This is a genomic window from Leptospira biflexa serovar Patoc strain 'Patoc 1 (Paris)' (assembly GCF_000017685.1).
In the GTDB taxonomy this organism is placed as follows: Bacteria; Spirochaetota; Leptospiria; order Leptospirales; family Leptospiraceae; genus Leptospira_A; species Leptospira_A biflexa.
On the sequence record NC_010602.1, the window covers coordinates 2,925,001 to 3,599,677 of the forward strand.

Sequence of the window (674,677 nt, forward strand, 5' to 3'; positions counted from 1 at the left end):
ATTTCCTAAAGTTTTTTTGTTCGTCTTTTTTGATGAACCATACATGACTCGGCGTCTGTATGGTCCTCGGCGCATTGTTTGTTTTCTTTACAATGTCGTATATATGTTGTCAAAGAACGAATGTTTCCCTACAGACTAATCACCCAGGAGTATTCTCGTGGAAAATTAAAATGTCGGTTATTCGTTTTGCTTTCGCAAAGGAAGTTCTTCCCCTTCCTCCGCACACAGTCGCCTGCATACTACCGGTTCCATGATTCGCTAAAGAATCATGCGGTAAAAACCAAAGTAATTTCAAAACCTAAGCAGTCAACTCAGTTTTATAAAAAAGTTCGCAGTTCACAGAGCAGGATGGAATTTTTTTTGCGAGTTTTGGGTTTGGATTTCTGGTGTCATGGAATGGATTTATAACGCAATGAGACATAATTCGGTGATGGGCGTTATGTATGTAATGATTGCAAAAAGATGGACTAATCGGCGTTAATTGGCAGGCGGCACACCACCAAACAAATGATAAATGGTATTCGTGTCCTTTTTGCGAAGAAAAATAACGCGACACAACACTATGATTGAACCTGAGTCCATTGTAACATAATGGCATCTAACTTTGATTTGTTTTTTTGTTTATTTTGTAACAAGACGACTCTCTTTCGGTCGAAGATCCATTTTTACATACGTAAGAAAGTCTCAGAGCGGGAGGTTGAAATGCCTTGGGTTTGGAATTGATGTGTTTCTAATGTAGTCGGAAATCCTGATTTGTATCCCCCTCTACCACCTGACGTCAAAAAGGTGAACTTGTTCGGATTATTTTTTTGTGAAGGTTCGTTTGTGGTGGGAAGTTTTCTGGTTCTGTGGTATATGGAAGTCATTGGGTGGCGGGTGGATTACCCCACCCAGTTCGATACGGGCGGGGATCTATACCTTTCCATTACTCCAAAATCCCCTTCTTCATCACAGTCACAATTCGATTCCCATAAGCCACCTCTTCCAATTCGATCCATCCGAGTCGTTTATATAAAGCAACTGCCGTATCAGAAAATAAAAACAATTCTGGAATTCCTCGATTCCTCGCCAACAATTCCAAATGCTCACAAAGCAATGCACCAAATCCCATCCTACGCAATCTAGGATCCGTATATACCAAACCTAACCAGTGTTTATGTATCTTAAATCGAGGCTGTAGATCCAATAGTCCGACATGATTGTATATCCCACCGGTTGCAACAGGAACGGAATCGAGATACATGATCACCTGAAATTGCGACTGGTCATTTGCGACCGTATTCAGTTTTGTTACAGATTTTTCAATGGGGATTTTCCATTCTTCAAAATACCAATTTGAGATTTGGGAAATGTTTTCATGGTCATCTGGTAATAAAATTCGAAACGTTACCTTTTCCACAATGGTCATCGGTCTCCTATGAAAAACTAAAATGAATGGTGCAGAGATTCAAAAGTATCAAATCAAAATCAAAAAGGACCTACATCGACTAATAACGTAAATGAAACTGCATATAACCATAACCTTCTATTGCCGATTGCCCTTGACTCACAAACGCCGGATTGACGGGCAGATAACCAATTTCTAATGTCTCTTGGTCTAAACCTAAAAAATAAAAAGTAGCGGCTGATACTAACATGAGACCCATTAAAATCACCATGGGACCTGCGACAAGTTGCCGATCCTTTCGGTTTTCCATTGGCAACGTACCTGCCATTCGTTTTAGTGATTTTGCCTTTGACTCTGCATCATCAATGATCTGATTTTGTGTATAATACCAAAACAAGAACTCATCGGGATGATTCTGATAAAAAGAGTTAATCGCAAACGCATCTGTCAAAGTGACCTGGGATCTTGCCCCAGAATATGCCTGACGAGATGCATAATTCAAATAGGCATAACTGGCATAAAACAACAAAGCACCGTAAATCGAATACGTAGTGAAGTCTTTGTATGTATGATCAAGAAATACATTTTGTTTATTTTTGTAATAAACGTCTGTTTGTCCTTCTCGCATTTGAATATCTATAATTGTTTCTTCACCATCTTTTGCATCAATCCCACGAAAAGAATCTATGTAACCTTCCTTCGATAATCGCAATCGATTCATTCCAGAAGGAATTGAAACTCGGCTAATCGGTGTTTTGCCCAAATATTGAATCCCCAAATAGACATCTGATTCAACATTCGAAGTGACAGATATAAAAGAGTTACTTAATTTTATAGATAGTTTTGTATCAAATTGAAACTTTTTCCCTTTTTCCAACAAAACATCTGTTTTATAAGGAAAAAAGCCTTCTTTGAAAACAAATAACGATCGTTTTCCGATTGGAAATTTTTTATTAGCAAGAGGAGTTTTACCTAAATAGATCCCATCCAAATAGACAAGAGCACCTTCTTCCCCATTTGCGGATACTTCAACGAATGTAGTTTCTTTTCCTTGTAACTTGTCTCTGATCGATTCACCAAGTGGTCCCATCTCTTGGTATGCTCTTACGACTGATGTTTGGTGCTCAAATGGGAACGTTTTCCCTTCGTAGTCATCAAATAAAAATGCTTTGATTTTTAGAGAATTGTCATTAATTTCAAATGTTCCCGATAATATATAATCACAACCTAACTTGGTTGCGACGCCAAATGCTTCATCAGGAGACAAAGGTTTTTTTTCCCACATTTGTTTGATTGTGATTTTAACATAACGTGGATCTTTTTCAGGTGAAACTTGTTTTTTGCCTACTCTTAGATCATCCAAATCCCGTTCATCGTTTATCTCTTTACGTTTCCTTTTTACATTCGGCGATTCTGAATCAATTTTCTCTTGTAATGTGGAAACAGGATTATCACCAAATGAATGATAAACTATATTTTTACGAGGATACTCTACATAGGTATATTCTAAATTACGAAGTTCAGAGAGTAATACGGAAGGTATCCCCTTCATTAAATATTCTTTTGTGGGATCTTCTTTGATTCCAACAAAAGGGAAGATACACAATGTTCTGTTTGTTTCAAAAGAGACACTTCCTTTATAAGATTGATTCGGAAAATTATAATAATCATCAATCGAAAAAAGTGGAAACGTGTTCCCGAGAAGGCCCAATATTAGCAAAAAAGCTGAAATTTTATGTTTCATATTTTTGATTGCGAGACCCCAAGGAATACACCAATGTTAAAATAGCAATGATCGGAAGCAAAACCGAAAAAGGTGACTGATCGAAATAATCTTTCGAAAATGAAATTTGTTCCCCCAAACCTGGCCCAGTTTCTCCCACTGATGTTTGGATCCCTAAATAGGAAAAAAGCGCAGTTGTCATGACGACAGTTGGTAACCCTGAAAAAAATAAAAACTGGAACATACTTTTTAGCGCCAGTAGATAATGTAACCATATGAGTTGGTAAGGTTTTGCTCCAAAACATAGAGAAGCAGCTATATAGGGACTTGTTTGGATCTCTCGAATTTTTGCTGTTAATGTTTCATACACAATTGCCCAATCCGATACAAGGATTGCCACTAGTAATGAGAACGGACTTTCTGGCAGAATACTGATGACAATCAAGGCAGACAATAACGAAGGGATGGAGAGTGAAACAGACACAAATCCAGATAAGAAAAAATCAGATCGTTTCGGGAAAATCAACGATACAGTCGAAATCAAAAACGAAAAAATGATGGTGAATATTCTTGCGGGTATGACGATCAAAATGGTAGACAAAGAGCCGTAACAAAAAAGTGCCAAATTATTTCTTCCCAAACGATCTGTTCCAAATAAATATCCTTCAGAAAAAAAAGGTAAGTTATTATGAATGAGATCTACATTGGAAGGCACTGGTAAAAATAGAACTCCCCAAACGATCGTTCCGAAAAATAAAATCCGAATGGTATTAAGGAGCACGATGATACTCCCCTGAAAAATAGTTTTGTAAATGGAAACCAAGACGATTTAAAATATAAAAAAGAACACCGGAATACATAAGTAATGTAGATAATAAATCGGTATCCATAGATTTGATAGAGTAGTATAACGACTTCCCTACTCCAGGGAAAAAGAAAATTTCTTCGACTACCATTGCTCCAGACAACAATGATCCAAAATCCAATATCAAAAGTATCAAAGCGACCGGTAATACTTTTAGAAAAATTTCGACTCCTACGATATGACTCCATGGATAAGATCTTGTCAGAAGCAATAAAGTATATTTGGATTTGGACTCTTTTTGTGTTTCCGGTAATAGGTAGAGCGACAATCTCGCAAAGATTCGGGATCCCAATGCAATACCAGGAAGTACAATGAAGTAAGTATTTCCTGGTTCGTATCCACCAGGAGGAAACCACTCTAACTTATAGAAAAAGACAATTAACAAAAGTATGGCGACAATGAAAACGGGAGTGGATAAGATAAAATTGGATAAAAAATAGACAAAATTATATAATTTACTAGAACGAAGGTAAATCGAAAGTAATGACAAACCAAAAGCAAAAATGGCGCCGAAACAGATACTAAAGATGGCTAGATGGAATGTTGCAAAAAAACGGCTTCCAATATGTCCATACACTGATTCGCCATTTTGAGTCAAACCACCTGATCGTAACACCAATCTTTCCCAAAAATTGATATAAGAAGTTAAAAAACCAGTTTGTTCTGAATTTAAATTTGAAATTCCTGAATCTGCGTATAGATATATTTTATCCTTGGTATGAAACTCGGATACATAACTACTCACAAGTGATAAAAGCAAAAGATAATAAAGGAAACGGAATACTTCCGACTTCACAGCGTTAACTTTTTGAGAGGAATGCCTTTTGGATTTCTTCGAAATTTTTGGCTTTGATGAGTTTCTCTCTTTCTTCGGGTATGTTTAAGGTTTTTGCGATTAAGGCCAAGGTTTTAATGTGATCTTGAAATTTGTTTTTGGGAACAATTAACATGATAAATATTTGAACGAGTCCGTGATCAAGGGCATCAAAATCAATTCCATTCGGGGAAATCGCCATTGCACACTTGAGTTCGTTCACATAATGTACAGAACAATGTGGGATCGCAACTCCACTTCCAATACCTGTTGACATTGATTTTTCACGGTTCATCAAAGAAGAAACAGTTTCTTCTTCATGCACAGCATCTAATGTTTGTGTGGCGACCATATGAGAAATCATTTTCCGAATTGCATCTTCTTTAGTTGACGCTTTGAAGTCGAAAATGATATTTTTAGGGTCCAGAATCTCCAGAAGTTGATTCATTTGGTATTACTTACTCCCACATTTCCAAACTCGACTTATTTTCCAAGAAAAACCCTCACAAATAGTGATTCTAAAAGAAAAAAAACTATCACTACCCATATAGCACTTATCCCCATTTTTCCTACAAAAAAAGCAATCGGAAGTAAAATAACAAAACTGATAATTGTCACATAAAATGAACCGTAGAAATTTCTACCTGGTGCAAGTTGAAGGAAAAAAGCCAATGCTGCATACGATAAGTTCCAAGAGAACCCATTCAATCCAGCACCGATTCCCCAAATCTTATACAATACAACCCAACTGATAAAAAAGCTGATCAAAATCGTTCTACGAAAAGAAACCCAAGCCACACTGACTAATAAGAATACACCCAAACTTTCTGCGATCGAAATGAAGCCTGTTGTATTTGTGGAATCCAATGTCATCCACGGTAAGGTCATAGGAAGGACAGTAGATTCCAAAGGAACACCAGTCATGGAAACTAGTGAATAATCTGATCGAAACTGATAACCCATCAATGAAAATGTTGAATCAAACAAAAATAAAAACAATATGACTAAACAAAAAATGGGGAATCGTAATGAATAATTTTGGATTAAAAAATAATGTGACAAGTACGCAAAAATAAATGCAAAAGAGAGCAAAAGAGGACTCAGCCATATTGTTGGTAATATCAATAAAACTAACAAAAGTTGCGAGATAAGACCTAACCAATAAGGAGATTGTTTCATTCGAATACAAAAACCCAAATAGAGTAAAGTAAAAGTGGCCGAGATGATGATCGATAGTATGGGTAAAGGTGAAACAAATGCGATTGAATATCCAAAGAATCCAATGAGAGTGATAAAATAAAAGAAATCAGCAAATATTTCAGAGGATTTAATACCCCAACTATTCTCCGAAAGTATATAAAGGTTTTTTAACATAATCGCTTTTACTTAAACAACCTCTTCAATTCGTTTCCGAATGTCGATTCCTGCAGGACAATAGACAGTACAAATCCCACAACTCACACATTTATCTTTATCGAATTCTTCTGATTTTCCTTTAATCAATTGGAACGGATTTGCGTGCGTAGGACAGTAATGATTACATTCCATACAATCAATACAACTGAATTCTTTTCGCGCTACTGGTAATTTTTCATATAATGTAATCGAATAATGTTCATATATATTAAAGTATCCGAGCGCATTGACATCCATAGGTTGGATGGCGTCAAAAACAGTATCAAAAGATGCAATTTTATATCTTTTGTCCATATTATTTGGAATAAAAGCCAACGACTGACCATTGGTCAAAAAAAACTGTCGAGGTTCCAAATCAATCCGACCTTTTCTGTCTACCAAAAATACAGCTAAGTGTCGTTTGGTGAAAGGTTCACCAAAATATAACTTACGCAATATATGATAAATCGTTTCTGCACCCAAATACAAAATTTCGTTTGATAAAAGAGATTTTTTTGCCTTAACCACATTCCAATCAAATTGTTTGTGCAAAAAATATTCTGGAATTCCATTGGGATGTTCAAACTTTAACGTTGGATTTTCAAAAAAATTTGTGACTTCAACTTTTGGAAAAATGGATTTTACTAATTCAACAAAACTTATATAAGCTTCTTTCATTGAACCTAAGATCATGTTTTCAAAATCTAGATGTTGGTAACGAGAGAATGGGGATAATACAATTCGAAAAGATGGATTTGATTTAAATTTTAAAAAATAATCTTTCAATGGCATATCTTGAATGTCAAGGGAAGCCAAAGCGCCTTCATCAAACGCATTCGTTAAAGATGAAAAATCATAATTTTGAAAATGATAAACGGAACTTGTTGACCATGATCCATCTTGTTTGATCTGAAAAAATTTTTGATCTGGAGTTAGGGTTGCCACACCATTAACAGGAGCAAGCACCTTAGTTCCGTTATGGGAAAGCATAACTTGCCCATGGGTGACTCTCGTAGGATAAGATTCAGAAATTACGCTGCCCGCAGGAACGGGGATCAGGAATTGACCCTGAATCGTCCGTTCTCTTTTATTTTCCGTTTTATGAAATTTACGAGCGAAGGCGCGAGGTAACCTGGGAAACAACACGCCAGTAATGATTTAGACGGCTTTCACCATGTAGATTTCGTCTTTGATTGGGAGTTCTTTTTTCAAGTTTTTGATGTAAGGTAGAATTTCTCCCATTTCTTCGTAGTATTCACAATTGGTTTGCATACGACGAGCGACGGTAAAGTATTTATAAAGTTTTTCTTCACCGGAACGTTTTGACCATTTCTTCTTGTTACACTTCACTCGAAGAATGTATTTATCTTGTTCCGATTCGTATTGGCGAACCACAACACAATGCAAACAGTTCGCGCAGTAGACTTTTTCACTCATGGATGACCCCTGAACCTAGGTTGAATTTACAGCTTTTTGGAAGGAAAGGTTTCGTCAAGTAAGTACCATCGCCTTTCCTTAAGCGACGGCACGAAGTTCCTTTTCTGCCTTGGTCGATGGTTTGAATTTCCAAAACGATTCAGCGACAGAAAGATAAGAGACATAGAAAAATCCGATGGAATAGAGAACCATAAATCCAATCATGTATGGTTTTCCCACCATGAAGGATAAATAGATACAAAACAAACAATAGGCTCCCATGAAGAATTCTAGGAAAGCGCGGTAATCTACGGGAACCACATATTTGATTTTGTCCTGTAAACTATCCCCTTCTTTCTCAATGCGAAGTTTGGGAGTGCGTTTGAAACCTGACTGGATGCCAAAAACAGCTTCCATCCAAGCATATGTATTCATGACGGCGATTCCTGTTCCTATCATCACAAGAACAGGTAAGTAAATGAGTTTTGATTTCCAGTTTTTGTGGATTTCTCGTTGGGAATAGGCATAGAAAATAACCGGTCCCATAGAACCAATCGAAAGGAAGGCAGCGGATCCGAATAAAATTTCCATCGGGAGGTCTTCCATCTTAAATCCAGCCCAGTATTCCATAAGAAGGAGAGGAGCTGTGAGTAAGATGTTGATGATCATGAGTGGGTGAACCGAATAATTGATGAGGTGAGTGATGGCTTCACCTTTGATTTTCCAAGATTCATTGGATTTCCAAATCCGAGGAATGAGTTTCACTGCTGTTTGGATGGAACCTTTGCACCAACGGAATTGTTGGGCTTTGTAGGCATTCATTGTAGCCGGAATTTCAGCCTTACAAACCACATCTTTGATGTATCGGAATTTCCAACCTTTTAGCTCGGCACGGTAGGATAGATCAAAATCTTCTGTGAGAGTGTCGTGTTCCCAACCACCTGCATCTTCGATACAAGACCTTCTCCAGATCCCAGCAGTCCCATTGAAGTTCATCCAAAGACTAGAACCATTACGAGCCACTTGTTCGATCATAAAGTGTCCATCGATACCAAAACTTTGCGCTTTTGTGAGAACATTATATGTTTCGTTGATGTGGCCCCAACGAGTTTGGACCATTCCAATCGACTCATCATCAAAATAGCCCATCGTTCGAAGTAAAAAATCAGAATCCGGCGTAAAATCAGCATCAAAGATGGCGATGTAATCCCCTTTCGCTTTTGCCATACCTTCATCCAAGGCACCGGCTTTATGGCCTTTGCGATTGGTTCTGTGTACGTGTTCGATCCAAATTCCCTTTTTTTTGTATTGGGAAACAAGTCCTGCTACTTTTTCAACGGTTTCATCAGTGGAATCGTCTAGGACTTGGATTTGGAGTTTTTTTGCGGGGTATTGTAAATTGCATGCAGATTCAATCAAACGATCTACGACATAAAATTCGTTAAAAATCGGAAGTTGCACAGTCACAACTGGTAAATTTTTATCTTTGATCGAGAGGATTTTGGATTCATCCTCTGCGCAATTTTCTTTGTATCGGCTATACAAAAACACCATGAGGTAAGTGTGTAAACCGAAGTAAAATAACATTACAATGTCGAAACCATAGAGGACCAAAAAGGATATAGATAAGAACGTTAGCATAGTTATAGTCAAAATCGGCAAAAGGGCTGTTTTGGTCAAACATTTTGTGCACCGCCAAATAAAATTAGAATTTCTTTCGTTTGCGAACAGGACCCATTCCCCAACATTGGTAGCTATTCTATGGACTCTCAATGGAAACGATTCTGGGAAACCGGCCTCTTCCCTTCTCTCGAATTTAGCCTTAGCCTTTCGATTGGTTATGTGCTATCGTTGTTTTTTTACGTAGCTGGATCAGAATTATCTTTAATCGATAGGACGGACACTGCCTACCCCATTTTACAGGCGCTAATCGGTATTTTTTTTGCGGCAGGGTTTATTTATAGGAAGTATAAACAGAACTTTCCGATTAGCTTTAGTTTGGCGCTATTAACACTTGCTATCGGACAAGTTGTTTGGTTATTATTAGGGAATACTTCGGAATTTTTAATCGATTATATTTTTTCTTTTGAATTAGTATTAATGAGTGGAGTATTGTCTGCCTTTGCAATCGGAATTTATGGAGGGTCGCTAAAAGACTTTAGGTTTTTAAGTTTTACTTTGGGGATTACGGTATTTACCTTTTATTCCCTATTTGAACCAAATCAAAACTATTCGATCAAAGTGCTTCTTGCAATTCTTTACATCCTTTTATCTTTTTATTTTTTTAGCACATTATTCCAACAAAATCCAATCTCAAGCAAATTTTACAAAATCAGATCCAAGATCGGCAAACACCCGCTATTTTCCCCATTCTATCGATCTAGTTTATCATTACTCATTGCTTACTGTATTTTACATTTATATTTTCAACCTGGCCCCAAAATTCCACTTATACTTTCTATCTCGTTTTCAGTTACATTCGGTAGAGTGATGTCTTTACTCGGAGGCTTAAAAAAAGAAACAAAAGCCGTCTTTTTAATTGGTAGAGTTGCATTACTTTTTGCATTCTTCTTTTTTATTTACCAAACATATTGGAGTTCGTTTTTTATTGCATTGTGCATCATCAATGGTACGATCGTTGGATTTTTTAAGCCAAACAAAACTCCTTACAAAGAATATCTTCTGATCGGTTTGGAAACAACCTTATACCTAGGACTTTCTTTCTTATTATACTTTTGGAATTTGCCAATGGGACTTAGAACATTGACAGCTTTGTTGTTTGTTCCAATCTTAATATATCCATATTTATTGCAGAAACACATCATTCGATTGCCTCGTTTTATCATGTTAGCTGCCGCGTGTTTAATTGTTCTATTTTTCTTCTCTCCTCCGACAATTAGAACAAATTCACCTTTTTCCAAAAAAGAAAATTTTGATCCAATTCCATTTGCCATTACTAACTTAAATTTTAATGAAGAGGAATATATTTTTTATAAATCGGTTTTGCCGTTTCCTTCGAACCCATTTCTTCCCAAAAGATCAGAAATTAAAAACAAAATAGTTGTTCTTGGTTTGAGTTCAAATCAATCTCAAATCATTTCTTATATAGAACGATTGAGTGAGGAAGAACACCCGTTTTTGATCATCACTACACGAAACAAAACCAATCAATTTCATCATATCAATGCACTTTCTCTATTGAGTAGGAAATCATATTGGAATTTTGATATATATTATCCTAATTACTTGGCTCAAAAAATAAACTTCACACCAAGCCTTCCCAATGATTGGAAACTCAAATATTTCACTGAAAAATTAGACAACCTATCGTTCTTAGAAGTAGTGAGTGTTTTGGATTCTGTTTTGAAGTATTCTTCTGGTGATTTAAGAAAGGATGCAATTGAAATCAAACATCTTTATTATGAATCATTTGCCGCCTATGCAAAGTTTTATCACAATATAGGTCAAAATAAATTGAGTTTGGATGCAATCGCGTATGCCAGAAAATTTGAATCCCCAAAACCAGATTTACTAAGAATTGCCTTTAATAGTTTGAAATTTACAACCCCGGAAGCGGAGTATATACCAATACTAGAAGATTTGAGCCTAGATATTGAGTTCCAAGAATTTGCTTGGAACTCGCTGATTCCAATGTTCGAGTCTATGGGTGATTGGAATAATGCTTTAAAAACTATGGGTCTTTTAGAACGTTTTTACCGTTCAAATAACCAAACAGAACTTGCAAACGAATTGGAACTAGCGAGAGTTCGTTTATATATGAACCAAGAAAATTGGAAAGAAGTGGAACCTATCATTGCAACAAGATTAAAAGAATACCCAAATTCAGTGATTTGGGAACGTTTAAAAAATGAAATATTAGAAAAAAAAGACTCACTACGACGAATCAGTGTTCGTCCTGATGCAAAAGAGGCAAGAATCCAATGATCCATTCAACACTACTCGGAATACTTGTAGCTATTTTATCTGTTTTCGTTGCTATTTTAATTGAAGGTGCTTCTCTTAGGTCCTTCTTCCACATACCAGCGATGTTTCTTATCGTTGGTGGTACGTTAGGTGCTACATTTGCTTCATTTTCAATTTCTCAGATTTCAAAGGCAGTGAGAGACACACGATATGCTTTACGCAAACAGAAAGAAACTGATCTCAAACTTGTGTTCTTTCGGTTTTGGGAAAAAGCAAGAAAAGATGGATTACTTTCTTTAGAAGATGAATCGAAAAAATTAGATAATTCATTTTTACAAAAAGGAATCCAATTGATAGTGGATGGTTCCGATCCAAGGACCATTGAAGAAATACTTTGGGAAGCACATGAGGAAAAAGAGAAGGTAGATTTAAAATCAGCAAAAATTTTTGAAACGGCAGCAGGATTTTCTCCTACGATCGGAATTATAGGAACAGTGCTTGGTCTTGTTACGGTTTTGGAAAATTTAGACGGAGGCACAAAGGCACTTGGACAAGGAATCGCAACCGCCTTCATTGCTACTTTTTATGGAATTTCATTTGCTAACCTCATTTTGTTACCAATTTCCAATCAATTGAAAGTCGTAGCAAAACGTGAAAGTAATGAACGCCAAGCCATTATGAGAGGAATCTTATCATTACAATCTGGCGAAAATCGAAGAATTTTAGCGGAGCGAATTGATCCTTTCGTCAACTAATTCCTATTAAGCAACCTTAAACCAAAGGCATGATACAGAATAATTGATGGATTTTCTCATCTCTAAAATCTGGAGGGATTGATTCTTTGGTCCTATTCAAACACTGGTAACCTCTCTCTTTCCATTCCTCCTCCTCTACTTCCATTTTGAATTTCCGAAAATTCGTTGAAAACCAAATCTCACCCTTATCCGATAAAAATTTCGTTAGCAATAACAACAGTAAGTTTCGATGTTTGGTTTGGACTTCCCATTCTTCGTACATTTTTTTACTGTTAGAAAATGTAGGTGGATCCAAAAAAATAAAATCATATCGTTCTCGATTTGGATTTTTTGACTCTTCTTCGATCCACTTCAAAATGTCTGCGTTGATGATTTTATGATTCGAACCTTCAAAACCATTTCGTCTCAAATTTTGAACTGCCCAATCACAATAAGTTTTGGAAAGATCAATACTTTTTGTTTTGGAAGCTCCACCTGACGCAGCATATACGGAAAAAGCGCCTGTGTAGGAAAATAAATTTAAAACAGATTTATTTTTGGATTTTTCTTTTAACCAAGACCTGGTGATGCGATGGTCTAAAAATAAACCTGTATCCAAATAGTCAGACAAATTGATTCTAAATTCTAAGTTCGCTTCCGTAGTCCAAAAAAAATTACCTTCAATTGAAAATTTTTCATATTGGTCTAAACCTTTTTGTTTTTTACGCTGCTTTAAAAAGAGTTTGTTTTCAGGAATTTGAAATACTTCCATAACTATCCGAACAATTTCTTTCAATCGTGCATCATGATCCGTTTCAGCTTGGAAACGTAAGGAACTTTTGTCGTATAATACTAAACCATTCGGATACCGATCCAAAATAAATGGAATCTGAGGGATGTCTTCTGAATAAATTCGGTAACAATTGATGTTTTCTCGCTTCGCCCATTTTTCGCGTTCTTTTTTTAATTTACGCAGGCGATTTTCAAACATCGTGAGGGCACCTAATCCTCGTTCGGTCATGAGATTTTCCTTTATTGGTCGGGTATTTTAGGTAGACTTCCCCGCCCTAATCGAGACTGGGTGGGGTTATCCACCCGCCACCCAATACGCTCCGTTTACCACGCCTCTCAAAAAAAGTCCTCCCTAATTCCAGTTCTTCGATTTTTTTTTCTAATTGGTTCGTGTTTTTGATTGGTGAGGAGGGTCTCCAGAAAAACAATGTCGGCTATATGTCCACAAAAGATACGACTTTCGTTTATTGTGATGGAAGCTCCAGAGGGAATCCTGGACCCGCTGCAATCGGTGTTTCCTTTCAAAACAATGAAGGAATGGAATTTCATTTCCTTTCAGAAAAAATAGGGAACGCAACCAATAATGTCGCTGAATGGAACGCACTATCTCGTGGAATGGAAGAAGCGATTAGGCAAAGCATAAAAAAGATTAAGTTTCGATTGGACTCAGAACTTGTCGTCAAACAAATGAAAGGTGAATATAAAGTAAAAAATAAAGATCTAATGGTATTTAAAACGAAGTGTGACCAACTTAAAAATTCATTTGAGAGCTTTGATATTCAATACATTCCGCGCGAACAAAATGCACGAGCCGATCAACTTGCTAATTTTGCTCAAGATTCCAAACCATGATAAGATTCACACATCATCAGATTCTTGGCTTGGCATTCATTCTGATTCAATTAGGTTGTAAATTATCACCCGCTAAACAATTGGATCGATTATTGGAAGAAGGTACGATGTTTCAATCTGCCATTTTTTGCGAAAAAAATAAATCCCAACTTTTGGAACGACAATCGGAATGTGATGAAGTCACAAAAAAAGTAAAAGAGGAAATCGATTCCATCGTCAACCGAAGGTTAGAATTGGGCATAACACCAGTCATAATTGAAAAAAAGAAAGGTGAGGAAATTGAAGAATTTCTAAAAGTACACACACAAATGGGGATTCGTTATTGGGAAATCTGGAAATCCAATGTGATTTTAGAATAGACAATCTCTCCTTATCTAAGATAACCATTTTATATGGCTGGTGATCCTTCTCAAATTCTCAAAAAAATCGGGCTCAAAGTAACTAAAAACAGAGAACAAGTTTTATCCATTTTACAAGGATCCACAAGACCACTCAACCACCAAGAAATCATGGAAAAACTTCCCAAAGAAGAGTCTTGGGACAGAGTTACAATCTACCGTGCTTTATCAGACCTAGAAGAAAAAAATCTTTTGAACTCACTTCATTCTGCAGATCGAGTCACCTACTTTGAGCTAAAATCAGATGGGAACCATATTGTGTCTGCTGCACATGGACATTTGATTTGTAATGTCTGCGGAAAAATCGAATGCATTGACGATCCTTGGAATGGGATGCCTTCTTCAAAACAACTCAAAGGTTTCACAACTGAATCTGTTGAAATCGTTTTTAGAGGCAAGTGTAGAAATTGCCAATAGACCAGAGCCTCACTACTTTAATCCCCACTTTACATAAAAAACATTTAGATACGATCAATTTTGCATTAAAAAATGCAGGATTTGAATGTTATCTCGTAGGTGGATCGGTTCGAGATTTAGTGATGAAAAAAATTCCCAAAGAATATGATCTCACGACAAATGCAGAACCTAAAGATGTTAAAAAATTATTTCGCACTGTCATTGATACTGGAATCGAACATGGCACAGTCACAGTCGTATTAGACAAAGTAAATTATGAAGTGACCACTTATCGAATCGACAAAGATTACGTGGATGGTCGAAGGCCTGGTCATGTTGAGTTTGGAACAACTTTACATGAAGATTTAAAGAGAAGGGATTTTACAATGAATGCCTTGGCTTATGATCTAACTTCAGGTGTGTTGATTGATGATCATAATGGACTCGCCGATATCAAAAGCAAAACCATTCGAACTATAGGGAATCCAATACAAAGGTTTACAGAGGATGGACTTAGGCCAATTAGAGCCTTAAGATTTGCTAGTACTCTAAATTTTAAGATCGATGAAGAAACAAAAAAAGCAATTCATCAAACAAAACATATCACAAAAAAAATTTCCTTAGAAAGATTTCAGGATGAAATATTGAAATCATTCCTTGGCGAAAAACCATCAGTTATGATTGCACTTTTAGTCGAAGAAAACCTATTTCAAGTTTTTCTTCCTTCTATGCAGCTTGATTTGATTCCAAATGAAATCTTTTTGGAAGAATTGAATAAGGTTTCAAAAGATTTAGTAGGGTTGCAACTTTCCTTTGCATTTTATTCAATTTTACCGAATGTAAGTTTAAAGGAATTGGAAACATATTTAAGATCCCTCAAATTTTCTGGACAGAATATAAAGGATACCCTTCTCTTCTCTGAACTCATTCAAAAATGGAATCAATACCCTGATTTAAATTCTCTCACAACTTACGATATTAAAAAATATTTCTTAGCGCCCGTTAAACGGCATTTCCAATCGCGATATGAATTGAACGAAATCTTTTTTCAAAAACTCACGCCGATTTTCGGAAATGAAATTATGAAATTACTTTCAATTTGGAATGAAAATCCTCCACTTCTGTTGTCCGATTTATCCATCAATGGGAATCATTTGAGTGAAAATTTCCCAGATTTGCCCAAACTCAAATTTGGAGAGGTCTTAAGTTTCCTTTTAGAACTGGTTCTGCAGTCGCCTAAAGAAAATGAATTTCACAAATTAATCACCCATTCTGCTGAATTTATAAACAATTTGACCAAATAAAAAAATTTCAGTAACGATTGCTACGGACATTTTGTTCTCTTTTTAATCAATTTTCATCTTTTTTTTCTTTTTTTTCCCTGTGAAACTCCCAAAGTACTAAATTTTCTTCTCATTCCCATCGCAAGTCATGCAAACCTGGTACACAACTTGCACATCTAGTTCACATAGGAGAAATGGCAAATGAGAAATAAATATACTCTATTGGCGACGATCGTTGCTACCTTATTTTCCCAGGCTTCCCTTTTTGCGCAGGATAAAAAGGAAAAGGATAAGTCTTGGTATGAGTTGGTAAATTTTTCTGGATATGTGGACGTATACTATAACTATACTTCAAATAACCGGCAAGGGGCAACCCAGGATACAGCGGGAACTTTTCACACTTACAACAAACAATTTGCTGTAAATGCTGTGAAACTCGCAATGGAAAAGTTGGCAGATAAGGACAGTCCTTGGGGCTTCCGTATTGATATGCAAAATGGACAGAACAACATGTACCAAGAGCGTCCGTACCAAACTACTAACTCTCTCCACAACATGCAATTGTTACAACAAGCTTATGTATCAGCTTACTTTCCTGTTTTAAAAGGATTAACAGTTGATGCAGGAAAGATGGCAACTCATATCGGTTTGGAGTTACTTGACTCAAAAGATAACATAGCTTATACAATTGGTTATGTGTTCTTTAACACAATCCCCTTCATTCACACTGGTGCACGGGCAAACTTACAGATCAATGATCGATTGTCGACAGGCCTTTACCTTTACAATAGTGCCCAAGGGACTGGTTACACTGGAAATGGACAACAATTCGGTTATGTAGGTGTTACACCTTATGGTGATGCAGCAGGTGGATCAAGTTTGACAAGCACACAACAACATGCGTATGCGGATGGACCGAACCCAACAAGAGCAATCGGAACACAAGTGAAGTATGATGTTGTCCCTGATAAGTTTCAAGTTGTTTGGAACACATTGCAAGCAAATGACAACATCAAGGGAAGACAAAATAACGGATTGTATTACCTAGAACAAGCTTCAGGCACAGCTTTCCCAAAACAATCTGCTTTTAAAACAGACAATTGGATGATCCAAAACTTGATCTTAATCTTCAAACCAACTGATAAATTGACAACCATCTTTGACTATACTTACGGTGAAAGAAATGGACAAACTAATACTGCCGCGTTTGGATATGAAGCAGGTGGAATCACAAAAACAAAGTTAGATGCTGCATTACCTGGTCTTGTTCCAGCTTTACCTACAGAATTGACTGCCGCTGGACTTACAAACGATACAAATCTTAGTAGGGAAAACAAAATCAAAAGAATATACCAAACTTACCAAGTGCAAGCAAAGTATCAATTCACTGACTTCTTCGCACTAGGTTTCCGTTTTGAGTATTTGGATGACAAACGTTATGGTGGAGCACTTGTTGTGAACCCTCCACTATTTGCTGTCACTCCAGCCGACCGTTACGATCTCAAATTCCAAGATTCCATTGGAGCAAGAGCAGTTAGTAACTATGGCCAAATCAAAACACTCACCTTTACTCCAACATTTGATCTCACTGAAAACCTACAAGTGAAAGTGGATTTGAGAAGAGATTGGGGTCCAGGACAACAATTCGTAGATACATCTGGAAGACCGGCGTCTCAGCAAAACGGTATCATCGTTGGTATGGTAGCTAAATTCTAAGGAGATGAAAATGAATCAGAATAAAATAACTTTGAAATCAAGTTTAATTGGAATCTCTTTTGCACTTCTTCTCGCAACTGGATTTGTTGGTTGCACAGAATCTGGTGCAAAGAAAGAAGATGACCCAAGTGCCATTCTTTACTTGGTGAACAACCCTAATAGCATCAACGAAGTGCAACAAATTTGTTTAGGCACTTATGTAGCGGCCAATTCCTGTGTGGGAGGAAAAGAATTCTTCAACCCAGGTTTAGGATGTTCACTGACTAAGTTAGATGGTAAAACAACAGCTGATTTGAGTGCATTAAAAGAATGTGTCCTTGCGAAAATCAATGATCCAGTTCAACCGTGCAATTTACCTCAGTTCACATATGGCCTAGCGCAACAAGCACTTGCTGGAGCATTTGCAGCGTGTAATACTTCGTATACGACAACTGCCGGAGCAACGGTAGATTTGACAGGATACTTAGTTTACCAATAATTCCAATCAGTCAGGAGAAAACCTCTCCTGACTATTTCCTCTTTTAATTCCAAAATCTTTCCGATCGCATTTTCCACTGTTGAGCTTAGAAATTCAAATTAAGGCTTTTTATGTTCTACTTTTTCAACGAACGATCTTTTAAAAATGACAGTAATTTCCTTATCAGGCATCGACTCTGTATCAAACTTACTGATCGGACGTTTGTAAATCCAATACTCTCGATCACCACCTCTTTTAATTTCATCAGGGGTACCTAGATATTCTTTTACGAAGTTTCCATTTTTACCTGGCAACTTGTCTTTGATCTCTTTTCGTAATTTCAGTCCTGCCAATTGCTCAGTTGTCAATTTAGCAAGCTCTTCCTCCCTTTTCTCATCATCGGATTGTATGTCTTTTACAGAATTCGACATAAACTCTTTGCACTTCGCTTCATCTTGAAAAGTTTTCATACAATTTTCGAAAAGGTTCTCTTGGTTTTTAACCTGTACAGTTTTTGTACATTGTAATGATAAAAGAATGATTGGAATGAGAAGGGGCTGATTCATAGATTCTCCGTAGTTCCTCTAGGAAATAAAATGAGCGAAATTTTGAAAATCAATTATCGCCTCGATAATATTTTGAAAATTAATTCGTCATCTTTCGTAAGATGCGTGTGTTTGATCTAAGTATTCTTTCAAAAATATCCATTCAAAGTAGATTGTTATTATTCCCTTTACCACTTCTTATTTCGCTATTTTTTATCCTATTTTTACTCGTAACCTCGCAAAACGAATCAATCCAATTCTCCAACAAGGAACAATTGGGTCTCGAATTGACGAAACCTATTTCTGCATCCTATCGAAAGGGATTAGAGCGCTTGAAAATCGGCCAAGAATCAACAGTGGAATTATTGCCGGTAATGGAGGAAATTAAAAAAGAAATTCTCAAGTCAAGTATCATCGACCCTAAATCAAAAGAGTTTACCAATATAGAGAGATATAACAAGTTCAAAGAATTTGATCAAACAACTACCCTTCTATTCCTAAATGATCTACAGGAATTGTTATTAAAAGTAGGAGATAATTCAAATTTAATTCTTGATCCAGAAGTAGATTCTTACTACCAAATGGAAATTGTTTTATTCAGAATTCCAACGATCTACCAAAATATCGCAGTTCTAAAAGAAGTGATTCGAGACGAATATTTGGGAACAATTGCAAACAATAAAACAATTACGAATGCAAGCATAACAAAAGTAATCATAACAATCAATGGAATTGAAAATGCTTGTAAAGAAATTCGTAAATCATACAAAAAATCAAGTGATTCCAATCAGAAATACCAAAAAGAAATCGACGTAGCAGTACACTATGCAAATGCCAACTGTGATGAATATATAAAAGAGCTCAAAGATACTTTTATTAAAAGTCAAATTAAACCAAACAATTCCGATTCACTTTTTCTCACGATACACAAAGGGACAAAAATTGCAGGCAATATACAAGAAAATTCACAAACATTATTAGCGAATATGATCACAGATCGAGTAGAATTACTATCAATCAAAAGAAATTTCAACATTTTATTGGTTCTAATTTCACTTCTTATATCAACAATTTTTGTATATCTCATCTTTAGAAGCATCAATAAACCACTAGTGACTGTACTCACAAAGATCAATGAGCTATCAAGCGGTGAGGCAGACCTTTCAAAAACATTACCAGATTTTGGAACGAATGAAATTGGCAAAATCACAAAATCAATCAATCAATTTTTAGACAACCTAAATCATATCATGAACCAACTAAAGGCCTCTGTTAGCGAGTCTGAAAAATTATCGAGTCAATTAAAACAAGATGCAATCTCTGTTTCGGACAATGCTTCATCACTTGCTTCCGTATCCGAAGAATCTGCAGCTTCATTAGAAGAACTCACAACCTCTTTTGAAATTATGTTCGAATTCATAACAAATGAAACAAAAAACATAGTCAATATCACAGAAGAGATGGCAAACATCAAATCCTCAATTCAAAATATTGAATTCGCTTTACATCAGTTAACTGACTTATCAAATTATTCTACAAAACTTGCCAATTCTGGAAATTTATCCATCAAGAATACTGACACTACGATGTCAGAAATAAGATCTGTGACCAAGGAAATTACGGGAATTATTGATTTAATCACTGAAATTTCAGAAAGAACCAATTTGCTTGCATTAAACGCAAGTATAGAAGCAGCAAGAGCAGGTGATGCAGGAATGGGGTTTGCAGTGGTTGCAGAAGAAATATCTAAACTCGCGGACAAAACTCAATCATCTGTTAAAAGCATAAAAAAATTGATCGATAAAAGCCATGTTGTTGTTAATGAAGGTTCAAGTCATGTGATGGAAGCAGTGAACGCACTTAGCGAAATTGTAACACAATCCAAAAGAATGAATGATGCGGTGAACCATTTAAAAGAAGAAATGACTACTCAATCAAACAGTTTACTCAGCGTAACCAATGAACTCAATGGACTCGAAGACATGGCTAAAACCATTGAATTCTCAAGCAGAGAACAAAAAAAAGCATCAGAAGATATGGTCAATACTGTAAATATATTATCGGGAAGCGCCCAAGAACTTGCAAATAATTCCTAAGACTTAATCCAAGTGAGCCAAAAAATCGGAGATATCGCAACTAACATTGCGGTAATCACAAACACATTTCATACACATTAATCAATAAAATAATCAAATAACCACCTAACACAACTAAATTTAAATAAGTTACCATAAAAAATATTTGCGCAAACAAGGAATGATTCTTTGTTTGGTCGTCATGCGCATTCGTTCTTTAAATATACACAAAATAAAATCATCATTCATAACATTTACTGTTCTGTACTTTTTAACATTTAATGTTTATAACTGTAAAAACTTCCAAACGCAAAATAACGAGTCCGATTTTTTAACAAACATACTTTTTGTAAGTTTTTTGAACGACATCGCATATGCGAACAATTTACAATCAATCGCAAAAACACAAATTGGTTCCCTTCCAGTTTCATCTCCTGGATCGGAAAATGATACCATTGCAATTGTCGAATTAGGAAATAAAATTTTTAGAGATATCAATTTGTCGGAAAATAGAATTCAGGCATGCATCACTTGCCATCCGTTAAATGGACGTTCGGCAGGAATGGATCGGCAATCGACTTCAAGGGGAACATTTGGTCAGTTGGGAAAACGAAACACTCCAACAATTTTGAATATAGGATTTTCAAATGTAATTTTTTGGGATGGAAGACGGAATCAACTTTACGATCAGGCCATTGATCCATTTATCAATCCCTTGGAAATGTCACTTCCTTCAGAAACGGAACTCATCCAAAGGATTCAGAATGATCCAACTTACCAAGAGTATTTTATAAACGCGTTTCCTGAGGATCCGAATCCCACATTACATCATGTAAGAACATCAATTTCTGCTTTCGAAAGGAGTTTGATTTCAAATTCACGATACGATGATTTCATAAATGGCAACCTTATTGCTATGACTCGGCAAGAATTGGATGGCTTAAAGTTGTTTATGGAAATTGGTTGTACGAACTGTCACTCTGGATTTACATTGGGAGGGAATGGATTCGGACGATTAGAAAATCCATCATTATACAATCCAAATGATTTAGGTAAATTTGAAGTAACAGGAGATCCGAACGATCGTTATGTTTTCAAAGTTCCAAGTTTAAGGAATGTATCCTTAACCCAACCTTATTTTCACGATGGTAGTGTTTCTACATTGAATGAAGCAATTGAACGAATGAATGCTTACGGATTAAACAGAAACATTCAAAAACAAGAGATTGATACTTTGATTCTATTTTTAAAAACTCTTTCCGATAAGACAAAAACAAATTAAATTGTTTGACGGAAAATCTAGTGATGACAAATCTGTCCTTACCTTCAGGGAGGAAACAGGTGAAATTCCTGTGCTGACCCGCAACTGTGATGCATTTAATATAGCATAAACTATGTTAAATGATAAGCCAGATCTTCCCCGCAATGTTTTCTCGTGGATTGGGAACTTTGCACACTTACATTTTATATTCTCAATATAGAATGTAAAGGGGCCCCGAAGGAAAATTCGGGGCACCCGTATGGAAAAAACACTACTTACATATCTTTCTATAGATTTTAAGCTTTTTTGTCGCCAGACAAGAATAAACCTATTTCCAAACCGAGTTCCCCTAAATTCAAAAAAAAAGATTTAGGAGAATCTAATTGAAACTTTCATTTAAACTAACGCTCGTAATGTTAATTGCACTATCTGTAATCACATGTGCAGATACAGGCAAAGTAGACAAATCGGTCGCTGACAACAATCTTGTACTTGGACTATTGAAAACAACAGAGGCATCTGCAAAAGAAGCAGGTCAAATTGAAATTAGAGGAACTTATTTTCAAGCGAGTTGTTCTGCGGGAACATGTAATACACCAGGTTCAAATACAGTTTCTATCCAATCGAATTTCGGAACTACAACAGGTTATCTATATGTTGATTATGTAAATGGGGCTGGCACATCAACGTATCGAGTCAACGCCGAAATCGTAGAATTTAGTAACACAGATCGAGTGCTTTATTATAGACCCAAAAACAGTGCAAATATTGCGGCATTGATTTGGACAATTACAGATCAAAACGAAATTTTAATTTGTGATGTATTTAACGGTAAACCATCGTTAGCCGAAACAAAAACTGATCTGGCGTCAAGAAAAGCATCTGGTACAGTTCACACAACAAATCCGAAGGCCGCTGGTTGCAATGGATCATTCGCCTTCAATTTCCTTACGAGAACTTTTTAATTAACAAAATTTCCTCCTATCCAATTGGATTGGGGGAATTGGAGACAATTGATGTTTCATACATATACATATATTCAACGATTACCTATCGTATTCTTGATTGCTTTTACTTTTCTGCAATGTTCGGAGAAAGAAAAAAATAATGACCTATTATTAACATTACTTTCACTTCCGATCACAAACTCACCTTCTATAGGTCCTTGCCCACCAACATCTCTTCCATCAAACATCCACGTTGCTAATACAGTTGTTTCTGCCAATTCAACGGTGAGCGGATTTAGTAACTCTTCAAAATCTATCAATGGAATTTGTGGTGGTGGTGAGTTTACAGGTTCATTGGATGTTTATGCATTAAATCTAACAGGAGCAGGTGCAACTCTCATTTTATCATGGGCAGGAAGGACCGTAAAAAATGTTTCCGGAATCGATTTTATCATTTATGAGAATCCCTTTCGAGTTTCAGAAACAAGCGATCGATATGCCTTTGATCCGATGGTTGTTCATGTTTCCTTTAATGGAACAGAATATTGTGGATTTGATCTGAGTGGGTTTAATCCAAGTTTGGCCGATAGCAATCAAATTTCTTCTTGGCCTGGATTTGCCGGACTTCGACCAGTTATTTATAATATGGCAACAAAACCATTCAGTGTAGATGAATTGTTTACATTCACAGGTAGTGGATTTCTATTAGGTGGTGGTGATGGTTTTAATCTTGATGATTTAATTGTAGGTGGACCTGGCACCAATTGTGATGCGACAGCTCGTACCAATATCCAAACCAACGGATTTAAATTCATTAGAATGATCTCTGCATCAGCTGTCACGAATCCAAATACAGGATCGGGATATGTCTATCCACATTCGTATAACAATGGACCTGATATTGATGGTGTGGTAGCTAAATCGATTGAATGATACAATTTCTTTGATCGAATCGAATCAACTGATTGAATGGATCTGTGGTGGACTTATTAGATTCTTGTGAATGAGGATTCAATTGAACTGAATCAGACCCAACTCTCAACCAATGAAAAATTTTCTAATGGATAAGAGTTGGAGAGATTCGTTTGCAAACAAAAGTAAAAAGAGAATTACTTCTTCCTTCGACTGGATCTTCTTTCTGATCCACCACCCGAACTAGTAGTCGAAGAAACTTGAGGTTTTGTTTTGTTTGATTTGAGCTCGTTCCCAAACATATCTACTTCCGCACGTTGTTCTTGCCCAATTTTTTTATATTCTTTGGGTGACGTGTCATCTTGCTTTTTATCTGATTCTGTTACTTCAATCTTAAGAAGGAACGATACCACTTCATTTTTTAAATTATCAACCAATTGATCGAACATTTTAAAACCTTGTAGTTTGTATTCAATCAATGGATTTTTTTCACCATAACCAACAGTCCAAATCCCTTCTTTCAAATGGTCCATTGCATACAAATGTTCTTTCCATCTATGGTCTAAAATGTCTAAAAATACATTCCTTTCAATCGATCTCCAGATTTCATCGCCTATCGAAGAAACTTTATAATCATAAAGTTCTTTCACTAGTTTTGAAACAACTTCGAATACCTTTAACTGCGGATTCGATTCTTTTTTGAAATCTTTGGATTCAATTTTATGATCGATTCCTAAACTTTGTAACCATTCATTTAGAGAATCAATTTCCCAAGCGTCAGCATTGTTACCTTCACAATACAAGATCACTTGATTTTCTACAACTTCATCAAAGAAGTCAAAAACGGTTTTCGACATATTCCCTTTATCTAAAAGTTCGTTTCGAATTCCGTAGATATATATCCTTTGACGGTTCATTACATCATCATACTCTAACAAGTGTTTCCTGATATCGAAGTTATGACCTTCGACTCGTTTTTGTGCCCGAGCAATCGCATTGGATACCATACTATGTTCCAATTCTTGACCTTCAGGCATTTTTAAAGTGTCCATGATGCGAGCAATTCGATCTGATCCAAATATCCTCATTAAATCATCTTGCAAAGATAAATAAAATCTTGAAGAACCTGGATCACCTTGCCGTCCAGACCTTCCTCTAAGTTGGTTATCAATCCTTCGAGATTCATGGCGCTCCGATCCTATGATATGAAGTCCACCGGCCCCTATCACAAAGTCATGATCCACTTTCCATTTTTTTGCATCGCCTAGGATTTTGATACATTCCTTTTTGATTGTCTCATTCCTTACGTCTGAAATTTTTCCTTCTGCTTCATCAAACTTTTGTTTAATTAGGCATTCACGGAAGCTATAGATAATTTCTAACTCTTCTTTGTTTTTAATTCCTAATGAATCGCATTTATCATCTAATTTTTCTAGATCATCTTTGTATTTGGGCGCACCACCAAGGACAATGTCAGTCCCTCGTCCCGCCATATTTGTAGCAATGGTGATTGCACCTGGTTTACCAGCATTGGCAACAATTTCAGATTCTCTTTCATGTTGTTTGGCATTCAAAACATTGTGTTGAATCCCGTGCGAAAAAAGAAGTTTAGACAACACCTCTGATTTTTCAATAGAAATCGTACCAACTAACACAGGTTGCTTGCGAGAAACTTTTTCTTGGATATCTTTTACTACGGCATCGAACTTCTCACGTTCTGTTTTGTAAACTCGGTCAGGCATATCTTGCCTTTGGATTTTAAGGTTCGAAGGAATGACGATGACATCTAAATTATAGATCTTTTTAAATTCTTCGGCCTCGGTATCAGCCGTTCCCGTCATACCTGCCAATTTTTTATAAATTCGAAAATAGTTTTGAAATGTAATCGAAGCCAAAGTTTGTGATTCACGTGCGATCGGCACACCTTCTTTTGCTTCCAATGATTGGTGAAGTCCATCCGAATAACGCCGACCTTTCATCAAACGACCGGTAAACTCATCGACGATGATCACTTCCCCATCTTGCACTACATAATCTTTGTCTTTAAAAAATATTTTATGTGCTTTGAGTGCTTGTTGTACGTGGTGTACTAACTCAATATTTTCAGCATGATACAAATTATCTACTTCCAATAGTTTTTCAACATGATGAACTCCCGCTTCCGACAGGATTACATTCTTTGCTTTCTCATCAATTTCGAAGTCTTCCCCTTCTACTAACTTTGGAATGATTTTGTTTACTTTTAAGTATTTGTCCGTTGATTCTTCTGCAGGACCTGAAATGATGAGTGGGGTTCTTGCTTCATCGATAAGGATTGAATCCACCTCATCCACGATGGCAAAGTTATGTTGCCTTTGCACACGATGTTCTTTATAACTCACCATATTATCACGTAAATAATCGAAGCCAAACTCATTGTTTGTTCCATATGTGATGTCTGAATTATAAGCAACTTTGCGCTCTTCATGGTCCATATCATGTTGGATGACACCAACAGAAACCTTCAAAAACTCGAAGACAGGACGCATCCAATTCGCATCCCTTTTCGCTAAATAGTCGTTAACGGTTACAACGTGAACTCCTTCACCAGAGAGGGAATTGAGATAAATAGGCAGAGTAGAAGTTAATGTTTTTCCTTCACCTGTTTTCATTTCCGAAATATTGCCCCAATGTAAGGAAATACCACCCATCATCTGCACATCAAAATGACGCATCCCAAGAGTACGATACGCAACTTCTCTCACTGTTGCAAATGCTTCAGGTAAAATATCATCGAGAGTTTCGCCACTCGCCAATCGTTCTTTAAACTTTTTTGTTTGGGATGACAAGGTTTCATCATCCATTGCCTTAATCGTAACTTCAAATGAATTGATTGTTTCAACAATTGGGTTAAGTCTTTTTAGGTCTCTTTCGTATTTACTGCCGAATAATATGGTTAAGATTTTTTGAAACATGTTTTGTCCGTTATAAATTTATAATATTGCGAAATAATATTTTGGCACTTTCTTCCATCGTCTTTTGTTTAGATTTCAGGTTCGAAAAATCGCCCGTGCCTTTAGCGATAAATTCTTTATGAACATTCTGCCAAACATGTAACATTTCAAGTGTTGGTTCTAAATGAGTTTGGAATGCAAAAATCTTATTTTTATAAGAAAACATTTGATTCGCATAAAACTCACTTGCAAGGAGATGTTCCGCTCCCACAGGGATATCAAATATATCTTCATGTAAATGGAATGCTAAAAGGGAATCTCCATTCAACCCAGAAAAAATCGGATGCTCTGGTTTCAGGATTTGTAAATCGGAAAATCCTGTTTCTGGGCCTTTTGTTCCAGGCCGAACATTGGCACCTAATGCACGTGCAATGATCTGTGAACCCAAACAAATACCGATTAACTTTTTGTTTGGCAACACCGCAACATTTTCCACGATTTCATAGTATGGTTTAAAAAATTCCTGTTCATCTGGATCAGCAACAGACTGAGGACCACCTAACATGATGATCAAATCAAAGTTTAAATGTATTTCTGGCATCAGTTGCACACGAGAATCAAATGCGTTTTGGTAACTGATACGATATCCCTTTTCTCTTAAGATTGGTTCAAGAATGCCAGGGCCTTCACAATCAATGAATCGAATGATAACTGCTCTCATATTGATTCCATACCAAATTGATAACGGAAAAATTGAAACTTCGAATCTTTTTGAATCTCCTCTTTGTTCGTGAGTTCTGAAATGGATCCTAAAAAATTATAATACAATCGAAGGGGGTTTGTTTCGAACAAAAGTGTTTCGGGGGTTCCTGTCACAAGTCCACCTTCTTTCACTCGAAATGGTTTTTTCATAAAAACAATTGGTACTTGGATATTTCTATTTTTGATTTCAAGATTCATCCTATCTTTCGCCAACTGATATACTTGTCCAAACGGAAGTTCGTCGGTGACATCAGGGACAATTTGATAGGGATCCACGACCATAAACAGTGCTTTGTTTGGAAACTTGTTTTGGATTTCTGCATGTAAAAGATTGAGTGCTGGGATTTCTTTCCAACATGGCACACAATCAGGTGAGTATACATTCAAAGCAATTTGGTCTTTTCCCAAGTTGGCGAAGCGAATCTCTTCTCCGCTTGGTGTAACACCGACAAACGTCCCTTCTCCGAAATACGAAGATTTCGCTGGGGCGCAACTAATGAGACATAAACTAGTAATTAAAATGAGGGAGGCTTTCATAAATCCCATAAATTGGACGGCAATCCCCATGGTTTGGACTAGGAGAACGTCTGTAAAGCCCGTTTTCGAACTTTCCCTTGACATCTGACCCCCATGCCCCAATCTGGTCTAACGTTCCACTCACTTCCCCAGGAATTTATAAAAAATGACCCAATCACATAAAGAAGACTTTGATATCGTATCCTTAATAGAACTTTGCCGGGAAAAAAAATACGAAACATGTGTGGCCGGTTTCAGTGCGATCGATAAAATCGATAAAATCACTCTTCCTAAAAAATTAAAAAACCGTAAACTCACGGTGCAAGCACTTTATGCACTAACGAATCATATGGTACAATGGAAATACCTTTCGTCTGAAGAGAAGGCCCAACTCCAAGCAGAGAAAGACAAACTGGCAGGAGTCACTTCCACTGCTGGAACATCGTTTGCTCCGCATGCGGAAGAAGACATTGAAGAAGATTTCATCCCTGAAGAAGAAGCTAAAAAACCAGATTTTGAAGATGGTTTTGAAGATGAATTTGGTGATGATACAGAAGAGGAAGAAGAGGAAGATGACTTCGACGACGACTCTGATGATGAAGAAGAAGCCGAAGAGGAAGAAGAGGATTAGAGGTTATTCCCATCCCTCTACTTCCCCTTTTCCAAAATCACCTTCTCTACAACTTTCAAACCCCTGAAACATTTTATTTACACTCAAAAGTCTCCCCTGAAAAGGAGGCTTTTCGTTTTTTAAGCCAAATCAAAACAGATTCCATTCCCATCGTATTGGGTGTGGGCGCTTTACATTCGGTTCGTGCGCTGATAGAATCTCCCAAAACTCATCCTTTCTTTTTCTTTTGGGAACCTAACTCTGAAATTTTTTTATTATCTGAATTCCAAATCGAAACAAAGGAACTGATCCAAAAAGCAAAGAACAAAGGGATCTTTCTCCAGATCATCACAGGGAAAACTCCCGACTGGGCCGAAATTAACAAAGAACTAGTCGCCTCTTCTTTATCAGATCAGGAATTAAACTTAAAATGGACCCTCTACGAGACACCAAATTACGAACGGCTGTTCCCGGATTTGGTAAAAGAATGTCGCCATCATTTTCTATCGCAGTTTCGTTCCCAATCAACGAATGAAAATACCATCCAACACTTCCGTAAACTTTGGACACATAATCATCTCAAAAACCAATTGAGTCTCAAAAAGGACCAAAACAAGTTTCATTGGTTCCAATCCTTTGCTGCCAATCATCCAAATGTTTTATTTGTTGGCGCTAGCCCGAGTCTGGAATCAGACTTGGAAACGATCAAACGTCATCGAAACAATTGGTCAGTCTTTGTGAGTGATACAGCTCTTGGTTTTTTATTAGAAAATGACATCACTCCAGATTACATCGTATCCTTCGATTCGGGAAGAGGCACAACGTATCATTTTTTATTGGAAATACCAATACATATTCCCATCATTACCTGGTTAGGTGGTTCTCCTTATTTATTTGAGTTGCCCAATCCAAAAATTCTTGTGAATACGGGACATCCTTTGGATCAAATCCTTGCTTTTCTCTTACAAAAAGAACAAAGTATTCTTTGGCCACATTACCAAAATCCAAGTTTGAATTTGTTTGGAATGGTTTTATCAATCACCAATGGAATTCAAAATCGAAATTTTACGATCAGCGGTGTGAGTTTTGTATCAGAACAAGGTAAATCCCATTGTAAGGGGACAGGGTATGAAAGATTTTATAGTCCTCTAGTGAATAGAAAACAAAGTTTAGAAATTTCCACCAAACGTCTGTATTCTGGTGTTAGAAAAGGAAAAAATCAAGTAGTGTGGGAAGAATTAGTAACTGCGAAAGATTCGAAAAAAATCCAATTGTTATCAGAGTTAACAACATTCCAAACAAACATGATAGAACCTCCTAAAAAAAAGCTCCATTCTTTTCAGGGTTTTCCCCCAAAGATTTCGGATTTGGCAAAGTGGGCAAACCAAGACCAATCCGGTATCATTCATGCAAAAACCCTCAACACTTGGTTGCGGTTTTCACCAGGTTAAGCTCCGAATAGAACAGGTATCTCTTGTAAGTTCCATTCGGCTCGTTCACGATTGGCAGGAATTCGATCATACCCTTTTGTTTTTTTGGTTTTTCCCTTAGGGCGTTTCTCTAAATCCTCTAATATCTTTTCCAATCGATCTTCCATCATCATATGCAAATTAATTTGGTCTAACATATCCATCGTGTTTTCCTCCACAGATGAATACACGATACCACGGCCCTTGGACAAAATAGAAACAGATTGGAAAAAAATATCTATTGCCTCCAAAAGAATTTAATTTATAAGAGTGTTACGGGAAAAATCGTTTGTGAATTTTAAAGATATCATTTCTCAATTAGAAACTTCCAAAGAATCCAGAATTAATTTTTATTTTGTGACTGAAGAACAAAATCAGGAGATATACGCATTACTTGTCCACGTAATGGGGTATATGGACAAATTATATTTAGTGGAAGTCATTTTCACTGTCCTCAAAGAACTCCTGATGAATGCAAACAAAGCCAATGCAAAACGTGACTACTTCAGCCGTGAAAAATTGGACATCCAAAACTCCACTGATTATGCAAAGGGGATGTCAAGGTTCCAAGAAAATATCATCATGAAGTGGAATGAACAACTGGACCGGTTAGATGGTGGGAATTATTACATCAGTCTACTCATGAAAGTAGATGGGAAATCCATTCACTTTGCTGTCGAAAACAATGCACCCATCACCAAAGAAGAATTAGCGCGTGTCAATCGCCGGATTGAAGTCGCAAAGAATTACAATGACCTTTCGGATGCGTTTACAGATGTATCTGATAGTACAGAATCAGCTGGCTTAGGACTTGTACTCATACAACTCCTATTAAAAAATTCAGGGATTGGTTCCGATAAATTTAAAATTTTCACAAATGACAAGATAACACGCGCTACACTCACAGTTCCTGATGTCACGACTCCTGTGGAAATCCAAACTGGGCTTAAAACCAAATTGCTCAATGAGATAGATGGCCTTCCACCGCTCCCTCATTCATTAACTAAAATCATCCAACTTTGTAACAATCCAGATTCCGACTTACATATGATTTCCAATGAAATTGAAAGAAATCCTGCATTGTCTGCTGACTTACTCAAACTCTCTAACTCAGCTTTTTTTGCTAACCGAAGCCAAGTGAGTTCCATTTTACAAGCGGTCAAAGTGGTAGGATTAAAAAACTTACGAAACCTTCTCTATGTTTCCGGAGTTCGTAAAATCATGGACGGTCAATACGGCAAAATGATGGATGTTTGGGAACATTCCAGCCGTTGCAGTTATTACGCGCGTTATCTCGCAACAGAAAATAACCATACGAATAAAATCGCAGACATCATAGCCGTCTGTGCTTTGTTACATGATATTGGGAAATTTTTACTACTTTCTGTGGATCGTGGATTTTTCAAAAAAATTGAGACTTACCAAAGAGGAGCTGATTCTGGAAACTCCACTCTTTTAGAAGAGATGGCCATCGGTTTAAGCCACCCACAACTTGGTGCTCTACTCGCTGAAAAATGGGAATTCCCTCCAGACTTACGTGTTGCGATCGAATACCATCACAAACCTTTTTTGGCTCCACCTGAACTAAGAGATTTGGTCGAGGTGATTTATATGGCCAATATGATGGCAGACTACCATGAACAGAAAAAAGGTTTTTATGCCATTGACAAAAACCTATTAGCAAAATTTAATTTAGACAATATCGATGTGTTCTCCGCAGCGGTGAATAAGGTAGAGGTATTATACAAAAAAACCAATGAGTGAAGTGATCCGCTTTGATTCCGTTTCCTTCATTCGTAATGACAAACTCATTTTAAAAGATGTACAGTTTTCACTAAACCAAGGGGAATCTTTGGCGATAATTGGAAGGAATGGTGCGGGTAAAACGACTCTCATCAATCTCCTGTTTGGTTATCTTTGGCCAACATCTGGGAGTGTATCTGCTTTTGGTGAAACCTATGGCGATACTCCGATGGCTCCACTACAAAACAAAATGGGGATTGTCCAACCAGGACACCAAGAAACTCTTTTACAACGACTCACTTGTTTGGAAATGGTACTCACAGGTGTGATTGGAACCTTAGGTTTGTACAAAGAACCAACACTAGAACAAATTAAAACCGCAAATGATTTATTACAATCCATTGGTTTAAACGAAAAAGCAAACCAACTCTACACCACCCTTTCCTCTGGGGAAAAAATGAAGGTTTTATTACTTCGTGCCTTTGGAGAAGGAAAAGAACTCCTCATCCTAGATGAACCAACGGCTGCACTGGATTTAACTGCTCGAGTTGATTTTGGAAGGTCACTGGCTTTATTAACTCCAAACCTCACACGAATTCTCATCACACATCGAATTGAAGAGATACCAGAAGATTTTCACAAAGTACTATTATTAAAAGAAGGAACGGTCTTGGCTTTTGGAGATAAATCAAAAGTTTTCACAGATACTCATCTTTCTGAATTGTATGATCTCCCTCTTTCAGTGAGCAAAAAAAAAGGACAGTATCATATCACTGTCCTTTCCTAATCAATTTGTATTCAATAGAATTATCGATTATCGATACATCGACCTTTCGATAAACTGAGTCGCGTTACAAGAACCAACGCCCACATCAGTGATCGACTTGTCTTGTGCGATACAGAAGAGTTTCCACCAACGATTCGAATGGTTTGGTGCGATCGAATAGTTTCTTACTTCTCCTACACTTCCTTTAAAGACTCGAACATTCGCACCAGAGATTCCCATACTTGATTCACCTGACCAGTTATACACACTGTAATAACGGTTAGGTTGGTTCCAAATGGAACCTTGGACAGTGATGGTTTCTGGCCCGTATCCTGTTGTGATATCATAATCCAAACTTCCATTTCCTGAACCAAGTGGAGTTTTATTGTTCCAAACGATGCGGTCATTGGCCCCAGTCCCATATTGCATATGAGAATCCAAATCTCTTGGTTTCGCACCCCAAGTCAGTACGACTCGCATCTCATTTTCTCCAAGGATCGGAGTGACTAAGATATTTTGGTTCGCTGGGGTTTCGGAACCAGCAGAAACAACGGTTCTGTAAGTTGTAGAATAGTTTTCTTGGATAGAAGTACAATTCCCACGTTTTCCAGCACCCGATACTTCCAAAGTATAATTACCAGGCGGAACGGAAGGAATCGCATAGGATCCGTCCGTTGATGTTTTGACAGACGGAATGGTGACACCATTTGCATCAATCGCATACGGTCCAGACTTCACATTGACACCTGGTCGAATGCGAGCCGTTAGGTTACAAACTCCCGTATTGTAAAGAGCTGAGAGAGCACGACCTGAAATGGTACCACTCGTTTGACTTCCCGGAACAAAGGTGATGATGTCGAAATTAGTTGTCACGTCCGCTTGGATGTCCACGATCCCTTCCACTGTTTGGTAACCCGCAGAAACAAATCGAATTTTCCAACGACCCGCATTGATGTTAAAGATCGTATATTGACCAGCATTCGAAAATATTGTGGATCCAGTTGCAATGGATGCCGGTTGTACTCCTACAGAAGGCCGCAGAGTTCCACCGTTTGGATCGACTATCTCCAAAGAATAGGTTCCAAGGAAGGCAAATCCACCAGGTGTTCGTACTGATCCTGATAGGTGACCACGTCCATCATTCGTGATGACAGGAGTATTCACAACAACGGTTCCACCACCAGACCCTACTTCTACAGGGAAATAAGTGGTGATCCCATTTTTTTCAACACGTAAATGATAAGATCCAGGAGACAAAAATGGGAAACTATAACTTCCGTTTGCTTGCGAAAAAACAGATCCAACCACTTGGTCATTGCCAGATGTCCTTGTGGAGGAAACAGAACAATTTGGTGCATCAAATCCACCTGTACAGTCCCTTTTCACATCGGGAGTGAAATTCCCACCGACTAACCGACCGAGAGTGATTGTGGCACCACTCACAACCGAAGTGGAAACCGCATCAGTCACCACACCTGTGATCGTTGCCCTCGGGCTATGCACCGCAACTCCATTCAATTGGAAGATACTTGGACTCGTTGCATATAAGTTTGTCGCAACTGTTGATGTATCCACACGAAGGCTATTCGTTGATAAGTAACTCATTTGGTAGGAAGGTGCCACGCGGTCTACCACGATGATTTGGTATGAACTTTGGCGGAAATTGTATTCAGAACCATTTATGACATCGACAGAAGCTGTATTGTCATTGGCTCTCGCAACACTAGGACTATTGGAAAGAGTGGTCGCAGTGCCCGTCCCTAATTGGTAGAGAGCATAAGCCACTTTCCCTGCATCATCATTTGTAAAAGGAGGTGGGATCACACTTGGAAGAGTGACAACAAAGGAATTTCCACCAAAACTAAACGATCCTGCTGAAGTGGTTGTGATATGAACGAGGGATGCTCCTGATTCATTTGTATTTCCTAACATCACAACAAACAACCCTGATTGAGCCGTATGTACAGAGTTAGCCGAAGGAGCGGCATCACGGACGGAAATGGTTCCTGATATTTGAGAACGAGTGGCAATGGAGGTCATCGAAATGATTCCCGCATTGTAACTTGACCCGTTTAAACTCACTTGTAATGGATTGGAAGAACATGGAGCGGAATTGTTTCCACAATAATTTTCAAATCCAGGTGCAGAAATATAATAAGCCCAAAGACCACTTGCTCCAAGGAAAGAGACTTCCTTTGTTGTAGGATTCACTTCATACAATTTGTTTGCATAGGTTTGGTAAGCCCATGGACCAGACCCTTGGACAGTCGCCAAACAAACGGCCGTTGGATTTACGGCACAAGAACATACAGCTCCTGTTGGGTTCAGAGCACAGTTTGTTCCGACCACCGCACTCAAGGATTCTAGGATCCAAAGTTTGATGGCATTTCCTAGGATTGGGTCATCTTTCAAATAAACGATGTTAGAAGGTGCTTGGTTAAAAGAAGGGCGAACGTTAATCACAGCACCAGCAATGTGATCATTGTTCGCATCTTTCACATATCCCACAACAAGAGATGGTTTGGCTACAATGAGGATTGGATCAACGAGTGTGATTGATTTGGTTCCTCCATTCGGTGCCGCAGTGAACAAAAAGGATTGTGTGACGGTATAAAAGGAAGGATTCGATACTTCTAGGTAGTATACTCCGTTTGTGAGTTCAAATCCTTCGATTGAAAAATTGCCATTCCCTGTGATTTGAACCGTTTGTAACACTGCTCCATGTTCATTTTTCAATTTGATGGTAAACACAGAAGACGGGTCACTGGATAATGCACCATTGCGAATGATTCCAGAAAGCAAAAGGTCACTTTCAGTAGCCGCCATCCAAGGAAGAGATGTTTCTCCCAAGTCTACAACAGCGACTGTATTTGGGTTGGTTCCAGGAAAGGTAAAATGAATTGATTCTTGGTTGGTAGCAAATGGTTGGCCTGATACATTCACCGAGTCTCCAACATACACAACCGTATAATTTCCGTTAGGAAGAGGATTGATGGAAATTACATACTGTCCATTGGCATCTGTGACAGCTGTCCCAACTGTATTTCCACTCGCATCCACAATGTTAACAACAATCCCGGCGACAGGTCCAGCCTGTACGATCACACCGTCTCCAGAAAAACCAGGACTTGTGACAACTCCTACGAACTGCGCAGGTCCCTGTGAATAGTACATCCTTTCTGCAAGTAAATTGCCTACATTGACAAGAGTGAAGGGAGTTTGTGTTGGGTCATACACATAAGAAAAGTCTTGGTAGGTATAATTGAGACCATAACCAGTGTTAATGAGAACGCGGTAATTATTATTGGGAAGGTCGGATAAATCAAAAGAAAAACTTCCATTGGATTCCGCATACTTGGCTGCAACAAGGGTATTTGCATCACCGTTTGCCACTTCAATTCGAACGGAAATCAAAGTGAGGTCAACACAAGACGGAGCTGCTGGAGCACCTGGGTTTCCACATACCACATTGGCAGGTACACCTGAGACAACAGGCACGATGGATCCAATGACACGTGCGGGGCCATGGTTTGGTACTTCTTGTTCGGATTGATTGCCGGGAACTTCCTCTGGGTCTGTGACTCCGATGGAACCACCAGGAGGAGGGAGAGGGACACCGTTGGAATCGGGTGGGAGATCCGTTTGTCCATTGTTATCGGAAACGGCACCGCCTGTGCCTAACAACAACCAGAATGGCATGGATTTCTTTTTGCGAGAACAACCCACAAATACCATAGAAATGAGTACGAGAATGGTGAACAACCCTCGAACGCGCATAGACTTACCCTCTCATCAAATTCGCTTTGTGGCTTGTGGCCACGACCTTTCAAATGACTTCGGGAAATTCCTAAGAGCTTCCGAAGTGTACCATTTGTAGTTTGTTTTCGTACACATTGCAAATCTTTTTTAGGGGTATCGGATAAAAATTTCGATTTGTGAACCTTTTGAGGGAAAAATAGACAAGAAATCGAATTTCGATTGCCCATTCCCTTCCCCAACAAAGCCTACTCCTAGCGAAATATGTGGGATTATTGGCTTTCGGTTGGCGGATGGAAATTGCTCATGATCCCTTTTACATACGGGTTTGTCGGTTGGGTGACCAATTGGTTGGCCCTCAAAATGACCTTTTATCCCATCCACTTTGTTGGAATTCCACCCTACCTCGGTTGGCAAGGCATCATCCCGAGAAAAGCACATAAAATGGCGAGTAAATCTGTGGATGTGATCACAGAACGTTTACTCAATATCAAAGAAGTTTTCCTCAAAGTAGATCCCAAAAAAGCAGAAATCGTTTTTTTACCTGCCCTCGATTCTAGCATTCGTTATACGATAAGAGAATTTTCAGATACTTTAGATCCCAAACTTTGGGAAATGATTCCAGACTTAGTCAAAGAAGAAATTTATCATAAAGTCAAAAGAGAAAGTGGGATTACGATTCGAAAAGTAATCAAAAAACTCCAGGCAGATATTGATTCTTTATTTGATGTAAAGGCACTTGTCTTAAAAAAATTATCCGGAAGTAACGTGAGTTTGGTGGTAGAACTTTTCCAAGAAGTGGGGGCTCCGGAATTTCGATTCATCGAACGTTCAGGGTTTTATTTTGGATTTTTACTTGGACTTGTCCAAATGGTATTTATGATTTTTTTTCCAATGGCATGGACTCTTCCCATCCAAGGAGTGATCGTCGGTTATCTTACCAATTATTTGGCACTTGAGATGATCTTTCGTCCCTTATTGCCCAAAAAAGTTTTAGGACTTTGGACCTACCAAGGTTTATTTTTAAAACGACAAAATGAAGTATCTCGGTTGTATGCTAAACTGGTAAGCGAAAAAATCCTCACTCCCAAAAACATCCTTTCCGAACTCATCTTTGGAAAAGCATCCAAAGAAATCATGGAAATCATCCGAAAAGAAGTGAGTAGCCATGTGGACACAGTCACCTTTCTTGCCAAACCTGCCTTGTATGCAACGGGAAAAATCAATGAATTTGATGCCGCAAAGGAAAGGATTGCAGTGGCAATGGCAGACAATGCGATTGAAAATGCATTCCATCTCGAAACGTATTTAGGAGAGGCGTTACAAATCGAAACAATGATGGGAGACAGGATGTCAGCCCTTCCGCCCAAAGAATTTGAATCCATTTTACGATCGGCTTTCCAAGAAGATGAAATGTTACTCATCCTTGTGGGGGCGGCTCTCGGTGCCCTTGTTGGATGGTTCCAAATGGTATTTCTCATATGACAAAAACAATCTTAATCACAGGTGGAAGTGGAGTTCTCGGAAAGGCATTGATTGAAAAATTAATTCCAGATACTAAAATCATCGCCATTGGAACAAACCATTCTCATTTTCCAGAAATCATTCGCCACCATAAACATTTTAAGTTTTATGAAAGGGACTTAAATTTGATCAATAACGCTAGTGATTTAAATCTTTCCGAACCGATTGATTTGATCTTACACCTAGCAGCTGTTGTGTCTGGTGCCAAAGTAGAGGAAGCCACCTATTACCAAATCAATGTTTATGCCACAAAACATCTTGTCTCATTTGCCATCCAAAATCATATCCCCCACTTTGGATTTGTGAGTAGCATTTCCGTTTATGGTTCAAAAGATACAGAATTAACTCTAAAGAGCGAACGAAATGGAAAAACCATTTATGCAAAAACAAAATCTTTGGCTGAGGATTTTGTTTTCCAAAGTGGTCAAAACTATTCTGTACTTCGATTGGCCAGTATCTACGGAAAAGGCACAAAAAGTTTTGTGTCCAAACTCAAAGCTCTGATGCAAAAAGGGGTCTATCCCAAAATCCCTCCCTCACGTACAAAATCCATCCTACACATTGATGATGCCACAGAGGCATTGTATCTTTGGACCAAACAATGTTTCGCCGGGAAAAAACCAGAACCACTGTATGTATTCTCGCATCCCGAGGCGGTCACCATCGAAGGAGTGATCCAAACCTTCCAATTGCTTGGGATCACCAAAAAAAAACAATTGCCGATCCCAGTGACGGGGATTTTGTCCAAACTTTTGGAATTATTCTTTCGCACTCTCAGTTGGATCCGAAAAAAACCATTCCACGGATCCCCGCTCCAACCCCTTCTCGAATCTGTATCCATTTATGATGCTGGTTCCTGGGAAAAGATTGGGTATTTTCCAAAATCAGATTTACGAAAAGGATTACTAGACTATCAATAATAGTAGGATCGGTGGCCGATATTCTAAGTATGAAAAAGCGACTTTGCCTCTTAGTTTTATTATGTCTTACATTTGCGGGATTAGAAGCTGCCACATGGGTTGAAGACTCACTCGGTTTTGCTTTTGAATACCCAAGAGGTTGGGCAAAGTCTGTCTTACGACATGCGGATACAGTTCGGATCCAAATTGCGAAAACCAATCGCGAAGCGATCTTACAAATTGATGTAGCCCGCCGAACAAAAGAATACGACATTGATCGTTTTATAGAAGAAACAGTCGATACCTTTCTTGTCAAATACCCTGATTTAAAACTTGTGCGAGAAAAAGTATTAGAAAACGAAATCGCGGGTTTTGACGAATCTGTTTTTATTGTTTTGCATTACACGGAAAACAAACAAACCATTTCCAATCGATTTTTATTCCACAAAAAAGGTGGAATGTACTACGTCATCCAAGCCAAAACCACAAGAGCCTTCTATGCAAAATATGCAAAAGATCTCGACATGGTGATGAAAAGTTTCAGAAGAGAACCTCGTGCGAAAAATCGTTGGCGTAACGACAGTTTGGCGTATTTAGACCCGATCAAAGACGAACGACTGATCCAATACGTATCCATTACCATTCGCCCGATCGACACCTTCCCTCACGAGCAAGGTGTTTCCCAAAAACAAGAAGACGGATGGTTGTTTTCTGTTGAAGGAAACCACAAACCAACGGCTTCTGACTTTGAGTCTAGACCAAAACCAAAGGACCATGGTTATACGCCAGCGGATGTCAAACCAGACACTCCAACCTCCGATGAACCTGTCGTGATCCCTGACGGATCGGGAATTTAAGAATCAGTTTCCTATAAGGGAAGATCTATCTCTCTCAATTTCCCTATCTGATCTAACCGAAACCTTCGGGCCAATCTCGAAGGTTCACATCCTGTTGTGTACCAACCTCGGAGGTTCCCACCCTGGTACCACCTCTCCTTCGACTCATCGTTTCCTAGTTCGGGACTATCTGACGGCAGTTTTTTCTGGACTCAAACGATCCGAAACGATTGGATTCCCCTTGACAGGATTCAGAGCTTTCATTATTCGTATATTTACGATATACTATGGCATTGAATAAAAAATCAGAATTCCCGGAGTCCATCCAAAGTTTTGCCTCTTATGCCAAACTTTTATCCCACCCAGCAAGAATTGCTATTATGGAAGTTTTGGCAACACGCCAAACGTGTGTTTGTGGAGAGATTGTGGAAATTTTACCCTTAGCCCAATCCACTGTGTCCCAACACTTAAAAGAACTAAAAGAGGGAGGACTTGTAAAAGGGACAGTAGAAGGAACAAGTTCCTGTTACTGCATTGACTGGGAAAATTTCAACCAAATGTCAGATGAGTTTAGCAAATGTATCAATGGAATCAAAGAATACCAAAAGGAAAATGGGAGCTGTTGTTAAGATGAAAAAAAATATTTTAATCCTTTGTACGGGGAATAGTTGTCGGAGCCAAATCGCAGAAGGTTGGATGCGTTTTTATGCAAAGGACAAAGCCAATGTGTATAGTGCGGGAATCGAAACACATGGTGTGAATCCAAAGGCAATCGCCACAATGAAAGAAGTGGGAATTGATATCTCAAGTCACACATCCAACCACATCAATGAATATAAGGACATCCAATTTGATTTTTTAATCACAGTTTGTGATCATGCGAAGGAAAATTGTCCTTACTTTCCGAGTGATGCCAAACGGTTTCACCACAACTTCAGTGACCCTTCCAAAAAACAAGGAACGGAAACGGAAATTTGGCAAGCATTTGCAGAGACAAGAGAAGAGATTCGCACCTATTGTGAAAATTTTGTGAACCAGGAAGTAAACTAACATGGAAAAACCAATGAAATCAATCCCTTGGATCGAATTTAAAAAACATTTAGAACTCTATCCTGAATTACAATTGAAATTTGTATATAATAATGATCAGACAATTTTTCCAAATTACCATATCACAGAATTTAAATTGGCAACCATTGAAGCGGTTGATTGTGGCGGGAATTTAGATACTTGGAAAGAGATCATCTTACAGGTATTAGAACCGAAGGTAAACACAGAAACAGAGGCCATGAGTTTGGGAAAAATTGCCTCTATCTATGCAAAAGTTTCCAATGCCATTTCCATTCCAGACCAATCCATTTTAAGGATCGAATTTGGAAATACATCCACCGCGATGAGACAGTATTTTGTTTCAGAGATGAAAATAGATGGATCGGAACTTGTTCTTTCCCTAATGGATGGAGCAACCGAATGCAAAGCCAAATCCAGCTGTGGAATCCCAAAATCTGATGAAAATGAAAACGGAATGACAAAAGAAAATCCAAAAATAGAGATCACTTCTTCTTCCTGTTGCAATCCAAGTGGATCCAAAAAAACAAAAGAATCAGCAGGTTGTTGTTAGATGAAACAATTATCTTTTTTAGATCGTTATTTGACCGTTTGGATCTTTGGAGCCATGGCCATTGGAGTTTTGATTGGAAAATTTCTGCCATCGTTTGTAGGATCGTTTTCAAGCCTGAATGTGGGAACAACCAATATCCCATTAGCGATTGGTCTCATCCTCATGATGGTTCCGCCTCTAGCCAAAGTAAAATACAAAGAAATGGGAAAGGTGTTTCGCGATGGAAAACTATTAAGTTTATCCCTACTCCTCAATTGGATTGTGGGACCCATCCTTATGTTTTTCCTTGCGATACTATTTTTGCATGATGAACCAGAATACAGAACAGGCTTAATTCTCATTGGGCTTGCCCGTTGCATTGCAATGGTGATTGTTTGGAACGATTTGGCAAACGGGGACAGGGAATATGGTGCGGCTCTCGTTGCACTGAATAGCATTTTCCAAGTATTCTTTTATAGTTTTTATGCTTATCTTTTCATCACCGTACTTCCACCGTACTTTGGTTTGGCGGCAACGACTGTTCCGATTGAAATATCCGAAATTGCAAAGACAGTGGGAATTTACTTAGGGATCCCGTTTCTCATTGGATTTTTATTACGTTACGGCTTTGAAAGATTTGGTGGCAAAACTTATTATGAATCAAAATTTTTGCCGATCATATCACCAATCACACTCATTGCCTTACTTTTTACCATCATTGTGATGTTTAGTTTCAAAGGAGAAATGATCATCGATTTGACAGATGATGTTTTCCGAGTTGCCATCCCTTTGCTTCTGTATTTTATAATTATGTTTTTTTTGAGTTTGTGGATGGGTTACAAACTCGGAGTGGACTATTCAAAAAATGCAGCGGTGAGTTTTACGGCGACAGGAAATAATTTTGAATTAGCAATCGCAGTATCCATTGGAGTTTTTGGAATCGGAAGTGGTGCCGCCTTTGTTGGTGTCATTGGACCACTGATTGAGGTACCAGCACTCATCCTACTTGTCAAAGTTGCCTTGGCTTTCCGGGATCGTTTTTATCAAAAAAAATGAAGGTGAGACTTGGTTCGAATTGGTAAATGAGACTTTAGAAAATAGGTAAGCCAATTGGCATTGGCTCTACCTTTTTATTTTCCAATCCATTTCAATTTTCGAACCAATTCGATTCAAACTCCAGATTTTTCCATCCATCGCCTATACCGTTTCGTTAGGCGTGCCAATCGCAATTGATCCGCAAGCAATCGAAACCATGGATATATTGTAACCTTTGGTGCTTTTTTTCGGCGAGTCGTTGCAATTGGTAACGAACCATTGCCATGGTTGCAAGGCCAACAAGAGTTTTGGACTTCCAATTTGGAAGTGGCAATTTCGAAATCGGATTTCGATTTTCCTTCCAATCGTTTGGTAAATTGGGATGGAGGGCAAGTGCTGTGGCTACACCAACAAGTGATACACCAGATTCCAAAACTGTCTCAGCAATTTGTTTTCTTGCAATTCCACCTGTTACCATAATGGGAACCGTTGCCATTTTTGTTACTTCCCGAGCGAAGTCTAAAAAGTATGCTTCTCTTGCCAAAGTAGACCCATCCCTCGATACTCCTTGCATGGCTGGTGCTTCATAGTTTCCACCAGAGAGTTCAATAAAATCAACACCTAACGTTTGTATTCTCTTTATTACTTGGATTGCATCTTCAAACTGAAAGCCACCTTTTTGAAAATCACTTGAATTCATTTTTACAGAAACAATGAAATGAGCTTTCACAGATTTGCGAACAGACTGAACGACCTCCATTAAAAACCGGGAGCGGTTTGCCAAACTCCCTCCCCATTTGTCCGTCCTTTGGTTTACAAGTGGAGATAAAAATTGGCTGATCAAATACCCATGGGCGGCATGGATTTCAACCCCATCAAATCCAGAGTTTTCCGCGAGTTTTGCCGTGGTAACAAACCTTTGGATGGTTTCAAGAATTTCGGATTCTTCCATAGCCTTTGGTTTTCCCATCAGTTTGGAAAGGTTTCCAATATCGACTGAAATGGCGGAAGGTGCCCAAACATTGCCACCTAACTTCGCCAAAATTTGCCTTCCAGGGTGGTTGATCTGCATGATGATCTTGGTACCGTTTGATTTTACTGTTTCAGCCCATCTTTTAAATCCTATGAGGGAAGATCCTTCTTCTAAAACAACTCCTCCAGGACCTGTCATCGCTCTATGGTCCACCATCACATTGCCAGTGATGAGAGTTCCCACTCCCCCTTTTGCCCAGGCATCATATAAATTCCAAAGGGAAACATCTGGCTCTAAATTTTCATTGGAGAGGTTTTCTTCCATCGCGGCTTTCACCAAACGATTGGGTAATGAGATTCCATTGGGAAGGACAATTGGAGAAAATAAGTTTGAGTTCAAATGCATCGGTAATGGTTAGACAAAACCCAATGATTGGATTGTAAAGAGAATGGGAATTCTTATCACTGTGACGAAGAAGAATTCGATCAAAAGGAGATGAACTTTACATGGACTAGTTCTTTTTTCGTTCGCGTTTGTTTTCGTACATCCTTTCGTCAGCTCTCGCAACAAGAGATTCTAAATCTTTACCGTCTTCAGGATAAAAAGCAATCCCGTAACTAACTTTGATTAGTAAAGATTTAGATTCAAATAGAACTTCACCTTCAACAAGTTTTGCGATGTTAATTAAAAAAGATACCACCGAATCTTTCGGCTCGGGACTCATTAATATCAATCCGAATTCATCACCACCTAATCTTGCAAAGGTATCATGGTCTTGGATTAGATTTGATAGTCTATTTGCAAATTGAGTGATCAAAAAATCACCAGCTGCATGACCGTAAGAGTCATTCACTTGTTTTAATCCATCTAAATCAAAAAAAACAACCGAAAGGGAAATGAAATTTGATGATAACCTTGTGATACCCCTTCGCAAAAAATCATAAAAAGCAGATCGATTGTAAATCCCAGTGAGTGTGTCATGACTTGCTAAGTACGACATAGATTGTAATCTTTTTTCTCGTTCAGCCCATCGATAGGCGTTGTGTAATACTGCAGCCATCGTTCCAGACAACATATTGAGAGAATACAGATCATTTTCTGTAAAGAATCCTGGTTTTGCACTTAAAACTTTTAAGACACCTAAAACTTCCATATCAAAGTATAAAGGTACAACGATCATAGAACGTAGGCCAACCACACGACACGCTTCACGATTGACTCGGTTGTCTTCTTCCGAATCAATACAATTCAACGTTTCTTTTAATTGTAAACTTAAACCAGAAAAACTCCCCGTTACTTTTAAACGGAGTCCAATTTGATTGGAAGCCGTTCCGCTGGCAGCACGATAAACCAAATCTTCACCCTCGACTAATTCAAAGACCGCTCCATCCCCAGATACAAGTTCTTTAGAATGGAGTGTGATTAGGTCTAATAAAAGTGGAACATCAGGTTTAGCGGCTGTTAACTCAGTTTGGATTTTGAGAATTTTTTCTAATGTAGACTCTGAAGGAGATGTTGCCATATCGGTTCAGAGTTAACATGTAGGATGGATCGATATTGTTCTAGCTTAATTTTGAAATTCCTTGTCCGATACAATAATTGGCAATGGCAAGTAAGACATGAAAGATATCAACGTTCAGGATTGGACCGGTGGAACCTTTTGTACCGATGACTAAACCTGCAAGAATGAAGAGAACTGCGCCAACAATGCCTAGGATCGCCGCATTCGCATGTTTCGGAAATCGAATGATGGAGCTAAGGAGGACAATCGCCATTGCAATCCCACCGACGACTGTCGAGTAAATTGGTAAAGGAGCAACGTAAGAAAAAACCAAATACAAACCAAACAAGACCCCGATGAAGAGGAAAAAAGTTTTTTCCGAAATGGATCGAAATGAAAAATGAAAAAAAGCAAGTCCAAGGAGTGGCACTCCTAAACAACCCGCAAGTCCAACAAAAAAACGATAGATATCATCCAAGGCATGAAAGCCTAAAAAATGAACGGCGCCAAGACCTGCGGAGATACCAATGATGGCAAATCCATACAAAGCGGAACGTGATGGGATTGCTGATTTGCCGACAAAACGATACGCCACCGAGAGCGAAACTAAGGACAAAAATAAATCGGTTAAAAATGTGGAAAGAACCATGGTGACAGAATTAGAACCAAATTCATCAATGTGGCAAGTGAAAATCCTTATGGTTTTGAATTAAATTCAGGTGGGATCACTTCCTGGGATTTTCTAACGATGTCCCCAATCACATCATCCAATTCATTAGCGGATTCTAATAGATACCGAAGGCTTTTCTCTTCTTCTTCTTTTGTCAAACTTCCCGTGCGAATGAGTTCTATGATTCCCATAATCCTTGCGAGTGGACTCCGCACAACATGTGATTGGGTCCAGGCAATGGTCTTTAGTTTTTGGTTTTGGGTTTGGATGGCTTCCATTTGTGTCTCTTTTTCGGTTACATCGTGGAAATTGTCCACAATGCCACCAATGGATTCATCCGAGAGCATATTGGTAAGAGTGGATTCCACATACCTCCAAGATCCATCTTTGTGTTTGGCTCGAAATGTTTGGCTTTGTAAGGATGCGCCTAGTGGGAGAGCCAATACTTCAAAAAGTCTTTTTTTTAGTCTGGGTGCATCGTCAGGGTGGATAACGTCGAATAAACTAAGATTCATTGCTTCTGTTTCCGTATAACCCATTACTTTTTTAATGGAAGGGGACACATATTTTCCTTGGCCTCTGGGATTTAAAATCATAATTACATCGGCCCCATTTTCCACTAACGCGCGAAATCTTTTTTCGTTTAACAACAGTTCCTTACTTTTTCGCATCAGACTCGTGATGTCCTTTGAAAAACAAGCAAGGCCAGTGATTTTTTCGTCTATATTACGAATTGGATTAAAAGAAACTTCTCTATGTTCTTCCTCATGAGTAATGGGACTGATAAAATTTTCGTAGGTCCTAAAGGATTCTCCAGAAAGTCCTCGTTCATAATACTCTTTCCACTTATAATAAAATTCTTCTCCAGCTGTTTTTACAAGAACGGAATCACCTTCTTTTGCTGGCACTTTTTGCAAAAAACTAAGGACATCCAAAAATGTTTTGTTGGCAGCCACCAAACAATACTGTGTATCGATTGACCAGATTAAGTCAGAAGTACTGTTAATGAGAGCTTCTTGGTTTCGTTTGATCCGAATTAATTTTTCTTCGTTCGTGACTTTTTCAGAGATATCACGTGTCAAACTCAATACAGAAGTGATCTCCCCTTTTTGATTCGTAAGGGGAACGGAAGTACTTTCCATCCATCGATGAGTCCCTTTCATACCTATGATACGAAAGCGAGCACTCGACTTAATTCCTTTGAGTGCATTGTCATGAATGTTTTGGTAAAATTTTAAATCTGCTGGATCAATGAGTGATTCTACTTTCTGACCAATCGCTTCTTCAGGACAATCAGCTTCGATCATACTTAAGCCAGCTGGATTCATTTCGATGAGGATTCCATCTGGGGAAACAACTTTCACACATTCTGGTTCCGATTGTAAGATAGAACTAAGCCTTACTTCTTGTTGTTTGAGTTGGATATAGGCTTCTGTTCTTTCGGTGATGTCTTGGAAAATACCTACGATTTGGATCGGCAGACCCGATTCATCACGTATCACATCGGCTTGGCTATGGATGTATTTGATGGTTCCCTTGGTCGTTAACAAACGACATTCTAAATTATAAGGAATCCCTTTTGTAATGACATCTTCCATATGTTGTTTTGCTTTTTCTCTATCATCAGGATGAACAGAGTTATAACCTAACTCTAGTGAGACTGGCATCGAAGAAGGATCCATTTCTAAAATGATATAAACTCCTTCTGACCAAAATAAGGTTTGATTGATAAAATCAAATTCCCAATGACCGAGTTTCCCCAAGGTTTCCATTTGGCGAAGGATGAGTAGGTAGTTTTGATTCTTTAGTGAATTGTTTAGATTTGGATCTTTTGAAGAAAAATTCACTTTTTTATTACCGAACCAAAAGGGGACTTAGAGTTTCTCAAAAAAGGAGATTTCAGTCAGCTATTTTTTTCATGATTGGGGATTCCGAAATCGGATTTAGGAAAAAAAGTTCATAAGTTGTGGATAAACCTGCCAGGGATCTGCAGGGTTTAGTCCATTGTGAGTGATAACGAACAATGGACGGGAGCGAGAGCGCACCCCGGAAGAGCCCGCCCGGGCAGCCAGACGAATGGAATTACTTTATTTTTTTTTCGAAACAAATGGCTGTGGGATCAGAAACCCATTTCCCAAATTTTGGAATTTCGTTGAATCCAAAGTTTTTGTAAAAATGAAGTGCTTCCTCTTGTGGTTTCCCTGCTCGAAGGATCATGGTCGTGAACCCGTCGATTTTGCTTTGTTGTTCCAGTTCACTTAACAAGAATGTGGCGACTTTTTTGTTTCGAAATTTTGGAAAAACATACACAACGTCCAATTCGCATTCTTTGTCACTAAACTTTGTATAGGCGGCAGATCCCATGGCAACATTGGTTCCTATCTCTTCTGCGATGAAAAACTTACCCTGAGGCGGTAAAAAATCGGAAAACAACATTGGGTTTGGAGCTTGGAATTCGTATCGTGTTTGGATTTCATCCCAGAGAGAATCCATACAAAGTTGTGATTGGGAATCGTGGGTTGTGACCTGTCGGATTTTGAAATTTGGTTCCATGGATGAGAAACTATGAACTTCTCTAAAATTTATTTTGCCAATTCAATTTTTGGATGGAGGGATTTTGTGGAATGTGGTAAGAGGAAACCATTGGGTGGCGGGTGGACTCACCCCACCCAATCAGGGCGGGGATACCAAACTCCAATCCTGTACCACCCCCAAAAAAAAAGCCCCCATCTCTGGAGGCTCCCTTTCTAAAACAGGTTGTGACTCAAGTTTTAGTCTTTTTTCGAAGCTGCTTCTTTAATCACGTAAGCTGCAATTTCGTTCTTTTGGATTTGTGTCGTTCCTTCAAAGATCGTGAGAATTTTGGAATCTCTCATTAACTTCTCAACAGGATACTCTTTTGTGTATCCGTATCCACCAAAAATTTGAACGGCGTCAGTAGCACACTGAACAGCACATTCAGAAGCGTATGCTTTTGCAATCGCAGAGTATTTTGGAAGGTTAGGATCGTTTGCATCAGAAAGACGAGCTGCTTTGTAAGTGATTTCTCTTGCAGTTTCTACTTTGATCGACATATCAGCTAACATGTGTTGCACTGCTTGGAAGGTTCCGATTTTTACACCGAACTGTTCTCTCTCACGTGCGTAACGAGCTGCGTGGTCAAGAGCGGCCTGCGCCACACCCACACCCATAACGGCTACGAAAGGACGAGAAGCATTCAAAGTTTGGAGTGCGTAAACGAAACCAAGGTTTTCTTTTCCAACGAGTGCGTCTTCACCCACTTCACAATCTTCGAAAATCACTTGGTGAGTGGAAGATGCTCGGATTCCGAGTTTGTCTTCTTTTTTCCCAACAGTGAGACCTTTTGCACTACGTGGAACGTAGAAACAAGAAACTCCGCGTGTTCCGCGGTTTTTATCAGTATAAGCAAATACAGTAAAGGCTTGGGCATCGGAGGCACCAGTGATCCATTGTTTTGCACCGTTGATGATCCATTTGTCGCCTTTTTTCTCAGCGCGAGTGGTCATACCAGGAACGTCAGAACCAGCACCTGGCTCAGACAAACAGAAAGAAACTCCGAACTTTCCGTCTGCAATTTCAGGAAGCCATTTTAATTTTTGTTCGTGAGTGGCACCTTTTAGGATGGGAAGTACCCCAAGGCCAGTGTAAGCAAATCCTAGTGCGATTCCAAGGCATCCACGAGACAATTCCTCAATGGCTAAACACTGCTCGATCGCACCTAGACCCCATCCACCGTATTCTTCTGGGATCACAAGACCGTTGATTCCCAATTCGGAACGCATTTTGTTGATGAGTTCTGTCGGGTGTTGGTTTTTTTCATCCCAGTGCAAGGCTACTTCATGCGGGATTTCTTTTTTGACGAAGTTACGAACTAAATCTCTGATTTCAAGTTGTTGCTCTGTGAATTGGCTATACATTCCGGGATGTTCCTTCTGAGAATGGGGTATTTACTACCTTTTTTCGTACGACCCTTCCTGTGCCAAGGGTTTTTCTCTCTTTACAAGAAAGCAAAAACACTGTAAAATTTTCCATTTGTATGGCTAAATCGTGTTCTTTATTCCACAACCTCCGACAGATCACTTCTGTCTTTCTTTTCACCGTAACCTTTGTCCTTGTCTCTTGCGCCGGTAGACCCAATTACCAACCGAAAGCAAATTTAAGTTATGCGAACTTTGATGTCTACTTCCAAGAGAAGTTACAAGAGAGCAAACGTAAGAACCACAGACCAGGTAACGAAGAACGTTATATCAGTTTTGGTAAAAAAACTCCTCTCGCATTTTTATACATCCATGGATATGGTGCGTCTCGTGCAGAAGGAGAAGAAGTGATGGAGAAATTGGCAAAAAAATTCAAAGCCAATACTTACTTACTTCGTCTTCCAGGTCATGGAACAAACAAAGAAGACCAAAGGGATCAAAATTTTAACAACTACTTAGATGCATCAAGGGAAGCATTGTACATGATGCAGTCACAAGGAGATCGTGTCATCGTCTTTGGTAGTTCGATGGGAGGACTGCTTGCCACTTGGCTTGCTTCTGAATACCCGGAAGAGGTGGATGGACTTGTGTTAGCCAATCCCTTTTATGCACCAGTGGATGGAAGTTTGAATATTCTAAACTATCCAGGTGGCCTTACCTTCATCCATATGCTGAAAGGGAAAGTAAGAGCTTCCGTACATAACAATCCCAAGGTATTACCCGAAAGAAATAACTATTGGTACCCAGAACAATACTTTGCGGCTCTAGTGGGTGTGAATGACTTAAAAAACTATGCAGCAGTACCTGATGTATTTCGAAAAGTGACTTCCCCTACACTTCTATTGTATTATTACAAAAATGAAAAAGAACAAGATCCTACGGCAAGTGTTCCTAAAATGTTAGAGGGATATGCTAATTTTGGATTGGAAAAATCTCCAAACCCTCTCAACAAAAAAGTGGCAGTGGAAAATGGAATGCACGTATTACTTTCCAAATGGGTGATTACAGATAAGGTTTTCATCGAAGCACAAATTGATGTTTGGTTGAAAGAATTATCAAAATCGAAATGAAACATTGTAAATTTTGTTTTTTACGCTAAAACGCTGAGTGATCAATGCATAAGAGGAGTTTCCCATGAACCAGTCGAAGGAAAAAATAGCACTTGTGACAGGTGCAAACAGAGGGATTGGGAAACAAGTTTCCATTGATCTCGCCAAACAAGGAATTTATGTATTGATCGGTTCTCGGAATGCCTCCGATGCAGAGGATACATTCAAACAGGTTACTGCTGTTGGAAAAGGTGAGATTGTTTCGCTCGATGTTTCCAAAGAACAAAGTATCAATGAAGTCTCAGATGTGATCACAGGAAGTTTTGGTCGGTTGGATATTCTGGTGAACAATGCAGGAATCTTTACCGACCCAGGCTCCTTTTTTGATACAACTACAGAAGACTTACATCGGACCTTACTTGTGAATGTTTTTGGTCCATTCCGACTCATTCAGGTTTTTTTACCCATGATGGTCCAAAACAATTTTGGACGGATTGTCAATGTAAGCTCAGGGATGGGTCAACTTTCCGATATGGGAGGTGGGTATCCCGCCTACCGCATTTCCAAAACTGCAATCAATGCTCTTACCAATTTGGTGAGCACGGAAGGGGTTGGTAAAAACATCAAAATCAATTCCGTTTGTCCTGGATGGGTCAAAACCGATATGGGTGGAGCAAGTGCCACAAGGCCTGTGGAAAAGGGAGCAGAGACCATCGTATGGGCCGCAACTCTTCCCGACAATGGTCCTACAGGGAAATTCTTTCGGGATAAAAAGGAGATCCCTTGGTAAGGGAAAGGATTGGCATTAAAAGAATTTCTTGAATGAAACTTAGAATACTTTTCCTAATGCCTTTATTTCTTTTTAGTTCCTTCCATTCACGGAAAGTCCATTGATCAAAACCGATTGGCAGAAGGTGATATCATCTTTCATGAATCCAAATCAGAACAAGAGACTGCCATCAAGTTGGCAACCAAATCCTAAAACCAAAAATCATTCAATAAATGAAAGAATATGGTAATTCGTTACTTGGAAAACATTACGATTTGTATTTTGAGTGGTTGGAAAATCGTATCTATTGTACGGAACTTGTTTGGAAACTATCTGAAAAATTCACTGGCATCAGAATTGGAGAATTAAAAACCCTAAAGGAATTTGATCTCAGCTCATAGCCATTACAAAGTTTGATGTTCAAACGATATGGAAATAAAATTCCATATTCTGAACCAGTAATATCTCCAGTGGATATGTTCCATTCCAAGGAACTAGTGACTGTGATGGAAAATCCATAAGCAAATTACCAAGTATCATTAAAACGATAAAGAATAGAGACGAACCAATCCAATTGGATCCATACTCTCTTAATTTTCATTGTTTAGCTTTGCAATCCAATTCAATATTGCACTATCGATTTAGATAGATACCTACCTCACTTTATCAAGTAAGCGATCCAATTCTAGATAACATTCCGCCATCCCATCAGCCGCTCCTGATTCCACCATCATCTTACACACTTCAGGCGACGCATATCGGCAAACATGAGTCATCAGAGTTTTGTCACCTTCGGAGGTAAAGGTTCTGGATTCAAATGTGGCATTGGGATCTTCGGGAGCATTTGGATCAAAAGCTGACAGATCGAAAATATAATTTTCGGTATTGGCCAAGGTTTCCGGAACAACGACTTCGCGAAAGGTTCCGTAAACTCCTGATTTGTTTCCATTTTTGTCTGCATAAAGATACAAATATTTCCCGCCAACACGAAGATCTTGTTCACAAGTTTCGAGGACCATACCTTCGGGACCAATGAGCCATCGTTTCATTAACTCAGGTTTCGTGTGACATTCAAATACCAATTCTCTTGGTGCCGCGAAATAACGCGTAAATACAACTTCCGTTTCCCCTCTTCGTTCCACCTTTACTTCATTTTTGTTAGGTTTCATTTTTTTCTTTTTCCTTTTCCTTTGGTTTGCATTGTTTGTAATTCTTCCAGTAGTCCATCTAACGCTAGGTAACGTTTTTCCCAGATCTGGCGGTATGTTTCGATCCAATCAATCGCGGTTTTCAGGGGCGCTGTTTCCAAACGGCGGGGTCGTTCCTGAGCTCGTATGGTTGTGGACACAAGTCCAGCTTGTTCCAACACTTTGAGGTGTTTGGAAATAGCGGGTTGGCTCATATTAAATGGTTTCGCAAGTTCCATCACGGTTAAGTCTTTTTTCGCTAATAACATTAAAATGGCCCTTCTAGTGGGGTCAGCGAGGGCAGAAAATGTGGAATCCAGTGTTTGCATAACTTACTAGTTATATATCTATATGGATATATAAATTTTTGTCAATCCACTTTTGGTAAATATTTTGACCATCTTGATTGCAAATGATACCTAAAGTCACTTCATTCCTGAATGTGACTTTAGATTCAGATTTTTAAAAATCACTTGGATTTACATTTTTCTTTTATCCCTGGTTCTAATTCATACCATTCATTAGCCTAACAGAAGCAAATGGAAAAAGATTGGCAGAATTCAACCAACCAAATAGTTTTGGATTAGAGTTCCTATTTTAATATGTTTGTATTTGAAAAAGCCAATCACAAATATCGATTTCCAATCATTACGATTTGTTTGATATTTTTGACACTATGTACTTTATTTTTTGATTCTATCGACTCTTATGCCTTTACTCCGAAAAAAGAATTTGGAATCAGCCTATTCACATCCTATTTCTTCAATGCAACATTTGTTGAATGGACAACAAATGCTATTTATTTGTATATGTTTGCGGATAATATAGAAGATGTCGTTGGCCATTTCAATTTTTTCTTCTTATTTCTCTTTTTTGGATTTCTAGCAAATCTCACATACTTTGTTTTTCATATGGATTCAATTGTTCCAGTCGTTGGAACTTCAGGTGTTGTTTCCGGAATATTAGGAATGTACTATGTATTTTTTCCCAATGTCAAAAGCACAATGGTCTTTGAAAAAGTAACCTTTCGTGATGTTCCAATTTTCTTTAGTTTGAGCATTTGGATTTTAGTCCAAGGTTATCTCTACATCGTGGAACGCCATTCGAATGTCCAAAGTACCTATATAGGACAAGTTGTCACCTTTCTCATTGGAATGGTCGTTGCCCACCTTCTTTTAAAACAAAATGTTTTAGACAAACTGGAACACAACCTTCGCTTGACTACTTTCCAAAATAAAACCATACTTTGCCCTTCTTGTAACCACCCGATTCCTGCAAAGAAGTATGGAAGGTTCCATTGTAATTCCTGCCAAACTAATTTTTTCTTCGACCGAACGGGCAAAAAGTTTTTACCATAGAATCCCAGAAAAAGAATATTCTCTTTTGGATTTCTTTTTAGTTCATTTTTTGCATCGACAATTCAATTCTCCTTCGATAGAATTCTCCCTTACGTTGCCACGGAGACACAATTATGAAACAAATCTTACGATACCTATTCTTTTCTCTCTTCATAATTCAGCCAATTTTGTCGGAAGTAAAACCTGTCCCTCCTGGACCACCGAAAGAAGGTTATTACATCATTACTTATAAAAGCACTGGGATCAATTTAGAGATTCTAGCGAACGGGTATGTAGTACGAAGTGGAGAGTCCATAGAAGATTCTTCAGGCCAGGCGGATATCAATTATTGGGTGATCCCTGGCACGAACATAATCAAAATCCGCTTAACGGAACGTAAACGAACCAAAAAAGATCAAACCAATTTTCCTCCAGAAGCGGAAGTCAAACTGATGTTAGGTCAGAAAGGTCAATTTCCAGATGAGGGAATTTTACTCCAACAGTAACAATGGAACCAAACGATGGAAACCAAGATCGGAGAATGGATTGAAATTTCATTTGAACCACCATTCATCCCACCGAGTACATTATGGAAACAAGCAGAAACCTTAACCCTAACTTCTGAACTAGAATCCTCTGCCATCAGCTTTCTGAAAGATTTTACCAAAATTCTCAATACGAAGGATGCAAAAAAAATCCTGTTGGCAACTTATTACCGTGCCAAAGACACTTCCGAAGTTCGATATTATCCATACAATGAAACAGATGAACTAAAATCGATCCAAGGGATGACAAAAACAATTGGATCAACCTGGAAATTCAATGCGCAAAAAAATAAATTTCGATTGGTTTGTAACCAACAGATTCTTGAGATCACGGATCATAAAGGGGAGCCAGTGATCACTTCGAAAAAAGGAGCTTCCATTCCGATTTATTTGAGTCGGATCGATGGGAAATGGGTCATTGTGCGTTAGAACAATTTGTATTCTCATTATTAGATAAATGACTTGATGGTAGAACCAATTAGAAAACAAGTATATTGGGAGAAATAAATTTCTCCCAATCCATATGAAAAAAAATCATCTCAGCATCATTATACCTTGTTATAACGAATGCAACCGCCTTCCCCAATATTTAGATACTTTAATGATTACGTTTCAAAAGAAATCCAATGTGGATTTCATCATTGTGGACGATGGAAGTCCGAAAAAAGAGTTTTTAAAATTAAAACAGAATATCGAACATCACTTATCCAATCCAAAAATTCAACTTTTACGCTATGAATTGAATCTCGGAAAAGGTGGTGCCATCCAATTTGGCCTTCAAGTTGCGAAAGGAAATTATGTAGGATTTGTTGATGCCGACGGAGCAACGCCAGCCTATGAACTCCAACGGATTTGGGATCACATTGACACACATAAAGATATTGATTTAATTGTTGGCTCTCGAATTCCAATGCTTGGTAGAAGTGTAAAAAAATCGTTTTATCGACACATCGCCAATCGAGTATTTTCTTATTATTTTCATAAAATATTTAAAATACAAATGTATGATCCACAGTGTGGATGTAAAATATTCAAAAAATCATTGTATGAAACTATGAAAGAAAAAATAACCGACTTACGTTGGTTATGGGACACACAATTGATTGTATTATCCTACCGAAATCAAAAGAAGATTTTTGAATTTCCGATTGATTGGAATGAAATTCCTGATTCAAAATTCAACTTCCTAAAAGATTCTTGGGTAGTTCTTTATTCTGCTTGGAAATACAGAAACATCATTTGATGTACAAATCAGCCCCTGCTTGGAATTTTTTCTTTTCCGAGATTCCATAGATTTTTTTTGGAGAACTTATTCCTTTTAATTTATGTTCTCCTAACTCTTCCCATCGAACAGGAATTTGGTGCGCCAAACTTTCTGAAGCAAGAACTGCTTTTCCCAATTCGCCACACATGCCGGCAATTCTACTCGTAAGATTGACTGCTTCCCCGATGACTGTAAAATCCAATCGATCAAAAGATCCAATATTTCCATAAAGAATTTCGCCAGAATGTAAGCCCACTCCATGATGGATTGAAATTTTACCTTCGGATTCCCTACGATTGTTCAACTTTGAAAGTTCATCACCTAATTTACGTACGGCTAGTAATACTTTTTTCCCGACGACTAGTTTGTTCCTTTCATGATAAGGGAAAACAGCTAGGATTCCATCACCTAATAATTTCAAAACCTCTCCTCCAAATTTTTCGATTTGAGGAATGGCAATTCCAAAATAATCATTTAATAATTGAATGACTTCGGTCGGAGAAAGTGTTTCACTGATTCCAGAATAATTCCGAATATCCGAAAACCAAATCACAGATTGGATATTGTCCAACTCACCTAAATATATTTTTCCTGAGTAAACAGTAGAACCTGTCCTTTTGCCTAAGTAGATACTTAACAGGGATTCGGTGAGCTCTGATTGGATGAAAGTCCACCATTTCAGTGCAATTAAATGTAGAGATTTTGTTAAAAAATCCAGTTCCGATTGATCAAATCCAAAAGGTTTTTTCGTAAGTAAACTTAAGAAAGCATAACTATTCCCTTTTTGGATCACAGGCACTGCAAAGTATCCAGTGGCACCAGAAGGAGCAAGTTCCTCCAAAATTGGATAAGGAAATGGCCCCGTATATCCTTCTTCAAATTGATAATAATACGTTTTTTTCGAAGTCAAAACATATTGGATCGGACTTGCTGTGAATTGCGAAGATTGAATTGAACCTAATCTAAATTTGGTGACGCGAACAAATGAGTTTGGAAATTCAAAAAATCGACTGGAATGGAATAAGGTATCCACCTGTAGATCAAACATTTTTTTTTGGTCATTCGAGGCCCAAAGGTATGCAAGCGTTTCTACCTGCGGATGTAAGGTTCTTGTTCCCATATTGCCTCGGATAATTTCCAATCCCAAAGTTTGCAAATATTGAATATAGGAATGAAATAATAAAGAGGGAGAATCGATTTTAGGCATCTCAACCAAATACCAATCCATAAATGAATCGAGTAAAGATTTGGAATCGTTCGTCATGGAATGTTTATTGGATTAGGAAAAGAAAAGAAGGCAAGAAAATAAAGAAAGAAAAATCACCCTGCCAAGAGACAGGGTGATGTGCAAAAATTATTTGAGTTTTGCATCCAAACGTTTTTGTACTGCTTCCATAAATTGGAATGTATCCAATTCTGTTTTTTTGGCAGCAGTAGAAAGAGAAAGTAGATCTTTTGTCATTTCTCCTCCTTCGATGGTTTCGATAATGGCTTCTTCCAATTTGTGAGCAAAATTCACTACATCAGGAGTTCCATCAAGTTCACCACGTTTTGCCAATGCACCCGTCCAAGCAAAAATGGATGCGACAGAATTTGTCGAAGTGGTTTCCCCTTTTTGGTACTTTCGGTAGTGGCGAGTCACAGTTCCGTGAGCCGCTTCGTATTCATACTTTCCATCTGGAGACACTAGCACAGAAGTCATGAGTCCAAGTGAACCAAACCCTGATGCAACCATATCACTCATCACATCACCATCATAGTTCATGAGAGCCCAAAGTTGACCACCTTCGTTTTTCATGATTTGTGCAACAGCATCATCAATGAGGTAGTAACTATAAGTGATACCTGCCGCTTTCATCGCTGCGTCTTGTTCTTTTGCCATGGTATCAAAGATATCACGGAAACGTGCGTGGTATTTTTTAGAAATTGTATCTTTTGTTGCAAACCAAATGCTGATCTTTTCAGACAAAGCATAGTTAAAACATGCTTTTGCAAAAGACTTAATTGATTCATCTAAGTTGTGCATAGCAAGAGCAACACCTGAACCTTTGAATTCATTCACAAGAAGTCTTTGTTTTTCGTTTCCAGAAGCATCCGTATAAACAAGTTCAACTTTACCTGGACCATCTACAGAAATTTCAACATCACGATAAATATCACCATAAGCATGACGACCAATCGCAATTGGTTTTTTCCAAGAATTCACCGCAGCTGGAATGTTTTTTATGATGATCGGTTTACGAAATACAGTTCCATCTAAGATCGCTCGGATTGTTCCGTTAGGAGATTTCCATTCTTGTTTTAAATTGTATTCTTTTACACGGTCAGCATTTGGAGTGATGGTTGCACATTTAACACCTACGCCATGTTTTTTAATCGCGTTAGCAGAATCAACAGTCACTTGGTCATCAGTTTTATCTCGATACTCAACACCTAAGTCATAATACTCTAAAGTAATATCTAAGTAAGGGTGAATGAATCGATCTTTGATTTCTTTCCAGATGATTCTTGTCATTTCATCGCCGTCTAACTCAACTAACGGTGTTTTTACTTTAATTTTTCCCATTGATTTCTCCTAAACTCTTTCCATTTTGATTCTAATTTATAATACTTAATTTGGATTTGCCATGTATGTATTCCAAAGATGATGACAAAACTCTGTCGAATTATTAATCGCTCCTGAAATCGTATGAATTCCAGTAAGAGATGTATATCTTTTTCTATAGGCATCCGTCTGCGAAATGAGAGAAAGTTTCGATTCTAATTGTAATAAAACTTCTTTCCAAACATCACATTGAGCTTTTACCAATGGATCGGTTGCTTTGATTTTCAGTTGGTGGGCTTCGGAAATTTGTATTTCCCAAAAATGAGATGGGAATGCCGGTGGAGTGTATCGGTCACGAATGGATTCCAAATCTTTTTCGATCTCTTGGTCTTTGAAACTATTAAAAAAGAAAAAACTACTAATCTTTAATGAGATGGGTAGGTAAAAACGGAAGGTTTTATCATAGGAAACCATCTGATGCAAAACCCACTCAGGTGATTTTCCGCTGTCAGTTTTGCCTACAAAGGATTTGCCATCCAAATGCGACAATTCATCAAAACAATATTGGGCGAAACGAAGTTTCTCTTTCCAGAATATTTCTAAGATCTCCGTGACCATGTCCGTTTCGTTCATCCTGGATAGGGGAAAGTATTTTTCAAGTGCGAATCCTTTTTTGAGAACCAAGTGTTGAGGATGTTTACCACTCCATGGTATGAACGATGATGAGCTTTCCTGGCGTGAACTTCTGACAAAAAAGGAAGAATTTCTACATATCCTCCGAATTCTGAACCACTATTACGAAATGCGAGGGGAAACCAAATCCAAACAATTTGGCTTTCGTCGCCTCCTAGCCGATTCTGACCCAAATTCCGTGCAGATCTTTTTTGCAAGGCTTGGCCCATTTGAATACCAAGTCGCCTGCCGTATCCTTCCCAACGAGGAAACGGAAACCTGGATCCATATAGATGGGATCGCAGAAGAACGAGAACGATTGCAAACCATTGGCAATCAGGATCATCCCGTGTTTTCACTGGTCTGCCTCGGTGATCTGTATGGGATTTCCGTACCGACTCTTCTCTCCATTTAAAGGAAATCCCCAAGAAAAACCTTGCTTCTTTTTCTGGGTCGTTTTAGGATTTGGCGGTGCAATGGCGATCCCTTTCCATCAAAATCATTTTGTTTGGTTGTTTCACGATTGCGCAGGCAAACCCTCTTTTTGCGGAAGATTTTAAAACCCAACACTTCGCAGAGGAAGGGTATCTCCAAGGTTGGAATTTTACCTTTCGAAACGAAAAGTACAATGTATTTGCTACCTTTTTAGTGAGTAATTTTGGACCAGGATCACTTAACAACGGCATATCGTTACTTTTAAAAGCAAAAGACCAACCTGTATTTTATTCCACCCGCGAGTTTGATGCAGATGAATATGAATTCAAAAAAGGAAAGTTTTACCAACGCAGTGGGGAAAACTGGATGGAATATAAAAACGGTATTTATTCCTTTTATATGAACTATGGGGATTGGGAAATCAAACTAGACTACAAACCTCGCCGAGGCAATGTCCCGATTTCCCAAGGTAGATTTCCTTTGATGGAAAAAGGAAAATTCGTACAAGCAGACATTCCATTTTCTTACTCTTCTGTGACAGGCACCATTCGGTACAAAGATGTGATCGAAGAAGTGAAAGGAGTCGGAGGATTGGAACACATCTTAACAAACGAAGCTGTGTACCAGTTTTCCAAAAAATGGGAGCTTGTCAGGTCGCGGACAAGTGATGGTTATCGAATTTTTACAGGTGGATTTCTTGGAAATTCCAACTTCCCTGGAGAGTTTTATCGAAGAGTGGCCGTACTCAACCCATCTGGAAATTTAATTTTAGAAGGGACAGTGGAACGAGTAGAAGTTTTGGAATGGGAAAAGGAACCTACTTCCGGTTATACGATTCCAAAATCAGAAATTTTATACTTCCAAAATGAAACATGTAAATTGAATGTCAAACGAACTCGTCCCATTGCCACCATGAGTGCTTTGGAAAATATTTCGTCTTTTTTACGCTTTTTTATCCAATTGTTTTTTGCAAAACCTTACCAAATCCATTGGATCGCAGAACTTAAGTTAGAGTGCCCAGAATATTCAGGAGAAGCAAAAGGTTACCATTCCAATTATTTAATCAATGAGTGAGTCAAAGATTGATTGATTCTTTCATTGAAAGACATTCCCAATCACTCGAAAATTGAGTCAAAGGGCCAAACCATTCTTTCTACAATATAAACTTTTGGCCTTCATGGGCAATGTGAACCTGCATACCACCTGGTTTCAGGAGCCTTGCTTCATCCAAAATGATCCTTGCCACTTCATGGTCGGTATGGTCTGGTTCATGGTGAGTCAACACAACAGAACGAATCTCCATCATCTCAGCAAATTCAACTGCCTTACTGACAGCTGTATGCCCCCATCCAATTTTTTTCTCAGCCTCTGAAGTGCTATATTGTGCATCGATGATGATGAGATCGGCCCCAGCAATTTGAGGTTTCATCTTTAATAGATGTTCTCTATCTTCTTCGCGGTATTCTACATCTGTACAAAATAAAAAGATTTTATTCCCTTCTCTGATACGATACCCCGTGCAGGACCCAGGATGGCGAAGACCAAAGGGAATGATTTTTAATCCACCTAACATATAGGATTCAAATTCTTTCCATAAGTGGAAATGTTTTTTAGACGCCATTTGTTGGAAGGTGATGGGAAAGTTTTCTGGGTGTTGTTGTCTCTCCAACCGTTCTTGTAAATTTGGAATACAGGAATAAAAATGAATGTTCACTGACGGTGAATAACCAGGTTTGAAAAATGGCCAACCTTGGATATGATCCCAATGTGTATGTGAAACAAGGATATGGAGATCCATGTCCTTACCGCTGAAAGCTTCGGGAGCCAATTGGTTTCCAAGGACTCGTAAGCCCGTTCCCATGTCCAAAATGACCCTTTCGCCTCCGTCCCCTTCAATGAGGACACAAGTTGTATTCCCACCTAAGTCTTGTGAAAGTGGAATGGGTAGGTGGTTTAGAAACTCTTCTTCCGAAAATCCACTTGGATCTTTTTTCCACTCTTCTTTGGCCAAATGCAGAATCTTTAAGGTTTTTTCTCGTTGTTCCTGTTTTGATATCGGTGTAGGAAGGGAACCTCGTACACCAAAAAGAGTTATTTTCATCTAGTTCCTTTTTAAAATCCTGACATTAAATCATCGGAAGAAATGCAATTGTTAGTTAATCCAGAAATCCAAGAAAAACTTTGGAAGTTTACTACCAAAACTTCCTATCAATCAGACTATCTCCTGCAACCTAACGAACGTGGGAAAAAAATCGATCTAAAAAAATCTTTCCCATCAACAACCACTCAGTTTGTTTTAGAGCTTGGCTCGGGTTGGGGTGAAGTTGCCATTGAATTGGCAAAAAATGACCACCAAACAGGTTACCTACTGATGGAAAAAAAGGTAAACCGAATCATCCACACAGAAAAACAAAGGAAAACACTCGGATTAGAGAATATTCGTTATATGACAGTTAACTTCCAATGGTTTTTCGATGAGTTACTCGAGAAAGAAATTTTTGACAAAATCATCATCAACTTTCCCGATCCATGGCCCAAAAAAAAACACCGCAAGAATCGACTCATGCAGCCCTATATGTTACAACAGATATACACATTGCTAAAACCAGGTGGTGAACTTTTTTTTGCGACTGACTACGGCCCGTATGCGAGAAAAACCATCTCCTTGTTTCGAAAATTCCCAAACTTTCAATGGAAGGAGAAGGAATATGAATTCGAAAGGCCTAATTTCCCGATTTCTTTCTTCGAGGCCGAAAAAAGAAACGAAGGGAAAACAATTTATTATCTAAAACGAATCAAAGCAATTTGAACTGACAGTTGTGTTAGAGTCCACTGCTCCCGTAACCTCATGTGAACGGGAGATCCAATCGATCGATTGTTAGTCCACTGTAATCGTACTGATCCTAAGTCCATCACGGTCTCCTTTCCAAGGAACCGAAGTTTTTTCTCTACCTTTGATGAGGAGTAATTCTTTGGATTTGCCCTCTACAACGAGCCCATCCATCGGGAAATAAAAGTCCCCTTCAATTTTGTAAGAATCCTTCCATTTCGATCCACCTTTCCAAAGATAGGTGGTATCGTCTGTATTCACTAGGAGTGATTCAGGGTTTTTGACTACGGAACGTACGGATTCCGTTTTGCCAATGGCATATAATTTTGCTTTTTCTGTCCCTTCGTAGATTTGTCCACCAAGTTGTACTAGGCAGGATTCTTCTAAACAACCAAGGAAATGAGCCGACTCTTTCGAATCTTTTTTATTGATAGGCAATGATACTTTTGTTTCTTTTTCATTGGTCACACCAGGTGTGATCACTTGGACCAAAAATTCTTTTTTGGAATCTCTGATGACAAAAAGTTTACCTTCACCATTCAGAGAAAATCCCACATAATCATTTCCATTCCACTCTTCTTGGATTTCCAAGTTTGGATTGGTTCGAACCAATTTTCTGTTTGGAGATTTTTCCTTTTCTAAAAGTAGATAAAAACCATTGGAATCTGCCGATCCCTGTTTGACTTTCCAACCAGCTAATACCTGTTTCTTGAAGGTCATTTTTCCAGATTCAGGGTAAATTTTTGTCGCGGTATCATTGGATATTCCAACAAGTTCCTTCCCAGCCACAAGTAATTGAAACGGGGTGGATGTGTATTGTTTCCAAACGAGTTCCTTTGTGATACGGTCATAGCCCACAAGAGCAGTTCCATAATTCACAATGATACGATTAGGGTAAACGATTGGTGTGGAAACAGGTGTTCCTGATAAATTTAAGTCTGTTACGTGGAGTGGTTCGTCATCTAATGCATCCGAAGGAAGTAACCTTGCGTATTTGGTTTCTCCATATTCACGTAAGATTTTTTCTTTGACCGTATTACGTTTGGATTTGGTTTTTTCAGAAGGAGATTGTTTTAATTTGGCATCCAAAATTTTGAACTGCGCAAATAATGCTTCTGCCGAAGGTTCTTCTTTTAACACACGATCAATTGTTTTTTCAGCTTCTTCCAATTTGTTTTCTTTAAAGTAAATATAAGCCAATTGGATTTCACCATCCATAAAATCAGGATCTGATTTTCGAATGGACTCGAGGATGGATTTGGCTTCGTTTGTTAGGTCTTCGTTAAAATAGGCAATTGCTAAATTATAAGAAGAAAGTCCAAATTCGGAATCTTTTACCCTTGCCTTCTCAAACTCACGTTTGGCGGCATCCATTTGGTTTAATTTATAATATGCAAGACCTTTTGCCACGTTACTTGGAGCAAAGTTAGGATTGACCAAAATCGCTTTGTCAAATTCACCAATGGCCGCTTCATAATTCTTGCGTTTCATGGTAACAAGGCCTAACATATAATAAGCGTAATACGAATCAGGTTTTTCTTTTAAAATATCATAAAAACCATCTTCTGCGCGTTTGAGTTCCCCTTTTTTATAATAGAAGGAATATATCCCTTCTTTAAAGGAGATTGCATTTTCCTTATTGGACTTAACTGCGTTTTCTAAAATAGAAAGACCTTTTTCCTCTTCACCTTTTTCAATATAACATTCTGCAATTTTTACAAGGAGAGATGCCTTCGGAACGCGGTCATACGCCTTTTGGTAAGGAGTGACTGCTTCGATATATTTTTTACGATTAAAGAGAGCGTTTCCTTCTTTGACAAAAGGTAAAATCTCCGCAAAACGAGAGTTCTCCGAAACTGTTTTTTCTGTTTCTACTAACTCAGGAATGTCTTTTGTGTATTTTTTCGATTTTTGAATGAACTCATTCGCTTTTGTATAATTTTCCTTTGAATTTTCTTCAACGGCGCGTTTGTAGTATAAACTTCCCAATCGGTAATCCACAGCTTCATTGTTTGGAAACTTTTTCTTAAGCCCCATGTAGATGGATTCCGCTTCATCCCATTTACTGGCATCTTCAGCAATCCGACCAAGTGTGATGGCACTAAATGGATCTGTTGCGGATAAGGTTTCTAGTTTTTTTATGAATTCTTTTTCTTTTTTGGATTCTCCAGTTTTTGCATAAACACGAGCGAGTCCTTGCAAGGCACCTGGGTTTGTATTGTCCAATCGATACGCTTCTAAATAAGATCCTTCCGCTTTTTTATATTCGCTGAAAGCAAAGTAAGCACGACCATAGGCATTTTGAACCGCAGGATTTTCTGGGTTCACTCCCATTGCTTTTCCATATTCATCAAACGCCTGTTTGCGTTTCCCTTGTCGTAAAAAAGAATCTCCACTCGCGATGAACTTTTGAGATTCCGCTAGAATTTTAGCCTTTCGGATATCTTCTTTTTTTGCCTTGGGATGGGTCTCTGCCTTTTTTAATACATCCAAGGCTTCATCATAACGACCTGAATCGATGAGAACGTAAGCCAGGTTCATCTTTGGTTCCATGAAATTTGGATCCCAAGAAGAGGAATCTTGGAAGCTGAGAGTTGCTTTTTTGACTTCTCCCCATTTCCATTCGCATATCCCTTGTTTGTTGCGGATTTCTGCGTTTTTAGGAATTTTTTGAAGCGCTTGTTTCGATGTTTTTAAACAATCTGAGTAGTTATGTGTTTGGATGAGAACATTACACAATCCAACATAGGCATTTGCATTGGTATCAGAAAGAGAAATGGATTTTTTAAAACTCTCTTCACTTTCTTTTAATTTTCCATTTAAGAGTTGTGCATTTCCAAGAAATGACCACACAGAACCATTTTGCGGTTGTAATTCGGATGCTTTTTTAAATTCGGCAGTTGCTTCCGTATAATTTTTTTTGTTGAGGAAATCATTTCCTCTTTGGATGAGTGAAGCAATTTTAGTAGAAAGTTTTGCATCTTTTGCAGATTTTAATTCTGGGTTTAATTTTTCCGCTTTGGCAAAATAACTTTCCGCTTCTTCGTATTTTTTAAGCTCCAAACACACATCACCTAGTTGGTTGAGTAATTCCACAGGATAAGGGAAATCTTGTTTGTCTTCCAAGGATTTGAGAGTGACCAAACTCTCTTGGTATCGACCCAAATTTTTTAATAGGATCCCTGTTTTGTATGTATAAATAGATTCTTCTGGTTTTAATTTGTTTAAGGTTTGATAGGTGGAAAGTGCGGCTTCATTTTCACCGAGCGTTGACTGAACAGTCCCAAGCCCAATCAAAATCTTTTCATTTTGAGGGTCTAAGTTATTTCCTTTTTCATAAGCAATTTTTGCATTTTCATAATCTCCCAATTGGTAATGGGATGCCCCAAGCAAAGCATAACCTTCGACAAGTTCAAAGGTTTGGATAGATGATTTTGCCTTTTCCAAAGAAACATCCATGTTTCCTTTTTGGAACTCGTTACTTCCATCAGCGATGAGAGCACGCGCCTCTTCAATTTTTTGGCGATCGGACGCGGCAGATTTTTCAACAACAGAATCTTTTACAGTGACAGCTTGGAAATCACGAGAACGACAACCAATGAAAGATAAAAGTAATACACATAGAATGATATTTTTTTTCATTTTTGGAACCTTTGTTCGAACTTAACCATATCGGGGTATTGAATTTTTAATCCACGAAGAGGAACTCCCACCAAAGGAGCATTATGTGGAGTAAGAACACCTAAATTCCAAAACGTATCAAAACTCCAAGGGAATTCTTCTACCATTTTGTTACCCAAATACAAACGGATCATTTTTTTCTCGAAATCAGTGGAAAACTTTATACTTCGACCTTTTAGTTCATCTTCTTTGTTCCATCGGTAAGAGGAGCGAACAGGTGCTTCCAAATCGTTTTGGGAAAATTTAATAATATGAAAGTCAGTTTGATCTACATAAACCAAAATCGAATTTTGATTGTGGTCATGGATGGAAAGTCCAACCGCCCCATTGTATTCCTTTTTTAAGTCTAACACAAGTTCGGCTTCCAAATAATCAGGAATCAAATCTTCCGAATACACTCCATACCAACCCTTGGAAAGTTCCTTGTTTTTGGCAAAAGTCAATTTTCCAGGGAATGTCGCAGAAAAGTTAGGCGAAGGTGATGTGAGGTTCCAAAATTCTTCTGATTCCCAACCTACCCCATCCTCTAAAGAAATTGGTAAAGCGATGGATGTAATTTGTTTTGGGCGGATTTTGATTCCTGCTTTCGCATATTCATAATGGGAATCAAGAGTAGTTCGAATGAATTGGATCGGATAACTACCGTAAGGTACACCAGACTCTGCGTATTGTGTTTTGCCTTTTTTTTGACCTGCTATCACAACATCGAGTCCAGGAGGAAAACTAGAAACAACAACGGTTCCTTGTGAGATGTCATCATTCCATTCTTGGAACGCTCTTGTGGTTTTCCCTGCACGGACTAAAATATTCCGTTTCACTTGGTCTTTCCCAGGTTTGGCAAAGGATAATGTATGTTTTCCATTTAAGAGAGTATAATTAAGAAGAGGAGCTTTCCCCACTTCTACTCCATCTAAGTAAATGATGGTACCGGGAGAGGTGGAAAATACAGAAACTTTTCCTTGTAAGGAAGAAGTAAAAAAAGATCGTAAATCATCGCTGGAAGGAGAAGAAACTTCTAAAAAATAGGAAGGTACAAATTCGGTTAAAGGAAGTAGGTGTTTTTTCCCGTGAAAAACATCAAAGGATTTCACTGATTTGTTTTTAGGCTCTTTTTCTTCTTGGTAAACAAATACCGCCTTGCCAAAGTTTTGCGAAAGAACTGGATCCTTGTATTGGACATCCACTGTCAATCGTTCTGCAGATTTAGACAAACTGAGTTCCAAAACTAAATCAATATCATTTGACTCAAAAAATTTGGGATCTGGTTTGGAAGGTGATTTTTGATAAGCACCTAATTTGGAATGGGGAAAAAGGATTTTTTCTTCAATGAGGGATAAGTCAGAACTAGAAAACCCCTCTGGAATTTGTTTCCAGAGGAGAGTGAAACTTGGGGTTGGTTTATTTACCAGTCGTTCTCTGTAATCTCTACCCGAAGGAAGGGGTTCAGACTCTCCAAGATCTGGAGTGACAAACTTAGGTTTTGTAAAACTTCGATTGAGTGTTTCGATCTTTGTGACCGAGGAACAATAACCGACTAAAAAACAAAGGACCGGTAAATAAACATATCTCATTTCGTCTTATCAAAACTCTCTTTTGGAGCTAATTTTAGTGAATCTTTTTGCACATCTTTTTTAATGTATTTGGAATCTTCAATTGATTTTGCAGTTGTGATCACTTCATCTGACTTTGATTTGGTGATTTCACGAGTTTTGGCTGCTTTTTCCAATTCCTCAACAGAAGAACCTAGGTTCATTTTTTGAAGTTCTTCGTTGTTTGATTTGAGTTCATTTGCAAGGGACTCAAATTGTAACATTTTTGTATTTTCGAACACTAACATTTCTTTCATCTCACCTAAAGATTGTTTGTCCATTGGTTTGATCATTTTCTCAGATAGTTTTGTGTCTGTCGATACTTCAGCTGACTTTTGTTTGTCGACTACGATTTCGTTATCAGAGTTTGATTTACGGATCGCAACGGCACCATCAAGAACCGTGTATTTCACAACACAGTTAGAAGAACCACAAGCTACGTTTCCACCTTTTGCAGAAGGATTTTCAACATTCGTCATAAAGATAGTTCCACGAACACCCGCAATCGAAGTTGGAGTCACAACATTAAACGATTCTGTTTTTCTTTCTTTGCGAAGAACAGTCACGAGTTTTCCGTATTGCATGTTGACTTCTGTTTCACGTGATCCGTCGTTTGCAGCAAAGGCTTGGCTTACGCTAAGCGACGTATTTTTGTTGAGTTTGAGAACACCGTCTTCACCAACCAAAAGTTCAACAGATCCATTTTGACCTGTCACAATTGTGTCTTGAGAAGTTAAGGTATCACCTAAACTTGGTTTGATTTGGCCATTTTCTCTCAAAACAACTACGTCCCCTTTTACGAAAGCGATGACGACATTACTCGCTGGTTGGTTTTTATCTGTAACGGTTGTTACAGTCTCTTTTGAGTCTTTTTGGCAAGCTGCGGCAAACATGGCAAAAATCGCCACAAATCCCAAAACCGACAATTTTTGTATGATTGTACGTTTCATATTCCTTCCTCCGGAAATAACTTTCTTAAATTAGATAACAACTGAAGCCTTGGCAACTCTTTTCCCTAATATCTTTTTGTGACAGCTTTTGTCCAATGGTCCCTGCGGGTCACACGGTGGGGATTCTCCAGACTTTCGATCATGGATTCGAGGCTCTTTTTTCGGGTTTCGTCCATGGATTCGTTCATGTATTTACGCATTGGACATTCAGAACCGAGTTCACAGCAATAAATTTCCTGACAAGTTTCCTTCTGTTTTCGTAATTCGGGAAAACTTTCCCAAAGTTGGGTAGGTGTCAGGTGGAGGATGCCCCATTCTTTGACTCCCGGCGAGTCGATGAGGACGGTATTTCCTTCCAAAAAAAGGGCAAACGAATTGGTTGTGGTATGTTTTCCCTTTTTTGTCGTCCCACTCACCAAATTGGTCCTTTGTACGGTTTTTTTATGGAGGTGGTTCATGAGAGTGGATTTACCCACTCCAGAATTTCCACAAAGGAATGTACGTTTGCCTTTGATTTTTTCCCAAAGTGGTTGGATGGATTCTTCCGAAAGAAGTGAAACACTCATGACATCATAACCTAACTCGCTATAGTAAGTTTCTCTGTCTTTTATTTCTTCTTCATCCACCAAATCTTTTTTGGTAAAAATAATGAGGGGTGGGATATCGGTATCGTAAGAGGCGGCAAGTAAACGGTCAATGAAGCCAGGTTTGGTTTCTGGATCTTTACAAGAAGCAAGGATGGCAACTTGGTCAAGGTTTGCACATAACACATGACTGTCGCCCTTATCACTTTTGCGAGTGAGATAATTTTTACGCTCAATACGCTCTGAAATGACCCACTCTTCCCCAGAAGATTTTTCGGCAAGGATCATATCCCCTACCACAAATGGATGGCGTTCATTCGAATTTTTTAGGCGGAGTTTTCCTTTGAGTACGGCAAGGGCATACGTTGTCTCTTCTGAATAAATCTCGTAATACGCACCGAAGATACGAGCGATTGTAAATTGTTCTTTACCCAAGTGGAATCTGCACCATAATTATCTAGTTCTTACATTGTATACAATCCACATGCAAATACAAGTTTTCTTTCGTTCCAGCATCATTCTCCTCTCTTCTTTTGGTTGGTTTGCAATTGCTTACGGACTGATCCTATTTCAAGTTTCCTATCTTTTTACATTTTCTGTCCTATTTTTGGGTTTTCTCACTCTCTCACTTTTCCTTTTCCATCTGCCCACAAACCAAACCCTTTTGGAAGAAAAACCCAAAAAAAGAGATGAACTCGTACAAAATCTCTTTGCTCTGGAAAAATTCAAAGAAGAGCTCATTTCCTTCAATGACCCTGACCAAATTAGCGAAACGATCAGCCAATTTTTGGCTTCTAAAATACACGCAGAGTTTGTGCAAGTGTATACTTGGGATGAAAGGGAAGGACAATTTCGACCAAGACCATTTCTCGATTCCAAAAACCAAAAACATCCAAACCTTCCGTCCATCCCTGTATTCAATCCATTTTTATTATGGTTATCCGAAAGAGAAGGAATCCATATCAAAGAAAATTTCATCCAATATGTTTCTCCCAGTCATGAAAAAATTGCAAAAGAGGCCTTAGGTTTTTTTTCAGACACCAAGTCGGAGTTAGTTGCAACACTTTCGATTAAATCTAGTTTGGTGGGCTTTATTCTACTTGGGAAACACAAAGAAGGAAAAATTTACGATTTAGAAGAAATTGAAATCATTTTAGAAATCCTTTCCGTTTCTCTCATGTCACTATCCAATTCGATGATTTACCAACAGTTGTTAAATTTAACGGAAACTTTGGAAGCGAAGGTTAGGGAAAGGACCAAAGAATTGGAAGAAACGCAGGCCCACCTTGTCCAATCCGAAAAAATGGCATCTCTTGGGGTGATGGTGGCAGGGATTGCACATGAAATCAATACCCCTGCTGCTGTGATCAATGGTGCTGCCGATAATTTAGATGCCAATTTGGTCTTCGTTTTATCACACTTAGGTGACATCACTCACCTCATTCAAAATCCTGATTTTCGTTCCCTTTATTTGGATATTTTATTTAGTTTTGTGAAAGAAGATCCAACGACCAAAATCGATCCAAAGGATAAATTCAAATTAAAACGAGAAACAAAATTAAAATTCATCCATGATGGAATGCCAGAAAATGATGCCACCGATTTATCCACGTTTCTCATCGACCAACATTTAATGCACATGCAAGAAGAACTTCTTCGGATTTGGAAATCTGGTGGAAAAGAAACCTTTGAAATGTTAAAAAACACCTTAAGTTTACAAAGGAATATCAAAAACATCAAATATGCGATTCGTAATATTGTACGAATTGTAAAAGCCTTAAAATACTATTCCCACTTAGGGCAAAATTCGTATGAAGTGTCTGACCTGCATGAAGGTTTGGAAAACACACTCGTGATCATGCAAAACCAAATCAAACATGGTGTCGAAATTGAACGAAATTACGGCACAATTCCGCCTGTTCGGTGTAATTTGGATGAACTGAACCAAGTGTGGACAAACCTAATTACAAACGCCATCCATGCAATGAAACGAAGCGATCATCCCAAACTCATCATATCATCAAGTCGGGTAGGAGAGGAGTATGTGATGATCAGTTTTGAAGACAATGGATCGGGTATCCCAATGGAAATCAAAGATAAAATTTGGGATCCATTTTTTACAACAAAAGACCAAGGAGAAGGAACAGGGCTTGGTTTAGGAATTGTGAAAGGGATCATTGAAAAACACAAAGGAAGGATTGAAGTAGAATCTTCTCCTGGACGAACCTTGTTTATGGTCTATTTGCCGTTAGTTGGTCCAGGCGATGTTCCGAATCTCCCCAAAGAAATTTTTAGGGAGAGGAGAGGTTAATCGATCAAAAAAACAGTGGTTGGCTCAGAAGTTTTTCCCAGTTTTCTTTGGTAGTTTCAAATTTTTCTTTCGAAACCACTGCTTCTTTTTCATTGGCCGTTTGTTTCGCTTTGGACCATTTTTGGAATTCAGCGATTGCCGTTTCTCTAAGATGTGCCAATTGTTCTGACCAGGTTTTTAGTTTTTCTTCACCAAGATTTGCAAACTGATGTAATGTTTCTTTTTCTTTGATGAACATCGTCTTTTGTAAAATTTTTTCTTCAGACACTTTTTTTAAATTATATGTAAGGCCAAAAAAAGAAAGAAATTTGATCATCCATTTGGATGGATCGTAATCATACCATCGAATTCCATTCCGGTAATCCATTTGGAATTCATGGTGAAAGTTATGAAATCCTTCACCAAACGTAAAAAAGGCGATGACCCAATTATCTCGTGCTGTTTGTTCTTTTGAAAACGTTCTCTCTCCCCAAACATGGCAGGCACTGTTGATAAAAAAGGTAAACTGGTGAACCACAAATAATCGTAAAAAACCAGCGACAAAAAATCCTTCTAAGAAGGATCCCCATAACATCGTGATGAGTCCAGGTAAAATAAAACACATGAAGATGGAGATGGAATAAAAATGTTTATGTTGCCAAAGCACCAAAGGATCACTTGCCAAATCTTGGACACCTTGTTGCACATAATTTCGTTTCCGAAACAACCAACCTATATGGGCATACCAAAATCCTTTTTTGATGGAATATGGATCTTTGTCTGTATCCACAAATTTGTGATGGATACGATGGTCTTCACTCCATTCGAGCGCCGTCGATTGAAACGCCGCGGCTCCAAATAATAATAACAATAGTTTGATGGGAGATTTTGCCTCATAAGCTTTATGAGAAAAAAGTCTGTGGTAACCGACTGTAATCCCCATTCCTGTCGCAAAAAAATAAAACAAAAAGAGAGCCCAGGTGCCAAGATGAATTGTCTCGTAAAGTGCCACATACAAGGTCCCAAAAATACCAACGAGGGGGGAAGTGAGTAAAAAAATGGTCGTAACCCAATCGATGGGGTTTTTGACTTTGAATTCAGCTTGTGTCGTCATAGAAAATTCCTGTTCCATGGAGTGTGAGTCCCTGTGGAGGACTCTGGTTGCAAAAAAATGAGTACAGACCGTTACAAACCAGGAATTTTAGAACAATGGGGGCGCCGAGTCCTCATTTCCTTCCGTTCGAACGCGAAAACCGACGAAACATTGCAGGTCAGTTTTTCCAAAGCTTCTAGAAGGTACCTTTTTTGGGGTGGATTTTGGTCGTTTTGGATTGGTTTTTTTCCTTCCATCGCCTTTGTTTATCTTTCCATTTACCTCCCTCCCTTTTCGTTGTATTCCTTTCCTTCTCTCTCTTACGAGGGATTATTTGGTTTCCTTAGTCTTCTAACGATTGTTACTGTAATAGAATTTTACCTTCTCTTTCGATTAGGGTTTTATTTGTCCTACCAAATGGCGAAGGCTGCAGACATGGAACTTGCAGACGAACCAGAACTCATCACTCCTATCCCCGGAATGATGGCAAGACTCGTTTTAGAAATCCCTGACCCAAGAATCCGTTTGTATGGAATTGACCCTTACAAACATTTGAATGAAAGGGCATTATTCTTTCGAACCTTACTTTACAAAAGTAAGGTTTTTTTATCAAATATCATCGCAAAACTTTTGTTAAAAGTGATATTAGGAAGAACAGGTTTACGTTTTATCATTGAATACATCTCAGGCCCCATCACTGGGATTTGGGACGGAGTGACCACTTACATCATTTTATTAGAACTTAGGAAACGAATCATCACAAGAAAACTTGCCGATTCTATTTTACTCCAAATCAAATCTAAAAAAAGAAATCCTAATTTGATCGAATCGGTACTTCGCTCTGTTGCCCTTTCGATTGTGTACACCAAAACCTTCCATCCTAATTTTGAATATTTGCTCTTTGGTCTTCTTGGGCTTTTGTCTAAAAAAGAACATTTGCAAAACCTAGATGATTGGGATGCCTTTGTGGAATCCTTTCAATTGTTAAACGATGAGGAAAAAAAATGGCCCATTTCCGTTTTTGCCATTTGTTCCTCCTTCGATGGGAAATTAAATGTGGAAGAACTCCATGCATTTAGCGCACTCACTCACCTCTCCCCATCCTGGATTTTGGAACGAGTGCGGCATTTGAGTGAAACCATCCAAAATGGGGAACTTTCAGAATCTTTTCTTTGGATGGAAAAAATCCTTCCACAAGAAAGAAACTCTGAATAGGATGAATCCTAGTCTAAAAGAAACATAGGAGAAAATATGGCACAAGTAACACTCAAAGGAAATCCCGTTCCTCTAGAAGGATCCATCCCAAAACCTGGAGACAAAGCTCCTGATTTTAAAGTCGCCAAACAAGATTTAAGTGATATTACGTTAAAAGATTTAGCAGGAAAGGTTAAAATCCTTGTTGCGGTTCCGAGTCTTGACACTCCAGTCTGTGCCATTGAAACTAAAAAATTCAACGAAAAAGTCGCAAAGGAAAATGGAATCACAACACTCATCATTTCAGGTGATTTACCATTTGCGATGAAACGATTTTGTACGACGGAAGGGATCAATTCCGATAACCTGATCACAGGTTCACAGTTTAAGGACTTTTCCTTTTCCAAAAACTATGGAACTCATATTTCTAGTGGGCCACTCGCAGGTCTATCGGCAAGAGCAGTGTTTGTAGTGGACAAAGACGATGTTGTACGATACACGGAGCTTGTTCCTGAAATTGGAAGTGAGCCAAACTACGATACCGTACTTGCCGAAGCTAAGAAACTTGTTTAGTTAATGTATGGATTTGGCAAGGAAGGTTTAATCTTTCTGCCAAATCTTTGATTTTCGCAACCAAATCTAAATCAAAACTAAAAAACACGACTCGCCAATCATTTTCCGCGTTCAAAATACACTGCAATGTGTATTCCAAAGCGGCATCTCTTCTAACCAAATCCATATGACGGAAAGGCTCATCTAACAATAAATAGGGGATATTGAATTGATTTCCTATTCGAAACGCATACTCCAAACGTAATACAAAGGAAACTTGTTCTTTTGTACCTGTGGACAATTGAGCAAAGGAAAATTGCCCCTCCTTTGGATCACTAGTGACTTGGATTTCATCGGAAAAACCATTCCATTGGATTTGTTTGGAGGGAAGTGTCCCTTTGATGGCATCCATCCTTGTTTGTAAGGCACGAACGAGGGAAGACATTTTGTCTGTACTTTCAGCTTGCATCTCGGAAAAAATACCAATGAGCACTTCAAAGGCTTGGAAATTTTTTTCCAATTCGGCTTTCTTTTTTTCTTTTGCTTCTAATTTCTTTTTTGAGTTTTCCCATTCTTTTTGGGCAGGGACCATTTGGGATTCTAAAACAGCCTTACCCGTATCCAATTTTTTTTCTAATTCGACAATCTTTGTTTCCAAACTTCGAATGAGTTCCGTTAGTTCTTTCATTCGATTCTCTATCTTTTGTTTGGTGGTGCGATCTTCTGGTTGGAATTGTTTACCGATTCCTTTTTTTTCCCAATCGCTCAATTTATCTTTGATTTTGAGTTTGAGTGATTCGATCCCATCCGTTTCCCATTTTTTCACTTCTATGAATAATGTATCTTCGAGTGTTTTGATTTTATCTCTTCGCAATCGAATCTGCACTAAAGTTTCGCTGAGTTCGGCAATGGAGCTCACACCCAGTTTTTGAAACAAAGAATTGAGTTCTTTTTCTTTTTCCTCTAAGGATTCTTTTTCCTTTTTGATTTGGTTTTCTTGGATTTGTAACTCCGATTCCAGTTTGGAAACCATATCTGCCAAATTTTGTAATTCTAGTTTTTGTTTTGTGTATTCTCTTTCATACCTTTGGAAAATTAGGTGCAGAGAATCCAAATGAAGGGAATCGGGTTTCCACTCTCCCAATGTTTTGGTTTCCATTTCACTGGCAATACGACGAACCATTTCATTCCATTTGGATTCGTCCTTTTCCAATTTTGTTTCTTTCATCTTCATTCCAAAAAACAAACTAAGGGTAAAAAATAAACCAAGTGGAATATAAAACCAATTTCCAAACTCAGAAAAAAGTAATGTGACGAGCGTAACAAGGAAGAAAAAGAACGAACCGATCGCCAAACTTCTGTATAATGGATTCCAAATGGTTTTGGGAATGACAGGAAAATCTTCTTGGAATTTGCGTAAAACATCTTTCCAAGTTTCAAAAAACTGAAAATATGAATCTAATTTTTGGAATTTGGATTCCAAATTGGACTTGGTAGCGATAGTGGATTCTTTTCCCGATTCTAATTCCTTTTTTCGTTCTTTGATCGAGATTAATTTTTGATTGGTTGATCGTATGGATTCTTCGATTTGTTTTGTTTGTTTTTCGGAATCATTTTGCAAAAATTGTGCATCTTTTTTTTTCTCAATCGATAACATTTCCCATTGTAAGATCTGATTGTAGACTCGGTCTGATTCTGTGTGATATTCCCTTTCTTTTAAATCTTCAAATTGTTTTTGTAGGTCAGTGTTTTCCAATTGTAAGGATTCCAATTCTTGTTTTTTGAATTGTTTCTCATTTTCCCAAGTGGGAAGTTCAGCAAATTGGTTTGCAATTTGGTTTAAAGTTCTTTCTGATTCATCAAACTTTCGTTTGGCGGTATCCAATTCAGACAACGCCAGATTCCAATCCTTCACTACTTTACGATTCCCTGTTTTGGCAACTTGTAGTTCTGCTTGTTCTTTGAGATGATTTGGATTGTAACCGCTGTCAAAGATGGATTGTTCGATGACCGAAGTCAATTCACTATCCGAACTGACCTCCATATTCCCTTCTCTAATGACTAATGAATTTAAAAATAAATTTGGTGCAAGGTTCTGTTTTTCAATCCCTAAATCAGAATTTCGATTCTCTTGGTATCTCTCATTTAAAATTTTTCCATATTTCTTCGATCCTGTAACCTTTACAAGTGCGGAAACAAAGGCATCTAAAATCGTTGTTTTTCCTGATTCATTTGGCCCAGTAAACACAGTGACTTTTTGGATCGGAAATTCTTTTGCAGAAAAAATTCCAAAGTTTTCTAATGATAACTTCATTTCACTTTTCCTCCATCCAATATAAATCGGATTCCAGTGACTCGAGTGTGTCGCCACAAACTAGCATCCATTTGGTGTTTTCGTTCGTTCATTTTGTCCAGGAATTGTTTGATAAACTCATTTTCGGATATATTTTGGATGACAACGATTTGTGATTCATCGGGATCAAATTCACAAATTCGAAATTTATGTTTCCAATCTTTTTGTATTGTTTCTTGGAATTTCTGTTTTCCATCCATGGAATCAACATAACCAACAAATCGAAAACAGATCCAATCGTTTGAAAGAGCGTTTGCCAAATACTCTTCTACACTCAGATCTGGATTCCCATCCGTATCCAAACTAACAGTAATTTCGCGGTATTCACCTGCCGATTTCCAAGATAAAAATTCTGTCCGAACCATTCCATTTTGAACATCGAGTAAAATCCCACCTCTTGGTCCAAACTCACCCTTTCGCCAGACGCGAGAAGATCCCGCATATCCCACGTTACACTTTCCTACGGTTCCAAATCGATGTCGATGTAAGTGACCGATGGCTAAATAATCCAAACCCAAGGATTGGATTAAATTAAAATCTAAGTAAGAACCTCCCTCTTCCTCTTCTTCTTGTAAGCCAGTGAAGCTCATTCCTGAAACGGTCCCATGCGCAAGTCCCATTCGGATGGGAGTTTTTTTAGGTGGAGGTGGATTTAATAGAATTTCGGAATAATTTTCTTGGTGAGGGATGGCCACAAATTCAATTCCATCCTCTTCCCATAAAGTAAAAGGTGTTTGGTCCAATACCTTTACTTTTTTGGACCAATCGTAGGCAGCGTAAGAGTTATGATTGCCTTTTCTTTCTAAAATTTCATGGTTCCCTGGCAAAAAATAAACCTGTCCCGAATACGCTGATACTTGTTTTAAAAAGGGAGCCCGTAAGGTTTCTAAATCAGGGAAGGTATTAAACAAATCCCCACAGAAAAAAACTTTCGTACAAGATTTGGATTCTGCAGTTTCTAAAATTTCTTTTAGAACATTCAGGGAATAGTTCTCTTCTTCTTTGGTGGCAGAGGAAAGGTGGAGGTCAGATACTTGTAAGTACTTCATATGTCGTTGTTTCAGGGAGAGTTTACCTCTCCCCTAGGACAAAGTACAGAAGTTCTCAAAAAAAAGCAAGGCTCGGTTAAACGACTCGGTCTTTTTTGAATCCTGAAATCTGATCTTTCGAAAACCCCAATTGGGTTAAAATATCCTCGGTATGTTCTCCATGTTCCGGTGGGTCATTTCGATAGACAAATGGAGTTTCTGAAAAATGAAATGGAGATCCAAATTGTAAAATTGGTCCATACTTAGGGTGATTCCTTTCGAGAATCATCCCACGTTCTTTCATATTGGCATCTTCAGACACTTCCTTCATATTCAAAATGGGAGAAAGGCAAGCATCCGTATTATCAAATATGGGTTGCAAATCGGCAAAGGTTTTTGATTTAAAAAAATCAGTTAACTTTTGTTTGATGATAGCAAAATTTTCTTCTGTCATTGGATGGTCTTTGGTTAAGGTATCCATCCCAGCTGCTCTTAAGAAAGTTTGGAAAAACATATCTTCCAAAGCACCTAGGGCAACATAACGACCTTCTTTTGTTTCATACACATTATAATTTGGTAATTTACCAGATAGGATATCATTGCCTGCTTCGGGAGAAACACCAGATGCGGATAAAATCCCTCCGTACAAAGCAATGAATTGAAGGGAGGCATCGGTCATCGAGATATCAATTTTTTGTCCTTTGCCTGTTTTTTCTCGGTAGTACAAAGCGGCAAGGATGGCAGAAAGAGCAGTGAGTGTTCCCCCACCGACATCGGCCATTTGGAACCCAGCCGGTCTCGGTGGATTTCCTGTTTGGTCAAGCACACCAGAGATGGCCAAATAATTCAAATCATGACCCGCAAAGTCTACATACTTACCACTCGTCCCGTATCCGGAGATCCCACAGTAAATCAAACGAGGGAATTTTTCTTTTAAGACATCATAACCGATTCCCATTTTATCCATTCCATCGGGACGAAATCCTTCCAAAAGGATATCTGCATCTTCTAAGAGTTTGAACAAAATCTCTTTGGCTTGCTCTCTCTTTAAGTTGAGTGTGATCGCTTTTTTATTTCGATTGAGCATCATAAAAAGAGCAGGATAACCTGTTTTCCCTTTGAACATTGCTCGCGACCCATCATAAGCGCGTGGGTTTTCGACTTTAATCACCTCGGCTCCCATATCAGCAAGGTGTTGGGAACAAAGGGGGCCTGGAAGGAGTAAGGACAAATCAACGACTTTCACTCCTGAGAGTGGTCCTTTTTTGTTTGGATTTAGATTGTCTTGCTTCATATTTTATTGCATATCCTGGAAATTTTTTTCTAATTTGGGGCTTTTTTCTCGTAGAATAAAGAGGGAGAACCCTAAATGGGATTCATAAGAGGACAATTCGGATTCGTGTTCAAACTGAAATTCACCCATGTTCTCTTCTTATTCACCACTCTATTTGTCTCCTGCCAATCGGTAACTCCTGTTAATTTGCAGATGTTGTTCGGTTCCTTTTTTGTATCAGCAACCGGACAAGGTTCTGTCATTTACGAAGCTCCCAATTTTTTATTCACGAGTGAAAATGGAAAACAAGCAGAATTCAACCTTCGTTTGAACATGGAACCAAACAGTTCAGTGAGAATTGGTCCGATTACCATCTCCGATCCAACGGAAGCTGTACTTGTCTCGGATACTTTCATCAACTTTACCGAAGAGGATTGGAACGAGCCACATATCGTTCGTTTGGTGGGAATTGACGATCCTTTCTCAGATGGAAATCAAAATTACCGTGTACAATTGGGTAGTATTTTAACTTCCGACATACGATTTTCCACTCAAAGCTTACCTGTACTACTTGTTGTCAATACAGACAATGAATCCTCGGGTGTAGCAGCAAGTCCCGTATTTGGCCTTCTCACTTCCGAGACAGGAGAAACTGGTCAAATCTCTTATGTATTACAAACACGTCCAATGCAGGATGTTTACCTTCGCAATTTTGTATCCAGTGACACTACGGAAGCAACCGTCGAATCTGTAGAGTTAGTATTTACGCCTAACAACTGGGATGTGCCACAATCAGTGACAGTCACGGGAGTCGATGACTTCAGTGTGGATAATAGTAACTTTCAAATTTCTGCTGATGCCACGGTCTCCATGGACCCAGCTTATTTGGGTAAGGTTGTACCAATCATTACTGGCACAAATGTTGATAATGACATCGCAGGGTTCACCGTTGTGAATCTCTCGGGACTCACGACAACGGAGGCAGGAGGTGCCATTAGTTTCGGCGTGGTACTCAACACGCTCCCGACCCATTCGGTTACCATTCCCTCTATTGTTGCTACACCTACCACAGAAAGCTCCATAAGTCCTACAACGCTTACCTTTGCCCCAGGGGAATGGTTCACTCCAAAGATCGTCACAGTCACAGGAGTGGATGAATTCATAGTGGATGGCTCACAAACTGTCACGATCGTATCCAGTGCCGCCACTTCTACTGACTCAGATTACAATGGTTTGGCGGGACCTGTTTTTCCATCTGTGACCAACACTGACAATGATGTTCCTGGTTTTGTCCTCACTCCTCCAGGAAGCCTGAGTATTTCGGAAAATGGAGGTGTTCTGAATTTTAACATCCATCTTTCCTCACAACCTCCACCTGGGTTCACTGTGACTTTAACAGGAATTAATGAAAACAATTCCATTACCAATGTAAATACAAGTTCTTTGGTGTTTACAAATGCCAATTGGAATCTCGACCAAACAATCCAAATCACAACAAACAATAATGATGTGGATGAAGATACAAGAACCGTTACTTTACAATTTGGATCAGTGGATACAGGTGGTAGCGCCGATCCAGTTTACAATGCGATCCCTCCACCAACTCAAGTGAGTTTTTCTGTCACAGATGATGATACAGCAGGGATTACTGTTACCCCTGTTGGAGGACTTGTGGTCCACGAAAATGGAACTCCTTTTACCGAAACATTCACTGTCGTTTTGAATTCGCAACCAACACAAACCGTAAATATTCCTACCATCTCATCAAGTAATACCGCAGAAATCACGGTCTCACCTTCGAGTTTGTCATTCACCACGGCAAATTGGAATACACCACAAACTGTGACCTTAACATCTGTGTTAGATGGAAGTGATGATGGAGATCAGAATGTAAACATCAATTTATCCAATACATCCTCCACCGATCCCAAATACAATTCAATCGTCATTGCCTCGGTCACTGCAATCAATACCGATAGCAATGAACCCTTGGTGCGAATCCAAAACCTATCTGCATCTTCTATCGTGGAAGATGGAACTTCTACCATCACCTTTGAGATTCGTTTGTCTTTAAAACCGAATGCAAATGTGACCATTGGACCCATCACATCCTCCGATGGAACCGAAGCAGTCTTACTGAATAGCACGTCCGGTGTGGCCGCATCTCGCACTCTTACTTTCACTCCTACCAATGCACAAGTCGCCAATTATTCGGGAAACACAAGTGAAAGTGGATGGGACGTCCCGCAAACCATCACCATCCGTTCTGTTGCCGATTCATTTGATGACGGGAACCTTCCAGTGACCATTCACATCCCACAGGCAAGTGGTTCCTATTTTACAGGTTTGTATCCAACAGGAGCAGTGCCAGGTTATACGGATACAAACGGAAATTTGGTGGTCACAGTCACCGATAATGACACGAAAGGATTCACCTTTTCCACAACTACTTTGAACCTAACAGAAGGTGATGTCGATGGTACGTTTACAGTCCGATTGAATGCCGCACCATGTGACACTCCAGGGAACTTAGCGGTATGTGCCAGCGGTTCTGTCACCATTCCCATTTCGGCTGAAACGTTTTCTTTGCCCGACTCCGCACAGTACACAGTCTCCCCCGCAAACCTTACATTCACACACACAAACTTTGTTACACCACAAACAGTCACTGTCACTGTTGTCAATGATTCGATCAATGAATCCAACACAAGGACCCATACACTTACGTTAGGTGCCATCTCTGGATCGGGAACAGATTATGAAGGGATGAACCCAAGTGATGTTACGATCAACATCACCGATAACGACAATCCATCTCCTAAAATTCTTTTCACTTTGGATTCAGGACAACCTTACTTCACAACGGAATCTGGATTTTCTACGTTTTATAGTTTGCGACTGGGTAGCCGTCCCATACCAGGAAATTCCGTGACAGTGACCTTATCCACATCTGACACGACAGAAGGGATGATCAATGACAGCGGAACTCCCGCTAGCTCTAAACAGTATATTTTTGATGAAACCAATTGGAGCACTTCAATCCCTGTCGAAATAGTGGGAGTGTTAGACATATTGAGTGATGGCAATATAAATTTTAACATTACGGTCTCAGGGGCCGAAACTGGCTCTTTTCCCAGTTGGTATGATAGTTTTGTGGGAAGTAATGGCACAACAGCCAATCTAGTGAATTACAGTGTATCCGAAAACCCCGTCACTGTCGTCACCCCTCAGTCTATGGTTCGGGCCGAAAATGCAGTTGCCTTTTCCATTTATATCTTACTCAGCCAAGCGCCGACAGATGACGTGACAATACCCATTTCCATATCTTCTAGTTTTCCGTGTACTCTCTTTACGGGACCCACAGTATCGCAGTTCACACTCTCCACAAACACGATCACCCTTACAAGTGCCAATTGGAATACTGTCGGTGCACACAATACCATCACTGTCACACCGTTTGACGATTCAGTGGATGATGGGAATGTCACTTGTCCAATTGTTGTTGGTAACGTATCTTCAAGCGATGGATTTTTTAATGGTGTGAATCCATTCCCTTCTGCCAATTACCCCGAACTCACGTTAAACGACAATGATGCAGCGGGTATCACGACATCTGGTTTTTCACCATCCACAGTGATCACTTCCCAATCAGGAGCCAGTTCTGAATTTTACATCCATCTCAATTCCCAACCAACATCTGATGTCACCATCAATTTGAGTGCGGCACCTGGTGGACTTGTTTCCTTTCCCACGGCACCTTTGACATTCACTCCATCCAATTTTGGAACAGGACAACTTGTCACCATTCTTGGCCAAAACACAGCCGATCTTTCAGATGTAAATTATAACATCACACCTCAAATCACTTCCAGTGAATCAGGGACTGGATTTTCCCCTTCTACCATTTACAGTGCACTCACTCCTAGCACCATTCCAGGTGTCCATATTTACAATCTTTATGATATCATCCCTTGCACAGATCCAAATCCGATGGTGGCTTGCGGGACTTCACCCAACGGTTCTGGAGGGCTTGTCACTTCACCTAACTTGGTCACATCGGAACTTGGTGCCCAGTCCCGTTTCCAATTACGATTTCGGGCCCGACCGACTTCCAATGTAACAATCGGTGTCGCAAGCTCCAATGCCTCGGAGGGAACAACAGCAGTACCAAACGTGACATTCACTCCCACAAATTGGAACACCTTTCAAAATATTGTGATCACAGGCGTGGATGATGGTTTGGTGGATGGGAATGTTTTGTATTCCATTTTGTTTGGATCTCTTACCGGAGGTGGGACAGGATTCAATGGAGAGAGTTTGCCAAACGTGACTGTCACCAACCAAGACAATGACTAATTAGAAAAGATCCTTATCCGATCCATTCGTCTATATGGCAATCGATCCAAAGGCATCCTAGCCGAATCGTGATCAGAAATCGTTTCGAAATTACCTGGAATTGGAAGTGAGCCTAATTTCGATACCGTACCTGCCGAAGCCAAAAAACTCGTGCAGATTGTCACACTGATTGTGTCATTGCACATAACCTTGTTTTTTTAATATATCCAAGGCATCCGTTCCTAACTCTTGTTTGTTTTCATAGGTTTTTTTAAGCCCCCCCTCTTTCCAGAAATGAACCTTTGTTTGTGGGTGGATGATGGGCCGAAAGGATTGTGATTCGTATAACAGATCACAGTCTTTCGAACAAGCAGAAAGGTTCACTCCAAAATACCCTACGTGAATTTCCGATTTGGGAACTTGGTTTTTCCCAAACCAAACTTTAAATTCAGGAAAACTCACATCTGGATACACTTCAAAACTGATTTGGAATGGAGTTTGGTCTTGTGTACGGAGTTTGATCAACCGACCTTTCTCCTCTATTAAAACATTGGATGGAAGATTTGCCATTCGTAATGTCCCACTCGGTACTGTGATTTGGATTTCCGTATCTTTTTCTAACGGACTTGGATGCACCCAAAGATGGTATAAGGGAAGTTTTGGTTCCATGGAACGAATCTGTTTCCAAAACCTCTGGATCTTTTTTTCCAAATTACCATTTAACTTTAACTCTGCGATCGATTGGATTTGGTTGATTCGGATTGGGGAAATTTGATTTGGATCAGAATTTGTATCAAAATACAAATAAAACTCATTTCCCACAGATCCTTGCCAAAATTTTCCCAATTCATGAAATCGGTAAGACCTTTGTAGTAAAAACTCGTTTCCTTCGCCATACCCTTGTGTAAACCGAGTCTCTCCGTAGTAGGTTCGTTTGGTGGTCTCTTTCCCTTCTATGATGGGACGCAATGATAACCCATGGATGTTTTTTGGAATCGGAATGCCAATATAATCAAGAACCGTTGGATACAAATCAATGGAACGAGTCATAGACGGAACGGCTTTTTTAAAACTGGAATTTGGTAATTTGATGAGGAGTGGCACATGGATGTTTTCCAAAAACAAATCTTGTCCATGCCCATAAAAGGTATTGGTTCCTGTAAAAGGAGAAATTGCATGGGAGGCATGCATCACTTCCCCATGATCGGCTGTGATGAGGATGAGTGAATTCTCCCAAAGTCCTTTTGTTTTGATGGCTTCAAAGACCTTTCCCAATTCTTCGTCAACAAATGCCACCTCTCCTAAATAATTCAATTTACGCTCATCTAACACTTCTTTGGTTAAAATGCGGCTCGTAAATCCAGGAGGTGGTGTATAAGGTTTGTGCGGGTCGTTATAATTGAGAAATAAAAAAAAAGGATTATTTTTCGATACAACTTCTTCGATCACTTCCATTGTTTTGTTTGTGATCTTCTTTGTATCTTCGCCGTAATTCGAAAAATCATATAAAAAATCAAATCCGACATCCACCCCAAGTCCGAACCTATCGGTCAAAAACGGATTGTTTCCTACCATATAAGTAGTGTAATGGGAAGATTTTAAAAGTTTTGGAAGTGGTTTTTTCTCAGAACGATAGAATGCCTCTGTCTCTGATTTTGTTGTGGGATAGTCCCAAAAATTAACAGGATTGGCGGAAGCATACTTTCCTGTAAAAAACACAAGTGTAGAAGGCCTGGTCCATGCAGCATTTACCAAATGGTAATCAAACTGAACCCCCTCTTTTGCAAACAAATCTAAGTTAGGTGTGACATTATAGCGTCCAATGATATCCCCTCGAAGGGAATCGATCACGATCCAAATCACATTCGGTTTGGAGGATGTTTCTTTAGCATTTTTGATTCCATTCCCTTCTCCACTGAACTCTAAACCATTTTCAGAAACAGAACTTTCTTTTTGGCAAAAAGGAAGGAAAACAAAAACGATGATAATAAATATCGTATGAAAAGAAAGTGAACTTCGAAATAAAAAGTTTTTAATTGAAAAAGAAGGGAATTCTTTCAAGAGTTAACGTCAAACATCTGCAAGGCGGTAAGCCATACACCTACCAGGATAAACGAGATCCCAAGCCATTGTGTAAAATTCAAACGTTCTTTAAAAAACACGGACGACGCAATGAGTACGATGATAAATCCGCTGGAAGTAAACACAGGGTATGCTAATGAAAGTTTTAATCCTTTACCTAACACATATCGATATCCGAGTAATGCCAAACCAAAACTGGCAAGCCCCGCAATGAAATACGGATTGAATACCGTAAACACAAGGTTCCAAAAACCATCTCCAGGTGTGACTTGTTTGTCCTGCATAGAAGATGTTTTGATTAAAATATTCGCCAATGCATTGAAGAATACAGCTATACAGAAGAAGAGGATGACTTGGAATTGCATGGGATAGAGACAAAATCCGATGCAAATGAAGAAGGGTCAAATAGAAAAATGAAATCAAAATCCTTTCGGTACAAAAATTGGGATACTGCTTACTTAGATTCAGAAACACATGGGCCCACTCTCCTCTTTTGTCATGCCAATGGTTACAGTGCCGGTTGTTATCAATATTACTTTGAACGATTAAAAAAACATTACCGCGTCATCGCACCAGACTTTGTGGGGCATGGTCGTTCCGAATTCACTTTGCAATTCAAAAATTGGAATGTGTTCCGCGATCAAATCTTAAGCCTACTCGACCATGAACGAATTACAAATACAACGATCATTGGTCATTCGCTTGGTGGTGCCTCTTCCCTTCTTGCCGCCAAAAAAGAACCACAAAGGTTTACAAAAGTCCTCGCCATGGATCCCGTCATTCTTGGATGGAAGCTCATCCTTTTATCCAAATTTTTGGAGAACCCTTTGGCAAAAGGTGCCAAAAAAAGAAGGACACATTTTAAATCCATAGAGCTTGTTAGGCGGTCATTCCGGAAGTTCCCAGCGTTTGCCAATTTTGAACCTTCCATTTTTGACGATTACCTAAACTCATGTTTTGTGCGAACTGGCCACGAAGACGAAGTGAAACTTTGTTGTGACCCAAGAGTAGAAGCACAAATTTTTGGACACGCGCACTTCCATGTCTTCAAAAACTTTTATGGAATCAAAACAGAAAACCATATCGCCATACCCGAAAAGTTTGAAGTCTGTAGCCCGAAGTATGCGAAACTACTCACGAAGGTCCATCCCAAGTCCAGTGTGACCATCTTTCCAGGTTTCACCCATTTTTTTCCCTTCGAACGACCAGTAGACACTTGGAACTGGATGAAACAAAGTTTAGAAATTGATGGAATGATCGATTGAAGTAACAATTTTTTGAAACAGTATGGGCACCTCGCAATTGTTTGGTGGTCTGGTATCAGATTCCAAAAGCGACCGCGCTTTCCGCTCCAATCTTTCGCCCTGCGAAAGGATTTCCGCTGTAATCGCTGGCGCAATAGAAAATGGATCTGTTTGGCAAACGATATTTTTTATACATGATACAGATTTCGTAAAAACTTTCCTTTTACAGTTTTGTAAATAGAAAAATCAGAATCTATGCTAATGATATTTTCATATTCAAATTTTTCTGCAATACACATTAAGGATGCATCAGCCAAATCCATTGGTAAGTCAGAATATTTTTTCATCCGACTTTTAATATACTTCAGATCTTCAATACTTAGATTAAAGATTTGGATACCACCTCGTTCAATCCATTCCAAAAAATCAGATTGCGCTTCAACTGAGAATGAAAGTAGGTATATAACTTCTGTTACCACAGGCCAGGAAGAGATCAATTCTCCCTTAAATGATTTCAAATATTTAAGAATTGATTTGTGAAACTTGTCTTTTTCGTTAAATAAAGCGATGATGGGACCAGAATCAATGAGTGCTACGTTTTTCATTTTTCTTCCGTAGGTTATCTTGCAGGTATTTTTTTCGATTTTTGGCTAAATCAACCATTCCGGAATTATGTTTTCCAAATAAATCTGAGCCCAATTCAAACGGAGTTTTACGATGCAATCGGTTCTGTAAATATTCCAAAATTGATTGTTTTACGATTTCTGTTCGACTTTTCCCTTCCGATTTTGCAAGCGAATCTAATTCTCTTTCCAAATCTGGTGGGAGGCGTAAACTAATCATAATACCAAACTGTATTACATATCTGTCTTACAGTCAAATCGTATTTTACACTTTTCCTGATTTTTTAAATTTTCTTTATGCTTATGCTTTGTTTCGATTTCATCCAAAACAAAACCCTTCCTCGGACAGGCATTAGGCGAACTTTCAATCAATCCCACTTGCATCCAAGCTTGTACTGCCTCCTTCCCCTCACCAAATCATCTCTCCAACTAACTAGTTTATCATCATTCCCAAAAGTTTACCTACTCCTCAAATTTTTCCGTTTGCCACCCACTCTTACACCAATTCTTTCTTGCCTCCTTGAAACGCTTCTCTCAAATTTGATCCTATGAAAAACGGCAAACAAATGAGACCTAACGGTATTTCTTGGTATTTCTTGTTTTTTTTAGTGCTCTCTTAGGCGCTTGCAAAACTTCGAAAGAGAGTAACGACGACACCACCTTACTCGCCATCCTCCTCGCACAAACGGCTTCCGCTCCTTGTTCCACAAGGTGTCATATGTTTTTAACTAGCTCATCACGAAGTGGAAGAATCGGAATCGGCGGTGTAGCGGGAGCTGATGCTGTTTGTAATGCTGATTCAAATCGAGTACAAGGCAAAACTTATAAAGCTATGGTCACTGTATCTGGCGTAAGAGAAGCATTGGGCAATCCAACAGGAACAATGACATATACCGATTGGGTATTCAAAGCCAATACTTTCTATTCCAATAGCATTGACACGTCCAATACAACGGGTGCAACAACCACTTCCAACCGAATCTTTAGAGATTCCAATACCACCATGCAAATGAATTTTGCCCTCGGTACGAATGGCACTCGCTTTTGGACAGGGATGACGATCACAGGGGGCAATCTAGTGAATAGTAGTGATAACTGCACAAACTGGACGATCACTAATGCTGGTATAAATGGTGTTACAGGACTTGTTGGTGCCAGTACAACTACGTTAGTCGATACAACAACTGACACCTGTAATGTAACAAAAAGTATTGTTTGTGTAGAACAGTAGTTCATTAATACAAAAACAGGAGTCAGATTGTAGTCACCTAACTCCTGTTAGATATTTGTCCTACTTTTGTATGAGTAAAAAAACTTTTCCTCTTTTGGGGATACAATCTCTCCAAGGTAAGTTTGAACGGATTGGATAGTCGCCATTCAGTTTCGATTGAACTCTACAGAGGTTGGGTTGCCTATGATTGGTTTAAGTACTGTTATAAGTCAAATACTTGTTCACAGTGATGAGCTAGGTAACTTGATTGCAAAAATTTTGATTCCTCCAATTTTTTCAAACATTTTGGAAGTCCTCTTATCTTCTAATACTAATGAAAAAACAATAATTTACAAATGAGTCAAATGTTTTTAATATCATAGAAAATTATAGTAATCGAATCAACATTTCTAGCTTTTCTCTATGGAAAATAGTAATTAAAATCAGGTTAAAGAAATTAGAAATTTCCAGATTCAAAGAGGTAAATAAACCTGAATTATTAAAAAAAATGAATATAGAAATTATGGTCTCTATACTGACTCCCGAAATATAACAGTTCGTTCCTGCTTTTCGACATTGATTCCGAATCGATCATTCATCCTCCATCCCCCCACCTTCTCTCCTCAACTTCAATCAAATCAACACTTCTCGATACCGGCCCACAATACAATAAACTGATTGTAAATAAGATTAGATTCGGTTCCAAAAGATGCCGAAACGATATCGATTTCTCCCTAGTCTCTCCTTCTGACAGTTTGATTTCCTGAATTCCTTTTTTTGTAATCTGAATGGAAGGGCAAACGACTTGGTCTTCGCTTAAAAATTCACATTTGTTTGAACCATAAGGAACAGTCGGATTCTTTGGATCATACGGTTCTCTAAATTGAAAGCCATGATAAATTGTAAGATCACTTGTTTGGCAATAAAAGAACGAGGCATCACCATACCTTAGTTTAGTGATCGCATAATACTCTCCCAGTTTTAGAGGGATTACCATGGAAGGATCCGACGGCCGAAGATTTGCTTTTTTTATAAGATGGTCTTGCGGGGAACAATTGTAATCCCCATGGCATTCCTTTGGATCTTGGAAGATTTTTGTTTCTACTACTACATAACCATCTCGGATGGAATTATGCCATCGAAAGTATCCGTAACTTGCATCAGTCATCACATCTGCTTCCAACGTTTTGGGATTGGAAGTAGAACAACGAAGAAGAAGGGTCAGGAGAGATAAGGAAATGTATAGGTATTTTTTCACTTAGTTTTATTTACATTTTATAGTTAGGTTTCGAAACTAAATCTGATTTTTGATCAACTTGAAATATTCTAAAATTATATTCACAGGGATAGGACAAGTTCCTAGGTAAGAATTGATTTATGATAAAGATTTACAAACTCATCAAAAACTTCTTTTCCAATACTAGATTCATTCAAACACCATTCTTTCACTTTTTGTAAATCAAACCTTTGGCTCTTTGCAACGAGTTAAGCTTGGTCTAAACATTCACGTGCGTTAAAACGCAAGTAAGAAGCAAGTCTATCTTTAATACAATCAGTATTCGAATCTTTCCAATTGCATTCGGATAGGTGTAAAAACTAGTCCATAGAGTGAGGTATCATATCGGGATTAGTGAAATAGCACAACTTTAAACTACGAAGAAAATTTTGAGAATGGGTGTAGCTTACGAAAACTCTTCCCATTTCTCTCATAACCAAGCTAACACCTGCACACCTGGCGAACAATGAGTCAGATCTGGTTTTAAAAAATCGGTGAGACCATCAAATGCCTTATAACTAATATTTCGTTTTAAAAACTCCACTTGGAACAATTCCCAAGGTTTATGGTGCACATCCAATGCAGTTTCATACGGATCCTTCCCCCGATACAAAGAGTACCGTTCTGTGAGCCAAAGTTCCCTTGGGTTTGGATGTTTGATCGGATCTGTGACTTGGAATTCCAGCTCTATCCGAGACCGTTTCCCATTCAGATGATACGTATTGTTTGTTCGTTGGATTTTAGAATGCTGGTATGGTAAGCCCGATGAGATTCTTGCAATTTGTGTTGGGATCCATTTTTCCGCTTCGATACTCAAAAAATACACACCAGGTTTTCCGTCTTTGTTCACATAAGTACGTAAATTTACTTCGTGGAAGGTAGAAAGGATTGGGATGGGAAACGTAAACCTTGGATGAACCTTGTCCATAGTAAAGGCAACAACGGAAATCCAATGTTCCCCTTCGAATGGATCTAATTCCAAGTGCCTCGGAACCAAAGAACGTAGTTTCTTTCCATCCACTTGGTAATGGAAAAAAATCGCCTCATTCCATTCTTGGTACCAAAACCATGGATGACTTGGCAAGGGCCATGGACGATGGTTTATTGAATCTAGGATAGTCTTGATAGGTTCTTTCATAAGAAAAAAATCGAGATCGTATCAATCAGAATTACTTAATTGATACGACGTGTTTGCTATATTTCGTAAATATGTTGCGCTTGAAGAACTTTTAGTATTTTCTTATCTAAAGTCCAAAGTTTTAAATTCCTTTGTTTGGTTTCCGAGATTAAAATAGAATCGATAATGCCGATTCCGATCTCTAAATGTTTATTTTCAAAAGATAATTTTCCGGCTTTGACGAACATTCCATTTGAAAAAATGTTATTTAAACTTTCCCAATAATCTAAAACGAAAGCAATTTCACTTTTATTCTTACATCCTTGTAAAAGTTCACCAAAAACAACTTCGTGGGCAATCACATCAGAAGATTCAACCAACCCAACTAACTTTGAAAAATAAGGTTCTTTTCCTCGAAAGAATTCAATCCAAACTGAAGTATCAACTAAAATCATTATGTTCTATTCATTCTTCTAATTTTTTCAGCATTAAATTCATTAGAAAAGTGCAATGGTTGTTTTCTTAATTTTTCATTTAGTTTTTTTACTTTTGCAAGTTTAACCCACTCGGAGAGTGCCTTTTGTAAAGAATCAGTAATATTTTTACCTTCAGTATATTTTTGAACCTCGCTTATTAAATCATCAGGGAGTATCGCCGTTACTTTCATACGATAACAAATACGATACCATTTCGTATTTGTCAATCTTAATATTTTTGTCTAATATGGATTTTGCAAACATGTCTCATAACACTTGATAAACGAGAAAAAAACTCTTTCGAAGTCCATATGAATCTCTGAATGAATTGCTATTCTATCCCTTAGCTTTAACCCTTATATATTGATCGCTTCCCCAAGAACGGCGGCAGCACTTTCCATAATTCCTTCGGCAAGTGTGGGGTGAGCATGGATCGTATTTGCAAGTTCCCGGACTGTGATCTCCATATTGGCACCTAATGTGAGTTCTGCGATGAGTTCCGTCGCTCCAGGACCAATGATATGGGCTCCTAAAATTTCTCCATGTTTGGCATCGGAAACAATTTTGACCATACCCGTTGTATCCCCTTGTGCCTGTGCACGACCACTGGCAGAAAAAGGAAATTTTCCAATTTTGAGTTCGTGTCCCATTGCTTTCGCTTTGTCTTCACTGAGGCCCACACTTGCCACTTCTGGATGGCAATACGTACAACCTGGAATGTAAGAATAGTTCAATCGATTGATCTGCAGTAAATGGGGATTTCCCAATCGAACCGAAATGTCTTCGGCAGCACGAATCCCTTCGGCACTTGCCACATGGGCAAGGGATGGAGTTGGAATACAATCACCGATGGCATAAATATGATCTACTGTTGAACGGTAGTTACCCGTGAATTCTACAAATCCATTTTTTAATTTGACTCCGATCTCATCAAGACCAATGGCATTGGTATTTGGCGAGATCCCCACACCCACAATCACCTTATCAAAGTTTAATTTTTCTTTTTTGGCCGAATTTCTGTCTTGGATGGTGAGCAGAACTCCAGAATCGGAAACAGATGCTGTTTCCACTCCATAACTTAAGTACTGTTCGATCCCTCGTTTTTTAAAACTACGTTCCAAAATACTGGAGATTTCTTTGTCTTCGTTCGGAAGGAGATGGTCTTGGAATTCAATGATGCTCACTTTGGATCCCATACTCGCATAAAAATCAGCAAATTCCACTCCAATCGCTCCTGCCCCAATGATGGCAAGATTAGCAATGACCTTTGGTTCTACCATGGCTTCCCTAGCAGATAATACGCGTTTGCCGTCAAATGGCAAAAAGGGAAGGGCTTTGTTTTTGGCACCCACTGCTAATATAAAATAATCAGCTGTCAGGGAAGTCACTTCGCCACTAATTGATTTCACTTCGATCGATTTGGAATTTAAAAACTTTGCCTCACCACTCACTACGGTGACTTTGTTTTTTTTCATTAAAAATTCCACACCCTTTGCCATTTGGTCTGCGACAGAACGGGAACGTTTGATGACAGCATCAAAATCGACTTTGATATTGTCCGCAGAGATTCCAAACTTGGCGGCTTCTTTGAGATGTTCTAAAACATGAGCACTTTCTAACAAGGCTTTGGTGGGAATACAACCCCAATTCAAACAAACTCCACCGAGTTTATCTCGTTCGACGACACATGTTTGTAAGCCGAGTTGGGCGGCACGAATGGCGGCGACATAACCACCAGGCCCTCCTCCAATTACGATCACTTGGAAATGGTTTGAATTGGACATACGTTCTCCCGATAGAATGAGATACCGTACAAAAAAGGAAAGTCAAGACCTCTTTTTTGCGACGATGAGCATTCGGGCTCCCGTTTTGATGTATTTTTCACCGTCGTAATTGCTATAAACATTTAGGATGTCAAATTTGTTTTCGTCTAAGAAATTTCGCACTTGAGGGAAATGAAACACTCGCATCGTGTGTTTGTCTTTTAAATCCTTTTGATTTAAGTTATATACATAATTGACTTCTACGATCGCAACATCATCTGCTCTTGTTAAGCGAAATCCCCTGTTCCTTCGAATGGAAGTTGTGCCTTGCCTTACATTACTAACAGTCGTGATGGGCTTTCGTTTGATTCGATGAATCGGATCTGCATTCCAGATTTCTAAAACGAGTAACCCTGCTTGTTTTAAGTTTTTTTGACAATTCCGTAAAAAATTTTGAACTAAGTCGTCATTCACCAAATAATTAAACGTTCCATAAAGGCAAATCACAGCATCAACAGGTTGTTTGGTGACATAGGCTTCCATTTTACCTAATTCGAAGGAACAATGTGGGAATCTGACTTTTGCAATTTCTAACATTCGTGGAGATCCATCCACACCCAGCGGTTTGAACCCCATCCCTTGTAGTTCTTTGATGTGTTCCCCTGTCCCACAGCCGATGTCGAGGACGGTATGAATTTTATGTCGCTTGAATGTTTCTCTTAGGAAGAGGATTTCTTCAGAAAACTTGCGGCCGGGTTCTTCAATGGTAAAATAATATTCTGCTAATTCGGAATAGAGTTTCATTTGCCCCTAGCGGAATCGGAAAATCATTTTAGAGAATCCCCTTTTTACCCGTTATATTGAGTAACGGCCAAGGTACCATGAAACGATATACAATTCCTACAATTTTTTTTGCCATTGGAGCGACCTTACAATTCCTATTCTATTTTTCTTGGGTGAGTTTTACCCTACTCACCGTTTCGTGCCTTCTCCTCACACTTTTTTTGTATAGTTTGGATCTACAGTCCCTACCAAACGCACAAGAGAACGAAGCTCCAAATGACAAGACAAGTGTCACTTTAGACCTGGAGCAAACGAAATCACACAACCAAAGTTCTGAAACAGATATTGTCTTTGATACAAACTCTCCCTTAAATTCGGATGCATCCAATGCGATAGAAATGGAAAAAGAAACGAAAGAAATCCTCTGGACCATTGATCCCATTCTCTTTGCTCGTGAATCGGTACAAATGGAAGAAAGAAAACTATTTTGTGATACTGTCAAAGAATACCCGTTTGCTTTTCAAAGTCCAAAACTATCTTCCATCCAATATGTATATTTTGATGGAAAAGAATTCAAAGAGTGTTTTTGGCAAAAATCAGAAATGCTCGTAGAAACGGATGATAACCCAATTGAGTGGAACGAATGGGAAGAAAGTAGAATCCGAGACTCTTTGCCTGTTATCTCTAAAAACAAACGTAAGTTATATGTCCCTCTGACCATCAATGCAAACCTATTCGGTTTTTTATGTTTTTCTACAAAGGAACATTGGTTAGACGAAGATACTCAAACCTTTTGGGAAGAGGTTACCAATCTCTCTGAAAAGATTTTGGCAAAACGAGAATATGCAAAGGTGACAAAACACCCGTTTACAAAACTATACACCGTTTCTCATTTTTACCAAATTGCAAAATCATCCTTTGAAGCTTCGGAAAAGAAAACTTTGGTTCTGTTTAAGTTCATCGATACCAATTTTCAATCAGAACTCGCGATTGGACTGAACCATCTTGGATTAAAACATTCTGTGATTGGATTGGGACTTTTTCAGTTAGAAGAAGATCTTTATTCTGCTCTCATTCCCAATGAAAGACTAGAATCCTTTTCTTCTTTTTTCCAACAATTCATTGAGGAATTGGATCAGTTAGGTTACCCATCGGAAGTGGCAATTGGATATTCTAATCCTACCACCCCCGATTTAAAATTTGATGTTTGGATCAAAAAAGCATATAGTTCCTTGGAAGAAAGTATCCTTTACCACGCCGCCTAAATGGATCCACTGATTGATGAAAAATTCATTTTGACGGTTTCACAAGTATTACCGGAACATTTTTACAAAACCTTACTTGTGTTTGCCGATAGAGAGGCCTACGGGCCTTCCAAAAATGAAGGGCTTTGTTTTGAAAATTGTACACTCGTTGAATTTGTAGGAGATATCAACGGAAAACTTTATTTAGCTTTAGATGGGTATACCAAACTCAAACTTTTACCAAAAATTGCAAAAGCCTTTCAGATCGATCCCACATCGAGATCCCACTCTGCATCCATCATGATGGAATTTGCCAACCAAATCGCAGGAAAATTGATTACTGAAATGCGACTTGGCCGTTATGAAATCGATATTTTACCTCCTGAAAATTTAAACCATAAACTTGTTCCCATCTCGCTGGAACACTTCCGCCAATACATTCTGATCTTTAACTTAAAAGACAGGCGTGGGGATGAATACATGGGAAGATTGTACTTGATTTTATTGTTGGAAAAATTCCCTACTCCCCAAAACTAAAGTCGAATGAAACCTTATGTTTTGGCACTCCCACTCATTTTGAGTTATGCAGGACTAAAACAAAAAAAATCTTTAGAACGTAAGGAATTCACTCTACCTGAAACAGGTAGAAAAACCTATCTTTTTTACCCCAAGGACAAAGATCCAAACTCATTCCCAGGTGTGTACATCCAACATGGTATGAGTGCCATGGGAATTGATGATCCAAGGATCATTGATCTCGCAGAAAATATCGCAAGTACAGGTCACTCTGTCATTTTACCAGAACTACCTGAAGTCAAAGGACTGAGAATCGAAGCAGAAACCATTACTCACATTCAAAACTTGATGATGGAGATTCACGCAAGCAAACGGTTGTTTGATGGTGAAAATTTAGGATATTTATCCGCTAGTTTTTCTGCTGGAATGGGACTCATTGCCGCATCCAGGTCCAATACTCGAAACAAAATCAAAACCAGTATGCTCATTGGTGGTTATTGTAATTTTTTTGAAGCGGTTCCTTTTGTATTCTCTCATTATGAAATGGATCCCTATGCCGTGTATGTCATACTCTTCAACATGCTCCATCGATTTGAACCCGATCTTGCTGAAGAATTAGAAATGGTTTACTATGAAGCAGCCCTTGACAACGGACTCAAACGAATCGGAAACGATGCCAAAACAAGTTCCCGATTAGAAAAAACTTCGAAACGTGCCAAAGAATTTTTCTATCAGGTTCATGCCGACCGGAGCTTTCGCTTGGATCTCGCCAAACAGGTTCTGGACACTGTTCCGGAAAAACTCCCGGAAACCCTCTCTCCCTTCTACCAATTGGAAACCTTAGCAGGACCTGTGGCCCTCCTACATGGAAAAACTGACCCGGTGATCTCCGCTACCGAATCGGAAAAACTTGCCTTACTTTTACAGGGAAAAGGGATCCCTTTCGTCCATCGGACTTCGACGGCCCTGACCCACGGGGATAGCCTCCCTCTCCACTCCCAAATCTTTGGGGTACCAGCTCTACTCCAAACTTTTGGTAGTTTTCTGCACTGGCTCGATCGATAACACTACAGAAATTGTCGTTTCTCCTAAAAAAACTGCCGATACTATTGTCAGAATGGACGTAAAAAATGCACCGGACTTCAATCCGGAACGGGGACTCAAGATCCAAATCTCCGAGGATCGTTTGACTGCAACTTTGGTGGTAAAACCGATTTGGCTGTTAGGTGGTTCTATGAGCAATATTCTCATTTATGAGGCACTTGATAATGCAACCATTCATAGAGACCGCATTTTGATGAAAGATGTGGACCTGGCCGCTCTTGAAATCGAAAAAATTTTAAAAGATCCCACAAAGGTAAAAGAAGAATTTACATTCGTTGTTGGCAAGGGAATTCCCGCAAAACAAGGAGAAAGTGGTTGGGTCAAATTTTATTTCCCAAGAGCCCAACGTGTTGTGTTAAAAGATGATGGATCTGCCGATTTTCGTAATATCAATAAATATGTTCACGTCAAAGAAGGGGAAAAACTTGCCACTTTATTTGAAGGCATCGCCGGAGAACAAGGGATAGATGTGATTGGCAATCCCATTTACCCCAATCCCATCGACAGACCAAGACTCACTCTTGGAAAAAATGTTTTACCGAAAACCATCGATGATCCTGAGAAACCAGGAAGACAATTAAAAGAATACTTTGCATCTCTTAGTGGAGTAGTTTTCTCCACAGACACTTCGCTTACGGTTTCTCCTGAGCTCAATATTGAAAGTAACATTGGACTCGGAACAGGGAATATCAATTTTGAAGGGACCATCCGAGTGAAAGGAACCATTGAAGAAGGCGCCGTTGTCAACTGCCAAGGTTCTCTTTATTTAGATGGGAACGTTGAATCATCGGATGTGATTGTTGGTGAAGACTTAGAAGTCAAAGGTGGCGTCAAAGCCAAAGGTAGAGGTGTCATCCGAATCAAAGGAGACCTTCGCGCGAAATTCATCGAAAATGCCAATTTGGAAATTGATGGCGATTGTATCATTGAAAACTTTATTTTAGGAAGTCGAATCCTTTGTCTTGGAAATATCATACTCACAGGGGAAACATCTTCTATCATTGGAAGTGATCTCATTTCTTACCAAGGGATCACGGTATCATCACTCGGTTCGTCTGCACAAATGGATACTGTGGTGGAAGTTGGTTTTCATTATAAAAATGACCGACTGCTCACAGAAGGGAGTTCTCGTCTTTCTGATATGGAAAAAGAATTAGAAGCCCTAGTCCCTGAAATCCAAAAGATCAAAGAAGTGGTCCAACGTTCTCGTGGTAAGATTGATGAAGCGAGAAAAGAAAAGTTCAAAGAAATCTTTGATGCCTATCAGAAAAAAAACAAAACCGTTGAATTATTAAAATCCAAAATTGAAGAACTCAAAGGGGCTCGTTACAACCAAGACAATGTGAAAGTTGTGGTTCGAAACACAGCCCATCCTGGCGCCGTGATCAAATATAGAAGGCAAGTGGAAAAAATCACGAAGGCACAATCTTCGTTTGTGATGAATTTTTTCCCGAACCAAGATAAGGCGATGCTCACAGCCTTCAAAGGTAAGTAAATAAAGGCAAACATACGTTAGCCTTCATTGATACAATCGAATCTGCTATTGGGAATTTTCTAGTCTAGTCTGGTACAATCTAATCTAATTTAGCCTAATTCAAGTCGATACTAATTTTGTCTCAACTGATTGGTTCGATCTAATTCAACTTCAATCCCAGTTTTTTCAGTTTGGGAAAGATCACATAATGGCAGTACGGATTTTGTGGGTTTAAGGTAAAATAATTTTGGTGGTAGTCTTCTGCAGGGTAAAAGGTGGGAGCAGGAGAAATTTCTGTGACAATAGGATCTGGAAACAGAAACGCGTGTTTACGTTTGGATTCAACTGCTAATTCTTTTTGCTTTTCGTTCAAATAAAAAATCACAGAACGGTATTGTGTTCCCACATCATTTCCTTGTTTGTTGAGAGTCGTTGGATCATGGGAAACCCAAAAGATCTCAAGGATTTTTGCATACGAAATGATTTCAGGATTGTATTCAATTTGGATCACTTCCGCATGCCCTGTGGTGCCTGTACAAATCTCTTTATAACTTGGGTTTGGTGATGATCCTCCAGCATACCCAGAAACAACGGATAAAACTCCTGGAATACGTAAGTACACTGCTTCCGTACACCAAAAACACCCTCCACCTAAAATTGCTTTTTCCGTCATACATTCTTTAGACGAAAAGAAATCTCCTCAGGTACAAAACATCCTAATTCTGTGATAAAGTTTTTGATAAATTTTGCCTTTGTGATGTCAAAGGATGGATTGAGAGCCCGTGCACCGATTGGAGAGGTTTTTCCCTCTGGAAATAAAAAGTTTCCTTCTTCGTTTTTCAAAAAATCAAATTGGGTGACTTCTGATTCTTTGCGCATTTCAATGGGAATCTCATCTCCCGTTTTTAGTTTTAAGTCAAAACTGTCTTTTGTGGCACAGACATAAAATGGCACTTTGTGTTCATAAGCAACAATGGCAAGATTGTAAGTACCAATTTTATTGGCTGTATCTCCATTAGTGGCAACGCGGTCACAACCCACAAGCACGGCATCAATCTTACGATGGTTCATAAGCCAACCAGACATTCCATCCGTAATGATATAACATTCAATCCCCTCTTCCATCATCTCAAAGGCAGTGAGCCTTGAACCTTGGAGGAAGGGCCGAGTTTCATCAGCATAAACCACCACTTTTTTACCTTGGTCTCGCAAACTCCGAATCACACCGAGTGCTGTGCCATGCCCAGCTGTGGCAAGTGCTCCTGTATTACAATGGGTGATGATATGAAACTCATTTTGGTTTTTTGGAAAAAGATCGGCACCGTTTTTTCCTAAGGTTTGATTTGCCTTTAAGTCTTGAACCATCATCTCTAGGGCATATGATTCCCAAACCTTAGCGATGGAATCCCAATGGGAGACCCCTTCTACTCGTTTTTTTGCTTCCTTCAATGCAAAACTTAAGTTCACTGCAGTAGGTCTTGACTCAAACACTTGTTTGATGAGGGAATCAACATCCACTGGATTTGAATTTCCAGATTTTTTTTTGGCACCCAGTGTGATACCAAAGATGCCTGTGATGGCAATTGCGGGAGCTCCCCTAACGGCCATTTCACGGATAGCCACAATTGTTTCTTCCATTGTTTGGATTTGCAAAAATTCCTTTTTCCCGGGTAGTACCCTTTGGTCAAGAAGGGAGAGAAAAGTGGATTTCCACTGGATGGGTAAAAATTCCGGTTGGGACATCTCTCCATTTTTTTTGGTAGGTGTGGAAAAAAAATGAAAAAACGGGTTGACGGATCCGTGTGCATCGCACAAAAAAGAATAGTGCATTGCACAACTGACAACCGAAAAAAGGGGAAATGAAAATGGAACAACAAGTAAAAGACGGATTAAACTTTATCTTAGGCGCAGTGAATACTGCAAAAGTAGAAGCGGAAAAAGCATTCTCTACAATCAATACAGAATTTCAAAACTTAGCAGCGAAAGGTGCTCAAGACCAAAGCGAAGTTTCTGTAAACCTTAGAAAATACGTTCAAGAAGGTCTTTCTCAAGTAGAAACCATCATTGGAAAAGCAAACACTGTTGTAGCTGATGCAAAAGCAAAAGTAGCAACTGTTACATCTAAAGCATAATCCAAATCACTTATCAAAAGACCCGGATACTTCACCTCTATTCGGGTTTTTCTTTTCCCACTCACCTTTCCAAATAACCCAATCCGATCCCAAGGCCAAATGCAGATAAGATTCCACGGAATCCAATGTCAAAAAAGCATCATAATTGATTTCAAACGAAGTTAAATTTTCTCGACTCGAGTTTCCTAGTCGCATTCGAAATAATTCTACAAGCTCCAATCGATCTTTAACAAACATATCTTCTGTATTCTTTTGAGAGTGGGAGAAAAATTTTTCCACGGCATAGGTAAAGATATGATCCGCTGATAAAAAAGAGTATTCAATCGAATCTTTTGCGATTTCAAGAAACAATATTTCCCACAACTCAGCCAGCGCACCTTCTTTTGTTTTACAATCATATGCTTGACAGATTGAGGTTCCATAAAACGAAAAATTTTGGCTTTTGGGATCACCTGTAAAGATAGGATGAATCATACAACCTATCCTTTGTTTGGTGTCATCTACATATCCCAAAAAGGGACAATTATAAGTCATCTCATCTTTTTTTGGAATATGGGCTTCTTTTGTTTCTCTATCTTTGCGATAGATGGGAAAACTATGTCGAATGGAAAAATCCACTGTTGTTTTAAATTCAGTGGTTCTTTCTAAAAGGAGGTTTTTATATTCGTTTGGTTGGAGTTTTAAATTGAAGAGTCCACAACAAGCACCACAGGAAACATTCCCTTTTTCTGGATGGCATAAACTCAATTCTGTTTGGCCCCTAATACAAATGGAATGAGGCCATTGAATACAAGTTCCAAATCACCTGTTTCTTTTTTTTCTTTGAAATAAGTTTGGAAAGGAATCACCATTTTACGACTTTCGTGAACCAAAACCAAGTTTCCCTTTTGATGCGCCAATTGTTCTAATAGTTTTTCGCGCGAACCATGTGACGCAGGATACAGGTATGAAGGTTTGATTCCTTTGAAATAAAAATGTGGATTGTTGTTTTCCGAAACAAGTAAGATACTGATTCGTTCTAGTTCAGCAAATTCGAGTAACATGTTTTCCAAAAAAAATTGAAGTATGATTTGGTAGGATTCTAATTCTTCCGAATTGATATCACCTTGTTCCCAACCTTCCATCCAACCTAAAATTTTAAAAACGGTTTCCTTTTGTTCATGTAAAACAGGGAGAGCCGTCTCAAAGATACTTGTGATTTTTAATTTTTGAAAATCCCAAACACAACTATAAACAAGTTCCCACCATTTTCGAAGTGTAACAGCATCATCCAAATTATTCGGTATGGATTTGTTCATTGCATGTGATGCATGGTCACTAAAAACGATCATTCCAACCACTTGGCTAATTGCTTCAAAGAGTCGGATTAAATTAAGGAGGTTTGATTTATCTACCGTTTTGGTTTTGTTCAAATTAGTACATTTGGAATAGGCTGATGCAATTGGTGTCGGATAAAACTCTATGACTGCGGTTGGGTTCAGGATCTTTGCCGAATGGAAATTCCTTCGCTCTTTTGCAAACATAGAAAAATCAGGATTCCCGTACAAAGAATAATTGGCCCAAGTCAAATCATTGGCATGGTAATTCCTACGTGCAAATTCTTTCGAAAGATAAAGGGACTCACCCACCGATTTATCCGAAAACAAATAGGTATAAAATCGAACCGTAAAATCAATAGTCCTCTCGTTATCCAAAATTTCCCAATTGGTTCCAACAAATGTTTTGATCCCAGCTGTTAAAAAAGCACCCGCATATTGATTGAGGATGTTTGTATTTAGTTTTTTACCTGCCGATTTTGCCGACATACAAGAGTTAGAGAAAACTAAATCGGTATCAATTCCTGTGGATTTGATCTCTCTTGCTTTTAAGACTTTCCCGTCTGATAACAACCAACCATTCTCCAGAGAATCATCTGAAAAATGGAGATGACCCGAATAATGGATGATGTGTTTGTCTTTGATAAGAGAAAGTAACTTGAGTTTGGTGACTTGTTTGCCACCAATGAATTCTAATTCCAATAGATGGTTTGGTACTTTTTGGCTGAGAACAGAAAACAAAACTTCGCCTTCCTTTTGGGCATGAGGAAGGTCTTCCGTGGGATCAGCAATGATGAGCATTTTGATCTTTCTATTTTCTTGGTGAGTGGACCTATGTAATCCACCTCGGATGGTTTTCCCAATCCGAAATTTATCAGAAAGGAAACTATTACCGTCGTGTAAAAGTTCCCAAGGGACAAGAGCCAGAGTTGGATCAATATTAAAATGGATACTTTGTTTGTTTGTGTTTTTTAATTTTTCAATGATCGATGTTGGAAAAAACTGCTGGAAAAAAGTTTCCCCGAGTACCTTTAGGTCTTGTAGAATATCGACATTTAAAATTTGGTTTGGTTTTGATAAAACCGACTGGGAAACGTGGACAAGTCTTTCCACTTCACCCAAATATTCTAATATAAGATCATCGTCTAACGTAGATTGGATATGAGATTCTTCAACGGGAAGATTGTCTTCCAAAACATTGAAGATATTTACATTGCCAACACGATCGATGATGAGAGAGAGCATCCTCTCATGAAGCTATCCAAGGAGAATGGACAAGTCAAACGATTTTGAAACATTAGGACCGACAAACTCGATGGTATAACTACCTGGGGTTAACCCCGAAAAACTAACACTGCCATCCAAATTGATTTTGTTGGAAAGGATGAACCTTCCATCCCGGCGGAGGTTCACTTGTTGGAACCCATGCCCACCTTCTGCTTTGACAGAAAGATACACTTCCCCTTCGTTTTCTTTGACAATTTGATAATAGAACTTTTGGTTTTCCTTTGTTGTCTCCTCAAAGATGACAGAACTTGCCTCATCCGAACGTACTTCAGCAGAGGCAGATCGCATCGCTGGCGCGAGCTCCAAACTTTCTCGGATTTGAAGTGATTCGATGAGACTGTCAATCACACGAATCCCCGATTGCGTGAGACGGACGATGAGATTGTCTTTCTTCTCGGGAGTGGAGAGGTTTTGCTTTGCGTATTCTCGTAAGAACTGTGGAAAAGGCAATTGGGCTCTGTGGAGATTAGATTCCGCTTTTTGGAGGGCAAAGGCTTCTGCCAAAGGATGGTCTTTGGCCGTTTCTTCCCGCAATTGGGCAAAGAAGGTCTCCTCACAATACCAATATGCTTCCCAAAGGTCTGGGTGATCTTGCAACTCAGCCTCACTAGGGAATGCGCCTTTGAGGAATAAATCCCGAGCGATTTCCAATGATTCTGCGTTAAAGTCCTGATGTTCCATGTGGCCCCTCCACGATGTATTGTATGACGAAGGAAATTACGGCTCCACCGCAATTGAATGCATTTTTTTTTGTATTTTTTCGAGTACCCGGAGCAGGGTGACACTCACACCACTTTCGGAAATCCCTAAGATTCGTGCAATTTCCCGGTAAGGGGTGCGGACAAGAAAGTGTCCTTTTTGTTTTTTCTCGATGAGTTTTTTGCGTTGTTCGTACTTCTTCGCAAGGGCATGGTCCAATCGTTCTTTATAATATTGTGCTTCTACTGAGTCCCCTTGGGCTTTTTGTTTTTTTTTGTTCCTTCAAATCGAGAATATTCAAATACAAAGATGTGATCTTATCTTCCATTTTGAGGTTATCCTCTTCCCGATGGGACAAATCCTCTCGGAGATTCAGGATTTCGGTGCGAATTTCTTCCTCACTACGTTTTGTTTTTTCCGCCACGAATTGTAATTCTTCCGGATCGAGGTGCAAATAATACACAAACGACAATTTGAAAACAATCCGGTTTTCCATTTTGATTGTGGAAAGTACGGATTGGAATTGGTCTGTGACGTCATGGGCAAGGGCTAAAGCATCGGCGCGTGTGTCTGGTTCGTCCTCGATCGTGCTGTATTCTTTCCCTTCTTGGTTGACCTTAGAGATGGTTTGGGTTTTCACTTCCCGTTTGGTACGTTGCCAATCGATGAGTAGGTTTCGTAGTACGGAGAAAAACCAAGTTTTAAAACTGGATTTCCCTACAAAACTTTTGAATCGTTTGCCCGATTTTAAACGTTCAAAGGCATAAATATAATAATCAGAGGCATCGTCTTCCGTTAGATGGAACACACGAATGGGGAAATTATAAATATCTTGGGAATAATGCTCAAAAAACTTTTCTAAGGCCTTTTCATTGCCTGTCCCACATTCTTTGACAAGTTCTAATATTTCTTCCGTTGAATAAGAAGTCTGATTCATAAACTACTTTCCTAAAAAAGAACCCACAAAGAGACTTCTAATAACATGAAACGTATTGTTGTGATTTTGACTCTTCTGGCAAGTTTTATTTTCGCGGAAGGACAGAAGTCCGAAGGGAAACTGGAATTTGTTTGGCCCATCCAAGGTTTGGAACTTTCCTCCCTCATCACGAGTACTTTTGGTGAATCCAGAAAAGACCACTTTCACAATGGTTTGGACATTTCTTCTGTTTTACAACCAGTGCGATCCATGGGAGATGGTTTCATTTTATACTCGCGTTATGCGGAAGACAATCCTTTTGAAGAAGAAAGGGGTTCTGGGAATATTGTTTGGGTTGCACATAAAAATGGTTATGTGAGCGGTTATTACCACTTAGGTGGCACTCGAAACGAACTCGTTAAAAATCATAAACCAGTCAAAGCAGGTGATCCCATTGGGATCTCTGGAAATACAGGTCACTCGACGGGTGGACACCTACATTTTGTTCTTGGAAAAGATTTTGGGAAAACCCTACTTGATCCCCTCTCCCATTTACCTCCCGTGGAAGACACCATGCCCCCTCAGATAGCGAATTTATTCATCCATGTGGGGGAAAATTATACTAACTTAAATGATGGTGATAACATCAATGTATCAAAAGCCTTTCCATTGACAGTCAGTATCATTGATGGTGGGATCAAAAATAGCCAACGCAGAGGAATCAAAGAAGTAAAATACCTTTTTAATGGGGAAGCTTATAAAAAAGCAAATTTTGAATCCTTACAATTTGATGGATCCAAATGGAAAACCAAGGACGGACATAGTTTTGAAGATTTATTTTTCAAAGACCGATATCTGGTTGGAGTTCTCAACCTCAAAGCCGGTGAGAATACGATCAAAGTACAAACCAAAGATTTTTCAGGTAAGGAATCGGAAAGAAATTTTAGCATTAACATCACAAGGATCAGTGGAGGAAATTAATCCCTCCACCAACACCAAGTTACATTCTCTAATGATGTTTTGATTTTAATCGTATAAAGATTGGATTTCCTTTTTATACTTTTCTGTGATCACATGGCGTTTGAGTGATAACTTTGCAGTCAATTCATCTCCCACTTCAAATGCTTTCGGAATCACAACCACACCCACAACTCGTTCAAAAGATTTGAACCCAGTTTGGGAGTTGATTTTGGATTTGATTTCCGATTCCATTTTTTGGATTACTTCTTTTTCATTCCAAAAATTTTTCCCAACAGGAGTATCAAAACGATTGAGGTTTGGATACACAAGGGCACTCAAAAACTTTTGGTCTTGGCCCACAACCATACACTGGTCAATCCATTCTGATTCCAAAATTTTCGATTCGATTGGTACCGGTTCCACATTTTCACCACCAAGTAACACAATGGTTTCTTTGGAACGGCCAACGATCCTTAAATGATGATTGGAAGTAAATATCCCTAAATCTCCAGTGTTTAACCATCCATCCACCAATACTTTGTTTGTTGCATCTGGATTTTTATAATAACCAGCCATCACTTGATTACCTTTTACATGGATTTCACCTTTCCTACCATACACAAATTTTCCAATTTCTGTATCAAGGAACACCTCTCCAGTCTGTAAATCAACAAGACGCAGTTGAGTTTTAGGGAATATTTTTCCAACAGATCCTGGAATGATTTCCTCAAATGTCCGCATCGCAAGGACAGGTGCCGTTTCTGTCATCCCGTATCCTTCTAAAACAGGAATCCCAATCATGTTAAAAAATTCATCCACATGAAAAGGAAGTGCTCCTCCTCCGGAAACAGACCCACGTAATTCCCCACCAGTTGCCTTTCTGATCTTTGACAAAACTAAAAAATCAAAAACAAGATAAGGAATCCATACGAGAAAAAAACGAATCAGATGGAAAACATATCGAATCGAAAATTTCCAAAATACAATGGGATGGATATCCAAAACGTTCCCTGTGATGATTTGCCTGGAATGGAAAAATATTTTTGCAAAAAACATCGAAACTTGGAACATCTTTTGTTTTAATCGCGAAGATTTGTTTAAGGTACCCAATATTCCTGAGTAGATGCTTTCCCATAACCTGGGAGCTGAGGCCATAAAATTAGGTTTAACAAACCTTAGGTCCTCTTTGAGTGTCCGCACACTGCTATAATATGTACATGCTCCGTAAGACAAACTAAATATCTCAAAAATCCGTTCAAAGATATGCCAAATGGGTAAGATCGAAAGGGTTTTATCCCCTTTATTCAAACGGATTGGCAAATTATGTAATTGGAACAATATATTCCCATGTGTGAGCATCACACCTTTGGGAGTCCCCGTTGTCCCAGAAGTATAAATCATGGTAAATAAATCGGATTCTATGATTGTATTGTTTTGGAATAAGTGATCTGAAGGATCTTCTTTTCTTTTTTCGGAACCTTTTGCAACTAACTCTTGCAAGGTAAATATTCTTATTTTTTTAGATTTGAGTTCCTTGTTTGCTTTGGGTGGATAGAAGAGTATGATTTCTTTGAGGAATTCTAAGTCCTTTTCCAACCGTATGACCTTTTCAAAAACAGAATCATTTTCAACAAACAATACTTTCGATTCTGAATGATTGAGAATATACAAAATATCTTGGTCTGTGACATCGGATGCCCGTGGTACATCGATGGCACCAAGTAAAGTCGTAGCGATACTGGTTTGGATCCATTCATACGAATTGTCTGCAAAGATGGCTACTTTGTCTCTTTCTGATAAGAACTCTGTGAGTCCTGATGCTAAATTTTTGGCATCAGTCAACAATTCATTATACGTTTTGAATTGGTAAACACCCGATCCCATTCTTGTTGCAAATGCATTTTTATGCCCAAATCGCTTTGGCAGATCCAAATAAAAATCTATCATGGTTCGCATTCATATTCCTCTTTTGAACAAAGAGTAACCGATGGAAAAACTTTTGTCGTCCTCTAGAATTCTTTGAGACTTAGGATGTTTATGATTTTGTTTGTTTGGATTGTTTTCGAAAATCGGTTGGAGTGATACCTACCTTTTCTAAAAAAACTCGGTTAAAAGTAGACTTTGAATTAAAGCCAACCGAGTCGGCAATGGAAAGAATCGTCCGTTCTGTTGGTTCCAATAAATAACGTTTTGCTTCTTCGATTCTGTATTGGTTGATATAATGATAAAAACCGAATCCATATCGTTTGTGAAAGTATTCTGATAATTGACCTGACTTTACACCTACCATCTCTGCCAGTTTGGAAAGATTTAAGTCTTCATCGCAAAACACTTTTTCTTGCATAAGTTCGTATAATTTTTGATCGATTATTTCTAATGGAACCGAAACCAATTTAGATTTTTCATATTTGTTTTTTTGGATATTGTCTCTAACATCCGATACAAATGGTTCCCATAATTCACGAGTGAAATAATAAAAATACATCAAGATCGGCAAAAGGTATGCGCTCAGTTTTCGAAAGAATGGTAATTGAAAACTAAACCCTATACTTCCAATCAATAAATCCAACCAAACCAAAAGGATAAAAATAAGAGAATAAATGGCACGTTTGGTAAAAAAAACAGACAACATCACATTGGGAATCCATTCTCGGATGAGAAAAACACCAACAGACAATAGGATTGATAGTTTGATTCCAAAATTGAGTCCACTCAAAACAGATCCATACTCCGAGCTTTGTAATGACTGAAGAATGTGAATCCTTTCTTCATTGGATTCTAAATAATAAGGAATTAATAAAACGATGGCGATGACTGTGGGTAAAAAACCAATCCAATGGAACTTGATTTGTTTTTCTAAAAATAAAAATTCTAAATAATAATACAAAAACGAAGCAGATAAAAATACAAATGGGATATGGATAAAAACAATCAAAGGGAAATACAAATAAAACCCCGTAAACATAAATGCACCTGTTAACAGCCATAAGCCTGTCGAAAACAGGATGAATGACCAAACAAAATCTGATTTTTTACGATTGTTGACTAAATTGGACAAGGACCAGATGATACAAAAGATTGCACCAGAGCCCATCCACAAAAACTCTAATAATACATTAAGTGTGATCGATTCTGTTTCCACAGAATTTACCCGTATACTCTCACTTCTTCCCCTACTGTGTAACGAACTGCTCCCTTTCCCAAAATATCCGTTAACATTTTCATAAGATCAGTTGTGATTTCGATGGAAAAATGATCATGAGCACGGATTACTTTTTTTTCGTCACCATTACCCACTAAGTGAAAAAATACTGATGAGGCACCCCTATGAACGGAAAGGATGTCCTGGAGTTTTAAAATCACGTCTCTGTTTTTTTCTTCCTTCATATTGATTGTCAAATGGAGTGTTTTTTCCATTTTCTTTTCAATGGTGACAGAGTTTAATTCTTCGAGTTTATTTACGATAATTTGGCCCTTTAACTCTGATTCGTCGGCATCAATTCGTTCCAAAATCCCTTTGATAAAAACAGTGTTGTCTTCCGTGAACAAATGTTTGAATTCAGCATAAGTTTTCGGAAACGCGACGCATTCAATCTCACCTGTTTGGTCTTCCAACATAAAGTTTACAAATTCTTCTTTTTTCTTCGTGAGTTTGACAACCTTTTTGGATAGAACACCAGCAATTTCCACTTTTGATTTAGGGCGGACTTCTTCTAAGTTTTCAATGGAAGTTGGATTTAGAGATTTTAGTTGTTCAGTGAATTTATCCAGAGGGTGGCCGGATAAATACAAACCGGTTGTTTCTTTCTCTCGTCGAAGAAGTTCATCATCATTCCACTCAATTCCATCTTTTGGTAAATTTAAGTTTTCTTCCGATCCACCATTTACACCACCAAACAGAGAAAATTGGCCCTCTTTTTCTTCAGCTTGTTTTTTGTTTGCATAGTTGAGAATGATATCAGTGGATTCGGATATGGTTTTCCTGGAATAACCAAAGGAATCAAACGCACCACCTTGTGCGAGTGACTCTAATACCTTTTTATTGGCCAATCGAGTATCGAGTTTTTTTGTAAAATCACTCAGTTGCTTGTAACCACCAAGTTCATTTCGATTATGAATGATATTTTGTGCGGCAAGTTCTCCAACACCTTTGATAGACGATAGGCCAAAACGTACAGTTGTATCGTCAGTGATTTCAAAAGAAATTCCTGATTCTTTTACATCAGGCCCAAGAATACGAATTCCCATCTCTTTTGCATTATTGATGTATTTCACAACATCCGTGATTTTGGAATGATCTCCTGAAAGTAATGCAGTTAGGTATTCGATCGAATAATTTGCTTTTAAGAAGGCAGTTTGGTATGTCACAAAGGCATAAGCAACCGAGTGGGATTTATTAAATCCATACTCACCGAATTTTTCCAACTGTTCAAAGAGTTCGGTTGCCAACTTTTCATTGATTTTCTTTTCAATGGCACCTTTTACAAATTTTTCTTTTAGTGCAGGGAGTTTGGATTTATCTTTTTTGGCCATCGCCTTACGGAGAACATCCGAGTCTCCTACAGAGAATCCACCCATAATCCTTGAGATACCCATTACCTGTTCTTGGTAAACAATTACACCATATGTTTCACCCAAAACCTCAGCTAAACTTTCATGTGGGAATACTACTTTTTTCTTTCCGTTTTTACGATCTAAATAATCGTCCAACATCCCAGATCCCATCGGACCAGGACGATATAATGCAAGTAAGGCGGCAATTTCTTCAAACTTTTGAACTTGCGCTTTGGCAAAAAGATCTCGAATTCCTGAAGAAGAATCCAACTGAAATATACCCAGAACATTTGCTTTCCGTAACAAACTAAAGGTGGCCGGATCATCCAAAGGGATTTTGTCTAAATCAATTAGTATTCCATGCCGTTTTTCAATGAGTTTTGTTGCGTGATGGATGGTTGTTAAGTTTTTTAAACCTAAAATATCCATTTTGATCAGCCCCACTTGTTCCGACATATTTTTGTCGTACTGAGTGACAATGGATCGACCATCACGGCCTGGTTCACTAACGGTTGATAGTGGGACAATTTCTTCCAGGGCAGTTGGCGCAATCACCACACCTGCCGCATGTCTTCCCACCTGACGATAGTTACCTTCTAGTTTCTGTGCAATTGAAAATACTTTTTTATTTAATTCAGATTTTTCAGCGATATCACGTAAATCTTTTGATGTTTCAACAGCCTCTTGGATGGTGATTCCCAATTTTTTTGGGAACAACTTACTCATTTCGTTTACTTCAGAGAACGGAACATTGAAGACACGGGCAACGTCTTTGATTGCTGCTTTTGCAGCTAAGGAACCAAAAGTGATAATTTGACCAACTCGATTTTCACCATACCGGTGTTTGATGTAATTGATCACTTCTTCTCGTCGTTCCACACAAAAATCCGTATCAATATCAGGCATATCCTTTCGATCGGGATTCAAAAATCGTTCGAAGAGTAAATTGTAACGAATTGGATCAACGTTTGTGATCCCAAGTGCATAGGCAATGATGGAACCTGCAGCCGAACCACGACCAGGTCCCACTGGAATCCCCGTGCGCCTTGCAAAATTGATATAATCTTGAACTATGAGAAAGTATCCGGCAAAATGCATATTCCGAATGGTTTGCATTTCGAATTCGGTCCTTTCCTTGACGATGGGCGTGATCTCCTTGTATTTTTCCTGAATCCCTTCCCAAACCAATTTTTCTAAATAACTGTCTGTGTCAAAACCTGGTGGTACTTCAAATGGTGGGAGTAATGGATTTCCAAATTGGAAATTGAGAGAACATTTATCGCGAATGGCGAGTGTATTATAATAAGCATCTAAATGATTGGGAAAAAGAGTTTTCATCTCTTCAGGAGATTTAACATAAAAATTTTGATTAAATCCAAATCGCATTTCATCATCGATGTTTTTGCGCATTCCAATTCGCAATAGAATGTCTTGCGCTTCTCTATCATCTTTTGTTAAGAAGTGTGAATCGTTGGTTAGCACCAAAGGGATACCAGTTCGTTTTGAAAAACCAATGACTGCTTCCGCCACTGTTTTTTGTTCTGGGATTCCATGATCTTGGATTTCCAAATAAAAATCTTCTTTCCGAAAGATTTCATGGAGTCGACCAGCTAACGCATACGCTTTGTCTTCTTTCCCTTCCAGAATTTTTCTGTTCACTTCTCCAGCAAGGCATGCTGTTAAACAGACTAGGCCTTCACTGTGGCGTTCCAACAGATCGTAATCAATACGTGGCTTTCGATAAAATCCTTCTGTAAAGGAACGACTTGCCAGTTTGATGATATTTTGGTATCCAACTTCGTTTTTACATAATAAGATGATATGGTAAGCACCACCATCTGCAATTTCATCAAGTTCGGTTTCTGCACTTCTCGAAGGTGTTACATAAAATTCACAACCGATGATGGGTTTGACTTCATGTTTGACTGCTTCTTTGTAAAACTCGATCGCACCATACATGTTCCCGTGATCAGTGATGGCGACGGAACTCATCCCCAGTTCTTTCACACGTTTCATCAAATCACTGATTCGTATGGCACCATCCAACATGGAATAGGTAGTGTGCAGATGCAGGTGGGCAAAATCTTCCATGGCTTGGTGACATAGTAAAGTCAATGCCTTCGTACGTAAAGCGCCCCAAGGGAAGGATTTTCGATTTTTTTAGGCCCAAATTGCCAAATCCCAAACCTGCCAAATCCATCCAAGCCCAAAAACGATGGATGAAGAGAGAGCCTCAGGCAAACTGGTTTTGTCCATGTCCCCATTTTCCCTACCCAAAATTTCCCCCGTAACCCATGTTTTGCGAGACAAAATTCGAGAAAAAATTGACACCAAAACAAAACCTTTAGGTTCCCTTGGTGCACTCGAATCAGTAGCACAACAAATCGCCGAAATCCAAAATACAACTTCGCCTTCTTTACGGAATCCGAAACTAATTTTGTTTGCCGCAGACCATGGGATCACCGAAGAACCAGTCTCTCTTTACCCAAAAGATGTAACATGGCAGATGGTGTTTAATTTTTTACATGGTGGTGCCTGTGCCAATGTATTTGCCAAACACAGTGGAATCGAAGTTGAAGTAGTGGATGCAGGTGTGGATCATGATTGGGATAAATCCACAATACAACTACTCCAAAAAAAAATCAGAAAAGGTACATCTAACTTTCTTAAAACTCCTGCAATGACAAAAGAGGAAGCATATCTTTCTCTGCAAAATGGAATCCATTTAATAATGGATGATCGGTACAAAGACACCAATGTATTTTTATTCGGAGAAATGGGAATTGGCAATACCTCATCCGCATCCATGGTATTATCTCATCTAACAGGAATTCCACTCTCTAAATTGGTAGGAAAAGGAACTGGATTAAATCCCAAAGGAAAAGAAACAAAATTAGAAATATTGGAAAGGGCCTACCTAAGAACAGGAAAACTGAATGATCCTCTAGAAATCCTTTCTGAATTTGGCGGATTTGAAATAGGGATGATGGCTGGAGCGATGCTCGGGGCCGCATCCAATCAAAAAGTTTTCCTTGTGGATGGATTCATCACTACCGCAGCATTTTTTGTCGCCTATCATCTGAATCCACTCGTAAAAGATTATGCTATTTTTTCACATGTTTCTGATGAAGAAGGCCACATCATTGTTTTGGATCATTTTCAAATCAGACCACTTTTAAAACTAAACTTACGATTAGGAGAAGGAAGTGGTGCGCTTGCCGCCTACCCTCTCATCGAACTCAGTGTAAAATTTTTGAATGAAATGGCTTCCTTTGCCGACGCAGGTGTCAGCGACTCAGAGACAAAATCTTAATTCACTATGAAATATATCCTATTAGAAATCCGTTTGTTTTTTGTTTGTATGTCCTTTCTCACAAGGATTCCTTCTCCGCGTTGGATCGGTTTTCAAGAAGAGTGGTTACACCATTCCATTAAATATTCTCCCTCTGTTGGTTTTTTACTCGGCAGCTTACAATGGTTTGTTTTCCTTCTGTTCCAATTTTTATTTGGACCTACGATTGCGTTTACAATTTCTCTTGGTTTTTTACTCATTCTCACTGGTGCCTTTCACGAAGATGGATTTTCCGATTTTTGTGATGGGATTGGTGGCGGATGGAAACGAGAAGATATTTTACGCATTATGAAAGACAGTCGTGTCGGAAGTTTCGGTGCCGCCGGTATTTCGTTACTTTTACTTTTAAAAGTCTTAGGTGTCTCAGAAACCTTTCACCAATATGAAATCAAAGGACTTCCATTTACCTTTGGTTCGTCTGCCCAAATTCACCTCCTCAGTGTTTGGTTGTACTTTGTGACTGCCCAGAGCTTTAGTCGATTTTTATCAATACTCATGATGAAACTTTTACCTTATGCGAAAGAAGAAGGATATGCAAAACCGATGGCAAAAGAAATCAATTGGCCTCAAATTTATTTTGCCTGTATCTTTGGAGTTACTCCTTTTTTAGCACTGGTGTATTTACATCCTTACTTTTTGCTAAGCCTACTATGTATCATCCCAAGTTTTGTTTATATGTTTTCGCTCATGAAACGATGGATCCAAGGATTCACTGGTGATTGTTTGGGGGCTGTCCAACAAGTTGTGGAAACTTGCATTTGGATCTCTGGAGTATTTGTATGGATCTCTATTTAATTCGCCATCCAGAAACCATAGCACCCAAAGGCACTTGTTACGGGCGAACTGATTTTCCACTCAAATACCCTGTAGAAGACACTGCAGAAACTACATTCGCCCATCTACCACCTAACTTTGATCATTTAGTAGTTAGCCCTGCTCCACGTGCTGTTAAATTGGCAAACGCATTACTTTCTAAATACAATCCAAATGAAAATGCTTATCATACCCAATTGAATAGAGACGAACGATTGTTAGAAATGGATTTTGGGGATTGGGATGGAAAACTTTGGGAAGAAATTCCGAGAAAAGATACAATCCCTTGGATGAAAGATTTTGTGAATGCCAGAACTCCCAATGGGGAAGCTTTTACTGACTTAATCAAAAGAGTGGATCAGTTTTTAGATGATTGGAAAACCCATGGAGCTTTACGCGAAAACTGGGAAAAGACAAACAAACAAAAATTAAATGTAATGATTGTTGTCTGCCATTCTGGTCCTATTCGAGCCATACTTTGTCGGCTCCAAGGAATTCCACATGAGGAAGCATTTAAGTCCCCTGTGGATTTTGGTTCTGTTCACAAACTAGAAATCACTTAACAGACAACTGTTTCCTAAACGAATCTAAAGGCTTATACCTTCTTTTTTTCACCTAACGGGCCTAATTTGGCGAGTATCAGTTCATTTACAAGTTTTGGATCAGCTTTCCCCTTTGTTTCTTTCATGACTCCACCGACAATGGCACCAAGCACTCGGTCTTTTCCATTTTTCCAACCTTCCACAGATTCTGGTTGGGATTCAATCACACGGATCACAATTTCTTCAAGGGCTTTGTCATCACGAACCACTTTCAGACCATTTTTCTCCACAATGGTTTCGGGTTGGTCTTTTGTAGTTAACATATCTTCAAAAATCGTCTTCGCAATTTTTCCTGTGATTTCACCAGAGTTGATGAGTTTCACAAGTTTACCAATCCGCACTGGATCAATGGCAAACTCTTGGATGGAAATATTCTCTTTATTCACAATTCCTAAGATTTCATCTTTGACCCAATTTGAAGTTTTTTTTGCATCACCTGCAATGACAAGTGCCTCTTCAAAGTATTCTGCGATTTCACGTTCACTAGTGAGAACTTCCGCATCATATTCGGGAAGTCCAAGTTCTGTTTTGTAACGTTCTTTTTTTTGTCGTGGCAACTCAGGAAGAGTTTTACGAATGTCTTCAATGAAAGAATCCGAAATTTGAATCGTAGGTAAATCTGGTTCTGGAAAATAACGATAGTCATGGCTCATCTCTTTGGAACGCATCGGGATGGTTTTGAGTAGTGTTGCATCCCAAAGTTTTGTCATTTGTTTGAAGGACTCACCTCTAGAATATACATCTTTTTGCCATTCGACTTCATAGTCTATCGCTTGTTTTACGGCCTTAAATGAGTTTAGGTTTTTGATTTCCACTCGAGTACGAAATCCTTTTTCTCCTTTCGGACGAATGGAGACGTTTGCATCACATCGTAGTGATCCCTCTTCCATATTACAATCAGATACTTGGATGTAACGAAGGATGGTTTTTAATTCATTTAAATATACATAAGCCTCATCAGAAGATCTTAGGTCTGGTTCGGAGACAATTTCGATGAGAGGTGTCCCTGCACGGTTATAATCCACATACGAACGATTGATAGAAGGATCGTGAGAGTGGATGAGTTTACCCGCATCTTCTTCCATGTGGATACGAGTCAGAGGAATGAACTTTTCTTCTTTTTCCCCTTTTAATAGAACATGAATTCCACCTTTCGTAGCATATGGTTTATCAAATTGTGAAATTTGATACCCTTTCGGTAAGTCTGGATAAAAATAATTTTTACGATCAAATTTTGTAAATTTTGTGATCTCACAACCAAGAGCCACACCAGCTCGGACTGCTTTTTCAAGGACCACCTCGTTTAACACTGGCAAGGTGCCAGGCAAGGCAACACATAAAGGAGAAATATGAGTATTGGGACTACCACCAAATTCGTTTGTGGCAGTGGAAAATATTTTTGAATTGGTATTGAGCTGGACGTGGACTTCCAGACCGATGATGACTTCGTATTCCATGGTTTGGTAACAGGATTTTCACGGAAAATGAACCTGGCAATTCAAATTCCTCCAGTTTTTAATCCAAGAGGTCTGGGACCGATTGTAGGACCAATTTATATAGATTTTTTTGCTCCCTCGAGATCCCAATTTCCCCGGTTTGATGCAATTTTTTTGTAAACTCAGAAAGTTCTCTCACCCTTGACTCAAATGCCAAACCAATTTTTTTATCTTCCAAAGCGATATGTGAAAGTAACCAATTCCGTAGGTCTTGCACCAAATGTAAACCAACCCTAGGATTACCCAATTTATACTCATCATTTCTCATTTTAATAAATTCGATAAACCGTTTGTGTTGGTTCATATGTTGTACTACATCAGTGTATCGAAAATAACGCATAATTTTATCTTCCACACCAAAATGGTCTTTGGTGTATTCAATTGCCTCAGCAATTACTTTATGAAAGGTTTCACTTGATCCATCACCTAACTTAAGTGAATGATCTAACTCTACAATCATTTTTAAGAGCCATATATGTTGTAAATCGATAATGGGAATTCCAGTAGATAAATTATAAGTTTTCCATATGTTTCGAATTTCTTGGATCGTATCAATTGATTGTTCGTGCAGTGAGATGGTTGATGTATCAATTTGCACAATATTTTGATAGATCAAAAGTTGTTCTTTTGAAATGGGATACTTACCTGATTTTAGAATTTGGTTACAATACGATTTGAGATCTACGTTAGATGCTTTAAAAAACTCTGCATAGTCTGTATCATCGTGTAAGATGTGTTGGAATAACCATTTTTTTAAGATTTGTAAAATTCCAAGTGCAGCCATTTGGTTATTTTTGGCTTCGTAATATTTTTCAGTGAGTCGTTCGACAAATTTTCGATGACCCAATACGTGTTCTTTAAAATTGGGATAGTTAAAATGTTCTAAAATATCTTCTTCTAACGCAAAATGTTCTGCCACATAATCAAGAGCCTTTCGAAAGGAAGAATGTACGTCTACATCAGAATCCGATTTTTCCGCTTCCACAATTTCTTCTTCCAATTCCAATATGATGTGTACAAGCCACACATGTTGCAGGTCAATGATGGGAATACCAAGATGGAAGGGCTCACTTAACCATGTGATTCGTAGGGAATCTAAATGTGCGGAGGAATCCTTTTGCATGTTTCCACAAAATTTAGGTGACCCGAGTTGTCACACAAATTGAGGAAAAACCCAAATTGATATTTATCATTGAATTAGAATCATTGAAACTAATTTGATTAAGATTTTGTTTATGTTGAGGAATGTAGTAAATATCAGGAAATCACCCCCGAGTTTCCCCCGGGAGTGATTTGTTTTAGACAATGTTTGATCGTTATTAGACGAAAAACTTGGTTGTCAATTTTACCATAAGTCTCACAAAACCAGAGTAAGGTGGATACATCAGTTTTGCAATAGAAGCTTTTGGTGTTTGTAAAACGGACCTTTCGTGAGAGAATGTTTTAAATCCAAAAATTCCGTGGTAACTTCCATGTCCTGAATGGTTGACTCCACCAAACGGTAAGTTTGGATTCACAAGGTGTAAAATCACATCGTTGATCACGGCTCCACCAGAACTTGTCCTACGTAACACATATTTGGATGTACTTCTCTTTTTTGTAAAGATGTACAATGCTAATGGTTTTGGTCTTTCATTGATGATATGAATTGCATCATCTAATGACTTGTATGTGACGATTGGAAGGAGAGGTCCAAAAATTTCGTCTTCCATGATTTTAGAATCAAGGGAAACATTGTTTAAGATGGTGGGTGCAATGAAGTTATCAGAACTTCTCACTTCACCACCATACGCAATTTTGGCGCCTTTTTTTACGGCATCATCAATGTAGGAAGAAACTCTGGAAAAGTTTTTTGCATTCACAATACGGCAGAAATCAGTACTTGCTGTAAAATTCTCTGGCTTCGATTTGAAAAAACTTTCAGTCGTTTCTTTCGCGTATTTTACGAATTCTTCCACTTTCGCTTCAGGGATGAGTAAGTAGTCAGGTGCTACACAAGTCTGCCCAGCGTTCAAAAACTTACCCCACATAATTCTTTCAGCTGCCACTTTCATATCAGCGTCTTCTGCGATAATAGATGGAGATTTTCCACCTAATTCGAGTGTAACGCTAGTTAAGTTTTTTGCAGCAGCTGCCATCACAATCTTTCCAACCGGAGTAGACCCTGTGAAAAAAATATGATCGAATGGAATTTCGAGTAGGGCTGTCGCAACACTCACATCCCCTTCAAACACTGCCACTTCATCCTCAGAGAATATTTCATTTAACATTACGTTAATGATGTTTGCAGTATTTGGAGTAAATTCTGATGGTTTCAACATCACTGTGTTACCCGCAGCAATCGCAGCGGCAAGTGGAGCAATTGCCAAATGGAATGGATAATTCCATGGTGCGATGATCAGACACACTCCTTTTGGTTCATACACAATTCGACTTGTGGCACCAAGCAAGGTGGGAGGAGTCATTACATTTTTAGGGCGCATCCAATGTTTGATATGGCGAATGGCATCATTGATTTCTGCGATGGTTGGTAAAATTTCAGTGATGTCCACTTCTCCTGCGGATTTTCTAAAATCGGCGTGAAGTGCATTTTGGATTTGTGGTTGGTATTTTAAGACTACATCTTTTAGTTTCTTCAGTTTTTGAATTCGTGTTTTGTAATTCGTCAAACGAAGTTCGAGAGCTTTTTTCTTTTGTGCATTAAAAATTCTATCGATGTCTTTGGGAGTAAAACTTTTGGTTTGGATGACGGCTGTGTTAGAAACATTTGCCGTAGAAAGAGTGGCTTGGGTCATGGGAATCTCCGTATTACTGACTCTCGTTCAGTTAGAGAGGAAATTCAAGAACTTTTTCAAAAACCTAGGCGATTCTATGTCTTTTTTATGCCAAAAATCCCTTTCCAAACCCAGGAGGAGGTCCATTTTGGAGGTATTGTTGGGATCGTTCCAAATACAGAAGGGCTGCCTTGTCGGAAGGGTCTCGATTCAAAACTGATGAAAATCCAAGCTCCGCTGCCCGAAAGTCCCCATCCCAAAACAAATTCACACTTTCTTCAAATTCTTCTTTGGTTTGGATCTTGAGCTGAAAGGATTCTTCGACCCCCTCCACTAAAACTTGTGCAATTCCGATTAACTTTTGTTTTGCGGGAATTTTAATAAAATCCAAAAGTCGATGCGGATAAGAATCCGGTTCTTTTAATTCTAAAAGTGCATCTAAACTAAGAATGATTTTTGCCCCATATTTTTTCGTCATTGATTCTAAGGAATTGGCAACTCCCATGGAATCGGAAAGTACTGCGGATTCAATTCTTTGTTCTTCCCCAACAATTCCTAACATCAATTCACCAAAATGGATTCCAACACCGATTTGGATTTCCCCAACACGATGGTTGTGACTTTCTTTGTTCCAATTCGCAATCGTTTTGTGCATTTGAATCGCTGCCGAAAGTGCATCTTCTGGTTCTTTTTCAAACAATGCAAAGATGGCATCACCAACATACTTTTCGATAAATCCATTTTGAGAACGAATGATAGGCCCAACTTGTCTGAGATAATCATTCAAAAAAAGAAATGTTTCCTCTGGACTAAGCGTTTCCGAGATTGCTGTAAAATCACGAATATCAGACGACAATACTGACATGTGTTTTAGGATAAAATCTCCACGTTTGACTTTTGATTCATCTTTTTTGGAAAACAATTGGATGAGTCGTAAGGGTACAAATTTTGCATAAACTTTGTTAGATGATTCAAGTCGATTGTTTACTTCAATTAATTCTGTTGTTAAAGTATCCATCGAGGAATAAAAACGAGCATTCCTTCTCGCAAGTAGAATACTTTGGAACAAAAAGAATACAAATAATGAAAATGGCATAAGGGGTTGGGCTTGGAACCAATAATTCCCTGCCATCAAATCATGTGTCGAACCCAACATCAAAATGAGTGAACCATAAAAAACTAAACTACTATCTCGTTTCCTTTGGCGATAGATACGAAAGATCACATAAAAGGAGCAGATACTAAAAAATAAGATAAAAACCTGCGAAACAATATTGGTCGTTGTAAAGAGTTTCGGATCTGTGAGTAAGACAAATAATACATATGTAAAACTCAAACTCCAACAAGATTGTAACATCCAATTGGGTACTTCTGATTTTCCAGGAAACAAACTGCGTAAATAACTTAAGAAAAAACAAACAAGCAGTGGTGCCGAAGAATAATCCAATACTTGCATCCATTTCCATGAAAAATCGGGAAACGCATATACTATGTAATAATTATCTAATATAACTAAGCGAAGGCCTGTGAACAAACAAAAGAGAGCAAAAAACAGTGAACTTTTCTCCTGCCTACGGAAGAAAAAAACAGTGAGTTGGTACAATGCCATCGTGAGCATAGCACCGAACACAAATACTTCACCAGCCGAATATATGAGTGACTCGTTTTGGATGACTTCTTTTGTACCCATTTCAATGGGTTTGCGATAACCACCGCGAGCATGATGGAAATTACTGACAACATAAATGATTTCTTGTTCATAAGATTCAGGTTGGAACGAAACATATTGAATTTGGTATTTTGGTTTTGCGGACAATTGATCCACACCAATGACCCCTGAATAAGCAATTTTTTGCCGATTGATGTACAATTCATAAGCACTGGTTGCAGGTTGCACTCTCAAATAATAACGAATGTTAGGATCTGGAACTTTAACAACTAAACGAAAGCTGGCATACCCATCCCCACCGATTCCTTCTGGCCGAACAGAGTTCCAAGATGAAGGAACGTTAACGTAAGTTTGTTTCTTTTCCGCTATTTTTTGGAATAAGGCATCGCCATAAATCTCGTTCCAATAAAATTCCCATTCTCCATTCAATGAAATTTTTTTGTGGTTTTCCACAAATACTTCTGGAATTTCCAAATATCCTTTTTTTGCAACTTTCGTATTATCAAAGTTACACGAAACTAACGCCAAACAAAAGAAAAGAAAGTTTACTAATATCAAATGATTTAGGATTGGTTTTATTTTTCCCATGCAGAAACCCCATCCCAATCTTCGCCAACGCCGGCAGTTTGGTAGTATTCACACCTTTCAATATAGATTTGTGCAGCAATGTCTTCGGGATTGTTTGTATGTACTTCTCGAAATCCATTCAATGCAGAAACAAAATCGGCTCGTTCGTAATCAAAGATGGCGGCTTCAAATTGTTCACGGTATGCAATTTTTTGATCGGAAATGGAATCAATGCCAGGAATTAATACTTCCGCGATCATCACTGTTTCCTGTTTGCCTTTGACTCGCACAAAATCTAAAATCCGATAAGGAATGGTATCCAAATCTTCGTGTAACATCAAAGAGGTTAAACTAACAAGGATTCTAGCATTGTACTTTTTGGTCAATCCTTGGATGCGACTTGCTAAATTCACAGTATCCGATATGACAGTGGACTCGAGCCTTTCTTCTTCACCTAAAATTCCGAGCATCGTATCCCCGGAATGGATTCCAATACCTGCATGTAAGGGTAAATATCCGAATCCTCTTCGCCTTTCGTTGTATGTTTCCAATTCCCACTGGATGTCTTCTGCTGCTTTGATCGAATTTTGAATTCCACCATCAAAAAGAGCCATCACAGCACTTCCAATGTATTTATCGATAAATCCATTGTTCTTTCGGACACAAGGCCCAATTCGACCTAAATATGAGTTCGTAAATAGAATACGATTTTCAAGTGGAATGGAATAGATGATATCCCAATATTCCCAAATGTCCGCAAATAAAACGGTCATCTCTCTTTCGCTACTGTCACCTAACTTTACTTCCTCGATACTTTCTTTACCCAAATGAGTTAAAAAATCTCGAGGAATGAATTTTGCGTAAAAACGATTTGTCAGGATAAATTGTTCATTGATGGTTTCAAACTCTTCTTTTAAAAGGACCTTTTTATGAAAGGTTCTAGCCGTACGAAGTGTCACAATCGTGGATTGAACTCCAAAAAACAGAAAGACAGCGATTTGTGATAAGGATGATTCCCCTTCTCCAGTGTAAGCAAGAAATACATCATATACAAACCCAAAAAACAAAATCAAATACCCTAAAAAGAATATATGTGAATCTGGTAATCCTTTCACTACCATTTGGTAAAGTCGAATCCCCAAAAAGACAGCATAAACAACACCTAACACTTGAAATACGACTTCAAATTCGGTATAAAATTCTGGTTTGATAATGAGTCCGTAAACCAAAACGAATTGAACAAAGGCACTAAAGTATCGAATGATTCTTGTTTCAATGAATCGAGGGAATAAACCATCCACAAACCATAAAAACAAAATACCTAAAACAAAAACAGATGCATATTCAACATATATCACAAGTTCCCAAGGGATATTAGGAAACATGGCATAAATCGTTTTACTTCCCACAAATGGTAGTCGGATTGCAAATACCAAACAAAAGAATCCAAAATAGAATGCCTCCCTTTGTTTGTTACGATAAAAAAATAAAATAAAATGATACAATCCAAACATAAACAGAGCACCAGTGAGTGCAATGTCCATCGTACTCTCTGCCAAAATATAATTTTGAACCGTTTCTGCTGTTCCAAATATAGGAGCATTGGGTAATCCACCTTCTTTATGATGGAAATTACTCACTTCAATTTTGATTTGAATATTGTCTTTGGCATGAAATGTAAAACTTTGACCTTGTGCGCTCGGGATTGTTGATTTTTTATCCTTCCCAGGCAATCCAGAAAGTAACGTACGATTAGCGGCGGTTACTCGGAAGTTAGTCCGAACTTCGGGTAAATACAATGAATAAATCTGCGACTCACTCGGAAGCAAAATATCCAAAACATAAGTCCCATATCCCTTCCCATCCACGATCCCTGACCTGAGGGGAACTTCATTCCAAAGAGATGGAACTGGAAGTAGCGAATGACTCGCGTCAGGTGGTATTTCTCCCAAAGTATGAGGATAAAATTTCCACTCACCGTGGAGTGTGATTGCCTTTCCCGTTTTCCATGGGAATGCCCTCAAGTCCAAAGTACCCGATGTGACTTCCCCAGTGGGAGTCACAAGCTGGCAGGACAAAGTGAGAAAAACGAAACAAAGAATAATGCGGTTCTGAAGGGTCATCCCTAACCTTCAGAGACATTTCCGACGGTTATTTGGAAAGGAAGTTTTCAAAATGAAAAAAATAATATTTTTTGGTTTGTACGAAGCACTCGATAAGCTATTATGTCTCCTAAATGGCACCAACTTCTGGACCCAACAAAGCCGCGCTGGCATACCAAATTTTAGGCCAGTACCTTCCAGATGAAGTGTTCGCCCATTTAACAGATGCAGAGATTGAATCCCTACTGTTGAAAGTAGAAACAAATCCTTCCCCAACCAAAGGCCAAGAAAAAGACCTCCTCCTCTCTTTTACCAATTTTCTCAAAAAAAAAGGGATCCAAGACAAAAAAACGGACGGATCTCCTTCTCGAAGTGGTATTGACCCCGTTCCCCATCTCCATTTCACGAACAATCTCTCCCCTACCCATCCGCCAACCAATCGTTCCCACCCAGAAACGAACGAATTGTATTCTTTGCTCGATGAGATCCTAAAAGAAGAGGATTCCAAACGAACCAGCCCCCTCTGGCCGGAACTTCCCAAATTTTCCACGGAATTATTACGAAACTTAAGCATGGATGAGTCTCCTGAGGTTGTGGCTAGGTTACTCAGCTTTTCGGATCCAGAAACGGCATCGGAAGTCCTTTCAGATTACCCAGAATCCCTCCGAGAAGAGGTCATTTTGGCTCTGGCAGAAATCGACTTCCATTCCGACAGGGAAAGGGACCAATTGGAGCGGTTCCTACGCTTCAAAATGGAGCTCATCGAAAAAAAAATGCCGGTTTCCAAGATCCGCAGTCGGAAAGCCAAAACTGCCGGCGAAATTCTCACCAGGCTTCCTTTTTTACCATCTCAAAATTTAATTGAACGAATTCAGAAAAAAAGCCCAGAATATGCCGAAACTATAGTAGAACACTACTTTCGTTTGGAAGACCTCCTTCATTTGGGAAGGACAAGTCTCACTCGGTTTTTTTCTGAGATCCACCCTCTTGTCATTGCCTGCGCGCTAAAAGGAGTGGAGACTGAATTTCGTGATCAAGTTTATTCCAATTTGGAATCTTGGCTTGTGAAAGAGATAAAGATCGAATGGGATTCGTTAGGTCCTGTTTCGCTTGCGGAGATTGAAGAAGCCCAAAAGGGAATCTTAGATCGTTTGCGCGAAGCAATGGATGAAGGCAAAGTGAAACTTTGGAGATTGAAGTAAGGATATGGCAAAACTAGTTTTTAAACCCATTCAAATTGCCGACTTACAAGAAGAAGTTGAAATCCAACTTCCTGATAAGTACAAAAAATTTCATAAAACAGACGAACAAGAAGATTTCGAGATAGACCAAGAAGGGAATATCATAGAACAATACCAAGGTCCATCGATTGAAGAAATCGAAGCGGAACTCCAAAGGTATCGTCAAGAAACAGAAGAACAAGTTCGCCAATTATTAGAAGACGCAAAAAAACAAGCAAAGGCCATAGAAGATGAAGGAAGGACGAAAGCCTTCCAAATGGTCCAAGACTCCAAAGAAAAAATCAAATTAGAAGAAGACTCTGGTCGAGCCAAAGCAGAACAGATCTTAGATCGTGCCAAGATGGAAGTCGAACGTATGATCAAAGAAGCCGAAATGAAACAGGCTGAGATCGAACACGAGGCATACCAAAAAGGATATGATGCGGGTCGTGAGGTTGGTTTTAAAAAAGGCCAAGGGGAAGTGAGACGACTCATTGACCGACTCGGAACCATCATCGGTAAGGCAATTGACATCCGTGAAGAAATGATAGCAGCTTCCGAAAAGCAGATGGTTGAAATGATTCTTGTGATTGCACGAAAAGTAATCAAAGATGAAATTATAGAACGTAAGGAAATTGTTCTCAATAACATTCGCGAGGCAATGAAACGTATCAAAGATCGAGATCGTATCGATATCCGCGTTAACTTCGCAGACCTTGAACTCACAACTGCTCACAAAGACGAACTCATCAAACTCATGGAATCACTCAGAAAAGTTAATATCTATGAAGACTCACGTGTCGATCGTGGTGGGGTCATCATTGAGACAGATGTGGGTGCAATCGACGCAAGGATTTCCACTCAGTTAAAAGAAATCGAAGAGGCAATTCGAAACGTAGAACCAATATGATTTCGAAGAGCCGATTTTTCCAATTTTTATTTGGTATCTCATTGTTTTTGTCACCAACTGTTGTCAGTTTGGTGGCAGAACCTTGCGGAACCATGATCTCCTCATTTGAAAAACCTGTAGTTTTAAAAACAGATTGGTTATTCCGAAAAGGAGACAATTTAGATTGGCGAGATGAGTCAGTCGAAGATACGTTTTGGGTCAAACGATCTGTTCCTGATTATGGAATTTCCAAAACGGAAAACCTAACAGGGTATCATTGGTATCGTTGTTCTTTTTATTTACCTGACAATTATACAACTCCCGTTGAACCAATTGCCATCCAATTGGGGAGGATTCGTGACATCGATGAGTTCTATCTGAATGGAACATTGATTGATAAAACAGGAGCAGTCCTACCTCGAATGGAGGTAGATTTTCAAAAAATTAGAATTTATTCTCTTCCCACACATTTATTAAAACCTGGTTTAAATGTTATGGCAATCAGAATATATGCCGCAACCAATTTAAACGGATTAAAAGAAGCTCCTAAAATTGCCAAAGAACGTTTGTTACGTGAAGAAGTTTTTTCGAAAGAACTTTTTGCAATGGTTTGCGGTTATGTCTTCATATTTATGGGGATTTATTTTTTAGTGGGATCGATTGTTCGCGGAAGAGCAGGTGAAAACTTTTTCTTTGCTTTATTTTCCATTTTTATGGGTATTTATGTACTCATTCGTACCCAACACCGAGATATTTTATTTGAAAGTTTCACCTGGTCCTATGTAACCGAACTTCTAGTTTTGATCTGTTTGCCAGTTTTTTTCATCAACTTTATGCACCAATATTTAAAGATGAAACGAAATATGGTGTTACTCGTTTATGAGGTATTCCTTTCCGTTTTATTTATCATTACCTTGTTCTTTAGAAATCCTAAGACATGGATCCTTGTCATTGCGCTCTTCAATTATGCATTGCCTATTGCTATGGGACTTGTGGTTTATTTATTTGTAAAGAATGGAACGACCAATATCAAAAAAGTAAAGTTCATCTTAATCGGAATCGCTTGTTTATTACCAACCATCCTAATTGATAGTTTGTCCGCATTAGAAATCATCATTTCAATGCCTGGTACTTTGTATTTAGGTTTTTTAATTTTCCTCGTCATGATTTCGATTCAACTATCCAATGATATTGTCCTCGGATTAGAAAACTATATTGGACAAGAGAAAGAACTCATCCAAATGGAAAGAGTTAAAACTGGATTTTTGATCAATCTATCTTCCGAATTTAAATCAGGAATGGAAAAAATCAAAACTGCGATTGATAACATTACAACCAATCAAGGGAAAATTTCGATAAAGCAAGCCGGCAAAACGACAGCAAAAAAAGCCGCTAAGAAAAAAATCAAAACATCTCCTTCTCCAAAACAAACGGGAGACCCGATCAAACAAGCAGAAGACCACATATCCTATATGAGTTATATGGTCGAAGAAGCAATTTTACTTAGAAAACTAGAAGAAAGAACCTATATTCCTTTTTATGAAACATTTTCTGTTTCTGAATTGATTAAAAATTGTGTTGCGAGTGTTGAAAATCATTTAGGCCAACATAGAAAAAATGCCTTCATCGATGTAAAACCAAAAGATCTGGAAATTTATTTCCCAAAAGAATTGTTTTTTTGTATTTTACGTAACCTTGTAGAAAACGCCTATCAATATACAGATCCCAAAACAGACATTCATATCGAATTTTATAATCGAGATGGATTTCACCAATTGATCGTAATGGACGAAGGAATGGGTCTAAGCCAACTCGAGATGGAAACCATATTTCAAAAATTTGTCAGAGGATACCATGACAAAAAAAATGAAATCCCTGGTGCCGGAATTGGTTTAACTTTAGTTGAGGCATCAACAAACTTCTTATCAGGAACTGTAAGTTTAAAATCAAGCGAAGGAATGGGAGCAAAGTTCACGATCCGAATCCCAGAGAAACCAAAAAAATGAAATCCTTACCCTTCAATCGTATCCTTATATTTTGTTTATTTTTCCTTTCTCTAAATTGTTCTCGTACAACAGATGAAAATACCGTAGTACTTAGATTAGATGGAGAAGACTGGGGAATTTACTTCAATGATAATGCCGATTTATTAAATCCTGAATTTAATCCAAATAATCTAGATATAATCGTTGTTCCCAATAATTTTAGAAACCTTAACAAATCATATCGAGGATCCATTTGGATTCGAAAAAGTTTTGAAATCACAACAGAACAACACCAAAAATCCTTAGCGCTGCAACTAGGAAAAGTTTACCAATCCGATGAAGTTTTTGTAAATGGCGTGCTCATTGGAAAAAACAATTCCGCTTTTGGAAAAGACCCAGAAGAGTATGCATTTGGTAGACCTCGCATTTACCCGATTCCTCACGATTTGTTGCTCGAAGGTGAAAATGTTCTTATCATCAAAATTGATTCTGCATTATCAACATCAGCTGGGATCATCACAGGTCCGATACGAATTGTTACATATGAAGAAGCAATCAATGGGAATCTATATGATTCACTTGTTGAATTGATATTCGTTGGATTTTATCTATTCATCGCATTGTTTTTCTTTATCAATTTCTTTAATTTGAGAGATAAAAAAGAATATTTGAGCTTTAGTATTTTGGCTTTAATATTTTCTGGTTACGAACTTTGCAAAAACGAAGTTCGATTTTTAATTTTGAATCATTTTGCAATTTTAAAATTTTTGGAATATTCTTTTTTATTCATCCTTCCCTATGGTTTTATAAAATTCATACAAGATTTTTTCGAGTTAAAACCTTTCAGATACCAAAGAATTTATCTTTTATTACAATTTTTCTTTATCGCTGTTTTTCTCATCATTCAAAACCCCGTTTTTTGGTACAACTTTATCGGTTATTGGGATATCCATTTACTCGCAGTAATTGGTTATGCTATCTACGTAACGATCATTAAATTTCGTGAACAAAAAAGAGGTTCAACAATCCATTTATTGGCACTTGTATACCTTCTGTATTCAATTCTCAAAGAAATATTAATTGAACGAGGTTATTTAAATTCACCTTCTTCTCTTGAAACTAGTTTTTTAGTATATTTGATTTTAATGACTCTTGCTCTTCGATTTCAGTTTTTAATGATGAAACGAAAACTACAAAATCGATATGAGAGACTAAAAGAAGCAGATTCTCTCAGAGAAAAAATATTCTTTTATATGGATGCGATGATATCGGGTCCGTTAAAATTGATGAAAGAAAAACTTTCTGCATACAGAGAGTCTACACAAAAAACGAAAGATAAAAACCTAGTGAAAGAAGTAACCGATGTTCAATCTTCCATTGACAATGTGATGGATGATATCATTGAACTTTCAAGATTAGAAGTTTTAAAAGAAGTTCCATTCAAAGAGCAAGTTAATTTTATTTCTTTTATCAACGATGTGATTCCAGAAGATGATATCACTTATTCTATCAAAGTAAATCCTGAAACAGAAATTTATAATAGTTTGGACCTAATCAACTCTGTTGTAGTAAGACTTGTCGATTTCCCGCCATTCAAAGAGTTCAATCATAATGATTTGATCATTACGCAAGATTTAAAAGGAAATGTGCATTTCCGATTTTTATTATTTCATAACAATTCAAAAGTTGCACAAAAACTATTCAATGAACTGACCGAAAATTATAACCAACTCACTCCAATTAAAGTAAAATGGGCGATTATATTAGAAATCGTAAGATTGTTAGGTGCTAAAATTGATTTCAAAATCATCAAGAAAAAATATTTAAAAATAGATTTAGGAATTGCTGCCATTGTACCAATCTCAGAATTACAACCAATCAAAGATTCTAATGGTATACCAAACGCAAATCTAAACACCAAAAAATCAGAAAAAGAAGATTGGAGAGTCACCTTAAAACGAATTTTTAAGTTTCTGAAAGAAACAGAAATTAAAATCCCAAACTTTAAAAAGAAAAAGTAAAGAATACAACTGAATCAATGATCATTAAATACCTTACCAAACAAAGTCCAGAATCACTTCTAAAAGCATTTGAGGCTTGTAAAGAATTAACGTTTGATAAGGATGAATTTTTATTCCATTCAGGTGATGAAGTAACCCATATGGATCTTTTGGTCAATGGTGATCTGCAAGTATTCAAATACGATGGTAACATGAATGAAGTGACATTAACTTTTTTTAGACCAGTGAGTATCATCGCTGAGTGGGCTGTGATCCAAGGAATCCCTTATCCCGCTTCAGCTCGATTCACCAAAAAAAGTACCATTCTTAGAATGCCACTCACAGAAGTTCAAAGTCGATTGAATTCCAGCATCGCACTCAATCATATACTAATGCATTCATTGATGAATAAAATTGATACATTAAATCTTGCCATCAACCGAGGCCTCACGATGGATGCGATGCAACGTGTGGCTCATTTTTTATTTTATGGAACTCCGGATTCTCTCGCATTAAAACAAACACAAATGGCATCTTTGTTGTATCTTCGGCCTGAAACTTTTTCAAGAATTTTAAAACAACTGAAAGACCAAGGTTTGGTGGATACACAAAGAGGTGAAATCACAATCCTAGACAAAGAAGGACTCTTGAAAATTTTGGCTTAGTACTTGATTTGTATCAAGGAAATGATACTGATTTAGGTTAGTATCAAAATATGAAGAATTTGTTTTTTCAACTCAGTTTTTGGAATACAGCATTTCGACCTTTTTTTTGGTTCGGATCATTGTTCGGAATCATTATTTTAAGTATTTGGTTATTCGTACTTTCGAATATAATCACAAATCCAATCCAAGTCAATGCGATTCACTGGCATTCATATGAAATGGTATTTGGTTTTACCAAAGCCATCGTGTTAGGTTTTTTGTTCACTGCCGTTCAGAACTGGACCAACTCCACAATTTTAAAGGGCGAAAATCTATTTTATCTTTTACTCTTTTGGTTATTAGGAAGATTTTCATTTTATTCGTTTGGTTTTTTGGGATATTTATCCTTTGGATTTGATATTTGTTCTGACATCTTTGTCATCTATTTACTCTACCCAAAATTAATTGTTCCGACTCAAAAACACAACCGACCCATATTATACCATTATGTATTTTTTACAATCTTTCATATCCTAAGTGCATTATCAGCATATTCGTTTCTCAATCCAGAACAAACATTGCTCTACATACACCTTAGTATTTTTGTTGTTTTGTTTCTGATTCTCATCATTGGTGGTCGAGTGGTTCCATTCTTTACTGGTGTTGTTATCCAAGGTTATTCATTCAAACGGATGCCAAATCTAGAAATAGGACTCTTGTATCTGCCTTATGTTTTCTATGTATCAAAATGGTTCCAAGGGTTTTTCGAATCTAGCAGTTTTGGATCTATGAGTCTTCGTATCTTCAATGGAATTTCGATTCTGGCTTTGGTTTCATTTTTAATTGGATTTCTTTTATTTGTGGCCAACTCCATTCGTTATTTTTCTTGGAAACCTTGGAAGTCCTACCAAAGGCCGATTCTATGGATCTTACATCTCGGATACTTTTGGGTTTGTTTGGGATTTTTATTCTATAGTTTATCCGATTTAAATCTATTTCCCATCTCTTCAGCCATTCATAGTTTAACTGTAGGTGGTCTCGGAGTCTTTATTTATGGAATGATCACTCGTGTGAGTTTGGGTCATACCGGTAGAACCATTGTGGCATCACCACTCACTGTGTTTGCTTATGTTGTACTCAATTTATCTGTAATTTTTCGAGTATTTTTACCCTTATTCAATGAATACAAGTATGCTTATTATTTATCGGGTATTGGATGGATTTTGTGTTTCTTGATTTTTTCGATCCAATACTCACTCATTCTATTTTCCAAACGTCCAGATGGAAAACCATCTTAGCACAAGATGTGAATTCGATGGTTACGATGGTAAAAATCTAAATCAAACGCGAATGGCTCTTCGAAAAAATTCCTGTAAGGAATCGAGTAGCCTTTCCGGATGGAATAACATTTGGTAACTTGCGTTTCGCATCATGGCAGGAATTGTTGGTTTTTCTTCTTTACCAATTGCCAGCGTGTATACTTGAACTCCATTTAACAGACATTCACCGACGGCTTTATTGACATCTTCAATGCCATACTTTCCTTCATACTGGTCATAATCGTTTGGCCTAGCATCTGTGATTAAGATAATCCATTTTTGTTTATAACCACAATTTTTGAGCAGTTCATTGGTGTGCCTAAGCGATGGTCCAACCCTAGTATATCCAATGGGTGACAATGGGCCCAAACGATCCCGGACTCCCATCCAGGATTCATTCATTTGTTTTAGGTGAATGAACTGATTGTGATTTCTAGTGCGAGAATAGAATCCAGCAATCCCGAAAGGAATTTTTAGTTCATCCAAACATTCCGAAAAGAGTAACAAACTTTCCCTTTCGACATCCAACACACGTTTATCATGAATCCAGGAGTCCGTAGACAAACTAAGGTCCATTAGAAAATACAATGCAATGTCTGAAACATCACGAATGGGATTCATATAAATGGCTTCTGACGGACTTTTTTTCGCTTTTAAGTCCGCATAACGATCCACAAGTGCATCCAAGTCGATATCAGCACCAGATACCAATCTTTTTTTGATCCGTGTTTGGTTGAGAAGTGCCGTCATTTTTTTCTTTAAAAGTAAAAGTGTACGATGTTGTTTTTCTAATACATTCGCTGTATACGAATGATCCATTGACTTGGGAAACTCTTCTACCACAGAACAGTAACTAGGTTTGTATTTCTTTTGTTTGTAATCCCATTCTGGATACAAAAATGGTTTTTCATTACTTGTATCTTCTAAAATTTCAAGTAAGGTACCAGATCCTGATTCACTAGTTCTTGTTGTATGAACCGGGTCTTCGGTTCGGATGATGTGTTTGAGATTGAGTTCCTCTAGGGCCTCCTCTTCTTCCATATCCTCTTCGCCATCGATGTCTCGCCATTGCCCATCAAACTCTTCTACCGTTTCAATCTTTTCAAAATTATGCCCTAAGGTATATTCTTCGATTTTTTTCTCATCCACTTCCAAAATTTCAGCATCACTTGGATCCAATTTTTGTTTGGATTCTTTGGATTCTATTTTTTGATTTTGTTTTGCGGAAACAAAGTCTTTCCCTATGGGAAAGTTCATTCTTGAATGGGTGAGAGAGAATTTGGCTTTGTAAAAATGAGAGATAATGTTTGTATACTGTTTTGGATCTTTTTTTCGAAGTAACAAACGTTCTTTTCGAATCTCTTTCCAATCACTCCGAACACCAGGGAATACTTTCAAAAAGGAACGAAAGTTTTGGTAAAAAGTTTGTTCTTCGATCGCTTTCCGTTCTTGTGTTTCTGTTTTTTTTAGATTCGTTAGCGGTACTTCCTGTTTGGAGAAAGTAGTTGTTAAGTTCGTGTTAGGTGAATTTAAATCAAAGAGGTAAGATAAATAGGCAAGTAGGATCCGAACCTGTTTTTTTGTATCCAATTCCTTCTCATACCAGTGGATCACTTCTGGAAATTTTAAAAAGTTTTCGCCAAGCGAAACCACTACCCCTCCATAAACAATGGAGGTCGTTTCCAAACGTAAGGTTTGTAGGTATTTGATGATTTTGATTTCCTCTGTTTCCATTTGGTATGGAAAGTAAGGACTCGGTGGAGTTAACTTAGTTTTTAACTTTTTCCAAAGTTTGTGGCCTTGGTAAAATACAAATTGATCCCATTCCAAAATTTGATCCTAAAAGATTAAATCAAAACTATCTTGTAAGGCCGTAACAGTGTCATCATCATCTGTTAAAGGTAAGATAATGGCAGTTCGACCTGCTAACCGAGAAGGAAGGCCTTTTGCGATTAATTTGGCACAGGAAACAAGTAAACGAGTAGAAACGGTTTCCGCTAAACCTAACTCCGGTTTATGTCGAACCAAATTGGCGTATTGGACCAATTTTTTGGAAATTGATTCTGAGATTCCTGTTTCTCCTACAATGATTTTTTCTTCTACAGATGGTTTAGGATACGGAAAGTCCATTCCCAAAAACCTTTGTTTGGTGGATGGTTTTAGTTCTTTGAACCCTTTTTGGTATCCAGGATTATAAGAGGCAACGAGTAAAAAGTTTGGATGGGCGATCACTTCTTCGTTCTTGCGTTCAATAAACAATGTCCGCCTGTGATCGGTAAGGGAATGAATCGTGACAAGAGTATCTGGCCTTGCCTCCGCAATTTCGTCTAAATACACAATCGCACCTTCTTTGACACCAGTAGTGAGAGGACCATCCATCCAAACGGTATCAGAACCCTTCACAAGGAAGCGTCCCACCAAATCCACAGCCGAGGTTTCATCATTACATAATATGGTGATGAGTTTACGGCCCATTTGGTGTGCCATAAATTCTAAAAATCGAGATTTACCGGAGCCAGTAGGACCTTTTAACAAAAGCGGCAGAGAATTCTCCGCCGCCATTTGAAAAATTTCCACTTCCTTACCGATTGGTTCGTAATAGGGAATTTTTGTTGTTAACATAAGTTAATCTAGATCACCTACATTTTTTCCAAGTGCTTCGTTAGATGGAAGTCCATGTCGAATGAAATCCACAATAAAGTATGTGATGCCAATCGTAAAGAGGGTCGCCGCAAGTAACATTCCGTAAAAATGGAAAATGATTTCTTTTTGTACGACAAGAAAGTCCATTCCCAATTTACGTTCGAGATATACCTGTGTGATCCCTGCCACAGCGAGTGCACCTGTCATCCCTAACATTCCAATGTTCGAAGCCCAAAATGCTAAATATCCAGACATTCCAGTAAACAATTTTCTTCCTGTCATGTTTGGCATGGCATATGAAATCACAGCTAACACTAACATAGCGTAGGCTCCCCAGAAGGCAAGGTGTCCGTGCATCGCGGTGACAAGAGTTCCATGTGTCCATTGGTTGACCGCAGGCCAAGTATGAGCAAAACCAAGAAAACCCGCTCCAATAAAAGACATCATGGCACTGCCAAGTGTCCAATAGAGTGCAATTTTGTTTGGATGGTCTTTTCCTTTTTTTCGGTACATATTGAGTGCCCAAATCGCCATTCCAAGGAAGGCAAGCGGTTCTAACGCGGAGAAAATCCCACCCACCATGAGCCAATACTTCGGTGTTCCGATCCAATAGTAATGGTGTCCCGTTCCCAAAATTCCAGAAAGGAAAGTGAGACCAACAACAACATACAACCATTTTTCAATGACTTCTCTATCCACTCCCGTGAGTTTGATGAGTAAAAATGCTAAGATACCACCCATGATGAGTTCCCAAACTCCTTCTACCCAAAGGTGAACGACCCACCAACGAAAGTAGGAATCGAGAGTTTGGTTGTCGAAGTAAATCATACCTGGGAGGTACAATAGAGCAGCACATAACAGACCAAAGAAGAGGACAAGTTGTGTTGTACTTCTTTTTTTGGCTTCCCAAATTGTCATAGCAATGTTAAAAAGAAAGGTTAGAACGTTGACTACTACAAGGTAATCAAGAGGTCTTGGAATTTCCAAAAACTTTCTTCCTTCCCACCAATTAAAATGGAAACCAACAATGGCAACAACACCTACAACAACCCAAGAAATGAGTTGGATATAAGCAAGTTTTACACTGTATAATTCCCTATCAGATTCTTCCGGGATGATGTAATACGCAGCACCCATAAATCCTGTTAATAACCAAACGACGAGTAAATTGGTATGTGTCGCACGTGCCGTGTTAAATGGAATGTAATCGTGTAATCCATCCATTCCGATACGAGCAAAACCCATGATAAAACCATAAACGATTTGTAACGATAAGAGTAACATACAAGTTGCAAAGAACCAATATGCGACCTTTTGTGATTGGAATCTCATTGTTTCTCCTTATTTTAATGCAGAAAGATAAGTGACGATGTCCTTTCTTTCTGTATCACTTAACGGCAACTTCGGCATATTTGTTCCCGGTTTGATTGCTTGTGGGTCGATTAACCATCGATTGAGGTAATCGGCATCAAACTTTGATCCCACATGGTCAAGTGCCGGTCCCACATTTCCACCTTTACCACCTACTGCATGACAGGCGACACAAAGTTGTGAAAACTTTTCTGGTTGTGCCACTTTGACAACGTTTGCAGTTGTTTGCGAAGGAACAGCTGTTGCGATCGAATCAACTGGGATATTCGGTTTTGGAGGCCAACCGTTTGCATCAATTTTTCCAACCCAATCCAAAAATGCGATGACTTGTCCTTTTTCTTCTTTGGTAAAATTGTATTTCACCATCTTTCGTTCTCCAGGGAACATGGCTTGCGGATCATCTAAGAACACATCGATCCAACTCACACCACGTCTTTCGACAACCTTTGTCAAATCAGGAGCGTAATATGCTCCTTCCCCAAGTAACGTATGGCATCCCATACAATTGTTTTTTTCCCAAATTTCTTTCCCTTTTAGCACATCTTCCGTTAAGTTTTGCGCATTGGTACGGGTATCGTTTTGTCGCACAGAATCTATTGTGAGGAACACAAAGATAGCACTGAACAAAAACGTTCCACCCAGAAAGAATGCCCTTGCTTGCGATTTTGAAAGCATCCTTACCTCCTTTTTTCCATTTTACAAATGTAAGTGGAGATTATACAATTTGCATTGATTCTAATCAACTCCTTATTCATTTTATTGTGTTATCTTAAAATTTAAGCGGAAACAATGATATAATTGAGACTTGGAATCATTATAATCAATTAGTGTATCGAAACACGAAGGTACGCTGGGCATTTTGAACGATTTCCCGAAAGGGAACTTCCAAGATGTGTGGAAGAAATTTGATTTCGTAAATTCGATGTGTGAAATGATATGATTTGAATTAACAAATTAAGTGATTCCATTGTTTTGAATTTTCGATTGTTTAAAATTTACTAAAAAGGAGTTCCAATGAACACAACCAACCAAAAAGAGGAAGATGCGATATGGTACCCACCAGGAGGAATTCTCATCTGGCTCATTGTATTTGTAGAAGTGATCACATTTTGTATGGGGATTGGTTCCTTGGTTTATGATAAAACCCAAAATCCATCGGGATTTTTATCCATGCAAAATCAATTGAACAGAAGTTTTGCGTTTTGGAATACCATCTTCCTTCTCACAAGTGGTTTTTTCCTAGCAATGAGTGTTTATGCCAAAGAAATTCAAAAAGAATCTATGTATCTCTATGGATTATTGTTTTCCATGTTTTTTGGCATGGGGTTCTTGCTACTTAAGCTTTTGGAATTTTACGATAAATGGACGTTAGGTTTTACTTTAGACGAAAGTGTTTTTTTTAGTTACTATTGGTTGTTAACAGGATTTCACTACTTACATGTGGCAGTTGGCCTTATCATCCTTTTCATTGTATTTTTGAATCGGAAGACCATCGAACTCGTGAATTTGGAAGCTGGTGCGATTTTTTGGCATATGTGTGATTTGATCTGGCTGATTTTGTATCCAGCTTTGTATTTGATCCAATAAGGAGGATTTATGTTACGAATTGTTTTGACTTATCTCATTTTACTTCTCATCGTTTATCTTTCGTTTTACGGACTTGGTTCCTTTGTACCAGGAAATTGGAACTTGATACTTATGAGTGCTCTCAAATTCCTATTCATTTCGTATGTGTTTATGAATTTAATGCGCGCCCATTTTTTTTGGAAATTGATTTTCTCAAGTTTAATCTTTGTGTATTCGTTTGGGATTTGGTATTTTACTTAAAAATGTTCCCAAACCGGGAATGGATGTGGTTTTTGGGCCAGGTTTCCTGGTCGATTTAAAATCACCACATCCATACCTGTGGCATTTGCAGCTTCCGCTTCCTCGACAATGTCCGTAAAAAAACGAATTTCACTTGGAGATACAGCAAGTGTACTTGCGATCCTTTCATAACTTGTTTTTTCCCTTTTTCCACCCACTGCTGTATCAAAGTACATAGTAAAATACTGCCGCAAATCACCTAACACAGAATATTGGTAAATCAAATGTTGTGCCTCAACGGAGCCTGAAGAGTAAACATGATTTTGGATTCCAGATTGAATTGCGTCATTTAAAAACTTGGGGACATCATCAAATACTGTACTTTTGATTTCACCCGATTCATATCCTTCTTTCCAAATTTTCCCTTGGATCTCTTTCAGCGGACCAAATTTACGATCTTTTTCAATCAGATATTCAAAATACACTGAAACCATGTCTTTTGAAAGAGTATTGGGAACTTCATTCACAATCAGGCCCGATGGTACATTTTTAATTCTGAATTTTTCTATGAATAAGGGATCGCCGGAAGAAGTATCCTTTTGGAATTCTGTTTGGACTTCTTTCCACTGAAGTTCCGTTAGTTGGTATTCTTTTAAAAAACGATGGATGTTTTTTGTAGCATAAGGGAAAAGGATTTGATGGACAAAGGCGATTGGTGCCGTTGTCCCTTCAATATCAAGTAAATTGTGTTTGATCTGCATTGAATCTATTGTGTTACCGTTGAATTATTTAGGACAAAAAGATAACCTAGGAAACATTCTGTTTCATCATCAAATGCATGTTTGCTTCATCTTTTTCATAATTGAACAATACCAAAAACCATGCTAGGGCACAGGGAATCCAAAAAAGAATGGAGATCGAAAGAGCAAGTCCACGATCAGGCGTGAGTCCAAGTATGACAGCTGACATGACAGGCCCAAGTCCTTTTCCTAAATCATCTGTTAGGTTGTAAATCGAAAAGATAGCACTTCTAGATTTTGGTTCATTCACATTGAGAAGTACTGCCCTTACATTCGGTCCAGTGACAGAAATCATAATCCCAGTGAAGATGTTGAGTGCAATAAAAAGCCCCATATAGGGAACAATGTCAAACGAATACAATAAGAGAACTGCAGGGAACACTCCAAAAAATGTTGTACCCATACACAGTAGTGGTTGGTACGTTTTTTTCATATTGTATAAAATTTGACCAATTACCCCACCAAAAAAAGTTCCTATAAAAATTCCAATAGCTGCAAAGGTAATCATTCCTGCTGAAACTTCTTTGGATAAGTGATAAGTATGTTCGTAATAATCGGCTAAATAAACAAAAAATACTCCCCAAGGAATACAACCAGGAAGGCCTTGTAAAAAAGCTCCGAGATTGGTTTTGTTATGAAATAACAATCGGAAGTCTTTGAGTGTGATTTTATGTGAAAGTTCATCCACTCCCACTTCTTCGGCACCACCACGTTTTGGTTCTTTACAAAATAATAAATACACAGCGGCAAAGAAAAAAGAAGGGGCAGACATATAAATAAATGATGCTCTCCAACCGTTGATCGGATCAGCGCCACCCAAAATCCCACCGAGTAACTGACCTACCCCAACACCAAGTCCCATTGCAAGTGACACATAACCAGTGGCAATCGCTCTAGATTGGCTTGAAAAATAATCTCCAATCAAACTAAAAAGAAGTGGAAAAATCCCACCAAGTCCAAAACCACATAGGGTTCTTAGGATCAAAAACTGATCATAAGTTTCCGCATACGCTGTCAAAAAACAAGGAATCTCGCCTAATAGTACTGTAGCGACAAGTAAATTTTTGCGAGAAAATGCTTGGGAAAGGTAACCCATTGAAAGGGATACAAATCCACCTAAAATAAAAAACAAAACAGGAATGATCCCACCAAACTTCCAATCCACTTCGTTTGGATCGGTGATACCTAAGGAAGCTCCAATATTTTTCATATTGGGTGCTATCAAGTTTTGATCGCCAAACAAAAAGAATGCCATCCCCATAATCATCCAAAAGGCTAATATCCCCCTCGGGCCATGGTTCACAAGTTCTGCAAGACCAAAAAACCGAAGGTAGGTGGTTTCTTGTTTTGATTTGTTTTGGTTCATAAATTGTTTTTCCTTTCTGTTTGTTTGCGATAGACAAAAATAAAAGAAAGTGTGAATAAAAGTCCTAAAAATCCAATCACAGCAAATAAAGATAAATCCCAACTCGTTAAAATCGATCCATTCCAAATCTCAGGATTCGGAGAATTTGCCATAGAAGGAAGGGCCTTTCCACCTCTAAAGCGAAACTCCACCACTGTTCCAAATTCAAGTGCATTCAAAACATAAGCACTGAGACCTTTGGGAACATCTTTGTCCAATTTCACCACGGGAGTTTTTTCATTTGTGATCACTTCCATATCTTGTGGTTTGACAAAAATAGGATATTTACCATTCTCAGACTCAATTAACATTCGTTCGCTGAACGAATGTTGTGAATTCGGAATCAAATACGAAACTTGTAATTCAGAACTTCCTGGTAAAATGGCACGGTCAAGGATCTTGCCGCCATTTGGCCCTTCAGGCACACCCAGAGGGATTGCCATTTTACTCCCTGGTTGTTGGAGTTGTGCCATGATTTCTGTGGCTTCCTTTGCTACCGAATATTCTAAAGCTCCACCAGATTTGGAATCATAGGATTTGGGAGGATTACTTGCATTATCAATGAGGAATAATTTAAAAACACGAAGTCCCTTTTTCTCCCGCATAACTTGCATTAAGCTCTTGATAGAAACTTGTTTGCGATTGGCCCCAGTGTCATAGACAGTTATTTCTTGCGGAGAAGTACGAAACATTGTTGTTGGCGGGATCATTTTATTATAATTTACGCCTTGGTATTGGACTTGTAAAAGAATGGGAGCACCCTCTGGTAAATCCATTTCGGGAAACCGAAATTTCCCCGATTGAGGGCCAATTTCCGATAAGGGCACCATCGCACCTTGTAAGGCCATCATCCGAATCGAGTCCGCTTTTCCTATACCTCTAGTTGTACCGTTTTGAATGGTTCCAAAGATGGATATTTTTTCCGCATAACTTGCGCTTGAGAGGAGAAGGACAAAAAAAATGAGAAAACAATTGTGACGAAACATTTTGATACTTTTTCTCGTTCTCTCGGTTCCAATCCAAGTGAAAAAACGAAAGTTTTTAAAAATTTAGAGGCGACAAGAGAGGTACTGGACATAATGCTTAAGTTAGGAAAGGAAAACCTGGCTACATGAAGCAATTGAGCGAAATCGTTCACAATTCCTCAAAAGACGAGAGAGATATACTACTCGAATACCAGAATATCGATGTTTCTAAGTTGGAAACCTTAAACGTTCTGGGAATTCCAATAGACAATGTCACAACTGATGAAGCCATTGCCAAACTCTTCCGCGTGCTTGAGAAAAAAGAAGGCATGCACCACGTACTGTTTTTAGATCCGATCAAACTCATGAGGATGCGCCCGAAAAAAGCCCTCCACCGCATTGCGGAAAAAGCAGGTACCATTTTAGTGGAAGGTGCCGGGATCGGGTGGATGACAAAGGGACGATTGAAGGAACGAGTGACCCCAATCGCTGTGATGATGGACCTCATCCGCCTTGCAGAACTCAAAGAATTTACGGCATTTATTTTTGGTGCCAAAGACGAAATCGTAGAACGAATTTATTTTAACCTCACAAGGCATTTTCCAAAGGTTCGCATTGTGGGAAGGCATGCTGGCCATCTTGATAGACAACGTGAAATGCGAGTCAAAGAAGCCATCCGTAAAACAGGACCCGATATCATCTTCCTTGCCATGGACTTCCCTGAACAAGAAATTTGGATCGAAAATAACACTGGTTACTTTGGCAAAGCAGTTGTCATCGGTGTCGGCGGCGCCTTAGATATGTTATCTGGTGCTGACAAAAAAGCGCCTGAATGGTTCAAAGAAAGAGGTCTTATCTGGTTATGGCGAATCATCGCAAGACCTTATCGTATCCGAAGGATGGGGGAAACTTTTTACTTCATCCTACTCGGAATCCGCGAACGATTCCGCAAACATTAAACTCTATTTTTTAATCTGATCCAAACGATCGAGGGTTGGTGCGAGCCAATCTTCGAGTAGTGGTTCTCTATCAAGTTTTGCACGTGCAAACACCAAATCTTTGTTAGAGTTTGCAATTTCACTCACAGAACCTATTTTACGAGCAGTTTCCATCGCCTTCCAATAGTATTTGAGTGCATTGATGGTATCTTGTTTTTTCTCATACACAGCACCAATATTATTATAAAGAGCCGTAAGAGTTTCGTACACTTCTCTGTGATCAGAATTTTCCGTATCAATTCGTCCAAGGCTTTGTTCTTTCAGTTCAAAATCATCTTTTAACTTGAGATAGTTGCCAAGTGCCGCATTGTATTGTCTTGTATAATAAAATGCATTTCCTTTCCCAAATAATAAGGTAGGATTGTTATAAATATCTTCTTCTGGTAATTCTGCCCAAAAATCCAAACTTTGCGCAAAATCTCCGTGGTTATAATCAATCCAACCTAAATAATAATAACATTCTCTTACGATCTTTGGATCTTTTGTGATGTCCCGATCAAGAGCCGAAAGGAAGGATTCACGTGCCATAAAAAGACCATTCCGTCTCTCTTTTTCTTCGTAAGAAAGGGTTCCAATACTTCTTTCTGGATATACTTTTTTACCAGGAAACTCTCGTATATTGTCTGTTTTGTTGATGCCAGCTGCTTCCAAAAATTGGATTTTACCTAAGTTAAATGAAATCCTTCCAGGACTACCTTCGAGTAAGGTTTCATCCTCATCTCTTTCTCCTAAACGATCACGATAATTTTGGTAACGATCATCCGATTCTCTGAGAAGTTTTACTGCTTCATCATAGTTTTCTGTTTGGATGTAATACTCAGCCATCAGTAAAACTGCTAAGTAATGACGGATGTCGTAAGTTGAGGCAAGTTCCAGTTGTTTTAAAGCACGAGCGGCTTCTTCTTTTTTAAAATAAAATCGTGCCCTTTGGTAATACCCTTCCGCAAATTTGGATCCACCATCTTTGCCATAAGCAATATTGAGTAAATATTCTACGTTATCATCAATTTCCATACCCGTCACTTGGTCTTCAGGATTGATGTTGTATTTGATACGAACTTCTTCCGAATCCAAATCAATGTAGAAGGAAGCAAGTTTAGCCAAAACAAAAAGAGAAAGTTCATCCTCAATGTTTAACGCGTTACGAACCTGTCTATGATGATTGAGCACATATTGTGGATTTTTATCACGTTTCCACATTTCGATATAAGTTGATAATATCCCACCATGCCCAATTGGGTTTTTAGGGTATTTTTCAATGATATCGTTATAGTATTTAACTGCTGTTCCAAACTCTTGTTTATTGTAAAAGATTTTCGCAATGCCTGCGATGGCATCTACGTTGTCAGGATCACCACCATCAGTAAACACTCGTTTGAAGTATTCGATGGCCAAATGATCGTTTTTGTATTTTTTACGATTACTACCTGGTGGGACTTCGATAAAATCTTTTCGATGAAAGGAATGAAAGTTTCCAAGTGCAATATAAGTATCGATGTCGTGAACATTGTATTTGAGTCGAGATGCGATATAAGCACCTGCCTTCAATACCTTTCGCGGAACTTTATCTTGTGAAGTTAAATAAAATGCTAGTTCTGGAAGTGGCCTGCGGCCTGCAGTTTCAATCCCTGCATCATTCCATTCCGTTTTTTTCGCAAAACTGATGTTTGGTACTTCTTTGCGGTTTTCCCACGCTCTTTTGTGTTCTTTGTCTTCTGGTTCAGAACCAAAATCAGGTTCTACTTTTCCAAAACATTTTTCAAAAGCACGCTCATAGAGTCCTGCTTTGGTATATGCATTACAATATTTGTTCAAAAACTCTAAGTTATGTGGAAAAATTTCTTCCCCTTTGATGAAGTAATTCTCTGCATCAGCGAGTAATTTTTTCTTTTCTAATGCATCGGTTTCATAACTAAATTCTTCAATTTTTTCAAGACCCAGTGCGTATTGGGCTTTGGCACGATAAGGAACAATTACATACTTCCATAAAGTAACCAAACCAAAGACTAAAAAGATAGCGGCAGCAGATGACAGAATGGTTCGTCTAACAAGTTCACGTTTTCGAGCAGCACCTTCTTTGGTGTAGGCATCTTTACTGGCAATGATGGGTACACCATCAGCCGCAAATTTTCCGCTCGTATCACTTAATTCAACACGTTCGCCGAGTAACCCACTTAAGTAACTGGCAATGTCTTCCGGTTTTTGTTGGGCCTTAATCAGTTCGATGATTTCTTTTTGGTTTCGAACTGGAATCCTTTGGTTCACAATCGTATCGATGATTGTCCGTCGAAGTTTTGGCGGGTATCGAAGTAATTCGGATTGGATGACTGCAAGTTCTTCATCCGTTAAATTGGCTTCCAGTGATTCTTCTGGTTCTTCCTCTTTGCCAAGAGACATGAGGTCTTCTTCAAATCCACCAGGCCCCTCATCATTTCCACCGAAGTCATCCATGGAGGAAACAGGCATATCATCAATGGAAGGTGCTAAATCATCGAAGGAAGGTGCTGCAAGATCATCATCAAGGCTTGGTGGTTCCATTCCGACACCGAGGTCACCGAATGGATCATCAAACCCTCCACCGATATCGGCAGGTTCGCTTTCTTTTGCCGCGGGAGTGGAATCGATATTGGCAAAGGGATCGTCACCAAATCCAGAATCTGTTCCTGAATCAGTTGGAGTGGAACCCATATCAGCAAATGGATCATCACCAAACGAAGCCCCTACATCGGAATCGGTAGGAGTGGAACCCATATCGGCAAATGGATCGTCCCCTTGTGGTGAATCAGTTCCAGATCCAAAATCAAAATCATCAGTCGCTACTTGGGGTTCGTCTGAACCTGAATCAAAACCAGCAAATAAATCTTCATCGGTGGTTTTGGGAGTGGTGTCGTCATCGCCCCCTAAATTGGCAAAAGGATCGTCTCCAATTTCAGGTGCTTTCGTTTCTTCCACCGGTGCTTCATCAATGGCATCTAAATTGGCAAAAGGGTCATCTGTGGTGTTTGTCTCTTCGTTCGGCGAATCAAAGTTCGCAAAGGGATCTGCTTCGTCGGTAGCCGGAGCCGAAGAGAACGGATCTTCCTCTCCTGCCATGTCTGTGTCCGGCGCATCCATCCCCAAATCGTCAAAATCGGATGCTTGTGGAGTGGGCGTTTCCTGGGATTTTGGGCTATCTTCACCCAAAAGTTCATCTAAATCGATGCCATCGTCTTCTTCTGGTTGGTTACTGGAAAGTTTGGGAGGACCAAAATCGTCCTCGTCCTCGAGACCACCAAAGGGATCCGCATCGCCTCCCTCGTCTGTGTCGGGAGTACCAAAATCATCTGGTAAGTCTGCCGTTTCGTCGTCCGTGGCCTCTGGTTCTTCAGTTCCCGAAAACGGGTTTGTGTAACCTAATTTCTCACGTAAAACCTTCGCCATCGGATTGAGCTCTTCCGAGGACATAGGATTTTTATTGAGAGCCGAAAACATCGTCTCGATTTGTGTGATTTCTTCCGGACTCAATTTGTCTATCGGCTCAGCCATGCGAGGGTCTATTCCTAATGAATTATCGGCCCCTTCTTAAAATGACAGAATATTTTTTTTATTATGTCAGATCGTTCCTTCAGAAAAAAACCTTTCACTCTCTTTTTTCAATCCTGCCGAAAATAAAGACAAAGGACTTTAGAGACGACTGCACTATGTTGAAATCCAAATTCATCCGAATCGCCCTCATTTTACTCTTTTTCACTGGAATTGGAATTTTCGCCGACGAAGGGATGGATTGGATTGGTAGTTTTTCCTCCGGGGAACTTGAAATGTCGGACGAAACCGAAGACCAGGACACGGTCTATTACCTCTGGCAATTGGAAAGTTTGAAAAAAAACATTGCCCCACGTTACATTCGTTATCTTGATGTCGAGTCCTATGTGTCCAGTGGGAACCTTTTGCACCGAGGGATTCTATTTACCTACAATGGCCTACGAGATGAATCGGTTGAAATTTGTGGGAGTTTCAATCAGTGGGAATGTTCTGAAATGAAACGGAACCAATACGGGATCTATTATACGGTCATTGAACCTACCCAAATCAAAGAAAACTACGAAGACGATCCAGTGTATGAATACAAATTCCGTGTGAATGGGCTTCTTACCTATGATCCAGAAAACTTTGATAAGGTGGAAGATGGATCCGGGTCTTATTATTCTCGTTTTGTCTTGGATTCCAAAGACACAGAGCGACAAACGAAAACTATGGTCTTAGAAGATTCTCCAAATGAAGAAAGAGACCTTCGTACAGTCAAATTCCAAATTTATTTACCGAATGCGGAAGTCGTACGAGTGGTTGGCAATTTTAATGATTGGAACCCGGAACATGATTTTTTGAAAAAAGACAGGAAGGGAGTATTCACTCTAGAGAAAAAACTACTCCCTGGGGAATACCATTACCAATTCATCGTAGATGGGGAAACCGTGTTAGATACTTATAATCCAACCACAAACATCAAAGTAGATACCAATGAATCGGTTTCTTCGCTTCTTGTTCCAGAACGTAACTACGCCTTAGAACGAAAGATGTAACACTGAATTGAAAGAAGATGTCACAGAACACCTAACCATCTAAAGTTATTGTTCTAAAGTTGCAGTCATGGAACCTTTCGAAGAACTCATCCGAGGGTCTGGTCCATAATTCAAAATTCGTTCGTGGATGAATTCGGCGTGTTCTAATTCCCCGGAAAAGACGATGGTTTTTTTACGAGTGTCCACCTCAACGGCATGTTGGAAGGCTTTTTCCCAGGTCATCTGGCAAACATCCATCAGCATCTCGATCACGTATTCGTACGTGTGATGGTCATCATCCCACAACACAACCTTCCAAGGGCCGTCATGTTTCGTGGGTTTGATTTCTGTTTCTTCTAGAATCGAAGGTTGGGTAGCTCCGGAACCGGTCATCACCGAAGCCCTAAACCTATTTTTTCTTTTTGGAAATCGCAAGTTCCGCGTGAGTCACAACATCCTTTGCGCGGAGACCAAAATAATCAAGGAGCCCACTCCATGTTCCTGATTTTCCAAAAGTATCCTTCATCCCTACTTTGATGACTGGTACGGGATATTCTTCCGATAAAAGTTCAGAGACTGCAGAACCAAGGCCACCGATGACATTGTGTTCTTCGCAAGTCACAATCGCACCACACTCTTTCGCTTTGGCAACGATGGCTTCTTTGTCCAAAGGTTTGATGGTTGCCATATTGAGTAAGCTTGCATGAATTCCTTTTTCTTTGAGAAGTCCAACGGCAATCATTGCTTCGTTGACCATCACTCCATTGGCGATGATACAAACATCCTTTCCTTCCGAGATCACTTCTGCCTTTCCGATTTGGAATTTGTAGTTTTCTCGTTCGATGACAGGAATGGCAGGTCGACCCACTCTCACATACACAGGGCCTTTGTAATCGGCAATGGCATGGATCACTTGTTTGGTTTCATTAAAATCAGAAGGACAGATGACGGTCATCTCAGGGATCACACGCATGATAGCAAAGTCTTCGATACATTGGTGGGAGGCACCGTCTTCTCCCACAGTGATCCCACCATGAGAAGCCACTAATTTCACGTTTAACTTTGGGTAAACGACACTATTACGGACAACTTCCCAAGCGCGACCAGATAAAAACATAGCAAAACTAGATGCAAAAGGAACAAATCCAGAGAGCGCAAGGCCCGCCGCATGACCAACTAAGTTTTGTTCAGCGACCCCTACATTAAAAAACCTTTCTGGATACTTTTTTTTGAAGTCAGCAGTTTTAGTGGAACCAGAAAGGTCCGCATCTAAAACCACCACATCTTGTCTAGATGCACCTAACTCAACTAAGGCTTCGCCATATGCATCTCTTGTTGCTTTTTTGTCCGCTGTGGATTGGCTAGGTGCTCCCATAATTATCCTTTTTTCAAAGCGTCTGCTTTGTCAGTTTTTTCCCAAGTGAATGTACTTCCTGTTCTTCCGAAGTGACCATATGCTGCTGTTTCTTGGTAAGTTCTTCCCTTTCCAAGAAGATCTAAACCTTCTACGATCCCTTTTGGAGTGAGTTTGAAGTTGGCAAGAACTCGTTTTGCAATTTCTTCATCAGAAATGGTTCCTGTTCCAAAAGTATCCACAAGAACGGATACAGGCTGTGCCACACCAATAGCGTATGCCAACTGGACTTCACATTTATGTGCAAGACCTGCTGCGACTACGTTTTTTGCAATGTAACGGCCCATGTAAGCAGCGGAACGGTCTACTTTTGATGGATCCTTTCCAGAGAAAGCCCCACCACCATGACGACCCATTCCACCGTATGTATCCACAATGATCTTACGACCTGTGAGACCAGTATCACCATGTGGACCACCAATTTCAAACTTACCAGTTGGGTTGATGAAATAACGAGTGTTCACAAGAAGTTCTTTTGGTATCATTTTTTTGATACATTCTTCAATGACTGCTTCTTCGATTTGTTTATGAGTGACACCAGGTTTGTGTTGGGTAGAAATCACCACTGTATCCACACGTTTTGGTTTTCCATCTTCGTACTGGATGGTGACTTGTGATTTTGCATCAGGTCGAAGCCAATCAATTTTGTTTGTGTGACGAAGTTCTGCTAAATGCTCTAAAAGTTTATGTGAGTAATAGAGTGGAGCCGGCATGAGTTCAGGGGTTTCTGCAATCGCAAAACCAAACATCAAACCTTGGTCGCCAGCACCTTGTTCTGTGTGGAGGCCTTCCCCTTCATTCACCCCTTGGGCGATATCAGGTGACTGCGCATGCACGTGAGAGGCAACCACAGCAAAGTCTGCATCAAAGTACATATTGATGTCGTTGTATCCAATTTTACGAATCACATCACGGGCGATTTCTTGTGTGTCAACTTTTCCTTTGCTTGTAATCTCACCAGCAATGACGACTAAGTTTGTGGTCACGAGGGTTTCACAAGCAACACGGGATTTTGGATCTTGCGCTAAATACGCATCGAGAATGGCATCAGAAATTTGGTCACAGACTTTGTCTGGGTGTCCTTCAGATACGGACTCAGAAGTGAAGATATAGTTTTTTAGAGAGGACATATTTTTTACCTTACTTGGTTAAAGTTTCGTTTTTAGGTGGTACGTCAATAGAATTGTCAGGAAAGAGTCCACGCACATAGCTCTCGAGGGAGTCCGCATTCGCCTGCATTTCCGTTTCTAATTTTTTTGCATATTCGTCAATTTGGCTCTCCGTGAGACCTTTGGGAACATGGAAGGGTTTCCCATATTGAATGAAAAGCCTTGCCCCAAATTTTGGGAAAAAATGGCGGTCCCAACTTTTGAAAACATAGGCCCTGTCATAAGAGGAATGGAGGTACAAAATCGGAAAACCGGTGAGAGAAGCGGTCACGATGACGCCAGGTTTCACTTCCTTTCTTGGTCCTTTTGGACCATCCACGGTAAAGATGGGAACGGCACCTTGTTTCATCTCTTTTAAGATATTTCGAAAGGCACCAGTTCCACCTCTTGTGGAAGAACCTCGCACGGAACGAAGCCCTGAGCGAGCAAAGGTTTGGTGGATGATCTCTCCATCTTTGGATTGTGAAACGAGTGCCACCATGTCCGCTTTTTTCTTTGATTTTAAGTACTGTGTGGCATGGCGGTATAAGGACAAAGTTGTCTCATGGAAAACTGCGATGATGTAATTCCTTCCCTGTTCAATTACCTTTGCTGATTCCTCTGGAATCATAAACTTTTGGTTGCGGACAAATAAATACCAAACTCTCACAATGAAGTGAACCACAAAACTTAAGATGATGTATTTGGTTTTAGAATAGGGTTTTTGTTTATTATCGGGAATCAAAAAGAATGGTCCTTGCCGATCTCCCAAAGGACATCGTTTTCATAAATTTTTACAACGGGTAACGATCCATCTGCAGGTTGGTCCTTTAACAAAGAATGGATCATTGCTTTGGCAACATAAGCGGCTTGGATGGGTTTGTATTTTTGTAATCCCAAAATTCCAAAAGGAATGAAGTTCCCCATCACTTCCCCTATTTTTTCGCCAATACGAAATTCTTCTCTGTCTCCGATGAGTAAGGACGGCCGAAAAATTCCTAAAAATGGGAATTTCAGAGTTTTTAATTCCCATTCCAACTCGCCCTTCACTCGGTTATAAAAAATGGAAGAGTTGGGATCAGATCCCATAGCAGTGATGATATAAAAGCCTGGGATCTTTTTTTCTTTCGCTTGTCTTGCGGCAAGTAAAGGGTAATCAAAATCAATTTCACGAAATTTTTCCTGGCTACCTGCTTTGCCAATTGTTGTTCCCAAACAACAAAAGACAGCGTCAATCCCCTCTGGGACACTCACTTTGCCTGACTGGAAATCTTCCCAAGTGGCTCTGATCACTTCGATGGGAAGGTTTGGTTTGGCGGAGTTTTCAAAATGACGAGCCCAAACGATTACTTTTTTGATTTGTGGGTAGAACAGGAGAGAAAGTAACACTTGTTTGCCGACAAGCCCCGTTCCACCTAATAATAATATTTTCATTTGATCTCCAAACTTCTGGCGAGCATCGAATCTGTTAAATTGATTTTTTCTAAAAATTGAATCCCCGCAATATGGTAGATTACATTTTTGATTTTAGAATTTTGTGTCCACATGACGGTCCCTTCAAAGAACAAACGTTTTGTGCCTTTTGCCCAAACAATACTTCCCAAAACCTGGGATTCAATTTCATCGCTGAGTAAGTCGTCCTCACCCAAAAAACAAAGACCTTCTTCAGAAATATTTCCTAATTTGCCAAATAATGTGATCCCTTCGAGGTCCAAATGGACTTCGAACTCGGAAAAATCACCTGGGGAAATTCTAGGAAGCCTTCGCTCACTTTCCATAGCAACAAGTTACATGGAATCCTAGAATTGGAAACGAAAAAAGCAAATCAGAATTGAAAGTAGATGAAAGGAACAGAATTTTCTGGTGTAGCTAAATTTAAGACAAGAAATACAATCGGATACATGGCAAACTCCAAACTGGCAGGAATCTTTTTTCCTTTTCCCTTCTCAAAGAGGAAATAACCAACAATATGTCCGAGGATGAGAAAACCAATCACCCAAAGAAAATCCTTCCACATATAGGGCCTCAAATTCCCGTCCTGAAAAAGGAAAATCCCTTTTAAATGGATCCAAGCATTTTCCCAAGTGAGGGACCTGAAAAAAATGGCTCCTAAAAAGAAAATGGAATTGTTGAGTAGATTTTGAAACAACCAAATGGGAACTCGAAATAGATTCCAGAAGGGAGAGGATGGTTCATCTTTTTTATCTGGGAACCATTCTTTCCAGATTTCTTCTAAGACATAAAAAAATCCATTGAGTGAACCCCAAAACACAAAGGTCCATTGGGCTCCATGCCATACCCCACTCACAAACATGGTAAACCATAAATTGAATTTACGCCGTACAGAAGTTACACGACTTCCACCCATGGGAATGTAAATATAATCTCGTAACCAGGAATTGAGAGTCATGTGCCACCGACGCCAAAATCCCGAAACAGATGTCGCAAGGAAAGGAAGGTTAAAATTTGTGGGTAGTTTGTATCCAAGTAACATGGCACTTCCAATTGCCATATCCGAATACCCACTAAAATCCAAATACACTTGGATGCCACCGAGGGCGGCCGCTATCAGTAATGCGTAAGCATGGTGCCCGGCAGGATTGGCATAAATCGCATCGATTGTGGGAGCCACCATATCTGACAAAACTGCTTTTTTAAAGTAACCTAACATAAAAAAACGAATTGCAACTCGGAACTCAATGTCTTCCAATTTTTTGGGACTGTACAACTGAGGCATAAAGGTCCGTGCTGTAACAATAGGTCCTGCCACAAGCTGAGGGAAAAAACTCACAAACAATGCAAAACGGATAAAATCTTTTTCGGCAGGAATTTCCTTTCGATAGACATCAATAGTATACGACAAGGATTGGAAGGTAAAAAATGAAATCCCGGCAGGTAATATGATTTTTAAAACAGGTAAAAACTCACCATCAAACGCATATCCTGTGACTGTATTTACTTGAGTCACAATAAAATTATAATACTTAAAGAATCCTAAAATAAAAACTAAGTTTGTGATCAAACTAAAGAGTAATAGATAATAACGAATCCTTTCTCTCGTTTCCGTTGCTAGTTTGAGTCCAACATAAAAGTCAATTGCTGTTGAAAGCAAAATGAGAGCACCAAATCGATAATCCCAAGACATGTAGAAAAAATAACTACTGATGAGTAGGAAAACATGTAAAATACGAGTTTCTTTAGATTGGTTCGAAAAGATGGCTGGAAATAAATACCAAACGGTAAAAAATACAAAAAGAAAGAAGACAAAGTATTCAAAATCAGAAAAGATCAATGGTTTCGCCTTCTATTCAGACCAGAATCATCGAAAAAATGCCGCTGTCAATCATTTCGACTTGCAGAACCCAATCATTTCACTTATGATTGGTCACTAGTTTTCAACTAAAAAATGTAGAGGTAGAAAATGAAAAAAATATTTAAAACAGCTCTTGTCGGGTTATTGTCATTTGGTCTTCTTTCCAATTGTTTTGGAAAATTCGGTGCCATCAAAGCAGTGTATTCCTTTAATGCAGGAATTCAAATTGGATCAGGAAAACTTGCGAGTTTCTTTCGTTCCTTATTGATGATTTTCCCATTGTACATTGCCTATGGAATCGGAAGTTTTTTAGACATTCTGATTTTCAACTTAATTGAATTCTGGACTGACCGAAACCCAATCGCGATGGCAGAGTATGACTTTGATGGAAAACTTGTGAAAGAATACTCTGAAAATGGCCAGACCATCACTCTCACTTACACTGAATGGGGTAAGGTATTAAGAATGGATGCTCCCACTGCGAAAGGAATGGAGTCTGTTTATTTCTTAAAAGACAAACCAGAAAAAGCATACCGACTCATCAACGGAAAGTATGTTGAAATCCAACAAGTCAGTGGACCAATCCTCCCTCCAATGACTGCAAAACACATCTAAGACCTATATTGCCCCTAATTTTAGGGGCAATCCTTTGCCGATACTCTAATTATGAAACGTGCTCATTTAATCATATTCCTTTTGTTTTTTGTTTGGAAGTGCCAAACACCACAACAGGTCATGATTCCGACCTTTCCCACACAATCCGAACAAATCAATTTGAATCGTATCAAGATGATCACCAAACAAGAGGCAAATCCTGGGTTAGAATCCAATTCTAGAAAACCCCTCACCCAAGAACCAGGTGTGAATGTGGAGTATTCAGAAAACAAAATCCCTTTCATCCAACTCGATTTGTTTTTTGAGGACGCAGGCATTAGTATCATCGAAGAGATCATTGCCGGAACCATCATTGACCATCATATCGTTGTACTAAACCAAAAAGGAGAAATCATCGCAAAACAACCCGTCAACTTCCAAGCCTATGAAATTCTTGAAACAAAAACAGAAGTGATGCGGAACAAAGTGATCGTTGGCGAATCCAAAAAACCAGTAAAGGTAAACAGCACCACTCCCGAAACAAAAGTCACAAGAGAAGCCATTGAAAGACAATATTCTGATCGTGACACTGTCCCACAAGTATTAGAAATTTTTGATGGCAAAGTGCCATCGCCAGGTGAATACATTAGTATTTACTTAGAGTTAACATACGTTCACCCTTACTTAGAACCAAACTGTGAGTCCTATAACGGAAACTGCTTTGGCGCAAAACAAAAGTTCTTCGAAGATGTCACTTCGAGAAACCGAAGAGAATTGGATATCTTAAGAAATCGTTATGTAAATGGCGAAATTGCACAATTTCCTAATCTCACAAAAGAAGAACAATCCGAATTCAAAACCAATATCAAAGTCAAAATTGAAACAACCAATGGAATGTATGGTCCGAAACATTCCTTTACAAAATTCTTTTTTAGAGAATGGAATTTGGTTTCCTCGCCGCGTTTTTTTCGAATCCTTTCTGTTGGTAAAAGCACTAAACAAACAAATGTAGAAGAGGAAAAACGACCTGAGGAAGGAAAAGAAAATGCTCAAACGGAAAAAGATGACAACCATTCCATCTTTGATTCTCCCACTCATACCAAACATAAAAAAAGAACGATCACAACTCCCTAAATTCCAATACACGGGTGAAGGTGGAATGCCAACACCCGCAAAGCTTAAGCGACTTTTTCTTCTCGTTTCCTCATACTATCAAAACGAACGGTTGATGCAGTGACCTTTACCTTCGATTTATTTTCCCCATCAGGAGTTTTCCATCGATTTTGTTTTAGGTTGCCCATGACAGTCACTTTGCTTCCTTTTTTTAAGTACTCTACACAGTTTTCTCCTAATTTTTCCCATGCTTCCACTTCGAAGAAAGACACATCATCTTTCTCTTTGGAATCAGGGTTGTTTTGAGAGTGATTGACGGCAACTGTGAAGTGTGCGAGTGACTTCCCCCCAGCGATTGTTTTTTCTTCTGGATCAGATGTTAAGTTCCCATCCAAGATGATATACGATAGATTTTTCATTTGAGTATCCCTATACAGTTTTTGTGGCCACAGATAATGAGGTGGAAAACTTGAGGGATGGTAAAAAAAATTTGGTTACCACCCGTTTTTATAATTAGAAAAAAACTCTGATTTGGGATGGACAAGTGAGTCCGATTCTTATTGAATAAGGGTGTGCCACTTCCAGATTCGGAGATATTGCAGTTATTAACCTCGATTAGCCGAGAATTAGTATGCTTACATGAAACGGATGGAACTTACATTTATGTCAGTCCCAATTCCGATACCGTGATTGGATACCAACCGGAGGAATTGTTGGGAAAAAATCCTTATGATTTTTTTCATCCAGATGATCGACGATTGATTTTTGAAAGATCTCACCAACCCCTATTACATGGGGCAGAAAATATCAATCCCACATTTCGTTTTCTACATAAGAATGGATCTTATATTTGGTTACAGAGTGACAACCGGTTGACCACCCATCCCACAACAGGAAAACAATATTTACATACATCTTCTCGTGACATCTCGGAAAAAATAGAATCCGATGCAAACTTAGCTCTTTCGGAACGAAAGTTCAAAACATTATTCCGCGACTCACCAATTGGTCTTGTACTTTCCAGCAAACAGGGTTATATCGATGATGTGAACGAAGCCTTCGCAAAATTTTTAGGATATGAAACTTTTGAACTGCTAGGAAAACATTTTTCTGAGATCAGTTCACTTGGAGAACTCGAAGAAAATCTCCGTTACAGAGATTCTGTCCAAAAAGGAATGATCGATCATTATTCCATTGAAAAACAATATTTCCACAAAGCAGGGCATTTGGTATGGGCATACATCACAGTGACAGTGTTACGTGATGAGATGGGCCAACCCATATACTATTTGGCGCAAATCATCGATATTGACGAAAGGAAAAAAACGGAAAACCTACTTTTAGAAAATAATGAACACCTAAAGGCGACAAAAAATTCCCTTCTCATCCAAAACAAACAATTACAATCATACAACCAAATCATCTCTCATCATTTACGTGCTCCTGTCAGTAACCTAAGGAGTTTGGTAGACCTTTTAAAGGTCACAGATGCAGCCGAAGAAAAAATCGAACTCCAAAATCATTTGGACGAAGTGACTGAAGATTTAGAAACCATACTTTCTGAACTCATCACCACTTTAAAAATCCAAAGTTTGGAACATTACCATCCGGAATGGATTTCCATTAAAGATACATTTTCAAAAGTACAAAAATTGATGGAAGGGGAATTATTGGAAAAAAAGGTACAGATCGACCTCAATGTGACAGAAAAGGAAAAGGTCTTTGTTTCAAAGGATTATTTAGAAACCGTACTCTTACAACTCCTGAGCAATTCCCTACAATTTGCTGACCCTTCCCGAGTTTTGAGGATCGTGATTGAATCCTTTGCCATTGGCACAGAAACCATCATTTCTTTCTCCGACAACGGTTCTGGGATCGATTTATCTCGCTATGGTGACCAAATTTTTCAGTTAAAAAAGACTTTTCATCGTCATATGAGTGGCAAAGGCCTCGGCTTGTTTTTAATGAAATACACGATGGAATCATTGGGTGGAAGGATCGAAGTGAAATCGAAACCAGGTGAAGGAGCTACTTTTTTACTCTACTTCCCATTCGGGAGTACAAATCTATGAACCCCAGAATTTGTATCATTGATGATGATAAAATCTATCAATTCACTACGAAAAAGATCATCGCAAATGCAGGGATCACAGTAGAAGTACTGATTTTTTCTGACGCCGAGAATGCTCTTAGTTTTTTCCAAGAAGAATCGGATAACGTTTCCCAACTCCCTGATATTGTTTTTTTGGATATCAATATGCCGTTTATGGATGGATGGCAATTCCTGGAAGCGGTGGAACCACTCCTCTCTAAATTTCCCAAACCGATCCGAATTTATCTGGTCAGTTCTTCAGTGGATGATGCAGATACGGAACGAGCCGCAAAAATACCTTATGTCTCAGGTTATATTTTTAAACCATTCACCAAAGAAAAACTTTTGGATTCTTTGGCCCATCTACAATCTTAGCTTGTCAATACTTGAGTTCGAAGATAGAAATGGATGCACAAATGATGAATCAAATTTTGACTTGGATCGAAACAAATCCTATCTCCTCAACATGGATTGGGATCTTACTTTTTTTTGTGTTTGTTTTCCTTCGTGACATCACACAAAAAAAACATACCATTCAAAGAAACTTTCCCATCGTTGGAAGGCTACGTTATTTTTTAGAAATGATTGGCCCAGAACTCAGGCAGTACTGGGTTGCCAATGACAAAGAAGAAAGGCCATTTGACCGGACAGAAAGAAGTTGGATCTACGCAACAGCCAAAGGACAAAATAATAATTTTGGTTTTGGAACAACAGAAATCCAATACGAACCTGGATACCCCATCATCAAACACAAAGCCTTTCCTTATCCGGAATCAAAAGCATATATCCATAACAATGACCCAAGTTGTATCCCATGCCTCAAAGTAATTGGTCCAAATCGGAAATTTCCTTACCGTCCCTATTCCATTGTGAATATCTCTGCTATGTCTTTTGGATCACTTGGAAAAAATGCCGTACTCGCATTGAATCGAGGCGCAAGAGATTCCGGTTCTTACCATAACACTGGTGAGGGGGGGCTTAGTCATTATCATATGGAAGGTGCTGACATCGTTTGGCAAATTGGGACTGGCTATTTTGGTGCCAGAGACCATTCTGGAAAGTTTAACTTAGATCTGTTAAAAGAAAAAGTAGGAACAAATGCTTGTGTGAAAATGATCGAAATCAAATTATCACAAGGCGCCAAACCTGGTAAAGGTGGTATTTTACCTGCCAAAAAAGTAAACGCAGAAATTGCATCCATTCGCCATGTAGAAGAAGGCAAGGATTGTATCTCACCTAACTCCCATAGTGAATTTACCAATGTGAAAGAACTGGTTCAATTCATTGAAACCATTGCCAACGGAACAGGTTTGCCTGTTGGTATCAAAAGTGCGGTGGGAGAAATTGAATTTTGGCAAGAACTAGCAGATGAGATGAAACGCACCTCAAAAGGACCTGATTTTATCACCATCGATGGTGGGGAAGGTGGAACGGGGGCGGCACCTCTTACTTACGCAGACCATGTTTCCTTACCGTTTAAAATTGGATTCCAACGAGTGTACACTCTGTTCCAAAAAGAAGGATTATCGGAACAGATCGTTTGGATTGGATCAGGAAAATTGGGATTTCCCGACCGAGCCGTTGTTGCAATTGCCATGGGTTGTGACCTCATCAATATTGCCAGAGAAGCGATGTTATCCATCGGTTGTATCCAAGCACAAAAATGCCATACCGACCATTGCCCTGCAGGTGTTGCCACACAAAACTGGTGGTTACAGCGCGGAGTGGACCCAACCATCAAAGGGAAACGTGCCGCAAAGTACATCCAAGGATTCAGAAAAGAATTACTCAGCTTGGCACATTCTTGTGGGTATGAACACCCAGGCCAGTTCACAGGGCAAGACATCGAAATTAGTATGGGGATGAATCGTTACCAAACCCTTGAGGGACTACTCGGTTACAAACGTGATGAGGTAAAATTTACCAAACTCCAAGACTATACCGTGTTTCCAAAACGACAAGCTTAGATGAAAAAACTCATTTTATTCTCTTTACTATTCCTTGTTAGCTGCTTGTCTGAAGAAAGGAATACCATTAAAGAAGCAAAAAATGGGTTTATCAATTTAAATCAACACTCCTTCCAAACAGATCCATTTGTTGCCTTAATGGGTGATTGGAAATTTTATTGGAACACGGCTCCAACAAACATTCAGGAAACAAATTCGGATCGGATCCTAAACCTACCCAATCATTGGAATGGCTACCAAATGGAATATGGAAAGATCTCTGGATTTGGGCACGCTAGCTTTCGATTGCATATCCAATTGCCAGATGACTTACAGGAAACCATGGCTCTCACTGTCCATGAACAAGACACATCATATGCCATTTATATTGATGGAAAGTATTATGGAGGATCTGGAGTTCCTGCAAGCAACACCAATCAATTTGTTCCCATGGTTCGGTCGACCATCATTGTTTTACCGCAACAAAAAAACATAACCATTGATTTGTACGTAGCAAACTATGTGCATAGGAAAGGTGGTATTTGGAATGACATCGTACTTTCCACTTACACCAAAGCGGAAAGTCGCCTCACCAAACACAAAATGAATGAAACGATTCTTTGTTCCATTTTTGCATTCGTAGGAATTTTCTTTTTGGTGATGTATTTTTACAATCGTGATGGAAGACAAACTTTAGGGATCTTTTTATTTTCACTTGCTGTATTACTTAGAACCATTTCCACAGGGGAACGGATTGTCCTTGAATTTATAGACTTACCGTATTGGATTTTACTCCGGTTGGAATATTTATCGTGGTACTGGTCGGCTCCACTCCTCTACCATTATTTTTACACAATCTTTCCAAATGAATTTTCTAAAAAACTGGGAAATGTTTTTTATACGCTTTCGGCCATCCTTACGTTGGGACTGATTTTACCACCAGTGTATTTCACAGAAACAGCTTCCATTTATCCCATTGCCTTTGTGCTCAATGGATTATTTGTATTGTTTTATTTATTCCGTGCTTACCAAAAGAACCGAATGGAAGCAAAACCTCTGTTATTTGGCATAGGTCACATTTTGGTAGGTGCTACGAATGATGTATTGCATGCAGAAGCAATCATCCATACAACCTACATTGCGCCGTCTACGGTTGTGATTTTTGTTTTTTTACAAGTATTTACCTTCGGAAGGATTGTCCGTCAAAACATCATCAAAACTTTAGAATTTGCAGAAGAACAAAAACAATTTAGTTCATCCTTTAGCCGGTTTGTTCCCACTGAATTTTTATACCATTTAGGAAAGGATGACATTCGGCAAGTGGACCTAGGGGACCAAGTGCAAAAACGAATGACCGTTTTATTTGCAGACATTCGTTCCTTTACAGAATTTTCTGAAACCCTCACTCCTAAAGAAAATTTTGACTTTTTGAATAGTTACTTACAACGAGTAGGACCAATCATTCGACATAACAATGGTTTCATTGATAAATTCATTGGTGATGCGGTGATGGCACTCTTTCCGTATAATATCAATGATGCGGTAAAAGCAGCTGTAGAAATGCAAGAAGCCATTCGCCTATACAATCACCATCGTGCCAATTGTGGATACATTCCAATTGAAGTGGGCATTGGCATTCACACAGGGAATTTGACACTGGGAATTCTAGGTGAACACAAACGTATGGAAGGGACAGTGATTTCGGATGCGGTCAATTTAGCATCGAGAATTGAAGGAATCACCAAATTATTTTCTTCCAGGATTGTGATCAGTGCAGAAACCTTTATCGAATCTTCCGATACTTTGGGTTTTCATTACAGATTATTAGACCGAGTGAACATCAAAGGAAAAACAGAATCAGTATTTGTAGTCGAAGTGTTAGATGGTTATGAACCTGAAAAAGCGAATCGATTGATTTCCTGTCTTGATGATTACACTCTCTCTTTAGATGCTTACCGAAGAGAAGACTTTGAAGAAGCAAAACAAGGTTTTGCCTCACTTCTAGATAAAAATCCAGATGATTCCGTCTCACGACTGTTTTTCGAACGCTGCAAGGATGCACTCGAACGTTCAAAACTCGAGATTGGGACGAGCTAAATCAAATACGATTCCTTCTGGTTTGGCTCATATTATATCCACCACCTAGTAATATTCCTACGACAAACACCACGATTGTTAAAATTGGCTCCGCATAAAAGACAGATCCAAACGCAAATAGACCAAATAAGATTGCAACAACTGGCAAAATTGGATACAGGGGAGCCTTGTAAGGACGATCCAAATGAGGTTCTTTCTTTCGTAAAATGATATAAGAAACCAAACTCAATAGATACATGCCACATGCACCTAATGCAGAGATGGTGATGAGTTCTGCTGTATCTAAAAACAGCATACATAGAATCCCCAAGATTCCGCCAGATAAAACTGCATTTTGAGGGACAAGAGGACCTTTGGTTAACTTTGACAAATAATTGGGAAGGTATCCTTCTTTACTCATCGCATACAACAAACGTGAGTTTCCTAAGATGATACCAAAAAGGGAAGCAACAAGCCCAAACAATCCGATGAAAGTGAAAAGAATGGGCCAAATGGATTCAACTCCATACAATGAATTTAATACAAAAGACAAAGGATACTCAATTGTTGCAATTTCATTTGTTTGCACCACAGAAGCAGTAAATACATAGATCATTCCAGCTAAACAAAGTAAGGTGAAAATACCTGCGATGTAACCTTTGGGAATATCTTTTGCTGGATTTTTAACTTCTTCAGCCGCCAAAGCGACTCCTTCCACAGCTAAAAAGAACCAGATCGCAAATGGTATCGAAATGAAAATTGAAGAAAAAGAGATGGATGGAAATGTTGGAAAACTCGGAATTCTTTCCATAGAAAGATGAGGGAAAACTAATCCCAAATAAAACAAAAGGCCCATCACAGCAACGAAGGTAACAAACAATTCAAAGCGAGCGGTTTGTTTGATCCCTGTTAAATTGATGAGTAATAATAAAACAAACATTCCAATTCCTGCATAAAACGAAGGAATGATGGGAAATAAAAAATGAATGTATCCACCAAGTGCTGAAGCGATGGCAGGTGGAGCAAGGAGAAACTCGACTAACACAAGATAACCTGTATAAAAACCAAACGTATCACCCAAAGCACGTTTTGCATAGGCAGAAGGTCCACCTGCTTGCGGAATGCTGGCAGCAAGTTCAGTAAAACACAAAGCAAACATCACATAAAATAATGCGATCCATATGATGGCAAAACCAAATTCCCAAAAGTTTGCTTTTGCCCAACCGAAATTCCATCCGAAATAATCACCAGAGATCACAAGCCCAACAGCCATCCCCCAAAGGTGAACAGAATGGAGGGCTTTGTGCAATTTTGGGCTATCGTTCATTATTGTGCCTTTTTTTTTGAATCATAGGATTCCAACATTCAAATCCCATTCCTATACTTTATGTCTTCCAATTTTTTTTAGAAATGATCTTGCTAAATGAAACAATGGTTCGATGGAGAGATTTGTTGCGAATTTGACACTGTATTTCACAAATTCTTTTAATTTCTTAATTGCATTTGAGAAACATTCTAATAATTATAGGACAAATCCTAGATTTATTGGTGTCCATTCCATGCGAAACAACAAACTAACATTCCTTATCCTGATTTATTTCTTTTTATTTCCTCTTCAAGCTGTGCAAACCATTCTCTTAAAAGAAGGTAAGTCCATCAAAGGGATCGTCACCAATCAAAATGTTGATAGTGTCGAAATTGATGCACAGAACGGCAAACACATGGTGATTTCTAAAAAATCTGTCTTAAAAATCATCTACAAAGATTTAGCCGAAGCTGACGAAGAAAAAATTCGAAAAGAAGAAGAAGAAAAAAGAAAACAAGAAAAAGAAAAAGCAATCGCAGCCAAACAAGAAGAGATCCGCAAACGTAGAGAAACCCTCGCGCAACAAGAATTGGAAAATCGCAACAAACTGGGAGAAGGAACCAAGGTCGCACATAGCCTTCGTGACTCCTTTATCCTCACATCAGTTGCCGATGGAAATATGATCACCCTTGCCCCTGAATCAGCAAAATGCCAAACCTTTCAAGAATATCCAGAATACTTTTGGTTGTTTGGTGGACTTAGATTCAAAGAACCAGATTGGAATGTTTTACTTCCAAATGACAGTCGGCCCGTACGAATCCGTCAAACTTCTACTTGGAAAGACTTAGCAATCACACTTCTCGGTGGGTTTGCAATCACCATCACAAGAAAAACCATTATCGTGGATGTCTGCGAAGGGAATGGATTTCGTATGGTCTCTGATTCTGAAATCAATCGTATCAAAGAAGAAGCAGTTGAACAAATCAAAACAGAACAAGAGTTAAAAGAAGCACAAGAAAAGTACGAATTAGAACTACTTGAAAAAGATTTAGAATCATTGAAGAAGAAAAAATGAAATTGATGAACCAAATAAATCAATTGAAACAGTTGATACAAATTTTTGATCAGTTTCATCTTCTGAAACGGAAAAACATCTCAAAAGGAATCTGTCTCTTACTGTTTCCGATTATGATGTTTCAGAATTGTTATTTGAATCCATTTGTGTATGACTTACTGAATCCAATGTTAGAAGAAGAGAAAAAAGCTGGCCTCTTGGATGGAGGTCTTTTGTTGGCACTGAATGGCTTATCATCTTCATTCTATCTTTCTGGTATCATCCGAAACGGATCAGGTGTAGCTCAGTTTAATAAAGAATATTCCGTCACAGCATCCGAAAGTATCGCTGATAGTATCGGCCTCACGGGAAATACTGAGAGTTCAGGTCGTTTTTTCCTTCCAATAGGGCAAGGAAATACTACAATTCGAGTGACGGATGCAGGAGAAGCACTCGTAACATTTACATTGAATGTCAGTGGGCCTGGTATGGTCAGTGTTACGAGCATTGACCCACCAGAATATGAAATTGGTAGTTTGTTCCCTTATGATCCAACGAACAAACCCGTGTTCTTTGATATTATCTCTTCAACTCCTGAAAATAATGGAACTGCATATTACTCTACAACTACCATCACTCTTACGTTTTCAGATACCTTACCGAATTGGGAATTCATCGAGTTGGAAAGCATCATTAACAACAATATCATTGTTTCTCCCTCCTCCATAACCTTTGGTTCCCCTGCGGTATCAGGGAATCAAATATCGATCATGGCTATGGTGAGTGTGTTTGATATACTATATACCATGCAAATTGGTCCTGGAATTTCTTCTGTAAAAGGAACACCAGTTACACCCACAACGATCCGTTTTTTCACCCAGGAAAATCTTCCGTAACGAAAGATTTTCTTCTTTCCAAGTGAATCGAAATGAAATAAATTATAGATAGAATTTCTGGACCGCAGGGTGGAAAGGAGATCGTAGTTTTTAGAGGAAGGTAAGTATGAAATCAAATGTAGCAAAGTTCATTTTTTCTTTTTCCTTCCTCATCTTTGCAAATTGTTATTTCAATCCACTCGTCAATTCCATTGTAAGCCCGGAAAAACCAGAGGAAAACAATTCCTTCCTTGGCCTTTTAGGACTTTCTGGTCCCACACTTTTGATCACAGGTCAAATCATCGATGCCAATGGGCTGGGGGAAGCAGGCCTTGTTTTGCAACCAGGAAAATCCTTTGCTCCTCAATCAAAATCAACAAGTTCAGGTTATACAACAGTTGCTGGTGGTAGATTTTATATCCCTTACCAATCAGGGCAGATCTCTTTTACGGTGTATAAAGAGAATTTGTATTATTTTGAATTTACCTTAGACGTAGTAAGCACTAGTCAAATCACCTATAGTTTGTACGGTGCTGCTCCAGGGATTCAAATCAATGGACTTGGAGCAATCAACATCGCAGATCAAACAAATGTATTTGATTTGGTAAAAGCGTATACAATTGACGGACAATCAAACCAAGTCCCTCTTAATGCAAATGTAAATGTATATATCAGTGCAATGATTTTTGATTTCTCAGAGGCTCCAATTTCTGCATTGGAAACTGGTACTTTAGTAGACGCTTGGATTTCTCAGAACATCAGTCCCTCACCTGCTATTTCCTTTGACAATCTCATGAATGTATCAGACAATACACTTACAATTTATCCAATGGGATTAGGAGGAATGACGGCTTATGAAATTACTCTTGGATCAGGAATCCTATCTGCAACTGGCAAACCATTAACACCGAGAACGATACAATTTTTCTATCAATTTAATCCTTGATTCTAAACTTAGGATAAACTGTAATTTCTTCAATAGATTCTCCCGTTTTTCCCCTTGACATGATATTTTATTATATTCAATATTTCCTATATTGAGTTTTACTCACGTTCTCTACTCACAATAGGAATGTACGACAATGAACCGAATTCTTAAGACCTTTATTATCCTCCTCTCAATCCTTTGCGTTTCGAATTGTTACTTCAATCCCATCCTTCAAAAATTTGTGTTCACGGAACCCGAAAAAGAAAACTCACTTTTGCAAGGCCTATCCTTACTATCTGTACCCTCAGGTCCCTTTGCAATCTCAATCACAGGTCAAATCCGCAATGAAAATGGGTCAACTGTCACAGATGCTCTCCTAACAGTGACCAGTCGCACATACGAATTGGATGGATTGGATGCAAGTGCTACCACGGATGAAGGGGGAAGGTTTTTCATTCGTCTTGCCTCTGGGACAACGACGTTTGCCGTTTCGCAAGAAGGATCCCCGTATTTTACATTCAAACTACAAGTCAATTCCCCAACGGACATTCAAGTTGTGGAGATAAGTGACAATTCGTTCCCTGTTGAGGTTGGTAGTTTTGTACCCTATGAACCAGGGAACCAACCTAGTTTTTTTGAATTGTTGAGTTCCAATCCATATCAAAATGAAGTTCGTGCCAATACACCAGAAGGATTTGAATTTTATTTTACAGAAGATGTAGCTGGACCAATACAAGGACAAGACGCTCAGTGGCTTTCTGAAAACCTAACGGTCGTTCCGAGTCTTACATTTGGCCCAGTGACAATGAGCACGAGCTCCTTTTATGTTGAAACTAACAATTTTTCCAATGGAACAACCTATCAAATCACTTTGACATCAAATTTGCGTTCTTCAGTATCAGGAATCCCTCTCACTCCAAGGACGATCACTTTTAGTTGTATCTCCCAATGTGGACTGTAACTCATACTTGACAAACCAACAGATTCCTCGTATGTTCTTTAGATCGTGAATCTAGTGAATCGCATGCAATCCCATTCCAATTTCCAGACCACAAGGCAAAACCCAAACCAAAGTCACAAAAGACGCGCTGGAGTTTTCCTCATTGGTCTTGTTTTGATTTTCACTGGATTACTCAATTTACACTGTTCCGAATCCAATGAAGAATCCCTCGATGCCCTCGTTGCGAAAGTTCCCAATCCAAAAACACTACGCAATAGTTGGGTGGAAGACAGTGCGGGAGTCCTTACTGACACTTCCGTAATCGACCAAATGATCAATGCAGAAGAAGCCTCATCGGGATTAGAAATCGCAGTGGTCACACTTCCAAGCATTGGAAGTTATGTGCCGAAGGATTTTGCTGTCGCACTTTTTAATTATTGGAAGATCGGAAAAAAGGGAAAGGACAATGGAATCCTTGTCCTCCACATCATTGACCAAAGGCGTGTGGAAATCGAAATTGGGTATGGCCTGGAAGGTGATCTTCCTGATGCCACAGTCAAACGCATCATCGATACTTACACAATTCCTTCCTTCAAAGCCGACAATTTCCAAAAAGGCCATGCCGATACTGTGGCCGCTCTCATTGCCAAACTTAAGTCTCCAGAAATCCCTTTGGAAAATTTGGTGACAAATGGAACAGCTAACTTTGATCTAGCGGATACGAGCTCTGACCCAACGAATTCGGATAGTGTCACTGAATTCAAACGTACTGATGTATATGATTACCAAGGCAAAGCTTATACAAATCTCAGTGCGGAAGAAAAACAAATCTTTGACCAAACAATTGATTTGTATAATACCACGCCCAATTTTTTCTTAAATGACGAAGAATCCAGACTCTTAAATGAAAAATTCGCAGAAGAAGAACGTATTGAAAAAGAAGTATCGTTTCAATTCAAATCCACATTTGTTTTGGGTTATCTTGGAATTTTTATCTTATTGAACATTCTCCAGCGAATCATTGTTTGGCTCACACCATCTCCTACTGCCAAATACCATATCGTCCACAAAACAGATTTTTTTCTTTATTATGGGCTCGTGGTCAGTCCCCTTGTCCTCATCATCACAGCCCTATCATTATACTTAGGGGAAGCGTTATTCCCTGTTTCGATTTTTCTCATCATTGCAAGTATCGTGGTTTACTTTTTCTTTTTTGGCGACCGCCGTATGCAACAGTTGAGGGCAAGATTGCAAAGTATTCGTAATATCCCAAGAACATGCAAACATTGTGGGAACACAATGACCAAACTTTCCGAAGAAGCAGATAACAAACATCTATCGGCAGGTCAGGTTTCGGAAGAAATTGTCAACTCAGTCGATTATGATGTATGGGTATGCCAAAGTTGTAAAAACCATTCGATCTTTAAATTTCGTAATATCAGCCCAGAATACATCTATAAAGGAACGTCCTTTCCGAAAATCAAAGTTTGTCCCGAGTGCAAATTTGAAACCTTCGTATGCAAATCCAGTCGTGTTCTCTCTCCGGCAACTTACAGCAGTTCGGGGGAAGTAGAAGTACGAAGGAACTGTGCCCATTGCAAACACCATGCAACCGAATATGAAACCATTCCTAAAAAACAAAAAAGTAGTTCTGGCTCCGGTAGTAGTGGTGGCGGAGGGGGCGGAAGTTTTGGCGGTGGATCTTCCGGAGGAGGGGGAAGTGGTGGCAGTTACTAAGGACAAAATTTCCATTATGAACTACTCAATTCCATACCGTTTGATTCAAATCAAAGATCGTAAAACTCAAATTAGATTGTCATCGAAATGATTCTCATATGAATTTGGAAACGAAATGAAGGAGATGGTAATTTCCCAATGACAAAAGTGAATCCAGATTTTTTAGGTTTTCTCGGTGCACCTGCCCAAAGGGCCCTCTTCCATGAACTGGGGATCACCAAGCTGGAAGACCTCTCTCGTTACTCGAAACAAGATCTCCTCCGTTTGCATGGATTTGGTCCGAGTTCCCTTCCGAAACTGGAGAGTGAGTTACGTAAACTCGGAATCCAACTCAAAACATAAAGCATCCCCAAGTTTCACAAAACCGTTAAAAACGGTGCAAACGCGTTTTCAGAACGTTTTGAACGGAAAAATCTGACTTTTTTTCCTTCCCAGGAAAATTCCATTGAGATTACAGAGTCATTTGCTTGGATAGAATTTCCAAGTATGGATTTGGAAATATGAATTTGAAAACGGCCTCTGTTATGCGAAACAAACTTTACCTTTTATCCTTCCTCTCTCTTTTTACATTCCAATGCATTGCCTTCCTTCCCGATGGATCTTCGCAACAGGGGTTCAATCCGTTTGTTTTTTTGCTTGGTCTCATTGGTGGGAGCCCAACTTCCACTCAGGATCTATCCCCTGGCACCACCCTCGATCTTTCGGGGGATGGGAAAACAGATGCGACTTTGGTTGATTCGGATGGTGATGGTGTTTCCGATGGGATCAACCTAACAGGAGGGACCACTCCCAATCTCATCCTTCTCGATACAAACGGGGATGGAATTCCCGATGCCGTTGACAGCAATGGGGACGGCAATGCCGACTACTACATCAGTCCAAACCCTCCTGGCTTTTTAACAACTGCTCCTGGTGGAACAGGAAACCCAGTTGCCATCATCATTGATTCGAATGGGAACCCACTTGGGTTTGATACAGACGGGGACGGCGTCGCCAATGACACTGCCATCGTGACAATCTTAAGTGATACCACACCACCCACTCTCACAAGTTCTTTGTTAGCTGGCACGTTTTCTACGGCACAAACGACAACTCTCACTTGTTCGGATAATACAGCACCGGGATCCATTGTGTATACCTTGGACGCGAGTTCCCCTAGTTTTTCTCCAAAAACGGGAACGGTATTGAATCGATCATCTCAATCCATCTCCTTATCGACAGAAGGTAGTCATACGTTACAAGCCATCTGTCGTGACCTGGCGGGGAATCTATCAGCACCACTAAACATCAATTATACGATTGATAGCCAAATCCCAGCGATCACTGTTGTGAGCCAAACGGCAGCGGCCATCAGTTCCCAAGTGGGTGCCATTTCGAGTTCGACAACCACTTGGAGGACCAATCGATCCGGCACCTTTGTGATCCGAGAGGGCAGTGATTGCCAATCGGGAACCCAAGTGGGTTCCGGTAGTGCCACTGCCAATGCGGACCAAACTTTCTCACGTTCTCATACTGACTTTTCTGGGGAAGGAACAAAGACCTATCGGATTTGTGTCACAGGTTCAAATGGACTCATCGGTTTTGCATCTACATCACTTTTACGTGACGATACAGCTCCTAGTGTTACTACTTCACCAGGAGCTGGGAATTTTAGTTTGGCTACTTCTGTGTCAGCCTCTTGTTCCGATACTGGTGGATCAGGATGTGACAAGATCGCCTATGCCGTGCAAGTTGGTTCTTCGCCTACGAATCCATCGATTCAGGGAAACTCAGGTAATATTACCAGTGGGAGTCTATACAATGCTGCACTTGCCATGACGGATGGTTCTACCACCTATACAAAGTTTGTGGCAAGGGACCTTGCTGGAAATGTATCCTCCGTCCTTTCTCAAAATTATACTTTGGATACGGAAGTCGCAAACATCACAGTCAACTCATACACCCAAGCCATCAATGGCACTTCCCATGTTTCCCTCCATTGGCAAAGTTCAAAAGCTGGCGCATACCATATCCGAGTCGGTGGCAACAATTGCACAGACGGAACAGCGGTTAGCAATGGAGGGAACAATGCCAATGTCACAGGAAATGCATCTGCAGCAACAGAAGTCACATCCACCATTGCCAACACTGCTTTGTCGGAAGGCGACAATACCGTTCGGATTTGTGTCGCAAACTTAGTCGGAAGCTTCGGCTCCAATTCAAGAACCATTCAAAAAGACACGACTGCTCCTGTGGTGACAATGGCATCACCTTCTGGTGTTGGTCCTTTTGCAACGGGTACCCAACTCCAAATCAGTTGTTCCGATACGAATGGAACTGGCTGTGATAAAATCATTTATACGTTGAATGGCACAGATCCCACGTTTGATGGAAGTGGTGCCGTGACCAATGGATCTGTGTATACAGCACCAGTGGCTCTTTCTGATGGAAGTAACCAGGTGAAATTTCGAGGGATTGATAGCGCAAAAAATATAAGTTCTATCAGTAACGAAACGTTTTATTTGGGACCACCGGTGATATCGTCTACTGTGGTAGGTTCTAGCCAATTAACTGTAAACTTTTCACTTATTACTGGTGCGACAGGGTATAAGGTTTACTATGGTACGAGTCCTGGAGTCACGAATTCAAATTTGAGTGTGTCAGGAACTAGTTCGCCTATTGTTTTAACAGGATTAAACAATGATACAACTTACTATTTACGAATCAGTTTGATTGCATCATATGGAGAAAGTAGTTTAGGTACTGAGACTTATGATATACCGTCTGGTCTTCCTCTTGTCGATCATTGTATCCTCCAATATCCTTCCAGTCTAACATTAACTCGAAATGAGACTGCAACTGATCCCAATTATATTTTTGTCCAAGTGTATCAGAACCAAGTTACAAATCTTACACCTGCTGATGCGAGAGTACAAGTTCAAATCGGATATGGACCAAATGATTCGAATCCAATGACGGAACCTCAGCGATGGACATATTTTCCAACTACGTTTAATTCTTCGTGCGCGTTCTGCGGAAACCAAGATGAATACTATTCTCTCATTACGGCTCCTGCAAATCCGGGGACGTATAAGTATGTTGGAAAAGTAAATATCACGGGTTTGGCAAGGACAACATTTTGTGATTTAGATGGATATGGAGAACCCCAAGCCATACCAATGACTTTTTCAACAAGTCAATTGGGTGTACTCACTGTCCAATAAAGAAAACTGGAAGGACATTGTATTCTCTTGTTAATCCCCCGCGCCAGGGATCCGAAGGGCTTAGGTCACCTGCCATCTTAGATGGCGGGGGACGGGAGCGTTAGCGCACCCCGGAGTGAGCCCGGTCGGTCTGCCATAAAGTAAAAATCACCTAACCAATTCGAGGCGCCAAAATAAAAAAAGCCACTCATCGTTTCCGAAGAAGTGGCTTCTCGATTGTTATTTTGTTGAATTGAATTACCAGCTAACTTTCGAAAGCTGGCAAACGGATCTACGAAACGACAACCCTTAGCTTTTTAATTCCGAATGCGATTTACGCAATCGGGCCGTATTGGCTGTAATCAAATTCCTTTGAACCAGTGAGATACTTTTTGTAGTTTTCTACAAATTGTTTCGCAAGGTCAGCGGCAGTTTTGTCGTAGTCTTCTTTGTTTTCCCAAGCGTTTCGTGGGTTTAGGATATGTGCATCCACACCGTTTACGGATTTCGGGAAAGACACTTGGAAAACTGGGTGTTTTTCAAACTCGGATTTTTCGATGTTTCCGTTCAGGATTTCATTGATGATTTGGCGAGTTGCAGGAAGGTTCATCCGTTTTCCCACTCCATACTTTCCACCCACAAGACCAGTGTTGATGAGGTAAGCATTCACTTGGTGTTTTTTCATTTTTTCACCGAGTAACTTTGCATAGTAGGTTGGGTGGAGAGTCATAAACGCCTGACCAAAACAAGCAGAGAAAGTGGCTTGTGGTTCTTTCACACCGCGCTCAGTCCCTGCTACCTTTGCTGTGTAACCAGAAAGGAAGTGATACATCGCTTGTTCGATCGAAAGTTTAGATACCGCAGGGAGCACACCGTATGCATCGTAAGTAAGGAAAATCACAGTGTTTGGGTGACCTGCTTTCGATCCTGGTTGGATGTTGTCGATATGGAAGATTGGGTAAGAAACTCGTGTGTTTTCTGTTTTTGCCGCAGAAGAGTAATCTACTTTCTTTGTTGTCGCATCGTAAACTACGTTTTCAAGTAACGCATCACGACGGATGGCTGCATAGATTTCTGGTTCTGTTTTTGGATCCAGGTTGATGGTTTTTGCGTAACATCCACCTTCAATGTTGAAGATTCCATTGTCGTCCCAACCATGTTCGTCGTCCCCGATGAGTTTACGATTTGGGTCAGTGGAAAGAGTTGTTTTTCCAGTTCCAGAAAGACCAAAGAAAAGAGCGCTGTCTCCATCCTTACCAACGTTAGCGGAACAATGCATGGTGAGGACATTCTTCAGTGGGAGGTAGTAGTTCATGACAGAGAAAATCCCTTTTTTCATTTCCCCACCGTATTCTGTTCCACCGATGATACAGATTTTTTTTGCTAAGTGGAAGATCACAAATACTTCGGAGTTGAGGCCGTGTTCTTTGTATTTTGGATTTTTATAACCAGATGCGTTGATGATGGTAAACTCTGGATCGAGTTTTGCGAGTTCTTCTTTGGTTGGGCGAAGGAACATGTTTGTGCAGAAGTGGTGTTGCCAAGCGCGTTCTGTGACCACACGGAGAGAGATACGTGTGTCGTCGTTGGTTCCTGCGTGGCCATCAAATACGTATAATTTTTTGTTATCGAGAAATTTCGTTACTTCTGCGTAGAGTTCGTTAAAAATCGCTTCGGAAACCTTTGTGTTGACTGGTCCCCACCAAATGTTGTTTTGAGAAGAAGGTTCATCGACAAAGTATTTGTCCTTCGGAGAACGACCCGTAAAAATCCCGGTATCCACCATCATCGTTCCATTATCAGAAGTAACACCTTCTTTGTTATTCAATTCGTGCTGGTAAATTTCTTCGTATGATAAGTTATGGAAGACTTCGGACGGTTTTAGGCCGAGTTCAGCAAGGCCTTTTAGATTAGTAGATACTGACATGGATCTCTCCTCGATTTCACTTTGTGTTTTTCTAGCTTCTTACTTTGCGAGTCGGTGTCAATAACAGAAAATGAAGATTCTCCACGCTTCTGCAGAATATTTTCCGTATACCAAGATGGGTGGGCTTGCCGACATGTTGGCATCTCTTACCAAAGAACAGTCCCGAACAGAAGAAGTTTATGTCGCATTGCCTCTGATCGGGAAGTTGGGCAAAGAGCCGAATTGGACCGGGAAAGAAGTGGGAGCCCTCCTTCCACAAGACGCGAAAGAGGAAACCATAGCTGTCTCTTTACTTGCGAAAGCTCGGTTTCGTGAAGCGATCGAATCTGGCGTAAAATTGTACTTTTTTGATTCGGAATTGTTTAGTGGCCTCAATTCCATTTATGGGCAAGCGGATGAACACTACCGATTTGCTATTTTTTCCTACGCCTGTTATGCGCTAAGCCAAATCTTACAAGTGGACGTTTTCCATGCCCATGACTGGCATACCGCTCTCTCCCTAACCTTACAAAAAAACTCTACAAAACCCATCCCTTCTTTATTTACGATCCACAACCTTGCCTACCAAGGAGACCATCCGTTTTGGATGACTGGATTTTTAAAAGAAGATCCGTTTTATCTCATCACAAGTCCCTTTGACCAGGATGGAAAATGCAATTATATGAAAGCGGGGATCCTCTCGGCTGGGCAAATCACAACGGTGAGTCCCGGATACAGAGAAGAAACCTTGCGCGAACCAAATGGATTTGGACTCAGTTATGTTTTAAAGAAACGAAAGGCAGATTACACTGGCATCTTAAATGGGATCGATCCAGATGAATGGAACCCAAAGGTAGACAAACGAATTTTCCAAACCTACCACCTACAAAATTGGAAAGAGGGCAAACGAAAGAACAAAGAACATCTCTACCGAGAAATTGGTAGGCCAAACGTATCTCTCGACCTTCCCTTGATTGGCCTTATCGGTAGACTCACCTACCAAAAAGGATTTCCCACATTCCTACAGGCATTTTTAGAAAGACGCCACTTGCCACACCGTTACGTGGTTCTTGGATCGGGTGACCCTGAAACAGAAAATGCTTTTTTCCATTTATCGGATATGATGCCCGATGTGTTTTATTTTTATAAGGGATACAACGAATCACTTGCCCATCAAATTGAAGCCGCCAGTGATTTTTTTCTTATGCCATCTTTATTTGAACCATGTGGCCTGAACCAAATGTACAGCCATGTCTATGGAACCATACCCATTGTCTCTCGGGTGGGTGGACTTCGCGATACAGTGGATGAATCGATCGACATACAATTCAAAACAGGAATTGTCTTTGAACCGAATGACAAAAGTTCGCTGGGATATGCACTTGAACGAGCAAACGATTTGTTCGTTTCTCCAGAACGAGATCATGTAGTGAAAAATATGATGAATCTTGATTGGACGTGGACAAAACGTAAGTTAGAATACGATAGAGTATACAAAATAGCGATCGAACTTTTAGAATGAAGTCATCCTTTGATTCCATGAGAAATTTCAGGAATTCAAATGTTATTTGAAGTAGACAATGAATTCTATTTTATCGCTTTTTGTTTTTAGTGTTTTATTTTTCTTCTCTTGCAAACTCAATCTCAACAATCCAAGTGATCCAACCTCACAAGACTATTTTCTAACAAATATTATGCGGTATTTTTTATTATCAGATCCGTGTTTGAATTTTAAGACATGGAAAAAAACCTACGGGACAGGAACAAGTAAAACAACCGCTTCTGATCTTATCCTTCTTCCAAACGGTGATTATATTGTCTCGGGCATCACGAGACAATACATCATCGCTGGCTCACCAGAGGGAGTGACAAATAATTTTGCGGGAACGAATGGAACAACTCTCAATACATTTTTAATGCGTATTTCCAAAGAAAATGGTGATATCCTTTGGGTGGATTATTTGGGAGAAGCAGTTAGCGAGGTCACTTATAAACCTAAATTAAGAAAATACTCCAATGGAGACATATCTGTTGCATTGATTGTGAAAGGTGCTGAACAACCTGGAACACTCAATGCTAAATCAGGAGTTGGATCAGCTTCAGCTCTATTTGTAGGAAGGATTAGAGAAAGTGGAACACGCGTTTGGTTCACCTATTTAGATTCAGTCAGTATTGGTGAATACATCGTTTCCGCAATGGACACATCCAACCGTTTGCATGTGTTTATTGAAAATTCTGGAGGATCCCCCGCAAATTCGCCGTTTGTTGACGGACCCGCCATAAGTAATACATCTCTCGATCCAGGAACAGATACCGATATGATCCACCTAGCAGTGAATGAAAATGGTGCTATGATTTTCCAACGTTATTTTACAAGTTCTGGAGGCGATTATATCTTTGGTGCTGAAGCCAACGCATCTGGACTTTTTGTGACAGGAACTTCGAGCCAAGGTAGCAACGGATCCATCCATCCTAACCCATCGTATCAAGTTCCATTTGTCATGAAATTGAATGAAACCGATGGAACACTCATTTGGTATTCGTATCTTGGAACAAATGCCGAATTGGACTATGGTGCCTCTCGTTTTTTTCTGCAAGATGATTTTATCTATATGATTGGCTCAGGCCGTTACACCTATGGAATGCCTGCGGAACCCATCGTTGCCACTGATGGAACGAACAAACATTTTATTCTTACTAAATTAAATACAAGTGGTGCAACAATCTGGAATTCCTTTTTAGGCAATTCATCCGAGAATGTCATGGATACAACAGAATCAGAACCAATCCTTCTCTCTAACTCACAACTTTTAGTCAGAATGCAAACCACTGCAAGCAACGGCCAATTTAGTTCCGTGCCAGATGTGACCACAGGCAGTGGATCTGGTTCCTATACGTTAGCAGACGTTTTTATCAATCCACGATCGGGAACATTCGACAGGTTTCATTATACTTCCAACTTACCTTTGCCAGCAATGGAACAAACAGAGCGAATACGAGAAGTTTGTTCAGGAAAGATCGTTCGTCTCAATTATACTCGATTTACCACAACTCCACCGATTGAAGCCACGCAGATTTCCATTGAAAACACAAACCTTCCTTAAATTCTTTTGAGTGGCGCCTCGCAATCGTTAGGTTGACAAACCTCTTCTCTACAAGCGACCGCGCTTTCCGCTCCAATCTTTCGCATTGCGAAAGGATTTCCGCTGCAATCCCTGGCGCATTGTTCCTTCCCCTAATCCTTGTAGGGATTTTACACTAGGACGATTCCGCATACAGAACCCGTTTTTCATCACTAAAATGACAAATGGCTTGAGAGAAATACTCACTTCTGATTTGGATATTGGTAAAACAAATTAGCGTATTCCAACGTGCGATCGTTGGTCTAAGAAAAACTGATGATTACAAAAATTTCCAATTCCATTCAAAAATCGATCTTCCTCTTCCTGCTTTGTGTTCTCTTTTATTCTTCAATCAACTGTAAACTCAGTCTCAACAATCCCAGTGACCCAAATTCAAAAAGTTATTTAGAGACTGTATTATCCAATTTGTATTTAAACGCAATTTGCGATCCAAGGACCAGAGGGAGTGTGAGATTGGGGAGTGGTACATATAAGGTCAATCCATACTCTCTGATACTATTGAAAAATGGAAATTTAGTCGTGACGGCAGGTGTATTTGAAGAGTTAGCCTGGAACTCGCGGACTGGTGGGATTCATTATTCTTACATAGGTACACCTGGTACCAATATGAACATTATTATGTTTTTGATCAATGGTAGGACATTTCAAATCGAATGGTTGGATTACCTCGGACCCACTTCCGCGACTTCGGATGATGCCAACATTGCACCCATCGCAGAAATGTCAAATGGAGACATCATTGTTTATACCTATGTGAATGGGACAGAACAAGGAACTCCAATCTCTGGAAAAGCAAATGCAGATGCATACGTCGTTGCCAGATTCGATCAAAAAGGAAATCGTATTTGGAATACTTATCTCGATTTACCAATGAACTCTTTTGTCGCTGAAAAAATTGCACTCGTTGCGGATACAAATGATCTCATTCATTTATTTTTTACCCATAGTGCAATAGGTGCCAATACTCCTGATAGTTTAGGATTTCAGGAATTCCCTACTGCTAAAGTAGCAACTAACGGAACAACTGCGGGACAACAAGAAATTGGATGGGCGATCCTAAATTCCAATGGGACCGCTTCTTCACAAACTTATCTACCCTCCATTAGCAGTAGTGAAATTTCGACGTCAACACTAGGTCCGAACAATAATATCTTGATTGGTGGATCAGCACTCGATAATTTCAATGGGTTCCCTGGACATCCATTGCCAAATTATAGTAGGATGATGTTTGCCAATTTATCAATTCAGAATCATGTGATCCAAAATGTCACTTACCTAGGTAATACGGACACAACATTCAATATTGGTGAAATCAGTTCCATCGTAAAAGGCAATGATGGATACTTTGCATCTGGAAATGCTGCCGGATCTTTTGGTAATCCATTCCATCAATATCAATATTTTTCCACGGGGAACTTACGAAACCATGTATTTTTAAAATTTGATTGGAACGGTAATTTGATTTGGAACCAATTCGTTGGATCAACTACTTCTAATGTTTTAGAATTTTTTCCTAAAATTACTTATATATCCTTCTTTGATGAATTCAGAGGGAACATCCTTTCTCCTATTGATGGAACACGATTCACTGGATTGGATGCATTGAGTTATGGAAACGGAATCAACGAATTACAAGATGTAACATTTCGCATTCGTAGCGGGGATGGTCGGTACCAATCGGTATATTATGAGACCAATGTTCCAGTCACACCACCTAACCCAAGCGTTTTAGTGGATTTTAATGTCCAATATCTGAATGTTTGTAATGGGCGAATTGCCAAATTAAAAAAGTATCTAAACTACCCTGCAGAAGAGGGGTTTATGGAAGTGAGTACAATTCCAGGAATCGAGGAACCATAAAGGTTCCCATTCCAGGATTTTGTAAAAAATGCATTGATTCCCAACCAGAACGAACGGTTTTTTGAATTTTTTTTTCCAATCTTTGTCACAATGGAAAAAACCCGTTGTCCTAAGGAGAAAAGGAATCGTTAGGAGGATTCAATGAAACTCACTTCACTCATACTCACTGGTTTTGTGGCAGTAGAACATGTTTTCATTTTGGTATTGGAAATGTTTTTATGGAAAACAGAATTTGGAATGAAGGTATTCCAACTCACACCGGAAACTGCAGAAATCACAGCAAAGCTGGCAAAAAACCAAGGATTGTACAATGGATTTTTAGCAGCAGGACTTTTTTGGGCCCTCTTTTTCATCAAAGACCAAAGTCAAAAATTCCAAACCATTTTGTTTTTTCTCATTTGTGTTGTGGTCGCAGGAATTTACGGTTCAGCCACTGCAAAATTTTCAATTTTGTTTTCGCAAGGTTTGCCTGCATTTTTAGCCTTAGTTGTACATTGGTTGGCTTATCGTAAACAATGATCGAAGATCCACATTCATCTCTTTTAGAGGATTGTTTAAAAGGAAAAACAAAAGCGTTGGAAGGATTGATTCAATTCTTCCAACCCAAAATATTTTCTTTGGCATTAAAGTTTTTATGGAATCCGGAAGATGCAGAAGATGCCACTCAAGAAATTTTAGTCAAAGTGATTACAAATCTCGGTGGGTTTCGTAGAGATAGTAAACTCTCTACTTGGATCTATAAAATTGCAAGTAACCACCTCATCAATGTCAAAAAATCAAAAATTGAGATGAAACAAATCCACTTTCGATCCATTCGTGAAGAATTGCATAAAACGCAATCGCCATATCCAATCCAAGCGAGTATAGATACACAAACTTTAACCGAAGAAGAATCTACTTCCAAAGTTTCGCATATGGTATTACATGTGCAAGTGGCATGCACCTATGCTATGTTACAAGGACTCACTCGCAAATACAGAATGGCATATATATTGGGAGATGTATTTTCCATTTCTAGTGAGGAAGGTGGGATGGTGATGGGAGTGCGCCCCGATTCGTTCCGACAATTATTATCGAGAGCAAGAAATCAAATGGAAGTATTCTTAGGAAGGGAATGTAATTTAACAAACAGAAACAATCCATGCCAATGTAAAAACAGGATACGTTATGCAACCAAAGTGGGAAGGATCAAGTCTTACCTCAATTTGTCCGAACAAATGAAAAAAGATGGAAGGTGGAATGAGATCAAACCTTTGTTGCCTGAAACCATTAAAATCCGAAAGGCGGCCGAAATCTTTCGAAACCAACCAACATTTTTACCAAAAAAAAACCAACTGGAAAGTATTCGAACTTTGTTAGATAACTCGTTTCCATTCTCGGCTCGGTGAATTTCCATAAATTCGTTTGTATGCCTTTGAAAAAGAAAATGCGGACGCATAACCCACATTTTGCGCAATTTCTTCGAGACCCATATTTCCTTTCTGGAATAATTGTTTTGCTTTTTCCATTCTAAGTTTTGCCAAATATTCCATCGGGGGAATACCAAGAACATCACGAAATTTGTTGGCTAAGTTAGCTCGTGAAACTCCCGTTTCTTTTGCTAATGATTCAATCGTCCATTCTTTAGAAAATGCATTATGTAGTTTTTCCAAAGCGTATAGGACTGTTTTATCATGGAATGCTTTGATCCAACCGACAGGTGAATTTTCTTCTTGTTGTAACCAAATCCGGATCATATAATACAACATAATATCCGTTAATCTTTGCACAATCAAATCAGTTCCTAAATTGAGCTCCAATTCCTTGGACAAAATTTGGATAAAGTCTTCGAGCGAATGGTGTTTCTGGATACTTGCATAAGGAATCAAAATATAATCAGGTAACTCCAGAAGGAGTGGATGTACTGGACCATCCGGCACTTCATAACGAACAGAAACAAATGTTGTCACTGGGTTTTGGTCTATTTTTTGATTATTTTTTTCATGTAAAAATCGTTCGATCGTCACAACTTTAGCTTTGGGATCGGAGAGTAATTCGTGATGGACCCCTCTTGTGATAAAGAGTAAATCTCCTTTTTGCAATGGGATGATTTGTTTTCCTATCCTCGCATAACAGCTGCCTTGTGTGACAACATGGAAACCACCACTCCTTTCACATGGAAAATGAAATCCAAAACTTTGAAAGATTTGACCTTTTGATAATAAGTCATTTTTCCAACCTGCAGAAAACAAAATGTCCGAAAGTAAGTCCATACCTACTTTTTCCGGAATTTTTCACCAGATGTCTACTCTTTTATACTTTTGGATATTTTTTTAATATTTTTCGACATAGGAAGTCTAGGTTTCTGTGATACAATTGGATATAGATTAGTGAAGGAAATGGATTTCAAATTCCATTTCAAAATAAAGGAAATTCAATTATGAAAGTATTTGTTTATGGTGGATCAGGGCTTGTTGGCGGGCACCTCATCAAAGAATTACAAAAAAATGGTCACGAAGTGTGGGCTGGATCAAGAAAACCAGAATCACAGAAAAAAGAATCCAATCTCACTTGGGTGTATGCTGATTCGAAAGAAACCAAAAAGGGTTTAGAAATTTTAGAAGCAGTCGATGCAGCTTATTTCTTAAGCCCTCCAGGGGAAACCAATCAGTATGAAATCCTTTCCCCTTGGATCGAAAAAGCAAAACAAGTTGGACTTAAAAAATTAGTCCTAATGACGGCAATGGGAGTGGATCATGCACCACCTGAAGCACCATTTCGAAAAACAGAAATTTTATTAGAAGGTGCTGGCATTCCTTGGAACATCATTCGTCCCAATTGGTTCATGCAAAATTTTAACAGTTTTTGGATCGCAGGAATCAAACAAGACGGGAAAATTTATTTCCCAGGTGGGAATGCAACGGTAAGTTTCATTGACGCTAGAGACATTGCTTCTGTTGCTTCTGTTCTGCTGACTACAGATGATTTCGTAAACCAATCAATCACTCTGACAGGAAAAGAATCACTCGATCACGTCCAAGTTTCAAAATACATATCTTTCGTGAGCGGAAAAAATATAGAATATGTAGATGTAGATCCAAAAGTATTTGAATCCTCTCTTGTATCGGCAGGTCTTTCCAAGGACTATGCTGCCTTTCTTGTGATGATTGCAGGTGCTCTGAAAGAAGGATTTGCATCCCCAATCATTGACTCTGTCCAAAAGATTACAGGGAAGGAACCAGTTACATTCCAGAAGTATGCAGAAGACCATGTGAGTTTTTGGAAATAATTTGAAGTTATAGATTCCATCAACTCTTATCCACATTCCTAGATTAGAAAACCCAAGAGGGATCGTGGATAAGAGTTCAATTTTTTTTGTTTATTCTGCAACTAGTACTCGGTTCGAAGCTCCACCTTTTGGATCTTCTAAAATATTTCTCAGCAATAATTTTTGAAATGGCACAAAGGCAGATCCACTCACGTTCACATGGTTCTTATAAAACTTTTTAGTTGGAATCACTTTCTTTTGTTTTAATGTCTTGGGATCATAGATATGAAGACCTGAATTTCGTACCCAAACAAGTTCACCATCTTTCCAAAATCCTAATTTATGACCATGTGTCCCCCACTTAGATTTTTTCACATCGGATAAGTTAGTTGTATTGTACACCCTTACCTCTCCTGTATCAGCAGCTGCCATATACAAAGATTTTCCATCCTTTGAAAAACAAATTCCATATGGAACCGAAGGAATCGAAAATGATTGGAATGTATTCGAATCCAATTGAAACAAATAACCTTGTGGGTTTCTGTTTTGAAATGCTTCCGCATAAGCTGCGATTACGATTTGGTTCGATTCTGCATGGAAGTCTGGGGTATAAGGATAAAACTTGGATCGATATTCTTTTAATTTTGTAAGGTTTTGATTTTGAATTTTATATATATATGCTGATACATCTTCTGACTCATCATCTTTTAAATCGGCATCCACTGCAAAGGTAAAATATGCGGATTGATCTTTCGCCGAATACCCAATGTAAGAACTTTGTACAAAAGACTTTTTGTCTTCAGCTGGAATTTCATAAATAGGTTCCACCACATCAATGGAATTAGAATTTAGATCCCAACCAACATAAAAATATTTTTTTGCCTTCGATGATTTTGCTTTGTTTTCCAAAACAAAGCCAGCTCGTCCATTTGACTCTTCATAAAACAAAAACTCATACACGGTCAAAGGAAGTCGTTTGCCTTTTGTTTCGATTTGACCTAAGAAGTCTGTTGTATGCGCTTGGTAATAAGATTCCAATGGAATTGCTTTGTAAATTTTTTGTTTCGATACTGTATCATAAAAATAAATTCCAGGCTCATCAAAGTCAGCTGTTTTCCCAACATAGATCCATTTGCCAGCGTTTACAAAATAAGGATTACTACCTTCGACAAAGGTTGGTCGTACTTCGAAGTTGGTAGCAAAAGAAAACTCAGACTCAATCGTTTGCGAAAATATTGAACCAACAAAAAAAGTACAAAAGATAGAAAACAAACAATATCCAATTTTTGAAAACATGACTCACTCCCTGGGCTACAGCATGGTGGATTACACTACATTAGTTTTATTTTTTTACAACTATTGTTTACATAATTTTTTTCAAATTTAAGAAAAGTACCCTACAAAAAAATGAAATCGTCTGTTGGCATAGTCAATTCAAACTTGGTAATATAAATCACTTGGATCGATAGAATATGTTTCGTTTTCTTTTGGCAATTTTTGTATTCCTTTTATTATCGTGTAAGCTCAACCTGAATAACCCTAATGATCCAAAGAACGAAGACTTTTGGGTGCGGACCGTTTTACAATCCTTCCTTTTAAATGATGGATGTAGGAATTTTTCTGCATGGGAAAGACGGTATGGAACTGGTTCTTATCTTACTTACGGAACCGATTTTCTATTTTTATCCAATGGTGACATCATCGTTGTTGGTTTTACCGAAGATCCAATCATTCCAGGGGATACAAAAGGGATCACGAGTGATTTTCAAGGAACACCTGGGTCAACATTGAACTTATTCCTCCTTCGACTTTCTCGGAGCAATGGAGATATCATGTGGGTGGATTATTTAGGGCAAGGTTTTAGTAATTTAAATTTTAATCCCCGATTACATCAGTTTACCAATGGGGATCTAGCGATCAGTTTTCTTGCCATTGGAAATGGAATTTCATTACCGAATATGATCTCTGGAAAGGCGGATGCAAATAAATCCGTTTATTTGGGGAGGCATTCTACCAATGGAAATCGAATTTGGTATACTTATTTAGATTCATTAGATATCGACAATTACCTTGTCACCACTGTTGATTCATTTGATCAGTTTCATTTTTTTGTCACCTTAGTTGGAACGAATGGACATGCCAGTTTCCCTGAATTAACTGCTGTTACCAATTCGTCTCTTGGTTCCACTTCCGACACAGACATTTTGTCCGGAATTGTCAATGGAGAAGGATTAGGCCGATACCAAACTTATATCTCAAGTGCAAATAATGATTTTGCATTCAATGTTACCTACGCCAATGGTTTTGTTTATCTGGCAGGGACAACCGCTGGAAGTATTTCTGGATCCACTCATCCGAATCCAGGAACAGATAGACCTTTCATTACTAAGCTAAACGTAAACACAGGGAATCGTGAATTTCTAATATATAATGGCCATTCCAGTGCATCGTATGGAGATAGCAGACAATTAATTGTCAGCCAAAATGCGATCTTACAATTGGTAACGACCAATTTATCATGGAGCTCATTGGTGAGAGAACCAATGCAAAGTGATACAGAACATTATGCCTTCGCACAATATGATCTGAGTGGAAATTTACAGTGGTTATCTTTTCTTGGATCTGATCTTGGAGATATCGCAATCTTTGAAGAACCTCCTACGATCTTAGATTTGACTACGGGTTTATGGAGAAATCGATCTAGAGTACCGAATACGATCAGTCGGTATTCTTCCGGATCGGCAGTTTCAACAGGAGAAGGCTCCAGTACTTACCAAATAGCGGACGTTTACATCCAACCAAACAATGGTACCTTTGAAAAAATTCGGTATTCATCGAATTTGACAAGTCCAACAATCAAACGTACTGACCAGATGAAAGAGTTATGTACAGGTAAATTAGGATATATGGATCGAATCTATACAACAGGAAGTACCACTCCTACACAACTAGGGATCCAAACCTCTTTGGAATGAAGGTTCCTTCTGTTTAAAATTTCAGTGAGATGATTGGTTTTTTAGGATCAGAATTCGAGTCTAATCCGATTGACAAGAATCTATTTTTTTCAACTCATCGTAGAGCCAAACGGATGAAGGAAATTCTTTCCCATTTGGAAAACGGATTTTATAAGGAGTTCCAGATAAAAATGATTTTGTCGCAATTTTATCGATGAAGAGTTTTGCAGTCCAATCTTTTGGATCTGGTGCAAAAAAAGAATTTTTAGCTTCTTTTAATTTGTAACGCAAATGATTTTCAGCATCTTTAGCTAGATGAGTTTCTCCATTACGGATGAAACTACCATTAAAATTTCCAATGGTTTTTAATAGGATTTCTATTTTTGTTTCTTCCGAATTTGGTTTGCATGATTTTGGATTAGAAGATAATGAAAAAAAACTCAAAAAACTAAAAGAAACAAAACAAAAGATCAAACTGGATCTTGATACAAACTTTCTCATAACACTGAACTATTGACAGAATTACTTATGAATGAATATGATCAATTAAAATAACATGGGCTCAGAAAGTTCGGGCACTGCATCTATAAATTCACTCGAATATGTTTGAATCAAACTTCGGATTTGTTGTTCTTCGGAAATTTTTGGATCCAACCACTCCTCCCAGCAGTCTTCCGTTAGGTGGACGGGCTGTCGACCTTGGTTCCCACCAGAATTATGGATTTCTTTCATCAACTGATTTCCCTCTTGAGTTAAAATGCTAAACCAAAGCTGATTCGTTGATTGGTTGGGAACATTGCCATAAATACCTGCAAAACAAAAACTTTCACCAGACTTGGGAAATATTTTATACTTTACCTTTGTACCTTTTTCCGACTTCCATTCGTTAAAGTAGGACGCCGGGATGATGCAACGTTTGCATTTTGCTGCACTTGACCAAAATGAAGTGGCAAATAACCTCTCTTCTCTAGTGTTAAAGATAGGTTTGGGAGACCATTCTGGTTGGATACCCCATTGCATTGAATCTAATATGATTTCGTTTGTATTTGGTTCCGAATGGATGACTGGCGCAAAGGCACTGGGATAAAATTCTAAATTGGGAGAACGTCGAAACGAATCTTCTACCTTTTGGATATCGAATACTTGTGTCCCTTGAATCAAACGGATCCATTTTTCCGTGCCATCTTTCAATTTGATGATCGTATATCCAAATCTTCCGCACACAATGAATCAATTGAACTTAATTCAAAATAATTGCAAACCAAGATTTTTAGTTTTTGATCCTCTTTTCGAAATCGTGACCAAAAGTCATCTAGAATTGACCTTAAGTCAATTTCAGTTTTTTTATAGCAAATTTTTAATTAGATTCTTACATTGGAAGTATGAGTCGAGCACAAGTAATAGAACGTTCCCCTAAAAAGAGAGCTGTTTTAGAGAAAGATAAACTTTCGAAACGTACTTCGATCATTCAAGCAGCAGCAACCTTACTCCAAAAAAAAGATTGGGCAGAACTTTCAATGGATGAAGTTGCAAAACGAGCAAAAATCGCAAAAGGTACTTTGTATTTATACTTTCCTACAAAAGAAGATCTTTGCCTTCGAATTCATAGTGCCGATTATGAATCTTGGTTTATGGATTTAAATGAATTTTTAATCAATACTCCAAAAATGAATGCGGATATATTTTCCAATTGGTTTGTGAATTCCATGGATCGTCACTCACGATTTTTAAAACTTTTACCCATCGTACCAACGATACTGGAAAAAAATGCAAGCATCCAAACGATTCGTGAATTCAAAACTAATCTAAAAAATCAAATCACATCCGTTTTACCACTGATCATTCAATATTTTCCTTTTCTCACAGAACAATCAGGTTTTTTATTTTTGATGCAATGCCATGCATTGGCTGTAGGTTCTTGGTCACATGGTTTTCCTTCCAACCAAGTAAAAGAAGCAGTGAAAGATACAGAACTCGAAATGTTTGTATTGGATTATAAAAAATTTCTGGAAATTTCGATTTTAAATTTGTTAAAAGGACATTCTAGTCCCCAAACCCAAACTATTTAGAAGTCTCCGCATAAATCTCCTTTAGAATTTTTTCCTTTAAAATTGGATCATTGATGATTTTTCTATCAAAATCATTCCAATCCATTTCAAATAAAATGTTTTTGTCATTGTGATAGATATATTTTTTTTCCCGTTTCACAATTCCTCTTTGGATTTCCGAATTCCAAGTTTTGAATGGTATGGTTGGTTGGTAACTGGATTTTAAAAAATGATGGCTCATTTCTTTATTTTCCATTTTATTTTCCATTAATTGAAGTAATGTTTCCTTAAAATGAATCGAAGATCCCACAAGTGGGATATATAATTTGTTAGATTGAATCAAATAAAGTAAAAACGGTACATCTACTTCTTGGTTGTAAAGAGAATAGTTATGAGCGTTGGCGCCTTCTTCACCAAAACTTTCCCCATGATCAGCAGTAACAATCAATAAAGTCTCCTGATCCGAACTCGATTTAATAAATGATATCAAGTCATCAATTAACGTTACATTTTCTTCTAAAGCTTTTTTGTGACGTTGGAGTTTGTTTAAAGAAGATCCTGATATCGAATTGGTAAAGTAAGGACTATGGGTTTGGCTCATGCCAATGAAAACAAAAAAAGGTTTGGATCGATCCATTTGTTGTTTGAATTCAGAAAGGATCACCCGATCGTCCATTCCCCAACTAAAGGACTCCCATTTGTCATTGTATTTGGTTTCCAGAATCGTTTTATCAGTCACCTTATCGAAAATTTTTGGAAAAAATGCATTCATACCTTCAAAATAAATTGATTGAGTATAAATCATTTGAGTCTGGTAAAAAAATCTTTTTTTTAGTATAATTGGCAAACTTTCTTCTTCATTGATTGAGTCTGGTTCAATTCGTGTACTAAACAACTGTGAATGACCAGTCATCCATGTGTATAAACTTTTGGAAGTATGTGGCATAGGAATCCAAAAATGTGATCCGTTTAACAAAGAATAGTTTATATATTCAGACTTCATCTCCAAGATATGTTTTCTTGCAACACCTTCCAAAACTACCAAAACAATGTTCGTTCCTTGCGGAATTTGATCCAAATAACGATTTATTTTTTGATTCGATTGTTTTGGAGTGAAGTGAATTTGTTTTTTTTGATCACCTACCTTTGCATTCATGATCAAAAGTAAATAAATCACTAACATCAAAAATATGGGTTCCACACGGTGCCGAGAAAATGTTAAAAAAGGATCTAACAAAAGAAAATAAATTAAAATAGGGAAAAATTGAATTAAATTCCACTCTTTTATAAAAGGGATCCACTCATGTACAATTTGGCCAAAATTAACGATAAGATAACCCAATAAGGAAAACTGAATTTGTGTTTGGTAAACCCATTGGTAATTTAAAGCAACGAATAAGAGTAAAAACAAAAATGTTCGAATGTGATTTCCTAAAAGCGAATTTAATTTTTGAATTCGAACATAGATCGATTCAAAAAAAATACAGGCCCCGAATAATAGATGGATCAAGATTCCATGATAATAACTCCATCCCAACCAATTCCAATCACCAGGAAAATGGAATAGATATAAAATCCCATAAAAAACAAACCACTTGCTACGAGAAGTTAGAAAAAAATCGTTTAATTTACTTAACTTCAAACTGAACACTAGCTTTTTTGATAACACCATCAAACAATTCCAAATTTTGTTTCCCTCTTTCGATAGACAAACTTCCTTCACCATGAATGGACAATTGAATCTCTTTTGTTTGGTTCCAGATCAATTTTGGATTTTTTAATGTTTTGATTTCTCTAATACGAATGGGTATCTTTTGTTTTTCTTTTTCATGCGAAGGATGGTATAAATACACTTGTCCATTGGATGGATATACAAATCTGGCTCCGATGACAGAACTTTCTCCACCTATGCTATGTTGATCGCATATTTCCGATTGGATCATCTCTTTTCGAACACGTAATGATATAGAAGGACATTGGATCGTTGCCGACTTACCCGTTAACTTACAAAAATTTCGTACTTCAGTAAACTTAGGTGTATAAACTGATTTAGGTTTATCATCCATTAAAATTCGAAAAATATTTTGAACCATTCTACCAGCACCAAACGATCCGGATACATCCATCGTCTTTTCACCAGAAAAATTTCCAACCCATGCGGCGACTACATAACGATCATTAAATGCAACTGTCCACGAGTTTCGATAGTCTTTGGATGTTCCCGTTTTAATTGATACGGGGAAAGGAAAGTTTAAATAACTCCTTCTTCCGAAAGCCCTTTGCCTAAGTTTTGCATCACTGAGAATAAATTTAATTTCTTCTGCTGTTTCTTCCGATAACAATCGTTTACTTTCACCATAATAAAAAGGAACTTCTTTTAAATATCCTAAACGGATTTTTGGCAAAATGCCACCTAACATAAATGTCCCATAACTTCTTGAAAGTTGTAATAAACTAGCACCGCCTGTTCCTAACGCAAGCCCCGGTCCATAAAAACTAGGTGACTCCTTTAGGTGCAAAAACCCAGCACCAATTAAAAATTGGTAAAAGACAGGGACACCTATCCGTTGTATGGTTGTGACTGCAGGGATGTTTCTGGAATTTCCCAATGCTTCCGCAAGAGTGATATCCCCCCAATAACGAAGGTCAGCATTTCTAGGAAGGTAATTCCCAACAAACCCAATCGGATAAGAAAACTTTTCATCGGAAAGTATCGAATTGACTGTATAAATTTTTTTATCAATTGCATATCCATATAATAATGGTTTTAAGGTACTTCCTGCATCACGAAATGCCAATGACCCATTAACCATACCATTCCCTTCTTCAAAAAAGTTTTTTGAGCCAATCATGGCTACTAACGATAATTCATCGGAATGATTTGGATTTTTTTCTAAAACTAAAGCAGAAGCATTACTCACATTCCATCGTTTTAAGCCTTCTAACTCAGAATTGACTATCGAATGAACTTCCGTATTCAATTGGGAAGAAATCGTTGCCACAAATTCACCATCAGGCAATGGATTTAGGACGCGAATCCAATTGAGAAAGTGTTGGTTTTCCCCTTTGAATTGGGTATTCAATTCATTTTTATTTTCTTTTTGTGTATCTATCGTTAAGTCTTTTGGATTTTCTAAGTAAGGAATCAGGAAAGGTATTTTTTCACGTAGTTGGTTGTATCGAAATCTGATTTCTTCATTTGTAGAATGATTTTTTCGAATCAATACAGTCAAATAAACTGCTTCTTCAACTGATAAAAATCGGATGTGTTTATCAAATAACTGTAAGGAAGCAGATGGAAAACCAACAATATTAGAATGTAATGAAACTGAATTTAAGTAAGCTTCTAAAATTTCTTGTTTTGTCATCCATAGTTCAAAACGTAAAGCCGTGATCACTTCAAAAAATTTTCGAACAACAATTGGATAGTTGCGGATTTCTGGATACACGATCCTTGTGAGTTGCATCGTAATTGTAGATCCACCTCCGCGATTCTCTTTGGAAAATAGGTAAGAATAAATCGAATTGGAAAGGGCTAATAGATCAATCCCATGATGGGATTCAAATCGTTTGTCTTCGGCAATTAACACAATTTTTGATACAAAATCCGGGTATTCATCGAATGATTCCCAATCTTGTTTTGTTTGTATCTCATTGATGGAGCGACCAATGATGTGTTTTTCTTTCGTTAAAATCCTTGTTGTGATTTGTTTTTTAAAAACATGAGAATCGATCGGCCTCAGTAAAAAACCCAATCCCAATACAATGAATATACTTGGGATTAGGATTTTGATTGTTCGGAAGAAATTTCCCTTCACTCCACTTTCACTTTTAAAGAACTTGTATTGCCGTAAAACTCAGGATGATACATCAAAAATGTTTTAGAGGCTGGCATTGTCGCATTCCCTTTCGCAACTGGTCGAATGATATAATTGAATTCTGTTTCGCCGGAACGTAAATAATCATCAGAAAAGATAACACGATCGTCACGATACTCTGTATACTGACCATAATATGATTCGGTAACGTCAGTATCTTCTGAATCAGATTGTTTTTCCGTCAAAAATGAAGTATTCACAATCTCAGTATTACTTGGCAAAGGATCAACAACCAATACAAATGCATGTTCCTTTTTACTTAACACTTTTACTTTGATTAAGTAAGTTGAGCCTCTTTGTAAATTATTGACTTCTTTTAGTATTGGATCACCATCACTGTTTCTTCCATCAATGCGGTAAATTGTTTTTTTGATTTCAAGTCCGTTGAACTTTTGTTGAGTGTTATCTTTTACAGGAACATACATCAACCTAGATTGGAAATATAATCTTCCATCAGCACTTGTTTTTTTAAAGTTAATCGGACGATTGGAAATGTCATTACCATCAAATAAACGATCAAAGGTAATCTCTTCTTTGTATATGGAATCCGATGTTGGAGAAAATGATTCATCAATGATTGTTTTTTCTCCAAAAATCACTTGCCCTTCTGTATCACTAGTAGTGGCCTCAAATCGATTTCTGTATTCAGACAATGCAAGTGCGATTGTTCCAACGCTATGGCTATCTGCCCAATAGGATTTGTTTTGATCCATCATGATAGCTTTGACCAATTGCACCATTCTTGGATTTTTTATATCAACTCGAAGCATAAGTCGTAGATAATTTCCTAATACAGAAGAAGTATTATAATATGAATAATAATAATTCTCATTAGGATTCTTTTTCATCGGTTTAACGGTGAACAGAGCTTTCTCATACTCAATATAACTTACAAAATCTTCGTATAATTTTTTAAATTTAGGATCTGTTTGGAAAGAATCCAATTTATGATTTTCGGCATAAGCCGTTAAAAATATTCCTCTTGATTTAGGATTGAGTTCATCGTAATGATCGATCAGAGTTTTTTCCAAAGAAGAAACATCTTTTTTCTCTTTAGAAAATACGGAATAAATCAAACTCAAAGTTTGGTAGGAATTAACAGATGTTTCAGTTGGATTTTTAACATATCCTTCAAGAAATTTGAGTGCTTGTCCAAAGGCCGAGGAATTGGATCGTTTTCCTTTTTCTTTCCCTAGCTGCATCACAGAAGCTACGTATGCTGTCAAATAAGGATAACCTGACCGACTAAAGCCCTTCCACAATTGAAAACTTCCATTAGAGGTTTGGAATTCAGACATCTCATCTAAAAATAGTTTTTCAATCTGATTGAAGTCATATCCATCTTTGGTAGGCGCTTTGTATTGAAATTCCTTCAATAATTCACCAGAACTCAACGACAATAGGTAAGCGGACGTTCGTTGTTCCATACAAAAATAAGGATTTGATTCATAAAAATCAAATGCACTTTTTAAAGCCGTAAGAGCAGTGCCTGAAATTCGAATATCCAATGATCCTTTGTTGAGTAATATAGATTCTTTTTTTGGGAAAGGTATGGTTGTTTTAAATTCTGAGTCTGTATATCCTGAAAATTGAACAGACGTTACAGGATCAAATTCTTTAATCGGAAGTGAGATGATCAAGGAATCTGACAAATCAGATTTTTTAAACGACAGAAAGTTGGAATTGTTTTCTGGCTCAACAGACATTTGGTAGGTCAACTGGATTTCTTCATTCGGTTTATTCTGTTTGAGTTTGATATATTGAGCTTCCGTGATTTGAAACGTTCGCAACACTTCTTTGGTTTGTCCGGCATTTAGTTCAATGGATTGCCAACCTTTATCTTCTGAAAGAAATTTTGACTCAATTTTATAACGAAATTTGCCATTTAACTTTGTATTGTTTGTGATGCTTCCACCCAATTCAAGATCATCTCCTACTCGAATGAAACGTGCGACCGTCTTTTGTAAGACCAAATTCTTTTTGACTAAAAATTCAGAATTGGAAACACCATATTTGCCATTTGCAGCTGACGCGACCATGATTCTAAATGTTGTTAGGTTATCAGGAAGGGTGAAACTTACATTTGCTTCGCCGTTACTATCCGCAATCAGAACAGGGTTCCAATAAGCTGTGGGTCTAAAGTCCTTTCTTGCTCCCGACTCTAGTTCGGCAGAAAATCCACCACCTGAATCTTCACCATAATCACCACCAGGACTATCACCTTTGTTTTCATATAAGTAGTGTTTGATGATCATACTTCTAAGTTCATAGGTTTTGATAAGATTGTTCCAATATTGGTAAAAAATTTGGATAGGTGATTGATAAGAATATCCAACTAAATCTAAAACACCTCTATCGGCAACAGAGACCGTCAACTCGGCCCCTGGTGCAGTTTTGATTGCTAATTTTACCTGCTCCCTTGGTTGGTATTCTGTTTTGTCACTAGAAACAGAGACTGGTGCAATTTTGGATGCAAGCTCCACTTTTAAAGTAACAGAACCAGTTTTTGCTTTCGGTGCACCTAAGTCATGTTCGTTGAACTCTTTGATATCATCTGATGATAAACCGTCTGGTACGGGTAGTCTTCCTGATAATAAAACAACATTCACGTCAACATTGGGAAGGTAATCCTCTTCAATTGGAATTTCAATAGGAGCACTATTCCCTTTCATTAAAAAAGACTTCTTAAAATAAACAGAATCTCTTTCGACCGTCACAATCACGCGTGCATTTTGTAATGGAGATTTGATGAGAATTTTTGCTTTATCTCCTATTTTATATTCTTTTTTGTCAGAACGTAATTCGATTGAATCATCACCACGAAAGTCCCAAGTATAATACGACTCTTTTTGGTAAGCATAAAAATCCACCCTTGAGAATACTTTGTCTTTGTTTAAGACAAGGATGGTATAACTTCCTGGATCTTTGGTTCTGTAGTCAAAGGTGACACCATCTGCCTTTGAAACTAACTTTTTTACTTCCATCACTTTTTTAGTGAGTTGGTTACTGCGGAAGAAAAACTTACCAATCCCTTGGGATAAAACGGAAGTCCAATCATTGTAAATGATGTATGCTTTTAGTTCAGCTCCATTGACCGCCTTACCTTGGGTGTCTACTGCGACTGCAGTGAATTGAAATGGTTTATCAATTGCTTGGTAACGATCTTTGCACTTAAGACCAACTGAAGTGTCAGAAGGTTGGTAAGGGATATTTGCAGATTTTGTAACTGATTTTCCATCAACATCATAAACCGAAGACTCAACAATTAAGTTGAAAGGATCTGCAATTTCAATGTCCTCTCCATCTGTTACAAACTTCCGTGTTAAAGATTGGATAGGTATGTCTAGTTGGTAAAATCCTGTTTTGTCTAAAACTCCTTCTGAACCAGAAACATACTCAGAGTTTCCTTCTGAATATTCATCTTCATAATCATACCAAGTATCAGAAAAATCATAACTTGGATACTGGTCAAAATGTATATAACGTTTACGTTTTAAAACGGAATAACTGACTTTGGCTCCACCCATTGGAGCACCAAACATGTATTTCCCTTCTACACTTCCTTTTACATTTTGATTCTTAGTGGCAAGTTTTGCTAAAACCACATTGACCATAAAGTTAACAGGTCGAAATTCTTCCACCTGGAAGGTATCATACGTAACCGAATACGTTTTTCCTGGAATTAAAATTGAAACGGAGTAGTGACCAAGCGGTGCATCATTTGAAATGACAAAACTCGAATGTACTCCACCTTGCGAAGAGGTTGTTGAGGAAATGTTTGATACATCCTTCCCCCTAGAATCTCTAATTTGAACATTCACAGATCGAGAAGCAAAAGGAACCAAGGATCCATTTTTTCGATCGGTTAGGTATGCTTTGATTTCTACTCGATCACCAGGGCGATACAATTTTCGATCAAAGTAAACTTTTCCTTTGATATGATCTTCCGAACTATATTCAGAATATCCGTCAATATGTGTTTGGTTAAAATGTAAAAAAGCTTTATCGCCTGTTTGGTCTTCTGCAATCAATACAGAATATTCCATTAACTTTGCATTGGCGATCGAAGGAACGGAACAATACCCTTCTTGGTCTGTTTTACAAGTTCCTTTTAAACTCCCCTTTACATATAAACTGATATTGGAATTAGCTACTGGTTCCGCTTTTGATAATGTATTGACCCAAACATGTAAGGCATTTGGATCTTCTTTCGTAGTGATCCCCAGGTTTGTGGATTGTAAAAATCGATTTTCAGTAGCGAATTTTTCTTTGTTGTCATCACCCACAACAATTGCACCCAATTGGAATGCAAGCCAACCTTTGCTATTCGGTTTGGAACCAAAAAATTTGTCAATGTCCATTCCTTGGTTGCCATAAGCGTTTATTTTTTCACCAGTTTTCCAATCAGAATTTTTCCAATTCAGTTCATTCTCATAGGCATAGTAAGCACTTCCTAATCGAGCGATCGCGTTTACTAGGACTGGAACGGTTAATTCAGCCGAACGTACTTTAAATTCTGGAACATTATAAATGGAAATTGGTAATACTTTATTGAGATTGGATTCAAAAATATTTTCATGAGATAAATAAAAGGATGGTTTGCGAACCATCGCCGGTAGTTTGAAACTAACTGGATTTTCCAAAAAACAGTCGTTTGTTGCATAAAATTTGGATATGGTCAGTTCATATTCAACGTTTTCGTCGAAATGCCAATTGTCCAAAGAAAACTCCCGACTCACAAAGGAAGAATACCGACTGCCTTCATAAGATGGTTTAGGTTGGATCGTGACTGCGTTTGCGAGCTCATCAAACTCTGTATCCTCAGATACAAAAATTTTATAATCCCATAAGTTGTCTAAATACTTGAGCCCTGTTGTGTCTAACTTTACTTCGAGTCGGCAACTACTAGGAAAAAGAGTCCGTTTGATTGACTTAAAAATCCCTTTGACTGATTGACAGGAAACAAAGAAAAACAACATCAAAAACCAAAGGAATATCTTACGCATAGTAACTCCAAAAACCGAATGTCCTCTGTTCTACGATGGTAGCTTCTATTTGCCAAGTCTTTCCTGAATGAAACGGAATTTCTTTCTAATTTTTTTTTACATGTATCCTGATTTTCGCTATGCTTTCGCGATTGAAACTTTGGATTAAACTGAATGTCAGTCTTTGCCTATAAAAAACAATTTTTAAGCTTAACTTCACCTAAGTCCATCCCGACTGGTCAGTTTCAGATCCAATGGCTTGGACCTAAATGGTTCCAATGGTTGGCCAAAACTGGATTACAATTTTTGCATTTTCGTAACTGGTGGGGGAAATCCTTTCATGGACAAAGTGAAGCCATCAATCTTTTTCAGAAACCAGGAGAGCCCCACTTGGAAAAAAAGTTTAAAATGTTAGTTTCAATGGAAACATCCCCGATCGATGGGAAAACTTCTTTGTTTTTGCGTTATACGAAGGATGCTCCCTTTCCTTGGCCCTATTTTGTGGATGAATTCCGAGTCTTAAAGGACGGGGAACTTCTAGGGATGAGTTACCCTCGTTTTTTACCATCGTTTGCTCTCCCATTTCTCATCCAAAATCGATCGGTTGGATTGTAAAACGCCAGTTTTCTTAACAATTTTTTCGTCGCATGGAGGGTATGCCGACTGATCCCTCCCTCGAAATTCAGATTCTATCCGATTTTGAGGACATTGTATTTTCAATTGGATACCCGAAATTAGAAATTCTGTATACGAGTCGATCGATCCAAACTTTGACAGGTTATGACAGCCAGTATTTTTTAGAAAATAAAACATCCTGGCAGAAATTCATTTATAAGGAAGATCGAAACTTAATCAAACATGCGTTAATTGCAATCCAAAACAATCAAAAATTTCGACTCCGCTTAAGAATCATAACAAAAAATCAAAACATCAAGTACATTGAATGCCGAGGTAGATTGATTCATAATCAATCAAATGGTTCGTACAGAATTGATGGGATTGTTACTGACATTTCTGACTTACTTCCTCTTTATCATTTATTTCAAGATGAATCCGTTGATATCAAACATTTGTTAATTGAAAACAATATGATTTTTAATGGATCACAAGATTCCATGTTTTTAATCGAAGTAAAAGATGATGATCAATATGTGATCCGTAGGATTAACTTAGCTTATGAAAGATCCACGGGAATCAAACTATCAATGATCCAAGGAAAAACTCCTATAGAGTTATTGGGTGAAGAACTTGGTGGAACAGTAATCAATAATTTCAAAAAGGCGATCCAATCTAAAAAAACTATCTCTTATGAAGAAAGTTTCACAATGCCCGCTGGAACAAAAATTTGGATTACGGAACTGACTCCTATTGAAGTAGAGGGCAAATATAAATACATTGTCGGTGCAAGTAAGGATATCACCGAACAAAAATTAGCCGAAAATGCACTTAAAGAATATAATGAACGATATGCTTTGATTTTGGAAGCTAGCTCTGATGGTTGGTTTGATTGGGACTTAGTAAACAATACAGTGATTTATTCCAGACGATGGTGGTTAGAATTTGGAAACGATGAAAAACCAGAAAATGTTCCCATTGATTACTGGCAAAGTTTAATCCATCCAGATGATGTTGGATGGGTCAGTGAATTTTTAGAAACTATTTTAGCCTCACAACGTGAAACCTTTGAATTTACGTTCCAGATGAAAAAAAGAAAAGGTAATTTTGCACATGTATTGTCAAAATGTTACATCCAAAGGGATGCCTCGGGCAACAAAATTCGTTTACTTGGTTCAAATACAGATTTAACTGAAACAAAAAAAATCGAGTATACCCTTCGTTATGCAAAAGAATTAGCAGAAGCCGCAAACATTGCAAAGGGAAACTTTTTAGCAAATATGAGTCACGAAATTCGGACTCCATTAAATGGCATCATTGGATTCACCGAACTTTTATTAAACTCTCCTTTACAAGAAGAACAAAAAGAATATTTGAAAAACATTTTCTTTTCAGGAAAAAGTTTATTAGAATTGGTGAATCAAATCTTAGACTTCTCTAAGATCGATTCTGGAAAACTTGAATTTGAATCGATTAACACTAATTTAATTGATTTGGTGCAATCAACCTTAGATTTGTTTCAAGTATCAGCGGCATCCAAAGGAATCGCATTACATATACAAATTGATCCAAATCTGCCAAAATATGTTTCGCTCGATCCACTTAGGATCAGACAGATTCTATCAAATTTAATCGGGAATGCCATTAAGTTCACCCATGAAGGATCCGTAAAAGTCTCTTTACAACAAATGGAGCGTAACGGTGATTATGTGACAATTTCATTTGAGGTATCTGATACTGGAATTGGTATTGATATGAATGTAGGTTCTAGGCTATTCGATTCTTTTTCTCAAGCAGATACTTCGATCACGAGAAAGTACGGTGGATCAGGACTTGGGCTCACGATCACAAATGAACTATTATTAAAAATGAATTCTAAATTGACGATCCAAAGTGAACTAGGAAAGGGAAGCCAGTTTAGTTTTCCTTTGACACTGGAAGTCAAATCATCAGGCGAAAATGCATCTTCTATTTTTGATGATAAACCTACTCAGAACCTCGAAACTAACTTAGTGCAAATTCCTGAGATCCAATCAGACATTCTCATCGTTGAAGATAATGATTTGAATCGAAAACTTTTGACGAAACTGTTACAAAAAAAATATCCGAATTTAAAGTTACGTTATGCGATTGATGGAATAGAAGCACTTGCGCAATTCCAATTTAAAGTTCCAGATTTGATCATAATGGATTTGCAAATGCCGATTATGGATGGATACACAGCAACCATTGAAATTCGAAGATTGGAAACCAATTCAAATAAAAAAACACCAATTGTCGCTTTGACAGCTGGTGCTTTTTATGCTGTAAAGGATTCTGCGATGGAATCGGGAATGGACGATTTTTTAACCAAACCCATTTCCGCATCCCATCTGTATGCGACTGTAGAAAAGTGGCTTCGGTTAGGCCGCGTGTAGTAGATATTCAAAAGCGCTGATTGCCGCCTTTGCCCCTTCTCCCATTGCAATGATAATTTGTTTGTAAGGTGTATTTGTCACATCCCCACAAGCAAAGATTCCATCCACATTGGTTTTACACTTTTCATCGACCAAAATTTCTCCAAACCGATTCGTTGCCACTAAGTCTTTCACAAAACTACTGTTTGGTACAAGACCGATCTGAACAAACACTCCATCCAATGGAATCGTTGATACTTGTTCTGTATTTCGATCCTTGTAGGTAAGCCCTGTGACTTTATCTACACCTGTTTGAATTTCAGTGGTTTGCGCTTTGACCAAAGTTTTGATGTTTGGAGAACTTGCCACCTTATCCAATAACACCTTGTCTGCGTTTAATTTATCACCAAACTCAACTAAAGTGACAGATTTCACAATTCCACTTAAATCTAAAGCTGCTTCCACTCCCGAGTTTCCTCCACCGATCACAGCCACATCTTTGTCTTTAAAAAATGGACCATCACAGTGAGGGCAATAAGCAACGCCCTTTCCAACGAACTCCTTTTCACCTGGAACATTGAGTTCTCTCCATTTTGCGCCAGTAGACAAAATCACAGTTTTGGAAAGGATTTTCTCACCAGTGTTCAAGTGAATGATTTTTGTTTGTCCTTGTTCTATTTTTTGAACCCGAACATTTTCTTTCTTTTTGATTTGGTTTTTTTCAAGTTGGTCAGCCAAGACATGGATCAATTCAGGCCCAGTTGTATATGGAATTGAGATAATATTTTCGATACCCAAAGTATCTTTTACTTGTCCACCCAATCGATCGGCAATCACTAGAGTTCTAAGTCCTTTTCTTGCGGCATAAACGGCTGCAGTCACTCCAGATGGACCACCACCAATGACAGTGACATCATAAATTTCAGAAGGATTCGCCAAACCATCGCTAGATTCTGACTCAGAGGGAATTGTATATAATTCCAAAAGTTTATCAAAAATGATCGATGCTTCTGCTTTTCCACTTAAAAAACGTTCTCCGTTCAAATATACAGCAGGAACACCTTGGATATTTTTTTCTTTCACCAATTCAGGATACATCGCTCCGTCGATCATGTTGTGGGAGATGTTGGGATTCACCAAAGCAAAGCTGTTTAGAGTTTGCACAACCTCAGGGCAATTATGGCAATCAAGGGAAATAAATGTTTCAAACCGAAACTCACCTTTCAATTTGGAAACCGCAGAAAGAATCCCTTCTTCCAATTTGATCGGATTACCTCCGGATTGTAAAATCGCTAGTATGAAGGAAGTAAATTCATGTCCCATGGGAATTCCTGAGAAATGGATTCCAGTAGGATTTCCGTTTGATATAATCGTGAATCGTAGTCCATCAGTGACATCACTTGAGTGTTGGATTGATATCATTGGACTCAATGATTCGATATCATTGAGAAAGGAAACTAACTCTTCCCTTTTTTCATGGTCACCAGAATACAATGTAATGCTGACTGGATTTTTAATCCTTTCAAAGTATTGTTTTACTTGTTGTTTGGTTGATTCATCTAACATAACTTCCTCCTAGTTTTAGGCGGGCTAGGCCCGCCTAATTTTGTTTAGATTTTTCCTACCAAGTCAAGACCAGGTTTTAACGTTGTGTTACCTGGTTTCCACTTCGCAGGGCATACTTCTCCGTCGTTATTGGCAACGTACTGAGCCGCTTGGACTTTTCTCACTAACTCTTCAGCAGATCTTCCGATTCCAAGGTCATGGATTTCAGCAGTTTTGATCACACCTTCTGGGTTTACGACAAAAGTTCCTCGTAGTGCTTGGCCATCATCTTCGATCATGACTCCAAATCCTCTTGTGATTTTTCCTGATGCATCACCAAGCATTGGGAATTTGATTTTTTTGATGGTATCACTTGCTTCGTGCCATGCTTTGTGAACGAAGTGAGTGTCTGTAGATACAGAATACACTTCCACTCCCATCTTTTGAAGTTCTTCGTAATGATCTGCTACATCACCAAGTTCAGTGGGGCAAACAAAGGTAAAGTCTGCTGGATAAAATACGAAAACAGACCACTTTCCGAGTACGTCCTTTTTGCTGATTTTTTTAAAAGCACCGTTATGGAAAGCTTCTGTTGTGAAGTCAGGGATTTGTGTGTTGATATTGGACATTGAATATCCTCCTTTTCTTGTTAAGAAGAATATAACCCATATCGCGTCATTTGTAAAATAAATGTTATAAATGATATGATTTATAAAAGCTATGACTACATCTTATGTCATTAATCCTGTCCGATGGAAACTCCGATCACTTTGAATTTTTCCTTTTTATGGTATTCCTTTGGAATCACATTGAGTATTAAATTGGAAAGTTTATTTAAGATTTTTGTTTTATAAAATCCTTTTTTGTAAACCATACTAATTTCACGTGCAGGTTCCGGTGATTGGAATGGTACAATCCGTTCGGAAACTTTATCCACTGCCAGTTTGGGAAGTAATGTGACCCCAATTCCCATATCCACCATACGTTTTAAGGTTTCCACGCTCCCACTTTCTATTTTTGCCAAAGCATTTCGATTGCATATTTTTAATGATTGGTGCCGAAAACAATGTTCTTCGCCCAAAACAAGTAAGGGATACTTCTCAATATGTTTCATCGAGACAGAGGTAGATTTTTCTTTCGCATCCTTTGGATAGTAGACAACAAATGGTTCATAATAGAGTGGGAGTTCGACGACATTTGATATTTTGAGAGGAGTTGCAAGAATTCCCAAATCAATTTCCTCCGATTCTAATTTTTCAATGATTGTTAAAGTAGGAAGTTCTGAAATACGAAAGTTCACTTTTGGAAATTCCGATTGCAATTTTTTATAGATTGATGGAATCAAATAATTGCTGACAGTAGGGATGATTCCTAATGAAATATTGCCAGCAGGTTCATCTTTCCATTGGCCGGCGATTTCAAATAATTTGTCCGCTTCTTTAAGTGTTGATTTTGCTTGTTCGACAACTTCTTTACCGAGTTTTGTCGTGATGATCGGATTTTTTCTTCGATCAAATAAATCAAATCCAAGTTCTTGTTCTACTTTTTGAATTTGTAGACTTAATGTTGGCTGAGCAACTAAGCAGTGTTCGGCGGCTTTAGCAAAACTTTTAAACTGATCCAAAGCAACAATATATCGAAGTTGAGTAATTGTCATAAAATTTCCTTAAAAAACCGATCCTTAGGCAACTCGAATCTAAATTCAACTTGCAATCCCTTCCGACTTCACTATCATTAGCGGATAGCGATGAGAATTCTCTCATTTTTTTTCCCCATTTTTTTCTCTACGATCTTCTCCCTCGTAGCTGAACCTGTGTCCATCAGCGCAAACTCCGTCGTGACCCTATCTGAAAATTGGACATTTACGACAAATGGAGTCACAAATCCAATCCAAGTGGGGAAAGGACTCTCCTTACAAGGGATCCTTCCACCTGTCGAAGGGTATTATGAAACTCAATTCATTTACAAACCGAGCAACAAACCTCTTGGTATTTATTTAGACCGTGTCCAAGAGGTTGATACCTTTATCGTCAATGGAATCAGACTCGGGCAAACTGGAAGCGTGACAAATGATGGAACTTATTTGCCCAATTGGTATTACAAACGTCTCTACTACATTCCCAATCATGTATTAAAAGAAAATTCCACCAACCAATTAAAAATTGAAATTCATTTTCGTAACAAAACTTTTCAAGGAGGGCTATTCCGCCGAGTTCCCATTATGGGAAATTATGACAAATTACATGAACAGATCTTAATTGAAGATGGTCGTGATTTCTGTTTTATCATGTTATTTTTTGGGATTGGGGCATATCAAATTTTCTCCATTCTCTTAAAAAGACAGGCGAAAACTAATTTTTATCTATTGTTGTCTACATTAATATTCGTTATGTGGAGATTACCTCTTTTAAACATAAGTTATACATACACTGATTTTACTTTTTTCTTTTGGTTAAAGGTTTTTTTCACATCACAAACGTTACTACCAGTTTCTATATTTTTATTCAGCTACTCTCTTTTTCAAAACAAACTTTCCTTAAAAGAAAGACTTTTGGTTTTATTTTTGATAACCATAGCATTTGTCCAAACTTGGAATATAGAACTCCCAACAAGAATTTTATTATTACGAATTTGGGAATTTTCTCTCTTATTTATAGTATTTTTTATCTTAAGAGCTGTCATTAGAGCCGCGCGAGCAAAAAGAACGGAAGCTTACTTTTTATCAATTGGATTTATCTGTATCTGTTTCGGAGCAACTTTCGATATCATCATTGATGTGACATCTGGTAAAAATATTTACCTTACTCAATATGGATTTTTGATCTTAATGATTTTATCGGGAGTTGCGATCTCTTATCGAAATGCAAAAAACGAAACTGAACTTTCGATATTAACCAAAGATTTAGAAATTCGTGTCCGAGAGAGAACAATCGAACTCAGAGAAAAAAATCAAGATTTGGAACAGGACTTATTTTTTGCATCGCAGCTACAAAGTTACCTATTACCAAAAAATCATCCGAATACAAAAGGAATACGGATTCACACCACCTATCTACCAATGAGACAAGTTGGTGGTGATTTGTATGATTGGGTTGAGTTAGATGAAAATCGATTGATCCTCTTGATTGCTGACGTTGCCGGACATGGTGTTCCTGCTGCTTTTGTTTCTTCAATGGTGAAAGTACAATTTCGAGAATCAACCAAATCAATTCATTCACCGAAACTGATTTTAGAACACATGAACCAAGCACTCACTTCCCTCGTGAGTCGATATTTTATTACCGCCTGTTGCGCCTTAGTTGACACAAAAGAAAATACGATTATTTTTTCTACTGCAGGACACCCAAACCCAATCATTTTCAACAAAATTCAGAAACGATTTGAATTTATGAAGATTAAGGGTCCGATCATTGGATGGAAAGAATCGTTCACATTTGTGGAATGGAAACACCAAATGCAAAAAGGCGATCGTTATTTCTTTTTTACTGATGGAGTTACGGAAGCTCGCGCGGAAAATAAATTGTTCGGCGAAGGCAAAATTCTTGATTTATTAGAGAAAGGTAAAGACAAAGACATCAAATCATTATCCCAAGAAATTGTAGTTCAAATCACTAAGTATTCTGAAGCAGAATTAAAAGATGATGTTACATTTTTCTTTGTTGATATAATTTAAGTTAGTATATGGAACCAACACCTTATTCAGTATTGATCATCGAAGATGAGTATCCTGCTCGTATGCTGATGATGGACTATGTTTTGAATTGTCCTGAATTAAAACTTGCTGGTATTGCAGAAAGTGGTGACAAAGCCAATACGCTGATCAACGAGAAAAAATTCGATTTAGTTTTTATGGACATCAATCTTCCCGTTGTCAATGGGATGGATATTCTAAGGTCTAACCATTCGAAATCTACTTTTTTTATCATCACAACAGCATACAGCGAACATGCCGTAGAAGCATTTGATTTGGATGCAACAGATTACCTCTTAAAACCATTTTCATTTGAAAGATTTCGAAAATCAGTAGAAAAGGCGCTTCGCTTTTTGCAAGAATCTAAACAAAACAACTCAAATGAAAATCTAAACAAAATTCATTTGAAAATCCAATCAGATTCTGCAGTTTTTTTATTACCGTATCCAGACATCCAATTCATTTCCGCAAATAACAAAAGTTGCGTGATCCATACTACTCAAAAAGATTACGAAACACCAAAATTATTGAAAGAAATTGAAGAAAAATTGCCTACAAACCAATTCGTTCGAATTCACAAAGGATTTTTAGTGAACTTAAGTTATGTGGCAAGCCTCCGGTATGACAAGGGTGGATCCTATACAATCCAATTAAAAAATGAGGATGAAACCACTCTCCCCGTGGGACGATCCTATGCTCAGTCCCTAAAAGAAGCACTCAAACTCTAAATTTTCCGATTCACTCCCCTATAGGTAGCGTTCATTCCCAATCAAGTAGGGAACATAGAATCTACGAATTATTCCATTGACGTTCCGATCCTAAATGGGAAACCAAGAAGTACGGAGTTACCTTGTGAAAAAAAATATTTTTTTGATTTTAATAATCGTATTATCGATGTTTGTTTCAAATTGCGCTTCATCCTCAGTTGGAATCGCAACTAGCAATAAACCGATACCAAATACTCCTTACGAAACAATCAAAACTGTAGATAAAACCTTTACTTGGTATACATTCGATATCATTTTATTTGGGGTACCTATCTCCGAACCACCTGTAGCCAATTTGTATGAAAAACTGTTAGAAGAAGAATCTGGTGACGCACTTGTGAACATCCGTTACTGGAACGATAAATCAATTTTTGGACCAATCACTAGGTATCGTTTTAATATCAAAGGTGATTTGGTAAAATTTTCAAATTCACCAGTTCAAACAAAGTCCAAAAAGTAATCAGAGAAATTGATGATGAATTTTAATAAAATAACATTGGTTTGTGTTTTGATCGGAATACTCAGCTTAGTTGGGTGCATCGGTTCACATGTTCCAAAAGAAATACATTTATACGATTCGGCAACTGTCGTCAGATCTACAGATTATAAAGTATTAGGAAAAGGTACAGGGCAAGATTCAGCATTTTATCTACTCGGTATGTTTCCAGTCACAAAAGCACCTAATGTTGAACTAGCGATGAGTCAAATTCTCGAAAAATATCCAACGGGCAAAACTCTCATCAATATTAAAATCCAAGTGGAAGACAAAGCATACTTCCCATTAGGACTCGTTACCGTTGTGAATGTCACGGCAGATGTTGTTGGCCAACCAGAAGAAACAATACCAACAAATCAAAAGGAAAACAAATGAAAATTCAGATTGGAATTCTCTTATTTTCCATTCTATTGCTTATCAATTGTGGTTCAGGTGTGGACCGCGTGGAAACAAACGATGCACAAAGCCAAGTGTATGCAGCCGCAAAATTTGCATCTGATAAATGCGGGAATCCACTTCCTAATCCGCCATTAGTCATCGTTAACAAACCAATCCAAAGAAATTTGGATCTTTGTACAATTGCTATCACTCGTACGGAGTGTCCCTTTTTAGGTTACCCACTTGTTTGTACTCTTATTTATCTCGAAGAAGAGACGGGAGATATTCCTTGGTATTTAAACTTCAATGAAATCAGTAAAATTCAAATTAAATAAATCTATTGTCTTCGGAATTCTTTTACTCTTTTTAGGGTATCCTGTTTTTGCTGTTAGTATCAAGGCAAAACTGATCAATCCAAAAAAGGAAGTTGCCGAAAAAAACCTATCGGTTCTCATTTTTGAAACCAAAAAGTTTGCTCAAACGGATGCAGAAGGAAATGTGACGTTAGACTTTCCGGCCTCTGGAGAATACACCTTACGTCTATTACGTGACACAGGTATCCAAGAAATTAAAATTTCTGTGGGTAGTGAAGATGAATCGAGAACCATTTATACTGAAAAAAAAGCATCAGCACCAAAAGCAGGAATTGTTGTAGAAGGGGAAAGGGAAAAGACTGTCTCATCCAGAACAAAGGTACGTTACGAAGAGATCAAACGGATGCCAGGAACTTTTGGGGAAGCACTGAGAGCATTAGAAACTTTACCTGGTGTAATTCCCAATATCGGTTTTGGTGGTGGCGCCAATGGAATCATTGTTCGTGGTGCCAATCCAAATGCAAATACATACTTATACGATGACTTACCAATCCTTTATCCTTTCCATTTGGATGGACTGACATCTGTCATTCATAACGATTTAATCAAATCAATGGATTTGTACTCCGGTGCCTATCCAGCTAATTTTAATAATGCGACTGGTGGTATCATCGAAATTGAAACCGTAGATTCGGTTCAAAAAACGAAAGGAGCTTTCCAAGTATCTCTATGGAGTACAACTGCATATACAGCAACACCAACATCTGGTGGAAAAGGATATTTGGCAATTGCTGGAAAACTTGGATATTTAGATAAAACTTTGGGTGCAAGTGGATTATTACCGGAAGGAATTCGTTTACCAAGGTATAATGATTCCCAAATCAAATATGTTCACAATTTTACTCCAGAACATCAGATATCATTTTATAACCTAACGGCACAAGATAACTTTGCCATCAATATTCCGAATAAACCAGCAAACGATCCAACCTCATCTCAGCTGGCATTATTAGGTGGAGCAAAAGCGAGTTTTGGACAAAGTTTTAGAACAACGGCTCTTCGTTATACTTGGATTCCTGGGGACAAATTTCAAAATCGAATCACATTGATCAATTTTGATCCAATTGGTGAATACAACGTGGGTGTAGGTTCTATTCAAGGAAAACAATACCAACGTGGAAGTTATGTGGGAGTAAGACAAGATGCCTATTGGACAGCGACTAAATTTTTAAAGGTAGATTTTGGGACAGAGGTTCGTAGGTTTTCATTCCGCGATTATGGAACAGAAGTTGCGTTAAGAGATCCTACAAATCCTTCTCCAAACCCTTACAATTCAGCTAACCCTGATTTTATAGGAAGACCGATTAGTATCCAAGGAAATTCACCATATTACAATGCTTATACAACCTTACATTTTAAATACGGTAATTTTTTATTCGAGCCAGGAGCTAGGTATGACTACGTTCAAGTCACAGGAAATGGTGCTTTGACTCCAAGAGCAACTGCTTCGTATACCTTACCTGATGTTGGGAAGGGTATGACCATTTATGGAAGTGGTGGAGACGTTTCAAGATTTCCTTTGACAACAAATTTTAATGCGGAAACAGGTAACCCTGATTTACGATTTGAACGTGCAAGAAAAGTGAGTGCTGGGATTGATCAAAAAATTGACCAAGTTTGGCAAGTGAAAGCAGAGTTCTTTAAAAATGAATTCACAGACACGATCATAGATGATCCTTATGTTTCCACACCTGTAGGATTAAATCCAGATAAATCCTTATGGTTAACGCAACCAATTGTAGCCAATCGACCACTCAATTATTCGAACCGAGCAAGCGGTTGGTCCCATGGATACGAATTGTTAATCCGTAAAAACGCAAGGCCAGGCACGAGAGATTGGTTTGGATGGATTTCCTATACTTGGTCCCAATCATTTCAAAACACAAATTTATACCAAGTATATGAAGGGGATACAACACAAGTTGGTGGAATCGAACGAAAAATTTTAGCCGCTTACTTTCCTAATTCAGTCGAACAATTAGCTCCTTGGGATAGAACTCATGTTGCCAATGTCATATATGGCTGGAGAGTGAACGAAGGTTACCAGATAGGTGGTCGATGGAGTTATTTAACTTCTGTTCCATCTAGACCAATCATAGGAGATGATGGCGGTAGGTTTTCCAATCCATTAAATGGTTTAACATATTGGAATCCACAGTATTCAAACAATCCATATACATCAGATTATGGATATGTCAAAAGAGGAACCGACTTTCATCGGTTAGATGTTCGATTCGACATTTTTGAAAACTATTCTTGGGGTTACTTAAACTGGTATTTGGAAATTGTAAACGTTTATATGAGAAAAAACAAAAACGGATATGATTTTGATAACTCAAAACCTTTTTCGGCAACAAACCCAAGAGAAAACGATACATTTGGTACGTTAGAATTACCTGGTGGAACTGTGATTCCGTTTTTTAACGTAGGTATGGAGGTACATTTCTAATGAAATATTTACCTTTTATATTTCTGATTTCTATTTTTTTCTATTGTTCTGAAGGTAAAAAGTATGAAGACTCATACAAAGAGACTTTGTTACTCCAATACCTGGCCACTCCCAACGCACCCCAAGCAACATGTGAAACGATGATCACAAATAAGGATCTCTGTTTCCAAGCTTATTACACTTCTGTGGGAGGAAGTTTTACAGCGACAAGTGCAACTGTCAAAACACAAACTTGCCAAGGATTGATTACAAGCCCACTCTATAAAAATATGTCCGGCATTGCGCAAACCTGTTCATTCAATTGCCAATCAAGTGATTGGAAAACAAAAACGGATGTTGGAACTTGCGCACAATTAACGTTTACAGCTTTGATCGAAGCAAGCATTACGAGTCCGACTGCAATATCGTGTTTGCGATCTTGTTTTGCAACGACCAATAATCAAATTGCAAACGATCAAATTCCTTTGTATCTTTTATTTAATATCATTCAAGACGGAGATTAGAATGCAAGAATATGTTGAAATAGGTGAAGAACTAGTTTTTATTGCAATGGGCATAGCAAGTGTTATCGCCTTAGCTGTGTTTGCTGAAAGACTTATTTACTACAAAAAGACTTTAGGTAAAAAAAACGAAGACTATTTATCTGAAGTAAGAAACTCGCTCCAAGAAGAACCTGAAATTCATTGGAAAACGGACGCTGGCGAAGAATCAATTTATAACCGATTCATTCAATTTGCTCTAAAACAATTAAAACTTGGGCGTAAAGGTCTAGATGAAAGTTTAGATGGTCAGATACTTTCTGAAAAATTGGAATTGGAAAAACGCCTACCGATCCTAAACACATTGGGAAACAACGCACCATTCATTGGTCTATTAGGAACAGTCCTTGGTGTGATCAAAGCTTTTTATGGTCTTGGAACATTAGGTAGTTCGGGAGCAGAAGTGGTGATGCGTTCTATTTCTACTGCCCTACTTGCGACTGCCGCTGGTCTTGCCGTTGCGATTCCTGTTGTTATGGCGAACAATTACTTTTCTAGAAAGTCAAAAGTGATTTTACAAAACTTAGAAATTTTGAAAAAAGAACTACTCTCTTACCAAATGAATAAGACAAAGGTATAATTATGGCTGGAGCATCAGGATCACAAGACGAAGAAATTGGAAGTATCAATATCACTCCCATGGTGGATGTGATTTTAGTACTTCTTGTAATCTTTATGGTTACTGCAAATTTTCTTAAAAAAGAAAGTTTAAACATCAATTTACCAAAGGTTCAAGCAGCTGATCCAAACGTTGCTGAATCTGTTCAGGTAGCAATTACAAAAACTGGCACAATCCTTTTAGAAGGAAAAGATACCGATGTAACTGGACTTGTTCGGAATCTTGAGAGAGAAGCAAAAATTAGACCAAACATGCGTTTAACGCTATCTGCTGACGAAAGTTTACCTTATGGAAAAATTACGGAGCTGATGGGAATCATCCGAAAAGCCGGAGTGACAAAAATTGCCCTCAGTGTAAAAAAATGAATCGGCTCCTTGAACTATTGGTTCAATTCAAAACTTCGATCAAACAAAATAGAGAACGTGTTTTTCATATTTGTTTGGTAGCAAGTTTATTCGTCCACACAGCAACGTATGCTGGATATCGCATCAGCCAATTGCGAGGCGAAGAAGTTGTCGAAGAATCAACTTTTGAAGACGTTGATGTAAGCTTTGAAGAAATTCCTCCAGAGTTAATTGGTGGTACATCTTCGCCAGCTCCGATCGAAAAACAAGAATGGGTTGAGGGAAGTAACAAAGATAAGGCGGATGAACCTGACAATTCCGACATCAACCCAAATCAATTATCCGGAAACGGAACGGATAAAGATGGTTATTTATTTTCTTTTAATGGAGATAAAATGCCAACTGCGATCATCGATTTTGATTTAAAAGAATATTTTCCTCCACAAGCCAAGTCTGCCAACATAATGGAAAAACAAGTGATTTTACTTGTGCAAGTGAATGAAGATGGAAGTTTACAATCTGCTAAAGTTGTTTCTGGACGAGTCGGATACGGTTTTGAAGAAGCAGCTTTAAAATTAATCAAACGGGTTCGTTTTAGTCCAGGATATGTGCAAGGCCAACCCAAAAAGATGGCTCATCGCCTTCCAATCACGTTCTCTCTCGAAGATTAAACATGGGAGTTGCAATAAGCAGATTTTTAGAAAAACCATATCTATCAATCTGCTTATTATTTTTAATTACTTCAGTTTCAATCACATCTTATGTTTATTCCATTCTAAAACCAAAAGACAATTCCATTTCAGAGTATTATTTATCTGAGAATGCAGATTATTTTGTTGGTGATATTCCAGCGGATGATTCAGGTAAAATTGACTTTCAAAGAATGCACAAAGTTTATTGGTTATCAACTTCTGGTTGGATCAATGATGAAGAATTTAAACGCATTACAGACTCAGAATACATTTGGTTAAGATCAAAGGCATTTTCCGAATTAGAAAACGAAGAATTACATTTTTTATTAGAACATGCAGGTTTAAACATTGAAATCTTTAATGAATTTGGAGATTCCATCTTTAAATACGGTGAATTTTCTGACCCGAAATATTTACCGAATATCTTCCAATCCAAATTTTCATGGGTTAAAATCCCGAAAGACAAATCAGAATACTACTATTTACGTTTATTCCATAAAAAAGGTATTTTGTTTTCCATTACCATAATCGAGAATTTAATCGGAAAACAAACGGCATTGTATCGTGAGATAGCATTAAAAAATTTAACCACAATCTTTTTCCATTCTTTCTTTATGATGATTGGAATCATATGTGCTTTGGTTTATTTTATCGAATACAAAAAACAGTATAATATACTTTTAGATTTTTCTTCATTCTCACTTTGTTTTGGAATATTAGGCTTAACATCGAACGAATTCATTCGATACTTATTTACAAATACTCAAACCTTATACGTATTATCTATCATTTCATCTAATTTTGTTTTTATACCAATGTTATCTGGTGTTCGAAGATTGTTTGGAAGTGGATCTTTTCGAATATTAGATTTTTTAATTTATATAGATGTTTTTATTTGTTCCATAACAACCCTCTTAGTCTTTTCACTTCCTTTCTCCGATATTTCACATTCATTTCTCATAAGCACTCGTAGTTTTTTTATCATCTTCAATTTATTAAATATTTTAGGTCCAATTTTTATCACTTATGAAGCATGGAAAAGAGGAAACAAGGAAGCTTTTGGCCATTTTATAGGATTTAGCATAACATTATTGTTAGTGATTTTGGAAATCTTTTTAGCCATCAAATACAATGATACATCACCTTCAGGAATCGTATTTTGGGGAGTTTTATTTGGTGTGATTTCTCAAGGATTTGCTCTAGAAAGAACTTTGTTTGCCGATCGCCAAAAAGCTCTCCTTTATAAAGAAGATTTATTAAAAGCTGAAAAAACATTAAAAGAAAGCCAACTCAAAACTCTTCAAACAAAAATGAATCCTCATTATTTGTTTAATTCGTTAAATACTATTCACGCTCTTCATAAAATAAAACCAGAATTGATTGGCGATGCGATTATGAGCCTTGCGAATAACTATCGTTTTATATCAGATAGAACAGACCGCGATTGGATTCCATTTGAAGAAGAGTGGAACTTTTTAGAAGACTACTTACATCTCCAGAAACTTAGATTTTACGATACAATTCAAATTGATTTTAAAAAATCTGGTGATTTTTCTTCGGTCGTATTACCACCATTACTCTTACAACCCATCATTGAAAATTCATTTAAGCATGGATTCCGAGGATCCTCAGAAGTCCAATTCCAACTCTTCATCCATGCCAAAATGATCAAAGACTCCGTGTTCAGTTTTGTTGTATATGATAATGGCACAGGAATTCCGGATGAATTATTATCCGATAAACAAAAATTGATGAGTCGATCTTTAGGGAATATAAAAGAAAGATTAAAAAACTTATATTCAGAATTTCATTTTGAAATCACGAGAAACTATCCGGAAGGTACTAGATCAGAAATTGAAATTATCTTAACATCTAAGGTGCAGATAACTTCCTAAGTTCAGTAGCCAGTGCATTGGCAGAAACTCCACCTGGAAATGTTTTGATTGTATTTAGTTTTTCATCCAAAACATAAATAAAATTTGAATGATCAATTCGGTAAGATTTCCCTTCTCCTACTTTTTCTCTGACAATTCCAAACATACTAGTGAGTGCTTCCAAACTTTCTACATTGGGTGAAAGAGCAGTCAAATTTTTACTTGGAAAGTTTTGTACGTATTTATCTAAAGTTGAAGGTGAATCTCTTTCGGGATCTAACGTAATAAAAACAAATCGATAGTCTTTCGCTTTTTCTCCTAAAATCAATGATGCCCTTCCAAAATTCGTTAAGGCAAGTGGACACATATCTGGACAATGGGAAAATCCAAAGTACAATACCGATTTTTTCTCTTTCCAAAATTTTGGATCTAAACTCTCGCCATTGGGGAGAACAAATCCTAACCTGCTCCAAACTTCTTGGTTTATCTCTGATTTGGATTGACACCCAAATAAACAAAAGATTTGAAAAATTAAATATAGGAAACTAATTTTGATTAAACGGCTACGATCCAACCCATTCCTCCATTTTCTGCCATATGAGTTTGATGGGGATGAAACATATATCTCCCTTTCTTCTTTAATACAAACTCAATGACCACTCGTTCCGTTTGACCAATCGTTACCACATCTGAATGCCCGTCTGGGATAGTGGTTCCTAAACTACGGATGATATCAAAGGTTTGTGCATGTAGATGGAATGTCATCACAGGTTCCCTTTCCATCATGTTTTGGATATAAAACCGAACTCGCTCTCCAACAGGCACTTTCATTGGATATCGATCATATATTCCTGCAATTCCATTCCAAGTATAAAAATCGTTTTTCCCTTGGCCTTTTGTTTCCCAACCCGAAAAGGTTAGAACAAATTCATGAGCTGGTTTTCGCTTGATAGGAGGATCAACTAAAAGTGCACCATACAATCCTTTGGCGGTGTGAACCATAAGTGGTGGAACATGACAATGATAAGGATGTAAACCGACTGGACCTGCTTCAATTTCATATGTACGTTCTCCAAACGCAGGGATTGGCTCCCATCCATCTTCCATTGGATCATGAGTTCCATGAAAATGTAAAGAATGTGGATCGGGACTTGAATTTTTTACATGGATTCTAAGTTTATCACCCAAATTTGCTCGCAATATTGGACCCGGTACGACTCCATCAAATGTCCAAGCTTGGTAATTGACATTGTGTGCAATGTTCACACTCAACGGAAACAGATTTAAACTAAAATCTTTTACTCTATTCTTAGTATTACTATAATTAGGTGGAAAATAGAATCTTTCCGTATATTCTTCTTTAATAAAAAATGGTGGATGCGCCATACTTCCATATGTATTTGTACCTCTTAAACTTCCACCTGCTCCAATTGAATTTTGGTAGTTGTCACTCACTGTGGGACTTGTTACAATCCCAAAGTTTGCGGAATTAGACGATGGATCAGTTGGTCCACAAATGTCATTGGATTTTTTTGTATTGAATCCTATGGAACCAAAGATTGATCCCACAAAACCCATCACACCAAATCCAATTGTTGTTAAAAAACTTTTCCGATCCATTTGATTACCTGAATTTAAATATGTGAAATTAAACTAAGAATCCAAACAACTAAAAACGCGGTAAGTCCACCACCCACTGCTATTTGTTTGAATTTTTTCTCATATTCCTTATCAATGATTAATAGGTAAACTGCAGGACCTACAACTGGGATCACCAAAATTACAAGTGACCAGATCACTTGTTTGGTGGTAGACATATCCTTATCCTTTGATAGTCCAAACAATGCCAATGGAGCCCAAACCATCGTTAAAACGAATGGTAAGTAGTAAGCATAAGATCCGATAAAGTAGGTCCAAAAACTTGGATTTGCAAAATTTGTTTCCATAATAAAACTCCTATTAAGTAATTGACGGTTCTGTAACCGCAGTCATCGCATAACCGGCATAAGCCAGAATTGTTAAAAATAGTAAAATACCACCAAATACGACGGTATTTCTAACCACTGGTGATACTTTCGATTCCTTTGAGAATAAATAGACCAAAGAACCAATAAATGGTAGAAGCAAAATCATCCAAAAGTATAAATCAACTTTTGATCCTTTCACCGAAAATCGATCCAAGATGGCAAGTCCTGTCCATGCGGCAAAGATGGCAAATGGCAGGAGGAATCCCATGATATGGAAGTACCAAGTTTTTAACGTACCAGGGAAATGAACTCTCCAACCAGAAGTGTACATCTTGTTTGTTTCTGTTTCAAAATCTTTTTTGTCAAGTTTAGGAAGTTCAGCGGATTCAATGAGTCCTTTGTACGAATCGAATACGTCATGTGCTGGTATAATTTTCGATTGAGCTTCCGTTGGCATATTCAATTGCGAACTTGGAATTGGTTGGTTTTTGTATGAACCCAAAACAAATTCTTTTAAATTTGCCTGAACAAACAATGCAAGGAGACCGATACTAGAAGACATATCACCTATATGAGGATATCGAATACCGGAACAAGATTGTAAGGATTCGAGAAAAGGAGGGCTCGATACTCCATAAGAATTACCTTCAAAACAATTCCCTACATTTACAGGTCCACTGAGAGCAATGTCCCCTCTACCAGAATGATACACTTTGTTGTTACGAACAATATTATTATTGGAAATCCAAATGTTCTCATCGATATTCATCGTCACAAGGATACCGTAATTATTGTGATTAAAAACTAAGTTGTCTTCTACAATATTTTCCAATGCACCAAGTAAGGCGATTCCATTTCCGATGGAAGGATATTCCAATTTTTTAGAAGGTGCGTTTGTATTATTGTTATCATAAACAATATTTTTTTTCACAACCATCTGTTTCTGTGGCGGTAACAATTCTCTATCTAATGTATTGGGGCCAATTCCTAATTGGTTTTTTCTCCAAATGGATGACAACAAGTAGATATTCCCGCTTGAATTGGTTCCAGAATATCCCAAGGCATTATTTTCCGAAATCACATCATGAATTATCGCATTACATGGATTACACTGACCTATATAAAAACCTGAATCAGGCGAACCGGATGCATAAGAATGTTCAATTAGTCCATCAACAGAATCAAAAGCATATACACCATAATCACCATTATTGTATGCTGTAATATAAGATCCGCGATAACCTTTCACACCAGTCCAATAGACTCCATTAAGTGTCGCATTTCTTGTTGTGATGTTTTCAACTGCTACTCCATCGGCTCCAACAACCATAATACCATTCCCTCTTAGGAATTCTCCATCGATGATGGTTAGATTACGATCTTCACCTCGAATGGTAATAGAAGGTGTTGTGACAGTCACTTCTTCTTTATAAATCCCTTTTGCAACTAATACCAAATCACCAGGGGATGCGGCATCCACTGCATTTTGAATGGTTTTGTATTGAGATGGAACCTTTCTTGTGATCCCAGTCCATTTTTTAGAGATTTTTGATTTTGCGGTGTTCGCCTGAGGGTTGTAAGACGCGTCTCCAATGACAGCAACACCTGTCATACCTATCTTTCCATCCGGAGAAGCATGAAAGGAACAAAAATAAGGGAACACACCTTCCTCTGGAAAAAACACATCCGTATGTGCCCCACGAAACATCGCTAAGTTGCCATATGTAGTTTCAGTTGACCAGTCCTTGTTAATGGAAATTGCATTGTGTGGGTTATTTCCCTCATTCACAAAACGAATTTTCCCACCTTTGTAGGTACGGATCACTGGTGGATGAAAAGCATTGTCCATCATTGTGACATGCACAAATGCCGAGTTAGCAGGGTCTTCTGAGTTGCAAAAATTCAAACCAAAGGTTAAGAACATTGCCAGAAAGATCCCTAAAAATATCTTTTTGGTATTTTCCATAGTTTTTCCCGAAACGTGAGGGATACCTCACATTTGGAGAATTTTAGAATTGTGTTAAAACTTTGTCAATGTTAAATCATTGAAAACTGGAAAAATATACCAAAAGTAAGGTTCGAAGTTCCGCCAAAACCTGCTTTTTTTCCGAGATTTTTGAAGTTCTGTGGATGATCTTCGTGACCGAATCGACCGATTCGACTATCATCAGTGCAATATAAAAGGCACGTTTCTGATTCACTTTTGGGAACATTGTCAAAATTACTTTATCCGCTAAGGATTTCGCAAAACGTTCGTTACTTTCGATATCTAAATGTAACAATGCCTCGTTCGTATACAAGATTGAATTGATCAATCGATATCCTTTCACTTCACTCAATGTCTGTTCATAGGCGATTAATGTAAAATCTACAAATTCAGGTGTGAATTTTTTTGTCTTTTTTAAAGCTTTAGATACCTTTTCAAAAAAAAGGTCATGCATAATTAGATAACAAGCTTCCGCATGCGAATAGATAATGGATTCTTTATTAGGAAAAAATTGATAAATCGAACCTACGGAAATTCCACTTTTTTCCGCGATTAAATCAGTCGTTAAATCGTCATAACCAACTTCACCTAACAACATAATTGCTGTATCAACAATTTTTTGATATCGTTCTTTCGAACGTTTTTGTTGTGGTACTTTCCTAGGATTGAGTGTGTGATTCATTCTGATCGTAAAGCCACGATAGGACTCAATTTGGCAGCATATTCCGAAGGCCACCATCCGAATAGAATTCCTATCGATATGGAAAATAAAAATGCAAATCCAATGGAAGGAAAGGATAAAACAATTGTCCAACCGAAGTATTCTTGTAAAAAAAGAACCGTCAGGATTCCAAAAACCAACCCTACAATTCCACCCGTTAGACTCGTAAGTGTTGATTCCATTAAAAATTGGATACGAATATCAGATTCTCTCGCACCCAATGCTTTACGTAATCCGATTTCCTTAGTTCTTTCTTTCACGGAAACTAACATAATGTTCATAATACCAATCCCACCAACAAGGAGAGAAACTGCAGCTAATGCAACAAGTAAAGTTGACATGGTTTGATTTGTTTCTGAAACAGCAGACTGGATATCAGCCATACTCATCACTTGGTAAATATTTCCCATGGATTCGTTCGTGCCATGTCTTTCGTGTAAAAATTGTTTCATGGCCTTCGTAAAACTTTCTGATGATTCGTTTGGATCTAATTCCATTTCTAAATTATCAACCGCATCTTTATTGAGCAATCTTCGCATAGCTGTATTCAATGGAACGAGTACAACATCATCTTGATCACGATAACCAGTTGATCCCTTTTCAGGCAATTGGCCGATCACTCGGAATGAGACTCGATTGATTTTTAAATAAGTACCAACTGGATTTTTACCTTCATACAGTTCACGCACGACAGTATTACCCACCAAACATACGAGTGCCCTTTTGTTCTCTTCCTCTTCCGTGAAAAATCTACCTTCGATTGGATCTAAATTTCGAAGAGACTCGTAATTTGGACTGGCACCTGTCACAAAACTGTTCCAGTTACGATTTCCAAATACGAGTTGTGCCCGACCATTGACAACAGCTGAAATTTGTTTTACCTCTGGGAATTTTTTTGAAACTGCGGATACATCATCAATATCTAATCGATTGACTGTGCCTGCTTCGAGTGAGACACCCCCACTTCGCATACCTCCTGTTCTCACGATGACTAAATTGGCACCTAACGAAGAAAATTGTTCTTCAACGGATTTTTTTGCACCTTCTCCCAGTGCCATCACTGAAATCACACAAACGACACCAAACAAAATTCCAAGTGCTGATAAAAATGTTCGTAATTGATTTGATGCCAAAGAAAATAACGACTGCTTAAAGATACCTTTGACAAGGTTCCAGCCTGATTTTCTTCTAAAAAAATTCTGAAAAGGATATGGATTGTCCATTGTTTTTTTCTTCCGTTCTTCACTTGTGATTTTTCCATCAATCACATGGATGATGCGATCACAATATTCTGCCATCTCTGGTTCATGAGTGACCATCACGATTGTTTTTCCTTCAATATGAAGTCTTTGTAATTCCAACATAATTTCAATTTTACTTTTGGAATCTAAATTACCGGTTGGTTCGTCAGCAAAAATGATAGGTGGATCATTTAACAGTGCTCTTGCGATTGCAACTCTTTGCTGTTGTCCACCAGAAAGTTCATTTGGTGTATGTAAGATTCTATCATGCAATCCAACTTTTGTTAGTTGGTTTTCCGCAACTTGATTTGGATTGGTTATATCAGTATATAAAGCAGGTAAACAAACATTTTGTAATGCATTTGATTTGGCCAAAAGATGAAACTGTTGGAAAACAAAACCGATCATACTCCCACGGATATCGGATAAAACATTGGGTGGTTCATTTTCCAAATTTCTTCCGAACAAACGATACGTTCCGCTATCAGAATGATCCAAAAGACCTAAAACTTGTAATAACGTTGATTTTCCAGATCCAGATGGACCCATAATAGCTACGAATTCGCCTTGTTTAATTTCTAAATTTATTTCATTCAAAACAGAAAATTTTGAATTCCCGATTTGATAAAATTTGTTTAGCTTTTTTATTTCAATGGCTAACAAGAACTATCTCTTTGGAAGTTTTGGAGAAGAGAATGGTCCACCACTTGTATTTTTTTTATTCTCTTGGATTTTTTTCTTTCGGTATACAAAATCACCTTCAACGAGTCCGGAGATTACAGCAGTGTTTTGGTCATCAGAGTCACCGATTTCCACATTTGTCTCCTCTAACGTTTCTTTGTTTTTGATGAGGACAATGCCCTTCCCATTTTTTCTTTTGATAAAGTCATTAGATACTAACAAAACATCCTTTTCTTCGGAAATGATAAAGTCCACTGTGATTGACATTCCACTTCGCAGATAACTAGGTATCAAATTTAATTCTAAATCAACATTGTACATCGTGACATTATTTTCAATCACGGCTTCGTAACCAATATGTTTCACTTTTGCACGTATGGACTCATTTGAAAATGAATCCACTAAAATATTTGCATTCTGGCCAATTTTAATTTTTGAAAGATCTGTTTCGTCTACCTTCGCTTGCACCATTAATGTATCAGACAAAACAAATAAAATATCTTGTTGTGTTACCGTTTGACCTGGACTGATGTTGGAAACTATCACCAAACCACGCAGAGGTGAAATGACTGGAGTTGGTTTATAAAAATCTTCCCATTTTTTTAATTCTTCGGTACCTTTCGCCCTAGCGGCATCAAGAAGTGCTGCTCGTTCCGTGGAACTGATCCAAGCCAAGATCTTACCCTTCCCCACTAAATTTCCTTCTGCAACTAAAATGAATTCCACTCTACCAGCAATTGGTGGTTTGATTTCCAATCGATTTTTTGGTATCGCCGTTCCTGTTGCACGGACAGTCAAAAGCAAATCACCACGAGTCACTGTAGTTGATTCAATTTTATATTCTTCTTTTGATTTCTTGAAACCTATGAGGTAATACAAAACTGCTGAAAGAAAAAATACAAAAGTAAAAATATAAACTTTAGTCTTCATCAAAACACTTTCCTAAATTGCGAAGGTATGTTGCTTCCGCTAAACCAAGATCCCTTTTCCCAATTAGCAAATTTTTCTCCCGATTGATCAAATCGTTTTCGATAAGATCCCAATTTTCAAAACTAATCAGACCATTCGAATATTGTGACCGAGCAATTGTTGCTCTGATCTCAGATGCCTTATAAAATTCAGTTAATACCAAAAGTTGTTCGGAAACATTTTTAAAATTAAGATAGGATTGTTCCAAAGAAAAAGAGAGCATATTTTTTTTTGAATCTCGAGTATGGATCGATTTTTCATACTCTGTTTTTGCAATCTTTACATTGTAATAATCTCTGCCACCATTAAACAATGGATAACTCAAATTGATTCCAAAACTATAGTTTCTCGGTTTCGGCAACCAAACATCATCTTGCCTTGTGATCGTCGCACTCAGATTGAGATCTGGATAAAAACCAGCCTCCGCCACGCCAATATTTGCTTGTGCGGCTCTCACTTTGGACTGTTCAGCCATTATCGAAGGATGTAGATCTAATAAATTTGACTTTTCTTTTTCAGAGAATTTTTTTTCTAAAATTGGTTCATACAACAAAGTTGAATCCAAAGTGACCTCAATCGGTGAAGCGATCACTCTTTCAATTTCCTTCCAATTAGTTTGGAAGAGTCGTTCGGCAAACGATACTTCATATTCCGATTGTTTTACAAAAGATTCACTCAATAAAAAACTACCTTTATGTTCACGGCCGACTTCATAACGTAGTTTGACCAAATCACGATTTTTGATTCTTCTCTCTTTGATTTTTAAGGAAAGTTGATGGAGTTCTTTGGCATACAAGGCTTGCGTATACGCCGATTTTAATTCAAAGCAGATTTTTAGACGAGAATCATTTAATGTTTGTTTGGCTGCTTGGAGAAGGGCTTCTGTTTTTTCGATTCCACTTTTGTCTCGAAATCCAGAAAATAAATTTTGATTCGTACTGAGACCAACCGAATATCGATTCACTGCAGTTGGAGAAGAATCACCCGCGTTTGTTTGTTGGTTTTGTGTTTGATTTCCATTTGATGCACCGCTAATCAATGGATCGTTTACAGTACCAGATCCACTAAAGTTGGCAGAGGACTGTCTTGCAGAAGCAAGGACATTGACAGTTGGTAAATACCCTGCATAACTTTTTTCATTTTCATAAAATGCCTTGTCGTAGTCTGCTTTAACGGATAAATATTCAGGATTCGACTGAACAGCTTTTTGCCATAAATCTTTTAGCTGGATCGGTTTTTTAGTTTCCGCAAAGAGTGTAAGACTCAGAACCAAACAACTGATACTAGAGATCAAAGTGTATTTCACTATATACTAAACCCGTTTGGATCCAAAAAAGTTCCCAAATTTTTTAAAAAATATCCGATGCAAACGATTTCCTGAATCCAAGTCCTTACCTACCAACTCCCTGAACTCCCACCGCCACCGAAACTACCTCCACCTCCGCGAAATCCACCAGAACTTCCGCCACTTGACCAACCACTACTCCGACTACTTCCGGAAGTACTCGCAAAACTACTGTTACGCATTCTTTTCCTACCATGAGGAGTTAAAAGATGATAAAGTTTGTAGATACCAATTCCAATCGCATAAATCAAAAAAACGGTCGCTCCAATATTGGCACCGTGGATGGCTGTAGGAAATAAACTCCAAAAAGGAAACAAAAAGAAATAAATAAACCAACCAACATAAGGAGCGTTTGCTGCAAAATATGTAAATATCCCCAAAACAAAAACAATAAAAAATGATAAAAAAATTCGTAATCCGATGGGAATTTCTTCGCTTCCATGAGAAAGTTCACCTAAAAATGAAAGTGGGCCGAGATGAGAATAATCCTTTGGTTCTGGTATCTGGTACTCACCTTCGATGGCATTCATGATTGTTTTGACGCCATTTTGGATCCCCACATCATACTCACCTTTTTTGAAAGAAGGTTTGATCTCATTCTCGATGATATGGCGACACAGAACATCTGTTAACACTCCCTCCAATCCATATCCAACTTCAATTCTAAGTTTTCTGTCTTCTATTGCGACAAGAAGTAGTACACCATTGTCTTTTCCTTTTTGGCCTAATTTCCAAGTTTCGGCGACCTTTATGGAGTATTCCTCCAAAGTCTCACCTTCCAATGAAGGGATGATATATACTGCAATTTGGTTCGATGTTTTTCTCTCATGATCTTTCAGTTGTTTTTCTAAAGCAGAAACAAAATCAGCATTAAGAGTCCACGTCTCATCCATCACTCTTGCTTTTAATTTGGGAACATCTTTAGAAATGAGAAAAATAGGAAACAAGAGAATAAAAAAAACCAATATCCTTTGCATAGAAGAACATTGGTTTTTGAAAAGATTGTTACAAGAATTTTTTATTACTTTTGGATGCGTGTGGCTCCATAATAAGCAGAGATTGGTTTTAGGTCTTCAAATCCAATCAAATTCACCTGCCCACCTCGTTCTTCGTAATCACGTTTAAAACTTTGTAAAAATTCAATTGCTGAAAAACCAATCATTTTGACATTTTCATCAAATTTCAAATCAATCCTTTCCCCAAGAGAAATCTTTCGAAACAATAATTTTAATGAAATCATATTTGAGAAAAGGAGTGCATGTTTCACATATAAAGTATGGACTTTGTTGTTTGATTCTATTGTGATATCAGCAACGAATATATAACGAAACTTCACACCAAAATACATTTGGATTAATATTGCAGTGATGATACCACAAAACACTCCAACCAACAAATCTTCTACGATTGTGATAATCACTGTGACCAAAAAGATCACAATTTGATCCCAACCTTTTCGATACGTTTCCTGAAACACATGAGGTGAAGCCAATCGAAGGCCCACCATGATTAAAATTCCCGCAAGAGATGCCAATGGAATTCTATGGATAAGACCAGGTAACAATAAAATAAATAATAACAGAAACATACCGTGAAAAAAATTGGACCATCTCGTTTTGGCACCATTTTCCATATTCGCGGATGATCTCACTACTTCTGCTATGATTGGCAATCCACCGATCCAACCCAAAAAAAAGTTTCCGACCCCTTTTGCTACGAGTTCTCTATCCATGTTGGATTTTCTTCGGTAGGGATCTGTATTGTCAACTGCCGTAGCTGTTAGTAATGATTCGATACTTGCAATGAGTGCGATCGTAATCACCATTACCCAAAAAATTCCATCCTTCCATCGAGAGAAGTTTGGAAAACTAAGTCCTTCATAAATATGATTCGGTAAATTGACCAATTTCTCTGGTCCAATTTTATAAGTATGGTTTAATAAAGTGTAAGAATGTTCATCTGCTAAATCAAATACAAATCCCAATACAATTCCAACTAACACAGCAACAAGTGGCGCAGGTAGTTTTTTTAAGACTGGATTTTGAATTTTTGTCAGGATCGCAAGGATCACGATCGCAGAAATACCAATGATTGCCACCTCAGGATTTACATTCACAATACTGGTAGGAATTTCTATTAACAAACCCAATATGGATTTAGCGGTGGGCGTGATCCCAAGTGCTACGTAAAATTGTTTGGAAATAATGATTATACCGATAGCGGCCATCATTCCGTGAACCACTGAAATGGGGAAGTATACTGTCAGATTACCTGCTCTTACTAAACCGAGTACGATTTGAATCGCTCCAGCAATGACAATGGCGGCAAGTGTGATTTCGAAACCCAATTTCGCATCCCCACCACCTAACACAAAAATTGAATTTAATACAACAGCAATGAGTCCAGCGGCAGGCCCATTGATCGTGAGATGGGATCCACTGAAAAGAGATACAACAAGACCACCGACAATCCCTGAAAAAATCCCTGCCATCGGTGGCGCACCAGATGCCAAAGAAATTCCCAAACATAGGGGTAAGGCAATGAGAAAGACAACAAACCCGGACAAAATGTCCGACTTCCAGTTCTCTTTTAAGCCGGGCAACCAATCTTTTGGTTTTTCGTTGTTCATAGAAAATTTCCTCTCTATTTGATTTCTTATTTATTTATCTTTTTTGGAATGAGACGTTGCTTTTCTGAATTGGTTGGGATTCACACCAGATTGTTTTTTGAATTCCAAATAAAACGCAGACCGAGAACCAAATCCTGCCATTTTCCCAACTTCCGCTACGTTGAGTTCTGGTTTTTCCAAAAGGATTTTTTTTGCTTCTTTGATTCGATATAAGTTCAAAAGGGTCGGAAAATTCAAGTTGAATTCAACATTGATCAGTTCACTTAATTGATGGTAGGATACATTCAACAGATTGGCGATCCATTCTTCGTTACAATTTTCATTTAGGTATACTTTTTCAGATTCTAATAACGATTCTAATTTTAATTTCAGATCTTTTGTATCAATTCGATTCGTCACTGTACGAAATCGAGTTTTGTTTTTGTCTCTTTTTTCATAATTTCTTAAAAACAAAAAACTACCAGCGGTTAAAAATGGAAGGTAAAAGACAGATGCATAAATGAAAAAAGCTTGGTAGGGATAAAAATCAAAATGGAACAAGGTCTTCAAAAAAACCAAAAACAAAAACATTGCCCATCCAAAAATATAACTTCTTTCTTCTTTGTTTTTGTTTTCCACTAACGAAATATGTGTCTGCCTCAAAAAATATGCGGCCGAACCAAATATAGTGAGCACAAAAAAGATCCGATAATCGTATAACTTTGTGAATACGGGAATCAATAAGTATAAAAATCCAGCAAAAGCACACATCCAAAATAATTTTGGATGTTCCAATGTTTCATTTGTGAATTTTACAAAGTAATAAAGATACAAAAAAAAGACGAAATGATTGATGGATAAAAACAAATAATACGAGTGGCGAATGATATTATTTCCATTTCCGAATAGAGTGACCAACTCTTTCCCATGTACCGAATACACTAATAAAAAAAATAAGAGAAAGTGAAGGAGAATCGATATGTATACTTTTTCTTTTGATTTAATAAACTCGGAAACGGCCCAACCGATGGAAACAATGCCCATCATCAAAAAAAACAAAAATGTCAAAAATCGAAATAATACAATGAAACGATAACTGGAATTTGAGATCGTCCGAATGGGAAAATTGAGATTTTCATTGGATAGCAGATAGATGTAAAAATCCCGAGACTCTTCGGATTCCAGGGTAACCTGAAAATGAGGGAAAGGAGACATAACCCCTAGCCAATTTTCCCACACATAACCGCTGTAAGTATCTTCGATTTCTCCTTTTTGGTTTTCGGAACACATCTCAGCCGAAGGGATATTGATCCACTGGATGAGGACATTAAAATTCATCGCAGTTGGTAATTGATTTGAAATTTGAAAGTGGAGCCACTGCCCTTTTGGATTCCGTTGGCTTCGTAACGAATCCTCACTTTGGTTTTGAACCCAGTGCATTTGTTTCAGTTTTTGGATGGAATTGTGGTCACAAGTGGTAGGGACAATCCCTTTCACGGGAGCCAAAAATTCCACGTCTCTACTGATATTCCTGCCGTAAAACACCTCAGGTTTCCAGAGACAACCTTCCAAAAGCAAAAGGAATGCCAAGGAGAAGAGAACCCGGTTGAGAGTGTGCATGGATAACACCAATTTGGAAAGGAAGCCATGGCAAGGAAGCGAATTCGGGGTCCCCGAAAAACGTCTGGGAAGTATTTTTTTGTCCAAATTTATGATTTTGGACAAAATGCATGTCTAAAATCATGGCAACTTAGAGGGACAAAAATGGATTTCCATAACGCACTGAACAACATACTCAACCCACCAGTCTTATTTTTTTTCTTAGGAATGGGTGTTGTATTCTTCAAATCAGATTTACGAATCACCGAGGGAGTCTCAAAATTCCTTTCTTTGTATTTATTGTTTTCCATCGGATTCAAAGGTGGGCATGAACTTTTCAAATCACCATTTGCAGAAGAACACTTACTCACTTTGATTGCCTGTATGTTTATGGCATGTTTTGTTCCCGTGTATTCCTATTTTATCTTTCGATTGAAACTAGACCATGCCAACTCAGCAGCACTTGCGGGGAGTTTTGGATCCATCAGTGCCGTAACATTTGTGACTGCCGGTGCGTTCTTACATAGTTATGGATTTGAGTACCAAGGTTTTATTGTCGCAGGAATGGCACTCATGGAATCGCCAGCCATTGTCATTGCTGTCATCATCGACCGATTGGGAAAAAAGAAACAAAGTGGAAATTCAAAAGAAAAAATCCAATGGAAACAACTGTTACATGAGGCATTCTTTAGTTCCTCCGTCTATATTCTGATTGGTGCTCTCATCGTAGGATTTTTATCTGGCGAATCTGGTTGGAATACGACAAAACCTTTCACCGAAGATATTTTCAAAGGACTACTTACCTTTTTCTTATTGGACAAAGGGATTGATGCTGCCAAACAAATGCGAGAGTTAAAAAAAGTGGGATTGTTTTTGGTGGGATCTACACTCATCATCATGATCATCAATGTGATCATTGCGATCTTTTTGACAAAAATCATCCAGATGCCGATCGGTGATGCCTTAATGTTTATCGTATTATGTGCATCAGCTTCTTATATTGCAGTTCCAGCTGCGATGAAAGATTCGATCCCTGAAGCGAGTCCCAGTATCTACCTCACCGTAGCCTTATCCATTGTTTTCCCAATTAACATTATTGTTGGGATTCCCGTTTATTTTTATTTATTGAAGAGCTTTGTCGGAAACAACTAGAGTTTCGTTCAAACATACGATATAGGAGAATCACGTAATGTTCACAAAAGAAAGGATATGGCTTCTAATTTCTTTGGTTTATTTCTTCCCCATCACTCTTTTATTATCGGATGAAATTGAAAATGCAAATCCGGTGAAAACCACAGAACCAAAACCTTACGTCTCTCCGATGAAAGAAAAGGGTTTGGATCCTGAATTCAATCGCCATATGTTTGTGGAACCAGCTCTTTACAAACATTCTGCAACATCATCACAATTTTGGTTAAACGATGTATTACGTTTTGGATTGTATCTCAGGCCAAGACAAGAAAGTCGTTACAATTTAGATTTTAATGCATCTGATAAGGGTTATGTGGATAGGACATTACAAACCTCTTCACTTTACTTTTTATTTGATCCAAGCCCCTTTGTCCAAGCAAAAGTAACCTTACAAGATGCAAGGGTATGGGGAGGAGAGTCTCCTGTCACATCTGGAGACCTTCGAGCCAATTTTTTTAGTAATACCGCAGACATTTACGCAAGAAACCAAACCAATTCTGTTTCACTCAACCAAACGAGCGTTAGAGAGGCATTTGTATTACTGAACAAACTCCCTTTATCCTCCAAACTACAAGTAGGTCGACAAATTTGGAGTTATGGGGACCAAAGGATGATTGGTGGAGGGAACTGGACAGTCAATGGACTTTCCTTTGATGGAGCTAGGCTTATGTTCAACTTTGAAACAGTCAAAATCCATTTTTTAATGGCTAGGCCGTATTGGACTCAAAGTGGTCCAAATGGTGTGGTTTCAGCAAATGATCCCAAACTCAATTCTTCTGCCAATGGTACGGACACAACACTTCTTGGAACTTACAATAGTTTTACGATCCCAGATTGGGTCACTCTCGATCTCTACAGTTTAGGTATTGTGAGGAAATGGAAAAAAAATACAACAAATCCAATCACTGGTCTTCCCGAAATTTCTCAAGATGACCCACTGGCATCAAACCGTAGCAGACAAAACCAAAACATCATCACAACAGGGTTTCGGCTTACGAATCGTACAAAAGGAAATTTTTTACCAGAAGGTAAGGCTTGGGATTTTACTTGGGAATCCGCATTCCAATCAGGTACTTCAGGTCGTAGGATCCAAGATCCTTATCTCAAAGAATACCTTCCCAACGAATGGGACAATCTAAAAACAGAAAGAGAAAAATATACAGGACAAATGCATGTATTCCAATCTGGTTATACTTTCTTCAAGAAACTGAGATTAGGTGGCCAAATATTATATGCCTCGGGTGACAAAAATAGATCCGATGCTTCTCTTTCTACCTTCCAAACACTCGCAAACCCCAGATTTGGTGTGATCCCTTATTTCAATAGTGTTGCTGGAATTGCAGAAAATATCAATGCACAAAATTTGTTATCTAAATCTGTGAGTTTGACTTACTCATCAGAATCTTATGGAGAATTCCAAGTCACCTATTTTCAAAATGACAAAGCCGAAAAACAAGATGCATGGTATGCCATCAGTGGTGCTGCGAACTCGACTGCTTCGATCGGGGAAAAAAATCCTTATCCAATCTCGTCAGACAAAGGGAGCACGGAAAATTATTCTAATAACTCGTTTTCATCACCTTATGCATTAGGAAAACGAATTTATACAGAAGTAGATGTCACATGGCACGGCCAAATCAATGACTTTGTTTCTCTATGGTTTGGTGTGGGGTATTTGCAAGCGGGGGATGCTGTGAAAAATTATCGAAATAACAAAATCCAATACAACAACACAACAAAGTCTTTCGAGTGGAATCAAAACTATTTACAAGGGCGAAACCAATTGGCGAAAGAAGCCTACATGGCATACGCACAAATCAACGCTGCATTTTAGGAAAAACGATCGATTTTTCGCTGGATTTACATAGGATGGAAGGGAAAGCTGAGATTCATCCATGTTGGACGCGCACCATAAACAACGAAGGATTCGGAATAGCCTCTCTCGCGAGGAAATCCGAGATGTCTCACTTCTGATTTTAAAAGAGGAAGGTCTCGACGGACTTTCTATGCGCAAAATCGCCAACCGACTTGGTTGCAGTGTGGCAAGCCCCTATTCTTATTATGAAAGCCAAATTGATCTTGTCAAAGATTTGATACGCACAGGGGAAGACGAACTGCTTTCGATGTTAAAAAAAGCAAGTTCCGAAGTGGAGACTGGATCTGCCTTTGACCAATTGGCTGCTATTGCACGAGCTTATTTTCAATTTGCGAGTAACAATCGTGAATTACACAAAGTGATGTTTGTGACCGATTACGGTGGAGTCCACCGAAAGGCATTCCCTCAACTTCCGAAAAGTTATCGGTTTTTTTTAGAAACGGTGCGAATCGGTTTTGATTCAGGCGAAATTCCGTATCCCAAAAATGAGTACCCTGCCATCGCACGTATGATGTGGAGTTGGATGTATGGTGTGATTGTTTTAGATATGACCGGTATGTTACGCAAAAGAAAGGGTGCAGGAAATCCAATCGAAGAAGGGATTTCCTATTTCAAAAAACTACTGAACAAACAGCCAACCTAACTTATACTAGGCGAGACTTCTAGTCCATCGTTCTCATCTTCCAAAGAAACTTCATTTTCAACATGGGAATCGTTTAAGACCACAACTTTGTTTTTCGACAATTGATTGAGTCTGATAAATTCTGTTTTGATCACACCCATTACTTCTGTTGTATCATTTACTTGCCAAACAGGATTTCCTAATGTAAGGCGGATTGGTTTGTTTAAATTATAGGCGTCAAGATACATGGGAACAATTGGTAAGTTGTAACGTTTGCTAAGCACAACCATCCCAGGATAGAATTTACGCGATTTTCGAAAGCCTCTGTACCAAGAACCTTCTGGAAAAATCCCAATTCCCAAATTTCCTTTTTTGATTCGTCTTTGGAAATCTTTAATTGTGACAGGATCGGATTCATTGCGGTTGAGAGGAATGAGATCAATTGATTTCACAATCCCTTTTACCATCTGTTCTTTCCTACGAAGCCACTTTGACTTTCGCCCTTTATTGCCCATACCCGAATCATAACTAGTAAGTGCCGTTGTATAAATCCCATATCGTTTGAGAACTCCACGGATGACAAAAGCATCATATGGCATGGTAATGATTTTTAAAAATTTATTTCGTGGTTTGATATGATTCGAAATGAGAATCATTGATTTACCATTTAACTGGCGTAAAATGAAGTCGTTTTGAATTTCTACTTTTTTGTTTCCGTATTTTAATCTCATGGGTTTTACCACAATCCACATCAATACAAATCCAATAGACCTTCCGACATAATAAAACATATCTTTTCCTCTTAAACGGTATGTGTCCTTAAATCCATTTTGGTTGCAAAAGTTTCCCATAGAAATCCGCTACAATTCCAATACATTCTTGTTTCAATTTGTACTAAGAGGTTCAGGAGAAATCCTGAATTTTAAAATTTGACAATCCTCGTGTTCGCAAAAGTCTGGAAAATACCTTCAGGGAGGAAACAGGTGCAAATCCTGTGCTGACCCGCAACTGTAATCCAAACATTCGTTTGGTGAGCCAGATCTTCCCCGTAAAGTATTCCTCGCGGTTATGGAACTTTACACACTGAAATCCGAATGTCCACCATTCGGAGGAAAGGGGCCCCGAAGGCATCGGGGCACCCGAAACCAGTTTTACAATGTTGATTTAGGAATTTGGATTCAAATTCGATCAATCCATTCGTTGTCATCCTTTGGCTCGGAGTTCCCTAATCATTTAAATTTAGGAAACGTTTATGAAACCAATCACTTTCAAGTCACTTGTCCTTCTCGGACTCTGCTTTCAATTCACCGCTTGCCAAATGGAAAAACAAGTTCCAGAATCGGATTCGGAAAAAAATTTACTCGTGGGTTTACTTGCAGGAAGTGCACTTTCCACTTCGTTTTTATTGGAATACAATGGTCAATGGAACGCAGGTTTTACTTATAATGCAAGCGGCCAACTAACAGGAACACCTTCGGGAAGACTCATCATCGCAACTAACCCAGATGGTTCAGGGAGTATCATTTCAGGATTTGAAAAGAATAGTGATTACTTTGGTGGTGGAGATACAACGTATCGGATTTTATCATTCGAAAAATCCACAAGACGATTGTATTACCAAAATACCCCAGGTGGAAATAACTTTTCCAATTCTACATTTGGTCGAATTGATTACACGGCAGTGACCACTTCTGGTTGTGAACTTGGTGCATCCAAATGTTTTTATTTTTGTGAAGCTGTTTCTGGAAAGGCAACATATGCAGAAGTTTTGAATAGCGCAGTCACAAGTAACCCTACTAATTTTTCATCGAATGGATGTGGGGGATTTACATTTAGTCGGGCACTTTCCAGAACCGAAAACTCAACTTGGACTGGACTTTAAACAGAATTTTTGTAAATTGGAAAGGAAACCACAACTGTTATGAAAACAAACCCACTCTTTTTACTTTCATTCCTTATTTGTTTGTGGACCTTTTCATGCAAACCATCGGCATCATCTTCTGACGAAACTTTGGCGGCCCTCATCCCTCTTCTTGGTGCCAGTGCCAACGCCAACGTTTGTCCCAAATCGCCTCTGCCCTCCGATATTCTTTTGGCAAATACCATTGTCAGTGCGGAGGCAAATGTTTCTGGATTTTCTGATCCCAATAAAGCCATCAATGGAGTCTGTGGGGCAGGAGAACTCGTTGGTTCTTTGGATGTGTATGCCTTAGAAATCTCGGGTTCAGGAGCCTCCATGATCCTCAGTTGGGGAGGGCGGACTGTTAAAAATGTCCCAGACTCCATCGACTTCATTGTCTATGATAATAGCTTTCGGGTCTCAGGAGATACGAACACCTATGCCATGGACCCTTCCGTCATCCAGGTATCACTCGATGGATCCAAATATTGTGGTTTTAATCCGAGTTATACGGCAGGAAACATCAATTTGATGACCAACTGGCTTAAGTTTGGCGGATTAAGACCAGTTTATTACAATATGACCACCAATCCATTGTCAAACGAAGATTTATTCATAGTGACAGGAGGTACTTTCCTTCTCGGTGGTGGGGATGGTTTTGATTTGCAGAATCTAGATGAAAACGATCCTAACGATGTTAATTGTGATGCCACTGCCGTAAGTGATATCCAAACAACAGGATTTAAATTCATCAAAATCACTTCCGCAAGCAATGTAATCAATCATGCCGATGGCACAAACAAATTTCCATGGCCTCCTGGCAGTTATAATGGAAGTGATATCGACGGAGTCGTCGCTCGCGAATTACAATGAATCCGTAGTCATTATGTCTGATCCAATGGTGGATCGGAGCCAATTGGAAAAAACAATTCAAAAAGGTTCGTATTTCAGTTGACCTATTTTGAAAAAGAGTTCTTTATTTAGAACCACTCCTCTGGCGAATTCACTTTGAGCGAAAACCTTTACACACAGAAAATATCCATCCAGGATGAAATGCCCAGGTTATCCGCGCAGGCCAACCTCCTGAAACTCCTACTCGAGCCATACCTAGATTCGATTGGCTATGAGAAAGAAGTGGGGACGGCACTCGATGCGGGAGCAGGTCCTGGAGTTCTTACCAGTTTTCTCATGAAAAAAAATCCCAACCTCAAATGGATGGCCTGTGACATCTCCGAGGATATGGTGCAATATTGCAAATTGGTCTATCCAAAAGTAGACTGGAAGGTCTCCGATGTCCGTGCTTTGGATTATCCGGACAACCATTTTGATTTTATTTTTAATTCCATGGTCCTCATCCACATCAAAGAACCGGAAAAAGCGTTAAAAGAATTCTATCGTGTGTTAAAACCTGGCGGGAAAATCCTCATCCACTGCCCCAATGACAAATCGTTCACAGGCCCGCAGGTCCTCTTAGATATGGTAGCAAAACATGCCACCATCCATCCTGCCGATCGATTTGTGATGGAAAAAGTTCCAGGGATCATGGAGAGCTTAGGATTCCAGTTGAAACACCGAACCGATTTTATCGCTTCCAACGATGGAAATGATGACAAACCAATGGTAGACTATCCAAAAATTCATTTGGGAATGATGACTGGTTGGTCTATGATGTCGTTTATGGGACACCCAGAAGGGATGCAGGATTTGTATTCCAAGTTACAGTCCGAGTATATGTCCAATCGTGTGAAATTCACGATCAAATTAGAAACACATTTGTACCAAAAATAAACGGAGGCAAAATTGAACCAAAAGGCACCCATCATCATTGGTGAATACCACATCATTCCAGAGAATTTGCCTGCGGATGGCCAACTTCGATTGGTATTCCAACCGATCGATATGACCACATATTGGCGCAGGTGTGGTCTCACAGCCAACTTTGTTGCTGGATTTTATTCGTATTGTTACGAGGCAAGTGAAACCAAAGCCAACTCACTCTCCACCATCATCAATGAACTATTGGAAAATGCCTCTAAATTCTCCAAAGCGAGAGAAGGCAGAATCAATGTAGAATTAAAACAATACGGAAATCTTTTAAGAATTGATGTTTTAAATGTGGCGTCAAAAACCTTAAGAGATAGTTTTGAGCTTTTTGTGAACAAACTCATATCAGAAAACGTGGAGGAGATGTATTTTTCTACACTCGAAACCAAAGAAGATGGTGATACCAAATCAGGACTTGGACTTCTTATGATGTTAAAGGACTATCCTGTTCGTTTTGGTTATAGTTTCAATGAGATCGATGCCGATACTCATGAAATCACGGTAAGAGCAATTATCAACGTAGAAGAGATATAATAGGCGAAGCTTCATGGAAATCAAAGACTTAGATTACAATATTCAATACGACGAAGCCACTAAGACTGTCAAATTCACTGGATCCATCCGCTTGCAGAACTTACCCGCTTATGAACCGATCAAATTATTTTTAAGAGATGTTGCGAAACTTTGCCAAGGGGCACTCCTCACGATGGACTTTCGGGAACTACAATTTGTGAACAGTTCTGGGATCACCACCCTCTCTATGTTCATCATTGATTCTAGAAAAAGTGCTACCTACCAAATTAAAATCAAAGGTTCCCTCAACGTTTCTTGGCAGTCAAAATCCCTTTCCAATTTTAAAAAACTTTGGGACCAAGTGGTTTTGGAAATTTCCTAAACCACTTTCCTCACTCCCCTCTTCTCGAAGCTCCGCCCATCTCGTACAACCTTCTAAATTCGAGCATGCGGCGTGACATTTCATTGAATCTCTGCGCAAGGATGACAAACAAATTGGTCAAAAGTTTGATGGCCAAAGTGGGACTTTGGATTTCTAATTTTTGAAATTCATTTGGTGTGAGGATGAGAAGTTTCGCATGGTCTCGCACGATGATGTCTGCATTACGATTTGATTTTGCCACAAAGCCCAGTTCCCCAAAGATCTCCCCTTGGTTTAAAATGGAGATCGTCGAACGCACACCATCCTCGCGGTTCACAACCACTTCCACACTCCCATCTAAAACACAAAACAATCCTTGGCTTTCTTGGTTTTGGTGGAAGACGATGTCACCATCTTCATAATCAATTAAATCAAGCATGGATAAAAGTTTTTTGGATTCTTCTTCCGTAAACCCTCGTAAAAACGAGAGAAACTGGCTCGGAGGGAGCATCATATCATGAACGATATTTTGCCAAACATCATCCCCTTCCATGGAGAAGAGAGGCCTTATGTCTTTATAGTCAGGAAATTTGGTTTCAAAGAGATGAGAAAGCTCAGTACCTGCAGTGAATCTCTTCGCCAAACGTAGAAAAGGTGAATGGATCTGTTTTAGGTATTCATTATCATCTAACAAAAATACCATCGGGATCACAATGCCGTATTCCGGATGGTGGATGTTCTTTTTGTACATTCTGTACCCAACTTGGTTGTACAAACGCACCAAGTGTGGATTGGTATCTATAAAATCGATGACGATCCCGTTTTCCCTTGCATGTTCGTAGATCTTCATACAAAGCATACTGGCTGCAGCAGTATGACGGTATTCACGTTTCACCATCAGTTTGGTCGACATGGAGACCTTGTCAGGATAGAAGGGGCGGAAGAGTTCCATTTCATAAAGCTCTTCACATTCCAAACTCCCATCTTTACGAAAGTTGATGCGAACGGTCCCGATGATCTCCCCTTCTTCGGTTTCCGCAAGAAAAAGATGGCCCGTTTCATCAAACGGTTCCTTAATCATTTTTGTCGAATGGTCCGCATATTCTTGGACTCTGTTCATTTCTTGAACATAGATATCGTAACGGAGGTGGTAAATTTTATTACGATCTTCTTCCGTCGTTGCCAAATGGACTTTGATATGACTCATACTTGCCGTCCTCCTTAAAAATTTGAAAAATCATTTGCAATTTATGCAAAATGTATGACGTTATCAGTTAATTTTCCGCATTTACTAAAACGAAATATAAAGAAAGATACCTTTACTCTATGCCGCAATCCTCTTCCAACGAAAATCGCTTCGTCCTCTCGGACTATTACAAGAAACAACTTAAAGAGATTGCCTTCCAGGGGGAATTTAGGGCCGAAACCTTCGCGACCAAATTCCGATTCTTCTTCCTGGGTTTTTTGGTTATCTTTGCAACTCTCGGACTGCTTTCCGGCCGTCCACCTGTTGAATTTTATTACCAAATCTCTGCGATCTTAGTTTTACTCTGTTATAACTTTGTTGTCCTCTATTCATTAAAGAAGTCGGGTAAATATCTCAATATATTTAAATTCTCTTCTTCATTTTTAGAGATCACCCTACTTACATTCGTTACAGGGTATACGGCTTACTCCCAAAAAAACCCAAGTCTTGTGTATGCCGCACCGATGATTTATGTCTTCTTCATTCTCATCGCTCTTGCATCCATACGGAATAATACTAAGACTATCATCTTTGCAGTGATTGTACTCATCGTTGAGTACGCATCTCTTACCATTTATTTTTACCCTGAGATGACAGACCTGAACTCCAAACTCATGGAGTTGTCTCAGTATCTCAAACCAAACTTCTTAGAAGAGAATAGTTCTTTTTTCCTTGTCAGTGCTGTTCCGATGGGAATCTTTCTCATCTTGCTCTATATGGTTGTGACTGGTGGTCTCATTCTTTACGCCATCCTCAACACATCCCGCACCACACAAGAACAAGCCGACTTAATTTTTAATACAGAAAAACAAGCCATCCTCGAAGAGAACATGCGTCTCGGTATGGAATTAGACGTAGCAAGGCAGATCCAGGCCATGGTACTTCCCCGCAATGAAGAATTAAAACAAATTGATGAACTCGAAATTTCTGCGCGGATGGATTCGGCCAATGAAGTGGGTGGGGACTATTATGATGTGGTCCACCATGAAGATGGTACGGTCTACATCGGGATTGGAGACGTCACAGACCATGGACTCGCATCGGGAGTTGTGATGCTCATGACGCAGTCGGCATTTATCACCACCTTACGTTCCAAGGTAATTTCTTTACGAGAATCCCTTCGTTCCATCAACTCCATTTTGTTTTCCAACATCCATGTGAGGATGAATGACATTCGTAACTTAACACTCTCATTGTTCTCGTATAAAAATGGAGTGTTTACGACCGCAGGCCAACACGAAACCATTATGGTATACCGCCATGCTTTGAAAAAAAACCGAGATCATCGATACTGTCGATAACGGTATGTTAGTTGGTCTTACAGAATCCATCGATGAATTCATCCACGAAAAACCAATTCCCTTACAACCAAACGATATCATTTTACTCTACACCGATGGTGCCACAGAAGCAGAAAATCCGAAACGTGAGCAGTTTGGATCGGATCGATTGATTGAATCACTGGAAAAACATGCGGATTTACCCACAACGGATGAAATATTGGCAGCCATATTCCAAGACATCTATGTTTTTATCGATGGGATGGATGTGTATGATGACATTACCATTATGATCATGAGGAAACGAGGTTAAGGGTTTTATGGACATCAATAAGGTTTTGGAAGAGGAAAAAGCCAAGTATGAAGAATTGGAAGTCCTTTACCAAAACATCATTGACCACTCTACCGAAATCGAAAACGAACTTCTAGAAAATAATAAAAAGATCCAAATGTACTTGGATCGAATGCGCCGGTATCTCTCTCCCCAATTGTATGAAATGATTACTGGCGCTGAAGTGGAAACATCCATCTCTCACCAAAGGCGAAAACTCACCATTTTTTTCTCTGACATTGTTGGCTTTACTACCATTACAGATTCTATCGAACCAGAAATTCTCTCCGATTGTTTGAATAAATATTTGGACGTAATGTCAAGCATTGCCATCAAATACGGTGGGACCATCGACAAATTCATAGGTGATGCCATTATGATTTTTTTTGGCGCTCCCAGTTTTGAAAACGACAAGGCCCATGCGTTAAACTGTGTGAAGATGGCCATTGAAATGAGAGACAGTTTGCCTGCGTTAGACGAATATTGGCGAAAATCAGGGATCAATCACAACCTAACATGCCGTATAGGAATCAATACAGGTTACGTGACAGTGGGAAATTTCGGAACCAACGAAAGGATGGATTATACCATCATCGGTGGGCCTGTGAATGTTGCTTCCCGTTTAGAAAATGCATCGAATGCTGGAGAGATCTTAATTTCCAACGCAACCAAATCCCTGATAGACGAATTCATAGAAACTATCCCAAAAGGTGAGGTCCTTGTGAAAGGTGTACACACCCCAATTGAAACCTTTCAAGTGATTGGACTAAAGAATGACCAAGAGAAAAAGGAGAATCCTTTTGTGAAATTTGATGGAGAAGGATTCCTTTTAAAACCACTCCACTTCGACAAACTCAGCACAAACCCCGAAGAACGCCGATTAATGCAAAATGCATTAGAAAAAGCGCTTGCGGCTTTGAAGTAGTTTCGCTACATTCTTTAGTTGAACTACGAATATGCGAAAATATGGAAATCTAACCCACACATCGTATTCTGATAAAAAGCCAGAATCCATCATCGAAATCCATTTGAAACCTTTGGATTTGATGCGGTATTGGCGCCGTATTGGTGTACTCTCGGATTTTATTGGTTACTTTTATGGGTTTTCCTTTTTGCCCAATGTTCCAACGGATTCGATGGACATGAAAAATTCTGAGATTGTCAATTCAATCTCCACTGTTTTCAATGAGCTCTTAGAAAATGCCGCCAAATATTCCTATGACAAAAAGGCGGATATCGAAATCTCCCTCATCCATCGCGGACAATCCTTTGAAATGCTTGTACGGAATAAAACCAATGAGTCCAATGTCTCGGCGTATGAAGCGAGTTTAAAAGAAATTTTTTCTGCAAAAGACTTGGAACAACTCTACTTTCAAAAAATTGAATCGAATGATCCCAATTCCAATCGATCAGGAATTGGGCTCATCATGGTGCTAAAGGATTACCCAGTGGAGATGGAAGTCATTTTAGAATCCGAAGAGGATCATACCATCATCACGAGTCGCATCATTTATTTTACAGACGAGTCCCTTCAATCATAATCTCTAAGATTTGACCGACTTCCTTCTCAAAGGATTGTTTTTCCTCTTCATTCGATTGGATCTGTTTCCACTTTCGTTCATTGAGTACGGCAAAGCCATGTACCCCACTCCAAAAGCTCATCATCAGTGTCGCCGTCGGAACTGATTTTTTTAATACCAATTGGTTTTGACCATATTCGACAATCCGAAACATTCCCATATACGCTTCGTTTCCACATTCGCGTAGTTCCTCGGAAATGGGATCACCCGAAACGTAAATCTCACCACCAAACATTAGTTCTGTCCGTCTTGGATTGTTTAATAATAAATAAATATACCTTTCCCCAGCCTTTCGGATTTTTTCCAGTGGGTCCTCTGAGTGATCCCATGCTTCTTTCATGGCAAGGGCCAGTTCTTTGAAACCTTGTGCCACCAGGGCTTGGAGTAGATCCATTTTTTTGGGGAAATGGCGGTAGGGGGCGGTGTGGCTCACTCCTAGGTCCTGGGCAATGTCTCGAAGGCTCAAGGAAGAGACCCCTGTTTTTTCGAGCACATTACGAGAGTGCTCCAATACCTCTTCCCGTAAATTCCCATGGTGGTAAGCCGAGCCAGTTGTATCGGAAATTTTAGACTGAGAACTCTGTTTGGAAGGAAGATCTGAGGTTTTTCGCAGGTTCGCTGATTTTTTAGGGGTCGTTTGTTTTTTAGATGGTTTCATAAAATGTTTACAATGTATACTTTTTATGTTGACGGAGTATACATTATTGTTTACGCTGTCAACATTATGAAATACGCCGACTTTAAAAGACAACCACTTTTTTGGAATGGAATGGCGATGCTCGTACTCACGGTATCCATGATTCCATTGGTTTTTTTAGATACAAGAACCCTTTTTGGGGTCAACCTTTGGATCAAACCGATTAAGTTCTCCTTATCTCTTGGGATCTATTCCTTTTCCACCATCTGGATCCTGCAGAGGTTTTTAGCTGACTGGAGACACAGAAGTAAAACACAAATTGCCCTCACAATCACTTCTGCCATTGAGATCATCCTCATCACATGGCAAGCAGCACGGGGGGAAGCAAGTCACTTCAATGTTTCGAGTACTTGGAACCAGGTTGTGTTCTCGATCATGGGAACAAGCATTTCCATCTTTTGGCTCTTCCATTTAGGAATCATTTTTCCCATCCTCAAACAAAAACAAATGGCAACCTCGGTGCGAGAAAGTCTCCTTTGGGGCCTTACGATTGCTGGATTTGGGATGATCATTGGGTTTTTTATGACGCAACCTCGTCCCGAACAATTGGAACTCATGCAAAAAGGGATCTTTCAAACCAGTGGGGGTCATTCCTTCGGAACTGGGGAACAAGGTTCGGGTCTCTTCTTTTTTGGATGGAGTACGGTGATAGGTGATATGCGTGTTCCCCATTTTTTTGGAATGCATGTGATGCAAGTTTTCTTTGTGTTGGCGGCATACCTACTTCAATGGAAAGAATCCGCCGAACAAAAGATAGTGGTTCGAATCATTGGAATCTTAATCCTTTCCATGAATGTTATGATGGTCATACAAACCTTATGGGGTTTTTCCATTTTTTCTTACCATCCTTCCTTTACGCCAAGTTATGCGATCATCCTTTTGATTCTTTTTTCACTTGGTATCCGCCTTTTTTCAATTCCTAAAATTTCAGAACCAGAGGTAACTGTATGAATCCATCTTTACTCTTTTCCATAACCAATGCCTTAACTGTTGTCGCCTGGATGGTCCTTATCCTATCACCAAACCAAAACAAGGTGATTCCTTATTTACGAATTTTGGTCTCAGGTTTTTTCCTTGGAGGGTTGTACATCCTTTCCCTCTCTCTAGGTTTTGGTAAAGCCGAAGGTAACTTTTCAAGTTTGGAATCAGTTCGTTCCTTATTTATGAACGACGAATTCCTATTAGCAGGTTGGGTGCATTACCTTGCGTTTGATTTGTTTTTGGGAACTTGGGAAGCAGAAGATGGAAAGATGAATGGAATCCATAGATTGGTTTTAGTTCCGATCCATGGACTTACCTTCTATTATGGTCCTGTGGGACTTGTTTTGTATTTCCTTGTCCGTGGTTTCCAAACCAGACGAGTTGGTTTTTAGCCACCATACACATCTAAGAGAGAAAGAACCCTTTGGTAGCGGTTTTTTTTCTCTTCGTCTGCTTCCAAATCCGCAATTTCCAAGTTTTCGAAAGCCAAATCCCTTCCTGTTTTTTCTTCCAATGTTTTGGCATTTGCCTTCGCACCAGATTCGAGTAGTAAGGCAAGGACGGAAGAATTTCCAAACTTACATGCCTCATGAAGGGCAGTGCTACCCACTTGATCAGCAGTGTGGATATCGATCCCTGCTTGGATGAGTCGTTTGGCCATACTCGGTTCGCCAAACACCGAACACCAATGGAGAGGTGTCATTCCATTCACGGATTGTAAGTTGACCTTGGCCCCTCGTCGGATCAGTTCATCCATAAGTTGCGTTTTTTCTTGCAATCGCAGTTTGTTATCTTGGCATAATTTAAAAATGGCAGTCTCACCATTGGCATCAACTATATTGGGATTAGCTCCTCGTTCTAATAAACGCATACACGACTTGTATTTGGATCGAACAAAAGCTTCTTGTAGTAAAGTGAACCCGAGTGGGTTTCGGATCGAATCTTTGATGATATAATCTAAAGATCCTACTGATCGGACAAAGGAATCCAATAAATACACATCATCCTCGTCTAACCAATCTAAGGTTTGGTCATCGTTTTTTGTTTCCAATTGATTTCCAAGATGTTTGTGGTATTCCTCTGGAAATTTGGTTTTGAGAAGTGGAATGAACATAGGTTCCACTTCTGAATGGCAAACCACATCGTGGATGATATGCCAATGTTCTGCATTTGGATGTAATTGATTGGAAATCAAAAAGATAAAGGATTCGTTGAGTTTCTTTTGTGTGATTTGGAATTTTGCTTGGATATTCCCTTCTTTAAAATGAACTTCGGAAACAGTGGTTTGGTTTTCTGGCCAATGATAGACCACCAAACTCAGAAGTTCGTCTTTTTCTTTTTCACTCAGCTCTGGGAAATGTTTTTGTAAGGACAAAATATTGCCTGACAATGCATAAATTTTTGCGGCCAAAAAATTTGTGATAAAATCGGGAAGTTCTTTGTTTGCCACACCGTATTCATCAAATTCAATTTTGTAAACATGAGTAGCGGTAAAACTTCCATGTAAAAATGTATTCCATTCATCAGAGATTGCCAAATACAATTTCCCATTCACCAAAGCATGGTCAATGCCTTCAACAGTTAAGGATAATCGAACTGGTGCCGTATTCACATTATGATTGATGATGATGCTGAGTGTTTTGGATGGGGATTCTGTTGTGATGTCATAAACAAAATTTTTGAGCCTGATCATTTCGGGAAGACCTGAGATGGAAATTCGAACGTCATCATCGTTACCTTCTTCGTCTTTGAGAAAAACAAGTTCTTCATTGGACCAGTCGGAAACAAAATGAGTCGTATAACGACCGAAAATTTGTCCTTGTAAGGTATGATTTGGAATTTGGCCTAAAAAATTAAGGTCGAATAACACGAGTGAGTCGGATCTTTCTTCGGCTTGGTTCTTTCGGAAATCAAAATGATTCCAAATGGAACATTTTTTACACCGGTACTTTCCTTTTTTGCCTTCCAATTTGGATGAAGAAATGGAATGACCACTGAGACAATTGGAGCAGGTTAAAATCGTTTTCATATTTCGCTTGTTCCGATATAGAATCCAAGAGACTTTACCATGATCAATCGAAAATTAGAACCTTTAAAACATTCAGGTAGGGATTCATGGGACAAAATCAATATTTAATCATTGGTGGTTCGGGGGAAGCGGGCCAAAGTGCGATTGCCGCCATCCGGTCCATAGACCCAAACGCTTATATCATCGCTTCCACTACGACAAATGAACCCGTGTCGAATTCTGATCTCAGTTTATTTGGAAAACGTGCCGAACCGGGTTTGGCAACATCCATACAGGAAAATTTAGCCAAGCACGGAAGGTTACAAACATTACAAGCACTCATCTACACTCCTGCATTGGGTGAGGTTGGTTTTCCCATTGCAGAGAGTACCCCCCCTCAAATCAAAGAGACATTAGGAATTTGTTTGGACCCGATGCTCCATTTGGAAGAAGTATTACAACCCAAACTCACAGTCGCCTATTCCGCGTTTTATTGGCTCAGTCATACCTTGGCCTTTTATGGATCGATGGGAATTGCCAAGTACAAAGCCGATGAATGGGTTTTGAAAGATCCCAATAAACGTCGCATTGTAAGAGCTGGGACATTTTTTTCCAAAAGTGTGAGAGGGATTTCCATCGTATTACAAAGGACGATGAAACAAACAAAGAACCCAGACCTTTTGGATCTCAAATCCAAATTTGAAACATCGAATCAAAAGTTTATGGATTTTTTCCTTTCTTATGCTTGGGAACATGAAAAAGAATCCTTTCAAAACCAATTTGCAACCCCGTATCGACCCACCATCCGAGAGGATTTGACCAGAGGACTCACGAGAGCACTCCAAACCCAAGCACCGATTGTGACCGTACTTGGGGATTGGTCATGGGAAGAAAATCAAATGCCCCATCTCCCAGAATGGTTCCGTAAATTTTAGTTGATGGGAAAATCCAAGGTTCAATAAGTAGACCGAACGGTATACAGAGGATCAAATGTTACAACTTGTGTTTCGCAAAAAAGGAATCTTGGATTGGGAAGAAGTGGAACCACCCACAATCACAGGTGAAAACCAAGCTCTTGTTGAACCAATTGCTATTGCTCGCTGTGATTTGGATTTACCCATCGTGAGAGGTGAAACATTATTCCGTCCACCGTTTCCCGTAGGACACGAGTTTGTTGGTCGTATCAAACAAATCTCTGAAGACTTAGAAGGAAAATTCAAAATTGGTGCGATTGTGGCTCTCCCCTTCCAAATCTCATGTGGGACATGTCCAACTTGTTTGTCCCACCATTCCAATTCTTGTGAGACTGTGCCCTACACGTCTGCTTATGGAATGCCACCAGGTGCCCATCATGTTGGTGGTGCTATCACAGAACTCATCAAAGTTCCATTCGCAAAACAAATGTTATTTGAACTGGATCCAAATATCAATCCTGTGGGGATTGCCAGTTTCAGTGACAATATTGCCGAAGCCTGGAAACTTGCTGGCCGTTTTTTAGAACGCAAAAAAGATCCCAAAACATTAGTGGTGGGAGGAAACGCCGGAAGCATTGGACTCTACACGGCACTTTACCTCCACCAAACAAAAAAAGCCGAAGTGGTGTATGCCGACACAGACAAAACACGCATTGAACTCGCTGCTTCCCTTGGGATCCCCGTGAACCATTACACAACATTTCCCAAACCAAATTCAAAATATGATTTGGTATGTGATGCCTCTGCCACAAAAGAAGGTTGGGAGTTTGCTACAAGGTCTTTGGGACGAAATGCAATTCTAAGTTCTGCCTCCATCTTTTGGACCAATCGATTGGAAATTCCCTATTTGGAGATGTACAACCAAGGTGCAGAAATTCAGATTGGCCGAGTGGAATCCATTGATTCGATGCATGCCTTGTATCCAGAGATCCAAAGTGGAGTGTTTACCCCAGAAAAAATCGTGACGAAAACGGTTTCCTTTGCCGAAGCCAAAGAAGCTTGGATGGAAGAGTCGATCAAACTCGTGGTCACTCGTTAAACATTGGATTGGAATCAATTTTGAGAAAACATTTCGATAGAAATCGCGAAACTAAACTTTCTTCTAAGAGGAAATGGAATCTCCTTTTCCATTGTGGAATGGGAATACTATCTTTTGTTTCCTTTCCTGTTTTCACACTTTATCCCGATTCCATCCAAGAACGATTTATACCACCTAACGGATACAAACGAGTAGTTTATCCAAAAACAAGTTTTGCATCTTACTTACAAAACTTTCCCTTAAAACCGAAAGGAAGCCCAGTCCTTTTGTACAATGGGAACCACAAACAAAACCAAGTCCATGCGGCCGTTTTAGACTTTCCTCTATTGAAACGAGACCTGATCCAATGTGCGGATGCCGTCATGAAACTCCGTGCCGAGTATTTTTATGCGCAAAAAAAATATGATGCGATCCAATTTAAAATCAGTAATGGGATGGAGGTTCCTTTCCATCGATTTGCCAAAGGGGAACGAGTGGATGTCAAAGGGAACAAAACCAGTTGGAAACAAGGGAAATTCAAAAAAGGGTATGGGCGCGATGTCTTTGAAGAATACTTACAATTTATCTACAGTTATGCGGGAACCATTTCCCTCAAATCGGAACTTGTCAAAAAATCAGTAATACAATTGGAACCTGGTGATGTTTGGATTGAAGCAGGATCCCCAGGACATGTGGTGATGGTAGTAGACAAAGCCACGAGTGACGATGGACAAATGGTATTCCTTTTGGCTCAAAGTTATATGCCGTCACAGGAAATGCACATTTTGAAATCGGAGGGTGAATACTCTCCTTGGTTTCCTCTTCCAAAAGGTAATAATTTCCAAACCCCAGAATGGGAATTCCAAACAAATCAATTTTATGGATTTTTAAATCTAAAAAAATCTCCTTAGTTTTCACTTTTCATTTTTCCAATCAAGGTGATACTGTCACTGTGTTGGGAAAAATGAAAAACATCGCCGTGTATTGCGGCTCTTCCTCCGGAAACGATCCTTCTTTTGAAAAAGAAGCCTTTCGATTAGGGGATTACTTAGCCACTCATAAACTTGGTTTGGTTTATGGTGGTGCCAGTGTGGGTCTTATGGGTGCAGTCGCAAACGGTTGTTTGTCGAAACAAGGCAAAGTCATCGGAGTTATCCCAAACTTTCTCAAACGAAAGGAAATCGAACACATTGGCCTTACAGAACTCATCCAGGTGGAGTCCATGCATGAAAGAAAACGGATCATGTTTGACTTATCCGATGCCTTCCTTGTGTTACCTGGTGGATTTGGAACCATGGAGGAGTTTTTTGAAGTGGTGACTTGGTCCCAACTAGGATTACACAACAAACCCATTGTGCTTTTGAATTGGAATGGATTTTATAACCCTCTTGTCCAAATGCTCCATACCATGTTGGACTCAGGGTTCTTAAAAAAAGAAAATCTAAACCTTGTGCAAGTCCTAAACAAAACGGACGATTTACTCACCCATTTACATAACTATTCTCCGTCTAAGACGGAGAAATGGTTGTCGGAAGATAGCATCTAATCAAAATTCAATGGCAAGGAAGGAACAAACAGATCTATGCTCCGTAAGCTACTTACATTTCAGTTTCCTAAATCATTTTCTTTTGCCATAGGGCTCACCCTCTTTTTTGGTTCCTTTCCAGTTCTTGTTGCAAACCCCGACCTACTTGAAGGAGATATCTACTACTACGATACCGTTGGTCAAAATCGGAGCCGACCTCCCCAAAGGCCTCATCCCAACAACCTCCACGTGCCCACAATCCCCGCCAAACAAGAGATAACCGTTTTCTCGAATGCCGCGACAGACAAAACTGCATACCCTTACATCCAAACAGCCATTAACTTTGTGGAAGGCCATTTCTCCTTCAAAGCATTTTTGGCCGACGGCACTGAAGTCTCCTATTCCACTCGTGGAGAACATGTGCGTTACTCCAAATGTTTTGGCGAACTTTGTATCATCATCTCCCAAAAAAATGTGTTAGGTGTGAGTAATACAAGCACCGAATGGGAAAAGGGCCATATCTTTGGAGAAGAACGTTACGAAGTGGCAGTGGGTCACAGGGCCGCCCTTGTGGCAAGTGATCGCAAACTCTACTTATACAATAGTTATACGAACCATTGGGAAACCATTAGCCTCGAACAAGAAACCCTTCGTTCCTTTGCCAACCTCTATGATAAAGTGGCCATCATCACATCCCGCCGTATCCTTGTGATTGACCTTACCACCGAAGCCCAATTTGAACAAAACTTACTACTCCGTCGCATTTACCAATTTGAATTGAGAGATGGCTTTATCAATTTTTACTCTGGTGATAAACTTTGGATGTTTCGCCACCAAACAGAGGCATTCGAAGAAGTGGATTTGACGGATTAACCCTTCGGTAAACTCAGGGCAGGCCCTTCGGCACTTCGACATGCTAAAGGACAGAGACATTGATCAACTTAAGGTAAGAATTTTTTTCCGAAAGGTTTGGGCGCCTCGGATCTGTTAGTGGATGATGATACAATCCAATCACGACCGCGCTTTACGCTCCAATCTTTCCTACGGAAAGGATTTCCGCTGCAATCGCTGGCGCAGTAAATCTAAATGAATCGAATGTCCGATCACATTCTTCACTGGATCCATTTTGATTTGAACCAAGCATACGAGAAGTTCCGAGTGTTTCAGATTGTATTTTGCAGGCAGGAACTTGGTTTGGCGCTACTAGAAAGAAGATTGGAGAAACGACAGTTGCCAACTTGCACATATTCTCGATTGGCTTTCTAATTCTTCTCGTTGGAGCTATTTTCTATACCATTCGTAAATCCTGTAAATCCCTTCTACATTCAGAGACTGGATCTGATCAAAAGGTGAAGGACGTATCTTAGTGGAGAATGGGGAAATACAAATTTGTCGTAGACCGAGCGAAGCTGGAATTACAGAAGTGAATCGTTTTCTCGCTGTTATGCGAAACAGATAGATTTAACTGACTTTCTTGAATTCTTCATTCACTTTTTCTGAAAGTAATATCTTGATTAGAGACTGAGAAGGCACATCATTTTTATTGGCTAAGATTTTAATTCTTTCCAGTAGAGCTTCTGGTAATCTTAGAGAAATCATTTCAGTAGAAGGTTTAAGATTTGGGAATTTTACTTTCTCTGAATTTTCAAAATTAAAATAATCAGTCGCTTCATTCTAATCGCAAAACTCAATTTCTTCTTCAAGTGATTTGAATTTAGGAATTTTCTTTTTGTTAGTTTTCAAAAAACTTTCTTTCCTTTTTGCTCATATCTCTAGTAGAAATAATTCTAATTTTATTATTTCGAATGGTGAGTACCGCAAACAGCCTCCTTGAATCATTGGAAATTCCTAAGGAAGCAAATCTCCTTTCTTTTTCTGAATGATTTTCATCGTAAGCAATCAGAATCGGCTCATTAAAGAATATTTCCTCATTTTCCCCGAGTTTTACTTTATGCTTAAGCCAATTTTTATCAATATTTCCATGATCCCACTCAAAACCTTCTATTGAGGAAAATTCCAGTAGTTTCATGTATATGTCTAGAATATACATTTTTTAGACTACGATCACCTATTTTTTTTAGTTGCCACTCGCGCCGACTTACATCCCAATCTTCGACATGCTAAAGGACCAGTAATGACCAATCTGTCACGAATACGGGAACTAACCCACGCTTGGTGATTTTATCGTGGAAAAGTCATAAGATGATCGTAACTGGTAAAACAAAACAACAGTGAATGGTTTATTTTTTGATTCCTTCTCTATTCAAAATTTTTTTTCATCATGTTTTGATTTTAGCAAAAACTAAGGCATTACTCTCTGCATTGATAGAAACAACAACGCATCAAGACGACAAACATAAAGCTTTCGAAAATCTAACAGATGAGAGGTGGTTTGCGGTAAATATTATTTTAAGATTTGAATTTGACTCGTGAAATTGTCTCAAAGTCTAAACATTGGCATTATGAACTCATACCGTTTTTTGATTTCGCTCTTTCTCATTTACTTTAGTGTTTCTACGTGTAAACCTTCCACTCTGGAAAATGGTTGTGACCCAAGTTCGAAATCTTTTTATTCATTGGTACTCATCAAGAGTCTGTCCAACGAACGTTCTGCAAGTTGTGTTCCTTTTTTCGAAAGGAGCTTACCTAATTTTATCAGTTATGGTGTGTTTTCAGCTGGCTCACCAACGGAAGTATTGACCGCCGCCATCGCAAAAGGGAAATTTTATATCGGCGGTTTGTTTGATCAAATCGCGGCAACCACCGGTGGGGGAGCCTTTGTTTGGAGTGATTCTGGCACTCCCGTTGCTTCTACCTATTGCCCACAATTGGACGTATTCAATGACACAACATCCAGTTTTGGAACGATCAACCAAGCGGTTCTCGACCCAGAAGGAAATCTTTACATTCTGGGAAACTTCACCCACATCCAAAGTTATCCGAGGCAAAACTTAGCCAAAATCAACTCGCGATGCCAATTGGATTTAGAGTTTGATGCAAAATTAAATCCATCTAGTACCATTTTTTATGATCTGCTCTATTTAGATGGTCGTATCTTTATTTCAGGCGACTTCCAAACTTCCAATGGAGCCATCACCAATGTTCCTACCACTACGTTTCGTGAACATATTGCCTCTGTGAATGCAAAAACGGGATTGATTGACTCTTGGAATCCAAATGTAACAGGAACAGATGTTAGATGTATGACAACTGATGGCACCTATATTTATATTGGAGGTGGGTTTACTGCTGTGAATGCAAATGGGGCAGGCAATCTAGGCAAACTGCACAAAGACAACGGTTCCACTTTTTATGCGATGGTTGATACTAACGGTACAGTCAATGCAGTGGAAATAAAAGATGGAATTTTATACATCGGCGGAGTTTTCTCAGCTCTGAACGGAAGCACTGTCACTCGTTCCAAACTGGCAGCCATTGATTTATCCACAAACTCGGTGACATCTGCTTTCAGTTCGTTAACGATCGCAGGAAATGCAGTCTTTGATATCGCAATTTACAATAATACACTCTTTGTAGCAGGTGAAATTTCAACACCTAGACTCGGAATCTTTAAGATAGATTTACTCGGGACAGTGCAAAGTAATAATTATGCAATTGATGGAATCTTTCAAAATGTATACAAACTTTCACTCGTTGGAGATCAGTTGTTTGCATTTGGATCATTTGAAACGGTATGTACATTAGATAGAAAGTATTTTTTTCAATTGGACATTCCGACAGATCAAATCACTTCATTTGATCCCAAGCTTATGAATGCCAATTATGAATTCAATGGCGTTGCGATAAAGATGAAAGATAATGTGATCTTTTTGGGAGGTGGATTCGGAGCCGTTGACACAAGATCACAAAGTTATTTTGCTGAATTGGATCTACAAACAGGTCAGCCAACAAATTGGAATCCGCAACCGAATGATCTCATTTCCAATATCTTAATTGCAGAAAATCGAATTTACTTACACGGACAATTTTCATTGATTGATAGCACTGTTCGTCAATCCACAGCAGCTTTTGATTTAGACACAAAAGCATTGTTAGCTTGGAATCCAATTTTTCCTGCCGTCTCAATCGAATCCATGATTTATCATCAAGACTCCATTTATGTAGGTGGTTCGTTTACGACCGTTAACTCAATATCTGTCAACCGTATCGCAAAACATGATCTCAATGAAAGTGGATTTGATCCAAATTTCATAACAACTCCCAATAATACAGTGCGATCCCTACAAATCTGGAACGAAGAGCTTTTTGCAGCCGGCCAATTCACATCCATTCCTGACGCAGCAATCCACCTAGCTAAACTCAATCGATCGACTGGTGGTTTTCTCGGAACCCATTCAGATACTTTTTCCTCTAACTTTTCTGCCTATACTAGTTTTGTTTCTGACAACCGTTTGATTTTAAGCGGACAATACGAAACTGTATCTCCCATCCCAGGGTTTGGTCTTTCTTTTTACCAACTTCCAAATTTAACTTCAATTTCCACCAATGGAACCTTTGCCAGTACATCCGAATTCGTTCGATCCATCGACCAAAGCGAAACAAGGATCTACTTAGGAGGCCTTATCACAACCGTCGGAGGTAATGCGCGAAATGGAATTTTTTCTTTGAACCGACAAACACTAACAATTAATAGTTGGGATCCAAAATTAGAATCGGGTTCGGCAATCCGAAAAATCATTTTTCATGAAAATGCGGTTTATGCGTTTGGCAACATTGTGAATGCTAACAAACGTTACAGATCCGGAATCGTAAAAATGGAAGCGGAGTCGGGGTTTTTATATTAAAACATTACCGAAACGTAGACACGAAGCGAACATCCACCTACTCAGGAACCACAACAATGGTTCTTGAGAAAAAATCGAATTCCTTCGAAATACCACATGAGATTGCATACGACAGTTAGGTGAAAACATCGACCTATAAATAACAAAAACCTAAACTGTTCCTTTTAATATTTTAATTGTAGCATTATCCATTAATATTTCTAAATAATTGGCTTAACAATACGACAAAGTTGATACTTGCAAATATTCTAATACACACGATAAATTATTTTTTTACAAAATCAGAGATTCATAAAATTTTGTGAATTAAATATTCCCTTTATTTGTTAAACGATATAGATGCAATCTTTCTCTACTTTCTTTTTTTTATTCATTTTCTTTCTAACTTCGTGTAACGACCAGTCTACCAACAAAGATTTGTTTCTTTTGGCTTTTTTGAATTTTTCAGGAGTTCCTGCCAATTCTGGACTAGAAGACAAATTCCAATCCACTCAAGCAACTACCTTTTATCGAAAGGATGGAAACATAGAATTCCAAGACATTCTCATTGAATACAAACTGAACTCATCGCAAGTCACTTCGGAAACTGTAGAAGCATTTATAGGAAATCCAAATGAAATTTCTTATGATGCGCAAACGAATCAAATTTCTGGATTTTTCCAACAGAAAGAGGATTCATTCCAAACGAATTCAGTTGTCTTTTCGTATTCAGATCATACAAAAAAATTCAAAGTTTTAATCACTGTAAAGAGAGACGGTAAAGTGATTTCCTTACGGGAACTGACCACCACTCCGCCAAATCCTCCAACCATCCCTCCTAATTCTATCACCTTACCTCTGATCAGTTATGAAACCAAACGATCGTTCATTGGTGGCACAGAACACCAAGTGATCCGAGTTAAATTTGAATCAGGTTCGGATCTATCCGCATTCAAACAACTAAATGCTTATATTGGTAGACCAAGTATCATCGCCCTTGCAGCGGATCAATATAATGTGAACAATTATATCTCTGCCTCGTATTTTGATACTTCATCCCAAAACTTTTTATTTTTAACTCCCGAACTAAACTCATCTTATAAAATTATTGTTGTGGGTTCCACTGCTGATGCAAAAGGAAATCGAAGTATCGATACTGTTCCTCCTCCCCCACCAGTTTCCCCATGCCTTGGAAGTGTGAATGCTCCTACTACCATTGGAAACTGTGCAACCCATTGTATGGTTGTGGATTTAGTTGGGAATCAAATGACATATACAACAAAAGCAACAATCCAAACTGCAACCGAAGACTACCTCTATTTAGATTCCACAAGTTCTACGGTGAGTGGCAACAGCGGACCCGCAGGTTTTACATATGATGAATTTTTTTCTCCGATCACTGCGGGAACATACCAAACGAACCCAAGTACCTTTGATGTCACGTCTTATCATGAACAATGTGTCGTCCTTTCTTCCTATTTTGTGCAAGATGGACCTAATGGATTTCGAGATCATTATCTCTCAGGAAAAGTTTTTGTCCCATAACAGTCATTATACTAAATAATTGAATTTAATTAATTCTCTACAGGATTTTGATTTCACCGAGGGAATCTAATTTCAAAGAATGTTGTTTGTTCTAGTTTTTGATGAAATATTTTCCAAACAATTGATTTACCAGATTTTTGACGAATCAGATTCCGATTCCATTTCCAACCCATATTCCGACAATCCATCCCTTTGCTATCATATCTTCCATTGCCATAGGAATGCTTAAAAAAACTTAAATTAGAACTAAAGTAAGATTCAAATCGACAAATCAGAAATTTTGTAAATTAGATTTGACTTTGATCCGTCTTACTTCATACACTTCGGCAAGCTCATTGCAGGTACAAAGGATTGTCTCCCCAATATCGGTGATTGTTTTTAGGCATTGGTGATTGGAAAATCTCATTCCAAGTTCCAAAGTGGTTCCATTAAAAACTCGGACGTATTTACCTTATGAATCAAATAAAATGGTTATCTCTCCGATATCAGTTTTTAACACTTGTTTGCTGTATTTTTATCTCTTTGTGTTTTATTCTCACTTGTGAAAAAAATAGTTCCCCAGAACAAGTTGCCTTCAAAAAGGTATATGATGAAAAAAAATGGGGTGGAGGATCAGGCATTGGCTCTTGGCCAGAGAATGCGGGTCCTTATCTCACACTTTTACAAGAATACTTGAATGATCCAAAGTATCAAACGATTGTAGATCTTGGTTGTGGAGATTGGAGACTGATGGAAACCATGATCATTCCAGAGGAAAAAAATTATTTGGGATATGATCTTGTGCCATCCCTCATCGAACAAAACACAAAAAAATATTCCAAAAAAAATGTTAAATTCATAATGATCAAACAACTAAGTGACATTCGAAATGTCTCAGCAGACCTATTAATCGTAAAAGACGTGTTACACCATTGGCCTATCGCACATATAAACTATTTTCTAAAAGAAATATTGCCAAACTATCGGTATGCACTCATCACCAACGATTATAATTTATTTGCATTGAACCAGGATATAAATTTCGCAGAGTTTCGGCCGATCAATTTACAAAAAGAACCCTTCGTTCCCGTGATTGGCCTTCAAGTCTTATTTGATTATCCCTCGCATGGAATCATAAAACGTGTCTACTTATATAAAAATCCGGCTGATTAGGTCGCAAAAAAAACGGTGCATTCGAAGTCGTGGAATGAACGGACTAAGGGGATTGAATCTTTTTCAGAAAGAATTTTGGCGCCTCGTATTTGTTAGTGGATTGTCACTCTATCCAAACACGACCGCGCTATCCGCTCCAATCTTTCCAATGAGATATATGCCAATATGTGTTTTATAAGGAAAGGATTTCCGCTTCTATCGCTGGCGCGGGAATGCTTGGTGTCAAAGGCTTGGGAATTTAGGTATTTAAGCACTATTATGGATGAATATAAATAGATATTATTTCATATGCATGATCAGTTTTGGAACAATCATTATCTACTTGTTTGGCATACCTCTTTACTTTGCCATTTCTTGCAAGGATTCAATGGTCGCTTCAGGATAATCGTTTAAGATGAACGGAACTTTTTTTGAGTCATCAAAGTGAAATACATTTCCATTTTTGATTTCGACAACAGTATTAAGATAAAGAACTAGAGGTTGGCAATTCCAAACACCACCAACATCGCCATTGGCTTCATTTTTCACATTTCCACTATAATTAAAACAAATGGCTCGATTACTCTTTATTTTATAAAGACCTACGACAAGTGATTTGTTCTTAGGATACCAAAGGAAAGTCATTCCATTTCTGTCATTGTATTCAATTTGATTTCCATGAAATAAAGCATCAAAATGTCGGAGAGTTTTGTTATCCGTTAAACTTAAGACTTGTTCATCAGTGATCCTTTCAAATTTCAACAAATGTTCATCAAAATATTTTTCATTGCTTGGATTTTTATTTACAGACTTACATGAGAAAAAAATCAATTGAGAAAAAAGTAACAAAATCGAGATCATTCTTTGGATCCTATTTTTGTCCTTATCATTTAAATCAAGTTCCTCAAAATACATTTTACCTAAATCCATACCAAACCATCCTCTCTTTACCTTTTCTTCTAAAACACATCACCTAACTTTAGAAGTTCCTTATCCCAATTCACTTTTTCTTTTCGGCTCTTTCTCTCAATTTTTCCGTAAAGTCATCGGAAAGAGGTCGAAGTGCTCCATTGCATTTAGGTCCTTTGCAACGATAATACCCGTCCCATTCTCCTTCTTGTATTTTTAATGACCCGTTAGGTCCACCACGTAAGAACATCAATTTGCCATATCCATCGTATTTTCCTGACTTAAATTCTCCCTCGTAGACAATGGTAGGTTCAAGTTCATTCCACTTCCCATCTTTATATTCCGGCATGGAATAAGTTGTCTCCACCCCATAACCTTGATATTCCCAATGATGCATTTCACCATTGTAGCTTTCATTTTTTACCGAGCTATATGACTTTACCTTTCCCTTAGGGCTCCATTGTTGCAAACTCCCTTGGTAATAGGTTCCCGACCAATGTAACATTGTTCCATTCCCATCATCACAATTGCCTTCCGTACAAATCCATCCTTTGCGAAACGTACCTGAGATGGTTTTACCTAACCTTGTGGTCAGTTGTCCATTCCCATGGGGAACACCGTTTTCAAACTCACCTTCATACTTCCATGGACAACTTGCGATTTCTTCTTTAGGCCATGGCGACGTTAATAGTTTTTCCCATTTCCCTTTTCCATGAAAGAGGTCATTTTGAAATTCACCCTCGTATTTCTCACCTTTGATAGAAGACAACATCTTTTCAAATTTACCGAATCCTGAGCGCATTCCGTTTTTAAACTCGCCACGATATTCAGCGTAAGTTATAAATCCATTATCAATTTCCTTATTTCTTGGACCAATGAACTCGATCCGTTGGAAGCCGTATCCATCTTGGCAGTTTCCGTTGACACAATATAGCTCCCCAACTTGAGGAGAAGAGACACATTGGTTACAAAAGTAGAAGATGCTTAAGATTGGTATAAAAAAATCCAATATTATGTTTTTCATATTTAATTCCTTATATTCGTTCAAGAATGCATTCGATTGCAATATTGATTTTGGAAACGATACAAAGTAGTTCAAGATTCCAAAGAAAGAACTAATTTCATCCCTTCTTCCACTTTTTTCATATGTTTGTTTTTAATTTCTGTTACCTTTTTGATGAAGCGTTCTCGATCAATGGTTACAATTTGTGAGACATTGACAATTGAATCTTTGGAAAGATTTGTATCTTCCTTTTTTAACATTGAATTGCCTGGTGCCGTTGCTAAATGCAAGTTCGTGGTCAATGGAACAACGATGATGGTGTTAATATTACTATGATTAAAGGCATTATTTTGAACGATTAAAACTGGTCTTTGGAATCCAGGTTCACTTCCAAATGGAATCCCAAGGTCAACCCACCAGATTTCACCACGTGTCATTTTTTAGACTTCTTCGTAAGGTGGCGACAGAGAGACTCGATGCCAAAGTTTCTGTTTCTTTTGTCGATTTTGTATACACTTTGTTTAAACTATCTGTTATGCTTTCATTGGAATGGTTTTGAATGAATTCTTCAAGCGCGAGTGCAAACAACTGACTTCTGGGAATACCTAATTTTTTTGCTGTTTTTTCCGCAGATACAAAAAGATCGTCTGGAATTGATACCGCAGTTTTCATACAAAAAGTATGACTCCGGTATAACCGTGATTCAAGTCTTTTTTTGGATAAAAATCCAGATTTTTTTGCTGGTTGATTGTTTCTATGATTGCAATTTAAATCTCAGTTAGATTCTTTTTTGTTGAAAAGTAAGGTCATATCACCTAACATAGAATTTTCGTCCCGCCAGACACTCCCTGTAGTTGACGCTTTCAGGGAGACTTATCCGGTTTCACATGCTTGTATTCAATTCCCTTTTCTTTTAGAAAGGCAATGATCCGATTGAAATCTCTTTCTTGAAAATTAGGTGCATTTCTTAATTTTTCCTTTAGTTGTAATCTGTCTTGAATCAAATCACCACCAAAACCTAATGGGTATAGTGTTAGGCCTAGATTAAATCCACTTTTTAATAAAAACAATGTTATATTCAGATGATTTTGAGTGATTGAGTCTGCAACAGCACGACCATGCCCAAAATTGACATCCGCCCCTCTTGCCACGAGCATCTCTACACTTTTGAAATGTCCAGCTTCAGCAGCAACACTCAAGGCTGATTCTGGCGGATGATTTTCATCTAACAAACTTTCATCATAGATTGCCTTTGCATTGGGATCTCCTCCATTTTCTAATAGCAATCTCAGAATGGAGGGACTTTCACGAGCCGCATAAATCATAGGAGACTTAGGTTCTAAAACTGACTTAAAATTTGGGTCCGCACCATGTTCTAAAAGGGGAAGTACCGCCCATTCTCGGTCCAAAAGAATTGCCATACTCAACAAAGGAACTCCCGCATCGTTTGGAACATTCAAATCAACTTTTTTCTCAGAGAGTAAAGTTTGTAATCGGCTATAATCACAAAGGTATATTGCTCTTGCCATTTCCCATTGAGGCGTATTTTGGAATTTTCGAGGATCCATAATTCTTAAATTCTTTATTTTCTCTTTGGGAACTTCTTTGTCCAAGTTTTTAGATTCTGTTAATTTTAGATAATAGGACTTAGTCTGTGTCCAAATACAACCAGTCGTAAACAAAGGGAAAAGAGAAATGACGATGAAGATCGAGGTATTGTTTAAAATGGATTTTCGGTCACTTACATTCATATCTAATGCTTCCTTTATTGTAATCCATGCATTTCATATAATGATTGTCAATAATTTGAATCAATTTCATTGGTTTTTGGTTAGTAAGTTTGTCCTTCTATAGAAACATATATTTACTAGTTCAAATCTTATCATTTTGGCGCCTCGGATATGTTAGTGGATTGTTATTCGATCCAAACACGACCGCGCTATCCGCTCCAATCTTTCCTATCGGAAAGGATTTCCGCTTCTATCGCTGGCGCCGGGATTGATTCTTTAATCAAACAAAATCTTCTTTCTATCGCAAGGGAAGGTGCATTTCGGTAAAAAAAGATCCATCCATTTATCTTTTCCATCTCACAAGAATACTTTAACCGAAGTAATCAGGGTGACTTACGAGGTTTCACATGTTTGTATTGAATTCCCTTTCATTAAAACGAGGAGAATTACTTAATCTCTCATTAACTTGTAACCTATCTTGAATCAAATCAGGGCCAAAGCCGATTGGGTACAACTCCACACTCAAGTCGAAGCCATTTTTTAATAAATACATTGTGATCCCAAGATGATCTTGTGTCATTGATTCATATACAGCACGACCACGCCCAAAATTGACATTCGCACCTCTTGCCACGAGCATCTCTACACTTTTGAAATGTCCATTCTTCGCAGCAACACTCAAGGCTGATTCTGGGGGATGATTTTCATCTAACAAACTTTCATCATAGATTGCCATAGCATTGGGATCTCCACCATGATCGAGGAGTAATTTCAACATGGCAGGACTTTGGCGAGCTGCATAAATCATAGGAGACTCAGGGTTTAAAACTGACTTAAAATTTGGATTAGCACCATGTTCTAGAAGGGGAAGTATCGCCCCTTCTCGGTCCCAAACAATTGCCAAACTTAATAATGGGATTCCAACATCATTGGGAACATTCAAATCAACCTTTTTCTCGGAATGAAAAGTTTGTAATTGGTTCTCATCATAAAGATAAATCGCCCTTGCCATTTCCCATTGCGGTGTATTTTGGAATTTTCGTGGATCAAAGTGCCTTAACTGTTTTTTATCAACCTCTTTGTCTAAGAGATTCGCTTCTGTTAGTTTTAAATAATAAGACTTTGTTTTTGTCCAAATACAGCCAAGAGTAAAGATTGGGAAGAGAGCAATGAACAAGAGTAATTTGGGTTTGTAAAGATTCGATTTTTGTTCCATTTCATTCATTTCTATTAGTTCCTATTTCGTTATCCATGCAAAACCGCGTTTTTCAGTACTATCCTAATATGGATTTCGTTTGCCTTTTAACATTGAAATCCCAGCAGACTTCATGTGCTAGTATCGTATTCACCTAACATTTCGGACCTTTGCAATTTGCTATGTTATCCCACTCTCCTTCAGAAACGCCTATCAAATTTCCAAAATCATCAAATCTGGATACCTTCCCTTGCCCTTTCATATCTCCTTTAACGAACATTCCATCATAGCGAATATTTAAGGTTTGCTCTCTATATTTTCCATTGATCCATTTTGGTAATTCATAGGATTTGTATGTTCCAAATCCTTCATATCTTCCATCTTTGAATCCTCCAATGTATTTGATTCTATTATTAGCATCGTATTCTTCCCCATATCCATTTCTCTCAGCATCCTTGAAAGCACCTTTATAGTGAAGTCCATGCCAAAAAAGAATTGCACCTTCACCATCTACACAATTCCCTTCATAACAAATTCCACCGAAGGCAAATTCGCCTTTATAAACTTTTCCAGTACGAGTTGTCAGTGTACCGTTTCCATGTGGTTTACAATTCTCAAAAAAACCTTCATATTTCCATGGACAACTTTCTAACTCATCTTTAGGCCAAGGGATTGATTTTAATTTATCCCACTTTCCATATCCATGAAATTTATGATTAACAAATCCCCCTTCATAATATTCTCCGTTCCATGATCTTTTATCCAAGATTCCATATCCATGGAACTTGCCGTTTAGGAATTCTCCTGCGTATCGTAATACTTTTTTACTACCATCATCATTTAAATATGGCTGCGTAAATATTTCAACACCGTAACGATTTTGACAGTCACCTTCTAAACATTTATGTCCTTTTGCCTTAGGTGCTGCACATTTACACATGACTACAAATAGTGCCAAACATAACCAGATTTTCTTACTTAGATGATTGCTCATAAATCGGTAACCCTAGATTTTCATTGATAGTTCTAATGTGCTGCATAAAATTTATTTTTTTCTTTCCAAATTCTTTTTCAGTTCCCGGTTTTTTAGTCTCGTAATCTTTGTGAATTTCAAAAACTTTTGAGCTTTGAAACTTAAAATTTGTGATCATAGGGCTTCTAGAAGTGCCACCAAAAAAAGCCTTGGTCAATGTAAAATCATCCTTTTATCGAATTTACCTTTGCGAAAGGGATACGACGGGCTTGGTCTGCCAGAGGCAGACGGATGCGAACGCGAACCCCAAAGTAGCCCGGTCCCAAATTTAGAAACAATTGCACCAACAAACGAAAGCTATTTTTTTTCAAAATACATTTCGGGATTCGCCACAAAAGTATTCAAAAGTTTTCATTTCAAAAGATAACTACCGAATAAGAGAGGTTTTGTGTGCAAAGGGAAATCGCAGGAAGAGAAAAGAACGGAGAACATGTGTGAAATTCATTCTGATTTTTCCCCCCTCTCCCTTTCGTCTAACAAACAATGTTCCCAGAAAAACCTGTTTGGATCTGGAAAGGAAATCCTGAATTTGTCCTCTTACAACTCGTTGGCCTTATCTTATTTTTTTATTATGCCTTTCGGATCAGTGCCTACTTCACCCACCGTTTTGAACTCATCCAGATGCATAGGAAACGACTCGACCGCTTGGCGTTCAAAGCGGGTTGCAACCAAACAGAACGTTCCCTCCTCCAAACCTTTTACAACCAACTGGACAGACGCCACCGTGTCCTCCTTGCCCACAACCATGCCAAGGATTACTTACGAGCCCACCTTTTACGGTTTGTTTCCCACTTGGACAAAAAGGAGGAACAAACCTTTCTCTCACTGGTCGCAAAATTTTTAGGAACCGCGAAAGACAAATCACCCATCTTTGCCATCCGCGAGTTTGTCCTCGTCCAGTGGGGAAGGGAGTCCTACTTGGCACAGGTAGTCGATCCCGGAGTCGCCGAGGTCAGAATCAGGTTCAGTCCAACAAAGCGAAAGGGCGGGCCTCCCAACCAAACAAAAGTCACGGTGTTTCGGGAACCAAAGGGATTTCGATCCATCCCAGGCAGTGTGGAAATGGAGACCACCTCCACTTTTTATTTCCGCCCCCACGAGAAACGAGATCCCTCCGAATGAAAAATGAGCTAATTTCGATTCTCGCTTGAAATATTCTTTCCACGAAAATTAATGTGACATAAGTCCATGAAGTGGAATCGCATCAATCAAAATGACGAATTGTTTTCCCTACTTTTCGTATTCCTGTTTTCCTTTACTTCCCTAATTTGGAACGGCAACTTCATGGTAAGAGGGATTGCCAGCTTTCAGGGTGTAGGCGACTTTTTTTCTGGGTCCTTTGATTCCTTTGGCTCCCTTATCAAAAGTAGTTATAACAAACTGGAATCCTTCGAACGAGTGAGAGAAGAACGTGACTCCTGTTTGAATGTGATGGAAGAGTACCGCCAGCTCTCCAAAGATGTGGAGCGCCTCAAAGCAGAAAACGCCATCCTCCGCCAAGAGTTAAACTTCCCTCTGCGCATTGAATACCCAACCATACGTGCCGAAGTACTCAGTGTTCGTTTGAATGCCATTTACAGAACCATCATCATCAACAAAGGTTCCGAATCGGGGATCAAACCTTATATGCCAGTCGTTGCACGTGCGTTAGACGAAAAAGGAAAATTCACAGAGGCACTTGTCGGAAAAATCATTGCGGTCTCAAAAGGATCAGCTGTCATCCAACCCATCATCAATTCCAACTTTTCCATGGGAGTCTCCATCCCAGGCACCAACTTATGGGCGTCTCTCAATGGGAACAGTGGCCGTGGAACAGACGTTTTGTTAGATTACATTGATTCCGGAATCGTAATCGATCCAAAAGCCATCGGAAATTTTCCAATGGGACCAAATCCACCACCCACTTCAGCAAACACAATGTTTACAGAAGGGTTTAGTAAAATTGGAAAAGCGGTGTTTAGTTCTGGTGGATCGGGTGTTTTCCCACAAGGGATTCCCGTTGGAACCATCATTGAAGAAGGACCAAGGAACGGTTCCTTTAAAACTGCCATCTTACGTCCGTTTGTTGAGTTTGATAACCTATTACATGTAATTGTCTTAAAAAAACTTCCAGAGAAGTGGAGAGAAGAGTGGCCTGCGGAAAAAACAATCCAAATTGAAGGCCCTTATTTTGGAGAAATTGATTTTCCGAAAGAAAAAGATTATAATAAAAAAGAGAAAGAGAAAAAACAAGGAAACCAAGGGTTTGGTGGACCAAGTACATTGGGTACGCAAAATCCTGGAAGAACCACTCCGAATGCAAATCCTAGTTCTCCTTCAGAGCCTTCACCCTCTCCATCCCCTTCTCCCCAGACCATGGAAAGTCCAAAAGAGGTGAACCCATGATTTTAGATAAGGTATTCATCATCATCGGTCTGTTACTTGCTCATTTTCTCAATGGTTCCAATGTGTTTGAACTGGGAAATGCAATAAGGCCTGATTTTATGGTGATCTTTGTTGTGTTTTTTGCGCTCCGTAAAGGACCTATGTATGGACTTTGGTTAGGGTTTTTTGGTGGGCTTCTCACCGACACTGCGTTAGGTGGCGAAATCGGTGGAGACAATCTTGTGTATTACAAAATTGGTCTTCATTCGTTTTCTTATGCGATTGTGGGTTACATTGTTGGCAAAGGGTTACGAAGTTCTTACACTGAAAACTACATCTCCATCACCATTTACATTTTAGGACTCACCTTTGTTTCCAGGCTCATCACGTATTTGTTGTTTTTGATGTTCTTTCATTCAAACCATAGTTATTCGTTTTTGTATGTTTCCCTTTACAATGCATTCCTTGGGCCTGCGCTTTTCTTTTTGTTCTCGTGGGCGTATCGTTTGGATGGGGATGAGGTGAGGCAATGAGCCAGTCGGCATCTGAGTTTCGTTTAGAAGCAAGTTTTCGGAAACGATTGTATTTTTTTACGGGAATGATTGTATTCACGTTAACTGCGTACATTTTACAATTATTCAACTTACAAATTGTACAAGGCAGTGAAAACTCTCTCAAAGCCGAACGATTTGTCCGCCGAAGTGAATCCATTCCTGCTGATCGTGGCAATATTTTTGATCGAAATTTTTTAACTCCAGAAACAAGCCAACCCCTTGTGTCCAACTCAGCATCCCTGGATGTGATTTTAAACACGAGTTTACTCAAAAACGATGCCAAAAAAGTAAAAGAATACATTTATAAATTCTGCGAAGCACTTTCCATACCCATTGTTTATTACGAAAAGGAATTACAAGAATCCCGCCTCATCAAAAAAATCCGTTCACGGGAACCTTTTGTTTTACTCGAAGGGATCTCAAGAGAACAACAAGAACGGATTTTAGTATTAGATAATATCAATCGTTATGTGTATTTGGTTTCTTCACCCGCCCGCGTGTACCATATGGGACCTGCACTTTCGCATGTGACCGGTTATGTGGGAAAACCTACTACAAGTGACTTACAAGAAAAAGAAATCAAAACCTACCAATTGATTGGAAAAGGTGGAATCGAATCATTGTATGACACAACCCTTCGTGGCCAAGACGGATTTCGCATCCAAAAACGAAACACAGAAGGCAATATCGAAGAAGAACGAGTCATCGAACACTCTGTCCCAGGAAATAATTTAATATTAACCATTGATCGTGACATGCAAATTGCCGCTTACAAAGCCCTAAAGGGTGTTAGGGGAACAGTACTCGCCATCAAAGCAACAACTGGTGAAGTACTGGCAATGGCATCAAACCCATCATATGATCCCAATATTTTGTCTGGGAAAAATAAATTGGAAAGGTCCATTCATTTTGGTCGCGTCACAAACAATGGTGGGTTTTTGAACTTAGCCATCCAGTCTAGGTTCCCGCCTGCCTCCACTTTCAAAACATTGGTGGGCCTTGCTGCCATGGAAAGTGAACACAAAATCAATTATGATCCGAAACAAACGTTTTCTTGCCCTGCTAGTTTTACCTTAAAGTCCACGTTCAAAGGGGTTCCTGACCAAGTTTTTTATAACTGGGATAAAAAGAACCATGGTGAGTTAAACTTAGCACAAGCCTTAGAAAAATCCAACTCAGTTTATTTTTACCAATTGGGATATAAGCTGGGAGCAGAACCAATTCTCGCCTATTCCCGGTTATTTGGTTTGGACAAAAAAACAGGCATTGATTTACCAGGAGAAGCCACTGGATTCATTCCAAGTTCCGATTGGAAAAAACGAACCTATGGCAACAAATGGTTTGATGGGGATACCGTAAACTTATCCATCGGACAAGGATTCATATCTGTCACACCCATCGAGATGGCTTTGTTTTACATGGCAGTTGTCAATAATGGAAAAATTTACAAACCGTACGTTGTGTCCGAAATCAGAAGTCCCCTAGACAACTCCCTCATCCAAAAAACAGAACCAACCATCTTACGAGATATCCCATTAAAAAAATCCACTGTGGAAGCATTAAAAGAAGGATTGTATTTGGTCGGATATTCGGGAACTGCATCAGGAGTTTTAAATTCTCCAAACCTACCTGAAATTGCAGGAAAAACGGGAACAGCGCAAACAAGAAGGAGAGGCGCATCTTCTTCCAACCACGCATGGTTCATTGGGTATGCACCAGTAAATGCACCCGTCGAAAAACAAATATTAGTCGCTGCTTTCGTAGAATACGGGGTCGGTGGTGCGGCCTCAGCCGCTCCTGCGGCAAGGGAAGTCTTTAAGGCCGCATTCCCACCAGGATCTTTCCCTAGAACCGATAGGTCCCGTGTGAAAACCATGGAAGAAGAAGCACCAGTCGAACAAGAGGCATTTTAATGGCTGATCGTAATACCGAAAAACTCGATTATTTTTTAATCTTTTCCGTTGTGCTCGTGGCAATGGCTGGAGTTCTCACACTCTACACACAAGAGGCCAACACTGCCGATGGATTGGGCCGATGGTACAAACAGTTTTCATTTGTGTTTGTGGGTCTCATTGCCATGTGGTTTATGTCAAGGATCAACTACCAGTTGATTGGATCTTACGCCCTTTTCATATACCTCTTTGCGATTTTCCTACTTGTACTCACCCTCATCCCTGGGATTGGTTACCTTCCTTCTGGACGTGGGGCAAGGTCATGGTTAAAACTGGGTCCGATCACCTTACAAGCATCAGAGTTCTCGAAATTGGCAACAGTGATTTTACTTGGTCAGTATCTTGTGATGAAAGAAAAGGAAATGCACAAAATTACGGTTCTCATCATACCGTTTATCATTTGTTTGGTGCCGATGCTTTTTATCATCTTACAACCAGACTTTGGAACTGCTGTTTCCTTTTTACCAATGTTATTCACCATGTTGTACTTAGGTGGGGCTGATATTTTACACGTTGGATCCCTTCTCACCTTTGGTGGGATTTCTCTTATGGTGCCCATGTACCTTGCTTACTCACAACTCACACTCATCCAACCACTCGTTGATTTACTCCGAAAAGATAACAAAACAGAACTCGTATCACTTGTGAACCAACTCCAAGGGAAAATTTGGCTCATCTTAGATGGGAAAAAAGTATCAGGCCTCACACTGCCTGGGATCGAAAATCCCAAAAACTTACAGATGATCCGTGAAGCCGCTGACATCGTCAAAGATGAATATGCAAGTATCGGGTATAAAATTTTATCCAATGAAGCCTTTATGTTTGGGCTTGGTGGCACACTAGCACTCATTAGTTTAGTGATGATTTTCATTCGGATCGCACGAGGATCAAGGCATCTTAGAAATTATTATATCACGATTGGAATTCTAGGGCTTTCTGTTCTCTCTGCCATTGCCGTTCACAAATCCATTCCATTCCGTGAAAACCAAGTGATCCGACTCACTGCCTTTTTAAACCCAGACCAGTTCAAACAAGGGGCCGGTTACCAACTCCGTGCCTCCAAACCAGCTGTAGGTTCTGGTAAGGTGTTTGGAAAGGGACTTTTTCATGGTGAGATGACAGAAGGCCGAATCCCCCATGTTCCCGAATCGGGAACAGACTTTATCTTTGCTTCTTGGGCAGAACAAACTGGATTTTTTGGAAGTGTATTGTTATTATTTTTTCTCATGTCCATCCCACTCCGAGGACTTCAAATCAGTTTTGAAAGTAAAGACAGGTTTGGATCCCTACTGGCTGCAGGGATTGTAGCGATGATCTTTTTCCATATTGCCATCAATGTGGGGATTGTGATTGGACTTCTCCCGGTCACAGGGGTTCCACTTACCTTTATGAGTTATGGTGGATCGCATTTGGTGATGGCGATGACAGCCGTTGGTATCATTCTATCGATTAAAAAACGTAAGTTCGCCAACTAACAAACATCATGAAACCCACCAAAAAAATTCTGGATGCAGATGAGTTCTTCCAAACCAAAGTGAAATTGGAAGAGGAACTCATCCGACTGGAAACTTTGGAACGGGACGTAAACGAACAAATTACCAAATTAGTTGGTCTTTCCGAAAAACTCATCCAAACTTCTGAGACAAACGAATCTCCTTATTTTTTACAACGAAGCAAACGACTGCATTCTGAGATCCTTAAGTTCAAAATCAAAAACGAATACAGACAAAAGGAATTTGATTCGATCTACCATATCTTAAACAAAATCAAATCCGAAGATAAAATTGAATTTTTAGATTCTGCTTTAAAGAACAGAATCACAAACATTGCCAAACGTTTGGTGAACCGAAATCTAACCCAAACCAATACCATTCCAAAAAACCAAACTTCATCTTCGAATGATGGAAGAACCAACTCGACTAGCTCCTCCAGAACTAACTCAAACAAACCATCCGATGGAAAACTTGTTTTTATCTGTTATGTGTTAGAAGGTGTCAATTTTCTATTACCAAAAAAATCCTATCGCATCCTGCGAAACATCCCTGCCTTTAAAAAACAAATCAAAATCAAAGACAAATTGATTCCTATGTTCCCAGGCCCAGGTTTTGTTCTCTTGGAAGAAGGTGAAACCAAAGAAAAACATGTAATCCTTGTGAAAAACAAAGAGAAAGAGGATTGTGGATTTTATTTTGATGAATTAAAAGAAGACTGGTCCATTTCCAAATCCTCTCTCGATGCCATTCTGGAAAGAGAAACCCACCCATCAATCCTTGGAAAAATCAAACGCAAAGGCAAACTCTATCACATCATCAAATTATAACTCTCAGTGCACCGCACTTTAGTTTTTCGAAACGTCGAATTCGGACTAAAACTGTAAAATTTGCAAACTCGTTTCTTTGTCGATTGTGAGTTGGGCCTTTAGGGCTTCAATTCCGTCAAACTTTTGTTCGTCTCGGATTTTTTTTACCATTTCCAATTCGATTTCTTTGCCATATAAATTGCCATCAAAATCAAATAGGTTCACCTCCACATGCAAACCTAACCCATCAAAGGTGGGATTAAACCCTATATTGACCATGCCTTGATGGTCTTTGCCATCCAATTTGACAAAACAGGCATACACGCCAACGGACGGGAGGAGTTTGTCACTGGGAACTTGTAAATTGGCAGTTGGGAATCCAATGGTGCGCCCCCGTTTGGCACCTTCTATGACAGTGCCTGTGATATGGTAGTTTCGACCAAGTAGGATTTTTGCCTCTTCCATCTCTCCTTTGTCTAGAAACCCACGTATGAGAGAGGAAGAAATTTTACTGTCTTTTTTTAAGACCGCTTCTCTTAGTTCCACCGCATAACCATACTTAGATTTGTTGGAATTTAGGAGTGTAAAATCACCACGACGTTCTGCACCAAAAAAATGATTATAACCAATGACAATGTGTTTTGCATTTAAGGTTTGGATCATGATGTTTTCTAAAAAATCTTCGGCAGTCATTTTAGAAAGTTCCAAGGTAAAATCTAATACGAGTAAATAATCAATACCAAACCCACGGATCAGTTCTTCTTTTTCTCGTTCCGAAGAAAGGTATTTGAAGTTTGGTTTTTTTCCAAGTACGACGGATGGGTTTGGATAGTAGGTGACAACAACGGAAGGGATCCCAAGTTCCTTTGCTTTTTCCACAGTCCGCAACAAAAGTGTTTGGTGGCCGACATGGATTCCGTCAAAATTCCCTAGGGTCAATGAGGAACCGTTTCGGAATTCATTTTGGATCGATTCTAAAGAGCGAATAATTTTCAAAGGGGGACTTGTCTCGTAATCCGATACTTGGAATAGGTGTTACCATTGAAACTACGAATCCTTCTCCTTACGGCAATCTTTTTATCAACCATAGGTACACTCTTCGCTGATGATTCCAAAATTCCGAAACAAGAATTTGGATTGGAAGAAGGATTACTCCCCGAAGACATTTCTACCTATCCTGAGCTCAAAACTTGGGCGATTTACCAATCCTATGAATTGGAACCAGATGGCCCTCATTTGGGATTACAAGATTCGATCTGCCGGATGGTGCCAGAATCTGGGTTACGTTTTTTATTAGAAAAACCAAGTAATACGAAAACCACAGTGTACCTCTATTTGGACGTAACCAAATACCGCCCCCTCAAGGGTTCCAAGTTCAAACCAAGGAAATTACAAATCCTAGTGAATGGAAAACCCAAACGTTCCATTCTCACGGAGAGATACCATGGGTTTCAAAATCCAGTCGAAATTCCATTGGAACCTTCGGAATACCCAGATGGCAAAATTTACGTCGAACTATTGCCAAGCCAAAACTCAGTTGGTCGTTTTTGGGGGATTTGGGATGCGTTTGTGGTGGAAAATCGCCTAGACGAAAAGGAATGATTAAACCGCGTATTTTTCGCGATATTCGTCTTCCCCAATGGTTTGGAAGTAACTAGTTAGCCCTGCCACTTTGAATACCTTCTCAATCGCAGGTTTCATATTCGCAATGGAGAACTTTCCTTGCAATTCTTGGACATAATTCAGCTGTTTGATGAGCATTCCGATCCCAGAAGAGTCAATGTAGTTGAGTTTCTCTAAATTGATGATGACGTGGAGGTTGCCAGAAGGTTGGCTTGGGATATTGGTTTCCAGGAAATTTTTAAAATCCAAGGAAGTGTAAATGTCCAAACTTCCAGAAATGCTGATCACAAAGGCGTCTGCATTCTTTTTCAGATTTATTTCCATGGGAGACCTACCGCAAGCGTCCTGTTTTTACGTTTTTTATTCAACCTTATTTTTAACAAATTAATGATTTCATTTCAAAAGTCGAAAATAGATATAGAGTCTACTATCTGGGAGTTCGTATGCGTACCTCGTTTGTCTTAATTTTTACCTTCCTCTTCACCGTGGGTCTATTTGCCGCGGATGAAAAAAATGAATCTGTGAGCCAATCAGATGCAACCAAACTGAATCCAGATGGAAGCATCGCTCTCATTCCCTATAATGCAAAACAACAGCAGAAAATCGAAAGGATTGGCAAAGAAGTGGATGATTACCATGCCATGATCAACGAGAAGGTGAAATTCCTCAGTTTTGAGAAAAAAATCAAAGACAGTCGGTATGGACAGGTCACGAGTGCTCGGGAAATCCATTTGCCTTATGAACCAAGTTATGTCATGCACAGCCGTTTTGTGATGAAACTGAAAGGTGGTGGCGGAGCAGAAGGCGGTGGATTTTCATTAGATGAAATCTCCTTTTGGTCAAGGAAATCACTCACGGAAAAAGGGAAAGACCCTGTCACAACTTACCGTGAATTAAAAAACAATACTACGGGTGGAGTCAAAGGGCTTGTACTTTCTGTTCGCACGGTTACGAATGCGGATGATAACACACTGAACTTTGAATTGGAAAAAATCCAAAGCCCTTGGGAAAGACTTCGATTGGCAACCGCCTACCGAGACAGACTCCGTGAAGTGGCAAGAACCATTGACCGTTACATCCAAGCAAAAGGAAATTTAGAAACAAAAATGATTTCTGATACTGTTATGGAAGTCTCTGTGAGTGGAGATTTCGAAGAACCTTAATCGGAATTTGGTGGGATTTCATTTTTAAATGCCACCACTCCATACAAACCTTTACGAAGTTCTAGAGATTCCCTTTGGTGCTACGACGGAAGAAATTAAATCTTCTTTCCGTCGTCTAGCAAAGCTCTACCATCCCGATATTCCCTTCACTGGATCTTACGCCAAGTTCCAATCCATCTACTTTGCTTACCAAACCCTTACAGGTGTTTCTAGAAAACAGTATGATGAAACGTTTAAAAAAAATTATGCCAAAGCCTTTTTAAAACGAAAACTAGAAGAACATCCCATTGTTTTACCCGTATCTCGCGTACGTTTCACGACAGGGATCATGGACCTAGCCAAACGGGGTTTGATGAGAAAAGGGTTTCGAAACAAAGACAGACGAAAGGTCACGGGCATTGATTATGATTTAGTGATCGATCTGAAGGAATCGGAAATCATCCGTCCTGTGATTGTTGTGATCCCACTCACCGTTCGTATTGTATGCCGAGACTGTATGGGAAGTGACCCGCATTGCCCGGCTTGCAGTGGGAAGGGAAGTTACAAAGGGTATCGAAAGTTAAATGTGGAATTTCCGGTTTCGTCTCTCATTCCATCCAAAATTTTTGAATTTGATCTCTCGAAATTCCGACCAGATTCGTTCACTCATTTTAAGAAAAAATTCCTTCGGGTCAAACTTCTCATTCATAAAAATATCCCTTTACGGACGAAGACTGCCGTCTAAAAAGGCAATTGATGGAAATCATCCCAAAAGTCTTATTTTTTTCCCCCATTTACAAAGAAAAAATCTGGGGTGGTAGAAAACTGGAATCCCTATTGGGGCGAAAGATCCCAGAAGGTATCATTGGAGAATCTTGGGAAGTTTCCGTTTACGACACCGATATCTCACCCGTCCAAAACCCTGAATTTGATAACCTCCCACTCACAGAACTCATCCAAAAAGCACCTAACGAAGTACTCGGAAAACCATTTGCCAATTCTAGTTTACCCCTACTTGTCAAAGTCATTGATGCCAAAGAAAAACTTTCGGTCCAAGTGCACCCAGATGATGCCTATGCATTGAAGTATGATCCCAAATCAAAAGGCAAAAAGGAATGTTGGTACGTTTTGTCCGCAGATCCAGGGGCAGAGTTAGTCGTTGGTTTTGGTGTCGAAACCAATCGCGAAGGATACGAATCACTCGTAAAACAAAATTTAGGTGAATCGATTCTAAGGAAATGGAAAGTAAAATCGGGAGATGTATTCCTTCTGAATCCTGGCACCATCCATGCCATTGGTGGTGGTGTGGTCTTACTCGAGGTGCAACAATCATCTGATTCCACTTACCGAGTTTATGATTATGGCCGAATTGGTGATGATGGTAAACCAAGAGAACTCCATTTAGAAAAAGCGTTATCTGTTTTAAATTTTCAAAAATCAAATGGGGAAGAAAAATTATCAAAACAAGTATTATGTTACCACCCTTTCCCACGTTATTTGTATACTTCAAATGATAAATTTAGACTTGAGTCTTGGGAATTTGACCAGGCACAAAACTTCACCTTTACCCCGTTAGCCGAGCCGTCTTGTTTTGGAATCTTTTTTACTGTATCGGGATCGGTATATTTTCCTGAACTGCAGCGGACCGTGGGTCCGAATGAAACATTTTTTATGACAGCTACGGGTTTCCAAGAAACCATCTCCGCTTACGCCGCTCCTGGCACAAAACTAGCCTTTATGTCGGCAGGGACAGATATGGTCAAATACCAATAAACATATCCATTTGGCAAAGTAAATTAAGGAAAAAAAACTTGGGCAGACTGTCTGATTCGAACTAAGGACAATGGATTCAGAACGAATCCAATCAAAATTTTCCTTCTATATTATAAATGAGATTAACTTGGCAATGGGATTCGATCGGTTTCCCCAGGTACTTTTGGAAATTCATCCTTTGCCCATCTCTCTTTTGCCTCTTCAATTGTGGATTGGTCTGTTGCAACAAAGTTCCAATACAAATGACGTTTTTCTTTGAGTGGTTCCCCACCAAGTAACATCAAACGGCTGTTTTGTTTGGCTTTAAAACTTACCTTTGTTCCTTTTTCAAAAAGAACCATCGATCCCATCGCATAAGACTGACCTTCCGATTCAATGGCACCCCTTGCGATGTAGAGACCTGCTTCTTCTTCCGAAGAGAGATTCCATTCGATAGGATCAGATTCCATTTTCAAATCAATGTCTGCATAAAAAAGAGGAGAGTGGACCACAGCCTTTGATTCTAAACCCAAAAACTTTCCACCTAACAAACGAAACGTGATACCGTTTCCTTTCCAAAGGGGTATTTCAGATTCAGACAAATGTTGGAAACTAGGATTGATCGCCTCTTTTTCTTTTGGTAAGGCAATCCAGGTTTGGATGCCCTCTAACACTTCGTATTTGGGGTCAAACTTGGACCGTTCACTGTGAACGATGCCATTCCCTGCCACCATCCAATTGGTTTCATTGGGGCGAATGTCCATCTCCACTGCCAAACTATCCCTATGTGTGATCACTCCATCGTATAAAAACGTAATGGTCGCAAGGCCGATATGCGGGTGTGCTCGGACAACCAGTTCCTCACCAGTCACCACAGGTACTGGACCAAAATGATCAAAAAAAACAAAGGGCCCCACTGAACGTTTCTCTAACGCTGGTAATACGCGCCGGATGATGAAATTGTCTCCTAAGTCCTTGGAATGTCCGATCAGTGATTTTGTCATTTGGATTTAGACTTCTTTTGTTTTGGATTTGTTAGTTTCTTTTTGGCAGATGGCTTCGATTTGGTTTTTGTTTGAGACTTGGCACTCGAATTCCGATTCGATTGAGAAGCTAACTTCGATTTGGATTTGGACTTTTGTTTCGATTCTAATTTCGTATTTCCCTTTGATTCCTCTACCTTTCCCACAAAAAGCCCGATGGCTTCTTTGCCCTTTGTCCAGTGCGCTTTGTCACGGGCATTGAAGTACATAATAAAAATATTCTCTGCTTCCGAATACTTCACATCACAAGCATACACATGGCTTGCCTTCCAACCTTTGCCAGTAGGACCAAGGATGGGGGTTTGGTTGATGCGATCAAAATGGATCCCATCTTCGCTTTGTAAAAATAAAATGGCCGAACAAGATTCTTTCCTGACTGGATTCCAAAAAATGCCATTTTGAAATCCTAAATACCTTCCCTTCCAAGGGATCACTTTGATGGAACCGGCTCCCAAATTACAAAAAGGATCCATATCACTTGGAGAAAGGATGGGCTCTGAAAAATAAGAAAAAGGACCGAGGGGAGAACTTGATTCCGCAACCGTAATGTATTTGGGTTCACAAAAACCACAGTCAGGAATCATCACAAGAGACGAAGAAAAGTACATTCGGTACTTGTCTCCAAATTTCAAGAGGCAAGGATTACTCACCGATTCTCCAAAGTTTGGATCTTTGTGAAAAGGAAACTTGGGTACAATGACAGTTTTTGGCGCCGACCAATGGACAAGATCTTTACTTGTTTTGACTTCTATATGTGATTTCCACTTGCGATAAGGAAACCAAGACATAAGTACATGTAAAAATTTATACCTTTCATAATATAGGTAGTAAGTTCCATCTTCGAAAAAAATAAAAGGACGCATCGCATTACGAACGATAGACTTCTTTTTTTTTCCAGCTGATTCCATCTTCTGATACATACTCTAACACACCGAAGATGTTATGAGCAAAAAGATGCCAGAGTCCATCTGGACAAGACTCTGGGAATAAAAAACTGGGATCTGCCAAGATAGGTGAAGGAAATCCTGGTTTGAGAATGGGATCGTCTTGGTAAAGTTGCCAATAGATATTTTGTTTGTTCAAATGAGAAAAAATCCTTATTTTTCTAAAACTTGTTTTAAATTGAAAAGGCCATCTTCAAAATCTTTACCAATCATTTCTTCAAAGTTCATAAATAGTAACATCAAATTAAATGGATAGGGCATCGATCCATCAAAACCCCAAATGATTTTGGATTTTTTGGGATCAAGGGAAGATACTTTCATATAACTTCTTTCTGTTCCTTCGAAAGGTTCGTAAAACCTAAGTTCGGTTTGCATTTCTAAAGCATCAGCATTGATCATTTTGATCTCTTGTTCTCCAACACCGACATCTTTCACTTGGCTTTCCCAACGCGAAACAAACCCCACGGTTCCGTCTTCCCCTTTGAAGATTTTTTTCATATCGGGATCACGTCTCGCCCAAACACTATACTGGTCTTGGTTTTTCAAAAGTCGTATGAATGCAAACACTTCATTTGCTGGTTTCCCAATGTCAATGGATCGTTCTACCTGGTAGGTAGAAGGTAAAAATATTGCCAACACTAGCGGGATGGCAATGACTCCAATAATTCCGATTGCGATTTTTTTGCCTAGATTCATAACTCGTAAATTTGGATCAAATTCAAAGGTTCGTCAATTGATTTAACCCCTGGGGCGTAAATTCCAGCTGAAAATCAATAGGAAAATTGCGATCAGAGTGGAAACCAAAATGGCACCAAGGGCCACATCCCAAGAGTAATGTGTCGAAAGGACAGCAAGTCCCTTCCCTTGGGCTGTTCGTCCAAGAGACCCAAACAGTCCAATAAATCCTGCTGCTGTACCAACTGCTTTTTTGGATGTAAAATCCATTCCTGCTACACCTAACAACATGACAGGTGGGTAAATAAATAAACCAATCAAACCAAACATCAAATAGTCGATCCAAATGTTCCCGGGTGGGTTGAGTAAAATTCCAACAAAAGCAAAAAATATAGGAATGATACAAAGTAAACTCACCATCCCACGACGACCGTCAAATTTATCGGATACCCAACCCATAAGTAAAGTGGATCCAATCCCTCCAAATTCCAAAATGAAAGTGGAGTAACCTCCTCCAAGTAAATCGGCACCCTTCGTTTCTTTTAAATAGGTTGGGCCCCAATCGATCAAACTGTACCGGATGATGTAGACAAAAAAATTGATAATCGCAAATAACCAAATGTATTTATTTAATAACACCTGTTCAACGATCAATTCCTTGGTGGTGAGTTCCTTTTCGTGGTCTTCTTTTTCTTCTGGAGGATAATCATTTCGATACACTTCTACTGGTGGAAGGCCTTCTGATTGTGGAGTGTCTACGAGCCGAAGGTATAAATAGATACTTCCCAACAGTGCGATGACACCTGGGACAAAAAAAGCATATTGCCAACCAAACTTGGCAGCAGAGTGGGAAGCGACTACTCCCACAATCCCACCTCCAATATTATGGGCAATATTCCAAAAGGCAAACGTTGTGCCCCTCTCTCGAACAGAATACCAATGCCCAAGGGAACGTCCACAAGGAGGCCAACCCATCCCTTGTACGAGTCCATTGGCACCCCATAAAAACAAATGGATCCAATAATGATTCGCAAATCCAAATGAAAAATTCAAAATGGCTGTCAGAAATAATCCAACGGCCATAAATTTTCTAGGATTGGAGCGATCAGACAAAGCTCCCATAAAAAATTTACCAATTCCATACGTGATGGCTGTGACAGCTAAAATGTCTCCTAAGTCAGATTTGGTATAGGACAATGCTTCTCCAATTTCTTTAGAGACAGGAGAAAAATTGTTACGAGTGAGGTAATAGACCGTATAACCAATGAAAGTTGATTCTAATATTTGGAATCTTAATTTAGGATAAAGAGATTGTATCTCTTGTTCTGATTTTTGTGGGATCGCAGGAGCAGGTGCGAACCACTGCCGAATGGACTTGTACATAAACTTGGAAATTGAAGTCTAATAGAGAGGAGTCAAGTGTATTCTTATGCAAACAGAAATTAGAAATGGATTTATTGCGACGATTGGAAATACACCTCTCATCCGCATTCGTTCCTTAAGTGAAGAAACAGGATGTGAAATCCTGGGAAAGGCGGAATTTTTAAACCCTGGTGGTTCTGTCAAAGACCGCGCAGCTCTTTACATCATTGAAGATGCGGAAAAAAGAGGCCTCTTAAAAAAAGGGGGAACCGTTGTGGAAGGGACGGCGGGCAATACAGGAATTGGTCTCACTCATATTTGTAATGCAAAAGGTTACAAATCCATCATTGTCATCCCCGAAACACAATCCAAAGAAAAAATTGAAATGTTACGCACGTTAGGTGCAGAAGTCATCTTAGTACCTGCAGTACCTTATGTTGATCCCGGAAATTATGTGCGTGTTTCGGAACGAATCGCAAAAGAAACACCCAATTCCCTTTGGGCAAACCAATTTGATAACCTTGCCAACAGGAATGCTCACTTTGAAACCACAGGTCCCGAAATTTGGAACCAAACCCAAGGAAAAATTGATGTCTGGACCACTTCGATTGGAACGGGAGGGACATACGCCGGAACCGCTCTTTATCTCAAATCAAAAAATCCAAATGTAAAATGCATTGTGGCAGATCCGTATGGTTCTGGAGTGTATTCATTTGTGAAAACTGGAACGATTACGATCGAAGGATCTTCCATCACAGAAGGGATCGGGCAAGGTCGCATCACAAAAAATATGGAAGGAATGCCTTCTGACGATGCCATTCGCATCCACGACAAACAAGCACTCGAAATCTTACAAAAGGTCCTCCGAGAGGATGGACTCTTTATGGGAGGAAGTGTCGGAATCAATTTGGCAGCCGCCTTCCAAATCGCAAAAGAGATAGGACCTGGACACACCATCGTGACTGTGTTATGTGACACAGGAACCAAATACCAATCCAAACTTTACAATCCTGATTTTTTGAAATCCAAGGGACTTTTGTGATGTGACGATGAGACAAAATTTGTCCAATTTTAGGCATCCAATGATTCCACTTGGCGACAAAAAAACTATCCATTCGAAAAGAACCAAAAACAATCATCAGATCTCGATCCTGAACTTTGTTCCAATTTCGATTGAGATAAGATCTCATTCTTACCGAAATTGAATCCATAATGATTAGGAGATCACACGAAATCGTGTCGTTTTTGCCAAAGGAAAAAAATTAGATTTTCTCTAGACGAAATGAATTCCCAATTGTTATACTTCGATAAGAATGAAGATGGAGAAAAAAGTTTTTTTTGACAAAGGGATACCTTTCCTATTTCAAAAACTCCTCCTAATCTGTTTCATCCTTCCCGCATTAGGTTGTTCCATTCCGACCATCAATCGTTCCTTTCTGGAAACATTTACCACCTTTCGTTTTTTGCAAACAAACACCCTATCTTATTCTGTGAGTTTCCAAGTTTCGGGACTTCTGGGAACAGGACTGCAAATGGAAAACAATGGAGATGTGATCGATGTAACAACAAACGGCTCTTATACGTTCACTAGAAAAATAGGCCCGGGGGCCACTTATAATGTTAAGGTCAAAACCCCACCTTCTTCTCCCATCCAAAACTGCGTCGTCTCATCTGGCCAAGGGACCGTCCTCAGTGGAAACATCGAAGGGATCCAGGTCGTCTGTGGGGATGCCCTTTACCTCATCAGTGGGACAGCGCCAGGACTTTTGGGCAATGGACTCCAATTACAAAATGTAACAGGTGCTGGTACCGATACCATCAATGTGAATAGCACCAGCTTTTCCTTCCCTCCCCTTCCCGCAGGAGAAACATATAACTTTAGTATCATAAGCCAACCCACAAACCCGAGCCAAACCTGTTCCATCACTTCACCTGGAGTGACTGCAGGAACCATGACTGCGACTCCCATCACTGCCACCATCACCTGCACAACCAACTCGTTTGTTGTGAACGCACAAGTGATTGGGATTTTAGGAACACTCAGCGTAGGAAATGAACTCAAACTGACGTTAGATGGCTCGAATACGGTCAATGTAACCGCGGACGGAACCTTTGCCTTTCCTGGAACCTATCTCAGTGGCGGAATCTTTTCCGTAACCATTGATAACCCAGGTGGTGTCATCACAACGGGAGTCTGTACACTCGTATCCAGTTCTGTGACAGTTGGTAATGCAGCCACAACCTTTGCGGTCAATTGTTCCAATGCCTTTTTAGTAGGAGGAACGGTTTCTAGTCCTGGTGGGACCACAACCAGTGTACTGGGAGGAGCCGTCACTTTGGATTTGGTTCATACAGGGGGAAGTCCTGCATTTCCCACCCAGTCTGTGACGGTCAACCCTGGCATAGGAACATTCACGTTTGGGAGTACGATACCTGGAGGTGTGGATTATCAAATTGTAGTTTCGGCAAATCCACCTAACCAAACCTGTACGATCACAACAGGTGCTACTCATTCTGGCATTGTTTCCAATATGTCCAATGCGGTTCTCGATTGTAGTTTGACCTTACCTAGTTTTTCACCCGTGACTGGTTCTGTTTTTAATGATGATGGAACGGTCACAATCTCGAGTTTGATCCCTGGTTCCGAATACCGTTTTACTTTGGGAAATGGTGGGCAAGCAGATCCTACCTGTGCTACCGGAACCATGACTACGACAACGGTTTCCATTACGGACAATGCCCAAGCAGTCATCAAGGCCATTCATTGTAAGGTCGGATGGGTTCCCTCACAAGTGGTCACATCTTCCTATACATTAAAGGTCGCTACACCAACTCCCAGTTTGGCGACTGGTTCTTTTTTGGATTCAGGGCAGGCAATCAGTTTTACCACAACCACGACAGGTGGTACCTGGATTTGTCACACATCAGCTGCTGGTGTTCCAACCGATCCCGATTGTGGTTTTGCAGCGAGTACATGTAATACGGGAGTAATTGGGAATTATATCTTTCCCACTCCAGGTGTATCCGAAAACGTAAAAGCCAGAATGTGTAAGGTAGGTTTTGCACAAAGTGACATACTCAGCCTCAATTACCAACCGAATGTATACACAGTGGGCGGAACCATTAATTTACTCACAACTCCCTTTGGAGCTGGAACCTTTGTTTTGCAAAACAATGCTGGGGATGATCTAACCATCGCAAGTAACGGAACTTTTACCTTTAATACAGCACTTCCCACGGGAACGAACTATTCGGTTTCCATTCTTTATGCGCCACAAAATCCATGGCAAACTTGCAACATATCATCTGCATCTGGTACTGTTACGAATACCCCTGTCACAAGTGTTGCCATCACTTGTTCCGTTGACCAATATAATATGAGTGGAACTGTTACCAGTTCTGTAAATTTGCCGAGTGGTTTAACGATTACCAATAGCATTGATTCTATCAATGTGCCCGCTGGCGCCTCGTCCACTGCCATAACATTCGCAACACCAATTTCCAGTGGAACAGGATACGAAATCCAAATCACACAAGAACCACCTGGATTTGTTTGTGCAGTCCAATCGGATGTAACTGGCACTATGTTAGGTGCCAATATCACAAATGTTGCGGTCAACTGTGTCGCCGGGCATCGATATGGAAATGCCATTGGTCCCAAAAAACAAGCACCTGTCCAAATCCACTACCTTCGTGGAGAAGTGGCAACAGCTGCAGGACAATTGGGAAGTGGTGCAAGTGACGGATTAGCCGCCACATCATCGTTTAACGATATCAGTGGCATTACTTTTGATGGAACGAAAGGTTATATCGTCGACTCAGGAAATCATAAAATCCGAGTGTTTAACCCGATGACGAGTTCTGTTTCCTCCCTAGTGGGGAATGGTGCGGCAGGAAATACTGTTGGGTCTGGAGTGAGTGGGTCATTCAATCTTCCCAAAGGGATTACCACTGATGGAACGTATTTGTATGTTACGGAAACTCTTGGAAATCGAATTAAACGAATTTTGATCAGCACAGGTTATGCGGAAACATTGGCGGGAGACGATTCAGTTCTTTCACCACCTAACGCATTCGCTGATTCGCCAGATCCACTAGTTGCACGTTTTGCTTCCCCTGCGGGGATTGTCATCGATGATAACAAACTTTACATCGCTGATCGAAATAACTCCTCCATTCGTGTGATCAAATTGAGTAACCGAGAAGTCACAACCTTAGTCAGTGGCGGAGATATTAGTTTTCCGGAAGGAATTACCATCATCGGTGATTATCTTTATGCTACGAATGTAGGGACACAAAATATCACTAAAACTCATAAAGTAACAGGTGCAACAACGATTCTTTGTGGAAATTCGAACAATGGGTATATCGATGCGGTTGGTAGCGATGCCTCCTTCCACCTTCCCCAAGGAATCACGTCCGATGGTATTTTTTTATACATAGCGGATTATGGAAACCATCGCGTCCGGAGGGTCAATAGCCTAACTGCAGAAGTGATTACAGTTGCAGGTTCAGGAAACACGGGACTGACTGATGGTATTGGCGCTGCTTCCAATATCGAGTTTCCCAAATACATTTCTAATTTGGGAGAAGTGATTGTATTTGGTACTGTCCATACGTTAAGAACCATAAATTCAAACAAATTGACCGCCTTTTATCCGTTAAATGGATCTACTTTCAATTTTTTAAATAGCCAATTCATCACACCAGTGGGAAGTCCTACATTTGCCAATGGACGATTTGGTGAAGTGGTGGGTGCTGCCAGTCTTTCAATTGGAAACGCAGGCTCAGCACCTTCTCCTAGTTCTTCGGTCAATAAAGTGACATTATCGAGTTGGTTTCTCTGGGATGGGACAAGTCCAGGAATTGGAAAGGTAATTTTTTATCATGGTGATTTCACAAGTAATGGTCATGGACTCTTCATTGATGCCAACCAACAGCTTGCGATTCACCGAGGTGGCTTTACCCCCACTCCCGCCCACATCACTGTGATCCCAAACCAATGGACCCATGTGGCACTCACTGTTGATAGTAACGATGTGTACAAAGTGTACGTAAATGGAAATTTAGTTCACCAACAAACCAAACCAACCAATCCAGTTGCTGGTAATCTCACTATTGGTGTTTCTTCTGCTGGAACATTCTTTTTTCCAGGCCGAATTGCCGATATAAGATTTTATGAAAGGGAATTAAACGACGCGGAAGTCAACGACTTAGCCAAAAATGCTGACAGTGGGCTAGTTGGTAATTCATTTGCTTCGAGACCCATTCCGTTGGCCGCGCATTTTCCCTTCCATGGTGATGCCACTTCCAGAGGTCCCGTGGGAGGCAATCTTTCATTTTCTGGCCCTCTCGCCTACTATGCGACTGGTATTGATAAATCTACGAATGAAGCAGTACGAATTGTTGCTGGTTCAGGTGACTATTTATTAGGTTCTGAAGCTGGCCTTCCTCATGGCAACCAACCACGTAGCATCTGTGTATGGGTGAACCCTGAACGTTATCCAAATATGGGAGACAATGCTCCCATCATTACCTATGGTACCCCTGGTCCAGGTACAGAATTCATTTTAAATATGTACCGCGCATCTCCCTCTGGTGATCTCAAACTTCGGTTTGGTGGTCTTGGCGGAGGCGAAGTGTATCCAAATTACATTCTCCCACTCAATCGATGGTCACATATCTGTGGGACATTTGATGGAAATTTTGGATGGTTGTATGTTGACGGTGTGGAGGTGGGAGGTCCAACAAATATCGGTGGTTCGGTCAACACAACCACAGGAACTGGATTGTATGTAGGTCGAATGGTATCCTTTCCTTCTCATTCCTTTGGTGGGAAAGTAGATGAGATTAAAATTTATTCCAAAGCACTCACAGCAAAAGAAGTGAGAATCCTTTCTGCCCAAATCCCAGATGGATTGGTAGCTCGTTATGATTTTAACAAAGATTTCCAAGATGTGAGTGGATTTGGTAATCTAACTACGAATGTTGGTGCCTCGCTAGTCACAGACAAATATGGGAACTCTATTTCAGCATTGAACACAAATGGAAGTACTTACTTAAACATAAACACGACCACGTCCTCTTTACCAAAAGGTACACAACCTCGCACCGTTTGTGTCCAATACAAATCAGGAGCACTCAACCCAGGAACGATGCTCAGCATCGGACCAAATGTTACGGATCGAATGATTGCGTTAGGTGCAGGACTCACAAATTCCAAGGGTAGGTTCAAGAATCTAATGCAACAAAACCCGATAATGTAAATCGGAGAAAAAATGGAAAAATACTCTAGAATTAGTCCGAAGGAAAGGGAAACCTTGTCCGTGTTGATTCATCAAGGATACTCTCAAGGTGCGATTGCAGAAATGATGGGTCGTCACCGATCTACAATTAGTAGAGAATTAGAAAAAGGAAAAATTTCCGATAGATATTATCAATACTCCGCAATTATTTCTGGGTATAAATCAAGAATGGCTGCCTCATCTAGAAAGCTTGGAAAAAGTAAATTATTAACTAACAACAAGTTGTATAGGGAGTTTAAAAATCGTCTTGAACTCAAATGGTCACCAGTACAAATATCAAAAAATCTAGCTCGTTCGTTTCCAAATGAAAAATATATGAATATTTCTCACCAATCAATTTATACCTTTATCTATTTGCTTCCGAGAGGAGAGCTTAAAAAAGAAATCAATACTTACCTTAGAAGAAAAGGCAAAAAAGCTAAACCTGCGGGAATCAAGGCCAATATAGGTAAAATTCCAGATATGATCAGCATTGAAGAACGACCAAAGGAAGTCGCTGATAGGTCTGTTCCAGGTCATTGGGAAGGCGATTTACTCATAGGAAATAACCATTCAAGTGCTCTTGGTACAATTGTAGAAAGAGTTACAAGAACTGTCATACTAGTACCTTTGAAAGCCATGGATGCTGAATCTGTCAGAAAGGCCTTTGAACAAGAGTTAAAACAGTTTCCAAAACAATTAAAACTTTCTATGACTTATGACCAAGGAAAAGAAATGTCAGAACATAGATTATTTACTAAAAATACAAAAATGAAAGTTTATTTCTGTCATCCAGCTTCTCCATGGGAAAGGGGAACATGTGAAAATACTAATATGCTTATCAGAGACTTCTTTCCAAAGGGAACTGACTTTTCAAAACTCAAAAAAAGCCAAATTAAAAAGGTTCAAACTTTACTCAATCAAAGACCTAGAAAAACTTTGAATTGGAATACACCTGAAGAAGAAATACGGGCGCTGGTGCGCTAGATTCTTGAACCTACCAAGTATTTTTTTTCCGGTTTTGCAAATGATGTGGAAGAATTTTATTATAACCATGAAAATCTTTGGCACTACCTTTGTGGAGTGTATGAAGGGCCTGGAGGAGGTTTTGCCGCAACCCTTTACCATAATGGTGTCAAACTAATCACTCAAACAAAAAGTACATGGGATGCAGATCCAAACCTCTTTACCATTGGCATTCGATCCGATCTTTTGAGTGGTTTTAATGGCCAATTGGATGAAGTTTTGGTTTATAACCGAGCTTTAAGCTTAAATGAAATCCAAGCCATGTCAGGTTATGATCCGAAACAAGTGACCACTTGGAATTCAAATCCAGCCACAAGTAGTTTGAAACTCCACCTAAGTGCTGATAGCTTTTCAAATTTAACAAATTTTACCCCGATCACCACTTGGCATGATCGAAGTGGAAATGCTGCTTCTTTTTTTTCAGGAGGCACACCACCAACTTATAACAACGCAGGATTCAATGGCAAACCAACGGTAAACTTTAACGCAGGCAATTCTGAATACTTGTTCCGGGGGAGTGCAGCAGGCATTCCTTCCAATAGTTCAACAATCTTTTTTGCCTTTACTAGAACCTCTAATGCAAACGGAACATTATTTGAATCGGCAACGCCAGGAGTTTCTTATTACTTTGATGGTGATTTTGTCAGAATGGCAAAACCATCAGAAGGAATTGTAGGCTCTAGTACAATCCAACTCAACAATTTGAACTTTCCCTATTTAATCGCGGCAGAACAACTGACAGGAGTTAGTTTTGGATTTTTTTCAAGCGGATTCAGTGCCAGTACGACAACTGATGCCAGTAGAACGTATTCTCAAAACAATCTCTACCTAGGTACTAACTCAACCACTTCTAGTTTTTTCCCAGGCAATGTGAGTGAAGTTTTGTATTACAATGTGAGTCTTTCAAATGTAGGAAGGAATATTGTGTTTTGTTATCTATCTCAAAAGTACAATTTAGATTTAACAGCCGCATCGGTGTACTGCGATTGAAAGAGATTGATTGCAAACGAAGGTTTTTATTTCGGATTTATCCTTTTTTGGTGTTCTGCCTTTTTTGCATCCATTGTTCTACAGAAAATCAACCTACAAAAAAAGAACCTCCTCCCCCCCAAGCGATCACCGTTCCCCTGCCTGAGGCTATGTACATTCAAAATGGATGTATATCCTGCCATGGTCCAGAAGGAAATGGTCGAGGAACTCACACTCATTTACTGAAAGGCGCTCAAATACCCAATTTCCAAGATGTTTCCACATATGTAAACGGATCTTCTAAAGAAGCCATTATGAAAAGCATTCAAAATGGAATCCCAGGAACCTACATGAAAGCATATTCGCATATGCGAAAACATGAAATTGAAGCACTCGCTGGCTATATTCAAAAGATGCAAAAAAACCGAAGGTAATTTTGATTTTTAATCAATGGATTGGAACGCTTACATAAACATGGTTAGCGGCCGAGGTTCATCAAATTGGAAAATAATTCGCAGGAACTCAAAGCTCCCAATTCACATGCATCATCCAATTCCTGCAATGCAAATGAAATTTGTTCCACCTGTTTTGTTTTCAATCGAGTTTGAGCGCTAAACTCTAACTCTTTTGCCTTATTCATTTGTTCACTGGCAGAAGAAAATTTCCAAGGTGATATTCTTTTTTCATACTTTAAAGAATCTAAAAAAAGTTTGATGTCTTTTTGAATTTGTGGGGAAACAGATTCCAAACATGTCACAATGATGATGATTCCAAACGTTTCATCCGTGGTAGTGATATAATGTTGGATGACAGTATCATCTTTGTCTTTAAAACTTCCAACCAATCCCAAAAATTGAAAGATTTCTATGTCCGGATCTGATTTCAATTTTTGCAAATGGAAATACTCTTTGATGTTTGTGATGAGTGTATATTTTCTAGATTCTGCATGGAAAAGAATAGGATTTAAGTTTTGTTTGTTTTCCGATTCTTTAAAAAGAATCACCAATGCGGGAATGATTTCACGTCCCAATTCATCTTTTAATGCTTGCGTACGAAAGTGGTCAAGTTTGGTTGTTTGACCATTGGAACGACGATTGGTTAGATACCAATTAGATGGTAACTGAAAATTTAAACAATAGGAGTGCAAACAAGTTTTCCATTTTTCCACGTCAGCCACTAAAGGATTCAAACCAAGATATCCAAATGAAATAACGAGAAGTGAAAACTTAAAAAATTTCATTGCATTAATTCTTTTCTATTTTTGAAAAAATCAAGAGCATTCGGATTAGCGAGCGCATTTTTGTTTTTGACTTCAATACCAGCTACTGTCTGTTTAACGGCAATTTCAACCTTTTTCCCATTCACCGTATAAGGAATTTCGGGAACTGTGAGAATCAAAGAAGGGACATGCCTTGGAGACGTTTCCAATTTAATTTGTTCTTTGATTTTTTTTATCAGTACCTCGTCCAATTGGATACCATTTGATAGAACTACAAATAAGATCACTCTTACATCATCTTTATAATCTTGACCGATGATCACAGAATCTTTGATTTCGGGAATTTTGGCGACAACAGAATAGATATCGGCCGTTCCAATCCGAACTCCTCCTGGATTGAGAGTTGCATCTGATCTGCCATAGATGATCAGACCATTTTCGGGAGTAATCGATGCAAAATCACCATGGCACCAAATGTTAACATAGGTTTCAAAATAAGCAGATTTGTATTTATTACCTGATTCATCATTCCAGAAATAAAGAGGCATAGAAGGAAATGGAGTGGGACAAACCAATTCTCCTTTTTCACCAACAACAGATTTACCCATATCGTCAAACACTTGTACATCCATTCCAAGTCCCTTACATTGGATTTGACCAGCAAACACAGGTAAGCTGGGATTTCCCAAAGCAAAACATCCATTTAAGTCAGTGCCGCCAGAAATGGAAGAAAGTTGGATCTTTGGATTGATCTTCTCATAAACATATTGAAAACCAGAAATAGGTAATGGAGATCCAGTAGAAAGAATTACTTTTAGATTCGGAAGTAAATATTTTTCTTTTACAGAGATTCCCTCTTCTTCTAACACAGATAAATATTTTGCACTTGTTCCAAAAACTTGGATGTTTTCCTTCTCTGCCATACTCCAAAGAGTCTCCCAATTTGGATAAAAGGGATTCCCGTCAAACTGGTATAAGGTTGCACCCAATGCAAGGACTGATTGAGACCAGTTCCACATCATCCAACCACAAGTTGTATAATAAAACAATTTTTCTCCACTTGAAAGATTACAGTGCAAAGATAATTCTTTCGTATGATTCAAAAGAACTCCTCCACCCTGAACGATACATTTTGGTAATCCAGTTGTACCAGAAGAAAACATGATGTAGACTGGATCAGAAAATTCGATGGGAGTGTATTGGATTTCCAAATTTTCAGGATCTTTTAGATCTTCGTACCGAATTGGATTTTTGATTTTTCCAAAATCAACTTTGGGTTCGACAAAATCATACATAATGGTTTGTAAAAATTCTGAATGCTTCGCAGATGAAAGTGACTGTGTGACTTCTTCTAACTTATCGATAATAGAAATCTTTTTGCCTTTAAACAAATAGGATTCTACTGATAGAACCACTTTTGGTAATATTTGTTCAAATCGATCAAGAATTCCCTTCACTCCAAAATCAGGCGAAGCACTCGACCATATAGCACCTAATGATGTGGTTGCTAACATTCCGATGGTAGAGATGGGTGCATTTGGAACGATACCTACAACTCGATCGCCCTTTTTGACACCAAGTGAGAGCAAATGATTTTGAAGTTTGATCACTTCATTTTTTAATTTTTGAAACGTTAACCTTTGTACGGTTCCATCCTCAGCATAAAATACAATTGCTTCTTTTTGGGAATCTCCCTTTTCCAATAAATTCTCTGCAAAATTGTAAAAAGCACCTGGAAACCATTTACTTTTTGCGAAGTGACTGCCTCTCTCCAAAGTCTTTGATGGTTTTGATCTCAATATGAATCCTGATTCGAGAAGCCACTCATTCCAAAAAACCTCGGTATTATCTGTTGAAAACTTATGAAAAGAAACATAATCAGGAAATGATATTCCTAGTTTCTTCTCCAAAACATTTTGGAATTGAGTGAGATTCGTAGTATGGTTAACGGGAGTCCATAGTGCTTTTTCGGCCATCTTGAGAACTGATCTTTCTGAATTTGAATATCTAGGCAAGTATGTTTGCATAAATGACTGGTAGAAAAAAATATTAGAGAAATTCTTGGGAAAATGCTCTTCAATTCAATTGATTATTTCTACTTTTTTGTTACCTGTTATATCCTTTATTGGATTTCTCCTGCACGGTTTCGGAAATATATCTTAATCATTTTTTCATTAATCTTTTATGGTTACTGGAGCGGTTCTTTTTTAATTCATTTCGTACTTTTCATTGTCATTACCCATCTTTGCGTTATCGGTATTTTAAAAACTAAAAAGAGAATATTTTTAATCCTTGGTGTATCCATTAATTTAATCAATTTATGTTTCTTTAAATATTTTTTAACTTATTTAAAGTATTTAATGTCAGAAGGGAATTTAACCATTCCGTTCTTTCAAAGCCTTTCCGAATTTGTATTACCATTAGCAATTAGTTTTTATACGTTCCAAATGATTGCGTATCTCGTTGATGCTTGGCGAGGAAAGTTCTCAGAATCTCCATTTATACACTTTTTACTTTTTATTTTATTTTTCCCTCAGCTGATCGCTGGCCCTATCATGCGTCATGATGATTTTTATGATCAAATTGATCGATCAAAGTTAACTTTTGATTTTGTGCAACGTGGGATTTTGCACATCATCTCTGGTTTGATCAAAAAAGTTCTCATTGCCGATCAAATTGCAAAAATGATTAATCCAGTGTATGCAAATCCTGGAGAATATGACGGTGTCTCAATTCTATTGTCAACTTTCGCATTTTCTTTCCAAGTTTACGGTGATTTTTCGGGTTACACTGATTTGGCGAGAGGATCAGCTTTTCTTTTAGGGTACGAGATTCCGGAAAACTTTCGATCCCCATTTTTATCAGTCAGTTTCACAGAATTATGGAGCCGTTGGCATTATACACTTTCCACTTGGATTAGAGATTACTTATATATCCCATTGGGAGGAAATCGAGTCTCAGAATTAAGATACAATCTGAACACGATCTTAGTGATGTCACTTTCGGGATTGTGGCATGGAAATACTTACACGTTTTTTCTTTGGGGATTTTTCCATGGAATCTTTCTTTCCATAGAAAGATTTGCTTTCGGTAGACCTGACCGTAAATCCATGTCAAACTTGAAAAAGTTATTTGCAGTGATTTGGATTTTTAGTATTTTTTCAATTCTTGCTACTTTTTTTAGAATTGATACTCTCGAAAAAATTTCAACATTTTGGACTGCGATCGTAAACGTTAAAGGCAAAATCATTTATAAACCAGATTTTTGGGGACTCATCATTGGAAGTTACATCATACAAATGATTGAATACAAACAATACTTTGCAGAAAAATTAAAACCATATACAACTTGGATCATTTTTTTCTTAAGTTTCTTCGTTTATATAGCTCTCAGCAAAATTGAAGCACCTGTAGAGACATTTATTTACTTTCAGTTTTAAAGGCATATATGAAATCGATATCAATTTATTCTTTCCCATTCTTAATTTTATTCAGCATCATCTTAATCGATAAGGTGATTTGTATTCCAGATGTTCGAGAAAGTGGTCGTAGAAATTACAAAGCGGGTCAAAATATTTTACTTGGGATGCCCGTCGTTTGGGAAGAAAACAGTAAAATTAAAAATAGTGGGCAAAAAGTTGCAGTCGTAACTGGGACTTCTCGTTCGGAATCATTTCATGAATGGTCAGAAATTCCAGTAAAAAAATCCACTTTAAAGGATCCTATATATTTCGAAACTCGAACGGCCGTTAAAGCTTCGGAATTCATGTTATTTTATCTTCTCGTAAAATCCATGTCAGATGCCAAATTTAAACCAGACATTCTGTTTTTGGAATTTTCAGATGAAATGTTGAACGAAAACAACATCTATACCTATAAAACAAAATGGGCAGAATTGATGTTACATGAAAGTGAACTGATCGATCTATATGATGCGATGAATCCCGAAATACAGAGAGATATCGTCACTCGTTTAATATTTTTAGGATATAACTATCATTTCAAACCCTTGCAAGCAGTGAAAAATTTGCTCACGGGAGAACGAGTGTCAAATGATACTTACTTTATCGGAATTTCTTCCTATATGAATACAAAACGTCCTTTTTCTGCTGATAAAATTGGTTATGAAATAGATCAATTCCCACCAGAGGAATTCCAAGAGAGGATCGTAAATTACTCCGAATCCAGAAGGGAACATTTTTTAAGTCGATTCCAAATCTCAGAAACGGAAACTAATTTTTTTAAGAAAATCATTGCCCATATTGAAAAAAATAATATTCCAACCGTCATCTGGGAACCACAAATCCATCCATATTATCAAAATATTCGATCACAAATAACAAAAGAAAGTATCTTCAACCGATATATGAAAATGTATATCAATCCTAATTCAAAAAATATTCGTTTTGTGAGTCTGAATCAGGGTGGCTTAAGTTGTAAAACTTATGTAGATTGTAGTCATGTTTCTCCAGTTTGTGTTCCAGATATCGTAGATAAGTTATTGCAAACTGCAAAGGAAATTCCAAACTTTCAATAAACCTATGAAACTGAGCGGAAAACAGGTCCAAAAAATCAGACAAAGTCTCTTACTTTGTTTCGTTATTTTGTTTTCTGCCAATTTTATGTATCAAAGAATTGTTGATAACGAGATCAATTGTGGTTCGTTAGGTTCTCCTGAAGGTGGTTGCCCATACTCATTTTTAGACCACACTTTTGGTACGAATCCAGGCCATGATCTCGGTGAAGAAGGTGATCATTCTGATCACGTTTGTCTTTCTTGTCCATGTAATTCACTCCTTTCCATCACTTGGAATTTATACCTCTCTCATATTCTTATCCAACTTCATAAAATCTATTTTGAACCAGCAGAAATACAATTTTCAAATTTTGTAATCGCAACTTTTTTATTCCGACCGCCAAAACAACACCTAACTTAGTTTAATCGCAATTTTTCTCAATTTGCGTAAAAACACGTGGGAGGTACCATGTTTTTATTTTTTAATTCAAAGAAATCCAAAGTTCATTGGTTTCGACTGGGGATATTGATTTTATCAATTCATTTCACTCAATTGGAATCTCAGAATATTTTGGGAAAACCATGTCAAAAAATGACAACAATGATTGAAATGAGCGAGTGCATTGTTACGCGTCATCCTGACTTTCAACTTGAGGAAATTAAATTGAAAGAAATTTCAGGCAGAAAAAAAATCGCGTCCTATTTTTTCCCTTCGAATCCGAATGTCTCAGGTTATTTGGCAAATCGTAATGAAGAAACAGCAACTTCCTTATTTGGCTCGTCCTCTTCTTCAGCAAGTAACTTCCAAGTGATGGTGAACCAAGAAATTTATACAAACGGAAAAAGAGAAATTGCGATCCAAATTGCTGATGAAGAATTCAGAGCCCAGGTGTTTCGATTAGAGACGGTGAAACGGATTCTTACTTTTGAAGCCTTAAAAAAAATCATTCGATTTCATTATCTGTTTCTAGAAAAAGAAAATAGTCTCAATAGTTTAAACTTAGTAAAGGAACTAAAAAAAGTATCTAAAGCAAGAATCAATGAAGGACTTTCACCTGGAATAGACGAATCATTATCTGAATCCGAAGAAATTCGTATCTTCAAAATATGGAATCAAACTCATCGCCAGTATGAAAATGCAAAATCTGAATTAGAAGTCTTACTTGGTATTCAGATTGAGTCGAGTGACTTTGAAACGTTCCAAATGAAACTTCCAAATAGTTTTCCAAAAGATAAAACTGAATTAGTAAAAACGGCATTTCAATATAGACCAGAAGTTTTTTTGACTGAAAAGGAAATTGAAATCGCACTCTTGCGTCATAATGAAGTCAGAAAACAGAAAATACCCAATGTAAGTTTAGGCGCTTTTGCACAAAACGATGGGTTTAATGAACGAGTCGTCGGTGGTATGATTTCACTTCCATTGATCCTCTGGAGAGATTTTGAAGGTGAATCCATTATTAGTGCATCAAAAATTGATAGCACTAAGGTGATTCAGGAATCTGTAGCAAGGAATATCAAACAAGAAGTACTCTTTGCCTTAACAAATTTTCTGACTTTATCCGAAGAAATCAATCTTTACGATGAAAACAAAATGGAACGAGCTGAATCAGATTTAAAAAACTTACAAGAAGCAATTCGATTTGGAAAAATCAAAATCATTGATGCAATCAATCACCAACGAATTTTATTACAAACAAAATTAAATTACTTAAATACAAAATCAGAGTACGAAGTATCACAAATTGAATTAATTCGTGTACTTGGATTACCTACAGACATATTGGAAATACGACCATGAAAAAAAATATCAAAATACTATTCTTATCCATATTACTTATTTTCATCTCATATTATTTTTGGCAATCACGTCAGAACAATCTCATTACTGAAGAACAACAAAATAATAAAGACACACTTCACCTAACAAATGAGCAGAAGAAAGAAATTCAAATTAAAATTGAAACAGTAAGTTTATCGCCAATCCATACAAACATTGAACTGATTGGTGAAACTGAATCTGTCCCTGATGATATTATGGATGTTCCAGCAAGAATTTCAGGTAGAGTCACATCTGTATTTTTTGTAGAAGGAGATACCATTCAAAAAGGACAAAAATTAGCAATTATAGATTCACCAGAACTTGCGAAACTTCGATCTACCTATTTGGTTTCAAAATCAAAATATACTGCTGCAGAACAAAATTTAACAAGAATTAACTCACTCGTAAAAATGAATTTGGCAGCAAAGCAGGAATTAATTGATGCCGAAGCAAATTTACGAGTGATTGAATCTGAAAAAAATTCTGCAGAGGAAAATTTGAGGGCCAATGGACTGGGGATTGATAACTCTTCCACTGGCCAGTATATAGTGTATGCCCCTAGATCTGGTTTAGCACTTTCTCGAAATGCTGTTCTAGGTTCGATTGTTTTAGGGAATCAAATTCTTACAACCATTGCAAACCTAACTAATCTTTGGTTCCAAGCCAAAATCTACGAAAATGATCTCAAATATTTGACAGAAGGAGTATCTGCTAAAGTCATATTAAATGCTTATCCCGATTTAGTATTTTTAGGAAAATTAGAACACATCGGAGAAAAAGTTGATCTAGAGTCTAGGACAGTCCATGCTCGCGTTGTTTTTAAAAATACAAACCGTAAAGCAAAAATTGGTCTTTTTGGAAAAGCTATCCTCAGTGTGAATGAAAGAATTGGAATTCAAATTCCTGAATCGTCAATTCAATCCTACCAAAATTCAAAATTTGTTTTTTTAGAAACAAAGCCAGATGTATATCATTGGATCGAAGTCACTACAGGGTTTACCGAGAATCAAAAAACCGAAGTTTTGACTGGCCTTAAAGAAGGTGATAAAGTTGTAACAAAAGGATCATTTGAATTAAAATCGATTTTATTCAAAGATACCTTCGGTGGAGAATGAAATGGAATTTTTAACAAAATTAGTCCATTTTTCACTTCAGAATCGACTTTTAATTTTAATATTTACAGTATTACTCGTATTTGGTGGATTTTATTCGTTAAAACATTTGAAAGTTGATGCAGTTCCTGACATCACCAATGTTCAAGTGCAAGTGATTACCTCCTCTCCATCATTATCTACTTTAGAAATCGAACAATATATCACATTACCTGTTGAAAGAGCACTAGCAGGAATTCCAAATTTAACAGAAGTTAGATCTGTATCAAGGTATGGATTTTCATTAGTGACTGCAGTTTTTGCCGAAGGAACCGATTTATTTAAAAGCAGACAGCTAGTAAGCGAAAGGTTAAGTGAGGCTTCAGAAAACATTCCTACAATTTATGGTAAACCAGTGATCGGACCTATCACAACAGGTCTTGGAGAAGTATTCCAATTTACAATCGAAAGTAATTTCCATAGTCAAATGGAATTGACGACGTATTTGAATTGGTACATCAATCCATCATTGAAAACAGTTCCGGGGATTGTAGAGGTAAATACTTTTGGCGGAAAAACCAAACAATACCAAGTCATCGTTGATACCTTCAAGTCTGCATCGTTAGGAATTTCTTTCAATCAAATTGTAGAAGCCATTCAATCGAATAATTTATCTACTGGTAGCGGATATATAGAAAGGTCCAATGAACAATTGATCATCGGTAGTGATGGACTTTTAAAGACAATACCGGACTTTGAAAAAATCCAAATCGGAAAAATGAAAGATGGGTTTCCTATTTATCTGAGTACAGTTGCGAAAATCGTAGAAGGACCCAGATTAAGAAAAGGAGCCGCTACCTCATCAGGTAAATCAGAAGTTGTAGGGGCTGTTACCTTAATGTTACTTGGAGAAAATTCTCTTGAAGTAACAAAGTCTGTGAAGGAAAAAATTTTTCAAATTGAAAAGACATTACCAACAGGTATGAAAATAAAACCATACTATGATCGTTCGATTATGGTATCAAACACTCTTAAAACGATCGTTTGGAATCTATCTGAAGGTGCCATATTAGTCATTCTGATTTTGTTTTTAATGATTGGTGATTTTCGATCTGGTCTCGTGATTGCATCAGTGATTCCACTTGCAATGCTCATTGCCATCTCTCTAATGTTCATGAGAGATTTGCCAGCAAACTTGATGTCTATGGGTGCAATCGATTTTGGATTAATTGTAGATGGTGCGGTCATTCTTATCGAAAATTCACATAGACGATTAGGATTAAAAGTAAAGGAGTTAAAAAGAGCCCTCACTCCAACCGAAAAAAAAGATACAATTCTCCAAGCAACCATCGAAGTCAGAAAGGCAACGATTTATGGAGAAATTATAATCGGAATTGTTTATATTCCAATTCTGACATTGAGTGGAACGGAAGGGAAAATGTTTATCCCGATGGCGACTACAGTACTCTTTGCATTGATAGGATCATTTGTCCTTACTCTGACTGTGATTCCAGTCTTAGCTTCTTTCTTTTTAAATTCAGATCTAAAGGAAGAAGTCAAAACCGTTTTTTTTCAGAAAATTCAGAACTGGTACATTCCGAAACTTGATTCTTGCTTTCAAGATCCAAATAAAATTTTATATTCAACGATTGGAATCTTTATGATTTCAATCTTTATGTTTTTCAGATTGGGTGGAGAATTTTTACCAAAATTGGACGAAGGAAACCTTCTAATCGAAATTAGCCGTTACCCATCTACGACTTTAACCGAATCTTTAACATCCTCTACTAAAATTGAAAATGCGATATTAAAAGAAATATCTGAAATCACCGAAATTGTTTCAAGGACTGGATCACCAGAACTAGCCATTGAGCCAATGGGTGTTGAAAAAACGGATATGTATTTAAATATGAAACCAAGGTCCGAATGGAATCATACAAAAGCAGAAATTGAAGAAAAACTCGAAGAAATCATCCAACGTGTTGCTCCGCAAGTAGCGTACGGTCTATCACAACCAATTGAAATGAGAAACAATGAAATTATGGCTGGAATTCGAGCCGACGTTGGAATAAAAGTTTTTGGCGATGACTTGGTCCAACTAAAAATCATTGCAGAAGAAATTTCCTCAAAAATCAAAAACATTGAAGGAGTCGCAGATCTCAGGATTGAACAATTATATGGGTTAGAATATTTGAGAATCAAACCTAACCGAGAAAAGTTGGCAAGATACAACTTAAATATTTTGGATATCAATCGTATTACCGAATCATTTTCATCTGGTGTACCAGCTGGCATCGTATATGAAGGAATGAAACGATTTGATATTGTCGTAAAAACTGATATCAATTCAAACCCAGATCAAATCCCAAATACACCCGTAAATGTAGGACAAAATCAATTTGCACCCTTTCACGAATTGGCCGAAATTAAAATAGAAGACGGACCCGTTCAAATCTTACATCAAAACCAAAATCGATATGCACTAATCCAGTTTAATATCAGGGGAAGTGATATGGTTAGTACCGTACGATTCGTAAAACAAGTATTAGAAGACAAAATCAAATTCCCTCCAGGATATTCTTTTTCGCTCGGTGGTGAATTTCAAAAATTTGAATCTGCGACAAATACTTTATTGGTTGTGGTTCCGATTACATTATTGGTTATTTTTTTGATTTTATATTTTGCATTTAACGAAGTATTAGCAGCATTTATTATTTTTCTAAATGTGCCTTTCGCAATCACAGGAGGCATTCTAGCACTTTACTTTCGAAACTTACCCTTTAGCATATCAGCCGGAGTTGGTTTTATAGCATTGTTCGGAATTGCTGTCTTAAATGGGCTTGTTCTCATTAGTTTTATCAAATCGTTAGAGCACAAAGGTAATCAATTAGAGGAAGCGATCAAAGAAGCCGCAATTTCAAGGCTTAGGCCAGTCCTCACAACCGCCCTGCTTGCTTCCATTGGATTCATTCCTATGGCAATTAGCACCTCGCCAGGAGCAGAGGTACAACGGCCATTAGCGACCGTTGTCATTGGAGGATTAATCACTGCTAGTGGGTTAACCCTATTTGTACTACCAATTGTTTATTTAAAGTTTTTTGCAAAAAAATCTTTCATGCTCTCAAAAGAAGCATAATCTGCTTTTTCATTATAAGCTAAGCCTGGTAATCCGTGTTTTTCGGATCCAGGCCTTGTGAACCCATGAACTGCACCAGGATGAGAAACAAAAGTGACAGGAGCTTTTGCTTCCGTTATTGTTTTCACAAATGTTTCGACCGAAGTTTTTGGAATAAAGGGATCATCTGCCCCATGATGGACTAAAACTTTTGTTTTTAATTTTTTAACCCCTGTAGCCAAATTTTTACTCCCTAAAAACCCATGGAAAGAAACAACTCCACCTTTTAATTCTGCTCCATCTAATGCGAGTTCAATGACTCCACCACCTCCAAAACAATAACCGATAGCTCCTATTTGATTTGGATCGACGTTTGGATTTGATTTTAGAATTTCAATCGCCTTGTAGATTTTTTTAAGAAGAATTTTGGGATCACCATTTGCACTTGAAAGTTTACCCGCTTCCACATGATCCTTTGCTAAAATGCCTTTTCCATAAACATCCATAACAAACGCTACATATCCCATGTCCGCTAATTGTTTTGCTCGTTGTTTTGGATAATCATTGACTCCCCACCACTCATGTATCACTAGGATACCAGGTCGTTTTCCAGTTGTTTTTGAATTTAAAGCAAAAAAACCTTCATAGGTTTTTCCATCCAATTTGTATTCGAAAGGGCTACCAGTTACAGTTGATTGAACTGGAAGTTCTGCTGTGGGCAGACTACTACATTGCAATAATAACAATGCAATCGATGTGGAAAGGAACAGTTTCATAAATCTCCTTTTGATCAAAACATCATTTCATGTTCTTAGATCATCTTTTCTAATCTTAGAATGGAAATTTGGAGTTAAAAGCAGAAAAATACGAGGAAAATTGTTTTCCAATTAAAAAGGATCGTCGGTATTCAATGTTGCAGTTCTAGCCTCTAGTTCATTTCCCATCTCAATGGAATCAATTTCGCCGACTTTCCATCAATTCTCCTTTTGTGACAGTAGACCATTCGCTCTAAATACTAAAATCCGAAGTATACTGATCGGTTCACTTTGGATTCAATTTATTATATTTTTTGATGAATCTATTTTTTTTAATCGCAAGACAACGCTTGGTATTATCTTTTTAACCTGAGGACAAAAATGATCCAAAACAATTATTTTCTTAGCAACGAAGACCTGAAAGAACACTTCTATGAATTAATCGATTGGAATGAAATTGTCCCTATTTACGAGAATCAGTTTTTAGACGCAAAACTTTTTGAATCAACAAAAAATCCCAAACTAGAAATGGCACCAACTAACGTTGATGAAGCGATTTCATTTTACGAAGAGATATTGAAATCCTGTGGTGAAATCAGCGGAATGTATGTTTCTCAAGTGGCCTCTATCGTCGATTCTAAAGGATTAAAATTTGAAAATGGTGAAGTGATCCATCCAAAAGAAATGGTAGATGTGATTCAAATGTATTATGATGCAGGACTCGGTCCAGCCGCCTTCAAACGAAAATACGGTGGTTTAGGTGTACCAAGTATCATCAAAGCAATGATAGCAGAGATTATGTATAGGTCAGATAGCTCGATCACAATTGCCGTTGGAAGTATGGGTCTTGCTGCAATCTTGGAAGTGTGTGCATCGGAAGAAATGAAAAACGAATGGATCCCGAAACTCATCTCAGGTAATTATACAGTCACAATGGGATTATCTGAACCAGACTTCGGATCTGACTTACCAAACATTACCACGAAAGCTTTCAAAAATGGAGAAGAATGGTTTTTAAATGGAACCAAACGATTTCAAACAGTTGCATGCGGGGTCAATGGAGGATCTGGCATCACTCTCACACTTGCAAGAACTGGAACACAAGAAAGTGGAGCAAGAGGTCTTTCGTTCTTTATCGTTGAAAACAAAGATTATGTTGTACAAGGTATTGAAAAAAAACTAGGAATCAAAGCATCTGCTACATGCGAAACAGTCTTTGAAAATAGCAAAGGTCATTTGGTTGGAAAGGAAGGATTTGGTCTTGTAAAATACGTAATGGGTATGTTGAATGGTGCGCGTCTCAGCGTGTCTAGCCAAGGTACCGGAATTGTTACCGCTGCATTTGAAGAATCATACAAATATGCGAATGAAAGAATTCAATTTGGAAAACCAATTTATGAAATCCCTGCTGTTCGTAGAATGTTAGATCGAATGGAAAGAGAACTTGCTGGAATGCGTTGCCTAATGGTAGAAGCTGCCTATTCAGTGGATAAATATTACTGGTATGAAGATGGTAGAGAAGTCTCTACAGAAGAACTTAAATCGGCAAAATTTTGGGAGAAAGTTGCAAATACGCTCACTCCAATTTCCAAGTATTACAATTCAGAAATGTGTAATGATTTAGTTTACGATGGTTTACAGGTATTAGGTGGCGCTGGTTATACGGAGGACTATGATCTTTCCCGATTGTATCGTGACGCACGGATCACAAATATTTATGATGGCACCACACAAATCCAAGTCAACGCGGCCATTGGAGGAATCACATCTGGAATGAGTGGAACGGGAACCTTTCGAGCTTACTTAGACCACTTGTCTCTAGGATCTGATGGAAACAAACGACTAAAAGAAATCCGTGAAGTATTTGAATCCATCGTGGAATCATTTAAGTCCATTCAAGATCAAAGCACAAAAGAAGCATATAGTTTCGAAGTGGTAGAATCAGCTGCAAGAGTGATCATCGGTTATCTTATGGAACGAAACAAAAACAAATCTAAATCGAGAAAGGAAATTCGAACCAAGTGGTGTAAAGAATTTCATAACGATAGTTTTGCAATTCTCAGTTCCAATTTAATCAAATTAAAATCCTTATAAAAAAAAAGGGTCCTCCGTAAAGAGGACCCACGAGAAAGTAAAGGGAAGGACTTCCTCCATTGCGAGGTAAAGGAAGTCCGAGATCGTTCAGATTAAGTGAGTGTTACAGATTTCTCTTCAGATGGAAGAGATACTTGGAAGCTTGGTTGGCTTAATACAATCGTTGGTTCTAAAAACTTTTTACGTTTTCCCATAACCTTCGATGCAATATGATCTGGAAATGAATACGCGATAATTCGTTTCCATACAGATGCAAATTGTTTTACGAAACTTCCGGTATTGTAATGTTGCCCATACTTTGCACAGATTTCCTTCAAACGTGGAGCTACTTCACGGTATCGTTTCGCAGGCATGTCTGGGAACATATGATGTTCGATTTGATGGCTCAAATGACCTGTCATCGTGTAAAACAAATTGTTACCTTCCAAATTCGAAGATCCTTTGAGTTGTCTTAAATACCATTGTGCTTTTGTTTCACCGACAATTTCATCTGTTGTGAATGACTCTGCATTTTCTGTAAAATGACCGCAGAAGATTACAGCATATGTCCAAAGATTTCTGATCAAATTGGCCAATAAATTTCCTAAAATTACCTTTGGAAAATTGAGACCAGCAAGAGCCGGAAACAAAATATAATCTTTTAGGAGTTGGAGTTCAATTTTTTTAAAGAATAGTGCTTTGTAATCATTAAGTGTTTTTTTCTTTCTTAGTTTTTTGGGAGTTTCTAAATACTCAACTCGATATCCATGGGCACCAATTCCCCATTGAAAGTTCATCGCCAAAAACATATTCGTAAAAGGCTGTGTTAGGTGAACTGGTTTCCACTTCTGTGCTTCTGTTAATCTTGTGAAATTATATCCATAGTCATGGTCTTTGTTCAAAACATTTGTATATGTATGATGCATATAATTATGGTAAAACTTCCATTGGTGGGCATTACAAACAATGTCCCATTCAAATGTTCTAGAGTTGAAACGCGGGTCATTCATCCAATCATATTGACCATGTAAGACGTTATGACCTAGTTCCATATTATTTATGATTTTGGAAATAGATAACAAAAGCGTTCCAGCAACGAAGGAAATTGGTTCAAAACTAAAGTGGATCAAACCTCTTCCCAAAACTTCTGTATAACGATAGGTTTTATAGATAAAACGAATATGATCAGCATCTTCTTTTCCGACTTTCGCCATTACTTCTTCACGAAGTGTATCAACTTCTTTTCCGAATGCTTCAATTTCTTCTTTGTTTAATTTTTTACTAATTGTTCTCATTTTGTTTTCCTATGATAATTTCAATTTCCTTTGTGATTAAAAGTTATAGTTCTAATTCCAAATTGGATTCAGCTCTAGAAACGCAGATTTGGATATTTTCTTCGCCCAATTGAGAAGTTTCCCCATTTGAAAGATCCGTAATGGAACCTGTTTGTTTTTTACAAACACATGTATGGCAAATTCCCATACGGCATCCACTTTGCGGATAAATCCCTTGTTCTTCTAACTCTTCTAATATGGAACGTTCCCCTTTTACTTGGATGGTTTTGTGACTTAAAGTTAAAAATACATCTACTGTTCCTTCTTTTTTCACTTTGCCTACATTTTGTCCAGGAAGGAGGAATAACTCGGATTTTACAGGTAATCCTTCTAATAAAGACAATGCTTTCGTTTGCATTGGAGAAGGTCCGCAGACATAAACGGAGGATGATTTTAAGTTTGGAACATAGGTTTCTAAAATCTCTTTTGATAAAAAACCCGAAGCATACCCTTCTTTAGGAATATCAGAAAATACATAGTGAACTGTTAACCAATTTGAATTCTTTTGCATGGAATCGAAGGATGATTTGAAGATAATATCATCATAGGATCTTACAAAATACAATAGAGTCGCTTTTCCAGTATAGTTTAACGTTTGTAAACTTCTGAGAATGGAATGGATTGGTGTGATTCCACTTCCACCTGCCAAGAACAACAAATCTTTTGGTAGCTCTTTTGTGAGAACAAAGTCACCGGATGCTTCACCCAATTCCAGAATGTCACCTTTTTTGATGTTCTGATTGATAAAGTTTGAAACAAGACCACCTTTCTGGCGTTTTACGGTAATTTGGAGGTACTTGTCATTTGGGTGAGATGATAAGGAATAAAATCGAGTGACCCTTCTTCCCGCAATTTCCACAGTCACTGGCACATGTTGGCCAGATGCAAATCCTTTCCATAACCAGTTTGGTTTCAAAACGATTGTTTTGGAATCGGAAGTCTCCTCTTTCACTTCGATGACTTTTGCTTTTGTGGCTGTGACAGAAAATCTAGGGTTCAATTCACCCAAGAAAAAATTGGCCCACTCTTTGGGTTGTAAGGAACTTAAGAATTCCCGCGGTTCGTTGTAGATAAAAGGAAATGATTTCATTTTCGCCTCGTTTTCGCATTTAAGTGAACACTTGTTCACGAATTTATCTAATAGTGTTAACTTACATCGTTAACTATGTCAACCCAAAAGAAGGATTTTTTCCTTGCTTTCGCAAAAAAAGTGAACGATTGTTTACTGAATTCAATCCATGAAACCAGGCATCCGAGACACAAAAAAACAAATCACGCACACAAACCTGCTAGAAAGCGCCCTCGAGCTGATGGGAGAAGAGAAGGGATTGGGCGACCTGAGCCTCAGAGAAGTCACAGCAAAGGCTGGAATCGTTCCTGCGGCCTTCTACCGACATTTTAAATCCATGGAAGAACTAGGCCTACACTTGGTGGAAGAATGTGGGAATCGCATCCAAATGATCGTAGGAGATGCGAGGACAAAAGGTGCCTACCGGTCTGCCCTACAACTCACCATAGGGTATTTTTTCGATTACGTCACAACGCACCGCTCTCGTTTTCGATTCATTGCCAGAGAACGGACAGGGGGAAACCGTAAAATTCGGGAAAAGATCCGAGAGGCGATGGGAAGGATTGCAGGGGAATTGGCCAAGGACATGCGGATGCCAAAGTCCTTAAGCAAAGATGATACATTATTTGCGTCCGAACTCATCGTGAGTTTATGCTTTCAAATGGCATCTGATTATTTGGATTTGGATCCAGAAGAACATTTTGAGATGCGAAAGTTAAAAGTGAAAACGATCAAACAAGTTCGGTTGGTTTTCATAGGAACGATCCGAGGAAGGAAACACAAACATAGATCGAGCCATAAAGCAATGGGTTAAGGAAATCATGGACGCAAAGAAGTTGAGAAATGAATTCTTTTTTTAATCTTTCGTGTGAACAGGAAAAGAGATCATAATATTCAATCCTTCTCCTTTTTTGGAAACAGATGAGAAAACACCTTTGAGTTGTGATGTCAAACTGCGAATGAGTTCATAACCAAAATGATTTCCTTTTTCAATGTTCACTGATTCCGGAAGTCCTACTCCATCGTCTCCAACCGTTAACATCACATTCTCATTTGATTTGGTAAGTTGGATTCGAATGTCTCCACCCTTTTCATTTGGATAAGCATATTTCAGAGCATTGGTCAATAGTTCATTTAATATTAAACCCAAGGGTAAGGTACGTTTGAGATCCAATCGAATGTCATCTAATTTGACATCGAATCGAATTTTACTTGGATTCAAAACAAATATATCATGAAGGCTATAAACCAAATCTTCGATGTACTTGCGGAGGTCTACTGACTCCAAATCTGCAGATTGGTATAAATTTTCATATACCTTGGACATGGACATGATCCGAGATTGTGCATTCAAAAATGATTGTTTCGCCAATTCGTTTTCAACTTTGAACGATTCGAGGTTGAGTAATCCAGAGATAATCGCCAAAGTATTTTTCACTCGGTGTTGTAGTTCTTTTAATAAAACGTCTTTTTCTTCGAGGGATTTTGCCAAACGACCCTCGATGTCCAATATTTTTGAAACATCCAAATTAAACCAAAGAATAAAACGTTCACCAGAAATCTCGATCGCTTGGCTAAAGACTAGCACTTCATGGTGGACTCCATCAGGATGTTGCACTGACATCCTTTCGCCTGCAAGTCTTCCATTTTCCCGATAAACTTCATTTAACTTTTGAATTTGTTCAGGAACACACCAATCTTTGAATTCATCTGTTTTTTTTCCGATGACTTTTGATTTTTCAAAACGGAAGATGGCTTCCATTGCAGGATTGATGTCAAGGTAAGTTCCATCTTTGATGGTGGAGATTGCCATGGCAATGGGACTTAGTTGGAAGACCTTCGCATATAAACTTTCACCATCTTTCGGTGGAACAAGGATTTGAGATTCTGGATTCTCGCGAAATACGATCACAATGCCGTTCAAAATTTTGTTTGAATCTAATATAGGAGAGACCGTTTCCGTAACGTTTGTTTCGCGGCCATTGCTAGCGATGATGATGAGGTTATTTCTTCTTTTCGGTTCCACAAAAGATTCCGACTGATGATCAAAAGAATACGAGACCCTCATCCTAGATTCTGCTTGGACTAAAAATAAAAAAGAGGATAAATCTTTGTTCATCACCTCCATCTTATGGTAACCTAACATATCTAATGCTTTTTGGTTGATTTCTCTAATCTGGCCTTCTCGAGTCAAAACAATCAGCCCGTCCCCCATGGATTCAAATGTAATCCGAAGTTCTTTTTCTCGGAATGTCAAACTTTGCTCAACGGCATGGAGTTTCAAAGCAGACTTGATCATACATTCCACAATATCTGGACTCGAGATTTTAGGAATGAAACCATAATGTTTTAAATCAGCAACTCGGTTCAAAATCTTTTGGTCTGAGTAACCACTCACAAAAAGAATGGGGATTTCTTTGATTTCTAATATTTTTTTGGCTAATTGGATCCCATCTAACTCATCGGAGAGATTGATATCCATAAGAATTAGATCCACTGATTCACCAGAAGAGATACAATCAATGGCATCTAAAGAAGTGGAAACATGTTGCACAGAGTATCCTTTGAGTTTGAGAAATTCTGCCTGAGAAACTGCCAAAATAGCTTCATCCTCGACGAGCAGGATGTGACCTAAACTATGTTTGATTTCAGTGGTTGGCATAAGGATACTTGTTTCTACCGAAGATTAAAAATGGGCACAAGAATTGCAATCGAATATAGGCAAAAAAAAATTCTAAAAAAATCGAACGGTATGCAATAAACTAAGATGCTACAGGAAGCCTCCATTACAAAAATATACTTATTTAATTTAGTTAGGTGGACAGTATTCGATTGCAAAATTAAACAAACGATTGTTTGTTTGTAAAATCATAACAAAGCGAAACGGAGTTTCATTTGAAAATTCACTTACTATTTTTGGCCAGTTTACTCTTTTTTTTCCAATGCACTGGATTTAACTTGTTATACGAGACATCTGCGAACGGAAATACCAATCCAACTCGAGAATATGCGACAACAGCCCCCCTTTGGAAAGGTGGATTCTTTTACCATCGAAACACAACACCAGGTCCCATTGGCATTGGTGTAGAACCAAAGTTAGAAGGAAAAGCCTGTAGCAATTCTTACCTAGGAATGTTCTCTTTTGGTAACTCACGGATTGAAGCCGCCAAAAAAAATGGGAACATCCAAAAAGTTGCCTTTGTTGACTATGAAAACACAGGTGTTTTTGCCGGGTTCATTTACCACCAATTCTGTACCATCGTAAAAGGTTCTAACTAATGCACACATTCAAAAGACATAATATTTTGTTTTATATAACGATCGTTTTATCATTCATGCTCTTCACGGGATGCGCTGTGGGACCTACCCATGGTTATATCGTCACCGAAACACAATTCCCAGGGACCTTTAACCCAGAGAACAATGTGAAGGCGGACAAGGAAGCGAAAGGTTGCCAATATACCGTTTTGTATTTGGTCACTTATGGAGATGCGGGAGCAGGTAGCGTAGCAAACAAAAATGGAATCACAAAAATTGCAACCATTGACCATTCCACCTTCAGTTTGTTTAGCGGACTTATCCGAAATTATTGTACCTTTGTTGTAGGCGAATAACATGAATTTTATCAAAACTTTATTTTTAGTATTCCTTCTTTCCTTTTTTACCAATTGTCAATCGGGTCCATTCCCTGCATTTATCTATCAATACTCCACTCAACATATGATAGGTGATTCGACAGGAAACAATCTTACCTCAGCAAAGATTGTGAAATTTGGTAAATCTTGTTCATTGTCAGGTTATATCATTAATGTTTTTTACTATGGTGCAGGGAATTCGATTGAGGAAGCGACAAGGAATGGAAACATCCAAAAAGTAGCGTTAGTCGATCGAGAATCCCTTTCGATTCTAGGAACATTATTCTATAGAGAATGTATTGTAGTTTGGGGTGAATAAATTGTATTTACCAAGACGAATGCGAATTAAATATACTCTACTCGTATTCTGTTTATTTTTAGGGAGTAACCTCACTACTTTACTCTCTAAAGAGACAGACAATATCCACGAGAAACCACAGTTAATCGATCCAGACAATCATAGAATTTACTTTAGTTATGTTTTGGGTGCGGCGAGAGGTCAAATTCCTGAAAAAAACCTAGAGTTAACCGATGGAATTTTGTTTGGTCAAAGTAGAATTTACCAATTATCACCATTACCTTCTGGGAACTTATCTTTGGGACAATTTGAAATTGAATATCGATATAAAGATCGTTATCGAATCTTTGCGGACAACCGAACAATAAAAGATAGCGGTGATTATAAAGATATATTAAACTTTAAGGAATACCAAAAAAGGGCAGGAATTGGTTACTTCCATCCTATATTTAAAGTTTTAAGTTTAGGTGTCTCCATTCGAGATGCGAATATCAAACAAGATTTTCGATCTGATTATATCAATTTATATACAATTGAAAATAGTATCATATTTTCAATTCCCAATGTTCAGTCTCAACTTCGTACCAAAGGTTGGGTGCCTGGGATCCACTTAGAATTTAAGCCATTACGTTGGTTTGAAATTCACTTGGGTCGTATGTATTATCATATGGGTGGAGACATGAGTCGATCGTCTTTAAATTTTATCCCAACAACGGTTGGAACCTTATATGCACCTCTGTATATGCAAAGCGATTTTTTATACTCAGGTGTTCAGGATAAATTTGATGTTGTATTTCGGTATTCGACTTGGTTTGCAACTAAATGGGGTTATACGAGAGACAATATCAACATAAAGTTTAATCAATACTATATGGCTACATTAGATAACCAAACTTCTCTTCTCATGTCTGCAATCGGAAGACGAAACAATACCAAATTGGATTTTGATTCCGTTAATTTTACAGTTGAGTTTTCGAAAAGTTTTGGAGAAGACTTTTAAATACAATCCAGAAGAATCCAATTTTCCTAGGTTTCGCCCCATTGGATGGGAGAAGGCGATTCCTAGGTTTCTGGTTCGAAGAAGGCCAAATTTTCTGGACCTTCGTGGATGACAATCCTCTGAATTTTCCCGTCCGAAGCCTTCACTTCTTCTTTTAACCCAGAATAAAACCAACGAGCCACATTTTCAGAAGTTGGATTGATCCCTTTGAAATCAGGGTGGTCATTGATGAGGATGTGATCGATGGAATGGACAAGAGCCAAAAGTTTGTTCCTTGCTGTCAAAAAGTCATAGGATATCCCATCTGGTCGGATGTTCGTTTTTCCTTCCAGATAGACCTCAACCTTCCAGGAATGGCCGTGGATGGGCTCGTCGGTCCCATCGGCAAAGTACTGGTAGAGGAAATGCGCGGACTCAAACCGGCCTTCAATACGGACATAAAATTTCCCGTTTTCTTGGGTAAACATTCCATTGACGAATAGAGTATCGTCCAATATTTGTATAGTAATTTCCTCTAAGGGGACTCTAGAAGATGACTGAATCAACCAAACCACGCTTTTTTAAAGAAATGACCGTAGGCGAAGCAATCGCCATCCATCCGGAAGCGGGGCTTGTTTTCTCAAGTTACCACTTAGGTGGGTGTTCCCACTGCTCCATCAATGAAGTAGAAACGATTGAACAAGTTTGTATGGGGTATGGAGTCGAAGTAGACACACTCATTGACTCTCTTAACAATTTATTCGCTGAAGAATAATTCACTTCGAAGCGAAATGGGCTGATTGTTTCGGCCCAAGTCATTGGAACCGAATCCAAAACGATTCGTTTTGTATGAGGTTCATTGTTAAAACCCACACATATTCATTTCCACAATGCAATCGAAAGCATTCACCATTTTTTAACATCTGAACAAACTTTGGACCATTTAACGTATAACATCCCTGGTTTATTATTTCCAGCGATTTCACTTTTGATGTTAGGGTTTACCAATCGATTTTTTGGTTTGGCAAGTTTATCGAGACAACTTTTAGCCGAGTATGAAACATCTAAGTCAGAAGTCCTCGCGAAACAAATTCACAATTTACGATTTCGGATCTCTCTCATTTTATATTCGCAAAGTGCAGGAATCTTCAGTTTAATCCTTTGTACTTGTTCTCTCGGAATGATTCCGATTTATAATTTGGTTGCTTGGATCTTTTTTGCGATTTCGTTATTCTGTATGGTGGTCTCTCTTATTTTGGCTCTCATTGAAATCCATTTGTCAGTCAATGCATTGGATATCGAAACAAAATCCATTTTGGAATCTCCAACAGAAATCAAATCGTAATCACAATTTTTCCAAAATGAGAACCTGATCGTAAGTATTGGATGGCTTCCACTGAGTTTTCCAATGGGAAAACTTTGTCTACGACTGGTTTTAATCCAGATTGTTCGATGGCTTGGTTCATTTCAATAAAGGCTTTTCTCCCACCCACCACTAGTCCTTGGATTTTTAAATTGTTCATGACTGCTGGAAGTAAATTGAGTTCCCCGGAACGACCAGCTAAAATTCCTATCAAATGGATCACACCAAACGGCCGACAGGCGGCAATGGATTGCTCCAATGTCCCTGCTCCACCCACTTCGATGATATGATCAGCACCCACTTTATTTGTGATCCGTCGAACTTCTTTCCCCCAATCCTTGGTCTCTTTATAATTGATGAAAAAATCGGCGCCTAATGATTTTCCACGATCGAGTTTTTCATCACTAGACGATGTTAAAATGACTTTCGCACCCATTAATTTTGCAAATTGTAAGGCAAAAATAGAAACACCACCTGTCCCCTGTACGACGACAAACTCACCAGGTTTGAGTTGGCTGTATTGGAATAATCCGGACCATGCGGTGAGTGCTGCACATGGCAATGTCGCACCTTCTTCGAAGGTTAAATGCGATGGCATCTTAACAAGACCCGTTTCGGGAACTATCGCCAATTCTCTCAGTGTTCCTGGGAGTGGCCCACCAATGGTGTGTCGTATTTCTGAATGTGTTGCTTCTTTTGCGATCCATTTGGGCGCAAATGTGAGAAGGACTTTATCTCCCACATTCCATTCCGTGACTTGGGATCCAATTTGGATCACTTCCCCGGCCCCATCACTACAGGGAACGAGTGGTAAAGGAAACTTGGGGTTGTACTTTCCTTCCACAACAAGAGAGTCTCGGTAATTGAGAGAGGCCGCATGCAGTCGCACCAATACGTCTGTGGGACCTACTTCTTTTGGTTCTGGAACCTCAATGACTTTTAAATTATCCAATCCAAATTGTTTGATCTCGGCTTGTCTCATCAATCAAATCTTCCTTTCAAATAGTTCGTTATCAAATATAAATGCAAGATCTCAAATTTTGAAATTATAAATAGATCCAACACAAGTTTAGTATAGGCTAAGTTAGACTTGTCAAATTGTGCCTATAATATACAAACTAAATCACTTGCGCCAAATTCAACTAACAATCGCTATTGACTCAGTTCAATTTCACCCTTCCCATTGAGTGGGAAAAATGGATTGTGTGCAATTTCAAAAATATGACCATCTAAGTCTTTGAAGTAAGCACTATAACCACCCCAAAATACTTTCTGTGGTTCCTTTAGAATTTCGGCACCTAATGAACGTACAACTCCGATGATTCGATCCACTTCCGATTCACTTTCTACATTTTGAGCCAATGTAATTCCCGAATATTCTTGTCTTTTTTGGAATGGGATGCCAATATCCTCTGCTAAATCCTTTTCTCCAAATAATGCAAATACCAAAGCTCCAATTTGAAAGAAGGAAACTTTGTCGTTACTCTCTAACGATTTTTTCCATCCAAGCCCAGTTTCGTAAAAATGGGATGCTTTTTGCAAATCGGAAACCCCGAGAGTGATCAAATTGATTCTAGGAAACATTGAAGGCCTTCTTTTTTACGTAAATATGAACTTTTGGATTTTAAAATTTTAGGAATTTAGGAAATGGATTCACAAAACGAATGTTGTGTGGTAAATGGAGCCATTGGGTGGCGGGTGGATAACCCCACCCAGTTCGATACGGGCGGGGACATGTACTCTAAATACACGTTCGGAATGAAATTACTTCTTTCCCAAACCTGTCGTTTTTGCACCAACGAGGATTGACATGTTTCCTGCTGGGTGTTTGTTTTCACGCATCAATTGGTGGCATTCACCTGTTTGATCGAAAGTAAACGTTTGAGCCAATACTGGATCCACTTTTTTATCAATCACCAATTGGTTGAGGTCACGGCAGTTGTCATCGTTTGCGAAGTGAGAACCTTGCAGACGTTTTTGTCTCATCCAAAGGTAACGTAAATCACCCGTTGCATTGAAACCTGTTGTTCCCGCACATATCACAACCATACCACCAGTTTCACATACAAATACAGAAGTAGGAAGTGTTGTTTCGCCTGGGTGTTCAAAAACGATTTGTGGATTTTTGCCTTTGCCTGCGATGTCCCAAATTGCTTTTCCAAACTCACGTGCTTGTTTGGTCCACTCAACAAAAGCTTCTGGTTTGTTGATTTCAGAAGTGAGAGCACCCCAATGTTTGAACTTATTACGGTTGATGACACCAGTAGCACCTAAGTTTTTACAGAATTCAATTTTATCATCAGATGATACAACTGCGATTGGAATTCCACCAGCTGCTTTTACGATTTGGATTGCCATAGCACCGAGTCCACCAGCTCCACCCCATATCAAAACAACATCACCAGGTTTTACATCGTTCGGTTTCCAGTGGTGTAACATTCTGTAGGCGGTTGCAGCAACTAACATATAGGCTGCAGATGCTTCCCATGTTAGGTGTTGAGGACGTGGTAGGCACTGGTGGTCTTGCACTTTGCAAAACTGTGCAAAGGATCCCCAGTTTGATTCGTATCCCCAGATGATTTGTGAAGGTGCATACATTGGGTCTTTTCCAGAAAGAACCCATGGGTCTTTCGGATCCCACATCGCACAGTGGACAACTACTTCGTCCCCCACTTTTACATTTTTAACTTCAGAACCAACTTTGTAAACGATACCAGATGCGTCAGAGCCACCAATGTGAAACTTTTCAGGTTCCCCTTTTTTATTACGTGCCGCAATGACATCAACAGGGTAACCTAAGGCCGCCCAAACATTGTTATAGTTTACCCCAGCAGCCATAGTGGCCACGAGAACTTCGTTCGGACCGATCTCCGGAACATCAATGACTTCTGATTGGAAAGAAGTTTTCGGTTCGCCGTAACGTTCCGGGCGAATGACCTGTGCGTGCATTTTTTTTGGCACGACTCCAATAGGAGGTAGTTCCCCTACTGGTACGATTTCTACGTTGCTCATAGATTACCTTTTACGATTAAGATTTATACAGTTTCTTAGAACGTTTTAAAAAAGGCATGAAATGTCAATCGCTTCCCCACTCCATCGAGAAGGCAAATGTCCAAGCAGACTGGTATAACCTGTATTCTCGGTCACGTTGCAACGGATAACGATATGCTAAACTCATGTTGTATTTTTCAGAAAAATTCCAAGAAAATCCAACACTCGCCTCAGTAAAATACGATGGATTCGCTTTGTCTTTTTCTTTAGAATAATCGACTCCATTATACGGATTTCGATACAAAACTCCTGTGAATACGGAAATCTCTGGCATCAAATAATACGTCACATACGCCGAAATGAGTGTCGTTTTTTTGAATTCGTATTCGGGTTCTGGTGGAGTGGCCGAAGGTTTTCGAAAATAAAAAGGAATTCCATCGTTATCTTGTAAGTTATTCGGCTGTGGTCTAGAGAGAGGATTGAGTCCTCCGATCTTTGTCACAAAAGACCATCTTTCATATAAGTATCCGAGTTTAATAAATCCAGATCCTGTATAATAATTTCCTCCAGTGAACCGATCCGTATCGGGACCACTTGGAAAACCAACCGCCCCTTCGATCACAAAAAAGTAAGGTTTGTCCAAATCAAAGAATGGTTGGTACTTAAAACCTAAATAGGTTTTCCCAATCCTCGCTGCATCTTCTCTACCACGTTGTTGGTAATAATTCCACGGAACAGAAGCATTGAGTGCAAACCTTCCATCAAAAAAATTCAATTCCGCAAACGCAGTGGTTGTGAAGAGATGGCTATTCTCTCTTGTGGATTGGTAATAGTCTTGGGTCATCACCAAATAATTGGTTGGTTTTTCTCGTTTGCCCGTAAATGGATCCACAAACCTGGCAGTCGCATTCGGACTGTCCGACGAACCCGTGTGATGCGAATGTATTGAGAAATTCCAAAATAAAACCAAAATGAGAATAAATGAAAAAATGAAATTCCTGCGTTTTGTTTTTTGTTTCAATTCTTTCATCGTTCCACTCCTGGAAAACAACCAGGGAAACTAAAAGTGATGTCTTCTGCTTGGAGGTTCTGTTGGAGGATATTGTATAAATTCACATTGGATACTTTGGAGATCACGACAGGATCAGTTCCAATCGGCAATTGATCAAGAAATCGTATCGGTGTTCCAGATACTGTCCTGTCTTGGAAGAGAGATGACAAGGAAACTAAAATCTCAATGTTTCCACTCCGACCATTTTTGATAGGTATCTTACACTTAGGAGTGATCTGTTTATTCCCTTGGGGTAATAGAATGGTAACTGTTTTTGTATTTGGTGCTCTAGTCACATCCATCCGAATGTAAATCTCCTCCCAACTCACATTGGCGATTGCAACGACTCCCAAAGGCAAACTAGCCGACCGCGTATTGGGATACAAAAAACTGGCTCCCGTTTCCATCGTGTCATTGAACTGAGTGATGTTTGAGACAACCGAGGTCGCAAGAAATGGATAAGACTTTCCATACAGATCATCCGCTGGCAAATCCAATGGAACCGTAAAAGGAGTATGAGTTTTCGCTACTGCAGTACTCCTTTCCGAGCCAGTCGTCGATACACCTAACACCTGGTTCGGTGGATTGATCCGATACGTTCCTGTTTCCCAATGGATGTAGGAGTCAGATTGAACCGTGATGTTGTATGGATTCCCATTACTTGTCAAACTGAACTGATTTATATTGTCATCCGCTTGGTCATCATAACTTCTTACATTGGTTCCAACCGCAATGGTTTGGTTGTTATTGAAAAAAATCAAATTCTGGAGAATGACGAGTTGTTCTTCTTCACTGTTTCCAACCGATCCAAAGGTGCACTGAGAGAATGCTCCTGCGAAAAGGAACAGGAGCGTTAGAAAGGAAATGGGAAACGATTTCAAAATGGACTCGCAAATTTTGGGTTGGTTAGGAATTCATCGTCGGTGAGGGTGAGTAGGAAGTTTACCATATCATCCCTCTGAGAATTTGTGATCGTGAACGCGCGAATCAGTGTCGCATCTTTTCCGCTATGATTTTGTCCCCCAGAGCGATAATGGTCGACTACTTTTGTCAAAGCATCCCGAGCACAATCCGTTTTCGTTTTTCCCATGGTGATATTTGGATTGTTTGCATCATCACACATAAAACTTCCATCATGCATATAAGGGTAAGTGACACCAATATTCCGTAACGATGGTGCTCTGAATTTTCCAGTATCTGCTGCGATCCCAGTTAGATCATATAACCCACGTTTGTTACTCGGGCGAGCCGCATAATACGCGTCATCATGAATCCCATTGCTATGATAGAAGAACTCTTCTTGAGCACCTCCATGAAACGATGTGTCAGTAAAATTAAAACCACCATGGCAATGGAAACACTCAGCGACTTCTCCATTAAAAAGATTTAACCCTCGGATTTCAGAAGCATTTAAGGCTGATTTATTGTTACGAAATGCATATTGGTCATACTTAGAATTCCCCGAGATCATTGACCTTTGGAAACTTGCAATTGCAAACCTAACATTCTGTTCATTCACCGCTGTCTCGGCATTTCCATAGGCATTCGCAAAAAGTGTCTTGTAAATCGATTTGGATTTTAATTTATCTAAGAACGCATTCGAAGAAAGCCCAAGTTCGATCGGACTTTCGCCAAACATCGGTGCCCTTGCTTGGATTTCCAAACTTGACATCTTGGGATTGCTCCAAGTCAACCGAGGTAGATACGCCACATTGGATAAATGTTGTGAATTTCTCGGATGTGCATCGTTGGTGATTCCCGTGGGAAAATCCTTTCCATCTGCAAACGCAAGAGATTGGATGTGGCAACTTCCGCAAGACATAGTCTCATCACCGGAAAGTACCTTTTCATTGAATAGATGCCTTCCGAGTTCGACTTTTGCTTTGGTCATCGGATTGTCAGAAGGAACATTCGGAACGGGAAAACCTGGAGGTAAGTCCCAAACCCAATCGGAAGCCGTTGCCAAAATTCCGAGGGCAGCTAAAAGTAAGTCATTGTTTGATTCTTCTTTTTGAAAAGGCAATATACTACAGCCAATCATCAAAACAGATAGAAGTGAAATTCTCAGTTTCATAAAATTCATATCATCATTCCTAAATACACATGGTCACAAGAAATTCAATGTAACCATGTGATGTAATTACTTACTTTAAACTAAATACGCGTTGTGAAATAGAAGTATCCATAGCACCACTTGTTACGTTCAAACCAAAGGCTCTAATCAAAGGTTGGCAATCTGCTGTCCCACCTCCAGGCATACAAGAAACATTGACTGCTCCTGGGCTGTGATCTTTAATCAGTTGATCCAAATTCATGGAGACTGTCAGAGCATTAATGTTCGAAATTCCACTTAACGTTATGTTAGCACGATATTTATTCGTGCAATTACCGTAATTCGGTGCACCACTGCAATTTGTCGAACCGAGGTGTAAACTAGTCCAGTTTGTCGGAGCGTTAAAACTAAATTCGATTTTAGCATGTTTGTATCCGCCAGTCCATGACCAATACATAGAACCGTTATTGAGAGGAGAGATTTGGTTCGTTCTATCAAGGTGATTTAAAGTCTCAGGAACTCCAACGGTGAATTGGACCCCAGTATAATTTCCAGCAGAAACAGAACCACTCACTTTTGAATTTGTTTCTGTTGTTTGGGTTGTCTCCAAATCGACAAGTGCGACACCATTGGATTGCCAAAGATTATCTGTCGATAATGTTACATCCGCTGTTGTACCATCAGCACGAACAAATTTTACTTCGGAAATATACATGCGAAAGTCTCGAAATTGCACAGTCCTTCCATCAGCAGTAATATTCGAACCTGTCACCAAATTTTGGCCATTTGCCAAAGCTTCAAAGTTTAAATTTACCGACTGTGGTACTGCCAAGGCCAATAGCGCCAAAGTTTGATTGTCATCGGGCCCTGAAGTTTTCTCACACGAAACCAAAACCAAAAGAGAAAAAAATACAATAATTGTTTTTAATAATTTCATAAATACCTAATATTCTAATATAAATTTGTTTTACGACAGGACTTTTGTTTGTCCAAATCGTTAGAGATGAATGTTGGAAGTGAATTCCTAAGTCGTGCGAGGTGGTCGAAGGATCGTAAGTATCTTTCCTTCTTTTAGAGTGGAAGGAGACTCTTCAATTGTATAAAAAAACAAGGTTGGGATCGCAAAACCAAATGCAAAACTTGGTTTGTCCATGGTTTGGTGGTGGATCCGAAGGGACATCGCATCCTTTTTATTCTTTTTGCAAGAACAAAGGTGGGCTTCGCCTTCTTTGGCGTCGTGGCAATTTGGTTTTAACGCCAATTCCTTTGTGTGGGCATGATTTGTTTCATCGGTGGCGCTGAGTTTGGCATTTGGTTTTTCGCCAAACAATTTGTCTTCTGGATTATGGTGTTTTTCTTTTTTAGATCCGTGGTTACACTTACAAATTTTGGAATTGGATTCCAGGCAATAACCAAGTAGCCCACTCCCCAAAAAGAAAAATTGGGTGGTAAGTACTAAGGTTAAGAGTCCGGCTATCCACCGAAAGGAGACCATCTACTCCAATCTTTCGCTCTTGGATCAAAAATCGAGACAATTTTTGGACAAATTGAGTGTTCCCCCTCCTGCCCTTTGAAAAGATGGTCTTGGAACCAAATGCATCCAAGCTAGAGGCCCTAAAGATGAAACGTACAGAACTGGAACGCAGAGAAAGAGAACTGCGAAAGGCAGAAAAGAAGAAGATCCAACCCGGAGAGAAGGAAGCAATGAGTGTTGGCGACTACATTGATGCCCTTTTTGGAATGTTTCGTTACGACACAGATGAAATTTTCAATGCATCCGATGATGAAAACATTCTCGAACTGCTAGAAAACATGAAAATGGAACACCCAGAAAAACAATGGGATGTGATCATTCGGAAAGCCGTAAACAAAACCAAAGTGGAACAAAAAGACAAAGCATACGACGCCCTGCGACATTTAGCGGGAATCTCCGTAGCTACCGCATAATTCCTTTTTTTTCTCTACAAACAGATTTACAAAGGAAGGTCATCGTCTTATACTAGTGACCTTCCAGTATGAAACAGACGATCACCATTATACTGTTATGTCTCTTTCATTCTGTACTTTGGGCAGAGGAAAGTTCCTGCCCCAACGCAAAACACTATCCCATCTCCACAAATCTTGGTAAACCAACAGACCTCTCTCATCATTTAGTTTTCACATCCACTGAGATCCCCAAAAAAGAGATCCATGAAATCCAACGTTTATTCCAAACAAACCCCGTCGCATTTGCCAACGGAGAGATCCCCAATTTTGGGAATACAGCAAATCAATTCTGGTTCTGCTTTGTTTTACATAATGATGAAAATCATAATAAAAGAACCATAACCTTTATCAAATACCCACTCCTCGACGAAGTCCAATTTTTCGCCTTACGAGAATCAGGTGAAATAAACAAAAACATCCAAGGTAGAAGGTATCCATTTCGGAATCGCGATAAAGACTATCGAGGATTTAGTTTTGCGACAGAACTTTTACCAAGCGAAACGGTCACTTATTTCGTAGGTGTCAAAACCGATAGTTCTGTCTCTGTCCCGCTCATGATAGCCGATGAGAAACATTTTGATTCATATGAATCCATCGATACACTTTTACAAGGAATGTTTTTTGGTATTGTCTGTGTGATGAGTTTGTACAATTTATTTGTGTACTTCATGGTAAAAGACAAAGCCTATTTATTTTATGTTAACTATCTGATTCTTGCCGCAATCCTATTCCAACTTTCCTTACAAGGATTATTACCTGTATTGTTTTTGCCAGATGCACCTGATTTGGTTTATAACGCGCATAACTTTTTATACTTTATATTCCTTCTTTCTTGTTTTCCGATGAGTATCACCTTTATGAACTTAAAGGACAATGCTCCTATCCTTTACCGAGTGTTTATGGGTCTTTCCATCATTCCTGTGATCTGTTTGTTGCTCTTACCTTTTTTACCATACCGCCCCTTAAACCAATTTGGAGACCTACTTTCCTTCTGTTTGGCTTTTTATGCCTTGTTTGTTTCTTATTATGTTTCGTTTGTTAAAAAATTCCCGCCAGCTAGGTTTTATTTTTTTGGTTACTTTATGCTCATCATTGGTGGACTCACGACAGTGTTAAAGTATATGGGATTTTTTCCCGTCAATGTTTTCACTGAAAATGCCTTCCAAGCAGCTACGGCCACTGAAGTGTTACTCATGGCATTTGGACTTGGTGATCGAATCTCTGTTGTCCAAAAGGAAAAAGAAAGGATCCAACTCAAAGCCGAGATCAACAAACAAAAGTTAATCGCCTATGGTAAAGAACTAAAACTTGCGCAAAAACTCCAAGAATCTACATTACCACAAATCCTTCCTAAATTTCCAGGCTTATCGATCAAAACTGGTTATTTCCCAGCCTCCCTCGTGGGGGGAGATTTTTACGACCTCACTGTCTATGGGAAACAACAGATTTGTGGCCTCATTGCAGATGTGACAGGCCACGGAGTCCCTGCCGCAATTGAAGCGGCGATGTTAAAAATTGCCTATATGCAAACTCTGGCTTTTGCCAATAAACCGGGAAAGGTTTTAGAAAGTATCAACGTTTCCCTTGCTGGAAACTACAAAAATCAATTTTTAACAGCAAGTGCTATCTTTATCGATTTGGAACAAAAGGTTTTGCGGGTGGCGAATGCAGGACACCCCGCCTTATACAAGTTCAATGAGAATTCAAAATCGATTGAAGTGATCCGACCAAAGGGAAAACTCATAGGTTATTCGAAAGAAGGTATGTATCCAGAAGAAGTTCATTCCCTCATCAAAGGAGATAAATTATTTCTTTTTACAGATGGAATTTGGGATCTTTGGGAAAATGGGGATTCGGGAGAAGAAGTACTTCTTGATTGGTTATTTCAAAGAAAAGGAGAGTCCGTCGAGTCTTTGTATGGTGGGATTGATGAACACATTCGCCTGCGAAACAAAGAAGGTCCCGCAGACGATGATATCACATTTATATTATTCGAAATTACCTAAACAATTGGTAATCGAAAAATACGGACTAAACGTCCGCATAAATCGCTGCATTCAATAATCGTGAAATGTTGTCTAAGTTTCTGGAAATATCTCGGTAAAGGAGAGCTGGTAACAGATTTTCTTTTTTCTGATACTTTTTCTTCTTCACTTTTGATTCGTTCTTTTTGATGGATCGAATCATTTGAAACCTATATTCGCGACTTTGGTTGCGTACTTGTGGGTTACCAAGGATATCAAATGTTTCACTTTGTTCCAAGTTCACAAGCAGAATGTCGTAATGGTGTTTGAGTAAATCCATTTGGTCTTTTACAGAATTGGAAAAGGTTTTATCAAATGAAATCTTTTGTCTGTGAGACTTACGGATTTTTCTCGCAATGGATGCAAAATTATCACCCATTTCTTCTACCGCTTTGACTCTTTCCATAATCCCTAACACATCTTTTGCGTAGTTTCCAGTGATCCCTGTTTCTTGGATTTGGTTTAAGTACGTTAGGACTTCGGTTCGCACTTGGTCGAGTTCCTCTTCTTTTTTGAGGACTTGCACGACTCTTGCCGCATCATACGGTTGGAGTAAAATTTGTTCGGTAAGTCGTAAAAAATCATACGTATCGCGGATGATTTTTTTCGTGAACTCCACAAGTTCTACCATCGCAAGTTCTGTGGTTTTTACAGAGCCCGCTTGCAACAAACGAATGCTATCTTTGTCTTTTCCCGTTTTGGATGCAAGGCTATCCACAATGCTACTCACAACTTTTGAGATCGTATTCACGAACCAAATGAGAACTAGTGTATTGGTGATGTTGAACATGGTATGGAAAAGGGAAATATGGAACCTGGTGGATTCTTTGTCCGTCAAAGGATCTCCAGGAATCAAATCATCCACAATGCCTGTGAAAAATTTAAAAAAGACAAGAGCCCAAACCACACCAAACACATTGAACAAGGTATGAGCCAGTGCCGCCTTCTTTGCATTTCGGTTTCCGGGAATTGCCACTAAATTGGCTGTGATCGTAGTTCCAATGTTTTCTCCAAGGATCATACCATAAGCGGCATCAATTGGGATATAACCCGAGAATGCTAAAGTAATGGTAATGGTTGTGGATGCTGAAGAAGATTGAACGATGATTGTGAGTAGTGCTCCAATCAATACAAACAACAATACTGAGTTAAAACCCAAGTTTGTAAATTGTTGTAAGAAAACAAAACTCTCAGGGTCTTTGGCGCTATCGGGAACCGAAGTTTTTAGGTAATCTAATCCCAAAAACAAAAATCCAAATCCAATGAGAAAACTCCCCCATCCAGAACGGCTCTCTTTCCTTGAGAAATGAAGGATGACCCCAGCGGCGATGGCAGGTAATGCAAACGAAGCAATGTTGAATTTGAATCCTAATAGGGAAACAATCCATGCAGTGATCGTGGTTCCAATATTGGCTCCCATGATGACACCAATTGCCTGCGCAAGGGAGATCAAACCTGCATTGACAAACCCAACAACTAGGACGGTGGTTGCCGAACTGGATTGGATGGTTGAAGTGATGAATAATCCACTGAAGACAGCAGACACACGATTTCGTGTCATGGACGAAAGAAAGGATCTGAGCCTATCTCCTGCCACACGTTGTAAGGACTCACTGAGTAATTTCATCCCATAGATGAAAATCCCGAGCCCACCTAAAACTTGAATGAGTAACGGCCAATTCATAGATATTGATATTTCCAGGGTTCAATTTCTTTGATAACAATATGGTACCAACCTTTTATTCGGTTGCCGTATTTTTTTCCGTATATAGAGTGTAATGAATATGTCAAAAACCATCAGCAAAGGAATGGTTGTAGGATTTTCCTATCACCTCAAGAACGCCCAGGGAGAAACTCTGGACCAATCAGACGAACCGCTATTATACCTCCACGGCTGGCAAAATATCATCCCTGGACTGGAAAAAGAATTGGAAGGTCTTGTGAACGGAGATTCTAAAAATGTCACAGTTCCACCTGAAGAAGGTTATGGGACATATAACGAAGCCCTCATTTTCCAAGTTCCCAAAACAGAACTTCCTGCCGAAGCAGAACTCGAAGTGGGAATGGAATTCCAAACCGACACACCAGAAGGTAGAATGATTCTATATCTCCAAGAAGTACGAGATGCGGATGTAATCCTAAACGGCAATCACCCGTTAGCTGGAGAAACCCTTCATTTTGATGTCACAATCAAATCGATTCGTGAAGCAACAGATGAAGAAAAACAACACGGACACGTACATGGTCCAGGTGGACACCACCACCACTAAAAACGAAATCTTTTTCGTTATTTTCCCTCTGAGTCTTCTTTCGGATTGCTTTTTTTAGAAAGGGTTATTACACTGACAGAAGATTCAGAGTATTGTTGATTTTCACCGCCGAAGTAGTCCTTTCAAGCTTGCACGCTGGTAGCTTTCCCAAGTTTTTCCCTGCATTTTTCTGGAGTTCTTACCAAAAATCCCTTCTAGGGTCCCGACGATTGTAAATCTAGAATTCCCGAGTCAACTTTAACAAACAGGACAAAAACTATGTCAGTAAACATTTATGTTGGCAACCTCTCTTACGATATGACTGAAGGTAAACTCAGTGAGCTTTTCGGAGCACATGGAGCAGTAACTTCTGCAAAAATCATCACTGATCAGTATTCTGGTCGTTCTAAAGGTTTCGGATTCATCGAAATGAAAGATGGAAAAGAAGCTGATAACGCGATCAAAGATCTTAACGGAAAAAACATCCTTAACCGTGAGATGAAAGTAAACATCGCAAAACCTAAAACAAACAACTGGAGATAATTCAGTTTGTTCAAAAAACCGTCGCTTAGCTTTGGTTAAGTGACGGTTTTTTTTTGCCCAAATTTCTTACAAAATCACCTTAAACTTTGCCTTCATCTTCTCAATTTGATCCACTGGAATCTGATGAACATTCTCTCCCCCATGCCGGTTCTCAACAGTTACCACAAAATACAAATACCCATAGTGTTTCGCTAAATCTTCGTAAGGTTTCATTTCCCATTCTAATGTGAATGTATTGTCTACGATCACAAAGGGGATTGTCTTTTCCAATGCGTCTTTGGTTTTGGATTCACATTCTTTGTATGCCAAATGATTTTTGGTGAAATCAAAATGATATTCTCCCCTTTCATTTGTAAAATAGGAATCGATCGAAAAGATAGGTGCATTATTTGATTTTGCGATTTGATTGGCGAGTGTTGTTTTACCAGCACCCGGAATGCCTCGTAATAGGAGAAGTGTTTTGGACGCGAATTGAGTTGGGGGAAGAGTCTCCATAACTAACATAAATTCACCAAACCGATGGGATTTCCTAGTTCTTTTCTCCTCAACAAGCAGAGAAAACTCTCGCAAGGAAAACGAAGTTTTGAAAGAATTGTGAGAGTGAAAGGAGACTTTTGTGTCATACGAAGCGTATAAACTCATCCATATATTCGGAATGTATCTTTTATTTTTATCTTTAGGTGGAGTCACACTATATTCCATCAACGGTGGTAAAAAATCGGAAAACAAATTCAAAGCGATCGTTGCCATTTCCCATGGTGTTGGTTTGGTTTTGATTTTGGTTGCAGGGTTTGGACTGATGAAGTTCCGAGATATTTCCCATTCAGCCCTTCCCGTTTGGATCATTTTGAAAATCGTCATCTGGCTTGCGTTTGGTGGACTTCTCACTCTCGCCTATAAAAATCCAAAAGCGGCAAAAATCCTTTGGATTGTTTTCCCACTTATGGGCCTAATTGCTGCCTATTTAGCATTTTACCAACCAAGTTAACTAAAAAACAAATCCTTCTCGGTGGACCTTCCACTGAGAAGTGATTGCCTTCCTCTTCCTTATCCTGTAATTTTAATCAACAAAACCCACCTGATCCGGCGCCGATGGAATCTAAGGATGGACAGATAATATGGAACCAAAAAAAAGAAGAATCGAAACAGACTCTATGGGAGAAATCGAAGTAGATGCTTCACGTTATTGGGGAGCGCAAACCGAACGTTCATTAAAGTACTTCCAAATCGGAAAGGACAAGTTCCCTAGAGAATTGATTCGCGCTTTAGGAATTGTCAAAAAAACATCGGCAATCATCAATTCAGAACTTGGCCTACTTGAAGAATCCAAAAAAGATCTGATCCTAAAGGCAGCAGAAGAAGTCATTGAAGGTTTGTTAGATGATCATTTTCCACTTTCAGTTTGGCAAACAGGTTCCGGAACACAAACCAATATGAATGCCAATGAAGTGATTGCCAACAGAGCAAACGAACTTGTTGGTGCTAAATTGGGATCCAAATCCCCCATCCATCCCAATGATGATGTCAACAAAGGCCAAAGTTCCAATGATGTCTTCCCCACTGCGATGCACATTGCGACTGCCGAATCCATTCACAAAAACCTCATCCCAAATCTAAATTTACTCCAATCCAAACTGAATGAAAAATCAGAGAGCTTCCAAAACATCATTAAAATTGGAAGGACACATTTACAAGATGCCACTCCCCTTACCTTGGGACAGGAATTTTCTGGTTATGCCGCGCAACTTTCCTACAGCTTAGATCGAATTGAACGTGGATTACCTTCCCTTTACAGACTCGCGTTAGGTGGGACAGCGGTGGGAACTGGACTCAATACCCATCCAGAATTCCCATTAAAAGTTGCGAGTGCCATTTCACAAGAGACAGGAATTCCATTTGTCACCGCTCCCAATAAATTTGAGGCACTCGCCGCCAATGATTCGCTCGTGGAAGTGAGTGGAATTTTAAAAACCATCGCTGCATCGCTTATGAAAATTGCCAATGATATCCGTTGGTTGTCTTCGGGACCGAGATCAGGGATCGGAGAAATTCAAATTCCTGAAAACGAACCTGGGTCCTCCATCATGCCTGGAAAAGTGAATCCGACGCAATCGGAAGCCCTCACCATGATCTGTGCCCAAGTGATTGGAAACGATGTTGCGGTCACGATTGGAGGTGCTTCTGGTAATTTTGAACTCAATGTATTTAAGCCTCTTATAATTTTTAATGTTCTTAATTCAATTCGACTTCTATCTGATGGATGTCGTTCTTTTGCAAATCATTGTGTTGAAGGGATCAAAGCGAATGAATCGAAGATCCAGTCAAATCTAAATCAATCATTGATGCTTGTGACAGCCTTAAACCCACATATTGGGTATGATAAAGCAGCAAAGATCGCCAAACTGGCATTTAGCGATAATCTAACATTGAAAGAAGCCGGAATCAAACTAGGATTTTTGACAAAGGAAGAATTTGATAAATGGGTAAACCCGAAGGATATGATTTAAAAGAATACCATTCTTTCTAGAATTCTTTGCGATCTAAAGTTCAAACTTGTTTGCGAATCCTTTCCCAAAAGTGTTTACGCCAATTTTCTTCAACATCGGTAATTCGCTCTTTCGGAACTCCTCGGTGTATCAGTATCAATTCTGTTCCACCATCGTTGGTTTCCGTCAAAGTAAAAGAAGCCATTGAAAAAATTCCTTCAGGAAAATCAAATCTTCGCCAGGCTTGTACAATTCTCCTCGATGGTTTTAGGTCAACAATGATGCCTGAAACTTTTCCAGACATAATTGTAAAAGTACCTCCAATCTTTTGGCTAATCACAGAAGTCTCACCAGTGAGTTCAGATACTTTCTTTGAATCAGTCAACCAATGGTAAATTGTTTCGGGAGAATCTTTAAACTTAACTTTTTGTTGAATCGTTTTACACATTTTAGTTAACCAATTGAATTTTGAGGTTAGATACTATTAAATTAAAAACAGACGAACAATAAAAATTTTTCGTTAAACGATCTACTTATTTTGCTGCAACGATCAAATTCATCCTTTGGAAATCTTCCAAAATTTCAATTTGAAATCCAATTTCTTTTAATAGATTTTGTATCATGGCAAGCGTTATGCGAACTTTCTGATAAGAACTCACCCGCATCTCCCAATTTCCCTTGACTCTTTCATATAATAAATCTGTCACAGAAACGGCTTCATCTGCATAATCGAGAATACAAGTATGAATCCGATTTTCATCCGACTTGACTGGAATGAATCTTTCCTGATCCTGAAGTGGCTTCGAATAATCTCGAAAACTTAAAATGAATTTTCCTCCTGGTATGATTTGAGAATAACAATTTTGTACCCATTGTTTGATTTCTGCAAACGATGCCAAATGTGATATTGTATCTCCGCAACAAAGAATTAATTCAGGATTGATGTCTTTCCATAATTCAAAATTTGTGATCTCACCATCGATGACTTGCATTGGCAATGATCTCTCTTTAATATTATGCTTTAACTCATTCAGTAATTGTGGATTGAAATCAATTGCCGTCACTTCATATCCCAATTCTGCGAGTGGGATTGCTTGCATTCCATTTCCAGCTCCCATATCAATCGCTTTTTTGTTGAATTTTGGAGTTAAATTTTGACGTTCAAGAAATGATTTAAACTCTTCTGATTTCTTTACCCAATCACCTAACATCCATGTATAAAAATTTCCTAAATGTGACTCATAGTGTTTTTTTACATTCATACCAATTACCAATAATGTTTCATGAGGTCCGTTGCCCATTCTGTTTGCCGAATGGAAGATTGGGGTTCAAATTCTCTTAAAACTGGTTTTATATCCAAAACGGGAGTTCCATCAATTGCGTCCAGATACTTAACAGTCAATTGATTGCCTTCTAATTTGACCAGTTCCACAGTACAAATTCCAAGTTGGTTAGGACGATCCTTTTTTCTTTGAGCAAAAATACCAACCTTAGGATAGTTTGGATTCCCGCGAGGATGATTTTCATTCAATTTTCATCGATCTTTACCACCCATGATTCCAGAAAAAATTCTATACGTATTTTTCACTTCAAAAAATATTTGAGGGAAAAAAGAAAACGGAATAGGTTATTTCACACCTAACGGGCATTTTGTTTATTCGGATAATACAGAATACCAATCGAATCAAGGAAATTTTTTTTGTTTCAAAGGGACATTTTCAATTACTATCTCTTTTTATTTCTAATTCCGCTTCTTTTCCCTCTCACTGCGGAACCAAAGAGCCTCAATGCACACAATGACTCATTCGAATACGTTTTCACGACTCAAATGGATTCCCGAATATCCCAAAACAGAACCCCCATTTTTGTTTATGGTAGATTGGAAAAAAATGGAAAGATCAAACTCACAAGAGAGATGATACCAAAATCATCTTTACTAATGATAGTTCCTTCCTTTTCCGTTTGGAACGGGCCCATGAATCCGACCTTTGTAAATCATTTCTCCCAGTCCATCGAATTGTTTCTTAAAACAAATCCAACAGCCAAAGGATTTGTCTTGGACGCTGAGTTTGGTGCAAACCAAACCAAACATTCTTATACCGATTTTGTTTGTTCCATCCACAAGCTGATAAAAACGAAAGATTCTCATCTTCAATTCCACTTAACGTTATTTCCACCGAATCATCCAGACCAACATGATTATTATAATTGGGATGAATTATACCTTTGCTCTGATGCTTGGTTCATAATGTTCTATGATGAGCATAATCCAAGAACCAAATCTGGTCCCGTTTCCACATCAAATTGGATTGAATCAAATCTAGTTGCGATCGAAAGGAAACTTCTTCAGGAAAATGGAACATACACAGTATCCATCGCATCGATTCGTAAAAAATTTTTTTTGGGACTTCCTCTATATGGTTATGGAAAAAACAAAGCTGGTAAATTTGGGAAGGTTATTCCATTAAAAATGTTTACGGAATCTAAAGAATTTCAAACTTCATTTGAGGATTTTTTAAAGATAAATACGAAAAAAGATGAGATTTATTTACCTACCAAATACTTTTTACATCATTGGAAAAAAGAAAGCCGTCGCCTTGGGTATGGTGGTGTCGCGTATTGGAGAGAAGAATTTTTAGGGAATCAAAAACTTCAGAATGATTGATTTTTTGATTATTGATAGTCTCTGTTTTGTGGTAAAAAAAATTCAAATGATAATGGTTCTCTGTGTAAAATTGGTCTTGATGCATCGCCCGACCATTCAAAACAAGAAACAAACTGAAAGTTTTTGTCATCTCTCTTGGCTTCGCCATCTTCTGTTTGATGCTCGATCCGAAAATGTGCACCACATGATTCTTCTCTCAGAAGTGCATCCAAACACATAAGTTCGGCTAACTCCAGATAGTCTTTCATTCTACCCGCTTTCTCTAATTCTGCATTTTTTGTAAACGAGTCACTTGGAATCCTTATATTTCCGGATAAAAATTCATTTCTTAAATTTTGGATTGTTTTAACTGCCGATTCTAATTCAGATTTGGAACGTTTAAGACCACACGAATCGTATAGAATTTTGCCTAATTCTTTATGGTATTCATCTATAAGCTTTTTCCCATTTGCATTTGTATAAAATTGAATTTCTTTTTGGATCGTTTCTTCTGCTTCTTTAAAACTAGGGTGATCAGTGGAAACAAGATTAGAATCTACTTTGTCATAAAGATAATTTGGAAGAGTTGCCGGTAGAATAAAATAACCATCGACTGACGCTTGTAATAGTGAATTTGCTCCTAATCGATTCGCACCATGATCAGCGAAATTTGCTTCTCCTATCGCATAAAGTCCTGGAACATTTGTCATTAACTCATAATCAACCCACAATCCGCCCATAGAAAAATGAGCAGATGGAGAAATTAACATAGGTTCGGTTAACGGATCTACATCGGTTATTTTTTTGTACATATCAAAAAGATTGCCATACCGTGCCCTTAATACTTCTTCTCCCAATGTTTTTTTTGCGTCTTTAAAATCTAGATAGACTGCATTCTTAAGTGGGCCAACACCAAATCCCAAATCAATTCTCTCTTTTGCTGCACGGGAGGAGATGTCCCTGGGCGCTAAATTACCATAAGAAGGATATTTTCTTTCTAGATAGTAATCCCTTTCTTCTTCCGGAATCTCTGCGGGAGGTCTCTTCTCATCTTTTGACTTGGGTACCCAAATCCTACCATCATTTCGTAATGATTCGGACATTAAAGTAAGTTTGGATTGATAACTGTTGGTTTGTGGCAGGGACGTAGGATGGATTTGAGTCCAACTCGGATTTGCAAATAAAGCACCCTTTTTATGAGCTCGCCAAACTGCTGTTGCATTGCAACCTAAAGCTAATGTGGAAAGATAATAGATTTTACCAAATCCGCCAGATGCAACAACAATCGCATGAGCTGAATGTTTTTCCAATTCTCCATTTAGTAAATTTCTAACAACAATTCCCTTAGCATGACCATCAATGATGATGTAATCCAAAAGTTCAACATTGGTATACAATTGTACTTTGCCGAGATGAACTTGTCGCATCATTGTTTGGTAGGCACCAAGTAACAATTGTTGACCAGTTTGACCTTTCGAATAAAAGGTTCGACTCACTTGTACTCCACCGAAAGAACGATTCTCTAAATAACCACCATACTCTCGATTAAAAGGAACTCCTTGTGAAACCGCAAGATCGATAAAAGGGATCGAACATTCTGCTAATCGATAAACGTTTGCCTCACGCGAGCGAAAGTCTCCACCTTTTAAGGTATCACGAAACATGCGGATGACACTGTCCCCGTCATTTTTATAATTTTTTGCCGCATTCACTCCACCTTGAGCGGCAATAGAATGGGCACGCCTCGCTGATTCATGAAAACAAAAAGATGAAACTTGGTATCCTTGTTCAGCGAGTGTTGCTGCTGCTGCACTCCCAGAAAGGCCAGTGCCCACAACAATGATTTTAAACTTCTTTCTGTTGTTAGGTGAAATTAATCTGGAATTCCTTTTAAAGAGATTCCATTTTTCTTCCAATGGACCATCTGGAATTTTAGCATTCCAAGGAAATGACTTTCCCTCGTTTCCAACCATTTCAGCTATACTCAATCATGAAGATAAATTGTGTTGTTTTCTATCAATGCAACATCTGGAAAAAGTCATTCCCTTTGTCATCAACTACGATGAATGCTGGGAAATTTTCCACATCGATGGACCAAACTGCTTCCATTCCCAGTTCTGGAAAATCTAATACTTCCACCTTTTTGATGTTTTCTTTGGCAAGGAGGGCCGCAGGGCCACCGATGGATCCGAGGTAAAATCCACCATTTTTTTTGCAGCTATCGGTTACAACTTTGGAACGATTCCCTTTCGCAAGAGTGATCATGGAATACCCTTTCTCTTGGAAAACAGGAACATAACTGTCCATACGACCCGCAGTGGTGGGTCCAAAAGATCCTGATGGCATCCCTTCTGGAGTTTTCGCAGGTCCCGCATAATACACAGGGTGATTTTTGAAATACTCAGGGAGAGTCTCCCCTTTGTCCATTTTCTCTTTCAATTTGGCATGAGCGATATCACGTGCCACGATTAATTTGCCACTGAGCATCACACGTGTTTTGACAGGATACTTTGTGAGTACTTTTAAAATTTCGGGCATCGGTTGGTTGAGATCAATATGCACCGATTCGGAACTAGAATCCACTTCATCGATGGTTGGCAAATACTTGGAAGGATCGTACTCGAGTTTTTCTAAGAAGATACCATCTTTGGTGATCTTTGCTTTGATGTTCCGATCCGCACTGCAACTCACACCGAGTCCTACGGGGCAAGAGGCACCGTGACGCGGAAGGCGGATCACTTTAAAGTCATGAGCCAAATACTTTCCACCAAACTGTGCCCCGATACCGGATTTTTGAGCGGCTAACAACATTTTGGCTTCGAGTTCCGTGTCACGGAATGCCGAACCAAATTTGTCTCCTTTGGTTGGTAGATGGTCTAAATACCCAGCTGACGCTAGTTTTACGGTCTTTAGATTGGCTTCTGCTGATGTTCCTCCAATCACCACAGCAATATGGTAAGGAGGACATGCCGCCGTTCCTAAATTGGCAACTTTGTCTGCGATGAACTTTTCGAGAGAAGTAGGATTCAGAAGTGCTTTTGTTTCTTGGAAGAGATAGGTTTTGTTCGCTGACCCACCTCCTTTTGCCAAAAAGAGAAAACTATATTTGTCACCAGGTGTTGCATAAATATCAATTTGCGCTGGTAAATTGGATCCAGAATTCACTTCCTCATACATGGTAAGAGGTAACACTTGGGAATAACGCAGGTTCCGATTCACATAGGTATTATAGATTCCTTTCGAGAGTGCTTCCGCATCATTGCCACCTGTAATGACATACTCTCCTTTTTTTGCCATGACAATCCCAGTTCCCGTATCTTGGCAGGATGGTAATTGTTTGTCAGCAGCGATCACAGCATTTTTAAGAAGTGCCATTGCCACAAAACGGTCATTAGGCGTTGCTTCAGGGTCATCTAAAATTTTACGCACCTTTGTGAGATGTTCAGTCCTTAAATAAAAAGATACATCTTCCATTGCTTTTTCTGCAAGGAAGGTGAGACCTTCTGGTTCCACTTTCAGAATTTCTTTGTCACCAAATGGGACTGTGCTTACATAATCTTTTGTCAAAAGTTTGTATTCGGTTGTGTCCTCTGTGAGTGGAAACGGATCGGCGTAAAAGTATTCTGGCATAGAAACCTCTATTTGGTACTTCTAATCTGAAAGGAAACCTTCTTTCGTAAATGAATTTTTCACGACACAAAATCAAGATTCTCCTACGATTGATTCCCAATGGAACCAAATGTTTTTGACCAAATCGCAAATCAATATGATACAGAAGAGCGAATCCAACTTGCTCGTCATATTTTGGCAAAATTGGAACCTGTGCTTCTAGAAATTTCAAACAAAACTCTACTTGATTTTGGGTGTGGCACGGGACTCCTCGGAATCCCACTCACTTCCCTTTACAAAGAAGTGATTCTTTCTGATGGCTCAAAAGTAATGTTAGATGTGGTGGATTCCAAAATCAAAGCCAAAGAAATCCAAAATGCAAAAACGATAGCGCCTAACGACTTGGCGAAATCTGGTGCTTTGCCTGTGGATCATATTTTAATGTCACTTGTCCTATTACACATTCCTAACACGAAACAAATTCTAGAAACGATTCACTCCTATTTAAAACCAGGTGGGACACTCTATCTTATTGACTTTGATGAAAACAAAAAGGTATCCCATCCCAAAGTACACAGTGGATTTAAGCAAATTGCTTTGATGGAATTATTGAAAGAAGTGGGATTCCAAACGGTTTCTTCTTCCATCATTTTGGAAGAGAAAAAAGTTTTTATGAATGAGGACGCCTCTCTTTTCCTAATGGTCGCCGAAAGAGAATAGGAAAGTGGAAAGGACTACAAGTCCCTTTCGTCTCATCAAATTGATTCAAATCGATTTGAATTGAACAGAATTGAAGACAAATGAATGTTATGCGAATCTTTCGATCGATAGGATGGGTGGTGCGTGGGTTTCCAAAACTACCGAATTAACCTTTCAACCCAGACAATCCCTTGGCTTCCGTGTCTGCATTCCATAGGAGCGATTTTAAATCGTCTGGGATGGGCATGGGGGCAAAGATGGGAACCGATGCACTGCCCGTATTGCCCACAGGGATCCGATTGAAAAGGCTCCCGATCCAACCAAAACTCATTCGGACAAATTGTCCGTATATTTCTTTCCCATCCAATTTACGGATTCCGAATACAAACATTCTGAAATGAACACCAGTATGAGAGACTGGGTGGTATTGTCCAAGGATATGGGCCCGTTCCAAATGGTGCCATGCCATGGAATCATTGTTTTGTGCTAAAAATTCTTTGTACTTTTGGAGTTCTATTTGATACGCAAGTTTCAAGTCTTTTGGCATTTTGAAATTCATCTTATTTTATCCTTTTTTATCAATATTTGAATTTATACTTTTTTTATTTTAAAACAATCTTTGTCAAAACCTGATTTTTTATAACATTTCATTTCTCCTCCAACCACTCATAAAATACAGGAAGTAAAAATAACGTAAGCAATGTGGACGATATGAGTCCACCAATCACGACTGTCGCTAGAGGCCTTTGTACTTCTGCGCCCAAGCCTTCTCCGATTGCCATTGGTAAAAAACCCAATGAAGCAACCAATGCAGTCATAAGAACAGGACGTAGTCTAGATACAGCCGCTTCTTGTACGGCTTCCCTGATAGACATTCCTGAATTTCGAAGAGAGTTGATATTGTGAATTTTGACTACACCATTGAGGATGGCAATCCCAGAGAGGGCTATGAAACCAATTGCCGCCGAAATACTGAAATTCATGCCTCGAAAATAAAGCGCAAATACTCCTCCGATAGTTGCAAATGGTAAACTTAGGTAAACGAGTATAGCTTGTCTATAACTATGTATATCGCGACTTTCGTATCTTTCATAAGGATTGGCTTTCATCAAATTTTCAGTTTCGTGCTCCAATAACATCTATAGAGATTTTTCAACTGTTTCCCCCTACTAATCCACTGAGTTCAATTTGTATATTCTCCTCTTACACGGAATTTATTTTCTCGTCTCCTTTTTCTTGTGTATGCATACTAGCTCTCAAGTTAGTTGGTGTTTTTCCAATCAATTTATCGGCTTAATTGATTCAAGTGTCCAACCAATGTCAGACACGAAAGTATGCAGCACTACACTAAGAAAAACCACAGAAAACTCGCATTAAAATTTAGTCCGTTGTATTCTTACTGCATTTACAATAGCAAGTAGTGCAACACCTACATCCGCAAAGACCGCTTCCCACATCGAGGCCAATCCGCCTGCGCCTAGAATCAAAACAATTGCCTTCACAGAGAATGCTAGAATTATATTCTGCCAAACTATTTTTTTTGTTTGCTTGCCTATATTGATTGCCATCGGGATTTTACTCGGCATATCATCCTGAATAACAATATCAGCGGTTGCAATAGTGGCATCACTACCTAAACCACCCATTGCGATACCTACATTACTTAAAGCAATAACTGGAGCGTCATTTACGCCGTCACCGACAAAGGCGACGCTTTCATTTCGTTCCTTGATCTCTTTTACCTTATTTACTTTATCTTCAGGTAATAAATCTCCAAAGGCGTCGGTAATTCCTAATTTTTCTGAAACAAATTTTACTACATTGTGCTTGTCGCCGCTTAACATTGTTATTTTTACTTTCAATGCTTTCAATTTGTCGATAGTCTCTTTTGCGTCAGGCTTAATACTATCGGCTATTGTGAGGTAACCAACAAATTTTTTATTATATGCTATAGCTATCAAAGTATAAACAATGCTTGTTGGATCTAAATCATAGGTAATAGAAAATTTATCCATCAATTTAAAATTGCCTACTAATAGTTCTTTATTCTGAACAATTGCCTTCAACCCGTGCCCCGATATTTCCTCTACACTTTCTAATTTAATATTTGGGTTTATTTCTCCAGCAAATTGATGTATAGCCGTTGCAACCGGGTGTGTGCTTTGACTTTCAAGCGCATTCACCATTTCTAATATTTCTTTTTTATTAAATTCTGGTTTAAATTCTATTTCTTGAACTTTAAAGACGCCTTCAGTCATTGTTCCCGTTTTATCCATCACAACATTTTGAATTTCAGAAATGACATCTAAGAAGTTACTACCTTTAAATAAGATACCATTTTTACTAGCCGCACCAATCCCTCCAAAATAACCCAATGGAATTGAAATCACCAAGGCACAGGGGCAAGAAATAACCAAAAAAATCAAGGCTCTATAAAGCCATTTTGTAAACTCATAATTATCTACAAAAAAGTAAGGTAATACAGTAATTGCAAAAGCAAAAAAAACTACTATAGGCGTATAAATTTTTGCAAACTTTCTAATGAAAAGCTCGGTTGGGGCTTTTTGTTTAGTGGCATTTTGTACCAATTCTAAAATTTTCGATAGTTTACTGTCGGTATAACGAGTAGAAACTTTTACAAGGGAAACGGAATTTAGATTTATCATTCCCGCCAAAACTGTTTGTCCTTTTGATTTTGTATCCGGTTTACTTTCCCCCGTAAGAGCTGCAGTATTAAAAGAAGCTGTTTCAGATATAAGTTCACCGTCTAACCCTAATTTTTCCCCTACCTTAAGTTGGATAATATCGCCAATGCTTGCATTTTCAGCCTTTATAGTTTTTGCTCGATTGTCTTGTAGAATCGTTACTTCATCGGGTCTTTGGTCGAGTAATGATTTAATGTTTGCTTTGGCTCTTTTGACAGCCATTGTTTGAAATAATTCACCGACAGTATAAAACAGCATTACCGCAACACCTTCGGGGTACTCGCCAATAAAAAATGCTCCTAGTGTTGCAATGCTCATCAAAAGAAATTCTGAAAATATCTCTTTCTTCGCAATGCTCTCAAAAGCCTCTTTAATGACAGGAAAGCCGACCGGTCCATAGCTAGCAGAATACCAAATAATTCGAATCCATCCAGTGAACCACTCTTGCGTGTAATAGTTATCAAACAGAATTGCTAAGATCAAAAGAACTAATGAAATAGAAGAAGGTATAAATAGTTTTAAAGTACTATCTATCCAGACTAAACGACTTTGCACCGCACTAGTTATTTTTTTATCTTTTAATAAATCTTCTGCACCATCATTTGTATAAATTTTTTCTGATTGCGTGCAACAAATTTGTTTACCGTCTTTGTCGTAAGTATGTTTGTGTTCGATCATGTTCATTTCCTATTTATTTTTAAAACAATGAAGCTCTTTAATTTAGGAGCTGATAATTAAATCTGTTAATCATCTACTACCTATATTTTTTACAAAGAAAAGTTTTTCCAACTAACTTTTGTCGATAATACCCAATAATCTTTTTCATACTCGTTTCTGCGTAAATTTACAGTAGCTTTAAATTTCCACGAATTTACATCGGTGCTTATAGATTGCCATTAGCCCCGCCTTTATTTCCAAAAAATATGCGATTGAAGATAGAGCCAAACCATTCAACCCGTAATCCAAGGATTTGATCCAAAAATGCACTCCTATCTCGAACCCGTATCGCAAAAATTAACATGCGAAAATGAATTGCAAAATGTGAAATTGGATGATATTGACCGATGATGTGCGCACGTTCAAGGTATCGCCATGCAACTTGTAAATTTCCGCTACGGAGAAATTTTTGATATTCTTCCAGTTCAATAAAATACTGCGGCTTCATTTGTTTGGGCATTAGAAAATTCATGATTCATTAACCTCTATTTTTATTTCTTTTTCCGACTCTATCCATTCATAAAATACAGGTAATAAAAAAAGTGTGAGTATTGTTGAAGAAATCAATCCACCGATTACAACAGTTGCAAGAGGTTTTTGTACTTCTGAACCAAGACCTTCCCCAATCGCCATAGGAATAAATCCAAACGATGCAACAAGTGCTGTCATAAGAACTGGTCTCAGTCGAGAAACTGCCGCAACTCGCACAGCTTCTGTTACCGTTAACCCCGATTCGCGAAGATAATTGATATTATTAACTTTCACCACCCCATTCAAAATAGCGATGCCAGATAATGCGATAAAACCAATGGCTGCTGAAATACTAAAATTCATATCTCTGACTAATAGGGCGAAAACTCCTCCAGTAATTGCGAAGGGGATACTTAAATAAACGAGAATCGCTTGCTTTACACTGTTAAAGCTTTTTAATAGAAGTAAAAATATGATTAGAAGTGTAAATGGAACTACGACTGCTAGTTTCAGTCTTGCTTTCTCCAAGTTTTTAAATTGCCCTCCCCAAAAAACAAAATAGCCTTTTGGGATTTTTAATGAATTGGAAATTTTTTCTTTTGCCTCTTTTACAAAACTGTCAATGTCTCTATCTCCGAGGTTAATAGAGATTGCCGCATATCGTTTCCCATTATTGCGGGAAATCGTCATTACCTTTTCCGATTCTTGCAAAGAAGCAACATCCCCTAACTGGACTGAACCTAAATCAGGTGTGCCGATGGGAATACTTTTAATAGAGGAATTTGAATTTCTAAATTCTTCCGAAAGCCTAACTACGATTGGAAACTTCAAATCCTTCTCATAAAAGCTGCCCACTGTTATTCCACTCATAGAAGCAGCGAATGTAGAATTGAAATTCTCAAGAGATATTCCATAAAGAATAATCTTGTCGTAATTCGGTTTTATATCTAAAACCTTGCTTTTTCTAAGAGCTGAAATAGGGTCTAACTCAATTTCATTTGCACCAGGAATTGATTTCAAGATTTCTTCAGCGTCTTCTTGAAGATCAATTAGTTCATCTAAATTATCTCCGTAAATTCTAAAAGTGATATCGGCTCTGCTACCTTCGAGCAATTCGTTAAACCTTGTTTCGACGGGCTGACCGATAGTTATCTCGTCATTTGGAAATTCTGCTTCAAGTCTTTCTTTGATTCGCATATAAAATGGAATCCAATTTTTACTTTTGACAAGTTCCAAAATTCCTTCTTTCTTTAATATTACGAAAGTATCAGACATATAAATTCCCATAGGGTCATTCGCTACTTCGGTAGTTCCTGTTCGAGAAAATACATAGTTTATTTCCGGAAATTCTTTCAGAATCAGCTCTACTTTTTTTTGTAATTCGGTAGATTTCGCCAAGCTGATATTACTTTCACGAACGAGGGTAATCATAATATCACCTTCTTTTAATTGTGGAATAAAATCGGAACCCATTCTAAAAAAGAGTAAGGTAGCAATGGTAAAGATAAGAATGCTTATTCCCAATGCAATTCTACGGTTTCTAAATCCAAAAAGCAATATTGGAATGTAGAATTTATTTATTTTTTCTTTTATTCCACCTGTTTTTTTTTCCTTATTTGGTATTTTTAATAAGCTCAATGAAAAAATTGGAATAAGCAAAAGAGTTACTACGTAACTACCACCTAATGCGAGCAAGACTGCCTCTGCCATTGGGCGAAACATTTTTCCTTCAACCCCTTCTAGTGTCAAAATAGGAATGTATACGAACATAACAATAAATATCCCATAAGTAACAGGCTTTAAAATTTCACGGGAGGATTCCAATACGAATTCGATTGGATTTTGTATTATTTGATCTTTAAGTTCTTCTTTTTTGGCTAAAGTATTTTCAATCATCACAATAGCAGCATCAACTAATAATCCGAAATCAATAGCCCCAAGGCTCATTAAATTTGCAGATATGTTAAATAAATACATCCCTATTGCGGCAAACAACATCGAAAGTGGAATTACAAAAGCTACATAAATAGAGGCTCGAAAATTTCCGAGGACCAAAAATAAAACTAAAATGACAAGAAGTGCTCCTTCGACTAAATTTTTTGATATCGTTGTAATCGTTGCGTTTACTAAAAAACTTCTTTCATTAAGAACATTTATGACAACATCATCCGGTATTTGAATTACATCAAAAAATGATTTCAACTCTTGCACTGTTTCACGACTATTAGCCCCCATAAGCATCATGACGGTTCCAAGTACAATCTCATTTCCATTATGAGTAGCAGAGCCAACTCTTTGCATACCGTGTTCGCGAACGAATGCAATATCATTCACTCGAATAATTGCACCTGTGCCTATTTGTCGTATTGGCAGGTACTTTAAATTTTCTAAAACTATAGCACTTCCAAGAGAACGAACAATTATCATTTCATCGTTTTTTTCTATATAACCACCTCCGAAATTTTCGCCGACCGATTCAAGTGCTTTTGTTACCTCACCTATGCTAATTCCGTGCGTTCGCAATTTATTTGGAATAAGGTCTATATGAATTTCCCTATAGTATCCGCCTATTGTATCCACCTCCGCAATATTTTTTACGTTGGTTCTGATTTGGGTTCGAATCATTAAATCCTGAACAGTTCGTAAATAAAGTAGTCGTTCTGTTTCTGATTTTTTCTCCAACATACTACCAGGCTTCGCTTCTACTGAATACATACATATTTCGCCGAGACCAGTGGTAATGGGAGTTAACTCAGGTGTAACTCCATCGGGTAATTTATCCTTAACATTTTGCAATCTTTCTAAGACAATTTGCCTAGCCTTATAGATTTCTGTTCCATCTTCAAATGTTAAAACAACATTAGAAAGTCCGAATTTAGACAATGATCGTATATCTTTTACACCTGGTATGCCTGCCAATTCGGTTTCCACAAAGAAAGTAATTGTTTTTTCTACTTGCTCTGGATCAAGGGAACCCGATTTGGTATTAACTTCAACAATTACGTTAGAGATATCTGGTAACGCATCAAGAGATACTTTAAATATGGAAATTATTCCAAATAAAAATAATCCTACAGTAAAAAGGAAAATCCAAAGTCGATTTTTTAAAGCGGTATCAATTATATTACTTAGCATAAGATTCTCCAGTAAATTCAGGATTATTTCTTAGGAAGAAAACTTGTGTAAATTTCCCGATACATTCTAATTGTGAACCGTATAATGCATGGTGAATTTCGTGAAGTTGTGTATCCAGTTCAAGGTAGCTGAAAAAATTCAATCTATCGATTTTAAATTCCAAATCAGAAAAATTTAATTTATCCTTCGTTACAGAAAGATATGCGATAAACAACTTTTTTAAAATCTCTATCACAGTTTCATAGATGATAATTGCTGAATTTAAAATGCTTTTAAGTGATCTTGTTTGATGAGAGAATAAATCCTTTCCCAAAATAAATTTTAACTCAATTCTTTTTGCCTGAATTTGCCTCTTATCCAGTAAAGATAAATTTAAAGTTACCCCAAAATCAAAAAACTTATTTGCATCAACGGATCTATTTTCTCCTAACTTACATTGTATGTTTAAATCAGAATAATTTTCTATTACCGCAAACCTTGCCTCTGCCGTTGAATTTCGAATTGAAATTTTAGTTTTTTTCAAAATCTGATTTCTTCTTAGCATTTCTCTGCCGAAAAAGGCTTTCAAAAACTGTATTCCATTCTGAAACCAGATTGCTTTTAATTTTACAGGTGATTCCATATCTAAGAAAGAGTCTAGTTTCTCGAATACTAATAATTGCCTTCTTTCCAATTCAATTAAATGTTTATGTAAGTTTAAAGCATGATATTGAAATATGTACGATTCAGAATTACTAAGAGGAACAATGAAATGTTTTTTCTTAATAAAAGATACCATTAGAGAAAACCTACTTAACATTTACTACTCCCAAAAAATCAGGATTATTGGTTAAAAACAATATTTCTGTCAAATTTTCAACAAACTGCATTTGATAATCATAAATAGCTTCATGAGTTTCATGAAGCTGCGTTTCCAACTCCAAATAACTAATCAAACCAATCCGACCTTTGCTAAATTCATTATCTGCAAAATTCAACTTTTGTTCAATTGAGGGTATCATTCCGATTGAAAATCGATCTAATGATTTATGGATAGATTCATTTTCAATCAAACTTGAATTCAAACGAGTCGTTAAAATTTTAATTTGGTGATTTAAAAGGTAATTTTCTGAATTCGTCTTAGCCTGTAGACTTTTGACTACATCCTCGTTTGTATCCAAAGAAGGAATTGCAAAGGTAACACCTAAATCAAAAAAACGATTCGCAACTCCCGATTTATCTTCTCCGAGTGAACCTTGGAGTTTTATATCTGAAAATTTATCTAACTTGGCAAGCTCGGTCTCATCTTTCCACTGTTGAATCTTTGATTTGGATAGTCTGAGGATTGGATTTCTCTCAAACATTTCTGCTAATAATAAATCTTTTTTAAATGGGGTATGAGACTTTAGCCAAGGAGAAATGATTAGGACTTCGCTCTTTAATTCCAAGAAAAAATTTAATTTTTCCCATTCAATTGATTTATTTTTTTCTAATACAATTAGATGTTTTTGAAGATTTAATAAACGATTTTGAACTAAAAATAACTCTACTCTCGATTCTGGAGAAACAAAAACTTTCTTTTCAATTAAGGATTCTATACGTGAAATTCGTTTGATTCGATCATTCACATGAGCGGCCTTTTCTGTTGCAATCAAATATGAATATACTAACTTGATAACACTAAATCGGTATTCTAATTTACTTTGTTCCAGCTCAGCTAACAAATACTTTTCGTTGTCATCTGCAATTTTAATTTTTAAATCCCTTTTGCCTGGATAGTAAAAATCCTGACTGATACCAACTGAATACTCAGGGCCAGATTCATTGCTTGCACGCCTTCTCCCATAATCTAAAGAAAGGTTTGGATTTTTATACTTCCCTGCTTTTCGTTTTAAATATTCCGCTTCCTCTACTTTTTTTTGTCCGGCTAAAATTAAATCGGCTTTTTTCTCAGCAAGTTCCAGAATCTGATTCAATTTTAGATCTTGAGAAAATAACGGAAATGCAAAAGCAGTGCATAATAATAAGAATGTTTTTTGATATAGATACATTTAATCACTCCAAGTAAAAATACTGAAAAAAGATTCAGTTAACTTTCAGACTTGGAGTTTAATATATGTTAAATGTACAGGGGAATAAAGCTCGGTAGATATGAATTCTGGATTACGAAACTCAATATCTAAAATGATTGAAAGTGGTGAAATAAAACCAGGATTATAAAAAATTACAACTACGATTGGTTTGATAAATTTAAAGGCTTTATCAAAAGCAACGTCTTTTTGGCAAAAACAATTCTTTAAATCGTGAGCTTCTCCTTCGCAAGGATATTCCAAATTTTGATGATCTTTCTCAATGGCGATCGATACAAATTCATCACTTAAACATGGCAAATCAAATGACTTCAAAATATCACAGGAAACTGATGTGAATATTCCAAATAACAAAAGATATGTGAGTGTCTTACGCACCATTGATTTGCACTTCTTTTTTGAACCTATTGATTACACTTCGCAAGCTTATTGACGTGACAAGTACAATTTACTAGCAAATGCAACAAGCCTTCATTATGCTAAAAATAATTTCAAAGATTGCCAAGAAATTTCCGTAATGCCTCCTGTAAGATCGTAACACCTGGCTCCTCATAAGGGAAATGACCCGCACCCGTTAGTTCCACAAATTCTTTTTTTGTTGGGATTTTTTCAAAAAAAGTTTTGCTTAATTGTGTCGGAGTCCAAGGATCTATGCTTGGATGAACAAGTAACACAGGACATACTTGAAATACTTCTGGTTCTAATTTTGGATTGTAATTCAAAAAAGTATTTAAAAAACCAAGACTCACTTTGGAACCACCTGCATACGGATCTTCCGAAAACACGTCTGAAAAACTTGGGTCATTCGTAATGTATTCCATTTTGCTAAACCATTTGATTGGGAAGTACATTCCATTTGTAAAAAAGGAAAATAGAGAATTGAGAGGCATCCCGACCCGACTCAAAAAACGATTCGATGCAACTGCGTCGCGTACATCTGTATTTCTTGGATCAACGAGCGTAGTGGCAATGAGACCATCCACCTCACCATGATGGGCGGCTGTATGATAAGCCAACATCCCTCCTATGCTAAGTCCAAAAAGAATGAATTTTTGATTTTCTTGTTTCTCTCGATTGATTAAATCGTTGAGTATCATAACCCAATCTTCATAATAAACATACCGTTTGCCTGCAGGAATTTTGGTAAGACCAAATCCAGGAAGATCTGGTGCCAACCATTCACAACCTAGGTTTTGGAGACCAACTGCGAGGGTTCCGAGAACTCGACCATTCCCACCACCTCCGTGAACCAACAAAATTTTACATTTTGCACCATTTTTCTGATACCGGTCCAAATGAACTTGGTATCCTCGAAGCTCAATGAATTCCTCGGAAGGCAAATTATCCTTTCGAAACCGCAAATCCTCTGGTAAAAAGTGTTGGTATCTTTGCCAGTGAGTGATTTGAGAATAGCTATTTGGTTTTTCCAAGGATGAGGTACATGTCACAACTGTGAACGCAAGTAACAAAAAGATGAAAGGCAGAATTGGTTTCATAACATTCATTCCCTTAGAATGAATCAAAACTCAATTTAAGTCAAAACTGAAATGAATTTAGTTGGGAGATATCATTTTACACATGTATAATCAAAAAGATCGAATTTCTGAAACTTATGAAAATTTAATTCAAACATTTCATGATCTATTTGTATCGACTGCTTATGAAAAAATCAGCATCGAACAAATCGCAAAACGAGCGGGGATGACCCGTGTAAACTTTTATCATTATTTTGTGGATAAAGAAGATATTCTATACCGTACATATCTTTTCTTTTACCGTAAAATGGAATCAGAAACTCCAAAAATTGATCCGATTACTTTACTTGCGGATGGACGTTCGTTGACTTTTTATGGTTTAGAGAATGTAAAATCAAATCGTCAATTTTATAAAATGTTATTCCAAGAAAGCATTCCAGCTTCTGTTACTTATCGCATCTTAGATTTTATGTCAGAGGAATCGTTTCGGACGCATGAACCATTACGGAAACGATATAAAGTAGAATTCCCACCGTACCAATTTGTGAATCAATATTTAGCAGGTGCCTTTTGGAATCTGATACGAAATCTTGTGATTTCCGATTCCGACTATGATTCAGAGTTAGTCTCACAATTTTTTAAAAAAATGGCGACGGAAGGATTAAGGTCTTTCTTAGATTCTGGAATCCAAAGTCAAATTTAAGCGCTACATTCTCTTCCTTCTTAGGTGGCAACGTTTCCATTTTTTTTTACACAATACATTTGTGAGGTGGCGCCTACTTATTTTTAATAGGATTTATTTTCCTTTTTTACTTTTTTCTTTCGACTTAGGAAGATTCTTCTCATACAAAGCAATCCATTCCTTAGGACTCATTTTAGTCACAAGTTCACCAATCAATTTCCAAGGGATGTCCTCGGTCTTTTTGAAACGAATGCAACTTTTCCCCATATCCAATTTGGTTTTACAATGTTTGGGGTATTCGGTTTGGAACCATTGCAGTAATTTGGGATCGGCATAAATTCCCATATGGTAGAGGGCTAGTCCATTCTTCTGGGAGGCGATATGAATGAAAGGAAGGGCAAGCTCTGGTGTGACATGGTAACCTGCGGGATAGGTTTTTTTAGGAACCACGTACCCAATCATATTGTATTGGAAAGTTTCTTCAAAACCTTTGGGCAGATTTTTTTTGACAATGGTACGAAGTTTGGAAAATGATTCCCTTCGATCGTCTGGTAAGGATTGGATGTAAGTTTCAATCGTATTTGCCATGTGCATTGGTATCTGAAGGTTCGTATAGATTGTCAATAGGGAATTCTCGTGGATTTTATCCCGATGGAATCCTAAGAAGGGAAAAATACTGCAATTCACTTTCAAAGCACCGAGTGCTTTTGACAATTTGTTTGTCGCGCCAGCGATAGAAGCGGAAATCCTTTCCGATAGGAAAGATTGGAGCGGATAGCGCGGTCGTGTTAGAAAAAATTCCACATTCGCATAACCATTGCGAGGCGCCCGTCTCTTTCAAAAATCATTCCAAACAATTTAGTAACATCCAATGGGCATAAAAAAACCCACCAAGTGGTGGGCTTTTATTAGAGAAAGGTCTCTAGTAAGAAAATAGAATTTCTTATTTAGAAACGACTTGGAAAGTCACACGACGGTTGATCGCGTCTTTTTCATCAAAACCAGAGATTGGTTTGGAAGAACCAGCAGCTTTTGTTACGATTCTTTCCGCAGGGATCCCTTGTTTTACGAGTGCGTCTTTCATTGCGTCAGAACGAATTTGTGAGTAGAATCCGTTTCCTTTTTTAGCGCCTTCTGCTTCTTCTGGACCAGATGCATCAGCATGTCCTGTGATTTCTAATGCATACCCTTCAGGGAGTTTTGCAAGAGCGTCTTTGATGTAAGCAACATTGTCTTTTGCCCAAGTTTTGAAATCTTCTGCTTGGATGTCAGCTTGTTTGTAGCTAAATCCTCTGCGACGAACGCCATCTGGGTAACGGTAGTCTTTGAGTGCTACGTTGATTTCGTCCAAAAGAGCTCCATTGAGATCTCTGGATGAAACTGCTGTTGTGTTGTCCGTAGTTGTGGACGTTGTTTCTTTTGGAGTTTCTTTTTCTTCAGAAGACGAACAATTCGTGAATGAAATAGAAAGACCTACGAGGAGGATGAGGCTTAAAAAAAATCCTTTTTTCATCAGTTGACCTGCCTTAATGTTTCCATAGTTTAGTTCTTTTCATTAGATAACAACCGAAAATGCAAATATTTGTAACTGTTTCCGAAGATTATGACCAAAGTCGTTTAGACGTTTTCCTAAAAGACAACGCAGGCGACGATTTAAGCCGTTCTACCGTTCAAAAATGGATTGATTCTGGCTTTGTGACAAACAAAACAAAAGACCAAGTTGTCCATAAAAACGGCTATAAGGTGGCTTTAGGGGAAGAGTTTGTGGTGGATGTCATCGCAAGACCTCCTTCTCGATTGGAACCCATTGCCATGGACATCCCTGTTTTGTATGACGAAGACGAATTTATGGTGATCCATAAAAAAGCAGGGATTGCTTGCCACAGTGGACCCGGTGATGATTCGCCCTCCCTTGTCAACGGACTGCTCTACCAATTCAAAAACCTTTCGGGGACTGGCGGTGAACGCCGTCCAGGGATTGTGCATCGTTTGGACAAACCCACAGAAGGGGTCCTCATCATCGCCAAAACGGACAGAGCCCATGCGGCCTTATCCAAACTCTTCCAAGACAGGCTTGTAGAAAAAACCTATTATGCTTGGGTTTTGCAAGCACCCGTGGAAGCCGAAGGGACCATCAATATGCCGATTGGCCGCCATCCCGTAGAACGAGTGAAGATGTGTGTAAGAGAAGATGGACGAATGGCCATCACCCACTATAAAACTGAAAAAATTGTCCAAACCCAAACAGGTCGTAAGTTTAGTTTGATGAAGCTCGGTCTTGAAACAGGACGTACCCACCAAATCCGTGTTCATATGGCGAAAGTAGGATGCCCAGTGGTGGGGGACAGTTTGTACTCAAGGTCAGCAAAAGATTACACCCAGTATGGACTCCTCCTCTTTGCCAAAAAATTAGATTTCCCACATCCCTTTGTTCCAGACAAACGGATTGTTGTCGAACTAGACTTCCCTGAACGATTCAAAGTCTTTGAACGCAAGTGCCCTAGTTATTGAGATCTCGGGCATTCAAATCATTGTTTTTCCTTGGCATTCTTTTTGCCAGCTTTCATCTGTTTTATGGTGTGATCTACGAAAACCATTTGGGTGAAGGAACAGACAGTGATATTTTGTACCCATATTTGTTTGCAAGAGACATTTGGATGGGAACAGGAATGGGATGGAATCTCCCACCAAGTACCACACTCTTTCCTGATATTATCTTAAGTATCCTATTGTATCCAATCACTGGTTCTGTGGAATCATTCCATCTTATCTATGGATTTTTTGTTTTTCTTTTGCCATTTGCTTTCGCCCAATCGCTTGGATTAAAAAAATCGAATTCCTATCTTGTCTCTCTCGGATTTTTGGTTTTGGCAGGTTTGGATCCGAACCAACTCGGTCAGTTTTTTTTTCCAAGCTTTCATGGAATGACATTCCTATTTGCGGCTTGGGTTTTGTATGAACTAAACAACTGGAAAGAAAAAGAGAAACACCAATCCATACGGTTTTTGTTTCTTATGACAATGATTTGGTTGTCGGAGTATTGGTTTTTTGTCAACATAGCTCCTTTTCTTTTTGTTTTGGTTTGGATTCGTTTGCGTTGGAAATCACTCGTTCCCTTCGGAATGACTTTGTTTGGATTTTTCCTCTCAAAAATTTTCGCCAAGGGATTTTCATTTTTCGGAATTGGTATCATTAAAACGGAAAGTTTTGAACTCATTCCAAAACTAAAATCATCTCTCCTCCTAATGATCCAAAATCCAACTCAAAGTTTGGAAGGAATTCTAGCTTCGATCACAAAAGACCCTCTCATTTACCAATGGTGGGAACGATATCTCGTGATCGGCATCCTGTTTTTGATGATCACGAGCTTTCGATTTTTTGAACGAAACCATTGGAAGGATTTTTTATTTTTCCTCTCTCCATTCGTCACCATTGTGTTTTTATATTTGTTTCAAATAGAACCTAATATTCGTTATTTGTACATTTTACCCTTTGGTTTTTTATATTTTTCCTTTCGTTTGATGGAACTCCATTTATGGTTTCAAAAAATTTTCCCAACTTTCATCCTTGTTGCACTTTTTATTTTTTACCTCGGGAAACATTCGGATCTCATAACAAAAATCAAATCTGGTGAGGCCAAACGGACACATCGCATTGAATGTTTGATGGATTTTGATCCAAACGTTCCGGGAGCTTCTTCTTACTGGCCAATCAAATATATTTACGCATTTTCCGACAAAAAATGGACCCTTGTCCCCTTTACCAAGGATGGGGTGTATTACCCTTGGGTGGCCAACACCACTTGGGATGGGAGCTGGAAAGACCAACCATTCCCTTCTTTTCCATGGGGAGTGACCGAATCCAAAGAAAATCTACAAATTTGGCCGGGTGTGGAGTTGGTGAAAGAATGTGAAGGATGGTATTTTTTTCAAAGAAAGGGAAGCGGAGGAAATAACAAACCCAAGAATTGAATTGATTCTAGTTTTCCCTCGAGCAGTTTAGGACAGGTTATGATAGAACTCCTTTCCGATCCTTCCCTTTGGCTTGCCCTCTTCACCTTAACTGCTTTGGAAATTGTCCTCGGCATCGACAATATTATCTTCATCTCGATCCTTTCCTCTCGATTGCCCAAATCGAAACAAAAACAGGCGCGCCAAATTGGATTGTTTCTAGCAATGGGAACAAGGATTTTACTCCTCTTTTCCCTTTCCTTTATCATGAAACTGACAACACCAATATTTACAATTTTGGAACATTCCATCAGTGGCAGGGATATCATCTTGATTTTGGGGGGACTCTTTCTCATCGCTAAGTCCACAACAGAAATCCACCACAAGTTGGAAGGAGAATCCTCGTTAAGTGAGGATTCCAAAAAACAAATTTCTTTCACGCAAGTGATTGTCCAAATTTTGATACTAGATGTTGTATTCTCTTTGGATTCTGTGATCACTGCCGTGGGAATGACTGACAAACTGGGGATCATGATCACTGCCGTGGTTTTATCTGTTGGTTTTATGTTACTATCCAGTGGCAGTATTTCCGATTTTGTCGATCGGCATCCAACCATCAAAATCCTTGCGCTCAGTTTCTTAATTTTGATCGGAGTGGCCCTTCTAGGGGAAGGTTTAGAACTTCATATTCCAAAAGGTTATATTTACTTTGCTATGTGTTTTTCGGTTCTGGTAGAATTTTTAAATATGAAATTACGAACCAAATCAGAAAAACCAATTGCATTAAGAGGGAAATAAAGATGGAACGGAAAGAATTTTTGAAACGCTCTGCACTCACATTGAGTGTCGCACAACTTCCGTTATTTGGACAATCCAATGCGGAAAAAGAGAAAATGGGTGAACCTAAGGAATCGAATTCATCTCCTTGGGCAGAAGCAGAGTTTTTAAAAGACTATCATATCTTAGTTGCCAATTTACTCAAGAATCCGGCCGAAATGAAATTGGAAGGGAACTGGTCGTTTGGCAAAGTGTTATCACATTGTGCACAAAGCATCGAATTTTCGATCCAAGGTTACCCTGAAATGAAATCATCCCTCTTTCGAGGTTCCGTTGGTAAAATTGCATTTTCTGTATTTGCTTTCAAAAACAAAATGAATCACGGATTGGAAGAACCAATTCCTGGCGCCGAGGAAATAAACAACCAAATCGAGTGGAAACTGGGCGCAAAACGACTCATACAAGCCATCGAACTTTTTTCCAAAACAACAGAATCTTCCCTTCGGCCACATTTTGCGTATGGAGAATTGACCAAAGAAGAATATGATTTGGCCCATACCCTTCATATCAAAAATCACATGGAACGTTTGTTACATTAAAATCATTTCGATTTGTTCACATAAATCTTCTGCTTTGTACATTTTTGAAAAATAGGCAGAAACAATGGTTTCCAAACCCTCCTCTTCTAAGAAGGAATTTCCTCCTGAAAGAGGGGCATCGGAACTGATGAGGATGATGGGTATTTTTTGGTTTTGATTTCTGCGACCTTCCCATTCGTGGATGAGAGAGATTCCATTCATCCCAGGCATATGTAAGTCCGTGATGATGAGAGATGGTGTGATCCTTGCCAAATGGGAAAGGGCTTCTTCTCCATTCCCGGCTTCGATCACAATCCATTGATTCCTTCGCATAACCTCCGCTAAGTCTGACCTAAAGTTCCCAGAATCATCAACAAGTAACACTGACTTGGTACTTTTGGAAAGTGAAATCTCAAAGGATGAGCCAACTCCAAGGACAGACTTGATCCTAAGTTTTCCAAAATGTGCTTCTAAAATATTATTACAAAGCTGTAAACCAAGTCCAGTGCCACGTTCACCCGCTGTACCCGGTGTACTTTTGATATTTTCTTCCCCTGTGAGTTTGTGGATTTGTTCTTCACTCATCCCAAGCCCGCGGTCTCTGATTTCCACACTCAGCCACTTCCCTTTATAGGATACTCCAACCCAAACTTCAGAGTTTAAGTAGGAATACTTAATTGAGTTTGTGAGAATATTTTTAAACACCTCACCGATGAGAGTTCTGTCAGCAATGATTTCGGCTTCGATGGGAGTGTCTTTTTGGATCCGAATCCCTTTCAGAGTGGCGAGTGGTTCGACCGACTCAATGATTTCGTTCAACAGATCATTCACAGAAAATTTGGTTTGGATGAGTTTTGTTCCAAAAGCATCAAAACGACTTACATCTAATAGTTGTTCCAACATTTTGAGAGACTGAGTGACACCTGTTTTACAAATATCTAAAAATTTCTTTTTTTCTTCTTCTGAAGTTTCGCTAAAACTAAAATCAATCACATCCAAAATTTGATTCACACTATTGAGCGGCGAACGTAAGTCATGCGAAATCAAAGATACAAAGTTTGCCTTCCAACGATTTGCCTTTTCCAATTCATCCGTGCGAGCTTTTACTTTTTTTTCGAGTGCTTCTTTTCTTTTGTAGAGTTCCTTAGAAATTGACTCAGATCGTTTATACACTCTGATGAGTCCAAATGTAACCCCTAAGGTCTGCGGAAAAATAAATAAATACAATGAAATGAGTCCCATCGGTCTAAATCCCAAATTAGGATTCGAAATCAATATGACATCAATGATGCCTCCAATCACGGCAAGTAACAAACTAAAAAAGTATAACTTACTTTCTTTTCGTTGGAAGTATAAAGCAAGGGAAACAGAAATTAATCCTAAAATAACAAAAATCACTGAAAAAAACTCAAAATAGTAACTAACAAGAGCTAAATGTTTGATGGGAGTCAAAAGAGAAACCATAAGAAATGTTAGTGAGTAAATTTTTAAAAGCACTAACATCTTTTTGAAGATACGCATTTGGGCTAAGGAGAATAAAACACTTCCTCCAAAGTACAAGACGATGACGAACCCTACTCTTGATAACCGAAACAGAGGAATACAATAATCATCCGATAAAAAATTAAATAAAATTCTAGTTTCAGTTAATGTTGCACTTAAAATCAAGATTCCTAAATAAACAAAGGACATCCTTAGTGCATTTTTTTCTGATCGATTGATCGCATAAACTAACGCATGATATATGGATAATAATCCCATAAATATCAAAATGATGCATGTCGCGGAGTGGTATTCGTTCCAAACTTGAATGATCTTTTCCAATTTACCAAATCGAATGATTCCATGAATCCCCGCATATTTATGGGAGAAATTGGAAATATGGATGACCAAATCTACTTTTTGATTGATATCGATTAAAGGAATAATCTTTGTATGAAATGATGGCTTGTGAGTTGTATCATTTTTTCCAATGATTCCATTCTCAGCAACTAACTTACCATTGGCGTATATTTTGTAGGCACTATGCAGAACAGGGATGAGAAGTGCATATGTTTCCCTTTCTTCTGTTTTGGGTGGTAATAGGATGGTCAGCCGATAACTCGCATATCCAAAACTTGGATAATCGACACCGTCTTCATTGGCTTGCGAAAACCAAGGAACCCCTACAGAAAGATAGGAAATATTCGTTGGAGAGATTTGTTTTGGATCTAAGAATTCATTCCAATAGAATTCCCACTTTCCAATCAAGTTCACAGTGTCTTCTGATAAATTGGCCATCCTTACGTCCAAAACACCATCTTTCGCCAGTAAGGTTGGGGAAACATCCAAGTGGCATGATTGGGAGAAAAGGAGGGCAAAGACCAAAATTAAGGGATAACGACAAAATTTTACTAAGGTAGAAAAAGATTTTTGGATAGATGAGATGGAGACTGTGAAAATCATAAGGCTGTGGAATCCGTTAAAATTGCCATCTTAGAAGACCATTCCGTTGTCACTGAAGGAATCATATCTATTCTGAAATCCAATCCTTTCTTTTCTCTTGCCGGAGAATTTCGAACGGCCGCCGATTTGTTTGAATTCATCGCAACAAATCCCATTGACGTATTAATTCTCGACATTGATCTACCAGACCGAAATGGAATCGATGTATTAAGAGAAATCAAAGAAAAACACCAACCCACTAAGGTCATTATCTTCTCATTGCATGGTAGCCGGGTCTATGTTGAAGATGCACTCAAGTCCAAAGCAGACGGTTATATGCTAAAGTCCGATCCGATCGCCAAACTCCCCGAAGTCATCCAACTTGTGATGAAAGGTGGTTCCTTTGTTTCGGATGGAGTGAGCAAAGTACAACTTCCGTTTTCTCCTTTCCAAATGGAAATCCTAAACCTTCTCGTCCAAGGATTATCCCAAAATGAAGTGGCAGACCGGATCCAAAAATCAAGAAAAACAGTCGAGTACCACTTGAACCAAATGAGGACAAAATTTTCCTGCAAAAACAACAACGAACTCATTTCTAAATACGAAAAAGAAATACAAAAATAGCAATTTCGTGATTTCTAAGTCATATGTTTCGACTAATGTATATGTATGAAACATATCTACTTACTCAGGCATGCGAAGTCCGAATGGGATGAACCGTATGAGACTGATTTAGATCGTTCCTTATCTCGAAGGGGAAAAGAACAATCCAAAGCATTACGAGATTATCTCAAAGAAAGTCGTTTTGAATTTGACCAATGTTTGGTCTCTGCTGCCGAACGAACTTTAAAAACCTATTCCTCTCTTCGAAAGGAAATCCTACGATTCCCCAAACCTGAAATCCGAGAAAATATTTATGATGCGGACAAAGAAGATTTATTGTTCGTATTGCATGGACTTTCGTCTAGCACTCGTTCGGTTTGTCTTGTTGGACACAATCCAGGATTAGAAACCTTTGGTTCTGCCTTATTATTGGGTGATAATGACCAGTCTCTCTTCCAGAAATTCCCGACGGCTTCCTTTCTCGGATTGTGTTTTTCTGGGGATTCTTGGAAAAATCTTAGTTGGGGAAGTTGCCAATTAGTAGTATTCTGGATCCCTGGGCAAATAGGAAAAGAATGAAACCTTTATATTCAGAAGAACGAATCCACCAACGTGTAGAAGAATTAGCGCGTGAAATCTCTCGAGATTTTTTAAGCAAAGATCTCGTTGTCATTGGGATCCTGAATGGAGGGTTCATTTTTACAGCGGACCTTTGCCGTAGCATCGCCATCCCACATGAAGTCGATTTTATGGGTGCCTCTTCCTATGGTGATGGAACCTCCTCTGGAGATTTTAAAATCACAAAAGAATTGAAAAAATCGATTCAAAACAAATCCGTTCTGTTAGTCGAAGACATCGTGGATACAGGGAAAACCTTGGAATACCTGCTGTTGGAAGTCCAAAAACAAAATCCAAAGGATCTAAAAGTGGCCGCTCTTTTTTGGAAACAAAAAAAAGCCAATCCACACATCATCGTAGATTACCCGGGCTTCATCATCGAAGATGATTTCCTCGTTGGATATGGTTTGGATTTCCAAGGTAAGTATCGCAATTTGCCATACGTTGCAAAATTAGAAGGCACAGATTGAAAGATTCCATCATCAAACAAAAATTCGATACATTACGAACCTTTCCTACATTAAAACCTGAAATTTTACAAATTGCAGAAAATTATGTAAACCATTCGGATGATTGGAAGTTACTCCGTGTCAATCCACTCAAATTTGCCACCGAACATAGTTTAAGCGAAAGTGATTCTGTCGATTTTTTTGTTCATGCTGCAAAAGTTGGACTGAACGAAGGATCTGCGTTAGCTGTGGTGAACGACGAACGTTTGGAATGCCACAGGTTCTGAAGAATTGGTCAAAGAGCATGGTTACTTTTATCGGAAACAAAAGGCAACTTTAAAGGGAGTGGGAACTCCTGTGCCAGTATTCCAGTTGAGCCGAAACCAACTCAAACAACCTTCCAAATGGAAATCATTGTTTTTAAAAAATTAGAAGGGAAATGGAACCTCTCTTGAAATAGATACCTTCCCGCAACGAAGGAACATGTAGTTTCATTCCATCGCGGAAAGATTGGAATCCAATTTATTATTTCACTGGTTCAGCAGACACTTCCACTTCCGGAAGAGAGGCTCTGAGATAACCCGATTGTAACACTGCTACCTGTCCTTGTTCGCTTGTGAGAAACGTAACAAAGGCATCAATTTTATCACCTTGGTCTGTTTTATAGATCATAAACAATTCACGAGCCAGTCTGTACTTACGGTCGTAAACATTTCTTACAGATGGTGCCACGTATGGATCTTTGGGATTTCTGGCATAATCGAGTGCTTTTATTTTGTCTTTATGATCCACAAGTGCAGATCCCATTCCCATATAACCAATGCTATTTGGATTATCTTGGATGAATTTTGCCATTTCTGCATTGTCTTTTACGATTTTGGCATTAGGGGAAAACACATTGGATTTGAACTTAGTATATTCATCGGGACCCAGATCTTTTCGTTTCAAAATATGATTTTGGAAATAGTCTTGCGTTCCTGATTTATCGTTACGGATCACAATGGCGATCGGAGCATCTGACCCTCCCACTTCTTTCCAGTTTTTAATTTTTCCAGAAAAGATATCGGACGTTTGGACCAAATTGAGTTTTGCCACAGGGTTTTTTGGATTCACAACCAGAGCCACACCATCGTAAGCCAAACGCACTTTTTCCAAGTTCCCAGTTTTGCGAAGGTCATCGAACTCGGCTTGGTTTAAGTCACGAGAAGAAACTGCCATATCAATTTCTCCTTTTCGGAGGCGGTCAATCCCTGCTTCCGAACCACCACCTTCTACTGTTACACGAACATTTGAATTTGTTTTTTCATATTCCGTTCCCAAAAATAGCATCATGCTGTTCATGGTTTCTGACCCGGCAACCTTAAGGGTTTGTTTGTCCTTACATGCGACAAAATTGATTGTAATTAAAATGTAAAAAAGCAGAGAAAGGTTTTTCATCGTTATTCAGGTAAAGCCCAAATTCCGTCCTCCGTCAATCGCAAAAAGGCGCGGTTTTTTCCAATTCCACCCTCAGTTTTTATGAAAAAACCCCGATCTTTGCAAAGTGAAGACCAAAATGCGTTCCCTCTTGCTCTGTTTTGTCACAATCCTTCCTCTTTTGGAATTGTTTGCCAATCCTTCTGGAAAAACCCATTTCCAATGGAAATGGGCAACAAACCAGGTATTGGAACTGAACGAATACCATGATGTCCTTTTCCGAGTGGGAACCAAAACTGTCGAACGAGAAGACAAAAACCGAGTGGTGATGAAAACCAGACAATGTTCGCAAGACTCTTGTTTGGTGAACGCTTGGTTTGATACATATATGCGATATGGTAAAACATCGGGTCCATTTTGGAAGGACAAAGAATTTGTATCCGACTTCACATTGTTTCGCAATGGCCGTTATGAAGTGCCCAATGAATTCATTATGCCTAACCTACGTAGTTTTCCTTCTTTCCCTGATTCACCGCTATCGGTATCCGATGTTTGGAAACTACCAGCAGAGGAGTCCTTTGATTTTTCTTCCGAACGCATCCGAGTGAAAGTGACTCCTGAATATACCTTCCAAGGGATTTTTCCATGGAAAGAAGGGAACTACTCTGGCAATTGCGAAAAAATCACATACACTTATCCCATTTTTTATTCCAAACCAGAATCTGAAAAAATGGCACCTAACGTGCCTTATAAGATTTTTGGGTTTGCTACCGGTACCGTATTTTTTAACGCCGAAAAAGGAGTTCCTGAATTTAAGGAAGTCAAACTTTCCTATACATTCATTTATCCCAATGGGACTGTCCAAGAAGCAAACTTCCTCGTGAAGGGGGTATATTTCTTAAGAAACCAAGTGAATGCCAAAGACAAAGAGTCAATCCGTGAAGACATCTTAAATGATTTGATTGTAGGTTATACAAGGGATGGTCTCCCCAATGGGAAACGCATCCAAAAAAGGCAACGGCCTGGATTGGGAGATCCAAATCAAAACCTGGAAGGAAGATTGCCACCACAATCGACAGAGATCCCAGAAATGACAGATGGTGTCACTCACCCAGATGTGAAAGAAAATCCAGATCCAAATTCACCAATCGATGACCCAAATCAAATTGCAGAACAACTGCCAGTGAAAGTTCGCACCACAGAGGATGGAATCGTGTTTTCCTTAGATTCCATTTTATTTGATTTTAATGATAGCAAACTAAAGGTCGATGCGGAATCGGCTGTGGCAAAAATTGCAGAAATTTTAAAAAAATACCCTGACCGCGAAATCAGAGTTTCGGGACATACGGACAATATTGGAAAAAAAGAATACAATCAAAAACTTTCAGAAGAGAGAGCAAAGTCCGTTTTGCATTCGTTAGTCGACAATCACAAAATGGATGAAAAACATATCTCCTTTCGTGGGTATGCGGATGAATTTCCAGTCGCGCCCAATGATTCAGAAGAAAATCGGCACAAAAACAGAAGGGTAGAAATCACTCTCGTTCTAGATTAACCAATTTGTAAATCGAGTCCCACCGAATAAGGAGGGACCAAAGGTTCACTTTCCTTTTTCCCACGCTCCAATAGTTTTTCCATTTCCTTTCGAATATCACCAAGTAACAAGTGATAACTCTCTTTTTTGTTTGTTTTGTATTTTTGAAAATACGATGCGAGTGGAATGGAAGGCGTTGCATACACATAGGCTTTTTTTGCCCTCATTTCCGATTTTCCAAAAATATGCCGTTCAAAACTACAAATCCATTCCATCAGTCGCTCTGCTGAAGGCCATTGGATGAGACTTTTGGGTTGGGTGATGAGAAAGGCATATGCCGTTTCCACCAATTGTTTGGCCCTACGGATATTTTGGTCTGTTAGGTGTTTGGGGGTAGACTCTAAAGGAATTCCAGCTTCAATTCGGTCTAAAGTATGGAATAAAATTCGGATCTTTTGGATGGCATTGTCCGAATCTTGGAATTTGAGATTGAGGATTTGGCCAGCTAAGTTGAGCGCCGTATGCCTTGCTCGTCCCAACCGATAATCAAAATCTTTTCCATTGATGGCCGATTTTGGAATCCCGAGTTCAAACTCCGTTTCTTCCAACATCACTCGGCCCACAGTCAAAAAACGACGAAGGATGGTCCGACCACCTGGATACAATTTCAATTTACGTTCGATTCGCGTTAAAGAAGTTTCAATGTCCTTTAAAATGGAATCACGTGTTCCAGAGATTTTATATTTCACGAAGGTGGGTTGTAAAAAAAGTTCCGCATGTGGGTCCTTTTTTTTGGCTTCTTCCAAACCCCAGTATATGAGTTGTGCTGTGCTTGGTAAGAAGGATACCAAATTATCATTTTCTCCTGACATGATGCCTTCAGGATACATTACAAGTTTTCCATCACGTTCGGATAAGATTCGTTTGGTGGTACGAATCATATTTCGATTGGAGCTTCCGTGCAAAACGGAAAATGCCCCCACTCGTTTGATGACTTCCCCGACAATCCCAAATCCCCAATTGAAAATACTGCGAGACGCCATATAATGAAAGCGAGTTCCAATCGTATTGGCAACTTGGTAGGCAACAATGGATTCCATTTCCGTGGGTTGGTTGAAAAGATACACAACTCGTTTGTCCTTTGTTTCCTTCAAACGTAGTTCATCTTCTTTTGCGATGACCACTCCATCTAAATTAAACAGAAGTTTTGTGAGGATGGGAAATCCTAGATCTAATCCTAAGGCAACAGGAAATTCAAAACGAGGCGCGATAAAGGTATCTTTCATAGAACTGTGTAATTAGACTAAGAAAAAACCCTTAATCAATACGAGCAATTATTCGTGGATGTAACCCCAAGTTTCTAATATTTTTTTCACTTCTTTTCCCATCTCTTTTTGTACTTCCGTTTCACCAGACCCACTAAAGGCTCCATCATTGTACACCCAAGGGAGTGGTGATTGGAATAAACCTTCTGGTTGCCTTTCTGAAACGATGAGGTCTTCGACATTCGATAGGGACCTTTGGTATTCCAATCCATACCTTCCAAAACGAACAGGGATCGTTTTTCCATTCCGTGTGAATTGAAAATATGCACCCAATTCTGGATTCACAGTTTTTAAAATGATTTCATCAGGTTGGGTACGCTCGGAGGTATGGGATACCGTTGTTACTTTCGAATCCTTTCTTCCCATCATTCGTTTTGTTCCTTCGGAGTCTCGAGTTTCCTTGGATATGGAAACCGTTTTTGCAGAACCTGAATTGATTTGGACTGTCTCAGGTGCTTCCCAATCATACAAGGAACCTTGGACATTCATGGATAAAAAATCTCGGCAGATGGCTTCCTCACAAGGTGGGATCCAAATGCGAATTCCATTCCGTTTTAAAAAATTTTCCCGCCGGAAGTCAGCTCTTGCGATATGTAATAATCCTTCCCCTTCTTTCACCAAACTTAAGTTAAATAATTCTTTTGGATCTTTTTTAAGATCATACAATTCTTCGGCCATGGTATGTGGATCGCCAGTTGAAGTTCGCCTAACTGTCGTAAATCCTGGATAACGACGAATGTATTTGTAGTGTTCTGTTCGCACTGACTCCGACATCCGCCCTTCTGTATAAATAAAGGTTTCTTTCGGGCATGGATTGGATTGAAGAATGCAGGTTGCATAGTTTACACCATGGTAAGTTGCATTTTGGGGTTTTAAATCCAAAAATCCTAAGATGGTGGGTGCAAGGGACATTAAAGAAGACTGGCCCGGGATTCGGATTTGCGATTTTGAGTAATTATTTTGTACCGAATTTTTATCTTCGCTAAACAACGATTTGTTTTTATCGGGTTCTATGGTATCTGCAATGGATTTGGGTAGTTTGATGAAATAAGGCACATTGATTTCTTCATCGTAATGGGTCTCCCCGTGACCAAACCGAGTTTGCATGATAAAATGGTAACTATAATCATGTTCGGGACTAAAGAGTTCACCGTGGTCACCCGTCACAATGATCATCGTTTCCTCGTAGCTACCCAATTCTTTTAATTTTGTGATGAGTCGACCAATCTCACGATCGGTATAATGCATCTCCCCTAAATAACGTTGCACGGGAGATTCATATCGAAAAAATTCCGAATCAGGTACAATCTTACGCACTGCCTTCATGTCTTCAGGGGGAGGAGAATAGGATGCATGTGGGGTGTTCAAATTAAAATGTAAAAAATAAGGAATGTCTTTTTTGTCTGTGACAAACTGGATGGCTTGGTTTGTCAGAACTTCAGTATCCACAATGTCCATCCCCACCTGGAAGGAATTATGAAATCCCAAATCAAGACCCACTGTGGTATAATCTAAAAAGAAAACATTATTCATAATGGTCTGTGAAAAATAACCTGCTTCCCGAAAGGTTTTGGCTAAATTATCACGATTTTTACCGTAATACACTTTTCGTTGGTACGGTTTTGTAGAAAACCAAGAATTCCCCAAACCGAGGTTAGACGAATATTCAGAATGGAAAAATGACATCATGGAAGGTTTGGTCCAGTTTCCATTCGCAAAAGGGTTTTCAAAGAATACAGATTCCCTCGCCATCTGGTCCATCACAGGTGTGACAGAATGCCGATACCCATAGGCACCAAAAAAATCTTTCCTTGCGGAATCGATCACAATGAGAATCACTGATTTTGGTTTCTTGAAAGTGGAAAATGATTCCGACCATTCATCTGGATATAACAAAGGTTCGCCGACAAATAAAAAACTATCCCGACTCTCCCAAACCATTCGCAAATCACCGCCAAGAGTGAGGGATTCCTTTTTTTTCATCCATTGTTCTTTGGGGGAACCTGAGAGGTCCCATTCTTTGAGAAGTAGCGACCCGGAAAACAATTTCAATTTTCCCGAGACCGATGTTTGGAATTCTTTTTCGCCTAACAGACCCAATAGCGAAGAAAATTGGTAAGTGCCTTTGGAAAGTTGAAAATGGTATTCTTGTCCCGGCGGGAAAAAGACGGCATCCAGAGAATGGTTTAAAAATATATCTTTGTTTGTGTTGAAAGTGATTTGTGTGTTTTCCCATTTCCTAGAGAGGGGGAGACCACTTTGCCTTCCTGGATTTTTTTTCCAATGGTAGGGCAAGTAGTCCTTACCAATTTTGATTTTGGATCTAGCATGTTTTAATTCTAAAACCAAATCCACTGGGGAACGAAATTCCGATTGGTTCAAACAGTGAATGAGACAAAAACAAAGGATGGGGGCGAAGGGAAGGATCTTTCGCATTTGGAACCAGTTTGCAAAACAGGTTTCCCAAGAATAGGAAAAGTTGTTTCTTTTTAGGTTTCCATCGTCCATCCTTGACATCTATGAGTAATTGGGAACAAGCCTACTCCCGCGTGGAGTCTACCTTTCAAAACAAAGATGGTGGTAAAATTTATTACCAGATTTACCGACCAAAGTCAGGAGTCAAACGAGTGCTCGTTGTCCACCACGGGATTGGGGAACACGGCGGTCGTTACAATTTTTTGTTGGAAGCTATGGCGGAACGTAACTATGCCATTTACCTCATCGACTGCCGAGGCCATGGTAAGTCCGATGGTCGCCGCGGGGTCATCACCCATTTTTCTGATTTTTTTGCCGACTTAAAACAACTCATCGACATCGCCAAACAAAACGAAGGTGTTAGTAAGGTTACCTTACTTGGTCACTCCATGGGAGCTGCGATTACTTTCTTGTATACAGCTACCGACAACTACCAAAATGATTTGGATGCTTATATCTGTAGCGCCCTACCCATCAAAGTGAAAACAGATCTTGTGATGGACATAAAAAAAGCAGCCGGTGGTTTTTTAGCAAAAGCCCTCCCCACTCTCACGATTCCAACAGGTCTCAACGTAAATCTCATCTCTCGTGACAAATCGGTGGTTGACGCCTATGTCAAAGACCCACTTGTGCACGGTAATGTTTGTGCGTATCTGGGAGATTACCTTCTCAATTGTTACACACTCGCATTGGAATCTGCTGAAAAAATCAAAGTGCCAATTTATATGTTCCATGGAAAAGAAGACCAAATTGCTCTACCTGAAGGCACAAACGATGCATTTGAACGAGTTGCTTCCAAAGACAAAACCAAAAGACTTTTTGATGAATTATACCATGAAACCATGAACGAACTTCCAAAAGACAGAGCAGTCGTCTTAAATGAGTTAGTTGCTTGGATCGACAAACACTAAGGAGAAAATGCCAATGGCAATAACAAAAGATATAGTTGGAAAAAAACTAGATCGTTTTGATTTCACAGTGGAACGAGGAAAGATCAAAGAATTTTGCCTCGCCATCAACGAAAAAAACCCAATCTATTTTGACGTAGAAGAAGCAAAAAAAGCAGGATACTCAGATGTTCCGGCTCCCCCTACCTTCCCTACGGTCATCATGTTTTGGGGTTACCCAAAGATTTGGAACGATATGGCAGAACTCGGTATCGACCTTTCCAAAATCCTTCACTTGAAAGAAGAATACACTTACCACAAAATCCTATACCCGGGCAAAGTGTACGCACAATCTGAAATCTCCGACGTTAAAGTAGGAAGAGCAGAAATTGTAACTTTCAAAACCACCATCTATGATGAAAAAAATGATCCCATCCTTTCTGCAGAGATGGCGATTTTCATTCGTAAGGATTAATCCAAGGAGGCAAACAATGGCAAAAATTCAATTTGATTCAGTAGAAGTTGGTCAAACTCTCCCTCCGCTAGACATTCCAGTCATCGAACATGCGAATTTAGTTCGTTATGCGGGAGCATCTGGAGATTTTAACCCGATTCACAATGATCCTGACTTTGCAAGAAAAGCAGGCCTTGATGGAACCATCTCTCATGGTATGTATGTTATGGCACAAGTGGGAAGACTTTGCACTTCTTGGGCAGACCAAAAAGACATCGCCTACTTTGGTGTGACATTCAAAGCCATGACAAAACTTGGCGAAAAACTAACAGTTGTTGGAACCATCAAAAAGAAATTTGAAAAAGATGGTAAAAAAACTGTGACTGTACTCGTAGAAGCAAAAAACGAAGCTGGTGAAGTGAAAGCCGGTGGAGATTTAGTTGTGAACGCTGTGTAAAAATTTTGAATCTCAAATAAGATTCAGAAATTTTAATTTACGTCTCAAAAGGCATCTGACGAAAGTTGGGTGCCTTTTTTATTGCCAAAGTTGGAACAAACATATAGAATTGGCACTTTCTACGTTGAGGTGAAAGGAATATTATGCAAACTTCGGACCAAATCAAATCTCAAATCCAATCTTTACTTACCAATCACCCTGAAATCAGTGTCGATGTTCTATTTTTATATGTACCCGAATTCAAAATCCTTCATCAATTTCTAGATGAGAATGAAACCATCAAAGGATATTGCATTGGGCTTTTGGAAGGAAAACAAAAAAAATACACCGCTGGAAAATGGTTACTGGTTCTCACAAAAAAACAAATCCATTTGCTTCGGAATCCTATGTTAGGAAACCCAACGCATATCCCAATTGACTTTGCAGAATTACAAAACACTTCGACAAAACTCGGTTGGTTTTTTGGACAAATCCATTTGGAAACAGAAACAGAAACGTTTCGATTGATCCAAATTGGAAAAAAAGATTTCCAATTCTTTTTGCCAAGTTTACAGTCTTATTTAAAATAAGCAAAAGATTCGCATAACACGTAAAATCCGATTCGGTTGGTCTTTATTTATAGCGCCTCGGAATGGTTAGAATTTAAGTATCCTCTCCTTCAACGACCGCGCTTTTCCGCTCCAATCTTTCGCTTCGCAAAAGGATTTACGCTGCAATCGCTGGCGCGGGGTTTTCCAACTTCAACAAAACTCGTGTGATGCGAAAAAATTTCCACTCCGATCGATACTTCCATACACTTAAGTAAATGACGCAGGAAATTTACTTAAAAACGATGTGACATAATTCGGCAGATCTTGACCCAATCCATTCCTTTTTTTTAAATTTATGCAATAATTCCTGTTTGTTGGTCAATTGTTATATGACCAAAGGATGGTAATCAATGAAACAAATAAATTTCATAATCGCTTGTATTCTGATATTCTTAGTGAACTGCGGAACAAGTGCATTGCGTTTCCAAAAGACAAATAAATTCAATCCAAATGTGAAAAATGTCATTACAATGGCTGTATTTGACATGAGCACAAATAGTGTGGCAGATTCCAATGACGAAGTTTTAAAAACTTTTGGAAGCATTTCCCAAGCCAAAGTGGGAGAAATTTACGGTAACCTAATTCCTGGTGGAGATTTGACTGTAAAAGCAGCCGAAACACTTGGAATCAAAAAAGACTTAGATACTGCGATGGGAAAAATCACAGAAGCAATTGTGAATTCCAATTCCTTAGATCCTAAAACAACAGAAGTTTTTGCAAAACTGGCAGAATACTTAAAGGTAGAAGCCCTTGCGTTTCCATTGGCTTCCGGTGGAAAATCAACCATGGAAAGCCAAGGAATCACATTCCGTTTTGTTCTTTATGATACAAAAAACCCAGGTATCCAATATTGGGCAGAAGTGGATGCTGTCACCATCAATGCATTGAGCCTCAAAGCAGCGCCAGATGATAAAGCAAAAACGGCACTGTATGTTGCATCTGCTACCAAAGGTATTAACGCTTTATATTCAGGAATCAGTTCTGAAATTGAGAAAGCAAAAAATCCAAAATAATAAACTGAGTCAAACAACCTATCGAAAGAATTCTTCATCTTTAGGTTGTTTTTTGTGTTAGTAAAAACGTTTCAAACCGTTGGATTTACATTCCAACGCTGATACATTTCTTTTCATACCAAATCAGATGATCAAAATATATCAATCTCCAGTCCAATATTTCTGGGCCGCATGGCCCTACTTCCAATTCACCTTTCCGGTTTTCCCACCTTCTTTCACTTCAGCAGTTTTTTTCTTTGCATCAACAGAAAGGATCGCATCAGAAACAACCGGCACCACCAATTTCCCTTTTCGATTGATGAGTCCATACAAACCACCCACAATTCGTTTGTGTTCCCCTTCTGGCTTCAGCTCACACCCATTACAAACAATCGCATAACCATTTTCAAATGGGTACACAAAATCATATGTGGCTTTGATCACTTTTTGGCAACGTTCATTATGAAAACCCATTTTACCGTTTTCGACAAACCTCGCGAGTCTCTCTGATATATAGTCGGGGCCATTATCATAAAGGAAACTTTCGAGTAATACATTGTTTTTGTGATTGATACAAACCCATTTGTTTTTCAAAACCACAAAGGCAACACCAGATTTTGTAAATTCCATCGCATGTTGGTATTCAGGTTTGATCATCACGTTTCCTTTTTTGTCTTTGAAACCGTACAAGCCATTTTCTTCAAATGAAATGAATCCTTTGGTCTGTGCCAAAAGAGATCCTGATACAACCAGAGATAAAAAAAGTAAAATTTGTTTCTTCATTTGTATTTCCTAAGATCATCATCTTCTAATTCTTCAAATGGAATGTCCAATACTTCATACCCAGAACAATCCAAAAAATCAAAATGCCACCATTCCGTTTTGTTGACTCGAAATCCAAATCGGCTCATCCCTTCAATGAGTTTGTCTCTGTTTTGTTTGGTCACTGGATCAGAAACGGGAGCATTTGCCCAAGCTGCTTTTTCAAAGGAATCGTATTTAGTTGGCATTTGTAATGATTGTTTTGTATTTTTATCTACCAAGGTTAAATCAATCGCACAACCTTTGTTATGCCTTGACCCCGTTTTGGGAGAGGCTACATAACGAGTGTCTTTTATGATTTCATAAAATTTGACAGTCGCTTGGTACGGCCTATAGGCATCATAAATTTGAATGGAATGCCCTTGTTTTAAAAATTCGATTTGGGCATTGCGGAGGGCTTCCGCCACACGTTTTCTCGCAAACGCTTTTCCTCGGTTGTAGATCACTTGGCCTGTGAAGTTATTTTCTGAGGCATATCTGATGTCCAAAACAATCTCTGGAATGGATTCTAAGTCAATGAGAACTCGGTTGGGATCTTTTTTGATGGATTGGAGGTATGCGGTTTTGTCAAACACAATCAGTTTTGAGTCTTCAGCCCCAAAAGGTGTTGAAAGAAAGATCGAAATAACCACAAGTAAAATTAAATTGAATGCAGATCGCAAGGCATCAAATCCAATGTGGATCCATATTCGATTCAAGTTTCGCATTACAGTTGTTCCTTGTTTTTTTATTTTTGGGGGTTTGATTCCAATAATGGTTCATACATCATCCATGCGGTATTTTCTGTTACCAATTGGTCTTCTATCAATTCTTTTGTGGTTTTTAAGATTACCTTCCGACGAATGGTATTCCGTCTTGTGTATCCACCCCAAGGTTCTGCATGAAAGGCATGGTAAGATTCGTAAACAGAATACAAATAAGGAATGTCCCGATCACTCCTCCATTCCCCGCATAAATTTCCATCTTCGATCCATATACGTAAAACAAACGGTTGTTTGGTTGTGTTTTGGATTTGTAGGTCGATGTAGTTATAGGATAAGGTGGCCCCCGATCCAAAGGGAAGTGTGCGATTCGAATCAGGAAAGATATCAAAACTATGACGCCATCTTTCTTTCACAGTGAGAGGGGTGTGTAAGGTCATCCAATAAATTAAATTTGCCATTTGGCAAAGACCACCCCCCGTACTTTCTATAAATCCACCATTTTTCAATTGCATCCCAGGTAGATACCCCTTTCGTTTGGTAGGTTTTCCGACAAGATACCAAAAAGAAAACACTTGGTTCGGTTCCAAAAGAATTCCATCTATTTTTTGTAAGGCGATCTCCAAATTCACCTTTTTGTTTTCTTGTAGATACATCGGAACATCTTTTAACTTACGGTAAATGGGAGATTGGTGTATAAAAATCGAAATTGGATATTCCTCTTTGATTGAGGATGGATCCATGATGGTTCGAGCAAAGGACTTTCGTTCTTTTAACCAGATCAAGGTCCGTTTCCATTGAAAATAAAGTTTCCCAAAAAAAAGGCGAAGTTCACTCCTGTGGACCTTCTTTGGAAAAAGATCTGATTTGTGTTTACGTATCTTAAATCCCATATTGTTGTTTTCTTTGGAGGAAACCTGGACGTTTACGATATGGATTTTTCCAAGACTTGGCAACACCTAAAAGTTTTGAATTACGTTTCTCCAACCACATACGATACCGTTGCCAATCCGTTTCTAATACCAATTGGTATTCCCCTAATGGTTCGATGATAGAAAAAATAGGGTTCCCATTTTCTGTACTGGCACGTAGGTTTTCCATTCGGATACCGTAAACGAGTCGGTAGATTTGTTTTCCTGGGCTGAGTTCCGTCATGGCTTTTTCATCTGGTTCCCAAGACATACAGTCCTTTTTAAATTGGAAATGATAGTATTCACAAAATCCATGGTGAGCCACAAGCAAACCATTGTTAGGAAACAATGCGGCCCTTTCCCCGGGGTTCCACATGTCTTCATAAGCATAACGAAATAAATGCGGTGATTGTATCAATACATAAAACCATAATCCAAAACTAACAGCTGTAATTAATAATTGTTTGGCATTGTATCGGGAAAAAATTTCCGTTAGAAGTAGGAAGGAAATTAAAATTCGAAATTGGATATCGGCAAAATGAAACAACGGTAAAACGAGTAACATTCCGATAAAAGCAAGGCCACGTCGAATGGGTAGGTAACGATCTGGAACATTTTTTCCAAAAATCAAAAGTGACCAATCCCATAAAATTCCGAATCCCATCATTCCATAGGCTGCAAAGACTGGAAAAGTTTTACCATCTATCGCGAAACGATCGTTATCATCAGTTGGAATCCAGAACGGTAAGATTCCTAAAATGATAAAAAAGAGAAAATCGTATTTTCTAGGAAATTGATAGAGACACCAAAGCCCGATTCCCAATACCCCAACCATGGTGTGAAACCAAATTGTGAGTAGAAAAAACATTCCAGTGAAAATCCATCGACCATATTTCCATGTTAGTCGCTCTGTAAACAAGAATCCATATGTTAATAAAAGAAATCCAACTGCCCAAGCTTGTTTGGGATAAAGAACTCCCAATACAAAAACCATCGCCGATGGCAATAGATTCCAAGACTCAGTCGGTGATTTGAGAAGGAATCTTGTACCATACAAAGTAATGGTAAGCCATAGAACGGTGATGATTTGAAAAACGAATAAACTTTGGTCATTGATTCCAAATAAATGAAATACAAGAGCCACAATATGGAAAACAGGGGATCTGTCTGGCGAATGTAAATTCCCTGTTTCTAATAAGGAAGTTGCTTGGACACCATACCAATAGATGTCCTTACCAAATAAAGAAACGAACAATGAGTTTATTGGGAGATTTGGACTTTTTTGCCCACCATCTGAATTCCATTCCCCACTTTTTTCACAGTAAGAGTATCACTAAAGATCAAAGTTGATTTCTCTTCCGTTTTTTCAGAATAGGGACTATTAGAATCTAAACTTTGTGTCACGACCTTGTGATCACGGCCAAAAATTTTAATTTTTGCTTCTGATGCGGATGCTTCGACAAAAACCCAATTTCCATCTAACACTCGTTTTTCTTTCAAATCATCTTTCCAAATCACAAAGGATCCGTTTGAACGGAATACATAATCCATTCTGCCTTCTGGAATATCAGCAAAATAAGCTTTGTTCACCACCGAAGAAAGGATTGTATTTTTTGATTTTTTTAAAATTTCATCTTTGAATTCATTCGCGTTTTGATCAAGAACAGTGAATCGTTTTCCTTTTTCACCAAGGAGAATGATTTCTGCAATCACAGTGTCTTTCCATGTTTTGCCTGTTCTTACTTTTTGGATAGTGAACGTAAATTTTTTACCAGAAAGGATTTTTGGAAAAAATATTCTTTGTCCTCCTTGTTTGTCTGCAATTGGAATGATAAAGGAATCACTCTCATTTGACACCAATAGTTCCGTTACCGATCCATTTTTATAAAAAAGTGCATCTAACCTTTGGTAACCATTAAAAATCTCAATACCTGCCAAATCGATCGAATCTTCTAACTGAACTTGGATGGATTCGCCTACTCCATCGGTTTTGACACCTTCTACCCAAGCAAAATCGATACTTCCGTCAAACAGTCCATAGGCGGGATAGTTGGGAAGTGTACTACTAGCAGTCACCTGTCCTTCCACTGGCTCTGGATACACTACATCGAGTTTTTTCCCATTTTTGAAAAAGGAAACTGTTTTGATCCCATTGGCCGAGTCTGGCAGAAGATAAATGACATGAACTCCATTGGATTTGATTTTGAGTGGGGTTTCTTTCGAACAGTCAAAATTGGTCGCATAACTTCCGTCCTTATAAAAAGCTACATAACCTTTTTTCTCTTGGCATTCGATGGAGATTTCATTGAAGTAAGCACGACCATCTGTTTTCCCAGCCTGATTCCATTTGGCTCCATTCGAAAAAAAGATAGTGATCCCATCCAAACTCGTTTCTGGTTTCCAAAGTTTTCCTGGGATGAATACATTGATCGGATTTGTACCTTCTGCCGAGGATGCAGCTTGGATCCTTTCGATGACAATCGATGTTTCAATCGAACTTTGATTGGAGAATAGTAAATAAAATGACAAAAGAGCTAAGATTGTTTTTTTCAAGAAGGTTCACCTCAGAGAAACAAAGAATCCAATACTCTTTTGGATGGTTCAAGTAAAAAATTAATAGCTAAAGGTAACTACCAAATACTATCTTAAATTCTTCACTTCGCATAGCACCAGAAATACGATGGACCTCTTTCCCATTTTTAAATAAGATAAACGTCGGAATCCCTGATATTCCATACTTGCCTGCGATCTCTTGTTTTTCATCGGTATTCACTTTGATGATGGAAACTTTTCCCTTCCAGTCTTTGGCAAGTTTTTCCAACTCAGGTGCCACCATTTTGCAAGGTCCACACCATGGTGCCCAAAAATCGACGAGGATCGGTTTGTCATGTGTTTGGAGTAAGGTTTCAAAACTTTTGGGGTATATGTCAGACATATTCTCTCTCCTATCCATTAGACCATATACCCACCAGGGTATATGGAAAAACAGTAAAAAAATATGAGAAGTGTGTAGTTTTCTGTCTCATTTCCTGGTCATCCTGAATCGGTTCCTATAAAAAAGATCCATCTGAAACTGGGTTTGAATCGTTTCGTTTGCAAACTTCGACGTACCGATGGCAAATGACGGGAACAGCTGGACTTGAGATCAGTATGACAAAAATACAATCAAACGAAATGCAATGGAAAATGGTCATCCAAAGATTTAACGAAATTGGTAAACTCGTTACCCTCAGAAAAAAGGAAATCTTCGCAAAACAAGGGTTATCAATGGATCACATTGGCTATGTGAAAAAGGGTGCCTTTAAACTGGTATACCATCATCAAAAAAAGGAATGGATCAAATCCTTTCTTTTTGAAGGTTCGTTTCTTGGAAGTATCCCAAGTATTCTCCAAAAAAAACCGAGTACATATTCAATCATCGCTCTTGAACCTTCAGAAGTTTTGGTGTTACCATCAAAAAAATTTTCACAATTGTTCGAAATCGAAAGTATATATCAAAAATTTCTCAATCAATTTTTGACTTCTTTGTATTTAAAAAAAGAAAAACGAGTCTCTGAGTTTTTACTTCTGGATGCAAAACAGCGTTACCAAAATTTTATCGATGAATTTTTTGAAAATGAATCCCGAATCTCCCAAATAGACCAAGCCGCCTACTTGGGAATCACGAATGTTGCCCTTAGTCGGTTAAAGAAGGATTCATTTGCAAATAATCCTCTACCGCCTTCCAATACATTTCACTGAATTCTTCTCCAGAAAATGGATTTTGAGATGTCACTAAATTTCGATCTCGGATCGCATAACTTCGACCAGGTAAAAAAGAAGATTTGTATTCCATACCTAAGTCTTTTAGAGATCCTGAAATGTTTCTGACTTTTGGTTTTCCCTTCATCACAAAGGTTTCAATAAACCATTCTTCCATTTTTGTCACTGAATTAACTTGATACCCTTTGAAGATAAAATTTTCCTTTTCTTTGTCGAGACGTAAACTTGTCAACAAAGCAGGTGCATGGCAAACGATACCAATTGGTTTTTGTTTTTTATGGAATCGTCTGAGTAATTCGGGAATCTTTTCATCATATAATAAATCAGTCATTAGACCTTGCCCACCTGGCACAAGAATTCCCACAAAGTTCTGATCATCCTTAATTGCTTGCTCTAAGGAAATGGGATTTTTGAAATTCGTTAACGAAAATAGAAACTGAATCGCTTCCTCTTTTTCTGCAATGGATTTCCAATACTTTGCCCTTACACTTTCGGGATCGATTGTGGATATTTTTCCCAATGGAGTGGCAAATACGATTTGATGTCCTTTGTCACTTAATGTTTTCACTGGAAAATACAGTTCATTCAAAAAAACGCCTGTTGGGTGTTTGGTGACACCATCTAACAAAATGAAATCGGCGGCACTCATCACAACAAGTATCCTTGCTTTTCCCTTTGGATTTGCCAACAATCCATTTGAGAAAATACTGATTGCCCCAATAATGAAAATCATGAGTTTTAATTTTAATTTTCCCCTTCTTCTCAAATCTATTCGAACCAGTTTTTGTTTCGTTTGTGATTCTGCATTGGTTCCTACTTTTGTTTGATTGACCTGATCCATCTTTTTTTCTCCTGTTTAATCGGATTTTGAGTCAATCTTTTTTAAAAAATTGACTCAAAGGATAGAGCCACAGAAGCGGAGGTTTTTCTTTAACCTAGGTTAAAATGTTCTCAATGCACGTGGAACTAACACAACCCGAACGAAAAAACAATTTGAATCAAAACAAATCAATGGATTCAAAGCCTTGTAACATCTGGACTTGAATTTTGTCTTGGGTGGTTTTATTTAGGAGAATATTCATGTTTGCCTCAAAATCATCACCAATTCTCAAATTGGGCTCCAGAGTTTGATTAAGCGGCTTAAAAAAATTATCCCAATGGATGGGAATGATTCGTTTTGGTTTTAATTTTTGAACAGTTTCTTGATAATAGATATCTTGAAATTCCTTCGATTGTAACGACAATTGTGCAATTCCCAAAAACAAAACGTCTGCTTTGATTTTGTCAAAGCTTCCTTTCACATAATTTGTGCTACTTTTGATCACAATCTTGTTTTTACCATGTTGGATGTAAAAATCAAAAGTTCCTCCTTCGATATAATCCAATGCTTTCGCTGGTTGGACAAGTGGAGATGGAATGTCAGGAAAATTTGGATCAGTAGCATTTGTTTTTCCTAAAATGCGAAAGGGAGGTGTGTGTTTTGACTCTAACACTGTGACGATAAAATTTCCGAGTCTGATTGGTTTTCCAATTTGAAACACTTCCATGTTTGCCTGATCTAAACCGGCACCAAGTCCCACATTGATTGTCGAGTTTGAACCAAATAACTTCGCATTGGTGAATTTGGCAACTAATGGTGAATCCATGGCATGGTCATAATGGGAATGGCAGACAAAAATCCCCTTCAATCGATTGATCTTGGCTTTCTCTAAAACCGATTGAATGATGATTGGATCAGATTCTATTTTAAAAAGACCCGTTTTCCATAATGATGGTCTTGTAAAAAAACCATCGGTTAAAATTTGAGTCTCTCCATCATCTAATAATATGGATGTTGTACCTAAAAACGTAACCCTTATTTTTCCCTTCGTGATTGGTGCGATTCCATTTTCATGCGGAAAATAAGATTCATATAGTTTTATATCACCGGAAGGTCGCAAGGCACAATGGAACGTAAACAAAGCCAGAATTAGAAAAAAATAACCTCGATTCAATTGAAGTTTGTTTTGGTTTCTAAAATGATTTTCCATTTTGTCTCCAGAATTCGCTAGGGTTACTATATTACCGAACAGATTCAAATTCTTCATTACCTACCTTCTGCCGATGACTCTTCTCTTGGGTCAGCAACTCCAAGGAGTCGTTTGTTCTTTGAATCATTTAACACAGCACATACGGCACCAAAATCATTGTCTAAATGACCTTTTTTGTAAACTTTATAACCTTTTGCTTTGAGTTCATCGGAAACGATCTCAAATAAAGACGATTCCAATTCAATTCCACCCGGACGATAGGCATGTGGAGAAAAACTATCAGGCCAGTTCACCGAACGAAATCTAGGTGCTTCCACTGCCTTTTGTGGGTCCATTCCAAACACAACTATGTTCAAAAAGAATTGGATCATTGCTTGACTTTGGACGTCGCCCCCTGGTGTTCCGAAACTCATCCATAATTTACCATTTTTTAACACCATACCAGGATTAGGTGTGATCCGCGGACGTTTTCCTGGTGCGAGGGAAGATGGATGCGTTGGATCTAAACGGAACTGCGTCATCCGAATGCCAAGTGTGAGACCTGTGCCTGGAACCATTGGTGATTGTGGAAAATCGCTAGGAGTGAGAGAAACTGCATTCCCAGAAGCATCAACAATACTTACATACGTTGTGTCTTTTCCATACTTAATTTCACTTACCGATTGTTCCTCGTGATTGTTAGCTGGCACAAAATTTGATTTTGGTTTTCTAGAGGAAAAGGCCCAAGGATTTCCATTTGGTGGAGTTTTGCCGAAGGCTTCCTTTTGGAAGAGTTTCCGTCTTACGTCAGAATATTTTTTGGATAATAAACCATCTAAGGGCACATCGACAAACTTTGGATCTCCAAAATATGTTTCACGATCGGCAATCACTAATTCAATCGCTTGAGAAACCGTATGAATGTATTCGGGTGAACTATGGCCCATTGATTTTAAATCAATTCCATCTAACAGTTGCAATACCATTGGAACAACGGGTCCTTGAGTCCAAGTTTGGTTCGATAGAATTTGGTAATCACGGTATTCCCCCAAAACTGGTTTTTCCCAACCTCCAGCATACTGGCTCAAATCTTCTTTTGTGATAAGACCACCTTTTTCTTCATGAAGTTTGACGATAAGATCTGAGACAGGTCCTTTGTAAAAATAATCTCGGACTGCTTCTAACGCTTGTTTCCTGGATCTTCCTTTTTTAATTGCCAACGTTTCTTCATCGGCCATCAACTTCCAAGTTTTTGCCAAATCCAAACGTTTGGTTAACTCACCTTCTCGGATATTGTACCACCATTTTTTTTCTAAATATACTTCAGAATTATAAGGCATCAAAATTGTGAACCCTAATCGTTTATACAAAGGTAAATCTAAATTTTTAACAAGAATGCGGTTTGCTGGGAAACCTTCTTCCGCTGTCTGAATGGCTGGTGCAACCAATTCCGAAAATGATTTGGTACCATGATCTTGTAACAAACGTACGATGACATCTGGCGAAGCAGGTAACAACTGTGACAAAATAGAATTTTTTGGCATCACATCATATCCTTTTTCTTTGAACCATTGGATGGATGCTTTTTTGGGCGCCGATCCTGCACCGATGTAACTTTTAACTTGTCCTGTTTTTTTATCGTAGACCAAAGTCGGAGCAACGGAAGGAAAACTAGCGGCTTCTCCATTTGTTACATTTAATACAAGTAAGGCGGCAACTGCAGCATCAATTGCATTCCCTCCCTCTTCCAATACTTTAATGGCTGCCTTTGTAGCGAGAGGATTTCCTGTTGCTACCATAAACTTTTTCCCAACACTCACATCTCTCAAACTACCTGTGGGTCAACATACCCGGACACGATTGGCCTACGACTTCCTAAACAATGGAAAAAAATTACAGTAATTAAGATAGTGATACTAAGTTTGAAAAATTTTCTCATGAAACCCCGAACGATTGGAATGCATAAAACTCTAATCGAAATTAATTTCATGTCTAACCATTTTTTTATGGCGCCATTTCCGGCTCTACGCTGCAATCTTTGCTACGCAAAGGATTTCCGCTACGATCCGGGGCGTAGATTTTTCGTTTAACTATGATTTGTGTGCTTACGATCAATGCTCGTTTGCGTGCGAGAGGGATTTGCAGGACTTGGTCCCTCTTTGCCACATAGTGGTAAAGAGGGACGGGAGCGAATGCGGACTCCGGAAAAGCCCGGCCCATCGGGACTCGCCCATTAAAAGAAAACAAAATGGATTTTTGTTTCTTTTATCCATATGGAAATGTTCACGCTAAAGATTGGAATTGAGTCTAAAACTTGAAATGAAATCAATCAATAAAGATTTGCCCGTTGTTGTCACTGGAGGTTCAGGATATATTGCGTCTTGGATCGTAAAATATCTGTTAGAGGATGGAAAAAAAGTAAGGGCAACGGTTCGAAGCCTGAAAGATACCTCCAAAATCCAACATCTTTTGGATTTAAAAGAAAAGTTCAAAGACAACCTAACTTTGTTTGAGGCGGACCTTATGGTCGAGGGTAGTTTTGACAAAAGTGTGGAAGGTGCCGAACTTGTGATCCATACTGCTTCACCTTTTTTTGTGGCAGGAGTTAAGGACGCAAAAAAACAGTTGATCGATCCCGCTTTACAAGGAACAAGAAATGTTCTTGAAACCTGCAACCGTATTTCATCCGTTAAACGAGTAGTTTTAACATCCAGTGTTGCTGCCATCCATGGTGACAATATCGATTCCTTAAAAGTTCCAAACCAAACCTTTACAGAAGAACATTGGAATACAACAAGTAGTCTGACACACCAACCTTATGCTTATTCCAAAACATTAGCCGAAAAAGAAGCGTGGGAAATGCAAAAGAAACAATCACGTTGGGATTTGGTTGTCATCAATCCTTCTTTTGTAATGGGTCCATCACTTTCCAAACGTTTGGATGGTACAAGTGTGGAGTTTATGAAAAATATGTTGAAAGGAATTTTCCGTACCGGTGTTCCTGATAACAAAATGGGATTTGTTGATGTGAGAGATGTTGCAAAGGCACATATCTTGGCAGGTTTTACACCGAATGCAAAAGGAAGGCATATCACATCAGCAGAAGTATTACCGATGTTAGGCATTGCCAAAATCATTAAAGAAAAATTTGGAAACAAATATTCTGTTCCGACAGGTGTTCTTCCGAAACCACTTGTGTATTTGGTAGGTCCATTTTTTGGATTATCTTGGGGTTATACAAAAAATAATATTGGGCAACCAATGAACTTAAACAATGAGTATAGTAAAACCGATTTATCTCTCACCTATCGTCCATTAAATGAGACAATCATCGATCATGTGAACCAAATGGAAGGTTCGGGTTTGTTATAATTGTTTATGGAGGCGATTGCATTGGGAATGGGTGAAACTACGAAGTTTTTTTAAGATTTTTTGGTAAGATTGAATTTCCAAGAGACTTGCGTTCCGTTTTATGGTAGGAGTTCGGGCAGGAATTTTCACCCACAAGCCCACCTCCACCACCCAATGAGGGTGGGGGCCGGTAACGAGCACATGAGACATAATATGCAATCGCTGGAATCCGAGACGTTTTTACAACCTGATTACTTGCGGTTAGGGAATCCCAAACAACAAGAGTTGTGGGAGGATTTAGAAAAATGGAAAATTCTAAAAAACTTAATTGGATTCAAACCAACACTCGCTGGCACAATTCCCATTGGCATTGATACAGAAACAAGTGATGTGGATATTTTGGTGAAGTACAATGTGCCATCTCATTTACAAAAAATTTGTTATGCTAAGTTTCGCAACTTTGCTAATTATTCTTTTTCTGAAAAAACAATTTCTCTTCGCGTCACTTTGATTTGCCGTTTTTCAACTCCCAAATTCCAATATGAAATTTTTGGCCAGTCATTAGAACCAACGGAACAATATGCTTGGATCCATATGATGGTAGAAAATCGATTTTTATCATTGGCAAATGAAAATTTTCGCGAGACCATCCGTGAATTGAAACGAAGTGGTTTGAAAACAGAACATGCATTTTGCGAGGCTCTTGCACTCAAAGGGGATCCCTTCAAAACACTACTTCTCTGGAATCAGAAATCGGATGATGAGTATAGAGACTTGTTATCCAAAAATGGATTTTGAGCATATTTCAATTTTTTGCAATCGCAAACATGTGTTTGTTTTGGTTACGAGAAATGATTTGTATTTTGAATCCAGATTTCCTTCTCTTATAAAAAACTTCCAAATTGGCGAAAGGTTAAATTGACCCTAGGTCGTTTGACTTTGAGAGCTTTCGGTAAGGAATGAAGCCAATGTTCTTGGATTTCTCCTTTCATGAGAAGTAGGCTACCAGGTTCCAAAGGCAACTCCACCACAGAATTCTTTTTTTTGTGTTTGAATCGAAAGATCCTTTCTGCACCTAAACTTACGGAAGCAATCGTAGAATGTTTTTGGAGAGAGGTTTCATCATCACTATGCCAGGCCATTCCTTCAGAGCCATCATGGTATAAATTCAATAAACAAGAGTTAAAGATTTCATTTGTTTCCGATTCCACTTCTTTTTTTAAATCCAATAGTTCGTTTGTCCAAGGAATGGCAGTTTTTGTCGTACCAGAATACCGATAGGAATATCCTTTTTCAGCATACCAAGCCACACTTCGTTTTGTAGTGATGTGTTTGCCGTAAAGGATGGCTTCATCTTGTTTCCAAAGAATGGTAGTCAGGAATGTCTCAAAGTACTCTAGGCTTTTTTTCCCATTCAGGAACTCGGGGATATAAACCAAAGTTCCATCATATGGCAAAAGATTGGAATGGGGAGTTCGTTGGAATAAATTCATACATCTAAATACTTTTTTTTAAGGCCAATCAGAAATGAAATATTAACTCTCCAGTGAAGGTACTTCACAAACATCAGCGAAATCCCAAAAATTTCATCTCCTTTTGTCTAAAATTTTAGTTGGATTCCCTTCGATCCCAAAGAATCTATACGATAGAATGACCCCAACGCGAACCATACAAGCTTTCATCGATGCCAAAAAGGAAAACACCGCGCCTTCCCAAGAAGTCTGGAATTCTCTAAAGACATACCGCCAGTGGAGTGAACCAGAACTCATCGGCCTTCGGAACGCTTCTGGGTATTACCCTGACATCTATTTTGAACCAGGTATGGATGAAACCATTTCCAAACTACTTGCAAAAATCAATGAGAGAGTGGTCCCACACAAATTTTAATGAATCCTATCACTCCCAAAGTTTTATACCAAGAAGCAAATCCTTATGGTTCGTTCACTGCCTTTTTAGAAGACGATAGCAGGACCATTTACCTTTATTTACAATCACATAACAACCCTGAGTGGCCGATGAAAACACTTTGGGTGCGAAACTTAATCGATGCACCTGACCAAAGAATGGAGGAAGATTTTGATTTGGGTCTCGCACCAGTGCTCACCAAATCAGAACTCACCGATCCAAAAGCGCAAAACACACTCACCGAAGACCAAATCCACTTCATATGGTCAGAGGAAGGCGATGCAGTGGCTTTGTTTGTAGAGGAAGAACTACAAGCCTACCTACCTTCCTGGTCTGGGATCAAAGGCATTCATGGGTATTCAAAGTTTGCAAAAGAAGAAGCACCCACTGCATCCCCTCTCGGAGATCCCGACAATGGTGTGATTGCAGAACGTGTGAAAGGCAATCGTAAGTTTTGGGAATCCGTAGCTGAAAAAGATCATTGGAAAAAAGCGCAATCACTTAGGTTGGAATTTTTGGAATCCAAACTTGGCAAACACCAAACCTATTGGTCCGCAGATGGTGGAAAGTATCCTTCTCTTGGCATCGCTTCTTTTTTACCGAAAGAATTCCCTGGGATCAAAATTTTTTCCACTGTCGGTATGAGTGTACAAAACCAACCGAGCATTGAACTCTATCATAAAGACTATGAAAATTTTTCAAGGATCGAACTTGTTTTTGCAATCCAACTTTTAAAAGATGCACCCGATAAGTCAGAAACTTGGATCCAACATGTTTTAGGTGAGATGGTCAAATTTCCTTGGAACACAGGGATTTGGTTTGGTCACTCACATACCATTCAGAACCCACGGAAAGACCCTGATCAATTGTATTTGGATTTCAATTGGTTTGTACTTCGTAATGTCACTGAGGAACTTGACCAAGGCTCCACGGAAGTATTACCGAAACTAAACGGACTCATCACAGAAAATGGCAAACGAGCCAACTTTCTTTTTTTAACACCGATCTCAACAGAAGAACGAATTTGTTTTATGAGAGAAGGTTCCCAAAAGTTTTGGGAGACTTGGAAAAAGGAAACGTATGGTTTTTTTCATGATTCAGAACGGCGAATGTTAGAATTCTAGTTCTACTTTTCAAAAAAAATCCGAATCAAACTCTAAATTCTGACCGTTACTCAATATGATATGGCAGAGACGTATACAAAGTACTTCAATTTAGAGTTTGAACCCTTTTCTTTAGAAAGAATCCTCGAAGAAAGACAAGATTCCGCTGGATTTTTCCTCTCTACCGTATTCCAGAAGCGGTTTTCGGAAGAAGTGAATCTAAAACGACACGAAGACCAAAAATTATGGATCCAAACGAAAAATCTTCGTTACGTTGTCCTCGATGGGATCCAAAAAATTTCCGATGAAAACGGAAGGCTCGAACCCACTAACATCCTCTATCTACTTGTTTTTTTCGATTTTAATTCCATCACAGAGTATGGATTCGAAGAAGTGTGTAATGTTCTCATCAAACGATATGATTTGCCTTCTCTCATCCTCAAAATGCCTGACAATGACCATTTAGAAATTTGGGGAAAGGATCATGCGAGAAAAAGTTATAAGAATGTGATCCATCCTAACATTGAATCACTCATGAAAGCCCTCTTCGATTCGATCAATAAGAAGGATCATTTTCAATTCATTGGCATCGAAAGAGCGAATTCAGAGAGAAAATCAGGATTTTTAATGACGAGAAGGGGTTTTACGAGGGCAATCGCGTAAATTTTTCCGAATGAAACCTCTATAAATGAAAAAACCCGCAGGTTTTGCGGGTTTACACAATCTTACTTCGATAGTTTCGAAGGAAGAATCAAATCTAAGTTATTTCTTAGATTTTTTCTTTGCAGCTTTTTTCTTAGCGGCTTTCTTTTTTGCGGCTTTCTTTTTAGCAACCATTGTGATCGTCCTTATCTTTTGATTTCAAAACACGGCTGTCCTTGGCAAACAGAGAGTGAATTGATACGACATAATTAAATCAGATCATTTTAAATGTAAAGAAATTTTATTTTTTGCATGAATTTTTATTCAAAATAAAAAAACAGGCTAATACTCATTCTACGGAACATTGATAACAATCTTACCGATCGTATGTCCACTTTGCATTGTACGGAGTGCATCATGCATTGAATCGAATGAAAATTGATGTCCAATCGTTTGTTTTGGTAAAGATAACATCATTAATTCCGAAAAATGTTTTCTCAATTCATCAATTTCATTCCATAACCATATTAAATTGAATCCCAATACTGATTTATTGTCTGAAATCATCGATAACGGATCAATTTTTGGTCTTGTGAGGTATGAATAAACAATCGAAAACCAATTTCGGAATGAATGTGATGGTGTGAAGTTAGCACTACCATAGGTAACAAGCCTTCCCATTGGTGCTAAGAGATCATAACTGTCGTGAAAATAACGACCACCTAAACATTCTAAAACGATTTTTAATGGTGCTCCCTTCAAAATTTTATGCATCTCTTCTTTAAAATTTGGTGATCGAGTGAGAAAAAAATCATAACCAACCTCTTTTAAGATCGAAAACTTAACGGAATCACCTACAAGTCCGATCGCGATTGCTTTTTTTTTCTGAATGATATGACCTGCCATGATTCCAACACCACCTGCAGCGCTATGAACCAATACATGATCACCTTCTTTCACTTGTCCAAGTGGAATGAGTGCATAGTATGCAGTGAGTGCTTGCACAGCAAACGATGCACCATCTTGCATCGTCCAATCCTTTGGAAGTGTGAAGATTGTTTTTTCTGAGATGTTCAGATGAGTTGCATACGCACCAAACCGAGTGACACCAAAAACTTGGTCTCCTACTTCAAAATCCTTAACATTTGGGCCTATTTTTACGATTTTCCCTGAAAATTCTAATCCCGGAATGAAACTCCCTTTCGGTGTTGCTGAGTACAAACCATAAACAGAAAAAACATCAGCGAAGTTAAGACCGATGGCCCTTACCTCAACTGTGACCTCGTCGTTCTCGGGAGGTCGCAACATTTCTTTTTTTTGCTGTAAATGATCGATGGATCCCGTTTTGTGAATGCGGTAGACTTCTCTTTGCATAATGGGTTAAAAAAAATTCAATTCCATAACGATGAAACCATTTTTCTATGGTAGAAGAGTCTACATAAGAGAACACCGTGGAACTAAAACAAACACCCCTACACTCAATTCATAAAGAAATGGGAGCCAAGATGGTTCCTTTCGGCGGATGGGACATGCCCGTTCAGTATACAGGTATCATCCAAGAACATTTGGCAACAAGAGCAAACGCAGGCATCTTCGATGTTTCCCATATGGGTGAAATTTTTGTCACTGGGGATGCCAATGATGTTTTGGATTTTTTAGAATCTGTAACATGTAATACGATCTCTACCATGAAAGAAGGCCAAGTGCAATACAATGCAGTGGTGAATGAAGTGGGTGGGCTCGTGGATGATATCACTGTATATAAATTCAATGATACAAAATATATGATTTGTTCGAATGCATCCAACTTCGAGGCAGTGACCCAACATTTACTTAAGTATGTGAAAGGAAACGTTTCGATTGCTAATGATAGTAAAAATTGGCACCAAATCGCCTTACAAGGTCCAAAAGCTGATGCAATCTTTACAAAATACTTAGGAAAAGATTTATCTTCCATTTTATATTATCATTTTGAAGAAATGAATTGGAGAGGTGAGACCATCATTGTATCTCGCACAGGTTATACGGGCGAAGATGGATTTGAAATTTATACTTCCAATGCACTTGGTGTGACTCTTTGGAAAGAGTTACTCGAAATCGGAAAGGATTTTGGTCTAGTTCCAGTTGGACTTGGGGCAAGGGACACACTCCGCCTCGAAGCCAAGTATCCTTTGTATGGACATGAATTGAATGCAGAGTGGACACCCGTAGAATCCGGAATCAATTTCATCGTCAAAGAAAAATCCAAACCCTATCTCGGTTATGACCGCATCATCGCTGATAAAAAAAATGGTCCCAAATCAAAAGTCGTTGGCGTCCGCCTCTTGGAACCAGGAGTTCTACGAGAAAATTTCCCTATTTTTGCAGCAGATGGGAAAGAAATTGGCAAAACAACCTCGGGAACCCATTCCCCTAGCCGGAAAGAATCCTTGGGACTTGCCATTCTCCAAACCGAATTCGCAAAAAACCAAACGGAAGTATTTGTGGAGATTCGTGGGCAGAAGAAATTGGCTAAAGTAGAGACTGGTGCCTTTGTCCAAGGCAGTGTCCGAAACAATCGCTAATGTAAGGAAAAAACCATGGCAGACACACAAGCAAAAGACGGTTATTATTATACTGAAAAACACGAATGGGTGAAGGTAGAGGGCGATGTGGCTCTTATTGGAATCACGGATTTCGCACAAAACGCATTAGGTGACATTGTTTTCATCGACCTTCCAAAACCTGGAAAACAAATCAAAGCAAAAGATAGCCTTGGAACCATTGAATCTGTGAAAGCAGCCGAGGATTTGTATTCCCCTATCTCTGGCGAAGTGGTCGAAACCAATGCAACACTTGGTTCCAATCCCCAAGCAGTGAACGCAGAACCATTTGATACTTGGATGGTGAAATTAAAAAACATCCAAACCTCTGAGCTTGGTGGTTTATTAACTGCTGCACAATACAAAGAATACGTTTCGAAATTGGATTAATAGGAGTTATTTGCAAGTGAGTTCCGTACAACCTACATCACCGATCCATTCCCCTTACGAAGAAACACTTGAACCAAGTGATACCTTCCTTCGCCGTCATGTTGGTGTGACAGAAACAACTGTTTCTGAAATGCTTTCTACGATTGGATACAAGGAGTTGGATGATCTCATCAATGATGCAGTACCCGAAAACATTCGGTTGCGTAAGGAACTCGATTTACCAAAACCAATTGGTGAATATGCACTCCAAAAAGAATTAAAGAAGATTGTTTCGAAAAACAAAATCTACAGATCTTACTTAGGTCTTGGTTACTATTCTTGTATCACTCCCCCTGTGATCCAAAGGAATATTTTAGAAAATCCAGGTTGGTACACCGCATACACTCCTTACCAAGCAGAGATTGCCCAAGGACGTATGGAAGCTCTTATCAACTTCCAAACCATGATCACTGATCTTACGGGAATGGAAATTGCGAATGCATCACTTCTCGATGAAGGGACAGCGGCAGCGGAAGCAATGAATATGTTGTTTTCCTTGAAAGATGATGCTCAAGGAAAATCATTTTTTGTTTCACAGTCGATTCACCCGCAAACCTTAGATGTGATTCGTACACGGGCCATTCCGCTGGGGATCAATATTGTTGTGGGATCATTCAAAAAGATGGTGCCCTCCAATGATTTTTTTGGAGCGATTGTCCAATACCCATCCACGGATGGAACCATTTATGATTTTAGCGAATTCATTGAAAGCCTGCATAAGGTAGGAGCCAAAACAGTTGTTGCGGCGGACTTACTTGCTCTGACCATTCTCAAAGCACCAGGCGAGATGAATGCAGACGTGGTAGTAGGAACCACACAAAGATTTGGATTACCACTTGGTTTTGGTGGCCCACATGCGGGTTATTTTGCAACCAAAGAAGAATACAAACGTAATATGCCTGGTAGGCTCATCGGAGTATCCAAAGATTCACAAGGGAAACCTGGTTACCGCTTGAGTTTACAAACACGCGAACAACACATTCGCCGTGACAAAGCAACATCGAACATCTGTACTGCGCAAGTCTTACTCGCAGTACTATCATCCATGTATGCAGTTTACCATGGACCAAAAGGCCTCAAACAAATTGCATCCCGTGTACATAGAATGACAACCATCCTTGCGACGGGGCTTGAAAAGTTAGGATATAAAATCATTTCCAATCCATACTTTGATACGATTCGTGTGGAATTGTCCAAAATTTCCTCTGCGGAAATCATCCATTATGCAGAAGAAAGAGAAATCAATATCAGACAAGTTTCTGGTCACGTCATCAGTATTTCTTTGGATGAAACTACCAACTTAAAAGACATCAAAGATTTACTCGAAGTATTCAACGAAAACAAATCTCTTCATTTTCCATTAGAAGACCTTACTGCAAAAGAAGAATGGAAAATTCCTGAGTTACTCGAGAGAAAGTCAACGTATTTAACACATCCCGTTTTCAACAGTTTCCATACAGAAACAGAAATGTTACGTTACATTCGTAGACTGGAATCAAAAGACTTATCCTTAACCACATCCATGATTGCGCTTGGTTCTTGTACGATGAAACTCAATGCATCGACTGAGATGTATCCTGTCACTTGGCCAGAACTTTCCAACATCCATCCTTTTGTTCCCGAAAACCAAACAGAAGGGTACAGAACTTTGTTTAGCCAATTGGAAAAATGGTTATGTGAAATCACAGGATTTGCAGAAGTTTCACTCCAACCGAACGCAGGTTCGCAAGGAGAATATGCTGGATTACTGGCAATTCGCAATTACCACCAAAGCCGAAATGATATGCATAGAGACATTTGTCTCATCCCAATTTCTGCTCATGGCACAAACCCTGCCTCTGCCGTGATGGCTGGTTTCAAAGTGGTTCCTGTGAATTGTGATATCAATGGAAACATTGATGTCGAAGACTTAAAGAAAAAAGCCATTGAATACAAAGACAAGTTAGGTGCCTTAATGGTAACCTATCCATCCACACATGGTGTGTTTGAAGCTTCCATCAAAGAAATTTGCCAAACCATTCATGACAACGGTGGACAAGTGTACATGGATGGAGCCAATATGAATGCACAGGTTGGATTGACACGACCTGGTGACATTGGTGCTGATGTTTGCCATTTGAACTTACACAAAACGTTTTGTATCCCTCACGGTGGTGGTGGACCTGGTGTGGGTCCCATTGGCGTTGCCGAACACTTAGCACCTTTCCTTCCAGGCCATAGCTTAGTGGAAAATGGATCCAATAATAGCCAGTGGGCCGTCTCTGCAGCTCCATGGGGATCAGCATCCATTATCGTGATCTCTTGGGCATACATTGCGATGCTCGGATTTGATGGACTTCGATATGCAACAAAAATTGCCATCCTGAATGCCAACTACATTGCCAAAAAACTAGAATCCGCATTCCCTGTGTTATACAAAGGAAACAAAGGACTTGTTGCCCACGAATGTATCCTTGATATGCGTGGTTTCAAAAAAACAAGTGGGATCGAAGTGGAAGATATCGCCAAACGACTCATTGACTATGGTTTCCACTCACCTACCATGTCATTTCCAGTTCCAGGAACCTTAATGGTAGAACCAACAGAATCAGAATCGAAAGATGAATTGGATCGTTTCATTGATTCGATGTTATCCATCGCTCTTGAAATTAAGGACATTGAGTCAGGTGTTCTTTCCAAAGAAGATAACCCACTGAAGAACTCACCTCATACAGCCGACATGGTGATTAGCGACTCATGGAAACATACGTATCCAAGAGAACGGGCGGCGTACCCTTTACCTTGGTTACGAACTCGTAAATTTTGGCCAAGTGTAGGACGTGTGGACAATGTGTATGGAGACCGAAATTTAGTTTGTTCTTGTATCCCAATGGAAAACTACGTCGTTTCTTAAGAGACAAACCAATTTATGTTTTACGAAAAACATGTTTTTGTCTGTGAAAACCAAAGGGCACCCGGCGAACGGGTGTCTTGTGGGAACCAAGGTTCCATCGAACTCCTTAAATTATTAAAACAAAAAGCAGCAAAAGCTGGAATCGAATACAAATTCCGAGTCCAAAAATCTGGTTGTTTGGATCGTTGTGAATTGGGGCCCATCCAAGTTTCCTATCCAGAGGGCATATGGTTTGCCATGAAAACAGAAGCCGATGTCGATATCATTTTAGAATACTATCTAAAAACTAACCAACCAGAGAAGTACCAACATCTGATTGTATCTGATGACAAAGTTCTCTAAAAACCAGAACACAATGCACACCTAACATGAACTTTTGTTAGGAATTTTTTTTTGGTTTTGGGGAATGGTTCGTCAACCGAGTGGTTTTGTGGTAAGTTGGCGTCAATGGGTGGCGGGTGGATAACCCCACCCATTGATCAGGGTGGGGGGAGTGTACCCACATTTCCCTCCAAATCCCACTTGACCAAATCCCCACTTCCATTCCAATTCCTCCACCAATGAAAAAAATTTCCCGAACCCTTCTTATCTTTTTTGTCACCCTAATCCTACTACTTACTGTGTTCGTATCCGCTATCTACGTACTTAGTAACTCTCGCATGGGACAAACGTTTGCAGTGAACCCAACCCCAATTCCCAAATTCATTTCCAAAGAGGACCTTACGGAAGGAAAGCGCCTCTACCAATCACGTGGTTGTGGAGATTGTCATGATGTTGATGGAAGTGGCAAAACCTTCATCAGTGACCCTGCCATCGGGACAATCTCTGGAGCAAACTTAACAGCTGGTATCGGTGGGATACTCAGAGATCGGAGTGATGAAGAGTTAGCAATCGCCATTCGTCATGGTGTTGGAAAAAATGGTCGTGCACTCATTTTTATGCCATCAACTGATTTCCAAGGGATGACAAACGAAGATATCGGCAAACTGGTCTCTTATCTTCGCTCCATGCCGTCAATTGATAAAGAACAAGGTGAGATCAATCCTGGTCCACTGGGTAGATTTTTGTTTTTGATTGGTGAGATACCTATCTTAGTTTCAGCTGAGCAGATCATCCACGAGACAAACCACCTCCAAAATCTAAAACCAACAGTCTCATTAGAATATGGTAAGTATGTTGCGGCAACTTGCACAGGTTGTCATGGAATGAAGTTAGTTGGTGGACCCATCCAAGGAGCACCTCCCGAATGGCCACCAGCACAAAACATTACTAAGGTGGGACTTTCTCAATATACAGAAACCACTTTTATCCAATCCATCCGAACAGGCAAACGTCCCGATGGATCTGAAATGAAATTTCCAATGCCTTGGCAAAGTTTGGCAAAACTTACGGACATAGAATTAAAGGCACTTTGGATGTATTTGCAATCAATTTAAATACACCCAAGTAACCCTTTTGCGATGTGAAAAAGTTGCCCTTCTAATTTTCTTTTTCGAAACTCAGTTCCACTCCATTCTCAATTTCTTTAATGGATTGGAACTGCACAATTGAATTCCCATCCAGAACATTTGAGAGTTCCAAACTAAAACCTTTTGTTTTGATCATTTTACTTCCAGGTGTCCAAGAACCAGAAAATTGTTTGATCTCTTTGTCATTTAACTTTAATTTTGCGACAAAATCCTGACCATTCCCTTGGATTTCCATTTGTAAATTTTGAGGTCCAAGTTTAGGATTCCAATACATAGAAGTCCATTTCCCAGAAAACGTTGATGGAAGTTCTTCTAAAGACATGGCTCGTTTTTTCACGAATGGTTTTGGCTCATTCCAAAAAACAGATACAAAATTGGAATCTTTAGATTCAGATCCAAATTCGGATTTAGACCGAACCGAATATAAAAATAAATCTCCCGATTTTCCAGGGAATGATTCTGTAAAATTAGTTTTTTTACCTTCTACACTCGACACAAATTCGATTTTACCTGGTTTCCCATTTTGGATCGGCTTTCGATAAATATAATATTCAAAACTATCCTTCACCGCATCCCATTTCAAAGACACTTGTTTATCCTTTCCTACTGGATTCGAAACAACTTGTTTCGGGGCCGCGAGTGTGACTCCTCCTGCCCGTTTGGTCAATCCAGGGTCTGTTTTTCCAAATGCCACTTCACTTGGTTCCGCATAACCCATGTCATTTGCAGAAATGACCGTATAAATATATGATTTTCCATTTTGAATCGTGGTATCCGAATCTGTATAGGAAGTACCAGCGACTTCAAATTGACCAGAAGGCTCTGCATTTTCATCAAATCGAAATAAAAAATATTGTTTCGCACCAGGTGCAGCTTTCCAATTCAATTGGATTTTATTCGCATAATCTCCGTTTGTTGCAGAAAGTTGACTCACTTGGTTGGGTAATAAATTTTGATTGGCAACTTCTACAGCAATGGAGTCGCTCCAATCGGAGCTAAGTTTTGAACCCAAAACTGCACTCACTTTGTAATAATTCACTTCACCTGATTTTGGAGAAACATCTACATAATCAGCTGATTTGCTATTCCCAATAGTTTTCCACTGGAATGATGAGTCGGCTTTTGCAATAGAATAGTTTGTGGCTCCGTCAATTTCGGACCATGTCAATTGCACACTTGTTGTATTCCCAGATGAAAAAACGATTCCAGAGAGTCCTACCACTTGAGTCACGTTCCCAACATTGTTAGAATCAGAAGAAGTAAATCCCTCCACTTCCATCGAAGCAACTGAAACTTCTTCCGCTCCAATTGCTAAAATTCGATACCCATAAGTAGAGTTAGGTGATACAGCTAAATCGGTAAAACTTGGTTTGTCAGAATATGCTAAATCAAAAAAATCAGATTCTTCTTTCCTTTGGATTAAATAAGCCACTGCCGACTCTTGGTGGTTCCAAGTGAGTAAAATTTTCGTATCAAACTCACCTTTTGAAACTTTGATCTCAGAAGGAGGAAGGATCGGTTTTTTGGTTGGGCTCACACTCACAGTAGGTGATTGCGTATTTTGAGGAGCTGGTTCATCAATGATGGCGTATGTCTCTTGCCCTACTTTTGCGAGGATCGAGTACGATACCCAACCGAATCCTTTGTCACCCCAATTGGTTCCCCAAGAATTTTGTAATTTAAAAGCACCTTTTTTACCAGATTTGGATTTTTTGTTATCATCATATCCTACAATTGTCATGGCATGACCACCATAACTTTGGCCTCCATTGGCATCGTAAACGGCACTCCCTTTTAGTTTATAAAATGCATCATCAATGATCATTCCGACCATGACTACATTTTTACCAGCTAATACTCGTTTGATTTCGTCCGGGTTTTTAAAGTTCAATCTAGAAAAGGATTTAATTTTATATTTCAAGGCTTCCCGTTTTGATTCTTGTGACGGTTGCGAAAGATAATCTTTATCCGTGTATGGCATGGCACTCCACGGAGCCACACCGTTTGACTTTAAGAATTCCATCGTTTTGTAGTAGTACAAACCTTTGTCTTCTCCACCATTTTGTTGGTTGTAGATAAACGCAGGTGAAAACACAAAGTTTCCTTTTCCTCCAGCAAATGGCGGATCATATTCTGTGCTTTGACCTTTATTTTTTAAAAGATAAGACTTAATCGCATATCCTGTTGCCCAGGCAACACAACTATTTTGCCTACCTTGGTTTCCGACAGGTGGCATCTGCGAAGACAAATCAATAGAAGAAGGAAGGTCTTCAAAAGAATTAAAATCTCGTTTGAGAGGAATCGAATCTTGTACTTCTTTCGGACTTGGGATATAACCACAAGAGAAAGTGCCTGGTTTACATCCCGGTGAACGTACACTACTGGGATCAAATTCTTCTGCAACAATTGTATGGAATGAGATCAATACAATTCCGAGTAATATTGTTTTTAGTTTTAGATTCATGGTTTCATCCTTTCTATATAATCTATTATTTCTTTTTTCTTTTCCCAATTTGGTTGGTTGATTTCATCTAATTGATAATAAAACTTCGATTTGGTGGAACTAAATCGGAATGTTACAAAATTATAACTAATCCCAGTGACTTGTTCCTCAGGAATTTCTTCCATTGGCAACTGATGGATCCCTTTTTCAAAAAGAGCAATCATCCATTTTTGATACATTTTTGGTTGGATTTCTTTTGTTTCATCTAAAACCAATTTTCCATTTTTGATGACTCTTCTTGTTAGGTAAATTTTTTTAGTGTCTGTAATCAGAAGATATTTTTTTGCATAACGAAATTCTGGCGCAACGGCTCCTGAACTTTCTTCCCATAGTAACTCCAGAGGTTTCCAATTTCCCTTATGATTTTTTAGAATGATCGGTGGTAAGGCAGCAGAAGAGGAAGTAACCACGGAACTCGTTTTCAATTTTCTATTTTTGGCATAGGAGGTTTGGATCTTTGTTTTGGAATCTTTGGAAACAGATTTATCTTTTGTATCCGAAGTCTTTGGATTTGCCACCATTTCTCCTCCGAGTGATAACCATAAACACAAAGATAGAAATATCTTTACAAAGAATCTCAAAGTGGAATGATTTCATCTTGTTTCCAAAAGAAGACAAGACATTTTTCAAGGAAAAACAGCGTTTCAGTCAATCAAATGGAACCTAAAAAAGAATTATAGAAATGGAAAAGGAAAAATGGGAAACCTTTCAACTACTTGCAATCTCTGATTTTAACCATTTTTTCTCACCTATCGACTTCTTCATGTTTTCAATGAGAGCCACAGAAATATTCGTATTGAGTTTGATCATATCTGGGTCCTCAGCCACAAGGATCATCTCATCAATTAAATAATCGATTAGGTTTTCAATGGACTTGCGTCCTGAAGGATCTGTTGCCATTGCAACCGTTGCCTGAGAAATCGCAGTATAAATGGTCAAACTGATTTGTTTGGTTAGATTGGCCTGCATCTCTCTAGGAAGCAATGAAATTGGTTTCATGTTGGCCGATACCCGTTCTGAAACTTCTGTCACCAAATTTTGGATCAAGGCTTGAAGATTTGGGTTTTGTGCTGACTTTGCTATGTTTTTGATGGCAACTTTTTTTAACTCAGCTCGGTTTTGGTCAATGGCGTTGACTAGTTGGTCGAGTGAATTCCCAGAACGAACTTCATTCTGCATCTCCGTTAAAATTTGGATCGTGACAATATCGGAAATTTCTTCTTTGATGATATTGGAATAATATCGAAGTGTTTTACTAATCAAATCATTCCCTAAAATTTTAGTGAACTGATTGGTTTGTAACATTAAATAAATTTTATATACCCGAACCAAACGAAAGAAACGAAATTCAACAATGGGGATGAGACCTAATACATCATACCAATGGTAAATGGGATATAAAAACCAAGCGATGTAGACTTTGTTTTTGATGGCGAGTAACCAACTTAAGACAAACTCAGCCAAAAAGAAAAATAGAAATGGAGCATCTAACAACAAATAGTTGTTTACTGGTGTACCATCAGAAGAAATGGCACGGTAATAATTGAGAGCAAAAGATTCTCTAAAATGATTGTTAAAAAATTCTATTTTTTGTTCTAGGGATCTATTTTGATCCCTCCAAAACCAAGCAAACGCAACAACGGTCGAAGGAATCCGATCACGACCTAGGATAGGATCGAGCTCCTGCCTTAGTTTTAAATCACGAGCTTTTGTTTTATGGGTTTGGTACTCGTGTTTGATTCCAGTTTGGATCTCTGATAAAAATTGAGTTTGTCCTGACATGGCAAATGGATTGGTTTCGACAATTTCTAACATCCGTTTGTCCATTTTTTGAATGATGCCCAAAATTTCTTTGGCTTCGTTTGTTTCAATGCTCAACCGATTGATAAATGCATATTGTTCTGAAAGTTCCCCAAGTGTTGTGATTTCATCTGTTTCTTCCATCACACTAAAAAATTCATTCAATTGGCCGAGGATCTCTTCTACCTTTTTCCTTCTCGATTGCACATCTTCAATTTGAAGGGCAAATTCAAAACTTACATATAAAACATCAAATTTTTCATTGGTGACTTGCGATTTAAGTGTTTTGAGTGTTTCATAAATCTCTTCTCTTGTTTTTTTTCTTTGGGATTCCCGAAACTCATCATCGCGAAGTTGTGTGAGATATTTTAGATTATCCACCAAATCGGTGTAAGCTGTTGTAGTCCGATGAGGTTCGATCCCTAAAATGGGTTTGTCATACATCGAAAGGATGTTTGGAAATTTGTGAAAATAAAAAGGTCTTAAGCTCAAATAACTCAGATCAAAAATAATGAGAGCTAAGTTTCCAAGGACGACAAACACCATAGTGATGTCCCATAAAAGTGGAATTCCCAACTTGTGTTTTTTGATCAAATCCCAGGAAATCATAATTTTACCAAGGGTAAATTTATTTTACCCTATCCTTACTACATATTGCGGCGGTACTGGCCTCCCACTTCATACAAGGCATGAGAGATCTGACCTAACGACGCCACTTTCACTGTTTCCAGTAACTCTTGAAAGATATTTTCTTTGGCACGAGCCACTTGTTTTAATTTTGTGATCGCAATTTCTGTTTTGGAAGCGTTTGTTTTTTGAAAGGCCTTTAAATTCCCGATTTGTTGTTGTTTTTCTTCATCAGTCGAACGAATCACTTCCGAAGGAATGACAGTAGGTGAACCGTTTCGATTGAGGAAGGTATTCACTCCAATGATCGGATATTCACCAGTATGTTTTAAGGTTTCATAATGTAAGGACTCTTCTTGGATTTTATTCCTTTGGTACATCCGTTCCATGGCCCCAAGTACACCTCCACGTTCCGTCAATCGATTGAATTCGGTGAGGATTGCTTCTTCAACCAAATTGGTTAATTCTTCAATGATAAAAGCACCTTGGAGTGGGTTTTCATTTTTTGCTAAACCTAACTCACGATTGATGATGAGCTGAATTGCAACTGCACGGCGAACTGATTCTTCCGTCGGAGTTGTGATCGCTTCATCATAGGCATTTGTATGTAATGAATTACAGTTGTCATAAATTGCATATAACGCCTGCAATGTGGTTCTAATATCATTAAAATCAATTTCTTGCGAGTGAAGTGATCTACCAGACGTTTGGATATGGTATTTTAACATTTGAGAGCGTTCATTGGCTCGGTATTTGAATTTCATTGCTTTTGCCCAAATACGACGAGCCACACGCCCAATCACAGAATACTCAGGATCAATTCCATTGGAAAAGAAAAAGGATAAATTGGGAGCAAACTCGTTGATATCCATGCCACGGCTAAGGTAGTATTCTACATACGTAAATCCATTGGCCAAAGTAAAAGCAACTTGTGTGATTGGATTGGCACCAGCTTCTGCAATATGATAACCACTGATCGATACAGAATAAAAATTTCTGACTTGGTTTTGGATGAAGTAGTGTTGGATATCTCCCATCATCTTTAACGCAAATTCGGTGGAGAAAATACAAGTATTTTGAGCTTGGTCTTCTTTTAAGATATCTGCTTGTACAGTTCCTCTCACTTGGGAAAGAGCTTCTTTTTTTAATTTTTCATAGGTTTCTTTTGGAAGTACATCGTCTCCTGTCACACCAAGTAACAAAAGACCCAATCCATCGTTGGATTCTGGCAGCGTGCCATCAAACTTTGGTTTAGCGATACCTTTTGCTTCGAAAATCTCTTTGATTTTGGATTGGATCTCTTCGGTTTTCCCTTCAGAACGAATGTACTTTTCACAAGTTTGGTCGATGGCCGCATTCAGAAAAAAAGCAAGTACCATAGGCGCCGGTCCATTGATTGTCATCGAAACAGAAGTGGTAGGATCACATAAATCAAAACCGGAATACAGTTTTTTTGCATCATCTAACGTTGCTACGTTGACACCAGAATTTCCAATTTTTCCATAGATATCGGGTCGGATGTCAGGATCCTCGCCGTATAAAGTCACTGAGTCAAATGCAGTTGACAGACGTTTTGCGGGCATTCCAGAACTGAGATAATGAAACCTTCGATTGGTTCTTTCTGGTCCACCTTCTCCCGCAAACATACGAGTTGGGTCTTCGCCACTTCGTTTGTATGGATACACTCCTGCCGTATACGGAAAAAATCCTGGGAAATTTTCTTGGTATGACCATTCTAAAATATCACCCCAATCGACAAAACGAGGAGTGGCAATTTTCGGAATTTTTAAATGGCTCAAGGAAACGGTATAATTATCGACTTTGATCTCTTTACCACGAACAAAATAAGAATATTGTTCCTTACGAAACGATGCAATGGTATCCGACCAAGTATCCAGGATCTTTTTTGAATCCAGAGATAAAGAATTCCAAACCAATTGGTATTCGGATTCTAAGTCTGTTACCACTTTTCCTTTTTTTGAAAGGAATGAAATGGCACCTTTCAGTTGGTAGGCGGCTCTTGCTCTTTCAGCTTCGTTTTTGATCCATTCTGCATTACGATCAATTTCTTCTTTGATTTCGGTAAGGTAACGAACCCTATCCGGAGGTAGGACAACGGATGCTTCTCTACCTTTTTGATGTTTTTGGTATTTCGATTTCCAATCCAAATTTGTTTTTTGAATCACTACACCAATCAGGTGAGCATACAGTTCATCAGTGCCAGCATCTTGGAATTGGGAGGCAATGGTTCCAAACACAGGCATGGCATCGATCGGATCATTGAATAAATTTCGGGATCGTTGGTATTGTTTTTTCACATCACGTAAGGCATCGAGTGCTCCCCGTTTATCAAATTTATTGATCGAAATTACATCTGCATAATCGATCATATCAATTTTTTCTAATTGAGTGGCAGCACCGTATTCAGGTGTCATCACGTACAACGAAACATCGGCTACTTCCGTGATTTCAGAATCACTTTGTCCAATCCCTGCCGTTTCCACGATGATGAGATCATAACCTGCTGATTTTAAAATTTGAATCGCACCTTTTACACTCCGATTGAGAGCAATATTTGCCTCTCTCGTCGCAAACGAACGCATGTACACCCTCTCATTAAAAATCGAATTCATCCGAATCCGGTCACCAAGCAGTGCTCCACCCGTTTTTCGTTTGGAAGGATCCACAGAAAGGATCGCAATGGTTTGGTTTGGAAAATCATCCAAATACCTACGGACCAGTTCATCGGTTAACGAAGATTTGCCGGCACCACCAGTACCAGTGATCCCAAGAACAGGGATTGTTTTTTTAGGAGTGGGAAAATCAAAATTGATTGTATATTTCGTTTTTTCTTGTAAGAGAGAAAATTCCATCTGAGTGATGGCTTGCCCCAAGGCTAAATAGTTTTTCTTTTGGATATGTGACGACAAATCGCCGTTAAACGAAAGTGGAGTTGGAAAATCGGATTGTTTCACAACATCATTGATCATCCCTTGTAATCCAAGGGTTCTTCCTTCGTCTGGAGAATAAATATGGGCCACACCATAATTGTGTAAAACTTGAATCTCTGAAGGTAAAATTGTCCCTCCCCCGCCACCAAACACTCGTATGTGGCTTGCACCTTCTTGTTTCAAAAGATCAATCATGTATTGGAAGTATTCTACGTGCCCACCTTGGTAACTGGTGATTGCAATCCCTTGTACATCTTCTTGGATGGCACATTGGACAATCTCTTGTACACTTCGATTGTGACCTAAGTGGATCACCTCGACCCCACTTTGTTGTAGGATCCGGCGCATGATATTGATGGAAGCATCGTGTCCGTCAAAAAGAGAAGCCGCCGTCACAAAGCGGATTTTGTTCTGCGGGGTGTAGGTCAAAATTTCGGTGCTCATAGAGAACAACGTTCTAAGAGCACGGGTAGGGATTCAATTGGAAAATGTGACGAGATTGACATAACTTCTCCGATCATGCCATATTTTTAAAAAAAGGTCTAGCTTAAAGGATGGATTCTGCCTGTTTCATCAACTCTCGAACGCGATTTTCTAACATTTCTGTCAGTTCCTTTGCCGCTTTTTTCTCAGGGCCTGTCGGAAACTCGGAAGGTGGGATGGGTTTGCCAATTTGGTAACGGATCTTGGTTTTAAAAGCGTCACCCGTAAGGAAGGCTTTCGGTTTAGACATATTGGTCGCTCCCACAATCCCAGAAGGAATGATCGGGACACCAGCCCGGATGGCAAGTTTTGCTGCCATCGCTCGGAACGATTGCAACTCCCCCGTTTCGGAGCGAGAACCTTCCGGATAGATGGAAAGCAGTTCCCCCTCTTTCATGAGGTCCACCATATAAGTTTCTAATTTTTCATAGTAGTCCATCGCTGCACGTTTGTCCATTTCAGATTCTTTGGCTGCATTGCGGATGATGGGCATACTCCCCCAATTGATTAGGTTTTTTTTCACCACGCTTCCCAGAGAATTTAACAAAACTTCGATGATGGGTTTTGTGAGACTCAAAGGAGGGTAATGGAATGGTGAGTTTTTGTGGTTTAAGATGGCCATGATCTCTTCTTGTGGGTGGAAGAGTTCATATTTTCCCAAATACACAATTTTACGATCGGCAAAAGCACCTTGGACAGGAATGTCCAAATAATCCGTATGATTCGAAATGATGAGCGCCCCACCCGACTCCGGGATATTTTCAGATCCAGCCACTTTGACATCATAAATGAGCTCGAGAAGGTTACGGAGGATGGTTTTTGGCACCTCACGAGGGATTACAAACAAACTTTCGAGAATATCAGCGGGATTTTGGTTCGATTCCATAGAAACATCACATATTTCAAAATAAAACTTTATGAAATCAAGTTCGATTTTCATCTTAGATGGAAATTCCTATGAAAGAACTCTTTTTAGCCGAGACCTCCCTTTGGTTCTCCCAAATCCCTCTCGATTCCCTCCACTTCCTGGACCCATCCCTTGGAGGATTCTTTTTTGTGATTTCTACGATCTGCCATTACCTAGGTGGGAGTAGTTTTTTCCTGGGACTCATTTCTTTTGTGTACATTTATTACCGACCCAAACTGGCATTTGAACTTTCTTTGGGACTATTGACTTCAGGAATTGCCGTCTCTTTATGCAAATTTTACTTTGAAAGTCCAAGACCGTTTCCCTACCCGGAAGCCTTTGATGAAAAAGCATTTGGTTTGCCTTCTGGACATGTTTATTCGGCAGTTGTCGTATGGGGTCTGTTAGCTTATCGAATTCCTAAATTATGGTTCCGTGTACTTTCTATTCTCATCATTCTGTTCATGCCACTTTCCAGAATGTATCTCAAGGTTCATTATTTAGGAGATGTGACGATGGGTTTTGGTTTGGGAGTTTTACACCTCATCATTGTTATGCTATTGTTGAACAAATTTTATGCAAAAAAAGAAGAACCTTTTATTTTCACCAATCAATACCGAACTTTGGGATTACTCGGAATTGTAGTGACACTCCTTCCAATCACTTTAGATTCCCCATTTCTTTCAGAAGAACACCACCATAGTTTGTCGGGTGTTTTAATGGCAAGTGGCGCATTAGGTGGGTTTTGGCTTGGAATTTTATTTTATCCAAGACTCAGTGGTAAGGAATTCTTTCAATGGAGAATGCCGGAAATGAATTTCCAATTTGGTTCCGAATCCTTTTGGACATTTTGGAAAACCTTTTTTGTCAGACTTGTGGTACTTGGAATTGTGATTTTTATGTTTTATGTTCTGCCAGGAATCTTCATTAAAAAATCCATTTGGAAAGACGATTTGTTTTTGCGTTATATTCGTTATTTAGTAGTAGGATTTGCCTTAGTTTGTATCGTTCCACTAGTTTTACAAAAGATACAAAAAGGAAAGTTTTTGCAAAACTAGTTCATGCAAAAAATCAAAAAAATCTTTCAAATATTAAAGGCAGAACTCAAAAAAGAAGGAGTATTAAAAAACTCTTTCTTTGTCAGTAGCTCTAAAGCGATTTCTGCTGTTACAAACCTTGTATTTATGATTTATTCCGTCAATTTGCTGAGCAAAGTTGAAAACGGAAAACTCCAATACTTCCTTGGATTCCTACCAGTTGTCCTTGCTGTTGCCGAATTTGGATTGCCCAATGCACTTATAAAATACATCTCTCCAATGGCAGAGAAAAAAGAAAATCCAGGTGCCATCTTAAACGCTTCTCTCCGAATTAAATTTTACTCTTTTTTATTTTTATCTTTTGTTACATTGATCGCTTATATCACAAGTGATGAAAACTATTTAGTCTTATTACTTTTGTTATTTGGTGGAATCATCATTTCTTTTATCTCGTATTTTGAAAGTTTATTCGTATCATACAGAAAGTATAAATCATTATCTCTTTGGAATCCTCTTCCCAATGTAGTTCGTTTATTACTTCTCATTTATTTTTCAGAAACAAATTCACATCCATTGACTTACATGGATATTTTAGCAATTTTTTGTATTGCTCCCATTTTTGTTTTATTCTTATTTTTTTTATTCTTCGGGAAAGAGGAAATTTCATTTTCAGCCGAAGCAAAAGAAATCCATCTCAATGAAAAGAAACTTCTCCTTTTTAATTTGTGGGCATTTGCTGCCTCCATTTTTGCCATTTTATCGGATCGGATGGAAATTTTCTTTTTAAACCAATTCCATCCACCAGAAATTGTAGCAGATTATGGAACCGCCTTGCAACTGTTTAGCGGATTTATCATTATCCTCGCCACATTCAATTCAATCATTTATCCAAAATTAGCAAGGCTTGCGGAAACGGAAGAATTCCCAACAGTTCTTAAAAAATCTGTTTTTTTAGGTGGGATGATCGCTCTTTGTTTGGCACCAGGCATTTTACTTGCTGAACCCATCTTGACTTTGTTATTCGGAACAAAATATACCAATTCGATTTCAGTTTTTAAAATTCTTTATCCAAATTTTCTTTTACAATTGGTATTTGCTCCATTAGGTACAGCTTTGTTTGCTTTGGGATTACCAAGATTACTAGCGGGACTTGCTTTACTCAGACTCGTATTTGGAGCTCTTTTTGATTATTGGATCATTCCAGATTTTGGGGCAAACGGCGCCGCAGTTTCTTTGTTTTTAGGTCAAATCGTATCTTGGTTACTATTGACCGGATACTTTATGGCTTACTTTCGGAAATAACATATTCATAAATCTTTTGGTAATTTATTATCAGTTTTTCCCACTCATTTGGACTTAGATTTGTCCCATATAACTTTTGATAGGCTTCCTTGGCAGTTTTTCCTTCAGCCAAATATTCTTTTAATTTTAATAAAACCAACTTAAATTGTATGGAATCAATTTGAATGTCATAATCTCGATTGATTTTCACACCAAAAGATAATTCAAATTCTCTCACGAAAATTTCGGATAAAGCAAGAATTCCGTAACCCTTTGCCTGAGTCGGTTGTAAATCCGTTCTTGTTTTAGCCCAAGCTAATAAAAATAAAGAAGGGATCGGCGGATACTCACCTAACATCGTTCCATCTGGCAATTGTAATTTTTGAGAAAATCTAACGATCGCTCGTGCGAGTTCTTTTTTGCGTCTATGACTTAAATTGGAAGTTTGATTCTGATTTAAATAAGAAACGATGACTGTTTCTTCCTTACTGTGGTCAGTTTTTTCAAAAAATCGACTAAGATCATAGGAAAATCGAGTGTCAGCTTCTCGAAAAGAAAATACAACAAGGAGTAATGGGAAAATGAGAAGAAATCCATGTCGATATTTCAGGAGTATTTTCTTCATCTTTTATAGTATCGGAAAAGTTTGTATCTTGATTCTTTCTTTTTTTCTAAACTTCAATGTACAATTCGATTCCAAGTTTTGAAAAAACGTACCTCATTGCCCTTTTCATTATAAACAATAGAATCAATATTCATCTTGGCTAAAAAAATCCCACGTCCACTGACCAAATTGGCACTTGGATTTTCGATTGGATTGGGAATACTACTGACAGCAAATCCATTCCCTTCATCTCGAATCACAACTGTCACTCCGACATCGTCCATTAGTAACTCTACAAAAACAGAAGAATTGGTGTCCGCACACCTTTCGTCCACAAACTTAAAATAATCTAAATTAGATTCTAAACATTCTTGTTTTTCCGCATAACTCACTCCAGCGACACCATGTTCAATAGCATTCGCCAAAAGTTCATACAATACAATTTTGATCGAAATCAAATCTTCAGTCGAAGCATGCGGTGAATTTAAAATTTGTTTGGTTAAAAAAGCAATATAAGAAGTTAATTTTTTGATTTGAGGTTTTAATTTAATTTTACAATCACCACTAAATTGTGTGATCTCTCCACTATTATAAAGTAAAGTGAGGTCAATATCAGCATTTTCAAATTTTTTGATTCGCGATCGGAGAGCTTCCATCCGAAAGGGTTTTAGGAAAAAGTCCACGGCCCCCATTCGAAATACATCAATAGCAATTTGAATATCACTATCACCAGTGATGACGAGAAATGGTGTTTGATTTCCATCTGCTCTTAATTTTTGGATGAATTGGATTCCATTTAATTTTGGTAAGCTGATATCTGAAATGATAAGATCAAAAGTATTTTGATTAGAAATAGCAAGTGCCTCCATCCCATCGGAGGCAAGTGTGACATTAAATTCGTCTTTGAAGTATTCCCAAAACAATTCTCGGATTGTTTCTTCGTCGTCTACAAAAAGGATTTTCATAAAAAATGGCTTAGGAAAATAGAATGCCTAAACTATAACAATTGTAAATCTATTTTTGAAAATTAGTCTTCCAGGTTGTAAGAACGACCTAATTTATATGTTGTTTGCAGTTCTTGTTGGAGATCTAAAATCTCTTTTTTTGTGAAAAAAGCGATTTTACCTCCTGACAATTCAAACGCATAGTAAGTGGTCTCTTCGGACTGTAGGAGGTTTTTCAATTGGCCTAAGGAACTAATGCGAGTTCCATTTACCTTTTCCAAAACCAAATCTTGGAAGTCCTGGTATCCTAGGTTTCCTTCTAGGGGAAAAACACGGCTGAGAATGACAATTTTTTCACGAACTGGATGGACTTTCTTTTGGTAATAATCGGAAAGATAAACCAGTTTTTTTTCAGACTTCACCCGGTATTCTGAACCAAATTCTTTTAAATACGCACTGGAAAGTTCCGTAAAGAAAAACCCACCAACAATTAGATACAATGGCCTACGATTTTTGGCTTCTTCTGGAATCAAAAAATGATTCGAATCATAAGATCGTAAATCATATGATACATTTGTATTTTGAAAATTACGATGCAGACTCAGTTTGACTGTTTCACCTAATTCTCGCAAACGCCCATCGGACTTTCGTAAAACCAAGTCAAAAATTTTATCAGCCCGATCCCATTCATCTACTTTAGAAAGTGGAATGGAATTGATCGTTGTAACCAAATCACCAGGGAATAAATTATAAGCTGGACCAACTCCTGGAATCACTTCAGTCACAAGAAGAGGATTTGGAAAAGACTTTGAATAAAATTCCTTTTCAGAGGGAGTTAAGTTGACATCAAATAAAAAACCAGGATGAGGAAAGGATTTACCACCAGATCTTAAAAACAATTCTACATATTCTGTAGGGATTAAAAAATCAGAAATAGTAATTCCGCATAACAGTTGATTCTTGAAGAAAAAATCGGCTCCTTCAGGCTTTTTTTGTTCTAAGATATATGCCTTGATTGGAGTTTTTGAAAAGGGTAAATAAACGTATCTCGTTTTGCCAGATGGACATTGTTGGTTGGTGAGTTTTACATCTAATCCAACTGGTTTTGGAAGTTTTTGCATTCCAGATGCTTCAAGGAGCAAAAATCCCGTTTCTTCATCATAAGCTTTGATACTTAATTTTGGTACCGAATAATCAAAAGATTCAAATTCAGCATACACAGGATTTTGTTTTGATAGAGTGACACCAAAAAAAAGCCCTTTTCCTAAATGGATGATGTTTATTTTACGAGAGAATGGTTCTCCTACGAGCCATGGATTTTGGTGGCTCGTTTTTTGAAAGGTGACTCGAGACTCAATGACTCGTTTGTCTTCGAATTCTTCTGCAATAAGATTTGATGCAGTAAAAACGAATAAAAAAAGTAATACAAACGACTTATAGTTCTTCATAATTAGCACCATATCTTTTTTTGACTCTTTGGTTCATTTGGTAAATGGATTCGGGGCGCAGTACAATCGGTAAGTCCATTCCACGAAATTTTAGGACGATCATTCCACGTTTATTCTCTTTCCAAATCGACTTAAATTCATTCAAATCTTTTGGCACTTTCCCATTGATAGATTCTACTACTTTGTATTTGTATTTTTTATATTTGGAAGTTTCAGGATCGCTAAATGCATAACTAAGAACAATGTCTCTAGTGGTATACCGATAAAGTAGATCTTGAATGAAATAACTATAGTGGTATTGTAACGAACTATCTAAATCACCATCCTCTGAATGGAAAAAAGATCTGGTGATTGGTTGGAACACAAACCCTGCTTGTAAAAAATAGTCTTCGGTTGCATCGCGATATAATTCTAGAGCGTAATTTTTTTGTAAGTTTACTTCGGCCTGGTTTTGTTTACCGGCTCGATAAAAACTAATCGTTACTTTTGAATTCAATTGTTTGTCTTCAATCCAATCGATAATGAATTCTTTTTTATTGGACAATTTTAACTCCCCATCGTTGGAGATAGGGATTCCGTCAAATGCTGTTACAAAATCTTTTTCCTTCAGCACTTTCGAGAATGTGGAAGAAGGATAAATACGATTCACAAAAATTCCAGTTTCCGAAGCCGGAACTTTCATTGCTTGTTTTAAACTTTTTGGATTTCCGTTCTGAAAGGTGAATCCTATGTTTGGGAAGCCATCATACTTTCCATCATTTATATCTTCCAAAAAATGACGAATGATATCATTCGAAATGAGATAAGCAATTCCCTGTTCCAAAGTGCTGATTTGAAACACAAGACCTACCACTTTTCCATTTTGAACAGCTGGCCCACCTGAATTCCCAGGTTGGATGTTGGCAGATATTTTTAATACATTACGATAATCTAACCCGGAATAGGTGTATCGATTTTTTTCGAAGCGAAGGATGGATCCTTTTTCTACTGATAAACTATCATTTCCGTTCGGAAAACCAAGTAATAGTACATCAGAACCTAAGTTTGGAATTCCTTCTAATAAGGTTAATGAAGTAGTTTGTTCTGCAAAATCAGGATCATTCACTTGTAATAATGCTAAATCACAATCATATCCTATGAATTTAACATCAGCTAAGTATTCCTTTTTTGTAAAACTACTTCTTACCAAAATCCGTTTTGCATCTCGAACGACATGTGCATTGGTCAAAATCGTTTGGTTTGGCAAAACGAGTCCTGATCCAAATCCAGTGTAGAGATTTTTTTTCATCCAAGGTTGGGTTTTATTTTCTGTGTTAAAACCTTCATTCCGGATGAGAACCACTGAGCGAAAAATAGAATCCACAGCTGGCTCTGATTCCGTTTGTGAAAAAGCGGAATGACTCCAAATTAGGATGGTAAAACAAACGATTATAATCTTATTCATAATACAAAATGACTTTCTCCCAAATGATTTGAGTTTCTGAAATTTTTTTAAGGAGAGCTTTTCCTAAAACTCGTTCCCCAACTTTGGGGTCTCTCCAAATGGTATTGGAAACCATCAATTCACCACTAGCCGAAGCTGGAACTCGTATCAAACGATATACAGAATCTTTTACACAAGTTATGCGAAAAACATAAGAAACCGTTTGGTCCCAATAAAAACTTTGGTCTTTTTCCAAATACTCCAATGGACAAGAGGTATCAAAAAAAACTTCTAAATCGGAAGGGACTTCTTTCCTTCGTTTTGGATTCTGTGCAATCGACTGGAAATAAAATAAATTGGGATTCTGAATGGGTTTGTAACTCGTTGGTCGAACATATTTCTCATCACCCGATCGTTTTTGTTTTTTTTGAGGGTAATCTAATTCCGTATCATCCAAATTATTTTTGGGTTCGTATCCCGTGTGTGTATTTGAAAAATGAAGTCCTGTTTCTATTTCTAAAAATTGTTTTTTCCCAATCCGTTGAACAGCCTTTAAGCGAAATTCACCTTGTCCGATTTTATTTTTTTTCTGTGATAAAAATTCAATGAAACTTGGTTCCTCACTTTCTTGGCAACTGAGACGGTAATAGGTAACCGAAGAAAGTTTTGAGGCAAGTTCTAGTCTGCAATTGCCATCTTCCAATGGATAAAGAGATTTTTTTCGAATTTTTCGTTGGAGTTCTGACGGCAATTTCCCTTCTTTCCATTTGCCGATCTCTTCTTTTAAGGAAAGTAATGACTGATCCAATGGAATTTTGTCAGCAAATAGATGGGCCAACGAAAATATATATAAAATCACACCTAAGTTTATTGAAACATGCCAATTCATGGATTACCGACTATCTTAAGTATCGGATTCTGCACCCCTTAGAATCAACTCTTGAACAATTGATTTCTTATCTCATTATGTCCCAGACCTGAGAGGATTTTTTTTTTTGGTTTTCAGACTTTCAAAAATTCGAGGGGGGGAAAAGTAATGTAAGAAATAGGAGAATACTTTTTTGAACTGGAACTTTCTTAAAACCGAAATAGAACCTGGTGACTTCCTCATCGATTGTCGTTCCCAATCAGCATATGAAGAAGAAACGTTAGAAGGTGCTTACTACTATCCATTTATCAAAAAAGCATTCGGCTCGGACGCAGAATCCCAAAAGAAATTATATGGCCCGATGGCCGCCGTGGTCCAAGAGTTTCAAAAATCAAAAAAGGCTCGGATCATCGTTTTTGACGAAGGAATGGGGATGTTTTCCACTCGGATGGTCTACTTACTCCGAGGAATGGGAATCAAAGAGGCTTATGTTCTCGGGCAAAAATGGCCTGCAACGGGCAAAAAAGCAAAAGGGGAGTTAAAGATCGAACCTCCTATTGCAGACAAGGCGAAACCCATTGAAGGTGTTGTCGACAAAGCCTTTATGGAACGTAATCTTACCAAACTCCAAATCTTCGATGCAAGGACAATGGACGAATATGAAGGTCGTTTGCCACGACTCACAGCCCCAGAAGAAGGGACACTCTGTGGTCGATTGCCTGGTGCTTTCCTTTGGGATTGGAGGAATTTATACGACGGTGAAGCCAATCTCATTGAACGTTCCTTGTTCAAAAAACGCCTGAATGGTTTTCCCTTCATGCCAGAAAGACCCACTGTCATTTATGATTATAATGGTGCCAGATCTTGTTTACTTGCACTGATGTTACGAGAAGCAGGATACATAGATGTGACAACCTACCAAGGTTCCTGGTTTGAATGGAGAAAGTCTAACCTTCCCAAACAAGCTGTTGCAGTATTCGGTGCCAAACAAGGGGCAGCTGCCGCAGCTCCAAGAGTCGGCGGGGTCGATCGCAAGAAAGTCTAAAAAAAGATTTACGAATCCTTTGACCATCGGTTCACTAAGCTCTCGCTCTTGGAGGATCCGATGGTTTTTCGTTTTTTATCCCTTTGTTCACTATTTTTTTTCTTAGAATGTGCTTCGCATGTTCTCACTCCGATTCCCATCACGGAAGAAACCTACCAAGTCTCCAAACAAATCCAATGGATCCAAACACCAAACAAACTCATTCTCAAAAACACATCCTTTGACCGAAACTTCATTGAACTTTCATTAAACGAACCATTCCTCACAGTCTCAGAAGTAAATACAATTTCCAAATACAGAATGGCTTCCTTTAAGTTCGAAGAATCGACCAAACGGACTTGTTCCGAACAAACAGTAGATTCCATCAAAAAAGAAACGGGCAAAATCACAATCCAAGGGAAACTTTCCGGAAAAAATTGTGTGACCAATTACCAAGTATTGTTTCTCACAAAATCAGATACGGAACTTGAATTTAAAATTACTGTCTCAGATGAAACACTGAATCGCATCCATCTCGTTTATGCATCTCATCCGGAAGAAAAAATTTTTGGCCTCGGGGAACAATTCACTTACGATGAATTCAAAGGGAAAAAACCATTTTTTTTCACAGAAGAACAAGGGATCGGTCGGGGTGACCAACCCATCACAGCAGGCGCCAATTTACTTGCAGGCGCTGGTGGAAACGCGTATACAACGTATGCTCCTATCCCCCACTACATCAGTTCTGAAAATCGATCCGTATTTTTTGAAAACAGTGGTTATGCGAAGTTTGATTTCAGTGATGCACGAAAAACAAAAGTAGAATTTTGGGATTTCCAATCAGAAAAATCGGTCACAGGTACCATTTGGTTAGCAAGTTCAGCCAAATCTCTGATTGAAACTTATACAAAAAAAACAGGTCGTTTTCCAAAATTACCTGACTGGGCTTATGGAACTTGGCTAGGAATCCAAGGGGGAACTGAAAAAGTAACAACCATCGTCAAACAAGCGAAAGCTGCCGGTAACCCAGTCACCGCTCTTTGGATCCAAGATTGGTGTGGTAGACGTGTCACAAATTTCGGGGACCAACTCAAATGGCGTTGGTATGCAGACGAAACCCTTTACCCGGATTTTAAAAAATTCGTGAAATCAATGAATGATGAGAATGTACAGGTGTTAGGTTATATCAATTCCTTTTTAGCCGATACCGATCCTAAAAAACCAGGTGATGATTTTACAAACCCACTCCTCACAGAAGCAAAATCCAAAGGATACCTTGTCAAAAATGAAAAGGGAGAAGATTATCTCATCCAAACTGTCGGTTTTCCTGCTTACCTCATCGACCTCACAAACCCTGCCGCAGTCAAATGGACAAAGGATCTCATCAAAAAGAATTTAATCGGAATGGGTTTATCCGGTTGGATGGCTGACTTTGGAGAATGGTTGCCCTATGATGCCAAACTCCATTCCGGAGTGGATGCAAAGATTTACCACAATCGTTACCCAGTCGACTGGGCACGGATCAACCGGGAAGCCATCAAAGAGTCAGGAATGGAAGGAAAAATTGTTTTTTTCACAAGAGCGGGATACAGTTATTCCAATGCTCATTCCACATTGTTTTGGGAAGGAGACCAAATGGTCAGTTTTGGAACGAATGATGGACTACCTTCCTCTATCGTTGGACTCACAACATCGGGTATCAGTGGTTATGCGTTAAATCATAGCGACATTGGTGGATACACTACCATTTCCAATCCCTTAAAAAACTACCATAGAACAAAGGAAGTATTACTCCGTTGGGCAGAAGTCTCTGCCTTCACACCAGTGTTTCGAACACACGAGGGAAATCGTCCTCTTAAAAACTGGCAAGTGTATACCTACACAAAACCTGATGGTACAAAATCTCTTGGTGACGAAGATACCGTGCAACTCTTTGCCAAAATCGCAAGGATCCATTTTGCCTTAAAACCATATATCCAAAGTTTGGTGGAGGAAGCTTCTAAAACAGGACTCCCCGTTGTAAGGCACAATGCCATAGTGGAACCAGAAGACAAAATTTTACTCCAATACAAATACCAATTCTTTCTCGGAGATGACCTACTCGTCGCACCCGTTGTAGAATCCAACGAAATTGTTCAGGAAGTGTATCTCCCACGTGGGAAGTGGTCTCATATTTGGACAGGAACCAATTTCGAAGGGAATCGGAAAATCCAAGTTTCCGCTCCCATAGGCAAACCACCAGCCTTCATCCGAGTGGGTGGAAAGTCTGAAATGTTGATTCGGTCATCTCTCGAAAGCATTCGGAACAAACAGTAAGGAAACACCAAATGAAATTTGCATTGATAGGTGATATCCATGGGTATTGGAACAAAGAGGACATCGAATATTTTAACGAGTCCGATTACGATTTTTTATTCTTCACTGGGGACTTACGCGGCAACCCAAAACTTGGAAAGGTATCTTTCCAGGGACTCACCAAACGAGCGTATATGATCCCTGGCAATTGGGATGGGACAAGTCTTTCTTCTGTCATAGGCGAGGTTTTGCAGTCAAAGGTTCTCATCCATACTGGTCATTGGGGACAGGACAGAAGATTACGAAAACTTTCCAACAGAGTGAAACCCATCACAATCCTCGGTTACAGTTCCGTTATTTTGTCTCAAGAAATGGATGTATCCCTTATCGTTGGTCGACCTCATGCCATGGGTGGAGGGCTCAGCTTTTCACCTCACATGAAAAAGACCTTCCTTGTCACGAACATGGAAACCTCTATTGAAAAGTACAAACGACTGATCGATGGAACCAAAGAAAAAAACCTCATCTTTCTTTCGCATAACGGGCCTTTTGGGCTAGGTAGCGCAAAAAATTCCCTATATGGTGCGGAATTTAAAAAAGAAGGTGGGGATTGGGGGGACATTGATTTAACAGAAGCCATTCAATATGCCAAGTCCATTGGAAAAAAAGTGCCACTTGTTTTATCAGGCCATATGCACCATTCGATCAGCAAAAAGAAAGAACGTGAAACCCACGAATACACTGGGGGAACGTTTTATGTGAATGGGGCCAAAGTTCCAAGGATTAGAGAAGGAAAACACTTCCACACAAAGATAGAATGGGCAGGAGGGTCTGCGACCGTCATCCCCATGTGGGTTTAATTGATTAACACAGTTTCAATTTCTATCTTACCAGAAAGGATTTTATGAACGGGGCAAGCATTGGCAACTGAATGTAATCTTTCCCTTTCTTCTGGTTTTAAATTCCCTTTTAGCTCCACTTCCCGTATAAATTTATGATCTTCTGGTGATCGTTTATCGATTGTTACTTGAACAGTAACCGAATCCAAGGCATACCCTTTTCTGTCTGCATACATCCGAATGGTAATCGAAGTACAAGCACCTAAGGAAGACGCAAGTAATTCTGTTGGCATAGGACCCAAATCGGTTCCTTCTTTATCGGCTGGTTCATCGGCAATCCATTGGTGTTTGCCTTTTCTGATTTTGGTTTCGTATTTCGATTTCTCTGTGGTGACGATGACTTTGTCTTCAAATACTGCTGTCATTTGAATTCTCCATTTCGGATTTTTTCTGCTACTTGTATGGCCCGGTCTCGATTTTGTAACATGGCTTCTTCGACTTTCAATCTCATTTTTTCGAATTCTACTTCGTTTAATTCCCTTGGAACCAAGATAGGTTCTCCGTAAGAGACTACAAACGTGGTAAAAGGTTTGGGAACTCTATGTTTGTCCCATGCTCTTTCTAAAATCCATTGTTTACTACATTCATAATGAAACGGAACGATGGGAACTTGTGTGACTTGGGCTGCAGCGATGATCCCTGGTTGGACTATGAAAGCAGGTCCTCTTGGACCATCAGGTGTGAAAGCAGCGGGCAGTCCTTTTTTCAAATGTTGGATGACTGACTTTAGGGCTTTGGACCCACCTTTAGAGCTACTGCCACGAACACTTGTATTTCCAAATCGATGGACAACTTCGTTGATATAATCTCCGTCCTTTGATTCAGAAATTAAAACCGCGACATTTTTGTTTCGATGTAAGTAGGGAGAATACAAAACATTCGTATGCCAGATCGAATAAATATATGGTTTTTTATTTTTAAATAATTCTTCGTATTGTTCGTTTTTGAGGATGTGGAAACGTGATGTGAGTCCAATCAATCGCTGGAACCAAACAACGATTAAAGGTAATAGCCATACAAGTATTTTTCGTTTCAAAAGATGAATTTACTCCCTGGAGTTTGTCTCCAGAGAATTCTGAGAGGAAAGAAAGATCAAGTTAAGTTTTTTTCTTAAACAGGTCTCCTAACTTGCCTAAATCTTCCGGTTTAATATTCGTACCAGCTGCTTTTTTGTTCTCTTCTTGGATTTCTTTGTATACTTCTGCACGATGGACAGAAACATTTTTAGGAGCTTTGACACCAATCTTTACTTGATCCCCTTTGATATCAACGATGACAATTTCAATATCATCGCCAATCATAATGGATTGGTTACTTCTCCTCGCTAAAACTAACACGAGCTATACCTTTTCGGAAGACATTTCTTCCATTGACTCAATGATGTTTTTTCGAATTGAGTGGTTTTCATCTCGGGAAATACATTGTTTGCCTTTTCCCTCTTTTCCATTGAGAATGATGGGCCCTTGTAAATTGGCGGTCATTCCTTTGGGATTGTCATGAGGAATTGTAACGATCAAAAAAATAATTCCGTCTTTCCAACTTGTTAAACCAATATCATGTAATTCTTCATCACTGATTGCTGGTTTATACTGATTCATAAATAGTTCGGGTTGGATCACAATGAAGGCAAGACCCGATTCTTTAGTTGATTGTAACCACTTAAATGGACTTTCTGCACTTTCTTCAATCAGTGCATATTCATCAAATTCTTCAAATCCTAGTAACCCTTGCGGGAATTTTAGAATTTGTTTTGAATCCACTTGGATGGTTCCGAAAGGTTTTGTATGAATCGTTACCGACATTCTAGTTCCTGTTGTTTCTAATCTTTCTAATGTGCCTGTCATTCTGTCCTAATTACCTGAGAAAATCCATCAATGTTGGTTTGATGATTTTGGATCCAACATTAAGCGCATAACTATGAATCGTTTCTAACCACTTCATATTCATGATGGTTTCTGGAAAATCGATCCCTTCATTTTTTGCAAGTAACTCTGTCATATACATTTTATCGTAGGAAACTCTTTCTTCATGTTGTTCCAACCGATTCATTCGTGCACCAATGGTGGCACGATGGCGTAAAATGTTTTCCAATGCTAAATCCAAATCTCCTAAATCACGACCACCAATTCTTTCTTGGTCTTTTTGAATGAGGTCATTTCGAAGTTGGATAAGAACATCAAAAACTGAAAGTCCAGTGACTGTTGCAGATTTGGAAAAATTGTTAGGTGGTTCACTGGCACTCGGTTCAATGAGTCCGATGTCACGTAACACAGTTCCACCATCCACATCTTCTAACCAAATTTGGTGTGGTGCTGTGGATGAGATCGAAATATTATCTTGGGCCAGTTTACTTGCTTTCACTTCTAATGGAGCATTGTTGATTTTATCAATCACATCATCAATGGTATCTCCGACAGAGATATGGATTTCCACTCCATCAATTTTGAACTTTTGGTCGGAAGTGGCTTGGAAAGCAGAGTTATCCACTTTGGAAGTCACACTCACGTTTGTTCCCCAAAATACTTTGTTTCCAGGAATGGTGATGGGGATGTATTCCCCTTTTTCAATCTCACGGAGTTGTTCCCCGATATCCCCGCGGTATTCTACACCGACGTATTGGTTTTTGAGTTCTAAACCTTGGAGTCCTTTGATTTTTGATTCGATCGGCTCAAAAGGAGGCCTTTCGATCACATGACCACCAAACAATGGTTGTCCTGTCGCATCACGGGCGTTTGCAAGGTCGACGATGGCTCTTAAATGTTGGTCGATCTCTTTTCCGATGGCAACTTCAAGTTCAAAACCTTTATCCCCTTGGTAGATACCATTTCCCGCCTGTACGGTTAACACACGGACTCGTTGGAAAATTTCGCCCATTTTATCGAGAACACCATCTACCTGTTGTAATCTTTGGTAGCCATCCCCAATGTTTTCTTCGTATTGGGAAAGTTCGTTCAGGCGGGAACGAAAGTACATTTGGTTTGTGGCCGCACCAGGATCATCCGATGGTTTTCGGATTTTTAATCCTGTCCCCAGCTGTGTTTGGGTTTCATCCATCGCCACTTGGTGACGGTTTAGGTTCCGCACCAAGGAATTGTTTTGCATCATGTTAGTGATTCTGATCATGATTATACACCTAACCTATTGATGATGGTATCTAACATTTCATTCAGCGTTGAAATCATACGAGCGGATGCATTATAGGATTGTTGGAACTGCACCATATTGGCCATCTCCTCATCTAAATTCACACCCATCACGGATTGGCGCATGTTTTCGAGTTCCACCATAAGTTCATTTTGGGTGGTATACTCTTGTTTGGCTTCGCGTGCTTCTGTTCCAAGCCTTGAGATGAGTGAGTTGTAAAAATCATCCGTTGTTTTCGAATAATCAAACATCACTGGTTTTTCACGTAGTGCTGCTGCGATTAGGAGAGCATTGGATCCATCTTTTTGACCGTTTGGTGAATTGTAATCACCAGACCCGTTCACATCCTTACCGCGACCAGCGGCAATGTTTGCTGGGTTATTCCTTACATCTTCTGACATCTTAAAAAAAGAAGATGGGTGGTACATTGGTGTGAGTGTGATGTCTTGGGCATTCGCTTGGAATTTATTTATTTCACCAATTTTACGGTAATCAAAAGATCCAGACACACCAGAGGCTGTTAGAATGCCAGTGAGTCCCACAAGAAGTTCTCCAGAATCCTCTAAGTGACGGATCATAAAGTTTTCTTTTTTATCGTTTGGATTTGTTGTCGATTTTAGCGCCAACTGATTGTCATGCGACATGTAAGCGACAACACCAGTTTCCGATCGATTGATTCGTTTGATAACGGCATTTAAGGTATCATCTTTGGAATACGGTACGAGTATTTCTGTTTCTCCACCAGGACTTGCTTTGAGAAAACGCATGGTGCCCGAGATTCCAATCGGGCGATCGGGATCAAGGGAGGTGCGACCTGTCACTCGAAACACTGCTGTTTTGTCGTTCAGTCCATCCCCGTCAGTATCAATTTCTCCAAAGGTGTTTGTCGCAAGAGCTCTTTGTTCAAAGAAATTCACATTGGTTTTGCCATTTAAACCAAATCCATCCTTGTGGATTTCATTGATGACATCCATTGCATTGATGGCGAGAGCATCGACTGCATTAATTTTTTCGACAAGGATCCGATCTCTGATTTCATACAAAGCTTGGATACTTCCCTGACGTAGGAGAACAGTGTCACCTGTCCCTGACCACTTCAGATCCAAAAGCCCATCGTTATTTGGATTCCCAACCAAATCAATTTTGTGAACCTTTTGTCCTTGGATGAGGATCTGTTGGCCAATAAAAACCATGAGTTCATCATCATCACTACGGCCGATGGTAATGTCCGCCATACCTGCCAGTTCTTGCAATAGTTCATCTCTTCTATCCAAAAGGTCATTTGGATTGTCACCTAATGCTTGTGACTTGGTAATTTTTTCATTGAGTGATTTGATATTTTCAGAAACTGTATTGAGATGATTGACTTTCGCTTCAATTTCCCGATTGGATTGGTCGCGGAGGAGGGAAAGTTTTCTATACACATCTTCCATCCGTGAACCAAGTGCTTCTGCTTTTTCCTGTACAACGGCACGGTGGGCTGTTTCTTCTGGGTAATTGGAAAGGTCTTCCCATGAAGACCAAAACTGATCCATCATGGACCTGAGTGTCGTTCCAGTAGGTTCGTTAAAAACAGTTTCTACTTGGTACAAATAATCATTTTTTTTGCCCCAATACTCTTTGAGAGAAGAGGAATCGATGATACGGTCATCGATAAAATTATCTCGAACCCTTTCGATTTCAGAGATTTTGACACCTTGTCCAATTTGGCCAGGCACCTCTGCCCGGTTAAACGCTGGATCATAAATTGGATCCATACTATTCATGACAACTCGTTGGCGCGCATAATGTTTGTTATCCGCGTTGGAAATATTATGACCTGTGGTTTGGATCGCTTGTTGGTGGACCGAAAGTCCTCGTTTCCCGATTTCTATACCTTGGAATGTTGATCCCATACGATTCTCCTAGGCAGTCGCGTTCAAAATGATCGCGCCTTTTTGGCTCTGCCCACGCCTTGTTGGTTGTTTGTGCGAAGTGTACACCTTCTCACGAGATAACTCTTGCAGTGAGTCAACTGTTGCTTGCAAAAATTCTTTTCTGGTTTTTAACAGTTTTTCATTGGTGATGATGGCATCCTTTAGGTCTGCCACTACTTTCTTCAATTCCAATGCAAAGGTTTTGAGTTTAAAATTGGACTCACGATCCATATGGTTTAAAAAATGAGTGAGTGTTATGGAAGATTCGTCTTTCTGAAACTTTTCTTTTTCATAAACATCTTCGATGGTTTTCATACGAATGCGCTCAAGCTCTGAGGCTTCGACCATAATATGGTAACTATCTTTGACAAGGGACTCGAGTGCTTTGCCGTCCGCACCGTGGATGGCCGCTCTTTTTTTGCCTTCCAAATCCAAAAGGCGCTTGTAACAGTCTATTTCTGTAGTAAATAAACTTCTAAGTGATTCAACCCAATCCAACATGCGAATTCCTTTTCCCTTATGGGAAGGATCGACGGATTCCCAAACTAGCTTAGGAAAATTTATAAAAATTTACTATTTTCAGGTCTATGTCGCAAAAATCGCCGTGTATTAAAGTCTGTATGATGGACCCAGATTCTGGACTTTGTGCCGGATGTTACCGAACCATCGAGGAAATTGGGAATTGGTCAAGGATGACCGACGAGGAGAAGGAAGCAGTTTGGCGGGAGCTCCCGCAACGAAAAGCGGGAAACTCTACCAATCAATAGGTTATTTAGTACCTTTATCAATTTTATTGCGGTGTTCTTCACAGAGTCTATAGAGTTGATCTGTAGATGGATTTTTCTTTGTGACTTTTTTTCCGCATACGATACACAATCCTTGTGCCCTTCTTCTTTTGTATAACAATTGAACTCGCTCGGCACCTGATAAATTGTATTTACTGATTTGAAGACGAACTCCTTTTACCAAATAACTTCCGATGGCAGACTCTTCTCCTTTTTTTAATTCGGAAAAAATCTTGTTCAACTCATCCGGTTTAATCGATTTAGGTTTCATACATTCTCCTACTTTTTGCTAAATTTAACTCTCTGTTAGATTCTAAATGTTAATGCACATTAGTTTGTACCCACTAACGCGCAACTCTATTTTAAAATCATATCTGAATTCCCGAATATAGATTCGAAATCTAGGGACAAACTCTAATATTTAGAAAGATTTTTGAGTTGGCAAAGTGAAAAGATCGACTAAGGTTTAGTGAAAGGACCAAATTATGGAAAAGAAGTACAAAACACTCAAAGATTTTTTCCCATTCTATTTAGAAGAACATAGCCACCCGTTTAACCGAGCGTTACATTTTATTGGATCAAGCCTTGCACTCGGTTGTATTCTAGGATTTATCGCAACAACGAAGTTGTACATCTTAGGTTTGGCGCTTGTTAGTGGGTATTTCTTTGCATGGATCGGACATTTTTTTGTCGAAAAGAATCGACCTGCCACCTTTACATACCCGTTTTATTCGTTGATTTCGGATTGGATCATGTACTTTAAAATGTTAACGGGTCGCATTGATGCCGAATTTGCCAAAATTAAGTCAAAACAAAATTAAGATGAATCTAGTTCTCAATTTGATCATAACTCTTGTTTTGTTCTCTGCTTGTCGCCCAAGCGAGATCACTAAAGAGGAAATCACTTCCCTTCGAGATCAAAACAAAGATTCCCTCGTTGCCTTTTCAGAAAAGATCTTACCAAAAATCCTAGGGACCGAATTCAAACATCTGGAAACAGGCCTCGATCAGGACAATCAGAACGAAGTTCATATCACTTATGGAAGTAATAGTGCACTGACTTTTAATGATCCTTCCGAATACCGAAAGGTTCTCACCGAATACCAAAGTCTTGTACTGCTACGCATTGGATATGTTTTGAACCTTCACCATTTCCATCGATTGTCACTGAGCCTCTCCAAACCGTTTTTCATCCAAGGTGAAAACAATCCTGAAACGGAAATCCAAGAAGCGGAAATTTTCCGAACGACTATGAACCAATTGGAACTTGTGAAATTTTTTGAGAACCATCCCAATTTTGATCCTTACAAGGCACCGAAGTTAGGTGATAAAGAATGGGTGTCTGTTACGGAAGAAATTCAATCGCTTTGGAAGGTCGAATTGGATGAGATCAGTCGTGTGAAGGTGGAATGACCCAAGGGACAATATCTACGACGGCTCGTTCCAATCGGTCCAAATACGATAATTTGGGAATTTCATAGGCACCCAATTGCCAGGTCACATGATTGAGTTGTTGGGTGTCAAATAAAACAAAGTTGGATTCTCGTAGTCGTGCGAACAAATGATACAGAGCAATTTTCCCCGCATCCGACTCAAAGGAAAACATACTTTCCCCTGCAAAAAATTTCCCGATGGCCACTCCGTAAACACCACCCACTAAGATATTCTCAGAATTCCAAACTTCTACGGAGTGAGCCCAACCTTGTTTGTGGAGCTCTAAATACCCATCGATAAAACCAGGAGTGATCCAGGTATTGTCCTTTTCACGGTAAGCGCAGGCTTGCATGACAATGGCAAAGGCTTCGTTGAACGTAATTCGGAATTTTTTTTGTCGGACCTTTCTTAAAACTGTTTTTGAAAAATGAACTCGATTGATATCAAAAATGGCACGTGGGTCTAAAGAATACCAACGAATCGGATCTTCTGACCAGGGGAAAATTCCGTGGGTGTATGCGTATAACAAACGATCAACGGAAAAATCTCCCCCAACTGCGACTAAATCCTCTCTCCACAACCGAGGGTTTTTAAAAAATTGCTCAAAACTCCTCTTTGTCAAGGTTCCAAAACTTCCTTCGGATAATCGTAAACGATTTTTACTTTTAAACTTTTCCCATTCTCATCATTGATATTGGATAGGCCATCAAATTGTAATATCCTTCGTGTTTGTACATCGTAGACCAAAAGGAAGGGTTTTACCACTTGTTTCAAAACAAAATTGTCGATCTCCAAACGGAGGTAGAGTGCCTGTCTTCCTTTCCATTCCCCATCCTTGATTTTTAAAACCGCAAACTTATAGTCATCTAACTGAACTGGTGCGATGAAATGAAAGGATAGTCTTTCACCCCGAGACAATTCGTCCCAATGGTTCCTCACAAAATAATCAAACCCACCGTCCATGACGGCTGGAGTTTTCGGGTTGTAGGTTTTTTCCGAAAGTGGGTCTTCCTTTTTTCGTTTATAAAATAATCGAACTGTCCTTCCTTTTACGTCCGCTCCTTCCGTATAACCATCCCTTTCGTCCACCGTTTTGAAGGTAGGAACTTCGGAATTTTGATCAAATTCTATGTGTTTGGATCCAAATACTTTTCCGTTCGCATCTTTGTATTGGATTTCTGAATGTGTGTGTTTTCCATTATTATAATATTCTTTATGGTTATCGGAATAAACGTATTTTCCTGTGTTGAGATCGTAGGCCTTCCCAAAATATTGGTACTTGGGTTTTTCTGCTAGGAGTGGCAAAAAGGATGGAAAAACTATGGCGAAAAATAGAATTTTACGTATCATATTCCTTAGACCATGAAAAAATACAGACTGACCGACCAAAGGACACTTTTAGGCATTGTTTCCAAACTCACAACAACTGTCCTACAAGACCAAGACACCAAACAAAAGTTTACACTGAACAATCCTGTTGCTGTCAATGACATCTTAAAATCGGTCCACATCACCATAACTGCCGCGGAGCCGATGGTCTCAAAACCCAAATCTTTGGTCTGCGTCTTAAAAGAAAACCGTGTCGAACTTCGTGTCAAACCCGTAAACCCCTACCAAGACGATTTGATGCAAGTCTATGAAATTTTAATCGAACCATTGGAACGATCCGCCAAACGGGCAGCAATTGAAGATATCTCAGCGTACGAACTCCAAATGGCCCAAACGGCCGACCTAGGAACTGTCATATCCATCTATGGAAAAACATCCATCATCAACCAAGCATTAAACCAATGGCAAGTACACTTGGAACAAGTCCTCACTAATTTTGGATACTTTATCAAAAAAATACAAATCGGTTTTTATTATGCGGCCGACACACAACTCATGGAAGCCCTTGCAACTTCCAAAGCCCCATATTACGTGCGTGATGCGAATCGCAGAATTTTTTACACAGATCGAGGGTTTTATAGTCCCAAAAAACTAAGTGAAATGTATGTTCGATCCTACTTAGATTCCCTTTTACTCAATAATACAAAATCGACATTGATCTTCCCATTTTTCTCGAATGGAAAAGTACTCTTAGGATACTTTGAAATTTTAAGCAATTTACCTGATTTGGGAAATTCATCCTTACAATCGGACATCGAAGGCCCGGAAGGGATCGGACCTTTATTATCTTTTTTGGATCAAAAAGCAGAAGAATTTGTTTTTCAACTTGAATTTGCATATGCAAAAGATTGGGAAACAATTATTCGCACAACACCCGTTAGAGACATTAGCCAGGATGGACGTGGGATAGGAATCACATTACCAAAGGGAACTAACATCGACCTAAGACCGATTGGATCTCCTGTTTCGTTCCAACTCAAAATCAATTCTTCTCCTTATACTTTTTTTGGAAGTTTAAGAAGTCTAAAAAAAGGGGAGAATGACACAACCAATATCGGTTTACAAATTTTTCAATGTGACAAATCGGAAGGGATGTCCCTCCTTAGTTCTTACGCATCAAATTTAATTGGAGAAGCAGTTTCATGACGCCAGAGCAGTATGAAACCATCATCACACTTTTAACCGAAATCCAAAACCAAGGTGGCTCCGATCCCTACCGATTGGCATTGTACTTAGTCCCTCATATTGGTATCATCTTCGGTACCACACTTTTGTTTTTTTTGTTTCAATGGTGGCACAAACAGAAAATGGCTCTCATCCAATCAGGCCAATACAAACCCTGGAGTTTTGACATCAGATTGTATTCTTTTTTCGTGGGTCTTTTGTTGACATTCACTGGATTTGCCTTATCGTTTGTATTTATACTCGTCTTAGGTCGTTCTATGGCGGTGTTAGGAGGGTTAATCCCATTCGCAATTGGACTCGGTCTCTTGACCTTTTACAAACTACACAGGTAACAGAGACAAAACGGAAATGTAATGACGAAGACTGGAATTCCATTCAGTTAGTCTTACGCGGTGATGTTTCACAATTCGAAGTGCTCATGAATCGGTACCAGGGTATGGTACATTCCCAAGCCCGCAAGGCATTCCTTTCCGAAGAAGAAGCAGAAGATTTCACTCAAGACGTTTTTATCAAAGCGTATGAATCATTGAGCTTATTTCGAGGAGAAGCACAATTCTCCACTTGGTTATTCCAAATTGCCAAATTTCGCTTAACAAAAGTTAACAAAAAGAAATCTCATATTTTTACTGATTGGTCAGAAGATGTGGCAACGGTAGCAGACAAATCAAAACCTTCCGTTGTTGATATTTTGGACAAAGAAGAAACCCATCTAACTCTTCATTCGCTCATCGCAAAACTTCCTAAATCTTACCAATTACCGATTCGATTGCATTATTTTGAAAACAAACCTTTGAAAGAAATTGCAAACGACCTCAATATCAAACTGGGTACCATCAAAAGTCATATTTCTCGCGGAAAAGACCTACTTAGGAAATGGTGGTCACATGAAATCGAAGGATAAAAACGAAACCGAATTAATAGGATTGTTTTCCAATCCAGATCCATTTCTAAAGGGTTCGGAAGCTCCTTCGATCATTCGCCTCCGAGTCTTAGGACAAATTTTACCACTCAAGTTTTTGTTCTCTTCCTTGTTCGTTTCTATTGTACTCCTTCTCATCCCTTTTGGAACTATGTTATTTTCATTCAATCAGGATGAAAGTTCCATCTACCTGTTACCACTCCTCATCAGTTCCAGTTTGTTTTTTTGTTTTTATTCTTTGGTACTTGGCTTTTTACTCCTAAGCACAAGAATTCCTTTTCTGAATGCATGGAAAGAGAAACTTGGCTTTGAAGAGGTTTAATCATTCGTGAAAGGTCTTTTATTTTCTCTTGTTTTTATATTTGCCACTTCTCTCTTAGCAGATGGTTTGCCTTCCGCAGATGAGTTTTTGAATATGGATTTGGACAAATCCATTCGTTTGGTGGAATCCCTCTCGAAAGAAGAAGCCAAAGTTCTCGTTTCCGATTTAAGGGCCGAAGTCAAAAAATCGTACCCGAAAGCAGACCATTTTTACTTTCTCATTTCGCATTTGGAAGAAATCCAAGCGATCGAAAAAGAACAAGCTAGGCTCAAATCCTTACTTTGGGTGTACGTACTTGCCTTCGTTTTGTTCACTGGATTCTTAGGTCTCATCCTCCTCCGCCAACGAAAGGCGATCCGAGACATCAACCAGTTGCTTAGCAAATAAAAAGGAATCGATTTTTTGTCATCGTATTGTATTCTTTTTGTAACGAATCCCTGTTACATTGAAATAGATTCATGAAAATATTGATTGTTGATGACGAAGAAGACATTGCAGGCCTAATCCAATTCCACTTGGAAGAAGAAGGTTTCCAAACGGAAGTTTGCCATAATGGAATGGAAGTCCTCCCTCGTTTAGAAAAAAACCTACCTGATGGAATTATCTTAGATTTGATGTTACCTGGCATTGGGGGTATGGACCTTTGCAAACGCATCAAAGAAAAATACCCACAAATTCCAATCCTCATGGTCACCGCCAAAACAGGTGAAACCGATGTGGTTTTAGGTCTGGAATTGGGTGCGGATGATTACATTCGAAAACCATTCAATATCCGCGAATTAGTGGCTCGTGTGAGATCCGTGACTCGTCGGACCACTGACCCAAGCCAAGAAGTGCAAGGTACCATCACAACTGGAAAAATCCAAATCAATCCTACTGCACACAAAGTATTTGTGGAAGGTACAGAGATTGATTTGACATTAATAGAATTCAAGCTATTACAGCTGTTTGCTGGTAATCCTGGGGTTGCCTTTTCTAGAGATAAATTATTAGATCGGATTTGGGGCAAAGATGTATTTGTAACAGATCGCACAGTGGATGTGAACATCAAACGACTCAGAGACAAACTTCTCTCGGAAAAAGAACGACTCGAAACGATCCGCGGAGTCGGTTATCGATTCCGAGATGCGTAGTTTTTTTTCAACCCTTCTCCTTCTCAACTGGGGTCTACTACTTGTTTTATTGACCCTAGCCCTCGGCGTATTTTATATTTACGACTTAGTTGTACCTGCCGTCCGACCACTCATTTTATTTAGTTTTGTACTCATCGCGATTTTTGGTACGTTTTATATTTCCACAAACATTGCCATGCGAATCACAGACCCTTTGGCCACGGTTGAGAAAAAAACAAAAGAAATCAATGCTGGAGATTTTGGTGTTGAGTTATCTTCACCTGACATTCGTGAGTTAGCAACACTTGCTTCTTCCATCAATGAAATGGCCAGACGTCTGAAACTCCAATTTTTGGATTTAACTGTCGAAAAAGAAAAGTTTAATTACCTCCTTCAAAACTTAAAAGAAGGTGTCTTTGCCATTGACCGGAATCATAAATTTTTGTTTTTGAATCGTAATATTTCAGAAACTCTCATTCAAAAAAATTCTCAGTTTAAGGAATTTGCTCCTTCCATCAAAAACAAAGAACTGCTTAGTTTTATCACCGACAAAATTTTGTCAGGTAAAGAAGGAAAAACTGAATTTCAAGATGGTTTACATTTTTACACGGCAAGAATTTATCCCATTAAATCAGATGCCATGGTCCAACTATATATTGGAGTGATTTCAGACATCACGGAAGACCGACAAAACCAATTGATTCGAGAACAATTCTTTCAAAATGCTTCCCATGAATTAAAAACTCCTATTACATCGATCAAAGGTTATGCGGAAACTTTAGAATACAAATTAAAACTCCAACCCGAATCCAATGAAAGAAAATTTTTAGACGCGATCCTCCGAAATACGGATCGTCTGATTCGAATTGTAGAAGATATGTTGACCGTTTCAAGATTAGAAAATCACAAAACAGTTTTGAATCTAACGGATGTTTCACTTTATGAGCTCGTCAAAAATGTGTCCGAATCATTGGGTGTACTTTATTCCCAAAAAAAACAAAATTTGGTTTTAGAAATTCCTACAGATTTAAAGGTCCGGGCAGATCGATTGTTACTCGAAGATTTATTGGTGAACTTAATCTCCAATGCTTCCGCTTATAGTCCCGAAGGCGCAAGTGTCATTGTAAAGGCTTTTGCAACGAAAGAAAACAATCTGATCCAGGTGATCGACCATGGAATCGGAATTTCGGCCGAAGATGCAGAACGAATTTTTGAACGTTTTTTCCGTGTGGATACCAATCGATCCAGAAAAGAGGGAGGAACGGGCCTCGGACTTTCCATTGTGAAACACATTGCAAGGCTCCATTCAGGCGAAGTGAATGTCGCTCCCAACCCGAAGGGTGGTTCCATCTTCTCCTTTGTTTTTCCTAAAAAATAGATTCTCGTAAGAGAAGTCCCTGGATAGAATGTTGGTATCCGGTAGGTAATTATGAAGTATCCTTTGGGATTTTACTCCTTTGGCAAAAACATTGGTATCAAAGATACAAGTTTAGATTTTGCTGTGATCTATTCCGATGTGCGTTGCCATGCAGCCGCTGTTTTTACTCGGAATAATTTTCCTGGAGCTCCCATTTATGTAGGACGCGATCATATCAAAGATGGCCACTTACAAGCCATCGTCATCAATTCCAAAAATTCAAATGTCGCAACTGGTGAAAAAGGAATCCAAGATTCTTACCAAATTTGTGAAACTTTGGCAAAATCACTCGGAATCAAAAAAGAAGACATTTTACCTTCTTCTACAGGTGTGATAGGAGTTCCTCTTCCCATTGAAAAAATCCTTTTAGCATGTGAGACTGCCAAAGACAATTTAAAACCAGGGAATTTGGATGAAGTGGCAGAAGCCATCATGACAACCGATACCAAAAAAAAGATTTCATACCGCACAATGACACTTGATGGAAAAGAAGGTGTGATGTTTGGAATTGCGAAAGGTGCGGGGATGATAGAACCAAACATGGCAACAATGTTGTCCTATATCCTTTGTGATTTTTTACCGGAATCAAATGATCTAAATGGAATTTTAAAACGCGTCGTGGACCAAACATACAATTGTATCACTATTGATTCTGATACATCCACAAGTGACACAGTCGTACTCATGTGTTCAGGTAAACTGGGAACCATCTCTGATCAAGTATTTGAATCCAATTTAAAAGAAATTGCCACTGAACTTTCTAAAAAAATTGCACGAGATGGAGAAGGTGCCAGTAAGTTAATCGAACTCACCGTAAAACAAGGTAGAGACGATCATCAAGTGACAAAAATCGGAAAATCCATTCTAAACTCACCACTTGTGAAAACTGCCATATATGGTGGTGATCCCAATTGGGGACGATTCATCATGGCGATTGGAAAAGTTTTCGATGAACCAATTCCTTATGATTCATTAGAAATCCAATTGGGTGGCATTTCAGTCAAAAGTGCAAACAACGAAACCAAAACAAAGTTAGCCGATTATTTAAAATCAAACGAAGAAATATTCATTACTGTGGAATTAAATACAGGGAATTTTCAAAAAACGTTTTGGAGTTGTGATTTTACGGAAGGTTACATCCAAGAAAACGCCTACTACACAACATGATCTCCAATAAATTAAAAAATACGATAAAATTCTTTTTACCATCAAGTTATCAATTAAAACTTTCTGTTACAAATTTATTCACTCGTACTGTTTTTATCTTACTCGTTTATATTTCTTATTTTATCATCCTGATTCAAATTCCGGAATCTATGTCTTACCGGCTGGAATTGGCATTACTACTCACTTGTGCATTTTCTCTAATTTTATATCTGCCTCTCATAGAGCGTTTAACGAGATATATGCGAACAAAGTTTTTGTCCGAGTATTTGACAGAAGATGCCGAATCGTATCGGCAAGCTATCAAACGCTTCAACTTTGATGCCTTAATTAAAAATGTTTTTCCCGATATGGTAAAAATTACAGGTAGCCAATCGGGAACAATGGCCGTACTCACTCAAAATGGAACGTTCGCATTTCACTCCTATTTTCGCGGCCGACAAAAAAAATTGAGTCCTACAAAGGATATCGTTGTTAAATCCAGTTTTCAATCGTTTTTACTTGCCAATCGAAATGGCGCATCGGTTGCCAATACATTCTCGAATGAAAGCATTAATAATGACTTTATGGAACTCCATGCCAATTACATACATCCATTCATATTCCGTGAAAAATTATTTGGTTTTATCGCCGTTTCAAATATTCCCAATTCAGATGCTAGCCATAGTTTGTCTTTGTTAGCTGGTCAGTCAGCACTGACAATCCACAATCATATTTTATCTTATCATATCTCCGAAAATAAAAAATACCAAAAAGAAGCTGAGTATGCGGTTAGGGTACAAAACTTATTGGAGACTGGAACCATTCCCAAAATTTTAGGATGGGAAATTACTCCTTTCAAACGTACAAATCGCAACTTAATTGAATTTTTTCAAGTGGAAGACGGAAGTTGGTTTTTTGTCATTTTAAACGCAGGGAAATCTTACCAACACATAGGGATCATTCTTTCCTATATTTTGGGAGTTGTATACTCTCAATCTAGGCTTAAATTATTGAAAGGATTTTCAGATATCAAAACTTTAATCCAATCCACCTTTCAGAAGTTAGACTGGAAAGAAAACTTCGAGATGATAATTGGAAAAATTGGTTATTCCGAATTGTATATCATCCAAGAAGGTAAACAATTTAAAATCCTTAGAAATTCAGAAGAAGTGGTCGCGAGTATGGGTTGGAAAAATATGATCAGCATGGACAAGGGTCCCATTATCATACAACAACGCGGCGAACCTGTTTTAAAATTCAGTTTTACCGAGTCGGAAGTTTTATGAGAGAACTAGCGATCACCATCCTCTCATCCCTTTTATTTTTTTTAATTTTATTTTTTTCCGTCATTGGAGTTCAAAATAGCTCCAAAAGATTACCTTTTTATCATTACCCATCTGGACTCATCGTCAATATTGGGGAAGAAAACAAATCCCATTGGGGCAATTCCATTCTCACTTCTGACTTAGAAAAATTTGATTCGATTCAAGATTTTTCAAATATAAATTCTTATCGACTTAATATCCAAAGTTCAAATGGAACAATTTATCAAGAAGATTTTAAATTAAAGAATGTTCGCAAAACTGATGTTTTAGGAGTATTTTTTTCAGATTTATTTTTGGCATTTTTTAGTTTGGCAATTGCCGTTTATTTTTATTACTCTACACGTGATGCATTGATCTTTGGTTTTTTCTTTAATTTTGGTCTCATCATCCTTTCGAATGTATTTGTTTTAGCATTTAAAAATTCGATTTTTTTATTCATACTTACTTTGTATTTGGGAAGTTTTCTCCAATACCATTTGATCTACAGATTAAGAGGGAAAGAAATCAATTCCAAATGGTTATTACCTCAAGTATTGATCTCCTTTATCATGGCAATGATTGCCTCTCAAGAAAGATATGATATGATTTTGATAGAACGCATCGCAATTGTTGCCCATGCGATTACGGTTTTATTTGGATCTATCAATATCATTGCCAATGTATTCGAGTTAATTCGATCAAAACCACAAGGGGAAGCACTTCTAAAACGTTTGTTACTCGTGTTTTCGATCATTCTTTATGTGGCATTACCATCGAGTATTTTATTTTTTGATGGCTATCCTTGGTTTTATGTGCATCGATCCTTTTTTATTTTCACATACTTATTATTCATCTTAAGTTTTTTTTACGGAACCTATCGTTATACCTTTGTTCCTTCATTTGTGATCTTTACTCCAAGTATTGTCACATTAATTTTAGTGGGAATTATTCTTGGAACTTACATCGGCGCTATATTTGTTTTAGATTATATTTTGCCCATACGTTACCTAAAAGATCGATGGGTTTTTAATTTTATCTTTTTGTTTTTAGTAACCGCTTATTTGATTCCATTAAAATTAAAGGTAAAAGAATTTTTTGATTTATGGTTTTTCGAAAAAAACCATAAACTAAGTGCTGGAATCAACAAAATTACCGCACTATTATCATCACCTCTTTCGATGAGAAAAACAATTCTCACAATCAACAGAACAGTAAAAGAAACAGTAAACGTTTCCAATTTAATCATTCTCATTCCCGGTGATCAATTTGCAAATACTGATCTAAGGAATATAGATTTTATGAGAATTTCTCCTCAATCAGAAATTTGGAATTATTTCAAAAGCACGGATCGTGTCACTGTCACTTCTCATTTAGAATATGGAATTGGACTAAGAGAAACTTTATATAATTTTTTGAAAGGATTACAAGTCCAACTCGCATTTCCCGCTTACGATTCTTCTTCTAATAAAAAAAATATCCAAGCGATGATATTGATCGGAGAAAAATTAGATAAAAAATATTTTTCTATCGGAGAATTAAAATTCATCAATGAAGTTGTTAAAATATCAGGGATGTTACTCGAGAACTATAGTTTACTGGAAGATGAAATCCAAAAACGTAAAATTGTAAGAGACATCCAAACTGCATCTATAGTCGACAATACATTACGTTTGATTCTTCCTAGTGAAGTCAAAGGAATCGATTATGGTTATATATCAAAACCAGCTGTTGGAATATCCGGAGACTATTTGGACATTATTCCTGTTTCCAATACCAAAATGATAGTTTTGTTAGGTGATGTGGCTGGGCATGGTTTGGGAACTGGATTTTTAGTCAGTGCGATCAAAGGCATTGTGAGAGAACAATTACGGAACGGTACATCTCTTGAAGGTCTATTTCGCGAGATCAATTCCTTCTTTCGTGCAAGATACAAGGGCAATGAATTTATGACTCTTCTCGGTGGGATTTTTGATTCCACAGAAAACGTATTTAAGTATGTCAATGCAGGACATCTTTCCTTAATTGAAATGCGGGCTGACGGCCAAATCAAATTACATTCTAAAACACAACGAGTTTTGGGAATTTTAGAGACGGATTACCATGTCCAAGAATTAAAATTACTACCAGGTACAAAACTTTTTCTTTATTCCGATGGAATCTCGGAAGCCTTTAGTGAACGAGATGAAATTTTCGGTGAAGATACTCTCATCGATTTTTTACACTACAATGCTGATAAATCCGTAAAAGAACTTCCGCCCCTATTGGACATTCGTATGACCCAATTCCGAGGAAACCGCGAACAATCAGACGATATCACATTTATTGGTCTTTCTTTTACTCCAAACTAGCCGATAGTAAAACCGATGATGGCGGAAAAACCGGTTAAGTTTGTCATTTTTTTATCTCTCATCCTGAGTTTAGTCGCATTTTGGGACCACCAATTCACCTCCTACCTAAAAGAATTTGTGGTTTTGATCCATGAAATTTGCCATGCGACGGTTGCCCTCTTCAGTGGTGGGGTTGTGAAAGGGATCGCCCTTCACGGAAATGAAGGAGGGGAGACCATTGCTGTTCCCGCCTCCTTTCGCGGTTCCTTTATCCTTGTTGTATCAGCAGGATATATCGGATCTTCGCTTGTCGGCGCTTTTTTATTACGATTGGGATTCCAAGGCCGTCATGCTCGCCAAACAATGATCTTGTTTGGATTGTTTCTCATTTCAGTGAGCGTCTTGTATTCCAAATTGGGAGATTTGGCATACTTTACTGGTATTTTTTGGGGTGTCGGAATATTAGTCTTAGGGATGTTAGGTGAGACAACATCCATTTTATCACTCGTTTTTTTGGGAACGAGTATCTCATTATATTCTTTATATGATTTATCAGATTTTGCGGATCGGCTGACGGAGACAGATGCAGGTATCTTAGCGTTTTGGATGGCGGGACTTGGCCCAGAAGACTTACAAAATGAAGAAATTCCCACCGTCGTCCTCATTCTCGGTTATTTGATTGCAACCCTTTGGTCCCTCTTGAGCATCGGGATCATTTTTATGTCCCTACGATCCTCTCTCTCCCATGAAGAAACCCACCATGCCCCTGATCCGATCGAACAATTGGAACGTTTCCCTGGGGAACTTTCCCCAGAAGCAAAACTTTGGTTGGAAAAACGGGGAGTGGATCCAGAAAGTGGGATCGTTCTGCCACCGAATTTTTTCCTTGATCCACCTTCCAAAGACAACTAGGGTAAGTGCTTCTCGCAAATTTTCATTTGCGTAGGACACCGACTCCACAAATATAGAATCTCAATGGCAAAAAGAATTCTCATTACCGGGGGAGCTGGGTTCATCGGTTCTCATCTAGCGGAAAACTTGCTCAATGCTGGAAACCAAATCATTGTTTTGGACAATTTTCACACAGGAAGGAAGGAAAATCTCACTCACCTCCTTTCCCATCCCAATTTTGAACTCATCCGTCATGACATCACCGATTCGATCAAACTAGAAGTGGATCAAATTTATAACATGGCTTGCCCTGCATCGCCAGTTCATTACCAAAGTAACCCAATCAAAACCATCAAAACCAATGTATTAGGAACGATGAATATGTTGGGACTTGCCAAACGAGTGAAAGCAAGAATCTTACAAGCTAGCACTTCCGAAGTATACGGAAATCCTTTGGAACACCCACAAAACGAATCGTATTGGGGAAATGTAAACACCATCGGAATTCGTAGTTGTTATGACGAAGGGAAACGTGTCGCAGAAACTTTGTGTTTTGACTACCATAGACAACATGGAGTCGACATTCGAGTGATCCGAATTTTTAACACGTATGGTCCAAGGATGATTCCAGATGATGGCCGAGTCGTGAGTAATTTTATCGTACAAGCATTACGCGGTGAGGACATCACCATTTATGGAGACGGAAGCCAAACAAGATCTTTTTGTTATGTTGATGACCTTGTCAAAGGTATCATCAATATGATGAACGTAGAAAATTTCGTTGGCCCGGTGAATTTAGGAAATGATGGTGAGTTTACTGTAAAGGAACTTGCAGAACTTATTATTAAAGAAACAGGAAGTAAATCTAAGATCATTTACCTTCCACTTCCTCAAGATGATCCTGCTCGTCGAAAACCAAATTTGAGTTTGGCGAAAGAAAAATTGAATTATTCTACAACCGTTCCACTTTTGGAAGGCGTAAAAAAAACCATCGAATATTTTAGCAAAAGAGTATAAAATGAAAATAGGCGTAATCAAAGAACCATCGTATGAAAACCGAGTTGCGATCACACCAGATGTGATTGATCCGTTGAAAAAATTAGGATTCACAATTGCTATTGAAACAACAGCAGGTGACAGTGCTTTTTTCTCAGACCAAGATTATAAAGACGCTGGTGCATCAGTAGAATCTAGAGACTCTATTTTATCTGGATCCGATATTGTTGTATCCATCCATGCTTTGGATGAAGCGAGTGCAAAAAAAATCGGAAAGGATAAATTGTACATCGCTACTTTATCACCTTTGGCATTTCCCAAAAAAGTAAAAGAAATTGCGACTTCATCATTTAAAATCTTTTCAATGGATACGATCCCTCGCATCACACGTGCTCAATCGATGGATGTTCTCAGTAGCCAAGCAACTGTATCTGGTTACAAAGCAGTTTTACTTGCCGCATCAAATTATAGCCGATTTTTCCCGATGTTGACAACAGCAGCAGGAACCATTACACCAGCCAGAGTATTGATTCTAGGAGCAGGTGTTGCTGGATTACAAGCGATTGCAACATCACGTAGATTAGGTGCGGTTGTAGATGTATTTGATACACGTCCTGAAGTAAAAGAACAGTGTATGTCTCTTGGTGCTAAGTTTGTGGAAGTGGAAGGTGCAGCGGATGCTTCCAACACTGGTGGTTATGCGGTAGAACAATCGGAAGACTACCAAAGACGCCAAAAAGAAGCAATTGCGAAGTATGCTGAAAAAGCGGACATCATCATTACCACCGCTCTGATTCCAGGTAGAAAAGCACCAGTGCTGATCACAAAAGAGATGGTTGATAAAATGAGACAAGGTTCTGTGATCGTTGACCTCGCTGCTGTGAATGGTGGTAACTGTGAATTAACAGAAAATGATAAAACCATCGTTTACAAAGGGATCACCATCATTGGGAACTCCAATTTACAAAGTACACAACCAATGGACGCAAGTAAAATGTATGCAAAAAACATTGTAAACTTTCTCAAATTGTTTGTGAACAAAGAAAAACAATTTAATATCAATTTGGAAGACGAAATCATCAATGCATGTATGATTGCAGAAAATGGTTCCATCCGCCACAAACCGACGTTAGCCCTTCTGGGTGAATGATCTCATAAAAAAAGGTCAGAATTCCTTCTGACCTTTTTTATTTTTCTCAGCTCAAAATACTTTCAAAACATCTTTCAAAAAATTCAAATCTACTTTCGATTTCGATTTCAAAATCTCCTTACAAAATGCCTCTTACTAAAGTAGGAAAAATCTATTTTGGAATCTCACTTAGTTGCGGTTGGGTTCGCCATCGTCGATGCACCCAAAAGTATTGTTCCGGAAATAACTTCACTTCCTCTTCTAAAGTTTTTGTCCAAAGTTCCGTATAATGACGGATGACATCGTCTTTTTTGGGATATAATTTTTTATCTACAAAACCTAAGTCTTTCACACGTACGATCACTTTCCCGTTTTCACCTGCTAACACTGAATAATATAACATTTTGGCACCAGTGAGATAAGCCATAAGAGCTGGTCCCACAAAAGTGGAAGCTTGCCTATTCATAAAGGGAACAAAAATCCCTGCTTTTCCTGCATTTTGGTCAGCACCAAATCCAATCCAATACCCTTGTTTGAGAAGTTTGATGACTTGCGTAGATTCTTCTACAGGAACCAATACCACACCGTTTTTCGATCGCATCCGTTTCAGAAGGGTATCAACAAATGGATTACGAACCTTTTTATAAATTCCCCCACCCTTCATTCGAATGCCTAAAAATTGGACCAAAATTTCCCAAGTCCCAAAATGACCGGAAATTAAAATTACCCCTACCCCTTGTTTTTTGGTTTCTTCTTCTATTTTTAAACTACTTTCATCAAGAACAAGATATTCATCTAACCAAGCACGCGTCATGCGAGGCGCCCACAATGTATGTGCAAGTAAAATTCCTAAGTGTCGATAATGTGCTTTCACCAAATCTAAGATTTGGTTTTCCGAATATTCTGGGAAAGCAAATCGAATGTTCTCGGCCGCAACCTTTCGATGTTTTTTATCAAACTTATAAATTAAGTTAGTGAGAAACATTCCATAGGACAAACACCACTGATAGGGTAACAACTTAAAAGGTGAATAAAATAGATAAACAATGAGAAATGAAAAAAAATATCCGATGTATTTCATATCGTTACCAAATAGGGCCAAAAAAAGTAATGAATTGTGACTGCGATCAATCCAATGCCTAATCCAATGACCCATCCTCCCATAATATCACTAACAAAGTGATGTAAGGTGATTAACCTACCAACACCTGCAAACAAACTAAAGAAAAAGAAATATGGTGTTTCTCCAAACGCAAATACGAGTATTGTTGCAACAACGATCGAATTGGCGCTATGTGCCGATGGGAACGAATGTTTCATATCCGGATTGGAATCCACTTTTCCCATAACACTGACTAGGGGGCGCTTTCTTGCAAAATACTTCTTTAGTACCAATACCAATCGATCAGTTACATAAGTAAATAGTAAGACAAATGGTAAACTGATATACACTGGTTTGTATAAATCACTCATAAACATCAATGGCAATAATACCAATGCAAACATCTCACCCCGATTGATTCGAGACAAAACCCAACTTAGATTTTTATGGTGTAAATGGTTTTGGATCCAAGTAGAAAGTTTAAGATCTAATGTGTTAATCCAATTCATTTCGAAAGCTCTTCTTTAATCTTTTGAAGCGCTTCCGAGAAACTAAATGTAAATTGGTTTCTTGATGCCATATCTTTTAAGGTTACTGTATTTGTTTTGATTTCATCTTCCCCTCGAAGTAAAATCCATCTGTATCCTTTTTTTTCAGCATAGGAAAGTTGTTTTCCCATTTTTTGTGAAACCAATGAAACCTCGGCAGAAATTTTTTCTTTTCTTAATTCTTTTGCAAAATTGTGATTTTCTGCGAAAGACGAATCATCCAATAGAGGAATAAAAACCGTTGTATCGCTGGCAAAATTCGGTAACAGATTGTGGGCCGTTAAAAAATTTTGTAAGGTAACGTCTCCCAATCCAAAACCAATTCCTGTTAACTCTTCATTAGAAAAAAGTCCAATTAAATTATCATATCTTCCACCACCGTACAATGAACGTTTGTTTTGCGGAGAGGTATCAAAGATTTCAAAAATAAATCCTGTATAATAATCAAATCCTCGGACAACAGATGGATCAAAGTGAATGATATCAGAAAGTCCAATAGTTTTGATGTCTTCAAATAATCCCTTGATGGCAGCCAAGGTTTCTTCTTTGATTCCTGGTATTTGGTTTAACGAATTTACCGTAGCATTCAAAAATAAATCAATTTTGGAAACAGCAGAAGAGTCATTTGGAATTGTTTTGGTCACTAAAGCGACGTATTCGTCCTGTGTGATTTTATTTTTTTTGTCCAAAATTTTGGACACTTCATGTGCTTGATTAGGACTTACCTTAAGTCCGTCTAACAAGAATTCATCGAGGAGTGACCGGTGTGAGATGGTGACTTTGAAACTGTTTTTTGGAGCCCCAAAAGCAAAGAGGATATCACAAGCTAAAGATAAAATCTCAAGCTCTGCGCGACTACTAGTAACGCCAAACATATCGACATTCAATTGCCAGTGTTCCCTGAGCCTTCCATGGCCAGGTTGTTCATAACGCCAAAGATTGGGAATGGAAAACCAACGAATCGGTCTTGGCAATTCACGTAACTTTTTTGCGACCATCCTTGCAACAGTAGGTGTCATTTCGGGTCGAATGGCAACTTCTCGATCCCCTTTATCAATGAAGTTATAAATTTGTTTTCCAACAATCTCTTCACCCGTTTTGGCACGGTATAAATCTAACGATTCCACCATGGGTCCATCATACTCTTCGTACCCATACGATCTCACGACATCTTTCATGACCGAAAATAAATAGTTACGAAGGCGCATATCTTCTGGATAAAAATCCCGAGTGCCCTTATAATTTTCTGTTGTTAGTTTTTGTTCTTTCAATGATTGGCTCCTATTGAACCGAGCAGTTTAATTAAAAAATTCAATGAGACTATGGTAAATCTCTTTGGCTTTTTTATCTCCGCTTACACCAGTGATCCTTCCACCCAATCGATAATAATCATTCACCTCTTCCAAATGGCGTAATTCGACAGCCATACGAATGGGTGCTTGCAGTTTAAAATTGATATCTAAGGTAAAGGTTGGTTTCACTTTTAATGCTTTGATAATTTCCATATCGTTCACTTCCAAGGCGACTCCACCTCGGGAAACGTTTAAAACGTTTTGTTTGATATCCAGAATATGGGTATTAGAATCCATAATTCTTTCTTGAAACGTACGTTCAACCTCTTTAAAGAGATCTAAAACTTCACTTGGGATTCGAGTTCGTTCTGTCTCCAGAGAAAGATATGCAAAAAAATGCATCTCTTTCATTTGGATGAATAAAGGATAATAGATGTAAGATCCTATTTTTTTCTTTTTATATTCATTTACTTTATCATCTAATAAAAATTCGTCCTCAAATGTTTTTTTCGGATCAAAAACTTCATCTGTAGGAAACGATTCAAAAGTTTCCGTATCCAAAATAAAAATTGGTTTTTTGTGTTCTTTCATCAAATCTATTTCATCGCTATGGATCGATGCTGATGTAAAAACTACTTTGGATTGAGGATAATTTCTGAGAACTGTCCTTTGGATGTCGGAAAGGATAACCTGCGAACTAACTCCCGTTAGTTTCGAAAAATCAATATTTGTTTTTGCAATTAAAAAATTCGAAGCAACAACATTGCCCCTCACCTTTTCATTCCTTGGATCTTGGCGGGTTATATAGGTTTGCCTTCGATCAATTGCTTTTCCAAGAAGTAAATTGTCTTTTTGATTTTGGACTTCGTAGTCAATTTCAACATGAAAACTAGGAGTGGCTTGGATCGTAAAAATGGTTTCAATCATTTCGGGCATTGTCTCCAATTCCCAAATATGCGCACCATCAGGGCGTTCTCCTTTGAACTTCACTTTGACTGGTGAGTCGTACCCTTTTAGATACAAACCATTCCCTGCCATCATCTGTTTGAAAAACTCTGGTAACGCACGGACAGCTTCTAGTGGAACATACTCGCGTTCTTGGTCGAAATGAATTTTGACTCGATTGATCATATTAGTCTATCTTCTTGAAATTCACACGTCTATTGCGAGATCTTCCTTCTTCTGTTTCATTGTCTGCAATGGGTTGCGAATAATGATACGCTTGTACCTTCATTCGTTCTTTGGGAACACCCTTCAGACGTAAATATTGGTATACAGAGAGAGCTCTATCTTCACTTAGATTGATGTTGTATTCTTTATTCCCTATATTGTCAGTGTGTCCACCAATTTCAACTTTTTCATTTTTGTGATGGATGAGGAAGTCTGCCAAAAGATCCAATTTTTTCTTATCTTCATCACTCAATGTTCGTTCATTGAACGGGAAATAAATAATTGTATTGTACAGGTCATCAAAGTCTTTTACATTCCGAAGATACAGAACCGTTTCTTTTCCTGACATCTCGGCGAGTTTCTCTTTGGAAAATAAAAAGGTTTCCTCTTTGTATCCTTTGGCTCTTGCTAGGATTTCAAAATCCATTGTAGGAGTTTGGTCTAAATCAAAATGACCATCCACGGCCGATAAGGATTTTCCTTTCCTCGTCAAATCATCAAAGTAAAAACAAATAGCATTGGGAATCACAAGGTCTGTTTTTTTATCTTTCACGACAAATCGTATCCCTTGAATGGTTTTGTCAGGACGATTGTCCTTTACGGGCCTTATGGGTTGTAGGATGATTTGGGAATATTGTTCTTTGTCTTTCCCCACATTCCCACGAAGGTCAAGAAGTAACTCGGTCGGATGAAACCCTGGAGACGAAACTTCCACTCGGTACAATTTTCCTGTTTTGATGGTTGTGCGAAAATTCTCTGCATCTTCCAAGGAAAGGTCACCACCGATTCGTTTGGAAGTAATCACCTGGATGGGTTTGGTATCATCATAGATTTTTAACGTGGAATCAAGTCCAATCATGATCGCTTCCGAACCATCAAGGACTAACCCTCGGAAAACAAACTCATATGTACGTCTGAGGTCTTCCGGTACCATTGTTCGGTATATATCAAATTGCCCTTCCCCACCAGGTCGATTTGATGCAAAATAAAACCATAGGTCATCAAAAGTGACAGATATCCCTTCATTATCGCTCTCTTCCCAAAGGCTATAAGTGGAATAATCAGAAGGTGTATCAAATGGAAACCCCGTAGATTCGCCTGACAGAGGTTGGTTGGTGTTAAATGGATTTCCTAATAACTTAGGCGTTTCAAATTGCCCACTCGATTCATTGTATTCACTATAATAAAAACTAAACTTCCGGTTTTTGTCCCCTCGGTTGGAACTAAAATACAACCGAAGTCCATCCCAATGAAAATTGGGACTGATTTCATCTTCCCCAGTATTGATCACAGGACCCATCGAGATGGGTTTTTGCCAAATCCCATCTCGGCATTTGATTTTTGGTTTGTCTGGACTTTTTTCTGTCTCTTTTGTCGTTGGCTCGCGTTTTGAGATCCATAAATCAAACCCACCAAGCCCACCTGGTCTGTTAGAGGAAAATACAACCGAACATCCGTCAGGCGAAACGGCAGGCATCTTATCTTCGAAGTTAGAATTGATTTCATTTAAATGAGTAGGGATTGCCCAAAGCCCAGTCCTTTGGTTGATCTTCGTATAATAAAGATTTAATCCGTCATATCCTTCACGATTCTTTTTGCTGTCTTTTTGAGACTTGTCCCTTACGGAAGTAAAGTAGAGTTCGTATGGTTTTTCTTCCTCATCAAAGAGAATGGAAAACATACCCTCAAAATTGGTCGTATTCAGCTCACGAAAATTTTTCGGCGCAGACCAAACAGGCAATTTCATTCGGTCGGGAAAACTTAAGTTTTCCGAAATCCATAAATCCATCCCCCCTTCCCCACCAGGCCTGTTGGATTGGAAGACCAAATACCTTCCCGTTGGGGAAATGATCGGATTGTATTCCACATTTTGGGTGTTGAGTGGTGGGTAAAACCTTACATCCTTCACCTTCGGAAGTGGTTGGCCAAGGAGTGGAAACACCGAAATGATTAAGGAAACAAGGATTTTTTTCATCTGCCGTCTCTCCTATGTATCGGCCGAACGGAATTTTCTGCCAAGGGAAAAATATGGCTTTAAGAGTGAGCATCCCAAGGAATCCTCTAAAACATGGCTGAAATCTTCGGAATCTTAAACATCACCACTGACTCCTTTAGTGATGGAGGTAAGTACATAAACCCCGATGACGCTATCAAAAAAGGAGTCCAACTCTTACAAGAAGGGGCTGATTGGTTGGATGTCTCAGGCCAATCTTCCAATATTGCGGCAAACCTCGTCACAGAGGAGGAAGAATGGAAACGTGTGGAACCTGTCATCCGTTACTTTGTTCCGAAAGGGGTTCGAATCAGTTTGGATAGTTTCCGACCCAATGTACAAAAGAAAGCAATTGAGGCTGGGGTTCGTTGTTTGAATGACATCACTGGATTTACCTACGAAGGGGATCGTGAGTTTTTAAAAACTTACGGTGCAAAGCACTCTGATCTAAAATTCATCATCATGCATTCGCATAACAGAAATATTGCGAAAATGAAATCAACTTTGTCTCCAGAAAAAGTAATCAAAAAAATCCAGATCTTTTTTAGAGACAGAAGAAATGATCTAACTGCGATGGGAATTTCAGAATCATCTATCTTTTTTGATCCAGGGATGGGTTTTTTCTTGAGTGATGACCCTATGGTTTCCTTTCGAGTGCTTCAAGATCTAGAAATCCTAAAATTGGAATTTCCACAACTGATGGTGAGTGTCTCTCGAAAATCATTTCTCGGAAATGTTTTGGGAAATTTACCAATTGAAGATCGGGAATTTGCAACTCTCGCATGTGAATTACATTTATTAAAAAATAAAATCCCTTTCATTCGGACGCATAACGTCCTTAAGCTGAGACATGCCGAAAAAATTTGGAATTTATGCCAAGAGAGTGAATGACATCACAGTTTTAAAAATCCATCCAACAAAAATGATTCTGGAATCTCTATTTAGAATCCATCGAAGCGTAGGCTAACTCCTACCTGATCGAACTGCCTTTCTCACATCCTTACCTTCTTTGGAAAGTGTTGGAAAAAAAACAGACTCAGGAACGGAATACCCTTTTTCTTTTGCTTTCCGGTAGTACGGTAACAAAGAATCCCATTTGGGATTGTCTTTTAAAACAAGAAGAGTGTCTCTCCAAAGTTCTAAAAAATAAATTTCTGTTTTTTCATTGGCGGAGGCAGATTCAGCCCATTTGAGGGCAACATCATAACGACCCAATTCAAAGTTTGCTTTTAAAAAATAATAATGATAATCCTTATTTTTTTTGGCAGAGACTTCCAAGGATTTTGCATAATCAAGCAAACTAAACCAATTCCCTTTGTGAATTTGGATGTCAGCCATTCCATACAAAGCATTTTCATGAAACGGAACAACTTCTAAAATTTGGTTCAAATATCCTTCCGCAAATGGAAAGTTCCCTACTTGTAAATAGTAATTTGCAAGTTCTTCATAAGCAATTAATTCCCAACCTTTGACCCGTGAAAGAGCATCTAACAAAATGACTTTCTCTTCAATTCGTAACCTTTGGTCCAACTCTTTCAATATGGTTTGGTAAGTGACGGAACTCCGAGAAGGTGATTCTTTTGCTACTTTCTGTTTGAGGATTTCATACTCATCTAAAAGAAAATAAAAACGTAGGCGATTGAGATGAACGACCACTTCATTCGGATTTGCCAGGATACAATTTTCCCAAGTGGCCGCGGCTGAATCCAATTGGATCGATTTGGTGAGCCGGATTCCTTCCTCATTACATTCTTTTGCTTTTGGATTGTTTGCCTCTAAAAACAATGTGTCTGATTCAATGACATCCTGTTTGGCGATTGGGTAACGACATGTTGCCAGTCCAAGGATTGGAAACATCAATAAACAAATGTAAATGCGTTGTTTCAATTTAGGAAATTCCGTCAGAATCTGATTTTTCCTTCATCTTTTGGGCAAATACCAAATACTGCATCGCTTTTTCTGGGTTTCCATTGAAAAGATACAATAAACTTAAATCCAAGGCTTCCTGCGGATCTGGAGGAGAAAATTCATCTGGATTTTCTTTGGAGAGCTCCAGTTTGGTTTTAAATTCTTTTAATTTCTTTTTTGCCTTGGATTGGATGCGTTCCAAACTTTCTTTCGCTATGGCATCATCCTCTTGCCATGTGGACTGTAAACTTTCGTTAAAATGAGTGAATCCAACATCTTCTTTTACCATCGCTGTGAGTAAATTGGCAGAAGCTTTATAATTCCCTTGTTTTGCTAAAATTTCGGATTGGATGATTTTTAATTGGGCATTCCCTGGATATAAGATCAAATAACGCTCAATCATTTTTAAACTTTCTGGAAAACGATTCCTTTCGTAATAAAACATCGCAAGCCCTCCTAAAGCTGATTTATGGTTCGGTTCAATTTTGATGACATTGTTCAAATACACTTCGGTTTTTTCGTCGTTCTCTAATTTTTGGTAAGCTTGCGCGAGTAACAAGTGTGCTGAGATAAATTTCTTTTCAAAGGATAAGGTTTGTTTAAGGAAACTAATCGCCTTTTCCGTTTCATTATGTTTATAAAGGGAAACTGCCAAATTATAACAGTTCTTTACATTCGCATGTAATTTGTAGGCTTTCGAAAAAAGTGGAATGGCATCAGCGTGTTTTCCTTGTTTGGCGTAAATCACACCTAAATTTTGTAAAGCCAAATGGTAATCGGGATTTTTTTCTAAAAGTAATTTGTATTGGGTCTCGGCACGTTCCCACTCACCATTACGCTCTAAACGTACTGCTTCATTGAAAAGGGCTAAAATTTCCTGTGCCATACAGAGGGATTATCGTTTCGGAATTCATTCTCCCCTAGAATTTTTATCACGCATTTAGAAAAACCTTCCGAAAGGTACACACAAGAGTCCAGAGAAAGGGGAAAATTATGCAAAGACTCATACTCATTACCATTTTATTGTGGTTGGTGTCCTGCAGTTCTGCTGATGCCACACGTAGGGATTATAGTGCTTCTGGTGATCCAGAGGATATTTTCTTCGAACGTTCACAAAAATCGAAACCTACCGGAACAAATGGATCGAACGACCCAGTGGCAAGATCCATCATGGATGATTTGGAAACAAAATCCAAACAAACCACCACAGCCCAGGCAGACCTACCAACAAAAAAACCAACCACTCAATTCGATGAAGTGGGTTTATCCTCTTGGTATGGACAAAAGTTCCAAGGACGTCCAACAGCAAGTGGTGAACCATTTGATCGCATGAAAATGACGGGAGCACACCGAACCCTTCCCATTGGTACCGTTGTGAAAATCCAAAACCTAGAAAACCAAAAGGAAGCTGTGGTTCGTATCAATGACAGAGGGCCATTTGTGGATGAAAGGATTGTGGATGTTTCCGAAAAAACAGCAGAAATCTTAGAATTTAAAGACAAAGGGATCACAAAAGTTGGCATCAAAGTTCTCAAAAAAGGCGAAGATGAACTAGCAGATGATTTAGATGATTCTGACCTTTTAGACGATACCCCAGCAAAACCTGAAAAATTGACTCCTGTCAAACCTGGTGTCACAAAACCAATTGCTGCGGGAAAAGGATTTACGGTCCAAGTTGGCGTTTTCCAAGAAAAAGAAAGAGCCATCAAATACCAAGAAACCATCAAATCTGAGTACAACCAAACCGTCTTTGTCACTCCAAGAGATGGAAAATACGTCGTTCAAGTGGGGGATTTCGCAGACCGTTCCAAGGCTGAATCTCTCAAATCAAAATTGAAATACGATGGGATTGATTGTTTTATCGCAACCCGTTAGACATTTCCCCTTTCTTCCGAGCAAAAAAGTACAGTTCTGATTTGCTCGGAGTGGGTGGAAAATGAATTGATTTCACATTTTCTCCTGTTACGATTTCGTATTAAATTAACAATTAGAAGACCCTATGAGTGAAACCACATTATCCGTTGACCACATACTAACAAATTATTATACATTCGGTAGTTTAATTGTCACTGTCCTCCTTGCGGTCTTGACTACATTCTTCTTCTCGTTGAAAGACAAAACCGTTGCCACAAAACATATGGGACTCGCCTGTTTGTTTTTAGCTCTCTTCCAATTTGGTTATCTACTCGGTGCTTTTTATTACCATCCAATTGCTTCATACCATCGATGGATTACAGGCAGTTTCATCTTGTTTGGTATCATTCACTTTGGGCAGTTTTTCTTCCGATTCCCTGACAATCGCAGTGAAAAAGCAGCGAACATTATATTAGCAGTTTTTTATGCTATTGGGATCGTTGTTGCGTTGTGGTTTCTTGTTACGGTCTCTCAAGGGGAAAGAAAATACCACTTTACCGCACACCATTGGGACTTCAACTCTGAAGGTGCAAGCCGAATCTTGAGTTTAGTGATCGCAGCATTATCGTTCCTCAACTTTATCGTGATGCCTAGTTATAGGTTATTCAATATTGAAAAAGAAAAACGTGGTACTCTCATCATCATGTTGCTCGCTGGACTCATTGCCGCAATTGTTCCAAATGTAACGAATGTAATGAGCCGTGATGGAGCCATGGAAAGGTCTACCTATCTGACCGCACTTGTTCTTTTGTTTACGTTTACCTTTTTTATCATCACAATTACTTTCATTAACAATAGTACAGAACGTACGACGTTTATGGTAAAGATTGTGGGTATTTCGTTTGTCACAATCCTTCTCATCATGCAAGCCTTCTCTTATTTGGTGGACCAAGAGAAGGAACTCTCCTTTGACAATACAGCCATCCAAAAGGCATTACGTGTTGCGGAAGGGGGAGAAAGGTCCAAGGACATTTTATTTGTCATCGAATATGATTCGAATGGACAAAACTTAAAAAAAGCCTATCTTCCATCAACTGTCACCTTGGACCTACCCCTTGTACAAGCAGACTTATACAATACAGCCTTGTATCATGAACTAATTTCCATTAACGAGGAAGATTATAGAACTTCCCTTAAAGGTCTTATAGGCAAAACACCTTACTACTTTGAAGGATACAAATTTGCTATTTTGAACTTTTTGGAAGAAAATGCAGATTTAGAAGGGCAAGAACTTAAATCAGAAGTCTCAAAACTCGTCGAAAAATTAAACAAACGGACCTTCATCAACACCAATAAATTGGTTGATATTGATCCTGATCTTTTCTGCGAAGAAGGTGTCAAATACATCGAAAAAGTAAAAAATGTAGATACTTTCCGTGATTCCATTTTGAAACATGTGAACGAATGTAAGTGGGATGGAAAAGAAATCTCCGGCCGTGACCTTAAAGTGGAGATGTTAAAATATTTCCGTTATTTTAAACCAGACTTAACTCGCCACTATCGCAAAGACTTAGATGGACTTTCGCATTACGTTGCTTATATGACGTATGATGCAAAGAAAAAAATCAATCGCGAAGTAGGTTTTAATTACCGCGATTATAGAAGTTACATGCACAAGTCAGCAAAACTAGAACTTGTCATTCTAGCAATTGTGATGATTGTCCTTTTAGTAGTGTTTCCACTTTTCTTTCGATCTGCACTAGTAAATCCACTCTATGCATTACTTGCTGGGGTTGAAAAAGTAAACCAAGGGAATTTAGAAGTAGAAGTTCCGATCAAAGTAAACGATGAGATTGGATTTTTGGCCGAGTCATTTAACGGGATGGTATCCTCCATCCGCGATGCAAGACGAGAACTCCAAGATTATGCAGAAAACCTAGAAGAAAAAGTAAAAGAAAGAACCAAAGAACTCCAAGAAAAAATGGATGAGATCCATCGTTTGAAAGTACAACAAGATGGTGACTATTTCTTAACTTCTCTTCTCGCCAAACCTTTGTTCTTCAATGCGAATAAATCAGAAAACATTCGCTGTGATTTTTTTGTGCACCAAAAGAAAACCTTTGAATTCCGTAATAAAACAGGGGATTTGGGTGGAGATATTTGTATCACAGGGAACTTAAAATTAGGAAAACCTGATGATTTCCGTCGTTATACTATGGTGATGAACGGTGATGCAATGGGGAAATCCATGCAAGGGGCTGGTGGATCTCTCGTTATGGGAGTTGTGATGAATTCCATCATGGCTCGATCTGCTGGGAACAAACGGATCCTAAATCGTACACCGGAAGAATGGTTAACTGATGTTTACGAGGAAGTCAATGCTGTCTTCAAATCCTTTAGTGGTACCATGGTAATCTCTGCCACTGTCATGCTCATTGATGATGAAACAGGTAAGGTATGGTACTTCAACGCAGAACACCCTTACAGCATTTTGTATCGTGATGGAAAAGCAAGTTTCATTGAAGAAGAATTAAAACTAAGAAAACTAGGCCTTGATTCTGAATATCCATTCGAAGTTCAAAGCTTCCAACTATTACCAGGTGACCAACTCATCCTTGGATCAGACGGTAGAGATGACATCGATTTAACTCCTGATGAAGATGTCAGAACTATCAACGAAGATGAAACAATGGTATTACGTTTTGTAGAAGAGTCCGATGGCGACATTTATGAAGTAGAGAGACTCGTTAAAAATGCAGGTGATATCACTGATGATATCTCAATGTTAAGTGTTGTCTTCAAAAGTGAAAAATCTCCTATCCACCACACACCTCCAAAAGATGAAATCTCGAACCAACCAATCGATGATTTTTTTGACACTCCAGGTGATGATTGGGATGAGGCACTCACCACATCAGGTGCGTTTGAAGAAGGGAAAGCACTCTACCAAAATGGTGAAATAGAGCGAGCCATCACCGTTATGAAAAAAGCATTCCTTTCTGATCCTAACAACCAAAAACTAAATAAGTTCCTTGGCCTTGTCAGTTACAAAGGAAAAGAATATGACATCGCAGCAAAAGTTCTAACAGAATTTTTAAAAGAGAATGAAGGTTCAGGTGAGTATTGGTATTATCTGGCAATGTCAGAGAAAAAACTTGGGAATTATGAAAGGGCTTTAAAAGCAGCTCAAGAAGCTTTAAAACATGAACCTGAAAACTTCCAAAATCTCATCAATTTAGCTGACGTTAGCCGATTGTTAGGAAACGTCGATAGAGCCCTCACTTATGTGACCAGAGCTCAGTCGATCGACCCAACAAATAAAAACGTTGTTAAACTTTCAAAACTCTTAGAAAAAGCAACTAGCCTCAATTAATTGAGGTTAGTTCTAGATTCTCTAAAGTTTTAGCTTCCAAATAGTTTATATACTCATCAAATGTTTTCGAAAGAACCAAAAAACACTCTTGTAATTTGGTTCTTTCTGTTTTCACTGCTTCCTTATCTTCTAAAAGCATAGCTTCTTTGATCCGTATCGCACATTGGTGTAATTCCTGGTGGGGGGCCTCTAATTTTTCATGGATTCGTTTTTGATTTTGATCGAGAACGGAACTTTGGTAATACCATAATCCCATTTTACAAAGTGTATGATTCAGTTGAGGAAGATTTTGCACTAAATTCGTTTGGATTGCATCATCCACAGCTTTCACCCAATGGATATGATCCATCCTTCTATGGAAAATAAATTCCAATAACCAAACTGAATTCTGATTTGTAATGAGTTTCACTGTTTCTTCAATTTTAGCAAAAATAGAATCGAAGTCAGTTTTTGAATGGATACTGTGATCAGAAAGTACATGCACTTGATTTGAGATACTCGTGGAATCATTTGCAATATTGGCAGAAGCACTTCCCACTTCTCGTAATTTTAGTTCTAATTCATGGAATTGAGATATCAAAATTTGAATTTCACTTAGATTAGAATTCGATTCCTTTCGATTGGCAATGATTGCAGTTTCAATACCTTGGATCTTTTCTATGATTTCAACTAAAACTGATGTCCTCGCCTTTGAATTTTCCTGGAATTCCAAAAATCGATTTCTGATGTGTGCCGCAGAGTCCTGGATTGTTTTCACTGCTATTTTCGTATTTTCAGCGAGTTTGGATACACCATCAGCAACGACAGAAAATCCACGTCCACCCTCACCTGCCCTCGCTGCTTCGATGGATGCATTGAGTGCAAGTAAATTGGTGCGATCAGAGATGTCTTTGACAAGCTGAATGTTCTCGTTAATCTTTTTCAAATCATTGTATAAGGACAAAAACTCTTCGTCATTTTTTTGGTTTTCCAATTTTACCCATAACGACTGCTTGGCGATATTTTCAATTTCCTTCGAAGTTTTTTCCAAACTTTTAACTAGTTCCTGGTTTCTTTGTCCAGTTTGATCAAATGTTTTTAAGGTTTCTGAAATTTGAAACGAAATGGAATGGATGACGGCATCCAATTCTTCAGCGCTACTAGCTAAATTCATCGATATATCACTGAAATGAGACAAACTCGAAACAAACTCCGACTGTACTTTTTCAATGTTCTTTAAATTGGTCGATGTTCCTAAAATGGAAGTTGCAATTCCATCAGCCGACGATGCGATGAAAGAACGAATTTTTTTTTGGATTTCAAATAATTCAAGGAATTCTTTATCCATAGGATTTTCAATCGATGTATTTCGAATGATGTGTTCTCTTATGGATTTGCGATTTTGGATGAGACTCAATTTTATAGAATCGTTCGTTTTAAAAGGAAACATAATACGTATCAATATTTTCATTGGACTCTTTCCTTCACCATTTTCTTACTTCGAATGGTTGAAATTTGAAAAAACCAGCTTGCCATAGATAGGAAAATCTGACAAAATAAGCGAATCCATTTTTTAGAATAAGGATCTGTATGAATTTAAGAATTGTATTAAGTGTTTGGGCAGTCGTACTACTTTCTAGTACTACTTTACTCGCGCAAGATGCCAATGTGGCTTTAGGAAGATACCTTCCACCTGAAAAAGATTCGGTCATCGAAATTTTCAAGTGTGGTGATAAATACTGTGGAAAAACAGTTTGTATCAAGGACAACGCTTACCCAGAAAAAGAGAAAGACAAAGGGATTCCTGGAACACCTTATTTAGATCACAATAACGAGGATCCTAAGTTAAGAACCCGTCCCAATTTAGGAATGGTCTTTATCACTGGATTTGATTATGCGGGAGAAGGTGTTTATAAAAACGGCCGTATTTACAATCCGCGTGATGGAAAAACATACTGTGGAAAATTCACAGCTCTTGACGGTGGCAATCGATTGGACCTTAAAGGAACTCTTTGTTCCATCACATTCATCGGAAAAACAAACAATTGGGTGAAATTAGGTTCTATGAACCTGGACGATCCTAAATGGGATTGTACGTTTAAAACTAAAAAATAATTGAAATGATCAAACACCTGCCGACCAAACTGGCTGGCAGGTAACTTTTGTTATAAGAAGTAAAAATTACTTTTTTTCAAAGTCTTTATAGAGTAAGGAAGGTTGGATCCCTTGATTCGCTTGGTACTTTCCTGATTTGTATTCGCTGATTTCCCCTTCCACAGTATGGTAGAATATCTGGCAAATTTGCACACCTGAATACACACGTAACGGATGAGTCACTTGGATTTCCAAAGTCCAAAATCCTTTAAACCCCACATCTCCAAATCCAGCAGTGATATGAACAAACATTCCAAGTCTTCCTATGGAAGACCTTCCCTCTAACATGGGAACAAGGTTATGAGTTTCCGTGAATTCTATGGTTCTTCCTAAATACAAATTCCCCGGTTCAAGCAACAAACCTTCTTCCGGAATTTTTAAGGTTCGTACAGGATTTGGTTTTTTCATATCCAATGGAAATTCAGAATAAACCAATAAATCTTCGTGTAATCGTAAATTATAGGAATTTGGATTTAATAGTTTTTCATCATAGGGTTCAATTTTGATATCGGAACCGAGTCTTTTTAAAATTTCTTTGCCAGTTAAAATCAAAGTTCATTCTCCCTTAAATATTGGTTTTCTTTTTTCGGCGAAAGCTTGTAAGGCTTCTAATCTATCTTTCGATGTTAACGTTTCAGAATAACACAATTGTTCCCAAACTAATGCTGATTCCATTGGCAATTGGAACCCTTGCCGAATTGCCTTTTTCGCAGCAGAAACAGCGATAGGTGCAGATTCTGATATCTCCCTTGCTAAGGCAAGAGAAGAATCCTTAAGTTCCTCTGGATTCACAACTTTCGAAACCAAACCCCGTTCAAGTGCCTCGACACTTGTTAATTTTTTACCAGAAAAAATCCATTCCATCGCAGTTGCTTCTCCAACAATACGAGATAATCTTTGTGTTCCGCCAGCGCCAGGGATGATACCAAGTTTTGTTTCGGTTAAACCCATAATTGCTGTACTATTCGCATAACGAATATCACACGAAATTGCCAATTCTAAACCACCTCCAAACGCAAAGCCGTTAATGGCTGCAATCGTAGGGATTGGTAAGTTTGTCAATCTGGAAAAACATAGATTGATATTTCGAAGGAAAGTTTTGACTTCTGTTTCCGACATAGTCTTTCGTTCCTTTAAGTCGGCACCTGAACAGAAGGAATCTCCGACTCCCATGATCACAAGGGCTCGAAATTTACCTGATTCTACGTTTGCAATACAGTTCTGTAACTCATTCAAAAATTGAATCGAAATCGCGTTTTTTGCCTCAGGTCGATTCAATTCCATGAATGCTACATAAGAATCAATCGTTTGGAGTGAGACAGTGTTCATAGAATTTCCCGTAATGTAAAAAATAGAAATGAATCTTGGAAAAAATATCCGATAATGGAAAAAGCAGTCATGAGAAGGATTTTATACACAATCGGATTCTCACTAGTGTTTGGAAACAGTTTTTCCTGCATTAAATCGTCATCAGAAGACCCCTTGGCAGCCCTTCTGACTTCACCACCTGTGATTTCATCTGTGACCCCTCAAATCGGCACACCGACTCAAAACAATTCCAATGCATTTTATACCGCGACAGAAGTGATCATCAAAGGTGAAAATTTTGGCCTCGAACCCGTGGTTCGGTTCAATGACACAGTAGCGACGCTCTCTTTGAATTTAGGCACTGAACTTTATACGAAAGTTCCTGATGGAACATATTCTGGTTACATCACCGTTTCGAAATCAGGTGGTTCCTGTTTACCGAATTCCAAAACGGGTGTGAATTGTTCCGGAATGGAATTTTTCGTCGATTGTTACTCAGTGACAAACAAACAGTATGGACCCGAAATCGAACTCAAACAAGGCCAAGGAATATCCGTAGAATATGATGGGAATGAAACCAAGGCATTTCGAACCGATACTCTATTGTCTGAACGTAACTTGACGATTAGTTGCGAAAGTGTTGTCACAGTCCGTGTGTTTAGCCGTTCTTGCCAAGCGACAGATTACGTTTTACAAAACAATCCAATCATTCCATTTCCATCAGGAGTTGCCACGCAGTTTTATATCACCGCAGAATCAGCGACTTGTAGTTTAGTTCTCTAAAACGATTTATTTTTAACGAATCGTTTGAATACAATGAGATTGGCTGCTCCCATCCACTCATTCATATACTCGCGAAATATGGTTTCTCTCGGTTTAGAAGTTTTGATTTCAACATCAAGATTTTCATAATTTTTGATCGCCAGTTTTGAAATTTCTTTGTATTTCTCTTCGATCATTTCTGTTATTTTTTTCAGTAATGCTAAGTTATTTTTTTCTTCACCAACATTTGGTAAAATCACTTCATTCCAATAATCGATCACATGTTTTTTTACATATTCCCCTGGAATCAATCGGATGACCTTTTTACCATCGCTGCCCCTAGCGTGAACATAACCTGTGTTTACTTCCATTAAGAATTTTTTTGCAATCATGTAAAAGTGGGAAGGTCCCAAGTGAAACAAAAAAACATATTTAAATTGCGTCGGTAACATCATATTCATCAAAATGATGTTTTCACAAAAAGTAAAAAATTGTTTGAGAAAGCTTTGGTATTCTAATTCAAAGTCCTCAGCTGATTTTCCTTTTTTTTCAATACTTGTCATGGAACGAATTAATTCAGAACGTAACACTTGTTCATCTGCTCCCAAATGGGAATCCAAACTGATCGCTGTTTTGAATAAGGCTTTTTCTGCATTGTATTTATCCAATTCATATCGAAAAAAATAATGTTGGTCCGAGTTCCAAGTATATTTTCCGTAAGCTTGGATATAATTAGGTTCCCCTTCGTTTTTGATCTTTTGTTTGACAACTTTCCAATTGTCCTTTGATTTTTCCTGATGGTTTTGAATGACTTCGTCTGCTTTGTATTCAATTCCAGAATCTTCCGGTTCCAAATCTTTTGGTTTGTCATACAATGATTCATCAAAAACAGCTGATAGCCGATACGTTGTTTTATCACGATATTTTGGTTTTGTAGGTTTGAATTCACTCAAACTATTTGGATTGTCGATTTGTAAGATAAAACTCATCCTTCGAAGTAAAATTTCCAAATGATTTAGTTTTTCTAAGGCAGGTACGATTCGATAGTTGAGAAGTCCATTTTTTTGAAATTCTAAATCAGTAAAAGGATTCTCTAAAACAGCGGCTTTTAATTTCTCCCATCCTTCTTTGGTTTCAATATAAAAAAATCGCAACATCTCAAAGATCAAATGGAACTGGATGAAATCATCTCGGTTATTATCTTCGATATGCCGAGAAAAGTAACGAGAGTAATCCTTCCTTACCTGTGCAAATAAATGTTTCTCATCTAAGTTAAAGATGATCTCTTTGATTTTTTTTTGGGACTTGTCGAGTTCTTGATCGAGAGTTTTTCGAAACGGTAAAATCTCTCGTTTGTTTGCTTCCGTTAGTCCTGTTACTAGGAATTGAAGAAAACTCCCGACTATGTTTTGGAAATTATTGAGAAAGTAAACGTAACCTTTTTTAAAATCGACTATGGATTGGATTTCGTTATCACCCTCTTGAAACTCTTGCGACATACCAAGAGGATGTTACGAATAAAAGACTAAAAAAGCAACAGGATTTAGTTTGAGTAAAAGATCTCGATTAAATTTTGACTAGGATCAGCAAACGTCAAACTTTCACCAGAATCGGTTCCTTCTGGTCCTTTGATGATCTTTACATTCTTTTCTTCTAATTCGCTTATGGCTTCTGTAAAATCATCCACATCCATGACAAAACTTAGGATGGGAAGTGAACGATCAGAAACTTCTGCTTTCACCAAACGAATTCTGAAGGAATCGAGAGAAAGAATTGCCTCAGTAGCCTTCTTTGTCTCCACTTCGAAGTCAAAAATGTCCCGGTAAAAATCGATAGAGGTGTCGAGTTGGGAGACGGGGATACTGACGTGGCCAATGCCTTCTACAATAATCATAATGGAATTACACCTTCGTGAACTTTTCTGTCATCATGCTTGAAAAACCGGCTTTGTCGAGAAAAAAGCAACCCCCATCCAACAAACTCGGACGTAAAATTTGAATTCCAATTCCAAGTCAGGAAAAAAGAATCAAATTATGAAAGTATTTCGGATTTCACTCCTTGTTTTAGCCTTTTTCGCCCTCTCTTGTAAGGAGGAGGTCGTACCCTTTGGTCCACAACATCAAAAATTGGTGGAAACTCTGCTCGCGGGCAATCAATCGGTACTCGAACAATTCTTGAAAGAGAATCCAAATCCAAATTGGAAAGAATTTTCAGAAACGATTCAAAGTTTGGTTGCGAGTGACCATCCTAAATTGCGATCGTGGGGGGAACAGATATTGACTCACATCCCGACCGATCCAACCGATTTAGAATCCAGTTATGAAAAAATTTCCAAAATCCAAGAAATATTGATTCAAATCCGATCAGAAGTACCAAATCAATTGAAGTACAATCGGTTTTATTGTCCAATGGTCGATAAATCCTGGTTAATGACGGGAAGAGAAGTAAAAAATCCATACGCTCCCGAAATGAGAGATTGTGGAGAGTTAATGCAATAATTCATGCCAAAATGTTTTTTAGGTACATCACTTTTTGAAGCCTGCCCACCTAGTTGCAGGCATTCATTCGCAAAACAAGACGTAGACGAAGATTGTATTGCAAAAAACAAACTAGAAGCATTTTTACAGGACAAAGTCACTTTTAAAATTGGTTTCTCGGCATTTTCCCAGATTCCTGCAAAAAATTTGGAAAAGTTTCTTTGGACGAACAAAGACAATCTCGAACTCATTACCTATTTTTTATACATCGGCGAACCTACTTTAGTTCGCGAAATCATAGAATCGTTTTCCAATCATACTTTAAGTTATTTATTTAAAATAGATTTTGAAAATTATATGAATCTTCGTGAATCACTCAAACGTGAAAAATCAATTAAACACATGTTTGACATTCGTAGTTTCAAATATTGGACATTTGTTAGTTATTTAAGAATTTGTGATTTGATTCAATACTTTGTTCGCTATTTAAAAGAACCTGAGTATGCATGTCAATTTCTGACCATTTTACCTTCCGAAGTAGTTTCCAATTTACATAAATACACTGGTTTGGATTTTGAAGAAGAAAAATCTTTATATACTGCTTTAGGAGATTCGATTTATGAACTCCCTTTGCAATCGCCAAAAATTTATGATCATATGTTGCAACTATTTGCAGAAGATCCTGAAGTTTCCATCATTCTTTCCACTATGGAAGAATTGGTACGTAGGCAAAACTTAATCTTAGAAACCAGTGCCAAACTGACTTCTTATATTTCCGACCATCGCATCGATAAATATTTTCAGTATATTTTTTCAGAATTAAGTGGTATCGAAATTGGAACCTCAGAAGAAATATTAAATCAATTGCTTGAAAAAAAGATGATCACACCTCCTCAAAAACGTATGATCATCGATTTTCTTGAAACTGGAAAATTAGAATTATAGTATAATCTAACTTTTGCTAACGTTAATAAATATTCAACCTGAGATTTTAATTTTTTTAGCTAAATACACACTAAACAACAGACTCAATACCGAAATCATCCCTACCAATTCATAATTCACAAATTGTTTATCTGCGTTTTGGTAAAGAATTAATCCTGCGACGTAAGAAGCGGCCCCTGAAGCAATCTGTTGGATGGCTGAATTGACAGACATAAAACTCCCTCGAATCCGAGGCTCCACAGCCGATGTGACCATCGCAAAGGCAGGGACCATCCTACCAGAAACAAATACCATAAAAATGGTTGTGATAACTAAAATCATGGGAAGGGCTGTTTTTGTCATAGTGACAACCAAAATGACTGGAATGATGGCAAGAACAGTGACGATTTGATAAATAATAAATTTCCCGAATCGATCGGCTAGTTTACCAATGTATCTACTTGTGAAAAACGTGACAAGGCCACCAAAGAAGTAAATGTATGGAATCTGTTTTGTGGAAAGACCTACATTAGAAACTAAAAATGGACTTAAAAACGGAATCACTGTAAACCCACCAAACATTAAAAAGACCATAAAAATAAACGGAGGGAAATGTTCTTTTTTCTTCAAAACCAATAGTAAGGACTTAACCTGAGATTGTTTTACTTTTATGTCTGAATCGAGATGATAACGAATCGATGGTAATAATTTATAACCAAGGGGCAAAATTAAAAAACCTGCAATCCCCAAAGAAAGAAAAGGAAAATGCCATCCGAATCTTTCAGCTAGTTCTAATCCAAAAGGAACGCCCACTACCGAAGCAACAGAAAAGGAACCCATCACAACACCAGTAGCAGTGCCCCTTCGAAACACTGGTATGATATCTCCAATGATGGAAAGTACCGTGGCACCAATCATTCCCCCGAAGCCACCTGCGATCACCCGTGCGATGAGTAAAAAAACATAACTATTGGCAAAGGCACATAAAAAAGTACCAAATGAAAATCCAAAAAATAAAACGAGTAAACTCAATTTACGATCAAAGGTATCTAAAAACAAGGCACCAATCAATCCAAACACTCCGGCACTTATGGAATAGGAAGACACAAGTAATCCAAATGCCGCAGCATCAATATTAAAACTTTCCATAAATACTGGCCCAAGGGGCATCATGATCACAAAATCTAAAACATGTAAAAACTGTAATGCGGCTAAAATAAATATGATGGCTCTTTCTTTTTGGATCGTATGAAGCGGATGGGTAAGAGGTTGGCTCATAATACGAATATTGACCAGCTAGTCAAAATTGCCAAAACAATTTATTTAAGAATTGCCAAGTTTTCTAAACTGAAATAAATTTCCTTTATGAAATATGCTTTAATCACAGGTGCATCTACGGGACTAGGAAAAGATTTTGCCCATTCGTTGGCAAAACTAGGTTATACTCCAATATTGGTAGCTAGGAATGCTGACAGACTCAAAAGTCTTGCGGCCGAAATCAAACAGAAGTATGGTTTAGACGGCATTGTCATCGCAGAAGATTTATCAGTTCCAAATGCTGCTGAAAAAATTTATAAATCAGTCAAAAAGTTAAAAGTACAAGTCAGTTGTTTGGTTAATAATGCTGGGTACGGTTTAAATGGAGAATTTCACAAAAATTCATTTTCAGAAGAATCAAAGATGATCCAACTGAATGTCACTACTTTGGCGGAATTATGCCATTTGTTTTTACAAGACATGGTGACAAATAAGGAAGGATACATTCTCAACGTGGCTTCTACTGCTGCCTTCCAACCAGGACCATTGATGACAAACTACTATGCCACCAAAGCATACGTACTCTCGTTAAGCGAAGGTTTAGCGGAAGAAGTTCGAGAGTATGGTGTAACCGTTTCCTGCCTATGCCCTGGTCCCACTAAAACAGAATTTTTTGAACGAGCAAAAATGTCAGATAGTAAGTTAGTGAAATCTTCGATATTAGCAATGAACTCCCAAGATGTTGTGGATATTGGTTTAAAGGCTTTATTTGGAAAGAAAGTCGTAAAAATTCCAGGTTTTTTGAACTTTGTATTAGCAGAGTCAATCCGTGTGACGCCAAGAGCAATGATTCGTAAAATAGCAAAGTATCTAAATAAAGTTGGTTGATTTGACAAAAAATTTATTCCCGTTTTCAAATCGTTTTTCTTCGTTAGGGGAAATCCAATCTGAAAATTCTATTCATAAAACTAAATCAGATTTAATAGAATCGGGAATTCCAATCATTGAATTAGGAAATTCCAATCCAACACAATTGGGATTGGAGTTTCCACCTTCTGTTTTAACTCATATACTTTCTAACCTCAATGTAAGTATCTATGATCCAATTCCTGAAGGATTGGAATCTGTTCGAAAAGAAATTAGTTCCTTTTATACAAATCGAGAGATTCCAACAAATCCTTCCAATTTTCACCTAACAGCGAGCACTTCAGAAGCGTATTCATTTTTATTTAAATTACTAACGAATCCAGGTGATGAAATTTTAACACCAAATCCAGGATATCCCCTTTTTAGTTTTCTTGTAGGATTGGAAAACTTAAAAGAAGTCCATTACCATTTGAAAGAAGATCCTAAAACTGGCCGATGGGTATATGATGCGGAATCCATAGCGAATACGATCAGTACAAAAACGAAAGCCATCATTCTTGTCAGTCCCTCGAACCCAACAGGATCCAAAACCACAGAATCATTTTGGAAAGAATGGGAATCTTTTGGCATCCAATTGCCTGTGATTGTAGATGAAGTTTTTGAAGCATATGATTATTCTGGTGATTCTCATTTCCTACCTTCGAAACCGAATTTCCCATTATTTGTTTGTCATGGTTTTTCCAAAATGTTGGCTCTTCCCCAAGCCAAACTCGCTTGGATCTTGAATCTTTCTCCTGAGCCCCTCCAATCGGAGATTCAAAAAAAACTCAGTTTCATCACAGACACCTATCTTTCGGTAAATTCATTCATCCAATCAGCTTCTTTTGAGTTGTTACCTTGGAAAACAATGGTTCAAAATAGAATTCGAACAAGAGTTATGCGAAATATTGCAACTTGTTTAAATTTTGCACAAGGAACCCCTAAAATTAAAACTTTTCACACACCAGAAGCAGGATGGTATTTTTTACTCGAGTTCAATGTAGAAAAAGATGATGAAATTGTGGTGTTAGAGATACTAAAAGAGACCAAAGTATCCTTACACCCAGGAACTTGGTACGGATTTTCGCATAACAGGTGTATTCTTGTAATTAGTTTAATCACAGAAGAAGAAACCTTAGAAAAAGGACTCAACTTACTTCAGTTCTTTTTTAAATAATTGATGATCTCTGATTTTTTTGCCAATGCGTCCGCTTTCCCTAATTCAAATGTTTCTCTAACACCTTTGGGATTGGTGTAATCGAAGGAAGTGATGGGAAGAGGTTTGGAAGGTGTGATTAAAAACGACCTTGCTAGTAAATCGGGATCTTTTCCTACAATTGTATTTGGTTCGTAATGAATTCCTATGATTTTTGCCTTCGGAGAGAAGGTTTCGATCATCATATTGTTTGTGAGTCCTCCATCTAAGTAGTATTCGTTGCCAACGGATTGAAAGTCAACGATGGGAGGAATGGAAGAAGAATTCAAAATGAATTGCTCAATGGTTTCTGAATTTACAAAATCCTTTTCTGTAAAGTCTACATCTTCCATATTCCACTTTTTGATGATTTCTGCGATGCGGTTGGCTGGGATTCCTTCTGAGCGGTCCCTGTCATCTAATATAAAGGCCCGGCCAGTTTCTGAAATCAAACGAGCCAATCGAAATTTGTTTTTTAAAGAATCTTCTTTTGGATGTGCTTTCACAGAATGGATCCAAATTTTGGCACCCGATTCTAAAACTCGATCAAAACGCATTCCGAAACGAATGGTTCGTCGATACATATCCTCGTGTGGAAATGTGGACTCCCCACGTAACAAATTTGAAAAATGAAAATTTCTAGAATTCCGTTTGGTGATTTCTTCGAAGTATTCAACGGATTCTTCCTCTGTTTGGGACAAAATACAAAGAGCCATCGCAGCACCAGCAGACACACCAGATAACTCCGTGAATCGCACTCCCCACTCTCTCAGAGTTTTCCCTACACCCAGTGCATAAAACGCCTTACAACCTCCACCTGCAATCGCAAGTGAGGCGTCGTAAGTAGGAAATATTTTGACTAATGTTTGTAAAACTTGTTCACGGACGCCCATAAATTCGGCTAATTCTAATCCCCTTCCCAACGAAAGCATAGTGTATTGTTTTCTCCCAGAAACCTGTCAAAATACAAACTTGCACGACAATCTTCTTCCGTTGCCAGAAAGAAGTCATACCCTCCCGCAGGGTATTTGATTTTACAACAACCTTTTTTGTCTTTTCTATCAGGTGGTTGTCGAACGGATTTGTCTTGGCCTTTGAGGTCGCCAAGACTTGGGGGTAATTCCTGTCTTGGATCAGCCCACAGACTCAAAACGCTGACATAGATAAGGAAAATCGCAAACGTTGTACGCATTCTACACATGTAGACGTAAGGAACAAAGCTCATGTTCTATGATTTTTTAAAAAATAGTGAATTGTGTTCAACCGTATAAAATGTATTTCTAATGGTTTGGAAATATTTTTCTTTACCCAATTCGAAGATAGTGGATACTCTGGACACTAATTATCCTTTGGGGAAATCAATGAGCAATACAAGACTACAATACCACGCCACTGGCGGACAACTCTTCATGCTATTTTTGAAGAATATGTTTCTAACGGTAGTGACTTTAGGGATCTACAGCTTTTGGGCAAGGACCAACATCCAAAAGTTTATGGCAGAGAATTTGGAATGGGCTGGTGAACGTTTTTCCTTTCATGGAACTGGAAAAGAAAGATTCATCGGGTTTTTAAAAGCCGCAGGAATTTTCGTCGTACTTTACATCGCGATCATGATCATACTTTGGATCGCAAACAAAATTCCCGTCCCTTACTTCGCTACAATCATCGGGATCGTATTGTATTTGGGAGTGGTGTTGGCACTTGTTCCTATCATCATCGTTGGTGGTAGAAAGTACATCACTTCCCGCACTGGGTATCGGAATCTTCGATTTGGATTTGATGGTAAAATCATAGAAGTTGCAAAAATTTATGGAAAAGGGATTCTCCTCACTATCGTTACACTTGGAATCTATTATCCATGGTTTTTTGCAGAAAAAGAAGCGTACATCCAAAGCAAAACTCGTTATGGAAATACAAATTTTGGTTTTTCTGCAGATGGTAAGGAAATTTTCTTTTTATACTTAAAAGGAATCCTTCTTAGCATCGTGACAGTCGGAATTTATTATTCTTGGTTTTTGGCTGACGTCCAAAACTACATTTGGAATCGCACTAGTTTCCAAGGCAAAAAATTTAGATCTGATCTCACTGGCGGAAAGATTTTTGTGAATTTTCTGATCGCTTATTTGATCATTCTATTCACACTCGGTATTGGATTTGCTTGGGCTGTGGTTCGATTGACAAAATTGTTCATCGAATCTGTGAGTTTAGAAGCAGAAGTTGACTTCTCAACGATTTCTGCCCAACCAGATGCAACTGCAAATGCTACCGCGGAAGGATTGGAAGCACTTGCGGAAACTTTAGAAGCCTTCCTATCTTAAACATTGTTTCAAAACCAAACATTTACATCACGATATTTTAATGGTGTCTCGGCGGTCCCTGAAGAGGGGACCGTTCTTGTCCATGGCCAAACTGTCCAATTCACATCATCTGATACTCATCATAAATTAAATATTTCCCAATTTACAGAATTCACACAGACGCATAAGGGCTGTAAGTTGATTCTTCTTCCAGACGAAACCAAAGAAAGTCCAGTTTTGGAAATTTTTTGTACAAAAGCAGAATCCAAACTATTAGAAAAAATTTGGATCCAAAACAAAAAATCACAAAGTCATTCCAGTGCTCTTTTTTACTCCATTCGCGAAATGAACCCGATCGTTCTTGGAATCCTATCGCTTACGGTAGTTTCCATCGTTGGTTTTTTCTATTTTAAAGGACTAGAACTCGTTACCAATGTCATTCCTCTTTCGATGGACAAATCGTTGGGAGATTCCGTTCAATTGAAAATGGAATCGCAATTTGAAAAATGTGATTCAAAAGCAACGGATCGTTTTTTCGCAGAAGCACTTAAAAAAATAGTTCCAAAAGATAGCAAACATGAGTTTCAAGTTTCGGTGATTGCTTCCACCGTTCCCAATGCCTTTGCCTTATCCAATGGTAAAATTTATTTTTTCTCAGGATTACTGAACGAAGCCGAGTCACAAGAAGAGGTGATAGGTGTGTTAGCACATGAAATTGCCCATGTGGAAAAAAGACACCATATGCGGAATTTGGTCAAAGCTGGTGGAACTTCGCTTGCGATCAGTTTGGTGGTAGGTCCTGGTTTAGGGAATATGGAATTTTTAGAAACCTTCACAGAAATTGGTTCCACTATTTTGGTATTGAAGTTTTCCAGAGACTTTGAAACAGAAGCGGACAAAACTTCTATCGAATATCTAAAAGCACAAAATATGTCTACAGATGGACTCCTTAGTTTTTTCAAACGAATGGAAACATTGGAAAATGATGAAACCGAATCGGATCAATCTGCTACCAGTGCGAAAGAAGGTGACTCTACTGTTAGTCAAATCACAGATTTTTTAAGTACGCACCCCGCGACAAAAGAAAGGATGAAAACATTAGAGACTTTGATTCAGAAAGGTAAAAAAGGGAACATCAAAAAAGTGGTTTCTGATAAGACTTGGAATGAAGTTCAAACGGTTTGTTTGAATTTAAAAAATTCGGATTCCAAATGATCATAAATTTCCTTTAGAGTTTCACTCAAACTATGTTTGTTTTTCCACCCTAACGATTTTAGTTTTTGATTGTTACCATACACCCGAGATGTTTCGGAGGAACGAACTCTGCTTTCATCTACTAAAAATTTAATATTTTCGCCAGAAAATTTTACGAGTTCTTCTACCATATAACGGATGCTACGTTCTTCTCCAGAACAAATGTTATATATTTCTCCCGATTCTCCCCTTTCGATCAGAGTCAGATAACCAGCAACGATATCCTCCACATGAGAAAAGTCACGAGTCGGTGCTAAATCACCCACTAAAATTTCTTTTTTCCCCGCATATTTTGCTTCGATGATTTGCGAACAAAAATTTGGAATCACAAATTCTTTTCTTTGGCCGATCCCAATATGATTGAAGGGACGTGCGATCACAACGGAAACAGAAGGACTATATTCAGAGTATTGCCGACAAAATGATTCTGCTGCTAATTTGCTTCCTGCATAAGGATTGACTGGTTTTGGCAATAAGGACTCTTCCAAGGGAAGGACATCCATGTTTTGTTTTCCGTAAACATCAGCTGATGAAACGTACAACATCTTACATGGTTTTTGTAATCGATGTAAAATTTCTAAAAGATTTAAGGTGCCGCCAACATTGATTTCTTCAGTTTCCCAGGGATTCGCGATGGCATTGGGAACAAATGCCTGGGCAGCTAAATGGATCAAAATATCTGGTTGGACTTTTTTTAACTGATCCTCTACGGTTTCTCGGCTTCGAATGTCACCTTGAAAGCAATGAATTTCATAACTACCATGGGTTTTGAGTGCAGGGAGGAGATAACTTCCCACAAATCCACTGGCTCCGGTGATTAAAGTTTGTTTTTTTTTCATAGAAAAGGGAATTTTCTGATCTGACCCTAAGATTTAGTTGCCATTCTTCCAATTTTTCAAATCCTCTCAACAAAAGAAAGAAAACTGTGGAAGACAAACAGAAATTCAATCCATCCCCCTTTGTCGAAATCCGAGACCCACAGCTCAGCGTACAAGAAATTGTCGAATCTCTGGAAGCAAAGATCCCCTTGGACCCAAATCAAAACACACACTGGTCTGAACTCACAAAAATCAGCTATAAACCAGAATCCCCTCTTGGATTTCGCAAATTTGACCCAGCAGGTACTGCTCACTTATTTGAAAAAGGGATTTCGAGTCCGAAGTTTTCGAATCCCAAGTTTTGGTACATACGTGGTCCTGTTAAATACATCATCAATCGACTGATTTCCGTATACGGTCAGATTGATAAAAAACTTTCAGAAAATCGAATTCGTGCATTTTTCTCCGTTCTTCATGAATTGGTTCGTTTGGGAAAACGATTGGAACAAATGGAAAAACGATTTGATGGTTTTTATCGTGATCATTTGTTGAATACAAATCAAAAATCTTCGCCTAACTTTAGTTGGGCAACAAATTCATACTTTATCGATGCCGGTATCAATCCAAGTTGGAATCTGGCAGTTGAAGATCTAAAAGATTCAAGACAAGTTTTGGTTTTATTTCCTGAATGGGGAGAGATCTTAAAACAATTAACAATTTCTAAAATTCCCTTCCAGGCGATTACTTCTAACTCAGATCAACATGATTTTATTAAAAGAAAACTTTCGCATAACATACATTTACTAGAAAGTATTTTCCCTTTGTCTCAATTGAAAATACAGAATTTGGATATATTGGTTTATTTACCTTTAAACAAATTTCCTTCTTTTGCGATTGAAAGAATTTTTGGTGAAATCTCTGCCATTCTCACAAAAGGAAATCATATTTACTTTTCGGTCTCAATATTACCAGAAAACAACCATCGACCGTTTCGAGATTTACAAGTGACAGAAATCAACTTAGATCTTTTGCCAAATTATTTAAACACTTTGGGATTCAATTCGTTAAGAGAACTAACTGTTTCTGAGGACACAAAGGTATTTCGATATACCAAATTCTAAGATGAATGTTTTCCAACATTTAGATGAATTAAAAGATTCTGATGGTGTAGGGAATGATGCTATCGGTTTAGCGGAAGTGTTCCAAAATTTGGGATACAACACTCACTTCATCACAAGATTACCTAGAAAAGGAAAACCACTAAACAGTGATTTTCATCTAGTACAATCATTTGATTTTCCAACTCACTCGAATGATATCCATATATTGCATTATGGAGGTTCCGGTTATCCTTACACACTTTTCCAAGAACTACCTGGAATCAAAATATTAAGGTTTCATAATGTCACACCGGCAAAGTTTTACGAACACACGACAACAGAAGATATTTACCATGCCATGGAAAAATTTGAATCTTTATCCTATTTAGAAATAGCAAGTTTGTCAATTTTCTGTGACTCTGTTTGGTGTGATTCTCAATTTAACTACGATACTCTCAGTAGATATCAGTTTCGAAATCCTTACATATTACCCATTTGCAAACAATATGAAAAAATTCCAAAAAAACAGGAACTTGTGAAGAACAAGTTTTCAATTTCGTTTGTCGGAAGATTTTCACCTCAAAAAAAATGGGAAGATTTAATCACTTTTTTTTCAAATTGGGCCAAAGAATTTCCTGATGCCGAATGTTTCTGTGTTGGGTCCATCATTGGTGCATTCGATGGTTACTTTGATCGCTTAACAGAAAATGTACGAAAATACCATTTAGAAAATAAAGTTCATTTTCTTATGGGTAAACCAGATTCAGAAGTTCTATCAATCCTAAATCAATCGAGTGCTTTTGTTTCGATGAGTGAACATGAAGGATTTTGTTTGCCAATCTTAGAAGCTTTTGGTGCAGGGATACCAGTGTTTGCATATGCACAAGGAGCGATCCCTGGAACCATGCGAGAAGGTGGAAAACTATTTTTTTCGAAAGAAAATCAGTCTTTGATCCAAATCATGAAAGAAACCCTCCTTGATAAAGAAAAATATCGAACAATGATTCAAACTCAATTCAATGTTTTGGGATATTATAATCAGTTTCCGTTTGCTGAGGCGATATCAGGCATATTAAGAAGTGGTATCAAATGAACATTCACCAATTTTCTGCAGGATTCCAACTAGGTGATGCCATCTCACAAGAGATGTTGGAAATCAAAAGATTGTTAGCAAAGGAAGGTTATTCCGGTAAGATATATGCAGAAAATGTTTTATCCAGTGATCGAAAATTTGCTGAAAAAATTTCAAAATTAAACATCAAACCAAATGATGTGTTCGTTTACCATCACTCCATTCATTCTAAGGTTTTAGATTTCCTTTTACCTTTTCCCAATAAAAAAATTCTTATCTACCATAATGTAACGCCAGAAAATTTTTTTGAACCTTACGATTTACGTTTTAGTTATTTATTACGTAAAGGTAGAGAAGATTTAGAAATCATTCGAGATCATTTCCAACATTCCTTTGCAGTTTCTAATTTCAATTTATCTGAACTTAAACAACTTGGATTCAAACAAGCAAAACTTTTCCCATTACACCTCAATTTTCAAAAATGGGATCATCAGCATATAGAATCAAAAAATAAAACTTTTATTTTTCCTTCTTTTTTATTCGTAGGAAGGATCGCTCCGAATAAATGCCAAGATGATTTGATTCGCTTCGCAAGAACTTGGAAATCAATCAATGGTAACCAATTTTCTTTAAGAATGTTAGGTTTTTGTAACCCAGACCAACAATCTTATTTGGATGAGCTCAATTTTATGATTTCACAACTTGATTTGCAAAATGAAGTAAAAATCATCCCTTACGTCGATGAAACAATGGTAAAAAAAATCTATTTAGAAAGTAATTTGTTTTTATCAATGAGTGAACATGAAGGATTTTGTGTTCCACTCATGGAAGCAATGCACTTCCAATTGCCAGTTGTTGCATTCTCCGCTGGCGCTGTTCCTGAGACTCTTGGAGATTCTGGCCTACTATTTCAGAACAAAGATTTTGAAACTTTGGTTCCTCAGATAGGTGAAATTTTTAAAGATGCCGAGTATCGAAATACGATGATTTATCATCAAAATTTACATCTAAACTCTTATTTAAAATCAACAAGCATATTACCATTGTTAGAGGTAATTAAAAGCTAGATTTTATGGCAAAAATTCTTTTTATAACTCCAAGATTTTTGCAAAATGCATCTGGTGGTGCAGAAAAATTAGCGTTTGATTATGTGAATATTTTATCTCAATCGCATACTGTTACTGTTTGTACAACTGCCGCTAAAAATTATGTTACTTGGAAAAATGAATTCAAAACAGGAATCACAGAAGAGAATCAATACAAAGTAATACGTTTTTCTGTCGAAAAAACTCGGAACATCCATCGAATGAATCAAATTTTGGATCGATGTTTAAAAGCTGGCGATACCGTTTCGATGAAAGACCAAATGAGTTTTATCAAAGAACAAGGTCCCTATTCGCCCGATTTGATTGAGTATGTAAAAAATCATCAATCACAATATGACCTTGTGATATTAATAGGTTATTTATACTATCCTATTGTATTGAGTGTACCTTTATTAAAAATTCCTTTCGTTATTGTACCCACCTTTCATGATGAACCACCTTTTCGGCTTCCCATATACAAACAAACATATCAAAATCATTATTTATATAGTTTTAATGCTCCGGAAGAGTTACAAGTTTACGAAACTTACACCAGACAAAAGGTTAAAAATTATTTTTTGATCGGAACATATGTTGATGAGCCACTACTTACAGAAAAACAAACAATCTCTCATCATTCGATAGAGAACTTTCAATTATTAACAATCGGTCGCATTGAACCAGCAAAAGGATATCCAGAACTTTTTCAGGACTATCATGATTGGAAACAATTGAATCATAGATATGATGTTTCACTCAAGTGTTTGGGTTCCGTGTTTTCTATGGATGTCTCAAAAGAAAAAGACATTTTGTTTCCTGGGTTTGTATCGGAAGAAAACAAAACAATTGAAATTCAAAAATCTTATTTGTTATTGAATCCATCAGCTTATGAAAGTTTTTCTATTTCTATCATGGAATCTTGGCTCCAAGAAAAACCCGTTTTAGTCAATGGTAAATCATCTGTGATGAGAGGGCATTGTCTCCGGAGCCAAGGAGGTTTGTATTATTCTGATAAGGTCTCATTCCAAAGGATGTTGGATTATTTGTTGGATCACCAATCTATCGCAAATCAATTGGGTAAAAATGGAAGAAAGTACGTCCTCGCGAATTTTACGAAACCTGTGATCAAAACCAAACTGAATCAGATGGTTAATATGCTACTCGGTTAATTTGACCTTCAAATTCCGCAAGTAAGTAGTCATGTACTTGACCGTTGCTTGCAAGTAAACTTGGAATCATAATCGAAAAATCGTTTCCATCCATTGAAGTTAATTTTCCTTTTGCTTCCATCACAATGAGACCAGCTGCCGCCATATCCCAAGGTTTCAAACCTAATTCGTAATAACCTTCAAATTTTCCTTCGGCTAACCAACATAAGTCTAACGTCGCGGCACCAGTACGACGAATCCCACGTGATTTTTGTAAAATCGATTTATAATACTGCATTAATGTATCCAAAGACAAGTTTCGATCATAAGGAAACCCAGTGACAAAAAGGGAATCTTTCATCGCTTTCGTTTGAGATACTTGGATTTGTTTTTTCTCTCGGAAGGCACCTTGTCCTTTGATTGCATGGTAATAGGTACCCAGTTCAGGAAAAAAAACCATTCCGATGACAGGTGCCATCGATTCTGTTTCCACAACTCCCACTGAAATTCCATACAATGGCAATCCATGTGTATAATTGGTTGTGCCATCCAAAGGATCTATCACCCAAGTATAACCAGATGTTCCAGGAATGGCCCCACGTTCTTCAGCGAGGATTCCATCCGAGGGGAAATTTTTTTGAATTTCTTCCAGAATCATCGATTCTGCTTTAAGATCAGCTTCTGTGACTAAGTTGTATAAACTTTTTTCATCAACTTTTAAGTCGGATTCTTTGTGTTTTTCAACGAGGAAGTTTGCGACATTTGGTAAAAAGTTTAAAAAATGATAAGACCTATCATGTAATTCAGAAAGCATCAATACCCACCAAATTCGATGTTTTTTTTCATCGCAGTGATCTCAACATCTAAATTTAGGGTTTCGTCAGCTTTTAATTTATTTCGCACTTGTTCCGTAGTTTTAATCACTTCGCTTAACAATGAATTGAGTTCCGATTTTCTTTTGTCTGCTTCAGGTGTATTCGTATTTTGATTCACGCGAATGTATTGATTCAGAATTTTCGAAACTGTTTCTGGGAAATAATTCAAAAATTGTTTAGCTTTCCGATAGGCTAATGGATCCTCTGCTAGTTTGACACGTAAGTCAGATAAGGAATGTAAATATTCATTACATAACCCTTGCAAACCTACATCTGTTAATGATTTTGAATCCTTTTCGGTCGACAAACGATATGTATCTAACTTTTCCATTTGTGACTTGTATTCAGAAAATTCAACTTTGTCTTCGAATTTCTTCTTTAACTCATTCCAATTTTCCTTTGTTTGATGGGACGAAAAAAGAAGTGGAAAAAAACTAAATGGATAATGGTGAGGTTTTCCGATCGTTGTGCGATAAATGGCAATCCCTAAAAAAATCACATGAAGGAATGCCATCAACACATAAGAGAATACAAGCAATACTCGATCTTCACCAAACTTTGTTCCGAACCCAAAGTATCCTAGAGACAATAAAGCTTGCAGATACATTGCCTCTAATGATTGTTTGGCGGAATAAGATGATTTAGTCCGAGACAACCACATGACAAAAGGATATACCATTGCCCCTAAAGATGAAAAATAGAAGGGAAAAGGCAAAAGTGCCATGGGATAAGTCAGCAAAGTGGAAATATGGGCGCGTCTGGCCCATTTTTTTTCTTCTTGGTTTTGTTCCAATTGTACGTCTGTCATTCTATTTTGATTCCAAAAGTTTTTGTTTGATATCGGATTCGATTTTGATCATTTCTTGTTCGGCTAACTTACGTTTTTGACGCCCATCTTCTTGGATCTTTAAGGTTTCGGTAATGGTCTCTATTAGTTGTTGGTTCACATTTTTTAATGTTTCAATTTCAATGATTCCCTTTTCCGATTCTTTTGCAATCTCAACAGTTCCCGATTTCAACATCTCAGCATTTTTTTGAATGAGATCGTTGGTAGTTTTCGAAACTTGTTTTTGTGCTTCCAAGGCTTTTCTTTGGCGCATCAATCCAAGTGCGATCACAATTTGATTTTTCCAAAGTGGGATTGTATTTAAAATGGAACTTTGGATTTTTTCGACCAAAACTTGGTTTCCACTTTGGATCAATCGAATTTGAGGACCAGTTTGTAAGGAAAGAATTCTAGTGAGTTTTAAATCATGGATTTTTTTCTCGAATCGATCGACCATTTGTACCATATCTTGGTATTGCTGAGAAGCTAAGGTGTCACCTTGTGCTTTGGCTTTCTCTAACATTTCAGGTAAAATTTTATCGCGAAGCTCTTGGATTTTTTTATCACCTGCAGCGATAAAAATTTGAATCTCTTTGAAATATTCTAAATTTTTCTCGTATAACGCCTGCAATAAAGTTATGTCTTTTGTGAGATTTGTTCTAGCTGAATGCAGTTCATCGACAATTTTTCCAATCTGCGATTCCAAATCTTCAAACTTTGCTAAAAATTTGCGAGAGGCATCAAATAAGCTACCGATCAATGGAATTTTGGAAAGTGTACTCCCTTCCCCAGCAAAACTATCCATATCCAAATCTTTGATTTTGAATAATAATTGGTTAAGGAGTTCCCCCGCATAACCTGAATCCTTAGTTTTGATCTCAGAAAGAACCTTATCGGCAAAATCAGAAACCTTTGCTTGTGCTGAGGATCCATAAGAAACTATGTCATTTGGATTGTTGAGTTTAATTTGTCCGGTAAGTTCCTCAACTTTTTGAATGTCTTCTTTGGTCAGTTGTAGTTCCGGGTCATTATTTTTGAGTTCCAGCGAGTCCATGCGATTTTTCCTTTATTGTTTCTCCCAAAGATAAAATCGTTTTTTTTAATTTGAATCAAGCAGAAAAATTCATCGTGCAAAAACATGAACTAGGAAATTTATTTCTTCGAAAATGGTGATCCAAAACTACAGTTTGGTGACAATTTAATTGCAGAGATTGTTAAACTCTGATACATTCCACGAGAAAAATATGCTAAATACAAATTTGAATTTACCAACCTTTCTTCCTCACATTCTCACCGTTGATGTTTGTACTTTAGGCAATCGACTATTAGACCAAACAGATGTCCGAAACCTACTGAATCGAATCAGGGGCCGAAACCATATTCATTACTTAATCATCAAATTTTTAGTCTGCACCGGGTTGTCATTACCCGAACTCATCCACCTAAAAATCGCCGACTTTAATTCCGAAATGGATCGTTTCCATTTAAAGAACGGCGGTCGTTTGCGTAGGAGGAATATTTTCCTAGATCCAAAGTTTGCCGTCGAACTCTATCGTTACGCCTGCGAATTTTCACCAAGTGATTATTTATTCCCAGGGAGAGACGGAATTTTGCGCACAAGAACCATCCAAAAGATTCTGAAAACGGCAAGCAGGCTAATCTCGAAAGAGATCCATATTCCGTTCTTAAGAGATGTGATTGCGCTGCACTTATTCCAAAACGGATTCCCCGTTTGGGAAATCCAAGAATTTTTGGGCCACCGAACGACCCGTTCCACAAGACAGAGGATTATGTTGCATATCCCAGAGACAGAACACAATGACCCTCGACTTTTTACGAGAAACAGAAACCAAGCGGCGTAAAAATTTCTTGAACCTTTGGTGTTTTCAAGGATTCTAGTCACCAAGTAGGCTCGCTTTGGAAATCAAAACCAAAAAAATCGGAAAGCACACACTCGTTCACCTCAATGGTCGTTTAGACATCACCCATTCTGATGAGGTTGAGGCAAAATTAGCCGACGATGTGCAAAACGGGGACGGTGACATCATCATCAACCTGGAGCTTATCTCCTATATCTCCTCCTCTGGAATTCGTATCTTTGTTGGAATGGTACGAGAACTCGACAAACAAGGAAGAAAGCTCAAACTTTGTTGCATCACACCACCTGTGAAAAAGGTTTTTGATGTTGTAGAACTTTTGGATTTGTTTGAAGTTTTTGAGACGGAACAAGAAGCCGTTAATTCTCTTTCAAAGTAGACCGAACGTGGCTTACGCCTCGTTTTTTATTATATCAATTTTATACTGTCTCCAGGTTGGAATCAACATAGGTGTCCTTCCTGTCGTATGGCCTGATGAAGTACTATTCTATTCACCTGCTATCTCGTTTGCAAACACTGGACACTTAAAAACAGAAGTCCTATCAGGACTCATTCCAGGTATGGAATCCAAAACACTTTGGATGCCACCTTTTTATCTTTTGTTTTCTGGATTCACTTTAACCATTTTCCCTGATTCAATCCTTACACTTCGCATAGCAAACGTTTGCATTGTTTATTTAACTGCCTTTGGATTCTACCGATTATTAAAACGTTTTTTTATTCCTGAGTTTGGCGCACAGATTGCATTTGCGAGTTTGCTTTGGGAGCCACTTCTCTTTCGTTTTGGAACAGTCGCCAGAATGGAAGCACTCACTGCGTTTTTATTTATACTAAGTTTATTTTTTGCTACGAACAAAAAAGTAAACAAATGGAATCCTTTTTTTGCTGGAGTCTTATTATCATTGTCAGCTCTTTCTCATCCGATTGGAGCTTCATTTGGACTTGTAACACTTTTTCTGGTGTATCAAAATTTTAAATTAAAAAATATCGTCTGGTTTTTATTAGGTGGGATTTTTCCGATTCTCTGTTGGATGGTTTATATTCATCCTAATTGGGATTGGTTTCAAATTCAATTTGGGGCACAACTCACAAGAAAACAAAACTTACTCAATACATTTACCATCATTGATAAAATTAAAATTTTCTCATTTGGTTTTGGTTTTCCGAAAATCAGAATACTAATCATATTGATTCAATTATTTTTATTATCATTTTTTACATATAAACAAATCCGAAACAATGGAACTTTATTAAATTCATGGTTACTATTTTGGATATGGACCATTTCTGTGTTTGCGGCATTATACACGTCTTCAGAAGGATGGTATGTTTATCATAGTTTATTCCCATTATCTTTGGGAATGGCATTGTTAGTACAAGAAAGAACATTTGTGAATCGACTCCCTGTCATTGGGATCAGTTTATCTTTATTTGCACTTGTATCAATGCACCATATCCATTGGTCCAAAACCAATTCCCTCGAGATACAAACATCGCACTTCCAACACATTCAGAGAAGTTTGAGCCAATCGAATGCCGTTTACCTACAAAGTTTACCCGATCCTTATTTTTATCTCAAATCCAAACGACCTGACTTGGATATTTTAGAATTCATTCCAGGCGAATTAGAGATCCCCTCTGAAACATATATCAATACCATTCGTTCAAGAGATAGTTTTGTTTTTTACGATGAAACTTTGATCAATGAAACAATCAAAGACTATCTGAAGCAAGGGAGTTGGATTCGGGAAGAATGGGAAATTCCTGTTCCATCCAACCATTGGTTGCACTACAAAACCATTGTTTATACGAAGAAGTAATTCATTTCGTTCTACCAAATGAAGGTAAAAGAATTAGGAATTTAAATCCGCTAAAATCTTTAATCCTTTTAATGTCATCATAGGATCAATTTCATCAAATACTTGGTTATGCGATGCATGAATCGTAGTGACAAGTCCACCTGTCCCAACTACCACATAATCTCCTGGGTGTTCGTCTTTAATGGCTCGGACAATTTCTTTCAAGAGTCCAATCCAACCAAAGAAAAATCCAGCTTGGATTGATTCTACAGTTGAATCACCAAGTACATGTTTGGGAGATCCGAAGACAATTGGTGGAAGTTGAGCCGTATTTCTTGTTAAGGCATCCATAGATATTTTTAAACCAGGTGCGATGACTCCACCAATGTATTCAGGTTTTTCGCTGATGACACAAAATGTAGTCGCTGTTCCCAAATCGACAAGAATCGCTTTTTTACCTGGATACATTTTTGCACAATAAGCAGCGTTTACTAACCGATCGGCTCCGATTTCAAATGGTCGTGGATAACTGATACCGAAATTTAAATTCATTTGGTAATGAACTCGGAGTGGATTCACATCAAACCAATCTTCTAACATTCTTTCAACAATTGGATTGAGTGAAGGAACAACACTGGAATAAATCGCTTTTTTCACTCGATCAGCTTTTACGTTTTCTTGAGTTAAAAATCCTTTCAAAAAAAGTCCAAGTTCGTCTGAAGTTCGATCCCTTCGCGTAACAGTTCTTTTGTGAAAATCAGGCGTTTCTTCACCTTCTCGAAAAACTCCAAATACAGTATTGGTATTCCCAACGTCGATAACAAGTAATAGTGGTGATTCTGACATTTATATTATCCGAAATTTTGGTGACGTGTCCATCAGTTCAATCTTTTGACCAGTTTCAGTCATAATGAGAAGGAATCCTAATTCATCAATTCCCAAAACTCTTCCTCTCACGATTCTTTGGTCCCACTCAGTTTCTATGACCTTGTTTTTTAATAAAGAATGATCTTCGATCCAAACCAAATCCTTTAATACTTGGCTCTGGTCGAGGAGAGTGATCACTGCTTGGTTGATTTCGACTACCAGCTGATTGGCAAATCTTTCCAATTCACCTTCACTTAATTGTTTTTCACATAAAAATGAAGCCTTGTCCGCTAATGGTTCAGGAATCGTTTGCCCAAAAAAATTTAATCCAATTCCAATCACAACGTCATAAACGCCGTTACTAAATTCAGACTGAATTAATATCCCTGCCACTTTTTTATCATCTTTGTAAATATCATTCGGCCACTTGATCGTAGTGTCATCTAAACGTTTTGGGAAAAATGAATAGATTGTTTTGAGAAGGGCTGAAGACACAAATATCGAGACGAGAGGTAAGGAAATTTCTGCTGCAGAAAGCCTGATTTTTCCTGAAAAAATGAATGGCTCTTCACCTAACGATTGCCATGAGTTTTGTCCCCGACCTTTTCCTTCCGTTTGTTCTTCCGCGATCACCCACGATCCAAATGGAATTTCTGGATTTCGGATCCATTCATTGGTAGAGTTTACGGAAGTGATCCTATGCCCTAATTCAGGTTTTAAGAGACGGTATTGCATTTGAGTCTTTTTCCTAAATGATTCGGATTGACGAAACTAAAAAATAGATTAGATTCAATGTATGAAATTATCAGGAAACACGATTTTAATTACAGGATGTGGAATGGGGATTGGTGCCTTAACCGCAGAACGATTGGCAAAAGAAGGAAATGATATCATAGGTGTCGATATCAATGTATCCCTTTTAAAAGATATCCAATTGAAAGTGGAATCACTCGGCAGAAAATTTTATGGATATGCTTGTGATATGTCCAAAGAAGGACAAATTGAAGCACTGATTCAAAAAATTAAAAAAAAACAACTCAACTTTCGAATACTCATCAATAATGCAGGCATCGCACCCAGCGGTCCTTATGAAGGTAAGGAGTTTTCTGTTTGGGAAAAAGCTCTTCAAATCAATGTCAACGGACCAATGAAGTTGGTTTATGAATCCTTGCCGATCTTAAGAGCGCAAAAAGAGGCTTGCATTATCAATTTGGCAAGTATTGCCGGAAAATTTGGAACAGAAGGAACTGTTACTTATTCTGCCACCAAACATGCAATGGTTGGATTTTCTCAAGCCTTAAAGATGGAGTTATATGAGACTCAAATCGGTGTTAGTTGGATTTGTCCTTCTATGGTAAAAACTAGAATGATTGATGGGGTAAAACCTTCCTTTTTTACGCCTATCATCGAACCTGACCAAGTCGCTAAGGCAATTTGTAAGGCCATTCAAAAAAATCCTGGTGAGGTGCTTGTTCCATCCTATCTCCGATCCACAATTGTCATCATGCCAGCTCTATTCCCCAAATTTTCCCTATGGCTTGCTGTGAAAACAAAAGCTTCAAAAGGTTGGTTACTCGCCAACAAGGGACTTGAGAAAAATATTCCTGTTTAGAGGATAGGTTTTATGCACATTTCTGAGATCCTTGGTAAAAAACAGACGACGATCAGCTTCGAATTTTTCCCCCCTAAAAATGAGGAAGCTTCCGAGGATTTGTTTCGAAATATCCAAGAACTTTCCCAAATGAACCCAGCTTACGTAAGTGTCACTTATGGAGCAGGCGGATCCACTAGACACTTAACACATGACTTGGTTGTCAAATTACAAAACGAAACGGGATTAACAATTGTTAGTCACCTTACCTGCGTCGGTTCCACAAAGGAAGAGATTGGTGATATTCTAAAACGTTACGACAAAAGTGGGATTCACAATATTATGGCTCTCCGAGGTGACCCACCCAAGGGGCAACAAGACTTCCAACAAACAGAGAATGGGTTTGCATATGCCGGCGAGTTGGTAGGTTTTATCAAAAAAGAATTTCCTAAAATGGGAATTGGAGTAGCTGGATTTCCAGAAGGACATCCCTCCACACCAAATCGATTGAAAGAAATTGAATACCTAAAATGGAAAGTAGACCAAGGTGCGGATTATATTTGTACCCAAATGTTTTTTGATAACAACCAATTTTATGATTTTGTAGAACGTTGTGAAATTGCTGGAATCAAAGTTCCAATCATCGCAGGAATTATGCCAGTCACTTCCAGAAAGGGAATGGCACGTATGGCTGAACTTTCCTTAGGCACCAATTTCCCTGCAAAATTATTGAAATCTTTATCTCGTGCAGAAGATGATGTTTATGCTGAGAATGTGGGCATCCACTGGGCTACAGAACAGGTGCGAGATTTATTGGATCACAAAATCGCAGGCATTCACATGTATACATTAAACAAATCGAAAGCCACTCGTAAAATTTACGAATCACTTGGGGTTCGAAATTTCGATCGTATCGTTTGATTCTTGTTTGGGCTTAAATCCGATGAATGAATTTTGGTGCCAATAACCTTCAAGTACCAAACTTCCCTTAGCATTTGTGATTTTTGCCTTTCCTGACAATTCATTTTGGAACCAAGTCCCTTCCAAAATGAATCCATCTGCAAAAATGTATTTTCCTAACCCTTGCTTTTTCCCTTTTACGTAATTTCCAATGAATTGATCGCCATTCGCATATCGATACGATCCGGGACCGTCTTTGTATCCATATTTATATTCACCTTCGAAGGTATCGCCATTCAGATGTTGGTATTTTCCAAAACCATGTTTGATATCTTCTAAAAAATCGCCTTCAAAAATGTCTCCATTTTCAAATGGAACAGTATGTTTCCCATTCCGGCAATTTTCCCCTTCACAGATTTTTTGGTTCGACTTACAAAATACAAAAATACAAAAAAATAAAACTATGAAGTATTTAGAACGCATGGATGACTTAAGAGATTTTTTTTCGTCCATTCTGTGTGTACGTACTCATATAAAACCAGTTTGGAATTAAAGCAATCGATATGTCACAAAAAAAAGCACTTATAGTAGATGATAGTACTGTCACCCGTTTGATGATCCGAAAGATCATATCCGAAGAATACCCGAATTGGGAGATTTTGGAAGCAGAATCGGCGGATAAAGCAAAATCGATCTTACCTGATCATCCTGACATTGATTTATTTAGTTTGGATCAAAATATGCCGGGGACACTTTCCGGTCTTGATTTAGTTGAGAATCTTAAGTCAAATTATCCCAAATCCAAAATCGTACTCATTACCGCCAACATCCAAGATGCTATCAAAAACAAAGCAAAGGATCTTGGGATTCTGTTTATTGAAAAACCGATCACCCGGGACAAACTCATTCCCCTTTTGGAAACTATATGAATCACCTGACGGAACTGGAACAAGATTCATTGTGTGAACTTTTTAACATTAGTTTGGGTGGTGCAGCCAAATTGATGAGTGAAATGATTTCAGATGAAATTTTGTTAACAGTCCCAAGTTTAAAACTCATCACCAAGGCGGAAGCTAGAAATTTTGAAAATTTAGCTTATCAAGATGTTTGCACTGTTGAACAAAAATTTATAGGTGATATTGGAAATGGATCTGCTTTCCTATTATTTCATAAAAGTGCAAGTTTAGAAATTGTGAAGATGATGATGAAAGACTATGTGGCGCTCAATGAGGTATCGCAGTTTGAAAAAGATGCCTTAAGCGAAATAGGAAACATTATCTTAAATGCAATTTTATCGAATTTGGCAAAATTGTCCCATTACAAAATTGAAACCCATGTTCCTGAATTTTTTTCGGGTAAATACGAGGAAATTCTGTTGAATCGAAATCCAAACGAGGACAATTCAATTCTTTTAGTATTTATTGATTATCAATTAAAAGGCAAAGAAATCAAAGGTTACATATTTTTTATTTTAAATTTCGACAGTATCAAAAATCTTTCTCGAGTGCTCATCGATAAGTTAAAGTAGTGAGTTTCTTGAATGAAAAACACCTATTAACGATTGTTCAAAAATCTGGAATTGGTATCCTGATTTTAAACGAAAACTTTAAAATCATATTAACAAATCATTGGTTCCTTAAACGCTCTTTCTTAGATGAACAACACTTAGACAACAAATTAATATTCGATGTTTTTCCTGAACTAGTTGGGACACGTACTTTAAAATCAATTGAACAATGCCTTGAATTTTCTCAGTATTCAATCCTGACACATACTTTAAATCCCTTCCCATTTCCTTTATTTGATAATGAACAAAAAATAGAAAAAAAAGAAAGGATTTATCAATACCTGCATGTCATTCCCATTTCAATCGATGATGAACAAAATCGATTTTGTATGATTCAAATTACAGACGTTTCACAACAAGTGACCCGAGAAAAATTATTAAGAGAACAAATGGTAGTGGCAAAAGAAAGGGAAGTAGAAGCAAAAAAAGCATCCCAAGCAAAAACAGATTTTTTAGCTTCCATGAGTCATGAAATCAGAACTCCTCTCAATGCAATTTTAGGAATGGCTGATACCTTAACGGAAACAAATCTAACAAATGAACAAATGGAGTATCTAACAGTACTTCGAAACTCCGGTAAGGCATTGTATAACATTATCAATGACATTCTAGACTTATCTCGAATTGAATCTGGAAAATTGGAAATTGAACACATTGAATTTTCAATCCGCGATTTACTCAAAGAAACAATTTCTTTATTTTTAATGAAAGCAAAGTCAAAGGGAATCCAAATTTCTTATTCCGTGAGTGACGATATCGCAGAACAAATCAAAGGAGATTCCACTCGAATCCAACAAATCTTAATTAACTTGATTGGAAATGCGATGAAATTTACAGAAATAGGAAAGATTTATGTAGATGCATCATTAAGTCAGGATCAAAAAAGTTTATGTTTGATTGTTGAAGATACTGGAATTGGAATTCCAAATGAAAAATTAAATTCTATTTTTGAAAGTTTTACTCAAGTGGATAGCTCCACAACTCGAAGGTATGGTGGAACTGGACTTGGACTTACAATCACAAAAAAGTTAATACTAATGATGAATGGCGAAATATCGGTTCAAAGCCAACTAGGCAAAGGATCCAAGTTCGTCCTAAATATACCCTACGAAGGTTTGGTTCATAGGGATTCAAACATCCATCAACATTGGTTGGATTTGGAATTACCAGATGCAGAAAATTTTCCAAAATGTAGAATCTTATTAGCAGAGGATTCAGAAGAAAATGTTTTCATCATCAAAACATTTTTACGAAAATATCCAATCGAACTTGTGATTGCAAAAAACGGAAAGATTGCATTACAAATGTTTCAATCCGAAAAATTTGATATCGTTTTAATGGATATGCAAATGCCTGAAATGGATGGATTAGAAGCGACAAAACAAATACGACTGTATGAACATAATCAAAACATTGATCCATTGTTTGCAATTCCCATCATCGCAATTTCTGCAAACGTACAAAAAGAAGATATCAGCAAAAGTTTTATGGCAGGAATCACATCATACATTTCCAAACCAGTGCGTAAGATTGAAATTCTGAAATTGATTTATTTCTATTTGGCTCTTTAACTGATAAAATTACCTTTTTGATCAGTTTATTTTAATACTTTTTCTACTGCTGTTTCTGGATATGCTTCCAAGACAATTCCTTCATTGAGTAACTCATTTGCTTTTTCCACAGAATAAAATCCAGGTTCTGTTTGGAAACTCACTAATCGCGGAGTCAATTGCCTTAAAATCTCGATCTTATACTTTTGGGCAAGTTTTGAAAGTGATTCCATGGATTGGTCTTTCTTAAAAGAAACAATGATGGCACCTGGTAACACAATATTCGGACCAGACCCAACTCCCGTATTGTAGACTTCCGTAACTTTTGTCGTAACATTTGATTTTGATTGTTTCAGATGAAATGGTTTGCCTGCTTGACGAATATTCCAACCAAACTTTACTTTTTGATTCCCCAAACTTTTGTTTAGCGAAGAATTCACCTGCTGTGGATCAAGATACTCTGCTTCTATGTTTGGATTTCGATAAAAGGTTTTTTGGATACCACCTTCGGTAAAGGAGATTTGGTTAGGTGGTTCTTTTGCCTCCATAGGATGGAAACATAGAATTATAACTGCTAATATAAGAATGTGAAAAATCTGAATGAAACAATTTCGAATCTCTTGTGTCTGCAAAAAAGTTGGTCTCTTCATTTTATTACCTTCCATAAATTCGTAGTCGAATGGATTGGATGGATCCGGTATCACCAACGCCCCCATCGTAAACTCGAATGTTCCAACTTCCGTTTGGATTTTCCCCGAGTAATCGTGTCAATCCAAATCGATATGTAGAAGAACCAGTCATCGTTGCAATGGAAGTATTCCCTGATGTACAACCGGAATTATTTAAAGGATTACGACAGGCATGAAGTTCCGTTAATACACTTACGGTTCCGCTTGGTGAAGTTACTGTGATCCTTAATTCCGGAAAATAAGTATGATTCGAAGTGAATTCAACATCCACAAACTCAACATAAGTAATGGAAGATGTGACAGGATAGGATACATTGGCACCTGTTACTAGATCATTGTCAGGTATGGAAGTGCCTGGCGAAACAGTATTCATCGCTTCTGTTTTGAAACTGGCTGAAATCGGAGTCCAAGTATTGGCTCGAACAAAAAGTTGTTCTGCGTCAATTGCTCCGAAACCATATTTATGATTGATCTTTAGGCCAGCAGCGTTTGTTGTCCAATCTGAATCAAAAGCATCATTTTGTCTGGCAGAATAAGCAATTAACTCTCGTACGTCTCTCCAAGTGAATTCCGGATACTTACTTAAGAGTAAGGCGGCAACACCAGCAGCAAGTGGAGTCGCGGAGGATGTGCCATTAAATCTACGTGTATAATTAGAAAAAACATAATCTCCACCGGTTCCACCTGCATTGAAGCCAAATCCGCCCGAGGCATCCGTTGTGGATATGGCTGTGGTATAAGCCGAGGCATTGTTTCCTTGTGTATGGGCTACGACCCAGAGGTTGGCACCAGACTCGGAATACGAAGCCTTCATTCCATTTTGTCCTATCCCACCAATGGCCATGACACCATAATAATTCGCTTGCCCATCAAAATTGGCATTGTCAACTAATGTAGGTGATGCGACTGTTCCACCATTGGCTCCATTGCCTGCTGCCCAAAAATATACAGTTCCTTTTCCACCTCTGCCTAAACTGACCCCTTCGTTGATCCCTTGTTGCCAAAGACTACTGGACGGCCATAACCAACCGTATAAATCCGGAGATCCCCAACTATTATTGGAAATAAATACTCTTCCAGACTCATTGACCATTGCTCTATATTCATCCGAAGTAAAGATTGTCGATTTTTCTAAGATATTCACTCCAACAAGTTTGGAACAAGGTGCAGCTCCTCTAACACCCATTCCATTTCCACCAGTAGCACCTATGACACCGCCAACGGCAGATCCATGGAAACTGTTGGTATATGAATGGGAGGGATTGAATGTGTTATTGAATAAATTGAGACCACGTGTGGAAATTGAAATATTTGCAGCTAAATCTTCGTGACGTATGTCTAGACCATCGTCCACCACACTCACAATGACTTGATTTCCCGAATAACCTTGGTCCCAGACAGGTTTGACTCGTGCGTCTTCCCCGGTGGTACCGCCTAATTGGCCGTAGTTTTGTAGATGCCATTGGTCATCATAAAGTGAATCAGTTCCAGAAGAAGAAAACGTGCAATCCAATTCTCTAGCAGTGGCAAATGAATTTAAAAGCAAAAGTAAGAGTAAATTGTCGCTGAATGGATCACTTTTTTTGATAGGATTACAATTCCCCAAACCCAAGCTAGTGATGATGATTGTGATCAACCCTAATTGCAGAAATTTCATGAGGTCTTCATCCTACTAAAAGGAATAACAATCAAATCAGTTGATTCAATCGAATTCCTTTGGTAAATTTTGTTTTTTTTTAAGCCTTGGCTTCTGCTAATCGTTTGGACCGATCTTCTTGGATCAAGGCATCAATTAATTCATCCAAATCCCCTTCCATGATGGCTGGTAGATTATGACTCGTGAATCCGATCCTGTGGTCCGTGCATCGGCCTTGAGGGAAGTTATACGTTCGAATGCGTTCTGATCTGTCTCCCGAACCAACCTGCGCTTTTTTCAAAGCATCAGCGCTGAGTTTAGCAGTCTCAGCTGCTTGGTCAGCGATCCTTGCTCTGAGTACTCTCATTGCTTTATCGCGGTTCTTGATTTGGGAACGTTCTTCTTGGGAGGCGACTACAATCCCAGTTGGAATGTGTGTGATACGAACCGCCGAGTCAGTTGTGTTGACGTGCTGACCTCCAGCACCTGACGAGCGATAAACGTCAATTCGAAGGTCACTTTCTTTGATCTCAACTTCTTTTTCTTCGGCTTCTGGTAGGATGGCTACTGTTACAGCAGAAGTGTGAATCCTTCCGCCTGATTCAGTTTCAGGTATCCTTTGTACACGGTGTGTCCCAGATTCAAATTTAAACAAATCATAGGCTTTATCATCATCAAGCGAGAATACGATTTCTTTATATCCGCCAATACCTGTTTGGCTCATATCAATGATCTCAACGCGCAGTCCCTTTTTATCGGCATACTTGTTGTACATTCGAAATAAATCGGCACAAAATAATCCCGATTCTTCCCCACCGGTTCCAGCACGAATCTCGACTAGAATACTTTTCCCTGAATTGGGATCAGGTGGTAATAACATAATTTCGAGTTCTTTTGCCAGTTCTTCTAATTTTTTTTCTCCTTCTTCGATTTCTGATTTTAACATGGAATGCATGTCTGGATCATTTTCTGATTCTAATAAGGATTTTGCATCTTGGCAATCTTTAGTAATTTTTAAATATTCATCTGCTTTTGTATATACGGGAGTTAGGCGAGATCTCTCTTTCGATAGATTCTTTAATGTATCCGATGCGGTGGCCTTTGCGAGCTCATCCTCGATACGCAGGTATTTTTCTTGAATTTTTTTCAATCTATCTATCATGTCTATGGAAAGGATACAGAATGCCTGTTTTTGATAAACTAAAATCTAACGGAGATTTAAGAAACCCGTGAACGAACTTCCCTCTCAGGGCAAATCCAATGGATTTTTGGAAGGCCTAATCGAATTATTTGCCGGTTTTGAGGACTATAGAAGCCCCTATGCTCCCACAATCCAACCTCCCGAGGAATTATTAAAGGAATTGGTTCAAAACGCCTCCTTCAAATCTGGACTCATTAGCGCGACCTGTTCCTTACCACCGGGTCCTTTGGGCATTTTAAGCATTTTACCAGAACTTTTGATGGTCTATCGAATCCAAGGGCATTTGATTATGGATATTGCCGCACTTTATGGTAAAGAAGTGCAAGTGACGAAAGAATTACTACTCTACTGTTTATTTAAACATGGAGGTGCCCACGTCTTTCGCAAAATCATCGAAGAATCCAGTTTCAAAATATTGATTCGCCCAACAACCGTTAGAGTTTTTCAAACAGTCTTGGAAAAATTAGGGATTATGATTTCTAAATCGATCATTCGAAAACAATTTGCCCGCTGGGTACCCATTGGCGGTGCCGTGGTGACAGGAACTTTTGCTTACTATGATACCAAACGTGTGGGAAATACTGCGATGGAATTGTTTTCAAAAGAAATCCATTCGGATGAAATCCGAGAAATGTTGGAGTCTCAGTGAAGTTTTTTTTCATCGTATTTGTTTTGTTTATCTCTTTCAACAATTGCCAGACCAAACACGAATCCTTAGTTTCTGAAATTGAAGATCTTATATCAAAAGAAAAATATGAAAAAGCTTTGGTATTATTACAAGATCGATTATCAGCTATTCGCTCCAATGCAGAAATCCTTTCTAAAAACAAACCCAACCAACCTAGACTTTTTGCTCTTTCTGAGGACCGAACAAAAATTGTTTGGACGGAAAACAAAACACTCTATTTCAAAGATTTGGTAAACGATAATCGTAATTCAATTGAACTAAAACTTAGACCCGATTCAATCCAAATATCAGCTAACGGAAATTATGTTGCGATACAATATCCCTTAAAACAATACGGGGGTTGTGCACTCTTTGGGTATTCCACCATGGATTCATCCTTAGAACACGAATCAATCGTTCACATCCCATGTAAAACGGGAATGGCAATTTCCAATTCTGGTGATTTGTTATTATACTTTTTTGAAAATCAACTCTTCATCGAAAAAACGGGAAAATCCTCTAAACCTGAAAAATTTCTCTCAAGTGATTTGTTTCCATCGCCTTATCCTAAATTAAAAATTCATTACCATATCTCTCCCATTGGAAATGAATATCTGGTATGGTCTGGAGTTGGAGGAGCCTACAATTTATTTTTTCTGAATATTGAATCGAAACGTGCATCCTTATTATCAAAAGACATCGTTCTTCCTAAATTCTATTATCATAACGGGAATTCTGGTTATGTTGTAGGTGGAAAAATTGGAGATTTGTACTTCAAAGAAGTTTTATACCACCAAGGAAAATCTCCATCAATCAATCGAGGAATTCCCATCGTCACAAGGGAAGCCTATTCATGGAAATTGACTGGAAAGGATGAATTCATCACCACAAATCAAAATGATCCTAACCAGCCGATGAAATGGAAAGTATCTGGCAAAAAAGAACATTTCCCATTTTTTATTGAAAGATTATGGGGAGTCGCTGGAGATAAAATTGTTTACGAAAGTAGAAAAGGTGAACTGGTGTTAGATGATTTAACGTTTAGTGAAGAAGATTGGAAGGTTTACGAATATTTCAAAAAAGTGAGAAAAATGAACGACGGTTAAGCCGCCTGTTCCTTCTCTTTTTTTACAGAAAACACTTCGCAAGCTTTGTACAAGTCTTGGACACAATGTGAAGTCAGTCGATCCAAGTCTTCTGACTGCAATCGATCCTTGGAACTAGGACAAACAGAAAGGCCTTTCGCATACAAAGGGCATTTTACATAAAATTCATTTTTAGGAAGGGTCTTCTGTGGCATAACTCTGAAAATTTTTTGCGAATTCAATACACTGTCAAACGGATTTTCAATGAAATCTCAAATTTAAAAATCAAAAAATTTACGCATAAGATTCACTTTTAAAAGTACAAATTTAAGATTGTCGGACTTTCTACCGAAACCGCCTGGTCTTCAAATGTAAAATCTCTTAAATTGAAGGTTTTTCCATTCCAATGATTTTCGAATAAATGCCCAGAGAGAAACACTTGTACCAAATCTTGTGCACGAGTTGATTTGATGAACTTTGGCATCCCTTCTTGTTTCCAAATATTTGGATCAGATAAATCTTTTTCGGACCATTTCATATTTGGATAAACTGACGAAGGAGAAATCAAACCATCGATTGCTTTTCCAGTTAGGCGACTGTAGAGGGAAGGCTCAAAAACTTCTTGTCCAATGAAAATTCCCACCTTCCATCCTGGTACAATCCAAATTCGATCCTGATTGGTTTCGCCCGCTGCATATACTTTTTGTTCTTCCTCTGCTAAAACTGATTTTTTCACCATAGGTTCCATCAGTTTACCATCAGCAGAAAATGGAATGGCGACATTATAAAGTGGACCCTTCGGATCTAAAACGAGGTTACCTCTTACAATTTTCGGATTGGGTAAAATGATGGTTCCACCAAGAATCGGAACATTGTATTCTTTCGCTAAAGAAGAAAATGTACGAACATAAACTTCCGCCATCAATTCCGATTTAGAAAGCAACAATTCATTGATACTGAAATTTTCTCCTTTGGTTTTGAGAGCTTCAGCCAAAGTCTCTGAATTGATAAATCTCGATTTTTCATTGAGGAAAACCAATCCTGAACCCAAATGTTCGGGAAAGATAACTATTGTTTTGCGATCAAAAATTCCTGATGATTTCCCTTTGATTAGAGTTTCTTCAATTCTTTCTTTCCACCATTCCTCTTTGACATAATCTGCTGGTTTGAGTACAAGTTGGATACCAACAAGGTTTCCATACTTACGATCAGTCCCATTTGTTTGAATCGTCACTTCATTCCAAGTTTGATTTGGTTTTTGAATGTCCTCATCAACTTCAGGTTTGCTAAAATTAAAATCAAATTTGAAATCAAAATTAAAACTAAAATCTGGTTTAGGCAGATCCAGTTTCGGAGTTGGTAGATTTGATTCGTTGTCTTTTAGGTAATTTGCAGTACCAAATCCAATCCCAAATAGCAGAATGAATAATAAAATTTTATAAGGCGGAACATAAAGATTATGCATATTGATTTAAATAAAGTTGGACTGCATCCAACATGTACTCCGAAAAAAGATTTTTGGGATCAAATTTTTTGATATCCACCCATTCCATGTAATCGTGTTCATCAGATAATTTTACATTTCCATCGATAAGTTTTGCATTATAAGCAATAATAATACATGGGAAATTCCCATCATTCACTCTATGTTTGTGAACAAAAATAGGAATTGGATTCACTTCTATATTTATATCTTCACCAAGTTCTTCATTAATTTCTCGAAATATACTTTGTGTCCAATCATCGAAAAATTCATCCTCGTTCATTCTTCCACCAGGAAGATCGCCATGCCCAGATTTTTGGTCTCGCAAAACTAGTAAAGAGTCCCCGTCTCTTAAAAATAACTTTTGTGTGATCTGAAAAAAACCGTGTTTACTCACAATATATTTCCCCAAACATCAATTTGGTGGTCAACCGCATATAATTCAGGTTGAGGCAATTTTTTATTCTTATACTGATTTACCATACCTAATGATACACTTGCTAATTGTGAAATGATTGGATCCATTGATTCTGTTGGAACACCAAAAAATAAAAAGTTCACTGGGCTTCCATCACTTATGAGATATATTTCTTTTTCTAAATTCATATCTGGAATTTTAAATACGATTTTTGCCCCCAAATCCATTTGAGTTTGTGGGTCTAAGATCCTGTGAAACCGAATCAATGCGTTTTTATCTTTCAATTTCGGATTCTCACTAGAATTCAATTCATTGGTCCATTGGATAAAACTTGCAAACTCAACTGTTTTGGTAGACCCTGAAGCTAAAAATAACTGTTTGTGTTCACTTTGAAAAATCCAATTTTCAAAGTCCTTTGATTCCAAAATGGATTCGCCCGTAACACCGATGACTAAGTCAATGTTTGCAAATTCTGCTTCTGAGAGCGAACGAAAGGATTGTTTTTGGAAATTTGAGTTCAACTCAAATTTTCGATCCACTTCCAAAACATCTAAGTTGTTTTCATGAAGCGAGCCGCCAACCAAATACCTCTTTAAGAATCCTCCAATATTTCCTTTGGCTCCAAGGATTAATACATTGCGTTTGGATAAAACTTTTCCAATTCCATGTAATGTATTTTCGATGGCATTGATAATCGAACGTGCGACTTCTTTTGATTCTTCTAAAGTTTTTTCTTTAGAAATCGCTATGGAATATGCTGGTAAAAATAAAGACGATTTCTCTTGCTTAACTTTTGTTAACCGGTCATAGCCATTGCGTGTATGTTCAACTGTTCCGATGACATGTTGTTTCAAAACTTCAGAGAATTTTTGATCTTTGGAAGAAGGAAATTTATTTTCTACCCAAAATTCAGCTAACACTTCTCCGAATGTAACTCCATCCAGGGCTCTTTCATTTAGGACTGGTGCTACATACCCACCGTCTTCGATGAGAATTATCTTTTCATTTTTTTCAGCAAGTTCCTGCAATTGATTGAGAAACAAGTATAACGCCAACCTTCTCATGGCGTCGAAGAATCCCAACTTTGCCTCTTCCAATTTATGTCGAAAGCCTGTATGTAATTCAAAATCACTATACAAAGGAGATACTCCATAGTATGGAGTATTATTTTTTGTGAGTTTGAATTCTAGACCTGCCATATAAAATGAATCGGTAGGAATATCCAATAAAATATCCAAATAAATGGGGGGAATGTTTCCACCATACTTCACAAAGGCGACATTCAATGAATTTACTTTTAATCTCCTGAAAGTTTCAATCAAAGATATGATTTCCGAAGTGATATGGTGAATTAAGAATACATGAATTCCTTCAAAATTATTCTTATGACCAACTCCATTGGCAATCGTCTCCAAGATAGGCATTCGCTTTAGATAAAAATTTGAATCTACTAGTGAACGTTTTTGATTAAAACTAAAATTCAACACTCGGTCGAGTCTTGAAAGGTCAACATAAACAGAAGTTTTTCCGATGATTGCTCGTAATGTATTTCCTTCTTTAATTTTTTTAGAAGCAGATGCATCTTCCAAAAGTAAAAATAATTTTTTTAGTATAAAAAGGGAAACACTGGGATCAGAACTTAAAATCAGATTACGATACTGTTCTTCCCAATAAAAGTTGATATTGGAAAGTTTACCCAAAGGAGTTTTTTCGATTTGCGAAAATACTTTACTAAAATGGCTATTTTCTTCTTCAAAAAATGTTTCCCCTTTTTGAGCCACATTGATGATTCCATTACTCAATGACTCACTGATTTTGGAAGCACCTGCAATATAGGTTCTCATATGAACATCGCTGATCACTTCGTGAGGGATGTTCTCTAAATTCAAACAACCATCTTCCCTAGAATCGATTGTGATCCGAAGGAAAAAATCACCGATTCGATTTTGACTCGGTACTCTTTCCATAAGAATATAATAGCCTGATGGATGAACAAATTCTGTATCAAATGGAAATAATAAAGCGATGGGAGAATTACGATTTGGGTCTTGGCCGTAAAATTCAGGATGTATTTTTTTAGCGATCGATTGTTGTTGGAATGATCCAAATACAAATCGTAAATTTTCTTCAAATTCTTCCCGAAACAAAACCCAATCTTTGAGGATACCTGCCCTAGCAAATACTTGGACATGTTGGATGTGCATATCCACTAATTCATGATTGATGTTTGGATTGATTTTATAAGTGAATGCTAAATCACCAGGTAAGGATTGTAATAAGTTTCCAATTTCTTCTCCAATTGTGCGAGATAAAATGGAGAGTCCAAAAAAAATCCTAAGGTTCGATAAATCAATTTCCCATAATCCGTCTTCCACATGATGTAAAACAGGACCGAGGGATGTTTTTATATTTTTTTCTGCGTTCATAAAGTTATTGGAAATCTACGACTACCTTTACGCTCGATGGATCTTTTGCTTTTAGATATGCTTCTTCTAACTGATCAGAAGAAAATCGATGAGAGATGAGATGGTTCTCCAAAGATTTAGTAATCTCTGGATTATCCTTCAATAAGGATATTGCCATATGGAAATCACCACAACGAGAACTATGAATTTCTTTTCCTTGTTTAAAAAACTCCCTCACCAAACTGAACTCAGCTGGCCATTGGCTTACATTGGAGGAATCAACTAGGATTGCTCCTCTTGGACGAACCAATGAATTTTCTGTTGAGGGATTTGGCCTGATGGTGAGCCCAATCTCAGATGGACTTGCTACAACAACCAAATCAAATCGTGGCATTTGGTTGGCAAAACTTTCCGAAGCCAGGATTGATTCTGCTTTCGAAATGTTTCCTTCGTATACATTGAAATTTGTTTTTAATTCATTTTTAATGAAATCTGAAACACCATCAAAAACAAAAATATTTTTGTTAGATCTCGTTTCTTTTTGCCAATGAAACGTAGTATTTTTTTTCTCATACGGTAAAATCGACAATTCATCCACAACCAGCTCTGTTAAATGTTGGAGACCAGCCATCGTTTGCCCGTTTGTTGTTTTGAGATGAACTTCTCTTTTAGAAATTTGTAGTGCTGTCTCAAAACCTGAAGTGGTTGATGTGGTATCGTATACAATGTCAAATTTGTTTTGTAAATTTTCAACATTTGTTATGCGAAGGTCAATCACATCATCGGCACCCATCTCTTTGGAAAGATCCACCAAATGATCATGGCGAGTAATTGCTGTAATGCGAAAATTGGAACCATTTGTTTTACGATAAGAGGAAAGTGCAGCAAGAACCAAACTACCGAGTCGCCTTGGACCAAGAACGGCAACATGGTCTCCAGGTTTCGGAGGAGAGGCAATGATGGCTTGTAAAGCAGCCGCAAAGGGTTCCATGAGTACTGCCGCCTTTGGAGAGACACCTTCTAAATTGATGGCGGCATGAATTGGCGCTAAAATATAAGGCCCAAATCCACCGGGCAGGCGATCAATTCCAAGAACCCTTCGCTCTGGGGAATGAGTTGGGATGCCTTCTTTACAAAATATATCGGGATTTTTGTCACCCCTTGCTTCGTAGGTATCGTTGATTTCGACAACAAACTGTTTGCCTTGGTTTTCCTCTAGTCCTTCTGCGAGGACTTCGTGGCCAATGATTTGAGGGAGAGGAAAGGGTAAAAAACGTCTATCGATGTCTGTGGAACAGACTCCGCAGGAAATGGTTTTTAATGGAATGTAACCAGGCCCTAATTGAAGGTAGGTAGAACCATTTCGTTTGATTTCCCATCCCTCGTTCTGATTTCCAATGTATTCGTATTCCGCTGATTCGAACGAGTCATCGGAAAGGTAATCCTTTGCTCGGAATTTTAAATTCATTACCTATTGTTGATAAAAAATAGAAGAATGATCGTCAATGTAAAAAAGGTAAAGTTAAGGAGAAAGCCTTGTCGGATTTCTTGTCTTTCTTTTTCCCCTAATAAATAACTTGTCACAAATACAGAAAAAAATCCACCTAAGTGTGCCCAATGCGCCACATTATCTCTGGCAAACACATTGGTCACATCGGAATACACCATCATCCAACCAAATAAAAACACGGGAAACGGTATCGATTTGGTTTTTGAAATCGGAAATCGGAATGGAGATAATAAGGTCGCTGCAGATGCTAAACCTGAAATAGAACCGCTGGCACCGACGATGGGAGTTTTATCTCCCAAGATCAATCCACGAACGATTCCGTCACCTAACACCGAAAGCAATCCTGCCATAAAATAAAAGAGTAACCACTTCGCCTTCCCTACTCTTTTTTCCACAACTCGACCGAGTAATAAAAGGAAAAATAGATTGGATAACAAATGAGCCCCAGACCCATGAAAGAATGTGGATAAAATCCAGTTGATTGGTTCTAACTCACCTGGTGTGGCAATGAAGTACTCACCAACTAAGTTTGGCATAAATATGGAAACTATCGGATAAAGTAAAAATAGAAATAAAGCAAAACCAGCAGTTAATGGAAACTCCCAAATGAATGATCGCATAACTATTTGAAGGTTGGAATTTTTGCTTCTTCCGGATTTCGGAAGTAAGCAGGGTCAAAATTCGGAATCCCTGTGGCTAATTCGTGTAAATCTGGTTGTTTCCAAATTTGTTCGTAATAATTGAGAGTTCCATAGGAATCAAAATGACTATCATACAATAATCGTAAGTATTTTTCCTTATCACTCACGATGATCCGAATCACTTCATTCACCATCGCTTCGAAACTTCGACTTTCTTTGTCAAATTCATCCACGGAATCGTGTAATAATCCAAGAAGGACAATGTATTTCTCCGCTTGTTTCAATGATTTTAAGGAATAGGCCAATTCTTGTAATTTCATCAAATACAAATAGGGCCGGATATTTTTCCCAATGATTAATTTTTGTTTAGCGACTGCAATTTCCCGATAACCCAAACGCAAATAGAGTTTTGTTTCTGTTTTTTCTTTTCCATTGGCAAGGCGAGCCAAACGACCCAGCTCAATTTCCAATTCTTCAATTTCATCTTCCAAAACATGGATGTACAACTGGATGAGTAAACCTTGGGTTCTACGGAGTTCCGCGTATGAATTCCCCAAGTCCATTTGTAAATGGAGGATTTCCGATTCGATATGGTGTTGTACGCATCGTTTGAAGTATTTTTTTTGGTCTTCGGTTCCACGATTGCTAATGGTTGAATTTAAAATCCGAAGAAACTCGTAGTTATCCTTAAGTCCATAGCTAACACGGATTAACTGTGTTGCTTTAGAACTGGATTGGTCTGGCGTCATCTCCCCCATGGCAGTAAAGAGAAGCAGTAGTATGACCGAAAAACGTTTCATCTATGCAACTAGTTTCGGTCGTACCTGGAAAACATTAGCATGATAAAAAAGAAAAGACATATACGTCTCATATTCTAGAATTATGTCGAGAGGAAACTGTGCAAAAGTTAGGAACACTACCCATTTCTCCCCTAGAAGCCATTGACCAATTAAAAACAGAAATGGACCAACCTGTCTGGGAAAATCGCCTCTTAGATTTGATGAAATTGGCCGCAAACAATGATAAAAATGTTTGGGCTATGATCTACCAGATCATAAGAGAAGCGGATTCGGGTCGTTTGTCTTGGGGGTATCACAAGGTTTTGCTTTCAGGAATGGTTTATTTACTCGCTTATGTGGGAGATTCCAAAAGTTACCGAGTCCTTGTGAATTATGTCAAATCGTTGGATCGTACGATTCCGATTGGTGCCATGGAATTGATCTCCGATTTACTACCGACTTTTGCAGAACTCGACATCCGAGAACTCTTCTCCATTGCCGCCAATACGGATGAACTCAAATCTGCATTTGGAGTTTTGGCATTATGCAAACTCAATATGGAAAATCGACTTTCCGATGAAGAAAAAACAAACTTAAAATCCTTTTTATCAGATTATCAAAATTTGAAATATTATTTAAACGATACCATAGAGCTCACTTTAGAACAACTCAGTGAAACTGATTCGAGTGATATGTTATCAGAACTTGATGGAATTATGTTATGAAAGCCGCCGTATTACCTTCGGGATCGAGATCCCTAGAAATCCAAGAATTAGACCTTCCACCACTCCCACCAAACCAAGTCAAGGTGAAAGTAAAAGCATGTGGGATCTGCGGATCAGACATTCATTTCATTTTACATGGAAAAATGAAGGCCACGTATTCTCCTTGTGTACCTGGTCACGAAACTTCAGGAGTTGTCGCAGAGATTGGAGACCAAGTCACTAAATTTAAATTAGGTGACCGAGTGGTAGTGAGTGCGGGGACATCTTGCGGAAAATGCAAACATTGTTTGGCAGGAAGAGAAAATCTTTGCGAAAATATCGGCGTCATTGGGTTCAACCAAAGAGGAGGATTTGCAGAATTCATCCAAACAGAAGAAAGGTACCTTCATTTATTACCAGAAGAAATTCCGTTTGCCGAGGGAGCCATCCTTGCTGATGCCGTATCCACTCCCTACCATGCTATCAAATACCAAGGTGAATTAAAAGCAGGCGAATCGGTGGCCATCATCGGATGTGGTGGACTCGGAATCCATGCAGTGGCAATTGCTAAAGCCCTTGGAGCGGCAAAAATTTATGCCATAGATATTGATAGTGGAAGTTTAGAAAATGCAAAAGCATATGGTGCCGACGAACTAATATTAGTCGAAAAGAATATGCAAGTTGGGAAAGTTTTAAAAGAAAAGTCGGGTGGGATCGATCTATTATGCGACTTTACTGGTTACATGCCAAATATTGAAAGTAGTGTTCGTGCCATGAACCGAGGAGGAAGGATTGTCCTTGTGGGGATTGGAAGGAATAAACTCGAAATCCCGATGCCATTTTTTCTTATCGAAAGGCAAATCCGAATCACAGGGTCTTATGGTTCGGATCGACGGGCCATTCCAGAACTCATCCAACTCTATCAGGAAAAAAAATTGAATCTCACTAAATCCATCAGTGGGATTCATAAACTGGAAGATACGAACGAATTCTTACATGCGTTAGAAGAAAAAAAAGGGAATCCCATTCGTTTCATCATCAACCCTGAGTTATCATAAAAACGAAACGAATCACTTTTTTTTGTCCTAGTCGAAGGACATCGACATAGGAACAACATGTTTTGTCTGATACCATCTGTTGTAGATTGGGAAACCTTTGTTTCCATTGACTTTATTTGATTTCGACCATCAAAAAACTTAAGTCATCCATTTGGTGCCTCCATCCATTGGAAAACCGAAAGAGCGTATCTTGTAAGATGGAAGACAAATCCTGAAGACTGTGGAAACGATATTCCCATAACAAGGATTTGAGTCTTTCTTCCCCAAAACTTTCCCCTTCTGCATTCAATAGATCAAAAATTCCATCCGTATAGAGTAAAATTTTATCCTTCGGTTGGATATTGATGGTTTCTTCCGCATAGGCTTGGTGAGAAAAAAGACCCAATGGTTTTCCTTTGGCAGTGAGTTGTTGCACTTCTTTTTCAGAATTCCGAATTAGAAAAAAACTTGGGTGTCCTGCATTACTAAATGTAATCGTATAAGATTCTGTATCAATGAAGAGATACGATGCAGTGATGAACAAATTTTTCGTTTTTCCGACTAAATGTCGGTTCATCAAATGAAAAACCCTTGCTGGAAATTGTAAATATGGACCAGCTCCGACAAAGGCCATCTTAGACATAGCGGCAACCATCGCAGAAGAAATTCCATGTCCCGAAACATCGGCAATGAGGAAGGCCCAATTTCCCATACTATCTTTGGTATGATCAAAGTAATCTCCGCCAACCGACTCTAAATTCTGAGAAAATCCAATGATTCGAATTTTATCGTCTTCATTGTATTTGGAAGACAATAAAGATTTTTGTAATGCATGAGCCAAGGCTAAGTCTTTGTCAATTTGGATGAGCCTTTGTAATTCCTTGTTTTTGGTTCTCAACTCTGCATTCATTCGATTGATGGAGTGTAATAGTTCAAGGTAGTGTTTGAATACATAATATCCGAAAAAACCTAACATCAGAAAAAATCCGTAGTGGATGATTCTAATCTGTTGATGTATCACCTCCAAATCTACCAAGGTATCATGAAGGCCTGCAACTACGATGATCAATATACCAATGATAATCTCTCTGAGTTTACGATTCCCTTTCATAAAAACATAAACAGATGCAAATATCGCAACAAAAGCCTCCAATACAACAATCCAATTATATCCTTCTTCACTATTTAAAAACGATATTCCATTTTCATAATTTCGAAAGATCGAAACAAAAAATACAATGACGTGTAATGTCGCGATGAATTTAAATAAATTGCGAAAGAATGGAGGAAACACACTGATCAAAAATAATAACAAAGCAAAAGGAAAAAATGTAAAATTAAGAAACGTAAGAGGAACAATATAATACGCATATTGGCGAAGTGAAAACCCAACAAAACCATTCAATGCTTCTATAAGTGATGCAGATAATAACAAAATGGAAAAATTTAGAAAGATCATCTCCTTTCTACGTAGAAAATAAAATCCCATAAAAATAAACGATAACACAAGCAATATGGGTGCAAAAAATGTTTTGGAAAAATTTTCCATAAACAAATCGATGAGTGCTTGCGAATGATTTTTAAAAATCACATCATGATCAATTCCAATATATCCTTCGTAAATAGATTGGAATTGAATGTATATTGATCCTTTTGGATCGGAATTTAATGGAATCAAATGTGGATAAATGAAATCAGAAACATCAGATTGGTAAACAATCTCTTTCCCTTGGAATACTTTAAATCTTTCTAACGCAATCTCAGAATACAAAATGGGACTTTGTAATTGTCTGATGAACTGATCACTAAATTTAAGGTATAAATATTCTTTTTCCTTTTTTTTAAATCCAAGAGATTTGGAAGGAATTGGAATCCATTTTTCTTGCAATATACTTTCTGGGTCTAAAATTTCTTCCTCGGACCAATAATAATATCTGTCGATCAAATACACAGATTGTTGTAATTGGCTTTCTTGATTGTTTTCAGAATGCAGGTCAAAACAGCTTTGAAAGGATAAAATCGAAATTAAAAAAAGAACAAATTGAATCTTAATTAGAATGAATTTATATGATTTGACTTCTTTCAATTTGATTGTTCCTATTGGAAAAGCAGGATTACGTTCAATGAATCGCACTCGATTCCAATCACTTTTTTACCTACTCCCTTTCCTATTATTGTCTCTTTCCACAATCGTGGCACAAGAGTCTAAAACACCCCAAGAGATCTTCAAAGAAGATAAAATGGAATGTTATTCGATTGCAACAGAGATCGATGGCCAAGAATACCAACAGTCTCTCAAATGCATTTCGCAAGATTCCATTTGTTATATCATCCAAGGATTTGCAATGAGTTGTATTCCCAGGTCTGGTCGGTATCCATCTGAACTGCCCAACCTAACTCCGAAACCAACCCAACCATAATCGTATAACAGGAGATTTATGAAAATCAAAACAAAAATCAGTGAAATGCTAAAAATTGATCTACCGATCATCGCAGCACCCATGTTCCTCGTCTCCTATCCGGAGTTAGTAGTAGCCGTTTCGGAAGCAGGTGGAATTGGTTGTTTTCCTTCCCTCAATTACCGGACCCCCGAACAATTACGCGAAGGAATCCTCGAAATTCGTTCCAAAACCAAAAAACCAATCGGTGTGAATTTGATCCTCCATAAGGAACATAATCCTAATTGGGCCAAACAATTTGAAGTTGTTATGGACTTAAAAGTAGAGCTAATCATTACAAGTCTTGGTACCCCTCGCACCATTGCCAAAGAAATCAAAGCCAATGGATCTTCTTTGTTCTGTGATGTAACAACATTAAAACACGCAAACATTGTCGCTAAGTCTGGTGCAGATGCGCTCATTGCCGTATCACAAGGTGCGGGTGGTCATGCTGGAGCCATTACCCCTTTTGCACTCATACCATATCTTAAAAAAGAAACAGGTCTTCCTGTCATTGCCGCTGGAGCCATTTCCAATGGTTCACAAATGGCCGCTGCCTTATCTCTCGGAGCAGATGCAGTGTACATTGGAACTCGCTTCATCGCCACTCCAGAATCACGTGCGCAAAACGAATACAAACAAATGTTAATTGATTCAAGTCCAGATGAGATTGTTTATACCGAAAAAATTTCTGGGATTCCTGCCAATTGGTTGGCAAAGTCTGTAGAAAAGTCCCCTGATATTTTAGAAGACAGTCCTAAAAAAATTGCGGCAGGTCATGCAGGTGGCGAACAAGCGATTGAACAAGAATACAAACGTTGGCGAGACATTTGGTCTGCAGGGCAAGGTGTTGCTCAGATCGAAGAAGTCAAACCTGCAGGTGAAATTGTAAAAGAAATTGCGAACGAATACCTAAATACAATCAATTCACTTCCTCGCTAAATTCGCTAAACAAATGTAATGCGAATCTTATTTAAATAAAGATTCGCATTTTTTTACTCATTCATTATTTTTTTGCAATTTTCGAATGGTTTCGATCATTCCTTTGGTATCCAAATAATCATTGGATTTATATAACATTTTTCCGTTTGGACTTAGGATCAAAAAGAAAGGTAATCCTATCTTTAATTCAGGATAATTTGGATCGTTCACAAATTCCTCGAAGATGGGATCAGTATCATACACCTTCCATAAAACAACATTTTGAAACGTCTGATTCAATTCCTGATGGGAGAGAGTCAGCTTTTGAAATTCCTTACAATTGGTACACCAATCCGCATAAAAATCAATAAAGATGGGCAGATTCTTATCTTGAGCTAATTGAAACGCATCGTTTTTGTTACGGTACCAAACTAAATTCCCATGCTCTTCTTTTTGGATTGTTGATTCGCTCATTCGATTCCCCATCGAAATTCCAGGTCCCAATTTGAGAATGGAATGGGTTAGGATTAAGAATAAAAAGAGAAATCCAGTGATGGCAAAAATTTGAAACAGAGAATGTTTCATCCTTTCGCTATGGGTACCTTCTTTATTGAGAAGGTATAAAAAGACTAAGGAAGTGGTCCATAAGAAGTAAACTTTTGCACTTAGGCCAGAATCAAATCCCCATAAGAGGAAGGCTTTTTCCAGATACGTATAGGAAAAATAAAAGATGAGTATGGCAAGAACCCATTGAACATACTTCATCCATTTCCCAGATTTTGGTAAGGAAAGTCCAAAGACTCCAATCATCAAAAAGGGAATGCCAAGACCCATTCCAAAAACAAACATTTTAAATGAGGTAAATAAAATTGGTACGATTTTAAAGCCTTCCGTTTGGTAGGTGACCAATTGTACCAAAATGGAGACAACAACGGGTCCCACACATGGGGATGATAGTAATCCCGCTCCCATTCCTAAAAAGAATGTATTCGCATAATTGACGTTAACTGAATTTTTCAAGTCTCCAGAAAAAAATGGAAAGTATAGATACTCGGCAACACTAAGCCCCAAAACAAATAACAAAATCGAAAGCACCAATTGAGTTTCTGGATAACGTAAAAAGGAATTGAATACACCTCCGCTCACACCCGCAATCAATCCGAAAATGGCATACATGAGAGCCAGGCCAAAATAATACACAAGCGGATGGGCCCATTTGTGTTTGGCAACACGTGTTTTTAAAATGCCAGCAGTGATGGGATACAATGGGTACACACAAGGGAGTAACCCCGACAATAACCCACCGAGAGCTAAAAAGAATACAGTCGCAATGGAAAAATGCCCCGAGGACAATTGGGATTCAATGAAGGTTTGGATTTCAGAAAACATAAACTCTAACTTAGAACGTGGCTGTGGCCTTCAAAACAATGCTTCGATCCAATCGTCCAAATTCGGAGATGGGAAATGCCACTGGTTTTGAAAACTGTTCTCTATATTCGACACGATTTGACGACTCTCCGGTACTGTCTACATACCATTTATTTGGTTCTCCTTTTGTGTCATAGGAGCGTACCTCGGTATAACCTAGAGCAAGCCTAGTCGAAGCCGATAAAAACCACTCTCCAAAGATTTGTCGTGACACGTAATACGATTGGTCTGAATAACGCGGTTCGGTCGTTCCTGGTTGGAAACGCACCCAAGGCTCTCGTTCGACAGTTTCCGTGGCTCTGAGTCCAGGCGATGGACCTCCGGTTGCCACTTCCCCCCGTGCGACCAAACGGAGAGTTCCATTTCCGATTCCCAACCAAAGGTAAGCACCCCGCCCTGTAGATTCAGGAACCATCACCCCTGGTTGGTAAGGAGACAATCGATCCACAATTTTTCCGCCCAATTGTTTTTTGAACATCCCACCGAGTCCGAAATTGACGGTGTCCTTCCAAAGGAGGTGAGATTCAATTGCCACCACTTGTTCTTGGTTTAAGGAAACAGGACCTTGCCTTCTTGTGTTCGGATTTCCATCATCCAAAAGGCATTTTGTTTTTCCTTCGCGGCATTCATCACTCGCATAACCGAAAGCATTCGACGCACGACCAAGAAGATGGAGTCCTGTTTTTAAATTTTCAGTCCAGGTGGGCTCCCAACCAATTTTCCCAATGACATCATAACCAGTGTTTGTTGTATTTTGAACATTCCGGTAACCTTCTCCATTTACAACCGCTGCCTGCACAGAAAAAGATTTCCATCGTCCTATATAATTGATTCCTAAATCAACAGGGTCTCTTGCAAAACCAAGGGACTCGAGAGGGGATTTGTCGATGTATCGCCAATCATAATTCCCCGACCAAACAGAAAACATATGTGGCAATTCAAACATTCCAAATTGGATTTGGTGTTTGGTGTTGCCGAGTTCAAATGTTTTTGCTAAATTTGCTCGCCTAACTAAAAATACATATGGATTTTCCTTTGTTCCAGTTCCAACAGAAGTATCATTTGTCAAAGCATCGTTTCTTAAAATTTCGCCCCAAAATTCTGCTTTTAACCCTAAATCTTCCCATTCTTTGGAAATGGAAAACATCGTCCAAGGCATCGAAAATCCAGATTTATCGGAGGGAGAGAGATCGGTGGTTCCGGACGCTTTGTCACGAATCCGTAAGGACGCAGTGGGGGTGATGATGGCACCAAGTTTTAATCCATAGTAGCCATCGGGTTCTTCTTTTTTTGTTGTGATTACCTCTTCACCTAATATAGGATAGATGAAGAGGAAAAATAAAACTATAAACCTATAAAAAAAATTCACTTATTGCCGTACGTTTCATCCGGTGTGAACGATTTATCTTCCCAACCAATTGGTTTATGGCATGGAAGGCATCGATTCAACATTGGAAATTCCTTTCTTTTTTCTTTCAAAAGAATTGTAGCACCATCTTTTGTGATGATATCTTTATATTGTTTTTTTTCTAGTTCTGTGGCTCCTACTTTTTTGGCTCCACCAGTCCCTTTCGCAAAATCCTCACCATTGATATTCACCAAACCTTCACAAACGCAAGTATAACCCGTTTTTTCTTTTTCTTCGAAAAATACCCCAAAAGCTGTTCCGCGCACTCCTGCAGTCGTTGTTGGTGTGGAAACTTCAAAACTTCCTTTTTTAAAATTGTTCACGCGAAACCATGCAGCTCCGTTTTGCACAAACGCTTTCGCCTCTTTTTTATCAGAGTTCCATTCTTTTAACGTAAAATCAGTGTTTGGTTGGATTCGAATTTCTGTTTCTTGGTATAAAAAATCAACTTTGGATCCATTGCCCGTTTTGATCCGATCACCTGGTTTGAGCACATCATTCACTTTGAGGGTTTTCCAAAGTTTGGAAGTATCAGATGCCGATAAAAAACTCACTTTCCCACGTGTGAAGGTCGCAACTGCAAACTCTTCCGCAAATAAGGAAACAGTAGTTAGAAGGGAAAAAAGGATGGTTAGAGGGATTTTGAGGCTCATAATCACTCTAACAACCATGTGGAAATAAATTATCAATCAAAAACTAAAATGGGAGGGAGAAGCAAAGACCCTACCAAGGGATGGAAAATCCCAACTGAGACAATTTGTACTCCAATTCCTCACGTTCTCGGCTTTTTTTAGCGGTTGTGCCTTGGTCGTCCAACATTCCAAGTTGGATCGCTTTTTTAATTGCTCCCTCTTTTCCCGAAACATTCAGTGCTGCGATGATTTCAGTATCATATTTGGTGAGGTGGAGGGCACTCAATCGGTAATCCACAAAAGCTTCCCAAGTATGAGGCACCCATTTTTGTACGATTTGTTCACCAATGGTTTTCGCAAACAAACGGATTTCCAATTGAGCATGGTCATCCATTCGCAGTGCTAAAAAATGAAGTAAATTGTGCAGGTCAATTTTCCAATAAGCTTCTGTATATGTGGCAAGTGGGAGGTCTTTTCTTGCCTGTTCGCGTGCCACTCCCATTTCCAAACGTTCATTGTAAATATCATTGGCAAATTTTTGGAACTCTGTTTCTCTCTTTGTTAGGTGGTCGCCTTTAGATGATTCTAAGTATCCATCACTTCCTTGTTTGTTGCCAACTGATTGCACACGCCATTCACCCGGTAATGTCGTTTGTGCAGAGTCAATGGCTACGGAATAACGCGTAGAGTATTCATTGACATTTGCCATGCGGTGGCGAATCCATTGGCGCCAAGTATCCATTGGTACTCGTACGTGTAGCTTGAGTTCGCACATTTCAAAGGGAGTACTGTGTCTGTGGCGCATTAAATACCGAATCAGTCCTCGGTCTTCATTTACCTTTTTTGTTCCTTTTCCGTACGAAACGCGTGCCGCCTGAACGATGGATTCATCTGAACCCATATAATCAACGAGTCTGACAAATCCATCATCTAGAATTGGGAATGGTTTTCCTAAAATGGAGTCTAATTCGGGAACGGATACTCTTGAAATGGATTCGAAATCAGATTGTTGCATATTAGCTTTATTTTTTAGTTCACAGGCATATGAAAAGTCGAAAATAGAGTTATAGCGGACAGTAACGGCAGATAAATAGAAAGGATGCTAAATGGCACTTGAAGAAAATACATTGGAAGATCGATTGATCAAAATTTCCACAAGAGAAAGTAACAAAAATCTCATGGTGAGTCCGGATAAAATTTATATTTTTCCTGTTCCCAAAACGACCTTCCAATTTTTGGAGAATATTTGGCAATCCTTCACGAATAAAATGGTTTCACTTGTGGATTATAACGATGATCCCATTTTTAATTTTTCCATTTTTGAGGTCATTGACCAAGATGAAATGAAAATTGTGGCGACTGCCACTCACTTTAAACTCAAAGAAATTGCAGAACGCCGAAAGATCCCAGGGATCGAAGAATACATCAAAAAATCGAGACCCATCCATTTGGCCGACCCTAGAAATGAATCAGCACGTTTCATTCGAAAAGCGATCATCGATTTTAACAAAGGACTCCGCCCTGAAGTCACCTTTGTGAATCTGAAAGAAGAAGAGATCCATCCTGAAAAAAAAGTCTTACTTTCTGAAACAATGAACCATGCAATCGGGATTCCACTGTTTGTGAATGAAAACCCGATCGGAATTCTATGGGGCATCACAAAAGATCCAATTTCGGAAGAACAAATCCGCCCCCTTACGTTACAATTGTATTCACTCTTTGATGTCATTGAGTTTGTCGTGGCAAAGGAAATGGAATCAGGAAACGACCATTACATTGCTCAAAAAAATATCGAAAAAGCGGATACCGTTTCAAATTCAAGAAATCTTTTTTACACCACCACTAAAGACCAAAAAGAACCAGTTACATCCATCATCTTCAAATCTCACCAATATAACATTGAATATAGAATGGATGCATCGTTCATCATTCCAACAACAGATGGTTATGCAGTTTCACTCAAAAGTTTTATCCCAGAAAAACTAAACAACACAGGCAAAAATTTGTTACTCATCCCTGGATTTTTTTGCCGGCGTTCCGTCATGGACAAACTCGCAAAAGAATTAGCGCTCAAATACGGATACCGAGTGTTCCTGATGGACATGCGTGGTCGGTCTAGGCAAACCATGCCAAAACACGGAAAAAAAGAAGGATGGACCGTCGACAATTACATCCAAGACGATTTTCCAGAAGTGTTACGATGGATTCGCTGGCACTATCCAAGTGAAAGAACAGTTGTCGTTGGACACAGTATGGGAGGCATGATCCCTAGGTTTTATGTTTCTTCTTACGAAAAAATCAAAGAACTCAAAGAAGAATTCAATTTACCACAACCAGAAGAATACATTGCGGGCATTGTATCAATCACCTCGCCCAACTACATCAGTTTGAAGTCCAATTTCATTGGGTTGGATACACTAAAAAGAGGATTTAACTTACTTCCACATAAAATGATTTCCGATATGATTTTGAGTATGGCAAGTTTTTCCATGCAAGCCACAATCCAAACCATCGATCTCAAAAAATTCTTCAAATTGATTTTAAACCTTCACTCCAGTTTACGAAGTTTTAGTTATAATATTGGAACAAAAGTATTAACCATCAAAGACTTCGTTGGTTATAAAGAAATCACTCCTCCTGAATGGTATTTTCTCATGGAAGACGTGTTTTGCGAAGAATCAGTGTCCGTGATCATGCAATTTTTCCAAAGCCAAATCTCCAATGAACAAAGTTTTTGGTCCAATGATGGGCGGATCAACTATACAGAGAATTTTTTAAACAACTTCACAATGCCAATTTATAGTGTGGTAGGAACTGTAGACAAAATTGTACCGGAGGAAAGTTTAGCAGAACTGAAAGACCTCAAATCGGAAAACAAAGTCACGACTTATTATGAACAAGGCCATCTTGGGATCATTTTCCATGGAGAAACCGTAAGAAAAATTTGTAAGGGAATGGATGAGTGGATCCAAGGTTTAAAATAACCTTCCTTTCCCCTAACGTCCGCTAAACCGGTTGCGAATCAGTTCCATTTCTTTCAGAAGTGTAGCATCGCGACCGGCTAAAAAATAGGCACCTCTCACCGGAATACTTGTGATCTCTGAATCTTCAATAATGGTCACAACTGTTCCTGGAATTTTTGGTTCCAAAACATACGTCCATGAGCCACGCATTTTGAAACTGGCATCGGTTAGTTCAATTTTCCACTTTTTCCTCGGAATGAACTCTCGAAGTTCAAAGATCATAAAACCACCCATATCTGGTGTTTCCTTCCATTTTGTGGGAGTTCCATCAGGTTTTGATTCCAAAATTTGAATCGCAACGACTTCTTTGCGACGGTTGGGAAGGTCGTTGATGTCTGTGATATAATTCCAAATGTCTTCTGGTTCTGCTTTCAACCATTCGCTCGTTTCTTTATGAAACTTTGGATCTTGGAAATAACCAACCGCCAAAAATAGAACAACAAGGCCAATGAGTAAAAAACTCGTTCCAAAGGCAAAAAGTAGGATCCGCTTCATAGCTTTTTTTCTTGCTAAGTGGCCAAAGGATCAATCATAATCTTTTCCACAATGAACGCAAATGAAGAGTTGATCCAAAAGTTTTACACAGCCTTCCAAAACAAAGATGGGCAAACCATGGTTTCCCTTTACCATCCAGAGATCCAATTTGAAGACCCAGCATTTGGGAAATTAAAGGGAAAGGAAGCAGGTGCAATGTGGCTCATGTTACTCGAAAGGAGCCAAAATTTAACCATTCGTTTTTCCAATATCAAAGCAAATGAGAAAGAAGGATCGGCGGATTGGGAAGCAGATTACAGTTTCAGCAAAACGGGACGGCTCGTTCAAAATAAAATCCATGCAAAGTTTACCTTTCAAGATGGAAAAATCATCCAACACAAAGATCATTTTTCTATGTGGAAGTGGCTTGGAATGGCAATGGGACCTGTTGGGTATCTACTTGGATGGTGGCCAGCCCTCGGGAACAAAGTCAAAAAAGAAGCAGTCACCGGATTACAACTTTATATGAAACGCAAACGTATGTAGTTTTGGTTGGAGATGAATTTCGATGAAATGGAAATTGGAAATCGAGATCTGAAAGGGAAAAAAATCTAGATAATAGAAAACTTGCCAAATCCAATTACGGATTTGGCATATTCGAAAGTCCACCGGCGTTGATCACTTGTTTGTATCCAATGGATTCTAAAAAGGATTTCGCACTACCACTCCGTCCACCTGACGCACAATAGACGATGATGGTTTGGTTTTTGTCACCAAACTCATCCACTCGTTTGGAAACTTCATCAATTGGAATATTACGTGCATTGGGAAAATGACCAGAATTGAATTCTGTTACTGTGCGAACATCCACCACAAGAGCACCAGCATCAATTTTTTCTTTGAGTTGTGACTGGTCCATACCCGAAACATTTCTCAATTGGTAAACAATGAATAAAACAGCAACAATGGCAATGATGATTAGGATCATTCGATTCAAACTGACTCTCCGACTTTATTAGAATAGACGAATGAAACAGATTCATTCTGACCGAGTTCTCTAAAAAAACAGGAATAATAACCTGTGTGGCAGGCGGCACCAATTTGATCGGTGATATATTTGACAAAAAAAGGATTGGAGTGAACATAAATCTGTTTCAATTTTTGAAAGTGCCCTGACTCTTCTCCCTTTACCCACTTTCCATTCCTTGATCGACTGAAATAGGTTCCATTCCCAGATTCGATGGCATGGATGAGACTTTCCTTTTTCCCCCAAGCCAACATCAAATCTTTACCAGTCAAATCCTGAGCTAAAAAGGGAGATAAGGGTGGCATACTGTCTAAGATCGAATCAAATGTTTCCTTCGAAACTTTAAGTGTTCCATTTTCCCATAACAATTGTTTAGCGAATGATCTTTCTTCGGGGGAAACTTCCAGAAAGGTATCTTCATCACAATCCACATATAATTGTTTTTTTGTATAATCAAATCTGTTTAAAAAATCCTGAGTTTGGGCCAAGTTAAGAATTTGCAGAGAAACTTCAGGAGATAAATACGATCGTTTTGAAAGTAAAACGATATCTTTTCCAGTTGGAACTTGAATCATGAAGGAACCTCAATTGCTAAAATTTCAGTGGTTTTGGTTTTGCCACGCAGAGATAAGGTTCCCATCGTTTTCATTTTCAATGATTGTTTTAATTCTTGAGAGATGTGATCGTATAATTCCTTAGAAATCAAAAAATTTCGTTTTAATTCTTTGCCAAGTGTTTCCAATCGGCTGGCAGCATTCACTGTATCACCAATCACTGTGTATTCTAAACGTTTTTCGATCCCCACATTTCCAACGATCACAGGTCCATAATGGATTCCGATGCGAATGGAAATTGCCTTCTCTTCATTGGTTTCCCTTTTTTTGTTCCACTCAGCTAATGCCTGTAACATAGCAATTCCTGCTTTTACGGAATTTGTGGCATCTTCTTTGGAAGCGGTTGGAGTACCAAAGGTTACCATCATTCCATCCCCTATGAATTTATCGAGTGTTCCATGGTTTTGGAAAACAATGTCCAACATAAAACTATGGTATTCAGACAAAAGAGACATGGTTTTGGCTGGCCCCAAAGTTTCCGAAATCTGTGTAAAATTGGCTATATCACAAAATAGAACTGCAACTGTAGATTCCTTGCCACCAGGTTTAAAAAAATCCTCATCCGCTTGGTCCATTTCTTCCACAACATTTGGTGAAAAATAACGAGTGAGTTGTGTCATCTTCACTTCATTGGTAACAGCCATAAGCACTGTCCGCCTAACGCGGTAGGTAAGGTATGCCAAAAAAAATCCAAGTACTCCAATGATCCCCATTGACATGATGTAATTATTCACATGGGCTGCAGGACCGATGATTGCCTCTTTGAAATTTTCAGTACTCACAAAACGAGGGTCTTGTTGGGCATACACTAAAATGCCTGCCTGACTGATCACAACACCTAACGCATACATCATTGGATAAATGGGTTGGATACTGAACGCATTGATCACAAGAGTGCCTGCGATGATAAAATGAACATAGGTTTTGATGAGATAGGTTCTTGGTACTTGTGATTCACCCCCCACTGCATTGTACCAAATAAAAGGCAACACAGTGATGATGACCAAATCAATCGCTACACAAAATAGTCCAACAAAGGATACATACTTTCCCTTTTTTAAAAATTTGGAAAATATATACAACACGATATTAAGCGCTAAGGAAATTGAGGCGATTGTAAATAATTCAAACAAAGTCTGAGCAACAAAGAAAGTACCGATGGTCAATAAGGAAAAAACAATCATCTTTCCATAGAGACTAAACTTAATCCCTTGGATTTCTTTCTCCCTTAATATTTGTTCTGACTTTGTTGCCATTGTTTATTTCAAAAGGTCACCAGGACTTGCATCGCGGTCAGGAACAAACAAGGATAATGTTTTGTCCTTTCCTGACGCAAGTAACATCGCTTCTGATAAACCAAACTTCATTTGGCGTGGTTTTAAATTGGCGACAACAACTACTTTTTTGCCCACCAATTCTTCGGCTGTGTAGCTTGCTTTGATTCCCGCAAATACGTTTTTGATGCCTTTTTCTCCTAAATCTACTTTTACAAACAAAAGTTTGTCGGCTCCTTCCACAGGATTTGCTTCTTTGATGAGACCAACTCGAAGTTCCACTTTTGACAATTCATCAATTGTGATGAATCCATCTTCGGAAACGGTCGCCGACTTTACTTCGTTTGTATTGGACTTAGATGGATCTTGTTTTGCTTTCTCAGGGTTTGATTTTTCAAACGTTTCTTTCGTTTCTGTAATCATAATGGTAATATTTTTTTCCTCAACACGTTTGGATAACATTTGGTAGGGACCAAGAACTTTGTTTTCGATGGTCTCTGTTAAATTCAAAAAACTCAAATTTGGAATTTGAAATAAGTCCGCGAGCGAATGGACAATTTTCGGAGTCACTGGCGCCAGATAAGTAAATAATATTTTGGCGCAATTGAGGGAAGTGGTCACAACCTCTCTTGCTTTTTCCACATCTGTTTTGATCAGGTTCCAAGGAGCATAATCATTTACGTACTTATTCACTTTGTCCCCAAGACCTGTGATATCACGCATCACCTTGGAATAGTTACGTGACACATACGCTTCCCGAATTTCTGTTTCTTTGGAGAGTAATTCTGAGACCAATGATTTGCCTTCCGTTGACAAGATCCCCAATTTTCTATCCATTTTATCGAGAATGGAAGTGGAAACTCGAGAAACCAAGTTCACCAAATTTCCTATCAGGTCTGAATTTACCCGGGAAACAAAATCATCAAAGGAAATGTCGACGTCTTCCATTCCGGAACCCAAACGACATGCCAAATAAAAGCGAAAATGTTCCACATCTAAATACTTAGCAAACGTGGATGCATTGATAAATGTCCCACGTGATTTCGACATCTTTTCGCCATTGACAGTTAAAAAACCATGTACATTCAATTGGCTCGGTGCTTTGTATCCTGAACCCATAAGCATCGCAGGCCAAAACAATCCATGGAAATACAAAATGTCTTTTCCGATGAAATGGACAATTTCCCCTTTCCCTTCTTTCCAAAACTCATTGAATTTTCTTTCATCCTTCAGATGGTTTAAGGAAGAAGCCATATAACCGATGGGTGCATCCAACCATACATAAAAGTATTTGTTTTCTTCTTCCGGGATCGCAAAACCAAAGTAAGGACCGTCACGACTGATATCCCACTCTTGTAAACCTGATGTAAACCATTCTTGTAATTTCTTCTGGGCACCTTCATTCAATCGATTCCCTTCTTCCATCCAGTTTTTAAGTTGGTTTTGAAAGTCTTGTAACTTAAAGAACAAATGTTTTGATTCTCTTAGCACAGGTGTGGTTCCGCAAATGGAACAGTATGAATCTTTTAAATCTTTAGGTGAGTAACTTGTTCCACAGACTTCGCAAGAATCTCCGTATTGGTCTTTGGCACCACATTTTGGACAGGTCCCTTTGATGAATCTGTCAGGCAAAAACATTTTGTCATGTTCGCAATACGACTGTTCTATGTTACGAGCAACGATATGTCCGTTTTTTTTAAGAGTTAGGTAAATGGATTCGGAAAACTTTTTGTTCTCTTCCGAATTGGTTGTGTAATAATTATCATACTCAACGCCAAAGGATGTCAGATCTTTGTAATGTTCTTTTTGAACTTCCTCAATCATGGACTCAGGAGTTTTCCCTGCTTTTTTAGCAGCGATCATGATGGGGGTTCCGTGTGTATCATCCGCACAGAAAAAATAACATTCATTTCCAATCAACTTTTGGAAGCGTACCCAAATGTCAGTTTGGACCGCTTCCAATATATGGCCTAAATGGATAGAGCCGTTTGCATAAGGCAAAGCACTTGTAACTAAAATGTGTTTCGACATAGATTAATTCCAGTTTCCCAATGGGATTTTCCAATTCAGCCTATTTTTGAGAAAAATCAAGAAAAGAGAGAAAAAATGAAGTTGAAGGAAGTGAGAGAACCCATAAACTTCCTGTTTGTTATGGCTAAGAAAATCGTTCAAAATTTGAAACAAGTTAAGGGAAATAAAAAGAGTCACCCGGATACCATTCACAAAACCCTCGATATCGAAAGTGACCTCCATATTGAATACGCAAAAGTCCTTTTGAGTTTGTGGTCTTATGCATGTAATGCAGACGGGCAGTTCAAAAAAAAGGAAGGGGAAATTGTAGGAGAACTCGTCAATGTTCTATTTGAACCCGATTGTTTACTCAGTGGCTTTCAGGCCCAAAAAAAACAAGTCCTAGACATCCTTTCCAAAACTTTTGACAACCCACTACCGATGAAAACCATTTCCAAGGTTGTGGCAGACAGTGATGAGTATGCACTGAATTTTTTTGAAGATGCAGTTTGTATTGTCGCCTCTGACGGTTCCTTAAACCAAGCTGAGATACAATTTTTAGAGGACTTAGCCAAAGAATTCAAAATTAGTCCAATGGACAAAGTAAGAGTCGAAAAAAAATACCTTGCTTAAGATTGTTTTCATCCTATCCCTATTTGTTGTTTCGATCACTTCCATTGGTGCAAGGCCAGGGATGGGGAATTCTTATCGATCTTCCAGCTCGAGTTCAAGTAGTAGTAGTCGATCATCCTACTCAAGTTACAAACCTTCTGCCTCTAGTTCCTCCACATCAAAATCCTCTAGTGCAACAAGTTCTTATTCAACTCGTAGCGCTCCCGAGCCAACTTCCTATTTTGAATCAACAAACCATCAAATCTTGGTTCAGTTTTTTGCTGATGGGAGTGCTGAAGTAAAAGAAAACTTTCGTATCAAAAAAGACCAATCTAAAATCGGAATCAGAAGGTCTTCTTTCTTAATTCATAGAGAATCCGAGATCTCAGATTTGAGAGTTTCTCCAGATTCATTATTATCTTCGCATAACTCGGGTATCATTACGATTTTTTGGCCGAATAGTGATCCAAATCCAGAAATGGACATCAGCCTAAATTACCGGATCCAAGAAGCTTATTTTCGTTTAGGTGGACTTTCTCTTATCAACTGGCGATTCTCGAAAACAAGTCATTCTTCCACTCCATTTGTTTTGGATTTACAATGGGAACCAAATTCCTTCTCGAACGAATTCAGGATCCAAGAAGAAATTTTTAATTCTTCGTTCTCCGAATATGAAAGAAAGGACATTCCCGTTCCAACAAGCGAGAAACAATTCCAATACCATCAGTCTGGCAATGTGGAAAGTAATGGGCTCGTGATCACTGATGTCCTGAATTGGGAGAAAGAAGCTAATCAAATCTCCAAAAACAATTCAAGTTCTGAATCACCGAATCACACATATACCTTACATCAAACAGTGACACTTAAAGACAATGGAGTTCATTTTTACCAATCAAAGATCCAAATTTCAAAGGAGAATCCAAATCTTGACTCCTTACAGATTCAGCTGGGATTACAACAGTTTCGCGAATTTGGAGAATCTTTTTGGAATCAAATTTGGACACCAGCTTATCAGATTTCTTATGCATTTGAAGGAGTTTCCACCTATTTTTGGCATTTGTTCAATGTAACCTTATCTGATGGCATAGACCAACCAAACAACCAACGCATTTATGAATTTGCATTCAAAACAATGGGGGAAGTTTCCAATCGGATGGAACAAGGAATCGAACGATGGGTTCGCATCACAAGTTTGGAAAAAAGGGATCAGTTACTTTTGCAGAGATTTGCATTACGAGTGTTAAGCGAATCAAAAATGGATCCTTCCCAAACAAAAATGGAAATCATTGTAAAAGATTGTGACTTTTGTTCAGATACTCTAGACAATTCCTCGTTAATCATACCAATACAACCCAAATGGGAAGAAGATGGATTTTTCTTGGAATGGAGCCATCCGATTCCACCAAACTATACGTTGTATCTAAGGATGACCGAAACAAACAAACACATTACCTACAATCCAATTCTCATCTATTATGCTGTATTGAGTGCATTCCTGCACTCACCAGGCTCAGGCAATCATTTAGGGCATCTTACCGTGATTGGATTAATCTCCTTCTGTCTATTGGTCACTGGATTTATATCATTCAACCGAAAACAAACAAAGAAATCTGAAAAACAGGTTTTCCAATCTATCTTATCCAAAATCCAAAACGAGGACCCAAGTTTTGATTTCAAACAATTCAAAGAAAAGGTAATCTTTATCACAGAAACGACTGTTTCTGCTTGGGATAAGGGAAATATGGAACCTGCTCGAAATTTCATTTCTGCGGCTGTTTTCCAAAGGTTTTCGATCCAATTACACTTAATGAATTCAATTGATGGTGAAGTCAATCGGATGAAAGATTTCCAAGTTGTATCTGTCCAAATCATTGGTTCAGAGATCGAATCAGAATATTTTACCTTACATTTAAAGTTAAAATGTAAAACCAAAGACAAAACTTTTCCCAAACAGACTTCCGAATTGGAAATTCAAAACCAATTGAATCACGTATCTTCGATTACCTATGAAGAAATTCACTCGTACACTCGAAAGTTAGGGACAAAAACCAAACCAAAAATTGACCTGATGCACAAACTTTGTCCAAGTTGTGGAGCCTCGCCAAAATTTTCTCATACAACCAATCGATGCGAATATTGCGGAGGAATTTTTAATTCAGGTGAAGCAGATTGGGTTCTAACGGAAATTACACAGACTGTTGAATGGGAATCAGTGAAGGATCCAAAAGTAAAGTCTTTACCAATTGGAATTGCAAAACAATTGTTAGAAGATAGGGCTTCTTCAGTTTTTTGGAAATACCTCCATTTTTTATCCATTCCCAATAGCCAAATTTTACACAGAGAATCTCTGGAAACATCATACGATCAATTAGGGAGACCAGGAAATGAACCAATGCATTCACCTGTTGTCGGATCCTGTCATTTGATAGAGTATAAACATGATTCAAACCCACATCAAATGACATGCGAAATTCGTTGGAGTGTTGCTAGAAAAAAAGGATTGGTTCCAGAGCACCGCAGATCTCGCATTACTTTTGTTCTACCGTCGGAGAGGCCAAAATCTCTAGGATTTTCTGAAGTTTCGTGCAGTAACTGTGGTGCTCCCTTACCAGAAATTGATGCAAACAATTGTAGTTATTGTCAAAAACCAATTCCTGAAAAAGTATCAGATTGGTTATTTGCATCGATCAATAAAATATCTTTATAAGTTTTTTATCTGGGTTTTGTATAACAAATCCAATGCCTATCGGATATGATTTCCAAATTGAGTTTATGGCTCATCCGAATCGTAACAATCATATCAGCCACCTCTTCCAATCGAAACGCTGCCATTAAACTATTATAAAAATCTGTTTTTAAAATTTCAGATTCATTTTTCGCATAACGCTCTACTAGTTGATTTACTTCAACGGTTGAGTTGGGTCTTAATAAATCGGATATAAAGATAAAACTATCGTCATCTATAGACCTTTGTATGGCTGCCCAAAACTCATATGGATTGTGTGTATGATGAAGAAGTGAATTGGAAAAAACTAATTCATAACTGGATTCGGGAACAAAGCCTTGAATGAGTTCGTTTTTAAAAATCATTTTATTGTTTCTTTTTTCACCAACGAATGTAGAAAGACGCTTCTTACAATAATCTAACATTGAATTGGATCCATCAAGAAAGGTAAAATTGGAATTAGGAAATAGGGTGACTAGTCTATTCGACATATCACCAGGACCACATCCTAAATCCAAAACTGATCGTGGTGAAAATTTGAGAGGAAGTCTGTTTTGAAACTGTTTGATGATCATCGAATGCGCCGATTCAAAATCCGCATTTGCATACGATTTTACCTGATTCGTATCTTCCATGAGCTCAGGCTCTGGAATTCGAACCAGAGATTGCAGGTTAGTTTGTTCCCATCGATTCATATTGTTACGAGGTTTACTTTTCTATGAAACAAATCATTCTTTCCATTCTTTTCTTTGTCCTTCTGACAAATTGTATGCTAACCGAAGGATTGGGAATCCCCACTTATGGAGCTGTCAAAGGCAGTGAAGCAAAAGAAAGGATATCCGATGCCATATTAGTTGCAGAAGGAACAGCATCTTCTTTTTGGTTGGCCCAGTCTGGTATGAAAGGAGGACAAGGCCCAATCTCTCCCCTCCTCCTTGTGAATGGATTTTTAGCGAAAATACTCTACACTTTTGTTTCCACTATCGAAGACAACGATTCCTTTCTGGAATCATCTGTTCTACAGTGTGAATCCGACATTCAAACAAAAGGTGCTTTAGTTTTAGGAAGTATTTATGATGGTCTAACAACTGTTGGGGGAGTAACACGTGATGCCCTACTATTACTTGAGTTTGCATCCTGCGATTTAGAAAAAACAGGAAAAATCATTACCATCGAACCAATTTCATTTTGAAAGGAAATTATATGAAAAATAAAACATTTACATTATTTGTTTTCGCAAGTTTATCCTTATTCTTAATTGAATGCCAAAAATCAGTTCAAACTGATAAAGATACCCAAGCCACCTTGATTGCAGGAATCTTTGGATCCTGTTTTAGTTTGGATTCTTGTTTTGACCAGTATACCAAATCGACGGATGAAGGTGCCAGTTTCCAGGTGTTTGACCAAGATGGTTCACGGATTTATGCAAGGCAGTCTGTACTTGATTTTAATACCTACAAACCAATTGCATCAGGTTCCAAATGGGTGACTGCCATCACAGCAATGAGGGTCATTGATTGTAACACAAATAGTGCTATATATGCACAATGCGGAACAGTGACTACAGGGACTTGTAATAACGGTGCCGTTGGCGGTGCCATTTCGTTGTCTCGCACGACGGCCCAAGTACTTGGATGGACAGGCACGTATGCTAATGTCACCTTACGTCAGTTATTGTCATTTACTTCCGGACTAAATGCAGGTGGAAGTAGTGGAGCGGGGCAAGCAAGTTGTATTTCAACACTTCCAGTGGGGGCAAGTTCAACAGAAAAAGATAGTTGTGTGAATAATATCAGAGACCAATCTACTGGCACTCCTGGAGCATTGTACCAATACAATTCCAATCATATGGCAGTCGCACAACGAATGTTAGAAGTGTCATGTAACAAAACATGGGATACTTTATTTTCTCAACTCATCGTCACTCCTCTAGGTTGGGATGCTAGCCAAGCAATCTGGCGAGGAAATTCGAGAGGGGGAACCGATACCGATGGAAGTTTATCCGGTGCTTATGGACTCTCCATATCTCCAGAACATTACGCAAGGATGTTAAATGCACTTCTTACGAATGGTACTGCTAAAAATTCAGTAGGTGCAAACATAACCAATTTTCTTTCCACAACATCGGTGACAGAAATTTTGGCAGACCAGTACAATGGAGCAAAAATTGGTTATTCACAATTTTCAGCTTTTGGTTACCGTTGGCAATATGGACTTGGAAACTGGAGGTTTTGCACTGTGACTGATGTCCCTGCGGAATGTGATCGAGATTTGATCTCCCATAGCATTGGGATCAATGGATTTTATCCATGGCTCGATAAAAATCGGAATTATATGGCAATCCTTGCTGTGAATAATATCGGAAGAAAAAATGGATTGAGTTTGTTACCAGCTTCTTCAACCTCATTATTCTTTGCAGAAACTGTAAGACCGCTCATACATTCGCAAATAGGTAGGTAACCATGATCCAAAAACAGACACTCTTTCCATTCCTCTTGGGATGTTTTTTATTCGTAAACGTCCTTCCACTCATTGCCCAATCGCCAGAGTGGTCGGAATCAAAACGGAAAAAAGGAATCCAAATTCTCACAAGGCCAGTACCAGGTTCCAACATTGAAGAGTTTTTGGGCAAAACGGAAGTGGAAGCTTCTATCTCACAAATCATTGCTTTGCTAGTAGACCCACAATCTTGTAAAAATTTGTACCACCAATGCAAAGAACTTACTGTAATTTCTGGATCAGAGAAAAAATCATCTGTGTATTTACGAAATGGTGCACCTTGGCCGGTGAACGACCGTGATGTGATCATGGATAGAAGTTTTGAACAGAATGACAAAACTCTGACAACAACCATGAAGATGAAACGATTGGATTCCAATGCAAAAGGATCGCCATCTGGTGTCACTCGTATGCCTGGATTTGAAGGCTATTGGAAACTCATTCCACTTGCGAATGGTAAAATCAAGATTGAATACCAAGCGCATTTTGAACCAGGTGGTTCTGTTCCACAATCTGTGATCAATTTGGTTTTAACTGACACTCCTTATGAAACTTTGTTAAACTTAAAATCTTTAGTAGAACAAGGAAAACACAAAGAAGCGAAGTATGATTGGATCAAGGAGCCGAATCACACTCCTTCCAATTAATCGAATTCATTGACTCTTATCAATGTTTGGTTGTCCATTCCATTGATAGGAGTTACTGCCTAAAATTCTCAGATTTTATACTTAGTATATTTGTGAGGATCAATCGATCAAAAAAGTTCTTCTATCACCTAGTATATGTTACAAGGATGTTCGAAATCCATAGGATACAAAATTAGATCCACAATTGGGGTCGGGCGGACAGTACAATCCAAAAATCCCTGACCGATGGTGGATCCTTAAAAATACCTCTGTTTTACGTTCGAAAGGCAAATAGGAGCTCACTTCCACCATCATATAGTTTAAAAGTGCTCTGGATTCAATCGCATCTTTTTGCAGTCCACTTTCCAAATAATATCCTTTCGCTTTATTTTCTAATTTTGGATTCTCTGAGGCAAAGGACATTCCTTCGCCGAGTGATACGCTGAATGGTGAATCATAAATTCGATCAATTTTAACGATATAAAATGCATTTGTTTCCCAATGGTTCATTTCTCCAAAATGTTTTGTGGCATTGGCTTCCCACAAAAAATCAAACCATCGGATTCGGTAATCAAACGGCCGACTCACACCGATGGTACCGATGTAGGATTCTTTATAGTCAGTTTTTTGACGAAAAACGATGGGGATCAAATCGGTGGTTGTAAAGATCCCTCCATACAAAACAACACTCCAATTTTCTTTTGGTAGGGAGACCGAACGAAGCCCTTGTGAGGGGGAGATCAAAATGCAAACATATGCGATGAAGACAGAGTAAATTTTATATTTCATTCAAGATGGTTACAATAAAATATTTTGATGTGAATACAATGGATTCATAAGATTACTTCTAAACACCAACTATGGTTGGAACCAGTCCTGATTACGTTTTTCCCATTCAGTCAGTTGCAAATGAATGGTTTCATAATTCTGTAACAATAATCTCTTTAGGAATGTTTCGTATTCTTTACAATTTTTTTGATAGGACTGTTCCGTTGATTCTCGTAACTTGGAAGGTTTTTCTTGGATACAATACTTTTGCAAATGAGAAGGATACCTGTTAGAATTGAGGATGGGTGCAACGATACTCGATCCAGTTCCAATGTAAAACGGCATGGGAGCCCAAATCGTTTCCTTCGTTCTTAAAAATGAAATTCGATGGAGATTGGTTTCCCCCGATGTCCAAACGAGTTCTGCTTCCGTTTCCATGGTTCCATAATACAACATCGTCAATGCCAATAAACTAATACCAATACTCGTGAAAGGTCTTTGGCTTTCATTTCGAATGACAAGAGTTAAGTTGTCAATATTGGTCAATTCAAACCCACGATCCCATCTCGGAAGTTCGTTGGGGTTTTGAGGTTTTTGTTTTTGAATTTTGGGTGATTGGTTTGGATCAGGTGGTGGCATTGGTACCGTTGATAGATCGGCAATATTGACTTGGTCTTCTAATAAAACAGCGGGAGGTACAGGAAAAACTTCAGGAAATACTTTGGCAAGGATGGGATCGGTTGTTGTCCATCGGATGGAGATGGTTTTGTTTTTGGAAAGTTTCGCTTCCGAACTAAGTTCAGGCATAGGAGTTTTACAAGAAAAGTTCAAAACAAACAAAATAAAAACAGAATATACAAGTTGAAACTTCATATAACAGAGATAAGATCTCGGACAATAGTTTAGACTCATGTTCATTTGATGGAAAGCACAATATCAATTTGGAATTCGGATAGAAACATAAAAAAAGCCTGATTTCTCAGGCCTTCTTGCAGTTTGTGTCATTTGATTCATTACAGAATGACATCGTTTGGATTGGATCTTTACCGAAAGAGTTTCTCCCATCGGTAAAGATTTTTTGTGATCTTACGAAGCGAGTGCTTGGTCAAGAAGGTCTTTCGCTACGACGCGAAGAGCCATCACTTCCTCTGCCCCTTCAAAGATAGAGAATACGCGAGCATCAACGAAGTAACGGGATACTGGGTATTCTTCCGCATAACCCATGCCACCATGGATTTGCATCGCTTCCCGAGTGACCCATTCAGCAATTTTGGATGCATACAATTTGACAAGGGTTGCTTCCATTTGGCCTTTGTGGTCATCGAGGAGAGTTGCTACATAGTTTGTGTATTGGCGAGTTGCTTGCACAATCATAGCCATCTTCGCAATTTTAAACTTTGTTAAAGTGTAATCGTAAATTGGTTTTGCGAATACTTTACGTTCTTGTGAATAACGAAGTGCTGCTTCAAGAGCAGCTTGCATCACACCATTGGCACGAGCAGCAGTTTGGATCCTTCCACCAGCAAATCCTTCCATTTGGAAGTAAAAACCTTTTCCACGGCCTGCATCACCACCAAGAAGGTTTTCTTTTGGAACAAAGTAGTCTTCAAAAGAAACTTCATAGGAGTGCATTCCACGGTAACCGATGGTTCCGATTGCTTTTCCTTGGATCGATCCACCACCTTCTTGTTTGTAACTGAATTCATGACCGTCAAAGGATGGTTTTTCAGCAAGTAGGATGGAAAGACCTCTGTGTTTCAAACTTGGATCTGCTTCCGTGCGGCAAAGGATGAGAAGGAGGTTCGCATAACCTGCAAATGTACACCACGTTTTCACACCATTGATGACAAATCCACCTTCCACTTCTTTTGCAGTGACAGAGACACCAGCAACATCGGAACCGTAGTTAGGTTCTGTCACCATGATTCCCGCAAATTTTTCGCCGGATGCAAGGAGTGGTAACCATTTATTTTTTTGTTCTTCAGTTCCCCCTTTGAGGAGAGCCTTCGACATGATTTCAGGACGAGTGATGAGGGAACCTGCAGCTCCAAGGGAACCACGCGATAGTTCTTCAGTAACCACTAACATCGATATGTTGTCTGGACGATCATCTGGTTGGATCCCACCGAACTGTTCTGGGATACAAAGACCAAAACAACCCATGTCTTTTAATCCATTGATGATTTCTTGAGGAATGAGGTCATCATGTCTGTGTACATGTTCTGCGTGTGGAACGACTACATTTTCAGCGAAATCTTTGAAAATTCCACGGAAATTTTCGTGGTCTTCAGAAAGTCCGTAAGCACCGAAGTGTCCGAGGTCGACAATTTTATCAACGATGGCTTCGTAGTTTTCCATTTTGGAGGCCGCTTCCACGAAACTGTTGATTTCGTCGGAAAACAATTTGGAGAATAATTCCTGATACGTAAGTTCGTATTCTGCAGGACGCGCTGCTAGTTCAGAACGAATGTTGGAAACAGTTTCTGCCGCAAAAGTGAGGGCCATTTTCTGTTCCAATTCACCAGTTCCTTTGGAAGCATCCCAAGCATAAACGATAAAGTTTTCAGCAACACGTTGTTGTGCTGTCATCCAAGCAAGTTGGTAAAACACATGTTGCGTTTTGTCCATTTTGCTGACGGAAACTTTGCCGTTATCGGAATTTTTCTGTGCGAGTCGTTTCGTAACTTCATTGAGGAGGGCGGCTTGGGCGTTCAATGCCTTCTCCGCCTGGGATTTTTCGAGTTTCACTGCCGTTGCGGTCATGTGTTTAACGTTCCTGCGGGTGGTTTTCTTCCACTATACGGAAGGAAAGTACCCTGTCATTTTCATTTTTAGACTAGGTTTTGGGTTGAGCCTTTCGAAAAATGTCCCTAAGAATGAAATTAGGAAATAAATGATTGAAAATCATTGGAATTGATCCAGGGTCCCACCGTGTCGGGTATGCCGTTTTGTCTTTCCCTGAAGGAATGCGGCGCAATCCAGAACTTCTAGCCTATGGAACAATTGAAGTGGCTCCGAAAACCCCTTCTCCCGTCAATTTATTGCAAATTCGTTCCGAACTTCAAAAAATCCTCTCCCTTTACCAACCAGAACACGCCGCCGTGGAGGAGTTATTCTTTGTCCAAAACACAACCACGGGGATGAAGGTTTCTGAATCACGAGGGGTGATTTTACTCACTCTGGGCGAAAACCAAATCCCGATGGTGTCACTCACTGCCACACAAATCAAAAAAGGAATCTCTGCCAAAGGGAACGCCACCAAAAAGGAAGTCCGGGCGGCGATCCAAATGATTTTGGGATTTAAGGACCTAAAAGGCCACGATGACTCCTGGGATGCCATCGCGTGTGCCTTTGTCGGTCGGTCCTTAGTTTGAGGAACTACGAGCCAAGTTCATTGACAAAAAGATCTCATTCTTTTGTTCCCGACTGGCATTGGCTGTGATTGTAGAATATCCAGTTGTGATTTCCAGTTCTCCGTTTTGTAATCCAATCATAACGGTATCCGCATATTCGTCCAAATTCAGACTCGCCGTATGTGTGTTAGGGATTCCTAAGTCTGTATCCACCATTGGTGGCGAAACTTCAATGACTTCAATGGGTTGATTTCGAAATTGAAATCGTAGTGTGAGTGTGAACGAGTGTAAAGCGGCTTTGGTCGCACTATAAATAGGTGCATACGCCAACGGGATGTGCGACAATCCAGAGGTTGTATTTAAAATCGCCGCATTTTTTTTTGCGAACAGGTGCTTGGCGAATAACATCGAAAGATGGATGGGAGCTCCCAAATTTACATCGATCTCCTTTTCTAAATCTGTCCAAGGTTCTACTTCACTCAATTTCGGATACCTTTGGATCCCCGCATTATTGAATACTACATTGAGTTCTGGAAAATCTTCTGTGGTTTTTTGAAACAATTTCACCCTCTCTTCTGGTAGAGAGATATCAAATCGATACGTAGCCCAGCTGGGATAAGATATAGAAATCTCTTCCAATTTCTTTTCATTCGTACCACAAACCAATATTTGGTTTCCAAGATCAGAGAATCTTTTTGCGAGAGCGAAGCCGATCCCACTCGTTCCACCGGTGATGAGGATTGTATTTCCTTTCAATAACATCAATTTGTACCTTTTCCTTACTTACATTTACAATATTTTGTAAGTTACAAAATGTCAAGTCTGTAAGTTTCAAAACTAACATTTTTTTCATTTTGTAATTTGAGATTGACCCTCCGATTCCGAATTCGATCCTTTCTCTATGCCAAGAACTGGTCTTACCGCTTCGGAAATCCAAGACAGAGCCGTAGAAATCGCAATAGACCAAATTAGAGAAAAAGGTTTCGAAAAGGTTCGATTGGTGGATGTGGCCAAAGGAATGGGAATTAGCCATGCCGCCCTCTATTCTCATTTTCAAGACAAAACAGCCCTCCTCGATGCGGTTTCCGAACGTTGGCTTGTGAAGTTGGATGAGCAACAAGAATCGCTTGTGGTAGAAAAACGAGACCCAATCCAAAAGATCCTCACTTGGTTTCTCAACCTCCACCGAATGAAGTTGGAAAAAGTTAAACTGGATCCCGAACTGTTTAAGGCATTTGATATGGCAGCGGAAGAGTCAAAACCATTCATCCAAACGCATTTATCCAATATGCGAAAACAAATGTCGAGTTTGGTCGTTGAGGCGATCAATCAAAAGAAAATCAAAAAACGTGATGTGAATTTAATCACCGAAATTTTAATCTCTGCTGGTACAGCATTCACTCACCCAAAACTTGTAGCCCAATATTCAGCTGAAAATAGGGAACCTTTACTATTAGAAACGATTGAAATTGTTTTGAAAGGGTTAAGTTAAAACTGAAGGTAACAAAAATAAATTTCTGTTATGCGAAGTTTTCATTCCTTCAGGAGGAAAAAGGATCTAACGTCAAATTTCCTGCTATGATACCAAATTTAAATTTTGGTAGTCCTAATGAATGTACAAAACTAGTTTGATCCGTTTTGAGTTGGGCAACGACTGGTCCTAAAAATAAATTAATAACATGAAATTGGGAAAGGAAATCGGCAACTTCGCTACCTTGATTTGGTGGAGCTAACATCACTGTGTTTCCAAGATGTTTGATATGATTTGAATTTAAATAAGACCTTAGGATAATTCCACCAAGTGAATGGGTCACAAAATGAGTCTTTTGGTTTTGACAAACGTCTGATAGATGGGAAAGTTTAGAATCTGCAATTTCTTGAATGGTCATTGATGTTGATTCGTAATCGATAGAAACAACATAATATCCTTTCTCAATTAGAAAGTTCCTCAGGTTCTTTAGGTGATTGGATGATCGAAGGAATCCATGAATCAATACGACACATTCTTGATGATCAGCAATTTTTATTTTTTGAGATAGGTTTTGATCCGAGCATAGGAATACGCAAGTAAACAAAGTCATTAAAATGAAAAGGTAATAGGTTTTTTTCATATTGTATTAAGATTTAAGCAATTTCACATAACTTTTATTATGTGTATTTAAGATGATTCCAAAGCATTTCAATGCAATTTCTGTTTGTTTTCCATCATTTCCAATAGTTGGTTCAGTCGCTTTTCTCTTGTCTCTGGTTTTTTCGCAGTTTGTAATCGCCAGGCGATTGCAAAGTGATTTGCTTTATTTAAGGATTTAAAAAATTCATGGGCTTTTTTGTTCTTTTTTAATTGAATCAAAAAATCCTTAGGCATTTCCATATTACTTTGTGAATCATAGGCCTTCTCCCACCTCCCATCTTTTTTAGCAGCTTCTACTTCCTTGAGTCCGTTTGGTTGCATTCGTTTTTCTTTGATCAGGATTTCTACTTTTTCTCGATTCCGTTTCGACCAAATGCTTTTAGCCCTACGGGGAGTGAATTTTTGAATCCATGAAGATTCATCGAACGTTTTTTTCAGGCTATCGATCCAACCAAAACAAAGTGCTTCGTCTAAGGCCTCCTCATAAGTGATCGTTTTGACCCCGGAGTTTTTCTTGTATATGCGAAGCCAAATACCATCATGATTTGAATCAAAATTGCCTGAAAGCCAATCATTCCATTCTTTTGGAGAAGAAAATGATTGGATGACGATGTCTTTTTTGAAAGTCATAGAGTTTTCGTTGGGTATCATCAGTGAATTCGTTTAAATATTATTAATATAATACGACAGCTTCGATCCACTATCGTATTATTGTTGTTAGATATGTCTACTATGGTCTCGGGCAAACCAATAAAAAATCTTCGAATACTTGTGAAATGAGAAGTTTGTCTTTGTAGGCAAGACCTGTGCTTCCTGCAGAAATTTCTCCACCTTCGTTCGCATACACTTCTATCACTTCCTTGGTATTTGGATTGATTTTAAATACGCGAGTGGGTGCTAAATTCGTTCGGTTCATGACATGGCGGATGAATTTGTAAGTGGAATCATGGGCTGCAAGCCATAACATCCCTGATTCATCTTCTAATATATTATCGGGACCTGCTCCAATTGCAATGGATTCCAAATACTTCAAACTGATTTTGCCATTTTCACGATTCACTTCATACACTCGGATGGCTTTTTCAGAAAACACAGAACGATACAAAAGTTCTTGTTTTCCATTTTTACGAATGTAAATTCCATTCCCTAACATCACAGGTACACCTAAGTTTTGGAATGTGTTTCCATTATAATAAGAGATATCAGCCCTTCCACTGCGAATGATCATGTCCCAATACTTACGAAACGCATTACTGGTTCCGTTATCGTTGGATGTAAAAATTTCGCCGGACTCGTTCATAAAGATATCATTGGGACTTGTGAGTGATGGATCGCTTAAAGTTTTGGTATGTGTCCATTTTCCAACCTTTGTTCTCTCAAAGATTTCGAGTGTATGAGGGGTATCATCATCCAAGGTGTGAGAAATCACAGCGAGTGTGTCCACTCCATTAATTTTCGCATAACTGATACCATGCGGACGAAAGTTTTTTGGGTAATTGCTTTCGATTTTTTTGGCTTCTAATTTTTGGTTAGGGTTTGCGAAAGAAATTTCAAATAAAGCACCAATGTCTTTTAATCCATTTCGCCTTTCATGGGAAGATACAATGATGGTTGCTGTTTCTCGGATGAGATCAAAGTCTTCTGGGCCTGGGGTGCCAGAAATTCGTTCACAACCAACAATGGGTTTCTCTTGGATTTGGCCTCCGCAGGCTACTATCGAGGTAAAAAGGGTGAAAATAGTTAAAATCGTCCAAATTTGAGTGATACGCATCTGCCTATCTTACCGTAAGAATTCAGTTTCCACTATCAATTTCTTTCTAGACATTATTGTGCACTGCAAAATAATGGAACCAAGAAGGAGTTCCCTCCGATGAGCAACGTGGAAAACAAACTACAAGATATCGTGAACGCTGGAATTGGTGCTGTCAAAACTTCGAAAGAAGTTTGGGAGAAACTTGTTGTAGACCTGAACGAGAAAAAAAGCCAGTTCGAGACTAACTTTCAAAAATTGAAAGAACAAGGGGAAAGTGACACGAGCGATAAAGCCCTAAAAGTAAAAATGGGTGTGGCTTGGGGAATTGTTCGTTTTGAAGAACTCAAAGACAATGTTGTGAAGTATCTAGACCAAGTGAAAGAAGGCAAAGACAATAAACCTTCCTAAGTTATATTTTTTCATCTCACCATCCTGAATTTTCTACCGGCAGGTTTGTGCTCAAACCTGCTGGGTTTTTTGCAAAAAACAATACCAACCATCGGAGTGACCGGATTTGAACCGGCGACCCCTTGCCCCCCAGACAAGTGCGCTACCGCTGCGCTACACCCCGTGTTATGGAATCCAAAAATCTGATATGACAAACTTGGTCAAGTCTTACTGTCCTTGGCGTAGGATTCCAACTAAATTCCGAGATGATCGGGAGAAATGGCCCAAATGATTTGGCCATGATCGAACTTTTCGCGAGCAACATTGATGGCAATGGTGGAACCAGGTTGGAAAACTAAATTTTCCGCGACACTGGCATTTCCTAACAATTTGGCCGCAAAAAAGGTGATGTCTGGATTGTGACCAACTAACAAAACGGTATCGGAATTGGTAAAATTGACCAAACAAGAAATGATATCAGTACAACCTCTACCCGCTGCCAAGTCTTCAGAGGCTACCATTTCACCATTGTATTTCAATTCTTCGGAGAGTATTTCTGCTGTATGTTTGGTTCTTGTGTAGGGACTATAATAAACTTGTTTGACTGAAAGTGACGAGTTTTTTATAAATTTCCCAATTTTATGAATATCGCTCTTTCCTTTGTCGGTCAGTTCGCGTTGTGAATCGGAAATGGTAGCGGTGGAGTTTTCAGCCTCACCGTGACGAACCAAAATGATCTTCATACTATCTCCTAAACCCAAGATTGAAACCACGGATTTCCCAAGAAACAAAAAATTAAGGAATTTCTTGCGAAAATGGATGAGAGAGACATTCTAACGTTTATGACAAACAAACCCTACCGCAAAAATGTAGGAATGGTAGTCTTCAACTCTTTTGGAAAAGTCATTGTGGGCGAAAGAATTCAATTTCCTGGTTCTTGGCAATTCCCACAAGGTGGGATCGATGAAGAAGAAGATTATCTAGAAGCCGCTAAACGTGAATTATACGAGGAATTAGGGATCAAAAAGGCTACTTATGTTACGGAGTATCCAGATTGGATACCCTATGATTTTCCAAATTCGTTAGGACTCAATTCCCATTTACAGAAGTTTCGTGGTCAATTGCAAAGATGGATTTTGTTTTATTGGGATGGTGGGCTCGATGAATGTGATCTCATACATCATGAACAAGAGTTTTTGACCATCCGACATATGGAAATTGAGGAAACTATCCAAGCAGTCGTTGAATTCAAACGACCTGTTTATGAAAAGTTTGTCCCTATTTTTAAAGCAGCAATTCAAAATTACATTGCAGAGAATGTAAAAACAAAGTAAGGTTAAAGAAGGAGACAATCTTTGGGAAAATCAGAAGAAGCAAGAGCTAGAATTATCATTCGGGGTACCGTACAGGGTGTGGGATTTCGGTATTATATCCTACAAAAAGCCCAGGAAATGAGACTCAAAGGTTATACACAAAACTTACCGAACGGGGAAGTGGAAGCAGTTGTGGAAGGTGACAAACTTTTTATCGAAGACTTATACCGTGCGATGCAAAGGGGTCCTACAAAAGCAAAAGTAAAGGATCATGTCATTGACTGGAGTGATCCTAAAAACCAATTTAAAACTTTTTTAATCAAAAAATAACATGAAAAAACGAAGACTTGGCAAAACAGGAATGGTGGTTTCCGAAATTTGTATGGGAACCATGACCTTTGGATCCTCATGTAACGAGGATGAGGCGTTTAAAATTTTAGATCGTGCATATGATGCTGGTATTGATTTTTATGATACTGCAGAAATTTACCCTGTCCCTCCTCAAAAGTCATGGGTACACCGTACGGAAGAAATTTTTGGCAAATGGATCAAAACTAAACCAAGAGATGGAATCCTCATAGCATCGAAAGTGGCAGGTCCTGGCCATGGATGGTTTAGTCCACCACTGCGTGAAGGGAAAACTGCCCTTGACAAATACCATATCCGAAGAGCAATTGAAGGCTCCTTACAGCGATTAGGTGTTGAAACAATCGATTTGTACCAAACCCATTGGCCTGACCATGATGTTTCTTATGATGAAACGATGGAAGCTCTCACCGAACTTAAAGAAGAAGGAAAAATTCGTTATGCTGGTTGTTCTAATGAAACCTCTTTTGGACTCATGAAAAGTCTTTGGACATCAGACAAACATAACTTAATTCGATATGATTCTATCCAAAACAATTTTTCGATACTCAATCGTCGGTTTGAAGATGAATTAGCTCAAGTTTGTCGAAAAGAAGGAGTGTCATTACTTCCTTATTCGCCTCTTGCAGGCGGAGTCCTCACTGGAAAATACAACGGTCCTACAAAACCAGAAGGGGCAAGGTTCGTCCGTTATATGGTGGAAGGCGAAAGGCAAAAACGAATGTCCAATCGTTTTTTAAACGAACAGACATTAGCTTCTACAAAAGAACTGATGGAAATTGCAACCAAGTATGGAATGAGTTCCACAGTTATGTCTGTTGCTTGGAGTAAACAACATGATTTTGTTGCTTCTACTATCATTGGTGCCAATACAGTTGAGCAGTTGGAAGAATCTTTAAAAGCATCCGACTTGATTCTTTCCGATGAAATTTTATCAGAAATCAACCTTGTCACCAAAAAAATTCAATACCCAATGGGTTAAGGACGGAATTCAAATGAGTTCGAACTCGGAAAACCCAATCCCATCCAAGAGAATTAATGACGAAGTTTTAATGTCAGAAGAAAAAAAAGTTTCTAAATGGGAAACGATGACTTCTGGTATCTTTAGAAAGTTTTTAATCCTTCTCTTTGTTACATATTTATTCCCTGAATGTTCCAGCTTTGGTCCAAAAAATTCACAAAGTAGTTTGATAATCATTCAGATGACCATTGTAAAAGATGAAATGATCCTAGACGAACTCATCGATCCTCGATTTCAAAAAGTCACTTTGCGTAAAGGGGAAAAATCAATTGAATACAGTGAAAGTTCCGGTCATTATTATTACTTTCAAAATTTAAAAGAAGGTCAGTACGAAGTGTATGATGCCATTCATTTATTAAATCGTGGTGCATCTGATTTTGCTTTTAGTAGTACAAAACAACCAAATAAAATCGATATCGACTTTGATATCGATACTGTAAGAAAGTCTAGAGTGGACTTACAACCAGGTACTGTTATCTTTATGGGCAGTTTTCACGTGACAGTGGATTTTAAATTCCAAGAAGAACCAAAGATTACAATTCGTTATAGTAAAACCAACGAAGAAGAACTTGCCGCTATGGACCATTTACATAAAAATTTTCCAAGGTCAGGTTGGGGCCAGAAGGCAAAAAATCGAGTGAAGTTATTATCCTCTTTTGCTCAATAAAAGTAGCTCCCCAAAAAATCTAATCACACGATGGTAATCCAATCTGGATCTTGCAGGTGGGGAGTAGCATTCCAACTCACGGGTTCCCATCCCTTCCCATCACGGCGAAACACACTGAGCGAAGAGTTTAGAATGGATTTCATAAAGATTGGAAATTCTTTTGAATCCATTTTACAGGAAAGTCCCATCATAATGGCAATGGGAGTGCTAGAAGATACTACCAATGTACTTTTCGCATCACCAGGAATTTTTTTCGGCCCCATCGATACTTTTTCAACATATTCCGCAAATGTATAAGGTTCCACAGGATCCCAAACTCCATTCACCCAATCCGCTAACACGAGTTGAATGAGTTCTTGAAAATAAAGGCGAGTTTCTTCTTTTCCTTCTTCCCAGGCTTGTTTGTATGATTCGTATAACTTTGCAAAATGTTCATTCGAATTACGAATTTTGGCAGCGATTCCAAGCCACATTCTAGAATCAAATTCATCCCAAGCAGAATTTTCTAAAGGATCAGGAATACAAAACCGATCTGTTGTAAAACGTTCGATGATTGCTTCTGCTGTTTGTTTTTGCCGATTCAAAGTACCGGTATACACAGAATCAAACTCAATTCTTTGTTGTTTGAAGTATTCTCCTAAAAGACTGGCTTGTTTCCATCCAAGTTCTGTTAGTTGATCATAATTTTTTCCGAGTCGATCTGCTTGGCCATGCCTTACTAAATACAAAAAGGACATTTAAGTTTGGAACCTCGGATTAGAAACAGATAGGTTTTCTTTTAATTGTGACTTTACCAAAGTCCATACATTCCCTTTGGGATTGATGTCCAATTTTGTTGAGTGATCGTTCGAATGGGTTTTATTCATCTGTGAATGGACGGAAGTTTCACGAATGGCTCTAGCGAGATCTTGGTTCCATTCATATAGAATTTGGTATCTCTCTTTTTTACTTAGGTTACGAAATGTATCTATCGAATATTTTTTTTCCAATTCAGAAATGGATAGTTTGGATGCCAAAATGTCCAACCAAGTATTTGTATACTCAGTAGAATCAAATTCTCTTGCGATTACACCTAACATATTCCAAGAGACAAGAGTTTTATATGATAATATATCATCCCCTTCAAGTTTAGGAAGTAACTCTTTCATCATAAAATCTTGGATGGCAGATAATAATTCTTTTGCATCTGGTCTATACTGCATTTTCAATTTCCTCAATGAGTCGCATAGCTTCCCATTCCATTTCCGCTGTCCTTCTTCCAATAGAAGCAAGTTCAATCCCTTTGTCTTTTCCGGACAAATGCCTTTCTGCTTGTTGGGCACTACCGATTGCCCAACGTACATTTCCCATAATCTCCCAAAACGAGACTTTCATCGGATCGACCGGAATGCCGGAAGTGGTTTCATACTCTCTGTAAAAGTCCTTTCTGTCACCAAACCCACCAACTTCTTTGTTTAGGCGACCGAACCTCCAATCACGCATACACAACCATGCAATGTCTTCGTGACGGTCTCCCCAATGGGCAAATTCAAAGTCTAAAATTCCTTGTAATCCATCTGAATTCATCATAAAATTTCCAGTGCGAAAGTCACCATGCACCAAAACAATCTGATCAATGTTAGGCGCGTGTGTTTCCATCCAATACAAACACAACTCGATGGCAGGGTGCGCTTCTGGCAATTCATCTAAGGATTGGCGTAGGTCTACTATCGCTTGAGAAATATATGTATCTATGGTAACTAGTTTTAATTTTTGTTTTAAGTCTTGGTCTGTGACAGAGTTTGGATTCACTGTATGTAGTTTTGCCAAATTGGATGCTAAATCAGAGACCATATTTGTTTTGCGATAGGAATCCAATTCTTTGTCTTTTGTAATGTAACGTCCCGTTGCCTTCCCTGCAATTTTTTCCATAAGGTAAAAGGGGGCACCAATGACTGAAGATTTCTCTTCCAAATACACCGGTTTTGGTGTTTTGACGCCCGCTTTGTAAACAAGTTCTGCCACTTTGAATTCATCCCGTTTGGACAGAGAAGAGAGTAAACTTCCACCTTTGTCTGTTCGAAGCACAACCGATTGTTTGGTAGAATTCGAAATAAGTTCAATTGCAAAATTGTCTTGGCATGCTCCCCCACTTAAATGAAAGATTTCTGATACTTTCACTGGAGTTTGCCAAATCGATGTTAAGTGAAGTTCTACTTTTTCTTGTAGTTCTTTGATGTCCATGTTCCCTTAAAAATCCCACTTCTCCGAAACATAGTTACGTCCAATGACCATTTTATGCACCTCCGATGGGCCGTCGGCGATCCTTGCGGCCCTTGCATCTCGGTAGAATAATTCAAGGGGAAGGTCCCTTGAATAACCTTTGCCCCCACAAATTTGGATGGCCATATCGATGGTATTACATAATGACTCACTCACTTTCCATTTTGCCATCGATGTTTCTTGCCTTGCATCTTTTCCTGTTTTTAAGAGCCAAGCCGCTTTGAGAGTTAATAAAAATGCCATCTCAATTTCTGTTGCACGTTCGGCAAACATCCATTGGATCCCTTGGTGGTCTGCGATCCTTGCGTTAAACACTTCTCTTTCTTTCGCATAACTTCGAGCTATCGAAAGTGCTCGTCTAGCCATACCAGTCCATCGCATGCAATGCGTAAGGCGAGCAGGTCCCAACCTTTCTTGCGACAACCGAAACCCCTCTCCCACTCTACCAAGAACCATATCCTCTGGAACTTCCACATTTTCAAAATTGAGTTCACAGTGACCACCTGGTCCATGAGATCCCATCAGTTCAATTTCGCGAACCATCGTATAACCTTTTGCATCGGTAGGCACAAGGAACATTGTGGTTTTACGAAAACTCCCATTCACCTTTGCCATAACAATGAGATACTTGGCTCCGTTGGCTCCCGTACAATACCACTTTCGTCCGTTTAAAATAAACTTATCCCCTTGTTTTTCCGCATTGGTTTGAAGGGATGTTGGATCAGATCCAGCACCTGGTGATGGTTCTGTCATGGCAAAACCAGTGCGGAGTTCTCCTTTGATCAGGGGATGTAAGATCAATTCTTTTTGTTTTTCTGTCGCGGCAAGAGACAACAAATGCATATTCCCTTCATCAGGTGCATCACAATTGAATATATAAGGTGCTATGGGAGAACGACCGAGTTCACTAAAAATGATACAAGTTCCAATTAAATCCAAGCCCAATCCACCTTCTTTTTTTGGAAGGTGTGGAGTCCAAAACCCAGCTGCCTTTACTTTAGCGCGTGCTTGTTGGTTGATATCTTCCGGCATCCGACCTTTTTCATAGTCATAATGTTTTTCCAGAGGAATGATTTCTTCTGTGATAAAGGATTGGATATTTTTACGAAGTGTTTCTACTTCTTGGGGAATTTCAAAGTCCATTGTTTCCAAGAAGTAACACAATCAAGAAAGGTCGTAAAATCTTTTTTTAGTGTGAATGAAAAATAGGTCTTTGTCTTTTTGAATTTCTTCTAATTTCAAAATGTAAATGTGGACCGGTCGCTCTACCTGTTTGACCAACTTCTCCAATTTTTTCGCCTTTTTTTACCTTTTGTCCTTGTTTCACAGCAAAGTTCAAAAGATGGCCGTATCTTGTTTCATACCCCAAACTATGTTTGATGATGATTAAGTTTCCATATCCACCTTGGTTTCCAACAAAACTTACTTCTCCTTCCATTGAAGAATAAACATCTGATCCTTGTTTGGCGGCCATATCCAAACCACCATGAAATGTTTCCTTTTTAGTAAATGGGTCCAAACGTTTTCCAAAGTTGGAAGAAATTCTAGCAGTTGTTAGTGGAAATTGAAATCCAAATCCATAAAAGAAAGATTTTTCGGATTTTCCCATTGAGATTCCTGGTAAAAACCATTTTCCTCTTTCTGAATCATATTGTAATTTATTGGCGTCGACTTGGTACTTCTCAGCAAGAATTTGTTTCGTTTTTTCATTACCGTCAGTCTCTTCTGGGTGAAAAGTCCCTCGCATATTGGGAATTTCTAAAACCATTCCATGCGAAAGATCATGAGGGGAACTCAACTCATTAACGGAAGAAAGCGTTTCCAAATCCATTCCTGTGCGGGCCATGATTTTGAAGAAATTATCTTCTTTTTGAACTTTGTATTCGTAATATTTCAAGGGAATGAGGATTTCTTTTTTGGTCCCTGATTTGGAAATTCGTAAGTTTTCTTTGATTTCAGAACGAAGATTTTTGAGAGACGGATTGCTATATTCTAAATTGGCTAAGGTGAGTGGTCCAGCAATCAAATGGGAAACGGCACCTAAACTAACCCAAATCACTGCCCAATTGAGAAAAACGACGCTTTTAGACATAATCTTCTAAAATGATTATCGACCTTTTCTCAAAAAAACGATGACGATTCTTGCCGAAATTGAGGAACTGTAAGGCAGATGCAGAATCGATATTTTGAGATCTTTCGGCTCACAGCCTATTCGCTTGGTCTCGTTTACGTTTGTTCTTTTTTTTATTCCGTATTCTTTTTAGCCTTCGTGAACCATTCGGTTCTAAACCATAGAATTCCAGAAGAGCAAGTCCTTCCGCTTTATGAAGAATACTCTGAAGGGAAATTGGATTTTTCAGGCCTACTGACTGAATACCAAAAAATTGTAACTCCGATCAAAGACCAATTCCAAAAAGAAATCACCGAAAATCCAACTCTACTCTTCAGCCAATTTTATGAGATCGTTTTTACTGATAAACCCCATTACTTATTAGGAATTTCCATTCCATGGTTTTTATGTTATGTGGGACTCGGGTATCTATTATACAAAAAAGTACTACAAATTCCGGTTACCAATTTACAAGACGAGTTGTCGATCCCGATTTTACTCCGGGGAATTACCAATGGTTTCATTTGTTTTTTTGTCGTTGTGGTCATTGGCGTGATCCTCGAAAAACTATCGGTTCCTTTAGAATCAGGTTTATTTGCCAAAAAATTGTACGAGTCCATCCATGGAAACGGTTACCTACTGGCTTGGGGAATTTATGTTGTGGGCATCATCACGGGAATTTTGGAAGAAATCTTTTTTAGAGGATTTTTACTCAAAGCTTTTATCGATAAAAACCTTACACAAGAAGGGCTATTGATCGTATCCTTATTGTTTGGTTGGTTGCATTATGGTGAAGGGACTTCCATTGCAATACCTTTCATCATCTGCGGTGTAGGAATGTTTTTCGGTTATTTGTATATCAAAACAGGAAATCTTTGGATTGCGATGGCATGTCATGCCACTTACAATTCTTTAGGATTAATCAATGCTTATCTTCAATTACCAGTGGTCCAATCATGAAGTCATTTACTAAAGGATTTTTGATTCGCATAACAAAGGTCATACTTTTTCTTGCGTTACTTTTTATTCTACCAAATACAGTTTTTGCAGGGGAAACTGTGGAAATTTTAGGAGGGCCAGAGGATGTGAACATCCGACTCCTGGCTGTTCTAAACAAACTGGATCCAGATTTTTACGCTGATGAAAAAACCCAAGGGTTTGTGTATCGTTACAAAAACCGATGGAACAATCCTTATGATTTTAATATTTATGTTGGAAAAGTGGGAAAAACTTCTCCTGATTCCATCATCCGGATTGAGTCTCCAAGAAGGGGCCAAGAAAAGATGTGGAAACAAATTTTAGAACAAGAGCTATTACAAAAACCTCCACATGAATCCGCGGTACCTTTATCGGAAAAATACCATATCGTATCCCAAGGTTTGAACTTAATCACACCGATGGCATCAGTTGGTTACAATTCATGGAATTCACCATTATTCACAAATCGTGATACATTTGTTAGTATGAGTATTTATTTTTTATGCGATCTGATTTTGGTGGGCGGTGCGTATTTGTATGCGCAGGAAAATTTACCAAAGAAAAACATTTATGACAACATGTTAAATGCTAAAGGTCCAGGTAACGTTTGGGATTCTCCCAATGCTGTTGGAATTTTTGCGGCAATGGCTGTCACAAGAGCTGTACGTGCCTTTGATGCATGGGAAGATACAGCAGCCCATAACAAAACTGCCCAATTTGGTTGGTCCTTTAAATTTTAGGTTTTGATTCCGTCTTATGATTTGAAAAGGTCTCGCGCCGCATCTGAGGCACTGGATCTTTCAAAATCTTCTCTTTCAATCAAAGTAAGATCTAATCCTTCTTTGTCGATTCTGCTGAGAATTTTACCGATATCAGCCACCTTACTCAGTTTAGTAGCTAAGTATTTAAAAGTAATCCCACAATCAGGACATTTTTTGTCTTTGAGATAATTGAGACCAAGTTTTTTACAATTCCCACAGGTTCCATAAAGATCATCGATATAAAGCAATTGTTTTTTAACATCTTCTACACTGAGTTGTCGCCAAACTCTTACAAATTTAGTATTCTTTCCGGATGCATCTGCAGTCATAGGCAATAGGAAGTATCCAATATGAAACTTGTCAAGAAGCAATCAAACTTAGTTCTCATCCTACTCATTTGTTTCTCTGGATTTTTAGCCGTTGCCATCGGAGCTTTCGGAGCACATGGCTTGAAAAACATCATACCGCCGGAATTAATGATAACATTTGAAACAGGGAACCGGTATCATTTTTATCATAGCTTCGCAGCACTTCTCGCCTTTATCCTTTTACTACTTGCGGAAGGATACGAAGCACCAAAAAAATCCCTAACACATTTGAATTTTTCCGTTTGGTTCTTCTTGGTTGGAATTTTGATATTTTCTTTTAGTTTGTATGCACTTGCCATTACAGGCATTCGAATCCTTGGAGCCATCACTCCTTTTGGAGGAGTGAGTTTTCTCTTTGGTTGGATTTTTTTAGCTTTAGGGATGTATTATTTTTTAGTACCAAAAAAATACTGACCTTGTTTGCTGATCAAGTTTCTGGAAATAAGTCCGTCAGCGATTAAGAGTAATCCTTCGGCGGCGGCCTTTTTCGATTCCTCTGCGCTATCTTTCTGTAACGCCATTAGTTCATGAACGTATTTTCTGCGTTGTAAATCCAATACACCTAACATCGATCCTGCGATTTTTTCATCCATTTGCAAAAATGCCAAGGCAAGAGTCTGGGGTGGGGTCTCATTGCATAAGTAATACAATGCTAAATTATCGAAATACGAAAGTTGGCTGAGTTTTTCTAAAACTTGTTCTGATCCTGACATATTGGTTCCTTCTAGTTCAATTCATTAGAAATTGATACTTCTTTTACTTTTTCCTCTAAATAAGAAATGAGATACTTTGCATTGGCAGGTTCACCAGTTGCGTCTTTAACCAAATTTTCTATGGTTAATATTTTCCCTTTGGAATGGATGTGCTTCCGCAACCAATTTAATAAATCTGAAAAATCACCATTCGCAGAAAATTTGTTATGCGAATCAGGAAATTCATCTGTAAATTTTTTAAAAAATTGTGCGCTGAATATATTTCCTAATGTATAGGTTGGAAAATAACCAAATGCTCCCATCGACCAGTGGATGTCCTGCAATACACCTTCTGCATCATTGTCTATGACCAAACCAAAACTTTCTTTCATTTTTGAATTCCAAATTTCTGGTAGATCGTTCACCCTTATTTTTCCATTGATCAAGTCTCTTTCGATTTCAAATCGTAAGATGATATGAAGGTTATAGGTTACTTGGTCCGCTTCTACGCGTATTTTTGATTTTTCTGTACTATTGATGTATTGGTATAATTGTTTGAAAGGGAGTTCAGCTTCAGACATTTCAAAATCTTTTAACAAGATTGGATACATAAATTCCCAGAATGGCAAAGACCGACCGACTTGGTTTTCCCAAAGGCGGCTCTGTGATTCGTGGATTCCTAAACTCAAATATTCGGTTAAAGGATTGGGCCAATCTGGCATTTTTGACAAACCTGATTCATATAATGAATGACCGGTCTCATGTAACACACCGAAGATGGAAGATAGTGGGTCAGATTCGGAATAACGAGTGGTGATTCGTTTATCACCTTTTCCTAAACTTGTGGAAAACGGATGATTACTAATGTCGAGTCTCGATTCTTTTGAGGTCAGACCTAAGATAGAGGGAAGTCGATTGCAGAATTTAGTTTGGTTCGCAATGGAAATTGGTTTTTGGAATGGGCTTTTAAACCTGGGGGCTTTTGCCACAATCGGAATTAATGAATTTTTTAAATCGTTAAATAATATTTGGATTTGGCTGGCTTTGGCACCTCTTTCATAATTATCTAATAAAGCATCATAAGGTTCAGTCGTATAACCAAAGTAATCTGCTTGTTTTTTCGATAAATTGACAAGTTCTTCTAACCTTTTAGAAAATAGGCTGATTTTTTTTTCTTTTTTTGCCTCTGCCCATTCTGCATGAGCTAAATTAGTCAGTTTTGCAAATTCAGCAACAAATTCGGAAGGTAACTTATCAGCCTTTTCCTTCTCTTCCATCAAAATTTCCAACTCACGATTCCAAATCCCTCTATCGGATTCAGGAAGGTCCTTGATGGAAGATTTTGCCCCTTGAATTTGGGCCAAAAAAGTTTGGTCGGTCATCCAATCATGAGTTAGTTCTGCGACCGCTGCAATTTGACTCGATCGATATTCGCGTCCTTCCTCTGGCATCATGACTTCTGAATCCCAATGCAGAACGGATGAAATGTCTTGGAAAAGTTTGATTTTTCGATACTGTTTTCGGTAATTTTCAATCGATTGAGGGAGGGCCATAGACTCATTTTCTGCCTCCCTCACATTCTGGAACCAAAAATCATTGACCCTTAACCCTCAGCCAAAACTATGTATTTACGTCGCGGGTGTGGTGTAACGGTAGCACAGCAGCCTTCCAAGCTTCTGGCGAGGGTTCGAGTCCCTTCGCCCGCATGACAAACTTCCCAACAAACTAATCTCAATTTACAATCCAATCGACTCGAACAGTGGCGCGAGCTGGAACATGAGTGACCCATAGGGAACGAATGTTACAGTAAGAAAGCCAGGATGGCTTTCGACGAGCGACGCCGTGCCTCGGAGCGCAGAGAGGACAGGATGTCCGAACAGCGGAGAGGGCGAGTCCCTTCGCCCGCATGACAAATCTTTTCACAATCCAATCATTCAAATCAAACCAATTGACTCGAACAGTGGCGCGAGCTGGAACATGAGTGACCCATAGGGAACGAATGTTACAGTAAGAAAGCCAGGATGGCTTTCGACGAGCGACGCCGTGCCTCGGAGCGCAGAGAGGACAGGATGTTATTGCGATGCGGGACGGTTACAGGATTGAATATTTTTATCCCCGCCCGACCTAGGGTGGGGAACTGAACCCGCCACCCAATACGTCCTCTCTATCACGAACCAAGGATGCTTGAAATGAAATTTCGCAAATCTAGTTTTTATTTTCTCAAAAGTTCATATTTTAGAATAGAAAGTAATAATATCTCAATACCAATAATTCGTCACCTAACAAATGATTGAATTGTCTCTTCGAGTTTTTTATTTTCGTTTTTTTTTTACATTCAATTCATTTTCTTTGATTCTAAATTGAACAATCTTACGGATCAGATCATAAGGAATTGGTTCGTCATATTGAAATTGGATAGAGCCTTTCCCATGTTTGTAATTTTTTATTTCTTTCTGAAATTTCAGATTCCCAGATGGTAACGAATAAAAACCCAAGTGTTTTTTAAATGCAGCAAAATGAACCAGATTACCATTTTGAATAAATGTAGGTATGGCATATCGAATCGCTTCTGTTGCATTAGGAGCTTCCTTTTGTATGGTTTTTCTCACTTTTGAGAGAATTGTTTGCACCTCTTTTGGAAAGGATTGGATATACTCATCAATGGAAACTTTTTTTTGCGAATTCATAGTTTCTAATTTTTATACTTTCATTTCTTTCCATTTCCCCTTGGTAAATAACCAAAGAGTGTAAACACCGACAGAAGTTTCAGACAGCATCATGGCCCAAAATACTCCACTATAACCAAAATGAAGATACTTGCCTAAAGTATAAGCTAACGGAATTTGGATGATCCAAAAAAAGATAACATTGATTTTTGTTGGAGTCATTGTATCGCCAGCTCCATTAAATGCTTGGCTTGCTGCCATCCACCATGCATAGATAAAATACGAATACGATACGATCCTTAACCATTCGGAACCAATCTTAATAACCAATGGATCATCTGTAAAAATTCCAATGATGTTTTCACTAAAGAAATAATAAATGATCGATACGATGATCAGATAACCCATATTGCAGAAACCAGTGTACCAAACAGACTGTTCTGCACGATCAGGCTTACCAGCGCCTAAGTTTTGTCCAACTAAAGTTGCAACCGCATTAGACATTCCCCAGGAAGGCATCAATGTAAACATCATTGTTCTAAGTGCGATAGTAGCACCCGCAACTGTCTGACTTCCAAACTCTGATAAAATTCTCATAATAAAAATCCAAGAAGTCATACCAACGACCATTTGACCAATTCCACCAAGAGAAGTGATTAGAATTCCCGATATCGTCTCCCATTCAATTTTTAGATGACTAACTAGTATCTTAATGTGTTTTCCACCTTGAAACAACAACCAAAGTTGAAACAAAACACCGATACCTCTTCCAATATTTGTTGCAATCGCAGCACCTGTGATACCGAACGCTGGTATAGGACCCCAACCAAAAATAAAAATTGGATCCAAAATGATATTAAAACCATTCGCAATCCAAAGGACTCGCATTGAAATTGCGGCATCACCTGCACCGCGAAAAACTGCATTGATTAGAAATAATAATACGATGACTAAATTTCCACCTAACATCCATTGCATATAATGGAATCCTTCATTGAGAACCCATTCGTCTGCTCCCATTAATGTTAGTAGTTCCTTCGAATAGAAAATACCCGCGATAGCAAATGGTATCGAAGAAATGATTGCAATCCAAATAGATTGGATGGCAGCAATTGCCGCTTTATCTTTTTCTTTTTCACCAATCCTTCGGGCAACGATTGCAGTCACTGAAAAAGAAAGTCCCATGGCTACTGAATAAAGTAGAAAAAGGTAAGTTTCGGTCAATCCGACAGTTGCGACTGCTGATGCTCCAATTTTACCAACAAAATATATATCAACTACTGCAAATACAGATTCCAAAACTAATTCCAAAATCATAGGTATCGATAAAAGAAAGATAGCCTTTCGTAAACTCACCTCTGTATAATCAGCCTCGGAACCAGCTAAGGCTTTTTTTAAATCATCCCATAAACTTGCACGTGTCATATATTCGTATCCTATAAAATTCTTAATGTTTATCTCAAATATTGGTTTAAGCGACTAAGAGTTTGATGAGCACCTTCGATGGCACCAAAACCAACGACCATATTTCTAATCTCTGAATTAGGAAATCTCATCTTCATTTTAATGATTGTTTGGTTTTTTTGAATTGATGTAAACCAAATCTTAACTAAAAAATTGTCATCTTTTGATGGATCGCCAGATCCGTGTATGTATTCGATATATTGGTAATTTACTATTTCCTTATATTCAATTAGGTTTGGATATACGGTTCCATCGGGTCCTACCATTGTATAAATCCATTTTCCACCTACTTTAAATTCTCTCGATTTCGTAGTTGTGGTAAAACCATCTGGACCCCACCACTGATTGATATTGATTTGATCTGCAAATGCAGAAAAAACAGATTCTATCGAATGTGCTAATTTTTTCTCGATGATCAATTCATTTGCATTTGGTAAAGCATCTGTTTCTAATTTTTCAAAACTTTGAGACCATCCTTCCTTCATTCCAGAATTTGCAAATCCATCTCTGATTTGATTATTCATAAATTCTGTGATCAAAATTACTTTCGTTAAACCGTCTATTTCTTCAAATAACACTCTTAATTTGGAATTTAACATGGCACGATCTCCCGTTACTCCTGCCATTTTTTGAACCTCTTTTACCCACTCTTCTGGATGTTCATCTACCAAATCAGTCATAACAAAACTTTCAAATGGTGTGATTTCTAAAAATTTTCCTAGGATTGGATAATCTACTCCATCTGGTGACCGCATAACAATTCGATATGAACCTCCAACTTTGAAATCAAATTCTACCGTAGGATTGGTAAATCCTTTTGGTCCCCACCATTTTTCAATGTGCAGAGGATTTGTCCAAACTTCCCAAACAAGTTTTAAAGGAGCTTGGAATTGTCTTTCCATTCTAACAATTTTTTCTTCTAAAGTAACGATAACGTCTTGTTTAAACATTTTTTTCCTTTCCTTTTGATTGTTGTAACTCCATCAAATATTGATCGAGTCGATCAAAGCGTTCTTCCCATAACTGCTTATATTGTTCTAACCATTGGTTAGCTTCTGCGAGTGCTTCTACTTTCAAACGACAAGGTCGGAATTGGGCGGATTTCCCACGTTCAATTAACCCTGCCCTTTCTAATACTTTGATATGTTTTGATATTCCCGGAAGACTCATTTGGAATGGTTCCGCTAATTCCAATACCGTTGCTTCGCCGGAAACCAACTGCATCAGGATTTTTCTCCGCGTTGGATCCGCCAGTGCTTGGAACGTAGCATTTAAAGTTTCTTCCGATTCGAGCAATTTAACCATCTAGCTAATTAACCTTTTGGTTAAATGAAAATGGAGCGATTTTTCTGTCAAGGCGTTCTATTCAAAATTGGAGTTTTTGACAGGAAAATAGGCGGTACAGAATGGATATCAATATCCCCGCCCGATTGAGGGAGGGGAACTGAACCCGCCACCCAATGCATCCTACTTACCACAAAGCATCCAAAAACGAAAGAGAATTCAAAGTTTCAAAATTTTTCTTTTGGAAAAGTTCATAGTAACAAAGGTTTCAAGTAATCTTCCGTTCATTTCGTATGGCAGTTTCCGTTTCTTGCGCCAGGGATCTGGAGGGCTTGGTCCGAAGAGGTGGGAACACCTCGGAGGACGGGAGCGAATGCGAACCCCGGAGGAGCCCGCTCCTTTCATTCAATTAACTTATGTTATAGATTGATTTGGAGGCGCCCAAATGCTTGAGCGCTTTTTCCATTGGGTCAGGATGAAAATGGATAGTCTGTGTAACCTTTTTCACCGGGTGTATACAAAGTTGATTCGTCAAAATTGGCGAGAGGAATATTTTTTTGGAATTTTGTGACTAGATCTGGATTTGCCAAAAATGGTTTACCAAATGCCACCAAATCTGCGTTACCCGAAGTTAAATCCTTTTCTGCACGTATCGCATCATAACCACCACTTAAAATGAGAGTGCCTTTAAAATTGTTTCGAATGGCAGAGACAGTTTTTGGTTCTACAATTGGTGCTCCCATCGATGAGTGATCAACTAAATGAATGTAGACAATTCCGATTTGATTCAATTTTTCAGCTAACAATGAATATTCATCATGTGTTTCAGGGAAAGGGAATAAGTCATTGAACGCGCCATAAGGAGATAACCGAATTCCCGTTTTTTCCTTTCCGATGGCTTCACTCACTGCCTTAGAAACCTCTAAGATAAAACGAATTCGGTTTTCAATGGAACCACCGTATTCATCTGTTCTTTGGTTTGCAGAAGGATGTAAAAATTGTTCCAACAAATATCCGTTTGCTGCATGAAGTTCTACACCATCAAAACCTGCGGCGATCGCATTTTTGGAAGCATCAACAAATTCTTCAATTGTTGATAAAATCTCTTCCTTGGACATTTCCAGTGGAGTTGGGTGGTCTAACATTCCATCACTATCAGTCCACATTTTTCCCTTTGCCATAATAGCAGATGGTCCCATTACTTTTGCCGATTTTGGTAAATTGAGTTCGTGGCCGATGCGACCTGTGTGCATCAATTGAACAAAAATTTTACTTCCTTTGTTATGAACTTTTTCTGTTACTTTTTTCCATCCGGCAGTTTGTTCCTTTGAAAAAATTCCAGGTATTCTCGCATAACCAAGACCATTCGGTGATGGAGATGTTCCTTCCGTTATGATGAGTCCTGCTTCAGACCTTTGTTCATAATATGTTGCAACAAGATCACCAGGGATATTGTTGATCGATCTTGATCGAGTCATCGGTGCCATGACAACACGGTTTTTTAACTCCAAATTGCCTAATTTTGTTTTTTGGTATAACGAATTCATTTGATTTCCTTAAAAGTCCTTATAGAACATAGACAAAGGTGGATATTATTTTGATATAAAATAATTCAATATCAAAGTATTTTTTCCAAAAAAATAGAAGTTTGGTCACAAATCAAAACTTAGAATCGTTAGGTCGTCCTGACGATCGGGACCGTTTTGAAAATTTTGTAGTGTTTTTAAGAGGGTATCCTCCACTTCCACTAGAGGAAGATGGATTGTTTCCAATAATAATTGGTGTAATTTGTCTTCCCCAAATTCTTCTTCATTATGATTAAAGGCTTCATAGGCACCATCGGTGAAAACAAACAAACGGTCGCCAGTTCCAAATGGGATTTCCATCTTTTCATAATGGGACTGTTTTTTTATCCCAATCATTCGGCCAGTCTTTGGCAATAATTTCAGATTCCCTTTTTGGATCAGAACAGCGGATGGATGGCCCGCAGAGGCAAATTCAATAATTTTCGATTCAGTATGAATATCAATGATCATTGCGGTGAGAAGGCTATTCAAAGAAACAAAATTATCCATAAATTCTTCATTAAAGATTTCGATCACCTTATGAGGAGGGAGTTCAAATTCTTTTATCGGATCATACAAACCTTTGATGGCCATTGTGATCATCGCCGCATGAACTCCATGCCCAGTCGCATCTGCGATAAAAATTCTGTAACTAGAATCCTTTAAATGAATGATGTCAAAAAAATCACCTCCCACTTCGGTGACTGGTAAATAACGATAATGCAATTTTAAAGCGTTTCTCAATTTAGGATCAATTAAGATGGAATTTTCTTGGATTTTTTTGGCAACATCAAGGTCTCTTCGCAACACACTCAATGTTTGGTTTAATTTGGAAGTTCTTTCTTTTACTTTTTCCTCCAGTTCCAAATTGGATCTTTCTAAATTTAATTTCACACGATTTTCTGCTATTTCCTTTTCCTTTATGATCGTATTGTACCGATCAGCAAGTGCAAAAGCGAGTAACATCATTTCGGCGGCAGAACCATATTGTGGTCCTTCTATTGTAAATACATTTGTGGGAATGTATCCAAGAGCTCTGAGTGTGGAAACGATCAGTGCTAAAAATAAAAAAGCAAATGCCAAAAGGAAAAAGTATGCGATTCTCTGTTTTTTTATCGAACAAAGAATACCGATCAATAAGATCCAAAAAGATGTAACAGTATGACTTAGAACAAAAACTTTGATAAAAGTATCGAAAGAAATAATATAAGCAATGGACAAACCAATTTGTAAAAAAACAAAAAACCAATTCCAAGGTTCAAATTTAGGTAAAACTATTTTCGTTTGTAATAATGTCCGCATAAAAATCAAAAAAAGAATCAAAACTATGGAAATCATTAAATTGATTGCATACTGATCTAACCAAGATGAATCATTCCATAAATACTCCGAAGCGATTCCATTATGAATTGCGATTGCAACAGATGTACTAATGACAACCAATACGTATAAAAAATAACTGACGTCTTTTAAGATAAAGAATACAAATAAATTAAAGACAATCATCGCTAATGTGATTCCAAAATAGATCGCTTGAATGACATGATCATCGATTTCGTGTCGATCATAGGATTTTTGTTTCCAAATTTGAACGGGGAGATTGATCGCATTCGGTGAGTTCACTTTTAAATATACATTTGTATTTGAGTTCCCTGAAAACACGATTGGGAATACAAAAAAACGAGATTGGTAAGGACGTTTGTTAGAAGGGACAGAATACCCAGATGGAACGTATTTGACTCCCTCTTTGGATTCCAAATACAAGTCCAAAGTTTTGAGCCGAGGATACGAAACAACGAGGTTTGTTTCCATCGAATGTTGGTTTGGATTGGAGATGGAAACTTTAAGCCAGTAAGTAGATTTTGAGTAAGAAAAATTGAATGCTTCTTTGGCCGTTGGAATTTTTTGAAATAGGAGATTGGATTCAATGGATTTGATACGATGAAAATCCAATGAGTTTGTTGGATCTTCCAAAACTAACATGGATTGGGACAAATGGATGGGTTTGTTTTGTAATAAAGTTAGATCAATGGATTCAGATTCAGCTTGTACTTCGAAACAAAATACAAAAAGAAAACCAATGATGAATGAATCACGCAAAACTTTCATATTGTTTTGAGATAAAAATCGCTTTCCTGAAACATATCCAATGTGTAGATTTTATTGTTTTGAGCAAAGACCAAGATTCCATCAAAACTCACACTCAAACCCTCGGGGCCTGGTAAAATTTTTTTAAGTAAAATGATTCCTTTAGGATCCAAAAAAAACAATTCTATTTGGTCTTCCTCGCTATATTCATCAAAACAAGAAAGGATCACAACCGAGTGTTTCCCATCAAAACTTAAAACTTGGATGACTTCCGATTGGATGGGATGATTACAGATTAGATTTCCAATAAAATCAATCATGATGATCGAACGGTAATCATTCGTAATACAAATACGATCTTCTGTTGCAAGTATGGGTATTTTGTTTGTGCCAAACGCATGGGGCCCAAGAGTATCGGAAGAAGTGAAATTCAGTTCCTTTGTTATTTCCAAATTTTGGTTGAGTAGGTATGTTTTGTCCCAAGCAAACGGAGTTAAAATTCCATTGGGAAACTCTACTGGTGGAGAAACCAATTCGAATAATAAATTGCTTCCAGAATCATCATTTTGGAAAAATCGTTTTTGTTCTCCTGTTTGGATTTGATCTACAATTGAATAATAATAATAGAAATTGAGTTGGGAATCAATGAAAACGGGATGAAACTTGGAATGGTATTGGTATACGACCTCCCATTTCTCATTCACCGCAAACACACCTTTTACGGTATGGAATAAAATGACTCCTGATTCAGTTTCAAATGCTTTGCCCGAAAATGGATCACCATTGGGTGTTTTGATCTTTTGAAGGAGTTCTTTTGATTGTAAATCATAGATATGAACTTCATTGGAATAGGGAATGTATAAAGTATTCGAAAGAATCGAAAATTGAAAATTATGGACCACGCGGTTTTCCGATACATCACGTTCTTCTGTCGATAGAATTTCATAACAGCGAAAGGACAGTGGGAGATGTAACAAAAGATTTCCAGACAAATCAAACACAAGCAGTTCGTTTGGTCGATTGAGCTTTGAAAAATACTCTGAACCTTTTTGAAATCCTTGGTAATAACATAAATACCCTGAATGGTAAAATAAATTGGGGATGGAAATTCCTTCTAAAAATGGACGACCCAATTTTTGTTTCCAAATGATTTTTTTCTCAGGAAGTTGGAAGGCCGTGATAGTATAGGAATCATCCAAAACTGACAAAACCACAAATTGATCGATGGCGATCCATTCACTAACCAAAACCAATTCATTTGATTCCCATGTGGAAACCAATTTCGCTTTGTTTGGAAATCCCTGTTCCTTTTGTACTTTGTATTCTTCGGGAAATTGAGTTTGGAACCATGATCGCAACCATAACTTCGCTGGACTTGGCAAATGGGGAACTCGGTCTAAAAAAATGTTTTTGAGCGAATCTCTCTCGTTTGTGGCTATGGATTCCAAAACCTCTGGAAAAAAAGTATATGGAAACTGGGATTCGGTATGTTGTAATAAACGCGAAACAGTGGGGTTTCGGATCAATTCTGAACGTTGGTCATCCAATAATTCGGCAGTTTGTTCGTAATACTCAGGATAGGTGGAACGCGGGTCCCCTGTCCCTTTGACTCGGATCCACCAGAATTGATGGCAATCCAAACATTCATAAATGTCCCGAAATGGTCTTCGCATTGTTCCAACAATGTCATGGATAGGAAACTCCGGAGTTTGGTTTAAATCTTGGACGGGTTCCAATCGGGAAAATGTTTTAGAACCGTTTTGACAATACAAACAAACCATAATGAGAAGGTGTTTAGTTATTTCTAAAAACCCTACTTGGTCAAGTCAATTTCCAAGATTGGGATTTCTCTGGTTCCACCCACATAGTTCTTGGCAATTTATTCTAACATGACTAGAATATGTCATTCCCTATGACTGCCTCTCAAAAATCATACGAAGACTTGCTTCTGGAAATCCAAAGACTTGAAGCGGAGAACCAGGCTCTCAAACAAAACCAAAAAAATTTCCAACATCACCAAACTAAAATTAGTGATCTTTTGCAATTCACTCAGTTCTCCATTGATACAGTTTCTGATTCGATCCTTTGGTTGGATGAAAAAGGAAAATATGTTTTTGTGAATAATGCCACTTGTATCAATTACGGATACACGAAAGAGGAACTCCTCTCAATGACCATGTTCCAAGTTGATCCATTGTTCACAAAAGAGATTTGGGAAGTCCATTGGAATGAAATTTTGGAAAAAAAATCATTCACTTTAGAAACGATCAACAAAAGAAAGGACGGTACACCTTTTCCCATTGAGGTGACTGTCAACTTGGTTGAGTATGATGGTAAAAAGTACAACTGCGCTATTGTACGCGATATCACCGAACAAAAGCTAAATGAAGCTAAGTTGAAACAAGCAGCCATACGTTTAGAAGAATTAAATGCAACGAAAGACAAATTTTTTTCAATCATTGCCCATGACCTGAGAGGACCTCTTGGAGCACATAAGGATTTTACAAAACTACTCATCGAAAGATTCGTTTCCCTAAGTGACGAGGAACGAGAGATTAATTTACAAATCATAAGTGAATCTTCTGAAAAATTATACTCCTTAATGGAAAATTTACTCCATTGGGCGAGTAATCAAAATGGAAGTATCCAATTCCAACCAACTCAGCTAAAATTATATACTTTGATTCAAAAAACAATTGAGTTCTTAACTTTATCCATCCAGAAAAAACAAATCCAAGTTTTGAATCTAATCCCCGAATCACTCGAGATTGTAGCAGATGCGTTTATGGTCGAAACGATTTTTCGTAACCTGATTGCAAATGCAATCAAATACAGCGAAACAAACCAAAGGATAAAAATTGGTTGGATCCAATCGGAATCAAATGATCCATCCCAAAATCGTTCCCATCGATTTTATGTAAAAGATGAAGGTGTTGGAATGACGAAGGAACAATTGTTATCTTTATTCCGATTGGAACGAAAGTATTCGACTCCAGGCACTGCAAAGGAGACAGGCACTGGACTTGGTCTCATTTTAAGTAAAGATTTTGTGGAACAACATCAAGGAAACATTTGGGTCGAAAGCGAGCCAAAACATGGGACAACTTTTTATATTGAACTAGGACATATCACAATATAAACGAAGTTTCCTTCTTATGATCTGAAATTTTTTTCCATACGACTTAGCTGATTTTATTTTTGAATCGATACCAAAACCATCATTTGGATTTTTGAAAGTATGCGAAGTCACTTCTTCAAACAAATCATACTTTATCTATTGGTTTCGATTCCTTTGTTGTCACAACCCGTGACACAAACCAATCAAGATACGAACACTACCCAAAATCCTAGTCCTAAAAAATCTTTTTTTGGTTCACGACTTGCTGTCTTGGAACTGGCAGGAGAGTTTGTTCAAACTCCATCGGAAGGGGGACCACAATCGGTATCAAACATATTGAACTCAGCACGTGTTGCTTCCAGTTTTGTGAACAGTGGTACGACAACAAATAACCTAAACCCACCTGGTATCATAACAGAAAGTGCAGAGTCAAGACCTGCATCCACCATTTCGCCACGAATCAAATATTCACATCAATTCACTGAAGATTTTTTTGTTGGTTTTGTTTATGCAAAAGGAGAACAGTACAATGATACAAGGACCAGCTTTAGTACCAATGGTTTGTATTTAAACGATCGGGTTCGGTCTGGAATCAACGAAGTTGGTTTTAAAATTGGTTTAGGTCCAATCAATTACCTAACCGATTCCTCTTCTACGGAACTCAGTTTTACATATTCGGAACTTTCTTCCAAAGGACCATTCCAATCCTTCCAAATCAAGTTTCCATTTTTACGGACAGGTGATCAAAGTTTAACAGAAGGTTATGCGTTCTCTACTGGTAATGTAGAATTTAGAACTAAAAATTATGGAATGAATTATGGGTTTGCGGCATCAATTACAGATTGGCTGAATTTTTATATGATTGGTGATTTTACGATTTTTGCGGGACAATTAAAACTTTTGAATTATGGAATTGAAACATCATCTACTGGGACTTTGAATGGAAGCAACCAAGTTGTATTTAGTGCACCTGTCACCAAAACAGATCTCACAGCTTTCCAATCCAAGGAAGGTTTGATGCGAGGATTAGGAGGTGCCACGGTTTCCTTAGAATTGGGCCTTGTTTGGAAACTCTTTGACACAATGGGGATCAAATACGGTGGTTTTTATCAAATTTCGTCCTTTAGTGTTTCCGAAGTGGCTGGTTTCAATTTGGGATCTGGGAAAACTCCAGTGGAACTCAGTTCGGTCCCTGACATCAATTCCTCCCAAAGTTCCAAACAATTTGGTTCTTTTGGTGTGAATGTATCTCTTGTGAAAAACTTTTAATCTAGTTTCCTTGTCTTATTGATAGAGGATGAATCCTTCCTTAATAGGACAATCATGAAACACAAATCCATATTATATGCTCAAAAACTAGATTTCCAATGGCCGACCTCGGATCCTTTTTTATTCTGCGTCCACCACGAAGACCTTTATCCTAAAGGAAATGGAAAGTTTGGTCCTAGTGACTCATTACAAGGTCGGCAAATTGGGCAGGATTTTGTTGGAAAGGATGGATGGAGGATGTACCATGGAGAGACCATTCCTGGTTTTCCTGGACACCCTCACCGAGGATTCGAGACTGTAACTGTTGTTCAGCGAGGATTGGTCGATCATGCGGATTCACAAGGTGCAGCTGGCCGTTACGGTGATGGTGACGTCCAATGGATGACTGCGGGAGCTGGAATCCAACATTCAGAAATGTTCCCACTCCTCAACGAATCAGGTGAGAATACATTAGAACTCTTTCAAATTTGGCTTAATTTACCCGCTAAACATAAGTTTGTCGACCCACATTTCAAAATGTTTTGGAATGAAGACATCCCTGTGAAATCAATCACCGACACAAACGGGAAACAAGTGAAAATCAAAACGGTTGCAGGATCTTTGTTTGGCGACAAACCATTGGATCCACCACCGAATTCCTGGGCGGGGGATCCGACAAATGAAGTGGGAATTTATATTTTAGATTTGGATGCAGAAGTTCAATTCCTAATTCCAGCAACAACGCAAGGAAACAATCGGAACTTGTATTATTTCCGTGGGGAAGGTCTTGTGGTGGATGGAACCCAAGTACCTGGTAAACATATGTACAATCTAAAGTCAGACGAATCAGTGGAGATCCGCAATGGATCCGAACCAGGTAGGATTTTAATTTTGGATGGAAAACCGATTGCAGAAACAGTGGTCCAGTACGGTCCCTTTGTGATGAACAAACAAGAAGAAATCCAACAGGCGTTTGACGATTACAGAAAGACACAATTTGGTGGTTGGCCATGGGACTCTTATGATCCCGTCCATGTGGGCAAAGGTCGTTTTGCCAAACATGCGAACGGGAAAGAGGAATTTCCCTCTCAGTCTCAATAAGTATGTAATGAATGTTATGCGACCGGTAGGATTACCGGTCTGTCAAACAACCTGTACTTGCATCTTTTACCATTTGGATGTACTTCCATAGGTAACCGCTTGTCACTCGGTAAGGAGGTTTTTTCCATTTTTTACGTCGTTTCTCCAGATCTTCAGCGCTGACTTTGACATCGAGTGTATTTGTGCGTGCATTGATCGAAATTACATCCCCATCTTCAACGAGAGCAATTTCTCCACCTTCCATGGCTTCTGGAGTGATATGACCCACTACAAATCCATGGCTTCCACCAGAGAACCTTCCATCAGTGATGAGAGCAACATTGTCACCAAGGCCAGCTCCAATGATGGCAGAAGTTGGTTTTAACATCTCTGGCATCCCTGGTCCCCCTTTTGGACCCACATAACGAATGACAACAACATGGCCAGGTTTCACTTTTCCATCCCGAATCCCTTCGTTTGCTGCGACTTCAGAATCAAAACAAATGGCTTTGCCTTCAAACATTTCGCCTTCATGCCCAGTGATTTTTGCCACTGCACCTTTTTTGGCGATATTACCATATAACACTTGTATATGACCTTCTTTTTTGATCGGGTTACTGACAGGTCTAAGTAAGTCTTGGTCTTTGGGAAGGTCCGGTAGAGATTCTAAATTCTCTGCGATGGTTTTTCCAGTGACAGTTAAACAGGAACCATCTAACATACCTTCATTTAACATAAATTTCATGATGGCAGGTGTTCCACCAATGGCAAAAAGATCTTCCATCAAATACTTTCCACTTGGTTTCATGTCGGCAAGTAATGGTGTTGTATCCGTTACCTTTTGGATTTGATCGAGGTCTAAATCAATTCCCATTGTCCTTGCGATGGCTATCATATGGAGTGCTGCATTCGTTGATCCACCAAGGATTGTGATGACACGGAGTGCATTTAAGATGGATTTAGGAGTGATGATATCAGAAGGTTTGATGTCTTTTTCTAAAAGATTGTACATGTACTTTCCAATTTCTTGGCATTCTTTCTTTTTTTCTTCACTGCGTGCCGGTGAGGAAGAACTATATGGCAAACTCATCCCCATCACTTCGATCGCTGTTGCCATTGTATTTGCAGTGTACATTCCACCGCACGCACCAGGACCTGGGCAGGAGTTTTTGATCACTTCTTTGAAATCTTCTTCTGAAATTTTTCCGTTAATTTTTTTTCCATATGCTTCGAAGGCAGAAACAATATTTAATTTTTCTCCTTTGAAGTGGCCACCATTGATGGTTCCGCCATACACCATGATGGCGGGACGGTTGAGTCTTGCCATCGCCATAATAGCACCTGGCATATTTTTATCACATCCAGCAGTGAAAATAATTCCGTCATAAAAATGAGCACCTGAGATCGTTTCAATCGAATCAGCAATGATCTCACGTGACGGAAGGGAATAACGCATTCCATCATTTCCATTCGTGATTCCATCGCTCACACCGATGGTGTTAAACAAAAGTCCAACCATTTGTTTTGTATCAAGGACACTTTTCTTTTGTAAAGCAGCAAGGGTTGTCAAATGCATGTTACAAGGATTTCCGTCAAAACCTGTACTACCTATTCCGACAAAAGGTTTGTTCAAATCTTCGTAAGGAACTCCTGAACCAATGATCATTGCTTGGGATGCAGGGAGAGATTCGTCTTGGGTTAAAACACGGCTGTATCGATTCAAACTCATAATTTACAATTTCCTTCGGATTAAAGTCAAAATGTAAAAGTGGAAGAGAAAGGAAAGCGGATTTTCAAAATTAAGGTACTATGATTTCGATGAGAATTTTGTTTTGAAGATTACCCTCTGCCAATCCTTTTTCCCATTCTAAAAATTCGAACTGCAAACAACTGTTAGCCTTATCACGAGAGTTCTGAGGCAAAAAGCCATTTGCCTCAATTGATTTGGCAGCCTTGGCAATTTTTCCACGCGTAGATTCTAACCATTGGATTTCAAAAAATGTTGCAAACCTTGTATCCGAGCTCGGTTGGACTCCCGATGCCTCACAGGATTCTGTGACTAAAAAACGATACCTAGCTTTGATGGTATCGCTGTTTGCATTTGAAGTCGCGGATTGCGATAAAATCCCTGATTGTAAGATCGATTCTTGGCAATCAGGAGTTCGATTTTGAATCGTTCTAGATTCATTTAAGGTATAATTTACTTCCGCTTGCGTTACAATGAGTTGGTTTACATTACAGATTCCCAAAGGACGGCGACTACACGTACTAATGTTTGTATTCGTATCGGTTTTGATACAATTTCCAGAATTCCTTTGCCATAACAAAGTGGAGAGGAGCCAAGTTGTCTCTTCTTCATTTTTCTGTTGTATGTCTTCGCCACTTTGCAAACAGAAAGTGTGGAGAAAGAGACAAGTGAAGAAAATGATAACCTGTTTCAAAATCGTACCTCCATTCCAATATTGATGAGTGGGATGATGGCCATCTTTCCATTGGGAGTTTGAGAGATGATAAATGGTGAATTGACTGTATCGTACGTGGGACTTGGGTTTAGGTTCCTTTGGAAATTTCTCGTGTTATCAAATTCAAATCCAGCCTGGTTCCTTCGGCCATAAAAATTCACAAATTCGATGTAGGTATTGATGTAACCCCAGGAATAGTTTTCAATACGGTCAATTCGTAAATCAAACTGGTGGAAGGGCAAAAAACGATCACTATTATAATTTCCTGAATAATTGGGAAAATACAAATTCAAACCAAATGTTGCGGCTTGGTTTGCTCGTGTAGCACCTGTTATGGGAGTGTAAGGAGTTCCAGAAAAGTAACGAAACCTGCCTCCCACCATCCATTCGGAATTAAATTTATAACCGAATACGATGTTGAGAATATGAGTTCGGTCAAGATCGTAGAGTTCTTCTTTATCGTTATTATAAATTAGCTCCAAATTGTTATCATCATAATAATTCAGATAATTGGTTCCTAGTTTGGTTTGGGCCAAAAGTGTTCTTGTATTGTTTTGTAAGGTTCGATTCCTTGATTCTTCGCTCGAAAGTCTGGATTGATTATTGATTCGTTTCGTAATGGAATTGGTATACGAAATCCAACCAAATAATCCGGATTGTTCTCGTGGGTCTTTGGTTTTTTTTAGAAAAATTTCCACACCTTCCGAATACCCATAACCTGCGTTAGAGTAATTTAAATTTTTTGCTTTGATGGGATTTGCTAAGACCTTAGCTGTTTCATTCACAAAGATCCTTGTATCATTATTAAGTGCATACGGATCCACGATATAGGAATCAGGTACAATGATATTTTGAAAGATATTATGAAACCCTTCAATTTTGATTTGCCAATGGTTCGCAAAATCTTGGCTGATGCCTAAGGAATTGTGTTCTGACCTTTCCATAAATAAATTAGGATTACCAGATTTTTTGGAAAGTGCCTCCACTGAAACTGGTGCATTGTAATGGATTCCATGGCCAGCCATAATACTTGTTTTTGTAGATTCAAATACATAACCTGCAGTGATCCTTGGAGCCAAATTACTTTCGTTGCTCCCCGAATAATGATCAACTCGTGCACCTGGCGTTAGGCGAATTCCTCCATATTTAAATTGGAATTCGGTATAAGCAGACTTCTCACGATAACGAATCCGATCTCCATCAATCACAGAACGAAATGCCGAATTGGAATTTAAGAGATCATTGAAGATATTGTAAAATAATCGATTGTAGGATGATATGTTTTCTCCTTTGAGTGTTGTCTCCCGAAATCTACCCTGTACACCCACTTCAAATTTTAAGTGTTCTTCCCATAACTCCCATTCAAAGGCATTTTGCACATAGGTGATGGTATCTGAAGTTCTATTTTGTAATCCAAAAATGTTTTCTGCCGTGAGTGGGTTTGTAAAACGAAGTTCAAAAAATTCATCAAACCATGTGCGAGAATATGACAATGTATTTCGGAAGGATTTCCCTTTCCAAATATATCGAGCTGCATCTGTCCGAAACATTCGATCGAGACCCGTTGGGGGACGTGGGTCTTGGCCACCTCTTTCTAAATCAGCTTGTGCTTTGGTATATGCCTGTCTGTCTCTTGTTCCAAAGGTTTGGACTGTAACGCGGTGGTCTGGATTGATGTCCCATATCAATTTCCATTGGTAATCATGGTATTCCGCGTATTTGGCATCTTCTGGGATCCCTTGTGGGTAAGCTTGCAATAACACTAAGTTTGGATAATTTTTACGACCAGAACTGATCATGGCAAGGCCAGGCAAAACTTTTGATTGGTTGTAAATATCTGATAAAAATAAATTCACATTGATGATGGTTTTATTTTCATCCACACGATCTGTTCCTTCGATGGCAATAATCCCACCAGTCGCATAACCATACTTTGCTGGAAATGCTCCAGTATATACATCAAATGATTTAATCAAATTATTGTTGAGAACAGAGGATTGATTGCCTAAATGAAACGGATAAGGCAAAGGGAAACCATCAAAGTAATATTGGTTTTGTCTCGTTCCCCCACCTCGTAAAGAAAGATCCCCTCTTTCACTATTGGAGTAAGGATTTCCTGTGATCAAATTGGTTCCAATATTGGTAAATACAGATGGTAAAATTCCAACGGGAGCTCCAATCACAACTCCAGGAACAGTCTGAAGGGCTTTCAAAGAATCACCCGAAACTCCAGGCAATCGTTTGATCTCGTCTTGGACAAGTCCATAACGAGAAAGAGGGGTTTTGTCTCTCTCACCGCTCACCAATATACCAGATAAATTTGATTCTGCAATGGATACAAGGATCACTTGTCCTTTGAATCTGACTTCGCGGAATAATGATTCGGTTTTGTCAGCGGTGGAAACTTTGATTTCATAATAACCTGGTTCGGGAAACGTTAGTTTGGTGATCCCTTCCGCATTAGAAATCCCGCTGGTTTTTCCTTTTTTAGATATGACTACTGCGTTTGGGACTGGTTTTCCAGTATTCGATTTGACAATTTGGATCGTGACTTCGAGTTTTCCCTCCGCGTACAATGCATTGGTTTCCAAAAAAAATACCAAAAGAGTGAAACATAGAACACAATGAAATAATCTGATAGGAATTAATTTCATTCGGGGATTGGGATTAGGTTTTCTGCAATTTTATACAATTCATCTAAAGACTTTTTATCATCCAAAAGACGGTAACTTTGTAATACACCTTCATAGACAATAAACAACTGTTTTGCGAGTGTAGATGGGTTCACGTCAGGTTTTATGTATCCATTCTGAATTGATTCTTTTAAAAATTCTGTCAAACATTCGATGGTCTCGTTTGCGATCCTTTCGATTTCAGAACGTATTTGTGTTTCTACTGGACTAATCTGAGCACGAAAGTTTGCCATCCCACATCCGAACAATTGTGATTGTCGTGCTTCCCGTGTTAAGATTCGTACCCATGCCTTGATAAAATCCAAAGGTTTTGGATTTCGTTTCATCAAAGTTTTGAGGAGATTTAAATTTTCGTCTGAATAAAGTTTAAGGACTTCTTTTCCAAGTTCTTCTTTGGAAGAAAAATGTTGGTACAAACTTGCTTTTACGGTTTTTGCTTCGTCAACGATTTGGTTCAAACCAGTTTCCGAATAACCTTGTCTCAGAAAAAGGTTACGGCTTACGGACAGGAGTCGTAGTTTAGTTGGTTCCTTTTTCATTTTTATCCTAAATTGAGGAAAAACAAAATCCTAGCAAGAAATACACCAACCGGTCTGTCCAAATTTTATCTACAGTTTAGAACTGCCATCATGGGAAATTGCAGAAAAGTTCTTGCAAAACATACCGACTGGTATGTATGTTTTTTATGAAGGTGAATGATGAACCAAGAATTAATTTCCATCCATGAAGTCGCTAAATCTGTTTCTGAGGCAATGGACACTCGGCATAGTATCCGCGAATATGAATCTAAACCAATACCGGAAGATGTGCTTAGGAGAGTATTTGAGAAAGCACTACGCAGTCCCAGTTGGAAAAATTCCCAACCTTGGAAGGTCCACATTGTCAGCGGAGATAAAAAAAATTCACTGGCTCTTGCACTGACAAGCGCAGCCAAAGAGTCTCCCCCTACTCCTGAAACAGGTTGGCCCGAATCCTATCCTAGTGATGCCAAAAAACGGATGTTTGATTTGGGAATGAAAATCTATGGAGTGGCCGGAATTGATCGAAAAGACAAAGAAGCAAGAGACCAATTTATGCTTCGCAATTTTAGTTTTTTTGGGGCACCAACAGCCGTATTTATCACTTCTAAGTTTGATTTGAATTTTTTTGTTGGAATTGATTTGGGATGTTTTCTCCAATCCATTTTACTTTTAGCACGAGAAGAAGGACTAGGAACTTGTCCACAAGCTGCCTTAGGTGCATTTCCTGAAGTGGTACGAAGTGAACTTGGTTTGCCAGGGGAAGAAAAGGTGATCATGGGTTTGAGTATTGGTTATCCGAAAGCAGAATCGGATCTCAACCGTTTTCATACCCCAAGAGAAGGATCATCCGATTTAATTCGGTTCTATTAAAAAAACATTTCGAATTTTTGAATCTTTGGTATAGAATACTACGAAAAATCAATCAGTTGGGTAAGTATGTACAATAAAGATTTCTGGAACGAACGTTATGCGAATGAAGAATATGTTTATGGAAAGGAACCAAATGAGTTTTTGCGTTCCCGTCTCCCCAACTTAAAAAAAGGCAGGATCCTTTTTCCCTGTGAAGGGGAAGGAAGGAACGCAGTTTTTGCTGCCGGCCTTGGTTGGGACGTGTTCGCTTTTGATCAATCGGAATCAGGAAGGCAAAAAGCCATTCAATTGGCTAAAGAAAAAAATGTCACCTTCCATTATGAAATTTCTGATGCCCTAAACTATCCCTATGCACCAGACCAAATGGATATGGTGGCACTTATCTATTGCCATTTTAATAAATCCATTCGTACCACAGTCCATCGTAATTGTGTCCGTACCTTAAAACCAGGTGGGATTTTATTACTCGAAGCATTTTCTCCCGAACAATTGAAGTATACTTCTGGTGGACCAAAAGACCCCGATATGTTGTACCAACTCAAAGACCTCCGAATGGATTTCTCGGAAATGAATGTTGAGTTAGAAGAATCACTCGAGACTGAACTAAACGAGAGTCCGTTCCATAGAGGAAAAGCAAGCATTGTGAGGCTTGTGCTTCGAAAAATTTAAATCGAATTTGCTTTTAAGTTTTAAAATCCATGATTCTCTTTTTGTTCACAAGCACTGGGAGAAACAGGATGAAGCGTATCATTTGGCTAGGACTCTTTTCTATTTTTTTATTACAATGTTCCTTTGGTCAAAAGGTACAGTATGCTGAATTAAAAAAAAACTATCCCAATGTGAATTGGGAAAATCGACGCAATGAAGCGGTTCGTTACTTAGCAGATATATTAAAAATTCCATCAGTACGTGGAAACGAAATCCAAGTCACGAAGTACATCCAATCAGTTCTTTCGAAGGAAGGAATTAGCTCACGATTAGTGTTTGATCCCAAATTTCCAAACCGTCCGAACTTAGTTGCGGAACTTCCTGCTACAGTACCCAATCCAGAACCCGGGATCATACTGGCGAACCATTTAGACACAGTTGAATTTGATGCCAAAGAATGGAAAATGAATCCTCTCGCAGGAACAGTTCGGGATGGCAGAGTATGGGGGCGCGGTGCAATAGATATGAAGGGCATGGCTGTTATGGAACTTGTTGCCTTTTTAGAACTCAAACGTTCAGGAATTCCAAGGTCTCGTAAAATCATGTATTTAGCGTTAGCTGATGAAGAGTCTGGATCTGTTCTTGGCGGAAAGTATATGACCTCACAGCAGAAAAAAATCTTTGAAGGGTATGAATATGCGATTAACGAAGGTGGAGTGGCAACGAGAGACATCGTCATCCCTGGATCTACGATCTTTAACATACAGTATGCGGAAAAAGGAAATATTTGGTTACGAGCAAAAATTACTGGTACAAGTGGACATGGTTCTTCACCTCCGAACCAATACCCAGCATTAGCACTAATTCAGTTTTTTAATGAAGTACGAGAGCTGGAATCAGACATTCGTATCACAGAAGAGACAGATGCATTTTTTTATCAATTGGGAACAATCAGTTCTTTTCCAAAATCTTTTTTCTTAAAAAATGCAAGAAATCCACTGATCAAACCACTTTTACATCCAACCATTAGAAGCAATCGCCACCTAACAGCAATGACTACCAATACAAAATCCATCACGGGATTTCGAACAAGTGAAGGTGAGGGTGGTGAAAATGTGATTGCCGGTGAAGCTAGCGGACGATTGGACATACGCACATTGCCTGGAGTCGATATAGAAGAGTTTGCCAAAAAAGTAAAAACCATTGCCACAAAATACAATGCAGAAATCACCTTTACCGACATCAATCCAACAGATGTAACGCCAATTCAAACCAGGTTTTTTAGCACACTCGCCGCTGTTTCCGTCAATAAGTTTCCAAACAGTACAGTGACCCCGTTTTTATCTCCTGGTAAAACAGACAATTCCTACTTACGTAAAATCGGAATCAAAGCATATGGGCTGATCCCTGCTGTTTTAAAAGCCGAAGACATTGATGGCATGCATGGTAAAAATGAAAACATGACCATTGATAATTTGGAATTAGGAACTAAAATTCTTTTTGAAACGTTGGTAGAGATGAACCAATCATAATAGCAGATTCTTTCAATCAAAGAACGTTATTTGATACTGAAATGGTTCGTTTTACAATCGTATTGAAACTGTTTTGTTGAATCATCCTGGGAGATACAAACCAGTAAAGATTGTTTCCGCAAAGTTGAGTCCAAGTGAATTTAGAAACATAAAGGTTCTTTATGTTTTCATTTTACACGATAGTTGGCTTATTTTGAGCCTTGTAAATAATTTAAAATTCCTTCTTCCCCACGTTCTTCCGCCAACTCAGCAATACTAATGCCACCAACAGTTTTGGCCTTGGTTTCTGCACCAGCTTTGACTAAGAGTTTCACCAGTTCTAAATTGCCTCGGTATACCGCACGGTATAAAGCTGTTTCTCCCATTGTATTCCGAAGGTTAACATTGGCACCTTTTTGAATTAGGAATTTTGTGAGTTCCATTTCCTCTTCATCGACTGCTTTGATCAGAGAAGAATTTCCAAGCGAATCCTTTGCATTGATGGAAACTCCTTGGGCCAAAAGATTTTTGACTTCTTCTAAATTTCCATTTTCCACGGCTTGGAAGAGACGTAATTCGAGGCTCGGCGGGTTTTTAACAACTGTTTCATCCTCAATACATCCAAATCCCATAAGAGAGGTCAGAAAAATTATGACAAAAGGGAAGAATTTTTTGAAAAATCGGCTCGATAAGAAAAGGAACATCTGTTTTAGTCTAATAGTTTAACTATGAAACGTCGATCCATTTTTCTCACAAGTTTACGGTTTGCTCCTGTTTTGTTTCTTGGGATGGTGTTCGTCTCTTGTATCTCCATCATCAGTCCAGGTGAGGTGGGGCTTATGTGGAGACCTTATAGCACAGGTCTCAGCCAAAAACCATTAGAATCTAGAGTGCAGACTTATATGCCATGGAACAGTGTTTATGTTTATTCTGTCCAATGGAGTAGTTTCCAAGAGAAAGTGGAAGTGTTAACAAGAGATGATTTGACGATCACGGTGACTGCCGACATCATCATTCGACCGATCCAAAATGAAATCTATGAACTGGAGATGGAAATCGGAAGGGATTACTATGAAAAAGTAGTCAAACCACAATTTCGAACCGCCATCCGAAATATTTTATCGGCGTATAACATGGTTTCGATATCCAAAGAAACTCCGAACGTTTCTGCCCAAATTAAAAAGTCACTCGCTGAAAAATTAAAATACAAACATATCGAAATTGATGATGTGATTGTGGATGATGTTGAATATAGTCCTTCAATCTTAAAAGCCATTGAAAGTAAACTCACCAAACAACAAGAACAAGAACAAATGAAGTTTGAGATTAACATTGCGAAACGTGATGCGGAAATTCAACAAATCTCAGCAGAAGCGAAAGCAAAGGCTGTATTGATTGAGGCGGAAGCACAAGCCAAAGCACAAAGGATGATATCTGAATCGTTAACGCCCAAATACATCCAACTCAAAGCAATGGAAAATCCGAATAACAAATTGATTTTTGTTCCCAATGGAAAAGATGGATTGCCAATCATTGTGAATACAGACGGGAAATAAGTGGGATCCTATCACCAATATAAATTGGTTTTTCAAAATGCAGTGCTGAACATTAGGCACTGCAGTTTAAAAGTTTACAAATTATTGGACTGGAGTTCCTAAAATTTGTAGAGTTTGGTTGGAATTCACTGGTTCAATTTCTGATCGTAAATTTTTATTTCTTACGATTGTCCTTAATGGATTCTTTGGATTTGGTGATTTTGAAACTGTCCGCGACAATGATTTTGTCATTGGTTGTAGTAGTTGGACAATCGGAGTATGCCCTCTAACTTCGGATAACTGAAGTGCATTCCAACCATCTACGGAATATTCCGTATTGGCATGATGAGAAATGAGTGCTTTTACAATTTCTGTTCTTCCAAAATAGGCAGCATATAATAAAGCAGACCATCCTTCGTAAATTGTATTTGGATCTGCTCCTTGCTTCAGAAGAGAAATTCCAAGATCTTCGTTACCCTCGTAAATGGCATCGATTAACGGTTTTCCAAGAGTGGGATTGATTTTGATTTCTATATTTTCTGGTTTCTCCGAATCATTTGTAGAAACCATCTGAGTATCCGATGGAAATGGTGATACGATAACAATTTCCAATTGATCGGCAAATCCAGTTACATCATTGACCCATCCAAACTTTCCATTTGGCAATTGGAAAAATCGCGCGGCTGATCGAAATACCATTCCGTTTCCAAAACCGAAACTTTGAGGTTTGGATACAATCGTTCCATCTTTTTGTATCAAACATGCTTCTAATTTCATTTTTGAAATTTGGGGATACCATTTCTCCTTTTCAGGGCCGTCGTCGGTCATCCACAATAAAAATAAATGGTCTTCCCCAAAAGGAACGATCCTTGGAATCCTCTCTCTAGATTTGGAAGTATTGGTAAGATATACTGGTTTGGAAAGTTGATCTTTACTCTTGATGATGAGACCAATATCGTATGAGGTTCGATTCAAATTAGAATCAAATACGATCCAGGTAGTACCATCTTTCGAAAATAAATCTCCAGTTGAGATTGGTACATATTGGTACGTTTCGTTGGCACCGGCTTTTGGTACAATGATAGGGATTTCTCGTTTTCGATTGGGAAATGTATCAATGACCAAACCTCTCGGGTAGGCATCTCCCACGGTCATCATAACCAACTGATCTCCATCGTTAAAAAATCTCGGTCGGAAGCTATGGCTCACGTTCCAAGTAAAACCTTCTTGCGATTTGCCATCCGATTTCATCACACGCTTTCCATTATGATCAAATAAAGCCAGATATTCGCTTTGGTGTGTAACTCCATCCTCCCATTTACGATACGTTGAAAAATAGGTCGCATAATGATTGTCAGCTGTCTTGGTAATTGAAAGTGTACCGAATGTTGTATCGATTCCTTGGTCTCCAACGGAAACGTATTCTTTTGTTCCTACAATTTTTGTACTAAAATTGATTCTACCTGATTTGTCATATTGGTTGATGTAGGCCGTATGAAAATTTTTGATTTCATGTTTCCCTTTTTTTTTCACCTCAAACTCTGATAACAATACGGTGAGACCTTTCGAATCGGCAATCATATCCTCAATTCGAAAACTTTTGAGACTCACGATTTCTTTTCTGAATTTAAAATTAGAATCTAAACTGATAATTCGACCATTGGATTGATCATCATTATAAGCGAGAAAATACTCTCCTAATTCAATGTAGACAAGTTTTGGTGCAGGAGTTCCATCCGACATGGGATAGGTGTAGGATAATGCAGTATTGTCAAGATTGGTATGATTTGATGGAATTTTGACTAAGATCCGTTCTGTCTTTTCAGCAATACGATTGATGTCTAAATTACGATTAGAATCTGCAAATAAAATGGAAACACTTGGGATTACCATAATTAGGAATAAACACAAAATGTTCCTTCGTATCTGATGGTTCACAAACGGACCTTTCCTACTCATCGATTTTTTCATAAAAAAATTGTTCACGATCTTAAGGAAAATACAAGGACCAAAATTTTATCGAAATAGAAAACCAGGAACTCGATGAAGAAGGTAAAAAAAAGGCCCTCATATAAGAGAGCCATTTTTCACGTTTGAAAGAAATTGGATTTGTTAGAAAAACTTATACGTTGCCGCAACCGTAAAGGTTACACCCATTCGGTAAGAATAGAATAGTAAATCTTCACCAGTCACTTCACTTTTTTGATACACTTTAAAACGAGTGTCCATAATGTTTTTCGCAGCAGCTTTAAAATCTAAGCGATCATCATGTTTATAAGTATAAACAACATCCGTGATTCCTACACCGCGTTCGATAGCATCAGGAGTTCCGTTGGCACCAACGGCATAGATTCTATCACCAAAGAAATTATAATACACACCTATTGTTTGGTTTTTCTTTGGAGTAATGAAATAATCAAACTTTAGATTGTAGACGTATTCAGATTGGCCTTGGAGAGGTCTTGAAAGATTTGTTGGGTCAAATGATGCGGCAGTATTTAATTTATCAATTGCTCCAGATTTAATAAACGCACTATCTAACCAAGAAAGAACTTGTACTTGCGATTTAATGAAGAATAAGTTGGTTTCCACTCGGAATCGATCAAAGAATTCTTTTCGATAATCTAATTCAACTCCTTTGATAGTCGCTTCTTTTGCATTTGTATAAGAGAAATTGAATGAAATTCCACCTGACTGAGGTAAACCAACCATCTCAATTGGGTTCGATAAATTTTTATAAAAAGCACCAATTCCAAAAAAGTCTGAATTTGTGATATAGTATTCATATCTTACATCATAGTTATGGATATAAGTTCTTTTTAAGTTTGGGTTACCGAAAATCCTATCCGCTCCAAAATAAGGAGTGAATCCGAATGGTGATAATTCTCTTAAATCAGGACGAGTTATCGATTGGGTAAGACCAAATCTTAGATTCATGTCTTTATTCATTTCCCAAACCATATTTGCAGAAGGCAATTTATCTTGGTTTCGTAATGTTCCTATACCATTATTATCAACATCGCAAATATTTGATCTGACTAAAGCGACTCTTATGTCTTCGTTATTTACGGTACATCCATAATCAACGTTTCTCAATGAACTTGTATCTCTAGTCCTAAAAGTTTTCACTTTTTGGAAGGAATCTTCAAATCGAACGCCACCAATAAATCTTAATTTTGGAATTAATGGCATATCCACTTGTGCAAATTGCGCATGCAATTTCTGTTGAGCATCGTAGGCGTTAGGTTCGATTTGGCGTTCTGAAAACGTTTTGTTCGCTACTCCAGTCGATCGTTGAACGTATTCTGTTGGGTTATATACGACCTCTCCTGGAACAGGGTAATAATCGACTGGAAACTGAGTTCCAACATTTGACTTGTTTCCAAATTCGCGAAATGTAAAACTCTTGAATCGATCAAGAGCCATTCCACCGATTTTCAATTCTGATTTTAATCCATTCCACTGTTCAAAAGGAATCGAATATTTCAAGTTAGCTTGTCTAACCGTGTCGGCGGTTGATGAAAAAAATCGAGTTCCATCTGGGTTATTTCCCAATCGGAAATATCCATCAGATAAGTTCGCAGGATTTGATCTCCTCCAAACTTGTTGGATTAAATTCGGTTCCTCGCGATTTGCTAATGAATAAGCTAGATTCCATTCTAATTTATGAGGACGGTTCATACTTCCAAATTGTAACGCATGATCTCCACCGAGGACGGTATTGAGTAATCCTCTTGAAGTAACGATTCCTGTTTGCGATAGAAAATCAAAGTTATCGATAAAATTTTGACCGAATGCGTCACGAACAGTCGTATCCGATGCAACGGTATATAGATTTTTCAAATAGATTTGCTGACCTTTTGTCATTTCATAAGACAAGTTTAAGTTAGCAGCAAAGTTTGTGTCCTTGTTATATACTTTCGTATCCTGTTTTTGGATTGGAATTAAATACGTAGTTTCTGGAGCAATGATACCACCTGCATAATTTGGAATGTATCTTGCCGACTTTTCGTCTCGTATTCTATATTCCTCACTTCTAACAACACCAAGTAAAACACCCAAACGTTGTCCAGACTCAGTCAGTTTGAATGTATTTCCAACAGTGAAATTGATATTTTTATCATAACCACCTTTTCCTGAATCGGGTGTCCATTGTTGGTTGAACGTTAATGAACTTAAGTTAACAAAATTTGGTGGGAGTCCTCCGAATCTATTACCAGGCTCAAGTGGTAAAAAGCCAGGGAGTGAGTTAACAATACCAGGGAGCTGGTAAGCAGAATTTGGCCTTCCTAAAAAATCAACAGCATCAAAGGTTTTGAATTCATATCCGGTAGAATTCATGTTTCTTCCAATACCCAAACCGACATTCAATAGAAATTTGTCAGGATACTCTTGCGTTTCTACTTTGACCAACCCACCCGAGAACTCTGCTGGATCTTCAGGAACAAATGTTTTGATGACTCGAATATTTTTTAAAATAGATGCGGGAAAAATATCTAGTGGGACAACTCGTTTGTCCGGTTCCGTTGTTGGAATCAATACTTCGTTTAAAACAGTATTGGAGTAACGTTCGCCTAAACCACGAACGAAAACATATTTTCCACCAATGAGTGTGATCCCTGTCACACGACGAACCACATCACCTGCATTCGAATCTGGACTTTTTTTAATGGCTTCTTGAGAAATACCATCGGAAACTGCAGCCGATTTACGTTGGAGTGCTAATAGTGCAGATTCGGTGTTATTGGATGCTCTGTCCTTGACTTCGACAGTTTCTAATGTTTGGGCTCCAAATGTTACATTGATAGATTGATTTTTTCCAGGTGTAATGACAACAGAACGTTTTTGGGGTCCGTATCCATACATTTGGAATTCGACGTCATAAGAACCAGGAGGAAGAGATAAGGAATATTTCCCATCAAAATCAGTTTTAGCAAACTTCTTTTCCGAGCGAACAACGATGGTTGCTCCAAAGACAGCTTCTCCATTTTCAGAATCGATGATAACACCGCTGATTGACCCATTTGCCTGTGCAAAAAGCGAGAATGGAGTTAAAATGGCAACCAACAAGAGGATTTTTAGATTTTTCATACGTTTAGATCTCTATGGGTAGATTTTTGAATCCACCCTCGAGGTAAACGATTAGTGATTTACTACCGTTACAGTGAGTTTAATTTTGTGTTACAAAATTGTAATAATTCAGGGAGATAAAATTGCAACTTTGTAACGGTTCCCTAATTGCATGACACTCTTTATCTCAGTAATCTCTACCTTTCCTTTCGGTGTAGTCACGATTACCAATCCAATTTTATGGAATTTTGTTTTCCCATAATCTTGTACAGACTTAACTAAAACCTTGATGGTTTTCAAATCCGTGACCTGATATGGTTTTTCTTTCAACTTACCCAGTGCCAAAACTTCAAATGAACTGATCATTTTATTGTAATCTTCAATTGGTGTGACATCTAAAGAGGTTCCATAACCTAGAATATTGGGATACAGAATATAATCTTTTTCCTTTTGGTTCACTAAGGATTTTAGTTCAGTAGATTCGCTTTGATTAGTTTTTCGAACCTCTACAAGAAATTGTTTCACTGCTTCCTCCACAGAAGAATAACCTTCTAGCGGTAAATTTGCCGAGCTTCTTTCCTTTAAGATTTTTTTTGACTCTTCTAATTTTAAATTTTGTATTTCATTAGAAGTATTTATTTCAGGATTTTCCTTCTTACAGTTGAACAATAAACCAACGATGATAATAATTATGAATGTTTTCTGTTTCATTGTTTTAAAATAAAAAAGGCTCCGGAAATTCCGAAGCCTTTTTTATAATTTTTTAAAATTTGTTTATTTGCTTCTAAAGACAGCCCAGCCATCCCACCACTTACCTTCAGCGACTGATCCGCCACCAAGAGAACCATCACCAAATGTAGTTGTGAAATCTGGCTTAGTTGCTCCAGTTCCGCAAGTTTCAATGTTTCCTAATGTTGTAATTGGAAGTGCAGTGATTTCAGTGTTGTTTACCATATTGGTACAAGCACCATCAATTGTTGCACCTTTTCCACTTTGACCTTTTACGTTTGTCCAAGATGTAGGATTTGTGTTTGCATCACATTGAAAGTTGTTTGTTACGTATCCATAAACCAAACCCTTTGAAAAATTTCCTGTGTGTCTTTCTCTGATTCGCATACCAACGCCACCAGTGTAGGATTGACCAATTGTCGTGAAGTTTGTCACAGTAGGGTTTGAAGGTCCTGCAATTACAGCACCACCTTCTGTTCCATCCATTTCAAAACCATGTGGGTCAGACGATTTTGTTCCTCCACAAGACTCTGGATATTTTACACTGATAATGTGATTGAGTGTTCCTGTAAATCCTTCATCCACATCAAAGTCATCATCCATACCACCAGATACTAAAAGGTGTGAACCATTTACATTTCCGCCCCACCATTCAAATCCATCATCCAATGGTCTGTGAATTTGCACATAATCGTAGTTACTATCTTGCGTCACTGTATAACTAGAAAGACCATTCAATTCGTTTCCAGGTGCCACCTCGTTTCCAACGAATTCAATGACAACATACTTTAAATTTGCAATTCCATTTAACGTTCCTGGGTATGATCTGGGAGATGTTCCTTCCGTATCATTTGGTGCCGTATTTGCTTTAATCGCGCTGTTTCCAACGATTACGATTCCACCCCAATCACCAGGCGCTCTTGTTCCAACAGTTGCCGCCGAAGTAAAACAAATTGGTTGAGCTGCTGTACCAATTGCAGAAAGGGTTCCGCCTTCATAGACGAAAAGTGAAGATCCTCTTTCTCCGTAAATGACAGATTTTGGTAGCACAGTGATAGAACCACCATTTGTAACGTTTACAGTTCCTCTAAGCAGTGCAGAACCGCTTACAGTCACTGCAGAGGAGATAGTTCCCTCTAGAATTTGAGTAGGAGTTGGTACACCAACACCATCACATAAGTCAGATCCTGCAACACCTTGGTTTGAAAACAACAATGCTGCAAGTAAAAGACTATCATCTTTTTTACTTTCTGTACAATTCACCGCAGTGAATCCCATCAATGCGATGGAAAAGAGCACCAGGCTTTTTTTGAATGAATTTTTCATTTTAATCCTCTTTCGAAATGATTCGAATTTGTTTCGCTAGCGGGTCTTCCCGAAAGGGATTCGTTAAAATTCTCCCTCTAGCTATGGAAACTATGTTCTTTATTTGTTACAAGGGGATGACAAGCTGGTGAAGGTTTGGTAAAGGTTTCGTGAATGGAGGATTATGGATTGAGTCGGTTTAGAATTTTAATCAGGTTACTTTTGATCCGTCGGACTTGGTCGGTGGTGAGTTGTAGTTCGCCTGCCTCCGCTTTTTCTATGACACGTTCCGCTTTGGTGACAAATGTGATTGCTTCTTCATCGACGGTTTCTTTGCGAGCTTGTTTATCCCGGTAGGCATCCAAAGCCTTTTGAACATCCAAAAGTTCTTTGGAAATCCCACCAATTGTTATGTTGAGTTCAACAATGTTTTCATCCATTCCAACAATACCCTTTTATTAAATGAAATAAACTACTTTTAACTCAAATTATTGATACAAGACATCGATGAATTTTTTCTTAGCATCTAAATGTTCTTTGAAAGTAGATGAAAAATAATGAGAGCCATCTGGTTTCAAAAGGAAAAACAATTTATCAGATTTCATTGGCTTGAATGATGCCTCTAACGCTGGTAATCCGGGATTAGAAATGGGACCTGGTGGCCAACCGCCATTAATATAGGTATTGTATGGAGATACGATTTTTAAATCTGATTCGAAGAGTCTTTTTTTAGGTTTATCAAATAGATATTGGATCGTTGCACAAGATTCTAAATTGATATTCTTTTCGATTCTTGTGAGGAATACTCCGGCCATCATGGGTCGTTCTTCTTTGCGAACTGCTTCTCTTTCGACAATGGAGGCAAGCACAACACGAAAATGTAGATCGGCTGGTTTGATTCCTTTTGCTTCTGGAATGGTTTCTAGTTTTTTATAAAACCGTTTGATCATCATTTCTGTAATGCGTTCGAGTGGGTAGTTCAATGGAACTGAATATGTTTCAGGGAACAAATATCCCTCTAACGTTTTTGCAGGGATGTTGTATTTTGTGAGTAATGCTGGGCTTTGTGTCACTTTTAGAAATTCCTCTCTGGATGGAGAAAGTTTTTTTGTGACCAAAAGATCGCCGATTTGGCGATTGTTATAACCTTCGGGAATTGTAAACGTTACGAGTTTTACTTTTCCTGAGATGATGACATCAAGGATTTTTCGTGAGCTCATTCCATCATTGATGTCATAAACTCCTTGTTTGATTTTATTTCCTGCTCGAGTGAATTTGATGAGATAATTAAAATAAACGCTTGATTTGATCATACCAGAAGCAGCTAACTCACGTACCACACTCGATGATGGTTCACCTGAATCAATGATGAGTTCGTATTTATTTTGACCATCGCCGACGGCACCACCTTTGATTTCATCTACGACAAAAAAACTGATGAGCGCCAATACGAAGAGTAATGCGGCACCTAATCCTGAAAGTACTAGGTATTTTTTAACTTTTGAGTTCATTCCTTCCCCATCCTTCTGCAACTATCGACAATTACCAAATCTTTTTTAGGGTCTGAGTACTGGTTCCATCTCCAAACGGATTGAAAAAGTATCAAAGACTCGATTTTGGATCGATTCTGCCATTTCCAATAATGCAGAAGTTGTCCCATTTATATTGATTAGACCCAAACAGTGGTTGGTCGAGATACCGACTCCACCCGGAAACACGTCCCCTTTTTTGATACCGGAGTGTTCTATGAGCCAAGCTGCCGAAAGTTTTTTCGCACCAGTATGGTCATCGAACATCGGTGGATCCGAATGCCCTAATTTTTTTGCCTGGATTAAAAATTTTTCCGCATCAGATATTGAAATAATAGGGTTTGTAAAAAAAGATCCCGCCGATCGGGTATTAGGATCAGATTCATCGACAACCATTGATTTTTTCTTTCGTAAATTGATTATCAAGTTTCGCAGGGATTCGAGTTTTAAAAATCGATCTTCGGCCTCATATTGATTTTCTTTACTCTCTGAAAGGAATAATTCCCATTGTTTTTTGACTTCCGGGTAAATTACACAAGGCTCCAATTCTTTCGATAGTTTAAATCTGACCGATGTAATGATGTAATTTCGAAACTTTCCAGATTTGAATTCACTATTTCGGTAAGTAAACTTAGATTCTTCATTAGAAATAGTCTTCGGATTTCCATTTTCATCGATACATTGAACACTTATAATTGAATCTTTAACTTCTTGGCCATAGGCACCAATGTTTTGGATTGGTGAGGCGCCTACAGATCCTGGAATACCTGACAGACACTCAACACCACTTAATCCTTGTTTAACGACATATTCTACAAATTGATCCCAAACAACACCTGCACCTACTTCATACAGAACTTCTGATTCGTTTGCATCCAAACATCTGATCCCGGGAATTTGGATTAAAAAAATGGCACCATAAAATCCATGATCTCGAAAAATAGTATTTGAACCACCACCTAAAATGACATAAGGAAGTTGATTCTTTTGGCAGAAGGTAAGTGCATCTTTTAGATCTTCTGTTGTTTTGATCGATATAAAATACTTAGCTTGGCCACCTAATCGAAATGTAGTCAACGGAGCCAATGGGATATTCTTTTGGACCAACATAGTTCCAATAAAAAGTTTCCGCAAAAATAGTAAGTAAGAAAATCTGTCTTATGAGTCGATCCAAACTGAAAGTTTACGAATATTCCGGCTGTAGCACATGCAGAAATGCGCTCAAATACTTAAATTCAAAAAAAATTCAATTTGAACAAATACCTATTCGGGAAACACCCCCATCTGTATCCGAACTTAAGAAAGCAAAACAATACTTAGGTGATATCAAAAAACTTTTGAATACTTCGGGAAAGGATTATAGGGAAGGAAATTGGAAGGAAAAATTGGCCAAACTCAGTGAAGACCAAATTTATAAATCCTTGTCGGAGAATGGAAACTTGGTCAAGCGACCATTTGTCGTAGGTGATGGTTGGTATTTGGTTGGATTTAAGGAAGAGGAATGGGGGGAAAGGTTTTAGGGGTGGGGTGAGTTGCGGAAATTGGTATCCCCGCCCTGATTAGGGTGGGGAACTAGACCCGCCACCCAATACGTCCTCTCTATCACATCCCCATTCCAAAAACAAATCTATACCTAAAAGAAAAATTTATTCTTCACAAAAGTTCATATTTGCTCTCGAATTACATCATATCCTGTATTGACTGCTTACTATTTTGATTTTTTTCCTTTTTTTCTTCTTACCGTCATTTCAGAATCAATTTCTTGCCCATCTTCGAAGTATACTTGAACCATTTCAGAATTCTTATATTGTTTTTTTATCTCTTTCTTAATTTTACTTTTATTATCGAGATTCAATAAGAATTCCATAACCATTGGTAAAACTAACCTCGATAATGCGGTTGCTACTAGTACACCTGCAATTACTACTGTGGCGAGTGGTCTTTGTACTTCCGCTCCAGCCATGTTTGACAATGCCATTGGCAAAAATCCGATGGCAGCGATAAACTCAGTTGTTAATACTGGTCTTAAGGAAAGGATTCCTGCAGAAATTACAGCTTTATTCAATGGAACACCTTCGTTAATTTCATCCTTCAGTGTAGAAGCATAAACAACTCCATTCAAAACTGCAATTCCACTGACAGCGATGAATCCTACGGCAGCAGGAATGCTAAACGGTAATCCACGAAGTAATAAACCTAAAATACCACCTGCAGTTGCTAAAGGAACGACTGAGAATACGCCCAGTGCATAATAACTGCTACTAAATGCAATTACGAGCATGATAAATATTATAGCAAGTGCTACAGGAACAACTAATACAAGTCGATCTCGTGCACGGACGAAATTATCAAACTGACCTCCCCATTCCATTTCGTAACCATTTGGTAGGGAGTCTGTAATTGATTTAGTCTTTTCTTTGGCCTCATTAATAAATCCAACCAAATCTCTTCCTCGAATATTCACTTCAACAAATATTCTACGTTTCAATCCTTCTCTATAGATTGCCGATGCAGAATCTAATACTTCTATATCTGCTACCTGAGCTAATGGAATTGTTACTCCTGACGAAGACATAATTGGAATATTTTTTACAGATTCAATATCTCTAGCTTCTAAATCGAGGCGCAATACAAGATCATAACGTCTAGCTCCTTCAAATATTTTTCCAGCAGTAGTACCAATTCGCATCATCTCAACAGTCCGGAGTATTTCAGAGGCTGAAACTCCGTAACGTGCCATTTTATCATAATTTGTATTCACCTGAAGCATCGGTAGACCTAATACTCTTTGAACGCGAAGGTCACCAGTCCCTTGGATTTTACTAAGGATATTTGCCAATTGATCAGCTTGCAGTTTCAAAAGTTTTAAATCATCTCCATAAATTTTCAGAACAACATCAGCTTTTGAACCTGTTAATAATGCATTAACACGATTTTCAATTGGTTGCGACATGCTGAAATATGTTGATGGTATCGATTCTGTTAACTTTTTTTTAAGGACATCCATCAATTCTTCTCGATTGGATGCATTTTTCCAATTGGATTTATTCGTCAGTTTTACCATTACTGAAGTTTCTTCAGTTCCAAGTGGCTCTGCGGCTGATTCGCCTCGACCAACTCTGGATACAACGCTTGCTATTTCAGGATATGGCTTGAGTACTCTTTCAATTTCTCGATTTAGATTTTTTGAATAATCAATTGCAGTTGAAGGTAATCTTTTAGCATCAATTTCAATCTCACCTTCATCAATTCTAGGCAAAAATTCAGATCCAAGATATGAACCGAGAAAGAAGGATAGAATAACTAAACTTAGAGAAAAGATTAGAATATTTTTTTTTCGAGTCCAACCCCAATTTAATAGTTTAGTATAATACTCTTCTATTTTATCCCAAGCATGTGCTTTATGAATAAATGGCTTTTTATAAAATAAAGCTAAACTTGCTGGAAAAACTGTTATTGAAAATATCAGTGCACTAGCCAAAGCTAATGCTACTGTAATAGCCATGGGTCGGAACATTCTGCCCTCAACTCCTTCTAGAACCATTAATGGAAGATACACTAACATAATGATGGCGACAGAAAAAACAGCCGCCTTTGCAACTTTCTGACATCTACTTAAAATAATCTCTTCCGTTTTTTCTTGGATTTCTTCTAAACTCATTGGGCGATTGAAATTTTTCCGTCCAATATAAAATCCAGCTAACACCGATTCTAACATTACAATTGAACCATCGACTAGCAATCCGAAATCCAATGCTCCTAAAGACATTAAATTCCCTACTACACCAAAATACCTCATAAAGATAACAGCAACTAACATCGAAACAGGGATTGCTAATGCGACTAGTGCACCACCTTTTGCAGTTCCGAGCGTAAATATCAAAGCAAGGAATACCAATATTGCTCCTTCTGAAAGGTTTATGAATACCGTTTTGAGAGCTCGGTTGATAAATTCAGATCTATCATAAAATGATTCAATCTTCATTCCCTCTGGCAAAGTTTTGCTAATATCTTCAATTTTATTTTTAACGTCTACTACGACATCTCGGGAGTTTTGACCAAGGAGCATAATAACCGTAGCAGCCACAACTTCCTTACTATCTTTAGTAGCAATTCCAAATCGTAATGCGGACCCTTCTTTAACATCTGCTATTTGACCCAATAAAAGTGGAATACCATCTTTCGACGTTCTAACAGCGACTCTTTTGATCTCTTCAATACCTTCAAATTGACCCTCACCCCGGATCACCAGCTGTTCATAGTCTTTCTGAACGTATCCGCCACCTGTATTAAAGTTTGCAGACTTTAAATTTTCTATAATTTCCGAAATGGTGAGTTTATGAACTTGTAACCTTCTTGGATCGATTAGAATATGATATTGCTTTAAAGAGCCACCTAACGTATTAACTTCAATAACTCCGGGAACACTTTTGATTTTTTTCGATAATTCCCAATCAACATAACTTCTTAATTCTGTTTCATCATGCTTATTAGATAATAAAACAAATTCATATATATCACCTAATGCTGTAGCAACGGGAGCTAATTCGGGACGTCCATATTCAGGAGGAATTTTTGTATCAACTATTTTTAAACGTTCATTGACGAGCTGTCTTGCAAACCAGATATCAACACCATCTTCAAATATGACAGAAACCGAACTCACTCCGGCACGAGAAATTGACCTAATTTCAGTTGCGCCCGGAATTCCATTTAACTCTAGTTCGATCGGATAAGTGATAAATTGCTCAACTTCAAAAGGAGTTAAAGCAGGAGAGGAAGTAACGGCCGTTACCTGAACATTGGTAACGTCAGGAACTGCATCAATTGGCAATTTTACAGCATTAACGAATCCAATCAGACAAATAATGAAAGATGAAACTAAAACGGCGATTTTATGTTTTATTGAAAAACGAACAATTACTTCAATTATCATAATTACTATCTTTTGATTTAGGAAAATCGATGAAAGGAATTTTGCGGAATACAATTGCGGAAATTGGTATCCCCGCCCTGTTTAGGGTGGGGAACTAGACCCGCCACCCAATACGTCCTCTCTATCACATCCCCATTCCAAAAACAAATCTATACCTAAAAGAAAAATTTATTATTCATAAAAGTTCATATTTGCTCTCGTATGACATCAACCTCAACCTTCAATTTGTGTTTTCCTCCACCAAACAAAATTCCTTTTAGTGGCGAAACATCAGAATAATCCCGACCAATTGCCGTTATGATATATTCTTCCGAAATTAATTTTCCATTGGTCGGATCAAAATCCAACCAACCTAAGGTTGGACAATAAACTGACACCCAAGCATGTGTTGCATCACTTCCTTGTAACTTTGGAGTTCCAGGAGGGGGAAAGGTTTCTAAATATCCACTTACATAACGACAAGGAATATTTAACGAACGTAATGCGGCAATCATCAAATGAGAAAAATCTTGGCAAACACCCTTTTTTTGAAACAACACTTGTTCTAGTGGTGTATTAATATTGGTTGCCTTGGGGTCATACTGAAAATTCTCAAAAATATATCTAGTTAACTCCATTGCACCAACAAACACCGGTTTATTATATGTAAATATGTTATTTGCGAAATCGAAATAGTTTAATTTAGAAGATATATACGGAGATGGTTGAATGAATTCAATTGCTTGTAGATCAGAATCTAAGGTTGATTCATGTATCATATTATAAATAAAATCCCATGGAGTTGATTTTGATAAGTCAAAATCAAAACTTTGATGGGTTCTAACCGTTGATTCAACAACTACTTCTAAAAATCGATGAGGGTCTTCTACAGAAAAGAGAAACACCTGGTTTCCAAAATAGTCTCTTCGAAACGAAGAAACTACAGGTTTAGGATTAACGGTTACATGAGTCCTATAACAATCCTGATGAGTGGTTGTTAATGGATACATGTGGGCCATATTATGACAATACGCTACAAAATCATCATAACTATACTTTGTTTTATGGATAACTTTGAAATCAGCCATTTGTATCACCAATTCTTGTTTGCTCTTCCGTATAATTGAAGTAACGAGAAGATAGTGATTCTGATAATAATCTCAAATATCCATGTAACTCTTCTAACCAAATTGATACGGCAGTTAACGGCGATTCTGATTCGAAGAAAATTGAGATGTCTTTCATCTTAAAATGAGTATACAACTGTAAAGCAGCTCTATCTTCTGAATAAACTGTTTTTTTATCTTTGCCTGGCAAAAACTGTAAATCTGCATTAATCTGTTCTAATTGATATGCCAAGGATCTTGGATTTGATGTATCAAACAAAAGAATATCCAAAACAGATTCTTGATCAATTTTACCAGAGTAACGACGGTTATATGTTAAACGGATATCGCTAATTCTCAAAAATGTTTCGAATGAGGATTTGTCTTCGAAACTTTTCCACTGAATCATTCCTTGTAACATGAGTATCATATTGATTGATCTTTCAATTCTTCTTCCAAGATTTAAAAAATACCATCCAGACTCCCGACTCATGTTCTCGAATGAAAGTCCTGTGAGTGATGATAGATTCACAATGATCTTTTGAAGAAAATCTATTATTTGATCATAAGATTCGATTCCATAACTTGATTGATCTTCTAAATGAAGAAGAATTTTCTTCATATCATCGGAAAGTCGATCTCTTACCGATTTTGAAGCCAAAACCAAACTTCTTAAATGAAACCCTAAACTTCCTACAATATTCCTATCGACGGTCAAACGTTGCAATTCAGGAAATGGATTTGCGAAAAGTTCCCCGGAATCATCTCCTAAAAATCCTGGATAACTATTTGTTACATGTGTAACAAGTTTTAATATATTTTCTAATGATTCCTTTTCGTAACCATCTTCGACTTGTAGAATTTTAAAAACTGCTTCTCGAATCACTCGAGTTTGGTTTTCGGATCTTTCTAAGTAACGAGCCAACCAAAATAAATTATCAGCAACTCTGCTTGGTACACCAGAACTTTTGCGAGAAATCAAAATTTGATCTGATTTAGGAACAAGTAATGATTCTTCTTTTTGAGTTTCTGTCGATAATACCCATAAATCTTTACTCCAAGCACCACGTTGGCTTGTGATAAAAAAATCATCGAGACTCGGCGACACTCTGACAAGCCCTCCCGCCATGGTTTGGTAACCAGAACCAGAAGATGATACAAAGGTACGCATAATTGCTCTGCCAGGACGAAATCCATTTTCACCTAATACCGGTACTGTGGCAGATTGGATCATTTCTTGTGCAATGAATCGTTTTGGAGCTTGTCTTAATTTTTCTAAAAATACATCCTTTCTCTGGCCACTCAATTCAACAAATGTAACAGGCAATTCTTCATCTGTACGGGAAACGGTTTTAAAAACATATTTTTCTGGATTTTGTAAAACCAATTGAAATTGTTGATTGTTACCTAACCAGTAAGTAGGAGCCATCGGAAGAATTAAATCTTCTCCCAAATAAAACCTACACAACTCTGAATAAAAAGGTAAAAGTGCGCGATTCTCTAAAAAACCTGTTCCAATTGGATTTGCAATTTTTACATTGCCTGACCGAACTGACTCTAATAATCCAGGAATTCCTAGTAATGAATCTCCTTTTAATTCAAGAGGATCCATAAAATCATCATCTACTCTTCGTAAAATTAAATCAACTTGTTGCAATCCTTCAACAGTCTTCATATATACTTTGTTTTTTCGTACAGTTAAGTCTTCCCCTTGCACTAGAGTATAACCTAAATATCCTGCTAAATAAGCATGTTCAAAATATGTTTCATTCGAAGGACCTGGAGTTAATAAAACGATTAAAGGTTCTCTTCCACTAACACCAGATAATTGTGTTAGTGATTTTCGTAGCGATCGAAAATATACGGCAACGCGATGCACCATGGCATCACGATACATACTTGGAAATATTCTTGATAAAACAATTCTATTTTCTAAGGAATAACCTGATCCAGAAGGAGCTTGTACACGATCGTTCAAAACATAAAAATTTCCATCAGATGCACGGATCAAATCACAAACAAAAAACATTAACGCTGGATTTTTTGCTAAAAATTGATTCGATTCATACATCCCGTCACAAGCACGTAAAAACGATGTTTCATTGAATAAAATTTCTGCTGGTATTTTTTTCTCATACAACAATCTTCTTTTTGAATAAACATCTCGTATCAATGCGTCTAAAAGATCAGCTCTTTGGTTTAGACCTCTCTCTAAAATTCTCCATTCCTCACTTTCCATGACAAGAGGAAATAAGTCCAACTCCCAAGGTCTTTCTTTTGCTTCCCGTTGTTCCGATTGGTAAAGATTATAAGTCACTCCATTTTCTCGTAAGATACGATCTGTATCTCGTCTGCGGTTGATTAACTCTGCAGGCCCAAGTTCTTGGAAAGATTTTACTAAAAACTTATATTTGTTTCGTATCTGACCGTCAAAATCATACAACTCATCGTAAACACCAGGGATGGTTTTATAATTATCAATGAGATGATAAGGGTCTTTCGTCATCATTTACTTAGAAGTAACCATTCTTAAATCCAATGTACAAGGAAAGGCTTTATTTTCCAATCGTATCGGAGGTAAACTCTTTCCTATTTTGTGACCATGTGTCCAAAAACGAGAGATCCTTCGAGATTCTGCCTCATATCCATTGATAGGAATGGTTTCGTAAGAAAGTCCTCCTGGATGGGAAACATGATAAGTACAACCTCCAAGCGAGCGATGGTTCCAAGTATCATATACATCAAAAACTAATGATTGTTGTGCAGGTAGTTGTGGATGCAAAGTGAAAACTGGAGACCAAGCTTTAAATCGAACACCAGCAACAAATTCGTTTTGTATCGATGTAGCCTGTAAAGGAACTTCATAACCATTACAACTCAGTTTATATCGATCAGGATGAAATCCTTTCACTTTTACTTGGACCCTTTCCGTTGCAGAATCCACTCCCCTCGATGTACCTTGAGAAGTATTTTCTTCACCTAACACGTTCCATGGTTCCAGTGCCATCCTCAATTCAATCTCCATGCCATCCAAATAACAAATCCCATATTGTGGAAAACGAAACTCAAAAAATGGATCAAAATCTTTCGATAAAAACGAAAACCCCTGATTTTGTAAGTCCATGATTACTTCTTTAAAATCACGATATACAAAATATGGCAACATAAAACGGTCATGAAGCTCTGTATTCCAATTGATGGGATTTCCAAAGTATGGTTCTTCCCAAAACTTACAAATGATCGCCATCATAAACGCTTGTTGGATCACACTCATTTGATAATGGGGTGGCATCTCAAAGGCTCGCATTTCGATCAAACCGAGACGACCTGTCGGAGAACCAGGATCAAATAATTTATCAATTGAAATTTCAGTTCTGTGAGTGTTACCAGTAACATCGATTAAAATATTTCTTAACAATCGATCAAGTAACCAAGGAGGTGTATTTCGGCTTGAATCAATTTGTTGGAATGCAATTTTTAATTCGTGTAAAGAATCATTTCTCGCTTCATCAATCCTGGGTGATTGAGAAGTTGGTCCAATGAACATCCCTGAAAATAAATAGGAGAGACCTGGATGATTTTGCCAATAGGAAACCAAACTGCGAAGTAATGATGGTTTTCTAAGAAAAGGACTGTCACTAACCTTTTCTCCACCTAACGTAATGTGATTACCACCACCAGTTCCAGAATGCCTTCCATCAATCAAAAACTTTTCCGCTGTTAATTTGAGTTGGTGTGCTTCTTCATATAGAATTTTTGTTTTTTCAACAATTTCTTCAAATTGACTCGATGGATGGAAATTGACTTCAATGACACCTGGATCTGGTGTAATTTTAAATCGATTTAACCTTGGATCACTCGGTGCTTCATACCCTTCGATCACAATTGGTAAATCTGTTTCCAATGCTGTTTGTTCAATAGCATAAATAAGATACAACCAACCTTCCAAAGATTCGATCGGTGGTAAAAATACTCTTAGATTTCCATTTCTTGGTTCTACACAAAGAGCTTTGCGAGAGATCTCAACACCTGTATCATCACTGACACTTGCCATTGGTAATGGATACTGGCTTAATTCTTTTACTTTCGGAAGTGGTGGTTTTGGTGAAAAAGGATCTTCTGGAGAAGTGAATTGAGATTTTCCACTTAATGATTGTAAGGGCAAACGTAATCCAATGGGTGAATCACCTGGGATCAAATACATTTTCCCTCTGCGGAATTTCCATTCGTTTGAAGTCCAAAATTTTTGTAATGGATCAAAGTCCAATGGAAGCACATAACCGACCTCTTTATGGATCCCTTGGTCTAGTACCTTCACAATCCTTCTTCGTTCCATTGCATCGTAGGAATTTGATTCTTCTAACAACGTTTCCATTTCTTCTGGTAAATTTGATTCTTGCCATAGATAGTATAAATTATCTTCGTAGGCAGGTAAGACGGAAGTGGATGGAACTTTTAAATACTTGATTAAGCTAGAAATAAATTTTCTCGCATCATCGGTATTAGCTGATCCTGTATACCGATCATCTGCTAATAAATGTGGGTTTGACCATAAAGGTTCTTTATCTTTGCGCCAATAAGAAATCAAAGCCCATCGAGGGAGTGGTTCTCCAGGATACCATTTTCCTTGCCCGTATTGGAGTAATCCTCCAATGGCAAAATGTTTTCCCAATCTTTTGATGAGTTGTTCTGATTTGGAATACTTTTCAAATCCAAGCGCATCATAATTCCATTCTGGCGCTTCTCTATTTTCAATCGAAACAAATGTTGGTTCACCACCGATCGTCAAACGGATGTCATTTTTTTTGATTCGTTTATTGATTGTATCGCCTAATCGAATGATACGATTCCAATCTTCTTCTAAATACGGTGAGGTGACTCTGGTTGTTTCCAAGACTCTTTCCACATGCATGGAAAAAGAAAATTCCATTTTTGCTTTTTCAGCAAATCCATGGATCGGACCTGCTGATTCTGGCTCGGGTGTTGCTGCCAGTGGAATATGACCTTCCCCAGTGAATAGTCCTGATGTTGGATCAAGACCAACCCAACCCGCTCCAGGTAAATACACCTCCGCCCAAGCATGTAAATCCGTGAAATCAACTTCCGTTCCAGAAGGACCATCTAATGATTTTATATCCGCTTTTAATTGGATCAAATAACCAGATACAAAACGAGAAGCGAGTCCCAAATGACGTAAAATTTGAACAAGTAAGTAAGCGGAATCACGACACGAACCCATCCGTTTGGTTAGAGTCACTTCTGTTGGTTGGACCCCAGGTTCCATCCGTATCACATAACCAATGTCAGTGTATATCTTTGCATTTAAGGCAACTAGAAATTCTACGATTCGTTTCTTTTCACCATTGATTGTTTTTAAATAAGAAGCTAAAAGTTTTCCTGGTTTCTTTGGTTTGAGATAAGGAGCGAGTTCTTTTTTAAGAATTTTATCATATTGGAAAGGATAATTTTCAGCATATTCCTCAACAAAAAAATCGAAAGGATTGATCACTTTTAGATCTGTTACCAAATCCACTGCCACTTGTAAAATGTTGGTTTTTTCAGGAAACACCAAACGAGCTAAATAGTTTCCAAATGGGTCTTGTTGCCAATTGAGAAATTTTTGTTCTGGAAGGATGTTTAAAGAATAGGATACAATGTGATTTTTTGTATGTGGGGCTGGACGTAACCGAATCACATGTGGCGAAAGTGAAATTGATTTGTCGTATTGGTATGTAGTGATATGTGTTAAAGCGACTCGTATACTCATAATTAGTTGGTGAAAAATCGCTCTACAATTTTAGAACCGATTTGATTTAATTCGATCTGAATATCATCTAAATACTCGTGTAATCCTTTATCAAAAATTGATTTGATATTTTCCGAACGTAATCGATTTAAATATACAGTTGTTGCATCCTGTGCAGAGTTCCTTGGAAGTCCTTCTTTTAATCCTGAAATTTTTTCCAATGCTTCCTGCATTTCTTGGATACAAAAGATAATCGACCTCGGGAATGTATCATTAAGAATCAAAAATTCGGCAATATCGGTTGGATCAATTTTTTTGTACTTTCGGTTATACATCTCATGTGCACTGGCAGACTTTAAAAGCGATAACCATTGTAATAAATCTAAAGTAGAACCAATGTCATGAACAGAAGGAAGAAGGATAAAATACTTCATGTCTAAGATTCGAGTGGTTTTATCTGCTCGTTCCAAAAATCTACCGAGCAACGCAAAATTCCAAACTTCATCATGGGAAATGGTCGCATCGGAACAGCCATAAAAACTTTGGCAACTCTTCCGAACTGTACTTAAAAAATCTGAAAGGTCCATGGATAATGTATCTCCATGTGCTTCCGTTGATTCCAAATACAGTTTACGATAGTTTTTCACATATAAATAAAACTCATTTAACACTTCCCACATCGAAGTAGAGATGTTTTCCCTGATCGTGCGGGCATTTTCACGTGCCTTCGACAAACACTGAAAAATGGAATTTGGATTCTCTTCATCAAATGTCATGAATCGAATCACGTTCACTGGAGTTGGATTTGAATACCTTTTCTCAAATAATTCATAATCACCAGTGGTATGCACCAACGGTAACCATTGATTGGGAACTTCTTCATTCAAATCCAAAGATAACTGATGATTGACATCGATGAAGCGGGAGTAGTTCTCCGCTCGTTCGATGTAACGATTCATCCAAAAAACAGATTCGGCTACTCTACTTAACATAAAAGCGCCTTATCCTAAAACCCAGGTGTCTTTTGAACCGCCTCCCTGGGATGAATTCACAACCAAAGATCCTTTTCGTAAAGCCACACGAGTGAGTCCACCGGGCATGACATAAATGTCCTTACCGTATAAAATGAACGGACGTAAATCCACATGCCTGGATTCGATTTTATCGGAGATCAAAGTAGGAACTGTGGATAAATTTAAAACAGGCTGCGCAATGTAGTTTCTTGGATCAGCTTTGATGAGTTCTTTAAAATCTTCTTGTTCTTGTTTTGTCGATTTTGGTCCAATGATCATTCCATATCCACCAGCACCATTGGCTGCTTTCACAACTAGGTTATGAATATTTTCCAAAACAAATTTTAAATCAGGGCCTTCGGAACAAAGGTAAGTCGGAACGTTAGGAATGATAGGATCTTCACCTAAGTAATATTTGATGATTTTTGGAACATACGAATAGATTACTTTGTCATCAGCTACGCCTGTTCCAGGTGCATTGGCAAGAGCAACATTTCCTCTTTTATATGCTTCAAAAATTCCTTTGACTCCAAGAAGCGAATCTTCTCTAAAACTAGTTGGATCCATAAACGTATCATCGATCCTTCGATATACGACATCTACTTTACGCAAACCTTTTGTTGTTTTCATATATACTTTATGGTTTTCAACTACCAGGTCTGTACCTTCGACGAGATACACTCCCATTTTTTGCGCTAAAAAGCTGTGTTCATAATAGGCCGAGTTATAAACACCAGGAGTCCAAACAGCTATGACTGGATCACTGACATCTGTTAGATTCTCTAACATTGATCTTAGATGGTATGGATAATCATATACCTGTCTTATATTTAATTTTTCAAAAAGTTCTGGAAAAGTACGTTTCATCACTTCGCGATTTTCTAAAACATAAGACACACCAGATGGGCAACGAAGGTTATCTTCCAGAACATGAAAGGCACCTGCTCCATCACGCACCAAATCGGTACCTGTGATATGGATCCAAATGTCTTTTGGAGGTTTCAGACCCATACATTGTTTTAAATATCCTGTACTCGAATCAATGATTTCGGATGGAATGATTTTATCCTTTAAGATCTTTCTTTCACTATAAATATCATTTAAAAATAAATTGAGGGCAAGGATCCTTTGTTTTAAACCTTTTTCAATATTAATCCACTCTTCACTTGGAACAATCCTTGGAATGACATCGAAGGGCATGATCCTTTCTTGTTCGCCACCATCACCATACAATGTAAAGGTGATTCCAAGTGACATTAATGCACGTTCGGCGGAACTACTACGTTTGAGTAATTCAATTCCACCTAAACTTTCCATTTTTGTTTTCACAAAATCATAACTTTTACGTGGAAATCCTTCATTTGAAAACATCTCATCATAAATATTTTTTGCGCTATAGTCTGCGATAAACATGGGTTGGCCTCTGCTAACTTAAGTAGCAATATTTGTACCAAATGGAAAAAATGTCGGGAAACCAGGACTCTACACATGATCCGACATAAGTCAGGAAGTATTGGGAACAATCATGCTGAATTACTAAGCAATCATAAATAACTCAAGTGAGTGTTGTATGATTACTACACAGAATGATTATGTTTCGTTAGATTGGTTGTGAGGGAGGGGGAGATTTTTTTTCTTTTTCTCTACTTTTAGGAGGAATTCGTACAAGAGAGATCGAAAAAAGAGAAAAAATGGGAATATTTCAAAACTTTTTTTCTGAAACCACTGGTTCCATGATTCATACCGAGAGTGTTTGGGCCGTAAAATGGATCGAAATACCTTCTTTGCTAGTTGAGAGGGATTCGAGTTTCCGGGAGTTTTGGCCACCACTCGCGAGAAATGAAAATTTTTCCCCACTTGTTTACGGTAAGAATCCCAAAAATAATCAAAAGCATGTTTGGATGCACCATACAATCCATACCCTGGTGTTGGATAAAAAGAAACTTCTGAACTAACAAGGATGATGTGAAGCCCAACTGAAATCAAATTGGTTAATCTTTGAATCGCAAAAATGGGGCCAAGGGAGTTTGTTTGGAACAAATATTTGAGCCCTGCCCAATTTTCCTTTTCATCCTCAGCATAAGAAAATTGTTCGGAATTGATAATGAAGATGTCAATTTTATCGAGAGTTTCAATTGCTGATTCAATCAATCGTTCGATTTGATCTGGTTTACATGGATCAATTTTGTATTTTTGAAGATTCACATGGTTTGGAATTACTTCTGGATTGATGTCACCAACAACCACCAAGGCTCCTTCACCAAGCAATAACGACAATAGTTCCTTTCCTAAGGGAGAAGAACCATTGGTTAATACAATTTTTTTAGAAGCAAGTTTCATACGGATGTCAGTTAATTTATGTTAATTGAGAGATGGATCCTTTGTATGGTCTACAAAGTATTTGTAAATTCCACCTTTACTCCGTAGAGCTTCTTTCCAAATTACTTCTGATTCATCTTCTTTAAATACAATGGAATCATCTACCAAATCAGAAACTACCCAAGACAGGCGATCAAATTCACTTTCTAACTGTCCGGAAGACCAACCTGCATACCCTTGTAAGACTCGAAATTGGATTTGATCTGAAGATAATACTTCTAACATAGTATCAAAACTTCGCGCCATATAAATTCCTGGTACCACTTCCACACCTGGATCAGCTGTTTGTTTTCCATTATGTAAAATGGAAACAAACAGATTGTCAACAGGTCCGCCAGCATACACTGGTTTGTTGGAATGTACAGTATCAGGTAAATTTTTAATCAAGGATTCCATGGTCTGGTCAGTTGGTTTATTGAGTACCAAACCAAAAGCTCCGTCATCATCATGATCAACCATAAGGACAACGGATTTATGAAAAAAATCCTGAATCACACTAGAATTGGAAATCAGTAACTTCCCACGAGTTGAATCAGGATTTTCTGTCATTATTTTTTGCCGTGTATTTCTTCTAAAATTTTATATGCCACTTCTAATGTTTTGATATCAGAGTCACCTTTCACCATTGGTTCAGATTCGCCTTTGATACATTTTACAAAGTGTTCATGTTCTTGTTTGAGAGGGTTGTCTTTGTGAACAAAGATTTTTTCCACAATGGATTCTTGCCTGTATTTGATTTCTCCACTTCCCAATTGAGTTGTTGAACTTGCTTGTCTATGCAATTCAATCTCTTGGTTGGTGAAATCTAAAAATACGTAAGAATCTTTTTGTGAAATATTGAGTGTTCGTATTTTTGCTTGGGAGGAGCGTGAAGCATTTAAAGAAGCAACACATCCATTTGCAAATTTCAGAACAACAGTCGCTACATCTTCATGATTGGACACAATGGAAGATCCAACTGCCTTTACTTCTGTCACTTCAGACTTCACTAAGTTGAGTACGATGTCGATATCATGAATCATCATATCGAGAACAACACCAACATCAGTGATACGACTATTATAAGGAGCAATTCTTCTGGATTCGATGAGAATTGGATGTTCGGCAATTTTACCGAGTTCCAAAACAGCACCATTGAATCGTTCCACATGGCCCACTTGTAATATCAAGTTGTTTTGTTTTGCCAAGTTTACAAGTTCTTTGGCTTCTTCCACCGTTTGAGAGATTGGTTTTTCTACCAAAACATGTTTCTTTTCAGTGAGCGCCTGTTTGGCGATCTTGTGATGTAAAAAAGTAGGTGCCGCAATGATGATTGCATCAGTTTCCTTTAATAAATCTTCAATCGTACCAAATGCTTTTGTTTTATGTTTCTCAGCAATTTGGGTGGCACGTTCTGCACTGGCATCAAATATCCCGATGAGTTCAGCATCAGTTAATTGTTTGGCAACGTTTACGTGGTACTGGCCCATATGGCCTGTACCAATGACTCCGAGTCGGACTTTTTTCTCCATAGATGCTCTCAATATTTAAAAGGATTAGCGGAAAAACAACTTCGATTTTCCCCCGCTGCCGACCTTTTCGCCAGACTCACGGGCAAATTCTTCCATTAATTCCTTCTGTTTTTTAGAAAGTTTCTTAGGAATTTCGACTTTGATGATGACATGTTGGTCTCCCTTTCCATAGGAACCAAGGTATGGGATCCCATGTCCTTTTAAGCGGAAGATCTGTCCACTTTCGGTTCCTTCCGGGATTTTGAGTTGGATGGTTTTTCCATCAATCGAAGGCACTTCAATCTCTCCACCAAGGCAAGCCATCGATAAAGAAATCGATTTTTGGACAATTAGGTCGTTTCCTTGGCGTTCAAAGACTGGGTGTTTTTTGATATGAGTGACAACATACAAATCACCACTTGGTCCACCATTGGGACCGGATTCCCCTTCACCAGATACTTTGAGCCGGCTTCCCGATTCCACTCCCGCAGGGATTTTGATATGAATGGTTCGTCTTTTCTCTGTTAGGCCTTCACCTTTACAAGTTTTACAAGGATTGGAAATGACTTTTCCTTTTCCTTTACAACGTGGGCAAGTGGTCGTCACACTAAAAAATCCTTGGGTCCTTCTCACTTGGCCTGTTCCCGAACAATCAGGACAAACGGTTGGTGACGATCCTTTGGAAGCACCGGAACCCGTACAATCGACACAAGTTTCAAGTCTTGGGATTTCGATTTTATACTCTTTTCCAAGAGCAGCGTCTTCTAAACTGACTTCTAAATTATAACGGAGATCTGATCCCCTTTGAGGACCAGACCTTCTTCCACCACCGCGGCTACCGCCACCACCTCCGCCTCCAAAAAATTCACTGAAGATATCACCAAAGTCTCCAAAGATATCGGAGAAGTCGGTATAAGCACCAGCTCCATACCCTCCTCCTGCACCTGCATTCACACCAGCTTTCCCAAATTGGTCATATGCTTGGCGTTTTTGCGGATCGCGTAACACTTCGTAGGCTTCTGTTGCCTCTTTGAATTTTTCTTCCGCTTCTTTATCACCCTTATTTTTATCAGGGTGATATTTGATGGCTAACTTACGATAGGCGCTCTTGATCTCATCATCAGAGGCACCTTTCGAAACGCCTAATACTTCGTAGTAACCACGGTCGCTCATTGTTTTACTTCTTTATCTCTATTTATTTTTTGTCTTCGTCAACCACAGTGTAATCAGCATCGACTACCTTCTCGCCATTTGCGTCAGTTCCACTTGCACCTTGGCTTGCACCGGCACCAGCTTCTGCACCAGGAGCTCCTTGTTCAGGACCTGCTTGGCTATAGATTTTTTGTCCGATTTGCATTGCAACTTGTTGGATCGAGTCTCTAGATGCTTTCATACGTTCGAGGTCACCAGATTCCATGGCTTCACGGCCGCGTTTGATTTCGTCCTGTGCTCTTTGTTTTTCTGATTCGTCGAGTTTGTCAGCAGATTCACCAATGGTTTTTTCCAATTGGTAAACAATGGCTTCCAATTCGTTTTTCGTGTCAGCCGCTTCGCGAAGTTTTTTATCTTCTTCAGCGTGAGCTTCTGCATCTTTCACCATCTTTTTGATTTCTTCTTCAGAGAGTCCAGAAGATGATTCAATACGAATCTTTTGTTCTTTGCCAGTTCCCAAATCTTTTGCAGACACGTGAACGATACCGTTCGCATCAATATCAAATGTCACTTCGATTTGAGGAACACCTCTTGGTGCTGATGGAATTCCCACTAAGTCAAATCGACCGAGAGTTCGATTGGCACTTGCCATTTCTCGTTCCCCTTGTAATACGTGAACGGAAACAGTTGTTTGGTTGTCTGCCGCAGTGGAAAACACTTGTGATTTTCTTGTAGGAATGGTTGTGTTTCTTTCGATGAGTTTTGTCATCACACCACCGAGAGTTTCAATCCCAAGTGAAAGTGGAGTTACATCGAGTAACAATACATCGGTTACATCACCTGCAAGAACTCCCCCTTGGATCGCAGCACCTACGGCTACCACTTCGTCAGGGTTTACAGATTTGTTTGGTTCTTTACCAAAAATTTCTTTTACAAGAGCTTGCACAGCAGGGATACGAATGGATCCACCCACAAGGATGACTTCATCGATTTCACTTGCAGAAAGTCCTGCATCTTTTAATGCATTGATGCAAGGAATACGAGTTCTTTCCACAAGAGATCTTGTGATTTCGTCAAACTTTGCTTTGGTGAGTGTCATATCCAAATGTTTTGGACCGGATGCATCTGCTGTGATGAAGGGAAGGTTGATTTGTGTGGAAGACGTTCCAGACAACTCGATTTTTGCTTTTTCAGCAGCTTCTTTCAATCGTTGTACTGTGTTTTTATCTCCAGAAATATCAATTCCTGTTTGTTTTTTGAATTCGTCGATCATCCACTGCATGACCACGTTATCAAAGTCATCACCACCAAGGTGAGTGTCACCGTTTGTGGATTTTACTTCGAATACTCCGTCGCCAAGCTCTAGGATCGAAACGTCAAACGTTCCACCACCTAAGTCATATACGGCGATCTTTGCATTGGTTTTTTTCTTATCAAATCCATACGCAAGAGCTGCGGCAGTTGGTTCGTTAATGATACGTTCTACTTCAAGTCCAGCAATACGACCTGCATCTTTTGTAGCTTGTCTTTGTTCGTCATTGAAGTATGCAGGAACCGTTACCACTGCCTTTTTTACTTCATGGCCAAGAAAATCTTCTGCTGTTTTCTTCATTTTTTGAAGTACACGAGCCGCAATTTCTTGTGGAGTGAATTCACCAGAAACAGTTTCGAATTTGACACCGTCATTTCCAGCACGGATCACTTTGTAGGATACCATCTTTGATTCGTCACCGGCTTCGTTAAAACGACGACCGATAAAACGTTTCGCAGAACGAATGGTATTCACAGCATTTGTAATTGCCTGGTTTTTTGCAAACTGACCTACAATGGTTTCACCCTTTGCAGTAAAAGCAACAATCGAAGGAGTGGTTCTTGCCCCTTCCGAGTTTTGAATGACAACTGGATCACCACCTTCCATTACCGCCACACATGAGTTAGTGGTTCCTAAATCGATACCTATGATTTTTTCCTTAGACATAGTCTTTCTCCTTCTTACTTATATTAACTTTGTGGTTTTCCCACTTTTACACGTGCAGGACGAATGGATTGTTTGCTTTCACCTTCTTCATGGTAATAACCAGCTTGGTAGGTTTCGACAACTGTCTCTTCCGTAAATTCTGCACTTTCCTCGGAAGCAATTGCTTCCATGAGCATAGGGTCAAACGGTTGTCCTTTTGGATCCAAACGTTTGATTCCTTCTTTTTCCAAAACGGAATAAAATTCCTTTTGTACCATCTTGATCCCTTCAACAAAGGCGACTACTTCTGGTGTTTGGTTTGGAACATTTGATACACGTTCCAAATTGTCCAAAGCACCTGTGAGTCCTTCCGCAAACTTTTTGATGGATTCTTTCCTAGCATTCAACAAGTCGTTTGCTGTTCTACGTTTGTAGTTTTGAAACTCCGCACGTTCTCTTAGCCAGGAATCTTTTAAGGACTCGATTTCTTTTTTAGCGTTATCGAGTTCTTTTTCAGCACCTTCTACCGCTTGTTCAATGGCCTCATCTGAAATGGTCTGCCCTTCTTCGACTTGCACATTTTGATCTTCTAGGGATTGGTTCGTTTCTTCTGCCATTTCGCCTCCTACTACCTGCTCAATTTCGTTATCATTTCTGAAACTAACTTTGAAGTGAACTCAATCAAAGGTAATGCTTTGTTGTAATTCATCCTCTGAGGACCTATGATTCCCATGGAACCAATCCTCTTTTCACCCATACGGTAATTGGTTGTGATGATGGTAACACCACCTAACTTCTCATTGCCGTCTTTTCCGATAATCGTGTATACACCATCCATCGGAACATAATCGCTAAAAAATTCTTTGAGGAACTGTTTTTCATCAAATAGATGCAGGATGTTTTCTAATTGCTCCTCTTCATCCTTAAAGTTTTCGTATAAGTTTTTCAATCCATCGATATACAAGTTATCAACAGAATGACTATCTGTTCCCATAGCCCTTGCAATAGAAGGTGCGAACAAAGTGAATCCTTCTGGACCTTCCTTTTTCAACATCATCTGAGGGATCAGATTACTTTGAATTTCATGAACATCAAAACCTTTGACGTTATCATTCAAATACCTTGAAATTTGGTACAAGGTCTCCTGTGAGATATGAAAATCGAAAAAGATATTTCGATTCAGCACAGTACCTGACCGCATCACAAGGATCATCAGAACTTCTCCACCATTGACATGGATGAGTTCAATGTGTTTGAGTGTATCCAAAGATCCTTCCGGACCAAGAACCACACTCGCTGATTGCGAAAGAGAAGCTAATACCTTGGAGGTTGCGATGAGAACTTGGTCCAATCGAAATTGCATCCGAAGATACTCTTCCTGGATCCTTTGTTTCTCACGCATCGTGAGCTCAAATAGAGTCACAAGGCTATCCACATACAACCGATACCCTCGTTCCGTTGGCACACGGCCCCCAGAGGTATGTCGGGCCACAATGAAACCCATGTCCTCTAGTTCCGCAAGGCAGGAACGAATGGTAGCTGGTGAAAGGCCGATATCGTATTTTTCAGAAAGGGTTTTGGAGCCGACAGGTTTGTTGTCTGAAACAAACTCCTCAACCAATGCTTTCAAAATGGAACGATGTCTAGGGGAAAGGTCCATAGCCTCCAAGCTCTTCCTTTAGCACTCTGATGATTAGAGTGCTAATCTATGCTTAAAGTTTACGAATTCCCATTTTTTTCGTCAAGCAAGATGCTGATCCAAGGGGCGAAATTTAGCAGACTTTCTGGCAAACTGCTAATTTTTTTCAGACAGGGTAGACTTGGATCCGGTTCCTTCCGTGATTTTTTGCCTGGTAGAGGGCAATGTCAGCAAATTTGAGAACTTCTTCGGGCTTTTGGATCGGGTGAACCTTGGTGTAACCAATGCTTAAGGTGATGTTCAAATAATAATTATCAAAAATAAAAAACCGGTGGGTTTCCACAGATTCGCGGAGCCGGTCGAGGACAATGGTGGCCCCTTCTGTTGTGGTATCAGGTAGGATACATCCAAATTCCTCGCCACCAAGCCTTCCGACGGTGTCTTCTTCGCGGAGGCAATCCACAAAGATATTGGCCATTTTTTTTAAGACCAAATCCCCGATGTCATGCCCGTAAGTATCATTGATCACTTTGAAATGGTCAATGTCCATCACCGCAAGGACAGATTCACGGTTACGTCGTTTGACGGTAGCAATCGTTTTTTGTAAGGTGTCGGCAAAGGATCGACGGTTTGGTAACATCGTGAGTTCGTCCATATAGGCCAAACGTTTCAAACTATTGATGAGAACATTTTTTTGTTCTTCTAGTCGCCTACGTTCCCGAACATCTCGAATGATGGCAGCATAGTATTCTTTGTTCTCATTTTGGATGGTAAAGGCACGAATTTCCACAGGAATCGTACCTTTTGGTTTTGTGATGAGTTCTAATTCTTTTAAAAAACCTGCTATGTAATGTGCTTCATTCGAGCTAACAAAGGATTCAATCGAAGATTGTTCTCCTTTTTCATTCGGTGGGAACAAAAAGGAAAATGTTTTTCCGTATAACTCTTCTTCTGTATAACCAGTTAATGTTTGTAAGGCTACATTACTAAATAAAATCTTTTGGTTGGTATCCAAAACGACAATCGAATCAATCGATTGGGAAACTATTTCCTTTGACAATGCCTCTGTATGAAACTCATTCATTTCCCCAAATTTCCCCATTTGCTTTTTCACTTCGGAATGAATCCCGCCACTTATGGATATGACGAAAATTAATCTCAGGTTGGTTCACCCTGAACTCTTTTTTCGGCAAAACCTTCATTGGTTTTGGATTCAGACTCTGATACCAATAAGCAACAGAGATCAAATCTAAGGTCAAGGAATTTGCATGACCATGTTCGAGTAAGAATAGGAAATTTTTTTCAAAACGAATAGGGGATTCTACCCAAAATCGATACAAATGGGTTTTACCCAACCAACCGATGGAATCGGATACTCTCGGATAACCAAAATAAGGATGCATAAACACTTCTTTGGGGGACCAAGCGGTATTAAACACATCTTCGGTTCCTGTTCCTTTTAGTGTAGCGGTTGTTTGGTTCCCATCGATAAAAATTAAATCATCTCCTTCGCCATACCAAAGAGGTGTCGGTGAATCGACATACAGATTGAGGCCAATGAACTGACCTTTTCCTTCTGTTTCGAGGACAGTAAAATAATTTTCCTTTTTGAATTTTGTTCTTTCCATCTCTCCAAGGAGTGACCATTCATTTTCCCTTTGGTTCGAAGTGTTCGGTTTGGTGATACTTCGGTTCCACTCGGCATGAAAACGGAGTGGTGAGTCGAGAGGTGATTTCCATTCTTCATAATCGATATAAAAATAAAAATTGGTAATGTCTTCTTCCGATTCGTTTTCAATTTCAATTTTAGCTCCCGATTCAAATGGCATCGGAAAATAGGAGTTCATTGATTTACCTTTTTTGGGAGCAGCAACGAGTGGCAAAGAATTGAGTATGTATTCTTCTCCCCAGCCTTGGCCAAAAAATTCACCTAACGGAACGTTCACGGAAGGATATGTATGGTTGTCCCAAGTCATTCGAATGACGGCATTTTTTCGTGCCATTGGGTCTTTACTTGCCAATGTCATCCAGATGTGTTTGATGATCCCACGGCCTTTGATTTCGGCAATGGTCACAGTTTTCTTTTTGGGAATTTTGATGAAATCATCATTTCCCTCTGTGGGATCAGAACTGGAGATCCGTTTGTTTTGGTAGGTTTTTTCCTTCCAAATGGTTGCATCCCACCCATCGGCTAACATCTGTGTTGTGAATGAAACGAGTATGATGAAAAATAGATACATCGAAACAAACGAACGGAAACCTACCTTTTGACTCGTATGGCAAATCGGATGGAGTTTCCTTTCCTTTTTGAATGGGAAATTATTTTCCGTTTTGTTTTGGACGAACTTACGGATTTGATTATAAATCAGCAAAATGTTTGGGAAAGAATATAACATACGATTCGCTCTACGTTACAGCTTTCTCATAAACCAAAGGAAAATCCCTGCCTGTACGAGTGACTGTAAAAAAATTTCAAATAATACATACAAATGGATGGAAACAGAAATCTCGGAGATCATAAACACCATTCCTTCCACACTACCGACAGCTGGGGATATGGCCGCAAGACCACCAAGGACAGTCCGCATCCAAACGAGTACAAACATTTGTTTGCCGAAACTTTGTTCCCGAAACCAATCCCAAATGAGATGGATAAAACTCACAATAAGGATTGCTTGGAAAACAAGAGCAGGCAAAAGCCAAGCCATCGCTCTAGACCAAGCGGCTCCATCTACCGATGTAATTAAAAACAAAGGGAAGACTGCAGACTCACCTTCATAATACCCTTTCATCACCAATTGAAAGTAGGGGATGGAAACAAACAGATAAGCCAAAAGATGGCTGAAAATAAACTGAATTGTGATTTTAATCTTCGGATTCATGTTAAAGTTGTCCAATAAGGTAAGCTTAACATGATGAAATCAGAACTCAAGGCAAAACTGCAACGGACCTTTCCAAAAGCCAAAACGGTATCATCGGGAAGGTTGTTTACTCGTCAGTTGAGTAACCTTGTGGATGATTCCCTACGTAGTGTTTTTTTGGAAGTTTCCAATGGAATTCCTATCAAAGACCATCTTTGTCTCATTGCAGTGGGTGGGTATGGAAGACGGGAACTTGCTCCCTATTCTGATATTGATCTTTTATACCTTCATGATGGAAAACTTTCTGACAAAGTTTTAAGCGAAATCATCTCCAAAATCAATACCTTCTTATATAACAATGATAAGGAAGTGGGACATAGTTGCCGCACGATCAAAGAATCGTTTTTATACTTAAACCAAATTGAAACCTACCATGCAGTGCTCGATGCGCGGTTTTTGGTTGGTTCCGAACTTCTGTTTCAAAAGTTCAAAACTGATTTCCTTGGAAAAATTCCTGAAAAAACCATCAAAGAATACAATGAATGGAAACTTTCTTATCTTAGAGAAAGGATCATCAATTCCTACAATCCCATTCTTTTATCCGAACCCAATATCAAAAATGATCCATTGGGCTTACGCGACATCCAACAAATGTATTGGATCGAAAAAACAAATCCCCTCGCCGATAGTGCAGACGGTGGGATTTTTGATTTTTATTTGATTGGTGATAGTTTAACTTTATTATCCGCTTACGATTTTTTACTCTTAGCAAGATCCGCACTCCACATCATTAGCGGTCGCAAAAATGACAGATTGGATTTGGGATTACAAGCTGAGGTGGCTGAATTTTTAGGATTCGGTCCAAAAAATGAAATCAAAACCTTAGAACGATTTATGAGCCAATTCTACAAGGCACAAAAGGATGTGTATTTTTATATTGGAACCTACTTGGATGAAAAAACAAATCTCAACAAAAAACGGATCCATAAAGAACTTTCCAATCCAGACACTCTTTATGATGACATCATCCAATTTTTTGCAGAGTCCCAAAAGAATGAAGAAGAACCATCTCGGATTGATTTAAACGAAATTCGATTTGCATCCCATTTTTTGGATGATGATTTCAAAAATCAAAAATCAGTCCTCGACTGTTTTTTAGGGATGCTTCGCCATAAAAAACGGATTGGTCATACTCTCACTCTGATGCACGAATGTAATGTGTTAGGGAAACTCATTCCAGAATTTGGAGCTTGCACCAATTTTCCACTGTTTAGTTACCACCACCAGTACACGGTTGACGAACACACTTTACTCATCTTACGAGAGTTAGATGTATTGATTGCCGATTTGTGGGAAGACCCGCAAGTGCAAGAAGTATTCAATGTATGTGAAAAAATCGAAATTTTGGCTCTTGCCATCCTCATCCACGATGCAGGAAAAGTAAAGGAAGGAGACCATTGCCAATACGGTGCCGAACTTGCCCTCATCATTGCGGAACGATTCCGATTGTCTGAGGAAGACACCGAACTTTTACGATTTTTGGTCGCAGAACATATCGTCATGTCAGAATTATCATCCAAACGTGATATTTATGACCCAAATCTCATTTCATCATTTGCAAAACAATTTTCAAATGAAAACACATTACGTTTGTTATATATAATGACCATCATTGATACAAAATCAGTTGGGCAATCCGTCCTCACGAATTGGAAAAAAGAAATTTTACATTTTTTGTTCACCTCAACTCTCACTTACTTACAAAACAAAACCAATGTTTCAGATACCCAAGAAAGAATCGAAACCACTTTGGAAACCTACCTAGTAGAAAAAGAAGGTCTCACCGCCGAACAGGCAGAACAAATTGTAAACTTTGGAATGCAAATCCGACCCAGTTCTTATTTGAACTATAATACCCCACGCAGGGTTTACCAACATTTTGTATTGTTACATGAATGGTTTGGCTCTGGTGCCAGGTTTCGTTTGATATCTGAAAAGGAACCAGCTTTTGTCACTTTATCGATTTTTGCGAACGCAGACAAACGAATGTTACTGTATCTTTCGGGAATTATTTCCTCTCTTGGATTGAATTTGGTAGGACTTAGGCTTTTTCGAACTGAAAACGAACATCTGATCTTACAGGCACAAATCACGGATGAATTTGGAAGTGGAGAGATCGCAGAACAACAAATATTCGAAATTGAATCCGCTCTCGGTGAATGTATCGATGGGATTGTGAACATAGAGGATTTGGCATCCACAACCAATATTTGGAAAACATTACCTCAAATCCCAGACGGAATGGTAGAAGAATTGGTGAAGTTTGCCAATGATTTGTCGGAAACATATTCTGTATTAGAAGTAAGAGTCCCCGACTCAATCGGGTTAGTGTATCGAATTTTAAAATCTTTAATTGATTTTGAACTGGAAGTAATCTTTGTTAGAATCTCAACCAGTGCTGATTTTGCATATGACTCCTTTCATATCCAAACCAAAAATGGTAAAAAAATAGAAGATACAGGACTTCTGCTGGCGATCAAAGAAAAAATTCTCTCAGTCGCAAGAGTCAAAGAAAACCAAGGTATCATGGAGATTAGTTTTTAATATGGCATGGTGGAAAGAAGCAGTCATCTATCAAATTTATCCACGTAGTTTCCAAGATTCCAATGGAGATGGCATCGGCGATTTAGAAGGAATCATCCAACGATTGGATTATTTAGCAGGTTCCAGAGATTCTCTTGGAATCGATGCCATTTGGTTATCTCCTGTGTATCCTTCTCCCATGTTTGATTTTGGATATGATATTTCAGATTACGAAGAAATTGATCCAGTCTTTGGTGACATTCAGACCTTTAAACGTCTGTTAAAGGAAGCACACAAACGTGGAATCCGTATTATCATGGATTTAGTGGTCAACCATACATCTCATTTACACCCATGGTTTATTGAATCTAGATCATCTGTCAATAGCCCCAAACGGGATTGGTACATTTGGAAAGAACCAAGTCATAATGGTCCGCCGAATAATTGGTTAGGTGCATTCGGTGGTTCTGGTTGGGAATATGACAAACGAAGTGGTGAATATTATTTCCATTCTTTTTTAAAAGAACAACCAGATCTCAATTGGCGTAATCCCGATGTAGAGGATGCCATTTTCCGAATGATGAAATATTGGCTCGATATGGGAGTTGATGGGTTTCGTTTGGATGTTGTGAATCTATACGTCAAAGATGAATTCTTTCGAAACAATGCATCCTATTTTATGAAAGGCCCAAGGCCTTACGACAAACAAGTACATACCTACGACCGTGACCGTCCTGAAATGCATGGAATATTGCGAAGGATGCGTAAACTTTTAGATTCCTATTCCGATAAACGTATGTTTGTTGGTGAGATCATGCAAGATTTTCCGGGAAATGTGTTGTTACCCGCCACCTATTGTGGCCGTAACGACGAACTCCACCTTGCTTTCAATTTTATGTTTTTGTTTTCACCATGGAAAGCAGAACGGTTTTTCCAGATTGTGAAAGATTTTGAATCTGCGTTAGGTGATGACAATTGGCCCAATTATACTTTGTCGAACCATGATTTCCCTCGTCACATCACTCGGTATGAAAAAGGAGAACATACTTTAGACCGTGCCAGGCTTGCCGCCTGTATGATGTTAACGTTACGAGGAACACCTTTTCTGTATTACGGCGAAGAGATTGGAATGAAACGCCAAAAAGTTCCCTTTAACAAAATCCAAGACCCTGTGGGAAAACGGTATTGGCCATTCCATCCCGGTCGAGATCCCGAAAGAATTCCCATGCCTTGGGACGGGTCTGAGACCACAGGTTTTACCACGGGAAAACCTTGGTTACCTCTCTACACAGAAGCTAACACAATCAATGTGGATGCACAAAAACAAAACCCCGATTCCCTGTTTTATACCTATAAGAAACTACTCCAAATCCGAAAGGATCGTAAGTCCCTCCGGAAAGGAAAATTAAAGATTTTACTTAGCGCCGACAAACAAGCATTATACTACAGACGTAGGGACGGCAAGGAAGAAACGTATATCTTTTTAAACTTTTCCTCCAAACCTGTCAGTGTTTCGTATCCAAGAAAATGGAGTTTGAATGAAATTTTATTTAGTTCTAAAAATCGAGATGCCTCGTTTGAATTAGATAAGGAGCTCGATACTGGCGATTTGGTTTTGTTGCCGAATGAGGCTGTGATTTTCGGGAATTAAGGAAAGTCTATTCAACGCTATCTTTCCACTTTTGTCCTTTTTAGATAAGTCTAACAAAAGAAGGAAAGGATATCTGATACAATCGACTCTTCGATAAACTTAGTGTCAATGAGGCAATGTGATAGCAGAATGTCTTTAATTGAGAATTAGAAGCATTCGTTTAAACTGTTGACAATAATCAATTGGGGAATTCGCTGGCATTAGATGCGCACGATGATGGTAAATACATTGATCAGTCGATTTGCAGTCTTGTTGCTGTCCATCGTATTCGTCAGTACAAACACTGAGGGATATGCATCCAATCTTGAACCGTACCAAAACCATACTTCTTACAAACATAGTAGTTTATGCGATTTTTCTTATACCATTCAAGAAATAAGCGAATCAAATGAAGAAGAATCGGAAATCAATGCTAATCGCAATCAAATAACAAATGATTCATTTGTTTCCTTCGTTAACCTTTCTATACATTTCGAACCTGAATTAATTCTCATACCATACTTTTTTGCTTCTTCGCATCTTTCCACTAGTAACCTTAAAGACCGCGCTCCCCCCATCTCCACTTAACATAAAATTTCATTCAAAAGAAATCGCAGGATTTAATGCGATCGGTGATATTTAAAATTTTAACTAACTTTCGTTAGTTCTTTTGGGGACACAATGAATCTTTTAATCGAGATCAAGCATTCTTTTTTGACTAGAATACTTTATACAGTATTTTTAATTTCGTTTCTTTTCCTGATCAATTGTCATGGACAAAATCATGAAGACAAAAATTCACTTATGGCAACATATCCTTGGAAACAGGATGTAACAATTGATAAAAACTATGTGGCACAAGTGAAAGCAATCCAACGTATCGAAGTAAGAGCCTTCGAAAAGGGATATCTAACACAGATTTATATGGATGAAGGAAGGGTTGTCAAAAAAGGACAAAAGTTATTCCAAGTGATGCCAATGCTTGTTAATGCACAATACGACAAAGCCAAAGCTGAGTATGAATCCACACAAATTGAATACGAAAACACTGAGAAATTATTTAAAGAAAATGTAGTTTCTCAAACTGAACTTTCACTCATCAAAGCACGTTTAAAGAAAAATAAAGCCGCCATGGAATTGGCACAAGTCCATTTGAATTTAGCAACTGTGACAGCACCTTTTACGGGAATCACGGATCGATTCCAAGTCCGGCTCGGGAGCTTGGTGGAAGAAGGAACTTTATTAACGACCATCTCTGATATTTCCAAACTTTGGGTCTATTTCAATGTTTCGGAAAAAGATTATTTGAATTTTTCGAATGCAAGAAGATCCGGAGACAAACCATTAAAGGTAAAATTTCTGATGGCAAATGGAGAATTTTTCCAACAGGAAGGAATCGCCGACACAATTGAAGGTGAATTCGATAGTGAGACAGGCACCATTCCATTTCGTGCCACGTTTCCAAATCCAAACAGACTATTACGTCATGGAGAAACCGGAAATGTTGTGGTAAAAGAAAGTTTAAAAGATGCTCTTCTCATTCCTCAAAAAGCAACATTCGAAGTATTAGATAAACGTTATGTTTATACCATTTCTAGTAAAGGAATTCTAAAAACAAAAGAAATTAAAATCTCTAATGAAATCCCACACTTGTTTGTTGTCGAATCCGGTATTACTGAAACCGACATCATCCTTTTAGAAGGGCTTGGTAAAGTACATGATGGTGATACTATAAAGTTTAAAATCGAAGCTCGTGAAAATATCATGAAAAGTTTCGAGTTATCGGCTCACTAGGAGATCATTGTATGTTTACAAAATTTCTCCAGAGACCAGTTCTCGCTATCGTTATTTCCGTATTAGTTGTGTTTGTTGGTTTAATATCAATTAAAAACATTCCCGTTTCGCAATTTCCAGAGATCGCACCACCTCGAGTCACTATAACACTTTCCTTTCCTGGTGCTAGTGCACAAGTATTGGTCCAATCAACAATAACGACATTAGAACAAGCAATCAATGGTGTTGCTGGTATGCGCTATATGATTTCTTCTTCCACAAGTTCCGGAGATGCAATCATCCAAGTTTTATTTGAACCAGGAACCAATCCGAATGATGCTCTCGTACAAGTAAAAACACGAGTGGATCAGATGATGTATCGTGTTCCCGAGTTAGTACGTTTGGAAGGTATCTTTGTTCAGCCAGTACAACCGAGTATGCTATTGTATGTAAACTTATATAGCAAAGATCCAAATGCGAGTGAAAAATTTTTATACAATTATGCGACCGTGTTTTTGTTACCGGAGTTAAAAAGGATTCATGGTATAGGCCAAGCTAAAATCTTAGGAACAAGGCAATACGCAATGCGTGTATGGCTCAATCCCGACCGAATGCGTGCGTACAATGTAACAACTGCCGAAGTTATGAAGGCAATTGAAAACCAAAGTATCATTGCAAGGCCTGGTCGCCTTGGCCAAAGTTCTGGAAAACAAGCGCAATCACTTGAATATACCTTAACCTATGAAGGTTGGTTCAATGAACCTGGGCAATATGAAAATATCATCATCCGTGCTAAAAATGGAGGTGAGTTACTTTATCTCAAAGACATATCGAAAGTAGAACTCGATAGTGAATTTTATAATATTTATTCTGATGTCGATGGTCACCCCGCCGCTGCGATCATGTTCAAACAAACGGAAGGGAGTAATGCGAAGGATGTCATCGAAGATATCAAGGCAAAGTTAGAAGAACTCAAACAAACTTTTCCCCCAGAAATGGATTACAAACTCAGTTATGATGTCTCAAACTTCATTGATGCTGCGATTGAAAAAGTAATACATACTCTTATAGAAGCTTTTGTACTAGTGGCAATCGTCGTATTTATCTTCTTAGGTGATTGGCGTTCCACTTTAATTCCAATCATTGCTGTACCTGTATCCCTCATTGGAGCCTTCTCGTTTATGATGGCACTTGGACTGACCATCAATTTAATCACTCTCTTTGCCATGGTACTTGCCATTGGTATTGTCGTTGATGATGCAATTGTCGTAGTCGAAGCCGTTCACGCAAAGATGGCCGAAGATCATCTTAGCGTTTATTTTTCCGTCAAAGCAGTATTAGGTGAAATTAGCGGAGCCGTAATTGCGATCACCCTACTCATGACAGCAGTGTTTGTCCCAGTGACTTTTTTACCTGGTCCAGTAGGAGTTTTTTACAGACAATTTGCAATCACAATGGCAACGTCTATCGTCCTTTCTGGTTTAGTCGCTTTAACATTAACTCCTGTCCTCACGGCAATGATCTTAAAGCCTCATAGTCATCACAAAAAAGCACGAAATCCAATTGATCTCTTCTTAGAAAAATTTAATTTTTATTTTGAGATTGTTACTGATAGATATGTGAACTTGATGAAACGTTTTTCAGGTTCAAAAGTATTTATCGTTTCTCTATTACTCTTTTTTTCCCTTGGATTTGTTCTATTATCACAGTTTGTTCCTTCAGGATTTGTTCCAGGAGAAGACCAAGGGATGATCTATGCGGTCATCCAAACTCCTCCTGGATCGACAATCGAGAAAACAAATGATGTCGCAAGGAAACTTCAAGAGATCGCGTTGAAGATAGAAGGAGTTGATTCCGTTGCCTCTCTTGCTGGTTACGAAATCCTCACAGAAGGTGAAGGATCCAACGCTGGAACTTGTCTCATCAGTTTAAAAGATTGGTCCGATAGAAAAAATTCTGTCCACGATGTATTGGAAGAATTGGAGCACAAAACAAAAAATTTTGGAGCTATCGTAGAGTTCTTTGAACCACCAGCAGTTCCTGGTTTTGGTGCGGCTGGTGGAGTCATGTTTCGTTTGCTTGATAAAACCAATAGTGGTGATTATACCGCTTTTGACAAAGTGCATGAAGAGTTTATGGCTGAACTTAAAAAAAGAGAAGAGTTAACTGGACTATTTTCTTTTTATTCTGCCAAGTTCCCTCAACTTGAAGTAAAGTTGGATCGAAAACTTGCCATGCAAAAGGGAGTCAACATTGGGGAAGCCATGGACAACCTAGACATCCTCGTAGGAAGTACTTACGAACAAGGATTCATTCGATTCAATCAGTTCTTTAAAGTATACGTTCAGTCCTCTCCCGAATTCAGAAGGTTACCTTCCGATATCCTTGGTTTGTTCACACCGAATGACAAAGGTGAGATGGTTCCTTACTCTTCCTTTATGACATTGGAACAAAAACAAGGAGCCAATGAGATTACCAGATACAATGCATACACTTCTTCAGTGATCAATGTATTACCAAGTGATGGTTATACAACGGGGGATGTGATCAAAGCCATTCGAGAAGTATCGAAAACTCTTCCCAAAGGATTTGAAGTTGGTTGGGAAGGCTTATCTTATGATGAAGCGTCTCGAGGAAATGAAGCAATATACATTTTCATTGTCGTAATAGTTTTCGTTTATTTAGTGTTATCTGCCCAATATGAAAGTTTTATCATACCATTTTCGGTCATCTTTTCACTTCCACCAGGTATCTTTGGTTCCTTTTTCTTATTACGTTTGTTAGGACTAGCCAATGATATTTATGCCCAGATTGGAATGATTATGTTAATCGGACTACTTGGTAAAAATGCGGTTTTAATAGTCGAGTTTGCCAGACAAAGACAAGAAGCAGGCCTTAGTGTATTTGATGCTGCGCTTGAAGGAGCAAAAGCAAGGTTTCGACCAATCTTAATGACTTCATTTGCTTTTATTGCAGGACTCATTCCTCTCGTTGTTGCAACGGGTCCTGGAGCAATTGCTAACCACACTATTGGTGCCTGTGCGTTAGGTGGAATGTTATTTGGAACTATTTTTGGTGTGATCGTAGTCCCAGGACTTTATATCATCTTTGCCAACATTGCAAAAGGCAAAAGCCTAATTTACCACGAGGACCATATGCCACTTTCGGAATCGGACGTGAGTTACCAGAATTCAGAAATCGAACGTAAAAAAAATAGAAAGACAAGGAAGGAAATCAAATGAAACGGATCATCATCACATTCATAGTTTTATGGAATATTTCCTGTATTCCCGCGCTTTACGAAAGAGATAAGGAAGATTTACAACTTCCAGAACAATTTCAAAATTGGGAGTCCTCTGAAAAAGCGATTAAGTTACAAACTGAAATTTGGAACCAATTTTTTAATGAACCACAATTGATTTCATTGATTGAGATTGCTATAAAAAACAATCAGGAACTTGAAGTTCTAGAACAGGAAATCAGTATCGCAAATAACGAAGTTTTTGCAAGGCAAGGGGAATACTTACCAAAATTATCTTTACAAGCCGATGTTGGAAGCGAACAGAAAGAAAGATTTAGTACACCTAACGCAAATTCTCCGACTTTGTTTGCACACGGTGGACTCGTTATGAGTTGGGAAATTGACATTTGGAAAAAACTAAGAAACGCTACAAAATCTGCATACCTTAGATATTTAGCAAGTATAGAAGGAAAACGTTTTGTTGTGACCAACTTAGTTGCAGAAATTTCGGATACGTATTTTGAATTGAAGGCACTCGACAACCAACTCACCCTCATTCAAAACTATATCGAAGTTTTATCCCAAGTAAAGGAAATCGTCGTATTACAAAGAGAAGCTGGTAGAACCACTTCTCTTGCTGTCAAACGATTCGAAGCCGAGGTTTCCAAAAACCTAGCACGTAAATACGATATCGTTCAAAGGATTGCAATCACTGAAAATCGACTTAATTTCTTATTAGGAAGGTTTCCAGAAAAAATCAACCGTACTTCAGATGATTTTTTAGAAATCACACTCCCTGAAATCCAAAAATCTGTTCCCATTGATCTTCTTGAGAATCGACCCGATATCAAACAAGCCACTCTGATTTTAGAATCTCGAAAATTGGATATCGAAGTGGCTAGAGCAAGATTTTATCCATCACTTTCCATTGATGGCAATATTGGTTATGAAGTGTTTAATTCCAAACATTTTAAAGGAACACCAGTTTCGCTCGCTTATGGATTAGGTGGAGGGATCATCGCACCACTCATCAACAGAAAAGCAATAGAAGCCAATTATGCAACGGCAAATAACTTACAAATCCAAGCCGTTTACAATTATGAAGTCTCACTCCTAAAAGCCTTTACAGAAGTGACCAATCAAATTGTAAAAATCAAAAATCTCTCACAGAAGTTTGAAGCAAAAAACAAACAGGTGCAGAATTTAAAAGAATCAGTAGAAATCTCCAATATCCTCTTCAAAGCAGGAAGGATAGACTACATTGATGTTTTGTTTAGCCAGAGGGATTTTCTGGAAGCACAAGTGGAAGCCTTTGAACTAAAGTACAGTTTACTTGAATCTAATATTGGTTTGTATAAAGCACTCGGTGGTGGTTGGCGAGGCCAAAACGAACAAGACAGCGAACGAAAGAACGGGACATTTTAATTATATCCCCGCTTTCCACATCCATCGGCGGCGCGGGGAATTTTTTTAATGTCAGAAATTGCAATCACCAACTCACTTTACAAAGAAAGTTTTGGTATCACAACTTCCTGTGCAAACTTATGGGTTTCATCATAACAAAAAGTATGGAATCGAACTAACTCTTCTCCATTGTGTTTATATGAAAATTTTAACACTTGTGGTATTTCGGTAAGTTCAACAATCGTATTTCCTGCTCCATTATTTAAATTGAAGGATGCCTTCGTTTTCGACAATACTTTCCACTCCCCCTTTAATACCGGAACATCGAAATCACTTTGCGAAGTAGCAGAATAATCAGCATACAATTTGATCCCAAAATTCATTGGAGACGATTCACAAAAATAAAGAAAGGGTTTTATTTCTTCTATTGTAACACTTCCCCAATTGGGAATTGTAATTCCACCTAAGTTGTCTTCAATACTCTCATAATTGATTGGTTCATCTGATTCCTTTAAACCTTTAATGATAGATTCTTTTCTTTTTAGTTCTTCTTGTTGCAAACGTGAAGATTCGGCTTTCTCTGCTTCCGTTGGACCCTCTGCTTCTTTTTTGCAATTGATGGTCATGAACATCACTGCAACACCTACCATCATCATCATTTTCACTTTAAAATATCGATGTTTCGTTTCTTTCATTAAATTCACCTTGGTTTAATTTTATACTTTGTTTTTCAATGATATCATTCCCATCATTCACCACCACTCTCCCCTTTGTACCGTTTTGAATCGAATACCAAACGATTGATGTACTGGCAAACGGTTGACTCATTCTGCAGTTCGATATCAATCCTCGGTTTATCGGATCGTAAGTCCGTGGCAGGAAAGGTGATATAAAGCGAATCATGTCCTAATTCCTGAAAACACAATTCCTCATCTCTACTCGGAGAATCTCCGGAACCTCCTTCTCCATTACATCCATAGTATACCCCCGATACATAAAATTGACCCTTCGGTTGTCTCCATTGGAAATCAGTAAAACAAGTTCCATCACTCGCACTTCCAGAATTTGTCACAAAGGAACCGCTGGATTCTTTATCACGTTTAATATTGGGATGTGACCGAACAATTTCATAAATCATCCAATAACGATCCACAGTCGACAACATATACTGCATTTCACCAAGCCCTTCATTGAACCCACCTTCACCAAATTTGGCGGCAACGAGTACGACTGCCTTTTCATAAGGATTGGTTTTAAAAATTTCTTTGTAATCTTTTGGTATGGTTGCCAAAAATTCTTTGAAACCTTGGCCTGAAGTGAGGAGATAATCTGTTGTGGCAAGAGGTGTTAGGATCACTTCTCCTGCTTTTAGTTTGATGCGAAATCCAATGGATCCACCTGATTCTTCTGCGACGATCGAAAGTACTTCTAATCTTTCCTCCGAACCTAAATTTCCTGAACCATCCATCTGAGTGATGTGTAAAAAAACACCATCGTTCTCTTTGAATTCTAACTTTCCATTGGCGACAACAGACAATGGATCAAAATTTGGTTGGAATTTTTTCACAATGTCCATTGCGGTTTGTGATGAATTCGAAAGTGAAAAGTATTGGAATGGCAATCCTTTCGCAGCATATGCACCATCTTTGGCAATCAACTGAAAAATCATCTCTGGGATTAGATAATGATTTTTGAATTTATTAAACTGTGCCACTAGACCCTTATACGAATTCGCTCTCACAGCAAACTCTGAATAAAGTTGTTTTTCCATTACCTCTTTTTGGTGTTTAAAATCTTCAAATAGAGGACTAGAAGTTCCTTCAGGTAAAATCAGTCCCGATCCATCTTTTCCTATTTCACGTAGAGCCGCGAAACGTTTCACAATGGCAGCGAGCCTCGGATCTTTCGGAGAATCTTGCCCAACTAATTCGGGTAACAAAACCAATTCGTTTATAACTTTTAGGCGATCATCCGGTTTTGGAAATTCCAGCGCCAAAGCCGTGTTAAAGATATCTACATTTACTTTCGATAGATCTATCGATTTGATTTTTTCGGGAGAAAGCAACCACTGTCTCAGTGAATTTAGTACTTCGTAATCATTTTTACCAACGATTGTCCCCACTGCTTTCGCATACGTAAAAGCGCTCCCCATACCAAGTATCCGCGTAAGATAATCCGCACTAATTTTTGCAGTGCTCGGAAAATATGCCTTACCATCATCGCACTGTGCTTTCAATCTTTCAGGACAGATCGCTTCAAAATAAGTAAACGTAGTGTCTTTTTCCGTCACCTCTACATAAGCAGAAATTTCCACGTTGTCTTTGGCATTGACTTTTCCAATCGCCTTCCCTGGTAACTTCGTATCCTTGAATAATTCCAATTCAAGATTGGGTTGGAAAAAGTAAAAACGCATCGACGGTTCAAAAGGTTTTACTTTCCGTTTGGAACAATTGGAAAATGCCAAAAGTAGAATGGCAGTCGCAATCATTGATCGCAAAATAAATGGAGTTTGGTTCATAGTGTTCCTGTGTGAGTTAGATTGTCAGGCATTCTAAATGGAAATATATTGACAAGTCAAATCAAAAACAATTTTTGAACCATCTGTACAATATACCAATTAGTAGATAATGGATAACTAATCTTAAGAGAGCGATTCTGAAATCAAAACCGTTGCTTTTGAAACACATACTTATTTCGTATGGAATCATGAATTAGGACGATTGGGATAAGTGGTGCGCCTCGCATTGGTTTTTTGATTGTAATGCAATCGAATCACGACCCCGCTTTCCGCTGCAATCTTTCCAATGGATTGAAAAAAGAAATTACATTGAATTAGGAAAGGATTTCCGCTCCAATCGGTGGCGCGGTACTTCCATTCATACGAAACATATTTTAAAAAATCAGAATAGGCAATCCCTTGGGCGCGAAAGTATTCGGTAATGGCAACATCCAAATAATTAAGATAATTGGCATTAAACACAATCCCTTGTGAATCCACCTCCGCAGACTGAAAAAGTCGAATCTAAACCAAGAATCGAATCAAATTTCTTTATCTATTTGAAACTTTCGTTTATGGTATAATAGTGCTTTCTTCAAACAGACAATCAGTTTGGTTTTTGGAATTTTTTGATTTGTAGAAAAATTTAAAGCACGTTTGCCATCACAATTTAGTTCCGGGAATTGAATGGCAATCTCTTGGGCAATGGTCGTTTTACAATTGAAATAAATTCCAAACATCGAATCGTCCACTTTCGCGAGTCGAATCGTTGAACCAGACTTGGTAATGGGTGTTAAAAAACTTGGTTCTCCCCATTTCAAACATTCCTGAATCATTCCAATTCGCTCATCTGCTTCAGCCAATTCATAGATCAAGGTTCGAATTTGTATCAATTGGTCTAACATCGACTGAGGAACACTAAAGTAATACGAGGATACTTCTTCCGAAGGAAGTGGATATTTTTGACTCCATTTGTTCTGATTGGATTGATTTCGATGAGGGGATGGCAACGAGAATACCTCAAATCTTAATATTGAAAGACCGGTCCAATGGTTTCATCACTCTCCTTAAACCGAACCGTGTCACCAATTTTGACAGAACCAAAATCAGTCACGCCATCTATGATTGTCGTGAGTTTTACATTTTCTTCCGTTTGTACGATCGCAAGTAAATAAGGTGCTCGCGATGCCATATGACCAAAACCAACATGTACAACAGTGAAGGAAACAATCGTTCCGTTCTGTTTTAATTCGATCGTTTCAATGGATTCGCTGCCACAAGAGGGGCAACCATCTAACACTTCCGCTACTTTGCATTGGCATTTGTGGCAAACAATGCCAGTTAAAGTCACTGTTGGGGTCATAGTACCATTACTCGTATTTACCAAATTTTAATGCAATCTGTTTATTTTAAGATTTATGATTTGAGATTCACGATTCAATTTTGATGCAACTGCCGGCGATGATTTGATAACCATTTGAAAACTGTTTCCATACCCGCAAGTAACGAAACCGGCCTTCGATCGGATTTCCTAACATAGTCCCTTTTGTATCATAAACGATAAGGACTATCGCAGTATCATTTATTATTTGGATCTCTTCCAATTTTGATACGATTGATTCTACCAACATCGTTTTGTTTTTATGTGAGTCCAAATCCATTTCTTTAGTGACAATCAAACCATTTGGTGCAATGAATCTCAAATCTTCATGGATGACAGATTCTAAAAATGGAATATCACTTTTTTTAATAGCTTCAATGAGTTGTTTCTCCAAGGATTCGATTTCTTGAGTTTGAATGGATATCTCCACTGCGTTTATTTCCTTCTCTTCTTTTTGTCTTACTAATGTTTGTCGATATTTACTTCAATTCAGCATGGGAGGTTTCCCATAATGTTTTGTATTGCTTAGGTATCCCTTCATTTTTAAACACTTCTACTTCCAAAGTTTTACCATATTTGCTATATACAAAATATTCATTAGAAATTTTAGTTGGAACGATGGAAACTTCCGAATCGATATCAATATCATTTGTTGAATTGAAAAATTCATAACAATCTGGTGTCCTCACATACTTCAAATTCTCTTGGTTATCTGTAAATTTATTTGTAACTTCATACCGGAATGAAGTTTCACCATAAATAAAGGAACAACTCATAGAATTATCTTTTAAAAAAGATTCCATTTTGATCGGAGTTTTTCCTAAGTGTATGATACTTTCACTGGAGCTAGGACAACAACATCCGCAATGTTCTTCTCTCACCAAAATTGCATTTTTAAATGGATGGTCTAACTTTGCAATCGAAGTTGAGAATCTATCTGATTTATATATAAAATTTTCTTTTTTGTTATAAATGAAAAGTTTTTGTCCCTCTATACATTCTTCCATTTCCGTTTGATTTTTACGTTTTGCAAGAATGAGATCGTAACCATTGATCGAGTTTTGTTCATTGATTTCGTAATCCATTAACTCATTTTGTAAATCTGCTAAATTGCTACTTAATTCTTCAGGTTCAAAACTTAATGAATCAGCCCAGTTTAATTGATGTTCGCTCCATGTAGTGATCGTATAACCAGAAAAGATCCATCCACTTTTTCCGTTATATGCAATTTGAAACCAATATCCCTTAATTGAATCGATGGTGACAAGCTTAGGGTCAATCGCAAGAACACTTGATACATATCCATTGGGAATCTTCTCCAATACATTCGAATCCTTGTTTGGTTTTTCACGAAGACGTAACCTTGAATTGACATTCACCCTCATAAACAGTTCAGGTTTCCTTTCGGAAAAATCAGAGTTTTTTCCATAATAATCCTTTCCTTCATAAGTAAAGTGTATCACAGAGATTTGGTCTTTGTTTTGTACCATTTTTTTGATCATCACTATTGATTTCCAAGGAATGGTTAAACTAACTTTCGTTAAGTCAATGGAATCGTAAACTTGAGCTGCTGGAATTTGTGTGACAAAACGTTGGAGCGATCCTTGCTCTGATTCTACTTTTTTTTCGGAACAACCAAGTAGTAAAAGCATTAAGAAAAAATAGTATTTCGATTTCATAAAATTTGTGCCTAAGATTCAAATTCGATTTTCAATCTACCTAATTTGATTCACAATCATAAATCCTATATTTTATTCTTCGATTCTAAAAATTGGATCGTTTTCGAGGTAGTGATAGAAATTTAGATTTGGGGCGACTCCTTGTGCCGAAGTATAGCGTGTTAACTAAAGTTAGGTGTTCGGTTATATCTTAACCAATTTTTCCATTACTTCCTTTTCTTTTTCTGAAAGCTGTTTTAAAATTTCTGAAGCTTGCACTATATCTTTTTTTTCTTTGCTTTTACTCACTTTCAGAAATAAATTAGAAACGTCTGTCCAAAGATTTGCAATTTCAATGAATTCTTTATGAGCCTGAGCGAGTGTGCCAAGTTTTAATAATTCGTAACTTTCTTGTAAGAAGTCCCTGTATAAATTTCTGAACAAGGCACCACCTGTTCCTGCTTTTTGCATCAGCATGGCAGATGTAGAAAAATCACCTGTTATCTCATTTGTCGTTTCGAACCACTTGGATATTTCTTTACTTGTTTTCAATATTCCTTTGTACCCAATATTATTAATTGGTGGATTGAGATAATCAATTGCATTATTACGAATGGCTGTTGGGATTACTTTTTTTAGATCAAACTTTTTGTTTGTTTTGTTTATGATGTAATACAAATTTTTTGAGGCCATTGGACCTTTTTCGGATCTTGCTAGTTCTAAACTTTTCAGACTTGTTTTTACTTGTCCGCCTTGTTGTTTTGTATCAACCAAAAAAGCATATTCTTTATCATAACCGTAAATAGCAGTATAATGCCCAGCAAAGTGAATCGGTTTTGAAAAATACTCTAAATGATAACAGTCAAGTTTGAGTCCAACTACCTTCCCTTTGTTTAGAAGTTGTTTTACGTTGTCCCAAGCTTTTTGCTTTGAAGAAGTTTCGTTAGATATTAGTTCAAGATTTAAGTTTTTAATAATGTTTTGCGTGAGCAAGTCAGGTTTGATTCGTCCACCGATGAAAGGGAAATTCATAGTTTTCATATTCCAAAAAATGAAACCTAGTCCTTCACCTAATCCAAAAAGCATTGGTTCAGATAGGTCGATATTGAGTTGTCGTAACAATGTTCCTGTTGCGGTCGTCTCACAATGTTGTCCGTCAAATGGTTTTAAATTCTCAATTTTCATTTTGTTTACTTTTTTTGTCAAATTTGGCGCATAAGACCTACCGAAGTTGTCCCTGAGTCCCGGAACGGGACATTAGGGACTGGCATGTCGCTCGTATTTGCAAGTTGAATGCCAGGAGGAAATTGGCCGTCGGCCGAAAGAGGCCTTGTGCCGAAGCGTATCGTTAAGGTGCTGTTATGTGATGGTCAGCAGATTAATTAATCCAGTTTTCTATTTTAAGTTCTTTAATTCTTTTATACTCTTTTTCATTATTTGTAACTAAAATAATGTCACTAGCAATAGCCTGAGAAGCGATGAGTAAATCATACGGTCCAATTATTTCTCCCTTTTTCTCTAGTTTAGTTCTGATAGTTCCTGCTACCGATGCTGATTCTGAGTCAAAGTTTATGACATTTAGGTAACCCAGAAATTCATTTAGAGTTTTTTGATTTTTATCAGCTTTTTGACTTTTTTGAACACCATATCTTAATTCAAATTCAGTGATGCTAGAAATGAAGATGTTATCTAAACTAATTTTTTTGAATTTTTGGTAAACATTTTCAGGTTTTTTATTAATGATATAAATACAAATATTTGTATCTAATAAATAATGATTCATATAGAATTTCGTTTGTCGAAAGACTTAGGTTGATTTCTCTCAATGAGAAAATCATCCGAAAAATCATTTAGAGACTTCCATAATCTGTCAACGGCATCGTCGATAGGTGATATAATAACGCAATTTCCATCTTTTCTAATGTAGACTTCTTTTCCTTTAAATCTAAATTCTTTAGGGAGTCTAACCGCTTGACTATCACCATTTTTAAATAATTTCGCACGATTCATATATATTATTTAGTATATATTTTGTTGGAATGTCAATTACTATTTTAGCAGTTTTTTCTTTGGCCGTACCCATGTTCTGAGGCATACATTTCCTGACTGTCGTATAACAAGTCTATTTACACACTCGCATGATTCTCTCAAACCCTGCTGTTCATCTTATTTCAATTAACACCCACGTTCACGCTGGTATACGAATTACAGATATCACCCTAATTCCCACTGGCTATCGGCATATCAATGAATCCCTCACACAACGTATGAAGATATCTCTTCTGATTTATTTTTAGTTAGTTTTTCGAAGTGATTTGAAAGAGGAAAATGAGAACCAAGTTTAAACCCCAATACACGGGGCCTAAACTTGAATTTGAAAGAGAAATTGGTTTTACTTCAATCGTTCGATGATTGTTGCAATCCCCATACCACCACCAATACAAAGAGTGATAAGGCCGTAACGAAGGTCTCTTCGTTCCAACTCGTCAAGCACCGTTCCAGTGAGGATAGCACCTGTTGCTCCGAGTGGGTGACCAAGAGCAATCGCTCCACCGTTCACATTGATTTTGGATTCATCGATTCCGAGTGTTTTCTTTACGTATAACACAACAGATGCGAAAGCTTCGTTGATTTCCCAAAGGTCGATGTCTTTTACACTGAGGCCTGCTTGTTTCAAAGCTTTTTGTGAAGCAGAAACAGGTCCAGTTAACATGATGGTTGGGTCTTCACCAGTCGCTACCGTTGCAAGGATTTTTGCACGAGGTTTTAAACCATATTTTTTCAAACCATCATCGTTCGTTACTAAAATCGCCGCAGCACCATCCACGATACCGGATGAGTTTCCAAGTGTATGGATGTGGTTGATTTTTTTCACTTCTGGGTAAGAACGAAGTGCAATGGCATCGAGTTCTTTTTCACCAATCGTTTTGAAAACAGGACCAAGGCTTGAAAGGAATGCATAATCAGATTCCAATCGTGGGTTCTCTTCCTCTGTCACAACAGTTCCATCATCCAAAGTGATTGGGATCACAGATTTTTTGAAGTATCCGTTTTGAATGGCAGCATGAGCTTTTTGTTGTGAAGATTCTGCAAAACGATCTGCTTCTTCACGAGAAATATCATACTTCGTTGCAATTAAGTCAGCAGAGATTCCTTGTGGAACTAGGTTGTAATGAGCAGCAATTTTATCGTTACCTACGTTAAAATCACGACCGATCATATCATCACCCATTTTCACTCGGCTCATGGATTCCACTCCACCACCAACTCCAAGTTCCATCGCTCCAGACGCAACATGGTTTGCTACGTTGTTCAGTGCTTGTAATCCAGATCCGCAAAAACGGTTTACTGTATAACCAGGAACATCTTTTGGCCAATGTGCCGCCATAACCGCATAACGTGCGATACATGCAGCTTGGTCAGCGACTTGGGATACACAACCCATTACAACTTCTTCTACCGTTTTTGGATCGATTCCTGTACGGGATTGGATGGCTTTTAATGTGGCAGCAGCTAATTCTTGTGGGTGGACGGATGCAAGTGTCCCGCGTTTTTTGCCCTTTCCTCTCGGAGTTCGGACAGCATCAATAATATAGGAATTCCCCATGGGTTTACCTCTCTCTGGGTGTTCTAGGAAAAACGTACAGAGTTCGCCTCACAAGAAAAGTAAAAAAATCATCATTTCGTCATAGTTTTTGTGAATTTGTGACGGTAGTACTTCATTTTCGCTTGGATTTGGCAAGAATAGCCCAAAATCATCGCATCGAGCCTGTCTGCCCTACTTTCATTTCGTTCCTCTGCGATCCGAATGTATCGAAAATTGGGGTCAATCGCCTCTGAAAATTCCCGTTTGTTCCAATCCACATACCGCCAGGCACTGAAACTATGGTTCACCCCCACCTTTTCATCGATGGTTCCAATCAGTTGGAACTTGGATTCACAGGGTGTTCGAAAGAAAATGTAACGGTTGAAAAAATACAAAATGGTCCTGTGAGGGTTGGCATCCAAAACGGATCGAAAGTGTTCCTTCATTTCTTCCACAGTGTAAAACAAATCGGGTCCAGAATTGGTGCTCCGAAAGATTACGGGCGAGAATTCATTGGGAGTATAAAGTTTTGTCAAAATGCGAATGTAGGATGGGTCATCCAATCGATAGGGAATTTCGTTAAAGGCAAACGGAAACGGATCGCGTTCCGTCAGATGGATTTCGATATAACGGGTATGATCGTATTCAGGGTCATTGATGTCGGTTGCGACAATTTTTTTGATGTATTTCGCGAGGAACTGGTCTTCATACAAATCTCTGACGGTCACAGCTCCTTCTTCATAAAGAATGGCACTTCCAAAATCAATAAAACTTGCACCAACTAACAAACGTCCAATGGAACCATACTGGTGGTGTAAAATTCGATTCCGAAACATGGAACGTAATATCAAATTATGGTCATACAAACGTTTGCGACCTGACCTTTGTTCTACGACCGTATTTTTTGTTTTTTTGACTTTGTAGTAATGGATGTGATTGGCTAATCCAAACCTTAATTTTTCAAACGCATGGTTTTCTAAAACTCGTTTTTCATCCTCTTCATTTTCAATGATGGTGGTTTCGGCAAACAATGGAGAGACTAGTCCAAAACCCATGCCGAAGTGACACAGGATTAAAAAAAAACTGACTCGGTTCGATGTAGATGAGAAAAATTTGAAAAACACAAATACTGGAATGAAATGGTTAGGTAAGAAACCCGGATGCATTTTGAAAATACGATTCCGGGTCTATGTTTCGAAGGTAAGTTAGAATCTTAATTCCTTTGGCCGAGGATGGGACCACCTGTTTTTTCCATCATTCTTTCTTTGGTCAAAAACAAATCTTCCCTGTTGTCAGCTGCCATCTCTCCGGTTCCATCCAAATAAATAGCTCCTTTGGGACATGCTTCTTCGCATAACCCACAGAAGATGCAGCGAAGTAAATTGATTTCAAATTTTTTGGCATATTTGTCTTCGGGGTGAAGGTGTTGGCGTTCAGCAGTGACTTCTGCCGCTTCGATATGAATCGCATTGGCAGGACAAATCCACATACAACAAAAACATGCCGTACACCTCTCACGACCTTGTTCATCTCGTTTCATAGAGTGCATTCCACGAAAGCGAGTTGAGTATTGTCTTTTTTTATCAGGGTATTCAATTGTGACTTGTTTGTTAAAGAACGCAACCTTCACAAAATGTTTGAGGGTGATCCAAAGGCCTTTGCCAATGGACCAAAAGTAAAATTTTTCATACCAAGAAAACTGGTGTTTTTTGGCTACGTTGACGACATTAACGGTTCCCAACGGATGCCTCCATTTTTTTTGTCATGGTTTTCACAATGAGTTCCACAACACCTGCGGAAGTTTGTAATCCTTGGATGGGATTCATTGACTTTTCAAACGTTTGTTTTAGGCCATTTTTATTGGTAAAACTTCCTTCGGCTTCACAGAAAATCTGAATCGGTGCCGCCAAACTCGCGTTCTTTGCTGCATCAGTCAAATTGGTATCCAAACTAATCACTTGCGTTGGATCGATCCCTTCTGGAATGGATTCTTTCAAAAGGATCACTAGATCAATCGACCCTTGTTTCACTGCGGAGACAATTCCAGAAATTCCAGATGGTGTCGTAAGACCTAAGTCCACTGCCCCTTTGGTATTCGGATGGTAATCTTTTGTGAGTAAAAAATCAACCTGTTCTGTTTCTTTGTTTTGGGCATCTGTCACTCGTGTTTCCCACTGGATGGATTTCCCACTTAATTCACGGGAGAGTGTTTGCAGATTTTGTTTGAGTGCTTCTAAGGTTTCGTTGGATTCGTGAGCGCCACCAAGAACGGCGATTGATTTTGCATCTTTTAAGCGATCAATGATTTTGGAAATTACCACTTGCGAAGTGGATGGTTTTCCACTTTCCAAATAACTGAATAGACGATTATCATTCATCCAATCCAAATCAAATCGACCTTTGTCACAAAGGAAAAACATCCCTTGATCAAAATTTTCCCGAACCATATATCGATACATTTTATTGTCTCGAACATTAGTTGTTACATTACAACCTGTGGAACATCCATGACATACCGATTTATGAGACTTATACCACCAAACACGTGATTTAAACAATGTTTTGTTATTGAGAAGGGCACCCACAGGGCAAATGTCTGCTAAGGCACCTTGGTAATTATGATCTATGGGTTCTGACTTGGCAAGTCCGATGATGGAATGATTTCCTCTTTCAAAGAGACCGAGATTTGATTCCCCTACTTTTTCCTCTTCGAACCTAACACATCGATAACAAACGATACATCGATTGTGATTGATGATGAGATTAGTTCCAATTTCTTCTTGAGGGATATTTCGTTTTTCAAACTCAAATCGAGAATGTCCTGTTCCTGATCCAAAGGCATTGTCTTGCAAACGACATTCCCCAGCCTTATCACAAACTGGACAGTCTAACGGGTGATTGGCGAGAAGGAATTCCATGGTACCAGCTCGTGCTTCTTTCACACGATCGGATTTTGTGATGATACCCATTCCCTCTTTTACAGGAGTATTACAAGCAGCTTGTAACCTAGGCACCCCTTCAATTTCAATGAGACACATACGGCACATTCCGACAATGCTCAGAGCTGGGTGGTAACAGAAGTAAGGAATTTCAACTCCTACTTCTTTTGTTGCATCAATGAGGTTTTTCTTTTCGTCGACTTCGTATTCGACTCCGTCTATCTTTATCTTAACCAAAGAACAGACCCCCTAGGTTTGATTAGACTTAGGTCTTTTGATTTTGTCAAACCTTCATTTGGAAATTATATTTACTTCGGAAAGATACGTGTATGGCTGTAAGTCTACTACATGATTGGAGAAAAATTCCGAATCCACAAATAGGGAACTGGCTCGGATATTGGTCTGTTTTAGAATTTTTGCGATCAGATCATCTAAAATTTGTAAGGCACGAACTTCATAAAAAAAAGCGTTATCGAGATTCATTCTCAAATTGGTAAACGAAGCTCTCCCCGCAAGCGTCAACATAAAGCGATCGTAGATTTCTTCGGCTGATTTTTTCCCAGGGCACCCTTTGATGTCCAATTGCATCTGGGAGATGGAAAGCTCTGTGACATTGACAACCAAAGGAAATTCTTTTTTGTCGATGATGTTCTCTGGTTTGAGTTGTAATACTTGCGCGATTTTTTCGAGAAGGGCTTGGTTTGCGATCGGCTTTAACAAATACGCAGTGACATTGTTTACGGCCGCACGTTTCACTTGGTCTTTTTCTCCGACGGCAGTCAACATGATCACAGGTGTTAACTTCAACATGTCTTTGCCTTTTTCAAGAAAACTAATTCCATCCAAATACGGCATATTCACATCACTGATGACCAAATCATAACTATTGTTACGTACTTTTGTAAGGCCAGACATCCCATCCACCACATGGGTAACATCAAAATTGTAACGTTCCAAAGTGTGTAATAAAAGTTTTGCGCTACTTTCATCGTCTTCAAGGAGTAAAATTTTATATACTTTGGGACGGTTCATCGGTTATCGGTCCTTATTGGTTTGGAATTGCATTTAAATTTGCATACTTCATGAACCATTTTGGTTGTAAGGCTCTTTGGTATAAATACGCATCGACTAACACTAAATTGACAACTGCTTCCACAATGGGCACCGCTCTCGGAAGTACACATGGGTCGTGACGACCTTTTGCTTTCAGAATGGTTTCCTTGTTTTGATCGTTGATTGTTTTTTGTTCTTTTTTGATAGTGGATGTTGGTTTGAAAGCAGCACGAATCACAAGATCCATTCCATTGGAGATTCCACCTTGGATTCCACCAGAACGATTGGTCCGTGTTTTCACTTTGCCAGTGCCTTCTTCTATGTAAAATTCATCATTGTGTGTACTGCCTGTTTGGCGAGTACCAGAAAAACCAGATCCTACTTCAAAACCCTTACAGGCAGAAATGGAAAGAATTGCTTTTGCCAAATCAGCATCTAACTTATCGTAAACGGGATCACCAAGACCTGGAGGAAGGTTTCTCACAACCACCTTCACCACTCCACCAACAGAATCTCCTTCATCACGGAGTTTACGAATGAGTGTTTCCATTTCTTCGTTCGCTGATGCTTTTGGACAACGTGTGGGAAATTGGTCTACCAAATCTCGTGAGATGGGATATTCATCTTCCGTAATATTAGAGTCGATAGGACCAATTGAATCCACAAAACCAACCGTAGAAATTCCCAATTCATTTTCTAAGATGACACGAGCCAGTCCCGCTGCGGCAACCCGACCAATGGTTTCGCGAACAGAAGAGCGACCTCCACCCACATGGGCTCTATGGCCATATTTTTCAGAGTAGGTATAATCTGCATGGGAAGGACGGAAGACATGTGCCATCTCGTCATAATCACTTCCAATCGTATTTTGGTTGTTCACCTTCATGAGGATGGGACTCCCAGTGGTTTTGCCTTCAAACACTCCAGACTCAACGACCATACGGTCCTTTTCATCTCTCGGTGTGGTGAGGTCATTTTGACCTGGTCTACGGCGTGTTAGATCTTTTTGGATTTCTTCTTCTGGAAACGGAAGGCCCGCAGGCACTCCATCCACAACCACTCCGACGGATGTTCCGTGAGACTCTCCAAAGGTCGATACTCGAAAAATTTTTCCCCAACTTGATGGCATATACGGACAATGAAAATGGAGATTGCATTCTCTCCAATAAAGTTTTTCATGAACTTGGAATGCACTCAATCTTCAATGGACCCAAATATAAGGCAATTGCCCTTAGCATGGGACTCCATTTTTTGGTCCTTTTGTCGTATCTGGCAAAGGACAGCTTAAGTGACATAGATTCTACTCACATCAAACTCAAAGAAGGTGGAAGTTTTTCCGTAATCCAATTGCATATTTCCACAGGATTGGGTGAATCAAAGGAATCCGTTTCCCCTACCCAATCCGCAGACAGGGGAACCAAAACGACCGAGGACGAAATCTCGGAATTCCAAAATTGTCTGAGTTATCCCAGTTTGGCTTTGGAACAAAAACTGGAAGACCATTGTGTGTACCAACTTTCTGTGAAAGAAGATGGTTCCTTGGAAAAAATTGCAGTGGTCACCGCATGTAGGTATGCGGTTTTTGATCAACAGGTGCGACGCCAACTTTCGGAATGGAAGTTCCAATACACCAAAGGCAAAGAATTTGTTTTACCCATTAGGTTCCGTTTAGATGTCCGAGACTAATCCACATTCTGAAGAAAGTGCTTGGTATATCGTTTACACGAAACCCCGAGCCGAAAAAAAACTCAGTGAACTTCTCCGTAAGTATCATATCGAAAACTACTTACCAATACGGAAAGAAAGGAAAAAATGGACAGATCGTTTCAAATGGATCCATGTTCCTGTACTACCCTCTTATATTTTTGTGCGGATTGTGTTTTGGAGAGATAAAAATAAAGTCCTTCAATTGCCAGGTTCCGTTCAATTCGTTTTCCATAAAGGGCAACCTGCTATCGTGGAACAAAACGATTTGGATGTTTTGGAAAAAGGCCTACAAGAGTATGCGGAGTCTTTAAAAATGAACCCAGAATTGTTATTACAAAAAGGTAAATTGGTTAGAATCATTGATGGATCTTTTGTTGGTAAAACCATGGAAATCATCAAGGTAAAAAACAAAACCCTTGTTGTTTGTCGAATTCCAGGAGTGGAAACAATTTTTTCGTATGAAATCAATATGGACCATATGGCTTGGGAGGAATTAATCCAATGAAAGAAAAAGATACTTTAGGTATAATCAAGCAAGCATTAGACGACGAAATCTCTTCCCTTGTCTATTTTAGAGAAAATTTAGACCCTTCTGTCAAAAACTGCATCGATTTGATTTTAAATTCGAAAGGAAAGGTGATTGTCACAGGAGTCGGTAAATCTGGTGACATCGCAAAAAAAATCTCACATACTCTTTCCTCCACAGGAACATCAGCGTATTTTTTACACCCAACTGACGCGTCTCACGGAGATTCTGGAATTGTTGGTCCAGACGATGTTGTCCTTGCCATTGGAAAAAGTGGTGAATCTGAAGAACTCAATTATATCTTACCCACTCTTCGCAAAATTGGGGCAAAAATTGTTGGGATCACTGCAAACTCAAAATCAAAGTTAGCTGAACTTTCCGATGTGGTCATCATCACACCAGTATTAAAAGAAGCCTGTCCCTTAGACTTGGCGCCCACTTCGAGTACGACAATTGCCCTTGTTTTAGGAGATGCGATTGCGGTTGCCCTTATGGAATTAAAAGAATTCAAAGCAGATGACTTTGCATTATACCATCCAGCGGGCCGTTTGGGTAAAAGGCTTTCATTGTACTTATCTGATGTCATGCGAAAAGGAGAACGGAATGCATCCATTCCTGTAAACGCGAACCTGGAAGTGATCTTAAAAGAAATCACTGAAAAAGGAATTGGTGCCACAGGTGTTGTCGATGAAAATTTTAAACTCGTTGGTCTCATCACTGATTTCGATATTAGAAAGTACCTCACAAAACACACATTATCTCCAAGTGTGACTGCAAAAGAAATGATGAACCCAAATCCCAATCATTATTTACCAAATGAAAAAGCTTACGATGTTCTCATCAATATGGAAGGCAGAGAGCGCCCCATTTCTGTCGCACCAGTCGTTGATGAAAATGGGATTTTTGTTGGGATGATTTCATTACACGATTTATTACAAAAAGGATTATAAGCTGATATGCCAGATTCATACAAAATTGTTGCTTCTGTTGGTGAAGATGAACTTCGTCACTTGCAAAAAAAAGATGTGAAAGAAGTAGATGTGATCGAAGTTCGTTTGGATTTATTTTCTAGAAACTATATCCAAAAAGAGATGAAAAAAAAGATCAAAGCACTCGGACTACCTGTTCTTTTCACGTATCGACGTGCAGAAGATAGTAGTGTTCGTTCGTATGTAAAACTTTTTCCCGAAGATGTAGAAGGCATCATCAAAGATTTTAATGATAATGCCAATTACTTAGATATCGAATTGAACCGAGAAGATACAATCTTTCGCAATTACGAGACTTTGAATTATAGAATCATCTATTCCTATCATTCTTTTAAAAAATCCATTTTGGCAAATGAAATGAACCAATTCATTGCCAAATCGAAACCTGTGAAAAAGAAAAATCCAATTTATAAATTTGCGATCACACCTGAAAACATCGAAGAAACTGCGGATTTTTTAAACGATATCAAACTACTCTCCAAAACCCACACGATGATTGGAATTTGTATGGGGGAACTTGGAATCATTTCACGAGTTTTTGGAGACAAATTCAATTCCTCTTTCACCTATATGACATTAGGCGAACCAAAGGCTCCAGGCCAAATCTCTGTCGATACCTTTAAAAAATTACGTGCTGATTTATTCAAAAGCCCGCAGTCGAGTAAGGAATCGAAAGAAGACTAAACTTACAAATTTGGATTGATTACTGAAACATCCCATCCTTCCCTTGGAATTTGATTTGTTTCAGTGGCTTTCATTTGAAGGAACAGGATTCTCTTAAGGATTGGAGGGATTGGTTGCAGGAACTTTTCCTGCTTTTGTTCGTAAAAATTCCTGGAAAGAATTGTCTTTCCATACCTCTTTGAAGTCTTTTTCTAAACTAGATGAAGTCCAATATTCCGGTTTTAAATCAGCCGCCAATTGGAACTCTTCTTTTGTTTTTGTGAGATCATTTTTTTTCGCATAACAACGCGCTAGTAGGTAATGAGCCGCAGAAGAACCTGTTGTTTTTTGAAAATAAGGGATGGCAGAATCAATTTTTCCACTGTAGAAATAATTTCTCCCTCGGTAAAAAAGATACTCACGTCCAGTGGAAATGGTTTGGTCTTTTTCCAATACGGTAAAGTATATCTCGGCCGTATCAAACGCATTGTTTTCCGTGTACTTACGTGCTAATTTTAAAAACCCAACTTGGAACTTTTCGGGAGTTTGAGTGGGGTCAGGGAATTTTGTTTTAACGAATTCAGAATACTTGGCAAAACTAGATTCGAATTTTTTGGTTCTGGTACCCGCTTCAAACATACAAACGAAACGGAACATATGAGACTCCACTTGGTTTGGATTGATTGAAAGTGCTTTATCAGATGATTGGATGCATTTTTCCCAATCTGATTTTTGTTCGTACAATCTAGCAAGGGCAAGGAGAGGTGTGTCCTTAGGAACTTGTTTGAAGGCATCTAAAAAGGACGTTTCTGCTTTCTCAATTTCTGAAAGTTTTTGGTAAGCAATCCCTTCATTTAAGTATACATAATACAAAAACACATTGGTATCTTTTGAAAATGGATTCTTTTTTGCCCTTTCGAAAGACTCAATCGCTGACTTAGGATCATCTAATCGTAGTTTTATGATACCCATTTTATAATGGTAACGAGATCTAGTTGGATTTTTTTCGATCAGTATGTTTAAATTGGATTCTGCTTTATCGTATTTTTTTTCATCAAAAAGTGCGAGCACATAGTCCCAACGAACATCTTCCAAATTGGGTTGGTTTGCCAAAATCTGTTCATAAGACTCACTTGGTTTTGTGGTTTCCTTATCTTCGATTGGTTCATCCACTTTTTTGATTGGATCTTTTTTTGAATCCGATTGTTTTGGGTCAGTTGGTTTGGAATCGTGTTTTGGTTCCACTTTTGTGGGTTGTGTATAGGTATTTGCTGTGGAAGATGGATTGCCTTTATTCCCTACAGCTCTGTTATAAATTTTTTGTACTTCTTCGTTTTTCGGATCATACTTCAAATAACGCGCAGAGTATGTAGCTGATAAATTCCAATCTTGGTGGTAATTAAAAAATAAAGCTAATTTCAAAAGTACAGTTTTTCTTTGGTCTTTGTCCAAGTCCAAATCGGCGGCTCTTCTGAAATTTTGAATCGATTTCGGATAATCCTTTTTGTATTCGTAAATATATCCCAAATACATATAGGCTTCACCGTCTTGCGGGTGTGAGTCGGCGTGTTTGGTAAACTTTTTAATGGCTTCGCCATATGCTTTTCTGGAGAAAGCCTTTTTACCTTCTTTCATCGCATCGCTGTCAATGGCGAAGACTGTAGTTTGAAAGATGACAATAATGAATAATAAGGAAAGATATTTCCGCACGGATTCCAAACTAGTTGGAACCCATGGGAATGAAAGGGATTTTTGGAAAAAAGTTAGACCTTCGTTCTTTCTTCTTTTTGCGAAGCCAAATTACGTGAAGCTCTGAGAACTATACTCATTGTCGTTATTTGTGGGTTCACCGAAAGTCCTGTAGGGTAAACTGAGGCATCCATGACAAATATGTTTTTATGACCATAAATTTCCAAATTTAAATCAACGGCACCCTTCTCTGGATCATTTGCTGATTGGATAGAACCATGCGGGTGAGCTGATCCAACGGTTAAGTCGCCAGGTCTTGTGCTTTCTTTTAAGATCCAATCAAAGTTATCGTTTCCTGTGACTTTGTATGGTTCAGTGAATCTGGTAAAAGGAAAAATCAATTCTTTGGCTCCAGCGGCAACTGTTACCTCTGCGAGAGACTTTAAACCTTTGAGCATATTCAATCCATCAGTTGGTGTGAGTTCAAAATACACCTTTCTACGGCCTAAACTATACTTCACACTTGCATTCGCTTCTCCATCCGCTCCATCACGAACAAGTACAATGCCTGCATTGTACTTGGTAAAATCTTTCATTACGTCAAACTGCTGTTTGCCGTAAAACGGAACAAGGGAAGACGCAAGTGTAGGTCTGTATGGAGCCGCTTCTAACCAATACCCATAACCGGTTCCATTTTGGTTGTGACCATCTTTGATCACGATGGATTGTGGTGGGCCTTGGAACATTTTGATTTCGGAATCAAATTTTCCAAAAATCGTGGAAGTTGGATGGACTTTTAAATTCCTTCCGACCCAACCATTGCCAATCCCACTCCTTTGCAAAAGAGCAGGGCCTTCAATGGCACCAGCACTCACGATCACAACTGGCGCTTTGATCTCCATGGTTTCAATGATTTCAGAGGGAGCTTTTTCATACGCATCGGGTGTAAACTCAGCCACAACGGTTTTGATTTTGCCATCACGAATTTTGACGGCACGCATATTGGAAACCACAGTGGCACCTGCTTCAATCGCATCAGGGATCCAAGTGAGAAATGTGGATTGTTTCGCATTGATAGGACAACCGAGTCCACATCGTCCAAGTCCAATACAACCTCTGTTATTATTACGAAGGACGAGAGGTGTGAGTCCCAGTTTTTTTCCGCCCACTCGTAAGACATTATTGTTCGCATTGATTAAGTTATCCGGAACTTCATGGACACCTAATCGTTCATGTACTTCTGAAACAAAAGGATCCATTTCTTCTCTTGAATAACCTTGCCAACCGAATCGTTCATTCCATTCGTTGGTTACGTAATCGGGAGGGTACAAAGAAGTTTGCCAATTGACAGTTGTGGAGCCACCGATCGACTTTCCTTGTAGTATCGATAACGTTTGTTCTTCGGTGACAATAAAACCTGCATCGCGGTAAAGTCTAGCTTGTGATAAAAATTCGTCTGAATTGAATTGTGCCGGTGTGAAATAACTTCCCTCTTCGATGAGGACTACCTTCCATCCGTTTTTTGCAAGTTCTCTCGCCGCGACTGCTCCACCTGCGCCAGATCCAATGATCACAACATCTGCTGTGAGTTCCCATTTTCCATTTTGGATTTGTTGGGTTTTGATGGTTTCTGCGTGTTTTTTTGGAGTGATGATTTTTTCGTTAAATGTAGGAATTCCCATTGAGTCCGCCTTTATTGGATATAACCGACAAATTTTTGGTACTCTTTGTCAGAACTGAGAAGGAAAAAAGAAATTTGTCTTAAGATGGCATACACACCACGTTTGAGTCCAAGGGATGAATGTTTCCATTCAAGCAAACGTTTGATACGTTCTTCAGGTGGGAGTTTGACAATGGGAGTGAATGAAAAATCAAGAGCCATCGCCGCTAAAATTGAGGAAGGCACACTTGCTAACAGTTGTATGACGCTCTCTGTTTCAATTGGATAAGGATGACCATATACATAATTATCTAAAGCTAGACCTAAATCAAAATTGGGAATGGGATTGTCTTTCAAGAAGACTTCTTGCAAACTGCGAAAACTATGGTATTGTTCTGGAGAAATTCCCCTGAGTGTGGGAGTGTTCACTCCTGGACCACAATTCACTCCTTGTATGGAAACTGCAGTTAAGGCAAAACATTTGAGAGAAAATTTTAAGAAACGATTTCGTGAAAGTAGGAATGGTGTATACGGCTCCAAGTCTCATTTCCTTCGATTAGATTTGAGCCCATTGTGTCAGAATCTTGTAATAATATCACTCATTTTCCTTATTTTCACAGGATGTAGTAGTTTTTTTCGAAGAACACCAAACTTCACAACCATCCAAATTCCCAATTTGATACCATTTTCCCAAGTGGAAGGGTTAAAAGGGGACCAGTGGCAAAAACTATCGAAACAAAGAGACCAAAAGTTGGTCACTGCCATCATCCTTCACAATGCAGGCAAACGTAAGTTTACTGATTTCCTTCGACTCTCCATACAAAACCAATTTCTCTTCCATCTCTATGTGGATGCAAATGGAACGATCTTCGGTGATCCCAAGTTTTTAACACAGGAATGGACGGCGGCCCCAGGGATTGATACCGAAGCGATTCATATAGTGTATGAAGGAACCCAAGAAACTCTCTACAACAACTACAAACAAAAAGAAGTTTTAGAAAAAACCATTTTATACTTGGCTGAGGAATTGTACATTCCCAAAACCAATTATGACATCATCTCTAAAAAAGGAATTTTCACACATAACCAAGCAAAACGAAGGTTTGGTGGTTTTGTAGATTTTTCGCCTTGTGGCAGTGAGCTTGCACTCAATCAAATTCTAACTAACATTGGTGGAAAATTTTATGAAGAAGACGATTGGAAAGATCGTTTTGTCACAGGTTGGGTCTTAAAGAAAGAAAACAAAGATTTATTAAAAGATTCATTTCATCCCACAAATGGTCGTGGCATCACGAAAGCAGAAAAAGTGATCTTTCAACATTTAGAAAAAACAGAAAAAGGATTCACACCGGAAGAGTATCGAGTGAAGTACACCTTCCGAGGAAAAATCAAACCAAGTTGTGTGGTCCTCCATTATACAGCGATTCCTGATTACTTTCGATCCCTTCGTACATTAGAAGCAAGAAACCTCACAGCTTCAATCATGATTGATACCAATGGTAAGGCTTACCAACTCGTAGATGTGATCGAAGACAGAGCCGCCGCCGCAACTGGAACCAATGACAATTGTATTCAAATCGAAATTGTTGCCAAAGACACTGAAGAATTGTTGAAACAACCAGAACAAATCCAAAAGGTAAAAGACCTTGTGATTGAACTCACAACCAAATACAAAATCCCTTTGTCCAATGAAAAGTTGGAAGATTTAAATGGAGTCTTTAGCCATACCCAAGCCAAAAAAAAATGGGGTGGTTCCATCTTTCTCAATGCAAAAGATTTTGATCCAGGGGAAGAATATATGGAACTCATTTTAAATTCGATTGGTGGAAAATACTTTCCAGAACCAGAATGGAAAAATCGAAGTTCTATGGACTGGGCCATTTTATACCGCAATTTTCAACCGTAATTAGGGAGATACTATGAAACAAACACTTGCCATTCTCATCATTGGATTTTTATTAATTTTCCAACACTGTCGTTTGACAAAACCCAATTATCACCTAACGTTACAAGAAGCCGAATATCGCTATGAAACAATTGAAAACATTAAGTACAATTTAGACATTCAATTATCAACTAAGGATAGTTTTACGGGAAAAGTGGACATTCAATTTGTTGGGAAAAGAATCCGCGACTTACGATTGGATTATTTCCAAGGTGAAATCAAATCGATTGTCTTCAATGATGAACCACTGACCCAATTTGAATATAAAAACGGACAAGTGCAGTTGCCTTCAGATCGAATGATGATTGGAAACAATTCGCTTTCCATTAGATTCGAAACTCCTTTTGCCAAAACGGGGAATGGCCTACACAAATTTTTGGACCCCGATGACAAAGAAACCTATATCTACTCCCAATTTGAAGCCTTTCACGCGAACAAAATGTTTCCTTGTTTTGACCAACCCGATTTAAAAGCGACGTTCCAACTGAGTGTAACGGCTCCTAAAAACTGGAAGGTGATCTCTACCACTCTTCCAACTTCAGAAACAAAAACTGAAAATCCAGAGGAAGTGTTACACCAATTCCCTGAATCTAAAAAAATCTCTACGTATGTGTTTTCCTTACACGCAGGACCCTACCAAGTTTGGGAAGACAGTTACGAATCCATCCCACTTCGATTGTTTGTTCGAAAATCATTAGCAAAGTACATTGATCCCAAAGATTGGTTTTTGTTTACTAAAGATGGATTTGCGTTTTTTAATTCCTATTTTGGAATCCCATATCCGTTCCAAAAATATGATCAAATCATTGTACCTGAATTTAATTTTGGAGCGATGGAAAATGTAGCGGCCGTTACATTCTCAGAACGATTTGTTTCTCGCTCACCGATGACACGAAACCAAAGAGAAAACCTTTCGGATGTGATTTTACACGAAATGGCTCATATGTGGTTTGGAAACTTAGTCACAATGAAGTGGTGGAATGGTCTATGGTTAAACGAAAGTTTTGCAACCTATATGGCAAGTTTGGCCCAAGCTAAAAATTCAGAGTTCCAAGAAACCTGGATTAGTTTTTTTGAAAAAATGAAACAGTGGGCTTATGAAGAAGATAGTTTCAGCACAAACCATCCAGTTGAAGCAAAGGTAAATGATACAGAAGAAGCGTTCACCCAGTTTGATGGGATCACATATGGTAAAGGTGCTTCTGTCTTAAAACAATTGGTATTTTTTATCGGAGAGGAAAGTTTCCAAAAAGGAGTTCAAAATTATTTAAGAAAGTATTCCTACTCCAATTCCACCCTGGTAGACTTTTTAAAGGAACTGGAATTTGCCAGTGGTTTCTCTATGAAAAAATGGTCGAAAGATTGGTTAGAAACCAAAGGAACCAATCAAATTGAACTCACAACGATTTGTGCAGACAACCATCTCTATGGAAAAATTGTCCAATCCGCTCCTGGCCCTGAAAACAAACTCCGAGATCACAAAACTGTCCTTGGTCTTTACTTTTTTGATCGATCCAACAAACAAATATCATACGAAGAATTCCCTGTCGTATATTCTGGCCGATCAAGCCAAGCGATCCTGCAAGTAAAATCATGTCCAGATTATGTATTCATCAATGCAGAAGATCATGACTTTGCCATTTGGAGTTGGACTTCTGTGAACAAAGACAATTTAGAATTTGTCTTAGAGTTTGATAATGATCCTATGCGAAAACTCATTTTATGGACAGACTATTTTCGACAAGTTTCCTTAGCAAATCTCAGTTTTGATGAATTCAAAGAAACTGCCATTCGACTTTACCCAATGGAAACCGATACCAAAATCAAACGTTGGCTCTTATCAAGGCTCACATCAGATACTGGTTCTTCCTATTTCACAAGTCGATTTTGGTTTCCTGAATCCAAACGAAATAACCACTTAGACTCTTTACAAAATTTCATCTTATCTGAGTTAACGAAAGCAAAGGCCGGAAGTGATGAACAAAAGTATCTGTTCCTTTCACTGATCGATTCAAGTTTTACCGAATCCAGTCAGAAAAGACTGTATGAAATTTTGGAGAATAAACTCAGTTTTCCAGGTTTGAAACTGGACCAAGACTTACGTTGGAATATGATCGTAAAGTTAAGTTCCCTTGCAATTGACCGAAACAAAATCCAAACAATGATCGATCGTGAAAAAAAATTAGATCCATCGAACCGTGGTGTGAATTCCAGTTTGGCGGCGGAAGCGGCAGAACCAAATCCCAAGATCAAAGACAAATGGATCCAAATTTTACTCAATCCGAAAGCAAGTGATTACTCTTCTTCAACTTTACGAGTGGTTTCCTATTCTTTATTTCCAGAACACCAAAAAGGGATCCAACTCCAATTTTTAGATACATACTTTGCTGCTTTGGACAAGTTCCAACATACGGATGACGAAAACTATTTGGATGCGTTTGCAAAAAGTTTAGCTCCTGATTTTTGTACGGATGAAACATTATTGATTCTAAAAAAATTCACAAACAACCATCCAAAATTACCTGCATCCGTTAAAAAAACTTTGTGGAAACAAATTGATTCGGAAAAGAGGTGTATCCAAATCAAAAATAAACACAAAGATTTAATTTTAGAATAAAGGATCTAACTTTGGATCGAAAAAAATGTAATCTATTTTTGTTACTGATTTTTTTTCAACTAACATCGGTCAGCTGTGCAAACCCGGGTTTTGGTCCAAGAGGTTTGTTATTCACAAAAACAAAAATTGGTGTTTATGGGACAGGTGAACCTTCCAAAAGGCGAGTGACATCTTGTGTCCACTCCATCTTAGGATTGGTTTCCTTTGGGGATGCGTCCTTCGAATTTTTAAAATCAAGATCTAAAATCCAGACTGTAACAGAAACCAATTGGACCACTCTGGCCATTCTTGGAATGTATGCAAATCTCTGCGTCGAAATCTCAGGTAACGAATGAAACATTCATTACTACGTTATATCAATTACATCATCATTGGAATGTGTTTGTCATCGATCCATTCCTGTGCCAATCTCGGACAACCCCAAGGCCTTGGTCCTACTGGTATTTTATATGCTTCCTATACTCTTGCCTTATCGGAAAGACCTCTCCCCCAAACAAACGTTAAAACAAGGAAAGTCCTGTCTCAAACGTATGGGAATATTGTATGTTACGGGAGATGCAAGTATCGAATCAGCTACAAAAAATGCTAGCATCCGAGAAGTATTCCGAATTGAAAAAGAGGCAACGAATTACCTCTCTCTTTATTCGACACTATGCACTGTAGTTTGGGGGATTTAGTTTTTATTGCGAACTGTTCGATCTAACATGTCTGGATAATCAGAAATAATTCCATCCACACCACAAGATACCAATCGATTCATTTCTTTTTCAGTATTCACTGTCCATGGAATCACCATCATACCTTTCTCATGCGAATGTTTCACAAATTTTGGAGTCACATATAAGAAATAAGGTGATATGATATCTGCTTGTTTCTCTTTTGCAAGACCGAGGATAGTATCGCGATAACCATTCCCAAATCCAATCGTCATTAAAAAACCCTGGAAATAGGTTGGAACAAAGAGGGCACTTGTTTTGATTTTTGGATTTTTTTGTTTTGAAACCGCAAGGGTGCGTAAATCAAACGATTGAATCGTAGAACGATTCACTACTTTGTAGGTTTCAATGATTTGGATCAGTTTTTCTGTATGTTCTTTGACCAAACTATCTGGAGCCGATCCGTCATCAGGGAATTTTGTTTCGATATTGAATTCATATACTTCTTTGGATTTTTTCTCATGTTTTAATACCAATTCGAAAAATTCCTCCAAAGACAATAGTTTTGTGTCAGGAACTGGAATTTGTTTTGGAAAATTTGGATTTTGTTTTGATCCACAGTCTAACTTTTGTAATTCGGCAAGCGTTAATTCATACAATGATTTTTTTTGAATTTGTGATCCGTCTGCATTTTGGCAGATGACTGGGTTTGTATCGGAATCATGGTGGATGACCACTCGTTTGTCTTTTGTTAAAACAGTATCAAGTTCTAATGTGACCATTTTGTATTTGATTGCTTCTTCAAAAGCTGGCCATGTATTTTCTGGTTTTAGTCCACGTGCACCACGATGTCCTTGTAAGTCGATATCCTTACGCAATCGATTGGGTGTTTCTACCGTAGCACAATTCACAACAAACAAAGAAATCAAACCTACAACCAAGTAGAGTTTATAAAATGGGCGAATCAAATTCATCAAAGGTTACCTGCTTTGGCAAAATTCCATCGAAGGATTTTATTGCATCAAGTAAGAAAAAAGTTTCGATTTTGGAAAAAAAAGAAAAGAGCGGATTGGAGAAGGGTTCTTTGTTTCGTTTCTTTTTGAACTCTTTTACCAGTCTTAAAAAGGAAAAGAATGGAAAAAACGAGCACACCACCTACGGTAACATCGGTGGTGGCTCCAGAAAGGAAATTTAGCGTAATTCCAGCTTAATGCAGATTTCCCAATCGAAGTCAATCGAATCCATGCGAATCTTATTCATCCAAACCGTTGGAAACGTTTTTGGGGCCTTTTCAGAACGTAAATAACGGTTTTTTTCAATTTTTTTTAGGAACTCATGGAAAAAGTAAATCATTTCAGAAATTACAGAGAAAGAAAGAACCTCACACGCATTCAATTATCAGAAAAATTGAATATACCTCGCTCAGCCATTGAGTTATTGGAATCGGAAGAATGGCTCCGGTCGAAATTTGATTATGTCGTTTTGGTCGCAAAAGAACTGGGGCTGTCTCTTATCGATCTCATTCGGAATGAATTTGATTATGATTTGGAACGCGAATTTTTTAACGAAGAGGAATTTGAGGAAATCGTCGCTCGTTACGCCAATGCAAGAGTCACATTGATTCTATCTGAATTAAAATTATTCTGTCGCAATGCCAAAGTGCGTTTGGATGACTTTGATGTGACCGAACTTTCGTTCTCTATGGGAAGTTTGCATAAACTGATCACATTGAATCAAAAATTGGAACGAGGTGAAATCAGCACAAAGGATGCGCTTGTCGAATTTCCACCAAAATGGGGAAAGTTTAGCAACCGAAGTAACTGAAAACCACTTGTGGCCTACACCACAAGTTCGTCTTCTCCCGCACGAGCCACAACGATCTCGCCTGCTTCTTCCAGTTTACGGATGATGTTTACAATTTTTTGCTGCGCATCTTCCACGTCTTTCAAACGAACAGGACCCATAAAGTCCATATCCTCACGGAGTAAATTTGCCGCACGTTTGGACATGTTTTTAAAGATTTTATCCTGAACTTCAGAATCCACTGATTTTAATGCTTTGGCTAAATCGGTGTTGTCCACTTCGCGCATTACCTTTTGGATCGCACGGTCGTCGAGGAGAACGATATCTTCGAATACGAACATCCGTTTTTTGATCTCTTCGGCAAGTTCCGGGTCTTCTTCTTCCAGAGCTTCGATGATGGTCTTCTCCGTTCCCCGGTAGACCAAGTTCAAAATCTCCACCACAGAATCGATACCACCCGCAGAAGTATAATCTTCAGAAGCAAGAGTCGAAAGTTTACGCTCTAACACGCGTTCCACTTCACGGAGTACGCCTGGTGACACACGGTCCATGGTTGCAATTCGTTTGGCAACTTCCGCCTGAATTTGATGCGGTAAGTTTGATAAGATATTGGATGCTTTTTGTGGATCCAAATAGGATAAAATAAGAGCGATGGTCTGCGGGTGTTCCCCCTGGATGAAGTTGAGGAGGTGGGCCGGGTCTGTTCTACGAATGAAGTCGAATGGCCGTACTTGCAGTGACGAAGTGAGCCGGTTGATGATATCGATAGCTTTCTGGTTCCCGAGAGCCTTTTCAAGTAGTCCCCGAGCAAAGTCAATACCACCATTGGTGATGAATTCCTGAGCCATCATGAGTTCATTGAACTCAACGAGCACTTTTTCTTTGTCCTCTGGCGTGATTTTATCTAAACGAGCAATCTCGAACGTGATTTGTTCGATCTCGTCTTCTCGGAGGTGTTTGAAGATTTCGGATGCCGTATCGTTTCCAACCGCTACCAAAAAGATGGCGGCCTTTTGTCTTCCTGTGAGCGATGGCTTCTTATTGATCATACTTCGTCCCGAAATCCGTACTATTAAGTTTATCGGCGAAGTCGGAAAAAAACAATGAGATTTATTCTCTAGGAAAATCGGATGAATCCATCCCTTTTGTTTGGAAAGGGAGAGTTTATAGATTTTTATGTTGACCGGTCTATTATTAATTCAGCCAATGGGTTTGTGGGCAAAAAAGGATTCGATACCAAACAAAAGATGATCGAGGTGATGGCCTCTCTTTTGGAAGAAGAAGGATATGAAAGGGCAGGTCTCTCCGAACTCGGGAAAGAAACGGGGACACCGAAAGGTTCTCTCTACTTTCACTTTCCAGGAGGAAAGGATGAACTGACAAGCCTTGCCATTCTGTACTCGGGAAAACAATTGAATGATTTTTTTCTCAGTGTATTTGGGAATTGTGATTCACCACAACAGGCCATTAAACAAGTGTTCCATGCTCTAGAGGAAAGAATTGTGACAAGTAATTTCCAAAAAGGTTGCCCCATCGCCACAACTGCCATGGAGACCGCTGGTAAAACGACTATTGTTTCGGATGCATGTAAAGACGTGTATGCCCTATGGATCAAAACCTTTGAAACCTATTTGGTGGGAAGCGGTTACACATCACGCCTTGCCAAAACTTTATCCCTTTCGATTTTCGCTTTATGGGAAGGATCTTTATTACTTTCCAAATTACAAAAATCGGCCGAGCCATTGCGGATGGCAGAAAAAACCGCTGAGAGTTTGTTAAAACAAACTTAAATGGAAAAACAAAACGATTTTTGATGATCACTCTCTCGCACTAAAAATTTAAAAAAGGACCCTCACACATGAAATCCATTTCTAAAAAGAAAATTTTCGCCTTACTCACATCCACCTTCATCTTTGGATTCATTTTGTATTTTTTAGGATATCCGAATCAATCCGTAAAATTGAATCCAAGTAACATTGATCATATGATTCCGAAACCAAAGGAAAAATCAAATTTGGTTTTTTCCATTGTAAAAACAGGAGAAGCAAAAACCTTGGAAGCCTTTGTCATTGAAGGTGGTTCTGTCTCCAAACTTGTGACTGTCGCTCACTCCGCATTCTACATCCAACACCCCAAAGGAAATTTTTTATTTGATACGGGACTTGGGACCAAAATCAAAGAGCAGTTCGAAGTATTCCCACTGTATCTCAAAATTTTGATGGAATACAAACTCATCCAAACCGCCAAAGAACAATTGGAATCCAATGGTGTGGATTCTAAATCCATTCAGGATGTATTCTTTTCTCATTTGCATTGGGACCATGCCAGTGGACTCAAAGACTTTCCGAATGCCAAAATCCATAGTGTGAAGGAAGAATTGAATCATCCAGACATTGCACTTGGTTACATCCCCTCCCAATTTGATGGAGATTCTGTGAAATGGAACCACCTTACATTCAGCAATCAACCTTACGGTCCTTATGCGAATCATCTAGATTGGTTTGGTGATGGGACCGTTGTATTTGTTCCTATGAAAGGTCATAGTGAAGGATCTGTTGGTCTATTTTTACACACAGAAAACGGTGAAGTCTATTTTTTAACGGGTGATATCGTTTGGAGAAAAGAAGGGTTTTTGGAACTCAAACACAAACCAAGAGGTGCCAGATGGATCGTGGATTATGATGTAGTGAAACTCGGAGAAGAAATTGTCCGCGTTCATGGACTGATGAATCAAAATCCAAAACTAGTTGTGATCCCAGCTCACGATCATGATACACAAAATCCACTCGGATTCTATCCAAAGGTAATTGGAGGCAAGAACTTAGTGACAATGCAATCCTTTGGAAAGACTTCTTCGCATAAAAAAGAATGAATTTGTTAGTCATTTCCCAAGAGTATTGATGATAAAGGATGAATGAAATTTGATAGGATTGGTTTTCGACATTTCCTTATTGTGTAGTACGGTACTTGGATTTAAAGGTACAAACTAAACTGAATTCAAAATTATCATTCATAAAGGTTCTCGTTTTTGGATCTAAAATCAACTTTAAGAATCCTTGGGATGGATGCTCTCTGTCTTTTCTTTTTGCAAAAGCAAAGATTTAATCCCCTGTAAGGAAGATTCCAATTGTTGGATTTCTGTTTCGATTGTTTCACGATTTTCAAAGATTGAGTCATGAAATCCATGTAATTTACCCATCAATTGATGGTAGTCCAATGAAACTTGGTGGAGTGCAGAATCCCAAAGTTTGGGTGAGATCCTTCTTTTTTTCCAATAAAGTTTTTTTCCAAACCCATATACCCACATCCCAACTCCAATCGCATGTAAAGGTACAAGGATATAAAGAGAAGCGACAATCACTTTCTGATAGGACACTTCCTTGGAAAACAAACCCCAAAAATAGACCCAAAGAAAAGCTAGGAATACCACAGCCAGAGTCAAATTGGCTTTGGGAGTACTCGGGGAGATGGAGTTAAAAATAGAAAGGAGGATGACAGAAAAGATGAGTAAGAGGAGAACTTCCCAAGGGACTAAAGTAAAAAACAAATCCCAAAACTTTTGAAAATTCTCCCAACTAGTTTTGATCTGGTTGATGGTAGTTTGGATTTCCACGATTTGGTTTTGGATTTTTTGAAAGAAGTCTGTAATCGCTGACATGAACCAAATACTAAGTAAAATCAAAAATCAGGCAAGTGGTTTCTTTTCCAAATTTTTCTCACCTAGCACGACAAGAAATTTACTATTACTTTATACTATTCTCGTTGTTCCGTTTTTCATATACCATGAATCACATCTCCCTTGGCATTATATCTTTGTATTGTGTTTTGTCTCACTTTTTGTAGGGATAATCATAACCTATGCCAGCTTGTATCTCATCCAATTTTATTGGAAAGAAACCTTTCATCCTTTGATTGAAATTGGAGTTTTGGTTCTTTTTATCTTTGCCTTATGGTTAGCTGAAGTTTTGATTTTTGAAGCAGGGATTGTTTTTTTAGTAATCTTCATCACCATAACATTTTTTATTCGAATTTTACAAATCACGGAATATGCAAGGCTCATTCTTGCCTTTTGTCTTGTCGTAAGTAATGCCTTGATTTCGTTTAAGTCATTACAAGGTGCGGAAATATTTTCAGCCTACTTACTTTTCAAAAACAAATACCAAATCGAAGAAAAAGATCTCAACAAGTGGACACTTACAAATAACAATCAATATTGGAACGAGGAACTTCAGTTCGGTTTTACTTTACCAGAAGGTATGTTTTTTTACAAACCAGAGGATCTAACTTTGGAAAACAAAACAGGGGTTGGTCAAATTGCAGGATTATTATCTTTCAGTGACCATGATGCGGAACGCTATCCATTTGTTCGGATTTTTTATTTTCCAGACTATGTTGGGTTTGAAAAAAACCAAGCCATTCAGGAATTTTCTGAATTTTTACAAATCCAAGTGAGTAAAGGGGACATCGAAGACCTCCAAGAAATCCAACAAACGGAAGTCGAAGATTTCATTTTAGTTTCGAAGTTTTGGACTTTTTATGACTTAATGAGACCTAGATATTCCAAAACAGGTTTTATGATTTTAGAAAACTCAAATCACGACAAACTTTTGTTACATATCACTGAAAATCTTGAAAAAGGAGAAATTCACGAACAAGTGATTCGAGAATTTTTGGCATCAATTCGATTCAGAAATGGATTGTAATGCAATCAGAGAAAGTGGATCCACTAACACTCCATTGATTTTTGCACCTAAATGTAAGTGAGGACCTGTAGACATACCTGTCGTACCAACAGTTCCAATTTGTTGTCCTTGTTTTACCAATTCACCCACCTTTACTTTGATTTCGTCTTGGTGCATATAGAAGGAAAAGATTTTGTTTCCATGATCGATGATGGTAAAATTTCCTTCATAGTATGTTTTTTGAGCTAAGACAACAGTTCCATCTTGGATCGCTAGAATTGGTGTTCCCGTTTTACCTCGAAAATCAACTCCTCCATGTGGACGGCCTTGTTTGTTATTATAGTCTCGCCTAACATAGAACTTACTTGTAATGTAAATGGATTCGAGTGGATTTTTAAAGTTTTTTTGGAACTGCAATTGACTTGATTTCGTAAATGCGGTTTCTTTCGCATTTTTACACTCTTGGATAAAATCCAAAGTTTCTTTTGGAAGTTCCTTCGTGACAAATTTTTCATCTACTTTGATCTGTTGGTTTTTTTTGATCACTTGGAACTTGGTTGGCTCCAATATAATTTGATATTGTTTTTGCCCCCGTTTCACAAAAAAGATTTTGGAAACGATTTCCAAAGTCATCGCTCCCGCCGGAGTGTCAGGAGAAATGGGCAAAAAAGCAATCATACTATTTTCCCGTTTGGTTAGGATTACATCCTTCCCTAACCAACTCAGTTTATATGATTCATTGATCCATTTTTTATCTTTCGGAGTTAAACGTAAAAAAATCACTTCCCCTCGACCAAAACGGCGAGCTTCCATCAGAAGCGAAAAATTCTTCTCTTCTTTTTTAACAAAATAATTTCCAGAGCTTACAGTATGTTTTGGAATTTTCTTTTTGACTTCGCGAGATTCTGCGGGAACGGCTTGGACAAAAAATAAAATGAAGGATAGGATAGAAATAGAACGAACCATCATTCAAAATTTCGGCTATTTTGTTTTGGCAGATTCGTTAAATTTTTGCACAAAGACAACAAATTCATCTTCAGGGAGGGGTTTACTATACAAATAACCTTGGATCATATGGCATCCTAAATCATGTAACAAATCCCTTTGGGCCGGATTTTCCACTCCTTCTGCAATCACTTCAAGTCCCAATGAATGTGCCATATTGATGATGGCTTTACAAATGGCTCTATCATCTTCATTCAGTTCCAAGTCCACTACGAAAGAACGATCAATTTTTATCACATCAGCATTGATCTTTTTTAAATAACTTAACGAACTATACCCAGTTCCAAAATCATCAATAGAAACTTTAATTCCTAGTTCTGAGAGATATTCAAAGGCCTCGATACTTTTTTCGGGATTTTCCATGATAGAACTTTCAGTGAGTTCCAATTCAATTTCTTCTGGATTGATTCCGTATTGTAAAATCGTTGCCTGCACTCGGTGCGACCAGTTAGCGCGTGCAAGTTGTTTTCCACTCACATTGATACTCAATGGAAAACTGGGGAGATTTTTTTCACTCCATTGTTTTTTCAAACGACAAGCTTCTTCCAAAACCCAATCCCCAATCCTTTCTATGATCCCTGAGTCTTCTGCCACCGGGATAAATTCAATTGGTGGAACCCAACCACGTTCCGGGTGCTTCCATCGGATGAGAGCTTCTGCCCCACAAACTTGGTTGGTGATGGTCGATATTTTTGGTTGGAAGAATAAGAGTAATTCTTCGTTTTGAATTGCTTTACGAAGTGAATTTTCGATGTACAATCGTTTTTCGGAACGTAATATCAGTTCATTGGTATAAAATTTATAATTATTTCGGCCAAGTTCCTTCGCCTTATACATTGCCATGTCTGAATTTTTTAATAATTCTGCCGAAGTCACTCCATCATTCGGAGATAAGGCAATTCCCATACTAATCGTTGTGAACAAATCGCGACCCATAATATGAAACGGTTGGCTTAATATATCTAATATCTTCTGAGCAAATTCAGCGGCTGAACTTTTATTCGAAACATCCACTTTTAGAATCGCAAATTCATCTCCACCAAAACGAGCCACCGTATCCACTTCTGTCATCACTCGTTTGAGTCTGGCTCCGACCATCTGTAATAAAATATCACCTTTTGTATGACCCAAACTGTCATTGATGAATTTAAAATTATCGATATCAAAAAAATAGAAGGCGAGTAAGGTTTCCGTCGATTTATGATTTTTAAGAGCTTGGTTGGCATGGTCGATGAATAAAGTTCGGTTTGCTAAACCTGTCAACGCATCGTAGTAAGCAAGATAGGTGATCCTTTCTTCGGATAACTTTCGTTCTGTGATATCAACTCCAAAACTAATAAACCGTTTTTGATTGGTTTCTGAGTCATCAATCGGTATGTATTTTCTAAGTAAATAGGTTACTTTGTCGTTTTGGTCCTGAATGAGTTCTTCAAATTCGACAATTTCATTATTTTTAGCGGCAATATCTAAGAATTTTTTTCTACGTTCATAAAATTCTTGAGGAAGGTCCAACTTTTCAGCTAGATCAACATCTGTTTTTTTGTACAACCACTTACGAATTTCCCGATTGGATAAAAATACTGGATTTGTATACTCATATTCAAAATTGGAATTTAATACGGCAATGTCTGAATCTAAATTATCCAAAATGAATTCATAAAAAGCTTTTTGGTTTTTGACTTGTTCTTGGGAACGTTTACGATCCGTGATATCACGAAAGGTGGCCCAAATCGCCATCTTACCATTCACAGGAAACAATCGAAACGAGGACTCTGTGGGTATCAACCTGCCTGATTTGGTTCGTAAGGCCGTGCTTTCGATTAAATTTCCTTCAAACTCAGCGTCTTCATCCACTTCCACTGGTGGCATAAAGTATGAAAACTCTTTGCCAACAATTTCTTCCAGCGCATATTCCAAAACAACGACGGCTTGTTTGTTCGCATTGATGATATGTTTGGTGTTTGGATCTATTTGCATCAATACGTCTAACGATTCTTCAAAGACGTTTTCTAAGACCACAACCTTTTCACGGATTTTGTCATAAGCAATTGACCGGTTCATGTCTTCTATCAGGCGTTCTGCGAAGTTTAAAACTAAATCTAAAGTACCCACCGAGTAAGTTGGTTCTGCTAAATGTAAGAATGTTGGGTGTGCCACTTGCGAGAGATCTTCGGGACTGAGAAGATTTGTGGATAAAATGACATACGGTGATTCTGGAAAGTGTTCAAAAATAAATTTTTGTTTCTCCATCGCATTGGAATCATTCCAAAATAAAAAAACGGCAGAGTCTTGTATGGTTCCAGGTTTGATTTTTAAGATCGATGGGAAACTATGCACATGGCATGTATCGATGTTTGTTATGTCCCGTAATAGCCTGTTAAAGAAATTCAGCTCAGATTCTTCAATATAGATTGTGATCTGCTTCAGTGACATGACCTAGGCATAGTAGACGAAAAATCCTTTTCCTTACAATTGATTTTTTTAACCATACGCCTATGCGATGCACAAGCAAGGTTCCCCATTCGCGTGTTGTCATTTTGACCAAACCAATGGGAATTCAGCTGATGCTGTCACAGTACTGTCACTATTTGAAAAAAAGACCATTCTCTATAAAATGAAATTGATTCTCAATAACAGTACGGAAGTTTGGATAAAAAAGACCGAGGTTCTTATGAATTCCCTAGCTACAAAGTTTAAATCATTGGTTCTACTAGCTCTCGTGGCTGGACTTAGCCTGCAGTGCGAGAAAAAAGAAGAGGAAGATACAACAACATTGTTGTTGGCATCCGCGTTATTTAGTTCCCAAGGGGATTGCACTGTGTCGGCACCGCCGAGAGCAAGTATCAATACCTTTACCACAGCAGTGACTGCGAACGGAACAGGAACCATTAGTAAAATTGGATCGGTGCCAGTCGTAGGACACCAAACTGCAGCCTTGAAACTAACGGCCAAAAACACCACGCAAGTGGCACTTAGCGGAAAGTCATTTGTGATTGTTTACCAATCTTCCGCATGCCCCCTAGCTACTTCTACAACAACCGGTTTTGCACCATCAAATCTAACAGCATCAGCTGAATTTACCAATTCATACACGCTTGATGGATCAAATGGTAGTATCACGTTTAACGGAGCAGGAGACTATTACATCTTCTTTTATGCAATCCCTTCGCGTGGACAAGCGGCGAATATTACTTATACTGTTACCAACTTATAGATTCAGTTGAAGTACGTAATCGTTGGGATTCTAATTCTATTCAGTGCATGTGCAAGGCAGAAATCTGCCTTGACCGACCAAGAATTATTTGTGAACAATCTGATCACAAGTATAGTGAATGCTGGCAATCCCAATGCTTTGGATAAAATTGTATTCTCCCGTGCCATTGGTGACGGGAGTTATTCAACAAGATTCAATGCCACTAATTTAGACTTTTTTATCTACTTTCAATTCGAAGGGAATAAACAAATCCCATTTTCCGAAAAAGATTCCCTCACCTGGGACATCGCATTTAACCGGTATAAGGTGGCTACAAATTCAGGAGAAACCAATCGATTTGGACTCGGTGGAGCTTGCAAAAGTAACACAACTGATTTTGGTGTGGCTAGTTCCACTTCTGCGGCCTCTCAAGGTTGTACCAATTTTTCCATTGATGTGGCTTCCACCACACAAGGGATAGGTGGAGCAGGAGCAGTATATATAGGCAATCCTCTCGCTACAGAATGGTATTTTTATACAATTGGTTTTTTAACTCCAAAACCCGATATCTTCTTAATCCGTTCTGGTACAGGAACTTCGGTATACGCCGTACATATTGAAAATTATTATAGTGATGCAGGTACCTCTGGTTACCCAACCATCCGATGGAAAAAACTTCCATAATGACACTGAATCTACAATTTTGTATTCCAATCCTTTGTTTGTTTCTTTTATTTTTTGGAGAACTCCATGCACAAACACGTACAAATGGAAAAATAACAAAACCAATTCCCAAAACTGAAACAACACCTGCTGATCCAAAAAACGAAACTACCCAAGACCCAACAAATTTAAAACCAAATTCACAACCGGGAACAGAAGAATCTAAACCAGAAGAAACGGCTGAAGAAGATCGTTTCAAAGATTTGGACAATAAAAATGGAATTGTTGTAACTGGATCACGAGGAGAACGCCGTCTCAAAGACTCCGCCGTGGCTACAGAAGTCATCTCACGAAAAAGGATCGAACAAACGGGTGCACGTAACTTAGGTGAGGTGCTGGATACACAAATTGGAATCAATGTTACACCTTTTTTTGGTGGATCCCAAGTACAAATGTTGGGACTCGATTCGAAGTATGTCTTATTTTTAGTTGATGGCCAACGTGTGGCAGGAAGGCTCAACAACACCATTGATTTAACTCGTTTTAAGGTACAAAACATTGAACGGATTGAAATTGTAAAAGGAAGTTCTTCTTCCCTTTACGGAGCAGATGCCATTGGCGGTGTGATCAATATCATCACAAAACAAGCTGAAAAACCAGAACATTATCAATTCCGCACTTCTTACGGTAACGGTCGCCAAATGAACTTTGGATCCCAAGGCGAAAAAAACATGATCGCCGATGTTGGATTCAAAAATGATTTTGTGGCGACTAATTTTTTTGGTGGGTTTAACCAAGCAGGTGCTTATGACCTAGATCCAAGAACGCCAGCCACAACGGGAAACTCTTTCCAAGACAATAACCTTGGAGGGAATATGACGTTTAATCCCGATGGACAATTTAAAGTCAAAACTGGAATCAATTATCTGAACCGCAACCAAGCTGGTATTGACTCACGTTCCACTGGCGGTGTTTTTGATCGGTCGAACATGACGAACGACTTTTTAGCGTTAGGTGCACTTGAATACACTTATGGAAAACGAAATATGGTTTCTCTTCGTGGAAACTTTTCACGTTGGGAAAATCATTATAAATTAGACCAAAGAAATTCCAACGAACTCGATGTAAAAGAAATCACAAACGAATTTTCCTCGCAAGGTGTGGCCCAAATCGATCATGAAATTCACAAAGACCACATGATCACTGCTGGATTTGAATCATTTTCAGAAGAACTACAAACAGATCGTTTGGAACGAAGGAACGCTTACCGTACAAGAAGAGCTGCATTCTTACAAGATGAATGGGTGGTATGGCGCCAAGGTATTGTTTGGCGATTAGTTCCTGGAGTTCGCCATGATGTAGATTCACAATTTGGAGGACAAACCACTCCCAAAATTGCGACCAAAGTCGATATCACAAGTAACTTAGTCTTTCGAGCCAGTTACGGAAAAGGATTTCGCCCACCTTCCTTTCGCGAATTGTACTTACGATTTGAAAACCCTGGCGTTGGTTATGTCGTGGAAGGAAACGACAAACTTCGTCCTGAAAAATCAACAACAGTCAATGCTGATATCGAATACTCACCGTTTAAGTATTGGACTTTGTCTTTGAGTGTGTTCCGGAATGATATTACGGATCTCATCCAATATACTTTTGGAACAAGGACAAGTGAATTTGCCAATTTCCAATTAAAGAACGTACAACGTGCATATACGAGAGGAGTGGAAGCTGGCTCCCGTGTTCGTTTTTGGAAATACTTTGCACTTGAACTTGGCTACAACCAAACCGACACAAGGGACCTAACAACGGATAGACCTCTAGAAGGGCGTGCACTCCACCAAGGTACGATGAATTTTTTTGTGAATGCACCTGGTGGTTGGGAATTTGCCCTTCGTGCCAAACGTTTAGACAAACGGCCTTTTTATAGTACAACCAATGAGTTTACAACAGGAACTAGTACTGCCCTCATTGACCAACAAACACGAAGTGTAGAAGAAAACAATAAAGTCGTTTATGGAAAACCATTCACTCTTCTAAACGTTCGGATGGAGAAAAAATTTTTTGAAGGGAGGATGTCGCTATTTTTAGGAGTAGACAATGTTTTGGACCAATACGAGCTTACTTACAATCCTATTCGTCCAAGGTTTTACTATGGCGGACTCCAAGCTACATTCTAAATCCAATGCCATCAAAATAGTATTCTCTGGAGTTTTGTTCTTATTTTTTTCCATTCAAATTCTATTTGCCGATGAATCGAAGTTAACTGCCAAACAAAACAAAATACTGAAAGAAACGTATTCCTACCTGGAATCTTTGGAACCCAAACGGATTAAAATCGACAAATCCACTTACAATCGTCATACACAGTTCGAATCATTTTTTAAATTTCCTTTTTCTGGTAAAAAAATTTCCCGTTGGATTCAAACTCGGATCAAAAAGTATTCCTTTGGTTCCACGGGAGATTTTGTGGCGATGTACCAAGATGGTGAGGTTCTCCTAGGGAGAGGATTTTTTAATCTCAATCGACTGGATCGGATACTGGTTTTATTACACGAAGCAAGGCATGCCGATGGAAAAAATTATAGCCATGTAGTTTGTCCCGATGACTTTCCATTTTTGAACACAAGAGATTGGAAGATCCACCCAGCAGGGAAAAAGGGATGTGACTCTGTCCCTGATGGTGGTTACGGAATCACAGCTTCTTTTTTATTTGAACTTGGTGCTTATGGATACTTAGGTCAAACCGAAGCTGCTTATCGATACAACTCCGAAATTTCACGTGTGATCCGAGATTAATGAGAACAAACTAAACTTAAAGTTTTATCAGAAGCTATTTGTGTTTTAATTCGTGTTAAAATTTCTTTGGAACGAATTTCTGTTTCTAATTTAGATTTAGCAAAAAGATATGAATGGTTTTCTTTCATGAGTTTGCCCAATTCAGAAGCATGTGTTGGACAACCTAATAGAGTTGCCATGGCACGAATCCTTTCGCCAGAACCTTTGGTCGTTTCGAGTTCTAAAGGTGCTTCGTTGTAAGCGATGAATACTTCTTGGGCCATTTCTTTTTTTACGATACCGTCATTTGTACAATTGGAAGTTCCCGATGTGATTCCAAATGTTTGAGAAGAAAAACTGATATTGGTTGTTGCAGCAAGGATTTGACCAATGTCATTTTTCCAAACAGGCACCATAGAACCAAGACCGCATCCTGCCATTCCATATGGTTCTGCGTGTAATGGTTTGAAATGTAATACAGATAATATGCTAATGATTGTTATGTGAAAGATAAAAAGAATCAAACGAGGGAAGGAAAACATAAATCAAACTCCAATTCTAAAACGTAAATAAGGAATCGGAAGTTCTGTCGATCTGAGGATGGTGTGAACCTTGTGCCAAAACTTCTCCTGCCATCGAAATCACAGCCCAGGTGGTTTCTTCTTTACTTTCTGGTTGCAGAGATTGGAGCATTGTATTCGTGAAACTCTCCAATTTTTGTTGAAGGACGGAGTTCGGAAATGGATAGGACTTCTTTTCTTGTACTTCTGTCGATCTCATGCAATTGGTTTCCCTTATGGTTTAAGGATCGGCGGGTGGGCCGGAATGACTAAAGTTTAAAAAATCTAAATTTGGAGTCAAGGAAGAGACATAATTCCGAGGACGAAAAATGAAAGATCCAAGTTCTCCTTTTCCCGAAGCCCAACCTTGCCAAACTTGACGTAAAATCACCCGTTACGAGGACGACTTTGCTTACCCCTCAGATCAATTTATTCAAAAAATCCAATCCTATCCAAGCCCAAGTATTGGCAAACACGCGTTTGACTCCAGAACTCGGAAAAGGCAAACGTTCGATGAGAGAAGGAGATGCCGCTGTCCACCGCATCACCATTGCCATCGATCATTCGGTATATCCCTACATGATTGGGCAAAGTGCTGGGATCATCCCACCAGGCCTCGACCCAGAAAAACAAACCAAAGGCCTAGCTGATGCGAGTTATACGGTTCGTTTGTATTCCATCGCCTCTCCCTCCTATAGTTTTGGCCAAACCAAGGACAATATTGAATTCGTTGTGAAACGAGATAATGTCTATGATGAAAATGGAAACTTACTCCACAAAGGGGTTTGTTCCAATTATCTTTGTGATCTAAAACCAGGTGATGTGGTCACAATGACAGGTCCCGCGGGCAAAAAATTCCTCTTGCCTCAAACCGATTTTTCCGGTGACATTTTCTTTTTTGCAACAGGGACCGGGATTAGCCCTTTTCTTGGGATGGTGGAAGAACTACTCGTGCAAAAACTCATCCAGTTCCAAGGGAATCTTTGGCTCATTTACGGGGCTCCTTATTCAGATGAAATTGTCCTCCGAGATTATTTTGAAGACAAAACAAAAGAATTTTCCAATTTCCATTTTGTAACAGCAATTAGTCGTGAGGAAAAAAACTCGTTTGATGGAGGCAAAATGTACATCACTCACCGTGCAAAAGAAAACGCAGAGGCCATTAAAAATGCTGTGAATGGAAACGGTAAGTTTTATATTTGTGGCGGTCCGAAGGGAATGGAAAAGGGAGTGATTCAGGAAATCATGTCAGCTTGTGGCACTGATTCAACCTATGAAGCTTTCAAAAAACACCTGGAAGAAAAAGAACAATTATTTGTAGAGACGTACTAACATGGCAAAAACAGGAATCATCCGAGACATTGACAAAGGCAGAGGGGAAGTCATCCGCGTGGAGATTTCCGAATACAAGGGACAAACTTTTTTTAACATTCGAGTTTGGTACACGGATCCGAATGGGGAACTAAAACCCACTCAAAAAGGAGTTGCCATTGCACCAACTTTGGTTAGCGAATTAAAGGAAGCCATCGAAGAAGCAGAACGTTGGTTAGCGTAACGATACCAATCGTTTTTTAAACGATCTCGTCACCTTCGTTAGCATACACAATCCTCTGCAATACCTCATTCGCAGAGGTTAAACTCTCCGCCACTCGGATGTGATTGTACAACCGAGTGAGTTCAAAGATTTTTTTGACGGAATCTCTTATGTTTGTCACAACAAGTTCCCCACCTCTCTTTCGTAACCAACCAACAATTTGAATCACCATTCCGATTGCGGACGAATCGATATGGGAAGAGTGAGAAAAATCAAAAATCATATACCGAAACCCTTCTGCCATTTTTTGTTCAATTGTTTGTTTGATTTCGGGGCATTTGTACAAATCGATGTCGCCCACGGTATGGTATTCAAAGATTTGATTGTGAACTTCAATATTCTTTAAATCAATTTTTTCTGGTCCTTTGGACATCATTTGCGAATTCATAAATAAGTGTTTGTGCAAATCATCTGATTTTGTAGTCATTTTCGATTCTAAGACTAACAATCGATTGAGAAGAGAACCTAAAGCATTCGGTGCATAATGAAGGTTGTTGCGAATGTCTTGTATAAGACCAAATAACATTGTTTTGGCGTCTTCTATGTGACCACGTCTGACAAAATCAGTGATTTCTTTGATTCCAAGAGAGGCATTTGATATCAATATCTCTACTAATACATCGGGGTCTTGTTTGCCAGTGTTCTTTCCTCTTTCAAAAGAAAAAGTTTGCTTCACCGATTCCAAAACATTCTGTTTCAAAAGATTATAATAAGATACATTCACTTCACAAAACGGAGTGTTGGTTTCGTTGACTCGATCATCTATCTCCAATCGTAATACCAAATTCCTTAAATCGTCAGCCCTAAGGTCTCCTAATTGTAAATTGATCTTTTGTCTGGAAATGGTTTTGGCATCTCCTAAGAATTCATCAAATTCTTCCATAACTTGATGAGATGTTTCTGATAATACTTGTTTGAGACGAACACCTGGTGCAAGTTGGAGTTCCACATCGATGGCCTGCGCATACAAAGCTCCAATATCGCCAAATTCTTCAAAAAAAATATCAGAAGCATTTTCAGGATTATCAATATAATAAAAATTTCCACCACCAGCTTTGGCAATTTCAACTAACATCTCTTCGTTGAAATCATTCCCTACGCCAATGGTGGTAGTGGAGATGCCCATTGACAAATGATCAGCTGCGATGGTGACGAGTGCTTCCTTATCTTTGATTCCTGAAGTTGGATTTCCATCTGTTAATAATAAAACTCGTTTGTATGCATTCGGGATTTTGGATTGGTTCAAACTTTTTAACGCTGACAACCAACCACCACTCAAATTGGTAGATGTAGCAACTTGGATATTTCGTATTTTGTCAGTAACAGAAACTTTTTCCGTTAGGTGAGTCACAGGTTGGATGAGTTGCACATCAGCGGAGTAAGCGACAATCGAAACTGCATCATGTCTTGTCAGCCAATTCACGAGAGCACAGGAAGCATCGATCACTGCCTCCATTTTTTCCCCTTTCATTGACCAACTTTTGTCAATGGCAAGGCCAATCACCAGTGGCTTTCGTTCTTCCACATTTGGATTGGCAGGAGTGCGAAACCTAAGTAATAAATGGTTTTCTTGCACTTCCTTTTCCTTGATGATTGGGTATTCCAATTTTGCTTCTAAAAACATGACCACAAAAGCAAAGTCCGAATTAATGTTTTCGCAAGAACAATTTCAAAGAAACTGACAAGAAGGGAAAAACTCTATGTACGGAAAAATTCATGAAATTTATTCATCCATTTCTGGTGAAGGGATCTCACAAGGGATCCCAACTGTCTTTGTACGTTTTGCTGGTTGTTCCCTTCGCTGTGGTAAAACAGATACACGGTCCCTTTGGTGTGATACCCCCTATGCCCTTGGTCCAAACCAAGGAGAAACAAAACCACTTTCCACCATCATGGATGAAATCGTTGCCTTAGATCCAACGCATGGTTACCAAATTTTGTTAACGGGTGGAGAACCATTGGAAGGAAAAAACCGAGACCTATCCATTTCCATTGCCGAATCAATTCATTCATTCCGAACACACAACGACAAACCCTACCCTTCTTCTCGTGTCGAAACCAACGGGAGTGAAAAAATCACTCTGGATCCTTTTTTTATTTTCACTATGGATTACAAACTTCCGGGTTCCGGGATGGAAGGCCGAATGGATCTAGAAAATTTCCAGATCTTGGAAAAGAGACATAATTCACTTGACGAAATTAAGTTCGTTGTGCGTGATAGAATCGACTTTGAAAGAAGTATCGAAGTCATTCGCGAACAAAAAATACAGACAAATATATTGTATTCGCCAGTCCACGGTGAAGTGGATGCCAAAGAACTAGTTGAATGGATAAAAATAGACAACCCACCTAAGGGTCGTTTGTCGCTTCAAATTCATAAAGTGCTTTGGGGAAATCAGAAAGGAGTTTGATGGATATCCCTACTCAGTTAAGTTTAGATTTTGAAACAACGGTTGAACCAAAACAATCGAATGAGTATGGTTTTCTAATCGACGAACCAGAGTTAGGTCTTGCAAAAGTCACGAAAGAAACGCCTACATCTGTTGAATTATTCTTTGAATCCAAAGAAATTTTTCGCACTGTAAACAAATCAAATCGTAATCTACATTTTTTAAACCAGTATCCAGAGTCACTTCGGGTATCGGAAGAATTTCCAAAAGCCATGGAGCTTGCCCTTACCGCAAGCCAACTCAAACTCACTTACAATTTTAATAAACTATCTTCCCTTTCCAACTCTAGAACTCGTTTATTACCTCACCAAATTGAATCCACTTTTATAGTCGCAAATAGTTTGAAACCACGTTTCATTTTGGCCGACGAAGTGGGACTTGGTAAAACGATTGAAGCTGGTCTTGCTGTAAAAGAATTGATGTTTCGTCGTGGTCTCAAACGGGTGTTAGTGGTCGCTCCTTCACCACTACTTGTGCAATGGCAACAAGAAATGAAAAACAAATTCAATGAGGAATTTGCCATTGTTCGTAGGCGTAACTTTGTAACCAATGGACCAGATCATTGGAGAAATTTTAACAAAATCATTACTTCCATTGATTTTATCAAGAATCCAAGGTATGCCGAAGAAATTCTCGGAACCAAATGGGACATTGTTGTTTTCGATGAAGCCCATAGACTCAGACGTGATTATTCCAAAATCACACGTGGTTATCTATTTGCGGAAAAAATTGCTCGCAAGACAGAATGTTTACTCCTCCTTACGGCTACACCTTTTCGTGGAAAATTAGAAGAACTATTTTATCTCATGCACTTAGTGGATCCGAATATTTTGGGCCCTTATCATACGTTTATCAATGATTATGTGGTGGGACAAAAAGGAGACTTAAAGGAAAAAATCTCAAAAGTGCTCCTCCGACGCCGTAAAGTGGAAGTGGGTGGTTTTACCAAACGTTTTGCAAAAACTGTGCGAATTGATTTATCTCCCATTGAACGCGCATTTTATGATGAAACTACCGAATATGTAAAACGAGAATACAATATGGCGATGGGAACCAAAAACCGTGCCATCGGTTTTGTCATGGTAGTATTCCAAAAGTTATTAGATTCATCTGTCATTGCCTTGTTATCAGCCCTTCAGAAACGTAAATTTATGTTGGAATCCAAGTTCCATTATATGAAAGAACATGAAACCAATTTGGATGATTGGGATTTGGATGAAACAGAAGGTGTAGAAGATTTTATCACAGAACTGGAAGATGAAGAGATGTCTAGTTTCCAAAGGATCAAACGCGAGTTATTCACTCTCAACCGTTTGATCCATTTAGGCAAACAAATCAAAGAAGATAAAAAAACACAAAAATTAAGAGAAACCCTCTATCGATTGAAAAAAGAAGGTCATAAAAAATTCATTATCTTCACACAATTTCGGACCACTCAGGATCATTTACAATCCGTACTAGAACCTGATTTCAAAGTTTCTCCTTTCCATGGATCTCTTAGTATGGATGAAAAAGAAGTAGCGATCCAAAAATTCAAAGAGGATTATGAAATTCTAATTTGTACGGAAGCTGGTGGGGAAGGACGTAACTTACAATTTGCCAATATACTCTTCAACTATGATCTTCCATGGAGTCCTTTAAAAATTGAACAAAGGATTGGAAGGATCCATCGTTTTGGTCAAAAAGATAATGTGTATATCTTTAACTTTGCCTCTAAAGACACAGTTGCGGAACGGATACTTGAAGTACTCACAAACAAAATCCGATTGTTTGAAGAATCCATTGGTGCTTCAGATGATTTACTTGGTACCATCGAAGAGGAATTGGATTTTAATTCTAGTTTGATGAAATTCATCACAGGGACAAAAACGAAAGAAGAATTAGAAACTGAGTTTGATCTTCGCATCCAAGTAGCCCAAAAAGGATTTGAAAAACTAAACGCCCTTGTAACTCCGAAAGTTTTAGATTTTAATTTAAAAGATTATTACGATCATACCTTAGAAGAAAGAGAATGGAATAACCAACATTTAGAAGAAGTTGTTTCAGAAGGATCCAAGTTTTTCCAAAACAAACTCCCTGGATCGTTGGCTGTCACAGGAAAAGGTAGTTACGAATATAAGAATTTGGAAGGAAAAGTCAAAAAAGCAACCTTTGACTCAGACTTAGCGCTGACCAATGATTCGCTAGAATTTATGGCCTTTGGACATCCATTTGTCGAAAAAGTAACCGAACTCTTAACACATAGTAATGTTGGCCGAAAGAAAAAATATTTATACTCTCAAAATTTAAGTCAAAAGATATTATTTGTTTTCCAAGTGGAGTTTGATTTTTCACTCAAACGAAAAGATTTGTTTTTTATCGAATTTGATTTAAAGAAAAAGAAATCGCTCGTAGTGACGGAAAAACCAAAAGAATGGACAGAAGGAAAAACATACGTTCCCGAAACTGAAATCCCACTTTCAAAGTTGGAAGAAGCATTCATCCATTGTTTTCCCATTGTAGAATCAGAGGCCGAAATCAAAAAAGAAATCTTACGGAAAGAAACTCTTTCTATTTTCCAAAAAGAGGAATACAAAGTAGAACTCTCTCACCAAAAAACGATTCGCCAATTGGAAGAAAAATTAATGAGGCAAGAAGCTGCCTACAAATGGGACAATCGACCTGAAAAAAAAGCAGTGCTTCATAAAACAATGAAGGAAATCCAAAGAGCAAAAGACGAATACACAGTGGAAATGCGAAAAATCAAAAATGGAGCAAAAATTTTCCACCGAATCCAACTCTTCCAAACTTATATCTGCATTTAAATTCATTTACATAGAATTGAAAATTTAAAAAATTGGGGAATGTCCCTTCCCAAAATTGCCTTTTGGAAACAAATTCTCATCTCTTTAGTGTTAGGTTTAGCATTAGGAATTTTATTAAATCCGGAAACAGGATTTATTACTTCTGACGCGATCAATCCATATTTAAGTTGGTTAAAACTTCCAGGTGATCTATTCCTAAATCTTCTGCAAATGATCATGATCCCACTTGTGATAGTATCCATTGCACTTGGTGTATCCAGTCTAAAAAATTTAAAGGATCTCTGGAGTTTAGGAAGTAAAACATTATTCTACTTTATTTTTACAACAATCGTTTCGGTGAGTATCGGGATTTCACTCACAACAGTTACAAAACCTGGATACCAAATCCAATCTAAAATCCAAACTCAAACCATTACAAATCCAATGAGCACACTGGAGAAAAAGGAAAAAGAAGAATCCATTCCAGAAATCATCGCAAATATCATTCCGAAGAATATTGTGAATGTTTGGTCGAAACAACAGATGTTATCAATTGTATTTTTAGGAATGATTCTTGGGGTTTTTTTTCTCACTTCAAAAGAATCAGGAACAGCACTCAAAGCGTTTTGCCATTCATTAGAAAGTTTTTGTTTATGGGTCGTTTCTACTGCGATGAAACTGGCACCACTCGCAGTTTTCGGATTGATGAGTTATGCGATGATCCAAATTGGTTTTTCATTAGTGTTTGGTCTTTTGACCTATATATTGACAGTGTTAGGTGGACTTTGCCTCATTCTTGTTTTTTACAGTTTCATGGTTTTCTTTTTTACCAAAAAAAATCCTTTTCTATTTTTCAATCAAATCCGTGAAATTCCCATTTTAGGTTTTTCAACGTCTAGTTCCAGTTCTGTTTTGCCATACTCATTAAAGATAGCCAAAGAAAAGTTAAGGTTAAAAGAATCAGTTGCCGATTTTGTTCTCCCACTCGGGGCCACAATCAATATGGACGGAACAGCCTTATACCAAGCCGTAGCCACAGTTTTCCTTAGCCAAGTGTACCAAATTGAATTAAGTTCAGTAGAGTTGTTTTTGTTAGCTGGAACTGTAACGGCAGCTTCGATTGGAACCGCGGCGACCCCTGGTGTTGGCCTTGTGATTTTGTCATCTATCCTTTATACCTTTCACATTCCTATCGAAGGGATCACCATTCTTTTTGGTGTTGACCGGTTTTTGGATATGTGTAGAACTTCAGTAAATCTGACCGGCGATCTCTCGTGCGCTTTTATCATGGACCATATCTGGAAGGAAGAAAAACAATTATGAAAAATATAAGATTAATAGTTTTGATAGGTATCTCTTTATTTTTGATTCACTGTGACAAAAAAAAAGACCCTCTCAATGACCTAGAAACCAATCTCCTTTGTACCTCCTTTGCGATCTGCGATGGAGAAACGCCTGCAAAAACAGGAATCATCGGAGACAGTTGGACTGATATATTATTGGGATTCCCAATTGTCGAAACACTTCGACCACAGTTAGAAAATCGATTTAACTACCAATTCGCTGGGGCTACTCTTGGCGGTAAAACATTACAACAGGTAGTAAGCCAAGGACTTCAATTCCAAGTCATTGACCAAGGTGGAGCCGACATGAAAGTTGTGTTACTTTCGTTAGGTGGAAATGACATCCAAGCCAACTTAAACGAGTATATTGGAAATGTGGACGCAGTGCAAGCTCAACGGTTTGCAAGAATCAAAGCCAATTTGAAACAACTCATTATTACTGGAAACGCATATAAAATTGCTCGTTTCGGAGGACCTCCTATTAAATGGATCATACATGGTTACGATTATCCAAATCCATATATGCCTGCGGCAATAGCTGGATCTGATGAAGGTTGCAAAACAAAATTTGACCGCATAGGGTTGATTGTGCCAGATGCTGCGGTGTTTACTTCCACTCAGCTTGATGCTTTTAATAACCTACTAGTTGAGATCACAAGAGAGGAACCATCTCTTATTTATGTTGACTTACGAAATACATTAGGTGGTAAACCAAACTCTCGAGCTGAATTGATGTTGGATTGTATCCATGCAAATAACTTAGGATACACTTTACTTGCTGATAAGTTAGCCAGATTGATTTACCCAGTCACGAATATAGGATTTTAACAATGAAACAGATATATTTAGTTTTGATTTTATTTTTTACATTTGCATCGAACATTTATTCTCAATACAATAACAAAGGTTTTGCTCATCCCTTACAAATTGAACCAGTTGCTGTTTATTCAAAAGTAAGAGGAAGCTTAGGTTATTGGGATAAAGACTTTAACCAGGTTAAAGAAATTAACAAAAATGCTAGTATTGAAGGTGAATATAAGTTCAGTGACTCCTTCTCCGTGATTTCCTCTTTGGGTCGAACTGAGTATTCTCAAACGGATACAACAAAAGAAGTCACATGGGACCGATACAATGTTGGTCTCAAGTATGGTAAAATTTTCGAAATGGGTAGTTCTCAATTTTTAATTGGTGGTGGATTACGAGTTTATGATAAAAAACGAAACTCCTTATTTCGTGAATATGAAAATCCTGATTATTATTTAATCCGACCAAACTTTGGTTTGGGTTATAAGTATGGCATTTTTCAAATTATGACAGAGTTCCGTTTCCAATCCGAAACGAACAGACATGGAAGAGAATCCAAACTCGAAGAATTCAAACGATACTACCAAGTTGGCGTGGCTCCAAGTTTTGCAATTGCTGATTCCATCCGAATCTTTACGGAATTAGAATACAGAGAACCCGTGGATAAAACTGCAGATAAAAATCTTAGATACTTTAATTTTTATCCTGGTGTATCAATGAATACTGAAAGTTTGGGAACATTTAGTTTTAGTTTATCATTAGGTGTGCTTCCAAAAGCAGACAATGCGATTGATCGAGGGATTCGATTTTCCTATTTTTACTTTTTTGACACCAACTAACATCACATGAAGGTTTCCATTTGCCTATTATGGATATTTTTTTTAGTAAATTGTCTTAGCATCCAAATAGGAAATCCATCGATCACCCTTTTCCAAAACAAAGGGCAATCGGGTTGGTTTTCACCGGGAAAAGCTCCAGTTCCCGGTGAAACATTTGTAGAATCTTGTACCACCAATTACTTCGGACTCGTGAGTGTAGGCAATGCGAGTTATGACTGGGTCTCGCAAAAAAAGCGTTTCAAAGAAATTCATAGCCTGGACCATTATTACAAAAACCAATATTTCTTTTTCCAAGAATTGTGTCTTCGGATCACTGGTATATGAAACAAAACATCGATTCACTGAAGGAGTTTTCTAAAGAATTAAAGAGTGGTTTGATTTATGAGGAAATTGAATCTAAACTCAAAGAATTTCATTCGAAAAAAAATACCAAACATAATAAATCTCTCGATTCTCTCGCAGAGAAAATTCGGAAAAAAGAAGAACAGATTGAAAAACTGTATGATGATATCATCCTCTTACAAAATAAACTTTCCAATCTTTTGGACAAAGAACTCCAAAAGTAATCCACGACACCAAACTCTTTTAGTGAACCTGCAATTTATTTCCAAAATCAAATCCATTTCGAAAGAAAAGTTTTTTCTGATCCATTCTGTTCAAAAACCTCACCTTGATCGATTCCATTCCCGATTGGTTCGTAAGGTTTGCCTTTTTATCTTACCCTTTGTTTTCCTACAATGTGCAAGTTCAGGATTTGGAACCCAAGGGTTACTTTATGAAAACCAAAGGATTTCACTCATGGAAACCGGAAACTCTGCGACTAAGGAAGGGTTTTCCTGTGCGAAATCCTATCTTGGACTCATTGCCTTGGGAGATGCCTCCATCGAGACGGCCCAAAAGCAAGGAAACATCAAAGAAATTACGTCCATTGAATTAGAAACTTATAATTTCCTCGGGATTTACGCAAAACTATGTACGGTAACCAAGGGGATTTAGTCGAAACTAAGTACAGAGCCAATGGTCATGTGGAAAAAAATCAGAATCCTATTCGTTTTTGTTTTGCTGACCTTTCAATGTGTTCCCAAACCTTCTCCCTCTCTTTTGGGTATCTTGGTATTACCGCTCATCACACAAACTTCGGAAACTTTCACCATTGAATCCACCTCTCCTACGAACGGCGCCACCGGAGTCGCCTTAACCCCTACCATCACGATTGTGATGACACAGGCCATTGAACCTACTTCTATCAATACCAACATCACATGTTCCCCGTCCTGTCCAAGTCTCACAGGTGGATCCTCCAACCGAACCATCACACTCACACCCACGAGTGCCTTGACGTCAGGGGTAACTTACACCATCACTCTCGGGCAAAACATCCAATCTACTTTTGGTCTCACACTCGGGACCAACACCAGTTTTAGTTTTACCACTCTGTAAAATTAAAAAAGCCGACGTTTCCGCCGGCTTCTCAAACATTCCTATGGATCTAAATGAATCCATAGGTTTGAATTGGTTCTTTCAATCATGATGGAACCAAATCGTTGGATTGTAATTTAAATTCTTATTTGAAGAAGTTTAAAACAATTCCACCTTTTGTGACAAAAAACTCAGCAAACACGAGTGATGTGATAGCCATTAGTTTGATGAGAATGTTGATCGCAGGTCCTGATGTATCTTTGAACGGATCACCAACTGTATCACCAACCACTGCTGCTTTGTGTTTTTCAGAACCTTTTCCACCAGCAGTTTTTTCGATGTATTTTTTAGCGTTGTCCCAAGCTCCACCAGAGTTGGCAGAAGAGATCGCAAGCACCACACCAGAAACAAGTGCACCTGCAAGTAGGCCGGCAAGAGACTTCACTCCAAATAAATAACCCACAACGATAGGGCTAAGGAGAACAAGGAGACCTGGAGGGATCATTTCACGGAGAGCCGCAGAAGTGGAAATATCCACACATTTTGCATACTCAGGTTTTGCTGTTCCTTCCATAAGACCAGGGATCTCTTTGAATTGGCGACGAACTTCTTTTACCATATCAAGAGCTGCTTTCCCAACAGACTTCATCGTCATCGCAGAGAAAATAAAAGGAAGCATTGCTCCAAACAGTAAACCACCAAAAACCAATGGATCGAGAAGTTCGATAGAAGTTAAATCAATCGCACCTTCACCCATTTCTTTGGAAGCATTTTGTGTTCTTGTGATAAAGGCAGCAAAAAGTGCAAGGGAAGTGAGAGCCGCAGATCCAATTGCAAATCCTTTACCAACAGCGGCAGTGGTGTTTCCTGCTGCATCTAAAGTATCAGTTCGATCACGCACTTCTTTTCCAAGTTCTGCCATCTCAGCGATTCCACCGGCGTTGTCAGACACTGGACCATATGCATCAATGGTAAGACCAATCGCGATAGTAGAAATCATACCAATGGCTGCAATGGCGATTCCATACATACCAGCAAGGATATTAGAAACAACAATGACAATCACAAGTAAAATGACAGGAACAACAGTGGACTTATAACCAAGCGCCAAACCATAAATGATGTTTGTTGCCGCGCCTGTTTCACATGCATCTGCTACTTCACGCACTGGTTTGTACGAGTGGGAAGTATAAATTTCTGTGATCCAACCAATGAACATACCAGCAAACAAACCTAATGCGACTGAAGTGTATACATTCCATTTTGTGATGGTTTTGTCGCCGATTTGAAAACTATCGATCATGAAGATGTCAGTTGCAAAATACAATGCACCCGCAACGATGAAAGTAGAGATCCAAAGTTGTAGTTTTAATGCTTTTTCTACGTTTCCACCTTCTTTCACTCGTGCAAAAAAAGTTGTGATGAGAGACGCTGGGATCCCAATCGCAGAGATCAAAAGTGGGTATAAAAGTGCAGAGTTATTGTCCGCAAGTGCAGATGCTGTGGCACCAATCACAAGGGCCGCACAAGTGGCTTCCGCAGCAGAACCAAAAAGGTCAGCACCCATACCCGCGATATCACCTACGTTGTCTCCCACGTTATCCGCGATGGTTGCAGGGTTACGAGGGTCATCTTCTGGGATTCCTTTTTCCACTTTTCCAACAAGGTCAGCACCTACGTCAGCGGCTTTCGTATAAATTCCGCCACCCACACGACCAAAGAGGGCAACCGAAGATCCACCAAGACCAAAACCGGCAAGGGATTCCATCAGGATGTGTTTGGCAACTGTCGGATTGGCACCTGTGAAAAGTAGGAAAAGACCAATCATACCTAAAACGGCAAGACCGATGAGACCAAATCCCATCACCGCTCCCGAGTCGAATGCCACTCGGAACGCTTTGGAAAGGGAAGTTTTTGCCGCTTGGGCTGTTCTCACGTTTCCTGCGGTCGCAATCTTCATTCCAATAAAGCCAGAAAGGCAGGAAATGAGGGCTCCTGATACAAAAGCGATCGAAGTATAAATGCCTTCATTGAATTCTGTATTGGGGTTATCTAATAGAAGGTAAATGAGAACTGTCATGAAGCTGATAAAAAGCAGAATGACTCGGTATTCTCTGAGAAGGAAGGCCATTGCCCCTTCTGCGATCGCGGCGGAGATTTCTTTTAATTTGGCGGTTTCTTTTTGATTGCCACCATCTACGCCCACTTGGATACGTATTACCCTCGCGGCGTAGAAAATCGCCGTGGCTATGGAGACAAGCGCCATGACGATAATGATTAACTCTACATTCATGAGATCCTCTTTGAGATTGTTTATTTGTATTTCTAAGATATTTTAGAAGATGACCGATGAGAATCCATAGATGATACTTCGGTCTAGGAGAATATGGCAATTTAGTGTTCTGGTAACAAGTCTATTTCTGCCCTTGTACCCAATTTTAGCGGAACCAGAAGCCCTAAATCCCGTTAAAGCCTTTTATGGTTATGAGGACCTGCTTCGTATGGCCGAGGACAAAATTGTCCAAGAAACACCAGCCAAAGCTTTCGATTTTCTCATCAAAGCCAAAGAACTGAATCCTGACCCAGACTACCGGTATTACAATCTACAAGCCCAGGCCCATATGAAACTGGGACAGGTCTTTGATGGGATCCATGCCTACGAAGAATCCATCAAACGAAAAAAAGACCAATTGGATTTGGTATTGTTTGTCGCAGATTTTTATGAAAAAGAGAAAAAACCGAGAGAATCCTTATACTATACGAAATTTTATTTAGAACAAAAACCCAAAGCTAAGTACAGATTGTATCTTGCCGCGATTCTTTCCAGACAACTCGGACTCGAAACTGATTACGAATCCTATATGCAAATTTTGGAAAATGACAAAACCTTTGATTCGGAAAAGGAAGCACTGCAAACAAGCCTTCTCAAAAATATCAAAAACAGAAAATGGAAAGAAGCAGATGATTTGAGCCTTCGATACTTGGTTTATTTCCCACGAGAAGAAGGAATGTATGAAACATTGATCCTGGCAAGGCGCGGACGTAATTCCGAGTTACTGGAACAAGCCTACATTTGGACAGCCACTGTGTTTTTGAAAGAAACGAGATACTTCACACGGTATGGAGTTTACCTCCAAGAAAAAGAAAGGTATTTGGAAGCACTCAGTTTGTTCCGCCGAGGTTTCTATAACCTTTTGAAATATGATCCCAATTCCGATGCCAAAGAAATTTTATTTCTCGTACGCCAAAGTTATGCGAATCTCGGAAAAGACCGTGATACCTTGGCAATTGACTCCCTTGTCAAAGATTTCCAAAATCAAAAAAATCTCACAGCGACAGAATTAGAAAACCATATGTCAACCTATCGTAAAAACAGAGAGTATTTACTGTTTTGCATTTACTGGTTTTCCACCCGAGATACGGACAAAACGAATGAATATAGAAAACGACTGCGAGAAAGGGATTTGGAATTTGAAGAATCAGAATTCCTGCGAGTGATGGGACCGTTTGCCGCTCTCCCGCAGGAATTGTAAATCTATGTATCTGGTCAGAGTTTCGTTTCGAAAGAGACATTCGTAATTTTTGATTATACCTTCTGATTCAAAAAATTTCCTAACCAACGCCTTGAGAAATGCAAAGTTAGGAAATCAATCTACTCTGTCATTTCTCTTAACTATGGTATTTCTTCTTATCATCAATTAACGATTGGACAACGGATGGATCGGCAAGTGTACTAATGTCACCTAACGTATCAAATTCGTTATTGGCAATCTTCCGTAAAATTCGACGCATGATTTTACCAGACCGAGTTTTAGGAAGTCCTGGGGCCCAATGGATCACATCTGGCCTCGCTATTTTTCCAATCACCTTTTCCACCATCGCAATGAGTTCTTTTTTCAGTAGGTCGTTTGTGACAACCCCTTGTTTCACCGTGACATAGGCATAAATTCCCTGGCCTTTGATGTCATGTGGGAAACCCACAACAGCCGCTTCCGCCACCGATTTGTGTTCCACAAGGGCACTTTCCACTTCTGCCGATCCAATCCGATGCCCTGAGACATTGAGGACATCATCGACTCGCCCTGTGATGCGAAAGTATCCTTCTTTATCACGATTGGCCCCATCCCCTGTGAAATAATAGCCTTTGAATTGAGAGAAGTAGGTATCAAAGAATCGTTTCGGATCTCCATACACTCCGCGCATCATCGAAGGCCAAGGTTTCGCGATACAAAGATTGCCTGAAATTTCACCTTTGCCTTTCAGTTCCACCCCTTCGTTGTCCACAAGTACTGGTTGGATTCCATAAAATGGCCAACTGGCCGATCCTGGTTTTTGCGGAATGGCTCCCGGAATCCCTGAGATCATAATGGATCCAGTTTCTGTTTGCCACCATGTATCCACAATCGGGCATTTCGATTTTCCAATATTAGCATAATACCATTCCCAAGCTTCTGGGTTAATGGGTTCTCCCACAGAACCAAGTAACCGCAGTGATGCGAGTGATCGCTTTTTGATATGCTCTAGACCTTCTCGCATGAGTGCCCGAATGGCCGTCGGTGCGGTATAAAATACGGTGACTTTGTATTTATCAATCACATCCCAAAATCGACCCATGTCAGGGTAACTCGGAACCCCTTCGAACATCAAGGAAGTAGCACCATTGGAGAGTGGTCCATACAATATATAACTATGACCCGTGATCCAACCAATGTCTGCCGTACACCAGTATGTATCCGTGTCTTTGTAATCAAAGATAGTAGCGAATGTTAGATTGGCACCTAACAAATACCCGGCGGTGGTATGGAGGACCCCTTTTGGTTTTCCCGTGGAACCAGATGTGTAAAGGATGAAGAGTGGGTCTTCCGATTCCATAGGAACAGCGGGGCATTCTTTTTTCACTTCAGGGTCTTTCATGAGGTAGTGATACCAATGGTCACGACCTTCTTTCCAATTGAGATTGCCTTCATCACCCGTTCGTTTGACGACAATCACATCATTCACTTTGAATTTGGTTTCAGCGAGGGCAGCATCGACATTTTTTTTCAGTTCGATGGGTTTGCCACCACGGTATCCACCATCGGCTGTGATGACAAGAGTTGGTTTACAATCTTCGATACGACCAAGGAGTGCTTCTGGAGAAAATCCCCCAAAGACAACGGAATGCACGGCCCCGATGCGAGTACAAGCAAGTGTGGCGATGGCAAGTTCTGGGACCATCGGAAGGTAGATGAGAACTCGGTCTCCTTTCTTCACTTTGAATTTTTTTAGTACATTGGCAAAGTGATTCACTTCTCTATGTAAGTCGTGATAGGTGAGGACTTTGGATTCGTCGGGATTGTCACCTTCCCATATGAGAGCGGCTTTGTTTTTTAAGGGAGAGTCAAGGTGGCGGTCTAAACAATTATAAGAGACATTGAGTTTTCCCCCCACAAACCATTCTACTTTTGCTTTTGCAAAGTCGTGTCTCAGAACTTTGGTCCATTTTTTAAACCATGTTAGGCGTTTTGCTTGTTCTGCCCAAAATTTCTCTGGTTTTTCAATGGATTCTTTGTATTTGGATTTGTATTCTTTTAAGCTAACGTTTGCAAGTTTGGCAAATTCTTTGGATGGTGCCACGATTCTTTCTTTCGGCATTGTGTCCCTCTAGTGGAGAAAGACTGAACTTTTTTAAAAAAAAGTCCAGCATGAATCGAAAAAAAAGAATTTAAAAATTGAACTTAGTGCGATCCGGTTCGGATGAGATCTAAAAATTCGCTTCGAGTAGTAGGATCCGTTTTGAAGAGACCAAGCAAACTGGAAGTGAATAATTCTGAGTTTTGTTTTTCGACTCCTCGCATCATCATACACAAATGTTTTGCTTTGATGACAACACCAACACCCAAAGGGTCCAATGTTTCTTGGATGGCCTGTGCAATTTGGTCGGTAAGTCTTTCTTGTACTTGCAGTCTTCTGGCAAACACATCTACGATTCGTGGAATTTTACTGATCCCAATGATTTTTTTATTGGGAATGTATGCGACATGAGCCCTTCCATAAAAAGGGAGTAAGTGGTGTTCGCATAAGGAATACATTTCAATATCACGAACCAAAACCATACCTGTGGTATTTTCTTCAAAAATGGCGCCATTGACCAATTGGTTGATGTCTGCCTTGTACCCACTCGTTAAAAAATCATAAGCTTTTTTCACTCGATTAGGAGTTTTGACGAGACCTTCTCTGTTTGGATCTTCACCAATTTGTTTTAGGATTTCTTCGATTAAGTTTTCCATCCGATTCCTTTTTGAAAGTAAGTTCCTTGTGTACCTGCCTTTCAAAATTTGAATGCAGAATATTCACTAGTTATTTGACTAGACTTGACTCTTAAGGAAAAGACACATTTCCTTTTTTTGGTTAGAAAGGACATAATCATCAATCAAATGCAAAAAAAAATTGGCTATGATGCAAGGATGATCGAAAATTCTGGGATTGGAATTCGCATCCAACATATCTTAAAATTTTGGCCTATCCCATCTAAAGAAGCTGAACTTTTTATCTTTGGAGATCCCAACCGTTTAAACAAATACGATCTACCAAAACACGCTAAAATTATTCCCTATTTTACCCCCATCTATTCTCCAAAGGAATTTTTCGGCCATCCTCAAATGGCAGAGATGGATATCTTAGACATCCCTCATTTCAATGTGCCACTTCGTTACCTTAGGAAATGCATTGTTACCATCCATGATTTGATCCCTTATCATTTCAAAGAGGCTCATGGTTCCATTCTCAAACGATTGTACTTACAAATCGTACTCCGTTCCATCAAGTGGTTTGCACGCCACATCATCGCTGTCTCTCAGTACACAAAAGATGATTTGATCAAATGTTTTGGGTATCGTAGGGAAACAATAACAGTTGTTTTTAACGGAATCGATCTAAACAATTTTACAAAGCGACCACAGCCAAAGGTGAATGCCTTTCTCAAAGAATTCCAATTACCAAAAGAGTATCTTTTTACAGTTGGGATAGGAAAGGCACATAAAAACTTTCCTTTTTTATTGTCCAATCTAGAGTCACTATGGAAAAAACAGTCTCTGAAACTACCCCTGGTCATTGGTGGGATCAGTAAAGAAATCCCAGAAGAATTGTTAACCTTTCAAAAACAAAATCCCCATCGGATTTATTTTTTAGAACATTTACCGTACGATTTGTTACCCCTTGCTTACCAAGGAGCCCATTTATTTCTCTATCCATCTCTCTTTGAAGGATTTGGATTTCCTGTCCTCGAAGCACAAGCCATGGGAACGGTTGTCCTTTCTTCCAATGCCAGTGTCCTTCCTGAAGTGTTGCTGGATTCTGCCGAATACTTTGATCCAAATGATGATGAGAGTTTCCAATTGAATCTGCTTGCCCTCCTTTCGGATGGAAAGAGGCAAAAAGCATTCCAAACGAAAGGAATCCAAAATTCTCATCGTTTCCTTTGGAAAAATGTCCTAAAACCATACTACCAAGTTCACCAAACAAAAGAAACCGAAAGCAATTAGAGTCCCTTCCCCAAGGAACGAAGGGAAACAGCGCTTTCCTATTGGAATTCAAAACAAAAAAATCTATATTTTTCGCTCCAAAAGTACTTGTCAGTTTTTGGAAAACTTCGAGACTGATTCTCAGAACCATGATCAAGTGTCACTGTGCAGAAGTTTTCTTTGAATCCATCTTAAATGTTGTCAAAGAAACGAATCGCCCCATACTAGAAGTCGCCCGCGAGATGGGAGCGGCTGATACTTGTACGGCCTGTGTTCCGGATATGTTAGCCTTCATCGAGCAGGAATTGGAAGGTCAACTTGCAGGAAATACAAATCATTGATTCTGATTTAATCGGATCCCTCGTCACAAAAGCAAAAAACGCAGAACGAAAACGCACCAATCACAACTTTCACGAACCACAGGAAGTGTACCAAAGGTTTCTGAATGTTTTATCAAAAAATACTTACATTTCACCTCACAGACATTTGTCGGATCCAAAACCGGAAACCTTTGTTGTGCTCGAAGGCGAAATCGGTTTTTTAATCTTTCAGGAAAATGGAGATCTCCAAGAATTCCATAAACTTTCTTCCAAGGGACCGAAACGTGGGATCGACCTGCAACCAGGTGTGTGGCATAGTTTGGTTTGTCTTACGGATACAGCCGTTTGTTTTGAAGGGAAATCAGGACCGTATGACCCAAACGTAGACAAAGAATTCCACCCCAAATTCCCGTTAGAGGGAGATCCGAAAGTAGTGGAAACCATCCAACATTTTGAGTCACTCTTTGTATGATTCGAAACAGATATGAAATCTTTCGTCTCCATTTAATCCTTATATTGATGATCCCCTTTTCCTTTTTTTGTAAATCTTTACCTTCTGTGGTTCCCGTGAAAGACCATACATTGGAGTCTATTGTTTCGGATGGGATTGTTCGTACCTTTCGGTACTACATTCCTAAGAATCGCTCTGAAACCAAACTTCCCGTTGTTTTCATTTTGCATGGCGGTGGCGGGAGTGGGGAAGGTATGATTTACCTTTCCAGAATGTCGGAGAAAGCGGAAGAATATGGATTTATCGCGGTTTATCCAGATGGTTACGCGAACCGTTGGAATGATGGACGTAAGATCGCTCACTCTCTGACAGACAAACGAAACACCAAAGATGTAGAATTTTTTCGAGACATGGTTCGTTTCATTGATTTAAAAATTCCTGTTGATTATAGCCGTATCCATGCCGTTGGGATTTCCAACGGTGGATTTATGACACAACGTTTGTTATGCGAAGCAGATGATTTATTTCGATCTGTTTATTCTGTTGCCGCTGTCACCTCGAAAGGTCTTGTCGAAATTTGTCCGAGTCCCAGAGCAAAATCCATTGGTTTTATCATGGGTACAGCAGACGATGTGATTCCCTATTCTGGTGGTACTGTTTCCATCCCAAAAGACATGAGTCCCAATGCCAGTCGGATCCCCGCAGGTGAAGTTTTATCCTTTACTGATTCTCTGAAATTTTGGAGTTCCAATTTTACCTGCAAAGAGGAGTCGAAAGCAAAAAAAAGACATTTAAACAAATTTTGGAAACGTGATATCGAATACACAAAATTCTCTGATTGTTCCACGGATGAAGTTGTGGAAGGGTATTTGATCCCGGGTGGAGGTCATATTTGGCCCAATGGATTTTTTTACCAAAATGAAAAACAGTACGGATATTTAAGTAAGGACTTGGATACACGAGAGATTGTGATACAATTTTTCCGAAGGACCGATTCTAAAGAAAAGTTGGTAGACAATGCATCATTCGGAAATTAGAAATTCATCCACCGTTTTTACCACACTGGAAACAGGTTCTGGTGACCCAGTTCTATTTTTACATGGGTTTCCCGATAACCACAAAACTTTTTCTCCCATCATGGAAACCATTGGGAAAAAAGGATTTCATTGCATTGCACCTGTTATGCGAGGATATGAACCTTCCACCATTTCTCATGCAAACAAATTACATGTGGTAGATTTGGTTCAGGACTTGCTTGGTTGGATGGATGACAGGCGTTGGGACAAAGTTCACTTGGTGGGTCATAATTGGGGTGCGATCATTGCGTATGCCGCTGGTATGTATTATCCAAATCGAATCAAGTCCATCACAAGTTTGAGTGTTCCTCTTCTCAAAACCTTCCAAGATTCATTTTTATGGGCTCCACTGCAAACCTTACATTCTTGGTATGTAGCACTTTTCCAAATTCCCTACATCGCTGAATTAACGATTCGCACCAATCAGTTTGCTCTCGTTGATTTTTTATGGAAAGATTGGTCACCTGGATTCACTCCAAACCAAGACCATCTTGCTGAAATCAAAGCCAATTTCCAAAACCCGGGAATCCTATCCTCAGCCCTTGCTTATTACCGGAATTTAAATGATCTTTTTACGGAATCAGGACGCGAAAGTATCGTTGGGATTTTTGATACCAATGTCACTGTCCCCACCCAAGTGCTTTACGGTTTGAACGATGGATGTTTTCATAAAAATTTGTTTGAACACTTACTCGATGAATCTGATTTCCCAAGGGGATTTCGTAAGATTGGATTTGATCACGCAGGGCATTTCCTCCACTGGGAAAAAAGGGACGAGGTCACCAAACTTGTCTTAGAGTGGTTGGAAAAAAATAAGTAGTTTTTTGTTAAATCTATCGTCTCATCTTGAAAGGAGACTATTTATGTTTCAAAATATGGGATTATACGATCGAATCATTCGTGTTGTTGTAGGACTTGTGTTAGGTGGATTGTATTTGGGTGGAGTAGTGGAAGGAACGACAGCAATCGTATTATTTGTGGTCGGACTTGTAATGATTGCTACTTCTGCCATCGGATTTTGTCCTGCCTACTTACCATTCAAAATATCCACAAAAGAGAAATAAAGGTGATGATTTCACTTTTGTAAAAACAGAACCACAACTCACTCCAACAAAAGTGAGTTGTTTTGTTTATCCTCTTTTTAGCCGAACGAGTACTTCATAATGATTGGTCCTCGGAAAAAAATCAAAAAGACTCATACTGTCCATTCGGTAGCCCACCGCTTCTAATAAACGTAAATCCCGTTGTAATGTGCTTGGATTACAACTTGAATAGATCATGATTTTGGGTTTTAATTTGGTTGTGGAATCAATGATCCCTTTGGATAATCCAGAGCGTGGAGGATTGACAATCCAAATTGCGTATTGTTTGAGTTCTTTTGGAAGATAACCTTTGTACAAGTCCTTCGTCACGTATTGATAGGAATTTGTTCCATTCCGTTTCGCATTTTCAATTGCATATTGGATACTATTGTCATGGGATTCGATTCCATACAGAGAAGTTATTTTCTCTCTGAGTGCAATTCCAATCGTACCACAACCACAAAATAATTCTAAAACTTTTGAGGATTCCGGAAGTAAGCTTTTCATTTTTTTTAACCATGTTTCTAAAAGGAACTGGTTGATTTGAAAAAACCCTTTTGCCGGTACTTTTAATTGAGTTCCAAGAACCTCTATTTCCGTTTCCTCTAAATCATATTGTACAATTTTTTCTTTGGAAAGCCTAAGTGAAATGGATCTCCCAAACTTTTGGTTATGATTTGTGTGATTCTTTTGGTGTTTAGTATTTTGGGTCAGGAAGGTTTTCGAATCTTCAACTAATAGACGTTTATCGACATTTTTACAAAGTGTGGACGTCTTTGAAACGATCTGATGGGTATTTTTCTCAAAAAAACCGATTTCGTTTCCAACAACTTGCCATTGGACATTATTCCGATAACCTTCCATTGGTCCAAAGATTACGTCTGTTTTGCCTTTCCACTTGGGAAACATGGATTCCAATAAATTGGTTTTGAGTTTCAACTCTTCTTCATAGGGGAGATGACGATAACTGCAACCACCGCACTCCAAATACACAGGACAGTCCGACGGAATTCTGAATTTGGAAGGTTCCAAAACCGATGTAACAACTCCAAACCATTCCTTCTTCCCTTGTTTGGTCAGAGTTATGTCTACCAATTCACCGGGAAGACCACCTTCAATGAACACTGCATGGCCATCATGGTGAGCGAGGCAGTAGCCTCCATTGACCCATTTTTCTAATTTAATCTGCAACTTTTCCATCCACTTAGACCATTCAATGAATATTCAATTGACACTGCACTCGCATTTAACATAACGGATAGGTACTCTTGGAGAAGTGGCTGAGTGGTCTAAAGCAGCGGTCTTGAAAACCGTCGTGGTAATCCCACCGTGGGTTCGAATCCTACCTTCTCCGAGTCGCTGGAGACGTGCCTGAGTGGCCGAAAGGAGCGGTTTGCTAAACCGTCGTACGAGCAATCGTACCCAGGGTTCGAATCCCTGCGTCTCCGTTGTTACCGCCATGAAATTCACCCGAATCAAAGACAAATTCGAAAAAATTAAGACCTACATCCTGACAGATGAAGCAGCTAAAATTTTTGCCGTACTTCCTTTGTTTTTTTCTTGGGTTCCCATTTTCACTTGGAAACGCCAATTTCCAGAATTTGTAACCATTTCTTTGTATTCTGCAATTAATACCTGTTTGTTTTTACTTGGATTAGTTCTCGCGCAGATACTTTCCTTTTTACCGTTTCTGGGTCTTTATTTAGCCGCCACCATCCACCTCCTTTCCATCTTACTTTATCTAGGAATTGGGGGATTTTTGATTTACTCCATCCGCTTGCAAAAAACCATAGTGATACCCGTTCTTTTGGACTGGGTAAAAATGCTCCAAGCATTCATTGCGCCCATAGCTCAACTGGATAGAGTATCTGACTACGGATCAGAAGGTTAGAGGTTCAAATCCTCTTGGGCGCGCGTGGATTTCTATGAATCGTTTCTAAAACGATATTCGATAGAAGTTTCCAAGTACAAAAACGAAATTCCCTCTTATTCTGAAATCATCACAAAGGATGGAAACTTAGTTTCCTCTTCTTTTAATTCCGTCGAACAGACATTAAATCCGACTAAACATAGCGAAATTTTAGCAATTGAGAAGGCATTGTCTCATGTGGATGGTAGATACCTTTCAGAACATATCCTCATCACTGCTCTTGAGCCATGTATTCTTTGTGCGGGTGCCGTTGTGCGGGTGAAACTTCCAGAAGTGGTCTATTTTCTACCGGCAAAGCCGGGAGAAGGTATTTCCTCTTACACAACCGAATCAATTTATCTGCTGAATCATTTTCCAAAATGCACTCTCATTCCAGAGTCGCGCATAAAATTTGAATTTCTGAGTTTTTTCAAAGAGAAAAGGTAGAATTCTAAAGACCGTTTCTTTTTATGGAAGCCAGTAGAAATCACTGGAGAGATGTCAGAGTGGTCTATTGTGCATGCTTGGAAAGCATGTGTGCCAAAAGCACCCCGGGTTCGAATCCCGGTCTCTCCGCCACTTTTTCCTTCCTTTCCACTCTAAAATACTCCTTCCTTTCAAAATAATTTCATTGCCTCTAAGTTAGGAAATTTCATACTCAAAGGGAAACTGAAAGATTCGAAGCATTCAGTAAGTTGAATACGGACCAAATGAGCGAAAACCACCAAGTACTCTTTCGAAAATACCGACCACAATTCTTTCGCGATGTAATTTACCAAGACCTCGCAGTCGGATCCTTACAAAACGCATTTAAATCAAAAAAAATAGGGCATGCCTATATCTTCATTGGACCACGTGGTGTGGGAAAAACAACTATCGCAAGAATTTTAGCCAAACGACTCAACTGTGAAAGGCCTGATGGAGTAGAACCTTGCAACGAATGTACTTCTTGTTTGGAAATCACAAAAGGAAATTCTAATGATGTCTTTGAAATTGATGCCGCTTCCAACAGTGGTGTGGATAACATTCGAGAACTAAGAGAAAATGTGAAATTCAATGCAATGGGTGGTAAGTACCGCGTTTATATTTTAGATGAAGTGCATATGTTAAGTGGAGCTGCTTTTAATGCGCTTTTAAAAACATTGGAAGAACCTCCAGCCCATGTAGTTTTTATTTTAGCAACCACCGAGTATCACAAAATTCCAGAGACCATCTTATCCCGATGCCAAGACTTCCATTTTCGCAAAGTTCCCGTGACAGTTTTACAAAACTACATAGAAACTCTTTGCACAAAGGAAGGCCTAAAATACGATTCCGAAGGTTTATTTTGGATCGCAAAAAAAGGTGATGGTTCTGTACGAGATACCTTATCGTTCATGGAACAAGCTGTCATTTTTACAGATGGAAACTTAACTGGCGTTAAACTTCGTAAAATGATTGGGTATCATGGGATCGATACCTTTACTGATTTTCTAAACCAATTGATTGATACCTCTCAAAGTGCCCAAATTTTTGAAACTTTAGAAAATTTATTCCAAGCGGGTATCGATTTAAGTAAGTTCATTTGGGATTTTATTGAATTTTTAAACTCTTTATTGTTAATCAAAGACAATCTCGCTGACCGTGAATCCATCAATATTCCCCATGAAGACTTACAGAAACTCAAACAAAACTACCGGGAACTTGATCGGGAGATATTGGTTTTACTCGCAGAAAGAATTTTTTCCATTCACGAAAAATTAAATCTGATGAAACTACGTAGTTCTTACGAGATGAAAGTGTATTTGGAAATCCAATTTCGAAAACTGATTTTGGATCGCGAAAAACCTAGTGTATCTGGATTACTCGCTAAAATTTCAGAACTTACTAAACTTGTGCAAGGTGATCTGAGTAACATTCCAGAGTCAGTAGAGCCGGTTAAAAAAATATCTACTCCTCCACCAACTCAATCCGCCACACAAAAAAAAGAACCAACTACCACAGCACAGAAGGAAAACGATCAAATCGATTCCAATCACACTAAACAAAATGAAAATATGGATTCAAATCCATTACCATCCAAATCAGAATCACAATCCATAAACAAACCAATATCCACACCTCCGTCATCTCCAGAAGATATGGAAAAACTATTAAAGGAAAAATTTTCCGGTATGGAAGTGGATCCTAACCAATTTAAAAATTTATAAGTCCAAAGGTAAGTATGGGAATTTTTGATCAAATGAAACAAATGCGGGAAGCTTTTTCGCAACTGGGTAACATCAAAGAAAAACAGGAAGAATTACAAAAACGATTGGCTCAAATCCGAGTCACTGCTTCCGCGGGGGCAGGTATGGTGGAGGTGACAGCAACTGCTGATGGAACCCTTACCAACTTAAATATTAACCCTATCATGTTCAATGCTGATGATAAAAAGATGTTAGAAGACCTGATCTTGTCCGCCACTAACGAAGTGCAGCGAAAAGCAAAAGAAACGATGGCGCATGAAATGAAAAATGTTTTAGGTTTCAATCCAAGTGATTTTGAAGGAGTCTTCAACCAATTTCAAAAGGATGGAGGGTTCCCACCTGTCTGATCCTCAATTCCAAAAACTCATCCAAGCTTTTTCGAGCCTACCTGGAATCGGAAAAAAAAGTGCAACTCGAATTGGATTTCATATCTTACGTATGGATCCATCTACCTTCCAATCTTGGATCAATCATATCGAAGAAGCAAAAACCAAACTTCGATTTTGTGATGACTGTGGTGGATTAACAGAAGATTCGATTTGTTCGATTTGTTTGTCAGACAGGCGAGATAATGGAATTTTATGTGTCGTGGAACAACCAGAAGATATTTTCTTTATAGAAAACACAAAGGAATACTCCGGTAAATACCATGTTCTAAATGGTGCTATCTCACCATTGGATGGAATTGGACCAGAACAATTACGTATCAAACAATTGATGCAACGTTTGGATATAGGAAATATCAAAGAAGTATTAATTGCTACAAATCCTACTCTTGAAGGGGACGCAACTGCATCTTATCTATCGACAGTCATTAAACCAATGGAAATTAAAATCACAAGGATAGCTCACGGGATTACTATTGGTGGAACGTTGGAATATTCCGACCAATACACTTTAGGTAAGGCAATTAAATCGAGACTGACGTTGTAAGGAATTTGATAAAATACATTTTAGAATCGATGTTCAAATACGATAAAGGCTTCTCGTAACACACGACCGTACTTTGAATCTAGAAGTACAAATAATGCATCCCCAGCCACAAAATAACCCGAACGAAAAATGATTTGGAAATCAGAGGTTACGTTGTAACGAATGTTGAAGTTGTATTCCATACCCATATACGTTGAAGTTCGATAACCATTCCGTTCGCTAAATTCTCTATTGATACGAATTTCAGGCGATTTCGTTGCCCATAATTGATAGTAACCGAACGTAAATTGGTAAGGACTAAAGGCAATGATATTGGAGTACAAACCGTATTCATTCAATCCAGAAAAACTAGATCCATTGAACAATGCATAACCACCAGTAAAGTCAGTAGCAATGTTTGAAATTGAAAATCCTGGAGCAAGAGTTCGGTATCCATTTCCTTTTAAGTTTGCCTCTTGTCCATTTTCATCATAACCAGGTCGGCCTGTTGTACCAAGAGCAATTAAGTTAAAGTTTAAAGACTCATTCCAGCGATAAGTAAATTGGAAATCATACATACCACCTTTGATATAATGTCGTCGAGTTGTATTATAAATTGTTACATCATTGGAGTCATTTATAGCATTTAACTTTTTCACAATTCCAGTATTTAGAATTCCATGCACAATGAAGGAAAATTTCTGAAAATTGAATTCATTATGGAGTCCATACCAAGCAAGTCTTGCTGTTTCATTATCGGTTTTGTCGTTATCATCTAAAAAGTAGGCATACACTTCATTCCGAATGTTCCGAAAGTATTCAAACTTCATACGATTATAATAGATATTTGAACTTTGATAATTTTTATCTGCGAATCCGTTTTTATCGACATCCAAAAAACTTTGATCACGCGCTCGAAGGACTCCACCTTCCAATGACAATCTAAGGAATTGGAAATTTTTTAAAATACTAACACCAGTCCCTGTGGAAAATAAAACCCGTCCTTGTGCGGAACTAAATAATTGTTGGCCTACTTTGATGAATAATCCCGATTCTGGGATTCGAAAATTTAAATAGAGGAGGTTTGTTTGTACATTGACTGCTGCTGTCCTCCCTCTCTCCCCACCAGAACCCGGACCAACAAGACCTGGATCAAATCCATCCGGACCCGTTGCCCTAAGACCTCGTCCACCAAAGGGAATATCTCCCACTTGCATTCCCCAAATACCTTCCACATATTTGTTTGCCGAAAAACTCATATTATAAAGAAAACGAGAATCATAGTAACTCACATCTTCTTTTCGGCGAGTGATTTGACTGGGTAATCCTTGTTGCCTACGTTCCAAATCTGATTGGATTGTTTGCTGTTCTGATTGGACTCTTTCAGTTTCTTCCTTTTCTAAATTTGTGATGGGAGTGACAGGAGTTTTTCTTTCTAACAAAACATCACGTCCAACATTCGTTGCTCTCACACGAAACGATCCATTAAAATTCATGATCGTTCTCTGTGATTCTTCTTCTTGGGCAGAAAGAAAAAAGAAAGGAATCAAAACTAATATCGTAACAGAAAATAAACGTGTTAACATTTTGAATTTATTCTTTTTTCACCCATTTGTTGGATTTGAAATATTTATTGATTAACTGTTGGATTTTGCCTGTTCGCTTCAATTCTTTAATAAAGAAATTTAGGTTGTATAAAAATTCAATATCTCTTTTGGCAACAGCCATACTGATATGGTCTTCTTGCACAACGCCTAAAATTGGTAAGTAATTGGCGAGCAAAGAAGAATCTTTTTGTAATAAAGCTTGTATAAAAAACGAATCAGCAACAAAAGCATTTACATTGTTTTTCTTCAATTCGCTTAATGCAGCTTCATTTGTGAAATAGGAAAACACCTGTGCTTTCGGAAATGCTTCCCGCAAAAATTGATGGTTCGAACTATTTGCAAGTACAGAATAAGAGATTCCCGTAATGTTTGTTAGGTCATTTAAATTACGAAATAATTGGACCGTTACAATTTGACCTTCAGGCTCTGGGGGGAGCGCTGTACGATTCACCAGTGCCGCCGGAGTGGAAACTAGATATGGATCTGTAAAATATACATCTCTAAAACGGTTGATGGAAGATGAGATCCCAGCCATTGCAATTTGAGTGTCACCTTTTTCCAACATTCTGGCATGTTGATCGAAAGTTCGTAATGGAATGATTTTTAAATCTACATCTAGAAATTTTGCGTATTCTTGCGCTAATTCAACATCAAGACCTGGATAAAATTCGTTTGGATTTTCAATGTAAAAAGGGTCATAAAATTCATTTACCGATACCGTTAAAGTTTTTGTTTTTCGGATTTTTTCAAGTGTAGGACTCGTCTGACCCAACAAGACTGTTGAGGCAAATAGTGTGAAACTGACAAAAGCCCAAATGAACTTACGGTAAAGAGGGGACATCCAATTAACCTTCTTTTCCGAAATAGAATCGGCAAGGAAAAATTATGGATTCAATAGGACAAATTCAGTTCGCCGATTTTTTTTAGACGAAGCCTCATCTGTCCCCTGGACCATAGGTTGGGTTGGACCTTTTCCTTCCGTTACCAATCGGTTGGGATCCACTCCTTTGGAGACTAAATACTGTTTAACGGATTCCGCCCTTTCTTTTGATAAAACCATATTATCATCGTATGTACCCGTTAAATCAGTATGACCTATGATTTTCATTTTTTGATCTGAATTTTCGTGTAAATAGTCCACGATAGAATCAAGTGGAATAGAGGATTCAGATTTTAATACGGAAGACGCTCTTTCAAAATACACAGAATCTAGAGAGATTTTTTTAGTTTCCTCTAATTTCTTTTGTACTAAATTTTCTTGTTTAGGAACAGACGCTGTGAAGATATCAAATGACTTACCGTCTACTCTTCGACAAAACAAAAATGTTTTTTTCACCTGTTGAAAAACAATATAAGCTTCATCTTCAGGAGAGTTAATTGGTGATCCAAGGTTTTCTATATTTGTAAAGGTTTCACCCTCGATTTTTGCCATATACAAATCAAAACCACCATAACCGCCAGGTCGGTTTGATGCAAAAAAAAGAATCTTTCCATCATCATTAAAAGCTGCTGCAATGGTTGCATAATCATCGTTAATTGGTGATGGCAAAAGTTTAGGTTTTGTCCATTGGTTATTTTTAAATTGGCTATAATATACTTTTGCTAAATTTGGTTTTCCAAATGGATAACGTGTAAAAAGAAGAGTGTCCCCTAATAGGTGTGGATTTTCTTCTATCTCTTCCGTATTAATGGCAGATGGCAAGGCTACTGGAATCGACCAATCTTTTCCATTCCAATTGGAAACGTACAAATCTCTAGAGATCCCAACCTTTCCATCAGGTAAACTCACTTCAACAGAACCATCCCTATTGGAAGAAAGGAGTAATGTTTTTCCATCCCTAGAAATGAAGGGACTTTGGTCATCGAATGGAGAGTTTAAAACACTCACCTCTTCTGGAAAATCCCAGCTACCGTCACTTTTCCGATTTGATTTGAATATCTCCGTATAACCTCGATTTGATCTTTTCGAATAGAAGTATAATGTTTTGGCATCAGGTGTCATTGTTGGTCCAAATTCCTGAAATTCTGAATTGATTGGTCCTTGGATTGGCGCAACTAACAAAGATCCTTCGGTATCGTTTGTTTGGGCAAGAAGGGAAAAATTCAAAAAAACACAGAGGAATTGGAAACTAAGGACAAATTGTAAGACTTTCATTGTAGATGATAGACTCCGATACATGGAGTGGATCCATGAAATTTGTCTATTCTCGCGGAACGGGGAGTTAATTGTATTAGAATTATTCCCCTGAGATTGCGATTTAAACGCCACGCAATTATTCCCTCCAGCTCGGGAATTAAATCTATCACAAATAATCGCAATCTTCTTTGATATAATACTCATACATTTATACCTTTCAGCTTGCGTGTTATTTCCATAACGGTTATCGCGCAATTTTCGCGAGATAATCGCATTATGTTTATTTCCAAAAAGGTAATTGATTCGATTTAGAAACTGAATGGGAAAATTAGAGTTTAATTCTCTATGAAAATTGTTCATGGGCATTTGACACCTCGGTCATCTGCCCATAAATTCTAACGAATGTAAGGTTTTAGTACATCCGGAATTTGGAAGGTTCCATCTTCGGATTGGTAATTTTCGATCACCGCTGCCAGTGTTCGACCGATCGCAAGACCAGAACCATTCAAAGTATGGACGAGCAGGTTTTTCCCTTCCTTTGACTTGTATCGAATTTTTCCGCGTCTTGCTTGATAGTCTTTGAAGTTAGAAACTGAAGAAATTTCCATAAATCGACCTAGTCCTGGCATCCATACCTCGATATCATAGGTTTTGGAGGAGGCACTCGACATATCCTTACTACAAAGTAACATCACTCGATACGGGAGTTTTAATTTTTGCAAAATGGATTCTGCATCCTGTAACATCTTTTCATGTGCTTCCCCTGATTTCTCTGGTTCGACAAATTTAACAAGTTCCACTTTTTGAAACTGATGGACCCTTACAAGACCTCTTGTGTCTCTACCATAAGAACCCGCTTCCCGTCTAAAACATGAGGTGTGAGCACAAACGGAAATGGGTAATTCTTTCTCTTGGATGATTTCATCGCGGTAATAATTGGTTAATGGAACTTCCGCCGTGGGAATGAGATTGAGGCCGTCCTTTTCCAATCGATAAAAATCTTCTGCAAATTTGGGAAGTTGACCTGTGGCAGTCATGGATTCATCATTCACAAGCACAGGAACCCACATCTCTTCATAACCATTTTCTGAAGTATGAGTATCAAGCATCAGGTTCATCAATGACCGTTCTAATTTTGCACCTAACCCACGATAGGTGTAAAACCTTGCACCAGAAAGTTTCACTCCGCGTTCGAAATCGAAAATTCCTAATTTTTCACCAATATCAAAATGTGTTTTTGCTTCGAAAGAAAGTTTTGGAATTTCACCCCATTGCCGGATGAGGACATTGTCCTCTTCCGATTTTCCCTCCGGTACAGATGGATCAAGTAAGTTTGGTAAACCCAAATTCAACTCGTGTAAGGATTCTTCTTCTTTCGTTAGTTCTTCTTCAATGGATTTGATCCTGTCGCCAACACCTTTCATCGAATTGGAAATTTCAGTGATGTCCTTTCCTTGCGATTTTTGGATTCCAATTTCTTTGGAGACTCGGTTTCGTTCAGCACGCAGTTCCTCTACTTCCAATTTGAGTATTCTTTGTTTTTCGGAAACAGATTTGATCTTTGCTTCTATGTCAGAAGAAACTACACCACGTTTTTGTAAGGTGGAAAGTAACTCTTCTGGATTCTGAACAATTCGATTGATATCAAGCATGGTGATAGGCCTTTCTTTCTGTAAATTTTATTGAATTCTGATAAATACGATCTGCTACTTCCGCATTGGGTTCTGTGCGTAGGTTAAACATTTTTTCTAAAACAAAAGGTAAATGAGAGGAATCATTCCTTTTTCCTCTATGTGGCATAGGAGATAAAAATGGTGCATCAGTTTCAATCAACATTGATTCGAGTGGAATTTTTTTGGCTGCTTCCTGAATATCGGTCGCTGATTTAAACGTCACAATTCCTGAAAAAGAAATGTAATACCCAAGGTCCACAAATTGTTTTGCAGCTTCATAATCATAAGTAAAACAATGGATCACACCAAAAGCTTTGGTTTTATATTCTTTGAGAGCTTCATAAGTATCCGCGAAGGCATCACGTGAGTGGATCACAACTGGAAGTTTATATTCAGATGAAAACTGTAAAAACTTTCGCAGAACATCGTTTTGTTGGGAACGAGTGCTCGCATCATGATACAAATCGACACCAATTTCGCCAATTGCTGAAAATTTCGGATCATACATTCGGGATTTGGCTAACTCTAAGATTTGGTCTGCGTTTGGAAATTCATGTGTTTCTGTTGGGTGGCAACCAATCGAATAGGATATTTGTAATTCATTTGTAGAATATGTTTCTGATATACGAACAGCTTCGTTCGAACTTGGTAAATCAATGCCAATTTGAACCAGTCGGTCTACTCCAACTTTTCGGGATTTCTCCAGGGTTTCTTCAATGCTTTGTCCTTGTTCTCGAATTATGTCTAAGTGGCAATGTGTGTCTATTGTCGAATATCCCATAAATAGCAAGATTTGTAATTTCCACTGGATGAAAATGAAAATTCAATCGAAAGATATAGTGGGTAGATTAACTTTTGTTTAAATCATCATAGGTCTATAACGAACGTGGAAGTAAAACAAAGATTACATTTAATTTTCTACCGACTTCGGTATAAAGTCCAGGAATGGAAGCTTAAGTTATCCCAACGTTATGAGGATTTGGACAAAAAGGGTCGCGAAAAGCTGACCATCATGGTCATTCCTCACACGGATCGAAAAACAATTAACTTTGTTATCTCATACAAAGCCATATCCATCTTCATTGGGATCATGGTTGTTCTCCTTGTGATTAGCGCTGTGAATGTTTTATCTCATAGTGGATCCATCCACCAACTCACAGAACTCAATCTCACAAACAAAGACTTTATCCGACAATCATCAAAAATGAAAGAAGAGGTAAATTCTCTTCACGAAACCATCCAATACTATTACGAACGAATTTCCAATCTTTACATCAAATTAGGTGGTGATCCATCGCGCGTATCGAAAGGGATGGGTGGACAAGCAGGCCAGTTCCTTGCCCTACAAGGTACACCACAGACTGACATTACTGATGAATCCTTCCGCATCAAAGAAGACATTCACAATTTAAAACTGTCTTCAGAACTTTCAGAAGAGATCATCAAACTCATCAAAAAAAGAAAGAGCATCATTAAAAACACACCTTCGATTTGGCCAACCAAAGGGTATGTGTTATTCCCTTTTGGAAAGTACATCTCACCCATCACTGGAAAAGAAGAAATCAATCGTGGATTGGACATTGGTTCCTTTCCAGGCGCGGAAGTCATTGCAACAGCACCGGGACTTGTGTTTGATACAGGTTACTCACCAGCAACTGGTTACTATGTAAAAATATCTCACAGATTTGGATGGAAAACGATCTACTCTAATTTGGATCGAATCCGTGTGAAGAAAAATGAAAAACTTTCCAAGGGCGACATTCTTGGTTACGTTGGAAAATCACCTGAAAATCCGATTTACCACCTCCATTATGAAGTACATGTTGGTACTCAGGCGTTGAATCCGTTTTCGTTTCTCAACCAAATCCAAGAATAATGTCGAATCCATCTACAGAAGAAGAATTTTTAGTTAATAGCATCATCGGAGAAGGGGCTGAGTTCACAGGCGAATTTAAGTTCCCTGGCCTCATTCGTATCGATGGAAAATTCCGTGGAGTCCTCGAAACCACAGGAAAGGTTCTTATTGGAAAATCAGGAATCGTCGATACAGATATCAAAGCGCGTGTGGTAGTTGCCGGCGGAGAAATCCGAGGTAATATTTATGCAACAGAACGTGTGACTCTACTTTCAAGCTGCAGACTCGAGGGTGACATTGTTACCCCACGACTCATCGTGGAAGAAGGTGTTGTGTTCCACGGAAAATGTACAATTAACCCCACTCGTCATTAGGCGGGTTTATGATCATCCAAAACAACAACCCTAAGTCTGTATCCACTCAGGCTAAAAAAGGATCCAAAGACAAACTATCTGCTTCCTTTGGACCCGTTGACGAATCCAAACAAAGTTTTTTGGATATATTGGAATCAATCGTTCCGGCAGGAAAAGAAGAAACGAGAGAACTGAATGAACTTTGGAAAGATTTACCTGATCTTGAAAAAGAATTAATCAAAGATCCCAATCATAAAAACCTCGATTTGTATAAAAAACACATCAAACAAATTGCAGAGCTCATTTTAAAAAAAAACTATAAAGTGATGCAAGCCCCACAACGAGGCCGAAATGACCAAAAAGATGTTCGGTATGTAAAGGTAGTAGATGAAAAATTGGATTTATTGGCGAAAACAATGTTTTCACCGAATAACAGTGCCTTTGTTATTTTGAAACAATTAGATGAAATAAGGGGTCTACTGATTGATCTAAAAGGATAATTCTTTGCAAACACCTGACCGACCTAAGTCAAAAAATCTTCGTGTTCTTTCCAAAACTTTTTCTTATCTCAAACCATACCGATTGCAAATGGTATTATCCTCATTTGCATTATTGTTCACAGCTGGTGTCACATTAGGACTTGGACAAGGTTTACGCCATTTGGTGGATGCTGGCTTTTCCGCAAAGTCCAAACAGGAATTAGGTTATGCTCTGGTGTTTATCATATTTGTGGGGATACTACTCGCCATTGGAACTTACATTCGCCATTACACTGTCTCGTGGATTGGAGAACGTGTTGCCTCTGATATCAGAAAAGATGTGTTCCAACATATCATTTTCATCCACCCCAGTTTTTTTGAATCCAACTCTCCCGGGGAAATCCAATCAAGGATCACAACAGATACGACACTCATCCAAACGGTCATCGGATCTTCTGCATCCATTGCCCTTCGTAACATATTGATGTTTGTCGGAGGGATTATTTTTTTATTCATCACAAATGCGAAACTCACACTCATCGTTCTACTCAGTGTTCCCTTCATCGTTTTCCCTATCTTGTTTTATGGTAAAAAAGTAAGGAACCTATCCAGAAACACTCAAGATAAAATCGCAAGCATCGGAACCTATGTAAGCGAATCCCTCCTCAATATAAAAATCCTCCAATCCTTCCATCACCAAAAAGTAGATATCCAAAAATTTTCCGAAACAGTAGAAGATGCATTTGCTGTGGCTGTTGCTCGCATCAGACAACGAGCTCTTTTAATTGGGACCGTGATTTTGTTCATCCTCACGGGAATCAGTTTTATGTTGTGGGTGGGTGGGACTGATGTACTCGAAGGGAAGATTACTGGTGGTGAACTCATCGCATTTTCTTTTTATGCGATCATGGTTGCCAATAGTGTGGGAGCCGTTTCCGAAGTTCTTGGTGATTTGCAAAGAGCTGCCGGTGCAACAGAAAGATTAATGGAATTGTTATTATCCGAATCTGAAATCAAAGATCCAGAATTTCCAAAACCGATTACAGAAATTTTCCAATCTATCGATACACTTCACAACAACAATGGTTTTGGAAAACAAAATGGTCTTACCATCCACCTAAACCAATTGGCATTTTCTTACCCATCAAGACCAGAACACAAAGCCATCAAAGGAATCAATTTAGAAATTCCTGCAAACAAAACTACTGCTCTAGTTGGCCCGTCGGGTGGTGGCAAAAGTACTTTGTTCGAACTCATCCTACGTTTTTATGATCCAACTTCTGGAACAATTTCCATTAGCGGGATCAATACCAAAGAATTGAAATTAGAAGACTTACGATCCCTTATCGGTTTTGTCCCACAACAACCCATTCTCTTCAGTGGAACCTTACGCGAGAACATCGCTTATGGAAAACCAAATGCTAGTTTTGAAGAAATCCAAAGAGCAGCAGAGAGCGCTTATGTAACAGAATTTTTAAACCAACTCCCTGAAGGATATGATACCAATTTGGGACATTTGGGGACAAGACTCTCTGGCGGACAAAAACAACGGATCGCCATTGCGAGAGCCATCCTTCGCAATCCAAGAATCCTTTTGTTGGATGAAGCAACATCGGCTCTTGATTCGGAATCAGAACAAATGATCCAAAGGGCACTCGACCATTTAGTAAAAGAAAGGACCACTATCATGATCGCACATAGGCTTTCGACAGTCGTCAAATCCAATCAGATTGTGGTGATAAGAGAAGGGGAGATTGAGTCCGTTGGAACACATGACGAACTCTTAAAACAAAGTGAGTTATATGAAAGATTGGCGAAATTACAATTTCACACCGAGCTGCTCTAAGATCCTTTCCATATCACTTAGATTTGCGTAAGAAAAAACAATTTTGCCTTTGCCATTTGTTTCATTGTGGGACACTTCCACTTTGGAACTGAATTTGTTTCTTAATTTTGTTTCCAATTTCACAATGCTAACATCTCGTTTGTCTGGAACACTAGAAGAGGAATTCGATTTTTTATCAGGGTTTAGTAAATTGGAAACATAGTTTTCCACTTCACGAACATTCCAACTTTCACTAATCACTTTCTGTGCTACTTCAAATTGTTTTTTGGAATCCGGGATCGAGAGCAGGGGACGTGCTTGTCCTTCCGAAAGTTTCCCTTCTTTCACCCAATCTTGTAAAGGTTTCGGTAAAGAGAGGAGGCGAATCAAATTGGAAATGGTTGCACGGTTTTTTCCCACACGAGTGGCAAGGTCTGTTACCTTTAACGCTCGTTTGTCGATGATGGCTTGGTAGGCATACGCTTCATCCATCGGATTTAAATTTTCCCTTTGGATATTTTCGATGAGTGCAAGCTCCATCATATCCGCTTCCGATAGATCACGAACAATCGCAGGAATTTTTGCAAAACCAGCAAGTTTGCATGCACGTAATCTCCTTTCTCCAGCAACCAAGATGAAACCTGAACCAGATGGATTTTTTTGAACTACGATCGGTTGGATCACTCCATGTTCGATAATGGTATTGGAAAGTTCTTGGATGGATACATCTGAAAATTGTTTTCTTGGTTGGTGAGGATTTGGTGAGATTTCGGAAACTTTGATTTCGCGTAGTCCCGATAGTTCCTCTTTCGAAATCTCTACATTGTTTTCATTGACTGGAATTAAATTTCCAAGTCCTCGTCCTAATACTTTTCCTTTGCCGAGTGCCATAACTTATGCCCTCCCTACAATTTCTTCCGCTAAACTTTTATAACTTTTGGCACCAACACCATCAGGATCATAGTAGTTGATTGGTTTTCCAAACGAAGGTGCTTCTGAGAGTTTTATGTTTCTTGGTATGACAGTCTCATAAACTTTCTCTTTGAAATAGTTTCTCACATCGTCAGCCACTTGGTTTGCTAAGTTGGTTCGTTTGTCATACATTGTCAGAAGCACTCCTTCTAATGCGAGTGATGGATTCCATTGTGATTGAACAAGAGAAATGATTCGCATGAGTTGCGAAAGTCCTTCCAATGCAAAGTACTCAGTTTGTAAAGTGATCATGACTGATTGAGATGCACAAAGTGCATTGATCGTTAAAACTCCGAGGGAGGGAGGACAATCGATTAAAATATAATCGTAGGATTCTTTGATGGATGCAAGAGCATCTTTCAGTTTGAATTCTTTTTTCTCGATGCCAAGAAAGTCTACTTCTAGTCCCGAGAGGTTGATGTTCGAAGGAATGATATCTAAATTTGGTATGAATGTTTTTTGGATCGCTTCTCTTGCAGATAGTTCACCGATCATCACTTCATAAGTTGTTTTACTCAGTGACTGCACTTCCAAGCCAAGTCCCGATCCTGAGTTTCCTTGTGGATCGATATCCAGGAGCAAAACTTTTTTTCCTAAATCAACAAGATTGGATGCTAAGTTGATCGCTGTGGTTGTTTTTCCAACACCACCTTTTTGGTTACTGATCGAAACAATTTTACCCATTCTTGCTTTTCGTCTCCTTTACGATTTCCTTCCAGTCGCGGGGGTATCCCTTTTTTGGAAGTGAATTCTTTTGCAGTATTTTGATATGTCTCTTTCCAACAAACTCTAATTCTGGAATGAGAATTTCTTTTTTCAATACGAAGCCATTATTGCTTAAAACTTCGGTTTCCTTTTCCAAATCCTGGTAGGGTTGTGCAAGGAAGGGACATAAGATTCCTTTTTGTTTCACCATCCTTGTTGTTACCTCTGCAAGGTAAGGGTAGGGGACCATCGCTCTTGAAGTCACAACATCAAAATTGGAACTGATTTCTTCTGTTCTTGCATAAATGAACTCAACTCGTTTCTTCACTTTCGAAAGACTACCAGTTGTGATTTCAGCTTCTAGAAGAGCTAGTTTTCGTTTTTGGGAGTCCACAAGGAATACCTGGGGTGCCTTCTTCAATACAGCAAATAAGAATCCCGGAAGACCAGGACCTGTTCCAACATCGGCTACATTTGTTTCACGTGAAACATATCCTGTTGTTTTTAACTTCCACACAAAAATCAATGATTCAAGAATATGTCTCTCGAGAATTTTTTCAGAATCATTCTTTGAAAAGAATCCTCCCTTTTCATTGTCTCGCTTTAAAAAATCATAAAAATTTTTCACAAGCTCCCAATCAAATTCAGGTTCAAGAATCGGAAAGAGTTCAGGGATGATCGTTTGGATTTCTTCTTGGATGGTTTTTTCTGGCATAATCGTATTATCGTTTTATAGAATTTCGCCGATGTCTCCTGTAGGAGAAATCATTTCCATGTTTCGAATGTTTATTTTTTTCATCATCCTATCCGTTCCTATCTTAGGTTACACACCTGGCAAATGGTCCCACAAAGATGCTTATCTTTTCAAAAAAGTGAAAAAAGTTCCAACGAAAGAAATCGTAAGGAACGCAGAGGGTCAGGTGATTTATGTCGCAGAATACGAATACAACTCGGATGGCAAATTGGTTGCGGAAACGTATTCAGACAAAGAAGGGAAAGGTGATGGGAAAACAACATTCCGTTACACCGAAGGTCTTTTAACGAGTGAAGAAGTTTATGATAATGGTGGTCATCTCGTGGAACGAAAAGATTTTCAATTTAAAGGTCGTGCCCTGAAAAAAATGAATGTGAAAGACCGTGAAGGCAAACTAGTGATGGTTTACACAATTGAAAGTGATGGTGAAGGAAATGTTTTTGCTGCGGAAGGTAAAAACATAGAAACCAAAGATAACGAATCCTTTCGTTTTCAAGTTGATCCAAAGAGGCCCAATGTCCAAATCCAATACCTTACTGATGAGAAAAAGAAGGGTTTAGGTGAGATCCATTTTAAGTTTGATGGCAAAGGAAACTTAGTGGAAAGAGAATTTTTCCAAGGTGAAAACCGCAGGGTACATAAACTAAAATACAAAGCAGATGGAAGTTTGGAGTCCCACTCGTTTCACGTGAAACAAGGGGACAATTGGATTTTAGAAAAGACCCACGTTCTAGTTTACGATTAAAAATAAAAAAAACAATTCATCCATATCCGTTGTCAGAGTGAGTCGCTCTCGGCGGAAATGGATCTCCACTCAAACCATTTAAAAACTAATTTCTCGATACAGTAATCAAATCTCTACTCTAGGCAAGGGTGAATGGTTCAGTTGTTTTCTTCGCTCTGATAGGTTTGTCATTCCCTCATCCATTTTTGAAATCGTTTGGTCTCCAGTCCGAATCACTTATCTAGTCCCTCAGAACGAATCTCCGATCTGACATCATAACAAACAAGTGTCATAGAAATGATTGGTACTAGATGCAACAGAAACTCTGTCTCCATTTACGATTCATGAAAATGAAATCATAAAGGTTCCCATAAAAAAACCAACCAAAAGGAATCTCTCTTGGTTGGTTTTTTTCATATCGTCGGTAATGAATCTGCGAGTGGAATAAAATTATTTGATCAATGTCGATCCACCAAATGATAGAGAAGTAAATCCACATCGGAAGGATCCACTCCCGAAATATGAAGGGCATTTTCTAAATTGAGTGGTCTATGTTTTTCTAATTTCACGATGGCTTCCGTCTTCAAACCTTTCACACTCGCGTAATCAAAATCAATGGGAATCTGAAAGTTTAAAAACTTCTTACGGTATTCGATGGTCTCTAGTTCTCGTTTCAGATACCCTTCATACTTCACTTCCATTTCCAAAACTGCTTTTTCATCCTCATTCAAAATCGAAAGTTCGGAAACGATTGGTTCTAAATCTTTAATTTTGATGTCTGATCGTTTGAGAAAAGAGGAAAGCGAGTGACCAAATTTATAATTCGTAATCTGTTTCTCTTCCAAAACTTTTGTGAGCTCTGGAGACGGTTTCATCGCAGAGACAAACAAATGGGATTTAATCGACTCAATCCTGGCATAACGATCTTTCATATCTTTGTATAATGATTCTTCCACAAGACCCATCTCATATCCGTATTGCATGAGCCTTTGGTCAGCGTTGTCTTGTCTGAGAAGAAGGCGATATTCCGCACGACTTGTAAACATTCGATACGGATCTTCCACACCTTTGTAGACGAGATCATCCACAAGCACTCCAATATAGGATTCACTTCGTTTGAATAAAATAGGTTCTTCTTTCCGAACGGAACGTATCACATTATACGCAGCGACAAGTCCTTGAGCCGCTGCTTCTTCATACCCTGTGGTCCCATTGATTTGGCCTGCATGGTAGAGTCCTTTTACCTTTTTTGTTTCGAGAGTCGGATGGAGTTCTGTTGGATCAACATAATCATATTCGATGGCATAACCAGGTCGCATGAGTTCCACTTGCTCTAAACCTTTGATGCTTCGAAGGAACTTCCATTGCACTTCTTCCGGTAAACTTGTGGAGACACCATTGAGATACATCTCATTTGTTTCATAACCTTCTGGTTCGATGAAAATTTGGTGTCTGTCTCGTTCTGCAAAACGAACCACTTTGTCTTCGATCGAAGGACAGTATCTTGGTCCCACACTTTTGATCTGACCCGAATACATCGGTGAGTATTCTAAGTTTTGTTTGATCAGTTCATGAGTTGTATCATTCGTGTAGGTGATGAAACAAGGGATTTGTTTGCGATCGATCTTCTTTGTGGAAAAAGAAAAGGGTCTTGGATTTTCATCTCCATCTTGGATTTCGAGACCATCAAAGTTGATCGAATTTTTATGAACACGCGCAGGGGTTCCTGTTTTCAAACGACCTAAGCGTAATTCAAAACGAGCAAGAGTATGGGAAAGACCTTTCGTTGTTGGTTCTCCAATCCGACCTGATTCTTTTTGGTATGTTCCTATATGGATCACACTGGATAAAAATGTTCCTGTGGTTAAGATCACATGGTTTGTATAAAAAGTAAAACCACGGCCGGTGATGACACCTGTGACTTGGTTTCCTTCCACAATCAAATCTTCAACAGTATCTTGTCGGATCGAAAGCTGTTGTAATTTTTCCAACTGGTGTTTGATCATGAGTTGGTATTGTTTTTTCTCTGCCTGCGCACGTGGGGCCCAAACAGAAGGTCCTTTGGAAGTGTTTAACATCTTAAACTGGATTCCAGTTTGGTCGATCACTCGTCCCATAAGACCACCAAGAGCATCCACTTCCCGAACCATATGGCCTTTTGCAATCCCACCGATGGCTGGATTACAACTCATTTGACCGATGGTATCTAAGTTCATCGTTATGAGTAAAGTTTTCAGACCTGCTTTTGCAGAGATATAAGCGGCTTCTGTTCCGGCATGACCGGCACCCACAACGATACAATCAAATTGGTTTGGATAAAAGGAAGGATTCATATTATGTCTTCTTAGTGTAACGATTCTTATGTCTTATGAAAAATAAAGGAGAGTAAAGACTACTCTCTAGAACGATATCAAAACCATCGGCCTATGCTTCGAGAGAAAAAAAGATAAAATTCATTTTCTAATTTCGAAACTCTTAAAGATTGGAAGGATAGGAATCTCAATGGCTCAGAATTCATTCCCTTATACATACTTTGAAGGTAAAATTGTTCCTTCCGAAGACGCAAAAGTCAGTGTCCAAACCCATGCCTTACAATATGGTACAGGAGTTTTTGGTGGAATCAGAGGTTACTACAACGAAGCCAAACAAAATCTTTATGTCTTTCGATTGCCAGAACACTGCAAACGACTTGTGAACTCCACAAAGATCATGCAACTTCAAATCAAAATCACTCCGGAAGAAATCCAAACCATCATCTTGGATCTACTTCGAAAAAACGAAGCTAAACAAAATGTATACTTAAGACCTTTCATTTATACATCAGCCTTACAACTTTCGCCTCGATTCCATGATGTGAAAGCTGACATCACTGTGTATGCTCTGAAACTCGATGACTATCTTGATACACAAAATGGGCTCACAACCATGGTGTCCTCTTGGCAAAGATTTTCTGATAACCAAATCCCCACTCTTTCGAAAGTGAGTGGTGGGTATGTGAATTCAGCACTTGCCAAATCGGAAGCGGTTCAAAATGGAATGGATGAAGCCATCTTTCTCGATGCAAGAGGGTTTGTATCAGAAGGTTCTGCCGAAAATCTTTTTATCGTTCGTGATGGAGTGATCCATACACCAACCATTCCCTCTTCGATCTTAGAAGGGATCACAAGAAGGAGCATCATTCAAATCGCAAAGGACCTTGGATACCAAGTGATCGAAAGAGACATCGCAAGATCCGAACTGTATATTGCGGATGAATTATTTTTTTCCGGGACTGGTGTGCAGGTAGCTTGGGTGAAAGAAGTAGATCGCCGAGTGATTGGAAATGGAACCATCGGACCTGTGACCAAAAAAATCCAATCTATCTTTTTTGAAACTGTACGTGGTGAAGATCCAAAGTATATGAATTGGCTCACTCCGGTTTATTAAATTAAAATGGTCGATACTTCGTTTTCATTTGAGCAAGTGTCAGGCCAAGATGTAGCACTGACATACATAAAATCTTTTTTAAAAGATCGCTCGAAAATTCCAGGTTCCTTAATTTTTTACGGACCAGATGGGGTGGGGAAGTGGCTTGCCGCAGAACGTTTTGCACGACAAATCCTTTGTTTGGAAGGAACCTCTTGCGGTCATTGTGATTCCTGCCGTCAGTTCATGAGAGGAATCCATCCTGACTTCATTCAATTCCCAAGACGAAAGAACATTGCAATCGGGAAAGAAAAAGACCCTGAAGAGTTCACCATTCGATGGTTATTATCTGCACGGATCCCTTTCAAACCACACACTTCGGATTATCGAATCGTTCTTTTTCCTGAAGCAAATCGAATCAACAATGAAGCCGAAACCACACTTTTAAAAACATTAGAAGAACCGCCTCCACATACAAAATTCATTCTGATAGTCAATGACCTACATAATTTAAAACAAACGATTGTTTCTCGTTCGGTTTGTATTCCTTTCCACTACCTCCCGCAGGATGAAATCAAAAAGATTCGAAGGAATGAAATCGCGGAAGCAAAATTGTATTATGGTGGTTCCCTCAATCCGTTTGAAATTGCTGATGAATTTTTAGAAGAGTGGCATGAGAATGTAAGGGAACATTGCCATGATTCCATTTTGCTATTCAAATTAGAAAATTGGGTGAGAGACCAACTCGGTGAATTTCGTTCGAATAAAGAAGGACTCACTGGAATTGATTTTTTAGAAATGATTTGTTTGTTACTGCTTTATGAATACAGACAAAAAAACTTTGAAGCCAATGTGGGTAGGATTGAAGCCATCCTTGACTTTAAAATGAAACTCCATTACGAAATTCCAGCTCTTGAGTATGTTCTTTTATCCCAACTTTTTTTAAGACTCGCCACATAATTAAAAAATAAAAACGAAAGAGAATTGAAACCCTTTCTGAAAGCAAATGGATCTGTATCCATCAATCGATAGGAACCAATTATTGACCTTAATTGATCATAAATTAAATTCCACCTAACATACGCAAACGACTTAGCCCC

Annotated in this window: 622 protein-coding genes, 6 tRNA genes and 6 pseudogenes; 308 read left to right on the top strand and 326 right to left on the bottom strand. The window is 38.6% G+C overall.

All coding sequences use genetic code 11. The features are described from left to right. Positions 1-925: 925 nt before the first annotated feature. The 9 genes from LEPBI_RS13885 to LEPBI_RS13925 form a co-directional block, all read right to left on the bottom strand. Positions 926-1,408: a GNAT family N-acetyltransferase gene (locus tag LEPBI_RS13885; protein ID WP_012389764.1), complete on the bottom strand. Its 483-nt coding sequence runs from the start codon at positions 1,406-1,408 to the stop codon at positions 926-928. Positions 1,409-1,487: 79 nt separating this feature from the next. Next, a complete protein-coding gene (locus tag LEPBI_RS13890; RefSeq protein WP_012389765.1) occupies positions 1,488-3,131 on the bottom strand; it encodes a PEGA domain-containing protein in 1,644 nt (547 codons plus the stop codon). Beyond that, entirely contained in the window at positions 3,121-3,891 is a 771-nt protein-coding gene (locus tag LEPBI_RS13895) for an ABC transporter permease subunit (protein ID WP_012389766.1), read from the bottom strand. The genes LEPBI_RS13890 and LEPBI_RS13895 overlap by 11 nt, the downstream gene beginning before the upstream one ends. Continuing rightward, on the bottom strand, positions 3,881-4,771 hold the full coding sequence (locus LEPBI_RS13900; protein WP_012389767.1) for an ABC transporter permease subunit: 891 nt from the start codon (positions 4,769-4,771) through the stop codon (positions 3,881-3,883). The genes LEPBI_RS13895 and LEPBI_RS13900 overlap by 11 nt, the downstream gene beginning before the upstream one ends. 4 nt (positions 4,772-4,775) lie before the next feature. Then, on the bottom strand, positions 4,776-5,237 hold the full coding sequence (locus tag LEPBI_RS13905; protein ID WP_012389768.1) for a PTS sugar transporter subunit IIA: 462 nt from the start codon (positions 5,235-5,237) through the stop codon (positions 4,776-4,778). Positions 5,238-5,272: 35 nt separating this feature from the next. Further along, on the bottom strand, positions 5,273-6,163 hold the full coding sequence (locus LEPBI_RS13910; RefSeq protein WP_012389769.1) for a hypothetical protein: 891 nt from the start codon (positions 6,161-6,163) through the stop codon (positions 5,273-5,275). Positions 6,164-6,175: 12 nt separating this feature from the next. Then, positions 6,176-7,174: an ATP-binding protein gene (locus LEPBI_RS13915; protein WP_041769889.1), complete on the bottom strand. Its 999-nt coding sequence runs from the start codon at positions 7,172-7,174 to the stop codon at positions 6,176-6,178. A gap of 168 nt (positions 7,175-7,342) precedes the next feature. Further along, positions 7,343-7,621 carry a hypothetical protein gene (locus tag LEPBI_RS13920; protein WP_002973362.1) on the bottom strand — a complete coding sequence of 93 codons (279 nt, stop codon included), beginning with the start codon at positions 7,619-7,621 and terminating at the stop codon, positions 7,343-7,345. A gap of 78 nt (positions 7,622-7,699) precedes the next feature. Beyond that, entirely contained in the window at positions 7,700-9,241 is a 1,542-nt protein-coding gene (locus LEPBI_RS13925) for a cellulose synthase family protein (RefSeq protein ID WP_012389771.1), read from the bottom strand. A 120-nt stretch (positions 9,242-9,361) separates the two neighbouring features. On the opposite strand from LEPBI_RS13925, the gene LEPBI_RS13930 reads away from it, so the two are divergent. Then, entirely contained in the window at positions 9,362-11,545 is a 2,184-nt protein-coding gene (locus LEPBI_RS13930; RefSeq protein ID WP_012389772.1) for a hypothetical protein, read from the top strand. Further along, a complete protein-coding gene (locus tag LEPBI_RS13935) occupies positions 11,542-12,279 on the top strand; it encodes a motility protein A (protein ID WP_012389773.1) in 738 nt (245 codons plus the stop codon). The genes LEPBI_RS13930 and LEPBI_RS13935 overlap by 4 nt, the downstream gene beginning before the upstream one ends. 16 nt (positions 12,280-12,295) lie before the next feature. Here LEPBI_RS13935 and LEPBI_RS13940 read toward each other — a convergent pair whose 3' ends face one another. Continuing rightward, positions 12,296-13,279 carry a class I SAM-dependent methyltransferase gene (locus LEPBI_RS13940; RefSeq protein ID WP_012389774.1) on the bottom strand — a complete coding sequence of 328 codons (984 nt, stop codon included), beginning with the start codon at positions 13,277-13,279 and terminating at the stop codon, positions 12,296-12,298. A gap of 209 nt (positions 13,280-13,488) precedes the next feature. Between LEPBI_RS13940 and LEPBI_RS13945 the strand changes: the two genes are divergently transcribed. From LEPBI_RS13945 to LEPBI_RS13970, 6 genes are all read left to right on the top strand, one after another. Next, positions 13,489-13,902 carry a ribonuclease HI family protein gene (locus LEPBI_RS13945; RefSeq protein WP_012389775.1) on the top strand — a complete coding sequence of 138 codons (414 nt, stop codon included), beginning with the start codon at positions 13,489-13,491 and terminating at the stop codon, positions 13,900-13,902. After that, entirely contained in the window at positions 13,899-14,261 is a 363-nt protein-coding gene (locus LEPBI_RS13950) for a hypothetical protein (RefSeq protein WP_012389776.1), read from the top strand. Before LEPBI_RS13945 ends, LEPBI_RS13950 begins: the two co-directional genes overlap by 4 nt. A 33-nt stretch (positions 14,262-14,294) precedes the next feature. Beyond that, positions 14,295-14,717 (top strand): Fur family transcriptional regulator, encoded by a 423-nt coding sequence (locus tag LEPBI_RS13955; protein WP_012389777.1) that lies wholly within the window; start codon positions 14,295-14,297, stop codon positions 14,715-14,717. Next, entirely contained in the window at positions 14,708-16,000 is a 1,293-nt protein-coding gene (locus LEPBI_RS13960; protein WP_012389778.1) for a CCA tRNA nucleotidyltransferase, read from the top strand. The genes LEPBI_RS13955 and LEPBI_RS13960 overlap by 10 nt, the downstream gene beginning before the upstream one ends. A 180-nt stretch (positions 16,001-16,180) precedes the next feature. After that, on the top strand, positions 16,181-17,695 hold the full coding sequence (locus LEPBI_RS13965; protein ID WP_012389779.1) for a porin: 1,515 nt from the start codon (positions 16,181-16,183) through the stop codon (positions 17,693-17,695). Between the two features lie 4 nt (positions 17,696-17,699). Beyond that, positions 17,700-18,173 carry a hypothetical protein gene (locus LEPBI_RS13970; RefSeq protein WP_012389780.1) on the top strand — a complete coding sequence of 158 codons (474 nt, stop codon included), beginning with the start codon at positions 17,700-17,702 and terminating at the stop codon, positions 18,171-18,173. Positions 18,174-18,271: 98 nt separating this feature from the next. Here the strand turns inward: LEPBI_RS13970 and LEPBI_RS13975 are convergent, their stop codons facing one another. Beyond that, positions 18,272-18,622, bottom strand: coding sequence for a hypothetical protein (locus LEPBI_RS13975; RefSeq protein ID WP_226992797.1), 351 nt, complete (start codon positions 18,620-18,622; stop codon positions 18,272-18,274). A 197-nt stretch (positions 18,623-18,819) separates the two neighbouring features. Here LEPBI_RS13975 and LEPBI_RS13980 point away from each other — a divergent pair, with 197 nt between their 5' ends. From LEPBI_RS13980 to LEPBI_RS13995, 4 genes are all read left to right on the top strand, one after another. After that, positions 18,820-20,793 (top strand): methyl-accepting chemotaxis protein, encoded by a 1,974-nt coding sequence (locus LEPBI_RS13980; protein ID WP_012389782.1) that lies wholly within the window; start codon positions 18,820-18,822, stop codon positions 20,791-20,793. 337 nt (positions 20,794-21,130) lie between these two features. Further along, positions 21,131-22,054: a cytochrome-c peroxidase gene (locus LEPBI_RS13985; protein ID WP_012389783.1), complete on the top strand. Its 924-nt coding sequence runs from the start codon at positions 21,131-21,133 to the stop codon at positions 22,052-22,054. 362 nt (positions 22,055-22,416) lie between these two features. After that, on the top strand, positions 22,417-22,998 hold the full coding sequence (locus tag LEPBI_RS13990) for a hypothetical protein (RefSeq protein WP_012389784.1): 582 nt from the start codon (positions 22,417-22,419) through the stop codon (positions 22,996-22,998). A gap of 51 nt (positions 22,999-23,049) precedes the next feature. After that, positions 23,050-23,913, top strand: a complete 864-nt coding sequence (locus tag LEPBI_RS13995; protein WP_012389785.1) for an LIC_13355 family lipoprotein — start codon at positions 23,050-23,052, stop codon at positions 23,911-23,913. A gap of 176 nt (positions 23,914-24,089) precedes the next feature. Here LEPBI_RS13995 and secA read toward each other — a convergent pair whose 3' ends face one another. From secA to LEPBI_RS14010, 3 genes are read right to left on the bottom strand one after another with little or no spacing between them, the layout of a single operon-like run. Further along, positions 24,090-26,846, bottom strand: a complete 2,757-nt coding sequence (gene secA, locus LEPBI_RS14000) for a preprotein translocase subunit SecA (RefSeq protein ID WP_012389786.1) — start codon at positions 26,844-26,846, stop codon at positions 24,090-24,092. Between the two features lie 10 nt (positions 26,847-26,856). After that, positions 26,857-27,546, bottom strand: coding sequence for a type 1 glutamine amidotransferase (locus LEPBI_RS14005; protein ID WP_012389787.1), 690 nt, complete (start codon positions 27,544-27,546; stop codon positions 26,857-26,859). Then, on the bottom strand, positions 27,543-28,208 hold the full coding sequence (locus LEPBI_RS14010) for a TlpA family protein disulfide reductase (RefSeq protein ID WP_012476397.1): 666 nt from the start codon (positions 28,206-28,208) through the stop codon (positions 27,543-27,545). The genes LEPBI_RS14005 and LEPBI_RS14010 overlap by 4 nt, the downstream gene beginning before the upstream one ends. A 61-nt stretch (positions 28,209-28,269) precedes the next feature. On the opposite strand from LEPBI_RS14010, the gene LEPBI_RS14015 reads away from it, so the two are divergent. Then, a complete protein-coding gene (locus tag LEPBI_RS14015) occupies positions 28,270-28,734 on the top strand; it encodes a hypothetical protein (RefSeq protein ID WP_012389789.1) in 465 nt (154 codons plus the stop codon). A gap of 155 nt (positions 28,735-28,889) precedes the next feature. Then, entirely contained in the window at positions 28,890-30,164 is a 1,275-nt protein-coding gene (locus LEPBI_RS14020) for a 6-hydroxymethylpterin diphosphokinase MptE-like protein (RefSeq protein WP_012389790.1), read from the top strand. On the opposite strand, the gene LEPBI_RS14025 is transcribed toward LEPBI_RS14020, so the two are convergent. Beyond that, positions 30,161-30,340, bottom strand: coding sequence for a hypothetical protein (locus tag LEPBI_RS14025; RefSeq protein WP_226992799.1), 180 nt, complete (start codon positions 30,338-30,340; stop codon positions 30,161-30,163). The genes LEPBI_RS14020 and LEPBI_RS14025 overlap by 4 nt on opposite strands. A gap of 133 nt (positions 30,341-30,473) precedes the next feature. Between LEPBI_RS14025 and LEPBI_RS14030 the strand changes: the two genes are divergently transcribed. Further along, entirely contained in the window at positions 30,474-31,946 is a 1,473-nt protein-coding gene (locus LEPBI_RS14030; protein WP_012476398.1) for an HDOD domain-containing protein, read from the top strand. Beyond that, positions 31,939-32,712 (top strand): ABC transporter ATP-binding protein, encoded by a 774-nt coding sequence (locus LEPBI_RS14035; protein ID WP_012389793.1) that lies wholly within the window; start codon positions 31,939-31,941, stop codon positions 32,710-32,712. The genes LEPBI_RS14030 and LEPBI_RS14035 overlap by 8 nt, the downstream gene beginning before the upstream one ends. 27 nt (positions 32,713-32,739) lie before the next feature. Here LEPBI_RS14035 and LEPBI_RS14040 read toward each other — a convergent pair whose 3' ends face one another. After that, the gene (locus tag LEPBI_RS14040; RefSeq protein ID WP_012389794.1) at positions 32,740-36,468 is read right to left on the bottom strand and encodes a hypothetical protein; all 3,729 of its coding nucleotides are present in this window, start codon (positions 36,466-36,468) and stop codon (positions 32,740-32,742) included. A gap of 285 nt (positions 36,469-36,753) precedes the next feature. Between LEPBI_RS14040 and LEPBI_RS14045 the strand changes: the two genes are divergently transcribed. The 7 genes from LEPBI_RS14045 to arsB all read left to right on the top strand — a co-directional run bounded on the left by LEPBI_RS14045 (position 36,754) and on the right by arsB (position 42,362). Then, positions 36,754-37,932 (top strand): DUF445 domain-containing protein, encoded by a 1,179-nt coding sequence (locus LEPBI_RS14045; RefSeq protein ID WP_041770052.1) that lies wholly within the window; start codon positions 36,754-36,756, stop codon positions 37,930-37,932. Next, complete coding sequence (locus tag LEPBI_RS14050; RefSeq protein ID WP_012389796.1) at positions 37,929-38,891, top strand: NAD-dependent epimerase/dehydratase family protein; 963 nt, start codon at positions 37,929-37,931, stop codon at positions 38,889-38,891. The genes LEPBI_RS14045 and LEPBI_RS14050 overlap by 4 nt, the downstream gene beginning before the upstream one ends. 29 nt (positions 38,892-38,920) lie before the next feature. Next, a complete protein-coding gene (locus tag LEPBI_RS14055; RefSeq protein ID WP_012476399.1) occupies positions 38,921-39,727 on the top strand; it encodes a hypothetical protein in 807 nt (268 codons plus the stop codon). A gap of 266 nt (positions 39,728-39,993) precedes the next feature. Further along, positions 39,994-40,335: an ArsR/SmtB family transcription factor gene (locus tag LEPBI_RS14060; RefSeq protein ID WP_012476400.1), complete on the top strand. Its 342-nt coding sequence runs from the start codon at positions 39,994-39,996 to the stop codon at positions 40,333-40,335. A 1-nt stretch (position 40,336) separates the two neighbouring features. After that, the gene (locus LEPBI_RS14065) at positions 40,337-40,756 is read left to right on the top strand and encodes an arsenate reductase ArsC (protein WP_012389799.1); all 420 of its coding nucleotides are present in this window, start codon (positions 40,337-40,339) and stop codon (positions 40,754-40,756) included. Between the two features lie 13 nt (positions 40,757-40,769). After that, positions 40,770-41,327: a DUF6428 family protein gene (locus LEPBI_RS14070; RefSeq protein ID WP_226992800.1), complete on the top strand. Its 558-nt coding sequence runs from the start codon at positions 40,770-40,772 to the stop codon at positions 41,325-41,327. Further along, positions 41,328-42,362, top strand: coding sequence for an ACR3 family arsenite efflux transporter (gene arsB / locus LEPBI_RS14075; RefSeq protein ID WP_012389801.1), 1,035 nt, complete (start codon positions 41,328-41,330; stop codon positions 42,360-42,362). It abuts the gene before it with no gap. A 154-nt stretch (positions 42,363-42,516) separates the two neighbouring features. Here arsB and LEPBI_RS14080 read toward each other — a convergent pair whose 3' ends face one another. The 6 genes from LEPBI_RS14080 to LEPBI_RS14110 all read right to left on the bottom strand — a co-directional run bounded on the left by LEPBI_RS14080 (position 42,517) and on the right by LEPBI_RS14110 (position 49,423). After that, a complete protein-coding gene (locus tag LEPBI_RS14080; RefSeq protein ID WP_012389802.1) occupies positions 42,517-43,719 on the bottom strand; it encodes an NADH:flavin oxidoreductase/NADH oxidase family protein in 1,203 nt (400 codons plus the stop codon). A gap of 106 nt (positions 43,720-43,825) precedes the next feature. Beyond that, on the bottom strand, positions 43,826-44,836 hold the full coding sequence (locus LEPBI_RS14085; protein ID WP_012389803.1) for a sensor domain-containing diguanylate cyclase: 1,011 nt from the start codon (positions 44,834-44,836) through the stop codon (positions 43,826-43,828). A 40-nt stretch (positions 44,837-44,876) separates the two neighbouring features. Then, on the bottom strand, positions 44,877-45,464 hold the full coding sequence (locus tag LEPBI_RS14090) for a DUF6962 family protein (RefSeq protein WP_012389804.1): 588 nt from the start codon (positions 45,462-45,464) through the stop codon (positions 44,877-44,879). A gap of 47 nt (positions 45,465-45,511) precedes the next feature. After that, positions 45,512-47,332, bottom strand: coding sequence for a PAS domain S-box protein (locus LEPBI_RS14095; RefSeq protein WP_012389805.1), 1,821 nt, complete (start codon positions 47,330-47,332; stop codon positions 45,512-45,514). A 235-nt stretch (positions 47,333-47,567) separates the two neighbouring features. Beyond that, entirely contained in the window at positions 47,568-48,038 is a 471-nt protein-coding gene (locus LEPBI_RS14100) for a GNAT family N-acetyltransferase (RefSeq protein ID WP_012389806.1), read from the bottom strand. A 218-nt stretch (positions 48,039-48,256) separates the two neighbouring features. After that, entirely contained in the window at positions 48,257-49,423 is a 1,167-nt protein-coding gene (locus LEPBI_RS14110) for an acyl-CoA dehydrogenase family protein (protein ID WP_012389807.1), read from the bottom strand. Positions 49,424-49,482: 59 nt separating this feature from the next. Here LEPBI_RS14110 and LEPBI_RS14115 point away from each other — a divergent pair, with 59 nt between their 5' ends. From LEPBI_RS14115 to LEPBI_RS19485, 3 genes are all read left to right on the top strand, one after another. Then, the gene (locus LEPBI_RS14115; RefSeq protein WP_041769891.1) at positions 49,483-50,553 is read left to right on the top strand and encodes an alpha/beta hydrolase; all 1,071 of its coding nucleotides are present in this window, start codon (positions 49,483-49,485) and stop codon (positions 50,551-50,553) included. Positions 50,554-50,617: 64 nt separating this feature from the next. Beyond that, positions 50,618-51,322: an SDR family NAD(P)-dependent oxidoreductase gene (locus tag LEPBI_RS14120; protein WP_012389809.1), complete on the top strand. Its 705-nt coding sequence runs from the start codon at positions 50,618-50,620 to the stop codon at positions 51,320-51,322. A 212-nt stretch (positions 51,323-51,534) separates the two neighbouring features. Next, complete coding sequence (locus tag LEPBI_RS19485; RefSeq protein WP_012389810.1) at positions 51,535-51,702, top strand: YiiX/YebB-like N1pC/P60 family cysteine hydrolase; 168 nt, start codon at positions 51,535-51,537, stop codon at positions 51,700-51,702. A 252-nt stretch (positions 51,703-51,954) separates the two neighbouring features. Here LEPBI_RS19485 and LEPBI_RS14130 read toward each other — a convergent pair whose 3' ends face one another. After that, the gene (locus LEPBI_RS14130) at positions 51,955-52,470 is read right to left on the bottom strand and encodes an SRPBCC family protein (protein ID WP_012389811.1); all 516 of its coding nucleotides are present in this window, start codon (positions 52,468-52,470) and stop codon (positions 51,955-51,957) included. After that, positions 52,467-52,817, bottom strand: coding sequence for an ArsR/SmtB family transcription factor (locus LEPBI_RS14135; RefSeq protein WP_012389812.1), 351 nt, complete (start codon positions 52,815-52,817; stop codon positions 52,467-52,469). The genes LEPBI_RS14130 and LEPBI_RS14135 overlap by 4 nt, the downstream gene beginning before the upstream one ends. 273 nt (positions 52,818-53,090) lie before the next feature. Here LEPBI_RS14135 and LEPBI_RS14140 point away from each other — a divergent pair, with 273 nt between their 5' ends. The 4 genes from LEPBI_RS14140 to LEPBI_RS14155 all read left to right on the top strand — a co-directional run bounded on the left by LEPBI_RS14140 (position 53,091) and on the right by LEPBI_RS14155 (position 55,613). After that, a complete protein-coding gene (locus LEPBI_RS14140; protein ID WP_012389813.1) occupies positions 53,091-53,846 on the top strand; it encodes a rhomboid family intramembrane serine protease in 756 nt (251 codons plus the stop codon). A gap of 113 nt (positions 53,847-53,959) precedes the next feature. Then, the gene (locus tag LEPBI_RS14145) at positions 53,960-54,331 is read left to right on the top strand and encodes a hypothetical protein (protein WP_012389814.1); all 372 of its coding nucleotides are present in this window, start codon (positions 53,960-53,962) and stop codon (positions 54,329-54,331) included. A gap of 15 nt (positions 54,332-54,346) precedes the next feature. Continuing rightward, positions 54,347-54,799: a hypothetical protein gene (locus LEPBI_RS14150; protein WP_012389815.1), complete on the top strand. Its 453-nt coding sequence runs from the start codon at positions 54,347-54,349 to the stop codon at positions 54,797-54,799. 94 nt (positions 54,800-54,893) lie between these two features. Beyond that, a complete protein-coding gene (locus tag LEPBI_RS14155) occupies positions 54,894-55,613 on the top strand; it encodes a glycosyltransferase (RefSeq protein WP_012389816.1) in 720 nt (239 codons plus the stop codon). On the opposite strand, the gene LEPBI_RS14160 is transcribed toward LEPBI_RS14155, so the two are convergent. The 3 genes from LEPBI_RS14160 to LEPBI_RS14170 all read right to left on the bottom strand — a co-directional run bounded on the left by LEPBI_RS14160 (position 55,606) and on the right by LEPBI_RS14170 (position 58,812). Beyond that, positions 55,606-56,898 carry an adenylate/guanylate cyclase domain-containing protein gene (locus LEPBI_RS14160; RefSeq protein WP_012389817.1) on the bottom strand — a complete coding sequence of 431 codons (1,293 nt, stop codon included), beginning with the start codon at positions 56,896-56,898 and terminating at the stop codon, positions 55,606-55,608. The genes LEPBI_RS14155 and LEPBI_RS14160 overlap by 8 nt on opposite strands. A 90-nt stretch (positions 56,899-56,988) precedes the next feature. Continuing rightward, complete coding sequence (locus LEPBI_RS14165; protein ID WP_012389818.1) at positions 56,989-58,200, bottom strand: NADP-dependent isocitrate dehydrogenase; 1,212 nt, start codon at positions 58,198-58,200, stop codon at positions 56,989-56,991. Positions 58,201-58,245: 45 nt separating this feature from the next. Next, positions 58,246-58,812 carry a hypothetical protein gene (locus LEPBI_RS14170; RefSeq protein WP_012389819.1) on the bottom strand — a complete coding sequence of 189 codons (567 nt, stop codon included), beginning with the start codon at positions 58,810-58,812 and terminating at the stop codon, positions 58,246-58,248. Positions 58,813-58,891: 79 nt separating this feature from the next. Between LEPBI_RS14170 and LEPBI_RS14175 the strand changes: the two genes are divergently transcribed. Together LEPBI_RS14175 and LEPBI_RS14180 are read left to right on the top strand one after the other, a co-directional pair. After that, a complete protein-coding gene (locus LEPBI_RS14175; RefSeq protein ID WP_012389820.1) occupies positions 58,892-59,266 on the top strand; it encodes an LIC_13246 family protein in 375 nt (124 codons plus the stop codon). A 77-nt stretch (positions 59,267-59,343) separates the two neighbouring features. Beyond that, positions 59,344-60,360, top strand: coding sequence for a hypothetical protein (locus LEPBI_RS14180; RefSeq protein WP_041770053.1), 1,017 nt, complete (start codon positions 59,344-59,346; stop codon positions 60,358-60,360). Positions 60,361-60,439: 79 nt separating this feature from the next. Here LEPBI_RS14180 and LEPBI_RS14185 read toward each other — a convergent pair whose 3' ends face one another. Next, positions 60,440-61,387 carry an MBL fold metallo-hydrolase gene (locus LEPBI_RS14185; RefSeq protein ID WP_012389822.1) on the bottom strand — a complete coding sequence of 316 codons (948 nt, stop codon included), beginning with the start codon at positions 61,385-61,387 and terminating at the stop codon, positions 60,440-60,442. A gap of 48 nt (positions 61,388-61,435) precedes the next feature. Here LEPBI_RS14185 and trmB point away from each other — a divergent pair, with 48 nt between their 5' ends. Further along, complete coding sequence (gene trmB / locus LEPBI_RS14190) at positions 61,436-62,095, top strand: tRNA (guanine(46)-N(7))-methyltransferase TrmB (protein WP_081431681.1); 660 nt, start codon at positions 61,436-61,438, stop codon at positions 62,093-62,095. 69 nt (positions 62,096-62,164) lie between these two features. Here the strand turns inward: trmB and LEPBI_RS14195 are convergent, their stop codons facing one another. The 4 genes from LEPBI_RS14195 to rsgA all read right to left on the bottom strand — a co-directional run bounded on the left by LEPBI_RS14195 (position 62,165) and on the right by rsgA (position 69,355). Then, positions 62,165-65,758 carry a tetratricopeptide repeat protein gene (locus tag LEPBI_RS14195; RefSeq protein ID WP_012389824.1) on the bottom strand — a complete coding sequence of 1,198 codons (3,594 nt, stop codon included), beginning with the start codon at positions 65,756-65,758 and terminating at the stop codon, positions 62,165-62,167. Next, positions 65,755-67,368 carry a PEGA domain-containing protein gene (locus LEPBI_RS14200; RefSeq protein ID WP_012389825.1) on the bottom strand — a complete coding sequence of 538 codons (1,614 nt, stop codon included), beginning with the start codon at positions 67,366-67,368 and terminating at the stop codon, positions 65,755-65,757. Before LEPBI_RS14200 ends, LEPBI_RS14195 begins: the two co-directional genes overlap by 4 nt. After that, positions 67,365-68,336, bottom strand: coding sequence for a FecR family protein (locus LEPBI_RS14205; protein WP_012389826.1), 972 nt, complete (start codon positions 68,334-68,336; stop codon positions 67,365-67,367). The genes LEPBI_RS14200 and LEPBI_RS14205 overlap by 4 nt, the downstream gene beginning before the upstream one ends. A gap of 65 nt (positions 68,337-68,401) precedes the next feature. Further along, a complete protein-coding gene (gene rsgA / locus LEPBI_RS14210; protein ID WP_012389827.1) occupies positions 68,402-69,355 on the bottom strand; it encodes a ribosome small subunit-dependent GTPase A in 954 nt (317 codons plus the stop codon). Positions 69,356-69,404: 49 nt separating this feature from the next. Between rsgA and LEPBI_RS14215 the strand changes: the two genes are divergently transcribed. Next, on the top strand, positions 69,405-71,231 hold the full coding sequence (locus tag LEPBI_RS14215; RefSeq protein WP_041769893.1) for an ATP-binding protein: 1,827 nt from the start codon (positions 69,405-69,407) through the stop codon (positions 71,229-71,231). A gap of 4 nt (positions 71,232-71,235) precedes the next feature. Here the strand turns inward: LEPBI_RS14215 and LEPBI_RS14220 are convergent, their stop codons facing one another. Then, positions 71,236-72,324 (bottom strand): acyl-CoA desaturase, encoded by a 1,089-nt coding sequence (locus LEPBI_RS14220; RefSeq protein WP_041769894.1) that lies wholly within the window; start codon positions 72,322-72,324, stop codon positions 71,236-71,238. Positions 72,325-72,381: 57 nt separating this feature from the next. On the opposite strand from LEPBI_RS14220, the gene LEPBI_RS14225 reads away from it, so the two are divergent. Further along, a complete protein-coding gene (locus LEPBI_RS14225; RefSeq protein ID WP_187148059.1) occupies positions 72,382-73,518 on the top strand; it encodes an LBF_2804 family protein in 1,137 nt (378 codons plus the stop codon). Positions 73,519-73,554: 36 nt separating this feature from the next. Continuing rightward, the gene (gene tpx / locus LEPBI_RS14230; RefSeq protein ID WP_012389831.1) at positions 73,555-74,070 is read left to right on the top strand and encodes a thiol peroxidase; all 516 of its coding nucleotides are present in this window, start codon (positions 73,555-73,557) and stop codon (positions 74,068-74,070) included. Here the strand turns inward: tpx and LEPBI_RS14235 are convergent. From LEPBI_RS14235 to LEPBI_RS14245, 3 genes are all read right to left on the bottom strand, one after another. After that, a complete protein-coding gene (locus LEPBI_RS14235) occupies positions 74,054-76,363 on the bottom strand; it encodes an ATP-binding protein (RefSeq protein ID WP_012389832.1) in 2,310 nt (769 codons plus the stop codon). The two genes, tpx and LEPBI_RS14235, sit on opposite strands and share 17 nt — an antisense overlap. Beyond that, positions 76,360-77,451: a metallophosphoesterase family protein gene (locus LEPBI_RS14240; protein ID WP_012389833.1), complete on the bottom strand. Its 1,092-nt coding sequence runs from the start codon at positions 77,449-77,451 to the stop codon at positions 76,360-76,362. Before LEPBI_RS14240 ends, LEPBI_RS14235 begins: the two co-directional genes overlap by 4 nt. 76 nt (positions 77,452-77,527) lie before the next feature. Further along, the gene (locus tag LEPBI_RS14245) at positions 77,528-78,724 is read right to left on the bottom strand and encodes a CaiB/BaiF CoA transferase family protein (RefSeq protein ID WP_012476403.1); all 1,197 of its coding nucleotides are present in this window, start codon (positions 78,722-78,724) and stop codon (positions 77,528-77,530) included. 75 nt (positions 78,725-78,799) lie between these two features. Here LEPBI_RS14245 and LEPBI_RS14250 point away from each other — a divergent pair, with 75 nt between their 5' ends. Then, positions 78,800-83,059, top strand: a complete 4,260-nt coding sequence (locus tag LEPBI_RS14250) for a beta strand repeat-containing protein (protein ID WP_012389835.1) — start codon at positions 78,800-78,802, stop codon at positions 83,057-83,059. Between the two features lie 174 nt (positions 83,060-83,233). Here the strand turns inward: LEPBI_RS14250 and LEPBI_RS14260 are convergent, their stop codons facing one another. Together LEPBI_RS14260 and LEPBI_RS14265 are read right to left on the bottom strand one after the other, a co-directional pair. Then, on the bottom strand, positions 83,234-85,099 hold the full coding sequence (locus tag LEPBI_RS14260; protein WP_012389836.1) for a sulfatase: 1,866 nt from the start codon (positions 85,097-85,099) through the stop codon (positions 83,234-83,236). After that, positions 85,096-85,485: a DMT family transporter gene (locus tag LEPBI_RS14265; protein ID WP_012389837.1), complete on the bottom strand. Its 390-nt coding sequence runs from the start codon at positions 85,483-85,485 to the stop codon at positions 85,096-85,098. Before LEPBI_RS14265 ends, LEPBI_RS14260 begins: the two co-directional genes overlap by 4 nt. Before the next feature lie 48 nt (positions 85,486-85,533). Here LEPBI_RS14265 and LEPBI_RS14270 point away from each other — a divergent pair, with 48 nt between their 5' ends. Next, entirely contained in the window at positions 85,534-86,385 is an 852-nt protein-coding gene (locus LEPBI_RS14270; RefSeq protein ID WP_012389838.1) for an alpha/beta hydrolase, read from the top strand. Between the two features lie 167 nt (positions 86,386-86,552). Here LEPBI_RS14270 and LEPBI_RS14275 read toward each other — a convergent pair whose 3' ends face one another. Together LEPBI_RS14275 and LEPBI_RS14280 are read right to left on the bottom strand one after the other, a co-directional pair. Beyond that, a complete protein-coding gene (locus LEPBI_RS14275; RefSeq protein WP_012389839.1) occupies positions 86,553-86,969 on the bottom strand; it encodes a type II toxin-antitoxin system VapC family toxin in 417 nt (138 codons plus the stop codon). Next, the gene (locus LEPBI_RS14280; protein WP_012389840.1) at positions 86,947-87,207 is read right to left on the bottom strand and encodes a ribbon-helix-helix protein, CopG family; all 261 of its coding nucleotides are present in this window, start codon (positions 87,205-87,207) and stop codon (positions 86,947-86,949) included. The genes LEPBI_RS14275 and LEPBI_RS14280 overlap by 23 nt, the downstream gene beginning before the upstream one ends. A gap of 366 nt (positions 87,208-87,573) precedes the next feature. Between LEPBI_RS14280 and LEPBI_RS14285 the strand changes: the two genes are divergently transcribed. Then, on the top strand, positions 87,574-88,218 hold the full coding sequence (locus LEPBI_RS14285; protein ID WP_012389841.1) for a DUF1554 domain-containing protein: 645 nt from the start codon (positions 87,574-87,576) through the stop codon (positions 88,216-88,218). Between the two features lie 574 nt (positions 88,219-88,792). On the opposite strand, the gene LEPBI_RS14290 is transcribed toward LEPBI_RS14285, so the two are convergent. The 7 genes and pseudogenes from LEPBI_RS14290 to LEPBI_RS14315 all read right to left on the bottom strand — a co-directional run bounded on the left by LEPBI_RS14290 (position 88,793) and on the right by LEPBI_RS14315 (position 93,633). Further along, positions 88,793-89,455 (bottom strand): hypothetical protein, encoded by a 663-nt coding sequence (locus LEPBI_RS14290; protein ID WP_012389842.1) that lies wholly within the window; start codon positions 89,453-89,455, stop codon positions 88,793-88,795. Between the two features lie 101 nt (positions 89,456-89,556). After that, positions 89,557-89,760: pseudogene (locus tag LEPBI_RS19270) on the bottom strand (hypothetical protein); the annotation flags it as partial. A 143-nt stretch (positions 89,761-89,903) separates the two neighbouring features. Further along, positions 89,904-90,611, bottom strand: coding sequence for a YqjF family protein (locus LEPBI_RS14295; protein ID WP_012389843.1), 708 nt, complete (start codon positions 90,609-90,611; stop codon positions 89,904-89,906). A 56-nt stretch (positions 90,612-90,667) separates the two neighbouring features. Further along, entirely contained in the window at positions 90,668-91,045 is a 378-nt protein-coding gene (locus LEPBI_RS14300; RefSeq protein ID WP_012389844.1) for a PIN domain-containing protein, read from the bottom strand. Further along, complete coding sequence (locus tag LEPBI_RS14305; RefSeq protein WP_041769896.1) at positions 91,045-91,257, bottom strand: hypothetical protein; 213 nt, start codon at positions 91,255-91,257, stop codon at positions 91,045-91,047. Before LEPBI_RS14305 ends, LEPBI_RS14300 begins: the two co-directional genes overlap by 1 nt. A gap of 165 nt (positions 91,258-91,422) precedes the next feature. After that, complete coding sequence (gene lpdA / locus LEPBI_RS14310) at positions 91,423-92,850, bottom strand: dihydrolipoyl dehydrogenase (RefSeq protein WP_012389846.1); 1,428 nt, start codon at positions 92,848-92,850, stop codon at positions 91,423-91,425. A gap of 42 nt (positions 92,851-92,892) precedes the next feature. Beyond that, positions 92,893-93,633 (bottom strand): class I SAM-dependent DNA methyltransferase, encoded by a 741-nt coding sequence (locus tag LEPBI_RS14315; RefSeq protein WP_012389847.1) that lies wholly within the window; start codon positions 93,631-93,633, stop codon positions 92,893-92,895. 77 nt (positions 93,634-93,710) lie between these two features. Between LEPBI_RS14315 and LEPBI_RS14320 the strand changes: the two genes are divergently transcribed. Genes LEPBI_RS14320 through LEPBI_RS14335 form a run of 4 tightly spaced genes read left to right on the top strand, consistent with a single transcriptional unit; the run spans position 93,711 to position 97,971 of the window. Further along, positions 93,711-94,877, top strand: coding sequence for a hypothetical protein (locus LEPBI_RS14320; RefSeq protein WP_012389848.1), 1,167 nt, complete (start codon positions 93,711-93,713; stop codon positions 94,875-94,877). Continuing rightward, the gene (locus tag LEPBI_RS14325; RefSeq protein ID WP_012389849.1) at positions 94,878-95,393 is read left to right on the top strand and encodes a chemotaxis protein CheX; all 516 of its coding nucleotides are present in this window, start codon (positions 94,878-94,880) and stop codon (positions 95,391-95,393) included. A 6-nt stretch (positions 95,394-95,399) separates the two neighbouring features. Then, on the top strand, positions 95,400-96,437 hold the full coding sequence (locus LEPBI_RS14330; protein ID WP_012389850.1) for a hypothetical protein: 1,038 nt from the start codon (positions 95,400-95,402) through the stop codon (positions 96,435-96,437). Between the two features lie 52 nt (positions 96,438-96,489). Then, positions 96,490-97,971, top strand: coding sequence for a FapA family protein (locus tag LEPBI_RS14335; protein ID WP_012389851.1), 1,482 nt, complete (start codon positions 96,490-96,492; stop codon positions 97,969-97,971). A 139-nt stretch (positions 97,972-98,110) separates the two neighbouring features. Here LEPBI_RS14335 and msrA read toward each other — a convergent pair whose 3' ends face one another. Both msrA and mtnA read right to left on the bottom strand, forming a co-directional pair. Further along, a complete protein-coding gene (msrA, locus tag LEPBI_RS14340; RefSeq protein ID WP_012389852.1) occupies positions 98,111-98,623 on the bottom strand; it encodes a peptide-methionine (S)-S-oxide reductase MsrA in 513 nt (170 codons plus the stop codon). After that, entirely contained in the window at positions 98,620-99,693 is a 1,074-nt protein-coding gene (gene mtnA / locus LEPBI_RS14345) for an S-methyl-5-thioribose-1-phosphate isomerase (RefSeq protein ID WP_012389853.1), read from the bottom strand. Before mtnA ends, msrA begins: the two co-directional genes overlap by 4 nt. Before the next feature lie 122 nt (positions 99,694-99,815). Between mtnA and LEPBI_RS14350 the strand changes: the two genes are divergently transcribed. Next, entirely contained in the window at positions 99,816-100,082 is a 267-nt protein-coding gene (locus LEPBI_RS14350) for a sigma-54 down-regulated protein (protein ID WP_012476404.1), read from the top strand. Positions 100,083-100,088: 6 nt separating this feature from the next. Here LEPBI_RS14350 and LEPBI_RS14355 read toward each other — a convergent pair whose 3' ends face one another. From LEPBI_RS14355 to LEPBI_RS14375, 4 genes and pseudogenes are all read right to left on the bottom strand, one after another. Next, positions 100,089-100,829, bottom strand: a complete 741-nt coding sequence (locus LEPBI_RS14355) for a hypothetical protein (RefSeq protein WP_012389855.1) — start codon at positions 100,827-100,829, stop codon at positions 100,089-100,091. After that, positions 100,826-102,643 carry a CHAT domain-containing protein gene (locus LEPBI_RS14360; protein ID WP_012389856.1) on the bottom strand — a complete coding sequence of 606 codons (1,818 nt, stop codon included), beginning with the start codon at positions 102,641-102,643 and terminating at the stop codon, positions 100,826-100,828. Before LEPBI_RS14360 ends, LEPBI_RS14355 begins: the two co-directional genes overlap by 4 nt. A gap of 12 nt (positions 102,644-102,655) precedes the next feature. Next, positions 102,656-103,366, bottom strand: coding sequence for a hypothetical protein (locus LEPBI_RS14365; protein WP_012389857.1), 711 nt, complete (start codon positions 103,364-103,366; stop codon positions 102,656-102,658). 36 nt (positions 103,367-103,402) lie between these two features. Next, a pseudogene (locus LEPBI_RS14375) lies at positions 103,403-104,321 on the bottom strand (sigma-70 family RNA polymerase sigma factor). A gap of 45 nt (positions 104,322-104,366) precedes the next feature. On the opposite strand from LEPBI_RS14375, the gene LEPBI_RS14380 reads away from it, so the two are divergent. Beyond that, the gene (locus LEPBI_RS14380) at positions 104,367-105,281 is read left to right on the top strand and encodes a M23 family metallopeptidase (protein WP_012389860.1); all 915 of its coding nucleotides are present in this window, start codon (positions 104,367-104,369) and stop codon (positions 105,279-105,281) included. A 45-nt stretch (positions 105,282-105,326) separates the two neighbouring features. On the opposite strand, the gene LEPBI_RS14385 is transcribed toward LEPBI_RS14380, so the two are convergent. The 3 genes from LEPBI_RS14385 to dnaE form a co-directional block, all read right to left on the bottom strand. Beyond that, entirely contained in the window at positions 105,327-107,216 is a 1,890-nt protein-coding gene (locus LEPBI_RS14385) for an AMP-dependent synthetase/ligase (RefSeq protein ID WP_012389861.1), read from the bottom strand. A 79-nt stretch (positions 107,217-107,295) separates the two neighbouring features. After that, complete coding sequence (locus LEPBI_RS14390) at positions 107,296-108,402, bottom strand: AraC family transcriptional regulator (protein ID WP_012389862.1); 1,107 nt, start codon at positions 108,400-108,402, stop codon at positions 107,296-107,298. 5 nt (positions 108,403-108,407) lie between these two features. Beyond that, positions 108,408-111,905, bottom strand: coding sequence for a DNA polymerase III subunit alpha (dnaE, locus tag LEPBI_RS14395; RefSeq protein ID WP_041769897.1), 3,498 nt, complete (start codon positions 111,903-111,905; stop codon positions 108,408-108,410). 163 nt (positions 111,906-112,068) lie between these two features. Here dnaE and cobT point away from each other — a divergent pair, with 163 nt between their 5' ends. The 3 genes from cobT to LEPBI_RS14410 are packed head-to-tail and all read left to right on the top strand — an operon-like array spanning position 112,069 to position 114,542. Next, complete coding sequence (cobT, locus tag LEPBI_RS14400) at positions 112,069-113,127, top strand: nicotinate-nucleotide--dimethylbenzimidazole phosphoribosyltransferase (RefSeq protein ID WP_012476405.1); 1,059 nt, start codon at positions 112,069-112,071, stop codon at positions 113,125-113,127. Between the two features lie 6 nt (positions 113,128-113,133). Continuing rightward, the gene (locus LEPBI_RS14405) at positions 113,134-113,961 is read left to right on the top strand and encodes an adenosylcobinamide-GDP ribazoletransferase (RefSeq protein ID WP_012389865.1); all 828 of its coding nucleotides are present in this window, start codon (positions 113,134-113,136) and stop codon (positions 113,959-113,961) included. After that, entirely contained in the window at positions 113,946-114,542 is a 597-nt protein-coding gene (locus LEPBI_RS14410; RefSeq protein WP_012389866.1) for a histidine phosphatase family protein, read from the top strand. Before LEPBI_RS14405 ends, LEPBI_RS14410 begins: the two co-directional genes overlap by 16 nt. Positions 114,543-114,574: 32 nt before the next feature. Here the strand turns inward: LEPBI_RS14410 and gatB are convergent, their stop codons facing one another. From gatB to LEPBI_RS14435, 5 genes are all read right to left on the bottom strand, one after another. Further along, entirely contained in the window at positions 114,575-116,038 is a 1,464-nt protein-coding gene (gatB, locus tag LEPBI_RS14415; protein ID WP_012389867.1) for an Asp-tRNA(Asn)/Glu-tRNA(Gln) amidotransferase subunit GatB, read from the bottom strand. 58 nt (positions 116,039-116,096) lie between these two features. After that, entirely contained in the window at positions 116,097-117,200 is a 1,104-nt protein-coding gene (locus LEPBI_RS14420) for a bacteriohemerythrin (protein ID WP_012389868.1), read from the bottom strand. Positions 117,201-117,396: 196 nt separating this feature from the next. Then, positions 117,397-118,872 (bottom strand): aldehyde dehydrogenase family protein, encoded by a 1,476-nt coding sequence (locus LEPBI_RS14425; RefSeq protein WP_012389869.1) that lies wholly within the window; start codon positions 118,870-118,872, stop codon positions 117,397-117,399. A gap of 85 nt (positions 118,873-118,957) precedes the next feature. Then, entirely contained in the window at positions 118,958-121,108 is a 2,151-nt protein-coding gene (locus LEPBI_RS14430) for an adenylate/guanylate cyclase domain-containing protein (protein WP_012476407.1), read from the bottom strand. Next, positions 121,096-123,210, bottom strand: a complete 2,115-nt coding sequence (locus LEPBI_RS14435) for an adenylate/guanylate cyclase domain-containing protein (RefSeq protein WP_012476408.1) — start codon at positions 123,208-123,210, stop codon at positions 121,096-121,098. The genes LEPBI_RS14430 and LEPBI_RS14435 overlap by 13 nt, the downstream gene beginning before the upstream one ends. A 113-nt stretch (positions 123,211-123,323) precedes the next feature. Between LEPBI_RS14435 and LEPBI_RS14440 the strand changes: the two genes are divergently transcribed. Genes LEPBI_RS14440 through LEPBI_RS14465 form a run of 6 tightly spaced genes read left to right on the top strand, consistent with a single transcriptional unit; the run spans position 123,324 to position 131,225 of the window. Further along, a complete protein-coding gene (locus LEPBI_RS14440) occupies positions 123,324-124,391 on the top strand; it encodes a FliG C-terminal domain-containing protein (protein WP_012389872.1) in 1,068 nt (355 codons plus the stop codon). A 4-nt stretch (positions 124,392-124,395) separates the two neighbouring features. Then, positions 124,396-125,319 carry a flagellar assembly protein FliH gene (gene fliH, locus LEPBI_RS14445; RefSeq protein ID WP_012389873.1) on the top strand — a complete coding sequence of 308 codons (924 nt, stop codon included), beginning with the start codon at positions 124,396-124,398 and terminating at the stop codon, positions 125,317-125,319. Next, on the top strand, positions 125,316-127,304 hold the full coding sequence (locus tag LEPBI_RS14450; RefSeq protein WP_012389874.1) for a sensor histidine kinase: 1,989 nt from the start codon (positions 125,316-125,318) through the stop codon (positions 127,302-127,304). The genes fliH and LEPBI_RS14450 overlap by 4 nt, the downstream gene beginning before the upstream one ends. Then, positions 127,301-129,304, top strand: coding sequence for a 7TM-DISM domain-containing protein (locus LEPBI_RS14455; RefSeq protein WP_012389875.1), 2,004 nt, complete (start codon positions 127,301-127,303; stop codon positions 129,302-129,304). The genes LEPBI_RS14450 and LEPBI_RS14455 overlap by 4 nt, the downstream gene beginning before the upstream one ends. A gap of 17 nt (positions 129,305-129,321) precedes the next feature. Continuing rightward, the gene (locus tag LEPBI_RS14460) at positions 129,322-129,948 is read left to right on the top strand and encodes a Crp/Fnr family transcriptional regulator (RefSeq protein WP_012389876.1); all 627 of its coding nucleotides are present in this window, start codon (positions 129,322-129,324) and stop codon (positions 129,946-129,948) included. 50 nt (positions 129,949-129,998) lie between these two features. Further along, the gene (locus LEPBI_RS14465) at positions 129,999-131,225 is read left to right on the top strand and encodes an NnrS family protein (RefSeq protein ID WP_012389877.1); all 1,227 of its coding nucleotides are present in this window, start codon (positions 129,999-130,001) and stop codon (positions 131,223-131,225) included. 42 nt (positions 131,226-131,267) lie between these two features. On the opposite strand, the gene LEPBI_RS14470 is transcribed toward LEPBI_RS14465, so the two are convergent. The 4 genes from LEPBI_RS14470 to LEPBI_RS14485 are packed head-to-tail and all read right to left on the bottom strand — an operon-like array spanning position 131,268 to position 135,935. Then, positions 131,268-133,076, bottom strand: coding sequence for a nitric oxide reductase activation protein NorD (locus tag LEPBI_RS14470; RefSeq protein ID WP_012389878.1), 1,809 nt, complete (start codon positions 133,074-133,076; stop codon positions 131,268-131,270). 9 nt (positions 133,077-133,085) lie between these two features. Next, positions 133,086-133,868, bottom strand: a complete 783-nt coding sequence (locus LEPBI_RS14475; RefSeq protein WP_012389879.1) for a CbbQ/NirQ/NorQ/GpvN family protein — start codon at positions 133,866-133,868, stop codon at positions 133,086-133,088. A 3-nt stretch (positions 133,869-133,871) separates the two neighbouring features. Continuing rightward, the gene (locus tag LEPBI_RS14480; protein WP_012389880.1) at positions 133,872-135,221 is read right to left on the bottom strand and encodes a cbb3-type cytochrome c oxidase subunit I; all 1,350 of its coding nucleotides are present in this window, start codon (positions 135,219-135,221) and stop codon (positions 133,872-133,874) included. Positions 135,222-135,230: 9 nt separating this feature from the next. Then, positions 135,231-135,935, bottom strand: coding sequence for a c-type cytochrome (locus tag LEPBI_RS14485; protein WP_012389881.1), 705 nt, complete (start codon positions 135,933-135,935; stop codon positions 135,231-135,233). Between the two features lie 339 nt (positions 135,936-136,274). Between LEPBI_RS14485 and LEPBI_RS14490 the strand changes: the two genes are divergently transcribed. Further along, positions 136,275-136,847: a cytochrome c oxidase subunit 3 gene (locus tag LEPBI_RS14490; RefSeq protein WP_012389884.1), complete on the top strand. Its 573-nt coding sequence runs from the start codon at positions 136,275-136,277 to the stop codon at positions 136,845-136,847. 9 nt (positions 136,848-136,856) lie between these two features. After that, on the top strand, positions 136,857-137,087 hold the full coding sequence (locus LEPBI_RS14495; RefSeq protein WP_012389885.1) for a hypothetical protein: 231 nt from the start codon (positions 136,857-136,859) through the stop codon (positions 137,085-137,087). Here LEPBI_RS14495 and mtnC read toward each other — a convergent pair. Genes mtnC through LEPBI_RS14510 form a run of 3 tightly spaced genes read right to left on the bottom strand, consistent with a single transcriptional unit; the run spans position 137,084 to position 140,257 of the window. After that, positions 137,084-137,827, bottom strand: coding sequence for an acireductone synthase (gene mtnC / locus LEPBI_RS14500; protein ID WP_012389886.1), 744 nt, complete (start codon positions 137,825-137,827; stop codon positions 137,084-137,086). The two genes, LEPBI_RS14495 and mtnC, sit on opposite strands and share 4 nt — an antisense overlap. 46 nt (positions 137,828-137,873) lie before the next feature. Beyond that, entirely contained in the window at positions 137,874-139,232 is a 1,359-nt protein-coding gene (locus LEPBI_RS14505; protein WP_012389887.1) for an MFS transporter, read from the bottom strand. Next, on the bottom strand, positions 139,229-140,257 hold the full coding sequence (locus LEPBI_RS14510; protein ID WP_012389888.1) for a hypothetical protein: 1,029 nt from the start codon (positions 140,255-140,257) through the stop codon (positions 139,229-139,231). Before LEPBI_RS14510 ends, LEPBI_RS14505 begins: the two co-directional genes overlap by 4 nt. A gap of 125 nt (positions 140,258-140,382) precedes the next feature. On the opposite strand from LEPBI_RS14510, the gene LEPBI_RS14515 reads away from it, so the two are divergent. Beyond that, the gene (locus tag LEPBI_RS14515) at positions 140,383-141,195 is read left to right on the top strand and encodes a WecB/TagA/CpsF family glycosyltransferase (protein ID WP_012389889.1); all 813 of its coding nucleotides are present in this window, start codon (positions 140,383-140,385) and stop codon (positions 141,193-141,195) included. A 3-nt stretch (positions 141,196-141,198) separates the two neighbouring features. Here LEPBI_RS14515 and LEPBI_RS14520 read toward each other — a convergent pair whose 3' ends face one another. Further along, positions 141,199-144,759 (bottom strand): hypothetical protein, encoded by a 3,561-nt coding sequence (locus tag LEPBI_RS14520; protein ID WP_012389890.1) that lies wholly within the window; start codon positions 144,757-144,759, stop codon positions 141,199-141,201. 155 nt (positions 144,760-144,914) lie between these two features. On the opposite strand from LEPBI_RS14520, the gene LEPBI_RS14525 reads away from it, so the two are divergent. Further along, the gene (locus LEPBI_RS14525) at positions 144,915-145,793 is read left to right on the top strand and encodes a glycogen-binding domain-containing protein (protein ID WP_041769898.1); all 879 of its coding nucleotides are present in this window, start codon (positions 144,915-144,917) and stop codon (positions 145,791-145,793) included. Positions 145,794-145,838: 45 nt separating this feature from the next. Here the strand turns inward: LEPBI_RS14525 and LEPBI_RS14530 are convergent, their stop codons facing one another. Genes LEPBI_RS14530 through LEPBI_RS14560 form a run of 7 tightly spaced genes read right to left on the bottom strand, consistent with a single transcriptional unit; the run spans position 145,839 to position 151,626 of the window. Continuing rightward, positions 145,839-146,165 (bottom strand): ATP-dependent Clp protease adaptor ClpS, encoded by a 327-nt coding sequence (locus LEPBI_RS14530; protein ID WP_012389892.1) that lies wholly within the window; start codon positions 146,163-146,165, stop codon positions 145,839-145,841. 16 nt (positions 146,166-146,181) lie between these two features. Further along, positions 146,182-147,147 (bottom strand): transketolase family protein, encoded by a 966-nt coding sequence (locus LEPBI_RS14535; RefSeq protein ID WP_012389893.1) that lies wholly within the window; start codon positions 147,145-147,147, stop codon positions 146,182-146,184. Positions 147,148-147,149: 2 nt separating this feature from the next. Then, positions 147,150-148,316, bottom strand: a complete 1,167-nt coding sequence (gene metK, locus LEPBI_RS14540; protein ID WP_012389894.1) for a methionine adenosyltransferase — start codon at positions 148,314-148,316, stop codon at positions 147,150-147,152. 10 nt (positions 148,317-148,326) lie between these two features. Beyond that, positions 148,327-149,079 (bottom strand): lysophospholipid acyltransferase family protein, encoded by a 753-nt coding sequence (locus LEPBI_RS14545; RefSeq protein WP_012389895.1) that lies wholly within the window; start codon positions 149,077-149,079, stop codon positions 148,327-148,329. Next, positions 149,076-149,768, bottom strand: coding sequence for a Rossmann-fold NAD(P)-binding domain-containing protein (locus LEPBI_RS14550; RefSeq protein WP_012389896.1), 693 nt, complete (start codon positions 149,766-149,768; stop codon positions 149,076-149,078). Before LEPBI_RS14550 ends, LEPBI_RS14545 begins: the two co-directional genes overlap by 4 nt. After that, positions 149,765-150,112 (bottom strand): PilZ domain-containing protein, encoded by a 348-nt coding sequence (locus tag LEPBI_RS14555; RefSeq protein ID WP_012389897.1) that lies wholly within the window; start codon positions 150,110-150,112, stop codon positions 149,765-149,767. Before LEPBI_RS14555 ends, LEPBI_RS14550 begins: the two co-directional genes overlap by 4 nt. A gap of 47 nt (positions 150,113-150,159) precedes the next feature. Next, positions 150,160-151,626, bottom strand: coding sequence for an MBOAT family O-acyltransferase (locus LEPBI_RS14560; RefSeq protein WP_012389898.1), 1,467 nt, complete (start codon positions 151,624-151,626; stop codon positions 150,160-150,162). A 129-nt stretch (positions 151,627-151,755) separates the two neighbouring features. On the opposite strand from LEPBI_RS14560, the gene LEPBI_RS14565 reads away from it, so the two are divergent. Both LEPBI_RS14565 and LEPBI_RS14570 read left to right on the top strand, forming a co-directional pair. Beyond that, positions 151,756-152,262: a DUF3332 family protein gene (locus tag LEPBI_RS14565; RefSeq protein ID WP_012389899.1), complete on the top strand. Its 507-nt coding sequence runs from the start codon at positions 151,756-151,758 to the stop codon at positions 152,260-152,262. Positions 152,263-152,313: 51 nt separating this feature from the next. Then, positions 152,314-153,375 (top strand): hypothetical protein, encoded by a 1,062-nt coding sequence (locus tag LEPBI_RS14570; protein ID WP_012389900.1) that lies wholly within the window; start codon positions 152,314-152,316, stop codon positions 153,373-153,375. Between the two features lie 44 nt (positions 153,376-153,419). Here LEPBI_RS14570 and LEPBI_RS14575 read toward each other — a convergent pair whose 3' ends face one another. Then, positions 153,420-153,773, bottom strand: a complete 354-nt coding sequence (locus LEPBI_RS14575) for a single-stranded DNA-binding protein (protein ID WP_012389901.1) — start codon at positions 153,771-153,773, stop codon at positions 153,420-153,422. Positions 153,774-153,926: 153 nt separating this feature from the next. Between LEPBI_RS14575 and LEPBI_RS14580 the strand changes: the two genes are divergently transcribed. Genes LEPBI_RS14580 through LEPBI_RS14595 form a run of 4 tightly spaced genes read left to right on the top strand, consistent with a single transcriptional unit; the run spans position 153,927 to position 159,489 of the window. Beyond that, the gene (locus LEPBI_RS14580) at positions 153,927-155,426 is read left to right on the top strand and encodes a sensor histidine kinase (RefSeq protein WP_012389902.1); all 1,500 of its coding nucleotides are present in this window, start codon (positions 153,927-153,929) and stop codon (positions 155,424-155,426) included. Next, a complete protein-coding gene (locus tag LEPBI_RS14585; protein WP_012389903.1) occupies positions 155,423-155,821 on the top strand; it encodes a response regulator in 399 nt (132 codons plus the stop codon). The genes LEPBI_RS14580 and LEPBI_RS14585 overlap by 4 nt, the downstream gene beginning before the upstream one ends. Before the next feature lie 41 nt (positions 155,822-155,862). Continuing rightward, positions 155,863-157,413 (top strand): FMN-binding glutamate synthase family protein, encoded by a 1,551-nt coding sequence (locus LEPBI_RS14590; protein ID WP_226992801.1) that lies wholly within the window; start codon positions 155,863-155,865, stop codon positions 157,411-157,413. After that, entirely contained in the window at positions 157,414-159,489 is a 2,076-nt protein-coding gene (locus LEPBI_RS14595; protein ID WP_012389905.1) for an adenylate/guanylate cyclase domain-containing protein, read from the top strand. It begins immediately after the preceding gene. Between the two features lies 1 nt (position 159,490). On the opposite strand, the gene eat is transcribed toward LEPBI_RS14595, so the two are convergent. Further along, positions 159,491-160,795 (bottom strand): ethanolamine permease, encoded by a 1,305-nt coding sequence (gene eat / locus LEPBI_RS14600; protein WP_012389906.1) that lies wholly within the window; start codon positions 160,793-160,795, stop codon positions 159,491-159,493. Between the two features lie 232 nt (positions 160,796-161,027). On the opposite strand from eat, the gene LEPBI_RS14605 reads away from it, so the two are divergent. The 7 genes from LEPBI_RS14605 to LEPBI_RS14635 all read left to right on the top strand — a co-directional run bounded on the left by LEPBI_RS14605 (position 161,028) and on the right by LEPBI_RS14635 (position 169,511). Next, on the top strand, positions 161,028-161,849 hold the full coding sequence (locus LEPBI_RS14605; RefSeq protein ID WP_041770054.1) for an LA_0442/LA_0875 N-terminal domain-containing protein: 822 nt from the start codon (positions 161,028-161,030) through the stop codon (positions 161,847-161,849). Between the two features lie 5 nt (positions 161,850-161,854). Next, positions 161,855-162,724, top strand: coding sequence for an Ig-like domain-containing domain (locus LEPBI_RS14610; RefSeq protein ID WP_226992802.1), 870 nt, complete (start codon positions 161,855-161,857; stop codon positions 162,722-162,724). A 106-nt stretch (positions 162,725-162,830) separates the two neighbouring features. Next, positions 162,831-163,649: an Ig-like domain-containing domain gene (locus LEPBI_RS14615; RefSeq protein WP_012389909.1), complete on the top strand. Its 819-nt coding sequence runs from the start codon at positions 162,831-162,833 to the stop codon at positions 163,647-163,649. 136 nt (positions 163,650-163,785) lie between these two features. After that, positions 163,786-164,592, top strand: coding sequence for a carboxypeptidase-like regulatory domain-containing protein (locus LEPBI_RS14620; protein WP_012389910.1), 807 nt, complete (start codon positions 163,786-163,788; stop codon positions 164,590-164,592). 63 nt (positions 164,593-164,655) lie between these two features. Further along, entirely contained in the window at positions 164,656-166,308 is a 1,653-nt protein-coding gene (locus LEPBI_RS14625) for a TPM domain-containing protein (protein WP_012476412.1), read from the top strand. A 138-nt stretch (positions 166,309-166,446) separates the two neighbouring features. Further along, positions 166,447-166,650: a helix-hairpin-helix domain-containing protein gene (locus LEPBI_RS14630; protein WP_012389912.1), complete on the top strand. Its 204-nt coding sequence runs from the start codon at positions 166,447-166,449 to the stop codon at positions 166,648-166,650. A 158-nt stretch (positions 166,651-166,808) separates the two neighbouring features. Then, positions 166,809-169,511, top strand: a complete 2,703-nt coding sequence (locus LEPBI_RS14635) for a chitobiase/beta-hexosaminidase C-terminal domain-containing protein (protein WP_012389913.1) — start codon at positions 166,809-166,811, stop codon at positions 169,509-169,511. Between the two features lie 313 nt (positions 169,512-169,824). Here the strand turns inward: LEPBI_RS14635 and pckA are convergent, their stop codons facing one another. Then, positions 169,825-171,417 (bottom strand): phosphoenolpyruvate carboxykinase (ATP), encoded by a 1,593-nt coding sequence (pckA, locus tag LEPBI_RS14640; protein WP_012389914.1) that lies wholly within the window; start codon positions 171,415-171,417, stop codon positions 169,825-169,827. Between the two features lie 70 nt (positions 171,418-171,487). Here pckA and LEPBI_RS14645 point away from each other — a divergent pair, with 70 nt between their 5' ends. The 5 genes from LEPBI_RS14645 (at position 171,488) to LEPBI_RS14665 (ending at position 177,787) form a co-directional block, all read left to right on the top strand. Further along, entirely contained in the window at positions 171,488-172,918 is a 1,431-nt protein-coding gene (locus LEPBI_RS14645) for a glycogen/starch synthase (protein WP_012389915.1), read from the top strand. 58 nt (positions 172,919-172,976) lie between these two features. Next, positions 172,977-174,500: a hypothetical protein gene (locus LEPBI_RS14650; protein WP_012389916.1), complete on the top strand. Its 1,524-nt coding sequence runs from the start codon at positions 172,977-172,979 to the stop codon at positions 174,498-174,500. 294 nt (positions 174,501-174,794) lie between these two features. Continuing rightward, positions 174,795-176,399, top strand: coding sequence for a hypothetical protein (locus LEPBI_RS14655; RefSeq protein WP_012476413.1), 1,605 nt, complete (start codon positions 174,795-174,797; stop codon positions 176,397-176,399). Positions 176,400-176,540: 141 nt separating this feature from the next. After that, a complete protein-coding gene (locus LEPBI_RS14660; protein ID WP_012389919.1) occupies positions 176,541-176,918 on the top strand; it encodes a DUF1304 domain-containing protein in 378 nt (125 codons plus the stop codon). Further along, positions 176,915-177,787, top strand: coding sequence for an RNA polymerase sigma factor (locus LEPBI_RS14665; RefSeq protein WP_012389920.1), 873 nt, complete (start codon positions 176,915-176,917; stop codon positions 177,785-177,787). The genes LEPBI_RS14660 and LEPBI_RS14665 overlap by 4 nt, the downstream gene beginning before the upstream one ends. On the opposite strand, the gene LEPBI_RS14670 is transcribed toward LEPBI_RS14665, so the two are convergent. Further along, positions 177,755-178,651, bottom strand: coding sequence for an AraC family transcriptional regulator (locus LEPBI_RS14670; protein WP_012389921.1), 897 nt, complete (start codon positions 178,649-178,651; stop codon positions 177,755-177,757). The two genes, LEPBI_RS14665 and LEPBI_RS14670, sit on opposite strands and share 33 nt — an antisense overlap. A gap of 167 nt (positions 178,652-178,818) precedes the next feature. Here LEPBI_RS14670 and LEPBI_RS14675 point away from each other — a divergent pair, with 167 nt between their 5' ends. Further along, positions 178,819-179,667 carry an NAD(P)H-binding protein gene (locus LEPBI_RS14675; protein ID WP_012389922.1) on the top strand — a complete coding sequence of 283 codons (849 nt, stop codon included), beginning with the start codon at positions 178,819-178,821 and terminating at the stop codon, positions 179,665-179,667. 90 nt (positions 179,668-179,757) lie between these two features. Here LEPBI_RS14675 and LEPBI_RS14680 read toward each other — a convergent pair whose 3' ends face one another. Beyond that, positions 179,758-180,942 (bottom strand): YncE family protein, encoded by a 1,185-nt coding sequence (locus tag LEPBI_RS14680; protein WP_012389923.1) that lies wholly within the window; start codon positions 180,940-180,942, stop codon positions 179,758-179,760. A gap of 176 nt (positions 180,943-181,118) precedes the next feature. Here LEPBI_RS14680 and LEPBI_RS14685 point away from each other — a divergent pair, with 176 nt between their 5' ends. Further along, positions 181,119-182,621 carry a hypothetical protein gene (locus LEPBI_RS14685; RefSeq protein WP_012389924.1) on the top strand — a complete coding sequence of 501 codons (1,503 nt, stop codon included), beginning with the start codon at positions 181,119-181,121 and terminating at the stop codon, positions 182,619-182,621. Between the two features lie 60 nt (positions 182,622-182,681). Here LEPBI_RS14685 and LEPBI_RS14690 read toward each other — a convergent pair whose 3' ends face one another. Next, positions 182,682-183,101 (bottom strand): DUF5329 family protein, encoded by a 420-nt coding sequence (locus LEPBI_RS14690; RefSeq protein ID WP_012389925.1) that lies wholly within the window; start codon positions 183,099-183,101, stop codon positions 182,682-182,684. Between the two features lie 45 nt (positions 183,102-183,146). Then, positions 183,147-183,824: an SOS response-associated peptidase gene (locus tag LEPBI_RS14695; RefSeq protein WP_012389926.1), complete on the bottom strand. Its 678-nt coding sequence runs from the start codon at positions 183,822-183,824 to the stop codon at positions 183,147-183,149. Positions 183,825-183,982: 158 nt separating this feature from the next. On the opposite strand from LEPBI_RS14695, the gene LEPBI_RS14700 reads away from it, so the two are divergent. Beyond that, positions 183,983-184,669: a TetR/AcrR family transcriptional regulator gene (locus LEPBI_RS14700; protein WP_012389927.1), complete on the top strand. Its 687-nt coding sequence runs from the start codon at positions 183,983-183,985 to the stop codon at positions 184,667-184,669. Here the strand turns inward: LEPBI_RS14700 and LEPBI_RS14705 are convergent. Genes LEPBI_RS14705 through LEPBI_RS14715 form a run of 3 tightly spaced genes read right to left on the bottom strand, consistent with a single transcriptional unit; the run spans position 184,662 to position 193,532 of the window. Continuing rightward, complete coding sequence (locus LEPBI_RS14705; RefSeq protein WP_420804603.1) at positions 184,662-186,299, bottom strand: sulfatase-like hydrolase/transferase; 1,638 nt, start codon at positions 186,297-186,299, stop codon at positions 184,662-184,664. The genes LEPBI_RS14700 and LEPBI_RS14705 overlap by 8 nt on opposite strands. Continuing rightward, positions 186,277-188,466, bottom strand: coding sequence for a transglycosylase domain-containing protein (locus LEPBI_RS14710; protein WP_012389929.1), 2,190 nt, complete (start codon positions 188,464-188,466; stop codon positions 186,277-186,279). Before LEPBI_RS14710 ends, LEPBI_RS14705 begins: the two co-directional genes overlap by 23 nt. Continuing rightward, entirely contained in the window at positions 188,463-193,532 is a 5,070-nt protein-coding gene (locus tag LEPBI_RS14715; RefSeq protein WP_012389930.1) for an alpha-2-macroglobulin family protein, read from the bottom strand. The genes LEPBI_RS14710 and LEPBI_RS14715 overlap by 4 nt, the downstream gene beginning before the upstream one ends. A 153-nt stretch (positions 193,533-193,685) precedes the next feature. Here LEPBI_RS14715 and LEPBI_RS14720 point away from each other — a divergent pair, with 153 nt between their 5' ends. Continuing rightward, positions 193,686-194,126 carry a hypothetical protein gene (locus LEPBI_RS14720; protein WP_012389931.1) on the top strand — a complete coding sequence of 147 codons (441 nt, stop codon included), beginning with the start codon at positions 193,686-193,688 and terminating at the stop codon, positions 194,124-194,126. Between the two features lie 41 nt (positions 194,127-194,167). Then, a complete protein-coding gene (locus LEPBI_RS14725) occupies positions 194,168-196,543 on the top strand; it encodes a PAS domain-containing hybrid sensor histidine kinase/response regulator (RefSeq protein ID WP_012389932.1) in 2,376 nt (791 codons plus the stop codon). Here the strand turns inward: LEPBI_RS14725 and ahpF are convergent. From ahpF to LEPBI_RS14740, 3 genes are all read right to left on the bottom strand, one after another. Further along, positions 196,529-198,088 (bottom strand): alkyl hydroperoxide reductase subunit F, encoded by a 1,560-nt coding sequence (gene ahpF / locus LEPBI_RS14730; protein ID WP_012389933.1) that lies wholly within the window; start codon positions 198,086-198,088, stop codon positions 196,529-196,531. The genes LEPBI_RS14725 and ahpF overlap by 15 nt on opposite strands. Before the next feature lie 44 nt (positions 198,089-198,132). Further along, positions 198,133-198,696, bottom strand: coding sequence for an alkyl hydroperoxide reductase subunit C (ahpC, locus tag LEPBI_RS14735; protein WP_012389934.1), 564 nt, complete (start codon positions 198,694-198,696; stop codon positions 198,133-198,135). A 110-nt stretch (positions 198,697-198,806) separates the two neighbouring features. Continuing rightward, positions 198,807-199,724 carry a hydrogen peroxide-inducible genes activator gene (locus LEPBI_RS14740; protein ID WP_012389935.1) on the bottom strand — a complete coding sequence of 306 codons (918 nt, stop codon included), beginning with the start codon at positions 199,722-199,724 and terminating at the stop codon, positions 198,807-198,809. A 90-nt stretch (positions 199,725-199,814) separates the two neighbouring features. Between LEPBI_RS14740 and LEPBI_RS14745 the strand changes: the two genes are divergently transcribed. From LEPBI_RS14745 to LEPBI_RS14795, 11 genes are all read left to right on the top strand, one after another. Then, positions 199,815-201,740 (top strand): PP2C family protein-serine/threonine phosphatase, encoded by a 1,926-nt coding sequence (locus tag LEPBI_RS14745; RefSeq protein ID WP_012389936.1) that lies wholly within the window; start codon positions 199,815-199,817, stop codon positions 201,738-201,740. Positions 201,741-201,748: 8 nt separating this feature from the next. Then, positions 201,749-202,486 (top strand): LytR/AlgR family response regulator transcription factor, encoded by a 738-nt coding sequence (locus LEPBI_RS14750; RefSeq protein ID WP_012389937.1) that lies wholly within the window; start codon positions 201,749-201,751, stop codon positions 202,484-202,486. Positions 202,487-202,610: 124 nt separating this feature from the next. Beyond that, positions 202,611-202,985, top strand: a complete 375-nt coding sequence (locus LEPBI_RS14755; RefSeq protein ID WP_041770058.1) for an LIC20211 family lipoprotein — start codon at positions 202,611-202,613, stop codon at positions 202,983-202,985. A 12-nt stretch (positions 202,986-202,997) separates the two neighbouring features. Further along, positions 202,998-203,396 carry a hypothetical protein gene (locus tag LEPBI_RS14760; protein WP_012476415.1) on the top strand — a complete coding sequence of 133 codons (399 nt, stop codon included), beginning with the start codon at positions 202,998-203,000 and terminating at the stop codon, positions 203,394-203,396. After that, positions 203,393-203,734, top strand: a complete 342-nt coding sequence (locus LEPBI_RS14765) for a hypothetical protein (RefSeq protein ID WP_012389940.1) — start codon at positions 203,393-203,395, stop codon at positions 203,732-203,734. The genes LEPBI_RS14760 and LEPBI_RS14765 overlap by 4 nt, the downstream gene beginning before the upstream one ends. After that, positions 203,706-206,222 carry a TonB-dependent receptor plug domain-containing protein gene (locus LEPBI_RS14770; protein WP_012476416.1) on the top strand — a complete coding sequence of 839 codons (2,517 nt, stop codon included), beginning with the start codon at positions 203,706-203,708 and terminating at the stop codon, positions 206,220-206,222. The genes LEPBI_RS14765 and LEPBI_RS14770 overlap by 29 nt, the downstream gene beginning before the upstream one ends. Then, entirely contained in the window at positions 206,222-206,725 is a 504-nt protein-coding gene (locus tag LEPBI_RS14775; RefSeq protein ID WP_012389942.1) for a hypothetical protein, read from the top strand. Before LEPBI_RS14770 ends, LEPBI_RS14775 begins: the two co-directional genes overlap by 1 nt. 1 nt (position 206,726) lies before the next feature. Then, entirely contained in the window at positions 206,727-207,341 is a 615-nt protein-coding gene (locus LEPBI_RS14780) for a MotA/TolQ/ExbB proton channel family protein (RefSeq protein WP_012389943.1), read from the top strand. Positions 207,342-207,343: 2 nt separating this feature from the next. Further along, positions 207,344-207,745, top strand: coding sequence for an ExbD/TolR family protein (locus tag LEPBI_RS14785; RefSeq protein WP_012389944.1), 402 nt, complete (start codon positions 207,344-207,346; stop codon positions 207,743-207,745). After that, positions 207,742-208,395 carry an energy transducer TonB gene (locus tag LEPBI_RS14790; protein ID WP_012389945.1) on the top strand — a complete coding sequence of 218 codons (654 nt, stop codon included), beginning with the start codon at positions 207,742-207,744 and terminating at the stop codon, positions 208,393-208,395. Before LEPBI_RS14785 ends, LEPBI_RS14790 begins: the two co-directional genes overlap by 4 nt. A gap of 2 nt (positions 208,396-208,397) precedes the next feature. After that, a complete protein-coding gene (locus LEPBI_RS14795; RefSeq protein WP_012389946.1) occupies positions 208,398-210,311 on the top strand; it encodes a sensor histidine kinase in 1,914 nt (637 codons plus the stop codon). On the opposite strand, the gene LEPBI_RS14800 is transcribed toward LEPBI_RS14795, so the two are convergent. The 11 genes from LEPBI_RS14800 to LEPBI_RS14850 form a co-directional block, all read right to left on the bottom strand. Further along, positions 210,289-210,864 carry an SCO family protein gene (locus LEPBI_RS14800; RefSeq protein ID WP_012389947.1) on the bottom strand — a complete coding sequence of 192 codons (576 nt, stop codon included), beginning with the start codon at positions 210,862-210,864 and terminating at the stop codon, positions 210,289-210,291. The two genes, LEPBI_RS14795 and LEPBI_RS14800, sit on opposite strands and share 23 nt — an antisense overlap. Further along, entirely contained in the window at positions 210,846-211,910 is a 1,065-nt protein-coding gene (locus tag LEPBI_RS14805; RefSeq protein ID WP_012389948.1) for a multicopper oxidase domain-containing protein, read from the bottom strand. Before LEPBI_RS14805 ends, LEPBI_RS14800 begins: the two co-directional genes overlap by 19 nt. A 14-nt stretch (positions 211,911-211,924) precedes the next feature. Then, on the bottom strand, positions 211,925-212,236 hold the full coding sequence (locus LEPBI_RS14810; protein ID WP_012389949.1) for a PLDc N-terminal domain-containing protein: 312 nt from the start codon (positions 212,234-212,236) through the stop codon (positions 211,925-211,927). A gap of 13 nt (positions 212,237-212,249) precedes the next feature. Continuing rightward, positions 212,250-214,223 (bottom strand): right-handed parallel beta-helix repeat-containing protein, encoded by a 1,974-nt coding sequence (locus tag LEPBI_RS14815; RefSeq protein WP_012389950.1) that lies wholly within the window; start codon positions 214,221-214,223, stop codon positions 212,250-212,252. A gap of 76 nt (positions 214,224-214,299) precedes the next feature. Continuing rightward, a complete protein-coding gene (locus LEPBI_RS14820) occupies positions 214,300-214,926 on the bottom strand; it encodes a TetR/AcrR family transcriptional regulator (RefSeq protein WP_012389951.1) in 627 nt (208 codons plus the stop codon). Beyond that, on the bottom strand, positions 214,923-216,869 hold the full coding sequence (locus LEPBI_RS14825) for a MacB family efflux pump subunit (protein ID WP_012389952.1): 1,947 nt from the start codon (positions 216,867-216,869) through the stop codon (positions 214,923-214,925). The genes LEPBI_RS14820 and LEPBI_RS14825 overlap by 4 nt, the downstream gene beginning before the upstream one ends. A gap of 3 nt (positions 216,870-216,872) precedes the next feature. Next, entirely contained in the window at positions 216,873-217,817 is a 945-nt protein-coding gene (locus LEPBI_RS14830; RefSeq protein WP_012389953.1) for an efflux RND transporter periplasmic adaptor subunit, read from the bottom strand. Next, positions 217,807-219,150 carry a TolC family protein gene (locus LEPBI_RS14835; RefSeq protein ID WP_226992803.1) on the bottom strand — a complete coding sequence of 448 codons (1,344 nt, stop codon included), beginning with the start codon at positions 219,148-219,150 and terminating at the stop codon, positions 217,807-217,809. The genes LEPBI_RS14830 and LEPBI_RS14835 overlap by 11 nt, the downstream gene beginning before the upstream one ends. Positions 219,151-219,251: 101 nt before the next feature. After that, the gene (locus tag LEPBI_RS14840; protein ID WP_226992805.1) at positions 219,252-220,148 is read right to left on the bottom strand and encodes a TPM domain-containing protein; all 897 of its coding nucleotides are present in this window, start codon (positions 220,146-220,148) and stop codon (positions 219,252-219,254) included. 74 nt (positions 220,149-220,222) lie between these two features. Next, positions 220,223-221,830: a SulP family inorganic anion transporter gene (locus LEPBI_RS14845; protein WP_012389956.1), complete on the bottom strand. Its 1,608-nt coding sequence runs from the start codon at positions 221,828-221,830 to the stop codon at positions 220,223-220,225. A gap of 30 nt (positions 221,831-221,860) precedes the next feature. Then, positions 221,861-223,429, bottom strand: coding sequence for an AraC family transcriptional regulator (locus LEPBI_RS14850; RefSeq protein WP_012476417.1), 1,569 nt, complete (start codon positions 223,427-223,429; stop codon positions 221,861-221,863). 144 nt (positions 223,430-223,573) lie between these two features. Between LEPBI_RS14850 and LEPBI_RS14855 the strand changes: the two genes are divergently transcribed. From LEPBI_RS14855 to LEPBI_RS14865, 3 genes are all read left to right on the top strand, one after another. Further along, positions 223,574-224,560 (top strand): sodium-dependent bicarbonate transport family permease, encoded by a 987-nt coding sequence (locus LEPBI_RS14855; protein ID WP_012389958.1) that lies wholly within the window; start codon positions 223,574-223,576, stop codon positions 224,558-224,560. A 37-nt stretch (positions 224,561-224,597) separates the two neighbouring features. Then, positions 224,598-226,433: an alginate export family protein gene (locus LEPBI_RS14860; RefSeq protein ID WP_012389959.1), complete on the top strand. Its 1,836-nt coding sequence runs from the start codon at positions 224,598-224,600 to the stop codon at positions 226,431-226,433. A 61-nt stretch (positions 226,434-226,494) separates the two neighbouring features. Next, positions 226,495-227,118, top strand: a complete 624-nt coding sequence (locus LEPBI_RS14865) for a TetR/AcrR family transcriptional regulator (protein WP_012389960.1) — start codon at positions 226,495-226,497, stop codon at positions 227,116-227,118. On the opposite strand, the gene LEPBI_RS14870 is transcribed toward LEPBI_RS14865, so the two are convergent. After that, complete coding sequence (locus tag LEPBI_RS14870) at positions 227,115-227,888, bottom strand: lysophospholipid acyltransferase family protein (protein ID WP_012389961.1); 774 nt, start codon at positions 227,886-227,888, stop codon at positions 227,115-227,117. The genes LEPBI_RS14865 and LEPBI_RS14870 overlap by 4 nt on opposite strands. A gap of 461 nt (positions 227,889-228,349) precedes the next feature. Here LEPBI_RS14870 and LEPBI_RS14875 point away from each other — a divergent pair, with 461 nt between their 5' ends. The 5 genes from LEPBI_RS14875 to LEPBI_RS14895 all read left to right on the top strand — a co-directional run bounded on the left by LEPBI_RS14875 (position 228,350) and on the right by LEPBI_RS14895 (position 231,716). After that, positions 228,350-228,979 (top strand): hypothetical protein, encoded by a 630-nt coding sequence (locus tag LEPBI_RS14875; protein ID WP_012389962.1) that lies wholly within the window; start codon positions 228,350-228,352, stop codon positions 228,977-228,979. A 39-nt stretch (positions 228,980-229,018) separates the two neighbouring features. Continuing rightward, positions 229,019-229,870, top strand: a complete 852-nt coding sequence (locus LEPBI_RS14880) for an LIC_13355 family lipoprotein (protein ID WP_012389963.1) — start codon at positions 229,019-229,021, stop codon at positions 229,868-229,870. Between the two features lie 135 nt (positions 229,871-230,005). Then, a complete protein-coding gene (locus LEPBI_RS14885; protein ID WP_226992807.1) occupies positions 230,006-230,785 on the top strand; it encodes a class I SAM-dependent methyltransferase in 780 nt (259 codons plus the stop codon). Positions 230,786-230,797: 12 nt separating this feature from the next. Beyond that, on the top strand, positions 230,798-231,355 hold the full coding sequence (locus LEPBI_RS14890) for a slr1658 superfamily regulator (RefSeq protein ID WP_012389965.1): 558 nt from the start codon (positions 230,798-230,800) through the stop codon (positions 231,353-231,355). 13 nt (positions 231,356-231,368) lie between these two features. After that, entirely contained in the window at positions 231,369-231,716 is a 348-nt protein-coding gene (locus LEPBI_RS14895) for a slr1659 superfamily regulator (RefSeq protein WP_012389966.1), read from the top strand. Positions 231,717-231,726: 10 nt separating this feature from the next. On the opposite strand, the gene LEPBI_RS14900 is transcribed toward LEPBI_RS14895, so the two are convergent. Next, complete coding sequence (locus LEPBI_RS14900) at positions 231,727-232,902, bottom strand: GNAT family N-acetyltransferase (protein WP_012389967.1); 1,176 nt, start codon at positions 232,900-232,902, stop codon at positions 231,727-231,729. Between the two features lie 257 nt (positions 232,903-233,159). Here LEPBI_RS14900 and LEPBI_RS19335 point away from each other — a divergent pair, with 257 nt between their 5' ends. The 4 genes from LEPBI_RS19335 to LEPBI_RS14915 are packed head-to-tail and all read left to right on the top strand — an operon-like array spanning position 233,160 to position 236,093. After that, positions 233,160-234,242, top strand: a complete 1,083-nt coding sequence (locus LEPBI_RS19335) for a PP2C family protein-serine/threonine phosphatase (protein WP_264365851.1) — start codon at positions 233,160-233,162, stop codon at positions 234,240-234,242. A gap of 4 nt (positions 234,243-234,246) precedes the next feature. Continuing rightward, the gene (locus LEPBI_RS19340) at positions 234,247-234,534 is read left to right on the top strand and encodes a PP2C family protein-serine/threonine phosphatase (protein ID WP_012389969.1); all 288 of its coding nucleotides are present in this window, start codon (positions 234,247-234,249) and stop codon (positions 234,532-234,534) included. 7 nt (positions 234,535-234,541) lie between these two features. Continuing rightward, positions 234,542-235,477, top strand: coding sequence for an adenylate/guanylate cyclase domain-containing protein (locus tag LEPBI_RS14910; protein ID WP_012389970.1), 936 nt, complete (start codon positions 234,542-234,544; stop codon positions 235,475-235,477). 31 nt (positions 235,478-235,508) lie between these two features. After that, the gene (locus LEPBI_RS14915; RefSeq protein ID WP_012389971.1) at positions 235,509-236,093 is read left to right on the top strand and encodes a DUF6272 family protein; all 585 of its coding nucleotides are present in this window, start codon (positions 235,509-235,511) and stop codon (positions 236,091-236,093) included. Here LEPBI_RS14915 and LEPBI_RS14920 read toward each other — a convergent pair. Continuing rightward, positions 236,068-236,790 (bottom strand): TetR/AcrR family transcriptional regulator, encoded by a 723-nt coding sequence (locus LEPBI_RS14920; RefSeq protein ID WP_012476418.1) that lies wholly within the window; start codon positions 236,788-236,790, stop codon positions 236,068-236,070. The genes LEPBI_RS14915 and LEPBI_RS14920 overlap by 26 nt on opposite strands. 66 nt (positions 236,791-236,856) lie before the next feature. Here LEPBI_RS14920 and LEPBI_RS14925 point away from each other — a divergent pair, with 66 nt between their 5' ends. Both LEPBI_RS14925 and LEPBI_RS14930 read left to right on the top strand, forming a co-directional pair. Beyond that, positions 236,857-237,780 (top strand): membrane protein, encoded by a 924-nt coding sequence (locus LEPBI_RS14925; RefSeq protein ID WP_012476419.1) that lies wholly within the window; start codon positions 236,857-236,859, stop codon positions 237,778-237,780. Further along, on the top strand, positions 237,777-238,202 hold the full coding sequence (locus tag LEPBI_RS14930; RefSeq protein WP_012389974.1) for an ABA4-like family protein: 426 nt from the start codon (positions 237,777-237,779) through the stop codon (positions 238,200-238,202). Before LEPBI_RS14925 ends, LEPBI_RS14930 begins: the two co-directional genes overlap by 4 nt. On the opposite strand, the gene LEPBI_RS14935 is transcribed toward LEPBI_RS14930, so the two are convergent. Next, positions 238,199-239,839, bottom strand: coding sequence for an ankyrin repeat domain-containing protein (locus LEPBI_RS14935; protein ID WP_012389975.1), 1,641 nt, complete (start codon positions 239,837-239,839; stop codon positions 238,199-238,201). The two genes, LEPBI_RS14930 and LEPBI_RS14935, sit on opposite strands and share 4 nt — an antisense overlap. Positions 239,840-239,925: 86 nt before the next feature. On the opposite strand from LEPBI_RS14935, the gene LEPBI_RS14940 reads away from it, so the two are divergent. From LEPBI_RS14940 to LEPBI_RS14960, 5 genes are all read left to right on the top strand, one after another. Further along, a complete protein-coding gene (locus LEPBI_RS14940) occupies positions 239,926-240,753 on the top strand; it encodes a hypothetical protein (RefSeq protein WP_012389976.1) in 828 nt (275 codons plus the stop codon). Positions 240,754-240,808: 55 nt separating this feature from the next. After that, positions 240,809-241,831, top strand: a complete 1,023-nt coding sequence (locus LEPBI_RS14945; RefSeq protein ID WP_012389977.1) for a zinc-dependent alcohol dehydrogenase — start codon at positions 240,809-240,811, stop codon at positions 241,829-241,831. Between the two features lie 98 nt (positions 241,832-241,929). Next, entirely contained in the window at positions 241,930-242,721 is a 792-nt protein-coding gene (locus LEPBI_RS14950) for a DUF4846 domain-containing protein (protein ID WP_012389978.1), read from the top strand. Positions 242,722-242,774: 53 nt separating this feature from the next. Beyond that, on the top strand, positions 242,775-243,356 hold the full coding sequence (locus tag LEPBI_RS14955; protein ID WP_187148060.1) for an LOG family protein: 582 nt from the start codon (positions 242,775-242,777) through the stop codon (positions 243,354-243,356). Between the two features lie 36 nt (positions 243,357-243,392). Then, positions 243,393-244,208 (top strand): hypothetical protein, encoded by an 816-nt coding sequence (locus LEPBI_RS14960; protein ID WP_012389980.1) that lies wholly within the window; start codon positions 243,393-243,395, stop codon positions 244,206-244,208. A gap of 151 nt (positions 244,209-244,359) precedes the next feature. Here the strand turns inward: LEPBI_RS14960 and LEPBI_RS14965 are convergent, their stop codons facing one another. From LEPBI_RS14965 to LEPBI_RS14975, 3 genes and pseudogenes are all read right to left on the bottom strand, one after another. Beyond that, entirely contained in the window at positions 244,360-244,581 is a 222-nt protein-coding gene (locus LEPBI_RS14965) for a hypothetical protein (protein ID WP_041769901.1), read from the bottom strand. 215 nt (positions 244,582-244,796) lie between these two features. After that, positions 244,797-245,078: pseudogene (locus LEPBI_RS14970) on the bottom strand (BrnA antitoxin family protein). Continuing rightward, a complete protein-coding gene (locus tag LEPBI_RS14975; protein ID WP_041770061.1) occupies positions 245,068-245,364 on the bottom strand; it encodes a BrnT family toxin in 297 nt (98 codons plus the stop codon). The pseudogene LEPBI_RS14970 and the gene LEPBI_RS14975 overlap by 11 nt, the downstream one beginning before the upstream one ends. A 433-nt stretch (positions 245,365-245,797) precedes the next feature. On the opposite strand from LEPBI_RS14975, the gene LEPBI_RS14985 reads away from it, so the two are divergent. After that, complete coding sequence (locus LEPBI_RS14985; RefSeq protein WP_012476421.1) at positions 245,798-248,140, top strand: hypothetical protein; 2,343 nt, start codon at positions 245,798-245,800, stop codon at positions 248,138-248,140. 339 nt (positions 248,141-248,479) lie between these two features. Next, positions 248,480-249,664 carry a hypothetical protein gene (locus tag LEPBI_RS14990; protein WP_012389985.1) on the top strand — a complete coding sequence of 395 codons (1,185 nt, stop codon included), beginning with the start codon at positions 248,480-248,482 and terminating at the stop codon, positions 249,662-249,664. Positions 249,665-249,935: 271 nt separating this feature from the next. On the opposite strand, the gene LEPBI_RS19345 is transcribed toward LEPBI_RS14990, so the two are convergent. Then, complete coding sequence (locus LEPBI_RS19345; RefSeq protein ID WP_264365856.1) at positions 249,936-250,070, bottom strand: hypothetical protein; 135 nt, start codon at positions 250,068-250,070, stop codon at positions 249,936-249,938. 47 nt (positions 250,071-250,117) lie between these two features. On the opposite strand from LEPBI_RS19345, the gene LEPBI_RS14995 reads away from it, so the two are divergent. Beyond that, positions 250,118-250,816 carry a class I SAM-dependent methyltransferase gene (locus LEPBI_RS14995; protein ID WP_012389987.1) on the top strand — a complete coding sequence of 233 codons (699 nt, stop codon included), beginning with the start codon at positions 250,118-250,120 and terminating at the stop codon, positions 250,814-250,816. Positions 250,817-251,155: 339 nt separating this feature from the next. Here LEPBI_RS14995 and LEPBI_RS15000 read toward each other — a convergent pair whose 3' ends face one another. The 8 genes from LEPBI_RS15000 to LEPBI_RS19160 all read right to left on the bottom strand — a co-directional run bounded on the left by LEPBI_RS15000 (position 251,156) and on the right by LEPBI_RS19160 (position 256,783). Continuing rightward, the gene (locus LEPBI_RS15000; protein ID WP_012389988.1) at positions 251,156-251,725 is read right to left on the bottom strand and encodes a hypothetical protein; all 570 of its coding nucleotides are present in this window, start codon (positions 251,723-251,725) and stop codon (positions 251,156-251,158) included. Between the two features lie 70 nt (positions 251,726-251,795). Further along, positions 251,796-252,728: an MORN repeat-containing protein gene (locus tag LEPBI_RS15005; RefSeq protein ID WP_012389989.1), complete on the bottom strand. Its 933-nt coding sequence runs from the start codon at positions 252,726-252,728 to the stop codon at positions 251,796-251,798. 71 nt (positions 252,729-252,799) lie between these two features. Continuing rightward, on the bottom strand, positions 252,800-253,144 hold the full coding sequence (locus LEPBI_RS15010; protein WP_012389990.1) for a type II toxin-antitoxin system PemK/MazF family toxin: 345 nt from the start codon (positions 253,142-253,144) through the stop codon (positions 252,800-252,802). After that, the gene (locus LEPBI_RS15015; RefSeq protein WP_012389991.1) at positions 253,131-253,379 is read right to left on the bottom strand and encodes a hypothetical protein; all 249 of its coding nucleotides are present in this window, start codon (positions 253,377-253,379) and stop codon (positions 253,131-253,133) included. Before LEPBI_RS15015 ends, LEPBI_RS15010 begins: the two co-directional genes overlap by 14 nt. Before the next feature lie 191 nt (positions 253,380-253,570). Then, the gene (locus tag LEPBI_RS15020; protein WP_012389992.1) at positions 253,571-254,458 is read right to left on the bottom strand and encodes an ankyrin repeat domain-containing protein; all 888 of its coding nucleotides are present in this window, start codon (positions 254,456-254,458) and stop codon (positions 253,571-253,573) included. 382 nt (positions 254,459-254,840) lie between these two features. After that, complete coding sequence (locus LEPBI_RS15025) at positions 254,841-255,662, bottom strand: ankyrin repeat domain-containing protein (RefSeq protein WP_012389993.1); 822 nt, start codon at positions 255,660-255,662, stop codon at positions 254,841-254,843. A gap of 124 nt (positions 255,663-255,786) precedes the next feature. Then, positions 255,787-256,590, bottom strand: coding sequence for an MORN repeat-containing protein (locus LEPBI_RS15030; RefSeq protein ID WP_012389994.1), 804 nt, complete (start codon positions 256,588-256,590; stop codon positions 255,787-255,789). Between the two features lie 16 nt (positions 256,591-256,606). Then, a complete protein-coding gene (locus LEPBI_RS19160; RefSeq protein ID WP_167530803.1) occupies positions 256,607-256,783 on the bottom strand; it encodes a hypothetical protein in 177 nt (58 codons plus the stop codon). 365 nt (positions 256,784-257,148) lie between these two features. Between LEPBI_RS19160 and LEPBI_RS15040 the strand changes: the two genes are divergently transcribed. From LEPBI_RS15040 to LEPBI_RS15065, 6 genes are all read left to right on the top strand, one after another. Continuing rightward, positions 257,149-257,787 carry a hypothetical protein gene (locus LEPBI_RS15040; protein ID WP_012389996.1) on the top strand — a complete coding sequence of 213 codons (639 nt, stop codon included), beginning with the start codon at positions 257,149-257,151 and terminating at the stop codon, positions 257,785-257,787. A 66-nt stretch (positions 257,788-257,853) separates the two neighbouring features. After that, entirely contained in the window at positions 257,854-259,050 is a 1,197-nt protein-coding gene (mreC, locus tag LEPBI_RS15045) for a rod shape-determining protein MreC (RefSeq protein WP_012389997.1), read from the top strand. Further along, positions 259,047-259,562, top strand: coding sequence for a rod shape-determining protein MreD (gene mreD / locus LEPBI_RS15050; protein WP_012389998.1), 516 nt, complete (start codon positions 259,047-259,049; stop codon positions 259,560-259,562). Before mreC ends, mreD begins: the two co-directional genes overlap by 4 nt. Continuing rightward, entirely contained in the window at positions 259,559-261,496 is a 1,938-nt protein-coding gene (gene mrdA / locus LEPBI_RS15055) for a penicillin-binding protein 2 (RefSeq protein WP_012389999.1), read from the top strand. The genes mreD and mrdA overlap by 4 nt, the downstream gene beginning before the upstream one ends. Further along, positions 261,496-263,010 carry a rod shape-determining protein RodA gene (rodA, locus tag LEPBI_RS15060; RefSeq protein WP_012390000.1) on the top strand — a complete coding sequence of 505 codons (1,515 nt, stop codon included), beginning with the start codon at positions 261,496-261,498 and terminating at the stop codon, positions 263,008-263,010. The genes mrdA and rodA overlap by 1 nt, the downstream gene beginning before the upstream one ends. Before the next feature lie 8 nt (positions 263,011-263,018). Beyond that, complete coding sequence (locus tag LEPBI_RS15065) at positions 263,019-263,855, top strand: hypothetical protein (protein ID WP_012390001.1); 837 nt, start codon at positions 263,019-263,021, stop codon at positions 263,853-263,855. 45 nt (positions 263,856-263,900) lie between these two features. On the opposite strand, the gene LEPBI_RS15070 is transcribed toward LEPBI_RS15065, so the two are convergent. Beyond that, the gene (locus LEPBI_RS15070) at positions 263,901-264,830 is read right to left on the bottom strand and encodes a bifunctional riboflavin kinase/FAD synthetase (RefSeq protein ID WP_012390002.1); all 930 of its coding nucleotides are present in this window, start codon (positions 264,828-264,830) and stop codon (positions 263,901-263,903) included. A 36-nt stretch (positions 264,831-264,866) separates the two neighbouring features. Here LEPBI_RS15070 and LEPBI_RS15075 point away from each other — a divergent pair, with 36 nt between their 5' ends. After that, the gene (locus LEPBI_RS15075) at positions 264,867-265,436 is read left to right on the top strand and encodes an LIC10729 family protein (protein ID WP_012390003.1); all 570 of its coding nucleotides are present in this window, start codon (positions 264,867-264,869) and stop codon (positions 265,434-265,436) included. Here LEPBI_RS15075 and LEPBI_RS15080 read toward each other — a convergent pair whose 3' ends face one another. Continuing rightward, complete coding sequence (locus LEPBI_RS15080; RefSeq protein ID WP_012390004.1) at positions 265,437-265,781, bottom strand: STAS domain-containing protein; 345 nt, start codon at positions 265,779-265,781, stop codon at positions 265,437-265,439. A 119-nt stretch (positions 265,782-265,900) separates the two neighbouring features. Between LEPBI_RS15080 and LEPBI_RS15085 the strand changes: the two genes are divergently transcribed. The 3 genes from LEPBI_RS15085 to LEPBI_RS15095 are packed head-to-tail and all read left to right on the top strand — an operon-like array spanning position 265,901 to position 268,372. After that, positions 265,901-266,620, top strand: coding sequence for an LIC_12936 family protein (locus LEPBI_RS15085; RefSeq protein WP_012390005.1), 720 nt, complete (start codon positions 265,901-265,903; stop codon positions 266,618-266,620). Between the two features lie 28 nt (positions 266,621-266,648). Beyond that, entirely contained in the window at positions 266,649-267,344 is a 696-nt protein-coding gene (locus LEPBI_RS15090) for a DnaJ domain-containing protein (RefSeq protein WP_012390006.1), read from the top strand. An 11-nt stretch (positions 267,345-267,355) separates the two neighbouring features. Further along, positions 267,356-268,372, top strand: a complete 1,017-nt coding sequence (locus LEPBI_RS15095; protein ID WP_012390007.1) for a type I phosphomannose isomerase catalytic subunit — start codon at positions 267,356-267,358, stop codon at positions 268,370-268,372. A gap of 122 nt (positions 268,373-268,494) precedes the next feature. Here LEPBI_RS15095 and LEPBI_RS15100 read toward each other — a convergent pair whose 3' ends face one another. From LEPBI_RS15100 to LEPBI_RS15115, 5 genes are read right to left on the bottom strand one after another with little or no spacing between them, the layout of a single operon-like run. After that, positions 268,495-269,355 carry a pirin family protein gene (locus LEPBI_RS15100; protein WP_012390008.1) on the bottom strand — a complete coding sequence of 287 codons (861 nt, stop codon included), beginning with the start codon at positions 269,353-269,355 and terminating at the stop codon, positions 268,495-268,497. Then, the gene (locus LEPBI_RS15105; protein WP_012390009.1) at positions 269,352-270,314 is read right to left on the bottom strand and encodes a glycoside hydrolase family protein; all 963 of its coding nucleotides are present in this window, start codon (positions 270,312-270,314) and stop codon (positions 269,352-269,354) included. The genes LEPBI_RS15100 and LEPBI_RS15105 overlap by 4 nt, the downstream gene beginning before the upstream one ends. Next, positions 270,262-270,477 (bottom strand): hypothetical protein, encoded by a 216-nt coding sequence (locus LEPBI_RS19280; RefSeq protein WP_012390010.1) that lies wholly within the window; start codon positions 270,475-270,477, stop codon positions 270,262-270,264. The genes LEPBI_RS15105 and LEPBI_RS19280 overlap by 53 nt, the downstream gene beginning before the upstream one ends. A gap of 14 nt (positions 270,478-270,491) precedes the next feature. Continuing rightward, positions 270,492-271,034 carry an SRPBCC family protein gene (locus LEPBI_RS15110; RefSeq protein WP_012390011.1) on the bottom strand — a complete coding sequence of 181 codons (543 nt, stop codon included), beginning with the start codon at positions 271,032-271,034 and terminating at the stop codon, positions 270,492-270,494. Between the two features lie 42 nt (positions 271,035-271,076). Beyond that, positions 271,077-272,396, bottom strand: a complete 1,320-nt coding sequence (locus LEPBI_RS15115; protein WP_012390012.1) for an MFS transporter — start codon at positions 272,394-272,396, stop codon at positions 271,077-271,079. 46 nt (positions 272,397-272,442) lie between these two features. On the opposite strand from LEPBI_RS15115, the gene LEPBI_RS15120 reads away from it, so the two are divergent. The 5 genes from LEPBI_RS15120 to LEPBI_RS15140 all read left to right on the top strand — a co-directional run bounded on the left by LEPBI_RS15120 (position 272,443) and on the right by LEPBI_RS15140 (position 281,088). Further along, positions 272,443-273,417: a cysteine synthase A gene (locus LEPBI_RS15120; protein WP_012390013.1), complete on the top strand. Its 975-nt coding sequence runs from the start codon at positions 272,443-272,445 to the stop codon at positions 273,415-273,417. Positions 273,418-273,694: 277 nt separating this feature from the next. Then, positions 273,695-278,641, top strand: coding sequence for a LamG-like jellyroll fold domain-containing protein (locus tag LEPBI_RS15125; RefSeq protein WP_187148061.1), 4,947 nt, complete (start codon positions 273,695-273,697; stop codon positions 278,639-278,641). 12 nt (positions 278,642-278,653) lie between these two features. Then, positions 278,654-279,646 (top strand): IS30-like element ISLbi2 family transposase, encoded by a 993-nt coding sequence (locus tag LEPBI_RS15130; protein WP_012390015.1) that lies wholly within the window; start codon positions 278,654-278,656, stop codon positions 279,644-279,646. Between the two features lie 45 nt (positions 279,647-279,691). Then, entirely contained in the window at positions 279,692-280,675 is a 984-nt protein-coding gene (locus LEPBI_RS15135) for a LamG-like jellyroll fold domain-containing protein (RefSeq protein WP_012390016.1), read from the top strand. Next, entirely contained in the window at positions 280,672-281,088 is a 417-nt protein-coding gene (locus LEPBI_RS15140; protein WP_012390017.1) for a c-type cytochrome, read from the top strand. Before LEPBI_RS15135 ends, LEPBI_RS15140 begins: the two co-directional genes overlap by 4 nt. A gap of 44 nt (positions 281,089-281,132) precedes the next feature. Here LEPBI_RS15140 and LEPBI_RS15145 read toward each other — a convergent pair whose 3' ends face one another. Together LEPBI_RS15145 and LEPBI_RS15150 are read right to left on the bottom strand one after the other, a co-directional pair. Beyond that, positions 281,133-281,894 (bottom strand): hypothetical protein, encoded by a 762-nt coding sequence (locus LEPBI_RS15145; protein WP_012390018.1) that lies wholly within the window; start codon positions 281,892-281,894, stop codon positions 281,133-281,135. Further along, a complete protein-coding gene (locus LEPBI_RS15150; protein ID WP_012390019.1) occupies positions 281,891-283,849 on the bottom strand; it encodes an acetoacetate--CoA ligase in 1,959 nt (652 codons plus the stop codon). The genes LEPBI_RS15145 and LEPBI_RS15150 overlap by 4 nt, the downstream gene beginning before the upstream one ends. 384 nt (positions 283,850-284,233) lie before the next feature. Between LEPBI_RS15150 and LEPBI_RS15155 the strand changes: the two genes are divergently transcribed. The 6 genes from LEPBI_RS15155 (at position 284,234) to LEPBI_RS15180 (ending at position 292,438) form a co-directional block, all read left to right on the top strand. Beyond that, entirely contained in the window at positions 284,234-285,313 is a 1,080-nt protein-coding gene (locus LEPBI_RS15155) for an MBOAT family O-acyltransferase (protein ID WP_226992810.1), read from the top strand. 8 nt (positions 285,314-285,321) lie between these two features. Further along, the gene (locus tag LEPBI_RS15160; protein ID WP_012390021.1) at positions 285,322-286,410 is read left to right on the top strand and encodes a DUF1574 family protein; all 1,089 of its coding nucleotides are present in this window, start codon (positions 285,322-285,324) and stop codon (positions 286,408-286,410) included. Between the two features lie 4 nt (positions 286,411-286,414). Next, positions 286,415-286,810 (top strand): hypothetical protein, encoded by a 396-nt coding sequence (locus tag LEPBI_RS15165; RefSeq protein WP_012390022.1) that lies wholly within the window; start codon positions 286,415-286,417, stop codon positions 286,808-286,810. 243 nt (positions 286,811-287,053) lie between these two features. Then, positions 287,054-288,190, top strand: a complete 1,137-nt coding sequence (locus tag LEPBI_RS15170) for a TolC family protein (protein ID WP_476703315.1) — start codon at positions 287,054-287,056, stop codon at positions 288,188-288,190. Then, entirely contained in the window at positions 288,187-289,326 is a 1,140-nt protein-coding gene (locus LEPBI_RS15175) for an efflux RND transporter periplasmic adaptor subunit (protein WP_012390024.1), read from the top strand. Before LEPBI_RS15170 ends, LEPBI_RS15175 begins: the two co-directional genes overlap by 4 nt. Position 289,327: 1 nt before the next feature. Then, a complete protein-coding gene (locus tag LEPBI_RS15180) occupies positions 289,328-292,438 on the top strand; it encodes an efflux RND transporter permease subunit (protein ID WP_012390025.1) in 3,111 nt (1,036 codons plus the stop codon). On the opposite strand, the gene LEPBI_RS15185 is transcribed toward LEPBI_RS15180, so the two are convergent. Then, the gene (locus LEPBI_RS15185) at positions 292,387-293,193 is read right to left on the bottom strand and encodes a dienelactone hydrolase family protein (RefSeq protein ID WP_012390026.1); all 807 of its coding nucleotides are present in this window, start codon (positions 293,191-293,193) and stop codon (positions 292,387-292,389) included. The genes LEPBI_RS15180 and LEPBI_RS15185 overlap by 52 nt on opposite strands. Positions 293,194-293,553: 360 nt before the next feature. Between LEPBI_RS15185 and LEPBI_RS15190 the strand changes: the two genes are divergently transcribed. Next, positions 293,554-295,266 (top strand): acyl-CoA dehydrogenase family protein, encoded by a 1,713-nt coding sequence (locus LEPBI_RS15190; RefSeq protein WP_012390027.1) that lies wholly within the window; start codon positions 293,554-293,556, stop codon positions 295,264-295,266. A 92-nt stretch (positions 295,267-295,358) separates the two neighbouring features. On the opposite strand, the gene LEPBI_RS15195 is transcribed toward LEPBI_RS15190, so the two are convergent. After that, positions 295,359-296,540: a fatty acid desaturase family protein gene (locus LEPBI_RS15195; RefSeq protein WP_012390028.1), complete on the bottom strand. Its 1,182-nt coding sequence runs from the start codon at positions 296,538-296,540 to the stop codon at positions 295,359-295,361. 43 nt (positions 296,541-296,583) lie between these two features. Next, on the bottom strand, positions 296,584-297,669 hold the full coding sequence (locus LEPBI_RS15200) for a flavin reductase family protein (RefSeq protein WP_012390029.1): 1,086 nt from the start codon (positions 297,667-297,669) through the stop codon (positions 296,584-296,586). Positions 297,670-297,817: 148 nt separating this feature from the next. Between LEPBI_RS15200 and LEPBI_RS15205 the strand changes: the two genes are divergently transcribed. After that, a complete protein-coding gene (locus LEPBI_RS15205) occupies positions 297,818-298,462 on the top strand; it encodes a TetR family transcriptional regulator (protein WP_012390030.1) in 645 nt (214 codons plus the stop codon). Positions 298,463-298,504: 42 nt separating this feature from the next. Here LEPBI_RS15205 and LEPBI_RS15210 read toward each other — a convergent pair whose 3' ends face one another. Next, positions 298,505-300,310 carry a PAS domain S-box protein gene (locus LEPBI_RS15210; RefSeq protein WP_012476422.1) on the bottom strand — a complete coding sequence of 602 codons (1,806 nt, stop codon included), beginning with the start codon at positions 300,308-300,310 and terminating at the stop codon, positions 298,505-298,507. Positions 300,311-300,543: 233 nt separating this feature from the next. Between LEPBI_RS15210 and lsa14 the strand changes: the two genes are divergently transcribed. From lsa14 to LEPBI_RS15230, 4 genes are read left to right on the top strand one after another with little or no spacing between them, the layout of a single operon-like run. Beyond that, on the top strand, positions 300,544-300,927 hold the full coding sequence (lsa14, locus tag LEPBI_RS15215) for an adhesin Lsa14 (RefSeq protein ID WP_012390032.1): 384 nt from the start codon (positions 300,544-300,546) through the stop codon (positions 300,925-300,927). Continuing rightward, entirely contained in the window at positions 300,927-301,262 is a 336-nt protein-coding gene (locus LEPBI_RS15220) for a TRL-like family protein (protein WP_012390033.1), read from the top strand. Before lsa14 ends, LEPBI_RS15220 begins: the two co-directional genes overlap by 1 nt. Before the next feature lies 1 nt (position 301,263). After that, the gene (locus LEPBI_RS15225; RefSeq protein ID WP_012390034.1) at positions 301,264-301,602 is read left to right on the top strand and encodes a TRL domain-containing protein; all 339 of its coding nucleotides are present in this window, start codon (positions 301,264-301,266) and stop codon (positions 301,600-301,602) included. 19 nt (positions 301,603-301,621) lie between these two features. Then, complete coding sequence (locus LEPBI_RS15230; protein ID WP_226992811.1) at positions 301,622-302,581, top strand: hypothetical protein; 960 nt, start codon at positions 301,622-301,624, stop codon at positions 302,579-302,581. Positions 302,582-302,643: 62 nt separating this feature from the next. On the opposite strand, the gene LEPBI_RS15235 is transcribed toward LEPBI_RS15230, so the two are convergent. Continuing rightward, complete coding sequence (locus LEPBI_RS15235; RefSeq protein WP_012390036.1) at positions 302,644-303,048, bottom strand: 6-carboxytetrahydropterin synthase; 405 nt, start codon at positions 303,046-303,048, stop codon at positions 302,644-302,646. A 65-nt stretch (positions 303,049-303,113) separates the two neighbouring features. Here LEPBI_RS15235 and LEPBI_RS15240 point away from each other — a divergent pair, with 65 nt between their 5' ends. Both LEPBI_RS15240 and LEPBI_RS15245 read left to right on the top strand, forming a co-directional pair. After that, on the top strand, positions 303,114-303,335 hold the full coding sequence (locus LEPBI_RS15240; protein WP_012390037.1) for a DUF1858 domain-containing protein: 222 nt from the start codon (positions 303,114-303,116) through the stop codon (positions 303,333-303,335). Positions 303,336-303,494: 159 nt separating this feature from the next. Continuing rightward, complete coding sequence (locus LEPBI_RS15245; protein ID WP_187148101.1) at positions 303,495-303,905, top strand: DUF2721 domain-containing protein; 411 nt, start codon at positions 303,495-303,497, stop codon at positions 303,903-303,905. On the opposite strand, the gene LEPBI_RS15250 is transcribed toward LEPBI_RS15245, so the two are convergent. From LEPBI_RS15250 to LEPBI_RS15285, 8 genes are all read right to left on the bottom strand, one after another. Further along, entirely contained in the window at positions 303,895-304,905 is a 1,011-nt protein-coding gene (locus tag LEPBI_RS15250) for a zinc-dependent alcohol dehydrogenase family protein (protein ID WP_012476423.1), read from the bottom strand. The genes LEPBI_RS15245 and LEPBI_RS15250 overlap by 11 nt on opposite strands. 170 nt (positions 304,906-305,075) lie before the next feature. After that, a complete protein-coding gene (locus tag LEPBI_RS15255; RefSeq protein ID WP_012390040.1) occupies positions 305,076-305,507 on the bottom strand; it encodes a VOC family protein in 432 nt (143 codons plus the stop codon). A gap of 180 nt (positions 305,508-305,687) precedes the next feature. Beyond that, the gene (gene ccrA, locus LEPBI_RS15260) at positions 305,688-306,935 is read right to left on the bottom strand and encodes a crotonyl-CoA carboxylase/reductase (protein ID WP_012390041.1); all 1,248 of its coding nucleotides are present in this window, start codon (positions 306,933-306,935) and stop codon (positions 305,688-305,690) included. A 64-nt stretch (positions 306,936-306,999) separates the two neighbouring features. Continuing rightward, complete coding sequence (locus tag LEPBI_RS15265) at positions 307,000-307,944, bottom strand: LIC11086 family outer membrane transporter (RefSeq protein WP_012390042.1); 945 nt, start codon at positions 307,942-307,944, stop codon at positions 307,000-307,002. Further along, positions 307,941-308,846, bottom strand: coding sequence for a hypothetical protein (locus LEPBI_RS15270; protein ID WP_012390043.1), 906 nt, complete (start codon positions 308,844-308,846; stop codon positions 307,941-307,943). Before LEPBI_RS15270 ends, LEPBI_RS15265 begins: the two co-directional genes overlap by 4 nt. After that, positions 308,843-310,048: an MbnH family di-heme enzyme gene (locus LEPBI_RS15275; RefSeq protein ID WP_012390044.1), complete on the bottom strand. Its 1,206-nt coding sequence runs from the start codon at positions 310,046-310,048 to the stop codon at positions 308,843-308,845. The genes LEPBI_RS15270 and LEPBI_RS15275 overlap by 4 nt, the downstream gene beginning before the upstream one ends. 61 nt (positions 310,049-310,109) lie before the next feature. Beyond that, the gene (locus LEPBI_RS15280) at positions 310,110-310,955 is read right to left on the bottom strand and encodes an MbnP family copper-binding protein (RefSeq protein WP_012390045.1); all 846 of its coding nucleotides are present in this window, start codon (positions 310,953-310,955) and stop codon (positions 310,110-310,112) included. Positions 310,956-311,042: 87 nt separating this feature from the next. Further along, positions 311,043-311,513, bottom strand: a complete 471-nt coding sequence (locus LEPBI_RS15285; RefSeq protein WP_012390046.1) for an LIC_11090 family protein — start codon at positions 311,511-311,513, stop codon at positions 311,043-311,045. Between the two features lie 125 nt (positions 311,514-311,638). Between LEPBI_RS15285 and LEPBI_RS15290 the strand changes: the two genes are divergently transcribed. Both LEPBI_RS15290 and LEPBI_RS15295 read left to right on the top strand, forming a co-directional pair. Continuing rightward, a complete protein-coding gene (locus tag LEPBI_RS15290) occupies positions 311,639-311,965 on the top strand; it encodes an LB_289 family protein (protein WP_012476424.1) in 327 nt (108 codons plus the stop codon). Positions 311,966-312,033: 68 nt separating this feature from the next. Next, positions 312,034-314,010: a 7TM diverse intracellular signaling domain-containing protein gene (locus LEPBI_RS15295; RefSeq protein WP_012390048.1), complete on the top strand. Its 1,977-nt coding sequence runs from the start codon at positions 312,034-312,036 to the stop codon at positions 314,008-314,010. A 25-nt stretch (positions 314,011-314,035) separates the two neighbouring features. Here LEPBI_RS15295 and LEPBI_RS15300 read toward each other — a convergent pair whose 3' ends face one another. Next, positions 314,036-315,712: a Na/Pi cotransporter family protein gene (locus LEPBI_RS15300; RefSeq protein WP_012390049.1), complete on the bottom strand. Its 1,677-nt coding sequence runs from the start codon at positions 315,710-315,712 to the stop codon at positions 314,036-314,038. A gap of 94 nt (positions 315,713-315,806) precedes the next feature. Here LEPBI_RS15300 and LEPBI_RS15305 point away from each other — a divergent pair, with 94 nt between their 5' ends. Together LEPBI_RS15305 and LEPBI_RS15310 are read left to right on the top strand one after the other, a co-directional pair. Further along, on the top strand, positions 315,807-316,298 hold the full coding sequence (locus tag LEPBI_RS15305; protein WP_012390050.1) for an FKBP-type peptidyl-prolyl cis-trans isomerase: 492 nt from the start codon (positions 315,807-315,809) through the stop codon (positions 316,296-316,298). 258 nt (positions 316,299-316,556) lie between these two features. After that, positions 316,557-316,820 carry an RNA recognition motif domain-containing protein gene (locus LEPBI_RS15310; RefSeq protein WP_012390051.1) on the top strand — a complete coding sequence of 88 codons (264 nt, stop codon included), beginning with the start codon at positions 316,557-316,559 and terminating at the stop codon, positions 316,818-316,820. A gap of 66 nt (positions 316,821-316,886) precedes the next feature. On the opposite strand, the gene LEPBI_RS15315 is transcribed toward LEPBI_RS15310, so the two are convergent. Continuing rightward, entirely contained in the window at positions 316,887-317,324 is a 438-nt protein-coding gene (locus tag LEPBI_RS15315; RefSeq protein WP_012476425.1) for an AAA family ATPase, read from the bottom strand. A 151-nt stretch (positions 317,325-317,475) separates the two neighbouring features. Here LEPBI_RS15315 and LEPBI_RS15320 point away from each other — a divergent pair, with 151 nt between their 5' ends. Next, complete coding sequence (locus LEPBI_RS15320) at positions 317,476-317,808, top strand: DUF2878 family protein (RefSeq protein WP_049755988.1); 333 nt, start codon at positions 317,476-317,478, stop codon at positions 317,806-317,808. A gap of 130 nt (positions 317,809-317,938) precedes the next feature. Continuing rightward, on the top strand, positions 317,939-319,327 hold the full coding sequence (gene fumC / locus LEPBI_RS15325) for a class II fumarate hydratase (RefSeq protein ID WP_012390054.1): 1,389 nt from the start codon (positions 317,939-317,941) through the stop codon (positions 319,325-319,327). 40 nt (positions 319,328-319,367) lie between these two features. Here fumC and LEPBI_RS15330 read toward each other — a convergent pair whose 3' ends face one another. From LEPBI_RS15330 to LEPBI_RS15340, 3 genes are all read right to left on the bottom strand, one after another. Further along, positions 319,368-319,754, bottom strand: a complete 387-nt coding sequence (locus tag LEPBI_RS15330; protein ID WP_012390055.1) for an SRPBCC domain-containing protein — start codon at positions 319,752-319,754, stop codon at positions 319,368-319,370. A gap of 85 nt (positions 319,755-319,839) precedes the next feature. After that, complete coding sequence (locus tag LEPBI_RS15335) at positions 319,840-320,568, bottom strand: class I SAM-dependent methyltransferase (RefSeq protein ID WP_012390056.1); 729 nt, start codon at positions 320,566-320,568, stop codon at positions 319,840-319,842. 5 nt (positions 320,569-320,573) lie between these two features. Then, positions 320,574-320,837 (bottom strand): TrmO family methyltransferase domain-containing protein, encoded by a 264-nt coding sequence (locus tag LEPBI_RS15340; protein WP_012390057.1) that lies wholly within the window; start codon positions 320,835-320,837, stop codon positions 320,574-320,576. A gap of 444 nt (positions 320,838-321,281) precedes the next feature. On the opposite strand from LEPBI_RS15340, the gene LEPBI_RS15345 reads away from it, so the two are divergent. Next, on the top strand, positions 321,282-321,971 hold the full coding sequence (locus tag LEPBI_RS15345) for a glycoside hydrolase family 18 protein (RefSeq protein ID WP_226992813.1): 690 nt from the start codon (positions 321,282-321,284) through the stop codon (positions 321,969-321,971). 8 nt (positions 321,972-321,979) lie between these two features. On the opposite strand, the gene LEPBI_RS15350 is transcribed toward LEPBI_RS15345, so the two are convergent. Together LEPBI_RS15350 and LEPBI_RS15355 are read right to left on the bottom strand one after the other, a co-directional pair. Continuing rightward, positions 321,980-323,923: a fumarate reductase/succinate dehydrogenase flavoprotein subunit gene (locus tag LEPBI_RS15350; protein ID WP_012476426.1), complete on the bottom strand. Its 1,944-nt coding sequence runs from the start codon at positions 323,921-323,923 to the stop codon at positions 321,980-321,982. A 43-nt stretch (positions 323,924-323,966) separates the two neighbouring features. Next, positions 323,967-325,580 carry a fumarate hydratase gene (locus LEPBI_RS15355; RefSeq protein ID WP_012390060.1) on the bottom strand — a complete coding sequence of 538 codons (1,614 nt, stop codon included), beginning with the start codon at positions 325,578-325,580 and terminating at the stop codon, positions 323,967-323,969. A gap of 99 nt (positions 325,581-325,679) precedes the next feature. Here LEPBI_RS15355 and LEPBI_RS15360 point away from each other — a divergent pair, with 99 nt between their 5' ends. Further along, positions 325,680-326,279, top strand: a complete 600-nt coding sequence (locus LEPBI_RS15360; RefSeq protein ID WP_012390061.1) for a class I SAM-dependent methyltransferase — start codon at positions 325,680-325,682, stop codon at positions 326,277-326,279. A 145-nt stretch (positions 326,280-326,424) separates the two neighbouring features. Here the strand turns inward: LEPBI_RS15360 and LEPBI_RS15365 are convergent, their stop codons facing one another. The 9 genes and pseudogenes from LEPBI_RS15365 to LEPBI_RS15405 form a co-directional block, all read right to left on the bottom strand. Further along, positions 326,425-326,817, bottom strand: a complete 393-nt coding sequence (locus LEPBI_RS15365) for a DUF3703 domain-containing protein (protein ID WP_012390062.1) — start codon at positions 326,815-326,817, stop codon at positions 326,425-326,427. Positions 326,818-326,905: 88 nt separating this feature from the next. Further along, positions 326,906-327,328 (bottom strand): annotated as a pseudogene (locus tag LEPBI_RS15370) (efflux RND transporter permease subunit); the annotation flags it as partial. A gap of 303 nt (positions 327,329-327,631) precedes the next feature. Continuing rightward, the gene (locus LEPBI_RS15375) at positions 327,632-329,647 is read right to left on the bottom strand and encodes a heavy metal translocating P-type ATPase (RefSeq protein WP_012390064.1); all 2,016 of its coding nucleotides are present in this window, start codon (positions 329,645-329,647) and stop codon (positions 327,632-327,634) included. Positions 329,648-329,846: 199 nt separating this feature from the next. Next, on the bottom strand, positions 329,847-330,152 hold the full coding sequence (locus tag LEPBI_RS15380) for a DUF3703 domain-containing protein (protein WP_012476427.1): 306 nt from the start codon (positions 330,150-330,152) through the stop codon (positions 329,847-329,849). Further along, the gene (locus LEPBI_RS15385) at positions 330,149-333,286 is read right to left on the bottom strand and encodes an efflux RND transporter permease subunit (protein WP_012390065.1); all 3,138 of its coding nucleotides are present in this window, start codon (positions 333,284-333,286) and stop codon (positions 330,149-330,151) included. Before LEPBI_RS15385 ends, LEPBI_RS15380 begins: the two co-directional genes overlap by 4 nt. Further along, the gene (locus LEPBI_RS15390; RefSeq protein WP_226992814.1) at positions 333,276-333,908 is read right to left on the bottom strand and encodes a hypothetical protein; all 633 of its coding nucleotides are present in this window, start codon (positions 333,906-333,908) and stop codon (positions 333,276-333,278) included. The genes LEPBI_RS15385 and LEPBI_RS15390 overlap by 11 nt, the downstream gene beginning before the upstream one ends. A 166-nt stretch (positions 333,909-334,074) precedes the next feature. Next, entirely contained in the window at positions 334,075-335,316 is a 1,242-nt protein-coding gene (locus LEPBI_RS15395; protein WP_012390067.1) for a TolC family protein, read from the bottom strand. A 45-nt stretch (positions 335,317-335,361) separates the two neighbouring features. Then, positions 335,362-335,736: a hypothetical protein gene (locus LEPBI_RS15400; protein WP_012390068.1), complete on the bottom strand. Its 375-nt coding sequence runs from the start codon at positions 335,734-335,736 to the stop codon at positions 335,362-335,364. Positions 335,737-335,846: 110 nt separating this feature from the next. Next, the gene (locus tag LEPBI_RS15405) at positions 335,847-336,851 is read right to left on the bottom strand and encodes an alpha/beta fold hydrolase (protein WP_226992816.1); all 1,005 of its coding nucleotides are present in this window, start codon (positions 336,849-336,851) and stop codon (positions 335,847-335,849) included. 82 nt (positions 336,852-336,933) lie between these two features. Between LEPBI_RS15405 and LEPBI_RS15410 the strand changes: the two genes are divergently transcribed. Beyond that, entirely contained in the window at positions 336,934-337,533 is a 600-nt protein-coding gene (locus tag LEPBI_RS15410) for a TetR/AcrR family transcriptional regulator (RefSeq protein WP_226992818.1), read from the top strand. 93 nt (positions 337,534-337,626) lie between these two features. On the opposite strand, the gene LEPBI_RS15415 is transcribed toward LEPBI_RS15410, so the two are convergent. Both LEPBI_RS15415 and loa22 read right to left on the bottom strand, forming a co-directional pair. Further along, positions 337,627-338,100, bottom strand: coding sequence for a DUF1801 domain-containing protein (locus tag LEPBI_RS15415; protein WP_041770073.1), 474 nt, complete (start codon positions 338,098-338,100; stop codon positions 337,627-337,629). 355 nt (positions 338,101-338,455) lie between these two features. Continuing rightward, complete coding sequence (gene loa22 / locus LEPBI_RS15420; RefSeq protein WP_187148102.1) at positions 338,456-339,028, bottom strand: OmpA family outer membrane lipoprotein Loa22; 573 nt, start codon at positions 339,026-339,028, stop codon at positions 338,456-338,458. Between the two features lie 56 nt (positions 339,029-339,084). Between loa22 and LEPBI_RS15425 the strand changes: the two genes are divergently transcribed. The 4 genes from LEPBI_RS15425 to LEPBI_RS15440 are packed head-to-tail and all read left to right on the top strand — an operon-like array spanning position 339,085 to position 342,838. Further along, positions 339,085-340,023 (top strand): RluA family pseudouridine synthase, encoded by a 939-nt coding sequence (locus tag LEPBI_RS15425; protein ID WP_012390073.1) that lies wholly within the window; start codon positions 339,085-339,087, stop codon positions 340,021-340,023. Then, the gene (locus tag LEPBI_RS15430; RefSeq protein WP_012390074.1) at positions 340,020-341,483 is read left to right on the top strand and encodes a hypothetical protein; all 1,464 of its coding nucleotides are present in this window, start codon (positions 340,020-340,022) and stop codon (positions 341,481-341,483) included. The genes LEPBI_RS15425 and LEPBI_RS15430 overlap by 4 nt, the downstream gene beginning before the upstream one ends. 42 nt (positions 341,484-341,525) lie before the next feature. Then, positions 341,526-342,260, top strand: coding sequence for a TerC family protein (locus tag LEPBI_RS15435; RefSeq protein ID WP_226992947.1), 735 nt, complete (start codon positions 341,526-341,528; stop codon positions 342,258-342,260). A gap of 2 nt (positions 342,261-342,262) precedes the next feature. Next, entirely contained in the window at positions 342,263-342,838 is a 576-nt protein-coding gene (locus LEPBI_RS15440) for a DUF1569 domain-containing protein (RefSeq protein WP_012390076.1), read from the top strand. On the opposite strand, the gene LEPBI_RS15445 is transcribed toward LEPBI_RS15440, so the two are convergent. Further along, a complete protein-coding gene (locus LEPBI_RS15445; RefSeq protein WP_012390077.1) occupies positions 342,830-345,262 on the bottom strand; it encodes a hybrid sensor histidine kinase/response regulator in 2,433 nt (810 codons plus the stop codon). The genes LEPBI_RS15440 and LEPBI_RS15445 overlap by 9 nt on opposite strands. 6 nt (positions 345,263-345,268) lie before the next feature. Here LEPBI_RS15445 and LEPBI_RS15450 point away from each other — a divergent pair, with 6 nt between their 5' ends. From LEPBI_RS15450 to LEPBI_RS15465, 4 genes are read left to right on the top strand one after another with little or no spacing between them, the layout of a single operon-like run. Beyond that, positions 345,269-345,865, top strand: a complete 597-nt coding sequence (locus LEPBI_RS15450) for a response regulator transcription factor (RefSeq protein ID WP_012390078.1) — start codon at positions 345,269-345,271, stop codon at positions 345,863-345,865. Positions 345,866-345,910: 45 nt separating this feature from the next. Next, the gene (locus tag LEPBI_RS15455; protein WP_012390079.1) at positions 345,911-346,423 is read left to right on the top strand and encodes a SixA phosphatase family protein; all 513 of its coding nucleotides are present in this window, start codon (positions 345,911-345,913) and stop codon (positions 346,421-346,423) included. Beyond that, positions 346,420-346,932 (top strand): hypoxanthine phosphoribosyltransferase, encoded by a 513-nt coding sequence (hpt, locus tag LEPBI_RS15460; protein ID WP_012390080.1) that lies wholly within the window; start codon positions 346,420-346,422, stop codon positions 346,930-346,932. Before LEPBI_RS15455 ends, hpt begins: the two co-directional genes overlap by 4 nt. Further along, complete coding sequence (locus LEPBI_RS15465) at positions 346,929-347,198, top strand: DUF5939 domain-containing protein (RefSeq protein WP_012390081.1); 270 nt, start codon at positions 346,929-346,931, stop codon at positions 347,196-347,198. Before hpt ends, LEPBI_RS15465 begins: the two co-directional genes overlap by 4 nt. Before the next feature lie 238 nt (positions 347,199-347,436). Here the strand turns inward: LEPBI_RS15465 and LEPBI_RS15470 are convergent, their stop codons facing one another. Then, complete coding sequence (locus LEPBI_RS15470; protein ID WP_012390083.1) at positions 347,437-348,348, bottom strand: phosphate ABC transporter substrate-binding protein; 912 nt, start codon at positions 348,346-348,348, stop codon at positions 347,437-347,439. A gap of 118 nt (positions 348,349-348,466) precedes the next feature. On the opposite strand from LEPBI_RS15470, the gene LEPBI_RS15475 reads away from it, so the two are divergent. After that, positions 348,467-349,882, top strand: a complete 1,416-nt coding sequence (locus LEPBI_RS15475) for an OmpA family protein (RefSeq protein WP_049755989.1) — start codon at positions 348,467-348,469, stop codon at positions 349,880-349,882. Here LEPBI_RS15475 and LEPBI_RS15480 read toward each other — a convergent pair. Further along, on the bottom strand, positions 349,879-351,147 hold the full coding sequence (locus tag LEPBI_RS15480; RefSeq protein WP_012390085.1) for a lysophospholipid acyltransferase family protein: 1,269 nt from the start codon (positions 351,145-351,147) through the stop codon (positions 349,879-349,881). The two genes, LEPBI_RS15475 and LEPBI_RS15480, sit on opposite strands and share 4 nt — an antisense overlap. A 48-nt stretch (positions 351,148-351,195) precedes the next feature. Further along, a complete protein-coding gene (locus tag LEPBI_RS15485; protein WP_012390086.1) occupies positions 351,196-353,694 on the bottom strand; it encodes a sulfatase family protein in 2,499 nt (832 codons plus the stop codon). Positions 353,695-353,705: 11 nt separating this feature from the next. On the opposite strand from LEPBI_RS15485, the gene LEPBI_RS15490 reads away from it, so the two are divergent. The 5 genes from LEPBI_RS15490 to LEPBI_RS15510 all read left to right on the top strand — a co-directional run bounded on the left by LEPBI_RS15490 (position 353,706) and on the right by LEPBI_RS15510 (position 357,062). After that, on the top strand, positions 353,706-354,572 hold the full coding sequence (locus LEPBI_RS15490; protein ID WP_012476428.1) for an alpha/beta hydrolase: 867 nt from the start codon (positions 353,706-353,708) through the stop codon (positions 354,570-354,572). A gap of 13 nt (positions 354,573-354,585) precedes the next feature. Continuing rightward, on the top strand, positions 354,586-355,023 hold the full coding sequence (locus tag LEPBI_RS15495) for an FAS1-like dehydratase domain-containing protein (protein ID WP_020776763.1): 438 nt from the start codon (positions 354,586-354,588) through the stop codon (positions 355,021-355,023). 16 nt (positions 355,024-355,039) lie between these two features. Then, positions 355,040-355,459, top strand: coding sequence for a MaoC/PaaZ C-terminal domain-containing protein (locus tag LEPBI_RS15500; RefSeq protein WP_012390088.1), 420 nt, complete (start codon positions 355,040-355,042; stop codon positions 355,457-355,459). Positions 355,460-355,602: 143 nt separating this feature from the next. Then, positions 355,603-356,028: a PH domain-containing protein gene (locus tag LEPBI_RS15505; protein WP_012390089.1), complete on the top strand. Its 426-nt coding sequence runs from the start codon at positions 355,603-355,605 to the stop codon at positions 356,026-356,028. A gap of 371 nt (positions 356,029-356,399) precedes the next feature. Further along, positions 356,400-357,062: a hypothetical protein gene (locus LEPBI_RS15510; RefSeq protein WP_012390090.1), complete on the top strand. Its 663-nt coding sequence runs from the start codon at positions 356,400-356,402 to the stop codon at positions 357,060-357,062. A gap of 177 nt (positions 357,063-357,239) precedes the next feature. On the opposite strand, the gene LEPBI_RS15515 is transcribed toward LEPBI_RS15510, so the two are convergent. The 6 genes from LEPBI_RS15515 to trxA form a co-directional block, all read right to left on the bottom strand. Further along, the gene (locus LEPBI_RS15515; RefSeq protein WP_012390091.1) at positions 357,240-357,824 is read right to left on the bottom strand and encodes a WG repeat-containing protein; all 585 of its coding nucleotides are present in this window, start codon (positions 357,822-357,824) and stop codon (positions 357,240-357,242) included. Beyond that, complete coding sequence (locus LEPBI_RS15520; RefSeq protein ID WP_012390092.1) at positions 357,821-358,570, bottom strand: M15 family metallopeptidase; 750 nt, start codon at positions 358,568-358,570, stop codon at positions 357,821-357,823. The genes LEPBI_RS15515 and LEPBI_RS15520 overlap by 4 nt, the downstream gene beginning before the upstream one ends. 20 nt (positions 358,571-358,590) lie before the next feature. Next, positions 358,591-359,457, bottom strand: a complete 867-nt coding sequence (locus tag LEPBI_RS15525) for a VanW family protein (RefSeq protein WP_012390093.1) — start codon at positions 359,455-359,457, stop codon at positions 358,591-358,593. Then, positions 359,447-360,730, bottom strand: a complete 1,284-nt coding sequence (locus LEPBI_RS15530) for a hypothetical protein (protein ID WP_012390094.1) — start codon at positions 360,728-360,730, stop codon at positions 359,447-359,449. Before LEPBI_RS15530 ends, LEPBI_RS15525 begins: the two co-directional genes overlap by 11 nt. Before the next feature lie 5 nt (positions 360,731-360,735). Further along, entirely contained in the window at positions 360,736-362,028 is a 1,293-nt protein-coding gene (locus LEPBI_RS15535) for a discoidin domain-containing protein (RefSeq protein ID WP_012390095.1), read from the bottom strand. 67 nt (positions 362,029-362,095) lie between these two features. Beyond that, the gene (gene trxA, locus LEPBI_RS15540; protein ID WP_012390096.1) at positions 362,096-362,410 is read right to left on the bottom strand and encodes a thioredoxin; all 315 of its coding nucleotides are present in this window, start codon (positions 362,408-362,410) and stop codon (positions 362,096-362,098) included. Positions 362,411-362,568: 158 nt separating this feature from the next. On the opposite strand from trxA, the gene LEPBI_RS15545 reads away from it, so the two are divergent. Beyond that, positions 362,569-363,216 (top strand): Crp/Fnr family transcriptional regulator, encoded by a 648-nt coding sequence (locus tag LEPBI_RS15545; RefSeq protein ID WP_012390097.1) that lies wholly within the window; start codon positions 362,569-362,571, stop codon positions 363,214-363,216. Here LEPBI_RS15545 and LEPBI_RS15550 read toward each other — a convergent pair. From LEPBI_RS15550 to LEPBI_RS15560, 3 genes are all read right to left on the bottom strand, one after another. Next, positions 363,152-364,078, bottom strand: coding sequence for a type 1 glutamine amidotransferase domain-containing protein (locus tag LEPBI_RS15550; RefSeq protein WP_012476429.1), 927 nt, complete (start codon positions 364,076-364,078; stop codon positions 363,152-363,154). The genes LEPBI_RS15545 and LEPBI_RS15550 overlap by 65 nt on opposite strands. A 157-nt stretch (positions 364,079-364,235) precedes the next feature. Next, a complete protein-coding gene (locus LEPBI_RS15555) occupies positions 364,236-365,267 on the bottom strand; it encodes an MBL fold metallo-hydrolase (RefSeq protein ID WP_226992819.1) in 1,032 nt (343 codons plus the stop codon). 56 nt (positions 365,268-365,323) lie between these two features. Then, positions 365,324-367,045, bottom strand: coding sequence for a gamma-glutamyltransferase family protein (locus LEPBI_RS15560; RefSeq protein WP_012476430.1), 1,722 nt, complete (start codon positions 367,043-367,045; stop codon positions 365,324-365,326). Positions 367,046-367,565: 520 nt separating this feature from the next. Here LEPBI_RS15560 and LEPBI_RS15565 point away from each other — a divergent pair. Both LEPBI_RS15565 and LEPBI_RS15575 read left to right on the top strand, forming a co-directional pair. Continuing rightward, positions 367,566-368,618: an SDR family oxidoreductase gene (locus tag LEPBI_RS15565; protein WP_041770078.1), complete on the top strand. Its 1,053-nt coding sequence runs from the start codon at positions 367,566-367,568 to the stop codon at positions 368,616-368,618. Between the two features lie 192 nt (positions 368,619-368,810). Next, positions 368,811-369,395, top strand: a complete 585-nt coding sequence (locus LEPBI_RS15575; protein ID WP_012390103.1) for a DUF4269 domain-containing protein — start codon at positions 368,811-368,813, stop codon at positions 369,393-369,395. 86 nt (positions 369,396-369,481) lie between these two features. Here LEPBI_RS15575 and LEPBI_RS15580 read toward each other — a convergent pair whose 3' ends face one another. After that, positions 369,482-370,090, bottom strand: a complete 609-nt coding sequence (locus tag LEPBI_RS15580; protein WP_012390104.1) for an alpha-ketoglutarate-dependent dioxygenase AlkB family protein — start codon at positions 370,088-370,090, stop codon at positions 369,482-369,484. Between the two features lie 157 nt (positions 370,091-370,247). Between LEPBI_RS15580 and LEPBI_RS15585 the strand changes: the two genes are divergently transcribed. The 4 genes from LEPBI_RS15585 to LEPBI_RS19165 are packed head-to-tail and all read left to right on the top strand — an operon-like array spanning position 370,248 to position 372,464. Further along, a complete protein-coding gene (locus LEPBI_RS15585; protein ID WP_012476432.1) occupies positions 370,248-370,484 on the top strand; it encodes a hypothetical protein in 237 nt (78 codons plus the stop codon). Further along, the gene (locus LEPBI_RS15590) at positions 370,484-371,626 is read left to right on the top strand and encodes a suppressor of fused domain protein (protein WP_012390106.1); all 1,143 of its coding nucleotides are present in this window, start codon (positions 370,484-370,486) and stop codon (positions 371,624-371,626) included. Before LEPBI_RS15585 ends, LEPBI_RS15590 begins: the two co-directional genes overlap by 1 nt. Before the next feature lie 60 nt (positions 371,627-371,686). Continuing rightward, positions 371,687-372,268, top strand: a complete 582-nt coding sequence (locus tag LEPBI_RS15595) for a hypothetical protein (RefSeq protein WP_012390107.1) — start codon at positions 371,687-371,689, stop codon at positions 372,266-372,268. A 25-nt stretch (positions 372,269-372,293) separates the two neighbouring features. Next, positions 372,294-372,464, top strand: a complete 171-nt coding sequence (locus LEPBI_RS19165; RefSeq protein ID WP_002988387.1) for a hypothetical protein — start codon at positions 372,294-372,296, stop codon at positions 372,462-372,464. Positions 372,465-372,601: 137 nt separating this feature from the next. Here the strand turns inward: LEPBI_RS19165 and LEPBI_RS15600 are convergent, their stop codons facing one another. Next, positions 372,602-373,621, bottom strand: coding sequence for a synaptic vesicle VAT-1 family membrane protein (locus LEPBI_RS15600; RefSeq protein WP_012390108.1), 1,020 nt, complete (start codon positions 373,619-373,621; stop codon positions 372,602-372,604). 77 nt (positions 373,622-373,698) lie between these two features. Here LEPBI_RS15600 and gcvT point away from each other — a divergent pair, with 77 nt between their 5' ends. The 5 genes from gcvT to LEPBI_RS15630 all read left to right on the top strand — a co-directional run bounded on the left by gcvT (position 373,699) and on the right by LEPBI_RS15630 (position 379,587). After that, complete coding sequence (gcvT, locus tag LEPBI_RS15605) at positions 373,699-374,811, top strand: glycine cleavage system aminomethyltransferase GcvT (protein WP_012390109.1); 1,113 nt, start codon at positions 373,699-373,701, stop codon at positions 374,809-374,811. A gap of 15 nt (positions 374,812-374,826) precedes the next feature. Then, complete coding sequence (gene gcvH / locus LEPBI_RS15610) at positions 374,827-375,219, top strand: glycine cleavage system protein GcvH (RefSeq protein WP_012390110.1); 393 nt, start codon at positions 374,827-374,829, stop codon at positions 375,217-375,219. A 16-nt stretch (positions 375,220-375,235) separates the two neighbouring features. After that, positions 375,236-378,151 (top strand): aminomethyl-transferring glycine dehydrogenase, encoded by a 2,916-nt coding sequence (gcvP, locus tag LEPBI_RS15615; RefSeq protein ID WP_049756017.1) that lies wholly within the window; start codon positions 375,236-375,238, stop codon positions 378,149-378,151. 15 nt (positions 378,152-378,166) lie between these two features. Then, entirely contained in the window at positions 378,167-378,493 is a 327-nt protein-coding gene (locus LEPBI_RS15620; protein WP_012390112.1) for a (2Fe-2S) ferredoxin domain-containing protein, read from the top strand. A 317-nt stretch (positions 378,494-378,810) separates the two neighbouring features. Continuing rightward, positions 378,811-379,587, top strand: coding sequence for a c-type cytochrome (locus LEPBI_RS15630; protein ID WP_041769905.1), 777 nt, complete (start codon positions 378,811-378,813; stop codon positions 379,585-379,587). Between the two features lie 43 nt (positions 379,588-379,630). Here LEPBI_RS15630 and LEPBI_RS15635 read toward each other — a convergent pair whose 3' ends face one another. From LEPBI_RS15635 to LEPBI_RS15655, 5 genes are all read right to left on the bottom strand, one after another. Further along, the gene (locus tag LEPBI_RS15635; protein WP_012390114.1) at positions 379,631-382,084 is read right to left on the bottom strand and encodes a C1 family peptidase; all 2,454 of its coding nucleotides are present in this window, start codon (positions 382,082-382,084) and stop codon (positions 379,631-379,633) included. Beyond that, positions 382,081-382,644 (bottom strand): hypothetical protein, encoded by a 564-nt coding sequence (locus LEPBI_RS15640; protein WP_012390115.1) that lies wholly within the window; start codon positions 382,642-382,644, stop codon positions 382,081-382,083. Before LEPBI_RS15640 ends, LEPBI_RS15635 begins: the two co-directional genes overlap by 4 nt. 187 nt (positions 382,645-382,831) lie before the next feature. After that, on the bottom strand, positions 382,832-384,532 hold the full coding sequence (locus tag LEPBI_RS15645) for a hypothetical protein (protein WP_012390116.1): 1,701 nt from the start codon (positions 384,530-384,532) through the stop codon (positions 382,832-382,834). A gap of 38 nt (positions 384,533-384,570) precedes the next feature. Beyond that, positions 384,571-387,945: a methylmalonyl-CoA mutase family protein gene (locus tag LEPBI_RS15650; RefSeq protein WP_012476434.1), complete on the bottom strand. Its 3,375-nt coding sequence runs from the start codon at positions 387,943-387,945 to the stop codon at positions 384,571-384,573. A 103-nt stretch (positions 387,946-388,048) separates the two neighbouring features. Beyond that, a complete protein-coding gene (locus LEPBI_RS15655; RefSeq protein WP_012476435.1) occupies positions 388,049-388,870 on the bottom strand; it encodes a lysophospholipid acyltransferase family protein in 822 nt (273 codons plus the stop codon). A gap of 71 nt (positions 388,871-388,941) precedes the next feature. On the opposite strand from LEPBI_RS15655, the gene LEPBI_RS15660 reads away from it, so the two are divergent. Both LEPBI_RS15660 and LEPBI_RS15665 read left to right on the top strand, forming a co-directional pair. Further along, a complete protein-coding gene (locus LEPBI_RS15660; RefSeq protein ID WP_012390119.1) occupies positions 388,942-389,949 on the top strand; it encodes a phosphatase PAP2 family protein in 1,008 nt (335 codons plus the stop codon). 3 nt (positions 389,950-389,952) lie between these two features. Then, entirely contained in the window at positions 389,953-391,230 is a 1,278-nt protein-coding gene (locus LEPBI_RS15665) for an oligosaccharide flippase family protein (RefSeq protein ID WP_012390120.1), read from the top strand. On the opposite strand, the gene LEPBI_RS15670 is transcribed toward LEPBI_RS15665, so the two are convergent. The 5 genes from LEPBI_RS15670 to LEPBI_RS15690 form a co-directional block, all read right to left on the bottom strand. After that, complete coding sequence (locus LEPBI_RS15670) at positions 391,208-391,834, bottom strand: hypothetical protein (RefSeq protein WP_012390121.1); 627 nt, start codon at positions 391,832-391,834, stop codon at positions 391,208-391,210. The genes LEPBI_RS15665 and LEPBI_RS15670 overlap by 23 nt on opposite strands. A gap of 53 nt (positions 391,835-391,887) precedes the next feature. Continuing rightward, positions 391,888-392,778 carry an ATP-binding protein gene (locus LEPBI_RS15675; protein WP_012390122.1) on the bottom strand — a complete coding sequence of 297 codons (891 nt, stop codon included), beginning with the start codon at positions 392,776-392,778 and terminating at the stop codon, positions 391,888-391,890. Between the two features lie 62 nt (positions 392,779-392,840). Beyond that, positions 392,841-394,205: a PDZ domain-containing protein gene (locus LEPBI_RS15680; protein ID WP_012390123.1), complete on the bottom strand. Its 1,365-nt coding sequence runs from the start codon at positions 394,203-394,205 to the stop codon at positions 392,841-392,843. Further along, the gene (locus LEPBI_RS15685) at positions 394,192-395,649 is read right to left on the bottom strand and encodes a S1C family serine protease (protein WP_012390124.1); all 1,458 of its coding nucleotides are present in this window, start codon (positions 395,647-395,649) and stop codon (positions 394,192-394,194) included. The genes LEPBI_RS15680 and LEPBI_RS15685 overlap by 14 nt, the downstream gene beginning before the upstream one ends. After that, complete coding sequence (locus LEPBI_RS15690; protein ID WP_012390125.1) at positions 395,642-396,517, bottom strand: LIC11113 family protein; 876 nt, start codon at positions 396,515-396,517, stop codon at positions 395,642-395,644. The genes LEPBI_RS15685 and LEPBI_RS15690 overlap by 8 nt, the downstream gene beginning before the upstream one ends. Before the next feature lie 172 nt (positions 396,518-396,689). On the opposite strand from LEPBI_RS15690, the gene LEPBI_RS15695 reads away from it, so the two are divergent. From LEPBI_RS15695 to LEPBI_RS15705, 3 genes are read left to right on the top strand one after another with little or no spacing between them, the layout of a single operon-like run. Continuing rightward, on the top strand, positions 396,690-397,541 hold the full coding sequence (locus LEPBI_RS15695) for a sulfurtransferase (protein ID WP_012390126.1): 852 nt from the start codon (positions 396,690-396,692) through the stop codon (positions 397,539-397,541). Between the two features lie 60 nt (positions 397,542-397,601). Further along, positions 397,602-399,836 (top strand): alpha-glucosidase, encoded by a 2,235-nt coding sequence (locus LEPBI_RS15700; RefSeq protein WP_012390127.1) that lies wholly within the window; start codon positions 397,602-397,604, stop codon positions 399,834-399,836. 11 nt (positions 399,837-399,847) lie between these two features. Next, on the top strand, positions 399,848-400,675 hold the full coding sequence (locus LEPBI_RS15705) for a metallophosphoesterase (RefSeq protein ID WP_012390128.1): 828 nt from the start codon (positions 399,848-399,850) through the stop codon (positions 400,673-400,675). Here LEPBI_RS15705 and LEPBI_RS15710 read toward each other — a convergent pair. The 7 genes from LEPBI_RS15710 to flgN all read right to left on the bottom strand — a co-directional run bounded on the left by LEPBI_RS15710 (position 400,672) and on the right by flgN (position 406,275). Continuing rightward, positions 400,672-401,079 (bottom strand): OsmC family protein, encoded by a 408-nt coding sequence (locus tag LEPBI_RS15710; RefSeq protein WP_012390129.1) that lies wholly within the window; start codon positions 401,077-401,079, stop codon positions 400,672-400,674. The genes LEPBI_RS15705 and LEPBI_RS15710 overlap by 4 nt on opposite strands. Then, the gene (locus LEPBI_RS15715; protein ID WP_012390130.1) at positions 401,076-401,750 is read right to left on the bottom strand and encodes a lysophospholipid acyltransferase family protein; all 675 of its coding nucleotides are present in this window, start codon (positions 401,748-401,750) and stop codon (positions 401,076-401,078) included. The genes LEPBI_RS15710 and LEPBI_RS15715 overlap by 4 nt, the downstream gene beginning before the upstream one ends. A gap of 61 nt (positions 401,751-401,811) precedes the next feature. Then, on the bottom strand, positions 401,812-402,051 hold the full coding sequence (gene csrA, locus LEPBI_RS15720) for a carbon storage regulator CsrA (protein WP_012390131.1): 240 nt from the start codon (positions 402,049-402,051) through the stop codon (positions 401,812-401,814). A 3-nt stretch (positions 402,052-402,054) separates the two neighbouring features. After that, entirely contained in the window at positions 402,055-402,516 is a 462-nt protein-coding gene (gene fliW, locus LEPBI_RS15725) for a flagellar assembly protein FliW (protein WP_012476436.1), read from the bottom strand. A 52-nt stretch (positions 402,517-402,568) separates the two neighbouring features. After that, entirely contained in the window at positions 402,569-403,834 is a 1,266-nt protein-coding gene (locus tag LEPBI_RS15730; RefSeq protein ID WP_226992948.1) for a flagellar hook-associated protein 3, read from the bottom strand. A 5-nt stretch (positions 403,835-403,839) separates the two neighbouring features. Beyond that, positions 403,840-405,753 carry a flagellar hook-associated protein FlgK gene (gene flgK, locus LEPBI_RS15735; RefSeq protein WP_012390134.1) on the bottom strand — a complete coding sequence of 638 codons (1,914 nt, stop codon included), beginning with the start codon at positions 405,751-405,753 and terminating at the stop codon, positions 403,840-403,842. 9 nt (positions 405,754-405,762) lie between these two features. Beyond that, positions 405,763-406,275, bottom strand: coding sequence for a flagellar export chaperone FlgN (gene flgN / locus LEPBI_RS15740; protein WP_012390135.1), 513 nt, complete (start codon positions 406,273-406,275; stop codon positions 405,763-405,765). A gap of 86 nt (positions 406,276-406,361) precedes the next feature. On the opposite strand from flgN, the gene LEPBI_RS15745 reads away from it, so the two are divergent. After that, positions 406,362-406,541, top strand: a complete 180-nt coding sequence (locus LEPBI_RS15745; RefSeq protein ID WP_012390136.1) for a DUF1289 domain-containing protein — start codon at positions 406,362-406,364, stop codon at positions 406,539-406,541. Position 406,542: 1 nt separating this feature from the next. Here LEPBI_RS15745 and LEPBI_RS15750 read toward each other — a convergent pair whose 3' ends face one another. After that, positions 406,543-406,830, bottom strand: a complete 288-nt coding sequence (locus LEPBI_RS15750; RefSeq protein WP_012390137.1) for an LIC10235 family protein — start codon at positions 406,828-406,830, stop codon at positions 406,543-406,545. A gap of 214 nt (positions 406,831-407,044) precedes the next feature. On the opposite strand from LEPBI_RS15750, the gene LEPBI_RS15755 reads away from it, so the two are divergent. Both LEPBI_RS15755 and LEPBI_RS15760 read left to right on the top strand, forming a co-directional pair. Further along, positions 407,045-407,380, top strand: coding sequence for an Mpo1-like protein (locus tag LEPBI_RS15755; RefSeq protein WP_012390138.1), 336 nt, complete (start codon positions 407,045-407,047; stop codon positions 407,378-407,380). Position 407,381: 1 nt separating this feature from the next. Then, complete coding sequence (locus LEPBI_RS15760) at positions 407,382-407,972, top strand: hypothetical protein (RefSeq protein ID WP_012390139.1); 591 nt, start codon at positions 407,382-407,384, stop codon at positions 407,970-407,972. Here the strand turns inward: LEPBI_RS15760 and aat are convergent. Both aat and LEPBI_RS15770 read right to left on the bottom strand, forming a co-directional pair. Continuing rightward, on the bottom strand, positions 407,950-408,615 hold the full coding sequence (gene aat / locus LEPBI_RS15765) for a leucyl/phenylalanyl-tRNA--protein transferase (RefSeq protein WP_012390140.1): 666 nt from the start codon (positions 408,613-408,615) through the stop codon (positions 407,950-407,952). The genes LEPBI_RS15760 and aat overlap by 23 nt on opposite strands. Further along, positions 408,612-409,343, bottom strand: a complete 732-nt coding sequence (locus LEPBI_RS15770; RefSeq protein ID WP_012390141.1) for a hypothetical protein — start codon at positions 409,341-409,343, stop codon at positions 408,612-408,614. The genes aat and LEPBI_RS15770 overlap by 4 nt, the downstream gene beginning before the upstream one ends. A 12-nt stretch (positions 409,344-409,355) precedes the next feature. Between LEPBI_RS15770 and LEPBI_RS15775 the strand changes: the two genes are divergently transcribed. From LEPBI_RS15775 to LEPBI_RS15835, 13 genes are all read left to right on the top strand, one after another. After that, positions 409,356-410,528 carry a PADRE domain-containing protein gene (locus LEPBI_RS15775; RefSeq protein WP_012476437.1) on the top strand — a complete coding sequence of 391 codons (1,173 nt, stop codon included), beginning with the start codon at positions 409,356-409,358 and terminating at the stop codon, positions 410,526-410,528. Further along, a complete protein-coding gene (locus LEPBI_RS15780) occupies positions 410,525-410,899 on the top strand; it encodes a hypothetical protein (protein WP_012390143.1) in 375 nt (124 codons plus the stop codon). Before LEPBI_RS15775 ends, LEPBI_RS15780 begins: the two co-directional genes overlap by 4 nt. Positions 410,900-410,985: 86 nt before the next feature. Then, the gene (locus LEPBI_RS15785) at positions 410,986-411,468 is read left to right on the top strand and encodes an RNA polymerase sigma factor (protein WP_041769907.1); all 483 of its coding nucleotides are present in this window, start codon (positions 410,986-410,988) and stop codon (positions 411,466-411,468) included. Next, a complete protein-coding gene (locus LEPBI_RS15790; protein ID WP_012476438.1) occupies positions 411,452-411,808 on the top strand; it encodes a hypothetical protein in 357 nt (118 codons plus the stop codon). The genes LEPBI_RS15785 and LEPBI_RS15790 overlap by 17 nt, the downstream gene beginning before the upstream one ends. A 6-nt stretch (positions 411,809-411,814) precedes the next feature. Next, the gene (locus LEPBI_RS15795) at positions 411,815-412,195 is read left to right on the top strand and encodes a hypothetical protein (RefSeq protein ID WP_012390146.1); all 381 of its coding nucleotides are present in this window, start codon (positions 411,815-411,817) and stop codon (positions 412,193-412,195) included. A 71-nt stretch (positions 412,196-412,266) separates the two neighbouring features. Next, positions 412,267-412,941: a response regulator gene (locus tag LEPBI_RS15800; RefSeq protein ID WP_012390147.1), complete on the top strand. Its 675-nt coding sequence runs from the start codon at positions 412,267-412,269 to the stop codon at positions 412,939-412,941. Beyond that, positions 412,934-414,298 (top strand): HAMP domain-containing sensor histidine kinase, encoded by a 1,365-nt coding sequence (locus tag LEPBI_RS15805; RefSeq protein WP_012390148.1) that lies wholly within the window; start codon positions 412,934-412,936, stop codon positions 414,296-414,298. Before LEPBI_RS15800 ends, LEPBI_RS15805 begins: the two co-directional genes overlap by 8 nt. Positions 414,299-414,349: 51 nt before the next feature. Next, positions 414,350-415,504 carry a bifunctional glutamate N-acetyltransferase/amino-acid acetyltransferase ArgJ gene (gene argJ / locus LEPBI_RS15810; RefSeq protein WP_012390149.1) on the top strand — a complete coding sequence of 385 codons (1,155 nt, stop codon included), beginning with the start codon at positions 414,350-414,352 and terminating at the stop codon, positions 415,502-415,504. Continuing rightward, positions 415,501-416,769 carry a hypothetical protein gene (locus LEPBI_RS15815; RefSeq protein ID WP_012390150.1) on the top strand — a complete coding sequence of 423 codons (1,269 nt, stop codon included), beginning with the start codon at positions 415,501-415,503 and terminating at the stop codon, positions 416,767-416,769. Before argJ ends, LEPBI_RS15815 begins: the two co-directional genes overlap by 4 nt. Then, entirely contained in the window at positions 416,766-419,135 is a 2,370-nt protein-coding gene (locus LEPBI_RS15820) for a PP2C family protein-serine/threonine phosphatase (protein WP_012390151.1), read from the top strand. The genes LEPBI_RS15815 and LEPBI_RS15820 overlap by 4 nt, the downstream gene beginning before the upstream one ends. Positions 419,136-419,150: 15 nt before the next feature. Next, the gene (locus tag LEPBI_RS15825) at positions 419,151-420,026 is read left to right on the top strand and encodes a M50 family metallopeptidase (protein ID WP_012390152.1); all 876 of its coding nucleotides are present in this window, start codon (positions 419,151-419,153) and stop codon (positions 420,024-420,026) included. Positions 420,027-420,089: 63 nt separating this feature from the next. After that, complete coding sequence (locus LEPBI_RS15830; RefSeq protein ID WP_012390153.1) at positions 420,090-421,022, top strand: UDP-glucuronic acid decarboxylase family protein; 933 nt, start codon at positions 420,090-420,092, stop codon at positions 421,020-421,022. A gap of 1 nt (position 421,023) precedes the next feature. Then, the gene (locus tag LEPBI_RS15835; RefSeq protein WP_012390154.1) at positions 421,024-422,151 is read left to right on the top strand and encodes a Re/Si-specific NAD(P)(+) transhydrogenase subunit alpha; all 1,128 of its coding nucleotides are present in this window, start codon (positions 421,024-421,026) and stop codon (positions 422,149-422,151) included. Between the two features lie 151 nt (positions 422,152-422,302). Here LEPBI_RS15835 and LEPBI_RS15840 read toward each other — a convergent pair whose 3' ends face one another. The 5 genes from LEPBI_RS15840 to LEPBI_RS15860 are packed head-to-tail and all read right to left on the bottom strand — an operon-like array spanning position 422,303 to position 428,217. Then, positions 422,303-423,211, bottom strand: coding sequence for a lysophospholipid acyltransferase family protein (locus LEPBI_RS15840; protein ID WP_012390155.1), 909 nt, complete (start codon positions 423,209-423,211; stop codon positions 422,303-422,305). After that, positions 423,208-423,741, bottom strand: coding sequence for a phosphatase PAP2 family protein (locus tag LEPBI_RS15845; RefSeq protein ID WP_012390156.1), 534 nt, complete (start codon positions 423,739-423,741; stop codon positions 423,208-423,210). The genes LEPBI_RS15840 and LEPBI_RS15845 overlap by 4 nt, the downstream gene beginning before the upstream one ends. After that, positions 423,738-425,051: a histidine--tRNA ligase gene (hisS, locus tag LEPBI_RS15850; protein ID WP_012390157.1), complete on the bottom strand. Its 1,314-nt coding sequence runs from the start codon at positions 425,049-425,051 to the stop codon at positions 423,738-423,740. The genes LEPBI_RS15845 and hisS overlap by 4 nt, the downstream gene beginning before the upstream one ends. Positions 425,052-425,078: 27 nt before the next feature. After that, the gene (locus tag LEPBI_RS15855; protein WP_012390158.1) at positions 425,079-426,203 is read right to left on the bottom strand and encodes a DUF1577 domain-containing protein; all 1,125 of its coding nucleotides are present in this window, start codon (positions 426,201-426,203) and stop codon (positions 425,079-425,081) included. A 1-nt stretch (position 426,204) separates the two neighbouring features. After that, complete coding sequence (locus LEPBI_RS15860) at positions 426,205-428,217, bottom strand: OmpA family protein (RefSeq protein ID WP_012390159.1); 2,013 nt, start codon at positions 428,215-428,217, stop codon at positions 426,205-426,207. Between the two features lie 93 nt (positions 428,218-428,310). On the opposite strand from LEPBI_RS15860, the gene folP reads away from it, so the two are divergent. Further along, complete coding sequence (gene folP / locus LEPBI_RS15865) at positions 428,311-429,126, top strand: dihydropteroate synthase (RefSeq protein WP_012390160.1); 816 nt, start codon at positions 428,311-428,313, stop codon at positions 429,124-429,126. Between the two features lie 72 nt (positions 429,127-429,198). Here folP and LEPBI_RS15870 read toward each other — a convergent pair whose 3' ends face one another. Both LEPBI_RS15870 and LEPBI_RS15875 read right to left on the bottom strand, forming a co-directional pair. Then, positions 429,199-430,122, bottom strand: coding sequence for a tetratricopeptide repeat protein (locus tag LEPBI_RS15870; RefSeq protein WP_012390161.1), 924 nt, complete (start codon positions 430,120-430,122; stop codon positions 429,199-429,201). Position 430,123: 1 nt separating this feature from the next. Further along, entirely contained in the window at positions 430,124-431,029 is a 906-nt protein-coding gene (locus tag LEPBI_RS15875; RefSeq protein WP_012390162.1) for a tetratricopeptide repeat protein, read from the bottom strand. Between the two features lie 107 nt (positions 431,030-431,136). On the opposite strand from LEPBI_RS15875, the gene mpl36 reads away from it, so the two are divergent. Together mpl36 and LEPBI_RS15885 are read left to right on the top strand one after the other, a co-directional pair. Beyond that, complete coding sequence (gene mpl36, locus LEPBI_RS15880) at positions 431,137-432,018, top strand: RlpA family plasminogen-binding lipoprotein MPL36 (protein ID WP_012390163.1); 882 nt, start codon at positions 431,137-431,139, stop codon at positions 432,016-432,018. 124 nt (positions 432,019-432,142) lie between these two features. After that, positions 432,143-435,370 (top strand): SpoIIE family protein phosphatase, encoded by a 3,228-nt coding sequence (locus tag LEPBI_RS15885; RefSeq protein ID WP_012390164.1) that lies wholly within the window; start codon positions 432,143-432,145, stop codon positions 435,368-435,370. Here LEPBI_RS15885 and LEPBI_RS19370 read toward each other — a convergent pair. Then, a complete protein-coding gene (locus tag LEPBI_RS19370; RefSeq protein WP_012390165.1) occupies positions 435,363-436,820 on the bottom strand; it encodes a methyl-accepting chemotaxis protein in 1,458 nt (485 codons plus the stop codon). The two genes, LEPBI_RS15885 and LEPBI_RS19370, sit on opposite strands and share 8 nt — an antisense overlap. A gap of 119 nt (positions 436,821-436,939) precedes the next feature. Between LEPBI_RS19370 and LEPBI_RS15895 the strand changes: the two genes are divergently transcribed. Beyond that, the gene (locus LEPBI_RS15895; RefSeq protein WP_012390166.1) at positions 436,940-437,464 is read left to right on the top strand and encodes a DUF2147 domain-containing protein; all 525 of its coding nucleotides are present in this window, start codon (positions 436,940-436,942) and stop codon (positions 437,462-437,464) included. 66 nt (positions 437,465-437,530) lie between these two features. On the opposite strand, the gene dcd is transcribed toward LEPBI_RS15895, so the two are convergent. Together dcd and LEPBI_RS15905 are read right to left on the bottom strand one after the other, a co-directional pair. Then, complete coding sequence (dcd, locus tag LEPBI_RS15900) at positions 437,531-438,055, bottom strand: dCTP deaminase (protein WP_012390167.1); 525 nt, start codon at positions 438,053-438,055, stop codon at positions 437,531-437,533. A gap of 3 nt (positions 438,056-438,058) precedes the next feature. Next, positions 438,059-438,832 (bottom strand): enoyl-CoA hydratase-related protein, encoded by a 774-nt coding sequence (locus tag LEPBI_RS15905; RefSeq protein ID WP_012390168.1) that lies wholly within the window; start codon positions 438,830-438,832, stop codon positions 438,059-438,061. Between the two features lie 69 nt (positions 438,833-438,901). Here LEPBI_RS15905 and LEPBI_RS15910 point away from each other — a divergent pair, with 69 nt between their 5' ends. After that, complete coding sequence (locus tag LEPBI_RS15910) at positions 438,902-439,594, top strand: LIC10067 family putative lipoprotein (RefSeq protein ID WP_041770084.1); 693 nt, start codon at positions 438,902-438,904, stop codon at positions 439,592-439,594. On the opposite strand, the gene LEPBI_RS15915 is transcribed toward LEPBI_RS15910, so the two are convergent. Both LEPBI_RS15915 and LEPBI_RS15920 read right to left on the bottom strand, forming a co-directional pair. Next, entirely contained in the window at positions 439,591-441,072 is a 1,482-nt protein-coding gene (locus tag LEPBI_RS15915; protein WP_012390171.1) for a hypothetical protein, read from the bottom strand. The two genes, LEPBI_RS15910 and LEPBI_RS15915, sit on opposite strands and share 4 nt — an antisense overlap. Before the next feature lie 44 nt (positions 441,073-441,116). Next, complete coding sequence (locus LEPBI_RS15920) at positions 441,117-441,467, bottom strand: VOC family protein (RefSeq protein WP_012390172.1); 351 nt, start codon at positions 441,465-441,467, stop codon at positions 441,117-441,119. Positions 441,468-441,606: 139 nt separating this feature from the next. Here LEPBI_RS15920 and LEPBI_RS15925 point away from each other — a divergent pair, with 139 nt between their 5' ends. Both LEPBI_RS15925 and LEPBI_RS15930 read left to right on the top strand, forming a co-directional pair. Then, the gene (locus LEPBI_RS15925) at positions 441,607-442,071 is read left to right on the top strand and encodes a DUF3347 domain-containing protein (RefSeq protein WP_012476441.1); all 465 of its coding nucleotides are present in this window, start codon (positions 441,607-441,609) and stop codon (positions 442,069-442,071) included. A gap of 3 nt (positions 442,072-442,074) precedes the next feature. Further along, positions 442,075-442,995 carry a hypothetical protein gene (locus LEPBI_RS15930; RefSeq protein WP_012390174.1) on the top strand — a complete coding sequence of 307 codons (921 nt, stop codon included), beginning with the start codon at positions 442,075-442,077 and terminating at the stop codon, positions 442,993-442,995. A 33-nt stretch (positions 442,996-443,028) separates the two neighbouring features. Here LEPBI_RS15930 and LEPBI_RS15935 read toward each other — a convergent pair whose 3' ends face one another. Then, entirely contained in the window at positions 443,029-444,252 is a 1,224-nt protein-coding gene (locus LEPBI_RS15935) for an MFS transporter (RefSeq protein WP_012390175.1), read from the bottom strand. A gap of 87 nt (positions 444,253-444,339) precedes the next feature. Here LEPBI_RS15935 and LEPBI_RS15940 point away from each other — a divergent pair, with 87 nt between their 5' ends. Both LEPBI_RS15940 and LEPBI_RS15945 read left to right on the top strand, forming a co-directional pair. Further along, on the top strand, positions 444,340-445,119 hold the full coding sequence (locus LEPBI_RS15940) for an SDR family NAD(P)-dependent oxidoreductase (RefSeq protein ID WP_012390176.1): 780 nt from the start codon (positions 444,340-444,342) through the stop codon (positions 445,117-445,119). Position 445,120: 1 nt separating this feature from the next. Continuing rightward, positions 445,121-446,314 (top strand): pyridoxal phosphate-dependent aminotransferase, encoded by a 1,194-nt coding sequence (locus LEPBI_RS15945; RefSeq protein WP_012390177.1) that lies wholly within the window; start codon positions 445,121-445,123, stop codon positions 446,312-446,314. On the opposite strand, the gene LEPBI_RS15950 is transcribed toward LEPBI_RS15945, so the two are convergent. Further along, positions 446,296-447,264: a patatin-like phospholipase family protein gene (locus LEPBI_RS15950; protein ID WP_012476442.1), complete on the bottom strand. Its 969-nt coding sequence runs from the start codon at positions 447,262-447,264 to the stop codon at positions 446,296-446,298. The genes LEPBI_RS15945 and LEPBI_RS15950 overlap by 19 nt on opposite strands. After that, the gene (locus tag LEPBI_RS15955) at positions 447,240-447,524 is read right to left on the bottom strand and encodes an LIC_11321 family protein (protein WP_012476443.1); all 285 of its coding nucleotides are present in this window, start codon (positions 447,522-447,524) and stop codon (positions 447,240-447,242) included. The genes LEPBI_RS15950 and LEPBI_RS15955 overlap by 25 nt, the downstream gene beginning before the upstream one ends. Before the next feature lie 169 nt (positions 447,525-447,693). Between LEPBI_RS15955 and LEPBI_RS15960 the strand changes: the two genes are divergently transcribed. After that, on the top strand, positions 447,694-448,650 hold the full coding sequence (locus LEPBI_RS15960) for a YjgN family protein (protein WP_187148062.1): 957 nt from the start codon (positions 447,694-447,696) through the stop codon (positions 448,648-448,650). A gap of 3 nt (positions 448,651-448,653) precedes the next feature. After that, complete coding sequence (locus LEPBI_RS15965; protein ID WP_012476444.1) at positions 448,654-449,844, top strand: M48 family metallopeptidase; 1,191 nt, start codon at positions 448,654-448,656, stop codon at positions 449,842-449,844. On the opposite strand, the gene LEPBI_RS15970 is transcribed toward LEPBI_RS15965, so the two are convergent. Further along, complete coding sequence (locus tag LEPBI_RS15970) at positions 449,802-450,722, bottom strand: GDP-mannose 4,6-dehydratase (RefSeq protein WP_012390182.1); 921 nt, start codon at positions 450,720-450,722, stop codon at positions 449,802-449,804. The genes LEPBI_RS15965 and LEPBI_RS15970 overlap by 43 nt on opposite strands. Positions 450,723-450,808: 86 nt before the next feature. Between LEPBI_RS15970 and LEPBI_RS15975 the strand changes: the two genes are divergently transcribed. From LEPBI_RS15975 to LEPBI_RS15990, 4 genes are read left to right on the top strand one after another with little or no spacing between them, the layout of a single operon-like run. Further along, a complete protein-coding gene (locus LEPBI_RS15975; protein ID WP_012390183.1) occupies positions 450,809-451,822 on the top strand; it encodes an LIC_10202 family protein in 1,014 nt (337 codons plus the stop codon). Between the two features lies 1 nt (position 451,823). Then, entirely contained in the window at positions 451,824-452,894 is a 1,071-nt protein-coding gene (locus LEPBI_RS15980; protein ID WP_012390184.1) for a glycosyltransferase family 4 protein, read from the top strand. Then, positions 452,891-453,940: a glycosyltransferase family 4 protein gene (locus tag LEPBI_RS15985; protein WP_012390185.1), complete on the top strand. Its 1,050-nt coding sequence runs from the start codon at positions 452,891-452,893 to the stop codon at positions 453,938-453,940. The genes LEPBI_RS15980 and LEPBI_RS15985 overlap by 4 nt, the downstream gene beginning before the upstream one ends. 5 nt (positions 453,941-453,945) lie before the next feature. After that, positions 453,946-455,127: a glycosyltransferase gene (locus LEPBI_RS15990; RefSeq protein WP_012390186.1), complete on the top strand. Its 1,182-nt coding sequence runs from the start codon at positions 453,946-453,948 to the stop codon at positions 455,125-455,127. On the opposite strand, the gene LEPBI_RS15995 is transcribed toward LEPBI_RS15990, so the two are convergent. Genes LEPBI_RS15995 through LEPBI_RS16005 form a run of 3 tightly spaced genes read right to left on the bottom strand, consistent with a single transcriptional unit; the run spans position 455,108 to position 457,861 of the window. Next, positions 455,108-455,920 (bottom strand): inositol monophosphatase family protein, encoded by an 813-nt coding sequence (locus LEPBI_RS15995; RefSeq protein WP_041769909.1) that lies wholly within the window; start codon positions 455,918-455,920, stop codon positions 455,108-455,110. The two genes, LEPBI_RS15990 and LEPBI_RS15995, sit on opposite strands and share 20 nt — an antisense overlap. After that, positions 455,920-456,789: a magnetosome magnetite crystal formation protein family gene (locus LEPBI_RS16000; protein WP_012476445.1), complete on the bottom strand. Its 870-nt coding sequence runs from the start codon at positions 456,787-456,789 to the stop codon at positions 455,920-455,922. Before LEPBI_RS16000 ends, LEPBI_RS15995 begins: the two co-directional genes overlap by 1 nt. A 1-nt stretch (position 456,790) precedes the next feature. Then, positions 456,791-457,861, bottom strand: coding sequence for a toxic anion resistance protein (locus LEPBI_RS16005; RefSeq protein WP_012390189.1), 1,071 nt, complete (start codon positions 457,859-457,861; stop codon positions 456,791-456,793). A 190-nt stretch (positions 457,862-458,051) separates the two neighbouring features. Here LEPBI_RS16005 and LEPBI_RS16010 point away from each other — a divergent pair, with 190 nt between their 5' ends. From LEPBI_RS16010 to LEPBI_RS16020, 3 genes are read left to right on the top strand one after another with little or no spacing between them, the layout of a single operon-like run. Further along, complete coding sequence (locus LEPBI_RS16010) at positions 458,052-458,669, top strand: tyrosine-type recombinase/integrase (RefSeq protein ID WP_041769910.1); 618 nt, start codon at positions 458,052-458,054, stop codon at positions 458,667-458,669. Positions 458,670-458,724: 55 nt separating this feature from the next. Then, positions 458,725-459,063, top strand: a complete 339-nt coding sequence (locus LEPBI_RS16015; RefSeq protein WP_012390191.1) for an STAS domain-containing protein — start codon at positions 458,725-458,727, stop codon at positions 459,061-459,063. Positions 459,064-459,070: 7 nt separating this feature from the next. Continuing rightward, positions 459,071-460,504, top strand: coding sequence for an ArnT family glycosyltransferase (locus LEPBI_RS16020; protein ID WP_012390192.1), 1,434 nt, complete (start codon positions 459,071-459,073; stop codon positions 460,502-460,504). Positions 460,505-460,537: 33 nt separating this feature from the next. Here LEPBI_RS16020 and LEPBI_RS16025 read toward each other — a convergent pair whose 3' ends face one another. Together LEPBI_RS16025 and LEPBI_RS16030 are read right to left on the bottom strand one after the other, a co-directional pair. Beyond that, entirely contained in the window at positions 460,538-461,329 is a 792-nt protein-coding gene (locus LEPBI_RS16025) for a type III pantothenate kinase (protein ID WP_012390193.1), read from the bottom strand. Then, complete coding sequence (locus LEPBI_RS16030) at positions 461,330-462,085, bottom strand: biotin--[acetyl-CoA-carboxylase] ligase (protein ID WP_012390194.1); 756 nt, start codon at positions 462,083-462,085, stop codon at positions 461,330-461,332. It lies immediately after the preceding gene. 61 nt (positions 462,086-462,146) lie between these two features. Here LEPBI_RS16030 and LEPBI_RS16035 point away from each other — a divergent pair, with 61 nt between their 5' ends. Beyond that, on the top strand, positions 462,147-462,962 hold the full coding sequence (locus LEPBI_RS16035; RefSeq protein WP_012476446.1) for an SDR family NAD(P)-dependent oxidoreductase: 816 nt from the start codon (positions 462,147-462,149) through the stop codon (positions 462,960-462,962). 12 nt (positions 462,963-462,974) lie between these two features. Further along, complete coding sequence (metF, locus tag LEPBI_RS16040) at positions 462,975-463,862, top strand: methylenetetrahydrofolate reductase [NAD(P)H] (RefSeq protein ID WP_012390196.1); 888 nt, start codon at positions 462,975-462,977, stop codon at positions 463,860-463,862. Here the strand turns inward: metF and LEPBI_RS16045 are convergent. Then, positions 463,827-464,354 (bottom strand): MORN repeat-containing protein, encoded by a 528-nt coding sequence (locus LEPBI_RS16045; protein ID WP_012390197.1) that lies wholly within the window; start codon positions 464,352-464,354, stop codon positions 463,827-463,829. The two genes, metF and LEPBI_RS16045, sit on opposite strands and share 36 nt — an antisense overlap. A 50-nt stretch (positions 464,355-464,404) precedes the next feature. Here LEPBI_RS16045 and LEPBI_RS16050 point away from each other — a divergent pair, with 50 nt between their 5' ends. The 3 genes from LEPBI_RS16050 to LEPBI_RS16060 are packed head-to-tail and all read left to right on the top strand — an operon-like array spanning position 464,405 to position 466,979. Continuing rightward, a complete protein-coding gene (locus tag LEPBI_RS16050) occupies positions 464,405-464,770 on the top strand; it encodes a response regulator transcription factor (RefSeq protein WP_012390198.1) in 366 nt (121 codons plus the stop codon). Further along, a complete protein-coding gene (locus LEPBI_RS16055; RefSeq protein WP_012390199.1) occupies positions 464,767-465,369 on the top strand; it encodes a chemotaxis protein CheX in 603 nt (200 codons plus the stop codon). Before LEPBI_RS16050 ends, LEPBI_RS16055 begins: the two co-directional genes overlap by 4 nt. Then, positions 465,369-466,979 carry an ATP-binding protein gene (locus LEPBI_RS16060; RefSeq protein ID WP_012390200.1) on the top strand — a complete coding sequence of 537 codons (1,611 nt, stop codon included), beginning with the start codon at positions 465,369-465,371 and terminating at the stop codon, positions 466,977-466,979. The genes LEPBI_RS16055 and LEPBI_RS16060 overlap by 1 nt, the downstream gene beginning before the upstream one ends. Before the next feature lie 26 nt (positions 466,980-467,005). Here LEPBI_RS16060 and LEPBI_RS16065 read toward each other — a convergent pair whose 3' ends face one another. The 3 genes from LEPBI_RS16065 to prfA all read right to left on the bottom strand — a co-directional run bounded on the left by LEPBI_RS16065 (position 467,006) and on the right by prfA (position 470,445). Further along, the gene (locus tag LEPBI_RS16065; protein WP_012390201.1) at positions 467,006-467,608 is read right to left on the bottom strand and encodes a hypothetical protein; all 603 of its coding nucleotides are present in this window, start codon (positions 467,606-467,608) and stop codon (positions 467,006-467,008) included. Positions 467,609-467,612: 4 nt separating this feature from the next. Continuing rightward, entirely contained in the window at positions 467,613-469,304 is a 1,692-nt protein-coding gene (locus tag LEPBI_RS16070; RefSeq protein ID WP_012390202.1) for a S8 family serine peptidase, read from the bottom strand. 79 nt (positions 469,305-469,383) lie between these two features. Beyond that, complete coding sequence (gene prfA, locus LEPBI_RS16075) at positions 469,384-470,445, bottom strand: peptide chain release factor 1 (protein ID WP_012390203.1); 1,062 nt, start codon at positions 470,443-470,445, stop codon at positions 469,384-469,386. 67 nt (positions 470,446-470,512) lie between these two features. Here prfA and LEPBI_RS16080 point away from each other — a divergent pair, with 67 nt between their 5' ends. Both LEPBI_RS16080 and LEPBI_RS16085 read left to right on the top strand, forming a co-directional pair. After that, positions 470,513-471,133 (top strand): hypothetical protein, encoded by a 621-nt coding sequence (locus LEPBI_RS16080; protein ID WP_012390204.1) that lies wholly within the window; start codon positions 470,513-470,515, stop codon positions 471,131-471,133. Then, positions 471,130-472,257 carry a hypothetical protein gene (locus LEPBI_RS16085; protein ID WP_012390205.1) on the top strand — a complete coding sequence of 376 codons (1,128 nt, stop codon included), beginning with the start codon at positions 471,130-471,132 and terminating at the stop codon, positions 472,255-472,257. Before LEPBI_RS16080 ends, LEPBI_RS16085 begins: the two co-directional genes overlap by 4 nt. Here LEPBI_RS16085 and LEPBI_RS16090 read toward each other — a convergent pair. The 7 genes from LEPBI_RS16090 to LEPBI_RS16120 all read right to left on the bottom strand — a co-directional run bounded on the left by LEPBI_RS16090 (position 472,254) and on the right by LEPBI_RS16120 (position 479,493). After that, entirely contained in the window at positions 472,254-472,451 is a 198-nt protein-coding gene (locus LEPBI_RS16090; protein ID WP_041769911.1) for a hypothetical protein, read from the bottom strand. The two genes, LEPBI_RS16085 and LEPBI_RS16090, sit on opposite strands and share 4 nt — an antisense overlap. Positions 472,452-472,549: 98 nt before the next feature. Next, on the bottom strand, positions 472,550-473,701 hold the full coding sequence (locus LEPBI_RS16095; protein ID WP_012390207.1) for a carbon-nitrogen hydrolase family protein: 1,152 nt from the start codon (positions 473,699-473,701) through the stop codon (positions 472,550-472,552). Further along, on the bottom strand, positions 473,694-474,116 hold the full coding sequence (locus LEPBI_RS16100; RefSeq protein WP_012390208.1) for an NUDIX domain-containing protein: 423 nt from the start codon (positions 474,114-474,116) through the stop codon (positions 473,694-473,696). The genes LEPBI_RS16095 and LEPBI_RS16100 overlap by 8 nt, the downstream gene beginning before the upstream one ends. After that, a complete protein-coding gene (locus LEPBI_RS16105) occupies positions 474,113-476,563 on the bottom strand; it encodes a hypothetical protein (RefSeq protein ID WP_012390209.1) in 2,451 nt (816 codons plus the stop codon). The genes LEPBI_RS16100 and LEPBI_RS16105 overlap by 4 nt, the downstream gene beginning before the upstream one ends. Positions 476,564-476,567: 4 nt before the next feature. Continuing rightward, positions 476,568-478,010 carry an MDR/zinc-dependent alcohol dehydrogenase-like family protein gene (locus LEPBI_RS16110; protein ID WP_012390210.1) on the bottom strand — a complete coding sequence of 481 codons (1,443 nt, stop codon included), beginning with the start codon at positions 478,008-478,010 and terminating at the stop codon, positions 476,568-476,570. Continuing rightward, a complete protein-coding gene (locus LEPBI_RS16115) occupies positions 478,010-478,672 on the bottom strand; it encodes a rhomboid family intramembrane serine protease (RefSeq protein ID WP_012390211.1) in 663 nt (220 codons plus the stop codon). The genes LEPBI_RS16110 and LEPBI_RS16115 overlap by 1 nt, the downstream gene beginning before the upstream one ends. A gap of 2 nt (positions 478,673-478,674) precedes the next feature. After that, positions 478,675-479,493, bottom strand: coding sequence for an adhesin OmpL37 family surface protein (locus LEPBI_RS16120; RefSeq protein ID WP_012390212.1), 819 nt, complete (start codon positions 479,491-479,493; stop codon positions 478,675-478,677). A gap of 98 nt (positions 479,494-479,591) precedes the next feature. On the opposite strand from LEPBI_RS16120, the gene LEPBI_RS16125 reads away from it, so the two are divergent. Together LEPBI_RS16125 and LEPBI_RS16130 are read left to right on the top strand one after the other, a co-directional pair. Further along, positions 479,592-480,197: a hypothetical protein gene (locus LEPBI_RS16125; RefSeq protein ID WP_012390213.1), complete on the top strand. Its 606-nt coding sequence runs from the start codon at positions 479,592-479,594 to the stop codon at positions 480,195-480,197. Further along, on the top strand, positions 480,194-481,234 hold the full coding sequence (locus tag LEPBI_RS16130; protein ID WP_012390214.1) for a zinc-binding dehydrogenase: 1,041 nt from the start codon (positions 480,194-480,196) through the stop codon (positions 481,232-481,234). The genes LEPBI_RS16125 and LEPBI_RS16130 overlap by 4 nt, the downstream gene beginning before the upstream one ends. Before the next feature lie 112 nt (positions 481,235-481,346). Here LEPBI_RS16130 and LEPBI_RS16135 read toward each other — a convergent pair whose 3' ends face one another. Next, entirely contained in the window at positions 481,347-483,299 is a 1,953-nt protein-coding gene (locus tag LEPBI_RS16135; protein WP_012476447.1) for a PP2C family protein-serine/threonine phosphatase, read from the bottom strand. 37 nt (positions 483,300-483,336) lie between these two features. Here LEPBI_RS16135 and LEPBI_RS16140 point away from each other — a divergent pair, with 37 nt between their 5' ends. Both LEPBI_RS16140 and LEPBI_RS16145 read left to right on the top strand, forming a co-directional pair. After that, the gene (locus LEPBI_RS16140) at positions 483,337-483,633 is read left to right on the top strand and encodes a hypothetical protein (protein WP_012476448.1); all 297 of its coding nucleotides are present in this window, start codon (positions 483,337-483,339) and stop codon (positions 483,631-483,633) included. A gap of 18 nt (positions 483,634-483,651) precedes the next feature. After that, on the top strand, positions 483,652-484,593 hold the full coding sequence (locus LEPBI_RS16145) for an NAD(P)H-dependent flavin oxidoreductase (protein ID WP_012390217.1): 942 nt from the start codon (positions 483,652-483,654) through the stop codon (positions 484,591-484,593). 57 nt (positions 484,594-484,650) lie between these two features. On the opposite strand, the gene LEPBI_RS16150 is transcribed toward LEPBI_RS16145, so the two are convergent. From LEPBI_RS16150 to thyX, 4 genes are read right to left on the bottom strand one after another with little or no spacing between them, the layout of a single operon-like run. Then, positions 484,651-485,961: a protein-disulfide reductase DsbD family protein gene (locus LEPBI_RS16150; protein ID WP_012390218.1), complete on the bottom strand. Its 1,311-nt coding sequence runs from the start codon at positions 485,959-485,961 to the stop codon at positions 484,651-484,653. Positions 485,962-485,971: 10 nt separating this feature from the next. Continuing rightward, complete coding sequence (locus tag LEPBI_RS16155; protein WP_012390219.1) at positions 485,972-487,369, bottom strand: hypothetical protein; 1,398 nt, start codon at positions 487,367-487,369, stop codon at positions 485,972-485,974. Continuing rightward, complete coding sequence (locus LEPBI_RS16160) at positions 487,366-488,079, bottom strand: FecR family protein (RefSeq protein WP_041769912.1); 714 nt, start codon at positions 488,077-488,079, stop codon at positions 487,366-487,368. Before LEPBI_RS16160 ends, LEPBI_RS16155 begins: the two co-directional genes overlap by 4 nt. A 52-nt stretch (positions 488,080-488,131) precedes the next feature. Continuing rightward, entirely contained in the window at positions 488,132-489,055 is a 924-nt protein-coding gene (gene thyX / locus LEPBI_RS16165) for an FAD-dependent thymidylate synthase (RefSeq protein WP_012390221.1), read from the bottom strand. Between the two features lie 91 nt (positions 489,056-489,146). Here thyX and LEPBI_RS16170 point away from each other — a divergent pair, with 91 nt between their 5' ends. Then, positions 489,147-491,024: an alpha/beta fold hydrolase gene (locus LEPBI_RS16170; protein WP_012390222.1), complete on the top strand. Its 1,878-nt coding sequence runs from the start codon at positions 489,147-489,149 to the stop codon at positions 491,022-491,024. A gap of 12 nt (positions 491,025-491,036) precedes the next feature. Here the strand turns inward: LEPBI_RS16170 and LEPBI_RS16175 are convergent, their stop codons facing one another. Next, entirely contained in the window at positions 491,037-491,558 is a 522-nt protein-coding gene (locus LEPBI_RS16175) for an SRPBCC family protein (protein ID WP_012390223.1), read from the bottom strand. Positions 491,559-491,609: 51 nt separating this feature from the next. Between LEPBI_RS16175 and LEPBI_RS16180 the strand changes: the two genes are divergently transcribed. After that, on the top strand, positions 491,610-492,083 hold the full coding sequence (locus LEPBI_RS16180) for a nuclear transport factor 2 family protein (RefSeq protein ID WP_012476451.1): 474 nt from the start codon (positions 491,610-491,612) through the stop codon (positions 492,081-492,083). 94 nt (positions 492,084-492,177) lie between these two features. Here LEPBI_RS16180 and LEPBI_RS16185 read toward each other — a convergent pair whose 3' ends face one another. The 4 genes from LEPBI_RS16185 to metG are packed head-to-tail and all read right to left on the bottom strand — an operon-like array spanning position 492,178 to position 496,483. Further along, positions 492,178-492,534, bottom strand: a complete 357-nt coding sequence (locus LEPBI_RS16185; RefSeq protein ID WP_012390225.1) for a rhodanese-like domain-containing protein — start codon at positions 492,532-492,534, stop codon at positions 492,178-492,180. Next, positions 492,531-493,139: a phosphoribosyl-AMP cyclohydrolase gene (locus tag LEPBI_RS16190; RefSeq protein ID WP_012390226.1), complete on the bottom strand. Its 609-nt coding sequence runs from the start codon at positions 493,137-493,139 to the stop codon at positions 492,531-492,533. Before LEPBI_RS16190 ends, LEPBI_RS16185 begins: the two co-directional genes overlap by 4 nt. Beyond that, the gene (locus tag LEPBI_RS16195; RefSeq protein ID WP_012390227.1) at positions 493,136-494,434 is read right to left on the bottom strand and encodes an adenylate/guanylate cyclase domain-containing protein; all 1,299 of its coding nucleotides are present in this window, start codon (positions 494,432-494,434) and stop codon (positions 493,136-493,138) included. The genes LEPBI_RS16190 and LEPBI_RS16195 overlap by 4 nt, the downstream gene beginning before the upstream one ends. A gap of 3 nt (positions 494,435-494,437) precedes the next feature. Beyond that, positions 494,438-496,483, bottom strand: a complete 2,046-nt coding sequence (gene metG / locus LEPBI_RS16200) for a methionine--tRNA ligase (RefSeq protein ID WP_012390228.1) — start codon at positions 496,481-496,483, stop codon at positions 494,438-494,440. A gap of 120 nt (positions 496,484-496,603) precedes the next feature. On the opposite strand from metG, the gene LEPBI_RS16205 reads away from it, so the two are divergent. Further along, complete coding sequence (locus LEPBI_RS16205) at positions 496,604-497,095, top strand: tellurite resistance TerB family protein (protein ID WP_187148105.1); 492 nt, start codon at positions 496,604-496,606, stop codon at positions 497,093-497,095. After that, positions 497,088-499,781 carry a zinc-ribbon domain-containing transport protein gene (locus tag LEPBI_RS16210; protein WP_012476453.1) on the top strand — a complete coding sequence of 898 codons (2,694 nt, stop codon included), beginning with the start codon at positions 497,088-497,090 and terminating at the stop codon, positions 499,779-499,781. Before LEPBI_RS16205 ends, LEPBI_RS16210 begins: the two co-directional genes overlap by 8 nt. 5 nt (positions 499,782-499,786) lie before the next feature. Here LEPBI_RS16210 and LEPBI_RS16215 read toward each other — a convergent pair whose 3' ends face one another. Further along, positions 499,787-500,494: a class I SAM-dependent methyltransferase gene (locus LEPBI_RS16215; RefSeq protein WP_012390231.1), complete on the bottom strand. Its 708-nt coding sequence runs from the start codon at positions 500,492-500,494 to the stop codon at positions 499,787-499,789. Between the two features lie 23 nt (positions 500,495-500,517). On the opposite strand from LEPBI_RS16215, the gene LEPBI_RS16220 reads away from it, so the two are divergent. Genes LEPBI_RS16220 through LEPBI_RS16230 form a run of 3 tightly spaced genes read left to right on the top strand, consistent with a single transcriptional unit; the run spans position 500,518 to position 502,945 of the window. After that, a complete protein-coding gene (locus tag LEPBI_RS16220) occupies positions 500,518-500,991 on the top strand; it encodes a TIGR04452 family lipoprotein (protein ID WP_012390232.1) in 474 nt (157 codons plus the stop codon). Between the two features lie 11 nt (positions 500,992-501,002). Then, on the top strand, positions 501,003-502,259 hold the full coding sequence (locus LEPBI_RS16225; RefSeq protein ID WP_012390233.1) for a serine hydrolase domain-containing protein: 1,257 nt from the start codon (positions 501,003-501,005) through the stop codon (positions 502,257-502,259). A gap of 2 nt (positions 502,260-502,261) precedes the next feature. Further along, on the top strand, positions 502,262-502,945 hold the full coding sequence (locus LEPBI_RS16230) for an START domain-containing protein (protein ID WP_012390234.1): 684 nt from the start codon (positions 502,262-502,264) through the stop codon (positions 502,943-502,945). A 138-nt stretch (positions 502,946-503,083) separates the two neighbouring features. On the opposite strand, the gene LEPBI_RS16235 is transcribed toward LEPBI_RS16230, so the two are convergent. The 3 genes from LEPBI_RS16235 to LEPBI_RS16245 form a co-directional block, all read right to left on the bottom strand. Next, the gene (locus tag LEPBI_RS16235) at positions 503,084-503,713 is read right to left on the bottom strand and encodes a hypothetical protein (protein WP_012390235.1); all 630 of its coding nucleotides are present in this window, start codon (positions 503,711-503,713) and stop codon (positions 503,084-503,086) included. A 69-nt stretch (positions 503,714-503,782) separates the two neighbouring features. Further along, on the bottom strand, positions 503,783-504,565 hold the full coding sequence (locus tag LEPBI_RS16240; protein WP_187148063.1) for a hypothetical protein: 783 nt from the start codon (positions 504,563-504,565) through the stop codon (positions 503,783-503,785). 213 nt (positions 504,566-504,778) lie between these two features. Next, positions 504,779-506,455: an acyl-CoA dehydrogenase family protein gene (locus tag LEPBI_RS16245; protein WP_012390238.1), complete on the bottom strand. Its 1,677-nt coding sequence runs from the start codon at positions 506,453-506,455 to the stop codon at positions 504,779-504,781. A gap of 134 nt (positions 506,456-506,589) precedes the next feature. On the opposite strand from LEPBI_RS16245, the gene LEPBI_RS16250 reads away from it, so the two are divergent. Then, complete coding sequence (locus LEPBI_RS16250) at positions 506,590-507,066, top strand: crossover junction endodeoxyribonuclease RuvC (protein WP_012390239.1); 477 nt, start codon at positions 506,590-506,592, stop codon at positions 507,064-507,066. On the opposite strand, the gene LEPBI_RS16255 is transcribed toward LEPBI_RS16250, so the two are convergent. Further along, positions 507,058-507,807 carry an SDR family oxidoreductase gene (locus LEPBI_RS16255; protein WP_187148064.1) on the bottom strand — a complete coding sequence of 250 codons (750 nt, stop codon included), beginning with the start codon at positions 507,805-507,807 and terminating at the stop codon, positions 507,058-507,060. The genes LEPBI_RS16250 and LEPBI_RS16255 overlap by 9 nt on opposite strands. A gap of 139 nt (positions 507,808-507,946) precedes the next feature. On the opposite strand from LEPBI_RS16255, the gene LEPBI_RS16260 reads away from it, so the two are divergent. Beyond that, complete coding sequence (locus tag LEPBI_RS16260) at positions 507,947-508,537, top strand: TetR/AcrR family transcriptional regulator (protein ID WP_012390241.1); 591 nt, start codon at positions 507,947-507,949, stop codon at positions 508,535-508,537. Positions 508,538-508,586: 49 nt separating this feature from the next. On the opposite strand, the gene LEPBI_RS16265 is transcribed toward LEPBI_RS16260, so the two are convergent. The 3 genes from LEPBI_RS16265 to LEPBI_RS16275 all read right to left on the bottom strand — a co-directional run bounded on the left by LEPBI_RS16265 (position 508,587) and on the right by LEPBI_RS16275 (position 510,947). Next, the gene (locus LEPBI_RS16265; RefSeq protein WP_012390242.1) at positions 508,587-509,156 is read right to left on the bottom strand and encodes an esterase/lipase family protein; all 570 of its coding nucleotides are present in this window, start codon (positions 509,154-509,156) and stop codon (positions 508,587-508,589) included. A 68-nt stretch (positions 509,157-509,224) separates the two neighbouring features. Beyond that, positions 509,225-509,806, bottom strand: a complete 582-nt coding sequence (locus LEPBI_RS16270) for a YdeI/OmpD-associated family protein (RefSeq protein WP_012476454.1) — start codon at positions 509,804-509,806, stop codon at positions 509,225-509,227. A gap of 100 nt (positions 509,807-509,906) precedes the next feature. Continuing rightward, positions 509,907-510,947 carry a hypothetical protein gene (locus tag LEPBI_RS16275; RefSeq protein ID WP_012390244.1) on the bottom strand — a complete coding sequence of 347 codons (1,041 nt, stop codon included), beginning with the start codon at positions 510,945-510,947 and terminating at the stop codon, positions 509,907-509,909. A gap of 99 nt (positions 510,948-511,046) precedes the next feature. On the opposite strand from LEPBI_RS16275, the gene LEPBI_RS16280 reads away from it, so the two are divergent. Then, positions 511,047-511,337, top strand: coding sequence for an LIMLP_16025 family protein (locus LEPBI_RS16280; RefSeq protein WP_012390245.1), 291 nt, complete (start codon positions 511,047-511,049; stop codon positions 511,335-511,337). Positions 511,338-511,428: 91 nt separating this feature from the next. Here LEPBI_RS16280 and LEPBI_RS16285 read toward each other — a convergent pair. Beyond that, positions 511,429-511,500: transfer RNA gene (locus LEPBI_RS16285), tRNA-Pro, on the bottom strand. Between the two features lie 70 nt (positions 511,501-511,570). Next, positions 511,571-512,059 carry a phosphohistidine phosphatase SixA gene (sixA, locus tag LEPBI_RS16290; RefSeq protein ID WP_012390246.1) on the bottom strand — a complete coding sequence of 163 codons (489 nt, stop codon included), beginning with the start codon at positions 512,057-512,059 and terminating at the stop codon, positions 511,571-511,573. A 72-nt stretch (positions 512,060-512,131) separates the two neighbouring features. Here sixA and LEPBI_RS16295 point away from each other — a divergent pair, with 72 nt between their 5' ends. The 4 genes from LEPBI_RS16295 (at position 512,132) to LEPBI_RS16310 (ending at position 514,683) form a co-directional block, all read left to right on the top strand. Then, positions 512,132-512,650 (top strand): RNA pyrophosphohydrolase, encoded by a 519-nt coding sequence (locus LEPBI_RS16295; RefSeq protein ID WP_012390247.1) that lies wholly within the window; start codon positions 512,132-512,134, stop codon positions 512,648-512,650. Positions 512,651-512,671: 21 nt separating this feature from the next. Further along, a complete protein-coding gene (locus LEPBI_RS16300) occupies positions 512,672-512,959 on the top strand; it encodes an acylphosphatase (RefSeq protein WP_012390248.1) in 288 nt (95 codons plus the stop codon). A gap of 1 nt (position 512,960) precedes the next feature. Continuing rightward, positions 512,961-513,977, top strand: coding sequence for an aldo/keto reductase (locus LEPBI_RS16305; RefSeq protein WP_012390249.1), 1,017 nt, complete (start codon positions 512,961-512,963; stop codon positions 513,975-513,977). A 70-nt stretch (positions 513,978-514,047) separates the two neighbouring features. Further along, entirely contained in the window at positions 514,048-514,683 is a 636-nt protein-coding gene (locus tag LEPBI_RS16310; protein ID WP_226992821.1) for a hypothetical protein, read from the top strand. A 23-nt stretch (positions 514,684-514,706) separates the two neighbouring features. On the opposite strand, the gene LEPBI_RS16315 is transcribed toward LEPBI_RS16310, so the two are convergent. The 5 genes from LEPBI_RS16315 to LEPBI_RS16335 are packed head-to-tail and all read right to left on the bottom strand — an operon-like array spanning position 514,707 to position 519,037. Further along, complete coding sequence (locus LEPBI_RS16315; RefSeq protein ID WP_012390251.1) at positions 514,707-515,420, bottom strand: histidine phosphatase family protein; 714 nt, start codon at positions 515,418-515,420, stop codon at positions 514,707-514,709. Further along, positions 515,421-515,885 carry a hypothetical protein gene (locus tag LEPBI_RS16320; RefSeq protein WP_012390252.1) on the bottom strand — a complete coding sequence of 155 codons (465 nt, stop codon included), beginning with the start codon at positions 515,883-515,885 and terminating at the stop codon, positions 515,421-515,423. Continuing rightward, positions 515,875-516,906, bottom strand: a complete 1,032-nt coding sequence (locus tag LEPBI_RS16325; protein ID WP_012390253.1) for a phosphotransferase family protein — start codon at positions 516,904-516,906, stop codon at positions 515,875-515,877. The genes LEPBI_RS16320 and LEPBI_RS16325 overlap by 11 nt, the downstream gene beginning before the upstream one ends. Before the next feature lie 6 nt (positions 516,907-516,912). Further along, positions 516,913-518,088 carry an acyl-CoA dehydrogenase family protein gene (locus LEPBI_RS16330; protein ID WP_012390254.1) on the bottom strand — a complete coding sequence of 392 codons (1,176 nt, stop codon included), beginning with the start codon at positions 518,086-518,088 and terminating at the stop codon, positions 516,913-516,915. 46 nt (positions 518,089-518,134) lie between these two features. Next, positions 518,135-519,037 carry a LysM peptidoglycan-binding domain-containing M23 family metallopeptidase gene (locus LEPBI_RS16335; RefSeq protein WP_012390255.1) on the bottom strand — a complete coding sequence of 301 codons (903 nt, stop codon included), beginning with the start codon at positions 519,035-519,037 and terminating at the stop codon, positions 518,135-518,137. Between the two features lie 78 nt (positions 519,038-519,115). On the opposite strand from LEPBI_RS16335, the gene LEPBI_RS16340 reads away from it, so the two are divergent. Both LEPBI_RS16340 and LEPBI_RS16345 read left to right on the top strand, forming a co-directional pair. Continuing rightward, positions 519,116-520,015 carry a CPBP family intramembrane glutamic endopeptidase gene (locus LEPBI_RS16340; RefSeq protein ID WP_012390256.1) on the top strand — a complete coding sequence of 300 codons (900 nt, stop codon included), beginning with the start codon at positions 519,116-519,118 and terminating at the stop codon, positions 520,013-520,015. Beyond that, positions 520,012-520,773: a hypothetical protein gene (locus LEPBI_RS16345; protein ID WP_041769913.1), complete on the top strand. Its 762-nt coding sequence runs from the start codon at positions 520,012-520,014 to the stop codon at positions 520,771-520,773. The genes LEPBI_RS16340 and LEPBI_RS16345 overlap by 4 nt, the downstream gene beginning before the upstream one ends. A gap of 14 nt (positions 520,774-520,787) precedes the next feature. On the opposite strand, the gene LEPBI_RS16350 is transcribed toward LEPBI_RS16345, so the two are convergent. Beyond that, positions 520,788-521,123 carry a hypothetical protein gene (locus LEPBI_RS16350; RefSeq protein ID WP_012390258.1) on the bottom strand — a complete coding sequence of 112 codons (336 nt, stop codon included), beginning with the start codon at positions 521,121-521,123 and terminating at the stop codon, positions 520,788-520,790. A gap of 21 nt (positions 521,124-521,144) precedes the next feature. Between LEPBI_RS16350 and LEPBI_RS16355 the strand changes: the two genes are divergently transcribed. After that, complete coding sequence (locus LEPBI_RS16355; RefSeq protein ID WP_012390259.1) at positions 521,145-521,576, top strand: DUF423 domain-containing protein; 432 nt, start codon at positions 521,145-521,147, stop codon at positions 521,574-521,576. On the opposite strand, the gene LEPBI_RS16360 is transcribed toward LEPBI_RS16355, so the two are convergent. Together LEPBI_RS16360 and LEPBI_RS16365 are read right to left on the bottom strand one after the other, a co-directional pair. Beyond that, on the bottom strand, positions 521,549-521,875 hold the full coding sequence (locus LEPBI_RS16360; RefSeq protein WP_012390260.1) for a hypothetical protein: 327 nt from the start codon (positions 521,873-521,875) through the stop codon (positions 521,549-521,551). The genes LEPBI_RS16355 and LEPBI_RS16360 overlap by 28 nt on opposite strands. A gap of 11 nt (positions 521,876-521,886) precedes the next feature. Continuing rightward, complete coding sequence (locus LEPBI_RS16365) at positions 521,887-523,407, bottom strand: carboxypeptidase M32 (protein WP_041769914.1); 1,521 nt, start codon at positions 523,405-523,407, stop codon at positions 521,887-521,889. 82 nt (positions 523,408-523,489) lie between these two features. Here LEPBI_RS16365 and LEPBI_RS16370 point away from each other — a divergent pair. Next, positions 523,490-523,560 (top strand) — tRNA-Gly (locus tag LEPBI_RS16370). 606 nt (positions 523,561-524,166) lie between these two features. Here the strand turns inward: LEPBI_RS16370 and LEPBI_RS16375 are convergent. The 7 genes from LEPBI_RS16375 to LEPBI_RS16405 all read right to left on the bottom strand — a co-directional run bounded on the left by LEPBI_RS16375 (position 524,167) and on the right by LEPBI_RS16405 (position 532,594). Continuing rightward, positions 524,167-524,541, bottom strand: a complete 375-nt coding sequence (locus LEPBI_RS16375; RefSeq protein WP_012390262.1) for an iron chaperone — start codon at positions 524,539-524,541, stop codon at positions 524,167-524,169. A gap of 12 nt (positions 524,542-524,553) precedes the next feature. Then, positions 524,554-525,945, bottom strand: coding sequence for an MATE family efflux transporter (locus LEPBI_RS16380; protein WP_012390263.1), 1,392 nt, complete (start codon positions 525,943-525,945; stop codon positions 524,554-524,556). 29 nt (positions 525,946-525,974) lie between these two features. Beyond that, positions 525,975-526,934 (bottom strand): SRPBCC family protein, encoded by a 960-nt coding sequence (locus LEPBI_RS16385; RefSeq protein WP_012390264.1) that lies wholly within the window; start codon positions 526,932-526,934, stop codon positions 525,975-525,977. After that, positions 526,927-527,289, bottom strand: a complete 363-nt coding sequence (locus LEPBI_RS16390) for an ArsR/SmtB family transcription factor (protein WP_012390265.1) — start codon at positions 527,287-527,289, stop codon at positions 526,927-526,929. Before LEPBI_RS16390 ends, LEPBI_RS16385 begins: the two co-directional genes overlap by 8 nt. Before the next feature lie 449 nt (positions 527,290-527,738). Then, positions 527,739-528,815, bottom strand: a complete 1,077-nt coding sequence (locus LEPBI_RS16395) for an alkene reductase (RefSeq protein ID WP_012390266.1) — start codon at positions 528,813-528,815, stop codon at positions 527,739-527,741. A gap of 105 nt (positions 528,816-528,920) precedes the next feature. After that, positions 528,921-530,942, bottom strand: coding sequence for a 7TM diverse intracellular signaling domain-containing protein (locus tag LEPBI_RS16400; RefSeq protein ID WP_012390267.1), 2,022 nt, complete (start codon positions 530,940-530,942; stop codon positions 528,921-528,923). Next, positions 530,939-532,594, bottom strand: coding sequence for a hypothetical protein (locus LEPBI_RS16405; protein ID WP_420804569.1), 1,656 nt, complete (start codon positions 532,592-532,594; stop codon positions 530,939-530,941). The genes LEPBI_RS16400 and LEPBI_RS16405 overlap by 4 nt, the downstream gene beginning before the upstream one ends. A 239-nt stretch (positions 532,595-532,833) precedes the next feature. Between LEPBI_RS16405 and LEPBI_RS16410 the strand changes: the two genes are divergently transcribed. The 3 genes from LEPBI_RS16410 (at position 532,834) to LEPBI_RS16420 (ending at position 536,388) form a co-directional block, all read left to right on the top strand. Next, positions 532,834-534,060: a PAS domain-containing sensor histidine kinase gene (locus tag LEPBI_RS16410; protein WP_226992822.1), complete on the top strand. Its 1,227-nt coding sequence runs from the start codon at positions 532,834-532,836 to the stop codon at positions 534,058-534,060. A 99-nt stretch (positions 534,061-534,159) separates the two neighbouring features. Next, a complete protein-coding gene (locus tag LEPBI_RS16415; protein ID WP_012390270.1) occupies positions 534,160-535,308 on the top strand; it encodes a hypothetical protein in 1,149 nt (382 codons plus the stop codon). Between the two features lie 54 nt (positions 535,309-535,362). Then, complete coding sequence (locus LEPBI_RS16420; protein ID WP_012390271.1) at positions 535,363-536,388, top strand: pirin family protein; 1,026 nt, start codon at positions 535,363-535,365, stop codon at positions 536,386-536,388. A gap of 31 nt (positions 536,389-536,419) precedes the next feature. Here the strand turns inward: LEPBI_RS16420 and ilvD are convergent, their stop codons facing one another. The 4 genes from ilvD to LEPBI_RS16440 form a co-directional block, all read right to left on the bottom strand. Next, entirely contained in the window at positions 536,420-538,096 is a 1,677-nt protein-coding gene (ilvD, locus tag LEPBI_RS16425; protein WP_012390272.1) for a dihydroxy-acid dehydratase, read from the bottom strand. Between the two features lie 70 nt (positions 538,097-538,166). Continuing rightward, complete coding sequence (locus LEPBI_RS16430) at positions 538,167-538,808, bottom strand: hypothetical protein (RefSeq protein WP_012390273.1); 642 nt, start codon at positions 538,806-538,808, stop codon at positions 538,167-538,169. Then, positions 538,805-541,483: a TonB-dependent receptor gene (locus LEPBI_RS16435; protein WP_012390274.1), complete on the bottom strand. Its 2,679-nt coding sequence runs from the start codon at positions 541,481-541,483 to the stop codon at positions 538,805-538,807. Before LEPBI_RS16435 ends, LEPBI_RS16430 begins: the two co-directional genes overlap by 4 nt. Continuing rightward, entirely contained in the window at positions 541,480-542,061 is a 582-nt protein-coding gene (locus LEPBI_RS16440; RefSeq protein WP_012390275.1) for a TetR/AcrR family transcriptional regulator, read from the bottom strand. The genes LEPBI_RS16435 and LEPBI_RS16440 overlap by 4 nt, the downstream gene beginning before the upstream one ends. Positions 542,062-542,220: 159 nt before the next feature. On the opposite strand from LEPBI_RS16440, the gene LEPBI_RS16445 reads away from it, so the two are divergent. The 3 genes from LEPBI_RS16445 to LEPBI_RS16455 all read left to right on the top strand — a co-directional run bounded on the left by LEPBI_RS16445 (position 542,221) and on the right by LEPBI_RS16455 (position 545,093). Further along, complete coding sequence (locus LEPBI_RS16445; RefSeq protein ID WP_041770088.1) at positions 542,221-542,913, top strand: nitroreductase; 693 nt, start codon at positions 542,221-542,223, stop codon at positions 542,911-542,913. A gap of 66 nt (positions 542,914-542,979) precedes the next feature. Further along, positions 542,980-543,582, top strand: a complete 603-nt coding sequence (locus LEPBI_RS16450; RefSeq protein ID WP_012390277.1) for a class I SAM-dependent methyltransferase — start codon at positions 542,980-542,982, stop codon at positions 543,580-543,582. A gap of 68 nt (positions 543,583-543,650) precedes the next feature. Continuing rightward, complete coding sequence (locus tag LEPBI_RS16455) at positions 543,651-545,093, top strand: M20/M25/M40 family metallo-hydrolase (RefSeq protein WP_012390278.1); 1,443 nt, start codon at positions 543,651-543,653, stop codon at positions 545,091-545,093. A 188-nt stretch (positions 545,094-545,281) separates the two neighbouring features. Here the strand turns inward: LEPBI_RS16455 and LEPBI_RS16460 are convergent, their stop codons facing one another. Then, positions 545,282-545,776: an ankyrin repeat domain-containing protein gene (locus LEPBI_RS16460; protein WP_012390279.1), complete on the bottom strand. Its 495-nt coding sequence runs from the start codon at positions 545,774-545,776 to the stop codon at positions 545,282-545,284. Between the two features lie 24 nt (positions 545,777-545,800). On the opposite strand from LEPBI_RS16460, the gene LEPBI_RS16465 reads away from it, so the two are divergent. Continuing rightward, positions 545,801-546,628: a prohibitin family protein gene (locus LEPBI_RS16465; RefSeq protein ID WP_012476456.1), complete on the top strand. Its 828-nt coding sequence runs from the start codon at positions 545,801-545,803 to the stop codon at positions 546,626-546,628. 81 nt (positions 546,629-546,709) lie between these two features. On the opposite strand, the gene LEPBI_RS16470 is transcribed toward LEPBI_RS16465, so the two are convergent. The 7 genes from LEPBI_RS16470 to LEPBI_RS16500 form a co-directional block, all read right to left on the bottom strand. Further along, a complete protein-coding gene (locus tag LEPBI_RS16470) occupies positions 546,710-548,545 on the bottom strand; it encodes an ankyrin repeat domain-containing protein (protein WP_226992823.1) in 1,836 nt (611 codons plus the stop codon). A 174-nt stretch (positions 548,546-548,719) separates the two neighbouring features. Further along, positions 548,720-551,698: a TonB-dependent receptor gene (locus tag LEPBI_RS16475; RefSeq protein WP_012390282.1), complete on the bottom strand. Its 2,979-nt coding sequence runs from the start codon at positions 551,696-551,698 to the stop codon at positions 548,720-548,722. A gap of 108 nt (positions 551,699-551,806) precedes the next feature. Beyond that, positions 551,807-552,388 (bottom strand): hypothetical protein, encoded by a 582-nt coding sequence (locus LEPBI_RS16480; protein WP_012390283.1) that lies wholly within the window; start codon positions 552,386-552,388, stop codon positions 551,807-551,809. Positions 552,389-552,451: 63 nt separating this feature from the next. After that, entirely contained in the window at positions 552,452-553,732 is a 1,281-nt protein-coding gene (locus tag LEPBI_RS16485) for a hypothetical protein (RefSeq protein WP_012390284.1), read from the bottom strand. A 161-nt stretch (positions 553,733-553,893) separates the two neighbouring features. After that, a complete protein-coding gene (locus LEPBI_RS16490; RefSeq protein ID WP_012390285.1) occupies positions 553,894-554,151 on the bottom strand; it encodes a hypothetical protein in 258 nt (85 codons plus the stop codon). A gap of 48 nt (positions 554,152-554,199) precedes the next feature. Further along, the gene (gene mltG / locus LEPBI_RS16495) at positions 554,200-555,222 is read right to left on the bottom strand and encodes an endolytic transglycosylase MltG (RefSeq protein WP_012390286.1); all 1,023 of its coding nucleotides are present in this window, start codon (positions 555,220-555,222) and stop codon (positions 554,200-554,202) included. A gap of 45 nt (positions 555,223-555,267) precedes the next feature. Then, positions 555,268-556,350 carry a UDP-N-acetylmuramate dehydrogenase gene (locus LEPBI_RS16500; RefSeq protein WP_012390287.1) on the bottom strand — a complete coding sequence of 361 codons (1,083 nt, stop codon included), beginning with the start codon at positions 556,348-556,350 and terminating at the stop codon, positions 555,268-555,270. Positions 556,351-556,400: 50 nt separating this feature from the next. Here LEPBI_RS16500 and LEPBI_RS16505 point away from each other — a divergent pair, with 50 nt between their 5' ends. After that, positions 556,401-556,760: a Spx/MgsR family RNA polymerase-binding regulatory protein gene (locus LEPBI_RS16505; RefSeq protein WP_012390288.1), complete on the top strand. Its 360-nt coding sequence runs from the start codon at positions 556,401-556,403 to the stop codon at positions 556,758-556,760. Positions 556,761-556,996: 236 nt separating this feature from the next. Here the strand turns inward: LEPBI_RS16505 and LEPBI_RS16510 are convergent. The 16 genes and pseudogenes from LEPBI_RS16510 to LEPBI_RS16585 all read right to left on the bottom strand — a co-directional run. Then, a pseudogene (locus LEPBI_RS16510) lies at positions 556,997-560,173 on the bottom strand (efflux RND transporter permease subunit); the annotation flags it as partial. A gap of 188 nt (positions 560,174-560,361) precedes the next feature. Further along, positions 560,362-561,243 carry a transglutaminase family protein gene (locus tag LEPBI_RS16515; RefSeq protein WP_012390290.1) on the bottom strand — a complete coding sequence of 294 codons (882 nt, stop codon included), beginning with the start codon at positions 561,241-561,243 and terminating at the stop codon, positions 560,362-560,364. After that, a complete protein-coding gene (locus LEPBI_RS16520) occupies positions 561,236-563,770 on the bottom strand; it encodes a circularly permuted type 2 ATP-grasp protein (RefSeq protein WP_012390291.1) in 2,535 nt (844 codons plus the stop codon). The genes LEPBI_RS16515 and LEPBI_RS16520 overlap by 8 nt, the downstream gene beginning before the upstream one ends. Continuing rightward, positions 563,771-567,028, bottom strand: a complete 3,258-nt coding sequence (locus tag LEPBI_RS16525; protein WP_012390292.1) for a transglutaminase family protein — start codon at positions 567,026-567,028, stop codon at positions 563,771-563,773. 2 nt (positions 567,029-567,030) lie between these two features. Beyond that, on the bottom strand, positions 567,031-567,999 hold the full coding sequence (locus LEPBI_RS16530; protein ID WP_012390293.1) for an alpha-E domain-containing protein: 969 nt from the start codon (positions 567,997-567,999) through the stop codon (positions 567,031-567,033). A gap of 9 nt (positions 568,000-568,008) precedes the next feature. Then, a complete protein-coding gene (locus LEPBI_RS16535) occupies positions 568,009-569,433 on the bottom strand; it encodes a circularly permuted type 2 ATP-grasp protein (protein WP_012390294.1) in 1,425 nt (474 codons plus the stop codon). Positions 569,434-569,610: 177 nt separating this feature from the next. Continuing rightward, complete coding sequence (locus tag LEPBI_RS16540; protein WP_012476457.1) at positions 569,611-570,360, bottom strand: SDR family NAD(P)-dependent oxidoreductase; 750 nt, start codon at positions 570,358-570,360, stop codon at positions 569,611-569,613. A gap of 21 nt (positions 570,361-570,381) precedes the next feature. Next, positions 570,382-570,948, bottom strand: coding sequence for a YqgE/AlgH family protein (locus tag LEPBI_RS16545; RefSeq protein ID WP_012390296.1), 567 nt, complete (start codon positions 570,946-570,948; stop codon positions 570,382-570,384). After that, positions 570,948-571,910, bottom strand: coding sequence for a Gfo/Idh/MocA family protein (locus tag LEPBI_RS16550; RefSeq protein WP_012390297.1), 963 nt, complete (start codon positions 571,908-571,910; stop codon positions 570,948-570,950). The genes LEPBI_RS16545 and LEPBI_RS16550 overlap by 1 nt, the downstream gene beginning before the upstream one ends. A 24-nt stretch (positions 571,911-571,934) precedes the next feature. After that, positions 571,935-573,062, bottom strand: a complete 1,128-nt coding sequence (gene dnaJ, locus LEPBI_RS16555) for a molecular chaperone DnaJ (RefSeq protein WP_012390298.1) — start codon at positions 573,060-573,062, stop codon at positions 571,935-571,937. A 22-nt stretch (positions 573,063-573,084) separates the two neighbouring features. Further along, the gene (gene dnaK / locus LEPBI_RS16560; protein WP_012390299.1) at positions 573,085-575,019 is read right to left on the bottom strand and encodes a molecular chaperone DnaK; all 1,935 of its coding nucleotides are present in this window, start codon (positions 575,017-575,019) and stop codon (positions 573,085-573,087) included. A 23-nt stretch (positions 575,020-575,042) separates the two neighbouring features. Beyond that, positions 575,043-575,615: a nucleotide exchange factor GrpE gene (grpE, locus tag LEPBI_RS16565; protein ID WP_012390300.1), complete on the bottom strand. Its 573-nt coding sequence runs from the start codon at positions 575,613-575,615 to the stop codon at positions 575,043-575,045. An 11-nt stretch (positions 575,616-575,626) separates the two neighbouring features. Next, positions 575,627-576,658 (bottom strand): heat-inducible transcriptional repressor HrcA, encoded by a 1,032-nt coding sequence (gene hrcA, locus LEPBI_RS16570; RefSeq protein WP_012476458.1) that lies wholly within the window; start codon positions 576,656-576,658, stop codon positions 575,627-575,629. Positions 576,659-576,803: 145 nt separating this feature from the next. Further along, positions 576,804-577,721 (bottom strand): sensor domain-containing diguanylate cyclase, encoded by a 918-nt coding sequence (locus LEPBI_RS16575; RefSeq protein WP_012390302.1) that lies wholly within the window; start codon positions 577,719-577,721, stop codon positions 576,804-576,806. Then, the gene (locus LEPBI_RS16580; protein WP_012390303.1) at positions 577,714-579,033 is read right to left on the bottom strand and encodes a glycoside hydrolase family 172 protein; all 1,320 of its coding nucleotides are present in this window, start codon (positions 579,031-579,033) and stop codon (positions 577,714-577,716) included. Before LEPBI_RS16580 ends, LEPBI_RS16575 begins: the two co-directional genes overlap by 8 nt. 15 nt (positions 579,034-579,048) lie before the next feature. Next, the gene (locus tag LEPBI_RS16585; RefSeq protein WP_012476459.1) at positions 579,049-579,519 is read right to left on the bottom strand and encodes a hypothetical protein; all 471 of its coding nucleotides are present in this window, start codon (positions 579,517-579,519) and stop codon (positions 579,049-579,051) included. Positions 579,520-579,549: 30 nt separating this feature from the next. Between LEPBI_RS16585 and LEPBI_RS16590 the strand changes: the two genes are divergently transcribed. The 5 genes from LEPBI_RS16590 (at position 579,550) to LEPBI_RS16615 (ending at position 590,150) form a co-directional block, all read left to right on the top strand. Beyond that, the gene (locus LEPBI_RS16590; protein ID WP_012390305.1) at positions 579,550-582,102 is read left to right on the top strand and encodes a [protein-PII] uridylyltransferase family protein; all 2,553 of its coding nucleotides are present in this window, start codon (positions 579,550-579,552) and stop codon (positions 582,100-582,102) included. Position 582,103: 1 nt separating this feature from the next. Beyond that, on the top strand, positions 582,104-583,732 hold the full coding sequence (locus LEPBI_RS16595; RefSeq protein WP_012390306.1) for a glycoside hydrolase family 13 protein: 1,629 nt from the start codon (positions 582,104-582,106) through the stop codon (positions 583,730-583,732). A 660-nt stretch (positions 583,733-584,392) separates the two neighbouring features. Then, positions 584,393-585,505 (top strand): efflux RND transporter periplasmic adaptor subunit, encoded by a 1,113-nt coding sequence (locus LEPBI_RS16605; protein WP_012390308.1) that lies wholly within the window; start codon positions 584,393-584,395, stop codon positions 585,503-585,505. 11 nt (positions 585,506-585,516) lie between these two features. Further along, on the top strand, positions 585,517-588,726 hold the full coding sequence (locus LEPBI_RS16610) for an efflux RND transporter permease subunit (RefSeq protein WP_012390309.1): 3,210 nt from the start codon (positions 585,517-585,519) through the stop codon (positions 588,724-588,726). Further along, on the top strand, positions 588,723-590,150 hold the full coding sequence (locus LEPBI_RS16615; RefSeq protein ID WP_012390310.1) for a TolC family protein: 1,428 nt from the start codon (positions 588,723-588,725) through the stop codon (positions 590,148-590,150). Before LEPBI_RS16610 ends, LEPBI_RS16615 begins: the two co-directional genes overlap by 4 nt. Positions 590,151-590,227: 77 nt before the next feature. Here the strand turns inward: LEPBI_RS16615 and LEPBI_RS16620 are convergent, their stop codons facing one another. From LEPBI_RS16620 to aroC, 16 genes and pseudogenes are all read right to left on the bottom strand, one after another. Then, on the bottom strand, positions 590,228-590,824 hold the full coding sequence (locus LEPBI_RS16620; protein ID WP_012390311.1) for a hypothetical protein: 597 nt from the start codon (positions 590,822-590,824) through the stop codon (positions 590,228-590,230). Between the two features lie 53 nt (positions 590,825-590,877). Beyond that, on the bottom strand, positions 590,878-592,647 hold the full coding sequence (locus LEPBI_RS16625; RefSeq protein ID WP_012390312.1) for a hypothetical protein: 1,770 nt from the start codon (positions 592,645-592,647) through the stop codon (positions 590,878-590,880). A 386-nt stretch (positions 592,648-593,033) separates the two neighbouring features. Then, a pseudogene (locus LEPBI_RS19490) lies at positions 593,034-593,151 on the bottom strand (acyl-CoA thioesterase); the annotation flags it as partial. Between the two features lie 17 nt (positions 593,152-593,168). Further along, complete coding sequence (locus LEPBI_RS16635) at positions 593,169-593,636, bottom strand: hypothetical protein (protein WP_012390314.1); 468 nt, start codon at positions 593,634-593,636, stop codon at positions 593,169-593,171. A 17-nt stretch (positions 593,637-593,653) separates the two neighbouring features. Continuing rightward, on the bottom strand, positions 593,654-593,989 hold the full coding sequence (locus LEPBI_RS16640; RefSeq protein WP_012476462.1) for a Zn-ribbon domain-containing OB-fold protein: 336 nt from the start codon (positions 593,987-593,989) through the stop codon (positions 593,654-593,656). A gap of 67 nt (positions 593,990-594,056) precedes the next feature. Continuing rightward, the gene (locus tag LEPBI_RS16645; RefSeq protein WP_012390316.1) at positions 594,057-594,437 is read right to left on the bottom strand and encodes a nuclear transport factor 2 family protein; all 381 of its coding nucleotides are present in this window, start codon (positions 594,435-594,437) and stop codon (positions 594,057-594,059) included. A 49-nt stretch (positions 594,438-594,486) separates the two neighbouring features. Further along, entirely contained in the window at positions 594,487-595,686 is a 1,200-nt protein-coding gene (locus LEPBI_RS16650) for an SH3 domain-containing protein (protein WP_012390317.1), read from the bottom strand. A 183-nt stretch (positions 595,687-595,869) separates the two neighbouring features. After that, positions 595,870-596,850, bottom strand: coding sequence for a BtrH N-terminal domain-containing protein (locus tag LEPBI_RS16655; protein ID WP_041770094.1), 981 nt, complete (start codon positions 596,848-596,850; stop codon positions 595,870-595,872). 193 nt (positions 596,851-597,043) lie between these two features. Beyond that, positions 597,044-597,448, bottom strand: coding sequence for a type II toxin-antitoxin system tRNA(fMet)-specific endonuclease VapC (gene vapC / locus LEPBI_RS16660; RefSeq protein WP_012390319.1), 405 nt, complete (start codon positions 597,446-597,448; stop codon positions 597,044-597,046). Then, the gene (gene vapB / locus LEPBI_RS16665) at positions 597,445-597,675 is read right to left on the bottom strand and encodes a type II toxin-antitoxin system antitoxin VapB (protein WP_012390320.1); all 231 of its coding nucleotides are present in this window, start codon (positions 597,673-597,675) and stop codon (positions 597,445-597,447) included. The genes vapC and vapB overlap by 4 nt, the downstream gene beginning before the upstream one ends. A 382-nt stretch (positions 597,676-598,057) precedes the next feature. After that, complete coding sequence (locus tag LEPBI_RS16670) at positions 598,058-599,272, bottom strand: acetyl-CoA C-acetyltransferase (protein WP_012390321.1); 1,215 nt, start codon at positions 599,270-599,272, stop codon at positions 598,058-598,060. Positions 599,273-599,343: 71 nt separating this feature from the next. After that, on the bottom strand, positions 599,344-600,306 hold the full coding sequence (locus LEPBI_RS16675; protein ID WP_226992824.1) for a hypothetical protein: 963 nt from the start codon (positions 600,304-600,306) through the stop codon (positions 599,344-599,346). Between the two features lie 158 nt (positions 600,307-600,464). Then, positions 600,465-600,992: a NuoI/complex I 23 kDa subunit family protein gene (locus LEPBI_RS16680; RefSeq protein ID WP_012390323.1), complete on the bottom strand. Its 528-nt coding sequence runs from the start codon at positions 600,990-600,992 to the stop codon at positions 600,465-600,467. Then, the gene (locus LEPBI_RS16685; RefSeq protein ID WP_012390324.1) at positions 600,979-602,427 is read right to left on the bottom strand and encodes an NADH-quinone oxidoreductase subunit G; all 1,449 of its coding nucleotides are present in this window, start codon (positions 602,425-602,427) and stop codon (positions 600,979-600,981) included. The genes LEPBI_RS16680 and LEPBI_RS16685 overlap by 14 nt, the downstream gene beginning before the upstream one ends. Before the next feature lie 54 nt (positions 602,428-602,481). After that, positions 602,482-603,222, bottom strand: a complete 741-nt coding sequence (locus LEPBI_RS16690) for a response regulator transcription factor (RefSeq protein WP_012390325.1) — start codon at positions 603,220-603,222, stop codon at positions 602,482-602,484. Positions 603,223-603,235: 13 nt separating this feature from the next. Further along, positions 603,236-604,372 carry a chorismate synthase gene (gene aroC / locus LEPBI_RS16695; RefSeq protein ID WP_012390326.1) on the bottom strand — a complete coding sequence of 379 codons (1,137 nt, stop codon included), beginning with the start codon at positions 604,370-604,372 and terminating at the stop codon, positions 603,236-603,238. A 59-nt stretch (positions 604,373-604,431) separates the two neighbouring features. Here aroC and LEPBI_RS16700 point away from each other — a divergent pair, with 59 nt between their 5' ends. The 4 genes from LEPBI_RS16700 to LEPBI_RS16715 are packed head-to-tail and all read left to right on the top strand — an operon-like array spanning position 604,432 to position 607,149. Beyond that, complete coding sequence (locus LEPBI_RS16700) at positions 604,432-604,929, top strand: LIC_10042 family TonB-like protein (protein WP_226992825.1); 498 nt, start codon at positions 604,432-604,434, stop codon at positions 604,927-604,929. Beyond that, the gene (locus tag LEPBI_RS16705; protein WP_012390328.1) at positions 604,916-605,455 is read left to right on the top strand and encodes a UpxY family transcription antiterminator; all 540 of its coding nucleotides are present in this window, start codon (positions 604,916-604,918) and stop codon (positions 605,453-605,455) included. The genes LEPBI_RS16700 and LEPBI_RS16705 overlap by 14 nt, the downstream gene beginning before the upstream one ends. Then, on the top strand, positions 605,443-606,426 hold the full coding sequence (locus LEPBI_RS16710) for a KpsF/GutQ family sugar-phosphate isomerase (RefSeq protein WP_187148107.1): 984 nt from the start codon (positions 605,443-605,445) through the stop codon (positions 606,424-606,426). Before LEPBI_RS16705 ends, LEPBI_RS16710 begins: the two co-directional genes overlap by 13 nt. Positions 606,427-606,432: 6 nt before the next feature. Beyond that, positions 606,433-607,149 (top strand): type I 3-dehydroquinate dehydratase, encoded by a 717-nt coding sequence (locus LEPBI_RS16715; protein WP_012390330.1) that lies wholly within the window; start codon positions 606,433-606,435, stop codon positions 607,147-607,149. A gap of 93 nt (positions 607,150-607,242) precedes the next feature. Here the strand turns inward: LEPBI_RS16715 and LEPBI_RS16720 are convergent, their stop codons facing one another. The 3 genes from LEPBI_RS16720 to LEPBI_RS16730 are packed head-to-tail and all read right to left on the bottom strand — an operon-like array spanning position 607,243 to position 611,017. Then, complete coding sequence (locus LEPBI_RS16720; protein WP_012390331.1) at positions 607,243-608,847, bottom strand: tetratricopeptide repeat protein; 1,605 nt, start codon at positions 608,845-608,847, stop codon at positions 607,243-607,245. A 44-nt stretch (positions 608,848-608,891) separates the two neighbouring features. Beyond that, entirely contained in the window at positions 608,892-610,499 is a 1,608-nt protein-coding gene (locus LEPBI_RS16725; RefSeq protein WP_012390332.1) for an FAD-dependent oxidoreductase, read from the bottom strand. 11 nt (positions 610,500-610,510) lie between these two features. Next, positions 610,511-611,017 carry a hypothetical protein gene (locus LEPBI_RS16730; RefSeq protein WP_012390333.1) on the bottom strand — a complete coding sequence of 169 codons (507 nt, stop codon included), beginning with the start codon at positions 611,015-611,017 and terminating at the stop codon, positions 610,511-610,513. On the opposite strand from LEPBI_RS16730, the gene LEPBI_RS16735 reads away from it, so the two are divergent. The 4 genes from LEPBI_RS16735 (at position 610,959) to LEPBI_RS16750 (ending at position 615,716) form a co-directional block, all read left to right on the top strand. Further along, entirely contained in the window at positions 610,959-612,383 is a 1,425-nt protein-coding gene (locus LEPBI_RS16735; RefSeq protein ID WP_041769915.1) for a peptidoglycan recognition protein family protein, read from the top strand. The genes LEPBI_RS16730 and LEPBI_RS16735 overlap by 59 nt on opposite strands. 13 nt (positions 612,384-612,396) lie before the next feature. Next, entirely contained in the window at positions 612,397-615,039 is a 2,643-nt protein-coding gene (gene pepN, locus LEPBI_RS16740; RefSeq protein WP_012390335.1) for an aminopeptidase N, read from the top strand. Positions 615,040-615,077: 38 nt separating this feature from the next. Beyond that, on the top strand, positions 615,078-615,374 hold the full coding sequence (locus LEPBI_RS16745; RefSeq protein ID WP_420804605.1) for a TRL-like family protein: 297 nt from the start codon (positions 615,078-615,080) through the stop codon (positions 615,372-615,374). A 114-nt stretch (positions 615,375-615,488) separates the two neighbouring features. Then, positions 615,489-615,716, top strand: coding sequence for a TRL domain-containing protein (locus LEPBI_RS16750; protein WP_226992827.1), 228 nt, complete (start codon positions 615,489-615,491; stop codon positions 615,714-615,716). Here the strand turns inward: LEPBI_RS16750 and LEPBI_RS16755 are convergent. Next, positions 615,713-616,669 (bottom strand): glycerophosphodiester phosphodiesterase, encoded by a 957-nt coding sequence (locus LEPBI_RS16755; protein ID WP_041769916.1) that lies wholly within the window; start codon positions 616,667-616,669, stop codon positions 615,713-615,715. The genes LEPBI_RS16750 and LEPBI_RS16755 overlap by 4 nt on opposite strands. A 361-nt stretch (positions 616,670-617,030) precedes the next feature. Here LEPBI_RS16755 and LEPBI_RS16765 point away from each other — a divergent pair, with 361 nt between their 5' ends. Continuing rightward, positions 617,031-617,519, top strand: a complete 489-nt coding sequence (locus LEPBI_RS16765; protein ID WP_012390339.1) for a helix-turn-helix domain-containing protein — start codon at positions 617,031-617,033, stop codon at positions 617,517-617,519. A gap of 14 nt (positions 617,520-617,533) precedes the next feature. On the opposite strand, the gene fliG is transcribed toward LEPBI_RS16765, so the two are convergent. Beyond that, entirely contained in the window at positions 617,534-618,547 is a 1,014-nt protein-coding gene (gene fliG, locus LEPBI_RS16770) for a flagellar motor switch protein FliG (RefSeq protein ID WP_012390340.1), read from the bottom strand. Positions 618,548-618,628: 81 nt separating this feature from the next. Between fliG and LEPBI_RS16775 the strand changes: the two genes are divergently transcribed. Together LEPBI_RS16775 and LEPBI_RS16780 are read left to right on the top strand one after the other, a co-directional pair. Then, entirely contained in the window at positions 618,629-619,288 is a 660-nt protein-coding gene (locus LEPBI_RS16775) for a TetR/AcrR family transcriptional regulator (RefSeq protein WP_012390341.1), read from the top strand. Positions 619,289-619,356: 68 nt separating this feature from the next. Then, positions 619,357-620,370, top strand: a complete 1,014-nt coding sequence (locus LEPBI_RS16780; protein WP_012390342.1) for an MBL fold metallo-hydrolase — start codon at positions 619,357-619,359, stop codon at positions 620,368-620,370. Positions 620,371-620,544: 174 nt separating this feature from the next. Here the strand turns inward: LEPBI_RS16780 and LEPBI_RS16785 are convergent, their stop codons facing one another. Next, positions 620,545-621,156 (bottom strand): hypothetical protein, encoded by a 612-nt coding sequence (locus LEPBI_RS16785; protein WP_012476466.1) that lies wholly within the window; start codon positions 621,154-621,156, stop codon positions 620,545-620,547. On the opposite strand from LEPBI_RS16785, the gene LEPBI_RS16790 reads away from it, so the two are divergent. Further along, a complete protein-coding gene (locus LEPBI_RS16790) occupies positions 621,155-622,201 on the top strand; it encodes a hypothetical protein (protein WP_041769918.1) in 1,047 nt (348 codons plus the stop codon). The two genes, LEPBI_RS16785 and LEPBI_RS16790, sit on opposite strands and share 2 nt — an antisense overlap. On the opposite strand, the gene LEPBI_RS16795 is transcribed toward LEPBI_RS16790, so the two are convergent. Beyond that, on the bottom strand, positions 622,175-623,149 hold the full coding sequence (locus tag LEPBI_RS16795) for a M23 family metallopeptidase (RefSeq protein ID WP_012390345.1): 975 nt from the start codon (positions 623,147-623,149) through the stop codon (positions 622,175-622,177). The genes LEPBI_RS16790 and LEPBI_RS16795 overlap by 27 nt on opposite strands. Before the next feature lie 12 nt (positions 623,150-623,161). Further along, complete coding sequence (locus LEPBI_RS16800) at positions 623,162-625,618, bottom strand: sensor domain-containing protein (RefSeq protein ID WP_012390346.1); 2,457 nt, start codon at positions 625,616-625,618, stop codon at positions 623,162-623,164. A 238-nt stretch (positions 625,619-625,856) separates the two neighbouring features. Between LEPBI_RS16800 and LEPBI_RS16805 the strand changes: the two genes are divergently transcribed. From LEPBI_RS16805 to LEPBI_RS16820, 4 genes are all read left to right on the top strand, one after another. After that, a complete protein-coding gene (locus LEPBI_RS16805) occupies positions 625,857-626,399 on the top strand; it encodes an LIC20153 family lipoprotein (protein ID WP_012476467.1) in 543 nt (180 codons plus the stop codon). A 69-nt stretch (positions 626,400-626,468) separates the two neighbouring features. Then, positions 626,469-627,062 carry an HmuY family protein gene (locus LEPBI_RS16810; protein ID WP_041769919.1) on the top strand — a complete coding sequence of 198 codons (594 nt, stop codon included), beginning with the start codon at positions 626,469-626,471 and terminating at the stop codon, positions 627,060-627,062. After that, positions 627,062-629,218 carry a TonB-dependent receptor plug domain-containing protein gene (locus LEPBI_RS16815; RefSeq protein WP_012390349.1) on the top strand — a complete coding sequence of 719 codons (2,157 nt, stop codon included), beginning with the start codon at positions 627,062-627,064 and terminating at the stop codon, positions 629,216-629,218. Before LEPBI_RS16810 ends, LEPBI_RS16815 begins: the two co-directional genes overlap by 1 nt. Further along, positions 629,193-629,837 (top strand): hypothetical protein, encoded by a 645-nt coding sequence (locus LEPBI_RS16820; RefSeq protein WP_012476468.1) that lies wholly within the window; start codon positions 629,193-629,195, stop codon positions 629,835-629,837. The genes LEPBI_RS16815 and LEPBI_RS16820 overlap by 26 nt, the downstream gene beginning before the upstream one ends. Here LEPBI_RS16820 and LEPBI_RS16825 read toward each other — a convergent pair. Continuing rightward, entirely contained in the window at positions 629,834-630,358 is a 525-nt protein-coding gene (locus LEPBI_RS16825) for a DUF3015 domain-containing protein (RefSeq protein WP_012390351.1), read from the bottom strand. The two genes, LEPBI_RS16820 and LEPBI_RS16825, sit on opposite strands and share 4 nt — an antisense overlap. Before the next feature lie 16 nt (positions 630,359-630,374). After that, on the bottom strand, positions 630,375-630,509 hold the full coding sequence (locus LEPBI_RS19350) for a hypothetical protein (protein WP_264365900.1): 135 nt from the start codon (positions 630,507-630,509) through the stop codon (positions 630,375-630,377). 275 nt (positions 630,510-630,784) lie between these two features. Here LEPBI_RS19350 and LEPBI_RS16835 point away from each other — a divergent pair, with 275 nt between their 5' ends. Both LEPBI_RS16835 and LEPBI_RS16840 read left to right on the top strand, forming a co-directional pair. Next, entirely contained in the window at positions 630,785-631,708 is a 924-nt protein-coding gene (locus tag LEPBI_RS16835) for an FAD-binding oxidoreductase (protein WP_012390353.1), read from the top strand. A gap of 1 nt (position 631,709) precedes the next feature. After that, a complete protein-coding gene (locus LEPBI_RS16840; RefSeq protein ID WP_012390354.1) occupies positions 631,710-631,931 on the top strand; it encodes a transcriptional coactivator p15/PC4 family protein in 222 nt (73 codons plus the stop codon). Between the two features lie 16 nt (positions 631,932-631,947). Here LEPBI_RS16840 and LEPBI_RS16845 read toward each other — a convergent pair whose 3' ends face one another. Continuing rightward, complete coding sequence (locus LEPBI_RS16845) at positions 631,948-633,594, bottom strand: VWA domain-containing protein (protein ID WP_187148065.1); 1,647 nt, start codon at positions 633,592-633,594, stop codon at positions 631,948-631,950. Between the two features lie 76 nt (positions 633,595-633,670). Here LEPBI_RS16845 and LEPBI_RS16850 point away from each other — a divergent pair, with 76 nt between their 5' ends. Genes LEPBI_RS16850 through LEPBI_RS16890 form a run of 9 tightly spaced genes read left to right on the top strand, consistent with a single transcriptional unit; the run spans position 633,671 to position 641,629 of the window. Then, a complete protein-coding gene (locus LEPBI_RS16850; RefSeq protein ID WP_012390356.1) occupies positions 633,671-634,381 on the top strand; it encodes a 7-carboxy-7-deazaguanine synthase QueE in 711 nt (236 codons plus the stop codon). Beyond that, a complete protein-coding gene (locus LEPBI_RS16855) occupies positions 634,381-637,224 on the top strand; it encodes a DEAD/DEAH box helicase (RefSeq protein WP_041769920.1) in 2,844 nt (947 codons plus the stop codon). The genes LEPBI_RS16850 and LEPBI_RS16855 overlap by 1 nt, the downstream gene beginning before the upstream one ends. Positions 637,225-637,263: 39 nt before the next feature. Beyond that, positions 637,264-638,526 carry a dicarboxylate/amino acid:cation symporter gene (locus tag LEPBI_RS16860; protein ID WP_012390358.1) on the top strand — a complete coding sequence of 421 codons (1,263 nt, stop codon included), beginning with the start codon at positions 637,264-637,266 and terminating at the stop codon, positions 638,524-638,526. After that, positions 638,523-639,374, top strand: a complete 852-nt coding sequence (locus LEPBI_RS16865) for an SGNH/GDSL hydrolase family protein (protein ID WP_012390359.1) — start codon at positions 638,523-638,525, stop codon at positions 639,372-639,374. Before LEPBI_RS16860 ends, LEPBI_RS16865 begins: the two co-directional genes overlap by 4 nt. 2 nt (positions 639,375-639,376) lie before the next feature. Continuing rightward, entirely contained in the window at positions 639,377-640,189 is an 813-nt protein-coding gene (locus LEPBI_RS16870) for a hypothetical protein (protein ID WP_012390360.1), read from the top strand. A gap of 6 nt (positions 640,190-640,195) precedes the next feature. Next, complete coding sequence (locus LEPBI_RS16875) at positions 640,196-640,513, top strand: TRL-like family protein (protein WP_012390361.1); 318 nt, start codon at positions 640,196-640,198, stop codon at positions 640,511-640,513. Continuing rightward, positions 640,510-640,755 (top strand): hypothetical protein, encoded by a 246-nt coding sequence (locus LEPBI_RS19080; RefSeq protein ID WP_041769921.1) that lies wholly within the window; start codon positions 640,510-640,512, stop codon positions 640,753-640,755. Before LEPBI_RS16875 ends, LEPBI_RS19080 begins: the two co-directional genes overlap by 4 nt. A 22-nt stretch (positions 640,756-640,777) precedes the next feature. Next, a complete protein-coding gene (locus tag LEPBI_RS19295) occupies positions 640,778-641,185 on the top strand; it encodes a TRL-like family protein (RefSeq protein ID WP_226992828.1) in 408 nt (135 codons plus the stop codon). A gap of 21 nt (positions 641,186-641,206) precedes the next feature. Further along, a complete protein-coding gene (locus tag LEPBI_RS16890) occupies positions 641,207-641,629 on the top strand; it encodes an Ig-like domain-containing domain (protein WP_012390363.1) in 423 nt (140 codons plus the stop codon). Positions 641,630-641,753: 124 nt separating this feature from the next. Here the strand turns inward: LEPBI_RS16890 and LEPBI_RS16895 are convergent, their stop codons facing one another. After that, entirely contained in the window at positions 641,754-643,901 is a 2,148-nt protein-coding gene (locus LEPBI_RS16895) for a sodium-translocating pyrophosphatase (RefSeq protein ID WP_012390364.1), read from the bottom strand. Between the two features lie 70 nt (positions 643,902-643,971). Here LEPBI_RS16895 and LEPBI_RS16900 point away from each other — a divergent pair, with 70 nt between their 5' ends. Next, entirely contained in the window at positions 643,972-645,141 is a 1,170-nt protein-coding gene (locus LEPBI_RS16900; RefSeq protein WP_012390365.1) for a tetratricopeptide repeat protein, read from the top strand. 136 nt (positions 645,142-645,277) lie between these two features. Here LEPBI_RS16900 and acs read toward each other — a convergent pair whose 3' ends face one another. Next, complete coding sequence (gene acs / locus LEPBI_RS16905) at positions 645,278-647,242, bottom strand: acetate--CoA ligase (RefSeq protein WP_012390366.1); 1,965 nt, start codon at positions 647,240-647,242, stop codon at positions 645,278-645,280. Between the two features lie 83 nt (positions 647,243-647,325). Beyond that, positions 647,326-647,877 (bottom strand): GTP cyclohydrolase I FolE, encoded by a 552-nt coding sequence (gene folE, locus LEPBI_RS16910; RefSeq protein WP_012390367.1) that lies wholly within the window; start codon positions 647,875-647,877, stop codon positions 647,326-647,328. A 147-nt stretch (positions 647,878-648,024) separates the two neighbouring features. Between folE and LEPBI_RS16915 the strand changes: the two genes are divergently transcribed. From LEPBI_RS16915 to LEPBI_RS16940, 6 genes are read left to right on the top strand one after another with little or no spacing between them, the layout of a single operon-like run. Next, positions 648,025-649,131 (top strand): glycosyltransferase family 4 protein, encoded by a 1,107-nt coding sequence (locus tag LEPBI_RS16915; RefSeq protein WP_226992831.1) that lies wholly within the window; start codon positions 648,025-648,027, stop codon positions 649,129-649,131. 41 nt (positions 649,132-649,172) lie between these two features. After that, on the top strand, positions 649,173-649,451 hold the full coding sequence (locus LEPBI_RS16920) for a hypothetical protein (protein WP_012390369.1): 279 nt from the start codon (positions 649,173-649,175) through the stop codon (positions 649,449-649,451). After that, positions 649,429-649,902, top strand: coding sequence for a WbuC family cupin fold metalloprotein (locus LEPBI_RS16925; RefSeq protein WP_012476470.1), 474 nt, complete (start codon positions 649,429-649,431; stop codon positions 649,900-649,902). Before LEPBI_RS16920 ends, LEPBI_RS16925 begins: the two co-directional genes overlap by 23 nt. Next, entirely contained in the window at positions 649,899-650,918 is a 1,020-nt protein-coding gene (locus LEPBI_RS16930; RefSeq protein ID WP_012390371.1) for a CE1 family esterase, read from the top strand. The genes LEPBI_RS16925 and LEPBI_RS16930 overlap by 4 nt, the downstream gene beginning before the upstream one ends. After that, on the top strand, positions 650,899-651,777 hold the full coding sequence (locus tag LEPBI_RS16935) for an alpha/beta fold hydrolase (RefSeq protein WP_012476471.1): 879 nt from the start codon (positions 650,899-650,901) through the stop codon (positions 651,775-651,777). Before LEPBI_RS16930 ends, LEPBI_RS16935 begins: the two co-directional genes overlap by 20 nt. 43 nt (positions 651,778-651,820) lie before the next feature. Next, positions 651,821-652,021 carry a YgaP family membrane protein gene (locus LEPBI_RS16940; RefSeq protein WP_041769922.1) on the top strand — a complete coding sequence of 67 codons (201 nt, stop codon included), beginning with the start codon at positions 651,821-651,823 and terminating at the stop codon, positions 652,019-652,021. A 66-nt stretch (positions 652,022-652,087) separates the two neighbouring features. Here LEPBI_RS16940 and LEPBI_RS16945 read toward each other — a convergent pair whose 3' ends face one another. Then, positions 652,088-653,239, bottom strand: a complete 1,152-nt coding sequence (locus LEPBI_RS16945) for a class I SAM-dependent RNA methyltransferase (protein WP_012390374.1) — start codon at positions 653,237-653,239, stop codon at positions 652,088-652,090. Between the two features lie 70 nt (positions 653,240-653,309). On the opposite strand from LEPBI_RS16945, the gene LEPBI_RS16950 reads away from it, so the two are divergent. From LEPBI_RS16950 to recR, 8 genes are all read left to right on the top strand, one after another. Next, a tRNA-Ser gene (locus tag LEPBI_RS16950) sits at positions 653,310-653,393 on the top strand. A gap of 7 nt (positions 653,394-653,400) precedes the next feature. Continuing rightward, a tRNA-Ser gene (locus LEPBI_RS16955) sits at positions 653,401-653,487 on the top strand. Positions 653,488-653,879: 392 nt separating this feature from the next. Then, a tRNA-Arg gene (locus LEPBI_RS16965) sits at positions 653,880-653,953 on the top strand. 1 nt (position 653,954) lies between these two features. Next, positions 653,955-654,395: a nucleoside deaminase gene (locus LEPBI_RS16970; RefSeq protein WP_012390375.1), complete on the top strand. Its 441-nt coding sequence runs from the start codon at positions 653,955-653,957 to the stop codon at positions 654,393-654,395. Positions 654,396-654,440: 45 nt separating this feature from the next. Beyond that, positions 654,441-654,527, top strand: a tRNA-Ser gene (locus LEPBI_RS16975). Positions 654,528-654,658: 131 nt separating this feature from the next. Beyond that, positions 654,659-656,137, top strand: a complete 1,479-nt coding sequence (gene dnaX / locus LEPBI_RS16980) for a DNA polymerase III subunit gamma/tau (protein WP_012476473.1) — start codon at positions 654,659-654,661, stop codon at positions 656,135-656,137. 20 nt (positions 656,138-656,157) lie between these two features. After that, positions 656,158-656,523, top strand: coding sequence for a YbaB/EbfC family nucleoid-associated protein (locus LEPBI_RS16985; RefSeq protein ID WP_187148108.1), 366 nt, complete (start codon positions 656,158-656,160; stop codon positions 656,521-656,523). Then, positions 656,501-657,109, top strand: coding sequence for a recombination mediator RecR (gene recR / locus LEPBI_RS16990; protein ID WP_012390378.1), 609 nt, complete (start codon positions 656,501-656,503; stop codon positions 657,107-657,109). Before LEPBI_RS16985 ends, recR begins: the two co-directional genes overlap by 23 nt. 20 nt (positions 657,110-657,129) lie before the next feature. Here the strand turns inward: recR and LEPBI_RS16995 are convergent, their stop codons facing one another. The 5 genes from LEPBI_RS16995 to LEPBI_RS17015 all read right to left on the bottom strand — a co-directional run bounded on the left by LEPBI_RS16995 (position 657,130) and on the right by LEPBI_RS17015 (position 663,286). After that, positions 657,130-658,674 (bottom strand): alginate export family protein, encoded by a 1,545-nt coding sequence (locus LEPBI_RS16995; RefSeq protein ID WP_012390379.1) that lies wholly within the window; start codon positions 658,672-658,674, stop codon positions 657,130-657,132. 7 nt (positions 658,675-658,681) lie between these two features. Then, positions 658,682-659,536 (bottom strand): substrate-binding periplasmic protein, encoded by an 855-nt coding sequence (locus LEPBI_RS17000; RefSeq protein ID WP_012390380.1) that lies wholly within the window; start codon positions 659,534-659,536, stop codon positions 658,682-658,684. Between the two features lie 42 nt (positions 659,537-659,578). Continuing rightward, positions 659,579-660,850 carry an OmpA family protein gene (locus LEPBI_RS17005; RefSeq protein WP_012476476.1) on the bottom strand — a complete coding sequence of 424 codons (1,272 nt, stop codon included), beginning with the start codon at positions 660,848-660,850 and terminating at the stop codon, positions 659,579-659,581. A gap of 377 nt (positions 660,851-661,227) precedes the next feature. Further along, a complete protein-coding gene (gene serS, locus LEPBI_RS17010; protein WP_012390382.1) occupies positions 661,228-662,484 on the bottom strand; it encodes a serine--tRNA ligase in 1,257 nt (418 codons plus the stop codon). Beyond that, complete coding sequence (locus tag LEPBI_RS17015; protein WP_012476477.1) at positions 662,477-663,286, bottom strand: TatD family hydrolase; 810 nt, start codon at positions 663,284-663,286, stop codon at positions 662,477-662,479. Before LEPBI_RS17015 ends, serS begins: the two co-directional genes overlap by 8 nt. Before the next feature lie 105 nt (positions 663,287-663,391). Between LEPBI_RS17015 and LEPBI_RS17020 the strand changes: the two genes are divergently transcribed. From LEPBI_RS17020 to LEPBI_RS17035, 4 genes are read left to right on the top strand one after another with little or no spacing between them, the layout of a single operon-like run. Next, complete coding sequence (locus tag LEPBI_RS17020; protein ID WP_012390384.1) at positions 663,392-664,381, top strand: M23 family metallopeptidase; 990 nt, start codon at positions 663,392-663,394, stop codon at positions 664,379-664,381. Next, complete coding sequence (locus LEPBI_RS17025) at positions 664,381-664,734, top strand: bactofilin family protein (RefSeq protein ID WP_012390385.1); 354 nt, start codon at positions 664,381-664,383, stop codon at positions 664,732-664,734. Before LEPBI_RS17020 ends, LEPBI_RS17025 begins: the two co-directional genes overlap by 1 nt. Positions 664,735-664,742: 8 nt before the next feature. Beyond that, positions 664,743-665,213, top strand: coding sequence for a YaaR family protein (locus LEPBI_RS17030; RefSeq protein WP_012390386.1), 471 nt, complete (start codon positions 664,743-664,745; stop codon positions 665,211-665,213). A 4-nt stretch (positions 665,214-665,217) separates the two neighbouring features. Next, positions 665,218-667,038, top strand: a complete 1,821-nt coding sequence (locus LEPBI_RS17035; RefSeq protein WP_012390387.1) for an ABC transporter transmembrane domain-containing protein — start codon at positions 665,218-665,220, stop codon at positions 667,036-667,038. Here LEPBI_RS17035 and LEPBI_RS17040 read toward each other — a convergent pair. The 3 genes from LEPBI_RS17040 to LEPBI_RS17050 are packed head-to-tail and all read right to left on the bottom strand — an operon-like array spanning position 667,012 to position 669,409. Continuing rightward, entirely contained in the window at positions 667,012-667,908 is an 897-nt protein-coding gene (locus LEPBI_RS17040; RefSeq protein WP_012390388.1) for a ParB/RepB/Spo0J family partition protein, read from the bottom strand. The two genes, LEPBI_RS17035 and LEPBI_RS17040, sit on opposite strands and share 27 nt — an antisense overlap. 3 nt (positions 667,909-667,911) lie before the next feature. Continuing rightward, positions 667,912-668,673, bottom strand: a complete 762-nt coding sequence (locus tag LEPBI_RS17045) for a ParA family protein (protein WP_012390389.1) — start codon at positions 668,671-668,673, stop codon at positions 667,912-667,914. Next, on the bottom strand, positions 668,666-669,409 hold the full coding sequence (locus tag LEPBI_RS17050) for an RsmG family class I SAM-dependent methyltransferase (protein ID WP_012390390.1): 744 nt from the start codon (positions 669,407-669,409) through the stop codon (positions 668,666-668,668). Before LEPBI_RS17050 ends, LEPBI_RS17045 begins: the two co-directional genes overlap by 8 nt. A gap of 58 nt (positions 669,410-669,467) precedes the next feature. On the opposite strand from LEPBI_RS17050, the gene LEPBI_RS17055 reads away from it, so the two are divergent. After that, a complete protein-coding gene (locus LEPBI_RS17055; protein WP_012390391.1) occupies positions 669,468-670,193 on the top strand; it encodes a hypothetical protein in 726 nt (241 codons plus the stop codon). A gap of 437 nt (positions 670,194-670,630) precedes the next feature. Here LEPBI_RS17055 and mnmG read toward each other — a convergent pair whose 3' ends face one another. After that, positions 670,631-672,505 carry a tRNA uridine-5-carboxymethylaminomethyl(34) synthesis enzyme MnmG gene (mnmG, locus tag LEPBI_RS17060; RefSeq protein WP_012390392.1) on the bottom strand — a complete coding sequence of 625 codons (1,875 nt, stop codon included), beginning with the start codon at positions 672,503-672,505 and terminating at the stop codon, positions 670,631-670,633. 169 nt (positions 672,506-672,674) lie between these two features. On the opposite strand from mnmG, the gene LEPBI_RS17065 reads away from it, so the two are divergent. After that, complete coding sequence (locus LEPBI_RS17065) at positions 672,675-673,598, top strand: branched-chain amino acid transaminase (protein WP_012390393.1); 924 nt, start codon at positions 672,675-672,677, stop codon at positions 673,596-673,598. A gap of 6 nt (positions 673,599-673,604) precedes the next feature. Then, complete coding sequence (locus tag LEPBI_RS17070) at positions 673,605-674,537, top strand: DNA polymerase III subunit delta' (RefSeq protein WP_012390394.1); 933 nt, start codon at positions 673,605-673,607, stop codon at positions 674,535-674,537. The last annotated feature ends 140 nt before the right edge of the window (positions 674,538-674,677 follow it).

Coding starts and splice junctions, on each gene's coding strand:
- LEPBI_RS13885 (WP_012389764.1), bottom strand. CDS start 1,408: ATGACCATTGTGGAAAAGGTAACGTTTCGAATTTTATTACCAGATGAC.
- LEPBI_RS13890 (WP_012389765.1), bottom strand. CDS start 3,131: ATGAAACATAAAATTTCAGCTTTTTTGCTAATATTGGGCCTTCTCGGG.
- LEPBI_RS13905 (WP_012389768.1), bottom strand. CDS start 5,237: ATGAATCAACTTCTGGAGATTCTGGACCCTAAAAATATCATTTTCGAC.
- LEPBI_RS13910 (WP_012389769.1), bottom strand. CDS start 6,163: ATGTTAAAAAACCTTTATATACTTTCGGAGAATAGTTGGGGTATTAAA.
- LEPBI_RS13915 (WP_041769889.1), bottom strand. CDS start 7,174: ATGCTTTCCCATAACGGAACTAAGGTGCTTGCTCCTGTTAATGGTGTG.
- LEPBI_RS13920 (WP_002973362.1), bottom strand. CDS start 7,621: ATGAGTGAAAAAGTCTACTGCGCGAACTGTTTGCATTGTGTTGTGGTT.
- LEPBI_RS13925 (WP_012389771.1), bottom strand. CDS start 9,241: ATGCTAACGTTCTTATCTATATCCTTTTTGGTCCTCTATGGTTTCGAC.
- LEPBI_RS13930 (WP_012389772.1), top strand. CDS start 9,362: ATGGACTCTCAATGGAAACGATTCTGGGAAACCGGCCTCTTCCCTTCT.
- LEPBI_RS13935 (WP_012389773.1), top strand. CDS start 11,542: ATGATCCATTCAACACTACTCGGAATACTTGTAGCTATTTTATCTGTT.
- LEPBI_RS13940 (WP_012389774.1), bottom strand. CDS start 13,279: ATGACCGAACGAGGATTAGGTGCCCTCACGATGTTTGAAAATCGCCTG.
- LEPBI_RS13945 (WP_012389775.1), top strand. CDS start 13,489: ATGTCCACAAAAGATACGACTTTCGTTTATTGTGATGGAAGCTCCAGA.
- LEPBI_RS13950 (WP_012389776.1), top strand. CDS start 13,899: ATGATAAGATTCACACATCATCAGATTCTTGGCTTGGCATTCATTCTG.
- LEPBI_RS13955 (WP_012389777.1), top strand. CDS start 14,295: ATGGCTGGTGATCCTTCTCAAATTCTCAAAAAAATCGGGCTCAAAGTA.
- LEPBI_RS13965 (WP_012389779.1), top strand. CDS start 16,181: ATGAGAAATAAATATACTCTATTGGCGACGATCGTTGCTACCTTATTT.
- LEPBI_RS13970 (WP_012389780.1), top strand. CDS start 17,700: ATGAAAATGAATCAGAATAAAATAACTTTGAAATCAAGTTTAATTGGA.
- LEPBI_RS13975 (WP_226992797.1), bottom strand. CDS start 18,622: ATGAAAACTTTTCAAGATGAAGCGAAGTGCAAAGAGTTTATGTCGAAT.
- LEPBI_RS13980 (WP_012389782.1), top strand. CDS start 18,820: ATGCGTGTGTTTGATCTAAGTATTCTTTCAAAAATATCCATTCAAAGT.
- LEPBI_RS13995 (WP_012389785.1), top strand. CDS start 23,050: ATGTTTCATACATATACATATATTCAACGATTACCTATCGTATTCTTG.
- secA (WP_012389786.1), bottom strand. CDS start 26,846: ATGTTTCAAAAAATCTTAACCATATTATTCGGCAGTAAATACGAAAGA.
- LEPBI_RS14005 (WP_012389787.1), bottom strand. CDS start 27,546: ATGAGAGCAGTTATCATTCGATTCATTGATTGTGAAGGCCCTGGCATT.
- LEPBI_RS14010 (WP_012476397.1), bottom strand. CDS start 28,208: ATGTCAAGGGAAAGTTCGAAAACGGGCTTTACAGACGTTCTCCTAGTC.
- LEPBI_RS14015 (WP_012389789.1), top strand. CDS start 28,270: ATGACCCAATCACATAAAGAAGACTTTGATATCGTATCCTTAATAGAA.
- LEPBI_RS14025 (WP_226992799.1), bottom strand. CDS start 30,340: ATGTTAGACCAAATTAATTTGCATATGATGATGGAAGATCGATTGGAA.
- LEPBI_RS14035 (WP_012389793.1), top strand. CDS start 31,939: ATGAGTGAAGTGATCCGCTTTGATTCCGTTTCCTTCATTCGTAATGAC.
- LEPBI_RS14040 (WP_012389794.1), bottom strand. CDS start 36,468: ATGCGCGTTCGAGGGTTGTTCACCATTCTCGTACTCATTTCTATGGTA.
- LEPBI_RS14045 (WP_041770052.1), top strand. CDS start 36,754: ATGATCCCTTTTACATACGGGTTTGTCGGTTGGGTGACCAATTGGTTG.
- LEPBI_RS14050 (WP_012389796.1), top strand. CDS start 37,929: ATGACAAAAACAATCTTAATCACAGGTGGAAGTGGAGTTCTCGGAAAG.
- LEPBI_RS14055 (WP_012476399.1), top strand. CDS start 38,921: ATGAAAAAGCGACTTTGCCTCTTAGTTTTATTATGTCTTACATTTGCG.
- LEPBI_RS14060 (WP_012476400.1), top strand. CDS start 39,994: ATGGCATTGAATAAAAAATCAGAATTCCCGGAGTCCATCCAAAGTTTT.
- LEPBI_RS14065 (WP_012389799.1), top strand. CDS start 40,337: ATGAAAAAAAATATTTTAATCCTTTGTACGGGGAATAGTTGTCGGAGC.
- LEPBI_RS14070 (WP_226992800.1), top strand. CDS start 40,770: ATGAAATCAATCCCTTGGATCGAATTTAAAAAACATTTAGAACTCTAT.
- arsB (WP_012389801.1), top strand. CDS start 41,328: ATGAAACAATTATCTTTTTTAGATCGTTATTTGACCGTTTGGATCTTT.
- LEPBI_RS14080 (WP_012389802.1), bottom strand. CDS start 43,719: ATGCATTTGAACTCAAACTTATTTTCTCCAATTGTCCTTCCCAATGGA.
- LEPBI_RS14085 (WP_012389803.1), bottom strand. CDS start 44,836: ATGGCAACATCTCCTTCAGAGTCTACATTAGAAAAAATTCTCAAAATC.
- LEPBI_RS14090 (WP_012389804.1), bottom strand. CDS start 45,464: ATGGTTCTTTCCACATTTTTAACCGATTTATTTTTGTCCTTAGTTTCG.
- LEPBI_RS14100 (WP_012389806.1), bottom strand. CDS start 48,038: ATGGAACCAAATTTCAAAATCCGACAGGTCACAACCCACGATTCCCAA.
- LEPBI_RS14110 (WP_012389807.1), bottom strand. CDS start 49,423: ATGTATAGCCAATTCACAGAGCAACAACTTGAAATCAGAGATTTAGTT.
- LEPBI_RS14120 (WP_012389809.1), top strand. CDS start 50,618: ATGAACCAGTCGAAGGAAAAAATAGCACTTGTGACAGGTGCAAACAGA.
- LEPBI_RS19485 (WP_012389810.1), top strand. CDS start 51,535: ATGAAAGAATATGGTAATTCGTTACTTGGAAAACATTACGATTTGTAT.
- LEPBI_RS14130 (WP_012389811.1), bottom strand. CDS start 52,470: ATGAAACCTAACAAAAATGAAGTAAAGGTGGAACGAAGAGGGGAAACG.
- LEPBI_RS14135 (WP_012389812.1), bottom strand. CDS start 52,817: ATGCAAACACTGGATTCCACATTTTCTGCCCTCGCTGACCCCACTAGA.
- LEPBI_RS14140 (WP_012389813.1), top strand. CDS start 53,091: ATGTTTGTATTTGAAAAAGCCAATCACAAATATCGATTTCCAATCATT.
- LEPBI_RS14145 (WP_012389814.1), top strand. CDS start 53,960: ATGAAACAAATCTTACGATACCTATTCTTTTCTCTCTTCATAATTCAG.
- LEPBI_RS14150 (WP_012389815.1), top strand. CDS start 54,347: ATGGAAACCAAGATCGGAGAATGGATTGAAATTTCATTTGAACCACCA.
- LEPBI_RS14155 (WP_012389816.1), top strand. CDS start 54,894: ATGAAAAAAAATCATCTCAGCATCATTATACCTTGTTATAACGAATGC.
- LEPBI_RS14160 (WP_012389817.1), bottom strand. CDS start 56,898: ATGACGAACGATTCCAAATCTTTACTCGATTCATTTATGGATTGGTAT.
- LEPBI_RS14165 (WP_012389818.1), bottom strand. CDS start 58,200: ATGGGAAAAATTAAAGTAAAAACACCGTTAGTTGAGTTAGACGGCGAT.
- LEPBI_RS14170 (WP_012389819.1), bottom strand. CDS start 58,812: ATGAACGAAACGGACATGGTCACGGAGATCTTAGAAATATTCTGGAAA.
- LEPBI_RS14175 (WP_012389820.1), top strand. CDS start 58,892: ATGAACGATGATGAGCTTTCCTGGCGTGAACTTCTGACAAAAAAGGAA.
- LEPBI_RS14185 (WP_012389822.1), bottom strand. CDS start 61,387: ATGAAAATAACTCTTTTTGGTGTACGAGGTTCCCTTCCTACACCGATA.
- LEPBI_RS14195 (WP_012389824.1), bottom strand. CDS start 65,758: ATGAAAAAAAATATCATTCTATGTGTATTACTTTTATCTTTCATTGGT.
- LEPBI_RS14200 (WP_012389825.1), bottom strand. CDS start 67,368: ATGAGATATGTTTATTTACCGGTCCTTTGTTTTTTAGTCGGTTATTGT.
- LEPBI_RS14205 (WP_012389826.1), bottom strand. CDS start 68,336: ATGAAACGTACAATCATACAAAAATTGTCGGTTTTGGGATTTGTGGCG.
- LEPBI_RS14215 (WP_041769893.1), top strand. CDS start 69,405: ATGCAAATACAAGTTTTCTTTCGTTCCAGCATCATTCTCCTCTCTTCT.
- LEPBI_RS14220 (WP_041769894.1), bottom strand. CDS start 72,324: ATGACGACACAAGCTGAATTCAAAGTCAAAAACCCCATCGATTGGGTT.
- LEPBI_RS14225 (WP_187148059.1), top strand. CDS start 72,382: ATGAGTACAGACCGTTACAAACCAGGAATTTTAGAACAATGGGGGCGC.
- tpx (WP_012389831.1), top strand. CDS start 73,555: ATGGCACAAGTAACACTCAAAGGAAATCCCGTTCCTCTAGAAGGATCC.
- LEPBI_RS14235 (WP_012389832.1), bottom strand. CDS start 76,363: ATGAAGTTATCATTAGAAAACTTTGGAATTTTTTCTGCAAAAGAATTT.
- LEPBI_RS14240 (WP_012389833.1), bottom strand. CDS start 77,451: ATGAAGTACTTACAAGTATCTGACCTCCACCTTTCCTCTGCCACCAAA.
- LEPBI_RS14245 (WP_012476403.1), bottom strand. CDS start 78,724: ATGAAGCAAGACAATCTAAATCCAAACAAAAAAGGACCACTCTCAGGA.
- LEPBI_RS14250 (WP_012389835.1), top strand. CDS start 78,800: ATGGGATTCATAAGAGGACAATTCGGATTCGTGTTCAAACTGAAATTC.
- LEPBI_RS14265 (WP_012389837.1), bottom strand. CDS start 85,485: ATGCAATTCCAAGTCATCCTCTTCTTCTGTATAGCTGTATTCTTCAAT.
- LEPBI_RS14270 (WP_012389838.1), top strand. CDS start 85,534: ATGAAATCAAAATCCTTTCGGTACAAAAATTGGGATACTGCTTACTTA.
- LEPBI_RS14275 (WP_012389839.1), bottom strand. CDS start 86,969: ATGAAAAACGTAGCACTCATTGATTCTGGTCCCATCATCGCTTTATTT.
- LEPBI_RS14280 (WP_012389840.1), bottom strand. CDS start 87,207: ATGATTAGTTTACGCCTCCCACCAGATTTGGAAAGAGAATTAGATTCG.
- LEPBI_RS14295 (WP_012389843.1), bottom strand. CDS start 90,611: ATGAAAGAACCTATCAAGACTATCCTAGATTCAATAAACCATCGTCCA.
- LEPBI_RS14300 (WP_012389844.1), bottom strand. CDS start 91,045: ATGATTTTAGTTGATACTTCAGTTTGGATTGAATTCTTTCGAGGAAAA.
- LEPBI_RS14305 (WP_041769896.1), bottom strand. CDS start 91,257: ATGAAAGTAACGGCGATACTCCCTGATGATTTAATAAGCGAGGTTCAA.
- lpdA (WP_012389846.1), bottom strand. CDS start 92,850: ATGTCCAATTCAAACCATTTCCAAGTGATCGTAATTGGAGGAGGGCCT.
- LEPBI_RS14315 (WP_012389847.1), bottom strand. CDS start 93,633: ATGAAACTCTATTCCGAATTAGCAGAATATTATTTTACCATTGAAGAA.
- LEPBI_RS14320 (WP_012389848.1), top strand. CDS start 93,711: ATGAAACGATATACAATTCCTACAATTTTTTTTGCCATTGGAGCGACC.
- LEPBI_RS14325 (WP_012389849.1), top strand. CDS start 94,878: ATGGATCCACTGATTGATGAAAAATTCATTTTGACGGTTTCACAAGTA.
- LEPBI_RS14330 (WP_012389850.1), top strand. CDS start 95,400: ATGAAACCTTATGTTTTGGCACTCCCACTCATTTTGAGTTATGCAGGA.
- LEPBI_RS14335 (WP_012389851.1), top strand. CDS start 96,490: ATGGACGTAAAAAATGCACCGGACTTCAATCCGGAACGGGGACTCAAG.
- msrA (WP_012389852.1), bottom strand. CDS start 98,623: ATGACGGAAAAAGCAATTTTAGGTGGAGGGTGTTTTTGGTGTACGGAA.
- mtnA (WP_012389853.1), bottom strand. CDS start 99,693: ATGTCCCAACCGGAATTTTTACCCATCCAGTGGAAATCCACTTTTCTC.
- LEPBI_RS14350 (WP_012476404.1), top strand. CDS start 99,816: ATGGAACAACAAGTAAAAGACGGATTAAACTTTATCTTAGGCGCAGTG.
- LEPBI_RS14360 (WP_012389856.1), bottom strand. CDS start 102,643: ATGCTCTCTCTCATCATCGATCGTGTTGGCAATGTAAATATCTTCAAT.
- LEPBI_RS14365 (WP_012389857.1), bottom strand. CDS start 103,366: ATGGAACATCAGGACTTTAACGCAGAATCATTGGAAATCGCTCGGGAT.
- LEPBI_RS14380 (WP_012389860.1), top strand. CDS start 104,367: ATGAAACGTATTGTTGTGATTTTGACTCTTCTGGCAAGTTTTATTTTC.
- LEPBI_RS14385 (WP_012389861.1), bottom strand. CDS start 107,216: ATGCGAACCATGATAGATTTTTATTTGGATCTGCCAAAGCGATTTGGG.
- dnaE (WP_041769897.1), bottom strand. CDS start 111,905: ATGGAAGATTTTGCCCACCTGCATCTGCACACTACCTATTCCATGTTG.
- cobT (WP_012476405.1), top strand. CDS start 112,069: ATGTCCCCATTTTCCCTACCCAAAATTTCCCCCGTAACCCATGTTTTG.
- LEPBI_RS14405 (WP_012389865.1), top strand. CDS start 113,134: ATGAAATATATCCTATTAGAAATCCGTTTGTTTTTTGTTTGTATGTCC.
- LEPBI_RS14410 (WP_012389866.1), top strand. CDS start 113,946: ATGGATCTCTATTTAATTCGCCATCCAGAAACCATAGCACCCAAAGGC.
- gatB (WP_012389867.1), bottom strand. CDS start 116,038: ATGGAATACGAAGTCATCATCGGTCTGGAAGTCCACGTCCAGCTCAAT.
- LEPBI_RS14420 (WP_012389868.1), bottom strand. CDS start 117,200: ATGCAAAAGGATTCCTCCGCACATTTAGATTCCCTACGAATCACATGG.
- LEPBI_RS14425 (WP_012389869.1), bottom strand. CDS start 118,872: ATGACCCAAGCCACTCTTTCTACGGCAAATGTTTCTAACACAGCCGTC.
- LEPBI_RS14430 (WP_012476407.1), bottom strand. CDS start 121,108: ATGGGAAAAATAAAACCAATCCTAAATCATTTGATATTAGTAAACTTT.
- LEPBI_RS14435 (WP_012476408.1), bottom strand. CDS start 123,210: ATGACCCTTCAGAACCGCATTATTCTTTGTTTCGTTTTTCTCACTTTG.
- LEPBI_RS14440 (WP_012389872.1), top strand. CDS start 123,324: ATGGCACCAACTTCTGGACCCAACAAAGCCGCGCTGGCATACCAAATT.
- fliH (WP_012389873.1), top strand. CDS start 124,396: ATGGCAAAACTAGTTTTTAAACCCATTCAAATTGCCGACTTACAAGAA.
- LEPBI_RS14450 (WP_012389874.1), top strand. CDS start 125,316: ATGATTTCGAAGAGCCGATTTTTCCAATTTTTATTTGGTATCTCATTG.
- LEPBI_RS14455 (WP_012389875.1), top strand. CDS start 127,301: ATGAAATCCTTACCCTTCAATCGTATCCTTATATTTTGTTTATTTTTC.
- LEPBI_RS14460 (WP_012389876.1), top strand. CDS start 129,322: ATGATCATTAAATACCTTACCAAACAAAGTCCAGAATCACTTCTAAAA.
- LEPBI_RS14465 (WP_012389877.1), top strand. CDS start 129,999: ATGAAGAATTTGTTTTTTCAACTCAGTTTTTGGAATACAGCATTTCGA.
- LEPBI_RS14475 (WP_012389879.1), bottom strand. CDS start 133,868: ATGTTAACAACAAAAATTCCCTATTACGAACCAATCGGTAAGGAAGTG.
- LEPBI_RS14480 (WP_012389880.1), bottom strand. CDS start 135,221: ATGAGATTCCAATCACAAAAGGTCGCATATTGGTTCTTTGCAACTTGT.
- LEPBI_RS14485 (WP_012389881.1), bottom strand. CDS start 135,935: ATGCTTTCAAAATCGCAAGCAAGGGCATTCTTTCTGGGTGGAACGTTT.
- LEPBI_RS14490 (WP_012389884.1), top strand. CDS start 136,275: ATGAACACAACCAACCAAAAAGAGGAAGATGCGATATGGTACCCACCA.
- LEPBI_RS14495 (WP_012389885.1), top strand. CDS start 136,857: ATGTTACGAATTGTTTTGACTTATCTCATTTTACTTCTCATCGTTTAT.
- mtnC (WP_012389886.1), bottom strand. CDS start 137,827: ATGCAGATCAAACACAATTTACTTGATATTGAAGGGACAACGGCACCA.
- LEPBI_RS14505 (WP_012389887.1), bottom strand. CDS start 139,232: ATGAACCAAAACAAATCAAAACAAGAAACCACCTACCTTCGGTTTTTT.
- LEPBI_RS14510 (WP_012389888.1), bottom strand. CDS start 140,257: ATGTTTCGTCACAATTGTTTTCTCATTTTTTTTGTCCTTCTCCTCTCA.
- LEPBI_RS14515 (WP_012389889.1), top strand. CDS start 140,383: ATGAAGCAATTGAGCGAAATCGTTCACAATTCCTCAAAAGACGAGAGA.
- LEPBI_RS14520 (WP_012389890.1), bottom strand. CDS start 144,759: ATGGCTGAGCCGATAGACAAATTGAGTCCGGAAGAAATCACACAAATC.
- LEPBI_RS14525 (WP_041769898.1), top strand. CDS start 144,915: ATGTTGAAATCCAAATTCATCCGAATCGCCCTCATTTTACTCTTTTTC.
- LEPBI_RS14530 (WP_012389892.1), bottom strand. CDS start 146,165: ATGACCGGTTCCGGAGCTACCCAACCTTCGATTCTAGAAGAAACAGAA.
- LEPBI_RS14535 (WP_012389893.1), bottom strand. CDS start 147,147: ATGGGAGCACCTAGCCAATCCACAGCGGACAAAAAAGCAACAAGAGAT.
- metK (WP_012389894.1), bottom strand. CDS start 148,316: ATGTCCTCTCTAAAAAACTATATCTTCACTTCTGAGTCCGTATCTGAA.
- LEPBI_RS14550 (WP_012389896.1), bottom strand. CDS start 149,768: ATGAAAATATTATTATTAGGTGGAACGGGGCTTGTCGGCAAACAAGTG.
- LEPBI_RS14555 (WP_012389897.1), bottom strand. CDS start 150,112: ATGGAAAGTGAGCGAAGGCTTCCTAGAATTTCCCCAGGTGATTTTTCC.
- LEPBI_RS14565 (WP_012389899.1), top strand. CDS start 151,756: ATGAAAAAAATATTTAAAACAGCTCTTGTCGGGTTATTGTCATTTGGT.
- LEPBI_RS14570 (WP_012389900.1), top strand. CDS start 152,314: ATGAAACGTGCTCATTTAATCATATTCCTTTTGTTTTTTGTTTGGAAG.
- LEPBI_RS14575 (WP_012389901.1), bottom strand. CDS start 153,773: ATGAAAAATCTATCGTATATCATCTTGGATGGGAACTTAACATCTGAT.
- LEPBI_RS14585 (WP_012389903.1), top strand. CDS start 155,423: ATGAACCCCAGAATTTGTATCATTGATGATGATAAAATCTATCAATTC.
- LEPBI_RS14590 (WP_226992801.1), top strand. CDS start 155,863: ATGATGAATCAAATTTTGACTTGGATCGAAACAAATCCTATCTCCTCA.
- LEPBI_RS14595 (WP_012389905.1), top strand. CDS start 157,414: ATGAAAAAACTCATTTTATTCTCTTTACTATTCCTTGTTAGCTGCTTG.
- eat (WP_012389906.1), bottom strand. CDS start 160,795: ATGAACGATAGCCCAAAATTGCACAAAGCCCTCCATTCTGTTCACCTT.
- LEPBI_RS14605 (WP_041770054.1), top strand. CDS start 161,028: ATGCGAAACAACAAACTAACATTCCTTATCCTGATTTATTTCTTTTTA.
- LEPBI_RS14610 (WP_226992802.1), top strand. CDS start 161,855: ATGAACCAAATAAATCAATTGAAACAGTTGATACAAATTTTTGATCAG.
- LEPBI_RS14615 (WP_012389909.1), top strand. CDS start 162,831: ATGAAATCAAATGTAGCAAAGTTCATTTTTTCTTTTTCCTTCCTCATC.
- LEPBI_RS14620 (WP_012389910.1), top strand. CDS start 163,786: ATGAACCGAATTCTTAAGACCTTTATTATCCTCCTCTCAATCCTTTGC.
- LEPBI_RS14625 (WP_012476412.1), top strand. CDS start 164,656: ATGCAATCCCATTCCAATTTCCAGACCACAAGGCAAAACCCAAACCAA.
- LEPBI_RS14630 (WP_012389912.1), top strand. CDS start 166,447: ATGACAAAAGTGAATCCAGATTTTTTAGGTTTTCTCGGTGCACCTGCC.
- LEPBI_RS14635 (WP_012389913.1), top strand. CDS start 166,809: ATGAATTTGAAAACGGCCTCTGTTATGCGAAACAAACTTTACCTTTTA.
- pckA (WP_012389914.1), bottom strand. CDS start 171,417: ATGTCAGTATCTACTAATCTAAAAGGCCTTGCTGAACTCGGCCTAAAA.
- LEPBI_RS14645 (WP_012389915.1), top strand. CDS start 171,488: ATGAAGATTCTCCACGCTTCTGCAGAATATTTTCCGTATACCAAGATG.
- LEPBI_RS14650 (WP_012389916.1), top strand. CDS start 172,977: ATGAATTCTATTTTATCGCTTTTTGTTTTTAGTGTTTTATTTTTCTTC.
- LEPBI_RS14655 (WP_012476413.1), top strand. CDS start 174,795: ATGATTACAAAAATTTCCAATTCCATTCAAAAATCGATCTTCCTCTTC.
- LEPBI_RS14660 (WP_012389919.1), top strand. CDS start 176,541: ATGAAACTCACTTCACTCATACTCACTGGTTTTGTGGCAGTAGAACAT.
- LEPBI_RS14665 (WP_012389920.1), top strand. CDS start 176,915: ATGATCGAAGATCCACATTCATCTCTTTTAGAGGATTGTTTAAAAGGA.
- LEPBI_RS14670 (WP_012389921.1), bottom strand. CDS start 178,651: ATGGACTTACTTTCGGACATTTTGTTTTCTGCAGGTTGGAAAAATGAC.
- LEPBI_RS14675 (WP_012389922.1), top strand. CDS start 178,819: ATGAAAGTATTTGTTTATGGTGGATCAGGGCTTGTTGGCGGGCACCTC.
- LEPBI_RS14680 (WP_012389923.1), bottom strand. CDS start 180,942: ATGTTTTCAAAAATTGGATATTGTTTGTTTTCTATCTTTTGTACTTTT.
- LEPBI_RS14685 (WP_012389924.1), top strand. CDS start 181,119: ATGTTTCGTTTTCTTTTGGCAATTTTTGTATTCCTTTTATTATCGTGT.
- LEPBI_RS14690 (WP_012389925.1), bottom strand. CDS start 183,101: ATGAGAAAGTTTGTATCAAGATCCAGTTTGATCTTTTGTTTTGTTTCT.
- LEPBI_RS14700 (WP_012389927.1), top strand. CDS start 183,983: ATGAGTCGAGCACAAGTAATAGAACGTTCCCCTAAAAAGAGAGCTGTT.
- LEPBI_RS14715 (WP_012389930.1), bottom strand. CDS start 193,532: ATGCGTAAGATATTCCTTTGGTTTTTGATGTTGTTTTTCTTTGTTTCC.
- LEPBI_RS14720 (WP_012389931.1), top strand. CDS start 193,686: ATGTCAGTCTTTGCCTATAAAAAACAATTTTTAAGCTTAACTTCACCT.
- LEPBI_RS14725 (WP_012389932.1), top strand. CDS start 194,168: ATGCCGACTGATCCCTCCCTCGAAATTCAGATTCTATCCGATTTTGAG.
- ahpF (WP_012389933.1), bottom strand. CDS start 198,088: ATGTTAGATGAATCAACCAAACAACAAGTAAAACAATACTTTGAAAGG.
- ahpC (WP_012389934.1), bottom strand. CDS start 198,696: ATGTCCAATATCAACACACAAATCCCTGACTTCACAACAGAAGCTTTC.
- LEPBI_RS14740 (WP_012389935.1), bottom strand. CDS start 199,724: ATGACAATTACTCAACTTCGATATATTGTTGCTTTGGATCAGTTTAAA.
- LEPBI_RS14745 (WP_012389936.1), top strand. CDS start 199,815: ATGAGAATTCTCTCATTTTTTTTCCCCATTTTTTTCTCTACGATCTTC.
- LEPBI_RS14750 (WP_012389937.1), top strand. CDS start 201,749: ATGGAACCAACACCTTATTCAGTATTGATCATCGAAGATGAGTATCCT.
- LEPBI_RS14760 (WP_012476415.1), top strand. CDS start 202,998: ATGATGAATTTTAATAAAATAACATTGGTTTGTGTTTTGATCGGAATA.
- LEPBI_RS14765 (WP_012389940.1), top strand. CDS start 203,393: ATGAAAATTCAGATTGGAATTCTCTTATTTTCCATTCTATTGCTTATC.
- LEPBI_RS14770 (WP_012476416.1), top strand. CDS start 203,706: ATGAAATCAGTAAAATTCAAATTAAATAAATCTATTGTCTTCGGAATT.
- LEPBI_RS14775 (WP_012389942.1), top strand. CDS start 206,222: ATGAAATATTTACCTTTTATATTTCTGATTTCTATTTTTTTCTATTGT.
- LEPBI_RS14780 (WP_012389943.1), top strand. CDS start 206,727: ATGCAAGAATATGTTGAAATAGGTGAAGAACTAGTTTTTATTGCAATG.
- LEPBI_RS14785 (WP_012389944.1), top strand. CDS start 207,344: ATGGCTGGAGCATCAGGATCACAAGACGAAGAAATTGGAAGTATCAAT.
- LEPBI_RS14790 (WP_012389945.1), top strand. CDS start 207,742: ATGAATCGGCTCCTTGAACTATTGGTTCAATTCAAAACTTCGATCAAA.
- LEPBI_RS14795 (WP_012389946.1), top strand. CDS start 208,398: ATGGGAGTTGCAATAAGCAGATTTTTAGAAAAACCATATCTATCAATC.
- LEPBI_RS14805 (WP_012389948.1), bottom strand. CDS start 211,910: ATGGATCGGAAAAGTTTTTTAACAACAATTGGATTTGGTGTGATGGGT.
- LEPBI_RS14810 (WP_012389949.1), bottom strand. CDS start 212,236: ATGGAAACAAATTTTGCAAATCCAAGTTTTTGGACCTACTTTATCGGA.
- LEPBI_RS14815 (WP_012389950.1), bottom strand. CDS start 214,223: ATGGAAAATACCAAAAAGATATTTTTAGGGATCTTTCTGGCAATGTTC.
- LEPBI_RS14820 (WP_012389951.1), bottom strand. CDS start 214,926: ATGAATCACACACTCAATCCTAGGAAAGTACCACAACAAAAACGTTCG.
- LEPBI_RS14830 (WP_012389953.1), bottom strand. CDS start 217,817: ATGAAGACTAAAGTTTATATTTTTACTTTTGTATTTTTTCTTTCAGCA.
- LEPBI_RS14845 (WP_012389956.1), bottom strand. CDS start 221,830: ATGAACAACGAAAAACCAAAAGATTGGTTGCCCGGCTTAAAAGAGAAC.
- LEPBI_RS14850 (WP_012476417.1), bottom strand. CDS start 223,429: ATGCACACTCTCAACCGGGTTCTCTTCTCCTTGGCATTCCTTTTGCTT.
- LEPBI_RS14855 (WP_012389958.1), top strand. CDS start 223,574: ATGGATTTCCATAACGCACTGAACAACATACTCAACCCACCAGTCTTA.
- LEPBI_RS14860 (WP_012389959.1), top strand. CDS start 224,598: ATGTTCACAAAAGAAAGGATATGGCTTCTAATTTCTTTGGTTTATTTC.
- LEPBI_RS14865 (WP_012389960.1), top strand. CDS start 226,495: ATGTTGGACGCGCACCATAAACAACGAAGGATTCGGAATAGCCTCTCT.
- LEPBI_RS14870 (WP_012389961.1), bottom strand. CDS start 227,888: ATGTTTTATTATGTCGGAAGGTCTATTGGATTTGTATTGATGTGGATT.
- LEPBI_RS14875 (WP_012389962.1), top strand. CDS start 228,350: ATGAAACCAATCACTTTCAAGTCACTTGTCCTTCTCGGACTCTGCTTT.
- LEPBI_RS14880 (WP_012389963.1), top strand. CDS start 229,019: ATGAAAACAAACCCACTCTTTTTACTTTCATTCCTTATTTGTTTGTGG.
- LEPBI_RS14895 (WP_012389966.1), top strand. CDS start 231,369: ATGGAAATCAAAGACTTAGATTACAATATTCAATACGACGAAGCCACT.
- LEPBI_RS14900 (WP_012389967.1), bottom strand. CDS start 232,902: ATGAGTCATATCAAAGTCCATTTGGCAACGACGGAAGAAGATCGTAAT.
- LEPBI_RS19340 (WP_012389969.1), top strand. CDS start 234,247: ATGTTAGTTGGTCTTACAGAATCCATCGATGAATTCATCCACGAAAAA.
- LEPBI_RS14910 (WP_012389970.1), top strand. CDS start 234,542: ATGGACATCAATAAGGTTTTGGAAGAGGAAAAAGCCAAGTATGAAGAA.
- LEPBI_RS14915 (WP_012389971.1), top strand. CDS start 235,509: ATGCGAAAATATGGAAATCTAACCCACACATCGTATTCTGATAAAAAG.
- LEPBI_RS14920 (WP_012476418.1), bottom strand. CDS start 236,790: ATGAAACCATCTAAAAAACAAACGACCCCTAAAAAATCAGCGAACCTG.
- LEPBI_RS14925 (WP_012476419.1), top strand. CDS start 236,857: ATGAAATACGCCGACTTTAAAAGACAACCACTTTTTTGGAATGGAATG.
- LEPBI_RS14930 (WP_012389974.1), top strand. CDS start 237,777: ATGAATCCATCTTTACTCTTTTCCATAACCAATGCCTTAACTGTTGTC.
- LEPBI_RS14935 (WP_012389975.1), bottom strand. CDS start 239,839: ATGAAAACGATTTTAACCTGCTCCAATTGTCTCAGTGGTCATTCCATT.
- LEPBI_RS14940 (WP_012389976.1), top strand. CDS start 239,926: ATGGGACAAAATCAATATTTAATCATTGGTGGTTCGGGGGAAGCGGGC.
- LEPBI_RS14945 (WP_012389977.1), top strand. CDS start 240,809: ATGTTACAACTTGTGTTTCGCAAAAAAGGAATCTTGGATTGGGAAGAA.
- LEPBI_RS14950 (WP_012389978.1), top strand. CDS start 241,930: ATGGGAATACTATCTTTTGTTTCCTTTCCTGTTTTCACACTTTATCCC.
- LEPBI_RS14955 (WP_187148060.1), top strand. CDS start 242,775: ATGAAAAACATCGCCGTGTATTGCGGCTCTTCCTCCGGAAACGATCCT.
- LEPBI_RS14960 (WP_012389980.1), top strand. CDS start 243,393: ATGCTCCGTAAGCTACTTACATTTCAGTTTCCTAAATCATTTTCTTTT.
- LEPBI_RS14965 (WP_041769901.1), bottom strand. CDS start 244,581: ATGTGCAAGTTGGCAACTGTCGTTTCTCCAATCTTCTTTCTAGTAGCG.
- LEPBI_RS14975 (WP_041770061.1), bottom strand. CDS start 245,364: ATGAAACTACTGGAATTTTCCTCAATAGAAGGTTTTGAGTGGGATCAT.
- LEPBI_RS14985 (WP_012476421.1), top strand. CDS start 245,798: ATGAACTCATACCGTTTTTTGATTTCGCTCTTTCTCATTTACTTTAGT.
- LEPBI_RS14990 (WP_012389985.1), top strand. CDS start 248,480: ATGCAATCTTTCTCTACTTTCTTTTTTTTATTCATTTTCTTTCTAACT.
- LEPBI_RS19345 (WP_264365856.1), bottom strand. CDS start 250,070: ATGAGATTTTCCAATCACCAATGCCTAAAAACAATCACCGATATTGGG.
- LEPBI_RS14995 (WP_012389987.1), top strand. CDS start 250,118: ATGAATCAAATAAAATGGTTATCTCTCCGATATCAGTTTTTAACACTT.
- LEPBI_RS15000 (WP_012389988.1), bottom strand. CDS start 251,725: ATGGATTTAGGTAAAATGTATTTTGAGGAACTTGATTTAAATGATAAG.
- LEPBI_RS15005 (WP_012389989.1), bottom strand. CDS start 252,728: ATGAAAAACATAATATTGGATTTTTTTATACCAATCTTAAGCATCTTC.
- LEPBI_RS15010 (WP_012389990.1), bottom strand. CDS start 253,144: ATGACACGTGGTGAAATCTGGTGGGTTGACCTTGGGATTCCATTTGGA.
- LEPBI_RS15015 (WP_012389991.1), bottom strand. CDS start 253,379: ATGAAAACTGCGGTATCAATTCCAGACGATCTTTTTGTATCTGCGGAA.
- LEPBI_RS15020 (WP_012389992.1), bottom strand. CDS start 254,458: ATGAATGTAAGTGACCGAAAATCCATTTTAAACAATACCTCGATCTTC.
- LEPBI_RS15025 (WP_012389993.1), bottom strand. CDS start 255,662: ATGAATGAAATGGAACAAAAATCGAATCTTTACAAACCCAAATTACTC.
- LEPBI_RS19160 (WP_167530803.1), bottom strand. CDS start 256,783: ATGATCACAAATTTTAAGTTTCAAAGCTCAAAAGTTTTTGAAATTCAC.
- LEPBI_RS15040 (WP_012389996.1), top strand. CDS start 257,149: ATGTTCCCAGAAAAACCTGTTTGGATCTGGAAAGGAAATCCTGAATTT.
- mreC (WP_012389997.1), top strand. CDS start 257,854: ATGAAGTGGAATCGCATCAATCAAAATGACGAATTGTTTTCCCTACTT.
- mreD (WP_012389998.1), top strand. CDS start 259,047: ATGATTTTAGATAAGGTATTCATCATCATCGGTCTGTTACTTGCTCAT.
- mrdA (WP_012389999.1), top strand. CDS start 259,559: ATGAGCCAGTCGGCATCTGAGTTTCGTTTAGAAGCAAGTTTTCGGAAA.
- rodA (WP_012390000.1), top strand. CDS start 261,496: ATGGCTGATCGTAATACCGAAAAACTCGATTATTTTTTAATCTTTTCC.
- LEPBI_RS15065 (WP_012390001.1), top strand. CDS start 263,019: ATGAAACCCACCAAAAAAATTCTGGATGCAGATGAGTTCTTCCAAACC.
- LEPBI_RS15080 (WP_012390004.1), bottom strand. CDS start 265,781: ATGGAAATAAATCTGAAAAAGAATGCAGACGCCTTTGTGATCAGCATT.
- LEPBI_RS15085 (WP_012390005.1), top strand. CDS start 265,901: ATGCGTACCTCGTTTGTCTTAATTTTTACCTTCCTCTTCACCGTGGGT.
- LEPBI_RS15090 (WP_012390006.1), top strand. CDS start 266,649: ATGCCACCACTCCATACAAACCTTTACGAAGTTCTAGAGATTCCCTTT.
- LEPBI_RS15095 (WP_012390007.1), top strand. CDS start 267,356: ATGGAAATCATCCCAAAAGTCTTATTTTTTTCCCCCATTTACAAAGAA.
- LEPBI_RS15100 (WP_012390008.1), bottom strand. CDS start 269,355: ATGACAAAATCACTGATCGGACATTCCAAGGACTTAGGAGACAATTTC.
- LEPBI_RS15105 (WP_012390009.1), bottom strand. CDS start 270,314: ATGTATCAGAAGATGGAATCAGCTGGAAAAAAAAAGAAGTCTATCGTT.
- LEPBI_RS15110 (WP_012390011.1), bottom strand. CDS start 271,034: ATGAATCTAGGCAAAAAAATCGCAATCGGAATTATTGGAGTCATTGCC.
- LEPBI_RS15115 (WP_012390012.1), bottom strand. CDS start 272,396: ATGTACAAGTCCATTCGGCAGTGGTTCGCACCTGCTCCTGCGATCCCA.
- LEPBI_RS15120 (WP_012390013.1), top strand. CDS start 272,443: ATGCAAACAGAAATTAGAAATGGATTTATTGCGACGATTGGAAATACA.
- LEPBI_RS15125 (WP_187148061.1), top strand. CDS start 273,695: ATGGAGAAAAAAGTTTTTTTTGACAAAGGGATACCTTTCCTATTTCAA.
- LEPBI_RS15130 (WP_012390015.1), top strand. CDS start 278,654: ATGGAAAAATACTCTAGAATTAGTCCGAAGGAAAGGGAAACCTTGTCC.
- LEPBI_RS15145 (WP_012390018.1), bottom strand. CDS start 281,894: ATGAAATTTTTTAAGTTTTCACTTCTCGTTATTTCATTTGGATATCTT.
- LEPBI_RS15150 (WP_012390019.1), bottom strand. CDS start 283,849: ATGGCCGAAAAAGCACTATGGACTCCCGTTAACCATACTACGAATCTC.
- LEPBI_RS15155 (WP_226992810.1), top strand. CDS start 284,234: ATGTCAGAAGGGAATTTAACCATTCCGTTCTTTCAAAGCCTTTCCGAA.
- LEPBI_RS15160 (WP_012390021.1), top strand. CDS start 285,322: ATGAAATCGATATCAATTTATTCTTTCCCATTCTTAATTTTATTCAGC.
- LEPBI_RS15165 (WP_012390022.1), top strand. CDS start 286,415: ATGAAACTGAGCGGAAAACAGGTCCAAAAAATCAGACAAAGTCTCTTA.
- LEPBI_RS15175 (WP_012390024.1), top strand. CDS start 288,187: ATGAAAAAAAATATCAAAATACTATTCTTATCCATATTACTTATTTTC.
- LEPBI_RS15180 (WP_012390025.1), top strand. CDS start 289,328: ATGGAATTTTTAACAAAATTAGTCCATTTTTCACTTCAGAATCGACTT.
- LEPBI_RS15185 (WP_012390026.1), bottom strand. CDS start 293,193: ATGAAACTGTTCCTTTCCACATCGATTGCATTGTTATTATTGCAATGT.
- LEPBI_RS15190 (WP_012390027.1), top strand. CDS start 293,554: ATGATCCAAAACAATTATTTTCTTAGCAACGAAGACCTGAAAGAACAC.
- LEPBI_RS15195 (WP_012390028.1), bottom strand. CDS start 296,540: ATGAGAACAATTAGTAAAAAATTAAACAAAGAAGAAATTGAAGCATTC.
- LEPBI_RS15200 (WP_012390029.1), bottom strand. CDS start 297,669: ATGAAATCATTTCCTTTTATCTACAACGAACCGCGGGAATTCTTAAGT.
- LEPBI_RS15205 (WP_012390030.1), top strand. CDS start 297,818: ATGAAACCAGGCATCCGAGACACAAAAAAACAAATCACGCACACAAAC.
- LEPBI_RS15210 (WP_012476422.1), bottom strand. CDS start 300,310: ATGCCAACCACTGAAATCAAACATAGTTTAGGTCACATCCTGCTCGTC.
- LEPBI_RS15220 (WP_012390033.1), top strand. CDS start 300,927: ATGCACACATTCAAAAGACATAATATTTTGTTTTATATAACGATCGTT.
- LEPBI_RS15225 (WP_012390034.1), top strand. CDS start 301,264: ATGAATTTTATCAAAACTTTATTTTTAGTATTCCTTCTTTCCTTTTTT.
- LEPBI_RS15230 (WP_226992811.1), top strand. CDS start 301,622: ATGCGAATTAAATATACTCTACTCGTATTCTGTTTATTTTTAGGGAGT.
- LEPBI_RS15235 (WP_012390036.1), bottom strand. CDS start 303,048: ATGTTTACCCAAGAAAACGGGAAATTTTATGTCCGTATTGAAGGCCGG.
- LEPBI_RS15240 (WP_012390037.1), top strand. CDS start 303,114: ATGACTGAATCAACCAAACCACGCTTTTTTAAAGAAATGACCGTAGGC.
- LEPBI_RS15250 (WP_012476423.1), bottom strand. CDS start 304,905: ATGAGACAAGCCGAGATCAAACAATTTGGATTGGATAATTTAAAAGTC.
- LEPBI_RS15255 (WP_012390040.1), bottom strand. CDS start 305,507: ATGTTTCCTAGAATCAATTTGATCACTCTCGGGGTTTCCGATTTGCAA.
- ccrA (WP_012390041.1), bottom strand. CDS start 306,935: ATGAGCAACGTAGAAATCGTACCAGTAGGGGAACTACCTCCTATTGGA.
- LEPBI_RS15265 (WP_012390042.1), bottom strand. CDS start 307,944: ATGAAAGAATTGAAACAAAAAACAAAACGCAGGAATTTCATTTTTTCA.
- LEPBI_RS15275 (WP_012390044.1), bottom strand. CDS start 310,048: ATGAATTTTATGAAACTGAGAATTTCACTTCTATCTGTTTTGATGATT.
- LEPBI_RS15280 (WP_012390045.1), bottom strand. CDS start 310,955: ATGAAATTATTAAAAACAATTATTGTATTTTTTTCTCTTTTGGTTTTG.
- LEPBI_RS15285 (WP_012390046.1), bottom strand. CDS start 311,513: ATGGTCTCCTTTCGGTGGATAGCCGGACTCTTAACCTTAGTACTTACC.
- LEPBI_RS15290 (WP_012476424.1), top strand. CDS start 311,639: ATGAAACGTACAGAACTGGAACGCAGAGAAAGAGAACTGCGAAAGGCA.
- LEPBI_RS15295 (WP_012390048.1), top strand. CDS start 312,034: ATGAAACAGACGATCACCATTATACTGTTATGTCTCTTTCATTCTGTA.
- LEPBI_RS15300 (WP_012390049.1), bottom strand. CDS start 315,712: ATGAATTGGCCGTTACTCATTCAAGTTTTAGGTGGGCTCGGGATTTTC.
- LEPBI_RS15305 (WP_012390050.1), top strand. CDS start 315,807: ATGAATATGTCAAAAACCATCAGCAAAGGAATGGTTGTAGGATTTTCC.
- LEPBI_RS15310 (WP_012390051.1), top strand. CDS start 316,557: ATGTCAGTAAACATTTATGTTGGCAACCTCTCTTACGATATGACTGAA.
- LEPBI_RS15315 (WP_012476425.1), bottom strand. CDS start 317,324: ATGTTAGTTATGGAGACTCTTCCCCCAACTCAATTCGCGTCCAAAACA.
- LEPBI_RS15320 (WP_049755988.1), top strand. CDS start 317,476: ATGTATCTTTTATTTTTATCTTTAGGTGGAGTCACACTATATTCCATC.
- fumC (WP_012390054.1), top strand. CDS start 317,939: ATGGAACCAAAAAAAAGAAGAATCGAAACAGACTCTATGGGAGAAATC.
- LEPBI_RS15330 (WP_012390055.1), bottom strand. CDS start 319,754: ATGTGTAAAACGATTCAACAAAAAGTTAAGTTTAAAGATTCTCCCGAA.
- LEPBI_RS15335 (WP_012390056.1), bottom strand. CDS start 320,568: ATGAATGTAAAAAAACACTATGAGTCACATTTAGGAAATTTTTATACA.
- LEPBI_RS15345 (WP_226992813.1), top strand. CDS start 321,282: ATGAATCCGACCTTTGTAAATCATTTCTCCCAGTCCATCGAATTGTTT.
- LEPBI_RS15350 (WP_012476426.1), bottom strand. CDS start 323,923: ATGGTTGGAAACGAGGGAAAGTCATTTCCTTGGAATGCTAAAATTCCA.
- LEPBI_RS15355 (WP_012390060.1), bottom strand. CDS start 325,580: ATGCCAGAATACTTTTACGCCGATCCGTTTCCACTCACAGAGGACACA.
- LEPBI_RS15360 (WP_012390061.1), top strand. CDS start 325,680: ATGGAACCAAATGTTTTTGACCAAATCGCAAATCAATATGATACAGAA.
- LEPBI_RS15365 (WP_012390062.1), bottom strand. CDS start 326,817: ATGAATTTCAAAATGCCAAAAGACTTGAAACTTGCGTATCAAATAGAA.
- LEPBI_RS15375 (WP_012390064.1), bottom strand. CDS start 329,647: ATGAACATGATCGAACACAAACATACTTACGACAAAGACGGTAAACAA.
- LEPBI_RS15380 (WP_012476427.1), bottom strand. CDS start 330,152: ATGAATTTTCTAATGCCCAAACAAATGAAGCCGCAGTATTTTATTGAA.
- LEPBI_RS15385 (WP_012390065.1), bottom strand. CDS start 333,286: ATGCTAAGTAATATAATTGATACCGCTTTAAAAAATCGACTTTGGATT.
- LEPBI_RS15390 (WP_226992814.1), bottom strand. CDS start 333,908: ATGGAATCACCTGTAAAATTAAAAGCAATCTGGTTTCAGAATGGAATA.
- LEPBI_RS15395 (WP_012390067.1), bottom strand. CDS start 335,316: ATGTATCTATATCAAAAAACATTCTTATTATTATGCACTGCTTTTGCA.
- LEPBI_RS15400 (WP_012390068.1), bottom strand. CDS start 335,736: ATGGTGCGTAAGACACTCACATATCTTTTGTTATTTGGAATATTCACA.
- LEPBI_RS15405 (WP_226992816.1), bottom strand. CDS start 336,851: ATGAAACCAATTCTGCCTTTCATCTTTTTGTTACTTGCGTTCACAGTT.
- LEPBI_RS15410 (WP_226992818.1), top strand. CDS start 336,934: ATGTATAATCAAAAAGATCGAATTTCTGAAACTTATGAAAATTTAATT.
- LEPBI_RS15415 (WP_041770073.1), bottom strand. CDS start 338,100: ATGGCAAATACGATTGAAACTTACATCCAATCCTTACCAGACGATCGA.
- LEPBI_RS15425 (WP_012390073.1), top strand. CDS start 339,085: ATGCAAATATTTGTAACTGTTTCCGAAGATTATGACCAAAGTCGTTTA.
- LEPBI_RS15440 (WP_012390076.1), top strand. CDS start 342,263: ATGGAACGGAAAGAATTTTTGAAACGCTCTGCACTCACATTGAGTGTC.
- LEPBI_RS15445 (WP_012390077.1), bottom strand. CDS start 345,262: ATGATTTTCACAGTCTCCATCTCATCTATCCAAAAATCTTTTTCTACC.
- LEPBI_RS15455 (WP_012390079.1), top strand. CDS start 345,911: ATGAAACATATCTACTTACTCAGGCATGCGAAGTCCGAATGGGATGAA.
- hpt (WP_012390080.1), top strand. CDS start 346,420: ATGAAACCTTTATATTCAGAAGAACGAATCCACCAACGTGTAGAAGAA.
- LEPBI_RS15470 (WP_012390083.1), bottom strand. CDS start 348,348: ATGAAAAACCTTTCTCTGCTTTTTTACATTTTAATTACAATCAATTTT.
- LEPBI_RS15475 (WP_049755989.1), top strand. CDS start 348,467: ATGCGTTCCCTCTTGCTCTGTTTTGTCACAATCCTTCCTCTTTTGGAA.
- LEPBI_RS15480 (WP_012390085.1), bottom strand. CDS start 351,147: ATGAAAGATACCTTTATCGCGCCTCGTTTTGAATTTCCTGTTGCCTTA.
- LEPBI_RS15485 (WP_012390086.1), bottom strand. CDS start 353,694: ATGGACGATGGAAACCTAAAAAGAAACAACTTTTCCTATTCTTGGGAA.
- LEPBI_RS15490 (WP_012476428.1), top strand. CDS start 353,706: ATGAGTAATTGGGAACAAGCCTACTCCCGCGTGGAGTCTACCTTTCAA.
- LEPBI_RS15495 (WP_020776763.1), top strand. CDS start 354,586: ATGGCAATAACAAAAGATATAGTTGGAAAAAAACTAGATCGTTTTGAT.
- LEPBI_RS15500 (WP_012390088.1), top strand. CDS start 355,040: ATGGCAAAAATTCAATTTGATTCAGTAGAAGTTGGTCAAACTCTCCCT.
- LEPBI_RS15505 (WP_012390089.1), top strand. CDS start 355,603: ATGCAAACTTCGGACCAAATCAAATCTCAAATCCAATCTTTACTTACC.
- LEPBI_RS15510 (WP_012390090.1), top strand. CDS start 356,400: ATGAAACAAATAAATTTCATAATCGCTTGTATTCTGATATTCTTAGTG.
- LEPBI_RS15515 (WP_012390091.1), bottom strand. CDS start 357,824: ATGAAGAAACAAATTTTACTTTTTTTATCTCTGGTTGTATCAGGATCT.
- LEPBI_RS15520 (WP_012390092.1), bottom strand. CDS start 358,570: ATGCGAAACTTGAATCGAATATGGATCCACATTGGATTTGATGCCTTG.
- LEPBI_RS15525 (WP_012390093.1), bottom strand. CDS start 359,457: ATGGGATTTAAGATACGTAAACACAAATCAGATCTTTTTCCAAAGAAG.
- trxA (WP_012390096.1), bottom strand. CDS start 362,410: ATGTCTGACATATACCCCAAAAGTTTTGAAACCTTACTCCAAACACAT.
- LEPBI_RS15550 (WP_012476429.1), bottom strand. CDS start 364,078: ATGGATCAGGTCAATCAAACAAAAGTAGGAACCAATGCAGAATCACAA.
- LEPBI_RS15555 (WP_226992819.1), bottom strand. CDS start 365,267: ATGGAAAATCATTTTAGAAACCAAAACAAACTTCAATTGAATCGAGGT.
- LEPBI_RS15560 (WP_012476430.1), bottom strand. CDS start 367,045: ATGGTAGCAACAGGAAATCCTCTCGCTACAAAGGCAGCCATTAAAGTA.
- LEPBI_RS15565 (WP_041770078.1), top strand. CDS start 367,566: ATGAAATCAATCAATAAAGATTTGCCCGTTGTTGTCACTGGAGGTTCA.
- LEPBI_RS15575 (WP_012390103.1), top strand. CDS start 368,811: ATGCAATCGCTGGAATCCGAGACGTTTTTACAACCTGATTACTTGCGG.
- LEPBI_RS15580 (WP_012390104.1), bottom strand. CDS start 370,090: ATGAATTTATTCCAACGAACTCCCCATTCCAATCTTTTGCCATATGAT.
- LEPBI_RS15585 (WP_012476432.1), top strand. CDS start 370,248: ATGACCCCAACGCGAACCATACAAGCTTTCATCGATGCCAAAAAGGAA.
- LEPBI_RS15590 (WP_012390106.1), top strand. CDS start 370,484: ATGAATCCTATCACTCCCAAAGTTTTATACCAAGAAGCAAATCCTTAT.
- LEPBI_RS15595 (WP_012390107.1), top strand. CDS start 371,687: ATGGCAGAGACGTATACAAAGTACTTCAATTTAGAGTTTGAACCCTTT.
- LEPBI_RS19165 (WP_002988387.1), top strand. CDS start 372,294: ATGAAAAAACCCGCAGGTTTTGCGGGTTTACACAATCTTACTTCGATA.
- LEPBI_RS15600 (WP_012390108.1), bottom strand. CDS start 373,621: ATGCAAAGAGAAGTCTACCGCATTCACAAAACGGGATCCATCGATCAT.
- gcvH (WP_012390110.1), top strand. CDS start 374,827: ATGGCAGACACACAAGCAAAAGACGGTTATTATTATACTGAAAAACAC.
- LEPBI_RS15620 (WP_012390112.1), top strand. CDS start 378,167: ATGTTTTACGAAAAACATGTTTTTGTCTGTGAAAACCAAAGGGCACCC.
- LEPBI_RS15630 (WP_041769905.1), top strand. CDS start 378,811: ATGGGACAAACGTTTGCAGTGAACCCAACCCCAATTCCCAAATTCATT.
- LEPBI_RS15635 (WP_012390114.1), bottom strand. CDS start 382,084: ATGAATCTAAAACTAAAAACAATATTACTCGGAATTGTATTGATCTCA.
- LEPBI_RS15640 (WP_012390115.1), bottom strand. CDS start 382,644: ATGGTGGCAAATCCAAAGACTTCGGATACAAAAGATAAATCTGTTTCC.
- LEPBI_RS15645 (WP_012390116.1), bottom strand. CDS start 384,532: ATGATTTCCTGGGATTTGATCAAAAAACACAAGTTGGGAATTCCACTT.
- LEPBI_RS15650 (WP_012476434.1), bottom strand. CDS start 387,945: ATGAGCACCGAAATTTTGACCTACACCCCGCAGAACAAAATCCGCTTT.
- LEPBI_RS15655 (WP_012476435.1), bottom strand. CDS start 388,870: ATGGAATCGAACCAAAATCCCGCTGATATTCTCGAAAGTTTGTTTGTA.
- LEPBI_RS15660 (WP_012390119.1), top strand. CDS start 388,942: ATGAAAGAACTCTTTTTAGCCGAGACCTCCCTTTGGTTCTCCCAAATC.
- LEPBI_RS15665 (WP_012390120.1), top strand. CDS start 389,953: ATGCAAAAAATCAAAAAAATCTTTCAAATATTAAAGGCAGAACTCAAA.
- LEPBI_RS15670 (WP_012390121.1), bottom strand. CDS start 391,834: ATGAAGAAAATACTCCTGAAATATCGACATGGATTTCTTCTCATTTTC.
- LEPBI_RS15675 (WP_012390122.1), bottom strand. CDS start 392,778: ATGAAAATCCTTTTTGTAGACGACGAAGAAACAATCCGAGAATTGTTT.
- LEPBI_RS15680 (WP_012390123.1), bottom strand. CDS start 394,205: ATGAAGAACTATAAGTCGTTTGTATTACTTTTTTTATTCGTTTTTACT.
- LEPBI_RS15685 (WP_012390124.1), bottom strand. CDS start 395,649: ATGAATAAGATTATAATCGTTTGTTTTACCATCCTAATTTGGAGTCAT.
- LEPBI_RS15690 (WP_012390125.1), bottom strand. CDS start 396,517: ATGAATTGGCATGTTTCAATAAACTTAGGTGTGATTTTATATATATTT.
- LEPBI_RS15700 (WP_012390127.1), top strand. CDS start 397,602: ATGGTTTTTCGTTTTTTATCCCTTTGTTCACTATTTTTTTTCTTAGAA.
- LEPBI_RS15705 (WP_012390128.1), top strand. CDS start 399,848: ATGAAATTTGCATTGATAGGTGATATCCATGGGTATTGGAACAAAGAG.
- LEPBI_RS15710 (WP_012390129.1), bottom strand. CDS start 401,079: ATGACAGCAGTATTTGAAGACAAAGTCATCGTCACCACAGAGAAATCG.
- fliW (WP_012476436.1), bottom strand. CDS start 402,516: ATGTCGGTAACGATTCATACAAAACCTTTCGGAACCATCCAAGTGGAT.
- flgK (WP_012390134.1), bottom strand. CDS start 405,753: ATGGGATCAACATTCCAAGGTATAGAAATCGGGAAACGAGGACTTTCG.
- flgN (WP_012390135.1), bottom strand. CDS start 406,275: ATGTTGGATTGGGTTGAATCACTTAGAAGTTTATTTACTACAGAAATA.
- LEPBI_RS15745 (WP_012390136.1), top strand. CDS start 406,362: ATGTCGCAAAAATCGCCGTGTATTAAAGTCTGTATGATGGACCCAGAT.
- LEPBI_RS15750 (WP_012390137.1), bottom strand. CDS start 406,830: ATGAAACCTAAATCGATTAAACCGGATGAGTTGAACAAGATTTTTTCC.
- LEPBI_RS15755 (WP_012390138.1), top strand. CDS start 407,045: ATGGAAAAGAAGTACAAAACACTCAAAGATTTTTTCCCATTCTATTTA.
- LEPBI_RS15760 (WP_012390139.1), top strand. CDS start 407,382: ATGAATCTAGTTCTCAATTTGATCATAACTCTTGTTTTGTTCTCTGCT.
- LEPBI_RS15770 (WP_012390141.1), bottom strand. CDS start 409,343: ATGATACGTAAAATTCTATTTTTCGCCATAGTTTTTCCATCCTTTTTG.
- LEPBI_RS15775 (WP_012476437.1), top strand. CDS start 409,356: ATGAAAAAATACAGACTGACCGACCAAAGGACACTTTTAGGCATTGTT.
- LEPBI_RS15780 (WP_012390143.1), top strand. CDS start 410,525: ATGACGCCAGAGCAGTATGAAACCATCATCACACTTTTAACCGAAATC.
- LEPBI_RS15785 (WP_041769907.1), top strand. CDS start 410,986: ATGAATCGGTACCAGGGTATGGTACATTCCCAAGCCCGCAAGGCATTC.
- LEPBI_RS15790 (WP_012476438.1), top strand. CDS start 411,452: ATGAAATCGAAGGATAAAAACGAAACCGAATTAATAGGATTGTTTTCC.
- LEPBI_RS15800 (WP_012390147.1), top strand. CDS start 412,267: ATGAAAATATTGATTGTTGATGACGAAGAAGACATTGCAGGCCTAATC.
- LEPBI_RS15805 (WP_012390148.1), top strand. CDS start 412,934: ATGCGTAGTTTTTTTTCAACCCTTCTCCTTCTCAACTGGGGTCTACTA.
- argJ (WP_012390149.1), top strand. CDS start 414,350: ATGAAGTATCCTTTGGGATTTTACTCCTTTGGCAAAAACATTGGTATC.
- LEPBI_RS15815 (WP_012390150.1), top strand. CDS start 415,501: ATGATCTCCAATAAATTAAAAAATACGATAAAATTCTTTTTACCATCA.
- LEPBI_RS15820 (WP_012390151.1), top strand. CDS start 416,766: ATGAGAGAACTAGCGATCACCATCCTCTCATCCCTTTTATTTTTTTTA.
- LEPBI_RS15825 (WP_012390152.1), top strand. CDS start 419,151: ATGATGGCGGAAAAACCGGTTAAGTTTGTCATTTTTTTATCTCTCATC.
- LEPBI_RS15830 (WP_012390153.1), top strand. CDS start 420,090: ATGGCAAAAAGAATTCTCATTACCGGGGGAGCTGGGTTCATCGGTTCT.
- LEPBI_RS15835 (WP_012390154.1), top strand. CDS start 421,024: ATGAAAATAGGCGTAATCAAAGAACCATCGTATGAAAACCGAGTTGCG.
- LEPBI_RS15840 (WP_012390155.1), bottom strand. CDS start 423,211: ATGAAATACATCGGATATTTTTTTTCATTTCTCATTGTTTATCTATTT.
- LEPBI_RS15845 (WP_012390156.1), bottom strand. CDS start 423,741: ATGAATTGGATTAACACATTAGATCTTAAACTTTCTACTTGGATCCAA.
- LEPBI_RS15855 (WP_012390158.1), bottom strand. CDS start 426,203: ATGATCAATCGAGTCAAAATTCATTTCGACCAAGAACGCGAGTATGTT.
- LEPBI_RS15860 (WP_012390159.1), bottom strand. CDS start 428,217: ATGAAAAAAATCCTTGTTTCCTTAATCATTTCGGTGTTTCCACTCCTT.
- folP (WP_012390160.1), top strand. CDS start 428,311: ATGGCTGAAATCTTCGGAATCTTAAACATCACCACTGACTCCTTTAGT.
- LEPBI_RS15875 (WP_012390162.1), bottom strand. CDS start 431,029: ATGGCACAGGAAATTTTAGCCCTTTTCAATGAAGCAGTACGTTTAGAG.
- mpl36 (WP_012390163.1), top strand. CDS start 431,137: ATGCAAAGACTCATACTCATTACCATTTTATTGTGGTTGGTGTCCTGC.
- LEPBI_RS15885 (WP_012390164.1), top strand. CDS start 432,143: ATGAGTGAAACCACATTATCCGTTGACCACATACTAACAAATTATTAT.
- LEPBI_RS19370 (WP_012390165.1), bottom strand. CDS start 436,820: ATGAAAATATTGATACGTATTATGTTTCCTTTTAAAACGAACGATTCT.
- LEPBI_RS15895 (WP_012390166.1), top strand. CDS start 436,940: ATGAATTTAAGAATTGTATTAAGTGTTTGGGCAGTCGTACTACTTTCT.
- LEPBI_RS15905 (WP_012390168.1), bottom strand. CDS start 438,832: ATGAACACTGTCTCACTCCAAACGATTGATTCTTATGTAGCATTCATG.
- LEPBI_RS15910 (WP_041770084.1), top strand. CDS start 438,902: ATGAGAAGGATTTTATACACAATCGGATTCTCACTAGTGTTTGGAAAC.
- LEPBI_RS15915 (WP_012390171.1), bottom strand. CDS start 441,072: ATGTCGCAAGAGTTTCAAGAGGGTGATAACGAAATCCAATCCATAGTC.
- LEPBI_RS15920 (WP_012390172.1), bottom strand. CDS start 441,467: ATGATTATTGTAGAAGGCATTGGCCACGTCAGTATCCCCGTCTCCCAA.
- LEPBI_RS15925 (WP_012476441.1), top strand. CDS start 441,607: ATGAAAGTATTTCGGATTTCACTCCTTGTTTTAGCCTTTTTCGCCCTC.
- LEPBI_RS15930 (WP_012390174.1), top strand. CDS start 442,075: ATGCCAAAATGTTTTTTAGGTACATCACTTTTTGAAGCCTGCCCACCT.
- LEPBI_RS15935 (WP_012390175.1), bottom strand. CDS start 444,252: ATGAGCCAACCTCTTACCCATCCGCTTCATACGATCCAAAAAGAAAGA.
- LEPBI_RS15940 (WP_012390176.1), top strand. CDS start 444,340: ATGAAATATGCTTTAATCACAGGTGCATCTACGGGACTAGGAAAAGAT.
- LEPBI_RS15950 (WP_012476442.1), bottom strand. CDS start 447,264: ATGCTTTCGTTGGGAAGGGGATTAGAATTAGCCGAATTTATGGGCGTC.
- LEPBI_RS15955 (WP_012476443.1), bottom strand. CDS start 447,524: ATGCGTACAACGTTTGCGATTTTCCTTATCTATGTCAGCGTTTTGAGT.
- LEPBI_RS15960 (WP_187148062.1), top strand. CDS start 447,694: ATGAGCAATACAAGACTACAATACCACGCCACTGGCGGACAACTCTTC.
- LEPBI_RS15970 (WP_012390182.1), bottom strand. CDS start 450,722: ATGAAAAAAAAACAAACTTTAATCACCGGAGCCAGTGGATTTGTGGGA.
- LEPBI_RS15980 (WP_012390184.1), top strand. CDS start 451,824: ATGAATGTTTTCCAACATTTAGATGAATTAAAAGATTCTGATGGTGTA.
- LEPBI_RS15985 (WP_012390185.1), top strand. CDS start 452,891: ATGAACATTCACCAATTTTCTGCAGGATTCCAACTAGGTGATGCCATC.
- LEPBI_RS15990 (WP_012390186.1), top strand. CDS start 453,946: ATGGCAAAAATTCTTTTTATAACTCCAAGATTTTTGCAAAATGCATCT.
- LEPBI_RS15995 (WP_041769909.1), bottom strand. CDS start 455,920: ATGCTTTCTGAATTACATGATAGGTCTTATCATTTTTTAAACTTTTTA.
- LEPBI_RS16000 (WP_012476445.1), bottom strand. CDS start 456,789: ATGACAGACGTACAATTGGAACAAAACCAAGAAGAAAAAAAATGGGCC.
- LEPBI_RS16005 (WP_012390189.1), bottom strand. CDS start 457,861: ATGGACTCGCTGGAACTCAAAAATAATGACCCGGAACTACAACTGACC.
- LEPBI_RS16010 (WP_041769910.1), top strand. CDS start 458,052: ATGCTAAATACAAATTTGAATTTACCAACCTTTCTTCCTCACATTCTC.
- LEPBI_RS16025 (WP_012390193.1), bottom strand. CDS start 461,329: ATGTCAGAATCACCACTATTACTTGTTATCGACGTTGGGAATACCAAT.
- LEPBI_RS16030 (WP_012390194.1), bottom strand. CDS start 462,085: ATGCAATACCGTCTCTTAAAACCTGAATTAGGGCATAGGATCACTTCC.
- LEPBI_RS16035 (WP_012476446.1), top strand. CDS start 462,147: ATGAAATTATCAGGAAACACGATTTTAATTACAGGATGTGGAATGGGG.
- metF (WP_012390196.1), top strand. CDS start 462,975: ATGCACATTTCTGAGATCCTTGGTAAAAAACAGACGACGATCAGCTTC.
- LEPBI_RS16045 (WP_012390197.1), bottom strand. CDS start 464,354: ATGGACGAAAAAAAATCTCTTAAGTCATCCATGCGTTCTAAATACTTC.
- LEPBI_RS16050 (WP_012390198.1), top strand. CDS start 464,405: ATGTCACAAAAAAAAGCACTTATAGTAGATGATAGTACTGTCACCCGT.
- LEPBI_RS16055 (WP_012390199.1), top strand. CDS start 464,767: ATGAATCACCTGACGGAACTGGAACAAGATTCATTGTGTGAACTTTTT.
- LEPBI_RS16065 (WP_012390201.1), bottom strand. CDS start 467,608: ATGAAGAGACCAACTTTTTTGCAGACACAAGAGATTCGAAATTGTTTC.
- LEPBI_RS16070 (WP_012390202.1), bottom strand. CDS start 469,304: ATGAAATTTCTGCAATTAGGGTTGATCACAATCATCATCACTAGCTTG.
- prfA (WP_012390203.1), bottom strand. CDS start 470,445: ATGATAGATAGATTGAAAAAAATTCAAGAAAAATACCTGCGTATCGAG.
- LEPBI_RS16090 (WP_041769911.1), bottom strand. CDS start 472,451: ATGCCACAGAAGACCCTTCCTAAAAATGAATTTTATGTAAAATGCCCT.
- LEPBI_RS16095 (WP_012390207.1), bottom strand. CDS start 473,701: ATGCATAATCTTTATGTTCCGCCTTATAAAATTTTATTATTCATTCTG.
- LEPBI_RS16105 (WP_012390209.1), bottom strand. CDS start 476,563: ATGAACGCAGAAAAAAATATAAAAACATCCCTCGGTCCTGTTTTACAT.
- LEPBI_RS16110 (WP_012390210.1), bottom strand. CDS start 478,010: ATGAATTTAAAATTCCGAGCAAAGGATTACCTTTCCGATGACTCGTTC.
- LEPBI_RS16115 (WP_012390211.1), bottom strand. CDS start 478,672: ATGCGATCATTCATTTGGGAGTTTCCATTAACTGCTGGTTTTGCTTTA.
- LEPBI_RS16120 (WP_012390212.1), bottom strand. CDS start 479,493: ATGAAACGTTTTTCGGTCATACTACTGCTTCTCTTTACTGCCATGGGG.
- LEPBI_RS16130 (WP_012390214.1), top strand. CDS start 480,194: ATGAAAGCCGCCGTATTACCTTCGGGATCGAGATCCCTAGAAATCCAA.
- LEPBI_RS16140 (WP_012476448.1), top strand. CDS start 483,337: ATGAATCGCACTCGATTCCAATCACTTTTTTACCTACTCCCTTTCCTA.
- LEPBI_RS16145 (WP_012390217.1), top strand. CDS start 483,652: ATGAAAATCAAAACAAAAATCAGTGAAATGCTAAAAATTGATCTACCG.
- LEPBI_RS16150 (WP_012390218.1), bottom strand. CDS start 485,961: ATGTTTTCTGAAATCCAAACCTTCATTGAATCCCAATTGTCCTCGGGG.
- LEPBI_RS16160 (WP_041769912.1), bottom strand. CDS start 488,079: ATGGTTGTTAGAGTGATTATGAGCCTCAAAATCCCTCTAACCATCCTT.
- thyX (WP_012390221.1), bottom strand. CDS start 489,055: ATGCAACAATCTGATTTCGAATCCATTTCAAGAGTATCCGTTCCCGAA.
- LEPBI_RS16170 (WP_012390222.1), top strand. CDS start 489,147: ATGGCACTTGAAGAAAATACATTGGAAGATCGATTGATCAAAATTTCC.
- LEPBI_RS16175 (WP_012390223.1), bottom strand. CDS start 491,558: ATGAAGCGGATCCTACTTTTTGCCTTTGGAACGAGTTTTTTACTCATT.
- LEPBI_RS16180 (WP_012476451.1), top strand. CDS start 491,610: ATGAACGCAAATGAAGAGTTGATCCAAAAGTTTTACACAGCCTTCCAA.
- LEPBI_RS16190 (WP_012390226.1), bottom strand. CDS start 493,139: ATGATTCAAGTTCCAACTGGAAAAGATATCGTTTTACTTTCAAAACGA.
- LEPBI_RS16195 (WP_012390227.1), bottom strand. CDS start 494,434: ATGGCAACAAAGTCAGAACAAATATTAAGGGAGAAAGAAATCCAAGGG.
- metG (WP_012390228.1), bottom strand. CDS start 496,483: ATGTCGAAACACATTTTAGTTACAAGTGCTTTGCCTTATGCAAACGGC.
- LEPBI_RS16205 (WP_187148105.1), top strand. CDS start 496,604: ATGGCTAAGAAAATCGTTCAAAATTTGAAACAAGTTAAGGGAAATAAA.
- LEPBI_RS16215 (WP_012390231.1), bottom strand. CDS start 500,494: ATGAATCGATGGGAACAAACTAACCTGCAATCTCTGGTTCGAATTCCA.
- LEPBI_RS16220 (WP_012390232.1), top strand. CDS start 500,518: ATGAAACAAATCATTCTTTCCATTCTTTTCTTTGTCCTTCTGACAAAT.
- LEPBI_RS16225 (WP_012390233.1), top strand. CDS start 501,003: ATGAAAAATAAAACATTTACATTATTTGTTTTCGCAAGTTTATCCTTA.
- LEPBI_RS16230 (WP_012390234.1), top strand. CDS start 502,262: ATGATCCAAAAACAGACACTCTTTCCATTCCTCTTGGGATGTTTTTTA.
- LEPBI_RS16235 (WP_012390235.1), bottom strand. CDS start 503,713: ATGAAATATAAAATTTACTCTGTCTTCATCGCATATGTTTGCATTTTG.
- LEPBI_RS16240 (WP_187148063.1), bottom strand. CDS start 504,565: ATGAAGTTTCAACTTGTATATTCTGTTTTTATTTTGTTTGTTTTGAAC.
- LEPBI_RS16245 (WP_012390238.1), bottom strand. CDS start 506,455: ATGACCGCAACGGCAGTGAAACTCGAAAAATCCCAGGCGGAGAAGGCA.
- LEPBI_RS16255 (WP_187148064.1), bottom strand. CDS start 507,807: ATGTTATTGAAAGGAAATACAATCCTCATCACCGGTGGAACGAGTGGG.
- LEPBI_RS16260 (WP_012390241.1), top strand. CDS start 507,947: ATGCCAAGAACTGGTCTTACCGCTTCGGAAATCCAAGACAGAGCCGTA.
- LEPBI_RS16265 (WP_012390242.1), bottom strand. CDS start 509,156: ATGAAAAAAACCTATTACCTTTTCATTTTAATGACTTTGTTTACTTGC.
- LEPBI_RS16270 (WP_012476454.1), bottom strand. CDS start 509,806: ATGACTTTCAAAAAAGACATCGTCATCCAATCATTTTCTTCTCCAAAA.
- LEPBI_RS16275 (WP_012390244.1), bottom strand. CDS start 510,947: ATGCGTATCACTCAAATTTGGACGATTTTAACTATTTTCACCCTTTTT.
- LEPBI_RS16280 (WP_012390245.1), top strand. CDS start 511,047: ATGAGCAACGTGGAAAACAAACTACAAGATATCGTGAACGCTGGAATT.
- sixA (WP_012390246.1), bottom strand. CDS start 512,059: ATGAAGATCATTTTGGTTCGTCACGGTGAGGCTGAAAACTCCACCGCT.
- LEPBI_RS16295 (WP_012390247.1), top strand. CDS start 512,132: ATGGATGAGAGAGACATTCTAACGTTTATGACAAACAAACCCTACCGC.
- LEPBI_RS16305 (WP_012390249.1), top strand. CDS start 512,961: ATGAAAAAACGAAGACTTGGCAAAACAGGAATGGTGGTTTCCGAAATT.
- LEPBI_RS16310 (WP_226992821.1), top strand. CDS start 514,048: ATGTCAGAAGAAAAAAAAGTTTCTAAATGGGAAACGATGACTTCTGGT.
- LEPBI_RS16315 (WP_012390251.1), bottom strand. CDS start 515,420: ATGTCCTTTTTGTATTTAGTAAGGCATGGCCAAGCAGATCGACTCGGA.
- LEPBI_RS16320 (WP_012390252.1), bottom strand. CDS start 515,885: ATGCAGTATAGACCAGATGCAAAAGAATTATTATCTGCCATCCAAGAT.
- LEPBI_RS16325 (WP_012390253.1), bottom strand. CDS start 516,906: ATGGACATCAAAGAACTACAAGAAAAAGTAGAACTTCACTTAACATCG.
- LEPBI_RS16330 (WP_012390254.1), bottom strand. CDS start 518,088: ATGGACTTTGAAATTCCCCAAGAAGTAGAAACACTTCGTAAAAATATC.
- LEPBI_RS16335 (WP_012390255.1), bottom strand. CDS start 519,037: ATGTCTAAAAGCGTCGTTTTTCTCAATTGGGCAGTGATTTGGGTTAGT.
- LEPBI_RS16340 (WP_012390256.1), top strand. CDS start 519,116: ATGCAGAATCGATATTTTGAGATCTTTCGGCTCACAGCCTATTCGCTT.
- LEPBI_RS16345 (WP_041769913.1), top strand. CDS start 520,012: ATGAAGTCATTTACTAAAGGATTTTTGATTCGCATAACAAAGGTCATA.
- LEPBI_RS16350 (WP_012390258.1), bottom strand. CDS start 521,123: ATGACTGCAGATGCATCCGGAAAGAATACTAAATTTGTAAGAGTTTGG.
- LEPBI_RS16355 (WP_012390259.1), top strand. CDS start 521,145: ATGAAACTTGTCAAGAAGCAATCAAACTTAGTTCTCATCCTACTCATT.
- LEPBI_RS16360 (WP_012390260.1), bottom strand. CDS start 521,875: ATGTCAGGATCAGAACAAGTTTTAGAAAAACTCAGCCAACTTTCGTAT.
- LEPBI_RS16365 (WP_041769914.1), bottom strand. CDS start 523,407: ATGGCCCTCCCTCAATCGATTGAAAATTACCGAAAACAGTATCGAAAA.
- LEPBI_RS16375 (WP_012390262.1), bottom strand. CDS start 524,541: ATGAATTCGCAAAAAAAAGTTTCCATTGATGAGTATATCCAATCCTTT.
- LEPBI_RS16380 (WP_012390263.1), bottom strand. CDS start 525,945: ATGACACGTGCAAGTTTATGGGATGATTTAAAAAAAGCCTTAGCTGGT.
- LEPBI_RS16385 (WP_012390264.1), bottom strand. CDS start 526,934: ATGTTTAAACAAGACGTTATCGTTACTTTAGAAGAAAAAATTGTTAGA.
- LEPBI_RS16390 (WP_012390265.1), bottom strand. CDS start 527,289: ATGGTTAAATTGCTCGAATCGGAAGAAACTTTAAATGCTACGTTCCAA.
- LEPBI_RS16395 (WP_012390266.1), bottom strand. CDS start 528,815: ATGAATTCGTTATACCAAAAAACAAAATTAGGCAATTTGGAGTTAAAA.
- LEPBI_RS16400 (WP_012390267.1), bottom strand. CDS start 530,942: ATGAAAGTTTTGCGTGATTCATTCATCATTGGTTTTCTTTTTGTATTT.
- LEPBI_RS16405 (WP_420804569.1), bottom strand. CDS start 532,594: ATGCGAAGACCATTTCGGGACATTTATGAATGTTTGGATTGCCATCAA.
- LEPBI_RS16410 (WP_226992822.1), top strand. CDS start 532,834: ATGACTGCCTCTCAAAAATCATACGAAGACTTGCTTCTGGAAATCCAA.
- LEPBI_RS16415 (WP_012390270.1), top strand. CDS start 534,160: ATGCGAAGTCACTTCTTCAAACAAATCATACTTTATCTATTGGTTTCG.
- LEPBI_RS16420 (WP_012390271.1), top strand. CDS start 535,363: ATGAAACACAAATCCATATTATATGCTCAAAAACTAGATTTCCAATGG.
- ilvD (WP_012390272.1), bottom strand. CDS start 538,096: ATGAGTTTGAATCGATACAGCCGTGTTTTAACCCAAGACGAATCTCTC.
- LEPBI_RS16435 (WP_012390274.1), bottom strand. CDS start 541,483: ATGAAATTAATTCCTATCAGATTATTTCATTGTGTTCTATGTTTCACT.
- LEPBI_RS16440 (WP_012390275.1), bottom strand. CDS start 542,061: ATGAAAAAGGAACCAACTAAACTACGACTCCTGTCCGTAAGCCGTAAC.
- LEPBI_RS16445 (WP_041770088.1), top strand. CDS start 542,221: ATGAACCAAGAATTAATTTCCATCCATGAAGTCGCTAAATCTGTTTCT.
- LEPBI_RS16450 (WP_012390277.1), top strand. CDS start 542,980: ATGTACAATAAAGATTTCTGGAACGAACGTTATGCGAATGAAGAATAT.
- LEPBI_RS16455 (WP_012390278.1), top strand. CDS start 543,651: ATGAAGCGTATCATTTGGCTAGGACTCTTTTCTATTTTTTTATTACAA.
- LEPBI_RS16460 (WP_012390279.1), bottom strand. CDS start 545,776: ATGTTCCTTTTCTTATCGAGCCGATTTTTCAAAAAATTCTTCCCTTTT.
- LEPBI_RS16465 (WP_012476456.1), top strand. CDS start 545,801: ATGAAACGTCGATCCATTTTTCTCACAAGTTTACGGTTTGCTCCTGTT.
- LEPBI_RS16475 (WP_012390282.1), bottom strand. CDS start 551,698: ATGAAAAATCTAAAAATCCTCTTGTTGGTTGCCATTTTAACTCCATTC.
- LEPBI_RS16480 (WP_012390283.1), bottom strand. CDS start 552,388: ATGAAACAGAAAACATTCATAATTATTATCATCGTTGGTTTATTGTTC.
- LEPBI_RS16485 (WP_012390284.1), bottom strand. CDS start 553,732: ATGAAAAATTCATTCAAAAAAAGCCTGGTGCTCTTTTCCATCGCATTG.
- LEPBI_RS16490 (WP_012390285.1), bottom strand. CDS start 554,151: ATGGATGAAAACATTGTTGAACTCAACATAACAATTGGTGGGATTTCC.
- mltG (WP_012390286.1), bottom strand. CDS start 555,222: ATGAACTCAAAAGTTAAAAAATACCTAGTACTTTCAGGATTAGGTGCC.
- LEPBI_RS16500 (WP_012390287.1), bottom strand. CDS start 556,350: ATGTTGGTCCAAAAGAATATCCCATTGGCTCCGTTGACTACATTTCGA.
- LEPBI_RS16505 (WP_012390288.1), top strand. CDS start 556,401: ATGAGTCGATCCAAACTGAAAGTTTACGAATATTCCGGCTGTAGCACA.
- LEPBI_RS16515 (WP_012390290.1), bottom strand. CDS start 561,243: ATGGCTGATTTCAAAGTTATCCATAAAACAAAGTATAGTTATGATGAT.
- LEPBI_RS16520 (WP_012390291.1), bottom strand. CDS start 563,770: ATGATGACGAAAGACCCTTATCATCTCATTGATAATTATAAAACCATC.
- LEPBI_RS16525 (WP_012390292.1), bottom strand. CDS start 567,028: ATGAGTATACGAGTCGCTTTAACACATATCACTACATACCAATACGAC.
- LEPBI_RS16530 (WP_012390293.1), bottom strand. CDS start 567,999: ATGTTAAGTAGAGTAGCCGAATCTGTTTTTTGGATGAATCGTTACATC.
- LEPBI_RS16535 (WP_012390294.1), bottom strand. CDS start 569,433: ATGTTTATCGCAGACTATAGCGCAAAAAATATTTATGATGAGATGTTT.
- LEPBI_RS16540 (WP_012476457.1), bottom strand. CDS start 570,360: ATGAAACTTGCTTCTAAAAAAATTGTATTAACCAATGGTTCTTCTCCC.
- LEPBI_RS16545 (WP_012390296.1), bottom strand. CDS start 570,948: ATGACAGAAAATCCTGATTCAACTCGTGGGAAGTTACTGATTTCCAAT.
- LEPBI_RS16550 (WP_012390297.1), bottom strand. CDS start 571,910: ATGGAGAAAAAAGTCCGACTCGGAGTCATTGGTACAGGCCATATGGGC.
- dnaJ (WP_012390298.1), bottom strand. CDS start 573,062: ATGAGCGACCGTGGTTACTACGAAGTATTAGGCGTTTCGAAAGGTGCC.
- dnaK (WP_012390299.1), bottom strand. CDS start 575,019: ATGTCTAAGGAAAAAATCATAGGTATCGATTTAGGAACCACTAACTCA.
- grpE (WP_012390300.1), bottom strand. CDS start 575,615: ATGGCAGAAGAAACGAACCAATCCCTAGAAGATCAAAATGTGCAAGTC.
- hrcA (WP_012476458.1), bottom strand. CDS start 576,658: ATGGACCTTTCCCCTAGACATCGTTCCATTTTGAAAGCATTGGTTGAG.
- LEPBI_RS16575 (WP_012390302.1), bottom strand. CDS start 577,721: ATGAATGAGTTTCATACAGAGGCATTGTCAAAGGAAATAGTTTCCCAA.
- LEPBI_RS16580 (WP_012390303.1), bottom strand. CDS start 579,033: ATGTTATATTCTTTCCCAAACATTTTGCTGATTTATAATCAAATCCGT.
- LEPBI_RS16585 (WP_012476459.1), bottom strand. CDS start 579,519: ATGAATCCGAAGATTAAAATCACAATTCAGTTTATTTTCAGCCATCTT.
- LEPBI_RS16590 (WP_012390305.1), top strand. CDS start 579,550: ATGATGAAATCAGAACTCAAGGCAAAACTGCAACGGACCTTTCCAAAA.
- LEPBI_RS16595 (WP_012390306.1), top strand. CDS start 582,104: ATGGCATGGTGGAAAGAAGCAGTCATCTATCAAATTTATCCACGTAGT.
- LEPBI_RS16605 (WP_012390308.1), top strand. CDS start 584,393: ATGAATCTTTTAATCGAGATCAAGCATTCTTTTTTGACTAGAATACTT.
- LEPBI_RS16610 (WP_012390309.1), top strand. CDS start 585,517: ATGTTTACAAAATTTCTCCAGAGACCAGTTCTCGCTATCGTTATTTCC.
- LEPBI_RS16615 (WP_012390310.1), top strand. CDS start 588,723: ATGAAACGGATCATCATCACATTCATAGTTTTATGGAATATTTCCTGT.
- LEPBI_RS16620 (WP_012390311.1), bottom strand. CDS start 590,824: ATGAAAGAAACGAAACATCGATATTTTAAAGTGAAAATGATGATGATG.
- LEPBI_RS16625 (WP_012390312.1), bottom strand. CDS start 592,647: ATGAACCAAACTCCATTTATTTTGCGATCAATGATTGCGACTGCCATT.
- LEPBI_RS16640 (WP_012476462.1), bottom strand. CDS start 593,989: ATGACCCCAACAGTGACTTTAACTGGCATTGTTTGCCACAAATGCCAA.
- LEPBI_RS16650 (WP_012390317.1), bottom strand. CDS start 595,686: ATGAAATCGAAATACTATTTTTTCTTAATGCTTTTACTACTTGGTTGT.
- LEPBI_RS16655 (WP_041770094.1), bottom strand. CDS start 596,850: ATGAAAATTGAGAATTTAAAACCATTTGACGGACAACATTGTGAGACG.
- vapC (WP_012390319.1), bottom strand. CDS start 597,448: ATGAATCATTATTTATTAGATACAAATATTTGTATTTATATCATTAAT.
- vapB (WP_012390320.1), bottom strand. CDS start 597,675: ATGAATCGTGCGAAATTATTTAAAAATGGTGATAGTCAAGCGGTTAGA.
- LEPBI_RS16670 (WP_012390321.1), bottom strand. CDS start 599,272: ATGGGGAATTCCTATATTATTGATGCTGTCCGAACTCCGAGAGGAAAG.
- LEPBI_RS16675 (WP_226992824.1), bottom strand. CDS start 600,306: ATGGGTTTTGGACTAGTCTCTCCATTGTTTGCCGAAACCACCATCATT.
- LEPBI_RS16690 (WP_012390325.1), bottom strand. CDS start 603,222: ATGAACCGTCCCAAAGTATATAAAATTTTACTCCTTGAAGACGATGAA.
- aroC (WP_012390326.1), bottom strand. CDS start 604,372: ATGCCATCAAGTTGGGGAAAAATTTTTCGAGTATCGACCTTTGGAGAG.
- LEPBI_RS16700 (WP_226992825.1), top strand. CDS start 604,432: ATGCACTCAATCTTCAATGGACCCAAATATAAGGCAATTGCCCTTAGC.
- LEPBI_RS16705 (WP_012390328.1), top strand. CDS start 604,916: ATGTCCGAGACTAATCCACATTCTGAAGAAAGTGCTTGGTATATCGTT.
- LEPBI_RS16715 (WP_012390330.1), top strand. CDS start 606,433: ATGCCAGATTCATACAAAATTGTTGCTTCTGTTGGTGAAGATGAACTT.
- LEPBI_RS16725 (WP_012390332.1), bottom strand. CDS start 610,499: ATGGGAATTCCTACATTTAACGAAAAAATCATCACTCCAAAAAAACAC.
- pepN (WP_012390335.1), top strand. CDS start 612,397: ATGAAACAAACACTTGCCATTCTCATCATTGGATTTTTATTAATTTTC.
- LEPBI_RS16750 (WP_226992827.1), top strand. CDS start 615,489: ATGCTTCCTATACTCTTGCCTTATCGGAAAGACCTCTCCCCCAAACAA.
- LEPBI_RS16755 (WP_041769916.1), bottom strand. CDS start 616,669: ATGAATTTGATTCGCCCATTTTATAAACTCTACTTGGTTGTAGGTTTG.
- LEPBI_RS16765 (WP_012390339.1), top strand. CDS start 617,031: ATGGAAAAAGTAAATCATTTCAGAAATTACAGAGAAAGAAAGAACCTC.
- fliG (WP_012390340.1), bottom strand. CDS start 618,547: ATGATCAATAAGAAGCCATCGCTCACAGGAAGACAAAAGGCCGCCATC.
- LEPBI_RS16775 (WP_012390341.1), top strand. CDS start 618,629: ATGAATCCATCCCTTTTGTTTGGAAAGGGAGAGTTTATAGATTTTTAT.
- LEPBI_RS16780 (WP_012390342.1), top strand. CDS start 619,357: ATGAAATCCATTTCTAAAAAGAAAATTTTCGCCTTACTCACATCCACC.
- LEPBI_RS16790 (WP_041769918.1), top strand. CDS start 621,155: ATGAACCAAATACTAAGTAAAATCAAAAATCAGGCAAGTGGTTTCTTT.
- LEPBI_RS16785 (WP_012476466.1), bottom strand. CDS start 621,156: ATGTCAGCGATTACAGACTTCTTTCAAAAAATCCAAAACCAAATCGTG.
- LEPBI_RS16795 (WP_012390345.1), bottom strand. CDS start 623,149: ATGATGGTTCGTTCTATTTCTATCCTATCCTTCATTTTATTTTTTGTC.
- LEPBI_RS16800 (WP_012390346.1), bottom strand. CDS start 625,618: ATGTCACTGAAGCAGATCACAATCTATATTGAAGAATCTGAGCTGAAT.
- LEPBI_RS16805 (WP_012476467.1), top strand. CDS start 625,857: ATGAATTCCCTAGCTACAAAGTTTAAATCATTGGTTCTACTAGCTCTC.
- LEPBI_RS16815 (WP_012390349.1), top strand. CDS start 627,062: ATGACACTGAATCTACAATTTTGTATTCCAATCCTTTGTTTGTTTCTT.
- LEPBI_RS16820 (WP_012476468.1), top strand. CDS start 629,193: ATGGCGGACTCCAAGCTACATTCTAAATCCAATGCCATCAAAATAGTA.
- LEPBI_RS16825 (WP_012390351.1), bottom strand. CDS start 630,358: ATGTTTTCCTTCCCTCGTTTGATTCTTTTTATCTTTCACATAACAATC.
- LEPBI_RS19350 (WP_264365900.1), bottom strand. CDS start 630,509: ATGCTCCAATCTCTGCAACCAGAAAGTAAAGAAGAAACCACCTGGGCT.
- LEPBI_RS16840 (WP_012390354.1), top strand. CDS start 631,710: ATGGCAAAAACAGGAATCATCCGAGACATTGACAAAGGCAGAGGGGAA.
- LEPBI_RS16845 (WP_187148065.1), bottom strand. CDS start 633,594: ATGTTTTTAGAAGCAAAATTGGAATACCCAATCATCAAGGAAAAGGAA.
- LEPBI_RS16850 (WP_012390356.1), top strand. CDS start 633,671: ATGTACGGAAAAATTCATGAAATTTATTCATCCATTTCTGGTGAAGGG.
- LEPBI_RS16855 (WP_041769920.1), top strand. CDS start 634,381: ATGGATATCCCTACTCAGTTAAGTTTAGATTTTGAAACAACGGTTGAA.
- LEPBI_RS16860 (WP_012390358.1), top strand. CDS start 637,264: ATGTCCCTTCCCAAAATTGCCTTTTGGAAACAAATTCTCATCTCTTTA.
- LEPBI_RS16865 (WP_012390359.1), top strand. CDS start 638,523: ATGAAAAATATAAGATTAATAGTTTTGATAGGTATCTCTTTATTTTTG.
- LEPBI_RS16870 (WP_012390360.1), top strand. CDS start 639,377: ATGAAACAGATATATTTAGTTTTGATTTTATTTTTTACATTTGCATCG.
- LEPBI_RS16875 (WP_012390361.1), top strand. CDS start 640,196: ATGAAGGTTTCCATTTGCCTATTATGGATATTTTTTTTAGTAAATTGT.
- LEPBI_RS19080 (WP_041769921.1), top strand. CDS start 640,510: ATGAAACAAAACATCGATTCACTGAAGGAGTTTTCTAAAGAATTAAAG.
- LEPBI_RS16890 (WP_012390363.1), top strand. CDS start 641,207: ATGGTCATGTGGAAAAAAATCAGAATCCTATTCGTTTTTGTTTTGCTG.
- LEPBI_RS16895 (WP_012390364.1), bottom strand. CDS start 643,901: ATGAATGTAGAGTTAATCATTATCGTCATGGCGCTTGTCTCCATAGCC.
- LEPBI_RS16900 (WP_012390365.1), top strand. CDS start 643,972: ATGATACTTCGGTCTAGGAGAATATGGCAATTTAGTGTTCTGGTAACA.
- acs (WP_012390366.1), bottom strand. CDS start 647,242: ATGCCGAAAGAAAGAATCGTGGCACCATCCAAAGAATTTGCCAAACTT.
- folE (WP_012390367.1), bottom strand. CDS start 647,877: ATGGAAAACTTAATCGAAGAAATCCTAAAACAAATTGGTGAAGATCCA.
- LEPBI_RS16915 (WP_226992831.1), top strand. CDS start 648,025: ATGCAAAAAAAAATTGGCTATGATGCAAGGATGATCGAAAATTCTGGG.
- LEPBI_RS16930 (WP_012390371.1), top strand. CDS start 649,899: ATGATTCGAAACAGATATGAAATCTTTCGTCTCCATTTAATCCTTATA.
- LEPBI_RS16935 (WP_012476471.1), top strand. CDS start 650,899: ATGCATCATTCGGAAATTAGAAATTCATCCACCGTTTTTACCACACTG.
- LEPBI_RS16940 (WP_041769922.1), top strand. CDS start 651,821: ATGTTTCAAAATATGGGATTATACGATCGAATCATTCGTGTTGTTGTA.
- LEPBI_RS16945 (WP_012390374.1), bottom strand. CDS start 653,239: ATGGAAAAGTTGCAGATTAAATTAGAAAAATGGGTCAATGGAGGCTAC.
- dnaX (WP_012476473.1), top strand. CDS start 654,659: ATGAGCGAAAACCACCAAGTACTCTTTCGAAAATACCGACCACAATTC.
- recR (WP_012390378.1), top strand. CDS start 656,501: ATGGAGGGTTCCCACCTGTCTGATCCTCAATTCCAAAAACTCATCCAA.
- LEPBI_RS16995 (WP_012390379.1), bottom strand. CDS start 658,674: ATGTTAACACGTTTATTTTCTGTTACGATATTAGTTTTGATTCCTTTC.
- LEPBI_RS17000 (WP_012390380.1), bottom strand. CDS start 659,536: ATGTCCCCTCTTTACCGTAAGTTCATTTGGGCTTTTGTCAGTTTCACA.
- LEPBI_RS17005 (WP_012476476.1), bottom strand. CDS start 660,850: ATGAAAGTCTTACAATTTGTCCTTAGTTTCCAATTCCTCTGTGTTTTT.
- serS (WP_012390382.1), bottom strand. CDS start 662,484: ATGCTTGATATCAATCGAATTGTTCAGAATCCAGAAGAGTTACTTTCC.
- LEPBI_RS17015 (WP_012476477.1), bottom strand. CDS start 663,286: ATGGGATATTCGACAATAGACACACATTGCCACTTAGACATAATTCGA.
- LEPBI_RS17025 (WP_012390385.1), top strand. CDS start 664,381: ATGTCGAATCCATCTACAGAAGAAGAATTTTTAGTTAATAGCATCATC.
- LEPBI_RS17030 (WP_012390386.1), top strand. CDS start 664,743: ATGATCATCCAAAACAACAACCCTAAGTCTGTATCCACTCAGGCTAAA.
- LEPBI_RS17040 (WP_012390388.1), bottom strand. CDS start 667,908: ATGGCACTCGGCAAAGGAAAAGTATTAGGACGAGGACTTGGAAATTTA.
- LEPBI_RS17045 (WP_012390389.1), bottom strand. CDS start 668,673: ATGGGTAAAATTGTTTCGATCAGTAACCAAAAAGGTGGTGTTGGAAAA.
- LEPBI_RS17050 (WP_012390390.1), bottom strand. CDS start 669,409: ATGCCAGAAAAAACCATCCAAGAAGAAATCCAAACGATCATCCCTGAA.
- LEPBI_RS17055 (WP_012390391.1), top strand. CDS start 669,468: ATGTTTCGAATGTTTATTTTTTTCATCATCCTATCCGTTCCTATCTTA.
- mnmG (WP_012390392.1), bottom strand. CDS start 672,505: ATGAATCCTTCCTTTTATCCAAACCAATTTGATTGTATCGTTGTGGGT.
- LEPBI_RS17065 (WP_012390393.1), top strand. CDS start 672,675: ATGGCTCAGAATTCATTCCCTTATACATACTTTGAAGGTAAAATTGTT.
- LEPBI_RS17070 (WP_012390394.1), top strand. CDS start 673,605: ATGGTCGATACTTCGTTTTCATTTGAGCAAGTGTCAGGCCAAGATGTA.